At 72.6% G+C, this 902,332-nt stretch carries 781 protein-coding genes, 4 tRNA genes, 9 pseudogenes and 1 riboswitch; of the genes and pseudogenes, 356 read left to right on the top strand and 438 right to left on the bottom strand.

The genetic code is table 11. From position 1 onward, the window contains the following. Positions 1-175 precede the first annotated feature (175 nt). A complete protein-coding gene (locus ACIP2X_RS03970; RefSeq protein WP_365447759.1) occupies positions 176-448 on the bottom strand; it encodes a GlsB/YeaQ/YmgE family stress response membrane protein in 273 nt (90 codons plus the stop codon). Positions 449-542: 94 nt separating this feature from the next. Next, a complete protein-coding gene (locus ACIP2X_RS03965; protein WP_401668843.1) occupies positions 543-857 on the bottom strand; it encodes a hypothetical protein in 315 nt (104 codons plus the stop codon). A 130-nt stretch (positions 858-987) separates the two neighbouring features. Between ACIP2X_RS03965 and ACIP2X_RS03960 the strand changes: the two genes are divergently transcribed. The 6 genes from ACIP2X_RS03960 (at position 988) to ACIP2X_RS03935 (ending at position 7,734) form a co-directional block, all read left to right on the top strand. After that, positions 988-2,079, top strand: coding sequence for a PP2C family protein-serine/threonine phosphatase (locus tag ACIP2X_RS03960; protein WP_401668840.1), 1,092 nt, complete (start codon positions 988-990; stop codon positions 2,077-2,079). Between the two features lie 132 nt (positions 2,080-2,211). After that, complete coding sequence (locus ACIP2X_RS03955) at positions 2,212-2,418, top strand: hypothetical protein (protein WP_365447749.1); 207 nt, start codon at positions 2,212-2,214, stop codon at positions 2,416-2,418. Between the two features lie 66 nt (positions 2,419-2,484). Next, positions 2,485-3,888, top strand: coding sequence for a Si-specific NAD(P)(+) transhydrogenase (sthA, locus tag ACIP2X_RS03950; protein WP_401667109.1), 1,404 nt, complete (start codon positions 2,485-2,487; stop codon positions 3,886-3,888). A 641-nt stretch (positions 3,889-4,529) separates the two neighbouring features. Further along, positions 4,530-6,002 carry an APC family permease gene (locus ACIP2X_RS03945; RefSeq protein ID WP_401667107.1) on the top strand — a complete coding sequence of 491 codons (1,473 nt, stop codon included), beginning with the start codon at positions 4,530-4,532 and terminating at the stop codon, positions 6,000-6,002. Positions 6,003-6,013: 11 nt separating this feature from the next. Further along, on the top strand, positions 6,014-6,973 hold the full coding sequence (locus ACIP2X_RS03940; protein WP_401667105.1) for a hypothetical protein: 960 nt from the start codon (positions 6,014-6,016) through the stop codon (positions 6,971-6,973). Positions 6,974-7,017: 44 nt separating this feature from the next. Beyond that, positions 7,018-7,734, top strand: a complete 717-nt coding sequence (locus ACIP2X_RS03935) for a Type 1 glutamine amidotransferase-like domain-containing protein (RefSeq protein ID WP_401667102.1) — start codon at positions 7,018-7,020, stop codon at positions 7,732-7,734. A 24-nt stretch (positions 7,735-7,758) separates the two neighbouring features. Here the strand turns inward: ACIP2X_RS03935 and ACIP2X_RS03930 are convergent. Next, positions 7,759-8,272, bottom strand: a pseudogene (locus ACIP2X_RS03930) (glycosyl hydrolase family 65 protein); the annotation flags it as partial. Between the two features lie 22 nt (positions 8,273-8,294). On the opposite strand from ACIP2X_RS03930, the gene ACIP2X_RS03925 reads away from it, so the two are divergent. Continuing rightward, positions 8,295-8,948: a nucleoside/nucleotide kinase family protein gene (locus ACIP2X_RS03925; protein ID WP_401667100.1), complete on the top strand. Its 654-nt coding sequence runs from the start codon at positions 8,295-8,297 to the stop codon at positions 8,946-8,948. Here ACIP2X_RS03925 and ACIP2X_RS03920 read toward each other — a convergent pair. Further along, a complete protein-coding gene (locus ACIP2X_RS03920; protein WP_401667097.1) occupies positions 8,945-10,783 on the bottom strand; it encodes a hypothetical protein in 1,839 nt (612 codons plus the stop codon). The two genes, ACIP2X_RS03925 and ACIP2X_RS03920, sit on opposite strands and share 4 nt — an antisense overlap. Positions 10,784-11,006: 223 nt before the next feature. Here ACIP2X_RS03920 and ACIP2X_RS03915 point away from each other — a divergent pair, with 223 nt between their 5' ends. From ACIP2X_RS03915 to ACIP2X_RS03905, 3 genes are all read left to right on the top strand, one after another. Then, a complete protein-coding gene (locus ACIP2X_RS03915; RefSeq protein ID WP_401667095.1) occupies positions 11,007-11,930 on the top strand; it encodes a MurR/RpiR family transcriptional regulator in 924 nt (307 codons plus the stop codon). 348 nt (positions 11,931-12,278) lie between these two features. Beyond that, the gene (locus tag ACIP2X_RS03910) at positions 12,279-12,659 is read left to right on the top strand and encodes a hypothetical protein (RefSeq protein ID WP_401667093.1); all 381 of its coding nucleotides are present in this window, start codon (positions 12,279-12,281) and stop codon (positions 12,657-12,659) included. A gap of 1,050 nt (positions 12,660-13,709) precedes the next feature. Beyond that, entirely contained in the window at positions 13,710-15,854 is a 2,145-nt protein-coding gene (locus ACIP2X_RS03905; protein WP_401668838.1) for a SpoIIE family protein phosphatase, read from the top strand. An 83-nt stretch (positions 15,855-15,937) separates the two neighbouring features. Here the strand turns inward: ACIP2X_RS03905 and ACIP2X_RS03900 are convergent, their stop codons facing one another. Then, on the bottom strand, positions 15,938-16,288 hold the full coding sequence (locus tag ACIP2X_RS03900) for a MarR family transcriptional regulator (RefSeq protein ID WP_401667090.1): 351 nt from the start codon (positions 16,286-16,288) through the stop codon (positions 15,938-15,940). Positions 16,289-16,419: 131 nt separating this feature from the next. Here ACIP2X_RS03900 and ACIP2X_RS03895 point away from each other — a divergent pair, with 131 nt between their 5' ends. From ACIP2X_RS03895 to ACIP2X_RS03885, 3 genes are all read left to right on the top strand, one after another. Continuing rightward, positions 16,420-17,088 carry an anti-sigma factor antagonist gene (locus ACIP2X_RS03895; RefSeq protein WP_401667088.1) on the top strand — a complete coding sequence of 223 codons (669 nt, stop codon included), beginning with the start codon at positions 16,420-16,422 and terminating at the stop codon, positions 17,086-17,088. Positions 17,089-17,188: 100 nt separating this feature from the next. Then, complete coding sequence (locus ACIP2X_RS03890) at positions 17,189-17,857, top strand: TetR family transcriptional regulator (RefSeq protein ID WP_401668835.1); 669 nt, start codon at positions 17,189-17,191, stop codon at positions 17,855-17,857. 165 nt (positions 17,858-18,022) lie between these two features. Then, a complete protein-coding gene (locus ACIP2X_RS03885) occupies positions 18,023-18,436 on the top strand; it encodes a Zn-ribbon domain-containing OB-fold protein (RefSeq protein ID WP_401667085.1) in 414 nt (137 codons plus the stop codon). 44 nt (positions 18,437-18,480) lie between these two features. Here ACIP2X_RS03885 and ACIP2X_RS03880 read toward each other — a convergent pair whose 3' ends face one another. Beyond that, positions 18,481-18,858 (bottom strand): PPOX class F420-dependent oxidoreductase, encoded by a 378-nt coding sequence (locus ACIP2X_RS03880; RefSeq protein ID WP_401667082.1) that lies wholly within the window; start codon positions 18,856-18,858, stop codon positions 18,481-18,483. Positions 18,859-18,911: 53 nt separating this feature from the next. Then, entirely contained in the window at positions 18,912-20,090 is a 1,179-nt protein-coding gene (locus ACIP2X_RS03875; RefSeq protein WP_401667079.1) for a MalY/PatB family protein, read from the bottom strand. A gap of 157 nt (positions 20,091-20,247) precedes the next feature. On the opposite strand from ACIP2X_RS03875, the gene ACIP2X_RS03870 reads away from it, so the two are divergent. Then, positions 20,248-21,078, top strand: coding sequence for an SAM-dependent methyltransferase (locus ACIP2X_RS03870; RefSeq protein WP_401667077.1), 831 nt, complete (start codon positions 20,248-20,250; stop codon positions 21,076-21,078). 119 nt (positions 21,079-21,197) lie between these two features. Beyond that, on the top strand, positions 21,198-22,559 hold the full coding sequence (locus ACIP2X_RS03865; protein WP_401667075.1) for a S1 family peptidase: 1,362 nt from the start codon (positions 21,198-21,200) through the stop codon (positions 22,557-22,559). A 48-nt stretch (positions 22,560-22,607) separates the two neighbouring features. On the opposite strand, the gene ACIP2X_RS03860 is transcribed toward ACIP2X_RS03865, so the two are convergent. Both ACIP2X_RS03860 and ACIP2X_RS03855 read right to left on the bottom strand, forming a co-directional pair. After that, complete coding sequence (locus tag ACIP2X_RS03860) at positions 22,608-22,793, bottom strand: hypothetical protein (RefSeq protein WP_401667072.1); 186 nt, start codon at positions 22,791-22,793, stop codon at positions 22,608-22,610. Positions 22,794-22,893: 100 nt separating this feature from the next. Then, positions 22,894-24,054, bottom strand: coding sequence for an ROK family protein (locus ACIP2X_RS03855; protein ID WP_401667069.1), 1,161 nt, complete (start codon positions 24,052-24,054; stop codon positions 22,894-22,896). A gap of 168 nt (positions 24,055-24,222) precedes the next feature. Between ACIP2X_RS03855 and ACIP2X_RS03850 the strand changes: the two genes are divergently transcribed. From ACIP2X_RS03850 to ACIP2X_RS03835, 4 genes are read left to right on the top strand one after another with little or no spacing between them, the layout of a single operon-like run. Further along, positions 24,223-25,119, top strand: coding sequence for a carbohydrate ABC transporter permease (locus ACIP2X_RS03850; protein WP_401667067.1), 897 nt, complete (start codon positions 24,223-24,225; stop codon positions 25,117-25,119). A gap of 29 nt (positions 25,120-25,148) precedes the next feature. After that, entirely contained in the window at positions 25,149-26,063 is a 915-nt protein-coding gene (locus ACIP2X_RS03845; RefSeq protein ID WP_401667064.1) for a carbohydrate ABC transporter permease, read from the top strand. A gap of 25 nt (positions 26,064-26,088) precedes the next feature. Next, on the top strand, positions 26,089-27,435 hold the full coding sequence (locus tag ACIP2X_RS03840) for an ABC transporter substrate-binding protein (RefSeq protein ID WP_401668833.1): 1,347 nt from the start codon (positions 26,089-26,091) through the stop codon (positions 27,433-27,435). Between the two features lie 14 nt (positions 27,436-27,449). Further along, positions 27,450-28,652, top strand: coding sequence for a Gfo/Idh/MocA family protein (locus ACIP2X_RS03835; protein WP_401667062.1), 1,203 nt, complete (start codon positions 27,450-27,452; stop codon positions 28,650-28,652). 25 nt (positions 28,653-28,677) lie between these two features. Here the strand turns inward: ACIP2X_RS03835 and ACIP2X_RS03830 are convergent, their stop codons facing one another. The 5 genes from ACIP2X_RS03830 to ACIP2X_RS03810 form a co-directional block, all read right to left on the bottom strand. Beyond that, positions 28,678-29,373, bottom strand: a complete 696-nt coding sequence (locus ACIP2X_RS03830; protein ID WP_401667060.1) for a L,D-transpeptidase family protein — start codon at positions 29,371-29,373, stop codon at positions 28,678-28,680. Positions 29,374-29,519: 146 nt separating this feature from the next. Continuing rightward, a complete protein-coding gene (locus tag ACIP2X_RS03825; protein WP_401667057.1) occupies positions 29,520-30,332 on the bottom strand; it encodes an SDR family NAD(P)-dependent oxidoreductase in 813 nt (270 codons plus the stop codon). 73 nt (positions 30,333-30,405) lie between these two features. Continuing rightward, positions 30,406-31,320 carry an SDR family oxidoreductase gene (locus ACIP2X_RS03820; RefSeq protein ID WP_401667055.1) on the bottom strand — a complete coding sequence of 305 codons (915 nt, stop codon included), beginning with the start codon at positions 31,318-31,320 and terminating at the stop codon, positions 30,406-30,408. A 106-nt stretch (positions 31,321-31,426) separates the two neighbouring features. Then, positions 31,427-32,056: an MBL fold metallo-hydrolase gene (locus ACIP2X_RS03815; RefSeq protein WP_401667053.1), complete on the bottom strand. Its 630-nt coding sequence runs from the start codon at positions 32,054-32,056 to the stop codon at positions 31,427-31,429. Beyond that, positions 32,056-33,144, bottom strand: coding sequence for an S-(hydroxymethyl)mycothiol dehydrogenase (locus ACIP2X_RS03810; RefSeq protein WP_401667051.1), 1,089 nt, complete (start codon positions 33,142-33,144; stop codon positions 32,056-32,058). Before ACIP2X_RS03810 ends, ACIP2X_RS03815 begins: the two co-directional genes overlap by 1 nt. A 257-nt stretch (positions 33,145-33,401) precedes the next feature. Here ACIP2X_RS03810 and ACIP2X_RS03805 point away from each other — a divergent pair, with 257 nt between their 5' ends. After that, positions 33,402-35,114, top strand: a complete 1,713-nt coding sequence (locus ACIP2X_RS03805) for an ABC transporter ATP-binding protein (RefSeq protein WP_401668830.1) — start codon at positions 33,402-33,404, stop codon at positions 35,112-35,114. 19 nt (positions 35,115-35,133) lie between these two features. On the opposite strand, the gene ACIP2X_RS03800 is transcribed toward ACIP2X_RS03805, so the two are convergent. The 3 genes from ACIP2X_RS03800 to ACIP2X_RS03790 form a co-directional block, all read right to left on the bottom strand. Then, positions 35,134-35,427, bottom strand: a complete 294-nt coding sequence (locus ACIP2X_RS03800; protein WP_401667049.1) for a hypothetical protein — start codon at positions 35,425-35,427, stop codon at positions 35,134-35,136. A gap of 84 nt (positions 35,428-35,511) precedes the next feature. Further along, positions 35,512-36,174, bottom strand: a complete 663-nt coding sequence (locus ACIP2X_RS03795; protein ID WP_401667046.1) for a TetR/AcrR family transcriptional regulator — start codon at positions 36,172-36,174, stop codon at positions 35,512-35,514. 139 nt (positions 36,175-36,313) lie between these two features. Then, complete coding sequence (locus tag ACIP2X_RS03790; RefSeq protein WP_401667043.1) at positions 36,314-38,287, bottom strand: GTP-binding protein; 1,974 nt, start codon at positions 38,285-38,287, stop codon at positions 36,314-36,316. A 163-nt stretch (positions 38,288-38,450) separates the two neighbouring features. Between ACIP2X_RS03790 and ACIP2X_RS03785 the strand changes: the two genes are divergently transcribed. Continuing rightward, entirely contained in the window at positions 38,451-39,551 is a 1,101-nt protein-coding gene (locus ACIP2X_RS03785; protein ID WP_401667040.1) for an XdhC family protein, read from the top strand. Positions 39,552-39,572: 21 nt separating this feature from the next. On the opposite strand, the gene ACIP2X_RS03780 is transcribed toward ACIP2X_RS03785, so the two are convergent. The 5 genes from ACIP2X_RS03780 to ACIP2X_RS03760 all read right to left on the bottom strand — a co-directional run bounded on the left by ACIP2X_RS03780 (position 39,573) and on the right by ACIP2X_RS03760 (position 43,822). After that, a complete protein-coding gene (locus ACIP2X_RS03780) occupies positions 39,573-40,073 on the bottom strand; it encodes a metallophosphoesterase family protein (RefSeq protein WP_401667038.1) in 501 nt (166 codons plus the stop codon). 89 nt (positions 40,074-40,162) lie between these two features. Continuing rightward, positions 40,163-40,342 carry a hypothetical protein gene (locus tag ACIP2X_RS03775; protein WP_365447675.1) on the bottom strand — a complete coding sequence of 60 codons (180 nt, stop codon included), beginning with the start codon at positions 40,340-40,342 and terminating at the stop codon, positions 40,163-40,165. Between the two features lie 89 nt (positions 40,343-40,431). Further along, positions 40,432-40,788 carry a DUF6479 family protein gene (locus ACIP2X_RS03770; RefSeq protein WP_401667036.1) on the bottom strand — a complete coding sequence of 119 codons (357 nt, stop codon included), beginning with the start codon at positions 40,786-40,788 and terminating at the stop codon, positions 40,432-40,434. A gap of 87 nt (positions 40,789-40,875) precedes the next feature. Continuing rightward, positions 40,876-41,295, bottom strand: coding sequence for a CBS domain-containing protein (locus tag ACIP2X_RS03765; RefSeq protein ID WP_401667034.1), 420 nt, complete (start codon positions 41,293-41,295; stop codon positions 40,876-40,878). An 82-nt stretch (positions 41,296-41,377) separates the two neighbouring features. After that, positions 41,378-43,822 (bottom strand): SpoIIE family protein phosphatase, encoded by a 2,445-nt coding sequence (locus tag ACIP2X_RS03760; RefSeq protein ID WP_401667032.1) that lies wholly within the window; start codon positions 43,820-43,822, stop codon positions 41,378-41,380. Positions 43,823-44,028: 206 nt separating this feature from the next. Here ACIP2X_RS03760 and lanKC point away from each other — a divergent pair, with 206 nt between their 5' ends. The 4 genes from lanKC (at position 44,029) to ACIP2X_RS03740 (ending at position 50,473) form a co-directional block, all read left to right on the top strand. Next, positions 44,029-46,635, top strand: coding sequence for a class III lanthionine synthetase LanKC (gene lanKC, locus ACIP2X_RS03755; RefSeq protein ID WP_401667029.1), 2,607 nt, complete (start codon positions 44,029-44,031; stop codon positions 46,633-46,635). A 35-nt stretch (positions 46,636-46,670) separates the two neighbouring features. Continuing rightward, positions 46,671-46,781 (top strand): SapB/AmfS family lanthipeptide, encoded by a 111-nt coding sequence (locus ACIP2X_RS03750; RefSeq protein ID WP_196456392.1) that lies wholly within the window; start codon positions 46,671-46,673, stop codon positions 46,779-46,781. Between the two features lie 81 nt (positions 46,782-46,862). Next, the gene (locus tag ACIP2X_RS03745) at positions 46,863-48,572 is read left to right on the top strand and encodes an ABC transporter ATP-binding protein (protein WP_401667026.1); all 1,710 of its coding nucleotides are present in this window, start codon (positions 46,863-46,865) and stop codon (positions 48,570-48,572) included. Next, complete coding sequence (locus ACIP2X_RS03740) at positions 48,473-50,473, top strand: ATP-binding cassette domain-containing protein (RefSeq protein ID WP_401667023.1); 2,001 nt, start codon at positions 48,473-48,475, stop codon at positions 50,471-50,473. The genes ACIP2X_RS03745 and ACIP2X_RS03740 overlap by 100 nt, the downstream gene beginning before the upstream one ends. Here the strand turns inward: ACIP2X_RS03740 and ACIP2X_RS03735 are convergent. After that, positions 50,396-50,977 (bottom strand): annotated as a pseudogene (locus ACIP2X_RS03735) (LuxR C-terminal-related transcriptional regulator); the annotation flags it as partial. The gene ACIP2X_RS03740 and the pseudogene ACIP2X_RS03735 sit on opposite strands and share 78 nt — an antisense overlap. Before the next feature lie 282 nt (positions 50,978-51,259). Here ACIP2X_RS03735 and ACIP2X_RS03730 point away from each other — a divergent pair. Further along, positions 51,260-53,404 carry a SpoIIE family protein phosphatase gene (locus ACIP2X_RS03730; RefSeq protein WP_401667020.1) on the top strand — a complete coding sequence of 715 codons (2,145 nt, stop codon included), beginning with the start codon at positions 51,260-51,262 and terminating at the stop codon, positions 53,402-53,404. A 74-nt stretch (positions 53,405-53,478) separates the two neighbouring features. Here the strand turns inward: ACIP2X_RS03730 and ACIP2X_RS03725 are convergent, their stop codons facing one another. Next, a complete protein-coding gene (locus ACIP2X_RS03725) occupies positions 53,479-54,834 on the bottom strand; it encodes a S1 family peptidase (protein ID WP_401667018.1) in 1,356 nt (451 codons plus the stop codon). Between the two features lie 186 nt (positions 54,835-55,020). Here ACIP2X_RS03725 and ACIP2X_RS03720 point away from each other — a divergent pair, with 186 nt between their 5' ends. From ACIP2X_RS03720 to ACIP2X_RS03700, 5 genes are all read left to right on the top strand, one after another. Next, positions 55,021-55,434: a PaaI family thioesterase gene (locus tag ACIP2X_RS03720; RefSeq protein ID WP_401667016.1), complete on the top strand. Its 414-nt coding sequence runs from the start codon at positions 55,021-55,023 to the stop codon at positions 55,432-55,434. Positions 55,435-55,888: 454 nt separating this feature from the next. Further along, positions 55,889-56,104 carry a type A2 lantipeptide gene (locus ACIP2X_RS03715; RefSeq protein ID WP_196456400.1) on the top strand — a complete coding sequence of 72 codons (216 nt, stop codon included), beginning with the start codon at positions 55,889-55,891 and terminating at the stop codon, positions 56,102-56,104. Positions 56,105-56,196: 92 nt separating this feature from the next. Next, positions 56,197-57,003 (top strand): HlyD family efflux transporter periplasmic adaptor subunit, encoded by an 807-nt coding sequence (locus tag ACIP2X_RS03710; protein WP_401667012.1) that lies wholly within the window; start codon positions 56,197-56,199, stop codon positions 57,001-57,003. Beyond that, the gene (locus tag ACIP2X_RS03705) at positions 57,000-59,222 is read left to right on the top strand and encodes an NHLP family bacteriocin export ABC transporter peptidase/permease/ATPase subunit (protein WP_401667010.1); all 2,223 of its coding nucleotides are present in this window, start codon (positions 57,000-57,002) and stop codon (positions 59,220-59,222) included. Before ACIP2X_RS03710 ends, ACIP2X_RS03705 begins: the two co-directional genes overlap by 4 nt. Before the next feature lies 1 nt (position 59,223). Continuing rightward, positions 59,224-62,040 (top strand): NHLP bacteriocin export ABC transporter permease/ATPase subunit, encoded by a 2,817-nt coding sequence (locus ACIP2X_RS03700; protein ID WP_401667008.1) that lies wholly within the window; start codon positions 59,224-59,226, stop codon positions 62,038-62,040. Positions 62,041-62,044: 4 nt separating this feature from the next. Here ACIP2X_RS03700 and ACIP2X_RS03695 read toward each other — a convergent pair whose 3' ends face one another. Further along, entirely contained in the window at positions 62,045-62,572 is a 528-nt protein-coding gene (locus tag ACIP2X_RS03695; protein WP_401667005.1) for an SRPBCC family protein, read from the bottom strand. 202 nt (positions 62,573-62,774) lie between these two features. Here ACIP2X_RS03695 and ACIP2X_RS03690 point away from each other — a divergent pair, with 202 nt between their 5' ends. The 4 genes from ACIP2X_RS03690 (at position 62,775) to ACIP2X_RS03675 (ending at position 66,006) form a co-directional block, all read left to right on the top strand. Beyond that, a complete protein-coding gene (locus ACIP2X_RS03690; RefSeq protein WP_401667002.1) occupies positions 62,775-63,782 on the top strand; it encodes a Ppx/GppA family phosphatase in 1,008 nt (335 codons plus the stop codon). Positions 63,783-64,112: 330 nt separating this feature from the next. Further along, positions 64,113-65,138, top strand: coding sequence for an iron-containing redox enzyme family protein (locus ACIP2X_RS03685; protein ID WP_401667000.1), 1,026 nt, complete (start codon positions 64,113-64,115; stop codon positions 65,136-65,138). Positions 65,139-65,159: 21 nt separating this feature from the next. Beyond that, positions 65,160-65,813 carry a HemK2/MTQ2 family protein methyltransferase gene (locus ACIP2X_RS03680; protein WP_401666998.1) on the top strand — a complete coding sequence of 218 codons (654 nt, stop codon included), beginning with the start codon at positions 65,160-65,162 and terminating at the stop codon, positions 65,811-65,813. Then, positions 65,794-66,006 carry a CDGSH iron-sulfur domain-containing protein gene (locus tag ACIP2X_RS03675; RefSeq protein ID WP_401666996.1) on the top strand — a complete coding sequence of 71 codons (213 nt, stop codon included), beginning with the start codon at positions 65,794-65,796 and terminating at the stop codon, positions 66,004-66,006. The genes ACIP2X_RS03680 and ACIP2X_RS03675 overlap by 20 nt, the downstream gene beginning before the upstream one ends. 135 nt (positions 66,007-66,141) lie before the next feature. Here the strand turns inward: ACIP2X_RS03675 and ACIP2X_RS03670 are convergent, their stop codons facing one another. Beyond that, entirely contained in the window at positions 66,142-66,576 is a 435-nt protein-coding gene (locus ACIP2X_RS03670; RefSeq protein ID WP_401666993.1) for a protease inhibitor, read from the bottom strand. 421 nt (positions 66,577-66,997) lie between these two features. Between ACIP2X_RS03670 and ACIP2X_RS03665 the strand changes: the two genes are divergently transcribed. Next, positions 66,998-68,167 (top strand): lactate 2-monooxygenase, encoded by a 1,170-nt coding sequence (locus ACIP2X_RS03665; protein ID WP_401666991.1) that lies wholly within the window; start codon positions 66,998-67,000, stop codon positions 68,165-68,167. Between the two features lie 147 nt (positions 68,168-68,314). Here the strand turns inward: ACIP2X_RS03665 and ACIP2X_RS03660 are convergent, their stop codons facing one another. The 3 genes from ACIP2X_RS03660 to ACIP2X_RS03650 all read right to left on the bottom strand — a co-directional run bounded on the left by ACIP2X_RS03660 (position 68,315) and on the right by ACIP2X_RS03650 (position 70,872). Next, the gene (locus ACIP2X_RS03660; RefSeq protein WP_401666989.1) at positions 68,315-69,943 is read right to left on the bottom strand and encodes an RICIN domain-containing protein; all 1,629 of its coding nucleotides are present in this window, start codon (positions 69,941-69,943) and stop codon (positions 68,315-68,317) included. Between the two features lie 302 nt (positions 69,944-70,245). Next, on the bottom strand, positions 70,246-70,623 hold the full coding sequence (locus tag ACIP2X_RS03655) for a toxin Doc (RefSeq protein ID WP_401666986.1): 378 nt from the start codon (positions 70,621-70,623) through the stop codon (positions 70,246-70,248). Positions 70,624-70,626: 3 nt separating this feature from the next. Further along, positions 70,627-70,872 (bottom strand): hypothetical protein, encoded by a 246-nt coding sequence (locus ACIP2X_RS03650; RefSeq protein ID WP_401666984.1) that lies wholly within the window; start codon positions 70,870-70,872, stop codon positions 70,627-70,629. A 502-nt stretch (positions 70,873-71,374) separates the two neighbouring features. Here ACIP2X_RS03650 and ACIP2X_RS03645 point away from each other — a divergent pair. Beyond that, positions 71,375-73,747 (top strand): SpoIIE family protein phosphatase, encoded by a 2,373-nt coding sequence (locus tag ACIP2X_RS03645; protein ID WP_401668827.1) that lies wholly within the window; start codon positions 71,375-71,377, stop codon positions 73,745-73,747. 80 nt (positions 73,748-73,827) lie between these two features. Beyond that, positions 73,828-75,084: an SLC13 family permease gene (locus ACIP2X_RS03640; protein ID WP_401668824.1), complete on the top strand. Its 1,257-nt coding sequence runs from the start codon at positions 73,828-73,830 to the stop codon at positions 75,082-75,084. A 25-nt stretch (positions 75,085-75,109) separates the two neighbouring features. On the opposite strand, the gene ACIP2X_RS03635 is transcribed toward ACIP2X_RS03640, so the two are convergent. Further along, positions 75,110-76,027: a helix-turn-helix domain-containing protein gene (locus tag ACIP2X_RS03635; RefSeq protein ID WP_401666982.1), complete on the bottom strand. Its 918-nt coding sequence runs from the start codon at positions 76,025-76,027 to the stop codon at positions 75,110-75,112. Between the two features lie 69 nt (positions 76,028-76,096). Between ACIP2X_RS03635 and ACIP2X_RS03630 the strand changes: the two genes are divergently transcribed. Further along, the gene (locus tag ACIP2X_RS03630) at positions 76,097-76,915 is read left to right on the top strand and encodes a phytanoyl-CoA dioxygenase family protein (protein WP_401666980.1); all 819 of its coding nucleotides are present in this window, start codon (positions 76,097-76,099) and stop codon (positions 76,913-76,915) included. 3 nt (positions 76,916-76,918) lie between these two features. On the opposite strand, the gene ACIP2X_RS03625 is transcribed toward ACIP2X_RS03630, so the two are convergent. The 4 genes from ACIP2X_RS03625 to ACIP2X_RS03610 all read right to left on the bottom strand — a co-directional run bounded on the left by ACIP2X_RS03625 (position 76,919) and on the right by ACIP2X_RS03610 (position 79,404). Next, positions 76,919-77,887, bottom strand: a complete 969-nt coding sequence (locus ACIP2X_RS03625) for an aldo/keto reductase (RefSeq protein WP_401666977.1) — start codon at positions 77,885-77,887, stop codon at positions 76,919-76,921. A 127-nt stretch (positions 77,888-78,014) separates the two neighbouring features. Next, entirely contained in the window at positions 78,015-78,491 is a 477-nt protein-coding gene (locus ACIP2X_RS03620) for a MarR family winged helix-turn-helix transcriptional regulator (RefSeq protein WP_401666974.1), read from the bottom strand. Positions 78,492-78,495: 4 nt separating this feature from the next. Continuing rightward, positions 78,496-78,783: a hypothetical protein gene (locus tag ACIP2X_RS03615; RefSeq protein WP_401666971.1), complete on the bottom strand. Its 288-nt coding sequence runs from the start codon at positions 78,781-78,783 to the stop codon at positions 78,496-78,498. 57 nt (positions 78,784-78,840) lie between these two features. Continuing rightward, the gene (locus ACIP2X_RS03610) at positions 78,841-79,404 is read right to left on the bottom strand and encodes an NADPH-dependent FMN reductase (protein ID WP_401666969.1); all 564 of its coding nucleotides are present in this window, start codon (positions 79,402-79,404) and stop codon (positions 78,841-78,843) included. A gap of 151 nt (positions 79,405-79,555) precedes the next feature. On the opposite strand from ACIP2X_RS03610, the gene ACIP2X_RS03605 reads away from it, so the two are divergent. Beyond that, positions 79,556-80,032, top strand: a complete 477-nt coding sequence (locus ACIP2X_RS03605; protein ID WP_401666966.1) for a MarR family winged helix-turn-helix transcriptional regulator — start codon at positions 79,556-79,558, stop codon at positions 80,030-80,032. A gap of 100 nt (positions 80,033-80,132) precedes the next feature. On the opposite strand, the gene ACIP2X_RS03600 is transcribed toward ACIP2X_RS03605, so the two are convergent. Both ACIP2X_RS03600 and ACIP2X_RS03595 read right to left on the bottom strand, forming a co-directional pair. After that, the gene (locus ACIP2X_RS03600; protein WP_401666963.1) at positions 80,133-80,651 is read right to left on the bottom strand and encodes a flavoprotein; all 519 of its coding nucleotides are present in this window, start codon (positions 80,649-80,651) and stop codon (positions 80,133-80,135) included. A gap of 9 nt (positions 80,652-80,660) precedes the next feature. Then, on the bottom strand, positions 80,661-81,119 hold the full coding sequence (locus ACIP2X_RS03595) for a nuclear transport factor 2 family protein (RefSeq protein WP_401666960.1): 459 nt from the start codon (positions 81,117-81,119) through the stop codon (positions 80,661-80,663). A gap of 134 nt (positions 81,120-81,253) precedes the next feature. On the opposite strand from ACIP2X_RS03595, the gene ACIP2X_RS03590 reads away from it, so the two are divergent. After that, positions 81,254-81,838: a TetR/AcrR family transcriptional regulator gene (locus tag ACIP2X_RS03590; RefSeq protein WP_401666958.1), complete on the top strand. Its 585-nt coding sequence runs from the start codon at positions 81,254-81,256 to the stop codon at positions 81,836-81,838. A 33-nt stretch (positions 81,839-81,871) separates the two neighbouring features. Beyond that, entirely contained in the window at positions 81,872-82,750 is an 879-nt protein-coding gene (locus ACIP2X_RS03585) for a sigma-70 family RNA polymerase sigma factor (protein ID WP_401666955.1), read from the top strand. Here ACIP2X_RS03585 and ACIP2X_RS03580 read toward each other — a convergent pair. Beyond that, on the bottom strand, positions 82,737-83,168 hold the full coding sequence (locus tag ACIP2X_RS03580; RefSeq protein ID WP_401666952.1) for a nuclear transport factor 2 family protein: 432 nt from the start codon (positions 83,166-83,168) through the stop codon (positions 82,737-82,739). The genes ACIP2X_RS03585 and ACIP2X_RS03580 overlap by 14 nt on opposite strands. Positions 83,169-83,357: 189 nt before the next feature. Here ACIP2X_RS03580 and ACIP2X_RS03575 point away from each other — a divergent pair, with 189 nt between their 5' ends. Continuing rightward, positions 83,358-83,807 (top strand): nitroreductase family deazaflavin-dependent oxidoreductase, encoded by a 450-nt coding sequence (locus ACIP2X_RS03575; protein ID WP_401666950.1) that lies wholly within the window; start codon positions 83,358-83,360, stop codon positions 83,805-83,807. A 51-nt stretch (positions 83,808-83,858) separates the two neighbouring features. Here the strand turns inward: ACIP2X_RS03575 and ACIP2X_RS03570 are convergent, their stop codons facing one another. Beyond that, on the bottom strand, positions 83,859-84,830 hold the full coding sequence (locus ACIP2X_RS03570) for a cation diffusion facilitator family transporter (protein ID WP_401666947.1): 972 nt from the start codon (positions 84,828-84,830) through the stop codon (positions 83,859-83,861). Between the two features lie 109 nt (positions 84,831-84,939). Here ACIP2X_RS03570 and ACIP2X_RS03565 point away from each other — a divergent pair, with 109 nt between their 5' ends. Next, the gene (locus tag ACIP2X_RS03565) at positions 84,940-85,971 is read left to right on the top strand and encodes a glutathione S-transferase family protein (protein WP_401666945.1); all 1,032 of its coding nucleotides are present in this window, start codon (positions 84,940-84,942) and stop codon (positions 85,969-85,971) included. A gap of 67 nt (positions 85,972-86,038) precedes the next feature. Beyond that, a complete protein-coding gene (locus ACIP2X_RS03560) occupies positions 86,039-86,341 on the top strand; it encodes a DUF4235 domain-containing protein (RefSeq protein WP_401666942.1) in 303 nt (100 codons plus the stop codon). Positions 86,342-86,353: 12 nt separating this feature from the next. Here ACIP2X_RS03560 and ACIP2X_RS03555 read toward each other — a convergent pair whose 3' ends face one another. The 3 genes from ACIP2X_RS03555 to ACIP2X_RS03545 form a co-directional block, all read right to left on the bottom strand. Then, positions 86,354-86,746 carry a VOC family protein gene (locus tag ACIP2X_RS03555; protein ID WP_401666940.1) on the bottom strand — a complete coding sequence of 131 codons (393 nt, stop codon included), beginning with the start codon at positions 86,744-86,746 and terminating at the stop codon, positions 86,354-86,356. 85 nt (positions 86,747-86,831) lie between these two features. Beyond that, positions 86,832-87,683 (bottom strand): hypothetical protein, encoded by an 852-nt coding sequence (locus tag ACIP2X_RS03550; protein ID WP_401666937.1) that lies wholly within the window; start codon positions 87,681-87,683, stop codon positions 86,832-86,834. A 64-nt stretch (positions 87,684-87,747) separates the two neighbouring features. Beyond that, a complete protein-coding gene (locus ACIP2X_RS03545) occupies positions 87,748-88,695 on the bottom strand; it encodes a GlxA family transcriptional regulator (protein ID WP_401666934.1) in 948 nt (315 codons plus the stop codon). A 71-nt stretch (positions 88,696-88,766) separates the two neighbouring features. Here ACIP2X_RS03545 and ACIP2X_RS03540 point away from each other — a divergent pair, with 71 nt between their 5' ends. The 3 genes from ACIP2X_RS03540 (at position 88,767) to ACIP2X_RS03530 (ending at position 91,065) form a co-directional block, all read left to right on the top strand. After that, positions 88,767-89,717, top strand: coding sequence for an NADP-dependent oxidoreductase (locus tag ACIP2X_RS03540; protein WP_401666931.1), 951 nt, complete (start codon positions 88,767-88,769; stop codon positions 89,715-89,717). A gap of 129 nt (positions 89,718-89,846) precedes the next feature. Next, positions 89,847-90,296 carry an anti-sigma factor antagonist gene (locus ACIP2X_RS03535; protein ID WP_401666929.1) on the top strand — a complete coding sequence of 150 codons (450 nt, stop codon included), beginning with the start codon at positions 89,847-89,849 and terminating at the stop codon, positions 90,294-90,296. Positions 90,297-90,414: 118 nt separating this feature from the next. Continuing rightward, the gene (locus ACIP2X_RS03530) at positions 90,415-91,065 is read left to right on the top strand and encodes a DUF4230 domain-containing protein (protein WP_401666926.1); all 651 of its coding nucleotides are present in this window, start codon (positions 90,415-90,417) and stop codon (positions 91,063-91,065) included. Here the strand turns inward: ACIP2X_RS03530 and ACIP2X_RS03525 are convergent, their stop codons facing one another. From ACIP2X_RS03525 to ACIP2X_RS03500, 6 genes are read right to left on the bottom strand one after another with little or no spacing between them, the layout of a single operon-like run. Beyond that, positions 91,066-92,826 carry a complex I subunit 5 family protein gene (locus ACIP2X_RS03525; protein WP_401666924.1) on the bottom strand — a complete coding sequence of 587 codons (1,761 nt, stop codon included), beginning with the start codon at positions 92,824-92,826 and terminating at the stop codon, positions 91,066-91,068. Beyond that, the gene (locus tag ACIP2X_RS03520; RefSeq protein ID WP_401668821.1) at positions 92,826-93,176 is read right to left on the bottom strand and encodes a sodium:proton antiporter; all 351 of its coding nucleotides are present in this window, start codon (positions 93,174-93,176) and stop codon (positions 92,826-92,828) included. Before ACIP2X_RS03520 ends, ACIP2X_RS03525 begins: the two co-directional genes overlap by 1 nt. 5 nt (positions 93,177-93,181) lie before the next feature. Further along, complete coding sequence (locus ACIP2X_RS03515) at positions 93,182-93,919, bottom strand: MnhB domain-containing protein (protein WP_401666922.1); 738 nt, start codon at positions 93,917-93,919, stop codon at positions 93,182-93,184. Continuing rightward, positions 93,916-94,176 (bottom strand): hydrogenase subunit MbhD domain-containing protein, encoded by a 261-nt coding sequence (locus ACIP2X_RS03510; protein WP_401666919.1) that lies wholly within the window; start codon positions 94,174-94,176, stop codon positions 93,916-93,918. The genes ACIP2X_RS03515 and ACIP2X_RS03510 overlap by 4 nt, the downstream gene beginning before the upstream one ends. Next, complete coding sequence (locus ACIP2X_RS03505) at positions 94,169-94,621, bottom strand: monovalent cation/H+ antiporter complex subunit F (protein WP_401666916.1); 453 nt, start codon at positions 94,619-94,621, stop codon at positions 94,169-94,171. Before ACIP2X_RS03505 ends, ACIP2X_RS03510 begins: the two co-directional genes overlap by 8 nt. Next, positions 94,618-94,800 carry a hypothetical protein gene (locus ACIP2X_RS03500; protein ID WP_401666914.1) on the bottom strand — a complete coding sequence of 61 codons (183 nt, stop codon included), beginning with the start codon at positions 94,798-94,800 and terminating at the stop codon, positions 94,618-94,620. The genes ACIP2X_RS03505 and ACIP2X_RS03500 overlap by 4 nt, the downstream gene beginning before the upstream one ends. A gap of 492 nt (positions 94,801-95,292) precedes the next feature. Between ACIP2X_RS03500 and ACIP2X_RS03495 the strand changes: the two genes are divergently transcribed. Together ACIP2X_RS03495 and ACIP2X_RS03490 are read left to right on the top strand one after the other, a co-directional pair. Next, entirely contained in the window at positions 95,293-95,739 is a 447-nt protein-coding gene (locus tag ACIP2X_RS03495; protein ID WP_401668819.1) for a VanZ family protein, read from the top strand. Positions 95,740-95,868: 129 nt separating this feature from the next. Next, positions 95,869-97,098: an RICIN domain-containing protein gene (locus ACIP2X_RS03490; RefSeq protein ID WP_401666912.1), complete on the top strand. Its 1,230-nt coding sequence runs from the start codon at positions 95,869-95,871 to the stop codon at positions 97,096-97,098. A 16-nt stretch (positions 97,099-97,114) separates the two neighbouring features. Here the strand turns inward: ACIP2X_RS03490 and ACIP2X_RS03485 are convergent, their stop codons facing one another. Further along, positions 97,115-97,351, bottom strand: a complete 237-nt coding sequence (locus ACIP2X_RS03485; protein ID WP_401666910.1) for a hypothetical protein — start codon at positions 97,349-97,351, stop codon at positions 97,115-97,117. A 190-nt stretch (positions 97,352-97,541) separates the two neighbouring features. Here ACIP2X_RS03485 and ACIP2X_RS03480 point away from each other — a divergent pair, with 190 nt between their 5' ends. The 3 genes from ACIP2X_RS03480 (at position 97,542) to ACIP2X_RS03470 (ending at position 100,716) form a co-directional block, all read left to right on the top strand. After that, positions 97,542-98,576 (top strand): PHP domain-containing protein, encoded by a 1,035-nt coding sequence (locus ACIP2X_RS03480; protein WP_401666907.1) that lies wholly within the window; start codon positions 97,542-97,544, stop codon positions 98,574-98,576. A gap of 125 nt (positions 98,577-98,701) precedes the next feature. After that, a complete protein-coding gene (locus ACIP2X_RS03475) occupies positions 98,702-99,367 on the top strand; it encodes an HAD family hydrolase (protein WP_401666905.1) in 666 nt (221 codons plus the stop codon). Positions 99,368-99,687: 320 nt separating this feature from the next. After that, a complete protein-coding gene (locus tag ACIP2X_RS03470; RefSeq protein ID WP_401666903.1) occupies positions 99,688-100,716 on the top strand; it encodes an SDR family oxidoreductase in 1,029 nt (342 codons plus the stop codon). Positions 100,717-100,884: 168 nt separating this feature from the next. Here the strand turns inward: ACIP2X_RS03470 and ACIP2X_RS03465 are convergent, their stop codons facing one another. The 3 genes from ACIP2X_RS03465 to ACIP2X_RS03455 form a co-directional block, all read right to left on the bottom strand. After that, a complete protein-coding gene (locus ACIP2X_RS03465; RefSeq protein WP_401666900.1) occupies positions 100,885-101,142 on the bottom strand; it encodes a hypothetical protein in 258 nt (85 codons plus the stop codon). Positions 101,143-101,232: 90 nt separating this feature from the next. Continuing rightward, the gene (locus ACIP2X_RS03460) at positions 101,233-102,519 is read right to left on the bottom strand and encodes an ROK family protein (RefSeq protein ID WP_401666898.1); all 1,287 of its coding nucleotides are present in this window, start codon (positions 102,517-102,519) and stop codon (positions 101,233-101,235) included. Between the two features lie 119 nt (positions 102,520-102,638). Next, positions 102,639-103,091 carry a PPOX class F420-dependent oxidoreductase gene (locus ACIP2X_RS03455; RefSeq protein ID WP_401666895.1) on the bottom strand — a complete coding sequence of 151 codons (453 nt, stop codon included), beginning with the start codon at positions 103,089-103,091 and terminating at the stop codon, positions 102,639-102,641. Positions 103,092-103,326: 235 nt separating this feature from the next. Between ACIP2X_RS03455 and ACIP2X_RS03450 the strand changes: the two genes are divergently transcribed. From ACIP2X_RS03450 to ACIP2X_RS03440, 3 genes are all read left to right on the top strand, one after another. Beyond that, entirely contained in the window at positions 103,327-103,821 is a 495-nt protein-coding gene (locus tag ACIP2X_RS03450) for an FBP domain-containing protein (protein ID WP_401666892.1), read from the top strand. Positions 103,822-103,919: 98 nt separating this feature from the next. Continuing rightward, positions 103,920-105,173: an aromatic acid exporter family protein gene (locus tag ACIP2X_RS03445; RefSeq protein ID WP_401666889.1), complete on the top strand. Its 1,254-nt coding sequence runs from the start codon at positions 103,920-103,922 to the stop codon at positions 105,171-105,173. 147 nt (positions 105,174-105,320) lie between these two features. After that, positions 105,321-106,514, top strand: coding sequence for a lactonase family protein (locus ACIP2X_RS03440; protein ID WP_401666887.1), 1,194 nt, complete (start codon positions 105,321-105,323; stop codon positions 106,512-106,514). Here the strand turns inward: ACIP2X_RS03440 and ACIP2X_RS03435 are convergent. From ACIP2X_RS03435 to ACIP2X_RS03390, 10 genes are all read right to left on the bottom strand, one after another. Beyond that, a complete protein-coding gene (locus tag ACIP2X_RS03435; protein WP_401666885.1) occupies positions 106,482-107,207 on the bottom strand; it encodes a DUF2470 domain-containing protein in 726 nt (241 codons plus the stop codon). The two genes, ACIP2X_RS03440 and ACIP2X_RS03435, sit on opposite strands and share 33 nt — an antisense overlap. 91 nt (positions 107,208-107,298) lie before the next feature. Beyond that, the gene (locus ACIP2X_RS03430; RefSeq protein WP_401666883.1) at positions 107,299-108,129 is read right to left on the bottom strand and encodes a pentapeptide repeat-containing protein; all 831 of its coding nucleotides are present in this window, start codon (positions 108,127-108,129) and stop codon (positions 107,299-107,301) included. Between the two features lie 41 nt (positions 108,130-108,170). Beyond that, entirely contained in the window at positions 108,171-108,914 is a 744-nt protein-coding gene (locus ACIP2X_RS03425) for a PIG-L deacetylase family protein (protein WP_401666881.1), read from the bottom strand. A gap of 119 nt (positions 108,915-109,033) precedes the next feature. Continuing rightward, the gene (locus tag ACIP2X_RS03420) at positions 109,034-110,335 is read right to left on the bottom strand and encodes an alpha/beta fold hydrolase (RefSeq protein ID WP_401666878.1); all 1,302 of its coding nucleotides are present in this window, start codon (positions 110,333-110,335) and stop codon (positions 109,034-109,036) included. 157 nt (positions 110,336-110,492) lie between these two features. Next, positions 110,493-111,530, bottom strand: coding sequence for a LacI family DNA-binding transcriptional regulator (locus ACIP2X_RS03415; protein ID WP_401666875.1), 1,038 nt, complete (start codon positions 111,528-111,530; stop codon positions 110,493-110,495). 91 nt (positions 111,531-111,621) lie between these two features. Then, a complete protein-coding gene (locus tag ACIP2X_RS03410) occupies positions 111,622-111,942 on the bottom strand; it encodes an L-rhamnose mutarotase (protein ID WP_401666873.1) in 321 nt (106 codons plus the stop codon). Positions 111,943-111,958: 16 nt separating this feature from the next. Further along, positions 111,959-113,041: a rhamnose ABC transporter substrate-binding protein gene (gene rhaS / locus ACIP2X_RS03405; RefSeq protein ID WP_401666871.1), complete on the bottom strand. Its 1,083-nt coding sequence runs from the start codon at positions 113,039-113,041 to the stop codon at positions 111,959-111,961. A gap of 32 nt (positions 113,042-113,073) precedes the next feature. Then, on the bottom strand, positions 113,074-114,084 hold the full coding sequence (locus tag ACIP2X_RS03400) for an ABC transporter permease (RefSeq protein WP_401666869.1): 1,011 nt from the start codon (positions 114,082-114,084) through the stop codon (positions 113,074-113,076). After that, positions 114,077-115,117, bottom strand: coding sequence for an ABC transporter permease (locus ACIP2X_RS03395; protein WP_401666867.1), 1,041 nt, complete (start codon positions 115,115-115,117; stop codon positions 114,077-114,079). Before ACIP2X_RS03395 ends, ACIP2X_RS03400 begins: the two co-directional genes overlap by 8 nt. A gap of 91 nt (positions 115,118-115,208) precedes the next feature. Next, positions 115,209-116,723, bottom strand: coding sequence for a sugar ABC transporter ATP-binding protein (locus tag ACIP2X_RS03390; RefSeq protein WP_401666865.1), 1,515 nt, complete (start codon positions 116,721-116,723; stop codon positions 115,209-115,211). A 261-nt stretch (positions 116,724-116,984) separates the two neighbouring features. Here ACIP2X_RS03390 and rhaI point away from each other — a divergent pair, with 261 nt between their 5' ends. The 7 genes from rhaI (at position 116,985) to ACIP2X_RS03355 (ending at position 125,969) form a co-directional block, all read left to right on the top strand. After that, entirely contained in the window at positions 116,985-118,151 is a 1,167-nt protein-coding gene (gene rhaI / locus ACIP2X_RS03385; protein ID WP_401666863.1) for an L-rhamnose isomerase, read from the top strand. A gap of 116 nt (positions 118,152-118,267) precedes the next feature. After that, entirely contained in the window at positions 118,268-120,307 is a 2,040-nt protein-coding gene (locus ACIP2X_RS03380; RefSeq protein ID WP_401666861.1) for a bifunctional aldolase/short-chain dehydrogenase, read from the top strand. Then, on the top strand, positions 120,304-121,752 hold the full coding sequence (locus ACIP2X_RS03375; RefSeq protein WP_401666859.1) for a rhamnulokinase family protein: 1,449 nt from the start codon (positions 120,304-120,306) through the stop codon (positions 121,750-121,752). Before ACIP2X_RS03380 ends, ACIP2X_RS03375 begins: the two co-directional genes overlap by 4 nt. Before the next feature lie 72 nt (positions 121,753-121,824). Then, a complete protein-coding gene (locus tag ACIP2X_RS03370) occupies positions 121,825-122,580 on the top strand; it encodes a (Fe-S)-binding protein (protein WP_401666856.1) in 756 nt (251 codons plus the stop codon). Further along, a complete protein-coding gene (locus tag ACIP2X_RS03365) occupies positions 122,577-124,055 on the top strand; it encodes a lactate utilization protein B (RefSeq protein ID WP_401666854.1) in 1,479 nt (492 codons plus the stop codon). The genes ACIP2X_RS03370 and ACIP2X_RS03365 overlap by 4 nt, the downstream gene beginning before the upstream one ends. Continuing rightward, positions 124,052-124,720, top strand: a complete 669-nt coding sequence (locus ACIP2X_RS03360) for a lactate utilization protein C (protein ID WP_401666851.1) — start codon at positions 124,052-124,054, stop codon at positions 124,718-124,720. Before ACIP2X_RS03365 ends, ACIP2X_RS03360 begins: the two co-directional genes overlap by 4 nt. A 94-nt stretch (positions 124,721-124,814) precedes the next feature. After that, the gene (locus ACIP2X_RS03355; protein ID WP_401666849.1) at positions 124,815-125,969 is read left to right on the top strand and encodes an ABC transporter ATP-binding protein; all 1,155 of its coding nucleotides are present in this window, start codon (positions 124,815-124,817) and stop codon (positions 125,967-125,969) included. A 21-nt stretch (positions 125,970-125,990) separates the two neighbouring features. On the opposite strand, the gene ACIP2X_RS03350 is transcribed toward ACIP2X_RS03355, so the two are convergent. The 3 genes from ACIP2X_RS03350 to ACIP2X_RS03340 are packed head-to-tail and all read right to left on the bottom strand — an operon-like array spanning position 125,991 to position 128,274. Then, positions 125,991-126,932, bottom strand: a complete 942-nt coding sequence (locus tag ACIP2X_RS03350; RefSeq protein WP_401666846.1) for an ABC transporter substrate-binding protein — start codon at positions 126,930-126,932, stop codon at positions 125,991-125,993. Next, positions 126,929-127,600 carry an ABC transporter permease gene (locus ACIP2X_RS03345; RefSeq protein ID WP_401666844.1) on the bottom strand — a complete coding sequence of 224 codons (672 nt, stop codon included), beginning with the start codon at positions 127,598-127,600 and terminating at the stop codon, positions 126,929-126,931. Before ACIP2X_RS03345 ends, ACIP2X_RS03350 begins: the two co-directional genes overlap by 4 nt. After that, a complete protein-coding gene (locus ACIP2X_RS03340; protein ID WP_401666843.1) occupies positions 127,597-128,274 on the bottom strand; it encodes an ABC transporter permease in 678 nt (225 codons plus the stop codon). The genes ACIP2X_RS03345 and ACIP2X_RS03340 overlap by 4 nt, the downstream gene beginning before the upstream one ends. Before the next feature lie 167 nt (positions 128,275-128,441). Here ACIP2X_RS03340 and ACIP2X_RS03335 point away from each other — a divergent pair, with 167 nt between their 5' ends. After that, the gene (locus ACIP2X_RS03335; protein ID WP_401666841.1) at positions 128,442-129,227 is read left to right on the top strand and encodes an ABC transporter ATP-binding protein; all 786 of its coding nucleotides are present in this window, start codon (positions 128,442-128,444) and stop codon (positions 129,225-129,227) included. 3 nt (positions 129,228-129,230) lie between these two features. Next, positions 129,231-130,541 (top strand): FtsX-like permease family protein, encoded by a 1,311-nt coding sequence (locus ACIP2X_RS03330; RefSeq protein WP_401666839.1) that lies wholly within the window; start codon positions 129,231-129,233, stop codon positions 130,539-130,541. Between the two features lie 130 nt (positions 130,542-130,671). On the opposite strand, the gene ACIP2X_RS03325 is transcribed toward ACIP2X_RS03330, so the two are convergent. Further along, positions 130,672-131,244, bottom strand: a complete 573-nt coding sequence (locus ACIP2X_RS03325; protein ID WP_401666837.1) for a TetR/AcrR family transcriptional regulator — start codon at positions 131,242-131,244, stop codon at positions 130,672-130,674. A 145-nt stretch (positions 131,245-131,389) separates the two neighbouring features. Between ACIP2X_RS03325 and ACIP2X_RS03320 the strand changes: the two genes are divergently transcribed. Both ACIP2X_RS03320 and ACIP2X_RS03315 read left to right on the top strand, forming a co-directional pair. Further along, positions 131,390-132,247 (top strand): AAA family ATPase, encoded by an 858-nt coding sequence (locus ACIP2X_RS03320; protein ID WP_401666835.1) that lies wholly within the window; start codon positions 131,390-131,392, stop codon positions 132,245-132,247. Next, positions 132,244-133,596 carry a VWA domain-containing protein gene (locus ACIP2X_RS03315; protein WP_401666833.1) on the top strand — a complete coding sequence of 451 codons (1,353 nt, stop codon included), beginning with the start codon at positions 132,244-132,246 and terminating at the stop codon, positions 133,594-133,596. The genes ACIP2X_RS03320 and ACIP2X_RS03315 overlap by 4 nt, the downstream gene beginning before the upstream one ends. Here ACIP2X_RS03315 and ACIP2X_RS03310 read toward each other — a convergent pair whose 3' ends face one another. Next, complete coding sequence (locus ACIP2X_RS03310; RefSeq protein ID WP_401666830.1) at positions 133,597-134,298, bottom strand: SDR family oxidoreductase; 702 nt, start codon at positions 134,296-134,298, stop codon at positions 133,597-133,599. It abuts the gene before it with no gap. Positions 134,299-134,486: 188 nt separating this feature from the next. Between ACIP2X_RS03310 and ACIP2X_RS03305 the strand changes: the two genes are divergently transcribed. After that, positions 134,487-135,461, top strand: coding sequence for an NAD(P)-dependent alcohol dehydrogenase (locus tag ACIP2X_RS03305; protein WP_401666828.1), 975 nt, complete (start codon positions 134,487-134,489; stop codon positions 135,459-135,461). Between the two features lie 84 nt (positions 135,462-135,545). On the opposite strand, the gene ACIP2X_RS03300 is transcribed toward ACIP2X_RS03305, so the two are convergent. The 5 genes from ACIP2X_RS03300 to ACIP2X_RS03280 all read right to left on the bottom strand — a co-directional run bounded on the left by ACIP2X_RS03300 (position 135,546) and on the right by ACIP2X_RS03280 (position 139,380). Beyond that, complete coding sequence (locus ACIP2X_RS03300) at positions 135,546-135,905, bottom strand: cupin domain-containing protein (protein WP_401666825.1); 360 nt, start codon at positions 135,903-135,905, stop codon at positions 135,546-135,548. 129 nt (positions 135,906-136,034) lie between these two features. Continuing rightward, positions 136,035-137,012 carry a pyridoxal-phosphate dependent enzyme gene (locus ACIP2X_RS03295; protein ID WP_401666822.1) on the bottom strand — a complete coding sequence of 326 codons (978 nt, stop codon included), beginning with the start codon at positions 137,010-137,012 and terminating at the stop codon, positions 136,035-136,037. Beyond that, on the bottom strand, positions 137,009-137,692 hold the full coding sequence (locus tag ACIP2X_RS03290; RefSeq protein WP_401666819.1) for a transcriptional regulator: 684 nt from the start codon (positions 137,690-137,692) through the stop codon (positions 137,009-137,011). Before ACIP2X_RS03290 ends, ACIP2X_RS03295 begins: the two co-directional genes overlap by 4 nt. Positions 137,693-137,751: 59 nt before the next feature. Then, a complete protein-coding gene (locus tag ACIP2X_RS03285; RefSeq protein WP_401666817.1) occupies positions 137,752-138,204 on the bottom strand; it encodes a YbhB/YbcL family Raf kinase inhibitor-like protein in 453 nt (150 codons plus the stop codon). Positions 138,205-138,273: 69 nt separating this feature from the next. After that, a complete protein-coding gene (locus tag ACIP2X_RS03280; protein ID WP_401666814.1) occupies positions 138,274-139,380 on the bottom strand; it encodes a CapA family protein in 1,107 nt (368 codons plus the stop codon). Positions 139,381-139,565: 185 nt separating this feature from the next. On the opposite strand from ACIP2X_RS03280, the gene ACIP2X_RS03275 reads away from it, so the two are divergent. From ACIP2X_RS03275 to ACIP2X_RS03245, 7 genes are all read left to right on the top strand, one after another. Next, positions 139,566-140,060 (top strand): MEKHLA domain-containing protein, encoded by a 495-nt coding sequence (locus ACIP2X_RS03275; protein WP_401666811.1) that lies wholly within the window; start codon positions 139,566-139,568, stop codon positions 140,058-140,060. Between the two features lie 57 nt (positions 140,061-140,117). Further along, the gene (locus tag ACIP2X_RS03270; protein ID WP_401666809.1) at positions 140,118-141,008 is read left to right on the top strand and encodes a LysR family transcriptional regulator; all 891 of its coding nucleotides are present in this window, start codon (positions 140,118-140,120) and stop codon (positions 141,006-141,008) included. 428 nt (positions 141,009-141,436) lie between these two features. Then, on the top strand, positions 141,437-141,910 hold the full coding sequence (locus tag ACIP2X_RS03265) for a VOC family protein (protein WP_401666806.1): 474 nt from the start codon (positions 141,437-141,439) through the stop codon (positions 141,908-141,910). A gap of 36 nt (positions 141,911-141,946) precedes the next feature. Beyond that, positions 141,947-142,168, top strand: coding sequence for a DUF2180 family protein (locus ACIP2X_RS03260; protein WP_401666804.1), 222 nt, complete (start codon positions 141,947-141,949; stop codon positions 142,166-142,168). Positions 142,169-142,219: 51 nt separating this feature from the next. Continuing rightward, positions 142,220-142,939, top strand: coding sequence for a hypothetical protein (locus tag ACIP2X_RS03255; protein WP_401666802.1), 720 nt, complete (start codon positions 142,220-142,222; stop codon positions 142,937-142,939). 129 nt (positions 142,940-143,068) lie between these two features. Then, on the top strand, positions 143,069-143,458 hold the full coding sequence (locus ACIP2X_RS03250) for a hypothetical protein (protein ID WP_401666800.1): 390 nt from the start codon (positions 143,069-143,071) through the stop codon (positions 143,456-143,458). Positions 143,459-143,581: 123 nt separating this feature from the next. Next, the gene (locus ACIP2X_RS03245) at positions 143,582-144,007 is read left to right on the top strand and encodes an SsgA family sporulation/cell division regulator (protein ID WP_401666798.1); all 426 of its coding nucleotides are present in this window, start codon (positions 143,582-143,584) and stop codon (positions 144,005-144,007) included. 53 nt (positions 144,008-144,060) lie between these two features. Here ACIP2X_RS03245 and ACIP2X_RS03240 read toward each other — a convergent pair whose 3' ends face one another. The 3 genes from ACIP2X_RS03240 to ACIP2X_RS03230 all read right to left on the bottom strand — a co-directional run bounded on the left by ACIP2X_RS03240 (position 144,061) and on the right by ACIP2X_RS03230 (position 147,018). Next, positions 144,061-144,744 (bottom strand): TetR/AcrR family transcriptional regulator, encoded by a 684-nt coding sequence (locus tag ACIP2X_RS03240; RefSeq protein WP_401666796.1) that lies wholly within the window; start codon positions 144,742-144,744, stop codon positions 144,061-144,063. 64 nt (positions 144,745-144,808) lie between these two features. Then, on the bottom strand, positions 144,809-146,122 hold the full coding sequence (locus ACIP2X_RS03235) for an FAD-binding oxidoreductase (RefSeq protein WP_401666794.1): 1,314 nt from the start codon (positions 146,120-146,122) through the stop codon (positions 144,809-144,811). After that, positions 146,119-147,018 (bottom strand): LLM class flavin-dependent oxidoreductase, encoded by a 900-nt coding sequence (locus tag ACIP2X_RS03230; RefSeq protein WP_401666791.1) that lies wholly within the window; start codon positions 147,016-147,018, stop codon positions 146,119-146,121. The genes ACIP2X_RS03235 and ACIP2X_RS03230 overlap by 4 nt, the downstream gene beginning before the upstream one ends. A gap of 64 nt (positions 147,019-147,082) precedes the next feature. Between ACIP2X_RS03230 and ACIP2X_RS03225 the strand changes: the two genes are divergently transcribed. Beyond that, on the top strand, positions 147,083-147,430 hold the full coding sequence (locus ACIP2X_RS03225; protein ID WP_401666788.1) for a winged helix-turn-helix transcriptional regulator: 348 nt from the start codon (positions 147,083-147,085) through the stop codon (positions 147,428-147,430). 43 nt (positions 147,431-147,473) lie between these two features. Here ACIP2X_RS03225 and ACIP2X_RS03220 read toward each other — a convergent pair whose 3' ends face one another. After that, on the bottom strand, positions 147,474-148,007 hold the full coding sequence (locus tag ACIP2X_RS03220; protein ID WP_401666786.1) for a hypothetical protein: 534 nt from the start codon (positions 148,005-148,007) through the stop codon (positions 147,474-147,476). Between the two features lie 387 nt (positions 148,008-148,394). Between ACIP2X_RS03220 and ACIP2X_RS03215 the strand changes: the two genes are divergently transcribed. From ACIP2X_RS03215 to ACIP2X_RS03190, 6 genes are all read left to right on the top strand, one after another. After that, positions 148,395-149,021, top strand: coding sequence for a LuxR C-terminal-related transcriptional regulator (locus ACIP2X_RS03215; RefSeq protein ID WP_401666784.1), 627 nt, complete (start codon positions 148,395-148,397; stop codon positions 149,019-149,021). Positions 149,022-149,703: 682 nt separating this feature from the next. Continuing rightward, positions 149,704-150,552 carry an oxidoreductase gene (locus tag ACIP2X_RS03210; RefSeq protein WP_401666782.1) on the top strand — a complete coding sequence of 283 codons (849 nt, stop codon included), beginning with the start codon at positions 149,704-149,706 and terminating at the stop codon, positions 150,550-150,552. A 61-nt stretch (positions 150,553-150,613) separates the two neighbouring features. Next, positions 150,614-151,495, top strand: coding sequence for a helix-turn-helix domain-containing protein (locus ACIP2X_RS03205; RefSeq protein ID WP_401666779.1), 882 nt, complete (start codon positions 150,614-150,616; stop codon positions 151,493-151,495). A gap of 182 nt (positions 151,496-151,677) precedes the next feature. Continuing rightward, positions 151,678-152,634, top strand: coding sequence for an alpha/beta fold hydrolase (locus tag ACIP2X_RS03200; RefSeq protein WP_401666776.1), 957 nt, complete (start codon positions 151,678-151,680; stop codon positions 152,632-152,634). Between the two features lie 99 nt (positions 152,635-152,733). Continuing rightward, the gene (locus ACIP2X_RS03195; protein ID WP_401666774.1) at positions 152,734-153,855 is read left to right on the top strand and encodes a PP2C family protein-serine/threonine phosphatase; all 1,122 of its coding nucleotides are present in this window, start codon (positions 152,734-152,736) and stop codon (positions 153,853-153,855) included. A 97-nt stretch (positions 153,856-153,952) separates the two neighbouring features. Beyond that, entirely contained in the window at positions 153,953-154,303 is a 351-nt protein-coding gene (locus ACIP2X_RS03190) for a tetratricopeptide repeat protein (protein ID WP_401666772.1), read from the top strand. Between the two features lie 63 nt (positions 154,304-154,366). Here the strand turns inward: ACIP2X_RS03190 and ACIP2X_RS03185 are convergent, their stop codons facing one another. After that, on the bottom strand, positions 154,367-155,797 hold the full coding sequence (locus ACIP2X_RS03185; protein ID WP_401666770.1) for a PepSY-associated TM helix domain-containing protein: 1,431 nt from the start codon (positions 155,795-155,797) through the stop codon (positions 154,367-154,369). A gap of 127 nt (positions 155,798-155,924) precedes the next feature. On the opposite strand from ACIP2X_RS03185, the gene ACIP2X_RS03180 reads away from it, so the two are divergent. Beyond that, on the top strand, positions 155,925-156,572 hold the full coding sequence (locus tag ACIP2X_RS03180) for a peptide deformylase (RefSeq protein WP_401666767.1): 648 nt from the start codon (positions 155,925-155,927) through the stop codon (positions 156,570-156,572). Between the two features lie 39 nt (positions 156,573-156,611). Here the strand turns inward: ACIP2X_RS03180 and ACIP2X_RS03175 are convergent, their stop codons facing one another. Further along, on the bottom strand, positions 156,612-158,045 hold the full coding sequence (locus ACIP2X_RS03175) for a dihydrolipoyl dehydrogenase family protein (RefSeq protein WP_401666764.1): 1,434 nt from the start codon (positions 158,043-158,045) through the stop codon (positions 156,612-156,614). Between the two features lie 145 nt (positions 158,046-158,190). On the opposite strand from ACIP2X_RS03175, the gene trxA reads away from it, so the two are divergent. Further along, the gene (gene trxA, locus ACIP2X_RS03170; protein ID WP_401666761.1) at positions 158,191-158,574 is read left to right on the top strand and encodes a thioredoxin; all 384 of its coding nucleotides are present in this window, start codon (positions 158,191-158,193) and stop codon (positions 158,572-158,574) included. 50 nt (positions 158,575-158,624) lie between these two features. Here trxA and ACIP2X_RS03165 read toward each other — a convergent pair whose 3' ends face one another. After that, positions 158,625-159,659 (bottom strand): LacI family DNA-binding transcriptional regulator, encoded by a 1,035-nt coding sequence (locus ACIP2X_RS03165; RefSeq protein WP_401666759.1) that lies wholly within the window; start codon positions 159,657-159,659, stop codon positions 158,625-158,627. Positions 159,660-159,769: 110 nt separating this feature from the next. Next, positions 159,770-160,510, bottom strand: a complete 741-nt coding sequence (locus ACIP2X_RS03160) for a TetR/AcrR family transcriptional regulator (RefSeq protein ID WP_401666757.1) — start codon at positions 160,508-160,510, stop codon at positions 159,770-159,772. Between the two features lie 98 nt (positions 160,511-160,608). On the opposite strand from ACIP2X_RS03160, the gene ACIP2X_RS03155 reads away from it, so the two are divergent. The 5 genes from ACIP2X_RS03155 to ACIP2X_RS03135 all read left to right on the top strand — a co-directional run bounded on the left by ACIP2X_RS03155 (position 160,609) and on the right by ACIP2X_RS03135 (position 165,458). Then, positions 160,609-161,169, top strand: coding sequence for an NAD(P)H-dependent oxidoreductase (locus ACIP2X_RS03155; protein WP_401666755.1), 561 nt, complete (start codon positions 160,609-160,611; stop codon positions 161,167-161,169). A 290-nt stretch (positions 161,170-161,459) separates the two neighbouring features. Then, complete coding sequence (locus tag ACIP2X_RS03150; RefSeq protein ID WP_401666752.1) at positions 161,460-162,602, top strand: glycoside hydrolase family 19 protein; 1,143 nt, start codon at positions 161,460-161,462, stop codon at positions 162,600-162,602. 25 nt (positions 162,603-162,627) lie between these two features. After that, positions 162,628-163,395 carry an NPP1 family protein gene (locus ACIP2X_RS03145; RefSeq protein ID WP_401666750.1) on the top strand — a complete coding sequence of 256 codons (768 nt, stop codon included), beginning with the start codon at positions 162,628-162,630 and terminating at the stop codon, positions 163,393-163,395. Between the two features lie 136 nt (positions 163,396-163,531). After that, on the top strand, positions 163,532-164,956 hold the full coding sequence (locus ACIP2X_RS03140) for an amidase (protein ID WP_401666747.1): 1,425 nt from the start codon (positions 163,532-163,534) through the stop codon (positions 164,954-164,956). 55 nt (positions 164,957-165,011) lie between these two features. After that, positions 165,012-165,458 (top strand): type II toxin-antitoxin system PemK/MazF family toxin, encoded by a 447-nt coding sequence (locus ACIP2X_RS03135; RefSeq protein WP_401666745.1) that lies wholly within the window; start codon positions 165,012-165,014, stop codon positions 165,456-165,458. On the opposite strand, the gene ACIP2X_RS03130 is transcribed toward ACIP2X_RS03135, so the two are convergent. After that, positions 165,443-166,264 (bottom strand): TIGR02452 family protein, encoded by an 822-nt coding sequence (locus tag ACIP2X_RS03130; RefSeq protein ID WP_401666743.1) that lies wholly within the window; start codon positions 166,262-166,264, stop codon positions 165,443-165,445. The two genes, ACIP2X_RS03135 and ACIP2X_RS03130, sit on opposite strands and share 16 nt — an antisense overlap. Positions 166,265-166,520: 256 nt before the next feature. Here ACIP2X_RS03130 and egtA point away from each other — a divergent pair, with 256 nt between their 5' ends. Genes egtA through egtD form a run of 4 tightly spaced genes read left to right on the top strand, consistent with a single transcriptional unit; the run spans position 166,521 to position 170,909 of the window. Beyond that, complete coding sequence (gene egtA, locus ACIP2X_RS03125) at positions 166,521-167,822, top strand: ergothioneine biosynthesis glutamate--cysteine ligase EgtA (protein WP_401666740.1); 1,302 nt, start codon at positions 166,521-166,523, stop codon at positions 167,820-167,822. Further along, positions 167,819-169,159 (top strand): ergothioneine biosynthesis protein EgtB, encoded by a 1,341-nt coding sequence (gene egtB, locus ACIP2X_RS03120; protein ID WP_401666737.1) that lies wholly within the window; start codon positions 167,819-167,821, stop codon positions 169,157-169,159. The genes egtA and egtB overlap by 4 nt, the downstream gene beginning before the upstream one ends. Further along, positions 169,159-169,950: an ergothioneine biosynthesis protein EgtC gene (gene egtC, locus ACIP2X_RS03115; RefSeq protein WP_401666735.1), complete on the top strand. Its 792-nt coding sequence runs from the start codon at positions 169,159-169,161 to the stop codon at positions 169,948-169,950. Before egtB ends, egtC begins: the two co-directional genes overlap by 1 nt. After that, positions 169,947-170,909, top strand: a complete 963-nt coding sequence (egtD, locus tag ACIP2X_RS03110; RefSeq protein WP_401666732.1) for an L-histidine N(alpha)-methyltransferase — start codon at positions 169,947-169,949, stop codon at positions 170,907-170,909. The genes egtC and egtD overlap by 4 nt, the downstream gene beginning before the upstream one ends. Here the strand turns inward: egtD and ACIP2X_RS03105 are convergent, their stop codons facing one another. After that, positions 170,910-172,169, bottom strand: a complete 1,260-nt coding sequence (locus tag ACIP2X_RS03105; RefSeq protein ID WP_401666729.1) for an extracellular solute-binding protein — start codon at positions 172,167-172,169, stop codon at positions 170,910-170,912. A gap of 220 nt (positions 172,170-172,389) precedes the next feature. On the opposite strand from ACIP2X_RS03105, the gene ACIP2X_RS03100 reads away from it, so the two are divergent. After that, positions 172,390-172,605: a dodecin gene (locus ACIP2X_RS03100; protein ID WP_401666727.1), complete on the top strand. Its 216-nt coding sequence runs from the start codon at positions 172,390-172,392 to the stop codon at positions 172,603-172,605. 60 nt (positions 172,606-172,665) lie between these two features. On the opposite strand, the gene ACIP2X_RS03095 is transcribed toward ACIP2X_RS03100, so the two are convergent. Beyond that, positions 172,666-173,157, bottom strand: coding sequence for a hypothetical protein (locus ACIP2X_RS03095; protein ID WP_401666725.1), 492 nt, complete (start codon positions 173,155-173,157; stop codon positions 172,666-172,668). A gap of 57 nt (positions 173,158-173,214) precedes the next feature. On the opposite strand from ACIP2X_RS03095, the gene ACIP2X_RS03090 reads away from it, so the two are divergent. Then, on the top strand, positions 173,215-174,213 hold the full coding sequence (locus tag ACIP2X_RS03090; RefSeq protein ID WP_401666722.1) for an LLM class flavin-dependent oxidoreductase: 999 nt from the start codon (positions 173,215-173,217) through the stop codon (positions 174,211-174,213). Here ACIP2X_RS03090 and ACIP2X_RS03085 read toward each other — a convergent pair. Then, a complete protein-coding gene (locus ACIP2X_RS03085; RefSeq protein ID WP_401666720.1) occupies positions 174,208-176,679 on the bottom strand; it encodes an ATP-dependent Clp protease ATP-binding subunit in 2,472 nt (823 codons plus the stop codon). The two genes, ACIP2X_RS03090 and ACIP2X_RS03085, sit on opposite strands and share 6 nt — an antisense overlap. Positions 176,680-176,842: 163 nt before the next feature. On the opposite strand from ACIP2X_RS03085, the gene ACIP2X_RS03080 reads away from it, so the two are divergent. Continuing rightward, on the top strand, positions 176,843-179,182 hold the full coding sequence (locus ACIP2X_RS03080) for an ATP-binding cassette domain-containing protein (RefSeq protein ID WP_401666718.1): 2,340 nt from the start codon (positions 176,843-176,845) through the stop codon (positions 179,180-179,182). Positions 179,183-179,242: 60 nt separating this feature from the next. Here ACIP2X_RS03080 and ACIP2X_RS03075 read toward each other — a convergent pair whose 3' ends face one another. From ACIP2X_RS03075 to ACIP2X_RS03055, 5 genes are all read right to left on the bottom strand, one after another. Further along, a complete protein-coding gene (locus tag ACIP2X_RS03075) occupies positions 179,243-180,052 on the bottom strand; it encodes a lysophospholipid acyltransferase family protein (RefSeq protein ID WP_401666714.1) in 810 nt (269 codons plus the stop codon). Further along, a complete protein-coding gene (locus ACIP2X_RS03070; protein WP_401666712.1) occupies positions 180,052-180,825 on the bottom strand; it encodes a GNAT family N-acetyltransferase in 774 nt (257 codons plus the stop codon). The genes ACIP2X_RS03075 and ACIP2X_RS03070 overlap by 1 nt, the downstream gene beginning before the upstream one ends. Positions 180,826-181,064: 239 nt before the next feature. After that, positions 181,065-181,814 (bottom strand): succinate dehydrogenase/fumarate reductase iron-sulfur subunit, encoded by a 750-nt coding sequence (locus ACIP2X_RS03065; protein WP_401666709.1) that lies wholly within the window; start codon positions 181,812-181,814, stop codon positions 181,065-181,067. Further along, entirely contained in the window at positions 181,811-183,757 is a 1,947-nt protein-coding gene (locus ACIP2X_RS03060) for a fumarate reductase/succinate dehydrogenase flavoprotein subunit (protein ID WP_401666707.1), read from the bottom strand. The genes ACIP2X_RS03065 and ACIP2X_RS03060 overlap by 4 nt, the downstream gene beginning before the upstream one ends. 1 nt (position 183,758) lies before the next feature. Further along, on the bottom strand, positions 183,759-184,430 hold the full coding sequence (locus ACIP2X_RS03055; RefSeq protein WP_401668816.1) for a succinate dehydrogenase: 672 nt from the start codon (positions 184,428-184,430) through the stop codon (positions 183,759-183,761). A gap of 119 nt (positions 184,431-184,549) precedes the next feature. On the opposite strand from ACIP2X_RS03055, the gene ACIP2X_RS03050 reads away from it, so the two are divergent. After that, complete coding sequence (locus tag ACIP2X_RS03050) at positions 184,550-185,434, top strand: LysR family transcriptional regulator (protein ID WP_401666705.1); 885 nt, start codon at positions 184,550-184,552, stop codon at positions 185,432-185,434. Positions 185,435-185,537: 103 nt separating this feature from the next. On the opposite strand, the gene ACIP2X_RS03045 is transcribed toward ACIP2X_RS03050, so the two are convergent. The 3 genes from ACIP2X_RS03045 to ACIP2X_RS03035 form a co-directional block, all read right to left on the bottom strand. Continuing rightward, positions 185,538-187,679, bottom strand: coding sequence for a putative bifunctional diguanylate cyclase/phosphodiesterase (locus ACIP2X_RS03045; RefSeq protein ID WP_401666702.1), 2,142 nt, complete (start codon positions 187,677-187,679; stop codon positions 185,538-185,540). Then, entirely contained in the window at positions 187,676-188,488 is an 813-nt protein-coding gene (locus ACIP2X_RS03040; protein WP_401666699.1) for an SAM-dependent methyltransferase, read from the bottom strand. The genes ACIP2X_RS03045 and ACIP2X_RS03040 overlap by 4 nt, the downstream gene beginning before the upstream one ends. 259 nt (positions 188,489-188,747) lie before the next feature. Beyond that, complete coding sequence (locus ACIP2X_RS03035) at positions 188,748-189,713, bottom strand: SCO0930 family lipoprotein (RefSeq protein ID WP_401666697.1); 966 nt, start codon at positions 189,711-189,713, stop codon at positions 188,748-188,750. Positions 189,714-190,461: 748 nt separating this feature from the next. Here ACIP2X_RS03035 and ACIP2X_RS03030 point away from each other — a divergent pair. Together ACIP2X_RS03030 and ACIP2X_RS03025 are read left to right on the top strand one after the other, a co-directional pair. Continuing rightward, positions 190,462-190,590 carry a hypothetical protein gene (locus ACIP2X_RS03030; protein ID WP_393108168.1) on the top strand — a complete coding sequence of 43 codons (129 nt, stop codon included), beginning with the start codon at positions 190,462-190,464 and terminating at the stop codon, positions 190,588-190,590. Positions 190,591-190,606: 16 nt separating this feature from the next. After that, positions 190,607-191,374, top strand: coding sequence for a hypothetical protein (locus ACIP2X_RS03025; protein WP_401666694.1), 768 nt, complete (start codon positions 190,607-190,609; stop codon positions 191,372-191,374). Between the two features lie 393 nt (positions 191,375-191,767). Here the strand turns inward: ACIP2X_RS03025 and ACIP2X_RS03020 are convergent, their stop codons facing one another. Beyond that, positions 191,768-192,253 carry a hypothetical protein gene (locus ACIP2X_RS03020; RefSeq protein WP_401666692.1) on the bottom strand — a complete coding sequence of 162 codons (486 nt, stop codon included), beginning with the start codon at positions 192,251-192,253 and terminating at the stop codon, positions 191,768-191,770. A gap of 334 nt (positions 192,254-192,587) precedes the next feature. On the opposite strand from ACIP2X_RS03020, the gene ACIP2X_RS03015 reads away from it, so the two are divergent. Next, on the top strand, positions 192,588-193,250 hold the full coding sequence (locus tag ACIP2X_RS03015; RefSeq protein ID WP_401666690.1) for a class F sortase: 663 nt from the start codon (positions 192,588-192,590) through the stop codon (positions 193,248-193,250). A gap of 30 nt (positions 193,251-193,280) precedes the next feature. Here the strand turns inward: ACIP2X_RS03015 and ACIP2X_RS03010 are convergent, their stop codons facing one another. Next, positions 193,281-194,114 carry a polysaccharide deacetylase family protein gene (locus ACIP2X_RS03010; protein WP_401666687.1) on the bottom strand — a complete coding sequence of 278 codons (834 nt, stop codon included), beginning with the start codon at positions 194,112-194,114 and terminating at the stop codon, positions 193,281-193,283. A gap of 194 nt (positions 194,115-194,308) precedes the next feature. Here ACIP2X_RS03010 and ACIP2X_RS03005 point away from each other — a divergent pair, with 194 nt between their 5' ends. Both ACIP2X_RS03005 and ACIP2X_RS03000 read left to right on the top strand, forming a co-directional pair. Then, positions 194,309-194,770 (top strand): universal stress protein, encoded by a 462-nt coding sequence (locus ACIP2X_RS03005; protein WP_401666685.1) that lies wholly within the window; start codon positions 194,309-194,311, stop codon positions 194,768-194,770. A gap of 86 nt (positions 194,771-194,856) precedes the next feature. After that, complete coding sequence (locus ACIP2X_RS03000) at positions 194,857-196,269, top strand: amino acid permease (RefSeq protein WP_401666683.1); 1,413 nt, start codon at positions 194,857-194,859, stop codon at positions 196,267-196,269. Here ACIP2X_RS03000 and ACIP2X_RS02995 read toward each other — a convergent pair. After that, the gene (locus tag ACIP2X_RS02995; protein ID WP_401666681.1) at positions 196,266-197,081 is read right to left on the bottom strand and encodes an alpha/beta fold hydrolase; all 816 of its coding nucleotides are present in this window, start codon (positions 197,079-197,081) and stop codon (positions 196,266-196,268) included. The genes ACIP2X_RS03000 and ACIP2X_RS02995 overlap by 4 nt on opposite strands. Positions 197,082-197,139: 58 nt before the next feature. On the opposite strand from ACIP2X_RS02995, the gene ACIP2X_RS02990 reads away from it, so the two are divergent. Beyond that, on the top strand, positions 197,140-197,664 hold the full coding sequence (locus ACIP2X_RS02990; RefSeq protein ID WP_401666678.1) for a MarR family winged helix-turn-helix transcriptional regulator: 525 nt from the start codon (positions 197,140-197,142) through the stop codon (positions 197,662-197,664). Here ACIP2X_RS02990 and ACIP2X_RS02985 read toward each other — a convergent pair. Then, entirely contained in the window at positions 197,621-198,787 is a 1,167-nt protein-coding gene (locus ACIP2X_RS02985; RefSeq protein ID WP_401666675.1) for a CapA family protein, read from the bottom strand. The two genes, ACIP2X_RS02990 and ACIP2X_RS02985, sit on opposite strands and share 44 nt — an antisense overlap. A gap of 212 nt (positions 198,788-198,999) precedes the next feature. On the opposite strand from ACIP2X_RS02985, the gene ACIP2X_RS02980 reads away from it, so the two are divergent. The 3 genes from ACIP2X_RS02980 to ACIP2X_RS02970 all read left to right on the top strand — a co-directional run bounded on the left by ACIP2X_RS02980 (position 199,000) and on the right by ACIP2X_RS02970 (position 201,047). Then, positions 199,000-199,545, top strand: a complete 546-nt coding sequence (locus ACIP2X_RS02980; protein WP_365447164.1) for a sigma-70 family RNA polymerase sigma factor — start codon at positions 199,000-199,002, stop codon at positions 199,543-199,545. Between the two features lie 134 nt (positions 199,546-199,679). Next, complete coding sequence (locus ACIP2X_RS02975; RefSeq protein ID WP_401666672.1) at positions 199,680-200,195, top strand: hypothetical protein; 516 nt, start codon at positions 199,680-199,682, stop codon at positions 200,193-200,195. Positions 200,196-200,393: 198 nt separating this feature from the next. Continuing rightward, positions 200,394-201,047 carry a zf-HC2 domain-containing protein gene (locus tag ACIP2X_RS02970; RefSeq protein WP_401666670.1) on the top strand — a complete coding sequence of 218 codons (654 nt, stop codon included), beginning with the start codon at positions 200,394-200,396 and terminating at the stop codon, positions 201,045-201,047. Here ACIP2X_RS02970 and ACIP2X_RS02965 read toward each other — a convergent pair. The 4 genes from ACIP2X_RS02965 to ACIP2X_RS02950 form a co-directional block, all read right to left on the bottom strand. After that, a complete protein-coding gene (locus ACIP2X_RS02965; RefSeq protein ID WP_401666668.1) occupies positions 201,044-201,895 on the bottom strand; it encodes a SigB/SigF/SigG family RNA polymerase sigma factor in 852 nt (283 codons plus the stop codon). The genes ACIP2X_RS02970 and ACIP2X_RS02965 overlap by 4 nt on opposite strands. 315 nt (positions 201,896-202,210) lie before the next feature. Beyond that, positions 202,211-203,074 (bottom strand): Fpg/Nei family DNA glycosylase, encoded by an 864-nt coding sequence (locus tag ACIP2X_RS02960; RefSeq protein ID WP_401666666.1) that lies wholly within the window; start codon positions 203,072-203,074, stop codon positions 202,211-202,213. A 74-nt stretch (positions 203,075-203,148) separates the two neighbouring features. Next, entirely contained in the window at positions 203,149-205,227 is a 2,079-nt protein-coding gene (locus tag ACIP2X_RS02955) for a SpoIIE family protein phosphatase (RefSeq protein ID WP_401666663.1), read from the bottom strand. Between the two features lie 77 nt (positions 205,228-205,304). Further along, positions 205,305-206,600 (bottom strand): DUF6777 domain-containing protein, encoded by a 1,296-nt coding sequence (locus ACIP2X_RS02950; protein WP_401666660.1) that lies wholly within the window; start codon positions 206,598-206,600, stop codon positions 205,305-205,307. A 150-nt stretch (positions 206,601-206,750) separates the two neighbouring features. Between ACIP2X_RS02950 and ACIP2X_RS02945 the strand changes: the two genes are divergently transcribed. Next, positions 206,751-208,172 (top strand): lipase maturation factor family protein, encoded by a 1,422-nt coding sequence (locus ACIP2X_RS02945; protein WP_401666658.1) that lies wholly within the window; start codon positions 206,751-206,753, stop codon positions 208,170-208,172. On the opposite strand, the gene ACIP2X_RS02940 is transcribed toward ACIP2X_RS02945, so the two are convergent. The 8 genes from ACIP2X_RS02940 to ACIP2X_RS02905 are packed head-to-tail and all read right to left on the bottom strand — an operon-like array spanning position 208,160 to position 216,005. Beyond that, entirely contained in the window at positions 208,160-209,014 is an 855-nt protein-coding gene (locus ACIP2X_RS02940; protein WP_401666656.1) for an amidohydrolase family protein, read from the bottom strand. The two genes, ACIP2X_RS02945 and ACIP2X_RS02940, sit on opposite strands and share 13 nt — an antisense overlap. Next, positions 209,011-209,325, bottom strand: coding sequence for an L-rhamnose mutarotase (locus tag ACIP2X_RS02935; protein ID WP_401666654.1), 315 nt, complete (start codon positions 209,323-209,325; stop codon positions 209,011-209,013). The genes ACIP2X_RS02940 and ACIP2X_RS02935 overlap by 4 nt, the downstream gene beginning before the upstream one ends. Next, positions 209,325-210,269 carry an aldo/keto reductase gene (locus ACIP2X_RS02930; protein WP_401666652.1) on the bottom strand — a complete coding sequence of 315 codons (945 nt, stop codon included), beginning with the start codon at positions 210,267-210,269 and terminating at the stop codon, positions 209,325-209,327. The genes ACIP2X_RS02935 and ACIP2X_RS02930 overlap by 1 nt, the downstream gene beginning before the upstream one ends. Continuing rightward, positions 210,266-211,018 (bottom strand): SDR family NAD(P)-dependent oxidoreductase, encoded by a 753-nt coding sequence (locus ACIP2X_RS02925; RefSeq protein ID WP_401666650.1) that lies wholly within the window; start codon positions 211,016-211,018, stop codon positions 210,266-210,268. The genes ACIP2X_RS02930 and ACIP2X_RS02925 overlap by 4 nt, the downstream gene beginning before the upstream one ends. Further along, positions 211,015-212,364: an enolase C-terminal domain-like protein gene (locus ACIP2X_RS02920; protein ID WP_401666647.1), complete on the bottom strand. Its 1,350-nt coding sequence runs from the start codon at positions 212,362-212,364 to the stop codon at positions 211,015-211,017. Before ACIP2X_RS02920 ends, ACIP2X_RS02925 begins: the two co-directional genes overlap by 4 nt. Positions 212,365-212,402: 38 nt before the next feature. Further along, entirely contained in the window at positions 212,403-213,431 is a 1,029-nt protein-coding gene (locus tag ACIP2X_RS02915) for an ABC transporter permease (protein WP_401666645.1), read from the bottom strand. Further along, a complete protein-coding gene (locus ACIP2X_RS02910; RefSeq protein WP_401666643.1) occupies positions 213,424-214,920 on the bottom strand; it encodes a sugar ABC transporter ATP-binding protein in 1,497 nt (498 codons plus the stop codon). Before ACIP2X_RS02910 ends, ACIP2X_RS02915 begins: the two co-directional genes overlap by 8 nt. Continuing rightward, positions 214,917-216,005, bottom strand: coding sequence for a sugar ABC transporter substrate-binding protein (locus tag ACIP2X_RS02905; RefSeq protein WP_401666641.1), 1,089 nt, complete (start codon positions 216,003-216,005; stop codon positions 214,917-214,919). Before ACIP2X_RS02905 ends, ACIP2X_RS02910 begins: the two co-directional genes overlap by 4 nt. A 162-nt stretch (positions 216,006-216,167) precedes the next feature. Here ACIP2X_RS02905 and ACIP2X_RS02900 point away from each other — a divergent pair, with 162 nt between their 5' ends. After that, a complete protein-coding gene (locus ACIP2X_RS02900) occupies positions 216,168-216,926 on the top strand; it encodes a FadR/GntR family transcriptional regulator (RefSeq protein WP_401666639.1) in 759 nt (252 codons plus the stop codon). Positions 216,927-216,964: 38 nt separating this feature from the next. Here ACIP2X_RS02900 and ACIP2X_RS02895 read toward each other — a convergent pair whose 3' ends face one another. From ACIP2X_RS02895 to ACIP2X_RS02870, 6 genes are read right to left on the bottom strand one after another with little or no spacing between them, the layout of a single operon-like run. Continuing rightward, on the bottom strand, positions 216,965-219,985 hold the full coding sequence (locus ACIP2X_RS02895) for an alpha-mannosidase (protein ID WP_401666636.1): 3,021 nt from the start codon (positions 219,983-219,985) through the stop codon (positions 216,965-216,967). A 29-nt stretch (positions 219,986-220,014) separates the two neighbouring features. Continuing rightward, the gene (locus ACIP2X_RS02890) at positions 220,015-222,030 is read right to left on the bottom strand and encodes an endo-beta-N-acetylglucosaminidase (RefSeq protein WP_401666634.1); all 2,016 of its coding nucleotides are present in this window, start codon (positions 222,028-222,030) and stop codon (positions 220,015-220,017) included. Further along, positions 222,027-223,313, bottom strand: a complete 1,287-nt coding sequence (locus tag ACIP2X_RS02885; protein ID WP_401666632.1) for a glycosyl hydrolase — start codon at positions 223,311-223,313, stop codon at positions 222,027-222,029. Before ACIP2X_RS02885 ends, ACIP2X_RS02890 begins: the two co-directional genes overlap by 4 nt. Before the next feature lie 35 nt (positions 223,314-223,348). Next, a complete protein-coding gene (locus tag ACIP2X_RS02880) occupies positions 223,349-224,200 on the bottom strand; it encodes a carbohydrate ABC transporter permease (RefSeq protein ID WP_401666630.1) in 852 nt (283 codons plus the stop codon). Beyond that, on the bottom strand, positions 224,197-225,084 hold the full coding sequence (locus tag ACIP2X_RS02875) for a carbohydrate ABC transporter permease (protein WP_401666627.1): 888 nt from the start codon (positions 225,082-225,084) through the stop codon (positions 224,197-224,199). Before ACIP2X_RS02875 ends, ACIP2X_RS02880 begins: the two co-directional genes overlap by 4 nt. Positions 225,085-225,090: 6 nt before the next feature. After that, entirely contained in the window at positions 225,091-226,377 is a 1,287-nt protein-coding gene (locus tag ACIP2X_RS02870; protein WP_401666625.1) for an ABC transporter substrate-binding protein, read from the bottom strand. A gap of 237 nt (positions 226,378-226,614) precedes the next feature. On the opposite strand from ACIP2X_RS02870, the gene ACIP2X_RS02865 reads away from it, so the two are divergent. The 3 genes from ACIP2X_RS02865 to ACIP2X_RS02855 all read left to right on the top strand — a co-directional run bounded on the left by ACIP2X_RS02865 (position 226,615) and on the right by ACIP2X_RS02855 (position 229,857). Next, positions 226,615-227,658: a LacI family DNA-binding transcriptional regulator gene (locus tag ACIP2X_RS02865; RefSeq protein WP_401666622.1), complete on the top strand. Its 1,044-nt coding sequence runs from the start codon at positions 226,615-226,617 to the stop codon at positions 227,656-227,658. 203 nt (positions 227,659-227,861) lie between these two features. Continuing rightward, positions 227,862-228,398 carry a GNAT family N-acetyltransferase gene (locus ACIP2X_RS02860; protein ID WP_401666619.1) on the top strand — a complete coding sequence of 179 codons (537 nt, stop codon included), beginning with the start codon at positions 227,862-227,864 and terminating at the stop codon, positions 228,396-228,398. Positions 228,399-228,504: 106 nt separating this feature from the next. Continuing rightward, complete coding sequence (locus ACIP2X_RS02855; RefSeq protein WP_401666617.1) at positions 228,505-229,857, top strand: amidase; 1,353 nt, start codon at positions 228,505-228,507, stop codon at positions 229,855-229,857. Between the two features lie 10 nt (positions 229,858-229,867). Here the strand turns inward: ACIP2X_RS02855 and ACIP2X_RS02850 are convergent, their stop codons facing one another. Both ACIP2X_RS02850 and ACIP2X_RS02845 read right to left on the bottom strand, forming a co-directional pair. After that, a complete protein-coding gene (locus ACIP2X_RS02850; protein WP_401666615.1) occupies positions 229,868-230,350 on the bottom strand; it encodes a GNAT family N-acetyltransferase in 483 nt (160 codons plus the stop codon). A gap of 54 nt (positions 230,351-230,404) precedes the next feature. Beyond that, positions 230,405-230,578 (bottom strand): hypothetical protein, encoded by a 174-nt coding sequence (locus tag ACIP2X_RS02845; RefSeq protein WP_401666613.1) that lies wholly within the window; start codon positions 230,576-230,578, stop codon positions 230,405-230,407. A gap of 475 nt (positions 230,579-231,053) precedes the next feature. On the opposite strand from ACIP2X_RS02845, the gene ACIP2X_RS02840 reads away from it, so the two are divergent. Together ACIP2X_RS02840 and ACIP2X_RS02835 are read left to right on the top strand one after the other, a co-directional pair. Beyond that, the gene (locus tag ACIP2X_RS02840) at positions 231,054-231,614 is read left to right on the top strand and encodes an HD domain-containing protein (RefSeq protein ID WP_401666610.1); all 561 of its coding nucleotides are present in this window, start codon (positions 231,054-231,056) and stop codon (positions 231,612-231,614) included. A 123-nt stretch (positions 231,615-231,737) separates the two neighbouring features. Then, complete coding sequence (locus tag ACIP2X_RS02835) at positions 231,738-231,911, top strand: hypothetical protein (protein WP_401666608.1); 174 nt, start codon at positions 231,738-231,740, stop codon at positions 231,909-231,911. A gap of 6 nt (positions 231,912-231,917) precedes the next feature. Here ACIP2X_RS02835 and ACIP2X_RS02830 read toward each other — a convergent pair whose 3' ends face one another. The 5 genes from ACIP2X_RS02830 to ACIP2X_RS02810 all read right to left on the bottom strand — a co-directional run bounded on the left by ACIP2X_RS02830 (position 231,918) and on the right by ACIP2X_RS02810 (position 238,382). After that, a complete protein-coding gene (locus ACIP2X_RS02830; protein ID WP_401666605.1) occupies positions 231,918-233,411 on the bottom strand; it encodes an SDR family NAD(P)-dependent oxidoreductase in 1,494 nt (497 codons plus the stop codon). Between the two features lie 104 nt (positions 233,412-233,515). After that, the gene (locus ACIP2X_RS02825; RefSeq protein ID WP_401668814.1) at positions 233,516-234,853 is read right to left on the bottom strand and encodes a wax ester/triacylglycerol synthase family O-acyltransferase; all 1,338 of its coding nucleotides are present in this window, start codon (positions 234,851-234,853) and stop codon (positions 233,516-233,518) included. Between the two features lie 288 nt (positions 234,854-235,141). Then, complete coding sequence (glgC, locus tag ACIP2X_RS02820; RefSeq protein ID WP_401666603.1) at positions 235,142-236,362, bottom strand: glucose-1-phosphate adenylyltransferase; 1,221 nt, start codon at positions 236,360-236,362, stop codon at positions 235,142-235,144. A 56-nt stretch (positions 236,363-236,418) separates the two neighbouring features. Continuing rightward, complete coding sequence (glgA, locus tag ACIP2X_RS02815) at positions 236,419-237,570, bottom strand: glycogen synthase (RefSeq protein ID WP_401666601.1); 1,152 nt, start codon at positions 237,568-237,570, stop codon at positions 236,419-236,421. Positions 237,571-237,653: 83 nt separating this feature from the next. After that, positions 237,654-238,382: a (2Fe-2S)-binding protein gene (locus ACIP2X_RS02810; protein ID WP_401668812.1), complete on the bottom strand. Its 729-nt coding sequence runs from the start codon at positions 238,380-238,382 to the stop codon at positions 237,654-237,656. Between the two features lie 228 nt (positions 238,383-238,610). Between ACIP2X_RS02810 and ACIP2X_RS02805 the strand changes: the two genes are divergently transcribed. After that, on the top strand, positions 238,611-239,708 hold the full coding sequence (locus ACIP2X_RS02805; RefSeq protein WP_401666599.1) for a DMT family transporter: 1,098 nt from the start codon (positions 238,611-238,613) through the stop codon (positions 239,706-239,708). Here the strand turns inward: ACIP2X_RS02805 and ACIP2X_RS02800 are convergent. Next, positions 239,698-240,894: a transglycosylase family protein gene (locus ACIP2X_RS02800; protein WP_401666597.1), complete on the bottom strand. Its 1,197-nt coding sequence runs from the start codon at positions 240,892-240,894 to the stop codon at positions 239,698-239,700. The genes ACIP2X_RS02805 and ACIP2X_RS02800 overlap by 11 nt on opposite strands. Positions 240,895-241,225: 331 nt before the next feature. Between ACIP2X_RS02800 and gndA the strand changes: the two genes are divergently transcribed. After that, complete coding sequence (gene gndA, locus ACIP2X_RS02795; protein ID WP_401666594.1) at positions 241,226-242,665, top strand: NADP-dependent phosphogluconate dehydrogenase; 1,440 nt, start codon at positions 241,226-241,228, stop codon at positions 242,663-242,665. Between the two features lie 410 nt (positions 242,666-243,075). Here the strand turns inward: gndA and ACIP2X_RS02790 are convergent, their stop codons facing one another. From ACIP2X_RS02790 to ACIP2X_RS02760, 7 genes are all read right to left on the bottom strand, one after another. Continuing rightward, on the bottom strand, positions 243,076-243,726 hold the full coding sequence (locus ACIP2X_RS02790; RefSeq protein ID WP_401666591.1) for an aspartate/glutamate racemase family protein: 651 nt from the start codon (positions 243,724-243,726) through the stop codon (positions 243,076-243,078). Between the two features lie 2 nt (positions 243,727-243,728). Continuing rightward, positions 243,729-244,073: a GNAT family N-acetyltransferase gene (locus ACIP2X_RS02785; protein ID WP_401666589.1), complete on the bottom strand. Its 345-nt coding sequence runs from the start codon at positions 244,071-244,073 to the stop codon at positions 243,729-243,731. A 14-nt stretch (positions 244,074-244,087) separates the two neighbouring features. Continuing rightward, complete coding sequence (panD, locus tag ACIP2X_RS02780) at positions 244,088-244,507, bottom strand: aspartate 1-decarboxylase (protein ID WP_401666586.1); 420 nt, start codon at positions 244,505-244,507, stop codon at positions 244,088-244,090. Between the two features lie 226 nt (positions 244,508-244,733). After that, on the bottom strand, positions 244,734-245,771 hold the full coding sequence (locus tag ACIP2X_RS02775) for a hypothetical protein (RefSeq protein ID WP_401666583.1): 1,038 nt from the start codon (positions 245,769-245,771) through the stop codon (positions 244,734-244,736). 20 nt (positions 245,772-245,791) lie between these two features. Next, a complete protein-coding gene (locus tag ACIP2X_RS02770; RefSeq protein WP_401666580.1) occupies positions 245,792-246,835 on the bottom strand; it encodes a hypothetical protein in 1,044 nt (347 codons plus the stop codon). Positions 246,836-246,865: 30 nt separating this feature from the next. Continuing rightward, the gene (locus tag ACIP2X_RS02765) at positions 246,866-248,803 is read right to left on the bottom strand and encodes a DNA/RNA non-specific endonuclease (protein ID WP_401666578.1); all 1,938 of its coding nucleotides are present in this window, start codon (positions 248,801-248,803) and stop codon (positions 246,866-246,868) included. Between the two features lie 78 nt (positions 248,804-248,881). After that, entirely contained in the window at positions 248,882-252,265 is a 3,384-nt protein-coding gene (locus tag ACIP2X_RS02760; protein ID WP_401666575.1) for an ALF repeat-containing protein, read from the bottom strand. A 511-nt stretch (positions 252,266-252,776) separates the two neighbouring features. Between ACIP2X_RS02760 and ACIP2X_RS02755 the strand changes: the two genes are divergently transcribed. Then, the gene (locus ACIP2X_RS02755) at positions 252,777-253,292 is read left to right on the top strand and encodes a hypothetical protein (protein ID WP_401666573.1); all 516 of its coding nucleotides are present in this window, start codon (positions 252,777-252,779) and stop codon (positions 253,290-253,292) included. A 261-nt stretch (positions 253,293-253,553) separates the two neighbouring features. On the opposite strand, the gene ACIP2X_RS02750 is transcribed toward ACIP2X_RS02755, so the two are convergent. Then, a complete protein-coding gene (locus ACIP2X_RS02750; protein ID WP_401666571.1) occupies positions 253,554-255,461 on the bottom strand; it encodes an ABC transporter ATP-binding protein in 1,908 nt (635 codons plus the stop codon). A gap of 195 nt (positions 255,462-255,656) precedes the next feature. Here ACIP2X_RS02750 and ACIP2X_RS02745 point away from each other — a divergent pair, with 195 nt between their 5' ends. Together ACIP2X_RS02745 and ACIP2X_RS02740 are read left to right on the top strand one after the other, a co-directional pair. Next, positions 255,657-256,580 (top strand): YbhN family protein, encoded by a 924-nt coding sequence (locus ACIP2X_RS02745; RefSeq protein ID WP_401668810.1) that lies wholly within the window; start codon positions 255,657-255,659, stop codon positions 256,578-256,580. A 66-nt stretch (positions 256,581-256,646) separates the two neighbouring features. Further along, positions 256,647-257,411 carry a crotonase/enoyl-CoA hydratase family protein gene (locus tag ACIP2X_RS02740; protein WP_401666569.1) on the top strand — a complete coding sequence of 255 codons (765 nt, stop codon included), beginning with the start codon at positions 256,647-256,649 and terminating at the stop codon, positions 257,409-257,411. A 401-nt stretch (positions 257,412-257,812) separates the two neighbouring features. Here ACIP2X_RS02740 and ACIP2X_RS02735 read toward each other — a convergent pair. The 3 genes and pseudogenes from ACIP2X_RS02735 to ACIP2X_RS02725 form a co-directional block, all read right to left on the bottom strand. Then, positions 257,813-258,757: pseudogene (locus ACIP2X_RS02735) on the bottom strand (NAD(P)/FAD-dependent oxidoreductase); the annotation flags it as partial. Next, positions 258,754-260,130 carry an FAD-dependent oxidoreductase gene (locus ACIP2X_RS02730; RefSeq protein WP_401666566.1) on the bottom strand — a complete coding sequence of 459 codons (1,377 nt, stop codon included), beginning with the start codon at positions 260,128-260,130 and terminating at the stop codon, positions 258,754-258,756. The gene ACIP2X_RS02730 and the pseudogene ACIP2X_RS02735, both read right to left, overlap by 4 nt. Next, positions 260,127-261,566 (bottom strand): FGGY family carbohydrate kinase, encoded by a 1,440-nt coding sequence (locus tag ACIP2X_RS02725; RefSeq protein WP_401666564.1) that lies wholly within the window; start codon positions 261,564-261,566, stop codon positions 260,127-260,129. The genes ACIP2X_RS02730 and ACIP2X_RS02725 overlap by 4 nt, the downstream gene beginning before the upstream one ends. Before the next feature lie 273 nt (positions 261,567-261,839). Here ACIP2X_RS02725 and ACIP2X_RS02720 point away from each other — a divergent pair, with 273 nt between their 5' ends. From ACIP2X_RS02720 to ACIP2X_RS02695, 6 genes are all read left to right on the top strand, one after another. Then, entirely contained in the window at positions 261,840-262,823 is a 984-nt protein-coding gene (locus tag ACIP2X_RS02720; RefSeq protein WP_401668807.1) for a hypothetical protein, read from the top strand. 26 nt (positions 262,824-262,849) lie between these two features. Then, positions 262,850-264,361 carry an amino acid permease gene (locus tag ACIP2X_RS02715; protein WP_401666561.1) on the top strand — a complete coding sequence of 504 codons (1,512 nt, stop codon included), beginning with the start codon at positions 262,850-262,852 and terminating at the stop codon, positions 264,359-264,361. 178 nt (positions 264,362-264,539) lie between these two features. Further along, positions 264,540-265,634, top strand: a complete 1,095-nt coding sequence (locus tag ACIP2X_RS02710; protein ID WP_401666559.1) for a mechanosensitive ion channel family protein — start codon at positions 264,540-264,542, stop codon at positions 265,632-265,634. A 214-nt stretch (positions 265,635-265,848) separates the two neighbouring features. After that, on the top strand, positions 265,849-268,068 hold the full coding sequence (locus ACIP2X_RS02705; protein WP_401666557.1) for an NADP-dependent isocitrate dehydrogenase: 2,220 nt from the start codon (positions 265,849-265,851) through the stop codon (positions 268,066-268,068). Positions 268,069-268,201: 133 nt separating this feature from the next. Then, entirely contained in the window at positions 268,202-269,002 is an 801-nt protein-coding gene (locus tag ACIP2X_RS02700) for an N-formylglutamate amidohydrolase (RefSeq protein WP_401666555.1), read from the top strand. 57 nt (positions 269,003-269,059) lie between these two features. Then, entirely contained in the window at positions 269,060-270,283 is a 1,224-nt protein-coding gene (locus tag ACIP2X_RS02695; RefSeq protein ID WP_401666552.1) for a cytochrome P450, read from the top strand. Positions 270,284-270,340: 57 nt separating this feature from the next. Here the strand turns inward: ACIP2X_RS02695 and ACIP2X_RS02690 are convergent, their stop codons facing one another. Genes ACIP2X_RS02690 through ACIP2X_RS02680 form a run of 3 tightly spaced genes read right to left on the bottom strand, consistent with a single transcriptional unit; the run spans position 270,341 to position 272,900 of the window. After that, on the bottom strand, positions 270,341-270,838 hold the full coding sequence (locus ACIP2X_RS02690) for a hypothetical protein (protein WP_401666550.1): 498 nt from the start codon (positions 270,836-270,838) through the stop codon (positions 270,341-270,343). Next, on the bottom strand, positions 270,835-271,410 hold the full coding sequence (locus ACIP2X_RS02685; RefSeq protein ID WP_401666547.1) for an RNA polymerase sigma factor: 576 nt from the start codon (positions 271,408-271,410) through the stop codon (positions 270,835-270,837). The genes ACIP2X_RS02690 and ACIP2X_RS02685 overlap by 4 nt, the downstream gene beginning before the upstream one ends. Before the next feature lie 59 nt (positions 271,411-271,469). Beyond that, positions 271,470-272,900, bottom strand: coding sequence for a S8/S53 family peptidase (locus tag ACIP2X_RS02680; RefSeq protein WP_401666545.1), 1,431 nt, complete (start codon positions 272,898-272,900; stop codon positions 271,470-271,472). Positions 272,901-273,010: 110 nt separating this feature from the next. Here ACIP2X_RS02680 and ACIP2X_RS02675 point away from each other — a divergent pair, with 110 nt between their 5' ends. Further along, positions 273,011-275,614 (top strand): CHAT domain-containing protein, encoded by a 2,604-nt coding sequence (locus ACIP2X_RS02675; RefSeq protein WP_401666542.1) that lies wholly within the window; start codon positions 273,011-273,013, stop codon positions 275,612-275,614. Between the two features lie 41 nt (positions 275,615-275,655). Here the strand turns inward: ACIP2X_RS02675 and ACIP2X_RS02670 are convergent, their stop codons facing one another. Continuing rightward, complete coding sequence (locus tag ACIP2X_RS02670; protein ID WP_401666540.1) at positions 275,656-277,461, bottom strand: LuxR C-terminal-related transcriptional regulator; 1,806 nt, start codon at positions 277,459-277,461, stop codon at positions 275,656-275,658. A 95-nt stretch (positions 277,462-277,556) separates the two neighbouring features. Between ACIP2X_RS02670 and ACIP2X_RS02665 the strand changes: the two genes are divergently transcribed. Next, positions 277,557-278,642 carry a M12 family metallopeptidase gene (locus tag ACIP2X_RS02665; RefSeq protein ID WP_401666538.1) on the top strand — a complete coding sequence of 362 codons (1,086 nt, stop codon included), beginning with the start codon at positions 277,557-277,559 and terminating at the stop codon, positions 278,640-278,642. 211 nt (positions 278,643-278,853) lie between these two features. Then, positions 278,854-279,147, top strand: coding sequence for an SCO4225 family membrane protein (locus ACIP2X_RS02660; protein WP_401666536.1), 294 nt, complete (start codon positions 278,854-278,856; stop codon positions 279,145-279,147). Positions 279,148-279,199: 52 nt separating this feature from the next. Here the strand turns inward: ACIP2X_RS02660 and ACIP2X_RS02655 are convergent. Continuing rightward, a tRNA-Pro gene (locus ACIP2X_RS02655) sits at positions 279,200-279,273 on the bottom strand. A 133-nt stretch (positions 279,274-279,406) separates the two neighbouring features. Beyond that, positions 279,407-280,258, bottom strand: a complete 852-nt coding sequence (locus ACIP2X_RS02650; RefSeq protein WP_401666534.1) for a LysR family transcriptional regulator — start codon at positions 280,256-280,258, stop codon at positions 279,407-279,409. A gap of 68 nt (positions 280,259-280,326) precedes the next feature. Between ACIP2X_RS02650 and ACIP2X_RS02645 the strand changes: the two genes are divergently transcribed. The 3 genes from ACIP2X_RS02645 to ACIP2X_RS02635 all read left to right on the top strand — a co-directional run bounded on the left by ACIP2X_RS02645 (position 280,327) and on the right by ACIP2X_RS02635 (position 282,949). Next, the gene (locus ACIP2X_RS02645) at positions 280,327-281,211 is read left to right on the top strand and encodes an EamA family transporter (protein WP_401666531.1); all 885 of its coding nucleotides are present in this window, start codon (positions 280,327-280,329) and stop codon (positions 281,209-281,211) included. Positions 281,212-281,328: 117 nt separating this feature from the next. After that, a complete protein-coding gene (locus ACIP2X_RS02640) occupies positions 281,329-281,673 on the top strand; it encodes a cupin domain-containing protein (RefSeq protein WP_401666529.1) in 345 nt (114 codons plus the stop codon). Positions 281,674-281,785: 112 nt separating this feature from the next. Continuing rightward, entirely contained in the window at positions 281,786-282,949 is a 1,164-nt protein-coding gene (locus ACIP2X_RS02635) for a Gfo/Idh/MocA family protein (protein WP_401666527.1), read from the top strand. A 9-nt stretch (positions 282,950-282,958) separates the two neighbouring features. On the opposite strand, the gene ACIP2X_RS02630 is transcribed toward ACIP2X_RS02635, so the two are convergent. Together ACIP2X_RS02630 and ACIP2X_RS02625 are read right to left on the bottom strand one after the other, a co-directional pair. Continuing rightward, a complete protein-coding gene (locus tag ACIP2X_RS02630) occupies positions 282,959-283,570 on the bottom strand; it encodes a TMEM175 family protein (RefSeq protein WP_401666524.1) in 612 nt (203 codons plus the stop codon). A gap of 74 nt (positions 283,571-283,644) precedes the next feature. Continuing rightward, positions 283,645-284,679 carry a LacI family DNA-binding transcriptional regulator gene (locus tag ACIP2X_RS02625; RefSeq protein WP_401666522.1) on the bottom strand — a complete coding sequence of 345 codons (1,035 nt, stop codon included), beginning with the start codon at positions 284,677-284,679 and terminating at the stop codon, positions 283,645-283,647. Positions 284,680-284,784: 105 nt separating this feature from the next. On the opposite strand from ACIP2X_RS02625, the gene ACIP2X_RS02620 reads away from it, so the two are divergent. Genes ACIP2X_RS02620 through ACIP2X_RS02610 form a run of 3 tightly spaced genes read left to right on the top strand, consistent with a single transcriptional unit; the run spans position 284,785 to position 287,797 of the window. Beyond that, positions 284,785-285,951 carry a phytanoyl-CoA dioxygenase family protein gene (locus ACIP2X_RS02620; protein ID WP_401666519.1) on the top strand — a complete coding sequence of 389 codons (1,167 nt, stop codon included), beginning with the start codon at positions 284,785-284,787 and terminating at the stop codon, positions 285,949-285,951. 15 nt (positions 285,952-285,966) lie between these two features. Next, positions 285,967-286,743, top strand: coding sequence for an SDR family oxidoreductase (locus ACIP2X_RS02615; protein WP_401666517.1), 777 nt, complete (start codon positions 285,967-285,969; stop codon positions 286,741-286,743). A gap of 49 nt (positions 286,744-286,792) precedes the next feature. After that, positions 286,793-287,797 (top strand): Gfo/Idh/MocA family oxidoreductase, encoded by a 1,005-nt coding sequence (locus ACIP2X_RS02610; RefSeq protein ID WP_401666514.1) that lies wholly within the window; start codon positions 286,793-286,795, stop codon positions 287,795-287,797. Position 287,798: 1 nt separating this feature from the next. Here ACIP2X_RS02610 and ACIP2X_RS02605 read toward each other — a convergent pair whose 3' ends face one another. Together ACIP2X_RS02605 and ACIP2X_RS02600 are read right to left on the bottom strand one after the other, a co-directional pair. Next, positions 287,799-289,181 (bottom strand): glutamate decarboxylase, encoded by a 1,383-nt coding sequence (locus tag ACIP2X_RS02605; protein WP_401666511.1) that lies wholly within the window; start codon positions 289,179-289,181, stop codon positions 287,799-287,801. Between the two features lie 415 nt (positions 289,182-289,596). Beyond that, entirely contained in the window at positions 289,597-290,529 is a 933-nt protein-coding gene (locus ACIP2X_RS02600; protein ID WP_401666508.1) for a GNAT family N-acetyltransferase, read from the bottom strand. 142 nt (positions 290,530-290,671) lie between these two features. Here ACIP2X_RS02600 and ACIP2X_RS02595 point away from each other — a divergent pair, with 142 nt between their 5' ends. Then, a complete protein-coding gene (locus ACIP2X_RS02595; RefSeq protein ID WP_401666506.1) occupies positions 290,672-291,625 on the top strand; it encodes a DUF3068 domain-containing protein in 954 nt (317 codons plus the stop codon). A 33-nt stretch (positions 291,626-291,658) separates the two neighbouring features. Here ACIP2X_RS02595 and ACIP2X_RS02590 read toward each other — a convergent pair whose 3' ends face one another. The 4 genes from ACIP2X_RS02590 to ACIP2X_RS02575 are packed head-to-tail and all read right to left on the bottom strand — an operon-like array spanning position 291,659 to position 295,632. After that, the gene (locus tag ACIP2X_RS02590; RefSeq protein WP_401666504.1) at positions 291,659-292,567 is read right to left on the bottom strand and encodes a sugar phosphate isomerase/epimerase family protein; all 909 of its coding nucleotides are present in this window, start codon (positions 292,565-292,567) and stop codon (positions 291,659-291,661) included. Position 292,568: 1 nt separating this feature from the next. Beyond that, the gene (locus ACIP2X_RS02585) at positions 292,569-293,543 is read right to left on the bottom strand and encodes an ATP-binding cassette domain-containing protein (protein ID WP_401666502.1); all 975 of its coding nucleotides are present in this window, start codon (positions 293,541-293,543) and stop codon (positions 292,569-292,571) included. 5 nt (positions 293,544-293,548) lie between these two features. Beyond that, a complete protein-coding gene (locus ACIP2X_RS02580) occupies positions 293,549-294,628 on the bottom strand; it encodes an ABC transporter permease (RefSeq protein ID WP_401666499.1) in 1,080 nt (359 codons plus the stop codon). Further along, entirely contained in the window at positions 294,628-295,632 is a 1,005-nt protein-coding gene (locus ACIP2X_RS02575) for a sugar ABC transporter substrate-binding protein (RefSeq protein ID WP_401666496.1), read from the bottom strand. Before ACIP2X_RS02575 ends, ACIP2X_RS02580 begins: the two co-directional genes overlap by 1 nt. A gap of 157 nt (positions 295,633-295,789) precedes the next feature. Between ACIP2X_RS02575 and ACIP2X_RS02570 the strand changes: the two genes are divergently transcribed. Continuing rightward, positions 295,790-296,551 carry a GntR family transcriptional regulator gene (locus ACIP2X_RS02570; RefSeq protein ID WP_401666493.1) on the top strand — a complete coding sequence of 254 codons (762 nt, stop codon included), beginning with the start codon at positions 295,790-295,792 and terminating at the stop codon, positions 296,549-296,551. Positions 296,552-296,593: 42 nt separating this feature from the next. Here the strand turns inward: ACIP2X_RS02570 and ACIP2X_RS02565 are convergent. Beyond that, positions 296,594-297,258: pseudogene (locus ACIP2X_RS02565) on the bottom strand (NUDIX domain-containing protein). A gap of 116 nt (positions 297,259-297,374) precedes the next feature. Beyond that, positions 297,375-297,448 (bottom strand) — tRNA-Pro (locus tag ACIP2X_RS02560). A 99-nt stretch (positions 297,449-297,547) separates the two neighbouring features. On the opposite strand from ACIP2X_RS02560, the gene ACIP2X_RS02555 reads away from it, so the two are divergent. The 3 genes from ACIP2X_RS02555 to ACIP2X_RS02545 all read left to right on the top strand — a co-directional run bounded on the left by ACIP2X_RS02555 (position 297,548) and on the right by ACIP2X_RS02545 (position 300,126). Then, a complete protein-coding gene (locus ACIP2X_RS02555) occupies positions 297,548-298,063 on the top strand; it encodes a DUF309 domain-containing protein (RefSeq protein WP_401666490.1) in 516 nt (171 codons plus the stop codon). Positions 298,064-298,117: 54 nt separating this feature from the next. After that, positions 298,118-298,891: a precorrin-6A synthase (deacetylating) gene (gene cobF / locus ACIP2X_RS02550; RefSeq protein ID WP_401666487.1), complete on the top strand. Its 774-nt coding sequence runs from the start codon at positions 298,118-298,120 to the stop codon at positions 298,889-298,891. 221 nt (positions 298,892-299,112) lie between these two features. Continuing rightward, entirely contained in the window at positions 299,113-300,126 is a 1,014-nt protein-coding gene (locus ACIP2X_RS02545) for a YbhN family protein (protein ID WP_401666484.1), read from the top strand. 13 nt (positions 300,127-300,139) lie between these two features. Here the strand turns inward: ACIP2X_RS02545 and ACIP2X_RS02540 are convergent, their stop codons facing one another. Beyond that, positions 300,140-300,880 (bottom strand): cobalt-precorrin-6A reductase, encoded by a 741-nt coding sequence (locus ACIP2X_RS02540; protein ID WP_401666481.1) that lies wholly within the window; start codon positions 300,878-300,880, stop codon positions 300,140-300,142. An 88-nt stretch (positions 300,881-300,968) separates the two neighbouring features. Between ACIP2X_RS02540 and ACIP2X_RS02535 the strand changes: the two genes are divergently transcribed. From ACIP2X_RS02535 to ACIP2X_RS02525, 3 genes are all read left to right on the top strand, one after another. Beyond that, positions 300,969-301,775: a TIGR01458 family HAD-type hydrolase gene (locus ACIP2X_RS02535; RefSeq protein ID WP_401666479.1), complete on the top strand. Its 807-nt coding sequence runs from the start codon at positions 300,969-300,971 to the stop codon at positions 301,773-301,775. Positions 301,776-301,907: 132 nt separating this feature from the next. Continuing rightward, complete coding sequence (locus ACIP2X_RS02530; protein WP_401666477.1) at positions 301,908-302,873, top strand: AraC family transcriptional regulator; 966 nt, start codon at positions 301,908-301,910, stop codon at positions 302,871-302,873. Positions 302,874-302,960: 87 nt separating this feature from the next. Further along, entirely contained in the window at positions 302,961-304,538 is a 1,578-nt protein-coding gene (locus ACIP2X_RS02525; RefSeq protein ID WP_401666475.1) for an AMP-binding protein, read from the top strand. 33 nt (positions 304,539-304,571) lie between these two features. On the opposite strand, the gene ACIP2X_RS02520 is transcribed toward ACIP2X_RS02525, so the two are convergent. Continuing rightward, positions 304,572-305,348 carry a sulfite exporter TauE/SafE family protein gene (locus ACIP2X_RS02520; protein ID WP_401666473.1) on the bottom strand — a complete coding sequence of 259 codons (777 nt, stop codon included), beginning with the start codon at positions 305,346-305,348 and terminating at the stop codon, positions 304,572-304,574. 273 nt (positions 305,349-305,621) lie between these two features. Further along, positions 305,622-306,809, bottom strand: coding sequence for a thiolase family protein (locus ACIP2X_RS02515; protein WP_401666470.1), 1,188 nt, complete (start codon positions 306,807-306,809; stop codon positions 305,622-305,624). Between the two features lie 134 nt (positions 306,810-306,943). On the opposite strand from ACIP2X_RS02515, the gene ACIP2X_RS02510 reads away from it, so the two are divergent. From ACIP2X_RS02510 to ACIP2X_RS02490, 5 genes are read left to right on the top strand one after another with little or no spacing between them, the layout of a single operon-like run. Beyond that, positions 306,944-307,753, top strand: coding sequence for a lysophospholipase (locus tag ACIP2X_RS02510; protein ID WP_401666467.1), 810 nt, complete (start codon positions 306,944-306,946; stop codon positions 307,751-307,753). A 44-nt stretch (positions 307,754-307,797) separates the two neighbouring features. After that, on the top strand, positions 307,798-308,061 hold the full coding sequence (locus ACIP2X_RS02505; RefSeq protein WP_401666463.1) for a WhiB family transcriptional regulator: 264 nt from the start codon (positions 307,798-307,800) through the stop codon (positions 308,059-308,061). After that, positions 308,058-308,537 (top strand): Dps family protein, encoded by a 480-nt coding sequence (locus tag ACIP2X_RS02500; RefSeq protein ID WP_401666460.1) that lies wholly within the window; start codon positions 308,058-308,060, stop codon positions 308,535-308,537. Before ACIP2X_RS02505 ends, ACIP2X_RS02500 begins: the two co-directional genes overlap by 4 nt. 37 nt (positions 308,538-308,574) lie before the next feature. Continuing rightward, a complete protein-coding gene (locus ACIP2X_RS02495) occupies positions 308,575-308,901 on the top strand; it encodes a DUF3140 domain-containing protein (protein ID WP_401666457.1) in 327 nt (108 codons plus the stop codon). Continuing rightward, positions 308,898-309,548 carry an endonuclease gene (locus ACIP2X_RS02490; RefSeq protein WP_401666455.1) on the top strand — a complete coding sequence of 217 codons (651 nt, stop codon included), beginning with the start codon at positions 308,898-308,900 and terminating at the stop codon, positions 309,546-309,548. The genes ACIP2X_RS02495 and ACIP2X_RS02490 overlap by 4 nt, the downstream gene beginning before the upstream one ends. Before the next feature lie 27 nt (positions 309,549-309,575). Here the strand turns inward: ACIP2X_RS02490 and htpG are convergent, their stop codons facing one another. Both htpG and ACIP2X_RS02480 read right to left on the bottom strand, forming a co-directional pair. Beyond that, the gene (htpG, locus tag ACIP2X_RS02485; RefSeq protein WP_401666452.1) at positions 309,576-311,423 is read right to left on the bottom strand and encodes a molecular chaperone HtpG; all 1,848 of its coding nucleotides are present in this window, start codon (positions 311,421-311,423) and stop codon (positions 309,576-309,578) included. A 97-nt stretch (positions 311,424-311,520) separates the two neighbouring features. Further along, positions 311,521-312,762: an amidohydrolase gene (locus ACIP2X_RS02480; protein ID WP_401666450.1), complete on the bottom strand. Its 1,242-nt coding sequence runs from the start codon at positions 312,760-312,762 to the stop codon at positions 311,521-311,523. A 245-nt stretch (positions 312,763-313,007) separates the two neighbouring features. Here ACIP2X_RS02480 and ACIP2X_RS02475 point away from each other — a divergent pair, with 245 nt between their 5' ends. Together ACIP2X_RS02475 and ACIP2X_RS02470 are read left to right on the top strand one after the other, a co-directional pair. Further along, positions 313,008-314,327, top strand: coding sequence for a serine/threonine-protein kinase (locus tag ACIP2X_RS02475; RefSeq protein ID WP_401666447.1), 1,320 nt, complete (start codon positions 313,008-313,010; stop codon positions 314,325-314,327). A 277-nt stretch (positions 314,328-314,604) separates the two neighbouring features. Next, on the top strand, positions 314,605-315,615 hold the full coding sequence (locus tag ACIP2X_RS02470) for a PucR family transcriptional regulator (RefSeq protein ID WP_401668805.1): 1,011 nt from the start codon (positions 314,605-314,607) through the stop codon (positions 315,613-315,615). 28 nt (positions 315,616-315,643) lie between these two features. On the opposite strand, the gene ACIP2X_RS02465 is transcribed toward ACIP2X_RS02470, so the two are convergent. The 3 genes from ACIP2X_RS02465 to ACIP2X_RS02455 all read right to left on the bottom strand — a co-directional run bounded on the left by ACIP2X_RS02465 (position 315,644) and on the right by ACIP2X_RS02455 (position 318,691). Next, positions 315,644-317,143, bottom strand: a complete 1,500-nt coding sequence (locus ACIP2X_RS02465) for an SPFH domain-containing protein (RefSeq protein WP_401666444.1) — start codon at positions 317,141-317,143, stop codon at positions 315,644-315,646. 55 nt (positions 317,144-317,198) lie between these two features. Then, positions 317,199-317,705, bottom strand: a complete 507-nt coding sequence (locus ACIP2X_RS02460) for a hypothetical protein (protein WP_401666442.1) — start codon at positions 317,703-317,705, stop codon at positions 317,199-317,201. 95 nt (positions 317,706-317,800) lie between these two features. Beyond that, positions 317,801-318,691: a Cof-type HAD-IIB family hydrolase gene (locus ACIP2X_RS02455; RefSeq protein WP_401666439.1), complete on the bottom strand. Its 891-nt coding sequence runs from the start codon at positions 318,689-318,691 to the stop codon at positions 317,801-317,803. A gap of 198 nt (positions 318,692-318,889) precedes the next feature. Here ACIP2X_RS02455 and ACIP2X_RS02450 point away from each other — a divergent pair, with 198 nt between their 5' ends. From ACIP2X_RS02450 to ACIP2X_RS02435, 4 genes and pseudogenes are all read left to right on the top strand, one after another. Further along, a complete protein-coding gene (locus ACIP2X_RS02450) occupies positions 318,890-319,702 on the top strand; it encodes an SAM-dependent methyltransferase (protein WP_401666436.1) in 813 nt (270 codons plus the stop codon). A gap of 42 nt (positions 319,703-319,744) precedes the next feature. After that, on the top strand, positions 319,745-321,148 hold the full coding sequence (locus tag ACIP2X_RS02445; protein ID WP_401666434.1) for a glutamine synthetase family protein: 1,404 nt from the start codon (positions 319,745-319,747) through the stop codon (positions 321,146-321,148). Position 321,149: 1 nt separating this feature from the next. Further along, positions 321,150-322,291 (top strand): annotated as a pseudogene (locus tag ACIP2X_RS02440) (amidohydrolase family protein). Between the two features lie 24 nt (positions 322,292-322,315). Then, positions 322,316-322,843 (top strand): NUDIX hydrolase family protein, encoded by a 528-nt coding sequence (locus ACIP2X_RS02435; RefSeq protein ID WP_401668803.1) that lies wholly within the window; start codon positions 322,316-322,318, stop codon positions 322,841-322,843. Between the two features lie 43 nt (positions 322,844-322,886). Here ACIP2X_RS02435 and ACIP2X_RS02430 read toward each other — a convergent pair whose 3' ends face one another. Both ACIP2X_RS02430 and ACIP2X_RS02425 read right to left on the bottom strand, forming a co-directional pair. Beyond that, positions 322,887-323,537 carry a sigma-70 family RNA polymerase sigma factor gene (locus ACIP2X_RS02430; RefSeq protein ID WP_401666432.1) on the bottom strand — a complete coding sequence of 217 codons (651 nt, stop codon included), beginning with the start codon at positions 323,535-323,537 and terminating at the stop codon, positions 322,887-322,889. A 267-nt stretch (positions 323,538-323,804) separates the two neighbouring features. After that, positions 323,805-324,500 carry a hypothetical protein gene (locus ACIP2X_RS02425; protein ID WP_401666429.1) on the bottom strand — a complete coding sequence of 232 codons (696 nt, stop codon included), beginning with the start codon at positions 324,498-324,500 and terminating at the stop codon, positions 323,805-323,807. 191 nt (positions 324,501-324,691) lie between these two features. Here ACIP2X_RS02425 and ACIP2X_RS02420 point away from each other — a divergent pair, with 191 nt between their 5' ends. Further along, positions 324,692-325,450: a YqjF family protein gene (locus tag ACIP2X_RS02420; protein WP_401666426.1), complete on the top strand. Its 759-nt coding sequence runs from the start codon at positions 324,692-324,694 to the stop codon at positions 325,448-325,450. A 7-nt stretch (positions 325,451-325,457) separates the two neighbouring features. On the opposite strand, the gene ACIP2X_RS02415 is transcribed toward ACIP2X_RS02420, so the two are convergent. From ACIP2X_RS02415 to ACIP2X_RS02405, 3 genes are read right to left on the bottom strand one after another with little or no spacing between them, the layout of a single operon-like run. Then, on the bottom strand, positions 325,458-325,949 hold the full coding sequence (locus ACIP2X_RS02415; protein ID WP_401666424.1) for a copper chaperone PCu(A)C: 492 nt from the start codon (positions 325,947-325,949) through the stop codon (positions 325,458-325,460). Next, positions 325,946-328,174: a heavy metal translocating P-type ATPase gene (locus ACIP2X_RS02410; protein WP_401666421.1), complete on the bottom strand. Its 2,229-nt coding sequence runs from the start codon at positions 328,172-328,174 to the stop codon at positions 325,946-325,948. Before ACIP2X_RS02410 ends, ACIP2X_RS02415 begins: the two co-directional genes overlap by 4 nt. Continuing rightward, positions 328,171-328,407, bottom strand: coding sequence for a hypothetical protein (locus ACIP2X_RS02405; RefSeq protein ID WP_401666418.1), 237 nt, complete (start codon positions 328,405-328,407; stop codon positions 328,171-328,173). Before ACIP2X_RS02405 ends, ACIP2X_RS02410 begins: the two co-directional genes overlap by 4 nt. Before the next feature lie 181 nt (positions 328,408-328,588). Here ACIP2X_RS02405 and ACIP2X_RS02400 point away from each other — a divergent pair, with 181 nt between their 5' ends. Continuing rightward, a complete protein-coding gene (locus tag ACIP2X_RS02400) occupies positions 328,589-329,008 on the top strand; it encodes a molybdopterin-binding protein (protein ID WP_401666415.1) in 420 nt (139 codons plus the stop codon). Here ACIP2X_RS02400 and ACIP2X_RS02395 read toward each other — a convergent pair. Beyond that, a complete protein-coding gene (locus ACIP2X_RS02395) occupies positions 328,974-329,807 on the bottom strand; it encodes a DUF899 domain-containing protein (RefSeq protein ID WP_401666412.1) in 834 nt (277 codons plus the stop codon). The two genes, ACIP2X_RS02400 and ACIP2X_RS02395, sit on opposite strands and share 35 nt — an antisense overlap. Before the next feature lie 172 nt (positions 329,808-329,979). Here ACIP2X_RS02395 and ACIP2X_RS02390 point away from each other — a divergent pair, with 172 nt between their 5' ends. Then, positions 329,980-330,414, top strand: a complete 435-nt coding sequence (locus ACIP2X_RS02390) for a Fur family transcriptional regulator (protein ID WP_401666410.1) — start codon at positions 329,980-329,982, stop codon at positions 330,412-330,414. A 33-nt stretch (positions 330,415-330,447) separates the two neighbouring features. Next, positions 330,448-332,667, top strand: coding sequence for a catalase/peroxidase HPI (gene katG, locus ACIP2X_RS02385; RefSeq protein WP_401666407.1), 2,220 nt, complete (start codon positions 330,448-330,450; stop codon positions 332,665-332,667). Between the two features lie 138 nt (positions 332,668-332,805). On the opposite strand, the gene ACIP2X_RS02380 is transcribed toward katG, so the two are convergent. The 14 genes from ACIP2X_RS02380 to ACIP2X_RS02315 all read right to left on the bottom strand — a co-directional run bounded on the left by ACIP2X_RS02380 (position 332,806) and on the right by ACIP2X_RS02315 (position 345,213). Next, positions 332,806-332,882: transfer RNA gene (locus tag ACIP2X_RS02380), tRNA-Pro, on the bottom strand. 81 nt (positions 332,883-332,963) lie between these two features. Beyond that, positions 332,964-334,334 (bottom strand): MFS transporter, encoded by a 1,371-nt coding sequence (locus tag ACIP2X_RS02375; protein WP_401666405.1) that lies wholly within the window; start codon positions 334,332-334,334, stop codon positions 332,964-332,966. 83 nt (positions 334,335-334,417) lie between these two features. Further along, entirely contained in the window at positions 334,418-334,777 is a 360-nt protein-coding gene (locus ACIP2X_RS02370) for an MmcQ/YjbR family DNA-binding protein (RefSeq protein WP_401666403.1), read from the bottom strand. A gap of 30 nt (positions 334,778-334,807) precedes the next feature. Continuing rightward, positions 334,808-335,341, bottom strand: coding sequence for a GNAT family N-acetyltransferase (locus tag ACIP2X_RS02365; RefSeq protein WP_401666401.1), 534 nt, complete (start codon positions 335,339-335,341; stop codon positions 334,808-334,810). Further along, complete coding sequence (locus ACIP2X_RS02360; protein ID WP_401666399.1) at positions 335,338-335,919, bottom strand: helix-turn-helix domain-containing protein; 582 nt, start codon at positions 335,917-335,919, stop codon at positions 335,338-335,340. Before ACIP2X_RS02360 ends, ACIP2X_RS02365 begins: the two co-directional genes overlap by 4 nt. A 61-nt stretch (positions 335,920-335,980) precedes the next feature. Next, positions 335,981-336,886: a LysR family transcriptional regulator gene (locus ACIP2X_RS02355; RefSeq protein ID WP_401666396.1), complete on the bottom strand. Its 906-nt coding sequence runs from the start codon at positions 336,884-336,886 to the stop codon at positions 335,981-335,983. Positions 336,887-336,936: 50 nt separating this feature from the next. Beyond that, entirely contained in the window at positions 336,937-338,136 is a 1,200-nt protein-coding gene (locus ACIP2X_RS02350; protein WP_401666394.1) for a glycine C-acetyltransferase, read from the bottom strand. Positions 338,137-338,167: 31 nt separating this feature from the next. Further along, complete coding sequence (tdh, locus tag ACIP2X_RS02345) at positions 338,168-339,196, bottom strand: L-threonine 3-dehydrogenase (protein WP_401666392.1); 1,029 nt, start codon at positions 339,194-339,196, stop codon at positions 338,168-338,170. A 173-nt stretch (positions 339,197-339,369) separates the two neighbouring features. Beyond that, the gene (locus ACIP2X_RS02340) at positions 339,370-339,945 is read right to left on the bottom strand and encodes a GAF domain-containing protein (RefSeq protein ID WP_401666390.1); all 576 of its coding nucleotides are present in this window, start codon (positions 339,943-339,945) and stop codon (positions 339,370-339,372) included. A 61-nt stretch (positions 339,946-340,006) separates the two neighbouring features. Then, positions 340,007-340,681 carry a GTP-binding protein gene (locus ACIP2X_RS02335; protein WP_401666388.1) on the bottom strand — a complete coding sequence of 225 codons (675 nt, stop codon included), beginning with the start codon at positions 340,679-340,681 and terminating at the stop codon, positions 340,007-340,009. Further along, positions 340,659-341,030, bottom strand: a complete 372-nt coding sequence (locus ACIP2X_RS02330; RefSeq protein WP_399892167.1) for a DUF742 domain-containing protein — start codon at positions 341,028-341,030, stop codon at positions 340,659-340,661. Before ACIP2X_RS02330 ends, ACIP2X_RS02335 begins: the two co-directional genes overlap by 23 nt. A 2-nt stretch (positions 341,031-341,032) precedes the next feature. Continuing rightward, complete coding sequence (locus ACIP2X_RS02325; RefSeq protein ID WP_401666385.1) at positions 341,033-341,467, bottom strand: roadblock/LC7 domain-containing protein; 435 nt, start codon at positions 341,465-341,467, stop codon at positions 341,033-341,035. Positions 341,468-341,565: 98 nt separating this feature from the next. Continuing rightward, positions 341,566-343,602: an ATP-binding protein gene (locus ACIP2X_RS02320; RefSeq protein ID WP_401666383.1), complete on the bottom strand. Its 2,037-nt coding sequence runs from the start codon at positions 343,600-343,602 to the stop codon at positions 341,566-341,568. A 417-nt stretch (positions 343,603-344,019) separates the two neighbouring features. After that, positions 344,020-345,213 carry an MBL fold metallo-hydrolase gene (locus ACIP2X_RS02315; protein WP_401666380.1) on the bottom strand — a complete coding sequence of 398 codons (1,194 nt, stop codon included), beginning with the start codon at positions 345,211-345,213 and terminating at the stop codon, positions 344,020-344,022. A gap of 143 nt (positions 345,214-345,356) precedes the next feature. On the opposite strand from ACIP2X_RS02315, the gene ACIP2X_RS02310 reads away from it, so the two are divergent. Both ACIP2X_RS02310 and ACIP2X_RS02305 read left to right on the top strand, forming a co-directional pair. Beyond that, complete coding sequence (locus ACIP2X_RS02310) at positions 345,357-346,535, top strand: Glu/Leu/Phe/Val dehydrogenase dimerization domain-containing protein (protein WP_401666377.1); 1,179 nt, start codon at positions 345,357-345,359, stop codon at positions 346,533-346,535. A gap of 53 nt (positions 346,536-346,588) precedes the next feature. Further along, entirely contained in the window at positions 346,589-347,206 is a 618-nt protein-coding gene (locus ACIP2X_RS02305) for a TetR/AcrR family transcriptional regulator (protein ID WP_401666375.1), read from the top strand. Positions 347,207-347,284: 78 nt separating this feature from the next. Here the strand turns inward: ACIP2X_RS02305 and ACIP2X_RS02300 are convergent, their stop codons facing one another. Next, the gene (locus ACIP2X_RS02300; protein ID WP_401668800.1) at positions 347,285-348,070 is read right to left on the bottom strand and encodes an SGNH/GDSL hydrolase family protein; all 786 of its coding nucleotides are present in this window, start codon (positions 348,068-348,070) and stop codon (positions 347,285-347,287) included. A 222-nt stretch (positions 348,071-348,292) separates the two neighbouring features. Beyond that, positions 348,293-349,288 (bottom strand): peptidoglycan DD-metalloendopeptidase family protein, encoded by a 996-nt coding sequence (locus ACIP2X_RS02295; RefSeq protein ID WP_401666372.1) that lies wholly within the window; start codon positions 349,286-349,288, stop codon positions 348,293-348,295. Positions 349,289-349,292: 4 nt separating this feature from the next. Next, positions 349,293-349,458, bottom strand: a riboswitch (cyclic di-AMP (ydaO/yuaA leader). A 401-nt stretch (positions 349,459-349,859) separates the two neighbouring features. On the opposite strand from ACIP2X_RS02295, the gene ACIP2X_RS02290 reads away from it, so the two are divergent. Further along, entirely contained in the window at positions 349,860-350,657 is a 798-nt protein-coding gene (locus ACIP2X_RS02290; protein WP_401666370.1) for a tyrosine-protein phosphatase, read from the top strand. A gap of 20 nt (positions 350,658-350,677) precedes the next feature. On the opposite strand, the gene ACIP2X_RS02285 is transcribed toward ACIP2X_RS02290, so the two are convergent. The 20 genes from ACIP2X_RS02285 to ACIP2X_RS02190 all read right to left on the bottom strand — a co-directional run bounded on the left by ACIP2X_RS02285 (position 350,678) and on the right by ACIP2X_RS02190 (position 371,856). Beyond that, entirely contained in the window at positions 350,678-350,797 is a 120-nt protein-coding gene (locus tag ACIP2X_RS02285) for a DUF6126 family protein (RefSeq protein WP_401666368.1), read from the bottom strand. Next, positions 350,794-351,414, bottom strand: coding sequence for a helix-turn-helix domain-containing protein (locus tag ACIP2X_RS02280; protein ID WP_401666366.1), 621 nt, complete (start codon positions 351,412-351,414; stop codon positions 350,794-350,796). The genes ACIP2X_RS02285 and ACIP2X_RS02280 overlap by 4 nt, the downstream gene beginning before the upstream one ends. A gap of 94 nt (positions 351,415-351,508) precedes the next feature. Next, on the bottom strand, positions 351,509-352,936 hold the full coding sequence (locus ACIP2X_RS02275; RefSeq protein ID WP_401666363.1) for an aspartate aminotransferase family protein: 1,428 nt from the start codon (positions 352,934-352,936) through the stop codon (positions 351,509-351,511). Beyond that, a complete protein-coding gene (dxs, locus tag ACIP2X_RS02270) occupies positions 352,933-354,912 on the bottom strand; it encodes a 1-deoxy-D-xylulose-5-phosphate synthase (RefSeq protein ID WP_401666361.1) in 1,980 nt (659 codons plus the stop codon). The genes ACIP2X_RS02275 and dxs overlap by 4 nt, the downstream gene beginning before the upstream one ends. A gap of 31 nt (positions 354,913-354,943) precedes the next feature. Beyond that, positions 354,944-356,119, bottom strand: a complete 1,176-nt coding sequence (ispG, locus tag ACIP2X_RS02265) for a flavodoxin-dependent (E)-4-hydroxy-3-methylbut-2-enyl-diphosphate synthase (RefSeq protein ID WP_401666359.1) — start codon at positions 356,117-356,119, stop codon at positions 354,944-354,946. 4 nt (positions 356,120-356,123) lie between these two features. Then, positions 356,124-357,146: an adenosyl-hopene transferase HpnH gene (gene hpnH, locus ACIP2X_RS02260; RefSeq protein WP_401666357.1), complete on the bottom strand. Its 1,023-nt coding sequence runs from the start codon at positions 357,144-357,146 to the stop codon at positions 356,124-356,126. A gap of 5 nt (positions 357,147-357,151) precedes the next feature. Next, positions 357,152-357,793 carry a 1-hydroxy-2-methyl-2-butenyl 4-diphosphate reductase gene (locus tag ACIP2X_RS02255; RefSeq protein ID WP_401666355.1) on the bottom strand — a complete coding sequence of 214 codons (642 nt, stop codon included), beginning with the start codon at positions 357,791-357,793 and terminating at the stop codon, positions 357,152-357,154. After that, positions 357,790-359,799, bottom strand: a complete 2,010-nt coding sequence (gene shc, locus ACIP2X_RS02250; RefSeq protein WP_401666353.1) for a squalene--hopene cyclase — start codon at positions 359,797-359,799, stop codon at positions 357,790-357,792. The genes ACIP2X_RS02255 and shc overlap by 4 nt, the downstream gene beginning before the upstream one ends. Before the next feature lie 122 nt (positions 359,800-359,921). Further along, the gene (locus ACIP2X_RS02245) at positions 359,922-360,986 is read right to left on the bottom strand and encodes a polyprenyl synthetase family protein (RefSeq protein ID WP_401668798.1); all 1,065 of its coding nucleotides are present in this window, start codon (positions 360,984-360,986) and stop codon (positions 359,922-359,924) included. Positions 360,987-361,054: 68 nt separating this feature from the next. After that, positions 361,055-362,455, bottom strand: a complete 1,401-nt coding sequence (gene hpnE / locus ACIP2X_RS02240) for a hydroxysqualene dehydroxylase HpnE (protein ID WP_401666350.1) — start codon at positions 362,453-362,455, stop codon at positions 361,055-361,057. Continuing rightward, a complete protein-coding gene (locus ACIP2X_RS02235; RefSeq protein WP_401666347.1) occupies positions 362,452-362,592 on the bottom strand; it encodes a DUF6380 family protein in 141 nt (46 codons plus the stop codon). The genes hpnE and ACIP2X_RS02235 overlap by 4 nt, the downstream gene beginning before the upstream one ends. Next, positions 362,592-363,542 carry a presqualene diphosphate synthase HpnD gene (gene hpnD, locus ACIP2X_RS02230; protein ID WP_401666345.1) on the bottom strand — a complete coding sequence of 317 codons (951 nt, stop codon included), beginning with the start codon at positions 363,540-363,542 and terminating at the stop codon, positions 362,592-362,594. Before hpnD ends, ACIP2X_RS02235 begins: the two co-directional genes overlap by 1 nt. Continuing rightward, positions 363,539-364,441 carry a squalene synthase HpnC gene (hpnC, locus tag ACIP2X_RS02225; RefSeq protein WP_401666343.1) on the bottom strand — a complete coding sequence of 301 codons (903 nt, stop codon included), beginning with the start codon at positions 364,439-364,441 and terminating at the stop codon, positions 363,539-363,541. Before hpnC ends, hpnD begins: the two co-directional genes overlap by 4 nt. Positions 364,442-364,823: 382 nt before the next feature. Next, entirely contained in the window at positions 364,824-365,603 is a 780-nt protein-coding gene (locus ACIP2X_RS02220) for an ABC transporter ATP-binding protein (RefSeq protein ID WP_401666341.1), read from the bottom strand. Further along, positions 365,596-366,525, bottom strand: coding sequence for an ABC transporter permease (locus ACIP2X_RS02215; RefSeq protein WP_401666339.1), 930 nt, complete (start codon positions 366,523-366,525; stop codon positions 365,596-365,598). The genes ACIP2X_RS02220 and ACIP2X_RS02215 overlap by 8 nt, the downstream gene beginning before the upstream one ends. A gap of 98 nt (positions 366,526-366,623) precedes the next feature. Beyond that, entirely contained in the window at positions 366,624-367,496 is an 873-nt protein-coding gene (locus tag ACIP2X_RS02210; RefSeq protein WP_401668795.1) for a glycosyltransferase family 2 protein, read from the bottom strand. An 8-nt stretch (positions 367,497-367,504) separates the two neighbouring features. Further along, a complete protein-coding gene (locus ACIP2X_RS02205; protein WP_401666336.1) occupies positions 367,505-368,284 on the bottom strand; it encodes a CDP-alcohol phosphatidyltransferase family protein in 780 nt (259 codons plus the stop codon). Continuing rightward, positions 368,262-369,323: an iron-containing alcohol dehydrogenase family protein gene (locus ACIP2X_RS02200; RefSeq protein WP_401666333.1), complete on the bottom strand. Its 1,062-nt coding sequence runs from the start codon at positions 369,321-369,323 to the stop codon at positions 368,262-368,264. Before ACIP2X_RS02200 ends, ACIP2X_RS02205 begins: the two co-directional genes overlap by 23 nt. After that, entirely contained in the window at positions 369,311-370,072 is a 762-nt protein-coding gene (locus tag ACIP2X_RS02195; protein ID WP_401666331.1) for a sugar phosphate nucleotidyltransferase, read from the bottom strand. The genes ACIP2X_RS02200 and ACIP2X_RS02195 overlap by 13 nt, the downstream gene beginning before the upstream one ends. Continuing rightward, entirely contained in the window at positions 370,069-371,856 is a 1,788-nt protein-coding gene (locus ACIP2X_RS02190) for a DUF5941 domain-containing protein (protein ID WP_401666328.1), read from the bottom strand. Before ACIP2X_RS02190 ends, ACIP2X_RS02195 begins: the two co-directional genes overlap by 4 nt. Positions 371,857-372,173: 317 nt before the next feature. Between ACIP2X_RS02190 and galE the strand changes: the two genes are divergently transcribed. The 3 genes from galE (at position 372,174) to idi (ending at position 375,069) form a co-directional block, all read left to right on the top strand. Continuing rightward, positions 372,174-373,145 (top strand): UDP-glucose 4-epimerase GalE, encoded by a 972-nt coding sequence (galE, locus tag ACIP2X_RS02185; RefSeq protein ID WP_401666325.1) that lies wholly within the window; start codon positions 372,174-372,176, stop codon positions 373,143-373,145. Between the two features lie 146 nt (positions 373,146-373,291). Beyond that, entirely contained in the window at positions 373,292-374,230 is a 939-nt protein-coding gene (locus ACIP2X_RS02180) for a cation diffusion facilitator family transporter (RefSeq protein WP_401666323.1), read from the top strand. A gap of 245 nt (positions 374,231-374,475) precedes the next feature. Next, positions 374,476-375,069 carry an isopentenyl-diphosphate Delta-isomerase gene (idi, locus tag ACIP2X_RS02175; protein WP_401666321.1) on the top strand — a complete coding sequence of 198 codons (594 nt, stop codon included), beginning with the start codon at positions 374,476-374,478 and terminating at the stop codon, positions 375,067-375,069. Between the two features lie 3 nt (positions 375,070-375,072). On the opposite strand, the gene ACIP2X_RS02170 is transcribed toward idi, so the two are convergent. Together ACIP2X_RS02170 and ACIP2X_RS02165 are read right to left on the bottom strand one after the other, a co-directional pair. Beyond that, entirely contained in the window at positions 375,073-375,582 is a 510-nt protein-coding gene (locus tag ACIP2X_RS02170) for an ATP-binding protein (protein WP_401668793.1), read from the bottom strand. Positions 375,583-375,757: 175 nt separating this feature from the next. After that, positions 375,758-376,384, bottom strand: coding sequence for an HdeD family acid-resistance protein (locus ACIP2X_RS02165; protein WP_401666318.1), 627 nt, complete (start codon positions 376,382-376,384; stop codon positions 375,758-375,760). A 67-nt stretch (positions 376,385-376,451) separates the two neighbouring features. Here ACIP2X_RS02165 and ACIP2X_RS02160 point away from each other — a divergent pair, with 67 nt between their 5' ends. After that, a complete protein-coding gene (locus tag ACIP2X_RS02160; RefSeq protein WP_401666315.1) occupies positions 376,452-377,207 on the top strand; it encodes an enoyl-CoA hydratase/isomerase family protein in 756 nt (251 codons plus the stop codon). On the opposite strand, the gene ACIP2X_RS02155 is transcribed toward ACIP2X_RS02160, so the two are convergent. Together ACIP2X_RS02155 and ACIP2X_RS02150 are read right to left on the bottom strand one after the other, a co-directional pair. After that, entirely contained in the window at positions 377,194-377,829 is a 636-nt protein-coding gene (locus ACIP2X_RS02155) for a DJ-1/PfpI family protein (protein WP_401666312.1), read from the bottom strand. The genes ACIP2X_RS02160 and ACIP2X_RS02155 overlap by 14 nt on opposite strands. A 29-nt stretch (positions 377,830-377,858) precedes the next feature. After that, the gene (locus tag ACIP2X_RS02150) at positions 377,859-378,926 is read right to left on the bottom strand and encodes a GlxA family transcriptional regulator (RefSeq protein ID WP_401666309.1); all 1,068 of its coding nucleotides are present in this window, start codon (positions 378,924-378,926) and stop codon (positions 377,859-377,861) included. A gap of 175 nt (positions 378,927-379,101) precedes the next feature. Between ACIP2X_RS02150 and ACIP2X_RS02145 the strand changes: the two genes are divergently transcribed. From ACIP2X_RS02145 to ACIP2X_RS02135, 3 genes are all read left to right on the top strand, one after another. Continuing rightward, positions 379,102-379,239, top strand: a complete 138-nt coding sequence (locus ACIP2X_RS02145; RefSeq protein WP_401666306.1) for an LPFR motif small protein — start codon at positions 379,102-379,104, stop codon at positions 379,237-379,239. A gap of 98 nt (positions 379,240-379,337) precedes the next feature. Then, complete coding sequence (locus tag ACIP2X_RS02140; protein ID WP_401666303.1) at positions 379,338-381,740, top strand: Tex family protein; 2,403 nt, start codon at positions 379,338-379,340, stop codon at positions 381,738-381,740. Positions 381,741-381,808: 68 nt separating this feature from the next. Further along, on the top strand, positions 381,809-382,375 hold the full coding sequence (locus ACIP2X_RS02135) for a putative glycolipid-binding domain-containing protein (RefSeq protein WP_401666301.1): 567 nt from the start codon (positions 381,809-381,811) through the stop codon (positions 382,373-382,375). Here ACIP2X_RS02135 and ACIP2X_RS02130 read toward each other — a convergent pair. Both ACIP2X_RS02130 and ACIP2X_RS02125 read right to left on the bottom strand, forming a co-directional pair. Further along, positions 382,372-384,012 carry an ABC-F family ATP-binding cassette domain-containing protein gene (locus tag ACIP2X_RS02130; RefSeq protein ID WP_401666298.1) on the bottom strand — a complete coding sequence of 547 codons (1,641 nt, stop codon included), beginning with the start codon at positions 384,010-384,012 and terminating at the stop codon, positions 382,372-382,374. The genes ACIP2X_RS02135 and ACIP2X_RS02130 overlap by 4 nt on opposite strands. Positions 384,013-384,062: 50 nt before the next feature. Continuing rightward, positions 384,063-385,082, bottom strand: coding sequence for an oxidoreductase (locus ACIP2X_RS02125; protein WP_401666296.1), 1,020 nt, complete (start codon positions 385,080-385,082; stop codon positions 384,063-384,065). A 66-nt stretch (positions 385,083-385,148) separates the two neighbouring features. Here ACIP2X_RS02125 and ACIP2X_RS02120 point away from each other — a divergent pair, with 66 nt between their 5' ends. Further along, entirely contained in the window at positions 385,149-386,102 is a 954-nt protein-coding gene (locus ACIP2X_RS02120) for an FAD-dependent oxidoreductase (RefSeq protein WP_401666293.1), read from the top strand. 14 nt (positions 386,103-386,116) lie between these two features. Here ACIP2X_RS02120 and ACIP2X_RS02115 read toward each other — a convergent pair whose 3' ends face one another. Next, a complete protein-coding gene (locus ACIP2X_RS02115) occupies positions 386,117-387,841 on the bottom strand; it encodes a BCCT family transporter (protein WP_401666290.1) in 1,725 nt (574 codons plus the stop codon). Between the two features lie 118 nt (positions 387,842-387,959). Then, entirely contained in the window at positions 387,960-389,930 is a 1,971-nt protein-coding gene (locus tag ACIP2X_RS02110; RefSeq protein WP_401666287.1) for a Xaa-Pro dipeptidyl-peptidase, read from the bottom strand. 239 nt (positions 389,931-390,169) lie between these two features. Here ACIP2X_RS02110 and ACIP2X_RS02105 point away from each other — a divergent pair, with 239 nt between their 5' ends. Continuing rightward, the gene (locus ACIP2X_RS02105; RefSeq protein ID WP_401666284.1) at positions 390,170-391,687 is read left to right on the top strand and encodes a M1 family metallopeptidase; all 1,518 of its coding nucleotides are present in this window, start codon (positions 390,170-390,172) and stop codon (positions 391,685-391,687) included. 79 nt (positions 391,688-391,766) lie between these two features. Here the strand turns inward: ACIP2X_RS02105 and ACIP2X_RS02100 are convergent, their stop codons facing one another. Together ACIP2X_RS02100 and ACIP2X_RS02095 are read right to left on the bottom strand one after the other, a co-directional pair. After that, positions 391,767-392,675, bottom strand: coding sequence for a PfkB family carbohydrate kinase (locus tag ACIP2X_RS02100; protein WP_401666281.1), 909 nt, complete (start codon positions 392,673-392,675; stop codon positions 391,767-391,769). A 412-nt stretch (positions 392,676-393,087) separates the two neighbouring features. Continuing rightward, positions 393,088-394,545 (bottom strand): amino acid permease, encoded by a 1,458-nt coding sequence (locus ACIP2X_RS02095; protein ID WP_401666279.1) that lies wholly within the window; start codon positions 394,543-394,545, stop codon positions 393,088-393,090. A 269-nt stretch (positions 394,546-394,814) separates the two neighbouring features. On the opposite strand from ACIP2X_RS02095, the gene ACIP2X_RS02090 reads away from it, so the two are divergent. Next, entirely contained in the window at positions 394,815-395,519 is a 705-nt protein-coding gene (locus ACIP2X_RS02090) for a MerR family transcriptional regulator (RefSeq protein ID WP_401666276.1), read from the top strand. On the opposite strand, the gene ACIP2X_RS02085 is transcribed toward ACIP2X_RS02090, so the two are convergent. Genes ACIP2X_RS02085 through ACIP2X_RS02075 form a run of 3 tightly spaced genes read right to left on the bottom strand, consistent with a single transcriptional unit; the run spans position 395,505 to position 400,112 of the window. Next, entirely contained in the window at positions 395,505-397,688 is a 2,184-nt protein-coding gene (locus ACIP2X_RS02085; RefSeq protein ID WP_401666273.1) for a 3-hydroxyacyl-CoA dehydrogenase NAD-binding domain-containing protein, read from the bottom strand. The two genes, ACIP2X_RS02090 and ACIP2X_RS02085, sit on opposite strands and share 15 nt — an antisense overlap. Before the next feature lie 34 nt (positions 397,689-397,722). Then, positions 397,723-398,937, bottom strand: coding sequence for an acetyl-CoA C-acetyltransferase (locus ACIP2X_RS02080; RefSeq protein WP_401666270.1), 1,215 nt, complete (start codon positions 398,935-398,937; stop codon positions 397,723-397,725). After that, positions 398,934-400,112, bottom strand: a complete 1,179-nt coding sequence (locus ACIP2X_RS02075; protein ID WP_401666267.1) for a CaiB/BaiF CoA transferase family protein — start codon at positions 400,110-400,112, stop codon at positions 398,934-398,936. The genes ACIP2X_RS02080 and ACIP2X_RS02075 overlap by 4 nt, the downstream gene beginning before the upstream one ends. Positions 400,113-400,545: 433 nt before the next feature. On the opposite strand from ACIP2X_RS02075, the gene ACIP2X_RS02070 reads away from it, so the two are divergent. Then, positions 400,546-401,736 carry a saccharopine dehydrogenase family protein gene (locus tag ACIP2X_RS02070; RefSeq protein ID WP_401666265.1) on the top strand — a complete coding sequence of 397 codons (1,191 nt, stop codon included), beginning with the start codon at positions 400,546-400,548 and terminating at the stop codon, positions 401,734-401,736. A 69-nt stretch (positions 401,737-401,805) separates the two neighbouring features. Here the strand turns inward: ACIP2X_RS02070 and mmpA are convergent, their stop codons facing one another. The 3 genes from mmpA to ACIP2X_RS02055 all read right to left on the bottom strand — a co-directional run bounded on the left by mmpA (position 401,806) and on the right by ACIP2X_RS02055 (position 403,117). After that, complete coding sequence (gene mmpA, locus ACIP2X_RS02065; protein ID WP_401666262.1) at positions 401,806-401,952, bottom strand: morphogenic membrane protein MmpA; 147 nt, start codon at positions 401,950-401,952, stop codon at positions 401,806-401,808. Between the two features lie 85 nt (positions 401,953-402,037). Then, a complete protein-coding gene (locus ACIP2X_RS02060) occupies positions 402,038-402,736 on the bottom strand; it encodes an endonuclease V (protein ID WP_401666259.1) in 699 nt (232 codons plus the stop codon). A 57-nt stretch (positions 402,737-402,793) separates the two neighbouring features. Further along, on the bottom strand, positions 402,794-403,117 hold the full coding sequence (locus tag ACIP2X_RS02055) for a plasmid stabilization protein (RefSeq protein ID WP_401666256.1): 324 nt from the start codon (positions 403,115-403,117) through the stop codon (positions 402,794-402,796). Positions 403,118-403,348: 231 nt separating this feature from the next. Between ACIP2X_RS02055 and ACIP2X_RS02050 the strand changes: the two genes are divergently transcribed. The 5 genes from ACIP2X_RS02050 to ACIP2X_RS02030 all read left to right on the top strand — a co-directional run bounded on the left by ACIP2X_RS02050 (position 403,349) and on the right by ACIP2X_RS02030 (position 409,991). After that, complete coding sequence (locus tag ACIP2X_RS02050) at positions 403,349-403,765, top strand: SsgA family sporulation/cell division regulator (RefSeq protein WP_401666253.1); 417 nt, start codon at positions 403,349-403,351, stop codon at positions 403,763-403,765. Between the two features lie 324 nt (positions 403,766-404,089). Next, the gene (locus tag ACIP2X_RS02045; protein ID WP_401666251.1) at positions 404,090-405,712 is read left to right on the top strand and encodes an ABC-F family ATP-binding cassette domain-containing protein; all 1,623 of its coding nucleotides are present in this window, start codon (positions 404,090-404,092) and stop codon (positions 405,710-405,712) included. Between the two features lie 10 nt (positions 405,713-405,722). Beyond that, entirely contained in the window at positions 405,723-407,978 is a 2,256-nt protein-coding gene (locus ACIP2X_RS02040; protein WP_401666248.1) for an ATP-binding cassette domain-containing protein, read from the top strand. Positions 407,979-408,103: 125 nt separating this feature from the next. Further along, positions 408,104-408,880 (top strand): dimethylargininase, encoded by a 777-nt coding sequence (gene ddaH, locus ACIP2X_RS02035; RefSeq protein WP_401666245.1) that lies wholly within the window; start codon positions 408,104-408,106, stop codon positions 408,878-408,880. Between the two features lie 136 nt (positions 408,881-409,016). Continuing rightward, positions 409,017-409,991: an acyl-ACP desaturase gene (locus tag ACIP2X_RS02030; RefSeq protein WP_401666243.1), complete on the top strand. Its 975-nt coding sequence runs from the start codon at positions 409,017-409,019 to the stop codon at positions 409,989-409,991. A gap of 106 nt (positions 409,992-410,097) precedes the next feature. Here ACIP2X_RS02030 and ACIP2X_RS02025 read toward each other — a convergent pair whose 3' ends face one another. Next, on the bottom strand, positions 410,098-410,343 hold the full coding sequence (locus ACIP2X_RS02025; protein ID WP_401666240.1) for a WhiB family transcriptional regulator: 246 nt from the start codon (positions 410,341-410,343) through the stop codon (positions 410,098-410,100). A gap of 265 nt (positions 410,344-410,608) precedes the next feature. On the opposite strand from ACIP2X_RS02025, the gene ACIP2X_RS02020 reads away from it, so the two are divergent. Further along, positions 410,609-411,394 carry a VOC family protein gene (locus ACIP2X_RS02020; protein ID WP_401666238.1) on the top strand — a complete coding sequence of 262 codons (786 nt, stop codon included), beginning with the start codon at positions 410,609-410,611 and terminating at the stop codon, positions 411,392-411,394. 58 nt (positions 411,395-411,452) lie between these two features. Here ACIP2X_RS02020 and ACIP2X_RS02015 read toward each other — a convergent pair whose 3' ends face one another. Together ACIP2X_RS02015 and ACIP2X_RS02010 are read right to left on the bottom strand one after the other, a co-directional pair. After that, entirely contained in the window at positions 411,453-412,487 is a 1,035-nt protein-coding gene (locus tag ACIP2X_RS02015; protein ID WP_401666235.1) for a LacI family DNA-binding transcriptional regulator, read from the bottom strand. 110 nt (positions 412,488-412,597) lie between these two features. Further along, the gene (locus ACIP2X_RS02010; RefSeq protein ID WP_401666232.1) at positions 412,598-413,644 is read right to left on the bottom strand and encodes a multicopper oxidase domain-containing protein; all 1,047 of its coding nucleotides are present in this window, start codon (positions 413,642-413,644) and stop codon (positions 412,598-412,600) included. Positions 413,645-413,900: 256 nt separating this feature from the next. On the opposite strand from ACIP2X_RS02010, the gene ACIP2X_RS02005 reads away from it, so the two are divergent. Continuing rightward, positions 413,901-416,336 carry a ThuA domain-containing protein gene (locus ACIP2X_RS02005; protein WP_401668790.1) on the top strand — a complete coding sequence of 812 codons (2,436 nt, stop codon included), beginning with the start codon at positions 413,901-413,903 and terminating at the stop codon, positions 416,334-416,336. 14 nt (positions 416,337-416,350) lie between these two features. After that, positions 416,351-418,546: an OmpL47-type beta-barrel domain-containing protein gene (locus tag ACIP2X_RS02000; RefSeq protein WP_401668787.1), complete on the top strand. Its 2,196-nt coding sequence runs from the start codon at positions 416,351-416,353 to the stop codon at positions 418,544-418,546. A 26-nt stretch (positions 418,547-418,572) separates the two neighbouring features. Here the strand turns inward: ACIP2X_RS02000 and ligD (ACIP2X_RS01995) are convergent, their stop codons facing one another. Then, complete coding sequence (ligD, locus tag ACIP2X_RS01995) at positions 418,573-419,595, bottom strand: non-homologous end-joining DNA ligase (protein WP_401666230.1); 1,023 nt, start codon at positions 419,593-419,595, stop codon at positions 418,573-418,575. A 132-nt stretch (positions 419,596-419,727) separates the two neighbouring features. Here ligD (ACIP2X_RS01995) and ACIP2X_RS01990 point away from each other — a divergent pair, with 132 nt between their 5' ends. Then, the gene (locus ACIP2X_RS01990; RefSeq protein WP_401666227.1) at positions 419,728-420,798 is read left to right on the top strand and encodes an ATP-dependent DNA ligase; all 1,071 of its coding nucleotides are present in this window, start codon (positions 419,728-419,730) and stop codon (positions 420,796-420,798) included. A gap of 61 nt (positions 420,799-420,859) precedes the next feature. Here the strand turns inward: ACIP2X_RS01990 and ACIP2X_RS01985 are convergent, their stop codons facing one another. Then, positions 420,860-422,050: a zinc-dependent alcohol dehydrogenase gene (locus ACIP2X_RS01985; RefSeq protein ID WP_401666224.1), complete on the bottom strand. Its 1,191-nt coding sequence runs from the start codon at positions 422,048-422,050 to the stop codon at positions 420,860-420,862. Positions 422,051-422,289: 239 nt separating this feature from the next. Here ACIP2X_RS01985 and ACIP2X_RS01980 point away from each other — a divergent pair, with 239 nt between their 5' ends. Next, positions 422,290-423,279 carry a DUF3048 domain-containing protein gene (locus tag ACIP2X_RS01980; RefSeq protein ID WP_401666222.1) on the top strand — a complete coding sequence of 330 codons (990 nt, stop codon included), beginning with the start codon at positions 422,290-422,292 and terminating at the stop codon, positions 423,277-423,279. 1 nt (position 423,280) lies between these two features. Here ACIP2X_RS01980 and ACIP2X_RS01975 read toward each other — a convergent pair whose 3' ends face one another. After that, entirely contained in the window at positions 423,281-423,754 is a 474-nt protein-coding gene (locus ACIP2X_RS01975) for a MarR family winged helix-turn-helix transcriptional regulator (protein ID WP_401666220.1), read from the bottom strand. 209 nt (positions 423,755-423,963) lie between these two features. Between ACIP2X_RS01975 and ACIP2X_RS01970 the strand changes: the two genes are divergently transcribed. From ACIP2X_RS01970 to ACIP2X_RS01940, 7 genes are all read left to right on the top strand, one after another. Next, positions 423,964-424,719 carry a CoA transferase subunit A gene (locus tag ACIP2X_RS01970; RefSeq protein WP_401666217.1) on the top strand — a complete coding sequence of 252 codons (756 nt, stop codon included), beginning with the start codon at positions 423,964-423,966 and terminating at the stop codon, positions 424,717-424,719. Then, a complete protein-coding gene (locus ACIP2X_RS01965) occupies positions 424,719-425,348 on the top strand; it encodes a CoA transferase subunit B (RefSeq protein WP_401666215.1) in 630 nt (209 codons plus the stop codon). Before ACIP2X_RS01970 ends, ACIP2X_RS01965 begins: the two co-directional genes overlap by 1 nt. 50 nt (positions 425,349-425,398) lie before the next feature. After that, positions 425,399-426,172 (top strand): protocatechuate 3,4-dioxygenase subunit beta, encoded by a 774-nt coding sequence (gene pcaH, locus ACIP2X_RS01960; protein WP_401668784.1) that lies wholly within the window; start codon positions 425,399-425,401, stop codon positions 426,170-426,172. Between the two features lie 5 nt (positions 426,173-426,177). Further along, positions 426,178-426,783 (top strand): protocatechuate 3,4-dioxygenase subunit alpha, encoded by a 606-nt coding sequence (gene pcaG / locus ACIP2X_RS01955; protein ID WP_401666213.1) that lies wholly within the window; start codon positions 426,178-426,180, stop codon positions 426,781-426,783. After that, positions 426,780-428,075 carry a 3-carboxy-cis,cis-muconate cycloisomerase gene (gene pcaB, locus ACIP2X_RS01950; protein WP_401666211.1) on the top strand — a complete coding sequence of 432 codons (1,296 nt, stop codon included), beginning with the start codon at positions 426,780-426,782 and terminating at the stop codon, positions 428,073-428,075. Before pcaG ends, pcaB begins: the two co-directional genes overlap by 4 nt. After that, entirely contained in the window at positions 428,072-429,193 is a 1,122-nt protein-coding gene (gene pcaD, locus ACIP2X_RS01945) for a 3-oxoadipate enol-lactonase (protein WP_401666208.1), read from the top strand. The genes pcaB and pcaD overlap by 4 nt, the downstream gene beginning before the upstream one ends. Positions 429,194-429,266: 73 nt before the next feature. Continuing rightward, positions 429,267-429,803, top strand: coding sequence for a cysteine hydrolase family protein (locus ACIP2X_RS01940; RefSeq protein ID WP_401666205.1), 537 nt, complete (start codon positions 429,267-429,269; stop codon positions 429,801-429,803). Positions 429,804-429,817: 14 nt separating this feature from the next. Here the strand turns inward: ACIP2X_RS01940 and ACIP2X_RS01935 are convergent, their stop codons facing one another. After that, on the bottom strand, positions 429,818-432,496 hold the full coding sequence (locus tag ACIP2X_RS01935) for an ATP-binding protein (protein ID WP_401666202.1): 2,679 nt from the start codon (positions 432,494-432,496) through the stop codon (positions 429,818-429,820). A gap of 199 nt (positions 432,497-432,695) precedes the next feature. Between ACIP2X_RS01935 and ACIP2X_RS01930 the strand changes: the two genes are divergently transcribed. The 3 genes from ACIP2X_RS01930 to ACIP2X_RS01920 all read left to right on the top strand — a co-directional run bounded on the left by ACIP2X_RS01930 (position 432,696) and on the right by ACIP2X_RS01920 (position 436,328). Continuing rightward, complete coding sequence (locus tag ACIP2X_RS01930; RefSeq protein WP_401666200.1) at positions 432,696-433,985, top strand: MFS transporter; 1,290 nt, start codon at positions 432,696-432,698, stop codon at positions 433,983-433,985. 4 nt (positions 433,986-433,989) lie between these two features. Continuing rightward, complete coding sequence (locus ACIP2X_RS01925) at positions 433,990-435,144, top strand: anhydro-N-acetylmuramic acid kinase (RefSeq protein ID WP_401666198.1); 1,155 nt, start codon at positions 433,990-433,992, stop codon at positions 435,142-435,144. A gap of 107 nt (positions 435,145-435,251) precedes the next feature. Next, positions 435,252-436,328: a DUF2510 domain-containing protein gene (locus ACIP2X_RS01920; protein ID WP_401666195.1), complete on the top strand. Its 1,077-nt coding sequence runs from the start codon at positions 435,252-435,254 to the stop codon at positions 436,326-436,328. 145 nt (positions 436,329-436,473) lie between these two features. On the opposite strand, the gene ACIP2X_RS01915 is transcribed toward ACIP2X_RS01920, so the two are convergent. Further along, positions 436,474-437,088 (bottom strand): TetR/AcrR family transcriptional regulator C-terminal ligand-binding domain-containing protein, encoded by a 615-nt coding sequence (locus tag ACIP2X_RS01915; RefSeq protein ID WP_401666193.1) that lies wholly within the window; start codon positions 437,086-437,088, stop codon positions 436,474-436,476. Positions 437,089-437,266: 178 nt separating this feature from the next. Between ACIP2X_RS01915 and ACIP2X_RS01910 the strand changes: the two genes are divergently transcribed. Together ACIP2X_RS01910 and ACIP2X_RS01905 are read left to right on the top strand one after the other, a co-directional pair. After that, complete coding sequence (locus tag ACIP2X_RS01910; RefSeq protein ID WP_401666191.1) at positions 437,267-438,109, top strand: phosphatase PAP2 family protein; 843 nt, start codon at positions 437,267-437,269, stop codon at positions 438,107-438,109. Then, positions 438,106-439,002: a hypothetical protein gene (locus ACIP2X_RS01905; RefSeq protein ID WP_401666189.1), complete on the top strand. Its 897-nt coding sequence runs from the start codon at positions 438,106-438,108 to the stop codon at positions 439,000-439,002. The genes ACIP2X_RS01910 and ACIP2X_RS01905 overlap by 4 nt, the downstream gene beginning before the upstream one ends. Before the next feature lie 16 nt (positions 439,003-439,018). On the opposite strand, the gene ACIP2X_RS01900 is transcribed toward ACIP2X_RS01905, so the two are convergent. Then, a complete protein-coding gene (locus tag ACIP2X_RS01900; RefSeq protein ID WP_401666186.1) occupies positions 439,019-441,070 on the bottom strand; it encodes a phosphocholine-specific phospholipase C in 2,052 nt (683 codons plus the stop codon). 289 nt (positions 441,071-441,359) lie between these two features. Next, positions 441,360-442,031: a hypothetical protein gene (locus ACIP2X_RS01895; protein WP_401666184.1), complete on the bottom strand. Its 672-nt coding sequence runs from the start codon at positions 442,029-442,031 to the stop codon at positions 441,360-441,362. Between the two features lie 223 nt (positions 442,032-442,254). Between ACIP2X_RS01895 and ACIP2X_RS01890 the strand changes: the two genes are divergently transcribed. The 3 genes from ACIP2X_RS01890 to ACIP2X_RS01880 all read left to right on the top strand — a co-directional run bounded on the left by ACIP2X_RS01890 (position 442,255) and on the right by ACIP2X_RS01880 (position 443,933). Then, positions 442,255-442,911, top strand: a complete 657-nt coding sequence (locus ACIP2X_RS01890; protein ID WP_401666182.1) for a helix-turn-helix domain-containing protein — start codon at positions 442,255-442,257, stop codon at positions 442,909-442,911. Positions 442,912-442,944: 33 nt separating this feature from the next. After that, positions 442,945-443,475: a toxin-antitoxin system, toxin component gene (locus ACIP2X_RS01885; protein ID WP_401668781.1), complete on the top strand. Its 531-nt coding sequence runs from the start codon at positions 442,945-442,947 to the stop codon at positions 443,473-443,475. A gap of 221 nt (positions 443,476-443,696) precedes the next feature. Beyond that, entirely contained in the window at positions 443,697-443,933 is a 237-nt protein-coding gene (locus ACIP2X_RS01880; protein WP_401666180.1) for a hypothetical protein, read from the top strand. Positions 443,934-443,968: 35 nt separating this feature from the next. Here the strand turns inward: ACIP2X_RS01880 and ACIP2X_RS01875 are convergent, their stop codons facing one another. After that, complete coding sequence (locus tag ACIP2X_RS01875) at positions 443,969-444,649, bottom strand: 4'-phosphopantetheinyl transferase (RefSeq protein WP_401666178.1); 681 nt, start codon at positions 444,647-444,649, stop codon at positions 443,969-443,971. Then, on the bottom strand, positions 444,646-445,506 hold the full coding sequence (locus ACIP2X_RS01870; protein ID WP_401666175.1) for a metallophosphoesterase family protein: 861 nt from the start codon (positions 445,504-445,506) through the stop codon (positions 444,646-444,648). The genes ACIP2X_RS01875 and ACIP2X_RS01870 overlap by 4 nt, the downstream gene beginning before the upstream one ends. A 294-nt stretch (positions 445,507-445,800) precedes the next feature. Between ACIP2X_RS01870 and ACIP2X_RS01865 the strand changes: the two genes are divergently transcribed. Continuing rightward, positions 445,801-446,931, top strand: coding sequence for an ATP-grasp domain-containing protein (locus ACIP2X_RS01865; RefSeq protein ID WP_401666173.1), 1,131 nt, complete (start codon positions 445,801-445,803; stop codon positions 446,929-446,931). 96 nt (positions 446,932-447,027) lie between these two features. On the opposite strand, the gene ACIP2X_RS01860 is transcribed toward ACIP2X_RS01865, so the two are convergent. The 5 genes from ACIP2X_RS01860 to ACIP2X_RS01840 form a co-directional block, all read right to left on the bottom strand. Next, the gene (locus ACIP2X_RS01860) at positions 447,028-447,888 is read right to left on the bottom strand and encodes a sulfotransferase family protein (protein WP_401666171.1); all 861 of its coding nucleotides are present in this window, start codon (positions 447,886-447,888) and stop codon (positions 447,028-447,030) included. Between the two features lie 196 nt (positions 447,889-448,084). After that, the gene (locus tag ACIP2X_RS01855) at positions 448,085-449,335 is read right to left on the bottom strand and encodes an alpha-L-fucosidase (protein ID WP_401666169.1); all 1,251 of its coding nucleotides are present in this window, start codon (positions 449,333-449,335) and stop codon (positions 448,085-448,087) included. A gap of 3 nt (positions 449,336-449,338) precedes the next feature. Beyond that, positions 449,339-452,383: an alpha-mannosidase gene (locus ACIP2X_RS01850; RefSeq protein ID WP_401666166.1), complete on the bottom strand. Its 3,045-nt coding sequence runs from the start codon at positions 452,381-452,383 to the stop codon at positions 449,339-449,341. Positions 452,384-452,405: 22 nt separating this feature from the next. Then, entirely contained in the window at positions 452,406-453,746 is a 1,341-nt protein-coding gene (locus tag ACIP2X_RS01845) for a 6-phospho-beta-glucosidase (RefSeq protein ID WP_401666164.1), read from the bottom strand. Beyond that, entirely contained in the window at positions 453,743-454,507 is a 765-nt protein-coding gene (locus ACIP2X_RS01840; RefSeq protein ID WP_401666161.1) for a DeoR/GlpR family DNA-binding transcription regulator, read from the bottom strand. The genes ACIP2X_RS01845 and ACIP2X_RS01840 overlap by 4 nt, the downstream gene beginning before the upstream one ends. Positions 454,508-454,634: 127 nt before the next feature. Between ACIP2X_RS01840 and ACIP2X_RS01835 the strand changes: the two genes are divergently transcribed. From ACIP2X_RS01835 to ACIP2X_RS01800, 8 genes are all read left to right on the top strand, one after another. Beyond that, the gene (locus ACIP2X_RS01835; protein WP_401666159.1) at positions 454,635-455,654 is read left to right on the top strand and encodes a carbohydrate kinase family protein; all 1,020 of its coding nucleotides are present in this window, start codon (positions 454,635-454,637) and stop codon (positions 455,652-455,654) included. A 72-nt stretch (positions 455,655-455,726) separates the two neighbouring features. Beyond that, positions 455,727-457,013 carry an extracellular solute-binding protein gene (locus ACIP2X_RS01830; RefSeq protein WP_401666156.1) on the top strand — a complete coding sequence of 429 codons (1,287 nt, stop codon included), beginning with the start codon at positions 455,727-455,729 and terminating at the stop codon, positions 457,011-457,013. Further along, positions 457,013-457,975: a carbohydrate ABC transporter permease gene (locus ACIP2X_RS01825; RefSeq protein ID WP_401666153.1), complete on the top strand. Its 963-nt coding sequence runs from the start codon at positions 457,013-457,015 to the stop codon at positions 457,973-457,975. The genes ACIP2X_RS01830 and ACIP2X_RS01825 overlap by 1 nt, the downstream gene beginning before the upstream one ends. Before the next feature lie 15 nt (positions 457,976-457,990). After that, positions 457,991-458,833 (top strand): carbohydrate ABC transporter permease, encoded by an 843-nt coding sequence (locus tag ACIP2X_RS01820; RefSeq protein WP_401666151.1) that lies wholly within the window; start codon positions 457,991-457,993, stop codon positions 458,831-458,833. Then, positions 458,830-461,751, top strand: coding sequence for a glycoside hydrolase family 2 TIM barrel-domain containing protein (locus tag ACIP2X_RS01815; protein WP_401666149.1), 2,922 nt, complete (start codon positions 458,830-458,832; stop codon positions 461,749-461,751). The genes ACIP2X_RS01820 and ACIP2X_RS01815 overlap by 4 nt, the downstream gene beginning before the upstream one ends. 145 nt (positions 461,752-461,896) lie before the next feature. Beyond that, on the top strand, positions 461,897-463,741 hold the full coding sequence (locus tag ACIP2X_RS01810; RefSeq protein WP_401666146.1) for a LamG-like jellyroll fold domain-containing protein: 1,845 nt from the start codon (positions 461,897-461,899) through the stop codon (positions 463,739-463,741). 28 nt (positions 463,742-463,769) lie between these two features. Next, on the top strand, positions 463,770-465,434 hold the full coding sequence (locus ACIP2X_RS01805) for a PHP domain-containing protein (RefSeq protein WP_401666143.1): 1,665 nt from the start codon (positions 463,770-463,772) through the stop codon (positions 465,432-465,434). A 535-nt stretch (positions 465,435-465,969) separates the two neighbouring features. Next, positions 465,970-467,367, top strand: a complete 1,398-nt coding sequence (locus ACIP2X_RS01800) for a glycoside hydrolase family 16 protein (RefSeq protein ID WP_401666141.1) — start codon at positions 465,970-465,972, stop codon at positions 467,365-467,367. Between the two features lie 50 nt (positions 467,368-467,417). Here ACIP2X_RS01800 and ACIP2X_RS01795 read toward each other — a convergent pair whose 3' ends face one another. Then, positions 467,418-468,194 (bottom strand): hypothetical protein, encoded by a 777-nt coding sequence (locus tag ACIP2X_RS01795; RefSeq protein ID WP_401666138.1) that lies wholly within the window; start codon positions 468,192-468,194, stop codon positions 467,418-467,420. A gap of 36 nt (positions 468,195-468,230) precedes the next feature. Beyond that, positions 468,231-468,758, bottom strand: coding sequence for a GNAT family N-acetyltransferase (locus tag ACIP2X_RS01790; RefSeq protein ID WP_401666135.1), 528 nt, complete (start codon positions 468,756-468,758; stop codon positions 468,231-468,233). Between the two features lie 60 nt (positions 468,759-468,818). Here ACIP2X_RS01790 and ACIP2X_RS01785 point away from each other — a divergent pair, with 60 nt between their 5' ends. The 5 genes from ACIP2X_RS01785 to ACIP2X_RS01765 are packed head-to-tail and all read left to right on the top strand — an operon-like array spanning position 468,819 to position 474,285. After that, complete coding sequence (locus ACIP2X_RS01785) at positions 468,819-469,547, top strand: SCO2525 family SAM-dependent methyltransferase (RefSeq protein WP_401666133.1); 729 nt, start codon at positions 468,819-468,821, stop codon at positions 469,545-469,547. 23 nt (positions 469,548-469,570) lie between these two features. Then, positions 469,571-471,394: an SCO2524 family protein gene (locus ACIP2X_RS01780; protein WP_401666131.1), complete on the top strand. Its 1,824-nt coding sequence runs from the start codon at positions 469,571-469,573 to the stop codon at positions 471,392-471,394. A gap of 4 nt (positions 471,395-471,398) precedes the next feature. After that, complete coding sequence (locus ACIP2X_RS01775) at positions 471,399-472,316, top strand: SCO2523 family variant P-loop protein (protein ID WP_401666129.1); 918 nt, start codon at positions 471,399-471,401, stop codon at positions 472,314-472,316. A 41-nt stretch (positions 472,317-472,357) separates the two neighbouring features. Then, positions 472,358-473,326 carry an SCO2522 family protein gene (locus ACIP2X_RS01770; protein WP_401666126.1) on the top strand — a complete coding sequence of 323 codons (969 nt, stop codon included), beginning with the start codon at positions 472,358-472,360 and terminating at the stop codon, positions 473,324-473,326. After that, positions 473,323-474,285, top strand: coding sequence for an SCO2521 family protein (locus ACIP2X_RS01765; protein ID WP_401666124.1), 963 nt, complete (start codon positions 473,323-473,325; stop codon positions 474,283-474,285). The genes ACIP2X_RS01770 and ACIP2X_RS01765 overlap by 4 nt, the downstream gene beginning before the upstream one ends. A gap of 46 nt (positions 474,286-474,331) precedes the next feature. Here the strand turns inward: ACIP2X_RS01765 and ACIP2X_RS01760 are convergent, their stop codons facing one another. Continuing rightward, entirely contained in the window at positions 474,332-475,225 is an 894-nt protein-coding gene (locus tag ACIP2X_RS01760) for a helix-turn-helix domain-containing protein (RefSeq protein WP_401666121.1), read from the bottom strand. A gap of 160 nt (positions 475,226-475,385) precedes the next feature. Between ACIP2X_RS01760 and tkt the strand changes: the two genes are divergently transcribed. Genes tkt through ACIP2X_RS01720 form a run of 8 tightly spaced genes read left to right on the top strand, consistent with a single transcriptional unit; the run spans position 475,386 to position 485,774 of the window. Then, complete coding sequence (gene tkt / locus ACIP2X_RS01755; RefSeq protein ID WP_401666119.1) at positions 475,386-477,470, top strand: transketolase; 2,085 nt, start codon at positions 475,386-475,388, stop codon at positions 477,468-477,470. Between the two features lie 19 nt (positions 477,471-477,489). After that, positions 477,490-478,635, top strand: a complete 1,146-nt coding sequence (gene tal / locus ACIP2X_RS01750; protein ID WP_401666117.1) for a transaldolase — start codon at positions 477,490-477,492, stop codon at positions 478,633-478,635. Then, on the top strand, positions 478,632-480,221 hold the full coding sequence (zwf, locus tag ACIP2X_RS01745) for a glucose-6-phosphate dehydrogenase (protein WP_401666114.1): 1,590 nt from the start codon (positions 478,632-478,634) through the stop codon (positions 480,219-480,221). Before tal ends, zwf (ACIP2X_RS01745) begins: the two co-directional genes overlap by 4 nt. After that, positions 480,218-481,153: a glucose-6-phosphate dehydrogenase assembly protein OpcA gene (opcA, locus tag ACIP2X_RS01740; RefSeq protein ID WP_401666112.1), complete on the top strand. Its 936-nt coding sequence runs from the start codon at positions 480,218-480,220 to the stop codon at positions 481,151-481,153. Before zwf (ACIP2X_RS01745) ends, opcA begins: the two co-directional genes overlap by 4 nt. After that, positions 481,146-482,783, top strand: coding sequence for a glucose-6-phosphate isomerase (gene pgi, locus ACIP2X_RS01735; protein WP_401666110.1), 1,638 nt, complete (start codon positions 481,146-481,148; stop codon positions 482,781-482,783). Before opcA ends, pgi begins: the two co-directional genes overlap by 8 nt. Before the next feature lie 6 nt (positions 482,784-482,789). Next, positions 482,790-483,671, top strand: a complete 882-nt coding sequence (gene gnd, locus ACIP2X_RS01730; RefSeq protein ID WP_401666108.1) for a phosphogluconate dehydrogenase (NAD(+)-dependent, decarboxylating) — start codon at positions 482,790-482,792, stop codon at positions 483,669-483,671. 6 nt (positions 483,672-483,677) lie between these two features. Beyond that, positions 483,678-484,265: a histidine phosphatase family protein gene (locus tag ACIP2X_RS01725; RefSeq protein ID WP_401666106.1), complete on the top strand. Its 588-nt coding sequence runs from the start codon at positions 483,678-483,680 to the stop codon at positions 484,263-484,265. Positions 484,266-484,310: 45 nt separating this feature from the next. Beyond that, the gene (locus tag ACIP2X_RS01720; RefSeq protein ID WP_401666105.1) at positions 484,311-485,774 is read left to right on the top strand and encodes a membrane-associated oxidoreductase; all 1,464 of its coding nucleotides are present in this window, start codon (positions 484,311-484,313) and stop codon (positions 485,772-485,774) included. Here ACIP2X_RS01720 and ACIP2X_RS01715 read toward each other — a convergent pair. Both ACIP2X_RS01715 and ACIP2X_RS01710 read right to left on the bottom strand, forming a co-directional pair. Then, entirely contained in the window at positions 485,761-487,542 is a 1,782-nt protein-coding gene (locus ACIP2X_RS01715; protein WP_401668777.1) for a bifunctional sugar phosphate isomerase/epimerase/4-hydroxyphenylpyruvate dioxygenase family protein, read from the bottom strand. The genes ACIP2X_RS01720 and ACIP2X_RS01715 overlap by 14 nt on opposite strands. A 34-nt stretch (positions 487,543-487,576) precedes the next feature. Continuing rightward, positions 487,577-488,452 carry a shikimate dehydrogenase gene (locus ACIP2X_RS01710; RefSeq protein ID WP_401666103.1) on the bottom strand — a complete coding sequence of 292 codons (876 nt, stop codon included), beginning with the start codon at positions 488,450-488,452 and terminating at the stop codon, positions 487,577-487,579. A gap of 162 nt (positions 488,453-488,614) precedes the next feature. On the opposite strand from ACIP2X_RS01710, the gene ACIP2X_RS01705 reads away from it, so the two are divergent. The 4 genes from ACIP2X_RS01705 to ACIP2X_RS01690 all read left to right on the top strand — a co-directional run bounded on the left by ACIP2X_RS01705 (position 488,615) and on the right by ACIP2X_RS01690 (position 493,026). Further along, positions 488,615-489,280, top strand: coding sequence for a TetR family transcriptional regulator (locus ACIP2X_RS01705; protein ID WP_401666100.1), 666 nt, complete (start codon positions 488,615-488,617; stop codon positions 489,278-489,280). Positions 489,281-489,432: 152 nt separating this feature from the next. Continuing rightward, a complete protein-coding gene (locus tag ACIP2X_RS01700) occupies positions 489,433-490,779 on the top strand; it encodes an MFS transporter (protein ID WP_401666098.1) in 1,347 nt (448 codons plus the stop codon). 190 nt (positions 490,780-490,969) lie between these two features. Further along, on the top strand, positions 490,970-491,338 hold the full coding sequence (locus ACIP2X_RS01695) for a hypothetical protein (protein WP_401666096.1): 369 nt from the start codon (positions 490,970-490,972) through the stop codon (positions 491,336-491,338). Positions 491,339-491,535: 197 nt separating this feature from the next. After that, positions 491,536-493,026 (top strand): MFS transporter, encoded by a 1,491-nt coding sequence (locus ACIP2X_RS01690; RefSeq protein ID WP_401666094.1) that lies wholly within the window; start codon positions 491,536-491,538, stop codon positions 493,024-493,026. Between the two features lie 52 nt (positions 493,027-493,078). Here the strand turns inward: ACIP2X_RS01690 and ACIP2X_RS01685 are convergent, their stop codons facing one another. Together ACIP2X_RS01685 and ACIP2X_RS01680 are read right to left on the bottom strand one after the other, a co-directional pair. Beyond that, positions 493,079-493,615, bottom strand: a complete 537-nt coding sequence (locus ACIP2X_RS01685) for a hypothetical protein (protein WP_401666092.1) — start codon at positions 493,613-493,615, stop codon at positions 493,079-493,081. A 116-nt stretch (positions 493,616-493,731) separates the two neighbouring features. Further along, entirely contained in the window at positions 493,732-494,157 is a 426-nt protein-coding gene (locus ACIP2X_RS01680) for a PPOX class F420-dependent oxidoreductase (protein ID WP_401666090.1), read from the bottom strand. 83 nt (positions 494,158-494,240) lie between these two features. Between ACIP2X_RS01680 and ACIP2X_RS01675 the strand changes: the two genes are divergently transcribed. The 3 genes from ACIP2X_RS01675 to ACIP2X_RS01665 all read left to right on the top strand — a co-directional run bounded on the left by ACIP2X_RS01675 (position 494,241) and on the right by ACIP2X_RS01665 (position 497,468). Then, positions 494,241-494,825, top strand: a complete 585-nt coding sequence (locus ACIP2X_RS01675) for a TetR/AcrR family transcriptional regulator (RefSeq protein WP_401668774.1) — start codon at positions 494,241-494,243, stop codon at positions 494,823-494,825. Beyond that, positions 494,822-496,168, top strand: a complete 1,347-nt coding sequence (locus ACIP2X_RS01670) for an MFS transporter (protein WP_401666088.1) — start codon at positions 494,822-494,824, stop codon at positions 496,166-496,168. The genes ACIP2X_RS01675 and ACIP2X_RS01670 overlap by 4 nt, the downstream gene beginning before the upstream one ends. A gap of 67 nt (positions 496,169-496,235) precedes the next feature. Continuing rightward, complete coding sequence (locus tag ACIP2X_RS01665; protein WP_401666085.1) at positions 496,236-497,468, top strand: serine hydrolase domain-containing protein; 1,233 nt, start codon at positions 496,236-496,238, stop codon at positions 497,466-497,468. Here ACIP2X_RS01665 and ACIP2X_RS01660 read toward each other — a convergent pair. From ACIP2X_RS01660 to ribA, 4 genes are all read right to left on the bottom strand, one after another. After that, a complete protein-coding gene (locus ACIP2X_RS01660) occupies positions 497,455-498,603 on the bottom strand; it encodes a saccharopine dehydrogenase family protein (protein ID WP_401666083.1) in 1,149 nt (382 codons plus the stop codon). The genes ACIP2X_RS01665 and ACIP2X_RS01660 overlap by 14 nt on opposite strands. A gap of 1 nt (position 498,604) precedes the next feature. After that, complete coding sequence (locus ACIP2X_RS01655; protein WP_401666081.1) at positions 498,605-499,657, bottom strand: saccharopine dehydrogenase; 1,053 nt, start codon at positions 499,655-499,657, stop codon at positions 498,605-498,607. Continuing rightward, the gene (locus ACIP2X_RS01650; RefSeq protein WP_401666079.1) at positions 499,654-500,799 is read right to left on the bottom strand and encodes an NAD(P)/FAD-dependent oxidoreductase; all 1,146 of its coding nucleotides are present in this window, start codon (positions 500,797-500,799) and stop codon (positions 499,654-499,656) included. Before ACIP2X_RS01650 ends, ACIP2X_RS01655 begins: the two co-directional genes overlap by 4 nt. A gap of 96 nt (positions 500,800-500,895) precedes the next feature. Beyond that, complete coding sequence (ribA, locus tag ACIP2X_RS01645) at positions 500,896-501,555, bottom strand: GTP cyclohydrolase II (protein WP_401666077.1); 660 nt, start codon at positions 501,553-501,555, stop codon at positions 500,896-500,898. Positions 501,556-501,593: 38 nt separating this feature from the next. Between ribA and ACIP2X_RS01640 the strand changes: the two genes are divergently transcribed. Next, positions 501,594-502,367: a creatininase family protein gene (locus ACIP2X_RS01640; RefSeq protein WP_401666075.1), complete on the top strand. Its 774-nt coding sequence runs from the start codon at positions 501,594-501,596 to the stop codon at positions 502,365-502,367. Positions 502,368-502,477: 110 nt separating this feature from the next. On the opposite strand, the pseudogene ACIP2X_RS01635 reads toward ACIP2X_RS01640, so the two are convergent. The 5 genes and pseudogenes from ACIP2X_RS01635 to ACIP2X_RS01615 form a co-directional block, all read right to left on the bottom strand. Further along, positions 502,478-503,224 (bottom strand): annotated as a pseudogene (locus ACIP2X_RS01635) (YbhN family protein); the annotation flags it as partial. A 212-nt stretch (positions 503,225-503,436) separates the two neighbouring features. Next, positions 503,437-504,474, bottom strand: coding sequence for a hypothetical protein (locus ACIP2X_RS01630; protein WP_401666073.1), 1,038 nt, complete (start codon positions 504,472-504,474; stop codon positions 503,437-503,439). Beyond that, positions 504,471-505,643, bottom strand: coding sequence for a glycosyltransferase family 4 protein (locus ACIP2X_RS01625; RefSeq protein ID WP_401666071.1), 1,173 nt, complete (start codon positions 505,641-505,643; stop codon positions 504,471-504,473). The genes ACIP2X_RS01630 and ACIP2X_RS01625 overlap by 4 nt, the downstream gene beginning before the upstream one ends. After that, positions 505,640-506,038: a 6-pyruvoyl trahydropterin synthase family protein gene (locus ACIP2X_RS01620; RefSeq protein WP_401666069.1), complete on the bottom strand. Its 399-nt coding sequence runs from the start codon at positions 506,036-506,038 to the stop codon at positions 505,640-505,642. Before ACIP2X_RS01620 ends, ACIP2X_RS01625 begins: the two co-directional genes overlap by 4 nt. An 89-nt stretch (positions 506,039-506,127) precedes the next feature. Beyond that, complete coding sequence (locus ACIP2X_RS01615; protein ID WP_401666067.1) at positions 506,128-507,108, bottom strand: zinc-binding alcohol dehydrogenase; 981 nt, start codon at positions 507,106-507,108, stop codon at positions 506,128-506,130. Between the two features lie 107 nt (positions 507,109-507,215). On the opposite strand from ACIP2X_RS01615, the gene ACIP2X_RS01610 reads away from it, so the two are divergent. The 3 genes from ACIP2X_RS01610 (at position 507,216) to ACIP2X_RS01600 (ending at position 510,389) form a co-directional block, all read left to right on the top strand. Next, positions 507,216-508,076 carry a CDP-alcohol phosphatidyltransferase family protein gene (locus tag ACIP2X_RS01610; RefSeq protein WP_401666065.1) on the top strand — a complete coding sequence of 287 codons (861 nt, stop codon included), beginning with the start codon at positions 507,216-507,218 and terminating at the stop codon, positions 508,074-508,076. 293 nt (positions 508,077-508,369) lie between these two features. Then, positions 508,370-508,966, top strand: coding sequence for a hypothetical protein (locus ACIP2X_RS01605; protein ID WP_401666063.1), 597 nt, complete (start codon positions 508,370-508,372; stop codon positions 508,964-508,966). Between the two features lie 292 nt (positions 508,967-509,258). Next, positions 509,259-510,389: a hypothetical protein gene (locus tag ACIP2X_RS01600; RefSeq protein WP_401666061.1), complete on the top strand. Its 1,131-nt coding sequence runs from the start codon at positions 509,259-509,261 to the stop codon at positions 510,387-510,389. Positions 510,390-510,635: 246 nt separating this feature from the next. On the opposite strand, the gene ACIP2X_RS01595 is transcribed toward ACIP2X_RS01600, so the two are convergent. From ACIP2X_RS01595 to ACIP2X_RS01550, 10 genes are all read right to left on the bottom strand, one after another. Continuing rightward, a complete protein-coding gene (locus tag ACIP2X_RS01595) occupies positions 510,636-511,727 on the bottom strand; it encodes an alpha/beta hydrolase (protein ID WP_401666059.1) in 1,092 nt (363 codons plus the stop codon). Between the two features lie 70 nt (positions 511,728-511,797). Then, positions 511,798-513,684 (bottom strand): discoidin domain-containing protein, encoded by a 1,887-nt coding sequence (locus ACIP2X_RS01590; protein WP_401668772.1) that lies wholly within the window; start codon positions 513,682-513,684, stop codon positions 511,798-511,800. A 157-nt stretch (positions 513,685-513,841) separates the two neighbouring features. Then, the gene (locus ACIP2X_RS01585) at positions 513,842-515,200 is read right to left on the bottom strand and encodes a GH1 family beta-glucosidase (RefSeq protein ID WP_401666056.1); all 1,359 of its coding nucleotides are present in this window, start codon (positions 515,198-515,200) and stop codon (positions 513,842-513,844) included. Positions 515,201-515,229: 29 nt separating this feature from the next. Beyond that, positions 515,230-516,069, bottom strand: a complete 840-nt coding sequence (locus ACIP2X_RS01580; RefSeq protein ID WP_401668769.1) for a carbohydrate ABC transporter permease — start codon at positions 516,067-516,069, stop codon at positions 515,230-515,232. Positions 516,070-516,076: 7 nt separating this feature from the next. Beyond that, positions 516,077-517,078 (bottom strand): carbohydrate ABC transporter permease, encoded by a 1,002-nt coding sequence (locus ACIP2X_RS01575; protein WP_401666053.1) that lies wholly within the window; start codon positions 517,076-517,078, stop codon positions 516,077-516,079. Positions 517,079-517,092: 14 nt separating this feature from the next. Continuing rightward, entirely contained in the window at positions 517,093-518,409 is a 1,317-nt protein-coding gene (locus ACIP2X_RS01570) for an ABC transporter substrate-binding protein (protein ID WP_401666051.1), read from the bottom strand. 369 nt (positions 518,410-518,778) lie between these two features. After that, positions 518,779-519,819 (bottom strand): LacI family DNA-binding transcriptional regulator, encoded by a 1,041-nt coding sequence (locus ACIP2X_RS01565; protein WP_401666049.1) that lies wholly within the window; start codon positions 519,817-519,819, stop codon positions 518,779-518,781. A gap of 26 nt (positions 519,820-519,845) precedes the next feature. Next, positions 519,846-522,467, bottom strand: coding sequence for a glycoside hydrolase family 3 C-terminal domain-containing protein (locus tag ACIP2X_RS01560; RefSeq protein WP_401666047.1), 2,622 nt, complete (start codon positions 522,465-522,467; stop codon positions 519,846-519,848). A gap of 79 nt (positions 522,468-522,546) precedes the next feature. Beyond that, positions 522,547-524,298: a discoidin domain-containing protein gene (locus ACIP2X_RS01555; RefSeq protein WP_401666045.1), complete on the bottom strand. Its 1,752-nt coding sequence runs from the start codon at positions 524,296-524,298 to the stop codon at positions 522,547-522,549. Between the two features lie 1,011 nt (positions 524,299-525,309). Next, positions 525,310-526,398 (bottom strand): DUF1996 domain-containing protein, encoded by a 1,089-nt coding sequence (locus ACIP2X_RS01550; protein ID WP_401666043.1) that lies wholly within the window; start codon positions 526,396-526,398, stop codon positions 525,310-525,312. Between the two features lie 359 nt (positions 526,399-526,757). Between ACIP2X_RS01550 and ACIP2X_RS01545 the strand changes: the two genes are divergently transcribed. After that, on the top strand, positions 526,758-528,566 hold the full coding sequence (locus tag ACIP2X_RS01545; protein WP_401666041.1) for a coagulation factor 5/8 type domain-containing protein: 1,809 nt from the start codon (positions 526,758-526,760) through the stop codon (positions 528,564-528,566). 54 nt (positions 528,567-528,620) lie between these two features. Here ACIP2X_RS01545 and fusA read toward each other — a convergent pair whose 3' ends face one another. Together fusA and ACIP2X_RS01535 are read right to left on the bottom strand one after the other, a co-directional pair. Then, a complete protein-coding gene (fusA, locus tag ACIP2X_RS01540; protein WP_401666039.1) occupies positions 528,621-530,666 on the bottom strand; it encodes an elongation factor G in 2,046 nt (681 codons plus the stop codon). Positions 530,667-531,016: 350 nt separating this feature from the next. Further along, on the bottom strand, positions 531,017-531,703 hold the full coding sequence (locus tag ACIP2X_RS01535; RefSeq protein ID WP_401666037.1) for a DNA polymerase beta superfamily protein: 687 nt from the start codon (positions 531,701-531,703) through the stop codon (positions 531,017-531,019). A gap of 261 nt (positions 531,704-531,964) precedes the next feature. Here ACIP2X_RS01535 and ACIP2X_RS01530 point away from each other — a divergent pair, with 261 nt between their 5' ends. The 7 genes and pseudogenes from ACIP2X_RS01530 to ACIP2X_RS01500 form a co-directional block, all read left to right on the top strand. Continuing rightward, complete coding sequence (locus tag ACIP2X_RS01530) at positions 531,965-533,032, top strand: glycerophosphodiester phosphodiesterase family protein (RefSeq protein WP_401666034.1); 1,068 nt, start codon at positions 531,965-531,967, stop codon at positions 533,030-533,032. A 118-nt stretch (positions 533,033-533,150) separates the two neighbouring features. Then, positions 533,151-534,212, top strand: coding sequence for an endonuclease/exonuclease/phosphatase family protein (locus ACIP2X_RS01525; RefSeq protein ID WP_401666032.1), 1,062 nt, complete (start codon positions 533,151-533,153; stop codon positions 534,210-534,212). Positions 534,213-534,308: 96 nt separating this feature from the next. Next, a complete protein-coding gene (locus ACIP2X_RS01520; RefSeq protein WP_401666030.1) occupies positions 534,309-536,021 on the top strand; it encodes a phosphodiester glycosidase family protein in 1,713 nt (570 codons plus the stop codon). Positions 536,022-536,095: 74 nt separating this feature from the next. Further along, a complete protein-coding gene (locus tag ACIP2X_RS01515; RefSeq protein WP_401666028.1) occupies positions 536,096-537,442 on the top strand; it encodes a glycoside hydrolase family 18 protein in 1,347 nt (448 codons plus the stop codon). A gap of 197 nt (positions 537,443-537,639) precedes the next feature. Further along, on the top strand, positions 537,640-538,254 hold the full coding sequence (locus ACIP2X_RS01510) for a hypothetical protein (protein ID WP_401666025.1): 615 nt from the start codon (positions 537,640-537,642) through the stop codon (positions 538,252-538,254). Further along, positions 538,251-538,511, top strand: coding sequence for a hypothetical protein (locus ACIP2X_RS01505; protein ID WP_401666023.1), 261 nt, complete (start codon positions 538,251-538,253; stop codon positions 538,509-538,511). Before ACIP2X_RS01510 ends, ACIP2X_RS01505 begins: the two co-directional genes overlap by 4 nt. A 75-nt stretch (positions 538,512-538,586) precedes the next feature. After that, positions 538,587-539,462, top strand: a pseudogene (locus ACIP2X_RS01500) (RNA repair domain-containing protein); the annotation flags it as partial. Between the two features lie 56 nt (positions 539,463-539,518). Here the strand turns inward: ACIP2X_RS01500 and ACIP2X_RS01495 are convergent. The 11 genes from ACIP2X_RS01495 to ACIP2X_RS01445 all read right to left on the bottom strand — a co-directional run bounded on the left by ACIP2X_RS01495 (position 539,519) and on the right by ACIP2X_RS01445 (position 558,652). Further along, entirely contained in the window at positions 539,519-539,815 is a 297-nt protein-coding gene (locus ACIP2X_RS01495) for a hypothetical protein (RefSeq protein ID WP_401666020.1), read from the bottom strand. Positions 539,816-540,115: 300 nt separating this feature from the next. Continuing rightward, entirely contained in the window at positions 540,116-541,876 is a 1,761-nt protein-coding gene (locus tag ACIP2X_RS01490) for an Hsp70 family protein (protein ID WP_401666017.1), read from the bottom strand. Then, on the bottom strand, positions 541,873-542,673 hold the full coding sequence (locus ACIP2X_RS01485) for a hypothetical protein (RefSeq protein ID WP_401666015.1): 801 nt from the start codon (positions 542,671-542,673) through the stop codon (positions 541,873-541,875). Before ACIP2X_RS01485 ends, ACIP2X_RS01490 begins: the two co-directional genes overlap by 4 nt. A gap of 86 nt (positions 542,674-542,759) precedes the next feature. Further along, on the bottom strand, positions 542,760-544,496 hold the full coding sequence (locus ACIP2X_RS01480; protein ID WP_401666013.1) for a hypothetical protein: 1,737 nt from the start codon (positions 544,494-544,496) through the stop codon (positions 542,760-542,762). Continuing rightward, on the bottom strand, positions 544,496-549,961 hold the full coding sequence (locus ACIP2X_RS01475; protein WP_401666010.1) for a DEAD/DEAH box helicase: 5,466 nt from the start codon (positions 549,959-549,961) through the stop codon (positions 544,496-544,498). The genes ACIP2X_RS01480 and ACIP2X_RS01475 overlap by 1 nt, the downstream gene beginning before the upstream one ends. Next, the gene (locus tag ACIP2X_RS01470) at positions 549,958-550,950 is read right to left on the bottom strand and encodes a hypothetical protein (RefSeq protein WP_401666008.1); all 993 of its coding nucleotides are present in this window, start codon (positions 550,948-550,950) and stop codon (positions 549,958-549,960) included. Before ACIP2X_RS01470 ends, ACIP2X_RS01475 begins: the two co-directional genes overlap by 4 nt. Then, positions 550,947-553,007 (bottom strand): hypothetical protein, encoded by a 2,061-nt coding sequence (locus ACIP2X_RS01465; RefSeq protein ID WP_401666005.1) that lies wholly within the window; start codon positions 553,005-553,007, stop codon positions 550,947-550,949. The genes ACIP2X_RS01470 and ACIP2X_RS01465 overlap by 4 nt, the downstream gene beginning before the upstream one ends. A 512-nt stretch (positions 553,008-553,519) precedes the next feature. Then, positions 553,520-554,593, bottom strand: a complete 1,074-nt coding sequence (locus tag ACIP2X_RS01460) for a DUF3644 domain-containing protein (protein WP_401666002.1) — start codon at positions 554,591-554,593, stop codon at positions 553,520-553,522. Positions 554,594-554,706: 113 nt separating this feature from the next. Next, positions 554,707-556,344, bottom strand: a complete 1,638-nt coding sequence (locus ACIP2X_RS01455; protein ID WP_401665999.1) for a ribonuclease HI — start codon at positions 556,342-556,344, stop codon at positions 554,707-554,709. 177 nt (positions 556,345-556,521) lie between these two features. Beyond that, positions 556,522-557,259, bottom strand: coding sequence for a hypothetical protein (locus ACIP2X_RS01450; protein ID WP_401665996.1), 738 nt, complete (start codon positions 557,257-557,259; stop codon positions 556,522-556,524). A 160-nt stretch (positions 557,260-557,419) separates the two neighbouring features. Continuing rightward, entirely contained in the window at positions 557,420-558,652 is a 1,233-nt protein-coding gene (locus tag ACIP2X_RS01445) for a hypothetical protein (protein WP_401665994.1), read from the bottom strand. Between the two features lie 298 nt (positions 558,653-558,950). Between ACIP2X_RS01445 and ACIP2X_RS01440 the strand changes: the two genes are divergently transcribed. From ACIP2X_RS01440 to ACIP2X_RS01425, 4 genes are read left to right on the top strand one after another with little or no spacing between them, the layout of a single operon-like run. After that, positions 558,951-561,158: an N-6 DNA methylase gene (locus ACIP2X_RS01440; RefSeq protein ID WP_401665992.1), complete on the top strand. Its 2,208-nt coding sequence runs from the start codon at positions 558,951-558,953 to the stop codon at positions 561,156-561,158. Beyond that, a complete protein-coding gene (locus ACIP2X_RS01435; RefSeq protein ID WP_401665989.1) occupies positions 561,155-563,146 on the top strand; it encodes an N-6 DNA methylase in 1,992 nt (663 codons plus the stop codon). Before ACIP2X_RS01440 ends, ACIP2X_RS01435 begins: the two co-directional genes overlap by 4 nt. Next, positions 563,143-564,414: a restriction endonuclease subunit S gene (locus ACIP2X_RS01430; protein ID WP_401665987.1), complete on the top strand. Its 1,272-nt coding sequence runs from the start codon at positions 563,143-563,145 to the stop codon at positions 564,412-564,414. Before ACIP2X_RS01435 ends, ACIP2X_RS01430 begins: the two co-directional genes overlap by 4 nt. Beyond that, complete coding sequence (locus ACIP2X_RS01425) at positions 564,411-567,593, top strand: type I restriction endonuclease subunit R (RefSeq protein ID WP_401665984.1); 3,183 nt, start codon at positions 564,411-564,413, stop codon at positions 567,591-567,593. Before ACIP2X_RS01430 ends, ACIP2X_RS01425 begins: the two co-directional genes overlap by 4 nt. 59 nt (positions 567,594-567,652) lie before the next feature. Here ACIP2X_RS01425 and ACIP2X_RS01420 read toward each other — a convergent pair whose 3' ends face one another. After that, positions 567,653-567,844 carry a DUF397 domain-containing protein gene (locus ACIP2X_RS01420; RefSeq protein WP_401665981.1) on the bottom strand — a complete coding sequence of 64 codons (192 nt, stop codon included), beginning with the start codon at positions 567,842-567,844 and terminating at the stop codon, positions 567,653-567,655. Then, positions 567,841-568,668 carry a helix-turn-helix domain-containing protein gene (locus ACIP2X_RS01415; protein ID WP_401668767.1) on the bottom strand — a complete coding sequence of 276 codons (828 nt, stop codon included), beginning with the start codon at positions 568,666-568,668 and terminating at the stop codon, positions 567,841-567,843. Before ACIP2X_RS01415 ends, ACIP2X_RS01420 begins: the two co-directional genes overlap by 4 nt. A 162-nt stretch (positions 568,669-568,830) precedes the next feature. Between ACIP2X_RS01415 and ACIP2X_RS01410 the strand changes: the two genes are divergently transcribed. The 6 genes from ACIP2X_RS01410 (at position 568,831) to ACIP2X_RS01385 (ending at position 580,427) form a co-directional block, all read left to right on the top strand. Then, complete coding sequence (locus ACIP2X_RS01410) at positions 568,831-569,334, top strand: ATP-binding protein (protein WP_401665979.1); 504 nt, start codon at positions 568,831-568,833, stop codon at positions 569,332-569,334. Between the two features lie 96 nt (positions 569,335-569,430). Further along, positions 569,431-571,023, top strand: a complete 1,593-nt coding sequence (locus ACIP2X_RS01405; RefSeq protein WP_401665977.1) for a protein kinase — start codon at positions 569,431-569,433, stop codon at positions 571,021-571,023. A 72-nt stretch (positions 571,024-571,095) separates the two neighbouring features. Then, positions 571,096-573,237, top strand: a complete 2,142-nt coding sequence (locus tag ACIP2X_RS01400) for a UvrD-helicase domain-containing protein (protein ID WP_401665975.1) — start codon at positions 571,096-571,098, stop codon at positions 573,235-573,237. A 255-nt stretch (positions 573,238-573,492) separates the two neighbouring features. Further along, positions 573,493-574,227 carry an EcsC family protein gene (locus ACIP2X_RS01395; protein ID WP_401665973.1) on the top strand — a complete coding sequence of 245 codons (735 nt, stop codon included), beginning with the start codon at positions 573,493-573,495 and terminating at the stop codon, positions 574,225-574,227. A 542-nt stretch (positions 574,228-574,769) separates the two neighbouring features. Then, positions 574,770-578,285, top strand: a complete 3,516-nt coding sequence (locus tag ACIP2X_RS01390; RefSeq protein ID WP_401665971.1) for a HelD family protein — start codon at positions 574,770-574,772, stop codon at positions 578,283-578,285. Between the two features lie 195 nt (positions 578,286-578,480). Then, positions 578,481-580,427: a DUF262 domain-containing protein gene (locus tag ACIP2X_RS01385; protein WP_401665968.1), complete on the top strand. Its 1,947-nt coding sequence runs from the start codon at positions 578,481-578,483 to the stop codon at positions 580,425-580,427. A 725-nt stretch (positions 580,428-581,152) separates the two neighbouring features. Here the strand turns inward: ACIP2X_RS01385 and ACIP2X_RS01380 are convergent. The 4 genes from ACIP2X_RS01380 to sucC all read right to left on the bottom strand — a co-directional run bounded on the left by ACIP2X_RS01380 (position 581,153) and on the right by sucC (position 585,128). Further along, positions 581,153-581,237 (bottom strand) — tRNA-Leu (locus ACIP2X_RS01380). Positions 581,238-581,369: 132 nt separating this feature from the next. Next, positions 581,370-582,938, bottom strand: a complete 1,569-nt coding sequence (locus ACIP2X_RS01375) for an aldehyde dehydrogenase family protein (RefSeq protein WP_401665966.1) — start codon at positions 582,936-582,938, stop codon at positions 581,370-581,372. Positions 582,939-583,101: 163 nt separating this feature from the next. After that, positions 583,102-583,986 carry a succinate--CoA ligase subunit alpha gene (gene sucD / locus ACIP2X_RS01370; protein WP_401665964.1) on the bottom strand — a complete coding sequence of 295 codons (885 nt, stop codon included), beginning with the start codon at positions 583,984-583,986 and terminating at the stop codon, positions 583,102-583,104. An 11-nt stretch (positions 583,987-583,997) separates the two neighbouring features. Next, entirely contained in the window at positions 583,998-585,128 is a 1,131-nt protein-coding gene (gene sucC / locus ACIP2X_RS01365) for an ADP-forming succinate--CoA ligase subunit beta (protein WP_401665962.1), read from the bottom strand. Positions 585,129-585,306: 178 nt separating this feature from the next. On the opposite strand from sucC, the gene ACIP2X_RS01360 reads away from it, so the two are divergent. The 4 genes from ACIP2X_RS01360 (at position 585,307) to ACIP2X_RS01345 (ending at position 591,890) form a co-directional block, all read left to right on the top strand. Continuing rightward, on the top strand, positions 585,307-586,989 hold the full coding sequence (locus ACIP2X_RS01360) for a thiamine pyrophosphate-binding protein (protein ID WP_401665959.1): 1,683 nt from the start codon (positions 585,307-585,309) through the stop codon (positions 586,987-586,989). A 9-nt stretch (positions 586,990-586,998) separates the two neighbouring features. Beyond that, positions 586,999-588,231 carry a formyl-CoA transferase gene (gene frc, locus ACIP2X_RS01355; RefSeq protein WP_401665957.1) on the top strand — a complete coding sequence of 411 codons (1,233 nt, stop codon included), beginning with the start codon at positions 586,999-587,001 and terminating at the stop codon, positions 588,229-588,231. A gap of 4 nt (positions 588,232-588,235) precedes the next feature. Beyond that, a complete protein-coding gene (locus ACIP2X_RS01350) occupies positions 588,236-590,380 on the top strand; it encodes an acetate--CoA ligase family protein (protein WP_401665955.1) in 2,145 nt (714 codons plus the stop codon). A 124-nt stretch (positions 590,381-590,504) separates the two neighbouring features. After that, a complete protein-coding gene (locus ACIP2X_RS01345) occupies positions 590,505-591,890 on the top strand; it encodes an OFA family MFS transporter (protein WP_401665953.1) in 1,386 nt (461 codons plus the stop codon). 96 nt (positions 591,891-591,986) lie between these two features. On the opposite strand, the gene ACIP2X_RS01340 is transcribed toward ACIP2X_RS01345, so the two are convergent. From ACIP2X_RS01340 to ACIP2X_RS01250, 19 genes are all read right to left on the bottom strand, one after another. Next, entirely contained in the window at positions 591,987-593,210 is a 1,224-nt protein-coding gene (locus tag ACIP2X_RS01340; RefSeq protein ID WP_401665950.1) for a sugar phosphate isomerase/epimerase family protein, read from the bottom strand. A gap of 89 nt (positions 593,211-593,299) precedes the next feature. Then, positions 593,300-594,694, bottom strand: a complete 1,395-nt coding sequence (locus ACIP2X_RS01335) for a nucleotide pyrophosphatase/phosphodiesterase family protein (protein ID WP_401665947.1) — start codon at positions 594,692-594,694, stop codon at positions 593,300-593,302. Continuing rightward, the gene (gene eboE, locus ACIP2X_RS01330; RefSeq protein WP_401665944.1) at positions 594,691-595,860 is read right to left on the bottom strand and encodes a metabolite traffic protein EboE; all 1,170 of its coding nucleotides are present in this window, start codon (positions 595,858-595,860) and stop codon (positions 594,691-594,693) included. Before eboE ends, ACIP2X_RS01335 begins: the two co-directional genes overlap by 4 nt. A gap of 3 nt (positions 595,861-595,863) precedes the next feature. Continuing rightward, entirely contained in the window at positions 595,864-596,712 is an 849-nt protein-coding gene (locus ACIP2X_RS01325; protein ID WP_401665942.1) for a TatD family hydrolase, read from the bottom strand. Next, the gene (locus tag ACIP2X_RS01320) at positions 596,712-597,431 is read right to left on the bottom strand and encodes an EboA domain-containing protein (protein ID WP_401665939.1); all 720 of its coding nucleotides are present in this window, start codon (positions 597,429-597,431) and stop codon (positions 596,712-596,714) included. The genes ACIP2X_RS01325 and ACIP2X_RS01320 overlap by 1 nt, the downstream gene beginning before the upstream one ends. Further along, positions 597,428-598,414 (bottom strand): sugar phosphate isomerase/epimerase family protein, encoded by a 987-nt coding sequence (locus ACIP2X_RS01315; protein ID WP_401665937.1) that lies wholly within the window; start codon positions 598,412-598,414, stop codon positions 597,428-597,430. The genes ACIP2X_RS01320 and ACIP2X_RS01315 overlap by 4 nt, the downstream gene beginning before the upstream one ends. Beyond that, positions 598,411-599,325, bottom strand: coding sequence for an SCO3242 family prenyltransferase (locus ACIP2X_RS01310; protein WP_401665934.1), 915 nt, complete (start codon positions 599,323-599,325; stop codon positions 598,411-598,413). The genes ACIP2X_RS01315 and ACIP2X_RS01310 overlap by 4 nt, the downstream gene beginning before the upstream one ends. Further along, complete coding sequence (locus ACIP2X_RS01305; RefSeq protein ID WP_401665932.1) at positions 599,322-600,566, bottom strand: inositol-3-phosphate synthase; 1,245 nt, start codon at positions 600,564-600,566, stop codon at positions 599,322-599,324. The genes ACIP2X_RS01310 and ACIP2X_RS01305 overlap by 4 nt, the downstream gene beginning before the upstream one ends. An 85-nt stretch (positions 600,567-600,651) precedes the next feature. Beyond that, a complete protein-coding gene (locus tag ACIP2X_RS01300; RefSeq protein WP_401665930.1) occupies positions 600,652-604,371 on the bottom strand; it encodes a ThuA domain-containing protein in 3,720 nt (1,239 codons plus the stop codon). Between the two features lie 264 nt (positions 604,372-604,635). After that, positions 604,636-605,634 (bottom strand): sugar phosphate isomerase/epimerase family protein, encoded by a 999-nt coding sequence (locus ACIP2X_RS01295; RefSeq protein ID WP_401665928.1) that lies wholly within the window; start codon positions 605,632-605,634, stop codon positions 604,636-604,638. A 12-nt stretch (positions 605,635-605,646) separates the two neighbouring features. After that, a complete protein-coding gene (locus ACIP2X_RS01290; RefSeq protein ID WP_401665925.1) occupies positions 605,647-606,852 on the bottom strand; it encodes a Gfo/Idh/MocA family protein in 1,206 nt (401 codons plus the stop codon). Between the two features lie 85 nt (positions 606,853-606,937). After that, the gene (locus ACIP2X_RS01285; RefSeq protein ID WP_401665921.1) at positions 606,938-607,978 is read right to left on the bottom strand and encodes a substrate-binding domain-containing protein; all 1,041 of its coding nucleotides are present in this window, start codon (positions 607,976-607,978) and stop codon (positions 606,938-606,940) included. A 17-nt stretch (positions 607,979-607,995) separates the two neighbouring features. Then, complete coding sequence (locus ACIP2X_RS01280) at positions 607,996-609,015, bottom strand: ABC transporter permease (RefSeq protein WP_401665918.1); 1,020 nt, start codon at positions 609,013-609,015, stop codon at positions 607,996-607,998. Next, the gene (locus ACIP2X_RS01275; protein WP_401665916.1) at positions 609,012-610,529 is read right to left on the bottom strand and encodes a sugar ABC transporter ATP-binding protein; all 1,518 of its coding nucleotides are present in this window, start codon (positions 610,527-610,529) and stop codon (positions 609,012-609,014) included. The genes ACIP2X_RS01280 and ACIP2X_RS01275 overlap by 4 nt, the downstream gene beginning before the upstream one ends. 183 nt (positions 610,530-610,712) lie before the next feature. Next, on the bottom strand, positions 610,713-611,894 hold the full coding sequence (locus tag ACIP2X_RS01270; RefSeq protein WP_401665913.1) for an ROK family transcriptional regulator: 1,182 nt from the start codon (positions 611,892-611,894) through the stop codon (positions 610,713-610,715). A gap of 387 nt (positions 611,895-612,281) precedes the next feature. Continuing rightward, positions 612,282-612,959, bottom strand: coding sequence for a GntR family transcriptional regulator (locus ACIP2X_RS01265; protein ID WP_401665911.1), 678 nt, complete (start codon positions 612,957-612,959; stop codon positions 612,282-612,284). Positions 612,960-613,129: 170 nt separating this feature from the next. Next, complete coding sequence (locus ACIP2X_RS01260; RefSeq protein WP_401665908.1) at positions 613,130-614,068, bottom strand: beta-ketoacyl-ACP synthase III; 939 nt, start codon at positions 614,066-614,068, stop codon at positions 613,130-613,132. A gap of 163 nt (positions 614,069-614,231) precedes the next feature. Continuing rightward, on the bottom strand, positions 614,232-614,366 hold the full coding sequence (locus tag ACIP2X_RS01255) for a hypothetical protein (protein ID WP_401665905.1): 135 nt from the start codon (positions 614,364-614,366) through the stop codon (positions 614,232-614,234). After that, positions 614,335-615,669 carry an OFA family MFS transporter gene (locus tag ACIP2X_RS01250; protein WP_401665903.1) on the bottom strand — a complete coding sequence of 445 codons (1,335 nt, stop codon included), beginning with the start codon at positions 615,667-615,669 and terminating at the stop codon, positions 614,335-614,337. Before ACIP2X_RS01250 ends, ACIP2X_RS01255 begins: the two co-directional genes overlap by 32 nt. Positions 615,670-615,870: 201 nt before the next feature. Between ACIP2X_RS01250 and ACIP2X_RS01245 the strand changes: the two genes are divergently transcribed. From ACIP2X_RS01245 to ACIP2X_RS01215, 7 genes are all read left to right on the top strand, one after another. Then, entirely contained in the window at positions 615,871-616,842 is a 972-nt protein-coding gene (locus ACIP2X_RS01245; protein WP_401665900.1) for a 2-dehydropantoate 2-reductase, read from the top strand. Then, on the top strand, positions 616,839-618,761 hold the full coding sequence (locus ACIP2X_RS01240; protein ID WP_401665898.1) for a molybdopterin oxidoreductase family protein: 1,923 nt from the start codon (positions 616,839-616,841) through the stop codon (positions 618,759-618,761). The genes ACIP2X_RS01245 and ACIP2X_RS01240 overlap by 4 nt, the downstream gene beginning before the upstream one ends. 5 nt (positions 618,762-618,766) lie before the next feature. Beyond that, the gene (locus tag ACIP2X_RS01235; protein ID WP_401665896.1) at positions 618,767-620,584 is read left to right on the top strand and encodes an NADH-ubiquinone oxidoreductase-F iron-sulfur binding region domain-containing protein; all 1,818 of its coding nucleotides are present in this window, start codon (positions 618,767-618,769) and stop codon (positions 620,582-620,584) included. Further along, positions 620,581-621,441, top strand: a complete 861-nt coding sequence (locus tag ACIP2X_RS01230; RefSeq protein WP_401665894.1) for a 2Fe-2S iron-sulfur cluster-binding protein — start codon at positions 620,581-620,583, stop codon at positions 621,439-621,441. The genes ACIP2X_RS01235 and ACIP2X_RS01230 overlap by 4 nt, the downstream gene beginning before the upstream one ends. A gap of 7 nt (positions 621,442-621,448) precedes the next feature. Then, positions 621,449-622,297, top strand: coding sequence for a formate dehydrogenase accessory sulfurtransferase FdhD (gene fdhD, locus ACIP2X_RS01225; RefSeq protein WP_401665891.1), 849 nt, complete (start codon positions 621,449-621,451; stop codon positions 622,295-622,297). A gap of 355 nt (positions 622,298-622,652) precedes the next feature. After that, complete coding sequence (locus tag ACIP2X_RS01220) at positions 622,653-624,530, top strand: exo-alpha-sialidase (RefSeq protein WP_401665888.1); 1,878 nt, start codon at positions 622,653-622,655, stop codon at positions 624,528-624,530. An 11-nt stretch (positions 624,531-624,541) separates the two neighbouring features. Next, complete coding sequence (locus ACIP2X_RS01215) at positions 624,542-625,768, top strand: DUF4185 domain-containing protein (RefSeq protein WP_401665885.1); 1,227 nt, start codon at positions 624,542-624,544, stop codon at positions 625,766-625,768. On the opposite strand, the gene ACIP2X_RS01210 is transcribed toward ACIP2X_RS01215, so the two are convergent. Next, positions 625,704-626,744, bottom strand: coding sequence for a bile acid:sodium symporter family protein (locus ACIP2X_RS01210; RefSeq protein WP_401665882.1), 1,041 nt, complete (start codon positions 626,742-626,744; stop codon positions 625,704-625,706). The genes ACIP2X_RS01215 and ACIP2X_RS01210 overlap by 65 nt on opposite strands. Positions 626,745-626,887: 143 nt before the next feature. On the opposite strand from ACIP2X_RS01210, the gene ACIP2X_RS01205 reads away from it, so the two are divergent. From ACIP2X_RS01205 to ACIP2X_RS01195, 3 genes are all read left to right on the top strand, one after another. After that, entirely contained in the window at positions 626,888-627,751 is an 864-nt protein-coding gene (locus tag ACIP2X_RS01205; RefSeq protein WP_401665879.1) for a LysR substrate-binding domain-containing protein, read from the top strand. 236 nt (positions 627,752-627,987) lie between these two features. Further along, complete coding sequence (locus ACIP2X_RS01200; protein WP_401665876.1) at positions 627,988-629,814, top strand: AMP-dependent synthetase/ligase; 1,827 nt, start codon at positions 627,988-627,990, stop codon at positions 629,812-629,814. Positions 629,815-629,911: 97 nt separating this feature from the next. Next, a complete protein-coding gene (locus tag ACIP2X_RS01195; protein ID WP_401665873.1) occupies positions 629,912-630,748 on the top strand; it encodes an aldo/keto reductase in 837 nt (278 codons plus the stop codon). Between the two features lie 74 nt (positions 630,749-630,822). Here ACIP2X_RS01195 and ACIP2X_RS01190 read toward each other — a convergent pair whose 3' ends face one another. The 4 genes from ACIP2X_RS01190 to ACIP2X_RS01175 form a co-directional block, all read right to left on the bottom strand. Next, entirely contained in the window at positions 630,823-631,524 is a 702-nt protein-coding gene (locus tag ACIP2X_RS01190) for an SDR family oxidoreductase (RefSeq protein WP_401665871.1), read from the bottom strand. A 78-nt stretch (positions 631,525-631,602) separates the two neighbouring features. After that, positions 631,603-632,514, bottom strand: coding sequence for a class I SAM-dependent methyltransferase (locus ACIP2X_RS01185; protein WP_401665868.1), 912 nt, complete (start codon positions 632,512-632,514; stop codon positions 631,603-631,605). A 119-nt stretch (positions 632,515-632,633) separates the two neighbouring features. After that, positions 632,634-633,377 (bottom strand): class I SAM-dependent methyltransferase, encoded by a 744-nt coding sequence (locus ACIP2X_RS01180; protein ID WP_401665866.1) that lies wholly within the window; start codon positions 633,375-633,377, stop codon positions 632,634-632,636. 7 nt (positions 633,378-633,384) lie between these two features. Then, positions 633,385-633,690 (bottom strand): 4a-hydroxytetrahydrobiopterin dehydratase, encoded by a 306-nt coding sequence (locus ACIP2X_RS01175; RefSeq protein ID WP_401665864.1) that lies wholly within the window; start codon positions 633,688-633,690, stop codon positions 633,385-633,387. Between the two features lie 154 nt (positions 633,691-633,844). Here ACIP2X_RS01175 and ACIP2X_RS01170 point away from each other — a divergent pair, with 154 nt between their 5' ends. Continuing rightward, a complete protein-coding gene (locus ACIP2X_RS01170; protein WP_401665862.1) occupies positions 633,845-634,675 on the top strand; it encodes a helix-turn-helix domain-containing protein in 831 nt (276 codons plus the stop codon). Here the strand turns inward: ACIP2X_RS01170 and ACIP2X_RS01165 are convergent. After that, the gene (locus tag ACIP2X_RS01165) at positions 634,657-635,082 is read right to left on the bottom strand and encodes a hypothetical protein (RefSeq protein ID WP_401665859.1); all 426 of its coding nucleotides are present in this window, start codon (positions 635,080-635,082) and stop codon (positions 634,657-634,659) included. The two genes, ACIP2X_RS01170 and ACIP2X_RS01165, sit on opposite strands and share 19 nt — an antisense overlap. Positions 635,083-635,316: 234 nt before the next feature. On the opposite strand from ACIP2X_RS01165, the gene ACIP2X_RS01160 reads away from it, so the two are divergent. Beyond that, entirely contained in the window at positions 635,317-636,183 is an 867-nt protein-coding gene (locus tag ACIP2X_RS01160) for a helix-turn-helix domain-containing protein (protein ID WP_401665856.1), read from the top strand. An 18-nt stretch (positions 636,184-636,201) separates the two neighbouring features. On the opposite strand, the gene ACIP2X_RS01155 is transcribed toward ACIP2X_RS01160, so the two are convergent. The 10 genes from ACIP2X_RS01155 to ACIP2X_RS01110 all read right to left on the bottom strand — a co-directional run bounded on the left by ACIP2X_RS01155 (position 636,202) and on the right by ACIP2X_RS01110 (position 653,759). Continuing rightward, complete coding sequence (locus ACIP2X_RS01155; protein ID WP_401665854.1) at positions 636,202-638,673, bottom strand: SpoIIE family protein phosphatase; 2,472 nt, start codon at positions 638,671-638,673, stop codon at positions 636,202-636,204. 79 nt (positions 638,674-638,752) lie between these two features. Beyond that, the gene (locus tag ACIP2X_RS01150; RefSeq protein WP_401665851.1) at positions 638,753-643,033 is read right to left on the bottom strand and encodes a HAMP domain-containing protein; all 4,281 of its coding nucleotides are present in this window, start codon (positions 643,031-643,033) and stop codon (positions 638,753-638,755) included. Between the two features lie 213 nt (positions 643,034-643,246). Next, positions 643,247-645,118, bottom strand: a complete 1,872-nt coding sequence (gene dnaK, locus ACIP2X_RS01145) for a molecular chaperone DnaK (protein ID WP_401665849.1) — start codon at positions 645,116-645,118, stop codon at positions 643,247-643,249. Positions 645,119-645,250: 132 nt separating this feature from the next. After that, positions 645,251-646,051, bottom strand: coding sequence for a glycerophosphodiester phosphodiesterase family protein (locus ACIP2X_RS01140; protein WP_401665847.1), 801 nt, complete (start codon positions 646,049-646,051; stop codon positions 645,251-645,253). A 64-nt stretch (positions 646,052-646,115) separates the two neighbouring features. Beyond that, positions 646,116-646,541 carry an OsmC family protein gene (locus tag ACIP2X_RS01135; protein WP_401665845.1) on the bottom strand — a complete coding sequence of 142 codons (426 nt, stop codon included), beginning with the start codon at positions 646,539-646,541 and terminating at the stop codon, positions 646,116-646,118. Between the two features lie 74 nt (positions 646,542-646,615). Continuing rightward, positions 646,616-648,433, bottom strand: coding sequence for a hypothetical protein (locus ACIP2X_RS01130; protein ID WP_401665842.1), 1,818 nt, complete (start codon positions 648,431-648,433; stop codon positions 646,616-646,618). Continuing rightward, complete coding sequence (locus ACIP2X_RS01125) at positions 648,430-649,491, bottom strand: ATP-binding protein (protein ID WP_401665840.1); 1,062 nt, start codon at positions 649,489-649,491, stop codon at positions 648,430-648,432. The genes ACIP2X_RS01130 and ACIP2X_RS01125 overlap by 4 nt, the downstream gene beginning before the upstream one ends. 94 nt (positions 649,492-649,585) lie before the next feature. Continuing rightward, complete coding sequence (locus tag ACIP2X_RS01120) at positions 649,586-651,004, bottom strand: amino acid permease (RefSeq protein WP_401665838.1); 1,419 nt, start codon at positions 651,002-651,004, stop codon at positions 649,586-649,588. Positions 651,005-651,087: 83 nt separating this feature from the next. After that, on the bottom strand, positions 651,088-653,232 hold the full coding sequence (locus ACIP2X_RS01115) for a phage holin family protein (protein WP_401665835.1): 2,145 nt from the start codon (positions 653,230-653,232) through the stop codon (positions 651,088-651,090). Positions 653,233-653,357: 125 nt separating this feature from the next. Then, positions 653,358-653,759, bottom strand: coding sequence for a hypothetical protein (locus ACIP2X_RS01110; RefSeq protein WP_401665832.1), 402 nt, complete (start codon positions 653,757-653,759; stop codon positions 653,358-653,360). An 82-nt stretch (positions 653,760-653,841) separates the two neighbouring features. Here ACIP2X_RS01110 and ACIP2X_RS01105 point away from each other — a divergent pair, with 82 nt between their 5' ends. Both ACIP2X_RS01105 and ACIP2X_RS01100 read left to right on the top strand, forming a co-directional pair. Then, positions 653,842-654,615, top strand: a complete 774-nt coding sequence (locus tag ACIP2X_RS01105; RefSeq protein ID WP_401665830.1) for an MBL fold metallo-hydrolase — start codon at positions 653,842-653,844, stop codon at positions 654,613-654,615. Next, complete coding sequence (locus tag ACIP2X_RS01100) at positions 654,612-655,223, top strand: DedA family protein (protein WP_401665827.1); 612 nt, start codon at positions 654,612-654,614, stop codon at positions 655,221-655,223. Before ACIP2X_RS01105 ends, ACIP2X_RS01100 begins: the two co-directional genes overlap by 4 nt. Before the next feature lie 281 nt (positions 655,224-655,504). Here the strand turns inward: ACIP2X_RS01100 and ACIP2X_RS01095 are convergent, their stop codons facing one another. The 4 genes from ACIP2X_RS01095 to ACIP2X_RS01080 form a co-directional block, all read right to left on the bottom strand. Then, positions 655,505-656,587: an MBL fold metallo-hydrolase gene (locus tag ACIP2X_RS01095; protein WP_401665824.1), complete on the bottom strand. Its 1,083-nt coding sequence runs from the start codon at positions 656,585-656,587 to the stop codon at positions 655,505-655,507. Further along, the gene (locus tag ACIP2X_RS01090; RefSeq protein WP_401665821.1) at positions 656,584-657,831 is read right to left on the bottom strand and encodes an aminotransferase class I/II-fold pyridoxal phosphate-dependent enzyme; all 1,248 of its coding nucleotides are present in this window, start codon (positions 657,829-657,831) and stop codon (positions 656,584-656,586) included. The genes ACIP2X_RS01095 and ACIP2X_RS01090 overlap by 4 nt, the downstream gene beginning before the upstream one ends. Before the next feature lie 137 nt (positions 657,832-657,968). Next, positions 657,969-658,607, bottom strand: coding sequence for a hypothetical protein (locus ACIP2X_RS01085; protein WP_401665819.1), 639 nt, complete (start codon positions 658,605-658,607; stop codon positions 657,969-657,971). A 166-nt stretch (positions 658,608-658,773) separates the two neighbouring features. Further along, the gene (locus ACIP2X_RS01080; RefSeq protein ID WP_401665817.1) at positions 658,774-659,574 is read right to left on the bottom strand and encodes an RNA polymerase sigma factor SigF; all 801 of its coding nucleotides are present in this window, start codon (positions 659,572-659,574) and stop codon (positions 658,774-658,776) included. A 237-nt stretch (positions 659,575-659,811) separates the two neighbouring features. Between ACIP2X_RS01080 and ACIP2X_RS01075 the strand changes: the two genes are divergently transcribed. The 4 genes from ACIP2X_RS01075 (at position 659,812) to ACIP2X_RS01060 (ending at position 663,207) form a co-directional block, all read left to right on the top strand. After that, the gene (locus ACIP2X_RS01075) at positions 659,812-661,632 is read left to right on the top strand and encodes a thiamine pyrophosphate-requiring protein (RefSeq protein ID WP_401665815.1); all 1,821 of its coding nucleotides are present in this window, start codon (positions 659,812-659,814) and stop codon (positions 661,630-661,632) included. Between the two features lie 102 nt (positions 661,633-661,734). Further along, complete coding sequence (locus tag ACIP2X_RS01070; RefSeq protein WP_401665812.1) at positions 661,735-662,115, top strand: DUF2795 domain-containing protein; 381 nt, start codon at positions 661,735-661,737, stop codon at positions 662,113-662,115. Continuing rightward, positions 662,115-662,573, top strand: a complete 459-nt coding sequence (locus tag ACIP2X_RS01065; protein WP_401665809.1) for a CBS domain-containing protein — start codon at positions 662,115-662,117, stop codon at positions 662,571-662,573. The genes ACIP2X_RS01070 and ACIP2X_RS01065 overlap by 1 nt, the downstream gene beginning before the upstream one ends. Positions 662,574-662,664: 91 nt before the next feature. Beyond that, positions 662,665-663,207 (top strand): type 1 glutamine amidotransferase domain-containing protein, encoded by a 543-nt coding sequence (locus ACIP2X_RS01060; RefSeq protein WP_401665807.1) that lies wholly within the window; start codon positions 662,665-662,667, stop codon positions 663,205-663,207. A 103-nt stretch (positions 663,208-663,310) separates the two neighbouring features. Here ACIP2X_RS01060 and ACIP2X_RS01055 read toward each other — a convergent pair whose 3' ends face one another. Continuing rightward, complete coding sequence (locus tag ACIP2X_RS01055) at positions 663,311-663,646, bottom strand: DUF6158 family protein (RefSeq protein ID WP_401665805.1); 336 nt, start codon at positions 663,644-663,646, stop codon at positions 663,311-663,313. Between the two features lie 57 nt (positions 663,647-663,703). Here ACIP2X_RS01055 and ACIP2X_RS01050 point away from each other — a divergent pair, with 57 nt between their 5' ends. Beyond that, a complete protein-coding gene (locus tag ACIP2X_RS01050) occupies positions 663,704-664,819 on the top strand; it encodes a Vms1/Ankzf1 family peptidyl-tRNA hydrolase (protein WP_401665802.1) in 1,116 nt (371 codons plus the stop codon). A 45-nt stretch (positions 664,820-664,864) separates the two neighbouring features. On the opposite strand, the gene ACIP2X_RS01045 is transcribed toward ACIP2X_RS01050, so the two are convergent. Together ACIP2X_RS01045 and ACIP2X_RS01040 are read right to left on the bottom strand one after the other, a co-directional pair. Further along, positions 664,865-666,484, bottom strand: coding sequence for an ABC-F family ATP-binding cassette domain-containing protein (locus ACIP2X_RS01045; protein WP_401665799.1), 1,620 nt, complete (start codon positions 666,482-666,484; stop codon positions 664,865-664,867). A gap of 71 nt (positions 666,485-666,555) precedes the next feature. Continuing rightward, on the bottom strand, positions 666,556-667,221 hold the full coding sequence (locus tag ACIP2X_RS01040; RefSeq protein WP_401665796.1) for a histidine phosphatase family protein: 666 nt from the start codon (positions 667,219-667,221) through the stop codon (positions 666,556-666,558). A 71-nt stretch (positions 667,222-667,292) separates the two neighbouring features. Here ACIP2X_RS01040 and ACIP2X_RS01035 point away from each other — a divergent pair, with 71 nt between their 5' ends. The 3 genes from ACIP2X_RS01035 (at position 667,293) to ACIP2X_RS01025 (ending at position 669,924) form a co-directional block, all read left to right on the top strand. After that, positions 667,293-668,789 carry a bifunctional phosphatase PAP2/diacylglycerol kinase family protein gene (locus tag ACIP2X_RS01035; RefSeq protein ID WP_401665794.1) on the top strand — a complete coding sequence of 499 codons (1,497 nt, stop codon included), beginning with the start codon at positions 667,293-667,295 and terminating at the stop codon, positions 668,787-668,789. A gap of 102 nt (positions 668,790-668,891) precedes the next feature. Then, positions 668,892-669,713, top strand: coding sequence for a class I SAM-dependent methyltransferase (locus tag ACIP2X_RS01030; protein WP_401665792.1), 822 nt, complete (start codon positions 668,892-668,894; stop codon positions 669,711-669,713). A 40-nt stretch (positions 669,714-669,753) separates the two neighbouring features. Continuing rightward, complete coding sequence (locus ACIP2X_RS01025) at positions 669,754-669,924, top strand: hydrophobic protein (protein WP_401665790.1); 171 nt, start codon at positions 669,754-669,756, stop codon at positions 669,922-669,924. Positions 669,925-669,939: 15 nt separating this feature from the next. Here the strand turns inward: ACIP2X_RS01025 and ACIP2X_RS01020 are convergent, their stop codons facing one another. The 16 genes from ACIP2X_RS01020 to ACIP2X_RS00945 form a co-directional block, all read right to left on the bottom strand. Next, positions 669,940-670,221 carry a gas vesicle protein K gene (locus tag ACIP2X_RS01020; RefSeq protein ID WP_401665788.1) on the bottom strand — a complete coding sequence of 94 codons (282 nt, stop codon included), beginning with the start codon at positions 670,219-670,221 and terminating at the stop codon, positions 669,940-669,942. After that, positions 670,218-670,406, bottom strand: a complete 189-nt coding sequence (locus ACIP2X_RS01015) for a gas vesicle protein (RefSeq protein ID WP_401665785.1) — start codon at positions 670,404-670,406, stop codon at positions 670,218-670,220. The genes ACIP2X_RS01020 and ACIP2X_RS01015 overlap by 4 nt, the downstream gene beginning before the upstream one ends. Continuing rightward, a complete protein-coding gene (locus ACIP2X_RS01010) occupies positions 670,403-671,245 on the bottom strand; it encodes a GvpL/GvpF family gas vesicle protein (protein WP_401665782.1) in 843 nt (280 codons plus the stop codon). Before ACIP2X_RS01010 ends, ACIP2X_RS01015 begins: the two co-directional genes overlap by 4 nt. Beyond that, on the bottom strand, positions 671,242-671,568 hold the full coding sequence (locus ACIP2X_RS01005) for a gas vesicle protein (RefSeq protein WP_401665779.1): 327 nt from the start codon (positions 671,566-671,568) through the stop codon (positions 671,242-671,244). The genes ACIP2X_RS01010 and ACIP2X_RS01005 overlap by 4 nt, the downstream gene beginning before the upstream one ends. Beyond that, positions 671,565-672,737, bottom strand: a complete 1,173-nt coding sequence (locus ACIP2X_RS01000; RefSeq protein WP_401665776.1) for an SRPBCC family protein — start codon at positions 672,735-672,737, stop codon at positions 671,565-671,567. Before ACIP2X_RS01000 ends, ACIP2X_RS01005 begins: the two co-directional genes overlap by 4 nt. Then, positions 672,734-673,411, bottom strand: coding sequence for a DNA primase (locus ACIP2X_RS00995; protein WP_401665773.1), 678 nt, complete (start codon positions 673,409-673,411; stop codon positions 672,734-672,736). Before ACIP2X_RS00995 ends, ACIP2X_RS01000 begins: the two co-directional genes overlap by 4 nt. Beyond that, positions 673,408-673,671, bottom strand: a complete 264-nt coding sequence (locus ACIP2X_RS00990) for a gas vesicle protein GvpG (protein ID WP_401665770.1) — start codon at positions 673,669-673,671, stop codon at positions 673,408-673,410. The genes ACIP2X_RS00995 and ACIP2X_RS00990 overlap by 4 nt, the downstream gene beginning before the upstream one ends. A gap of 4 nt (positions 673,672-673,675) precedes the next feature. Further along, entirely contained in the window at positions 673,676-674,449 is a 774-nt protein-coding gene (locus tag ACIP2X_RS00985) for a GvpL/GvpF family gas vesicle protein (RefSeq protein ID WP_401665767.1), read from the bottom strand. Next, a complete protein-coding gene (locus ACIP2X_RS00980; RefSeq protein WP_401665765.1) occupies positions 674,446-674,865 on the bottom strand; it encodes a gas vesicle structural protein GvpA in 420 nt (139 codons plus the stop codon). The genes ACIP2X_RS00985 and ACIP2X_RS00980 overlap by 4 nt, the downstream gene beginning before the upstream one ends. Positions 674,866-674,967: 102 nt before the next feature. Next, positions 674,968-675,312 (bottom strand): gas vesicle protein, encoded by a 345-nt coding sequence (locus tag ACIP2X_RS00975; protein ID WP_401665762.1) that lies wholly within the window; start codon positions 675,310-675,312, stop codon positions 674,968-674,970. 105 nt (positions 675,313-675,417) lie between these two features. Further along, positions 675,418-676,344 carry a non-homologous end-joining DNA ligase gene (ligD, locus tag ACIP2X_RS00970; protein WP_401665760.1) on the bottom strand — a complete coding sequence of 309 codons (927 nt, stop codon included), beginning with the start codon at positions 676,342-676,344 and terminating at the stop codon, positions 675,418-675,420. Beyond that, entirely contained in the window at positions 676,341-678,188 is a 1,848-nt protein-coding gene (locus tag ACIP2X_RS00965) for a transketolase (RefSeq protein ID WP_401665758.1), read from the bottom strand. Before ACIP2X_RS00965 ends, ligD (ACIP2X_RS00970) begins: the two co-directional genes overlap by 4 nt. Next, on the bottom strand, positions 678,185-679,606 hold the full coding sequence (locus ACIP2X_RS00960) for an NAD(P)/FAD-dependent oxidoreductase (RefSeq protein WP_401665756.1): 1,422 nt from the start codon (positions 679,604-679,606) through the stop codon (positions 678,185-678,187). The genes ACIP2X_RS00965 and ACIP2X_RS00960 overlap by 4 nt, the downstream gene beginning before the upstream one ends. 189 nt (positions 679,607-679,795) lie before the next feature. Next, positions 679,796-680,299 carry a phage holin family protein gene (locus ACIP2X_RS00955; protein WP_401665754.1) on the bottom strand — a complete coding sequence of 168 codons (504 nt, stop codon included), beginning with the start codon at positions 680,297-680,299 and terminating at the stop codon, positions 679,796-679,798. A 91-nt stretch (positions 680,300-680,390) separates the two neighbouring features. Continuing rightward, positions 680,391-682,355 carry a DUF5107 domain-containing protein gene (locus tag ACIP2X_RS00950; protein ID WP_401665752.1) on the bottom strand — a complete coding sequence of 655 codons (1,965 nt, stop codon included), beginning with the start codon at positions 682,353-682,355 and terminating at the stop codon, positions 680,391-680,393. A gap of 40 nt (positions 682,356-682,395) precedes the next feature. After that, positions 682,396-683,292, bottom strand: a complete 897-nt coding sequence (locus tag ACIP2X_RS00945) for an arginase family protein (RefSeq protein WP_401665750.1) — start codon at positions 683,290-683,292, stop codon at positions 682,396-682,398. A gap of 61 nt (positions 683,293-683,353) precedes the next feature. Between ACIP2X_RS00945 and ACIP2X_RS00940 the strand changes: the two genes are divergently transcribed. After that, entirely contained in the window at positions 683,354-683,701 is a 348-nt protein-coding gene (locus ACIP2X_RS00940) for a DUF6204 family protein (RefSeq protein ID WP_401665748.1), read from the top strand. Here the strand turns inward: ACIP2X_RS00940 and ACIP2X_RS00935 are convergent. From ACIP2X_RS00935 to ACIP2X_RS00890, 10 genes are all read right to left on the bottom strand, one after another. Further along, complete coding sequence (locus tag ACIP2X_RS00935; protein ID WP_401665746.1) at positions 683,673-684,224, bottom strand: GNAT family N-acetyltransferase; 552 nt, start codon at positions 684,222-684,224, stop codon at positions 683,673-683,675. The genes ACIP2X_RS00940 and ACIP2X_RS00935 overlap by 29 nt on opposite strands. 52 nt (positions 684,225-684,276) lie before the next feature. Next, entirely contained in the window at positions 684,277-686,055 is a 1,779-nt protein-coding gene (locus tag ACIP2X_RS00930; RefSeq protein WP_401665743.1) for a CocE/NonD family hydrolase, read from the bottom strand. Positions 686,056-686,192: 137 nt separating this feature from the next. Next, the gene (locus ACIP2X_RS00925) at positions 686,193-687,116 is read right to left on the bottom strand and encodes an LD-carboxypeptidase (protein ID WP_401665740.1); all 924 of its coding nucleotides are present in this window, start codon (positions 687,114-687,116) and stop codon (positions 686,193-686,195) included. Continuing rightward, the gene (locus tag ACIP2X_RS00920; protein ID WP_401665738.1) at positions 687,113-689,077 is read right to left on the bottom strand and encodes a S9 family peptidase; all 1,965 of its coding nucleotides are present in this window, start codon (positions 689,075-689,077) and stop codon (positions 687,113-687,115) included. The genes ACIP2X_RS00925 and ACIP2X_RS00920 overlap by 4 nt, the downstream gene beginning before the upstream one ends. A gap of 4 nt (positions 689,078-689,081) precedes the next feature. After that, entirely contained in the window at positions 689,082-690,386 is a 1,305-nt protein-coding gene (locus tag ACIP2X_RS00915; RefSeq protein ID WP_401665735.1) for a M20/M25/M40 family metallo-hydrolase, read from the bottom strand. Then, positions 690,379-691,212, bottom strand: a complete 834-nt coding sequence (locus ACIP2X_RS00910; protein WP_401665733.1) for a M55 family metallopeptidase — start codon at positions 691,210-691,212, stop codon at positions 690,379-690,381. Before ACIP2X_RS00910 ends, ACIP2X_RS00915 begins: the two co-directional genes overlap by 8 nt. A gap of 118 nt (positions 691,213-691,330) precedes the next feature. Then, positions 691,331-692,056, bottom strand: coding sequence for a class I SAM-dependent methyltransferase (locus ACIP2X_RS00905; protein WP_401665731.1), 726 nt, complete (start codon positions 692,054-692,056; stop codon positions 691,331-691,333). A 162-nt stretch (positions 692,057-692,218) separates the two neighbouring features. Further along, the gene (locus ACIP2X_RS00900; protein WP_401665729.1) at positions 692,219-694,684 is read right to left on the bottom strand and encodes a SpoIIE family protein phosphatase; all 2,466 of its coding nucleotides are present in this window, start codon (positions 694,682-694,684) and stop codon (positions 692,219-692,221) included. A gap of 142 nt (positions 694,685-694,826) precedes the next feature. Further along, a complete protein-coding gene (locus tag ACIP2X_RS00895) occupies positions 694,827-697,223 on the bottom strand; it encodes an MFS transporter (protein ID WP_401665726.1) in 2,397 nt (798 codons plus the stop codon). Between the two features lie 151 nt (positions 697,224-697,374). Then, complete coding sequence (locus ACIP2X_RS00890) at positions 697,375-697,818, bottom strand: SRPBCC family protein (RefSeq protein ID WP_401665723.1); 444 nt, start codon at positions 697,816-697,818, stop codon at positions 697,375-697,377. Between the two features lie 180 nt (positions 697,819-697,998). On the opposite strand from ACIP2X_RS00890, the gene ACIP2X_RS00885 reads away from it, so the two are divergent. The 3 genes from ACIP2X_RS00885 to ACIP2X_RS00875 all read left to right on the top strand — a co-directional run bounded on the left by ACIP2X_RS00885 (position 697,999) and on the right by ACIP2X_RS00875 (position 701,378). Further along, complete coding sequence (locus ACIP2X_RS00885) at positions 697,999-699,039, top strand: Rv2578c family radical SAM protein (RefSeq protein WP_401665720.1); 1,041 nt, start codon at positions 697,999-698,001, stop codon at positions 699,037-699,039. Positions 699,040-699,204: 165 nt separating this feature from the next. Next, positions 699,205-700,761, top strand: coding sequence for an alpha/beta hydrolase (locus ACIP2X_RS00880; protein WP_401665718.1), 1,557 nt, complete (start codon positions 699,205-699,207; stop codon positions 700,759-700,761). 56 nt (positions 700,762-700,817) lie between these two features. Beyond that, complete coding sequence (locus ACIP2X_RS00875; RefSeq protein WP_401665715.1) at positions 700,818-701,378, top strand: GNAT family N-acetyltransferase; 561 nt, start codon at positions 700,818-700,820, stop codon at positions 701,376-701,378. A gap of 28 nt (positions 701,379-701,406) precedes the next feature. Here the strand turns inward: ACIP2X_RS00875 and ACIP2X_RS00870 are convergent, their stop codons facing one another. Continuing rightward, complete coding sequence (locus ACIP2X_RS00870) at positions 701,407-701,988, bottom strand: adenylosuccinate lyase (RefSeq protein ID WP_401665712.1); 582 nt, start codon at positions 701,986-701,988, stop codon at positions 701,407-701,409. A gap of 395 nt (positions 701,989-702,383) precedes the next feature. Between ACIP2X_RS00870 and ACIP2X_RS00865 the strand changes: the two genes are divergently transcribed. The 9 genes from ACIP2X_RS00865 to pssA all read left to right on the top strand — a co-directional run bounded on the left by ACIP2X_RS00865 (position 702,384) and on the right by pssA (position 713,406). Continuing rightward, complete coding sequence (locus ACIP2X_RS00865; RefSeq protein WP_401665709.1) at positions 702,384-704,189, top strand: 3-hydroxyacyl-CoA dehydrogenase family protein; 1,806 nt, start codon at positions 702,384-702,386, stop codon at positions 704,187-704,189. Positions 704,190-704,438: 249 nt separating this feature from the next. Beyond that, positions 704,439-705,248, top strand: coding sequence for a TetR family transcriptional regulator (locus ACIP2X_RS00860; protein ID WP_401665706.1), 810 nt, complete (start codon positions 704,439-704,441; stop codon positions 705,246-705,248). A gap of 413 nt (positions 705,249-705,661) precedes the next feature. Beyond that, entirely contained in the window at positions 705,662-707,005 is a 1,344-nt protein-coding gene (gene ccrA, locus ACIP2X_RS00855) for a crotonyl-CoA carboxylase/reductase (RefSeq protein WP_401665703.1), read from the top strand. A 10-nt stretch (positions 707,006-707,015) separates the two neighbouring features. Beyond that, positions 707,016-709,043 carry a protein meaA gene (locus ACIP2X_RS00850; protein ID WP_401665700.1) on the top strand — a complete coding sequence of 676 codons (2,028 nt, stop codon included), beginning with the start codon at positions 707,016-707,018 and terminating at the stop codon, positions 709,041-709,043. Continuing rightward, the gene (locus tag ACIP2X_RS00845; protein WP_401665697.1) at positions 709,040-710,005 is read left to right on the top strand and encodes an HpcH/HpaI aldolase/citrate lyase family protein; all 966 of its coding nucleotides are present in this window, start codon (positions 709,040-709,042) and stop codon (positions 710,003-710,005) included. Before ACIP2X_RS00850 ends, ACIP2X_RS00845 begins: the two co-directional genes overlap by 4 nt. Positions 710,006-710,009: 4 nt before the next feature. Next, entirely contained in the window at positions 710,010-710,528 is a 519-nt protein-coding gene (locus ACIP2X_RS00840) for a MaoC family dehydratase (protein WP_401665694.1), read from the top strand. Between the two features lie 2 nt (positions 710,529-710,530). Beyond that, positions 710,531-711,736 carry an acyl-CoA dehydrogenase family protein gene (locus tag ACIP2X_RS00835; RefSeq protein ID WP_401665691.1) on the top strand — a complete coding sequence of 402 codons (1,206 nt, stop codon included), beginning with the start codon at positions 710,531-710,533 and terminating at the stop codon, positions 711,734-711,736. 172 nt (positions 711,737-711,908) lie between these two features. Then, on the top strand, positions 711,909-712,565 hold the full coding sequence (locus ACIP2X_RS00830) for a phosphatidylserine decarboxylase (protein WP_401665688.1): 657 nt from the start codon (positions 711,909-711,911) through the stop codon (positions 712,563-712,565). Beyond that, positions 712,552-713,406 (top strand): CDP-diacylglycerol--serine O-phosphatidyltransferase, encoded by an 855-nt coding sequence (gene pssA, locus ACIP2X_RS00825; protein ID WP_401665686.1) that lies wholly within the window; start codon positions 712,552-712,554, stop codon positions 713,404-713,406. The genes ACIP2X_RS00830 and pssA overlap by 14 nt, the downstream gene beginning before the upstream one ends. A 99-nt stretch (positions 713,407-713,505) precedes the next feature. Here pssA and ACIP2X_RS00820 read toward each other — a convergent pair whose 3' ends face one another. Further along, positions 713,506-714,357 carry a helix-turn-helix domain-containing protein gene (locus ACIP2X_RS00820; RefSeq protein ID WP_401665683.1) on the bottom strand — a complete coding sequence of 284 codons (852 nt, stop codon included), beginning with the start codon at positions 714,355-714,357 and terminating at the stop codon, positions 713,506-713,508. A gap of 155 nt (positions 714,358-714,512) precedes the next feature. Here ACIP2X_RS00820 and ACIP2X_RS00815 point away from each other — a divergent pair, with 155 nt between their 5' ends. Beyond that, positions 714,513-715,388, top strand: a complete 876-nt coding sequence (locus ACIP2X_RS00815) for an oxidoreductase (RefSeq protein ID WP_401665680.1) — start codon at positions 714,513-714,515, stop codon at positions 715,386-715,388. 48 nt (positions 715,389-715,436) lie between these two features. On the opposite strand, the gene ACIP2X_RS00810 is transcribed toward ACIP2X_RS00815, so the two are convergent. Next, the gene (locus ACIP2X_RS00810; protein WP_401668765.1) at positions 715,437-716,573 is read right to left on the bottom strand and encodes a glycerate kinase; all 1,137 of its coding nucleotides are present in this window, start codon (positions 716,571-716,573) and stop codon (positions 715,437-715,439) included. A 169-nt stretch (positions 716,574-716,742) separates the two neighbouring features. Between ACIP2X_RS00810 and ACIP2X_RS00805 the strand changes: the two genes are divergently transcribed. Both ACIP2X_RS00805 and ACIP2X_RS00800 read left to right on the top strand, forming a co-directional pair. Continuing rightward, positions 716,743-717,816 (top strand): ADP-ribosylglycohydrolase family protein, encoded by a 1,074-nt coding sequence (locus tag ACIP2X_RS00805; protein ID WP_401665677.1) that lies wholly within the window; start codon positions 716,743-716,745, stop codon positions 717,814-717,816. Positions 717,817-717,898: 82 nt separating this feature from the next. Continuing rightward, positions 717,899-718,390: an NUDIX domain-containing protein gene (locus ACIP2X_RS00800; RefSeq protein ID WP_401665674.1), complete on the top strand. Its 492-nt coding sequence runs from the start codon at positions 717,899-717,901 to the stop codon at positions 718,388-718,390. A gap of 35 nt (positions 718,391-718,425) precedes the next feature. Here ACIP2X_RS00800 and ACIP2X_RS00795 read toward each other — a convergent pair whose 3' ends face one another. Continuing rightward, positions 718,426-718,626 carry a type II toxin-antitoxin system VapB family antitoxin gene (locus ACIP2X_RS00795; protein ID WP_401665671.1) on the bottom strand — a complete coding sequence of 67 codons (201 nt, stop codon included), beginning with the start codon at positions 718,624-718,626 and terminating at the stop codon, positions 718,426-718,428. Positions 718,627-718,708: 82 nt separating this feature from the next. Between ACIP2X_RS00795 and ACIP2X_RS00790 the strand changes: the two genes are divergently transcribed. Next, a complete protein-coding gene (locus ACIP2X_RS00790) occupies positions 718,709-719,461 on the top strand; it encodes an SIR2 family NAD-dependent protein deacylase (protein ID WP_401665668.1) in 753 nt (250 codons plus the stop codon). 6 nt (positions 719,462-719,467) lie between these two features. Here ACIP2X_RS00790 and ACIP2X_RS00785 read toward each other — a convergent pair whose 3' ends face one another. From ACIP2X_RS00785 to ACIP2X_RS00775, 3 genes are read right to left on the bottom strand one after another with little or no spacing between them, the layout of a single operon-like run. After that, on the bottom strand, positions 719,468-719,950 hold the full coding sequence (locus tag ACIP2X_RS00785) for a methylated-DNA--[protein]-cysteine S-methyltransferase (protein ID WP_401665665.1): 483 nt from the start codon (positions 719,948-719,950) through the stop codon (positions 719,468-719,470). Between the two features lie 33 nt (positions 719,951-719,983). After that, positions 719,984-721,465 carry an AlkA N-terminal domain-containing protein gene (locus tag ACIP2X_RS00780; protein ID WP_401665662.1) on the bottom strand — a complete coding sequence of 494 codons (1,482 nt, stop codon included), beginning with the start codon at positions 721,463-721,465 and terminating at the stop codon, positions 719,984-719,986. Positions 721,466-721,514: 49 nt separating this feature from the next. After that, positions 721,515-723,461, bottom strand: a complete 1,947-nt coding sequence (locus tag ACIP2X_RS00775) for a heavy metal translocating P-type ATPase (RefSeq protein WP_401668763.1) — start codon at positions 723,459-723,461, stop codon at positions 721,515-721,517. Positions 723,462-723,518: 57 nt separating this feature from the next. Here ACIP2X_RS00775 and ACIP2X_RS00770 point away from each other — a divergent pair, with 57 nt between their 5' ends. Beyond that, positions 723,519-723,875 carry an ArsR/SmtB family transcription factor gene (locus ACIP2X_RS00770; protein WP_401665659.1) on the top strand — a complete coding sequence of 119 codons (357 nt, stop codon included), beginning with the start codon at positions 723,519-723,521 and terminating at the stop codon, positions 723,873-723,875. 86 nt (positions 723,876-723,961) lie between these two features. Here ACIP2X_RS00770 and ACIP2X_RS00765 read toward each other — a convergent pair whose 3' ends face one another. The 10 genes from ACIP2X_RS00765 to ACIP2X_RS00720 form a co-directional block, all read right to left on the bottom strand. Continuing rightward, the gene (locus tag ACIP2X_RS00765) at positions 723,962-724,405 is read right to left on the bottom strand and encodes a hypothetical protein (RefSeq protein ID WP_401665656.1); all 444 of its coding nucleotides are present in this window, start codon (positions 724,403-724,405) and stop codon (positions 723,962-723,964) included. Positions 724,406-724,611: 206 nt separating this feature from the next. Continuing rightward, positions 724,612-726,033 carry a dihydrolipoyl dehydrogenase gene (gene lpdA / locus ACIP2X_RS00760; RefSeq protein WP_401665653.1) on the bottom strand — a complete coding sequence of 474 codons (1,422 nt, stop codon included), beginning with the start codon at positions 726,031-726,033 and terminating at the stop codon, positions 724,612-724,614. Positions 726,034-726,085: 52 nt separating this feature from the next. Continuing rightward, positions 726,086-726,400 (bottom strand): DUF6343 family protein, encoded by a 315-nt coding sequence (locus ACIP2X_RS00755; RefSeq protein ID WP_401665650.1) that lies wholly within the window; start codon positions 726,398-726,400, stop codon positions 726,086-726,088. Between the two features lie 28 nt (positions 726,401-726,428). After that, positions 726,429-726,854, bottom strand: a complete 426-nt coding sequence (locus tag ACIP2X_RS00750; protein ID WP_401665647.1) for a CBS domain-containing protein — start codon at positions 726,852-726,854, stop codon at positions 726,429-726,431. A gap of 23 nt (positions 726,855-726,877) precedes the next feature. Further along, the gene (locus tag ACIP2X_RS00745; protein WP_401665644.1) at positions 726,878-727,519 is read right to left on the bottom strand and encodes a phosphoribosyltransferase; all 642 of its coding nucleotides are present in this window, start codon (positions 727,517-727,519) and stop codon (positions 726,878-726,880) included. Positions 727,520-727,630: 111 nt separating this feature from the next. Further along, a complete protein-coding gene (locus tag ACIP2X_RS00740) occupies positions 727,631-731,515 on the bottom strand; it encodes a glycoside hydrolase family 2 TIM barrel-domain containing protein (RefSeq protein WP_401665641.1) in 3,885 nt (1,294 codons plus the stop codon). Between the two features lie 216 nt (positions 731,516-731,731). Beyond that, complete coding sequence (locus ACIP2X_RS00735; RefSeq protein WP_401665638.1) at positions 731,732-732,244, bottom strand: O-acetyl-ADP-ribose deacetylase; 513 nt, start codon at positions 732,242-732,244, stop codon at positions 731,732-731,734. Then, positions 732,241-733,650: a phytoene desaturase family protein gene (locus ACIP2X_RS00730; protein WP_401665635.1), complete on the bottom strand. Its 1,410-nt coding sequence runs from the start codon at positions 733,648-733,650 to the stop codon at positions 732,241-732,243. Before ACIP2X_RS00730 ends, ACIP2X_RS00735 begins: the two co-directional genes overlap by 4 nt. A 143-nt stretch (positions 733,651-733,793) precedes the next feature. Continuing rightward, positions 733,794-734,639, bottom strand: coding sequence for an inositol monophosphatase family protein (locus ACIP2X_RS00725; RefSeq protein WP_401665632.1), 846 nt, complete (start codon positions 734,637-734,639; stop codon positions 733,794-733,796). 148 nt (positions 734,640-734,787) lie between these two features. Further along, a complete protein-coding gene (locus ACIP2X_RS00720) occupies positions 734,788-736,614 on the bottom strand; it encodes a gamma-glutamyltransferase family protein (RefSeq protein ID WP_401665629.1) in 1,827 nt (608 codons plus the stop codon). A 332-nt stretch (positions 736,615-736,946) separates the two neighbouring features. Between ACIP2X_RS00720 and ACIP2X_RS00715 the strand changes: the two genes are divergently transcribed. Further along, positions 736,947-738,842, top strand: coding sequence for a Na+/H+ antiporter NhaA (locus tag ACIP2X_RS00715; RefSeq protein ID WP_401665626.1), 1,896 nt, complete (start codon positions 736,947-736,949; stop codon positions 738,840-738,842). Between the two features lie 215 nt (positions 738,843-739,057). Continuing rightward, positions 739,058-739,717, top strand: a complete 660-nt coding sequence (locus ACIP2X_RS00710; protein WP_401665623.1) for a hypothetical protein — start codon at positions 739,058-739,060, stop codon at positions 739,715-739,717. A gap of 33 nt (positions 739,718-739,750) precedes the next feature. Here the strand turns inward: ACIP2X_RS00710 and ACIP2X_RS00705 are convergent, their stop codons facing one another. The 9 genes from ACIP2X_RS00705 to ACIP2X_RS00665 form a co-directional block, all read right to left on the bottom strand. Continuing rightward, a complete protein-coding gene (locus ACIP2X_RS00705) occupies positions 739,751-741,301 on the bottom strand; it encodes an NCS1 family nucleobase:cation symporter-1 (RefSeq protein ID WP_401665620.1) in 1,551 nt (516 codons plus the stop codon). Positions 741,302-741,423: 122 nt separating this feature from the next. Continuing rightward, on the bottom strand, positions 741,424-742,443 hold the full coding sequence (locus tag ACIP2X_RS00700; RefSeq protein ID WP_401665617.1) for a TIGR03842 family LLM class F420-dependent oxidoreductase: 1,020 nt from the start codon (positions 742,441-742,443) through the stop codon (positions 741,424-741,426). Between the two features lie 11 nt (positions 742,444-742,454). Continuing rightward, positions 742,455-743,855: a dihydropyrimidinase gene (hydA, locus tag ACIP2X_RS00695; RefSeq protein ID WP_401665614.1), complete on the bottom strand. Its 1,401-nt coding sequence runs from the start codon at positions 743,853-743,855 to the stop codon at positions 742,455-742,457. A gap of 28 nt (positions 743,856-743,883) precedes the next feature. Continuing rightward, positions 743,884-744,726 (bottom strand): nitrilase-related carbon-nitrogen hydrolase, encoded by an 843-nt coding sequence (locus ACIP2X_RS00690; protein WP_401665611.1) that lies wholly within the window; start codon positions 744,724-744,726, stop codon positions 743,884-743,886. Positions 744,727-744,890: 164 nt separating this feature from the next. Continuing rightward, entirely contained in the window at positions 744,891-746,462 is a 1,572-nt protein-coding gene (locus ACIP2X_RS00685; protein WP_401665608.1) for a PucR family transcriptional regulator, read from the bottom strand. 26 nt (positions 746,463-746,488) lie between these two features. Next, positions 746,489-747,775, bottom strand: coding sequence for an aspartate aminotransferase family protein (locus ACIP2X_RS00680; protein WP_401665605.1), 1,287 nt, complete (start codon positions 747,773-747,775; stop codon positions 746,489-746,491). Further along, complete coding sequence (locus tag ACIP2X_RS00675; protein ID WP_401665602.1) at positions 747,772-748,614, bottom strand: nitrilase-related carbon-nitrogen hydrolase; 843 nt, start codon at positions 748,612-748,614, stop codon at positions 747,772-747,774. Before ACIP2X_RS00675 ends, ACIP2X_RS00680 begins: the two co-directional genes overlap by 4 nt. Before the next feature lie 149 nt (positions 748,615-748,763). Next, a complete protein-coding gene (locus ACIP2X_RS00670) occupies positions 748,764-750,098 on the bottom strand; it encodes a hypothetical protein (protein ID WP_401665599.1) in 1,335 nt (444 codons plus the stop codon). Positions 750,099-750,225: 127 nt separating this feature from the next. Continuing rightward, on the bottom strand, positions 750,226-750,477 hold the full coding sequence (locus ACIP2X_RS00665) for a helix-turn-helix domain-containing protein (protein ID WP_401665596.1): 252 nt from the start codon (positions 750,475-750,477) through the stop codon (positions 750,226-750,228). Positions 750,478-750,545: 68 nt separating this feature from the next. Between ACIP2X_RS00665 and map the strand changes: the two are divergent. Together map and ACIP2X_RS00655 are read left to right on the top strand one after the other, a co-directional pair. After that, a pseudogene (map, locus tag ACIP2X_RS00660) lies at positions 750,546-751,284 on the top strand (type I methionyl aminopeptidase). Between the two features lie 204 nt (positions 751,285-751,488). Next, positions 751,489-754,044 carry an ATP-dependent Clp protease ATP-binding subunit gene (locus tag ACIP2X_RS00655; protein WP_401665593.1) on the top strand — a complete coding sequence of 852 codons (2,556 nt, stop codon included), beginning with the start codon at positions 751,489-751,491 and terminating at the stop codon, positions 754,042-754,044. A 4-nt stretch (positions 754,045-754,048) separates the two neighbouring features. Here the strand turns inward: ACIP2X_RS00655 and ggt are convergent, their stop codons facing one another. Beyond that, the gene (gene ggt / locus ACIP2X_RS00650; RefSeq protein WP_401665590.1) at positions 754,049-755,857 is read right to left on the bottom strand and encodes a gamma-glutamyltransferase; all 1,809 of its coding nucleotides are present in this window, start codon (positions 755,855-755,857) and stop codon (positions 754,049-754,051) included. A 127-nt stretch (positions 755,858-755,984) separates the two neighbouring features. Between ggt and ACIP2X_RS00645 the strand changes: the two genes are divergently transcribed. Together ACIP2X_RS00645 and ACIP2X_RS00640 are read left to right on the top strand one after the other, a co-directional pair. Beyond that, positions 755,985-756,734, top strand: a complete 750-nt coding sequence (locus ACIP2X_RS00645; protein WP_401665587.1) for a hypothetical protein — start codon at positions 755,985-755,987, stop codon at positions 756,732-756,734. 118 nt (positions 756,735-756,852) lie between these two features. Further along, positions 756,853-758,421: a CocE/NonD family hydrolase gene (locus tag ACIP2X_RS00640; RefSeq protein ID WP_401665584.1), complete on the top strand. Its 1,569-nt coding sequence runs from the start codon at positions 756,853-756,855 to the stop codon at positions 758,419-758,421. 419 nt (positions 758,422-758,840) lie between these two features. Here ACIP2X_RS00640 and ACIP2X_RS00635 read toward each other — a convergent pair whose 3' ends face one another. Continuing rightward, a complete protein-coding gene (locus ACIP2X_RS00635) occupies positions 758,841-759,248 on the bottom strand; it encodes a DUF6278 family protein (RefSeq protein WP_401665581.1) in 408 nt (135 codons plus the stop codon). A 181-nt stretch (positions 759,249-759,429) separates the two neighbouring features. Between ACIP2X_RS00635 and ACIP2X_RS00630 the strand changes: the two genes are divergently transcribed. Next, positions 759,430-761,202 (top strand): GDSL-type esterase/lipase family protein, encoded by a 1,773-nt coding sequence (locus ACIP2X_RS00630; protein WP_401665578.1) that lies wholly within the window; start codon positions 759,430-759,432, stop codon positions 761,200-761,202. Positions 761,203-761,240: 38 nt separating this feature from the next. On the opposite strand, the gene ACIP2X_RS00625 is transcribed toward ACIP2X_RS00630, so the two are convergent. The 18 genes and pseudogenes from ACIP2X_RS00625 to ACIP2X_RS00540 form a co-directional block, all read right to left on the bottom strand. Beyond that, complete coding sequence (locus ACIP2X_RS00625; RefSeq protein WP_401665575.1) at positions 761,241-762,020, bottom strand: exodeoxyribonuclease III; 780 nt, start codon at positions 762,018-762,020, stop codon at positions 761,241-761,243. Positions 762,021-762,070: 50 nt separating this feature from the next. Further along, positions 762,071-762,703, bottom strand: a complete 633-nt coding sequence (locus ACIP2X_RS00620; protein WP_401665572.1) for an MBL fold metallo-hydrolase — start codon at positions 762,701-762,703, stop codon at positions 762,071-762,073. Positions 762,704-762,751: 48 nt separating this feature from the next. After that, positions 762,752-764,050: a 4-carboxymuconolactone decarboxylase gene (pcaC, locus tag ACIP2X_RS00615; RefSeq protein WP_401665569.1), complete on the bottom strand. Its 1,299-nt coding sequence runs from the start codon at positions 764,048-764,050 to the stop codon at positions 762,752-762,754. 188 nt (positions 764,051-764,238) lie between these two features. Continuing rightward, the gene (locus ACIP2X_RS00610; protein ID WP_401665566.1) at positions 764,239-764,727 is read right to left on the bottom strand and encodes a GNAT family N-acetyltransferase; all 489 of its coding nucleotides are present in this window, start codon (positions 764,725-764,727) and stop codon (positions 764,239-764,241) included. 205 nt (positions 764,728-764,932) lie between these two features. Then, on the bottom strand, positions 764,933-767,050 hold the full coding sequence (locus ACIP2X_RS00605; RefSeq protein WP_401665563.1) for a bifunctional serine/threonine-protein kinase/ABC transporter substrate-binding protein: 2,118 nt from the start codon (positions 767,048-767,050) through the stop codon (positions 764,933-764,935). Between the two features lie 41 nt (positions 767,051-767,091). Continuing rightward, the gene (locus ACIP2X_RS00600; RefSeq protein WP_401665560.1) at positions 767,092-769,302 is read right to left on the bottom strand and encodes a bifunctional serine/threonine-protein kinase/ABC transporter substrate-binding protein; all 2,211 of its coding nucleotides are present in this window, start codon (positions 769,300-769,302) and stop codon (positions 767,092-767,094) included. Continuing rightward, the gene (locus ACIP2X_RS00595; RefSeq protein WP_401665557.1) at positions 769,299-770,159 is read right to left on the bottom strand and encodes a hypothetical protein; all 861 of its coding nucleotides are present in this window, start codon (positions 770,157-770,159) and stop codon (positions 769,299-769,301) included. Before ACIP2X_RS00595 ends, ACIP2X_RS00600 begins: the two co-directional genes overlap by 4 nt. Positions 770,160-770,280: 121 nt before the next feature. Further along, complete coding sequence (locus ACIP2X_RS00590; RefSeq protein WP_401665554.1) at positions 770,281-772,665, bottom strand: glycoside hydrolase family 65 protein; 2,385 nt, start codon at positions 772,663-772,665, stop codon at positions 770,281-770,283. Further along, complete coding sequence (locus tag ACIP2X_RS00585) at positions 772,662-773,408, bottom strand: beta-phosphoglucomutase family hydrolase (protein ID WP_401665551.1); 747 nt, start codon at positions 773,406-773,408, stop codon at positions 772,662-772,664. Before ACIP2X_RS00585 ends, ACIP2X_RS00590 begins: the two co-directional genes overlap by 4 nt. Positions 773,409-773,411: 3 nt before the next feature. After that, positions 773,412-774,890, bottom strand: coding sequence for a glucose-6-phosphate dehydrogenase (gene zwf / locus ACIP2X_RS00580; RefSeq protein ID WP_401665548.1), 1,479 nt, complete (start codon positions 774,888-774,890; stop codon positions 773,412-773,414). Between the two features lie 615 nt (positions 774,891-775,505). After that, positions 775,506-777,278: pseudogene (locus tag ACIP2X_RS00575) on the bottom strand (SWIM zinc finger family protein); the annotation flags it as partial. Between the two features lie 623 nt (positions 777,279-777,901). Then, on the bottom strand, positions 777,902-780,718 hold the full coding sequence (locus ACIP2X_RS00570; RefSeq protein WP_401665545.1) for a DEAD/DEAH box helicase: 2,817 nt from the start codon (positions 780,716-780,718) through the stop codon (positions 777,902-777,904). A 177-nt stretch (positions 780,719-780,895) separates the two neighbouring features. After that, entirely contained in the window at positions 780,896-781,489 is a 594-nt protein-coding gene (locus tag ACIP2X_RS00565) for a sugar kinase (protein ID WP_401665542.1), read from the bottom strand. After that, on the bottom strand, positions 781,486-782,670 hold the full coding sequence (locus tag ACIP2X_RS00560) for an ROK family glucokinase (RefSeq protein ID WP_401665539.1): 1,185 nt from the start codon (positions 782,668-782,670) through the stop codon (positions 781,486-781,488). Before ACIP2X_RS00560 ends, ACIP2X_RS00565 begins: the two co-directional genes overlap by 4 nt. A gap of 133 nt (positions 782,671-782,803) precedes the next feature. Beyond that, on the bottom strand, positions 782,804-783,595 hold the full coding sequence (locus ACIP2X_RS00555) for an ATP-binding cassette domain-containing protein (RefSeq protein WP_401665536.1): 792 nt from the start codon (positions 783,593-783,595) through the stop codon (positions 782,804-782,806). Beyond that, positions 783,592-784,620 carry an ABC transporter permease gene (locus ACIP2X_RS00550; protein WP_401665533.1) on the bottom strand — a complete coding sequence of 343 codons (1,029 nt, stop codon included), beginning with the start codon at positions 784,618-784,620 and terminating at the stop codon, positions 783,592-783,594. The genes ACIP2X_RS00555 and ACIP2X_RS00550 overlap by 4 nt, the downstream gene beginning before the upstream one ends. Beyond that, positions 784,617-785,588, bottom strand: coding sequence for a sugar ABC transporter substrate-binding protein (locus tag ACIP2X_RS00545; protein WP_401668760.1), 972 nt, complete (start codon positions 785,586-785,588; stop codon positions 784,617-784,619). Before ACIP2X_RS00545 ends, ACIP2X_RS00550 begins: the two co-directional genes overlap by 4 nt. 212 nt (positions 785,589-785,800) lie before the next feature. After that, complete coding sequence (locus ACIP2X_RS00540) at positions 785,801-786,538, bottom strand: GntR family transcriptional regulator (protein WP_401668758.1); 738 nt, start codon at positions 786,536-786,538, stop codon at positions 785,801-785,803. 130 nt (positions 786,539-786,668) lie between these two features. On the opposite strand from ACIP2X_RS00540, the gene ACIP2X_RS00535 reads away from it, so the two are divergent. After that, positions 786,669-787,691, top strand: coding sequence for a Gfo/Idh/MocA family oxidoreductase (locus tag ACIP2X_RS00535; protein WP_401665530.1), 1,023 nt, complete (start codon positions 786,669-786,671; stop codon positions 787,689-787,691). Between the two features lie 49 nt (positions 787,692-787,740). On the opposite strand, the gene ACIP2X_RS00530 is transcribed toward ACIP2X_RS00535, so the two are convergent. The 3 genes from ACIP2X_RS00530 to ACIP2X_RS00520 all read right to left on the bottom strand — a co-directional run bounded on the left by ACIP2X_RS00530 (position 787,741) and on the right by ACIP2X_RS00520 (position 790,501). Continuing rightward, a complete protein-coding gene (locus ACIP2X_RS00530) occupies positions 787,741-788,328 on the bottom strand; it encodes a hypothetical protein (protein WP_401665527.1) in 588 nt (195 codons plus the stop codon). 107 nt (positions 788,329-788,435) lie between these two features. Continuing rightward, positions 788,436-789,104: a response regulator gene (locus ACIP2X_RS00525; RefSeq protein ID WP_401665524.1), complete on the bottom strand. Its 669-nt coding sequence runs from the start codon at positions 789,102-789,104 to the stop codon at positions 788,436-788,438. A 128-nt stretch (positions 789,105-789,232) separates the two neighbouring features. Next, positions 789,233-790,501: a sensor histidine kinase gene (locus tag ACIP2X_RS00520; RefSeq protein ID WP_401665521.1), complete on the bottom strand. Its 1,269-nt coding sequence runs from the start codon at positions 790,499-790,501 to the stop codon at positions 789,233-789,235. 171 nt (positions 790,502-790,672) lie between these two features. Here ACIP2X_RS00520 and ACIP2X_RS00515 point away from each other — a divergent pair, with 171 nt between their 5' ends. After that, positions 790,673-790,873 (top strand): hypothetical protein, encoded by a 201-nt coding sequence (locus ACIP2X_RS00515; protein WP_401665518.1) that lies wholly within the window; start codon positions 790,673-790,675, stop codon positions 790,871-790,873. A gap of 165 nt (positions 790,874-791,038) precedes the next feature. Here ACIP2X_RS00515 and ACIP2X_RS00510 read toward each other — a convergent pair whose 3' ends face one another. Both ACIP2X_RS00510 and ACIP2X_RS00505 read right to left on the bottom strand, forming a co-directional pair. Then, positions 791,039-791,437 (bottom strand): ribonuclease domain-containing protein, encoded by a 399-nt coding sequence (locus tag ACIP2X_RS00510; protein ID WP_401665515.1) that lies wholly within the window; start codon positions 791,435-791,437, stop codon positions 791,039-791,041. Positions 791,438-791,567: 130 nt separating this feature from the next. Further along, entirely contained in the window at positions 791,568-792,395 is an 828-nt protein-coding gene (locus ACIP2X_RS00505) for an AIM24 family protein (RefSeq protein WP_401665512.1), read from the bottom strand. Positions 792,396-792,537: 142 nt separating this feature from the next. On the opposite strand from ACIP2X_RS00505, the gene ACIP2X_RS00500 reads away from it, so the two are divergent. Next, complete coding sequence (locus ACIP2X_RS00500; protein ID WP_401668755.1) at positions 792,538-793,281, top strand: SDR family oxidoreductase; 744 nt, start codon at positions 792,538-792,540, stop codon at positions 793,279-793,281. 96 nt (positions 793,282-793,377) lie between these two features. On the opposite strand, the gene alc is transcribed toward ACIP2X_RS00500, so the two are convergent. After that, entirely contained in the window at positions 793,378-794,508 is a 1,131-nt protein-coding gene (alc, locus tag ACIP2X_RS00495; protein WP_401665509.1) for an allantoicase, read from the bottom strand. Positions 794,509-794,540: 32 nt separating this feature from the next. Next, a complete protein-coding gene (allB, locus tag ACIP2X_RS00490) occupies positions 794,541-795,875 on the bottom strand; it encodes an allantoinase AllB (protein WP_401665506.1) in 1,335 nt (444 codons plus the stop codon). Between the two features lie 243 nt (positions 795,876-796,118). Between allB and ACIP2X_RS00485 the strand changes: the two genes are divergently transcribed. Next, a complete protein-coding gene (locus tag ACIP2X_RS00485) occupies positions 796,119-796,928 on the top strand; it encodes an IclR family transcriptional regulator (protein ID WP_401665503.1) in 810 nt (269 codons plus the stop codon). Positions 796,929-796,959: 31 nt separating this feature from the next. Here ACIP2X_RS00485 and ACIP2X_RS00480 read toward each other — a convergent pair whose 3' ends face one another. Further along, positions 796,960-797,277, bottom strand: coding sequence for a DUF5955 family protein (locus ACIP2X_RS00480; RefSeq protein WP_401665500.1), 318 nt, complete (start codon positions 797,275-797,277; stop codon positions 796,960-796,962). Positions 797,278-797,461: 184 nt separating this feature from the next. Here ACIP2X_RS00480 and ACIP2X_RS00475 point away from each other — a divergent pair, with 184 nt between their 5' ends. Together ACIP2X_RS00475 and aceB are read left to right on the top strand one after the other, a co-directional pair. Further along, positions 797,462-798,064 carry an NTP transferase domain-containing protein gene (locus ACIP2X_RS00475; protein ID WP_401665497.1) on the top strand — a complete coding sequence of 201 codons (603 nt, stop codon included), beginning with the start codon at positions 797,462-797,464 and terminating at the stop codon, positions 798,062-798,064. Between the two features lie 184 nt (positions 798,065-798,248). After that, positions 798,249-799,874, top strand: a complete 1,626-nt coding sequence (gene aceB / locus ACIP2X_RS00470) for a malate synthase A (RefSeq protein WP_401665494.1) — start codon at positions 798,249-798,251, stop codon at positions 799,872-799,874. Position 799,875: 1 nt separating this feature from the next. Here the strand turns inward: aceB and ACIP2X_RS00465 are convergent, their stop codons facing one another. Both ACIP2X_RS00465 and ACIP2X_RS00460 read right to left on the bottom strand, forming a co-directional pair. After that, positions 799,876-800,154: a SelT/SelW/SelH family protein gene (locus ACIP2X_RS00465; protein WP_401665491.1), complete on the bottom strand. Its 279-nt coding sequence runs from the start codon at positions 800,152-800,154 to the stop codon at positions 799,876-799,878. Continuing rightward, entirely contained in the window at positions 800,151-801,065 is a 915-nt protein-coding gene (locus ACIP2X_RS00460) for a HipA family kinase (RefSeq protein WP_401665488.1), read from the bottom strand. Before ACIP2X_RS00460 ends, ACIP2X_RS00465 begins: the two co-directional genes overlap by 4 nt. Before the next feature lie 198 nt (positions 801,066-801,263). Here ACIP2X_RS00460 and ACIP2X_RS00455 point away from each other — a divergent pair, with 198 nt between their 5' ends. The 5 genes from ACIP2X_RS00455 to ACIP2X_RS00435 all read left to right on the top strand — a co-directional run bounded on the left by ACIP2X_RS00455 (position 801,264) and on the right by ACIP2X_RS00435 (position 806,429). After that, positions 801,264-801,713 carry an SRPBCC family protein gene (locus tag ACIP2X_RS00455; RefSeq protein ID WP_401665485.1) on the top strand — a complete coding sequence of 150 codons (450 nt, stop codon included), beginning with the start codon at positions 801,264-801,266 and terminating at the stop codon, positions 801,711-801,713. Next, positions 801,706-803,325 carry a phytoene desaturase family protein gene (locus ACIP2X_RS00450; RefSeq protein WP_401665482.1) on the top strand — a complete coding sequence of 540 codons (1,620 nt, stop codon included), beginning with the start codon at positions 801,706-801,708 and terminating at the stop codon, positions 803,323-803,325. Before ACIP2X_RS00455 ends, ACIP2X_RS00450 begins: the two co-directional genes overlap by 8 nt. A gap of 18 nt (positions 803,326-803,343) precedes the next feature. Then, the gene (locus ACIP2X_RS00445) at positions 803,344-803,799 is read left to right on the top strand and encodes a hypothetical protein (RefSeq protein ID WP_401665479.1); all 456 of its coding nucleotides are present in this window, start codon (positions 803,344-803,346) and stop codon (positions 803,797-803,799) included. A gap of 88 nt (positions 803,800-803,887) precedes the next feature. Continuing rightward, the gene (locus ACIP2X_RS00440; protein WP_401665476.1) at positions 803,888-804,769 is read left to right on the top strand and encodes an SDR family oxidoreductase; all 882 of its coding nucleotides are present in this window, start codon (positions 803,888-803,890) and stop codon (positions 804,767-804,769) included. A 196-nt stretch (positions 804,770-804,965) separates the two neighbouring features. Beyond that, positions 804,966-806,429 (top strand): catalase, encoded by a 1,464-nt coding sequence (locus tag ACIP2X_RS00435; RefSeq protein ID WP_401665473.1) that lies wholly within the window; start codon positions 804,966-804,968, stop codon positions 806,427-806,429. Here ACIP2X_RS00435 and ACIP2X_RS00430 read toward each other — a convergent pair. Continuing rightward, positions 806,416-806,628, bottom strand: coding sequence for a DUF397 domain-containing protein (locus ACIP2X_RS00430; RefSeq protein WP_401665470.1), 213 nt, complete (start codon positions 806,626-806,628; stop codon positions 806,416-806,418). The two genes, ACIP2X_RS00435 and ACIP2X_RS00430, sit on opposite strands and share 14 nt — an antisense overlap. Beyond that, positions 806,610-807,452: a helix-turn-helix domain-containing protein gene (locus ACIP2X_RS00425; RefSeq protein ID WP_401665467.1), complete on the bottom strand. Its 843-nt coding sequence runs from the start codon at positions 807,450-807,452 to the stop codon at positions 806,610-806,612. The genes ACIP2X_RS00430 and ACIP2X_RS00425 overlap by 19 nt, the downstream gene beginning before the upstream one ends. A 185-nt stretch (positions 807,453-807,637) precedes the next feature. On the opposite strand from ACIP2X_RS00425, the gene ACIP2X_RS00420 reads away from it, so the two are divergent. Next, the gene (locus tag ACIP2X_RS00420) at positions 807,638-807,913 is read left to right on the top strand and encodes a hypothetical protein (RefSeq protein ID WP_401665464.1); all 276 of its coding nucleotides are present in this window, start codon (positions 807,638-807,640) and stop codon (positions 807,911-807,913) included. 11 nt (positions 807,914-807,924) lie between these two features. Here ACIP2X_RS00420 and ACIP2X_RS00415 read toward each other — a convergent pair whose 3' ends face one another. Continuing rightward, positions 807,925-808,998 carry an NAD(+)/NADH kinase gene (locus ACIP2X_RS00415; protein ID WP_401665461.1) on the bottom strand — a complete coding sequence of 358 codons (1,074 nt, stop codon included), beginning with the start codon at positions 808,996-808,998 and terminating at the stop codon, positions 807,925-807,927. 124 nt (positions 808,999-809,122) lie between these two features. Further along, the gene (locus ACIP2X_RS00410; RefSeq protein ID WP_401665458.1) at positions 809,123-809,773 is read right to left on the bottom strand and encodes an FMN-dependent NADH-azoreductase; all 651 of its coding nucleotides are present in this window, start codon (positions 809,771-809,773) and stop codon (positions 809,123-809,125) included. Positions 809,774-809,898: 125 nt separating this feature from the next. On the opposite strand from ACIP2X_RS00410, the gene ACIP2X_RS00405 reads away from it, so the two are divergent. Beyond that, complete coding sequence (locus tag ACIP2X_RS00405; protein ID WP_401665455.1) at positions 809,899-810,240, top strand: winged helix-turn-helix transcriptional regulator; 342 nt, start codon at positions 809,899-809,901, stop codon at positions 810,238-810,240. A 13-nt stretch (positions 810,241-810,253) separates the two neighbouring features. On the opposite strand, the gene ACIP2X_RS00400 is transcribed toward ACIP2X_RS00405, so the two are convergent. From ACIP2X_RS00400 to ACIP2X_RS00390, 3 genes are all read right to left on the bottom strand, one after another. Continuing rightward, positions 810,254-812,824 (bottom strand): SpoIIE family protein phosphatase, encoded by a 2,571-nt coding sequence (locus ACIP2X_RS00400; protein ID WP_401665452.1) that lies wholly within the window; start codon positions 812,822-812,824, stop codon positions 810,254-810,256. Between the two features lie 83 nt (positions 812,825-812,907). After that, the gene (locus ACIP2X_RS00395; RefSeq protein WP_401665449.1) at positions 812,908-814,383 is read right to left on the bottom strand and encodes an acyl-CoA dehydrogenase family protein; all 1,476 of its coding nucleotides are present in this window, start codon (positions 814,381-814,383) and stop codon (positions 812,908-812,910) included. After that, complete coding sequence (locus ACIP2X_RS00390) at positions 814,376-815,056, bottom strand: alpha/beta fold hydrolase (protein ID WP_401665445.1); 681 nt, start codon at positions 815,054-815,056, stop codon at positions 814,376-814,378. The genes ACIP2X_RS00395 and ACIP2X_RS00390 overlap by 8 nt, the downstream gene beginning before the upstream one ends. A gap of 184 nt (positions 815,057-815,240) precedes the next feature. Between ACIP2X_RS00390 and ACIP2X_RS00385 the strand changes: the two genes are divergently transcribed. Next, a complete protein-coding gene (locus ACIP2X_RS00385; RefSeq protein ID WP_401665442.1) occupies positions 815,241-815,714 on the top strand; it encodes a MarR family winged helix-turn-helix transcriptional regulator in 474 nt (157 codons plus the stop codon). Between the two features lie 37 nt (positions 815,715-815,751). Here the strand turns inward: ACIP2X_RS00385 and ACIP2X_RS00380 are convergent, their stop codons facing one another. Next, positions 815,752-816,228, bottom strand: coding sequence for a MarR family winged helix-turn-helix transcriptional regulator (locus ACIP2X_RS00380; protein WP_401665440.1), 477 nt, complete (start codon positions 816,226-816,228; stop codon positions 815,752-815,754). A 122-nt stretch (positions 816,229-816,350) separates the two neighbouring features. On the opposite strand from ACIP2X_RS00380, the gene ACIP2X_RS00375 reads away from it, so the two are divergent. The 3 genes from ACIP2X_RS00375 to ACIP2X_RS00365 all read left to right on the top strand — a co-directional run bounded on the left by ACIP2X_RS00375 (position 816,351) and on the right by ACIP2X_RS00365 (position 818,223). Beyond that, complete coding sequence (locus ACIP2X_RS00375) at positions 816,351-816,704, top strand: DoxX family protein (RefSeq protein ID WP_401665437.1); 354 nt, start codon at positions 816,351-816,353, stop codon at positions 816,702-816,704. 523 nt (positions 816,705-817,227) lie between these two features. Further along, on the top strand, positions 817,228-817,869 hold the full coding sequence (locus tag ACIP2X_RS00370; protein WP_401665435.1) for a TetR/AcrR family transcriptional regulator: 642 nt from the start codon (positions 817,228-817,230) through the stop codon (positions 817,867-817,869). Positions 817,870-818,049: 180 nt separating this feature from the next. Beyond that, a complete protein-coding gene (locus ACIP2X_RS00365) occupies positions 818,050-818,223 on the top strand; it encodes a hypothetical protein (protein WP_401665432.1) in 174 nt (57 codons plus the stop codon). 138 nt (positions 818,224-818,361) lie between these two features. Here the strand turns inward: ACIP2X_RS00365 and ACIP2X_RS00360 are convergent, their stop codons facing one another. Then, positions 818,362-819,180 carry an IclR family transcriptional regulator gene (locus tag ACIP2X_RS00360; protein ID WP_401665430.1) on the bottom strand — a complete coding sequence of 273 codons (819 nt, stop codon included), beginning with the start codon at positions 819,178-819,180 and terminating at the stop codon, positions 818,362-818,364. A gap of 270 nt (positions 819,181-819,450) precedes the next feature. On the opposite strand from ACIP2X_RS00360, the gene ACIP2X_RS00355 reads away from it, so the two are divergent. From ACIP2X_RS00355 to ACIP2X_RS00320, 8 genes are read left to right on the top strand one after another with little or no spacing between them, the layout of a single operon-like run. Next, positions 819,451-820,776 carry an SLC13 family permease gene (locus ACIP2X_RS00355; protein WP_401665427.1) on the top strand — a complete coding sequence of 442 codons (1,326 nt, stop codon included), beginning with the start codon at positions 819,451-819,453 and terminating at the stop codon, positions 820,774-820,776. A gap of 2 nt (positions 820,777-820,778) precedes the next feature. Next, complete coding sequence (locus ACIP2X_RS00350) at positions 820,779-822,005, top strand: CoA transferase (RefSeq protein WP_401665424.1); 1,227 nt, start codon at positions 820,779-820,781, stop codon at positions 822,003-822,005. Between the two features lie 7 nt (positions 822,006-822,012). Continuing rightward, positions 822,013-823,230 (top strand): CaiB/BaiF CoA transferase family protein, encoded by a 1,218-nt coding sequence (locus ACIP2X_RS00345; RefSeq protein ID WP_401665422.1) that lies wholly within the window; start codon positions 822,013-822,015, stop codon positions 823,228-823,230. A 2-nt stretch (positions 823,231-823,232) separates the two neighbouring features. After that, positions 823,233-824,036 carry an enoyl-CoA hydratase/isomerase family protein gene (locus tag ACIP2X_RS00340; protein ID WP_401665420.1) on the top strand — a complete coding sequence of 268 codons (804 nt, stop codon included), beginning with the start codon at positions 823,233-823,235 and terminating at the stop codon, positions 824,034-824,036. A gap of 28 nt (positions 824,037-824,064) precedes the next feature. After that, positions 824,065-824,505 carry a Zn-ribbon domain-containing OB-fold protein gene (locus ACIP2X_RS00335; RefSeq protein WP_401665417.1) on the top strand — a complete coding sequence of 147 codons (441 nt, stop codon included), beginning with the start codon at positions 824,065-824,067 and terminating at the stop codon, positions 824,503-824,505. Then, positions 824,502-825,644: a thiolase family protein gene (locus ACIP2X_RS00330; RefSeq protein WP_401665415.1), complete on the top strand. Its 1,143-nt coding sequence runs from the start codon at positions 824,502-824,504 to the stop codon at positions 825,642-825,644. The genes ACIP2X_RS00335 and ACIP2X_RS00330 overlap by 4 nt, the downstream gene beginning before the upstream one ends. Positions 825,645-825,667: 23 nt before the next feature. After that, complete coding sequence (locus tag ACIP2X_RS00325; protein WP_401665413.1) at positions 825,668-826,294, top strand: SDR family oxidoreductase; 627 nt, start codon at positions 825,668-825,670, stop codon at positions 826,292-826,294. A gap of 14 nt (positions 826,295-826,308) precedes the next feature. After that, on the top strand, positions 826,309-827,127 hold the full coding sequence (locus tag ACIP2X_RS00320) for an SDR family NAD(P)-dependent oxidoreductase (protein ID WP_401665410.1): 819 nt from the start codon (positions 826,309-826,311) through the stop codon (positions 827,125-827,127). A gap of 56 nt (positions 827,128-827,183) precedes the next feature. Here the strand turns inward: ACIP2X_RS00320 and ACIP2X_RS00315 are convergent, their stop codons facing one another. Both ACIP2X_RS00315 and ACIP2X_RS00310 read right to left on the bottom strand, forming a co-directional pair. Continuing rightward, complete coding sequence (locus ACIP2X_RS00315) at positions 827,184-828,185, bottom strand: helix-turn-helix domain-containing protein (RefSeq protein ID WP_401665408.1); 1,002 nt, start codon at positions 828,183-828,185, stop codon at positions 827,184-827,186. 81 nt (positions 828,186-828,266) lie between these two features. After that, positions 828,267-829,781, bottom strand: coding sequence for an IucA/IucC family protein (locus ACIP2X_RS00310; RefSeq protein ID WP_401665405.1), 1,515 nt, complete (start codon positions 829,779-829,781; stop codon positions 828,267-828,269). Between the two features lie 116 nt (positions 829,782-829,897). Between ACIP2X_RS00310 and ACIP2X_RS00305 the strand changes: the two genes are divergently transcribed. From ACIP2X_RS00305 to ACIP2X_RS00295, 3 genes are all read left to right on the top strand, one after another. Next, the gene (locus ACIP2X_RS00305; RefSeq protein WP_401665402.1) at positions 829,898-831,391 is read left to right on the top strand and encodes an IucA/IucC family protein; all 1,494 of its coding nucleotides are present in this window, start codon (positions 829,898-829,900) and stop codon (positions 831,389-831,391) included. An 89-nt stretch (positions 831,392-831,480) separates the two neighbouring features. Continuing rightward, positions 831,481-832,743, top strand: coding sequence for a VWA domain-containing protein (locus ACIP2X_RS00300; protein ID WP_401665399.1), 1,263 nt, complete (start codon positions 831,481-831,483; stop codon positions 832,741-832,743). Then, positions 832,743-833,525: a hypothetical protein gene (locus ACIP2X_RS00295; RefSeq protein WP_401665397.1), complete on the top strand. Its 783-nt coding sequence runs from the start codon at positions 832,743-832,745 to the stop codon at positions 833,523-833,525. The genes ACIP2X_RS00300 and ACIP2X_RS00295 overlap by 1 nt, the downstream gene beginning before the upstream one ends. A gap of 69 nt (positions 833,526-833,594) precedes the next feature. Here the strand turns inward: ACIP2X_RS00295 and ACIP2X_RS00290 are convergent, their stop codons facing one another. Then, positions 833,595-834,221, bottom strand: a complete 627-nt coding sequence (locus ACIP2X_RS00290; protein ID WP_401665395.1) for a winged helix-turn-helix transcriptional regulator — start codon at positions 834,219-834,221, stop codon at positions 833,595-833,597. 85 nt (positions 834,222-834,306) lie between these two features. Between ACIP2X_RS00290 and ACIP2X_RS00285 the strand changes: the two genes are divergently transcribed. The 4 genes from ACIP2X_RS00285 (at position 834,307) to ACIP2X_RS00270 (ending at position 837,288) form a co-directional block, all read left to right on the top strand. Beyond that, on the top strand, positions 834,307-835,515 hold the full coding sequence (locus tag ACIP2X_RS00285) for a pyridoxal phosphate-dependent aminotransferase (RefSeq protein ID WP_401665393.1): 1,209 nt from the start codon (positions 834,307-834,309) through the stop codon (positions 835,513-835,515). Positions 835,516-835,536: 21 nt separating this feature from the next. Further along, on the top strand, positions 835,537-836,139 hold the full coding sequence (locus tag ACIP2X_RS00280; RefSeq protein WP_401665391.1) for a histidine phosphatase family protein: 603 nt from the start codon (positions 835,537-835,539) through the stop codon (positions 836,137-836,139). 47 nt (positions 836,140-836,186) lie between these two features. Beyond that, entirely contained in the window at positions 836,187-836,804 is a 618-nt protein-coding gene (locus ACIP2X_RS00275) for a hypothetical protein (RefSeq protein ID WP_401665389.1), read from the top strand. A 61-nt stretch (positions 836,805-836,865) separates the two neighbouring features. Next, entirely contained in the window at positions 836,866-837,288 is a 423-nt protein-coding gene (locus ACIP2X_RS00270; protein ID WP_401665386.1) for an acyl-CoA thioesterase, read from the top strand. 125 nt (positions 837,289-837,413) lie between these two features. Here ACIP2X_RS00270 and ACIP2X_RS00265 read toward each other — a convergent pair whose 3' ends face one another. The 7 genes from ACIP2X_RS00265 to ACIP2X_RS00235 form a co-directional block, all read right to left on the bottom strand. Further along, positions 837,414-838,760 carry a nucleobase:cation symporter-2 family protein gene (locus ACIP2X_RS00265; RefSeq protein ID WP_401668752.1) on the bottom strand — a complete coding sequence of 449 codons (1,347 nt, stop codon included), beginning with the start codon at positions 838,758-838,760 and terminating at the stop codon, positions 837,414-837,416. A gap of 297 nt (positions 838,761-839,057) precedes the next feature. Further along, complete coding sequence (locus tag ACIP2X_RS00260) at positions 839,058-840,437, bottom strand: 8-oxoguanine deaminase (RefSeq protein WP_401665384.1); 1,380 nt, start codon at positions 840,435-840,437, stop codon at positions 839,058-839,060. Between the two features lie 129 nt (positions 840,438-840,566). Then, positions 840,567-841,514: a factor-independent urate hydroxylase gene (pucL, locus tag ACIP2X_RS00255; RefSeq protein WP_401665381.1), complete on the bottom strand. Its 948-nt coding sequence runs from the start codon at positions 841,512-841,514 to the stop codon at positions 840,567-840,569. 5 nt (positions 841,515-841,519) lie between these two features. After that, the gene (uraH, locus tag ACIP2X_RS00250; RefSeq protein WP_401665378.1) at positions 841,520-841,915 is read right to left on the bottom strand and encodes a hydroxyisourate hydrolase; all 396 of its coding nucleotides are present in this window, start codon (positions 841,913-841,915) and stop codon (positions 841,520-841,522) included. A 4-nt stretch (positions 841,916-841,919) separates the two neighbouring features. Next, positions 841,920-842,432, bottom strand: a complete 513-nt coding sequence (uraD, locus tag ACIP2X_RS00245; protein ID WP_401665376.1) for a 2-oxo-4-hydroxy-4-carboxy-5-ureidoimidazoline decarboxylase — start codon at positions 842,430-842,432, stop codon at positions 841,920-841,922. A 163-nt stretch (positions 842,433-842,595) separates the two neighbouring features. Beyond that, positions 842,596-842,958, bottom strand: coding sequence for a helix-turn-helix domain-containing protein (locus ACIP2X_RS00240; RefSeq protein ID WP_401665374.1), 363 nt, complete (start codon positions 842,956-842,958; stop codon positions 842,596-842,598). Then, a complete protein-coding gene (locus ACIP2X_RS00235) occupies positions 842,955-843,206 on the bottom strand; it encodes a hypothetical protein (RefSeq protein ID WP_401665372.1) in 252 nt (83 codons plus the stop codon). Before ACIP2X_RS00235 ends, ACIP2X_RS00240 begins: the two co-directional genes overlap by 4 nt. A gap of 162 nt (positions 843,207-843,368) precedes the next feature. Between ACIP2X_RS00235 and ACIP2X_RS00230 the strand changes: the two genes are divergently transcribed. From ACIP2X_RS00230 to ACIP2X_RS00210, 5 genes are all read left to right on the top strand, one after another. Next, positions 843,369-844,190 carry a TIM barrel protein gene (locus ACIP2X_RS00230; RefSeq protein WP_401665369.1) on the top strand — a complete coding sequence of 274 codons (822 nt, stop codon included), beginning with the start codon at positions 843,369-843,371 and terminating at the stop codon, positions 844,188-844,190. Between the two features lie 25 nt (positions 844,191-844,215). Next, entirely contained in the window at positions 844,216-845,109 is an 894-nt protein-coding gene (locus tag ACIP2X_RS00225) for a 2-hydroxy-3-oxopropionate reductase (RefSeq protein ID WP_401665367.1), read from the top strand. A gap of 191 nt (positions 845,110-845,300) precedes the next feature. Next, positions 845,301-846,758, top strand: coding sequence for a catalase (locus ACIP2X_RS00220; protein ID WP_401665365.1), 1,458 nt, complete (start codon positions 845,301-845,303; stop codon positions 846,756-846,758). Between the two features lie 402 nt (positions 846,759-847,160). Then, complete coding sequence (locus tag ACIP2X_RS00215; protein WP_401665362.1) at positions 847,161-847,427, top strand: hypothetical protein; 267 nt, start codon at positions 847,161-847,163, stop codon at positions 847,425-847,427. A 114-nt stretch (positions 847,428-847,541) separates the two neighbouring features. Beyond that, the gene (locus ACIP2X_RS00210; RefSeq protein WP_401665359.1) at positions 847,542-848,177 is read left to right on the top strand and encodes a TIGR04222 domain-containing membrane protein; all 636 of its coding nucleotides are present in this window, start codon (positions 847,542-847,544) and stop codon (positions 848,175-848,177) included. A 72-nt stretch (positions 848,178-848,249) separates the two neighbouring features. On the opposite strand, the gene gcl is transcribed toward ACIP2X_RS00210, so the two are convergent. Continuing rightward, positions 848,250-850,034 carry a glyoxylate carboligase gene (gene gcl / locus ACIP2X_RS00205; RefSeq protein ID WP_401665357.1) on the bottom strand — a complete coding sequence of 595 codons (1,785 nt, stop codon included), beginning with the start codon at positions 850,032-850,034 and terminating at the stop codon, positions 848,250-848,252. A gap of 167 nt (positions 850,035-850,201) precedes the next feature. Between gcl and ACIP2X_RS00200 the strand changes: the two genes are divergently transcribed. Beyond that, a complete protein-coding gene (locus ACIP2X_RS00200) occupies positions 850,202-850,849 on the top strand; it encodes a hypothetical protein (protein ID WP_401665355.1) in 648 nt (215 codons plus the stop codon). Between the two features lie 33 nt (positions 850,850-850,882). Here the strand turns inward: ACIP2X_RS00200 and ACIP2X_RS00195 are convergent, their stop codons facing one another. Further along, positions 850,883-851,644, bottom strand: a complete 762-nt coding sequence (locus ACIP2X_RS00195) for an SDR family NAD(P)-dependent oxidoreductase (RefSeq protein ID WP_401665353.1) — start codon at positions 851,642-851,644, stop codon at positions 850,883-850,885. A gap of 148 nt (positions 851,645-851,792) precedes the next feature. On the opposite strand from ACIP2X_RS00195, the gene ACIP2X_RS00190 reads away from it, so the two are divergent. Continuing rightward, positions 851,793-852,719: an AraC family transcriptional regulator N-terminal domain-containing protein gene (locus tag ACIP2X_RS00190; protein WP_401665350.1), complete on the top strand. Its 927-nt coding sequence runs from the start codon at positions 851,793-851,795 to the stop codon at positions 852,717-852,719. Between the two features lie 13 nt (positions 852,720-852,732). On the opposite strand, the gene ACIP2X_RS00185 is transcribed toward ACIP2X_RS00190, so the two are convergent. Then, positions 852,733-854,403: an AMP-binding protein gene (locus tag ACIP2X_RS00185; RefSeq protein WP_401665348.1), complete on the bottom strand. Its 1,671-nt coding sequence runs from the start codon at positions 854,401-854,403 to the stop codon at positions 852,733-852,735. A 254-nt stretch (positions 854,404-854,657) separates the two neighbouring features. Between ACIP2X_RS00185 and ACIP2X_RS00180 the strand changes: the two genes are divergently transcribed. Together ACIP2X_RS00180 and ACIP2X_RS00175 are read left to right on the top strand one after the other, a co-directional pair. Beyond that, entirely contained in the window at positions 854,658-857,474 is a 2,817-nt protein-coding gene (locus tag ACIP2X_RS00180; RefSeq protein WP_401665346.1) for an AAA family ATPase, read from the top strand. 224 nt (positions 857,475-857,698) lie between these two features. After that, positions 857,699-858,490: a S1 family peptidase gene (locus tag ACIP2X_RS00175; protein ID WP_401665343.1), complete on the top strand. Its 792-nt coding sequence runs from the start codon at positions 857,699-857,701 to the stop codon at positions 858,488-858,490. A gap of 141 nt (positions 858,491-858,631) precedes the next feature. Here ACIP2X_RS00175 and ACIP2X_RS00170 read toward each other — a convergent pair whose 3' ends face one another. Next, the gene (locus ACIP2X_RS00170) at positions 858,632-859,726 is read right to left on the bottom strand and encodes a winged helix DNA-binding domain-containing protein (RefSeq protein WP_401665340.1); all 1,095 of its coding nucleotides are present in this window, start codon (positions 859,724-859,726) and stop codon (positions 858,632-858,634) included. A 171-nt stretch (positions 859,727-859,897) separates the two neighbouring features. Here ACIP2X_RS00170 and ACIP2X_RS00165 point away from each other — a divergent pair, with 171 nt between their 5' ends. From ACIP2X_RS00165 to ACIP2X_RS00140, 6 genes are all read left to right on the top strand, one after another. Beyond that, positions 859,898-861,031, top strand: coding sequence for a magnesium and cobalt transport protein CorA (locus ACIP2X_RS00165; protein ID WP_401668750.1), 1,134 nt, complete (start codon positions 859,898-859,900; stop codon positions 861,029-861,031). Between the two features lie 146 nt (positions 861,032-861,177). Beyond that, complete coding sequence (locus ACIP2X_RS00160; RefSeq protein ID WP_401665338.1) at positions 861,178-861,417, top strand: hypothetical protein; 240 nt, start codon at positions 861,178-861,180, stop codon at positions 861,415-861,417. Positions 861,418-861,604: 187 nt separating this feature from the next. After that, a complete protein-coding gene (locus tag ACIP2X_RS00155) occupies positions 861,605-862,651 on the top strand; it encodes an acyltransferase family protein (protein WP_401665336.1) in 1,047 nt (348 codons plus the stop codon). A 208-nt stretch (positions 862,652-862,859) separates the two neighbouring features. Continuing rightward, the gene (locus tag ACIP2X_RS00150; protein ID WP_401665333.1) at positions 862,860-863,471 is read left to right on the top strand and encodes a histidine phosphatase family protein; all 612 of its coding nucleotides are present in this window, start codon (positions 862,860-862,862) and stop codon (positions 863,469-863,471) included. Positions 863,472-863,572: 101 nt separating this feature from the next. Beyond that, on the top strand, positions 863,573-864,226 hold the full coding sequence (locus ACIP2X_RS00145; protein ID WP_401665330.1) for a response regulator: 654 nt from the start codon (positions 863,573-863,575) through the stop codon (positions 864,224-864,226). Next, the gene (locus ACIP2X_RS00140; protein ID WP_401665328.1) at positions 864,223-865,323 is read left to right on the top strand and encodes a sensor histidine kinase; all 1,101 of its coding nucleotides are present in this window, start codon (positions 864,223-864,225) and stop codon (positions 865,321-865,323) included. The genes ACIP2X_RS00145 and ACIP2X_RS00140 overlap by 4 nt, the downstream gene beginning before the upstream one ends. A 20-nt stretch (positions 865,324-865,343) precedes the next feature. Here ACIP2X_RS00140 and ACIP2X_RS00135 read toward each other — a convergent pair whose 3' ends face one another. Further along, positions 865,344-867,032 carry a methyltransferase gene (locus ACIP2X_RS00135; protein WP_401668747.1) on the bottom strand — a complete coding sequence of 563 codons (1,689 nt, stop codon included), beginning with the start codon at positions 867,030-867,032 and terminating at the stop codon, positions 865,344-865,346. Positions 867,033-867,565: 533 nt separating this feature from the next. Then, entirely contained in the window at positions 867,566-868,732 is a 1,167-nt protein-coding gene (locus tag ACIP2X_RS00130) for a 4-hydroxybenzoate 3-monooxygenase (protein WP_401668745.1), read from the bottom strand. A gap of 268 nt (positions 868,733-869,000) precedes the next feature. Here ACIP2X_RS00130 and ACIP2X_RS00125 point away from each other — a divergent pair, with 268 nt between their 5' ends. Together ACIP2X_RS00125 and ACIP2X_RS00120 are read left to right on the top strand one after the other, a co-directional pair. Next, complete coding sequence (locus ACIP2X_RS00125) at positions 869,001-869,954, top strand: NAD(P)H-dependent flavin oxidoreductase (protein WP_401665326.1); 954 nt, start codon at positions 869,001-869,003, stop codon at positions 869,952-869,954. Between the two features lie 43 nt (positions 869,955-869,997). Next, entirely contained in the window at positions 869,998-870,741 is a 744-nt protein-coding gene (locus tag ACIP2X_RS00120) for an SOS response-associated peptidase (RefSeq protein ID WP_401665324.1), read from the top strand. Positions 870,742-870,840: 99 nt separating this feature from the next. Here the strand turns inward: ACIP2X_RS00120 and ACIP2X_RS00115 are convergent, their stop codons facing one another. Continuing rightward, positions 870,841-871,692: an alpha/beta fold hydrolase gene (locus tag ACIP2X_RS00115; protein ID WP_401665322.1), complete on the bottom strand. Its 852-nt coding sequence runs from the start codon at positions 871,690-871,692 to the stop codon at positions 870,841-870,843. Between the two features lie 191 nt (positions 871,693-871,883). On the opposite strand from ACIP2X_RS00115, the gene ACIP2X_RS00110 reads away from it, so the two are divergent. Together ACIP2X_RS00110 and ACIP2X_RS00105 are read left to right on the top strand one after the other, a co-directional pair. Continuing rightward, positions 871,884-872,555, top strand: coding sequence for an IclR family transcriptional regulator (locus tag ACIP2X_RS00110; protein ID WP_401665319.1), 672 nt, complete (start codon positions 871,884-871,886; stop codon positions 872,553-872,555). 104 nt (positions 872,556-872,659) lie between these two features. Continuing rightward, the gene (locus tag ACIP2X_RS00105) at positions 872,660-873,445 is read left to right on the top strand and encodes a thioesterase family protein (RefSeq protein WP_401665317.1); all 786 of its coding nucleotides are present in this window, start codon (positions 872,660-872,662) and stop codon (positions 873,443-873,445) included. Between the two features lie 12 nt (positions 873,446-873,457). Here ACIP2X_RS00105 and ACIP2X_RS00100 read toward each other — a convergent pair whose 3' ends face one another. Further along, positions 873,458-874,225 carry a GNAT family N-acetyltransferase gene (locus ACIP2X_RS00100; RefSeq protein ID WP_401665314.1) on the bottom strand — a complete coding sequence of 256 codons (768 nt, stop codon included), beginning with the start codon at positions 874,223-874,225 and terminating at the stop codon, positions 873,458-873,460. A 215-nt stretch (positions 874,226-874,440) separates the two neighbouring features. Here ACIP2X_RS00100 and ACIP2X_RS00095 point away from each other — a divergent pair, with 215 nt between their 5' ends. Both ACIP2X_RS00095 and ACIP2X_RS00090 read left to right on the top strand, forming a co-directional pair. Then, positions 874,441-876,342, top strand: a complete 1,902-nt coding sequence (locus ACIP2X_RS00095; protein WP_401665312.1) for an FAD-binding oxidoreductase — start codon at positions 874,441-874,443, stop codon at positions 876,340-876,342. 10 nt (positions 876,343-876,352) lie between these two features. After that, the gene (locus tag ACIP2X_RS00090) at positions 876,353-877,255 is read left to right on the top strand and encodes an LLM class flavin-dependent oxidoreductase (protein WP_401665309.1); all 903 of its coding nucleotides are present in this window, start codon (positions 876,353-876,355) and stop codon (positions 877,253-877,255) included. A gap of 295 nt (positions 877,256-877,550) precedes the next feature. Here ACIP2X_RS00090 and ACIP2X_RS00085 read toward each other — a convergent pair whose 3' ends face one another. The 3 genes from ACIP2X_RS00085 to ACIP2X_RS00075 form a co-directional block, all read right to left on the bottom strand. After that, positions 877,551-878,120 carry a MarR family winged helix-turn-helix transcriptional regulator gene (locus ACIP2X_RS00085; protein ID WP_401665307.1) on the bottom strand — a complete coding sequence of 190 codons (570 nt, stop codon included), beginning with the start codon at positions 878,118-878,120 and terminating at the stop codon, positions 877,551-877,553. A gap of 52 nt (positions 878,121-878,172) precedes the next feature. After that, a complete protein-coding gene (locus tag ACIP2X_RS00080; protein ID WP_401668743.1) occupies positions 878,173-878,814 on the bottom strand; it encodes a DNA alkylation repair protein in 642 nt (213 codons plus the stop codon). Positions 878,815-879,339: 525 nt separating this feature from the next. Beyond that, positions 879,340-879,903, bottom strand: coding sequence for a TetR/AcrR family transcriptional regulator (locus ACIP2X_RS00075; protein WP_401665304.1), 564 nt, complete (start codon positions 879,901-879,903; stop codon positions 879,340-879,342). Between the two features lie 115 nt (positions 879,904-880,018). Here ACIP2X_RS00075 and ACIP2X_RS00070 point away from each other — a divergent pair, with 115 nt between their 5' ends. Then, on the top strand, positions 880,019-881,635 hold the full coding sequence (locus tag ACIP2X_RS00070; protein ID WP_401665301.1) for an MFS transporter: 1,617 nt from the start codon (positions 880,019-880,021) through the stop codon (positions 881,633-881,635). Between the two features lie 170 nt (positions 881,636-881,805). Here ACIP2X_RS00070 and ACIP2X_RS00065 read toward each other — a convergent pair whose 3' ends face one another. Further along, positions 881,806-883,944: a SpoIIE family protein phosphatase gene (locus tag ACIP2X_RS00065; RefSeq protein WP_401665299.1), complete on the bottom strand. Its 2,139-nt coding sequence runs from the start codon at positions 883,942-883,944 to the stop codon at positions 881,806-881,808. A gap of 195 nt (positions 883,945-884,139) precedes the next feature. Continuing rightward, positions 884,140-886,842, bottom strand: coding sequence for a SpoIIE family protein phosphatase (locus ACIP2X_RS00060; protein WP_401665296.1), 2,703 nt, complete (start codon positions 886,840-886,842; stop codon positions 884,140-884,142). Between the two features lie 158 nt (positions 886,843-887,000). Here ACIP2X_RS00060 and ACIP2X_RS00055 point away from each other — a divergent pair, with 158 nt between their 5' ends. After that, positions 887,001-889,067 (top strand): SpoIIE family protein phosphatase, encoded by a 2,067-nt coding sequence (locus tag ACIP2X_RS00055; protein WP_401665294.1) that lies wholly within the window; start codon positions 887,001-887,003, stop codon positions 889,065-889,067. 56 nt (positions 889,068-889,123) lie between these two features. Here ACIP2X_RS00055 and ACIP2X_RS00050 read toward each other — a convergent pair whose 3' ends face one another. After that, positions 889,124-890,125: a glycosyltransferase family 2 protein gene (locus ACIP2X_RS00050; RefSeq protein ID WP_401665292.1), complete on the bottom strand. Its 1,002-nt coding sequence runs from the start codon at positions 890,123-890,125 to the stop codon at positions 889,124-889,126. Positions 890,126-890,322: 197 nt separating this feature from the next. On the opposite strand from ACIP2X_RS00050, the gene ACIP2X_RS00045 reads away from it, so the two are divergent. Then, a complete protein-coding gene (locus ACIP2X_RS00045; protein ID WP_401668741.1) occupies positions 890,323-891,090 on the top strand; it encodes a polysaccharide deacetylase family protein in 768 nt (255 codons plus the stop codon). Positions 891,091-891,157: 67 nt separating this feature from the next. Further along, positions 891,158-891,598: an SRPBCC family protein gene (locus ACIP2X_RS00040; RefSeq protein ID WP_401665289.1), complete on the top strand. Its 441-nt coding sequence runs from the start codon at positions 891,158-891,160 to the stop codon at positions 891,596-891,598. A 41-nt stretch (positions 891,599-891,639) separates the two neighbouring features. On the opposite strand, the gene ACIP2X_RS00035 is transcribed toward ACIP2X_RS00040, so the two are convergent. The 5 genes from ACIP2X_RS00035 to ACIP2X_RS00015 form a co-directional block, all read right to left on the bottom strand. Then, positions 891,640-892,794, bottom strand: coding sequence for an XdhC family protein (locus ACIP2X_RS00035; RefSeq protein WP_401665286.1), 1,155 nt, complete (start codon positions 892,792-892,794; stop codon positions 891,640-891,642). Positions 892,795-892,844: 50 nt separating this feature from the next. Further along, a complete protein-coding gene (locus ACIP2X_RS00030) occupies positions 892,845-894,302 on the bottom strand; it encodes an NCS2 family permease (protein WP_401665284.1) in 1,458 nt (485 codons plus the stop codon). Between the two features lie 204 nt (positions 894,303-894,506). Next, positions 894,507-896,891, bottom strand: a complete 2,385-nt coding sequence (locus ACIP2X_RS00025; RefSeq protein WP_401665282.1) for a xanthine dehydrogenase family protein molybdopterin-binding subunit — start codon at positions 896,889-896,891, stop codon at positions 894,507-894,509. Between the two features lies 1 nt (position 896,892). Continuing rightward, on the bottom strand, positions 896,893-897,474 hold the full coding sequence (locus tag ACIP2X_RS00020) for a (2Fe-2S)-binding protein (protein ID WP_401665279.1): 582 nt from the start codon (positions 897,472-897,474) through the stop codon (positions 896,893-896,895). After that, positions 897,474-898,364: an FAD binding domain-containing protein gene (locus tag ACIP2X_RS00015; RefSeq protein ID WP_401665277.1), complete on the bottom strand. Its 891-nt coding sequence runs from the start codon at positions 898,362-898,364 to the stop codon at positions 897,474-897,476. The genes ACIP2X_RS00020 and ACIP2X_RS00015 overlap by 1 nt, the downstream gene beginning before the upstream one ends. Before the next feature lie 365 nt (positions 898,365-898,729). On the opposite strand from ACIP2X_RS00015, the gene ACIP2X_RS00010 reads away from it, so the two are divergent. Both ACIP2X_RS00010 and ACIP2X_RS00005 read left to right on the top strand, forming a co-directional pair. Further along, positions 898,730-900,403 (top strand): PucR family transcriptional regulator, encoded by a 1,674-nt coding sequence (locus tag ACIP2X_RS00010; protein WP_401665275.1) that lies wholly within the window; start codon positions 898,730-898,732, stop codon positions 900,401-900,403. Positions 900,404-900,546: 143 nt separating this feature from the next. Beyond that, complete coding sequence (locus tag ACIP2X_RS00005) at positions 900,547-901,314, top strand: hypothetical protein (RefSeq protein WP_401665273.1); 768 nt, start codon at positions 900,547-900,549, stop codon at positions 901,312-901,314. Positions 901,315-902,332 lie beyond the last annotated feature (1,018 nt).

Genomic DNA, 902,332 nt, shown 5'->3' with positions numbered 1-902,332 from the left:
CCGCTCCGCGGGGCGCGGGCCCGGGAGGGCCCCCCGCCCGGGGCCGCTCCCCGGGCCGGCCCCCCCCGGGGGGCCCCCCCCCGGGGGGGGGGGCCCCGCCCCGCCCGGCCGGGCCCCCCCCCCCCGCTCGCCGGGGCTCCTCGGGCCGTGGCCCGCTCCTGTCGCGGTCAGGCCGCTACGCGTGCGAACGCCGCCCGCCGGTGACGGCCCGGTAGAGCACGAGCAGGATGAGCGAGCCGACGATCGCGGCGATCCAGGTCGACAGGTCGAAGAACCCGTCGATCGAGTCGACACCGAAGATGACCTTCCCCAGCCAGCCGCCGAGCAGGCCGCCGGCGACACCGATCAGCATCGTGATGATGATCCCGCCCGGGTCCTTGCCCGGCAGCAGCAGCTTGGCGATTGCGCCGGCCAGAAGCCCGATCAGGATCCAGGCGATGATGCCCACGTGTCCTCCACCCATCCGTAGGAATTGTGTTCCCCTTCCGAATGCGCGGAGATGCCGTTGTCAAACCAGAATCCGGACGACTCCCGCGCGGGTTTCAGCCGTCGATCCAGCGGAACCAGGCCCGGTCCCCCTCGATGTGCAGCAGGAAGTCGGCCACCGGCCCGTCGGGTGAGGACAGCGAGACCCGTCGCCGGATCTCGTCGTACACCGTCTCCCACTCCTGCCAGTGCCTCTCGCCGTCCCGCTGCGCCAGGGCGAGTTCGCGCGCGAACAGGTCCCGCACGGCGGTGAAGGCCGGCCCCGCGACGAACCGCCCCGCGAGCCAGGGGAAGTCGGAGTCGTCGACGGCGATCTCCCCGACCCGCCCCTCGGCGCTGCTCACGTACCAGCTCTCGCCCTCGAACCCCACGCCGCCTCCGCCGTCCGTCCGGTTCCGCTCCCCCGCGTCGCCCAGCATGGCAGCGGCCGCCGACACCCCGGCCCGACGTGCGGCGCCCGGCCCCGCGTAGCAGCGTGGTGGTGTGGACACGGCGCGCGTGATGTCACCGCTGCGGCGCCCGGACCGGCGGACATGGCTGCGGGGCGCGCCGCCGCCGCGCTGGGTGCGGGTGCTGCCGGTCGCGTTGATCGTCGGTGTGACCACGGCGACGGCCCTCAGCCACGATCCGCTCGACATCGGGTTCCTGCTCGGCGCGATCCCGCCGCTGGCCGTCCTGTCGTACGGGCCGCTCGGGACGGCGCTGCTGGGCGGGAGCGCGATCGTGCTGCTGAACATCCCGGCGCTCCAGCTGGACCGGCCCGGGGACACCGACCTGTGGACGATCGGATTCGTCGCCCTGCTGAGCGTGTTCGTCTCCTTCGTGCGCAGCCACCGGGACGCCCAGCTCGATCTGGAGCGCACCATCGCCGAGGCCGCCCAGCGCGCGCTGCTGCCGCCGCTGCCCGAGGTGGTCGGGCCGGTGCGGTGCGCGGGCCTGTACCGGGCCGCGCAGCGCGGGACGCTGGTGGGCGGGGACTTCTACGACGTGCGGGACGGGCCGTACGGCGTGCGGGCCGTGCTCGGCGACGTCCAGGGCCACGGTCTGGCGGCGATCGGCACGGTGGCGACGCTGCTGGGCGCCTTCCGGGAGGCCGCGCTCGACCAGCCCGACCTGGAGTCGGTGGCCCGCCGGCTGGACCGCCGGCTGACGCTGGACGTGGCGGAGAAGCGGCACGCCGACCTGTTCGCGACCGCCATGCTGCTGGAGTTCGCCCGCGACGCCGGCTCCGTGCGGGTGGTCGCCTGTGGGCATCCGCCGCCGGTGCTGCTGCGCGCGGGCACGGCACGGGACGTCGCGGTCGAGGCGTGCACACCGCTGGGCCTCGGCCTCGGCGGCGCCCTCGCGCAGCGCGGGGGGACGGTCCCGTTGGAGCCCGGCGACCGGCTGGTCCTCGCCTCGGACGGGCTCTTCGAGGCCCGCGACCCGGACGGCGTGTTCTACCCGCTGACCGAGCGGCTGGCGCTGCTGTACGAGGACGGCCGCCCCGGACTGCCCGACCGGGTGTGGGACGACCTGCTGCGGCACACCCGGAGCATCCACGACGACGTCACCATCCTCGTCCTCGCCCCCCGCGCGGCCCGGCCGCGCTGACCCCGCCGCCGCCGGACGCCGGGGCGGCGCCCCCTTCCGGATGCAGGGTGTGCTCCGGCGATGAATGGTGTAAGTGGACCCGATGACCTCACCGGGTCCGCGGAAGAGCCCCGGACCGGAGGAGCAGAGATCATGTCGACGCCACAGCCCGACGCGTCCCGGACGTCCGCGGACAGCGTCACCCCGGACGCCCTCCTCCACCCCCGTACCGGCACCGACGTGTCGCCGGAGGACGTGGTGCTTGCCTCGGGCAAGGACCTCACCCCGAAGAACCTGGAGTGGGCACGGCGCAAGCTGGCCCAGGAGGGCGACGCGGCGCTCGACAAGCTCCTGCCCTAGCAACGGCCCATTCCGCTGCGGCCCCGCCCTTACGGAGGGGCCCCGAGGGCTGCCACACTTCCGAGGGTGCCCGACTTCGACATGCTCGTCCTCGGATCCGGACCCGGCGGCCAGAAGGCCGCCATCGCCGCGGCCAAGCTGGGCCGCCGGGTCGCCGTCGTCGACCGCCCCGACATGGTCGGCGGGGTCTCCATCCACACCGGCACCATTCCCTCCAAGACACTGCGTGAGGCGGTGCTCTACCTCACCGGCCTGACCCAGCGCGACCTGTACGGGCAGAGCTACCGCCTGAAGGAGGACATCACCGTCGCCGACCTGATCGCGCGCACCCAGCACGTGGTCGGCCGGGAGGTCGACGTCATCCGCAACCAGCTGTCCCGCAACCACGTCGCCCTGTTCGCCGGCACCGGCCGTTTCACCGACCCGCACACCGTGGCCCTGCGGGAGGTCACCGGTCAGGAGCGGCAGCTGACCGCCGAGCACATCGTGATCGCCACCGGCACCCGGCCCGCCCGGCCGGACAGCGTGGAGTTCGACGGCCGCACGATCATGGACTCGGACAACGTCCTCGCCCTCGAACGCGTCCCGCAGTCCATGGTCATCGTCGGGGCGGGGGTGATCGGCATGGAGTACGCGAGCATGTTCGCCGCCCTCGGCAGCAAGGTGACCGTGGTCGAGAGGCGGGCGGCCATGCTCGACATGTGCGACGTCGAGGTCGTCGAGTCCCTCAAGTACCACCTGCGGGACCTGGCGGTGACCTTCCGGTTCGGTGAGACCGTCGCCGCGGTGGAGCGGCATCCCCGGGGCGCCCTGACGGTGCTGGAGAGCGGCAAGAAGATACCCGCGGACGCGGTGATGTACTCGGCGGGCCGACAAGGCCTCACGGACGGCCTCGACCTGGACAAGGCGGGGCTCACCGCCGACGCGCGGGGCCGGATCAAGGTCGACGAGCACTACCGCACCGAGGTGGCGCACATCTACGCCGTGGGCGACGTCATCGGCTACCCGGCGCTCGCGGCCACCTCGATGGAACAGGGCCGGGCGGCCGCGTACCGCGCCTTCGGGGAGCCGGTGGGCCGGATGCACAACCTCCAGCCGATCGGCATCTACACCATCCCGGAGATCAGCTTCGTGGGACGTACCGAGGACCAGCTCACCGAGGACCGGGTGCCGTTCGAGGTCGGCGTCTCCCGCTACCGCGAGCTGGCCCGGGGGCAGATCATCGGGGACTCGCACGGCGTGCTGAAGTTGCTGGTCTCCCCGGAGGACCGCACGCTGCTCGGCGTGCACTGCTTCGGCACGGGCGCGACCGAGCTGATCCACATCGGGCAGTCCGTGATGGGGTGCGGCGGCACCGTGGACTACCTGGTGGACGCGGTGTTCAACTACCCGACGCTGGCGGAGTCCTACAAGGTGGCCGCCCTCGACGCCACGAACAAGCTCCGGCAGATCGACCGGATCGCCGACTGAAGCGGCGCGGTCGCCGCGCGGTCAGATCCGGTCCTCGTCCACCGCCTCCTTCGTCGCTCGGTGCCCACCTCCGGGTCGACCGGCTCGCCCGCGCCGTCGGCCAGGTCGCCGATACCGTCACCGGCGGGCTCGTCGACGTCCGGCCGCTCCTGGGCGAGGCGCTGGTCGAGGGTCCGCTCGCCGAGGGCGCCTCTCCCGTGTCCGGTCCGGAACCCGTCCCCGCACTGCCCATGGCTGCCTCCTACTCGTGCCGCGCCGACGCGTCGCTCCCGTCGGCGGTCCCCGTCCGCGTTTCCCGCAGCGCGCGCCCCGATCACGCTTCCCCGGGGCGGACTCCCACGGCCGCACACCGGTTCCGCTTCCCGCGTCGGAAGGTCCCTGACCGGCAGCGGAGTTGGCGCGGCGGGCGTCCGCGGATTTCCGCACAGGCCCGTCGTGCACGGCCGACGCGCGGGGCTATCATCACTCGCACACACGGTGTGACCGTCTGACAACGGGGCGACCTCACCGCTCACCCTCTCGTTCCTCGCCGCCCCGACCCGAGGTCATCCCTCTTCGGCCGAAGGCGGGTTCACCCCCCACACCACATCGTCGCCGGGACGTTCCGGCCTGGCGGCGTGCAAGGCGAAAGCAGCGCAGGCATGAGCAAGAGCACGGGCAGGGGGCTCCAGGCGGGCGCCCTCGGTACGTTCGACACCGTGGTGATGGCGGTCGCGGGCAGCGCCCCGGCGTACTCGCTGGCCGCCACCACGGCCGTCCTGTTCGGGGCGGTGGGGCTGGCCGGCCCGGCGGCTCTGCTGTACTGCGCCATCCCGATGCTGGGCATCGCGCTGGCCTTCAGCCGGCTCAGCCGCATCGACGTGAACGCGGGCGCCAGTTACTCCTGGGTGGGCCGCACGCTGCATCCGTTCCTCGGGTTCCTCAGCGGCTGGGCACTGGTGGTGTCGGCGACCATCTTCATGGTGGCCGGATCGCTGCCCGCGGGGGCGATGACGCTGGCCCTCTTCGACGAGGAGCTCGCGGACGACACGGCGCTGGCGTCCGCGGTCGGCGCGGGCTGGTTCCTCGTGATGCTGCTGGTGGTGCTGGGCGGCGCCCGGCTCACCGTGCGCGCGCAGCTGCTGATGTCGGGCGTGGAGCTCTTCGTCCTGGCCGTGTTCGCGGTGCTGGCCCTGCTGCACTCGGACAACGCCCGCGCGTTCGACTGGTCCTGGCTCGGTTTCAGCCACTTCGACGGCCTGTCGGGCTTCGCGTCGGGAGCGCTGGTCGCCGCGTTCTACTACTGGGGCTGGGACGTCGCCTGCAATCTCAGCGAGGAGACCCGCAACAGCCGCCGCACCACGGGACTTGCGGGCCTCATCGGCATCGGGATCGTCTTCCTGCTGTTCATGGTGTTCACCATCGCGGTCAACGTCGTGCTCTCCACCCGGCAGATCGAGGAGAACGGCGCCGACGTGCTCGCCGTGCTCGGCGACGAGATCTGGCCCGGGTGGGGCGGCAGGCTGATCGTCGTGGCGGTGATGCTGTCGACCATCGCCACCCTGGAGACGACGCTGATCCAGGTGACGCGGTCGCTGTTCGCGATGGGCCGGGACCGCACGATGCCGTCCGCGCTGGGCCGGGTGCACCGCCGGTGGAACACGCCGTGGGTGGCGATCGCCGTGGTCGGGGTGGTGGCGCTCGCGATGTTCGTCGCCGCGAACGCGCTGGGCTCGGTGGGCGACATCCTGTCCGAGGCCATCTCCGCGATCGGTCTGCAGATCGCGGTCTACTACGGTCTGGCCGGTCTCGCCGCGGTCGTCGCCTACCGCGGGACGCTGCTGCGTTCGCCGGCGCACTTCGTGCTCGGCGGGCTGTGGCCGCTGCTCGGCTCGCTCTTCATGTTCTGGGTCTTCGTCGAGTCCCTGGGCGAGTTGAGCGCGGCGGCGGTCGCGATCGGTGTCGGCGGCCTCGCCGTGGGACTGGTGCCGATGCTGTGGTACTGGCGCCGGGGCAGCGACTACTACCGCCCGGACCGGCTGGACGCGACCCGCGCGATCGCGCCGGACTACCCGCCGGGCGGCCGCCCGGCCGCGGCCGCCCGCAGCCACGAGGGTCTCTCCACCGACTTCTGAAAGAGACCCCGATGGCGCGCGACCGCTTCACCCCCGACTTCGACCCCGACGGCGGGGACGCGGACCTCACCGCGGCCCGTCACGACATCGTCATCGGCCGCTGGCAGGGCCTGCGTGAACTGCTGCGGTCCACCGGCTCCGACTGGCCCCTGCGGGGGCACCGGGTGCGACTGCTCGCGCAGGCCTGCGCGAGCAGTTCGGCGGTGGAGTCCTGGCTGGCCGCCGAACCGTACAGCGCGGACGCGCTGGTGCTGAGGGCCGCGACCGAGACGGCCCGGACCTTCGACATGGCCATCGCGGCGGGCCGGGGCGTGGCGATCGACCAGGAGCGCGTCGACGGCACGGTGCTGGCGTGCCTGCGCGCCACGGAGGCCGGACCGGCCGACCCGACGCCGTGGATCTCGCTGATCTCCGTGGCCCGGCTCCATCCGCAAGGGGTGCGACGACGCGAACTGGCCCGCTGGTGGGACGAGTTGCACCGCCGCGACCCGTACAGCATCGAGGGCCACCTCCAGGTCCTGCACTACTACTCCGCGCGCTGGCACGGCACCCACGGTCTGATGTACGACTTCGCCCGCGACGCCGCCGGAGTGGCTCCACCGGGCTGCGCGCTGCCGGTGCTGGTGCAGTACGCCCGTGTCGAGGAGTTCCGCTACGCCCTGGACGCCGCCCGCGGCCGCCACTCCTCGATGACTCTCGGGCAGCACTGGGACCACGACGGCGCCGTCAGCGACGTACGCCGTACCTGGCAGCGCTGGATCCGGGGACGCCCGGACGTCCCGGTCACCGCGGTCGAGCTGCGCGATCTCAACTACCTGGCGCACGCCGCCTGTCACGCGGGCACCCCGGACGTCGCCGCCGGCCTGCTCCGCCTGCTCGGCCGCCGGTACACGCGAACTCCCTGGTCGTACACCGGGGATCCGGTGAAGGAGATCACCAAGTGGCGGGCCCAGCTGCGGCTGTCGGGCTGACACACTGGGCCCGCGCTCCCGTCCCGCGCCCAGGAGGCATCCCCGTGACCGCCGCTCCCCCACGTCGTCTGGCCCTGCTCGGCGGGGGCTTCTCCACCGACGAGGACGGGCTGCTCGACGACTGGGTGCTCGGCCACGCCCGCGCGTCCGCGCCGAAGGTGTGCTTCGTCCCCACCGCGAGCGGCGACGCGTCCGCCTACGTCGAGCGCTTCCTGGACGCCTTCCGGACCCGGCGGTGCGAGCCGTCCGTACTCCCTTTGTTCCGGCGGGAGATGGACGACGCGCGGCTGCGGGAGTTCCTGCTCGCGCAGGACGTGGTGTACGTCGGCGGCGGCAACACCGTGAACCTGCTGGCCGTCTGGCGCGCGCACGGCGTCGACCGGCTGCTCACCGAGGCCTGCGACGGCGGCACCCTGCTGTGCGGGATCAGCGCCGGGGCCAACTGCTGGGCCGAGGGCTCGCACACCGACTCCTTCGGCCCGCCGACCGCCCTGCCGGACGGCCTGGGCCTGCTCCCCGGCTCCGTCTGCCCGCACTACGACAGCGAACCGGGCCGCCGCCCCTCGTACCGCGCGGCCGTCGCGAGCGGCGCGCTGGCCGCCGGGTGGGCTCTGGACGACGGTGTGGGGGCGCTGTTCGCGGACGGGGAGCGGACGGAGGCGGTGACCCGCACACCCGGCGCCCGGCTGTACCGGGTCGAACCGGACGGCCGGGGCGGGGCGGCGGAGCGGACCGTGACACCGCGGCCGCTCACCGGCTGAGCCGGCCCCGCCGCCGGGACCGGCTCAGCGGGCGTTCGGGACGCGGTGCGGGGGCTGCTTCGGTGCCGGGCGCGAGGGCGTCGGGGGACCGTGCGCACGGCGGGCGTGTCGGGGCCGACCTTCAGGGACTCGCCGTGGGCCGCGCCGGACAGCAGGGTGTACGTGGCCTTGTCGGGGGCGATCTCCACGCGCAGCCGGCGGTCCGGGAGCTGGACCGTGAACGCCAGCATGCTGAACCGTTCGGGCAGCCGGGGCGCGAAACGGAGCGTGTCGCCGTCCACGTACCGGCCGGTGAGGCGATGTGCAGTCCGTCGCGGGTGCTCTGCTCCAGGTCGGCCAGGTCCATCAGGGCCGCCTCGACGGTGTAGTCGCAGGCGAGCAGGAGGTGGCCGGCCTGGGCGGCGACGACGGCCTGGACGCAGGCGGAGAGCGAGGAGTCCCGCACCGTCAGCGGCTCGTAGTAGGCGAAGTTGCGGGCGATGTGCCCGTCGTCAAGCAGGTAGGCCTGCTTGACGACCTGCTTGCGGTACAGGTCGAAGTCGGATGGCACACTCTGCGGTGTGCCGGTGACCTTTCACGACCTCCTTGCCCGCGCCCGTGACCTCACGGCGGACGGCCGCCGGGCCGTCCTCGGCATCGCCGGCAGCCCCGGCGCGGGCAAGACCACGCTCGCCGAGCGCCTCGTGCGGGAGCTCAACGGCTTCGGTCAGCCGTGGGTCGCCCACGTCCCGATGGACGGCTTCCACCTCGCCGACGCCGAGCTCGACCGGCTCGGTCGCAGGGAACGCAAGGGCGCGCCGGACACCTTCGACGCGGCCGGATACGCCGCCCTGTTGCGGCGCCTGCGCGAGGACGAGGACGACGTGGTCTACGCGCCGGGCTTCGAGCGGGTGCTGGAGCAGCCGCTCGCGGGGGCGATCCCCGTCCCGCCGCGGGCCCGTCTGATCGTGACCGAGGGAAACTATCTGCTGCTCGACTCGGACGCCTGGGCACGCGTCCGGCCGCAGCTGGACGAGGTGTGGTTCTGCGAGGTGCCCGAGCCGGAGCGGATCCGCCGTCTCGTCGCCCGGCACGAGGAGTTCGGCAAGGGCCACGCCGAGGCGGTGGCGTGGGTCATGGGCACGGACCGGCGCAACGCCGAGCTGGTGGCGACGACACGGGACCGCGCCGACCTCGTGGTGAGCGCGGACCAGGAAGCGCCGGATACCGCCTAGGCGGGTTCCAGCGTCAGCTCCGGTGAGCCGTGGGCGTCGCCCGCCGCGTCGCCGATCAGGGCGGTGAACGCCTCGGTGCGGACCGTCAGACCGCGCGGGCCGGCGTCGAAGGCGGGCGCGTAGGGCTCGGCGGAACCCCCGTAGCGCACGGCGAAGACGTGCAGGTCCGCCGGCGCACCCGGGGCCGGGCCCGCCTCCAGGGCCGTCGAGGAGACCAGGTGCCGCCAGCTCTCGTCGGGGTCGCCGAAGACGCGCGGGTCCGGCGAGAGGGCGAACGCCGCCTGCTCCTGGGTGATCTCCGCCCGGGCGTCGAAGTGCTCGGGCCCCGGCGCCGACGGGTGCGTCAGCCGCAGGTGGCCCGCCGAGGTCACGCCCGCGGGCCGCGCGGTCCTGCGCACCCGCTCGCCGTCGTCCGCCGCGTACGGCATCCCGGCCAGCAGATGAGGTGTGCCGGCGAGCCGCTGCACGACGACCGTCACCCACAGCCGCGTGCCGTCGGTGACGTACAGGGACCGCACATGGCGCAGGACGCGCTCGCGGTCCACGACCGGCTGGGTGACGAGCTTGCCGGCCAGTCCGCCGCCGCGCAGGTCACGGACGCGGACCTCGCCGAACGGACGGCACAGCAGCAACCCGTCCGTCACCGGCCCGAAGCCGTGCTGGCGGTCGACGGCGGCGGGGAGGTAGTAGGTGCCCGCCGCCTCGACGAGCGACGGGGTCATCCGGTCGTCGAACGCCACGGAGACGCCGCCCGCGCGCAGTTGATGGCGTGCCGGGGCGGTCGAGGGGGCGCGGTGCCAGCCCGGGGTGTCCTGGATCTGCCAGACCAGCATGAACGCGAAGTGCCCGTCGAGGCCGCCGTCGGGCCCCGCCGCGTGCCGGGCCCAGCGGGTGTCGCCCCGGTAGCGGCCCAGGTCGGCGCCGATGCGGCGGCCGAAGTGGCGCAGGCCCAGGACCGCCTCGAAGCCGCAGTGCTGTTCGCTGTAGCGGGGCCCGCCGATGTCGAAGCCGCCGCCGGTGAGACGGGCGTCGAGGTGACGGGCGAGCGCGTCGCCGTCCTCGGCGAAGACTTCCTCACCGCTGACCCGGTGGGCCTGGGCGAGGAAGGACAGGGAGACCGGGCCGTAGTTGTTGTCGTAGGCCCCACCGTGCTCGGGCGGCAGCAGCTCGCCCCGGGAGCGGACCCGGCGGGCGCGGATCCCGTGGTCGTACAGGCTCATCGCGCGCAGCCGGACCGCCGTGCCCTGCCGGGGCGGGAGGTGGCGGGCCAGCATCAGGCCGCCGACGACGCAGCCGATGGCCTGGTTGCCCGCCCGCTGCGGGTCGAAGAAGGTGGCCTCGGTCAGCCAGCGCCAGTAGCCGAGCGCCAAAGCGCTGAGTTCCCGGCGCAGTTGGCCGTCGAGGAGGCCGTCCGCCGCGTCCAGCACGTCGACGCTCTGGAGCAGCGCCCATACGGTGCTCGGCCAGTCGCCGTGCGGGTGCGCCCCCGCACGCAGGACGAAGCGGGCGTGCGGCAGTCCGGAGTCGCGCACGACGAGGTTGGGGTAGCCGGGGTTGTCCTCGCGAAAGACGCGCTCGCGCAGGTGGAAGGCGAGGCTGCGGCGCACCGCCTCCGGCAGTCGGGGGTCGCCGCCCCGCTGCCAGGCGAGCGCCAGCAGGGAGGTGACGCCGAGGGAGGTGTCGCCGACGTCGAGCACGGCGGTGGGGTGTTCGAAGCTGCCCTCGGCAGTCAGGCGGGCGAGGGACTCCTCGGTGACGGCGGCGAGGACGGCGTCGTAGGCCTCGGGGGTGTCCGGCAGGTCGTGCAACGGGCGGCGCTGGTATGGGAGATGCACGTCCGTCAGCCTTTCCGCGCGGCCGCCCCGGTGAACGCCGCGCCGGCTGCCGCCTCCGTCATCCGGCGGACGGGCGGTGGGCTCCCGCGGGCCGGGCGGAGGCGCGTGCCCGGGGGCGGCGACGGGCACCTTTCCGGGTGCCCCCGGTGACCGGACCGCGCCCCTGATCGACACGGTGCGTGAGCTATGTTGAAGCTTCCTGGGAAGCAAAGGAGGCGCACCGGTGCCATCGCCGCAACAGGCACGCGCACAGGCGTCCGCGATCACCTCGGGCAAGGGCGCGCCGGAGGCGGAGGCCGCCCCGGCCCACCAGCTCAGGGCGCTCTTCGACCGGCCCCGGCTGTCCCCGGGGCAGCGGCGCATCGCCCAGTACCTGATCGAGCACATCACCGAGGCGGCGTTCCTGCCGATCACCGAGCTCGCCGACCGGGTCGGGGTCAGTCAGCCCTCCGTGACCCGGTTCGCGGCGGCCGTCGGCTTCAGCGGCTACCCCGCGCTGCGGGAGAAGCTCCAGGCCATCGCCCTCGGCACGCTGGCCGGTGGCCCCGCGACCGCCGAGGAGGACCGGGGCAACGAACTCCAGGCGGCGGTCGACGCGGAGATCGAGAATCTGGAGAACCTCCGCCGTGACCTCGCCGATCCGGCCCAGGTCGTCGAGATCGGCAGACGGCTGTCGCAGTCGGCGCCGCTGACCGTGCTGGGCCTGCGCATCTCGGCCTCCCTCGCCGAGTACTTCGCGTACGCGGCCCGCCGTATCCACCCGGACGTGCGGCTGGTGACGCGGGGCGGCAGCGTCGCCTACGACGCGCTGCTGCAGGCGCGCGAGGCCGGGGGCACCTGGGTGCTGGCCTTCTCGCTGCCGCGGCACGCCCAGGAGACGCTCGCCGCCGTACGCCTCGCGCGGGGCGCCGGGCTGCGCGTCGCGTTGATCAACGACCTGGCGTTCGGGCCGCTCGCCGAGGAGGCCGACGTCACCTTCGCCACCGGCATGGGCTCCCGGCTGGTCTTCGACTCCTACGCCGCTCCCGGTGTGATGGCGGCGGCGCTGCTCCAGGCCATGACCGACGCCGATCCCGAGCGCACCCAGGCCCGGCTGGAGGCCTACGAGCAGATCTCCGACCAGCACCAGTTCTTCCTGCGGGACTGATCCCCGCCCCTACCCGAAGCGCCGAGCGAACGGCATGACATAGGGACCTTTCCTTTCAAAGCGCGCATGAATGTTTTCATACGTCTTGCAAAGCGAACGGCATATATAAATACTGCTCGCGGATCCCACCCCGCCCGGGGAGGGTCGGCCATCCGCTCCTGAGCAGGCCGCTTCTCCCGGGCACCCGCACGAACACCCGAAGCCGATGTCCCCTACCCGCATCGGCGCCCCTGGGTGTTCGGTAGGGGCGGTCCCCGGCTACCCCTAGGCCGGGACCGCCCCACCACCGCGGACCATCCCGCGGGCCGCCACGCGGACCACCTCCGCAACCGCAGCACAACGGAAGCGATGATCATGCCCCTGACGTCCATGCGCACCAGCCCGGACTGGCCCTGCCAGGTCAAGACCCCCGGCAGCTACGACTGGGAGCGCTCGGCGGCCAAGTGGCTGCGCGAGCTGGTACCGGCCCGGTACGCCGGCTATCCGGCGCTGATCCGCCACCCCGTGCTGCTCGCCCGTCATGCGCAGATCCAGGTCCAGCAGGAGATCCGGGTGGCGCGGACCGCCCTGCAGACCGCCCGCGCCGATCTGCCGCGGCTGGGGATGCCGGAGTCGGTCATCGAGCACACGATCAAGCTGTACGCCGCCGAGGTGCTGCAACTCCAGCACATCGCGCGCAGCGTGCGGGCGGTGACCGACGCGTTGGTGGAGTTCAACTCGGCACGCTGAAGGGCCCTTTGGGGCGGGAGCCGCCCGGCGGCGCACACGGCGCTGCTCCGCCTGGAGAACAGGCCTGTACGGCCATGGCCACGGCTGGCCCTTTCGAGTGGATTCCCTCCGGACGACCTTGCGCCCTTGGGGGGGTCCCTGTGCGATGCTCGACGCGTGACGAGCGACCCCGCACCCCCTGCGGAGAACGGCACCGGGTCCGACACGGTCACCTCGGCCGGCGCGGTTCCCGGACGCCGCTCCGAGCTGGACCGGCCACGGGATCTGGTGACGGCCTCCGCCGTCCTGGAGCGGGCCAAGGGCGCGGTCATGGCGCTCACCGGATGCTCGGCGGACGCGGCACAGGAGGAGCTCCTCGCACGCGCGCGGGCCGGCGGCCGCACCCTGATCGAGGAATGCCGGCTCACCCTCTGCGGCGCCTCGTCCCCCCGGACCGTCCCGCCCCAGGAAGGCGCCGGGCCACGGCCACGCACCCCGGAGGGTCCCCCCACTCCCGGCCCCGGCGGCCCGGAGCCCCGCGCCCCCGAAGGCCGGCACGCCCCCGTCCCCCGGACGCAGGTCACCTCGGTCCCGGACGGACCGGACACCCCCTCGCCCGAGGAGCCGGGCCCGCCCGCACACAAGCGCGTGGACGCGTCCGCTCCCGAGAGCCTGGACCCGTCCGCCCCCGAGGAAGAGGAGCCGGACGGCTCCGCCGCCGAGGACCAGGACACCGCACCCGATATGCCGGACACCCCTGACACCGACGGTCCGGACATCCCTGTCACCGACGGTCCGGACATCCCTGTCACCGACGGATCGGACACCCCTGTCACCGACGGGTCGGACACCCCTGTCACCGACGGGTCGGACACCCCTGTCAGTGATGGGTCGGACACCCCTGTCAGTGATGACCCGGACCCGTCCACGCCCGACGGTCCGGACACCTCCGCACCGGACACCTCCACGCCCGGCACCCCCTCACACGACGGTCCCGACACCCCCGCACCGGTACCGGCACCCGCACCCGCACCCGCACCCGCACCCGCAGGCCCGAACGCCCAGAACGCCTTGGGCGATCCGGGCGGTCCGGAGGCCTCCGGCCCCACGGGTCCCCATCCCCCCGGCCCCGGCATCGCGGGCCCCGCGCCCGGCGGCGCCCCCTTCCCTGGTCCCGCCCGCGACCCCGCCGAGGACGCCTCGACGCCACTGGGGCGGCTGGGCGCGGCGCTCGTCGGGGTTCGCGATCCTCAGGAACTCGCCGGGTGCCTGCTGGAGCACCTCGCCGACACCGTCGACGCCGACGCGGTCATGATCTTCGCCCGGCTGCCCGCCGACGGCCTGGAACTGGTCGGCCACGCGGGCATCGACGCCACCCTGGCCGCGCAGTGGCGCCATGTGCCGCCCCTGACCGGCGTCGCCGCGCTGGAGGCGCTGCGCACCGGCGAGCCGCGCTGGCTGGAGGACTACCCGACCGACCGGAAGCGGTTCCTGCTCGTCGGCGACCCCCCCGACCGCTGGCGGTCGCGCGCCTGGCTGCCGGTCGACACCGCCGAGATCTCCGTCGGCGTCCTGCGCACCCGGCCCGGCGCGTTCACGCCTCGCACCCGCGACCATCTGCGGGCCGTCGTCCGGCTGTGCGCGGGCCGGCTGCGGGCCTTCGACGCCCTCCCGGAACCCGCCGCCGACGGCTTCGCCGCGACCGTCCGGACCGTGCTCGACACCCTGCCCGGCGCGGCGATGCTGCTCACCCCGCTGCGCGGCGCCTCGGGCGACGTCGAGGACTACCGCATCGACGCGGTCACCGCGGAAGCCGTCGACGTGGTGGGACGCACCGGACCCGAACTGATCGGGCTGCGCATCCTGGAGTGCTGGCCGCCGATCGCGGACGAGTCCCTGTGGCAGCGGTGCCAGGACGTGCTGGGTGCCGGAAAGCCGTACGAGGGAGAGCCGTTCGCGCAGCAGGACGTGGTGGCCGGCGTCGCCGAACTGTCCACGTACTCGGTGCGGGTGGCGCGCCTCGGCGAGGGCCTCGTCCTCAGCTGGGTCCGTCACGATCCGTCGGACCGCCAGGAGCAGCGGCTGGCGGACGTGCAGCGGCTGGGCAACCTCGGCTGGGCCAGCTGGAACCTGACCTCCGGCGAGGTCACCTGGGCCGACCAGGTCTTCACCGTCCTCGACCGCGACCCCGCGCACGGACCGGTGGGCCTTCCCGACCTGCCCGGCCTCGCGCTGCCGGAGGAGGTGCCGGTCCTGATCCGCGCCATCAGGGCACTCGTGCACGAGGGACGGCCGGTCGACGTGCCGTTCCGGATCCGGACGGCGCGCGGCGTACGCCATCTGCGGATCGTCGCCGAGGCGCTGGCCGACCTGCACGGCACGCCCGTCGAGGTGCACGGCTTCCTCCAGGACCTCACGGCCCAGCGCAACGCCGAACTCGCCCTGGTGCAGAGCGAACAGGTGAACCTCACCCAGCACGGAGCGCTCCAGGCCGAGCGGGCGCTGGCCGCCCGGCTCCAGCACGCGCTGCTGCCCCTGCCGGACAAGCCGTTGCAACTGGCCGGTCTGCGCGTCGAGGTGACCTATCTGCCCGCCCAGTCGGGCATCCACGTCGGCGGCGACTGGTACAGCGCCATCGAACTGCCCGACGGCACCGCCCTGTTCGTGGTGGGCGACGTCGCCGGCCACGGCATGGACGCGGTCGCCACGATGGCCCAGCTCCGGTTCACGGCCAAGGGCATGGTCATCACCGGCTTCTCCCTCACCGGCGCCCTCAGCCGGCTCAACACACTGCTGCTGCACTCCCGCGACCCGCACGGCACGGCGACGATGGTGCTGGCCCACTACCACCCGGACGAGCGCCGGCTGGTCTGGGCCCAGGCCGGCCATCCCCCGCCGCTGCTGCTGCGCGACGGGGAGGTACGGCGGCTCGACAGGCCGGCCGGGATGCTGCTGGGCGCGAGCACCACCCCGGTCTTCGAGCGGGCCGAGACCCGACTGGAGCCCGGTGACCGGCTGTTGCTGTACACGGACGGTCTGGTGGAGCGCACGTCGGAGGCGATCGACCTCGGCATCGAGCGGCTCGCGCGGGCCCTCGTCTCGCACCACACCGACGAGCCCGGCTCACTCGGCCCGCTGCTCGCGGCCGTACTGGAGGACGAACGGCGCGACGACGTCTGCGTGGTGGACATCCGCGTGCCGACGGACGGCGCGTAGCCGCCGGCCTCGGGTCCGCACCCGCCCGCCCGTCGGACGTCTAGCGGGTCGGCCCCTGTCACGCGCGGGTCACCCCTCGTGGGTCACCCCTCGCGGGTCGCCGTCGCGCTGTCCGCGGGCTCCCGCCCGCGGATCACCTCGTCCTGCGCGAGCAGGGCGAGCAGCGCGGCCACGGTCAACCCCGCCTCCGCCGGGTGTCGCAGTACCTTGCTCGGCTCGATGCGATACGTGTTGCCCCGCCCCTCACGCCGGTGGGACAGGTAACCGGCCTGCTCCAGGTCGGCGATGATCTTCTGCACGGCTCGTTCGGTGAGCCTGCAGTGTGCCGCGATGTCGCGTACGCGGGCGGTGTGATCATCGGCGATGGCGGCCAGCACCCGGGCGTGGTTGGTGAGGAAGGTCCATCCGGTATGCGGCTCAGGGACTTCACTCATGGGGCCATCATAGGACCCAGGTTTCCCGCATTCAAAAACGCGAACTAGATTTCATGTATCTCTTGACGTATCGCGGTGTGAGGACGACCCTGATGAAGACGGCAGGCGGGATTTTCGAAGGAGTGTCGGCCATGCCGGAGTCTGCGTACCCGACGCAGTCCGCTGCCCCCGCGGCCTCCCGGCCGCGGCCGTCGTCGGTGACCGCGCATCAGGACGACGACCGCTCGGCCGTGACGGTGAGCGGGGAACTGGACCTGCACGCGGCCGACACGCTGCGCACCGCCCTGCGTGACGCGCTGAAGTCCGCGACCGGGGGCGTCGACCTCGACCTGCGGGGCGTCACCTTCTGCGACTGCTCCGCCCTGAACGTCCTGCTCGCCCTCCGCGAACAGGCCCTCGCCGAGGGCAAGACGGTCACGATCCAGGCACTCGGCCCGGCGGCCGAGCGGCTGCTCACCCTCACGGGCACGCTGCCCCTGTTCACCGAGGCGGACGACGAGGACGACCACGAACTCGGGGTGGAGGTCGTGCAGCTGCGCCGGGCCATGCAGACCCGGCCGACCATCGACCTGGCCCGCGGGGTCCTGATGGCCACCTTCGGGCTGAGCCCGCAGGACGCGTGGCACGTGCTGGTGATGGTCTCGCAGAACACCAACACCAAGCTCCATCTGCTCGCCCAGGACCTGGTGACGGCCGTACGCGGGGAGCCGCTGCCCGACGCGATACAGCGCCAGGTGTCCGCGGCCGTGGCCCGGCTGGCCGAGTCCGGTGACCGCGGGGCGCCGGACGAGGACGCGTAGCGCCTCGCGCGCACGGCACCCGGTTCCCCTCACCGCAGCACCGAGTGCCATCGGGCCCCGCCCAGGTGCTACGTTCCGTCCCATGAGCGCGAAACCGCCCATGCGTGAGGCCCTGGTCGCGGCGGCCTTCCAGTTGTTCCTGGAGCGGGGCTACGAACAGACCACCGTGGACGACATCGTGGCCCTCGCGGGTGTGGGGCGGCGGTCGTTCTTCCGGTACTTCCCCTCCAAGGAGGACGTGGTCTTCCCCGACCACGAACGGTGCCTGGCCGACATGACGGCCTTCCTCTCGACCGGCGGCGAGGACGACGAGCCGGTGGGCCGGGTCTGCGACGCCGCCCGGCTGGTGCTGCGGATGTACGCCGAGAACCCGGCCTTCTCCGTGCAGCGCTACCGGCTCACCCGGCAGGTACCCGGACTGCGCGCGTACGAGCTGTCCGTGGTCTGGCGCTACGAGCGCGCCCTCGCGGACCATCTGCGCGGCCGTTTCGCGGGCCTTCCCGACCGCTCGCTGCGGGCGGACGTGATCGCGGCCGCCGTGGTGGCGGCGCACAACAACGGGCTGCGGTCCTGGCTGCGTTCGGACGGCGAGGGTGACGCGGCCGCCGCGGTGGACCACGCCCTCGGCATGGTGCGGGACGCCTTCGGGGCGGTGCCCACTCCCCCGACGCCGGAGCGGCCCGAGGACGTGGTGGTCGTCGTCTCGCGGCGCGGCACCCCGTTGTGGCGGGTGGTGCAGGAGATCGAGACGACCCTCGGACGGGACTGAGGCCCGGCCTCCCACTCTCCCTGAATTGCAGGGTACGGAGTGCCTTTACGAGTGGCACTCAGTGCCATACTCTGAGGCCGTGCACGGTGGCACGGCAAGCCGGGCACAGGCGTGCGCGCGGTGTCGCGCACGTGGATTTCCGGCCGAGCGCAGGGAGTTGACAGCGTGTACCACCACTCAGGAACCGTCGCTCAGCAGGCGCCCGGCTCCGCCGCGGGCCTCCTCGACCGCCGCCCCCAGGACCAGGAGGGCCTGTCCTTCCAGCGGTGCGCCTGGTGCGGCACGGCGATGTACCACCGGCTGCTGTGCCCGGTCTGCCAGGGCAGCGACCTGCGCACGGAGCGCAGCGAGGGCACGGGCACGGTCCGCCACACGACGGTCGTGCACCGCAACACGCCCGGCGCGCGCAACGTGTCCCTCATCGAGATGGCCGAGGGGTTCGTCGTGCGGGGCCGGGTGATGGGCCCGCCCGTCGGCATCCACAGCGGCGACCGCGTGCGGCTGTCCACCGCCAAGGACCCGGTGCGGGGCGAGCCGGTGTTCCAGCTGCTCGACGAGCCGTACCGCGCCTGGACCTGACGGGCAACGCCCCCGGCCGGTCGCCCAGGCCAGTCGGACAGGCCCTAGCCGTTCACCGTCACCCTGATGCCGACCGTGCCCTGCGGGCCGCGGCGCAGCCGGCTGCCGAAGAGCGTGAGCCGGCCGACCACGCCGTACTTGCGGGCGATGAGCCGGCGGTAGCGGGCCGTGGTCTGCGCGTCGGTGATCGCCGCGGTGCCCGGGACCTGCTCACCGGTCGGGTTGCCGCGCAGGTCGCAGGGGCCCACCAGGACGTCGGCGCGGCGCCTGATCCGCTTGACCTTCCAGGAGTCGGCGACCGTCCACACCCCGAGCGCGTCACCGTCGGCGACGACCCAGACGGGTGTGGGGACCGGGGTGCCGTCCTTGCGGTAGCTGGTGATCAGCAGATACTTGCCGGCTCCGAGCCGCGTGGCGTCCATGGCCGGAAGTCTAGGCGCGCGGCCCTCCCTCCAGCGCGGGCCCGTCTCCTCGTTCACTTCAGCGCGGCGGTCATCCGCGTGACGGCCTCCGTGACGATCTCCGGCGAGGTGGCCAGGTTCAGCCGCACGTACCCGGCTCCCCCCGTCCCGAACGGCAGGCCGGAGTTGAGGGCCACCCGGCCCCGCCGCAGGAACACGTCCGCGGGGTCGTCGCCCAGCCCGAGCGCCCGGCAGTCGAGCCAGGCGAGATAGGTGGCGTCGCCTGGCCGCCACCTCACGTCCGGCAGGTGCTCGGCCAGCAACTCGGCCAGCAGGCGCCGGTTCTCGTCGAGGCCCGCGAGCAGGGCGTCCAGCCAGGCGGTGCCGTCGCGCAGGGCGGCGGTGTGGGCGAGTACGCCGAGATGGCTGGGGCCGTGCCCGACCTCCTCGGGCAGCAGGGCGAGGTCGGCCGCCGACTCGGGGCCCGCGATCGCGAGCGCCGCCTTGAGACCCGCGAGGTTCCAGGCCTTGGAGGCGGACATCAGCGACAGACCGCCGCCGCCGCCGGGCACGTCCAGGTACGGCACGAAGTCCGTGTCGCCGACGACCAGGGGCGCGTGGATCTCGTCGGCGACGACGCGCACGCCGTACTCCCCCGCGAGGCGGGCGACGGTGGACAGCTCCTCGGCGGTGTGCACGGTCCCGGTCGGATTGTGCGGGCTGCACAGCAGGTACGCCGCCCGGCGCCCGCCCGCCACGGACTGCCGGAAGGCCTCCTCGAGGACGTCGAAGTCGAGCCGCAGGTCCGGGCCCAGCGGCGCCTCGACCACCCGGCGGTCCATGTGCCCGACGAACTGGAAGAACGGCGGATACACGGGCGGGTTGACCACCACCGCGTCCCCGGGCCCGGTCACCAGTCGGAGCATCTCGACCACACCGAGCATCACGTCGGGCACGACCGCGGTGCGCCGCACGTCGAACCCGGACCAGCCCCACCGCTTCCCCGCGAAACCCGCCAGCGCCTCGGCGTAGCCCGTCCCCGCCGGATAGCCGGTGTCGCCGAGCGCGACCGCGTCCGTGAGGGCGCGGACGACGGACGGGGCGAGCGGCACGTCCATCTCCGCCACCCACAACGGCAGCACGTCCTCCGGGTGGGCGCGCCACTTCATGCTCGTCCGGCGCCGCAGCCGGTCGAGGTCCAGTGCGCGCAGCGGGTTCGGTTCACCGGACGATCCGTGCGGGTTCCTGGTCATGGGCCCACGATATGCGGCCGCGGGAGAGGCGCGCGGGCACGCGTGGCACCGAAATCGCACAAGGCCCCGCAAAGATCAATTCATCGGTCTAGATTGCGTCTTGACACCGCACGGGGCGGCTTCCCGCCCTGCACCAGGCATCCCAGGAGCTGATTCCGTGACCGAGAACCCACCCGCCGCGGACGGTATTGCCCAGTCGCTGCGCGAGCGCATCAACACCTCCCAGCCGCACACGGCCCGCATCTGGAACTACTGGCTCGGCGGCAAGGACAACTACGAGGTCGACCGGGCGGCCGGCGACCAGATCCGCCAACTGCACCCGGGCATCGGCGAGTACGCCCGCGCGGACCGCCTGTTCCTGGGCCGCGCCGTGCGGCACCTGGTCTCCGACCTGGGCATCCGTCAGTTCCTGGACGTCGGCACCGGCCTGCCCACCGCCGACAACACCCACGAGGTCGCCCAGCGGATCGCCCCCGACGCCCGGATCGTGTACGTCGACAACGATCCGCTCGTCCTCGCGCACGCCCGCGCGCTGCTCACCAGCACCCCCGAGGGCCGCACCGACTACCTCGACGAGGACCTGCGCAACGTCGACGCGATCCTCGGCCACGCGGCGAAGACGCTGGACCTCACGCAGCCCGTGGCGCTGATACTCCTCGGCGTCGTCATCTTCCTGCGCGACGACGAGGACCCGTACGGCGTGGTCCGGCGGCTGATGGACGCGCTGCCCCCGGGCAGCCACCTGGTGCTGTCGCACACCATCACCTCGCCCTCGATGCCGGACGTGGACGAGGCGGTGAAGTTCTGGAACGAGCACGGCACCCCGAAGCTGACCCAGCGCACCCCCGAGGCCGTGGAGGGCTTCTTCGACGGCCTGGAACTGCTGGAGCCCGGCGTCGTCTCGTGCTCGCGCTGGCGTCCGGAGGCCGGTGACGGCGCCGAGCCGGAGGAGGTCGCGATGTTCGGCGGAGTGGCACGCAAGAGCTGAGCCGGCCACCCCCGGGGGTGAACGCTGCCGGACCCCGGCACGTATGGAGAGCGGGCGCTCGACGACCTGGGCGCCCCGCGGTGCCATCGCGCCGCGTGTTCGGGGTTCGGGAGCCATGCATGAGGCACGCACGACGACGGATCGTCCGGCGGGCGACACGGCTGGCGTCAGTCGGCGGGATCGTCCTCGGGGCGGCGATGGTCACGCAGGCGGTCGCGAGCGAACCTCCCGCCGCCGCGCCCCGGGTACTCGCCGAGGGCGCCGGCGCGGGCCTGGTCGAGGACACCGGCGCGGGCCTCGTCGAGCGGCTCGGAGCCGCCCGTACGGCGGGCAGTTGGAGGGACGACGCGGGCCGGCCGGTCGTCGCGGTCACCGACGACGGGGCGGCGGCCGAGGTCCGCGGGGCGGGCGCCACGGCGAAGCTGGTGCGGCACAGCATGCGGGAACTCGCGGCCGCCACGGAGGTACTGCGCGCGGCACCGCGGGTGACGGGCACGGCGTGGGTGGTGGACTACCGCGCGAACGAGGTGGTGGTACGAGGCGACAGCACCGTCTCCGCCGGCGACTGGTCCGGCATGACCGAGCGCGCCAAGGGCATCGGTGACTTCGTCCGCATGGAGCGCACGGAGGGCACCTTCACCACCCGGATCAACGGCGCCCTGCCGATCCTGTCCACCGCCGGGCGCTGTTCGGCGGGGTTCAACGTCACCGACGGGACGCGCGACTTCATCCTCACGGCGGGGCACTGCGGCCCCAACGGATCCGTCTGGTTCGCGGACGGCCGGGGCGACCGGCCGGTGGGCCGGACCGTCGCCGGCAGCTTCCCCGGCGACGACTACTCCCTCGTGCAGTACGACGGGGGCCGGGCGGGCGACGGCGCGGGCGTCGTGGCCATCGGCGACGGGCAGGGGGTGCGGATCACGGGTGTGGGCGAGCCGTCCGTGGGGCAGCGGGTGTTCCGCAGCGGCAGCAGCAGCGGGTTGCGTGCCGGCGAGGTGACCGCGCTCGACGCCACGGTGAACTATCCCGAGGGCACGGTCTCCGGCCTCATCGAGACGAACGTGTGCGCCGAGCCCGGGGACAGCGGCGGGCCGATGTTCTCCGAGGGGATCGCGCTCGGCGTGACCTCGGGCGGCAGCGGCGACTGCCGGTCGGGCGGCACGACGTATTTCCAGCCGCTGCCGCGGGCGCTGTCCGCGCTCGGCGTCCAGCTGATCGCCTCGGGCCCGCAGAACGGGCAGGGCGCCGCTCCGGCGCCCGCGCCGTCGGGTCCGCAGAGCGCGGCGGCGCCGGGGACGGCCACGCCGATCTCGGCGGAGGCGGGCAGGGAGTTGCTCGCACGGCTGTCGGACCCGAGGAACATCGGGCCCGGCCTGCTGGTCGTGGGGGGCAGTCTGGTCGCGCTGGTGGCCACGCGGTGGATCCGTACGGAACAGGACCGCAAGGCCTACCAGCGCCATTACTCGGCCACGTGGGGCTGACGGAGAAATCCGGGGACGGAAGGGGCCACACGGCCCGTCACCGGTGGGTCAGGCGGCCTGCGCCGGCTGCGGCGCCGCGGCGGCCCACTCCAGGACGAGGCGCTGGTACACCTCGCGCTGCTCGGTGCTCAGTGTCCCGCCCGACCGGCGCCACAGCGCCCGGATCTCCTCGTTGACCTCCGCGGCCGATCGCTCGGTGGCGGCTTCAACACTGGTGGACATGGTGTGAAGCATACGGCGCCCCAGGTGAAGGCGATGTGAGTAATCGCAAGCTAATCGGACATATCGGTCAGTGTCCCTGATCACGTCCATGTCCCCCAACCGGCGGGGCAGTTCAGTCGTCCGCCGCCCCCAGCACCAGGACCTGGATGGCCAGGACGGCGGCGCCGCGGGCCCAGTCGTGGAAGTCGGACCGCCTCGTCTCCAGGTCGACCGCGGTGGCCAGCGGATGGCGGCGGGCGCGGATCGTCTCCTCCACCGTAATCCTCGCCACATCCATCAGCCCGACCCCCTCACCGGCGAGGAGGATCTTCTGCGGCATCGCGAAGTTGGCGATGTGGGCGAGGAGGATGCCGAGGCCCCGGGCCGCCTCGGCGACGACGCGGGCGCACAGGGCCTCCCCTGCGGCGGCGAGGTCCAGGATCTCCTCGTAGGTGTGGTCGCGTCCGGTGGCGGCCCTGATCTGGTAGCGGATGCTCGGAATGGTCAGCAGCGAGACCGCGCTGCCGCGCTCCCCGTCGGGCGTGAGCGGCCCGTGGGGGTCGAGGATCCAGCGCCGGCCGAAGGCCCGGTCCTCCCCCTCGGACGGCACCCGCCGGCCACCCAGCACCAGCCCGTAGCCGATACCGGCGCCGATGGTGAGCACCACGAACCGGTCGAGGCCGCGTCCGGCACCGAACCAGGTCTCCGCCTCGACGAGCGCCGCGACGTCGTTCTCGACGACCACCGGCAGCCCGGTGCGCTCCTCGACGAGCGCGGCGAGCGGAATGTCACGCCAGTCGAGGAAGGGCGACTCGCCCACCACGGCCCGGTCCTGCACGAAGCCGCCCACCCCGATGCCGATCCCGGCGAGCTCCGGGTGGCTGCGGGCCAGCTCGCCCAGCATGTCCGCGAGGAGGTCCGCCACCTCATCGGGGTCGTGCGTGGTCAGGGGGCGGTCGTGCCGGGCGACGATCTCGCTCCTGAGCGTGGTGACGACGCCGTAGACCATATCCTCGGTGACCTTGAAGCCGACGAAGGACCTGGAACCGGCCACCACGTCCAGCGGCTGCGAGGGCCTGCCCTGTCTGCTCTCGCCCGGCGCGCACCCGTCGGGGGACTCGATCAGCAGACCCGACTCGATCAGCGGCTTGGTCAGCCGGGTGAGGCTGCCGGCCGAGAGGTCCAGCCGCCGGGCGAGCTCCGCGCGGGAGAGCGGGCCGCCCACGAGCACCTCGATCGCCACCGAGCGCTCCCCCGGACTCAGCGGCAGCCAGCTGGCGGAACCTGCGGTCATGTAGGTCGGACCTCCACGTCTTTTTTATTTTGCTCCTGAAGTAATGAGCTCACTCTACAGCGCGAGACGGCGCCTTCAGAAGATCTCTGCACACCTCTTGACGCGGAGATTCTTCCGGCTCAAAAGTAAGTGGCCCCAGAGGAGCCGCCCCAGCCGAGGAGCCCGCCCATGTCCATCGCCTCCACCGGTCCGCCGACGCCCCGGGGGGACGGGCGTCTCGCGGCCGTGTTCCTCGCACCCGCCCTGCTGGGATTCCTGGTCTTCCTGCTGTGGCCCACGCTGCGGGGCGTGTATCTGAGCTTCACGCGGTTCAATCTGCTCACGCCGGCCCAGTGGGTGGGCCTGGACAACTACGCCCGCATGGTCAACGACCCCATCTTCTGGGACTCGATGCGGACCACCGTCGTGTACGTGGTGATCAACATCGGGGTGCAGACCGTCTCCGCGCTGGCGATCGCCGTGCTGCTGCAACGCCTGACCCGATCGGCGACGCTGCGCGGCATCGTGCTCACGCCCTACCTCATGTCGAACGTCGTCGCCGGCATCGTCTGGCTCTGGATCCTCGACACCCAGCTGGGCATCGGGGGCGAGATCGTCACCGCGCTCGGCGCCGACCGCATCCCGTTCCTCGCCGACGAGACCTGGGCGATCCCGACGATCGCGCTGATCAACGTGTGGCGGCACGTGGGCTACACCGCGCTGCTGCTGTTCGCCGGCCTCCAGGCCATCCCGGCCGCGCTGTACGAGGCCGCGAAGGTGGACGGCGCCGGCGAGTGGCGGATGTTCCGGCGGATCACGCTGCCGCTGCTGCGCCCGGTCCTGGCCGTCGTGCTGATCATGACGGTGATCGGCTCCTTCCAGGTGTTCGACACGGTCGCCGTGACGACCTCGGGCGGCCCGGCGAACGCCACCAACGTCCTGCAGTACTACATCTACGGATCCGCCTTCGGCCGCTTCCAGTTCGGCTACGCCTCCGCGATGTCCGTGGCCCTGCTGATCGTCCTGACCGCCATCACCGTCCTGCAGTACCGGCTCACCCGGGCCGGCCGGACCGACCTCGGCTGACGGATCGGCTGACGGAAGGGAGAGACGACATGACTGCCGTCGCGACGACGACCGTACGGCGTGCGAGGCGCAGGCCTTCGCTCGGGCGGGTGCTGGCCTGGACGGTGATGGCCGCGATCGTGCTCGTCACGGTCCTGCCGTTCTACTGGATCCTGCGCACCGCCCTGTCCAGCAACACCGGGCTGGCCGCGCAGCCCGCCGACCCGCTGCCGGTCGGCCTCACCACCGGCGGTTTCGAAAGGGCGCTCGGCCTGCAGTCGACCGAGGAGGCGATCGCGCAGGGCGGGTCCGGCGGCGGGCTCGCGTTCTGGCGCTATCTGCTCAACTCGGTGCTGGTCTCCACGCTGATCACCGGGTGCCAGATCTTCTTCTCGGCGATGGCCGCCTACGCCTTCTCGCGACTGAACTGGCGGGGCAGGGACGCGGTGTTCGGGCTGTTCCTGGCCGGGCTGATGGTGCCGACGATCTTCACCCTGCTGCCGAACTTCGTGCTCATCAAGGAACTCGGCCTGGTGGACACCCTGCTGGGGATCGCGCTGCCGACGATGTTCATGACCCCGTTCGCGGTGTTCTTCCTGCGCCAGTTCTTCATGAACATCCCCCGCGAGGTGGAGGAAGCCGCCCTCCTCGACGGCGCGGGAAAGGTCCGCGTCTTCTTCCGGGTCCTGCTGCCGATGGCCTCGGCACCGGTCCTGACGCTCGCCGTGCTGACGTACATCACCTCCTGGAACGACTACTTCTGGCCGCTGATGGTGTCCTACAGCGACAGTTCGCGCGTGCTGTCCGTCGCGCTGGCCGTCTTCCGCGCCCAGACACCGCAGACCGGCACCGACTGGTCGGGGCTGATGGCCGCGACGCTCATCGCGGCGCTTCCGATGCTGGTGCTGTTCGGGCTCTTCGCCCGCCGCATCGTCGGCTCCGTCGGCTTCACCGGGATCAAGTGAGGGAACTTCCATGCGCTTTACCGCCATGCGCTTTCGTACGGTCCTCACGTCGCTGGCCGGCGCCGTGGCGCTGTCCCTGGTGGCCGGGTGCGCCCCGGGCGGCTCCTCGGGGTCCGCGCGGAACACGGTGACGTACTGGCTCTGGGACGCCAATCAGCTGCCCGCCTACGAGGCCTGCGCCAAGGACTTCGAGCGGCGGAACCCCGGCCTGGACGTCAGGATCACCCAGATGGGCTGGGACGACTACTGGACCAAGCTCACCGCGAGCTTCATCGCGGGCACCGAGCCCGACGTGTTCACCGACCACATCCAGAAGTTCGGCCAGTTCGCCGACCTGGAGGTGCTCGAACCCCTCGACGACCTGGGCGTCGAGGAGTCGGACTACCAGCCGGGGCTCGCCGCCAACTGGACGGGGCAGGACGGGCACCGCTACGGCGCCCCGAAGGACTGGGACACGGTCGCCCTCTTCTACGACAAGAAGCTCGCCGCGCAAGCCGGCCTCACCGCGGCGCAGTTGGGCGACCTGTCCTGGAACCCGCAGGACGGGGGAACCTTCGAGAAGGCCGTGGCCCGTCTCACCGTCGACGAGAACGGCCGGCGGGGCGACGAACCGGGCTTCGACAAGGACAACGTGAAGGTCTACGGGCTCGCCACGGGGGGCGCGGGCGACGGCGACGGGCAGACGCAGTGGAGCCCGTTCACCGCGTCTGCCGGGTGGAGCTACACGGACAAGAAGCGCTGGGGCAGCGCGTACCGGTACGACAGCGAGACCTTCCAGTCGGTGATCGACTGGTACTTCGGGCTGGCGGAGAAGGGCTATCTCGCGCCGTTCACGGACTACAGCAACAACGCCAACCCGCCCAACGCGCAGGTCGCCGCGGGGACGGCCGCGGCCGCCTTCGACGGCGCCTGGATGATCTCCACGTACCACGGCGCGAAGGGCCTGGACGTCGGCACCGCCGTGACCCCGCGGGGCCCGACGGGCAAGCGGGCCACCATGATGAACGGCCTCGCCGACTCGATCACCAAGAACGCCCGCAACAAGGCGGGCGCCAAGAAGTGGGTCCGTCATCTGGCCTCCGACGCCTGCCAGCGCACCGTCGGCGGCTACGGGATCGTCTTCCCGGCGACCCCGGACGGCACCGCGGCGGCCGTCGCGGCGTACCGGAAGAAGGGCGTCGACGTCTCGGCGTTCACCGAACCGGTCTCCGGCCAGGGCGACTTCACGACCTTCTCCTTCCCCGTCACCGACTACGCGGCGGACGTGTTCGCGCTGATGCGCCCCGCCATGCAGGACATCTACGCGGGCGGCGCTCCGGTGAGCGGCCTGGACCAGACCAACCGCCAGATCAACTTCCTCCTCGGCCAGTGAAAGGCAGCCATCCCATGACGTTCTCCCTCGGCATCGTCGGCGCCGGGCAGTTCTCCGGGCAGTTCGCGAAGCTGTTCCTCGCCCATCCGGGCGTCAGCGACGTCCATGTCACCGACCTGCTGCCCGAACGGGCCGAGCGGCTGGCCGCCGCGGAGGGCCTGAGCGGCACCTTCCCGACCTACGAGGCCATGCTGGAGTCCCCGGGGATCGACGCGGTCGCGATCTTCACCCAGCGCTGGACGCACGGCCCGCTGGTGCTCCAGGGGCTGAACGCCGGCAAGCACGTCTACTCCGCGGTCCCGATGGCGATCGCCACCGAGGAGATCGCGGCGATCATCGACGCGGTCAAGGCGACCGGGCTGACGTACATGATGGGCGAGACCAGCCAGTACAACCCGGCGACCGTGCACGCCCGCGACCAGATCGCCAAGGGCGCCTTCGGCCGGATCTTCTACGCCGAGGGCGACTACGTCCACGACATGGACCTGGGGTTCTACGAGGCGTACCAGTACAGCGGCGGGGAGAACTGGAAGGCGACGGCGAGCTATCCGCCGCTGCTGTACCCGACGCACTCGGTGGGCGGTGTGCTGGGCGCCTGGCAGACGCACGCGGTGAGCGTGTCCGCGCTCGGGGTGGTGGACGAGCGGGGCGACGGCGTCTTCGACCGGGCGGTGAGCCAGTTCGGCAACGACGTCTCGAACGCGACGGCGCTCTTCGAGGTCGCGGGCGGCGGTTCGTTCCGTACCAACGAGTTCCGGCGGGTCGGCTACCCGTCCCACATCCGGGAGTCCCGCTTCCGCTTCTTCGGCACGGAGGCGAGCATGGAGCAGCTCGCGACGGTGGCGTTCTGGCAGGACAAGTCGGGCGTCACGGACATCTCCGAACTGCTGGAACCCAAGCAGACGCTGTCGCCGGACGACCCGTCGCTCCAGCACATCGCGCCGGATCTGCGGGCGGCCTTCACCTCGGGTTCGGCGCCGGTGCACGACCGGTCCCGGCTGCCGCGCTCGTTCGACCACCTGCACAACGGGCACGAGGGCAGCCACCACTTCCTGGTGGACGACTTCGTGACGGCGGTCGACACGCGCTCGCTGCCGTCCGTCAACGCCTGGGTGGCGGCCCGCTACACCCTGCCGGGCATCGTCGCGCACGAGTCCGCGCGGCAGGGTGGCGTACGGCTGGAGATCCCGGACTTCGGCGACGCGCCGCAGGTCTGACGCCCCGAGCGAGCCGGGCGCCCCGTCAGGTGCCCGGCTTGCGCCCGTACACGTAGACGTCGTCGCCGTTCTTCAGCAGCGACCAGTACTTCTGGGCCGTGGTCTTTGTCATGTTGACGCAGCCGTGCGAGCCGGGCGGGTTCCACATGCTCAGGCCCACCGAGTGGAAGGCCTGGCCGCCGTCGAAGAACTGGGAGTAGGGCATCGGCACGTGGTAGATCGTCGACACGTGGTCGATGTTGCGCCAGTAGATCTTCTTCAGGCCGGTGCGGGTCTCGTAGCCGTTCTTGCCGGTGCGGACCGGGACGGGACCGTAGACGAGCTTCCTGCCGTCCTGGATCCAGCTGAGCTGGAGGGTGAGGTTCACACAGGCGATACGGCCCTTGTTGACCGGGCAGGCGCCGGACTTGTTGGGGTTCTTCCCGACGGCCTTCTGCTTGTTCATGAGGTTCATCACGCCCCAGGTGACGGGCCCCGCGTAGCCGATGTTCGGCGTGATGCCGTGCTTGGTCTGGAACGCCTGGATCGCCTTGCAGTCGGCGGAGGACTGCCTGCCGTCCACCGGGCGGCCGAGGAACTTCTCCACCTGCTTCTGGTACGGCCCGGTCTGCGTGGTGCAGCTCGCCGCCTGCGCCGGGGCTGCGCCCAGCGCGAGTGTGAGCGGCGCCACCAGAGCGGTGGTCCCCAGGACGACGGTCGCCCGTCTGCGAATCTCCCCCATGGGCTGGCCTTGTCTCTCGCGTCGAATGCGCGTCTGCCGCGCGGTCTCTGCCTGCTAGACCGGTGGAGGGCCGATTCGGTTGTAGGCGCGGGCCGGCCGCGACAAAACGGTGACATTCGACGCGGGGCGGAGCCTGGCCGCGGTTCTCACGGGCTGCGGTCGGCGTTTCGGTCGGCGCGCCCCGTGACGGAGGTGAAGCCGGTGTTCACGGCGGTGATCCCCCCGTCGACGACCAGCGTCGTACCGGTGATCCAGGACGCGTCCCGGGAGGCGAGGAAGGCCACGGCTGCCGCGATGTCCTCCGGCTCGCCGACCCGGCCGAGGGGGTAGTGGCGGCGCAGCGCGTCGAGTTCGCCGTCGCGGCCCTGCCACGCCGTGGTGCGGACGGTGCCGGGGGCCACGAGGTTGACGCGCACACCCCGCCCGGCGGCATGCCCGGCGAGGGTGCGGGTCAGCGAGCCGAGACCGGCCTTGGCCGCGCTGTAGGCGTGGTTGCCGAAGTCCTGGAGCCCGTTGACCGAGCCGACGCAGACGACGGCGCCCCGCCCCGAGGCGGCCAGGTGCGGCAGTGCGGCGCGGCAGCAGCGGTACGCCCCGGTGAGGGTCACGTCCAGGTCGCGTGCCCACCCCTCGTCCGTCTCCTCCTCGAAGAGCGGCGCGTCGGGATGGCAGCTGTAGGCGTTGCTGACGAGCACGTCGAGGGTGCCGAACGCGGCGACGGCCCGCGCGACGGCGTCCTCGACCGACCCCCGGTCCGCCACGTCGCACACGTGCGCCTGCGCCCGGAGTCCTTCCTCGCGCAACTCCCCCGCGGTCCGCTCCGCGGCCGTCCCGTCGATGTCGGTCACGAGGACGGCCGCGCCCTCGGCGGCCAGTCGCCGGGCGGTCGCGGCGCCGATGCCGCGGGCAGCGCCGGTGAGCAGAACTCCGTACCCGTCGAAGCGCTTGGTGTCGGTCATGCGCAGACGGTACTGCCGTGGTGATCGACGGGGCAGGCACCGTGCACGGCCCGGTTTCCCGGTCCGGCCGGCGTCACCGGTACCCGGTCGTGTCCGCCGGCCTGCCCGGGTCCTGGACCTCGACGAGATAGCGCCAGGCGTCGGGCCGGCTGCCGTCGAGGTCGGTGAAGCCGTACTCCTGCGCGAGGCCGCCGCTCGACAGGGACCGTCCGTTGAAGCGCGACACCTCCGGGTCGGCGGCGAGGGCCGCGACGGCGCGGCCCACGTAGCGCGGGGTCTCCGAGATGGCGAAGTGCGGGGTCTTGTCGAGGGCGTCCCGCCAGTTGTCCTCGCGGACGCCGTAGACGTCGAGCATCATCTCCGAGCGCAGCCAGCCCGGGGTCAGCGCGACCGCCGTGGCGCCGCGCGGTCCCAGTTCGTGGCCCAGGGAGAAGGCCATGCGCAGGACGGCCGACTTGGCCAGGTCGTAGAAGAAATTGACCCGGTAGGTGTCGCGGTTGTACTCGGCCGTGCCGTCGGTCATCTCCACGACCAGGCCGCCGGGGCCGCGCAGCAGCAGGGGCAGGGCGTGGTGGCTGGTGATGACGTGCGTCTCGACGGCGAGCCGGAGCAACCTCAGGCCGCCCGCGAGGTCGTGCTCCCAGACGGCCTTGTCCCACTCGAAGAGCTTCTCGCCGCCCCAGATGTCGTTGACGAGGACGTCGAGACGGCCCTGCTCGCCGTCGATGCGGTCGACGAGCTCGCGGACCTGCGCGGGTTCGAGGTGGTCGGTGGGTACGGCGATGCCGTGGCCGCCGGCCTCGGTGACCAGGTCGGCGGTGTCCTCCAGGGTCTCGGGGCGGTCGTACTCGGAGCGGCGGGCGCGGGTGCTGCGTCCGGTGACGTAGACGGTGGCGCCGGCCGCGCCGAGTTCCACCGCGATCCCGCGGCCCGCTCCCCGTGTCGCTCCGGCGACCAGCGCGACCTTGCCCCGCAACGGCTGTGACATGTCCGACCTCCCGTGTGGCTGTTCCGGGTGTCGAGCCTCCCGCGAAAGCCGGACATCTTCTGTCACCTTTTCCCGACGGTCACTCCGTTGCCCGCGGGAGCGGGTCTCAGTGGCCCCGCGCGATCCACTCCTCCAGGTGCGGGGCCTCGGCCCCGATGGTCGTGGAGTCGCCGTGGCCGGTGAGGACCTTGGTCTCCGCGGGGAGGGTCAGGAGCCGGTCACGGACGGAGGTGATGATCGTCGGGAAGTGGGAGTACGAGCGGCCGGTCGCGCCGGGGCCGCCCTGGAAGAGGGTGTCGCCCGTGAAGACGACGCCGAGGCCGGGGTCGTACAGGCAGACCGCGCCGGGGGCGTGCCCCGGGGTGTGCAGCACTCGCAGGTCGGCTCCGGCCGCCTCGATGACCTGCCCGTCCCGCAGCCCGGCGTCCGGTTCGCGGCCGGGGTGGGTCTGCTTCCACAGCGGCAGGTCGTCGTGGTGCAGCCAGATGACGGCTCCGGTGCGGTCGGCGAGCGCGGGTGCCGCGTTGACGTGGTCGTTGTGGGCGTGTGTGCACACGATGGCCTTCAGGCGCCGGTCCCCGACCGCCGCCGCGATCGCGTCGGCGTCGTGGGCGGCGTCGATGACGACGACCTCGTGTTCGTCACCGACGAGCCACACGTTGTTGTCGACGTCCCAGGAGCCGCCGTCGAGGGTGAACTGCCCGGAGGTGACGAGGCGTTCGATGCGGGCGGCCATCACAGCACCACCACCGAGCGCAGCACGTCACCGTGGTGCATCCGCTCGAACGCCTTCTCCACCTCGTCGAGCTGGATCGTCTCGGTGACGAAGGCGTCCAGGTCCAGACGCCCCTGCAGGTGGAGGTCGATCAGCATGGGGAAGTCGCGGGACGGCAGGCAGTCGCCGTACCAGGACGACTTGAGCGCGCCGCCACGGCCGAACACGTCGAGGAAGGGCAGTTCGAGCTTCATCTCCGGGGTGGGCACGCCGACCAGGACGACGGTGCCGGCCAGGTCCCGGGCGTAGAAGGCCTGCTTGTACGTCTCCGGGCGGCCGACCGCCTCGATGACGACGTCCGCGCCGAACCCGCCGGTCAGCTCGCGGATCGCCTCGACCGGATCGGTGCCGGAGGAGTTGACGGTGTGGGTGGCGCCCATCCGGCGGGCGGTCTCCAGCTTGCGGTCGTCGATGTCGACGGCGATGATCCGGGCCGCTCCGGCCAGCCGCGACCCGGCGACGGCCGCGTCGCCGACGCCGCCGCAGCCGATGACGGCGACGGTGTCGCCGCGGCCGACGCCACCCGTGTTGATGGCGGCGCCGAGGCCGGCCATCACGCCGCAGCCGAGCAGTCCGGCCACCGCCGGGGAGACGGCCGGGTCGACCTTGGTGCACTGGCCGGCCGCGACCAGCGTCTTCTCGGCGAACGCGCCGATGCCGAGGGCCGGGACGAGCTCCTGGCCGGTCGCGGCGAGGGTCATCTTCTGCTCGGCGTTGTGGGTGTCGAAGCAGTACCAGGGCCGGCCACGCAGGCAGGCCCGGCAACGGCCGCACACCGCACGCCAGTTGAGGATCACGAAGTCACCGGGCGCCACCTCGGTGACGCCCTCCCCGACCGTCTCGACCACCCCGGCGGCCTCGTGGCCGAGCAGGAAGGGGAACTCGTCGGTGATGCCGCCCTGCTTGTAGTGCAGGTCGGTGTGGCAGACCCCGCAGGCCTGCACCTTCACCACGGCCTCTCCCGGCCCCGGGTCCGGTACGACGATCGTCTCGACCCGCACCGGCTCGTCCCGCCCCGGTGCGATCACGCCGCGTACTTCCTGCGCCATGTGCTGGCCCCTTCCGTCTCCGCGCGTCCGTCCCGGCATCCGACCCTACGCGTGACTGATCGGTAAGGGGACGGTTCCGGCTGCGCGCCGCGCGCCCGGTCGCGGCCGCGCCGCCCGTCCGGCGCCCCGGTGCTGCCGTGATGTCCGGCCCGCGCCCCGGTTGTCGGTGCCCCCACGTAATCTCTGAGCATCCCCTCGGACCGTGAAGGAGCAGCGTGAGCATCGCAGAGTCGGAGAGCGCCCCGCCCGCGTGGCGCATGCTCCTGGGCTATGTGCGGCCCCACCGGTGGACCCTGTTCGCGGGCGCGCTACTGTCGCTGGTCACCGGCGCCACCGGGCTGGCGCTGCCGCTGGTGGCGCGCGGGTTGATCGACGACCTCTCCCACGACCGGGCCATCGCCGGGGCGTTGCTGGCCATGTCGGCCCTGGTCGTGGCGAACGCCGCGGTGGGCGCGCTCGGGGGGTACGTGCTCCAGCGCACGGCGGAGTCGGTGGTGCTCGGCGCCCGGCGGACCCTGTCGTCGTACCTGCTGCGGCTGCGGATATCCGCGGTGGACCGCAGCGAGCCGGGTGACCTGATGGCCCGCATCACCTCGGACACCACGCTGCTGCGCGAGGTCACGACCGACTCGCTGGTCGGCCTCGGCACGGGCGGACTCACGCTCGTGGCCACCGTCGCGATGATGGGCTTCGTCGACCCGGTGCTGCTCGGCGTCACGCTCGCCGTGGTCCTCGGCACGGGCCTGGTCCTCGGCTTCATCGTGCCCCGTATCAACAAGGCCAGCCGCCGGGCCCAGGACGCCGTCGGTGTCATGGGAGCGTCGCTGGAGCGGGTGCTGGGCGCGCTGCGCACGGTGAAGGCGTCCGGCGCCGAGCACCGCGAGGAGCGGACGCTGCACGCGGCGGCCGAGGAGTCGTGGCGGCAGAGTGTGCGGGCCGCCAAGTGGTCGGCCGCTGCGGGCAACACCGCCGGGCTGGCGATGCAGATCGCCTTCATCACGGTCCTCGCGGTCGGCGGCGCGCGGGTCGCGACCGGCGCCGTGGACATCGGCACGCTGGTCGCCTTCCTGCTGTACGTCTTCTACCTCATGTCGCCGATCCAGCAGGTGGTCGGCGCGATCACGCAGTACCAGACGGGCGCCGCCGCCCTGGCCCGGATCCAGGAGGCACTGCGGCTGCCCGCCGAACCCCAGGCGCCCGCCGCCTCGTTGCCGTCGGCCGGCGCGCCCCCGGCCGCGCTCGCCTTCACCGACGTCCGCTTCCGCTACGCCGAGGACCTGCCCTACGTCCACCACGGCGTGACCTTCGAGGTCCCGGCGCAGGGCATGACGGCGTTCGTCGGCCCGTCCGGCGCGGGCAAGACGACGGTCTTCTCCCTCATCGAGCGCTTCTACGACCCGGAGTCGGGCGTGATCACGCTGGACGGCCGGGACCTCACGGAGTGGGAACTGCCGCGGCTGCGCTCGGCGATCGGTTACGTCGAGCAGGACGCGCCGGTGCTGTCGGGGTCGCTGCGCGACAACCTGCTGCTGGGCAATCCCGAGGCGGACGACGACGCCCTGACGCGGGTGCTGAAGACGACCCGGCTGGACGGGCTGGTCGAGCGGCTGCCGGCCGGCGTGGAGACGCTCGTCGGGCATCGCGGCACCAAGCTGTCGGGCGGGGAGCGTCAGCGGGTGGCGATCGCCCGCGCGCTGCTGCGCCGTCCGAGACTCCTGCTGCTCGACGAGGCGACCTCGCAACTGGACGCCGTCAACGAGGCGGCGCTGCGCGACACCGTCGCCGACGTGGCCCGCACCACGACGGTGCTGGTCGTCGCGCACCGGCTGTCCACGGTGACGATGGCCGACCGGATCGTGGTCATGGACTCGGGCACGGTCCGTGCGGTGGGCACCCACCGCGAACTCGTGACCGCCGACCCGCTGTACGCGGAGCTGGCGGCCACGCAGTTCCTCGCCACGGCCGGCTGACGGACCGCGGCGGCGTGGGTCAGCCCACGTCGGGGAGCAGCCCGGTGACGGGGGCGGCCATGTCGGTGAGCTGGCGGAGCTGGTTGAGGTCGTTGAGCCGCTTCATCTGGGTCAGCTGTGCGGAGGGCCGCGGGACCTCCTCCTTGTACTCGGCGGGGATGTCGCTGACGGCGAGGGAGTCGAGGAGGGTGACCGGGCTGAGTGCGCCGACGCCCGGGGCGTCGGCCTCGGCCGCGCTCACCGAGGGGGCGGCGAGTCCGGCGACACCGGCCGCGAGTCCAACGGCTGCGACGAAACGACGTGTTGAGATCATGCTCTGGGCAACGCGAACCGCCCCCGGGCGGACACGGTCGGCCCAGTCCGCTCACCCGTCAGGCGCAGTCGCCGGGTCCGGTCCTCAGTCCGCTCCGGGCCGCCATCCCACGGGACGCAGGATGCCGAGCAGCTGGCGGACCAGTTCGTCCACCACCTCGTCGAGGGTGGCCGGTACCCGGCCGGTGCTCCAGTCGTGGACCAGGCCGTTGACGCTGCCGATGAACGCCGTCGCGGCGAGGCGGTAGTCACGGCGGGCCGCCTCGCCGCGCTCGGCGGCCGCGTGCGCCTCGGCGCAGATCAGGTCGACCCAGCGGGCACGCCGGGTGAGCCGCTGCTCCTCCATGCGGGGACTGACGCCGACGATCTCCACGAAGGTGATGCGGACGCGGCGGGGGTCGGCGGTGACGTTGCCGGCGTAGGCGCGGAAGATCGCGTCGGCCCGCTCGCCCACAGGTGACTCCCGGGTGCCGGCCGCCGCCGCCAGCACCGCCTCCTCGGCCAGGGCGTTGACCTGGAGGTGGAGCGCGGCGAGCGCGTCCTCCAGGGTGTGGAACTCCTCGTAGAACTGCCGGGTGGACAGTCCCGCCGCCTCACTGAGCGCCGCGACGGTCGTGGCCCGGTAGCCGGGGCTTTCGCCGAAGAGCCGGAGCGCCGCGTCGAGGAACCGCCGGCGCCGCTCGGCCTGCCGTTCCTGTGCCGACCTGCCCCCGTAACGCCCCGTCGGAGCCCTGAGCCTGCCCGCCAACGTCCCTCCCGTTCCGCGCCGTCGGCCCATCCTTTCGTGCACGCCGCCCCCTGGTGAAGGGCACCCCCCGGGGGACCGGTGGAGGGCTTCCCCCGGGGGGGCTTCCCCGTTCGCGTTTCCTGCCGTTCCTGACGACTCCTCAGGTGCCGGTCCGGCGGGTCACGTTCAGCAGGTACTCCTTCCGGTTCAGCGGATTGTGGTCGGTGCGCGCACGCTCGGGCACCTCGGTGCCCGACGGGACGGGCGCGTAGTGGTCGAAGGCGCTGTCCAGTTCGCCCTCGCCCCGGGTGAGCCCCGGCAGCCGCTGTTCCAGGGCGTGCACCTGGGCCGCGGGCACCGTGCCCTCCATGACGCACGCCGCGCCCTGCGTCACGGTCGTCCGCGGTACCGCGCGCAGCGCGGCCAGCATCGGCAGCAGGGCGCCGAGCGTGTCGGCCGGGGCCTCGATCCGGAAGCGGTGCATCGGCTCGTGCACCCGGGTGCCCGCGCCCCGCAGCGCCTCGATCAGCACCAGCGGGGTCAGCCCCCGGAAGTCGTGGCCGGTGCTGTACATGCTCTTGTCGAAGCCCTGGTGGGCGTGACTCTGGCGGGGTGAGTAGCCGGAGTGCGTCATGGTGACCGTGCAGTCGGGGATCTGCCAGCCGTGCAGGCCCTGGCCGAGGGTCTCACGGACGGTGTCCTCGACGGCCTTGAAGAAGGCGTACGGCATGGAGCCGAGCTCCACCTCCAGCCGGAAGGCGACGCCGGCGCCGGCCGGCGCCGGGTCCACGCGCAGGCCCACCGTGGCCAGGAAGGGGTTGGCGCCCTTCCTGTTGAACTCCACCGCCGAACCGGTCCCGGCCGGCCGCTCGACGCACAGCGGCGTGGTCTCCCGGAAGCTGACGTCCAGTCCGTAGTCGCTCGCGAGCGTGGCCTGGACGACCTCCTTCTGCACCTCGCCGTACAGGGACACGGAGGTCTCCCGGCGCACCTCGTCGTGGCGGAGCGCGATCAGGGGGTCCTGTTCGGCGAGCTGGCTGAGCGCCAGATGCAGGGCTCCCCGGTCCGTCCCCGGGCCGGGCACCACGACGGTCTCCAGGGTCGGCGGGGCGAAGACGTGCCCGTTGGGCCTGCGCGGTACGCCGAGAGAGTCGCCGATCCTGACGTCGGCCGGCCCCCACAGCCGGGCGATGCGGCCCGCCGTGACGGCGTACTGCCGGGCGTCGGTGCCCTGGTCGAACACGCTGATCGCGGTGATCCGGCCCTCCGTCCGCCCCGGGCCGCACGGCACCCGGTCCCGGACGCGCAGCGTGCCGGAGAACAGCCGCGCGTAGGCGATCCGCTCGCCCGCCGGTCCCCGCTCGACCTTGAACACGGTCCCGCAGAGCGGGCCGCCGGGATCGCCGGCGGCGGCCGGCAGCAGGTCCTTGATGCCGCCGATCAGGGCGTCGACGCCGGCACCGGTGATGGCCGAGCCGCCGTAGGCGGGGTGGACGAGTGCCTCGCGGGTCCGGGCCGCGAGGGACGCGCGCAGCAGTGCGTCCGGGACGTCGCCGCGGACGTAGGCGGCGAGCAGGTCGTCGTCGTGGCCGGTGAGGACATCGAGCGCCGCCGCGCCGAGGCCGGGGGCGAAGTCGGCGGCCCCGGTGCCGAGGCCGGTCGCCGTGCCCATGGGGACGACGGGCACGGCGAGGCGTTCGGAGACGGAGCGCAGCACCTCGGCGTAACGGGCTCCGCCGCGGTCGATCTTGTTGACGAAGAGCAGCGTGGGAATGCGCAGGCGGCGCAGGGTGCGCATCAGGACGCGGGTCTGCGCCTGGACGCCCTCGACGGCCGAGACGACCAGGACGGCGCCGTCCAGGACTCCGAGCACCCGCTCCACCTCGGCGATGAAGTCCGGGTGGCCAGGTGTGTCGATGAGGTTGACGGTCACGTCGTCGAGGGGGAACGAGACGACGGCCGACTTGATGGTGATGCCGCGCTGACGCTCCAGCGCCAGGGTGTCGGTCCGGGTGCTGCCGGCGTCGACGCTGCCGATCTCGTCGATCACCCCGGCGGAGTGCAGCAGCCGTTCGGTCAGGCTGGTCTTACCCGCGTCGATGTGCGCGAGGATCCCCAGGTTGAGCAGGTGCACGAGGCGTCATGTCCTTTGTGGAGTGGGTCTGTGCGACGGCGGAGGACATGAAGGGAGATCGCATCGGGGTGACTCCTTGCTCGTGACGACTGGTCGGGTGCAGTGCAGCAGAAGAGCGGTGGCGCGACAATGGATTAACGCTCAACCATGCGAGGGTCGCGATATGCGTGAGATTCTTCCGGCGCTGCGCCAGTGGTACGCGACGTCAGCCCCGTTCGGCCTGGCCACGGTCGTGGGGGTGAGCCGCAGCGCGCCGCGTGATCCGGGTGCCGCGATGGCGGTGGGACCGGACGACGAGGTGGTCGGCAGTGTGTCGGGGGGCTGTGTCGAGGGGGCGGTGTTCGAGCTCGCCCAGGAGGTGGTGGAGAGCGGCGAGGCCCGGCTGGAGACGTTCGGGTACAGCGACGACGACGCCTTCGCGGTGGGGCTGACCTGCGGCGGGGAGATCACCCTGCTGGTCCGTCCGGTCACGCCGGAGCGGGACCCCACCTTCGGGGCGGTCGCGGAGACGGTCCTGGAGGGCCGCCCCGTGACCCTGGCGACGGTGACGGACGGCCCGGCGCCGCTCGGGGCGACGCTGGCCGTGTGGCCCGACCGGGTGGCCGGCACGCTCGGCACGCGGGGGCTGGACGCGGCGGTCACCGCCGACGCGCGGGGTGAGCTGGCTCTCGGGGCCACCGGTCTGCGGCACTACGGGCCGCGCGGGGAGCGGCGCGAGGACGACGTCTCGGTGTTCCTGCACTCCTTCGCGCCGCCCCCGCGCATGCTCGTGTTCGGCGCGATCGACTACGCGGCGGCCGTCGCCCGCCTGGGTGACTTCCTCGGATACCGGGTCACCGTGTGCGACGCCCGCCCGGTCTTCACCACGCCGAAACGTTTCCCGCCCGGCGTGGAGGTCGTCGTCGACTGGCCGCACCGCTATCTGCGCGCCACCGACACCGACGAGCGCACGGTGATCTGCGTGCTCACGCACGACCCCAAGTTCGACGTGCCGCTGCTGGAGGTGGCGCTGCGCCGGCCCGCCGCGTACATCGGCGCGATGGGCAGCCGCCGTACCCACGACGAGCGCACCAAGCGCCTGACGGAGGCCGGGCTCACCGACGACGAGATGTCGCGGCTGCGCTCCCCGATCGGTCTCGACCTCGGTGCGCGGACGCCGGAGGAGGTGGCCGTGTCGGTCGCCGCCGAGATGGTGTCGCTGCGCTGGGGCGGCAGCGGGACGCCGCTCACGGCGACCCGGGGGGCGATCCATCCGCAGTCGTAGGGCGCCGGCGGCCCGGCACGGTCAGCGGGGCGGCAGCCGGTGCAGGGTCACGTCCGTCAGCCGGCCGCCGGTGACGGAGGCCGTCATGTAGGTGCAGTGCGGCTGGCGGCGGCGGTCCGTCGGGGAGCCGGGGTTGAGCAGGCGCAGACCGGTGGCCGTCGTGGTGTCCCAGGGGATGTGGCTGTGGCCGAAGACCAGGACGTCCACGCCGGGGAAGCGGGCGGCGCAGCGGGCCTCGCGGCCCTGGGCAGGGCCCGTCTCGTGGACGGCGGCGAAGCGCAGGCCGCCGAGTTCCGCGTGGGCCACCTCGGGCAACCGGGCCCGCAGGTCGGGGCCGTCGTTGTTGCCGTGGACGCCGATCAGCCGGCGGCTGCGGGCCGTCAGCAGGTCCAGGGTGGCCGTGTCTACCCAGTCACCGGCGTGGAAGACCACGTCGGCGGTGTCGATCTCGGCGAGGAGCGGCTCCGGCAGGGCCTTGGCGCGCTTCGGGAGATGGGTGTCCGACGTCAGGAGCAGGCGCACCGCTCCAGCGTAGGGCGTGCCGGTACCACGGGCGCGCGGCGCGGTCCGCGGTGGCGGTCCGGCAGGGGTGCCTGGGTCCGTCTGTGCCCTCAGTCCTCACCCCGCACTATGTTCCACTCCGGTGCCGTGTGCGAGGTCCGTGGTCCGTCCGGGCTCTCCACGGCGGGGAGCCAGGTGCGCAGCTCGCTCTTGGCGCGCAGTCGACGGGCCTTCGACCAGCCGGTTTCCAGGCGGCGGACGACGGGTTTGTCACTGGTGGACGTGGTCACGACGCAAACCTCTTCCTTCTGCGTCCCCTCGTACGAGTGTACGGAACCGATCGGGTCCCCGCCGTCGCCGCCGGTAAACGTCGTACGGCTCAGGCGCTGCCGGGGCCGCCGCTGCCGAAGGAGCCGCCGGAGCCACTGTTCCAGCGCGGGCGGCGCTGGTCCGCGCTGGGCATGCCGCCGGAGGGGCGCAGGTCGTGCGGCGAGAGGCGCTGGTCCCCGTCCATCTCGCGGGGCGCACGCTGTTCCCGGGTCTCCCGCACCGCGCCGGACTCCGGCAGGCGGGGCTGCTCGTCGGGCCGGGGCCGCCGGGGCTCGCGCTTGCGGACCTTGATGCCGAGGAGAACGGCCCAGATCAGTGCCCCGGTGACGATGACGCCACCGACGAGGACCGCGACGAACCCGGCGACGGAACCAGCTGCGGCTACTTCGAGTGCGGTGAAGTTCATGCGCACCGAGTACCCGGCCGACGCGGGTGAATGACTCCCGGTGCCGCCGCGGTCGCCCCGGCCCGGGCCGACGGTGTGCGGCGCGCGCTACGGATTGGGCCTGGCCACGCTGATGTCGCCGAGCGCGGACTCCGGGTCGCGCTCCATGGCCAGGTCGCCCAGCGAGACGATGCCCACGGCGTGGTCCTCGTCGACGACCGGGATGCGGCGCACGGCGTGTTCGCGCATGAGCTCCACGGCGTGGTCGAGTTCCTCGTCCGCCCGTACGGTCACCAGGTCGTCGCTGCACGCGGCGGCCACGGTGATCCGGTCGGCGTCACCGCCGTCGGCGATCGAGCGCACCACCAGGTCACGGTCGGTGACCAGGCCGCGCAGGTGGTCGCCGTCCGTGACCAGCACGGCGCCGAGGTCCTGGTCGCGCATGATCCGGGCCACCGCCGCGACGGACGTCTGCGGTTCGACGGTCACCGGGTCTGCGGTCATGATGTCGCGGACGTACTGGGTCATGACGTGCCTCCTTCGGGCTGCTGTCCTGTGTCGTCGTCGTTCCGGCACCGAGTACCCGGGGCGGCGGCGACGGCACGCGGGGTCAGCGGTCCAGGGCGATCTCGCTCCACACCTGTTTGCCGCCGCTGGCCGGCACCGTGCCCCACGACGCGGACATGGCCTCGACGAGGAGCAGGCCACGGCCGCCGGTCGCCTCCCAGCCGATGCTGGTGGGCTTGACGGGGGTGCGCGGCGAGGTGTCGGCGACGGCGAGGCGCAACCGGCTGTCGACGAGGGTCAGGTCGAGGCGGACCGGGCCGTCGGTGTGCACCAGGGCGTTGGTGACGAGTTCGGAGACGACCAGCAGTACGGCGTCCGTCTGAGCGGTCACGCCCCAGGCGCGCAGGGTGCGCCGGGTGAAGCGCCGGGCGTGCCGGACCGCCTCCGGCACCCGCCACACCGTCCAGGTCTCGCGCCGCGGGAGGACGTCCATGCCGTCGTAGCGCATCAGCAGCAGCGCCACGTCGTCACCGCGGTGGGCGTCGCCCAGCAGTCCGTCGGCGACCGTGCCCAGGTGGGCCGGGTCGGAGGCGGCGAGCCGCTCCGCGAATTCCGCCATGCCCTCGTCGAGGTCGGATTCGGCGCTCTCGACCAGACCGTCGGTGGTCAGGGCGATGAGCGTGCCGGGCTGGAGCCGCAGCGGGCTCATCGGGAAGTCGGCCTGGGCCACGACGCCGAGCGGCGGGCCGCCTTCCGCCTCCGCGATCTCGGTGCTGCCGTCGGGCCGGCGCAGCACCGGCGGCAGATGCCCGGCCCGCACACACCAGGCGGAGCCCTCTTCCACATCGACGTCGACGTAGGCGCAGGTGGCGAAGAGGTCGGTCTCCATGCCGACGAGGAGCCGGTTGGCGTGCGAGACGACGACGTCCGGGGGGTGGCCCTCGACGGCGTAGGCGCGCAGCGCGGTGCGCATCTGGCCCATGAGGGTGGCGGCGCCCGCGCTGTGGCCCTGCACGTCGCCGATGACGAGGGCGACGTGGTTGTCGGGCAGCGGGATCACGTCGTACCAGTCGCCGCCGACCTCCAGGCCGGCGGTGGCGGGCAGATAGCGGGCGACGGCGACCGCGCCGGGCAGTTCGGGCAGGCGGCGCGGAAGCAGTTGGCGCTGGAGCATGCCGACGAGTTCGTGCTCGGCGTCGAAGGCGCGGGCGCGCATCAGGGCCTGGCCCGCCAGCCCGGCCGAGGCGGTGAGCAGGGCGCGTTCGTCGGCTCCGAAGTCGTGCGGGCGGTCCCAGCCGATCAGACAGGCGCCGGCCATCCGGCCCCCCGCGGGCAGCGGGAGCACGGCGAGGCCGCCGGGGCCCACCTCGGCGAGCGCGGGTTCCAGGGCGGTGCCCGCGGGCCAGATCTGGGCGCGGCCCTCGCTCAGCGCCGCGGCCAGGGTGGGCATGGCGCGCACCGGCGCGTCGGGCCATTCGGCCCGCCATTCCAGGCGCCACAGCTCGGGCCAGGCCTCCGGTTCGGGCGGGTCGAGGACGGTGACGACGAGCCGGTCGTGCTCCAGTTCGGCCAGGGCGATCCGGTCGGCCTGCAACGGCCGGCGCAGGGCGGCGACCACGGCCTGGCTGACGTCGCGGACGGTGCCTGCCGTGGCGAGCACGGCGGCCAGGCGCTGGACGCGGGTGACGTCCGTGACGTCGGACCGCAGCGTGGAGGTGTCCTCGACCGTGCCCGAAAGCCGGGACGGGACGCCGTCCCCGCCGGGCAGCAGACGGCCGCGCAGCCGGAGCCACTTGGGTGGCCCGCCGGGCCGGAGCACCCGGAACTCCAGTTCGCGGTCGCCGATGGTCATGTGGTCGGCCTCGACCACCGACATCAGCGACGGCAGGTCCTCCGGCACCGTCCGGCCGAGCAGCGTCTCGACCTTGCCGTCGAACTCGTCCCGGCCGATGCCGAACAGCTCCAGGAGGTCGTCGCCGACCTGCACCCGGCCGGTGTCCATGGCGAGGCTGAACCCGCCCGGCGGCAGCTCACCGCTCTCGGCGCGCGGCGCCGGGGCGGGCGTGGCGAGCGCGTCGGCGATCAGCTCCAGGCACTTGCGGTCCTCGGTGTCGAAGCCGTCCCGGTACTCGCTCACGGCGAGCAGGCACCCCCCGCCGCCCGAGCGGTGGGCGGGCAGCGCGGCCAGGGAGAAGTCCCGCGCCGCCGTGCGGCGGGACTCCGCGCGGTCGGCGAGTTCGCCGGGGCCGAGCCACACGGGGCGCCCGGCGCGGTGGGCGTCGGACAGCGGGGAGCCGCCGGCGAGCGGATAGCCGTCGCGCAGGCCGTACAGGGTCCTGGGCACCCCGGCCGACTCGGCCATGCACAGCACCTCGCCGTCGTCGCTCGGCGTGTAGAAGGCGGCGAAGGTGGCCCGCGCGAAGACCAGCGCCTGTTCGAGGAGGCGGTGCCTGCGCGCCGGGGAGTCGGGGTCGGCCAGGAGCGCCGAGAGGGCGTCCTCGGCGCGCAGCACTCGCGCCCTGCGCCCGGCAACGCCCTCACTGACCACGTCCGTATTACAGCGCTAATGAACGCCGCGCGCAGCCCCTGTGAACGCAGTACGGCCGCCGGACGGACCGCCCGGCGGCCCCGCGCTCGAAAGGGATCGAACAGGTTTTGACCCATGCGTAGTGCACGGCCGTCTCGTGACAGGCGTGACTGTCCGGGGCCCTGTCCCGGCTGCGAGGCTCGTTGCCGGTCACGGAGGGGGAGGGCATGGACAAGCGGTACGAGGTGTACGCGCTGGCGGACAGTCACTTCTACGACACGCCCGACCGGCTCGGCGGGGGCGGCGAGCCGCTGTACGAGACGGCCCGCCGCCCGGCCCCGGACGGCTGGACGGCGGCGCGGATCGGCGACTGGTTGGCGCTGACGCCGCTCGGCCCGGACGGCGCGCCGGCGCCCGGACCCACCCAGGGCTGGAAGGTGCATGCCTCCGCCACCCGGAAGGACGCGGACCGGATCGCGGCGATCGTGTGGGAGTACTGCGTGCCCCGGCGCATCCCGTTCAAGTTCGTGCCGGCCGCCCACCTGCTGCACCTGCGCAACGCCAAGTACGCCCCGCGCGACGGCAGCGGCAAGTTCGTCACCGTCTACCCTGCGGACGAGGAGCAACTGCACCTGGTGCTGCGGGAGCTGGGCGAGCTGCTGAAGGGCTTCGAGGGGCCCTACATCCTGACCGACCTGCGCTGGGACGACGGTCCGCTGTACGTGCGCTACGGCGCCTTCGCGCGCACCTACGTCGTCGACGAGCGCGGCTCGCTGGTGCCGGCGGTGCGCGACGGCGAGGGCACGCTGGTGCCGGACCGGCGGGCCCCGTCCTTCCAGGTGCCCGGCTGGGTGACGCTGCCTTCCTTCCTCGAACCGCAGCTCGCGGCCCGCAACACCACGACCGTCGGCGACCTGCCGTACCGGATCGAGAAGGCGCTGCACTTCTCCAACGGCGGCGGCGTGTACGTCGGCACCGACACCCGTGACGGGAGCCGGGTGGTGCTCAAGGAGGGCCGGCCGCACGCGGGGCTGGCCGCCGACGGGGCCGACGCCATCGCCCGTCTGGAGCGCGAGAAGGACGCCCTGGAGCAGGTCGCGGGCACCGGGGTGGTGCCCGAGGTGCGTGACTGGTTCGCCTTGGGCGACCACCGGTTCCTCGTGATGGAGCACATCGAGGGAAGGCCGCTGAACTCCTTCTTCGCCGAGCGGCACCCGCTGCTCGGCACCGACCCGGACCCTGCGGCCGTCGCCGCGTACACGGCGTGGGCACTGCGCATCCACCGGGCGGTCGAGCGGGCCGTCGAGGCGGTCCACGAGCGCGGCATCGTCTTCAACGACCTGCACGTCTTCAACATCATGGTGGCGCCGGACGAGGAGAGTGTCCGGCTGATCGACTTCGAGGCCGCCGCGCCGGTCGCCGAGAACGGCCGTCAGATCGTCGCCCACCCCGGCTTCTTCGCCCCGCCGGACCGCCGCGGCACGGACGTCGACCGCTACGCGCTGGCCTGCCTGCGACTCGCCCTGTTCCTGCCGGTCACCACCCTGTTCGTGGTCGACCGGGGCAAGGCCGCCCACCTGGCGGACGTCGTCGCCGAGCAGTTCCCGGACGTGCCCCGGGCCTTCCTGGACGAGGCGGTGGCGGAGATCACCCGGGGCGCCGCCCGGCCGTCGGCGGCCACCCCGCTCGTCCGTCCCGCGGACTGGCCGCACAGCCGCGACTCGATGGTGAAGGCGATCCTCGCCTCGGCGAGCCCCGAGCGCACCGACCGGCTCTTCCCCGGCGACATCACCCAGTTCTCCGACGGCGGCGGCCTCGGCATCGCGCACGGCGCCGCCGGTGTGCTCTACGCGCTCGAACGGACCGGCGCCGAACGGTACGAGGAGGGCGAACACTGGCTCCTGGCGCGCACCGAACCGCCGCCGGTGGGCACACCGCTCGGCCTGTACGACGGCCTGGCGGGCGTCGCCCTGGTGCTGGACCTGCTCGGCCACCGGACGCGGGCACTGGACCTGATCGACCTGGTCCTGCGCGAGCGCTGGCAGCGCCTCGCCTCGGACCTGCACGGCGGACTGGCCGGACTGGGCCTCGTCCTCGACGCCCTGGCGCGCACCACCGGTGAACGGCGGCTTGCCCGGGCCGCCGAGGAGGCGGCCCGCATCCTCGTGGGACGGCTCGCCGAGCCGCTGCCCGACACCCCGCGCCGGCGGGCCGGGCTGCTGCGCGGCGCGAGCGGGCCCGCGCTGTTCCTGCTGCGCCACTACGAACTGACCGGCGAGCGGGACCTGCTGGACGCGGCCGGCACGGCGCTGCGCCGGGACCTCGACTGCTGTGTCGTGCAGAAGGGCGGCTCGCTGGAGGTCGACGAGGGCTGGCGGACGATGCCGTACCTCGGCGACGGCAGCGCGGGCGTGGGCATGGTCCTCGACGACCACCTCGTCCACGCCACCGACGACGACGGCGAGTTCGGGCGGGCCCGCGCCGGGATCCTGACGGCCGCCACCTCGCGCTTCTACGCGCAGCCCGGACTGTTCCAGGGCCGCGCCGGGATGATCCTGCACCTCGCCCGCACCACCGCCCCGGGAGCGGGGCGGGAGGAGCTGGCGGCCCAGGTCGCCGGACTCGGCTGGTACGCCATGGCCTACCAGGGCCAACTGGCCTTCCCCGGGCACCAGATGATGCGGCTGTCCATGGACCTGGCCACCGGGACGGCGGGCTGTCTGCTCGCGCTCGGCGCGGCCCTCGGCGACCCGTCCACCGCACATCTGCCGTTCCTGCCGCCGCCCCCGCGGCGGCCCTCACAGACGCGGTTCCGCGATCCCGCGGAGTCGTGACACCACCCCGTCCCCATGGATGAAAGGACACGAAGATGGCACTGCTCGACCTGCAGGCGATGGACACCGAGGAGTACACCGGCGGCCAGAGCACCCTCAGCCTGCTCTCCTGTGTGAGCGCCGCGAGCATCACGCTCTGCCTCTGACCGACGGCACCGCACAGCTCCGGGCGGCCACTCCCCACCAGGGAGGGGCCGCCCGGGGTCCGTACAGGAGGCGCTCACTCCATGACAGGACCCACGACGCCGACGGACACCGGGACCCGGGGACTGCTGCGCCGGGCCGGGCGGCACAGCGCGGGGCGGTGCCTCGCGCTCTGCCTGGCGGGAACGTTCGCCACCGGGGCCGGGCTGCTGCTGCCCGCCGCGCTGGGCCGGGCCCTGGACACGCTGCTGTCGGGCCGGGCCGCGACCGGCTGGGTGCTGTGCTGCGCCGCACTGGTAGCGCTGATCGCCGTACTGGACGCGGCCGAGGCGGTGCTCGCAGGGACCGTCGACGCACGGAGCACGGCCTGGCTGCGCCGCCGGACCAGCGGCCGTCTGCTGGCGCTGGGGCCGCGCGCCGGCGGCCGGTTCGGCTCCGGTGACCTGGTCGCCCGGGTCGTCGGCAACGCCGCGCAGGCCGGGACCGCGCCGGGGGCCCGCGCCCTGCTGGTGGCCGCGTGCGCGGGGCCCGTCGGGGGCGTGGTCGCGCTCGTGCTGATCGACCCGTGGCTCGCGGTGGTGTTCCTCACCGGGGCGCCCGTGCTGGCGCTCCTGCTGCGCGCCCTCGCCCGCGACACCGCCGAGTGCGCCGCCGACTACCAGCGGGCGCAGGGACGGATCGCGGCGGCGCTGGCCGAGGCGGTCGCCGGGCACCGCACCATCCGCGCGGCCGGTACGGCGGACCGGGAGACGGCGCGTGTCCTCGGGCCGCTGCCCGAACTGGCGCGCGCGGGCCACCGCATGTGGCGGGTGCAGGGGCGGGCCGCCGGGCAGGCCGTCGCCGTGGGACCGCTGCTCCAGCTGGGCGTGGTCGCCGTCGCCGGCGTGCTGCTCGCCCGGCACCGGCTCTCCGTGGGCGAGTTGCTCGCCGCCGCCCGCTACGCGGTTCTGGCGACCGGCGTCGGCGTGCTCGTGAGCCACCTCTCCGGCCTGGCCCGCGCCCGCGCGGCCGCCGCCCGGCTGACGGAGGTCCTGGTGCAGCCCGCCCCCGGGCACGGCGGCCGGACGCTGCCGCCCGGCCCCGGACACCTCCGACTGCGCGCGGTGACCGCACGCCTGGGCGCCCGCACGGTCCTCGACGGCGTCGACCTGGACGTGCCGGGCGGCACCACCCTCGCCGTGGTCGGCCGCTCCGGCACCGGCAAGTCCCTGCTCGCCGCGCTCGCCGGGCGCCTGGCCGACCCGGACGCCGGCGAGGTCCTCCTCGACGGCGTCCCGCTGCGCGCCCTCGGCCGGCCGGAGCTGCGCCGCGCCGTGTCCTACGCCTTCGAACGCCCCGCTCTCCTGGGCGCCACCGTCGAGGACACCCTCGCTCTCGGCCTGCCCTGCCCCGCTCCCGGCCGCGTCCGCGAGGCCGCCCGCACCGCCCGCGCCGACGATTTCGTCCGCCGCCTCCCGCACGGCTACGCCACCCGCTGCGCCGACGCCCCCTTCTCCGGCGGCGAGGCGCAACGGCTGGGCCTGGCCCGCGCGTTCGCACAGGGCGGCCGTCTGCTCATCCTCGACGACGCCCTGTCCAGCCTGGACACGGTGACGGAACACCACATCACACGGGCCCTGCTGGCCCGGCCGCGTACGACCCGCCTCCTCGTCGCCCACCGGCCCACCACGGCGGCCCGCGCGGACGCGGTGGCATGGCTGGACGGCGGCCGGGTGCGGGCGGTCGGCAGCCACGCACGGCTGTGGGCGGACCCGGAGTACCGGGCGGTCTTCGGGGACGGTGGCCGGGAGTGAGCGGCCACGAGGTCCACGACCGGCACGCAGCCCACCGGTACGGGGTCCTGCGGCGGGGTCTCGGCTTCCTCGGGGCCCGCCCCCGGGTCCTGGCCCGGCTCGGGGGCTGGTCGGCACTGGAGAGCGCGCAGACCTTCCTCGTCGGGTACGCGCCGGCCCGGGCACTGGACGCCGGGTTCCTCGCGGGACGCACGGACACCGGGCTGGCGTGGCTCGGGGTGGCCGCCCTCGGGGTCCTGGCCGGGGCGATCGGGACGGCACGGGTGTACCGGGCGGTCGCCGATCTCGTCGAGCCGCTGCGGGACGGGCTGGTCACGCGGGTGGTGGAGCGCGGGGTGCGGGAGGCGGAGGGCGAGGCGCTGTCCCGGCTGACCCAGCAGGTGGAGATCGCCCGGGACACCTTCGCCGGTCTGGTGCTGGTCTCCCGCTCGTTCGTCTTCACCGCCCTCGGCGCCCTCGTCGGACTGTTCTCGCTGGCCCCGGCGCTGCTGCTGGTCGTCGTCCCGCCCCTGGTCGCCGGACTCGGGCTGTTCCTCGCCTCGCTCCGGCCGCTGGCCCGCAGGCAGGAGTCCTTCCTCACCGCCGACGAGGCCCTCGCCGGGCACCTGGGCGTCGTGTGCGCGGGGCTGCGGGACATCACCGCGGCCGGCGCGGAGGAGCGGACGGCCGCCGAGGTCGGGGAGCGCGTCGAGGCCGAGCTGGCGGCCGCGCGTTCGCTGGCCCGCTGGTCCGTGCTGCGCGTCGCGTCCCTCGCGGTCGGCGGTCAGCTGCCGGTCCTGCTGCTGCTCGCCGCCGCGCCGCTGCTCCTGTCGCGCGGGGTGACGCCCGGCGCCCTCGTCGGCGCCCTCGCCTACGTCACCCAGTCGCTCCTGCCCGCCCTGCGCAACCTGATCCACGGCCTGGGCACCAGCGGCTCGCGCCTGGCCGTCGTGCTGCGCCGCCTCGCCCCCGCACAGCCGCCCGCGAGCGACCCGGGCGAGCCGGTCCCGCCCCGCGTCCGGCCGGCCGGCCCTCCCCCGCAGCGCGCCCCGGCCGCCGCCCTCACCGTCTCCTGCCTCACCTTCGCCTACGGGCCCGCCGCCGCCCCCGTGATCGAGGACCTCGACCTCGTCCTCGCGCCGGGCTCCCACCTGGCCGTCGTCGGCCCGAGCGGCATCGGCAAGTCGACGCTCACCGCCCTCGTCGCCGGCCTGCTCACCCCCCGGCACGGCACCGTCCACGTCCACGGTCACCCCGTCCCGGGGCCGGCCGCGGCGGCCCACCGCGTCCTGATCCCGCAGGAGGCCTACGTCCACAGCGGCACGCTCGCGGAGAACCTGGGCCATCTGCGCCCCGACCCGCTGCCCGAGCGTGAACTGCTCGCCGCGGCCGAGGCGGTCGGGCTCGCGCCGCTGCTCGACGCGCTCGGCGGGCCCGAGGCGCCGGTCGACCCCGGCGCGCTGTCGGCGGGTGAGCGGCAGCTGATCGCGCTCACCCGGGCCTACCTGTCCCCCGCGCCGCTGGCCCTGCTGGACGAGGCGACGTGCCACCTGGACGCCGGGACGGAGGAGCGGGCGGAGCGGGCGTTCGCCGCGCGGCCGGGCGGCACCCTGGTCGTCGTCGCCCACCGCATCGGTTCGGCGCGCCGCGCCGGGCGCGTGCTGCTCATGGACGGCCCGCGCACGGAGTACGGCACCCATGAGGAGCTGGTGCGGCGCTCACCGGCGTACCGGGCGCTGGCCGGGGACCGTCCGCCCCGGTCACAGCCAGCCCTCGCCGCGCGAGATGCGGATCGCGTCGACCCGGTTGCGGGCCCCGGTCTTGCGGGTGATGGCCGCCATGTAGTTGCGCACCGTGCCGTGGGAGAGGTGCAGGCTCCCCGCGATCTCCGGGACGGAGGCGCCCTCGGCGGCCAGGGCTAAGACGCTGAGCTCCCGTCTGGTCAGCGGCATCTGCGCGGCCTTGAGGAAGCCGAATCCCAGCGAGTCGTCGACGAAACGTTCCCCCGCGGCGACCCGCCGGATCGCCCGGACCAGCCGCTCCGGAGAGCCCGCCTTGTCGACGTAGCCGAGCGCGCCCGCGTCGATCGCCCGTCTGAGCAGGCCGGGCCGGTTGCCGTTGGCGAGCACCAGCAGCCCCGGCGTCGTCCGGCCGGGCCCGCCCGCGGTCAGCTCCCCCACCGGCGGTATGCCGTCGCGCTCCACGCGGTCCAGGTCCGCGGCGCAGACGTCCGGCTGCACGGACCGGAGCCGGCCCGCGATGCCCGACCAGGGGGTGTCGTGGACCCCCAGATCGGGTTCGCGGCGGAGCCAGTCCGCGAGGATGGATCGCACCAGACACGCGTCGTGCACCAGAAGTACTCGGATCACCGATGTCCCTTCCCGCTTGCGGTCGCCGTTCCAGGCCTGCGGGCCTGTTGCGAACATGGCGTCTGCCGCGCGACGCAACAGGCCCTAGAGCGCGTGCCCCATTCTTGGCCGCCGTCGCGCCGTCGGGGCACGCAGTTCCGGCCAAGGGGATGCGCGGGGGCGCGCGCGCCGCGCACGTGCCCCACCGCACGCTTCGACTCCGGTGGCATGGCCCGGGGAGGTCGGGGTACGCGGGGCTTCCCACGTCGTCGCCGTCGCCCGGCGCGGTCGCCGCCGTGCGGGGCGGGCCGTCCCGAGGCAGATTGATCCCTGGGACCCGTCCCGCGGCGCTGCGAGGAGGTGGTCGGCGTGCCCGACGAACAGGCGCCCGCGGCGCGCAACGCCCCCGCCGGTGGCCCCCTCCTGTCGCTTGCCCTGGCCACGATGATGGACGGCGTCAACGCCCACTCCGGGGCGGTGTACCTGCTGGGCACCGACGAGACGGCGCTGGAGATGGCGGTGACGGCCGGGCTGCCCCGGGCGTTCGCGGCGCCCTGGGAGCGGGTCGGGGTGGACGCCCCCATTCCGGTCGCCGAGGCGCTGCGCGAACGGCGGGTGGTCTGGGTGGGCGGCGAGGAGGAGATGGCCCGCCGGTTCCCGCGTGTCTCCGTGGTGCTGCCCTACCCCTTCGCGCTCGCCGCGCTGCCGGTGGCGACCGCGACGCGGGCCTACGGCGCGGTGTTCGTGACCTGGCCCGGCTCCCATCCGCACGAGCTGAGCGACCGGGAGCGCGAGCATCTGACCGCGGCGACCGAACGGCTCGCCGTGCGGCTGGAGCGGGCCGCCGAGGAGAGCCGTCCGGTGCTGCCGGAGGCCGATCTCCTCGCCGCCCCGGCCATCGGGAGCACGGCCGGCACGCTGGGCTCGCTGGAGGCGGCCCGCATGGTCGCCCGGCTGCCGTACGGAATGTGCTCGCTGGATCTGCACGGCCGGATCACCTACGCGAACGCGGCGGCGGCCGAGCTGATCGGCGTGCCGTCGAGCCGCCTGCTCGGGACCCAGCTGTGGGCGGCGGTGCCGTGGCTGAACGACCCCGTGTACGAGGACCGGTACCGGGCCGCGCTGCTGAGCCAGCACACCACGTCGTTCGTGGCGGTGCGCCCGCCCGGCGAGTGGCTGTCGTTCCGGCTCTATCCGAGCACGACGGGACTGAGCGTCCGGGTCAGCAGGGCACGGGCGGTGTCGGAGATGGGCCGGGTCGCGCCGCCGCCCGGCGAGGGACCGGGCCGTCTGGTCACCATCTCGCAGGTGCTGAGCCTGGCCGGCGCGCTGACCGAGGCCGTGACCGTGCAGGACGTGGTGCGGCTGGTCGCGCGGGAGGTCGTGCCGTCGCTGGGCGGCCGGGCACTGGTGCTGCTCGGCTCCCGGGCGGGCCGGCTGCATGTGCTGGGGCACCACGGCTATCTGGATCCGCATGTCGTGGAGCGCTTCGACGGGGCACCGCTGAGTTCGCCGACCCCGGGCGCGCACGCGCTCAACAGCGGGGTGCCGGCGTTCTTCGAGTCCCGGGTTGAGCTGGAGCGGCTCTACCCGATCCGGCACGAGACCCCGGACGGGTTCGCGGCCTGGGCGTACCTGCCGCTGATCGCGTCCGGGCGCCCGGTGGGCACCTGTGTGCTGGCCTACGCCGAGCCGCACGCCTTCCCCGCGGACGAGCGCGCCGTACTGACCAGCCTCGGCGGGCTGATCGCCCTCGCCCTGGAGCGCGCCCTGCTCTACGACGCCAAGCACCAGCTGGCGCACGGGTTGCAGGCCGCGCTCCTGCCGCCCTCGCTGCCGCCGCTGCCGGGCATCGACACGGCCGCGCGCTATCTGCCGGGCACCCGCGGCATGGACATCGGCGGCGACTTCTACGACGTGATGCCGCTGGCGGGGCAGGCGGCCGCGGTGATCGGGGACGTGCAGGGGCACAACGTGACGGCGGCCGGGCTGATGGGGCAGATCCGCACCGCCGTACGCGCGTACACGACGGTGGGTCAGGCACCCGCGGAGGTCATGCGCAGCACCAACGGGCTGCTCATCGACCTCGGCGCCGAACTGTTCGCCAGCTGTCTGTACCTGCGGATCGACCCGGTGCGCGGGCGGGCCGTGATGGCGCGGGCCGGGCATCCGCCGCCCCTGCTGAGGCGACCGGACGGCAAGGTGCGGGTCCTCGACCTCGCGGGCGGGCCGCTGCTCGGCATCGACGGCTCGGCCGTGTACCCGGCGACCGAGGTGGAGCTGCCGCCGGGTTCGGTGCTCGTCCTCTACACGGACGGGCTGGTCGAGTCGCCCGGCGTCGACATCGAGGAGGCGCTCGCCGAGCTGGGACGGCGGCTGTGCGAGGCCGGGGAACTGCCGCTGGACGAGCTGGCCGACGTGATGATGGGTCAGGGGGGTACGGAGGAGCGGGTCGACGACGTGGCGCTGATGCTGCTGCGGGCGCGGGGGGACGCGCGGGTCTGAGGGTCGCGGACGCGCCGCGGGAACGGGAGCGGTCCGGCCCTCCGCCGGAGGACCGGACCGCCGTCAGCTCTGGGTCACCGGGTCCCGGTCAGCCCGGAGACGTCCTCCGGCTCCCCGTGGCCGCCGCCCGCACCGACGTCCTCACCTCCTACGTCCTCACCGCCGACGTCCTCGCCGGCACCACCCTCTTCACCGGCACCGGCCCCGGCACCCGCGCCGGCCTCCTCGCCGGCTCCGGCGTCTTCACCGGCACCGGCGCCCGCGTCGTCGCCGGCACCCGCCTCGTCGCCCGCGCCCGCCCCGGCGTCACCGGCGCCGTCGCCCAGCGTCGCGCCGACGGCCTCCAGTGCCGTCGTGACCGGCTGGAAGAAGGTCTCGCCGCCGGAGGTGCAGTCGCCGCTGCCGCCCGAGGTGAGGCCGAGGGCAAGGCCGTCCTGGGTGAACATCGAGCCGCCGCTGTCGCCGGGTTCGGCGCAGACGTCGGTCTGGATGAGGCCGGTGACCGTGCCCTCCGGGTAGTTGACGGTGGCGTCGAGCCCGGTGACCGTGCCGTCGGCGAGGCCGGTGGTGCTGCCCATCCGGAACACCTGCTGGCCGACGGTCGCCTCGGCCGCCTGGAGGATCGGGACGGTCTGCCCGCCGCCGACGGCGACGTCGCTCGGCGCCTCGGTCGCCGGGTCGTCGTACTTCACGAGCGCGAAGTCGCCCTCGCCCGGGAAGACGGCCTGGTCGACGGTGGCGATCGGGGCGCCGTTCTGGGCGTCGGACCACTCGGCGACGGCGACGCCGCAGTGCCCGGCGGTCAGGAAGGCCGGGGCGCCGTCGCCCGCGGTGACGTTGAAGCCGAGCGAGCAGCGGGACCCGCCGCCGAATATCGCGTCACCGCCGGAGGCGAAGGTCCTGAAGGTGCCGGCCGACTTCTGGATGGTCGCCATGCCGGAGCCGAGGCCCTGCACGGTCGACTCCAGCGTGTCCCACTTCTCGCCGGTGACCGTGCTGTCGGCGGTGACCCGGATCTTGTTGGTCCGCGGGTCGACGGCCCACGAGGTGCCCGGGATGGTGGCCTCGGTCTTCAGGGTCTGCGCGGCGGACCTCAGTTCGGCCGTGCTGTTCTCGACCTGGCGGACCGCGGCGCCTGCCCGCTTGGCCTGGACGACCAGTTGGTTGTTGTCGCCGACCACGTTGACGACGAGCTGCTGGTCGCCCTCGTCGTAGTAGGAGCCGGCGAAGGCGTCGCCGAGCAGGCCGGCGAGCTGCGAGGCGAGGTCCGAGGCGTCGCCCGCCTTCAGGGTCCGGGGCGCCGCGGCCGTGTCCTCGGCGCCGTCCTGGGACGCGTTGGCGTGGGGCAGCAGCAGGGCGGCCGCTCCGAGCGCCGCCACGCCGCCCACCGCGATTGCGGCCTTGCGCTTCGGAATTCGCTTGTGACTCAAGGGTTCTCGACCTCCTGGAGGACGGGGTCCGGGCCGCCGTCTCGTGGCGGCTGTGGGGGCGCCTGGATGGCCACTGGTACGCACGGGTCACGCGGGACGTTCAATTCCGCTTCGCCGTGCGCCCGTCCGCGGGCCGAATCGGCCACGCCGCGCGCGCGCCCGCCGCACGCCGGGAACAATCGCGGTATGACGATGACCGCCGCTGAGGCCGACAAGATCCTGTCCGCCAACTTCGCCCCCTGGGTGCTGCAACTGGGCCTGTCCGTCGAGGGCGTGGGCGAGGACCGCGCCACCCTGCGGCTGCCCTGGTCGGCGGGGCTGGCCCGGGAGGGCGGCGCGCTGTGCGGGCAGGCCCTGATGGCCGCCGCCGACACCGCCACCGTGATCGCCGTCTCGGCGGCGCGGGGCGCCTTCGTACCGATGACGACCGTTCAGCAGTCGACGTCCTTCCAGCGCGCGGTGACGGACTCGGATGTCCTGATCGTGGCGGTGCTGACCAAGCTGGGCCGGCGGACGGCGTTCGCCGACATCTCCATGACGGCCGAGCGGACGGGGGAACTCGCGGCCCACGCGAGCACCGTCTACGCGCTTCTGGGCTGATACGGCTGGTAATCGATCAGCAACGGTCCGTCCCGGACCAGTAGCGGAATCCTCACTTCAGGGAATCTGCACATTCAATACTCAACCAAGTCACCGGGCCCCGGGGTTCTGCACATTCGCGCGCCCCGGGGCACGCCTTTGGGACCGGAGTGCCGGATTCACCGGCAGGGCCGCAAGAGCCCGTGCGGGGCGATGCCGGGCGCCATGTGAAGAAGTCGCCGACATGCCGTGCCCACACCTGCACGGATCGGGACCGCTGGGGCTCAAGTGCCCTGGTGGGGCCTGTGTTTGATTGGAAGCCCGGCAGCGCCGCGTGCTTTGATCCATCGCACCGCAGGGTCTGCGAGGGCTCCCCGGCCAGGGGTGCCCGGCGCCCGCGGTCGCGGCCGTCCATCTGTCCCCAGAGGGGGCCGCTCCCCCCTTGTGAAATTGCCATACGAAGGGAAGTTCCATCATGAACTCCACCCCCCAGGTTGAGACCGTCGAGATCTCCGACGCCGAGCTCGACAACGTTTCGGGCGGCCTCTCCGTGAACGCCGTGAACACCGTCGTCGGCGCCGTGGACGGCATCGCCCCGGTTTCCGGTCTGGTCGACACGGTCGTCGGCACCGTCGAGGGTGTCACCGGCCTGAACACCGCGCCGGTCACCAACCTGGTCGCCGGTCTCTGATCGCACGCCAGTGCCGTTGAGTCCCGGAGCCGCCCCCCGGCTCCGGGACTCTTCGGATGCCGTCACTCAGTCCACCCGGTGAGGGAAGATCCGTGCAGTTCCGCCAACAGGCCCTCGCCAAGCTCCAGTCGCCCGAGGAACTCGATCTCCCGGTGCGCCTCGCGCGCCCGCAGGGCTGGCTCGTGCTGTCGGTGACCGTGGTCGCGATGGCCGCCGCGTCCGTCTGGGCGGTGACCGGCTCGGTGACCTCCACCGTGAGCGCGCCCGCCGTCCTCACGCACGGCGAGGGCAGTTACATCCTGCAGAGCCCGGTCGCGGGCCAGGTCACGGCGATCGTCGCCGAGGAGGGCCGGCGCCTTCCCGCGAACTCCCCCGTCCTGAAGGTGCGTACCGCCGAGGGCGAGACCGTGGTGCGCACCATCGCCGCCGGGCGCCTGACCGCGCTCGCCGCGACGATCGGGCAGATCATCTCGACGGGCGCCGACGTCGCGGCCGTGGAGAAGGTGGCCGACGCGGACGACCCGCTGTACGCCACCGTGTACGTGCCGGCCGAGAACGCCGGGTCGATCCCCGCCGACGCCGCCGTGGACCTGACCGTGCAGACGGTCCCCACCCAGGAGTACGGCGTGCTGCGCGGTCATGTGAAGTCCGTGGACCGCGCCCCGCAGTCGCCCCAGGAGATCGCCTCGTTCCTCGGTGACAACCAGCTCGGCGAGCAGTTCACCAAGGACGGCCGCCCCGTCGCCGTAACGGTGCGCCTCGACCGGTCCTCCGCCACCAGGAGCGGCTACAAGTGGTCCTCGGCCGACGGACCGCCCTTCACCCTGACCTCCATGACGATGGCCACGGGCTCGATCCGGCTGGCCGATCAGCGTCCCGTCGATTGGCTGCTGCCGTGACCACCGCCGCACCCGAGACCCGTGGCCGGCGCCGGGCCGCCCCGCCCCGGCGTACCGTCCCGAAGGCCCGCCGCAGACCTGTCCGCACCCCCACCGTCCTCCAGATGGAGGCCGTCGAGTGCGGTGCCGCCTCCCTCGCGATGGTCCTCGGCCACTACGGCAGGCACGTCCCGCTGGAGGAACTGCGCATCGCCTGCGGTGTCTCCCGCGACGGCTCGCGGGCGAGCAATCTGCTGAAGGCGGCGCGCAGTTACGGACTGACCGCCAAGGGCATGCAGATGGACCTGGCGGCCCTGGCCGAGGTCAAGGCGCCGGCCGTCCTCTTCTGGGAGTTCAACCACTACGTCGTCTACGACGGCATCGGCCGCCGCTTCGGCCGCCGGGGCGTGTTCGTCAACGATCCCGCCAAGGGCCGACGCTTCGTGCCGATCGAGGACTTCGACGGCAGCTTCACCGGCGTCGTCCTCACGATGGAACCGGGCGACGACTTCAGCCGCGGCGGGCGCAGGCCGGGTGTCTGGGGCGCGATGCCGGCCCGGCTACGCGGCACCGCCGGGACGATGCCCGCCGCCGTGCTGGCGAGCCTGCTGCTGGTGGTGGTCGGCGCGGCGGTGCCCGCGCTCAGCCGGACCTACATCGACATGTTCCTGATCGGCGGGCAGACCTCGCTGCTGGACGTGCTGTTCGCCTCCATGGGCGCCTGTGTGCTGCTGACGCTGGTGCTGACCTGGTTGCAGCAGGCGAACCTGCACCACGGCCGCATCATCTCCTCCACCCTCTCCAGCGCCCGCTTCCTGCGCCATCTGCTGCGGCTGCCGGTCACCTTCTTCTCCCAGCGCAGTCCGGCCGACCTGGTGCAGCGCCTCCAGTCGAACGACGCGGTGGCCGAGACGCTGGCGCGCGACCTGGCCTCGGCGGGCGTGGACGCGGTGGTCGTGGTGCTCTACGCCGTACTCCTCTACACCTACGACCCGCAGCTCACCTTCGTCGGCATCGGCGTGGCGCTGCTGAACATCCTCGCCATGCGCGTCGTCATCCGGCTGCGCGCGACCCGGACCGCCAAACTGCGCGCGGACAACGCCCGCCTGACGAACACCGCCTACACCGGGCTCCAGCTGATCGAGACGATGAAGGCGACCGGCGGCGAGGACGGCTACTTCCGCAAGTGGGCCGGGCAGCACGCCACGACCCTGGAGGAACAGCAGGCGCTCGGAGTGCCGAGCGCCTGGCTGGGCGTGGTCGCGCCGACGCTCGCCACGCTCAACAGCGCCCTGATCCTGTGGATCGGCGGCATGCGCGCCATCGAGGGCCACATCTCCGTCGGCCTGCTCGTCGCCTTCCAGGCCCTGGTCACCCGCTTCACGGCCCCGCTGACCCGGCTCAACGGCGTGGCGGGCCGCATCCAGGACTTCGCGGCCGACGTGGCACGCCTGAAGGACGTGGAGAACTTCCGCACCGACCCGCTCTACGACCGCGCGGGCGGCGACTCCACACGCAGGCTGCACGGCCATGTCGAGCTGGAGAACATCACCTTCGGCTACAGCCCGCTGGACAAACCCCTCCTCGCCGGCTTCGACCTGACGGTCGGACCGGGCCGTCAGGTCGCGCTGGTGGGCGGCTCGGGCAGCGGCAAGTCGACCGTCTCCCGGCTGATCTCCGGCCTCTACACGCCGTGGGAGGGCGTGATCCGCATCGACGGGCAGCGCCTTGAGGACATTCCGCGCGGCGCGCTCGGGGCCTCCGTCTCCTTCGTCGACCAGGACGTCTTCCTCTTCGAGGGCTCGATCCGGGACAACGTCGCGCTGTGGGACCCGTCCATCCCGGACGAGGCCGTGCTGGAGGCGCTCAAGGACGCCGCGCTGCACGACGTCGTCATGCGCCGCCCCGGCGGCATCCACAGCCGGGTCGAGCAGGACGGCCGCAACTTCTCCGGTGGGCAGCGCCAGCGGCTGGAGATCGCCCGGGCGTTGGTGCGCCGGCCCAGCATCCTCGTGCTGGACGAGGTGACCAGCGCGCTCGACGCCGAGACCGAGCTGACCGTCATGGACAACCTGCGCCGGCGCGGCTGCGCCTGCGTGGTGATCGCCCACCGGCTCAGCACGGTGCGGGACAGCGACGAGATCGTGGTGCTCCAGCACGGCACGATCGTGGAACGCGGCCGGCACGAGGAGCTGGTGGCACACGGCGGCGCCTACGCGGCGCTGGTCAGGGAGCGATGAGATGACAGCCGTGCACGGCGACGACTACGTCCTCGCGGCGCTCGGGCAGGTGGGCACGCCCGTCGACTGCGCCGGGCTGGGCCGCCTGGACCTGGAGGGCCCGCAGGCGCTGTGGCTGGTCGCGGCGGGCGCCCTGGACCTGTTCGCGGTCGACGCGGCGCAACAGGGCCACTGGCACCACCTCGGCCGGCTGGAGGCGGGCGCGCTGCTGCTCGGCCCCGTCCCCGGGCCGCAGCACACGCTGATCGCCCGGCCGGTCAGGGACTGCGTGGTGCACCGCATCGGGCTGCGCGAGCTGTACCAGCCGGCGGTGACGCAGACCTGGTCGTACGACGAGTACGGCAACCCGCAGTACGTGCCGCCGACGACGAGTCCGCTGGAGTACGCCCTCGCGCTCGGCGTCGGCCGCGGGCTGTCGATCCTCTTCCAGGCGCCGACGGCCGGTGAACGCGCCGCCGAGGTGACCGACGACGACGTGTTCTGGATGCAGGTGCCGCCCGGCAGCGTCCAGTACGGCTCCCTGTACGGCGCGGAGGCGGCGGCCGACCTGCTGATGGACCCGGCGCTGTGGCAGAGTATGGTCGATCAGCAGTACCGCCTGCTGAGCACGCTGGACCGCTGGATCGAGCAGCTGGAGCGCACCCACGAGACCCGTACGGCCGCCGGCATCAAGGCCGGTGAGCAGGTGCGCGCACAGGCCGACCGGACGCTGCTCGCGGCGATCGGCAAGCCGTCGGCCAAGCGCGCCACCGCCGCCGACGCCGACGCCACCTACGCGGCGTCCAAGCTGGTCGCCGCCGCCGCCGGGATCCCGCTCGCCGACCCCGGGCACGGCGGCGCCGAGAGCGACCGCCTCGACCCGGTCGAACGCATCGCCCTCGCCTCGCGCGTGCGGACCCGCGCGGTACGGCTGGACGGCACCTGGTGGCACGACGACGTGGGCCCGCTGGTGGGTCACCGGGCGCTGTCGGGGGCGCCGGTGGCGCTGCTGTGGCGGCGCGGCGGTTATGTGGCGGTGCATCCCGCGACCGGACGCGAGACGCCGATCGAGAAGGCCAACGCCCCGGAGTTCGAACCGCGCGCGGTGATGTTCTACCGTCCGCTGCCTGAACGCCCGCTGGGCCCCCTCGGATTGCTCCGCTTCTGCATGCGCGGCACGCGCCGGGATCTGACCGGGCTCCTGCTCAGCGGGCTCGTGACGGTGGCGATCGGCGCGCTGGTGCCCATCGCGACCGGCAAGGTGCTCGGTGAGTTCGTGCCGAAGGCGCAGGCGGGTCTGATCGCGCAGGTCTGTCTGGCGGTGATGGTCAGCAGCGTCGTGGCGGCGGCCTTCATGCTGTTGCAGAACATGACCATCCTGCGTCTGGAGGGCCGGATCGAGGCGACGCTGCAACCGGCCGTGTGGGACCGGCTGTTGCGGCTGCCGACGAAGTTCTTCACCGGCCGCTCCACGGGCGAGCTGGCCAGCGCGGCCATGGGAATCAGCGCGATCCGCAGGCTGCTCGCGGGGGTCGGCCCGACCGTCGCCCAGTCGGTGACCGTGGGGGCGATGAATCTGGGGCTGCTGCTCTGGTTCAGCGTGCCGATGGCGCTGGCCGCGATGGGCATGCTCGTCGTCATCGCCGGTGTCTTCCTCGGGCTCGGACTGTGGCAGGTGCGCTGGCAGCGACGGCTGACGGTGCTCGCCAACAAGCTGAACAACCAGGCGTTCCAGACCCTGCGCGGACTGCCCAAGCTGCGGGTCGCGGCGGCCGAGAACTACGCGTACGCCGCCTGGGCGCGCGAGTTCGCGCGCAGCCGGGAGCTCCAGCAGCGGCTCGGCCGGATCAAGAACCTCACCACCGTGCTGGGCGCGATCTATCTGCCGCTGTGCTCACTGGCGATGTTCATGCTGCTCGCGGGACCGGCGCGGGGCTCGATGTCGGCCGCCGACTTCCTCGCCTTCAACACCTCGGTGACGATGCTGCTCACCTCGGTCACCCAGGTCACGGGCGCGTTCGTGTCGCTGGTGGCCGCGCTGCCCCTGTACGAGCAGATCAAGCCGGTGCTCCAGGCGGCGCCGGAGGTGCGTACGGCCAGCACCCGGCCGGGGCCGCTCTCCGGGGCCGTGGAGGCGCGGCGGCTGTCGTTCCGCTACTCCGACGACGGACCGCTGGTCCTCGACGACGTGTCGTTCGAGGTGCGGCCGGGTGAGTTCGTCGCGGTCGTCGGGCCGTCGGGCTGCGGCAAGTCGACCCTGCTGCGGCTGCTGATCGGCTTCGACAAGCCGGTGTCCGGGAGCGTGCTGTACGACGGTCAGGACCTGGCGGCGCTCGACCAGTCCGCCGTACGGCGCCAGTGCGGTGTGGTGCTCCAGCACGCGCAGCCGTTCACCGGCTCGATCCTGGACGTCATCTGCGGCACCGAGCCGTACACGCCGGAGGAGGCGATGGCGGCGGCCGAGATGGCGGGCCTCGCCGAGGACATCAAGCGGATGCCGATGGGGCTGCACACCATCGTCGCGGGCAACGGGGCGGTCTCCGGTGGCCAGCGGCAGCGCCTGATGATCGCCCAGGCGCTGATCCGCCGGCCGCGCATCCTGTTCTTCGACGAGGCGACCAGCGCCCTAGACAACGAGACGCAGCGCAAGGTCATCGAGAGCACCAAGGCGCTCCACGCCACCCGCATCGTCATCGCCCACCGCCTGTCGACGGTCCTGGACGCCGACCGCGTCGTCGTGATGGAGGACGGCAAGGTCGCCCAGCAGGGGCCTCCGGCGCAACTGCTCGCGGACACCGGCGGCAGGCTGCACGAGCTGGTGCGCCGCCAGTTGGCGTGACGGGTCAGGGCTGTCCCGGAATCGGGGCCCCCGACGGGACGCCCGCGTCGACGTAGGCCTGGTAGAAGCCCTTCCAGGGCGCCTCCGAACCCGCGTGCGGTCCCTCGGAGCGCTCCCCGCGCGCCTTGGCGTCCAGCGCGGCCAGGCAGACCTCCCACCCGGCGCCGTTGCGAGCGGCGGTGTCGGCGGCTTCGAGGACATTGGTCAGGGTGAAGCGGGTGCTGCCGCCGTCGGTCGACGCCAGGTCGAAGTGGACCTCGTCGCCGTCCCACGCGAAGGACAGGTGGCGTGGCGGCTCTACGGCGATCACCTCGCCGGTGGAGTCCTCCATGTTCGGGTCGCCGCCGAACATGACGCGGCCGCCGGGGCGCATCTCGATCTCGGCGCGGGACGGGAACCACCCGGCCAGTTCGTCCGGGTCGGTGACGAGGTGCCAGACGCGGTCGACCGGGAGGTCGTAGGCGCGGCCGAGGCGGATCGCGGGGCGGCCGTCGTCCAGGGTCAGATAGGTGCCGGTGAGGTCGGCGGTCATGGTATCGGTCCTTGGGTGGGGTTCCTCGACGGCTTCGACGGTACCGGTGACCTGGGCGGCACCGGTGGCACGCCGCGGCCGGGCCGCCGGGCAGGGGCCACGGGCGCGGGGAGGGCGGACCTCCGGCGCGTTGGGGCACTGTGCGGGGCGCACGGGTGAAGGGGACAGTTGGAGGGGGCCGCGAGCGGGTAGTCGCCCGTCCATGCGAATCAGTGTGGTGGACGTGGGGTCGAGAACGGTCCGTCTGGTCGTGGCGGACGCGCAGGGCGGGGTTCCACTGCCGGTTCACACCGCCAAGTGGCGGCTGCGGCTGTCCGAGCACGTCAAGACCGGGGAGGCGATTCCCGAGGAGGCGCTGGAACGGCTGGTGGCGGCGGTCGCCGAGGCGAAACGCACGTCGCAGCGCTGGGGTGCGGCGGGCCCGCTGGCCTTCGCCACGACGATCGTGCGCAGCGCCCCGAACCGGCTGGAGGTGCTGCGCGCCGTCCGGGCCCGGACCGGGGTGGAACTGTGCACGCTGCCTGGCGAGGTGGAGGCCGAGCTGACCTTCCTCGCGGCCCGGCGCTGGATGGGGTGGCGGTCGGGGCCGCTGGCGCTGCTGGACATCGGGGGCGGCTCGTTCGAAGTGGCGTTCGGGCGGGGGCGCCTGCCGGACTTCGTGGCCTCGCTGCCGCTGGGCGCGGGCCGGCTGACGCACGAGTTCTTCCCGGCGCAGGACCTTCCCTCGCAGGCCCAGGTGAAGGCGCTGCGCCGCAAGGTGCGCCACCAACTGCGCGACGTCGGTGCGCGGATCCGCTGGGAGGGACCGCGGTCGGCGGTCGTCACCTCGCGGACCTTCCAGCAGCTCGGCCGGCTCTGCGGAGCCGTGCCCGGACGTGAGGGGCCGTTCGTCGAGCGGCAGTTGCGGCGCGCGGACCTGCGCTCCGCCATGGCGCGGCTGGCCGCCCTGCCCCCCATGGAGCGGGCCCTGCTGCCGGGCATCTCCGCGCCGCGCGCCGGGCAGAGCCTGGCGGGCGCGGTGGTCGGGCACACGGCCATGAAGATGACCGGCCTGAAGAGAGTCACCGTGTGCCCGTGGGCGATCCGCGAGGGTGTCCTGCTGCGGCACATCGAGGAGGGCGCGTCCTGGTGGGCGGAGGTCGGCCGGCTGAGCGAGGAGAGCGCGCCACCGGACCCGGTCCCCCTGCGGATCGCGGCCGCCACGTCGTAGGACCGCGAGGGCCACCGCGATCAGGTCGGCGGCCGTCGCGCGGCCCGTGCGGTGCGACCACTCACGGCCGCGCTCGTCGTCGAGGTGGTCGGGTCCGGCGCCGGGGCCGAGGTGCCGGCACGTCCAGGTGATCTCACTGACGACGTGGTGGGCGCCGTCCCCGGACGGCCGGCCCGGCCGGGCCGGCGACGCGACGATCAGTCTCTGGGCTCGGGCGACGGCTTCGGCGTGCGGTTGATCACGAGTGCCTTCACGGGTCCGAGGTGTGCCCCGAGCGGCCGGATGCCCATCGGGCGGGAATCCCGGCGTCACCCGGGTACTCGGTCCCGCATGACGCACGACCACCACGAACCACGGCTGCCGTCCGCCCGCGGCCCCCTCTCGGCCTCGGTCATGGACTACCTCCGGGGCACGGGCCCACTGCCCGGCACCGGGGACGCCGCGGACGCGGCGCCCTACGGCGAGGACCTCCAGCTCGCCCTCTACCTGTGCTACGAGCTCCACTACCGCGGCTTCGCGGGCGTGCCCGAGGACCGCGAGTGGGACCCCGGCCTGCTGGGCGCCCGCGCCGCGCTGGAGGACCGCTTCCTGACCGCCCTGCGGGCCGACACCCCGGCGCACGACGACGTCGAGGACGCGCTGGCCGAGATCCTCGTCGAACCGGTCGACGGCACGGGGGTCAGCCACTTCCTGCGCGACAAGGGCGAGCTGTGGCAGCTGCGCGAGTACGCGGCCCAGCGTTCCCTGTACCACCTCAAGGAGGCCGATCCGCACGCCTGGGTGCTGCCCCGGCTGTGGGGCAGGGCGAAGGCGGGGATGGCGGCGGTGGAGTTCGACGAGTTCGGCGGCGGCCGCCCGGACCGCGTCCACGCCCTGCTGTTCGCCCACCTGATGACGGACCTGGGCCTGGACACGACGTACGGGCACTATCTGGACGCGGCCTGCGCGGAGCTCCTCGCCACGGTGAACCTCATGTCGCTGTTCGGCCTGCACCGCTCGCTGCGAGGGGCCCTGGTGGGCCACTTCGCCGCCGTGGAGATCACCTCGTCGCCGGGGTCCCGGCGGCTCGCAGAGGCCATGCGCAGGACGGGGGCGGGCCCGGCCGCCGAGCACTTCTACGACGAGCACGTCGAGGCCGACGCCGTGCACGAGCAGGTCGTACGGCACGACGTCATCGGCGGCCTGCTGGCCGAGGAGCCGCACCTGGCCCGGGACGTCGCCTTCGGCATCGACGCGACCGGGTTCACCGAGGACCGGCTCGCGGAGCGCCTGCTCACCGACTGGCAGGCGGGCAGGTCGTCGCTGCGGACGCCGCTTTCCCCGGCCCTCACGCCCGAAACTTCCCATATTTCCTGATTGCAGGGGTACCTGGTCGACGTGAATCCACTGGCGCCACCCGGCGTGTACACGCCTCAGGAAGACACAGACCTGCTGGCCGAGGCCCTGTCCGAGGAGCCGCTCCCACCGGGCGCGGACGTTCTCGACGTCGGCACCGGCAGCGGGGCCCTCGCACTGCACGCCGCACGCCTGGGCCTGCGGGTCACGGCGGTCGACGTGTCACGGCGCGCGGTGTGGGCCGCCCGGGTCAACGCCCGGCTGTCCGGACTGCGGGTCCGCATCCTGCGCGGCAACCTCTTCGACCCCGTACAAGAACAGACGTTCGATGTCATTCTGGCCAACCCGCCCTACGTCCCCGCGCCGGGCGGGGACGCCGCCCCGCGCGGTACTGCCCGGGCGTGGGACGCGGGCCATGACGGGCGGCTGATCCTGGACCGCATCTGCCGGGAGGCACCCGGCCTGCTGCGTCCGGGCGGCGTCCTGCTGGTCGTGCACTCCACCCTCAGCGCGCCCGAGCGGACCCTGGCATTGCTGCGGGCCGCCGGCCTGAAGGCGAGCATGACCCGGCGGCGCCGGATCGCGTTCGGCCCCGTACTGCGGGAGCGACAGGGGTGGCTGCGGGAGCGGGGGCTGCTGTCCCCCACCGAGGACAAGGAAGAGCTGGTGGTCGTCCGTGCCGAACTCCCCGTCTGACACGCCGCGCCGGATCACGGTCCGGCGCCAGGGCCCCCTGCTGATGGAGGGGCCGGTGGAAGTGGAACTGGAGGACGGTACGACCGTCTCCTCCGACCGCTTCCGGGTCGCGCTGTGCACCTGCCGGCGCAGTCGCCGCTATCCCTGGTGCGACACCAGCCACCGGGACCGGGCGCGCCGGTCCGACGAGTGATCCCAGGGGTCGGCGGGCGGCCCCACTCCGCCCTGCCGACCCCTGGGGCGAGACCCCAGGGCCCCCACGACGACGGCCCGCACTCCCCAACTGCGGGTCGTTCGCGGCATTCACGGGGGCCCGGCGATCCCGGTCCTAGAAGGCGAAGACGCTCGTCCCGTAGGAGTTCTTCACGCACTCGTTGGCGAAGATGCGCTCGTAGGAGACGTACTGGCCCTGCCAGACGCCGTCGACCCGGACGACCACGGGGTCGTACTCACGGGTGCACCACACTCCGCTTCTGATCTCCAGGGCGTCGAAGTTCCCGTCGGCACCGCGCAGTTCGGCGCACGCCTCGACGGTGTTGGGGTGCGTCCCGGACGCCTTCGGGGCGCAGCTCAGCGTCACCGCCCGCTCGGGGGTGACGGTGGCCGAGCTCTCTCCGTGGCCCGTGGTGAGCACCAGGGCGGACGGGGCGTAGAGCGAGGCCGGGTCGGCGGCGGGGCTGGCGTGCGCGGCTCCGGTCAGGGGTCCGCAGACGGCGGCGGCCGTGAGGCCGAGGGTCGCTGCCCAGCGCGCGGGGTTCCGCATTGTGTGCATCCTTCCGCTTGATTGCGTGTCGTGCCGGAGTGGGCGTCGGTTGGTGCCCGACCGGCGACGGCGAGTCTGTCTGGTCCGCCGCCGAAACTCACGTCGACCCCATGCGTTTCAGTAACCTTGCGTATTGAAGCAGTGGCGCGAAGTCACGGAATTCGAACGTTCCAACCGCGTGAAGGTGCCGCTCTTGATCACCCGATGTGGCCGAATGGCTGGATTTCCGCGGTTCGTTAATAGGCCTGAAACATTCCGGATGGGTCCGAAGCGCGGTCCGTTTCCACCCTTTGTGTCCCTCTGCGACGCTCGCCGGCGCGGCCTTCGCGGCAGCGTCGGCGCACCCCTGGACGGACCTGGGCTTACTCGTCAGTATCGTCGCAACGACGCGGGTCGACGGTGAGAGGGCGGGGACTTGGCGATGGCGAAGCACTGGGCCGACTTCCAGTACGAGATCTATCTGAACGGGATGACGGGGGCCGTGCCGCGGCTGCCGACCGATCTGACCCGTCTGGAAGAGCTCGCCGAGCGGCGGCTCGGTCCCGGACCCGTGGGTTACGTCGCGGGCAGCGCCGGCGACGGCAGCACGGCACGCGCCAACCGGGCCGCGCTGCGCCGCCGTCGGATCGTGCCGCGGATGCTGCGGGACGTGCACGAGCGGAACCTGTCGGTCGAGGTGCTGGGCCGCGTGCTGCCGGCGCCGGTGGCGCTGGCGCCGGTGGGAGTGCTGTCGATCATGCATCCGGACGCGGAGTGCGCGGCCGCCCGGGCGGCCGCCGCGCAGGGCGTGCCCTACGTGCTGTCCTCGGCGTCCAGCACGCCCCTGGAACAGGTCGCGGAGGCGATGGGCGACGCCGAGCGCTGGTTCCAGCTGTACTGGGCCAAGGACCGGGAGGTGACCCGCAGTTTCCTGAAGCGGGCGAGGGCGACCGGGTTCAGCGTCCTGGTCGTCACCCTGGACACACCGCTGCTGGCCTGGCGGCCGCGTGACCTGGACCAGGCGTACCTGCCGTTCCTGCACGGCGTCGGCACCGCCAACTACTTCACCGACCCGGCGTTCCGGGCGGGCCTCGCCAAGCCCGTGCACGAGGATCCGAACGCGGCGGTGATGCACTTCGTCGGCATGTTCGCCGACCCCGCCAAGACCTGGCCGGACCTGACGTTCCTGCGGGAGAACTGGGACGGCCCGATCGTCCTCAAGGGGGTCCTGCACCCCGACGACGCCCGGCAGGCCGCCGACGCCGGGATGGACGGTGTCGTGGTGTCCAACCACGGCGGGCGCCAGGTGGCCGGCTCCGTGGCCGCGGCCGACGCGCTGCCCGGCGTGGTGGCGGCGGCCGGTGACCGGCTGACGGTGCTGTTCGACAGCGGGGTGCGCACCGGGGACGACGTCTTCAAGGCGCTGGCCCTGGGGGCGCGGGCGGTCCTGGTCGGACGGCCCTACGTCTACGGTCTCGCGCTCGACGGCCAGGCGGGTGTGGAGCACGTCATCGGCTGCCTGCTCGCCGAACTCGACCTGACCCTCGCCCTGTCGGGCCACGCCACCCCCGCCACGACGGGTCCGCACGACCTCCTGGAGGAACCCGCCTGACCCCCGCCCGGGCCGCGGACGCCCTGGCCGGCACCCAAGCCGGCCAGGCCGGCGGACGACCGCGCCCGCCGCCTCGAAGCCCGTCGTTCGGATCGCGCCGCGGACGCGGGGGCCGGCACGCCCTCCCCCGGAGGGGACACCCTCAGCCTAGGAGCCGCTGCCCAGTCCTGCCTGGCGCGCCGACGGGTCGGCCGTCTCCGCGACCGACAGCGAACCCGCACCGGTCGGCTGGGGATCGGTCAGCCATCGCTGGTCGTCGGATCCGTCCCGGACCGTGACCACGATGTCGGCGCCCGGGTCCCCGGTCGTGACGGAGAGCGCGAGCTGCTCGTCCCAGCGCGGCAGCAACTCGCCCTGGACGGTGAGGTCGTAGCGCACGTCGTCGGCGCGCCCGTCCTGCTCCCCCGCACAGGCGCCGAGGATGACGACGCCGGCGTCGGCGTGCGAGTCCAGGCACAGCTCGGGGTCGGCCACGCTGCGCAGCTGCCCGTCGGTCTCGTACGACCACTGCTGGGTCGGTTCCGGCAAGCACGCGTTCAGCACCGCCGTCGCCGCCTCCTCGACCTCACCGCGGATGTCCAGGCACAGCTCGCTCGCGGCGTTGCGCAGCCGGGTCTGCCGAGGCGCGTTCGGGAGCTGGGCGGTGCCGGGGGCCGTGGGCTGCGCCTGGGTGCCGGTGCCCGGCACCGACGCGGTGCCCTCGGCGCCTTCGGTGCCCTCGGTGGCGCCCGCGGAGGCGGTCGGATCCGTCTCGCCGTCGTAGGAGGACAGGCTGGTGGCGAGGAGCGTGCCGAGCAGGGCGGCGGAGGCGATGCCGGCGCCGGTGCGCAGCGCCCGGGACGAACGCCCGGTCATGCCCGGGAGGCGGGCCAGGATGCCGTGCCGTTCCACGCGGCGGGCCCGGCCGCGGCGGGCCGCGGCGCGGGTGCGCGGCCGGTGCTCGTGGCGACCGGGGCGTGAGTCGAGATAGCGGCGGCTGCCCCAGCCGAGCACGGCTTCGGCGAGCAGCACGCCCAGCCCGCCCTCGAAATGGCTCAGTTGCTCGGCGGCGTCACGGCAGTAGCGGCACTCCACGAGGTGCTGCTGGACATCCGGCAGCAAGGCGCCGCCGCGGCGGATCGGGACGTCGAGGAGACGGTTGTAGTAGCGGCAGTCCTTGGACGGCGCGAGTTCCTGATGGGCCCGAACACAGCCCTCGCGGAATTTGTCCCGGGCCTCGTCGAGGAGGACCGACGCGGTGTCGGTGTCCATGCCGAGCAGACCGGCGGGGCAGGCGATCGGCTCCGCCTCGACCTCGGAGTGCCACAGCAGAGTGCGGGCGGCTCCGGGAAGGCCCTGGAATGCGCGTTCGGCCAACTTGCGGTTTTCCGGGGTCATGGACTTCGCGGTGCGCATACCACGCCCACCGGCCGGTTTCCGCAACTCCGGGAGTGCCCCCGCTATTCGCTCCTCCGCCGACCACATCCGTACGGCGTCCCGCACGGTCACCAGTACCCGGGGGCGCAGCGCCTCGCCCGGCTCGCCCAGCGTGAGCCGGTCGAAGACCTGGTGGAAGGCGGCCGAGGTGACCATGGACGCGATGCTCGCCGAGGAGGCGAGGCAGATCACCGCGTAGTCGTGCGCCGACGGCCAGTGGCGGGCGAACAGCAGGGCCGTCGAGTGGGCCACTTCGACGTCCGGGGCGCCGGTCAGCCGGGCGGCGAGGGCGGCGTCGGACTCGGCGGGATCACCGCCCGCGGGCGGGTAGGGCGGACGAGGGGGGTGGGGGGTGGGCACTGAGCGGATTCCTTCCCACGCAAGGTGACACAGGAGTTCTGTCCGTCAAAAAGGGAGGCCCGGTTGGTGCGTACCTCTTTCACGGGGTGCGAGGGGGCGTGAATTGTGCGCGTGCGCCCGGCCATTACCCCCCGCCGGAGGGTTCACCTTTGCACAGCTCGCTCTCGACCAACAAGGCGGTCGGGCAACATACCCATCACTGACAGAAAGTTAAATTCGGTGGCAACTCCTGCACGTGGCTCGCCATTCGCTATTCCGAGCGCCGCGTGTGAAACTCCCGTACGTCCGCGAGGTCCCGGACCTCAGATCTGCCAGGACCGCAGCCGGTCCGCCGCCCCGTACACGTCCGCCCTGCCGCCGATCAGGTCGCGGGCGAGGTCCACCAGGGCGCCGTAGGGCGGGTCGATGCCGACGCCGCTGACGAACATGTAGGCCACGGCGGTCGCGCAGGCGAAGCGGGCGTTGGCCGAGGGCAGGGGCCTGAGCAGGGCGAGGGTGTGCAGCAGGGCCGCGGCCCGCCAGGCCGGGTCGGAGTTCACGCCGAGGCGGGGCGGGTCGACGCGGTGCCGGGCGACGGCGGCGACCAGGGCGGAGAAGTCGCTGATCGCCGGCTGGTCCGGCAGGACCTCCTCGTGCCGCTGGAGCAGCCAGGGCACATCGATGTGCAGGACGGGTGCCATCGCTCAGGCGACCCGGCCCTCGCCGCCGGCTGACGGCTCGTCGTCGGGGAAGGCGGCCGCGAATTCGTCCGCGTGGTCGGCGAAGAACCGGCGGAACGCCTCGGCGCCCTCCTGCAGCGCCCGGTGACGCGCGATGTCGGCCGCGGCCGCCTCGCGCACGAGGGCCTTCATCGACGTACCGCGCTCCTTGGCGATCTGCCGCAGGTCCTCCAGCTCGCGATCGCTGAACTCCACGTTGAGGGCTGGCATGTTCTCACGGTACCGCCCGGGTACTTACGCGTAAATACCAGCAGCTCAGAGGGGTCACGAGACGGTACCGGAAAGGCAGTGGACGCTCAGAATGCGCGAGCGACGGGTCACATTGAGTCGCACCGATGTCATTTCCGGAACAGCCGTCGGTACGGGTGCGCGCCTCGTTCACCGGCCGTTCACCGAGTCGTTCACGGACCGTTCACCGGCCCCCCCACCGGGTCCGCCGGACCGGCTCCGCGTGCCGCCCCGGCGGCCGTCGACGGCACATCAGAAGCGCTCACAACTTGTCACGGCCGAACACTTTCTGACGGGCCGTCAGAGAATCCGCCGGCATGCGGCACGTTCCCTCCACCCGGGTGCGCCCCACCGCCGCGACCCCGCCGTCGACCGGTGTGCGGGACGTCCTCCGCGAGCGGATTCGTGCCGGACCGTGACGCACTACGCTGGAACCGATGTGGCTCGATTGTTCACTGTGCGTATGCGCGATGGAGTGACGACGATGACCCCGGAGTACCCGTTCGACGAGGCTGCCACGGCCCGGGCGGTCATCGACGCCGAGGGCCGGGTGGCCGAGTGGGGCGAGGGCGCCCGTCGGCTGCTGGGCTGGACGCCGGACGAGGTACTCGGACGCCCCGCCGTGCGGCTCCTCCAGGGTCCGGCGCCCGCCGCCCGCGGGCGGCGCTGGGACGGAACGCTGACCCTGCGCCGCCAGGACGGCCGCACGGTCTCCGTGTGGCTGCTCGCCCACCACCGCCCCGTACCCGACGGCGGCGGGGAATGGCTGGTCGTCAGCCCGCTGGAGAGCGCGCGCTCCCGTCCGCCGGGCGAGGCGCTGGACCGCGCCGGGCTCATCCAGGCGCCGTGTGCCCTGGCGATCTACGACGACCACCTCCGGCTGCACCGGATGAACGACGCCCTGGCCGAGCTCCTCGGGCTGCCCGAGGAGCGGGTGCGCGGCCTGCGCGCGTCCGAGCTCGGCGGCCGGCCCCAGAGCCAGGAGATCGAACGGCAGCTGCACCACGTGCTCACCACCGGTGAGCGGCGCGACGTCCGGACGTACGTCCCCGTGGCGGAGAACGGCCAGGTGAACGCCTGGCTGGCCCGGATGGCTCCCGTCCGGGACGAGGCGGGCCGGGTGTGCGGGGTGTCCGTGGCCGTGCACGACTTCACCGACGAGCACCGGGCCCACGAACGGCTTCAGCTGGTCGACGAGGCGAGCCGGCGGATCGGCAGCACCCTCGACGTCGTCCGGACGGCGCAGGAGTTGGCGGACGTCTGCGTACCCCGGATCGCCGACTTCGTCGGTGTCGATCTGCTCGACCCCGCGGAGGCGGGAAACGAGACCGTCACGGATCCGCTCACCGCACCGGTCACCCTGCGCAGGGCGGCCCACCGGTCGGTCTCCCAAGCCGGCTACGAGGCGGTCGTGCCGCCGGGGGAAGCCGAGACCTATCCCGCCTCCTCACCGCAGGCGGACTCCCTGCTGTCCGGCCGGACGACGACGGCGGTCCTGCCGGCCGAGTCCCTCGGTCTGCGGCCGAGCCGCGACACCGCCCCCGGAGAGCGGACCGGGCAGGACGCCGGCCACGCCACGCTGGCCGTGCCGATCCGGGCGCGCGGCACGACCCTGGGCGTCGTCGTGCTCGTCCGGTTCCACCGCGCCGACCCGTTCGCGCCCGACGACCGGTTGCTGGCCGAGGAGATCACGGCACGGGCCGCCGTCTGCATGGACAACGCCCGCCGATACTCCCGCGAGCGCGAGACCGCGCTCACCCTGCAGCGCAGCCTGCTGCCGCGGTCGCTGCCGAGCACGGCGGCCGTGCAGGCGTGCTCGCGCTACCTGCCCGCGGCCCGGGCCGGGGTGGGCGGCGACTGGTTCGACGTCATCCCGCTGTCCGGGATGCGGGTCGCGATGGTGGTCGGTGACGTCGTCGGCCACGGCGTGCAGGCCTCCGCCACGATGGGGCGGCTGCGCACCGCCGTGCGCACGCTCGCCGACATCGACCTCGCCCCCGACGAGCTGCTCACCCACCTCGACGACCTGGTGCTGCGGCTCTCCGACGAGGCCGGCACCGACGGCAGTCCCGGGGAGGTGGGCGCCACCTGCGTGTACGCCGTGTACGACCCGGTGTCGCGGCGCTGCACGCTGGCCCGGGCCGGGCATCCCGCGCCTTTGATGGTGCGGCCGGGCGCCGCGGCCGAGGAGGTCGAGCTGCCCGCGGGGCCACCCCTGGGCCTCGGCGGGCTGCCGTTCGAGGCGGCCGAGCTGCAGCTGCCCGAGGGCACCGTCCTCGCGTTCTTCACCGACGGGCTGGTCGAGTCCCGGGAGCGGGACGCCGGCGTCGGCCACCGGCTGCTGCGCGAGTCGCTGTCCCGGAACACCGCGACCCTGGAGCTGGCCTGCGACGAGATCCTGCACCGGCTGCTGCCGGCGGGCGGCGCCTACGACGACGTCGCGCTGCTGCTGGCCCGCACCCAGGGGCTGCCCGCCTCGCGGGTCGCGACCTGGGACATCCCGGCCGACCCGGCGCTGGTCGCCCCGGTGCGCAAGCAGGTGGTGGACCAGCTCGGCCGCTGGGACCTCGAGGAGGCGGGATTCACCACCGAGCTGGTGGTCAGCGAGCTGGTCACCAACGCCATCCGCTACGGCGCCCGCCCCATCCGGCTGCGGCTGATCCATGGCGCGAACACGCTGATCTGCGAGGTGTCGGACACCAACCACAGCGCGCCGCACCTGCGGCGCGCCAAGACGTGGGACGAGGGCGGGCGCGGCCTCCTGCTGGTCGCCCAGCTCACCCAGCGCTGGGGCAGCAGGCACACACCCGAGGGCAAGACGATCTGGGCGGAGCTGACGCTGCTCGCCGAGGCCTGAGCCGGATCTCACCGGACTCTTACCCTCGCCTGGTGCCATGGACGGGCACCCGCTGACCGACGCCGCCCGAGGATCCCGCCCTGCACACCCCGCTCGCCGAAGCCCTGTCCGTCGTTCTGCTCGCCCTCGTTCTCGGGTGGGCGGTACTGCGCCCGTTCCGGCTGCCGGAGGCGGTGGTGGCCGTACCGGCTGCCGGGCTGGCGGTGGTGACGGGAGCGATCTCGCCCGACCACGCGCTGGAGGAGATCGGGCGGCTCGCGCCGGTGGTGGGTTTCCTCGCCGCGGTCCTGGTGCTGGCCCACTTCTGCGACGTGGAGGGGCTGTTCCGGGCCTGCGGGGCGTGGCTCGCGCACCGGGCGGCGGGGCGGCCGGGCCGGTTGCTGACGGCGGTGTTCGCTCTGGCCTCGGTGGTGACGGCGGTCCTCAGCCTGGACGCCACGGTGGTGCTGCTGACCCCGGTGGTCCTGGCCACCGCCGCCCGGTCGGGGGTCCGTGCCCGGCCGCACCTGTACGCGTGCGCGCACCTGTCGAACACGGCGTCGCTGCTGCTGCCCGTCTCCAACCTCACCAACCTGCTGGCGTTCGCCGCGAGCGGCCTGAGCTTCACCCGGTTCGCCGCGCTGATGGCGCTGCCCTGGCTGGTCGCGATCGGCGCCGAGTATCTGGTCTTCCGGCGGTTCTTCGCCCGCGACCTGGCGCTGGCGCCCGCGCCCGAGGAAGCGGTGAAGACGCCTGAGCGGCCCGTGTTCGCGCTGGTCACGGTGGCCTGCACGCTGGCCGGGTTCGTGGTGACCTCGGCGCTCGGCCTGGAACCGGCCTGGGCCGCCGCCGCGGGCGCGCTGGCCCTGGCGGTACGTGCGTGCGTACGCCGGCACGCGACGCCGTTCACGGTGGTGCGGGCCTCGGCACCCGCGTTCCTGGCGTTCGTGCTCGCCCTCGGTGTGGTGGTGCGGGCCGTCGTCGACAACGGCCTCGCCGGTGCGCTCGGGCACGCGCTGCCGGACGGATCCGGTCTGCCGGCCCTGCTCGGCATCGCCGCGCTGGCCGCCCTCCTGGCCAACCTGATCAACAACCTGCCCGCGGTGCTCGTCCTGCTGCCGCTCGCCGCCCCGTCCGGGCCGGGCGCGCTGCTGGCGGTGCTGCTCGGCGTCAACATCGGCCCGAACCTCACGTACGCGGGGTCGCTCGCGACCCTGCTGTGGCGCCGCATCGTCCAGCGTCACGGCCACCACGTCGGCCTGGGCGAGTTCACCCGCCTCGGCCTGCTCGCCGTCCCGGCGACGCTGATCACCGCCGTGCTGGCGCTGTGGGTGTCCCTCGGGGTCGTCGGGACGTGAGCCACCCTGGTGGAGCAGTGACGCTTCACCGGTGTGCCGCCCGGTAGGCGCCCGGCGGCTGCCCGAAGCGCGCGTGGAAGACCCGGTTGAAGTGGAAGGGGCTGGCGAAGCCCGATGCCGTGGCCACGCGTGCCACGGACAGGTCGGTGCCCTCCAGCAGGCGGGCGGCGTGCCGCAGGCGGGCCTCGCGCAGCGTCCGCATCGGTGACTCCCCCACCTGCTGGGCGAACAGGTGCGCGAACCGGGAGGGGGACAGCGCGACCGCCGCCGCCAGGGAAGGGACGGTGTGCGGGGCGCCCGGGTCGGCGGCGATCAGCGCCTGGGCCCGGCGCACCCGGGCGTCGGCACCCGGCGCCGGCACGGCGCTGCGCGCGGCGGACGCCGTGAGCAGGACGATCTCCTCCAGCGCGCACAGCGCCAGCTCATGGGCCGCCGTGCCGTGCGCGACGGCCACCGGCCCGTCCGGGTCCGCCGGGTCGTCGAGCGGCGGCGCGGGCGGCGCCTGTGCGCCCGTCCAGCGGGCGTCGGCGAGCATCCTGCGGAAGGTCGACTCCACTCTGCCGTGCAGCGCAGCCGGGACGGGGGCGACGACATGGACGCCGTCACCGGTGTCGTAGGGACCGAGCCAGGCCCGCCAGGACGGGCGTGCCTGGCAGTGCGCCCACCAGAAGCGCCAGTGCCGTGCGCCCGGGGCGACGCCGTAGCCCTGCCGGACGCCGGGCGCGAGCACCACCAGGGCGCCCGGGTCCGCGGACGTCCCGGTGGCGCCCTGGCTCAGCCGGCCCCGGCCGGCCGTGGTCCAGGTGAACAGCCAGCTGTCCGCGCCGCGTGGCCGATCCACGGTGTAGCCCGGAGACTGGTCGAAGTGGCCGATCACCACCAGGCCGGGCGGCGGCGACGGAGCGCCGGGCGCAGCAGTTCCGGGCAGGTCGTCAGCGCTCATGGGCATCCTCCCCAGCCGTGGTCCGGCCTAGCGTGGTGCACCGGGGACACCTCATCGAGGAGTGGACGCATGACAGCCACGGACATCGGCGCCGCCGGTCATCCCATCCTGACCGAGGAAGGGCTCGCGCGGTTCCGGGAGGACGGCTTCACGGTCGTGCGCGGGTTGTTCGGGCCCGACGAGATCGACCGCCTGTGCGCCGACTTCACGGCGCTGCACGCGGGCGGCGCGGTGCCGGGGCACTTCCAGCCGAGAGCGGGCGACGACCCGCTCGCCGCCTACCCGAGGGTCATGCACCCGCACGAGATCAGTGACCTGGCGCTGCGCTTCCTGCTGGACGCCCGGCTGCGCGCGGTGCTGGAGGTGCTGCTCGGCGAGGAGGCCCTGGCCGCGCAGAGCATGTTCTACTTCAAGCCCCCGGGCGCCCGGGGGCAGGCACTGCACCAGGACAACTTCTATCTGCGTGTCGAGCCGGGCACGTGCGTGGCGGCGTGGGTGGCCTGCGATGTGATCGACCGGGACAACGGCGGTCTGGAGGTCGTGCCGGGCACGCACCGGATGGACATCTTCTGCCCGGAGGAGGCGGACGAGGAGCTGTCGTTCGCGCGGGAGTACGTGCCGCCGCCGCCCGGGCTCACGCCCGTACCGGTCGACATGCGGCCGGGCGACGTCCTGTTCTTCAACGGAAGCCTGGTGCACGGCTCCGGGCCGAACCGCGCCGCCGAGCGTTTCCGGCGGTCCTTCATCGGCCACTACGTGGGCCGCTCCACCGAACGCATCGGCGTCCACTACCGCACGCTGACGATGAGCGGCGACCGGGTTCCGCTGCCGGAGAGCGAGGGCGCGGGCCCGTGCGGCACGGAGTTCGCCCCGCCGGGCCCGCACTGAGCCTCAGTGCCCCGAGACGGCGTGCGGGGCGTAGGGCTGCTCCAGTTCCTCGATCTCCTTGCCGGTGAGTTCCAGCTCCACGGCGGCCACCGCGTCGTCGACGTGGTGGGGCTTGGCGGCGCCGACGATCGGGGCCGTCACGGTGCCGCGGTGCAGCAGCCACGCGAGGGCGACCTGGGCGCGCGGCACGCCCCGGTCGTTCGCGATCCGGGTGACGGCCTCGACGATCGTGCGGTCGCCGTCGGGGTAGAGGCGGCTGCCGAAGTTGTCGTTGGCGCTGCGTTCGGTGGTGGTGTCCCAGTCCCGGGTGAGGCGGCCGCGGGCGAGCGGGCTCCACGGCAGCACGCCGACGCCCTGGTCCGCGCAGAGCGGCAGCATCTCCCGCTCCTCCTCGCGGTAGAGGAGGTTGTAGTGGTTCTGCATGGAGACGAACCGGGTCCAGCCGTGCAGCCGGGCGGTGTACTGCGCCTTGGAGAACTGCCAGGCGTACATCGAACTCGCGCCGATGTAGCGCACCTTGCCCGCCTTGACCAGGTCGTGCAGCGCCTCCATCGTCTCCTCGATCGGGGTCTGCGGGTCCCAGCGGTGTATCTGGTAGAGGTCGACGTAGTCGGTGCCGAGCCGGGTGAGACTCCGGTCGATCTCGGTCATGATCGCCTTGCGGGAGAGGCCGCCGCCGTTGGGACCGGGCCGCATCCGGCCGTGCACCTTGGTCGCCAGCACGATCTCGTCGCGGCGGGCGAAGTCCTTCAGCGCCCTGCCCACGATCTCCTCACTGGTGCCGTCCGAGTAGACGTTCGCCGTGTCGAAGAAGGTGATCCCGGCCTCCAGCGCCTGCCGGATCAGCGGGCGGGACGCCTCCTCGTCGAGGGTCCACTCGTGTGCGCCCCGGTCGGGAAGACCGTAGGTCATACAGCCCAGACAGATCCGCGAGACGTCCAGGCCCGTCGAACCGAGCTTCACGTATTGCATCGTTGCTGCTCCTGCCGTCGGAGGGGAGTCCGAGGCGAGCGTACGTCTTCGCGCGCACTCCAACCGGGGCGTGGTCCGCACCGCACCGGTCGGCGTCCTGGTGCGGGCCCGGTGGCCGGCGCCGCGGTCAGGTGGCGATGTTGCGCAGCGCGGCCGCGAGCTTGCCGAGGTCGAGTTCCGTGAGGTGGTCGAGGAAGTGGCGCCGCACGGAGGCCAGGTTGGTCGGGTAGGCCTCCTCGAGCCGCGCGAATCCCGCGTCGGTCAGCAGGGCGTTCCAGCCGCGGGCGTCCTGTTCCGATCTGACCCGCCGGATCAGTCCCTGGCTCTCCAGGCGACTCGCCAGACGTGTCATGCCGCTCAGCGACATCTCGCAGGCCTCGGCCAGGTCGCCCATCCGCAACTGGCGCTCCGGCGCCTCGGACAGGTTCACCAGGGCCAGGTACTCGGTGAGGGACAGCCGCTGCTCCCGCAGCATGTCCGCGTCGAGGGCCCGCGGCAGGGAGTAGACGATGCGACCGAGCGACCGTACGACGGCCTCTTCGTCCGGGGTGAGGGGTCGCAGCTCCCGCTCGGCGGGGTCGGGCTGCCCTGCGGCACGTGACATGGCCTCATGTTACTTGTCCGGCGAAGGACCCGGCCCGGGCGCCCCGCACGGTGGTACCCGGCGGACCGGTCCGCTCCCCCGCGACGCCGTAGCCGCACGCCAGCCCGACCGGCCGGACCCGGGCCACCGTGCGGGGCGCCCGGTGCAGCAGCCCCGCGAGCGCGACCTCGGCGCCCGGCACGCCCCGGCCGTTCGCGACCCGAGTGACGGCCCGCGCGCTACCCGGCGGACCGGTCGGCTCCCCCGCGACGCCGTAGCCGCACGCCAGCCCGACCGGCCGGACCCGGGCCACCCCGGGCCGGCACGCCCCGCGCGGGAGGCGGCGGCGCGGGAGGGGTACGTGGTGCCGTTACGCGGCGGCGCGCAGCGGGGCGAGGGCCGCGCTCCAGGCGAGCACCTGGTCGAGGGTGGTGTTCAGGGCCTCCTCCTGGAAGGCGCCGGGCTTGAACTCGCTGAAGTTCTCGAAGTCGTGGAACAGCGACAGGGCGACCTGCGCACGCACGTCGGCCATCTGGAGCTCGGCCGCCACCAGGCGCAGGTGCTCCACCGCACGGGCGCCGCCCAGGGAGCCGTAGCTGACGAAGCCGACGGCCTTGTTGTTCCACTCGGCGTAGAGGAAGTCGATCGCGTTCTTCAGCACCCCGGACGTCGAGTGGTTGTACTCGGGCGTCACGATGATGAAGCCGTCGAAGGAGTCGATCTTGCGCGCCCACTCCTGGGTGTGCGGCTGGGCGTACTGGCCCAGGGACGGCGGGAGCATCTCGTCGAGGTGCGGGAGCTTGTAGTCGAGCAGGTCGACCAGCTCGAACTCGGCTTCGGTGCGCTGCGCGGCGATGTCGCGGACCCAGTGGGCCACGGCCTCGCCGTTACGCCCGGGACGGGTGCTGCCGAGGATGATGCCGATCTTGATCATGCCAAAACCCTTCACAAGGACGCTCCCGGCTCGAACCCGGGATATATTTGCTTCGACAAGCAACCTAGGCATGAAGTGTTTGCTTCGTCAAGTAAGTGAGGGCGCGGTCGATCGGGCCGCGCACCGACCCGAGGAACGAGGTGATGTCTGCATGACACCGGAGCCGGCACCGACCGCTGCCGCGCCGCGACCGCTCACCGCGGACGAGGAGGCCGTCGTGCGGTCCCTGCCGCATCTCGTCCACGCCCTGCCGCGCGCCATCGACGCGGCCCTGGTCCAAGGGCAGCGGCTCCCGCTGACCGAGTACCTGGCCCTGATGCACCTCTCCGAGGCGCCGGGGCGCCGGCTGCGCATGGGGGATCTGGCCGACGCCTGCGAGATGTCGCTGAGCGGCACGACCCGGGTCGTGCACCGGCTGGAGGGCGAGGGGTTCGTCCGGCGGCACCGGTGCGACGAGGACGGCCGCGGCTGGCACGCCGCCCTCACCGACGCCGGGCTCGCCCGCCTAGAAGAGGCCTGGCCGGCCCATCTGGCCGCCATCCGGCGCCACTTGCTCGACCATCTGGCCGGCCTGGACCTCCCGGCGGTCGCCGCCGCCTTCCGGAACGTCGCGACTGAGCGGCCGTGAGGCCTGGCGTGGGGACCACGCCGCGGACGCGGGTCTGGCACGCTCGCCGGCGCCGACGGACCACCGTCGATCCTCCGCGGCGTGATCCAAACGGCAGGCTCTAGCGGTCGAGCAGGTCCAGCGCGCGCTCCCACTCGAACGCGGCGCGGTCCTCCTCGCCCGAGTACGGTTCGCCGAAGCGCACGCCCATCCCCCGCAGCCGTATCAGGCTGTCCGCGTAGGCGGGATGGGCGGCCAGCGCGTCCGCGACGCAGGGCAGGACCGCGATCGGGACGCCGAGGCCGTACGCCTCGCAGAGGGTGGCGACGGCGAGGGTGTCACCGAGGCCCGCCGCCCATTTGTTGAGGGTGTTGAAGGTGGCCGGGGCCACCACCACGGCGTCCGGCGCAGGGAAGGGGCGCGGATCGCCCGGCGCCCGCCAGGCGGAGCGGATCGGGCGGCCGGCCCTGGCCTCGACCGCGGCGACGTCGAAGAAGCCACCCGTCGCGGTGGGCGTCGCGATCACGCCCACCTCCCAGCCCCGCTCCTGCGCGGCGGCGATCAGTACGCCCACGTCCGCGGCGACCCCGGCGGCGCAGACGACGACGTAGAGGAAAGGCTTCCCACCCGGTGCGGTCACCCGGGAACCCTACTGAAGCGGGAAGGACCGCCCCCGCTCCGCCTCCGGCCGCGGACCCCGGATGCGGCGCGCACCCTCGTCGATGGCGACGTCGTTGATGCTGGCCTCCCGCCGGGTCATCAGGCCGTTCCCGTCGAACTCCCACAGTTCGTTGCCGTACGACCGCCACCACCGGCCGTCGGCGTCCCGGCACTCGTACTGGAAGCGGACCGCGATGCGGTCGCCGTCGAACGCCCACAGGTCCTTGCGCAGCGCGTAGTCGAGCTCGCGCTCCCACTTCGCGGTGAGGAACGCGACGATCTCGGCGCGGCCGGTGACGAACGTGTCGCGGTTGCGCCAGACCGAGTCCTCGGAGTAGGCGAGCGCGACCTTGTGCGGGTCGCGGGTGTTCCAGGCGTCCTCGGCGGCCTGCACCTTCTGCGCGGCGCTCTCGCGGGTGAAGGGAGGCAGGGGCGGGCGGGTGCTCATGGGCTCTCCTCGGGCCGGACCTCGTCGGGAGAACGTGCGTTCTCCCTGTCGCTGCTACGGTAGGAGAACGTGCGTTCTCTCGTCAACCGGTACACGCACCCCCCTCGTTCGCACCTCAGGGAAGTGGTCGCCTCATGGACAGCGCAGTCGCCCGGGAGCGGGCCCTGGACGCCGCGGAGCGGCTGTTCTACGGGCGCGGCCTGCAGTCCGTCGGCATGGACGACGTGCGCGGCGCCTCGGGGGTCTCGCTCAAACGCCTGTACCAGCTGTTCCCGGCGAAGGAGCACCTGGTCGTGGCGTATCTGGAGCGGCGTGACGTGCGCTGGCGCGACCGGCTCGCCACGTACGTGGCCGCCCGGCAGGAGCCCCGGGAACGGATCCTCGCGGTCTTCGACTGGCTGGGGCAGTGGTTCGCCGAGGAGGACTTCCGCGGCTGCGCCTGGATCAACGCGTACGGCGAACTGGGCGCCGTCTCCGACGCGGTGGCCGAGCAGGTGCGGGCGCACAAGCGGGCCTTTCGCGAGTACGTCGGCACGCTGGTGGCCGACGCCGGGCTGCCCCCCGCGCTGACCGCGCCGCTCCACCTGCTGGCGGAGGGCGCCATGGCCACGGCCGGGATCACCGGGAGCCCGGAACCCGCCGCGCAGGCCCGCGAGGGGGCCCGGCTGCTGCTGGCGGCGGATGTCACCTCCGCCGGGTCCGCTTCGTCGACGGAGTGACGGTGCGGGGCGGACCGGAGAGAGGGTGACCCCATGGGCGACCAGGAGCAGCTGGCGGCGCGGTTCGAGGCCGAGCGCGGTCGGCTGCGGTCGGTGGCCTTCCGGATTCTGGGCTCGCCCCACGAGGCGGACGACGCCGTCCAGGAGGCCTGGCTGCGGCTGAGCCGCGCGGGCGGCGACGGCATCGGCAACCTGGCCGCCTGGCTGACCACCGTGGTGTCCCGGATCTGCCTCGACATGCTGCGGGCCCGCGCGACCCGGCGCGAGGAGCCGTACGGCCTCGACCTCGGCGCCGACGGCGACGCACCCGGGGACGAAGCGGTGCTGATCGACGCGGTGGGACCGGCGCTGCTGGTCGTGCTGGGCACCCTGGGGCCGGCCGAGCGGGTCGCGTTCGTGCTGCACGACCTGTTCGCCGTGCCCTTCGCGGACATCGCGCGGGTCGTGGGCCGCTCGCAGCCTGCGGCCAAGAAGCTGGCCAGCCGGGCCCGGCAGAAGGTGCGGGGCACTCCGGCGCTGCCCGCCGCCGAGCTGGAGCGGCACCGGCAGGTGGTCGAGGCGTTCCTGGCCGCCGCGCGGGGCGGCGACCTGGCCGCGCTGCTCGACGTACTGGCCCCGGACGTGGTCCGCAGGGCCGACCCCGCCGCGCTGCCGCCGGGGGCACCCGCGCGGCTGCGGGGCGCCCGCGCGGTGGCCGAGGGGACGGTGCGGTTGCGGGAGCGGTCCCGGCACGCGGCCACCGCCCTCGTGGACGGCCGGGTCGGCGTCGTCGTCGCCCCACGCGGCCGGCTGCTGTTCGCCCTCACGGTCACGGTCGAGGGCGGCCGGATCGGCGCGTACGAGGTCGTCGCCGATCCGGACCGGCTGCGGCGGCTCGACCTGGCGGTGCTCGGCGACTTCAGTCCGCGCTGAAGGCCCGGGCCACCGACAGGCTGTCCTCGTACACATGGTGACGGACGATCAGGCCGTCCTCGACGGTGAGGTGCAGGGCGAACCGGGCGCGGTAGGCGCGCCCCGTCGACAGTGCCGTCTGACGGATCTCGCCCAGCACGACGGCGTCGGCGCCGTCCGTGAGGACGTGCTCGATCCGGGTGTCCGCGGCCCCGGGGAGGTGGTGGGCGGCCAACTCGCGGTAGTGGGCGGCGGCGTCGCCGTTCCCCCGCCGCGTGATCCACGGGGTGGCGGCCCGGCCGTGCTCGTCGTCCGGCCAGCTCAGCTTCCAGTCGGTGTGCGCGGCGTACAGTTCGGCGATGCGCGCGGGGTCCCCCTGGCCGATCCTGCGGAGCAGTTCGTCGACCACGGCTCGGGTCGTCGTGGCGGTGGCGGTCATGGCGTTCGTCTCCTTCGGGCGGCGGCCGGTGGGGCTGCTCCCGACTCTGCCCCGAGCGCGCGGACCGGCGCGATTACCCGGCAGGTAATGGGCGGTGCCGGGAGTGTCGAGCAGGTGGATCAAATCGGCGTTTGCCAGTGTTGACGCACGGAGTAGTCCGATTCGCTACGTGACGATGGGACGGTTTCCATGCCTCTTGAGGGTGAGTACGAGCCCAGCCCGGAGCAGTGGGTGCGCGAGCAGGTGGAGTTGTACGAGAGCTCCGGCGGAACGGCGGGGACGACCCTGCTCGACACCGGGTTGCCCGTCGTGGTGCTGACGACGCTGGGTGCGCGGAGCGGCAAGATCCGCAAGACACCGGTGATGCGGGTCGAGCACGACGGCGTGTACGCCGTCGTGGCGTCGCTGGGCGGAGCGCCCAGGCATCCGGTCTGGTACCACAACGTCAAGGCCAATCCGCGGGTGGAACTCCAGGACGGCCCCGTCAAACGGGACATGACCGCCCGGGAGGTCACCGGCGCGGAGAAGGAGCCGTGGTGGGAGCGCGCCGTCGCCGCCTTCCCGCCCTACGCCGACTACCAGAAGAAGACCGACCGGATCATCCCGGTGTTCGTGCTGGAGCCGGTGGACGGGGACTGAATTCTGGCGCGCCCGGTGTGCATGAACGCGAAGGTGCCGGGCACCCGCACGTCAGGCCCCGCCGCGCTCCCCCGTCGCGGCGGGGCTTTCCGCTGCCTCCCCGGCGTGCCGGTCGGTCACGTCGAGGAAGATCTGGTCGGCCTCCGGGACCGTACGGCCGATCGACCGCTTGATGCGCACGGCCACCTCCTCGACCCGCTCGCTGTCCAGACCGGGCACCAGATCCACACGGGCGGCCACCAGCGCCGTGTCGATCCCCGTCTTCATGGTGAACAGCGCCTCCACGCTGTCGATCTCGGGCTGCGCCCGCAGCAGCGAGTGGATCCTGCCGCTCGACTCCGGGTCCGCGGCCTCCCCGATCAGCTGGGCGCGGGCTTCCTTGCCGAGCCGGTACGCCACGTAGACGAGCAGGGCGCCGATGGCGAGCGAGGCGGACGCCTCCCACACCACCTGGCCGGTGACCATGTGCAGCGCCATGCCGATGAGGGCGAGGGTCACCCCGAGCACCGCGGTGCCGTCCTCGGCGACGACGGTGCGCAGCGCCGGGTCGCGCATGCCGTCGGCGAAGCCCTGCCCGCGCAGTTGGTGCAGCGCCCGGAGGAGGGACGCGCCCTCGGCGAGGAGGGCGACACCGAGGACGATCATGCCGGCCAGATAGCCGCCGAAGCTCTCCTCGCCGCCCTTGGCTAGTGCCTCGACGCCCTGGAAGAACGAGAAGCATCCGCCCATCACGAAGATGCCGACGGCCGCGAGCAGCGACCAGAAGAACCGCTCCTTGCCGTATCCGAAGGGGTGCCGCCGGTCGGCGGGGCGGCGGCTGCGGCGCAGCGCGGCGAGCAGGAAGACCTCGTTGAGGCTGTCCGCCACGGAGTGCGCCGCCTCCGACAGCAGGGCCGGCGAGCCGGCGATCACACCGCCGACGGCCTTGGCCACCGCGATCACCAGGTTGGCCGCGAGCGCGACCAGGACGGTGACACGTGTCTTGCGGTCGGCCTTCGATGATTCCGTGGATGTCCGATTCACCACCGCCGATTGCCCCCGCCCGGGCAGATCACACCGTGCCGCGGGCGGAATCGGGGGAACTCGGGGAACCCGGGGCCGGCACACGCCCACGGCAGGGAGGAGACACGTCATGAGCGGCCAGAGTGACGGGGACGGCGGCGGCAACAGCGCCTACGGCCGCAAGTCGTTCCGGCGGTCCAGGAGCCACTTCGCGGACCGCATCACGGCGGACGGCCGGGACGGCTGGCCGGTCGAGGCGGGGCGTTACCGTCTGGTGGTCAGCCGTGCCTGTCCGTGGGCGAGCCGGGCGGTGATCTCACGCCGGCTGCTGGGACTGGAGGCGGCGCTGTCCATGGCCGTCACGGACCCAATCCAGGACGACCGCAGCTGGCGCTTCACCCTCGACCCGGACGACCGCGACCCGGTCCTCGGGATCCGCTTCCTCGGCGAGGCCTACGACCGGCGCGAGAGCGGCTATCCGGGCGGCGTGAGCGTACCGGCGATCGTCGACGTGCCCACCGGGCAGCTCGTCACCAACGACTTCCAGCAGATCACGCTCGACTTCGCCACCGAGTGGACCCCCCTGCACCGCGAGGGCGCGCCGGACCTGTATCCGCGGAGCCGGCGGGACGAGATCGACGAGGTGATGGCGGGCGTCTACGAGGACGTCAACAACGGGGTGTACCGGGCCGGTTTCGCCACCGGCCAGGACGAGTACGAGGCGGCCTGCTCGGACGTCTTCCGGCGGCTGGAGCTGCTGACCCCGCGACTGGCCCGGCAGCGCTACCTGGTCGGCGACACGATCACCGAGGCGGACATCCGGCTGTTCACCACGCTGGTCCGTTTCGACGCCGTCTACCACGGTCACTTCAAGTGCAACCGGTGGAAGCTGACGGAGAACCAGGTGCTCTGGGCGTACGCCCGCGACCTCTTCCAGACGCCCGGCTTCGGCGACACCGTCGACTTCGACCACATCAAGCGGCACTACTACCAGGTGCACACCGGCATCAACCCGACCGGGATCGTGCCGCTCGGCCCGGACCTCGCGGGCTGGAGGACCCAGCACCGCCGTGAGGAGCTCGGCGGGCGGCCGTTCGGGGACGGCATCCCGCCGGGGCCGGTGCGCCGGGCCGAGGAGGTGGCCGTGGCCGGCAGGCCCTGAACCGGCGCCCGCACCGTACGTACCCGGCACGAAGCCCGTAGCTCACGATCGAGACAAGGAGAACCAGGTGGGCAAGAAGAAGAAGCAGAAGCTCCCGGTGGCGTACCAGCCCGTCGGCTGGCTGCTGGGGTGGGCCGGCGGATGGGTGGCCGGGCTCGCCTTCCGCAAGACGTGGATGGCGCTCCGGCACGAGGAGGACGCGCCGGACGCGCTCGACCCGGACCGCAAGTGGGGCGAGATCCTGCTCGCCGCCGCGGTCCAGGGCGCCATCTTCGCCGCCGTGCGCAGCGCCGTGGACCGCGGTGGCGCCAAGGCCATCGAGCGCTCCACCGGCGTGTGGCCGGCGGCGCACAAGGGTGGCCGGGACTGACGCCCGCCCTGGTCAGCCCTGCTTCGGTGCCGTCGGCAGCGTACGGCGCAGGGTGAAGGAGTGCCCCGCCGGGTCGGAGTAGCCGCGTTCCTCGGACGGCCCGGCGGAGTCCTTGGTGTCCACCGGGCGCCCGCCCAGCGAGACGATGCGGCGCTCGGCCGCGTCCAGGTCCGTGACGATGAACTCCAGGTGCGCCTGGAGGGAGTTCTCGGGGCGCGGCCAGCTCGGCGGCGTGGCGTTGACGTCGCGCCGGAAGGCCAGACGGGTGCCGTCGGGGCTGCGGATCTCCACACGGTTGGCCGTCGCGTCGGTCTCCTCGGCCTCCATGAACTCCTTGTAGAACACGGCGAGCTTCTCGGGCTCGGCGCAGTCGAGCACCATGACGCCGGCGGTCACCACTGACATGTCGTCCTCCGAAGGGTCCGGCGCGGGACCGTGGTGTCCGGCGCCCTGTCCTTGCGGTTGTCCCGGCCCGGCGGAATCAGGCTGCTCACTTGCAGCCCCGGCCGGGCTCCACCCGGGGCCAGGACTCCACCCCGTCGGAGTCCTGGACGTACACGGCGGTGGTGTCGGCGGACCGCCACAGGCGCCGTTCGCCGAGGTGGTGGCCGGTGTCGCGGGCGTCCGCCGGGAGGCGGGCGGCGGGGAGGTAGCGGCCGGCGAGCATGGTGGCGGGGAGCGCGCCCTCGGGGTCGCGGGCGTAGGTGACGCCCCGGGTCTCCAGGAAGGTGACCGACTCCCAGCCGCAGTGCGCGTCGCCGCGGACGGTGTGCAGTTCGGTGAACGGCACGCGGGCGCCGTGGGCGTCGGTCCAGAGATCGTAGGGCCGGGTGTCGGTGAACCACGCCGGGAGTTCGACGGGGTCGCACACGGCGCTCGTCTCCGGACCCCACCCCGGGGAGCCGGGGCGGTCCTTCGCGACCACGACGGCGACCTTCGTCCGGCCGGCCACGTCGAAGGAGTACAGGACGCGCTCGGCGCTCGTGCGTTCCGCGCGGTAGCCGTGGTCCGGCACCTCGGCCTGCTCGACCTCGAAGTAGACCGCGAGGCCCTCCTCGGGAGTGGCTCCCCCGTCGGCCTCGCCCCAGCCCCCGCTCGGGCCGCCGGTCCAGATCTCCCCGTCGCACTCCAGCGCCCGGCCCGCGGCGCCGGCGTCGAGGTCCGGGGCGGGCGCGGCACGATCGCCGGTGGGGCGCGCGGGGAGGTGCAGGGGCCCGTCGTACGGCCGAGCCGGAGGGGTACCGGTGATCACCAGGTCCTCGCGGTCGCCCTGGTCCGCCGCGCATCCCGTCGCCGTCACCGCCAGCAGTACCGCGCCCGCCGTCCTCGCTCCACCGCGCATGTCTCTCCTCGGGCCGTGCTTTCGTCGTCCCTCCCTGGACGCGCCGGCCGCCCGGAACGTTCGCTCAGCGCGTGGTGCGGAACGTACGGCGGTACGCCTGCGGCGAGACACCGATCGCGGCGTGCAGGTGCTGGCGCAGGGACGCGCCCGTGGCGAAGCCGACCTCGCCGGCGATGTGGTCGACGGGGAGGTCGCTGGACTCCAGGAGGTGCCGGGCGCGGGCGACGCGCTGCTGGATGAGCCAGCGGCCGGGGCTGACCCCCACTTCGTCGTGGAAGCGGCGGGCGAAGGTGCGCAGGCTCATCCGGGCCTGGGCGGCGAGGTCGGACAGGGTGAGCGGTTCGCCGAGGTGTTCGAGGGCCCAGACGCGGGTGGCGGCGGTGCTCGCGGCACCGGCGGCGGGCACGGGCTGCTCGATGTACTGGGCCTGGCCGCCTTCCCGGAACGGCGGCACCACGCAGCGCCGCGCGACCGCGTTGGCGAGCCGGCTGCCGTGGTCCTTGCGCACGAGGTGCAGGCAGACGTCGACGCCGGAGGCGGCCCCGGCGGAGGTCAGGACGGGGTCGTCGTCGACGAAGAGGACGTCGGGGTCGAGTTCGACGTGCGGGAACATCCGCCGGAAGAGGTCGGCGAGGTTCCAGTGCGTGGTGGCCCTGCGGCCGTCGAGCAGTCCGGCGGCGGCCAGCACGAAGGCGCCGGTGCAGATCGAGACGACGCGGGTGCCGGGGCGGATCCTGGCGAGCGCGGCCCGCACCTCGTCCGGCACGTGGTCGGTCAGGAACTCCTGTCCGACCGGCGGGATCACCACCGTGTCGGCCGTGGCCAGGGCGTCGGGACCCCGCTCGACGGTGATCGAGAAGTCGGCGTTGGTGCGCACCGGACCGCCGTCCGCGCTGCACGTCCGGACGTCGTAACGGCCGTCGGCCGCACCGAAGATGCGGCTGGGGATGCCCAGTTCGAAGGGGTACACGCCGTCGAGGGCCAGGACCACGACCCGTTGCACACGCTGCATGGCACGATCTTATCGAAGGTTGGCAATCGTGCCATTTTCCTGGCGGGCGGATCCGGGCAGGCTGGGTGACCATGAGCACTGTGAACACCATGCGAGCCCTCACCCAGGACGTCCTCGGCGGTCCCGAGGTCCTCAAGCTGACGGAGGTGCCGCGGCCGGTCCCGCGGCCGAACGAGGTGCTGGTCCGGGTGCGGGCCGCCGGCGTGAACCCGACCGACTGGAAGCACCGCGCCACCGGCGGCTTCCTCGGCGCGCCGCCCTTCACCCTCGGCTGGGACGTGTCCGGCGTCGTCGAGGAGACCGGTGTGGGCGTCGCCCTCCACCAGCCGGGCGACGAGGTCTTCGGCATGCTGCCCTACCCCTTCGGGCACGGCTCGCACGCCGAGTACGTGATCGCCCCGGCCCGCGCCCTCGTCCCGAAGCCCGCCGGACTCGACCACACACAGGCCGGGGCGCTGCCGCTGGTCTCCCTGACCGCCTGGCAGGCGCTGGTGGAGCGGGCGGACCTGCGTCCGGGCGGCCGGGTGCTGATCCACGCCGCGGCGGGCGGCGTCGGGCACGTGGCCGTGCAGATCGCCAAGGCCCGGGGCGCGTACGTGATCGGCACGGCGAGCGCGGGCAAGCACGACTTCCTGCGCGAGATCGGCGTGGACGAGCCGGTCGACTACCGGACGACCGACTTCGAGGAGGCCGTCGGGGACGTCGACGTCGTGCTCGACACCATCGGCGGCGACCACTCCGTGCGCTCGCTGCGCGTACTGCGCCCGGGCGGCATCGTGGTGTCGATCCTGCCGGTCGGCTCGGACGACTTCCACGCCGAGGCCGAGCGGCTCGGCGTGCGGGCGGTCCGGATGCTGGTGGACGCCGACCAGCACGGCATGAGGGCCGTCGCGGGACTCGTCGAGGAGGGCAAGCTGCGGCCCTCGATCTCGGGGACCTTCCCGCTGGCCGAGGCCGCCAAGGCGCACGAGATCGGCGACCTGGGCCGGACCACCGGCAAGCTGGTGCTGCTGGGCGACTGACCCGCGCCCGACGACCGCCGGCCCGCCAGGACCTCACCAGGATCTGGCGGGCCCTGTCGTAACACTTCGTTCAAGTAGCGAAGAAACTCGGTCGCGTTTCGAAGACATATGTCAACCGAACATGCTGCAATGCTTTCCATCGAGGGTAACTTGCAGAGCAGGGCCCGCAGTTGTGGGCCCACCGGCACCGGTGGGGAGGTGGACGTGGAGCGGAACACCGCGCCGCTCACCCGTCATCTGCGGGTCCACCGGGAGCGCGGGCACACCGTCCTGGAGTTCCGGGGGGAGATCGACATCGCCGCGGCCGAGGAGATCCTGCCCCACCTGGACGAGCTGACGGCGCGCCCCGGCGCCCGGATCGTGATCGACCTCAGCCCGGTGGAGTTCTTCGACTGCTCGGGACTGCGCCTGCTGTACCGGGCGCACAGCCGGGTGCTGGCCCACGGGGGACGCCTGCACCTGGTGTGCGCCCACCCCCTGACGCTGCGCGTGCTGCGGGTCACCGGACTGCACCGGCTGCTGCCGCCGCTGCCGACCCTCGACGACGCCCTGCGGCGGCCCGGGACCCCCACGGTCTGACACCCGCGCCGTCCCCCGTCTCCCCTTCCGCACCCCATCGGTCGTACACGGGTCAACCGATCGGACTGGCGCGGGATTTGGCGGGCATGGGGGAGAACAGGAAGGAGGACCGTCGCCCATGACGACTTCGATCAAGCGCATGCCCGGCTGGGCGAAGGCACTGAGCGCCGTCGTGGTGGTGCTCGCCGTGCTGTTCGCCGGGATCCGGCTGAGTGTGCTGCCGGGCCTGAAGGACCTGTTCGGCACGGAGACCCACGACCGCTCGGGGCCGGCCCTGCTCAAGTCGATAAAGGACATGAGCCGCTACGACGCCGCGTCCGGCAACTTCCAGGTCGTCGTCGACCTGGAGAAGGACACCAAGTACCTGCCCGACGCCATCCGCGGCACCCGCACCCTGTACATCGGGGCGGGCACCGTCGACGCCTACGTCGACCTCGGCAAGGTCGGCGAGGACGACGTGACGGTCAACGAGGACCGGACGTCCGCCACGCTGCGGCTGCCGCACGCGGCACTCGGCAAGCCCGCACTCGACCCCGACCGCTCCTACGCCGTCTCCAAGCAGCGCGGTCTGTTCGACCGGCTCGGCGACCTCTTCTCGGACAACCCCAACGGTGAACAGGCCGTGCAGCAGCTCGCGGTGCGCCACATCCGCGACGCGGCGAAGGAGAGCGAACTGACCCGGCGCGCCGAGACCAACACCACCGGCATGCTCGAAGGACTGCTGGGCTCGCTCGGTTTCAAGGAGGTCAAGGTCACCTACGGCACCTGATCAGGTGCCGAGGACACCGGGCAGGGCGAGGGCGCCGAGCAGGGTGGAGCCCACCAGCAGCCAGGCCACGTAGTCCCCGACGTGCCCGGACTGCAGGCGCCGCAGCGGCAGCGCCCGGTCCGGGGCGGCGAGCAGCTTGGGCCGGGCCACGGCCGCCGCGGCCAGCCCCACGGCGAGCGCCGTCGAGAAGAGGCCCAGCACGACGCCGAGCGGCGTCCAGTGCACGGGCACGACGGCGCCGCCGGAGCCCGCCTCGTTCACCACGTGCGCCACCGCCTCGGCGAAACCCGGGACCACCCCGGCGACGAGCGCGCCGGCGAGCAGCAGCGCCGGGACGACGGTCATGGTGTCGGGGACGGCGCCGAGGCGTCCCCGGGTCTCCGGTTCCTCGCCGGAGCCGGTCGTCTCGTACTCCCCCGCCTCCGGAGGCGGGGGCCCGAGGCCCAGGAAGACCCGCCCGGCGACCCGCAGCACCGCGGCCGCCGTCAGCGCCGAGGCGACCACGTACAGCCCGGCCAGTGCCCCGCCCGTCGCCTCCTCCGCCACCGACTTGCCGAGCGACCCGGCGAACGGCGGCAGCCCGGCGAGGGCCAGGCCGCCCACACCGAACAGCACGGCCACGGTGCGCAGGTCGCGGCCGCGCCCGTGCAAGGCGTGCTCGTCGACGCTGCCGTACCGGTCCAGCAGGATGCCCGCGCAGGCGAACAGGGCGGCCTTCACACCGGCGTGGCCGAGGATGTAGAGCGCGATCCCGTCGTCGGCCTCCGGGGTGAGGACGCCGATGCCGATCAGGAACAGCCCGGTGTGGGCGACGGTCGAGTACGCCAGGAGCCGCTTGATGTGGCGCTGGTACCAGCACATGAGGGCCCCGACGACCGCCGTCAGCACCCCCAGCACGACGAGGACCCGTCCGAGGTCGGGGGCAGGGATCCCGCCGGGCCCGGCGAAGACCGTCCCGTACACCCGCCAGACGCCGAAGACCCCCAGCTCGACCATGACTCCGGACAGCAGCATGCACACCGGCGTGGGGGCCACGGCGTGGGCGTCCGGCAGCCAGAAGTGGAAGGGCACGGCCGCCGACTTGACCAGCAGGCCGGTGAGCACCAGCACGAAGCTCGCGAGGACCAGCGCGTCGGGCCCGCCGTGCGCGTCCAGTCCCCGGCCGATCAGCGACATCGACAGCTCGCCGGTGCGCGCGTACAGCAGGGCGATGCCCATCAGCACGGCGTACGCGCCCAGCGAGTTGACGACGCCGAAGGTGAGCGCGCCCTGCACGGCCTTGGCCTCCTCGACGCGGTAGCCGGTCAGCGCGTACGCCACGACGCTCATGAGCTCGAAGAACACGAACGCGTTGAACAGGTCGCCCGCGATCGCGAAGCCGCACATGCCGGCCTGGAACAGCAGCATCAGGGCCGGGAACGAGCCGGCGTGCCGGCGCGGCGGCTCCTCGAAGTAGCGCCAGGAGTACGCAAGGGCCGCCAGCGTCAGCAGTGAGGCGAGCGCGGCCATGCCGAGCCCGGGGCCGTCCCCCACCAGCACGACGCCGATGCCGCGGCCGTCCACGGGCGTCCAGCCGCCGACCCATTCCGTCCGGGGCGGCGAGCAGTTCAGCAACAGCCAGACGGCGAGCGCGGCGGTCCCCGCCGAGACGGCGCAGCCGACGGTGTCGGCGGCGACCCGGGGCAGGGCCCGGCCCACGGCGACCAGCAGGCCGGCCCCGAGGAGCGGGACGGCGACGAGGAGCGGCAGCAGGTGGTGCATCAGCCCCGCAGCTCCGACAGCTCGTCGGGGTCGACCGTGCCGTGCCGCTTGGAGATCTGCACGACCAGCGCGAGCAGGAGCGCGGTGACGGTGGCACCGACCACGACGTCGGTGAGGGCCAGCGCCTGCACGACGGGGTCGACGACCGGACGGGAGCCCGGTTCGATGTCGGAGAACACGGGGGCGGTCGCGTCGTCCCGGTAGCCGACGGCTAGCAGCAGCACGTACGTGGCCGCCTGACAGACCGACAGGCAGCCGACCGCGTGGATCAGGTTGCGGCTGGTGGCCAGTCCGTAGCACCCGGCCAGGAAGACCCACACGGCGACCAGATACGGCAGCACGGCCGGCAACTCGTTCACGTGCGCTCCTCCTCGATCTCGACGGCCTGGTCCAGGAAGCGGGCGAGCAGGACGACGACCGCGCAGGCGACCTCCATGCCGATGGCCGCGTTCAGCAGGGGGACGAGGCCGCCGGAGGACAGGGTGTTGAAGGTGCCGTACGGCAGCAGGGTGTTGGCCAGGAAGGCAGTGCCGGCGAGCACGCCGGCGAGACCCAGCACGACGTAGGCGCAGGCGGCGACCGCGTCGCCGACCTCGTAGAGGCCGACGGGGCGGATGCGTTCCAGGGCCCGGTAGTCCGCGCCGAGGTAGAGCAGGTGCAGGGCGGTCGCGACGGCCACGCCGCCCTGGAAGCCGCCGCCGGGGCTGAGCTGGCCGTGCGCCACCACGTAGAGGCCGACGAGCAGGGCGACCGGCAGGACGACCAGGGCGTAGCGCCGCACCGGCGGCTCCACGTCGGCCGGTTCCGGCCGGGCGCGGTGTTCGTCGCGGGTCTGGCGCAGCAGGACCACGCAGCCGAGGACGGCGGCGAACAGGATGGTCATCTCGCCGAGGGTGTCGTAGGCGCGCTGGTCGAAGTTGACCGAGGAGATGGTGTTGGCGGTGCGCCGGGCGAGGGAGGCGCGCACGGCCCGGTCCCCGTACGGGTGCGAGGCGCCGCCGAAGGCGGGCAGTTCCGGACAGGCGGCGACGAGCAGCGCGGCCAGTCCCGTGCCGCCGACGACCAGCAGCCACAGCCGCAGCCGCCGGCTCACCGCTCACGCCCCTCGCGCCGGCCGCGGCGTCTGGCCTTGCGCACGGTGAGCAGCAGCAACAGCGGGGTGACGGCGGAGCCGACGGCCAGTTGCGACAGGGCGACGTCGGGGGCCTGGAGGGCGGTGAACAGTACCGCGAGCACGACGCCGAGGACGGCCAGCACGAGCGCCTGGCGCACCGGGTCACGGACCGCGACGGCGAGGGTCGCGGTGCCTGCCACGAGCAGCAGCGCCACGACCACCACGGGGTCAGCCACCGCGCACCCCCCGGATGCCGCCGGTCAGCGCCCGGGTGGCGACCACGTTCCCGCCGACCAGCAGCGCCCCGACCACCAGCAGCTTGAGCGTCGCCCGGCCGGGCGCGGTCACCACGCACAGCGCGAGCACGACGGCCGTGCCGAGGGCGGCCGTCGCCCAGGTCGGCCCCCACAGGCGCGGTGGGTGCGCGGCCAGTTCGCCGGCGAGCAGCCGGGCGAAGACGAGGGTGCCCACCGGGCCCAGCAGGGCGAGGACCAGGGCCACGTCGACGTACGCCGGACGCTCGTAGGCCTGGGAGAGCAGAAGCAGGCCGGGGCAGGCGACGGCGGTGGCGAGGTTCTGCGCCACGACCCGGCGGCCGAGTGGGCCGGTGGCCACGCCCCACAAGGTGACCGCGAGTCCGCCACCCAGAGTGGCGGCCGCCGCGAGCAGCCAGCCGTTCACCGGTCGGTCACCGCCCGGCGGGCGGCCCGCGCCGCCGGCGCCGCCAGGGCCGCGGCGCTCGCGCCCACGACCAGTTCCAGGGTGTCGACCGCGCTGATGAGAGCCAGCCACAGCGCGACGAGCAGCACCCACCAGGTCAGCACCTCGGCCACGGCGAGCAGCCTCGTACGCCGGGTCATCGGGCAGCCACCTCCGCGGGCTCCTCGGGTCACTGCGCGTCATCAAAGCACCGGCACCGGGCGGGGGCGGGGCGGCGCGCGGATCCCGGGCGGGGTGCCCCCGCCGGACAAAGGCAAACCGGCACCGCATCTCTGCGGGGTCCGGGGGTAATCGCGTTGATGGCCGAGGGAAGTTGAAGTCTGGAGGACCGAGTGGCCCGTGCAGCATTGCTGTCCCGCGTTCTGACCCGCCCGCGACCTGCCAAGCAGCCCGCCAAGCGGGGCGCCGAACAGCCCGCCAAGGGGGGCGCCAAGCGGCCCGCCGCCGGGCGGACCGCCAAACCGTCCGCCGGTGAACGGTTCGCCAAGGCTTTCTCCTGGCGGTCCGCCGAACCGCCCGCCAAGGGGTCCGCCCCGACATCCGGCAAGCGGCCCGCCAAGACGTCCACCAAGACATCCGCCAAGCGCTCCGCCGGACCGCGGGCCGAGAAGGGTGCCGAGCCGAAGCGCTCACTGCTCGCCTCGATCGGCCGGGCGCTGGCCATGACCTGCGCCTTCGCCTTCATGGTGGCCTTCGCCGTGGTGCTGGCCAAGCTGACGCTGCAACCCTCGCCCGCTTCGGAGGCGCTGACGCACACCAACCTGCAGCCCGGCGACTCCCTGCAGGCCTACCTGAATCAGCCGGAACTGCGGGACGCGGTGAAGCAGATCGGCGGCAACCTGCTGCTCGGCGTGCCGTTCGGTGTGCTGGTACCCGTCCTCGCGCCGCGGGCCCGGGGGATCCTGCGGGTGCTCCTGCTCACCGCCGTCGTGATGCTCGCGGTGGAGCTGGTGCAGGGTGCGATGATCACCGGCCGCGCCTTCGACATCGACGACGTCATCCTGAACACGACCGGGGCGCTGGCCGGGTATCTGCTGGTGGGGCGCAGGCTCGGCCGGGCGGTGCACGCGCGGCGCTGAGGACCTCAACTCCTGGTCTGGGCCAAGGTATTGACGCGTCCTTACCTCATCCCTTAAATCAAGGGGAATCCTTCACCCCCCACCTCAGTCGGCGCTCCCGTGCGCGGAGCGCCGCCGGAAGGGAAGGCCGTGGCTTCCCCACGACTGCTCCGCAGATGCCTGCTCGGCGCGCTGTCCGCCGTACTCGTCGCCTCCGCCGCCGTCGCCGCGCCCGCCGCCCAGGCGGAGCCGGCGGGCGTCCAGGCGGTGACCTTCTCCGACACGTTCGACGGTCCCGCCGGTGCGGGGGTCAACTCCTCGAAGTGGCAGATCGAGACGGGCGACAACGTCAACAACCACGAGCGGCAGTACTACACGTCCGGCACCAACAACGCCGCCCTCGACGGCCAGGGCCATCTGGTGATCACCGCCAAGCGGGAGAACCCGGCGAACTACCAGTGCTGGTACGGCCGTTGCGAGTACACCTCGGCCCGGCTCAACACCGCGGGGAAGTTCACCGCGCAGTACGGGCACATCGAGGCCCGGATGAAGATCCCGCGCGGACAGGGCATGTGGCCGGCGTTCTGGATGCTCGGAACCCCGGTCAACTGGCCGGACTCGGGCGAGATCGACATCATGGAGAACGTCGGCTTCGAGCCCTCCACGGTGCACGGCACGATCCACGGCCCGGGCTACTCCGGCGCCGGCGGCATCGGCGCGGCGTACTCGCTGCCGAACGGGCAGGCCTTCGCGGACGGCTTCCACACCTTCGCCGTCGACTGGGCGCCCGACTCGATCACCTGGTCCGTGGACGGCAACGTGTACCAGCGCCGTACCCCCGCCGACCTCGGCGGGCGGTCCTGGGTGTTCAACAAGCCGTTCTTCCTGATCCTCAACCTGGCGGTCGGCGGATACTGGCCGGGCGACCCGAACGGCTCGACGGTCTTCCCGCAGCAGCTGGTGGTGGACCACGTGACGGTGTCCACCGGTGACTCCCCCACGGGCGGCGCGATCCGGGGCCTGGCCGGCAAGTGCGTCGACGTCGCCGGGGCGAGCTCCGCCAACGGCACCCCCGTCCAGCTCTACGACTGCAACGGCACCGCGGCCCAGCAGTGGGCGGTGGGCGGCGACGGCACGATCCGGGCGCTCGGCAAGTGCCTGGACGTCGCGAGCGGCGGCACCGCGGACGGCACGGCCGTCCAGCTGTGGGACTGCAACGGCTCCGCCGCCCAGAGATGGGTGGTCACCGGGGCACGCGACATCGTCAATCCGCAGGCCGACAAGTGTCTCGACGTCAGTGGCAACAGCTCGGCCAACGGCACCCGGCTGCAGATCTGGACCTGCACCGGCGCCGCCAACCAGAAGTGGACCGTCGGCTGACCCAGGCGGTCCGGGCCTAACGCGGGGTCCAGTGGAACTTGTCGCCGCCGACCCAGCGGACCACGTCGGGGTCGTCCAGGTCGTGGACCGTGATGCCGAAGGCGGCGGCAGTCTCCAGGACGTCGGTGAGGGCGCGCGCCGCACCGACCACCTCACCGTCGATCTCCACGATGCGAAACGGCGGGCTGCCGGGCTGGACGCCGAGCACCATGATCCGCGGATGGGAGATGTAGGGGCTCGCGATTTCGGTCATGACATAGAGCGTAGAGCGGATCCGGCCATCGCGACCGTTGTGCGGTGGCCGGTGGCGGCGCCCCCGGGCCCAGGCGGCACGGGGGCGCCGCCTGGCGTTTCCCCGCCGTGCGCCCGGCGAAACACCCGGTGCCGCCGTGCGGCCCCCGTGGGGCTGGGGAACCCTGGAGGGTGACCCGGAGGAGGTGGCGATGGATCCCGTCGACGCACTGGGCCGGATCGCCTTCCTGCTGGAGCGGTCGCTGGCTCCGACGTACCGCGTCCGCGCCTTCCGCACCGCCGCCCGTGTGGTGTCCGAGCTGCCCGCCCCCGAGCTGCGGGCGCGGGTGGCGGCGGGGTCGCTGGAGTCCCTCAAGGGCATCGGCCCGAAAACCGCGCAGGTGGTGCGGGAGGCACTGGCCGGACAGGTGCCGGGGTACCTGGCGCAGCTGGAGGCCGAGTCCGGACGGGAGCGGCCCGAACACGGCGGTGCGGCGCTGCTCGCGCGGCTGCGCGGGGACTGCCATGTGCACTCCGACTGGTCGGACGGCGGCAGCCCGATCGAGGAGATGGGCCGGACCGCCGCGGCGCTCGGCCATGAGTGGACGGCGCTGACCGACCACTCCCCCAGGCTGACCGTGGCCCGCGGGCTGTCGGCCGAGCGGCTGCGCGAGCAGCTGGACGTGGTGGCCGCCCTCAACGAGACCTGGGCGCCGTTCCGCCTGCTCACCGGCATCGAGTGCGACATCCTGGACGACGGCTCGCTCGACCAGGATCCGCAGTTGCTGGCGCGGCTGGACGTGGTCGTGGTGTCCGTGCACTCCAAGCTGCGCATGGACGCGCGCGCCATGACCCGCCGCATGGTGCGGGCGGTGCGCGATCCGCACGCCGACATCCTCGGGCACTGCACCGGGCGGCTCGTGACCGGGCGGGGGCGGCCGGAGTCGGAGTTCGACGCGGACGAGGTGTTCGCCGCGTGCGCCGAGTCCGGCACCGCGGTGGAGATCAACAGCCGCCCCGAACGGCTCGATCCGCCCCGCCGGCTGCTGCGCCGGGCGGTGGCGGCGGGCGTGCTGCTGTCGATCGACACGGACGCGCACGCTCCGGGGCAGCTGGACTGGCAGATCAACGGCTGTGCCCGCGCCGAGGAGTGCGGCGTCCCCGCGGAACGCGTCGTGACCAGCTGGTCGGCCGGTGAACTGCTGGCCTGGACGCGGGAGGGGCGGGTGCCGGCCGGGGTGGGATGAGGCCGCCTCGCTTACCGGGCCGCCCCCGTGGTACCCGGGCGGCCGGCAGGGACCGACGGGCAGGACCGACCGGAGCCGACGGAGCCCGACGGGGGGCCGGTGAGGAAGGGAGCGGAAGGGACACCATGGATCGCGCCGCCGTGTTCGACGTCGACGGGACGCTCGTCGACACCAATCATCTGCATGTCGTGACCTGGTGGGAGGCATTCCGGCAGGCGGGGCACCGGGTCCCGACGCACGCCATCCACCGGGCGGTGGGCCTGGGTTCCCCGGACCTGATCGCGCATCTGCTCGGCGACGACCGGGACAAGGACCGCGACGACGAGCTGAGCACCGCCCACAAGGTCCTCTACGGGCAGTACTTCGACCGGCTGCCCGCGCTGGCCGACGCCGGGCGGCTGCTGCGCCGGCTGCACCGGGACGGCTGGGCCGTGGTCCTCGCGACCTCGGCGGGCGGCGCCGAACTGAGCGCGCTGCGCCGCGCGATCGACGCGGACGAGGCGATCACGGCGACGGCGAGTGCCGACGACGTCGAGAAGGGCAAGCCCGCGCCGGAGCCCGTCGAGCGGGCGCTGGAACTCGCCGGTGTACCGGCCGAGCGCGCGGTGTTCGTCGGCGACACCGTGTGGGACATGCGGGCCGGCAGCCGGGCCGGGGTGCGGTGCGTGGGCGTGCTGTGCGGCGGGATCCCCCGGGCCGACCTGGAGGAGGCCGGGGCGGACGCCGTCTACGACGACCCCGCGCACCTGCTGGCGTCCCTTCCGGAACTCGGCGGCGGTACGGCCGGGTGACGGAGGTCACGCCCGTCCCGGTGGGCGTGGTGGAACACCCGGGGCCGGTTGCCCGTTGAACCACACGTGGATGCGGATGGGACAGTGTCCCCGGGCCTCACCTTTCGCCCACAGGGACGATCGTTCGGCTGAAGCCCTGTGGAGCCTTTCGCCGAGAGGCGACCGCCATCCGCGCCCACCCACACGCCGCCCCGACCGGAATCCCCCGTCCGGTCGGGGCTCTCCCTTGTCACGGCCCTGCCCTCGCGCGCGCGTGCGGGCCGTCGTGGCCGGGTACTCGGAGCGCTCCACCAGTGGCATACGCCCGAGAGGAGACCGACGTGAGCATCGAAGCGGGCAGCAGGATCGTGGTCACGGGTGCCACGGGCAACGTGGGTACCAGCGTGGTGCGTCTCCTGTCCGAGGATCCGCAGGTCGGGTCGGTGCGAGGGCTGGCACGGCGGCTTCCCGCGTGGTCGCCGCCGAAGACCGAGTGGGCGGCGGTCGACGTCGCCTCCGAACAGGCCGATCTCGTCAAGGAGTTCCTCGGCGCCGACGCCGTGATCCATCTGGCCTGGGCCTTCCAGCCGACGCACGATCCCGCGCGCACCTGGCGCACCAACGTGCTGGGCAGCATACGGGTGTTCGACGCGGCCGCCTCCGCGGGCGTGCCCACCCTCGTGCACGCCTCCTCGGTCGGCGCGTACTCACCGGGGCCCAAGGACCACGCCGTGGACGAGTCCTGGCCGACGCACGGCTGGCCGGACGCCGCGTACTGCCGGGAGAAGGCCTATCTGGAACGCGCCCTGGACACCTTCGAGCGGGACCATCCCGGGGTCCGCGTGGTGCGGATGCGGCCGGCGTTCCTGTTCAAACGGGAGTCGGCGAGCGAGCAGCGGCGGATCTTCGCCGGCAAGTTCCTGCCGGGGCCGCTGGCGCGTCCCGAGCTGCTGCCGTTCCTGCCGGACATCCCCGGGCTGCGGGTGCAGGCGCTGCACACCGACGACGCGGCCAGGGCGTACCAGCGGGCGGTGGGGTCGGACGTGCGGGGCGCCTTCAACCTCGCCGCCGATCCGCCGGTCGACGCCGCACTGCTGGCCGAGCTGCTCGGCAGCCGCCCGGTACGGCTGCCCCGGACCGCGGCCCGCTCGGCGATCGCCGCGGCGTGGGGGCTGCATCTGCTGCCGGCCTCCCCGCACCTCTTCGACGCGGTGCTGCGGCTGCCGCTCATGGACTGCACGCGCGCCCGCATGGAACTGGACTGGCACCCGACGCGGACGGCACCCGAGGTCATCGAGGAGTTCCTGCACGGCCTCCAGCAGGGCGCGGGCGCCCACACGGAACCGATGCGAGGCCGCAAGGTCGGCTGACCGCCCCCACCCTCGGCGCGCCCGGCGGACACCCGCACCGGGGGTGCGCCACCCCGCGAGGGAATCCGCCGGCACGGGCCACCGGGTGCGCGCGGTGGCGCGGGCGGTGCTGGTCCGCCCGGGAAGCCGTGCCCGACGCCGGGCCGCCCTTTCGAGGCTCCTGCTCGTTCAGTCCGGGGACTCGTCGGGTGTCGGGTGCTCGGGGTGGACCGTGGCGGGCTGCGGGGCCCCCTGCCTGCCCGTTCCCGCCTCGTCGGTGTCCGGCACGTCGGCGGCGTCCCCCTGAGCGCCCTCGTCGGCGCGGTCCTTCCCGGACGGGGGCACGTCCAGCGCGTCCTCCTCGTCCGTCGCCGCCTGCTGGTCGGGCAGGTCACGCGGTACGGGGTCGGGGCTGCGGCCCGGCTCCTCATGGCGATGGTCGGTCACGGCGTGCTCCCTTCGTGGGCGTCCGGAGCACACGCGAGTACCTCCCGCAGGGGCGGCGAAACCGCCCGTCCCGCACGCCGCCGCCGCGAGTCAGTGCGGCGCGCGCTCCTCCAGCACCGCCCGCCAGGCCGGGGTCGGCCCCTCGGGCGCGGGCTCGGGGCGGCGGCCGCCGCGGGCGAAGAAGTCGGCCAGCGGCAGGATCGCCGCCCCGACGGTGACCGCGTCGGGTCCGAGCCTGCCCAGCTCGACGGTGACCTTCTCCGCGGGATGCCGCAGGGCGTACGCCACGGCGTGCCGGCGTACGGCGGGCAGGAACCCGGCGCCGAGCTGGAGGCCCGCCCAGCCGCCGATGAGGATCCGCTCCGGCTGGAACAGGTTGATCAGGTCGGACAGCCCGGCGCCCAGGTATTCGGCGGTCTCCTCCAGCACGGCGAGCGCCACCGGGTCGGCGTCGCCGCCGGACGGGTACGCGGCGGCCAGCATCGCGGTCAGCGCGGTCTCCTCGTCGGTGCCCTCGGGCGGCTGCCCGCCCTCCTCGCGCCAGCGCTCCAGCAGCGACTCGGCGCCCGCGTAGGCCTCCAGACAGCCGAGCGCACCGCACCGGCAGCGGCGCCCCCTGACCCGTACGGTCAGATGGCCCCACTCGACGGCCCGCCCGTGGTCCACCTCCGGGGTGACGAGGCAGGCGCCGACACCGGAGCCGAACAGGACGACGACGGCGTTGCGGGCGCCGCGCCCGCCGCCGAACCACATCTCGGCCTGGCCGAGCGTCTTGGCGCCGTTGTCGATGAAGTACGCGGCGCCCTCCGGGAGGCGGGAGGTGGAGCGGAGCAGCGCCTCCAGCGGGACCGCCTCCCAGCCGATCGTCTGGCCGTGCACGACGGCGCCCCGGTCCGGGGTGCGTTCGACGATGCCGGGGACGCCGATCCCCACGCCGAGCAACTGCTCGGGGGCCACGTCCGCGGCGGCGAGCACCTCCGTGATGCCGTCGCGGATGTGGCCGACGATCACCTCGACGTCGTACCGCTGGTGTTCCAGCGGCCGTTCGGCGCGGGCGAGTTCGGTGAGGGTGAGGTCGAACAGCTCGATGCGCACCCGGGTCTCGCCGACGTCGACACCGATCATGTGGCCGCTGCCGGGCGCGACCCGCAGCAGTGTGCGCGGGCGGCCGCCGTCGGAGTCGACGCTGCCGGCCTCCTCGACCAGACCATCGGCGACCAGGTCGGCGACGACGTTGCTGACCGACCCCGAGCTCAGGCCGGTCGCCGGGCCCAGCTCGAAGCGGCTGAGCGGTCCGTCGAAGTACAGCCGTTGCAGCACCGCGGTCCGGTTGGCCCGCCTGAGGTCACGCACCGTGCGCCCGTTCCGCCCCGCCATGTGGCTCCTTCCGAACCCTGCCCGACCGGCGACACAACCGGCCGGGCCACCCAGGGGATATTACTCCAACCCTTAATTCAGGGTATGAGCTAAGCGGTGCGGAGATCTGACGGCGATCACTACGACCCGTCGGGACCGGCAGGCCCTTCGGGCGCGGCGGGCCGGGCGTGGACGGCCCGCCGTGACCCGTACCAGGCGTCACCCACGGGATCGCCCGCCATGTTCCAGCTCCAGGAGTCCGACGGGGTGATGCGCAAGTAGTGGCCCGGCCCCACCATGCCGACCCGTTCGAAGGGCCCCTCCGCCTCGCCGTACACGCGGATGCCACGGGCGACGAAGGGGTCGAAGGAGATCATGTCGTCCACCACGAAGGCGACCTTGCGCCGCCCCGCCACCACGTTGCGGACCTTGCGGGTGCGCACGACCGTCGGGCCCCCGCCGACCCAGAAGTGGGTCCCGTCGTACTCCAGCGCCACCGGCATCACGTCCGGCTGCTCCCCCGCCCCGAGCGTGGCGAGGCGGGCCAGCGGCTGCGCTCGGAGATAGGCGATCTCTTCCTCGGTGAACGACACGCACGCCCCTTCCGGCTCCGTCGAGGACACCGTCCGCCCCTCAAGCTAGTCGCTGCCCGCCGATCCGGCGACGGGCGGCCGGAGCGGTGCGCCCCGGGGGCGGCGGGGGGACGGGAAAACCGGTGGCCCCACCCCGTCCGGCCTATCTAAGCTAGGCAAAAACCTAGGACCCCTAGCTTATGGTCATGGCTCCGGCGTTCCGGAGGCCGTGCCCGGCGCCCCCAGGAGGCACCCCGTGCAAGCGCTCACCGAGCAGGACATCCGCGACTCCTTCATCAACTGCTCCAAGGGCGAGGCAAAGCGGCTGGCCGTCCCCCGCGACCTCGCCGACCGGCCCTGGGACGATCTGGACTTCCTCGGCTGGCGCGATCCCGGGGCGCCCGACCGCAGCTACCTGGTGGCCGAACAGCGGGGGCGGCTCATCGGAATCACCCTGCGCTTCCCCCCGCCGCAGCGCGGCTATCTGCACCGCAGCCTGTGCTCCCTGTGCCTGACGGGCCATCCCCGGGGCGGCGTCTGCCTGATGACGGCCCGCAAGGCCGGCGCGGCGGGCCGCGAGGGCAACTCCGTCGGCCTGTACATGTGCGCGGACCTCGCCTGCTCGCTCTACGTCCGCGGCAAGAAGGTCTCGGAGTCCGGGGCGCGCTTCGAGGAGAGCCTGACGCCGGCCGAACAGATCGCCCGGACCTGCGGCAACCTGTCCGCCTTCCTCGACAGGCTGACCGACTGAGGTGGTGGCGGGCCGCGCCCTCACGCGCCGCCGCGCCGTGGGCCGGACGATACGGACGTGACGTTCGATGCCGCAGGTGACGGGGAACAGGCCAAGGGATGCGAGTTGAACGAGACTGGTCGGCCCACCGCGCGCGCCTGCGGAAATGGCGACGGGACCCCGTGGTCGTCCAGACCCTGCGGTCGACGTTCGCGGCGACCCTCGCGTACGTCATCGCGCTGCGTCTGAGCCCCGAGGCCGCGCCCCTGACGGCGCCCCTGACCGCGCTGCTGGTCGTCCAGGTGACCCTCTACGCCACGCTCACCAACGGCATCCGCCGGGTGAACTCGGTGGTGGCCGGCGTGCTGGTGGCGATCGCCTTCAGCCTGCTGGTCGGCCTGACCTGGTGGAGCCTCGCCCTGGTGATCCTGGCGGCGCTGGCCGTGGGGCATCTCGTCCGGGTCCACGAGTACGTGCCGGAGGTGGCGATCAGCGCCATGCTGGTGCTCGGCGTCACCACCGTCGGCGACACCGCCTGGGCGAGGATCGTGGAGACGCTGATCGGCGCGGTCGTCGGCCTGTCGTGCAATCTGCTGCTCGCACCGCCGGTGTGGGTGGGTGAGGCCGGCGCGTCGATCGAGGGGCTGGCCCGGCGCATGCGGCAGTTGATGCTGCGGGTCGGCGAGGAGGCCGCAGGCCGCACCCCCGTCGAGTACGCGGCGGAGCGCCTGCACGAGGCCCGCCGGCTCGACCACGACATCGTGGAGGTCGACGCGGCGCTGCGGCAGGCCGAGGACAGTCTGCGGTTCAACCCGCGGGTGCGGGAGGGACTGCTGAACCGGGTGGTGCTGCGCACGGGGCTGGACACCCTGGAGATCTGCACCGTGGTCCTGCGCGTCCTGACGCGCACCCTCACGGACCTGGCGAAGGCGCGTGACCCGCGGACCCTGTTCGAGGGCGAGACGGGGAAAGTCGTCGAAAAGCTGCTGTCGGAGATCGGCGACGCGGTGGTGAGCTTCGCGGTGCTGGTCACCAGCAGCGTCAGCGCCAGCGCCGAGTCGGCCGAGGACCGGCTGGCCGCCGAGCTCCAGACGGCGGCGGCCACCCGGGACAAGCTGGCCCAGATGCTGCTGGAGGAGGTCCGGCGGGACAGCCACGAATGGCAGCTGCACGGCGCGGTCCTCACGGAGGTCAACCGCATCCTCGACGAACTCGACACCGAGCACCGCTCGCGCCGGCTCCTGGAGGAGCTGGACCGCCACACGCGGGAGCAGCGCGAGCGCATGCCGCGGCTGACCCGGCTGCGCGAGCGACTCGGCGTCCAGGAGCAGCTGTGGCGCAACCGCACCGGCGCCGGCGGCCGCTCCATGTGACAAGGGCCGGTGTCGGCCGGGCCGTTCTTGCGCGGGACGCAACGGCTGTTGCCGTTCTTGCCCTTGGCGGGTGATCCGCGCGAAGGTGGCTGACACGCGCGGGACCACCGACGAGTCCTGGTGCGGACGACGAGCTGAGGTGCACAGATGAGCGGGGACGCGCGGGCGGGCGGCGGCTGGAGCAGGCGGCGCTTCGTCGGGGCGGTCGCGGGCGCGGCGCTGCCCGCGTCGGCCGCCTGCGGGACGCGGCCCGCAGCCAGGGCACCCGAGGCCGCCGCCGAGCGCGGCACCCCGACGACGGCGGCCAGGCCGTCCGGCCCCCGCCCGCTCCACATCGGCACCTACACGTCCGTCGAGGGCGGCGGCCGGGGCATCGGCCTGGCGACCTACGATCCGGTGACGGGCCGCATCACCGGGACCGGGACGCTCACCGGGGTGGCCGACCCGTCGTATCTGGCCGTGCATCCGGACGGCCGCACGCTGTACGCGGTGAGCGAGCGGGAGGACGGCGCCGTGACCGCCGTCCGGACCGCCGACCACGCGATCCTCGGCAGCCGCGGCACGGGCGGCGCGGCACCCTGCCATCTGTCCGTGCACCCGAGCGGACGCTGGCTGCTGAGCGCCCACTACACCTCCGGCAGTGTCGCCGTGCACCCGATCGCGTCCTCGGGCGCGCTCGGCGAGCGCACCGACCTCGTCACCCACACGAGTCCGGGGCCCGGCCCCGGTCAGGACGGCCCGCACGCCCACCAGGTCGTCACGAGCCCGGACGGCGGTCACGTCCTCGCCGTCGACCTGGGCACCGACACGGTCCACACCTACCGCCTGGACGAGCAGAAGGGCACGCTGCGCGAGGTGGCCCAGGCGCACACCCGGCCGGGGGCGGGCCCGCGGCACCTCACCTTCCACCCCGGCGGCCGGTACGCCTATCTGGCGAACGAACTCGACAACACGGTCGCCGTCTGCGCCTACGAACCGGCGACGGGGCGCCTCACGATCGGCGAGCCGCAGTCCACCGGGACGGGCGAGGGCACCTCCTACCCGGCACAGATCCTGGTGACCGCGGACGGCTCGTACGCGTTCCTCGCCAACCGGGGCCACAACAGCCTGGCCCGTTACGCGGTGGAGGGCGGCGGCGCCCGGCTGCGGCTGCTCGGCACGGTCGCCGTCGGGGGCGACTTCCCCCGGCAGATCGCCTTCTCGCCCGACGGACGGCTGCTGTTCGCGGCGAACCAGCGCTCCGGCAGTGTCAGCGTCTTCCACGTGGACGGCAGCGGCGAACTGCGGCTCGCCGGTGAGCCGTTCGCCTCACCCGTCGCCGTCTGTGCGCTGCCGCTGTAGCGCTCGGGGGCAGGAGGCGGCGCTCGCCTGCGCGAGCAGCACATGCATGCGTTCGGTGAGCTGCGCGACCCCGTCGGCCGGCGTGTGGAACGGCAGGCGTACGTCGCCGTGGGCGCGGCGGCGTTCGATGCGCAGCGTCAGGCCGTGCCGGTCGACGGCGAGCGGCTGGACGCGCACCACGCCGTGCAGGTTGCCCGGCTCGACCAGCCGGGTGAGCCTCTCGACCGCGTCGGGGTGGGCCTCGGCGAGGTGCGTCAGCAGCCTGGCCTCGGCTCCGGCCAGCGGGTCGGGCGCGGCGGCGGCGAAGTCGTCGAGGTCGATCACCACGGCACCGGACGGCCGGCGCAGCACCACCCGGGTGGCCTCGAAGGCCAGGTGGCCCTCCTCGAGGGTGAAGAAGCCGGCCAGCCGGAGCCGGGCGCGGATGCGGTTGCGCATCGGGACGGGTGCGACGTCGGCGAACTCCAGGACGGCGGACGGCTCGCCCCGGGGAGCGCAGAGGGTGGCCGCGAGCAGGGCGCTGTCCTCCGGCACGTGCAGGACGATCCGGCCGTCCTCCGCCACGGTGTGCGCGCCGACGAGTTCCTCGCGCACGCCCTCCGCGGTCACCGCGCACGACCACGAGCCGGCGAGCACCGACCGGGCCTGTTCCGCCGCGGCGGGCGCGGCCGCCCAGGCTTGGCTGTCACCCATCCCAGTTCCTCCTTATTAGGTAAGGCTCACCTAACCTATCGAAGATCCAGGCGCACGCCAACCGGCGGGGACCCTCCGGTTCCCCCGGGCGTCAGTGCAGGGGTGTCCAGCGCGCGGGCCGGGACACCGTCCGCGGCAGTCCGGTGCCCGCCGTGCCCCGGGCCGCGTCGACCTGCGGCTGGGTCAGGAAGAACGCTCCGGTCAGATCGGCGTCGGTGAGGTCGGCGTCGCGCAGGTCCGCGCCGATCATGTCGGCACCGCGCAGATCGGCGCCGGTCAGGTCGGCGGCGATGAGACAGGCGCCGCGCAGGTTCGCGCCCCGCAGATCGGCGCCCGCGCGCCGGGCCCCCACCAGGTCCGCGCCCCGGCGGTTCTTCCCCCGGCCCCGGGTTCCGGCCCGGACCAGCTCGCTGGTCCTCAGGAGCAGGACGTCGACCCGCTGCCGGTGCGGTCCGACGTCCAGCGCGGCGAGTTCCTCGGGCGTCCGCCCCGCCAGCCGTTCGGTCTCCTCCAGGGCGTCGCGCACGGCGGCGTGGACCGGCCGGGCGGCGGGCAGCTCGAGGGCCTCGGTGAGGTACCGCAGCAGCTCGTGCAACTGCCGCACGACCGGGAACACCTCGGCCATCAGGCGGGCGTGCTCCCGGGAGGCGGTCCGCCAGTCCTGCCCGGCGAAGGTGACCTGCGAGACGCGCTGCCCGGCGCCGAAGCAGTCGTAGACCGTGCAGCCCGTGAAGCCCTTCTGCCGCAGTTCGGTGTGGATCCCGCAGCGGTGGTCGCCCCGGAGGTGGGAGCAGGGCTTCCCGGCGGCCTTGTCGAACGCGAAGTCGGCCGAGGCGGTGAAGGGCAGGGCCACGCAGCAGAGCCCGAAGCAGTTCGCGCAGTCTCCGCGCAGGTCGGTGAGGTCGCCGGGATGATCGTGCATACCATCAGCCTAATGACCGGCCCGGCGCCCCTCGCAGGCCCTTAGCGGGTGAACAGCTCGAAGGCGACCGCCGGCCGTCCCGCGAACCGCTCGCCCGTCCGGTGCGCGTATCCGGTCAGGAACTCCCGTACGTACGTCTCCGGATCCTCCTGCGTCAGCGCCTCGATGTACGCGCGATGGGCGAGCAGGGAGTGCACGGCGCGCTCCAGGCCGGGCGTGGCGTCCACGGCGTGGGTCGGGCTGCTGGAGCCGGCGACCGCGACCCAGCGGACGCCGTCCCACGGCTCCAGCCCCTGCGCGATCAGCTCCGGGAAGATCCACCGGTTGCCGGCGTCGCCCGCCGCGTCGAGCGTGGCCCGGCCCACGGCCACGTGGTCCGGGGTGTTCCAGGAGACGCCGCCCCAGGTGTCCCGGTGGTTGAGGGTGACGACCAGTTCGGGCCGGTGCCGGCGGATGGCGGCGGCGATGTCCCGGCGCAGGGCGGTGCCGTACTCGACGACACCGTCACGGTGGTCGAGGAACTCGACCACCGTGACCCCGACGACCTCCGCGCTCGCCCGCTGCTCACGCTCGCGCAGCGGACCGCACTCCCCCGGCTCCAGCGTGTCGATGCCCGCCTCGCCGCGGGTGGCCAGGACGTACGCCACCTCGCGGCCGGCGTCCGTCCAGGCGGCGACGGCCGCCGAGCAGCCGTACTCGAGGTCGTCCGGGTGCGCGACGACGGCCAGGGCGCGCTGCCAGTCGTCGGGCATGGGCTCAAGCTGAGGGGGCGTCGGCTCGGTCATGCGCGCAGACTACGGCCTGTCTGACAATTCCCGTCCGCCGGACGGCGCCACGCACGCACTCTCGCCGCACCGGGCCCTGGCCCGAGTACGTCCGGTACGCGGGTCAGGGCCCCTCGGCGTCAGATCTCGTCACGGGCCAGGGCCAGCAGCCGGTCCAGGACCCGGGGGCCGCCGGCCCGCACGCCGTCGTGCTCGAACTCGTCGGTGACCCAGGTGCGCAGGCCGCGGACGGCACGGGCGGTCTCCAGCGAGTGGGCCGTGTCGACGTACATGTCGTCGTGGTAGACGGCGGCCGCGACCGGCACCTCGTTGGCGGCCAGGCGCGCGGGGTCGTACAGCGGGCGCCAGCCGGTGTGGGCGGCGAGGAGTTCGGCGGTCTCGCGCAGCGGGCGCAGCGCCGGGTCGCAGTCGAACATCCAGGGGTGGATCGTTTCTCCGGTGAAGAGCAGCGGTCCGTCGCCGGCCAGCGCCTTGGCGGCGTCGAACTGCGGGAAGTCCGCGCGGATCCGTTCGGCCGACCAGGCGGTCGGGCGGTGGTCCTGGCCGTAGCAGGCCTCGTGGACGAGCGCGTACAGCGGGTGCCCGGCGTACGACAGCAGACCCTGGACCTCCTCCTGGAACGCGTCGGAGAGGGCCGCGCCGCCCGGGGTGCGCACGAAGGCGTGCTCCAGGAGGTGGTGCAGCCGATGGCTGCCCTCGCTGCCGCCGAGGACGATGCCGAGGGACTGGAAGGCCTCGACTGTGAACCGGTAGCCGTTCGGCAGGACCACGTCGTGGCCGAGGAGGTGGTCGGCGATCCGGCGGGCCCGCTCGACGTCCTGCGGGTAGCGGGCGTAGTGGGCGGCGACCTTGCGCTCGACGCGCGGGTACGCGGCGCGGTAGACGTCGTCGGCGTGCGCGTCGAGGGAGGGCAGGCCGCCGGTGATCAGGGCGGTGGCCAGGCCCTCGGGTGCGGTCGAGAGGTAGTGCACGGTGCAGAATCCGCCGAAGCTCTGGCCGAGCACGGTCCAGGGCGCGCCGCCGGTGACCTCGGGCCGGACGGCCTCGCAGTCGCGCACGATCGCGTCGGCGCGGAAGTGCGTGAGGTAGGCGGCCTGTTCGGCGGGGCCGCCGCGCAGCGGGAGCGTCTGGCGGCTCGCGGGCGTGGAGTGGCCCGTGCCGCGCTGGTCGAGAAGGAGGACGCGGTACTCCTTCAGGGCCCGGCCGAGCCAGGCCTGCTTTCCGACGAAACGATTCGCCCCGAAGCCGGGGCCGCCCTGGAGGTAGAGCAGCCAGGGCAGGTCCTGCCCCGTCCTGTCACTCGCGACGACCTCACGGGCGTAGAGCTCGATGGTCTCCCCCGCCGGGTCGTCGTGGTCGAGGGGCACGGTGAAGCGGCGGTCGGTGAGGACGACGCCGGGCTGGCGGTAGCTGGCGCTCAACAGGGCTCCCGGGGTGACGACGGTGACGAGGGTGCGGCCGCGTCCCAGTTCAGCACATCACCGGCCGGCCGCCACCGCCGGGGATCATGAACGGCCGCTGAACGACCGTTCAGTGGCCGGATCGCGGTGGTGCTGAACGCCCGGTCAGCGCGGCCGTTCAGCGGCCCGGCAGGCTGGAGCGGCGGACCACCAGCTCCGGCTGGAGCACGACCCGGCGGTGTTCGTGCCGGGGCACGCCGTTCGTGGCCCCGGTCTGCGCCTCCGTCTCCTCCAGCAGGAGTTGGGCGGCGAGCGCGCCCATCGTGACGGCCGGCTGGCGCACCGACGTGAGGGGTACGGCGGCCGCGGCGGCGAACTCGATGTCGTCGTAGCCGACGAGGGCGAGGTCGTCGGGGACGCTCACACCCGCCGCGTACAGCGCCTGGAGGACGCCGAGCGCGAGCAGGTCGTTGGCGCAGAAGACGGCACCCGGGCGGTCCGCGAGGCCGAGCAGCCGGGCACCGGCGTCCCGGCCGGCGGCGACGTCGAGCCGCTCGGTGGGCAGCTCGCGCAGCGCCTCGGGGCCGAGGCCCGCCTCGGCCAGGGCGTTCAGCGCACCCGTGCGGCGGTCGCGCACCTGGGTCAGGCCGGGGGGTCCGCTGACGTAGGCGACGGAGCGGTGCCCGGCCTCCACCAGATGGCGTACCGCGAGGGCACCGCCCGCCACGTCGTCGACGGAGACCGAGCACTCGGTGGCCCCCTGCGCCACCCGGTCGACGAGAACGAAGGGGATGTTGTGCCGGCGGAAGCTCTCGATGTTGCGCCCGGTCGCGTCGGCCGGGGTGAGCAGGACGCCGCGCACCCGCTGCTCGGCGAAGAGCGAGAGGTAGTCGGCCTCCTCCGAGGCGTCCTGGGCGCTGTTGCAGACCATCACGCCCAGGCCGGCCTGGCGGGCGGCGCGCTCGGCTCCGCGGGCCACGTCGACGAAGAAGGGGTTGCCCATGTCGAGGACGAGCAGGCCCATGATCCGGCTGCGGCCCGCGCGCAACTGGCGCGCGGACTCGCTGCGGACGTAGCCGAGCCGGTCGATGGCCGACTGCACGCGCGCCCGTGTCTCGATGGCCACCGACTCCGGCCGGTTGATGACGTTCGAGACCGTGCCCACGGACACGCCGGCGGCGCGGGCGACGTCCTTGATACCCACCGACTGGGCCATCGGGCAGCGACCTCCAGGAGAACGAGGGGCGACGGGAAGGGCTTCACACTACCCGCACGCCGAGGCGGGACAACGGCGATCACACCGTGGCTCAGGGGAGGTGGAAGACCTCGCCGAGGGGTGTCATCGCCCGGTCGGGCAAGGTGCCGTCCGCCGACTCGAAGAACGGCGCCATCTCCCGCTGCCAGCGGGCGTTGACCTCGGTGGCCTCCATCCCGGCGCGGGCGGCGGCGAAGTCCTCGGTCTCCAGGTAGCCGACGAGCAGACCGTCCTCGCGCAGGAAGAGCGAGTAGTTGTGCCAGCCGGTGGCCGAGAGCGCGTCGCGCATCTCGGGCCACACGGCGGCGTGCCGCTCGCGGTACTCGTCGAGGCGGTCCGCCCGGACCTTCAGCACGAAGCACACGCGCTGCATCGACGGCCTCCCGCGGTCAGAAGTCGTACTGGTCGATGTTGTCGGCGTCGAACACCGTGGGCTTGCCGAGGCTGATCACGCCGTCCGCGCCGATCGTGTACTCGCCCATGGCGCCGGCCGTGAAGGTCTCGCCCTCCTTGCCGGTGATCTGACCCGACACCAGCGCGACCGCGGTACGGGCGGCCAGTTCGCCGAGCTTCGCCGGGTCCCACAGCTCGAAGGCCTCGACCGTGCCGTTCTTGACGTACTTGCGCATGTCGTTGGGGGTGCCGAGGCCGGTCAGCTTGACCTTGCCCTTGTACTTCGAGCCGGACAGGTACTGGGCGGCGGCCTTGATGCCGACGGTGGTCGGGGAGATGATCCCCTTGAGGTTCGGGTACTCCTGGAGCAGCCCCTGGGTCTGCTGGAACGACGCCTGCGCGTCGTCGTTGCCGTAGGCGATCTTGACCAGCTTCATGTCCTTGTACTTGGGGTCCTTGAGTTCCTCCTTCATGAACTCGATCCAGGTGTTCTGGTTGGTCGCGGTCTGCGCGGCGGACAGGATCGCGATCTCGCCCTTGTAGTCGATCTGTTCGGCGAGCAGCTGCACCTCGGTGCGGCCGAGGTCCTCGGCGGACGCCTGCGAGACGAAGGCGTTGCGGCACTCGGGCTTGGTGTCGGAGTCGTACGTCACGACCTTGATGTCGTTGCTCATGGCCTGCTTGAGCGCGGTGCACAGGGCGCCCGGGTCCTGCGCCGAGACGGCCATCGCGTCGACCTGCTGCTGGGTGAGCGTGTTGACGTAGGAGACCTGGCCGGAGGTGTCGGTGGCGCTGGACGGGCCGACCTCCTTGTAGCCGGACCCCAGCTCCTTCAGTGCCGCCTCGCCGCCCTTGTCGGCGCTGGTGAAGTAGGGGTTGTTGACCTGCTTGGGCAGGAAGCCCACGGTCAGGCCCTTCTTGAGCTCGGCGTTCGGGTCCGCCTTGCCGGCCGCGGCGGCGGAGCCGCCCTCCTCGGCCACGTCCTTCTTGGTGGTCCCGCCGCAGGCGGTGAGGGCGAGGGCGAGCGAGGTGGCGGCGGCGAGGGCCGCGCAGCCACGGCGGATGGATGCTCTACGCATGAGGGTTCCTTAAGGAGAGAGTGGGTGGATTTCTACGAAGTGGGGGCAGGCGCTTTGGCGGCGGTTCCAGCGGCTGCTTGACGGCCGGCCCTTGCGACCGAAATCTGGCGTGCGACCCTGGGGCCCAGCACGGACAGGACGAGCAGCACACCGGTCACGACGATCTGCGACTGCGCGGACACGTCCTGAAGGCTCATCACGTTCTGCAGGGCGCCGAGCAGGAACACTCCCGCGACGGCGCCGCCCAGCGTGCCCTTGCCCCCGTCGAAGTCGATCCCGCCGAGCAACACGGCGGCGACGACGGAGAGTTCGAGTCCGGTGGCGTTGTCGTAGCGGGCGCTGGCGTAGTGCAGCGCCCAGAACACACCGGTGAGCGAGGCCATCAGGCCCGTCACCGTGAACAGCACGAGCTTGTGGCGCTTCACCCTGATCCCGGCGAACCGCGCCGCCTCCGCGCTCGCACCGGTCGCGAACAGGGACCGCCCGAACGGTGTGGCGTGCAGCGTGACCACGGCGATCGCCAGCAGCACGAGGAACGGCAGGAAGGCGTACGGCAGGAAGGTGTCGCCGATCCGTCCCGCCGCGAAGTCCAGGTACGGGGCGGGGAAGTCGGTCACCGCGTCCGAGCCGAGCACGATCTGCGCGATGCCCCGGTACGCGGCGAGGGTGCCGATGGTGACGGCGAGCGACGGCAGCCCGAGCCGGGTGACGAGCAGGCCGTTGACCAGCCCGCAGACCACGCCGAGCAGCAGGCACAGGGGGATGATCGTCTCGATGGTCATGCCCTGGTTCCACAGGGCGCCCATCACCGCGCCGGACAGCCCGGCGGTGGAGGCGACGGACAGGTCGATCTCGCCGGAGACGACGAGCAGCGTCATCGGCAGCGCGATCAGCGCGATGGGCAGCGTGTTGCCGATGAGGAACGACAGGTTCAGCGCGTTCCCGAAGCCGTCGACGAAGCCGAACGACAGCAACAGGACGACGATCAGCAGGGCGCCGACGACCGTGTCCCAGCGGACGGCGCGCGTCAACGACTCAGGCATGGCGGGCGTTCCTCTTCTTCAGGGCGGACGCCACACGCAGGGCGACCACACGGTCCACGGCGATGGCGAGGATGAGCAGGATGCCGTTGATCGCGAGCACCCAGACCGAGCTGACGCCGAGAGCGGGCAGCACACTGTTGATCGAGGTCAGCAGCAGTGCGCCCAGGGCCGCGCCGTAGACGCTGCCGGACCCGCCGGTGAAGACGACGCCGCCGACGACGACGGCGCTGACGACCGTGAGTTCGTAGCCGCTGCCGGTGCCGGAGTCGACGTTGCCGAACCGGGCCAGGTACATGGCGCCGGCCAGTCCGGCGAGCGCCCCGCAGAAGGTGTACGCGGCCAGGATCCGCTTCCTGACCGGGATGCCGGCGAGCCGGGCGGCCTCGGGGTTGGAGCCGAGCGCGTACAGCTCCCGGCCGCCGCCGTAGTGCTTCAGGTAGTAGGCCGTGGCGACTAGGACCACGAGGGCGATCAGCGCGAGGTACGGCACCGCCGAGATGCCGCCGGAGCCGAAGTCGACGAATCCGCCGGGCAGGTCGGCGGCGGTGATCTGGCGGGAGCCGACCCAGAGGGAGTCGATGCCGCGGATGATGTAGAGCGTGCCCAGGGTGACCACCAGCGCGGGCACCTGGCCGAGGCTGACCAGCAGGCCGTTGAGCAGGCCGAAGCCGATGCCCGTCAGCACCGCCAGCAGCACGCCCACCACGGGGGACCCGCCGCCCTGGAGGTAGGTGCCGGCGGCGAAGGCGCTGATGCCGAGCGTGGAGCCGACGGACAGGTCGACGTTGCGGGTGATGACGACGAGGGACTGGCCGGTGGCGACCAGGACCAGGATCGTCGCGTTGAGCAGCAGGTCCTTGACGCCCTGCTCGGACAGGAACGCGCTGTTGCCCGCCTGGGTGACGGCGATCATCACCAGGAAGACCACCAGGATGGCGAGTTCGCGCATCTTGAAGACGCGGTCGACCAGGCGGGTGCCGCTCGACCTGGGCACCTCGGCGACGGGGGCCGGCGGCGGGGTGGTCACCGTCATGGGGTGCCCCTCCTGTTCGTTTCTTCGCCCGGGTGGCGGGCGGGGACGGGCGTCGTGGTGGTGCGGCGGCCGGCCGCCGCGCGTGCCTCGCTCACGCGGCCCTCCCGGTCGCCGCGGCCATCACGCTCTCCTCGGTGGCCTGCGCGCGGGGGATCTCGGCGGTGAGCCGGCCCTCGTGCATCACCAGCACGCGGTCGGCCATGCCGAGGATCTCGGGCAGGTCGGAGGAGATCATCAGCACGGCCACGCCGTCGGCCGCCAGTTGGGACAGCAGCCGGTGCACCTCCGCCTTGGTGCCCACGTCGATGCCGCGGGTCGGCTCGTCGACGATCAGCACCTTCGGCCGGGTCGCGAGCCACTTGGCGAGGACGACCTTCTGCTGGTTGCCGCCGGACAGCGTGGCGACGGCATCCGCGATCCGGGCGTACTTGACCTGGAGCCGGACGGCCCAGTCGAGCGAGCGGCTGCGTTCGGCGCCGCGGTCCATCAGGCCGGCCCTGACGGTGGTGCGCAGACCGGTCAGGCCGATGTTGCGCTCGATGGACATGCCCATCACCAGGCCCTGGGCGCGCCGGTCCTCGGGAACGAGGGCGAGTCCGGCGGCCATCGCGGCGGAGGGGGCGCCGTTGAGCAGCGCCCGCCCGTCCACCTCGACCTCGCCGGCGTCACGGCGGTCGATGCCGAAGACGGTCCGCGCGACCTCGGTGCGCCCGGCGCCGACGAGGCCCGCGAGTCCGACGATCTCGCCGCAGCGCACCTCGAAGGAGACGTCGGTGAAGACTCCCTCGCGGGTCAGCCTGCGCACGCTCAGGGCGACCTCGCCGGGGCGGACGTCCTGCTTGGGGTAGAGCTCGTCGAGGTCGCGGCCGACCATCCGGCGCACCAGGTCGTCCTCGGTCATGCCGTCGAGGGGCTCGGAGGCGATCCAGGCCCCGTCGCGCAGGGTGGTGACCCGGCGCGCGATCCGGAAGATCTCCTCCAGGCGGTGCGAGATGAACAGGATCGCGGCGCCCTGCTCCTGGAGCGTGCGCACGACGCCGAAGAGGCGGGCCACCTCACTGCCGGTGAGCGCGGCCGTCGGCTCGTCCATGACCAGGACGCGGGCGTCGAAGGAGAGTGCCTTGGCGATCTCCACGATCTGCTGGTCGGCGATGGACAGTCCGCGGGCCGGGCGGTCGGGGTCGAGTGCGACGCCCAGACGCCGCATCAGGTCCAGCGTCGCCGCGTGGACCGCCTTGTGGTCGATGCGGCCGAGAGAGCGCCGGGGCCGGCGGCCCATGAAGATGTTCTCGGCGATCGACAGGTCGGGAAAGAGCGTGGGTTCCTGGTAGATCACGGCGATACCGGCGTCACGGGCGTCGCCGGGGCCGTGCAGGACGACGGGTTCCCCGTCGAGCAGCACCTGGCCGGCGTCCGGCCGGTGCACCCCGGCGAGCGTCTTGATGAGGGTCGACTTGCCCGCGCCGTTCTCACCGGCGAGGGCGTGCACCTCTCCGGGGTACAGCTCCAGGGACACGTCCCGCAGGGCGCGGACCGCGCCGAAGGACTTGGAGATGCCCTTGAGCGCCACTACCGGGGCCGGCCCCGTGTCGGACGGGTGGGTCATGAGGGGCTCCTCGACGACGCGGCGCGCGGACGGCGAGGCGGCCCGGACCGTGTCGTGAAAGGTTTCAACTGGATTGCCGGGACGTTAGGCGGGCCGAGAGCGTCACGTCAATGGGTGGGTGGCGAAAAGTTTCTGATGGCCGAGGGCCAGCGAGAATTCACGGAAACAGGGTCGGCCGGACCGCTTGACACCCCCGTGAAGGGCTCATAGCTTGCGGGTCTGAATCGTTTCATCACGCCGTGTAGCAACAGGAGCCCAGCAGTGAGCGATCTCGCCGCGGTGAAGGCCGCGCTCAGGACCCAGGCAGTCGAGACGCCGTCGTGGGCGTACGGCAACTCGGGAACCCGGTTCAAGGTGTTCGCCCAGCAGGGCGTGCCCCGCGATCCGCGCGAGAAACTGGACGACGCGGCGAAGGTGCACGAGTTCACCGGTGTCGCCCCCACCGTCGCCCTGCACATCCCGTGGGACCGGGTCGAGGACTACGCGGCACTGGCGCAGCACGCCGAGGAGCGCGGGGTGCGGCTGGGCGCGATCAACTCCAACACCTTCCAGGACGACGACTACCGGCTCGGCAGCATCTGCCACCCGGACGCGAAGGTGCGGCGCAAGGCGGTCGATCACCTGCTGGAGTGCGTCGACATCATGGACGCGACCGGGTCACGCGATCTGAAGCTGTGGTTCGCCGACGGGACGAACTACCCGGGGCAGGACGACGTGCGCGAGCGGCAGGACCGGCTCGCGCAGGGGCTGGCCGAGGTGTACGGGCGCCTCGGCGAGGAGCAGCGGATGCTGCTGGAGTACAAGCTCTTCGAGCCGGCCTTCTACACGACGGACGTGCCGGACTGGGGGACGGCGTACGCGCACTGCCTCAAGCTCGGGCCGAAGGCGCAGGTCGTGGTCGACACCGGGCATCACGCGCCCGGGACCAACATCGAGTTCATCGTGGCGACGCTGCTGCGCGAGGAAAGGCTCGGGGGGTTCGACTTCAACTCCCGCTTCTACGCGGACGACGACCTGATGGTGGGTGCGGCGGACCCGTTCCAGCTGTTCCGGATCATGTACGAGGTCGTGCGCGGGGGCGGGCTGGACGCCGGGTCCGGGGTCGCGTTCATGCTCGACCAGTGCCACAACATCGAGGCGAAGATCCCGGCGATCATCCGCTCGGTGATGAACGTGCAGGAGGCCACGGCGAAGGCGCTGCTGGTCGACCGGGACGCGCTGACGGCCGCGCAGCGGGCCGGGGACGTGCTCGGGGCCAACGCCGTGCTGATGGACGCCTACAACACGGATGTGCGGCCGCTGCTCCGTGAGGTGCGGCAGGACATGGGGCTCGACGCCGATCCGCAGGCCGCGTACGCCCGGTCCGGGTGGGCCGAGAAGATCGTCGCCGAGCGCGTCGGCGGACAGCAGGCCGGATGGGGCGCGTGAGCGTCCGCCCGGTGCTGTTCCTCGCGGGGTGCGGGCCGTGTGTGGCCGGTCGCGCAGTTCCCCGCGCCGCTCGACGGCACGAAACCCGCACCTCTACCTGAAAGGACCGGACATCCATGTCGACCCACCCCGAGGCCGCCGCCCTGCTCGCCCGCTCCCACCGGCTCGGCTCCGATCCCCGCAACACCAACTTCGCCGGGGGCAACGCGTCCGCCAAAGGCACCGCGACCGATCCCGTGACCGGGGGTGAGGTGGAGCTGATGTGGGTGAAGGGTTCCGGGGGCGATCTCGGGACGCTCACCGGGTCCGGGCTGGCGGTGCTGCGCCTGGACCGGCTCCGCGCACTCGTCGAGGTGTATCCCGGGGTCGAGCGGGAGGACGAGATGGTCTCCGCGTTCGACTACTGCCTGCACGGCAAGGGGGGAGCCGCGCCCTCCATCGACACGGCGATGCACGGGCTCGTGGACTGCGCGCATGTCGATCACCTGCACCCCGACTCCGGGATCGCGCTGGCCTGCGCGGCGGACGGCGAGAAGCTGACCGCCGAGTGTTTCGGGGACAGCGTGGTGTGGGTGCCGTGGCGACGGCCCGGGTTCCAGCTCGGCCTGGACATCGCCGCCGTCAAGGCGGCCCACCCCCGGGCGGTCGGGGTGATCCTGGGCGGGCACGGCATCACCGCCTGGGGCGACACCGCCGAGGAGTGCGAGCGCAACTCGCTGCACATCATCCGGACCGCGGAGGCGTTCCTCGCCGAGCGGGGCAGGCCCGAGCCGTTCGGCCCGGTCGTCGAGGGGTACGAGGCGCTGCCCGAGGACGCGCGGCGGGAACGGGCGGCCGCGCTCGCGCCGTACGTCCGCGCCGTCGCCTCGCAGGACCGGCCGCAGGTGGGGCACTTCGACGACTCCGACGTCGTGCTCGACTTCCTCGCGCGCGCCGAGCACCGAAGGCTCGCCGCGCTCGGCACCTCCTGCCCCGACCACTTCCTGCGCACCAAGGTCCGGCCCCTGGTCCTCGACCTGCCGCCGACCGCGCCGCTCGACGAGGCCGTCGCACGGCTGCGGGAACTGCACGCCGCCTACCGGGAGGAGTACGCCGCCTACTACGCCCGGCACGCCCTGCCCGACTCCCCCGCCATGCGCGGCGCCGACCCCGCCGTCGTCCTGGTGCCGGGGGTCGGCATGTTCAGCTTCGGCAAGGACAAGCAGACGGCCCGGGTCGCCGGCGAGTTCTACGTCAACGCCGTCAACGTGATGCGCGGCGCGGAGTCCGTGTCCTCGTACGCGCCGATCGAGGAGTCGGAGAAGTTCCGGATCGAGTACTGGGCACTGGAGGAGGCCAAGCTCCGCCGGATGCCGAAGCCCCGGGCGCTCGCGACGCGGGTGGCGCTGGTGACCGGCGCGGGCAGCGGGATCGGCCGGGCGATCGCGCACCGGCTGGTGGCCGAGGGCGCGTGCGTGGTGGTGGCCGACCTCGACGCCGCGGGCGCCGCCCGGGTCGCCGAGGAACTGGGCGGCCCCGACCAGGCCGTCGCCGTGACCGTCGACGTGACCTCCGAGGAGCAGATCGCCGAGGCGTTCCGGGCCGCGCTGCTCGCCTTCGGCGGTGTCGACCTGGTCGTGAACAACGCGGGCATCTCCATCTCCAAGCCGCTGCTGGAGACGTCGGTGCGGGACTGGGACCTCCAGCACGACATCATGGCGCGCGGCTCCTTCCTCGTCTCCCGGGAGGCGGCGCGAGTGATGACCGCTCAGGGTCTGGGCGGTGACATCGTCTACATCGCCTCCAAGAACGCCGTGTTCGCCGGGCCCAACAACATCGCCTACTCCGCCACCAAGGCCGACCAGGCCCATCAGGTACGTCTGCTGGCCGCCGAGCTGGGTGAGCACGGGATCCGGGTCAACGGCGTCAACCCGGACGGCGTCGTGCGCGGCTCGGGGATCTTCGCGGGCGGCTGGGGAGCACAGCGGGCGGCGGTCTACGGCGTGCCCGAGGAGAAGCTCGGGGAGTTCTACGCCCAGCGCACGATCCTCAAGCGCGAGGTGCTGCCCGAGCATGTGGCGGCGGCCGTGTTCGCGCTGACCGGCGGGGAGCTGACGCACACCACGGGGCTGCATGTCCCGGTCGACGCCGGCGTGGCCGCCGCGTTCCTGCGGTGAGCGGCGCCGTGCGGTCGTACGCCGCGGTCGATCTCGGTGCCTCCAGCGGGCGTGTCATGGTCGGCCGCGTCGGGCGGCACGAGCTGGAGCTGACCGAGGCGCACCGCTTCCCCAACCGGCCGGTGCGCATCCCGGAAGGGCTGCGCTGGGACGTGCTCGCGCTGTACGCCGGAGTCCTGGACGGACTGCGGGCGGCGGGCCCGGTGGACTCCGTCGGCATCGACAGCTGGGCCGTGGACCACGGCCTGCTGGACGCCGGCGGGGCGCTGCTCGGCAATCCGGTGCACTACCGCGACGGGCGCACCGAGGGCGTCGCCGAGCGGGTGTGGGCGCGCATGCCGGCCGCCGAGCTGTATGCCGCGACCGGCGTGCAGTACGCCCCCTTCAACACGCTGTACCAGCTGGTGGCCGCCCGGTCCGCCGGTCATCTGGACCGGGCCGAACGCCTGTTGCTCATCCCCGACCTGCTGTCGTACTGGCTCACCGGGGAGCAGGGCACCGAGCTCACCAACGCCTCGACCACCCAGCTCGTCGATCCGAGGACGCGCAACTGGTCGGGGGAGGTGGCCGCGCGGCTCGGCGTCGACCTGGGCCTGTTCGCTCCGCTGCGGCGCCCCGGCGACCCGGCAGGGGTGCTGCGCCCCGAGGTGCTGGAGGAGACGGGGCTCGACGGCCCCGTCGCGGTGACCACGGTCGCCTCGCACGACACGGCGTCCGCGGTGGCCGCCGTGCCGGCGTCCGGGGAGCGCTTCGCGTACATCTGCACCGGCACCTGGTCCCTGGTGGGGCTGGAGCTGGACGCGCCGGTGCTGACGGAGGAGAGCCGGGCCGCGAACTTCACCAACGAGCTGGGGCTGGACGGCACGGTCCGTCATCTGCGCAACATCATGGGTCTGTGGCTGCTCCAGGAGTGCCTGCGGGCCTGGGGCGAGCCCGCTCTCGACGAGCTGCTGCGGGCCGCGGCCGCCGTGCCGGGGCTGCGGTCGGTGGTGGACGCCGGGGACCAGGCGTTTCTCGCGCCCGGGCGGATGCCGGAGCGGATCGCCGAGGCGTGCCGTGCCTCGGGGCAGCCGGTGCCCGGCACGCCGGCCGAGGTCACGCGCTGCATCCTCGACTCGCTCGCCCTCGCCCACCGGCGGGCGGTGGAGGACGCCCAGCGGCTGTCCGGGCACGCCGTGGACGTCGTCCACGTGGTGGGCGGCGGGGTGCGCAACGCGCTGCTGTGCCAGCTGACCGCCGACGCCTGCGGGCTGCCGGTGGTGGCGGGCCCGGCGGAGGCGGCGGCCCTCGGCAACGTGCTGGTGCAGGCGCGGTCCCACGGGCTCGTCGGCGACCGCTCTGACATGCGCCGACTGCTGGCCCGCACCCAGCCGCTCACCCGCTACGCGCCGCGTGGCGGCACGGCACCCTGGCGTGCCGCCGCTGCCGGGCTCGCCGGAGCGTGAGAGGGGGTCTCCCCCGGACCGCGCCTCCGCACTACCCTGCACTCATCGGATGATCTACCCCTAGGAGCCGCGATGCGTGTCGCCCTGTTCCTGACCTGCGTCAACGACACGCTCTATCCGGACACGGGGCGCGCCGTGGTGAAACTGCTGACCAGACTGGGCGTCGAGGTCGACTTCCCGATGGCGCAGACCTGCTGCGGGCAGGCCCACTACAACACCGGCTACCGGCGTGAGGCGGAGCCGCTGGCCCGGCATTTCTCCGATGTCTTCGGGGAGTACGACGCGATCGTGACGCCGTCCGGGTCGTGCGGGGCGATGGTGCGGGAACTGTATCCCCGGATGGGCGCGCGGGCCCGGGCCGAGGGACGGGGCAGCACGCTGGCGACCGCGCTGGCAGCGGTGGCGCCGAAGACGTACGAACTCACCGAGTTCCTGGTGGACGTGCTGGGGGTGACGGACGTCGGCGCGTACTACCCGCACCGGGTGACCTACCACCCCAGCTGCCACGGGCTGCGCGGGCTGCGGCTGGGCGACCGGCCGCAGCGGCTGCTGGCGGCGGTGAAGGGACTGGAGCTGGCCGAGTTGCCCGGCGCGCAGGAGTGCTGCGGGTTCGGGGGCACGTTCGCGCTGAAGAACGCCGACGTGTCGGCGGCGATGGGTGCCGACAAGGTGCGCAACGCCGAGTCGACGGGCGCCGAGGTGCTGTGCGCCTCGGACAACTCCTGTCTGCTGCACCTGGGCGGCACGATGACCCGGCTCGGCACCGGGATGCGGCCGGTGCACCTCGCGGAGATCCTGGCGAGCACGGAGGAGGAACCAGCGCTGTGAGCGGAACCTTTGTCGGGATGCCGGCCTTTCCGGCGGCCGCGCGCGAGGCGGTGCGCGATGCCACCCTGCGCGGCAACCTGCGGCACGCCACGCACACCATCCGCGCCAAACGCGAGAAGGCGGTCTCCGAGGTCTCGGACTGGGCGCGGCTGCGCGAGGCGGGACGGCGGATCAAGGACCACACGCTCCGTCACCTCGACCGGTACCTGGTGCAGTTGGAGGAGTCGGTGACGGCGGCGGGCGGCACCGTCCACTGGGCCGTCGACGCCGACGAGGCCAACCGGATCGTCGCCGGCCTGGTCAAGGAGACCGGCGAGAGCGAGGTCGTCAAGGTCAAGTCGATGGCCACGCAGGAGATCGGGCTCAACGAGGCGCTGGAGGCGGAGGGCATCCGGGCCTACGAGACCGATCTCGCCGAGCTGATCGTGCAGTTGGGCAAGGACCGGCCCTCGCACATCCTGGTCCCGGCGATCCACCGCAACCGCGGTGAGATCCGGGACATCTTCACCAGCGAGATGGCCGAGTGGGGGCGCCCGGCGCCCGCCGGTCTCAGCGACACGCCCGCCGAACTGGCCGAGGCCGCCCGGCTGCACCTGCGGGAGAAGTTCCTGCGCGCCAAGGTCGGCATCTCCGGCGCCAACTTCATGGTCGCCGAGACGGGCACGCTGGTGGTCGTGGAGTCGGAGGGCAACGGGCGGATGTGCCTCACCCTCCCCGAGACGCTGATCTCGGTCGTCGGCATCGAGAAGCTGGTGCCGACCTGGCGGGACCTGGAGGTGTTCCTGCAGACGCTGCCCCGCTCCTCGACGGCCGAGCGCATGAACCCGTACACGAGCACGTGGACCGGCACGACGGACGGGGACGGGCCGCGCGCCTTCCATCTGGTGCTGCTCGACAACGGCCGGACCGACACCCTCGCCGACGAGGTCGGACGCCAGGCCCTGCGCTGCATCCGCTGCTCGGCTTGCCTGAACGTGTGCCCGGTCTACGAGCGGGCGGGGGGTCACGCGTACGGCTCGGTCTACCCGGGCCCCATCGGCGCCATCCTCAGCCCCCAGCTGCGCGGCACGGACAGCGAGATCGACGCCTCGCTGCCGTACGCGTCCTCGCTGTGCGGGGCCTGCTACGACGTCTGCCCGGTGGCGATCGACATCCCCGAGGTGCTGGTGCATCTGCGGGAGCGGGTCGTGGCGGGCGGCCCGGTGGTCCGCGGCGGCAACAAGGTCGTGCTGAAGCCGGCCAAGGGGCATGCCGCCGAGCGGGCGGCCATGCGGGCGGCCGGCTGGGCGTTCGCCCACCCCGGCGTCGTGCGCACCGGACAGCGGCTCGCCTCGCGCACCCGGCGCTTCCACCCGCGAACCCTGCCGGGGCCCGGCAGGGCATGGAGCCACAGCCGGGCCCTGCCTCCGGTGCCGCCGGAACCCTTCCGGGACTGGTGGCAGCGCACCCACGGCGGAAAGGACGGCGCGAAGTGAGCAGCAGGGACCGGATCCTGGGCCGGGTGCGGCGCGCGCTCGCGGACGTGCCCGAGGACGACGCGCCCTACGAGCAGGCGGTCGTCCGGGACTACCTGCGCGAGCACGGCGGGCTCGATGCCGCGCAGCGGGTGGATCTGCTGGCCGAGAACCTGGCGGACTACCGGGCGGTCGTGCACCGCTGCGCGGCGGCCGACCTGGCGGCGACGCTCGCCGGGCTGCTGGCCGCGCGCGGCGCGAAGACGGTGCTGGTGCCGCCGGGTCTGGACCCGTCGTGGCTCGCGGCGGCCGACGCCGAGCGGATCCCGGACCGGAGCGGGAGCACCCCTGACGAGCTGGACCGGATCGACAGCGTGGTCACCGCGTGCGCGGTGGCCGTCGCCGAGACCGGCACCCTCGTCCTGGACGGCGGCCCCGACCAGGGCAGGCGCCGCATCACGCTCGTCCCGGACCACCACATCTGTGTCGTACGCGTTCCGGACCAGGTGGTGGCCTCCGTCCCGCAGGCCCTCGAACGCCTCGACCCGGCCCGTCCCCTGACCTGGATCTCCGGTCCGTCGGCGACCAGCGACATCGAGTTGGACCGGGTCGAGGGGGTGCACGGTCCGCGCACCCTGGAGGTGGTGCTGGTGGGCGAACGGTCGAGCGCCGAGGTCGCCTCGTAGGGGCAGGAGACCGCCGCGCGACCGAGTCAGCCGTTCGGCAGGTGCCGGGCCGCACGAAGGAGCGCCGTCGCGGCGCCGCGGCTAGCGTGAGGTGATGATCCGGTTCGAGCAGGTCACCAAGCGGTACCCGGACGGTACGACCGCGGTGGACGCGCTCTCCTTCGAGGTGGCCGAGGGGGAGCTCGTCACGCTCGTGGGGCCCTCGGGCTGCGGCAAGACGACGACCATGATGATGGTCAACCGGCTGATCGAGCCGACCGCGGGCCGGATCCTGGTGGACGGCGAGGACATCGCCGCGGTCGATCCGGTGCGCCTGCGGCGGCGCATCGGCTACGTCATCCAGCAGGTCGGCCTCTTCCCGCACCGCACCGTCCTCGACAACACGGCGACGGTGCCCTCGCTGGTCGGCTGGAAGCGTGCGAAGGCGCGGACCCGGGCGGCGGAGCTGCTCGACCTGGTGGGTCTGGACCCGAAGACGTACGGGCCCCGCTACCCGCACCAGCTGTCGGGCGGTCAGCGCCAGCGGGTCGGGGTGGCGCGGGCGCTGGCGGCCGATCCGCCGGTGCTGCTGATGGACGAGCCGTTCGGGGCGGTCGACCCGGTGGTGCGGGAGCAGTTGCAGGACGAGTTCCTGCGGATGCAGGCGGCGGTGCGCAAGACGGTGCTGATGGTGACGCACGACATCGAGGAGGCGGTGCGGCTCGGCGACCGGATCGCCGTCTACGGGCAGGGCCGGATCGAGCAGTTCGACACGCCCGGGGCGGTGCTGGGCACGCCGGCGACCCCCTACGTCGCCGAGTTCGTCGGCGCCGACCGGGGGCTCAAGCGGCTGTCGGTGACCGCGATCGAGCGCGGCGACCTGGAACAGCCGCCCGTCGCCCGCCTCGACGAGCCGTCCGACGGCGCGGCGCGGCGGCTGCGCGCCCAGGGCGCCCGGTGGGCGGTGGTCCTGGACGCGCGCGGGGACCTGCACGGCTGGGTGGGGCTCGACGAACTCGGCACCAGCGCCTCCGTCGGGGACCTCGCCCACCGCATGAACGCCTGGGTCCCGGTGGGGGCCCCGCTGAAACAGGCCTTCGGCGTCATGCTCCAGCACGACGCCGGCTGGGTCGCGGTGCTCGAAGGCTCCCGGTTCCTCGGCGTCCTCACCCCGGCCAAGCTCCACGAGGCCCTGCGCCGCTCGGTGGACGCGGACGCCCAGGGCGTGCCGCGGGACGAGGTGGACTTCGACTCGGTGGCGGACGCCTGAGCCGGGGCCGGCGCCCGGGTCTCACTTCAGCAGGCCCTTGTCCTGGAGGTAGGTGCGGGCCACGTCCGTGGTCAGCCGGCGCCAGCTGTCCACCTGCTGGTTCATGGCGGCGAGGTCGGCCGTGGTGAGGACGGCGTTGAGCTTGTCGAGGGCCTTGGCGACGCGGGGGGCGCCGGCGCGGGCGCGGTTGACGACCGGGACGACGTAGTCGGCGTTCTGGAGGTGTCTGTCGTCGGCGAGGAGCACCAGGCCGAACTCGTCGAGGGTGGCGTCCGTCGTGGTGGTGAGGACCATCTGGTCCTGGCCGCTCTGCACCGCCCTCTTGGCCTGGGTGGTGCCGACGCCCTTGGGGTCGACGGCGACGATGTCGATGCCGTAGACCTTGCGCAGGCCGGGGGCGCAGTAGGGCCGCTGCACGCACTCGTCGCCGGCCGCGAGCCGTACCTTCAGGCCGGACCTGCCGAGGTCGCTGAGGGTCTTGAGGTGGTGCCGGCGTGCGTACGAGGCGCTCACCGCGAAGGCGTTCTGGTCGACCGCCCGGCCGGGGGCGAGGACGGTGAGGCCGCGCGGGGTCGCCAGGGCGCGCAGCGCCTTCATGGTGGCGTCGAGGTCGGGTGAGCCGACCGGCGGCGCGTCGGGGCCGTTGGTCTTGGCGTTGAGCCAGTCGGCGAAGGTGGCCGCGTACTCCGGTACGACGTCGATCTGGCCCGATTCCAGGGCGGGTTCGTACAGCTCGCGGTTGGCGACGGTGATCAGGGAGGTCCGGTAGCCGGCCTGGTCCAGGAGCAGGGCGTACATCTGGGCGAGCAGGTCGCTCTCGGTGAATCCCGCCGAGCCGACGGTCAGATGGTGGCTGTCCCCGGGCGAGGCGGTGACCTCGCCCTGGCTCTCCAGGGAGGGGCCGGTGGAGCAGCCGGTCGCCAGGAGCAGCAGGGCGGCCACCGACGGCGCGCGGCGGTTCACGGCGTGCCCCTCGCCCACGCCGGTGCGAGGCGCTCGGCGATCTCGAAGAGGCCCTCGACGATCAGGGCGAACACGGCGACCAGCACCGCTCCGGCCACCACCATCGGCGTGCTGGCGAGGTTGAACCCGGCGGTGATGATGCGGCCGAGGCCGCCCCCGCCCGCCAGCGCGGCGATGGTGGCGGTCGCGACGAGCTGGACGGCGGCGATGCGCATGCCGTTCAGGATCAGCGGGGACGCCAGGGGCAGTTCGACCTGGAGCATCGCCTGGCGGCCCGTCATCCCCATGCCGCGCGCCGCCTGCACGGTGCTGCGGTCGACCTCGCGCATGCCGACGTAGGCGTTCGTCAGGAGGGGCGGCACGGCGAACAGCACCAGGGCGACGACGGTGGGGCCCTCGCCCCAGGCGCCGACGGGCGTCAGCAGCAGGAGGACCAGCACCGCGAAGGTGGGGACGGCACGGCCGACGTTGGAGATGTTGACGGCGAGCGCCCCGCCCCTGCCGAGGTGGCCGAGGACCACCGCGACGGGCAGGGCGATCAGGCAGCTGACGACCAGGCAGACCACCGTGAGCACGAGGTGCTGGAGCAGCCGCTGCCAGATGCCGTCGGCGCCCGACCAGTGCGCGGGGTCGGTGAGCCAGTCCCAGGTCTCGGTGAGCGTGTTCACGTGCGGGCCCTCGTCCAGGGTGTGATCAGCCGCTGGACACCCAGCAGGAGCAGGTCGGCCGCGACCGCGATGACGACGCACAGGACGGACGCCGTCAGCACCTGCGCCTTGAAGAACGTGTTCATGCCCGCGTAGATCAGGTTGCCGAGCCCGCCGAAGCCGACGATGGCGCCGACCGTCACCAGCGAGACCGCGGACACGGTGGCGATACGCAGCCCTGCCATGGCGGCGGGCAGGGCGAGCGGCAGCTCGACGGTGAGCAGGAGGCGGACCGGTCCGTAGCCCATGCCGCGGGCGGCCTGTCGGGTCTCCTCGGGGACGGCGCGCAGCCCGGCGAGGATGTTGCGCACCAGCAGGGTCAGCGAGTAGAGGACCAGCCCGGCGATCACGAGGGTCGCGGAGAGCCCGTACGCGGGCAGCAGCAGCGAGAACATCGCCAGGGACGGGATGGTGTAGAGGATCGTCGTCACGCCGAGCACGGGACCGGCCGCCCAGCCCCAGCGGCGGGCCAGCACCGCGAGCGGCAGGGCGAGGGCGAGACCGATCAGCACCGAGACGGACGTCAGCTGGAGGTGCTGGCCCACGGCGTCGAGGAGGATCTCGCGGCGGGTGCTCAGATAGTCGCCGCAGATCCACTCGTTGCGCGCGAGGCAGTCGTCCGGGGGCGCGGTCACCCGTCCATTGCATCGGGCGGCCCGCCGGGTCGCCTCGTTCTGGTGACCCGTCCGGGGTGTCGCCGGGTACACCCCGCGATACGGGTTCTGCGCCCCGTGTGCCCGGCCGGAGCCGCCCGTAGCGTCGTGGGCGAGGCACAGGGAGTGCCGCAGGGAGGGGGACGACGATGTTTCGCACCAGGTCACGACAGGGGCCCGGCACCGGGGCCGCCGCTCAGGCGCTGCGACTGGTCAAGGTGACCAGGTCCTTCGGCAGCGGTGAGGGCGCGGTGACCGCGCTGGACGGTGTGACGCTCACGCTGGCGCGCGGCACGTTCACGGCGGTGATGGGTCCGTCGGGTTCGGGCAAGTCCACGCTGCTGCAGTGCGCGGCCGGGCTCGATCTGCCGGACAGCGGCATCGTGCAGGTGGACGGCACCGAGATGACCGGCAGGACGGAGGCCGAGCTGACGAGGTTCCGGCGCGCGCGGGTCGGTTTCGTCTTCCAGCAGTACAACCTGCTCGACACGCTCACCGTCGCGCAGAACACGGTGCTGCCGCTGCGGCTGGCCGGACGACGGGTGGACCGCCGGCGGGCCCAGGAGGTGCTGACGGCGGTGGGGCTGGGCGACCGGCTCGGGCACCGGCCCGCCCAGCTCTCGGGCGGTCAGCGCCAGCGGGTCGCGATCGCCCGTGCGCTGGTGACGGAACCTCGGGTGATCTTCGCGGACGAGCCGACGGGTGCGCTGGACACCCGCAGTGCCCGGGAGGTGCTGCGGCTGTTGCGGGACGCGGTGCGGGTGCACGGCCGCACCGTGGTGATGGTGACCCACGACCCGGTCGCCGCCTCCTACGCCGACTCGGTGCTGTTCCTGGCCGACGGCCGGCTCGCGGGACGGCTGGACATGCCGACGCCCGACACGGTGGCCGAGCGGATGGCGCACCTGGGCGACGACGTCGCGATGGGGGTGTGAGCGATGTTCGTACTGGCGATGCGGTCGATCCGGCACCGTCCCGGGCGGTTCCTCGCGACGCTGCTGGCGGCGTTCCTGGGCGCGGCGATCATCATGACCTTCCACTCGCTGCACGACACGGCCGCGGGGCCGGGCGTGGACCCGGTGAGCGCCGAGACCCTGACCGTCTCGGCGAGCGTGGTCGGCGGATACGGTGCGCTGCTCGTCTTCTTCGCGGTCGCCTCCACCCTGACGGTCGACGTGCGCCGGCGGACCGCCGAGCTGGAACTGCTGCGCTGCTCGGGGGCGACCCCGGCCCAGCTGCGGCGCATGGTAATCGGTGAGGCGGTGGCCGTCGCCCTGGCGGGTGCCGCCCTGGCGATCGGCCCGGCGGTGCTGGGCGGACGGGCGCTGCTGGAGATGTTCCGCAGCAGCGGCCAGGTCGCCGGGTCGGTCGAGCCCGCCTTCGGGCCGGTAGCCCTGTCCTCGGGCGTCGGCATCACGCTGCTCGCGGCGGCGGGCGCGGCCCTCCTCGCGGTACGGCGGGCCACCCGGCGGCGGGAACCGCGCGGCCGGGCGCGCACGTTCCTCGCGTACGGCGCTCTGCTGGCCGGTGCCGCGTCGGTGACGTCGGCGTTCGCCTTCTCGGCGACCGACGAGGCGTTGATGGCGCCGTGCGCCTACGGGGCGATCCTGCTGTCGGTCGGGTTCGCGTCGCTGTCGCCGCGGCTGCTGAGGTGGGTGCTGGGTGGGCTGTCGCCGCGGGGTGCGAGCGGCTGGCTGGCGGTGCGCAATCTGCGCGAGCGTGCCTCGCGGCTCGCCGGGACCCTGGTGTCGCTGATCCTGTTCACCGCGGTGTCCACGGCGACCCTGACCATGCAGGCCGTGGAGAGCGAGGCGATCGAGGCCTCGGGGCTCGTGAAGTCGGTCGACGCGAAGAACCTGGAGACGCTCAACTACACGGTCGTCGGCATCGTCGTGGTGTTCGTCTGCGTGATGCTGGTCAACTCGCTTTACGCGGCGACCACCTACCGCTCCCGGGAGTTCGGGCAGCAGCGCCTCGCGGGGGCGACGCCGGGGCAGGTGCTGGCGACGGTCGCCGTCGAGGGGGTGGTCATGACCCTCACGGGCGCCTTCTTCGGCACCCTTGCGGCGCTGGCCGGGATCGTCCCGTTCACGGTCGTCCGCACCGACGGGGTGCTGCCGGGACAGACGCTCGGCATCTGGGCGGGCGTCCTCGCGGTCGCGGCGTCCGCGACCCTGGGGACGAGTCTGCTGACGGCCCGCCGGGTGCTGCGGACACCGGCGGTGGGGGCGGTGGCGGTCGCGGCATGAGGGACGGGACTGGAGCGGGCGGCGCCTCGGGCGGCCGCCCGCTGCGGTTTCGGCGCGGGGCAGGCGGCCGAGGGTGTCGTGGTGGGTCGCGGTGCTGCCCCGGTGCCGCTCCTTCGCATCCGCCGCTCGGCTACTGCATGCCCGCCGCGTCGAGGAGTGCGCCCGCGGTCACCGTCGTCAGCCCGTCGTCGAGGGTTTCCACGTGTGCTCCGGCGCGGGCGCTCGCCCCGTCGAAGACCAGCAGCAGTTGCCGGGCGAGCAGTTCGGGATCCGCGGCGCCGCCCTGCCGGCCCTGGGTGCGGAAGAAGCTCTTCAGCCGTTCCTTGGCCGCGGCGGCCACGACGCTCGCGGGGTGTTCGGGGTCCTTCAGCTCGACCAGTGCCGCGAGGTAGGGGCAGCCGTGGTAATCGGCCTGCGCGGAGGCCTTCTCCAGCAGTGCGAAGACGCCGAGGATCCGCTCGCGGGGCGTCCCGGCGTCCTCGTCCCCGGGGAGGAGCTGTGCCTCGTAGCGCGGGAGCCCGCGCTCCAGACTCGCGGCGAGCATCTCGTCCTTGCTGTCGAAGAGCTGGTACATCGACCGCTTCGACACACCGGCCGCCCGGCACAGGGCCTCCACGCCGATGGAGACGCCGTCGCGGTAGGACAGCATGGCGGCGGCGTCGAGCAGCCGGTCGCGGGGGGACGCCTTGTCTGTCGTGGCCATACCGCGAGGTTACCGCGCGGACGCCACGGAGGAAACCGATCGGTATACAGGCCGGGGGCCGACAGCTGCCATGGGGTGACAGAAGCGCTGAACAAGCGCTTAGATAGGAGCCTGATCCCGCCCGCCGCCACCGCCGGAGGCCCGGTTGTTCACTTCCGTCGACGATGTCAGCGCACGCCTCGCCGAGACCGGCTACCTGGCGTCGCCCGCGGTCGCCACGACCGTCTTCCTCGCCGACCGCCTCGGCAAGCCTCTCCTGGTCGAGGGCCCGGCTGGCGTCGGCAAGACGGAGCTCGCCAAGGCCGTCGCCCAGGTCGCCGACGCCCGGCTGGTACGGCTCCAGTGCTACGAGGGCGTGGACGAGTCCCGGGCGCTGTACGAGTGGAACCACGCCAAGCAGCTGCTGCGCATCAGCGCGGGCCGCGACGAGACGTGGGACGAGGCGCGCACCGACATCTTCAGCGAGGAGTTCCTCCTGCCGCGGCCCCTGCTCACCGCCATCCGCGGTGACGACCCCAAGGTGCTGCTGATCGACGAGACCGACAAGGCCGACGTGGAGGTCGAGGGACTGCTGCTGGAGGTGCTGAGCGACTTCCAGGTCACCGTCCCGGAGCTGGGCACGGTCACCGCAACGCGCCGCCCCTTCGTCGTGCTCACCTCGAACGCGACCCGAGAGCTGTCGGAGGCCCTGCGCCGGCGCTGCCTGTTCCTCCACATCGGCTTCCCGGACGAGGAGCTGGAGCGCCGGATCGTCCGCTTGAAGGTGCCGGGCATCGACGCGGCGCTGGCGGGTTCGGTGGTCCGGGTCGTGGGCGCGCTGCGCGCGATGGACCTGCGCAAGGCGCCGTCGGTCGCCGAGACCGTCGACTGGGCCCGGACGCTGCTGGCGCTGGGCGCCGCCACGCTGGAGGAGGACGTGGTGCGCGACACCCTCGGCGTGCTCCTCAAGCACCAGGACGACGTGCTGAAGGCCGCGGCCAAGCTGGACCTGGACGCCGTATGACCTCCGACGTCGCCTCCCGGCTGACGGACCTCGTGGCCGCGCTGCGCGCGCACGGCATCCGCGTCGGCACCGGCGAGACCGTGGACGCGGCGCGGGCGGTGGAGGCGCTGGGGCTGGCCGACCGCGAGCTGCTGCGCGAGGGGCTGGCCGCGTCGTTGCTGCACACCACGGGTCAACGGCCGGTGTTCGACCCGGTCTTCGACCTGTACTTCCCGCGCGCCGTGGGCGGCCCGGACGGCGCGACGGCGGACCGCGACGACCTGCGCGAGCGGCTCGCGGCGGCGCTCACCGCCGACGACGGCGCGCTGCTGGGCCGGCTGGCGATCGAGGCCGTCGACGGCTTCGGCGGGTACGGCAGCTCACCGGGGTCGGACGGCTGGTCGGCGTACCAGACGCTGGACCGGATCCGCCCGCAGACCCTGCTCGCCCGGGTCCGCGCCGAAGTGCGGGGCCGGCCGGGCACGCCGGGGTTCGCGGACCGGCTGCTGGACGACGAGATCCGGCGGCGGATCGACGCCTTCCGCGCCCTGGTGGCGGCCGAGGCCCGGCGCCGGGTGGCCGAGCGGCGCGACCGGGACGAGATCGCGCGGCGCGCGGTGGCGCCCACCGCCGACCGGGTCGACTTCCTCTACGCCGGCAAGGACCGGCTGGCGGAACTCCGCCGGGCCGTACGGCCGCTCGCCCGCAAGCTCGCCACCCGGCTGGCCGCCCGGCGCCGCCGCGCCGCCCGGGGCAGCATCGACCTGCGGCGCACCCTGCGCGGCTCGCTCTCCACGGGCGGCGTGCCGATGCGGCCGGTGCTGCGCAGACGGCGTCCGGTCCGGCCCGAACTGGTGCTGCTGTGCGACGTGTCGGGGTCGGTGTCCGGCTTCTCGGACTTCACGATGCTGCTGGTGCAGGCGCTGCACGACGAGTTCAGCAAGCTGCGCGTCTTCGCCTTCGTCAACCGGATCGACGAGGTGACCGGGCTGCTGGTGCACGGCGCCGCCGACGCGGAGGGGCTGAGCGCGCGCATCCGCGCCGAGGCGACACTCACCGGCTGGCACGGCAGCAGCGACTACGGCGTCGCGCTCGGCGAGTTCGCCGAGCGCTACGGCGACGCGGTCGGCCCGCGCACGACGGTGTTCGTCCTCGGCGACGCCCGGACGAACATGAGCGACCCGAACGTGGCCGCGCTGCGGCGGATCGGCGGGCGGGCCCGCCGCGTCCACTGGCTGAACCCCGAGCCGCGCGCCCAGTGGGGCACCGGCGACTCCGCCGCGCCCGCCTACGCCGGACTCGTCGAGATGCACGAGTGCCGCAACGCCCGGCAGCTGAGCGGGCTGATCGCCCGGCTGCTGCCGGTCTGATCAGGCGGCGAGCTGCGGGTAGAGCGCCGCGAGGTCGGCCGACAGGCCCGCCTTGACCTGACGGGTGATGTCGTCGGCCAGCACCTCGAACGCGCCCGACTCGATGCCGTCGAGGGCCTGGGCCGCGACGCTCTCGGGCGTGGACTTGGGCGCGTCGACCTCGGCCGCCATGTCGGTGTCGACGTAGCCGACGTGCAGGCCGGTGACCTCGATGCCGCGCGGCCTGAGGTCCAGGCGCAGGGAGTTGGTCTGGGACCAGAAGGCGGCCTTGGAGGCGCTGTAGGAGCCCGCGAGGCCGAGCCACGACAGCACCGAGTGGAAGTTGAGGATGTGGCCGCCGCCGTTGCGCTCCAGGACCGGGACGAAGGCGCGGGTCACGAGGAGCGGTCCGTAGAAGTTGGTCTCGAACTCGCGGCGGACGTCCTCCACCGGCGAGTCGAGGAAGTTCGCGTTCACCGAGGCTCCCGCGTTGTTGATCAGGACCGTGACGTCCTGCGCCTGCGCCGCGGCGGCCGCGACGGACGCGGGGTCGCTCACCTCCAGGGCGAGCGGCACGGCGTCGGGGTGGGTGATCGTACGGGGGTCGCGGGCGGTGGCGTACACCTTCTTCGCGCCGCGCTCGTACAGGGCCGCCACCAGTGCCTTGCCGATGCCACGGCTGCCGCCGGTGACCAGGGCGACGGAGCCTTCGAGGGAGGTCATGGGTCTGTCCTTGCCGTCTCGGTGTCAGGGAGCGGCGGGGAAACCGATCGGTTTCCTCCGCCTCGGCGACTGTAAACCGATCGGTTTCCCGGGGCAAGTCCCGGGCCCTCCCGGAAGTGATTCGGGGTTCCACCCTGATGTGCACGGCCCCGGGTTTCCCTAGGCTCGCCACGACGGAGGGGGGACCCATGAAGGCAGTGGTCCAGGACCGGTACGGCGGATGGGACACGCTGGAGTTCCGGGAGGTGGAGCGGCCGGTGCCCGGGGCGGCCGAGGTGCTGGTGCGGGTGCGCGCGGCCTCGGTCAACGCCTACGACTGGCACTACATGCACGGCGACCCGAAGATCGCCCGCGCGGCGTTCGGGCTGCGCCGGCCGAAGGCGGCCGTCCGGGGCCGGGACTTCGCCGGCGTGGTGGAGGCCGTCGGTGGCGCGGTGCGGGGGCTCGCGCCCGGCGACGAGGTGTACGGCGAGGCCGACGGGGCCTTCGCGGAGTTCGTGTGCGTGGCGGACGGCGCGGTGGACCGCAAGCCGCCCCGCCTCACCTTCGAGCAGGCCGCCGCGATGCCGCTGGCCGCGAACACGGCCCTTGTCGGCCTGCGCGACGTGGCCGGGGTACGGGCGGGTGGGACGGTGCTGGTCAACGGCGCGTCGGGCGGAGTGGGCACGTTCGCCGTGCAGATCGCCAAGGCGTACGGCGCGGAGGTCACCGGCGTCTGCAGCACGCGGAACGCGGAGCTGGTCCGCTCGCTCGGCGCGGACCATGTCGTCGACTACACACGGGAGGACTTCACCCGCGCCGGACGGCACCACGACGTCGTGCTCGACCTCGTGGGCAACCGGTCCCTCGGCGACCTCCGGCGCGCGCTGACCCCGGACGGCACCCTCGTCCTGTCCGGCGGCGGCTTCTACGAGGGCGGCAGTCTCCTCGGCCCGATGACCCTCTTCCTGAAGCGGCGCATGGTGGCGCCGTTCGTCGGGCAGCGGCTGCTCGAACTCCCGGCGAAGGCCGCCAAGGAGAACCTCGCGGCGCTACGGGACCTCGTCGAGTCGGGCCAGGTCACGCCGGTCGTCGAGCGCACCTATCCGCTGTCCGAGGCGGCGCTCGCGATACGGCACCTGGAGGAGGAGCACGCCCGCGCGAAGATCGTCGTGGTGGTGTGAGGGCCGGGGGGGGGGGGGGGGGGGGGGGGGGGGGGGCGCCCCCGCCCCCCCCCCCCCCCCCCCCCCCCCCCCGCCCCGTCCGCCCTACTGGCCCTTCGCGTAATCCCGGGCCATGGATCCCGCGAAGTCGTAGAGGATGACCTGCTCGTCGCCGACGACCCAGGCGTCGTGCCCGGGCGTGCAGACGAAGACGTCACCGGGGCCGACCTCCTGCTCGGCGCCGTCGTCCATGCGCAGCCGCATCCTGCCCTGGAGGACGTAGCCGTTGTGGTGGATCTGGCAGGTGTCGGTGCCCGCGAGGGGTCCGACGGACTCCGTCCAGTGCCAGCCCGGCTCGAACGTGGCCACGGCGAAGTCCAGCCCCGAGAGGTGGACCGCCTCCAGGTGGCCACGCGGGAAGTCGCGTCGCTCGTCCGGCTTGTCGATCGTCTTCACCTCTAGCATGACCGCTCCTCCTTCCGGCCGGGGTGCCGGTCCGCGCGGCCCGCTCCGGGAGTTCGTGAGCGGCACCGGCGACGGCCGGACCCTCCCTCTCATCGTCCGCCCGCCCGGCCCCGGCCCGCCACCCAGCGCTCAGTCGGCGCCCGCGCACAGGCGGGCGAAGCGGTCGGCGTCGACGTTGCCGCCGGAGACGATGACGCCGACCCGGCGCGGCAGGCGCTCCACGTGGCCGCAGAGCAGCGCGGCCAGCGGGGTGGCGCCGCTGGGCTCGACGACGATCTTCAGCCGCTCGAAGGCGAAGCGCATGGCGGCCCGGATCTCGTCGTCCGAGACGAGCGTGACGGCGTCGACCAGCCGCCGGTTGAGGGAGAAGGTCAACTCCCCCGGTGTGTGCAGCGCCTGCCCGTCCGCGATGGTGTGCGGCACCGGGATGCTCACGCGCCGGCCCGCCTCCAGCGACCGCTTGGTGTCGTCGCCGGACTCCGGCTCGACACCGATCACCCGGATACCGGGACGCAGCCCCTTGGCCACGGAGGCGCTGCCGGCGATCAGCCCGCCGCCGCCGACCGGGACGATCAGCGCGTCCAGTTCCCCCACTTCTTCGAGGAGTTCGAGTGCCGCCGTGCCCTGCCCGGCGATCACGTGCGGATGCTCGTAGGGCGGGATGACGGTGAGGCCTCGGTCCGCGGCCAGCGCCTCGGTGAGGGCGACCCGGTCGCCGGTGTAGCGGTCGTAGGTGACGATCTCGGCGCCGTATCCCTCGGTGGCGGCCCGCTTCGAGGCGGGGGCGTCCTCGGGCATCACGATCACCGCGGTGGTACCGAGTTCACGGGCGGCGAGGGCGACGGCCTGGGCGTGGTTGCCGGAGGAGTAGGCGGCGATGCCACGCGCCAGTTGCCCGGGAGAGAGCCGCGAGGCGGCGTGATAGGCGCCGCGGAACTTGAAGGCGCCGACCCGCTGGAAGTTCTCGCACTTCAGGAACGTTTCGGCACCGACCCGGGCGTCGAGGGCGCGGGAGCGCAGGACCGGCGTGCGGTGGGCGACGCCCTTCAGCCGGACGGCGGCGTCCCGGACGTCGTCCAGGGTGACGGGCGGGGTGGAGGTCGTCACGGGCGGGCTCCTTCGGAGGCGGGGGCTGAGGTGGCGCGGGCCTGGGAGAGGTAGCTGTACGCGGAGGCACGGGAGATGCCGAGGCGCCCGGCGACGTGCTCGACGGCGCGGCGGACCGCGAAGACCCCCTGCTCGTCGAGGCTGCGGAAGAGTGCGAGGCGCTCGGCGCGGCCGAGGCCGGCCCAGTTCTGGTGGCGGCGCGACTCGTGCGCGTCGAGGATGGCGTCGACCACCGAGTCGATGTCGTTGCCGAAGATGGTGACGGGCGCCTGGACCGACTCGCCGGTACCGGCGAGCGCGGCGAGCAGCGCCTGCGCCTGCTGCACCGCGCCGGCGTCGAGGTTGACGCACAGGGCGCCGAAGACCGCGCCCGTGGAGTCGCGCAGCACCATCGTGGACGACTTGAGCAGGTGTCCGGCGCCGGTGCGGGTGACGTAGTTCAGCTCGTCGCGGGCCTCGTCCCCGCGGGCGAGCACGCGCATGCCGATCTCGCTCATCGCCCCGCCCACCGCGCGCCCGGTCAGCGAACCGGCCACGGCGACCACGGAGTTCTCCGGCCGCCGGTAGTCGTGCAGCACCACCTCGCACACCGGCCCGAAGGTCGCGGCGATGCCCTCGGCGACCGGGACCAGCGCGGCCAGGATCGCGTTCCGCTCACCCTCCGGATCCTGCTCGGGCACCGGCCACCTCATTGGACTCGAAATCCAGCACTTGGACTCCGAGTCTAGGCCATGCCCGTTCAGCGCCGGTACAGGCCCACCAGCGTCCCGTCGGCGACCTCCCGTTCCCCGAGCGTCCGGTGCACCTGGGCGGCGTTCGGCGCGTCGGGGAGCACGCACGGCTCCGACAGGGCGTAGAGCCGGAAGACGTAGTGATGGGCGTCGTCGCCCGGCGGCGGATGCGGTCCGCCCCAGCCGCGCTCGCCGTAGCCGTTGACGAGTTCGGTGCCGCCGGGCGGGACCTCGCCCGCGCCGACACCCTCGCTACGGGGATCGATGCCGACCACGATCCAGTGCGCGAACGTGCCGGAGGGGGCGTCGGGGTCCTCGCACAGCAGCACCAGCTCGGCCGCGTCGTCCGGGACGCCGCTCCAGGCCAGCGGGGGCGAGACGTTCTCCCCCTCGTACGCGTAGCGGCGCGCGATGAAGGAGTGGTCGTCGAATGCGCTACTTCTGATGTCGATGTCAGCCATGGGGCCCGAGTAACCGCGGTGAAGCCGGACCTCACATGCGGCCCGGGACACGCGACGGCCCGCGCCGGCTCATGGCACCAGCGTGAGCGTCCCGTCGCGGGCCGGGTCCACGTGGACGCCCGGACTGATCCGGTCGAGGACGCCGCACAGCCAGTCGCGGTCCCGCCGGGGCGCGGCCTCCAGCCGCATCCGCCGGGCCCGCAGCGGCACCATGCGCAGCCCGGTCAGCCGCCCGGTGCCGGCCTCCAGCGTGGCGAGGTGGGCGAGGCGAAGGTCGTCGCGGTACTCCTCGTGGCCGGGGATGCCCTCGTAGTCGTCGACGAAGTCGCCGCAGCCGTAGAGGATCAGCCGGTCCCGGTAGACCTCCACGGGGCGGGGGTGGTGCGAGGAGTGACCGTGGACGAGGTCGACACCGCCGTCCACCAGGGCGTGCGCGAAGCGGACCTGGTCACGGGGGACGAGATAGCCCCAGTTCGAGCCCCAGTGCACGGAGACGACCACGAGGTCACCGGCGCGCCTGACCCGTCGTACGCGCCGGACGAGGGCTTGCGCCGCGCCCGGTGAGGGGCCGGGGGCGTACGCCACACCGGGCCGGGCCTCCCCGGACGCCGCCCAGTCCGGCGGGATGCCGCTGGAGCGGAAACCCAGGGCGAGGACCAGGACGCGCCCGCCGGAGCCCAGCGGGACGACGGCGGGAGCCCTCGCCCCCTCGGCGTCCCGGCCGGCGCCGGCCGTCCGCAGACCGGCGCCTTCGAGCACGTCCAGGGTCTCGTCCAGGCCGGACGGGCCGAAGTCCAGGACGTGGTTGTTGGCCAGCACGCAGACGTCCGGGCGCGCGACGCTCAGGGCGGGCAGGTTGGCCGGGTGCATGCGGTAGTGCACCTGCTTGCCGGGCGCGAAGGTGCCGCCGCTCGTCACGGCCGTCTCCAGGTTCACGATCCGGACGTCCGCAGCCGCCGCGTCCAGCAGCGGCAGCGCCTCGCCCCACGGCCACGCGGGAGCGACCGGCACGGGGATCGGGCCGTTCACCGCCTCGGCCAGCGCCACGTAGTCGCGGGCGTCCTTGACGTACCCCTCCCGCAGCCCCGGGTCGCCGGGGTACGCGAGGATCTGGTCGACGCCGCGCCCGAGCATCACGTCCCCGCACAGGAACAGCGTCACGACACCGCCGCCCACACCTCCAGCGTAGGTGCCGCGGTCGCGGCTGCCGCCCCGGCCGACGGAGCCCCGCGGAGCGCGAGCGCCGAGCCGTTCCACCCCGTTGTTATCCTGACGAAAACGGGAGGAATGGTGCATATGAGCGAGGACGGCGGGGCGAGGGCACGTGAGTTCGGGCGACCGCGCCGACCCGGCCGACGACCATGAACGAGGCGCACCGGCGGACGCCCCGGCCGCCCGATCCGCGCCGCGACCCCGAGTTCGCCGCGCTCCTGCGCGACAGCCACCGCCGCCTCGTCGGCGCCGATCCGTGGCCCTCGCTCCGGGCGTCGTCGGACGCGGAGGCCGCCCGGTGGCTCTACGAGGACGCCCCGTTCGGCCTGTTGGCCCACGACACCGCCGCCGACCCCGTGTTCGTCTACGCGAACCGGACCGCCCTGCGGTGCTTCGCATACGACTGGGACGCCTTCGTCGGGCTCCCCTCCCGGCTCTCCGCCGAGCCGGCCGCCCAGGAGGACCGCGAGGCCCTGCTGCACCAGGTCGCCGTCCACCACTACGTCACCGGCTACCAGGGCGTGCGGATCAGCAGGTCCGGACGCCGGTTCCGGATCAGGGACGTCACGATGTGGGACCTCGTCGACGCCGACGGCACCCTCCGCGGCCAGGCGGCCCTGTTCCGCTCCTGGTCGGACGCCTGAGGGGCGGTGCGCCGCGGGGGTCGACCCCGGGTGCGCCCCGAGGGGATAATCGTCAGCGTGAACATCGAGGCGTTGCGCTACGCCCAGGCCGTCTCCCGGACGAAGTCCTTCAGCGCCGCCGCGCGGGCCTACGGGGTGACCCAGCCGGCGCTGTCGAACGGCGTCGCCCGGCTGGAGGACGAACTCGGCGTCAAGCTCTTCGACCGCTCACCCCGGGGCGTGCGTCCGACCGCGCACGGCGCGCAGACCCTGCCGCTCGTCGACCAGGTCCTGAACGCCCTCGACAAGCTGGTCGCCGAGGCCCAGCGGCTGGCTCACCCGGGCACGGAGACGATCCGCATGGGTGTGTCCCCGCTGATCGGTCCCGAGCTGGTCGCCCGCGCTTTCGAGGCCGCCCGCACCCTGACGCGCCCACGCGACCTGATCCTCAGGGAGGCGAACCTCGACCCGCTGAGCGGCGACCTCCAGGCGGGCCGCCTGGACATCCTCCTCGTCCCCGCCGTGCCCGGTCTGCCCACGTTCCGGCACCGCGTCATCGCCCGCGAGCCGATGATCGTCGTCGACCCCGCCGCGGCCGGTGACGACAGCCCGGTGGAGCTCAAGGACGTGGCGGACGCGACCTACATCCTCGGACCGCGCGCCTGCGGTCTGACCACCTTCACCACCGACCTCTTCCGCGACCAGGACCTCCCGTTGATCTCGTACCCGGGCGAGGCCGCCAGTTTCCGGGCGGTGGACGAATGGGCGTCGATGGGCCTCGGAGCGGCGCTCCTGCCCCGCTCCAAGATCACCCATGAGCACACCGGCTGCCGCCCCCTGCTCCAGGCCGGGGAGCCCGTCGAGATCGCGTACGAGGCCGTCTGGGACTGCGAGACCCCTCTCGGGGCCGACCTGGACGAGTTCGTCATGGCGCTCACCGCGTCCGGCGAGCTCGACACTCCCCGATAGCCCACCGGGCCGGCGCCGACGTGGTCGAGCTGCCGGACCGCGTCGGAGATCGACGAGGGAGGGAAGCGGACTTCGCAGACGCCGCGCGGATCACGGTCCCGGTGGAGTTCCTGGTACAGGTGCTCTCCAGCGAGAAGGCGCCCGGACGCGGCGGGCGACGCGACCCCTCCGGCCACCTCGAGGCGTTTCCCGACCCGGGCGGCGCGGCACACCGACGGGCCCCGGAGTGCGCCCCTTTGGCGGTGGAGAGACACTGACAGGGCGACCGTCGGCCGCGTTCCCAGCCCCTTCACCGGTGGCGAAGCACTGCGGGGGACCTGGAGGGTCTCGTCGAGCGACGGGTCGACCGGCGGCCCGCGCGGTCCCGTCCCCGAGTCACTCACCTGATCCCGGACTCCCGGATCCCCTTTTTCCTGAAGGTGAGAGAGATGGACCTGAAGTTCGAAGTCGTCGTGCTGCCCGTCTCCGACGTGGACCGGTCCAAGGAGTTCTACGAATCGCTGGGGTTCCGCATGGACGTCGACAACACGTTCAGCGAGGACTACCGGCTGGTGCACCTCACGCCGCCCGGCTCCCAGTGCTCGGTCATCTTCGGGAAGGGCACGATCGCCGCCGAACCCGGCTCCTTCCAGGGCCTGTACCTCATCGTCCCGGACGTCGAACAGGCCCGCGCGGAACTCGTCGACCGCGGTGTCGAGGTGAGCGAGGTGTTCCACGACGCCGGAGGACTCCTCCACCACGGCCACGAGGCCGGAGACGCCACGCACACCGGCGCCGGGCAGGAGCGTGTGCCGGGGCCGCACCCCGACCGCACCTCCTACGCCTCCTACGCCACCTTCAGCGACCCGGACGGCAACGGCTGGGTGCTTCAGGAGATCACCGAGCGCCAGCCCGGCCGGTGACACCTCGCCGGGTCGGATTTGGAAAGGTCGGCCGCCATGAACTGCTACGACTGCGCCGCTGACGCGCTGCGACCGGTGCAGAGCCCTGCCGTGGCCGTCTGCGCCCGGTGCGGGGCCGGGATGTGCAGCGGGCATCTGCATGCCACCAGGGTTCCGGTTCCCGGTGCCGCGGGTGTCTCCGCGCAGGCGCCCGACGCCCGGCGCCTTACGTGCGGGATCTGCTACGAGGCGGAGCAGGCCGTCGCAGGGGTGGCCTGAGCGGCGCGTCGGCGGCAGGACCCGTCGGCGGAGGCACCTGCGGGGGCGCACATGAACGAACTGCTCACCGAGGCCGTCGAGGCCCACGGCGGAGCCGCCCGCTGGAGCCGGCTGACCGAGGTGCGGGCCACCCTCGTCAGCGGTGGCGAACTGTTCGACGTCAAGGGCCTGCCGCAGGATCCGGCGCCGCGCGAGATGACCGTCCGGCTGCACGAGGAGCACGCGTCGCTCCGGCCCTTCGGCGCCCCCGACCAGAGGACCGACTTCACTCCGGGGCGGGTGCGGATCGAGAAGCCCGACGGGCGCGTGGTGGCGGAACGCGAGGATCCGCGCGCGTCCTTCGCCGGTCACACGCTGGAGACCCCCTGGGACCCGCTGGACCGCGCCTACTTCAACGGCTACGCGATGTGGACCTACCTCACCACCCCCTTCCTGCTGGCCATGCCCGGATTCACCGTCACCGGGATCGACCCCTGGCAGGAGGCCGGCGAGACCTGGCGAGGGCTGCGCGCGTCCTTCCCGCCCGGGATCGCCGGCCACAGCCCCCGGCAGGACTTCTACTTCGGCGCCGACGGGCTGCTGCGCCGGCACGACTACCACGTCGACATCGCCGGCGGATTCGCCACCGCGCAGTACGTCCACGACTACGTGGAGGCCGACGGCGTGCTGGTGCCCACCAAGCGCCGGGCGCATCGCCGGGCCCCCGACGGCCGTCCCGTCCCGGACCGGCTCATGGTCTGGATCGACCTCAGCGAGGTCCGCTTCCGCTGAGGGCCCGCACTGCCTGTGAGCAGCTTCACCCGAAGCCGAAAAGAACATGAGGGGGCCCTCAGGTACGCTGGGCCGCAAGAGAACGTGAGGGACCCCTCCGGTTTCATAGAGCTCAGCAGTATCAGGGAGATGACCATGAAGAACCTCGTCAAGCGACTCCCCGTCGTCGCCGCCTCCGTTGCCCTCGCGGGCGCGGCCGTCCTCGGAGCCGGAGGCGCGGCCTCGGCGGCGACCCCGGAGCGCACCGGGCAGGACCGGGGCTCGTACCAGGAGCGGGACGACGGTCACGACGCCCTGGCCGTCCGCCACTTCGACGACCGGCGCGGCCACCCGGGGACCTGGCGCCACGTCGACGACCGGCGTGACGGCGGGTGGGTGTGGCACCACGACGTGCGGTACCGCTGGGACGGTCACCGCCTCCACGAGCTGGTGGACGGCCGCTGGATCGACGTGACGCCCACCCGCCACGGCGAGGTGGACCGCTGGTACGTCGACCAGGTCCTCGCGTTCGAGCGCTGAGGACCGGCACGTTCAGGCGAAGCGGTACGGAGCCGCCACCGACACCGGGGGCGGCTCCGTACCGCCTGTTGCGTTCATTTCCGCGGGGCACATCCTCCCGCGGGGGCACATCGGAGTGGGATCATGGAATCGATCAGTACCGTCGAGATCGAGCTGCCCGTGCGGCTGGTGCGGTCCTTCACCGAATCCGATCCCGTCCGGATGCGGCTGCACTACGCGGCCCACGACCCCTATGCCCTGCGGGCCATCTTCGGCGCGACGGACGGCGGCGCGCCGGTGGAGTGGATCCTCAGCCGTGACGTGGTCGCCCAGGGACTGAATCACCACGCCGGTCAGGGCGACGTCAGGGTGTGGCCGGCGGCCGTCGGGCCCGGTCGCGACGTCGTGTACATCGCGCTCAACTCGCCCGGGGGTTCGGCCCTGCTCGAGGCGCCCCTGCGGGACATGCGGTCCTTTCTGAGCAGGACGCAGTCGATGGTGCCGCTCGGGGCCGAGTCGGAGCAGTTCGACATGGACACCGAGCTCGCGCACCTCCTGGCGGAAAGCTGAGCGGACCGAGGCCGTCCTCCTGACGCCTCGGACTCTCGCGACGGGCCGCTCCCTCAGCAGTCCGGCACGCAGCACTCCAGCGCCGCGATGGTCTGCTGGACCTGCTCGGGACTCAGCGGCGGCTCGGGCAGCTCATGGGCGCCGCCGGCGCGGAAGGCGTCCAGCATCAGGTGGAGATGACGCCGCCAGGCCCGGGGGGCGACCGTGCTCGTGGCCTGGATGATGCCTTCCAGGGACCAGGCGACGAAGGCGATGTCCTCCGGCGTGACGTCGGTACGCACCACGCCCTGTTCCTGGGCCCTGTCCAGGATCTCGTTCCCCAGCTCCTTGACGCGCTCGTTGAGCCGCCCGCTGCGGGTGTTCACCGGCAGCCGCGCCGCGGCCATGGCGTTGAACGCGCGGTCGCACGCCTGCAGTTCGCAGAACCGCTCCAGGAAGACGCAGAAGCCTTCCCAGGCGTCGTCCATCGCGGCCGCCTCTTCGGCGGTGTCCAGAAGAAGGGTGAACTTCTCGGCGAAGAGCTCCTCGACCAGTGCGAGCCGGGTCGGGAAGTGCCGGTAGAGGGTGCCGATCGCGACACCGGCCTGGCGCGCGATGCCCTCCAGGGATGCCTCCAGACCTTGCTCCGCGAAGGCCACGCGCGCCGCCGCCACGATCGCGTCGCGGTTGCGCTGGGCGTCACGCCGCAGCGGCTTGGCCTGAGCCTCCTGCGCGCGGGACAAGGTTCGCTCGGTCATGACTCCAGCGTAACATGAGGCACCCCTCCACATCAGGGGCCGTCTTTCCCGGGTGGCGGCGCCGTCAGACCCGCGGCCGGGGGCGCAGGACGCCCTCGGGGTCGTAGCGCTTCCACAGGTCGGCCACCCGGGCACCGGTCGGTCCGGGGTAGAAGCGGTCGAACGTCGTCCCGTCGGGGGCGCTTTCGAAGTTGACGTAGGCGCCGTCCAGGTACGGGGCGAGCGGCACCCAGCCGGTGCGCAGGGTGTCCCGCGCGTCCGGCGGGAACGCCGCGCCGATGACGAGGACGTTCTGGTGGCGGTGCGCGAAGGCGGTGGCGGAGGGGTCCGGGTCGTGGGTCGCGCCGCCGAGCGAGCGCATCTGCACGAGGACCGGGTCGGGGGCCGCCGATGCCCGCACCAGGGCGCGCGCGGCGCCCGCGGACATCTCGGTGAGCAGTCCGTTGGTGGTGCGGGCCGGCATCTGCCCGGTGTTCTCGTGGAGATGGAGGGGGGAGACCAGGTCGGTGTAGGCGACGATCCGGGCCTGCTGCCCGAGCACGTCGCCCACCTGGAGCAGGGGTTCGAGCGCCCCGCGGACGACGGGCACGCTGCCCGAGGTGACGACGGCGGTGATGACGGCGGCGGTGGAGCCGTCGTGCTGCGAGGCCAGCCTGAGCTCCGTCGACAGCTCGCGCGGCGCCCGTGCCATGACGTCCGCCCAGCGCCGCAGCGTCTCCCCGGCCGGGTCCACCGCCACGACCAGTTGCGCGTGGCCGACGTCGCGGAGTTCCATGGCCTCGATCTCGAAGGCGACGGCGACACCGGCGCCCGCGCCCGCGCCCCGCATCACCCACAGGAGGTCGGGCTCGTTCGCGGCGTCCGCGCGCACGAGCGTCCCGTCGGCCAGGACGACCTCGACGGCGCGGATGTGGTCGACGGTCAGCCCGTACTTCCGTACCAGCCAGCCGACACCGCCGCCGGTCGCGATGCCACCGACACCGACGTTGCCGTGGTCGCCCGAACTGACGGCGAGCCCGTGCGGCGCGAGCGCCTGGGCGACCTGGGCCCAGCGGGCGCCCGCCTCGACCCGGACCATCCGGGTGCGGCGGTCGAGGACGTCGGTGCGGTTCAGGGCTCTCAGATCGATGACGAGCCCGCCGTCGTTCGTACCGGTGCCCGCCAGACCGTGACCGCCGCTGCGGACGGCGACCGGGAGACCTCGGTCCCGCGCGAACCGCAGCGCCGCCGCGACGTCCTGCGCCGATTCGGGCAGCACCACCTGGGCCGGGCGGCCCACGGTCGTATAGGTGGAGCGCACCCGCTGGTAGCGGCTGTCGCCGGGCGTGACGATCTTGCCCGCGAGCTCGGCCGGCGCGTCGCCGGGTACGCCGCTCATCGTCCGCCCCGGATCTTCGCGACGCTCTCGCGCACCGCGGGCACGACCTCGTCGGCGAAGCGGGCCAGTTGCCGCTCGGAGTCGGCGACCGGCCAGAAGACGAAGGTGTCGAAGCCGAGTTCGACGGTCCAGCCGGTGAGGGTGTCCACCCAACGCGGCACGTCACCCACGAGTCCGGGCGCGCCTCCGTGGCCGCCGATCGCGCCGATCACGTTGTAGACGCGCCGCAGGGTCCTCGGGTCACGCCCGGCCGCCACTGCCGCCTCGTCGATGATCCGCTGCCGGGCGGGAACCTCGCCCGGAGGGACGTAGATGTTCAGCGGTGAGATCCAGCCGTCCGCCCGCTGACCGGCCAGCGTGAGCATCCGGCGCTTCTGCGCGCCGAGCCATAGCTCGACGGGCCGTGGGGGCACCGGTCCGGCCTGGTACCCGCCGATGCTGTGGTACGGGCTGTGCAGCCGCACGGCGTCCCCGTCCAGGGCCGTGCGCAGCAGCCCCAGCGACTCCTCGGCGAACGCGACCATGTCGGGGCCGCGTCGCGCCGGTCCGCCCATGGAGGCGATGGCGTCGGGGATGCCGCCCCCGCCGACGCCGAGCCGGACGCGGCCGCCGGTGAGCACGCTCAGGGACGCGGCGGCCTTGGCGAGCATCACGGGCTGCCGCAGCTGGAGGTCGGCGACGTCGGTGACGAAGGAGATGCGGTCCGTGAAGGCGGACAGGTGCGCGATCAGGGTCCAGGCGTCGAGGTGGCCGGGCTGGTAGGGGTGGTCCTGGACGGCGAGGTGGTCCAGGCCGCGTTGCTCAGCCGTCCGCGCTAGGCGCAGGGTCCGCGGCCACGTCTCGGCGGCGGGGTCGAGACTCACGCCGAAGGAGAGCGGGCGTTCGTAGTCGGTCATGCCTCCACGATGCGTGGCACCGGCCGCCCGGCCAAACGTCCAGTAAGGTGCTAATCTTTCGTAAGTGGACTCCATTCATGACGACACCTGCCCGCGCTTCGAGGCCACCCTCGAACTCGTCGGACGCCGCTGGACGGGCTCGATCCTGGTCGCCGCCGGCCGGGGCGCCCGGCGCTTCGGCGAGTACCGCGCCATGATCAGCGGGATCTCCGATCGCCTGCTCTCCCAGCGGCTGAAGCAACTGGAGGCCGAGGGCCTCATCGAGCGCACGGTCATCCCCTCGACGCCCGTGCAGATCCACTACCGGCTGGCACCGGAGGGCGAGGAACTGGTGGAGGCCCTGATGCCGCTCGCGCGCTGGAACATGCGGCGTTCCGGCGCCCGGGGCGGGGGATGGATCCCGGCCGCCTGAGGTCGGCCTGCGGCCCGGCAGCGCCGGGTAGGTGGCCTCGTCTTCAGCGGCGTCCGGGGGGCGAGGCCTGGTACAGGCCCCGGCCGGCCCGGTACGCCCGGGAGGTGGCGACGAGGCGGTCGAGGGTGCTGCGAACGGCGTTGATGCTGCCCGCGCTCCCGGCGCGGCCGAGCGCCTCGGCGACGTCCCGGGCCCGCAGGGCGGCACCAGGATCGCCGGAGAGCACGGCGATCACCTGCTCGGTGAAGCCGCGCCCGAGCAGCTCGGGCGCCAACCGGGCCGCCGTCACCGCGCCGTCGCCTCCCGTCGGGGCACGCTCGGCCGTCGCACCGTCGACGGGCGCGCCTGCCACGGGCGCACCGTCAGCGGCGGGTGGCACGGTGGGCGGCAGGGCACGCAGCGCGGCCAGGGCACCCCGGAGGGATTCGATGTGACCGGAGACGACCGCGAGTTCCGCCTGGACCGACTGCTGTTGCAGGTACAGCCCTTCCTGCCGTTCCTCCAGCTGGACCAGCTCCGACTGAAGCAACGCCGTCGCCGCCTCGATGCTGTTCGCCGCCGGCCCTGGCGCTGACATGTGTTCTCCCTGTTCCTGGCTCCGTCTCCGCGACGAGCATACGGCGGCCCTTCCGGACGCCGCGGGGGCGTCCGGGCACGGTCACCCCGCCCCCTGTCCCGTACTTGGTGCCCCTGTGAACAAAAGGCCGAGGAGACCTCGGAACACGAGCAGTGGCACGCGGTGCGTGGCAGACGGTGGGTTTCGGTGGCAGGGAGGCGCCGAACCAGTGGTGAACACACGTGAGCCCGATCCCTCCGGGCCACCCCTGGCGGCCCCGGCCCGTCGGCCCGCAACTCCTGTGGACGCGGCCCGTGTCCGCGAGGCAGACTGTCGAGCGCGATCAAGGCCTTCCGACCTTCACCGGCCGATCGCAGCCCCAGCACTTGAGAGTGGCGAAGACCTTTCATGAACCCGCGTGCCCTGCCGACCGTGGCCGTCCTGGCCGGTGACCCCCTCACACAACAAGGTGTGGTCGCCTATCTCCGCTCCCGCCCCCAGGTCGAGGTCCTGGACCGCGAGGACAGCGCGCGGGCGGACGTCCTGGTCGTCCTCGACACCGATGTCACCTCCACGACGCTCGCCGAAATCCGGCGACAGGCACGGGAGTCGGCCAACGCGGAGATGCGGATCGTGCTGGTCGCCAACAGCATCACGGAGCGTCAGCTCAAGGACGTGATCGGCCATCGGCTGGTGGGCTTCCTGCCCCGCCGGCGGACCGGGATGCGGCAGATCCTCACGGCGGTCCTGGACGCCTGGGCGGGCAACGCCTGCCTTCCGGCGGCTCTCGTGCGCAGCCTGATCGACGATCTGCGGGTCATGCAGGAGGCGGGCGCATCGCCGGTCGGGTTCACCGAGCGTGAGATCGACATCGTCAGGCTGCTGGCGGAGGGGTGGACGACGGAGGAGATCGCCGACAAGCTCGGCTACTCGGAGCGCACGATCAAGAACGTTCTCCACTCCCTGAACGTCCGGCTCGGCCTGCGCAACCGCGCCCATGCCGTGGGCCACGGCGCCCGGCTCGGGATCCTCTGACGGCGGCCCCGAGCGGCGGTGTGGTGACCGTTGGGGAAGTGTGGTCTTCCCGATCGTCCCCACTCCCCCTCGGCGTGCGGTGTGCCGGGTCCCGACGCCACTACCGTGGTGCGCAGCGGGCCCGGTTGTTCCCCCGTACAGTCGGGCCCGCGCCCAAGGTGGTGTGACACCGTGGTGTCCGCCGGCGATCACACTGCCAGGGCCACAGCATTGAGCGACGAGGGGTCTTCCTGGTACTGCCTTTCCCAGGTTCGCCATCCCAGGAAGAACATGCCCTGCCTCCGCACGCCAACTCGATGCACCATGAACGCAAACATTGTGCGCCGGGTCGGCGAGCGGACCGAAGGGATCACCCATGCCCCCCTGCACGGCGGCGAAGACGTCCATGCACCCGAGGAAGCCTGCCCTGCCCGCCCCCGCCCGGCCGTTTCGGCGCCGGGAGTTCTGGACGGTCGCGGGCACCGTCTTCGTGGTCATGGGGCGGCCGGCAGCGCGCCATCGGCCCTGTACGAGCTGTATCAGCAGCGCTGGCACCTCACCACGGGCACACGGCACTCCCCCCCCCGGCCGGGGTCCGCGGGGGCCGGCCCGTCAGCCTATGCAGATCCTTCCCTGGCTGGTCACCGGCGTGTGACAGACGATTGACCTACGCGAATTCACACCCCTTGTGACGGAGATCTTCATGACTGTCTGGTTCATCACCGGCGCCTCCCGCGGGTTCGGCCTCGAACTCGCCCGCCAGGCGCTGGAGCGCGGCGACAGGGTCGTGGCCACCGCCCGGCGGCCCGAGGGCCTGGAGCAGGCGCTGCCCGGTCACGGCGGCCGGCTGCTGGCCCTGCCCCTGGACGTCACCGACGAGGCGCAGGCGGCCTCGGCCGTGCGCGCCGCCACGGAGGCGTTCGGCGGCATCGACGTCCTGGTCAACAACGCGGGTCGCGGTGTGCTGGGTGCCGTCGAGGAGACGTCCGACGCCGCCGCCCGCGGCGTGTTCGACACCAACGTCTTCGGCCTCCTCAACGTGACGCGCGCCGTGCTCCCCGTGATGCGGCGGCAGGGCCGTGGACACGTGATCAACCTCAGCTCCATCGGGGGGTTCAACGGTGTGGCCGGCTTCGGTGTGTACTGCTCCACCAAGTTCGCCGTCGAGGGCCTGTCCGAGGCACTGCACCAGGAGGTCTCGCCGCTGGGGCTGAAGGTGACGGTCGTCGAGCCCGGATACTTCCGCACCGACTTCCTGGACGGCACCAGCCTGCACGTCGAGGAGCAGGTCATCGGCGACTACGCGGCCACGGCCGGCGCCGTGCGCGGAGCAGTGCCGGGGCTCAACCACGCCCAGCCGGGCGACCCGGTCAAGGGCGCGACGGCGATCCTCGCGCTCGTCGACGCCGAGGAGCCGCCGCTGCGGGCTCAGCTCGGCAGCGACTGCGCCGGGGCGATGGAGCAGAAGATCGCCCAGCTGGACCGGGAGGCCCGTGCCTGGCGGCACCTGGCGCTCTCCACGGACCACGAGGACGTCGCGGTGCGGAGCTGATCCGCTCGCGCAGGAACGCGCGGTCGGGCGCGCGGTGGAAGTGATCGATGAGGAGTGGCACATGACCCAGCTGGGCGACTATCTCCGTGCGTGCCGGGCACGGATCCACACGGAGGACGTGGGCCTGCCCGCCGTCGGGCGGCGGCGGGTACCGGGCCTGCGCCGGGAGGAACTGGCTTCTCTCGCCGGGATCAGCGTGGACTACATCGTGCGTCTCGAACAGGGCCGCGTGAAGTCCGCCTCCCCGACGGTCCTCCTGTCGCTGGCCGAGGCGCTCCAGCTGCGGGCGGACGAGAAGGAGTACCTGCTGCGGGTCGCGGCGGAGGACGCCACGGTGCCCGAGAGGTTCCGGCCCGCGGCTCCGCGCCGGCAACAGGTCTCCCCCGGCACCCGGGTGCTCCTGGAGAGCCTGGTCAACGTCCCGGCGCTGGTCCTCGGACGACGGATGGACGTCCTCGCCTGGAACGAGCTGGGAGCGGCGCTGTTCACCGACTTCGCCGAGCTGCCGCAACGCCAGCGCAACCACATCTGGCTGACGTTCCTGCATCCGCGGGTGCGCGGCATGTACGAGAACTGGGCGAAGGTCGCGCAGGAGTGCGTCGCGTATCTGCGGATGGACGCGGCACGGTATCCGGACGATCCCGAACTCGCCCAGCTCGTCGGGGAACTGTCCCTCAAGGACGACGACTTCGGCTCCTGGTGGTCCGGCCACCGGGTGCGGGCCCAGCGGCAGGGACGCAAGAAGTTCCGGCATCCGATCGCGGGCGAGCTCGACCTGGACTTCCAGGTCCTGGACGTCCGGGGCGCAGCCGACCAGTCACTGCTGGTGTACACGGCGGAACCGGGCTCCGCAACGGCCGAGGCCCTGACGTTCCTGGCCAACTGGGTCACCACCCGCGGGCCTGCCGCCGCCCCCCACCCCAGCCACAACACGGAGGCCTGACCGCCCGGAAGCGCGGCGGCCGCCACCACGGTGGTGGTTTGTCGGTGTGAGAGGTGTGGCCGCCGTGCGAAGTTCACACTGTCGTTGTGACGCGCGCCGCGACTCGGGCTTTCGGGTTGTGCGGCGCGAGGGCGCGCCGTGCCGCGGCCGCCGCCGTGGCGACAGGCCCTAGCCTCGGGCGCATGGTCGCGCATCGCATGGTCGACGTGAACGGCATCCGGCTGCACATCGCCGAGGAGGGCACCGGCCCCCTGGTGGTGCTCCTGCACGGCTTCCCGGAGTCCTGGCGCTCCTGGCACCACCAGTTCGCTCCGCTGACCGCCGCGGGCTTCCGGGTGGTCGCCCCCGACCAGCGTGGTTACGGCCGCAGCGACCGTCCCGAGGACGTCGCCGCGTACAGCATCCTGCACCTGGTCGGCGACGTGGTGGGCCTGATCCGCGCTCTCGGCGAGGAGCAGGCGTACGTCGTCGGCCACGACTGGGGCGCGCCGGTCGCCTGGCACACCGCCCTGCTGCGGCCGGACCTGGTGCTCGGGGTGGCCGGTCTCAGCGTGCCCCCTCCCTTCCGGGGCCCGGAACCGCCGCTCGTCACCATGGAGAAGAGGTTCGGCGGCCGCTTCTACTGGAACTGGTTCAACCGTCCCGGTGTCGCCGACGCCGAGTTCGCCGCCGACACCCGCACCGCCTTGCGGAAGTTCATCGCCTCGGCCTCCGGCGACGCTCCCGGCGAGGTCGAGCAGCCGCTGGTCGACCTGGAGCGGGGCTGGCTCGCGACCATGCCGGACCCCGGCACGCTGCCCGAGTGGTTCACCGAGCAGGATCTGGACGCGCTCACCGAGAGCTTCTCCGGCGGCTTCACCGGCGCGCTCAACTGGTACCGCAACCTGGACCGCAACTGGGAACTGACGGCCCCCTGGGACGGCGCGGTCGTCACCCCTCCCTCCCTGTACGTCTACGGCGACCGCGACCTGGTCCCCGCCTTCCCCGGCACGCCCGAACTCATCGCGCGGCTCCCGGAGCTGATGCCCGGACTGCGCCGCGAGCCGATCAGGCTGGCGGGCTGCGGCCACTGGACCCAGCAGGAACGCCCGGCCGAGGTGAACGCCGCGCTCGTCGAGTTCCTCACGGCCCTCGCCTGAGCCCGCGCAGGCACCGATCCGCGCCGCGCTGCCCGCCATACGGGTGCCGACACGCGCACCACCTGGGCCCGGCCCACGCGGGGCGAGTATTGCTTGCTCATGAGTTTCGATCTCCTGAGCGCGCGCGAGGGACGGCGGCCGTTCTGGATCGCCGGGCCGTTGGCGCTGATCGCGGTCATCACCCTCGTCGACGTGCTGACCCCGCCGCAGGTCCGGCTCAGCCCCTTCCTCGTCGTGGCGCCGGCGATCACCGCCTCCTTCTCCGGCGCCCGGCTCACCGCGGCCGTGGCGGCCCTGGCCCTGGGCGCCGAGGTCGCCGTCGACATGACCGAGGGACCGCCCGCCCTCAACCAGAGCGTGGCCACCCTCGCCCTGGCGGCCGTCTCGGCTCTCGTGGTCTTCTTCGCCTACCTGCGCGACCAGTACGCACGCCACTACCGCCACGTACGCTCCCTGGCACTGACCGCGCAGAAGGCGGTGCTCCGGCCACTGCCCGAACACGCCGGCCCGCTGCACATCGCATCCGTCTACCTCGCGGCCGAGGCCGAGGCGGTCATCGGCGGAGACCTCTACGCCGTCGCCCGCAGACCGCACAGCACCCGGCTCATGATCGGCGACGTGCGGGGCAAGGGCCTCGACGCCGTCGGTGAGGCCGCCCTCGTGCTCGGGGCGTTCCACGCCACGGCCCACCGCGAACCCGACCTGCCGACGCTCGCCGCGGCCCTGGACGGCGCGCTCGCCGCGACCCCCGGCCCCCTGGACCGCGCGGCCGGGGAGGACTTCGTCACCGCGCTGCTGCTCGACGTCCCCGACGACGCCGGCCCGGTCAGCTGCCTGTCCTGCGGCCACCCCGCGCCGCTCGTCGTCCGCGGCGGCCTGCCCGTGGAGCCCGCGCTGCCCGACCCGGCACCGCCGCTCGGTCTGGGCCTCGCGACCCTGTACGCCCGCACCGGGAGCTTCGCCCTGGGCCCGGACGACATCGTGCTGTTGTGCACCGACGGCGTCCTCGAAGCCCGGGACCGGGCCGGGACGTTCTATCCCCTGCCCGACCGCATCCGCACCTGGCCCGGCGGCGACCCGCAGTCGCTCGTCTCCTATCTCCGCGGCGACCTGCTGCACTACACCGGCGGCGGAAACCTCGGCGACGACGCCGCGCTCCTCGCGTTCCGGCGACGCGATCCCCCGGCACCGGCACCGGCGCCGCGCGAAGGCCCGGCCTGAGGTGCGCCGGTGCGCGGGCCGCGACCGGCGAGGCGCCGCCTCCCGTGCCGGAATTTTCGGCCACGCGCGCGGGTTGAGGGGCCCGAAGGAGGTCAGAGTGGAGACGACGTACTACGACCACGGAACGCCGGCCGAGCGCTGGGACCGCGCACGGATGTTCTTCGACGCCAAGGAGTACACGACGGCGGCGCGCATCCTGGACGGGCTGGTCGAGGAGGTGCCGGAGCAGACGGGACCGCGACTGCTGCTGGCCCGCGCCTACTACCACTCGGCGCAACTGCGCCGCGCGGAGCACCAGTTGCGCGTCATCGTGGAGCGCGACCCGGTGGAGCAGTACGCCCGCCTGATGCTGGGCCGTACGCTCGAACGCCAGGGCCGGCAGACGGAGGCGGAGCCGCATCTGCGCCTCGCCTCCGCGCTCGCGGGCGACTTCGGCGAACGCGTCTGACCGGCGCGAGCGCCCTCGACGCCGACGACGGCCCGGCCTCCGACCGAGAGGCCGGGCCGTCGTTCATCCGGCGGCCGCCTCGTCGGTGGTCCCTCCCCCGGCGGCGTACGTCCGCCGCCCCCGCCGGTGCGCGATCTCGCCCAGGATCACGTCCACCACGAGGAACGCCGCCAGCGGTATGCCGAGCAGCGGCACGAAGTAGCCCACGACGGCGACCACGGCCAGCAGCGGGACCAGGATCTGCGGCGGCACCTGCGCCCAGGCGCCCCGCGGGATCGGCCGGCCGAACGCGGACCCGCGGCCGCGCTGCCACCACATGCGGTAGCCGAGCACGATGAGCACGATCAGGGACAGCGCGAGCAGCATGAGGGCGATCTGGTTCACCAGCCCGAAGAGCACGCCGGTGTGCAGGTCGATGCCCCACCGGGTGAGTTTCGCCAGCAGCGGGTGGTCGGCGAACCGCAGCACGTCGGTGACCTCGCCGGTGGCCGGGTCGACGGCGACCGAGTCCTGCTTGCCGGGCCAGCCGCGCTCCACCTGCTTCACCACGTACGCCGAGCCCGCGTCGGCCGGCGGAACGATCTCGACGGGGTCGCCCAGCCCCTCGGCCCGGGCGGCGGCCAGCACCTTGTCGAGACCGACACCGTGCTCACCGGACCCTCCGGTCCCCGCCGCCGCGCCATGGCCTCCGTGGTCGCCGCCCGCCGACGCCGACACGGACGGGGTGGAGTGGCCGAGGGAGGTGCGCAGTTCGTCGATGTTCGCACCGGCGTACGTCGACCAGGTCAGACCGGTCACCGAGAGGAAGAGGAAGCCGATCCCGGCCCAGACGCCGATCGTCCCGTGCAGGCCGAGGGAGCGGCGGCGGCCGGTGGTGCCGCGCACCTTGCGCCGCGCGCGGCGGCGGGAGAACCACAGCACCAGGCCCCCGGCCGCGATCACCCACAGCCAGCTCGCGGCCAGTTCGCTGTAGAGGCGTCCGCTGTCGCCGAGGTGCAGGTCGCGGTGGAACTCGTCGATCCAGGTGCGCAGCGGCAGTGCCCCGGTGGAGCCGTACTGCTCCAGGGCGCCTCGCACCTTCCCGGTGTACGGGTCGACGAACACGGCGAGCGTGTGGTCCTCGTCGACGCCGGGCACCCCGGAGAGCATGACGCGCGTGGTGGCGTCGTCCTCCGGCGCGGGCCGAACGGCAAAGACCGCTCCCTCGGGGTGGGCCTCGCGGGCGGCGGCCACCTGCGCGGACATGGGCAGTTCGGTGCCGCCGACCTCGGGGACGGTCATCTCGTCGGCGTACACGATCTTCTCGGCCTGGAACGAACCGGCGTACAGGAGACCGGTGGTGGCCGCGACGAGCAGGAAGGGGGCGACGAGGAGTCCGGCGTAGAAGTGCAGGCGCAGCACGAGCGGGCGCAAGGGCGCCCACAGGCTCGGTTTCGGCGGCGGCGCGGCGGGCTGCGGGGGCGCGTCCGTGCTGGTCGGGGGAGCGGTGGTCATGGGAACTCCGGGGAGGGGGGACGATTTTCGGCCGTAGCGGTCCAGTAGTCGGGGTGGGGGCGCGGGGAGTTCCCGGAGATATGAGTGGCCCGCGTCACACGACAGAGGGTCATGACATCCTGGCCCCATGTCGACACCCCGTGACCGTTTGCCGCTCGCCCGACAGGTCGAGCAACTCCTCGCCACGGAGGGCCCGTTGCCGATCGTCGCGGCCGGAGACCCCGTGCTGCGGCGGCCCGCCGAGCCGTTCGAGGGCCAGCTGGAGCCCGCGCTGCTGGCCCGGTTCGTCGAGGCCCTGCGCGTCACCATGCACGCGGCGCCGGGCGTCGGTCTGGCGGCACCCCAGGTCGGCGTGCCGCTGCGGATCGCGGTGATCGAGGACCCGGCGCCGGTGCCGGAGGAGGTGCGGCTGGCGCGTGGGCGGGTGCCGCTGCCGTTCCGGGTCCTGGTGAATCCGTCGTACGAGCCGGCCGGCGCGGCGCGGGCCGGGTTCTTCGAGGGCTGTCTGAGCGTGCCGGGCTGGCAGGCGGTGGTGGCCCGGCCGACCCAGGTGCGGCTGACCTGCTCGGACGAGCACGGCCGTGCCGTGGACGAGGTGTTCACCGGGTGGCCCGCCCGGATCGTTCAGCACGAGACGGACCACCTGGACGGCGTGCTCTACGTCGACCGCGCCGAGCTGCGCTCCCTGTCCGCGAACGGGGCGGTGGCACAGCGCTGGGCGCAGCCGACGCCCGAGGAGGCGGCGCGGGAGCTGGGCTTCGCGCTGCCGGAGTGAGGGGAGCCGCTCGACTCGGTGCGGTGCTGCCCCGCTTCCTCAGTTGTCGCGGTAGCTCTCCAGCAGCCGCAGCCACACCTCGCTGATCGTCGGGTACGACGGCACCGCGTGCCACAGCCTGCTCAGCGGCACCTCGGCGACGATGGCGACGGCGGCCGAGTGGATCAGCTCCGCCACGCCCGGGCCCACGAAGGTCACCCCTCGCAGGATCTCGCGCTCCACGTCGACGACCATCCGGGCGCGCCCGCGGTAGCCGTCGGCGTACAGGCCCGCCCCGGCGACCGAGGAGAACTCGACGTCCACCGCGCGGACGCGATGGCCCGCACGCTCGGCCTCCGCCAGGGAGAGCCCGGCGGACGCCGCCTCCGGGTCGGTGAAGACGACCTGCGGTACGGCCGCGTGGTCGGCGGTGGCGGCGTGCGCGCCCCAGGCGCCGGAGCCCAGGACACGCTCGCCCAGGGCGCGCGCGGCGATGGCGGCGCCCGCGATCCTCGCCTGGTACTTGCCCTGGTGGGTCAGCAGCGCACGGTGGTTGACGTCGCCGACGCCGTAGAGCCAGTCGGAGCCGGTCACCTGGAGGCTGTCGTCGACCGACAGCCAGGAGCCCGGCTCCAGGCCGACGGTGTCGAGGCCGATGTCGTCGGTGCGCGGCGCGCGGCCGGTGGCGAAGAGGATCTCGTCGGCCTCGATGCGGTCGCCCTGGTCGGTGACCACGACGACGGTGCCGTTCTCGCGGGTCACCGACGCGACCGAGACACCGGTGCGGAGGTCCGCGCCGGCCTCGGTGAGCGCCTCCGCGACCAATTCACCGGCGAAGGGCTCCATCCGGTTCAGCAGGCCCTTGCCCCGTACCAGGACGGTCACGCGCGAGCCGAGGGCCTGCCAGACGGTGGCCATCTCGGTGGCGACCACGCCGCCGCCCACGACGACGAGCCGGCCGGGCACCTCCTGGGAGCTGGTCGCCTCCCTGCTGGTCCAGGGCCGGACGTCGGCGAGCCCCGGCAGGTCGGGCAGCTCGGCGCGGCTGCCGACGCAGACGGCGACGGCGTGCCGTGCCGTGAGGGTGGTCTCCTCGCCGTCGGGGCCGGTGACGACGACCGTGCGCGGTCCGGCGAGGCGGCCGTGCCCCCGGTGGAGAGCGACGCCGATGCCGTCGAGCCAGGCGACCTGGCCGTCGTCCTTCCAGTGCGAGGTGTAGTAGTCCCGGTGGGCCAGCACCGCGGTCACGTCGAGGTCCCCCTGCACCAGCCCGCTCAGCCCCGGGACCCGGCGGGCGTCCGCGCGGGCGGTGACCGGGCGCAGCAGGGCCTTGCTGGGCATGCAGGCCCAGTAGGAGCATTCGCCGCCGACCAGTTCGCTCTCCACGATCGCGGTGCTCAGACCGGCCGCGCGGGTGCGGTCGGCGACGTTCTCGCCCACCGGTCCGGCACCGAGCACGACGACGTCGTAGGCGATGGATTGCTTTTCCGTCATGGGGGTCAGTCTGGTGGGTGGTGTGGCGCGTGGCCACATGGGTACGCGCGCCGTTACATGATCGATCGGCCGCCCGGAATACCCGGCGGTCCGACCGTGTTGTGCCGACGGCTTCGCCCCCACCCCAGGAAGTAGGGATCACGCCATGAGCCAGACAGTCGAGCTCACCAAGGAGAACTTCGACCAGACGGTCACGGACAACGAGTTCGTCCTGATCGACTTCTGGGCGTCCTGGTGCGGGCCGTGCCGACAGTTCGCCCCGGTGTACGAGAAGGCCGCGGAGGACAATCCGGACCTGGTCTTCGGCAAGGTGGACACCGAGGCGCAGCCGGAGCTGGCCGCCGCCTTCGGCATCCAGTCGATCCCGACGCTGATGATCGTGCGCGACCGGGTGGCGGTGTTCGCGCAGCCCGGCGCCCTGCCCGAGGCGGCCCTCACCGACGTCATCGGCCAGGCCCGCAAGCTGGACATGGACGAGGTCCGCAAGGCGGTCGCCGAGCAGCAGGCGCAGGAGGGCGAGGCGCAGTAGGGCGGTCGTCCGGCGCCGGCCGGCCGAGGCAGCCGGCCGCGCCGCCGGAGTCAGCTGGAGTCGCGGTGCACCACCGAGGCGCCCAGCACCTCATGGCTCTCGGGTGCGGCGCCCGGGTCACGGACCGCGCGGTCGACCAGTTCCGCGAGGTACCGGCCGGACGGCAGCTCGATGTGGACGGTGCTCAGGCGCGGCCTGAGCAGCCGGCCCAGCATCAGGTCGTCCGCGCCGATCACCGCCGTCTCCTCGGGGATCCGTATCCCCTCGTCCTGCAGGGCGCGCATCAGCAGCATCGCGTACTCGTCGTTGTACGTGAACACCCCGTCGAGACCGAGCCTGCGCCAGCGCGCGGCGAGGTGGGCTGCGGCCTCCTCGTCGTGGGCGAGGGGCAGTTCGGTGACGACGGCGCCGGTGCCGTGCAGGGCCTGCCGTACGCCGGCCAGTCGCGGGCCGGAGTAGGCCTCCAGGCCGGGTTCCGCGGGCGTGACGACGCCGATCCGGCGGCGGCCGCGTTCGCACAGATGGCGACCGGCCGCCAGGCCGACGGCCGTGTGGTCCATGAGCAGGGCGTGCGCGCCCTCGACGGCCGCCGGGCCGAGGCTGACGACCGCCCGGGCCCCGGAGCGCTTGAGGACCGCCACGCCCTGCGGGCCGAGGCCCTGTCCGGGCGCCAGCACGGCGACCGGCCGCAACTCGGCCCAGGCGCGGGCGGCTTCGTCGCCGTGCAGGCCGAGCGTGCCGTACTGCACGACGGTGTAGTCGAGGCGGCTCAGGGCCCATTGGAGCTCGTTGATGAACTGCGCGTGCAGCGGCCCCACGGGAATGGCCGGGGAGGGCATCAGGACCATCCGGCTGTGCCCGGCGCGCAGGCTGCGGGCGGCCGCGTGCGGCACGTATCCGAGTTCCTTCGCTGCCTCGTGGACCCGGCGGCGCGTGGGTTCGCTGATCCGCACCGCGCTGGTGTTGTTGAGGACGTACGAGACGGTCGCACGGGAGACGCCGGCCAGGCGGGCCACATCGGCGCTCGTGGGCACCGAGCGCTGCGCGGGCGTCGCGGACGCGGGCGTGTTCGGTATCTGCACCATGACGTACCGCATCCTGGCAGAGGCGGCGGCACGGCCGGCGGGCGGGGGAACGTGCTCCCGCCTTCAACCAAAGCGGGCGTGCCGGGCCTGCCGGACGAGCCCGCCGCGGCTCAGCAGGGCGGCCCGGTACAGGGCTGCTCGGCGGTGCCGGGCCACTCGGGCAGCTCCCCCGCGGGCGGGCACTCGGTCCGCGTGATGCGCGCCACCAGGTCCACCCAGCCCGCCTCCAGCCGCTCCAGCGGCATGTCGCAGCGTTTGGTCAGGTGGTGGACCACGGCGGGGTCGAGGTAGCTCAGCAGGGTCTGGGCGAGCAGGGCGCAGTCCGCGTCGGGCACCACCTGCCGCAGCAGCAGGAGCAGGTGCTGGTGCAGCAACTGCCGTGGCGCCGCGCTGTGCCGGCGGTCGGGGGTCCCCTCGGCGGCGAGCTGGAGGTCCAGCTGCTCCAGCGACCTGCGCAACGACGCACAGCCGAACGCGCGCAGCCGCTCCACGGGCGGCGCGCCGGGCCCGAGCGGCGGTGGCCCGCCGAGGAAAGCGGCCTGGAACTTCTTCTCCGAGTGGTCGAGCAGCGCCGTCAGCAGGCCGACCCGGTCCCCGAAGCGGCGGAAGACCGTGCCCTTGCCCACCGAGGCGGCGGTGGCCACCGCCTCCATGGTCAGCGCCGCCGCGCCGTGCTCCGCGACCAGGTGGCCGGCGGCCTCCAGCAGGCGGGCTCGGTTGCGCGCGGCGTCCGCGCGAAGGCACTGCTCCTCGACCGACGGACCGAGTTCGAGGAGCTCGGGTGCGTCCAGCGGCTCACGGGACTCCGGGAAGGGCGGCAGGGAGGCGGACATGAAGACAGCGTAAAGCACGCGGAAGAAACTGGACCGCGGTCCGGTTAGGGTGATAGAAAGCTAAACGGACCCCGGTCCGGATACTCACCCCACGTTCCATCCCCCATGGAGTAGCCATGTCTGTACGCATCCTCGCCCTCGTCGGCAGCCTCCGCGCCGGCTCGCACAACCGCCAGCTCGCCGAGACCGCCGTCAAGCTCGCCCCCGAGGGTGCCGACGTCCAGCTGTACGAGGGCCTGGCCGAGATCCCCTTCTACAACGAGGACATCGATGTGGAGGGCACGGTCCCGGCCGCCGCCGAGCGTCTTCGCGAGGCCGCCGGCTCCGCCGACGCCCTGCTGCTGTTCACGCCGGAGTACAACGGCACCATCCCGGCCGTGCTGAAGAACGCCATCGACTGGCTGTCCCGCCCGTACGGCGCCGGCGCGCTCGGCGGCAAGCCGGTCGCCGTGATCGGCACCGCCTTCGGCCAGTACGGCGGCGTCTGGGCCCAGGACGAGGCCCGCAAGGCGCTGGGCATCGCCGGCGCCACGGTGCTGGAGGACATCAAGCTCTCCATCCCGGGCTCGGTGACCCGCTTCGCCGAGGTCCACCCCGCGGACGACGCCGAGGTCGTCGCGCAGCTCACGGAGGTCGTGGCGCGCGTGCACGGGCAGGCGGTGCCGCAGGCCGCCTGATCACCGGCCCCGCACCCGGCCGGCTCCGACCCGCACGAGCGGGGGTCGGAGCCGGCCTTCCGCGTTTCCGGGGCCCGGCACCGATCTCAACTCCCTTTCCTCAGCTCTTACTTCACACCTTGACTAAATTGGTCCATACCTTTAGTTTCACCGGACGATACCTCCCCCCGTCCGCGCACTCGGCCGTCCTCAGGGTGAACGTGGCCCCGATCGAGGCCACCTGACGAACCATCCACAGGGCGCCCGAGCGCGCGATGACGCGAACCCCCACCCAAGGAGCGTCGTCCAGCATGCGTATCTCCCACCTCAGACGTCCCGGTGCCCGGCGAAGCCTGATCGGCCGGTTCACGGCCCTCGCCGCCGCCTCCGCCGTCGTCACCGCCCTGTTCACCGCGAGCCCCGCCCAGGCCGCCGACGGCACCATCACCGGGCTCGCCGGAAAGTGCGTCGACGTGGCGGGCGCGAACAGCGCCAACGGCACCGCCGTACAGCTCTACGACTGCAACGGGACCGGCGCCCAGGTGTGGTCCAACCCGGGCGACGGGACCCTGCGGGCGCTCGGCAAGTGCCTGGACGTGGTCGAGCGCAGCACCGCCGACGGTGCGGCGGTCCAGCTGTGGGACTGCTCCGGCGGCGCCAACCAGCAGTGGGTCGTCACCGGGGCGCGGGACATCGTCAACCCGGCCGCGAACAAGTGTCTCGACGTACGGGAGAACAGCAGCGCCAACGGCACCCGGCTGCAGATCTGGAGCTGCACCGGCGCGGCGAACCAGAAGTGGAACGCGCCCGCGAGCGGCGGGGGCGGCACCCCGAACGGATTCGTCGTCAGCGAGGCCCAGTTCAACCAGATGTTCCCGGGCCGGAACTCGTTCTACACCTACAGCGGACTCACCGCCGCCCTGAGCGCCTATCCCGGCTTCGCCAAGACCGGCAGCGACACCGTGCGCAAGCAGGAGGCCGCCGCCTTCCTCGCCAACGTCAACCACGAGACCGGCGGCCTCGTCCACATCGTGGAGCAGAACCAGGCCAACTACCCGCACTACTGCGACTGGGGCCAGTGGTACGGCTGCCCGGCCGGCCAGGCGGCCTACTACGGGCGCGGGCCCATCCAGCTGAGCTGGAACTTCAACTACAAGGCCGCCGGGGACGCGCTCGGCATCGACCTGCTCAACAACCCCTGGCTGGTGCAGAACGACTCGGCCGTGGCCTGGAAGACCGGCCTGTGGTACTGGAACACCCAGTCCGGCCCCGGCACCATGACCCCGCACAACGCCATGGTGAACAGCGCCGGTTTCGGCCAGACGATCCGCAGCATCAACGGCTCCCTGGAGTGCGACGGCAGGAACCCGGCCCAGGTGCAGAGCCGCGTCGACGCCTACCAGCGGTTCGCCTCGATCCTCGGGGTCTCCCCCGGCGGCAACCTCTACTGCTGACGGCGGCGCCGGACAAGGAGGTGTGATGCGCAACGCGAGACCCCTCGCCAGGGCCGTCCTCGGCGCGCTCGGCGCGATGGCGCTGCTGGTGGCCGTACCGACGAGTGCCCACGCGAACGTTCTGCAACTGCTGCCGCAGAACGCCGACGGCCTGGAACAGACCTTCTCGCCCGCGTACGACTACGACGGCGACGGCTGCTACGCCACCGCCGCCATCGGCGCCGACGGCACCCTCAACCCCGGCCTCGAGCTGGGCGGTGACGTCAACGGCCGCTGCCACGACCACGCGCAGCTGGCCAACGCCAACACGTATGCGCGCGCCAAGTGCAACAACGGCTGGTGCGCGGTGATGTACGCCAGCTACTTCGAGAAGGACCAGGTGACCCTCGGTCCGGCGGCTCTCGGGCACACCCACGACTGGGAACACGTCGTGGTGTGGGTCAACGACAACGAGGCCAAGTACGTGTCGGTCTCCCAGCACAACACCTATGAGGTGGCCGCCCGTTCGTCGATCCGGTTCGACGGCACCCACCCGAAGATCGTCTATCACAAGGACGGCATCGGCAGCCATTGCTTCCGGTTCGCCGGCGGCAACGACGAACCGGCGGAGAACGCCACGGGCGGATGGTTCTTCCCGCGGCTCGTCGGCTGGAACGGCTACCCGGCCGGATACCGCGACAAGCTGATGGGCGCCGACTTCGGCGCGGCCACCATCAAGATCGACGACGGCGACTTCCAGTACGCCCTCGCCCACTCGATGCCTGCCCAGATCCCCTTCGACCCGAACGCCTGACACCCACGACGGCCGGTGCCCCCGCAGAACAGCGGGGGCACCGGCCGTCCTCGTACCCTCGCTCCCCCAACCCCGTTCCCCCGCGCGCCTCCTGACGTTACCGTTCGGTAGACCACACGTCCCGGAGGTGCCCCGCATGACGCTCGCCCCTTTCGCCGGTCTGGCGGAGACCGCCCGTGCGCTCGCCGACGGCGAGGTGTCCTCGCGCGCGCTCGTCGAGGCGGCCCTGGCCCGGATCGAGGCGACGCAGGGCACCCTCAACGCCTTCCGGATCGTGCGGGCCGAGGCGGCGCTCGCCGAGGCGGCGGCCGCCGACCGGGAACTGGCCGCCGGAGGGCGACGGCCGCTCCTCGGGGTGCCCGTCGCCGTCAAGGACGACATGGACGTGGCCGGCGAGCCCACCGCGTTCGGCTGCCCCGGCACGTTCGCCCCGGCCGCCGAGGACTGCGAGGCGGTACGGCGGCTGCGTGCCTCCGGCGCGGTGATCGTCGGCAAGACCAACACCTGCGAGCTCGGACAGTGGCCGTTCACCGAGGGGCCCGCGTTCGGCGCGACCCGCAACCCCTGGAGCACCGGGCACACACCGGGCGGTTCGTCGGGCGGCTCGGCGGCGGCGGTCGCGGCGGGTCTGGTGCCGGCCGCGCTCGGCTCGGACGGCGCCGGTTCGGTACGCATACCGGCGTCCTGGACCCATCTGATCGGCATCAAGCCGCAGCGCGGGCGCATCTCGACCTGGCCGCGCGGCGAGTCCTTCCACGGCATCACGGTCAACGGCACCCTGGCCCGCACGGTCGCGGACGCCGCCCTGCTGCTGGACTCCGCCCGCGGCAACCACGCCCGCGACCCCCACCGCCCGCCCGCGGTCGACGTGTCGGCCGCGGCGGGCCGGGACCCCGGCCGGCTGCGCGTGGCCCTCGCGCTGAAGCCGCCGTTCACGGCGGTGCCCGCCCGCCTCCACCCCGAGATCCGCGCCCGCGTCGTCGAACTCGCCGAGAGACTGGCCGCGTCGGGGCACACGGTCGAGGAGGCCGACCCGCCCTACGGCCGGATCGGGCTGACCTTCGTGCCGCGCGCCACGGCAGGTGTCGCGGACTGGGTCCGTGAGGCGCCCGACGCCGCGCTGCTCGACCCGCGCACCCGGGACGCCGCACGGCTCGGCCGGCTGCTCGGCGGGGCGCCGCTGCGGGCGGCCCGGCGCGCGGAGTCGGCGCTGCACGGCCGTATCGGCGCCTTCTTCTCGTCGTACGACGTGATCCTCGCGCCGACCACGGCGGCTCCCCCGTTGCCGATCGGTGCCATGCTGCGGCTCGGCGGGCTGGCCACCGACCGCGCGATGATCGCCGCCTGCCCCTACGCCTGGCCGTGGAACGTGCTGGGCTGGCCCGGCGTGAACGTCCCGGCGGGCTTCGTCACCGGCGGTCTGCCGGTCGGTGCCCAGTTGCTGGGCCCCGCGCACAGCGAACCGCTGCTCGTCTCGCTCGCCGCGCAACTGGAGGCGGACCTGCGCTGGCACGAACTGCGCCCGCCGGACCCGGCCGCCTCGGAGTCCCCTGCGGCATAAGGGGGTTCGCCCGCCCCTTGGCCAGGGCTTCACAGTCGCCCGTTACGGTGACCCCGTGACTGCCTTCACGGACGAGAACGTCCCGGGCCGCTTCGGCCCCACCGCCACCACCCAGTGCGACCCGCGCAAGGTCGGCCGGGTGCGCACCGAGTACTCGCCCGCGCACGACGGCGACCCCGATCCCGGGGAGATCGTGTGGACGTGGGTGCCCTACGAGGAGAACGACGGGCGGGGCAAGGACCGGCCGGTGCTGGTGGTGGCCCGGGAGGCGGGGGGCACGTTCCTCGCGGTGCAGCTGTCCAGCAAGCGGCACGACGGCGACCGGGAGTGGGTCGCCATCGGGAACGGGCCCTGGGACAGGTCGGGGCGGGACTCCTGGGTGGATGTGGACCGGGTGCTGCGGCTGCACGAGGCGGGCATGCGCCGGGAGGCGTGCGCCCTGGACCGGATGCGGTTCAACGCGGTCCGGCACCGGCTGCGCGAGCGCTACGGCTGGACCTGACGTTCCAAGAACGTGCGTTCGAAAGCACGGCGGGTGACCGTCCCCGTCGTACGGTCCAGCACGCCGAAGACCACGTGCGCGAACCGCCCCGAGAACCGCCCGTCCGGACCCAGCAGGTCCCGGAAGGCGCCGGCGACCTGGGCGGGATCGTTCTGGAAGACGCCACAGCCCCAGGCACCCAGGACCAGCCGCCGGTGGCCGTGGCGGGCCGCGACCTCCAGGACGCGCTCGGCGCGGGCGGCGAGGGCGCGTGGCAGGTCGGCCGCCCGCTCGGGTGCCGCGCGGCGCACGACCCCGGCGTTGGGCGCGGCCGCCGTGAGGAATCCGGCCGTGAACGGCTCGTCCAGCAGGCGCCCGCGGTCGTCGCGGAACACCGGGACGGCCGGCGAGTGAATCACCCGATCGGTGTAGAACGGGTCACGGTGGGTGCGGTGGTGGTCGTAGAACTCGGGGGCCCGCCGTAGGCAGGAGTACAGCGCGGAGGCCCGGCACAGGGCCTCTTCCTGCGCCTGCGCGCCGTTCAGGAAGCCGCCGCCGGGATTGCGCGCGGAGGCGAAGTTCAGCACCGCGGCGTCGCCGATCCGGCGGGCGGCCTCCAGGCTGCTCTCGCCCGTCACCTCGACGATCGTGTCCAGCGCGGGCGCTGCCGCGACCGGCACCGGACCGGGGCCGTGCATCCGGGTCGCGTCCCGTGCGGCGGCCACCGCCGCCGCGATCGAAACCGTACGCCCGTTCGACGCCTGGTAGGCGCCCACGGCCACGATCTCCTCGGTCTCCCGCGCGATGCCACGCAGGCGCGCGCTCATGGCGCCACCCCCGTGGGCGCCATGACCGCGCGCCCCGCGATCTCCCCCGTCGTGCTCATGAACGCATCGTGAGCGATGCTGGTCCTGCGGTGCAACAGAGTTTCCCCCGGCCCCGACGAGCGGGCATCCGGTCCGGGACGTCCGGAAGTGCACCCTTGTGCGAAGCGGGACAAGGGGCTTGGGTGGGACGGGTCTGTCGGTCCGACTTGCCGTTTGGCGGACCGGCGGCATGGTGGAATCTCAGGAGGATCCCGACATGTCCGACTCAGTCAGCGGCTGTACGGAACCGCGTACAGCCGTCACCGAACCCGAGGTGGAGGCCCTCGTCCGGGGCATCTGCTTCAAGACCGGACCGCCGCGCACCGTCGGCGTCGAAGTGGAATGGCTCGTCCACGAGCTGCGCGGTCCGCAGCTCCCCGTCACACCCGAACGACTCGAAGCGGCCTACGCCGCACTGCGCTCCGTCCCCTTGAAGTCGGCGCTGACCGTCGAACCCGGCGGCCAGCTGGAGCTGAGTTCTCCGCCCGCCGCCTCCCTGATGGAGTGCGTGGACACCGTCTCCGCCGATCTGGACGCCGTCCGCGCGGCACTGCGCGAGCGCGGTCTCGGCCTCCTCGGCATCGGCCACGACCCGTGGCACTCCCCCCGCCGATTCCTGCGGGAGCCTCGCTACGAGGCGATGGAGACCTTCCTCGACCGCACCGGCCCGGCCGGTCGCGCCATGATGTGCACCTCCGCCTCGGTCCAGGTGTGCCTGGACGCCGGGCACGAGGAGCCCGGCCCGCTCGGCCATGTGCGGCGCTGGTGGCTGGCGCACCATCTCGGCGCGGTCCTGCTGGCGGCGTTCGCCAACTCCCCGCTGGCCGGCGACGAACCCACCGGCTGGCAGTCCACCCGGCAACTGCGCTGGGTCCAGATCGGCGCGGGCCGGGCGGGCGCGCCCGTGCTGGACGCCGATCCGCGCCGCGCCTGGGCCCGGCATGTGCTGGACTCCCAGGTGATGTGCGTGCGGCAGGACACCGGCCCCTGGCACGTGCCGGACGGCCTGACCTTCCGGGACTGGACCAGATCGGGGGCGCCCAGACCGCCGACCTGGGACGATCTCGGCTATCACCTCACGACGCTGTTCCCGCCGGTCCGGCCGCGCGGCCATCTCGAACTGCGCATGATGGACGCGCAGCCCGGTGAGGACGGGTGGATCGTGCCGCTCGCGGTGACGACGGCCCTGTTCGACGACCCGGAGGCCGCGGAGGACGCGTACCGCACGGTCAAGCCGCTGACCGAACGCACCGGGGCCTTGCCCGCGCCGCACAACCCGCTGTGGCTCGACGCGGCCCGCCACGGGCTCGCCGACCCGGAGTTGCACGAGGTGGCCGTCGCCTGCTTCGCGGCGGCGCTGCGGGCGCTGCCGCGGCTCGGCGCGTCCACCGAGGTGACGGACGCCGTCGCCGCCTACCGGGACCGCTATGTCCTGCGGGGCCGCTGCCCCGCCGACGATCTGCTCGAAGGGCGGCGCGGCGACGGCCGCCGCCCGCATGGGAAGGACCCGCGCACATGACCGACCCCGCCATCGACACCGAGAAGGACAGCGAGATCGACAGCGAGGCCTTCCGGGAGCGTGCCCTGGACTCGCTCCTGGCCGCGCGGGACCGCACCACCCTGCTCACCAGCTGTGTCGAGGAACCCGACCTGACCGCCCAGCACTCGCCGCTGATGTCCCCGCTGGTGTGGGACCTCGCGCACATCGGCAACCAGGAGGAGCTCTGGCTGCTGCGCGCGGTCGCGGGCCAGGAGGCGATACGACCCGAGATAGACAGCCTGTACGACGCCTTCGAGCACCCGCGCGCGGAGCGGCCCACCCTGCCGCTGCTGGCACCCGGCGAGGCCCGCCGGTACGCGGCCGAGGTGCGCGGCCGGGCCCTGGACGTGCTGGCCGGCACCGCGTTCCACGGCACCCGGCTCACGGAGGCGGGCTTCGCCTTCGGCATGATCGCGCAGCACGAACAGCAGCACGACGAGACCATGCTGATCACCCACCAGCTCCGCAAGGGGCCGCAGGCACTGCACGCCCCCGACCCGGAGCCCGTGCCGCTGTTCACCGGCCCCGCCGAAGTCCTGGTGCCGGGCGGCCCGTTCACGATGGGCACCTCCACCGAACCCTGGTCGCTGGACAACGAGCGGCCGGCGCACCGTCGCGAGGTGGCGTCCTTCTGGATCGACACCACCCCGGTGACCAACGGCGCCTACCTGGCGTTCATCGAGGACGGCGGCTACGAGGACGACCGCTGGTGGACCGCGGACGGCTGGGCGCACGTGCGCCGCACCGCCCTGAAGGCGCCGTTGTTCTGGCACCGGGACGGCGGGCAGTGGCTACGGCGCCGCTTCGGCGTCACCGAGGTGGTGCCGCCCGAGGAGCCGGTGCTGCACGTGTGCTGGTACGAGGCGGACGCCTTCGCCCGCTGGGCCGGACGCAGGCTGCCCACCGAGACCGAATGGGAGAAGGCCGCCCGCTTCGACCCGGCCACCGGCCGCTCGACGCGCTACCCGTGGGGCGACGCCGACCCGACGCCCGAGCACGCCAACCTCGGCCAGCGCCATCTGCGCCCGGCACCGGCCGGGAGCTACCCGAAGGGTGAGTCACCGCTCGGCGTACGGCAGTTGATCGGTGACGTGTGGGAGTGGACGGCCAGCGACTTCCAGCCGTACCCGGGCTTCCAGCCGTTCCCGTACAAGGAGTACTCGGAGGTCTTCTTCGGGCCGGAGCACAAGGTGCTGCGCGGCGGGTCCTTCGCCGTGGACCAGGTGGCCTGCCGGGGCACCTTCCGCAACTGGGACTATCCGATCCGGCGGCAGATCTTCGCCGGCTTCCGCACGGCCCGCGACGGGGACGTCTGATGTGCCGTCATCTCGCCTACACCGGGCCGGAGGTGTCTCTCGGCACGCTGCTGGTGGAGCCCCCGTCGGGCCTGTACCGGCAGTCCTGGGCGCCCCGGCGGCAGCGGTACGGGACCGTCAACGCCGACGGTTTCGGGGTGGGCTGGTACGCGCCGGGCGATCCGCTGCCGGCCCGCTACCGGCGGGCCGGGCCCATCTGGGCCGATCTGTCCTTCGCCGACCTGGCGCGGGTCGTGCGCACCCGGACGCTGCTCGCCGCCGTGCGGGACGCGACCCTGGCGGGCGCCGACGCGGAGGCCGCGGCGGCCCCGTTCGCGGCGGGGTCCTGGCTGTTCAGCCACAACGGCGCGGTCCAGGGCTGGCCCCACTCGCTCGCCGAGCTCGCCCGGAGTCTGCCCCCCGTGGACCTGCTGTCCCTGGAGGCCAGAAACGACTCCGCGCTCGTCTGGGCGCTCGTGCTCGCCCGGCTGCGCGCCGGCGACGACCCCGGGCGGGCGCTGGCCGACACGGTCCCCGAGGTCGCGGCGGCGGCCCCGGGGTCCCGGCTGAACCTGCTGCTGACCGACGGCGCGTCCGTCGCCGCCACCACCTGGGGCGACTCACTGTGGTACCTCCGCCCGCCGGGCGGCGGCACCGTCGTGGCCTCGGAACCGTACGACGACGATCCCCACTGGCACGAGGTGCCCGACCACACCCTGCTGGTGGCGAGCGGCACCGACGTACAGCTCACCCCGCTCAAGGAGCCGAGCGACGCCTCGGCGGCCCCACCCTCGAAGGAGCCCCGCACGTGAGTCCGTTCCTTCTCACCCGCACCCTGCCCGAGGACGCCACGGAGGCCGCGCTGCGCGCCGACGTCCTCAAGGGCCTGACGAGTTCGCCCAAGACCCTGCCGCCGAAGTGGTTCTACGACGCCCGGGGCAGCGAGCTCTTCGAGCGGATCACCGAACTGCCGGAGTACTACCCGACCCGGGCCGAGCGGGAGATCCTGCTCGACCGGGCCCCCGAGATCGCCGCGGCGAGCGGGGCGCGCACCCTGGTGGAGCTGGGTTCCGGCTCCTCGGAGAAGACCCGGCACCTGCTCGACGCGCTGACCGGGCTGCGCACCTACGTCCCGGTCGACGTCAGCGAGAGCGCCCTCACGCAGGCCGGTCAGGCGCTCGTCGCGGAGCGGCCCGGCCTGGACGTGCACGCGCTGATCGCCGACTTCACGGTGGCGCTGAAGTTGCCGGACACGCCGGGTCCGCGGCTGGTGGCGTTCCTCGGCGGCACGATCGGCAATCTCCTGCCGGACGAGCGCGCGGCGTTCCTCGCCTCGATCCGCGCCCTGCTCTCCCCCGGCGACGCACTGCTGCTCGGCACCGACCTGGTCAAGGACGAGGAGGTGCTGGTCCGGGCGTACGACGACGCGGCGGGCGTGACGGCCGCGTTCAACAAGAACGTCCTGTCGGTCGTCAACCGTGAGCTGGGCGCCGACTTCGATCCCGGCGCCTTCGCCCACGTGGCCCGGTGGGACGCCGGGAACGAGTGGATCGAGATGCGGTTGCGCTCCCTGACCGCGCAGACCGTGAAGATCCCCTCCCTCGACCTCGCCGTCGACTTCGCGGCGGGCGAGGACCTGCGCACCGAGGTGTCGGCGAAGTTCCGCAAGGAGCGGGTGCGCACCGAACTGGCCACCGCGGGACTGGAGTTGTCCCACTGGTGGACGGACGGCGAGGGCCGGTTCGCGCTGTCGCTGAGCACCGCCGGCTGATCAGCCGAGGGGGACCGCCAGCGCCTCGGTGATCCGCCGTGAGGCGCGGCGGGCCTCCGCGCCCGGGTCGGCCCCGGTGAGCACCCTGGTCATGTACTCCTTGATCGGGTTGTCCGCCTCGACGGCGGCCCATTCGGGCGTACTGGGGGTCGCCCGCCCCTGCGCGGCACCCGCCGCCATGGCGGCGACCCCCTCCTCGCCGGCGACGGCCGCGGCGAGCGTCGTCTTGTTGGGCACGTAGTTCATGGCGCGGGCCAGTTCGGTGTTCCACTTGGCGCCGGTGAGTTCCTCGACGACGGTGACGGCGCCGTCGCGCTGGTCGGTGCGCTTCGGCACGACGAGGTCGGAGCCGCCGGTGAAGACCGCGCCGGGCTTGCCGGGGGACGTGCCGGGGACGGGGAAGAAGCCGAGTTCGCCGTCGAGTCCGGGGTTCTGCTGGACGATCGCGCGGGCCTGGCCCGGGACGGCCACGATCTGGGCGATCCGGCCCTTGGCGAACTCCTCGGCCTGCGGCGGGTGTTCCTCGTCGGCGTCGACCGGGCCGTCACCGAGTGCCTGGAGCCGGCGGTAGAAGTCCATGCCGCGCCGGGCGGCCGGCGTGTCCAGGGTGCCGGTCCAGACGCCACCGTTCTCCGTGGCGAGGTCGCCGCCCTCGTCCCAGATGAATCCGGAGAGCGTGTACCAGTCCTGTCCGGCCAGGTAGATCCCCTGGTCGTCGCCGGTGTCGAGCTTCTCGGTGACGGTGAGCCATTCCTCGCGCGTCTTGGGCGGGCCGGCGATCCCGGCCTGCTCGAAGAGGTCCTTGCGGTAGATGACGACACGGTTGGCCGCGTACCAGGGGATGCCGTACTGGGTGGAGCGCTGCCGGCCCGGTTCGGCGAGGCCGGGCAGCCAGTCGCGCATGCCCCAGTCCCGCAACGACTCCAGTGTCAGATCGAGCAGTCCCCCGCCGTCGACGTACTGCGGGACCTGGGTGTTGCCGACCTCGATGACGTCGGGCCCCTCCGGGGACTCGGCCTCCAGCGCCGCCTGCACCTTCTCGCCGATGCCGGTCCACTCCTGGATGCGGATGTCGAGGTCGAGGTCCTCGTGGGTGCGCTCGAACTCCTCGGTGAACCGCTCCAGGAACTGCGCCGAGGCGCTGCCCTTCATCAGCCAGACGGTCACCGTGCGCCGTTCGGCCCCGCTCGACGGCACGAGTCCGCAGCCGCCGAGGAGGGACGCGCAGACGCAGGCGAGGGCAAGGAGTCGAAGCTTCACGGCGGTCCTGTTCTGTCTGGAGGACAGGGCAAAAGGGCCCGGCGTGGGGGGACGAGTGGTGGACTCGTACGGGTGTCTGGAGTTTGGTATGGACCAATGCGAAGGTCAAGCGATTCGGGAAAGGCGGCCGACGCCTCGCGCTCCGCTGCCGCTTGGGGCACGGTGGAGTGACGCGGGAGACATCTGACGCCTTCGTCACCGCGCGGAGAGGAGCAACCGCATGTCGAATCACACCTACCGGGTCACGGACCTCGTCGGCACCTCGCCCGAGGGCATGGAACAGGCCGTCCGCAACGGCATCGAGCGTGCCTCGCAGACCCTGCGCAATCTCGACTGGTTCGAGGTGACGGAAGTGCGGGGTCAGCTGGAGAACGGCGAGATCGCGCACTGGCAGGTGAGCATGAAGGTCGGCTTCCGCCTGGAGGAGACCGACTGAGAGACGGACTGAGAGACCGACTGAGACACCGGCTGAGGCGCCGGCCGGGACCTGGACCGGTCAGGTCCGCCCCTCGCGCTCCTGCGCCACCTCGAGTTCCTCCGACGGGGTGGCCCAGCGTGCCCGTACGACGGTGAAACCGGCGCGTTCCGCGGCCTCGCACACGAGTTCGTCGTCGTCCACGAGCATCCGGATCTCCCGGTTCCGGGCGAGCCTGCGCAGAGTCTCCAGTTTGGTGTGCCGGGCGGGCCTGCGGTCGGCGTCGCGCCGCATGTGGACCCGCCCCTCGGGCAGTTCCTGGGCGGCGAGCCAGTCGAGCGTGTCCTGCCGGCACCGCTCGGGCCGCCCGGTGAGATACACGACCTCGCACTCCTCGGCGCTCGCCCGCGCCATCGCGACGCCCTCGGCGAGCGGCGGGTCCGCGGGCGCGGCGCCGAAGAAGCCCTCCCAGTCCCGCGGCCTGCCCTCCAGGAAGTGCTGCCGATGGGCGGTGTCGGCGAGGGTGTTGTCGAGGTCGAACACGGCGATCGGCCGCTGGTCACGAGCTGTCACACGCCCACCCTAGACAGCGGGCGGGAATGCCGGTCCCCGTCAGGCGTTGAACGGTGTGTGACCTCGCTGACCGCCTCGACCCGTTTCTCCGTGCTGGACCGTTCACGCACCCGCGAGGGGCACACGGCTCCCGAGGCGCTGCGGGACACCGTCCGGCTGGCGCGGGAGGTGGAGGAACTCGGCTACCACCGCTTCTGGGTGTCGGAGCACCACGGTGTGCCCGGCGTCGCCGGCTCCGCGCCGACCGTACTGGCGGCCGCCGTGGCAGGCGCGACCCGGACGATCCGGGTGGGCACCGGCGGGGTGATGCTGCCCAACCACCAGCCCCTGGTCGTCGCCGAGCAGTTCGGCGTGCTGGAGTCGCTCTTCCCGGGCCGGATCGACATGGGGCTCGGGCGCTCGGTGGGGTTCACGGACGGCGTGCGCAAGGCGCTCGGCCGGGACAAGGGCGACGCCGAGGACTTCGCCGCCCAGCTGGAGGAACTGCTCGGCTGGTTCCGCGGCACCTCCCCGACGCGGGTCCACGCCCGTCCCCCGGAGGGCCTGAGCGTGCCGCCCTTCGTGCTCGCCATGGGCGAGGGAGCCACGATCGCGGCCCGCGCGGGCCTGCCGATGGTCATCGGCGACCTGCGCGACCGGGAGCGGATGCGACGCGGCATCGACCACTACCGCGGGCATTTTGTCCCGTCGCCGTGGGCGCGGGAGCCCTACGTCGTCGTCTCGGGCACGGTCGCGGTGGCGGCGACCCCCGAGGACGCCCGGCGGCTGCTGCTCCCCGAGGCCTGGTCGATGGCGCACTCCCGCACGCACGGCACCTTCCCGCCGCTGCCGCCCGCCGAGCGCGTCGAGGGGCTGCGCATGTCGGACAGGGAGCGCGGGTTCTACGACTCCGGTCTGGCCGGACAGATCGCGGGCACCGAGGAACAGGTCGCCCACGAACTGGAGTCGGTGCTGAAGGAGACGGGCGCCGACGAGGTGCTCGTCACCACCAGCACGTACGACCGCGAGGCGCTCGTCGACTCCTACCGCAGGCTGGCCGCGATCGTCGGCTCATAGCTCGGCCGGCTGCTCGGCCCGTACCTCCACCGCCCCGTCGACGGCGTCCACCCGGGCACGGTCGCCCGGCTTCAGCTCTCCGGACAGCAGCAGGTCGGCGAGGCGGTCGTCGACCTCGCGCTGGATGGTGCGGCGCAGCGGACGGGCACCGAACTCCGGTTGGTGACCGATCTCGGCCAGCAGGTCCTCGGCGGCCCCGGTGACCTCAAGGGAGACGTCCTGGGCGCGCAGGCGGCGCCGGGTGTGCTCCAGCAGCAGCTCCACGATCTCGCGCAGCTGGGTGCGTTCCAGACCGCGGAAGACGATGATCTCGTCGATGCGGTTGAGGAACTCGGGCCGGAAGTGCTGGTTGAGCACGTCCATCACCGACGCGCGCACCGTCGCGTAGTCCTCCACGCCGGCGGCGAGGATCCGGTCGGCGCCGATGTTCGACGTCATGATCACGACCGTGTTCTTGAAGTCGACCGTGCGGCCCTGGGCGTCGGTCAGCCGGCCGTCGTCCAGCAGCTGCAACAGCGTGTTGAACACGTCGGGGTGCGCCTTCTCCACCTCGTCCAGCAGCAGCACGGCGTACGGCTGCCTGCGCACCGCCTCGGTCAGCTGACCGGCCTCGTCGTGGCCGACGTATCCGGGCGGGGCGCCGATCAGCCGGGAGACGGTGTGCCGCTCCTGGAACTCGCTCATGTCGAGGCGGATCATCCGGTTCTCGTCGCCGAACAGCGCGGCGGCCAGGGCGCGGGCCAGCTCGGTCTTGCCGACGCCGGTCGGGCCGAGGAAGAGGAAGCTGCCGACGGGACGGTTCGGGTCGCTCATGCCGGCCCGGGCCCGCCGCACGGCGCGCGCCACCGCGGTGATCGCCTCGTCCTGGCCGACGACCCGCTCGTGGAGGTGCTCCTCCAGCTTCATCAGCCGCTCGCGCTCCTCCTCGGTGAGCTCGGCGACGGGGATGCCGGTGGTGCGGGAGACGACCTCGGCGATGTCGTCGGCGGTGACCTCGGGCGTGCGCGCCTCGGCCTTGCCGGCCTCGGCGAGCCGCTCCTCGGCCTCCGTGACCCGGTCGCGCAGTTCCTTGGCGCGCTCGTACTCCTCGTCGGCGACGGCCTGGTCCTTCTCCCGGTTCAGGGCGGCGATCCGGTCCTCGATCTCGCGGGTGTCCGCGAGCGGCGTCCGGGCCCGCAGCCGGACCCGGGCGGCGGCCTGGTCCATCAGGTCGATCGCCTTGTCGGGAAGGAAGCGGGAGGTGATGTACCTGTCGGACAGTTCCGCGGCCGCCACGAGCGCCTCGTCGGTGATCCGGACCTGGTGGTGGGCCTCGTAGCGGTCGCGCAGGCCGCGCAGGATCTCCACGGTGTCGTCCACCGACGGCTCGCCGACCAGGATGGGCGCGAAGCGGCGCTCCAGGGCGGCGTCCTTCTCGATGTGCTTGCGGTACTCGTCGACGGTGGTGGCGCCGATGAGGTGCAGCTCGCCGCGGGCCAGCGCGGGCTTGAGCATGTTGCCCGCGTCCAGGGCGCCCTCGCCGCCGCCACCGGCGCCGACCACGGTGTGCATCTCGTCGAGGAAGAGCACCAGTTCGTCGGCGTGCTCGCCGACCTCGTCGAGCAGCTTCTTCAGCCGCTCCTCGAACTCACCGCGGTACTTGGTGCCGGCCACCATCCCGGCCAGGTCCAGCGAGACCAGCCGCTTGCCCGCCAGCGTCTTCGGCACGTCGTCGGCGGCGATGCGCTGGGCGATGCCCTCGACGACGGCGGTCTTGCCGACGCCGGGGTCCCCGATGAGGACGGGGTTGTTCTTGCTGCGCCGGGAGAGCACCTCGATGGTCTGCTCGACCTCCTCGTCCCGGCCGATCACCGGGTCCAGCCTGCCCGCGCGGGCGTCCTCGGTGAGGTCACGGCCGTACTCGTCGACGGTCGGCGTGTTGCTGGGCTGCCTGCGCTCCCCCGTCCCCTCACTGGGCAACTTCGCGCCCTCCCAGCCGCCCGCGGCGAGCGCCTCGCCCGCGCTCGACTCCGGGTTGGCCGCCAGGGCGCGCAGCAGGTGCTCGGGGCCGATGTACGAGGAGCCCTCGGCGCGGGATATCCGGTACGCGTCGAGCAGCGCCCGCTTGGCGGCCGGGGTGAGCGTGCCGGGCTCGGTCTTCTCGGCCCCCTCGGTGGCGCCGCCGAGCCGCTCGCGGAGCCGGTCGGGGTCGGCACCGGCCTCGGAGAGCAGCCGCCGGGTGGAGTCGTGCTCGGTGGCCGCGGCGAGCAGGTGCCGGGCGTCGAGTTCCTCGCTGCCCTCCCGGGCCGCGATGTCCCGGGCCTCGGCTACCAGCTCACGGGCCCGTTCCGAGAGCAGGCTGCCGATGTCGACACGCTGCATCCGGCGGGGGGACGAGGCCGGTGCCGCGTCGCCGAAGAACCGGGACATGAGCTCGTCGAACTCCTCGAAGGGGCTGCGTCCGAAACCGAAACCGGGACTGGACATGGTCACGGACCTTCCACGCGGGTGTCGACGGGCATCCTGTTCTCCAAGCTCGCACAGAGCCCTGAGCTCCGCACCCGCGCCGGTCACCGGGTGCCACCGGGCCGCGTCGCATAGAATTGTGGGGTTTGTCCCTCGCCGGAACCGAAGGCCGGAGCGCGTCCCCATGTCCGACCCCCACGATCCCTACGTCCGGGTGCGCGGCGCCCGGGAGCACAACCTCAAGGGCGTCGACGTCGACGTACCGCGCGACGTGGTCGCCGTGTTCACCGGCGTGTCAGGCTCCGGGAAGTCGTCGCTGGCGTTCGGCACCCTGTACGCGGAGGCCCAGCGCCGCTACTTCGAGTCGGTCGCGCCGTACGCGCGCCGGCTGATCCACCAGGTGGGCGCGCCGAAGGTCGGTGAGATCACCGGGCTGCCGCCGGCGATCTCGCTGGAGCAGCGCCGCTCGGCCCCGACGTCGCGCTCCTCGGTCGGCACGGTCACGAACCTCTCCAACTCGCTGCGGATGCTCTTCTCCCGGGCCGGCGACCATCCGCCGGGCGCCGAGCGGCTCGACTCGGACGCCTTCTCGCCCAACACCGCGGCCGGGGCGTGCCCGCGGTGCCAGGGCCTCGGCGAAGTGCACCGCACGACGGAGGAGTTGCTGGTCCCCGACCCGGCGCTGTCGATCCGCGAGGGGGCGATCGCGGCGTGGCCGGGTGCCTGGCAGGGCAAGAACCTGCGCGACATCCTCGACGCGCTCGGGTACGACGTGGACCGGCCGTGGCGCGAACTGCCCGCCGGTGAGCGGGAGTGGATCCTGTTCACGGACGAGCAGCCGGTGGTCACCGTCCACCCGGTACGCGACGCGGACCGCATCCAGCGCCCGTACCAGGGCACGTACATGAGCGCCCGGCGCCATGTGATGAAGACCTTCGCCGACTCCAGGAGCCCGGCGCTGCGCGCCCGGGCGGAGCGGTTCCTGACCGGCGCGCCGTGCCCGGCCTGCGGGGGCAGCCGACTGCGGCCCGAGGCGCTGGCGGTGACGTTCGGGGGCCGTACGATCGCGCAGCTGGCCGCGCTGCCGCTGTCCCGGCTGGCCGACGCCCTCGTCCCCACCGGTGAGACGGCCCGGATCCTCACCGACGACCTCAGGTCCCGGATCGCCCCGGTCGCCGAGCTCGGCCTCGGCTACCTCAGTCTCGACCGTGCCACCCCCACCCTTTCCGCGGGCGAACTGCAGCGGCTGCGCCTCGCGACCCAGCTGCGCTCGGGTCTGTTCGGGGTGGTGTACGTCCTGGACGAGCCGTCGGCGGGGTTGCACCCGGCGGACACGGAGGCGCTGCTCACGGTGCTGGGGCGGCTGAAGTCGGCCGGCAACTCGGTTTTCGTGGTGGAGCACCACCTCGATGTGGTGCGGGACGCCGACTGGATCGTGGACGTCGGTCCGCTCGCCGGGGAGCACGGCGGCCAGGTGCTGTACAGCGGGCCGGTCGCCGGTCTCGCGGCGGTCGCGGACTCGGCGACGGCCCGCTTCCTCTTCGACGACTCACCGGCACCGGAACGTGAAGTGCGCTCACCCCGGGGCTGGTTGACGGTCGGGCCGGTCACGCGGCACAACCTGCACGGGGTGACGGCCGCGTTCCCGCTGGGGGTGTTCACGGCGGTCACAGGGGTGTCGGGGTCGGGAAAGTCCACGCTGATCGGCGAGATCACGCAGGAGCCGACGGGCGTGGGGCGCCTGGTCTCCGTGGACCAGCGGCCGATCGGCCGCACGCCGCGCTCCAACCTGGCGACGTACACCGGCCTGTTCGACGCCGTCCGCAAGGTCTTCGCGGCGACGGAGGCGGCACGCGAACGCGGGTACGGCGTGGGGCGGTTCTCCTTCAACGTGGCGGGTGGACGCTGCGAGACCTGCCAGGGCGAGGGGTTCGTCGGTGTGGAGCTGCTGTTCCTGCCCAGCACGTACACGCCGTGCCCCGACTGCGGCGGGGCCCGCTACAACCCCGAGACGCTCCAGGTGACCTACCGGGGCCGCTCCATCGCGCAGGTGCTGGACCTGACCGTCGAGGCCGCCGCGGAGTTCTTCGCGGACCACCCGGGGGTGTCGCGCAGCCTCGGCACCCTGCTCGACGTGGGCCTCGGCTATCTGCGTCTCGGTCAGCCGGCGACGGAGCTGTCCGGCGGGGAGGCCCAGCGCATCAAGCTGGCCGGCGAGTTGCAGCGCGGCCGCCGTGGCCACACCCTCTATCTCCTCGACGAGCCCACGACGGGTCTGCACCCCGCCGACGTCGAGGTCCTGATGCGTCAGTTGCACGGTCTCGTGGACGCCGGGCACACCGTGATCGTCGTCGAGCACGACATGTCCGTGGCCGCGGGCGCGGACTGGGTCGTCGACCTCGGGCCCGGCGGCGGCGAGGCGGGCGGCCGCGTCGTGGCGGCCGGACCGCCCAGCGAGGTGGCGGCGGTGCGCCGAAGCGCGACCGCGCCCTATCTGGCGCGCGTGCTGGCCAGGGGACGGTAGTGCTCCTCCGGCCGCCGGTGGACGCCCCACGGTGGCCGGAAGACCTCGGCCGGCCGGGCTCTAGGACGCCGGCACCGCGTGGGTCCGGCCCGGTTCCGGGGTCGTCGCGGGCTGGGCGGCACGGGCCAGGGCCCGGCGGTCGGGAAGACTGCCCGGGAGGATCGGTTCCTGGACGTCCACCTCGGCGATCAGGCCGCGTGCCGTCATGACCCGCCACAGGGAGGACAGCAGGGAGTCCTCGCCGACGAAGGCCGGAGCCGTGCTGGCGTGGCCGTCGGCGAGGCGGTAGTGGATCCGGACGGGCTGCACGGGGACCCCGGCGTCCAGGGCCGCCTGGAAGACGGCCCTGCGGAAGGTGCCCTGGGCCCGGCCGCACCAGGTGCTGCCCTCGGGGAAGACGCCGACCGCGGCCCCGGACCGCAGCAGCTCGGCGATGTGCGCGACCGTGGCCGGAAGGGTGCGCAGGCGGTCGCGCTCGATGAACACGACGCCGGCGCTCGCGGCCAGCGGGCCGGCCACCGGCCACTGCCGTATCTCGGTCTTGGCGATCATGCGGGCCGGGCGGACCGACGCGAGCAGCGGGATGTCCAGCCAGGAGATGTGGTTGGCGACCAGCAGCAGACCACCGGTGGGCGCGGCGGAGCCGGTGATGCGCACCCGCACGCCCGCCGCCCACGCGATGGTCCGGGCCCACCGGCGCACCCAGCGGGCGGGAACGCGCCTGCCGAGCGGCAGCAGCGTGATCCCGCCGAGCAGCAGCACCAGCACCGCGGTGAACCGCAGCACCCCCCACAGCGCGACCCTGCCCCGCCCCGCGGGCTCCACGCACGCCCTGGGGGTGCAGGGCGCGCTGGGCAGCCAGACGCTCATCAGGCCGGGACGAGCGAGAGGAAGTGCTTCAGATAGCGCGGGTTGACCCGGCGCATCGACAGCAGCACGTACATGTCGGCGACGCCGAAGTCGGCGTCGTGCGCGGGCTCGCCGCACACCCAGGCGCCCAGGCGCACATAGCCGCGCAGCAGCGGCGGGAGCTCGGTGCGCCCGGCGGGCCGGACGACGCCGTCCGCGGACCACGGCAGCAGCGGCCGTACTTGGTACTCCTCGGGGGCGAGGTTCTTGGCCTGGACCCGGTCCCAGGTGGCGGCGGCGACGGCGCCGCCGTCTGCCAGCGGGATGGAGCAGCAGCCGGCCAGCCACTCGTGGCCCCGGTCGACCATGTAGCGCGCTATCCCCGCCCAGATCAGGCCGATGACCGTGCCGTCGCGGTGGTCGGGGTGCACACAGGAGCGGCCGACCTCGACGAGGCCCGGGCGGATCGGGTCGAGACGGCTCAGGTCGAACTCGCCCTCGGAGTAGAGCCGGCCGGCCACCGCGGCGCGCTCGGGCGGCAGCAGCCGGTAGGTGCCGACGACCTGGTCGGTGAGCGTGTCGCGGACCAGCAGGTGGTCGCAGTACGCGTCGAAGGAGTCCACGTCGAGGCCCGGCTGCGGGGAGGACAGCATCGCGCCCATCTCGCCGGCGAAGACGTCGTGCCGCAGCTTCTGCGCCGCACGCACGTCGTCCTCGTCGCGGGCGAGGGTGACGGTGTAGCGGGTGGGTGCCGCTGGCTGCGGGGGACGGTCGAGGGTGGAAACGCCGGTCATGGCACACTCCTGGTCACGGGCCGGTTCGACGACGGCAGCGGGCGGGCCGGGTCGTTCGGCCTGCCGCCACAGTTCTTCCGATGCCGGTTGGCGTGCGCGTTACCTGCGCCCGGAGCGGGGATGTGCGGATGTTGAATGCCCGGGGTGGGCCAAAAGCGAGACGGGACCGGGGATGAGCACCACTCCCGGTCCCGCCCGTCCGCACCTGGTCGGCGAACGTCTCTCCTACCTGCGCGGCACTACTTCCTGGCCGCCTTGCGGGTGGCGCGCAGCCACTCCTTGTTCATGCCGGTGATGGACATCAGCGGGATGCCCTTCGGGCAGGCCGTGGCGCACTCGCCGGTGAGGGTGCAGCCGCCGAAGCCCTCCTCGTCCATCTGCGCGACCATGTCCAGCACCCGTGTCTCGCGCTCCGGCGCGCCCTGCGGCAGCACGTTGAGGTGATTGATCTTGGCGGAGGTGAACAGCATCGCAGCGCCGTTCGGGCACGCCGCCACGCAGGCGCCGCAGCCGATGCACTCCGCGTGCTCGAAGGCGAAGTCCGCGTCCGGCTTCGGCACGGGCGTGGCGTGCGCCTCGGGAGCGGAACCGGTCGGCGCGGTGACGTAGCCGCCGGCCTGGATGATCCGGTCGAACGCGGTCCGGTCGACGACCAGATCCTTGATCACCGGGAAGGCGGCGGCCCGCCACGGCTCGATGTCGATCGTGTCGCCGTCCCGGAAGGACCGCATGTGCAACTGGCACGTGGTGGTGCGCTCGGGGCCGTGCGCGTCGCCGTTGATGACGAGCGAGCAGGCGCCGCAGATGCCCTCGCGGCAGTCGTGGTCGAAGGCGACCGGGTCCTCGCCCTTGAGGATGAGGTCCTCGTTGAGCGTGTCGAGCATCTCCAGGAACGACATGTCGGGCGAGACGCCGTCCACCTCGTACGTGGACATGGCGCCGTCGGTGTCGGCGTTGCGCTGGCGCCAGACGCGCAGGGTGAGCTTCATGCGTAGCTCCGCTGGGTGGGGTGGACGTACTCGAAGACCAGGTCTTCCTTGTGCAGGACGGGCGACTCGCCGGTCTCGGTGAACTCCCAGGCGGCCGCGTAGGTGAACTCGTCGTCCCGGCGGGCCGCCTCTCCGTCGGGGGTCTGGGACTCCTCGCGGAAGTGGCCGCCGCAGGACTCGGAGCGGTGCAGCGCGTCGAGGCACATCAGCTCGGCGAGCTCGAGGTAGTCGACGATCCGGTTGGCCTTCTCCAGCGACTGGTTGAACTCCTCGCCGGTTCCCGGCACCTTGATGCGGCGCCAGAACTCCTCCCGGATCTGCGGGATCCGCTCCAGGGCCTTGCGCAGTCCGGTCTCGGTGCGGGCCATGCCGCAGAACTCCCACATCAGCTCGCCCACCTCGCGGTGGAAGGAGTCCGGCGTGCGGTCGCCGTCGACGGCCAGCAGCAGGTTGATGCGGTCCTGGGTCTCGGCCAGCACCTCCTGGACCGCGGGGTGTTCGTCGGTGACCGGGTCCTGGTGCGGGTTGCGCGCCAGGTAGTCGTTGATGGTCGCCGGCAGCACGAAGTAGCCGTCGGCCAGGCCCTGCATCAGCGCCGAGGCGCCGAGCCGGTTCGCGCCGTGGTCGGAGAAGTTCGCCTCACCGATGGCGAAGAGTCCCGGTACGGTCGTCTGGAGGTCGTAGTCGACCCACAGGCCGCCCATCGTGTAGTGCACCGCGGGGTAGATCCGCATCGGGACCTCGTACGGGTCCTCGTCGGTGATCCGCTGGTACATGTCGAAGAGGTTGCCGTACTTGGCCTCGACCGCCTCGCGGCCCATCCGCTTGATCGCGTCCGCGAAGTCCAGGTAGACGCCCTGGCCGCCGGGCCCGACACCGCGCCCCTCGTCGCAGACGTTCTTCGCGGCGCGCGAGGCGATGTCGCGGGGGACGAGGTTGCCGAAGGAGGGGTAGATCCGCTCCAGGTAGTAGTCGCGCTCGTCCTCGGGGATCCGGTGCGCGGGCCGCTCGTCGCCCTTGGCCTTCGGCACCCAGATGCGGCCGTCGTTGCGCAGCGACTCGCTCATGAGGGTCAGCTTCGACTGATGGTCACCGGTACGCGGAATGCAGGTGGGGTGGATCTGGGTGAAACAAGGGTTGGCGAAGTACGCGCCACGCCGGTGCGCCCGCCAGACGGCGGTGGCGTTGGAGTTCATCGCGTTGGTCGACAGGTAGAAGACGTTTCCGTAGCCGCCGCTGGCGAGGACCACCGCGTCCGCGAAGTACGTGTCGATCTTCCCGGTGATCAGATCCCGGGCGACGATCCCACGCGCCCGCCCGTCGACGACGATCAGGTCGAGCATCTCGGTACGGGGATACATCTCCACGTTCCCGGCCGCGATCTGCCGGCTGAGCGCCTGGTAGGCGCCGAGCAGCAACTGCTGACCCGTCTGACCGCGGGCGTAGAAGGTCCGCGAGACCTGGACGCCGCCGAAGGAGCGGGTGTCGAGCAGACCGCCGTACTCCCGCGCGAAGGGCACGCCCTGCGCCACGCACTGGTCGATGATCTCGACGGAGATCTGCGCGAGCCGGTGCACGTTGGACTCACGGGCCCGGAAGTCGCCGCCCTTGACGGTGTCGTAGAACAGCCGGTGGACGGAGTCGCCGTCGTTGCGGTAGTTCTTCGCCGCGTTGATGCCGCCCTGCGCGGCGATGGAGTGGGCCCGGCGCGGGGAGTCCTGGTAGCAGAACTGCACGACGTGGTAACCCTGTTCGGCGAGCGTGGCACCGGCAGAGCCACCGGCGAGGCCGGTGCCGACGACGATCACGGTGTGCTTGCGCCGGTTGGCGGGGTTGACCAGCTTGGCCTCGAAGCGACGCGTGTCCCAGCGCTCGTGGATCGGCCCACTGGGGGCCTTGGTGTCGGCGACCGGCTCACCGGTCACGTACTCGGTGTACCTCATGTCAGCTCACCAATCCGGTCATGACGCCCACGGGCACGGCCAGGAATCCGGCCGTGAGGAGCAGGGCGAGGACGTCGGCGGTCGCCTTCAGCGCGCGGTCGCGCGTGCGGCTGCCGACGCCCAGGGTCTGTGCGGCGCTCCAGAAGCCGTGCCGGACGTGCAGGCCGACGGCGAGCACCGCCACGATGTAGATCACGTTGCCGTACCAGGTGGAGAAGGTGTCCACGATGTTCTGGTACGGGCGCAGGTGCTCGTAGCCGCCGGGGTGCACGGTGCCGGTGGTCAGGTCGAGGATGTGCCAGACGATGAACAGGGCGAGGATGATCCCGCCCCAGCGCATCGTGCGCGTCGCGTAGGAGGAGCGCGGCTTCTTGTGCACGTACTTGCTGGGACGCGCCTTGATGTCGCGACGGCTCAGCTGGTACGCGGAGACGGCGTGGGCGACGACCGCGGCGACGAGGACGATCCGGACCAGCCACAGCGTCCACTCGTAGTGCATGAACGGCTCGCCGACCGTGCGCAGCCAGTGGGCGTAGTGGTTGATCTCCTCGGGCCCGAAGAAGATCTTCAGGTTGCCGATCATGTGGACGACCAGGTACAGCAGCATGATCAAGCCGCTGACCGCCATCACGGTCTTCTTGCCGACGGAGCTGTCCCACATCGTGCGCGCCATGGACGGCCGTCGGTCCGTCCGCGTTGCCAGAGCCATGTCACGCACCGTAAGCGTGACGGGGGTGATCAGTCCAAGACATGGTCCGGCTTGAATCGATAGTCCGGGCCTATGCTTGCGGTATGCAGTTCCAGCAGCTCCAGTACTTCGTGGCGGTGGCCGAGACCCGGCACTTCACCCGGGCCGCGGATCTCGTCCATGTCGCCCAGCCGTCGCTGTCGCAGCAGATCAAGGCCCTGGAGCGGGAGCTGGGTGCCGACCTGTTCCTGCGGGCGCGGGGCAACATCACGCTCACCGACGCGGGCGAGGCGCTGCTGCCGCTGGCCCGGCGGATCCTGGCCGACGCGGACACGGCGCGGTACGAGGTGCAGGAGCTGGTGCAGCTGCGGCGCGGGCGGGTGCGGCTGGGGGCCACGCCGAGCGTGTGCACGGGCCTGCTGCCGGACGTGCTGCGGGCCTTCCACGACCGCTATCCGGGGATCCAGCTGCTGATCGAGGAGAGCGGCTCGCACGATCTCGTACGGCATCTCGCCCGCGGTGCGCTGGATCTCGCCCTCGTCGTCCTGCCGCTGCCGACGCCGTCACCGGCGCTGACGACGGTGGAGCTGTTGCGGGAGGACCTGGTGGTGGTGTCCTCGCCGGAGGCGTCCGCGCCGGGCGGGGGGCGGCGGACGGTGCAGATCGCCGACCTGGAGGGCGAGCGGCTCGTGATGTTCCGGCACGGGTACGACCTGCGGGAGCTGACCGTCGCGGCGTGCCGCTCCGCCGGGTTCGAGCCGGACTTCGCGGTGGAGGGCGGGGAGATGGACGCCGTGCTGGGGTTCGTGCGGGCGGGGCTGGGGGTGGCCGTCGTGCCGCGCATGGTCGCCGCGCGGTCGGGGCGGGGTCTACGGGTGACGCCGCTCGGGCGGCCGGGGCTGCACCGGACGATCGCGCTGGCGCACCGCAGTGACGTGGCTCCGCCTCGGGCGGCTCGGGAGTTGCAGCGGATGTTGCTCGAGCGGTGAGCGCCGTTGTGCCGCGGCGCCGGGGGCGGGGCGTGGGGGCTGGTCGCGCAGTTCCCCGCGCCCCTGAGGGCGTCTTGGCACCGGGCGTCGTGGGAGGGACGGGTCAGGTGGTGGCGTCGGCCAGGGCCAGGTCGTGGAGGCGTTCCGGGGGGCCGGGGCGCGCGTAGTACCAGCCCTGGGCCGTGTCGCAGCCGAGTATGCGCAGCTGCTCGGCCTGGGCGCCGGTCTCCACGCCCTCGACCGTGACCGCGAGGTCCAGGCTGTGGGCGAGGGAGACGATCCCTTCGACGATCTTGAGGTCGACGGGATCGGCGGGGAACTGCTGCATGCTCTGGGTGAAGGAGCGGTCCAGCTTGAGGATGCTCACCGGGAGACGTCGCAGGTTGGCGAGGTTGGAGTAGCCCGTGCCGAAGTCGTCCAGGGCGATGTCGACGCCCATCTCGGCCAGCCGGCGCAGCGGCTTGAGCAGATCGTCGTCGGCGCCGATCAGGGCGGACTCGGTGACCTCCAGGCACAGGGCGTCGGGCGCGACACCCGCCGCCTCCAGGATCTCCACGGTGTCCTGGACGAGGCCGGGGTGGGTGAGCTGGCACGGCGAGAGGTTGACGTTGATGCGCAGCGGCGCGGACGGGGTGCCGGCGTAGCGCTCCCGCCAGTCGCGGGCCTGGCGCACGGACTGCTCCAGGACCCAGCGGCCGAGGGGGACGATCAGCCCGGTGTGCTCGGCGAGCGGGATGAACCGGTCGGGGCCGAGCACCCCGTGCTGCGGATGCAGCCAGCGGACCAGGGCCTCGGCGCCGCGCACACTGCCGTCGCCGAGGTGGACGAGGGGCTGGTACTCGATGAAGAACTCGCCGCGCTCCAGCGCCGTCGGCAGCGCGGTGGTCAGGCCGTTGCGGGTGATCGCGCGGGCGTCGGCCTCGGCGTCGGCGACCTCGAAGCGGTTGCCGCCGGCCGACTTGGCCCGGTACATGGTGATGTCGGCGCTGCGCAGCACCTCGGCCGCGCTGCGCTCCCCCGCCGCGCCCTCGACCACGCCGATGCTGCCGCGCACGGTCAGCTGACGGCCGTCGACGGTGATCGGGGCGACCAGGGCGTTCATGATCCGGGCGGCGAGTTCGTCGACCTCGCGCTGGGTCTCGGGCCCGGTGGTGAGCGCCACGAACTCGTCCCCGCCGAGCCGGGCGACCATCTCGCCGGGCGCGGTGGCGCAGGCCTGCAGCCGGTCGGCAACCTCGACCAGCAGCCGGTCGCCGGCCGCGTGACCGAGGCTGTCGTTGATGGTCTTGAAGCCGTCGAGGTCGAGGTAGCACAGGCCGAAGCGCTGCCCCTCGCCCGCGCCGAGGACCTTCTCCAGGCGTTCGAAGAAGAGCGTGCGGTTGGGCAGTCCGGTCAGCGCGTCGTGGGTGGCCTCGTAGCGCAGCCGGAGGTTCAGCAGCCGCCGCTCGGTGGTGTCCTCCATCAGCGCGAGCTGGTACTGCGGGTTGCCGTCGGGGTCGCGCAGCAGGGAGACGGTGAGGTTGGTCCACAGGACCGTGCCGTCGGGCCGGTAGAAGGCCTTCTCCACGTGGTAGTGCTCGCGTTCGCCGCGCACCAGCTCCTCGTAGAGCCGCCAGACCTGCGGGGCGTCGTCGGCGTGCGTCCACTCGCGGACGTTGCGCCCGCGAAGGGTGTGTTCGGAGCCGCCGAACATGCGCAGCATCGCGCCGTTGACCTCCAGGACGTTGCCGTCGAGGTCGGCGATGCTGATGCCTATGGCCGCACCCTCGAAGACCGCCCGGAAGCGGGCCTCGCTGGCGTGCAGCGCCTGCGCGACCACGCCCTGGGCGCGCAGCGCGGCCTGCGCGATGGACTCCTGCTCCGCGAGGGTGCGTTCACGCAGCGCCTGGGCGAACCCGGCGGCCATGGCGTGCTGCAGACGGGAGGAGCGGGCCCGCAGGTCCTCCTGGGGACCGTCGTCGCCGCAGTAGAGCACCAGATAGGCGTCGACGCAGTCCAGGGCGTGGCTGAGCGCCTCGGGGTCGGTGCAGTGCGTGCCGACCAGGGCGGCGCCGACCGCGCGGCCCTCGGCGGCGTCGAAGGCCCGGGCGCGCAGGGCCGCGCTCAGTCTCCGGGCCAGCGGCAGCAGTTGTTCCTCGAACTCGGACCGGGTCAGCGACGTCGAGGTGGCCGGGTAGACCGCCCGGCTCCAGATCGTCGCGAACCTGCGGAGTCTGTCCTCCGGCCCGTCCGGCTCCGCGCTCACGCCGTACGCCCCACGCCCGCGAACCCGGAGAAGGCATAGGGATCCTCGTCCTCCGGCGCGGTCTCGGGCCGCCAGACAGGCATCGGCACCAGTCCCGGTTCCACCATGTCGTACCCCTCGAAGAACCGCGCGATCTCCTCGCGCGAGCGCATGATCAGCGGGTTGCGAAGGTCCTTGTATACGTCCACCGCGCCACCCGCCCGCTCGGGTGCCAGCGGGATTCCCTCGTACGAGGCATGCGTGAGCACCAGCATGCTGCCGGGCGCGAGTGCGTCGCCCAGTTGAGCGACCACCCCGTACGGGTCGTCCGCGTCCTCCACGAAGTGCAGTATGGCAACGAGCAGCAGCGCCACCGGCCGCTTCAGGTCGATCAGTTGCTCCACCTGCGGGCTGGACAGGATGTCGTGGGGCTTGCGCAGGTCCGCCGCCACCACGCCGGCGTCGTCGTTGCCTTCGAGAACGGCCTGGCTGTGCGCGACGGCGACCGGGTCGTGGTCGACATAGACCACGCGCGCGCCGGGGCTGGCCTCCTGTGCCACCTCGTGGACGTTTCCGTACGTCGGGATGCCGGAGCCGATGTCCAGGAACTGGGTGATGCCCTCGGCGGCCGCGTGCCGCACCGCGCGGCGCATGAACGCCCGGTTCGCCTGCATGATCTTCGGCAGTCCCGGCAGGAACTCCATGGCCCGGCGGGCCGCTTCCCGGTCGACCTCGAAGTTGTGCGAACCGCCCAGGTAGTAGTCGTAGATCCGCGCGACACTGGGCACCGAGATGTCGATGCTCCGTGGGGCCCAGGCGGGACGTTCCATCTATCTCTCCAAGGCGTAGGCGATCCGGTGTTCGAGCAGAGGCTACTGATCGCCCGCCAAAGGAGCGACCCGAAACGGAAATTGACCATCCGTTCCCGGTCACTGCCTGCGGCACGTGCCGAATCGACCCCTCCCGGCGAAGGCTCACGAATCCCGAAGACTCCCGGTGAATGACGGCAAAACGGTCCGCGTCCCGCGTGGTGTGCGGGATGCGGACCGCTCGGTCGAACGCCGGGCCGGACCGGGGGGAGGTCCTCCGTTACTGGGCGGGTGCGCCGACCGGCTTGCCGTCGGGCTTCACGGCGAACCAAGTGCCGCCCACGCCCTGGCCGTTGGTGTCACCGGGCTTCTTGTCCCCGGCGAAGGTGTAGATCGGCACGCAGTCGATGGTCTGCTGCTTGACGCCGTCGGGCCGGTCGAAGACGACATAGCCCCGGTTGGCGGTGGAGCCCTGGAGGTCGATGCCCTTGGTGTCCTTCGCGTCGACGGGCGCGACGACCGGCCACTTCTCCAGGCACTCCCCGGTGCACGCGGTCTTCATCGGCCACTGGGAATCCTTCATGAAGCGGTAGACCGTGTGGCCGTTCTTGTCGACGACGATCTCGCCGAGCTTCGGGTCCTTGCGGGTGGACAGTCCGGGCAGGTCGGCCGACGTGGCCTTCTTGCCGTCGGGGGCCAGCGCGTACCAGGTGCCGCCCACACCCTGGCCCTTGATGTCGCCCGGGTTGACGTCCTTCGCATAGCGGTACGCGGGCCAGCCGCCGACGGTCAGCTGCTTGGTGCCGTCGGGGCGGGTGACCTCGCCGAGCAGCGCCTCGTCCACACCCTCGCCGGCGGTGGCGTCACCTGCGGGGACGGGCGGCCAGGCGGTCGCGCAGTCGCCCTCGCAGTTGGTCTTCGGCGGTTCCGCGGTGTCCTGGTCGAAGCGGTAGAGGGTACGTCCGGCACTGTCGGAGAGCACTTGCCCGAACTCCGCGTTGGCGGCGACCGACAGCTTGCCCGCGGGGGCTGCCTGGGCGCCCGCGTTCTGCTCGCCCGCGGCGGCGCCGACGCCCGTACCGGCGCCGGTGTCGAGTCCCGTGCCCCCGTATCCGCCGGCGGGGGCCGTGACGCCCACGTTCTGGCTGGCCGACTGGGGGCCACTTTCCTGACCGCACGCCGTCGTCAGCGCCAGTACGGCCGCGGCGCCCACCACGAGTGAGGCGCTCCGCCAGGAGGTCTTCATCGTCAACTCCCCATAATCACCTGGATATTGCAGCGCCCTGCTGTGCCGCCGCACGGCAATGGGTACGCACGGGGATGCCGGTTGTGTTCAACCGGATCGCAGATTTCTTTGCGGAGCCGGCCGCCGCTCGTATGCGCGTCCGGCACTGCGGGCACACGGCCCTGCGCCGATCAAACCCCGAGGCGCCCGCTTCCCCCGTTCGGGGCAATCCCCCGGCCGTCCGGCGTGTGAGGCCACGAGAAGCCTCATGATCTCGGTCGTGCATGGTTCCGAACCGACCCAATCGCCCGTCCGCGCACGGATGTTGGTGCTGGTCACTCTGACCGTGGCGCTCCTCGGCGCCCCCGTCGGCGTGACCGCGGCCGACGCGTGCGCGTACGCGTCGACCGGACCGGGGGGCACGGAGGCGGTGGCGGTCGCGGGGAGCCGGACATGGCCCGTCCCCCCGACCTGTCCCAGCCCCACGCCCACCCCCACCCCGACGCCGACACCGACGCCCACACCGCCCCCCGAGCCGACCCCTCCTCCACCGCCCCCGCCACCACCGCCGCCCAAGCCCACTCCACCGCCGAAGCCGAAGCCCACCCCGCGCCCCGAGCCGCCACCGCGGCCCGCGCCGCCGCCGGCTCCCGCACCCCCGCCGGCTCCGGCTCCCAGGCCGACGCCACCACCACCCCCGCCGCCGCCCGCCCCCGAGCCGTCGCCGACCCCCTCGGCCAAGCCCACCCCGCGTCCGACCGTGACGCCGGTGAGCTATCCGCGCTACCGCACCCCGCCGCGCAACCGGCAGACCCGGGGCGGCCAGTCCCCGGTCACCTACGTCCTGCTCATCACCGTGCCGGCGCTGCTCGCCGTCGCCGCCCTGCGTCCGCGCTGATCCCTGGAGGCTTTCGTTGCCGGAATGGCTTGTTCTCACCCTCGCGATCCTGGCCGCCTGCGCCCTGGTGGTCCTCATCGTCCTGCTTCGCAACCGTGCGGCGTCCGAGGACGAGGATCCCTCCGAGACGCCGGACGTCATCGAGTACATGACGATGTGGATCGGCGTGGTCTACGCCATCGTGCTCGGTCTGGCCATCGCGGGCGTGTGGGAGGCACGCAGCGTCGCCCAGGACCACGTCCGCGCGGAGGCGCAGGCGCTGCACGAGATCACGGAGCGGGTGCGGGTGTACCCGGCGGACGCCCGTGACCGTATTCGGGAGGATGTCAACGCCTATGTCGGACACGTCGTCACCACCGAGTGGAAGGCGATGACCGATGAGGGCAAGGTCACCGCGCGCGGCACCGAACTGCTCGACCAGGTGCGCGCCACCGTCACGGACTACGAGCCGGAGAACGACTTCGAGGCGCAGGCCTACCAGCCCCTGGTCGACCAGGTGGCGGAGGCGGACCGGGCCCGCCACGCACGTGCGGACTCGACCGAGCCGACCATGCCTGGCGTCGTGTGGTTCGGGCTCGTCGGGGGGGCCGTGATCACCATCGGGATGATCTTCGCCCTGCAGATCCGGCGCACCCCGCGCGAGTTGGTCCTCGCCGTGCTGTTCTCGGCGCTGATCGCCTTCCTGCTCTTCCTGATCTGGGACTTCGACTCGCCCTACAGCCGGGGTGTCGCGGCCTCGTACCAGCCCTTCCTGGACCTGTTCCCGGACGCCAGGGGCGGCTGACGGGGACGGGCCCGCGCCCGGACACCGCGGGCCGCCGGGGGGCGTCCGGCACGCCGCCGCCGTCCCCCGGCCGCCGCATCCGCGTCCCCCGCGCGGCCCACGTCCGTGCCCCGTTCGCACCACTGCGATCGCGGACACGCGCGCCTGTTCCTAGCGTTTCAGTCATCGAGGCGCATTCCTCATGCGAGCGGATCGGTCCGCGGCTGCTCCTCGGGACCGGAGGACGCTCATGGCGGCGATACACGGGGCGGCGCGCGCCGGCGTCCGCGACCGGGCGCACCGGCCGCCGGCGACCACGGCACCCCGTACGGACATGACGTCGGCCCCGGGACCGACCGTGGTCCGGGGCCGACGTCGTACGTGCGATCAGGTGTCCCGACGCGGGGCGGCGCGTCAGGCGTGGGTCTCGGAGCGGCGGCGCATCCAGAAGACACCGCCGCCGATGACGGCCGAGGCGACCAGCCCGCCGCCGATGGCCACGTCGGTCGGCGTCGCCCCGGTGGTGCTGCTGCCGCCGAGACCGCCACGGACACCGCCGATGACCGTGAAGGCGTTCGGACGGTTCAGCCGGCGTCCCGAGCACTGGACGGCGATGTCGTAGGTGCCGGGCCGGGCGTCGCGGTAGATCGTCGCGGAGCCCCTCGACGCGCGGCCGGAGCCGCCCACCGGCGACAGGGTGGTCGTTCCGAAGGCATCGGAGTACATGGCGCCGCCGCGCGGGCAGCTGTCCACGGTGACCGTCAGCTGGCCCCCGCGGGCGATGACGCTGGGCAGGGACACGATGTTGGCCGGGAAGTCCCCCGCGACGGCCGCCGGGGCCGGGACCCCGAGCAGTGCGGCGGCCACGGCGGAGACCGCCAGGGCACGAGAGTTACGCATGTCATCCTCCGCGGAAGACGCCCCGGGACCCGTTCCCGGTAAATCGGCGAGACAGCGTCTCCCAGCAAAACCCTCAGATGCCTTGCGCAGATTCGCATTTCGGGAATGGGCCGTCCTGGTGAAACAACACGCCGCGAGATAAGCGCACAATCAGATATTGCCGCAGGTCACGGACCATGGGAAAAATCCTGTGCGCGGCAACTCGGATGGCGCACCGGGCGTGACCGGTACACCCGTTCGCCCTTCTCCCGTCGCCGGTTTCCCGTCGGGGTCCTAGCGTGCTCCCATGCGCTGAATTGACGTGGTGACGGCCATGTCGAGAGGGGATGACACCATGTTCCTTTCCGAGCTGGCGGAAGAGGAGGAGCGGCAGAGGAAGCGTGCGCCTTGGGGCGTGATAGCGCTTGTTCTGCTGACCGGCCTCGCGCTCATCCGGAACGGCTCGGGAGAGTTCGACGTGGGTCCGCCGCAGCCCGCGTCGGCGGCCGCCGCGGACACCCGCGCCACCCCGGCACCCGTGGCGAACTCCGCGCAGGCGCTGCCGTACTCCCTGCCCGACTGGATCCGGATTCCGGCGATCCAGGTCGACGCGCCCGTGATGCCGGTCGGCCTGGATTCGCAGGGCTGGGTGGACGCGCCGCCTCCCGAGGATCCCAATCTGGCGGGCTGGTTCACCGGCGCCGTCTCGCCCGGCGAGAAGGGCACCGCGGTGGTGGTCGGCCATGTCGACAACCAGTCGGGGCCGGCCGTGTTCTACGGCCTCGGCGCGCTGAAGCGCGGCAACCGGGTCGAGGTCGTGCGGCAGGACAAGAAGAGGGCCGTGTTCGAGGTGTACGGCGTCGAGGTGTTCGCGAAGAACAACTTCCCCGGCGACCGCGTCTACGGCTCCAAGGGCGTCCCGGAACTGCGGGTCATCACCTGCGGCGGCGGTTTCTCGAAGCAGAACGGCTACGACGGGAACGTCGTCGCCTTCGCCCGCCTGGTCGAGGTGCGCTGAGCGTGCCCCGACCGGGCGGGCGGGGGCCGCTCACACCTGGTACCGGCGCGGCACGGTGAGGTGGTACCCGGCGTCCAGCAGGTGCGGCAGATAGTCGCGCAGCGCCCGCACGCTCTGCGAGCGGTCGCCCCCGGCGTCGTGCGCGAGGACGACGACGCCGGGGCCCGCGCCGCCCTCCACCCGGTCGACGATGGTGCGGGTGCCGGGCTCTGTCCAGTCGAGGGTGTCCACGGTCCAGGCGAGGGGCTCCATGCCGAGTTCGGCGCCGAGTTGGAAGGCGGCGCGGTTCCAGGCGCCGTAGGGGGCGCGGAACCACCGTGGCCGTTCGCCGTACGCCTTCTCGATGATCTCGCTGGTGCGTTCCATCTCGGAGCGGATGCGGGCCCGGCTGAGCGTGGTCAGCAAGGGGTGGGACCAGGTGTGGTTGCCGACCACGTGGCCGTCGTCGGCCATCCGGGCGAGCAGGTCGCGGTTCTCGGCCGCCATCTCGCCGCACACGAAGAACGTCGCGCGCACGTCGTACTCGCGCAGGGTGCGCAGGATGTCCGGGGTGTAGTGCGGGTCGGGGCCGTCGTCGAAGGTCAGCACCATGGTGCGGCCGATCCCGCTCATGCGCAGCAGGGGTTCGCGGCGGACGCGGAGGCGGTCGGCGGCGGCCGGCGGGCCCTGGCCGGCCAGGGGCTGGAGGCGGTAGGTGGACGGCTTGAGCGGGCGCCGTGCCGGGGGTCCCGGGGCGGGGGCGGCCGACGGGCCGGCCTCGCCACCCGATCCCGCCCGCAGCAGACCGGCGGCCCCTGCGGCGCCCAGGGCCCCGAGGCCGGCGGCCAACGCCCGTCGGCGGGTGAGCAACTGATCCTTCTTCATGACTCATCAGTCGCCCGGCGCACCCCCGACCCACCTCAGCGACACCGGCGCGGCGGCAGGAAAGCACCCGGGCGGACGAGTCGGGGACCCTGTCGCGTCCGGCGCCGGCGGCTGCGGAGTCGCGGGTACGGCAGCGCCTCACGGATGCGCGGGCTCCCGGCCTGCGGAGGCGGGGCTTCCGATAGCCTCGGGCCGTGACGGAACAGCATGCGCACCAGTTCGAGCGCGGCACGGACGGGCCCAAGGTCATCGTGGTCGGGGTGGACGGCTCCGACTCCTCGCTGCGGGCCGCCGCCTACGCCGGTGGACTGGCCCGGCGGCAGAAGGCGCTGCTGGCGCTCGTGTACGTGCAGCCGGTGCTGGCGGCGGGCGCGGCGCTCGGGGCCCCGGTCGCCGTGACCACCGACGAGATCGCCGAGGACCTGGTGGCGCAGATCCGGGACGCCACGGACCGGGTCAAGGGGATATTCGATCTGCGCTGGGAGTTCCACACCTTCCGCGGTGACCCCTACAACGGACTGGTGAAGGCGGCCGACGACCTGAAGGCGGACGCCGTGGTGGTGGGCGCCTCGGAGCAGGCCGGGCACCGGATCATCGGCTCGGTGGCGATCCGGCTGGTGAAGGCCGGACGCTGGCCGGTGACAGTCGTGCCGTAGCGGTGCGTGGCGCCTTCCCTCGGGTACGCGACTGAGCCATCATGATCCGCCGTCAGCCGTTTGGCGATCGCGAAGAGGTGAGGCGCATGGCCCGGCTCCGAATGGGCGAGGGAATTCTCCGCCGCAAACCCATCGAGCACATCGAAGAGACGGAAGTCGCCGAGGGCACGAGCCTCGACCGGTCGCTCGGGCTGTGGCAGCTCACCGCGATCGGCGTCGGCGGCATCATCGGCGCCGGCATCTTCACGCTCGCCGGCGCGGTGGCCAACGGCACGGCCGGTCCCGCGGTGCTGGTGTCCTTCCTCATCGCGGGTGTGGCGAGCGCGGCCGCCGCACTGTCCTACGCGGAGTTCGCGGGCCTGATCCCGAAGGCCGGTTCCGCCTACACGTACGGCTACGCGGTCCTCGGCGAGCTGGTGGGCTGGTTCATCGGCTGGGATCTGCTGCTGGAGTACACGGCGATCGTGGCGGTGGTCGCGATCGGCATCTCGGGCTACTTCAGCTTTCTGATCAACCAGTTGGGCGCCGATCTGCCGAGCTGGATGCTGGGTGCGCCCGGCACCGGTGAGGGTCACCGGGTCGACCTCTTCGCGGCGGTGCTCTGCCTGTTCATCGCCTACCTGCTGACGCTCGGCATCCGCAACGCGGCCCGGTTCGAGATGGTCGTCGTGGTGCTGAAGGTGCTGGTGGTTCTGCTGGTGATCGGCGTCGGTGTCTTCCACATCGACACCGCGAACTACAACCCGTTCTTCCCGTACGGCGTCAGCGGCGCGTTCACCGGGGCTGCCACCGTGTTCTTCGCGGTCTTCGGGTACGACGCGATGTCCACGGCGGCCGAGGAGTCGAAGGACGCGCAGCGGCACATGCCGAAGGCGATCATCTACTCGCTGGCGATCTCGATGGTGCTGTACGTGGCCGCGTGCCTGGTGCTCACGGGCATGCAGAACTACACGGAGATCGACCCGGAGAGCGGCTTCTCCTCGGCGTTCGAGTCGGTGGGTCTGGATTCGCTGGCGAACGTGATCGCGGTGGGCGCGATCATCGGCATCCTCACCGTGATGTTCACCTTCATGCTCGGCGTCACCCGGGTCTGGTTCTCGATGTCCCGGGACGGGCTGCTGCCCCGCTGGTTCGCGAAGACCAGCGCGACCCGCCATGTGCCGACGCGGGTGACCTGGATCGCGGGGATCGCGTCGGCCGCCATCGCCGGGTTCCTGCCGATCGGCGAGGCGGCCGAACTGACCAACATCGGGATCCTGCTGGCCTTCGTGGTGGTGTGCATCGCGGTGATCGTGCTGCGCTACCGGCAGCCCGACCTGCCGCGCACCTTCCGTACGCCGTGGATGCCCTTCGTGCCGGCCGTGGGCGTGCTGTTCTCGCTCTGGCTGATCACGTTCCTGCGCTGGCAGACCTGGGTGCGTTTCGCCTTGTGGTTCGCGCTGGGCCTGGTGATCTACTTCGCCTACTCGTACCGGAACTCGAAGCTCGCCGGCCGTTAGAGACCGCGGAGGAAGTCCAGCAGGGCCGCGTTGAAGGCCTCCGGCTTCTCCAGGTTGGGGTAGTGGCCGGTGCCGTCGACCGTCAGTGAGCGGCCGTCCGCGACCGCGCCGGCCAGCCGCTCGGCGGCGGCGAGCAGTTCGGCGGGTTCGAACGCGCCGTTGACGGCGAGTACCGGGACGCCGCTCTGCACCACCCGGTCCCAGGTGCCGGTGACCGGTACGTGCCAGTCCTTCTCGTCGGGCGTGTGCTTGGAGAGCGTGGCGAGGGCCATCTCGCGCAGCCCTCCGAGAATCTCCGGATCGATGTCGGCGAGGGTGCGGTGCGGTCCGGCGACGACCCGGAGGAAGGCGCCCAGCCACGCGTCGATGTCCCCGGCGCCCAGGGCGCGGGCGTGCTCGGCCTGTATCTCCACGTGCCAGGGATCCGTGTAGCGCACGTCGCCGGTGACGGCGCCGCTGGTGACCACCGCGCGCACCAGCTCCGGGTGCTCCGCCAGGGTGTCGGTCGCGATCACCCCGCCCATCGACAGACCGACGAGGACCGCCGGCCCGGTGTCGAGGTGGCGCAGCAGCGCGGCGAGGTCGTCGGCCCAGCGGAACGGGCGGGTGGCGTTGGCGGAGGAGCCGTGACCGCGGACGTCGGGGGCGATCACGCGGTGGCCGGGGGTGAGGGCGGGGATCTGGCCGGCCCAGACGCGGTGGTCGACGTATCCGGAGTGGAGCAGGACCACCGGGTCGCCGGATCCGGTGTCGAGATAGGCGAGTTCGCCGTCCGCGGACGGGAAGGAATGAAGACCCGAAGCAGCATTCATGACAACCAAGGTGTCATCTCCTGGCCGCGTTTGGCAACCCAGGTGTCATGATGGGCGGGTGAACGACACCGCCGCACCGCTCCCTCCCGACGAACTCGCCCACCGCCTCGTCGAGGTCTTCGATCTGGTGGGCCCGCTCTACCGGCGCGTCCAGCGCTCGGTCGAGCAGGGCGAGGCCGTCGAGGGACTCTCCGTCGGCGTGCGCGCCGTCCTGGACCTGCTGCGCAAGCACGGGCCGATGACCGTCCCCCGGATGGGCCGCGCGCAGGCCATCAGCCGTCAGTTCGTGCAGCGGATGGTCAACGACGCCACCGCGCGCGGCCTCGTGGAGAGCGTCCCGAACCCCGCACACCGCCGCTCGCCCCTGATCCGGCTCACGGACCGGGGCCGGGAGGCGATCACCGCCGTCGTCGCCCGCGAGCACACCGTGCTGCGCGAGGTCGGGGGCGACCTGACGGACGCCGACGTGCGGGCGTGCGTACGGGTGCTCGGCGAGATGGTGAAGCTCTTCGACCCCGTCGACGTGGACCGAGCGCCCTCTACTCCCCCATCACCAGCCCCTGCTGGGCCGCGCCCCGGCTGAGGACGACCGCCCGGATGCGGTCGCGCACCCCGACCAGATCGGCACCCTGGGCGAGGGCCGCGTTGAGGTTGACCACCCGGCCGGCGTCCATGTCGTACAGCTGCGGGATGAACTCGGCCTTGCGCACCTCCCAGCGGGCGCCGGGCCGGTCCGGCGGGACGAACGTGAAGCGGCCGATCGTGGACTGGTTGCCGCGCGGGTCCAGGTCGCCCTTGTGGTTGGTCATCTTGCCGGCGATCTGGTCACCCATGCCGTAGATCACCCAGGTGCCGTTGACCTTCTCGTACGCCTGCGGGACATGGGCGTGGGTGCCGAGGACCAGGTCGATGTCGGGGCGGCCGGCGGAGTTGGCCGCGGTGAGGGTGCGGGCCAGGGAGAGCTGCCGCCGGTCCGGTTCCTCCTGCCACTCGGTGCCCCAGTGGACGGAGACCACGACCACGTCGGCGCCCGCCTTCCGGGCGGCCCGGGCGTCGGCGACGACGCGGTTCTCGTCGAGCAGGTTCACGGACCACGGCCGCCCCGGCGGGAGCGCGTGGCCGTTGGTGCCGAACGTGTAGGCGAGGTGGGCCACCTGCGCCGTCCCCGCGGGCAGGACGGTGACGGTGCGCGCCTCCCGCTCGGTGCGTGCCGTCCCCGCGTGCCGCACCCCGGCCTGGTCGAGGGCGTCCAGGGTGCGCCGGATGCCCTCGGCGCCGTCGTCGAGGCTGTGGTTGGAGGCGGTGGAGCAGCCGTCGTAGCCGGTGGCGGCGAGACCCAGGGCGATCTCCGGCGGGGACTTGAAGTCGGGGTAGCCGGAGTAGTTCCCGTTCTCGCCGTAGACCGTCTCCATGTGACACAGCGCCAGGTCGGCACGGGAGACCACGGGGGCAACGCCGGAGAACATCGGCCCGAACTCGTGGCCCACCCCGCCCGCGTCGAAGCGGGCCTGCTCGATCACGGACGTGTGCGGCAGGACGTCGCCGGTCGCCACGAGGGTGAAGGGGCGGTGACTGGGGGCGGCGGCCGGAGGAGGACCCGTGCGGGCGCGGGGCTCCTCGCCGCGGGCCTGGCAGGCGGCGGCCGCGGCGAGCACAGCCGTCAGGGCCAGGGCGACCTGCCGCCTGCGTGCGATGCGTACGATCATCAGCTCACCTCAGAGCGGTCGTATTTACGCACAAATACGTACGAAGTTGGAGAGCATCGCAAACAACCCCAGGGGCCCCTTTAACCCATCCGCGTCGCGCGAGTGGGCAACGCGGACCGTTCGTCGTACCGTTCGTCGACCTGTTCGACCGTCCGTCGCACCGCCGTGCGCGCTCCCTGTCCTGAAACCGCACCCTGCGGTGCCATACGGCCATGACGGCCGGAACCACGATCACCAGCGGGACGACCGCCGAGCACGAGCTCGCCGCGCTCCAGCGCGAGCACGGCCGACCGCTCTTCGCACTGCTGCTGAGGCTCTGCGACGGCGACCGGCAGCGCGCCGAGGACCTGGTGCAGGAGACCCTCGTCCGCGCCTGGCAGCATCCCGAGGCGCTGCGCGCCGACGCCTTCGAGTCCGTACGGCCCTGGCTGCTGACCGTGGGCCGGCGGCTCGCGATCGACGCGCGGCGGGCCCGGCAGGCGCGCCCGCCCGAGGTCGGCGACGCGATCCTGGAGAACGCCCGGGTCTGCGCCGACCACGCCGAGCGGTCGGCGGCCACGGTCGACGTCCGCGAGGCTGTGAAGACACTCACGCCGGAGCACCGTGAAGTCCTGGTGCTCGTGTACTTCCAGGGGGCGAGTGTGGCGGAAGCCGCCGAGGCCCTGGGCATTCCGCCCGGTACCGTGAAGTCCCGCGCGTACTACGCGCTGCGTGCCCTGCGCCGGGTGCTTCCGGGATACGCGACCGACCTGCGGTGAAACCAATGAGCGAGTCAAACCTCCGTAAAGCGCCTTGCTGAGGACCCCGGTTGAGTAATCGGCTGTCCTCATCCGTGTTCCGGACTGGAGACCCGGGTCGGACGACGCGCACCACCGGAGGAAGGCAGGAAGGGATGCAGCACAGAGGTCAACAGAGCATGGGCGGCACCGGCGGCGGTGAACTCACCGTCCCCATGGCCTGGTTGTACGCCGAGTACATCGCCGACGAACTGCTGCGGACCGGCGACCTGATGCCGCCGACGTCCTTCGAGTTCCGCGCGGGGCGGGACGCCCTGGCGCTGACGATCTTCCTTTCCGACACCGACGGCGAGCTCTCCGGCATCCGGGTGGTCTCCCAGCTGGAGACCTGGCTGTCCCTGACCGCCTACGACCAGCCCTGGCAGGACTGGGTGCGCGACCGGATGGCGGAGGTGGCCACCGAGGCGGCCGCGTCCGGCGGACCCGCCCCGGACCTGGAACTGGCGGAGGCCGCCTGGCGCTGGCTGGAGGAGACCGAGCTGCTCGCGCCCGACCTGAACGCGGTGCCGGGCGGCGGTCCCGTGGTGGGCGAGGAGGAGGGGCCGAAGGTGTGGACACCGGCGTGGCAGCTGGGGCTGCCCCTGGGGCATCTGGCCATCCACCTCTTCTAGAGGGGCGCCGGCCGGGCGTGCCGCCGGGGCTTTCGGGTGCTTCAGGGATTCGGCGGGAAACCGACCAATCCGTGGGGCGGGCCGCTCCGAACCCCTTGGTTGCGATTCTGTATACGCCTTGAGTGATTCCGGTGCCTGGTCCGTACCGATGGGAGCAAGGAGTAACCCCACCCGCACCCAAAGGCACGAGGATTCGGCATGAGGTCCCTGGAGAGGCATCGCGACGTCGGCGCGTACGCGCTCGGCGTGCTGGACGAAACGGACGCCTTCCGTTTCGAGGATCACCTCATGGAGTGCCCCCGGTGCACCGTTCAGGTCACTGAATTCGGGGTCACCGCACGGCAGTTGATGCTCTACCGGCGGGCCACGCCGCGCTCGGTGCACCCCATGGCGGGTCCCGGGCCGAGGCTGCTGGACCGGCTGCTCGGCGAGGTCGAGGCACGGCACCGCGCCGGACGCCGGCTGCGGCTGTTCGCGGTGGCGGCCGCGGTGGTGTGCGCCCTGGCCGGACCCGCGGTCGCGATCATGGCCGAGGGCGGGAAACAGGCGGCGCGGGTTTCGGCCACCGACGAGCGCTCCGGGGTGTGGGCGCAGATCACGACCGAGGACGTGCCCTGGGGCAGCAAGGTGATGCTGGAGGTCAAGGACGCCGCCGGGCCCCGGGCCTGCCGGCTGGTCGTGATCGGCGGCGACGGCTCGGAGGAGACGGCGACCAACTGGACCGTGCCCCGGCACGACGCCCGCCCCAACACCATGCGGGGCGCCACCGCCCTGCACCCCGACCAGATCGACCGTTACGAGGTACGGACGACGGCCGGGGAGCGCCTGGTGACACTGGAGGCCCGGCCCTAGGGCCGGTCCCGTTCGGTGGGCTGGAGGGTTTCCTCGCGGATGCGGGCGCAGGTCTGGATCAGGAGCCGGGAGACGTGCATCTGGGAGATGCCGAGCCGCTCGGCGATCTGGCTCTGGGTCCGGTCCTCGAAGAAGCGCAGATAGAGCAGGGCGCGCTCGCGCTGCGGCAGCCTGCGTACCGCGCCCTTAACGCTCTCCCGGTCGACGACGAGTTCGAATCCGTGCTCGGGTTCGCCCAGCAGGTCCGTCAGGCTCGGCCCGCCGTCGTCGGTGTCGGCGTCGCCGTTCGCCGCGTCCAGGGACAGGGCGCTGTAGCTCTCCAGGGCCGCCATGCCCTCGCGGACCTGCTCCTCGCCCAGGCCGGTGCGGTCGGCGAGCTGCGTGACGGTGGGTTGCCGGCTGCCGGGGACGTGGGCCAGCTCGGCATAGGCGGCCCGGACCGTGTTGCGCAGTTCCTGGACCCGGCGCGGCACCCGCACGTCCCACATCCGGTCCCGGAAGTGCCGGCGCAGCTCGCCCCTGATCGTCGGTATCGCGAACGGTTCGAAGGGGCCCCGGTCCGGGTCGAACCGGCGGATCGCCTTGAGCAGCCCGAGCGCGGCGACCTGCCGCAGGTCCTCGATGGCCTCCCCCTTGTCGCGGAAGCGCCAGGCGATGCGGTGGGCCATCGGCAGCCACGCCCGCAGCAACTCCTCCTGCACCCGGTCCCTCTCCGGCCCGGCGGGCAGCGCGGCGAGACGACGGAAGTCGGCCCCGGTGTCGGGGGCGTCGCGGGCCGGGCGGGCGGCGGTCGCGTTCGGGGCCGTGGTGGCGGTTTCGGTCGGGGCGGTGGTGACGACGGTCGGCATCGTGGTTCCTCGAGGCCTTTCGGTCGGGCGGGAGGTTGTTCCTACCGACGGACCTTGCCCATGACCCCCTTGCCCCTATTCGGGACTTTGGTCCCTAATCAGATGAAATCTCGCCGGCCGCCGGCTCGTCCCGCTCACCGAGCGGGAGGCGGATCCGCCGATGGGACTGCCGTCAGTGCCGGCCGCGCGTCGCGCCAGATGCACGAGAGCGCCCTCCAGCCCGGTGAGCGGGTGCTGCCGCACACCGACGGGGTGACCGAGGCGCGGACCGGTCGTGTGGTGGCCGGCGTCCCGCCAGGGACTGCTTCGGCGGCCTCACTTCAGCAGTCGGGACAGTCTGCGGTCGGCCAGCGGCTTGCCGCCGGTCTGGCAGGTCGGGCAGTACTGGAGGGAGGAGTCGCTGAAGGAGACCTCGCGGATGGTGTCGCCGCACACCGGGCAGGCCTCGCCGGCCCTGCCGTGCACCCTGAGGCCGCTCTTCTTCTCGGCCTTGAGCCGGCCGGCCGCGACGCCCCGCGAACGCTCCACGGCCTCCGTCAGCGTGGTGCGCAGGGCCTCGTAGAGTCTGCTGGTCTCCTCGGGGGTGAGGGAGGCGGCGAGTTTGAAGGGGGACATCTTCGCGGCGTGCAGGATCTCGTCGCTGTAGGCGTTGCCCACGCCGGCGATCAGGCTCTGGTCGCGCAGGGCGCCCTTGAGCCGGCGGCGCTCGTCCTTGAGGAGGGCGCCGAAGCGGGCCTCGTCGAAGTCGTCGGCGAGCGGGTCGGGGCCGAGGCGGGCCACGCCGGGCACCTCCTGCGGATCCCCCACGACGTACACCGCGAGCCGTTTCTGGGTGCCGGCCTCGGTGAGGTCGAAGCCCGCTCCGGTCTCCAGGGCGACGCGCAGCGCGAGCGGGCCCTTGCCGGGGCGCGGCGGGCCGTCGGGCAGCCGGTCCTTCCAGTGGAGCCAGCCCGCGCGGGCCAGGTGGGTGACCAGATGCGGGCCGCCGTCCGTCGCGACGTCCAGGAACTTGCCGTACCGGCGCACGGCACGGACCTCGTGGCCCTCGACGGCCGACAGGGGCGGGTCGTACGTCTTCAGCACGCTGATCGCGACCGGCAGCACGCGCACGATCTCGTGTCCGACCAGGTTGTCGGTCAGGAAGTCCTTGAGCGCTTCGACCTCGGGCAGTTCCGGCATACGTCCAGGGTGCCATCCGGGACGGACGGCGCCAGGTCTGCGGCGGCGACCGGGAAGCGGGCCGTACCCGGCGCTCAGTCCCGCTCCGGCACCACGAACTCGCACCACACGCACTTGCCGCCGCCCCGCGCCTCCACGCCCCAGACGTCGGTGAGCAAGTCGACGAGGAGCAGGCCGCGGCCGGAGACGCCGGACTCGCCGGCCTCACGGCGGCGGGGCAGGGCACTGGAGCAGTCCTCGACCTCGACGCGCAGCCGCCGGTCGGTGTCGGAGACGACCCGCAGGGTGACGACGGCCGCGCCCTCGGTGTGCATGAGGGCATTGGTGATCAGTTCGTCGGCGACCAGTTCGACCTCGTCGGAGCGGTCGGCCGCGCCCCAGGCGCGCACGGCGGCACGGATCATGTGCCGGGCCTGGGCCAGGGCCTCCGGGTCGCCGGGCGCGACGTGCTGCTGGAGACGCCCGCCGCTCTGCGGGGCGTCCGCGCCGCGCCGGCGCAGCAGGAGCAGCGCCACGTCGTCGTCGCCGCCGCGCTCCTCGGCCACGTCGATGAGCAGGTCCGCGAGTTTCCAGACGTCCTGCGGGCCCGAGGCGACGAGCGCGGTGAGGACCTGCATGCCGTCGTCGAGATCGGCGCCGGGTTGTTCGACCAGTCCGTCGGTGCACAGGATCAGCGTGTGGCCGGGGTCCAGCTCGATGGTGCCGACGGGGTAGGCGAGCCGCCCGAACTCGGCGGACAGGCCGAGCGGCAGACCGCCCTGGACCCCGGCGCGGCGGCAACTGCCGTCCGGGGCGCGGATCAGGGGGTCGATGTGGCCGGCCCGGACCACCTGCACGACACCGGTCGCGAGGTCGGCCTCGGCGTACAGGCAGGTCGCGAAGCGGTCGGTGTCGAGCTCGTGCAGGAAGACGGAGGCCCGGGCCATCACCGTGGCCGGGGTGTGGCCCTCGGCGGCGTAGGCGCGCAGGACGATGCGCAGCTGGCCCATCACGGCGGCGGCGTGCGTGTCGTGCCCCTGGACGTCGCCGATGACCGCGCCGACCCGGCCGCCCGGCAGCGGGATCAGGTCGTACCAGTCGCCGCCGATGTCCCGGCCGAGCGAGGCCGACCGGTAGCGGACGGCGACGTCGGCTCCCCGCACACTCGGGATGGTGCGCGGCAGCATGGCCTGCTGGAGGCCGCTCGCGAGGTCCTTCTCCTGCTCGTAGAACATCGCGCGTTGCAGGCTCTGGGCGATGCTGCTGCCGAGGGCGACCAGGAGGTTGCGCTCCTCGGACGTGAAGCCGCGCCGGTCGCCGTAGAGCAGGCCGATCGCGCCGATGGGCCGGGCCTGGACGATGAGCGGGAGGTACGCGGCCGAGGTGATGTCGAGGTCCGTGATGTGCGGCCACAGGATCGGGTAGCTCTCCGCGAACTCCTCGGGGGACTCGATGAACCGGGGGCCGAGCGTGCGCACGACCTCGCTCATCGGGTACTGCTCGTCGATGCGGGTGACGAGGGTGCCGGGCACGAAGCTGCCCTCGGGGCCCTCCGCGACCAGCCGGATGCGCCCGGCCTCGACCAGGCCCATGACCAGACTGGTGGCGCCCAGATGGGTGACGCCGTGGGTGTCCTTGAGGACGTCGATGACGTCCTGGACGGTGCGGGCGTTGGCGAGCGCGGCCGTGATGAGCTGCACGACGTTGGTCCGCTCGCGACGGGCGGCGAGGTTCCAGGCGGTCTGGTCGCGGCGCGCCGCGTACTCGTTGAGCTCACGGGTGGCGTCCCGGACGATGCCGATGATCCGGCGCGGGCGGCCGGTCTCGTCGCGGCGGATGTAGCCCTGGGTGTGGGTCCAGCGCAGGGTGCCGTCGCGGCGGCGCAGACGGAAGTACGCGCCGTAGTTCTCGCTGCCGTCCTTGATCGCCTGCGAGACCAGGCTGTCGAGCCGGCGCCCCTCGGCCGGCGGGACCCGCAGGTGCAGGCTCTCGGGGCGGCCGTCGTACTCCTCGGGGCGCACGTCGAAGACCTCGTGGGCCTGGGCGTCCATGTGGAACAGACCGCTGTCCAGGTCCCAGTCGAAGCTGCCCATCTGGTTGAGCGCCAGGATCGGGTCCGGGTGGGCGGGCCAGTCGTCCGGGAGAGACAGGGCGCTCGCTCCCCGTGCAACCATGCGCCCACCTTGCCAGGATTCGCCCGATTCTTCGACCGGATGGGCCCGGTGCTCCGGCTGGACCATGTCGGTGGGCGTCAGCCCGTGAAGACGTCCGTCATGCTGCCGAAGATGCTGTCGCCGGCCTCCGGCGTGTCCGCCTCCTTCGACCCGTCCCTGTCGCCGGAGGTACCGGCGTCGCCGGTCGTTCCGGTGTCGCCGGGGTCGTCCGAGTCGGCCCCGTCGCCTGCCTCGCCCGGGTCGCCCGCGTCGCCCTCGTCGCCGAGTCCGGCCACGTCGCCTGCGGGGCCCAGGTCGTCGCTGACGTCCGGGTCGTCCGGGATCAGGCCGCCGCCGTCGGGCACGTCGGGGATCTCCGGCACGGTCAGGGGACCGATGTCCTGCGAAAGGTCCTCCGGCTCGTCGGGCACCCGCGGGAGCAGCGGGGCGTCACCCTCCGCCGCCGGCGGGGCGGCGCCCGTGGCGGGTTCCCGGCGCGGCGGGTCCGGCAGCCCGCCGCCGTCGGCCAGGACGGCCCCGTCGTCGGGCAGGACCGTCTCGCCGCCCTGTGGCTCCGGCTCCGGCCTGGGCACGACCTTGTCGTGGCGGACGTCCTGCCCGATCTGCCGCTCGATCCAGGTGTTCTCGACCTCGTCGACGAGCGTGATGTTGGTGATCGTCTCGGGCGCGGGCAGCACCATGATCACCTCGGTGGGCTCGTACCCCTCCCACGCCCGGCCGGTGGTACCCGGCGTTCCCTCCATGGCGATCGGCGCGCCGAGGGGGTTGCCGCAGGCGCAGCGCACCCGGGGCACGCCCCGGTTGTCCACGAGGACCGCGGTGCCCGCCTGGAGGACGGCCTGGTGGGCCGTGGCGCCGCCCGCGCGGTAGCCGTGGTTGGTGACCCGGGTGTCGGCGCGCAGTTCGGCCGAGGTGAGCGAGTGCAGGTAGTCCTCGATCGCGCCGTGGGGGACACCGGTGACGTCCGCGAAGGTGTCGGCACGGCCGGTGTCGGCGGTGAGCAGGCGGATCTGACGGTCGACGTCACAGCTGCCCGCCTGGGCGCGGCCGGCGTAGAGGCCGGGGGTCCAGCCGGCGTAGGTCCGCACCTCCGCGAGGCTTCCCGGGGCGGGGGCGCCGGGCCCGGAGCGGCCGACCGGGACCGACTGCGGCGTTCGGGTGACGAGGTCCGGGGTAGCCGGGATGGTGGCCGTGGAGGCCGTGAAGGGGTCCGGGCCCCGGTCCGCGACGGGCTGGAGCAGCAGTTCGCCGCCCGCTTCGGCGCTCTCGTCGCCCGCGTTCGTCTTCTCGTCGCCACCCGCGCCACAGCCGGCGGCGAGCAGGGCCGCCGAGAGCGCGCAGGCCGTGACGAAGGTTCCGGTGGGTATTCGCACCACGTTCTCCCGCCTCGTCCTGGGGGTTTTCGCCACTATTGTCTGCTTCACTCACATGGGTCACGCAAACGGAGAGTGCGACTACCGAAAGTGACGGGCCGCCCTGGGAGTGGAGACGCGGCCACTGACCGAGGAGAGGAGCGCCCCACCGTGGAGTGGTTCACCGCACCCGAGTACTGGCTGACCCGGCTGGTCTTCCAGCGGGCTCTGGCGGCCGTGTACCTGGTGGCGTTCCTGACGGCGGCCCTCCAGTTCCGGGCACTGATCGGAGCGCGCGGCATGCTCCCGGTCCCGCGCTTCACCGAGGCCGTTCCGTTCCGGCGGGCGCCGAGCCTCTTCCACCTCCACTACTCAGACCGTTTCTTCGCGGGGTGCGCCTGGGCGGGCTGCGCGGTCTCGGCGGCGTTGCTGGCGGGCGTGGACTCACTGGTCCCGCTGTGGGCCGGGATGCTGCTGTGGGTGGTGCCCTGGCTGCTGTACCTGTCGGTCGTCAACGTCGGCCAGACCTGGTACTCGTTCGGCTGGGAGTCCCTGCTGCTGGAGGTCGGCTTCCTCGCGGTGTTCCTCGGCAACGACGAGGTCGCGCCACCGGTCGTGGTGCTGTTCCTGCTGCGCTGGATCCTGTTCCGGGTGGAGTTCGGCGCGGGGCTGATCAAGCTGCGCGGCGACGCCTGCTGGCGCAAGCTGACCTGCCTGGACTACCACCACGAGACCCAGCCGATGCCGGGCCCGCTGAGCTGGTTCTTCCACCGGCTCCCGCGGCCGCTGCACCGTGTGGAGGTGGCCGCCAACCACTTCACCCAACTCGTCGTGCCCGTCCTGCTGTTCGCCCCGCAGCCGATCGCCACGGCCGCCGCCGCGCTGATGATCGTCACCCAGTTGTGGCTGGTCCTGTCCGGCAACTTCTCCTGGCTGAACTGGATCACCATCGTGCTCGCCCTCGCGGCGATCCGCTTCCCGGCCGACGCGCCGGCCGTCCCCGGGGCTCCGCTGTGGTTCACGGTCGTGGTCCTCGCCGTGGCCGCCCTGGTCGTGGTCCTGAGCTACCACCCGGTGACCAACATGACCTCCCGGCGGCAGGTCATGAACCGCTCCTTCGACCCGCTCCACCTGGTCAACACCTACGGCGCGTTCGGCACCGTGGGCCGCGTCCGGTACGAGGTCGTCGTCGAGGGCACCGCCGACGACGTGCCGCGCGAGGACTCCGACTGGCGGGAGTACGCGTTCAAGGGGAAGCCCGGTGATCCACGGCGCTGGCCACGCCAGTTCGCGCCGTACCATCTGCGGCTGGACTGGCTGATGTGGTTCGCGGCCCTCTCCCCGTCCTACGCGAGCCCCTGGTTCGGGGCCTTCGTGGAACGGCTGCTGGAGAACGACCGCGACACCCTGCGGCTGCTGCGCCACTCCCCCTTCCCGGCCGACGCGCCCCCGCGCTTCGTGCGCGCCCGCCTCTTCCGCTACCGGTACACGACCTGGCGGGAGCTGCGGGAGACGGGCGCGTGCTGGGACCGGACGTTCGTGCGCGAGTACCTGCCGCCGACACGGCTGTCGGGGAGCGCTCAGAGGTCGTAGACGCGGGTGGCGGTGCCCTCGAAGAACGCGTCGCGCTCGTCGGGGCCCAGGTCGATCGCGAGGGCGCCCGCGAGGTACGACACCTGCGCGTACGTCGCCGCCACCGTGCACACCGGCCAGTCGGAGCCGAACATCAGGCGGCCCGGTCCGAAGGCGTCCAGCGCGGTGTCCCACCAGGGGCGCAGCGGTGCGAGCGGCCAGCTGGTCCCGCCCCACAGGGACCGGTCCATCTCCGTCACCAGGCCCGACACCTTGCAGACGGTGTTGGGCAGCTCGCCCAGGGCCCTGATGTCCGACGCCCAGGGCTCCGGCGCTCCGGCGGCCGGCGACGGCTTGCCCAGGTGGTCGAGGACGAAGGTGAGGCCCGGCAGCGCGGCGGCGGCCCGCACGCTCGCGGGCAGCTGGTGGGGCAGCACGAGAAGGTCGTAGACCAGGCCCGCGTCGGCGACGGCGGCGAGTCCGCGGCGTACGTCCGGCCGCAGCAGCCACTCCGGGTCGGGCTCCCCCTGCACCTGGTGGCGGATGCCCTTGAGGTACCGCCCGCCGGGGAGTTCGCGCAGCCGGGCGAGTTCGTCCGCGACGTCCGGACGGGTCAGGTCGGTCCAGCCGACGACGCCCGCGACCAGGTCGTGCCCGGCGGCGAGGGCGAGGAACTCCGGGGTCTCCTCGGGGACGGTCACCGTCTGGACGAGGACGGTGCGGTCGACGGAGGCCGCCGCGGCCAGGGGCACGAGGTCGGCAAGGGTGAAGTCGCGCCGCAGCGGCTGAAGTTCGGGTCCGGTGATCCAGTCCTGGTCCCGCACCGACAGGTCCCACACGTGGTGGTGCGCGTCCACGGTCACGGCAGCTCCCAGACGGTGGGCAGACCGGCGCCGGCGCCGCCCTCGGAGTAGTCGTGCACCACGTCCAGGAGCTGGGCCATGCGGGCCTGCCACGCGACGTTCACCGGCAGCTGGTCCAGTTCGGCGAGGAGGCGGGCGTAGTCCTCGCACTCCAGGACGTGGAAGAGGTCCGTCCCGCTGCGCCAGATCGTCCAGGAGGTGGCGCCCGCCGCGCGGATGGCGGCCGTGAGCTCCTCGGGGACCGCGCGGTGGGCGGCCTCGTACGCGTCGACGCGGTCGGGACGGACCTTGGTGTGCAGGGCGACTCTCATCACGGCTCCTCGGTGGCCAGGAGGCCGGTGTCCCGCAGCTCCTGCCAGAAGGCGGCGGGGACCGGTGTGGCGAACTGATCGGCGCAGTCGTGGACCTCGACGGCCGAGCGGGCGCCCACCAGCACGCTCGCCACGGCCGGATGGGCCGCGCAGAACGCCAGCGCCGCCGCGCGCAGCGAGATGCCGTGACGCCGCGCGATCCGCTGCATGCGCAGGGACTTCTCCAGCAACGCGGCCGGTGCCTCGGCGTAGTCGAACGTCGCCCCCGGCCTGGGGTCGGCGAGCAGACCCGAGTTGAAGGCACCGCCGAGCACGACACGGACGCCGCGCTCGACGGCCGTCGGCAGCAGGGCCGTTCGCGCGCTCTGGTCCAGCAGTGTGTAGCGGCCCGCGCACAGCACCACGTCGACGTCCGTGTCGCGGACGAAGCGGGTGAGCATCTCCGCCTGGTTCATGCCCACCCCGATCGCGCCGACCACGCCCTGCGAGCGGAGCTCCTCCAGGGCCGGGTAGCCCTCCCGGAAGGCCGTCTCGGCGTGGTCGTCGGGGTCGTGGAGGTAGACGACGTCGACGCGGTCGAGGCCGAGCCGCTCCAGGCTGCCGTCCAGGGTGCGCCGGATCCCGTCCGCGCTGAAGTCCCAGACCCGGCGGTGCGTTGCCGGGACGGCGAAGCCGTTCGCCAGGTCGTCACCGCCGCCGTCCCGCGGTTCCAGCCGGCGCCCCACCTTGGTCGAGACCGTGTACTCCTCGCGTGGGTGCTCGCGCAGCGCGGCGCCGAGGCGGCGCTCCGACAGCCCGAGGCCGTAGTGGGGCGCGGTGTCGTAGTAGCGGACGCCGCGCCGCCAGGCGGCGGACACCGCGTCATGGGCCTGCTGGTCGGTGACCTCGGTGTACAGGTTGGCGATGCCGGCGGCTCCGAAGCCGAGTCCGCGGGGGATGGTCACCGGGCCTCCGGACGCAGCCGCAGGCCCTGCATGCCGCCGTCGACCGCGAGGGCCGTGCCGGTGGTGGCGCCGGAGAGCGGGCCGGCCAGGTAGGCGATGGCGCCCGCGACCTCGGCGGCGGTGACGAGCCGGCCGGTGGGCTGACGGGCCTTGAGCGCGGCACGTTCGGCGCCCGGGTCGCCTGCCGCGTCCAGCAGCCGGCCGACCCACGGGGTGTCCACGGTGCCCGGGTTGACGCAGTTGACGCGGATGCCCTCGCGGACGTGGTCGGCGGCCATGGCGAGGGTGAGGGAGTACACGGCGCCCTTGCTCGCGCTGTACAGGGCGCGTTGCGGCAGGCCCGCGGTGGCGGCGATCGAGCAGGTGTTGACGATCGCGGCGTGCGCGGACCGGCGCAGATGCGGCAGGCAGGCGCGGGCCGTGCGGACCATGCCGAGGACGTTGACGTCCATGACCCGGTGCCACTCGGCGTCGTCGTTGTCCTCGACGGTTCCCTGGGCGCCGATGCCGGCGTTGTTGACCAGGACGTCGAGTCCGCCTCCGAGGCCGGCGACGGCGTCCGCCACCGCCTGCCGCACCGAGGCGTCATGGGTGACGTCGGCCTCGTAGGAGAGGAAGGGCGCGTCGGCCTTCGACAGGTCCAGTACGGCTACCAGGGCGCCCCGCTCCGCCAGGAGTTCGGCGGTGGCGCGCCCGATGCCGGAGGCGCCGCCGGTCACCAGGGCCCGCAGGCCCTCGAAGTCGGTCATGCCGCTTGCCCCTTCCGGTGCGTCTTCTCGTCGGGTGCGGCGGCCCAGACGGTGCCGCCGGGGAAGGTGTGGCGCGCGAGGGACTCGGGATGCATGGTGGCCGAGAAACCGGGCGCGGTGGGGGCGAGGTAGTGCCCGTCGCGGATGCGGACCGGGTCGAGGAAGTGCTCGTGGAGATGGTCGACGTACTCGATGACCCGGTCGTCGGTGGTGCCGGAGATCGCGAGGTAGTCGAACATGGCGAGGTGCTGGACGAGTTCGCACAGGCCGACGCCGCCGGCGTGCGGGCAGACCGGGACGCCGAACTTGGCGGCGAGCAGCAGGATGGCGAGGTTCTCGTTGACGCCGCCGACACGGGCCGCGTCGAGCTGGAGGACGTCGACGGCGCCGGCCTGGAGGAGCTGTTTGAAGACGATCCGGTTGTGGGCGTGCTCACCGGTGGCGACCTTGACCGGGGAGACGGCCCGGCGGATCGCGGCGTGGCCGAGGATGTCGTCGGGGCTGGTGGGCTCCTCGATCCAGTAGGGGCGGAACTCGGCGAGGGCCTCCGTCCAGCGGATCGCCTCGGCGACGTCCCAGCGCTGGTTGGCGTCGATCGCCATGCGCACGTGCGGGCCGACGGCCGCGCGGGCGGCCCGGCAGCGGCGGATGTCGTCGTCGAGGTCGGCGCCGACCTTCAGCTTGATCTGCCGGAAGCCGTCGGCGACCGCCTGGGTGGCGAGCCGGGTGAGCTTGGCGTCGTCGTAGCCGAGCCAGCCCGGCGAGGTCGTGTAGGCGGGGTAGCCGCGCTCCAGCAGCCGGGCCCGGCGCTCGGGCGCCCCCTCCCGTCCGCGCCGCAGGATGTCCAGCGCCTCCTCGGGGGTGAGGGCGTCGGTGAGGTAGCGGAAGTCGATCTGCCGTACCAGCCACTGCGGTTCGGCGTCGGCGAGCAGCCGCCACAGCGGTGTGCCGGCGCGCTTGGCGGCCAGGTCCCAGACGGCGTTGACGACCGCGCCGATGGCCATGTGCATCACGCCCTTCTCCGGCCCGAGCCAGCGGAGCTGGCTGTCGCCGATCAGGGCGCGGTTGAGGGTGCCGGGGTCGGCGCACAGCTCGTCGACCCCCCGTCCGACGACATGGCCGCGCAACGCCTCGATCGCGGCGACCTGGACCTCGTTGCCCCGCCCGATGGTGAACGTGAAGCCGTGCCCCTCGTGCCCGTCGGCGGCGTCGGTGCGCAGCACGACGTAGGCCGCCGAGTAGTCGGGGTCCGGGTTCATCGCGTCGGAGCCGTCGAGCTCGCGGGAGGTGGGGAAGCGGATGTCGTACGTGTCGACGGCCGTGATGCGGGCGGGAGTCGGGGACACGGAGAGCCTTTCGGTGGGGTGCGGGGAACCGCGACGGGTCAGTCCTGGGCGCGGCCGGTGGTCACCCGGGCGATCATCAGGGCGACCAGGATGATCCCGCCGTAGATGGCCTGGATCCAGAAGGACGGCACCTGGGCGAGGGTGAGCAGGTTCTGCACGACCCCCAGCAGGAGTACGCCGGTGAGGGCGCCGAGCATGCTGCCCTTGCCGCCGTCGAGGCTGATACCGCCGATCACCGCCGCCGCGAACACCGTGAAGATCATGTTGTTGCCCTGGTTGGCGCTGATCGCGCCGACGTACCCGGTCTGCATGATGCCGCCGACCGCGGCGAGGATCCCGGCGACCACGAACACGCCGAGCATGACGCGCTCGACACGGATGCCGGCCGCGCGGGCCGCGTCGGCGTTGCCGCCGATGGCGTACAGGGCGCGCCCGACCCGGTGGTACTTGAGCACCAGTCCCGCCGCCGCGAAGGCGCCGGCGGCCAGCCACACCGACAGCGGCACGCCGATGAAGGTGGTGGTCGCCAGCGCGTAGAAGGACTCGGGCATGCCGAACAGGGTCTTGCCCTTGGTGGCGCCGACGAGCAGCCCGCGCAGCACGATGAGCATGGCGAGCGTCACGATGAACGCGTTGAGCCGGAACCTCACCACCAGGACGCCGTTGAAGGCGCCGACGACGGCGCCCGCGACGAGGATCGCCGGCAGGGCGAGCGCGGCGGGGAGTTCGGTGCCCCAGCCGGACTGGGCGGCGGGCAGCACCAGGAGCGCCCCGACGGCGGGCGCGATGCCGACGACCGACTCCAGGGACAGGTCGAACTTGCCGGTGATGAGGACCAGCGACTCGGCGAGCACGACCATCGCGAGGGCGGCGGAGGCACCGAGGATGGAGATCAGGTTGCGCTCGGTGAGGAAGGAGTCGTTGAGCACGGCGCCGAGCACCAGCAGCAGCAACAGGGCGGGCAGCAGCGCGAGTTCGCGGGCACGGCGCAGCAGTACGGTTCTGGCGGACGCGGCGGCGGGGACGCGCGCGGGCGCGAGCGGCGGGGCCGCCTTGGTGTCAGCCATGGTCCACTCCTTCGATGGAGGCGATCAGCTCGTGGTCGTGCCAGCCCGCGGGGTGTTCCGCGACGACACGGCCGTGGAAGAGGACGAGGACGCGATCGCAGCGGCGCAGGTCGTCGAGTTCGTCGGAGACGACGAGCACGGCGGTGCCGTCCTCGCGGGCGCTGTCCACGCGGGCCAGCAGGGACTCCTTGGACTTCACGTCGACGCCCGCCGTGGGGTTGATCAGGATCAGCAGCCGTGGGTCGGAGGCGAGGGCGCGGGCCATCACGACCTTCTGCGCGTTGCCGCCGGACAGGTCGGAGACGGGCTGGTCGGGGCCCTCGGCGTGGATGTCGAGCCGGTCGATCAGCTCGGCGGCGAGGCCGCGCCTGCGGTCGGTGCCGACGAAGCCGAACCGGCCGAGGCGGTCCAGGACGCTCATGGTGGCGTTGTCGCCGATCGTCATGCCGAACACGAGGCCCTGCCCGTGCCGGTCGCGCGGCACGCAGCCCACTCCGGCCGCGAGCGAGGCCCGCACGTCCCCGAACGGCAGGGGCTCGCCGTCCAGCCGGGCCGATCCGCCGCTCGGCGTGCGAAGGCCGGCGAGGGTCTCGGCCAGTTCGGTCTTGCCGCTGCCGCTGATGCCGGCGAGCCCGACGACCTCGCCGCGGCGCACGGTGAGGTCGACGTCCTCGTACGAGGGTGAGGACAGGGCCCGCACGTCGAGCGCCACGGGGGCGTCCGCGGGCACCTCGTCGCGGGCGGCGCGGTCCTCGCGCTCGGCGACGGTCTCCCCCGCCATGGCCTCCACCAGTGCCCGGCGCGACAGGTCGGCGACGGGTGCGGTGGTGATCCAGCGGGCGTCCCGCAGCACGGTGACGGTCTGGCAGACCTCGTACACCTCCTGGAGGTGGTGGGAGATGAACAGGAAGGTGACGCCGGAGTCCTGGAGGGCCCGCATCCGGGTGAAGAGCCGTTCGATCTCCCGGTTGTCCAGCTGCGCGGTCGGCTCGTCCAGCACGATGAACCGGGCGCCGAAGCTCAACGCCCGTGCGATCTCCACCATTTGACGGTCCTCGACCCGCAGGTCGGCGGTGCGCGCCTCCGGGTCGACGTGCACGTCCCAGGTGGCGAGGAGTGCGGCGGCCTCGGCCTTGAGCCGGCGCCAGCTGATCAGACCGCGCTTGAGCGGCTGCCGGTTGATGAAGAGGTTCTCGGCGACCGTCAGCTCGGGTACCACCGTGGGCTTCTGGTAGACGCAGGCCACCTTGCGGCGCCAGGCGTCCCGGTCGGCGAGCGAGGGGGCGGGCTCGCCGTCGAAGCGGACGGTGCCCTCGTCGGGTGCCTGGAGGCCGGTGAGGACGGAGACCAGGGTCGACTTGCCGGCGCCGTTGCGGCCGACGAGGGCGTGCGACTCGCCCGGCAGGACGGTGAGCCGCCCGTCGGCCAGCGCGGTGGTGGGGCCGTACCGCTTGACGATGCCCCGCGCCTCAACGAGTGGTGTGCTCATTCGACCGTGTTGCCCCACAGCTCGGGGTCGTCGACGTTGTCCTTGGTGACCAGGGGCGCGGGCAGCTGGTCCTCCAGGATGCCGCTCGGCAGCTTCACGATGGTCGAGCCGTGGTCGGTGGGCCCGGGCTCGAAGGTCTTCCCCTCCATCGCCGCCTTGATGTAGTACATCCCGTACTTGGCGTAGAGGTCGGCGGGCTGCGAGACCGTCGCGTCGATCTCGCCCTTGCGGATGGCGTCGTACTCCTGCGGGATGCCGTCGTTGGAGACGATCGCGATGTGGCCCGCCTGGCCGGCCTTCTTCAGCATCCCCTTCGACTTCAGGGTCTGCAGGGTGGGGGCGAGGTAGACGCCGCCCGCCTGCATGTAGATGCCCTTGATGTCCGGGTTGGCGTTCAGGAGCGTGTCCAGCTTGGAGGCCGCCGTGTCGGACTCCCACTTGGCGGGGATCTCCAGGACCTTCAGCTTCGGGAACTTCTCCTTCACGCAGGAGCGGAAGGCCTCGGAGCGCTCCCGGCCGTTGACCGAGGCGAGGTCGCCCATGATCTGCACGACCTTGCCGGAGGGGATGTGCTCCCCGAGGTACTGGCAGGCCTTCTCGCCGTACGCCACGTTGTTGGCGCGCACCACCATGGCGACCTTGCCCTTGTCCGGCGCGACGTCGACGGCGACGACCGGCACGCCCTTGCGCTCGGCCTGGTCGAGTCCCGCCTCGATGGCGGCGCTGTCCAGCGGGGCGACGACCAGGCCCTTGACGCCCTGGTTGAGCTGGTTGTTGATGTCGGTGATCTGCTGCGAGGGGTCGCTGTTGGAGTTGACCGTCTTGCGCGCCTGGATGCCCTCGGACTCGGCCATCTTCGGCACGTAGTCGTTGTACGACTGCCAGAACGGCGAGGTCAGCAGCGGCAGGATCACCCCGACCTCGCCGGTGCCACCGCCTGAGGCGCCGGAGGCGCCGGTGTCCTTGGTGCTGCCGCAGGCGGTGAGCACGAGGGCGGCGCAGACCGCCGCAGCCGCCGCACGCGGGACTGTTCGCCCGTACCGCCGTCCGTACCGCCGTGCGTTCCGCTGTGTCCCGTCGGCCATCTGCCGGCTCCTCATCGAGCGTGATCGAGCAGTTGACCGCATATTTATCAGACCACTTGGCGCCGTCAACACCCTCGGGAGCCGAATTTCTTGGCTTCTCGGCCATAGTGGTCCGACCACCTGGCTGGTTAGACTGCGGCGCACGGCGACGGGAGAAGTGGCGTGAACGAGACGGAGTCGGGGCCGGCCCCGCAGAAGGGCACGGTGACGCAGCGCGCCATCGAGCGGATCAAGGCGATGATCGGCGAAGGGCTCCTCGAACCCGGCGCGCGGCTGCCCACCGAACGCGAACTGGCGGCCCAGCTGGGCATCTCCCGCAGCTCCATGCGGGAGGCGATCCGCGCGCTGACGGTCATGGGGGTGCTGGAGGCCCGGCACGGCTCCGGCATCTACGTCACCCAGCTCCAGGCCGGCGATCTGCTGGAGACCTTCGGGGTCGTCGCCGATCTGTCCCGGGGCCCGCGTCTGGTGGAACTGCTGGAGATCCGCCGCGTCCTGGAGTCGACGGCGACCGCGCTGGCCGCCGCCCGCATCACACCGGACCAGCTGGCCGAGGTCGAGAAGCATCTGGCGGCCATGAACGCCACCGAGGACCCGGAGGAGATCCTCGCCCACGACCTCGCCTTCCACCGCGAGATCGCGCTGGCCGCGGGCAACGAGACCATGGCGGCGATCCTGGAGGGCCTGTCCTCCCGCACCTTCCGCGCCCGGGTCTGGCGCGGCTACCAGGAGGAGGGCGCCTTCACCCGCACCCGCCGCGAGCACGCCGCGATCCACCGCGCCCTGGCCGCCCGCGACCCGGAGGCGGCACGGGCGGCGGCGGCCGCGCACGTCGGCGAGGTGGAGGAGTGGCTGCGCGCCCAGCTCGGCGAGCAGGGCGCGCCCGTGCCTCGCGCGGACGGCCCCGCGACGGGCGTGTGAGGGCCTGACGGACAGACCCTCACGACACCGGGCAGGCCCTAAGCCCGCCGCAGCCTCAGCGTCACCAGTTCGAAGGGACGCAGGCGTACGGTGATCCGCTCGCCGTCCACCACGGGCGCCGTGGCCTGCGCCAGCGGGCGTTCCAGCAGGTCGGTGACCGCTACACCGGCGACGTCGAAGCCCGCCGTCAGGGTGGCGTGGGCGCGGCCGCCGTGCGCCTCGTGGAAGCGGACCACCACGTCACCGCTGCCGTCGTCGGCCAGCTTCACGGCGGTGACCACGACCGCCTCCTGATCGACCCTCACCAGGGGCGCGACGTCTCCTGCACCCGTCACCCGCCGCTCCGGCACGTTGATCCGCCAGCCCTCGCGCACCGCGTCCCCGATCCCGGCGCCCGGCACCAGGGCGTGCCGGAAGCGGTGCACGCCCTGGTCGGTCTCGGGGTCCGGGAAGCGCGGGGCGCGCAGCAGCGAGACGCGGACCGTGGTGGTCGTACCGCCGTCGCCGTCGGTGCGCACCGTGCGCGTCACGTCGTGTCCGTACGTCGAGTCGTTGACGACGGCGACGCCCCAGCCGGGTTCCTCCAGGTGGACGAAGCGGTGGTTGCACGCCTCGAACTTGGCGGCCTCCCATGAGGTGTTGGTGTGCGTGGGCCGGTGGAAATGCCCGAACTGGGTCTCCGAGGCGTACCGTTCGGCGTGCACGTCCAGCGGGAAGGCGAGCTTGAGGAACTTCTCCGTCTCGTGCCAGTCCACCTCGGTGTCCAGCACCAGCCGCCGCTCCCCCGGGGGCAGCGACAGCACCTGGGTCACGCGCGACGCGCCGAAGGACCGCACGATCCGCACCGACTCGCCGTCCTCACCGACGGCCAGCTCGTCAAGGCCGGTCAGGTCGGTGACGGTGTTGCGGTAGAACTCGTCGACGTCCCAGGCGTCCCACATGTTCGGGAAGTCGGGGTGCAGCTGGAGCAGGTTGGCCGCCCGGCCCGGGGCGACGGTCTCACGGTCCGCGCCGATGTCGTACGCGGAGACGACCAGGCCCCGCTCGTCGATCCCGATCCGCAGCAGGCCGTTGTCGAGGACGTACCCGCCGTCCGGGCGGGGGCCGACCGACACGGTCCCCTCGACGGCCGGGGCTCCGGCGCCGCCCGCGGGGACGCCGCGCCGGTCGTGCGGGGCGGCGTTGAAGACCAGCTCGCGCCGCCCCTCGCCGGCCAGCGCGCGCTGGGCCGCGTCCACGACGGCGTTCAGCTCGCCCGCGAGCCGCTCGTAGGTCGCCCGGGCCTCGCGGTGCACCCAGGCGATGGACGAACCGGGCAGGATGTCGTGGAACTGGTGCAGCAGCACCGTCTTCCAGATGCGGTCCAGCTCCTCGTACGGATAGGGGAACCCGGTCCGCACGGCGGCCGTCGCCGCCCACAGCTCCGCCTCCCGCAGCAGGTGTTCGCTGCGCCGGTTGCCCTGCTTGGTCTTCGCCTGGCTGGTGAGGGTCGCGCGGTGGAGTTCGAGGTAGAGCTCGCCGACCCAGACGGGCGGGTTCGGGTACTCGGCCTCGGCCTTGGCGAAGAAGGCCGCCGGGGTCTCCCAGGCCACCGTCGCCGAGCCTTCGAGGTCGCGCAGCCGGGCCGCCTTGGCGACCATCTCCCGGGTGGTGCCGCCGCCTCCGTCGCCCCAGCCGGTCGGTGCCAGCGAGTGGCGGGCGACGCCCTTGTCCTTGAAGTTGCGGGCCGCGTGCGCGATCTCGCTGCCCTTCATGGAGCAGTTGTAGGTGTCGACGGGCGGGAAGTGGGTGAAGATCCGGGTGCCGTCGATGCCTTCCCAGGTGAAGGTGTGGTGCGGGAACTTGTTCGTCGCGGACCAGGAGATCTTCTGCGTCAGCAGGTACTTGGCGCCGGCGGCCTTGATGATCTGCGGCAGTCCGGCCGCGAAGCCGAAGGTGTCCGGCAGCCAGGCCTCGTCGTTCTCGATGCCGAACTCGTCGAGGAAGAACCGCTTGCCGTGCACGAACTGCCGGGCCATCGCCTCGGAGCCCGGCATGTTGGTGTCCGACTCCACCCACATGCCGCCGGCCGGCACGAACCGCCCGTCCGCGACCGCCTTCTTCACCCGCGCCCACACCTCGGGCCGGTGCTCCTTGACCCAGGCCCACTGCTGCGCCTGCGACATGGCGAACACGAAGTCGGGCTCGTCCTCCAGCAGGGCCGTCATGTTGGCGGTGGTGCGGGCGACCTTGCGGACCGTCTCCCGCAGCGGCCACAGCCACGCCGAGTCGATGTGGGCGTGGCCGACGGCGCTGATGCGGTGCGCGGAGGGGCCGGCGGGGGTGGCCAGGACGCCGGCGAGACGGGACCGCGCCTCGGCCGCCGTGCCGCCCACGTCCTGGAGGTCGACGGCGTCCAGGGCCCGCTCCACCCCCCGCAGGATCTCCCAGCGCCGCGCCGACTCCACCGGCAGCTCGGCCATCAGCTCCCCGAGCACCTCCAGGTCGAGCACCAGCTCCCACACCGTCTCGTCGAAGACGGCCAGGTCCATACGCGTGAGGGTGTACTGCGGGGCGTGGCCCGCGGTCTCCTTGTCGCCCAGCTCGGTCGGCCGGAAGGGGTGGTAGTCGAGGATGACCGGGTTGGACGCGGCCTCGATGTGCAGGCGCACCTCCTCGCCGCCCTCGACGGGCGCGCCGACGCGCACCCACTGGTTGCGCGGGTTCAGGCCCTTCACGGGAGTGCCGTCGGGGCGGTAGACGAGGCCCTCGCACTGGAAGCCGGGCATGTTCTCGTCGAACCCGAGGTCGAGGATCGCCTCCACGGTCCGCCCGGCCCAGTCACGCGGGACGGTTCCGGTCACCCGGAACCAGCTGGTGCCCCACGGAGCACCCCACCGGGCGCCCACCTCGATCGGCGCGGGCTCGGCCGCGAGACCCTCGGCGACCGGCACGGGCTCGTCGGGCGCGTGCCAGACGGCGACGTCGAGCGGCACGGACTCGGGGTACACGGCGGGTCGGATGCGTTCGTCGAGGACACGCTTCAGACGGGCTTCGACGAGGCTGCGGTCGTCATGCATGGCGGGGTGCTCCGTAGCTGTGCGAGGGGTTACCAGGTGTGGTTCACGGTGACGGGGTCCGACGAGGTGTACAGCTCCCCTACGGCGCGCAGTTCGAACCGTGCCACTTGCTCGCCCTGCTCGGGGCGCAGTCCGCCGGCGAACCAGGCGCGCTGGCAGGTGCCGCCGAGGAAGCGCCGGGTGCCGTCGGGCAGGATGCGGTGGAGGGTGTGGTGGCGGACCTCGCCGGGCGCGGGCTGCCAGGCCAGGCGCAGGTCGCCTCCGGAGGCGGCGGTGACGCGGAACGCGGTGGGTGCTGCGGGGGTCAGGGGAGGCTGGTCCGCGCGCACGGCGAGATGGCCCAGGCGCCAGCGCACGGGAGCGCCGGGGGTGGTGGGCGTGAGGCGCACGCCGAGGGCGCGGACGGTGCCGGACAGGCCGGTGAGCCGTACGGCCGTGGTCTGCCAGGCGCCGGACGAGCTCACCGGGAAGTAGGAGTACGGCGGTGCCGCCCCCGGAGTGCCGGGTTCGGCGGTGGCGACGGCCAGTTCGACCCGCACGGAGCCGGTGTCGGCCCGGTGCGTGAGCTCGACGACGGTCTCGCCGGTGACCGGGAGCCGGGTCGCGTACAGGTCGAGGACCACGGGCTCGTCGGGCGCGCCGTCCACGAGCACGCTGCTGCCGCCGGACCAGGCCTGCGCGAAGTCGAAGTTCACGGTGGGCCGGGCGCCCGCGGTGCGCACGGTCCAGCGCCGTGACGGCAGGCGGTCCTGCAACCCGAGGTGGTTCCACGGCGTGTCCGAGGCGACCTCGCCGTTCTCGAACCACCGCAGCCCGTGGCCGGTGTTGAAGACGGTCGCGAACGGCATCGAGGTGACCGTGGACCGGTCCGCCACCGTCACCGCGGGTGCCCGCCACCGGTCCGTGCCGTCGGGCCGCGAGGGGTCCAGCGAACGCCCGGTCCAGAAGCGGTCGTCGGCCGCGTGGAAGGCCGCGGGGGTCCGCCCGTCCGCCGGGAGCTGGTGGCGGGTCCACTCGGGCCGGTAGAAGCCGACCGAGGTGACGTGCGCGGCGGCCGTCGGCACGATGGCGTCCCAGGCGACGCTCGTGTTCCAGCCGTTCGACTCGACGTCGACGCCCGCCCACAACTCGTACCGGCTGCGCCCCAGTTGCTGCGCGCGCTGCCCGGACGAGGCGAGTGTCGCCGCCGACCAGCGGAAGTCGAGGAACATGCTGTCGGCGGCCTGGAAGAAGGGCTGGTTCTGCGCGTTGAGCGCCCCCTGCCAGCTGACGCCGCCGTTCACGGTCATCGAGTCGTACCAGGTCACCCGCTGCCCGCGGGCGGCCGAGAGCGACTTCAGCTCCCGCAGGAACCCCTGCATGTCCGCGCCCAGGGCCGCGTCACCGCCGCCGGTCTCGGCGTTCACGAACCAGCCGTCGAAGCCGTACGCGGCCGCCACCGCGACCAGTTGCGCGGCGAGCGGATACCGCCCGGCGGCGTCCTTCTGCACGAGGTCCCGCGTCCACCGCAGCTGCCCGCCGTAGGCGACCGGCGGCAGGAAGACGTTGCCGAGGACCGGTACGCCGTGCCGGTGGGCGGCGTCCACGATCGGCGCGTTCGGGGCGAGGATCAGCCCCTCGCCCGACGAGCCGCCCCAGAAGACCAGTTCGTCGATGTACGCCCAGTGGGTGAGCGCGTAGTAGTCGGCGGTGGCGGAGCCCTGGGAGGGGTTGCCCGCCGTCGGCCCGAAGGACACCAGCGACTGGATACGGGCCTGCCCCGAGCAGGCGGTGGCGTTCGCCGGGGTCGGGGTGAAGCGCGGGGCGAGGGGCACCGAGGCGGCGTTGAGGGCGAGGTCGGCGTCGTCGGCGGCGCGCCAGGCCTTGAGGCTGCGCCAGGTGATGCCGGCGCCCGGGCTGCCGGAGGGCAGCGAGTCCGGGTACCAGTACGAGGCGTACGGCTGGAGCGCCGCCTCCGCGGGCCGCGGGGCGGCCGTCGCGGGCAGCGACGGGAGCAGGGCGGCGGCGGCGCCGGCGAGCAGGACGGTGCGTCTGGTGGGGTTCACGAGCGGGTGCCTCCTTGGGTTCCGAGGGTTCCTCGGGTTCCTTGCGGGACGGGGAGTACCTGGTCGGGAGTGACGACCTCGGTGATGCCGCGCGCGGCGAGATGGTCCTTGTCGTGCGCACGGCTGTCGAGGACGGTGGTGGGGCGGGCTCCGTCGGCGACGAGCCGGAAGAACGCGTCGAAGACGGGGCCGCCGGGTGCGCAGCGGGAGCGGACTGCCGGATCGGCGGGTACGGCGAGTGCCGTGGTGCGCGGCGCCGGGGCGGCCCTGGTGTGCTCACGGGCGGCGCGGGCCAGCACCAGCGCGCTGTCCTTGGGGCGGCGGTCGTTGGTCAGCAGGCCCAGGCCGTATTCGAGTTCGGGGAAGTCGGCGAGGTCGCGGGAGACGTCGTGGGAGCACCACCAGGTGATGCCCCACAGACCGGGGCAGTCCAGGGCGTGCTCCACCGTCGCCCCGGTGAAGGCGGCCGCGTGCTCGGCCGGGACGAGCGGCGCGGGCGCGCCGACCTCCTGGAGCCAGACGGGCCGGTCCGGGTCGTCGGCCCAGGCCTTGCTGAGCTCGATCAGATAGGCGGCGTGGTGCTCGCTCGGCACGGAGGCGCGCCCGTGCCGCTGGGCGGTGCCGTTGAACACCCAGGAGTGCACGGCCGTCATCGCGCCGCGCCGCGCGGCCTGGGCCGGTGTGAACGGCTGGTCGTCCTGGTACCAGGTGGCGTCGTACTCGGCGTGCAGATGCGCCTTGCCCGGGGCACCCTGCGCGCACGCGGCCAGCATCCGCGTCAGCCATGCGTCGATCTGCGCCTCGGTCGCCCGGTCGGGGTCGGGGTGCGGTCCCGCGGAGAACTGGTTGACCTCGTTGCCGAGCGTCAGGCCGAGGAAGTTGGGCCGGTCGTCGAGGGCGGCGGCCAGGGTGCGCAGGTAGGCCGCCTGGCCGTCGATCACGTCGGGGTCGGTGAACAGGTTCCTGCGGTGCCAGGTCCGGGTCCAGGCCGGCAGGTAGTCGAAGCTGCTCAAGTGGCCCTGGAGGCCGTCCACGTTGACGTCGAGCCCGCGTTCGGCCGCGGCGTCCACGAGCGCGACGAGCTGCTCGACGGCCCGGGGCCGGATCAGGGTGCGGTTGGGCTGGAAGTACGGCCACAGCGGGAAGACCCGTACGTGATCGAGTCCGAGGGCGGCGATCGAGTCGAGGTCGGCGCGCACGGAGTCCAGGTCGAAGTCGAGCCAGTGGTGGAACCACCCTTCGCTGGGGGTGTAGTTGACGCCGAAGCGCACGGCAGAAGACATGGAGGTCCCGGTGGTCGTGGTGCGTACGGAGGAGGTCAGCCCTTGACGGCGCCCTCGCCGACCCCGCGGAAGAAGTACCGCTGGAGACAGGCGAAGAGGGCGATCAGCGGCGCGACCGCGATGATCGTGCCCGCGGCGACGAGCCGTTCGTCGTTGGCGAACGTGCCGTGCAGATAGTTGAGGCCGATGGTCAGCGTGAACCTGGACGGGTCGCTGAGCACGATCAGCGGCCACAGGAAGTCGTCCCAGGCGCCCATGAAGGCGAAGATCGCCACGACCGCGAGGGTGCCCTTGACCGACGGCAGCGCGATCCTCCAGAACCGTTGCCAGACGTTGGCACCGTCGACGAACGCGGCGTCCTCGATCTCGTACGGCAGGTTGAGGAAGGCGTTGCGCATCAGCAGCACGTTCAGCGCGCTGACGCAGCCGGGCAGGACCACGCCCACCAGGGTGTTGTTCAGGCCCAGCTCCCGCATGGTGGTGAACTGGGCGATGATGATGCCCTCCACCGGTACGAGCATGGCGAGCACGAAGGCGAGCGTCGCCGCCCGGCGGCCCCGGTAGCGCAGCCGGGCCAGGGCGTAGCCGGCGAGGGCCGAACCGACGCAGTTGGTCACGACGTTGGCGGTGGCGACCTTCAGCGAGTTCAGGGCGTAGTCCCACACGGGGATGGTCTCGGCGACCCGTTCGTAGTTGTGCAGTGTCGGATCGCCCGGCAGGAACTTCGGCGGGGAGCTGAAGATGTCCTCGGTGGGCCCCTTGAGCGAGGTCGACAGCTGCCACAGGAACGGTCCCACGGTCAGCGCCAGTACCCCCAGCAGGAGCAGATAGCGCAGGATCAGCTCCCCGACGCGGATCCGCCGTCCGTGCTCGTCGCTGACGCTCATGTGTCCTCCCTGCGGTCGGCGCGCAGCACCAGCAGCATCAGCGCCACCGTCACCACGAAGACGACGACGGAGATGGCCGAGGCGTATCCGACCCGGCCGGACAGGCCGGTGCCGGTGCGCTGCACGAGCATCACGAGCGTGGTGTCCTCGCCCGCGGGGCCGCCGCTCGGGCCGGCCAGCAGATAGACCTCGGAGAACACCTTGAAGGCGGCGACCGAGGAGAGCGCCGCGACCAGCACCATCGTGGACCGGACGGCGGGCACGGTGACCGCGAGGAACCGGCGCACCGGTCCCGCGCCGTCGACGGCGGCCGCCTCGTGCAGTTCACGCGGCACGTTGGCGAGCGCGGCCAGGTAAATGATCATGTAGTAGCCGAGCCCTTTCCAGACCGTGACGGTCATGGCGCTCAGCAGGAGCAGCCACTGGTCGCTGAGGAATCCGACACCGCCGGCGCCGACGGTCTCCAGCAGCGCGTTCACCAGGCCGCGTTCGTCGAGCAGCCACACCCAGATCAGACCGACCACGACGATCGAGGCGACGACCGGGGTGTAGAAGGCGGAGCGGAAGAACGTGATGCCGGGGATGTTCTTCTGCACCAGCAGCGCGAGCAGCAGCGGCAGGATCACGAGGGCGGGCACGACGCCGAGGACGTAGAGCGTGCTGTTGCGCAGCCCGATCCAGAACATGTCGTCCTGGAGAAGCTCGCGGAAGTTGGCGAGGCCGACGAACTCGCCGGGGACCAGGGTCCGCCGGTCGGTGAAGGCGTTCACCACGGTGGAGACGAAGGGGTAGAGCACGAAGGCGCTGACGACCAGCAGTCCGGGTGCGGCGAACAGCCAGGGGCCGGCCGGCGGGTGGCGCCGGATGCGAGGGGAGCCGTTCACGGTGTCTCAGCCCTGCTGCTGGAGCAGCCGATCACAGGCCTTGACAGCGTTGTCGAGGGCCTCCTGCGGAGTCTCCTTGCCCTGCAGCGCCCGGGCCACGGAGTTGCGCAGCTCGGTCTTCATCTGCTCGCTGAAGAGCACCGGCGTGTAGTTGACGGCGGTCTTCAGCGACTGGGCGGCGGCCACCCGCACCCGGGTCTCGTCGGTGCCGTCCTCCTTGGTGAAGTAGGGGTCGTCGAGCGAGCCGGCGGTGCTGGGGAAGATCGCGACCTGCTTCGCGAACGACATCTGGTGCGCGGCGTCGGTGACGAAGTGGGCGAAGGCGACGGCGGCGGGCTTGCGCGGGGTCTGCGCGTTGACCATCACACCCATCACGTACATGTTGACGTGGCCGGTGCTGGTGATCTGGTCGGTGATGCCGATGTTCTTGTACAGGTTCGGCGCCTGCTTCTTGAAGTTGCCGAGGTCGAGGGCGCTGCCGGGGTTCATGGCGACGGCGCCGGTGAGGAACTTCTTGCCGGAGGACTCGGGCGTGGCGGTGAGCGCCTGCGGGTCGAGCGCCTTGGCGTCGTAGAGCTCCTTGTACTTGGTGAGCAGTTCGACGCCCTTGGCGTCGTTGAAGGTGAACCCGGTGCCCTCCGCGTTCATGAGGGGGACGCCGTAGCGGCCGAAGTCCTCGACGGTGGGCACGTTGGCGAGGGTGGCGACCTCGCCGTCGGTCTTCTCGGCGATCCGCAGTCCGTCCGCGAAGAGTTCGTCGTACGTCTTCGGCGGCTGCTCGGGGTCGAGTCCGGCCTTCTCGAAGAGGGACTTGTTGTAGAACAGCGGCCCGGTGTTGAGGTACCAGGGGAAGGCGTACGTGCCGTTCATGCCCGGCACCTGGTGACCGGCCCAGGCGCCCGGCAGGTACTCCTTCTCGTACTGTCCGGCGGCCTTGTCGAGATCCAGCGCGAGCCCCGCCTTGGCGAGCGGCGCGACGAGGTCGGGCGAGACGTTGACGACGTCGGGCAGGGTGCCGCCGGCCGCGTCGGCACTGATCTTGTCGGCGTAGCCCTCGGCGGGCTGGTCGACCCACTTCACGTCCGTGCCGGGGTGCTGCTTCTCGAACTCGGCGATCAGGTCCTCGAAGTACGGCTTGAAGTTGGCCCGGAGGTTCCAGGTCTGGAAGGTGATGTCGCCCTCGACCTTGCCGGAGGCGTCGGCCGATCCGCCTTCGCCCCCGCCGCCGCAGGCACTGAGCGGCAGGGCGACGACGACGGCAGCGGCGGCGAGGGTTCTGCGGGAGATGCGCACGGTGACCGGGCTCCTTTACGACGAAGTGAGCGGGAAATGGCGCCGGGGCAGACCCTGCACGGCAACTCGGAGGGAAGTCAATGGATTCGGCTCAGCTAAAGTCATTAGTCGAGCATGACCGCAGGTCAGGGAGTTGAGAGCGGACTCTTGCGGCTTCTTGCTAATGCGCTTTAGAGTGCGGCGATCGGGCCGGTGCTGAAGCGCATTAGTCCTTGAGTGATCGATGGGGAGGCGGGGTTGACGGGCAAGCGGTCTCCCGCGCGCCGGCCGACGATGAAGGACATCGCGCGGCGCGCCGGGGTCTCCGAGAGCGCGGTGTCGTTCGCGCTCAACGACCGGCCCGGGGTCTCGGAGGCCACCCGGGCCCGGGTCCGGCGAGTGGCGGAGCAACTGGGGTGGCGGCCCAGCACGGCGGCCCGCGCGCTGTCCGGCGAGGGCGCGGCCACGGTCGGCCTCGTGCTGGCGCGGCCCGCGCACACGCTGGGCGTGGACTCGTTCTTCCTCCAACTGGTCTCGGGCATCCAGGAAGTACTGGCCGAGCGTCATCTCGGACTGCTGTTCCAGGTCGCCGAGGACGTGGCCGACGAGTGCGCGGTGTACCGGCGCTGGTGGGCCGAGCACCGGGTGGACGGCGTCCTCGTCGTCGACCCGCGCACGGACGATCCCCGGCCCGGACTCCTCGACGAACTCGGCCTGCCCGCCGTGGTGATCGGCGGCGCGCCCGAGGAGCGCCACCCCGGCATGTCCACGGTGTGGGCGGACGACGGGGGTGCCATGGCCGCCGTCGTCGGCGAACTGCACGCCCTCGGTCACCGGCGGGTCGTCCACATCGCCGGTCTCGCGGGGCTCGCGCACACCGAACGCCGGATCCGTACGCTGCGCGCGGAGGCCGGGCGGCGCGGGCTGACCGAGGTGCGGTCGGTGACGACCGACTACTCCGACGCGGAGGGCGCCGCCGTGACCCGGCGGGTGCTGTCCGGCGACGCTCCGCCGACCGCCCTGATCTACGACAACGACGTGATGGCCGTCGCCGGGGTGGCGGCCGCGGCGGAACTGGGCTTCCGGGTGCCGGCCGACGTCTCGGTCGTGGCCTGGGAGGACTCCGCGCTGTGCCGCATGGTCACACCCTGGCTGTCGGCACTCTCCCGCGACACGGTGGAGTTCGGCCGGACCGCCGCGCAGGAACTGACGTCACTGCTGGACGGCGGCCCGGCCCGGACCGTGCGGGTGCCGGTGCCACGCCTGATAGAACGCGACAGCACGGGCCCCAGCCGGGCGTGAGCCTGCGCCACGTCGTTCACGTCGTCCACGTCGAGGACGGACGAGGCTCGGCGGACCCTGTGTGAGTACCGCGCTTCGTCGTTGGTGGTCGCCGGCCGGGTGAAGGCCCGTCGTTCCGGCTCGCCCTCGGCCTCGTCGGATACCGGCGCCCAGCTGCGCATGATCGAAATCCGGTTGCGGCGCGCGGCTGCCGTCGTCCGAGAATGGCCGCCATGACCCGTGCCTGGACCGTCTCTCCGGAACCCTCCGACTCCCCCGTCGCACTCGACCTGTGGCGCGCGTACTACACGGAGGTCAGCGACCGCTGGTTCCAGGTGCACGAGGGGCGGGACACCCCTGCCGACGAGCTGGAGCGCGAAGTGGTCGCATCCAACGACCACGCCGTGCTCACGCCGCCCTCCGGGGTGCTCCTGCTCGGCCGGTACGGGGGTGAGCCCGCGGGCACGGCCGGGGTGCGTCTCCTGGAGCGCGACAGCGCGGCACAGGGAGAGCCGGCGGAAGTGGCCGCCGAGCTCAAGCGGGTCTTCGTGCGCAAGGAAGCACGCGGCAGCGGCGGCGGCCCGGTCCTCCTCGCGGCCGCCGAGGACGCGGCGCGGGCGCTCGGTGCCGGCGCCATGCTGCTCGACACCCGCAGCGACCTGGCGGAGGCGTGCTCGCTCTACGAGCGCAGCGGCTACGAACGGGCCGCACCGCACAACCACGCCACGTACGCGGAGCGCTGGTACCGCAAACGCCTCTGAGGAGCAGTCGGGCAGATCCCGTTCGGCGGCGTCCTGCGTGGACGCAGTGACCCTGCGAGGATGTCGGGCGGATTCCGTACCCCTGGCCCAGGACGAAGGAGTGCCCGTGACCGACGAGTTCGGAGGGACCGCAGTCGAGATCGCCGCCGCCGTGCGGGGCAAGAAGGTCACGCCGCGGGAGGTGGTGGCCGCGCATCTGGCGCGGATCCAGCGGCTGGACGGCCGGATCGGGGCCTTCCGCGCCGTCCGGGCCGCGCAGGCGCTCGCCGAGGCCGACGAGGTCGCGGCGCGCGCCGATCTGGCGGAACTGCCGCTCGCGGGCGTGCCCGTGGCCGTCAAGGACAATCTGGCGGTGCGCGGCGAGAGCATGCGGGTCGGTTCGGCGGCGACGCCGGACACGCCGGCCGGGCAGGACCATGTGACCGTCGCCCGGCTGCGGGCCGCCGGTGCCGTGGTGGTGGGGCTGACCAATGTGCCGGAGCTGTGCGTGTTCGGTACGACCGACGGGGTGCACGGCACCGCCCGCAACCCCTGGGACCTGACGCGTTCGGCGGGCGGCTCCTCCGGTGGCGGCGCGGCGGCCGTGGCGGCGGGCATGGTGCCGCTCGCCCTCGGCAACGACGGCATGGGCTCCTTGCGCATCCCGGCGGCCAACTGCGGGCTCGTCACCGTCAAGCCCGGCCTCGGGGTGGTCCCGGCGGGCATCGGCGAGGGCGACTGGTTCGGCATGTCGGAGAACGGCCCCCTCGCGACGACCGTCGAGGACGCCCGGCTGATGCTCTCCGTCCTCGCCGGCGGCGACGCCGTGGGCAGGCCCGCGCCCGGCACCCGGACGGTCGCCGTCTCCCTGCGCAGCCCGATCGTGGGCGTCACCGTCGCGAGGCCCTACCAGGACGCCGCCCGGGAGGCCGCCGGGCTGCTCATGAGGGCCGGCCACCAGGTGCGGCGCGCCGACCCGCCCTATCCCGTGTCGCTGAGCCTCACCTCCCTCGCCCACTGGACCGCGGGGACCTCGGTCGACGCCCGGGGGCTCGACCCGCGGCTGCTGACGCGGCGCACCCGCGTGCACGCGGCGGTCGGGCGGCGGTTCGAGCGCCGGGTCCGTACCGGTACGAGCCGGGAGGAACTGCGCCGGCGCCTGGAGCCGTTCTTCGCCGAGCACGACGTACTGCTCACGCCCGCGCTGGCGCACCGCTCGCCCAAGGCGGGGCCCTGGCACGAGCGGGGCTGGCTGCGCAACGTGGCCGCCAACACGCACTACTCGCCGATGACTCCCCCGTGGAACCTGACCGGATGGCCGGCGATGGCCGTGCCGTTCGGCACCCTGCCGTCGGGCGCCCCGTGTGCCGTACAGCTCGTGGGGCGGCCGGGGTCGGAGGGAGAACTGCTGGAGCTGGCGGGCCAGTTGGAGGCGGCGCGGCCCTGGCGGCGGACGGCGCCCGTCGACCCGGAGAGCTGAGGGTCCGGAGCTAGAGGGTCCGGTGCATGATGTGCAGCCCGACCCTGCCGTGCCGGGGGTGGTCGAACGCGTCCGGCACCGTGCCGAGGACGGTGAAGCCGAGCGAGGTCCACAGCTGGACGGCCGGGTTGGTCTCGACGACCGCGTTGAACACCATGGCCCGGTAGCCGTGGGCCTTGGCCTGGGTCAGGATGTGCTCGGCGAGGGCCCGGCCGATGCCGCGCCCGGCCTGGTCGGGGTCGACCATGAAGCCGGCGTTGGCGATCCGGGCGGCGGGGCCGCTGTAGTTCGCGGTGAGGTAGGCGGAGCCGATGACGCTTCCGTCGTCGTCCTGGGCGACGTAGACGCGTTTGGCCGGGTTCATCCACAGGGCTCGGGCCGCGTCCTCGGTGGTGTCCGGGTCCCAGGCGTATGTCTCGGCGGCGGCGACGATGCGGTGCCAGAACGGCCAGATGTGCGGCCAGTCCGCGGCGGTGGCTTCCCTGATCAGCATGGGCGTGAGTCTGGCACGCCCATGCGGTCGGCGATCGCGAAGGACTCCTGCCGGTCAGTCCACGCTGGGCAGGATGTGCGGCTCGGCGAGGTCGTCCTCGTAGCCCGCCAGGCGGATCGGGGCGGACCGGGCCCACACGTCGAGGCTGCCGATCTCGCCCGGCCGGCGGCCCGCGCGCTCCGCGCGTTCCTTGGGGCGCTGTTCGCGATTCGTCTTCTCCGGTGTCACCGCGCACTCCTTATGTGTCGGGTCACCCGCGGGGGCGCGCCGGCGGCCTGCGGTCCGCTGCCCGACGCCCGTTCGGGTCTGCCATGTTGCAGTTGGACGCGGTGGCGTCGGTAACTCGCGTGAGAGCACGCCGTTGTGCACCGGCTTGTCCCGGGACGGACGATGGGTGTGGGTAGGGACCCGTTACTGCTGTCCGTCCGGAACAGATTAACCAAATGAGCGGGGGCGTGCTCGATGGGGCTGAAAACTGCGGGTAACGTTCCTGCGTCATCCCGTGCTCGAACCGGCGACTTCTGGGCCTCTTTATAACGAAATGGACCCATACGGACTCACCCGACCGGCCTACCCGGGCGAACAGGCCCGCGAGGGGCGGACGTCGGGAGCCACGCAGTTCAGGTGCCGTTGGCCGATTCGCAAGCCGGCCATGCTCTGCTGACGCCCGGACACGGCCCGGCCGGCGGGAGGAGTGACGCACATGGAACTGCGCGGTGTCGAAGAACTGATGGATCTGCTGCGCGCCTGTCGCGGCGCCTGGGACACCCCGGACCGCACCGGCGACCCGGTCGACCTGCACGACCACGCGCTGCAGACGGCCGCGCTGCTGCGCAGAAGCCACCCCGCCGACAAGGAGCTCCAGGTCGCGGGCCTGGTGCACGACATCGGCCACCTGCTGCGGCCCGGCGACGACGCCGGACACGCGGACCACGCCGCGGACGTCGTGCGGCCCCTGCTCGGTGAGCGGGTCGCCCGTCTCGTGCAGCTGCACGTCCCGGCCAAGCGCTATCTGGCCGCCGTCGCCCCGGAGCGCGGTCTGTCCCCGCAGAGCGCGCTGACCCTGACGCTGCAGGGTGGCACGATGAGCCCGGCCGAGGCCGCCGCGTTCGCCCAGGATCCCCTCGCCGAGGACGCCGTCACCCTGCGCCAGGCGGACGACGCGGGCAAGGTCGTCGGCCTCGACGCCGGGGTCATGGAGGACTGGCGCACGGTCCTGGAACTGGTCGCCTCCCGGCACTCACGCCTCGGCGCGGTGGACTGAGACCGCCGGCTGGGTGCGGGACCGGCGGGCCGGTGGGATCATGAGCGTGGGGCCTGTCGGCCGGCGCGCCCCGGCAGCCCGGTCGGGACTCCTCGGCAGGCCACCGTGAGGAAGGTGGCACCCATGAGCGACGTCACTCCGCCCGCGCGCCCCCGGCGCAGCCCGGATCTCGGGGGCCTGTCCCGCACCGTCCTGTACTTCGCCCTGGCCGTGAGCGCCCTGCTGGTCGGTGTCGCCGCGCTGCTGATGGGCATCGCCTGGATGGACCTCGTGGACAACGCCCGCAGCGAGTGGTGAGCGGTCTCACCACTTGCCGGGCTCGTAGTCCTTCAGGAAGACGCCATACAGGTCCTCGCCCGTCTCGCCCCGCACCACCGGGTCGTAGACGCGGGCCGCGCCGTCGATCAGGTCGAGCGGGGCGTGGAACCCGGCCTCGGCCATGCGCAGCTTGTCGTAATGCGGTCGCTCGTCGGTGATCCAGCCGGTGTCGACCGAGGTCATCAGGATGCCGTCGGTGTCGAACATCTCCTGCGCGCTGGTCCGCGTGACCATGTTCATGGCGGCCTTGGCGGCGTTGGTGTTGGGGTGGCCCGCGCCCTTGTAGCCGCGGCCGAACACGCCTTCCATCGCGGAGACGTTCACGACGTAGGCCCGCCCGCTCGCCGCCCGCCTCGCGGCCTCGGCCATGACCGGCCGGAGCTTGCTGATCAGGATGAACGGCGCCGTGTAGTTGCACAGCTGGGTCTCCAGCAGTTCCACCGGGGAGATCTGCTCGATGGTCTGCACCCAGGTGTTGCTGTCGACGACGTCGGGGACGAGTCCGCCCGCGTCGATGGCGGTGCCGTCGAGGTGCCGGGCGACGCTGGCGTTGCCGGCCACGAGGGCGAGGTCGGCGACCTGCTGCGCGTCGAGGCCGCTGATGCCGACCGGCAGCGCCGCCAGTCCGTCGACCGCGCCGGAGTTGAAGGCGCCGATGACCTGGTGGGCGGGCAGCTCACCGGCGGGCAGCGGAGCGCTCTCGCCCTCGACCAGCGCGGCGTAGGCGGACGGCAGGCGGCGCACGGTCTGCGTCGCGTTGTTGATCAGGATGTCGAGGGGGCCCGCCTCGGCGACCTGGTCGGCGAGCGCCACGGCCTGCGCCGGGTCGCGCAGGTCGATGCCGACGACCTCCAGGCGGTGCATCCACTCCCCCGAGTCGTCCATCGCCTTGAAGCGGCGGATGGCGTCCTTGGGGAAGCGCGTGGTGATCGTCGTGTGCGCGCCGTCGCGCAGCAGCCGCAGCGCGATGTACATGCCGATCTTGGCGCGGCCGCCGGTGAGCAGCGCGCGCTTGCCGGTGAGGTCGGCCCGGACGTCGCGCTTGGCGCGGTTCATCGCGGCGCAGTCCTGACAGAGCTGGTGGTAGAAGTAGTCGACCTCGACGTAGCGCTGCTTGCAGGTGTAGCAGGAGCGCGGGCGCTGGAGTATCCCCGCGATCTGGCCCTCGGCGGTCCGGGACGAGGGCAGCAGGCCCTCGGTCTCGTCGTCGATGCGCTCGGCGGAGCCGGTCGCCGTGGCCTCCGTGACCGCCTTGTCGTGGGCGGTCTTGGCGGCCCGGCGCTCCTGCCGCCGGCGCTGCTTGACGGTGCGGTAGATGTGCGAGGTGGCCCGGCGCACCAGGATCGCGTCGGGGTGGTCGACGTCCAGCTCGTCGAGCTCCTCCAGCACGCTCAGGCACACGGCGAGTCGCTCGGGGTCGATGCCGGGCCCGTACACGATCTCGTCCGTGATCGCCGAGCCGTCCTCTGTCACCGTCATCGCCGCTGCCGTTCCTGGATCTGCCGTCGCGGCGCTCCGGTCGCGCCCGCATTCGAACGGCAGATTTTACGGAGCGCCGGGCCGCACCGCCAAACCCGTCATGATCACGGCGCACAGGCCTTGATCAGCGACGCCAGTTCGTCGGTCACCGCCTGGGCGAGCCGGTCCAGGTCCGGTACGGCCGCCGCGTCGGCGACGAGCCCGTAGTGGACCCGGCCCCGGTACGTCGAGACGGCGACGGCGAGGGACTGCCCGGCGGCCAGCGGGGCGAAAGGGAACACCTCCGTGAGCGCGTTCCCGCCCAGCTTCAGGCCGAGGCCGGGCAGCGGGACGCTGGTGACCAGGATGTCGAACCAGAGCCGCGCGGCCTGGCTGACCAGCGGCCCGCCGAGCCGGTGGCCGAGCGCCGGGACGTGGTCGGCGAGCAGGGCGACGGCGCCCGCGCCCCGGTTGGGGCCGGCGTCCTTGTTGCGGTCCATGGCCGTGCGGACCGCGTCGAGGCGGCCGCGCGGGTCGGGATCGTCGACCGGAAGCCGTATCAAGTACCCCGAGAGCCGGTTGCCCTGTGGGTGCGCGGTGCGCGGGCGGCGCTTGGAGACAGGGATCAGGGCGCGCGGCGCCACGCCGTCGCTGCCGTCACCGCGCTCGTCGAGCCAGCGGCGCAGGGCACCCGCGACGACGGCGATCAGGACGTCGTTGACGGTGCCGCCCGCGGCCTTGCGGACGCGGTGCACGTCGTCGATGTCGAGGACCACTCCGGCGGTACGGCGGGTGCCGGAGGGATCGCAGGCCAGCGCCGGCGAGGAGCGCACCGCGAGGGTGGACAGGGCGACGGAGGCGCCGATGTCCAGGGCGCGGCCCACGTCGGAGAGGGCGCCGCGCACCAGGTCGGGCAGTCTGCGCACGTCGGGGACGAGGCGGCGGGGTGGCTGAGCCGGGCGGGGGCGGGAGGTGTGCAGGTCCGTGGGGTCCAGGATCGCCGCCGCCAGGGTCAGTGCGCGCAGACCGTCAGCGAGGGCGTGGTGGAACTTGAAGAGCACGGCGAACGACACCCCGTCCGCCCCTGGCAGCACGTGCGCCTCCCACGGCGGCCGGCCGCGCTCCAGCGGACGCTCCATCAGCCGTCCCGCCACCGCCTGGAAGTCGCTCGTCGGGGCGTGCAGCCGGACGTGGTCGAGGGGGTCGAAGTCCGGCGCGGGCTCCCGCGCGGCCCCGCCGAAGGCCAGCGGATGCCGCACGGCCGGCGGCCGCCACACGTTGCGGATCCGCATCCGCAGCCCGGGCACGGCGGCGGCGCGCGCGGCCAGCAGGTCGGCGGCGTGGGCGCCGGCGGCGGGCGAATGGGACGCGAAGACACCGAGCGCCCCCAGGTGCATGGGGTGCCGGTCCGACTCGATGTTCCAGAACGCCAGGTCGAGGGGGGCGAGCAGGTCGTCAGTGATCAATGGGTTGCCTCGCGTCGACGACGGGTGGGCCAGCAGTCAATCGCCCACGCGCGATTACGGTCAAGTACGATCAGGCTACGCACAGTTAACAACAGATTAATCCCGCGACCCGGGAAAGGGCTGTGGGACTCACGGGGACACATGTGACGGAAGAGGTCACGAAGGAGGAGCAGGGCACCACGGGGGTTGTAGCGAGCGTCACATGAGGAAGGGGGGCGCGCCACACGAGGGCGCGCCAGGGGGCCGAACGGACGACCGCCCCGACGCCCCCGAGCCCTCGTGCCCTCAGGGCACCCGCTGTCCCTTCCCCAGGGCGATCACCCCGCCCTTGGACACCGTGTACAGCTCCGCGTCCCGCTCCGGGTTCACCCCGATCGTCGCGCCCGGCGGCACCTCGACGTTCTTGTCCAGCACCGCGCCCCGCACCACCGCGCCGCGCCCTATGTGCACGTTGTCGTGGAGCACCGAGCCCTGCACGACCGCTCCCGGGTCGACCACCACGCCCGGCGACAGCACGGACCGGGTGACCTGCCCCCGGATCAGGCAGCCGGCGCTGATGATGGACTCGCCGGCGATGCCGCCCGCGTTGAAGCGGGCCGGGGAGAGCTGGTTGGAGTGGGTGTAGACGGGCCAGCTGCGGTTGTAGAGGTTGAAGGCCGGCCGCTCGGCGATGAGGTCCATGTGGGCGTCGTAGTACGCGTCGAGGGTGCCGACGTCCCGCCAGTAGCCCTGGTCGCGCGTGGTCTCGCCGGGCACGTGGTTGTCCCCGAAGTCGTACAGGTGGGCCTCGCCGCGGGCGGTGAGCTGGGGCAGGATCGAACCGCCCATGTCGTGCACCGAGTTCTGGTCCTCGGCGTCCCGCTGGAGGGCCTCGACCAGGACCTTGGTGGTGAAGATGTAGTTGCCCATGGAGGCGAGGACGCACTCGGGAGCGTCCGGCAGGCCCGGCGGATCGGCGGGCTTCTCCAGGAACCGCTCGACGGTGCTGCCGTCCGAGCCCGGCGTGATCACCCCGAAGGAGGACGACTCCGCGCGCGGCACCCGGATGCCGGCCACCGTCACCCCGGCGCCGGAGTCGATGTGGTGGGCGAGCATCTGGCGCGGGTCCATGCGGTAGACGTGGTCGGCGCCGAACACCGCCACGTACTCGGGCTGTTCGTCGTGGATCAGGTTCAGGGACTGCAGGATCGCGTCCGCGCTTCCCAGGAACCAGCGCGGGCCGAGCCGCTGCTGGGCCGGGACCGGGGTGACGTAGTTGCCCAGCAGGCTGGACATCCGCCAGGTGGTGGTGATGTGCCGGTCCAGGGAGTGCGACTTGTACTGCGTCAGGACGCAGATGCGCAGGATGTCGCCGTTGACGAGGTTGGACAGGACGAAGTCGACGAGGCGGTACGTGCCGCCGAAGGTCACCGCGGGTTTCGCCCGGTCCGCGGTCAGGGGCATGAGGCGCTTGCCTTCTCCGCCCGCCAGTACGATTCCCAGCACCGAAGGTCCACCGCGCCGCATCCCGCCGCCCCTCTGCCCGTTAGTGCGCCGTGCACTGCTTGTCGTGTACCCCGGATCTACCCCGGACCGAGGACATCCGCGTAAAGACCGGCCGTGCGCCGGGCGACGGTGTCCCAGCCGAACTCCCCCACCGCCCGCTCCCGCCCCGCCTCACCCATCCGCCGCGCGCCCTCCGGATCGCCGAGCACGGCGTCCAGGGCGCGGGCCAGAGCGGGCTCGAACTCCTCGTCCACGGGCACCAGGAGGCCCGTCTTGCCGTCGGCGACGACCTCCGGGATGCCGCCGACCTGGGAGGCCACGACGGCGGTGCCGCAGGCCATCGCCTCCAGGTTGACGATGCCCAGGGGCTCGTACACCGAGGGGCAGACGAAGACGGCGGCGTGGGTCAGAAGCTGGATCACCTCGGGGCGGGGCAGCATGCGGCGGATCCAGTGCACGCCGTCGCGGACCCGGCTCAGCTCCCGGTACAGCTCGCGGAACTCCCGGTCGATCTCGGGCGTGTCGGGCGCGCCCGCACACAGCACGACCTGCGCCGACGGGTCGATGTCGCGCACCGCGCGCAGCAGATGGGGAACGCCCTTCTGCCGGGTGATGCGGCCGACGAACAGCACGTAGGGGCGGGCCGGGTCGACGCCGAGGCGGCGCAGGACGTCGGTGTCCGCGTCCGGCCGGTACATCTCGGTGTCGATGCCGTTGTGCACGACGTGGACGCGGGCCGGGTCCAGCGCCGGGTAGCAGGCGAGGATGTCCTCGCGCATCGCTCCCGAGACGGCGATCACCGCGTCGGCGGACTCGACCGCGGTGCGCTCGGCCCAGCTCGACAGGGCGTACCCGCCGCCGAGTTGCTCGGCCTTCCAGGGCCGCAGCGGCTCCAGGGAGTGAGCGGTCATCACATGCGGGACGCCGTACAGGAGTTTGGCGAAGTGGCCGGCGAGGTTGGCGTACCAGGTGTGCGAGTGGACGATTTCGCGGCCCTGGAGGGCGGCGGCCATCGAGAGGTCGACGGAGAAGGTGCGCAGGGCGTCGTTGGCGCCGTCGAGGGCCGGCCAGGAGCGGTGGCGGACCACGCCCTCGCTGCGGCCCTCGCCCCAGCAGTGCACCTCGAGGTCGACCAGGGGGCGCAACTCCCGGGCGAGGAACTCGACATGGACGCCCGCGCCGCCGTACACGTCCGGCGGGTACTCCCGGGTCAGCAGTCCCACTCGCACCCGGAACCCCCTGTCTCAGCGGCTGGTGCCTTCATGGTCACCCAGATGCGTCGCGGGCGGAAGACCACGGGATGGCCACCTGGTTAAGCCGTGGGCGGCCGGGTGAAACAGCAGTCGCCGCAGACGCCGCCGCCCGGCACCCGGTAGTACAGGCAGCAGCTACGGCGCCGGAAGGCGCCGCCGGTGAGCGTGCCGGTGCCGCGCAGGAGGGGATGCGCGAAGAGCCCGGCGGTCAGCGAACGGGTCCGGGCACCGGTGTCCGTACGGCCGTGGGCGCGCGCCCAGCGGTCCAGTTCCCGGGCGGCGCCCGCCAGCGCCGACGCGGCGTTGCCCCACAGCAGGCCCGTCGCGAGCCGGTGCCGGACGCGCAGGGCGGCCGCCAGGGGTTCGAGGTGCCCGTGCAGCACGACGTCGACGAGGGTGGCGGTGTCCCCGGGGAGCGGGCGCACCTCGGTGAGCCACAGGTCGTCGGGGGCGCCGGCGTCGGCGTCCCAGCGCAGCAGCCGTGGGTCGAGGTCGGGGATCCGGCCGTACAGGACGGCGCATCCGAGAGCGGCCGACCAGAGCCGGGCCGCGAGCCCCAGATGGGCCACCGAGGCGGCGACCCGGGCCTCGGGGGCACGCAGGGCGGCCGCCACCTTGCGGACGCGGAGGTCCAGGGGATCGGGGGACCCGTCCGGTGCCGTACGGTCGTACGTCTGCGCGAGGGTCGGCAGCGGCCCGGATGGGGCGCGTGGGGCGTCCGCGACCGTGCGCAGGGCGAAGTAGCCGCCGAGCGGCCTCAGGGCGGTGAGAGCGGGGTCGAGGTCCACGAGGGTCAGTAGTACCAAGGCCCTTAGGGGCCGCACCCCAGGGGTGTACCTCCCTGGTAGCCCACCCTGGGGATGAGGGGCGGCCGGTCGTACTCCATCGGCAGTAGGTCCTATTGCGTGCTCAGGTACGACGACGGGAACAGCGCGAGGGGGCATCGTGTTTCCCATGGAGACCGACCGTTCGCCGCGCCGGGCCGAGAGCCCCCGCCACCCGCTGAGGAGCAGGCCATGAGCGCCCTGGCGCTGTCCGTGCTGCTGTCGCTCGTCTCCGCCGTGGCGTACGCGGGCGGGGCGATCGTGCAGGAGCGCGTCGCGGAGGCGGACGGGCAGTACGCCCCGCTGCGCAGGCCCGGCTGGTGGGCCGCGGTCGCGCTGAACGCTCTGGGGGGTCTGCTGCACGTGGCGGCCCTCGCCTACGGCGCGCTGAGCGTGGTGCAGCCGCTCGGGGCGCTGACCATAGTCTTCGCGCTGCCGATGGCGGCGCTGTTCGTGGGGCGCAGGGCCGGGTCGACGGCCTGGCGGGGGGCCGTCATGGCGACCGTCGGCCTCGGAGGCCTGCTGTCGCTGGTCGGTTCCTCCGGTTCGCGCTCCCTCGACGGGGCCCAGCAGGCAGGCGTGTTCGTGGTGACCGCCGGCGCGGTGGCGGCGCTGATGGTCGTGGGCCGTGCGGCGCACCGGCATCCGACGGTGCGCGCGATGGTGCTCGCCACGGCGTCCGGCATCGCGTTCGGCATGTCCTCGGTGTTCACGAAGTCCGTCGCCGTCGAGTGGACCGGCGGGCTGACGGTGGCGCTGCTGCCGGCCCTCGCCGCGATCGGCGTGTTCGCCGTCGCCGGTCTGCTGCTGTCCCAGGCCTCCTACCGCGGCGCCGGGCTGGCGGCCCCGCTGGCCACGCTGACCGTCGTGAACCCCGTCGTCGCCGCCGCGGTGGGCATCACCATGTTCGGTGAGACCTTCCGCTACGGCACCACCGGCACCCTGCTCGCGCTGGGCTGTGGTGTGGTGGCGGCGGGCGGGCTGATCCTGCTGACGGCGGAGCGTGTCGAGCGCGCCGGGAACGAGACCGTGCCGGCCGTGCCGGACGTCGTCCCCGCCGGGAAGCCGGCCGCCCTGGACCTGCCCGAGGGCGTCTTCCTGCCCAGCCCGCTGGTGGACGGCGCGTACGCCGGGGAGGACCGCACGACGGACGCGGACACCGCCCCCGCGCACGAGGACGCCCCGCCCGCCCTCGTTCCGGACACGACGCCGTCGTACCACGCGCTCTACGGCGCGCCGTACGTCCCCTTCCCGGCTCTGGAACGCAGTCGCGTCCGGGTCAGATCCTGACCCCGCCGGCCCGCAGGTACGCCAGCGGGTCGACGTCGGAGCCGAAACCGGGCCCGGTCCGCACCTCGAAGTGCAGATGCGGGCCCGTGCTGTTGCCGGTGGAGCCGACCCGGCCGATGCGCTGCCCGGCGCCCACCGACTGTCCGGCCCTCACGGAGATGGCCGACAGGTGCGCGTACTGGCTGTACCGGCCGTCCGAGTGCCGGATCACGACCTGGTAGCCGAAGGACCCGCCCCATCCGGCGTCGACGACCTGACCCGCCCCGATCGCCTTGACCGTGGCCCCGGTGGGGGCGGGGAAGTCGACGCCGGTGTGGTAGCCCTTGGACCAGCTGGAGCCCGTGGCCCGGTAGGAGGTGCCCAGGGGGCCGCTGACCGGGGCGACACGCGAGTCGCCGCGCCGCTCGGCGCCCGCGTCGGAGGTGGACTTCTTCGGCGGGGACTTCGGCGCCGCCTTGGGCGGGGCCTCGGCGGTCCTGGGAGCCTTGGGCGTCCGCCGTGGCGTGCTCGGGGCGGACGGCGCGGTAGTGGCGGCCTGGGCCTTGGCGCGCAGATTCAGCCGCTGGCCGGGGAGGATGAGGTCCGGGTCCGCCCCGATCGTCGTGCGGTTGCCGGCGTACAGGCGCTGCCAGCCGCCCCGGACGTCGCGCTCGTCGGCGATGGTCGAGAGCGTGTCGCCGCGGACGACCGTGTACATCTCGGCGGTGCCGGCGCGTGACTGGGGCGGGGTCTGCGGCTGGACGTCCGCGGCCGCTGACTTCGGGGTTCGCGCCCCCGTGCCGGCAGGCCGGATGTCGGGGCTCTCCCCGCCGCGGGTCAGCCCGGCCCGCTGCGAGCACACGGGCCAGGCGCCGGGCCCCTGCCCGTCGAGCACCTTCTCCGCGACGGCGATCTGCTGGTCCTTGGTGGCCAGGTCCGCGCGGGCCGCGTACGCCGAGCCGCCGTAGGCCTCCCAGGTGGACTGGCTGAACTGCAGTCCGCCGTAGTAGCCGTTGCCCGTGTTGATGTTCCAGTCGTTGGTCGACTCGCAGGCTGCGACCTTGTCCCAGGTGGCCACGTCCGCCGCGTGCGCCGCACCGGTGCCGACGAACGGGAGCGCCATGCCGGCGCCGCCCGCCGTGACGGTGAGTGAGGCGCGGTTGATCCTGTTCGGCTGATACCGGCGGTGCCGGCCGCGTACGGCCATGGAGAGCCCCCTCGACAAGCGTCAGGAGGGCCAAAAGTATGCGCCGCGAACAGGCCATGACAAGACGGCAATCGGCCGCCTGGGAGCGCCAAATGGCTGGGATCGGGCTGTCGTTGTGCGACCCGTGCGACGGACGTGCACCGCGCACGCCCTGCTGTGCGGCGCCCTGGGGCGCCCGTCGGCTGAGTGCGGCACGGGTCTTCGTGCGTATGTGCCTGCGCGGCGTCGACCGACCCGCCCGTGCGGACGGAGGATCTGCACGTCAGGATGGTGGTGGCCATACTGGCGGGCACGACCGGCAGCACCGTAACCAGGTCACTAGGAGTCACCGATGAGCACATCAGCCCAGATCGGCGTCACGGGTCTCGCGGTCATGGGCCGCAACCTCGCCCGCAACTTCGCGCGCAACGGCTACACGGTCGCGTTGCACAACCGGACCGTGGCGCGGACGCACGCGCTGGTGGAGGAGTTCGGGAGCGAGGGCGAGTTCGTCGCGGCCGAGACCGCGAAGGACTTCGTCGCGGCGCTGGAACGCCCGCGTCGCCTGGTCATCATGGTCAAGGCCGGTGAGCCCACGGACGCGGTGATCCAGGAGTTCGCCCCGCTCCTGGAGCCCGGCGACATGATCATCGACGGCGGCAACGCGCACTTCGCGGACACCCGCCGCCGTGAGCGCGAGCTGCGCGAGCAGGGCATCCATTTCGTCGGCACCGGCATCTCCGGCGGCGAGGAGGGCGCCCTGCACGGACCGAGCATCATGCCGGGCGGCTCGAAGGAGTCGTACGGGTCGCTGGGCCCGATGCTGGAGAAGATCTCGGCGAAGGCGTCCGACGGGGCGCCGTGCGTGACGCACGTGGGCCCGGACGGCGCCGGTCACTTCGTGAAGATGGTGCACAACGGCATCGAGTACGCCGACATGCAGCTGATCGGCGAGGCGTACCAGTTGCTCCGCGACGTCGCCGGCTACTCCCCGGCGGAGATCGCGGAGATCTTCCGCACCTGGAACACGGGCCGGCTGGACTCGTACCTGATCGAGATCACCGCCGAGGTGCTGTCCCACGTCGACGAAGCGACGGGCAAGCCGTTCGTGGACGTGGTGGTGGACCAGGCCGAGCAGAAGGGCACCGGCCGCTGGACCGTCCAGATCGCGCTGGACCTCGGCGTTCCGGTGTCCGGGATCGCCGAGGCGGTCTTCGCGCGCTCGCTGTCCGGGCACGCGGCGCTGCGGGAGGCCTCGCGGGGGCTCGCGGGTCCGAAGGCCGAGCCGCTGAGCAAGGAGGAGGCCGGGGCGTTCGCGGACCGGGTCGAGCAGGCGCTGTACGCGTCGAAGATCGTGTCGTACACCCAGGGCTTCCACGAGATCGCCGCGGGCAGCGAGGAGTACGGCTGGGACATCGACCTCGGGCAGGTCGCCTCGATCTGGCGCGGCGGCTGCATCATCCGCGCGGCCTTCCTGGACCGGATCCGCGCCGCGTACGACGCGCGGGCCGACCTGCCGAGCCTGCTGTCCGACGAGACGTTCGCGCGGGAGATCGCCGGCGCCCAGGACGACTGGCGTGAGGTGCTGGTCGCCGCGACACGGCAGGGCGTGCCGACGCCCGGGTTCGCGGCGGCGCTGGCGTACTACGACGCGCTGCGCGCCGAGCGGCTGCCCGCGGCGCTCACCCAGGGACAGCGGGACTTCTTCGGGGCCCACACGTACCGGCGGACCGACCGGGACGGCGCGTTCCACACGCTGTGGGGCGGCGACCGGTCGGAGGTGTCCGCCTAGGCCCTGTCCGGCGACACGTCGAGGGGCGCGGGAACCGGTCGTACGGTTCCCCGCGCCCCCGTTCGACGCCGCGATGGGCGGTGGGCGATCGCCCACCGCCGGGGCTCACGTGAGGGGTGGGCCCGGTTCCGGGTCGGGGATCGGTTCCGGTCCCGGGGGGATCGGTGACGGGCTCGGGTCCGGCGGCGGATGGGGGGCCGGAGGCGGCTCCGGGGCCGGAGGCGGTGGAGGGGCCGGGGCCGGGGGTGGTTCGGGGGGCGGTACCGGGTGGGGCTGCGGGCCCGGCGGCGGCGGTACCGGTTCGGGCTGTGGCGGGCTGGTCATGAGGTCCTCCGGCCATGGGCGAACGTCGGCTCTCTGCTACGTCTCCCGCGTACCCGGCGCCCCGCCGCGCCAGTCACCCCCTGGAGTCACTTCGTGGCCCCGGTGGGCCGCACCCCGACCGCACGGGCCGCCGCGGCCAGCCCCGGCCGAGGGCTGGACAGCACGGGCACGGTGGTCGACGTCAACCGCTGGGCGGGCGCCATGGAGGCCTGGGCGAGGACGATCGCGTCGGCGCCGGTGACCGAGTCGGCCGCGACGGCGACCCGGCGGGCGTACTCCCGTAGGTCGCCCGCCTCGAAGTGGGTCCAGGCGTCCTCGGCGAGCAGGGTGCGCACCGCGACGGACCGGCCGGCGCGCCGGGCCTCCTCCTCCACGAGCGACACAGTGGGTCCGAGGGTGCCGGCCACCGTCGCGAGGACGACGATCCGCGCCCCGGCGGCCACGGCGGCGGCCGCCATCGGACGGTCCACGCGCAGCACCGGCACCCCGGCGGTGGCCGCCTCCGCGACGCCGCCGATGCTCGAACAGGTGCACAGCACGGCCCGTGCGCCGGCGGCCACCGCGCGGTCGATGACGGCCCCCACGTCCCCGGCGACGGACTCCGGCCCGTCCTGCCCGGCCCGGGTCAGCAGATCCTCGTGGACGAGGTGGCGCAGCTCCAGGCCCGGGTGGTCCTCGTCGCGCAGGGCGTCGAAGACCGGGATGTGCAGGGGCGAGGTGTGCAGCAGGGCCAGCATGCTCAGAAGCGTCCCGGATGCGCCGCCAGCCAGGCTTCGGCGGCGTCGAGCAGCCCGGGGTCGGCGGCGGGGGCCTCGGCCGGGTGGCGTTCGGCCCACTTGACGACGTAGGGGCAGAGCGGGGCGACGGGGATGCCCTCATGTGCGGCGAGGGCGTACAGCTCGCGGGCCAGGGAGCCCGCGATGCCCTTGCCCTCGTGGGCCGGCTCGACGATGGTGTGCACCGGCACGAGGGCGCGCCTCGGGGCGTCGAGCACGAAGTACTCGATCCGTCCGGTGACTTCGCCGTCCCCGACGGCCTCCAGGCGGCCCGCCGCCCGGTCGTCGCGGATCTCGACCTCACTCATGTGCACTCCTCGCTTCAGGCCCGCAGGGCCTGCGGGCTGCGGTGCTGGTCAGAACCCGGCACGGGTTCTCCCGCGTCGGTCCCCAGGCCCACGATCCGGTTCTCGCCGTCCACGTGCACCACGCGCGGCTTCAGCGCCCGGGCCTCGGCGTCGGTGACTTGAGCGTAACTGATGATGATCACAAGCTCCCCGGGGTGGACCAGATGGGCCGCGGCCCCGTTGATGCCGACGACACCCGAGCCGCGTTCGCCCTGGATGACGTAGGTCTCCAGCCGGGCGCCGTTGGTGATGTCGACGATGTGCACGAGCTCACCGGGCAGCAGGTCGGCGGCGTCGAGCAGGTCGGCGTCGATGGTCACCGATCCCACGTAGTGCAGGTCGGCCTGGGTGACGGTGGCGCGGTGGATCTTGGACTTGAACATGGTGCGCAGCATGTTGGACTCCTGAAGGGCGGCTCCCTGCCGGCGTTCTGCAGGTCAAGGGCGTTCTTCACTCTACTGGCACGCTTGGGACCCGCAGGTTGTGAAGAACATCGCTTCACTCTGACGACAATGCTCCCTGCCCGCGTTCGCGTGCGAACCAGGCCGTTGTGACGTCACCGACCATTCCCGCGGGCGGGCCGGCGGACCTCGAAACTCATGCCGGCTCTCGGCGTGCCGGTCACTGGACCAGCTCGATGTGGGGGTGGGACGGGTCGGCCGGGCAGGCGTGGAGCTGGAGGTCGTAGCCGCCGACGATGTCGATCAGGGTGAAGTTGCCGTCCAGTGCGCCCAGGGGAGGCGGGGACGGGTCCGTCCGGTCCTCCTCGGCGATCCAGGTCCCGCTGCCGCCGTCCCATTCCAAGGAGGCGATGGTGAGGAGCGGGACCTGCTCGGTGCCGCACTCGGGGCAGGGGCGGGGCTTGGGGTCGGTGAGGCTCCAGCGGGTCCAGCCGCCGGTCTTCCAACCAGGGGCGGTCGAGAGGTTGTTCAGGTAGAGCTCGCCCGGGTCGTCCGCGTACGTGCGGTACCGCTCGGGGTCGATCGTCGCCCAGCGGCTCATGTCGTCCAGCTGGTCCTGGAGCTCCTCGTCCAGGTCCAAGGGGTTGGGGTACTCGGTGACCTGCTCCGGTGAGAACAGGCACGGCTCCGGGAGGTAGCAGTCCCGTTGGACGATGGGTGGCTCGGGCGGTGCGTCGAGGACGTCGGTGACGGTGGCGGAGGAGCGCCAGAAGAGGGCGGTCCTGGGGTGGGCCATCTCGTGGTCGAAGGGGCACCAGAGGACCTGGAGGAGGTCCGCGTCGGGCGGGTGCGGGAAGGGGACGTCGTGAGCGTAGAGCTGGGCGACGGGGAGGAGGGGGACGGGGCCGTCGAACCACGGGCGGTCCGCGAGCCGCTCCCAGGTCGCCCGTTCCTCGGAAGTCCACTGGAATGCTTCGGGGTTCAGGCGCCGCCGCTCGGCTGCTGCGGCGCGGTCGTGGCGGAGGAGCCGGACGTCGTCCGGGGAGTGGACCACCGGCGCCGCGCGGCTGTCGTGCTGCTCGTCGCAGTACGGCCACGCCTCGTCGGCGGGCCACAGCAGCGGCCCGCCGACGGAGCTGTCGTGCACGGTCGGCGACCCCGGCCGCGGGTGCAGCCGGGTCGCCGTGCGCGCCAGCGGGGCCAGTTGAGGGAAGAGCGCGGTCACGTCGAACGGCCGCCGTGGGGTTGTGAAACTCATGCCGGCTCCCGACGTGCCGGTCACGGGACCAGTTCGATGTGGGGGTGGGACGGGTCGGCCTGGCAGGCGTGGAGCTGGAGGTTGTAGCCGCCGACAATGTCGATCAAGGTGAAGTTGCCGTCCTCGGCGCCCAGCGGAGGCACGGCCGGGGTCGTCCGATCCTCCTCGGCGATCCAGGACTTGCTGATGGCGTCCCATTCCGAGGAGGCGATGGTGAGGAGCGGGACCTGCTCGGTGCCGCACTCGGGGCAGGAGCGGTCGGCGGGGTCGGTGACCTGCCAGCTGGTCCAGCCGCCGGTCTTCCAGCCGGGGGCGGTGGAGAGGTTGCCCAGGTAGAGCTCGCCCGGGTCATACGCGTACGTGTTGTACCGCGCGGGGTCGATCGTCTCCCAGCGGCTGACGTCGTCCAGCTGGTCCCGGAGTTCCTTGTCCAGCTCCCTGGGGTGGGGGTATTCGGTGACCTGCTCCGGTGAGAGCAGGCACGGCTCCGGGAGGTAGTGCACGGACTGGATGACCGGCGGCTCGGGCGGCGCGTCGAGGACGTCGGTGACGCCGGCGGCGGAGCGCCAGAAGAGGGCGGTCCGGGGGTGGGCGTATTCCGCGTGGTCGAAGGGGCACCACAGGACCTGGAGGAGGTCCGCGTCGGGCGGGCACGGGAAGGGAACGTCACGGGCGTACAGCTGGGCGACGGGGAGGAGGGGGATCGGGCCGTCGAACCACGGGCGGCCCGCCTTGATCCGCTCCCAGTTCTCCCGTTCCTCGGGGGTGGTCTCGGGTGCCTCGGGGTCGAGGCGCAGCCGCTCGGTCGCTGCGGCGAGATCGCGGCGGAGGGTCCGGACGTCGTCCGGGGAGTGGACCACCGGCGCCGCGTGCCGGTCGTGCGGCTCGTCGCAGTGCGGCCACGGCTCGTCGGCGGGCCACAGCAGCGGCCCGCCGACGGAACTGTCGTGCACCGTCGGCGACCCCGGCCGCGGATGCAGCCGGGTCGCCGTGCGCGCCAGCGGGGCGAGCTGAGGGAAGAGCGCGGTGACGTCGAACGGCCGCGGTGGGGTGGTGAAACTCATGCAGGCTCCCGTTGGCGCGAACTGGGCGGGTCAGTTACCCAGGTTGAGCAATCCGGTGTTCTGGTAGGTGTTGGTGACGTAGACGTTCGGGAACAGTTCCTCGGTTGTCCCGTTCGCCCGCTGGATCGTCCCGCTCATCGTGACACCCGTCGGGATGGTGCTGTTCGCGTCCTTGTAGACGGGCGTCACCTGGTAGAAGACGGCGTCGTTCGCTCCGAAAGCGGCGATGGGGCCCTTGATCAGGTCCTGCGCCTTGGTCTCGAAGGTCCGCATGCTGGGCGTGCCCGTGTTCATCCCGGACTGCCAGCAGGGGACGAGGTTGTAGCGAGTGAGCGCACTTGTGCCCTGTCCGCCGAGGATGTTCGCGATGAGATGGCACCGGGCCAGCTGGTAGGTGACACTGTTCGCCTTCTTGAAGTCCTCCGCGTCCGACATGCCGGTGACGGGGTCGCTGGTTCCGGTCCCCTTGCCGGTTTTCCGCCCCAGGCACGCCTGCGCCTGGGTCGGACGGTATCCGGGGCCGCTCGTCGGGTCGGTTTTGTTGACGAGCGGTACCGGCTCGGTGGTGTTCTTGAACCAGCCGTCACCGTTGGGCAGCGAGCCGGCCGGCGGGCGGTCGTTCAGGCAGCTGGCCTGCGGTCCGGTGTCCGGCGTCGAGACCGTCAGCTCGAACTGGTCGGTGTCGATCACCCGCTGGTCCCTGAAGCCGTCGGCGAGCTGGGTGTCGGCGAACTGCTTCTCGGTGGGCGTGACGTGGGCCTGCACGCAGGGTGCGGAGGGGTCCAGGACATGGCCGTCGTTCAGGACGTAGGTGTCCCATTCGCCGTTGCCGAGGTTGGGGATCACCTCGACGCACTGGCTGCCGGCGGCGCCACCCTCCTTCGCCTCGCCGAACGGGAAGTCGCCGCAGCTGTCGGCGTCGACGAGATCCGGCTGGGCCGTGAAGCCCCCGCAGGTGGCGGCGGTGCGGGCGGCCACACCACTCGTCGACCGGGTCAGGGGGCTGCCCTTCTTCCCCCAGCCGCCGTTGAGGCTCTTCTGCGCCCAGCCGTAGGCGGCCACGGCGCCACCCGGGTCGGACGCGGTGGCGCTCATCGGCACGACGGCCATGACGGAGGGGACCGCACAGCCCGCCACCGAAGTGCCGCCGACCGCGTGGTCGCACCTGATCTGACGCGCGTTCTTCCACGACGCGTTCGGGTCGGTCGCAGTGGCGCCCGGGGACGTCACGTACATCGCGTAGGACGTGTAGAAGGAGGCGGAGGAGCCCGTCGTCTGGGACGAGGAGTAGGTGACGGTTCCGGTCAGGGTCTGGCCGAGGGCGATCGCGCCGCCGTACCAGGGGGCGGTCTTGGTGGCCGTGCAGCCGGCGTCGCAGGAGGCGCGGAACTTGGCGTTCAGGGCGGTGACATCGCCGGACGCGCTGGTCATGGTGACGGTGACCTGCTCGTTCCAGGTCGTGGCGGTCGCGGAGAGGTCGGCGCCGGTGGAGACCGCCAGGGTGCCGCGTCCGATCTCCAGACCCCTGCTGTCGCGGAGGATGTAGGTGACGTTGATGCCGGTCACGCAGTACGAGAAGCGCTCGTAGCTGTAGTTGCCGGGGTTGGTGACATCGCAGCTTCCGGCGGCAGCGGCAGCAGGAGCGGCGCCGGCTGCGCGGGTCGTCACCTTCGCGGGGGCGGGGGTGACCGTCACACAGGACTCGACGGCACCCGCGCGGCGCTCCTTGGAGCCCGGCGCGGTGGCGGTGCAGTCCTCACCGGAGCCGGCCGCGAACGTGCTGGTCTCGGTGGTCTCCGCGCTGGGCGCTGCGGACTTGGTGGTGGACGAGGTCTTCGCGGTCGCGGGCGGCTCGGCCGCCTGGCTCGTCGCGGCTGTCGTGAAGACGAGGGCCAGGGCGGTGAAGACGGTCAGGACCGTCGAGCGGGCGCGTCTCCTTGTGGCGCGCCCGCCACGTATTCCCTGCATGGGGGCAGGACCTTTCGTCAGGAAGGGGGCAGGGGGGTGCCGCCTGATTGCGGCACCCCCGAAGAGAAGGGAGGGAAATCAGGCCGCCAGGCCCCAGATGTCGCTGAGCCCCTTGGTGATGCCGGAGACCAGGTCCTCGCCGGTGTCTGTGATCTTGCTGACGACGGGCTTGACGAGGCCGCCGCCGAGCGCCTTGTCGGCGGCGCCGACCCACTTGTAGGCGCCGAAGGAGACCAGGCTCAGGCCGGTGCCGACGGCGGACTCCCAGAAGGCGCCGCTGGTGAAGCCGTGCTCGATGCCCGTGAAGAGGGTGCCGAGGGCGCCCGCGCCCGCGGAGACGCCGGCGAAGAAGCCGGCCGCGGCGAGGGCCGGCGGGAAGACGATGGCGGCGAGGGCGCAGCCGGCCGCCAGGAATCCGGCGCCGATGCTGACCGCGTTGGCGGCGTCCGCGTAGAACTGGGCGTCGTTCCACCACTCGTCGGCGTCGCCGTCCCCGGTGCCGTTCGGGTTGACCTGGTTGTTCTTGTCGTTGTTGGCCGGGTCCTGCCTGGCCTCGCGCTCCTGCTGGGCCTTGAGCGCGGCCGCCTTGGCCTTCGCGATCTCCTCGGCGCGCTTCTTGTCGGCGGCGATCTGCTTGGCCTGGGCGTACGCGGCGGCGGCGGCCTTCGCGTCGGCGGAGGCGGCGAGCTCGGAGGCGCGGGCCGCGGCGGCGGAGCGCTGGGCCGCGGCGGAGGAGGCGATGGCCGCGCGCGCCGAGTCGACGGCCTTGTTGGCCGAGTAGTTGGCGGAGCGGGCGGCGCCGCGGGCGGTGGCGGCGGCGTTCTTCGCCGTGGCGGCGGAGGCCTGGGCGTCGGCGGCCGACTTGTCGGCGGCGTCGGCGTTGTCCCGCGCCTGCTGGGCGTAGTCGTCGGCCTTGGCGGCGGAGTCGAGCGCCTTCTGCGCCCACTGCTGAGCCTCGGCGGCGGCGTTGCGCGCGTCGGCGGCGGCCTTCGAGGCGAGGGCCGCGTCCTGCTGCGCCTTCTCCGCGATCTTCGCGGCGGCGGCGATGGCCCCGCGGACGGCGGCGACGTGGGTGGCGGTGTCGAAGTCGAGCTGGGCCGTGCGGTACTGGATCACGGTGATGAAGTTCCGCAGCATCCACTGCGGTCCTTCGAGCGCGACCTCCGCGTAGGCCTTGGTGAAGGCGCCTCCGGTGTGGATCAGCTCGCTCGCCCGGACCCGGTCGTCCTCCTGGACGGCCAGCGGGTAGGCATGGTCGAAGAAGTAGTTGAGCGACTCGGTCGTGTTCTTGTCGAGCGCCTCGTTGCCGGCCTCGGTGACGGCCCGGCCCGCGTTGTCGCCCAGGATCTTGGTGATGGCGACGCGCAGGTCCTCGTCCGAGGCGCGCTTCATGCCGCCGGTGAGGAAGTCGCCTACGGCCTTGGGGTCGGTGCTCTCCAGCGCGGCCGCGGCGGCCGCGGCGACCTTCGGTCCGCCGATCGTCGCCACGTGGAGGGTGGTTTCGCGGTCGTCCTGCGTCTGGGCGAGGGCCCGGTCGAGGTCGATCCAGGCGTAGACGTCGTCGTCGGAGCCGGCGAGGGCGTGCTGGGCGGCCTGCCGGGTGTTGGCCCCGCGGGCGTCCATCAGGGCGACCGCGGCCTGTCGGCCCAGGGTCGCGGCGACCGCCGTGTCGCCGGAGTACAGGGCCTCTTCCGCCCTGGTGATGAGGTCCTTGGTCGCCTGGGTGGTGCGCTCCTGCATCAGCCGCTTCTCGCGGACGTCGGAGAGCTCGGCCTGCTCGATGGCGGCGAGCTGCTGGGCCTCCTCGATGGCCTGCTGCTTGTCCTGCTCCAGGGTCTGCGCCTCGGCCGCGCGGGCGTTCTTCTCCACCTCGATGGCGTCGCTGACGGCCTTGGTGGCGACGTTGGCGGCCTTCACGGCCTCCGCGGCGTGGGCGGTGGACTTGTTGGCGTAGTCGACGGCCTGACCCGCGTACTTCACGGCCTCCTCGGCGGCGGCCGCGGCCTTGTCGGCGTGGGCGGCGGCGGAGTTGGCGGCGTCGCGGGCGGTGCGGGCCGCCTTGGCGGCGGCGGTCGCCAGGGCCTGGGCGGCGGAGGCGGCGTTGGTGGCGCGGTTGGCGGCGCTGGTGGCGATGGCGGCCTGGCGCTTGGCCTCGGCGGCCTCCGCCTGGGCGGCACCGGCCGAGACGGCGGCCTGGGCGGCGGCGGTCGCGGCGGCGGCCGAGTTGCGGGCGGCGGAGGCGGCGGCCAGACCGGCGGAGGCGGACGCGTCGCCGGCGAGGGCCGCCTTGTCGGCAGCCGCGGCGGCGCTGCGGGCCTTGGCGGCGGCGTTGCGGGCGGCGACCGCGGCGTTCTTGGCGGCCTCCGCCTTGCCGGCGTCCTTGGACGCGGCGATCGCGGCGTTGTAGGCACGGGCGGCGGCGTTGCCGGCCTTCGCGGCGGCCTGGGCGGCCCCCGCGGCGGCCCAGGAGGCGCGGCGGGAGGCATTCACGGCGGCGTTGGAGGCGTTGACGGCGTTGCGGGCGGCGTCGGCGGCGCCCTTCGCCGCGCTTGCCGCCTTGCGGGCCGCGGCCCCCGACTTCTGCACGTCGCTCTGAGCGGCGGCGGCCTCGGCGGCGGCCTTCTCGGCGGCCTCCTTGGCCTTGGTGGCGGCGGTCTCGGCGCGGGCCCCGGCCTCGACGGCCAGGTTCGTCTCGCGCTCGGCGCGCTTGCCCTCGCGCTCGACGACGGCCACCAGCTCCTCGATGGTCGCCGACTCCTGGTCGCGGGCGCGCGCGATGTGCTGGCCGGTCTCGATGAACCACTCGACGTCCTGCGCGGTGCCGCTGAGCGCGCGGTCCGCGTACTTGCGCACCTCCGGGCCGCCGGTCATCAGCATGGCGCTGACCTGAACCCGGGTGTCCTCCAGCCGCGCGTCGTACTGCTTGTCGGCGAGGAAGGCGACGAGGGCCTGTTCGGTGCCGGCGTCGAGGGCGGCGTTGGCCTCGCGCACCACGCCCCTGCCGCCGGTGGACGAGACGATGCTGGTGGCGACCTGGAGGTCCTCCCGGATGGCGGGTGCGAAGCCCGCCGAGAGGAAGCCGGCTATCGCCTCGTCGCCGTTGTCCAGGGCGGCGACGGCTTCGCGACGCAGGCCCTTGCCCGCGCGGTCCAGGCTGCGGACGATCGCGACCCGGTTGTCCTGCACGGTCTGCTGCGGCAGCGTCTCGGCGAGGAAGGTATAGATCTCGGCGTCGGTCCCGTGGAGGGCCGCGGTGGCAGTGGCCTTGACGCCCTTGCCGCCGGTCAGCCACGCGCGGACGACCTTGGCGCGATCGGTGTCCGGGAGCGGCAGGGGGTCGGCGGCCGCTGTCTCGGCGGCCGCGGCGGTGGCCGGTCGCAGGACCGAGGGGGTGGCGGCGACAGCGGTCGCGGCCGCTATCGCGCCGAGGACGCGGCGTCTGCTCCAGAAAGCAGTCTGCATGCGGGACTTGCCCTTCTACGAGTAATGCGGTGACGTGTCGGATCTCGCGCCGTGACGGACGGCGGATCCATGGATCGACCCCGCCACAATTCGTGCACATTACCAACACCTCAGTAATTCTACGGGGGTTGGATCTGCTGAGATTCCAACGGTGCACCGCTGTATGTGGATTTGACGGATCGGCAGATTTCTTGCGGAATCGTGCCGCCGGGCCACACAGCCTTCTCTCGGCGTGACACAGGTCACGGAAAACTTGCTTCCAATGTCCAGGTATGGGCAGTTCACGGTGCTGGACGTGGATGCGTCGCCGTGTTGGGATGCCAGAGCCGATGACGATCACCGGGGTGGGAACAGTGCGTCGCGGAGGCGCGCCAATGGTGCGCAAGGGGGCTTTCATTCCGCGTGTGCGGCTTCCCCTGTTCGCGAACGGTGGTTTTCAAGTCCGGGCAGTCGCCGCGAAATTGGGGATGCAATGAAGGAAATCAGCACCAGCGTCGGAAAGCCGCGGAGAATGCGGCTCACGGTCGGGGTAGTCGGCGCCGCCGCCGGCGGGGCGCTGGCCTGGATCGCGGTGGCCGGCGGGGCGCAGGGCGGCGGCACTGGCACCGCAGAGGCCGCGGACACCGCCGCGCTGGTCGCGGATGACGCCCCCGGCTATGCCGTGGAGGACTTCAACTACCCCCAGGCCGACAAGATCCTGGCGGAGCAGAACATCGTCCTGAAGCGGGGCGACGGCCACATCACGCTCGCCGACTGCGTGACAGGCACCGGGCAGTTGGAGCTCCTGGCCCGCGACAGGGCCGACAAGATCTGTTTCAACACCGTCGGCAGCGAGGGCTGGCTGACCCTGGAGATCCCCGCCGTCTTCTCGTTCAAGGGCAACGACTACTCCACCACGGTCAACATGACCGTCGGCACCGAGGAGAAGTCCTACGAGATCACCAAGAACACCTGGACGCCGGTGGGCGAGACCGCGGATCCGCAGGGCCGCGACCACTTGCTCGTGGAGATCCGGATCACCGAGTAGCCAGGGTTCCTAAACCTCGCTGGTTCGGTCATCCGGCGCTGCCGCGGCGGACGGCGCCGTGCGCTTCTTCCTCTTCTTCGCGAAGATCCGCGTGCGGCGTTCGATCGCGTCGTCCTGCGTGTCGAGGCCGCCCTCCCCGACCTGTTTCCGCAGACCGTTGCAGAAACGAATTGCGCACGGGTGCGGGCACCGGGTCGGCCCGGGACGCCCTCAATCGAGCCGGATCCGGCGGCGCGCAAGCATCGTAGGAGTCCTGGACCCTCAGACCGCCGCCACCTCCGCCATCTCCCCCTCGTCCGTCTCCCCCGCCCGTTCCTCGAACTGCGTCCGATACAGCTCCGCGTACCGACCGCCCGCCGCCAACAGCGCCTCGTGCGTGCCCCGTTCGACGACCCGGCCGCCTTCGAGGACGAGGATCAGGTCGGCGCCACGGACCGTGGACAGGCGGTGGGCGATGACGAGGGCGGTGCGGCCCTGGAGGGCCTCGGTGAGGGCCTCCTGCACGGCTGCCTCCGAGGTGTTGTCGAGGTGGGCCGTGGCCTCGTCGAGGATCACCACGCGCTGCCGGGCGAGCAGGAGGCGGGCGATGGTCATGCGCTGGCGCTCGCCGCCGGAGAGACGGTAGCCGCGCTCGCCGACGACGGTGTCGAGGCCGTCGGGCAGGGCCCGGACGAGGGTGTCCAGGCGGGCCCGGCGCAGAGCGTCCCACAGGTCGCCGTCGCTCGCCGCGGGACGGGCCAGCAGCAGGTTGGCCCGGACCGTGTCGTGGAACAGGTGGCCGTCCTGGGTGACCATGCCGACGGTGGCGCGCAGGGAGCCGGCGGTCAGTTCGCGGACGTCGACGCCGCCGACACGCACGGCGCCCCCGTCCACGTCGTACAGGCGAGGCAGCAGTTGCGCGATCGTCGACTTGCCCGCACCCGAGGAGCCGACCAGGGCGACGGTGCGGCCGGGGTCGGCACGGAAGGAGACGCCGTGCAGGACCTCGGCGCCGCCCCGGCTGTCGAGGGCGGCGACCTCCTCCAGGGAGGCCAGGGAGACCTTGTCGGCGGAGGGGTAGCCGAAGCGGACGTCCTCGAACTCGACCGGCACCGGTCCTTCGGGCACCTCGACGGCGTCCGGCGCGTCCTCGATGAGCGGCTGGAGGTCGAGCACCTCGAAGACCCGCTCGAAGCTGACGAGGGCACTCATCACCTCGACGCGCGCCCCGGCGAGCGCCGTGAGCGGCGCGTACAGGCGGGTCAGCAGCAGGGCGAGGGCCACGACCGCGCCGGGTTCCATGCTGCCGCTCAGGGCGAACCAGCCGCCGAGGCCGTAGACGAGGGCCAGGGCGAGCGCGGACACCAGGGTCAGCGCGGTGATGAAGGCGGACTGCGCGGTCGCCGTGCGGATGCCGATGTCGGCGACCCGGCGGGCCCGGACCGCGAACTCCGCCGACTCCTCCTCCGGCCGGCCGAAGAGCTTGACGAGGGTGGCGCCGGGCGCGGAGAAGCGCTCCGTCATCCGGGTGCCCATCGCCGCGTTCAGCGTGGCCGCCTCCCGCTGCATCCCGGCCATCCGGCTGCCCATCCGCCGGGCGGGGATCACGAACACCGGCAGCAGCACCAGCGCGAGCAGGGTGACCTGCCAGGACAGGGTGAGCATGACGGCGAGGGTGAGCACCAGCGTGACGAGGTTGCTGACCACGCCGGAGAGCGTGTTGCTGAACGCCCGCTGGGCGCCGATCACGTCGTTGTTGAGGCGGCTGACGAGCGCTCCGGTGCGGGTGCGGGTGAAGAACGCGACGGGCATGCGCTGCACATGGTCGAACACCGCCCTGCGCAGATCGAGGATGAGCCCTTCCCCGAGCGCCGCCGAGAGCCTGCGGCCGAGGATGCCGAGGGCCGCCTCCACCACCGCGATGAGCGCGATCAGCAGGGCGAGCCGTACGACGGTCCGCTCGTCGCCGTTCGTGACGATCGCGTCGACGACCTGCCCGGCGAGGATCGGGGTCGCGACGGCGAGCAGCGCGGTCGCGACGCCGAGCAGCACGAACAGCGCGATCCGTGAGCGGTGCGGGCGGGCGAAGGCGGCGATCCGGCGGAGGGTGGCGCGGGCGAAGGCGCGGCGTTCGTCTGTGGCGTTCATGACGCTGTACAGCTGCGTCCACGCCGTGGTCTCCATACTCATGCGACCGAACCTAGGACCTCGACCAAGCTTGAGGTCAAGTGCCCCGCGCCGGTCGCCGCAGAGATCGTTGTCGGCCGGATCCCCGCACGTAATCCCCTGGTCCCGCTTCCGCAACCCGCAGTTGAGGCGGTGCGGAAAACCTCTCGAAGTGTGACAACGGCAGAACGGCAACCCTCGCGGCGGCGCCCCCGGCGCATCCCTTACCGGCTCGTCCTGGGCCTGATCCCGCTCGCCTTCGTGGCGTACCTCGCGGTGCGGCACCGCGACGTGCTCGCCGAGGGCTTCCATCATCTGGCGACGGCCAAGTGGCCCTGGCTGCTGGCCGCGGGCGGTGCCACCTGCCTGACCTGGGTCGCCATGGCGGTGACCCGGCAGGGCGCGGTCGTCGAGCGGCTGCCGGGGTTCCGGCTGCTCGCCACGCAGGTCGCGGCGATGGCCGCCAACCACATGCTGCCGACGGGGCTGGGCTCCAGCGCGGTCAATCTGCGGTTCATGACGGTGTGCGGGCTGCCGCTGGCCCGCTCCTCGGCCGCGGTCGCGCTCTATCTGCTCGCCGAGAGCATCGCCCGGGTCGGGATGCTGGCCGTGCTGCTGATCGCCTTCCCCGGCGCGCTGCGGCTCGGCACGCTGCTGCCGGAGAACGTGGCCGGCCCGCTGCTGTTCGTGCTGGGCGCGGTCGCCGTGGTGGCGGCGGCGGTGCTGCTTCTCGTGGGGCGGCTGCGCAGGGCCGTGTTCTCGTTCGTACGCACGGCGCTGGGTGAGGCCCGCTCGGTGCACACCCGCCCGTCGCGGGCGCTGGCGCTGTGGGGCGGTTCCCTGGCGTTCCCCGCGTTGCAGGCGGCCGGGCTGGTCGCGGTGGGGCTGGCGCTGGGGCTGGAGATACCGCTGTGGCACATCGTCGTCGCGTATCTGGCCGCGACGGTCGCCGTCGCCGTGGTGCCCACGCCGGGCGGGCTCGGCTCGGTCGAGGCGGCGCTGATCGTGGCGCTCGTCGCGGCGGGCAGCCCGGCCGCGGTGGCGACGGCGGTGGTCCTGGCGTACCGCGTGATCACGGTGTGGCTGCCGCTGCTGCCGGGGGCGCTGACGCTGGGCGCGCTGGTACGGCTGAAGGTGATCTGAGGCCGGTCCTGGCCGGTAGCGTGCTGACCTTCGACGACACGGAGCCGCAACGAAGGGGGCGCCACCATGCCGGTACGCGTCGAGCGCCAGGGGCACGTCACGACGGTCATCCTCTCCCGCCCCGAGGCCCGCAACGCCGTGGACGGCCCCATGGCAGCCGAACTCGCGCTCGCCTTTCGTGAGTTCGAGGCGGACGACGAGGCGCGGGTGGCGGTGCTGTGGGGTGAGGGCGGCACGTTCTGCGCGGGGGCGGACCTGAAGGCGATCGGCACCGAGCGCGGCAACCGGGTCGCCGAAGACGGTGACGGGCCCATGGGACCGACCCGGATGCGGCTGACCAAGCCGGTCGTCGCGGCCGTGGCGGGGCACGCGGTCGCGGGCGGCCTGGAGCTGGCGCTCTGGTGCGATCTGCGGGTCGCCGAGGAGGACGCCGTGTTCGGGGTGTTCTGCCGCCGGTGGGGCGTCCCGCTGATCGACGGCGGCACGGTGCGGCTGCCCCGGCTGATCGGCACGGGCCGCGCCCTGGACATGATCCTCACCGGCCGGCCGGTGCCGGCCCGCGAGGCCTACGACATCGGGCTCGCCAACCGCGTGGTGCCGAACGGCCGGGCCCGCGCCGAGGCCGAGGAACTGGCCGCCGCAATCGCCCGCTTCCCGCAGGCCTGCCTCCGCGCCGACCGCGCCTCCGTGTGGGAGCAGGACGGCCTCGACGAACCGGAGGCGATCCGCGGGGAGCTCCGGCACGGCATGGGCGTGCTGTCGGCAGCCCTGGAGGGCGCGTCCCGCTTCACGGCGGGAGCCGGACGACACGGCTCGTTCACGACCGACTGACTCCGAGATCCACGCGCCCCGCCGCGGCCCGCCCGCCACGGCCCGCCCACCATGCATGGGCCGACGCCCGCCTGCCCCGCACCGACCCGGACAACACCTCCCCAACGGCACGTGACCCGCTCACCGACGAACTGGATGGACGTCTGCCCCGCCCCCGCGCCCGGATCGCCCCCAGGGCGCCAGGGCAGTCCGCCAGCGGATCGGCCCGACGGCCGCCTGCCCTCGCACCCGGCCCGGACAACAACGCCCCGGCCCGAACGGCACGTGCCGCCCCGCCGACGCACGAGACCGACGTCGCTCCGCCCCCCGGATCGGGTCCGCGCGTCGGCGGGCGGGCCGCAGGGTGTCGGGGGCCGCACGGGCTGCGCGAGGTGGCACCGGGCCGGTCACGGGGCGGTGCGGGCCAGGGCGGTGAGGACGGCGGTGGCCGCGTGGGTGCCCTCGTGGGCCACGGCCGGCGCGCGTCGCACGGCGTGCACGGCGTTGCCGACGGCGAACACACCGGGGCGCGAGGTGCGCCGGTCGCCGTCGACGGCGGGGCCGCGCGTGGCGGGGTCCAGGACGATGCCGCCGCGCCGGGCGAGCTCGTTGTCGGGGACGAAGTCGCCGGTGAACACCACGGTGTCGCAGGCCACGACCGTCGTACGGCCGTCGCGGTGGCGGACGCGGACGCCGGACAGGCGGCCGTGGCCGAGGACTTCGGTGACGCTCGTGCCGGTGAGCAGCGGGACGCCCCCGCGCAGCCGGGTGTCGAGGGCGCGGACGCGCGAGGTGGGTGCGGCCGGCAGGTCGGTGACCATCGCGACCACGCGTGCGCCGGCCGCCCGTACGGTCGCGGCGGCCGCGTAGGAGACGTCCTCCGCGCCGACGACCACGGCCCGGGTGCCGATCCGCTGGCCGTAGAGGTGGACCGCCTGCTGGAGTTCGCCCGTGGTCCAGACGCCGGCCGGGCGGGTGCCGGGCACCAGGCGCGCGGCGCGGGGGCGTTCGCGGGCACCGGTGGCCAGCACGATCGCGCGCGCGGCGATCTCCTCGGGGCCGTGCGGGCCGACCGTCGCGAGAGTCCGCGGTCCCGCCCAGTCCAGCGCGCTGACACCGGTGCGCACGACCGCTCCGGCGCGTACGGCGGCGGCGGTGAGCAGCCGTGCGTAACGGGGGCCGGTCAGGGGACGCAGCCAGGTACCGAAGCCGCCGTGCGCGCAGTGCCGCGGCACCCCGCCCGCCGCGCGTTCCCGGTCGAGCACCTCCACCCGGCCGGCCCCGGCGGCGGCCAGCCGCGCGGCGGTGGCGAGCCCGGCGGGGCCCGCGCCGACCACCAGTACGTCGACCTGGCGCGGCCCGGTCATGACCGGCCCTGTTCGAACAGCTGCCGTACCGCCGCGCCGCAGTGGAAGCCCTGGCAGCGGCCGGCCCGGGCGCGGGTGCGGCGGCGCAGTCCGTCGAGGCTGCGCGGCGGGATCGTGCTGGTGAGGGCGTCGCGGATCTCGCCCTGCGAGACCCGCTCGCAGTGGCAGACGAGGGTGCCGTACTGGGGGTCGGCCGCGATGAGTTCGGGGCGCTGGTAGGGACGTGGGAAGGCCTCGCCGAGGTTCGGCATGCGCACCGGCTCCAGCTCCCGGGCCGGGCCCGGGTCGAGCCCGGCCTCCGTGAGCAGGCCGGTGACATGGGCCGCGATCGCGAGGGACGCCGTCAGGCCGGTGGAGCGGATGCCGCCGACGGTGACGTACGCCTGGCCGGGGTGGGCGCGGACGCGGTAGTCGTCCTGCCCGGTGGCGGCGCGCAGGCCGGCGTAGACGGCGGTGACCTCCTCGTCGAGCAGTGCGGGGAGGATGCGGCGGCCGTGGGCGCGCAGGGCGGCGAGTCCGTCGGCGGTGGTGCCGGTGGCCTGTTTGTCGTCCAGGTCCTCGGCGGTGGGGCCGAGCAGGACGTTGCCGTGGACGGTGGGGGCGACGAGAACGCCCTTGCCGAGCGCGGTGGGGACGGGCAGCAGGATGTGGCGGACCAGGGCGCGGGCGAACGTGTCGAAGACGATGAGCTGGCCGCGGCGCGGGATGACCGTGAAGTCGTGGTGCCCGAGCCGGGCGTCGAGCGTGTCGGCGTGCAGTCCGGCCGCGTTCACCAGCCAGCGGGCCCGCAGGGTGCCCGCCCCGGTCTCCAGCACATGGACGCCGTCGTGCCGGCCGACCGCCTCCACCCGGGTGTCGAGGTGCAGTTCGACTCCGTGCCGGACGGCCTGGGTGGCGTACGCCAGGGTCGTCGTCCAGGGGCAGATGACGGACTCGCCGGGTACGTGCAGGGCGCCGAGCGCGCCGGGGCCCAGGTGGGGTTCGCGCTCGTACAGTTCGGCGGGGCCGAGTTCTCGGGTGGTGCGGTGGCCGTTGGCCTCGGCCTTGGCGGCGAGGTCCGGCAGGGCGGCGAGCTGTTCCTCGTCCCAGGCGACGAGCAGGGCGCCGACGGGTTCGACGGGGATGCCGGACTCTGCGGCGTAGGCGGCGAGCAGCCGGGCGCCCTCGCGCACCAGCCGCGCCTCCAGCGTGCCGGGCACCGCGTCGAAACCGGTGTGCAGGATCGCGGTGTTGGCCTTGGAGCTGCCCTGGCCGACGTCGTCCTGGGCCTCGACGAGGGCGACGCGCAGCCGGGGGTGGCGGGCGAGTTCGCGGGCGATCGCGCTGCCGACGACACCGGCGCCGACGACCGCCACGTCGTACACCGGGGTCATGCGGGCGCCCCGTCGAGGAGGGCGGCGACGGCACGGCGGAAGGCGGCGAGGCGTTCGGCGGCCTCGTCGGCGCCGATGCGGGGCTCGTGAACGGCGGCGGGCTTCCAGTCGGGCAGGGCGTCCGCCACGGTCAGTCCCGCCTCCGCGCCCAGCCGGGCGAGCGCGCCGACGCCGAGGGCGGTCGCGTCGGGCAGCGCGGACACCTCCACAGGACGTTGCAGCAGGTCGGCCTGGGTCTGCATGAGGAGCGCAGAGCGGGTCAGACCGCCGTCGACGCGCAGCGTCCCGAGCGGCGCGCCGAGGTCCTGCTCCGCCGCGTCGGTGAGGGCGACGACCTGGGCGGCGATGCCCTCGCACAGGGCGCGGACCAGATGGCCGGGTCCGGTGTCGAGGCCGAGTCCGGTGAGCGAGCCGCGCAGGTCGCCGCGCCACCAGGGGGCGGCGAGCCCGGCGAGGGCGGGCACGAAGGTGACCCCGCCGCTGTCGGGGACCGTGGCGCCGACGGAGTCGAGGTCGGCGGCGCCCTTCAGCACGCCGAGGTCGGTGAGCCAGCGGACGGCGGAGGCGGCGGTGTAGACCTGCCCGTCGAGGCAGTAGCCGGTGTCCGCGGCGAGCCGCCAGGCCACGCAGCTGACCAGGCCGGAGCCGCCGCGCCGGGGGGTGTCGCCGGTGTGCGCGAGGAGGAACGCGCCGGTGCCGTAGGTGCACTTGGCGCCGCCCGGTCCCGTGATGTGCTGGGCGAGCAGCGCGGCCTGCTGGTCGACGGCCAGGCCGGTGAGCGGGATCTCGGGGCCGAAGGCGGTGGTGGTGCCGACGTGGCCGGCGTTGTCGACGACCTCGGGGAGCCGTTCGCCGGACAGGCCGTACACGTCCAGGGCGCGCGGTGACCACCGGGCGTGGTCGAGGTCGAGCAGCTGGGTGCGGCCGGCGGTGGCGGCGTCCGTGACGAAGGCACCGGTGAGGCGGTGCACGAGCCAGGCGTCGCTGGTGGTGACGACGCCCTCGCGGGTGAGGTGCCGTCGTATCCAGGCCATCTTCGGGGCGGCGAAGTACGGGTCGAGCGGCAGGCCGGTGAGGTGCCTCAGCTCCTCGCCGTGCGGCGCGAGTTCGGCGCAGACGGTGTCGGCCCGGCGATCCTGCCAGACGAGCGCGTCGGTCAGCGGGCGGCCGGTCGCCGGATCCCAGGCGAGCACGGTCTCGCCCTGGTTGGCCAGGCCCAGGGCGACGACGGGTTCGCCGGCCTCGGCGAGGGCGCGCCGGCCGGCCTCGATCACCGAGTCGTACAGCTCGGCGGGGTCGACCTCGACCAGGCCGCCGGGCAGCGGGCGGGGGCGCACGGCGGCGAACCCGGCGCCGAGGAGGCCGCGTTCGGGGCAGATCACCAGGGCCTTGGTGCCGGACGTGCCCTGGTCGACGGCGAGCACCGGACCTGTCATCGAGCCCCCTCCGGCTCCTCAGGCGATCACGGTGCGACAGCCTGCCGTCGGCCGCGGCGTCGCGTCAAGCGCACCTGACGGCCAGTCAGCTCACATGGTGAACAGGTGACACGAGGAAGCCGGGGTGGATCGGCGATCCGTGCCGAGATGCGGAAGCTCCGCCTCTATAGTGACGGCCGACCGGACGTGACCTTGTCAACCGTCGCTCGGGGGAGCCCTGTTGTTACTCCAGCCCGCCGTTCCCGTCCACCCGCACCAGGGGACGGGCGGATGATGGCCAGAGACGGAGCACGACCCGCCTACGACCCCGCGGGACCCGACACCGCGCTGCGCACGGTCCTCCAGGAGGTGCGCACGGGACGCTGGATGTCGATGCGCACCCTGCTCGCCGAGACCTCCTCGTGGTGGCAGTGGACGCAGCGCACGCAGGTCCTCGCGGCGGCGGCCGCGGGCACCGACGTGGTGCGGGCCTGGCTCACCGAGGAACCGGACAGCGTCCCGGCCGTGGTGATGCGGGCCCGGGTGGCGGTGGAGCGCGCGCTGCGGGCCGCCCGCGGGGACCATCGCCGCACCCAGGAACTGTGGCACGAGGCCTGGCGGGCGGCCGGCGCCGCGGCCCGCGCGAGCCCGCACGACCCGGTGCCCTGGGTGTGCCTGCTGGCGCTGGCCCGGCTGGACGGGGAGCAGCGCTGGGACGAGCACCGGGTCGCCGCACCGGAGCCGATGCTGCCGCCGGGGCCGTGGGGGCTGCTCACGGAGGCCGGCAAGCGCGATCCGTACAACCGCGAGGCCCACCACCGCATGCTCCAGTTCCTGTTCGGGCGGGCCGCCACCGGGCGGCTCGCGGAGGCCGTCGGTTTCGCCCAGTGGGCGGCCGACGGGGCGCCGCCGGGCTCGGCGCTGCACGTCCTGCCGCTGTACGTGCGGGTCGAGCGCTACCGGCGGGCGGGCGGCAACGACGCCGCCCTCGATCTGCACTGGGTCGCCGAGGACGCGACCCGGGAGGCCCGCCGGGCGTTCCACTCCTGGTTCGAGCTCACCACCGTCGCCGAGCGCACCGCGCTCGACCTGAACCACCTCGCCCACGCGCTGTGGGGTGCCCTCCAGTTCCCGGAGGCGGCCCGGGTGTTCGACGCGATCGGCCCGTACTACGCGCCCCTGCCCTGGGCCCACCGCACGACGGACCCGTCCGACCACGCCGGCGCCGTGGAGGTCTTCCTCCAGGCCCGCAGCCGCTCGACGGCCCATCGCCCCTGATCACCCTCTCCCCTCGAAGGATGCGCATGTCCAGCAACGCCCTTCCGCCGCAGGACGAGGAACAGCGCCTGCGCGAACTCGGCTACAAGCCCGTCCTCGCCCGCCGTATGGGGGGTTTCGGCAACTTCGCGATCAGCTTCTCGGTGATCTCGATCCTGTCCGGCTGCATGACCCTGTACGGCTTCGGCATGGGCGCGGGCGGTCCCGCGGTGATGCTGTGGGGCTGGGCCGGGGTCGGCCTGTTCGTGCTGTGCGTGGGCCTCGCGCTGGCGGAGGTGACGAGCGCGTATCCCACCTCCGGCGCCCTCTACTACATGGCCGACCGGCTCGGCGGCCGGCGCTGGGGCTGGTACACGGGCTGGCTGAATCTGCTCGGCCTGCTCGGCGCGATCGCCGGCATCGACTACGGGGCCGCGCTGTTCACCGGCGCCTTCCTGAACCTCCAGTGGGGATTCACGCCCACGCCGGAGAAGACGATGCTGATCTTCGTGGTGATCCTGCTGCTGCACGCCACGCTGAACCTGTTCGGCGTCCGTCTGGTCAGCGTGCTCAACTCGATCAGCGTGTGGTGGCACCTCGCCGGAGTCGCGCTCATCGTCGGCGCGTTGGCGATCGTCCCCGACGAACACCGGTCGCCGTCCTTCGTCTTCACCGAGTTCGTCAACGAGACCGGCTGGGAGAACCCGGTCTACGTCGCCGCGATCGGCCTGCTGCTCGCGCAGTACACGTTCTCCGGCTACGACGCCTCCGCGCACCTGTCCGAGGAGACCTCCAACGCCTCGGTGTCGGCGGCACGCGGCATCGTCCGGGCCATCTGGGTGTCCTGGATCGCCGGCTTCGTGCTGCTGGCCGGGCTGACGTTCGCCATCCAGGACTACGCCGCGACCCGGGACAGCGAGACCGGGGTGCCGCCCGCCCAGATCCTGCTCGACGGCCTCGGCACGGACGGCGCCAGCGCGCTGCTGCTGGTCGTGATCGTCGCCCAGCTGTTCTGCGGCAACGCGGAGGTCGCCGCGGCCAGCCGGATGGTGTTCGCGTTCAGCCGTGACGGGGCGCTGCCCGGCTCGGCGCTGTGGCGCAAGGTCAGCAACCGCACCCGGACCCCGGTGGCCGCCGTGTGGCTGGCGGTGGGCGTCGCCTGCCTGCTCGCCCTGCCCTCCCTCTACTCGGCGACGGCCTACGGCGCGGTCACCGCCATCAACGTCATCGGGATCACGCCCGCCTACGTCATCCCGGTGTACCTCCGGCTGCGCGCCGGGGACCGGTTCGAGCCCGGGCCCTGGAACCTCGGCCGGTGGAGCAGGCCGATCGGCTGGATCGCGGTCGTGTGGGTGGCCTGCGTCACCGTGCTGTTCTGCCTGCCGCAGTCCTCGCCGGTGACGGTCGACACGATGAACTACGCGTCCCTCGCCCTCGTCGTCGTACTCGTCCTCGCCACCGCGTGGTGGTACGTCGCCCGCCGTTCGTACGGGACCCCGAGCACCGCGGCCTACGGATCGGACCGTGAACAGGCGGAAATGGCCGAGGGCATCATCTGAGCCGCGGGGCCCGGCCGCCGCTCCGGGTACGAACTGGCGTGCCGGATACGGCAGGATGAGCGGGCGCGCCACCCCGTCGCAGGGGAGGGCGCGCTCGCACATCCCGTCTTCGAGCAGGTGACTACGTGACGCGACCTCACATCCGGTATGCCGCCCCTCGTTTCCCCGGAGGTGACCGATGACCCGGGCGCTGACCATGCACGACCTGATGCTCGCCGGCATCGCCCTCGTGGCCGGCCTGCTGGGGGCGTTCCTGCTGCGCATGCTGCTGCGCTGGCTTGGCAAGCACGCGCTGCGGACCCGCTGGGGCGGCGACGACGTCATCGTGGACGCCCTGCGGACCGTGGTGCCGTGGGGAGCCGTCGTCGGCGGCGCGGCGGTGGCCGGAGGGGTGCTGCCGCTGACGCGGACGGTCCAGCACCACGTCAACCAGTCGCTGACGGTGCTGTTCATCCTCGTCGTGTCGGTCTCCGCGGCACGGGCGGTCGCCGCCCTGGTGCGTTCGGTCGCCCAGTCCCGTTCCGGGGTCGCCGCCTCGGCGTCGATCTTCGTGAACATCACCCGGGTCGTGGTGCTGGCGATCGGCTTCCTGGTGATGCTCCAGACGCTGGGCATCTCCATAGCGCCGCTGCTGACCGCCCTGGGCGTCGGCGGCCTGGCCGTCGCGCTGGCCCTCCAGGACACCCTCGCGAACCTCTTCGCGGGCATCCACATCCTCGCCTCGAAGACCGTCCAGCCCGGCGACTACATCCGGCTGAGCAGCGGCGAGGAGGGCTACGTCACGGACATCAACTGGCGGCAGACCACCATCCGCAACCTCTCCAACAACCTGGTCATCATCCCCAACGGGCAGCTCGCGGGGACGAACATGACCAACTACAACCGGCCCGAGGAGCAGCTGACGATCCTCCTCCAGGCGGGCGTGGCGTACGACAGCGATCTGGAGCAGGTCGAGCGGGTGACCATGGAGGTCATCGCCGAGGTGATGAACGAGATCGACGGCGCGGTCCCGGAGCACGAGCCGGCGGTCCGCTTCCACACCTTCGGCGACTCCCGGATCGGGTTCACGATCATCCTGGGCGTCGGCGAGTTCAGCGACCAGTACCGGATCAAGCACGAGTTCATCAAGCGGCTGCACGAGCGGTACCGGGCCGAGGGCATCCGCATTCCGGTCCCCGCGCGCAGGGTGTTGCTGGAGCCGGGCCCGGGGGCCATACCGCAGCAGCGGGGTCTCGTGGAGACGGAAGACGTGGCGGGCCTGCGCCTCGACTGAGCGGGGCCGGCCAACAGGTGGCCGGGCGTGCTCGGCACGCCCGGTGACCTGCCCCTTCTCACCGGGTGGGGCCGCCTTGCGCAGGGTTGATCAGCCACCGGGTCGGCGGGCGGGGAGCCCGATGCCCGCCATCACGCGGACCCCTGTCGAACGGGGCCCCGGCACGAGATATCTTGATGTCGAGCAATGTTGCAGACGTGGAGCGGAGCACCCGGTGACTGACTCGACCATCATCTATACGCACACTGACGAGGCCCCCGCCCTGGCGACGTATTCCTTCCTGCCGGTGGTCCGGGCCTACGCCTCGCAGGCGGGTGTCGCCGTGGAGACGCGGGACATCTCGCTGGCCGGCCGCATCATCGCCGTGTTCCCGGAGTACCTCACCGAGGACCAGCGCATCCCGGACGCCCTGTCCGAGCTGGGCGAGCTGGCCAAGACGCCCGCGGCCAACATCATCAAGCTGCCGAACATCTCGGCGTCCATCCCGCAGCTGAAGGCCGCGGTCGCCGAGCTCCAGGGCCAGGGCTACGCGCTGCCGGACTACCCGGACGACCCGAAGACCGACGAGGAGCGCGAGATCCGCGCCCGCTACGACAAGATCAAGGGCTCCGCGGTCAACCCGGTCCTGCGCGAGGGCAACTCCGACCGTCGCGCCCCCGCCTCGGTCAAGAACTACGCCAAGACCCACCCGCACCGCATGGGCGCCTGGACCGGCGAGTCCAAGACGAACGTGGCGACCATGGGCGTGGACGACTTCCGCTCCACCGAGAAGTCCGTCGTCATCCCCGAGGACGGCACCCTGCGGATCGAGCTCAAGGGCGACGACGGCTCCACCACCGTCCTGCGCGAGTCCGTGCCGGTCCTCGCCGGCGAGGTCGTCGACGCCTCCGTGATGCGCGTCGGCGCGCTGCGCGAGTTCCTGACCGCGCAGGTCGCCCGGGCGAAGGCGGAGGGCGTGCTGTTCTCCGTGCACCTGAAGGCCACGATGATGAAGGTCTCCGACCCGATCATCTTCGGTCACGTGGTGCGCGCCTTCTTCCCGAAGACCTTCGCCCAGTTCGGGGACAAGCTCGCCGCGGCCGGCCTCACCCCGAACGACGGTCTCGGCGGCATCTACAAGGGCCTGGAGGCCCTGCCCGAGGGCGCCGAGATCAAGGCGTCCTTCGACGCCGAGCTCGCCGAGGGCCCGGCGCTGGCGATGGTCGACTCCGACAAGGGCATCACCAACCTGCACGTGCCGTCCGACGTCATCGTCGACGCGTCCATGCCGGCCATGATCCGCACCTCCGGCCACATGTGGGGCCCGGACGGCCAGGAGGCCGACACCCTCGCGGTGCTCCCGGACTCCTCGTACTCCGGCGTCTACCAGGCCGTGATCGACGACTGCCGCGCCCACGGCGCCTACGACCCGTCGACGATGGGCTCGGTCCCGAACGTCGGCCTCATGGCGCAGAAGGCCGAGGAGTACGGCAGCCACGACAAGACCTTCGAGATCCCCACCACCGGCACGGTCCGCCTGGTCGACGCGGCCGGCAACGCCGTGATCGAGCAGACCGTCTCGGCCGGTGACATCTTCCGCGCCTGCCAGACCAAGGACGCGCCGATCAAGGACTGGGTGAAGCTCGCCGTCACCCGTGCCCGCGCCACCGGCGACCCGGCGGTGTTCTGGCTGGACGCCACCCGCGCCCACGACGCCAACCTCATCGAGAAGGTCGACGCGTACCTGGCCGAGCACGACACCGAGGGCCTCGACATCCGCGTCCTGGCCCCCGTCGAGGCCACCAAGCTGTCGGTGGAGCGCATCCGCCGGGGCGAGAACACCATCTCGGTCACCGGCAACGTGCTGCGCGACTACCTCACCGACCTGTTCCCGATCCTGGAGCTGGGCACCAGCGCCAAGATGCTGTCGGTCGTCCCGCTGATGGCGGGCGGCGGCCTGTTCGAGACGGGCGCCGGCGGCTCCGCGCCGAAGCACGTCCAGCAGCTGGTCAAGGAGAACTACCTGCGCTGGGACTCGCTCGGCGAGTTCTTCGCGCTGGTCCCGTCCCTGGAGCAGTACGCGAAGGTCACCGGCAACGCCCGCGCCCAGGTCCTCGCGGACACCCTGGACCGGGCCACGGCGACCTTCCTCAACGAGGACAAGTCCCCGACCCGTCGCGTCGGAGGAATCGACAACCGCGGCAGCCACTTCTACCTGTCCCTGTACTGGGCGCAGGAGCTGGCGAGGCAGACCGACGACGCCGAGCTGGCGAAGGCCTTCGCGCCGCTCGCCGAGACGCTCACCGCGAACGAGCAGAAGATCGTGGACGAGCTGATCGCCGCGCAGGGCAAGCCCGCCGAGATCGGCGGCTACTACCAGCCCGACCCGGCCAAGGCCGCGACGGTCATGCGGCCGTCCGCCACCTGGAACGAGGTGCTCGGCTCCCTGAGCTGACGCCCCGGCCCCCAGGGCCACCCGTCCGCGTCCTCGCCCCGACCGGTGCACCGTCCGGCCGGGGCGAGGACGCGTCCGGGGCGATGTGGCACCGTGGTCGTGCCCTGTGCCGCCGACCGTCCCGGAGCCGCCCGTGACCAGCCCCCCGCCGTCGTCCCACGCGCTGCTGCCCGGGGCCGGTGACTCACCCGTGATCCTGCATGTGCCGCACTCCGCACGCGCGATACCCCAGGAGGTACGGGAGGGGATCGTGCTGGACGACGGGGCGCTGGAGCGGGAGCTGGACCACATCACGGACGCGCACACCGAGCGCCTCGCGCGGGAGGCGGCCGGCTCCGCCCGGGTCAGGCCCTGGTGCTTCGTCAATCGGCTGTCCCGGCTGGTCGTGGACCCGGAACGCTTTCCGGACGAGCGCGAGGAGATGCTCTCCGTCGGGATGGGCGCCGTGTACACGAGGACCACGCACCAGGTCGCGCTGCGGGACGCGGGCTTCGACGCCGGGCCGCTCGTCGAGCGGTTCTTCCGCCCCTATGCGCGGGCGATGACCGAGGCCGTCGCCGGGCGGCTGGCCGCGACCGGACGGGCCGTGATCATCGACGTGCACTCGTATCCGAGCGTGCGGCTGCCCTACGAGCTCCACGGGGAGGGACCGCGGCCCGCCGTCTGTCTGGGCACCGATTCCTTCCACACGCCGCCGGCACTGCTCGCCGCGGCCCGGGAGGCGTTCGCCGAGGCCGGGGAGGTCGGGCTCGACTCCCCCTTCAGCGGGACGTACGTGCCCCTCGGACACCACGGGAGCGAGCCTCGGGTGTCCGCCCTGATGGTCGAGATCCGCCGCGACACCTACATGACCGAGCCCGGCGGCCCGGCGGGGCCCGGGCTGCCCCGGCTCGCCGCGGCGCTGGCAGGCCTGGTGGACGGCCTGTCCCCCTGACCACCCGATGGGGTGCCCCGGCGCGACAGCCGGGCACCCGGCGGTGACGGTGGGGGCATGACGGAGCAGACCACCACGGCGGCCGGGCGGCCACGGCCCCCGGTCCGTGCCTGGCCGACGCCCGACCTGGACGGCCTGCGGTTCGACCCGGTGCTGGAAAACCTCATGGCCGAGGGCCCCCTGACCCGTGTCCGGCTGCCGTACGGCGAGGGATGGGCCTGGCTGGCGACCCGCCACGAGGACGTGAAGGCGATCACCAACGACCCGCGCTTCAGCCGCGCCGAGCTGACCCGGCGCGAGGTCACCCGGATGGCCCCGCACTTCGCGCCCCGGCCCGGTTCCCTGGCCTTCGCCGACCAGCCCGACCACCACCGGCTGCGCACGGCGGTCGCGGGCGCCTTCACCGTCGCCGCGATGCGGCGACTGCGGCCGCGCGCTCAGCGGCTCCTCGACGAACTGGTGGACGACGTCGTACGCGAGGGGCCCCCGGCCGATCTGGTCGGGCGGGTACTCGAACCGTTCCCGATCGCCGTGATCAGCGAGGTGATGGGGGTCCCCGCCGAGGACCGGGAGCGGGTGCACGCATGGACCCGGCAGATCATCTCCACCTCGGGCGGCGCCGAGGCCGCGGAACGGGCCAAGCAGGGGCTGTACGGGTGGATCACCGAGGCCGTCCGCGCCCGCGGCGACAGCGCCGGGCAGGACGTGTACTCCCTGATCGCCGCCGCCGTGGCCCGCGGGCAGGTCCGGGAGGCGGAGGCGGTCGGGCTCGCCGGACCGCTCCAGATCGGCGGCGAGGCCGTCACCCACAACTGCGGCCAGATCCTATACGTGCTGCTGACCCGCCCCGACCTCATGCGGCGGATGCGGGAGCGCCCCGAGGCCCGTGGCCCGCTCCTGGACGAGTTGCTGCGCTACGTCCCGCACCGCAGTTCCGTGGGCCTGGCCCGGATCGCCCTGGAGGACGTCGTACTGCACGGCACGCTGATCCGGGCAGGGGAAGCGGTCCACGTCTCCTATCTGGCCGCCAACCGCGACCCGGACGTCTTCGCCGACCCGCACCGCGTCGACGCCGCCCGCGAGCCCAACCCCCATCTGTCCTTCGGCAACGGGCCGCACCACTGCACCGGCGCCGCGCTCGCCCGCACGCAGACCGAACTGCTCCTCGCCACCCTGCTTCAGCGGCTGCCCGGGCTGCGGCTCGCCGTCCCCGCCGACCACGTCTCGTGGCGACGCGGGACCATGATCCGGGGCCCACTGGACCTGCCCTGCACCTGGTGAGGAGCAGGGCGGACCGGGGACCCGGATCCGGTGCCAGGGCCTGTTGTGGAAGTGGCCCTAGGCGCGCAGCCACTCCGTGACGACGACGTCCTCGCCCGCCCGCAACCGCAGCGCGAACGGGCCGGAAGGCGGCACGTCGCCGGCGAAGCGGCCCATCGCGTCGGCGGTCAGGGTGTCCGGCGCGGCCGGCTGCGGGCCGCCCAGCACCTCGATCCTGGCCGGCTGCGGCGGCAGTACCTGCCCCATCAGGCCGTGGGAGGTCACCTCGACGTCGACGGTCAGGTCACCGCTGCGGAAGGTCAGCATCCGCGGCGCGTCCGTCACCCCCCGCACGGGAATGGCGTCGACCAGCGAGTCGAAGGTCAGCTCGGCCAGCCGGGCGTCCATGTCGTGCAGCGCGAAGGCTTCCACGGCGATCCGGCGCAGCTCGGCCGGCACCGGGTCCAGGACGGCCGCGGCTCCCCTGAGCTCCTCCTCCAGCGAGCCGCAGTCGAACTCGTCGTCGTTCAGGTCGCCTTCGATCTCGTCGAAGTCGTTCTCGTCGCTGGTGTTCACAATGCTCCCCGTGCGTCGAGTCGGGCCCGCAGCCGGCGCAGACAGCGCTGGCGCAGCGGCCCGATGCTGCCCACCGCGATGCCCAGGGCGGCGGACACCTCCTGGTAGCTGGGCGGCGGCGAGGCCATGAGGACGCGCAGCAACTGCCGGCAGCGCTCCCCCAGTTCCTCGAACTCCTGCCACAGCCGCCGGACGCGCTCGCTCTGGGCGGCCGCCTCCTCCGAGTCGATCACCGTCTGCTCGGGTGTGCGGTCCTCGCTGACCCGGTCCAGCAGTTGCGGATCGTCGGTCGGTGTCATCCGGCGCAGGCTCTTGAGCACCTTCAGGCTCTCGTGGCGCGCGGTGCTCGCGAGCCACGCTCCCGCCTTCTGCGGTTCCCGGATGCGGCCCAGGTGCTGGGCGAAGCGGAACCAGACGGTCTGGTAGACCTCGTGGGCGTCGGCGTCGGAGAGCCGGTGGGCGCGCACCACCGACCACACCAGCGGGCTCAGCCCCTCCACCAGCGCTTTCCATGCCGCCGCGTCGCCGTCGACGGCGGACTGGACGAGCGCGCCGACATCTGCACGGTCCACGGCCCCACCCCTCGTGTACGGCATGTCATCGTACGCCGTGGCGGGGACCGTCAGGACACTCACGCTCCGGGGCCGGCGGTCCCGACCGGCCCGGGGCGCCAGGTCGGCGGGAGCAGGGCAGGCACGACGGCGCCGCGCACCTCCGCGAACTCGGTGTTGGCGGCGAGCAGTTGCTGCCGGGCGGCCCGCGGGTCGGTCTCCTTGTGCGCCACCATGTGCGAGGCGACGAGGCCGGCCACCACGGGGGTGGCGAAGGAGGTTCCGCTCCAGTTCGCGAGCCCCTCGAACATCACCCGGTCCGGATCGCCCGGTTCGCTCTGCGCGTCGCTGAGCACGCCGGTGTGCCGGGGGGACTGGCAGGTGCAGGCGTAACCGAAGCCGTAGCGGCAGGACTCGTACGTGGAGTGCTGGTAGATGTACGGGACGGGCTCGGTGAAGCCGGTCAGGGCGCTCGTGAGGCGCTCGCCGGGGGCGTAGACCTTCACCCAGCCGCCGTGGTTGCTGAAGCAGGCGCCGAACTCGCCGTCGCTGCGCAGCGCGCCGACCGACAGCACGGAACTCGCGTACTCCGGCAGGTCGGCGTAGGCGGCGGGCCAGAACGGGGTGGCGCTGCCGTTGTTGCCGGCGGCGGCGACGAGCAGGGTGCGCCGGGAACGCAGTTCCTCCATGAACGCCTGCACCCCGAGCAGTCCGTCGGTGCGGCCGTTGGAGGTGCCCGCGGAGAGGCTGATGATGTCGGGCCAGCCGTCGTCGACGGCCTCGAAGAGCTTGTCCCCGAACTCAGACTCCAGGATGGCGCCCGCGTCGTTCAGGCTGTTGCGCACGGTGAGTTCGGTGTTCGGCGCGACGGCGGCGACGAGGCCGCCGATGAACGTGCCGTGCCCGACGTACTGCCGGAGCACGCCGTCGTCGTCGCACTCCTGGATCTGGTGGTCGCCCTGGGCGCGGGCCAGCAGGGGGTAGGAGCGGTGGTCCCGCATCAGTCCGGTGTCGATCACCAGCACGCCGACGGCGGTGTCCGGGTCGTAGAGGCCCTCCGCGGGCGCGGGGTTGGGCTGCTCGGTGGGCTGGGCGGGCACGGGCTCGTCGCCGGGACAGGCGTTCACCGCGATGTGCACCACGTGGTTGCGGCTGACCAGTCTGCGTCCCGCGCGCCCCTCCGCGGTGCGCAGCGCGCGCAGGGCGCTCGCGACCTCACGGTCCGCGCCGCGGTCGCCCTGTCCGGGGTCGCCGACCTGGATACGGGTGATTCCGGAGCGGTTGGTCTCGGGCCCCGCCCGCCGCACGCTCTCCCCGACGAGGCCGGCGGTCTCGGTGAAGTGGGCGCGCACGACGTCCTCGACCACACGGGCCTCCTCGCCGTCCCTGGCGAGCACGACCCCCTTCTCGTACATGAACTCGGCGGAGTCGTCCGGGCCCATCGCCAGGGGGACGTCCGGCATCGAGCGCTGGATATGGTCGAACTGCTCGTGGAATCGCTGTGGTGCCATGGCGTGTCCTCCCACTGGGGCGTTGCGTCGACAACTAGAGCGGACCGGCCGCTGATTGATACAGAGACAAACCCGTGTGGCATGGTTCCGCGGCCACTACCATCCGAGGGGTGACAGCGGGAAGCGACACGGTTCTCGAACTGCTGCCGATGGTGTTCGCCGCTCCGAACGACGCGCTGGCGGGTGCGGAACGGGTGCTCGGCACCGATCCGTCGCCGTTGCACGCCTCCGTCGCCCATCAGGTGATCGGTATCTGGCAGCGGGACTTCGGCGATCTGCGGATCGCCCTGGACCATCTGCGCCGGGCCCGCGATCTGGCGGCGCGCGCGGAGTCGGCCGAGCGGGAGGCGGACGTCCTCGGCACGCTCGGCGTGGCGCTGGTGCACGCGGGCCGCACCCGGCAGGGGCTCGCCGCGTTCGAGCGGGGCGTGCTGCGCGGTTCGGGGCACACGCGCGCGCGGGTGCTGTACCGGCGGGCCTACGTGTGGTGGGTGCTGGGCCATCACCGGGAGGCGCTGGAGGACGTACGCCGGGCGATTCCCGTGCTGCGGCAGGCGCAGGACGTGATCTGGACGGCGCGGGCGCTGACGCTGCGGGCGACCGTGCACCTGGCGCTGGGCTCGGTGGAGCGCGCCGACGCCGACTTCACGGCCGCCGAGCGGCTGTGGGACACCACGGGCCAGGAACACGACAAGGCCGACGCGGTGGAGAGCCGCGGCCTGGCCGCGTTCCGCTCCGGTGACATCCCGGCGGCGCTGCGGCTGCTGGACGAGGCGCAGGAGCGGTACGCGAAGCTCGGCACGCCCTCCTTCATGCTCGACATCCGGCGCTGCGAGGTGCTGATGGCGGCCGGGCTGGCCAAGGAGGCGCTGACCGAGGCGGACGCGGCGATAGGGGTGCTGGACGGCATCGGCGGCCAGTCGACCCGCAAGGCCGAGCTGCTGCTGGTCGCCGCCCGCGCGGCCCGGCTGGCCGGTGATCCGCACACGGCGATCGCGCGCGCGGCGCTGGCCGTGCGGCTGTTCGCGGCGCAGCGGCGCACCTGGTGGGAGACGCACGCCCGGCTGGTGCTGATCGAGGCCCGGGTGGCCGCCGGCCGCCGTTCGGGCCGGCTGGTCGCGGACGCCGCGGCGGTGGCCGACCGGCTGGCCGCGTTCGGGGCGCCGGCCGCGCCGGAGGCCTCGCTGCTCGCGGGCCGGATCGCGCTGGGCCTGGGCTGGCGCACGGACGCGGAACGGCATCTCGCGGTCGCCGCGCGCAGCAGGCACACGGGGCCGTCGCACGCGCGGATGACCGGCTGGGCGGCGCAGGCCCTGCGCGCGCGGGCCGCCGGTTCGAGCCGCGGGGTGCTGGAGGCCTGCCGCCGGGGGCTCGACGTGCTGGACGACCACCGGATGACGCTCGGCGCCTCGGAGTTGCGGGCGCGCGCCACCGAGCAGGGCGCGGAGCTGGCCGCGCTCGCGCAGCAGGCGAGCCTCGCCGCCGGGGGCCCGCGACGGCTGCTGATGTGGAGCGAGCGGTGGCGGGCGACGGTGCTGTCCGCGCCGCCCACCCGGCCGCCCGCCGACCCCGCGCTGGTGCGCTCGCTGACCGCGTTCCGGGAGATCGCCGCGCGCGCCGAGGCGGCCCGCATGGAGGGCCGGCCGGTGCCGGCGCTGGAGCGTGAGCAGCGGCGCCTGGAGCGGGAGGTCCGCTCGCGCACCCTGCACATGCGGGGCGACTCGCCCGGCGACGGGGACCGGTTCGACGTGGGCCGCCTGCTGGCACGGCTGGGCGGCACACGGCTGGTGGAACTCGCCGTGCTCGACGGGCGCGTGCAGGTGCTGCTGTGCGGTCAGGGACGGGTGCGGCGGTTCGAGGCGGGCTTGCTCACGGAGGCGGAGGCCGAGGCCGAGTACGTACAGGCCGGGCTGCGGCGCCTGGCCCACCCCGGCGCGGAGGGGCGGCTGCCGGTCGTGGAGGCGGCGGGACGGCGGCTGGAGGAACTGCTGCTCGGGCCGGCCGTCGCGCACCTGGGGCCCGGGCCCGTCGTGGTCGTGCCGCCCGCCCGGCTGCACCGGGTGCCGTGGGCGCTGCTGCCGTCGCTGCGGGAGCGGGTGGTCAGCGTGTCGCCGTCGGCCGGCAGCTGGCTGCGGGCCCTGGAGACGGAACCACCGCCGGGTGGGCGGCACGTGCTGGTCCGCGGACCGGGGCTGGCGACGGGGGGCGCGGAGGTGCCCGAGGTCGCCGACCGGTACGGCAGGCCGACCGTCCTGGAGCACGACGAGGCGCGCGTCCCGCGGGTGCTGGAGGAGCTCGACGGGGCGGCGCTCGCGCATATCGCCGCGCACGGCACCTTCCGCGCGGACAGCCCGCTGTTCTCCGCGCTGCGGATGGCGGACGGGCCGCTTATCGTGCACGACTTCGAACGCCTGGACCGCAGTCCGTACCGCATCATCCTCTCCAGCTGCGACACCGCCCGCCTCGCGTCGGTCGGCGCGGACGAACTGCTGGGCCTGGTCACCGCGTTGCTCCCGCTGGGCACGGCGGGCGTCGTCGCGAGCAGCGCGCCCGTCAACGACGCCGCCGTCGTCCCCCTGATGCTCGCCCTGCACAAGGGGCTCGCCACCGGCCTCACCCTGGCCGAGGCCCTTCGCGACGCCCGCGCCGCGCTGCCGGACGACGCGGTCCACCGGGCGACGGGGTGGGCGTTCACGGCGTTCGGCGCGGCCTGACGGGTCCGCGCGACCACGACTGCCTGATCCCGACGGCTGCCCTACGCCGGCTGCGCGTCGGGCAGTTCCACCAGGCAGGGAAGGGCGGCCCGGTCACCGGTGCCGAGGCGGACGTAGGCGCTGTAGAGGTGGTTGCCGACCGTGCGGACGGAGAGGGTGAGCTGTTCGGCGATCTCGCGGTTGCTGAGGCCGGCCGCCGCGAGGGTGACGATCTGCCGTTGCCTGGCGGTGAGTTCACCGAGCGCGAGGCCGGACAGGGCAGGGGTGCGCGCTCCCTGGCAGCGCCGGGACAGGGCCACGGCGCGGGTGCGTGAGGTGCGGGCGGCGCGCGGGTCGCGGTGCGCGCGGACCGCCTGGGCGTGCGCCTCGGCGGCGAACAGCAGGAACCCCCGCTCCTCCAGGCCCGCGGCAACGCGGTCCAGCGCCGGCCCGTCGCCCCGGGCGAGCGCGTCGGCGTGCTCGGCGAAGACTCCCCGAAGCCGGCCCGCGCCGCGCTCCGGCGCTCCGAGACGTACGGCGTCGTAGGCGCTGTCCGCCTCGGCCGCGGCCAGCGCCCGGTCGAGGTCGCCGCGCGCCGCCGCCGTCCACACCGCCACGGCTCCGCTCAGCCCGGTCTCCGCCGCGACGGGTACCTCGCCCGACTGGGCGGTGGCGAGGGCGAGTTCGGCGCGGCAGGAGACGTCGTCCGCAGCGCCGCGCAGCCCCTCCCTGGCCCACGCCCCGGCTTCCCGCAGCCGGCCGCGCAACCGTGCCAGCCGCGCCCGCAGCGCGGCGTACCCGGCCGGCACCGGAAGGCCCTCGGCCACCAGCCACTCCCCCACGGCCGTGACGGGTCGCCGTACGTCGGACTGCTCGACGTGGCGCATGAGCGCGGCCTGTTCCGCGGCGAGGGCGGCGTCGCAGCGGTCCGGGGCGCCCGCCAGCCGCCGGGTGCGCAGCCTGCCCGCGACGGCGCGCAGGGCGGGACCGAGCAGCGGGTGGGCCGGCCGGACGGCGCCCTCGTCGTCGATGCGGACCAGGCCGTCGTGTTCGAGCCGTTCGAGGATGCCGAGGTCCAGGCCGTCCATGGGCAGCGCGAGGGGTTCGGCGAAGGCGAGGCGGTCGAGGGTCTCGCGCTCGTCGGGTGCCGTGCGGTCCAGGGCGGGGGCGATCCGGCCGAGGACCGTCGCGGGGACCGGCACCGGTCCGCGCCATTCCCGCTCGTCCGTGCCCTCGACGCGGCCGAGGTGGCCGCCGTCGCGCAGCGCGCCGACCAGGTCGCGCAGCAGCCGCAGGTCGCCCTGGCACAGGTGGCGCAGGCGGTTCGCGGTGAGCGGCTCCAGCGGGGCGCCCGCGCTCGCGGTGATCAGGTGTGCGCTCTCCTCGGCGGGCAGCGGTTCCAGGGGGAGCCGGGGCAGCAGTTCACCGGTCCACAGCCGGGAGACCGCGGCGGGCAGGGGCGCGCCGTCGTCGGCGACGACCAGCAGGCGGGTGCGGCCGTGCAGGGCGAGCTGGTGGAGCAGCGCGGCGGAGGCGTCGTCGAGCAGGTGGGCGTCGTCGACCAGCAACAGCCGGGTGCCGGAGAGCAGTTGCACCGCCCGGTGCAGGGTGGCCTCCTCGGGCAGCAGGGGGGCGAACGCGGCGAAGGGGATGTCCCGGGTCTCGGGTGTCCCGGCGGCCCTCGCGCAGTCGGCGCCCCGGACCGCCTCGGTGGCCAGGCGGGTCTTGCCGCACCCGGCGGGGCCGGTCACGACGATGCCGGGCCGGCCGGCGGTCAGCGAGCGGCGCACGAGTTCCAGCTCGTCCTCCCGCCCGGTGAACGGCCAGGGCAACTCCAGGGTCCTCGCGTCCTGTTCGTAAGTCGTCACATGAGCATGAGCGCCCCTACTCAGTCCTGATACAGGGCGACTTGAGTAGCCCCCGACTCAGGCGCCCCGGGCAGGTCCGGCGGCAGTCTGTGCGCATGCCCGGACGCTACTGCTCCCTCGCGCAGGCGTCGGCCCCCGTCTTCGCACCGGGGCTGACCGCCGAGCGGCTGGGTGCGCTCGCCGGCGGGCACCGGATGTGGGTCAACGGCACCGTGCTGCACTACTACTTCTTCACCGGCGACGCCGACGGCTCCGTGATCCCCGTGCCGGGGACCGGGGAGACGCGGCGCATGTCGTGGGGCGGCGCCAAGGAACAGCAGGACGTCGTCCGTGAGTGCCTCGCGGAGTGGCAGGGCCTCGGCATCGGCCTGACGTTCACGGAGGTCGAGGACCGGACGGAGGCCGAACTGCGGATCGGCTTCCAGCCGGGCGACGGCTCGTGGTCGGCGGTGGGCAGGGACGCGCTCCGGGCCGGGCGGAACGACCGCACGATGAACTTCGGCTGGGACCTGACCGAGCCCGGGGAGCGCGGGACGGCGCTGCACGAGATCGGGCACGCGCTCGGGATGCTGCACGAGCACCAGAGCCCGTTCGCCGGCATCCACTGGGACGACGAGGCCGTCTACGACGAGCTGGCGGGCCCGCCGAACTTCTGGAACCGCGACCGGACCTTCTTCAACATCTTGCGCAAGCTCGACCCGGACGAGGTCAACGGCTCCGTCTGGGACCCGCACTCGATCATGGAGTACGCGTTCTCGTCGGGACTGGTCCTGGAACCCGAGCAGTTCCGCGCGGGGCTGCACCCGCCCGGCACGCTCTCCGGCCTCGACAAGGAGTTCGTACTGCGCTGGTACCCGCCGTCCGGCTCCGCGCGGCCGCCCGCGCTGGTGCCGTTCCGTTCGGCGCCGCTCGCTCTGCGGCCGGGCGAGCAGGCCGACTTCGTCGTCGAGCCGCCGCAGACCCGCACGTACACCGTGGGCACCTTCGGCGACAGCGACACCGTCGTCGTGGTCTTCGAGGAGCGGGACGGCGAACCCCGCTACCTGGGGGGCCAGGACGACGGAGGCACCCCCGGCAACGCCACAGTCCGGACCCGGCTCGTCAAGGGCCGCCGCTACTTCGTCCGCGTGCGCCTGTACTCCTCGTGGGGTCCGGGCGAGACGGCGGTCATGTGCTGGTGACCGCACCGCCCCACGCACACGGACGCCTGGACCACAGTCCGGCACCGGGGGAGCGGTCGGGGTCCGTCACCTTCGGGGGAGGGTGACGGGCTCCGACCACGCCATCACGTGGGCGGACGTACGCGTACCCGGCCGGACGTCGCCGGCCGGGCCTCGGCACCCGCGGGACGGGTACCCGTCGGGGGACACAGTCCCGTACCGAGGAGATCCCATGCGTTCGCCCCGGCAGACCGCCGGTCTGTACACGCGCGGAGACACCGCCCTGCTGCTCGCCGGAGGCTACGCCACGCTCGTCGTCGGCGTCGCCGCCTGGCTGGGTGCGCTGATCGCGGCGGGTGAGCCCGGCTTCGGCGGGATCTGGCTCATCGCCCTGACCCTGCCCGTCTCGATCCCCCTGCTGGCGATACCCGCCTCACCGGAGGGTTTCGTCCTGCTGCTGACCGCCGGGGGCCTGGCCCAGGCCTGGGTCCTGTGGCGGCTGCTGCGTGGCAGGCGCACCGCGTGAACACACGAAGGGCCTTCGCCGGCTCCCACCGGCGAAGGCCCTGTTCGCACCGTCGGGACGACAGGATTTGAACCTGCGACCCCTTGACCCCCAGTCAAGTGCGCTACCAAGCTGCGCCACGTCCCGGTGCGTCGGCACCCGGAGATCCGGGTGAACACGCAGGTAAACCCTACCCCATGCGACACGGAAGCTCGTTCACCCGCCGGACGCCGGGGCTTCGCGGGAAGGGGCGCCCGCGGCCTGCCGCCGAGCGCCCCGATCAGGCCCGGTAGAGGGCCGAGAGCAGTTCGATCACCGCCGGGGCGGCCGGATGCGGGTCGTCGCGCCACCAGGCCAGCCGTACGGCGACGGGTTCGGCGTCCCGGACCGGCCGGTACACGACGCCGGGGCGCCGGTACTGGTGCGCGGTGGACTCGGCGGTGACGCCGACGCACCGGCCGGTGGCGATCACGGTGAGCCAGTCGTCGACGTCGTGGGTCTCCTCCGTCTCCGGCCGGGCGTCCGGGGGCCACAACTCGGGCGTGGTGGTACCGGTACGGCGGTCGATCAGGAGCCTGCGCCCGGCGAGCTCGGCCAGCCGCACGGAGCGGCGGCGGGCCAGCGGGTCGTCGGCGGCAAGCGCGCACAGCCGGCGCTCCAGCCCCACGATGGCGGAGTCGAAGCGCCGTTCGTCCAGCGCCCACCGCACCACCGCGAGGTCGCAGCCGCCCTCCAGCAGACCGGCCGTGGGCGAGTTGGCCCGCACGAGATGCAGCTCGGTCCCGGGGCGGGCGGCGTCCCAGCGGCGCTGGAAGGGCAGCGTGTGCCGGCCGAGGGCCGCCCAGGCGTAGCCGATCCGGAGCCGGACGTGCCCGGAGGTGGCCTCGCCGACCAGGTCGTCGACCTCCGCCAGCACCCGGCGGGCGTGCGCCAGCACGCGCAGTCCGGTGGCCGTCGGCGCCACCTCGCGGGAGGTCCGCCGCAACAGCCGTACCCCGAGCGTGCGTTCGAGGGACGCCAGGGTGCGGGAGACCGCGGCCTGGGAGACGCCGAGGGCGTGGGCCGCGTCCGTGAAGGTGCCCTCGTCGACGATCGCGACGAGACAGCGCAGCTGGCGGAGTTCCACATCCATGCGTCCAGCGTATAGACAGAGCGGTTCATTCATTTTGCGCATGCACTCCTCGGGCGCACGATCGGACCATGGAAACCGCTCCCGCACGCGCGCTGCCGACGCGTCCCGGCACGGCCCGGCCGGCCCCGAAACGACTGGCCGGGGCGGTCACCATGGTCGGCAGCGGACTGTCCAACCAGGTGGGCGCGGCCCTCGGCGCGCTGGCCTTCCCGGTCGTCGGACCCGTCGGTGTCGTGGTGGTACGCCAGTACGTGGCCGCCGCCGTGCTGCTGACCGTGGGCAGACCGCGCCTGCGGGAGTTCACGTGGAGCCAGTGGTGGCCGGTGCTGCTGCTCGCGGTGGTCTTCGGCACGATGAACCTCAGCCTCTACACCGCCGTCGAACGGGTCGGCCTGGGGTTGGCGGTGACCCTGGAGTTCCTGGGTCCGCTGGTGATCGCCCTGGTCGCGGCGCGGCGCCGGCTGGACGCGTGCTGCGCGGTGATCGCGGCGGCGGGCGTGGTGGTTCTGATGCGCCCTCAGCCGTCGGCGGACTACATAGGGATGGGCTTCGGCCTGCTGGCGGCCGGCTGCTGGGCGGCGTACATCCTGCTCAACCGCACGGTCGGCAGACGGCTGCCCGGGGCGCAGGGCTCCGCGGCGGCGGCCGGGGTGTCGGCGCTGCTGTTCCTGCCGGTGGGCGTGGTGGTGGCGCTGCGCACTCCGCCGACCGTGACGGCACTGGCGTGCGCGGTAGCGGCGGGGGTGCTCGCGTCCGCGGTGCCCTACCTGGCCGACATGTTCACCCTGCGCCGGGTGCCGGCCCAGACGTTCGGCCTGTTCATGAGCGTCAACCCGGTGCTCGCGGCGGTGGTCGGCCAGGTCGTCCTCGATCAGGGCCTGGGCCTCGCGGAGTGGTCGGCCATCGGCGCGGTCGTGGCGGCCAACGCGCTCAGCATGCTCGTGCGCGGGTGACGCGCCCCGCCCGCCGGTGCCGCCGTGCGCTTCCGCGACGAACTGTCCTACCACGGGCGCCCCTACCGCACACCCTGTCTGCTCCGGAGCGGCGTTCGCGCTGGTTAGGGTCGCCCCATGGATCACAGCTTCGCTCTTCACCTTGCCGACGCCGAGCTCGAACCGGAGCCGCTCGACCCGGCGCAGATCGTGTCCGGGACGCCCGAGGTGACCGGGAAGGTCGTCTGGGAGTCGCGCGACGGGCGCCGGATCCGCGGCGTCTGGCAGATCACGCCGGGAGTGGTCACCGACACCGAGGCCGACGAGATGTTCGTGGTGATCAGCGGGTCGGCGACGATCGAGGTCGCCGGTGGGCCCACCCTGCGCGTCGGCCCCGGCGACATGGCGGTGCTGCGCGAGGGCGACCGGACGACGTGGACGGTGCACGAGACGCTGCGCAAGGCGTACGCGATCGATCTGTGAGGCGGCCGCGGGCCGGGGCCGCTCGCCGCGCCCGGTGGACGTTGACAGCGGGGAGGGGGGCCGATGATCGTGGCCCGGACAGGAACCAAACGGTCCAAGGAGGGGCGCTGTCATGGTGAGCACGCTCGGTGTCGCCGTCGTCGGTTTCGGCTGGATGGGCCGGGTGCACACCCAGGCGTACGCCCGCCTGCCGCACCACTATCCGCACCTCGCCCTGCGGCCGGAGCTGGTGACCGTCGCCGAGGAGGTGCCCGGCCGGGCCGAGCAGGCCGCCCGGCAGTTCGGGTTCGCCTCGGCCACCCGCGACTGGCGCGAGGTGGCCGCCGACCCCCGGATCGAGGCGGTCAGCATCACCGCGCCGAACTTCCTGCACCGCGAGATCGGCGTGGCGATGGCGCAGGCCGGCAAGCACATCTGGATCGAGAAGCCGGTCGGCCTCACGGCCGAGGACGCCCGTGCGGTCGCCGACGCGGTGGCCGCGGCCGGAGTGCAGGGCGCGGTCGGCTTCAACTACCGCAACGCGCCCGCCGTGGAGACCGCCCGCGACCTGATCGCCACCGGTGAGCTGGGCACCGTCACCCACGCCCGGATCCGGCTGTTCAGCGACTACGCGGCGCATCCGGAAGGCGCCTTGACCTGGCGCTACGAGCGGGAGCGCGGCGGCAGCGGAGTGCTAGGCGACCTGGCCTCGCACGGGGCCGACCTGGCCCGCTTCCTGCTCGGCGACATCACGTCGCTCACCGCCGACACGGCCGTCTTCATCCCCGAGCGGGCCCGTCCCACCGGCGCCACCGCCGGCCACTCCCGCGCCACCGGCGGCGCACTCGGGCCGGTCGAGAACGAGGACTACGTGAACTGCCTGCTCCGCTTCGCCTCCGGCGCCCGGGGCGTCCTGGAGGCGTGCCGGGTCTCGGTCGGCGAGCAGAACAACTACGGCTTCGAGGTGCACGGCACCAAGGGCGCGGTGTTCTGGGACTTCCGGCGCATGAACGAGCTGGCGGTCAGCCGGGGCAGCGCCTACCAGGACCAGCCGGTGAGCACCGTGTACGTCGGCCCGGGCCAGGGCGAGTTCGCCGCCTTCCAGCCCGGCTCCGCCAACGCCATGGGCTACGACGACCTGAAGGTCGTCGAGGCGTACCGCTTCCTGCGCTCCGTCGCCGAGGGCACCCCCTACGGGGCCACGCCGGCGGACGCCGTGCGCAGTGCCGTGGTGCTCGACGCGATGGTCCGGTCCGCGCAGAGCGGCGCCTGGGTGGCCGTCGACGCGGCCGGCTGACCGGAGCGGTCAGCGCACCCTGCGGCCGGCCCGCGCGGTCCACACCCTTGCCGGGATCAGGATCAGCCACCACAGCATGGCCTGCGGTCCGACCAGCGCGGCCAGCGGGACGGTGACCACGAAGACGACGACCGTCACGACGGGATCGAGCAGGTCGCGCCCGCTGCCCACATCGGTGGCGGCGCCGTCGCGCAGCCAGGGGCGCCTGGCCACCAGGACGGACATCGCGAGGTGGGTGGCGCCGAGCGCGGCGACCGCCGCTCCGTAGATCGCGGCGGAGGCCGGTTCCCCGCCGTAGTCGGCGAGCAGCCGGGTGGGGAAGGGCAGCAGGGCCGCGATGCCCAGGCCGAGCAGGGACAGCGAGACGAGCCCGCTGTCCACCTGCCGGACGGGCCCGAAGATCCTGCGGTGGTCGCGCCAGAAGCCGCCGAGCACCGCCACGCTGAGCGCGTAGGCCCCGAGGTCGGGGATCAGCTCGTACAACGCGTCCTGGTACTGCGCGGAGTCGAGGCCCCGGGGCACGGACAGGTCCAGGACCAGCAGGGTGATGGCGATGGCGAACACACCGTCGGCGAGCGCCACCACCCGCTCGGGTCCGCCGGCCGGGATCGATTTCCCCATGCGCAGGACGTTAGGGAACCGCGGCCCGGCGCGCGGGGATACACGCCCGGTCCGCGCCGGGCGGCCCGCCGACGTCACACGGCCGCCACCCCGGGCGGCATGTTGTAGGGCGTGACCACCTGGATCGCGGAGGGCAGTGTGGGTCCGGCGGGCGGGAGCGCGCCGTGTGCGCGCATCACCAGATGGCAGGCCTCGCGCAGGTCCTGGCGCAGGTCGTGGTGGAGCACGGCCGACAGGTGGCGCTCGCGCAGCAGCCGGGTGTTGTCGTGGTCGAGGTCGTGCGCGACGAACACGGCGCACGGGCGGCCCAGGTCGGCGAAGGCCCGCACGGTGGCGATGTTGCCGCCGCCGATCGAGTAGACCGCGCGGATCTCCGGGTCGCGTACGAGGGCGGCACGGACGAGGTCGTACTGCGTGGCGTCCAGTCCCTGGCCCTCGGCGATCTCGACCAGGGCGCGTTCGGGGTGGCGTGCGCGCATCGCGCTCCTGAAGCCCATCTCCCGCTCCTCCTCGTTGCGGAAGAACCCGCTGCTGAGGCTGGTGAGCACGTTGCCGGGCCGGTCGCCGAGCCACTGGCCCATGAGGTACGCCGCGGTGGCGCCCGCCGCGCGGTTGTCGATGCCGACGTAGCCGAGGCGGGCGCTGGCGGGCAGGTCCGTGACCAGGGTGACCACCGGGATGCCGGCCGCGACGAGCCGGCCCACGGCGGCGGTGACCTCGGGGACGTCGGGGGCCTTGAGGACCACACCCTGGGATCCGCGCCGGGCGATCCGGTCGAGGGTGCGCACCTGCTCCGCCACGGGGCCGGTCTCGCGGAAGTGGAAGCGCGAGCGCACGACGGCCGGGTGCAGGGACGGCAGCTCCGCCTCCAGGGCGGCGCGCACCGCGGTGGTGAACCGCTCGGGCGCCTGCATCACGATGTCGATCATGAAGGTGCGCCCGACGAGCCGGACCTGGGTGCGCTGCCGGTCCAGGTCGGCGATGGCGCGGCGCACGTCCCGGGCGGTGCTGTCGCGCACGCCGCCCCGCCCGTTGAGGACCCGGTCGACGGTGGCCTCGCTCAAGCCGGCCTGACGTGCGATCTCCCGGATCGGGAAGGGGTGGCCCACGGACGGCTCCTTGAGGGGTTTTTGATGGGTCGCTGCTGGTTGTTCGAGGGGTTTGTACTGACAAGAATGACAGCGCTGTGCCATCCCGTCACCGAGGGGACGCCCATGTCCTTCACCTCCGTACACCGCGGTGCCCGCCTGACCGAGCGGGACTGCGACCTAGCCGCCTTCCGCACCCAGGTCGAACGCACCACCGACGCCGCCTCCTACCCGTACGCCTGCCACGCGGAGCGCGGCGTCCTCGTCTACGACAGCGAGCGGCTGCGGGCGGCCCCGGACCGGCAGGACGTCCAGGCCGAGCTGGTCCGCGCGCTCGCCGACGGCCCCGGGGTCGTGGTCCTGCGGGGCGCCTTCGCGGACCTGGCGGCGGTCGACGCGGTCACGGACGTGTTCGAGGCCCTGATCGCCGAGCAGCGCGCCTCGGGTGCGGCCGCGGGCGACCACTTCGCGAGGCCCGGGGCCAACGACCGGGTGTGGAACGCGCTGGAGAAGACGGCCCTGTACGACCCCCGGGCGTTCGCCGACTACTACGCGAGCGATGTCCTCGCCCTGCTCGCGGAGGCCTGGCTGGGCCCCGGCTACCAGGTGACCTCGCAGGTCAACGTCGTGCACCCGGGCGGGGCCGCGCAGACCGCGCACCGCGACTACCACCTGGGGTTCCTCTCGAACGAGGCCGCGGCGGCCTATCCGGCGCACGTGCACCGCCTCTCCCCCGCGCTCACGCTGCAGGGCGCCGTCGCGCACGGTGACATGCCGCTGGACTCCGGGCCGACGACCTACCTGCCGTACTCGCAGACCTACGAGCCCGGATACCTGGCCTGGCGGCTGCCGGAGTTCCGGGACTACTACGAGGAGCACCACGTCCAGTTGCCGCTCGCCAAGGGCGACGCCGTCTTCTTCAACCCCGCGCTGTTCCACGCCGCCGGCACCAACCGCTCCCGGGACGTCCGGCGCATGGCCAACCTGCTCCAGGTCTCGTCCGCCTTCGGGCGCGCGATGGAGACGGTGGACCGGGAGGCCGTCGTCAACGCCGTCTTCCCGGTGCTGCGCGCACTGCGGGCCGACGGCGCCGACGAGCGGGCGCTGCACCGGGTGATCGCCGCGAGCGCCGAGGGCTACCCCTTCCCCACCAACCTCGACAGCGACCCGCCGGTCGACGGACTGGCCCCGCCCTCGCAGGCGGATCTCGTACGGCGGGCGCTCGGCGAGGACTGGACCCCCGAGGCGCTGCGGGCGGCGCTGCGGGCCGGCGCCGAGCGGCGCGAGAGCTGAAGGGAACGGCACGGCATGGGACTTCTCGACGACAAGGTCGTCCTCGTCAACGGCGGCAGCCAGGGCGTCGGCGCGGCCGTCGCGCGGGCCGCCGTGCGTGAGGGGGCGGTCGTGGCCGTCACCGGACGGCGCGCCGAGCCCGGTGAGGCGCTGGTGGCACAGCTGAAGGCCGCCGGCGGCGAAGCCGTGTTCGTGCGGGCCGACCTCGCGGACGCCGGCCAGGCCGGGGACTCGGTACGGCGGACCGTCGCCGCGTACGGGCGGATCGACTGCCTGGTCAACTCGGCGGGCCTCACCTCCCGGGGCACGCTCCTCGACACCACGCCCGAGCTGTTCGACGAGCACATCGCGATCAACCTGAGGGGACCGTTCTTCGCGATGCAGGCCGCGGTGGCCGACATGCTGGCGCGCGCCGCTCCCGGCACGATCGTCAACGTCATCACCTCCTCGGCGCACGGCGGCCAGCCGTTCCTCGCCCCCTACGTCGCCGCCAAGGCCGGACTGGCCGGACTGACCCGCAACGCCGCGCACGCCCACCGCTGGGACCGGATCCGGATCAACGGCCTCAACATCGGCTGGACCGCCACGGAGGGCGAGGACACCACGCAGCGCGCGTTCCACGGGGCCGGCGACGACTGGCGCGAACAGGCGGCCGCCGGGCTGCCGATGGGCCGGCTCGGCCAACCGGACGAGATCGCCGACTTCGTGGTCCTGCTGCTGTCCGACCGGTCCGGAGTGGTCACCGGTTCGGTGATCGACTGGGACCAGAACGTCCTCGGCGGACTCGACTGACCCGACTCCACCCTCGTACGCCTTCCGCACCACAAGGAGCCACACCCTCATGCGTATCGGAATCCTGGGCCTCGGCCGCATCGGTGCCTTCCACGCCGAAACCCTCTCCGGACTCGACGTGGTCGAGTCGCTCGTCGTCTGCGACCCGTTCGCGGAGGCCGCCAAGTCGGCCGCCGAGCGGTTCGGGGCTGAGGTCGCCGACTCACCCGAGGCGGTGCTGGCCGCGGGCGTCGACGGGGTGGTGATCGCCGCGGCGACCGACGCCCACCCCGGCCTCCTCCTGGCGGCGGTGGAGGCGGGCGTGCCCGTGTTCTGCGAGAAGCCCGTCGCCCGCACCATGACCGAGGGCGTGGCGGTGCTGCGCGCCGTCGAGGGCCGGGACGTGCCGGTGCAGATCGGCTACAACCGGCGCTTCGACGCCGGCTTCGTGGCCGCGCGGGACGCCGTCCTCGCCGGTGAGCTCGGCACGCTGCACACCGTGCGGTCGACGACCCTGGACCCGGCGCCGCCGCCGGCCGCGTACGTCGCCGCCTCCGGAGGCATCTTCCGCGACTGCTCCGTGCACGACTTCGACATCATCCGCTGGGTGACGGGCCGCGAGGTGAGCGAGGTGTACGCCGTCGGGGGCAACCGGGGCGCTCGCTACATCGCGGAGGCGGGCGACGCCGACACCACGGGCGCGCTGCTCACGCTGGACGACGGCACGATCGCCGTGGTCTCCAACAGCCGCCACAACGGCCGGGGTTACGACGTGCGCATGGAGCTGCACGGCTTCGAGGACTCCATCGCGGTCGGTCTGGAGGACAAGCTGCCGCTGCGGTCGGTGGAGCCGGGCGTGACCTTCCCGGCGGGCCCCCCGCACGACTTCTTCATGGACCGCTTCACCGCCGCCTACCGTGCCGAACTCAGCGCGTTCACCGAGGTCGTCGCGGGCAGCCGGCCCTCGCCTTGCACCGTCGCTGACGCGCTGGAGGCGGGCTGGATCGCGGAGGCCTGCACGCTGTCGCTGAAGGAGCACCGGCCCGTCCGGATCGAGGAGGTGCGCGGCGCCTGAATCAGTGGTGGAACCCCGGCTGCGCCGCCACATGGGCCGTCGGCCCCTCCCGCAGGTGGTCGACGGCGGCGCGCAGGTCGCTCGCGAGCAGCGCGATCTTGTCGTAACTGGTGCCGTGCCGGACCAGGACGCGCTGCACGACGGTCTCCTCCCGGCCCGACGCGAGCGGATACGCCGGTACCTGCCAGCCGCGGCGGCGCAACTGGTCGGTGACGTCGTACAGCGTGAAGGGCGTCGTGTCGGGCTCGGTCAGCGTCCAGGTGGCCGCGGGCAGGGCGCCCTGGCCGTCGTAGAGGACGGTGAAGGGGCCCATCGCGGCGACCTGTTCGGCGAGCATCCCGGCGGTCCTGGCGCAGGCGCCGTGCACCTTGGCGTAGCCGTCGCGGCCCAGGCGCAGCATGTTGTAGTACTGGGCGACCACCTCCCCGCCGGGGCGGGAGAAGTTCAGGGCGAAGGTGGGCATGTTGCCGCCGAGGTAGGAGACGCGGAAGACCAGGTCCTCGGGGAGCAGTTCGGGCGAGCGCCAGACCACCCAGCCGACGCCCAGCGGTGCCATGCCGTACTTGTGGCCCGAGACGTTGACGGAGGCGACGCGGGGCAGCCGGAAGTCCCACACCAGCTCGGGCTGGAGGAACGGGGCGACGAAGCCGCCGCTGGCCGCGTCGACGTGCACGGGGATGTCGAGGCCGGTGTCCGCGTGGATGCGGTCGAGCTCCGCGGCGATCTCGGCGACCGGCTCGTAGACACAGGTGTAGGTGACGCCGAGGATGGCCACCACGCCGATGGTGTTCTCGTCGACGTACTCGCGCAGTTGGTGCGCGCGCAGTCCCAGCGCGTCCTTCTCCAGGGGGACCTGGCGCAGCTCCACGTCGAAGTAGCGGGCGAACTTCTCCCAGCAGACCTGGACCGGCCCGACGACCAGGTTGGGGCGGTCGGTGGGCCTGCCCTCGGCGCGGCGGCGTTCGCGCCAGCGCCACTTCAGGGCGAGTCCGCCGAGCATCCCGGCCTCGCTGGAGCCGGTGGTGGAGCAGCCGACGGTGGTGGCGCCGTCCGGGGCGTTCCACAGGTCGGCGAGCATATGAACGCAGCGGTCCTCGATCGCCGCGGTCTGCGGGTACTCGTCCTTGTCGACCATGTTCTTGCCGAGGCACTCGTCCATCAGCTGGTGCACCTCGGGCTCCGCCCAGGTGGTGCAGAAGGTCGCCAGGTTCTGCGAGGCGTTGCCGTCGAGGCTCAGCTCGTCGTGGATCAGGGCGCGGACCGCGCGGGCGTCGGAGACGCCGTCGGGCATCCGGTACTTCGGCAGCGCCCGCTCACTGATGGGCAGGGTGTACACGTCTTCTTCGGGGCCCGGCTCCGGGCGGCTGGTCTTGTGCAGGGCCATCGGGTCGAACCCCCGGGTCGTGGGACGTCACGCGGGCGGGCCGCGCGTACCGGCGCGGCTCACCGAGGGACAGCGACCCGCACCCGGCTGCCACCCTCAGTCGGCAATCTCGCACACCCCCCGCCCCGACGCCCGCCGAGCGCACCCGTACGACGACAGGCGGCCCGTCGCCGGTCCCCGCGCGCACCGATACGACGGCACGCGGACCCCCGCCAGTCACCCCCGCACCCGAACGACGACCGGCAGACCCCGCCGGACACCCCGCGCGCACTCAAACGACGGCAGGCACTCCCCCGGCCAGTCACCGCCCGCACCCTCACGACGGCAGGCACACCCCGGCCAGTCACCGCCCGCACCCTCACGACGGCAGGCACACCCCCGCCGGCCGGGGACCGCGCGGCTCCCGCGTCCCGGTTCAGGTCGTGGACAGCACCATGCGCCGTGCGAAGTTGCGGTAGCCCAGGCGTTCGAAGGCGGCGGCCATCGGGTGGTTGCCGAGGTCGGTGTCCGCCCGGACGAGGTCGGCGCCCGCCTCCTCGGCGAGGATGCGGGTGATCTCGGCGAGCAGGTCGTCGACGTAGCCGAGCCCGCGCTGCTCGGGCAGGACGCCGAGGTAGCCGACGACGTGCGAGGCGTTGTTGCGGGAGGGCAGCGCGAAGCCGGCCGGGCGGCCGTCGGCGTCCTCGGCCACCCGCCACCAGGTGCGCTCGCCCGGCATCACGTCACGGTAGAACGCGACGTCGGCGCGGGCCTGCGCCTCGGCTCCCACGACGGCGGCCTCGGTGCGCGACGCGGCGTCCAGCGTGCCGTCGAGCACCCGGCGGAACAGGTCGGCGAAGACCTCGTCGTCGGCCTCGGGGCGGAAGCGCAGCCGGCGGGACGGCGTGGGGACGCCGCGGTCAGGCGTCCACTCGTAGCGCAGCCGTTCGACGGCCGTGGTGAGGCCGGCGCGCCCGGCCGCCTCCTGCCGCCAGCCGAGGGCGGCGGCGGCGTCCGGACGCTCCCGCCAGTCGGCGGGGAGCAGGAGGTGGCACTCCGGAGCGGTCCCTCCGAAGGCGGCGTGGGCGGCGTCGAGGAGCCCGGCGACCACGTCGGTGCGGGCGGGCGACGGCACGGCGTTGAGGGTGTCGAGCGCGCCCGGCCGCTCCTGGCCGGGCTTGCCCCACCACACCGCGACGGCGCGCAGCTCACCGGCGTCCTCGGCGACCCACGTCCACTCCGGCCGGTACTCGCCCGTGGCGAGCCTCTCCCGGAAGAGGTCCGCGTCCGCCCAGACGCCCACCTCACCGGCGGGCAGCAGCGCGAGGACGCGGTCGAGGTCGGGCTCGGCCAGGGTGCGGTGGATCACGGGGCCTCCAGGGTCGGCGCGGGTGTGCGCCATTTTGGCGTGCCCATGAGCACGACCGGCAGCGGGTTTGTCACACCGGTGCGTAGACGCGGTGCGACGCCGGGGCCTACGGTCCCGGGGCAGCCAAGCCCTGGAGTGCCGGATGCGCCGTAGCGCCTCGCCCCTCTCCCTGGTCCTGCTGGGCCTGGGTGTCTTCCTGCTCGTGCTCGCGCCGATGCTGGCGTGGTACGTCAAGCCCCGCGCCGCCGTGACCCCGGTCGACATCGACGTGACCGCCGTCTACAAGGGCACGGGCAGCTATTTCGACGTCGCGGAGACCGAGACGCTCCACGACCGGCCCGTCACCGTCACCCAGCGGGTGCGCGGCGACGTCGGCGACAGCGAACGCAGCGGCCGCGCCGTGTGGGACGTGGTGACCACGGTCGACACGGAGAAGTCGCTGCCCGCTGCCGACCCGCACGAGGCGCTGGACTTCTCCACCGCCCGCTGGGTCACCGACCGCAGGAGCAACCGGCCCGCGCACTGCTGCCAGGAGCAGCCGTACCACGAGGGCGAGGCCTACCTGAAGTTCCCGTTCGACGTGCAGAAGCGCTCCTACCGCTGGTGGGACAGCCAGCTCGGCTCGGCGGTCACCCTCTCCTACCGGGGCACCGAGAGGATCCGCGGCCACCAGGGGTACGTCTTCACGGGCACCGTGCCGCCCACGCGGATCGGCACCCGGCAGGTCCCGGGCGCCCTCGTCGGACGGCCCGGGGCCGCGCAGGTGTTCGCCGAGGAGTGGTACTCCAACCACGGCATCAAGCTGGTGGTCGACCAGCCCACGGGCCGCGTCCTGTACGCCCAGCTGGGCCCCCGCCAGACCCTGCGCGCCCCCGGCGGCGACAAGGACGCCGTGGTCCTGCTGGACGTGGAGAGGCTCAGCCACACCCCGGCCACGCAGAAGTTCGCCGTCGACAAGGCGAAGGCGGACGGCGCCCGACTGCGCGCGGTGGGCCTCACCGTCCCGATCGGCGCGGCAGCCGTGGGGTTCGTCCTCGCGGTCGTGGGCGGGGTGCTGGTCGCACGGGGGCGCAGGCGGCCCGCGGACGAGGGGTGAGCCCCCGCCCCGCAGGCCGCCTCCGGTGGCCCGTCAGGCGCCGCAGGACCGCAGGAACTTGCGGGTGCGCACCGCGATCGGCAGCGGCTTGTCCGGCTCGCACGGGTACATGTCCTGCTCGACGATCGCGAACAGGTCCACGCCCAGCTTCTGGGCGGCCGTGAGCACCGGGCCCAGCTCCGGCACGCCGGACGGCGGCTCGCACATCACCCCGCGCTGCACGGCCGGCCCGAACGGCACCTCGTTCGCGACGACGTCGGCGAGGATCTCCGGGTCGACCTGCTTGAGGTGCAGATAGCCGATGCGCTCGCCGTACGTCTCGATCAGCTTGACGCTGTCGCCCCCGCAGTAGGCGTAGTGCCCGGTGTCCAGGCAGAGCTGCACCAGCCCGGAGTCGGTGGAGTCGAGGAAGCGCTCGACGTGCTCCTCGGTGTCGATGTGGGTGTCGGCGTGCGGATGCACGACGATGTCGAGGCCGTAGGTCTCCTTGACCTCGTGCCCGAGGCGCTCCATGCCCTTGGTCAGGTGCGCCCACTGCTCGCCCGTCAGCTCCGGCGCCTCCAGGATCTCGGCGGTCTTGTCGTCCCGCCAGAACGACGGGATGACCACGAGGTGCCGGGCGCCCATGGCCTGGGTGAGGGCGGCGACCTCGCTGACGTGCTCCCAGGTGGACTCCCAGACGGACGGGCCACGGTGCAGGCCGGTGAAGACGGTGCCGGCCGAGACCTTCAGGCCCCGGCGGTCCACCTCGTCGGTGAGCCGTGCGGGGTCGGTCGGCAGATAGCCGTAGGGGCCCAGCTCGATCCACGAGTAGCCGGCCTCGGTGACCTCGTCCAGGAAGCGTTCCCAGGGCACCTGCTGCGGGTCGTCGGGGAACCAGACGCCCCAGGAGTCCGGCGCCGAGCCGACCCGGATGCGGTCGAGGGCGGGGGTGTCGGCCATGTCAGGTGGTCCCTTCGGAAGAGGTGGCCGGAGCGGCGGGCGCGGAAGTTTCCTTGACGGAAGCCTCCTCGGCGGGAGCCTCCCTGGAGTGAGCCTCCTCGGCGGGCGGCCCCGAGAGGTCCTCCGCCTCGGGGAGCCCCTCCACGTCGACGCCCCGCACCTGCGCCAGTTCGTGCTTGAGGGCGGCGAGTTCGGTGCCGCCGGCCATGTGGTTGGTCAGCTCCTCCAGGCTCACCTCGCTGCGGTCGGCGCTCAGTTCGAGGGTGCCGAGGCGCAGCACGCTGAAGTGGTCGCCGACCATGTACGCGTGGTGGGGATTGTGGGTGATGAAGATGACGCCGAGGCCACGGTCGCGGGCGGCGGCGATGTACTTCAGGACCACGCCGGACTGCTTGACGCCGAGGGCGGCCGTCGGCTCGTCCAGGATCAGCACGCGGGCGCCGAAGTGCACGGCACGGGCGATGGCGACGCACTGGCGCTGGCCGCCGGACAGCGTGCCGATGGGCTGCTCCAGGTCGTCGAGGACGATGCCCATGTTGCGCAGTTCCTCGTCGGCGGTCCGCTTCATGCGGGCGATGTCCAGGCGGCGCAGCGGCCAGGGCCCCTTGGTGAGCTCGGAGCCGAGGAAGAAGTTGCGCCAGACGGGCATCAGCGGGACCGTCGCAAGGTCCTGGTAGACGGCGGCGATGCCCTTGTCGAGGGCCTCGCGGGGGGTGGCGAAGCGCACCGGCTCGCCGTCCACGAGGAACTCTCCCTCGGTGTGCCGGTGCAGCCCGGAGACGATCTTGATGAGGGTGGACTTGCCCGCGCCGTTGTCGCCGAGGACGCAGGTCACCTTGCCGGGGTGGACCGCGAGGTCGACGCCGTGCAGGGCGCGGATGTTGCCGTAGGACTTGCCGGCGCCGCGCAGTTCGACGAGGGGCCCGCGGCCGCGGGTCGCGGCGTCCTGGGGCGCTGCCTGGGGGGTGGTGGTCATGGCGGTCACCTCCGGGTCGCGGTGCGCTGCACCCACAGATTGATGAGGACGGCCCCGAGCAGCATCACACCGAGGAACGCCTTGAACCAGTCGGGGTTCCACCCCGCGTAGACGATGCCCTGCTGGACCATGCCGAACATGAAGGCGCCGAAGACCGGGCCGATGGCGGAGCCGTGGCCGCCGGTCAGGAGGCAGCCGCCGATGACGGCCGCGGCGATGTAGAGCAGCTCCTGGCCCACACCCTCGCCGGACTGCACGGTGTTGAAGGAGAACAGCTGGTGCATGCCGACGAACCAGGCGCCGAACCCGACCAGCATGAACAGGGTGATCTTGGTGAAGGTCACCGGGACGCCGACCGCGCGGGCGCTCTCCTTGTTGCCGCCGACGGCGAAGATCCAGTTGCCGTACTTGGTGCGCAGCAGCACCCAGGTGGCCAGGGCCGCGAACACGAGCCACCAGACCACGGTGATCTTCACCTGGACGCCGCCGACATCGAAGGAGGAGGCGAACAGCGCCCTGGCCTGCTCGAAGCCGTCCATGGTGCTGATGTCGTCGGTGGCGACGTTGCCGGTGACCATCTTGGTGACGGCGAGGTTCACGCCCTGGAGGATCATGAACGTGCCGAGGGTGACCAGGAAGCTCGGCAACCCGGTCTTCACCAGCACCCAGCCGTTGAACGCGCCGACGCCGACCGAGACCACGAGGGCGAGGATCACGCCCGTCCAGACGTTCAGGGTCAGCTGGTAGCTGAGCATGGCGGCGGTGAGCGCCGAGGTGATCACGGCGACGCCGGCCGACAGGTCGAACTCGCCGCCGATCATCAGCAGGGCCACGGGCAGCGCCATGATGCCGATGGTGGACGCCTGGTAGAGGACCGTGGCCATGGAGCCGCCCTGGCGCAGCGAGGGCGCGGCGATCAGGAAGAAGACGAACACGGCCGCCGCCCCGAGGAAGACGCCCACCTCGGGCCGGGCGAGCAGCCGCACCACCAGCGGCCGTTGCCTGGTGCGTCCGTCGGCCGGCCGGTCGCCGCCGGGCTCCGGCGGTGTCGCCACCGCCGGCGCGGCCTGCTGGGCCATGGACATCACCGGGTGCCCTTCGCGGCGAACGCGGCGATCCGCTCGACGTTGGCCTTGTCGACGAAGGCCGGGCCGGTCAGCACGGGCTGCTCACCGCCGCCGCTGTAGTTGCCGTTGTTCTTGTAGAGCCACAGCCCGTCGATCGCCAGGTACCCCTGGAGGTAGGGCTGCTGGTCGACGGCGAACTGGATGTCACCGCGCTCGATGGCGCCCGTCAGGTCCTTGTTGAGGTCGAAGGTGGCGATCTTGGCCTTGCTGCCCGCCTCGGACACCGACTGCACGGCGGTCATCGCGAAGGGGGCGCCGAGGGCCACGACGTAGTCGATGGCGCCGTCCTGCTTGAGCTTGGCGGTGATGGTCGACTTCACGGAGGGCATGTCGGTGCCGTTGACGTTCAGGACCTCCGTGGTGCCCTCGAACGTCTGCTTCACCCCGTCGCAGCGCTGTGTGAGGCCGACGTTGCCCTGCTCCTGGATGACGCAGACGGCCTTCTTCGCGCCCTCCTCGTTGAGCCGCTTGCCGAGCGCCTCGCCGGCCACGTTCTCGTCCTGCCCGAAGAACTCCATCAGGCCGAGCTGCTTCCAGTCGCTCAGCCCGGAGTTGAGGCCGACGACCGGTATCCCGGCCTGCTCGGCCTTGCCGAGGACGCCCTTGAGCGCGTCCGGCTTGGCGAGGGTGACGGCGATGCCGTCGACCTTCTGGTCGATGGCGTTCTGGACCAGGTTGGCCTGGTTGCCGGCGTTGGGGTCGGCGGAGTAGACGAGCTTGACGTTGTCCTTGGCGGCGGCGGCCTCGGCACCCTTGCGCACGATGTCCCAGAAGGTGTCGCCGGGCGCCTGGTGGGTGACCAGAGCGATCGTCATCCGGGGCGTGGTGGCCTTGCCCGCCGAGGCGCCGTCCGCTCCCTCCTCGGCCTTCTTGCCGCCGGAGCTGCTGGAGCAGCCGGCGAGGACCAGGGCCGAGGCCGCTGCCAGGGCCAGGGCGGAGGTGATTCTGCGAGAGCGGTCCATCTTTCCTGCACCTCACTGTGCGATGGGGGAAAGGCTGTTGTTGGCACGGGATCAAATCCCCTGGCGCGCCCAGTGTCAATACTTTGTTAAGACATCATTTCACGAGCAGGTCCTAATGTTAGAACAAACTGCTACGGTGTGGGCCGGGAGGGACGCCATGATGAGTACTGTCTCCGGGCTCGCCGCCGTGCACTTCGTGCTCGACCGCACCAGCCCCGTGCCGCTGTACCACCAGCTCGCCCAGCAACTGGAGGCGGCCGTCGAGGGCGGTGTCCTCGCTCCGGGCGACCAGCTGGGCAACGAGATCGACCTGTCGGTCCGCCTCGGCCTGTCCCGGCCCACGGTCCGTCAGGCCATCCAGTCCCTGGTCGACAAGGGACTGCTGGTCCGCCGCCGCGGCGTGGGCACCCAGGTCGTGCACAGCAAGGTCAAGCGCCCGCTGGAGCTGAGCAGCCTCTACGACGACCTGGAGGCGGCCGGACAGCAGCCCACCACGCGGGTGCTGCGCAACGAGACGGTGGCGGCCGCCGCCGACGTCGCGGCCGCGCTCGCCGTGCCCGAGGGCGGCGAGGTCGTCGTCCTCGAACGGCTCCGCTTCACCCACGGCAGCCCCGTGGCGTTCCTGTGCAACTACCTGCCCGCGGGCCTGCTTTCACTGGACACCGCCCGCCTGGAGACGACCGGCCTCTACCGCATGCTGCGCGCCACCGGAGTCACCCTGCACAGCGCCCGCCAGACCATCGGCGCCCGCGGCGCCACCGACGAGGAGGCCGCACGCCTCGACGAGCACAGGGGCGCGGCCCTGCTCACCATGCAGCGCACGGCCTACGACGACACCGGCCGTGCCGTGGAGTACGGGACGCACGTCTACCGCGCGTCCCGCTACGCCTTCGACTTCCAGCTCCTGGTACGGCCCTGACCTCGGTGCGCGGCGGCCGGCTTCCAGGCGAGGGAGTACCGGCTACCGCTTGGCGAACGGCCCCTCCAGGGCGGCCCATTGCAACAGCATGATGGTCTTGGCGTCGGCGATCTCGCCGGTGCGGATCATCTCCAGGGCCCTGCCGAAGGGCAGTTCGAGGATCTCGATGTCCTCGCCCTCCTCGTCGAGCCCGCCGCCCTCGTGGGTGCGGGTCGACGGCCCGTAGGCGGCCGCGTAGAAGCTGACGCGCTCGGTGACCGAGCCGGGGCTCATGTAGATGTCGAAGACGTGCTGGACGGCGTCGATGGTGTGCCCGGTCTCCTCGGTCACCTCACGCCGCACGGCCTCCTCCGGGTGCTCGTCCTCGTCGTCGAGCAGCCCGCCGGGCGCTCGATCAGCATGCCGTCGGGATGTCCGTTTACGTACACCGGGAAGCGGAACTGGCGGGTGAGCAGCACGGTCTCGCGGGCGGCGTCGTACAGCAGCATCGTGGCGCCGTTGCCCCGGTCGTGCGTCTCGCGCTCCTGGGTGCTCCAGCTGCCGTCGGCGTGGCGGAAGTCGAAGGTGGTCGTGCGCTCCACGTACCAGTGGCTGGACAGCAGTCTCACGTCCCGCACCCGCACGCGCGGGTTGCCTGTCAGGTCGCGGCCGGTCCGGTCGAGCCCGGTGCGGCCGCGGCGGTCGGGGGTGTCGACGCCCGCGGTCACCGGGCACCGCCCGGACGGAAGGGGAGGAACTCGTTGGTCATGTTCCCGCTTGTATCATCCGGCGCCGTGCACCGACGGAAAAGGGGCCATCGAAACGATGACCCCTCGCCGAACCGTCGGGACGACAGGATTTGAACCTGCGACCCCTTGACCCCCAGTCAAGTGCGCTACCAAGCTGCGCCACGTCCCGGTGCGCCTCACCGCGGAGAACCGCGTGATCGCGCGCTCAGTACTTTACCCCACACCCCCGGACGCGCCGAAGCGGGACCGCAGGCGCGACAATCGCCGTATGGGCACCACACCGGAGGGACGGCGGGCCGGCGCACGGGACCGCGACAACGAGGGCCGCGCCCGCAACGCAAGGCCGCGGGACGGGCTCGGGCGGCCCCTGCCCTACGACGCGGCGGGCGTGGCCCGGCAGCCCGAGGGGGTGGTGCGGACGCCGCCGGAGACGGTCACCGAGGCACAGGCCCTGCTCGACGCGGGCAAGCCCTTCCACGCGCACGAGGTCTTCGAGGACGCCTGGAAGTCGGGACCCGACGAGGAACGCGCCCTGTGGCGCGGCCTCGCCCAACTGGCGGTGGGCCTCACGCACGCCGCCCGCGGCAACACCACGGGCGGGGCCCGGCTGCTGCGCCGCGGCGCGGGCGCGATCGAGGAATGGGCGGCCGGCACGGGCCACGACCGGCCCCACGACCTGGACCTGCCGGGGCTGGCCCGCTGGGCGCGGACGCTGGCGGACGACGTGGAGCGCGGGGTGACGGTGGACGCGGGCACCCGGGCCCCGGCGCTGCGCGCGAGCTGAAGCGCCGCGGGAGGCGGTGGGATCGCCGGCGGTGGGGTGCGGCAGACTCGGGGCGTGCGAAAGATTCATGTCATCGGTATCGGCGCGGGCGACCCCGACCAGCTCACCCTCCAGGCGGTCCGGGCGCTGCGGAGCACGGACGTGTTCTTCCTGCTCGACAAGGGCGAGGTGAAGTCCGACCTCACCCGGCTGCGCAAGGACATGCTCGACGCACACCTGCCGCGGGGCACCTACCGCCTCGTCGAGGCACGTGACCCGGACCGGGACCGCAGCGCGGGCGGCGCGGCCTACTCCCCGGCCGTCGGGGACTGGCGCAGCGCCCGCGCCGGGATCTACGAGCGGCTGATCGCCGAGGAGTTGGGCGAGGACGAGTGCGGGGCCTTCCTGGTGTGGGGCGACCCCGCGCTGTACGACAGCACGCTCGGAATCCTGGAGGAGGTCCGCACCCGCGCCTCGGTCGAGTTCGACTACGACGTCGTGCCCGGCATCAGCAGCGTCTCGGCGCTGGTGGCCCGGCACCGCACGGGCCTGAACCGGGTCGCCCGCCCGGTGCAGATCACCACGGGCCGGCGACTGGCCGAGGGGTTCCCCGAGGGCGTCGACGACGTGGTCGTGATGCTCGACGCCCACCAGACCTTCCGGCAGTACGCCGACCAGGACATCGACATCTACTGGGGCGCCTACATCGGCACGCCGGACGAGATCCTCGCCGCCGGCCCGATCGCGGAGGCGGCGCCCCGCATCGAACGGCTGCGGGCCGAGGCGCGGGAGCGCAAGGGCTGGATCATGGACACCTATCTGCTGCGCCGGAACCCGCACGCCGAGTAGGCGGCACCGGGCCGCGACGCCCGCACCCGCCCCTCGAAGCGGCAGGAGCGCCCCGTCGTACCGCCACGGCGGCTTTCTTGCGCTGCGCGCTGGCGCCGCTTCGGCTGCCGGACACCGCAGCGTCATACCGGGAGGGCACGTTTCGCCCGTCCCCACCTGTCTCGCCTTGCATCCGTCCGCCCCGCTCCTTTCGGGCGCGATGCGGAAGGACGACGTACGCCGTGTCCCTCGTTCCGCCGGCCGCCGCTCTCCCCAGCGCGCTCGCCACCGCCGCCCCCGTCCGCTCCCCCTCCGCCGCGCGCCTCTCCCGCCTGACCCGTCACGGCCTCACCGCGCTCCCGCTGCTGCTCATCGGCGGCTGGGCCCTCGTCGACTGGCCCTCCGTGCGCGACGGCGCCGCCCGGCTCGCCGCCGCCGACCCCGGCTGGCTGCTCGCGGCCCTGTTCTTCACCTGCCTCGGCTGGCCGGCCGCCGCGCTGGTACGGCAGGGCGCCATCCCCGAGCGGCTGCCGCCGGGGCTGCTGATCGCCTCGCAGTTCGCCGCCGGCACCGCGAACCACGTCCTCCCCGCCAGCATCGGTGCCCACGCGGTGACCCTGCGCTTCCTCCAGAGCCAGGGCATATCGCTGGCCCGGGGCACCGCCTCCCTCGCGCTGTACTCGCTGGTCAAGCCGGTCGCGAAGACGGCGGTGCTGATCGTCTTCCTCGTCGCCTTCCCCGGCATGCTGCACCTCGGCGCACTCGTCCCCGACGACAGCACCCTCCTGCTGGTCGCCGCCGGCGTCGGTGTCGCGTGCGTCCTGGCGGGTTGTCTGCTGGCCGTCGTCCCCGCCCTGCGCCGCCCGGCGGTCTGCTTCCTGCGCACCGCCCTGACCGACGCCCGCGTCCTGCACACCCGGCCCGCCCGCGTCCTCGCCCTGTGGGGCGGTGCGGCAGCGACGCCGCTGCTCCAGGGCAGCGTGATCGCCACCGTCGGCTTCTCGCTCGGGCTGGAGCTGTCCTGGGCACAGGTCGTCTTCGCGCTGCTGATCGCCAGCACGGCGGTCGGTGCCGTGCCCGCGCCGGGCGGGATCGGGCCGGTCGACGCGGCGCTGGTGTTCACCATGGCCGCGTTCGGCGCACCGGTGGGCCTGGCGACGGCGACCGTCATCGCCTACCGCGTGCTCACGGTGTGGGTGCCATTGCTGCCGGGGGCACTGGTGCTGTCGGCATTGGTGCACCGCAAGATCCTCTGAGCCCGGACGGGCCCTAACCGGCCCCGAGCCACGCCAGGGCGCCCGGCACGTCGGGTACGGCCGCCGCGCCCGGCGGCAGCGGCGGACGGCTTACGACGACGACGGGAACCCCGAGTTCCCGGGCCGCCGTGAGCTTGGCGGCCGTCGCCGCTCCCCCGCTGTCCTTGGTGACGACCACGTCGATCCGGTGCTCCCGCAACAGCGCCAGCTCGCCGGCGACGGTGAACGGGCCGCGGGCGAGGAGGAGTTCGACGTCAGCGGGCATCGGCGGCGCGGGCGGTTCCACGGACCGTACGACGAAGTGCTGCCCCGTCAGCCCGGCGAAGGCGGCGAGGCCCAGCCGGCCGGTGGTGAGGAACACCCGGCGGCCCAGCCGCGGCAGCACTGCCGCGGCGGCGGCCGGCGAGGCGACCGGATGCCAGTCGTCCCCCGGTCCCGGCCGCCAGCCGGGGCGTCGCAGCACGACGGCCGGAACGCCGCAGCGTGCGGCGGCGCGGACGGCGTTCGCGGTGATCGCTTCGGCGAAGGGGTGCGTGGCGTCGACGACGGCGGACACGTCGTGGGCGCGCAGCCACGCGGCCAGCCCCTCGGCGCCGCCGAACCCGCCGATCCGCACGTCGCCGGCGACGGCCCCCGGCCGCGACACGCGTCCCGCCAGCGAGGTGGTGACCCGGGTCCCCGTACGGGCCGTCAGCGTGGCGGCGAGTTCGCGGGCCTCGGTGGTGCCGCCGAGGATCAGCACGTGAGGGGACATGCCGTCGAGCGTACGAGGTCCGCGGCACCGGCCGGCCCAGCCGCCTCGTCCAGTGGCTGCCCCGCACCCTGGTGGCTATGGTCCGGACATGGGTCCGGTGCGTGCCGTGCTGATCGACATCGACGGTGTCCTCACCGTCTCGTGGCGCCCGCTGCCCGGCGCGGTCGAGGCGCTGCGGGCGATCCGGGACGCCGGGCTGCCGGTCGCGCTCGTCACCAACACGACGTCCCGCACACGCGCCTCGGTCGCCGGGACGCTGGCGGAGGCGGGCTTTCCGGTGACTGCGCGGGACGTCCTGACCGCACCGGCCGCGACCGCCGCGTATCTCACCGAGCACTTCCCGGGGGCGCGGTGCCTGCTGCTGAACAGCGGGGACGTCGCCGAGGACCTGGAGGGCGTGCGGCTGGTGCCCGGCGACGCGGACGCCGGGGCGGAGGCGGTGGACGTCGTGGTGGTGGGGGGCGCCGGGCCGGAGTTCACGTACCCGGCGCTGAACCGGGCCTTCGGGCACCTTCGGCGCGGGGCACGGCTCGTGGCCGTGCACCGCAATCTGTACTGGCGCACGGAGGACGGTCTGCGGCTCGACACCGGCGCGTACCTCGCCGGGCTGGAGCGGGCCGCCGGCACCGAGGCCGTGGTGACCGGCAAGCCGTCGGCCGCGTTCTTCGAGGCGGCGCTCGACCGGCTCGGTGTGCGCGCGGAGGAAGCCCTGATGGTGGGCGACGACATCGAGTCCGACGTCCTCGGGGCGCAGCGGGCCGGGGTGACCGGGGTGCTGGTGCGGACCGGGAAGTACCTGCCCGAGACCCACCGTGCGGCCGACGGCACACCCGACCACGTACTCGACTCCTTCGCCGACGTCCCGTCCCTGCTGGGACTCGACCGGCGGCCCTGATCACGGGAGCTTTCGGGCGAACTCAGCTATCCGCCGCAATGCAATGCTTTCGCAAAACGTGCGGTCGGGATCAAGAGGTGAACTCCGAAACAGACAGCAGACACAAAAGTACGGTGGAGTACCCTCGGACGAATGGGTTCCTCAATCAGAGTGATCCAGTCCCCCGCGGACGCAGTGGGCGCGGACACGAGCGCCTATTGGATTGATGCGATCTGGTCGGCATTGCTGCCGGCATGGATTCGCGCCCCCGCGTCGGCGCCGCTCCAAGGACGTCTTGAACACGTGGCGTGCGACGGGATCGGCCTGACCGTCGTGGAGTGCACCCCGCAGCAGGTGAGCCGGACCCGCAAGCTCATCGCCCGTGACGGGAGAGACGATGTCCTGGTCGACATTCAGGTCACGGGTCACGGCTGGGTGCATCAGGACGGTCGGCACGCGTTTCTGTCCCCGGGTGTCATGACCTTCACCGACAGCACTCGTTCCTATGCGCTGGAGTTCGACGACGAATTCTCGCAGTTGGTGATCCGGGTTCCCCGCGCCAGGCTGTCTCATCGCTCACTGCAAGCGGTAACGGCGGTGGCACTGGATGCGGCGGGGCCGGGCCGACTGGTGGCCGAGTTCTGGAGGGGACTGGAGCGCAAGCACCGTACCGATCCGCAGGGCGTCGAGGCGCTGATACCTCACGCGGTCGGTCTGCTGGACTGGGCTGTGGGATGGGCCAGAGGCGCCGTACCCAGTACGTCGGCGGCGGCGGATATGACCTACGAACGCATTCATCGGTTCGTGCGAAGACATGCCTGCGATCCGAGCACCGATGCGGACATGGCCGCTGCCGCTTGCGGAATCTCTCGCCGGAGCCTCTTCCGCGCCCTCGCCCTCCACGGCGAGTCGTTCACCTCCCTGGTGCGTGCCCAACGCGTCGAGCGCGCTCGTCAGTTGCTGCTCTCGGCCCCCGGTCGGTCGGTGGCCTCGCTGGCCACCGAGTGCGGTTTCGGCGGTGAGACGCAACTGCACCGCGCCTTCCGTGAAGTCACCGGCCTGACGCCCGCCGCATACAGGTCTGCACAGAAAGTCAGCGGTGGCGCAATTCGTCAGTGACTCTGGCACATGGCGCCAGGGCGTCACACCGTCCGTAGGACTAGCCTGTTCATCACGCAATTTCTTGTCGGCTCGACAGGGAGCATCATGGACAGCGCACCCTTCGATGCGAATTACACGGTCAAGGTATGGGAACGACTGCGGGCGGCAGGTAGCCGCGATGCGGTGGTCGACGGTTCGCGGCGAATAAGTGGTACCGAAGCCGCCGACATGATTCTTCGGTTCGCCGGGGCCTTGAGGGAGACAGGGCTCGAAGAGGGGGACGGGGTGGCGCTGTTCGCCAAGAACTCCGCGGAGGCGCTCTTGTTGGCGCCGGCCGTCCACTACGCAGGATTTCGGCTCGTTTTCGTACCACCCGAGCCCGGCGACAGTGAACTTGAAGAGCTTGTTCGGCGTGCCGATGTTAAGGCTCTCCTGTTCGACCCCGTCTTCGACGAACGAGTCCGAAAGATCACTGACCGGACGGGCATTCCTCAGATCCTCGGGATCGGCGCGTCATCGGTCGCGCCTGACTTCTTGGGGATCGCCTCGGCCCACACCGATCATTCGCCCGGTGACGCGGCGGATGGTCGCCACATCGCCACTCTGCTCTACACCGGCGGGACCACCGGGCACCCCAAGCTGGTCACTCATCGCAGCCGTTTCTACACGGCCTTGAGTCGCAACCCGGAGGATTGGTTCCACAATTCGGCGGATCCCAAGTTGTTGATCAGCACGCTCGTGACGCACAGCAGCGGTCACATTTCAGGACTGCTGGGTCTCCTGACGTCCCACACCATCGTGCTGCTGAGAGACTTCGACGCCGGTGATGTGCTGTCCACAATGCAGACCGAACGTGTCACCGCGATGATGACAGTGACGCCGATGCTCTACGAACTGCTCGATCACCCCAGCTGTGTCAGCGGCCGGTGCCCCGCCCTGTCGACCCTCTACTACACCGGTGCCTCCGCGGCGCCCGCCCGGCTCCACCAGGCGATGGAACGCTTCGGTCGAGTTCTGTACCAGATCTACGGTGCGACCGAGACGGGTCTGGTCAGCATGCTCACAGCGGCTGAGCACGATCTGGCGCTGCCCGGGTTGCTGACGAGTTGTGGACGGCCGGCTGCCGGAGTCGAGACGGAGTTGCGGGACGAGAAGGGCGACCCCATTCCGGTGGGCGAGCCGGGCGAACTGTACGTGCGCAGCCGCACGGTGATGGAGGGCTACTGGGAGGACGCGGAGAACACAGCGGAGGTCCTGAACGACGAAGGCTGGTTCCGCAGCGGCGATTTGGCACGACAGGATGCTCGCGGCTACCTCTACATCGTCGATCGGGTGCGCGATGTCATCGTGACGGGGCGTGCGGCGAGCAACGTCTACTCCCGGCTCCTGGACGACTTCCTGGTTTCGCTTCCCGAGATCAGGGACGCGGCCACCATCGGCCTGCCCGACGACGACGGCAAGGAGTGCGTGCACGTGGTGATGGTGCCGGAGGATCCCGCGCGCCTACCGGACCTCGACGAGCTCACACGTCGCATCACCGAGAGGCTGGGCCCCCTGTACACACCCGTCTCCTACACCTTCACGGGTGCTCTCCCGCTGACGGCCGTCGGGAAGACCGACAAGAAGGCCTTGCGCGCGGCTCTCCTGACGACTGAACGGAAAAGCTGCCCGCAGAGCTTGTGACGCGCTGTCGAGATCGTACGAGTCTCGGCCCGCCTAGCGCAGCAGCAGTTGCAGCCCGCCCAGCACCGTCGCGGCGATCACGAGTTGCTCGAACAGCCGTTGGTTGATCCGGTTCACGGCCCATTTGCCGAGGACGGCGCCGGGCACCACGAAGCCGACGAGCGCGGCGTCCAGCAGCAGCGACCGGCCGTCGATCAGCCCGAGTCCCGCGCTGAAGGGCACCTTGGACACGTTGACGATCAGGAAGAAGAACGCGGAGGTGCCCAGGAAGCCCAGCTTCCGGAACCCCGCCGAGAGCAGGTACATCGACATCACCGGGCCACCCGCGTTGGCGACCATCGTGGTGAAGCCGCCGAGGACGCCGTAGGACCGTGCCTTGATGCGGCCCGGTCTGCTGCTCACCGAGTCCGGCTCCTCGCCCGTCGCCTCGCCCGCCCGGCGGCGCCACATCGTCACGCCCGCCATCAGCAGCAGGATCGCCCCGATCGAGGTCCGTACGATCTCGTCGTCGGCCCACACCAGGAACAGCGTGCCGAGCACGACACCCGCCGCGACCGCCGGGAAGAGCCGCCACAGCGTGGGCCAGTGGGCGTGCCGCCGGTAGGTGAGGACCGCGAGCACGTCCCCGGCGATGAGGATCGGCAGCAGCACCCCGGTGGAGGCGCGGGCGGGCAGCACCGCGGCGAAGACGGCGAGGCTGACCGTGTTGGCCCCGCTCACGGCGGTCTTGGAGAAGCCGACCAGGAGCGCGGCGAAGGCGAGGGCGGCGAACTCCCAGCCGGTGATGTGCCAGAGCGTCATCGTGTCCATGCGGACACCGATGCTATGCCCATGCAACTGGCCGCCGTAAGGCGCGTCCCACCGCGTGGAACCGCGCGTTCCCCACGCGGACCCCGAGGGGCGGCCGCTAGGGCCTGTCTGACAATTCGCGTCGTCGCCCGGAGGGCGGCCGGACGGCGTCAGGTGCGTGCTCTCGGGGCGCCGAGCCCTGACCCGCGTACTGGACGTACTCGGGTCAGGGCCCGGTGCGGCGAGAGTGCGTGCATGGCGCCGTCCGGCAGACGGGAATTGTCAGACAGGCCCTTAGGCCCGCTCCACCAGTACGGCGCTGCCCTGTCCCACGCCCACGCACATCGTGGCCAGTCCGCGCCCCGCGCCGGTGCGGCGCATCCGGTGCAGGAGGGTGGTGAGGATGCGGGCGCCCGAGCAGCCGAGCGGATGGCCGAGGGCGATGGCGCCGCCGCTCGGGTTGACCAGCTCCGGGTCGATGCCGAGCCGGTCCACGCAGGCGAGGGCCTGCGCGGCGAACGCCTCGTTGAACTCGGCCTCCTCGATGTCGCCGATGCTCCAGCCGGCGCGCTCCAGCACCTTGCGCGTGGCGGGGACCGGGCCGATGCCCATCACGTCCGGGTGGACGCCGGCCGAGCCCCCGGCGACGTAGCGGCCCATGGACTCCAGCCCCAGTTCGCCGAGCGCCTCCTCGCTGACCAGCAGGAGCCCCGCGGCGCCGTCGTTCATGGGGGAGGCGTTGCCCGCGGTCACCGTGCCGCCCTGACGGAACACGGGCTTCAGCCGCGCCAGCTTCTCGTACGACGTGTCCTCACGGACGCATTCGTCGCTGTCGACCACGACGCCGTCGGGGCGGTGCACCGGCAGGAGTTCGTCGTCGAAGTGGCCGTTCTTGCGGGCGTCGGCGGCCAGCCGGTGGCTGCGCAGCGCGAACTCGTCCTGGCGTTCGCGGGGGACGCCGTACCGCTCGGCGACCTCCTCCGCGGTCTCCCCCATGGACAGCAGGCCGTGCAGTTCCTTCATCGCCGGGTTGACCAGCCGCCAGCCGAGGCGGGTGTCGACGGTCTCCATGCGGTGCGGCAGGGCCTCGTCGGGGCGGGGCAGCACGAAGGGGGCGCGGCTCATGGACTCGGAGCCGCCCGCGATCACGATGTCGGCCTCGCCGGCGGCGACGGTGCGGGCCGCGAGGGTGATCGCCTCCAGGCCGGAGGCGCACAGGCGGTTGACGGTGGCGCCGGGGACCGACTCGGGCAGTCCGGCGAGCAGGGCGGCCATCCGGGCGACGTTGCGGTTGTCCTCGCCTGCCTGGTTGGCGGCGCCCCAGTAGACGTCGTCGACGCGGGCCGGGTCGAGCGCCGGCACCTCGGCGACGAGAGCGCGCACGACCGCCGCGGCGAGGTCGTCGGGACGCACCGGGGAGAGGGCTCCGCGCAGCTTGCCGATGGGGGTGCGGCGGGCGGCCGCGAAGTGGACGGGACGCACGAGGGGACTCCTGACCGGGAGCTGGATCGGCAGCCCCGAAAGTTAATTAGCACCGCTAGTTTTAAACTATAGCCCCCCGTGCACCACCCTGGGAAGATCCGGGCAGGCCTTCACCGACGCCGTCTGGGGGATCCATGGCCGACACCCGCACACACGTGCTCACCGGTACCCGGGGCGCGATCAGCGTCCGGGAATGGTCGCACCCCGCGCCCTCCTTCGTCGCCCTCCTCTCGCACGGCTACGGCGAGCACGTCGGCCGGTACGAGGGCGTGGCCGGGACGCTGCGGGCGCACGGGGCCGCCGTCCTCGGCTCGGACCACATGGGCCACGGCAGGTCTTCGGGCGAGCGCGTGCTGATCGAGGACTTCGAGGACGTGGTCACCGACCTGCACTCGGTCGCCGAACTGGCCCGGGCGGCCCACCCGGGCCTGCCGCTCGTGCTGATCGGCCACTCCATGGGCGGCCTGGTCGCGGCGCGGCACGCCCAGCGCCACGGCGACCACCTGTCCGCGCTCGTGCTGTCCGGGCCCGTGATCGGCTCCTGGGAGACGCCCGGGCGGCTGCTCGCCCACGACGAGATCCCCGACGTCCCCGTCGGCCCGGCCGCCCTCGCGCGCGACCCCGCCGTGGGGGCCGCCTACGCCGCCGACCCGCTCGTCTGGCACGGCCCGATGAAGCGGCCGACGCTTCAGGCGTTCGCCCGCACGCTCAAGGACGTGGCCGAGGGCGGTGACGTGGGCGGACTGCCCATCCTGTGGCTGCACGGCGACGACGACCGGCTGGTGCCGATTGCCGGGAGCCGGGCCGGCGTGGCGCGGCTCAGCGGGGGCGAGATGACCGAGCGGATCTATCCGGGCGCCCGTCACGAGGTGTTCCTGGAGACGAACAGGGCCGAGGTCCTCGCCGACCTGACCGGGTTCCTGGACACGGTGCTCGCACGCTGAGACATGCCCGTTTGCACCGGTTCGCCCGGGGCACCCGCGCCCGCATGGAGTGGTTGCGGCGAGCCGCCTGCGTGGACGAGGACCCCGAGTTGTTCTTCCCCGTGGGCACGACGGGACCGGCACTGAGGGACATCGCGGCCGCCAAGCGCGTCTGCGCCCGGTGCACGGTGATCAGCCAGTGTCTGCATTACGCGCTGAACAGCGGGCAGACGTCCGGCGTGTGGGGCGGGACCGGCGAGCACGAACGCGCCGAACTGCTCCGTACATCGAGGACCAGGGACGACATGAGAGGGAGAAACGCACCATGACCGTCGTGAGGAGCACCCTTCCCGACGACGCCCGGCGCGTCGCCACCGACGCGCTCCAGGAGACCCTGGTGGACCTGCTCGGACTGTCACTGACCGGCAAGCAGGCGCACTGGAACATCGTGGGACCCCGGTTCCGCTCGATCCACCTCCAGCTCGACGAGGTGGTCTCGGCCGCCCGTGGCTTCGCCGACACGGTGGCGGAACGCTCCGCGGCGCTGGGCACCTCGCCCGACGGCCGCCCGGAGACCATCGCCGCCCGTTTCTCGCTGCCCGGCCCCAAGGAGGGCTGGCTGCGCGACAACGAGGTCGTCCAGGTGATGGTGGAGGCCCTGGGGGCGGCGATCGGCGGGCTGCGGTCGCGGATCGAGGCGACCGAGAAGGCCGACCCGGTCACGCAGGACCTGCTCATCTCCATCACCGCGGAGCTGGAGAAGCAGCGGTGGATGTTCGAGGCGGAGAACGCCCCGCGCGAGTGACCACCGCCCGGCATCCCGGTACGAAGGAAGGGCAGCCATGACCGACGCCCTCGAACTCGACGCGCTGTGGGAGGACTTCCACCGCGCGGTGAACATGACCTCGCAGGAACTGGCGGCCTGGCTGCAGGTCCGCGAGGCCGACGAGCAGGCGGAGCCGCCGCCGGAGCGGGCCGGCGTCCCCACCGGGCAGCACGTGCTCGCGATCCTGCAGAAGCGGCGCACCGATCTCACCGAAGAGGACATCGAGGTGATGTACGACGTGGTGGACGCGGTCGACGCCCAGGCCGGCGGGGAGAGCGAGCCCGGCCGGACGCGCCGGCGGCACCAGCTCATGACGCTGGGCCACGACCCGTCGAGACCATGAGCGACGCGCGCCGCGTCGTGCGCGCGCTGCTGGACGCGCACGGGCGGACGTACGCCGAGGAGGCGGGCATCCGGCTGCGGGACACCCCGCAGCCGCTGTACCGCCTCCAGGTGCTGTCCCTGCTGCTCAGCGCCCGGATCCGGGCCTCGGTCGCGGTCGCGACGGCCCGGGCGCTGCACGAGGCGGGCCTGCGCGACCCCCGGCGGACGGCCGGGGCGACCTGGCAGGACCGGGTGGACGCCCTTGGCAGGGGCGGCTACCGGCGCTACGACGAGCGCACCGCCACCCAGCTCGGTGACGGGGCGAAGCTGCTCACCGAACGGTGGGGCGGCGATCTGCGGCGGCTGCGCGAGGAGGCCGGCGGCGAGGTTCCCGAACTGCGCCGGCTGCTCCAGGAGATCCCCGGCGTGGGCCCGGCGGGCGCCGACATCTTTCTGCGCGAGGCCCAGCGCGTGTGGCCCGAGGCCGCTCCGTACCTGGACGCCAAGGCGCTGTCCGGGGCGGAGCGGCTCGGCCTGCCGAAGGACCCCGCCCGGTTGGTGGAACTGGCCGGTGACACCGAACCCGCCGTGCTCGCGGCGGCGCTGGTGCGGGCGGCGCTGGACAAGGACGTCGCCGAGGACAGCCTCCGCCGCGCCGCCGCCTGACCCGAGGGGCGCGGCGGCGCGGCGCCGTCACACGGTGCGGGCGAGGCGGTCGGCGAGCAGTTTGGCGAAGCGCGCCGGGTCGGCCAGGTCGCCGCCCTCCGCGAGCAGGGCCGTGCCGTACAGCAGCTCGGCCGTCTCGGCCAGTTCCGCGTCCGCGCCGCGCTCCTCGTAGGCCGACCGGAGACCGCCGACCAGCGGGTGCTCCGGGTTCAGCTCCAGGATGCGCTTGACCGGCGGGAGTTCCTGGCCCATCGCCCGGTACATCCGCTCCAGGGCCGGGGTGATGCCGTCCGCGTCGTTGACCAGGCACGCCGGGGAACTGGTCAGCCGCGTCGTCAGCCGGACGTCCTTCACCTCGTCGAGTGTCTCGTTCAGCCAGGCCAGCAGGGTCGCGTAGGCGCCCGACCGCTCCTCGGTGACCTCCTGCCCGGCGGGCAGGTCGACCGCGCCCCGCGCCACCGAGCGGAACTCCTTGCCGTCGTGCTGCCGCACCGCCTCGACCCAGATCTCGTCGACGGGGTCGGTGAGCAGCAGGACCTCGTACTCCTTGGCCCTGAAGGCCTCCAGGTGCGGGGAGTTCTCGATCTGGGCCCGGCTCTCGCCGGTCATGAAGTAGATCTTGTCCTGGCCGTCCTTCATCCGGGCGGCGTACTCGGCCAGAGTGGTGGGCTCGTCGCCGGCGGTGGAGGCGAAGGACGCGATGCCGAGGATGGCGCCGTGGTCCTCGGCCGGATCGAGGAGCCCCTCCTTGACGACGGCACCGAACTCCCGCCAGAAGGTGCGGTACTTGTCGGCGTCCTTGCGCATGAGGTCCTTGACCGTCGACAGGACCTTCTTGGCGAGGCGGCGGCGGATCAGCTGGATGTGCCGGTCCTGCTGGAGGATCTCGCGGGAGACGTTCAGCGACAGGTCGGCGGCGTCCACCACTCCCTTGACGAAGCGCAGATGGCCCGGCAGCAGCTCACGGCTGTCGTCCATGATGAACACGCGCTTGACGTAGAGCTGGATGCCGTGACGGGCGTCGCGCTGGAAGAGGTCGTGCGGGGCGCGCGCCGGGACGAAGAGCAGGGCCTCGTACTCGAAGGTGCCCTCCGCGCGCATCTGGATGATCTCCAGGGGCGCCGACCAGTCGTGGCTGATGTGCCGGTAGAACTCCTGGTACTCCTCGTCCTCGACCTCGGACCGCGGGCGGGACCAGAGCGCCTTCATCGAGTTGAGGGTGTCGTCGCCCAGGCGGATGGGGAACGAGATGAAGTCCGAGTACCGCTTGACGATCTCCCGGATCTTCGCTTCCTCGGCATAGTCGTGGAGGGCGTCCTCCTCGTCCGCGGGGCGCAGGTGGAGGGTGACCGACGTGCCCTCCGGCACGTCCTCGACGGTCTCGACGGTGTACGTGCCGTCACCGTCCGACTCCCAGCGCACGCCGGTCTCCTCGCCGGCCCTGCGGGTGATCAGGCGGACCTTGTCGGCGACCATGAAGACGGAGTAGAAGCCGACACCGAACTGGCCGATCAGCTCGGCGGAGTCCTTGTTCTCCTTGTTCTCCTTGCTCTCCCTGAGCCTGCGCAGCGTCTCGGCCGTGCCGGACCGGGCGATGGTGCCGATGAGCCCCACCACGTCCTCGCGCGTCATGCCGATGCCGTTGTCCCGGACGGTCAGCGTGCGCGCGTCCTTGTCCGCCTCGACGGCGATGTGCGGGTCCTCGGCCCGCAGGCTGTCGTCGGTGAGAGCGGCGAGGCGCCGTTTGTCCAGGGCGTCGGACGCGTTGGAGATCAGTTCACGCAGGAAGATGTCCTTGTTCGAGTAGATCGAGTGGACCATCAACTGCAGGAGCTGCCGCGCTTCGGCCTGGAACTCCAGCGTCTCGGTGCTCATCGCGTCCCTTCTCCGGTCGGGTGGTGCGGGCGTGCGGGCCAGGGAAATCTGACACACCGGCAGCGGGGCACACAAGCGCGTCCGGCGCGGCGCGCGGCTACCCGAGACGGCTCAGCGCCGCCGACACCAGCGTCTGCACCCCGGGCAGGAGCACCGAGAGGTCAGGCGCGAAGAGCGGGCTGTGGTTGCCGGGCACGTTGCCCAGCCGCTCCAGCAGCCCCTCCCCCGGCGCCGCCTCCCACACCTCGGCCGGCGTCGTCGTGACGTACCAGTAGTCGTACGGCACTCCCCGCGGCGCCAGCAGGGAGAAGTCCTCGCTGCCCATCGCGGGACCGAAGGCGAACACCGTGTGCTCGCCGAACAGTTCGCGGTGCACGGCGGCGATCTCCTCGTCGAGGGCGGCGTCGTTGACGGTGTTGGGATACCCCGGGCGGACGTCGATCGCGGGCGGGCGCGGGCAGCCGGCGGCCTGGCACTCGCCGGTGACGATGCGGTGCACGGCGGCCAGGACGCGTTCGCGTACCTCGGGGTCCTGGGTGCGCAGGTTCAGCGCGAGCCGGGCCTCGGCGGGGATGATGTTGGCCTGCGTACCGGCGTGGAACTGCCCTACGGTCAGCACCGCCGAGTGCGCCGCCGCGACCTCGCGGGACACCACCGACTGGAGCCGGGTGACGATGTACGCGCCTGTGACCAGCGGGTCGACGGTCGACTCGGGGCGTGAGCCGTGGCCGCCGACGCCGTGCACGACGACGTCGACGTCGTCGGAGGCCGACATGATCAGGCCAGGGGTGTGTGGGTAGAACCCGGCGGGACCGGGCGCGGCGTGCTGCCCGAAGAGCACGTCGGGGCGGGGGAATCGGGTGTGCACCCCGTCCGCGACCATCGCCGACGCGCCGCCGTCGGCCTCCTCGGCGGGCTGCCCGACCACCACGACCGTGCCCGACCAGGCCGCCCGGCCGGCCGCGAGCGCCTCGGCGGCACCGACCAGCCAGGTCACGTGGAGATCGTGCCCGCAGGCGTGCATCACACCGTCGACGGTGGAGGCGTGGGCAAGCCCCGTCGCCTCGTGCACGGGCAGCGCGTCCATGTCGCCGCGCAGCCAGACGACCGGGCCGTCCCCGTTGGCCAGCACGCCGACGACGCCGGTGCGGCCGACGCCCTCCGTCACCTCGTAGCCCGCGGCACGCAGCCGGCCGGCCAGCTTGGCGGCGGTGCGATGTTCCTGGAAGGCGAGTTCGGGGTGGCGGTGCAGATCGCGGTAGAGGTCCTCCAGTTCGTCGCGCTTGAGGCCGGCGGTGAGTTCGAGGGCGAGGCGGGCTGCGGCGGCGGGTTCGCTCATGGCTGCTTCGTTCTCCTCCGACAGGGGGCACGCTCGCCCACGGGGGTCACGTGCGGGGTTGCTGAGGCCTGCGACGGCCATCCTGCCGCGTGCCGCGGAGCCGGGCCATCCGCTCGGGTGATCATGAGCACCACGCCGCTGCCGGTACGCTGTGGCAGCTGCGGCAACCCTCCACCTCACCCGCACCGGCGGTGAGTTACGGCCTGCGGCGCCGAGACTTCACACAGCATGAGGATGAATCACAGGTGCTCATAGCGGGCCGGTACCAGCTGCAGGATCCGATCGGGCGCGGTGCGATGGGAGAGGTCTGGCGGGCGTACGACGAGACGCTCGGCAGACGGGTCGCCGTCAAGCTGCTGCTGCCCCAGGACTCCGACCCCACCGCCGCCTCGCGCTTCCGCCTGGAGGCGCAGACCGCCGGACGGCTGCATCACCCGTACGTGGTGGGCGTACTGGACTTCGGTACGTACGAGGACCGGCTGTTCCTCGTGATGGAGCTGGTCGACGGCGACAGCCTCGCCGGTCTGCTCGCCCAGTCGGGCCCGCAGCCGGCCGCGCGCGTGGCGCAGATGGCCTCGCAGGCGGCGGCCGGCCTGGCCGCGGCCCACCAGCAGGGCATCGTGCACCGCGACATCAAGCCGGCCAACCTGCTGCTGGACGCGGACGGCACCCTCAAGATCGGCGACTTCGGCATCGCCCGGTTCCTCGACGACCCGGCCGCCGCGCTCACCGCCACCGGACAGATCGTCGGCACCAGCCTCTACCTCGCCCCGGAACGCGCGCTCGGCCGCCCGGCGGGGCCGGCCAGCGACGTGTACTCGCTGGGCTGCGTGCTGTACCAGTTGCTCACCGGGCGTCCACCGTTCCAGGCGGACACCCCGATCGCCATCCTCCACCAGCACCTGGACGCCAGTCCGGTGCCGCCGCGGCAGCTCGGCGCCGAACTCCCGCCCGCCTTCGAGAGCTATCTACTGGGCCTGCTGGCCAAGGAGCCCGAGCACCGGCCCGGCGCGGCCCAGGTCGCCGACTGGTTCGCGGCCGGCGCCTGGCAGGGCCGCCCCGAGCCACTGCCCGCCACGGCGCCGGTGCCCGTGCCCTCCCCGTCGCCGCCGGCCGGCGGTACGGGACCCGCGACGACGTACATGCTGCCGTCCTCGACCAGGACCGCGTCCCGGCGTCGCGGCCGGCCGGCGGCCCGCAGCGGGCTGCTGCAGCCCCGCATGCTGGGGGCCGCCGCCGCGCTGGCCCTGTTCCTGGCGGCGGTGGTCGCCGGCATGCTGTGGTTCTCGCCCGACGACACGGCGACCGAGGGCTCCCGCACGGACTCCCCCAGCGGCACGCCCACGGCCTCCGTCGGCACGATCACGACGGGCGGCGCCCCCGCGTCGGATCCGTCCTCACCGTCGGCGGGCTCCGCCGCCCCGGCCGCCGGGACGTCCCCGTCGCCCGTCGCGACCGGGACGCAGGAGAGGTCCGGGAAGGAGCGGCACGACCGGCGACGCGACGGGGACGACGGCGGCGACGGCGAGAGGGACGGCGACGAGGGAGACGACGGGGAGGACTGACGTCCCGCGCGCACCCGGCACACGGCGTGCGGGGCTCCGGTGCCCCCGTCCGTCCCGGGTGTGCGGCACCGGAGCCCCGCGGCTCCCCACCGCCATGATGGCCGGGCCCGGAAACCCCGCGCATTGCCGTGTTCCGGCAGAGTTGACTACCCTCCCGATGCCGCATGCCGTCAAGAAGGCGTCAAAAGACGTCAGGACGGCGTCGAAGAGGCGGGCGGGACGGGGCGGAGTGAGCGTGACGGCGAACGAGGACGGCTACCTGCGGGGCTACGCCGACATGCTGACGGAGGTCTCGGCCACCGGGCGCCGCCCGACCCGCGACGAGCTGGAGGAGCGCCGCGCCCTCGGGGAACGGGCCGCGGAGGCCGGGCACGGCCTGCGCGCGCTGGTGCGTCAGCACCTCGACGCCACACGCGCCTGGTGGCCCGGCGCGCCCGCCACGGCCGACAGCGTGCTGGCCGCGGTCGCCCAGGCGGTGGACGCCTTCGCCGAGGGCTACGAGCGGGCGCAGCACCTGGCGGTACGTCAGGAGGAGGCGGCGCGCCGGGAGTTCATCGACGACCTGCTCTACGGACGCAGTGACCTCGGACGGCTGGCGGAACGGGCCGAGCGGTTCGGGCTGGTGCTGTCCGGGGCGCACGCGGTCGCGGTCGCCGAGGGCCCCGAGGCCTACGCGGACACCCACCCGGTGACCCGCCGTGTGGAGACCGCACTGATAGCCCGCTTCGGCGACCGGCGCATCCTGCTGGCCACCAAGAACGGGCAGCTGATCTGCATCGCGCCCGGCGACCAGGACGAGGTGCTCGCCTTCTTCGCCAAACAGGCCCACGCCGCGACGGGGGCCGGGCGGGTGGCCGTCGGACGGCCGCAGCCCGGCGCGGGCGGCGTGGTCCACTCGTACGAGGAGGCCCTCAGTACGCTGCAGCTGGCCGAGCGCCTCGCGCTGGACGACCCGGTGGTGCGCGCCGCCGAGCTGCTGGTCTATCCGGTGCTCACCCGGGACCGGCAGGCCATGGCGGACCTGGTGCTGAGCGTTCTGGGCCCGCTGCGCGGGGCCCGGGGCGGCGCCGAGCCGCTGCTGCGTACGCTGGAGGTGTACTTCGACGCGGGCTGTGTCGCGGCCGAGGCGGCGCGGCGGCTCGCGCTCAGCGTGCGCGCCCTGACCTACCGCCTGGAGCGCATCCACGAGCTGACCGGCGCCAACCCGGCCGGTCCGATGCACCGTTACACGCTCCAGACGGCCGTGATCGGCGCCCGGCTGCTGGACTGGCCCGCCCAGGAACTCTGAGGTCCCGGGCGGGCCGCCGCCGTGCCGCTCAGCCGGTGATCTCGGCCTTCTCGGCCGCGCCGTCCCGCCGGGTGACGCCCTTCAGCAGCTCGGCGAGGTCGACGCCGGTGGTGGCGCCGAGGAGTTCGATCCCCTGGGTGACGTTGTCGGCGACCGCGCGGGGGATCCGGCCGGCCCCGTCGGTGGAGATCACGGTCATCTTCTGCACCGCCGAAAGGGGTTCGGACGCCTTGGCGACGACCTGCGGCAGCACCTCGACCAGCATCTGGAGCACGGCGGCGTCGCCGTACCGTCCGAAGGCGTCGGCCTTCTGCCGCATGGCCTCCGCCTCGGCCGCGCCCTTCGCGCCGATCGCCGACGCCTCGGCCTCGCCCTCCAGACGGACCGCCTCCGCGATCGCCGCCCGCCGGGAGCGCTCGGCCTCGCCCTGCTTGAGGCCCTCGATCGCCTCCGCCTCCGCCAGTGCCCCGCGCCGCTGCTTCTCGCCCTCACCGGTCAGCCGGGACCGCTCGGCCTCCGCCTGGGCCGCCGCGATCTCGGCCAGCCGCTCGGCCTCGGCCTGCTTGACCCGTGCCACCCGCCTGGCCTCGGCCTCCTGCTCGGCGGCGTAGCGCCGGGCGTCGGCGGGCTTGCGCACCTCGGTGTCGAGCTGGCGGTCCTTCAGCGCGGCCTGCCGCTCGGCGACCTTCTCCTGCTGGGTGAGGACGTCCTGCTGCCGGGCCGCCTCCGCGAGGGGTCCGGCGGCGGCCGCCCGCGCCGCCGCGGCGTCCGTCTCGGCCTTGATCTCGGCCTGTCGCAGTGCGAAGGTCCGCTGGGCGACGGCGATCTCCTCCTCGGCCTTCAGCCGTGCCTGCTCGGCCGCCCGCCGGGCCTCGGCCTCGGCGATGTCGGCCTCCTGCCGGGCGCGCGCCGCCTCGGGGCGGCCGAGGTCCTCCAGGTAGGAGCCCTCGGTGGTGATGTCCTGGATCTGGAAGGCGTCGAGCACCAGGCCCTGTCCGGACAGGCTGGCCTCGGCCTCCTCGGCGACCTGCCCGGCGAAGGCGGCCCGGTCACGGATGATGTCCTCCACCGACATCCGCCCGACGATGGCCCGCAGGGCGCCGGAGAGCACTTCCTGGGTGAAGCCGACGATCCCGTCCTGCTGCATCAGGAACCGCTGTGCCGCCGCGCGGATCGAGTCCTCGGTGCCGCCGACCTTCACGATGGCGACGCCCTCGAGATGGGCCTTGATCCCGCGCAGGGTGACCGCGCCCCGCACGGCCACCGGAATGTGCCGCGAGGACAGGTCGAGCGTGAACCGCTGCTGCACGAACGGCACCACGAAGACCCCGCCGCCGACGACGACCTTCTGCCCGCTGTTGTCGGTGAAGACCCGGCCGGTGTCCGGATCGGTGGCCGGCTTGCCGCGCCGGCCGGTGACGATGAACGCCTCGCTCGGCCCGGCCACCTTGTACCGGCCGGCCACCACCAGAGCGAGCAGGACGAGGAGTACGACGACCCCCACCACGGCGACCACCACTGGATTCACGACAAACGCCCCCGTTCCAAGAGCTGGACATGTACGAGAAGGTGTGCCCCGGCACTCAGCGGACCGGGCGCACCACGACGGAGGTCGCGGACGGTGCCGACTCCACCCACACCTCGGCGCCCCTGGCCACCGGCCCAGCGCTGCGTGCGGCGAACTTCACCGGCTGGCCGACGAGTTGGAGCAGCACCTCACCGAAGCCGCCGTCCGGGATCGGGGTCACGACGCTGCCGGAGCTGCCCACGAGGTCCTCGCCGCGCGGCGCGAGGGCCGACCGGTCCGACATCAGGGCGCGGCCGAGCCGGTACGTCAGCCAGGCCGTGCCCACCCCGCACAGGGCGCCGCATCCGGCGGCGAGGGCCGGCCCGGCCCCCGTCACCCCGGTGGCGAGAACTCCGCCGAAGCCGGTCGCCGCCAGGAACCCGGCGACGACCGGCAACGACAGCCACCCGTCGAGGACACCGTCCAGCGCGCCGTCGAGCACGCCCTCCAGCACCCCGTCGAGCACCAGCGCCAGAGCGAGCAGCACGACCCCCGTGATGCCGATTCCCAGGAACCAGGCCATGCGTGCCGCCCCCGTCCCGCCCCTCGCCGGTCTCCCCGTTGACGAGATCCTGACACGCGGCGTCGCGGGGTTTCACTGCCGGGTTCCGGCAATCTTTACGCCTTGTTGATGCCGACGTCCGGAATCTCCGGCAGGCCCAGCAGGCGCGTGAGCGTGCGGAGCACCCCGTTGTCCGTGTTGGCCGGTGCCAGGTGGCGGGCGCGCCGCACGACCTGCGGATGGGCGTTGGCCATGGCGTAGGACCACTCGGCCGTGTCGAGCATCTCCAGGTCGTTGAGGTAGTCGCCGAACACCACGGTCTGCGCGGGCGTGATGCCCAGTTCGCGCTGGAGGCGGCGGACGGCGGCGCCCTTGTTCGCGGTGCGGTTCATGAGGTCGACCCAGTGCGCGCCGGAGACGACGACCTGGTGGGTGGCGCCGAAGCGGGCGAGGGCCGGGGCGGTGACGCGTTCCACGGGGCCGAAGTCGTGGAGGGCGACCTTGAGGACGTCGTCGTCGACCGCGCTGACGTCGTCGACGACGCGGTGCTCGACGTAGTACTTGCCGACCTCCGCCAGGAAGGGCGCGTCGGCCCGTTCGACGTAGGCGGAGCGCTTGCCGCAGACGACGGCGCCGACGTCGACGCCGTCCGCCGCGAGCCGCCGTACCTCCTGGACGACGTCCGTGACGACGGCGGGGGCCAGGGTGTCGGAGCTGAGTTCCACGCCGTCGCGCACGACGTAGGTGCCGTTCTCGGCGATGAACACCATGCCCTCGGCGGCCGGGGCGAACTCCCGTGCCAGCGTGGCGTACTGGCGGCCGCTCGCCGGGCTGAACAGCACCCCGCGCTCCTTCAGCCGCTCCAGCACCTCCCACAGTCCGGCGGGGACGCGCTTGTCGTCGTCCAGGAGCGTGCCGTCCATGTCGGTGACGACGAGGCGGATGTCGGCCGTGCCGGGCGGCGGGGTGGCGGACGGGGTGGGCAGGGTCGCGTGGGAGTGGGGCATGTCCTGTTTCCTGAGGCGCTCGGCCGCTGCCCTGGGGTGCTCGGTCGCGCGCCGCTCGTCGTTCCGGGTGCGGCCGTCAACCCTACCCAGCGCACTCCTGCGTACGAGTGAGACCCCGGTCCCGCGGTTCGCCCACGGGCCGATCTTGGACGCGGCACAATGGCCGCGACCGCGGTACCGGCGAGGAGAGGAAGAGACGTGAGCGAGGCTCCCACCCCGGCGGAGGGATCGGCACGCCTGAACACCGGTGTGGCGCACAACGCACGGGTCTGGAACTACTGGATCGGCGGCAAGGACAACTACGAGGTCGACCACCAGGTCGGCGACCACGTCGCCTCGATGTTCCCGCTGGTCCGGGACATCGCGCGGGCGGACCGCGAGTTCCTCGGCCGGGCGGTGTCGTTCCTGGCCGGTGAGCGCGGGGTGCGGCAGTTCCTGGACATCGGCACGGGGCTACCGACCGCGGACAACACCCACGAGATCGCGCAGCGCATCGCGTCCGAGTCGCGGATCGTGTACGTCGACAACGACCCCATCGTGCTGATACACGCGCGGACCCTGCTGACCGGCACCTCCGACGGCGTCACCGACTACATCGACGCCGACGTGCGCGACCCGGACACCATCCTCGACCGGGCCGCACGCACCCTGGACCTCACGCGTCCCGTCGCGGTGATGATGCTCGGCATCCTCAACTTCGTGCTGGACACCGACGAGGCGCGGGAGATCGCGCGCCGGGTCATGGCCGCCGTCCCCTCGGGCAGTTATCTGGTCATGACGCATCCCACGCACGACGCGGAACTGGGCGGCGAGGGCCAGATCCCGGCCATGAAGTTCTGGAACGAGAACGCCACCCCGCCGGTCACCGCGCGCAGCGGCGCCGAGATCGCCTCGTTCCTCGACGGGCTGGAGATGCTCGAACCGGGCCTGGTCTCGTGCTCGGCCTGGCGCGCCGAACTGCAGGCCCCCGTCGTGGTACCGCAGTACGGAGCGGTGGCCGTGAAACCCTGACTCCGGTGGCGACCCGCCCGTCGCGCCCGTCGAGGAGGACGTATGACGACCCTTGCCGACCCGGTCCCCGGTGGCCGCCCCGGTGAGACGGAGCGGGCCCACGCGCTGAGCGGCGAGCTCGCCTCGCGGGGTGTGCACGGGATCGTCCTGTCGTACGTCGACACGGCGGGCATCGGCCGCGTCAAGGGCATCCCGACGGCGCGGCTCCCGGACGCCTCTGCCTGGGGCGTGGGGATGTCACCGGTGTTCGACACCTTCCTCGCGAACGACTCGATCGTCAGCACCGACGTGCTCGGCTCGCCGGACGGCGATCTGCGGCTCTACCCCGACCTGGACCAGCTGACCGTGCTCGCCGCGCAGCCCGGCTGGGCCTGGGCGCCGGTGGACCGGATCACCCAGGACGGCGAGCCGCACCCGGCCTGCGCCCGCACGTTCCTGCGCCGGGTCGTCGACCGCGCGGCCCGGGAGCACGGCGTCACCTTCCGGGCGGCGGTGGAGGTCGAGTGGGCGGTCGGACTCGGGTCGGCGCCCGGCGGCGAGTTCGTCCCGGCGGTGTCGGGACCGGCGTACGGCGCCACCCGGCAGGTGGAGCTGAGCGACTTGACCGCCGATCTGCTGGCCGCGTGCGCGGCGCAGGGGATGGACGTGGAGCAGGTCCACCCCGAGTACGCGGCCGGGCAGTTCGAGGTCTCGGTGCGGGCGCTGGACCCGGTGGCCGCGGCCGACCGGAGCGTGCTGCTGCGGCAGACCATCCGCGCGGTGGCGGCCCGGCACGGTCTGCGCGCCTGCTTCGCGCCGGCCGTGTCCGGCGAGGGCGTCGGCAACGGCGGCCATCTGCACCTGTCCGCCTGGCGCGACGGCGTCAACCTGCACTCCGGCGGCACCGGCCGGCACGGCATGACGGCCGGTGCCGAGTCCTTCGCGGCCGGGATCCTCGGTCATCTTCCGGGCCTGCTGGCGCTGACCGCCCCGAGCCCGGCGAGCTATCTGCGGCTCAGGCCGGCCCAGTGGGCCGGCGTGTTCACGGCATGGGGCCTGGAGACCCGGGAGACCGCGCTGCGCCTCGTCACGGGCACCGCGGGCCTGCGCGACCAGGCCGCCAACCTGGAGGTGAAGCCCGTGGACCTGGCCGCCAACCCCTATCTGGCCCTCGGCTGTGTCGTCGCCGCCGGACTGGACGGCATGGCGACGGGGGCCACGCTGCCGGAGCGGACCACCGGCGACCCGGCGCGGCTCGACGCGCGGGAGGCGGCGGAGCGGGGGGTGCGCCGGCTGCCGCAGTCGCTGGAGGAGGCCGTCGCCGCGTTCCGCCGGGACGACGCCGTGCGGGCCGCCCTGGGACCGGTGCTGGCCGACGCGGTGATCGCCGTGCGGCTCGGGGAGGTCGCCGCGGTGGCCGGACTGGACGACGCGCGGGTGGCTGCGGCCTACCGCTGGGTGTACTGACGTGGGCGCCGCCGGGCCGGTCGCCGAGGCGCTGGACGCGCTGCCGCTCGTGGACCACCACTGCCACGGCGTCGTCACCGCCGGGCTGGACCTGCCGGGCTTCGCGTCGCTGCTCACCGAGGGTGCGGCCTGGCCGGGCGTCTCGCCCTTCGACACCCCAGCGGGCGTCGCCGTCCGCCGCCACTGCGCGCCCGTGCTGGACCTGCCGCGGCACGCCCCGGCCGAGGACTACGTGGCCCGCCGGGCGGCCCTCGGCGCGGACGAGGTGAACCGGCGGTTCCTGTCCGCCGCCGGGACCGGCGTCTTCTGCGTCGACACCGGGTACACCCCGGAGCACCTGACCACACCGGAACAGCTGGCCCGGCTCGCCGGAACCGGAGCCCGCGCGCACGAGGTCGTGCGGCTGGAGACGGTCGCCGAGGCGGTACTGGCGGCCGGGGTCGAACCGGACGCGTACGCGCGGACGGTCGAGACGGCGGCGTGGGAGGCGGTGCGCCGGCCCGGTGTGCTGGCGGTGACTCCGTGGCCGCCTACCGCACGGGCTTCGACCTGGACCCGTCCCGCCCCACCGAGGCCGAGATCACCGAGGCCGTCCGGCGCCGCATGCCGCACGGCGGCCGGCTGGACGACCCGGTGCTCGTACGGCACCTGCTGTGGACGGCCGTCGGCCTCGGGCTCCCCCTCCAACTCCACACCGGCTTCGGGGACAACGACGTCCGGCTGCACCGCTGCGACCCCACCCACCTGACCGACTGGCTGCACCTGACGTCCGGCACGATCCCGGTCATGCTCCTGCACTGCTGGCCCTACCAGCGCCAGGCCGCCTATCTCTCCGCCGTGTTCGAGCAGGTGTACCTCGACGTCGGCCTCACCCTGCACCACGTGGGTCCGGGACGGGCCGGCGCGGTACTGGCCGAAGCGACGGAGATCACGCCGTTCCCCAAACTGCTGTACAGCTCCGACGCCTACGGTGTGGCGGAGTTCCACCTGCTGGGCGCCCTGGCCTTCCGGCGGGGGCTGGCCGAGCTGCTCCAGGAGCGGGTGGACGCGGACGAGCTGAGCCTGCCCGACGCGCTGCGCCTCGTGCGGTGGGCGGGACGGGACAACGCCCACCGGGTCTACCGGTTTTCCGACGACACCTGAAAGTATGATCAAGCAATGTCTGACATGACCGAGACCACGCCCGGTTGGCTGTCCTCCGACGAGCTGGAGATGGCACGCGCCCGCATGCCGATCCTGTACGTCGAGGCGGTGCCGGTGCGCGTCGACGACAGCGGTGAAGTCACCAGCATCGGCCTGCTGCTGCGCATCGGACCGGACGGGACGGTCAGTCGCACCCTTGTCTCCGGCCGGGTCCTGCACCACGAGCGGGTCCGGGACGCCCTGTTGCGGCACCTGGAGAAGGACCTCGGCCCGGTGGCGCTGCCCCGGATCCCGGCCTCCCTCCAGCCCTTCACAGTGGCCGAGTACTTCCCGACCCAGGGCATCACGCCGTACCACGACCCGCGCCAGCACGCGGTGTCCCTCGCCTACGTGGTGCCGGTCACCGGCGACTGCAGGCCCCGCCAGGACGCGCTGGACCTGGAGTGGTTCGAACCCCACGAGGCGGCCTCGCTGGCACTCCAGAGCGAGATGCCGGGCGGGCACGGGGTGCTGCTCAAGCAGGCACTGGCGCATGTGGGTCTGACGTTCTGACCGCCCCGAGGGCGCCGGTTCGCGGCCGGCGCCCTCGCGTCGGTCAGGCGACCAGCACGGACGGCCGGTCGGCCGCCGCCAGCAGGTCGACGAGCGTGGCCCGGGCCCGGTTCACCCGGGAGCGGACGGTGCCGACCGGACAGCCGCTGAGCACCGCCGCCTCCGCGTAGGGCAGGCCCAGCAACTGGGTGAGCACGAACGCCTCCCGCCGTTCCTCGGGCAGCGCGGCCAATAGGTCGAGCAGCGCGATGCCGTCGTCGAAGCCGGGCAGGTCGCGCGGCTGGGCCAGTTCCACGGCCAGCCGCCAGTCCGGTACGTCGCACAGGCGGGGCCGGGCCGCGGCGTAGCGGTAGCTGTCGATCACGGCGCGCCGGGCGATCGACAGCAGCCAGGCCCGCGCCGAGGAGCGCCCCTCGAACCGGTGCAGGCTGCCGAGCGCCCGCAGGAAGGTGTCCTGGGCCAGGTCGTCCACGGCCTGGGGGTCGCCGCACAGATGGGCGACGTAGCGCAGGACGTCGCGGTGCAGGGCGCGCACGAAGCGGTCGACCGCCGCCGGGTCGCCGGTGCGGGCGGCCAGCGCCCATGCCGTTATCGAGTCGTCGGCGGATCCGGCGTGGGGCGCGGTGGGTTCGTCGTCGGTGGTGCCGTGGTCCTCGGTTCTCTCGGGTACGTCGGGCAGGGCAGGAGTGATCACCTGGTGTCCTTGTCGGCCGTCCAGGACCCGCACGGCGGCGCGTGGGCGCGCGTGCGGTGCGGATCCGGGGAGTGGGGAGCCGGCCGTACGGCGTCTCGCGTGGCCACGGGGGCCCGCGCGGGCGTACGGCCGTGGCCCGAGGCGCACAGGGGCTGCCTCGGGCAAGGGCCGGTCGCGAAAGGGGCGTCGCCGTCCGAAGGACGGCAGCGTGGCGTCCGGGCGTCGCGCGGCGGACACCACGTTCGCGACAGGTCCTGGCGGCTGTCGTCAGACAGCGCTCCCCAGGGGTGGCCCCCGAGAGGTGATCGCGTGGACGAGCAGGAGCCGGCGCGGTGACCGCGCCGACCTGCGGCGCCCCGGGCGGGGGCGCGGGGGGTGCGGCGGGGCGGGCACGGCCAAGGGCAGCCGCAGCGGTGCCGCCAGCCATCCGGCCACGGCGCGCAGGAGGCGGAACGCGACCCGCTCGCCGTACGCGAGCCACAGGCCGCACAGCAGTGCCGCCAGCAGGTGGGCGGCGAGCATGCCGAACGAGGACGAGCCGTCCATGACGTGGCCGACCGGCCCGCCCTGGGTCACGTCCATGGCGTCCATGCCGTGGGTGTGCGAGGAGCCCATGGGCATCCCGGCCATGTGCCCGGCGTCCATGGGCATCGCCGTCATGTCGTGCCCCGCGCCGCCCGCCCGCGTCTGCGGCCCGGTTCCGGCGGCCGTCGACTGGGCGAGGGAGAACGCGGAGTGCAGTGCCGTCTGGACGGTGACGACGACGGTCACGATCAGCGGCAGCCCGCGCTCCCGGCCCGCCAGCCCCAGGCCCACGGCACCGGCCGCGGCGGCGCCGGCGGCCAGTGCCCACCAGGGCACCTGACTGCCGGACATCAGCGCGTGCCCCAGGGCGGCGAGCAGCACGCAGACGGCCGCGAACACCGCGGCCCGAACCGTGCGGGAACACCACCCAACAGTCATGACGGCGTTCATCCTTGCATCCGGCGCGCGGTCGTCAACGGTGGGTACGGAATCGGGTGGTGTCGGTGACTCAATCCGAGACGCGTGAGACAGACCACACACATATGCCGGAACCGTCCCGTCGTCCGGACCGGCCACCGGCCGGGACGACGTACTGCCTGGCCCGCCTCTCCCTCTGGCATCCTCGAAACGTGCCCCTTCCCGGTCCCGCCGTCGTGCCCGAGCCGATATCCCCCGATCCGCCCGGTTCCACGCCACGCCCGCTGCTCACCCAGTCGTGGCTGGATCTGGCCTTCCTGCACTGGGCCGCCGACCCGGCGGACGTGGCACCGCTGCTGCCGGCCGGCTGCGTCCCGGACACCCTGGACGGGGTGACGTACGTCGGTCTCGTGGCGTTCCGGATGCACCGGGTCGGCTGGCTGCGGCTGCCCGGCGTGCCGTATCTCGGGAGCTTCCCGGAGACCAACGTCCGGCTCTACACGGTCGACGGCGAGGGCCGCCGCGGTGTGGTCTTCCGCTCGCTGGACGCCTCCCGTCTGCTGCCGGTGGCGATCGGCCGGTCCGTGTTCCGGCTCCCCTATATGTGGTCGAGGATGACCGTGTCCCGGGACGGCGACGTCCTGACGTACACCGGTTCGCGGCGGCTGCCCGGCCCCCGCGGCGCCTCCAGCCGGATCACCCTGCGCGTCGGCGAACCCGTGGCCGAGCCCACCGGGTCCGAGCACTTCGTGACCGCCCGCTGGGGCATGCCCACCACACTCCTCGGACGCCCCGTGCACCTCCCGAACACCCACCCGCGCTGGCCCCTGCACCGCGCCGAACTGCTGAAGTGCGAGGAGGACCTGGTCGCCGCGGCGGGCCTCGCGGCGCCGGTGGGCGAACCGGCGAGCGTCCTGTACTCACCTGGGGTGCCGGTGCGCTTCGGCCGCCCCGCCCGCCGACAGGCCTGACGGCCGCCTACGTGCCGCCCGGCACCACCACCACCGCCGAGGTCTCGACCCTGCCGCTGTGCTCGAAGTACAGCGTGAACGGCACGACGTCGCCCACGTGCCAGCCCGGGCCCGCCCGCAGGGTCACGTCCACGCCGAGCGGTGTCATCGACAGGTCGCCGCCCGCGGGCACGGAGGCGGAGCCGACGGCGGCGCGGTAGGCGGCCCCGCCCTCGGTCATACGGTGCCGACTGAGCGTGGGCTGCCGGCCGTCCTCGTCGGAGGCCACCGCGACCAGGCGGTCCTCCGCTCCCCCGGAGTTGGTGATGTCGAAGAACGCCGCCGTGTCCTCGGTGTCGCCGAACGGCAGGAAGACCCGGCCGGGCGTCACCTCGATCCGGGGCGGGCTGCCCGCCCCGCCGGTGTCGACCCAGGCGGTCAGCGCGCCGAGGGCGACCACGCAGGCCGCCACCGGGGCGAGCGCGGTGAGCAGGGTGTCGGCGGCAGGCGGTCGGCTCATCGCGCGGGCCTCCGTCCCCGCCCCGGCTGCCAGGTGCGCAGCCGCAGGCTGTTCCCGACGACCAGCAGCGAGCTGACGGACATCGCCGCCGCGGCGAGCATCGGGGTGAGCAGGCCGACCATGGCCAGCGGCAGCGTCACCGCGTTGTAGCCGAAGGCCCAGACCAGGTTGGCGCGGATCGTGCCCAGGGTGCGCCGGGCCAGCCGCACCGCGTCCGCGAGGGCCTCGATGTCCCCGCGCACCAGGGTCACGTCGGCCGCCCCGATGGCCACGTCCGTGCCGCCCCCCATCGCGATGCCGAGGTCGGCGCCGGCCAGCGCGGCGGCGTCGTTGACCCCGTCGCCGACCACCGCCACCCGGCGTCCCTCCGCCCGCAGCCTGCGCACCAGGTCGGTCTTGCCCTCCGGGGTGCGGCGGGCGTGCACCTCGCCGATGCCGAGGGCCGCCGCGACGGCGCGTGCGGGCGCTTCGGCGTCGCCACTGGCGAGCACGGGTTCGATGCCGAGGCGGCGCAGGCGTTCCACCGCGCGGTAGCTGCCCGGCCGTACGACGTCCCCGATCTCCAGGACCGCCGTGGGCGTCCCGTCCACCCGGACGAGGACCGGCGTCCGCGCGGCCGCGTGGGCCGCCTGCCGCGCCTCGGCCAGCTCCGATGGCAACTCGCCCTCGCAGACGCCGACTTCGACGAGCCGGCCCTCGACCCGGCCCCGCACCCCGCGGCCGGCCTCGGCGAAGAAGTCCCGTACGTCGGCCGCCGGCCGGCCCGCGCACGCGACGATCGCCCGCCCCAGCGGATGTTCGGACCCCTGTTCCACGGCGCCGGCCAGCCGCAGCACGGCGTCCCGGCCCGGTCCGCCGGACGGCGTGGTGACCCGGGCGACGGTCATGTGCCCGGTGGTGAGCGTGCCGGTCTTGTCCAGGACGACGGTGTCGATGTGCCGCAGCCCTTCCAGCGCCCGCGGACCGGTGACCAGCACCCCGAGCTGGGCACCGCGCCCGGTGGCGGCCATCAGGGCGGTGGGGGTGGCGAGGCCCAGCGCGCACGGGCAGGCGACGACCAGGACGGCGACGGACGCGGTGATCGCGGCCTGCGGATCGGCCTCGGCGCCCAGCCAGAACCCGAGCACGGTCACGGCGAGCGTCAGCACCACCGGCACGAACACCCCGGCCACGGTGTCGGCGAGCCGTTGCGCCTTCGCCTTGCCCGCCTGGGCCTCCGTCACCATCGCGGTGATGCGGGCTAGTTGGGTGTCCGCCCCGACGGCGCCGGCCCGGACGAGCAGCAGCCCGCCGGCGTTGACCGCGCCGCCGACCACCGCGGTGCCGGGGCCGACCTCGACGGGTTCGCTCTCCCCGGTGACCAGGGCGAGGTCCACGGCGGAACTGCCCTCGACGACCTCGCCGTCGGTGGCGATCCGCTCTCCGGGACGCACGACGAAGATCTGCCCGACCGTCAGCCGCTCCACGGCGACGAGCCGTTCGCCGCCGCCCTCCTCCCGCACGGACACCTCCTTGGCGGCCAGGCGCGCCAGCGAGCGCAGCGCGGCGCCGGTGCCGCGCCTCGCGCGCGCCTCCAGCACTCGGCCCGCGAGCACGAACAGCGGTACGGCGACGGCCGCTTCGAGGTAGAGGTGCGCGACGCCGTCGGAGGCGGACGGCACCAGACTGAACGGCATCCGCATGCCGGGCGTGCCGGCCCCGCCGAGGAAGAGCGCGTACGCCGACCACGCGAACGAGGCCAGTACGCCGAGCGAGACCAGGGTGTCCATGGTCGACGCCGCGTGCCGCAGCCCCCGCGCGGCCCGTACGTGGAACGGCCACGCTCCCCAGACGACGACCGGCGCCGTCAGGACGAAGCAGAGCCACTGCCAGTTGCGGAACTGCAGGGCCGGCACCATCGACAGCACCAGCACGGGCACCGCCAGCAGCGCCGTCACCGTCAGCCGGCCGAGCTCGGAGTCGTCCCCGGCGTCCGGTTCCCCGGCCCGCGACGACGTGGGCAGGGCGGCGGTGTAGCCGGCCCGCTCGACCGTGGCGACGAGTTCCTCGGGGCGGACGGCCGTCGGGTGGGTCACCCGGGCCCGGCCGGTGGCCAGGTTGACGGTGGCGGTGACGCCGTCGAGGCGGCCCAGCCGTTTCTCGACCCGTCTCACGCAGGCCGCGCAGGTCATTCCGCCCACGGTGAGGTCGGTCGTCGTCAGGGCCGGCGCCGGCCTGGTCGTCACGGGGTGTGGCCTTCGGTGTGGTCGCCGTGCGTGCCGGTGCGGGGGTCCGTCCCGGTGGCGCCGCCGTCCGGGCGGTGCATGCCGGGGGCGACCGGGCCGACGGCCGATCCGACGGCGTAGGCCACCACGAACACGAGGGCGAGAAGCAGCAGGAAACCGCCGAGGGCGGGCGGGGGCAGCAGGTCCTTGAGCGCCCTCGGGGCGCGGCGGGCGGGTGTTCGGGGGTCGTGCATCACCGGTCTCCAGATCACGTCGCACGGCGTCACTCGGTTCGCGCCGTGCCGGAACAGGAGTCGGGGACGGGACCCGTGGAGTTCCACACCACCGGTGTGGGGTAGGTCACACTGTGCGATCACACGGTTACGGTAGGGCGCGCAACGAGCATCGCTTCTTCCCCTTTTGAGGTGTTTCACCATGGTCCTGAGTATCCGCAACCAACTGCCCGGCACCGTCACCGCCATCACCCCCGGCGAGGTGATGGCCACCGTCGGAGTGCGCCTCGACGGCGGTCAGGACCTCACCGCGGCGATCACCGTGGACGCGGTGCGGGACCTGGCACTGACCGAGGGGGCCGCCGTGCGCGCCCTCGTCAAGTCCACCGAGGTCTCCCTCGCCACGGGCCCGGTGGACGGGCTGTCCATCCGCAACCGGCTGCGCGGCACGGTGGTGTCGGTCGGTACGGGGGGCGCGATGGCCTCCGTCAAGGTGGCGGTGGAGGGCGCCGAACTGACCTCCGCGATCACCAAGGACGCGGTCGAGGACCTCGGCCTCGCGCCGGGCTCTCCCGTGGTCGCCCTGATCAAGGCGACGGAGGTGTCCCTGGCGGCGGGGTGACGCCCGGCGCGTCGCCGTACTCGTCGGGGAGGCGCATCGCCGGCCCGCCGACCTGCAGGCCGAGGGGCACCGCGCGGCCCTTCGGCTCCTCCCAGGCCTCCTGGCGGCCGAGCGCGGTCAGATCCAGGTAGTTGTCGCCGTTGTGGAACTCCTCGAGGCCCCGGCCGAAGGTGGAGTAGGTGTGGAAGATCTCGTCGCCGACCCGCAGGAAGGCGCTGATGCCGGGGTAGTCGCCGCGCCAGCCCACCTCCCACGGCTGGCCGGCCTCGGCGAGCTCGGCCTCCGTGCGGTAGTCGAGCAGCACCGGGGCCACCCGGTCGTCGAGCGTGACGTGGAAGTCGTAGTTGAAGTCGCTGCCGGCGGCGGAGTACCAGGGGAACGTCCAGCCCATCCGGTCCCGGAACGCCGCGATCCGCTCGTACGGCACCCGGGACACCGCCGCCAGGGAGGTGCCGCGCACATGCAGCTGGCGCAGCCGGGCGGGGATCTGGTCGGCGGCGGAGGAACAGCTGGGGCAGCCGTGCTCGCGGGGCCGCTCGCTGCCGTCGGCGCCGGTGTCGTACTCCCACATGAAGTGGTGCACGACCAGCTGGGGCCGCCCCTCGAACAGGTCCGCGAGCCCGACCGTGCCGTCCGGGCCCTCGAAGGTGTACCGCTTGTCGACGCGGACCATCGGCAGCCTGCGCCGCCGGGCGTTGACCCGGTCACGGGCGCGCGTCAGCTCCTTCTCCGTGGCCAGCAGCTCCTTGCGCGCCCGCAGCCACTCCTCGCGGGACACCACCTCGGGCAGCTCGGTCATGGTCATCACCTCTCGGCGGTGGGGACGACGGCGTCGGTCACCATGCTTCTCCCCCACGGCCCCGCCCACCACCGCGCCCGGCCGGCGCGGCCGGGGCGCCGGCTGACACGGCCCTTGATTTAACCCCTCGTTTTCTTGAACCGTTCGTGTTTGGCGCGATAGGTTCGCCCCCATGACCGCCTCCCGGAATCCGACCACCGCCGAGGAGCTGCGCGGTGCCGGCCTGCGGGTGACGGCAGCCCGCGTCGCTCTGCTCGAGACCGTCCGGGCCGGTGACCACCTGGGCGTCGAGGCGATCGCCTCCGGGGTCCGCGAGCGTGTGGGCCACATATCCCTGCAAGCGGTGTACGAGGCCCTGCACGCGCTGACCGCGGCACGTCTCGTCCGCCGTATCGAACCGGCGGGCAGCCCGGCCCGCTACGAGGGCCGTGTCGGCGACAACCACCACCACCTCGTGTGCCGGTCCTGCGGCACGGTCACCGACGTCGAGTGCGCGACCGGCCAGGCCCCCTGCCTGACCGCGTCAAACGACCACGGCTTCTCGATCGACGAGGCCGAGGTCATCTACTGGGGCCTGTGCCCCGCCTGTTCCACCCGTACTTCCTGAGCACCGTGATCCACGTCCCGAAGAAGGATGCCCATGGCTGAGAACCCGGATGCAATCGTCACCGAACCCAAGACGGAGGGCACTGGGGGCTGCCCGGTCGCGCACGGGCGCGCCGCGCACCCCACGCAGGGGGGTGGCAACCGCCAGTGGTGGCCGGAGCGCCTCAACCTGAAGATCCTCGCGAAGAACCCCGCCGTGTCCAACCCGCTCGGTGAGGACTTCGACTACGCGCAGGCGTTCCAGTCCCTGGACCTGGCGGCCGTCAAACGGGACCTCGCCGAGGTGCTCACGACCTCGCAGGACTGGTGGCCCGCCGACTTCGGCCACTACGGTCCGCTGATCATCCGGATGGCGTGGCACAGCGCGGGCACCTACCGCATCAGCGACGGCCGCGGCGGTGCCGGCGCCGGTCAGCAGCGCTTCGCGCCGCTGAACAGCTGGCCGGACAACGCCAACCTGGACAAGGCCCGCCGTCTGCTGTGGCCGGTGAAGAAGAAGTACGGCCAGAGCATCTCCTGGGCCGACCTGATGATCCTCGCCGGCAACGTGGCCCTGGAGACGATGGGCTTCACGACCTTCGGCTTCGCCGGCGGCCGCGCGGACGTCTGGGAGCCGGAGGAGGACGTCTACTGGGGCCCCGAGACCACCTGGCTCGACGACCAGCGCTACAGCGGTGACCGCGAGCTGGAGAACCCCCTCGGCGCGGTCCAGATGGGCCTCATCTACGTCAACCCCGAGGGCCCCAACGGCAACCCCGACCCGGTGGCCGCGGCCCGCGACATCCGTGAGACGTTCCGCCGGATGGCGATGAACGACGAGGAGACCGTCGCCCTCATCGCCGGTGGCCACACCTTCGGCAAGACCCACGGCGCCGGCCCCGCGGACCACGTCGGCAACGACCCCGAGGCCGCCTCCATGGAGGAGCAGGGCCTCGGCTGGAAGAACACCTACGGCACGGGCAAGGGCGGTGACACCATCACCTCCGGCCTGGAGGTCACCTGGACCGCCACGCCCATCCAGTGGAGCAACGGCTTCTTCAAGAACCTCTTCGAGTTCGAGTACGAGCTGACGGAGTCCCCGGCCGGCGCCAAGCAGTGGGTCGCCAAGAACGCCGAGGCGATCATCCCGGACGCGCACGACCCGTCGAAGAAGCACCTGCCGACGATGCTCACCACCGACCTGTCGCTGCGCTTCGACCCGATCTACGAGCCCATCTCCCGCCGCTTCTACGAGAACCCGGCGGAGTTCGCGGACGCCTTCGCGCGCGCCTGGTACAAGCTGACCCACCGCGACATGGGCCCGAAGTCGCACTACCTCGGCTCCGAGGTGCCCGCCGAGACCCTGCTGTGGCAGGACCCGCTGCCCGAGGCCCAGGGCGCGGTCGTCGGCGCCGAGGAGATCGCGGCCCTCAAGGCCAAGCTCCTCGACTCCGGTCTGACCGTCGCGCAGCTGGTCGGCACGGCGTGGGCCTCGGCCTCGACGTTCCGCGGCAGCGACAAGCGCGGCGGCGCCAACGGCGCCCGGATCCGCCTGGAGCCGCAGCGCGGCTGGGAGGCCAACGACCCCGACCAGCTCGCCACGGTCCTGCGCACCCTGGAGAACGTCCAGCAGGAGTTCAACGCGGGCTCCGCGAAGAAGGTCTCCCTGGCCGACCTGATCGTCCTCGGCGGCTGCGTGGGCGTGGAGAAGGCCGCCAAGGCCGCGGGCCACGACATCGAGGTGCCCTTCACCCCGGGTCGTGTCGACGCGACGGACGAGCACACGGACGTCGAGTCGTTCGCCGCGCTGGAGCCGACCTCGGACGGCTTCCGCAACTACCTCGGCAAGGGCAACCGCCTGCCGGCCGAGTACCTGCTGCTGGACCGGGCGAACCTGCTGACGCTGAGCGCGCCCGAGATGACGGCGCTCGTGGGCGGTCTGCGCGTGCTGGGCGCCAACTCGCAGCAGTCCAAGCACGGCGTCCTCACCGAGACCCCGGGCGCCCTGACGAACGACTTCTTCGTCAACCTGCTCGACCTGGGTGTGACGTGGAGGTCCACGTCCGAGGACCAGACCACGTTCGAGGGCGTCGACGCCGCCTCGGGCGAGGTCAAGTGGACCGGCACCCGCGCCGACCTCGTCTTCGGCTCCAACTCCGAGCTGCGTGCGGTCGCCGAGGTCTACGCGAGCGACGACGCGAAGGCGAAGTTCGTGACGGACTTCGTCGCCGCGTGGGACAAGGTCATGAACCTGGACCGGTTCGACCTGGTCTGATCCGACCCGGGTCGGCCATGAGGCCGTCCGGTCCGGCACTTCGGTGCCGGGCCGGACGGCCTCGGCCGTTCCCGCACACACGAGAAAAGGCCGCCTCCTCAGCTCTCTGAGAAGACGGCCTCCGACCTGCGGTGAAGCTGGTCGGGACGACAGGATTTGAACCTGCGACCCCTTGACCCCCAGTCAAGTGCGCTACCAAGCTGCGCCACGTCCCGGTGCGGTCTGACCTGGGGTTTCCCCCGGGCGAACGCGCAGGGCAACAATACCGCACTCGGGTCGGTGGTCGCGCACCGGTTTCAGGCCCGCCGCGGCGCGGGCCTGGCCGCCGGTGCCCGGGTGCGGCGGGTGTCGACACGCTCCAGATCGCGTATCGCGGGCACCGCGAGCAGGGCGAAGACGACGACGAAGCTCATCGCGCCGGCGACGAGCAGCACCAGGTCCGCGCCGAGGGCCGCCGCGGCGGGCCCCGCGAGGGCCTGGCCGACGGGCAGCATCGCGAGCGAGCCGGCCACGTCGTAGGCGTGGATGCGGTTGAGGACGGCGGGCTGGACCTGGGTCTGCACGCTGGTCGCCCACATGACGCCCCAGAACGACATCCCGGCCCCGGCGACGGCCGCGCCGGCCGCCATCGCCGGCACGTCGAGTCCGAGCCCGACGGTCGCCGGGAAACCCGCGAAGCCGAACAGGGCGACGGCCCCGGCCCGCAGCATCCGGCGCGGGCGCAGCCGCAGGGCGAGGAGGCCGCCGACGACGGTGCCGGCGCCCAGGGCGGAGTTGACCAGGCCGTAGGCGCCCGGCCCGTGTTCCCGGACCACCTCCGTCGCCACCAGCGGCACGGTCGGGCCGAAGACCGCGATCATGTACAGGCACCAGACGGCGATGACGCCCCACAGCCAGGTCCGCGCCCTGAACTCCCGCCAGCCCTCCACGAGATCGGCCCTGAAGGCACTCGCCCCGCGCCCCGCGGCCCGGATGCCCGGCACCGGCGGGGGCAGCCGCAGCAACAGCAGACACAGGGCGCTGACCGCGTACGTGGCGGCGTGCGCGGCGAAGACCCCGCCCGCCGACGCGAGGCCGACCAGCACGCCCGCCACGGCGGGACCGGCGAGCTGGGCCGAGGACTCGGCGATGCGGATGGCGCCGTTGGCGCCCTGGATGTCGGACGCGAGCCGGGGCACCATGCTCGCGACGCCGGGCTGGAAGACGGCGCTCGCGATGCCGTTGACGACGCCGATCGCGCAGATCTCCCAGAGCACGACGCGGTCCGCGAGGAAGAGGGCGGCGGTGAGGGCCTGCGTGCCCAGCCGCACCACGTCGGCCCAGATCATCAGCTTGCGGGTGCTGAACCGGTCGGCGACGACCCCGCCGAAGACGACCAGCGCGGCGAACGCCCCCGCGGTCGAGGCCATGGCCAGGCCGACCGCGCCGGCGCCGTACCCGTGCTGGAGCAGGCCCGCGGCGAGCGCCACCGGGAGCATGGTGTCGCCGAGCCGGGCCACGGCACGGGCGACGAAGAACAGCGCGAAGTCCCGCGACCAGACGGGCGGCACCACCGCACCGCCAGAGCCCTCGCCCTCGTGCGCACGACCCCCCGCACGGCCCACGCCGTCCTCGCCCGGACCGTCCTTCTCCCCCGCGTCGGCAACGTTGTCCGGCGTTCCGCCCATCCCCCGCGCTCCCCTCCCACGTCCCACGCCACCCCGGCCCCCCGCGGATCATGCCACCCCGCACCGACGGCCCGGAGGCAGTTTCACCCCCCGGACGGCAGCCCCAGTTCCGGGTGGGCCTCCAGCAGCCGGGGCGGCGCGGCCTGCCGCCAGGAGTCGGCGAGGATGTCCCGCAGCTCGTCCTCGTCCTCCAGCGCGGACAGCCGCGCCCGCACCCAGGCGAACTGCGCCTCGTGGTCGGCGATCCAGAACTTCCCCGGCTCGGCGAGGACCAGTTCGTCGCGCTCCTCCTTGGGGCAGCGCACGGCGAGGGAGGTCTCCTCCTCCGGGAGCGTGGCGAACATCTTGCCCGCCACCCGGAACGTGGGCATGCTCCAGGCGATCCTCTCCGTCGTGTCCGGAAGGGACAGGGCGATACGGCGTACGTCTTCGGCGTCCGGCATGAGACGCAAGGTAGCGCCTGCCACCGACAGTCACCCGGTGAGAGCGGGTGCTCCGACCTGCTTGTAGTAGACGGTCGTCGGCCGCAGCACCCCCGCCGGGCTCGCCGCGTAGTCGGGGATCGCGCCGAGCGGCGTCCAGCCCGCCGCCCGGTACAGCCGCTCGGCGGGGCTGTCGGTCTCGGTGTCCAGGTGGAGGAGCGTGACGCCGGACGCGACGGCCGCCCGCTCGGCGGTGTCGAGGAGCGCGTGCCCGAGGCCTCGCCCCCGCGCCTCGCGGCGCACCATGAGCTTGACCAGTTCCGCCCGGTGCCTGCTGTTGGGCTTGTCCGCGAAGGCGAGGCTCACCGTCCCGGCCACCCTCGTCCCCTCGCGGGCCGCCCAGACGGCGAGCTCACCCGCGGCCACGCCCCTCGCCCGCCCCCGCCACCAGGCCAGGGCCTCGGGCCCGTCGAGCGGCGCGAGGAAACCCACCGAGGCGCCGCTGTGCACGGTCTCGACCAGCAGGTCCGCCAATTCCTGCGCGTGTGCCCGCACTTGGGCCGCGTTCAGCCGTTCCACGATCACGGGAGCACCACCGCGAGGACGTACCGCGCCGCCACGTCGCCGGCGCACCGGAACCGCGTGGGCCCCCATACCCGCAACCGCAGCGCGTCCCCCGCCGCGAGCCGGTGCTCGACGTCCCGCACGGTCACCGCGAGGTCTCCTTCCAGCACCCAGATGTGCTGTTCCAGGCCCGGTACGGGCGGCCGGTCGTAGGCGAGGTCGGCGCCGACCGCGAGCCGCCCCTCCACCAGCTCGCCGCGCAGCCCGGCGTGCGGCGGCGACACGGAGCGGCGTACGAATCCGGCGGCCCGGTCCTCCCAGACGGGCTGGTCGGCGGCCCGCAGCAGCAGCGCGGACTCGCCTTCGACCTCGCTCAGCAGCTGGGACATGGTGCGCCCGTATACGGCGCACAGCCGGTTCAGCACGGACGCCGTGGGGCTGATCTCGGCGCGCTCCGCGCGCGACAGGGTCGACCGGCTCACTCCGCTGCGCTGCGCCAGCTCCCCCAGGGACAGGCCGTGCTCGGCCCTCAGCTCGGCCAGCCTCGCGCCGAGCCGGGTGTCGACGTCACGCGCGACACCGGGTTCCTCGTGTCTCATATCCGGGACGCTATCCCGGATATGAGACAGCGGTGTTACGGGAACCTCACACCTGCCCGGCTCAGGTGGCCCGCCCGGCCTCCTCCAGCGCCTCCAGCACCGGCCGGATCAGCGGATGCTCCTCCGCGCCCCGGCGTATCGCGGCGAAGACCCGGCGGGTGGGGGCCTCCCCGTCCACCGGGCGCACGAGGACACCGGTCAGGTCCATCCCGCGCAGCGCGGAGCGCGGTACGAGGGCCACTCCCGCGTCCGCTGCGGCCAGGGCCACCACCGCGCGGAAGTCGTCCGAGGAGTGCTCGAAGCGGGGCTGGAACCCCGCCGCCTCACAGGCCAGCACCACCACGTCATGGCAGGGATTGCCGGGGTAGGGGCCGATCCACGCGTCCTTGGCCAGCTCCGCCAGCGGCACCTCACCGGTGTCCGCGAGCCGGTGGCTGACGGGCACCACGGCGTCGAAGGGCTCGGCGTACAGCGGGACGTGCGCCAGGCGCGGATCGTCGGCCGGCGGCGCACCGCGGTACTCCACGGCGACCGCGACGTCGACCTGCCGGTCCAGCACCATGGGCAGGCTGGCGTCCCCCTCGGCGTCCCGGACGCGGATGCGGATGCCGGGCGCGGTCCGCGCGAGGCGGGCCACGGCCGGCGCGACGACCTCGGCGATGCCGGTCGCGAAGGAGGCGACGCTGACCGTGCCGGCGTCGCCCGAGCCGTAGGCCGCGAGCTCCGCCTCCGCGCGCTCCAGCTGGGCGAGGACCGCGTTGGTGTGGCTGAGCAGGATCTCGCCGGCCGGGGTGAGCCGCACCCCCTTGGCCCCCCGCTCCACCAGCCGGTGCCCCGTCTCCTGCTCCAGTGCCGTGAGCTGCTGGGACACCGCGGAGGGGGTGAGATACAGCGCGGCGGCCGCCGCCGTCACGGTGCGGTGGTCGGCCACCGCACGGAGGATGTGGAGCCGCCGCGCCTCGATCATGCCACCGATTGTCTCAAACCGGTGGTGTGTGCAGGTCGCCCCGTACGGGGTCAGGCGTCCAGCTCCGCCCGCGCCGCCACGAACGCGTCCACCGCGCGGTTCACGTCCTCGGTCGAGTGCGCCGCGGAGAGCTGGACGCGGATGCGCGCCTGCCCCTGGGGCACCACCGGGTAGGAGAAGCCGATCACGTACACACCGCGCTCCAGCAGCAGCTCAGCCATCCGGCCGGCCCGGGAGGCGCCGCCGATCATCACCGGCGCGATCGCGTGGTCGCCGGGCAGGACGTCGAAGCCCTCCTCGGTCATCCGGCGCCGGAACAGCGCGGTGTTCCCGGTGAGCCGCTCCCGCAGATCGCCCGCCGACTCCAGCAGGTCGAGCACCTTCAGCGAGGCGGCGGCGATCACCGGGGCCAGGGTGTTGGAGAAGAGGTACGGCCGGGAGCGCTGGCGCAGCAGCGCGACGATCTCGGCGCGGGCGGCGACGTAGCCGCCCGAGGCGCCGCCGAGCGCCTTGCCCAGCGTGCCGGTGATGATGTCGACCCGGTCCATCACGCCGTGCAGCTCGGGGGTACCGCGCCCGCCGGGGCCGACGAAGCCGACGGCGTGCGAGTCGTCGACCATGACCATGGCGTCGTAGCGGTCGGCGAGGTCGCAGATCTCGTTCAGCGGTGCCACGTAGCCGTCCATGGAGAAGACGCCGTCGGTGACGATCAGCTTGCGGCGCGCGCCGCCCTCGCCGGCCTCCTTCAGCTGCCGCTCCAGGTCCGCCATGTCGCGGTTGGCGTAGCGGAAGCGGCGGGCCTTGGACAGCCGGATGCCGTCGATGATCGAGGCGTGGTTGAGGGCGTCGGAGATCACCGCGTCCTCGGCGCCGAGCAGGGTCTCGAAGACACCGCCGTTGGCGTCGAAGCAGGAGGAGTACAGGATCGTGTCCTCCTGCCCGAGGAAGGCGGACAGCCGTGCCTCCAGCTCCTTGTGCACCTCCTGGGTGCCGCAGATGAACCGGACGGACGCCATGCCGTAGCCCCAGCGGTCCAGGGCCGCGTGGGCGGCGGCGATCACCTCGGGGTGGTCGGCGAGGCCGAGGTAGTTGTTGGCGCAGAAGTTCAGCACCTCGCCCGGCCGCCCGCCCGCGGAGACGTTGACGGTCGCGGACTGCGGGGTGTCGATGACGCGTTCGGGCTTGTGCAGACCGGCGGCGCGGATCTCGTCGAGGGTGGCGCGCAGGTCGTCGCGCACGGAGTCGAACATGACGGGGTCTCCTAAAAAGGTGCTGTCGGGGTTACGCGGTCCAGTCGAGGATGACCTTGCCGCCGCGGCCGCTCGCCGCGTCGGCGAACGCCGCCTCGAAGTCGCGGTAGCCGTACCGGCCGGTGATCACGGGCGCGAGGTCGAGGCCGCCTTCCAGCAGCACCGACATGGCGTACCAGGTCTCGAACATCTCCCGGCCGTAGATGCCCTTGATGGTGATCATCGAGGTGACGATCCGGGCCCAGTCGACCGGGAACTCCTGCGCGGGCAGGCCGAGCATCGCGATCCGGCCGCCGTGGGTCATGTTCGCGATCATGTCCTGGAGCGCCTCGGCGCGGCCGGACATCTCCAGGCCGATGTCGAAGCCCTCCCGCAGGCCGAGGACGCGCTGCCCGTCCGCGATCGTGGACTCGCGCACGTCGAGGGCGAGGCTGACCCCGATCTTGCGGGCCAGTTCCAGCCGCTCCTCGCTGACGTCCGTGACGACGACGTTGCGGGCGCCCGCGTGCCGGGCCACGGCGGCGGCCATCAGCCCGATCGGGCCGGCCCCGGTGATCAGCACGTCCTCGCCGACCAGCGGGAACGACAGCGCGGTGTGCACGGCGTTGCCGAACGGGTCGAAGATGGCCGCGACGTCGAGGTCCACCGGCACGCGGTGCACCCACACGTTGGTCGCCGGCAGCACGACGTACTCGGCGAAGGCGCCGTCGCGTCCGACCCCGAGCCCGACGGTCGCCCGGCACAGGTGGCGGCGGCCGGCCAGGCAGTTGCGGCACTTGCCGCACACGAGATGGCCCTCGCCGCTGACCCGGTCGCCGGACTTGATCTCGCTGACGTCCCGGCCGGTGCCGACCACCTCGCCGACGAATTCGTGCCCGAGCACCAGCGGGGTGCGGATGGTCTGCTGCGCCCAGCCGTCCCACGAGTGGATGTGCAGATCGGTGCCGCAGATCCCGGTGCGCAGCACCTTGATCAGTACGTCGCCGGGGCCGACCTCGGGCTCCGGGACCTCCATGAGCCGCAGCCCTGGCTCCGCCTTGTCCTTGACCAGTGCCTTCACCGCTGGGGCTCCTGAGGGTGAGATCCCTGCCGCGGGCATGCCGAAGAAGCCCCCGGACGGGGAGAGAAGTGGAATCGCACAGCAATCTGCCGTACGCCGCCGTCCTGGTCCATCGAGGATTTCTTAACCGCCGCCGCAGCTTTCCTTCACGCCCGCGCGCGACGTTCACCTGGTCAGAGCAGAGGTCCGCCGCTCAAGGGCCCTTCGAGCCGTACGACGAGGTCCGCGGCCGTCGCCTTGATGGTCTCCAGACCGGAGCGCCCCCAGGGGCGCGGGGAGACATCGGCGACGCAGACGGTGCCGAGCACCATGCCCGTGGTGTCGATGAGCGGCGCGCCGAGGTAGGAGTGGATGCCGAACTCGTCGACGACCGGATTGCCCGCGAACCGCGGGTAGTCGCGGACGTCCTCCAGCACCAGCGCCTTGTGCCGGACCACCACGTGGGGGCAGAAACCGTGGTCGCGGGGCAGGAAGCGGCCCATCACGGGGCGCGTTCCGTCCTCCTTCACGACGAGCCCGACGTCGGGCACGTGCAGGCCCGCGAAGAACTGGCCCTTCTCACCGAGGAAGTTGACCATCGCGTACGGCGCACCGGTCAGGGACGCCAGATGGCCCGCGAAGGCGTCGAGGGCGGGCTCCGGACGGTCCCCCAGGCCCAGTTGAAGCAGTCGCCGCGTGCGCGCGGGTGCCTCCTTGTCCTCGGGGGTGAGCAGCAGCCGACCGGCCGGGCGCGGCGGGTCGTACCTCATGTCCGGGTCCCGTCGCAGTGGGCGTGTGTCATGTGCGGCTCCGGTGCGGTGTGGGCGGCTGTCACATGTGGGCGCCGTGGCTGGGCGCGGGGGTGACGGGCGCGTGGGCGATGAGGTGGCGGACGAGGGTGAGCAGGGTCTGGACGCCGGACGCGGAGATCCGGGCGTCGCAGCGGACGACGGGGACCTCGGGGTGCAGGTCGATGGCGGCACGCACCTCCTCGGGGTCGTAGCGGTGGCCGCCGTCGAACTCGTTGACGGCGACGATGAATCCGAGGCCGCGTTCCTCGAAGAAGTCGACGGCCGCGAAACACTCCTCCAGCCGCCGCGTGTCGGCGAGGATCACCGCGCCGAGGGCGCCCTCGCACAGTTCGTCCCACATGAACCAGAAGCGCTCCTGGCCGGGCGTGCCGAACAGGTACAGGACGTGTTCCGGGTCGAGGGTGATGCGGCCGAAGTCCATGGCCACCGTCGTCTCGACCTTGTTCTCGATGCCGTCGAGGTTGTCGGTGGCGGCGCTGACGGTGGTGAGCAGTTCCTCCGTGCTGAGCGGCGCGATCTCGCTGACGGCGCCGACGAAGGTGGTCTTGCCGACACCGAAGCCGCCCGCGACCAGGATCTTGAGCGCGGTGGGGAACGGGTCGGCGCCGTAGCCGTCGTCCTGGTCGGAGCGGTCGGGGTGATCCGGGTGGTCGGTGTGGTCGGAGTAGGGGTCAGAGTTGTCGTCGTAGTCCATCGAGCACTGCCTCCAGAAGGGCCCGGTCCGTGGGGTTGTGGTGGAACTCGGGGGGCTTGGTGGTGAGGACCCCGCAGTCGACGAGGTCCGACAGCAGCACCTTGGTGACCACCGCCGGCAACATGAGGTGCGCGGCGACCTCGGCGACCGACACGGGCGCCCGGCACAGGTCGAGGGCCTGCGTGTGTTCGGGGCCGAGATAGCCGAGGGGGGTGGCTCCGGTGGCCATCACCTGCGAGATGAGGTCGAGGGCGACGGAGGGGCGGGTACGGCCGTTGCTGACCGTGAAGGGGCGCACCAGCCGTCCGGCCGCCTCGTCGAGCCAGGGCCCGTCGCCGGCCGCCGTCACGCTCAAGGCCTCATCGCCGGGGGTTCGGCGGACTGCTGCCGGGGAGCGGTCACCAGGTAGGGGCGGACGCTCTTGACCAGCATGGCCATCTCGTAGCCGAGCACGGCGGCGTCGGCCTCACGGCCCGCCAGCACCGCCAGACAGGTGCCGGAGCCGGCGGTGGTGACGAACAGCAGGGTCGAGTCGAGTTCGACGACGACCTGGCGGACGTCACCGCCGTCGCCGAACCGGACCCCGGCACTGCGGCCGAGGGAGTACAGGCCGGAGGCCAGGGCCGCCATGTGGTCGGCGCTGTCGGGGTCGAGGCCGTGGACCGACTTCACGAGTCCGTCGCAGGAGAGGAGCACCGCGCTGCTGGTGTGCGGTACGCGCTGTACGAGGCCGCTCATCAGCCAGTCGAGATCGGATACATGGCCGGTGGGGGCATCGGTCGCCATGGTGGATCGACTCCTTGGGATACGAAGGTCTGCGGGCGCGCCCGTGGGTACGCCGGCGGTCATTGCGGTGGGGGTGGTGACGGCGGCGGCAGCTGCGGTCATCCGGCTGGTCCGCTCCCGTCGTGCCGGGCGGGGTGGTCCGGGGGCGTACGGACGGCCTCCCACTGCGGGGGCTCGTCCCGAGGCGCGTGCACGTCCATGTGCGGTACGGCCATGGGGAGTTGCGTCACCACGGGGGGAACGTCGGGTCGGCGGCCGGCCGGCGGCGGGACGGCCGACGCGGGAGTCCCGGAGTCCGGGTACGAGGACCCCGGGTCCGAGGGCCCCGGGTCCAGGCGGGCGGGCTCCGTCGGGGTGTGGTCCGGGAGTGCGGGTGTGTCGGCGTGCGGGGTGTCCGGGCGGGCCGGTGGCGCATGGCCGGGATCTGCCTGGTGCTGGGCCTCCGCGAGGCCGATGCCACGCTGGAACGCCGCCATCAGACCGGGGTCGTGACCGACCGGGTCCTCCGCGTCCTGACGGGGTGCCGGGCCCCCGCGCAGCTGGGGCACGATGTGCTCCTGGGCACGGCGACGGGGCAGCGTGGGCTTGCCCATCGTGCCGCGGACGGTGCCGGTGCGCGGGGCGAGCGGCGCGGCGGCGTGTTCCTCGACGGTCGGCCGGTCGCCGGGCCGGATGCCGGGCACGGCCTCGGCCGGGTTGGGCCGCTGCCCGTGGGTGCCGCGGACCGGCAGGGGCGAGGGGGCGGGTGGCCCGGCGGCGGGAGCAGGCCGGGGCGCGGGGTCCGGCGCGGGCCGCCGGGGCCGCGGCGGCGCGACGGGCGGTGCCGGCCGGGCGGCCTCGGGTGCGGGACGGGATGCGGGCTGGGGTGCGGGAGGAGATGCGGGCTGGGGGTGCTGCTGAGGCGGCGGGGCGGGGCGGCCGGCGTCGGGCCGACTGCCGAGCAGCGCCTGCGGCACGACGAGGACGGCCTGGACACCGCCGTAGATGTTGCTCTGCAGCCGGACCGTGATCCCGTGCCGCCGGGCCAGTTGGGAGACCACGAACAGCCCGATCCGGCCGTCCGCGAGCAGGCGGGCCACATTGACCTGGTCGGGGTCGGTGAGCAGGGCGTTCATCTTGTTCTGCTCGTCGACGGGCATGCCGAGTCCGCGGTCCTCGACCTCCACGGCGAGACCCGAGGTGACGAGGTTGGCGCGCAGCAGCACCTGGGTGTGCGGGGCCGAGAACACCGTGGCGTTCTCGACCAGTTCGGCCAGCAGATGGATCACGTCGGCGACCGCGTGGCCGCGCAGGGTGCCGTCGATCGGCGGCACGAGTCGCACCCGCGAGTACTGCTCGACCTCGGCGATGGCCGAGCGCAGCACCTCGGTCATCGAGACCGGGTTGCTCCACTGGCGCCGGGAGACGGCGCCGCCGAGCACGGCGAGGTTCTCGGCGTGGCGGCGGATGCGGGTGGCGAGGTGGTCGACGTGGAAGAGGCCCTTGAGCAGGTCGGGGTCCTCGATCTCGTTCTCGAGGTCGTCCAGGATCGCGATCTCGCGGTGCACCAGCGACTGGAGGCGCCGGGCGAGGTTGACGAAGACCTCCAGCTTCTGTTCGCTGCCGGCCTGGCTGGAGAGCTGGGCGGCCTGCACGACGGCGGTGACGGCGCCGTCGTGCGCGCGGGCCAGGTCGGCGGCGAGCAGCTCGAAGTCGTCGGCGTCCTCGGGCGGGCCGCCGCGCGGCTTGCGCTGCGGTGGCAGCTCGCCGCGGCGCAACGCCTCGACGAGGGTGCGCAGATCGGCCTCCCGGCGGGCGCTGCTGCGGCGCAGCGCGCCGACGCGGTCGTGCACCGCCCGGGCGGCGCGGCCGGCGGCGATCACGGCGATCCCGATGCCGGCGAGCGTCACACAGACCGCGCAGGCCAGGACGGCCCACAGGGTGAGGCTGGTGCGGGCGCCCGTGGAGCGGACGGTGAACAGCACCGCCGCGCAGGCGCTGAGCGCGACCGCGAGCGGGGGCAGTACGGCCAGCCGCAGCAGCTGGGGCCGTATGTGGGCCTCGGGCAGCGAGGGAGCGGTGTGGGCGACCGGCCGTCCGTGCCGCCCGCCCTCGCGGCGGTCTGCGCGTGCGGCCGGTGCGCGGAGGTGTGACATCGGGCGTCCTCGTACTGGTCCAGCGGTCGGAAGCCGGGCGGGCCCGTCGGTGTGAAGCGGGCATGCGGCGGCTCGGTGTCGGCCGACGACGGCGAGAGGAATTCGGCCCTGCGTCGCCCGACGGACACTCACAGTAGTCGGCAACGCATCATGTGCGGTGGGCAGTTGACAAAGTCCTACGGCCCGCGTCCCGCTCTGGTATGAGGCCTCGTACGACAGACCGATAAGCGCGCCCCGACGAGGACATCGATGCCGTCAGGGATCGATCCGACCTGGTCGGAAGCGGTCAGGAAACGCCGGACCGCGAGGCGCGCCGCCGACACGGCAAGGGGCCGGGGCGATGAGCCCCGGCCCCGCCGGTGTGCCGGTCCCCGACCGGAGGACGGCGGTCACACGACCGCCGCGAGAACGAGATCCCTACCGCTCGCCCGCGAGGTCGAGGTCGCCCTTGGCGGACGGAGCGGCGCCGGTGTCCCGGCCGCGCAGCCAGTGCCGGGCGACGGGCGCCGTGACCGTGCGCCACCAGGGGTCCACCGGGAGGTCACCGGCCGGCTCGAAGGGCTCGCCGGGCCGGGGCAGCGCCACCGCCGCTCCGGCCTCCTCGGCCGCGTCCTTCGTCCACTCACCGGGCTCGGCGTAGGGGTGCGGGGCGAGGTTGAAGGTCCCCCAGTGGATGGGGAGCAGCACTCCCGCCGAGGCGTCGCCGCCCTGCAGGTCCAGATGTGCGCGGACGCCCTCCTCGGGAGTCATGTGGATGTCCGGCCAGTACTGGCTGTACGCGCCGATCTGGATCATCGTGGCGTCGAACGGGCCGTGGTCGGCGCCGATGTCCCGGAAGCCCTCGAAGTAGCCGGTGTCACCGCTGTGGAACAACCGGTGGCTCTCCCCCGCGACGACCCAGGACGCCCAGAGCGTGTGCTGGGTGTTGCGCAGGCCGCGGCCGCAGAAGTGGCGGGCCGGGGTGGCGGTCAGCGTGAGTCCGCCGACCTTGGTCGACTCCTGCCAGTCCAGCTCGCGCAGCCGGTCGGCGGACACGCCCCAGTGCTCCAGGTGGGCGCCGACGCCGAGCGGGACGGCGAAGAGCGTGTCCGTGCCGGCCAGCGCCTTGATCGTGGGCAGGTCCAGGTGGTCGTAGTGGTCGTGCGAGATGACCACCACGTCGACCGGGCCGAGCGCGGTCAGGGGCAGCGGCGCCGCGTGCAGCCGCCTGGGCCCGGCGAAGGCGAACGGGGAGCAGCGCTCGCCCCAGACGGGGTCGAAGAGCACCCGCTGCCCGTCGATCTCCGCGAGGACGCTGGAGTGGCCCAGCCAGGTCAGCCGCAGGCCCGAGGCGGGCGGGCGCGCGAGGTCGGCCGCCGTCGTGGGGTACACCGGCATGGCGCCGTGCGGGGTGCGGCGGTTGCGGGCGTCCTTGTCGAAGTAGGTCTTCGCGAAGTCGAGCGTCGAACCCGAGGGCCGGATCCGCGAGGGCCCTCCGGGGTTCTGGAAGACGCCGTCCTTGAAGTGGGGCGATCTGCGGATGCGCGCCATGCGCTCGCCGCTCGGCTCCACGCCGAAGGCCGCGGGCCGCAACGCGCGGAGCCCGGAGCTCAGGGAACGGGAACCGGCCACGGTACCTCCAGGTGGAATCGGTGGAAGCTCCATTATGGTCCGCCCCACCGACACCATCGGCCGCCCGCCCCCCATACTGACTCGTGATTCAGTACGCGTGTCCGCGCGCGAGCCGGGAACAGCCGCCGCCACAAGGAGCTTCCGTGACCGCCCCCCTTCTCTCGCTCACCTGGACCGACCACGTCACCGGCCGCCGGGGCTTCCTGGTCGTCGACCGTCTGGTGCGAGGTGTCGCCAGCGGCGGGCTGCGGATGCGCCCGGGCTGCACCCTGGAGGAGGTCACCGGGCTGGCGCGCGGAATGACCGTGAAGGAGGCCCTGCACTACGACCCCGAGGCCCGTTACGTCCCCCTCGGCGGCGCCAAGGGCGGCATCGACTGCGATCCCCGGGACCCGGCGGCGTACGGGCTGCTGGTGCGGTACCTGCGGGCCGTGCGGCCCTACGTCGAGAGCGTCTGGACCACCGGCGAGGACCTCGGTCTGACACAGGACCTGGTGGACCGGGCCGCCACCGAGGTGGGGCTGGTCTCCTCGATCCAGGCGGTGTACCCGCTGCTGGACGACGAGGCGGCGGCGCGGCGGCGGCTCGCCGAGGCGTTCGCGGTGGAGGTGGACGGGATCGGGCTGGGCGAGCTGGCCGGCGGCTGCGGGGTCGCGGAGTCGGCGCTCGCGGCCCTGGACCGGGCCGGGGTGCCCTGGGCGGGCACCCGGGTGGCCGTGCAGGGCATGGGCACCATGGGCGGCGCCACGGCACGCTTCCTCACGCGCGCGGGCCTCACGGTCGTGGCCGTCGCCGACGTCCGGGGCACGATCGCCAATCCGGCGGGTCTCGACGTCGAGGCGCTGCTCGCCGCGCGCGACGCCTACGGCACGGTCGACCGCGCGGCGCTTGGGCCCGGGGACCAGGAACTTCCCGGCGACGCCTGGCCGGCCACCGAGGCCGAGGTGCTGGTGCCCGCCGCCGTGTCGTACGCGATCGGCCCCGCGGAGCAGGACCGGATCACCGCCCGCTGGATCGTCGAGGCCGCCAACATGCCCGTCGTGCCCGAGGCCGAGGCGCAGCTCACCGCGCGCGGGGTGACGGTCCTGCCCGACGTGGTGGTCAACTCGGGGACCAACGCGTGGTGGTGGTGGACGCTGTTCGGCGACATCGGCGCGGACGCGCAGGAGGCGTTCGCCCACATACGGCGCTCGATGCGCGCCCTGACCGACCTGGTGCTGGCCCGTGCGGAGGCCGACGGGAGCACGCCGCGTGCCGCCGCGCACGCCGTCGCCGGGGAGCGGCTGTCGCTGCTGGCGGAGCGCTTCGGGTCGTACCGCTGACCTGAAGGTCACCGCGCGGCCACCGCTGGGACGTGGCCCGTTAGGGTGACCCGGTGGCGAGAGTGCGGTTGAGCGTGGCGGAGCGGCGCGAGGAGTTGTTGCGTGCCGCCGTGGAACAGATCGAGGAGCGGGGCGTGGCGGCGGTGCGGATCGCCGACGTGGCGTCCGCGCTCGGCGTGAGCAACGCGCTGGTGCTGTACCACTTCTCCACGAAGGAGAAGCTGGTCGCCGCCGCGTTCGCGTACGCGGCCGAGGACGATCTCGCCCACCTCGCCAAGCTGCTCGGCCGGCGCACGACGGCCCAGCGCCGGCTGCGGGCCGCGGTGCGCTGGTACGCGCCGACGGGACCGGCCAAGGGCTGGCGGCTGTGGATCGAGGGCTGGGCGGCGGCGCTGCGCGAGCCGGCGCTGCGGGAGGTCACCCAGGACCTCGACAAGCGCTGGAAGGCGGCCATCGCCGAGGTCATCGCCGAGGGTGTGGCGGCGGGCGAGTTCCGCTGCCCCGACCCCATGGGCGCGGCGCTGCGCCTGACGGCCCTGCTCGACGGGCTCGCCGTGCAGATCACGTCCTACGCGGGAGCCGTGTCCCGCGCGCGTGCGCAGGAGTGGGTGGACGAGGCGCTCGCGCGGGAACTGGGCCTGACGGGGATGCCGGCGGCTCAACAGCGCTGAGCCGCCGACCGGTTCGTTCACCTTCGCGACATAGGCAACATTAACGGCATATGCGGCATATGCGGCATTGTCACGACCTCACGCCACGGAGGCGATCCACGTCCTGATGTCGTCCGGCGACAGCACACCCTTGGCGGTGACATGGTCGCCCGACGACTCGCCGCGCAGCCGTCGGCCGATCCAGGGCACCAGGTACTCACGCGCCCAGTGGACGTCGTCCCGGCGCACGTCGAGGGCACCGCGCGGCGGAAGCGGCGGCCACGGCTGCTCCGGGTCGGCGGGGACGGCCAGGCGCAGGGCCTGACCGGCGCGCAGGGCCACGCGGGTGTGCCCCTCGGGCGACAGGTGCAGCCGGTCGTGGTCCCAGGCGCGCCGGTCCTGCACGGACTTGAGCGACCACAGGTCGAGCACGGGACAGCCGTACCGGTCGGCGATGGCGCGTACGTGGCCGTTGTACGTGGCGATCTTGCCGCGCAGATGCCGCAGCAGGGGAACGCCGCGGGTGTCGAAGCCGGTGGTCACGAGGACGGTGCCCACGGTGGCGGTCAGCGCGGCGACCCCGCGCTCGAAGCGCTCCGCCACGTCGTCGGGGTCGGTGCCGGGACGGATGATGTCGTTGCCGCCGGCGCAGAACGAGACCAGGTCCGGGGCGAGTTCCGCGGCCCTCGGGACCTGCTCCGCCACGATCTGGTCGAGCAGCCTGCCGCGCACGGCGAGGTTGGTGTACTGGAAGTCGCCCTCGGCCCGGCGGTCCGCGAGCAGTACGGCGAGACGGTCGGCCCAGCCGACGAACGCCCCGTCCGGTCCGGGGTCGCCGACGCCCTCGGTGAAGCTGTCCCCCACCGCCACGTACGACCCGATCACTGATGTGCTGTCACTCTTCGAATCGTCTGCCACGTCGGGACATGATTCCTGTTCGAATGTGACCTACGCGACCGTAGGCAGGGGTTGACGGACGGTGAGAAAGGCCACGGCCAAAGGATTGGTCAACTGCGGAATAAGGCCGGTGCGCCCGACGGCGGGTACACCGAAGGCCGGACCCCGGAAGCGGGGTCCGGCCTTCGGCCATGTACCGGGGGGCGTGCGTCAGCCGACCGTCACGCCCTTGGAGGCGAGGTAGGCGACCGGGTCGACGTCCGAGCCGTAGTCCGGGGTGGTGCGGATCTCGAAGTGCAGGTGCGGGCCGGTGGAGTTGCCGGTGGAGCCCGACAGGCCTATCTGCTGGCCCCCGGTCACGCTCTGACCGCTGGAGACGGACAGCGAGGAGAGGTGGGCGTACTGGGCGTAGAAGCCGTCGGCGAGCTTGATGACGACCTGGTTGCCGTAGGAACCGGCCCAGCCCGCGGAGACGACCGTGCCCGCGCCGACGGACTTGAGCGGCGTACCGCTCGCGGCGGCGAAGTCGACACCCGTGTGGTAGCCGCTGGCCCACATGCTGCCGGCCACGCGGTAGGCGGTGCCGACGCCGGCGCCGTCCACGGGGGCGGAGTAGCCGGCGGCCGCGGCGGTGTCGGCGGCCGGGGCCTCGGCGGCGGCGGGCTCGGGCGCCTGCGCCTCAGCCGCGGGCTCGGAGCTCTCGGAGCTCTCGGAGGACGGTGACGCCGTGGACGCCGAGGACTCGGCTTCGGAGGAGCCGGAGGACGACGAGGCCGGCTCGTCGGCGCCCGACTCGGCCCGCTCGCCGATCGTGAGCTTCAGACCGGGGTGGATGAGCGAGGGGTTCTCGCCGACCGCCTCCCGGTTGTCCTCGTAGAGCCGCTGCCAGCCACCGCTGACATCCTGCTCGTCGGCGATCTTGGAGAGGTAGTCGCCCACCCTCACGGAGTACGTCCGGGCGGCCGACTTCTGCGCGGTGGCCTGCTTCGCGGCGGACTGCTTCTCGGTGACCTGCTGCCGAACTGCCGTCTTCTGGACCGGGATCGACGAGACGGCCTTCTCCGCGGCGGACGGGACAGGGGCGGCATGGGCGCCGGCGGCCCCCATCAGCGGCAGGGCGAGTGCGGCGCCACCGGTTCCGGCGACGGCGATGGAGCGGGTGAAGCGCTGGGACTTGGGACGGCGGTGCTTACCCTTCGCGGGCATGGCGAATTCCTCTCCGGCGCCTGCGAGGTGAGCTGTCGGGTGCGGACTGGAGATGTCCGGCCGCGTGGGGACGCGGCTGTACCCCAAGCCGTTCCGGAGACCGGAACAGGCAGTTGTACCTGTGGGTCCCCCGCTCCTGCCGAACACGGGTGAGTTAGCGCGGGCACCGGGCGGCGGCAGGATTCGGCGTCCGTCCGGATCGGGTGGAACGTAAGCGACCGAGACGCAACGGGACAAGCAAGAGGTTTCACCGGAACGCCGTTTTCGTGATCCGTTCGCCCGATTTACGGTCACACTCCGTGCAGTGGGGCACATGTGCATTCCGTAAACGCCCTTGAAGGCATGTGAATTACGTGAGCATGACGAGCGACGCTCGGTCACGAATATGACGCTGCTCACGTGACACTGCTCCAGGCTTCCTCATTCCAGAACGAGTTGGAGCGAATCCCACTATTGAGACAGAAAGGACAGAAGAGACATACGAGGCGTGTTGCCGCCAGATCGCGTGTCGTATCGTCAAGGCGTGCCCGCCGACGAGTCGCGCCGGCGGGGCCGATGGGAGGGAGCCCCCGTGACGCAGCAGGTGCCGTCGACCGAGCCCGAACTGGCCGGAGTGCGCAACTTCCGTGACGTGGGCGGGCTGCCGACGGTGGACGGGCGCCGGGTGCGGCAGGGAGTGCTGTTCCGCAGCGGCCACCTCGCGCACGCCACCGCGCAGGACGCCGTGTTCCTGGCCTCCCTGGAGCTGCACACGATCTTCGACTTCCGCAACGCCGCGGACCAGAAGCTGGAGGGCCCGGACGTGGAGCTGCCGGGTGTGCGCAACGTGAACCTTCCGCTGACGGACCCCGCCGACGGCGCCGAGTTCTGGAAGATGGTCCGGGACGGCGATCTGGAGCAGCTGCGCGAGGTCCTGTCCGACGGCAAGGCGGCGGACCGGATGATCACCTCGTACCGCGCGATCGTCACGGAGCGCACCGCCGAGCACTCCCGGGTGCTGCACGCGCTCGCCGAGGACAGCGTCCCCGCGCTGATGCACTGCGCGGCGGGCAAGGACCGCGCCGGCCTGTCGATCGCCGTCACGCTGCTCGCGGTGGGCGTGGAGCGCGAGGCGATCCTCGCCGACTACCTGGAGTCCAACGCCAAGCACCGCCGCTACAAGGTGCACCGGGGCGGCAGCTCCGCCTCCGCCTACTCCCCGGAGGTCATGGAGCTGCTCAGCCCGCTCTTCGACGCGCGTGCCGAGTATCTGACGGCCGCGTTCGAGACCATCGAGGCGACCTGGGGCGACGTCGACACCTATCTGGCGCAGGGGCTCGGCGTCACCCCCGAAACCCGGGAGCGACTGCGCGAGCGCCTGCTCGACTGATCCCCGCTGAACCCTGCCCCCTACTTCGCCCCGACCTCGAACAGCAGATAGAGGAAGCCGGCGAAGAGGTGTCCCGCCGCGATGTAGATGACGAACCGGACCCAGATGCCGCGGGGAATCTTCCCCTCGATGTCACTCATGGCGTGTCTCCCGTGATAGGGCCGAGGCACAGCGCGGCCGTGGGGCTCTGCAGCAGGGTGTGGACGAAGAGGAGGTCGACCCCGCCCGGGTCCTGGGCGGCGATGCGGTGCGGGGTCAGTGAGTCGAAGTGGGCGCTGTCGCCCGGCCCGAGGGGGTGCGCGGCGTCCCCGAGGCGCAGCAGCAGCCGGCCCGTGAGGACGTAGAGCCATTCCTCACCGGGGTGCACCCGGACGATGTCGCCCTGCGAGCCGTACGGCACGTGCACGCGCAGGGCCTGCATGCCGCGCCCGGAGGCGCCGGCCTGCCAGTACGTCCAGCCGCCCGCGCCGCTGGGCTCCATGTCGGCGGCGCGCACGACGGCGTCCCGGTCGGGGACCGTCTCCCCCAGCAGCTCCGAGACAGTCGTACTGTAGACACGCGCGAGCGCCAGCAGCATCGGCAGTGAGGGCTGGCGCTGTCCGGTCTCCAGCCGGGACAGATGGGCGGGCGACAGCCCGGCCGCACGGGCGGCGGCCTCCAGGGTGAGGGAGGCCCGGCGGCGCAGGTCGCGGAGCTGCGGGGCGACGACCGGCAGCGCACCGGCCGCTTCTGCCCCGGTCTCCGGGGAGGAGTTCATGGCTCCATTGAGCCGGATTATTGCCCCTGGGGCAAATTTCTTGCCTCAGAGGCAAAGCCCGAGCTCCTCGCCCCCCGTCAGGGGAACGACGGCGTCAGCGGTGGGCCACCGCCTGCTTCACCAGCGTCCTTCCGAAGTCCCACATCAGCCCGCCGCCGCTGTGCGCGTCGTCCATCACCTCCGTGAAGGCCGCCACGAACCGGTCGACCTCGGGCTCCCCGATGACGAGCGGCGGAATCAGCTTGATCACCTCCAGATGGTCGCCGGAGACCTGGGTCAGGATCCGGTGCCGCTGGAGCAGCGGGACGACGACCATCTGCGCGAAGAGTCCCTTGCGGGCCGCCTGGAGCATGGTCCAGCGGCTGCGCAGCTTCAGCGACCGGGGCCGGCCGAACTCGATGCCGATCATGAGCCCCCGGCCGCGCACGTCCGCGAGCAGCTCGTACTTGTCGACCAGCGCGGCGAGCCGGGACCTGAGCAGTTCCCCGGTGGTCCGGACGCCCGCGACGACCTGCTCGCTCTCCATGACGGAGAGCACCGCGAGCCCGGCCGCCATGGCCTGTGCGTTGGAGCCGAAGCTGGCCGAGTGGACCAGCACGCGGTCCATCGACGAGTAGACCTTCTTGAAGATCCAGTCCTTGCCGAGCGTGGCACCCACCGGCACGTAGCCACCGGAGAGCGCCTTCGCCACGCAGACCAGGTCCGGCTCGACGCCCTCCTCGTGCTGGTAGGCGTAGAAGTCGCCGGTGCGGCCGAGGCCCGTCTGCACCTCGTCGGCGATGAGCAGCGCCTTGTGCCGGTGCAGCAGGTCCTGCGCGGCCCGCAGGTAGCCGGGCGGGGCCTCGTGCACGCCCTTGCCCTGGATCGGCTCCACGATCAGCGCGGCGACGTCGCCCTTCTTCAGCTCGCGTGCCAGGGCGTCGAGGTCGCCGAGCGGGACGGCCGTGTCGGGGAGCAGCGGGGCGAAACCGTCGCGGAATCCCGCCTCGCCGTTCACGGACAGCGAGCCGGTCGTCAGGCCGTGGAAGGCGTGCGCGCAGTACAGGACCCTGGGCCTGCCGGTCACGAACCGGGCGAACTTCAGCGCGGTCTCCACCGCCTCCGTCCCGCTGTTGCCGAAGAACACCCGGTCCAGGTGGGGGCTGTGCGCCAGCAGCCGCTCGGCGAGCAGGCCGGGCAGCGGCTGGCAGTCGAACCGGGTGAGGTCGGCGAGCTGTGCGTCCAGGACGTCGTGCAGCGCCTTGCGCACGACGGGGTGGTGGCGGCCCAGGCCCATCACCCCGAAGCCCGCGAGCATGTCGAGGTAGTCGTTGCCCTCGGCGTCCCAGAAGTGGGCGCCCTCGGCCCGCTCGTAGACCTTGTCGAAGCCGATGGTGTGCAGCATGCGCGGCAACTGGTGGTTGAGGTACCGGGAGTGCAGCTCGTAGCGCTCGGCCCCCCGTTCGGCGAGCAGCGCGCCGAGGTCGAACGTGCCGCCGGGCGCGGGCTCCGGCGGCGGCGAGGCGGGTTCCGCGGTGGTCATGGGTGGTTCTCCTTGGACAGCGATTCCCCGGCGGCGGTCGCCTTGGAGGACTGCTCCGGCACCGGTACGACGGCCCCCGTGGCGGGCTTGCGAGGTGCGGACCGCTCCTGGTGTACGGCCAGGCTCGCGCCGATCCGCCCGGCGATCTCGACCGGCGTGAGGCCGATGTCGGCGAGGACCTCGCTCCGCTTGGCGTGCGCCAGGAACTGCTCGGGGATGCCGAACCTGCGCACCGGCACGTCCAGGTCGGCGTCGCCCAGCGCCAGCGCCACGGCGGCACCGACCCCCGCCGCCCGGCTGTTGTCCTCGACCACGGCCACCAGCCGGTGCTCCGCGGCGAGGCCGGGCAGCGCCGGATCCACGGGCTTGACCCACCGCGGGTCCACCACCGTGCAGCCGATCCCCCGGGCCTCGAGCAGCTCGGCGGCCTGCAGGCACACCGGCGCCATCACACCGACCGCGACGAGCAGCACCTCGGGTGCCTCGGCACGGTGCAGCACGTCGATGCCGCCCACCCGGTCGATCGCGGGGACGCACGGCCCCACGGACTCCTTCGGGAACCGCACCAGCGTGGGCGCGTCGTCGACGGCGACCGCCTCGCGCAGCTGCGCCCGCAGCTGGTCGGCGTCGCGCGGGGCGGCGATCCGCAGCCCGGGCACGACCTGGAGGACCGACATGTCCCACATCCCGTTGTGGGAGGCCCCGTCGACCCCGGTCACCCCGGCCCGGTCCAGGACGAAGGTCACCCCGCAGCGGTGCAGGGCCACGTCCATCAGGAGCTGGTCGAAGGCGCGGTTGAGGAACGTGGCGTAGACCGCGACGACCGGGTGCAGCCCGCCGGTGGCGAGACCGGCCGCGGAGACGGCGGCGTGCTGCTCCGCGATCCCGACGTCCCAGACCCGGTCCGGGAACCGCTGGGCGAACGCGCCGAGGCCCACCGGGTGCAGCATGGCCGCCGTGATCGCGACGACGTCCTCGCGCTCCTCGGCGATCCGCACGATCTCCTCACCGAACACCGAGGTCCAGGAGGGCCCGCCCGCCGGCGCCAGCGGCTCGCAGGTCAGCGGGTCCATCACGCCGACGGTGTGGAAGTGGTCCTCCTCGTGCGCGAGGGCCGGTTCGTAGCCGCGGCCCTTCTCGGTACGGCAGTGCACCAGCACCGGCCCGTGGAAGCGTTTCGCGCGTCTGAGCGCCGACTCGACGGCCCCCACGTCGTGCCCGTCGATCGGGCCGACGTACTTCAGACCGAGGTCCTCGAACATGCCCTGGGGCGCGAACGCGTCCTTGAAGCCCTTCTTGGCGCCGTGCAGCGCCTCGTAGAGGGTGTGCCCGACGATCGGCGTGCCCTGGAGCACGTCCTTGCCCCAGGCGAGGACCCTCTCGTACGAGTCCGTGGTGCGCAGCGCCGCCAGATGGTTGGCGAGGCCGCCGATGGTGGGGGCGTACGAGCGCTCGTTGTCGTTGACGACGATGATCAGGGGCCGGTTCTTGGCGGCCGCGATGTTGTTCAGCGCCTCCCAGGCCATCCCGCCGGTCAGCGCGCCGTCGCCGATGACGGCGACGACATGGCCCTTCTCCCCCTGCACCTGACGCGCCTTGGCGAGCCCGTCGGCCCAGCCGAGCGCGGTGGAGGCGTGCGAGTTCTCGATGACGTCGTGCTCGGACTCCTCCCGCGAGGGATACCCGGACAGGCCACCCTTCCCGCGCAGTTTGGAGAAGTCCTGACGCCCTGTCAGCAGCTTGTGCACATAGCTCTGGTGGCCGGTGTCCCACAGGATGCGGTCGACCGGCGACTCGAAGACCCGGTGCAGCGCGAGGGACAGTTCCACCACGCCCAGGTTGGGTCCCAGGTGGCCGCCCGTCCTGGCGACCGCGTGCACCAGGAACTCCCTGATCTCTTCGGACAGTTCGCCAAGTTGCGCCTCGGACAGCGCCTTCAGGTCGCGTGGTCCCCGGATGCTCTCCAGAATCGTCACGCTCGGGCCCCCTCTCGGTCCGTGCCTCGTGTCAGCTCACAGTCACTGCCGGTTTCCCCGTGCCGGCGGAGTCGTCCCTCGCCGCCCCGTCCGCCTCCATCTGCTCGGCCAGCTTCATGGCCTCTTCGATCAGGGTCTCGACGATCTTGGACTCCGGGACGGTCTTGATGACCTCGCCCTTGACGAAGATCTGCCCCTTGCCGTTGCCCGAGGCGACGCCGAGGTCGGCCTCGCGGGCCTCGCCGGGGCCGTTGACGACACAGCCCATGACCGCGACGCGCAGCGGCACGTCCATGCCCTCCAGCCCCGCGGTGACCTCTTCGGCGAGCTTGTAGACGTCGACCTGGGCGCGGCCGCAGGAGGGGCAGGAAACGATCTCCAGACCGCGCTCCTTGAGGTTGAGCGACTCCAGGATCTGGATGCCGACCTTGACCTCCTCGGCGGGCGGGGCCGACAGCGACACCCGGATCGTGTCCCCGATGCCCTCGCTGAGCAGCGCCCCGAAGGCGACCGCCGACTTGATCGTGCCCTGGAAAGCGGGACCGGCCTCCGTGACACCCAGGTGCAGCGGATAGTCGCACTGCGCCGCCAGCTGCCGGTACGCCTCGATCATCACCACCGGGTCGTTGTGCTTGACGGAGATCTTGATGTCGCGGAAGTCGTGCTCCTCGAACAGCGACGCCTCCCACAGCGCCGACTCCACCAGCGCCTCCGGCGTCGCCTTGCCGTACTTCTGCAGCAGCCGCCGGTCCAGCGAGCCCGCGTTCACCCCGATCCGGATCGGCGTGCCGTGCTCCTTCGCCGCCTTGGCGATCTCCCTGACCTTGTCGTCGAACTGCTTGATGTTGCCCGGGTTCACCCGCACCGCCGCACAGCCCGCCTCGATCGCCGCGAACACGTACTTCGGCTGGAAGTGGATGTCCGCGATCACCGGGATCTGCGACTTGCGCGCGATGGTCGCCAGCGCGTCCGCGTCGTCCTGCGTCGGACACGCCACCCGCACGATCTGGCACCCCGAAGCCGTCAGCTCGGCGATCTGCTGAAGCGTGGCACCGATGTCCGACGTACGCGTCGTCGTCATCGACTGCACCGACACCGGTGCCCCGCCCCCGACCGCCACCGTGCCGACCTGGATCCGCCGTGACGCCCGCCGCCGCGCGACGGGCCGCACCGGCACCTCGGGAACGCCCAGGGGGATGGCGGTCATGGCGTCACTCCCGGTTCCCGGAGACCGTCTCGCGCATGGCGCGCAGCGACTCCTTCAGCGATCCCATGGTGGCGAGGACGGCGGTGGGCTCGTAGCCGCAGTGCGCCATGCAGTTGGCGCAGCGCGGGTCCTTGCCGCGGCCGTACTTGTCCCAGTCGGTCTCCTCGATCAGTTCGCGGTACGTCGGCACGTACCCGTCGCTCATCAGGTAGCAGGGGCGCTGCCAGCCGAAGAGCGAGTAGTTCGGGATCGCCCACGCGGTGCACGGGAAGTCGACCTTGCCCTCCAGGAAGTCCAGGAAGAGCGGCGAGTGGTTGAGCCGCCAGCGGCGCCGGTTGCCGCCCGAGAAGGCCTTCTTGAACAGCTCGCGGGTCTGCTCCACGCCGAGGAAGTGCTCCTGGTCGGGCGCCTTCTCGTAGGCGTAGGCGGGCGAGATCATCATCTCGTCGACCTGGAGGTCGTCGTTGAGGTAGTTGAGCACCTCGACGACGGTCTGCGGGGTGTCGGTGTTGAAGAAGGTGGAGTTGGTGGTGACGCGGAAACCGCGCCGCTTGGCCTCCTTGATGGCCGCCACCGCCTCGTCGAACACGCCTTCCTTGGCGACCGACTCGTCGTGCCGCTCCCGCAGGCCGTCGATGTGCACGGCGAAGGCGAAGTAGGGCGAGGGCGTGAACTTGTCCATCTTCTTGCGCAGCAGCATCGCGTTGGTGCAGAGGAAGACGTATTTCCGCTTGGCCACCAACTGCCGTGCGATCTCGTCGATCTGAGGGTGCATCAACGGTTCGCCACCCGCGATCGACACCATCGGCGCCCCGGACTCCAGGACCGCTCCGACGGCCTGCGCGACCGGCATGCGCTGCTTCAGCACCCCCGCGGGGTGCTGGATCTTGCCGCAGCCCTCGCACTTCAGGTTGCAGGCGAACAGGGGCTCCAGCTCCACGATGAGCGGGAACTTGTCCCGCTTGCGGAGCTTCTGTTCAGCCAAGTATGTAGCGACCTTGATGGACTGGCGCAGCGGCATGGCCATCGGGCTCACCTCCTGGGGAGCAGCACATTACGGTGCCATTCAAAGAATGCGGGAAGAATGGAACGAAGGACGCGGAAAGCCGATATTCCACCGCGCACCGTGCCGATACGGACGAGTTCATGTTCTGGAGCGTCCACGACCACCCGGACGGCCGCAACCGGACGCGCCCCCGCGCGCCCGGCGCTCAGAAGCGTTGCGGCGGACTCCATGTCGACGGCGATCGCGCCGGTGGCCAGCAGATCCGACCGTTCCTGCCCGCGCACCACGTGGGCGGAGCCGGTGAGGGGGCCGGTGTGGACGGTGCGGCCGGGCACCGCACGCCGTAGTTCCTTGACGAGCAGGTCGGTGCCCTCGCAGGGCGTGGTGCCGCGCGGATCCCGGGTCTCCTCGGCGACGACCAGGTCACCGGGGTGCATGCCGGGTGCGAGCCCCGCGCAGAATCCGGTGGCCAGCACGGCCGCCCCGCCGAGCGCGGGGTCGGCCAGCGCCCGCGTGACGGCCCGCTCGGCCGCCGCCGGTCCCATGCCCGTGCGCAGCACGGTCACCGGACCGCCGGCACCGCTCCGCTCCCCCAGCCGCAGCGCCAGCCGCTCGATGCCGAGCGCACAGGCGATCAGCAGCGGCTCCGGAGCGGAGGGGGCGCTCATCCGCTCCCCTTGGCCCCGGCGAGCGCTGTCCGGGCGAAGGGCTCACCGTGCACGTAGCGCCCCAGCGCCGTGAGCGGGAAGACCTGCCGGTACAGGTGGTAGTTGATCGAGAAGTCCCAGGGGAAGCCGGTGCCGGTGAAGTACGGCTCGTCCCAGGAGCCGTCCTCCCGCTGGGTCGCGGCGAGCCACTCGACACCGCGGGCGACCGCCGGGGAGTCCCGCTCGCCGGCCGCGAGCAGCGCCATCAGCGCCCACGCGGTCTGCGAGGCGGTGGAGGCGCCCCTGCCGCTCCACTCCTTGACGTAACGGTACGAGCGCAGGTCCTCGCCCCAGCCGCCGTCGTCGTTCTGCACGCTCTCCAGCCAGGTCACCGCCCGCCGGATCGCCGGGTGCGAGACGGGGAAGCCGGCCGTGGTCAGCGCGGGCACCACGGATCCGGTCCCGTAGAGGTAGTTGACGCCCCAGCGCCCGAACCACGAGCCGTCCGGCTCCTGCGCGGCGAGCAGCCACTCGATGCCGCGCCGGGTGCGTGGGTCGCCGGTGAGGCCCTCCACCGCGAGCATCTCCACCACGTGCGCCGTCACGTCCGCGGACGGCGGGTCGATGACCTCGCCGAAGTCGCAGAACGGCAGCCGGTTGGGGAACGGGCTGGTGTTGTCCACGTCGAACGCGCCCCACGCGCCGTTCCTCGACTGCATGCCGAGATTCCAGCGCACCCCGCGCCCGATCGCCCGTTCCAGCCGCTCCGGGTCGTGGTGCCGGACGCGGCGCAGCGCGAGGACCACCTCGGCGGTGTCGTCGATGTCGGGGTAGTTGTCGTTGTGGAACTCGAACGCCCAGCCACCCGGCGGAAGGTGCGGCCTGCGCACCGACCAGTCGCCCGGCCGCACGACCTGTTCCCCCAGCATCCAGTCGGCCGCCTTCACCAGCTGCGGATGGTCCGCGGGCAGGCCGGCGTCGAACAGCGCGATGGCCGCCAGGCAGGTGTCCCACACCGGCGACTGGCAGGCCTCGATCATCCGGGCCCCGTCCTCGCGCCACACGGCGTACCGGTCGAGGGACTCGAGTCCGGCGCGCATCACGGGGTGCTGGAGGTCGTAGCCCAGCAGGTGCAGGGCGATGAGCGAGTACACGGCCGGCGGCTGGATGCCGCCCCAGCAGCCGTCGTTCTCCTGCCGTTCGACGATCCAGCGTGCGGCCGACCGCGTCGCCGCGCGCCGCACCGACCTCGGCACGACCTTGCGCAGGGCGTGCAGGCCCTTGTCCAGGCGCTGGAAGGCGCCGTCCCAACTCGCCATCGGGGCGAGGGGTTTGGCGGGGTTCGGCCGGTCCGGGTCGGTGTGCAGCTCGTCCAGCGGGAAGGGCGCGGGCCGTACCGGGCGCTTGGCGGAGACGACGGTCAGCGGGACGATCGTCTGCCGGGCCCAGCACCCGAAGTCGTAGATGTTCAGCGGCAGCCACTTCGGGAACCAGATGAGTTCCGGCGGCAGTTCGGGCAGGTCCTCCCACTTCCACCAGCCGAACAGGGCGAGCCAGATCCGGGTGAAGACACGGGACGCAGCGATGCCGCCCCGGGAGCGGATCCACTGCGCCGCGCGGGCCATGTGGGGCGCGTCGGGCGCGTCGCCCGCCAGCCGCAGCGCGACGTACGCCTCGATGGTGGTGGAGAGTTCGCCGGGCCCGCCGTGGAAGGTGGCCCAGGTGCCGTCCTCGCGCTGCTCGCCGCGGATGAACAGGGCGGCGGCGTTCGTCGTGGACTCGTCGCGGACGCCCAGGAACTGACGGAGCAGCAGGTCCTCGGCGTCCATGGTGACGTTGGTCTCCAGGTCGCCCTTCCACCAGCCTTCCGGGTCCTGCCGGGCGAGCAGATGGTCGGTGGCGCGCCGGACGGCGCGTTCGGCGGCTTCCTGGACCCCGGCCGCCACCGGGGTGGTGCTGTCGCTTTCGCTGGCCGCGGCAGCGCGGGGCGACACGGCCCCGGTGCTTCCGTCGGTCGTCGCTGTCATGGCTTCCCCTTCGTGCAGTGCTGCAATCGGTGCGTCTGCTGTGGGTCCGCCGTCGGCCGGTGCGCACGAGAACGGCGTGGCACCGGCCGGCGACTAAGCGAGGGCTATTCGGCCGATAATGATCATCTCTTTCGTACGACCACGAAGTCGGCGAGGGCCACGAAGCGGGCCCGCACCTGGTCGGGCATGTCGACGGCGCCGAGGGCCTCGACGGCGACGGTGTGCTGACGGCGCGCCTCCTCGGCGGTCCACTCGCGGCCCCCGGCCTCCTCGATCAGGGCGGCGCGGGCCGCGAACTCCTCCTCGGAGAAGCTCGCGAAGTCGGTGCTCTTGGCGTCGGCGGCGAGCAGCTCACCGAGGCGGTCGGAGGCACCGCCCCCGGCCGCGAGGGCGGCGACGACGGGCAGGGACTTCTTGCGCTGGCGCAGGTCGCTCCAGGTCTGCTTGCCGGTGGCCTCCGGGTCGCCCCAGATGCCGAGGAGGTCGTCGACGGCCTGGAAGGCCAGGCCGAGGTGGTAGCCGTACTTCTCCAGCGCGTCGGCGGTGCGGTCGTCGGCGCCGCCGAGCACGGCACCGATGGAGCTGGCGCAGGCCAGCAGGGCGCCGGTCTTGTTGCCCTCCATCTCCAGGCACTCCTCGACGCTGACGCGGTCGCGGTGCTCGTAGGAGATGTCCTGGGCCTGGCCGTCGATCAGGGCGCGGGTCGCGGTGGTCAGCCGGCGGGTGGCGCGGCCGGCCTCGACGGTGCCGAGTTCGAGGAGAACCTCGTTCGCCAGCGCGAACAGTGCGTCGCCGACCAGGATGGCCTGCGCGGGACCGTGCACCTTCCAGACGGTGTCGCGGTGCCGGCGCTGCTCGTCGCCGTCCATCAGGTCGTCGTGCAGCAGGGAGAAGTTGTGGACGAGTTCGACGGCGACCGCGCCGGGGACGCCGACCTCGGGAGCGCCGCCGGTGACCTCGGCGGACAGGATGGCGAGCGCGGGGCGTACCGCCTTGCCGCCGTCCCCGTCGGCGGGGTTTCCTGCGGCGTCGATCCAGCCGAAGTGGTAGGCGGCGACCGTGTCCATGGGAGGCGCCAGGCGGTCGACGGCCGCCCGCAGTACCGGTGTGGCCAGGGTCCGGCCGCGCTCCAGGAGCGCGGCCACGTCCACCGCGGTCTCTCGAGCGGCCTTCGAGGCCGGGGGCACAGTGGGCACAGTCTCTCCTCTTGTTGCGGTGCCGGAGGTGTGGGGACCTGCCGCGCGCTGCTGCGTCGTCACGCCGCCTCCTCGACGTCGAAGAGACGGCGGGGGCGGGGCCGGCCGAGGGCACGCAGCGCGGCGTCCGCCGCGCCGATGCCGCTGCGGACCGCACTCTCCATGGTCGCGGGCCACCCGGTGGCGGTCCACGCTCCGGCCAGGTACAGGCCGGATGCCTTGGTAAGGGCGCCGGGCCGCAGCTGTCCGACGCCGGGGGCGGGCGCGAAGGTCGCGGTGCGCTCCCTGGTCACGAAGAAGTCCCTGACCTCGGCGCTCCGGCTCCGCGGCAGCAGGCGCTCCAGCTCGGGCAGATAGCGCTCGCGCAGCGCGGCCACCGGCGCGTCGATCTCGTCCTGCGCGGCCGACTGCGACAGCGCGAGGTACTGGCCGGACGTCAGCCCCGAGGCGTCGGTTCGGTCGAAGACCCACTGCACGGGCGTGCCGAGCGCGGTCAGGAAGGGGGCGTCGACCACCTTGCGGTCGTAGACGACATGGACGTTGAGGATCGGCGCGGTGCCGATCCGGAGCAGTCGTGCCGGGTCGTCGAGCGCGCCGTCCGGCAGCAGGTCGTGGGCCTCGCGCTGGGGTACGGCGAGCACTACGGCGTCGGCCGCGAGGGCCTCGCCGGGAACCTGGACGCTCCAACGCCCGTTGTCGCTACGGGAGACGGAGGTGACGCGGGAACGGATCCTGGTGCGCACGCCGGCGGAGTCGAGCGCCCTGCGGGCCAGCCGGTCGTGCAGGTCGCCCAGCGGGACCCGCGCCCAGCCGATGTCGGCCGCGCCCGGGTCGGACAGCAGACCGGTCTTGAACACCATCGCGGCGAGCGCCAGGGAGGCGTCGCCGGCGACCGCGTTGAGGGTCGCGACCCCTACCAGGTCCCACAGGGCCTCGACGGCGCGCGCCGACTGACCGTGCGCGGTCAGCCAGCCGCCGAAGTCCTGCGCGTCCAGCGCCGGGTCGGCGAGGTCGAGACCCTTGAGCGCGAGCGCGGCCCGGCCGACCTTGGCGCGCTCGGCGAGTGAGAGGTGCGGATACGTCGCGAGGCTGCGCCCCAGATGCAGCGGCACCGGCAGCGCGTCGCGCCGGAGCCTGCCGAGTCGCCGGCCCTCGGGCTTGGTGACGTCGACGACGGGCACGTCGAGGCGGTCCTGCAACGGCGCGAGGGCGGCGCCGCCGATCCGGTCGAGGAACCAGCGGTAGGCGGTGCAGCAGCGCAGATAGACGTGCTGGCCGTTGTCGACGGTCAGCTCGCCGCGCCGGAAGGAGAAGGCCAGGCCACCCAGTCTCGGCCTGCCTTCGAGCAGGGTGACGCGCACCCCCGCGTCGGCGAGCGCGAGCGCCGCGGTGACTCCGGCGAGCCCCCCGCCGACCACCACCGCGTCCCGTGCGGGTCCGGACCGCATGCCGTCGGTCATCGCGCACCCTCCCCTGCGCACCCGCCGCGACGCGTCACAGCACCCCGGCGGGCCGTCGCAGTCAGGGACGCCGTCCGGCCACGGAGGGTTGCGTACCGTTTCCCGGCGTCGCCGTCACCTTGCCCCAGGCTGTCCATCAGGCGCGCCTCCTGACGGTCCGCCGGGTCACGTGCCGGGTGTCCAGACCGGACAGACCGCGTACGGCGACGTAGGCCTTCTCGCGTCCGGGCAGCGAGACCCGGCCGCGCAGCACGGCCTCGGGCTCCCGCTCGATGCGGTCGAGGAGACGGCGGTAGATGCCGGCCATCGCCGCGACGCAGGCGCCGCTGCGCCGGTCGAGCATGGGCAGCAGCTGGTACCCCTCGGCGAACAGGGCGCGGGCCCGGCGCACCTCGTAGTGCACGAGGCCCGCGAAGTCGGAGCCCTCCGGCGGGTTCGGTCCGCCGAACCCGGCCGAGCAGCCGAACTTGGCCAGGTCGTCGGCGGGCAGGTAGACACGCCCGCCCTCGGCGTCCTCGCGGACGTCCCGCAGGATGTTGGTGAGCTGGAGCGCGAGCCCCAGGGTGTCGGCGTACTCGGACGCGCGCTCGGCGCCGCGCGCTCCCGCTTCCGTGCCGAAGACACCGAGCGAGAGCCGTCCGATGGCCCCGGCCACACAGCGGCAGTAGACCTTGAGGTCGTCCCAGGTCTCGTAGGTCTCGCCGCGGACGTCCATCAGGACGCCGTCGATGAGCTCGTCGAGGCCGTCGAGCGGGATCGGGAAGTGCCGGGCGGCATGGGCGAGGGCGACGCCGACCGGGTCGGTGTCGTCCTCGCCGATCCCGTCCTCGCGGATGCGCGCGAGCAGCGACCGGGTCTCCTGGAGCCGCTCGAACTTCAGGTCGGCGCCGAGGTCGCCGTCGCCGATGTCGTCGACCCGCCGGGAGAAGGCGTACAGCGCGGACATCGCGCGGCGCTTGGGCGTCGGCAGCAGCCGGATGCCGTAGGCGAAGTTACGTGCCTGCTGTCCGGTGACGGCCTCGCAGTAGCTGTAGGCGGCGAGTACCGGTGCGGACACGTGCGGTTCGGATTCCACGGTCCGGATCACCCCTCTCCTCGCAGGGTCACGCCCACCTGACGCAGCAACCGGAGCTTGCCGGGCTTGGGCGGGCCGGGAAGTACGTCGTACCGGGCGTCGGCGATCGCCTCGACGGCCGCCCTTCCCCCCGCCACGAACCCCGCGAGCAACAGCCTCAGTCTGCCGTGCACGCTACCCACGAGGGGGGCGCCTTCATTCAGGAGGTCGAGGGCGCGTTGCGCTTCGTACGCGACCAGTGCGCGCACCGATGCGCCGGTGGTCGACGCGGCGAGGTCCGTTTCCTGGACGTGGAAGCGCTTCATGTCCTCGGCGGGCAGATAGACGCGGTCGCGGCCGAGGTCCTCGGCCACGTCCTGGAGGTGCTCGACGATCTGCAGGGCCGTGCAGATCGCGTCCGAGCGGCGGACACGCTCGGGGGTGCTGGTGCCGGTGACGCCGAGGACGAGCCGGCCCACGGGGTTCGCGGACAGTTCGCAGTAGGCCAGCAGGTCGTCGTAGGTCTCGTACCGCTTGACGAGCTGGTCCTGGCGATTGGCGGCGATCAGGCCGAGGAAGGGCTCGGGCGTCAGGGCGCAGCGCCGGACGGTCGGCTGGAGGCGGCGCAGCAGGGGGTGGCGGGGTGTCGCGTCGAAGACGCGGCGGAGATCGGCCTCGAAGGCGTCGAGCAGGGCCATGCGGTCGTCGGCCGACTCGGGCGGCACGCCGAGCAGGCGGGCGTCGGCGCCGCCGGGGGCGAGATCGCCGTCGCCGATGTCGTCGACGAGGCGGGCGAAGCCGTAGACGGCCATGAGGTCGGTGCGCCAGGCCCGGGGCAGGAAGAAGGGGGCCACGGGGAAGTTCTCTGCCGTGGCCTTGTCCAGCGTCGCGCGCTCCGTCTCGTCCGTGCGCGTCGTGGCGGTTCCCGTCACCGCTCGCTGCCCAGGGCAGGGACGGCACATGCTTCGCGGAGCTGGGGAGTTTCCGTAGCCATTGCCGTCACATCTCCCGTTCTACACTGCCGACCCAATTCACACTATTTCGGACACGCCGCCATGCGTTCAGGCGGCTGCCACCTTGGAGTGTGTCGCGCAGTATGGCCCTACTTGCCGTGTTTCGGCACCGGTACAGCTTACGTTGTACAACGCGGCGCGGACCGAGGGGGTGTCCTGCGCATCACAAGAACACACCGATTGGCTTCAAGATTCCTACGGCCGCGCAGAGTTGACGCTTCCTTTGCGGCCGGCACAGGGGCCCTTTGCCGACGACGCAGGGCCCCGCCGGAGCGGTTCCGGCAGGGCCCTGAACGGCTGTCTACTTACCCGTGAACTTCTCGTACTCCTTGAGGACCTCGGCGGTGGGTCCGTCCATGCGCAGCTCGCCGCGCTCCAGCCACAGCACGCGGTCGCAGGTGTCCCGGATCGACTTGTTGTTGTGGCTGACCAGGAACACCGTACCGGCCTGCTTGCGCAGCTCCCGGATGCGCTCCTCGGAGCGCTTCTGGAACTTGCGGTCGCCGGTGGCCAGCGCCTCGTCGATCATGAGGACGTCGTGGTCCTTGGCCGCCGCGATGGAGAACCGCAGGCGGGCGGCCATGCCGGAGGAATACGTCCGCATCGGCAGCGTGATGAAGTCGCCCTTCTCGTTGATGCCCGAGAAGTCGACGATCTCCTGGTAGCGCTCCTTGATCTGCTCACGGGTCATGCCCATGGCGAGGCCGCCGAGTATGACGTTGCGCTCGCCGGTCAGGTCGTTCATGAGGGCGGCGTTCACGCCGAGCAGCGAGGGCTGCCCGTCGGTGTAGACCTTGCCGCTCTCGGCGGGCAGCAGTCCGGCGATGGCGCGCAGCAGGGTCGACTTGCCGGAGCCGTTGGAGCCGATGAGGCCGATGGCCTCGCCCCGGTAGGCGACGAAGGAGACACCGCGCACGGCGTGCACCTTGCGCACCCCGCGGTCCTCGCGGCGCTTGACGATCCGGCTGAGCGCCGCGGTGGCGCTGCCCCTGCCCGTCTTCGCGCCGTTGACGCGGTAGACGATGTGCAGGTCGTCGGCGACGACGGTGGGGATGAGTTCCTCGGTCGTATGGTCAGCCACGGCCGTACCTCTCCTCCGCCTTCCAGAAGTACACGAAGCCGCCCAGGGCGAACAGCACCGCCCAGCCGCCGGCGATCGCCCAGACGTGGTCGGGGAGGTTCTCGGAGCCGTAGCCGTCGATCAGCGCGAAGCGCATCAGGTCCATGTAGATCGCGGCCGGGTTCCACTGGAGGATGTTCGCGATCCAGGACGGCTTGTCGGCCAGCATGATCGGAATCGAGTACATGACACCGGACGCGTACATCCACGTCCGCATCACGAACGGCATCAGCTGCGCCAGGTCCGGGGTCTTGGAGCCGGCCCGCGCCATGATCAGCGCGAGGCCGGTGTTGAAGCAGAACTGCAGCGCCAGCGCCGGCACGATCAGCACCCAGGACAGATCCGGGTAGCTGCCGAAGGCGCAGGTCACGGCGAACAGCACGATCATCGAGAAGAGCAGCTGCTGGAGCTGCTGGAGCGCGAAGGAGACCGGCAGCGAGGCGCGCGGGAAGTGCAGGGCGCGCACCAGGCCGAGATTGCCGGAGATCGCGCGGACGCCCGCCATCACCGAGCTCTGCGTGAAGGTGAAGACGAACACGCCGGTCACCAGGAAGGGGATGTACACCTCCCGCGGCATCCCGCGGTCGGCCTCCAGGATCACGCCGAAGACGAAGAAGTACACGGCCGCGTTGAGCAGCGGCGTGACGACCTGCCAGAGCTGGCCCAGCTTGGCCTGACTGTACTGGGCGGTCAGCTTCGCCCGCGAGAACGCGAGGATGAAGTGACGGCGGTCCCAGAGCTGGCGGACGTACTCGACGAGGGAGGGGCGGGCGCCGCTCACGGTCAGGCCGTACTTGGCGGCGAGCTCCGCCGCGGACAGGCCCTCGTCGGGTGACACGGGCGCGGTCACCGCGACTGTGCCGTCGTGTGTGGTCTCACTCACTAGTCGAAACTTTCGTCTTCGAGATGCGCAGCCCCTGCGGGCTGGGCAGCGGCCGGGAGCCGAGCGTTACGCCCCGAATGCTCTCAGGGACGAGCTTGTCAGATGACAGGAGGTCGGCCCAGTCGAGTCAGCCGCCACACCGTACGCCACTTCATGGGCCGGCGGGGTCCGCAGGGGGACCTCCAGCCTTCCCGGAACCCGCCGAACCAGGCCCGCAGGGCCGGCCGCGAGGGGCGGCGCAGCAGCGTGAGGGCGAGCCAGATGCCCAGGTAGACCGGGACGAGGGCGGCCGGCAGGTTGCGGCGGGCGAGCCAGACGCGGTTGCGGGCGACCATGCGGTGGTAGACCGCGTGCCGCGAGGGCGCGGTCGTCGGGTGGTACAGCACCATGTCCGACCGGTAGTCGATCAGCCAGCCCGCGTCGAGGGCGCGCCAGGCCAGGTCGGTCTCCTCGTGCGCGTAGAAGAACTCGTCGGGCAGGCCGCCCACCTCGGCGAAGACCCGGGTGCGCACCGCGTTGGCGCCGCCGAGGAAGGTGGTCACGCGCGAGGAGCGCATCGGGTCGGAGGCCCGCAGCCGCGGCACGTGGCGGCGCTGGGTGACGCCGGTGTCGGGGTCGGCTATACGGAAGCTGACGATGCCGAGCCGGGGGTCGGCCTCGAAGGCCTCGCGGCACAGCTGAGCGGTGTCGGCGCGGGCCAGCAGGCCGTCGTCGTCGAGGAACAGCAGTATGTCGACGTCCCGGCCGCTGGGGCCGAAGGCCTCGATGCCGACGTTGCGGCCGCCCGGGATGCCGAGGTTCTCCGGCAGCTCGACGGTGCGCACTCCGGCGGGGACCTCGGGCACGGGTGAGCCGTTGCCGACGACGACCACGTCTATCGAATCACCGTCCTGCTTGGCGACCGAGTCCAGCAGCGCGCGCAGTTCCTCGGGCCGGTTGCCCATCGTGATGATGACGGCCCCGACCCGCATCCCCGGGCTCACCGGAGCCTGCTCGAGACGAGGATGGACACCAGGTGCAGCAGCGTCTGGAGCAGGGCGATCCCGGCGAGCACGGCGACGCCGAGCCGGGTGAAGAACAGGTCGCCGCGGCTCGCGTCCAGGATCGCGAGGAGCAGGATCAGCAGCGAGGCCTCGATGCCGAGCACCAGACGGTGGAACTTGAGTGCCGCGGCGGCGCGGCGGGCCAGCGCCATGCCGGAGGAGCGCGGCTCCGACGCGGCCTCCTGGACCGGCGGCAGCCCGCCCTGGTGCCGGGCGACGCCGACGAGGTCGGTCTCCGCCTTGATCAGGATCGCGCCGAGGGCGGCCAGGGTGCCGAGGAAGGCCCACAGCCAGTCGACCCGGCCGCTGCCCCACAGGTCGGCGGCGCGCAGGCCGAGGCCGACGAGCACGGCCGCGTCGGTGAGGTAGGCGCCGACCCGGTCCAGGTAGACGCCGCCCAGCGAGTACTGCTTCTTCCAGCGGGCGATCTCGCCGTCGACGCAGTCCAGCAGCAGGTACAGCTGGACCATCACCACGCCGAGCACCGCGCCCGGGATGCCCGGCACCAGCAGGGCCGGGGCCGCGAGCACACCGCAGACGGTCATCAGGTACGTGAGCTGGTTGGGCGTGACCCTGGTGTTCACCAGGTAGCGGTCGACCCGCAGCGACACCTCACGCATGTAGAGGCGTCCCGCCCAGTGCTCACCGCTGCGCCGGTCCGTCACCCCGGCGGGGTGCACGACGGGGCGGAGTTCAGCTACCGATGGCCTTGACATAGTCGGCGTAGGTGTCCTTGATCTGGTGGGTTTGCAGGTCGAGGTGTTCGAGGATCGTGTAGCGGCCGGGACGGGTCCGAGGGGCGTACTCCACGACCCGGACGAATTCGTCGGGGGTGAAACCGATCTCCTCCGGCAGCACCGGCAGCCCGTGCCGGCGCAGCACCTCGGCCATGAACGCCGACTCCTCGTGCGCGCCGCGCAGATACATCGCGAAGGCCGCGCCCAGTCCGCACTGCTCGCCGTGCGCGGCCGCCCGCTGGGGGAAGAGCAGGTCGAAGGCGTGGTTGATCTCGTGGCAGGCGCCGGAGGAGGGGCGGGAGTCGCCCGAGACCGACATGGCGATGCCGCTGAGCACCAGTGCCTCGGCCAGCACCTGGAGGAAGTCGTTGTCGCCGATGCCGCCCGGGTGCCGCAGCACGGCCTCGCCGGCCTGGCGGGCCATGGCCGCGGCGAGACCGTCGATCTTCTCGCCCTTGACGCGGTTGGCCAGCTCCCAGTCGGCGATCGCGGAGATGTTGGACACCGCGTCGCCGATGCCGGCCCGCACGAAGCGGACCGGGGCTTCGCGGATGACGTCCAGGTCGATGACGACGGCGATCGGGTTGGGCACGCCGTACGAGCCGCGCCCGGCGTCGTTGTCGAGGGTCGCCACCGGAGAGCACAGTCCGTCGTGCGCGAGGTTCGTCGGCACGGCGACCAGCGGGAGGCCGACCCGGGCCGCGGCGAACTTGGCGCAGTCGATGATCTTGCCGCCGCCGAGTCCGACGAGCGCGTCGAAGTGGCCCGACTTCATGTCGGCGGCCAGCCGCACGGCGTCGTCCAGGGTGCCGCCGTCCACCTCGTACCAGGTGGCGCCGGGCAGCTGGGGGGCGACGCGGTCGCGCAGCCGGGCGCCGGAGCCGCCGCTGACGGCGACGGCGAGCCGGCCCGAGTGCGATATGCGCTCGTCGGCGAGCACGCCCGCCAGGTCGTCGAGGGCACCCGGGCGGATGTCCACGACGACCGGCGTCGGAACCAGTCTGGTCAGTACCGGCACGCGATCTCCCGTCCCCGGGCCAGATCGTCGTGGTTGTCGATCTCGACCCACGGCACGTCGCCGATCGGAGCCACGTCGATCTTGAAGCCGCGGTTGACGAGCTCCTGGTAACCGTGCTCGTAGAACTGCTGGGGGTCGCTCTCCCAGACCGTCCGCAGGGCGTCCGCCAGTTCGGGGGCGGCGTCGCCCTCGATGAGCGTGACGCCGATGTACTCGCCGGTGGCCTCCGCCGGGTCCATCAGCTTGGTGATCCTCCGGACGCCCTGCTCGGCGTCGACGACAACCTTCATCTCCTCGTCGGCCAGCGACTTCACGGTGTCGAGGGCGAGGATGATCCGCCGGCCCTCGCCGCGCGCGGCGAGCAGCGTGCGCTCCACGGAGACCGGGTGCACGGTGTCGCCGTTGGCGAGGATCACGCCGTCCTTGAGCGCGTCACGCCCGCACCACAGGGAGTAGGCGTTGTTCCACTCCTCGGCCTTGTCGTTGTCGATCAGCGTGAGCTTGAGACCGTACTTCCGCTCCAGCTCGGCCTTGCGGGCGTACACGGCCTCCTTGCGGTAGCCGACGATGATCGCGGCCTCGCTCAGGCCGATCTCGGCGAAGTTGGCGAGGGTGAGGTCGAGAACTGTGATCCCGTCGGTCCCGTCCTCGTCGCCCGCGGGCCCCACCGGCACCAGCGCCTTGGGCAGGGTGTCGGTGTAGGGGCGCAGACGCCGGCCGGCGCCGGCCGCCAGCACGAGGCCGATCATGCGGGTTCTCCTTCGTCGTGTACGGCGGGTGCGCCCTGTCGATGGGCGGACACCCAGAACCGGATGCTCTCCAGGAGCACCAGCAGGGCCACGGCCACGGCGAGGACCGTGAGGGCGACCGTGAACTGCGCCGCGGTCAGCACCACGGCGAGCAGCACGACCGCCAGCGTCCGGCCCTCGTGCCCCCCGATCGTCCGCACCAGCCACCGCGGGGGTGCGCCCGCGTCGCCACGGATGCGGTAGACCGTGTCGTAGTGATGGTAGGCGACGGCCGCAACCAGCCCGAAAGCCGCGGGAAGTGCTCCGTTCACCTCCGATTCAGCTGCCAGGATCAGCACGGTCCCGTACTCGGCGGCCCGGAAGAAGGGCGGAACCAGCCAGTCCAGCGCGCCTTTGAGGGGGCGTGAGACGGCCGCCGCGGAGAGTGCGACATGGGCGAGCGCGGCGAGCAGGGTCGGCCAGGTCGCGCCCCACAGTGCGGCGGAGGTCACCACGAGGAGACCGCCGACGGCGGCGCTGACCGGGGCGAGCGGCACACTCGCGCGGCGTGTGAGAAGTTCCACGAGCGGTCCGCTGTCCGCCAGATCGGCCAGGGCGCGTGCCGCGCGGTCGGTGCGCGCCGCCTTGCGGTTCAGCGACCGCAGGACACGGCCCGCCGTGGTGTAGGTCGCGGCGAAGGCGCAGCCGACGAGCAGCGCGTAGAAGGTGACGCGCGGGGTGGTGAGGGCCGTGAGGACGGCGATCAGCGCCCAGCGCTCGCCGATCGGCAGGACGATCATCCGGCGCAGCCACACCGTCCAGCCGACGCTGTCCAGTTTGTCCGAAAGTGCGGCGGTGGGGCTGGTGTTGGCGGGGCCTGTGGGATCGCCGGCGTTCGCCTCGTTGAAGGAGAAGTCGACGACGTGCCGGGAGGTCTGCAGGATCATCGCGCCGAGGGCGAGGGCCCACACGTCGTCGCCGCCCCGGGCGGCGCCGAGGGCGAGGCCCGCGTAGTAGGCGTACTCCTTGGCGCGGTCGAAGGTGGCGTCCAGCCAGGCGCCCAGGGTGGAGTACTGCAGGGAGTAGCGGGCGAGCTGCCCGTCGGTGCAGTCCAGCACGAAGGACGCGATGAGCAGCACGCCGGCCGCGACGAACCCGGCGCGGGTGCCGGTGGCCGCGCAGGCCGCCGCCACCAGGGCGGTGAGCAGGGAGGCGGTGGTGACCTGATTGGGGGTCAGCCCGCGCCGGGCGCACCAGCGCGCGAGGTAGCGGGAGTAGGGGCTGACGAAGTGGGTGGTGAAGAAGCCGTCGCGCGACTTGACCGCCGACTTCAGGCGTACGGCCTCGTCGTCGACGGCGGCCACGGCCTGCCGGGCCTCGTTGCGGGTCTGCGGGTCGGCGGGCACGACGGCGACCAGGCTGCCGAGCTCGGGCCGGTGCACCTCCGTGTCCAGCGTGCCGGTGATCCGGTCGGGGAGGCTGTCGACCAGCAGCGCGCCCTGGGCGGAGGTCTCACGGGCCAGCGCGCGCGTCAGGGCCTGACGGCCGGCGGGCCGGGCCGTGACGGCGCCGGGGATCGCGGCGAGCGGGAAGCGCGGATCGGTGAGGCCGAGGCGCAGCGCGTGCACATGACCGACGAACCGGGCGTCGACCACGGCGACCCGGCGGTCACCGGGCACCTGGGCGAGCAGGGTCTCGGTCTCGGCGGGGTCGGCGGCGACGCGCACCTCGTAGCCGAGCGACCGCAGATCGCCCTCGATCGACGATCCGGGGACCGGCTGACCGGTGAGGATGGCGGTCGGCAACCGAACTCACTCCCTGGGGGCCGGCGGTCTCGCGCCGGTCGTGTGCATGGTGGGGCGCCCTTCGGGGCAGGCGGCGCTGCACCGGCGGACGGCGTGTCGGCAGAGGCTATCGGATGATGGGAAGCCCGTGTTCACCGGCCGTTAACGGTCCGGTCGACACGGTCTGCTGAGCCTCCGCGGTGATCATCATCGGGGACGCCGGGGCCGGCGGACAACATCGGATCCCCGGGAGCGGGCGAACACGGCATACGGGAGACGGGACCTCCCCGTGCGGGCGACGACGGGAACCGCCGGTCCGGCCCTTAGGGTGGGCCACCATGACATGGCTGATCACCGGCGGTGCCGGATACATCGGAGCGCACGTGGCGCGGGTCATGGCGGAGGCCGGGGAGCGCGTCGTGGCGCTGGACGACCTCTCGGCCGGGGTGCCGACGCGGCTCCCGGCGGACGTCCCCCTGGTGCGGGGCTCCTGCGGGGACGCCGAGCTGCTCAAGCGGGTGCTCGCCGAGCACGCGGTGACCGGTGTGGTGCATCTCGCGGCACGCAAGCAGGTCGGCGAGTCCGTCGCACAGCCGGCGCGCTACTACGCGGAGAACGTCGGCGGCCTCGCGACCCTGTTGGAGGCGGTCGCCGGCGCCGGGGTCGGGCGCTTCCTCTTCTCCTCCTCCGCGGCCGTGTACGGCAACCCCGATGTGGAACTCATCACGGAGGACACCCCGTGCGCCCCGATGAGCCCCTACGGCGAGACCAAACTCGCCGGTGAGTGGCTGGTGCGCGCGGCGGGCCGGGCGCACGGCATCGCCACCGCGTGCCTGCGCTACTTCAACGTGGCGGGCGCGGCGAGCCCGGAGCTGGCCGACACCGGGGTGTTCAACGTGGTTCCCATGGTCTTCGACCGGCTGACCCGCGACGAGGCCCCGCGCATCTTCGGCGACGACTACCCGACGCCGGACGGCACCTGTGTGCGCGACTACATCCACGTCGCCGACCTCGCCGACGCGCACCTCGCGGCGGCCCGGCGGCTGTCGGCGCCCGGGGCGTCGGGCGACCTGACCGTGAACATCGGACGGGGCGAGGGTGTCTCGGTGCGTGAGCTGGTCACCCTGATCGGTGAGGTGACCGGTGACAGGCGTCCCGCCGTAGTTCAGGAGCGTCGGCCCGGGGACGCGCCGCGCGCCGTCGCCTCGGCGGCGCTGGCCGCCGCGGAGCTGGACTGGGCAGCGCGGCGCTCAGTACCCGAGATGGTCGAATCGGCATGGCGGGGATGGCGGCTCCACCACGGCCGCTGAGCCCTCGCCGAGCCTCGCAGCGCCCTGACCTGCCCTTCGTTTCCGCAGGTCAGGGCACATGACAACGGTGTTCAGTGCCGCGTTGCCGGATACCCCCCACCCGTAGTTCACTGGGCTCCGGACCCGATCGCAGGAGGCGGCGTTTCATGGGGGCAGGGCACGATCACGGGCACGCGCACGGCGCGCCGCCCACCGGTACGGCGGCCGCGGCGTACCGCGGCCGGCTGCGGGTCGCGCTGGGTATCACGCTCACGGTCATGGTGGTCGAGATCGTCGGCGGTGTGCTCGCGGACTCCCTCGCGCTGATCGCCGACGCCGCGCACATGGCCACCGACGCGCTCGGTCTCGGCATGGCCCTGCTGGCGATCCACTTCGCCAACCTGCCGGCCAGCGCCAACCGGACCTTCGGGTTCGCCCGTGCCGAGATCCTCGCCGCGCTCGCCAACTGTCTGCTGCTGCTCGGGGTCGGCGGCTACGTGCTCGTGGAGGCGATCCAGCGCTTCATCACGCCGACCGCCACCGAGGGCGGACTGACCATCGTGTTCGGCGCGATCGGTCTGGTGGCGAACATGATCTCGCTCACGCTGCTCATGCGGGGTCAGAAGGAGAGCCTGAACGTGCACGGCGCGTTCCTGGAGGTCGCCGCCGACGCGCTGGGCTCGGTCGCGGTGCTGATCTCGGCCGCGGTGATCCTCACGACCGGCTGGCAGGCCGCCGACCCGATCGCCTCGCTGGTCATCGGCCTGATGATCGTGCCGCGTACGCTGAAACTGCTGCGCGAGACGCTCGACGTGCTGCTGGAGTCGGCGCCCAAGGGCGTCGACATGGCGGAGGTGCGCACCCACATGCTCGGGGTCGACGGGGTCGAGGACGTGCACGACCTGCACGCCTGGACGATCACCTCCGGGATGCCGGTGCTCTCGGCGCACGTCGTCGTCCGTTCCGACGTCCTGAACGCGATAGGGCACGAGAAGATCCTGCACGAGCTCCAGGGCTGCCTGGGACACCACTTCGACGTGGAGCACTGCACCTTCCAGCTGGAGCCGGGCGGCCACGCGGAGCACGAGCCGCGGTTGTGCCACTGAGCTTCGAGCCCCGCGCACCCAGGCCGCCCGACGTGGGACGGGCCCTCGCCGGAGCCTCCGGAGCGCGCCGCACCGCCGCGCGCGCCCGCGTCTTCGTGTACAGCCCGTAACGGATGGTTCCTTCTCCGTGATCCGGGCACGATCACCTTCCGGGGCCCTCTTCCGGTGCCGACGCGCCGGGAAGTGCCGGGAGTGCCGGATTCGTACGGCAGACTGGGGCGCGAGGAACGAGGCGAAGGATGGGTATGCCGATCACACCTGCCACCGCGACGCACAGCTCGTCGAACGGCACCGCGGAAGCGATCCTGCTGGAACTGGTCGACGAGAACGGCGCGACGATCGGTACCGCGGAGAAGCTGGCCGCCCATCAGCCGCCGGGGCAGCTGCACCGGGCGTTCTCGGTGTTCCTGTTCGACGAGTACGGCCGTCTGCTGCTGCAGCAGCGGGCCCTGGGCAAGTACCACTCCCCCGGTGTGTGGTCCAACACCTGCTGCGGCCACCCCTACCCCGGCGAGGCGCCCTTCGCGGCGGCGGCCCGGCGGACGTTCGAGGAGCTCGGCGTCTCCCCGTCGCTGCTCGCCGAGGCGGGCACGGTGCGCTACAACCATCCGGATCCCGCCTCCGGACTGGTGGAGCAGGAGTACAACCACCTCTTCGTCGGACTGGTGCAGGCACCGCTGCGGCCGGACCCGGAGGAGGTGCACGCCACCGCGTTCGTCACACCGGACGAGCTGACGGAGCGGCACGCCAAGGACACCTTCTCGGCCTGGTTCATGACGGTGCTGGACGCGGCCCGTCCCGCGATCAGGGAGCTGACCGGTCCGTCCGAGGGCTGGTGAGCCTCAGATCAGCCCGCGGGGGTCGAGCGGCAGGGCGGCCCAGATCACCTTGCCGCCGCTCGTCGTGTGCTCGACGTCGCACACCCCGCCCACCTCACGGGTGATCTCGCGCACCAGCAGCAGGCCCCGTCCGCCGGTCCTGCCGTGGTCGGTCTCCAGGGCGGTGGGGCGGTACGGGTGGTTGTCCTCGACGGACACCCGCACCCACTCGGCGCCGACGGCGACCTCCACGGCCAGCATCGGCGAGAGCACCGCCGCGTGCCGTACGGCGTTCGTGACCAGCTCGGAGACGATCAGCAGCAGTCCCTGGAGCACGTCCTCCGTGACCGGCACCCGCTGACGCAGGAGCAGGTCCCGTACGGCGTGCCGGGCCTGCGGGACCGAGGCGTCGACCGCCGGAGCGGTGAACCGCCACACCCCCTCGTAGGACAAGGGGTCGCGTGTCCTCGGCTCGACGGGTGCGTCTGTGCCGCCTTCGGGGCGTGGGGCGGGCCCGCGCCCGTGGTCGTCCATGGTCCGGTCGCCACCCTTGTGCTCGATTGTCACCACACGTCGAGTGTTGGTACCGGACCGCTCCCCACCGGAGGACTGAACAGAAGTCAGCGACTATCGAGCGCTTCTGACCGTTGGCGTATGACCCCGTCAGGTGTGGGACTGCATCCTGTTCCGCCGGTGCCGACTTTACGAACTATTCGGCTTGTACGGGTTTCGTGGTGCCGTCCGGGCCGTCCTCCTCGGCGCCTGCGCCGGTGGCCTCCTCCACCAGGCCGACGACCCGGCGGCCGCCGAAGCCGGTCGCGATCAGGCCGAGGCCGTCGAAGAGCAGGGCCAGCGAGATGAACGTGCCGATGACGTACTGGCCGGCGCTCGGCCACGACGCCAGCACCGCGATGCCCAGCAGCAGGTCGAAGGCGCCCAGCAGCAGCGTCCAGCCGAACTGCGGGCCGCGCACCACCAGGCCGCCGACCAGCCGGAAGATCCCCGCGGTGAGGAACAGCAGGGCGGCGAACATGGCCAGCGCGTCCGCCGCGGCCTCGGGGCTCGTCAGGATCACCACGCCCGCCGCGAGGTTCAGGGCCGCGACGATCGCCGCGAGCCAGAAGAAGTTGCTGCCGCGCCCCTCGATGGCGTGCAGCAGTCCGACGACGCCCCCGATCAGCAGCAGCCAGCCGAACAGCAGCATGGACGTCAGGGTGGCCACACCCGTGTACACCAGCCCCACGAGACCGCACAGGACCAGCAGCACGCCCAGCGCGACCAGCCGGGCGAAGCCACGCCGCAGTTTCGCCTTCCCGTCCTTCGCGGTCCCGGTCATCGGACCGCCTCCTCTCCCGAGCCCCTCGGCGACGGCGGTGAGCCTTGCTACGGCTAGCATCCGGCACATGGAGCCCCAGTTGCTGCACGACGTCACCGACTCGGTCGCCACCGTCGTCATCTCCCATCCGGCCAAGCGCAACGCCATGACCGCCGGGATGTGGCGCGCGCTGCCCGTGCTGCTGGACGCCCTGGCGACCGACCCCGGGGTACGGGCCCTGGTGCTGACGGGCGAGGGCGGCACGTTCTGCGCGGGCGCCGACATCTCCACGCTACGTTCCTCGCCCGCCGAGGCACAGGGGCTGGCCGTGCTGGCCGAGGAGGCGCTCGCCGCGTTCCCGAAGCCGACGCTGGCGGCGGTCCGCGGGCACTGTGTGGGCGGCGGGGCACAGCTGGCGGCCGCCTGCGACCTGCGGTTCGCGCAGGAGGGCGCGCTGTTCGGGGTGACGCCCGCGAAGCTCGGGATCGTCTATCCGGCCTCCGCGACCCGGCGGCTGGTGTCGCTGATCGGTCCGGCCGCCACCAAGTACCTGCTGTTCTCGGGCGAGTTGATCGACACCGGCCGGGCGTTGCGCACCGGGCTGGTCGACGAGGTGCTGCCCGAGGGAGAACTCGACAAGCGGGTCGCGGAGTTCACCCGGATCCTGGTCTCCCGTTCGCAGCTGACGCAGGCCTCGGCGAAGGAGTTCGCCGACGGGCGCACCGACCGCGACGCCCACTGGGCCGAGCACGCGCGCGGCAGCGCCGACACGGCGGAGGGCGTCGCCGCGTTCCTGGAGCGGCGCCGGCCGCGCTTCACCTGGACGGTGCCTACCTCAGGATGAAACGGCTCCGGGCGCGCAGGGCCTCGACGACATGCGCCGGCGCCTTCTGCGGGGACCCGGCGTCGTAGGGCGGCTGCGGGTCGTACTCCGTGGCCAGTTGCACGGCCTGGGCGTGGTCGTCACCGGCGATCCTGCCGAGGAGGGTCAGCGCCATGTCGATGCCGGAGGAGACGCCGGCGGCGGTGACGTACTTTCCGTCGAAGACGACCCGCTCGCCGGTCGGTTCGGCGCCGAGCGGCCTGAGCTGGTCGAGGGCCAGCCAGTGGGAGGTGGCACGGCGCCCGGCGAGCAGGCCGGCCGCGGCGAGCAGCAGGGAGCCGGTGCACACGGAGGTCGTCCAGGTACTGGTGGCGTCCACGGCGCGCAGCCAGTCCAGGAGGACGCGGTCGTCCATCAGGGCGCTCTGTCCCGGGCCGCCGGGGACGACCACGACGTCCGGTCGCCGGACCTCGTCGAGCGTCCTGTCCGCGGTCAGGGCCAGCACCCCGTTGTCGCTGCGGACGGGTCCGGCCTCCTTGGCGACGAAGACCGTCTCGGCGTCCGGGATCCGGGAGAGGATCTCGTAGGGGCCGACGGCGTCGAGGGCGGTGAAACGGTCGAAGACGAGCAGGGCGATCTGCATGGCGGGCCTTTCGGTGGGTGGGCGGAGCCTCATCGGGCCGGTGCCGGTTCCGGGGTCGGTGCCAGGGCCGGGGCCGGTGCCGGGGCCGGTGCCGGGGCCGGGGCCGGTGCCGGGGCCGGGGCCGGTGCCGGGGCCGGGGCCGGGGCCGGGGCCGGGCGGAAGCGCCGGCGGTATTCGGCCGGGGGCGTTCCCAGGGCGGCGACGAAGGCGCGGCGCATGGCTTCCGGGGTGCCGTAGCCGCTGGAACGGGAGATCTCGTGTATGCCCTCGCCGGTGTCCTCCAGCAGGCGGCGGGCGTGTTCGAGGCGGACGCGGTCCACGTAGCGGCCGGGCGTCGTGCCGGTCTCGGCGCGGAAGGCTCGGGCGAAGTGGCGGGGCGAGAAGCCGGCACGCGCCGCGAGGGCCTCGACGGTCAGATCACCGGCAGGGTGCTCGGTGATCCACCGCTGGACCTCGCGCAGCGGTTCGCGGCGCGCGGTCTGGGCGGCGAGCTGGGCGCTGAACTGGGACTGGTTGCCGGGACGGCGCAGGAAGACCACGAGGTGCCGGGCGACGGTCATGGCCACGTCGCGGCCCAGGTCCTCCTCGACCAGGGCGAGGGCCAGGTCGATGCCCGCGGTGACTCCCGCCGAGGTGGCGACCTGACCGTCGCGGACGTAGATGGGATCGGCGTCCACCCGTACCGCGGGGTGGTTCCGGGCGAGGGTGGCGGCGTACGCCCAGTGGGTCGTGGCGTCCCGGCCGTCGAGCAGGCCCGCCTCGGCCAGCAGGATGGCGCCGGTGCAGACGGAGACCAGCCGTGCGGCACGCGGTCCGCGCACCCGCAGCCAGTCGGTCAGACGCGGGTCGGGCCCGCGGGTGCCGCGCCCGCCGGGCACCACGAGGGTGTGCGGATCGGGGGCGTCGGCGAGCGCCTGGTCCGGTACGAGCGTCAGTCCGCTGGAGGCGCGCACCGGGCCGCCGTCCAGGGAGGCGGTACGGATGCGGTAGGTCCCGGGGGTGAGCTGCTCGGCTCCCGCGAAGACCTCCACGGGGCCGGTGACATCGAGGCTCTGCACGCCGTCGAAGAGGACGACCAGAACGGTTCGCTGCGCCATACCGGCGATTCTTCGCGTGTCCCGGCATGGCCGCAATGACGCGCTTCCCACCTTTCCTGCCCTCGCCTTGATCGGCATGGGCCGCCGAGGACGAGGTACTCGACAGGCGTCCGCCGGAAGCGACCGCTGCGCCGCGGACGAGAGAGAGCAGCACCACGGACGAAAGGGGAACAACGTGTTCCGTGCCATCGCGGATGTCCTGCGCCAGATCGGCGGTGCCGTCGCCACGGTCGTGACGCTGCCGTTCAGGGCCGTGGCCCGCCTCTTCGGCGGCGCCTCCGGATCCGGACGGCGTGGCGCGCGCCGGGTCTGAGAACCGCCGCCCCGCCACTTCCCGCCCTGGTCCCCTGTTGTCGGTGCCACCTGCCACAATTGCCGCGCAACCCGAAGTGGAGAAGGCGGTACGGGATCGTGACGACACCCCTCGTAGGGTCCATCGAAGGCAGGATCGCCGAGGAGCTCGGCGTACGGGAGCGGCAGGTCAAGGCTGCCGTGGAGCTGCTCGACGGCGGTTCCACGGTGCCTTTCATCGCCCGCTACCGCAAGGAAGCGACCGAGATGCTCGACGACGCGCAGCTGCGCACGCTCGAGGAGCGGTTGCGCTATCTGCGGGAGCTGGAGGAGCGGCGCACGGCGATCCTGGAGTCGGTGCGCGAGCAGGGCAAGCTCACCGACGAGCTGCGGGCGCGGATCCTGGCCGCGGAGACCAAGGCGCGCCTGGAGGACATCTATCTGCCGTACAAGCCCAAGCGGCGTACGAAGGCGCAGATCGCGCGCGAGGCCGGTCTGGAGCCGCTGGCCGAGGGGCTGCTCGGCGACACCTCCGTCGAGCCCCTCGCGGCCGCGGCTGCGTTCGTCGACGCGGACAAGGGCGTGGCCGACCCGCAGGCCGCCCTGGACGGCGCGCGGGCGATCCTCACCGAGCGGTTCTCGGAGGACGCCGACCTCATCGGTGAGCTGCGTGAGCGCATGTGGGTGCGCGGGCGGCTGGCCGCGAAGGTGCGGGAGGGCAAGGAGGAGGCCGGCGCCAAGTTCGCGGACTACTTCGACTTCGCCGAGCCCTTCACCGAACTGCCCTCGCACCGCGTCCTCGCGATGCTGCGCGGGGAGAAGGAGGAGGTCCTCGACCTCGTCCTGGAGCCGGAGGAGCCGGTGGAGGGCCCTTCGTCGTACGAGGGGATCATCGCCGGCCGGTTCGGGATCGCCGACCGCGGGCGCCCCGGCGACAAGTGGCTGACGGACACCGTCCGCTGGGCCTGGCGGACCCGTGTCCTGGTCCACCTCGGCATCGACCTGCGCCTGCGGCTGCGCACCGCCGCCGAGGACGACGCCGTCGGCGTGTTCGCGGCGAACCTGCGCGACCTGCTGCTCGCCGCCCCGGCCGGCACGCGCGCCACGCTGGGCCTGGACCCCGGTTTCCGCACCGGGGTGAAGGTGGCCGTCGTCGACGCCACCGGCAAGGTCGTCGCCACCGACGTCATCCACCCGCACGTCCCGGCCAACCGCTGGGACGAGGCGATCGCCAAGCTGGCCCGGCTCGCCGAGGAGCACGCGGTCGAGCTGGTGGCCATCGGCAACGGCACCGCGTCCCGCGAGACCGACAAGCTCGCCGGTGAACTGATCACCAAGCACCCGGAGTTGAAGCTCACCAAGGTGATGGTGTCCGAGGCCGGCGCGTCGGTGTACTCGGCCTCCGCCTTCGCCTCGCAGGAGCTGCCCGACATGGACGTGTCGCTGCGCGGCGCGGTGTCGATCGCACGCCGGCTCCAGGATCCGCTCGCCGAGCTGGTGAAGATCGACCCGAAGTCGATCGGGGTCGGCCAGTACCAGCACGACCTGTCCGAGGTGAAGCTGTCGCGCTCACTGGACGCGGTGGTCGAGGACTGTGTGAACGGCGTGGGTGTCGACGTCAACACCGCGTCCGCGCCGCTGCTCTCCCGTGTCTCGGGCATCTCCTCGGGGCTCGCGGAGAACATCGTGGCCCACCGGGACGCCAACGGCCCGTTCACGTCCCGCTCCGAGCTGAAGAACGTGGCGCGGCTCGGGCCGAAGGCCTACGAGCAGTGCGCGGGCTTCCTGCGCATCCGGGGCGGCTCGGACCCGCTGGACGCCTCCAGCGTGCACCCCGAGGCCTACCCGGTGGTGCGGCGGATGGTGAAGACCACCGGCCAGGAGGTGGCCGCGCTGGTCGGCAACACGAGCGTGCTGCGGTCGCTGCGGCCGCAGGACTTCGTGGACGAGACCTTCGGTCTGCCGACGGTCGGCGACATCCTCAAGGAGCTGGAGAAGCCGGGGCGCGATCCGCGCCCGGCGTTCCGGACGGCCACCTTCAAGGAGGGCGTCGAGAAGCTCGCCGACCTGGAGTCGGGCATGGTCCTGGAGGGCGTGGTCACCAATGTGGCCGCGTTCGGGGCGTTCGTCGACGTCGGCGTCCACCAGGACGGCCTGGTGCATGTGTCCGCCATGTCGAAGACGTTCGTCAAGGACCCGCGGGACGTCGTCAAGCCGGGTGACATCGTCAAGGTGAAGGTCCTCGACGTCGACATCCCGCGCAAGCGGATCTCCCTCACACTGCGTCTGGACGACGAGGCGGCGCCCCAGGAGCGGGGTGCCGGCGAGCGCCGTCCGCAGCGGGGCGGGCGCCCGCCGCAGCAGCGCCAGGGCGGCGGTGGCGGGCGGCAGGGCACCGGTGGCGGTAGCGGGCGGCAGGGCGCCGGTGGCGCCCGTCAGGCACCCGCTCCGGCAAACAGCGCGATGGCCGACGCCCTGCGCCGCGCCGGGCTGCTCGACCCGAAGAAGGGCGGCCGGGGCTGAGTTCGGCGGCCCGGGGGCGCGCGTGTGCGCGGCCCCGGGCCACCCCCGTCCGCGCATAGGGTGACGCCATGACCACTTCGCGTGCGGTGACCTGGGACGTCATGGCCAGTCACGGCTTCGAGACCGCCTGGGTCACGTTCGACGGGGAGACCCTGCGGGCGCGGGGCCGGGCGGTGGGGACGGATCCGGAGCCCTACTGGGTGTCGTACGAGCTCGAAACCGCCGAGGGGTACGTGACCCGGCGGCTGCGGGTGACCACCGAGACCCCCGAGGTCACGCGGACCCTCGATCTGCGCCACGACGGGCGGGGCGAGTGGACCGCCGACGGTGAGCCGCTGCCGGAGGTGAACGGGGCGCTCGACTGCGACCTGGGCCTGTGTCCCCTGACCAACACCATGCCGGTGCTCCGGCACGACCTGCACCGGACCGCAGGTGAACGGGAGTTCCTGATGGCCTGGGTCGCCGTACCGGATCTGGCCGTCCGGCCCTCCGTGCAGACCTACACCCACCTCGCCGGCACCGGCGGCGGGCGGGTGCGGTACGCCTCCGGCGACTTCCGCAGCGACCTGGACTTCGACGCGGACGGCCTCGTGGTGGACTACCCCGAGCTGGCGTCGCGGCTGACGCCCCGCTAGCGCTCGGTCACCTTGCCGTCCGCCACCTCCAGCCGGCGGGTGACGTGCACGGCGTCCAGCATGCGGCGGTCGTGGGTGACCAGCAGCAGGGTGCCGGTGTAGGCGTCGAGGGCCGACTCCAGTTGCTCGATGGCGGGCAGGTCGAGGTGGTTGGTCGGCTCGTCGAGGACCAGCAGGTTGACGCCCCGGCCCTGGAGGAGGGCGAGGGCGGCACGGGTGCGCTCGCCGGGCGAGAGGGTGTCCGCCGGACGCAGCACATGGTTTGACTTCAGACCGAACTTGGCCAGGAGGGTGCGTACTTCGGCCGGTTCGGTGTCGGGTGCCGCTTGCTGGAACGCGTCGAGCAGGGTCTGCGTGCCGTGGAACAGCTTGCGGGCCTGGTCGACCTCGCCGACCAGCACGCCCGAGCCGAGCGCGGCGTGCCCCGCGTCCAGCGAGACCCGGCCGAGCAGCGCCCCGAGCAGCGTCGACTTGCCCGCGCCGTTGGCGCCGGTGACCGCGACCCGGTCCGCCCAGTCGATCTGGAGGGAGACCGGTCCGAGCGCGAAACCGCCGCGCCGGACCTCGGCGTCGCGCAGGGTCGCCACGACCGCGCCGGAGCGGGGCGCCGAGGCGATCTCCATGCGCAGCTCCCACTCCTTGCGGGGCTCCTCGACCACGTCCAGACGCTCGATCATGCGCTGGGTCTGGCGCGCCTTCGCGGCCTGCTTCTCGCTGGCCTCGCTGCGGAACTTGCGGCCGATCTTGTCGTTGTCGTTGCCCGCCTTGCGCCGGGCGTTCTTGACGCCCTTGTCCATCCAGGAACGCTGCATCTGCGCACGGTCCTGGAGGGCGGCCTTCTTGTCGGCGTACTCCTCGAATTCCTCGCGCGCGTGCCGGCGGGCCACGTCGCGCTCCTCCAGGTAGGCCGCGTAGCCGCCGCCGTAGAGGTTGATCTGCTGCTGGGCGAGGTCGAGTTCGAGGACCTTGGTGACCGTGCGGGTGAGGAACTCGCGGTCGTGGCTGACCACGACCGTGCCGGCGCGCAGCCCGCCGACGAAGCGTTCGAGGCGCTCCAGTCCGTCGAGGTCGAGGTCGTTGGTGGGCTCGTCGAGCAGGAAGACGTCGTAGCGGGAGAGCAGCAGGGAGGCGAGTCCGGCGCGGGCCGCCTGGCCGCCGGACAGCGAGGTCATGGGCTGGTCGAGTCCGACGGCGAGGCCGAGCGAGTCGGCGACCTCCTCGGCGCGCTCGTCGAGGTCGGCGCCACCGAGGCCGAGCCAGCGCTCCAGGCCGAGGGCATAGGCGTCGTCCGCGCCGGGGGCGCCGTCGACCAGGGCCTGGGTGGCGGCGTCCATGACCCGCTGGGCCTCGGCGACGCCGGTGCGGCGGGCCAGGAAGGCGCGCACCGACTCGCCGGGCCGCCGCTCCGGCTCCTGCGGCAGATGCCCGACCGTGGCGGTGGGCGGGGACAGACGCAGCTCCCCCTGTTCCGGGGTGGCGAGTCCGGCGAGCATGCGCAGCAGGGTCGACTTGCCGGCACCGTTGGCGCCGACGAGCCCGATCACGTCACCGGGCGCGACGACCAGGTCGAGGCCGGTGAAGAGCGCGCGGTCGCCGTGGCCTGCGGCGAGGTTCTTGGCGACGAGGGTGGCAGTCATCAGACCGCCGATTCTAGTGGCCCCGCCGGGGCACCAGACCGCCTCGGCCGTCAGTGCGCCGTCGGCGCCACCAGCACGCCTTCCGCCGTCCTCGCGACCACGTACGCGGCGCCCCTCACGGCCTTCGCGTCGAGCGGGATGCGGTGCCGGCCCGGTTCGAGGAGGCCGTCGAAGACCTCGTGGGTGCGGGTGCGCGAGAGCCGGTCGAGGCGGTACGCGGTCAGGCGCACCCGGCAGGCGGAGGTGACCTCGACGCCCGCCTCGCCGTCGGCGGTGACGAGGCCGGTCAGGCGGCGCCGTGCGACGGGTCTGGGGTCGAGGGCGTGCTCGATCTGGGCGACCAGCAGCGGGACGATCGGGGCGAGGCCGTCGACGTGGGCCACCTCGACCCCGGCGCGCTCGAAGGCCCGGCGCACGGCGGCGCGCCGGCGCGCGTCCACCGGCCGGGGGAAGGCCACGGCGCTGTAGCCGCGCAGTTCGTCGGCGGGGACGCCGTCGGCGTCGTGGGCGATGTCGGCTCCGACGCCGATGGTGCGCAGCGCGGCGGCGAGCTTGGCGACCAGGGCGACGCGGGCCCCGATCAGCAGCACGCGCGGGCGGTCGGGCCCGGCGGCGTCCAGCAGGGAGCGCAGGGCCGTGCGGTAGGCGGCGCCGTGGAAGCGGAACGGGCCGATGCCCTGGTAGCCGTTCCGTTCCAGGTCGGCCTGTTCGGACGTCTGCCAGGCGAAGTCCCGCCACACGTAGTCGTCGTCGACGCGCTGGACGACCGCGGTGACCGCGCCGCACGCGAGGTCGGCGCACTCGGGACAGCCGTAGAGGACGTACCGCCCGCCGGGCAGCGGGGCCTCGGCCTCCAGCAGCAGGCCGCGCACCTGGGCGGCGAGGACGGCGGGCGGGACGTCGGAAGCGAGCGGGGACACGGCGTCCAGGTCCGAGAGCTGGAAGAGCAGCGGGCGCCCGTCGACGACGAAGTCCACGAAGTCCCGGTGCACCTGGTGGCCGCCGTCCGCGAGAACTCCACCGGCACGCATGGCCGGTGCCAGGGCGAAGGTCACGTACACGGCAGACATACGGTGAGTATCCCCACACTTGCGGCACCCTGATCGCGGCATGACACATTCCGCTACCGTCCCCGCATGAGCAGTGACGCGAGGGGCGATGTCATCGTCGTCGGCGGCGGTGTCGTGGGGCTGACGACGGCCGTGGTGCTGGCCGAGCGGGGCCTCGGGGTGCGGGTGTGGACGCGGGAGCCTGCCGAGCGGACCACCTCGGCGGTGGCGGGCGCGCTGTGGTGGCCGTACCGGATCGAGCCGCAACAGGCGGCGCGCCGCTGGGCGCTGCGCTCGCTGGATGTCTACGAGCGACTGGCCGCGAGCCCCGAGGTCACCGGCGTGCGCCTGGTCGAAGGGGTGATGGGCGAGACGGACGCGGACGCGGCGGCGTGGGCGGCGGGCCGGCTGCACGGGCTGCGTGCGGCGACACCCGAGGAGTACGCCGGTCCGGTGGGGCTGTGGGCGCGGCTGCCGTTGGTCGACATGGCTGCCCATCTGCCGTATCTGCGGGACCGGTTGAGGGCCGCCGGCGGACTCGTGGAGGAGCGCGCGGTGTCGGCGCTCGCGGAGGTGGACGCGCCGGTGGTGGTGAACTGCACGGGGCTGGGCGCGCGGGAGCTGGTGCCGGACGCGTCCGTGCGCCCGGTGCGCGGGCAGCTGGTCGTGGTGGAGAACCCGGGGATCCGCACCTGGGTCGTCTCCCAGGACGCCGGCGGTGCGATGGCGTACGTGTTCCCGCATCCGGGGCGGCTGGTGCTGGGCGGCACCTCGGAGGAGGACTCCTGGTCGAGGACGCCGGATCCGTCTCAGGCCGAGGCGATCGTGCGGCGGTGCGCGGCCCTGCGCCCGGAGATCGCCGGGGCGCGGGTGCTGGAGCACCGCGTGGGGCTGCGGCCGGTGCGCGACGCCGTGCGGCTGGAGCGCGCGACGCTGCCGGACGGGCGGGTGCTGGTGCACAACTACGGTCACGGGGGCGCGGGAGTCACCGTGGCGTGGGGGTGCGCGGAGGAGGCGGCCGGACTGACCGCCTCCTCCTGACGCTGGGCCGGCGGTCAGTGCTTGCCGATCGGGTCGCCCTCCACGTCCGTGCCGCGGCCCGGGCCGATACGCAGCTCGAACTCGCCGTCGTACTTCTTGTGGCCCTCGATGACGGCCAGTTCGACCGCCTCCGAACCCATCGCGTTGCGGACGATGACCGGGTCGCGGCGCAGGTCGCGCATGAGCGCGACGCACATGAAGATCATCACGACGACGAACGGTGCCGCCGCGAGGATCGTCAGGTTCTGCAGACCGGTCAGCGCGTCGCCCTGCCCGGAGCCGACCAGGAGCATGACGGCGGCGACCGCTCCGGTGAGCACACCCCAGAACACCACGACCGTGCGGGCCGGTTCGAGGGCGCCCTTCTGGGACAGGCTGCCCATGACGATCGAGGCCGCGTCGGCGCCGGAGACGAAGAAGATGCCGACGAGGATCATCACCAGCAGGCTGGTGACCGTGGCGATCGGGAACTCCCGCAGGAGCGCGAAGAGCTGGCCCTCCGGCGTCGACTCGTCGCCGAGCCGCCCCTGCTGCTCCATCTTCATCGCCGAGCCGCCGAACACCGCGAACCAGACCAGGCTGACCGAGCTGGGCACGAGGATGACACCGCCGACGAACTGGCGGATCGTACGGCCCCGGCTGATCCGGGCGATGAACATGCCGACGAACGGCGTCCAGGAGATCCACCAGGCCCAGTAGAAGACGGTCCAGCTGCCGAGCCAGTCCGCGACGCCCTCGCCACCGCTCGCCTCGGTGCGGCCCGCGAGCTGCGGGAGGTCACCGAGGTAGGCGAAGATCGAGGTGGGCAGCAGGTCGAGGACGATCACCGTGGGGCCCGCGACGAACACGAACAGGGCGAGCACCAGCGCCAGCACCATGTTGGTGTTGGACAGCCACTGGATGCCCTTCTCCACGCCGGAGACGGCGGAGGCGACGAACGCCAGGGTGAGCACCGCGATGATCGCGACGAGCAGTCCGGTGCTCACGTCGTCCATCCAGTCCAGCTCCCGCACGCCGGAGCCGATCTGGAGCGCGCCGAGTCCGAGGGAGGCCGCCGAGCCGAAGACGGTCGCGACGATCGCGAGGATGTCGATGACCCGCCCGGCGGTGCCGTTCGCGTGCTTGCGGCCGATGAGCGGGGTGAAGACCGCGCTGATGGTCTGCCGTCGGCGCCTGCGGAAGGTGCTGTAGGCGATGGCGAGACCGACCACGGCGTAGATCGCCCACGGGTGGAGCGTCCAGTGGAACAGGGTCGTGGCCATGGCCGTCTCCATGCGCTCGCCGGAGTCGACCGGATCCGTGCCCGGCGGTGGCGTGGTGTAGTGCGCGAGCGGCTCGCTGACGCCGTAGAACATCAGGCCGATGCCCATGCCGGCGCTGAACATCATCGCGACCCACGACACCGTGCGGAACTCGGGCTCCTCACCCTCGGCGCCGAGATGGATCCGGCCGTACCGGCTGATCGCGAGCCAGAGCGCGAAGACGACGAACCCCGAGGCGGTGAGCATGAACGCCCAGCCGCCGTTGTGCATCAGCCCGCTGAGCATGCTGCTGGAGACGCTCTCCAGGGAGTCCGTCGCGGTCGCGCCCCAGATCACGAAGGCCAGCGTGAGCACGGCGGTGACCCCGAACACGACCCTGTCGGTCCGGGGCTGCCCCTGCCCGGGAAGACCCGCCTCCGAGCCCGGCAGCGCGTCGCCTGCCGGGCCGGGGTGGTCGGTCGGTGGTTCGTTCGTCACGGGCGGCACCTTTCGTCAGAGCCACGGAGGTCACAGGTGATCCCTCCGTCTCGCCCCTACCCATGTGGCGGAAAATAGGCCTGTTTCATCGGCCCGTGTCGGGACACGCCGCTCCGGCTCACCTCCGTCCCTCCGGCAGGCGCCCGGCGGTGCGGGGATCGCGTACGCCGCTCAGCTCGGCGGCCGGGAGGGCGGCGTCGGCGTGCGCGCCGGCGGTGGCGCGGACGTAGGCGGCCGTACCGCCGACGACCGGGACGCGTGCGGAGCTGCGGGCGAGGTCCACGGTCAGCGCCGGGGTGTCGGACGGCGGGTCGATGAGGTCCTTGTCGGTGCCCGCGACGATCAGGCCCAGCCGGTGTCCGGCGGGGATCACGTGGTCGGTCGCCGCCAGGTCGAGGGTGAGGGAGTAGCGCTTGCCCGGGGTGAGCGGTGCGCCGGTGAGGTCCGAGGCGTGGTTGCCGAGGTCGGCCCAGCCGCGGCTGACGATCGTGTACCCGACGTCGGTCCTCTTGGCCTCGGTCTCCTTGTAGCAGGAGCTGTCCGCGGTGGTGGAGGGGCCCCAGCAGGTGCGGTCGGGGAGGGTGACGATGCCCTCGGCGGCGTCGGCGTAGTCGCGGATGGTGGCGGGGCCGAGGTCCACGAGGACGGCCGAGAGGTGGGCCGTGGGCGTCGAAGGGGTCACGGCGACGGTGACCTCGGAGGCGCCGGCCAGGCGCAGGTCGCGGGCGAGGGGCCGGGTGACGAAACCGGCCTTGTCGGGGGTGCTCAGGTCGATCCGCGCGGCCCAGTCGGTCTCGCTGTTGCGCGGGTCGTCCGTGAAGGTCTCGGTGCCGTGGCCGGGGCGCAGGCCCAGGCTGCCGACGCCGGGCCGGGAGCCCTCGGCGGGGCGCAGCCGTACGGTGTCCGTGCCGCGCGGCGGCCAGGACCGCGACGTCACCCACTGGTCGGGGTGGCGTTCGATGTCGGCCATCGGCTCCCGGTCGATGCCGTTGTCGTAGCCGAGGAGTTCGTGGTCGAACCAGCGGTGCAGGGTCTTCACCCAGGTGGCGCGGCGGAAGTCGAACGGGTCGACGTGGCCGGTCTGGGAGAGCCAGATCTTGCGCTGCACGCCGCTTCGCGCGAGGGCGTCCCACCAAGGGCCGACGTGCTGCATCCGTACGTTGAGGTCCTGCATGCCGTGGACCAGGAAGACACTCGCGCGCACCTCGGCCGCGTCCCTGACGTGGTCGCGCTCGCTCCACAGCGGGGTCCAGTCCCCCGTGCGCGGGGCGCCCTCGGCGAGCCTGCGCTGCACGTCGCCGCAGCGGGCGCGGGCGTCGGGGCTGTTGACGTAGTCGGAGAGCCAGTCGGGGCCGGAGCCGTACAGCGGGGCGCCCTTGGCGAAGTAGTAGTCGTACCAGGAGGAGATCGCGCTGATCGGCACGATGGTCTCCAGACCCTCGACGCCGGTGGCGGCGACGCCGTTGGCGATGGTGCCGTCCCAGCTCTTGCCGATCATCCCCGTACGGCCGTTGGTCCAGTCGGCCGTGGCCCTGGTGCCGCCGGTGCGGGTGGTCCAGGCCCTGCCGCGACCGTTCAGCCAGTCGACGACGGCCTTCGCGGACCGCACGTCGGAGCGGCCGCCGACGTCGACACAGCCGTCCGAGCGGTTGGTGCCCGCGAGGTCGACGGCGACGAAGGCGTAGCCGCGCGGCACGAAGTAGTTGTCGTAGTACAGCGGCATCCCGACGGCCTCGCCGTCGGCGTCGTACGTCTTGCGCTGGCTCTCGTTGCCCCGGCCGCAGCACGAGTAGTAGGGGCTGGCCTCCATGACGACGGGCACCTTGCGGCCCTGCTGGGCGGGTTCGCGCGGGCGCACGATGTCGACGGCGACGCGGTCGGATCTCCCGTCGCCGTCTCCGTCGAGGCCGGTGTCCACCCAGACGGCCTCACGGACGGCGGCGTCGTAGGAGTAGACGGGGCGGCTCTCCCGGGGCGTGCTGTGCCCCGGCGTGCCCTGGGCGGCGGCGGGAGTGAGGAGTGTGGCCGTCAGGGCGGCGGCGGCCGCCGTCGCGAGCGGTCTCCAGCTGAAGCGCATACGTGTCGGCATGCGCCGGACGGTACCGCCGTCAACTGCTGTGCAGAAGGGGGCGGCTGACGGCGCGTCGGAACGGACGGGAGTGGCGGGAAGCCGACGCCGGGGGGTCGCGGTGTATGAAGGCTGAAGGGCGATCTCGTGACGGCGGCCGTCGTGGCCGGGCCGGGCACGCCTCGGCCTCCTCGGGCTCCTCGGGCTCCTCGGGCTCCTCGGGCTCCGAACAGCCCTCCCCCTTACGACTTGGAGTTTCAGTGCACCGCAGAACCACGACGCCGGGCGTGCTCGCGGCGGCGTCCCTGTTGCTGGCGGTCCCGGCGTCCGCCGCCGGCCACTTGCCCGGCGCCCCCGGTATCGGCGACCCCTACTACCCGGCGTACGGCAACGGCGGCTACGACGTCTCCCACTACGACCTGCGGCTGAGGTACCGGCCCGCGGACGACCGGCTGGAGGGCACGGCGACCCTGCTGGCCCGGACCACGCAGGACCTGTCCCGGTTCAACCTGGACTTCCTGCTGGACGTGGGCGAGGTGCGGGTCGACGGGGCGAAGGCGGCGTTCCGGACCTCGGGCGAGCACGAACTGGAGATCACGCCGAGCAAGCCGCTGGCCAAGGGGACGTCCGTCACCGTGGTGGTGCGCTACAGCGGGGTGCCGTCGTCGAAGCAGGCGTACGGCTTCACCAGCTGGCTCCGCACGGCGGACGGCGGGGTCGCGGCCGGTGAGCCCGAGTCGGCGTGGTGGTGGTTCCCGAGCAACGACCACCCGCTGGACAAGGCCACCTTCGACGTGTCGGTACAGGTTCCGGACGGAACGCAGGCCCTCTCCAACGGCACGCTCCAATCGACGAGTTCGCGGGCCGGCTGGACCCGCTACGGCTGGCGGTCCGACAAGCCGCAGGCCACCTATCTCGCCACTCTCGCGGTCGGGAAGTTCGACATCACCACCGGGACGTCGCAGAGCGGCATCCCCGTCGTCAACGCGTACTCCAGGGACCTCGGCGACGTCGCCGGCGCCGCACGGGCCAGTGTCGAGCGGACCGGTGAGATCGCGGACTGGCTCACCGGCTACTTCGGGCCGTATCCCTACAACGCGCTGGGCGGCTACGTCCCGGACACCGACACCGGCTACGCGCTGGAGACACAGACCCGGCCCTTCTACAGCCCGCGGCAGTTCTCGAGCGGGTCGAACACGTCCGTGGTCGTGCACGAACTGGCCCACCAGTGGTACGGCGACCTGGTGTCGGTGTCCGGGTGGAAGGACATCTGGGTCAACGAGGGCTTCGCCCGGTACGCCCAGTGGCTGTGGTCCGAGAGCGAGGGCGAGGGAACGGCGCAGGAGATCGCGGACCACGTCTACGCGTCGCATCCGGCGGACGATCCGTTCTGGACGGTGCGCCCGGGTGACCCCGGGCCGGAGAACCAGTTCCACCTGGCCGTCTACGACCGGGGGGCGCTCGCCTTGCAGGCGCTGCGCAACGAGATCGGCGACGAGGACTTCTTCGCCGTTCTCCAGGGCTGGCCGCGGAAGTACGCCCATGGCAACGCCTCGGTCGCGGACTTCCGTCGCTACGCCGAGGGGATCTCCGGGCAGCGGCTCGGCCGGCTGTTCGACACCTGGCTGTTCCAGCCCTCGAAGCCGGGGGCGCCGGCTGCGCGGGGCGCGGACATCTCCGCGCGGCCGTCGGCGGGGAGGGGGGCCACGCAGGAACCGAAGTCGTGGAAGAAGATCGCGGCGACCAACGGGGTGCACGACCACGAGCACGGCGAATAGGGCGCGTACGGGCAGCCCCGGGCAGCGGACACGGCCCGGGGCGTGCGGATGCCGCCCCGGGGCCGTGTCGCGCTTTCGCTCACCCGGTCGTCGCGGCCGCGCGGGCGAGGAGTTCGCGCCGTCCGATCGCGTCCGCCTCGGTCGAGGGCACCGTGCAGGCGTGGGCGCCGGCGATCGCTCCGTACAGGGCGCACCGGTGGGGCGGTTCACCGCCGAGGTGGCCGAAGAGGAAGGCCGCGGCGAAGGCGTCCCCCGCGCCGTTGGAGTCCACCACCGGGGCGGGCGGCGCCACCGCGGGCACGCGGGTCAGGTCGCCGTCGGCGAGGAGGTACGCGCCCTCGGCGCCGGCCGTGGCGACGACGAGGCGGGCGCGGCCGCGTTCGGCGATGCGGCGCATGGTGCGCTCGGGGTCGGTGAGGGCTGCGGCCGAGACGAAGACGATGTCGGCGGCGAGGGCGAAGGGCTCGTGGTAGGCGTTCTCGCCGTCCCAGTCGTGCAGGTCGGTGGAGAGCGGCACGCCGGTCTCGCGCAGCACGGGCAGGGCGTGTGCGCAGGGGTGGGTGAGGGAGACGTGGACGTGGCGGCTCGACTCCGCCAGCGTCCGGACCGTCGCCTCGGGCAGCCGGTCGTCGGCGTGTGCGCGGCTCGTGTCGTACAGGGACAGCCGCCTGCCGTCGGGGCCGACGAGGTTGACCGCGCGCTTGGTGCCGGCCGGCTGCGGGACGGCGGTGAGGGCGATGCCCCGGTCCCGGTGCAGGGCGCGGACCAGGTCGCCCTCGGGGTCGTCGCCGAGCAGGTCGAGGTGGTGGGTGCGCAGGCCCAGCGCGCCGAGGCCGAGGGCGACGAAGTCGCCGGTCTGGCCCGCACGGGTGCGGATCCCGGAGTCGATCATGTAGCTGTCGGCGTACGGCAGCGGCAGCTCCGGCACGTACACGATCGTGTCCACCCCGGCCCCGCCCAGCACGAGCACGTCGATACCTCCGCTCACTTGACGCCCTCCGCGTGGTCGTAGACCGTCGCCGTGATCCGGATACCCGCCGTGGGCCCGCCGGGCAGGGGGTGTCCGCGGGTCGTCCCGGGCCGGTCGCGCAGTTCCCCGCGCCCCTTCAGGGCGCGCCCCTCACCGTGGGGACACCGGCCGGGGGCGTCGCCCCTGAAGCACTCGCGCCCTCCCCCGGGTCGCGCACCTGCACGGTGCACCCGAACACTCGCCGTGGGCCCGCCGGGACGGGAGTCTCCGCCGATAGTCCGGGGCCGGTCGCGCAGTTCCCCGCGCCCCTTCAGGGCGCGTCCCGTCGGCGCGCGGTCTCCGCTGCGGAGAGACGGGGCGGTGGCGTCGTCTCGGATGTAGGTGATCTTCGACATGACGCCACCGTAGGGGCCCGCACCGGCAGTGGGGGCTAGTTCGTCGGACGGGTGGGTTCCCGGTTCGTGTCGCGGCGGCGCAGGGCGTACCAACCGCCGACGAGCATGACCGCGATCAGCGGGATCAGCAGCAGCGTCTTGCGGCCGACCTCGGGGTCGTTCCACATCATGGCGAGGCAGGCCAGCAGGAAGGCGATCGTGGCGATCTCCGTGACCGGGCTGCCGGGCAGCCGGAAGTGCGGTCGCCGCACCAGGCCCGCCTGGGCGCGCCGGACGAAGACCAGGTGGCAGACCATGATGATCACCCAGGTGCTGATGATGCCGAGCGACGCGACGTTCAGCACGATCTCGAAGGCCTGGGCCGGCACGAGGAAGTTGAGGCCGACGCCGAGCACACACACCGCGCAGGTCAGCAGGATGCCGCCGTAGGGCACCTGGCTGCGGTTCATACGGGCGGTGAACCTGGGCGCGGAGCCCGCCATCGCCATGGAGCGCAGGATGCGGCCCGTCGAGTACAGACCGGAGTTGAGGGACGACATGGCCGCGGTCAGGACGACCAGGTTCATCACGTCGCCGGCCGCGGGGACGCCGATCTTCGACAGCACCGTGACGAAGGGGCTCTGGTCGGCCGAGTAGACCGAGCCGGGCAGCAGCAGTGCCAGCAGGACGACGGAGCCGACGTAGAACAGGCCGACGCGCCACATGATGGAGTTCACCGCGCGCGGGACGACCTTCTCCGGCTCGGCGGTCTCGCCCGCGGCGACACCGACCAGCTCCAGCGCGGCGTAGGCGAAGATCACGCCCTGCATCACGAGGACGACGGGCATCACGCCGTGCGGGAGGAATCCGCCGTTGTCGGTGATCACGCTCAGACCGGGCGTCGTGCCGCCGACCTCGTGCTGGGTGGCCAGCAGGAAGATGCCGACGAGCATGAAGCCGACCAGCGTCGCGACCTTGATGATCGCGAACCAGAACTCCATCTCGCCGAAGATCTTCACCGAGATCAGGTTCACCGCCAGGACCACCGCGAGGGCGATCAGCGCCAGCACCCACTGGGGGATGTCGGTGAACATGCTCCAGTAGTGCGTGTAGAGCGCGATCGCGGTGATGTCGGCGATACCGGTCGTCGACCAGTTCAGGAAGTACATCCAGCCGGCGACGTAGGCGCCCTTCTCACCGAGGAACTCGCGCGCGTACGACACGAAGGACCCGGAGGACGGGCGGTACAGGACGAGCTCGCCGAGGGCCCGGACGACGAAGAAGGCGAAGACGCCACAGACCAGGTAGGCCAGCGCGAGCGCCGGGCCCGCGCTGTGCAGACGGCCGCCGGCGCCCAGGAAGAGGCCGGTGCCGATGGCGCCGCCGATGGCGATCATGTTGACGTGGCGGGCCTTGAGATCCTTGCTGTAGCCGGCGTCGCCCGCGTCCGCGGGCGTCGTGGTCGTCCCGTTCCCGGCGGTGATTCTGGCCGTGTCCACGGCTTCCTTGCTCACGGGTGGTACCACTCTCTGGTGCGCCCGGGCGTCGTGCGCTCGGGTGTCCGTACGTGACTCCGGTCCGTGACCGCGCTCGTGACGCGGCACAGACCAAGGCAGCACCTTCCCACACGAATCGCCCCCCAGACGGTGGCCCGCGTCACAGAGCGTTGCTTCTCACAAGGTCACCCCGGGGACGCCTCACGATCATCTTCGGTTCATCACAGGGTGCACGCGGGGTGCGCACGAGGTTTCACAGCACTGGTGGGACAGCGATACTGCTGGGCATGACGACCGACGCCGAGGAGCCCACCCTCACGATCGACGAGCTGGCAGCGCGGGCGGGCGTCACGGTGCGCACCGTGCGCTTCTACGGCAGCAAGGGCCTGCTGCCGCCGCCCGAGATCGGCCGGCGGCGGGTGGGGCTCTACGGGCGCGGGCATCTGGCCCGGCTGGAACTCATCGAGGAGCTGCAACGGCAGGGCATGACGCTGGCCGCCATCGAGCGCTATCTGCGGCAGCTGCCGGGCGATCTCAGCGCGCACGACCTGGCGATCCACCGGGCGGTCGTGGCCTCCTGGGCGCCGGACACCGTGGAGAGCATGACGCGCGCGGAGCTGGAGCGGCGGGCGGGGCGGCCCCTGACCGACGCCGACGTCGAGCGGCTGGCCGCGATGGGCGTGGTCCGGCCGCGGGACGGCGGGTGGGACGTCGACCTCGGGCTGCTGCGGCTCGGCGTGCGGCTGCTGGACGTGCCGCTCTCCGAGGAGGCCATCCTGGCGGCGCGGGGCGTGCTCATCGCACACTCGCGCGCCGCCGCGCGCGAGCTCGCCCAGCTCTTCCGCGGTGAGGTGTCGGAGCGTGGGCCGCGGGACGTGAAGTCCCTGTCGGCCCACATGCACCCGTTGGTGGTGCAGGCGCTCCTGACGACCTTTCAGCGGTCGCTCAAGGAGGAGCTGGGCGAGTGGCTCGCGGAGTCAGGAACGGGCTGAGTCGCTGAACCGCTCCCCCTTCTCCGCCTTCTCGACCAGCAGCGCCGGCGGCAGGAAGCGGTCGCCGTAGCGCTCGGCGAGTTCCCGCGCGCGGGCCACGAAGCCGGGCAGGCCGCCCTCGTAGCCGTTGATGTACTGCAGGACGCCGCCGGTCCAGCCGGGGAAGCCGATGCCGAGGACGGAGCCGATGTTGGCGTCGGCGACGGAGGTCAGCACGCCCTCCTCCAGCAGCCGGACGGTGTCGAGCGCCTCGGCGAAGAGCATGCGCTCCTGCATGTCCTTGAAGGGGACCTCGGTGCCCGCGCGGGTGAAGTGCTCGCGCAGCCCCGGCCACAGGCCGGCCCGCTTGCCGTCCTCGCCGTACTCGTAGAAGCCGGCGCCGCCACTGCGGCCGGTGCGCCCGAACTCGTCGACCATGCGGTCGATGACGGCGTCCGCCGGGTGCGGGGTCCAGGTGCCGCCCGACTCCTCGACGGCCCGCCTCGTCTCGCTGCGAATCTTGCGCGGAAGGGTGAGTGTCAGCTCGTCCATCAGGGAGAGCACCTTGGCCGGGTAGCCGGCCTGGGCCGCCGCCTGCTCGACGGAGGCGGGCTCGACGCCCTCGCCGACCATGGCCACGCCCTCGTTGATGAAGTGGCCGATGACACGGGAGGTGAAGAAGCCGCGCGAGTCGCCCACGACGATCGGCGTCTTGTTGATCTGCCGGACCAGGTCGAAGGCGCGGGCCAGGGCGTCGTCGCCGGTCCGCTCGCCCTTGATGATCTCGACGAGCGGCATCTTGTCCACCGGCGAGAAGAAGTGCAGCCCGATGAAGTCGCCCTGGCGCTGCACGCCCTCGGCGAGGGCGGTGATGGGGAGCGTGGAGGTGTTGGAGCACAGCAGCGCGTCCGGCGCGACGATCTGCTCGATCTCCTGGAAGACCTTGTGCTTGAGCGCGGTGTCCTCGAAGACGGCCTCGATCACCGCGTCGCAGCCGGCGAGGTCCTGGGCCTCGGCGGTGGGGGTGATGCGGGCGAGCAGCGCGTCGGCCTTCTCCTGCGTGGTGCGGCCCTTGGCGACGGCCTTGGCGCACAGCTTCTCGGAGTACTCCTTGCCCTTGAGGGCGGCCTCCAGGGAGACGTCCTTGAGTACGACGTCGATGCCGGCGCGGGCGCACGAGTAGGCGATGCCGGCGCCCATCATCCCGGCGCCGAGGACGGCGACCCGGCCGACCTGGCGGCGCTCGACTCCCGTCGGGCGGTTGGCCCCGGAGTTGACGGCCTGGAGGTCGAAGAAGAACGCCTGGATCATGTTCTTCGAGGTCTGTCCGGCGGCCAGCTCCACGAAGTAGCGGGCCTCGATGACCTGGGCGGTCTCGAAATCGACCTGGGAGCCCTCGACGGCGGCGGCGAGGATGGCGCGGGGGGCGGGGTAGGGCGCGCCGTTCGTCTGCTTGCGCAGGGTGGCGGGGAAGGCGGGCAGGTTGGCCGCGAACTTCGGGTTGGCGGGGGTGCCGCCGGGGATGCGGTAGCCGGGCCTGTCCCAGGGCTGCTGCGACTCGGGGTGGGCGTCGATGAAGGCGCGGGCCTTGGCGAGCATCTCCTCGGGCGTCCCGGCCACGTCGTCGACCAGGCCGTTCTCCAGGGCGCGGCGGGGGCTGTACTGGGTGCCCTGGAGGAGCACCTTGAGCAGGGCGTCGGCGATGCCGAGCAGGCGGACGGTGCGGACCACGCCACCGCCGCCGGGCAGCAGGCCGAGGGTGACCTCGGGGCAGCCGATCTTCGAGCCGGGGGCGTCGAGGGCGACACGGTGGTGGCAGGCGAGGGCGATCTCGTAACCGCCGCCGAGGGCGGCGCCGTTGAGGGCGGCGACGACCGGCTTGCCGAGGGTCTCGATGCGGCGCAGGTCGCGCTTGATGGCCAGGCCGCCGTCGAACAGGTCCTGGGCGGTCTCCGGGGTGACCCGGATCAGGTCGCGCAGGTCGCCGCCGGCGAAGAAGGTCTTCTTGGCGGAGGTGAGGACGATGCCGCGGATGGAGTCCCGTTCGGCCTCCAGCCGGTCGGTGACCGCGGCGAGGGAGGCGCGGAACGCCCCGTTCATGGTGTTCGCGGACTGGTTCGGGTCGTCGAGGACGAGGGTGACGACGCCGGTCTCGTCCTGCTCCCAGCGGATGGTGGTGCTCTCGGTCATTGCTACTCCGTATCGGGGTCTGGGACGGGCCGGGTCAGACGCGCTCGACGATCGTGGCGATGCCCATGCCGCCGCCGACGCACAGCGTGGCGAGGCCGAACCGCTTGTCCTGGCGCTCCAGTTCGTCGACGAGGGTCCCGAGGATCATCGCGCCGGTGGCGCCGAGCGGGTGGCCGAGGGCGATGGCGCCGCCGTTGACGTTGACCTTGTCCAGGGACAGGCCCATGTCCCTGACGAACCGCAGGACGACCGCGGCGAAGGCCTCGTTGATCTCGACGAGGTCGATGTCGTCGATGGTGAGCCCGGCCTTGGCGAGCGCCTTGCGGGTGGCGGGGGCGGGGCCGGTGAGCATGATGGTGGGCTCGGAGCCGGAGACCGCGACGGACACGATCCGCGCGCGGGGGGTCAGGCCGAAGCGTTCGCCGACCTCCCTGGAGCCGATCGCGACGAGGGCCGCGCCGTCGACGATGCCGGAGGAGTTGCCCGCGTGGTGCACATGGTCGATCTTCTCGACCCAGTGGTACTTCTGCAGCGCCACGGCGTCGAAGCCGCCGAGGTCGCCGATGTCCGCGAAGGACGGCTTCAGCTTGGCGAGCGAGTCGGCGGTGGTGCCGGGGCGGGGGTGCTCGTCGTGGTCCAGCACGACGAGACCGGCGCGGTCCTTCACGGGCACGACCGAGCGGGCGAAGCGGCCCTCCTTCCAGGCGGTCGCCGCGCGCTCCTGCGACAGGGCCGCGTACTCGTCGACGTCACGGCGGGAGAAGCCCTCGACGGTGGCGATCAGGTCGGCTCCGATGCCCTGCGGGACGAAGTCGACCGCGAGGTTGGTCATCGGGTCGTTGAACCAGGCGCCGCCGTCCGAGGCCATCGGCACCCGGGACATCGACTCGACGCCGCCCGCGAGGACGAGGTCCTCCCAGCCCGAGCGGACCTTCATCGCCGCCATGTTGACGGCCTCCAGGCCGGACGCGCAGAAGCGGTTCTCCTGGACGCCCGCCACCGTGTCCGGCAGGCCCGCGGCGACGGCGGCGATCCGGGCGATGTCGGAGCCCTGGTCGCCCACGGGGCCGACGACGCCGAGCACGATGTCGTCGATCGCGGCGGGGTCGAGGCCCGGGAAGCGGTCGCGGAGTTCGTGGATGAGACCGACGACCAGGTCGATGGGCTTGGTGCCGTGCAGGGCGCCGTTCGCCTTGCCACGTCCGCGCGGGGTGCGGATCGCGTCGTACACGTACGCTTCGGTGGTCACTGGGGGGCCTTTCGGTGAGGGGCTTTCGCGGGGGCTTCGGACATCGGGGTCCCGTCGTGCGTCAGGCTCGGTACGCCCCAGTCGCGGGCCACGTCGGCGGTCCCGGCGCCGGGCAGCGCCGGGCCGCCGCGGACGGCGGTCGGGGTGGCGGAGAAGCGGGGCGCGGGGGCGGGCTGGGTGATGCCGCCGTACTCGGTGAAGGTGCCGCGCGCGGCGAGGTGCGGGTGGCGCGGCGCCTCGCGCAGCGACAGCACGGGCGCGACGCAGGCGTCGGTGTCCTCGAAGAGGGCGGTCCACTCCTCGCGCGTACGGGTCTTGAACCGGGCGGCGACGGCCTCGCGCAGTTCGTCCCAGCGGGTGACGTCCTTGCGTGCCGGGGCCTGGTCGGCGAGGCCGATCAGGGACACGAACTCGTCGTAGAACTGCTGTTCCAGCGCGCCCACCGCCATGTACTCGCCGTCCGCCGTCTCGTAGGTGCCGTAGAACGGGCAGCCGCCGTCGAGGAGGTTGGCGCCGCGCCGGTCCTGCCAGCCGCCGGCGGCGAGCATGCCGTGGATCATCGCGGTGAGGTGGGCGGTGCCGTCGACGATGGCTGCGTCGACGACCTGCCCGGTGCCCGTGGCGCGGGCGTGGTGCAGGGCGGCGAGGACACCGACGACCAGGTAGAGGGAGCCGCCCGCGTAGTCGCCGACCAGGTTGGCCGGGACGGCCGGGGGCTCGCCGGGACGGCCGATCATCCCGAGGGTGCCGGTCGGCGCGATGTAGGCGATGTCGTGGCCGGCGCGCTGGGCCAGCGGGCCCTCCTGGCCCCAGCCGGTCATGCGGCCGTAGACGAGCGCCGGGTTGCGGGCGTGGCAGGCCTCGGGGCCCACGCCGAGGCGCTCGGCGACACCGGGGCGGTTGCCCTCGATCAGGACGTCGGCGCGGGCCACGAGGTCGAGGACGCGGGCGGGGCCGTCCGGGGACTTCAGGTCGAGGACCACCGAGCGTTTGCCGCGGTTGGTGAGGTCGTGGCGGGGGTCGATCGCGAGGCCGCCGCCGCCCGGGCGGTCCACGCGCACGACGTCGGCGCCGAGGTCGGCGAGGAGCATGCCGGCGAAGGGGCCGGGGCCGATGCCGGCCAGCTCGACCACGCGTACGCCGGTGAGCGGGCCGTGCGGTGGCGTCTTCGCCATGGTCTGCAGCCCCCTGTCGCTGTGACACAACTGATGTAACACCGGTGATGGTAAGAACGTGTTCCGGTGGGCACAAGGCCCGGAGGAGCCGGAACGAGCAAGCGCTTAGACATCAGGGTGCCAGGTGACCGGCCGCACCACCACGCCGGAGCGGCGTCAGCGGGCGTCCGGCCCCGCTATCAGGCGTTCGGGGGCCGCGTCGCGGCGGCTCTTCCCACGGGCCCTCGTGCCGGGCTCGGCGACGGGCCCGCCCCAGGGGCGCTCCGCGACCGCGCCGGACGGCGAGGGCGCGAACCCGCGCGCTTTTTCCCACTTCTTCGGGGCGTTCCCGGGCACCGTCACCGTCCACCTCCGGGCTCGTCGTCGGGCTCCGCACGGCTCACGCTAGCCTCAGCCACCGACAGCGGCGCGGGCTGCGGAAGCGAGGGGTTTCATGAGCAAGCCGTCCAGGGCGGACCGTCCGTACGACATCGTGCTCTTCGGAGCCACGGGCTTCGTGGGGACGCTCACGGCCGAGTACCTCGCCCGGCACGCCCCCGACGACCTGCGCTGGGCCCTGGCCGGCCGGAGTGAACTGCAGCTGGCCCGGCTGCGCGAGCGGCTGCGGGAGCGGTCGCCCGGGGGCCCGGAGATCGGGGTGCTGCGGGCCGACGTGACCGACCCGGCCTCGCTGCGCCGCCTCGCCGAGCAGGCGCGTGTGGTGGCCACGACGGTGGGTCCCTACGTGACCTACGGCGAGGAACTCGTGGCCGCCTGCGCGGACAACGGGACCGACTACCTCGACCTGTCGGGTGAACCCGAGTTCGTGGACCTGACCTACGTCCGGCACGACGCCCGCGCGCGGGAGACCGGGGCCCGGCTGGTGCACGCGGCGGGGTTCGACTCGGTGCCGCACGACCTGGGCGTGTACTTCACCGTCCAGCAGCTGCCCGCCGGCGTGCCGCTGACGGTGGACGGGTTCGTCGCGGTCGAGGCCACCTTCTCGGGCGGGACGTTCGCCTCGGCGCTGAACCAGTTCGCGCGGCCGCGGCAGATGGCGGCCGCCGCGCGGGAACGGCACCGGCACGAGCCCCGGCTGGTGGGGCGGCGCGCGACGGCGCCGGCCGGTGCGCCGCGGTTCGTCCCCGAGGTGCGCGCCTGGGCGCTGCCGCTGCCGACGATCGACCCGCAGATCGTGCGCCGCTCGGCGAAGGCCCTGGAGCGCTACGGCCCCGACTTCCGCTACCGGCACTACGCCGCGGTACGGCGGCTGCCGGTGGCGGTGGGCGGGGTCGCGGCGGTCGGCGCGCTCGCGGCGGCCGCCCAACTGCCGCCCGCCCGGCGCTGGTTGTCCGACCGCCTCAAGCCCGGCCAGGGGCCGAGCGCGGAGCGGCGGGCGAAGAGCTGGTTCTCCGTGCGCTTCGTCGGCGAGGGCGGCGGCCGCAAGGTGTTCACCGAGGTCGCGGGCGGTGACCCGGGGTACGGCGAGACGGCGAAGATGTTCGCCGAGGGCGCCCTGTCCCTGGCCTTCGACGAGCTGCCCGCGACCGCCGGCCAGGTCACCACGGCGGTGGCGATGGGCGACGCGCTCCTCGACCGCCTCCGCGCGGCGGGCATCACCTTCCGTCTGGCGGCCAGCAGGTAGTCCCGGCGCCCACGACGCGGGGCCGCTCCGGCGCCCGTCGTCCCCCGAACGGCGAATCGGCGTGGGCCCTCACGTCGTCCACTCGGCCAGCGTGTAGATCATCGCGCCGAGCCAGGCCAGGCCCGCCAGCACGGCCAGGGACAGGGCCGTGGTCATCGCGCGCTCCACGGGGCGGCTCGGGCGGGCGGCGGGATCGGGGGCGCGGTGTGTCGTCATGCGGCCCACCCTGCCGACCGGGCGGGGCGCCGGCATCCGTACAGCTACTCAGACGGGTCCGGTCACGGCGGGCCCGGGTACTCAGCTAGGCGCCGGCCGTCGCCTCGCGCAGGGCCCGGCGGCACAGCGAGTCGGCCAGACGGGTGGTCTCCGGCAGGCGGTAGCGCGGGCTGAGGCGCAGGACGTGGGCGCAGGCCGTGTCCAGGAAGACGCGGTGCCCGACGGACACGTAGACCGGCTTGACGCCCTGCTGGGTGCGCAGGGCCCGGCCGACCTCCTCGTCGCCCGCGAGCAGGGGGGACGACGACCCGCGCGCGGGTGCCGGGTCGGTGTGGGTGAAGGTGAACGGGTTCTTGGCCACGCCGATGGTGGGCAGGCCCGACAGGACGCCGAGGTGGCTCGCGAGCCCGAAGCGGCGCGGGTGGGCGAGGCCGTAGCCGTCGCACACCACCAGTCCGGGCGGGACCGGCAGGGCGGCGAGGGCGGCCAGGACGGTGGGGATCTCGCGGAAGGCGAGCAGGCCGGGCACGTAGGGGAAGGAGATCCGCCCGACGGCCGTGGCCTCGGCGACGACGTCGAGCGTGGCCGCGTCCAGCACGACGGCCGCGGCCGCCACCACGTCCCGCTCGTCGTCGTAGGCGACGTCGACGCCGGTGACGTGGCCGGTGCCGGGCGCGGGCCCCGGCTCGTCGAGCACCACCCGGCGGCGCAACGCGTCCTGCACGGCGCGCGCCTGCTCCTCGGTGGCCGGCCAGTCCTCGGGAATGCCTACGGTCGTCGTCATGGTGAGGACGAGGGTACGGGGCCGGGCGGTCCTGTCCTCGGGCCGCCAGGGGCCGGGTCACTTGTCGAGCGCGCGCCGCAGCTGCTGCTTGTTCATGTCCGAACGGCCGTGGATGTTGCGCCGTTTGGCCTCCTGGTACAGCTGGTCGTAGGTGGGGCCCTGGGAGCCCTTCCCGGACCGCAGGCCGCCCCGCCTGCCGGACGACATGTCCTCGGTGGAGGTGCGGCCGGCGGTCCTGGACTCGCCGGAGCGTGCGCGTTCCTTGTTCACCGTGCGGGCCGCGATCTCCTTGGCGCGCCCGGCGCTCTCGCCCCGGTCCTGAGCACTCTGCTTGATGTGCTCGTACTGCCGTTCCCGCTTGGGGCTCGAACCGCTTGGCATGTCCGCTCACTTCCTCTCACATCGGGCGAACGAGTACCCCCATCGTGGGTGAATACGACACCCGGGGCGCGATCAGCTCCCCGGACGGGCGACGCGACCGCGCCCTCGGCGCCGGGCACGGTGACGTACGTCACTGCGCCCGCGGGTGCACGGATGCGCGGATTCCGTCGTCTCACCCAGTGCCCGGCCTCACACCGGAAAGCCGTCCGGCCGTCACAAGGGAGCAAGGCGATGTCCACCGTCATCGAGCAGTCGGTCGAGGCGCGTCTCGTCGCCGCCGCCCCCCGGATGCCGAGCATCCCCGCGACGCTCACCTACGACCTGGCGGATCCGTTCGCGATCCGGATGACGTTCCCGGCCCCGGCCACGCTGGAGGACGAGGAGGTCTGCTGGACGTTCTCCCGTGAGCTGCTGGCCGCCGGCATGCACGAGCCCGAGGGCCGCGGCGACGTGCGGGTGCGGCCCTACGCCTACGACCGGACGGTGCTGGAGTTCCACGCCCCGGAGGGCACGGCCGTCGTACACGTCCGCTCGGGCGAACTGCGCCGGTTCCTGGAGGCGACGCGCGTGCTGGTGCCCGAGGGCCTGGAGCACGCCTACCTCGACCTGGACCACGACCTGGCGGAGCTGCTGCGGGACGCCTGCTGACCTGCCCCTTTCCGGTGTGCGGGGCGCCGTGACCGCGGGCGCCCGTTATTCCGTTGACAGGCCCTGGCGCCCCTCGTACGTTGTATGAGGTCCTGTTGCCGCCGATTGGAGAAGGACGTTGCTCGTCTGAGGTCCTGAGACACCGCTGCACACCTGACGGGTGTGTATGCCGCGTGCGACCTCGGCGTTCGAGCCGTCCTTGGCGGAGCAGGGCTTCGCCTGTGCTCCCGCACCCCTGGGCCCGTCGGCCCGCGCGGTGGTCGCCGCCTTCCGGTGTCTCGATACGCGTTGCCCCTGAACGCTTCAAGCAACCGCGAGGCCCTTGTGCATACTTCGATCACCTGTACGTCCCTCACCTTCGCCTGGCCCGACGGCACCTCCGTCCTCGACGGCCTCGACGCCTCCTTCGGCCCCGGCCGGACCGGGCTCGTCGGCGTCAACGGTTCGGGGAAGTCCACCCTGCTCAAGCTGATCGCGGGCGAGCTGCGCCCGACGGACGGCACCGTGCGCGTCGCGGGCGAGGTGGGCCACCTCCCGCAGCACGTCACCCTGGACACCGCCCTGCGCGTCGACGAGGTCCTCGGCATCGCCGCCCGGCGTGCCGCGCTGCACGCCATCGAGTCCGGCGACGCGAGCGAGGCGCACTTCGAGACCGTCGGCGACGACTGGGACGTCGAGGAGCGCGCCCTGGCCGCCCTCGGCGAACTCGGCCTCGGCCATGTCGGGCTGGGCCGCACGGTCGGCGAGATCTCCGGCGGTGAGTCCGTCCTGCTGCGCCTGGCGGCCCTGCTGCTGCGGCGGCCGGACGTCCTGCTGCTGGACGAGCCGACCAACAACCTCGACGTGTACGCGCGCAGGCGGCTGTACGCGGCCGTGGCGGCCTGGCCGGGCGTCATGGTGGTGGTCAGCCACGACCGCGAGCTGCTCGAACTGGTCGACCAGATCGCCGATCTGCGCTCCGGGGAGATCACCTGGTACGGCGGGAACTTCTCGGCGTACGAGGAGGCCCTGGAGACCGAGCAGGAGGCGGCCGAGCGGATGGTGCGGGCCGCCGAGGCCGACTTCCGCAAGCAGAAGCGCGAACTGGCCGACGCCCAGGTCAAGCTGGCCCGCCGCAAGCGGTACGGCCAGAAGATGTTCGAGCAGAAGCGCGAGCCGAAGATCGTCATGGGGGCGCGCAAGCGCGCGGCGCAGGAGTCCGCGGGCAAGCACCGCATCATGCACGAGGAGAAGCTCGCCGAGGCCAGGGAGCGCCTAGACGAGGCCGTGGACGCCGTGCGGGACGACGACGAAATCCGCGTCGACCTGCCGTACACCGCGGTCCCGCAGGGCCGGAGCGTGCTCACCCTGCGGGACCTGGAGCTCGCCTACGGAGCCCGTGTCGAGGGCGGCCTCGATCTGCACGGCCCCGAGCGGATCGCGCTGGTCGGGCGCAACGGCGCGGGCAAGACCACGCTGCTGCGCACCGTCGCCGGAGAGCTTGCGCCGGTGTCCGGCCAGGCCACGGCGCACGTGCCGCTGCGCTTCCTGCCGCAGCGGCTGGACGTCCTCGACGGCGGGCTGACGGTCGCCGAGAACGTGGCCCGGTTCGCGCCGGGCGCCACCAACAACCGGATCCGGGCGCGGCTGGCGCGCTTCCTGTTCCGGGGCGCCCGGGCCGACCAGCGGGCGGACACGCTCTCCGGCGGGGAACGCTTCCGCGCGACGCTGGCCGCGCTGATGCTGGCGGAGCCCGCACCGCAGCTGCTGATGCTGGACGAGCCGACGAACAACCTGGACATGGCGAGCGTGCGGCAGCTCACCACGGCCCTGGAGTCCTACGAGGGGGCGCTGATCGTGGCCAGCCACGACCTGCCGTTCCTGGAGTCGATCGGCATCACGCGCTGGCTGCTGCTGGACGGCGAACTCAGGGAAATCACGCCGGAAGCTGTCGGGTATCCCTCCTAGCTTCACAGGCATGACCGAGTACATCACCCTGACCGGAGCCCGTGAGAACAACCTGAAGGACGTCACCCTCCGCATCCCGAAAGGCCGGCTGACCGTGTTCACCGGCGTTTCGGGATCGGGCAAGTCGTCCGTCGTCCTCGACACGATCGCGGTCGAGTCGCAGCGCCAGCTGAACGAGACCTTCACCTGGTTCGTGCGCAACCGGCTGCCCAAGTACGAGCGGCCGCACGCGGACGGGCTGGAGGACCTCACGCCCGCGATCGTGGTGGACCAGCGGCCGATCGGGGGCCATTCCCGGTCCACCGTCGGCACCATGACGGACATCCAGTCCGTGCTCCGCGTGCTGTACTCGCGGCACGGCACCCCGAGCGCCGGTCCGGCCACGGCGTACTCGTTCAACGACCCGTCGGGCATGTGCCCCGGCTGCGACGGCCTGGGCCGGGCGGTCCGGCCCGACTGGGACCGCGTCCTCGATCCGGCCCGGTCGCTGGCGGACGGCGCGGTCCGCTTCCCGCCGTTCACCGCGGGGACCTGGCAGGGGAAGACGTACACCAACAGCGACGAACTGGACCCGGACAAGCCGGTGGGAGAGTTCACCGCCGCCGAACGGGAGTTCCTGATGCGGGGACGGCCCGGCAGCAAGGTCTCCGTGAGCGGCTCGGGCGGCACCTGGACCACGGACTACGAGGGGCTCGCGGACCGCTTCGAGCGGCTGTACCTGAAGCGGGATCTGTCGGCGCTGAGCCAGAAGACCCGCGACCTGGTGCGGGAGTACCTCGCGGAGGGGACCTGCCCGCGGTGCGGGGGCGCCCGGCTGAACGCGGCGGCGCTCGCCACCCGGATCGGCGGGCTGTCGATCGCCGACTGCGCCCGGATGCAGGTGACCGACCTGATCGGTGTGCTGAGGGGCGTCGACGACCCGGTGGCGGGACCGGTCGCCGGGGCCGCCGTCACCGCTCTGGAACGCGTCGAGGCGATCGGCCTCGGCTACCTCAGCCTGGACCGGGAGACGTCGACGCTGTCCGGCGGCGAGGGGCAGCGCCTGAAGACCGTGCGTCATCTGGGCTCCAGCCTGACCGGGATGACGTACATCTTCGACGAGCCGAGCGTCGGGCTGCACCCGCGCGACGTCGGGCGGCTGGGCGACCTGCTGCTGCGGCTGCGGGACAAGGGCAACACCGTGCTGGTGGTGGAGCACGACCCCGACGTCATCGCGCTGGCCGACCACGTCGTCGACATGGGACCGGGCGCGGGCGCCGACGGCGGGCGGGTGGTGTTCGAGGGGACACCGGGCGAGCTGACGGCCGCCGACACGCCGACCGGGCGCTGCCTGGGGCGCCGAACGACCGTCAAGGAGCCCGTCCGGCGGGCGACGGGAGGGCTGTGGGTGAAGGACGCCGGCCGGCACAACCTGCGGGACGTGACGGTGCGGTTCCCGACCGGGGTGCTGTGCGCCGTGACCGGGGTCGCCGGGTCCGGCAAGAGCACGCTGGTCTCGCAGTTCACGGCCGCTCACCCGGACGCCGTGGTGGTGGACCAGTCCTCCATCGGCATCTCCGCACGGTCCACCCCGGCCACCTACCTCGGGGTGATGGACGCCGTGCGGCGGATCTTCGCCCGGGAGACGGGCGTCTCGCCGGGGCTGTTCAGCTTCAACTCGACGGGCGCGTGCGGGACCTGCGAGGGGCGCGGGATCCTCTTCACGGACCTCGCCTTCATGGACCCGGTGACGACGACCTGCCCCGACTGCGAGGGGCGGCGGTTCCGGGAGGAGGTGCTGGCGCTGACCGTCCGCGGGACCTCGGTCGCCGACGTGCTGGAGATGACCGCCGACCAGGCGCTGGGGTTCTTCCAGGACGCGGCAGTACGGCGCCGGCTGCGCGCCCTGAAGGAGGTCGGGCTCCCCTATCTGACGCTGGGACAGCCGCTGTCCACGCTGTCGGGGGGTGAGCGGCAGCGGATGAAGCTGGCGACCCGGCTGCACCGCACCGGCACGGTGTACGTCCTCGACGAACCGACGACCGGGCTGCACCTGTCGGACGTCGACGGGCTGCTCCGGCTCCTGGACGGACTCGTGGACGCCGGGAACACGGTGGTCGTCGTGGAGCACTCCCTGGAGGTGGTGGCGCACGCCGACTGGGTGATCGACCTGGGCCCCGGCGGCGGCCGGGACGGCGGTCGGGTGGTCTTCGAGGGGACGCCGGGCGAGCTGTCGGGCTTCGAGGGGTCCTTCACGGGCGAGCACCTGCGGAGGGTGTCGGCGTAGGTGCGCGCTCCGGGGCCTGTCCTCTTCCACAATGTCCCTGCATGATGTCGGCCGGCCCCGACAGGTTCCGGCCGCGGCCGGGTAACCGGACAGCAACAGCGCCCCATCCGATACGGAGACCGCACGTGCCCAGCAAGAAGGCCCTCATCCGTCGCCCCGGCCCGCGCCTCGCCGAGGGCCTGGTGACGCACATCCCGCGGGAGAAGGCCGATGCCGAGCTCGCGGTCCGGCAGTGGGAGGCGTACGCGGAGGCGCTGCGCACCCACGGCTGGGAGACGATCGAGGTCGATCCCGCGGACGACTGCCCGGACGCCGTGTTCGTGGAGGACGCCGTGGTCATGTACCGGAACGTCGCGCTGATCGCGCGCTCCGGTGCCGAGTCCCGGCGGGACGAGACCGGGGGCGTCGAGGAGGCCGTCGCCCGTCTGGGCTGCTCGGTGAACTGGATCTGGGAGCCGGGCACCCTGGACGGCGGCGACGTGCTGAAGATCGGCGACACGATCTACGTCGGCCGCGGCGGCCGCACCGACGCTGCCGGGCTGCAGCAACTGCGGGCCGCCTTCGAGCCGCTGGGGGCGCGTGTCGTCGCCGTGCCCGTCAGCAAGGTGCTGCATCTGAAGTCGGCGGTCACGGCGTTGCCGGACGGGACCGTGATCGGGCACATTCCGCTGATGGACACACCGTCGTTGTTCGGGCGTTTCCTCCATGTGCCGGAGCCCTCCGGCTCCCATGTGGTGCTGCTCGGCGGGGACAAACTGCTCATGGCCGCCAGCGCCCCGAAGACCGCCGAGCTCTTCACGGACCTCGGCTACACCCCGGTGGTCGTGGACATCAGCGAGTTCGAGAAACTCGAAGGATCTGTGACATGCCTCTCGGTGCGGCTCCGTGAGCTGTATGCCTAGAGGGTCTGAACAGGGGTCTTTACAGCGCACTTAACCTACGTCTTCGTAACCTACGGATTCGTAGCCTACGATCCCGTAGGTTCCGGCGCCGCTCGCCGGTCCGACACTCTTAGTCCCACGTCCCCCTGGAGTACCCGTGACGATCACCTCTCCGCACCTCGGCAGCCCCTCCGTCTGGACCGACGCCCGGCTGCTGTACGCCCTGGAGGAAGTGGTCGAGAAGGAGCTCAATCGCCACCTGCAGGTCGCCAAGGACTGGATGCCGCACGAGTACGTGCCCTGGACCGACGGCCGTAACTTCCCCGGCCTCTTCGAGGACGGCGAGGCCTGGGAGAAGGACCAGTCCAAGGTCACCGAGATCGGCCGGATCGCACTGGTCGTCAATCTGCTGACCGAGGACAACCTCCCCAGCTACCACCACGAGATCGCCTCCCTCTTCGGCCGCGACGGCGCCTGGGGCACCTGGGTGCACCGCTGGACCGCCGAGGAGGGCCGGCACGGCATCGTGATGCGCGACTACCTGCTGACGTCGCGCGCGGTGGACCCGGACAAGCTGGAGCAGTTCCGGATGTCGCACATGAGCGAGGGCTTCGAGTCGGACAACCGGCACTCGATGCTGCACTCCGTCGCCTACGTCGCCTTCCAGGAGCTCGCGACCCGGATCTCGCACCGCAACACCGGCCACCAGTCGGGTGACCCCGTCTGCGACCGGATGCTGGCGCGCATCGCCACCGACGAGAACCTGCACATGGTGTTCTACCGCAACCTGCTGAAGGCGGCCTTCGAGTTGGCGCCCGACCTGACCATGCAGGCGGTGCGGGACGTCGTCGTGGACTTCCGCATGCCCGGCCACGGCATCCCCGGCTTCGAGCGGGCCGCCGCGCAGATGGCCATCGGCGAGGTCTACAACATGCGCATCCACCACGACGACGTGCTCCAGCCGGTGCTGCGCTTCCTGAAGATCATGGAGATCGACGGGCTCGGCCCCGAGGGCCTCAAGGCGCAGGAGGAGCTCGGGCTCTTCATGAACGGGCTGGACGCCGAGGCGCGGAAGTTCGACGAGAAGCTCGCGGCGCGCAAGGCGCGGATGGCGGCACGCGGGACGGCCTGACCCCGCCCCCGTGCCCGCTCCGTCCCCGCCTCCACCTCCGCCGGACGGGGCGGCACGACGTGCGGCACGTCGTCCTGAATCGACCTGTCGACAGGGCGACTTGCCGTCAGCAGGAGGTGCGGCGGAGGTGGAGGCGCTCCTTCTCGGACAGGCCTCCCCAGACGCCGAAGCGCTCGTCGTTCCTCAGCGCGTAGTCGAGGCAGGCGGGGCGCATCTCGCACAGGCCGCAGATGCGCTTCGCCTCACGCACCGAGCTGCCCGGCTCGGGAAAGAAGAAGTCCGACCCCGTCTGAGCGCACAGGGCCCCGGCCTGCCATGCGGTGTCCGCGGGGGTGCTGGTTTCGAAGTGCATGACGCAGAGCCTGCCGCGGCGCGAAAAACGTTCGATCAACGCGCGCTCAACGCCCCGTCCCAGGGCCCCCGGCCGCCCCGATGATGCCCGTGCGGCGGGGCGTGACGCACGGCGGCGCGCGGGAGCGGCGGCGACGAGGAGGATCCCGCTCGTCACGGAAGGTGAGCGTCAAGGAAGCGTTCGGCGCGTGGTGTCCGCCACGCGTTCGCCGGTGGGCGGTGCGAGACTCGGCAGTGCAGGCAGCGGGTCCGACCGGGAGGCAACGATGCTCAGCACCCGTTTCGTCAACGGCGCTCCGAACTGGATCGATGTCGCCACCCCCGACATCGACGGCGCCGTCCACTTCTACGGCGGTCTCTTCGGCTGGCGGTTCCGCTCGGCGGGCCCCGAGGCCGGGGGCTACGGCTTCTTCCAGCTCGACGGCCTGACCGTGGCCGGCGGCATGCAGGCCACCGGCGAACAGGGCCCGCCGTCCTGGACGGTGTACTTCCACAGCCCCGACGCGCAGGCCACGGCGAAGGCGGCCGAGCAGGCGCACGGGCGGGTGCTAGTGGAGCCCATGGACGTGCTGGACCAGGGCCGCATGGCGATCCTGGCGGACCGCCAGAACGTGCCGTTCGGCATCTGGCAGCCCGGCCTCAACAAGGGCGTGGACGTGCTCGACGCCCCTGGCGCGCTGTGCTGGCTGGAGCTGTACACGCCGGACATCGCGGCGGCCGCCGGCTACTACAACAGGCTGCTCGGCTGGGAGACCTCGGCGGTGCACTTCCCGGGCGGCTCGTACACCTGCTTCAACCCGGCGGGACAGGACGAGGACACGATGTTCGGCGGTCTGGTCCCGCTGGCCGACGACCCGGCGGAGGACGTGCCGCACTGGCTGCCGTACTTCGAGGTCACCGACACGGACGCCGTGGTGGCCAGGGCCCGGGAGCTCGGCGGCACGGTCCGCAGGGAGCCCGTGGACCTGCCCGGCGTGGGCCGTGTCGCCAAGCTGGCCGATCCCTACGGCGCCCGCTTCGCGCTGATCAGGACCGCCGCGCCGCGGACCTGAGCCGCCGGACCCTCAGCACGCCCCGTGTCTCACGCCCTTGGCGGGGGCCCAGGCGGCGTCAGGCGGAGGCGCGGCGCACCAGAGTGGTCGACAGGACGACACCGGGCTCCGAGTCCTCCTCCGGCTCGCCGTGCCCCGCGCGCAGCCGGCGAAGCAGGAGGCGGGCCATCAGCCGGCCCATCCCCTCTATGTCCTGACGGACCGTGGTGAGCGGCGGGTCGGTCTGCTCGGCGAGGGGCAGCATGTCGTCGAAGCCGACCACGGCGACGTCGTCGGGGACCCGCCGCCCGGCCTCCCGGAGCACGCGCAGGGCGCCCGACGCCATGAGGTCGTTCGCGGCGAACACGGCGTCCAGGTCGGGGTGGCGCTCCAGGAGTTCGCGCATCGCCCGCGCGCCCCCCGCCGGGGTGAAGTCGCCCTCGGCGACGAGCCGCGGGTCGGTGTCGGCCATGACGTCCCGGAAGCCGTCGAGCCGGTCGACCGCGGAGGTCTGGTCGAGGGCCCCGGCGATGTGCGCGACGCGCCCACGGCCGAGGCCCACGAGATGCCGTACGGCCTCGCGGGCGCCGCCCCGGTTGTCGCTGTCGACGTAGACGGCACCGTCGCCGTCGTCGCTCCAGTCCGGCCGCCCGCCGAAGACGGTGGGGACGCCGGCGCGCCGGATGAGGGCGGGCAGTGCGTCGTCGAGGTGCAGGGAGAACACCAGCGCCCCGTCGACGTGTCCGCCCGCGAGATAGCGGCCGACGCGGGCGTGGTCGTCGCGGCCCTCGGTGAGCAGCAGGACGAGCTGGTTGTCGTGCGCGGTCAGCTCCTTGCTGATGCCGCGGAGTTGGAGCGCGAAGAAGGGGTCGGCGAAGACGCGGGTCTCCGGCTCGGCGATGACGACGGCGACCGCGTCGTGGCGTCTGGTCACCAGGCTGCGGGCCGCCTGGTTGGGCACGTACCCCAGTTCGTCGACGGCGCGCCGCACCCGTTCGATCAGCGGCTCGCGCACTCCGTCCCCGCCGTTGACCACCCGCGAGACGGTGGCGCGCGACACCCCGGCCCGGGCGGCCACGGCCTCCAGCGTGGGACGTGACACTGCCTCGGACACTTCTGGACTCCTCACCGGCGCTTGCCGATCAGGATAACCGCACGCCGGCACGCGGGAGGGGGCGCTCACCACGCGAACGCACCCCCCGCTCCGTGCCGGTGAGCCGCCGCTCAGTGATGGTGGGCGCCGTGCGCGCCCTCGGCTGCGGCCGCCCCCGCGGCGTCCTTGGCGCCGTCCGCCGTGTGCGGCTCATGGGGGTCGTGCGGCTCGTACCCGGGAATCGTCCCGTCCGTCTTCTTCACCAGGAACAGGCCCACCATCCCCATGTCCGAGTGGCTCTGCACATGGCAGTGGTACATCCACGCCCCGGCGCCCACGCCCTCGCCCGCGATCACCTGGAAGCCGAAGGAGTCGGCCGGGCCCACGATCTTGTTGTCGACGACCTGGCTGGGATCGTCGGGTCCGGTCAGCATGCCGGTGCGGTTGTCTGCCCAGCGGTGACCGTGCATGTGGAAGGTGTGGTAGTACTCGCCGTGGGTGATCACGACGAACTCGACCCGGTCCCCCACCGTGGCCTCGAAGTCGGGCCCGGTGTGCGGCGCTCTGTTGTTGATGCGCAGGTCGTTGAAGACGATCGTGTGGGTGCGGTCCGGCAGCACGTCGCCCTGCCTGCGGACGATCACCGGGCCGTAGAGGCCCTTCTGGATCCCGCCGGTGCCGTGTTCCGTGCCCACCACGTGGTCGTGGTAGTGCCAGTAACCCGCGCTGCCCGCCCGCCAGGTGCCGTCCTTGCGACGGCCGGGCGCGTGGGTGCGCCAGGTGTAGGTACGGGTCCCACCCGGCGCCACATGGCTCTTGTTGAGCTTGGTGCCGTCACTGGTGATCTCGTAGTCCAGCCCGTGCACGTGCAGGCTCACGTCGATGTCCGTGGTGTTCTCGAACTCGATGTGCACGGTGTCGCCCTCGTTGAGCTCGATCAAGGGCCCCGGGATGCTCGCCCTGCCCTTCTCGAAGCCGTAGCCGAGCTGCCCGTCGGCGAGCTTCTCCGCGTAGAGCTTGATGTGTCTGACCTGGCCTCCGGCCGGGGCCGTCCGCGCCGTCGTCGCCTGACCGGCGCCGGTCGCCTCCGTGCCCAGGGACAACGATGTCGCGACGGCGGCTCCGCCGACAGCGGCGCCACCCAGGAGGACCCGCCGGTTGAACCCACGTCTGTCCATGCCGAACTCCCCACTGCGGTACGGGATTCGAGACGGTAGCGGGGACCGCGCCGTTTATCCACGGTCAGGACAAAGTTCGTTCGATCCCGGTCATATCTCTTGGCGAACCGAGCAAAGAGGTCTAGCTTCTAGGCGCTGTTGCTGTGACCGACGAGGGGTGGATGACCACATGCGGTCCACATCGCACCACAGACCCAACCGTTTCATCAGTCCGCCGAGAAGGACGAGAACCGGACGGCGGGCCTGGACGGCCGCCCTGACCGCCGGATTAGTCACCGCGGGCCTGCTCTCCGGCTCGGCCGCGAGTGCCCGCCCGGCCCCGGATCCGTCCCTGACAACGATGTCCGTCAAGTCGCCCCCCGGCGGCTCCAACGTCCGCGTGCTGGTCTTCCACGGCTCCGCGGCAGCCGGCGACGAGTCACCCGTGGTGAACGCCGGCATCGAGGCGATCGAGCAGATCGGCCTGACCGGGCCGACCGCCCAGCGCTTCAGGACCGAGGCCACGAACGACGCCTCGGTCTTCACCAACGAGACCAGGCTGGGCCGTTACAACGCGATCGTGTTCCTGACCGGCGGCGGCGACGTGCTGGAGCCGGAGCAGGAGGCGGGTCTGGAGGCCTACATGGAGGCCGGCGGCGGTTTCGTCGGCATCCATGACGCCGCCCGCGCCGAGCCGTACTCCGACTGGTACACCGGCCTCGTCGGCGCCCGCCCGGCGCCGAACAGCCCGGCTTCCGTCCAGCGGGCCACCGTCGAGGTGGGCGACCGCAACCACCCGGCCACCAAGGACCTGCCGGTCCAGTGGAAGCGGCCCGACCAGTGGCCGAACTGGGTGAAGAACCCGTCCGGCGAGGTGCACACGGTGGCCCGGGTGCGCGAGTCGACGTACCAGCCCGGCGCGAGCGCCAACGGCTGGGACCACCCGATCAGCTGGTGCCGCGACTACGACGGCGGCCGTTCCTTCTACACCGGCATGGGCGGCACGGTGTCGTCGTACGACGAGACCGACTTCCGCGCCCATCTGCGCGGCGCCCTGCAGTGGACGACCCGTCTCGCGCGGGCCGACTGCAAGGCTACGATCAACGCCAACTACAAGGCGGAGCGGCTGACCAAGGCGAACCAGCCCGGTCAGAACGACCAGATCGGCGAGCCGCACGGCCTGGTCACCGCCCCCGACGGCCGTGTGCTGTACATCGGCCGCGGCGGCGCCGACTCCTCCCAGCCGGTGATCACCGACTGGAACAACCCGGACATCGGCAAGGGCAAGGGCGAGATCCACGTCTACGACCCGAAGACCAAGCAGGTCACCCTGGCCGGCGCGCTGACCGTCTTCGGCAACAAGGGCGGCGGCGACGAACTGGTCAAGGTCGAGGAGGGGTTGCTCGGCATCGAGCTGGACCCGCGCTTCGAGGACAACGGCTGGGTGTACCTGCACTGGACGCCGCACTCGCAGATCGACCGCGACACCAGGATGGCCGAGCGGCGGGTCTCCCGCTTCACGCTGGACCTCGCCACCAACAAGCTGGACCTCGGCAGCGAGAAGGTGCTGCTGCACTGGCCGGTGCAGATCCACAGTTGCTGCCACGCCGGTGGCGGGATGACCTGGGACTCCGAGGGCAACCTGTACATCGCGACCGGTGACAACAACTCCAGCGGCTTCAGCGGCGGTTACTCAGGCAACAATCCGGAGCCGAACTACAAGGGCGTCTCGTTCGCCGACGCGCGCCGCACCGCCGGCAACACCAACAACCTCAACGGCAAGATCCTGCGCATCCACCCGGAGGCGAACGGGACCTACACGCTCCCGGAGGGCAACCTCTTCACCGGTGAGGAGACCGCCGAGGGTGGCGGGAAGACCCGCGGCGAGATCTATGTGATGGGGGTCAGGAACCCGGCCCGCATCTTCGTCGACAAGAAGACGGACGTCCTGTACGCGGGCTGGGTGGGCCCGGACGCCTCGGCGCCCTCGACGACCTGGGGCCCCGCGAAGTACGACACCTTCGCCGCCATCACCAAGGCGAGCAACCGGGGCTGGCCGTACTGCATGGGCAACAAGCAGCCCTACCGGGACCGCAACCTGCCGGATCCCTCGAAGCCGCTCGGCTGGTACGACTGCGACCACCCGAAGAACGAGTCCCCGAACAACGACGGTCTCGTGAACCTGCCGCCGGTCACCGGCAACAACATCTGGTACTCGCCCCAGGGCGGCGCACCGGACTTCCCGCGTGACGCGGCCGGAGTCCCCTCCTACAAGCAGGAGGAGGCCACCTACCGGCTGCCGTGGCTGAAGGGCGGCGGACAGGCCGCGATGAACGGTCCGGTGTACCGGTCCGAGGACGTGCCGGCCGACAGCGCCGTCAAGTGGCCCTCGTACTGGGACGGCAAGTGGTTCGTCGGCGACTTCTACGACGCCGACCAGCCGCGCAACGCCGTACTGATGGATCCGAAGACCCTGGGTGACGGCGGGCTGCCGGTCCACTCGGAGTCGCTGAAGAAGATCGTGCCGATCGGCAACGACGGCATCAAGAACCTGATGGACTGGAAGTTCGGTCCGGACGGCGCGCTGTACGTCCTCGACTACGGGCGCGGCTTCTTCACCTCGGACCCGAGGTCGGCACTGTGGCGCGTGACGTACCAGGGCGGCGGTCCCACGCCGGCCGCCGGTCAGCTGGCGAGGGGGACACAGCAGTGACAGGCCAACGAAGAATGTGGGCGGCCCTGCTGGCCGCGCTCCTCATGGTGCTCGGGCTCCAGGCCGCCACGGCGGCCGGGCAGAGCGAGCGGTCCGACCGAGCCGATCGCGCGGCCGCCGCCCAGGTGCTGACCTGGACGGCCGGCAACGCCATCGACAAGTACGCCTCGGCACCCACGACGGCGGTCGCGGGCCAGGCCACGATCGTCTTCGAGAACAGTGAGGCGACCGGCAACACCACCGGCATGCCGCACACGCTGACGTTCGTGACCAGCGACCCGGAGTTCAACAGCGACGTCCAGCTCAACATCCTCGCCAACCCCAACGACGACCAGGGCGGCAAGCACACCGCCGAGGTCACGCTCACCCCGGGCCGGTACTTCTACCACTGCACCATCCCGGGCCACGGCATGATGCAGGGCATCCTCACGGTGACCGAGGGCGGCGGCGAGGACACCACCGCGCCCGAGGCCTCGGCACACGTCAGCGGCACGCAGAACCAGCAGGGCCAGTACGTCGGCTCGGCGAGCGTGGCGGTGCACGCGACCGACGAGACCGGTGGCTCCGGTGTCGACCGGATCGAGTACGCGATCGGCGACGCCGGCGCCTGGCAGCCCTACACGGCCCCGGTCGTCGTCGACCAGGTCGGCGACCACAAGGTCCGCTACCGGGCGTTCGACAAGGCGGGCAACGTGTCCGCCGAGAAGAGCACCGAGTTCACGGTGGTGGCGCCGCAGTCGGACGACACCACGGCGCCGGACACCTCGGCGTCGGTCAGCGGTGAGCAGAACCCCGACGGCACCTACGTCGACATGGCGACGGTCACCGTCTCCGCGTCCGACACGGGTTCCGGTGTCAACACGATCGAGTACGCGATCGGGGCGTCCGGCGCCTGGCAGCCGTACGCGCAGCCGGTGATGGTGCATCAGGTGGGCACCCACACCGTCCGCTACCGCGCCACCGACAAGGCGGGCAACGTCGCGGCCGAGAAGAGCGTGCAGTTCACGGTCGTCGCGGCGCCGCCGCAGGACACCACACCGCCGGTGACGGGGGTGACCGTCGAGGGCACCCGCAACTCCGACGGGGCCTACGTGGGGAGCGCCGAGGTCACCGTGAGCGCCACCGACCACGGCGGTGAGGTCGCGAGCGTCGAGTACTCGCTCGACGGCGGGCCGTACCTCGCGTACGGCGGGCCCGTGATCGTCGACCGGGCGGGCGCGCACACCCTGGCGTACCGGGCGAGCGACACGGCGGGCAACACCTCCGCGGCGCGCACCGTGAGCTTCACGGTGGTCGCGGGTGGCGTGCCGGCCCCGCCCTGTCCCGAGTACGACGAGCGGCTGACGGTCGTCGTCGGCACGGTCGACACGGGAGTGCCGAACCGGCTCACCGAGAACCGGTGCCGGATCAACGAGCTGATCGAGGACGAGAAGGAGTGGACGTCCCACGCGCTGTTCCTCAAGCACGTCAAGCAGGTGCTGGACGGACTGCGCGCCGACGGCGTGATCGACAACCGTGAGTACAACGTCGTCACCAGGGCCGCCCGCCAGTCCGGCATCGGCAAGCCCGGCCAGACCGAGGGCTACCGTCCGCTGTTCGACGGCACCGCGGACTCCTTCGCCAAGTGGAGCCATGTGGGCGGCGGTTCGTTCGCGCTGAACGCCGACGGCACCATGACCAGCGGCACCACCCGGGCGGGTCTCGGCATGCTGTGGTTCCCGCAGCGCAAGTACGGCGACTTCTCGCTGAAGCTCCAGTGGCGGGACGACGCTCCCGGCACCGGCAACGCCAACTCCGGGGTGTTCGTACGGTTCCCGTACGTCCACGACCACCCGGAGGAGACGCGGCCGGAGTGGGTCGCCATCAAGTACGGGCACGAGGTGCAGGTGTTCGACTCGCCCACCGGCGACATGTACAAGACGGGCTCGCTCTACGGCTTCGACCGGGTGGGGCTCGCGGGCGCGGGCGTCACCCAGAAGGGCACGTGGAACGACTACGAGATCCGCGTGGTGGACCAGCACTACTCGGTCTACCGCAACGGCAAGCTGATCAACGAGTTCGACAACATCGGCGGTCAGGACTTCTCCCCGCCCCGCTCGGACGACCCGGGCACGGACGGGCGGCGGTTCGCCTCCGGCTACATCGGGCTCCAGGTGCACGGCACGACGGACGTGGTCTCCTACCGGGACATCCGGATCAAGGAGCTGTGACCGTTAGGTGAAGTCATGGGGCGGCCCTACGTCGTGGGGTCGCCCTTCTTCGCGCGGCTCGGCTGCACCCGCTTGGGCTCGCCCGGCATCTTCGGGTACTCGGGCGGGTACGGCAGATCGCCGAGCCCGTGGTCGCGCTCGTCCTTGTTCGCGAGTTCCAGGAGCGCGTCCAGCGAGTAGCGCCGGTCGTCCATGTCCGCGTGCACGTCGCCGAGTTCGGCGAAGCGCGCGGGCATCGTCGCGAGGTCGAAGTCCCGGGGGTGCGCCACCCCGACCTCCTCCCAGCGCAGCGGCGCCGAGACGGGGGCGTGCGGACGGGGACGCACCGAGTAGGCGGAGGCGATCGTGCGGTCCCGCGCGGTCTGGTTGTAGTCGATGAAGATCTTCTCGCCCCGCTCCTCCTTCCACCACTTGATGGTGACGTGCTCGGGCATCCTGCGCTCCATCTCCCGGCCGACGGCGATCGCGGCGCGGCGGACCTGGGTGAAGGTCCAGCGGGGCTCGATGGGCACGAAGACGTGCAGGCCACGGCCTCCGGAGGTCTTGGGGAAGCCCCGCAGGCCGCCGAACTCGTCGAGGACGGACCGCAGTTCGTGGGCGGCGCGGACCGCGTCGTCGTAGTCGGTGCCGGGCTGCGGGTCGAGGTCGATGCGGAGTTCGTCGGGGCTGTCGACGTCGTCGCGGCGCACCGGCCACGGGTGGAAGGTGAGGGTGCCGTACTGGGCGGCCCACACGACGGCGGCCTCCTCCGTCGGGCACATCTCGTCGGCGCTGCGGCCGCTGGGGAAGGTGATGTGGGCGGTCGGGATCCAGTCGGGCATGTTCTTGGGCGCCCGCTTCTGGAAGAAGGACTCGCCGCCCACGCCCTCCGGGTAGCGCTCCAGGGTGGTGGGCCGGTCGCGCAGGGCGCGCAGGATGCCGGGGCCCACGGCGATGTAGTACCGGGCGAGGTCCAGCTTGGTGAAGCCGCGCTCCGGGAAGAACACCTTGCCGGGACTGGACAGCCGTACCGTGCGGCCGCCCGCCTCCAGTTCCACCGCGTCACCCATGCGAGCCACGGTAGGCGCACCGCCCCCGTCCCGCACCCGGGCGTCGGACGTCGCTTCCGCGCGCCCACCGGTCCGGAGCAGTCCCTCGCCGCCGGCACGGCGCCGCGTCCGGAGTCCGCCTACAGTCGGAGCATGGACCTGCCGGTGATGCCGCCCGTCAAGCCGATGCTCGCCAAGTCCGTGGCGAAGATCCCGCCGGACATGCACTACGAGGCGAAGTGGGACGGCTTCCGCGCGATCGTGTTCCGCGACGGCGACGAGGTCGAGCTCGGCAGCCGTACCACCAAGCCGCTGACGCGGTACTTCCCGGAGCTGGTGGAGGCGCTCAAGGAGCGGTTGCCGCAGCGCTGCGTGCTGGACGGGGAGATCGTGATCGCCCGGGAGGGCCGGCTGGACTTCGACGCGCTCACCGAGCGGATCCATCCGGCCGCGTCCCGGGTGCGGACCCTGGCCGAGCGGACCCCGTCCTCGTTCGTCGCCTTCGACCTGCTGGCGCTGGCCGACCGCTCGCTCCTCGACGTGCCGCTCGCCGACCGCCGCGCGCTGCTGGTGATGGCGCTGTCCGGGGTGAGGGCCCCGGTGCACGTGGCGCCGGCGACGACCGACATCGACGTGGCGCGGCAGTGGTTCGAGCAGTACGAGGGGGCGGGCCTCGACGGTGTGGTCGCCAAGCCGCTGACGCTGGGCTACCGCCCGGACGAGCGGGCCATGTTCAAGGTCAAGCACGAGCGCACGGCCGATGTCGTCGTGGCCGGCTACCGGCTGCACAAGAGCGGGCCCGTGGTCGGCTCGCTGCTGCTCGGCCTCTACGACGACAAGGGCGCCCTCCAGCACGTCGGGGTGTCGGCGGCCTTCTCCATGGCCCGGCGCGCGGAGCTGATCGAGGAGCTGGAGCCGCTGCGCCTGGACGAGGTGACGGGGCATCCGTGGGCGGCCTGGGCCCAGGAGGCGGCGCACGAGACGGCCCGGCTGCCGGGGGCGCCGAGCCGCTGGTCGGGCAAGAAGGACCTGTCCTGGGTGCCGCTCAGACCGGAACGGGTGTGCGAGGTGGCGTACGACCACATGGAGAACGGCGCGCGCTTCCGCCACACGGCCCGCTTCCGCCGCTGGCGGCCGGACCGCACTGCGGAGAGCTGCACCTACGCGCAGCTCGACGAGCCGGTGCGCTACGACCTCGCGGAGATCTTCGCGCCCCAGGCGTGAGACCCCCAGGCGGGAGACCGCCCTTCAGGTGACCCGGCCGGCCGGGCGGACGGGGGCCGGCTCAGGGCTGCATGACGATCTTCACGGCCCCGTCCCGCTTGTGCTGGAACATCTCGTACGCCTGCGGCGCCTCGTGCAGCGAAAGCCGGTGGGTGGCGAAGTCGTCGACGCCGAGCGGGTCGTCCTCGCTCAGGTACGGCAGGATCTCGTCGGCCCAGCGGCGGACGTTGGCCTGGCCCATCCGGATCTGTAGCTGCTTGTCGAACAGGGTGAGCATCGGCAGCGGATCGGCCATGCCGCCGTAGACACCGGAGAGCGAGAGGGTGCCGCCGCGGCGCACCAGCTCGATCGCGGTGTGCAGGGCGGCGAGCCGGTCGATGCTGAAGCGTTCGGCGAGGGGGCCGCCGATCCTGCGCGGCAGCATGGCCGACGCCTTCTGGGTGAGGCGGGCGGCGAGGCTGCCGTGCGCCTCGGTGCCGACCGCGTCGATCACGGCGTCGGGACCGCGCCCGTCGGTCTCGTCGCGGATGGCTGCGATCAGTTCCTTCTCGGTGTCGAACGCCCGCAGGTCGTAGGTCTCCACGCCGCGTTCCTTCGCCCGGCGCAGCCGGTCGGGGACCAGATCGACGCCGAACACCCGTCCGGCGCCCCGGACCTGGGCGACCCGGCACGCCATGTCGCCGATCGGGCCGAGTCCGAGGACGGCGAGGGAACCGCCCTGCGGGACGTCGGCGTACGCGACCGCCTGCCAGGCCGTGGGCAGCACGTCGGACAGGTACAGGAACCGGTCGTCGGGCGGCCCGTGCGGCACCTTGATCGGGCCGAACTGGGCCTGCGGGACGCGCAGATACTCGGCCTGGCCGCCCGGCACCGAGCCGTACAGACGGGTGTAGCCGAACAGGGCGGCGCCCATGCCCTCGCCGGTCACCTGGGTCGTCTCGCACTGCGTGGGCAGCGAGTTGAGACACATCCAGCAGTTGCCGCACGCGATCTGGAACGGCACGACGACCCGGTCGCCGGCCGCCAGGTCGGGAACCCCGGGACCGACCTCCTCGACGATGCCCATGGGCTCGTGCCCGAGGATGTCGCCCGGTGTCATGAACGGCGTCAGCACCTCGTACAGATGCAGGTCGGAACCGCACAGCCCGGTCGAGGTGATGCGGATGACGGCGTCGGTCGGCTCCTCGATCCGCGGATCGGGGACGGTCTCCACCCGTACGTCCCGCTTGCCCTGCCACGTCACAGCCCTCATCACCCGCACTCCCTTCGTCGCACGTCCTCGTCCTCCGGTACCGCGGTGCGGCCCGGGTACCCGAGGGTGCGGCGGCGAACCCTCGGCCGGGCGTGGCCCGCCGACTGGGCCGGGCGGGCTAGCCGGGATGCGCGATGGGCTCACGCGTAATAGGGACCGGGTCCGACCGGGTATGGCCATTGATGAACGGACAACCACACAATCGAAGGCACGGGACTGGTCGGGTGGCGGCGGTGGGCATGGGCTGGGGACGAAGAGCGCGCCTGCGGCGGACCGCCGTGACGGCGACGGCGCTCGCCTGCGCGGCGGTCTCGCTCCTGGCGGGCTGCACGGGCGGCGGGGGCGCGCCCGACGACGACGGCCGGGCACCGCAGCCCGGACCCACGCCGTCGCCGTCCCCCAGCGCGCCGCCCGTGGGGCCGGTGCTCGCCGTGAAGATCGACAACGCTCCCCCGGCCCGGCCGCACACCGGGCTCGGCACGGCGGACGTCGTCTACGTCGAGCAGGTCGAGGGCGGTCTGAGCCGGCTGATGGCGGTGTACGCGAGCGGCCTGCCCGAGGAGGTCGGTCCCGTGCGCAGCGCCCGTGAGACGGATCTGGAGCTGCTGCGTCAGTTCGAGCGCCCCGTCCTCGCCTTCTCCGGCGCCCAGACCAGGCTGCTGCCGCTGATCGACCGGTCCCCGCTGCGCGCCGCGTCACCGGGCGAGAGCCCCGGCGCCTACTTCCGCGGCGGGGGCAGGGCGGCTCCGCACAACCTGTACCTGCGCCCCCACCGGCTGATGCCCGCGGCCCCCGGCAGGGAAGCCCTCACGCCCGCCGGCTTCGCCTTCGGCGCCGCGCCCGAGGGCGGCACGGCGCAGACCACCCGGACCGTCCGCTACCCGGCCGCCCGCTTCACCTTCACCTGGGACGCGCGGGGGGACCGCTACCGGGTCGCGCTGGACGGGGACGCCGCCGGGGCGACCGACGGGCGGCCGCCGGCGCCCGCGACGGTGGTCGTGCAGTACGTGCGGATGCGCCCGTCGGGCTACTTCGACTCCCGGGGCAGCAACACGCCGTACACGCAGACCGTCGGCTCGGGCACGGCGAAGGTGCTGCGCGGGGGACGGACGTACGACGCGCTCTGGAAGCGCCCCGGTCCGGGCGCGGGCACGCGGTTCACCACGCCCGAGGGCGAGTCGCTGAACTTCGCCGAGGGCCAGGTGTGGGTGCTGCTCACCAGGGCGTGAGTCAGTGCCGTCCGACGAGGGGTTCCGCCGGGTCACCCGGATCGCGCAGCCCCTCCGCGGCGTCCGCGACCCGCCGGAGCAGTTCCAGGAACACCGGCTGCTCCGCGGCGGACAGGGGCGCGAGGAAGACCTGGTTCATCCGGGCGGTGCGCACCGCCAGCTTGCGGTGGGTGCGCGCCCCGTCCCCCGTCAGGCGCAGCAGGAAGCGCCTGCCGTCGCGCGGGTCGCGGACCTTGTCCAGCAGGCCCCGGCGGTCGAGCCGGCCGACGACCTCGGCGATGGTGGAGCGGTCGAGCCCGACCCGCTCCCCCACCGTGCGCTGGTCGACGCCCGGCTCGTCGGCGAGCGCGTTCAGTACGGCGAACTGCGGCGAGGTGATCTCCTCGGAGACCATCGCGTTCCACAGCAGGTGGTGCGCCTGCTGGAGCCGCCGGGCGAGATGCCCGGGCTGGTTGGCGAGATCCACCGCCGGCATGGGCCCTCCCGGGGTCCGCGCATATGTCAGTGCACTGAACGATACCGCCGAGAGACCGGTCAGTCGCCGGTGGGTGACGGAGCGACGTCGGGAACGCGGTGGACAGGGCACGGGGGTTGACGTCGGCAGCTGCGGGTGACAGCGTGAAGAAAAGTTCACTGAATGCTCAGTGTGCTGAGCATCTGCTCGGGAGACAGGGGACCTCACGGATGGACAAGGTGGTCGCCACGGCCCTGGAGGCGGTGGCCGACGTGGGCGACGGCGCGTCGCTCGCGGTGGGCGGCTTCGGGCTCAGCGGCGTCCCGGACGTGCTGATCGACGCGCTGTACCGGCGCGGCGTCGGCGCACTGTCCGTGGTGTCGAACAACTGCGGCGCCATGGAGGCCGGCCTGGCGGTCCTGCTCGCCGCCGGGCGGATCGCCCGGGTGACGGGCTCCTACATCGGCGCCAACAGGGAGTTCGCCCGCCAGTACCTGGCCGGGGAGCTGGAGCTGGAGCTGATCCCGCAGGGCACCCTGGCCGAGCGGCTGCGGGCGGGCGGCGCCGGAGTGCCCGCCTTCTACACGCCGGCCGGGGTCGGCACCCAGGTCGCCGAGGGCGGACTGCCGTGGCGCTACGACGGCCGGGGCGGCGTCGCGGTCGCCTCTCCGCCCAAGGAGGTACGGGAGTTCGACGGCGTGGAGCACGTGCTGGAGCACGGCATCCGCACCGACTTCGCCCTCGTACGCGCAGCTCGGGGCGACCGGCACGGCAACCTCGTCTTCGCCAAGTCCGCCCGCAACTTCAACCCCCTCGCGGCGATGGCGGGCAGGGTGACCGTCGCGGAGGTGGAGGAGCTGGTCGAACCCGGCGGCATCGACCCGGACGCCGTGCACCTGCCGGGCATCTTCGTCCAGCGGGTGGTCGCCCTGACCCCGGAACAGGCCGCCGACAAGCGGATCGAGCGGCGGACGGTGAGCGGCTGATGGCCTGGACACGTGAGCAGATGGCCGCACGGGCCGCACGCGAGCTGAGGGACGGGCAGTACGTCAACCTGGGCATCGGCCTGCCGACCCTGATCCCCAATCACCTCCCGCCCGGCGTGGAGGTGGTGCTGGAGTCGGAGAACGGCATCCTCGGCACCGGCCCCTACCCGGCCGAGGAGGACGTCGACCCGGACCTGATCAACGCGGGCAAGGAGACGGTCACCGTGCTGCCCGGCGCCTCCTTCTTCGACTCGGCGCTGTCCTTCGGGATGATCCGCGGCGGGCACATCGACGTCGCCGTGCTCGGCGCCATGCAGGTCTCGGCCCGCGGGGACCTCGCGAACTGGGCCGTTCCGGGCAAGCTGGTGACCGGCATCGGCGGGGCCATGGATCTGGTGCACGGCGCCCGTACCGTCGTCGTCGTGATGACCCACACCGCCAAGGACGGCAGCCCCAAGATCCTCGACGAGTGCACGCTGCCGCTCACGGGCAAGGCGTGCGTGGACCGGATCGTCACCGATCTCGGCGTGCTCGACGTCACCGACGACGGGCTGGCCCTGGCCGAGTGCGCGCCGGGTGTCACCGCCGAGGACGTCGTCGCCCGGACGGCCGCGAAGGTGCGCACATGAGAGAGGTCCACGTCGTCGACGCCGACGGCGCCGGAACAGGAGGAGGCGTCATGGCTCTCACCCAGCACGACATCGACCGGGAGATAGCGGCCGAGCGCGCCGCCTACGAGAAGCGGCTCGCCGACGGCGGCCCCGTCGAGCACCACCCGCGGCGCGACTACGCCCCGTACCGCTCCTCGCTGCTGCGCCATCCCCGGCAGCCGCTCGTCGCGATCGACGTGGCCCGTGACCCGGAGCTGGTGGAACTGGCCTCCCCCGCCTTCGGCGAGCGCGACATCACCGAGCTCGACGACGATCTGACCCGGCAGCACCCGGGCGAGCCGATCGGCGAGCGCATCACCGTCTCCGGCCGTCTGCTGGACCGCGCCGGGCGGCCGGTGCGCGGCCAGCTCGTCGAGATCTGGCAGGCCAACTCGGCGGGCCGGTACGCCCATCGGCGCGAGCAGCACGACGCTCCGCTGGATCCCCACTTCACCGGTGTGGGCCGCACCCTCACCGACGCCGACGGCCGGTACCGCTTCACCACCGTCCGGCCCGGCCCCTACCCGTGGCGCAACCACGTGGGCGCCTGGCGCCCCGCGCACATCCACTTCTCCGTCTTCGGCGCGGCGTTCACCCAGCGCCTGGTGACGCAGATGTACTTCCCCGACGACCCGCTCTTCGCGTACGACCCGATCCTGCAGTCCGTGACCGACGACGCGGCCCGCCGGCGCCTGGTCGCCACGTACGACCACGGCCTGTCGGTGCCGGAGTTCTCGCTGGGCTACCACTGGGACATCGTGCTCGACGGCCCCCGGGCCACCTGGACGGAAGAGGGACGCTGACCCCCATGACGAAGATCGACACGAGCGGTCCGGGGAACGTGCCGCCCACCCCGTCGCACACGGTGGGCCCGTTCTACGGGTACGCGCTGCCCTTCCCGGGCGGGGAGGACATCGCACCCACCGGCCACCCGGACACGATCACCCTGCACGGCCGGGTGCTGGACGGCGCGGGCGCGCCGCTGCCGGACGCGTTCCTGGAGCTGTGGGGCCCGGACCCGCGGGGCAGGCTGCCCCAGGTGGACGGCTCGATGCGGCGCGATCCGGCGTCCGGCGGCTTCCTCGGCCGCAACGGCGTGGAGTTCACCGGCTGGGGCCGCGCCCAGACGGACGCGAACGGCCTCTGGTACGCCCGCACGCTCCGGCCCGGCGCGCGGGGCGACAGCGCCCCGTACGTCAGCGTGTGCCTGTTCGCGCGCGGCCTGCTCACGCATCTGTTCACCCGGATCTACCTGCCGGGCGACGAGGCCGCGCACGCCTCGGACCCGCTGCTGTCCGGCCTGGCACGGGAGCGCCGCGACACCCTGGTCGCACACGCCGAGGACGACGGCGCCTACCGCTTCGACATCCGTCTGCAGGGTGCGGGCGAGACGGTCTTCCTGGAGTTCCGGTGACCTCCCCGGCGCCCGACTCCGGCCTTCTCGCCCCCGGGTGGGCGGGCTCCCCCGCCGCGTCCGCGACGAGCGACACCGCCTGTCTCCAGGCACTCCTCGACGCCGAAGCGGCCCTGACCCGGGCGCAGGCCTCGCTCGGGCTGGCCCCGGCCGGGGCGGCCACCGCGGTCACGGGCGCGGCCGACGCCGCCCGGTACGACGTGCCGTCCCTCGCGCATCGCGCGCGCGGCGCCGGCAACCCCGTGATCCCGCTGGTCGCCGACCTGACGGAGGCGGTCGGCACGGAGCACGGGCCGTACGTCCATCGGGGCGCGACCAGTCAGGACATCGTGGACACGGCCACGATGCTGGTCGCCGCGCGCTGCCTGGACGTGATCCTGGCCGACCTCGCCCGCACCGGGTCAGCGCTGGCCCGGCTGGCCGCCGCGCACCGTGACACGGTGATGCCGGGACGCACGCTCACCCAGCACGCCGTGCCGACCACCTTCGGCCTGAAGGCGGCCGGGTGGCGGTCGCTGGTGCTGGACGCCCGCGACCGGGTGGCGGCCGTACGGGAGGCACTGCCCGCTCAACTCGGGGGCGCCGCCGGGACGCTGGCCGCCTTCGGGGCGTACGGCGCGGCCGACCCCATCGCGCTGACGGCGGCCTACGCCCGTGAACTCGGCCTGCGGGCGCCGGAGCTGCCCTGGCACACGCTGCGGACCCCGCTCGCCGACCTCGCCGGATGTCTGGCGCTGACGGCCGGGGCGCTCGGCAAGATCGCCGCCGATGTCCTCACCCTGTCCCGCACCGAGATCGGCGAGGTCACCGAGGGCAGCGGCGGGGCCTCGTCGGCGATGCCGCACAAGGCCAACCCCGTACGGTCCACGCTGATCGCCGCCGCGGCCCGGCGCGCCCCGCAGCAGGCCGCCACGCTGTACGCCTCGCTGGTGGCGGAGGACGAGCGCCCCGCCGGAGCCTGGCACGCCGAGTGGGAACCGCTCCGGGACCTGCTGCGGCTGACCGGCGGGGCGGCCCGGGACGCGGCCGAACTGACCGCCGGGCTACGGGTCCACCCGGACGTCATGCGCGCGCACCTCGGCCTCACCCGGGGGGCTATCGTCTCCGAGCGGCTGACGGCCGAACTCGCGCCCGCGCTCGGCCGGGCCGGCGCCAAGGAGCTGCTCGCCCGGCTGGCCGCCGAGGGGCGACCGCTCCGGCAGGCGCCGGAGCTCAAGGACGCCGACCTCGAACCCGCCCACTACACGGGCTCCGCCGGAGCCCTTGTCGATCGTGCTCTGGAGCGACGTTGAAGCTGCTCGACCACCGCGTCGAAGGGGCCCCTTCCGCACCCCCGCTGCTCCTCGGCCCCTCCCTGGGGACCTCGTACGCCCTGTGGGACGAGGTCGCGCCCGAACTGTCCGTCACCCACCGGGTGATCCGCTGGAACCTGCCGGGTCACGGCGGTTCGGCGGCGGACCTGATCGCGGCGGGCGCCACCGTCGCCGACCTGGCCCGGCAGGTGCTCGCACTCGCCGACTCCCTCGGCGTCGAGCGGTTCGCGTACGCCGGGGTGTCGCTGGGCGGCGCGGTGGGGCTGCACCTCGCCGTGCACCACCCGCACCGGGTGTCCTCCCTCGCCGTGATCTGCTCCTCGGCCCACTTCGGCGGGGCGGGGCCGTGGCGGGAACGGGCCGCGCTGGTGCGCCGCGAAGGACTGGCCTCGCTCGCCGCGGGCGCGGACGCCCGCTGGTTCACACCCGGGTTCACCGTGCCCCGGCTCGTGCGGGACCACCGGGACGCCGACCCGGAGGCGTACGCCGCCTGCTGCGACGCGCTCGCCGCGTTCGACCTGCGCGAGCGGCTGGCGGAGATCGGCGCGCCGACGCTGCTGGTGGCCGGCCGCCACGATCCGGCGACGCCGCCCGCGCATCTGCGCGAGATCGCGGACGCCGTGCCGGGCGCCGCGCTCGTGGAGATCCCCGGCGCCTCGCACCTCGCGCCCGCGCAGTGCCCCGAGGAGGTGCTCACGGCCCTGCGCACCCATCTCGGCGGGCCCGCGCGGCGGGGCATGGAGGTACGGCGGGAGGTCCTCGGCGACGCGCACGTCGACGCCGCGCAGGCCCGGCAGACGCCCTTCACCGCGCGGTTCCAGGACTTCGTCGCGCGCTGCGCCTGGGGAGAGATCTGGACCGACCCGACGCTCTCCCGCCGGGAACGCAGCATGATCACGCTGACCGCGCTGGTGGCGCACGGTCACCACGAGGAACTGGCCCTGCACGTCCGTGCGGCGCGGACCAACGGGCTCACGCCCGAGGAGATCGGGGCGGTGCTGCTGCAGACGGCGGTGTACTGCGGGGTGCCCGCGGCGAACTCGGCGTTCGAGACGGCCCGGCGGGTGCTCGCGGAGGAGGACGACGGGCGGGCATGACCCCTCCGTCGGGCCGGGTGGGACGGAGTCGGGGCCGGGTCGCCCGTGCGGCGCGTGGTGCGACCCTGGTCGTATGAGCAAGACCGCGCTGGCCGTGATCGACATGATCAACAGGTACGACCACAAGGACGCCGAACTGCTCATCCCCTCGGCCGGGGCCGTGGTGCCGGTCGTCGCCGAGCTGATCGGGCGCGCGCGGCAGCGGTCGGTTCCGGTCATCTACGTCAACGACAACTTCGGCGAGTGGCGCTCGCACCACGGTGAGCTTCTGAAGCACGCGCTGGAGGGCCCGCACGCCGACCTCGTGGCGCCGCTGGAACCCGACACGGACTCGCTCTTCGTGCTCAAGGCCCGCCATTCGATCTTCTACGAGACGCCACTGCACTACCTGCTCCAGCAGCAGGGCATCGACCGGCTCGTGCTGTGCGGCCAGGTGACCGAGCAGTGCGTGCTCTACTCGGCGCTCGACGCCCACATCCGGCACTACGAGGTGATCGTGCCCTGGGACGCCGTCGCCCACATCCACGCCGACCTCGCCGAGGCGGCGCTGCGGATGATGGAACGCAACATGGACGCGCACATCTGCGACAGCCGCGACCTCTGGCCGTGACGGGCCGACAGGCCCTAGGACTCCAGTTCCGCGAGTGCCTCCCTGGCCCGGCGGGCCAGGCCGTCGGCGCCGCAGGAGCGGGCCAGCGTCAGGCCCCGGTTCAGCTCGGTGGTGGAGCGGGCGGCGAGGCCGTACTCGACACGGGCCGCGGCGTGCTCGTACTGGCAGGGCGAGGCCTCCAGATACGTGACCGCCTGCGCGGCGAGGCTCACCTTGCGCCGGCCCGTCTCCAGGCGGGCGGCGCAGCGCAGGGCCTCGCCGATCGCGGTGTCGGTACCGAACAGCTCGGCCTGACGGCGCGCGTCGGCCGCGAGCCGGGCGGCGCGTGCCGGGTCCTGCACGGCGAGGGCCCCGGCGAGGTCGAGGGTCGAGGGCGCGAGCACCGGGTTGTGACCGCCGCGGACGGCGGCGGCCTTCTCGGCGGCCTCCAGTTCGCCCACGCCCTCCTCGGTGCGGCCCACGGCGAGCAGCAGCCGGCCGCGCACCGACCGGGTGTCGGGCAGCACGATGGTGGACGGGTAGGGCGGGGTGAAGCCGTACTGCTCGGCCACCGACCAGGCCTCCCGGACGTGGCCGCGGGCCAGCAGGGTGTCGACGAGGCCGCAGGTCGCCGACCAGTACAGGGGCAGTCCCCGGCCGACCCGCTCGGCCAGGCGCAGCGACTCGCGCAGGACGGACTCGGCGTCCCGCAGCCGGCCCTGCCTGCGGAAGGCGAGGCCCAGAAAGGCGTTGGCCAGGGCGAGGTGGCCGCCGCTCCAGCCGGCCGTGGTGTAGGTGCGCAGGGCCTCGGCGAACAGGTTCTCCGCACGGTCGAGGCGGTCGGCGTAGGCGTAGGAGCTGCCCAGCATCATCAGCAGCTCGACACCCCACTCGGTGTCGGTCCAGCCGAGTCCGGGCGCGAGCCGGCCGTTGACGAGGGCGCGGTCGCACAGTTCGACGACCTCCTCGGCGCTCTCCCCGTGGTTCATCGCGTCGAAGCCGCGCAGGATGAGCAGCGCGCGCTCGGAGTTGTCGCGGCCGGTGCAGGTGCGGGCCAGTTCGGCGAGCCGCTCGGAGCGTCCCGGTGTCTGCGCCTCACCGGCGTGGATGCCCTCCCACATGTACTGGACGGCCCGCAGCCGCAACCGGGCGGGACCCTCCTCGTGCCGGGCGGCCTCGGCCTCGACGGTGCGTACGGCCTGTTCGAGCTGGTCGTTGTGGAGCAGGGCCTGGGAGAGGCGGAAGACGGCGTCGACGCGGGCGGCCCCGTCGAGGCCGGGCATGGCGAGCGCGGTCTGGAGGTGGCCGATGGTGCGGGCGGGCGCGGTGAGCAGGGTCGCGCAGCCGAGTTCGTAGAGCACGCGCGCGTGCACGTCGGGCCGGGGCGGCTCCAGCAGGGCGCGTTCGAGGCAGCGGCGGGCCGCGTCGGGGGCGCCGACGGCGAGGTGCTCCCGGGCGGCCGCGCGCAGTTGGTCGACGAGTTCGACGTCGTCGTCCGGGTGGACCTGGAGCAGATGCCGGGAGGCGGCGGCGGGACCGCGGCCGGAGTCGGTGACGATCTGTGCGGCGATGCCGTGCATGGCGGTGCGCAGGGCGTCCGGGATCGAGTTGTAGACGGCGGTGGCGATCAGCGGGTGGACGAACTCCAGGTCGCCGTCGTCGGCCTGCGCGCCCGCCGGGTCGGGTGCGGTCAGGATCCGGGCCGAGCACAGCAGGTCGGCGCAGCGCAGGGCCTGTTCGTGACGCATGGTGGTGAGCCTGGCCACCAGGTCCACGGATATGCCGGTGCCGAGTATGGCGGCCGCCCAGGCGAAGCGGGTGGCGTCGATGCCGAGCCCCTCCAGGCGGGCGACGAGCCCGCCGCCGCGCGCCGAGCGGTTCAGGGCGCGCAGTTCACCGGCGGAGGACTCGGTCGGCTCCAGTTCGGTGTCCCGCACCTTGGCGAGGAGTTCGACGGTCTCGTAGGGGTTGCCGCCGGTGACGGCCCAGACCTCACGGCAGAACGGGGCGTCGGCGTGCCGGCCGACGCTCGCGCGGGTGAGTCCGGCGGTGGCGTCCGGGGTGAGGGCGCTCAGGATCGTCTCCGGGCGGCCCGCGGCGGCGGCGACCGCGTCGAGGTGGCGGGCGCTCTCGCCGGTCACCTCGCCCGGCCTGCGCGCCACCACCACCAGCACGGACAGGTCGTGCAGCCGCTCGGCGAAGGCGGCGAGCCAGCGCAGTGTCTCCTGGTCGGCCCAGTGCGCGTCGTCGATGAGCAGCACCAGCGGCCAGTCCCGCTTGGCCAGCCGCCGCACGGCGACGACGAGTCCGTCGCACACGCCCTGCGGGTCGGCCTGGCGCCCGCCGGGGTCGGCGATGCCGAGGGCGGGGCCGGCGACGTCGTACCAGTCGCCGAGGTACTCCCTGGCCTCCTCGGGGAGCAGGGAGACGAGGGCGGGCTGGAGCAGTTGGCGTACGACGTTGAAGGGGACGGAGCGCAGGGTCTCGCCGCCGCGTGCCGACCACACCGTGCAGCCGCGTTCCTCGGCCAGCCGGCGGGTCTCGGCGAGCAGCGCGGTCTTGCCGAAGCCGGCCTCGCCGCGTAAGAGCAGCAGGCCGCCCGACGACGCGCGGTCCCCGCACAGGGCGTCGAGCGCCTCGACCACCCCGGCGATCTCCTCGTCCCGTTCCCACAGGGAAGCCGAGGCGCCCGCCGCCGGCGGATCCACCGTCATCCCGCTGCCTCCCCTGGTCGCCCGAACGACGTACAGGGCGAGCGTAGCCCCACGGGAGGTCCGGCGGTGGGTGGTCGGGGGGAGTGTGGTAGCCATGGGTGACGTCCTGGTGAAAGTTATTGACAGCCGACGGCCCGTGAACTGACGCTAATTTTCCCCTGCCGGGAACCCGCGGGGCGACGGGACGGGAGGCACCCTGATGAAGGCGCCCGCGAAGGTGGCCGGCACCAGGCCTGAACGGTCCCGCCGGGCGCTGGTCGCGGGCTCGGTGGGCAACTTCATCGAGTGGTACGAGTTCGGTGTCTACGGCTACTTCGCCACCGTCATCGCCGCCCGCTTCTTCACCCCGGAGGGCGGCAGCGAGGCCGAGGCCCTGGTGAAGACGTACGCCTCCTTCGCCCTGGCCTTCTTCTTCCGGCCCGTCGGGGCCGCCCTGTTCGGGCGGCTCGGCGACCGGATCGGCCGACGGCCGGTGCTGATCCTGGTGATCGCGCTGATGACCGGCGCGACGACCCTGATCGGAGCGCTGCCGACGTACGAGACGGCCGGGGCGCTCGCGCCCTGGCTGCTCACGTTCCTGAGGGTGCTTCAGGGCCTGTCGGCGGGCGGCGAGTTCGGCGGGGCGGTGGCGGTGATGACCGAGTTCGCCCCGCCCGGCAGGCGCGGACTGTACGGCTCGTGGCAGTCGTTCACCGTCGCGCTGGGTCTGCTCGGCGGGGCGGGCGCGGCGGCGCTGCTGGCCACCGTGCTGACGGAGGCCCAACTCGGCGACTGGGGCTGGCGGCTGCCGTTCCTGCTGACGCTGCCGATGGGGCTGGGCGCGCTCTGGCTGAGGCTGCGGCTGGAGGAGACACCGGCGTTCAGCGAGCGGCGCGAGCTGCGCAGCCCGCCCCCGCGCGAGGTGGCGCGGGCGATCGCGCTCGGCGCCGGGCGGATCATGGGCTGGGCCGCGGCCGGGTACACCTTCCTGGTCGTGCTGCCGTCCTACCTCCAGAACAGCCTGGACGCGAGCTTCCAGCAGGCGCTGCTCGCCACCGTGCTGGCCAACCTCGGCTTCGCGGTGACCATCGTCCCGGCGGGGCTGCTCAGCGACCGCGTGGGGCGGCGGCCGGTGATGCTCTGCGGGGCGCTGCTGGTGGTGGTCCTCGCGGTGCCGCTGCTGAACCTGCTCCAGGACCCGGGGGCCGCCGAGTCCGTCAAGGGCCTGGCGGTGTTCGCGGCCGGCGCGGTGGTCGGGCTGATGGCGGGGCCGGGCCCGGCGATGCTGTCGGAGATGTTCCCGACCACCGTCCGCTACACCGGCCTGGGACTCGCCTACGCCCTGTCCAATGCGGTGTTCTCGGGCTGTGCCGGGCTCATCATCACGGAGACGATCGAGCGGACCGGAAACGTGGACATCCCGGCGTACTACGCGGCGGCCACCTGCGCGGTCAGTGTGCTGGCCCTCGCCACCCTCCCGGCGAGGGGACCTTCGAAGGAGGCGAGGTGAACGGATGCGGGTCATCGGGCTGATGTCCGGCACGTCGTACGACGCCATCGACGCGGCGGCGGCCGAGCTGAGCCTCGTCGGAGACGGCCTCGTGCTCAAGCCGCTCGGGATGGTGAGTGAGTCCTACGACGAGGAGGTGCGGTCGGCGCTCGCGGCGGCACTGCCCCCCGGGACCACGACCCTGGCGCAGGTGTGCCGGCTCGACACCCTGATCGGGCAGGCCTTCGCGGCGGCGGCCGTCCGGGCCGACCGGGAACTGTGCGACGGACGCGCCGAGTTGGTGGCCTCGCACGGACAGACGGTGTACCACTGGGTCGACGAGGGCCACGTACGCGGCACCCTCCAGCTCGGGCAGCCCGCGTGGATCGCCGAGGCGACCGGGCTGCCCGTCGTCGCCGACTTCCGGCCCCGGGACATCGCCGCCGGCGGTCAGGGCGCCCCGCTGGTCAGCCTGGTCGACCTGTTGTGGCTGCGCGGCCGCCCGGGCACCCCGGTGGCCCTGAACCTCGGCGGCATCGCCAATCTCACCGCCGTCGACGGGACCGCCTTCGACACCGGGCCCGCGTGCGCGCTGATCGACGCGGCGGCACACGGCTTCAGCGGCGGACGGCTCGCCTGCGACGTGGACGGCGCCCTCGCCGCCCGTGGCCGGGTCCAGCCGGTGCTGCTGGAGCGGCTGCTGGAGGAGCCGTACTACGCGCTGCCCGCACCCAAGACCACCGGCAAGGAGCTGTTCCACGTCGGGTATCTGCACAAGGCGCTGGCCGGGGTCGGCACCCTGCCCGCCGAGGACGTGATCGCGACCCTGACCCGGCTCACCGCGCGCACGGTCGCCGACGCCGTGCGGTCGGTGGGCGCCACGGAGGTGATCGCGTCCGGCGGCGGCACCCGCAATCCGGTGCTGATGCGGATGCTCGGGGAGTCGCTGCCGGGTGTGGCGGTGCGCCGCTCCGACGAGCTCGGGCTCCCGTCCGACGCGAAGGAGGCCTACGCGTTCGCGGTCCTGGGGTTCCTGACGGCGCACGGGCTGCCGGGCACGGTCCCGGCGAGCACGGGGGCCCGGCATCCGAGCGTGCTGGGGTCGGTGACGCCGGGGCGGGACGGAGTGCGCCTTCCGCCGGCCGCCGCGCGCGGACCGGTACGCCTGGTGCTGGAATGACCGGGCGTCAGTCCGTGGGGCCCAGGTGACGTGTGCCGGTCCGCCTGTCCTCGGCCGGCGGGGGTCCCTCTCATCCGTCTTTCACCGAGGCCTCATACGGTGGGGGCATGACGCAGTTGACTCCTCCCGGGTGGTACCCCGACCCCGGGCAGACAAGTGACGGTCCCGCCACCGAGCGCTGGTGGGACGGCAAGGCGTGGACGGACCGGACCCGTCCGGCGGGGTCGGCCGCGGCCTGGGGTCCGCCGGCGGGGCCCGCGCCGGCCGCCCACGGCCAGCAGACCCAGCCGGCGTTTCCCCCGTATCCGGGAGGTGCCGGGGCTCCCGGCCAGGCGGGGCACCAGGCGTACCCGGGGTTCCCCGGGCACCCGGGATATCCCGGGTATCCGGTCCAGCCGCCGGGCGGGCGGCGGCGCGGCCTGCGCACCGCGATAGCCATCACGGCCGCGGCCGCGGTCCTCGCCTGCATCGGGGTCGGCGTCTACGCGCTGAACAAGGACGACGGCGGTACGAGCCGCGCCGATTCGCAGCAGCAGGGACCGGACGGGCGGGACGGCGGCGAGGGCGGGCCGTTCGGCGACGAGGGCTCCGGCGGTTCGGGCGGCCCCGAGGGCGAGTCCCCCGAGTCCGGGCGGCCGCAGGCGCCGGAGGTCGAGGGCGGCGGCACGCTGTCCGACCCCGTCAACGGGATCAGCATGACGGTGCCCGAGGGCTGGAGCGGCCAGTCCTTCGACGTGGGCGCGCAGATGACGTCCGAGGACAGCTACAAGTGCCCCGGCGACACGTCCAAGTCCTGCACGAAGGGCGGCGCGTACTCGGCGCCCGCCGAGGTGCTCGGCACCAAGGGCAGCACACCCGAGCAGGTCGCGAAGGCCGACATCGCGGCGAACGCCGAGGAGTCCTACGGCGGCAACAGCTACGGGAAGATCACCTCGCACCGGGTGCTGGCGTCCGAGGCGGTGACCGTGGCCGGGCAGAAGGGCTACCTGGTCCGCTGGAAGGCGGTCACCAGCAAGGGCGCCGACGGTCTGGTCGAGTCGCTGGTGTTCCCCTCGCCCGGTGACTCCGGGCGGCTCGTCGTGGTCCGCTTCGGCATCGACGCCGACCAGGACGTGTCCCTGATCGACGAGATCACCGAGGGGATCAAGGTGTCCGCCGGCGGCGGCGACGGGCGGAGCGTCTAGCGTCCCGCCCTGTTCGGCCGGGCGGGGAACCTCTCCGCTCCAGAGGTACCCCACCCGGCCGGGGTGGCGCGCCGCCCCCGTCCCCACGGTGCGGCGCGAGCAGGCCGGTCGTCCCGTCATCCCTCGGACGACGCGGCCTGGGTCTTCAGGTGAGTCCTAGCGCCGGCAGCACGGCGGACTCCACGAACTCCACCAGGAAGTCCGGGTCGGCGTCCCGGCCGTCCAGCATGGGCCGCACCCGCAGCACGCCGAAGATCTGCGCGGCCACGTACGGCAGCGCCGGATGGCCGGCGGCGATCTCCCCGCGTTCCACACCGCGCCGCAGGATCCGCTCGACCGCGGCGAGGTCGGGTTCGACGAGCGTCTCGCGCAGCGCCTGCGCCAGTTCCTCGTCCTCCAGTACCGCGTGACCGAGCGCCTGGACGAGCCGGTGGTCCCGTCCGGACCACTCCCCCAGCACCCGCGCGACCTGCCGCAGGTCCCCGGCCAGCGAGCCGCTGTCGATCCCCTCGAAGCACACCCGGCGCCGCGAGCGCAGCGCCGCGGCCACGAACTGCGGCTTGGTCTTCCACTGCCGGTACAGCGTGGACTTGCTGCACCGCGTGCTGGTGGCGACACCGTCCATCGTCACCGCGTCGTATCCGCACTCGCGGATCTGCTCGATCACCGCGTCGAAGAACTCCTGCTCACGCTCCCGCGTCAACTTGGAGCGGCGCGAGGCGCCGACCGTCTCCGGTCGGTCCGCGGCCTGCGACGTCATGGGTCCGTCTCCTCGCTCCGGTCACTTCCGGTCCTGCGGCCAGGGGCCCGTGGTCCAGTGTGTCGTACGCAATCGATACGCCAGTGTACCGGTACAGAGGCGTATCGGTACACTGGCGTACCGGTACGTCACCGTATCGATGAGCTTTCAGCACCACCGTCAGTGAAGGGGCCGGGGGATGAATGCCCGCACCGAGCCTGCCGAGGACGACTCCGCGATAGCGCGGCCGCCTCTTGTCCGGGAGTTCCTGCTGGTCGCGGGACTCCTCCTCGTCTACAAGTCCGGCCGGCTCCTCGCGACCGACCACACCCACGCGGCCTTCCGCAACGCCCACCGGGTGTGGGATCTGGAACGGGCCGTCCACCTCCCGGCCGAGGGCTGGGTGCAGTCCCTGCTGCTGCACGGCGAGGCACCGGTGCGGCTGGCGAACACCTACTACGCCGCCGTCCACTTCCCCGCGACCGCCGCCTTCCTGGTCTGGCTGTACCTGCGGCGCCCCGGCCACTACCTCTGGGCCCGCCGGGTGCTCGCCGCCCTCACCGCCGCCGCGCTGGTGCTGCATCTGGCCTTCCCGCTCGCGCCGCCGCGGATGCTCGCGGCGACCGGGCTGACCGACACCGGGCAGGTGTACGGGCCGTCCGTGTACGGCTCCCCCGAGGCCGACCAGTTGTCGAACCAGTTCGCGGCCATGCCCTCGCTGCACTTCGGCTGGGCCCTGATGCTGGCCGTCGGTGTGATCGTGGCGACCCGCTCGCGGCTGCGCTGGCTGTGGCTGCTGCACCCGCTGCTGACCCTGCTGGTGATCGTGGGCACCGCCAACCACTACTGGCTGGACGCGCTCGTCGCGGCCGTCCTGCTGGCCGGGGCGCTGGCGCTCGTCCGCCCGGCGCCGCGCACGGCCGCGCCGCCCGGCCGCCTCCTCGTACCGGCGGGCCGGACGGTACGGGCGACGGCTCAGGCCACGGCGCCCGGACCGGCGGCGCCGGCGCGGGAGCCGGTGCTCGCGGAGGCGGGCCGATGAGCGCCACCGTGCTCGCCGTCGTCCTGTCGCTGTTCTCCGCGGTCGCCTACGCCGCCGCCGCCGTCGCCCAGGAACGGCTCGCCGCCCGCGCGGCCGGCTCGGGGGTGCTGCGGCTGCTGGCCAGCGCGGCATGGTGGGTGTCGGTGGCGCTGAACGCCTCCGGCGCGGTGCTGCACGTCGTCGCCCTGAACTACGGACCCCTGACGGTGGTGCAGCCGCTGGGGGCGCTGACACTGGTCGCCGCGGTGCCGATGGGAGCCCGGCTCGCGGGCCGGCGGGTCAGCGCGGTGGAGTGGCGCGGCACCGCCTTCACGCTTGCGGGTCTGGGCGCGCTGCTCGTGACGGCGTCGGGCCCCGCTCCCGACGACGTGCTCAGCGTGCCCGAGGCGCTGACGGTCGCGGGTTCGGCGTCCGTGCTGATCTGCGTGCTCGCCCGGCCCGGCACCCGGCCCGGCCTGCGGCACGCCGGCGCGTCCGGGATCGCCTCCGGGGTGGGCTCCGCCCTCACCCAGACGGTGACGGTGGCCGCGACGGACTCCTCCGGGCCGCTGCTCGGCTTCCAGGTGGTGGGAGTGGCCCTGCTCGTCGCGGTGTTCGCGTGCGGCGGCGTGCTGCTGGCGCAGACCGCCTACCGGGACGGGCTCGGCGCCCCGCTCGCGGTGGTGACCCTGAGCAATCCGTTGGCGGCCTCGGTGGTCGGCCTGTCGCTGCTGGGCGAACGGCTGCGGGGCGGGGCGACGGGCGTACTGCTCGCCGTCACGGGGGCGCTGCTGGCGTCCTGGGGCGTGGTGCTGCTGTCCCGGACGCCGTCCGGCGGGGGCCCCGCACTGCCGTCCGGGCCGGAGACGGTGATGCCCCGGCCGTCGCGGCCGGGGCACCTCACGCCGCTCTGAGCGCGGCCGACCCTCGCTAGTCCGTGACGATCGCCGGGTCGCTCACACCCGGGCGCCCGTTGTCCACGTGTCCGGCGAAGCGCCGCAGGTACGACGGGTCCGCGTCGGAGGTGACCGTCAGGTCGTACCAGCGCCGGCTCCTCGACAGGTCGGCGACGTGCTTCACCGTCGAGCCCGCGCGCACCTTCAGGGTCTTCGCCCGGCCGGTGTAGCCATCGACCAGCCGCAGCTGCGCCGTGCCGGAGCCCTTGTTGGTGAAGGTCAGCACGACGTCGTCGCCGAAGTGGCGCGCGGTGACCTCCGGGCCCGCCACCTTGTTCGGGCCCCTGAAGACGCGCACGAACCCGTTGGGGCCGTGCACGGTCAGGTCGTAGGAGCCCTGGGAGTACGCCGAGTTCCAGGTGTCGGAGAGGCTCTCGCCGGCCCCGGTGGTGTACTGCCACGGCCCGTCGGTGCGGTTGCCCGACGTGACCAGGAAGGCGGCACCGGCCTTCTCGCCGGAGGCGAAGCCGAGCGTGAACTTCCCGGCCGCCGCGTCCACCGCGCCGTCCACCACTGGGGCGTACCTGAGCGGGCGGGCCGGGCGCAGGCCACGCTCCTGCTTCGGCATGTCCGGGTCGGCCGGCGGCGTCGGCCGGTAGTCCGGGTGACGCTCGCGGTCCGGCGGCTCGTAGGCGTCGGTGTCCGGCAGGTGGGCCGGCTTGGTGTCCTTGCGGGAGAAGTCGAAGGCGGACGTCAGGTCGCCGCAGACGGCACGCCGCCAGGGCGAGATGTTCGGCTCCTCGACACCGAAGCGGCGCTCCATGAAGCGGACGATCGAGGTGTGGTCGAGGGTCTCGGAGCAGACGTAGCCGCCCTTGCTCCACGGCGAGACGACCAGCATGGGCACCCGGGGGCCCAGGCCGTAGGCGCCGGCCGGGCGCTTGCTGTCGCCCGGGTAGACGTCCAGGGAGACGTCGACCGTGGACAGGCCCTGCGCGGCGGACTTCGGCGGCAGCGGGGGCACCACGTGGTCGAAGAAGCCGTCGTTCTCGTCGTAGGTGATGAACAGGGCCGTCTTCGCCCACACCGCGGGGTTGGAGGTGAGCGCGTCCAGGACCTTGGCGATGTACCAGGCGCCGTAGTTGGTCGGCCAGTTGGAGTGCTCGGAGAAGGCCTCGGGAGCCGCGATCCAGGAGATCTGCGGCAGCCGGTCGGCCTTGACGTCGGCCTGGAGCCGGTCGAAGTAGCCGTCGCCGTTCTTCACGTCGGTGCCGGTGCGGGCCTTGTCGTACCAGGGGTCGCCGGGCTCGGCGCCCCGGTACTTGTTGAAGTACAGCAGCGAGTTGTCGCCGTAGTTGCCCCGGTAGGGGTCGTCGATCCAGCCCCAGGAACCGTCCGCGTCCAGGCCGTCGCCGATGTCCTGGTAGATCTTCCAGGAGATCCCCGCCTGCTCCAGGCGCTCGGGGTACGTCGTCCAGTCGTAGCCCAGCTCGTCGTTGCCGAGCACCGGGCCGCCGCCCTTGCCGTCGTTGCCCGTGTGGCCGGACCACATGTAGTAGCGGTTCGGGTCGGTGGAGCCGATGAACGAGCAGTGGTAGGCGTCGCAGACGGTGAAGGTGTCGGCGAGGGCGTAGTGGAACGGGATGTCCTCGCGGGTCAGGTACGCCATGGTCGTGGTGCCCTTGGCGGGCAGCCACTTGTCGTACTTGCCGCCGTTGTAGGCCTGCTGGCCGTCGTTCCAGCTGTGCGGCAGACCCTCCAGGAACTGCATGCCGAGGTCGTCGGCGTCCGGGTGGAAGGGCAGCACCTCCTTGCCGGCGTTCGCCTGGTGCCAGACCGACTTGCCGTTGTCCAGCTTCACCGGACGCGGGTCGCCGAAGCCGCGGACGCCGCGGAGCTTGCCGAAGTAGTGGTCGAAGGAACGGTTCTCCTGCATCAGGACGACGATGTGCTCGACGTCCTCGATCGTCCCGTTGCGGTGGTTGGCCGGCAGGGCGGCGGCCCGCTCGATGCTGCTCGCGAGGGCGGTGAAGGCGGTGGTGGCCCCCGCGATCTGGAGGAACTTGCGCCGGTTGACTTCGGGCATGACTGAGGGACCTCTCGTCCTGGGGGAGTTCGACCGGGCCGGATGCTGACGAAACGCGCGCGAAAGGAGTGTTTCAAGAGCACCGAACGTCCGGGAAGGGCCCGATGGCGTCGCTGTGAAGGTCGCGCGTACGCGGAGGTGTGTCAGGGCGTGTCCCGGCCTTCGCGGAGATCCTCTGACAAATCACCACCGGACAGGCGGTGTTCAGGAGCGGCGAGCCGGAACTGCCGGGTGGTCACCCCGGCCCGACCGTGGCGCCGTCGGCGACCTGAACGCCGGCGGTGCCCGGTCAGGCCTCGGGGGTGGGGACCACCGTGAGATGGCTCGCGGGGCGACGGTCCTGCGACCGTCGGCGGGGGGCCGGGGCGGGGCGGCGCGGCTCGCGCAGCACCATGGTGAGCCGGGTGCAGCCCAGGTCCCGCAGGGTCCTCGGCGTCTCGGCGACGATCCGGCAGTCGGTGGCTCCCCAGCGCGGGTCGGGGTGCAGCAGCGGGCGCACCGCCCCGTCGTGCTCGACGGCGGCCTCGCCGACCGCGCGCACCCAGTGCGGCAGCCCCTGCCGGAAGGCGGCCTCCATGAGGGGGTCCTGCGCGATCTCCCGCCGGATGGCCTGCAGCCCGTGGTCGTGACCGTGGCGCTCCACCGCGTCGGCGAAGTGGGCCAGCATCGGAAGGCACCAGCGCGACTCGTGGTCCCCGAGCACACCCGCGGCATCCGGGTGGAACAGCACGAATCTCAGGAAGTTGTCACCGGGCATGGCCGTCGGATGCGGCGCGACCCCGCCGAAGAGCGCCGCGAAGGCGCTGTTGGCCAGGACGACGTCCCAGCGCCGGTCGACGACGACGGACGGGAAGGGTACGGCCTCCATGAAGGCGGCGTAGTCCTCCAGATACGACTGGGCCTCGGAATCCTCGGGGACGGACCGCAACGCGGACCGCTGCCCTCCTGCCTGGTGTGCCATCGGGAGGTCACCCCTCTTGCCTATGCGGCCTTCACGCGGCGACCCGATCCTGATGCCCCGAAGCTTGCCGTGTCAACTATCGTGGCATTTCATGCCGGTCGACGGCTGAAATTGGCCACAGTTGTGGCGAGACCTGGATGTGAGTTCGAACCACCCGCTACTCTCCGGGAAGTTCACGGCAATTACTCGCGAGAAGTGTGTGAGAGACGTAGGAGATCTGTCGGTGACGGATGGCTACGAGGTTCCGGGCGCCACGGCGACGGCCACCCTGCCGGCCGTGATCGCCCGCGTCACCGCGCTCGCCGACCGGCTGGGCGTGCCGCACGCGGAGGTCTTCGACACCGCCCGGCTCTCCGTGGCCTGCGGCGTGCCCGAGCCCGTCGTCAGGGAGCTGCTGCGCGGCCGCCCGGCGGGCGAGCCCGATGTGCAGGCGCGGTTCCTGCAACGCCTGGACCTGCTGCGGCGCACCCGGCTGAAAAGCAACGGGCGCCGGTACACCCAGCAGGAGATCGCCGACGGCGCCGGGATGTCACGGCAGCAGGCGGGCGCCCTCATCAACGGCGACCGGCGCCCCACCATGGAGCACTGCGACGCCATCCAGCGCTTCTTCCGGGTGCACGCCGGCTTCCTCACGGCCGAGGACCCCGAGGCGCTCGCGGACGTCCTCCAGCGCACCGAGCAGGAGCTGCTGCAGAAGCTGGCCGACCGGGAGCGGGAGGCGGCCGCGGCGGCCGACGACCCGCTGGAGCGGCTGCTCCAGGACCACGGCGTGCGCGGAATCGCCTGGCGGGCCGCCCAACTGCCCACCGACCAGCACCGCGACAAGGTCGCCGAATGGCTGGACATGCTCCTGGAGAGCGTCAAGCGGCCCGAGTCGTGATCCGGGAGAGAATCTGTGGGCATCGGTAAGGAAATGCGCCGTCTGTGCGGCGAGCTGGTCGCGGAGCTGACCCTGTCCGCACCGGCGCGCCCGACCGACCTCTACTCCGCGCTGTGCGACGGCATGAGCAGACGCCGCGGCCGCCCCGTCCACTTCCGTACGGCCGCCTTCCCCATCGGCACGGCCAGCGGGCTGTGGCTCGACATGGCCGACCAGGACCTCGTGGTCATCGAGGAACGCACCGCCCCCGACCACCAGTTGGTGATCCTCGGGCACGAGCTGTGGCACATGAAGGCCGGGCACTGCAGCCATCACGTCGAGGGCGCCGCGGTCGCGGCCCGTTTACTCGACGACGACGCCGACCTCCAGGCGACCGTCCTGAAGGTGGCGGCCCGCACCCGCTTCGACCTCGCCGACGAGCGGGACGCGGAGAGCTTCGGGCTGCTGCTCGCCAGCAAGTGCCGCACCTGGCTCGCGGGTTCGGCACTGCGCGGACCGGTGCAGCGCGACCACCTGGCGGGCCGGATCGAGGCGTCGCTGGGCTACGTCGGGCCACAGCACTAGGACCGGTCCGCCGGCCTCGGACGAAACCTCCTCGCACCGGCGCGGAGCAGCGCCTTCGCGCCGCGCCGCGGTGCCTCGCACCTCCGCCGAGCGGGCGAACCGGGGCGCCTCGGAGCCGGATTGTCAGTGGTGGACGGCAAGCTGGGAGTGCGCCGTCGAGTCCGGGGGCGTGCGTGCCGTTCCGGCACGGGTGGCGACGACGAGACGGGGAGAGCCGACCGATGCCCACTGCCGTACTGACCGACCGGGAACGCACCGCCGTGCAGGCCTATCTGCGCCTGCTGCACACCGTACGAGCGGCATTCGACACCGCGGCCGGGCCACCCGACTCCCCTCGGCCGCCGGTCGTCCCGCCCGCCGTCCTCGCCGAGGCCGAACAGGCGCTGGCACGGGCCGGCCTGACGGGCAACGAGGAGGCCTTCTTCGGGCTGCTGCGGAGTTGGTGCCCGGAGACTTGAGCCCGTAGCGCCCAGGGGACGAGGGCCGCGCGCCGTCAGGCGTGCGGCACCGTCACCGCGGTGGCCGCAAGCCCCCGCTGGACCGTCCACCGGCCGTCGAAGGCGCCGAGCCGGCGGCCCCCGACGACGGGGCCGGGCACGAGGAGCCTCGCGTGGAAGCGCCCGTGCCCCGTGCCCTCGGGGCCGACGGTGATCTCGATGTCGGCCTCCGAGAAGTCCAGCCACTTCCCGGTGAGCGGGAACCACGCCTTGTACACGGACTCCTTGGCGCTGAAGAGCAGACGTTCCCAGTGGACCCCCGGGTGGCGCGCGGCCAGCTGCCTGAGCCGCGCCTGCTCCTCCGGCAGGGCCACGGCCTCCAGCACCCCGGGCGGGAGGGGCTCGTGCGGCTCGGCGTCTATGCCGAGCGAGACCAGGTCGGCCTCGCGCACCAGCGCCGCGGCGCCGTAGCCCTCGCAGTGGGTCATGCTGCCCACCAGTCCGGCGGGCCAGCCGGGGGCGCCGCGCTCGCCGGGCAGCACGGCCTGCGCCGGCACGCCGAGCTTATCCATGGCACGGCGGGCGCAGGCCCGTACGAGGGCGAACTCGCGCCGCCGCTTGTCGACGGCCCGCGCGACGACGGCCGCCTCCTGCGGGTACAGCGGCGCGGGCTCGCTCCCGTCGTCGCCGTGCACCTCCACGGCCACGACCGAGGCGGGCAGCAGTTCGTCGATCACGGCGTCGTGTCCTCCTTCGGCAGGATGCGGCGCAGCCGGCCCGGCGGCTCCTCGCGTCCGCGCCACTCGCGCGGATAGCCCACCGACACCTCCTCGAAGCGGACGCCGTCGTGCCAGGTGGTCCGCGGGATGTGGAGGTGTCCGTAGACCATCGTCTCCACCCGGAAGCGGCGGTGCCAGTCGGCCGTCAGCCGGGTGCCGCACCACATGGCGAACTCGGGGTACCACAGGACCTCGGTCGGGTGACGGTCCAGCGGGTAGTGGTTGACCAGCACGGTCGGCAGCTCTTCGGGGATCTCGGCGAGCCGCCGCTCGGTCTGCTCGACCCGCGCCCGGCACCAGGCCTCGCGCGTGGGGTAGGGGTCGGGGTGCAGCAGATGCTCGTCGCTGCAGACGATCCCGGTCGAGTGCGCGTAGGCCAGTCCCTCGTCCTTGGTCGTGCAGCCGGCGGGCAGGAAGGAGTAGTCGTACAGCAGGAACAGCGGCGCCACGGCGACCGGGCCGCCTGGGCCGTCCCAGACCGGGTACGGGTCCTCCGGGGTCGTCACGCCGAGCTCGCGGCACATCGCCACCAGGTGCTCGTAGCGTTCGACGCCCCGCAGGGTGACGGTGTCCGAGGGGTGGGTCCACAGCTCGTGGTTGCCGGGGACCCAGATCACCTTGCGGAAGCGTCCGGCGAGCAGTTCCAGGGCCCAGTGGATGCGGGACACGCTCTCCGCGACGTCCCCGGCCACCAGCAGCCAGTCGTCGTCGGTGTCGGGGCGCATCTTCTCCACCAGCTCGCGGTTCTCCGCGTACCCGATGTGCAGGTCGCTGATGGCCAGCAGCTGTCCGGCACCGCCGGCCGTCGATGTCACCTGTCTGCCCCCTCACGATCACACGGAGGCACCACGACAACACATGCGCGGCTCGGTCGGCAAGGGCCACCGGAGTGTATTAGTGGTTATCAGGGCCCCTCACGACAGGTGGGCGGGATCGGCGATTCCGTAACCCGCACGTTGCACGCGGGGGGCTCGCGAAGCCGTATGATCGCCCCAACACCGGCGCCCACGAACCCCCTTCACGCAAGGGCGCTTCGGTGTCCCTCCCCAATCCCCCTGGCCGGGCCGGCCCCGCTCCGCCGTGCCCGCGAACCGTGGAAGGCGGCCTGCATGGTCTCTCGCGTACGCGTCTGGCTCAACCGCACGTACGCGGAGAACGTGTTCTTCATGGATCAGCTGCGGAGAAATCCCGGCGACCGGGCCGTCGAGATCCATGCCACCCACGGCGACCCCGACTCCCCCGTCCTCGCCGCCGCCGACACCGCGGAGCTGGAGCCGGAGGGGCTGTCCCCGGCCGGGTACGTCGAATTCGCCCTGGACGTGTGCGCCCGGCGCGCGATCGACGTGTTCGTGCCGCGTCTGCACCAGGCGGCGATCGTGGCGCACCGCGCCGAGTTCGAGGCGGTCGGAACGGCGCTGCTGGCGCCGCCGCCGGAGGCCGTGGCCGTCTTCCACGACAAGGTGATCGCCTACGAGGCCGTCCAGGCGATCGGGGTGCCGGTGCCGCCGTGGTGGCGGGTGCGTTGCGCGGAGGAACTCGTCGCGGCCGTCGAGGAGTTGGAGGCAGGCGGGCACAAGGCGTGCTTCAAGCCGGCGTCCGGTGCGGGTGGGGTGGGTTTCCGGGTGATCACGCGGGCCCCGTTCTCGCTGCTGCACCTCGGTGGGTTCCCCACCCCCTACGTCCAGCTGGATCTGGTGCTGGAGGCGCTGCGGCAGGCCGATGAGCCGGTGGACTGGCTGGTGATGCCCCGGCTGGAGCAGCCGGAGGTGTCCGTCGACTGCCTCACCGGGCGCGACAACGTGGTCCGGATGGCGATCGGGCGGACGAAGAACGGGCGCCGGCGCGGGTTCACGCTGCACGAGCAGTTCGTGGAGCCGGCGCGGCGGATCGCCGAGGGGTTCGGGCTGCACCATCTCTCCAACATCCAGTTCCGGATGTTCGGCGAGCAGCCGGTGCTGATGGATGTCAACACCCGTCCGGCCGGGGGGTTGCACCAGCTGTCGCTGTGCGGGGTCAACGCCCCCTGGGCCGCCGTGCGGCTGGCGCTGGGCGACGACCCCGGGGAGATCGTGCCGCCGTTCCTCGGCCAGGACTACACGGTGGTGTCCGCTCCTCGGCAACTGCGGCCGGTCGCCGTGCCGGCGCAGCGGCGGGCGGAGGATGCGGCTCCGGTGCTGCCGGCGGTTCCGGCGCCCGCGCCGGTCGGGTCCGGGTCCCCGGCGCAGGCGCTGCCGCTCTAGGTTTGACGCCGGGTGCGGGTCGTGGGGGGCTGGGCGCGCGGTTCCCCGCGCCCCTGAGCGGCGCTGCGGCGGGGGCGGGACAGTCGCTCGGCTTCTTCAGGGGTGGTAGCCCCATTGGTGGGACAGGGTTTTCAGGCGGGGTGGGAGTTCTGTGGTGGGGTCGGCCGGGCGGGCGGGCTGGATGCGGCCCGACTTGATGGTGCTGCTCCAGTCGCCGAGCTGGGGGCGGAACCTGCCGTGGTCGCGGCTGCCGTAGTCGAGCATGCCGCTCTCCCACTCGACGCCGAGGTACTCGCACACGCCCCGCGTCGCCCGCTCCGGCTCCGCGGTGAGGTCCTCGTACGTCATCACATGGGCGTCGAGGTGCTGCCGCGCCTCCTCCAGCTTCTCGGCGTAGTCCAGGACCTCGGCGTGGATGGCCGCCAGGTCGGGCTCCTCGCGGCGGTCGAGCAGCGAGGCGACGATCGCGCCCGGGTGGCGGAGCAGCAGGATGTAGCGGGCGTTGGGCCAACATCGTTGCAGCCGGGGCCAGATGAGGGTGTTGGGCGGCGTCTTGTCCACGATGACGTCCTTGCCGCTACGGGTCAGTTCCAGGTGCAGCACGCGGTCCCACAGGACGTGCTCCAGCTCCTCCTTGTCGAGCTGGAGTTCCTGCATGGCCGCCGCGGTGAAGCTGCGGGTCAGCTGGACGTGGACGGTGCGCAGGTGCATCTCGTGCGGGGCGCGCACGCGGCTGTGGCTGTTGAGCAGGACCCGCAGCAGGGTCGAGCCGGAGCGCACCGAGGACAGCACGAAGACCGGCGAATTGACCAGCCGGGGAGCGGGCGGCGCGATGAACGCGGGCTTCGCCGTGCCCGCCCGGGGCGCCGGGATCGCGTTCAGGGCGCGGCGCGGTGGGCTCACGGCCTGGATCATCAGCCTCCCTCGACGCCTGAGTCCCTTGCCGATCGAAGACATACGCGGGTCTCGCACCGTGCCACCTCTCTGTGTCGCCGTGCCTCCGCATGTCACGGGTCGCAGGCGAACTCCAGGTGTCCAAGGGGAGAAGCGCCAGGGTCGCGGGCGGCATCGTCCCCCCGGTGACCTGGCGCTTCGCCGCTTCCTTAAAACTTCCTGGAAAGTGCTCTCCGCCTGCCCCGCGCACGGCGGTGCGTCAGAACCGGCCCGCCCCGCGGTACAGCCGCAGCTCTCCCTCCAGTTCGACGGCGAGGACCGTCGCGTGCGGGTCGAGGTCGGCGGCGGCGGGCGGCTCGATCCAGAGCACGCCGGGCGTCTCGTGCAGACCGCCGGTGACGTGGTGGGACAGCTCGGTCCCGGTGCCCAGCACCGTGATCCGGCGTACCCCGCCGAGCAGCCCGCGTACGTTGATCTCGGCGCGCGGGGCGTCGAAGAGGACGAGGTAGAGGGTGCGGCGGTCCGGGGCGAGGGTGCTCGGGCCGTAGTGGTGCCCGGCGGGCAGCCCGCGCACGGTCCCGTACACGGCCTCGGCGTGCCGGTGGATCCAGGCGCCGAGCCCTTCCAGCCGCTCGGCCTGCTCCCGGGGGATGGTGCCGTCCTCGCGGGGTCCCACGCTCAGCAGCAGGTTCCCACCGCCGCCGATCGTCTCGGTGAAGTAGCGGACCAGCTGGCCGACCGACTTGTGGTGGTGGTCGTGGTGCTGGTGCCCCCAGGAGTCGTTGATGGTCAGGCACAGCTCCCAGGGGCCCTCGGGTGGGACCACCGGGGCGCCCTGCTCGGGCGTGGCGTAGTCGCCCTCGCCGAGCATGCGGGCGTTGAGGACGACGTCGGGCACCTCGGAGCGGATCAGGGCGGCGAGTTCGGGGATCCGCCACTGCTCCTCGCTGCGCTCCCACTCCCCGTCGAACCACATCAGGTCGGGCCGGTAGCGGGAGGTGAGTTCGCGGACCTGGCCGTCGCGGTAGGCGAGGTAGCGTTCCCAGGCGGCCAGGTCCTCGCACTCGGCGGCCACCTCGGAGTAGCGGTTGTCCTCCAGCTCCGGCGGCCGGCCCGGTCTGCGGGTCGAGGCGTAGTCGGGGTGGCTCCAGTCCGAGTGCGAGTAGTACAGGCCGACCTTGAGGCCGCGCTCGCGCAGGGCGTCCGCGTACCCGGCCACCAGGTCGCGGCCCACGTTCAGCTCGCCGTGGGCGCTGTCCCACAGGGCGACGCCGTCGTGGTGACGGCTGGTCAGCACGGCGTACCTCGCGCCGGCTCGCGCGAAGAGCTCCGCCCATTCGCGCGGCTCGTAGCGGGCGGCCGTGAAGCGGTCCAGCTGGGACATGTACCGGTCGTAGGGCACGATGTCGTCGTAGAACGACCAGGACTCCTGGACGCCGTCGACGGCGTAGATCCCCCAGTGGACGAAGATTCCCAGCTTGGCGTCGGTGAACCACTGCTGCAGGGGCACGGGTCAGCCCCTTCGCAGGCGCAGCGTGAGGATCTGGAACGGCCGCAGCGTGACGGGGACGCCGCCGTCGCCGTCGATGTCGGCGTCGTGGAGCGGGCGCTCCAGCAGGTCGGTCACCTGGGCGCCGGTGAGGGGGAAGCCGGTGCGCAGGACGCCGTGGGCGCGGCCGCCGCGGCACTCGTAGAGCCGTACGACGACGTCGCCGGAGCGGTCGTCGGCGAGTTTCACGGCCTCGACGGTCACGCCTTCGCCGGTCACCGAGACGACGGGCGCGGGGGCGCCCGCCGAGTCCGCCACGCGCAGGGGGAGGTTGAGGGCGTAGCCCTCGGCGACCGCGTCCTCGATGCTCGCCCCGGGCAGCAGCGCGTAGGTGAAGCGGTGGCGGCCCTGGTCGGCCTGCGGGTCGGGCACGCGCGGGGCGCGGACCAGGCTGAGGGCGACGGTGGTGGTCGTGCCGCCGTCCTCGCGGACGGTGCGGGTGACGTCGTGGCCGTAGGTGGAGTCGTTCAGCACCGCCACGCCGTAGCCGGGTTCGGCGATGTGCACCCAGCGGTGGCCGGAGACCTCGAAGCGGGCCGACTCCCAGCTGGTGTTGGTGTGGGTGGGGCGCTGGACGTGGCCGAACTGGATCTCGGCGGACGAGTGGGCGGCGCGGACGTCCACCGGGAAGACGGCCTTGAGGATCTTCTCGGCCTCGTGCCAGTCGATCTCGGTCTCGATGTCGACACGCGGGCTGCCGGAGCGCAGCGTGATCGTCTGGGTGATCCGCGATCCCCGGCCGAAGGAGCGCTCGACCCTGAGGGCGCCGAGCAGCGGGTCCCGCTCGACGACGGTGACCGACTCGGCGTCCAGCAGTTCGGTGCTGCGGTTGCGGTAGTGCTTGTCGATGTCCCAGGCGTCCCAGTAGTTGGGCAGGTCCGTGTGCAGGCGCAGCAGGTTGCCCGGACCGGCGAGGACCTCGCGGCCGGCGCGGAGGTCGCGGACGGAGGCGAGCGTGCCGTCGTCGGCGAGTTCGACCCGGACGAGGCCGTTGTCGAGGGTGCGGTCGGTGACGGTGACCGGGTCGTGGGCCGGGGTGTCGCCGAGCGGCGCGCTGCCGCCGGCCGGCACCCGCACGGCACGCGGCCGGCCGTCGGCGCCGCGGACCACTTCGTCCCGGTCGAACGGGCTGGTGTTGAACGCCCGTTCCGCACCGCTGCCCAGGGCCACGAGCGACTCCCGGGTCAGCGTGCGGAGTTCGTCGGCGACGCGCGCGTACTCCGCCTCCGCCTCCCGGTGCACCCACGCGATCGACGAGCCGGGCAGGATGTCGTGGAACTGGTGGAGCAGGACCGTCTTCCAGAGCCGGTCGAGGCGCTCGTAGGGGTAGGCGTGGCCCGGCACGTGCAGGGCCGCCGTCGTCGCCCACAACTCCGCCTCACGCAGCAGGTGTTCGCTGCGGCGGTTGCCCTGCTTGGTGCGGGCCTGGGTGGTGTAGGTGGCGCGGTGCAGCTCCAGGTACAGCTCGCCGGCCCACACCGGGGCGTCCGGGTACTCCGCGCGGGCGGCGGCGAAGAAGGCGTCCGGGTGCTCGACGCGGACCTTCGCGGATCCCTCCAGGTCGGCCAGGCGCCGGGCCCGCTCCAGCATCTCCCGGGTGGGTCCGCCGCCGCCGTCGCCGTGCCCGAAGGGCGCCAGGGACGTCGTACCGCGGCCCTTGTCCTGGTAGTTGCGGACCGCGTGGGCCATCTCCTTGCCGGAGAACTCGACGTTGTAGGTGTCGACGGGCGGGAAGTGCGTGAAGATGCGGGTGCCGTCGATGCCCTCCCACCAGAAGGTGTGGTGCGGGAACTTGTTGGTCTGGTTCCAGGAGATCTTCTGGGTGAGGAACCAGTCGTTCCCGGCCAGCCGGGCGAGCTGCGGGTAGGCGGCGGTGTAGCCGAAGGAGTCCGGCAGCCACACGCCCTTGGTCTCGATGCCGAACTGCTCCATGAAGAAGCGCTTGCCGTGGATCAGCTGGCGTGCCATGGCCTCGCCGCCGGGCAGGTTGCCGTCGGCCTCCACCCACATGCCGCCGACCGGCGCCCAGCTGCCGTCGGCGACGGCCTTCTTGATGCGCTCCCAGACCTGCGGGTAGTTGTCGCGCACCCACTCGTACTGCTGGGCCTGCGAGCAGGCGAAGACGAACTCCTCGTACTCCTCGGCCAGCGCGGTGACGTTGGAGAAGGTGCGGGAGGTCTTGCGCTTGGTCTCACGGATCGGCCACAGCCACGCCGAGTCGATGTGCGCGTGGCCCACGGCGGAGAGGGTGTGCGCGCTGGCGTGCGCGGGCTTGGCGAGGACGGGGCGCAGCACGGAGCGGGCGTCGGCCGCCGTGCCCGCGACGTCGTCCAGGTCGAGGGCGTCCATCGCGCGGTCCAGCGCGTGCGCGATCTCGTGCCGGCGGGGGTCGTGCTCGCCCAGCTCCAGCATCAGTTCGCGCAGTACCTGCACGTCGAGATAGAGGTGCCAGACCTCCTCGTCGAGGATCGCGAGGTCGGCGCGGCGGAAGGTGTAGAGGGGCGCGTCCCCGGCGGTGAGGACGTCGCCGAGGGGGGTGGGGGCCGCGAAGTCGTTCGCGAGGATGTCGGGGTTGGAGGCCGCCTCGACGAGGTAGTCGATCTCCTCCCCGCCCACCGCCGGGTGCGCGATCGGCACGTACTGGTTCTGCGGGTTGACCGCCTTCAGCGGGGTGCCGTCCACGCGGTGGACCAGGGCCTCGGCCTGGTTGCCCGGCCAGTCGCCGACGAAGCCGAGGTCGATGACGGCCTCGACGCGCCGGCCCGCCCACTCGGCCGGCACCCGCCCGCGCATCCGGAACCAGGTGGTGCCCCACGGCGGGCCCCAGGGGGTGCCCATGGCGAAGGGCGCGTAGGGGGCCGCGGCGGCCTCCGTGAACGGCACCGGCTCGCCCGGCGCCTGCCAGGACTCGACCGTGAGCGGGACGGTGGCCGCGTAGATCGCGGGCCTGATGCGCTGGTGGTGGACGCGCTCGACGCGCTCCTCGATCCGGCGGCGTTCGTCGTGCATGGGACAACCCCTCCCGAGGGCTTTACTTGAGGTACGACAGGCCGGGGTGGACGGCCGTGTAGCCGTCGACGAGCCGGCGGGCCACGCCCACCGAGTCGACCAGCGGATGCAGCGCGAAGGCCTTCACGGCCGTGGAGCGGGAGCCGGAGCCGGCGGCCGACAGCACCTCGCGCTCGACCGCCTTGACCGCGCAGACCAGGCCGGTGGCGTGGTCCGGCAGCGGATCCACCGCCACCGGGTGCGCGCCGTTGGCGTCGACCAGGCACGGCACCTCGATCACGGCCTCGGTGTCGAGCACGGAGAGCGTGCCGCGGTTGCGGACGTTGAGGATCAGGGTCGTGCGCTCGTCCCGGGCGATGGCCCGCATGAGCGCGAGCGCCACCTTCTCGTAGCCGCCGGAGAGGTCGTCGGCGTCCCGCTCGCCCGCGCCCGCCGTCTCCCGGTTCTCCGCCATGTACGTGGCCTCGCGCTCGGCCCGGGTCGCGTCCCAGGCACGCAGCGCCGAGGTGCCGGTGTCGCGCGTCCGCTCGTAGAAGCGGGCCTGCTGGTCGCGCAGGAAGGCGCCGCGGGTGCGCTCGGCCTGCTGGTAGGCGTGGACGGCTTCCCGGTTGAAGTAGTAGTAGTGCAGGTACTCGTTGGGGATCGCGCCCAGCGAGCGCAGCCAGTCGGCGCCGAAGAGCTTGCCCTCCTCGAACGAGCCGAGCAGGCCGGGGTCGGCGAGCAGGCGCGGCAGTTCGTCGCGGCCGGCGACGCGCAGGCCACGCACCCAGCCGAGGTGGTTGAGGCCGACGTAGTCGATCCACGCCTCGGCCGGGTTCGTCACGCCGAGCACGCGGGCGATGCGGCGGCCGAGGCCGACGGGCGAGTCGCAGATGCCGATGACGCGGTCGCCGAGGTGGCGTGACATGGCCTCGGTGACCAGTCCGGCCGGATTGGTGAAGTTGATGACCCAGGCGTCGGGGGCGAGGCGGGCGACGCGCCGGGCGATGTCGACCGCCACCGGGACGGTGCGCAGGCCGTAGGCGATGCCCCCGGCACCGACCGTCTCCTGGCCGAGGACGCCCTCGGCGAGCGCCACGCGCTCGTCGTGGGCGCGGCCTTCCAGACCGCCGACGCGGATCGCGGAGAACACGAAGTCGGCGCCGCGCAGGGCCTCGTCGAGATCGGTGGTCGCGGTGACCTCGGGCGCGTCGGGCACCCCGGCGGCCTGTTCGGCAAGGACGCGGGTGACCGCGTGCAGCCGGTCCGCGTCGAGGTCGTGCAGCACGACGTGCGTGACCCGGCCCTCGGCGTGGTCGCCGAGGAGCGCCCCGTACACGAGTGGCACCCGGAATCCGCCGCCGCCCAGAATCGTCAGCCTCACGCCTGCACCTCTCCTGCCACGACCACGTCGACCCCGGCCTCCTCCAGGGAGGCCCCGGTCGGCGCGTTCACCGGCGCGTTCGTCACCACTACGTCCAGGTCCTCGGGACCGCACACCTTCGCCATGCCCGTGCCCGGGAACTTCGCCGCGTCGGCGAGCAGCACGACCCGGTCACCGGCCTTGATCATGGCGCGTTTGACCGGCACCTCGACGACGGTCGTGTCCATCACCTGCCCCCCGGGCCGCACCCCGCTGGTGCCGAGGAAGAGCCAGTCGGCGTGCAGCTGGCGCAGGTTGTCCTCGGTCAGGAAGCCGACCAGGGAGCGGTACTCGCGGCGGAGCATGCCGCCGAGCAGCACCAGTTCGATCCCCTCGTCGTCGGCGAGTTCCTCGTAGACCACCAGATTGCTGGTGATCACGGTGAGCCGGCGGCCGTGCAGCTGCCGGGCCAGCCGGTAGGCGGTGGTGCCGATGTCGAGCAGCACCGACTGACCGTCCTCGACCATGGCGGCCGCGCGTGCGGCTATGGCGTCCTTCGCGGGCACCCGCACCTCGGCGACCTCGGCGAAGGGCTGGTCGCCCTCCTCGGCCACGGCGCCGCCGTGCACCCGCGTGAGCAGGCCGTCCTCCTCCAGCTTCACGAGGTCACGGCGGACGGTGGCGGGGCTCACCCCCAGTTGCTGCGAGAGATCGGTCACGGCCGCGGGCCCGCCGGACCGCAGGGCCCGCAGGATGAGTTGGTGTCGTCGTTCTGCCAGCACGGGATGCACAGTACTCGTCATCTTCAATCATCGCCATGCTCATTTCTGCTCGGGTATTGACCAATCTCGCCGAGGGGCGCACGATTCCGGTCACCGAATTGAAGAGTTTTGACGAGAGGACGTTTCCGTGGACGACGATCGGCCCGATGTGCTGCTGACCGGGCTGCTCTTCTACGACCTCGTCCTCACGGGTCTGGGCAGGCCCCCCACACCGGGCGAGGAGATCTGGACGGCCGGCATGGGCTGCGGCCCGGGCGGGATCGCCAACCTGGCGGTGGCCGCCGCCCGGTTCGGCCTGCGCACCTCGCTGGCCACGGTGTTCGGCGACGACTTCTACGCCGCCTACTGCCGCGAGGTCCTCGCCGGCCAGGAGGGTGTCGACCTGTCCCCCTCCCGCACCGCCGAGGGCTGGCACACCCCGGTCACCGTCTCCCTGGCCACCGGTCACGACCGGGCCCTGGTCACCCACGGCCAGGCGCCCCCGTACTCGCAGGACGCGTTGATGGGCGACCCGCCCGCGGCGCGCACCGCGCTCGTCCATCTGGAGGCGGAGCCGCGCGCATGGCTCGCGAAGGCGGCCGCGAACGGCACCCGGATCTACGCCGACGTCGGCTGGGACCCCACCCGGGAGTGGTCACGCGACCTGCTCGGCCAGCTCGCCCTGTGCCACGCCTTCCTGCCCAACGAGGCCGAGGCGATGGCCTACACCCGCACCGGCAGCGCCACGGCCGCCCTCGCGCGGCTCGGCGAACTGGTGCCGGTCGCGGTCGTCACCCGCGGCGGCGACGGCGCGCTGGCCGTGGACCAGAGCACGGGCGAGTACGCGGACGTGCCCGCCCTCGACCTCGACGTCCTGGACGCCACCGGCGCCGGGGACGTCTTCGGCGCGAGCTTCGTGGCGGCCTCCCTCGGCGGCTGGCCGCTGGAGGAGCGGCTCCGGTTCGCGGTCCTGGCCGCCGGTCTGTCCGTGCGCCACCACGGGGGCGCGCTGGCCGCGCCCGGCTGGTACGGCGTCGACCGGTGGTGGCGCTCGCTGACCGATCCCGCGCTGCGGCGGGCGTACGGGTTCCTGGCGGACCGGCTGCCGGCGGATCCCGGGCCACCGGTCGCGTACGCCCCCGTCACCCCGCCCGCACCGCGGCACTGACCCCCCTCCCCCATCCCCCCACATGCCCGTCCCATGCGAAGTCCAGAACAGATCCGAAAGGCGGTGGGAGCAGTGCGGCTCTCACGAAGAGGCCTGCTCCGCGCGGGGCTGGCCGGTACGGCCGCCACGGCGCTCGGCGGCCTGGCGTCCGGCTGCGCCGTCCCGGCCGGCTCGACCGGCAGGAACATGGTCATGTGGTACTGGAGCGGCGGTCTGAGCGACACCGTCGTCAAGGAGGCCAAGGCCCGTTACGACAACGTCGTCAGCCTCAAGGCCCAGCAGATCGGCGGCTACTACCGGTCCAAGCTGATCACCACCATGGCCGGCCGCGCCCACGTGCCCGACATCGCGGGGCTCAGGGGCGAGGACATGGCGTCGTACCTGCCGAACGCCGACCAGTTCGTGGACCTGCGCACGCTCGGCGCGGAGCAGCTCAAGAGCCGCTACCTGGAATGGAAGTGGCAGCAGGGGGTCGCTCCGGACGGCAGCCTGATCGGGTTCCCGATCGACGTGGGCCCGGTGGTGCATTACTACCAGCCCGCCGTCTACGACAAGGCAGGGCTGCCGTCCGAGCCCGAGGACGTCTCACGGGAGATGGACACCTGGGAGAAGTTCTTCGCGGCCGGCGAGCGGCTGAAGAAGCGGATCCCGGGGACGTACATCCTGACCGACGTCGGCAGCGTCTTCGAGATGTCCATCGGCCAGGGGACCACGCGGTTCGTCGACCGCGACCGTGTCTTCATCGGCGACGGCGAGCACGTCCGCACCTGCTGGGACCGGGCCGTGGAGGCCAGGCGCCGCGGGATCGTCTCCGACATCGTCACGGGCACTCCGGACTCGATCTCGGCGACCGAGAAGGGGCAGCTGCCCAGCCAGCTCAACGCCTCCTGGGCGGCCGGCGACCTCAAGCTCCAGTACCCGAAGACCGAGGGCCGATGGCGGGTGGCCGACTGCCCGGGCGGCCCCTCCAACGTCGGCGGCTCGTTCCTCGCGATCACCAAGGCGTGCCGGGAACCCGAGCGGGCCTTCGAGATCATCACCTGGATGCTCGGCGCGGAGAACCAGGCCCAGGGCTTCGTCGAGGCCGGCCTCTTCCCCTCCACCCCGGCCTCGTACGGGATGGCGAAGCTGCGCGAGCCCGACCCGTTCTTCGGCGACCAGATCACGATGGACGTCTTCGGCCCGGCCGCGGAGAAGATCCCGGTCGCCTTCAACAGCCCCTACGACATCGCGCTCGGACAGCCGATCCGGGACGAGATCAAGAACGTCGGTGTCCTCGGCAAGGACCCCCGCACAGCCTGGAGGGACGCCATGAGCACATGCCGGCGGATCGCGGACCACCTGGGGGTGGACTACTGATGGCGACGCTCCCCGCGATCGACAGGCCCCCGGCCCCCGCGGCGCACCCGCCCGCCGCGCGGCCCCGCACCGGTCTGCGCAAGTACTGGCACCTCTACGCCGCGATCTCCCCCTTCTACCTCCTCTTCCTCGCCTTCGGGCTGGTCCCCGTCGGCTTCTCGCTCTTCCTCTCCTTCCACCGCTGGGACGGACTGGGCTCGATGGAGTGGGCGGGGCTGGCGCAGTACCAGTACCTGCTGAGCGACAGCGACTTCTGGCAGTCGATCGGGAACACGCTCGTCATCTGGGCGCTGGCCACCTTCCCGATGCTCTTCCTCGCCATGGTGACGGCCGTGATGCTCAACTCGGCGGTGCGCCTCAAGAACGTCTACCGGTTCGCCTTCTTCCTGCCGAACGTCACGTCGATCGTCGCGGTCGCGATCATCTTCGGCTCCGTCTTCTCCACCAACTTCGGCCTGATGAACGCCCTGTTGCAGGCCGTCGGCCTGGACCAGGTGGCCTGGCTGAACACGCCGTGGGGGATCAAGGTCGCCATCGCCACGCTGATGACCTGGCAGTGGACCGGCTACAACGCGATCATCTTCCTCGCCGGGCTCCAGACCATCCCGAGCGACCTGTACGAGGCGGCCCGGATCGACGGCGCCGGACCCGTGCAGACCTTCTTCCGGATCACGCTGCCGCTGATGCGGCCGGTGCTGCTGTTCGTGCTGGTCGTCTCGACCGTCACCGGACTCCAGAGCTTCGCCGAACCGCAGGTGCTGCTGCAGACGACGGCGAACGAGTCGACGTTCTCCGGCGGCCCCGACCACGCCGGACGGACCATGGTCCTCTACTTCTTCCAGCAGACCTTCGACAACAACGACTTCGGCTACGGCGCCGCCGTGGCGTGGGGCATCTTCCTCGTCGTCGTGCTCTTCTCGATCATCAACTGGCGGCTGGTGCAGCGCCGGGGCGAAGACTAGGGAGGCCCCCTCACCATGGCATCCACCATCAAGGGCTCCCGGAGCCGGGGCATCGCGCTGCACGCGGTGCTGGTCTGCGGGCTGCTGCTGTCGGCCTTCCCCTTCTACTGGGCCGTGATCATGTCGACCCGCACGTCGACCGAGATCTTCTCCTACCCACCCAAGCTGCTGCCCGGCTCGCACTTCGGCGAGAACGTCCGCCACCTCTTCGACAACATCGACTTCATCGGCTCGATGCTCAACTCGCTGCTGGTCGCCGTCTCGGTGACCGTGCTGGTGCTGTTCTTCGACTCGCTGGCGGCCTTCGTCTTCGCGAAGTTCCACTTCCCCGGCCGGGGCGTGCTGTTCGGGCTGCTGATGTTCATCTTCATGGTGCCGGCGCAGCTCGCGGCCATCCCGCAGTTCGTGATCATGGCGAAGATCGGCTGGATCGGCTCCATGACCGCGCTGATCGTCCCGGCGGCGGCCAACGCGTTCGGCATCTTCTGGATGCGCCAGTACATGAAGGGCGCGATCCCCGACGAACTGCTGGACGCGTCGAGGCTGGACGGCGCCGGGTTCCTGCGCCAGTACTGGCACGTGGCGCTGCCGGTGGTGCGGCCGGGCCTCGCCTTCCTCGGCATCTTCACGTTCATGGCGCAGTGGAACGACTACGCCTGGCCCCTGATCGCCCTGACCAACCCGGACAACGTCACCCTGCAGGTCGCCCTCTCCCAGCTCAACGGCAACCACGGCACCACCGACTACGGCATGGTGATGACCGGCGCCCTGCTCGCCCTGATACCGCTGCTGATCGTCTTCGCCGTGGGCGCCCGGCAGATCATCGGTGACCTCGCCAAGGGGGCCGTTCGCGGATGACCGCGCCGTTCTCCTGGCTCCGCCCCTGGGAGGCACCCGAGGTGACCTCCTGGGGGCGGCTGCCGATGTGTGCCGTCGACCGGCGTCACGGCTCCGTCCCGCTGGACGGCGAGTGGCGCTTCCAGTTGCTGCCGGCGCCGGACGCGCCGGTGGGCGACGCGTGGGGCTCGGCGTACGTCCCTGGCGCCTGGACCCTCCAGGGCACGGACGATCTGCCGCAGTACACCAATGTGCGGATGCCGTTCCCGCAGTTCCCGCCGCACGCGCCCGCCGCCAACCCCACCGGGGTGTACGAGCGTGCCGTCGAGGTGCCGGGCGAGTGGGCCGGGCGGCGGATCGTGCTCCAGGTGGGGGCCGCCGAGAGCGTGCTGCTGGTGGAGGTGGACGGGCGGCCGGTGGGGATCTCCAAGGATTCGCACCTGGCCGCGGAGTTCGACCTCACGGACGTCGTGCGCCCCGGCGCGTCCGCCGTGGTCCGGCTGACCGTCGTCAAATGGTCGGACGCCTCGCACATCGAGGACCAGGACCAGTGGTGGCACGGCGGGATCACCCGGCCGGTGCTGCTGTACGCCACCGACCCGCTGTACCTGGCGGACGTGACCGTGCGGGCGCGGCGCGACGGCGACCTGCGGGTGGACTGCCAGGTGCGGCACGCGGGCGGCGCGCTGCCCGCGGGGTGGTACCTCGGCGGGGAGCTGGACGGCCGGCCGCTGACGCAGGACGCGGAGTTCGACCGGGCCAACGCCGAGGACGAGCGGGTCTCCGACTTCCTCGGCGAGGCGCGCCTGCGGGCCACGGTGCCCGACGTGCGCACCTGGACCGCCGAGACACCCGAGCTGTACGGCCTGACCGTCCGGCTGCACCGCGCCGACGGGACGGTCGCCGACTCCTCGTACCACCGCGTCGGTTTCCGTGACGTCGAGATCGTCGGCCGGGACCTGCTGGTCAACGGGGAGCGGGTGTTCGTCCGGGGCGTGAACCGGCACGACTTCCATCCCCTGACCGGCCGCACGGTGTCCTACGAGGACATGCGCGCGGACCTCGTCCTGCTGAAGCGCTTCGGCTTCAACGCGGTGCGCACCGCCCACTACCCCAACGACCCCGCCCTCTACGACCTGGCCGACGAGCTGGGCTTCTACGTCGTCGACGAGGCGAACGTCGAGTCGCACGACCACGCCCACGAGATCGCCGACGACCCGCGCTACCTGAACGCCTTCGTCGACCGCGTCTCACGGATGGTCCTGCGCGACAAGAACCACCCCTCGGTCATCATCTGGTCGCTGGGCAACGAGTCCGACTACGGGGCGGGCCACGACGCGGCGGCCGGGTGGGTGCGGCGGCACGACCCGACGCGGCCGGTGCAGTACGAGGGCGCCGCCAAGCTCGACTGGGCGGATCCCGGCGTGGCCTCCGACATCGCCTGCCCGATGTACGCGCCGATCGAGGAGTGCGTCGCCCACGCGCTGTCCGGGCGGCAGACCAAGCCGCTCATCCAGTGCGAGTACTCGCACGCCATGGGCAACAGCAACGGCACCCTGGCCGACCACTGGGCCGCCATCGAGGCCACCCCGGGTCTTCAGGGCGGCTTCATCTGGGAGTTCTGGGACCACGGCATCCTCCAGAACGTGAGCGACGGAAGACCGGCCGGGCGCGCTGGCGCCGGGCTCTACGAGCGTGGGGTCGCCGCGCCCGGCCACCGCTGGGCGTACGGCGGCGACTTCGGCGAGGTGCCGCACGACGGCGCCTTCATCGCGGACGGCGTGGTCTTTCCCGACCGGACGCCCAAGCCGGTGCTGTACGAGCACCGGGAGATCGCGGCACCGGTGCGGCTGGAGTGCCTCCGGCACGAGGGGCTGGTGATCCGCAACCACCAGCACTTCCGTGGTCTGGACTGGCTGGCCGCCGAATGGCGGATGTCGCTCGCGGACGGCCGGACGCTGAGCGCGCCGGCCGAGCTGCCCGAGCTGCGGCCCGGCGAGACGGCCGCGGTGCCGTTGCCGTTCGAGCTGCCGAAGGACGCGGACGAGGCGTGGCTGACGCTGCGGGTGACGACCGCGCGGGACGAGCCATGGGCGCCGCGCGGCACCGTCGTGTGCCTGCCCCAGGTACGGCTCCGGGCCGCCTCCGTGCGGCAAAGCCTCCCGGTGGCCGACCGGAGCGTCGAGGTCGACGGGGAGGGGCTGCTGGTCCACCCGCTGCTGATCGCGGCCCCCACGCTGTCGCTGTGGCGGGCGCCGACCGACAACGACGAGCTGGGTGGCATGGCCGACCGCTGGCGGGAGTGGGGGCTCACCTCGCCCGCCCGCAGGCTGGTCGCCGTGCGCCGGGCGGGCGGGAGCGTCGGGGTGCTCGCCGAGTACGCCTGCGAGGGCGGGGTCGTGCGGCACGAGCAGGTGTTCACGGCCGTGGAGGGCGGGATCCGCGTCGAGGAGTCGGCCGAGCTGCCTCCGACGCTGGACGACGTGGCCCGGGTCGGGTCGGTGTTCGAGACGGTGGCCGGGCTGAACCTGCTGGAGTGGTTCGGGCAGGGGCCCTGGGAGTCGTACCCGGACCGCAGCGCGGGCGCGCCGGTGGGCCATCACGCGCTTCCCGTGGACGAGTTGTTCACCCCCTACCTGCGACCGCAGGAGAGCGGTGGCCGGCACGGCGTACGGCAGTTCAGGCTGTCGGCACCGGACGCCACCGGGCTCGCGGTGGAGCTGGGTCGGCCCAGCCAGATCTCCGTCAACCGGTACCGTGCCGCCGACCTCGCCGCGGCCGCCCACCACGACGAACTCGTCCCGCGGGAGGGCTGCGTCGTGCACATCGACGCCGCCCACCGGGGCCTGGGCACCGCCTCGTGCGGGCCCGACACCACCCCGGAGTACCTCGTCCCGACGGGCACCCACCGCTGGGGCTGGACGCTGCGCGTGCTCTGAGCCGCGCGCGTCCTGCCCCTCGGGGGGGGAGGGAGGCGGGGAGAGCAGCCGACTCACCGCCCGCGTCACCGTCCACACCGCCGTTCACCTCGCCGCCTCCGTCTTTGCCCACATCGCCGTTCACCTCGCCGCCCACGGAGCAGACATGTGTACTTCGCATGACCCGCAGCAGGGGGAATCCCCGCAGGCCGACGCCGGCAGACGCAACTTCCTGCGGGCCACCGCACTGATCGGCGCCGCAGCGACCGCCGGGGTCGCGCTGCCCGCCGGCTCCGCCGAGGCGGCCGGGCAGGCACGGTGGCGGCCGGATCCGCACAGCCGGCGGTTCACCTTCGTCGTGATGCCGGACACGCAGTACCTGTTCGACGGGCCCAGCATCGATCCCGAGCCGATCGAGGCCTCCCTGCGCTACCTGCTGGAGCAGGGCCGTGAGGAGAACATCGTCTTCCTCTCCCACCTGGGCGACCTCACGGAGAACGGCACCACGGCCGAGGTCGAGGCCGCGAGCCGCGCCTTCGCGCTCCTCGACCGGCACGGCGTCGGCTACAGCGTGCCGGCCGGCAACCACGACGTCCGGTCCTCCACCGACGACCAGCGCGGCCCGACCCCGTTCCTGGACGCCTTCGGGCCGGATCGCCACCAGGGCAAGGACACCTTCGGCGGGGCCTCGCCCGACGGCTACAACACCTTCCACGTCTTCGAGGCGGCCGGGCGGGAGTGGCTCGTGCTCGCCCTGGACTGGCGGCTGTCGGCCAAGGGGTTCGCCTGGGCGAAGGAGGTCATCGCCCGGCACCCGAAGGCACCCGTCATCCTCACCACGCACGAACTGGTGTCCGGCGACGACACGCTCTCCGCGTACGGGCAGACGCTCTGGGACCGGTTGATCGCGGAACACGACCAGATCTTCCTCACCCTCAACGGCCACTACTGGCCGGCCGCCCGCGCGGTGCGCGAGAACGCCGCCGGCAACGACGTCCACCTGCACCTGACGAACTACCAGAACCGGTACTACGGCGGCGCGGCGATGATCCGCCTCTACCGCTTCGACCTCGACCGGAACACCATCGACGTCGAGACGGTCTCCCCGTGGATCCTGGGCCGGGCCGCCAAGGGGCTCAACGCGCTGGAGCGTCAGGAGAGCGAACTGACCGGACCACGCGACCGGTTCTCCGTGGAGATCGACTTCGAGCGGCGGTTCGCGGGCTTCGCCCCGGTCCCCGCCCGGCCCGCGCGGCCCGCCGCCGCGATGCTGGTACCGGGCACGGTCGCGTACTGGCGCTTCGACGGCCACGCGGAGGGCGCGCCGGTCACCGGCACCGTCCGCGACCTGTCCGGGCGGGGCAACGACCTCACCGTCGTCCGGGTGGGCGACGGCGCCCTCACCTGGTCGGCCGGCCACCACCCGGACCAGCCGGGACACGGCAGCCTGCGCTTCCACGGCGACAAGTCGCCGCTGCGCGGCGCGTACCTGCGCACGGTGGACGGCGCGCCGCTCAACGCGGCGACCTTCCCGCGCGGTTACACAGTCGAGGCCTTCTACCAGGTCCCGGACACCTGGAGCGGGTCCCGCAACGCCTGGGGCGGGCTGGTGAGCCGGACCGGCACGGGCGGCGCCGCGGGCAGGACCGAGGGCGACCCCGACGAGCCGCTCGCCACGCTGTCGCTCTCCGACGGGCCCGGCCCGCAGTGGGCGGTGCGGCCGCTCGACCAGCAGGGCATCGTGACCAACTGGGGCCACGAGACGGTCCGGGAGACCTGGTGGCACGTGGCCGTCGTCAACGACGGGCGGCACACCACGATGTACGTCGAGGGCTGCCCCGTCGTGCGCAACCCCACCGCCCGCTGCGTCGGGCTGACCTCGCTCGGGCTGCCCTGGCTGCTCGGCGGCTACGAGTACGGGGGCCGCATCGACCAGATCCACCACGGATGGCTCGGCGACGTCCGGATCGTCGACCGCGCCCTGCCCGTCACGCAGTTCATGAACCACTGAGCCCCCCGCCGACCCTTCGAGGAACGTCATGACCGAGCAGCAGCTGCCCGAGTGGGCCGACCCCACCGTCCCGCCCGCCGACCTCGACCCGCAGGGCGTGTCCCGGCGCCAGCTCCTCGCCACCGCGGGCCTGTTCGGCACGACGTTCGCCCTGGGGAACGCCTCCCCGGCGGCCGCCGGGGGGCGCCCGCCGGGCGGCAGCGACCCGCGCCTGGCGTATCTCGTGGGCGATCACCACGTCCACTCCGTCTACAGCCACGACGCGAAGTACACCTTCTCGCAGCTGGCCGAGGCGGGCGCCAGGTACGGCCTGGACTGGATGGTGTTCACCGAGCACTCCAACGTCGGGCACGCGGACCTCGGCGCCGCGCTGGAGCACGAGGAGATCCGCAGGGCCCGTGCGGAGAACCCGCGCCGGCTGATCTTCCAGGGCCTGGAGTGGTACATCCCGGCCGCCGAGCACTGCACGGTCGTCACGACGCCCGGCCCCCACGAGGTGGACCTGCTCACCCGCTTCGAGCGCGCCTTCGACGGCAAGCTGCTCGGATGGACCGAGGGCGCGCCGGGCCACGCGGACACGGCGCGCAACGAGGCGCAGGCGGTCAAGGCCATCCGGTGGCTGGCCGAGCAGCGCCGCACCGGCTACGTCGACGACGTGCTGGTGCTCGCCAACCACCCGATGCGGCTCGGCATCGACTCCCCGCACGAGATACGCGCGTGGCGGGACGCGGCGCCCGAAGTCATGATCGGCATGGAGGGCGCGCCCGGTGCCCAGGGTGCCGCGATCCCCGGCTGGCGCGGGGCGAACTCGATCCGCGGCGAGTACGAGAACAAGCCGTCCGCCCAGTCCTGGCCCGGCTACCCGGCCGACGCCTACCTCACCTACGGCGGCTTCGACTGGGCGACGGCCACGGTCGGCGGCCTGTGGGACGCCCTGCTCTCCGAGGGCAAGCCGTTCTCGGTCACCACCAATTCCGACGCCCACCGGATCGTCTTCGACACCTGGAGGAACGGCGACTGGCAGCCCGGCCGGACCTTCGACAACACCGGCCGGCTGCCCGACCCGGTGAACACCACCACTCCGCAGCCCGGCAGCGACTTCTGGCCCGGCCAGTTCAGCCGCACCCACGTCGGCGTCACCCGGTACGGCTACCGGGCGGTGATGGCGGGCCTGCGCGCCGGCCGGGTCTGGCTGGACCACGGGCATCTGCTGGACGGCCTGGAGGTGCGGCTGCGCCGGGACCGCGACCAGTCCCGGGGCGTGACGCTGGGCGGCCGGCTGCGGGTCCGCAAGGGCGAACGGCTCACTCTGTACGTCACGGTGACCACCGCCTCCCGCCACAACCCCGCGGGCATCCTGCCCCGGTTGGCGCACGTCGACGTCATCCGGGGCGCGGTTCGCGGCCCGGCCGACGACCGGGACGGCTGGCGGGCGCCCGACACCCGGGTCGTGGACTCCCGCGTCGTGGACGGCCGCAAGGGCACGTACACCCTGCGCATCCCGCTGACCGCCGGGGACGAGTCGTTCTACGTCCGGCTCCGCGGCAGCGACGGCAGGCGGAACGGCGCCGGGTACCTCGGCGCGTCCGTCGACCCGCACGGCCCGATCACCCACACGCCGGGCGACGGCGACCCCTGGGCGGACACGTGGTTCTACTCGAACCCCGTCTTCGTCGACGTGACCGGCGCCTGACCGGACGTCACCCACGAGCGGGAACCCTCCGTCGCGCCCGCCACGCCGGGCGCGACACACCGCGCCGAGACACCGGCACTGCGGAACACCGGCGCTGCGGAACTCCGAGGCACCGGCACTGCGGAACTCCGAACGGCGAGACACCGCGACACCGAGGCGGCGGGAAACCGAGGCACCCAGGGGGCAGGGCTCCTCGACGCCGATTCACCGCGACACCGCGACACCGCGACACCGCGACACCGCGACGCCGCGACACCGCGACGCCATGTAACCGAGGCGCCCTGGCACCGGGGCGCCAAGTCGGCAGCACACCGAGGCGGCGGGACGCCGAGGCCGAGATGCCGAGCATGTCCGCCTTCAGCACTTGAACTCCCACGCCGCTCCACGACTTTCTCGGCTGCACCTCTTGACGGCCGCAGTGCCCGGGAGCACATTGTCCGCGCACCCCTTGTCTGAGAGCGCTCTCAAACACCCCCCACGGGTGCTCTCGGACAGGGTTCGCGCGTATACCCACTCCCGTACCGAGAGGCACCCCATGAGTGAAACCTCCGGCACCCCCCGCAGACGCGGGCCCTACCGGCGGGCCCTGCTCGCCGTCCTGAGCACGCTGGGGCTCGCCGCGCTCGCCGCCACCACCGTGACGCCGAGCGCGACCGCCGCCGCCCCACCGCCCCCGTCGGGCTGGACGCAGGTCTTCGTCGACGACTTCGACGGGGCCGCCGGCTCCGGCGTCAACACCGCCAACTGGCAGTACGCGACCGGGAAGGGCTACCCGGGCGGCCCCGCCAACTGGGGCACCGGCGAGATCGAGACGATGACGTCCAGCACCAGCAACGTCGCCCTCGACGGCAGCGGCAACCTCCGCATCACCCCGCGCCGCGACTCCGCGGGCAACTGGACGTCGGGCCGCATCGAGACCAACCGCACCGACTTCCAGCCCCCGGCCGGCGGCGTCCTGCGCGTCGAGTCGCGCATCCAGATGCCCAACGTCACCGGCGCCGCCGCCCGCGGCTACTGGCCCGCCTTCTGGATGCTGGGCGCGCCCTTCCGCGGCAACTACTGGAACTGGCCCGGCGTCGGCGAACTGGACATCCTGGAGAACGTCCAGGGCCTCAACAACGTCTGGGCGACGATGCACTGCGGCACCTCACCCGGCGGCCCCTGCAACGAGACGACCGGCATCGGCGGTTCGACCCCCTGCCCCGGCAGCACCTGCCAGTCCGGCTTCCACACGTACCGCATGGAGTGGGACCGCTCCGGCAGCGTCGAGGAGATCCGGTTCTACGTCGACAGCACGCACTTCCACACCGTGCGGGAGAACCAGGTCGACGCGACGACCTGGACCAACGCCACGGACCACGGCTTCTTCATCATCCTCAACGTGGCGATGGGCGGCGGCTTCGTGGACGCCTTCGGCGGCGGCCCGGACGCGGCCACGGTGCCGGGTCACCCGATGGTCGTCGACTACGTCCAGGTGCTGTCGTCCGGTGGGAGCGGTACCACGCCGCCGCCGACCGGTAACCGGGACGCCTACAGCACCCTCCAGGCCGAGTCCCACGACGGGCAGTCCGGGACGATGACCGAGGGGACCTCCGACACGGGCGGCGGCCAGAACATCGGCGCGCTGGCGAACGGTGACTGGGCGCTGTACCGGGGCGTCGACTTCGGCTCCTCACCGGCCAGGCAGTTCAGCGCGCGGGTCGCGAGCGGCGCGGGGGCGGGCGTGAGCGGGCTGGTCGAGGTACGCCTGGACAGCCGTACCGGAGCACCCGTCGGAAGCTTCGCGGTCGGCAACACCGGCGGCTGGCAGTCCTGGCGCACGATTCCCGCCAACATCTCGGCGGTGACGGGCACCCATGACGTCTACCTGACCTTCACGAGCGGCCAGCCGGCCGACTTCGTGAACGTCAACTGGTTCACCTTCGGCCGCTGACCGGCCGGCAGCGGGGCCGGAGCATGCGTGCTCCGGCCCCTCACCCCGCCTCAGGGGCAGTCGGGCAGCACCTCGTTGAGTCGTTTGAAGCCCTGTTCCCAGAGTCGCTCCAGTTCCGGGAAGTGCTCCTGGGCCAGCGTTCCCTCCGCGCCCGGCACCAGGGGAAGCCGGCTGAGGACGGCCTTGGTGACGATGTTGGTGGCGTCCCATGTCCTGACCACCCCCAGACCGAAGTACTCGGACAGCTCGCCGTCGAACTGGGGGTAGATCTCCTCGAAGACGTTGGCCTCCTCGCCGGACTTGTGGCTGACGATGGTGAGACGCTCGTGCCGCACGAAGGCCTCCACCAGGTACTTGTGGGTGCGGCCGCTGTCCGTCGGCACGTCGATCTCCACCGCCAGCGAGCCGACATGGGCACTCAGGTCGAACGGGTACTTCTCGTAGCGCCACACGTACTGGCCTCGCAGCTTTGTCAGGTAGTAGTGGTGCCACAGCTCCCTCGCCGGGGCCAGCCGCGCGTTGTCCGACCTCAACGTGCTGGTGAGCGACTCCTCCAGGACGTCCGTGATGTGCTGGAGGGTCTCACGGTCCGAAGCCCTGGCGACCATGATGCTGATCACGGCACCGACGATGCCGCCGCCCACAGCCGTGAGCACACCGGAGATCTCCTGGTTGGCCAGCGAGATGCGCCCGTCGTCGCCCACCGCCGCGGCGGCGAAGGCGACACCGAATCCGGTCGTGACCACTCCCAGTGCCAGGATGAGCCAGCTCCTCGCCTGACCGCCGGCCCAGCTTCCGTCCCGTCTCGCACCACCGTTCGTGGACATGGCCTCGTCTCCCCCCGTGGCACCCCGGTCCCGCCGTCAGCCCATCTCGAAACTCATGAAGACGCGGTCGCGTCCGCGCCCGTAGTAGTTCTTCCGGTAGGCGCCCTCGCGGAAGCCGTACTTCAGATAGAGGCGCCGCGCGGGGTCGTTGTTCGGTCGCACCACGAGGTGCAGCCGGCGCGCTCCGACGTCCTTGGCGTGCTGCACGGCGGCGTCCAGCAACGCCCGTCCACAGCCCTGGTTCCGGAAGGACGGAAGGACGCCGAGAGCCAGCAGCCAGGCATGCTCCTCGCCCGACGCGCGCACGGCCAGGGAATACCCGCAGAACACACCGTCCCGCTCCATCAACTGGAAATCACGGCGGTGGGCGTCGAACAGTTGCCTGAGAAAGAAGTAGGGGTACCCCTCGTCCTCTCCGAATGCCTCGTGATCGAGCCGATAGAGGTCGGGAAGATCCACTTCTTCGGGTGGGCGGAACCGATCTTGCCCGCTGGTTGAGATACCTGAGGGCAAACGCCTGATCCTTCTCACGAGAGTCCCGTACAGATCCTCGTAAAGTAGCATCATTGCACAGGAGTTGGTAGTACTCTCGACCTTCCAGGCCGGCTCGCTCCGGGGAGACGCATGGCAAAGAACGCTGCGTACGACTGGGATGCATTCGATTCGGAGGCCTACCTGGAGAAGAATTACGCCGACCTCCATGACGAGGACCGGCAGATCCTGAACGTCGTCCGCGACTTCCTGTGCAGCCAGTCCTTCGACCCGGAGACCCGCGGCGTCGATGTCGGCACCGGAACGAATCTGTACCCGGCGCTCGCCATGCTTCCCTTCTGCCGGCACATCAGCCTGCTGGAGTTCTCCACGGCGAACCGCACCTGGCTGCTGAACCAGTTGAGGCGGTACTCGACGAACTGGGACAGCTTCTGGCAGGTGTTGACCGAGAAAGAGGAGTACCGGGCGGTCGACCGGCCGCGTGAGCGCTTGGGCCGGAATGCAACCGTCCGGAAATGGGACATCCTTGATCCCGAACCCGAACTGAAGTGGGACCTGGGGACCATGTTCTTCGTCGCCGAGTCGATCACCACGTTCCGCAAGGAATTCACGGCTGCCATCGCGAAGTTCTGTGCCCTGCTCAAACCGGGCGCACCGTTCGCCATGACGTTCATGGAGAACTCCAGTGGCTACGAAGTGGGTGGGCGCCCCTTTCCGGCCCTGCGGATCGACATGACCGACGTGCAGAACGAGTTGGCGGAGTTGGGGAACGAGCTGGAGTTCCATCGCGTCGAGGTCGGAGCCAAGCCCATCAGAGAGGGCTACAGCGGCATGATCCTCGTTCATGGTCATATCAAATAGCGCTGCCGGGAGGCCGTTCACGCATGATGATCCAGCCTCGCGGGAGGTTGCTCGACGTCTGGAGTTCGCTGCTGAGGTGTTCCCTCGACGATCACGGATGGAACAACCCCGGACGCGACGGCAGCAATGCGATCAGTGACGCGGAACAGTTGGTCTGTCTCCTGTACCCGGCGTTCAAGATCCCAGGGCTGGAGTTCTCCGCGCCTGACGCGACGGAGCCGGACGTCCAGGAAGCCCTCTCGCCACTGGGCGACTGGACCGGGGCGCCCAGGGCCTTGGCCAGGATCGTCGAAGGCTATCTGGCCACCTACTCCACGGCGGACGGAGTCCCGGTGTTCCCGGCGGGCGACCGGCTGCGGGCGCAGGACGAGGGGTCCGTGCCGTCGCTCGAACAGGCCGGCCTGGAGACCGTCGAGGCCTACTCGATGTCGGTCACCTTGTCGCTCTCCGGTCTCGCCTTCGTCCGGAGCTTCGCCAAGCACGTCCGTGGCGCGGAACTCGGCACCGCGCTGCGGGCGACCGAGGAGACGCTGGACCGGAGGCTGACGCGTGCCATGCACGGGCTCCTGGAGAGCTTCGCCGTCGACGTCTTCCGTGAGGACTCCGCCATGGGCGACACCCTGCTGCGGACACTCAACCAGAGCCGGGAGTCACCCGCCGTCCTCGCGGACCGGCTGCGCGCCGTACTGCGGCCGGTGCGGGCGGGCTTGCGTGGTCTGCCGCTCAGTGCTTCCAGCGCTCGGCTCCTCGCGGACGAGTCGCTGCTCTTCCAGTGCGGCTGGGCCTGGGGGCCGGTGCGGTCCGCCGAGGACGACCGTCCGCCGCGAGCGGCGGATCCGGTGCCGTCCCTGCACTTCACCGTGGTCGCGATGGACGGGATCGTGGACTTCTTCTCCCGGCAGACGCTGCTGCTGGGTCTTCTGGGCCCCGAACAGCAGGCGCTCGCCCACGCACTGCGTCTGCGCTGGGAACTGACGCAGAGTTACTGGTCCGCTCTGGCCCGGTTCGGCGGCGCGCGTTGGCCGCTGGAGGACATGCCGTGGCGCACCGCGCGGACCGAGGAGTCCGAGTACGCCACGCTTCAGGTGGCATCCATCGTGGTGCACAACCTCATGCGTCAGCACGGCGTGGACGGCGTGGCACCTGTCGACGACCTGACACCGCTGGCAGACGTCCTGGAGGAGCTGGCGGCACGCGGCGGCATCACCCGGCGGCCGTCGGCGCGCGGGGGCGTGGTGGAAATCCACGAACCGGGCGAGACACTCCCTCTCCCGGGCAGCGAGCGCCATGGGCCGGCCCTGACCTGGCGGGTGTCGGACTACGCGCCGATGCTCCTCAAACGGATGCTCCAGGCCGCCGCGCTCACCCAGGATCTGCGACAGCGCGACCGGCTGCTGTCACTGGCCGGCGAGATCACCGACCATCTGTGGCGCAGGCGCCTGACCGGTGGACCGGCGGCCGGGCTGTGGGACGCGCCGGGCGCCGTGTACGCGCTGTCCCGGCCGGCCCCGGCAGCCCCCTCGTGGCACCTGACGGAGCGGGTCGTGGAGGTCCTGGTCGTCGCGGCCACGACGGTCAGCTCCCCGCCCGCGCGCAGCGCGCAGCTCTTCGAGATCGCGGGCGAGCTGCTGCGCGAGGCCGACCACTTGTTCGCCCAGGAGCTGATGAGCCGGCCCGTCGCCGGCAGCGCGGCCGAGACCGTGCTCATCCGTATCGAAGCCACCCTGCGACGCGCTCGCGACGTCGTCGACTCGCGTCCCGGTGTCGCGGTCGCACTCGCCGGCGAGGCGCTCCGGGAGCTCGACGGCCTCGCGCTCGCGAGGGCCAGGGCAGCGAGAGAGGGGTGACGAGATGATCGTCTTCGCGACGTCGGACAAGGGCGGCACGGGCCGCTCGGTCACCTGCGCCAACATCGCCTACCGGCGCGCCCTCGGCGGGGACGACGTCGCCTATGTCGACTTCGACTTCGGATCGCCCACGGCCGCGACCGTGTTCGAGCTGGGTTCGGCCGTGCACGGCGTCACCCACCGCGGCGTGCACTCCTGCCTGCTCGGCCGGACCACGGAACCGGCCCGGCTGGACGTCTGGCTGTCGTCCGAGAGCGACGCGCTGCGCCGGACACTGGCGAGCGCGGGAAGGCTGTGCCTCGTTCCGGGCGACCCCGGCGGCGGCGAGTTCCCGGCCGACGAGGCCGTCACACGGCGCTGCGCGGCACTGCTGCTGGCCATGGAGCAGGAGTTCGACGTGACCATCGTCGATCTGAGTGCGGGTCGCTCGTACGCCATCGACATCGCGCTGCGGACCACCGCACTCCCGGAGTTCGAGAACGTCGTCACGCGATGGCTGGTCTTCCACCGCTGGACTCGCCAGCACCTCGAGGCTACGGCTGCCCTGGTCGGGCATGAGCGCGGGATCCTCGGCGTCGGCGTCCACTGGGGCCACGACGCCGACGAACTGGGCCGCAGGATCAGATACGTACGCGCGGCCGTACCGGGAACCGGCGCCTCGTCCGTGGCCGGGCTGAGGGCCGAGCAGGCGGAGTGGCTGAGGGAGGTGGACGCGGACCTCACCCGCCGTTCGGGGCGGCTCGGGCTGGGCCGCACCTCGACCCTGGGCACCGTGCCGCTCGATCCGGTGCTGCAGTGGAAGGAACAGATCATCACCGACGAGGACGTCCTGAAGCCTGCCATCGCCAACGCCGAGACGGTCACGGCGTTCCGTGACCTCGCCGACGCCCTCACGGACGACGAGCGGTGGGAGATCCTGTGAACGGGGGCGACACGGGTGCTCACGACGCGCCACGGGCCGGGGTGAGCAGGGAGTGGGCCTACCGCGAGCGGTCGGCCGACCTGCGCACCCGGGCGGTGCCCTACTCCCATCTCTCCGTGGAGTTGGGGCACCTGTACATGGAGGACTTCGCGGAGGGGCCCGAGCGGCTACGCGCCCACTTCGCCCATGTCGCGCCCTGGGCGGCCACGGCCCATGCGCTCGCCGGCCCGAAGCGGCGGGTCAGCACCTGCTTCCTCATCGACGACTACTTCACGCCGTTCGCCTCCCCGGCCGAAGTGGTTCCCACGGTGCTGCGGGCCGCGGACCAGGCCGGTCTGCGGATCGACTATCTCGCGCGTGAGTCGGCCTGTGCCGAGGTGCCCGGTGTGGAGACCGCCGCGCTCCTGCTCGCCCGCCTGGTCCCGGAGCCATCCGTGGGCAGCAACGGCGCCCACCCGCCCGTCGAGGAGTCCGGCTGGCTGTGCAACGGCGAGCGCTCCCCGTCCGACCGCGCGCCCGAAGCCATGTCCGCCCCGGCCTGGCAGGCGCCGACCGAACTGGGCGCGCGCCGCCACTCCGTGTTCCTCGACGCACAGTTGTGGTCGCGGGACGCCTCAGGCGGGCGTCTGTGGTCGTGCCCCTTCCTGGCAGCCGTGTGGCAGATGCTGCGGCTGGGACTGCTACGGAACGAGGGGGAGGCCGTGTTGCCGGCACAGCCCTGGGACGAGAACGGCTTTCCGGACGACTGGCAGGAGTTGGCTCCGCTGGTTCGGCTCAACTCGCGGGCCGCGCCGTTCTGCGCGTACCGCACCTTCTCCGTGCTGGACAGCCGCTTCCTCCCCGTCGAGCACGCCGTGCGTGTGATCCTCGGCCACACCGCGGCGGACCCCGCCGCCGTGCGTCAGGTGATCGAACGCGCCGGGGCCGAGGGAGTGGAGCTGTCCCCCGCGCTGACCGAACGGGTGCTGTACGCCTTCACCGCGAGCGGCACCCTGGGCGGCGGAGCATGAGCGGCGCGTCCCCGGCGTCCGGCGAACCTCTGGTGGTGATCGGCGAGGTTCGCACCGCACTGCTCATGAACCTGCGGCCGCTGCCGCCTCAAGCTGTCGTGACGCTGCTGGATTTCGTACCGGGTGAGCGGGTCATGGCGCGTGAGCGGCCGGTCCGGCGCGCGGTCTCCGCCGACGTCCTCCACGGCGTGGACTGCCCGCTCACCACCGGCTCCGGAGCGAGGGTGCGCGGAATCGGGACGCTGCTGACGCGGGCCGGCGTGCTCGACGGCCGAGTGGTCCAGGGCTCGACACGTGCCGTACTGGCCACCGGGGGCGAGCGGAGGCTGCCCTGGGGCCACTATCTGGAGCGTCCCGGCGTCGTCGAACTGAGCGGCCGAGGCGCTCCGGCCGATGTCGCGCACCGCTTCCTGACCGGACGCGATCCCGCCGACCTGGACCCGGGAGCGGTGAGCGAGGCCCTGCTCGGGCGGATCAGATCGGCGCCGTCGCTCGATCGGCGGACACCCTTGCGGGCCCGGCGCACCAGGCTGCGCTGGGCCTCGGTACTGGCGGGCGACGGCTTCCGCGGTGAGTTCTCGCTCGTCGACCAGGAACTTCGGACCCTGCGCCTTGGCTTCGCCGCGACGACCGCAGCCACGCCCGGGCAACTGGCGACCCTGTGTGAGGACATCGCCCTGCACGACTGGCTGCTGTCCACCGTGACCCCCGTGGTGGACCGTGCCTGCTCCGGTCACGACTCCGTCCGAGCCACGGGTGAACTGCGCACCGTGGTGGATCAGCTGCTGCACCTGTGGCTTCCGAACGTCGGCGGCCCGTCCCGGCTGGACGCGGTCTGGGCCCACCTCGAGGCGCACCCCGGATTCAGTCGCCAGTGGGGAACCTGCGTCCAGCGGGTCCGGGACCACCTGGCCCTGCGCGCCCTGGATCTGCGGGCCGGAGCCGCCGGGGGCCTCTGACACCGAGGTACCGCCGGGACCGGCCCTAGGGCCTGTCTGACAAGCCCTATCGCAGCTCCGCGCGGAACGCCGCCGGTGTCGTGTCCGTGTGCTGGTGGAAGAACTTGGAGAAGTTCGCCGCGTCCGGGAAGCCGACCGCGGCGCCGACGCGGCCGATGGGCAGGTCGGTGTGGGCGAGGAGGCGCTTGGCCTCCAGGACGACGCGCTTGTCGATGAACGCCTTGGGGGTGTCGCCGGTGGCGGCGCGGACCGTGCGGACGAGGGTGCGCCGGGAGTAGCCGAGGGCGTCGGCGTAGGCGCTGACGCTGTGGTTGGTGGCGAAGTCCCGTTCGACCGCCTCGCGGAAGAGCGTGAAGGTGGTGCCCGCCCGCTGCTCCGCCGCCGTCGCCGCGCTGGCCGCCAGGTGGGACAGGCGCAGCAGGAACGCGCTGAGGGAGTGCCGCAGCACCGCGGTGTGCAGGCTCAGGGGGAGCGTCGCCGCGTCCTCGTACTCGCGTTGCAGATGGGCCAGGGAGGAGCACAGGGCGGAGAGCTGGGTGGCGTCGGGGTGCAGGAGGGGCGGGAGGTCGTAGCGGTACAGGCCGGTGGCCTCGACCGTGGCCCTCGGCAGGAAGCCGGGCTGCATGGTCAGGACCGTTCCGCGGTACTCGCTCGGGGCCGTGAAGCGGTGCACCTGCCCCGGGCGGATCCACAGCACGTCGCCGGCCTTCGCCTCGTACTCGGTGAAGTCGACCATGTGCCGTACGGGTCCGCCGAAGACCATGACGATATGGAAGTCGATGCGGTGAATGCGGTCCACCGGAGCGTCCGCGTGCCAGTCGCTGTCGGGATCCATCACGCCGACCTGCATGCCGACGCCGCAGACGCTCTGCTCGACCGGGAAGGCGAACGTCCGGATGCCGTCCCCCCTGCTACCACCTTGGATGGATCTGTCCGCCATGTCCTTCTCACACCGTCTCGTCGCCCGCAGGCGTGTCCCACTTTCACCACAGGCTGGCACACCCCAACCTTCCCGCCAAAAAGTCAGACTTTTAAGGTCGAACGCGTCCGACCAGCCAGAACGCTGGTTTCGATGACCTTTTGAAGAGGACTGCCTACAGATGAGCACGCAGACACCCGACGGGCCCGGCGACTTCGAGTGGACCGATCTCGACCGGCGTGCCGTCGACACCGCCCGCCTGCTGGCGGCCGATGCCGTACAGCAGGTCGGGAACGGCCACCCCGGCACCGCGATGAGCCTCGCCCCGGCGGCGTACACGATCTTTCAGAAGGTGATGCGGCACGACCCGGCGGACCCCGAGTGGACCGGCCGTGACCGCTTCGTCCTCTCCCCCGGCCACACCTCGCTCACCCTCTACACCCAGCTCTTCCTCGCCGGGTACGAACTGGGCCTGGACGACCTGAAGGCCTTCCGCACGCACGGCTCGAAGACCCCGGGGCACCCGGAGTACGGCCACACCGCGGGCGTCGAGACCACCACCGGGCCGCTCGGGCAGGGCGCCGCCAACGCCGTCGGCATGGCGATGGCCGCCCGCTACGAGCGCGGCCTGTTCGACCCGGACGCCCCCGAGGGCACCTCGCCCTTCGACCACACCGTCTGGGCGATCGTGTCCGACGGCGACCTGGAGGAGGGCGTCTCCGCCGAGGCCTCGTCCCTGGCGGGCCACCAGAAGCTCGGCAACCTCGTCTTCCTCTACGACGACAACCACATCTCCATCGAGGGCGACACCGCGACCGCGTTCTCCGAGGACGTGCTGAAGCGCTACGAGGCCTACGGCTGGCACACCCAGCGCGTGGAGCCCGCCGAGAACGGCGACGTCGACGTGCACGCGCTGTACGCGGCGCTGCGCGCGGCCCAGGCCGAGACGGACCGCCCCTCCATCGTCGCGATGCGCACGATCATCGCCTGGCCTGCGCCGAACGCGCAGAACACCGAGGCCTCGCACGGCTCGGCCCTGGGCGCGGACGAGATCGCGGCGACCAAGCGGGTGCTCGGCTTCGACGCCGACAGGACCTTCGAGGTGGCCGACGAGGTGCTCGCCCACAGCCGCCGCGCCCTCGACCGGGGCGCGCAGGCGCACGCCGCCTGGGACCGGCGGATCGCTCGGTGGCGGGAGGCCGAGCCGGAGCGGGCAGCCGAGTTCGACCGTGTCAGCCGGGGCGAGCTGCCCGTGGGCTGGGAGCAGAAGCTGCCGGTCTTCGAGGCGGGCCGGCCGGTCGCCACCCGCGCCGCCTCCGGCGCGGTGCTGCAGGCGCTCGGCCCGGTGATCCCCGAGCTGTGGGGCGGCTCCGCCGACCTGGCCGGCTCGAACAACACGACCATCGACAAGACCTCGTCCTTCCTGCCGAAGGGCAATCCGCTGCCGGAGGCCGACCCGTACGGCCGTACGATCCACTTCGGCATCCGCGAGTTCTCGATGGCCGCGGCGATGAACGGCATCGCCCTGCACGGCAACACCCGCGTCTACGGCGGCACCTTCCTGGTCTTCTCGGACTACATGCGCAACGCCGTGCGCATGTCGGCGCTGATGCAGCTGCCGGTGACCTACGTGTGGACGCACGACTCGATCGGCCTCGGCGAGGACGGGCCGACGCACCAGCCCGTCGAGCACCTCGCCGCCCTGCGCGCCATCCCGGGGCTGAACGTCGTCCGTCCGGCCGACGCCAACGAGACCGCGGTCGCCTGGGCCGAGATCCTGCGCCGGCACACCACGAACCCGGCCCCGCACGGCCTCGCCCTCACCCGGCAGGGCGTACCGACCTACGAGCGGAACGAGGACGCGGCGCGCGGTGGCTACGTGCTCTTCGAGGCCGAGGGCGGCACGCCCCAGGTCGTCCTCCTCGCCACCGGCTCCGAGGTGCGCCTCGCCGTCGAGGCCCGCGAGCGGCTCGAGGAGGCCGGTGTGCCGACCCGGGTGGTGTCGATGCCGTCCGTGGAGTGGTTCGAGGAGCAGCCGCGCGAGTACCGCGAGCGGGTGCTCCCGCCGTCCGTGAAGGCGCGTGTCGCTGTCGAGGCGGGCGTGGGCCTGACGTGGTACCGCTTCGTAGGTGACGCAGGACGCATCGTCTCCCTCGAACACTTCGGCGCCTCGGCCGACGCCACCACTCTGTTCGCCGAGTTCGGCTTCACCGCCGAGAACGTCGTCGCAGCGGCCAAGGAATCGCTCGCTGCCGCGCGTGGTTGATCCGATCGCAAGAAAGAAGATGATCACTGTGACCGAAGCATCCGCCACCGCGGGAGCACTCAAGCGGCTGTCCGACGAGGGCGTGTCGATCTGGCTGGACGACCTCTCGCGCAGCCGGATCACCTCCGGCAACCTCGCCGAGCTCGTCGCGACCAGGCACGTCGTCGGCGTCACCACCAACCCGTCCATCTTCCAGGCCGCCATCGGCTCCGGCGAGGGCTACGAGGAGCAGCTCGCCGACCTCGCGGTGCGGGGCGTCACGGTCGACGAGGCCGTGCGCATGATGACCACCGCCGACGTCCGGGCCGCCGCGGACGTCCTGCGCCCGGTGTACGAGGCCTCCGGGGGCCGTGACGGCCGGGTCTCCATCGAGGTCGACCCGCGCCTCGCGCACGACACCCGCGCCACCGTCGCCGAGGCCCGGCAGCTCGCCTGGCTGGTCGACCGGCCCAACGTCATGATCAAGATCCCGGCGACGAAGGCGGGCCTGCCGGCCATCACCGAGGTGATCGGGGCGGGCATCAGCGTCAACGTCACGCTGATCTTCTCGCTGGAGCGCTACCGCGAGGTCATGGACGCCTACCAGGCCGGCCTGGAGAGGGCCCGGGCGGCGGGGATCGACCTGGCCGGCATCCACTCCGTCGCGTCCTTCTTCGTCTCCCGCGTCGACAGCGAGATCGACAAGCGGCTGACCGTGCTGGGCACGAAGGAGGCGCTGGCGCTGAAGGGCCGGGCGGCGCTCGCCAACGCGCGGCTCGCCTACGCGGCGTACGAGGAGGTCTTCTCGGCCGGCCGGTGGACCGTGCTGGCCGGGTCGCGGGCGAACAAGCAGCGCCCCCTGTGGGCCTCTACCGGTGTGAAGGACCCGGCGTACAAGGACACCCTGTACGTGGAGGACCTGGTCGCTCCCGGCACGGTCAACACCATGCCGGAGGCCACGCTGGAGGCCACCGCCGACCACGGCCGCATCCACGGCGACACCGTGAGCGGCGGCTACGCGCAGGCGCGGGCCGACCTGGCCGCCGTGGAGCGGCTGGGGATCTCCTACGACGAGGTGGTGCGGCAGCTGGAGGACGAGGGGGTCGCCAAGTTCGAGGCGGCCTGGCAGGAGCTGCTGGACGCCGTGACGAAGTCATTGACGGGCAAGGGAGTTGACGGGGAATGAGCACCGAACCGACCACAGGGGAGCAGGTCGCCGAGGAGGCGGCCGGGCCGGCCGGGTCCTCCCCCGACTGGAGCAATCCGCTGCGCGACGCCCGGGATCGTCGCCTGCCCCGGATCGCCGGGCCGTCGGGGCTGGTGATCTTCGGCGTCACCGGTGACCTCTCGCGCAAGAAGCTGATGCCGGCCGTCTACGACCTGGCCAACCGGGGCCTGCTGCCGCCGGGCTTCTCGCTCGTCGGGTTCGCCCGCCGGGACTGGGCGGACCAGGACTTCGCCGAGGTCGTGCACGACGCGGTGCGCGAGTACGCGCGGACGCCGTTCCGCGAGGAGGTCTGGCAGCAGCTCGCCGAGGGCATGCGGTTCGTCCCCGGGGACTTCGACGACGACGCCGCCTTCAAGCAGCTGCGCTCGGCCGTCGACGAGCTGGACGCCTCCCGGGGCACCAGCGGCAACTACGCCTTCTACCTCTCCGTGCCGCCCAAGTTCTTCCCGAAGGTCGTCCAGCAGCTGAAGAAGCACGGGCTGGCCGACGCGCCGCAGGGCTCCTGGCGGCGGGCCGTGATCGAGAAGCCGTTCGGCCACGACCTGCGCTCGGCCCAGGAGCTCAACACGATCGTGCACGATGTGTTCGACCCGGAGCAGGTGTTCCGGATCGACCACTACCTGGGCAAGGAGACCGTCCAGAACATCCTGGCGCTGCGCTTCGCGAACCAGATGTTCGAGCCGATCTGGAACCGGTCCTTCGTGGACCATGTGCAGATCACGATGGCCGAGGACATCGGCATCGGCGGCCGCGCCGGCTACTACGACGGCATCGGCTCGGCGCGGGACGTCATCCAGAACCACCTCCTTCAGCTGATGGCCCTCACCGCGATGGAGGAACCCGCCTCCTTCGACGCCTCCTCGCTGCTGATGGAGAAGCTCAAGGTGCTCAAGGCGGTGAAGCTGCCCGAGGACCTCGGCCGGCACACGGTGCGCGCCCAGTACACGGGGGCCTGGCAGGGCGGCGAGAAGGTGCTCGGCTATCTGGAGGAGGACGGCATCGACGCGGCTTCCACCACGGACACCTTCGCCGCGATCAAGCTGAACGTGGACAACCGCCGCTGGGCGGGCGTCCCCTTCTACCTGCGCACCGGCAAGCGCCTCGGCCGGCGGGTCACGGAGATCGCGGTGGTCTTCCAGCGGGCCCCGCACTCCCCCTTCGACTCCACGGCCACCGAGGAGCTCGGCAAGAACGCGATCGTGATCCGCGTGCAGCCGGACGAGGGCATGACGGTCCGGTTCGGCTCGAAGGTGCCCGGCACGTCGATGGAGATCCGGGACGTGACGATGGACTTCGCGTACGGCGAGTCCTTCACCGAGTCGAGCCCCGAGGCGTACGAGCGGCTCATCCTCGACGTCCTCCTGGGTGACGCCAATTTGTTCCCCCGTCACCAGGAAGTGGAAGAGTCCTGGAAGATCCTCGACCCCATCGAGGGGTACTGGGCCGCGAACGGCAGGCCCGCGCAGTACGTCGCGGGCAGCTGGGGTCCCGCGGAAGCCGACGAGATGCTCGCACGAGACGGACGGAGCTGGCGCAGGCCATGAAGATCGACCTGACCGACACCACGGCAAGCAAGATCAACAAGGCGTTGGTGCAGGGCCGCCGCGCCATCGGCACCCCGGCCGTGGGCATGGTCCTGACGATGGTCATCGTCACGGACGAGGAGAACGCCTACGACTCGATCAAGGCGGCCGAGGAGGCGTCCCACGAGCACCCGTCGCGCACCCTGGTCGTGATCAAGCGGCACGCCCGCTCCCCGCGCGACCGCACGCAGTCCCGGCTGGACGCCGAGGTGCGCGTCGGCTCCGAGGCCGGGACCGGCGAGACGGTGGTGCTGCGCACCTACGGCGAGGTGTCCGACCACGCCGACTCCGTGGTCCTGCCGCTGCTGCTGCCGGACGCGCCGGTCGTCGTGTGGTGGCCGGTGGACGCGCCCGAGGTGCCCGCCAAGGACCCGCTCGGGGCGCTCGCCCAGCGCCGGATCACCGACATGTACGCCGTAGAGGCGCCCCTGGCCGCGCTCGACGCCCGCGCCCGGTCGTACGCGCCCGGCGACACCGACCTGGCCTGGACCCGCCTGACCCCCTGGCGTTCGATGCTGGCGGCGGCCCTGGACCAGGCCCGGTTGCCGATCACCTCGGCGGCCGTGGAGAGCGAGGCCGACAACCCGAGCGCCGAGCTGCTGGCCCGCTGGCTGGAGGCGCGGCTGCACGTCACGGTCGACCGGGTGCAGACCGCGGGCCCGGTCGTGACCGGGGTGCGGCTGGGCACGGAGAGCGGCGAGATCCTCATCGACCGGCCCGAGGGTCCGCTGGCCACGCTGTCCCTGCCGGGCCAGCCGCCGCGCACCCTCGCGCTGAAGGTGCGCGCCACCTCCGAACTGATCGCCGAGGAGCTGCGGCGCCTCGACGCGGACGAGATGTACGCCGTAGCCCTGCGGGGCGAGGGCACCAAGGAGACGCCTGCTCATGTCTGACACCCCGTTGCTGACGCGGCGGCCCGAATGGACCGCTCTGGAGGACCATCGCGCCGAATGGAAGGCGCATCTGCGGGAGCTGTTCGCGGCCGATCCCGGGCGGGCGCAGCGGTACGTCGTCACCGTCGGCGATCTGCGTATCGACTACTCCAAGCACCTCGTCACCGACGAGACCCTGGCCCTGCTCCAGGAGCTGGCGGTGGCCACGGACGTCTTCGGGCTGCGGGACGCGATGTTCCGGGGCGAGAGGATCAACACCACCGAGAACCGGGCCGTGCTGCACACCGCGCTGCGGGCGCCGCGGGACGCGGTGGTCGAGGTCGACGGCGAGAACGTCGTGCCGGGCGTGCACGCCGTGCTGGACAGGATGGCCGACTTCGCCGGGCGGGTCCGCTCGGGTGAGTGGACCGGGCACACCGGCCGGCGGATCCGCAACGTGGTCAACATCGGCATCGGCGGCTCCGACCTCGGCCCGGCGATGGCCTACGAGGTGCTGCGGGCCTTCACCGACCGCGAGCTGACCGTGCGCTTCGTGTCCAACGTGGACGGCGCCGACCTGCACGAGGCGATCCGGGACCTGGACGCGGCCGAGACGCTGTTCATCGTCGCCTCCAAGACCTTCACCACGATCGAGACGATCACCAACGCGACCTCGGCGCGTTCGTGGCTGCTGGCGGAGCTGGGTGACGAGCAGGCGGTGGCCCGGCACTTCGTGGCGCTGTCGACGAACGCCGAGAAGGTCGCGGAGTTCGGCATCGACACGGCGAACATGTTCGAGTTCTGGGACTGGGTCGGCGGCCGCTACTCGTACGACTCCGCGATCGGCCTGTCGCTGATGATCGCCATCGGCCCGGACCGTTTCCGGGAGATGCTCGACGGTTTCCACCTGGTCGACGAGCACTTCCGCACCGCGCCGGCCGAGGCCAACGCGCCGTTGCTGATGGGGCTGCTGGGGATCTGGTACGGCAACTTCCACGACGCCCAGTCGCACGCCGTGCTGCCCTACAGCCACTACCTGTCGAAGTTCACCGCGTACCTCCAGCAGCTCGACATGGAGTCCAACGGCAAGTCCGTGGACCGTGAGGGCCGGGCGGTGGAATGGCAGACGGGTCCGGTGGTGTGGGGCACGCCCGGCACCAACGGGCAGCACGCCTACTACCAGCTCATCCACCAGGGCACGAAGCTGATCCCGGCGGACTTCATCGGCTTCGCCCGTCCGGTCGCGGAGCTGAGTGAGGAGCTGAAGGCCCAGCACGACCTGCTGATGGCCAACATGCTCGCGCAAGGGCAGGCGCTGGCCTTCGGCAAGACGCCGGAGGAGGTGCGCGCGGAGGGTGTCCCGGAGGAGCTGGTAGCGCACAAGACCTTCCAGGGCAACCACCCGACGACCACCGTCCTGGCCCGCGAGCTGACCCCGTCGGTGCTCGGCCAGCTCATCGCGCTCTACGAGCACAAGGTGTTCGTGCAGGGCGCCGTGTGGAACATCGACTCCTTCGACCAGTGGGGCGTCGAGCTCGGCAAGGTCCTCGCCAAGCGCGTCGAACCCGCCCTGACCGAGGGCGCACAGGTGCCCGGTCTCGACCCGTCCACGGCCGCGCTCGTGGCCGCCTACCGCGAATTCAGGAAGTGAGCTGACATGCAGATCGGTCTTGTTGGTCTCGGCAAGATGGGCGGCAACATGCGCGAGCGCCTGCGCAACGCCGGCCACGAGGTCGTCGGGTACGACACCAATCCCGAGCTCTCCGACGTCAAGAACCTGGTGGAACTCGCCGACCGCCTCCAGGCGCCGCGCGTGATCTGGGTGATGGTCCCGGCCGGTGCCGTCACCCAGGGCGTCATCGACCAGCTGACGAGCGTGCTCAAGCCCGGCGACACCGTGGTCGACGGCGGCAACTCCCGCTGGACGGACGACGAGAAGCACGCCGAGGAGCTCGGCAAGCACGGCATCCGGTTCGTCGACGCGGGCGTCTCCGGCGGCGTGTGGGGCCTGGAGAACGGCTACGCGCTGATGGTCGGCGGCGAGAAGGAGCACGTCGACCGGCTGAAGCCGATCTTCGACGCGCTCAAGCCGGACGGCCCGTACGGCTACGTCCACGCGGGCAAGGTGGGCGCCGGCCACTTCGCGAAGATGGTCCACAACGGCATCGAGTACGCCATGATGCAGGCCTACGCCGAGGGCTGGGAGCTGCTGGAGAAGGTCGACTCGGTCGACAACGTCCGCGAGGTGTTCCGCTCCTGGCAGCAGGGCACCGTCATCCGCTCCTGGCTGCTGGACCTCGCGGTCGACGCCCTCGACGACGACGAGCACCTGGGCAAGCTGCGCGGCTACGCGCAGGACTCCGGTGAGGGCCGCTGGACGGTGGAGGCGGCGATCGACAACGCCGTGCCGCTGCCCGCGATCACGGCGTCGCTCTTCGCCCGGTTCGCGTCCCGGCAGGACGACTCGCCGCAGATGAAGATGATCGCGGCCCTGCGCAACCAGTTCGGCGGGCACGCCGTCGAGTCGGCGGAGAAGTAGCGGACCGTGGGGGATCTTCTGCTGGTCCGCCACGGTGAGACGGAGTGGAGCGTCACGGGGCAGCACACCAGCTGGACCGACCTGCCCCTGACGGGGCACGGCGAGGAACAGGCCAAGTCCCTCGCTCCACTCCTCACCGGCCGGGCCTTCGCGTCCGCGCTCACCAGCCCGCTGGGCCGCGCCGCGCGCACCGCGGAGCTGGCGGGCGTCGTCGGGGCGATAGCCGACCCCGACCTGCACGAATGGGACTACGGCGGCTACGAGGGGATCACCACCCGTGAGATCCACCGCACCCGTCCCGACTGGAACCTGTGGACGGACGGGGTGCCGCCGGGCACCGAGGGCCACCCGGGTGAGTCGCCCGAGGAGGTCGGGGCCCGCGCCGACCGGGTCCTCGCCCGGATCGGGGGCGCGCTCACCGACGGCGACGTGGTCCTGGTGGCGCACGGCCACTTCCTTCGCGTCCTCGCGGCCCGCCGGCTCGGGCTGCCGCCCGCCGACGGCCGCCTCTTCCAGCTGGCGACGGGGACGGTGAGCCGGCTGTCGACGGAGCACGGCCGGCCGGTCGTCGCCGAGTGGAACGCGCGTCCGTAGAAGCCCTGTTGACATGCGTGGTTCGGCCGGGTCAGAGTCCCCGCGATGGAGATCGAGGACCTGACACCGGCCGAACGACGGGTGTGGCACGCCTTCGCGCGCGGGGAGCCGGTGGACTTCCGTACCGCGCAGGACGAGGACGCGGCCGCGGGAGCCCGGTGGGGGCCGGAGCGGACGGTGCGCGCGGTCGTGCTGAGGTCGCTGCTCCTGGGCGGCCCCCAGGAGGACGGAGAGATCGCCACGCTCAACGTGGCGGGCGCCCGGATCACGGGCATGCTCGACCTCCAGTACGCCGGCATCGACCACCCCGTCCGCCTGCGGCACTGCTACTTCGACGAGGTGCCCCGCTTCTACGGCTGCCGGCTGCGCGAACTGAACCTGAGCGAGTCGGTGCTGCCCGGCCTGGTCTCGCACGGCGTGCACGTGGAGGGCATCCTGCGCATGACGCGCTCCCGGTTCCGGGGCGTGGTGCGGCTCGCCGGTGCCCAGATCGCCGGCAGTCTGTACCTGGAGGGCGTGGAGATCAGCGCGGCCGCGGCGCCGGAACCGGCGCTCCAGCTCAACCAGGTGTCCGTGGGCGACGACCTGTGGGCACCCGGGCTGCGGGTGGAGGGCGAGATACGGCTGTCCGGCGCCGAGGTCGGCGGTTCGGTCAACCTCAACGAGGCCCGGCTCACCCGGCCCGAACTCGCGGCCCTGGACGGGGAGACGCTCAGCGTCGGCAGTCATGTCCTCGTGCGCCACGCGCGCGTGCAGGGCTGGATCGGACTGCGCGGCGCCCGGATCGGGGGACGACTGGACCTGTCGTACACCCAGCTGTCGAACCCGGGCCATGCCGCGCTGCGGCTGAGCAGCAGCACCATCGGGGAGCTCTGGATGCGCACGGGGCCGCCCGTGGAGGGCTCGCTCAATCTGCGGCGGGCCCAGATCGAAGTCCTCTTCCTGGACCCGGAGATGCTGCCCGAGCGGGTCCTGCTCAACGGTCTCGCCTACACCTCGCTCAACCCGCCCGAGCCCGCCGAACGGCGGCTGCCCATGCTGGAGCGCGACGGCGACGGCTATGTCCCGCAGGCCTACGAGCAGTTGACCGCCGCCTACCGGCGCATCGGCGACGACCGTGCCGCCCGGGAGGTCCAGCTCGCCAAACAGCGCCGCCACCGCGCGACCCTGCCCGTGCTCGGACGCTTCTGGGGGCACCTCCAGGAGGCCACCGTCGGCTACGGCTACCGGCCGATGCGGGCGGCCGGCTGGCTGCTGTCGCTGCTGTGCGCCGGCTCCGTCGTGTACGCCCTGCACCACCCGCCGGCGCTGAAGCCGGCCGAGGCCCCCGACTTCAACCCGGTGTTCTACACGCTCGACCTGCTGCTGCCGGTGATCTCCTTCGGCCAGGAGCCCGCGTTCGCCCCGCGCGGCTGGTACCAGGCGCTGGCCTACGTCCTCGTCCTGACCGGCTGGATCCTGGCCACGACCGTCGCCGCCGGCGTGACACGGATGATCAGCCGCCAGTGACCGCCCGCAGGGCGTGCTGGGCGGCCAGCCGGACCGGGGCGTTCGGCGCCCCGTAGCCGCGGTAGCCGTCGTCGCGCTGGACCAGTTCGAAGAAGATCCGGCCGACGGTCTGCGTGTAGCAGTGGCGGAAGACGCCGTACGCGTCCCGGTCGTAGAGGATGCCGAGTTCGCGGTAGGTCCGAAGTTCCTCCTCGGGGAGGTCGTGGCGGGCCGCGAGGTCGTCGTAGTAGTTCGCGGGGACGGGCAGGAGGCGGCCGCCGGCCGCGCGGAAGCGGCGGGCCGCTGCGGTCACGTCGTCGGTGGCCAGCGCGATGTGCTGGGCGCCGCCCGTCCCATGGGTGGGGGCCGGCCCGACGGTGAGCACGATCCGGACGCTGCCGTCGGCGTTGGAGAGGGCGCGGCTGCGCAGCAGGCCGTAGGGGTCGGCGACGTCGACGCTCTCCTGCGCGTCGAGGCCGAGCACACTGCGGTGGAACAACGCCGCCTCGTCGAACTGGTGCCAGGGCTGGGTGAGCGCCAGGTGGTCGATGTGGCGGACGTCGGTGGCGGCGGGCGCGTGGGCGAGCGGGGCGAAGTCGGCGCGCCAGCGGCCGGAGCCGCAGAAGAACAGCTCCGTGCCGTCGGGTGCGGCGACCGCGTCCAGCGGCGCGTCGTGCGGGGAGCGGCGGCGGGGCAGCACGGGGGCGAGGAGCGCCTCGGCGCGGTCGGCGGCGGCGACCGGGTCGGGTGAGCGCAGGCCGACGGCGGCGAGCTGGGTGTCACCACGCCGGACGGCCGGTCCGGTGTTGACCAGGATGCGGGCCTCGCCCTGCTGCCAGAGGTCGACCGGCTTGCCGCGGTGCCGGGCGGTGCGGGCGAAGCCGAGGGCGGCGAGCAGCGCGTCCACGGGCTCGGTGTCGGGGGTGACCAGCTCGGCGAAGGCGACGCCGGTGGGAACGGCGGGGGCGGGCGGTGCGGCCGCGCCGAGGGCCTCCTGGAGCACCAGCAGGGAGCGGCGGGCGTCGACGGCGGTGGGCGCGGCCTCGGCCTGGCGGAAGACGTCGTTGAAGACTTCGAGGGAGAGCGGGCCGTCGTACCCGGTGCGCAGCACATGGCCGACCAGCCCGGCGACGTCGAAGCCGCCCTGGCCGGGGAAGCAGCGGTAGTGGCGGCTCCACTGCAGGACGTCCATGGCGAGCAGCGGCGCGTCGGCCAGCTGGAGGAAGAAGATCTTCTCGCCGGGGATGTCCTCGATGCCCCGGGGGTCGGTGCCCCTGGAGAGGATGTGGAAGCTGTCGAGGCAGGTGCCGAGCGCGGGGTGCCCGGCCGCCTCGACGACGCGCCAGGCGTGGTCGTAGGTATGGACGTGCCGTCCCCAGGCGAGCGCCTCGTAGGCGACGCGGATGCCGAAGTCCTGGGCGAGGTCGGCAAGTCGGGCGAGCTGGGCGGCGGCGAGTGCGTCGTCGTCCACGGCGAGCGGGGAGACGCTGGAGCAGACGAGCACGGTGTCGGCGCCGAGCCGGCGCATCAGCTCGAACTTGCGCCGGGCGCGGCGCAGATTGCGCGCGAACTCGTCCTGCGGCACGGCCTCGATGTCCCGCATCGGCTGGTAGAGGTCGATGCGCAGGCCGAGGTCGGCGCAGCGGGTGCGGATCTCCTCGGGTGTCAGCGGGCTCGCGAGCAGGTCGTTCTCGAAGATCTCGACCCCGTCGAAACCGGCCCGGGAGGCGGCCGTGAGCTTCTCGGTGAGGGATCCGCCGAGGGAGACGGTGGCGATGGACGTCCGCAGGGCGGCACCTTCTGTCTTCCGCATGCCAGGACTCCTAGTTGACGGCGGGAACGGTGTCCGCCAGCTCGGCGAGGTCCGCGAGCATCCGTGTGGTGTCGGGTTCCCGTCCGGTGAACAGGCGGAACGCGTCCGCGGCCTGGAAGGCGGCCATGCCGCCGCCGTCGAGGGTGGCGCAGCCCACCGCGCGGGCGGTGCGCAGCAGTTCGGTCTCCAGCGGGCGGTAGACCACCTCCGCGACCCACAGGCCCGGGTGCAGCAGCTCGGCGGGGACGGGCAGGCCAGGGTGCGGGGCCATGCCGGTGGGGGTGGCGTGGACCAGGCCGTCGGCGCGGGCGAGCAGGCCGGGCAGCTCGGCGGGGTCGGCGGTGCCGACGCGGCCGGCGCCGAAGTGCCGGCCGAGCGTGCCGGCGAGGGCGGCGGCCCGCTCGGGCAGCGCGTCGACGAGGGTGATCCGCCCGGCGCCGAGGGTGAGCGTGGCGTGCGCGACGGCGGCACCCGCCCCGCCGGCCCCGAGCTGCACGACCCGTTCCAGCGGGGCGTCGGGCAGGCCCCGCGCGAAGGAGGCGGCGAAGCCGGTGACGTCCGTGTTGTGGCCGACGGCCCGGCCGCCGTCGAGAACGACGGTGTTGACCGCGCCGAGCGCCTCGGCCTGCGGGGCGAGCGCGTCGAGGTGCCCGATGACGAGCTGCTTGCAGGGGTGGGTGATGTTCAGTCCGTCGAAGCCGAGGTCCCGGGCGGCCCGCACCAGGTCGCCGACGGCCTCCGGCGGGACGCCGAGCTCGGCGATGTCGATCAGCCGGTACAGGCAGCGCAGCCCCAGGCGGTCGGCCTCGCGCTCGTGCAGGGCCGGACTGAGCGAGGGGCCGATGCCGGAGCCGATCAGTCCGACGAGATACGAGTCCTTGGCCACCGTGGACCTCCAGTACGGCTAATGTACGAACCAGTACGTTAGTCATAGCAGGCCGGGAACCAGTGAGGGAAGACCGCGTGAGCAGTGGGGGAAGACCGCCGGACCGCCCGGCGCGGCCGGGCCCTAGAATTTCGGCACCCGCCCCGCGCCCGGAGGAGCCCGATGACCACCGTCGACGAACCGGCACGCCACGGCGGGCGGATCCGTGACGCCGCCCGCACCCGGGCCGAGATCCTCGACGTGGCGACGCAGGAGTTCGCCCGGGCCGGCTACGACGGCGCCCGGGTCGACGAGATCGCCGCCCGCACCCGCACGACCAAGCGGATGATCTACTACTACTTCGGCGGCAAGGAGCAATTGTTCACGGCCGTGCTGGAGCGGGCGTACGGCGTGATCCGCGAGGCCGAACAGCAGCTGAAGGTCGAGCATCTGGACCCGGTCGCGGCCATCCGGCGGCTGGCCGAGCTGACCTTCGACCACCACGAGGCGCACCCCGACTTCATCCGCCTGGTGAGCATCGAGAACATCCACGGCGCCGAGCACATCGCGGCCTCCGAGAAGCTGGGGAGGATCGGCTCCCCGGCCCTGGACGTGATCCGCCGGATCCTGGCGTCCGGCCAGGAGTCGGGGCTGTTCACGGCCGACGTGGACGCGGTCGACCTGCACGCGATGATCAGCTCGTTCTGCTTCTTCCGGGTGGCCAACCGGCACACGTTCGGCGCCCTGTTCGGCCGCGACCTGGTGGATCCGGCGCAGCGCGAGCACTACCGGACGATGCTCGGCGACATGGTGATCGCGTATCTCACGGCGGACCGCGCGGCGGGCTGACGGCGGCGCGGTCGGATCTCTTGACAGCGGGGAAGGGCACGCGCACCATCCCTACCCACCGGGACTAACTATCCAGTGGGTTAATTAGCCGAAGTTCCGGCCTGCCCCGCCGCTCACTCCCTCCGCGTGGGAGTTCCCTCCAAGGAGCCGCCGTGTCCGTCCCCACCCCCGCCGCCCCGCCCGGGCAACCGAAGAAGGCCGCGACCGCCGCCTGGATCGGCAGCGCGCTGGAGTACTACGACTTCTTCATCTACGGCAGCGCGGCCGCGCTGATCTTCCCCGAGGTCTTCTTCGACGAGTCCGACCCGGCCACGGCGACGCTGCTCTCGCTGGCCACGTTCGGTGTCGCGTACGCGGCCCGGCCGGTCGGCGCGCTCTTCCTCGGCCACTTCGGCGACCGGCTCGGCCGCAAGAAGATCATGGTCTTCACGCTGATGCTGATGGGTGTCTCGACGTTCCTCATCGGCTGTCTGCCCAGCCGGGACCAGGTCGGCACGCTCGCCCCCGTGCTGCTCGTGCTGTGCCGCGTGCTCCAGGGCATCTCGGCGGCCGGCGAGCAGGCCAGCGCCAACTCCATGACCCTGGAGCACGCGCCGCCCGAGCGGCGGGGCTTCTTCACGAGCTTCACGCTCAGCGGCACCCAGGGCGGGCAGTTGCTGGCCACGCTGGTGTTCCTCCCGGTCGCGGCGCTGCCCGAGGAACACCTCATGTCCTGGGGCTGGCGCGTGCCGTTCTGGCTGAGCGTCGGCGTCGCGGTCGTCGGCTACGTCATCCGGCGCAAGCTGGAGGAGACCCCGGCCTTCGAGCAGCAGGCCGCGGCCGAGGGCGTCGTGAAGCTGCCGCTGGCGGTGCTGCTGCGGGAACACTGGGCGGACGTGCTGCGCGTGGTCGCCGCCGCGCTGATCGCCTCGGTCAGCACCATCTTCACGGTCTGGGCGCTGTCGTACGCCACCAGCGACGCGGTCGGCATGAGCCGCTCCTCCATGCTCTGGGTCGGCGCGCTCGCCAACGTCGTCGCGCTGGCCGCGATCCCCCTGTGGGCCACGCTGTCGGACCGCATCGGCAGGCGCCCGGTGTTCCTGATCGGCGCGGTCGGCAGCGCGGTGACCATGTTCCTGTACCTGTGGTCGATCTCCACCGGCTCCTACCCGCTGATGCTGCTGCTGGGCATCCTCGCCTTCGGCGTCCTCTACAGCGCCGCGAACGGGGTGTGGCCCGCCTTCTACGGCGAGATGTTCGCCACCCGCGTCCGGCTGTCCGGCATGGCGATCGGGACGCAGATCGGCTTCGCGGTGGCGGGCTTCGCGGTCACCTTCGCCGCGCAGATCGCCGGTGACGGAGGCGACGACTGGTTCTCGGTGGCACTGTTCACCGCCGCGCTGTGCGTGCCGCCGGTCGTGGCCGCGCTGTCGGCCCGCGAGACGCACCGGGTGCCGACCGAGGACCTGGGCGTGCGGGGTGCGCGTGAGGCCGCCCGGCCCACGACGGTGACCGCCTGACCGGCCGGCCGGCTCGCCGGAGCCCCCGGGCGCCTCGACGGCGTCCGGGGGCTCCGGCGCGTGCGTGCCCGCGCCGGGGCGTCGGCTTCCGGTCGTTGTCAGTGCCGTGCAGAAGAATGCCGCGAAGAGAGATCAACAACGGCCGTGCCGGGTAGTCGGTCTCGACACCCATCCGCGAAAGGTCCCGATGATGCCGCTCAGCACCGGCCATGCGCACATTCCGCACGACCGCCGTCCGGCCCGGCAGGTCCCCGGTACCCGCCCCGCCGCGTCCGACACCGCGCGCATCATCTCCGACCCCGGTACGCCGGTGTTCGTCACCGTGCACGCCGACGGCCGCCGCCGGTACGGCTACTGGCGGCCGCTCGACCCCGCCACGGGCCGCGGCAGTTGCTACGTCGCGCTGCCCACCGACGAGTGCGACAGCCTGTACGCGGCGGGCCGGATCACCCTCGGCGAGCCGGTCGTCGACCCGTCGAGGACGACCTACCGCGTCCGCGCGGCACGCACTGCGGCCAGGGCACTGCGAGCGGTGCCGGGGCCCGTGCTCGCGGCCTGACCGGATCCGGCGGGCCCGGCGTGCGCCTGCGGCGCCCCGGTCGCGACCTGGCGCCCGGTGGGCCCCGCATGCGTCCGCTCGCGGGTCCTACGGCCACCTGGCGCAACAGCGCACCGTGCGACGTGTGGCCGGGCCGCAGGCTGGTAACCCGCACGTCGGCAGGTCACGTCGGCGGACGGCCGCAGTAGGGAGTGACGATGCAAGCCGAGGCGGGCGGGCAGCAGGCCGACGAGGTCGACCCGAGACGCTGGCGCGCGCTGTGGGTCACGCTGGTGGCCGGATTCATGAGTCTGCTGGACGTGACGATCGTCGCGGTGGCGCTGCCCTCGATGCAGCGCGACCTGGGTGCGACGGCTCCCGCCATCCAGTGGGTGGTCTCCGGATACGCCCTCTCCTTCGCCCTGGTCCTCGTCACGGCGGGCCGCGTCGGTGACACGATCGGCCGACGGCGCATCTTCCTGATCGCCCTGGCCGGATTCGTGCTGTGCAGCGCGGGCGCCGGGGCCGCGCCGTCGATCGAGCTGCTCGTGGTGGCCCGGGTCGCGCAGGGTGTGTGCGCGGGCTGTCTGGCACCGCAGAACTCCGCCCTGATCCAGCAGATGTTCCGGGGCGCCGAGCGGGGCCGGGCCTTCGGCCTGTTCGGCGCCACGGTCGGCATCTCCAGCGCGGTCGGCCCGGTCGTCGGCGGGCTGATCCTGGCCCTGGCCGACGGCCCCGGGGGCTGGCGCTGGATCTTCTACGTCAACGTGCCGATCGGGGCGATCGCGCTGATCCTCGGTGTCCGGCTGCTGCCCCGGGCCGCGCCCTCGGGCGGTCAGCGGCTCGACCTGCCCGGCGTCGCGCTGCTGGGCGCGGGCGTGCTGTCGGTGATGCTCCCCCTGGTGCTCGCGGAGTCGGGCGGCGTCCGCACGCTGTGGTGGCTGTTCCCGGTGGCGGCGGCGTTCCTCGTGGCGTTCGTCCGGTGGGAGCGCCGGGTCGCGGCGCGCCATGGCAGGCCCCTGCTCGATCCCCGGCTGGCCACCTCGACGCGGGGGTACGTCACGGGCGCCGCCATCGCCACGCTGTACTTCGTGGGGTTCAGCGGGGTGTGGCTGGTGTTCGCGCTGTTCTTCCAGGACGGGCTGGGCTACTCGCCCCTGGAGTCCGGGCTCGCGGTGACGCCCTTCGCCATCGGCTCCGCCGTGGCCGCGGCGGTGGCCGGACGGCTGGTGGAGCGGCTGGGCCGGCTGCTGACGGTGTGCGGACTGGCCGCCGTCGTCGTGGGCCTCGGAGGAACGGCGCTGATCCTGCGGTGGGCGCCCGACGGCACGGCGGTGTGGCTCCAGGCCCTGGCACTGCTCCTCGGCGGGATCGGCAGCGGCTGTGTGATCTCGCCCAACGTGACCATGACCCTGCGGGACGTGCCGGTTCCCATGGCGGGGGCGGCGGGCGGCGCCCTGCAGACCGGGCAGCGACTGGGCGGTGCCGTGGGCACGGCGGCCCTGCCGGGCCTGTTCTACATGACGCTCGGCGACGGCGGCATCGGCCACTACCGGTCCGCCGTCGCGTTCGCCGTCGGCTGCGGTGTCCTGCCGGTACTGGGCGCGTTCGCGCTGGCCGTACGGGACTGGCTGCGCGACCACCGGCGGGACGGGCGGGGCTGTCCGGACGAGGTCGCGCACAGCCATACGCACGCCTGCCAGCCCTGAGGCCGCGCCCGGCGACGCGGGGTGGGGCGCACCTCGCGGGCGCGGGACGCCGTCAGGTCTGCCCGAAGGTCTCCGAGACCTGCCGATGGCGCAGTTCCTCCAGCGTGCTCTGCTGGCTCTCGGCCCGCGCGAGCAACTCGTCCAGCTGCCCCGGATCGAGCCGGCGGTCGGCCTCGGCCAGCAGGCGCAGGGTCTGCCAGGCGGCGGCCTTGCCCAGCACCCCGAGGCGCAGGACCTCCAGCTCCACCAGCGACGTCAGCGGTGAGCGGCCCACCAGGCGTCCGTTGCTCTTCAGCCGCCCGACCTTCTCCGCGGCCCAGGCGAGGGACACCTTGTAGTGCCGCACCGGCACGTCGAGCGAGTCCATGATCGCGAGCAGGCTCTCCCGGTCGTCGGCGATCTCCCGGGCGATGGTGCGCAGGGCCGGTCCGGACGGCGACCGCGCGAGGGCTCCGGCGAGCGATCGGGCGCGGTCGCTGCCCGCGGTGGCGCCCGCCAGATGGTCGTTGAGGTAGATGCCCAGCAGGTCGGCGCCGTCCGCGGCGGTGCCGTCCACGGGTGCTGCGTCCGTGTGCGCTCGGTCGTTCATTCGGGTCTCTTCTCGGGCCGGCGGCGGTTCCCGGGCCGATGCCGTCTCGGCCCCGCCGCACCGAGTACCCACCGCCGCGAGTACGCACCGCGCCGCACCGGCCCCGCCCTGGCCCCTCAGCGCCGGGGAGCCCCGTAGGCCCGCTCCACCCGCAGGCGGATCACCAGGCGGCGGTCGCGGACCATGGCGGCGCGGTAGTCGTCCCAGTCCGGGTGCTCGCCGCCGATGTCGCGGTAGAGGCGGACCAGTTCCTCGACCGTGTCGTCGTGCGGGTCCGCGGCGACGGGTGACAGGTCGGCCGTCCCGTCGGCGACGGTGTAGGCACGGTGGTCGTCCGTGGTCACGTGGTAGGAGGCGCGCGGGTCACGGCGCAGGTTGCGGGTCTTGGCGCGGTCGTCGGTGACCGAGATCCGGATGACCCGCTCGTCGGGGTCGTAGGCGTGCACGACGTTCGACAACTGGGGTCGGCCGTCCCGCCGGAGGGTGACCAGCACCCCGCCGTGGCCTTCGGTGAGCAGCTTCAGCAGCGCGTCCTCGTCCATGACTGCCTCAACTCCCGCCGGTCCCGGACCATTCCCGACGCGTAGACACTGTCTACGCGCCGTGGTAGACAGTGTCCATGCCCATGGACGACACCGCATCCGCAGCAGGCCTGCGCTCCCGACTCGTCGACGTCGGCGTCGACCTGGTGACCCGCGAGGGCGCCCAGGCCCTCACCCTGCGCGAGATCGCCCGCAGGGCCGGCGTCTCGCACGGGGCCCCGCGCCGCCACTTCCCCACCCACCTGGAACTGCTGTCGGCCATCGCCCGGCGCGGCTTCACCGCACTCGCCGCGCGCACGACGACGGCCACGGCGACGGACCGGGACCCGCGCGCACGGCTCGGCCGGCTGGCCCTGACCTACCTGGAGTACGCCCGGGAGAACCCCGGCATGTACGAGCTGATGTTCCGTCACGACCTGCTGGAGAGCGGGCACTTGCGCCTGCGGGACACCAGCCTTCCGCTGTTCGGGCTGCTGGTGGAGCTCGTCGGCCAGGTACGCCCCGACGCCGACGCCCGGACCGTCGCCGCCGCCCTGTGGGCCCAACTGCACGGCATCGCCCAGCTGGGGAGCTGGGGCAGCCTGCAACTGGCCGCCGGCACCGAGGACCTCACCCCGCTGCTGCGCACCGCCCTGGAGGCCCACCTCGGCCCCGAAGGCGCGCCGTGAGTCCCCGGCTCGCCCTGGTGAGCAGCGTGGTCGGCGCCATGGTCGTCGCGCTCGACGGCACGGTGCTGACCATCGCGCAGCCCACCCTGCAAAGGGACCTGGACGCGTCGTTCGCGCAGGTCCAGTGGACCAGCACCGGCTATCTGATCGCCGTGGCCGCCCTGCTGGTCCTCGCGGGGCGGCTCGGCGACCGCCACGGCCATCGTCGGCTGTACGCCCTCGGCATGCTCGGCTTCGGTGCCACGTCGGCCGGGATCGGGATGGCGGCCGACGTCGGCTGGGTGATCGGACTGCGGGTCGCGCAGGGCGTCTTCGGGGCGCTGCTGCAGCCCGCCACGCTCGGCATGCTGCGCGCGGCGTTCCCGCCCGACCGGCTGCGCGGGCCCCTCGCCGCGCGGACCGCCGCCATCGGGCTGGCGGCCGCCGCGGGCCCGGTCGCCGGAGGGGCGCTCGTGCAGTGCTTCGGCTGGCGGTCCGTGTTCTTCCTCAACGTCGTCCCGGCCCTGGTCCTCGGCGTGCTCGCGCTCCGCGGCGACGGTCGTGCGGCCCGCGTGCCGGACACCCGGCTGGATCTGCCGGGCGCGACGCTGCTCGCGACGGCCCTCGCCTGCCTGGTGCACGCGCTGGTCACACGGACCGCCGCGACCTGCGTCCTGGCGGTGGTGGCCGCCATGGCGTTCGCCGTCCTCGAACGCCGTTGCGCACACCCCCTGGTGCCCAGGGACGTCATCGGCTCACGCCCCGTCGCCGCCGCGCTCGGGGTGCTCACGGCCGCCTCCGCCGCCCTGTCGGGCACGCTCTTCGCCGCCACCTACGCCCTTCAGCACGCCCTCGGTCTCGATCCGCTGCGCAGCGCGCTGCTCACCCTGCCGCTCGCGACGCTGATGGTGGCGTCGGCGCCCGTGTGCGCGCTGCTGCTGCGCCGGGCGGGCCCCCGCCGAACGGCCGTGGCGGCCATGACCGTTCTCACCGCGGGAATCCTGGTCCTCGCCGCCGCCACCGGTCCGCTCCCCCTCGCCACCGGATTCGCCCTGCTCGGCGCCGGCTTCGGCACGGTCATGGTGACGGGCACTCAGGTCGTCGTGCAGCAGGCACCCGTGGCGTCGGCGGGAGTGGCGGGCGGTCTGCAGCAGACGGCGATGAACGTCGGGCCGGTGCTCGGCGTCGCGGTGGCCGCACCGCTCCTCGGCGCGGGCGGCACGCCGCTGCTCGTCCTCGCCGGCTTCGCCGCGGCCGGTGCGGCGGCGGCTCTCGCGCTGCCGGGTCCCGACCGGACGAAGGGCACGACTCGGGCACGTCCCGATCATCCTGCCGACCCTTCGCGTATTCCTGCGCGACGATGAGGTCTGAGGACGCGCGGGCGGGGTATCCCCGATCCCACCTCGAGGAACGAAAAGCGGAGGCAGGGCGATGGCAGTGCTGCGACAAGAGGTGGACCCAGGCGACGTGGGGCTGGACGCGAAGGCGCTGGACCGCGTCGACCAGTACTTCGCCCATTACGTGGACGAGGGCAGACTGCCCGGCTACCTCGTGTGTGTCGCGCGCGGTGGCCGCGTCGCGCATCTCACCACGCACGGCCACCGTGACGTCGCCGCCGGGCTCCCCGTCGAACCCGACACCCTGTGGCGGATCTACTCGATGACCAAGCCGTTCACCGCGGTCGCCGCGCTGATGCTGGTCGAGGACGGCCGGCTGTCGCTGGACGATCCGGTCGCCCGGCATCTGCCGGCCTTCGCCGACGCGCGGGTCCACGAGAGCGGAACCGGCGCCGACATCCGGACCCGCCCGGCCGAACCGATGCTCGTCCGGCACCTGATGACCCACACCGCGGGTCTGACCTTCGCCTTCTACCACGCGCACCCCGTCGACGCCCTCTACCGCGAGGCCGGTCTGGAGTCGTCGGTGCCGCCGGGCGCCGACCTCGCCGAGACGATCGACGTCTACGCGAGCCTGCCGCTGCAGTTCGACCCGGGCACGCAGTGGAACTACTCCGTCGCCAGCAACGTCCTCGGCCGGATCGTGGAGGTGGTGTCCGGGCAGCCGCTCGACGTGCACCTCGCGGAACGGATCTTCGGCCCGCTCGGGATGCCGGACGCCGGATTCGAGGTCGACGACCGGCAGGCACGGCGGCTGGCCGAGATGTACGGCGAGAAGGAGGACGGCACCGGCATCGAGCCGATCCCCGGACTGCCGCTGAGGGGCCGGCCGCGCTTCCTGTCGGGCAGTGGCGGCATGGTGGCGGGCGCCTACGACATGCACCGCTTCATGGAGCTGCTGCGCCGCCGCGGGGAACTCGACGGGGTACGGCTGCTCACCCCGGGCACCGTCGACATGATGACCTCCAACCAGCTCCCCGGCGGCGCCGACCTGCGCTCCTTCGGCAGCCGCCCGGCCCATGACGAGCCCGGCAACGACGGCGTCGGCTTCGGCTTCGGCGTCTCCGTGGTCATCGACCCGCAGCGCACCCTGGCGCCCGCCGGACTCGGCACGTTCGGCTGGACCGGGGTCGCGACCACCACGTTCTGGGTCGACCCGGGCCGCGACGTGACGGTGCAGTTCATGACGCAGGTGCGCCCGCGGACCTCGCACACCATGTTCCGCGACCTCAAGCAACTCGTCCACGAGGCGATCAAGGACGCGTGAACGGGACCCCCGCGTCGGCGAGTTCGTCCAGCCACCGCTCGGACCGGGCGGCCGTCCCGGCAGCGCGGCTGAGGCCGGGCGGCAGCGAGCCGTCCAGGATGTGCCGGACGCCCACGGCCAGCGGGCGCGAGACACAGCGGGCCATCGCGCTCTCCTCCTCGTCCCCGACCAGGTCGAGGAGGTAGCCGCCCGACCAGGTCCGCCCCGCCGCGCCGCGCACCTCCAGGCGCACGGCGAGCACGACCCGGTCGCGGTCGGTGTCGGTGGTCGGGTGGCGCCGCGCCAACTCCCCCGCGAGCGCGCCGATCCGGGCGTCGTCGCCGGCCCTGAGCTCCTCGAACACCTCCGCCCAGGCCTTCAGCCAGCCCTCAAGACGCAGCGTGCCCCGCACGAAGGTGCGCGGCGTCCAGGCGGCCGGCAGCCCGTACTGGGCGATGAAGGGCACGCTGTCCCGGTTGGGGTAGGCCTCGAAGGTCTCGCCGCCGACGGTGTGCGGCCGCGTCGCCTCCCAGGGCCGTTCCGCCATCCTCGGCGCGCCGTCCTCGATGTAGCGGGCCGGTGAGCGCAGCGCGCCCAGGACCCCGGCGGGCGCCCAGCTGAAGCGGTACCGGAAGTCGTTCGGCACCGCCGGGACGCCACCGCAGTACGAGGTGAGGTGGTACGTCGCCGGGTCCGCGTCGCCGATCGCCGTGCGCGCCCGGGCGACGAGGCCGTGCGCGAAGAGGTGGTCGATCCCCGGGTCGAGGCCCGCCTCGGTGAGGACCGTCAGCCCGGCCCGGCCGGCCGCGGGCACCTGGGCGAGCAGCGCTTCGGAGACGTAGCTGGAGCAGGCGAAATGGGCCCCGTGCGCGACGCAGGCCGCGAGCAGCGCGGCGTGCTCGGACGCGGGCAGCATCGACACGACGACGTCGCCGGGCGCCAGTTCGGCGGCGAGCGCGGGGAGCCCACCGGCGCGGGGCTCGGCGCGGCCGGTGAGGCCCAGCCGGTCCAGGGCCGCGGCGGCGCGCTCCGGGGTGCGGTGCCAGAGCCGTACCCGCTCGGCGGTGTCGCACAGCATGGCGGGCCCGCTGCCGGTGGACAGTCCCGCGCCGACCCAGTGGACGGTGCCGCTCGCGGGAACGCGCGCTTCGGTCACCTCAGGACTCCCTCTCCTCGACGTCCCCTCCGGCGAGCGCCGCCCGGAACCGGTCACGGCAGCGGCCCCACGCCCCGCCCGTCCAGAAGTCGAGCAGCTGGGGCGTGAGCGCCGCCGAGAAGTCGGTGCTGGACTCCTTCGGCAGCAGGGACGGCAGGTTGTCGATGGCGATCAGGTCGAGCTCGGGCTCCTTGCGCAGTCGCCGTACGGACTCGGCCCAGTCGGTGACGCGGTCGTAGACCGGAAGCACGTTGAGGGGCGAGCCGACGTCGCAGGTGACGTCGCAGACCGTGCGCAGCCGCCGGGCGGGGTCGTCGAGGTCCCGCTCGCGCAGGAACGGGGGAACCGGCGTGGTGGCGAGCACGGCGTTGACCAGGAGGTCGTGGCCCAGCAGGGCCGGCCGGTCCAGGGCGCGGGTCTCGGCGAGGTCCCAGCAGGTGGGGTCCACCCCCGCGGTCCGCAGGGCGACGCGCGCGCCCCGTCCGCTGCGGCCCAGGGCGCCGATGACGAGCGCCGTGACGTCCGGGTCCCCGGCGGCGGGACGCAGGGTCTCGTCCAGCTCCTCCTTGGCGGTGGGGGTCAGCGGGGCGGTGAGCCGGCCGCGGTGCTGCAGGACGGCGAGGGCGGCGCCCAGGTAGCCGGCCCAGAACCCGAACGCGGCCAGCCGGCGGCCGTCGTCGTCGACCAGGTACTCCAGGTCGAGCAGGGTGCCGCCGCCCGCGGTGAAGCGGCGCAGCAGGTCCGCGGCGCCGGGCTGGCCCTTGTAGGCGTGGCCGAAGTAGATGTGCTGGTGCGTCAGGGCGTGCGGCCGGTCGGGGAGTTCCTTGAGGCCGAGGATCACCGTGCCGGGCGGCGCCGAGGCCCAGGAGTCCGGGGCCGCGACGCGGCAGCCGGCCGCCGCGTACTCCTCGACGGGGAACACCCGTTGGGGCGACTCCTCGACCGTGACGGTGATCCCGCTCCCGGTCAGCCGGGCGGCGTCGGCGGGCACGATCGGCGTGCGGCGTTCGGTTCGGCGGGTCTCGTGGCGCAGCCACAGGTGCAGCTCGGTCATACGAGGTTGGCCTCCGGGCGCGGGGCGTCGGCCGCGAAGCGGTCGGCGCTCAGGGGGCGGACGTCCACGAAGGGTACGTGGCCGAGATACAGGTCGCGCACGACCTCGCCCACGGCCGGCCCCTGGAGGAAGCCATGCCCGGAGAAGCCCGTCGCGTACAGGAAGCGGGACGGTGAGGAGGCCTCGCCGATCAGCGCGTTGTGGTCCGGGGTGATCTCGTACAGGCCCGCCCAGCCGCCGGTGCGGCGCAGGTCGAGCAGGGCCGGGGCGCGCCGGGCCATGGCCTCGCACAGGCCGGGGATCCAGCGGTCGTGGGTGTCGGTGGCGAAGCCCGGGGTCTCGTCCGGGTCGGACATGCCGACGAGCAGACCGGGACCCTCGGCGTGGAAGTAGAGGCTGGTGCCGAAGTCGATGGTCATGGGGAGGCTCGGCGGCAGGCCGGGGACCGGTTCGGTGACCGCGATCTGCCGGCGCAGCGGCTCCACCGGCAGGTCGACGCCGACCGTCGCGGCGACCTGTCCCGACCAGGCGCCGGCCGCGCAGATCACCGTGTCGGTGGCGATCCGGCCCTTGCTGGTCATGACGGCGGTGATGGTGTCGCCGCGCAGTTCGATGCCGGTGAGCGCGCAGTGCCGCAGGACGGTCGCGCCGTGGCGGCGGGCGGTGGCCGCGTAGCCGTGGACGACGGCCTCGGGGGTGCAGTGGCCGTCGTCGGGCGACCAGGCGGCGGCCAGCAGTCCGTCGGTGGTGATCAGCGGCGACAGGCGGGCGGCCTCGTCCGGGCCGATCAGCCGGCTGGGCACGCCGAGGTCGTTCTGCCGCCGCACGCCCGCCTCGAAGGCCGCGACCTGCTCGGGCGTCGACAGCAGGAAGAGGTACCCGACCCGGTGCAGGCCGATGTCGTACCCGGTGTCCCGCTCGAAGCGGCCGAACGCCTCCAGACTGCGCGCGCCTAGCTGGATGTTGAGCTCGTCGGAGAACTGCGCCCGCACCCCGCCCGCCGCCTTCGAGGTGGAACCGCAGGCCAGTTCGCCACGCTCGACCAGAACCACGTCGGGGACGCCGGCACGCGCCAGGTGACAGGCGATGCTGGTACCCGTCACACCGCCGCCCACGACGACGACCGAGGCTCGTTCCACCACGCGGTACTCCTTCGGGCGGGGGTGGCCCCGGCACGTGCGCCGGGGCTGCTCTCCCGTATCCCCCTTCTGTCCGGTCAGGACACTTCCCGCTCCGGGTCAGGACCAGTGCGCGACCGCGTCCAGGTGCGGCAGATGGTGGTCCAGCCGCTCCCGCTTCGTCCGCAGATACGTGATGTTGTTCTCGCACGGCGGGATCAGCAGCGGCACCTGCTCGGCGACCGTGATGCCGTGCCGCAGCAGGGCCTCACGCTTGCGCGGGTTGTTCGACATGAGTCGCACCGAGGACACCCCGAGGTCGCGCAGGATCTCCGCGGCGACACCGTAGTCGCGGGCGTCCACCGGCAGGCCGAGCGCCAGGTTGGCCTCGACGGTGTCCAGCCCCTCCGCCTGCAGGGCCATCGCGCGCAGCTTGGCGAGCAGGCCGATGCCGCGGCCCTCGTGCCCTCTCAAGTAGACGACCACGCCGCTGCCTTCGGCGGCGACGGCCCGCAGGGCGGCGGCGAGCTGGTCGCCGCATTCGCAGTGCTGGGAGCCGAAGGCGTCGCCGGTGAGGCACTCCGAGTGCAGCCGGGTGAGCACGCCCTCGGCGCCGATGTCGCCGTACACCAGGGCCACTTGTTCGTCGCCGCGGTCGTGGTCGAGGTAGCCGACCGCCCGGAATTGCCCGTACACCGTGGGGAGTGGCGCATTCACGATGCGTTCCACGCCGGTGCGCTGCGCCGGCTTCGTACCGATGACGCCGATGTTTTCTGTCATGATCTGTTTCCTAAGCAGAGACGAAAGGCCGTGAAGAAATGAGTGGTTCGGAAATACGGTCGGCTGGATCCGGCGCGGTGCGGCACGGTCTGCTGCCCGGGGACACCACGGAGGACGTACGGAAGCGGGGCGCCGAAGTCTCACGGCAGGTCGCCGTCCTTCCCGTGGGCAGTTTCGAACAGCACGGGCCCTTCCTGCCGTTGGCGACCGACACGCTCATCGCCTGCGCCGTCGCGCGAGAGATCGCCGACACGTACCCGGTGCACCTCCTTCCTCCGGTGACGATCTCCTGCTCGCACGAGCACGCGGCCTGGCCGGGGACCGTCAGCATCTCCTCCGTGACCCTGCACGCGGTGGTACGGGACATAGCCGAGTCGCTCCGCCGCTCGGGCGTCGAGGCGCTGGTCCTCGTCAACGGGCACGGGGGCAACTATGTCCTCGGAAACGTCGTTCAGGAATCCTCCGCGCGTGGTGAGCGAATGGCGTTGTTCCCGGCCGCGGAGGACTGGGAGACGGCTCGGGAGCGGGCCGGGGTGCGGACCTCGCTGCTCACCGACATGCACGCGGGGGAAATCGAGACCTCCATCCTTCTGCACTCTCATCCGGAATTGGTGAGGCCCGGTCATGAGAGCACCGATTTCGTGGCGGACGACCGGCGTCATCTGCTCAGCCTGGGAATGTCCGCCTACACCGATTCGGGTGTCATCGGCCGTCCTTCGCTCGGGGATGCGGAAAAGGGCAAGGTGCTGCTGGCGAGCCTGGCGGAATCGTTCGGGGCGTATTTCTCGCTGCTCTCGGGCGACGCGCGGTAGCCCCGACGCTCGCGCGTGCCCGGGTACCAGCGGGCGACGAGGACGAGGACGCCGGGCAGACTCGCCACGAGGCTCAGCACGCCGTAGACCACCGCGACGGCCAGTCCGTCGCCGGTGCCGAGCCCGGCGGCGCCGAACGCCCAGGCGGTGACGCCCTCGCGCGGCCCCCAGCCGCCGACGTTGAGCGGCAGGCTCATCGCGAGCAGCGCGAGCACGGCGAGGGGCAGCAGTACGACCGCGGAGGCGTCGGTGCCGGTGACCCGGGCGGCGAGCAGGAACATCGCCACGTAGCCCGCGAGGACCACGACGGAGGAGCCGATGACGCCCGGTCCGTTGCGCCGGGACAGCAGGGCGGCGCGGGCCTCGTCGATCAGGGCGCGGCGCCGGCGGGCGGCCGGGGTCCGCCTGCCGCGCAGGGCGAGGCCGATCGCGAGGGCGCCGGCCGCGGCGGGCGTCAGCAGCAGGGCGATGTGGCGGGTCTCGTCGAGCACCGGGGACGGGACGGTCAACAGGACCGCCACCCCGGCCACGGCCAGCACCACTTGGCCCGCGGTCCTCTCCAGCACCACCGAGCGGACGCCGCGGCCGAGGTCACCGGCGCTCCGCCCGTGCCGCACCGCCCGGTGCACGTCGCCGAGGACGCCGCCGGGGAGGGCGGCGTTGAGGAACAGGGCGCGGTAGTAGTCGGCCAGCGCCGGTCCGAGCGGCAGCCGGATGTGCAGGCTGCGCGCCACCACCTGCCAGCGCCAGGCGCTGAACGCGGTGGTCACCAGGCCGATGCCGAGCGCCGCGAGCAGCGTGAGCGCGTCGATCCGCCGCAGCCCGTCCAGGAGGACCCCGGTCCCCACCCGCCACATCAGAACAGCGAGGATCACGACACCGGCGAGGGTGCCGAGGTGCCGGCGCAGGGCCCGGGCACGCGACGACGCGCGAGCCGAGGTCGCGGGCGCTGGCGCGGAGCCGCTCGCCCCGTGCGCGTTCTCCTCGGGGGCGCTCGCCGCCGGGACATACAAGGTGGGGGCGCCTGCCCCCGGGACAACCGCCGTCGGGACGCTCGCTGTCGGGGCCGTCATGGGGTGCCGTTCGTGGGGTGGGGCAGTGCCAGGAGGTCGTTGTGGTGGACGGTGACGCGCAACTCGCCCGCGGCGCAGGCCGCGAGGCGGGCGGCGAGGTACTTGCCGGCCGGTTCCGCGAGGTCGGGCCGCTCCTCGACGGCCGCGCCGACCCAGCCGCGCAGCCACTGCGCGGTCAGCTCGGCCTCGTCCGGGCCGAGCCGCCAGGGACTGGGCCGGACGTGCACCGTCGCGCCGCGCTCGGCGAAGGCGTCGCACGCCGCGCCGACCGCGTCCGGGCCGAGGAGGCCGCCCCGGCGCTGGTGCGCGTTGAACGCCTCGGTGATCTGCGCGTCGAGCGGGTCCCCTGGGGTGAGTTCGACGCGGCCGGCCACGGAGAGGGTGAGCAGCGCCGGGCAGCCGGCCCCGGCGCAGGCGGCGGCGAGGGTGTCGACCTCCTCGCGGGTCAGGACGTCGAGCAGCGCGGACGCGGTGACCAGCGAGGCCCCGGCCAGGGCGTCCGGGGTGAGACGGGCGACGTCGCCGCGCCGGGTCTCGACAGTGACGCGGCTGCCGTCGGCTCCGGAGCGCGGGGAGGCCACGGCGGCGAAGTGCAGGAGGTAGGGGTCGCGGTCGTGCAGGATCCAGTGCTGGGCGCCGTCGAGCCGGGGCGCGAGCCAGCGTCCCATCGAGCCGGTGCCGCAGCCCAGGTCGTGCACGGCGGCCCCGCCGGAGCGCGTCGGCATGTTCGCCAGCCGGGTGCGCAGCGGGTCGAGCAGGTCGTTCGCCCGCGCGGCCGCGTCTGCGCCCTCCCGCAGCTCCAGCCACTCGGGGGCGTAGCGCGGCTGTTCGTCCCCGGGGTCCGCCTCCCGCAGCCGCAGCGTGGGACGCTCCCCGGGGCGGGGGCCGGTGGGGCCGGCGCCCGGTATGACGGTGACCGGGCCGGGTGCGGCCTCCTCGGCGGACGCGGCGTCCGGCGCGGTCCTCGTGCCGGGTCGTCCGGGCACCGCATCGGTGCTCCCCGTGTCGTGTGCAGCCGCTGTCGTTCCGCTCATGCCGCCCTCCGGGGTTCGCTGGGAAGCCGGCTCAGGACGCCGGCCAGGTGCTTCGCGGTCGTCGCCCAGCCGTCGAGCGCGGCACGCCGGCCCCGGGCGGCCGACTTCAGACGGCGGCGTACGTCGGCCTCGCCGAACCAGTGGCGCAGCTCGGCGGCGAGCGCGGCGGGGTCCTCCGGCGGGACGAGGATGCCGGGGACGCCGCCGTCGGGGGCGCGGCCGAGCGCCTCGGGGATGCCCCCGACGTCCGTGGCCAGCACCGGGATGCCGCGCGCGAGTGCTTCGGTGACCGCCATGCCGTAGGTCTCGGCGTAGGAGGCGAGGACCATCAGGTCGGCGGCGGCGTAGCTGGCGTCGAGGCCGGCGCCGGACCGGGGGCCGGCGAGCTCGACGCGGTCCTGGAGGCCGTGCCGCGCGATCAGTTGCCGCAGGTGCGCCACGTACTCGGGGTCCTGGCCGAGACCGCCGACGCACACGCAGCTCCAGGGCAGGTCGCTCACCCCGGCGAGGGCCTCGACCAGCCGGTGCTGTCCCTTGCGCGGGGTGACGGCGGCGACGCACAGCAGGCGGGAGACGCCGTCGGTGCCGGAGGCGAGGGGGGCGATGTCGGCGCCGGGGGCGGCCACATGGACACGGTCGGGGGCCAGTCCGTGATGGGCGACGAGCCGGCGGACCGCCCAGTCGCTGGTGGCGATCACGGCACCGACGGCCCGCAGGACCGCGCGTTCCTTGGCGTCGAGCTCGGCGGCCACCGCGGGGTCGAGCCCCGTCTCGTCGCCGAGTGGCAGGTGCACCAGGACGGCGAGCCGCAGCCGTTCGGCCTCGGGCACCACGATCTCCGGTACGCCGCAGGCGACCAGCCCGTCGAGCAGCACCACCGCGCCGTCCGGCAGGTCGCGCAGCGTGCGGGCGAGTTCGGTGCGGGCGGCCGCGCCCGGCCGGGGCCAGGAGCCGTCCACCGGCTGCTTGTGGGCCCGCCAGCCGAAGCCGGGCAGGTCCAGGCAGACCCGCCGGTCGTAGGCGTTGCCGCCGCTGGGTGCGGCCGGGTCGTCGACGCCGCCCGGCATGACGAAGTGCACGGTGCGCAGGGACATGGGGACGATCTCGCCGTTCCTGGGGGCCGCCTGGGCGGGCACGAGGGAGAGCTTCTCCACGGTCGTGTCGGTCACAGGGCACGCTCGTAGGCGGCCCAGGCGACGTGCGACTCGTGCAGAGTGACCGTGATCCCCGCGAGCCCCTTCGCCCCCTCCCCCAGCGCGCCCTTGTGCACGCGCTCGGCGAGCCGGTCGGCGATGACCTTCGCCAGGAACTCGGTGGAGGTGTTGATCCCGGCGAAGTCGGGCTCGTTGTCGAGGTTGCGGTAGTTCAGCTCGCTGACCACGGCGCCGAGTTCCCGGGTGGCAAGTCCGATGTCGACGACGATGTTGTCGTCGTCCAGCTGCTCGCGCCGGAACGTGGCGTCCACCAGGAACGTCGCTCCGTGCAGGCGCTGCGCGGGGCCGAAGACCTCGCCGCGGAAGCTGTGGGCGATCATGATGTGATCGCGGACGGTGACACTGAACAACGGACGACCCTCCAGGTGCGGGGCATGGATGCCGAGTAGTACGGCTCGTGTCCTTCCCATGTTCAGCGGCTCGTACCTCTTTTCTGAGGTCAGGCGCTTTCGGGGTACCGCACCCGGTGGCAGAGCGCCGGGATCTGGCCGGAGGCGAGCCGGGGCAGCACGTCCGGGAGTTCCTCGAAGGCGCACTCCCCGGTGACGAGCGCGTCGAGCGCGGGGTCGGCGAGCAGGTCGAGGGCCAGACCGAGCCGGTCGGCGTACGTCCGGCCAGGGCGGGCCGGGGAGACGGTGCCCACCTGGCTGCTGCGGATCGTCAGCCGCCGGGAGTGGAAGGCCTCGCCGAGCGGGAGGGCGACGCGCCGGTCCCCGTACCAGCTGAGTTCGATCACCGTGCCCTCGGGTGCGAGGAGTTCCAGCGACCGGGAAAGGCCCTGCTCGGTCGCGCTGGCGTGCACGACGAGGTCGCAGTCGCCGAGCGCGTCGTCGGGCGCGGCGAAATCGACGCCGAGCGCCTCGGCCACGCCGGCGCGGGCGGGGTCGGCGTCGACCAACTGCACCCGTACGCCGGGGAAGCGGGCCAGCAGCGCGGCCACCGAGCAGCCGACCATGCCGCCACCGACCACGGCGATCCGGTCGCCGACCAGGGGCGCCGCGTCCCAGAGGGCGTTGACGGCGGTCTCCACGGTGCCGGCGAGGACCGCGCGGTGGGCGGGCACGTGCTCCGGTACGGGGGTCACGGCGGCCGCGGGGACGACGTACCGGGTCTGATGCGGGTAGAGGCAGAAGACGGTACGGCCGGCCAGTTCGGCCGGGCCCTCCTCCACCACGCCGACGTTGAGGTAGCCGTACTTCACCGGCGCCGGGAAGTCGCCCTCCTGGAACGGCGCCCGCATGGCCGTGTGCTGGCTCCGCGGGACCCCGCCCCGGAAGACCAGCGTCTCCGTGCCACGGCTGACGCCGGACCAGAGGGAGCGGACCAGCACCTCGCCCTCGGCGGGCTCCGGAAGCTCGACGTCCCGGATCTCTCCCCGCCCCGGGGAGCTGAGCCAGAACGCCCGTGCGGCGCGGATCATCGGCGTTCCTCCTGAACGATCGGCAGGTGGTGCACGTACGGAGGTGTGCACAGGCCGCGCACAGTACGCGGCATGATCGACTCTGTCACCTGGCCGGAGGATGTGCGGTGGCCCTGAACAACACTTTTGACGCGAGGCTGGTCCAGCAGGAGACCGCGGTGGGCGCGGGCGTGCAGGTCCTGCTGCTGGCCGTGCTCGGATCGGCGATCGGACTGGGACCGGCGGGCTGGCTCACCGGGCTCGCCTTCGCGATCGCCAGCTGGGCGGTGCTCTCGCGGGCCCTGCACCGGTCCGGACTGAGGTCGTTCGGCCCGGCCAACCGGGTCACCCTCGGCCGGGCCACGCTGGTCGGCGGGGTGACCGCGCTGGTCGCCGACTCCTTCGAGAGCGCGCCGCCGGTCACGCTGCTGGTCGCCCTGACGTCGGTGGCGCTGATCCTCGACGGGGTGGACGGGAAGGTCGCGCGGCGCACGGGCACGTCGTCGGCGCTCGGGGCACGCTTCGACATGGAGGTCGACGCGTTCCTCATCCTCGTCCTGAGCGTCTACGTCTCGATGTCGCTGGGTCCGTGGGTGCTGCTGATCGGCGGCATGCGCTACGCGTTCGTCGCCGCGGCCCGCTTCCAGCCGTGGCTGAACGCCCCCCTGCCGCCCAGCACGGCCCGCAAGACGGTGGCCGCGGCGCAAGGGGTCTTCCTCCTCGCGGCGGGCGCGGACCTGCTCCCGTGGGCGGCCAACGCGGCGGTCGTGGGGCTGGCGCTGGGCCTGCTGATGTGGTCCTTCGGCCGCGACGTGCTGTGGCTGTGGCGGACGTCCCGGGACGCACGGCCGGCCGGGGCTCCGACCGAAGAGGCGTCGCCGGTGGGCCCGGAGCGGGCCGTGGAGGCGCCTTCCGGGACGGTCGGCGAGGCGGCGCAGGGCGTGCGAGCCGAGCAGGCGGGGCGGGTTCTGGAGCCGATCGCCGGGTGAAAGCGCGGCCGGTCATGGCCGACGCGGCGTGCGGGGCGGGATCGCCGACGCGAGCCTGTCACCTGGCGGAGTCCGTCGGCACGGACCACCGCTAGCATGTTCGAGGCTGCCTGCCTCACGTCCGGTCTCATCGCGGCACGGCCGACGGCCGCAACGGCTGTCGTCCGACCACGACCGCACGTGGGCAGGGCACAGACACAGCGCGACAGGCCCGACCTGACCGCTTCACAGCTCCGACCAAGGCTCGCCCGTGCCCGCGTCCGCGCGCATCGTCCCGATGGGAGTCCCCCGCCATGGCCGACAGCACCTCCGACAGACCGGTCCCGACGCCCCCACCGCCGCCGCCGTACCCGCCCGCGCCGCAGGCCGCTCACTGGCAGCCCGGCCCCTCGGCTCCCCGGCAACGCGGCCGGGGCCTCCTCATCACGGTCGCCGTCGCCTGCAGCGTTGTCGCCGGGCTGCTGGCCGGTGGTGGCGCCACCTGGTGGGTGCTGAAGTCGAAGGACGACGGAAACGCCATGGCGCACGTCGAGATCCTGGGCGGCAAGTCCGTCGTCAAGGAGGACCCCTCCGACCTCGGCGGCTGCGACGACACCGACGAGTTCACGTACAACGACTGCGACCCGGCCACGGAGACCTACGAGTTCGCGTACAAGATCACGAACGACGGGGACGACCCCGCCAACTACTCGGTCGTCGTCAACGCCTTCGACAAGGACGGGGAGTTCGTGGCGCAGACCTACATCGGCGCCACGCATGTGGAACCCGGCAAGACCGATTCGGACGAGGGCGAGTTCAACGAGTACAGCACGCTGGAGGACGGCAGGGATCTGTCCGACATAGCCAGCGTGAAGACGGGCCACGTCGAACGCGTCGCCTTGGCCAACTGACGCGACCGCACCGGGGTTCCGCACACGCGACCATGTCCTCGCCGTGACGTCGCTTCGCGCGGTTCCCTCGTGCCGCGTACAGGCGCCCTCCCACACGCGCACAGCGCTCGCCTGTGCACCCGCGCCCCGTGTCTGAAGGCGGCGCCTGTCCCGTGACGAGGCGCTAGGGTTGCGCCTCAAGGGGAGGGCAGAGTGGCCGTTTCGCCGCTCGCCGAATCAACGCGCGGAGACGGCACCCGGGGCCCGCGCCCCACAGCTCGGCCGGCCGCGGAAGAGTCTGGGGGAACGCGCCATGACAGACGCGCCGACGCACGCCGCCGACACCGACACGGACGAGGCCGACGACTCCGCCGACCGGAAGGTCGTCGAGCAGGAGCAGGCGGCGATCAAGGACTTCGTCAAGGGCCTGAGCGCGGACGACATCAAGTCGGGCAACTGGTTCACCAAGCTCGCCGCTCATGCCATGAACTCGTACACCGAGAAGGTCGACTGGCAGTACTTCCAGGACCGGTACGCGGGCGTGCCCGCGGACGCCGTCGTCGACCAGCGGATCAAGATGGCGGCTCGCTACGCCGCCCTCGAAGGCGGGCTCTCCGCAGGGGCCTACACGGCGACCGTCGCCGCCACCATCGGAAGCCTCGGGGGTGCCTCGGCGGCGACCGTCCCCGCGGCCGTGGCGACCATGATGGTCGACGTCGCGTTCATCACCCAGCTCCAGCTCCGCCTGGCCTACGACGTCTCCGTGCTCTACCGGGTCCCGCTCGATGTGAACGACCCCGAGGACCTGTGGAAGCTCATCCGCGTGGCCTTCACCATCAAGAGCGGGGAAGCGGCCAACAAGACCGTGGTCAAAGCGGTCCCCGCCCTGGTGCGACCGTTGGTCAAGCGCTTCTACTCAGGATCGGTACTCACGGCCGGGAAAGCGCTCCCCGTCGTCGGAAAGCACCTCCTGCAGCGCAACGTCATCAAGATCGGTATTCCCCTGGTCGGCGTCCCCCTCGCCGTCCTGCTGAACCGCTACACCACGCTGCTCGCGGGCAGGCACGCACGCGCCGTGTTCCGGAACGAGGCGCGGGTGATCGAACTCGCCGAAGCGTTGAGCGGGCGCAGTCGGCACCCGCAGTTGATGCTGTGGGTCGCATGGCTCGTCATCAGGGCGAACACCAAGATCGCCGACGACGAGGCGCTGCTGATGCGTCACCTGGTGAGGCTGGTCCGGGAGCGGCACGAGGTGGTCGACGAGCAGCTCGCGCACGTCGTCGACATCAACCCGGACGAGGTCTGGAGGCGCGTGGAGGCCGAGCCGGGCGACCTCGATGATGTCGTCGACGCCGCGGAGCTGGTCGCCACCGTGGACGGTGACGTCGACTCCCGCGAGAAGGCCGTCCTCGCGGAGCTCCGGGAGCGGTGCCGCCGCGGCTGACCCCGTCATGCATCACCGCTCGCACGCCACTCCCCCGCCCGGCCCGACGTCCGTCCGGCGCGGCTGTTCGTCGCGTGATCTGCCCTGACACATGGGCCACGACAAGGCATCGTGCGAGGAGTCACTGCCGCAGCAGGCGATCGAGAGCGGGCGGCTTCCTGCCGTGGTACCCGCACCTCGCCTCCGTCCTCCTGGTGACCGAGGGCGCGCCGGCACCAGGACTTGCGACCCGCGGGCCGGCCGGGGTCAGTCGTCGGTGTTCAGGGCGGTGAGCAGTAGGGGCAGTGAGGCGTGGAGTTCGCGTTGCCAGTAGGCCCAGGTGTGGGTGCCGGGGCCGTAGAAGTGGGTGGTGACGTGCCGGGCGCCGACGCGCTTCAGTTCGGCGGCCAGGGCGTGGTTCTGGCGGTTGAAGTCGGCCTCCAGGGGGTTCGTCGCGCCCGGGGGGTCGAGGGGGCCCGCGGTGCCGTCGCCGCAGGAGAGGTAGACGGGCAGGGACTTGAGGCGCTTCGCCAGGTGGTACGGGTCGTGGGACTGCCAGATGCGGCGCTGGGCCACCGGGTCGCCCCAGATCCGCAGGGGGTCGTTGCCCTGGCCGGCGAACAGGCCCATGATCCGGTCGACCGACTCCTGGTTGAGCAGCGGGTGCGCCGAACCGGAGTACGCGGCGGTCGCCTTGAACATGCCCGGGTGCCGGGCGGCGTAGAGCAGGGCGCCCTGGCCGCCCATCGACAGGCCGGCGACGACGCGGTCGCGGCCGGCGCCCCAGTCGCTCTCCAGGAGCCGTCGCAGTTCCACCGTGTGGAAGGTCTCCCACGCGGGGTCGCCGCCCTCGCCGTGGTTCCACCAGTCGGTGTACCAGCCGTTCCAGCCGGCCTCCGGCATCACCACCAGGACGTCGCGCAGGCTGTCGGTCTCGGCGACGTCGGTCATGCGGGTCCATGACGTGTAGTCCCCGCAGCAGCCGTGCAGCAGCCAGAGAGTCGGCCAGTGGCGGCGCCGGTCGTCGGGGTTCCAGCCGTCGGGGGTGAGGAGGCGCACCTTCACGGTGCGGCCCCCCAGGGCGGTCGACCGCACCGACAGGTCGACCTGCCGGTCCGCGACCTGGGTGACCGCCACGACCTCGGCGCCCGCGGAGTGCGCGGCGCCGGCCGGCGCGGGAACGGGTGCGGTGGCGAGCGTCGGCGCGGCCGGCGCGACGGTCGCCAGCAGCACGGCGAGAACGAGCAGGACTCGGGAACGAAGGGGGGTCAGGACGGCGGTCACGGTCGTGATCACGGCGGCTCCCTGCGGTGTGCCTCGCTGCTGCCCGGACAGATCGACGAAGCGGCTGTGGAGCATGGTGCCATCGAACGGGGCCGGGCGGGAGACGGACCGTCGGCCACCGACGCCCCGTCTCCCGCCCGGTCGCTCAGCCCTTCTGCTCCACGCGGACCCAGTCCACCTCCGCCTGCACTCCCCCGCCCGCGATCCGGTCCACGCTCGACTGGGGCAGGCCCCAGTAGGGGGTGGTGACCTGGTTCCAGCCGGCGGGGTAGGCGCCGCCGAGGGCGAGGTTCAGGATGACGTACTGGTGGTGGTCGAAGACCCACTGGCCGCGCGTCGACTCCAGCTTGTTGCGGCTCGTCTCCTGGACCAGGCGGTCGTCGACGAAGAACTTCATGCCGGTCGGCGTCCACTCCACCGCGTAGGTGTGCCACTGGTCGGCGCGGCCGCCGTTCGGATACACCTGCCGGGCACCGATGTTGCCGTCGGCGGAGTAGCCGGGGCCGTGCAGGGCGGTGCTGGTCCAGTCCGCGTAGCCGACGTTCTCCATGATGTCGGTCTCGCCGGAGGCGGGCCAGGAGACCGTGGGGTCGTCGACGTTGCTGCCCAGCAGCCAGAAGGCGGGCCAGAAGCCGTCGCCGATGGGGAGCTTCATACGGGCGCTCACCCTGCCGTACGTGAAGTCGAACCTGGTGTGGGTGTCGATGCGGCCGGAGGTGAAGTCGTAGGTGCCGCCGCCCGCCTGGGTGCAGCCCTTGCAGTACTTGGCCCGCAGCACCAGCGCGCCGTTCTCCTGGCGGACGGTGTCCGGGGAGTCGACGTACGCCTGGGACTCGCCGTTCACCGGGCCCATCTCCGTGCCCGTACGGACCACCCGCCACTTGGCGCGGTCCAGCGAGGCCGACGTGAAGTCGTCGAAGAAGGTGGTGCGGTACGCGCCGGACGGGTCGCCCGGCAGCGCCGGGTACGCCGCGGCGGCCGAGCCGCCCGTGCCCCAGACCTGGAACTCGTAGAGGGAGTAGCCGAACTGGGCCGTGTGCGGGGCGGGGTTGTGGAACGAGCGGCGTTCCTTGCCGAGCATGCGCACGTAGCGGCCGGTGGCGGGCGAGGGGAGACGGACCGAGTCGTGGCGGCCGGTCGCCTCGCCCGGGGACTTCACGTCCGCGCGGCGGGCCGCGACCTCGGCGGCCGTGGGGCGGTACACCGTGCGCCAGGTGCGGTTGTCGTCCGAGACCTGGAGCTCGTAGTCGACGGCGTAGGCGGCCTCCCAGTAGAGGTCGACGGTGTCGATGGTCGATGTCGCGCCGAGGTCGACCGAGACCCAGCGGCTCGCGTTCCAGTCGCCGGCCCAGCGGCTGACGTCCGCCTTCAGGTCGGCGGGCCATCCGCCGTCCGTGACGAAGGCGGGTGAGTTGCCCGCGTGCTGGTAGAAGTTCGCGTAGGCCGGGTGGTGGAGGGCCAGGTTGGTGCGCGTGGTGGAGGCGGGGGCCGGTTCGCCGCCGTAGACCTTGAAGGAGAACAGGGAGTAGCCCCAGGCGGTGGCGCGCTCGACGCCGCGCATGCGGACGTAGCGGGCCGTCACTTCCTGCGGGTACGTGTGGGCCGTGACCGAGCCGCCCGTGCCGGCCGTCTCCGTGTAGAACGGGGTCCAGTCGGTGCCGTTGCGTGAGGCCTCCAGGACGTACCGCTTGCCGTACGCCGCCTCCCAGTCGAGGACGACCCGGTCGACGCGGATCGTCGAGCCGAGGTCGACGCGGATCCAGGCGTCGTCGGCGAAGTCGCTCGACCAGCGGGTGCCGCCGTTGCCGTCGAAGGCGAGGCCCGGGGCGGTGCCTCCGTTCTCGCTGCCGGAGGCCGTGACGGAGGACGGGGCTGCCGCGTAGGCGGAAGCGGCCCGGTCGGTGTCCCAGGCCGCCGCGGCCGAGGGCCCGGCGGCGGCCGGTGCGGTGAGTCCTGGTCCGGCGCAGAGCAGGGCGACGGCCGTCAACGCGGTCACGAGGACACGGGGGGTGCGGGGGGTGCGGAGCTGCATGCGGGTCTCCTTGGCAAGGTTGTCGTGCACCTGACATACCTTCGGGCATACCTGACACGTGCGTGCAGTCGTTCCAGTCGTGCAGCCGTGCAGCCGTGGTGGACGCGGACTCCCGCGACCGCGCCCACCACGGGGTCTTCCCGACCCGCCGGTGCCGCTACGCCGCCTCGCGCGCCCGGCCCCGGTGGTCGCGGACGATCTCCGCGTACCGGTGGCCGGCACCCTTGATCGTGCGGACCTGGGTCGCGTAGTCCACGTGGACCAGCCCGAACCGCTTGTCGTAGCCGTACGCCCACTCGAAGTTGTCCAGCAGCGACCAGGCGAAGTACCCCGCCAGCGGCGCCCCCTTGCGGGCCGCCGACGCGCACGCCGCCAGGTGCTGGACCAGGTAGGCCTGGCGCTCCGGGTCGTCGATCGTGCCGTCGGGGCGCACCACGTCCGGGAAGGAGGAGCCGTTCTCCGTGACGTACAGCTTGCGCGGCCCGTACTCCCGCGTCAGGCGCAGCAGCAGTTCCTCGATGCCGCTCGCGTCGATCTCCCAGTCCATGCCGGTGCGCGGGACGCCGTCGAGGCGGACGGTGCTGACGTGGGGCGCGGGGCCGCTCGGGTCGTCGGCGACGGTCTGCGGGAAGTAGTAGTTCAGGCCCAGCCAGTCCAGTTCGGCCCCGATGGCCGCCATGTCGCCCGGCTGTTCGGGGAGTTCCACGCCGTACACCTCCCGCATGTCCTGCGGGAAGCCGCGGCCGTGCACCGGGTCCAGCCACCAGCGGTTGGTGTGGCCGTCCATGCGGCGGGCCGCCGCCAGGTCCTGCGGCCGGTCCGAGGCCGCGTGGATCGTGGAGAGGTTGTTGACGATGCCGACCTGGGCGTGCGGGGCCGCCGCCCTGATGGCCTGCATGCCGAGGCCGTGCGCGAGGAGCAGGTGGTACGAGGCCCGGACCGCCGCCGTCAGGTCCGTCCAGCCGGGGGCCATCTTGCCCTCCAGGTGACCGATCCACGCGGAGCACAGGGGCTCGTTGAGCGTGGCCCAGTGGGACACCCGGTCGCCGAGGCGCTCCGCGACGACGGACGCGTACGCCGCGAAGTGCTCGGCCGTCTCGCGCTCCGGCCAGCCGCCGCGGTCCTGGAGCGCCTGGGGCAGGTCCCAGTGGTAGAGCGTGACCGAGGGGGTGATGCCCGCCTCCAGCAGACCGTCGACCAGTTCGTCGTAGAAGGCCAGCCCCTTCGGGTTCACCGGGCCGTCGCCGCCCGGTACGACGCGCGGCCAGGCGATCGACAGGCGATATGCGTTGGTGCCGAGCCGGCGCATCAGACCGATGTCCTCGCGCCAGCGGTGGTAGTGGTCGCAGGCGACGTCGCCGTGGTCGTCGCCCGCGATCTTGCCGGGGGTGTGCGAGAACGTGTCCCAGATCGACGGCGAGCGGCCGTCCTCCGCCACGGCTCCCTCGATCTGGTACGCCGAGGTGGCCGTGCCCCACAGGAAGTCGTGCGGGAGTGCGGCGAGGTCGATGGTCACGGAAGTCCTTTCGGAGACTGGTGCGTTGGTCACTTGACGGCCCCGGCCGTCAGCCCGGCGACGAGATAGCGCTGGAGCAGCAGGAAGCCCGCGACCACGGGGACGCTCACCACGAGCGAGGCGGCCATGATCTGGTTCCAGTACACGTCGTTGAGCGTGGAGTAGCCCTGGAGGCCGACCGCGAGGGTGCGGGTGGTGTCGTTGGTCATCACCGACGCGAAGAGCACCTCGCCCCAGGCGGTCATGAACGCGTAGACGGCGACGGCGACGATGCCGGGGATCGCGGCGGGTACGACGACCTGCACGAGGGCGCGCAGCGGGCCGCAGCCGTCCACCAGCGCCGCCTCGTCGAGGTCGCGGGGCACCGAGTCGAAGTAGCCGATCAGCATCCAGATCGAGAACGGCAGCGAGAACGTGAGATAGGTGAGGATCAGTCCGCCCCGCGAGCCGAACAGGGCGATGCCGGTGGCGTTGCCGATGTTGACGTAGATGAGGAACAGCGGGAGCAGGAAGAGGATGCCCGGGAACATCTGCGTCGACAGCACCGTGACCGTAAAGACGCGCTTGCCGGGGAAGTCGTAGCGGCTGACGGCGTAGGCGGCGAAGACGGCGATCACCACCGAGCAGACCGTCGCCGCGCCCGCCACGACCAGGGAGTTCACGAAGTACTTGGCGAGCGGGACCGTCGACCAGATGTCGATGTACGGGCGGACGGTCAGTTCGCTGGGCAGCCAGCGGAACGAGCTGGAGACGTCCTGGAGCGGCTTCAGGGAGCTGGAGACCATGACGTACACCGGCAGCAGGACGAAGCCGGTGAGCAGGGTCAGGAAGATCCGGCGGGTCCACAGGAAGGAGCGGGGTGCCGCCATCGGAGACCTAGACATGGGTGGACCTCCGGCCACGTGACGTCAGCAGCAGGTACACGCCCGTCACGACGAGCAGGAAGAGCAGCAGCAGGACCGACATCGCCGAACCGGCGCCGAAGTTCCAGGTGACGAACGACGACTGGTAGATGTGGATGGAGATCAGGTCGGCCGCCGCCGGTGCCGCCTTGCCGAACAGGACGTACGGCGTGTTGAAGTCGTTGAACGTCCACAGGAACAGCACCAGGACCAGCACCTGGTTGACCGGGCGCAGCGAGGGCAGGGTGATGCGGCGGATCTGCTGCCAGACGCCGGCGCCGTCCAGGGCCGCCGCCTCGTACAGGTCCCTCGGGATGTTCTGCAGGCCCGCCATCACGATCAGGAAGGCGAACGGCCAGCCCTTCCAGACCGAGACGACGAGCAGGGCGATGAAGCTGTTGTCCCCGATCAGCCAGAAGGAGGGCTTGTCGGTGAGGCCCAGCTGGTCGTGCAGGACGTGGTTCACCAGGCCGTTGTCGTGCTGGAACATGAACGCCCAGGTGATGACCGCGGCGTAGACGGGCAGCGCGTACGGGACCAGGAACAGCGCGCGCAGCAGACCCCGGCCGCGGAAGGTGTCCTGCATGCAGATCGCGGCGGCGGTGCCGATGAACCAGCACAGGCCGACGGAGAGGACCGTGAAGGCGCAGGTGACGAGGAACGAGTCGAGCAGCGCCTGGCCCACGGGGGCGTCGAAGTCCACCGACATGCGGTAGTTGTCGACGCCGGTCCACGGGGCGAGACTCCAGTCCCGGATGTAGAACTGGGTCAGTTCCTTGAAGCTCATCACGATGCCGATGACCATCGGCACCAGGTGGACGAGGAGTTCCAGGGCCAGCGCGGGAAGCAGCAGCAGGTAGGGCAGGCCGATCCGGCGGATCCGCCCGGTGCGGCGGCGGGGGCCGCGCGCCGCACCGGGGGAGCTCTTGCCGACCGTCCGCTCACCGGGCCGTGCCGAGGCGGTGGTGGTCGTCATGGTGGTGTCCGGGCTCACTTCGTCGGCATCTGCTGCTGGGCCTTGGCGAGCGCCGCCTTCACCGACTCCGTGGTCACCTCGCGGCCGGCCGCGGCGTCGGCGAACAGTTCCTTGACCGCCGTGCCGACGGCCGTCTCGAACTGGGACTCGTCCGGGACCTGGGGCAGCGCGGAGGCACTGCTCGCCAGGGTCTCGCGCAGCACCGCCGTGGCCGGGGAGTTGAACGCGGCGTCGGACTGGGCGGCCTTGACCGGCGGGATGGAGCCGTACGCCTTGTTGAGGATCTTCTGCTCGGCGTCACTGGTCATGAACTTCACGAACTCGGTGGCGCCGTCGATGTTGTCGGAGTTCTTGAACACCGAGATGTTGATGCCGGCGACCATGGAGTTGGTGTTCTTGCCGGTGCCGGGCTCGCCGGACTGGACGGGGGCCGGGGCGACGCCCCAGTCGTCCTCCTTCATGCCCATGGAGGCGAAGGTGGCCGAGGCGGTCTGCCAGAGCACCATCGACGTCTTGCCCTTGGCGAAGTCGCTCAGCGACTGGTTCTGCGCGTACTCGGCGTTGCCCGGGGCGATGATCTTGTCGCCGGCCATCAGGTCGACGTACTGCTTGACGGCCGCGACCGCGCCGTCGGAGGTGAAGTCGGGCTTGCCGTCGGCGGTGAAGAAGTCGGCGCCGTGCTGCTTGCCGAGGACAAAGACCTGGTGGATGTTGTTCGACAGGTTCGAACCCTCGGCACCGAGGCCCCACTTGCCGTCCTTGGAGATCTTCTTCCCGGTCTCGACCAGCTCGTCCCAGGTGGCCGGGGGCTGCTCTATGCCCGCGTCGGCGAACATCTTCTTGTTGTAGTAGAGCGCGTAGGCCATCGAGTACAGCGGCACGGCGGCCGGGTCCTGTCCCTGGACGCCGGTCGAGCCGAGGGCGGAGTCGACGAAGCGGTCCTTGCCGCCGATCTTGTCGAGGTTCTTCGCGTCCCACGGCAGCAGTGCGCCGGTGGCCTGGAGGGAGGCGCTCCAGGTGTTGCCGATGTTGAGCACGTCGGGGCCCTGGCCGGACGTGGTGGCGGTGAGGATCCGGTTCAGCAGGTCGGACCAGGGCACGACCTCCAGCTCCACCTTGATGCCGGTCTGCTTCTCGAACTTGTCGAGCTCGGGCTGGAGGACCTTCTTGTCGACCTCGACGCTGGCGCCCTGGTTGGAGGCCCAGTAGGTCAGCGTCTTGGGCGAGTCGTTGGACCCGCCGCCCGAGGCGGAACCGCCTCCGCAGGCCGAGGCGGTGAGAGCGAGAGACAGGGTGACGGCGCCTACGGCCGCGGCTCGGATGCTGCGCATGGCTCCTGGTGTCCCTTCCGGGAGTCGAGAAGTCCGAGGACGGCCCGGAGGCGCACGACGCCCGTTCGCGTTCACGCTCCGAAGCCCCTCATGGCTTAATTTAGGACGTGAGTTAAACCTCAAGAGAAAGGCCCGTCAAGATGTCCGGCACCGTCTCTTGACGGCCCCGGCCGCCCGTGGCGCCTGCCGGAGGGACGGGAACGGCGGGCGAGCCGCCGATGACCTGGGACTATGGCCCGGACCTGGGAAAGGACCGGGCGGGGGGCCGTTGTGCAACGGTTGGGTCTCGGCCCGGCGCGGACGCCGGAGCGAGCACCAACTCCTGTAGCCCGTCGGCGTCGGCGTCATGATCCGCCGGAGCGGCGGTGGTCAGGCCGAGTCGCGTACGACGAGCTCGGGATCGAAGATCACCGACGTGGGTTCGGCGCGCGTCCCCCTGATGTGCTCGTCGAGCAGCCGTGCCATCGTCGCCGCCATCTCCTCCACCGGCTGGCGCACGGTGGTGAGCCGTGGCCGGCAGGTGACGGCCACGCTGGAGTCGTCGAAACCGACGACGGCGACGTCCTGCGGGACCCTGCGCCCGTGCTCGCGCAGCACCTGGACGGCGCCCTGGGCCATCAGGTCGTTGGCCGTGAACACGCCGTCCAGATCCGGGTGTTCGGACAGCAGCGAGGTCATCGCCGCCATCCCGCTGTCGACCGTGAAGCCGCCCTCGGCGACCGGCAGGTACGGATGCCCGTGCCGGGCCATGGTGTCGCGGAACCCGGCGAGGCGCTCCTGGCTCGCCGCGACCGCCAGCGGGCCGGCGACGGTGGCGACGCGGCGGCACCCCCGGGCGAGCAGGCACTCGGCGGCGAGCCGGCCACCGTCGCGGTGGGCGAGGTCGACATAGCTGAGCGGTACCGGGCGTCCGGGCCGGGCGAACAGGACCGCCGGCAGCCGGGCGTCGGCGAGCAGCGCGGGCAGCGGGTCGTCCGGGTGCGTGGAGACGACGAGCGCGCCGTCCGCGCTGCCCTGGCGCAGATACGTCACGACCTCCTGACGGGCCTTCGGCGTCTCCGCGAACATCAGCACCGGGTGCATCGAGCGCGGCCGCAGGTGTCCGACCACACCGCCGACCACCCGGCCGAAGAAGGGGTCGGCGAACACCCGCGTGGCGAAGGCGTCCTGCTCGGCGTCCGAGGCGTCGCCCGCCCCCGAGACGACCAGGGCCACGGTGGTGGTGCGCCGGGTAACCAGGGAGCGGGCGGCCTGGTTGGGGGCGTAACCGGTCCGTTCGATGGCCCGGCGGACCAGGTCCTGGATGGCGGGGTCCACGTTGCGGACGCCGTTGACGACCCGGGACACGGTGGCCCGGGAGACCCCGGCCTCCCGGGCGACGTCCTCCAGGGTCGGGGCCTGTCTGCTCATGCCCGCACCCTAAAGGGGGGAGCGGGTCAGGGGGTAGAGCGCTCTCCGGGGGTGCGGTCCGCCTCCCCCGCCGCCACCTCCACGTCCGCCACGAGCGGCAGGTCGCCCGCCGAGCGGCCCGCGAGGACCTCGCAGGGGCCCGGTTCGGTGCGCCAGCCGCCGTGGCCGGTCGACCAGTGGCTCAGGGCCCGTGCCGGGATCCGGACCGTCGCCGTCACCGTCTCGCCGGGGCCGGCGTGGACCGGGGCGTACCCGGCGAGCCAGCGCTCCGGGTAGGCGACACGGCCCTGCGGGCGGGCCAGGTACACCTGCACCACCTCCCTTCCCGTGCGGCTTCCGGTGTTGCGCAGCCGGACGCGCACCGTGAGGTCCTCCCCCGCGGGCGCGACCGGCGGCGCCGTCAGCTCCTCGTACGACCAGGTCGTGTATCCGAGACCGTGCCCGAACCAGTAGGCGGGCGTGCGCCGTTCGCGCAGCCAGGCGCGGTGGCCGACGTGCACGCCCTCGGAGTAGTCGAGCCGGCCGCCGGAGGGGGCGGTGGCCGTGACCGGGGCGTCCGCCAGGGCGGCAGGCCAGGTGGTCGGCAGCCGTCCGCCCGGTTCGGCCCGCCCGAACAGGACGTCCGCGAGGCCGCCGCCGCCCTCCTGCCCGGGGAACCACGCCAGCAGCAGCGCGCCGACCTCGTCGCGCCAGGGCATCTCCACCGGTCCGCCGCTGTTGACCACGGCCACGGTGCGCGGGTTGGCCGCGGCCACGGCGCGCACCAGGGCGTCCTGGGCGCCGCCCAGCGCCAGGCCGGTGCGGTCGCGGCCCTCGCACTCGTCGTGCGCGGTGGTGCCGACGACCACGACGGCCGCGTCCGCCTCACGGGCCGCGCGGGCGGCCCGGGCGAGCGCGTGTGCGACGTCCGGGGCGGGCGGGGCCGCGCTGACGACGGTCGCCCGGCCGGTGCCGGGCGCGAGTTCCCGCCGGGCCAGCAGCAGGGCGTCCTGTCCGACGCCGAGTTCGGCGGTGGCGTACTGGGCGGGCGGATGGACGTGGACCACCGCAGGGTCGTCGGTCAGCGGCGGGAACTCCCCGTCGAGCAGGACCCGGCCGTCCAGTTCGAGGCGCATCCGGCCGAACCCGGCGACGCCCAGTGTCCAACGGCCCTCGGTGCGGGGGCGCAGCCGCGCGCTGATCTCGACGGTGTGCGCGCCGGGCACCAGGCGCGGTTCCAACAGCCGTCCCCCGCTGCGCCGTTCGGCGTACAGCTCGCGTCCGGCGGCGTCGAGCACGCGCAGCAGCACGCCGGGCTGCCCGGAGCGCGGGTCGGAGCAGGTGTCCGCGTCCAGCGGGGGCGGCGGCCCCTCCGGTCGCGGGCCGGGTACGTGGACGACCCGTGCCCGGCCGCGCAGCGCGGCCCGGATGCCGTCCAGGACGGACACCTCGGCTTGCGGGAAGACGCCGGCGCTGCCGCCGCCCTGGGTGCGGGTGCGCGCGGCGTGCGCGCCGAGGACGGCGAGGGTGGGCGGACCCTGCGCGGGCGCCCGCGCAGGGGTGCCTGACGACACCTGGACCACGCGGCCCGCCGACTCCCGGCCCCCACCGCGGCCCGGTCGGTCAAGGGCTCCCGGGGCCGGGGGCTCCTGCGAGGTGCCGGGTCCCAGGTGATCCGGGTCCAGCGGCAGCACACCGCGGTTGGTCAGCAGGACCGTGCCCGCCGTGACCGCCCGGCGTGCCAGTGCCCGCACCTCGCGGGTCCCCCGGCGCGGCACGGCCGGCGGGTGCTCCCCCGCCAGGGCGCCGACGCGAGCGGCCAGGCGCAGCACCCGGCGCGCCTTGTCGGCCACGGCGGACTCGGGCACCTCCCCCTCGGCCACCGCACGGGCGAGCGCCTCGCCCCAGGGACCGTCGGGCCCGGGCATGGCGAGGTCGAGGCCGGCCCGGGCGGTGTCCACCGTGCCGCGCACCGCACCCCAGTCGGACACCACGACCCCGTCGAAGCCCCACTCGCTCTTCAGTGGATCCGTGAGCAGCCCGCTCGCGGTCATGGTCGTGCCGTTGACCGCGTTGTACCCGGCCATGACCAGCCGGACCCCGGCGGCCACCGCCGCCTCGAAGGGGGCGAGGTACACCTCCCTCAGGGCGCGTTCACCGACCCGTACGTCCACGGTGAGCCGGTCGGTCTCGGAGTCGTTCGCCACGTAGTGCTTGGCCGTGGCGGCGACCCCGTGCGCCTGCACCCCCCGGATCAGCGCGGCGCCGATCCGGGCGGTGAGGCAGGGGTCCTCCGAGAAGCACTCGAAGTGCCGCCCGCCGAGCGGGCTGCGGTGCAGATTGAGGGTGGGGGCGAGCAGGACGTCGGCACCCTTGCGGCGCGCCTCGGCGGCGAGCAGTCCGCCGAGACGCTCCACCAGCGCCTCGTCCCAGGTGGCGGCGAGCGCCGTGGCGGAGGGCAGCAGGACGGACGTGTGCCGCTCGTCCCACGACTCGCCCCGTACCCCCGCCGGACCGTCCGACAACACCATCTCCCGCAGCCCGACGGCCGGTTCGGCCCTGGTCCGCCAGGTCGTCGCGCCGCTGAGCAGCGATGCCCTGGCGTGCGGCGTCAGCTTCCCCAGCAGCCGGTCGACGTCGTCCGCCGCCGCTTCGTCGCTCGTCCCCACCTGGTCCCGCTCCTTTCTCGATCAGCCGTACGGAACGGCGGCCGCGCCCCCGCCGGAGGGCCGGCCGCTCGTCCGCCGGTCAGCTGTAGACGCCGAACTCGTACAGCGAGTAGCCGTAACCCGTCCCGCGCGCCGTGCCGTTGACCCGCACATAGCGCCCGGTCCCCGAGACGGCGTGGTCGTCGACCCCTCCGTTGCCGTCGGTCACCGTGCGCACCGTCCGCCAGTTCACCCCGTCGTCGGAGGTCTCGAGGGTGTAGGCACGGGCGTACGAGGTCTCCCAGTGCAGTTGCACGTGCCGGAACGTGGTGCGCGTGCCCAGGTCGACCTGGATCCACTGCGGGTCGCTCCAGTCGCTGGCCCAGCGGGTGGCGGAGTTGCCGTCGACGGCGTTCCCCGGCGTACAGGGGCAGTCGCCGTAACCGGTCTGGTAGGAGGAGGCGGTGGCCGGTTCGCCGAGGGCCACGTTCGTGCCGTCGACGGCGGGCGGCACCACCCGGATCGACCGGGTCTCCACCCCGACGTTGCCCCTGCCGTCGGTGGCCTTGACGTAGATCTTCCACACGCCGGGCCGGTCGGGCGCGGTGACCTTGAGGCGCCCGCCGCCGAGGCTCGTGACCGGCACCGGCGTCAACTGCTTGCTCTGGTCGACGTAGTTGCCGTTGGTCAGCACCTCGTAGGACAACGCGTCCCCGTCCGGGTCGCTCGCGCGTACGGTCAGGACCAGGTCCCGGCCCGCCTGCACCCGTCCCGCGTCGCCCTCGACGCCGAACTCGGAGATCACCGGCGGGGTGTTGTCGCCTGCCGTGGACGCGCCGTAGGCCCTCTTCACGGCGTAGTACGACAGCCGCTTCTCGCCGGCGGGCAGCAGGTTGAACCAGATGCCGCCGAAGTCGTACTCGGTGCCGTAGTGGAACATCGTCGCGCCCAACGCCACGCCCCGGTGGCCGGTGATGCAGTCCCAGGCCCTGGTGTAGCCGTCCGCCTTGGCCCGGTCGGTGGGCTCCAGCGGGACGCCGTTGGCGTCGTCGAGCACCTCCCACTCCCCGGCCGGCCCGGTCTCGGTGACGATGTACGGCTTGGTGTAGCCGCCCTGCTCCCAGGCGGCCCGGACGTCGCAGACGGCGTCGTAGGCGTTGACCGCGTACAGGTCGAGGTCGGGGGCGTTGCGCTTGTAGTACGGCCAGGCGCCGACCCAGGCGTCGGTCGAGGTGACCGGGTGGTTGGGATCGACGGCGTGGATCCTTCGGGTCACGTCGTTGACGAAGGTGGTGTAGGCGTTGCGCTGGCGCTCCAGCTCGTCGCCGCTCCAGCAGTTCTGCAGACCGAGCACGGACTCGTTGCCAACGTTCCACATGAGGACGCCCGGGTGGTCCTTGTACTCCTGCACCCAGCGCGGGAACTCGGCGAGCATCTGGTTCTTGTACGCCGTGTCCGTCACGTAGTTGACGCAACCGCCGCTGCCGGGGCCGCCGCCTGGCTGGAGCCAGAAGCCGGCGACGACCTTGATGCCGTGGGCCGCCGCCGAATCGAGCAGCGGTCTGCTGCTCGCGTCGGTGCCCCAGGTGCGGATGGTGTTGACGCCCATGGACCTGACGTCCGGCATGTAGCGGCCGGCGTCGGCGACGGACGGCCCCCAGGTCAGTCCCTTGACCTGGTACGGGCTGCCGTCCACGGTCAGCTGCCAGGCGCCCTGGCCGCCGGTGACCTTCACGACGCTGCCGGCGGCGTGCGCCTGGCCGGCGGGCAGGGCGGTGAGGGCGCCGGCGGCCAGCAGACCGGCGGTGAGGGGCGCGGCCAGACGACGCGCGCGGGGATGGGCTCGGCTCATGGCGGGTTCTCCGGTGTGGGGTGATGGGGGGACGTGGTGGGGGGGAGGGGGCAGCAGGGGAAGCGTGAGGGTCCCCAGGCCCGTAGGGTCCGCCGGGCCCGTCGGCCGTCGGGCTCGTCGGCCGTCGGGCTCGTCGGCCGTCGGGTCCGTCGGGCTCGTCGGGCTCGTCGGGCTCGTCGGCCGTCGGGTGCGTCGGGCTCGTCGGGGAATGGCGGCCCGGCCGAGGCGAGGGCGGGACCGGCCGGGCCACGGGTCCGTCGGTCCGCCCGGGCCCGCTGGTCCGCCGGGCTCCGTAGGTTCCGCCGGACCCGGTAGGTTCCGCCGGACCCGGTAGGTTCCGCCGGACCCGGTAGGTTCCGCCGGACCCGGTAGGTTCCGCCGGGCCCCGTGGAGTCCGTCGAGTCCGTCGAGTCCCCCGGGTCCGTCGGGGAAGTGGCGCCCCGGCCGAGGCGAGGGCGAGCCCAGCCGGGCCACGGGTCCGTCGGGTCCGCCCGGGCTCCGTAGGTTCCGCCGGGCCCCGTAGGTTCCGCCGGGCCCGCTGGTCCGCCGGGGCCCGTCGGGTCCGTCGAGTCCGTCGGGTCTCCTGGGCCCGTCGGGGAATGGCGGCCCGGCCGTGGCCAGGGCGGGCCCGGCCGGGCCACGGGTCCGTCGGGTCCGCCGGTCCGCCGGGCGCCTTAGGTTCCGCCGGGCCCGCCGGTCCGCAGGACTCCGTAGGTTCCCTCGGGCCCGCTGGTCCGCCGGGGCCCGTCGAGTCCGTCGGGTCTCCCGGGTCCGTCGGGGAAGTGGCGCCCCGGCCGTGGCCAGGGCGAGGCCGGCCGGGCCACGGGTCCGTCAGGTCCGCCCGGGCTCCGTAGGTTCCGCCGGGCCCCGTAGGTTCCGCCGGGCCCCGTGGAGTCCGCCGGGCCCAGTCGAGTCCGTCGAGTCCGTCGGGTCTCCCCGGCCCGTCGGGGAAGTGGCGGCCCGGCCGAGGCGGGGCGGGACCGGCCGGGCCGGACGGTCGAAGGAGGACGGTCAGGGCAGCTCGTAGCGCTCGTTCAGTGCCGCGCCCGCCTCGGGGTGGGTCTCGTCGTAGCCGCGGGCGTTGCACTGGAGGGCGCCGACGACGCAGTGGTCCACCAGCTTCTTGAGCGTCCGCTCGTCCCAGGCGTTGAAGAAGTCGTAGTGGAACGAGTGTGCCGGGCCGCTGGCCAGCCGCACCCGCGACAGGTCGCCGTTGACCGGGAACGCCATCTTGAACTCGATCATCGGCAGCGCGACCGGATGGGTGGCCGGGCAGATGTTGTTGTTGGTGCCGGGATTGACCACCGGGTAGGACATGTGGCTCTGGTGGTCGGGCGTGTCCAGGTACCTGCCGTCCCAGCAACTGGGCGCCTGCATACGGATGTTGACCTGGACGTCGTCCCGGTCGGGGCAGTTGGCGGGGAACTCGACGTTGAAGTAGCTGTCGCCGCACTCCCAGCCCTCGACGAAGCCCTTGTGGCTCCGGAACTCGGCGGCGCTCTGCGTCGGGCTGCCGACGACGAACCGCAGGCCCTTGGGGAAGGGACGCACGCTCGTGTAGTCGGTGACGCCGGCCTTGTAGTAGACGACCTGCGGTCCGACCGGGAGGACGGGCCGGTCGCCGTCGTACATGGTCGGCATCCAGTACGCCGACCGGTCGCCGGGAGCCAGGCACGTGGTGCGGCCGGCGCCGAGCGAGGCGGTGGTGCTGGCCGCGTCGGTGGTGGTGTTGCCCATGAAGGTGTGGTCGTGGGACCTGCCCGGCTGCTGCGGATACACGATCGGGTCGTCGGGCCGGGTGTGGCTGACTGAGCAGTTGGCCTGGAACTCGTGGAAGTAGCGGTGCGGCGGCTCCTTCGTGGACGGGCTGACGCCGGTGACCGGCGGGTTCGCGGGGATGTAGCCGTCACCGTCGGGGTCCTCCGGCGAGGACGCCACCGAGGGGGACATGACGTGGCCGGTGTGTCCTGAGGCGTGCGCGGCGCTACCGCCCCGCGCGGCCCCGTCGTCGCTCGCCGCGATGCCGCCGACGCCGAGCGACGTCAGTAACAGGGCGCTCGCGATGAGGACACCCGAGATGACTTTCGATCTCCGTGGCATGGAGACCTCCTGAGCTCGTCGATGAGTCTCGGAACAGTCGCTGAACGATGTGGGAGAGCGCTCTCCCGCCACGGAATGCTGAGGGCGCGACAGGAGGGCGTCAAGGGATTCGACAGAAGGATCAGCGGACTGCTCACCGCATCTCTTGAATGCAATGCTCGGAGCGCCGGTGCGCCTCATACCCCCGGAAAACCGCCAAAGTGGCGTATGTGCAGGTGATTTGACGCTCCGTCGGTAAAGGAGTCACGGACTGCTGCCGCACCTCTTGACGCCTGGTTCACACGCCTGAAGCATTCACGCCAAGAGAGCGCTCCCCCACCTCCGTTTCGTTCATTTCCCGAACAAGGAGAGTCGCCCCCATGTCCCCTGCCCCCACAGGCCCTGCCACGCCCGAGCCCTCTGCCGTGCGCCGCCGCACCGTTCTCGGCGCCGCTGCCGCCGCCCCCGTACTGGCCTCGCTCGCCATGCCCGCGTCCGCCGCGACCTCGGCGCCCGGCACCGCCCGCAGGTCCCCGCGCGCCCTGCCGGGCGGCGGTGACCTCGGCCCGAACGTCATCGTCTTCGACCCCTCGACGCCCGGAATCCAGGCCAGGCTCGACCAGATCTTCCGGCAGCAGGAGTCCGCGCAGTTCGGCACCGGCCGCTACCAGCTGCTGTTCAAGCCGGGCACCTACCACGGCCTCAACGCGCAGATCGGCTTCTACACCTCCATATCCGGCCTCGGCCTGTCTCCCGACGACACGACCATCAACGGCGACATCACGGTCGACGCGGGCTGGTTCAACGGCAACGCCACCCAGAACTTCTGGCGCTCCGCGGAGAACCTGGCCGTGGTCCCGGTCAACGGCACCAACCGCTGGGCGGTCTCCCAGGCGGCCCCGTTCCGCCGTATGCATGTGCGCGGCAGTCTCAACCTCGCCCCGAACGGCTACGGCTGGGCGAGCGGCGGCTACATCGCCGACAGCCGGATCGACGGCCAGGTCGGCCCGTACTCCCAGCAGCAGTGGTACACCCGGGACAGCGCGGTCGGCGGCTGGGTCAACGCGGTGTGGAACATGGTGTTCTCGGGCGTCGAGGGCGCGCCCGCCGGGAGCTTCCCGAACCCGCCGTACACCACCCTCACCACCACCCCCGTCTCGCGGGAGAAGCCCTTCCTCTACCTGAACGGCAGCGAGTACCGCGTCTTCCTGCCGGAGAAGCGCACCAACGCACGCGGCGTGACCTGGGGCAACGGAACTCCGCGCGGCACCTCGCTGCCGCTGTCCCAGTTCTACGTCGCGAAGCCCGGCGTCTCCGCCGCCACCCTCAACCAGGCCCTGTCGGAGGGCCTGAACCTGCTGCTGACGCCCGGCATCTACCACGTGAACCAGCCGATCCAGGTGAACCGCGCGGGCACCGTCGTCCTCGGCCTCGGCTACGCGACGGTCATCCCGGACAACGGCGTCACCGCGGTGAAGGTCGCCGACGTGGACGGCGTACGGCTGGCCGGGTTCCTGGTCGACGCCGGGCCGGTCAACTCCCCGACCCTGGTGGAGATCGGCCCGAGCGGCAGCTCCCGGGACCACTCGGCCAACCCGATCAGCGTGCAGGACGTCTTCATCCGCATCGGCGGCGCGGGCCCCGGCAAGGCCACCACCAGCATGGTCGTCAACAGCCGGCACACGATCATCGACCACACCTGGATCTGGCGCGCCGACCACGGCGACGGCGTCGGCTGGGAGACCAACCGGGCCGACTACGGCCTCGTCGTGAACGGTCACGACGTGCTGGCGACAGGGCTGTTCGTGGAGCACTTCAACAAGTACGACGTGCAGTGGTTCGGCGAGCGAGGCCGCACGATCTTCTACCAGAACGAGAAGGCGTACGACGCCCCGAACCAGGCCGCCGTCCAGAACGGCTCGATCCGGGGCTACGCCGCCTACCGCGTCGGCGACAACGTCACCACGCACGAGGGCTGGGGCATGGGCAGTTACTGCTACTACAACGTGGCACCCTCGATCGTGCAGCACCACGGCTTCGCCGCACCCGTGCGTTCGGGCGTGCGCTTCCACAACCTGCTCGTCGTCTCGCTCGGCGGCAACGGGCAGTACGCGCACGTCATCAACGACACGGGGGCGCCGACGTCCGGAACGTCCACGGTGCCCTCGACGGTGGTGTCGTTCCCATGACCGCGCGCCGGCGGCGGCCCCGCCCCCGAGGTGGGGGTGGGGCCGCCCTCGGCGCTACCGGCCGGCCGTCGCCGCCGGGGTCACCGGCGCCGGCGCGTACCCGGTGGGCCGGGCGGTGAAGGTGCCGCGGCCCTGGGTGCGGCTGCGCAACCGGGTCGCGTAGCCGAAGAGTTCGGCCAGCGGCACGGTGGCGGTGACGACCGCCGAGCCCGCCCGGGTCCGCGAGCCGGTCACCCGGCCGCGGCGGGCGGCGAGGTCACCGAGGACACCGCCCACGGCGTCCTCGGGCACGGTCACCGTGACCTCGACGACCGGCTCCAGCAGGACCATCGCGCAGCCGCGCAGGGCCTCGCGCAGCCCGTTCCGGCCGGCCGTCCGGAACGCCGTCTCCGACGAGTCCTTCACATGGGTCGCCCCGTCGGTCAGCGTCACGCGCAGCCCGGTCACCGGATGCCCGCCGAGCGGCCCCTCGGTCAGGGCGTCCCGGCAGCCGGCCTCGACGGCACGCACGTACTCCTGCGGCACGCGCCCGCCGACGACCGCCGAGCGGAACGCGAACCCGTCCTCCAGCGGTTCGACGTCCAGCACGACATGGGCGAACTGGCCCGCCCCGCCGTCCTGTTTGACATGCCGGTGGACATGCCCGGCCACACCGCGCCCGACGGTCTCGCGGTACGTCACCCTGGGCCGGCCGACACCCACCTCCAGTCCGTGGCCGCGCCGCAGCTTCTCCACCGCCACCTCCAGGTGCAGTTCGCCCATGCCGGACAGCACGGTCTGCCCGGTCTCGGGGTCGGTCCGCGCGACCAGCGACGGATCCTCCTCGGCCAGCCGGGCGAGCGCCGTGGCCAGCCGTTCGGCGTCGATGGACGTGCGGGCCTCGACGGCCACGGTGACGACCGGTTCGGCCACACCCGGCGGCTCCAGGACGAGCGGCGCGTCCGGCGCGCACAGGGTCGAGCCGGCGCGGGCGGCCTTCAGTCCGACCACGGCCACGATGTCGCCCGCCACGGCCCGGTCCACCTGCGCGTGCCGGTCGGCCTGCACCCGCAGGATCCGCCCGATCCGCTCGGTGCGCCGCGCGCCCGCCTCCCACACGGTGTCCCCCTTCTCCATCGTCCCCGAGTACAGCCGGACGTACGTGAGGCGTCCCGTCGGTGTGGCGCTCACCTTGAACGCCAGGGCCGCGAGCGGCGCCTGCGGGTCGGCCGGGCGCTCCTCGCCCTCGGTGCCGCGCACCGGCGGCACGTCCAGCGGTGACGGCAGGTAGGCCACGACGGCGTCGAGCAGCGGCTCGATGCCGCGGTTGCGGTACGCCGACCCGCACAGGACGACGACGCCGTCACCGCTGCGGGTGAGGTCGCGCAGTGCCGCGGACAGGGTCCGCTCCGACAGCCCGGCGGCCGAGCAGAACTCCTCCAGCGCCTGCGGGTGCAGTTCGGCGACCGCTTCCTCCAGGAGCTGTCGTCGTCGCCGCGCCTCGTCCAGCAGGTCCGGCGGAACCGGTCGCGCCGCGGCGGTCTCGGCGCCCTCGGCCCAGATCAGCGCCCGCATCCGGACCAGGTCGACGACGCCGGTGAAGCCGTCCTCGGTGCCGATCGGCAGCTGCACGACCAGCGGGGCCGGGTGCAGCCGGTCGCGGATCGAGGCGACGGCCGCGTCGAGGTCGGCGCCCGCCCGGTCCAGCTTGTTGACGAACGCGATCCTCGGTACGCCGTGCCGGTCGGCCTGCCGCCAGACGGACTCGCTCTGCGGCTCGACACCGGCTACGGCGTCGAACACGGCGACCGCCCCGTCCAAGACCCGCAGCGAACGCTCGACCTCGTCGGCGAAGTCGACGTGTCCGGGCGTGTCGATCAGGTTGATCCGGTGCCCGTCCCAGGTGCAGCTGACGGCCGCGGCGAAGATGGTGATGCCCCGGTCGCGTTCCTGGGGGTCGAAGTCGGTGACGGTGGTCCCGTCGTGGACCTCGCCGCGGCGGTGGGTGGTGCCGGTGGCGTAGAGGACGCGTTCGGTGAGGGTGGTCTTCCCGGCGTCGACATGGGCGAGGATGCCCAGGTTGCGGACGGCGGTGAGGTGTCGGTCGAGTGCGGTGCGCACGGCCCTTGGCCTTTCGGGTGATGTGTGTGCGTGGGCGGCGCGATGTCCGGACGTGACGTGAAGCGGCGGGCGGGCGTGGGGCGTCGGCGGGTGTACCGACGCGCACGCGCGTGCGCTCAGATGGTCGTCACGGCCTTCCGGTGCCGGCCGCGCAGCGGGCACCGGACGGCCGAGGACACGAGGATCACCTCGTAGCGGGAGCGGGGAACGACGACAGCGGCACGCTCACGCATGGCCTGTCCCCCCTCACTCGGCTCGCTGTTCGACAACGAGGCGAGTGTAGGGAGCCCGGCCCACCGACCGCACGGCATTTTCGACCGGCCCCAGGGCCTGTTGCGAACGAGGGGGTCCTAGGAACCGTCCGCCGTGTAGAAGTGCCGTCGGACCCGTCGCAGCCACGCCTCGGCGGCCCTCTCGTCGGGCTGTTCGGGCAGGACGCCGGGTGTCGCGTCGAACGCCTCCTCGAAGTGGCGCAGCAGCGGCAGCGCCGTCGAGGGGTCGGCGGCGGCCCGCTCGCCGAAGGCGTGGTAGCTCCCGGGGTCCTCGACGCGGATGGTCAGCCGGCCGGTGGCGTACAGCTCGTAGCCCTGGGTGCACAGCCGCTTGAGGTGGCGGGCGTGCTTGGCGGTGCGCCGGAGGCCGACCGGGTCGCCGGCACGGCTGCGGAGCTTGCGGAACTGCTGCGTGGCGTAGCCGAGATAGGCGTCGCGGACCCGGCGGGCGCCGAGCAGGGTCGAGCGGATGCCGATCAGCTCGTCACCGAGGGGGGTCCTGACCTCGTACAACTCCTCGGGCAGCCAGACGAGTTCCATGACGGTCGGGTTGCCGCCGAGCGCGAGGCGGCACCATTTCGCCGCCTCGTGCAGGGTGCGGTCGGGCGCGGTGGTGACGTGGGACTCCTTGGGACCGCGCAGGCCGTGCAGGGTCTCGGTGGGGGCGGCGAACACGCCGAGCCGGTCCACGTCGGAGTCCTCGTGCGCGAGGCCGTACGCGGTCGAGCCGACGACGCCGGACAGCAGGATGTCGGTCACGGTCACGCAGGCCCCCGGTGTCGTGCGCGCGCCCTTCCTTTCGGCGGCAAGAGCGGCGGTGGACCGTCATGATGCCGTGTCCGAAGGGCGGACGGCCTGCCATTTTCCGCCCGGCGGCCCCGTACGGCAGGACCCTCGGGTTCGTCCGGTGTTCACAGCCGCATCACGTCCAGGTCTTCAGGCGCGCCCGGTCTCGAACTAGCGTCCAGGGATCGATCGACCCGATCGACCGCTCGACCAACCCCGACCTTCACCAGTGAGGTTCCGATGTCCGCACGACATGCCCTCGTCGGCCTGGCCCTGCTGCCGGTGCTCGCCGCCCCCGCGGCCGCCCAGGCGACGACGGACGGCCCCCACGCGTCGACCCACAAGGCGCGCTTCGACCTCCAGGCCCACCGCGGCGGCCTGGGCATGACGACCGAGAGCACCCTGCAGGGCTTCGGCAAGGCGCTGCGCCTCGGGGTCTCCACGCTGGAGCTGGACACCCAGGTCACCAAGGACCACAAGGTCGTCGTCACGCACGACCGGCAGGTCAGCGCCCAGAAGTGCCGGGACACGGCTCCGGTCGTCCCGGGCGATGCGCAGTACCCGTACGTCGGGAAGTACATCAAGGACCTGACGCTGGCGCAGATCAAGACCATGGACTGCGGCTTCCAGCAGCTGCCCGGCCACCCCGAGCAGGAGCAGATCGCGGGCGCCCGGATGGCCGAGCTCCGCGATGTGCTGAACCTGGTCAAGCGCTACAAGGCCAAGGACGTCACCCTCAACATCGAGACGAAGGTCGAGGCGGGCGCGCCGGAGCAGACCGCCCCGCGTGAGCTCTTCGTGCGCCGGGTCTTCGAGGAGATCCGCGCCTCCGGCCTGGAGCGCCAGGTCAGCATCCAGTCCTTCGACTGGGGCGCGCTCAAGGCGATGCACAAGCTGGCGCCGCGGTGGCCGCTGGTGGCGCTGACCAACTACGACTTCCTCCAGGTCGGCAAGGAGGGCGCCTCCCCCTGGCTCGGCGGGATCGACGCCGACGACTACGACGGCGACTTCGTGAAGGCCGCCGCGACCGTACCGGGCGTCGAGGCCCTCTCCCCCAACTACGGCTTCCCGCAGAACGGCAAGATCGGCGACCCCGGTTTCCGCTTCTACCCCGACCGCGCGATGATCGACGCGGCGCACGCCCGGGGCCTGAAGGTCGTCCCGTGGACCTGCGACGACCCGGCGACGGTGGCGGCGCTCATGGACATGGGGGTCGACGGCATCATCACGAACTACCCGAACCACGTGCGGGAGCTGATGGCCGACCGCGGGATGCGGCTGCCGAAGCAGTACTTCCCGCGCCACTGACCCGGGGCCCCGTGCGGGCCGGGCGGAGGTCCGGCCCGTCGACGGCGTATCGTCGCCGTCGACGGGCCGGTGAGCACAGGGGTGGGCCCGGCAGGTCTCACAGCACTTGGGGGTGTCCGTGGCCGCGCGTCGGTTCCGTGACCGTTTCCGGCGGCGGCCCTGGCGGGGGCGCGACGAGGACGGGCGGACCGCCTGGACCCGTGGGCGCGTCACCGCGGCGCTGTCCCTGCTGGTCGCCCTCGTGCTGCTCTTCCCCTCCCTCGTGCCCGGCACCCCGGGGAACGTGGGTGGTCTGACCGAGAACTTCCTGCCTTGGCTGGGCGTGTTGGTCGTGCCGCTGCTCGCGTCGGCCGCGCTGCGCCGCTCGGCGAGCGCGCTCACCGCCGGGGGCGCGGCGGCCGTGGTCTGGGTCGCCTTGTTCGCCCCGTCGCTGCTGCCCCGGGACCCGGGCGCCCACGACCTGACGGTGGTGCAGCACAACGTCAGCGACGAGAACGGGGACCCGGCGGCCACGGCCCGCGCCCTCGTCGGGGCCGGACCGGACCTGCTGGCGCTCCAGGAGCTCACGGAAGGGGCGCTCCCCCTCTACGAGGCGGCCTTCAGGAGCCGTTACCCGCATCACGTGGTGGTGGGGACGGTCGGTCTGTGGTCGCGGCATCCGCTGACGGAGCACGCCGCGGCGGACATCCGACCGGCGGGGGTGCCGGGCGACTGGAACCGGGGGCTGCGGGCGGTCGTCCGCGTCGGCCCCGAGCGCGCCGTCGCCGTGTACGTGGCCCATCTGCCGTCGGTGCGGATCCGACCGGCCGGCGGCTTCGACACCCGGTGGCGGGACGAGAGTGCGGGGCTGCTGGGCGAGAGGCTGGCCGGCGACGCGTCGTCCACGGTCATCCTGGCGGGCGACCTCAACGGCACCACCCGGGACCGGGGCCTTGCGCCGCTGACGTCACAACTGCGGGTCCCGGACGAGGACTTCGCGTTCAGCTGGCCCACCGCGTTCCCCGTCGCCAGGATCGACCAGGTCATGGCACGCGGAGCGACGGTGACCGACATCCGCACCCTCCCCGCCACCGGCAGCGACCACCTCCCCGTACTGGCGCGCATCGACCTGGAGAACCTGGAGGACCTGGAGGAGGCGGACAGCGAGCCCGTCGCGCGACGCCCCTACTCCATACGGTAACCACCCTGTCACCACCCGTCAGATGGAAGGTCGGCTCGACGACATGTGCGGCATGCACGGTCACAGCTGGACCCCTCCAGCTGAAAGGGCTTGGCCATGCAGCTCCGCACGGCACGACGCTGGTTGTTCGGTGGGGTGACGACCACGCTCGTGGTCGGTGTCACGATCACCGCGAGCACGCAGATCCAGCCGGCCGCGCAGCGGACCGCCGCGGGCGCCGCGCAGCGGACCACCACGGATGCCGCGCCACAGCCGGCCGCCGCCGCCGCGCCGACGCTGCCGCTGGGAGCCGCGGACCTGCGGGAGACCCGTACGTCCCGGCAGATCGCGCCGGGTGTCACGCACATCGCCGTCGAGCGAGGCCAGGTGTCGTCGGACGAGTTCTGGACGCTCACGGTCGGTCTCGCCACGAGCGAGGCTGAGGCCGACGCGCTGTCGGACAGGGTCCGCGCCGCCGGGTACGAGCCGCGCCTGGACCCCACCGCCGGTCCGGATCCGCGAGGGCCGCAGGACCGGCCGCTCGGCTGGGCGGTGCGCGTCGGCCGCTACCCCGACGAAGCCGCCGCCGACCGGGCCAGGACGGCCGTCGCGGCGCGTGGGCTGTCCGCCGCCGTCCAGCACACCGGCGCCGACGGGCATGCCACGGACGGCCCCTGGTCCCTGGACGTGCTGGTCCTCGACCCCGCCCGGTTCCGCGGCAGCCTGCGGTCGGAGCTGGCGAGCGGCGTCGTGCCGGGACGCGAGACCACCAGCGCGACGGCGCGTCGCACCCACGCACTCGCGGCGGTCAACGGCGGCTACTTCGTCATCGGCGGCTCCCACACCACTCCCGGCAACTGGGTGGCCGGCACCGACGGCGATCCCGCCGGCATCTCGGTGGTGGGCGGCGCCCTGCTCTCCGAGTCCGTGGGCGCGCGGCCGGCCCTGGTGATCCCGGGCGACAGCGTGCGGGGCACCTCGGTGCGCCGGCTCCGGACCGGCAGCACGGTCGCGGTGGCCGGCGGCGCCACCCGCAAGGTGACCGGCCTCAACCGGCAGCCCGGACTGATCGCGAACTGCGGCGGCGTCGGAACGATCACCCCCTTCTCCCACCCGGCGCACGACTACACCTGCGGCAACGTCAACGAACTGGTCGCTCTCACGGCGAAGTTCGGCAGCACCGCTCCCCAAGGGCCCGGATACCAGGTCACCCTCGACGCGACCGGGCGGGTGACCGCGGTGCGCGGCAGCCGGGGCGGCGCCGTCCCCGCGCGCGGCACCCTGCTCCAGGGCACCGGCACCGAGGCCCAATGGCTGCGCACCCACGCCCGCACGGGCGCCCGGCTCACGGTGCGCAGCACGGTGACCGACGCCGACACGGGAGCCGCGGTGCCGCTCGCCGCGAGGACGTCCGTGGTCAACGGCGGCCCGCTGCTGCTGCGTGACGGTGCGATCGCCCTCGACCCGGTCCGGGACGGCTGGAGCCCCGAGGACATCAAGGGCGCGGACCGTGCCGCCGTCTACAACAACTGGTATCTGCGCCGCAATCCGCGCACGGCCGCCGGAGTCACCGCCGACGGACGCGTCGTCCTGCTCACCGTCGACGGCCGCCGCCCCGACCGGAGCGCGGGGCTGTCGATCACGGAGACCGCCGAGGTGCTGCGCAGCCTGGGCGCGGTGGACGCGCTCAACCTGGACGGCGGCGGCTCCACGACGATGGTCGTCCGCGGCGCGCTGCAGGGGCGCCCCAGCGACGCCGCAGGCGAGCGGCCGGTCGGCGACGCACTCGTCGTCGTGCCCAAGCCGGCCCCTGTCCGACCGTCCCCCTAGCGAGCCGGCGCGCGAAGGAGCCACGCGCCGCGGACCTATTGACGGCAATGGTCCATACCAATACGTTCCCACCCATGCGAAGAACCCTGAGAAGAGTGGCCGTCGCCACCTGCTCCCTGTCCCTGCTCGCCGTCCTCGCCCCGGCGGCCGGAACGGCCGTCGCCGGCGAGTCGCACACCAGCACCGCCCCACACGGCAAGCGGGTGGGCTACTTCACGCAATGGGGCGTGTACGGCCGCGACTTCCAGGTCAAGGACCTGGACACGAGCGGTCAGGCAGCCAGGCTGACGCACATCAACTACGCCTTCGGCAACGTGAACGCCGAGGGCGAGTGCTTCACCGGCAACGTACCGGGCGAGGCGGACGCCTGGGCCGACTACGCGCGCCCCCTCGACGCCGAGAACTCCGTGGACGGCGTCGCCGACACCGACACGCAGCCGCTCGCCGGCAACTTCAACCAGCTGCGGGAGCTCAAGGCCAAGCACCCCCGCCTCAAGGTGCTGATCTCGCTGGGCGGCTGGAGCTGGTCCACCCACTTCTCCGACGCCGCGCTGACGGCGGAGTCCCGCAAGAAGTTCGTGTCGTCCTGCATCGACCTGTACATCAAGGGCAACCTGCCGGTCGACGGCGCGCGCGGTGGCGCGGGCTCGGCCGCCGGGCTGTTCGACGGCGTCGACCTGGACTGGGAGTGGCCCGGTTCGCCGGGTGACACGGACACGGTCTACCGGCCCGAGGACAAGCGCAACTTCACCGCCCTCGTCCACGAGTTCCGCACCCAGCTCGACGCGTACGCGAAGAGCCAGGCACCGCGCGGCAAGAAGGCCAAGCACTACGACCTGACGGCGTTCGTACCGGCCGCGCCGGGCGCGATCGACGCCGGGTTCGACATCCCGCGGATCATGCGGGACTTCGACTTCGTCAATCTCCAGGGCTACGACTACCACGTGTCGGGCCAGCCCACGACGGCTCAGCAGTCCGCCCTGTTCGCGCCGGGCGACTTCAGCGTGGACCGGACGGTGCGGGACTGGGTGCGCAGGGGCGCGCAGCCCCGCAAGCTGGTCGTCGGCATGCCGTTCTACGGGCAGGGCTGGACCGGGGTGAGCGGGGGCGGCGACGGTCTCGGCCAGCCGGCCACCGGTCCGGCGAAGGGCACGTACGCGGACGGCTACGAGGACTACAAGGTCCTCAAGGGCCTGGCCGCCTCCGGCACGTACACCGTGCACCGGGACCGCTGGAACGGCAGCGCCTGGATCTTCGACGGCACCACGCTGTGGACGTACGACGACCCGCAGGTGCTCAGGACCAAGGCGGCCTACGTCCGCAAGCTCGGCCTGGGCGGCGCCATGTTCTGGTCGATGGACGGCGACACGGCCGACGGCGAGCTGACGGCGGCGGTGGACAAGGGCCTCAACGGGCGCTGACCCTCCACGGGTGATCTGCCCCGGCACCCGACACGGGTGCCGGGGCACGCGCCACGCTCCGGCGGCTCGCCCCGTACGACGCCCGTACGACGCCCAGGCCGACTCCCGGGTGAACCCGGGCACCCGCTCCGCGCGGCGGGCGGCACCGGCCGGTCGGGCTCCATACGGTGGCGTACGTGCTGCTGAGCTGTGCTTTCGTGAATCTGAAGCCCGGAGTCGGGAAGACCACCAGTGCTGTCTGGCTGGCCCACGCGCTCCACGAGCTGGGCCTGCCCCCGCTCCTCGTCGACAGCGATCCGGCCGGTTCCGCACTGCGCTGGAGCGAACTCGCCGGAGGCTTCCCCTTCCCCGTGATCGCCCTTCCCGTGGGCGACGTACACCGTCGCATCGACGACTTCCTCGGCGGGCGCCGGACTGTGGTGATCGACGCCCCGCAGCTCGAGGACCACGCCCGCATCGCCCGTAGCGTCATGCTCCACGCCAACGAATGGCTCGTGCCGGTCACTCCGGCCCCCATCGAGCTGGACCGGATGGCCCCCATCCAGACCGAAATGGGCGATGTGCAGTCCCTACGCGCGAAGCCGGCCCGCACCGCGGTGCTGCTCAACCGCACCAACCGCCCTGACACCACGCGTACCGGTCCCGACGCCGACGCACGGGAAGTGCTCGCGGAACGGGGCTTCCAGGTGCTCGACACGCAGATCGCCCGCCTCGACCTCTACTCCCAGTCGTTCGGCGGTCCGGTCCGCGTCCGGAAGACGGCCTACATCGACCTCGCGAACGAACTCCTCAAGCGTCAGGAAAACGCATGAACCAACGCAAGGACAACTACCGCGCGGCCCTGCGGCGAGGTCAGGCGGAGCCGCAGCCCCACACGCCCAAAACGGCCACGCTGAACAGCAGATACGTCCGGATCACCATTGAGCTTGAGCCGGACCTGCAGCGCCACCTGGACCAGTGGACTGCCCCTGCCGTCGCCCTGCTGACGAACGCCGGTACGGCCGCCCAGCGCGTCCTGTCCGCGTTCACTCCCGGCACGCCCTCGTCGGGCGCGGGCAGCCGCACCTGACCGAAGGCGCCGCGACCGCGTTCCGGTGGAGGCACCCTGGAAGCAGGGAAGGTGCGGTGTCAGGGAGGACGCGTGATGCGGACCAGCGACGAGGTCTACCACCAGGTCCGCTGGGACACCCGGTTCGACCCGGCCCGGTTCGTGCTGGGAATCAGCCGGCGCGGCGGTGGTCTCGAACGCATCCCGCTGCCCTCCTTCGTGCCCGGGGGCGACATCCCGTGGCACCGGGTGGTGTCCATCGAGGCGGACGGCGAACCGGTCTGGGACCGGGCCACGGGCGTGGACCGCGTCGACGCCTCGGGCGCCGGCCGGGTGCGGGAACCGCGGGCGGACCCGAGCGTCGACACGGGCTCCGGCAGGGGCGAGCCCGCCGGCGTGCTCGACGTGTCCCCGACCGCCCGCACGGCGGTGGCCTGGATCCCGCCCGCGGAGCTGTGGCCGCCGATCCAGGACATCCGCCGGGACTACGATCCGCAGATCCACCGTTGGCCGCCGCACGTCAATGTGCTCCACGGCTTCGCGCCGGAGTCCGACTTCGAGCGGGCGGCCCCGCTGCTGTCCGCGGCGGCGGCCATGACGCCGGTGTTCACCACCCGGCTGGACGGCGTGCGCACCTTCCGGCACAGGGCGTACGTCACCGTGTGGCTCGACCCGGCGGCGGCCGGCGAGACGCCATGGGCGGACCTGCACCGCGCACTGCGGCAATGCTTCCCGCGCTGTCGTGGGCCCGCCGAGGACTTCACGCCCCACCTGTCCCTGGGCCGGACCCGGGATCCGCGGCACGTCACCGCCGACTGCGCCACCCGGCTGGACGCCATGACCGCGACGGTCTGGGAACTGGTCCTGCTCTCCCGCAGGGGCGACGGGCCGATGCGGGCACGAGCCACGGTCGCCCTGCGCACGGGGGAGGTCCGCCGGCTCCCCGAAGCAGGCCCCGAAGCCCCGGGCCCGGAGGACACGGCGTGGCTCTGCGACATCACCGACAGATGAAGCACGCACCGTACCGGTCACTCGTAGCCGAGGACTTCCTCGGAGTGCAGGCGCCACCCGTCCTGCCGCTTGACCAGGACGAAGGCGGTGCGTTCAAGAACGTCGTAGTACCCGGCCTCCGGTTGATGGCCGGAGGTGAACCAGAGTGCCTCGACCCGCGCCGTGTCCGCGGTCTCGCTGACGACGGTCACCTGCTCCAGTGTGGACACGGCGCCGAACTCGTCGGTCTTGCCGCGGTCGTGTGCTCGGGCGTACTCGGCGCAAAAGTCAGCAGGGCTCCGGTAGAGCATCTGAACCTCTTGGGTGCGGGTCACGGCCGGTTTCCTGGGAGCATGATGGCATCGCCGTCACTCACAAGAGCCGTAGCCGCTCAGCTCGAACCGCGCCTGCCGCTCGGGCTCCAGGGGTGGTGGTGCACAGCCTGGAAGGCTCTGTCCGTCATGATGACCCCACCTTCAGGTTTCTGCGAACGCCCGGCGATCCGGTGCCTGATCGCCCGCGAGGACATCGACTGCACGATGACCGGCTTCCACCGCGCCGGGCTCGTCATCACTGCACTCGACAGGTACTGCTACAGGTCGGGTAACACCCCAGTACCAGGGTTCAGAGAATGGTCACCGTCCCCCCGTCACCACACCCTGCGGCTCACCGTTGACCGTCACGGCCGGATCAGCCTCCACCCTGCGCACAGACATGTCGATCGGTGCGGGGCGGGCTTGAGCTGATTCAGCTGCCGACAGGTGCCGGACGTTGGAGGAGCTGTCGGCGAACGGGCGGACGGTGTGGGCCAGGAGGCGGGTCAGCTCGTCGTCGAGGCCGTGCTGCAGTGGGGTGCCGTCGGGGCCGAAGGAATCGATCTCACGCTCGGCGAGCACCACGCCGGTCTCAGCGTGTGTGGCGGTGAAGCGCAGGATGCCGCTCTCGTTGTAGCTGAACTTGATCTCGATCTGGTTCCGGCGGGTGTCCTGTTCTCGGGTCGGGAGATGCACTTCGATGTTGGCCAGGGGGAAGGCGCGGTCGCTGTCGGCCGGGTAGCCGACCTCACCCTCGATCACCGGCACGCGCACGAAGGAAGCCCGCGGGGTATCCGGGTAGAAGTTGGCCGAACCCTCCGCGGGGAGAGTGGCGTTGCGTCGGATGATGGCGCGGAAGCCCTTCTGTTCGCCCGCGCTCACGGCGGTACCCAGGTCATAGCTGGTCACCAGGGAGAAGTCGCTGTCGTCGTCCAGTTCACCATCGAGGGAGGCCGCGTAGATGGCGGCGCCTCGGGCGACGGCGGTCATGGGCCGGCACAGGCCGCTGTCGACGATGCGGTCGTGGCCGAGGAGCTCGCCCAGGGCGTGACGCACCTGGGGGATCTGCGAGGTGCCGCCGATCATCAGGACGGAGTCGATGTCGTCCTTGGTGATGGCCAGGTCTTCCAGGGCCTGCTGTACCGCCTCCAGGGCGCGAGTGATGAGCGGGGTGATCGCCTCGGTGTACTCCGCCGCGGTGATCCTTACCTCACGCTTCGAGACCGAGGGGGCGAGGCCTACCGGAAGGTCGAAGAAGAGCGCGCCATCCATCGGCACGGAGGACAGGGCGATCTTCGTCAGCTCGACCGACCGGCGCCACCGGCGTCGTTCGGCCTTGGTGAGCTGGTCCGCGGTCAGGCCGATCTTCTGCTGGATCAACTGGGCCAGCGCATTGTCGAACTCCAGGCCACCGAGGGCGGTGATGCCGCGGGAGGTCTGCTCTTCGAAGAGGCCGTCGTCGTATTCGAGGACGGTGACGTCGATGGTGCCGCCGCCCCAGTCGAAGACAAGGAAACGGCCGGGGATCGGGACGTCGCGGACGTAGGAGATGGCAGCCGCGGTGGGCTCGTTGAGCAGGGCCCGTACCTTCACTCCGCCGAGCGCTGCCGCGGCGCGGGTCCGGTAGCGCGCGCCGCCCGTGGCCTTGGCGGGCACGGTGACGACCGCGTCGGAGAGGTCGAGCAGCTGGGCTGAGACACCTTCCTTCATGCGGCTGAAGAGGGCGGCGGCAGCGACGGTGCTGTGGAACTTCTCGGAGCCGACCCAAACGTGATGCTCCTCGAGCTGGGCTGCGAGCTCGAGGCCGTCGACGTCGCCGTCCTGCTCGGCACCGGAGCGAGTGCCGAGCATGCGCTTCACGGCATCGAGGGGCTCGCTGGTGCCGGTCTTCGCCTCCCAGCCGAAGCAAAGGGTGCGCTGAAGGTCGCGAACGGACAGCACGGAGGGGAAGAGCTGCTCGAACTCCGACATCTGCCACTGGGCTGGCACGTTGTCGCCGTCGATCGGTAGCACTTCGGTGGTGTGTCCGTTCCAGTGGGCCACCACGGAGTTGCTGGTGCCGAAGTCGATACCGAAAGTCATTGCGCTCCCCTTCGCTTCATCGAGCCCTTGCCTCCACGGGGGGGACGTCCCCCGCCGGTTGGCTGCTCCTTGCCTCTGTTCTGCTGCCTCTCGGGTTCCTGCCCCCGATGGTGCCTCTTCCTCTGCTGTGCAGAAGCCTCCTTCTCCGGTTGCTTCCTCTCCGCTTCACCGTGAGTTGCTCTACGCCTCTGCCCAGGCGTCATCTCCCGCGAGGGCACCTTGGCAACGGCCCGCAGCCAGCCGCGTTCGACGAGCTTGCCGGACTCCTTGTCGACATAGGCGGGCGCGACGAGTTCAAACGTGACCGGGCCCCTCTTCATCACGCCGGGCTGGTCCTCGACGACGTTGAAGAGCGACTGATCACCGGTGTCGCCGACAACTCGCAGGCCGGCCTTCGCCGTCTCGTCCTCCAGGCGGGTCAGCACCACCTGCAGGGTCTTGGCGTCCAGCGCCTGCCGGTGCAGAACGGCCAGTTGGGCCAGGTGCATCTGGCGCGTGCGGATGCTCTCCAGCACACCCTGGCGCACTGCGTCGGTGAACTGGGGCAGCACTCGGCGCATCAGCTCTGCCCGAAGGGCGGAGACCAGATCGGCCTCGGACTCCTTGCCGGCCAGAGCTGCGCCCAGTTTCTCCGTCGCCTCCGCCAACTCCCTCTCTAGTACGGGCAGGAGCGTGTCGTTGACCGACTTCAGGATCGCGGCGGCGTCCAGGGTCCCGGGAGTGAACTCGGGCAGTTGGCTCCTGGCGAATCGCCAGGGAGCAGCCTCGGCCGCCCTGAGTTCCCCACGCTTCCGCACACTTCCGCGGTTCGGCCCACGTCCCCCGTTCCGCGGGGATCCGTCACGGGAGCCAGAACCACTGTTGCCTTTACCGGCTGCGTTGCTCACGATGTGCTGCTCTCTGGGGCGTCAAGGGCTGCGGCGTCTTCGGCAGCCAGGGAAAGGCGTTCTGTCGTCCTGGTGATTATTTCTCGGGCAGCCTCGGTGCGGGACCATCCGCGGTCGCTGTCCGTGGGCGGCTCGGTGAGCCTCTGCAGGGGCTCGGGCGGGAGTTCCAGCCGGTGGCTCGTGCCGGCGGGATCCTCCCAGCGGTGCGGGGCGAGGGGGACGGCGAATCGGGGTGCTTCCTTCTGCTCGCGCTCGGCCTTCTCGATCATGTCCTTTGCCCGGTTGATCCGGACGCGTCCGCTGTCGTCGAGCTCCTTCCTCAGGGCCCGCCACGACTTCTTCCAGCCGTCCGCTCCGTCCGGCACGCCGAGCACCAGGTATGGGTTGAGCGGCTGGTCGCGTTCTCCGAGGGGCCGCTCCTTCAGGAAGCGCTGGTTCTCCCGCAAAGTGGCCACGGCGCCCCCGCCAAGTTGTTCCGGCACCGGAGGACGGCTTTCGGCGTCCCGCTCCAGCAGTTGGAGAGACTCCGTCGTCTCCTGGCCTGCGCGCAGATAGGCCTGGATGTTCTGAGCCTCCCAGCGCACCGGCTGCGAGTGGTGCCGGAGCCTCATGGCCATGGTGAGCGCCGCCTTCCTCCGCTGCTCCGCCGTTTCGTCGTCGCCGCGGAGGAGGGCACGGTGCATCTGCCGCACAGCCCTGATCAGGGTCCGCACGCCGATCCAGCCGTTGAACCTCTTGTTGCTCGCGCTGCGCACGCCGGGGTGGATCCGCTGCAGGAGAACCCACAACCGCTCGTCGGCGACGAGGTCGTCCGGGACCTCTGCGGTCCGCCGCACCTCTCGCAGGGCGTCGAGAAGCTTCTGCGTGGGCGGCAGGAGGTCGGTCCACGCCTCGGTGATGGCCGTGGTGTCGTTGGTCTGCAGTCTCACCAGCAGGCGCCAGTCCTGCGGCCAGTTCCGGCCGGGTTCCGTTCCCGGGCCGGCCTCCCGGCGCTGCCGTTCCAGGGGCCAGGCCAAGAGGTCCATCTCCTCGTCGGTGAGGGACGCCGGGTCCAGGCGGGCGCGGAAGTAGGCGGCACGGGAGGTGCCGTCACGTTCGGGAACCGCGCCGATCCACTCCTCGTCGATGTAGTCGTCGAGAAGCGGCCGGGGAAGCTTCGCGAGAAGCGCCCTCGCCCGAGGGGTCGACAGGTTGGTCTCCATCAGGCGACGGTCGTCCTGGTAGACCTGCCACATGCTGCCCGGCTCCCCCAGGAGCGGCAGCGGCTTGTCCTCCAGCAGGGCGCGGGCGCGTTCGTCGAGCCGGCCGTCGAAGACATTCAGCCCGTGGTCCTGTGCCATGACGAGCAAGGAGACGCCTGAGACCGGGTCGTCCTGCCGGGACGCTGCATCGGCTGCGGCCCGCGCCAGCTTCTGCGCGGAGAGCGTCCCAGTCCCCGCCTTCAGCGCGTCGGCCAGCATGACTTCGGCGAAGGAACGGGCGCGCTCCCAGGCCTCCCGGTCGGCGAACCCCTCGGGGATGGGCTGGGGCATGACCGGTTCCAGCTGCTTCTGCGGCGAAACGACCGGAGCGGGGCCGCCGGGGACTTCCGCGACCTCCGGAGCTTCTCCTACGGTCCGGCCCTGGGCGCGGGCCTGGCGGAGGGCGAGGCGGCGGGCGATCTCGCGCTGCCGCAACTCCTCCAGTCGGGTTTGTTCGTCGTGCCCCGTCCCCTGCGGGATGCCTGCCGTCATCAGAGCTCCTCCGCGAAGATGTGCACCTGCTCGATCACCGCGGCAGGGGTCCGGTCCAGGCTGTAGGAGTCGACGAATGCGATCTTCGAGGCGAGGCCTCCGGCACGGACCTCGCGACGCAGGTCCTGGAGCCGTTCGTTCCCGCACTCCTCGGTGGCGGACTCCAGCGGATGCTTGACGGCGACCGCGACGGGCTCGCCGGTGAATTCCGAGGTGAAGAGCGCCACGGGTCCGGCGGCGGTCTCCTTCAGACTGACGGTGGTCTCCTCGTCCGCCCAGCCCTTCAGCAGAACGGCGTGCTCGTTCGGATCGATCTGCAGTTTCCGGCCGCGCAGGGCATCGATCAGTTCGCGGGCGAGCCGCCAGTCGTACAGCGGGTGGAGGCGCATGTTGGAGTAGTCGCGCAGGCAGGCGTAACAGGAGCTGCGGCAGCTCTGCGCATGATGGTCGGCCTCCAGGTCGTGCACGTACCGATCGACCGCCTGGAGGAACTCCTCGATGTGTTCCTCCGAACCGAGGTACGTGCTGAAGCCTGCGCCGTTGTCGAGGCTGTCCGCCAGGTAGGCCATGACGGGCGCGGCCACCGGGGCGTCCGAGCCGTGGATGCCGCTGAGGAGTTCCTCCGGCTGCACGTCCAGGTGCGGGGCGGCAGCCCGGCGTAGCAGGGCCGCCAGCGAGTACCAAGCGGCGCGCCGGCCGTGGTAGGCCTCGGGGAAGCCGTCGATCTGCTGGGACTTCGAGATGTCGAAACGGAGGCCTCGGCTGGTGTCGAGGGCGTCCTTGGCACCGATGAAGAGCATGTCGGTGTGCTGGGTGGCGCCGAGGGCGATCTCCAGATCGGCTTCCGCCTTGGGGTGGTCCAGAGCGACGTATCCGCCCCAGGGGCCGGTGTTCTTGACGAACCGGAAGAGCTTTCCGGCGTTGGTGTTGACGATGTAGCGGTCGCCGCTGCCGGTGTGAACGACCATCCAGTCGTCGGCGGCACGGTGGATGCGCGGGGCGGTCTTCTCCAGGTCGGTGGCGGTTCGCGCGCTGGTGGCGTTGGAGCCGAGCTCCCGGTAGCCGTCGTAGTCCCGTGCTTCGTGGGCGGCCCGAAAGCCCGCGGGCTCCCGGAAGGGGACAGCCTTGTAGTACTTGCTTTCCGCGCCGCAGGCGGGGCAGGTACCGGCGCTCCCGGTTTCCGGGTCGACGGCGGCCTGCGGGTCCACGTGGGAGCAGATCCGGCACATGGCGACCAACTGTTCCGGTCCGAACGGATCCTCGGCTGCCTGCACTCCGCGCCCGCTCGGGACGAGGGAGACCACTCCCCTGGAGCGGAGCAGACGGCCGTCCTGCGGGGTTTCGCTCCCCGGCGCGAACTTGCTGAGGGCGACCGCCAGGTCGCGGTTGACGGAGTCGGCCGGCGGCCAGGGGAAGGACTTCCGCGGGACGCTCCGGTGGAGGAGGCGGGAACGGGTCGGGAAGCCGAACATGGGCAGGAGACCCGCCTCTGCCAGACGCTGGCTGAGGTCGGAGTGGCCGACCGTCCGGGCTGCCACCTCGTCGACTTGAACGAGGAGTTCATCGATGGCGGCCACCGGATCGATGGCGGCAATGCTGTCCGGTGTTCCGGCCTGGAAGGCGGCGGCAGCGGCTCTGATGCGGTCCGGGTGCCCGGCGATCCAACGGCGGACGGCACCGCGGTGCACCGGCCAGTCGGCGGCGAGACCGAACTGGCCGTGGACGTTGGCCGTCATGTCCGGTCCCTTCTGGCGGTCCTCTGGCTGCAGGGGCTCGAAGGCCTGGCGCAGGACCTCTCCCAACAGGACCCGCCGGAAGACGGAGACCATGCCGAGGACCAGGTAGGGCGGCGGAGTGGGGTCGTTGGTGATGGCTTCCGGCCGGGCGAAGTAGTGCTCGTCGTGACTGCGGCCGCGGCAGACCGTGAGGGCCACGGCGACCGGGCTGTTGCGTCGGCCTGCGCGCCCCACCCGCTGCTGGTAGTTGAAGCGGGTGGGCGGCATGTTGGCCATGATCACGGTGTTGAGAGGGCCGATGTCGACACCGGCCTCCATGGTCGTGGTCACGGAGAGCAGTTCCAGACCGTCCGCCTGCGGAACGTCGTTGTCGCCGAGGAAGACGTCCTGGAAGAGGCTCTGCCGGCGCTGGGCCTCCAGCCGGTCCGTCTGCCCGGTCAGCTCCGCCGTGCGCAGGGGAAAGTCACCGGTGCGGTGGGCGGCCTTCCACGCGTAGTAGTCGTCTTCGAGGACTCCGCTGTACTGCTGGGGAACGGCCGGCAGCGGGGTGAGGCACTTTGTGCACAGCCCCGTGCCCGGGTGAAGGTGCGGCCGGTGGCAGGAACGGCACGTCCAGGTCCTGTTCTCACCGGGGCGGAGCGCCACCTTCTCCGGTTTGATGACGTAGTCCACCACGGCGTCCTTCCAGACGCCGAGCACCCGCTCCTCAACTGTCCGCACATCGGTGCCCTGGCGTTCGGCCACCTGCTTCCAGAAACGCTTCAGAGGCGCGGGCGGTCTCTGCAGAGAGGCACGTATCCGGGTGAAGCGCCGCATCAAGCCGAGAATCCGCAGACTGGCACGTGCCACGGCCTGATCGCTGTCCGGGTCGATCTCCAGAGGCGAGCGGTCATCGCGCAGGCAGAGCCAGCCGAGTCCGAGCGATTCGAAGTCACGGCCGCCACCTGAGAAGAGGCTTCCGATGGTCTCGAGGCGGAGGCGGGAGCGAATGCGGTTGAGCAGTTCCTCCTGTGCCTGGGTCTCTGCCACCGCTTCCCGGTCCCGCTCCCAGTGGTAGAGCGCGGTCCAGGGCTGTCCGGCCGAGGTCTGCTGGAGCGAGGCCGCGGGACCGGCGGGGTTGGTGCCGTACTGCAGCAGCATGCCTTCGAGGTCGGAGGCGAGGTCGTCCAGCGAGGGCAGTTCGGAGAACTTCCGCTCCAGGTCGGGCAGGAGTTCCGGTTCAGCGTCGAGATCGTCGACAAGGATCGCCTTCAGGCGCCCCCAGTCCCCCGGGTTGCGGTCTCGCAGCCGTTCCATGGCGGCACGGGCGGCCGCACGATCGATCGACTCCCCGGCGTAGTGGGCCTTCACCAGCTGAAGGTCCCCGAAAGGATCTCCCTGGTTCTCGACGGCCTGGGCGCTGAGCAGGCGGAGAAGGTCCTGGTGGTGGCGGAGGGCAAGGCCGCTGGCGAGCTCGGAGGCGTCGTCACGGCTGTCGGAGAAGGCGATCGCCTTGCGCCGGCCGTCGGGGAGGTGGCCGAGGGCCTCGGTCACCAGCACCTGATTGATCTTGTAGAAACCGGTGCGCATCCGCCTGACCGGCGCGTTGCGCAGCCGGTCAGGAGACTCCAGCGGGACGAAACGGCCGTCCCGGTCGTACTTGATCTCCCAGTCGTCGCCGCAGGCGGGGCAGCGGGTGGGGAAGGCCTGGAGCCGGGCTGGGTCGTAGGCCGGCTTCTTGCCCCCCTTCTCCAGGGGCACGGAGATGTGGAAGGACCATCCGGTGTGCTGGACGTCCCGGTTCTCCAGGCGGCCCGTGGCGGGCTGGTAGGCGCTGCGTCGGAACTCGAACTCGACCTGCGGCCCGCCGTCGGACAGGCCCGCGTGCCAGCTGGGATCGTCGAGGCCGAGGCCTTTGGTACGCGGCCAGTACACGACGTAGTTCGCCGCGGTGGGTGCGCCACTGGCCTCGTCGGGGAGCAGGTCCAGGTCCGGGAAATCGGTGTGGAGGGCACCGGAGAACTTGCGTCGCTGGGTGTCCTTGGGGCTGGCGTACCCGCCGAGCATGAGGTCGCCACAGGCCTGGCAGGAAAGCAGTTCCAGTACGCGGGCGCCGCAGGTGCAGCGGGACGTGGGCTCGGCGAAGAGCCGGCCGACTCTGCGTTCGGGTCCCTGCTCCACCGGTACGTGAGGGCAGTTCGGGTCGGAGCAGGCCCAGATGCCCTCGATGTTCCGGAAGAAGAAGTGGGCACGCAGCTGCGGGAGTTCGGGGTCCTGTGCGGAGCCGAGTATGCGCAGCACCCCGTGGAGAGCGTCCAGGCGCTGTTCCTCAGGGACGTCAGGGAAGAGATTCTTCGCCAGTTCGGGGGCAGGCAGGGCACGGGGCTTGCCGCCGGGGGTGAGGGCGCGCTGGAGCGCCGGGCCGAGGCCGGTCTCCCGGGCCAGGACGACGGCTTCGTCCTGGGTGACGGGGACCGTCGTTGCCTGCGCGAGGCGTGCGGTGTGGGCGGCCAGGTCGCCCCTGCCGTGGATCTCCTTCGCCTTTCCGGAGATGATCACGCGCCGGGAGCCGGGCAGGGCGAAGAACCCGTCGAGGAAGTCGTCGTCCCGGCCGGCCTCCAGCGAGGCGGAGGCGGCGAGCACACGCAGCTTCTCGGGGTCCTTGTCCAGGCCGAGGCGGTGGCGGAGGTTGCGCAGCAGGTAGGCCACCTCGGTGCCGGCCGTACCGCGGTACATGTGGAGTTCGTCGAGGATCAGGGTGAAGCGGGCGCCCGGGGTCTGTTCCAGCCACTTCCTCGTGGAGCTGAAGATGTGCTCCTCCTGTTTGCGGAGCAGCATGATGTTCAGCATCGAGTAGTTGGTGACCATGATGTCCGGCGGCGCGGCCTGCATGTCCCAACGTGCGTGCATCTCCGCTCCGCCGAGACGCGGGATGAAGGGCTGCAGCTCCTCGCCGAGCTTTTCGTCGGCCTTGCGCTGCCGCTCCTCGACCTCCCGCAGGTACTGCCGGAGACGGAAGTTCGCAGGCGCGGAATCGCGGCGGCCGGAGACAGGGGTGGCTCCGGTGTAGCGGCCGAAGTAGAAGCGGTGTCCGTTGCGTTTCCGGTCCAGCCACTCGCGGGCTTCGCGGCTGTCCAGCGACTTCCGGAGCCGGACCAGCTGGTCGTCGGCGAGAGCGTTGGTGGGATAGAGAACCAGCACACGCATGGCGGCGGGATGCCCGTGCTCGCTCTGTCGGCTGGGCACGTGGTCGCCGTCTCCCTGCCACCATTTCCGCTGCTCCGCACGGGTGCCCCGCCAATGGGCGGATTCGGCGATCAGGTCCGCGAGGACGGGCAACAGGAAGGACTCCGTCTTTCCGGAACCGGTGCCTGCGGTGACCACGAAGTCCTTGCCCTCGCAAGCGGCGACCAGGGCGTCGTGCTGATGCTGGTAGAGGCTGGTCACGCCGTCGGGGAGCGTGAACCGAGCGAACTCGGCCGCGTCGGGGTGCGCCCCTGCTTCGGCGAAGGAGTCCGCGATGCCGACGCCCCGGGAGGCGTACTGCGGGCGCAGCTCGATCAGCGGGTCACGCCAGGCCCCGTTGTCCCGGTTCAGGAGGTTGCGCCGTTCGTCCATGACGGAACGGTCATCGACGCCGAACGGGGTGTCGTAGTAGCGGAAGAGCGCGCTGCGCAGGTCGTCGAAAGTGCCCATGACGTCCTGGACATCGGTGTTCGTCACCGCCACTGTCTGCTGTTCGACGCTCATTTGGTCCTCCCGCCGGTGACCGCCACCGGTCGCGGCATGATCTCCAGGTTCTGCTGCAGCGAGGCCGCGAGCGCCTCGGCGAGCGCCCTCGGCACGTTGTCGTACGCGCGGATCTGCGCCTGCTTGCCCATCGAGGGCGGGAAGCCGCTGCACAGGACAGCCACGCGCTCGTGCAGGGTGGGCAGGGGCGCGTACCGGTCGACGAAGAGTCGGCCGACGCCGGCACGGCCCTTGCCGGATTCCGGCCGCCACCGCATCACGCCGATTCGGTGGCGGGCGAGCTCCAGGTAGACGCCCGTCTCGCGTTCCACCGCATGGAAGGCACCATTGCGGCGGACGCGGGTCAGGCGTGCGTAGTCGGCTCCGCGCCACCGGTACAGGCCGTCCTCGTCGTCCCTTGCCACGGGGACGAACCGTTGGAGGCGCAGCTCGTACTTCTCCAGCGTGGTGGCGGTGCTCCCACCGGGCGGTGCGGACTCGGGGCCCGGTGCCGCCTGCGGAAGCAGCTCCATCAACTGCACGGCGGCGCAGGGCACGTAGCGGGCCCCGAGGAGCTCGGCGGCTTCCTGCAGGGTCCGCAGGTCCTCGTACTGGAACAGGAGGCTGTCGGGCAGCGGCGCCTCATCGGCCTCCGCCCGATGAGGGACGGAGATCAGCTCCATCCAGTCCTGTGCCGCCTCCTCGATGCGCGTGCTGATCTGCGCGGTGCGCGCGCCGGTCAGCAACGCGAGGCCGTCGGCGTGGGGCAGCCGGGTCAGCACCGGCGGGGCCACAGACCAGCGATCGGCGCGTAGGTCCACGTCGATGAAGGCGAGGGCGGCAACCTTGCGCATCCAGTCCCAGTCGGCGTACTCCTTCAACTCCAGGCCCCATGCCTGGGCCTGACTGCGTACCCCGTCGCGCAGTGCGGACGCCTTGCCACTGCGGCTCTCGCTCAGCCAGCGCAGGAGGATTGCGCCGAACTCGTTGCTGCTCATCGATCCCGTCATCGGTCCAGCTCCTTCGCTGCCTGCACGTACGCGACCCACGAGGGCTCGACGGACGCCTGCTGGGCGTTGAGGACGGCGCGGGTCCATGCCCGCGGGTTGCCTGCGCTCTTCGGCTTCGGCATTCCGGGGTTCACCGGGCGGCCCTTCCAGCGTCCGCTCCGGCGCTCCAGGAGCCAGCCGCCGATGCCGTGGAAGTCGGCCTCGAAGCGGAGCGGGGCGGGGGCGTCGGGGAGCCGTTCCGTCCACCAGTCGGGTTGCTTCGGAGCCTCCACCGTCCACAGCCGTCCGTCGGCGGCCGCGAACAGCACCTCGTCCGCATCCCGACGGCACAGTTCCATGGCGGCTGCCGCGTCCTGGATGGTGGCGTTCGTGCAGTCGGCGCCGGTGATGCCGGTCGGCAGGGTCTGCTCGACAAGGAGAGAGGGCGACTCCGAGGCCTTGCCGTCCACTACGGTGAAGCCGCAGACCTTGGTCATCTTCGGCTCGACGACGGCCTCGTCCGCGGTGGCGAAGTCGATTTCCACGCCGGCGTAGCTCACAGTGTGGCGGCCCGGCTCCAGCCGGAGCATGGCCAGGGGGACGGGTCGGCCCGCGGCGGCCGCCTTCCTGAGCTCGGGCCGCTCCTTTCCGTCGACCAGGAGGGCGCCCGTGCCCTCCGTGGCGTCCGGGAGGACCACGTGGGGCTCACCTCCCCGCAGATACAAGTGGGAATCGAGCGAGGGTGCGAGCTTCAGACCGCCCTCGAGGCGGAGCTTGAACTGGGCCGGGGGCTGCAAGAGCCCGACCGCGCCCTGGACCTCCTGGAGTGCCCGGCGCAGGGTCACCGCGTCATCGAAGGTGACCGGCTTGTGCAGCGACCAGCTCTGAGGCACCCAGGCCAACTTGCTGGTGTCGGCGCTCCGTCCCGTGGTCGCGGCCTTGTCCAGCAAGCGCTGCACGTCCCGCTGCGCGGTCGGGGCGGCGAGCACCACGTGTGCCTCTCCTGGGCGGAAGCCGTCGGTGGCGGCCCAGACGCCGAGCACGTCGTCCCGTGCGAGCACCAGGACGGAGCAGGAGGGGCGGCTGAGCACCATGTTGTCCCCGTCGCGGCGGATGCCCCTGGTGAGGGTGTCCGCGCTCGGAGCGGGTAGGCCCGTCACCTCGTAGTAGGCAGTGTCGCCGAGCTGCTCGAGCACGACACCGCCCTTGAGCTCAACGCGCTCCTCCTGCTCCGCGGACCGCAGGCGCGCCACCCAGCTGAGACGCCCAGAGTCCAGTCGCACAAGGAGTTCGGCCCGGGTGACACCGGTGGGCACAAGCTCGTCCGAACCGTCCCAGGAAGCGGCGTAGTTGCCGATCAGCTTGGCGAGGAAGGGGCGGAACTCCTCTTCTTGCGAAGCGTTGCGGAAGCCCTTGGAGAAATGCCGGTCCATGCCCCGGATCTCGATCTGGGCCAGCAACGACTCCCCCGGCAGCGGCCAGGTCGTACCGTGCTCCCGCAACGACCGGAAGAACTTCGGCATGAAGGACCGGTCCGCGCCGCTGAGGAGCGCCTGGGACTGGGCGAACCCGATCATGCTGCGGTTGGAGGGCAGGTCGACGGGGGCGGGAATGGTGCAGAGGCCCCGTGCGCCCTTCTGGCTGTGCTGCCAGGATGCCAGCACCTGCCACATGCGGGATATGGGCTCGTAGTGGTGGCTGCCCAGCTTCGTCTCTTGGCCGGTCAGCAGCTCGGAGAAGCGGGCATGGTAGGCGGTGGCCCGGTGGTTCCGGTCGTGCACCATACGGGACGCGGCCATCACCGAGCAGGCCAGCAACGGCAGGAAGGCGGGCACGCCGTCCTTGTCCTGCTGACGCCTGCGCCAGCGGTAGTCCTCCAGCGCGCTGTACGGTTCCGCGGTCCCCAGCCGCAGGAACTTGCCCACGCACTGGGCGAGGGGCTCCTCCATGCCGTATCCGTGCCTGAGCTCCTGCTCCACGTCGTCGTCGACGTAGAACAGCGTCGGGTGGCCGGTGTGATGGCGTCCGAAGAACTCCTCGGCCAGCACTTCCTGCCACTCCTGGTAAGAATGGTCCACTCTGTCCCCAAAAGAAATGTTCCAATGCCCTCTTCGTGACATTCCCCGGCATGGAACGGTTTTTCCGCGTCACCCTAAACCTGCGGCCGAGGGCGCCAACTACCGAACGCCCTGTCGGGCTCAGCCCTCGGCCGCCACTGCCCGACATAACCCCATGACGAGCAACTCGAAGGGCCGCCCCACCTATCCCCCAACTGCTTCCACAAGCGTCCACGGCGGTGCCAGCAAAGCACCCGAAAGTGAGGGCCAGAGTTTCACCGTCAGCTTGCACTCACAGTGGTCGCAGGAGTAGCGCGACCACCCCGCCCCAGAGTTCGATGCGCCCCACAATCAGAGGTCACCTGTGTAGATGATGTGGTTGAAATGTGGAGGACGTCAATCGTTTCGCTGCCGGAAGGTGCGCCCTGGGCACTCGCGTCAAACGACCGTGACACCCATCGCCTGCACACTCAGCGGGCGATCGCCTCGGCGTTTGCTGTCCTACCGCTCGACTCCTCGGCACACGACGCCCTCTACGCCGCCTCCCTCGACGCGACGACCCTCGTCTTCATGCGCGGCTCCCTGCCGAAGAACGCGCGGTACAGCTCGGCCGTCCCGATCTCCTTGAGAATCTTGTTTATCCATGCCTGGGTGTAGACGTACTGGTCGAAGGCTTCGTTGTACGAGCAGTACCTGGGGACGGTGGCATAAGGGTTGTCGGAACCCTTGACCGGACGGATCCTCAGCCGCTTCCACATCTCCGCGTGTTCTCTGGATGCGCTGAACCGGAAAGGCAGTTGCTCCTCGACGCGGGCGGCGACCTGCGTCGGGCGCATCCTGTTCAGGTCCGCCACCTCGACATGGCGGTCCCGGGTGATGACGGTTCCGCTACGTCCGGCCTCGACCATGGTCCGACGCTCGTCCTCAGTCAGGTCGTCGAGCTTGACGAAGTTGACCGCCAGGTCGGCATCCGTCTTGGAGCCGGTGATGGGCACCAGCCGTACGCGGTAGTCGTACCTAGGGTCGTCGAGGACGGAGGGATCGATGCCCGCCTCGTACCTGGCCACCAGGTCACGGGTCTTCCTGGGCAGCTGCCGGGCGGCCTTGCGCATCTCCTCGTATCCGTCCGCGGTCAACGCCTGGACGGAGAGGGGGAACCGGAGCCGGTCGGCAAGGCTGTAGCCGGCACCGAAGTGGCCGGCCATCTCCTGCTCGTAGTTGATGACGTAGGCCTGCGCCCTGCCGCCCGTGACGATCCTCAGGTTGTGCTCGTAGCGGTGTTCCACCTTGTTGCGCAGGGCGACGAAGAGCTCCGCGTTGAGGCGCACCCTGTCTCCGCTGCCAAGAAAGCGCTCCTTGAGGCACTTCTCGAGGTCCCAGGCCTTGGGTTCGCCGTCGATCATCTGGTGGCGGCCGGTCCTGGCGTCCCGGTAGTGGTAGTCGATGTTCGCCCTGTGGAATTCCGCGTGGAGCAGATAGTGCCAGGCCTTGTGCATGTGGGTAAGGAAGTCGCTGTAGTCGCCGCTGGAGCAGTTCCATTCGTCGAGCGCCTTGAGGGCGTGACGCTGGGACTCCATGAGGATGTGGTGCCACCGGGGATGGGCCATGAAGAGAGTCGCTCACTTCCGTCCGGGGATGGGGGATCGGTTTCGCAGGGCGGTATACCGCTTGGCCGAGGCTGCTCCGCGGGTCCCGCGGTTGTCCGCCTCGAACCGTGGGCTCAGGCAGCGACCGACAGGGGGCCGGCCCCGGAGCCGAACGAGCGCAGGATCCGAACCTCCTCCTTCCGCGCGGCGGAGGGAGGGATTCGGCCGCTGGCGCGGCGGAGGGCGAGGCGGGCGAAGGCGTCGGCGGTTTCGTTGAGATCGTGTCCGATGTGGCCTTTGAGCCAGCGGACCTGGACGCGGTGGCGGTGGCGCAACAAACGGTCCATCAGCTGCCGACTCTCCGGGAAGAGGAGGGTGCGGTGGGCGACGGTCGGGTCCGCGGAGCGCAGGGCCGTGTCGATTGCCTCGACTGCCTGGACGCTGTCGCACAGGAGGACCACGGGCGCATCCTCGTGGCGCTCGAGGAGGCTGAGGGCGGCCGCGCAGATACCGATGACTTCGGCTTCACCGCTGCTAGAGGCCAGAGAGTCGCCGTATCCGGTGGTCCCGTCTTCTGCAGCCCAGCCGTAGCCGGACAGTGCGGACTCGTCACCGATGGCGGCGTCGGCGACGGCCACAACGGCGGTGTCGGGAAGGTCGGTCAGCAAGGCGTAGCGGTCCACGTAGGCCGGGAGCGTTGCCGTCGAATGTTCCCCGGCCCCGTCCTCGTCCGTGTCGGAAGGCGGGGCGTCGGCGAGGACGGCGGCGATAGCGCGGTGACAGCGCGGGCAGCCGTCGGCCTGTTCGGGGCAGTGCGCCTGGTGCCTCAAGGTCAACTCACGAACGCTGTGCCACGAATCGGGTTCGGCGTCGGCGAAGCGCGCCAGAGCCGTGGCGCGACACTGCGCGACGAGTTCCGCGAAAGGTCCCGTGGTCACGCAGGCCCACATCCGGTCGTGGAGTTCCGTGACCCGGAGCAGGGCTTCACGGGAGCGGGCAGCGAGAACCGCTGTGTCCTGGTAGGCGTCGTCCAGAGCGTCGAGTCGGGTGGGCCGTACGGAAGGGGCGCAGGCGAGTACGTCCCGTTCGGCCTGGCCGATCGCGTAGCGGCCCCAGGCCAGCGCGGCACGGGCATGGCGGCTCCACCGTTCGACCACCGCGTCGTGCGGGAGGTACGGGTTCTCTTCCTCCCGGGCATCGCGCAGGAGGACCTGAACGAATGCGTCGTCGTCGCAGTCCCGCAGCTCACGCACCGGTGCCGGCAGTTCGTCGCCTGCCGCTTTCCGGTCCCAGGCCCACTGGGCGAGGTCGCTCTCCGGCGCCTGCGGTGTGCCGTCCGGCAGTCCCCTGTCGCGGAGTTCCTGCCGCAGGGCCTCGGCGAAGGCCGCCGGGGATGCCATGCGCGCCACCCTCAGCTCCAGCGTGTCCACCGGCCGGGAGCGGCCGGTGAGGCTACGGGCACGCCGCTCCTTGTACAGGGTTTCCGCCTGCGACCGGGTACGTCGCACCGTGCGCGCGTGTGCGCGCAGCCTTCGCAGCCGCTCGGGGGGCTGAGGCTGAGCCGAGAGTTCCGCGCGCCGGACGGCCCCGCGAGCGAGGACGTCGGCATGGGCGAGAGCGACGGTGATGGGGCCGGTGAGCGAGGCGTGCTCCAGGGCCGCGGCGACCTCCGGAGCGCAGATCCCGTTCATGCGGGCGAGGACGGCCTCCTGCAGGGCGGTGAAGTCGTCGGCGAAGCGACGGATCAGCTCGGTGTGCTCGGTTGTCGTCACGATGGCCTCCCAGGTCGCGGGTGGTGGTGGGCGGGGCCGCACAGGATGTGTGATCGGGCGTGGGTGCGGGCGGGCTCGTGGGCCCGGCATCGGGTGCACCCGATGCCGGGGAAGGCGTGAGCCGCCGCCGTGCGGAGACGCGGACGGCACCCGGCAGGGCTCCGTCCGCGGTCCGGGCTACTGCACCTGGCCGGTGAAGATGGCCGTGCGGTACCAGCCGGAGCCGGAGGTGTCCATCGGCATGATCTCGATCTGGGCGCTCCTGGCCGTCTTGGGGAACACGCAGGCCGCCTTCCAGGTCTGCGACTTGCCCGGCAGCAGGTGCGTGTCCGGCGCGCCGTCGAAGCCCGCGTCCGTGTCGAAGATCTCGTCGGCGCCGTCCGGGCAGGAGAGGCTGACCATGGCCAGGTCGATCGTGGACTTGGAGCCGTTCTGCATGGTGACGGAGAAAGACAGGTAGGCCTTGCCGGACGGGCTGGCGTACTCGCCGGAGGTGCCCCGGCTGAAGCCGCTCAGGTGCGCCTCAACGCCGTTGTTCCACGTGGCGGTCTTGCCCAGCGCGACGGTGAAGGTGTCACTGTCGGAGGCATCCTGGGTGTCCTGCGCGTCCTCGGCGCTCTGGGTGTCCTGCGAAGCGCTGACGGTGGCCGCGGGCGGCGCGGTGTCGGTCTGACTGCCGCCGGTGGTGGAGCAGGCGCACAGGGAGCAGCCCACGGCCGTCGCGACAACGGCGAGAACGGTCCTGCGCGCACGGACCGTGGACGCCGCGATCAGTGCGAGGAGCGTCGAGGCGCTGTGGGCGAGCCGCACTCCGCGCCACGAGGGCTTCCTCCCGGCCGACGGGAGCGCGGAGGCGGGGGACGGGGCCGAAGAGGGGGAAGAGGAAAGCGTGCCGGGTATTTTCGGGTAGCTCATGACGTCATTCCTTGTATGGATGTGGGCGGGGAGGGGACTGACGGGTGTGGATACGCGGCCGCGGGAGCCGGAGACCAAGTCCCGCAAGTGGGACCTCGTCCAGAGAGAGGCGCTCGGCTGAGAAGGTCTCGGCGTCAAGGAAGCTGCGCGGCAGGCCTGTTCAGCCGCGCACCCCACGGATCTTTCGACCCAACTCGCTGTTCGGGTCGAGGAGCGCGCCCGCGACGCGGCCGGCGGAGTCCTTCACGCCGCCACTGAAGTTGAGCCGGCCGGTGGAGCCAACGCTGGCGCAGACGCCGTCCCAGTAGGCGGGTTCGCGCTCCCAGCGGACGTCGGCGAGCAGGTGCTCGACCGTCTCGTAGCTCAGGGCGTCGCCGGGGTCGCACCAGGGGGTGGAGCGGTGCAGCAGGACGCCGAGGCCTGCCATCACGGCCGGGGCGGTGATGGCGCTGCGCCGGGCGAAGTCCGGGAAGCGGCCCCCGATCAGCCGGGACACCAGGCGGACGACCACCGCCTCCACCTCGTCGGCGTCGGTGTGGGGCGGCAGGTCGTTCGCCTGGACGTTGGCCGCCGAGTACTGCACACCCTTGCTGCCGAAGACGGTGGTGACGATCAGCGTCCGCAGCGCGGAGAGCGTCACGACCTCCTTGTCGGTCCTGGTGAGCTGCCGCTTGCCGGCGTTGACCAGCCTGCCGAACGGCATCCGCCGGCCGTCCGACTCGACCTCGAGCTTCTCGCCGACGACGTAGACGAGGCGGGTGGCGAGGTCGCGCTGGTCCATGGACATGGCCAGGTTCTTGGCGACGTCGATGCCCTTGACGTTGCGGTCGTAGAAGATCTGCCGCGCGTCCGCCGGGGAGATCCCCAGGTAGAGCTCGAAGGGGATGCGGACCCGTCGGCTCAGCTCGGTGTAGGTAAGGCCGAAGGATTCCGGGTCCTGGTAGATGTCGTGCCAGGCGGTGGTCTGGGTCTCGCCGTCGATGGCGATCACCATGGCGTCCGGAGCGACGGTCAGCGTCCGCAGACCCGAGTCGGGGACCAGCTCGTCGCTCATCGCGGCGATCTCGTCCGCGTGCCAGAGCGTGATCGGTGGCGTGGACCAGGCGGAGCCGTGCTTGCCGAGGATGCCGGCGGCGATGTACTCGGCGTAGTCCGGGATGTTCTTGCCCTTCTGGGACTTCAGCGTCCGCTGCACGGTCGCGCGCAGCTCGGCGTGACGCCGGTCGTGACCGGACGCGGCCTTGAGGGCGCGCGGGTCCTCCTCCTGACGCGGTGACGGCACGAGACGTACCAGCGTCGCGAGGGACATGGTGCCGATGACCGCGTCCTCGCGGAACGGCATGACGGTGAGCGGGATTCCTTCCGGGATGCCGCTCGGCATGGTCAGGCGCATGGGTTCCCCCTGGGTGGTGGTCGGCCGTCGCCGGGTCCCGAGGTGCCGCGCGTCCCGGTGTCCGCCGGGGGGCGGGGCAGGACGAGGGGCTGGGCGCTCGAGGACATGGCTGTGGCAAGACAAGTGACGCCTCACGCCGCAGAGGACCGCTCACCGACGGAAGCGACTCCATGTAAGCATGACAGTGAAAGCGTTGTCCAACAGCTTACTCGGGTTGACGCGTGCTGTAGGGTGTGACCACGCCGTCCATCGGAGCCAGGACTCATCCATGCCACAGCCATCCGCACCATCAGCCCAGGTGACAGCCGCCGAGATCTCCCGCATCGCGGGTGTCACGCGCGCCACCGTCAGCAACTGGCGACGCCGGCACGACGACTTCCCCGCGCCCTCGGGCGGCACGGACAGCAGCCCGCTGTACGACCTGGAGGAGGTCCGCGCATGGCTCGCCTCCCGCGGACAGCACACGGCGGCCACCCCCAGCGGGGAGCTGCGCACCACCCTGCGCCTCCGGGAGCAGGCCGGCGCCGCTGCGTCCGATCTGCTCGTATTGGTCCTGGCGGCGGCCCGCCGCCCCGCCGACGACCTCACCGGTCTGCTCGCGCTGCCCGACGCCGACCTGGTGAAGCAGGCGAAGGACGCGGCAGCCGACGTCGCGGACGTGGCGCCGGCCACGGAACCCGTCCGGTTCACCGACGCCGACACCACGGTCCTGCGCGCCCTGCTGCTCTGCGTCCGTGACGAGGGCGCACAGACGGCTCTGGCCGTCCTGGCCGAGAGGGAGTTGGAGGACAGCGCCGCCAGCGGCGCCTACCGCACCCCGGCCCCGCTCGCCGACCTGCTGGCCCGCCTGATCCCGGGCTCTCCGGCCCGCGTCCTCGACCCCGCTTGTGGCAGCGGCACCCTGCTGACGGCCGCTGCCGCGCTCGGCGCGCGCGAGCTGTACGGGCAGGACAGTCTTCCGGTCCAGGCGCGGCGCACGGCGGTCGGCCTGACCCTGACGGCCGGGGAGGGCGCGGACGTCATCGTGCGCACGGGCGACAGCCTGCGCGCCGACGCCTTCCCGGACCTCACCGTCGACGCCGTGCTGTGCAACCCGCCCTACGGCGACCGGGACTGGGGCCACGACGAACTGGCCTACGACCCGCGCTGGGCCTACGGTTTCCCGCCCCGCGCCGAGTCCGAACTGGCCTGGGTCCAGCACGCGCTGGCCCACCTCGAACCGGGCGGCCACGCCGTGCTGCTCCTCCCGCCGGCCACCGCGACCCGTACCTCCGGCCGCCGCATCCGTGCCGAGCTGATCCGTAGCGGCGCGCTGCGGGCGGTGGCGGCCCTGCCGCCGGGGGCGGCGATCCCGCTCCATATTGGCCTGCAGGTGTGGGTGCTGCAGCGGCCGGAGCCGACCCGGCCGGCGTACCAGACGGTGCTCTTCGTCGACACGGCGGACGAGCCCACGGCTCCGGGACGCGGCGGGAGCCGTGCCGGTGCGGTGGACTGGGCGCGGGTGACCGAGCAGATCGTCTCCGCGTGGACGTCGTACTCCGAGGAGCCGGACGGGTTCGAGGCACAGGCCGGTGTGGCGCGGGCGGTGAGCGTGGTCGACCTGCTCGACGAGGTCGTCGACGTGACCCCGGCCCGGCAGGTGCGTGCATCCCAGGCGGATACGGACCCGCGGGAGCTGGTCGACCAGACCGTCGCGGCCCGGGAGGCGCTGACAGGTGCGGCGCAGTCGGTCGCGCGGCTGGCCGCCACGGAACTGTGGGACGCCGCGGGCGACGAGGCCCGCCAGTGGCGTTCGGCCACGGTGTCCGACCTGGCCCGGGGCGGCGCGCTGAAAGTCCTGCGGACAGCCCCTGCGTCGCCGAGGCAGGCGGACGGCGAGGGGGATCCGGGGGCGGGTGGCGGGGCGACCCGGCCCGCCCTCACCGGCGGCGACATCGCCAGCGGAAGCGGACCGACGGGGCGGATCGAGGAGGGGCAGGCCGCCGACCAGGTGCCGGAGATCGCCGCGGGCGACGTGCTGGTGCGTGGCCTGATCGGCGGCAGGGGTCCCGTCGCGCGGGTCGCGGGTGAGGACGAGGCGGGCGTACTGCTCGGTCCGGGCCTTCACCTCTTCCGGCCCGATCCGGCGCGGCTCGACCCCTGGTTCCTCTACGGCTTCCTCGGCTCGGAGGCCAACCTGACCGGCGCCTCGACCGGCAGCTCCACACTGCATCTCAGCCCGGGCCGACTGCGCGTTCCCCTGCTGCCGCTGGAGGAACAGCGGCGGTACGGGGAGGCGTTCCGGCACGTTGCCGCACTGCGTGAACAGGCCCGCAGGGCCGAGGAGTTGGCCGAGGAGACGGCACGGCTCGTGGCCGACGGCCTCACGGGCGGGCAGCTCGTCCCGAGCGAAGCCAAAACTGTCGAACTCCACTCACTTCTGATGCGGACGGACGAGGGCCCCACCCTCCCGCCGCGCTCCACGTCATCCGTACCGGCCCTGGAAGGGAAGCGGAAGAAGTCTTGAACAGCAGCAAGCACACGGAGTTGGCGAACCACGCATGGTCCGTCGCCGACCTCCTGCGGGGGGACTACAAGCAGTCCGACTACGGCAAGGTCATCCTGCCGTTCACGGTGCTGCGGCGACTGGAGTGCGTGCTGGAACCGACCCGCGAGAAGGTCGCGGAGATCGCGGGACAGTACAAGGACAGTGACATCGACCCGGACCGCTTCCTGCGCCGGGCCTCGGGCCACGCCTTCTACAACAGGTCCAGCCTGACCCTGAAGAAGATCGCGGCGGACCCGCAGAACGCAGCGAAGAACCTCGCGGTGTACGTCGGGGCGTTCTCCGACAACGCCCGCGGCGTCCTGGACCGCTTCGAGTTCGCCCAGCAGATCAAGCGGCTGGACAGCGCAGGTCTGCTCTACCAGGTCATCGGCGAGTTCACCGACCTGGACCTGCGTCCCGAGGTCGTGCCCAACCACAACATGGGTTACATCTTCGAGGAGTTGATCCGCCGCTTCTCCGAGCAGTCCAACGAGACGGCCGGTGAGCACTTCACGCCGCGTGAGGTCATCCAGCTCATGGTGCGGCTGCTCGTCGCCCCGGACGGCGACGCGCTCCAGCTTCCGGGCGCGGTGCGCACGGTCCTCGACCCGGCCTGCGGCACGGGCGGCATGCTCTCCGCGATGGACGACCTGATCACGGAGCTGAACCCGGACGCCACGGTGGAGGTGTACGGGCAGGAGCTCAACCCGGAGTCGTGGGCGATCTGCCGGTCCGACCTCATGATCAAGGGCCAGGACCCGGAGAACATCGCCTTCGGCAACTCCTTCTCCGACGACGGCCACAAGCGCAAGACCTTCGACTACATGCTGGCCAACCCGCCGTTCGGCGTGGAGTGGAAGAAGGTCAAGGACGAGGTCGAGGCCGAGCACAAAGAGCTCGGCGAGGCCGGCCGCTTCGGCGCGGGCCTGCCGCGCATCAACGACGGCTCGCTGCTGTTCCTCCAGCACATGATCGACAAGATGAAGCCGGTGGACGTGAACGGCGGGGGCGGCTCGCGCATCGCGATCGTCTTCAACGGCTCGCCGCTGTTCACGGGCGCGGCCGGCTCGGGCGAGTCGGAGATCCGCCGCTGGATCCTGGAGAACGACTGGCTGGAGGGCATCGTGGCCCTGCCGGACCAGCTCTTCTACAACACCGGCATCTCCACCTACTTCTGGATCCTGACCAACCGCAAGAGCCCGGACCACAAGGGCAAGGTCGTGCTGCTCGACGCGCGGGACCAGTGGCAGAAGATGCGCAAGTCGCTGGGCGACAAGCGCAAGCACCTCGGCGCCGACCACATCGCCACGGTGGTCAAGCTGTACGGCGAGGCACTGGCGGTGGCGGGGGATGCGGAGCACCCGCTGCACGGCAAGGTGAAGGTCTTCTGGAACGAGGACTTCGGCTACCAGCGGATCACGGTGGAACGCCCGCTGAAGCTGCGGTTCGAGATCTCGGAGGAGACGCTGGGGGCGCTGGAGGCGTCCAAGGTGATCCAGAAGCTGCCGCAAGCTCCGGTCCTGGCGGACGCCTTCAAGTCTCTGATGGGCGCCAGTTGGGGTACGAAGCAGGAGGCTTGGCTCACGCTGAAGGACGCGGTGGTGCGGGCCGGCGGGACGTGGCCGACCGGGGCGCCGTTCAACAAGGCGCTGCGTGAGGTTGTTGGGGTGCGGGACCCGGAGGGCGAGGTACAGCGCGTCAAGGGTGAGCCGGAGCCGGACGCCGAGCTTCGGGACTTCGAGAACGTGTCGTTGGGCGAGGATGTCGAGGAGTACCTGGCGCGGGAGGTCCACCCGCACGTACCGGACGCGTGGATCGACCACAGCAAGACGAAGGTCGGGTATGAGATCCCGTTCACGCGGCACTTCTACGTGTACGAGCCGCCGCGGCCGCTGGCGGAGATCGACGCGGATTTGAAGGCACTGGAGGCAGAAATCCAAGAGCTGCTGGGAGAGGTCACGGAATGAAGACCACCAACTGGCGAACCGTGCCGCTCTGGTCCGTCGCTACCGAAACTCGTGTAGCGGTTGACCCCTCCGACCTCGGCGACCAGGTTGTGCATTACAGCATCCCGGCTGTTGACGCGACAGGAACAGGTCAGGTTGAGGCAACTGACTCCATCAAGTCCGCAAAGCTCCGACTGCAAGGTGGGGAGGTGCTGGTCAGCAAGTTGAACCCACGAAAGAGCCGGGTCCTGATCGCCACTGACTCGCCGCTGCCAATCGTCTCCTCAACCGAATTCGTTGGTCTCCTCCCGGGGGCCAAGCTCGAACCTCGGTTCCTCGCTTATTTTCTTCAGTCCGAGGCAACGCGCCAGGTCTTGGACTCCCAGGTTCAATCTGTAACCCGCAGTCACCAGCGAGTGGCGCCGGAGGACATTACGCACCTCCCGGTGCGGTTGCCATCGCTGGACGAGCAGCGCCACATCGCCGACTTCCTCGACGCCGAGATGGCACGTATCGATCAAATTGCCACCGCGCGCTCTAAGCAGATGGACTTGCTGGCCGAGCGCCGCACGGCTGCACTGGCCGAGTGCGTCTCGTCAGGCGGTCTCGACTCGATCCAGCATCCCCTCGTAGGCACCGTGCCCCACACTTGGCCGGTATTGCCTCTACGCCGGGTCATTCCGGCAGTGAACGTTGGCGTCGTCATCAACCCATCGACGTACTTTACGGACGATGGAGTTCCTTTCATCCATGGATTCAATGTGCGATCCGGGTGGATCGAGCCGCATGGCATGAAGTTCATGTCTCATGAAAGTAACGAGGAGCTCCGCCGGTCACGCGTCCGTAGTGGTGACGTTCTGGTGGTCCGAGCTGGCTCCCCAGGTAGGGCCGCCGTCGTGACCGAGAAGTACGACGGAGCAAATTGTGCGTCCGTGCTCATTTTGCGGCGCGGCCGGGCGATTCTGCCGCAGTTTTTGTCAGCATTCATCAACTCGCCGGCAGGACGGGGCCAAGTGCAGGTGTCCCAGTACGGAGCTGCGCAAGAGGTTATCAGCGCAGCCCAGACGCTTTCCTTCCTGGCCCCCGTTCCGGACGTTTCCGAGCAGCAGTATCGCGTTGACCGGCTGAACGTAGTTCTCAACAGCCAAGACCAGGTTCTCAGCAAGCTTCGGCGTCAGGCTTCTTTGCTTGCCGAACGCCGCCAAGCACTCATCACCGCCGCCGTCACCGGCCAGTTCGACGTCTACACCGCCAGCGGCCGCAACGTGACCGAAGGAGTCTCCGCGTGAGCCCCGTGCATGACGAGTCGTCCTTCGGTTCCGCGATCGTCGCGGCCCTCTGTGATCGCGGCTGGCGGGAGGCGAACCCGGAGGACTACCAGGCCGACCTCGGTCTGGACACCAACGAGCTGTTCACCTTCATTGGCGCGACGCAGCCCGACGAGTGGAACGAACTGCTCACCGTCTATGGCGGTAACCCCAACGAGGCGCAGCGCGGTTTCGCGCAGCGCCTCGACCGGGCCATCGCCGAGGACGGGCTGCTCCACGTCCTCCGCAACGGCGTGAAAGACCGCGGGGTCCGGCTCCGCGTCGCCTACTTCAAGCCCAACCTCATCTCTGCGGACTCCGTCCTCGACGGCTACCGGGCCAACCGTCTCACCGTCGTCCGCGAGCTCCCCTACGCCACCAAGCAGGCCGACTGGGGTCACCGCCTCGACCTGACCCTGTTCCTCAACGGCATCCCCGTCGCCACCGCCGAGTTGAAGAACCCCCTCACGGGGCAGGGCGTCGAGCAGGCCAAGGAGCAGTACAGGACCGACCGCGACCCGACCGAGCTGATCTTCACGCGTCGCGTCATCGCCAACTTCGCGGTCGACCCGGACCTGGTCTTCGTCACCACGCAACTGCGCGGCAAGAGCACCCGGTTCTTGCCGTTCAACACCGGTTCGAACGGCCCCGGCCAGCCCGGCGGGGCCGGAAACCCGGCGCCCACCGCCCACGGCAAGTACGCGACCTCCTACCTCTGGGAAGAGGTCTGGCAGCGGGACAACTGGCTCGACCTCCTCCAGCGTTTCGTGCACCAGCAGAAGCACAAGACGCCCGGCGGCGGCACCACCAAGTCGACGATCTTCCCGCGCTTCCACCAGTGGGACGTGGTCCGCAAGCTCACCGCGCACGCGTCCGTGCACGGCGCCGGCCAGAACTACCTGGTCATGGCCTCCGCCGGGTCCGGAAAGTCCAACACCATCGGCTGGCTGGCCCACCGCCTCAGCGACCTGCACGCCCGCCGCGATCCGCACGTCCTTCGACCCGATGCTCTCGCCGACGGCCGTATCAAGCCCGGCGAGCCCGTGTTCGACAAGGTCATCGTCATCACCGACCGCCGCGCACTGGACGCCCAGCTCTCGGCGACTGTCGGCAGCTTCTCGCAGACCGACGGCCTGGTCGTGAAGGTCGACGAGAAGCACGGGTCCAAGAGCGAGCAGCTCGCCCGCGCACTCTCCCGGGACACCGGGAAGATCGTCACCGTCACCCTGCACTCGTTCCCCGCGCTGCTGGACTACATCAAGCGCAACCCGACCGAGATCAAGGGCACCCGCTTCGCGATCATCGTCGACGAGGCGCACTCCTCCCAGTCCGGCGACGCCGCCACCGCTGTGAAGTCCGCCCTGCGCGACCTCGGCCTGGACGCCGACTCGGACGACCAGGGCGCGATCACGGTCACCGTGGACGACAAGCTGAAGGCGAAGGCGGTCGAGCGCTCCCAGGCCGCCAACCTCTCCTACTTCGCCTTCACCGCGACCCCCAAGTCCAAGACGCTCGAACTCTTCGGCACGGAAGGCGTGGAGAACGGCAAAACCGTCTACCGCCCCTTCCACACCTACTCCATGCGTCAGGCCATCGAGGAGGGCTTCATCCTCGACCCGCTGCGCAACTACGTCACCTACAACACCTACTGGAAGCTCGCGAACCTCAACCGCGACGAGAAGGAGGTCGACCCCTCCAAGGCGAACAGCCACCTCGCCCGGTTCGCCCTCATGCACGAGCACACCGTGTCCCAGCACGCCACGGTGATCGTCGAGCACTTCCTCGCCCACACCCGCGGCCGGCTCGGTGGCCGGGCCAAGGCCATGGTCGTCACGGCGTCCCGCCACTCCGCCGTACAGATGGCCCGCGCCATCCAGAGCTACATCGCCGACCGCGAGTACGACTCCAAGTACCCGGACCTCGGCGTCCTGGTCGCCTTCTCCGGGTCCCTCACCATCGACGGTGAGGAGACCACCGAGAGCAAGGAGAACGGCGGTCTGCCGGAGAGCGCGCTGCCCAAGGCCTTCGCCTACACCCGTACCGACGACAAGGCCGCGAAGGCCGGCGGCAAGGGGCAGCAGGAGTACCGGATCCTCGTCGTCGCCGAGAAGTACCAGACCGGCTTCGACCAGCCTCTCCTCACGACGATGTACGTCAACAAGACGCTGACCGGCATCGCCGCCGTGCAGACGCTCTCCCGCCTCAACCGCACCGCCGACCGCAAGTCACAGGCCGATCTGGCCGTCCTGGACTTCGTCAACGACGCCGAGGACATCCAGGACGCCTTCCGCCCGTACTTCGAGGAGGCGCACACCCTGCCCTCCGACCCGAACCTCCTGTACACGGCCCAGAGCCGGGTCATGTCCGCGCCGATCATCTCGGAGCAGGACATGGACGAGCTCGTCGCCGCGTACTTCGAGGCGCAGGAGAAGGCCGGCGGGTCCCAGGCCAAGTGGGAGAAGCTGCACGCCGAGCTGTACCGGCTCCTCTCCCCCGCCGTCACCCGCTTCAGCGTCCTCCTGGAGAGCGAGGAGGAGGACGACGTAGAGGCCGCCGAGGAGTTCCGGGCCAACCTCAACGACTACGTCCGCAAGTACGGCTTTCTCGCGCAGATCGTCCCCTACCAGGACGCCGACCTGGAGCGCCTGTACCTATACGGGCGTTACCTGCTCAACCGGCTCCCCCGCCTCGCGGACGGCGGCGTCGACATAGGCGAGGTCGACCTCAGCCACCTGCGCGTCGAGAAGACCGGCGAGCACGACAAGTCCCTGCTCCCCGAAGGCCCCGCCGAACTCAAGGGGTTCGGCGACGGGGTCGGCGGCGGGAAGGACGCCGAGAAGTCGCTGCTGTCCGACCTGATCGAGAAGTTCAACGCGAAGTTCGGCACGGAGTTCACCGAGGAGGACGTCCTCCCGGCCTTCAACGCGACGAAGAAGGACCCGAAGGTCCGGGCCGCCGCCCTCGTCAACGACGAGGAGAACTTCGGCGTCGTCTTCGACAAGAAGTTCGAGGAGAACATGATGGACCATGTCTCCACGATCGACACCCTCGGCAAGCGGTACTTCGGCGCGGACCGGGACTTCAAGTCCAACCTCGACCGCAGCGCGCGGCGCGCGGCCTGGCGGATGATCCGCCGGGAGGAGGGTCTGGACGACTTCTGACAGCGGCTGGGGCACCGGCGCTCACTCTGTACCGGTGCCCCAGGATGCGCCTAGCTGCCTCAGCCGCGCGCGGTCTGCTCCATGAAGGCGGACCAGGCATCGGCATCAACGCTGAGCATCGGCCCTGTCGCCCGCTTCGAGTCCCTGACCAGTACAGCGTCCGGCGCGAGGCAGACCTCGACGCATTCGCCACCCTCCCCGCTGCTGTAGCTGCTCTTGAACCAGTGCGGCTCCATTGCCTGGCGGTTCATCTTTCTCCCAGAAATCCCTCGACGAAAGCCATCGACTCACGCGGAGTCAGGGCTTGCGCCCTGAGGATGCCGTACTGTTCCTCGACATCCCGCACCTCTTCCCGCTCGCTGTAGAGGCGGCTGTTCCGCTGGACTTCAACGTAAGCCATCCGCTGTCCGTCGCCGGTCTCGATCAGGGTGAACGGGCCTCCAAGGCCGCAGTGTTCGACGCCGGTAGTGAGTATGACCTGAATCTCCACGTTCCGCCGTTGGCCGTGGAGAAGGATCTGTTCGAGTTGCCCTCTGTGTGTGGACGCCCCACCGAGTGGACGGCGAAGGACCGCCTCCTCGATCACAAAGCTCAGTGTCGGAAGCGGACTTCTGGCGAAGATCTCCTGTCGGGCAAGGCGAGCGGATACCCGCTGCTCGACGGTCGCCTCATCGAGGAGGGGCCTGCGCATGGCGAAGACCGCACGGGCGTACTCCTCGGTCTGCAGCAGGCCAGGCACTGCAAGTGCTCCGTATACATGGAGTGAGACAGCCTCCTCCTCCAACCGAGCCATGTCCCGGAAGAAGGCCGGATACCGTGCCCGGGCCACCTCCCCCTTCAGAGCCACCAACAACCCGCCCGCGTCCAGGACCTCGTCCGCCTGGTCGATGAACCGTGGCTGCGGAACCCGCCGTCCCTGCTCGTACGAGGCGATGGTGTCGGCCGAGTATCCGACCCTTCTGCCGAGCTCGGCCCGTTCCATGCCAGCCCGCGTCCGCAGCAGCTTCAACTGTCGCCCGAACGCGCCGATCAGGCCTCTGGCAGGCTCGTCCTCTGTTTCCCTTTGCCCCGGCACCTCGGCGTCGACGCTGCTCTCCTTGTCGTCCAACACCGCAAACCCCACTCCCCGCTCACCTGGCCGTACCGTCCCGTACACGGTGTGCGCCCGCGGGTACTCCCCGCCGCGTCAGCGCGTCACCCCTGGTCACGCTATGCCACAACCACCCACGCTGCGTGCATGAACCGAACGGAACAACCCGCACCGGCGACCCCCGTCCACTCCTGCTTCACCCTCCGCTTCAGCTCGACCCCCCGAGGCGCGCGCCTGGCCCGTCGGCTGTGCGGGGAACGGCTCGACACCTGGGGTGCGCCCTACGGCAGCGAGGAATACGACGTGCTGACCCTGCTCGTCTCCGAGCTCGCCACCAACGCCGTTACCCACGGCCACGTGACCGGCCGCGACTTCCGCGTCCACCTCCTAGCCCTCTCCGCGCCCGCCGCGGCGTCCCTCACCGTCCGCGTGGAAGTAACCGACACGCGAGGCGACGAACTCCCCCAACCAGCTGCCGCCCCTGCCACCGAACCGGCCGCCGACGCCGCCCGTACCGGCGGACGCGGTCTGCTCCTGGTCGAGGCCCTCGCCGATCGCTGGGGCCGCGAACCGCGCACGGACGGCCCCGGCAAGACGGTCTGGGCCGAGTACACGGTGGCGCGATACGCCCCGTCCGCCGCTCCCTCGTAGGACCAGGCTGGACGCACTGATCCCTTTCCGGGGAAACTGGCCGCGAACCAACGGGGCTCGGGGGACGAGCGAGCGCAGGACGCGGGGCGGGGACAGGTGCCGGACAGACCGATCGCAGGCCGCTACGAGTTGCTGGAGCGGCTCGGCAACGGCGGTATGGGCGACGTGTGGCGGGGCTACGACGCGGTGCTGGACCGGCCCGTCGCCGTGAAGCGGATCCGGCCGCAGGCCGTCGCCGCCACGCCGCAGATGGCCGAGGAGCTGGAACGGCGCTTCCGCCGCGAGGCGCGGATCACCGCCCGTATCCAGCACCCAGGGGTGCCGCAGGTGTACGACGCCGTCCTCGACAGCACCTACGAGCACCTGTTTCTCGTCATGGAGCTGGTGGAGGGCGTCCCCCTCACCCGGTACGTGCACGAGGAGCGGCCCCTCCCGGTCAGCTGGGCGGTGGCGGTCGCCGCGCAGGTCGCCACCGTGCTGTCGTACGCGCACGACGTGCCCGTGGTGCACCGCGACCTCAAGCCGTCCAACATCCTGGTCGCGCGGGACGGCACGGTGAAGGTCCTCGACTTCGGGGTCGCGGCGATCCTGCAGACCGACGTCACCAAGCTGACGGCCTCCGGCCGGCCCATCGGCACGCACCAGTACATGTCGCCCGAGCAGGTGCGCGGCACTCGCGTCACCCCGCGCACCGACCTCTATGCCCTCGGTTGCGTACTCCATGAGCTCCTCTGCGGACAGCCGCTGTTCAACGCGCACGGCGACTTCGAGCTGATGGACCAGCACGTCCGCGCTGCGCCCACCCCGCTGCGACGCCTGCGCGCCGACGTGCCGGAGGAGCTGGAGGCGTTGGTCCTGCACCTGCTCCGCAAGACCCCGGAGAGCCGGCCGGTGGACGTGCAGGAGGTGTACGAGCGGCTGATGCCCTTCCTGCCCGCGCCCGGGGAGTCCTCCGCTCTCGGGGAAGCCGGGCCGCCCGGGGCGCCGGACCCGACCGGGCTCTACCGCCGCCCCTACGCGCCCCGAGCCCGGGCCGAGAGCCGTCCCCGTGTCACCCCGGACACGGCGGCGCCCGGCCGGGTCGCCGAGTACGTGGTCTCGCCGCCCGAGCGGGAGCTGCTGCGGGCCCAGCTGCGGGAGGTCGATGAGCACTACATCGCCCTGATGGAGGAGGAGCGCTACACGCAGGCCGCCGAGGTGGCGGGCGAGATGATCGAGCCGTTGGCCCGCGCCCTGGGCGCCGAGAACAAGGCCGTCCTCCGGCTACGGCGCCGCCGGGCGGTCAGCCGGCAGCTGGCAGGCGACCATCGGGCGGCCCTGCCCGAGTTCGAGGCGCTGGCTGAAGCCTACGGCCGCATCAACGGGCCGACCGACGAGTCCGCCCGCGACTGCCGCGCCCAGGCCGCCCGCTGCCGCGGCGAACTCGGCCAGGTGACCGAGGCGCTGGCGGAGCTGCAGGCGGTCCTCGAGGTGGAACGGGCCGTTGAGAGCGACGTCAGCGACGCGGCTGTGGAGCTGCGCCGTGACATCGGCATGCTGCTGCTCAGCCAGGGCAACCCGCAGGAGGCCCTGGCGTGCCTGGAGGGCCTGTACGAGGACGTCATGCTCGTCCACGGCCCGCGCCATGACGTGGCCGTCGAAGCCGCGGAGGTCCTGGCCATGCTCCGCCGGGAACTCGGCGGCGGGTGACCGGCGGAACCCGACCGGAAAGCCAGTGAACGAACGGTCTTCGGCCACGCCGTGGCGGCCTAAAATCCCGTCATGCCGCACCTCGCCTTCGACATAGCCTTCTGCCAGCAGTTGGAGAAGCTCGAGAAGCACGTCCGGACCGGCGTTTTCGACGCTTGGGAAAAGTTCGAGCGGCTCACCCTCGGCCAGCTCTTCAAGGACCCCGGCCTGAAGCTGGAATCCCTCAAGGGCGCCAAGGACCGGCAGATCCGGACCATCCGGATCACCCAGGGATACCGCGGTGTGGTCCTCGCGCCCGAGACGGGGGACACCTTCGTACTGCTCCGGGTCGGCCCGCACGACGAGGCCACCGAATGGGCGGTGAAGCAGAAGGCGACCATCAACGCCGTCACCGGCGCCGTGGAGCTCCGCGAGATCGCCACCCTGGAGGAGCTGACCCCCACCTACCAGCGCATCGCGCCCGCCGAGGAGCAGCGGCTCTTCGCGAAGGTCTCCGACGGGGAGATGGCCGCGCTCGGCATCGACGCCACCACCCTCGCGCAGGCACGCGTGCTGACCAGTCTGGAACAGCTCGACGTCTTCGGGCGCTTCTTCCCGCCGGACCAGTACAAGGTGCTGGAACACCTGGCCCTCGGCGCGGGTGTCGAGCAGACGTGGCAGGAGGTCGTCGTGCCGGCGCTGGCCGACGCGGCCTCGCAGGAGCCCGTCGACACCACCGACTACGCGACCGCCATCGCGCACACCCGCACCCGGATCGCCGTCGTCGCGGACGCCGACGAGCTGCGCGACATCCTCGACAAGCCGTTCACCGCCTGGCGGATCTTCCTGCACCCCGCCCAGCACAAGGTCGCCTACCGTCCGTCGTACTCCGGCCCCGCACAGGTGACCGGCGGGCCCGGCACCGGGAAGTCCGTCGTCGCCCTCCACCGGGTCCGGCACCTGCTGCGGCACCTGCGCGACGGCGACCGCATCCTGCTCACCACCTTCACCAACGCCCTCGTGGACTCCCTGAACGAAGGACTCTCCCTGCTCGTCGACGATCCGGACCTGCGCGACCGGGTCGACGTCATGACCGTCGACGCCTTCGCCGGACGCGTAGTCAACACCGCGCGCCGGCCGCTCAGCGGGTACGAGGAGACCGCGCGATGGGAGCAGGCCGCGGAAGCCACCGGCTTCACCGGCACCCCGCATTTCCTCGCCCAGGAGTACAAGCACGTCCTCCTCGCCCAGGACATCCACAGCCGGGAGGAGTACGAGCGCTGCGAGCGCCGCGGCCGAGGCAGCGCGCTGCCGCCCTCCGCTCGGCCGCTGGTGTGGCGGACCGTGGAAGAGTTCACCCGGCGGCTGGCCGAGGACGGGCTGCGCACCTACCTCGGTACCTGCGTGGAGGCCACCGACCTGCTGACCGAGCAGGGGCCGTGCTACCGGCACGTCGTCATCGACGAGTCCCAGGACCTCCACCCGGCCCAGTGGCGGATGCTCCGCGCGGCCGCCCCGCGGCGTCCTGACGACCTGTTCGTCGCGGGTGACCCGCACCAGCGCATCTACGACAGTCGGGTGTCGCTGAAGGCCCTCGGTATCAACGTCGCCGGCCGTTCGACCAAGTTGCGCAAGAACTACCGCTCCACCCAGGAGATCCTCAGCTGGGCGACGGGACTCCTGCTCGGCCGCCCCTTCGCCGAACTGGCCGACAGCGGACGGCACGACACCCTGATCGGGTACAGCTCGGCCCTGCACGGTTCCGGGCCCCTGGTCCACGCGGCGGAGACGGAGGAGGCCGAACTCGACGCCTTGGTCGAGCAGGTGCGTGCGTGGGTGGACGGCGGCGCCGCGTACGGGGAGATCGGGATCTGCGCGCGCTTCAACAAGACATGTGAGAAGGCCAAGGACCGTCTGATCGCGGCCGGAGTCCCCGCCAGCCGGGTCCGCGCGGGAGCCGCCCGCACCGACGACGCGGTCAACGTGGGCACCATGCACACCTTCAAGGGGCTCGAGTACCGCTATACGGCCGTCGTCGGCGTCAACGACCGTGCTCTGCCGAACCCTTCGGCCATCACTCCGGAGGGGGTCGACCGGCTCCAGCACGAGGCCGACCTCGCCGCGGAACGCTGCCTGCTGTTCGTCGCCTGTACCCGGGCCCGGGACGGCCTGTACGTCTCATGGACTGGGCAGCCGAGCCCGTTCCTGGTGGAGGCAGGCTGCGGGGCGGGGTAGCCGTCGGCGAGCTCCCGCCAGTCTGCCAAAGTAGTTTGACGGCGCTTTCACTTTCATGGGAAAGTGTGACCGCTTCAGCTCGCTGAGGGCGACGCGACGGCGGACGTCGTGGCGCGAGGGGTGGACGGGCGGTAGCGAGGGGGGGTGGCTTCGGCCGTCCGCAGCCAGGCCGGAAAGGCCTGCACCGGGTTCCTTCTCCTGCCCGCAACGCTGCGGGGTGTCCCTTGGGCGGGACGCTCACGAAAGGGACGCGTAATGGCTGACGAGAAGACTCCCGACGAGGGCGCAGTCGAGAAGACCGGGCAGTGGATCGCCGGTCTCGCGGAGAAGGTCATAGTCAACGGCGTGGGGCCGGTCACCGGATCGGCGAGCTGGGCAGAGGACCGCCTCGCGCGCCGCCAGGGCGCTGACTACAGGGCGCCTGACGACGATGAGCGCCGCTCCCCGCAGGACATGAAGGACGACATCGACGCAGTCGTGGCCCGCCTCATCAAGGAATCCGTCGCCGCGGCCGGCACTCAGGGCTTCATCACCGGGCTTGGGGGGCTGGTCACCGCAGGCGTGACCATCCCGGCGAACGTGGCCGCGTCCCTTGCCATCAACCTGCGGATGGCGGGTGCCATCGCACACCTCCGGGGGTGGGACGTCCGCGACCCCTACGTGCGGAGCGTCGTGATGATGCTCGGAATCGGGATGAGCGCACAGAGCGCGGTGGCTGCCCTTGGGGTGAAGGTCGGTCAGAAGATCGGCGAGCAAATGATCAAGAAGCTGCCGATGGCGATCCTCCACAAGATCAACAAGCTGGTCGGCTTCCACCTCGTCGCGAAGTTCGGAACGAAGCGTGCCGCGATCACGCTCGCCAAGGCCATCCCGATCCTGGGAGGCGTAGTAGGAGGAGCGGTGGACGCAGGGGCGACCGCTCTCATCGGACGGGCGGCGGACAGGGCCTTGCGTGACGGCGCTTTGCAGGGAGACAACGAGCCGGAGTAACGAAGAAGTGAACCAGGTGGACGAGCGCTCGCCGCTCGTCGCCGCGCATGGAGGAACAGCGCGCGGACTTCCGGCACTTCCCGTGCTCTTCGCCGCCTGCCTCGTCACGCCACGCCCCGCCGCAATCACACGTGACCGCGCCACGGCCGCGTCCGCCTTCACCGACTGGGTCGTCTTCGTCGCCGCCTCCGGTCTCCCATGGCGGAAGTTGCCCGCGGGCTTCCCGCACTGGGACCGGATCCTCAAGCCCCCGCCCCTGGCGCGGGTCTCAAGTTGCGTCCGTGGCGGATGAGCACGCTCTCGGTGCCGTGCCGGCCGAGTCGGTCGGCCGCTCTGGCCGCGACAGGGATCAGGTGCCGAAGGAGCCGCTAATGTCCCGGCTTTCTGTCCTCATACCCGACGTCCCATCCCTGCCGCTTCGCGAGCTGAGGGATGGGACGCGGCTGATGCCTTGTCAGCGAAGCGTTTCTGGTGAATGTTTCCACTGGGTACGGGCGTATCGCCCGTAGCGGTGCCGGGGAGCACCGTGGGGAAGGACGTACATGAGCACCACACGTGAGGAAGTCATCGCCCTCGAGCAGAGGGCCGTGGACCATGCGTACGACTGCTACGAGGCTCGGCTGGCCGAAATGAGCGGGAGTTCCGCCGCCATGGCCTCGGCGAGCGGCAAGGACAGCATCGCCGTCCGCAAGGCGGCGGAGGCGCGGGCCGAGGAGTACGGGGGACTCGGCAACGAGGCACTGGTCTTCGCGCGCGTCGATGCTCCGGAGGAGCCGGGACAGGAGCCCCGCCCCTGGTACGTCGGCCGCCGCAGTGTGCTGGACTCGGAGCGGGACCCGGTGGTGCTGCTGTGGACCAGCCCGCTGGCGGACAGATGGACCAGGGTGCTGCCCGAGAAGCCGGGGGATGTGGTTCTGCGCCGACGGCTGCAGTGCGCGCGGCGTGTCGTCGAGGGCTACGTCGACGAGATCGCCGTCTTCCGGCCCGCTCTCGACCGCCCCTCCATCTCCGGAGATCCCGTCCCCGCCCTATCGCGGATCCCGAAGCCGCGGCCGGCGGCCGACGACCGGGGCGAGGTGGACAAGCCGCCGGACTCGAACGTGGCCGATCCGTCGGCACCGGCCCCCGGATCGGTCCCGGAAGAGGTCGCAGAGCCTGGTGGCTCGCGGCCCGGGCGGCGCCCGCCGGCCCCCACGCCGGGTGACGTGGCGCGTGTCCGGCGGCGCAAGCCGCTCCAGCCGGACGAGTTGCTGCTGCGTGAGCTGCAGCGTTCGCGCAGCGGCCGGATGCGGGACATCGTCGAGACGATCCGCCGCGACCAGATGGACCTGGTGACGGGTTCCCCGACCGACATTCTCGTCGTACAGGGCGGCCCGGGGACCGGCAAGTCCGCGGTCGGTCTGCACCGGGTCACCTGGCTGGTCAACAACGAGCACTTCAAGGCTCAGGACATCCTCGTCATCGGCCCTCACCAGCGGTTCCTGGAGTATGTCGGCCAGGTGCTGCCCACGCTCGGCACCAGGGACGTCAACGCCGTCCAGCTGTCCCGTCTCTGGGACGCCGACACGCCTGGCACCGACACCGTGGAAGCGCGCCGGGTGAAGTCGGACGAGCGGATGGGGGCCGTACTGCGCAACCGCGTCGAGAGCGAGTTCCGCCCCGAGGCCCTCGACGACCTCACCGCTGCCCCCGCCTTCGAGGGTGACGAGCCCGCCGTCATGGTCACCGCCGCCGGCACGACCCTGCGCGTCCCGCGCTCCCAGGTCCACGACCTGCTCACCGCCGCCCGGGACGGCGGCGGCCCGTACCGGCAGCGCCGGGACCGCTTCCGCACCCTGCTCGTCGACCTCCTCCTGCGCGAGCTCACGGACATCGCTCCGCGCCGCGGCCAGTCGCCCACCATCCGCAGGGAGTTCGAGCGCAACCGCCGGGTGGAACGGCTCGTCGAAAGGATCTGGCCGTCCCCGAGCGCCAGGGAGGCCCTGCGCAGCCTGTACGACTCTCCCGACCTGCTCCGGTCCTGCGCCGACGGCATCCTCGACGAGAGCGAACAGGCGGTCCTGCACCGGCCCCGCGCCGCCACCGCCGATGCCGAGCCCTGGACCCTCGACGACCATGTCTGCCTCGAGGAGCTGGAATTCCGCATCAGCGGGGAAGTCCCGCCGCGCTACGGGCACATCGTGGTCGACGAGGCCCAGGACCTCACTCCCATGCAGGCACGCGCCCTGCGCCGCCGCTGCGCGGCCGGAGGCTCGATGACCGTCCTCGGCGACCTCGCCCAGGCCACCGGCCCGCACACCCACACGAGCTGGGAGCGCCTCGGCACACTCCTGTCCGACCACGGTGACTGGCGCGTCGCCGAGCTCACCACCAGTTACCGCGTACCCGCGGAGATCATGGAGTTCGTGGCCCCGCTCGCCCGCGCGGTCGCCCCCGATCTGCCTTACCCGCGGGCGGTGCGCGAGGTGGGCGAGGACGCGGTACGGACCGTGGAGACCGAGCCGTGGAAGCTCCTCGAGGACACCGTCACCCACGTGACGCGCCTCGTCGGTTCCAGCGACGACGGGAACAGCCTGCGCTCCATCGCCGTCATCGTCCCCGACGACTCCATGTGGCTGGACGAGATCACCCGCCTCCTGGACCGGAGCGACGACCTCACCGGCCCCCGTCGCGAAGCGGTCTCGGTGCTGGCCGCCGCACAGGCCAAGGGCATGGAGTACGACCACGTCCTGGTCCTGGAGCCCGCCACCATCGCCGCCCGCGGTCCGGCCGGCCTGCGCCAGCTCTACATCGCTCTCACCCGCAGCACGCAGACCCTGGCCGTGCTGCACACCGCACCGCTCCCGGAGGCCCTCGCGAACACCGTCCCCTCCCCTGCCCCCGCCGGAATCCCCAGTTCCTCGCCCACCGAGGTCCGGCCGGACGACGAGGCCGCCGTCCCGGAGATCGGCACGGACGTCCGGGTGAAGGTCGTCGGCCCCGGTCCCGGTGGCCGTTACAAGGTCACCGCCCTGGCCCCGGCCTTCGACCGCCCGATGATGCTCACGGTCAGGCACGGCTCCACCCCGCCCCGCCCCGGCGACGAGCTGGACTGCTGGGTGTTCGCCAACGAGACCAATCAGACCGTGCTCACCACCGACCAGCGTGGCCGTGTGCCGATCTCGACCACCATGGCGCCCCGCTACTTCGCGGCCCTGGGCGTACTCGACGAGCTGGTGTCGGTCACAGGTGGCGAGCCGCAGGACGCCCGCGCCCGCCTGTCCGAGCTGAAGGGCATGGCCAACCGCGTCCTCCGCCGCGACCAGGCGGACTGGGTGGACGTACGACGCGTCCTCGGATCGCCCGACAGGCACCAGTTGGGTCTCCTGCGCGATCTCGCCGCAAGCACCCACCGAGCGCTCAAGGACGGCACTCTGGACATCGCCGCCTTCCAGGACCGGCTCACTGGCTCCGGATGGGCCGACGCCCTCCTCGAGGCTCGCGATACCCTCCACGCCCGCATGGACGACGCCACACCCACCGACCCGGAAAAGGCACCCAGCACCGCTCCCGCTCCCGAGCAGCAGCCCGAGCAGAAGGAAACCGAACCCGTGCCCACCTCCGCAGCAGCGGCCGCCGCGCCCGCCACCGCCTCCGAGACCGTGGAGCAGTCCGCCCTGCTCCAGGCGCTGGAAACCTGGGCCACGGCCGACCGCACCTGCAAGAAGCACGAGGCGGTCCGCCACGCCCTGAAGGCGGCCCTGTTGTGGGCGGACCTCGAGCCGGTGGACTCCCCGGTCGTCGACGTCAGTTGCGACACCGACCAGGGCCCGCACCTGTACGAGGTCCTCGGCGCCGGCCGTTCCACCTACCAGGACCTCCGTGTGGGGGCGACGCGCCTCCTTGAGATCAAGCACACCCTGCACGCCGAGGCCACCGGCCTCTACCTCGTCCTGTGCGAACCCCCGGCGGAGGACTGGGCCGCCGAAGCCGTCCGCGACATCTTTACCGTGCACGTCCTGTGGCGCACCCCGGACGGCTGGGGCGGCGAGGTCGTCGGCACGGCGCTCGGAGGGTGATCCGATCCGTCCCCTTTCGACGGCGCCGACATGCCGGGGAGTAATCGGCGCATGAAGTGGCGCGGGTGAGTCAGGCCGTGGCGTAAGAACAGCCGTCACCCGTCAGCGGCACCAACCTTCGGGCGCTTCGCCACCGTTACTCAGGAAAGACAACCCCGTACGGAGTCACCGGCGGGCCGACCGAAAAGGCACGGCATGCAGATTTCGCAGATCCTGCACAAGATCGAGTCCGGGGACATCGCCCTTCCGGAGTTCCAGCGCGGCTACGTCTGGACCCGTGACCAGGTTCGCGCGTTCTTCCAGTCGCTGTACCGCGGCTATCCGATCGGGGGGTTCCTCACCTGGAGCACCAAGGCCGACAGCGCGAGCACCCGCGGAGGCGGCCCGGAGAAGGACGGCACCGTACAGCTGCTGCTCGACGGTCAGCAGCGAGTGACCACCCTCTACGGCGTCACCAAGGGACGCTCACCTCGCTTCTTCGAGGGCAATCAGGCGGCACTGACCGGGCTGCACTTCCATCTGGAGAGCGAGACCTTCGAGTTCTACGCACCGGCCAAGATGAAGGACAACCCTCTCTGGGTCGACGTCACCGCCCTTTTCCGGGGCGGCCTTGGCACGCTGCTGCCCTCCATCACCGCGCTGGCGGGAAGTGACGGGTCCCTGGTGGCGGCCTACATCGAGCGCCTGAACCGGATCACCCAGATCAAGGACCGCAACATCCACATCGAGGAGGTCACGGGTAAGGACATGACCATCGACGTCGTCGTGGAGATCTTCAACCGCGTCAACTCCGGTGGTACCAAGCTGTCCAAGGGCGATCTCGCGCTGGCAGCGATCTGCGCGTCCTGGCCCGACGCCCGCCCGACCATGAACACCGCTCTAAAGAACTGGTCGGACGCCGGTTTCACCTTCAAGCTGGACTGGCTGCTCCGCAACGTCAACGCCGTCCTGACCGGTGAGGCCCAGTTCTCCAAGCTGGGCGACGTCGAGATGCCGGAGTTCCGGACCGGCCTGGAACAGACCATCGAGTCCATCAGCTATCTGCTCAACGCCCTCGGCGGCCGCCTGGGCCTCGACCACGGGCGGGTATTGAACGGCCGGGCCGCCTTTCCCGTCATGAGCCGTCTGCTGCACCACTCCGGCAAGTTCCCCGACGCCATGACACGCGACCGGCTCTTCTACTGGTTCATCCACAGCTTCCTCTGGGGCCGGCACACCGGCGCCACGGAGACCGCCCTCAACCAGGACCTCGAGGCGGTCGACGCCGGCGGGGTCGACCGGCTGATCGAGACTCTGCGGCAGGCCCGCGGCGGCCGGCTGGAGGTCCGGTCCGACGATTTCCAGGGTTCCAGCATGGGATCCCGTTTCTACCCGCTGCTCTACATGCTGTCCCGGGTCCACGGGGCGCAGGACCTGGGCAGCGGGGTCCCGCTGAAGGACGGCATGCTCGGAAAGCTCAGCTCCCTCCAGGTGCACCACATCTTCCCCAAGACCCTGCTCTACAAGCACGGCTACGACAGGGGCGAAGTCAACGCGGTCGCCAACTTCTGTTTCCTCACCCAGGACACGAACCTGCAGATCAGTGCCAAACGGCCGGAGGACTACCTGCTGGAGATCGCCCAGAAGGTTCCGGGTGCCCTTGAATCGCAGTGGATCCCGACCGACCCGGAGCTGTGGCGCATCGATGCCTACCGCTCATTCCTCGCCGCCCGACGCGAACTCCTCGCCGAGGCTTCGAACAGTTTTCTCACCAAACTGCTCGAAGGACCGTCTCCGGTCGGCTTGGCCGCACCGGCCCACGCCACGGTCCTCAGGTCGGCCGCCGCTCCGGTGCCCGCCGCTGACACGGAGGAGGACATGCCCGGCCTGGCCCAGCTGCTGGAGGACCTGCGGCGGCAGGGCTTCGCCGAGCCCGAGCTGGACAGCGAGGTGACCAATCTGGTCCCCGGCAGCCCCGTCCTCGTGGCCACCGCGTTCTGGCCCCAGGGCCTGCAGGAGGAGGTGGGCGGCCCCGTGGTCCTCGTCCCGGAAACCACCCCGGACGAGCAGGCCGCCCTGGAGGCGAGTGACTACCGCGTCTTCCACAGCCTGGACGCCTTGCGGCGCTACGTCGGCAACCTTCACGAGAACCAGGCGGCGTGACAACAGCGGGGCTCACGGCCATAGATCGTTGGTTCAGGGCGTGGCTACATGATCCGGGCAGGCCGCCGCACACCGGCCAACCGAACGCCTTGTCACACTTGAACCGCCGACCTCTACAGGGGTCTCACTCAACACAGGCGTGTCCGGGTCATCTGGTTCCGGAAGTCGGCGTGTCGACCGTGGCCGCCCTGTCGTCCGACCGCAAGGAGCACAGCCCCGTGATATTGCTGGTGTCGATCCCCGCAAATCCACCCACTACGCCACGGCAGTCGAGCCGGAATCGAATCAGCAGGTCGGCACGATGCGGATCGAGGCGGAGTACCGTCGGCTGCCGGCCTGGGCAAGCGGCGGCTGCAGCTCAGGTGGGCTGTGGAGAACGCCAACGGACTGGGCCGGCATCTCGCCCAGTGGCTCATCGCACGCGGCGAGAGCGTCGTCGCGTGGTCTGCCGCGTCCGGGACCGCTAAATTCACCCCGTTCTTTGCCCCCGACCGGCTCACCGCCACCATCGAAACCGTCACCCAGCCGACGCCACAGCAATCACAGCAGCGACCCTCCCACCCTGGCAGGCCAAGCTCGCAAGACGGTCGAGGAGAGCGAGCGGCGCCTCGCCAGCTACCAGGCTCACTCTACGAAGCGCTCGGGATTACGGTCAGCTACAAATACGCAAGTAGGGCCGCGACCGAAAGGTCGCGGCCCTGTTTCCGTGGGATACGGCGAGTGCGTGTCCGAGGGGGGACTTGAACCCCCACGCCCGATAAAGGGCACTAGCACCTCAAGCTAGCGCGTCTGCCATTCCGCCACCCGGACCAGGTGTCCGCCGCCTTGCCGGGGCTGTTCCCGGCGGCGACAGGGACAACAATACCAAGGTTTCGGAGTGCCCTTCACCTGCGTTTCCACCCCTCGCCGGGGCGGGGGTGGTGACGGAGGGTGCTCGGATGACTACGGCATCAGGTGGTACTCGGGGAAGTTCCCCGGCAGCCTCTCCCCCACCGGGCCGTGCGTCACCGCCCGCACCAGCAGCTCGCCGCCGACGAACGCGCCCCGCCAGGACGCGCCGAAGCCGCCGAACAACTCCTCGCGGTCGCCGCGCGAGCGCGGCTTTCCGTGGCCGGTCTTGAAGGCGCGGATCTGCGGGGCCAGTCGTTCGTACGTCGTGCGGTCGTCGGTGGACAGCGTGGCGACCAGCGCGCCGTTGGACGCGTTCATGGCGGCCAGCAGCTCGGCCTCGGTGTCGACCAGGACGATCGTGTCGACCGGGCCGAAGGGCTCCGCGTGGTGCAGCGGGGAGGACGGCGGCGGATTGAGGAGCGTGACCGGCTGGACGTAGGCGGAGGTGTCCTGGCCGGGCAGGAACCGGGCGTCGTCCAGACTGGCGCGGTGCAGTGGGACGGCGCCGCGGTCGACGGCCTCGGCCACCTGGTCGTTCAGGTCCTTGGCCTTGGCGGCGTTGATCAACGGCCCGAAGTCCAGCGCCGGGTAGGGGTCGTCGGGCTTCTCGACGGCGAGCGGGTGCCCGACCTTCAGGGTACGGACCGCCGGCAGGTACGCCGCCAGGAACTCGTCGAACAGCGCGCGCTGGACGACGAAGCGGGGATAGGCCGTGCAGCGCTGTTTGCCGTAGTCGAAGAGCTTGGGCACGACCGCGGTGAGGGTGTCCCAGTCCGAGTAGTTCCAGATGCCCCAGGTGTTGAGTCCTTCCTGTTCGAGGATGTGCCGCTTGCCGAGGTCGGCGACGGCCGTGGCCACCGCGGCGCCGGTGTCGCGGCCGCCGACGAAGGAGACGCAGCCGATCTCGGGCGCCCGCACCAGCGCCTGCGACAACTCGCGGCCGCTGCCGCTGACGAGGGTGACGGGCAGCCCTTCCCGGGCGGCGAGCGCGCACGCCAGCGTCAGGCAGGCGACGCCGCCGTCGGTCGGGGTCTTGGCGATGACCGCGTTGCCCGCCAGCGCCTGCACCAGCATGGCGTGGACGAGGACGCTCATCGGGTAGTTCCAGCTGGCGACGTTGGAGACCGGGCCGTCCAGCGGGGTCCGTCCGGTGAGCATCGGCTCGATGCCGTCGACGTACCAGCGCACGCCGTCGATGGCGCGGTCGACGTCCGCCTGCGCGAGCCGCCAGGGCTTGCCGATCTCCCAGACGAGCAGCAGCGCGAGCAGTTCGCGGTGTTCGGTGAGCGCGTCGAGGGTTGCGGCGACGCGGGCGCGGCGTTCGTCGAGCGGGACGTGCCGCCAGGCGCGGTGCTGGTCGAGCGAGGCGCGGACGGCCTGGTGGGCGGCGTCGCCGTCCAGGCGCGGCGGGGCCGCGATGGGGGTGCCGTCGACGGGGGTGGTGGCGGGCAGGACGTGGCCGTCCGCCTGCCAGGTGGCGTTCCAGAGGTTGAGGACGCGGTCGTCCTGGAACGCCTCGGGCGCGACGGCCAGACAGCGCCGCCAGGCGTCTGCCCAGGCGGTGCCCGCCTTGAGGGTGAGGCTCTGGGAGCCGGTGCTCGGAATGAGGGTGGGTGCCATCGTTTTGCTCCGCTCTCGGTGCACGGTCGGGCGGGAGTTGCGTGGCTGCGCCGCACACGGCTCGCACTGCCGTGCGCGGCGCCGTACTTCGAGGGTGTCTCACCCAGAAGCTACTGACGAGTCAGGAAACGTCACAGTCACCGCGCGGCGACCGTGAGTGACGTCACCCGGTGGTCCCGAGCGCGGCCAGGACCAGGCGGGCCGTCTCGGTCGGTGTGCTCCCCACCCGCACTCCGGCCGCCTCCAGCGCCTCCTTCTTGGCCTGTGCCGTGCCGGACGAGCCGGAGACGATGGCGCCGGCGTGCCCCATGGTCTTGCCCTCGGGGGCGGTGAAACCGGCGATGTAGCCGACGACCGGCTTGGTGACGTGTTCGCGGATGTACGCGGCGGCGCGTTCCTCCGCGTCGCCGCCGATCTCGCCGATCAGGACGATCAGTTCGGTGTCGGGGTCGTCCTGGAAGGCGGCGAGGCAGTCGATGTGGGTGGTGCCGACGACGGGGTCGCCGCCGATGCCGACACAGGTGGAGAAGCCGATGTCGCGCAGCTCGTACATGAGCTGGTAGGTCAGCGTGCCGGACTTCGACACCAGGCCGATCGGGCCGGGCTTGGTGATGTCGGACGGGATGATGCCGGCGTTGGACTGGCCGGGGGTGATCAGGCCGGGGCAGTTGGGTCCGACGATCCGGGTGCCCTTCTGCGCGGCGTAGGCGGTGAAGGCCACCGAGTCGTGGACCGGGATGCCCTCGGTGATGACGACCGCGAGGCCGATGCCGGCGTCGGCGGCCTCGATCACCGCGGCCTTGGCGAAGGCGGGCGGCACGAAGACGACCGTGACGTCGGCCCCGGTGGCCGCCATGCCCTCGGCCACCGAGCCGAACACGGGCACGGCGCGGTCGTCGAAGTCGACGCTCCGGCCCGCCTTGCGCGGGTTGACGCCGCCGACGACGTCCGTGCCGGCGGCGAGCATCCGCCGGGTGTGCTTCATGCCCTCGCCGCCGGTCATGCCCTGGACGAGGACCTTGCTCTCCTTGGTGAGGTGGATGGCCATGTCCCGTCTCCTTAAGTGGCGTTGGCGAGTTGGGCGGCCGCGCGGGCGGCGCCGTCCATGGTGGTGGCCTGCTGGATGAGCGGGTGCGCGCGTTCGTCGAGGATCGCCCGGCCGCGTACGGCGTTGTTGCCGTCGAGCCGGACGACCAGCGGTTTGGTCAGCCGGACGGTGTCCAGCGCCTGCACGATGCCGTCGGCCACCGCGTCGCACGCGGTGATGCCGCCGAAGACGTTGACGAAGACCGACTTCACGGCGGGGTCGGAGAGGATGACGGACAGGCCGTCGGCCATGATCTGGGCGGAGGCCCCGCCTCCGATGTCGAGGAAGTTGGCGGGGCGCGCGCCGCAGCCGGCGACGACGTCGAGCGTCGACATGACGAGTCCGGCGCCGTTGCCGATGATCCCCACCTCGCCGTCCAGCTTGACGTAGTTCAGGCCACGTTCGGCGGCCACCGCCTCCAGCGGGTCGTCGTGCTCCGCGCCCTCGGCGCCCCAGCGGGCCTGCCGGAAGCGGGCGTTGTCGTCCAGCGTGACCTTGCCGTCGAGGGCGAGGATCTGCCCCTGGGCGGTGCGCACCAGCGGGTTCACCTCGACCAGCAGGGCGTCCTCGCGGACCAGCACCTCCCACAGCCGTACGAGCACGTCGACGGTCTGCGGCGGCAGTCCGGCCGCCTCGGCGATCCGGCCCGCCTTGGCGGAGGTGACGCCCTCGGCCGGGTCGATCGGGATGCGTGCCACGGCGTCGGGCCTGGTCGCGGCCACCTCCTCGATGTCCATGCCGCCCTCGGCGGAGGCGATCGCGAGGAAGCGGCCCGCGGCGCGGTCGAGGACGTAGGAGACGTAGAACTCGGTCTCTATGTCGACGGGCTGGGCCAGCATGACCTTGCCGACCGTGTGGCCCTTGATGTCCATGCCGAGGATCTGGCGTGCGGTCAGTTCGGCGGCGGCGGGGTCGGCGGCGAGCTTCACTCCGCCCGCCTTGCCGCGACCGCCCGTCTTGACCTGTGCCTTGACGACGACACGTCCGCCGAGCCTGCGGGCGATCTCCCGCGCCTCCTTGGGCGAGTCCGTGACCTCGGCCCGCGGCACCAAGATGCCGTGTTCCTCGAAGAGTTCCCTTGCCTGGTGTTCGTACAGGTCCATCTCGGCTCCTGACTACTGAGTCTTGCGTGGGCGAAACCCGAGCCCCTCGAAAACTGCCGCACGCCCCCTGGACACCACCCACCGGATGCGGGATAACAAGCTTCATACAGTATTCGTCGACTGTATGCAATGTACCGCGAGAGCGTTCCAACCCCCTACGAAGGGACAGGACTTCGCCATGCCCGACGACACCCAGGACGTCATTTCCGGCGGTCACCTCGTCGCCAAGGCCTTGAAGGCCGAGGGGGTAGAACGCATCTACACCCTCTGCGGCGGCCACATCATCGACATCTACGACGGCTGCGTCGACGAGGGCATCGAAGTCGTCGACGTCCGTCACGAACAGGTGGCCGCGCACGCCGCCGACGGTTACGCGCGGATCACCGGCAAGCCCGGCTGCGCCGTCGTCACCGCGGGCCCCGGCACGACCGACGCGGTCACCGGCGTCGCCAACGCCTTCCGCGCCGAGTCGCCGATGCTGCTCATCGGCGGTCAGGGCGCCCTCACCCAGCACAAGATGGGGTCCCTCCAGGACCTGCCGCACGTCGACATGATGACGCCGATCACCAAGTTCGCGGCGGCCGTGCCGGACACGGCGCGCGCGGCGGACATGGTGTCCATGGCGTTCCGCGAGTGCTACCACGGCGCGCCCGGGCCCTCCTTCCTGGAGATCCCGCGCGACGTCCTCGACGCCAAGGTGCCGGCGGACAAGGCACGGGTGCCGAAGGCCGGGGCCTACCGCGCCTCGACCCGCTCGGCCGGCGACCCCGAGGCCATCGAGAAGCTCGCCGACCTGCTCGTGCACGCCGAGAAGCCCGCGATCCTGCTGGGCAGCCAGGTGTGGACGACCCGCGGCACCGAGGCGGCCATCGAGATGGTCCGCGCGCTGAACGTCCCGGCGTACATGAACGGCGCCGGCCGCGGCACCCTCCCGCCCGGCGACCCGCACCACTTCCAGCTGTCGCGCCGCTACGCGTTCTCCAACGCCGACGTCATCGTCATCGTCGGCACGCCCTTCGACTTCCGCATGGGCTACGGCAAGCGGCTGTCGGCGAACGCGACCGTCGTGCAGATCGACCTCGACTACCGCACCGTCGGCAAGAACCGCGACATCGACCTCGGCATCGTCGGCGACGCGGGGCTGGTGCTGAAGTCGGTGACCGAGGCGGCCTCCGGGCGCGTCAACGGAGGTGCCTCCAAGCGCAAGGAGTGGCTGGACGAGCTGCGCGCCGCCGAGCAGAGCGCGCTGGAGAAGCGGCTGCCGCAGCTGCGCTCCGACGCCTCGCCGATCCACCCCTACCGGCTGGTCAGCGAGATCAACGACTTCCTCACCGAGGACTCGATCTACATCGGCGACGGCGGCGACATCGTCACCTTCTCCGGTCAGGTCGTGCAGCCCAAGTCGCCGGGCCACTGGATGGACCCCGGTCCGCTCGGCACGCTCGGCGTCGGGGTGCCGTTCGTGCTCGCGGCCAAGCAGGCGCGGCCCGACAAGGAGGTCGTCGCCCTCTTCGGTGACGGCGCGTTCTCCCTGACCGGCTGGGACTTCGAGACGCTGGTCCGCTACGACCTGCCCTTCGTCGGCATCGTCGGCAACAACTCCTCGATGAACCAGATCCGCTACGGCCAGGCCGCCAAGTACGGCAAGGAGCGCGAGCGGGTCGGCAACACCCTCGGCGACGTCCACTACGACAAGTTCGCCCAGATGCTGGGCGGTTACGGCGAGGAGGTCCGTGACCCCGCCGACATCGGTCCCGCGCTCCAGCGCGCCCGTGAGTCCGGCAAGCCGTCGCTGATCAACGTCTGGGTCGACCCGGACGCGTACGCCCCCGGAACCATGAACCAGACCATGTACAAGTGAGGTGATCCGGTGACCGCCAAGGCTCTCGAAGGCATCCGCGTCCTGGACATGACGCATGTCCAGTCCGGGCCCTCCGCGACGCAGCTGCTCGCCTGGCTCGGCGCGGACGTCGTCAAACTGGAGGCGCCGTCCGGGGACATCACGCGCAAGCAGTTGCGCGACCTCCCGGACGTCGACTCCCTCTACTTCACGATGCTCAACTGCAACAAGCGGAGCATCACCCTCAACACCAAGACCGAACGCGGCAAGGAGCTCCTCACCGAGCTGATCCGGCGCTCGGACGTCATGGTCGAGAACTTCGGACCCGGCGCCGTCGACCGCATGGGCTTCACCTGGGACCGCATCCAGGAGATCAACCCCCGGATCGTCTACGCCTCCATCAAGGGGTTCGGCGAAGGCCCATACACCAACTTCAAGGCGTACGAGGTCGTCGCGCAGGCCATGGGCGGCTCGATGTCGACCACCGGCTTCGAGGACGGGCCGCCGCTGGCGACCGGAGCCCAGATCGGGGACTCGGGCACGGGTGTGCACGCCGTCGCGGGCATCCTCGCGGCGCTGTACCAGCGCGAGCACACCGGGCGCGGGCAGCGGGTCAACGTGGCCATGCAGCACGCCGTGCTCAACCTCTGCCGGGTGAAGCTGCGCGACCAGCAGCGCCTGGCGCACGGCCCGCTCGCCGAGTACCCCAACGAGGACTTCGGCACCGAGGTCCCCCGCTCGGGCAACGCGTCCGGCGGCGGCCAGCCCGGCTGGGCGGTCAAGTGCGCGCCGGGCGGCCCGAACGACTACGTGTACGTCATCGTGCAGCCCGTCGGCTGGAAGCCGATGAGCGAGCTCATCGGCCGGCCCGAGCTGGCCGACGACCCCGAGTGGTCGACGCCCGAGGCGCGGCTGCCCAAGCTCAACAAGATGTTCCAGCTCATCGAGGAGTGGTCCTCGACCCTGCCCAAGTGGGAGGTGCTGGAGCGGCTCAACGCCCACAACATCCCGTGCGGGCCGATCCTTTCCACCAAGGAGATCATCGAGGACGCCTCACTGGCGGCCAACGAGATGGTCGTCCGGGTGCCGCACCCCGAGCGGGGCGAGTTCATGACCGTCGGCAGCCCGCTGAAGCTGTCCGACTCCCCCGTGGACGTGACCAGTTCGCCGTTGCTGGGCGAGCACAACGCCGCGGTCTACGTCGGCGAGCTCGGCCTCGGTGACGAGGAGCTGCGCCTGCTCAAGTCGAACGGAGTGATCTGACGTGATGGCCGAAGACCGGGTGCTGAGGGTGCGCGCACTCCTCGACACCGTCCGCGCCGAGGGGCGCACGGCACTGACCGCCCCGGAGGGCAAGGTGCTCGCGGACGCGTACGGGATCGCCGTACCCGGTGAGGAACTGGCGACGGACGTCGACGAGGCCGTCGCCCACGCGGCGCGGTTCGCCGGTCCCGTCGTGATGAAGATCGTCTCGCCGGACATCCTGCACAAGACCGACGCCGGCGGCGTGATCGTCGGCGTCGAGGGCGCCGCCGACGTGCGGGCCGCGTTCCACTCGATCGTCGAGAACGCCCGTACGTACGACGCGAACGCCCGGATCGAGGGCGTGCAGGTGCAGGAGCTGCTGCCCAAGGGGCAGGAGGTCATCGTCGGCGCCGTGACCGATCCGACGTTCGGCAAGGTCGTGGCCTTCGGACTCGGCGGAGTGCTGGTCGAGGTCCTCAAGGACGTCACCTTCCGGCTCGCCCCGGTGGACGCCGACGAGGCGCTGTCCATGCTGGACTCGATCCGCTCGGCGGAGATCCTGCGCGGGGTCCGCGGCGCGGCGGCCGTGGACCGCTGGGCGGTCGCCGAGCAGATCCGCCGGGTGTCCCAGCTCGTCACGGACTTCCCGGAGATCGCCGAGGTCGACCTCAACCCGGTGATCGCCACCCCGGAGGGCGCGCTCGCCGCGGACATCCGGGTGATCCTGTCCGAGGCGCCGGCCAAGCAGCGCCGCCGCTACTCGCGCGAGGAGATCCTCACCTCCATGCGCCGGCTGATGCAGCCGCGCGCGGTCGCGGTGATCGGTGCCTCCAACGAGCAGGGCAAGATCGGCAATTCGGTGATGCGCAACCTCGTCGACGGCGGGTTCTCCGGGGAGATCCACCCGGTGAACCCCAAGGCCGATGACATTCTGGGCCGCAAGGCGTACAAGAGTGTCACGGACGTTCCCGGTGAGGTGGATGTGGCCGTGTTCGCCATTCCCGCCAAGTTCGTGGCCGCGGCGCTGGAGGAGGTGGGACGCAAGGGCATACCCAACGCCGTCCTCATCCCCTCCGGATTCGCGGAGACCGGCGAGCACGAACTCCAGGACGAGATCGTGGAGATCGCCGAACGGCACGGCACCCGGCTGCTCGGCCCGAACATCTACGGCTACTACTCCACCTGGCAGGACCTGTGCGCCACGTTCTGCACGCCGTACGACGTGAAGGGCGGCGTCGCGCTGACCTCGCAGTCGGGCGGCATCGGCATGGCGATCCTGGGCTTCGCCCGCACCACCAAGACCGGTGTGTCGGCGATCGTGGGCCTCGGCAACAAGTCCGACCTGGACGAGGACGACCTGCTGACCTGGTTCGGTGAGGACCCGCGCACCGAGTGCATCGCCATGCACCTGGAGGACCTCAAGGACGGCCGGGCCTTCGTGGAGGCCGCGCGGGAGACCGTGCCGAAGAAGCCGGTCGTGGTCCTGAAGGCGGGCCGTACGGCGGCCGGCGCGAAGGCCGCGGGCTCGCACACCGGCGCCCTCGCGGGCGACGACGCGGTGTACGACGACATCCTCCGGCAGGCGGGCGTCATCCGGGCGCCCGGCCTGAACGACATGCTGGAATACGCGCGCGCGTTGCCGGTGCTCCCCGCACCGCAGGGCGACAACGTCGTGATCATCACCGGGGCCGGCGGCAGCGGTGTCCTGCTCTCCGACGCGGTCACCGACAACGGGCTCTCCCTGATGGAGATCCCGCCGGACCTGGACGAGGCGTTCCGGAAGTTCATCCCGCCGTTCGGGGCCGCGGGCAACCCGGTGGACATCACCGGGGGCGAGCCGCCGTCGACCTACGAGGCGACCATCCGGCTCGGCCTGGAGGACCCGCGCATCCACGCGCTCGTCCTCGGCTACTGGCACACCATCGTCACCCCTCCCATGGTCTTCGCCGAACTCACCGCGCGCGTGGTGGCCGAGTTCCGCGAGCGCGGGATCGAGAAGCCGGTGGTCGCGTCGCTCGCGGGCGACGTCGAGGTCGAGGAGGCGTGCCAGTACCTCTACGAACGCGGGGTCGTGGCCTACCCCTACACGACGGAGAGGCCGGTGGCCGTGCTCGGCGCCAAGTACCGCTGGGCGCGGGCGGCGGGGCTGTTGGGGGGCGGCTCATGACGTGAGCTGAGGGGGGAGCCGGCCGACGGTGCGCGTCGGCCGGCCCCGGGACCCGCGCGCGCACGAAAGGCATTGGACAGGGGGCGCTGGCCAGATCTTTCGAACGCAAGGGGTGCAACAGATCATGACAACGACCGATCTGCCAACATCGGTGACCTACCGTGAGGTCACCGACAAGAACGGACGCGTCTATCGGGTCGGCGAGTCCGACATCGACATCATGGGGCGCAAGCGCAAGTGGATGGTGATCCTGCCCTGGGTGGGCATGATGGGCATCTCCTCCGCGGAGTACGCGTTCGCGTCCGCCGAGGAGACGATCCACCAGGCCCACCACTGGTCGGAGGGCAGCATCTTCTGGATGCTGAGCGTCTGGGTGTTCTTCCAGGCCGCGGTGGCCTTCCCGGCGGGACGGCTGCGTGAGACCGGCAAGCTGCCCGCGCGCTGGGCCATGATGCTGGGCGCGACGGGCACGCTGATGGGCTATCTGTCCCTGGCCTTCGCACCGCACGTCATCCTCGCCTTCATCGGCTTCGGTATGTTCAGCGGTATGGGCGCGGGCATGGTGTACGCCACCTGCGTCAACATGGTCGGCAAGTGGTATCCGGAGCGCAAGGGCGGCAAGACCGGCTTCGTCAACGGCGGTTTCGCCTACGGCTCGGTGCCCTTCGTGTTCCTCTTCTCGACCGTGATGGACATCTCCAACTTCAAGGTCATCCTGGTCTCGGTCGGCGTCTTCCTCGCGCTGACGGTCGCCGTCGCCGGCTTCTTCTTCCAGGACCCGCCGAAGAACTGGTGGCCCGCCAACATCGACCCGCTCAACCCGCCGGACGACCCCCGCGCACGCCGTTCCCTGGAGAAGAACCCGCCGGCCGTACACCAGTACAGCCCCGGGGAGGCCTGGAGGACCGGCCGGGTGGCGCTCATGTGGTTCTGTCTCGCCTGCACCTCGGGCGTGAACATCTTCGGCATCGCCTTCCAGGTCGAGATCGGCGAGCACGCGGGATTCGCCGCCGGCATCGTGGCCACCGCCATGTCGCTCAAGGCGATCGTCAACGGCACCGGACGCGGCGTCATCGGCTGGCTCTCCGACCTGTACGGCCGCAAGCAGTGCCTGCTGTACGTCTGTGTCATCCTGGGCCTCGCCCAGTTCGGCATCATCTGGTCGGCGGAGATCCAGAACCTGCCGCTGTTCCTGTTCTTCTCCGCGGTCTCCGGCTTCGGTGGCGGCGCCATCTTCCCGATGTTCGCGGCGATGACGGCGGACTACTTCGGAGAGAACAACAACGCCACCAACTACGGCATGGTGTACAGCTCCAAGCTGGTCTCCGGTCTCGGCTCCGGCATGGGAATCGTCGTCGTGTCGGCCTGGGGCCTCAACGGCGCCTTCATCCTCGCCGGCTGCATCTCGTTCTTCGCCGGCTTCGTGGCGCTGTTCCTCAGCCCGCCGGGACGGCCCAAGGACAAGCGCATCACCCCCAACCCGCAACCTCTGGGCGAGGAGACGGCCTGACGTGACACGTGGCCCACGAGGCCGCACGAGGCACCGAGAACGGACCGGGCGGCCCTTCCCCCAGCTGGGGGAAGGGCCGCCCGATTCGCGTGTGGATCAGCGGCGCCGCTTGCGCAGGGCCGCCATGTTGTCGTAGCTGATCTTGGCCTCACGCAGCGACTGCCCCGGGTCGGTGGCGCTCGGGGAGTTGTCGTCCTCGACCATCGGGTTGTGGTAGTTGCGGTCCCCGACCCGCGAGAAGAACGTCGTGTAGTCGATGACCCCGGTTCCGAAGGGCACCATGTCGTACCCCATGCCGTTGGTCGTGCTGACGACGCCGTCCTTCGCGTGGAACAGCGGGTAGCGCTTGTTGTGGCAGGCGACGAGGCCCGCCGGGTCGAAGACGTTCCTGCGGGTGGAGCCGTCTGCGGCGGTGTACGTGTGGAACTTGTACTGGGCCACGTGCGCCCAGAAGATGTCCATCTCCAGCCAGACCACCCTCGGGTCGGTGACCTTGAGGAAGTACTCCAGCTTGCGGATGCCGGAGCTGCGGGTCGGCCGGCCCTGGTCGTCCAGCGGGCCCCGGTCGAGCAGGAAGCCGTACGCGCCGTCGTGGTTGTGGGTGTAGAGCTTGATGCCCTCGCGGCGGGCGATCTCGCCGAGGGCGTTCCACTTGTCGGCGGCCACGTCCCAGTCGGCACGGTAGGAACTGCCGGTGGGGTCGCCACCGGTGCCCATGTGGTCCATGCCGATGATGTTGGCGATCTCCAGGTGCTTCTTGAAGGTGTCCAGGTCCGCCGTGGTCAGCGGCCAGGACGACGGGATGAAGCCGTGGTTGCCCTGGGCGCGCAGACCGTAGTCGTCCAGCCAGGAGCGCAGCAGCCTGGCACCCGCGACGGTTTCCAGGTCGGCACCGCCGGGCGCGTTGGCGTGCTGGCGGTAGCCCGCGAACTCCACCTGCCGGTAGCCGTGCCGCGCCAGCTGCTTGAAGACCTCGCGGAACCCGGAGGGCAGGTCGGTGGCGAGGGGGTCGCGGGCGGTGGCGTCACGGACCGTGTAGAGGATGATGCCGCGCTTGTGCGCCGGGACGAGAACGTCCCCTCCGTGGCCGTGGCCGTGGCCGTGCCCGTGGCCGTGGCCGTGGTCTCTGCCGCGGTCCTGGGCCAGGGCCGGAGCGGCGCCGAAGACCGGGGCGGCTACCGCTCCGGCCGCCACGGCGGTGCAGGTGCTGAGGAAACGGCGCCGGTCCACTCCGAGGCTGCGGCGCAGTCCCTCGTCGGGGGCGTCGGCGGTGGCTTCGGTGGCGGCCGCGGTGCGGGAAGGGTCGGAATACAGGGTCACGAATGGCCTGCCTTCTCGGTCGTGGCCGGCCCGGTGCCGCCGGGACCGGCCGTTGTCAGTGCCGTGTGTTCCACTCCGGTGGCTGGATCTCAGCCGAGTCCGGCGAGTCGGAGCAGGAGTTGTTTCACCTCGGTGGCCGGGACGCGGTCACCGAGTGCGCGGGGGGTGGAGCAGATGAGGAGCGGGCCGTCGTCGTCGCTCCCGGGGAGGCGGCCGTGGCTGCCGCGAATGGGTGAGGGATCCAGCGGCACGACCGCCATGCGGTAGCGCATACCGAGCTTCTTGCGGGCCAGCGCGGTCGCCGCCTTCACCTTGACGTAGGGGTCGAGGGGATCCATGAAGAGCTCGACCGGGTCGTAGCCGGGTTTGCGGTGGATCTCGACGAGTTGCGCGAAGTCGGGGGCGCGCCCGTCGTCGAGCCAGTAGTAGTACGTGAACCAGGCGTCCGGCTCCGCGACGGCGACCAGTTCGCCGGCCCGCGGATGGTCGAGATGGTGGGCCTTCTTGCCCTCGTCGTCGAGGAGTTGCTCGATGCCGGGCAGCCCGTCGAGCGCGGCCCGGGTCGCGTCGAGGTCCTCGGGGCGGCGCACGTAGACATGGGCGATCTGGTGGTCGGCGACGGCGAAGGCCCGTGACGCCATCGGGTCCAGGTACTCCATGCCGTCCTGCGTGTGCACCTCCAGCAGGCCCGCGCGGCGCAGCGCCCGGTTGATGTCGACGGGCCGGCTCACCGGGGTGATGCCGTACTCGGAGAGCACGACGACGGTACGGCCCTGCGCCCGCGCGTCGTCCAGCAGCGGGGCCACGGCCGCGTCCAGGTCCGCGGCCGCCTTCAGCGAGCGCGGGTCGTCGGGACCGAAGCGCTGGAGGTCGTAGTCGAGGTGCGGGAGGTAGCACAGCGCGAGGTCGGGGTGGCGGGTGCGCAGGATGTGCCGGGTCGCGTCGATGATCCACTGGCTGGAGACGAGGTCCGCGCCGGGCCCCCAGAAGTGGAACAGCGGGAAGGTGCCCAGCTCCTCGGTGAGTTCGTCGTGGAGCTCGGGCGGGCGGGTGTAGCAGTCGGGTTCCTTGCGGCCGTCGGCGTAGTAGACCGGACGGGGGGTGACGGTGATGTCGGTGTCCGCGCCCATGGCGTACCACCAGCAGATGTTGGCGACCGTGTAGCCGGGGTACGCGCGGCGGGCCGCGTCCCAGAGCTTGTCGCCGGCGACGAGGCCGTTGTGCTGGCGCCACAGCAGGACGTCGCCCAGTTCGCGGAAGTACCAGCCGTTGCCGACGATGCCGTGCTCGGAGGGCATGGTGCCGGTCAGGAAGGTGGACTGGGCGGCGCAGGTGACGGCGGGCAGGACCGTGCCCAGCGGGGCGTGGGCGCCGGACTGGGCGAGGGTCTTGAGGTGCGGCATGTGGTCGAGGAGGCGGGGGGTGAGGCCCACGACGTCGAGCACGAGGAGCGGGGTGGGGCGTGCTGGGGCGGGGGCGTTCACGGCAGCTCCTTGAGGCCGAGGTCCGTCAGCAGGTCACGGGCGAGGGTGAGTTCGGCCGCGATGCCGTCCGTCAGCTGGGTGCGGGCGCGGGGCCGCAGCTCCGGCGGGAGGGCCTGCCACGTGTAGGTCTCGACCTCGAGGTGGTGGGTGAGCGGGGTGGCCCCGCCGACGAGCCGGGCCAGCGCGCTCTTCAGCACGGCGAGCGTGGAGGTCAGGGGCGCCGCGGGGTCCGCGTGCAGCGGGACGTGGAAGTGGGCGCGCCACGGTGAGGCGTCGGGCAGGGCGGCGTCCTCCAGGGCGGGACCGAGGTCGTCGGTGCCGCGCAGACCGGCGGCGGTGGCGGTGCGGGTCTGGTGCAGGAAGCGGGGCTCGTCGAAGGCGGCGAGGGCCTCGCGCACCTCGGGGAGATGCGGGTGCTCGGCGTGCAGGGCCGCGGAGAGCTGGGACTTGACGACCGGGACACCGGCGCGGACGAGGGCGTCGAGGGCGGTGTGCGGATCCTCGAAGGAGGTGGCGAGATGGCAGGTGTCGACGCAGATGCCGATGCGGTCGTGGGCGATCGCGGTCAGCGGGCCGATGGCGTCCCCGGTGGTCTCGACGACGCAGCCGGGCTCGGGTTCCAGGCCGACGCGCAGGGAGCGGCCGGTCAGTTCCTGGAGGGCGTCGAGGCGTTCGCCGAGGGTGCGCAGGGCGGCGTGGGCGGCGTCGGCCCGCGGGGCGTCCTGGGCGGTGCGCCAGGCGAGCGGCAGGGTGGAGATGCTGCCCTCGGTGACGTCGTCGGGGAGGAGACCGGCGAGGACGCGGGCGAGGGCGGTGGTGTGTTCGAGGCGCTCGGGGTCGGCCCAGTCCGGCTTGTACACGCGGTACTTGACCTCTTCGGCGCCGAAGCCCTCGTAGGGGAAGCCGTTGAGGGTGACGACCTCCAGTCCGCGCCGGTCGAGTTCGGTGCGCAGGGTGCGCAGCGCGGACGGGTCGGTGACGAGCGCGTGGGCGGCGTCCTTGGCGAGCCACAGGCCGATGCCGAGCCGGTCGCGGCCGAGGCGGCGGCGGACCGGTTCGCAGTGGTCACGCAGTTGCGCGAGGACGCCGTCGAGGGTCTCGGCGGGGTGGACGTTGGTGCAGTAGGCGAGGTGCACCGTGGAGCCGTCCGGGTGGCGGAAGCGCATGGCTCACTCCCCGCCGCGCAGGATGGAGTTGCCCTCGTGGGTGGCGTCGGTCGTGGCGATGTCGAGGTTCAGCCGGCCGCTGAGGCCGTAGAAGGCGACGGGGTTGCGCCACAGCACCTGGTCGACGTCGTCCTCGGTGAAGCCCTCCGCGAGCATCAGGTCGCCGACCTTGCGGGTCTTGAGCGGGTCGCTGCGGCCCCAGTCGGCGGCGGAGTTCACCAGCACCTGCTCGGTCCCGTAGGCCCGCAGGATCGCCACCATCCGCTCCTCGTCCATCTTGGTGTCCGGATAGACGGAGAAGCCCAGCCAGCAGCCGCCGTCCTTGGCCTCCTTGACGGTGGTCTCGTTGAGGTGGTCGATCAGGACGCGGTCCGCCGGCAGGGCGGACTCCCGCACCAGGTCGAGGGTGCGGCGCAGACCGGCCAGCTTGTCGCGGTGGGGGGTGTGCACGAGCGCGGGCAGCTCGTGGTCGGCGGCGAGCTGGAGCTGGGCGGCGAGCGCGGTGTCCTCGGCGGGTGTCATCGAGTCGTAGCCGATCTCGCCGACGGCCACCACCTGGTCCTTGACGAGATAGCGGGGAAGTTCGTCGAGGACGGGCAGGCAGCGCGGGTCGTTGGCCTCCTTGGGGTTCAGGGCGATCGTGCAGTGGTGGGCGATGCCGTACTGGGCGGCGCGGAAGGGCTCCCAGCCGAGCAGGGAGTCGAAGTAGTCGAGGAAGGTCGCGGGCGACGTACGAGGCTGCCCGAGCCAGAAGGCGGGCTCGACGACGGCGCGCACACCGGCGGCGTGCATGGCCTCGTAGTCGTCGGTGGTCCTGGACGTCATGTGGATGTGGGGGTCGAAGATGCGCATCAGGACTCCTTGGCGTGGGGGGTGTCCGATCCCCGCGGTGCGGCGGCGGGATCGGTCAGGGCCAGGACACGGTGCAGGTCCTCGGGTACGGCACGGCCCGCGGCGGTGCGTTCGGTGGCGTAGTCGCCGAGCATGCGGGCCAGTTCGGTGTCCCCGTTCGCACGCCGTTCCAGATCGGCGACGCTGTCCACGGAGACGCCGGTGAACAGGCACTTCAGTACGGCGTGGCGCCAGTTGTGCGCGTCGAGGTGCCGCGCGGCGTAGGGGCCGACGGCGGCGGCGACGAGCCGGGTGTCGTTGGTGCGCAGGGCGTCCTCGATCAGCGGGAGGCCCTCGGGTCCGGCCACCAGGTGGGGCAGGGCGTGCAGCACGGCGCGGCGTTCGGCGCCGGTGCCCTGGCGGTAGACGCGGGCGAGCGAGTCCGGGTCGGCGCCGGCGGCGTGCAGGACCAGCACCCGGGCCGCGTCGGCGTGCTCGTCCCCGCACCGGCGGCCCGCCTCGGCGATGCGCAGTTCCCACACGGAGATGGGCCCGTGCGTGCCGGGGTGGGCGGCGGCCTCCGCGAGTGCCTGGTCGAGCCAGGCGCGGGCGGCTCCCGGGAGGTGGGAGGCGAGGTGGGCGCGCAGGGCGGCGAGCGAGCCGGGGTCGCCGCCCTCGGTGCCGCCCGGGTCGCCGGTTCTCGCCGCCGGGGTCGCCGCGGCGGCGTCGGGGTGCTTCACGGGATGCTCCCTTCGGAGAGGGCGGAGGGTTCGCCGTGGGGTGCGCCGGGCGGGGTCGGGGGTGGGACCGGTCCGGCGGGTGGTGGGGCGGCGGCGCGCAGGAACGGGAGGGAGAGCCCGGCGTGGTGGGGGCCCGCGTGCGAGTGGCGGGGCAGCTCGACGACGGTCAGCCCCTGGTAGCCGGTGGCGGCGAGGGCCGCGAGCACCGGCGGGAAGTCGATCTCCCCTTCCCCGAACGGCAGATGCTCGTGCACACCGCGGCGCATGTCCTCGATCTGGACGTGCCGCAGCCAGGGTCCGGCGGCCCGGACGCAGTCGGCGGGCGGGAGCGGTTCGAGGCACTGGCAGTGGCCGATGTCGAGGGTCAGTCCCAGGACGCCGGGGTCGCCGTCGTCGCCGAGGGTGCGGCGCAGGCGGTGGAAGTCGTCGAGGGTGGCGAGCAGATGGCCGGGCTCGGGTTCGACGGCGAGCGGGACGCCGGCGGCGGCCGCCGCGTCCAGGACCGGGGCGAGGCTGTCGGCCAGGCGTTTCCACGCCGTGTCCTCGTCGGTGCCGGGCGGCAGGATCCCGCTGAAGCAGTGCACGGCGTGGGCACCCAGGTCGGCGGCGACCCGGACGGCCCGCAGCAGCAGGTCCACGCGCCGGGCGCGGTCGTCGGGCTCCGGGTCCAGGAGGGAGGGCCCGTGCTTGCGGCGCGCATCGAGCACGTAGCGGGCGCCCGTCTCCACGGTGACGCCGAGACCGAGCGCGTCGAGGCGCCGCGCGACCCGGCGCGTGCGTGCCGGGAGGTCCGGGGCGAGGGGGTCGAGGTGCATGTGGTCGAGGGTGAGACCGACGCCGTCGTAGCCGAGGTCGGCGAGCAGCGCGAGGGCGTCGTCGAGCCGGAGGTCGGTGAGGCCGTTGGTGCCGTAGCCGAAGCGCAGGGGGGCCTGGGGCGGGGCGGGTTCACGGGGGTGCCGCGCCGGGTGGGGCCGGTGGCTCATGTGATGCTCACTTTCCTCGCGTACCTGCGTCCGATCGGGGCGAGCGCGGCGATGGCCACGGCGGTCAGGCCGGCCCCGGCGCGGGCGGCGAGCGCGGCCTGGAGGGGGATGGTGGCGCGGATGCCGCCGCCGACGGCCCGTTGGGTCAGGGGCGGTGAGGGGTTGAGGGCGGCGTGTGCGTAGGGGCGGCCCGCGGTGGCGGCGTAGGCGCCGGCCAGCGCGATGCGCAGCGCGCCGTCGAGTGTGAGGGCGGGCCGGTCGTGCGCGGCCGTGCCCGGGCCGGTCCCGGCACCGGCTGCGGCCCTGCCGCGTGCCACCAGGCGGCTGAGCAGGGCCGTCGCGGCGAGGGCGGCCAGGGGTGGCAGGGACGAACCCCCCTGGGTCTCCCGGCGGGAGACCGTGGTGACCGCGAGGGTGTGGGTGCCGAGGAGGGCGGCGGAGGGCAGGGCCTCACGGGTGCGGCCGCTGGTGGCGGCGGCACCGAGGAGGTGGTCCAGGCCGCGGGCGGCGGCCATGGCCACCGGGCCCGCGGGGGTGTGCTTCAGAGCGAGGTCGTAGGCCCAGACGGTGGCCGCGAGGGGTGCGGCGACCGTCAGGGCGGGGCGGCCCGCGCGGGCGGCGAGGGCCAGTCCGGCGGCGGTGAGGGCGCAGGCCGCGGCGAGCGCGGAGGACGGCTGGATACGGCCCGAGGGCAGCGGGCGGTGGGGGCGTTCGGCGGCGTCCTCCTCCCGGTCGGCCCAGTCGTTGAGGGCCATGCCGGCCTCGTAGAGGCAGAGGGAGGAGCCGATGGCGAGCAGGGTCCGGGAGTTGGGCGCGACGCCGGTGGCCGCCGCGCCGCTCAGGGCGTCCCCGGGGACGGTGAACAGGGCGGGCAGACGCAGCAGTTCGGCCCAGGCCCGGCTACGGCTCATGCCCGCGTCCCCTGGCTGCCCTCGTCCTCGGTGCCGGTGCCGTCGTCCTGGGTCCGCTCCTCGGGCCAGGCGGGCCCCGCTCCCGCGAGCGCATCCGCGTCCGCGGCCGTACCCGGCCCCGCGGCGCGCAGTCGCTGCGCCAGCCGGCCCAGTGCCACGTACTGCTCCCCCAGGCTCGCGGGCCCGTCCCCGACCGGGTCCTTGAAGTAGAAGCCGAGTTCGCCGAGCGGCCCGGAGACGCCCACCTGGTGGGCGCGGGCGGTCAGGCGTGCCAGGTCCAGGACCAGCGGCGCCGCCAGGGCCGAGTCGCAGCCCTGCCAGATGGTCTGGAGGACCATGCGGGTGCCGAGGAATCCGTCGAAGGCGATGTGGTCCCAGGCGGTCTTCCAGTCTCCGAGGGCCGGGACGTCGTCGATGTGCACCTCGCCCTCGGGAACGGTGCCGAGGGTGTCGGCGAGGACGCGTTCCTTGCCCGCGTTCTTCGCCGCCGCGGCGGCCGGGTCGGCGAGGGCGGCGCCGTCGCCGCCGCCGAGCAGGTTGGTCCCGGACCAGGCCCGTACGGTCAGCGCGCGCTGCGCGAACATCGGGCCCAGCACGGCCCGCAGGAGGGTCTGGCCGGTCTTGCCGTCCCGGCCGGCGTAGGGCAGCCCGCTGTGCTCCGCCTCCCGGGCGGCGACGGGGTGGTGCAGGCCCTCGGACGGGGTGAAGTTCACGTAGGGGCAGCCGGCCCGCAGCGCCGCCAGGGCGTACAGGGTGCTGGCCGGGAGCGGGGCGTCCGGCCCCTGGGACGCGGGTTCGGTGGAGGCGACGTTGACGACCACGGCACGCTCCAGTGCGTTGCGGCGCACGAAGTCGCGTATGTCGTCGGCGAAGGCCGTGATCAGTTCGGTCTGGCTCCTGGTGTCCCCAGGGGTGGGCCCGCCGGGCCTGATCTCACGGTCGGCGGCGGCGAGTTCGGCGCTCACGGCGGCGGCGACGCCGGGCGGGATCACACCGCCCGCGGTGAGGGTCTCGGCGCGCTTGGGCAGGGGGCAGTCGACGGTGTCGTGACCGCCGAAGACGAGGTCGGACAGCGCGGGCAGGCCGCTGTCGGTGAACGGTGACGTCTCGGTCACCATGCCGGTGGGTGGGTGCAGTCCCGCGGTGACGGCGGCGCAACCCGTGACGACGGTGGTGGCGACGGAGCCTCGTGCTCCGATCAGCCACACCCCCACACGCGGTCGGGTAAGGGACGCGGACATGGGCAGCCTCCTTGTCGAGCGCGAACCCCGGGCGGCGGGACAAAGACGGCGGGCGGGGGTCCGGCGTCCCCCGCCCGCCGTCCGCTCAGCCGCCCGTGGTGGGCAGTTCCTTCAACTGGATGTTGCGGAAGGACACCTGGTCGTCGGCTCCGTGGTTCTGGAGGCCGATGTGACCGTCGGTCAGGCTCCGCTGGGGGTCCTTGTTGGTGAAGTCGTTGATCTTGACTCCGTTGAGGAACACCTGGAGGCGTTCGCCCTGGACCTTGATCTCGTAGGAGTTCCACTGTCCGGGCGGACGCAGGACCTGGTCACGGGCCTTGATGTTCGCCGACTTGAACGAGTAGACGGAGCCCGTGGTGCGGTCGGGCGCGTCGGTGGCGTCGATCTGGATCTCGTAACCCTTGTTCACCGCGGACCAGGGGTCGTCGGAGGCGGGGAAGCCCACGAAGATCCCGGAGTTGTCGTCGCCCTGCATCTTCCAGTCGAGCTTGAGGGAGTACGACTTCAGTTCCTTGGCCTGGTACCAGAGCAGACCCATGCCGCCCTCGGACTCCAGGGCGCCGCCCTTGACGTTGAACTTGCCGGGGCCGGCCTGCTTCCAGCCGTCCAGGGTCTGGCCGTTGAAGATCTTCCGGTAGTCCGTGCTCGGCTTGCAGTCCGACTTGACCTGGCCGGTGGCGTACTGCAGACCGCCGAGCAGATGGGCGCGGAAGGCCTCCTCGGCGTAGGACTCCTTGGTGTGGCCGCCGCCGGTGTAGAAGGAGCGGCCGCCGCCGTAGCTCTGGCACCAGGCGATCGGGTGGTCGCCCTTCATGGTGCCGCCCTGGTAGGTGGTCTCGTCCAGGGTGGCGAGGACCTTGGCCTGCTCACGCGGGTTGGTGCGGTAGTTGTACCACTCGTCGGTGCGCTCCCAGGCCTCGCCGAGGTGCGAGGTCGACGGGTGGTCGTGGTCCTCGACGCGGACCGTGGCCTTCTGGATGGCCGGGTGCGAGTCGAAGTAGGCGCCGACGAGGCCGCCGTAGAACTCCCACGCGTACTCGGTGTCGGCGGCGGCGTGGATGCCCATGTAGCCGCCGCCGTTCTTGACGAAGTTCTCGAACGCCGTCTGCTGGGCGGCGTTGAGGACGTCACCGGTGGTGGACAGGAAGGCCACGGCGTCGTACTTGGCGAGGTTGGCCGTGGTGAACTGCCCGGCCTCCTCGGTCGCGTCGACCGTGATGCCGGCCGGTGCGCCGAGCTCCTTCAGGGCCGCGATGCCGGCCGGGATGGAGTCGTGCCGGAAGCCGGCGGTCTTGGAGAAGACCAGGACCTTCTTGCCGCCCTTGAACGGCTCCTTGGAGAACTCGAAGTCGTCCACGTCGTAGAGCGCGCCCTCGCCGCCCCGGAAGACCAGGTAGATCTCCGTGGTGCCCTTGGGCAGCGCACGCAGCGGGACGTCGACGTTCTGGAAGGTGTCCCAGCTGCCGGTCGGCGGAATGTAGGCCGAGCCGTGCAGCGGGCCCTCGGGCGAACCGGTGCGCAGTTCGACGAAGCCGCCGGCGCCGCCGGAGGAGGCCCGCACGGTCATCTTCCTCTGCCCGTCGAACCGGTAGGGGCTGAAGGAGATCCAGTCGCCGTCGTTGATGTCGCCCACGGTCTTGCCGCCGTTGGCGCCGGCCTTGTCGTAGGTCCTGATGCCGGACTGGGCACCGAAGTGCTCGGCCTGGCGGTGCGGCGGCTGGAGCACGGTGCGCGCGGTGCCGGTCAGGGCCTCCTGGCCGTTGGCCCCGCCGTCGGTGTAGCTGGCGCCGACGACGCCGTAGATGTTGGCGTTGGGGTCGTGTCCGCCGTCACCGGGCGGCGGCTTCAGGGTGCCCTCGCAGCCCATCTCGCTGGTCAGCTCGTGGGCGTGGGAGTCGTGGCCGAGGCTGTAGGCCACCTTGACCTTGGAGCAGTCGATCGTCTCCTCGGGGTCGGTGACGGTCACCTTGAACGGGACGGGTTCGCCGAACGCGGCCAGGGTGCCGTTGGCCGGGACGTCGATGCGCACCTTGGGCTCGGTGTTGCCGACCACGATCCGGACGCTGGCGTTGCCGGTGTTGCCCTCGGCGTCCTTGGCGGTGAAGGTGGCGGTGTAGGTGCCGACCTTCTTGTACCGGTGGGTGGGCTTGAGGCCCTCGCCCGTGGTGCCGTCACCGAAGTCCCAGCTGTAGGTGAGGTCCGTGGAGTCGGCGTCCGTCGCGGAACCGGTGAAGGCGACCCTCAGGCCGGCCGCGCCGGACGTCTTGTCGGCGCTCACCTCGGCGATCGGGGAGAAGCCGTCCTCGGCGTGCTCGATCCGGTACAGCGCGGAGTTCTCGTCGCCCTGGAACCAGGACACGCCGTAGTCCAGGACGTAGAGCGCGCCGTCGGGGCCGAACTCCATGTCCATGATCTGGGTGCCGGTCCACGGGAAGTCGTTGATCTTCGCGACCGAGCCGTCCTCGTTCTGCTCGATCCGCTTGATCCAGCGGCGGCCGAACTCACCCGCGAAGAAGTCGCCGTCGTAGGCCTCGGGGAACTTCACGCTGGAGTCGAGGTCGGCGTCGTAGCGGTAGACCGGGCCGCCCATCGGGGACTCGGAGCCACTGCCGAACTCGGGCACGGATCCGCCGTCGTACGGGATCCAGGCGGCCTGCGCGGGCGGCAGGTCGACCAGGCCCGTGTTGTGCGGCGAGGTGTTCTTCGGGGCGGCGCAGTCGAACTTCTCACCGGAGGTGCCGGTGGCGAAGTCGTAGTCGACGTAGGCGTCGTTGTTCCCGGTGCAGAACGGCCAGCCGAAGTTGGCGGCCTCGGTGACCTTGGCGAACTCGACCTGTCCCGCCGGGCCCCGGTTCGGGTTGGCGGCGCCCGCGTCGGGGCCGTAGTCGCCCACGTACACGATGCCGGTCTTGTCGTCGACACTCATCCGGAACGGGTTGCGGAAGCCCATCGCGTAGATCTCGGGACGGGTCTTCTCGGTGCCCGGGGCGAAGAGGTTGCCCTCCGGAACGGTGTACGAGCCGTCCTCGCCGACCTTGATGCGCAGGATCTTGCCGCGCAGGTCGTTGGTGTTGCCCGAGCTGCGGCGGGCGTCGAAGGCGGGGTTGCGGCCCTCGCGGTCGTCGATCGGCGTGTAGCCGTCGGACGAGAAGGGGTTGGTGTCGTCGCCGGTCGACAGGTAGAGGTTGCCGTCCGCGTCGAAGTCGATGTCGCCGCCGACATGGCAGCAGGTGCCACGGGAGGCCGCGACGTCCAGGACCTTCTTCTCGCTCGCCATGTCCAGCGTGCCGTTGGGGTTCAGCACGAAGCGGGCGAGGCGGTTGACGCCGTCGAACTTCGCGAGCTCCTCGGGGGTGCCGCTCTCCGGGGCGTCGCCCGCGGGGGTGTCGAGCGGCGGGGCGTAGTAGAGGTAGATCGCCCGGTTGTTCTCGAAGTCCGGGTCGATGCCGACGCCCTGCAGGCCTTCCTCGTCGTGGCTGTAGACGGGGATCTTGCCGGCGACCTTGGTGACGCCGCCCTGGTCGGTCAGGCGCAGCGTGCCGTCGCGCGAGGTGTGCAGGACGCTGCGGTCGGGGAGCACGGCGAGCGACATCGGCTCGCCCATCTCGGGCTCGCCCTTGGCGAGCGGCACCTGCTGGAACTGCCCCTCGGCGGCCGGTTCGTCGTGTTCGGGGTGGCCGGGGTGGGCGCCGGCGACGGTCGCCGGGGTGCCCACGGCCAGCAGCAGGCCGGTGAACAGGGCAAGGGCGGTACGAAGCCTGGGACGCCTCGTGGTGCGGGTACTTCTGAGTCTGGTGCTGTGCACGAAGTCCCTCCGGGAACGGGGTGGGCCGTACGGAATGGGTGCGTGGACGTGCGGTGCGGGCGCCGGGGTGCGCCGTCACCCCGGAGGTGGATGTGTCCTGAATACTTCAGGGACGGTAACCGCTTGCGTCGCGGCCGAACACCCCTTGGGCCAGGACCTGTTGAACTTTCTCCCATCACTGGACAAAGCGGTATCCGGGCAGGTCGGAGGGGGGACCGGCGGTGATTCCGGCCCCCGTCCCCAAGCAGTCGCGGGGTGGGTCGATCAGCTATTGAACGCCGCGTCGAAGGACGCGCTGGGGGGCTCGAAGTCGAAGGCCTTCAGGCGGGCCAGGGCCTCGGGGGCGCCCTGGAGCCGGTCCATGCCGGCGTCCTCCCACTCGACGGAGATCGGGCCCTGGTAGTCGATGGAGCGCAGCATGCGGAAGACGTCCTCCCAGGGCACGTCACCGTGCCCCGCGGAGACGAAGTCCCAGCCGCGGCGCGGGTCGCCCCAGGGCAGGTGCGAGCCGAGCCGCCCGTTGCGGCCGTCGAGGCGTTTGCGGGCCTCCTTGCAGTCCACGTGGTAGATGCGGTCGCGGAAGTCCCACAGGAAGCCGACCGGGTCGAGGTCCTGCCACACGAAGTGCGAGGGGTCGAAGTTCAGCCCGAAGGCGGGCCGGTGGCCGACGGCCTCCAGGGCACGCCGGGTCGTCCAGTAGTCGTAGGCGATCTCGCTCGGGTGCACCTCGTGGGCGAACCGGACGCCCTCGGCGTCGAAGACGTCCAGGATCGGGTTCCAGCGCGTGGCGAAGTCCTCGTAGCCCCGCTCGATCATCGCCTCGGGGGCGGGCGGGAACATCGCGACCAGGTGCCAGATGGCGGAGCCGGTGAAGCCGATGACGGTGTCGACGCCGAACGCCGCCGCGGCCCGCGCGGTGTCGGCGATCTCGGCCGCGGCGCGCTGCCGCACGCCCTCCGCCTCGCCGTCGCCCCAGATCCGGGCGGGCAGGATGGCCTGGTGGCGCTCGTCGATGATGGCGTCGCAGACGGCCTGGCCGACCAGGTGGTTGGAGATCGCCCAGCACTTCAGGCCGTACTTGTCGAGCAGCTGGTGCCTCGACTCGACGTAGGCAGGATCGCTGAGGGCCTTGTCGACCTCGAAGTGGTCGCCCCAGCAGGCCAGTTCGAGACCGTCGTAACCGAAGTCACGGGCGAGGCGACAGACCTCTTCGAGCGGCAGGTCGGCCCACTGGCCGGTGAAGAGTGTGAACGTGCGCGGCATGACCGACGCCTCCTAGAGAGCGATCGGGGTGTAGACGGAGTTCTTCTCGGCACTCTCCTCCACCGCCGCGAGCACGCGCTGCACCTGCAGCCCGTCGGCGAAGGAGGGTTCGGGCAGCCGCCCCTCGGCGACCGCGTGGACCAGGTCCCGGGCCTGGTGGACGAAGGAGTGCTCGTAGCCGAGGCCGTGGCCCGGCGGCCACCAGGCGTCCACGTAGGGGTGGTCGGGTTCGGTGACGAGGATCCGGCGGAAGCCGGCCCGGGTGCCGGGTTCGGTGCCGTCGTGGTACCAGAGCTCGTTGAGCCGCTCCAGGTCGAAGGCGAGCGAGCCGCGCTCGCCGTTGAGCTCGATGCGCAGGGCGTTCTTGCGGCCGGTGGCGTACCGGGTGGCCTCGAAGGAGGCCAGGGCACCGGAGGCGAAGCGGGCGGTGAACAGGGCGGCGTCGTCGACGGTGACCTGCCCGGTCCCGTCGGCCGAGGCGGCGCCCAGACCACGGACGGCTCCGGCGAGCGGCCGTTCCCGTACGAAGGTCTCGGTGAGCGCCGACACGCCGGCCAGCTGCTCCCCCGCCAGGTACTGCGCCAGGTCGACGATGTGCGCGCCGAGGTCGCCGAGCGAGCCGGAGCCGGCCATCTCCTTGCGCAGCCGCCAGGTCAGCGGGGCCTGCGGGTCGACCAGCCAGTCCTGGAGGTACGACACCCTGACGTGTCGCAATGTGCCCAGGCGGCCCTCGGCCACCATCTGCCGGGCGAACGCGGTGGCGGGAAGCCGGCGGTAGTTGAAGCCGACCATGGCCAACTGGCCGCGTCCGTGAGCCTCCTCGGCGGCGGCGGTCATCGCCTCCGCCTCCTCGACGGTGTTCGCGAGGGGCTTCTCGCACAGGACGTGCTTGCCCGCGGCCAGCGCCGCGAGCGCGATCTCGGCGTGGCTGTCGCCGGGGGTGCAGATGTCGACCACGTCGACGTCGTCCCGGGCGATCAGCGCCCGCCAGTCGGTCTCGGCCGCCGCCCAGCCGTACCGGTCCGCCGCCGCGCGTACCGCCGTCTCGTCCCGCCCGCAGATGACGGCCAGCTCCGGTCGCAGGGGCAGGTCGAAGACGCGGCCCGCGGTGCGCCAGCCCTGGGAGTGGGCGGCGCCCATGAAGGCGTAGCCGACCATGCCGATGCGCAGCGGGGGCTTCGCGGCGTCGGCCCCTTCGGGCGCTTGCGGCTGTGCCATGGGGATGTCCTCCTCGTCGTCGTGGCGCGGTGGGGGGTTCGGGCCCGGCCCCCTCACTGGGGCCGGGCCCGTCAGGCGGGGCGCCTCACTTGAAGCCGGTGGACATGTACTGCTCGACGTTGGTCTTGTCGACGACGGCCGAGTAGCAGGTGAGCGACGCCGGGATCTCGAACTCGGCGAGGCCGCCGACTCCCTTGGCCTGGCCGAGGGCACGGGCCAGGTCGATGGCCGAGGCGGCCATCGACGGCGGGTAGAGGACCGTCGCCTTCAGCACGCCGTCGTCCGCCTCGATGGCCTGGAACGCGGAGAGCGCACCGGCGCCGCCGACCATCAGGAAGTCGTCGCGCCCGGCCTGCTCGATGGCGCGCAGCGCGCCCACGCCCTGGTCGTCGTCGTGGTTCCACAGCGCGTCGAACTTGGACTGGGCCTGGAGCAGCTGGGCCATCTTGGCCTGGCCGGACTCGACGGTGAACTCGGCGGCCTGGCGGGCCACCTTGCGGATGTTCGGGTAGTTCTTCAGCGCGTCGTCGAAGCCCTGGGTGCGCTGCTTGGTCAGCTCCAGGTTGTCCAGGCCCGCCAGCTCGATGACCCGGGCGCCGGACTTGTCCTTGAGCTTCTCCCCGATGTAGTGGCCGGCGTTCAGGCCCATGCCGTAGTTGTCGCCGCCGATCCAGCAGCGGTACGCCTGCGGGGTGTTGAAGATGCGGTCCAGGTTGATCACCGGGATCCCGGCCCGCATGGCCTTGAGCCCGACCTGGGTGAGCGCCTTGCCGTCGGCGGGCAGGATGACGAGGACGTCGACCTTCTTGTTGATGAGGGTCTCGATCTGGCCGATCTGCGCGGCGGTGTCGTTGGAGCCCTCGGTGATCTCCAGCGTGACGTCCTGGTACTTCTCGGCGCGGCTCTTGGCGTTCTCGTTGATCGCGTTGAGCCAGCCGTGGTCGGCCTGCGGTCCGGCGAAGCCGATGGTGACCTGCTTGCCGGGCTTGTCGTCGGCGGCCGGCTGGTTGTCGGCGGCCCGCTCCTCCTCCTTGGGCTCGTTGCTGGTGCACCCGGCGAGGAGGGCACCGGCCGAGACGGCGGCCGTCCCGAAGAGCAGTCCTCTGCGACTGGTGAGTTGCGACATGGCGGTGAACCCTTTCCTCAGGTCGTGCTCGCGGTACGGCGCTGGACCAGCACGGCGGCGACGATGATCGCGCCCTTGGCGATCTGCTGGACGTCGCTCTGCAGGTTGTTCAGGGCGAAGATGTTGGTGATCGTGGTGAAGATCAGGACGCCGAGCACGGAGCCGACGATGGTGCCGCGGCCTCCGCTGAGCAGCGTGCCGCCGATGATCGCGGCGGCGATGGCGTCGAGTTCGTAGAGGTTGCCGTTGGTGTTCTGACCGGATCCGGACAGGATGATCAGCAGGAACGCGGCGATGCCGCAGCACAGTCCGGAGAGCAGGTAGAGATACAGGCGCTGCCGGCGGACGTCGATGCCGGCGAGTCGTGCCGCCTCCGCGTTGCCGCCGACGGCGACCGAGCGGCGGCCGAAGGTGGTGCGGTTGAGCACCAGCCAGCCGATGATCGTGACGACCGCGAAGACGAGGACGAGCGGCGGGATCCCGAGGACGTACGCGTCGCGCTCGCCCAGGTCGAGGATGCCGTCCACCGTGACGATCTGGGTGCTGCCGTCGGTGATCTGCAGCGCCAGTCCGCGGGCCGAGGCCAGCATGGCCAGGGTCGCGATGAACGGGACCATCCCGCCGTAGGCGATGAGGACTCCGTTCACCAGCCCGCAGCCCACGCCGACGAGCACCGCGGTGAACAGGATTCCGGCGAAACCGTACTCCTGGGTGGCGACGGTGGTGGCCCACACGGAGGCGAGGGCGACGATCGCGCCGACGGAGAGATCGATGCCGCCGGAGATGATCACGAAGGTCATCCCGACCGTGACGACACCGATCACGGAGGCCTGGGTGAGGACCAGTTGCAGGTTGCGGGTGTCGAGGAACTGGTCCGGCTTGGTGATGCCGCCGATGATCACGAGCGCGGCGAGTACGCCGAGCAGCGACAGGGTGCGGACGTCGGCACGGAACAGCTTGCCGCGCCAGGCGGGGGGTGGAACGGCCGTCGGCACCTTGTCGGCGCTGTCCCGCGGCGGGGAGACGGGCTGCGTCATGTCGCCGGGCTTCCTTCCATCACGAGGTCGAGTACGCGGTGTTCGTCCAGCTCACGGGCGGGCGCGGTGTGCACGACGCGCCCCTCCCGCAGCACCAGCACACGGTCGGCGAGGCCGAGCACCTCGGGCACCTCGCTGGAGACCAGCAGCACCCCGAGTCCCTCGTCGGCGAGGCGCCGCACGACCGCGTAGAGCTCGGCGCGGGCGCCGACGTCGACGCCGCGGGTCGGCTCGTCGAGCAGCAGGACGCGGCAGCCGCGCAGCAGCCAGCGGGCCAGGACGGCCTTCTGCTGGTTGCCGCCGGACAGGGTGCGGACGGGCACCGAGGGATTGTCGGGGCGCAGCGACAGCTCGCGGGTCGCCGCGCGCGCCGCGCTCAGTTCCGCGCCGCGGTCGATCCAGCCGCCCCGCGAGAAGCGGGACATGGAGGAGACCGAGACGTTGCGGGTGACCGACTCCAGCATCAGCAGCGCCTGCGCCTTGCGCTCCTCGGGGGCGAGCCCGAGTCCGGCGCGGACGGCGGCGCGTACGCTGCCGGACTTCAACGGCTCGCCCTCGACGAGGACGTGACCGGCGGTGGGCCTGCGGGCGCCGTAGATGGTCTCCAGGATCTCGGAGCGGCCGGAGCCCACGAGTCCCGCGAGGCCGACGATCTCGCCGGGGCGCACGGTCAGGTCGAAGGCCTCGAACTCACCGGTGCGCTCCAGTCCCCGCACCTCCAGCAGCGGTTCCCCCTGGGCCGGCGCGGCCGGCCGCTCGGGGAAGACGTACTCGACGTTGCGGCCGGTCATCAGCGCCACCACCTCACGCGTCGGCGTCGACTTCGCGGGCAGCCCGCCCGCCACGGCCCGGCCGTCCTTGAGCACGGTCACCCGGTCGCCGATCCGGCGGATCTCCTCCAGGCGGTGCGAGATGTAGACGACGGCGACGCCGTCGGCGGTGAGGTCGCCGACGATCCGGAAGAGGTTGTCGACCTCGTCGGGGTCGAGCGCGGCGGACGGTTCGTCCATCACGATCAGCCGGACGTCGTGGGAGAGCGCGCGGGCCATGGAGACGATCTGCTGCTGGGCGGCCGACAGTTCACCGACGAGCCGGGCCGGGTCGATCTCCGGGTGCCCGAGCCGCTTGAGCAGCTGGGCGGTCGACGCCTTGGCCGTCCCGCGCCGTACGACGAACCCGGCGGCCGTTGGTTCGTGGCCGAGGTGGACGTTCTCGGCGACCGACAGATGCTCCACCAGGTCGAGTTCCTGGTAGATGGTGGCGATGCCCAGGCGCATGGCGGCGATGGGCGAACGCAGGGTGACGTCCTCGCCGCGCCAGCGGATGGTGCCGGTGTCGGGCTGATGGGCGCCGGCCAGCACCTTGATCAGGGTGGACTTGCCGGCGCCGTTCTGGCCGAGCAGACAGTGCACTTCACCGGCCTGGACGTCGAGATCGACGCCGTCCAGGGCGCGGACGCCGGGGAACGACTTGGTGATGCCGGACATGCTGAGCAGGGGTGGTTCTGGGGCCATGTGGGTTCCCCTTGGCAGGCGTGCGGGCCGGTTTCAGGGCAGGGCGGAGCAGGGCAGGGCGGTGCGGTGGGCTGTACGGGGTGGTGCGCTCTTCGGGTGGTACGCGGTGCCGGGTGGTGCGCGGTGCCGGGTGGTGCGCGGTGCCGGGTGGTGCGCGGTACGGGTGGTGCGCGCGGCAGGTGCCTACGCGGGTGAGAAGAGGTGGTCGCTGATCAGCCGGGCCGCGCCGATGACACCGGCGGTGGGGCCCAGCTCCCCGAGGACGATGGGCAGATTGCCGGTCGCCAGCGGCAGCGACTGGCGGTAGACCTGGGTGCGGATCGCGGCCAGCAGGGTGTGGCCGAGACCGGTCACCCCACCGCCGATCACCACGAGGCCGGGGTTGAAGAAGCTGACCAGGCCGGCGATGACCTGGCCGGTGCGGTTTCCGCCCTCCCGGATCAGTTCGAGGGCGGTGGCGTCTCCCGCGGCGGCGGCGGTGGCGACATCGACGGCGGTGAGCATGCCGTTCGTCTCCAGCAGTGCCGCGAGTTCGGCCGAGTCTCCCTGCTGGGCCGCCTCCAGCGCGTCGCGGGCCAGTGCCGCGCCGCTGAAGTGGGCCTCCAGGCAGCCGCGGTTGCCGCAGGCGCACGGACGTCCGTCGGGCACGGCCTGGATGTGCCCGATGTCGCCCGCGGAGCCCGTGGTCCCGCGGTGCACGGCACCGCCGACGACGATGCCGCAGCCGATACCGGTGCCGATCTTGACGCAGAGGAAGTCGCCCACCGAGCGTGCGACGCCCGCGTGCATCTCCCCCATCGCCATCAGGTTCACGTCGTTGTCGACCATGACCGGACAGCCGAGTTCCTGGCTGAGTGCCTCCCGTACGGGGAAGCCGTCCCAGCCCGGCATGATCGGCGGTGCCACGGGCACGCCCTCGGGGAAGCGGACCGGACCCGGGACGCCGATGCCGGCGCCGTCGAAGCCCTCCGCGAGCCCGGAGGCCCGCAGCTTGGCCGCCATGGCGAGGACCTGCTCGAAGACCGCGACGGGTCCCTCGCGCACCTCCATCGGCTGGGTGATGTGCCCCAGGATCTCCAGCTCCGCGTTGGTGACCGCGACGTCGATGGAGGTCGCGCCGATGTCGACGCCGAGGAAGCGCAGGCCTGGTGCGAGCCGGATGTTGTGCGAGCGGCGGCCGCCGCGCGAGGCGGCGAGTCCGTCGGCGACGATCAGGCCCGTCTCCAGCAGCCGGTCGACCTCGACGGCCAGCTTGGACCGCGAGAGGTCGACCTGATCGCCCAGCTGGGCCCGGGAGTTGGGCCCGCCGTCGCGCAGCAGCTTCAGCAGTCTGGCCTGGTGGGCGTTCGCGGGTCGTGCGGTCATGCGTCTCACGAGCCCCTCCCCGCCTCGAATCGGCCATCGCTGTCCGGCTTTCGAGGGGGAACGTAGCAGTGGCAGCCGGGACTGGGAAGAAGGTGCGCACGAATTGCTGCGGACTTTCTCCACTCACAGGACAAAGATGGGGACGAGGGTGCCCCGGCGAGGCCAGAGCCGGGCTTACGCGGTGTGATCAGAGAGCAGGACGGGGCCGGGGGTGCGGCCACCCGCAGGACCGCACCCGGCACACCCGATTACGTGCGCCCGGGGCCGAGTCGACCAGGGCCCGGCGCGGATCCGGGGCCTGTCGCGAACGTGGCGTCTGCCGCACCACGCACGCACCGGGCGCCGCGCCGCCGCCCCCGGACGACGACGCCGCTCCCGCAACGGGCCCTAGCCGCGGGGGCGGTCGTGGTACGACTTGCGGGTGTGCTCGGTGTGCGCGCGCATGACGGTCGTCGCGCGCTGCTCGTCACGCGCGGTGATCGCGGCGATCAGCTCGCGGTGCTCGATCCAGGACTGCTTTCCGCGCTGCCGGGCGACCGGCGTGTAGTACCAGCGGACCCTGCGGTCGACCTGGGCGGCCAGTTCGGCGAGGACCGCGTTGCCCGCCAGCTCCATGACCTTCGCGTGGAAGCGGGCGTTGAGCGCGACCGCGCCGTCCACGTCGTCGGCGGCGACCGCGCGCTCGCCCTCCGCGCAAAGCTCCTCCAGGACGGCCACGCCCGCCTTGCCCGCGTTGGCCGCGGCGAGCCGGGCGGCCTCGGCCTCCAGCAGCGTGCGCACGGTCAGCAGCTGGTCGGCCTCCGCCTCGGTCGGCTCGTGCACGAACGCGCCCTGCGCCGGGCGCAGATCGACCCACCCCTCGGTGTTCAGCCGCTGCAGCGCCTCGCGCACCGGCTGCCGGGAGACGCCGAGGTGCCCCGCGAGTTCGCTCTCGACCAGGTGCTGGCCGGGCTGGAGGGCGCGGGTGGTGATGAGTTCGAGCAACGCCTCGTAGACGCGGTCGCGCAGTGGGCCGGGACGTTCGAGCTTGGGTACCGCACCCTGCGGCAGTCCTGTCGACAACATCGGTCCCCTCCTGGCTGGGCCGTGCACAGCAGATTCGACGCCGGGGCAATCCCCGAAGCCGTAAAGCCCTGGGAAAGAGAGTATCAATTGCCTTTTGTCTACAGTCTACGGCGCACAATGACCAGCGGCAGCGGTAGTTGGCCTCGTCACACTCCGGTCCGCTCCGGCGCTCAGGGACAGCGCACGACCTGCCCCGCGTACGACAGGTTCCCCCCGAACCCGAACAGCAGCACCGGGTCGCCGCTCGAAATCGCCCCGCGCTCCACCAGCTTGGACAGGGCGAGCGGGATGCTGGCCGCGGAGGTGTTCCCGGACTCGCAGACGTCGCGCGCGATGACGGCGTTGACGGCGCCCAGCTTCTCGGCGAGCGGCTCGATGATGCGCAGGTTGGCCTGGTGCAGCACCACCGCGGCGAGGTCCGCCGGCGCGTACCCGGCCCGCTCGCAGGCCTGCCGGGCGAGCGGCGGCAGTTGGGTGGTCGCCCACCGGTAGACGCTCTGCCCCTCCTGCGCGAACCGCGCGGGCTCCCCCTCGATCCGCACCGCGTGCCCCATCTCCGGCACCGAGCCCCAGAGCACCGGCCCCACGCCCGGTTCCGCCGAGGCCTCCACGACGGCGGCCCCCGCCCCGTCGCCGACGAGCACGCACGTGGAGCGGTCGGTCCAGTCGGTGACGTCGGACATCTTGTCGGCGCCGATCACGAGCGCCCGGGCGGCGGCACCCGCCCGCACGGTGTGGTCGGCGGTGGCGAGGGCGTGGGTGAAGCCGGCGCACACCACGTTGACGTCCATCGCGGCGGGCCTCGGGATGCCGAGCCGGGCCGCGACCCGCGCGGCCATGTTCGGGGAGCGGTCGACGGCCGTCGAGGTGGCGACGAGGACGAGGTCGATGTCGTGGGGGGCCAGCCCGGCCGCCGCGAGCGCCTTGGCGGCGGCGTGCGCGGCGAGCTCGTCCACCGGCTCGTCGGGGCCGGCGATGTGCCGGGTGCGGATGCCGACCCGGCTGGTGATCCATGCGTCGCTGGTGTCGACCATGCCCGCCAGGTCCTCGTTGGTGAGCACCCTGGCGGGCTGGTAGTGGCCGACGGCGGCGATGCGCGAGCCGTTCATGGGGGTCCCCTCGTTGCTGCGGGATACGGGACCCACCAGTCTGGTCAGCGACTCACGAGTAACGGTGCAGGCGAAGGCACAGGAATGGGAACGTCGGCTTGTCGGTTTCCCGCAGGGCCTCGAACGTCCGGCCAGGTGGTTCGCTCAGCAGATCCAGACATCTTCATCCTGTGAACAGTTGTGTGGCCTTCCTGACGAGTTCGTACAGTCCGTAGGCGAGCGGTGCGCCCACCCACAGCCAGGCGACCGCGATCAGCGGACGCCGGTCAGGCGGACTCTGGCTGGTGTCGTCCGGCATCGACGGCCTCCTGACGGGGTGCGGGGATGTGGTGGCGGGGGTGGACGGGGCGGACGAGTTCGTTGGCGACGAAGCCGACGGCCAGCAGTCCGATCATGATCATGAACGACAGCGAGTACAGGGACGCGCCGTGCCTGCCGGCCTCCTCCTGCCGGTCGGCGATCCAGTTGACGATCAGCGGTCCGAGCACACCGGCGGTGGACCAGGCGGTGAGCAGCCGGCCGTGGATCGCGCCGACCTGGTAGGTGCCGAAGAGGTCCTTCAGATAGGCGGGAATCGTCGCGAAGCCACCACCGTAGAAGGAGAGGATCACCAGCGCGCACAGGATGAACAGCGGCTTTGACGAGTCCCCGAACAGCGCGATCAGCAGGTACATCAGCCCGCCGACGCCCAGGTAGACGCGGTAGATGTTCTTGCGTCCTATCAGGTCGGACGTCGACGACCAGGCGATACGGCCCGCCATGTTCGCCGCCGAGAGCAGCGCGACGAAGCCGGCGGCGGCGGTCACCGACACCGGGGTGGCGGTGTCCGCGAAGAAGTCCGTGATCATCGGCGCGGCCTTCTCCAGGATGCCGATGCCGGCGGTCACGTTCATGCAGAGCACGACCCACAGGCACCAGAACTGCGGGGTGCGCACGGCGTTCTTCGCCGACACCTGGACGCCCTCGGTCACGGCCGGACCGGACGCCACCGGCCGCTCGGTGCGCGGCACCCGCACGAGCATCACGCCGAGCAGCATGAACACGGCGTACGTCAGCCCGTGCACCAGGAAGGCGAGCGCGATCCCGGAGCTGTCGGAGCCGAAGGACTCCAGCATCTGCGCGGACCACGGGGAGGCGATCAGCGCGCCGCCGCCGAAGCCCATGATGGCGATGCCGGTGGCCATGCCGGGCCGGTCGGGGAACCACTTGATCAGCGTGGAGACGGGTGAGATGTAGCCGATGCCGAGGCCGATCCCGCCGACGAAGCCGTAGCCGAGGACGATCAGCCAGTACTGCTCCGTGGCGGCGCCGAGCGCCGACAGCAGGAAGCCGGAGGAGAAGCAGACCAGCGCCACGGTCATCGCCCAGCGCGGCCCGTTGCGCTCCACGAGCGTGCCGCCGAACGCGGCCGACAGGCCGAGCATGACGATGCCCAGCTGGAAGGGCAGGGCGCTCTGGGTGCCGCTGAGGCCGAGCGCGGATTCGAGGGGCGGCTTGAAAACGCTCCAGGCGTAGGCCTGCCCGATGGAGAGATGGACGGAGAGCGCGGCGGGCGGGACCAGCCAGCGGCTCCATCCCGGGGGTGCGACGGGGGGACTCATGGATCCCGGACGCTAGGAAGGATCAAGGGGGTTGGGAAGACGCGGAGTCGACCGTATGCGGTGAGCGGTATCCAACCTGCGCCGAACGGTCATCGCCCGGACCCTTGTCGACCCAACCTCCATACTGTAGACAATATTTCGTCGACATAAGCCGTCCCCGGCCATCTCCGCGGTATCCCTCAAACCGAACGGAGTGTTCTTGTGAAAGTCGCAGTCCTCGGCGCCGGAGCAATCGGCGCCTACGTCGGTGCCGCGCTCCATCGCGCGGGCGCCGACGTGCATCTCATCGCCCGTGGACCGCATCTCGCGGCCATGAGGCAGCACGGAGTGCGGGTGCTGAGCCCGCGCGGTGACTTCACCGCGCACGCCCACGCCACCGACGACCCGGCCGAAGTCGGCCCGGTCGACTACGTCTTCCTGGGCCTGAAGGCCAACTCGTACGCGGCGTGCGGGCCGCTGATCGAGCCACTGCTGCACGGCACCACGGCGGTGATCGCCGCGCAGAACGGCATCCCCTGGTGGTACTTCCACCGCCACGGCGGCCCCCACGACGGCCACCGCATCGAGAGCGTGGACCCCGGCGGCTCGGTCAGCGCGGTGCTCGCGCCCGAACGGGCCATCGGCTGCGTGGTGTACGCGGCCACCGAACTGGAGGGGCCGGGCGTCGTCCGGCATCTGGAGGGCACCAGGTTCTCCATCGGCGAGCCCGACCGCAGCGTGTCCGGGCGGTGCTCCGCCTTCAGCGACGCCATGCTGGCCGGCGGACTGAAGTGCCCCGTCGAACCGGACCTGCGCAACGACATCTGGCTGAAGCTGCTCGGCAACATCTCCTTCAACCCGATCAGCGCGCTCGCCCGGGCCACCATGCGCCAGATGTGCCTGCACGGCGGCACCCGTCGGGTCATCGAGATCATGATGACCGAGACGCTCGCCGTCGCCGAGGCCCTCGGCTGCGAGGTCGGCGTCTCCATCGAACGCCGCCTCGCGGGCGCCGAGAAGGTGGGCGACCACCGCACGTCCACGCTCCAGGACCTGGAGCGCGGCAAACCGCTCGAACTCGACGTGCTGCTCGCCGCGGTCGTCGAGCTGGCGGAGATCACCGGCGTCGACGTGCCCACCCTGCGCACGGTGCACGCCATCTCGGACCTGCTCGCGCTGAGGAGCGCCGCATGAGGAAACGCCAGTCCCCGAAGACCTACACCCGGCTCACGCACCCCCTTGTCAGGGACTCGCGCGACGCCCCCTTCCGCCCGGCCACCTGGGACGAGGCGCTCGACCGCGCCGCACGCGGACTGCGCGCGGCGCAGGGCGCGTTCGGCATGTTCTCCTGCGCCCGCGCAACGAACGAGATGAACTACGTCGCCCAGAAGTTCGCCCGGGTCGTCATGGGCACCAACAACGTCGACTCCTGCAACCGCACCTGCCACGCCCCGAGCGTCGCGGGCCTGTCCGCAGCCTTCGGCTCCGGCGGGGGGACGTCGTCGTACGAGGAGATCGAGCACACCGACGTCATCGTGATGTGGGGCTCCAACGCCCGCTACGCGCACCCGATCTTCTTCCAGCACGTCCTGCGGGGCATCCGCAACGGGGCGCGCATGCACGCCGTCGACCCGCGCCGCACCTCCACCGCCGAGTGGGCGGAGAGCTGGCTCGGGCTGAACGTCGGCACCGACATCCCGATGGCGCACGCGATCGGCCGCGAGATCATCCACGCCGGGCTCGCCAACGAGGCGTTCATCGAGCGGGCGACCAGCGGCTTCGAGGAGTACAAGGCACTCGTCGAGCCGTGGACGCTGTCGCTCGCCGAGAAGGTGACGGGCGTACCGGCCCAGGCGATCCGCGAGCTGGCGCACGCCTACGCCCGCGCCGAGCGCGCCCAGCTGTGCTGGACCCTCGGCATCACCGAGCACCACAACGGCACCGACAACGTCCGCGCGCTCATCAACCTGTCCCTGCTCACCGGCCACGTCGGCCGCTACGGCTCCGGGCTCCAGCCGCTGCGCGGCCAGAACAACGTGCAGGGCGGCGGCGACATGGGCGCGATCCCCAACCGCCTGCCCGGCTTCCAGGACATCCTCGACGCCGAGACCCGGCTGAAGTTCGAGTCCGCCTGGGACACCGTCATCCAGCCGCACTACGGACTGAACCTCACGGAGATGTTCGAGGCGATGGAGGAGGGCACGCTCAAGGCCGTCTACTGCATCGGTGAGAACCCGGCGCAGTCCGAGGCGGACAGCGGACAGGCGGTACGCCGCCTGCAGGCGCTGGACTTCCTGGTCGTGCAGGACATCTTCCTGACGAAGACCGCCGAGCTCGCCGACGTCGTGCTGCCCGCGACCGCCGGGTGGGCCGAGACCGACGGCACCACGACCAACAGCGAACGCCGCGTCCAGCGGGTGCGCCGGGCCGTCACGCCGCCCGGCGAGGCGCGCGAGGACATCGACATCATCTGCGACCTGGCCGCGCGCCTGGGCCACGACTGGAAGTACGCCGACGCCGAGGCGGTCTGGAACGAGCTGCGCTCGGTCTCGCCGGACCACTACGGGATGACGTACGACCGCCTGGCGGAGCACCAGGGCATCCAGTGGCCGTGCCCGAGCACCGACGGGATCGAACCCAGCTATCTGCACGGCCGGTTGTGGGACCCGGACCCGGCCAGGCGGGGCCGCCTCGCGCCCTTCGGGCTGGTCCAGCACGATCCGCCGGTCGACCTCACCGACGACCAGTTCCCGATCCGGCTCACCACCGGACGCCGGCTCGACTCCTACAACACCGGGGTGCAGAGCGGCAGTTTCGCCTCCCCGCTGCGGCGCGGCGAGTACGTCGAGCTGTGCCCGGAGGACGCCGAGCGGTACGGGGTCGTCGTGGGTGAGGAGGTCCAGATCTCCTCACGGCGCGGCGCGGTGGTGGCCCCGGTGTGGATCGACCCGGCGCTGCGGCCCGGCCTCGCCTTCATGACCATGCACTTTCCCGACGAGGTGGACACCAACCAGCTGACGATCGAGGCGAACTGCCCGATCGCGGGGACGGCGGAGTTCAAGGCGTCGGCGATCCGGATCGACAAGCTTCCTGTCGCGACCATCGTGAGGTGACGTAAGTGGACCTGCACTTCGGTGACAGCAAACCGACGGACGACGAACGGGCGGCCGTCGACGCCCTGCTCGGTCCGCCCGAGTCCTCGTGGGAGGGGGCCGACCGCTCCGACGCCGACCTGCGGTGGGCGCGGGGCGGCCGGGAGGCACGCGACCGCCGCGACCTGCTGTTGCCGGGGCTGCACGCGATCAACGACCGGATCGGCTGGATCAGCGACGGCGCCCTGGACTACCTGTGCCGGCGGCTGACCGTGCCGCCGGCGGAGGCGTACGGGGTGGCCACCTTCTACGCGATGTTCTCGGTCAAGCCGCGTCCGGCGACCGTGCTGCACGTCTGCACGGACCTCGCCTGCGCGGCCGCCGGAGCGCAGGAGCTGTGCGCCGGGATCGAGGCCCGCCTCGGTCCCGGCGTCCACCTCGAGCGCTCCCCGTGCCTCGGCCTGTGCGAACGCGCCCCGGCCGCGCTCGCCGTCAAGGCCGGCGATCCGGTCCGTACGGCGGTGTCCGCGCCGGCGACCGTCGACGCGGCCGTCCTCGCCGCGACCTCGCCCGACTCGGCGCCGCAGGAGCCGCCGGCCGCGCTGGCCGTGCCGCAGGCCGGATCGCCCGATCTGGTGCTGTTGCGGCGGATCGGCGTGGTGGACCCCGCCTCGCTCGACGACTACCGCGCCCACGGCGGCTACACCGCCCTGCGGCGCGCCTTCGAACTCGGACCCGCCGGAGTGATCCGCGAGGTCACCGACTCGGGCCTGGTCGGACGCGGCGGCGCCGCCTTCCCCACCGGCCGCAAATGGCAGGCCACGGCGTCCCAGCCCGACCACCCGCACTACGTCGTCTGCAACGCCGACGAGTCCGAGCCGGGCACCTTCAAGGACCGGGTGCTCATGGAGGGCGACCCGTACGCGCTGGTGGAGGCGATGACCATCGCCGGGTACGCCACCGGCGCCCACCACGGCTACCTCTACCTGCGCGGCGAGTACCCGCGCGCCGTGCAAAGGCTGGAGCACGCCCTCGCCCAGGCACGCGCGCGCGGTCTGCTGGGCGAGGACGTCCTGGGCCAGGGATACGCCTTCGACATCGAGATCCGGCGGGGCGCGGGCGCGTACATCTGCGGCGAGGAGACGGCCCTGTTCAACTCGATCGAGGGCTACCGGGGCGAGCCGCGCTCGAAGCCGCCCTTCCCGGTGGAGAAGGGCCTGTTCGGCAAGCCCACCGTGGAGAACAACGTCGAGACGCTGGTCAACGTCCTGCCGATCCTGACGATGGGCGCCCCGGCGTACGCGGCCATCGGCACGCAGGCCTCGACCGGCCCGAAGCTGTTCTGCGTGTCGGGCAGCGTGGCGCGGCCCGGGATCTACGAGCTGCCGTTCGGCGCGACGCTGGGCGAGCTGCTGGAGCTGGCGGGCGTGCGGGACGGGCTGCGCGCGGTCCTCCTCGGTGGCGCGGCGGGTGGCTTCGTACGGCCCGACGAGACCCACATCCCGCTCACCTTCGAAGGCACCCGGGAGGCCGGCACGACGCTCGGCTCGGGTGTCGTGATGGCCTTCGACGACACGGTGCCGCTGCCCCGGCTGCTGCTGCGCATCGCCGAGTTCTTCCGCGACGAGTCGTGCGGGCAGTGCGTGCCGTGCCGGGTCGGCACCGTGCGGCAGGAGGAGGCGCTGCACCGGATCGCGGAGCGCACCGGAGCCGCCGCCGCGGGCGACATCGCCCTGCTCAGAGAGGTCGGCCGCGCGATGCGGGACGCCTCGATCTGCGGTCTGGGACAGACCGCCTGGAACGCCGTGGAATCCGCCATCGACCGTCTGGGGGCATACGAATGACCGCGATACCACTGGGTGTGCCGCGCCGGCTGGTCGAGTTCACCGTCGACGGGCAGGAGGCGAGGGTCCCGGAGGGCTCGACCGTCCTGGACGCCTGCCGGGCGGCCGGGAAGGACATCCCCACCCTGTGCCAGGGCGACACGCTCACGCCCAAGAACGCCTGCCGGGTCTGCATGGTCGAGGTCGAGGGCTCCCGGACCCTCGTCCCGGCCTGCTCGCGCAAGGCGGAGCCCGGCATGACGGTGCACACGGACACCGAGCGCGCCCGGCACAGCCGCAAGATCGTCCTGGAGCTCCTCGCCTCCTCGGTCGACCTGTCGACCACACCGGAGGTGGCGGGGTGGCTGAAGGAGTACGAGGCGAAGCCGGACCGCTTCGGCCCGGACGCGGCCCGCCTCGACGAGGAGCCCCGGATCGACAACGACCTGTACGTCCGTGACTACGACAAGTGCATCCTCTGCTACAAGTGCGTCGACGCCTGTGGCGACCAGTGGCAGAACACCTTCGCGATCTCCGTCGTGGGCCGCGGCTTCGACGCCCGGATCGCGGTCGAGCACGACGGCCCGCTCACCGATTCGGCGTGCGTGTACTGCGGGAACTGCATCGAGGTCTGCCCGACGGGGGCGCTGTCGTTCAAGTCCGAGTTCGACATGCGCGCGGCGGGTACGTGGGACGAGTCGCAGCAGACGGAGACGACGACGGTCTGCGCCTACTGCGGAGTCGGCTGCAACCTCACGCTCCATGTGCAGGACAATGAGATCGTCAAGGTCACCTCGCCGCACGACAACCCGGTGACCCACGGCAACCTCTGCATCAAGGGCCGTTTCGGCTACCAGCACGTACAGAACCGGGGCTGATCAGGACATGGGACGAGTCACGGAACGACGCAAGGTGATCCGCATCCGGGACGGGGCGGTCTCCACCCGCCCCGACACACTCGTCGCCGAGGAACCACTGGAGATCCGCCTGAACGGCAAACCGCTCGCGATCACCATGCGCACCCCCGGCGACGACTTCGCGCTCGCGGCCGGGTTCCTCGTCAGCGAGGGCGTACTCGGCGAGCAAAGCGACCTGCGGAACATCGTCTACTGCGCGGGCGCCACCGTGGACGGCTCGAACACGTACAACGTGGTGGACGTGCAGACGGCGCCCGGGGTGGCGATCCCCGACATCACGCTCGAACGCAACGTCTACACGACCTCGTCCTGCGGGCTGTGCGGGAAGGCCAGCCTGGACGCGGTGCGGACCACGGCCCGCTGGCCCATCGCCGACACTCCCCCGGTCCGCGTCGAGCCCGAGCTGCTCGCGGACCTCCCCGACCGGCTGCGCGCCGCCCAGCGGGTCTTCGACCGGACCGGGGGTCTGCACGCGGCGGCGCTGTTCGACGAGGCGGGCGAGCTGCTCGACGTCCGGGAGGACGTGGGCCGGCACAACGCCGTCGACAAGCTGGTCGGACGCGCCCTGCAGAACGGCGGCCTGCCGCTGTCCCGCACGATCCTGCTGGTCTCGGGCCGGGCCTCCTTCGAGCTGGCGCAGAAGGCCGTGATGGCGGGCATCCCGCTGCTGGCGGCGGTCTCGGCGCCCTCGTCGCTGGCGGTGGACCTGGCCCAGGAGACCGGGCTGACCCTGGTGGGCTTTCTGCGGGGCAGCTCCATGAACGTGTACGCGGGCGAGGACCGCATCGCTCTGCGGACCGCGGCCGCACAGGGCTGACGGCACCCCGCGACACGGCGGCGGGGCCCCGAACGGCGGGGAGCGCCCCCTGCGCCGCAGGGGTCCCGCCTCAGCCATGAATCCGGCGTAGTGCGCAATTCCTCGGATTTCCTCACGAACTGATTTATCGTTGGGAACTCCAACGAACTCAGGAGGCCCGATCCGACGCGCCGCGCCCCGCGGCCGATGCGGCGTACCCTTCCGCCGCCTTTGCTGACACTCCATCAGGTCACCTGACCGCCACCCCCGTTGCCCCGACCCCGCTGGTTGCGGTGTGTCGCTGCGGCAACTACCGTCTGTGGCGCATAGGTTGGACGTGGGATGTCCAGATGTTCTGACAAATGAAGGGTCATTCATGCCGTCTCGACTCCGCTCACGTCTGAGAGTCACCCTCACCGCGGGCGCCGTCCTGACGGCTGCCGCCGCCCTGCCGGGCCCCGCCCACGCCCAACCCGCCGCGGCCGCACCGCTCTTCGACGAGCAGGTCCTCTTCAAGGCCTCGCAGGACCCGGGCTACGCCTGCTTCCGGATTCCGGCGGTCGTCCGGACCGCCAAGGGCACCCTGCTCGCGTTCGCCGAGGGACGGGTCCTCAACTGCGGGGACGCGACGGACATCGACATCGTGCTGAAGCGCTCCACCGACGGCGGCCGCACCTGGGGCCCGTTGCAGGTCGTCAACGACGGCGCCGGCGACACGCACGGCAACCCCACCCCGGTGGTGGACCGGGAGACGGGCCGCATCCTGCTGGCGCAGACGTACAACACGGGCCGCCCCGACAGCGAGCACTGCGACGTCCCCTGCGACCGTGTCCCCCATCTGCAGCACAGCGACGACGACGGCGCCACCTGGTCCAGCCCGCGCGACCTCGGCCCGCAGATCCTGCCCGCGCACTGGAACTCCTGGTACGCCACCGGCCCCGTGCACGGCATCCAGCTCACCCAGGGCGCCCACGCCGGACGGCTGGTCTTCGGCGTCAACACCGAGACCTGGGACGGCAACCGGGTCACCGCGAACCACGCCGCGCTCGTCCTCAGCGACGACGGCGGCACCACCTGGCGGATCGGCGCCACCGACTCCTGGCCGCTTTCCGCCGACGGCACCTTCGGCCAGAAGCCCTCCGAGATCACCATGACCGAGCGCTCCGACGGCACGATCCTGGTCAGCGGCCGGGAACAGGAGGGCACGGAACTCGGCCATCGCTCCCAGGTGGTCAGCGGCGACGGCGGCCAGACCTTCAAGGGCCGCTTCGAGTCCCTCCCCGACCTCTACGCCCCCCAGGTCCAGGGCGCCACCCTGCGCCTCGGCGACCGGCTCCTGCTGGCCTGCCCGGGCGACCCCGACCGCCGCCGGACCATGATGATCCGCTCCTCCTACGACGACGGCGAGACCTGGGACAGCGTGGACCGCGGCACGGTCGTCTCCCGCGACTGGGCCGGCTACTCCGATCTGGTGGACGTCTCGGGCACCACCGTCGGCCTGATGTACGAGGCCGGCACGGTCGACGCCCGCGACGAGATCCGCTTCGCCCGCTTCAACGAGGAGTGGCTCACGCCGCGCCGCGGCGCCGACCCGACCACCGACGACCGGGCCCTGCTCGCCCCCGGGGCGAGCGTCCTCGGCGGCGCCTCGACCACCGCCGGCGTGCTGAACAACGCGCTCGCCTTCGACGGCACCGACGACGCCGTACGACTGCCGTACCGCGAGGAACTGCCGCTCGGCGACGGGGACTTCACCGCCTCCCTGTGGTTCCGCTACACGGCCACCACGGGCGAGCAGCCGCTGTTGTGGATGGGCGGCGTGGGCACGAGCCAGCCACAGGTCTGGTTGCGCGCCGAGCCGGCGAGCAACCGGGTGCGCGGGCTGATCACCACCAGGGAGGGGGTGCGGACCGTCAACTCGGCCGCCGTGTCCACGAACGGGGCGTACAACGACGGCAAGTGGCACCACCTCGCGCTGCGTCGCGGCGGTGGGCAGCTGACCCTGTTCATCGACGGCACCGCGATCAGCACCGAGGACGTGCCCGGTTCGGTGAGCCGCAACTCGCCCTTCGGGGTGCACATCGGCCAGCGCATGGACAGCCGGGCCTTCTTCACCGGCGCGCTCGACGAGGTCCGCGTCTGGGACACGGACCTGTCCGACGAGGAGATCGAGCGGCTCCGCACCACGCACACCGGGCCCTGGTTCGGCAACATCCTGTGGCTGCCCATGGACCAGGTGACCGCCGCCCGCTAACGTCGCGGAGCGTGCCCGACCGACGACGAGCACGACAGCGCACGGGAACCTGGGCCGCACTGCTGCTGACCCTGGTCCTCGCGGCCGTGCTGCTCACCGCCCTCCCGGACGGCAACCGGGAGGGCGGCCGCGCGTGCACGGGCCGTACGGTCGCCTCGTGGTCGGCGGACGCCGCGCTCACCGGCGAGTTCGCGCGTTACGGCGACGACGCCGGCCGCACCGACGACTGGACCGGCGGTGACGGCACCCACTCGCTGAAGCTGCCCGACGGCCGGGTGCTGTGGCTGTTCTCCGACACGTTCCTCGGCCCCGTGCACCCCCCGCCCAATCCGTCCGGCGAGTCGTACGCCTGGCGCGAGACCACCGCGCCGATGGTGCGCAACTCGGCGGTGGTGATGTCCGGGGGCCGGCTCGCGAGGACGCTCCCCGCGCCCCTCTTCCCCGAACCGGCGGGTGGGCAGTGGCGTTGGCCCGTCGCCGCGCGGGTCGAGCCCCGCTCCCCCGGCTCGGCGGAGCGGGTCGTGCGGGTGCTGCTGTGGACCCGCGCGGCCGCTCCGGCGCCGTGGATCTACGGGGTGCCGCTCGCCACCGAGGTCGCCACCCTGTCCCTGCCGGACCTGCGGGTCGAGTCCGTCACCACGGTGTTCGACCAGCGGACGGTGCCGGACCCGTCCCGGCGGGTGCTGTTCGGCACGACGCTGGTGGCACGGGACGGCTGGAGCTACGTCTTCGGCGGCGACGACCGGCAGGCCGTGTCCCGCCCCGTGTCGTCGGCGTACGTGGCGCGGGTGCCGGACGGCGGGCTCGGGGACCCGGCGGCCTGGGAGTACTGGAACGGCTCCGAGTGGGTCACCGGGACCCGTCCGGCCCCGGTGCTCGGCGACGGCCGGCGCACCGGCGTGGGCAGCGCGTTCTCGGTGGTGCGGGACGGGGACACCTACGTGCTGTTCACGATGGCGGCGGGCGCGGCCGGCCTCGGCACGGTGTCGGCGTACTGGGCCTGCTCCCCCACCGGGCCCTGGCACGGGCCCACAGGCGGCTTCAGCCCGCCGCTGCCGTCCGGCGGGGTCGCCGCGTACAACCCGCAGGCGCACCCCGGCCTCGGCGGCCAGGGGCGGCTCGTGCTCAGCTACGACGTCAACTGGCTGGAGACGACCGGCGCGGCGGCGGCGATCAGCGGGAACGTGAGCCTGTACCGACCACGGTTCGTGACGCTGCGCCTGAAGCCGGCGCGGTGAGCTGCTCACGCGGGTCGTGGGAGCGGCGCTTGGCGATCACCGCGCACACCATCAGCTGCATCTGGTGGAAGAGCATCAGCGGCAGCACGGCGAGCGCGGCCTGCGCGCCGAACAGCACGCTCGCCATGGGCAGCCCGGACGCCAGCGACTTCTTCGACCCGGCGAACTGGATGGCGATGCGGTCCGCCCGGCCGAAGCCGAGGGCCTTGGAGCCGTACCAGGTCAGGGCGAGCATCACGGCCAGGAGCACCGCCTCCACGCCGAGCAGCCCGGCCAGCCGGGCGGGGCTGACCTGGTGCCAGACGCCGTGGACCATGCCCTCGCTGAACGCGGTGTACACGACGAGCAGGATCGAGCCGCGGTCCACGTAGCCGAGGCCCTTCCGGTGGCGGGCGACGAAGCCGCCGATCCAGCGCCGCAGCAGCTGCCCGGCGAGGAACGGCACCAGCAGCTGGAACACGATCTTGATGATCGCGTCGGCCTGGAACCCGCCGGTTCCGCCGCCCAGCAGCGACGCCGCGAGCAGCGGCGTGATCACGATGCCCGCGAGCGAGGAGAAGGAGCCGGCGCAGATCGCGGCGGGCACGTTGCCCCGGGCGATCGAGGTGAACGCGATCGACGACTGGATGGTCGACGGGACCAGGGTGAGGAAGAGCAGTCCGGTCCACAGGGAGTGCGTGAGGAACACCGGGACCAGACCGCGCGCGGCCAGCCCGAGCAGTGGGAAGACCACGAAGGTGCAGGCCAGGACGGTGACATGGAGCCGCCAGTGCTTCAGCCCGTCCAGGGCCTCGCGGGTGGACAGCCGGGCGCCGTAGAGGAAGAAGAGGAAGGCGATCGCGGCGGTGGCGGCGCCGGAGGCCACGTCGGCGCCCGCCCCCCGGGCCGGCAGGAGTGCCGCGAGCCCCACCGTCCCGAGCAACAGCAGGACGTACGGGTCGATCGGCATCCAGGACGGCCAGCGCAGGCGTTTCACGGTGCTCCACTTAGCTCTTGACTCAAGGACCTGTAGGGGTCACGGGTCCCCGCTCCATGGTCCTCCCTCACCTGCCGATCGTGAATCCGGCATACCACTCTGACTGTCATCACGAATCACGATGACCGCGCTACGCTGGCTCCGTGTACGACCCCTCCCACCTGCGCACCTTCCTGGCCGTCGCCCAGACGCTGAGCTTCACCCAGGCCGGGCGCCGGCTCGGGCTGCGCCAGTCCACGGTGAGCCAGCACGTGCGGCGACTGGAGGACGCGACCGGACGGCAGCTCTTCAGCCGGGACACGCACTCCGTGGAGCTGACGGAGGACGGCGAGGCGATGCTCGGCTTCGCGCGCCGGATCCTGGAGGTGCACGAGCACGCCACGGCGTTCTTCACGGGTACCCGGCTGCGCGGCCGGCTGCGCTTCGGCGCCTCGGAGGACTTCGTGCTCACCCGGCTCCCGGAGATCCTGGAGGGCTTCCGGCACGACCACCCCGAGGTCGACCTGGAGCTGACCGTGGAGCTCTCGGGCACCCTGCACGAGCAGTTGTCCGCGGGGAAGCTGGACCTGGTCCTGGCCAAGCGGCGACCGGAGGACCCGCGCGGCGAGCCGGTGTGGCGCGACCGCCTGGTGTGGATCGGCGCGGAACGCCTGCGTCTGGACCCGGAACGGCCCATCCCCCTGATCGTCTATCCCCCGCCGGGCATCACCCGCGCCCTCGCCCTGGAGGCCTTGCAGCGCCAGGGCCGCGCGTGGCGCGTCGCCTGTACCAGCGGCAGTCTGAACGGGCTGATCGCCGCCGCCCGCGCGGGCCTCGGCGTGATGGCCCACTCCCAGGGTTTCGTCCCGCCGGGCCTGGTCCGCGTCCCGGACCGTTTCGGCCTGCCCGAACTCGGCAAGGTCGACTTCGTCCTGGTGCACGGCCGTCGCCGCGCCGTCTCCCAGGGCCCGGCGGACGCCCTGGCGGCGGCGGTCCTGGCGGCGGGCGAGCGGCTGCACAGGCGCTGAGGCCCGGCGCGGTAAGTGGCTCGTACAGATTCCGTGGAGATTACGCTGCCGAAACTTACTCCACCGTCAGGAATCGGTCCGGATCCTCCCGTTCTGCACCTGTCGTTCTCCGCTGACCAGCACATATCCGAGCGCCTCTCCGCTTCCGGACCCCTCCCTTCCCGACGGGCCGTGGGGTAGCTTTCACGGCCTGTGCGGGCGTCACAGGGAACCGTCACAGAGAGCGGGGAGCGGGTTTGCGCGAGTTCACCAATCCTCCGTTGGCGCTGGCGCCCCCGGTGGGCGGCCTGGCCGACGTCGTCTTCGAGTACGCCGAGCACGATCCGCTGCACATCGCGCTCGGCCGCAAGGACGACGCCGGTCACTGGCGGGACGTGACGTCGGCCGAGTTCCGCGACGAGGTCCTGGCCCTGGCCAAGGGCCTGCTCGCCGAGGGCATACGGTTCGGCGACCGGGTCGCCATCATGTCCCGCACCCGCTACGAATGGACGCTGTTCGACTTCGCGCTGTGGACGATCGGGGCGCAGGTGGTGCCGGTCTACCCGACGTCGTCGGCGGAGCAGTGCTACTGGATGCTCTACGACGCCGAGGTCACGGCCGCGATCGTGGAGCACGAGGACCACGCGATGACCATCGCCACCGTCATCGACCGGCTGCCCAGGCTGCGCCGGCTGTGGCAGCTCGACTCGGGCGCCCTCCACGAGCTGTACGACGTGGGCGCGCACCTGGACGACGAGGTGGTGCACCGGCATCGCAAGGCGGTCACCCCGGACTCGGTCGCCACGATCATCTACACCTCCGGCACCACGGGCCGCCCCAAGGGCTGTGTCATCTCGCACGGCAACTTCATGTACGAGGCGGACACCGTCATCGAGCGCTGGGAGCCGGTGTTCCACTCCCGGCGCGGCGACGAGGCGGCCACCCTGCTCTTCCTGCCGCTCGCGCACGTGTTCGGCAGGATGGTGGAGGTGGCCGCGATCCGCGGCCGGGTCCGCTTCGGCCACCAGCCGCAGCTCAACGCGGCCGCGCTGCTGCCCGACCTGGCCGCCTTCCGGCCGACGTTCATCCTGGCGGTGCCGTACATCTTCGAGAAGGTGTTCAACGCCGCCCGCCGCAAGGCGGAGCGGGAGGGCAAGGCGGGGCCCTTCGGGAAGGCCGTCGACGTCGCCGTGCGCTACGCGGACGCGGTCGAGGACAAGGCGTGGGGCATCGGGCCCGGCCCGTCGGCGGGGCTGCGCATGCAGCACCAGCTGTTCGACAAGCTCGTCTACTCCAAGGTCCGTGACGCGATGGGCGGCCGGGTGCGGCACGCCATGTCCGGCGGCTCGGCGATGGACCGGCGGCTCGGTCTGTTCTTCGCGGGCGCGGGCGTGCAGATCTACGAGGGGTACGGGCTGACCGAGTCCACCGCGGCGGCCACCGCCAATCCGCCCGAGCGCACCCGGTACGGCACGGTCGGGCAGCCCGTCCCGGGCGTCACCGTGCACATCGCCGACGACGGCGAGGTCTGGCTGCGCGGCCCCACGCTGTTCCAGGGCTACCTCAACAATCCCAAGGCCACCGACGAGACCCTGCACGACGGCTGGCTGGCCACCGGCGACCTGGGCTCCCTCGACGAGGACGGCTTCCTCACGATCACCGGCCGCAAGAAGGAGATCCTCGTGACCTCCGGCGGCAAGAGCGTGGCGCCTGGCCTGCTGGAGGAGCGGGTCCGCGACCATCCGCTGGTCGCCCAGTGCATCCTCGTCGGCAACGACCGTCCCTTCGTGGCCGCCCTGGTCACGCTGGACCAGGAGGCCGTCGAGCACTGGCTCCAGATGCGCAACAAGCCCCGGCTCACCCCGGCCGAGCTGGTGCGCGACCCGGATCTGGAGATGGAGGTGCGCCGGGCCGTGGTCGCCGCGAACACGCTCGTCTCGCAGGCGGAGTCGATCCGCACGTTCCGGATCCTGGCGCAGCCCTTCACCGAGGAGCACGGGCTGCTCACGCCCTCGCTGAAGCTGAAGCGCCGGGCGATCGAGAAGGCGTACGCCAAGGAGGTCGAGGCGCTGTACGGCACCTGAGGCGGCTTCCGGTCATTTTCGCGTCAGGAATGCATCCCGGGCCGTGATCGTTGACGATGTCAGTACCACCTGACGACAACCGAAGGATCGAGAGCTCGTGAGCAGCAAGGTCCCCCCGATCATCCTCAACAACGGCGTCGAGATGCCCCAGCTGGGCTTCGGCGTCTGGCAGGTGCCGGACGACGAGGCGGAGCGCGCGGTCGCCACGGCGCTGGAGACCGGGTACCGCAGCATCGACACAGCGGCGATCTACGGCAACGAAGAGGGCACCGGACGGGCCATCGGCGCCTCCGGCGTCCCTCGCGAGGAGCTTTTCGTCACGACCAAGCTCTGGAACGGCGACCAGGGGTACGACTCCACCCTGCGTGCCTTCGACGTCTCCCTCGCAAAGCTCGGCCTCGACTACGTGGATCTCTACCTGATCCACTGGCCCCTGCCCGCCAAGGGCCTGTTCGTCGACACGTACAAGGCGTTCGAGAAGCTCCAGTCCGACGGCCGGATCAAGGCGATCGGCGTCTCCAACTTCCTGCCGGAGCACCTGGAGCGACTGATCGCCGAGACGTCGGTCGTCCCCGCCGTCAACCAGATCGAGCTGCACCCGCATCTCCAGCAGCACGCCGCCCGGGAGTTCCACGCGGAGCAGGGCATCGCCACCGAGGCCTGGTCCCCGCTGGGCTCGGGCCGGGGCCTGCTGGAGGTCCCGGCGATCGTGGCCATCGCCCAGAAGCACAACCGCACGCCCGCCCAGGTCGTGCTGCGCTGGCACCTCCAGCTGGGCAACGTGGTGATCCCGAAGTCCGTGACGCCGTCGCGGATCGCGGAGAACATCGACGTCTTCGACTTCAGCCTGGACACCGAGGACCTGGCGGCGATCAGCGCGCTGAACGAGGACCGCCGGCTGGGCCCGGACCCGGCCACCTTCGACGCGGGCTGACCCGGGATCGTCTCCGCAGCCACGCCGAGGCGCCCCGGAACCGCTGAGGTTCCGGGGGGGCCTCGCCGCGCGGATCAGTTCGGCTGCCCGAGGGGCCGCACGACGACCGTGTTGACGTCGACGCCCTCGGGCTGCCGGATCGCCCAGACGACGGAGTCGGCGATCTGGCCGGCGGTCAGCAGACGCCCCGGCGGCAGGCTCCCGTACTCGTCCCAGAACGGCGTCTCCACCCGTCCCGGAGCGATCAGCGTGACCCCGATCCCCCACGTGGTGACCTGCCGCCGGGTGTTCTCGGCGAGGGCGGTCACCGCCGCCTTGGTCGCCCCGTAGAGGTTGCCCGGCGTCGGCACGAACCCGGCGACGCTGCCGACGAGGACGATCCTCCCCTGCGTCCGCCTCAGCGCGTCGACGCAGGCCCGGATCAGCAGCGCCGGTCCGAGCACGTTGGTCAGCACCATCTCGGCCCAGCCGGACGGGTCGCCCTCGGCCACCGTGTCATGCGTGGCGAACCCGGCGTTGGCCACCACGGTGTCCAGCCGCCCGAACTCCTTGAGCGTCGCCTCCACCGCCGCCCGCACGTCCTCGTGGTCGGCGGCGTTCCCGGCGAGGGTCAACAGCTCCTCGGGCCGCCCGAGTTCCTCGGCGAAGGCGCGCAGCCGCTCCTCCCCCCGCCCCGTCACGGCCACCCGGTGCCCGGCGTCCAGCAGACGCCGTGCCACCGCCGCGCCTATGCCACTGCCGCCCCCCGTGATGAGCGCGACCTGGGACTCCTTCATGACGTACCCCCTGTTGTTCCCGATGTGTGCCGGGAGTCCATCACCTGGAGCGCGCTCCAGGTCAAGGGGTCCGGGGCGCTACAGGGGCCCGCTCGCCGCGTGCACCGTCTGTGCCGTCAGCAGGAAGAAGTCCGGCCGGTGGTGGACGCTCGCCTTGTCGTCGGGGTCGAGGAGGCGGTCGAGGGTGGCGAGGTCGGTGGCGTCCAGGCGCTCGGCGACCGCCTCACGGGTGCGGGCGAGGGTGGTGGCGACATAGCCGCGGGCCCGGTCGGTCGCCGGTGCGGGCAGGTCGAGCAGGAAGCTGCGGCTGCGGAGGTGGGTCAGACCCACGGCGGTCAGCAGGGCCGGCCAGTCCTCCGTCTCCTCGACCGTGCCGGGCAGTGCCGCGCGCATCTCGTTGAACCACTCCTCCTCGATCGCGTTCAGCCGGGCCTGGAGCCCGGGGCGGCCGATCCCGATGTCGCGCGGCAGGAACCGCGTCGGCAGACCGCCCTCCACGATCGCCAGCGTCCCGCCGGGCGCCAGCCGGCCCGCGAAGGCGGCCAGGGCGGCCCGCTGGTCGCCGATGTGGTGCAGGCTGCGGCTCGCCCACAGCAGATCGGCGGGGTAGTCCAGGTCGTCCAGTACGCCGGGCAGCTCACCGGCCAGGGTCCCGAACCGGTCGGCGAAGCCCAGCCGTGCGGCGCGCTCGCGGGCCCGGGCGAGGAGCGGTTCGGAGCCGTCGACGGCGACGATGCGGGCGCCCGTGAAGGTCTCGGCGAGCAGGCCGGAGACGACGCCGGGGCCGCTGCCGGCGTCGACGACCAGGCCCGGCGCGGTCTGCTGCTTCGCGAGCCAGGCGAGCGCCCGTTCGTACAGGGGCGAGAACAGCTCGGCACCCTCCTCCAGGTGCGGGGCCATCTCGGACCAGTCGACCTCGGCGTGGTCGTGGTCGTGGTGGTGACCGTGCCGCTGCTCGTGCCGGTGGTCGGTGTGGTGGTCGTGCGCCATGGGGGTCAGCCTCTCCTCCGGATGCCGCCAGGGTGCGACGACGGCCCCGCGAAACGCAAGGTCCGTTGCCGAAGCGGCAAAGGATCGCGGCGGCCGGCGGGCTCCGCGTGCCCGCCCGCTCACCCGGCCTTGCGGAAGGCGCGCAAGGTGAACCACGGGTCGGGGCGGGGGCGGTCCTGGTCGGGCAGCGCGGCGAGGCGGGCGGCGTAGACCTCGGCGAGCGGGTGGCCGGGCGGGAGCGTCACGAACCAGCCGCGGTGCAGGTCGGCGATGGTACGGCGGGGACTGCGGCCCTGGCCCCGGCCCGGGAAGCGGGTCAGTCCCGCGGGCAGCAGCCCGTGCTCGGCGGCGTACGTCGCGACGGCCCGCGAGGTGTCGAGGAAGGGGGTGCGGGGGCGGGAGGCGAGGACGGCATCGATGTCACTGCCCACGTTGTGGGCGGCCGCCTTGTCCACCGTGGTCACATAGACCCCGCCCGGCCTCAGCACCCGGGCGGACTCGGCCACGGCTGCCCGGACGTGCTCGGGCCGCCGCAGCAGATGCAGCAGCCACACACTGGCGACGGCGTCGAACTCCCCGCTGCAAAAGGGCAGTCGGCGGCAGTCGGCGAGCACGACGGTGCCGGGCAGGCGGCTCGCGGCGTGCCGGGCCATCGCGTACGTCAGGTCGGCGCCCGTCACCCGCAGTCCGGCCCGGGAGGCGGCGAGCCGCCGGGTCACTATGCCGGTGCCGCACGCCACGTCCAGCAGGCTGCGCGCCCTGTGCGGCACGAGACGCAGCACGCCCTCCGCGGCGGCGGCCGCCCTGGGTTCGCCGCCGCGGGAGACGTCGTAGCCCTCGGCCTCCTCGGTGTAGTCCAGCACCGTGCCCTCAGCGGGCACCGTGCGCCGGGGCGAGGGCCTCCACCCGCTCCGCGAGCCCGAAGTCCAGCGCGGTGACCTTGCCGCCCACGCTGTGCGTGGTCACCGTGAGGTCGACGGAGTGGTAGCCGAGGGTCAGGTCGGAGTGGTGGTCGAGCTCCTCCTGGACCTGCGCGATGTGCACGACCAGGGCCGTCGCGGCGAAGTGCGAGGCGAGCCGGTAGGAGCGGGTGAGCCGGTCGCCGTCGAGCGACCAGCCGGGCAGTGCTTCCAGCCGGTCCTCGATCTCCTCGCGCGACAGCGCTTCGACGGGCATGAGCGGTCTCCCTCCATGGACGTCGCGTACCCCTTCAGCGTGCCACAGGCGGGCCGTCCCGCCCCTGGTCGGCGCCGCCGGCGGGGCGTGCGGCGGCCGGCGGGACCCGGGAGGCGGAGCGCGCCGGAACGCCCGCTCGACTACCGTCTTGCGTATGACCCTTCTCCCCTCCGCGCACGGCACGCCCCCGGTCGTCCCCGCCGGCCGGGGCGTCGGCCCGCACTTGCGGGCCTGGCGGGAGCGGCGACGGGTCAGCCAGCTCGAACTGGCGCTGCGCGCGGGCTCCTCGGCACGGCACATCAGCTTCGTCGAGACGGGCCGCTCGCGCCCCAGCGAGGAGATGGTGCTGAAGCTGGCGGAACACCTGGACGTGCCCGTACGGGAGCGCAACGCGCTGCTGCTGGCGGCCGGTTACGCGCCCCGCTATCCGGAGACGCCGCTGGACGACCCGGCGCTGGAGGCCCTGCGCGAGGGCATGGAACGGCTGCTCCAGGGCTACGAGCCGTACCCGGCGCTGGTGGTGGACGCGACGTACGACGTGCTGGCCGCCAACCGGGGCGTCACCATGCTGCTGGAGGGCCTGCCGGAGTCGCTGCTCGCCCTGCCGCCGAACGCGATGCGGCTGACGCTGCACCCTCAGGGTCTGGCCCCGCGCATCCGCAACTTCCCCGAGTGGCGCGGACATCTGCTCGCCCAGATGGAGCGGCAGCTCGCGCTCCACCGCTCGGCGGCGCTGCGCGAGCTGTACGACGAGGTGACCGCCTATCCGGCCCCCGACCCGGCACCGGTCGCCGAACCTGCCGGGCCCGTGCCCTACTTCGCGCTGCCCCTGCGGATCGAGCACGAGGGCAGGGTGCTGTCGTTCGTCTCGTCCCTCTCGACGTTCAACACGCCCCTGGACGTGACGGTCGCCGAGCTGGCCATCGAGACGCTGCTCCCGGCCGACCCGGCGACGGTCAAGTACCTTCACACACTGATGCCCTGACGTGCCCTCAGCGCGGCGTACTGCAGCCCCGCGAACGCGGCCACCACGAAGGCCTGGAGCACGCCCCACACCGCGCCCGCCGTGCTGGGCGTGAGCCACAGCGCCAGGGCGAGGAGACTGAGCGCCGCCCAGGCCAGGTTGGTGTCGATCACCACCCGCACGGGCAGCGCCGCGGGACGGGGCCGGAACGCGAGCAGCGCGACACCGCCCGCGTAGAGCACGAGCACCGCGCCGAGGACGGCCAACAGCCCGGGGTCCACGCCGAAAAGCCGCCCGAGCGGCCCGGAGGCGGCCAGGTAGGCGACACCGTTCGCCCCGGTCACCACCGCGTCCAGGGCGAGGAAGCGGCGAAGGGCGGCGTGCGGTCCGGTGGTGCGGGCGAGAGCGGCGAGCTGGGTTGCGGACATGGCGGATCACCCTCCGTCGAGGTCGAGTCGGGCCGGGACCCGGGTGCCGGGCCGGAGTGCGCCGGTCCGGCACCCGGTACGACCACGATGGCCCGCGCGGACGGCCGGGTCGATTACCCCGGACGTCATGCCGCGCCCGAGGCAGTGGCGCGGGACGCACGGCCGCGCCCGTGTGCGCCCAAGCGGAACATGACAGACTGCACGCGTGCTTTCGGCGCGTAGGGGAGGCGTGGCGTGAGTGAGCGGCGGGCCGCGCCCACCGTGGGCCAGGTGGTCCTGGGGAAACGGCTGCAGGAGTTGCGTGAGGCGGCCGGGTTCCGGCGCGAGGAGGCCGCCCTGGTGCTGCGGGTGGCCCCGGCGACGGTACGGCGGATGGAGACGGCCGAGGTCGCGCTCCGGATCCCGTACCTCCAGATCCTGCTGCCGGCGTACGGCATCCCCGAGGACGAGGTGGCGGCGTTCGTCGCGCTCGCCGAGGAGGCGAACCGGCCCGGCTGGTGGCAGCGGTTCAGCGATGTGCTGCCCGACTGGTTCAGCCTGTTCGTCAGTCTGGAGGGCGCCGCCCGGCTGATCCGCTCCTACGAGCCGCACTTCGTGCCCGGACTGCTCCAGACCGAGGACTACGCCCGCGCCGTGCTCCAGGCCGGGACGATAGGGCAGTCCGGCGGTGCGGAGACCATCGAACGGCATGTCTCGCTGCGCATGGCGCGGCAGGAACTGCTGCGCCGGTCCGACCCTCCGCACCTGTGGGTGGTCATGGACGAGACGGTCCTGCGCCGCCCGGTGAGCACCCGCCGCGAGGTCATGGGCGAGCAGCTCGACCGGCTGCTGGAGGCCGCCGGGAGCGACCGGATCACCCTCCAGATCGCCGAGTTCGCCCGTGGCCCGCACCCGGGCACCTACGCCCCCTTCTCGCTGTTCCGCTTCGGCGAACCGGAACTGCCGGACATGGTCTTCACCGAGTACCTGAGCGGCGCGCTGTATCTCGACTCCCGCGTCGAGGTCTCGGCCCATCTGGAGGTGCTGGACCACATGAGCACGCACGCCGCGTCGGCGCAGCGCACCGAGGAGCTGCTGCGGGAGTGCCGCGGCGACCTGTGACGGCCGCCGTGGGCCTCGCTAGTCGACGCGGACACCCACCAGGCAGGTGTCGTCGTCCGTGTCCGACCTGCTGTACGTCAGGAGCCGGTCGAGTTGCTGGTCCAGGGTCCTCGGCGCCGTGCGGGCCGTCGTGAGCAGGTGGGTCAGCGACTCCTCGACGGAGCGGTCCCGGCGTTCGACCAGGCCGTCGGTGTACATCAGCAGCGTGTCCTCGGCCGCGAGCTGCACCTCGGCCTCCTCGTACGCCGCCTCCGCGACGGCGCCCAGCAGGATGCCCTTGACCAGCGGCAGCGGCGTGGCCTCCGTGTCGCGCACCAGCACGGGCGGCAGATGACCCGCCCTGGCCCAGCGCAGGGTGCGCCGCTCCGGGTCGTACAGGGCGCACACCGCGGTCGCGGTGACCGAGCCGGTGAGGTGGTGCGCCACGATGTTGAGCCAGGACAGCAGCTGCCCCGGTCCGGCGCCGGTGACCGCGAGGCCCCGCAGCGCGTTGCGCAGCACGACCATGCTCGTCGCGGCCTCTATGCCGTGACCGGCCACGTCTCCGACGCACAGCAGCACGCGCCGAGAGGGCAGCACCACGGCGTCGTACCAGTCGCCGCCCACCAGTTGCTCGGTCTCCGCCGGGCGGTAGCGCACGGCGACCTCCAGGCCGGGCATCTGCAGCGGGGCCTGTTCCGGGGGCATGATGGCGTGCTGCAACTGGAGCGTGAGCCGGTTGCGTTCGGCGGCCTGCTGCTCGGTGTGGGCGAGCTGGTCACGGGTGGCGGCCAGCGCCACCTCCGTCCAGTGCTGGGCGGAGATGTCCTGGCATGCGCCGCGCAGCACGAACAGCCGGCCGTCGGTGTCGAGCACCGGCTCGGCGACGATCCGGATGTGCCGGTTGACCCCGTCGGGCCGCTGCAGCCGGAAGGCCGCGGTGGCGGGCCGCCGGTGGTGCAGCAGCGTGCGCAGGAACCGGCCGATGGCCACCGCGTCGTCGGGGTGGGCGTGGGCGGGGAGGTCCTCCAGTGGCACCGGCGGGGTGGTGAGGGAGCGGCCGTACAGATCGAACATCTGGCTGTTCCAGGTGATCTGGCCGGTCAGCAGGTTCTCCTCGAAGCCGCCGATGCGGCCGAGCCGCTGGGCGTGCTGGAGCAGGCTCGCCAGCCGTGCCGTCTCGTCCTCGATCCGCCAGATCAGCAGCACGCTGCCCGCGTGCCGGCTGATGCTGATGTCCGCCACCGCCGACAGCGGCACCTGGTCCACCAGCGCGGTCAGATGCATGCGCCGCGCGCGGAACGGCTCGCCGGTGGCGTAGACCCGCTCGATGCGCTGGAACAGCTCGCTGTCCCCGGCCGTCATCGGGTACGCCTCCAGCAGCAGCGCGCCGCTCACCACCGCGCGGGGCCGGCCCGCGGGGTCGAGGAAGCGGGTGTTGACGTGCTGGATGCGGAAGTCGACCAGCTGCCCGGAGTCGTCGACGTGCGGCACGAGGACCAGGGCGGGGTCGTACAACCCGTCGGCGAGGTCGGAGAGTTCCGCGGCGTCCGGCAGGATCCGCGGCTCCTCGGCCGCGTCGGGGTGCGGCGGGTAGGTCTCCAGGGTGTGCGCGCACAGCTCCGCGAGGGCCTCGACCTGGCGGACCACCTGCGGCGGCTGCGGCTCCAGCGGCCCCGGCCAGGCGATCTCCAGGACGCCGTGGATGCGCCCTCCGGTGCCCGCCGGCACGGCCACCCGGCCGCCCTCGGGGTACGGGTGCCGCCCGATCGTGGGCAGTCCGGTCCCGGTCGGCGACGTGAACCACTGGCCGCTGCGCTCGACGAGCCCTCGGCGCGCCACCGTCGCCACGTCCGGCGGTACGTAGCGCCAGCGGGCGGCCTCCGCCGGGGAGAAGCCGGCGCTGCCCGCCAGCGTCAGGGAGCCGTCGGGGCCCGCGGCCCACACCGCCACGGCGACCGCGCCCAGCGGGCGCAGCGCGTGTTCCAGCAGCGAGTCGGCCACGGCCTGCGCGTCGGAGGCGGCGAGCGCCCCGCTCTCGGCGGCGCGCAACCGTACGGCGGCCGTGTCGCGTTCCACCGGGCCCGCGCCGTTGGCGGCCGCGAGGAAGGCGTCCGTGACCTCCGACATCCGGTCGCGGGCGGCCTGGTTGATGACCTCGACGGCGAATTCCAGCGGTGTCACCCGGGCCTGCTCGGTGAGTTCGGCGAGCTGCCGGGCGGCCTGCGCCGGTCCGCATCCGAGCCGCTCGACCAGGATGCCCTTGGCGAGCTCGACCAGGGCCCGGCCCTCCGCCTCGGCCTGCGCGGCGCGCACCTCGCGCCGCAGCCGCTCGACGGTGGCGGCCAGCCTGCCGACGGGGGAGGTCGCGGGGTCGTCGTCCCCGGCGGCACCGGCCGGCGTCGCGGCGCCTGCGGCGGCCGTGCGGGACGGCGGCTCGGCGCCCGGCGTCCCGGGGGGCCGTTCGGTGGGCTGGTCGGAAGGCTGGTCGGGCGTGCTCACGATGTGCATGCTCCTCGGCGGGCGGCCCCTGGGGCGCGGACGGACTGGCCGGCCCGCCCCCGCGGGCCGCGGGGGCGGGCTGCGGCGCTCAGGGGGCCAGCCAGCGCCGTACGCAGGTGATCAGGTCATGGGTGTCGACGGGCTTGGTGACGTAGTCGCTGGCCCCCGACGCCAGGGACTTCTCCCGGTCGCCGGGCATCGCCTTGGCGGTGACGGCGATGATGGGCAGGTCCGCGTACCGGGGCATCCTGCGGATCTCGGCGGTCGCCGTGTATCCGTCCATCTCCGGCATCATCACGTCCATCAGCACCAGGGACACGTCCGGATTGTCCACGAGCGTCTCGATGCCCTTGCGGCCGTCCTCCGCGTGCAGCACCCGGAAGCCGTGCAGCTCCAGGATGCCGCTGAGCGCGAAGAGGTTGCGCGCGTCGTCGTCGACGACCAGCACGGTGCGGCCGGCGAAGGAGCGGTCGACGACGGGCGAGGCGAGGTTCTGCGGCTCCTCCGCCCGCACCAGGGTCAGGACGTCCCCGGGCTCCTCGGCGGACAGGTGCAGCGCGATGCGCTCGCGCAGTTCGTCGAGGCTGGAGAGGAACTCCAGCGCCCCGTCGTCCGCGTGGGAGCGCAACGCCCAGGCCCGCGCCACGTCCGGACGGTGGCTGCTGTGCACCAGTACGGGCACGTCGGCGAGGGCCGAGTCGCCCTGGAGCGCCTCCAGGAACCGGGTGGCCTCGTCGTCCGGCATGTCCAGGTCGAGGACGACGCAGTGGCAGGGTTCCGCGGCCAGCGCCCCCGCCGCCTCCTGGGCGCCCACGGCGGTGATCAGGTCCACGTCGGGCCGCGGCACCGCCTCGTCCGCGCCGTGCCGGGCCACGTCCGCGACGACGCTCTCGGCGACCAGGGTCAGCAGGCCCCGGGGCCGCTCCTCCACGACGAGCAGCCGGCGTCGGCGCGGTCCCCGCCCGGCAACGCCCGGACGGCCGGCGGTCTCAGGGGGGTCGAGGGAGGTGGTCGCCGCGGGCAGTTCCGCCGGCTTCTCCGGGAACCGGCCGGCCAGCGCCTCGAAGTCGGGCCGGGTCACCGGCAGGAAGAGGGTGAAGGTACTGCCCCGGCCGGGCGTGCTGTCGACGGTGACCGCGCCGCCGAGCAGATGGGCGATCTCCCGCGTGATGGACAGGCCGAGGCCGGTGCCGCCGTACTTGCGGCTGGTGGTGCCGTCCGCCTGCTGGAAGGCGCCGAAGATGGACTCCAGTTGCTGCTCCTGGATCCCGATCCCGGTGTCCTTCACGCGGAACGCGACCACGGCGCCGCCCTTGACGACCCCCTCGGGCACCTCCTCGTCCGCGGCCGGCTGGATGAACAGCTCGACGCCGCCCTGCTCGGTGAACTTCACCGCGTTGGAGAGCAGGTTGCGCAGCACCTGACGCAGGCGGGAGTCGTCGGTCAGCAGGTCGCCGGGCGCGCCCGGCGAGGTGGTGACCGTGAACTCCAGGCCCTTCTGCGTCGTCATGGGCCGGAAGGTGGCCTCGACGTACTCGATGAGCTGGCGCAGCGACACCCGCTCCGGGGCGACGTCCATCTTCCCGGCCTCGACCTTGGACAGATCGAGGATGTCGTTGATCAGCTGGAGCAGGTCGGAGCCGGCGGAGTGGATGATGCCCGCGTACTCGACCTGCTTCTGGGTGAGGTTGCGCGAGGGGTTCTGGGCGAGCAACTGGGCCAGGATGAGCAGGCTGTTGAGCGGGGTGCGCAGCTCGTGGCTCATGTTCGCGAGGAACTCCGACTTGTACTTCGAGGCCAGCGCCAGCTGCTGCGCCCGCGCCTCCAGTTCCTGCCGGGCCTGCTCGATCTGGAGGTTCTTCGCCTCGATGTCGCGGTTCTGGGTCGCCAGCAGCGAGGCCTTGTCCTCCAGTTCGGCGTTGGAGCGCTGCAACTCCTCCTGCTGTGCCTGCAACTCGGCCGAGCGGACCTGGAGTTCGGCCGTCAGACGCTGCGACTCGCCGAGCAGCTCGTCGGTACGGGCGTTGGCCACGATCGTGTTGACGTTGACGCCGATGGTCTCGCGCAGCTGTTCCAGCAGGTCCCGGTGGATCGGGGTGAAGGACGTGACGGAGGCCAGCTCGATCACGCCGAGGACCTGGTCCTCGAAGAGGATCGGCAGCAGGAGCAGGGCGCTCGGCACGGTCCGGCCGAGGCCGGAGGAGATGGTCACGTAGTCCGGCGGCAGCTGGTCGACCGAGATCGTGCGGCGGCTGCGGGCGGCCTGGCCCACCAGGGAGCGGCCGAAGGGGATGCGGTCGGGCCGCGTGTCGTCCTCGGGGCGGCCGTAGGAGCCGACGAGCCGCAGCTCGGGGCCCTGCGCGCGGTCCTCGGCGAGGTAGAAGGCGCCGTACTGGGCGGAGACCAGCGGCACCAGTTCGTCCATGATCAGCTCGGCCACGACGGGCAGGTCGCGGTGGCCCTGCATGAGGCCGGCGATCCGCGCCAGGTTGGTCTTGAGCCAGTCCTGCTCCTGGTTGGCCATGGTCGTCTCGCGCAGGGACTCCACCATGGAGTTGATGTTGTCCTTGAGCTCGGCGACCTCGCCGGAGGCCTCCACGGTGATGGACCGGGTCAGGTCGCCCTCGGCGACGGCGCTGGCCACCTCGGCGATCGCACGGACCTGCCGGGTCAGGTTGCCGGCCAGCTCGTTGACGTTCTCGGTCAGCCGCTTCCAGGTGCCGGAGACGCCCTCCACCTCGGCCTGGCCGCCGAGGCGTCCCTCGGTGCCCACCTCACGGGCCACCCGGGTGACCTCGTCGGCGAACGCGGAGAGCTGGTCGACCATCGTGTTGATGGTCGTCTTCAGCTCCAGGATCTCGCCGCGCGCGTCGACGTCGATCTTCTTGGACAGGTCGCCCCTGGCCACCGCGGTCGTGACCAGGGCGATGTTGCGGACCTGGCCGGTGAGGTTGTTGGCCATCGAGTTGACGTTGTCGGTGAGGTCCTTCCAGGTGCCCGCCACGTTCGGCACCTGGGCCTGGCCGCCGAGGCGCCCCTCGGTGCCCACCTCACGGGCCACCCGGGTCACCTCGTCGGCGAACGCGGAGAGCGTGTCGACCATGGTGTTGATGACGTCCGCGAGGGCGGCGACCTCGCCCTTGGCCTCGACGGTGATCTTCTGCGACAGGTCGCCGCGCGCGACCGCCGTGGCGACCTGGGCGATGGAGCGGACCTGGCTCGTCAGCTTCGACGCCATCACGTTGACGTTGTCGGTGAGGTCCTTCCAGGTGCCCGAGACGCCCCGCACGTGCGCCTGGCCGCCGAGGCTTCCCTCGGTGCCCACCTCACGGGCCACCCGGGTCACCTCGTCGGCGAACGCGGAGAGCTGGTCGACCATCGTGTTGATGGTGTTCTTCAGCTCCAGGATCTCGCCGCGCGCGTCGACGGTGATCTTCTGCGAGAGATCGCCCTTGGCCACCGCGGTGGCGACCTGGGCGACGTTGCGGACCTGGGAGGTCAGGTTGCCCGCCATGAAGTTCACCGAGTCGGTGAGGTCACGCCAGGTGCCCTTGACACCCTTGACGTCCGCCTGGCCGCCGAGGCGCCCCTCGGTGCCCACCTCACGGGCCACCCGGGTCACCTCGTCCGCGAAGGCGGAGAGCTGGTCGACCATCGTGTTGATGGTGTTCTTCAGCTCCAGGATCTCGCCCCGCGCGTCCACCGTGATCTTCTGCGAGAGATCGCCCTTGGCCACCGCCGTCGTCACCTGGGCGACATTGCGGACCTGGGAGGTCAGGTTGCCCGCCATGAGGTTGACCGAGTCGGTCAGATCGCGCCAGACGCCCGCGACCCCGGGCACCTTGGCCTGGCCGCCGAGCCGGCCCTCGCTGCCGACCTCCCGGGCGACACGCGTGACCTCGTCGGCGAAGGCCGAGAGCTGGTCGACCATCGTGTTGACGGTCTCCTTCAGCTCCAGGATCTCGCCCCGCGCCGGCACGTCGATCTTCTGGGAAAGGTCGCCCTTGGCCACCGCCGTCGCCACCTGGGCGATGTCGCGGACCTGGGTGGTGAGGTTGCCGGCCATGGCGTTGACCGAGTCGGTCAGATCGGCCCAGGTGCCGGAGACCCCCGGCACCTCCGCCTGGCCCCCGAGCGTCCCCTCGGTGCCCACCTCGCGGGCGACGCGGGTGACCTCGGAGGTGAACACGGACAGCTGGTCCACCATGCCGTTGAACACCGTGGCGATGTCGCCCATGAGGCCGTCGGCGTCCTCGGGCAGCCGCGTGCCGAAGTCACCGTCCCGGACCGCTGTCAGGCCCGCCAGGAGCCGCCTGAGCTCCTGGTCGCCCGGCACCGACTCGGCGACCTCGCTCGTGTTGCTGGTCATGCGCACCCTCGTTCCCCTCCCAGGGGCAATGCCGACTGTTCATGGATCCGTGCGGCGGAGAAATACGCCGCAGGCTAACAGTCTCCAGGGTGCGCACAAACTCTCCCCCCTATGCGCACATGCGGGGGCTCACCTGGCCGGAAACAGACCAGGACCGTGCGCGGGAGGCGCCGGATCGAGGAGATTCCGTGACGCCGCCCGCCGCCCGGCGGTTCAGGCCGCGCCGCCCTTGGTGTCCCGCTCGTCGTCGACGATCTCCGCGTCCACGACGTCCTCGTCCTGCGGGGCGGCACGCTCCCCGTCGCCCCCGGCGGCGTCCCCGGCCGGCGTCTGCTGGGCCTGCGCGTACATGGCCTGGCCCATCCGCTGGCTGACGCCGGCGAGCTTCTCGACGCCGGCCCGCAGCTCACCGGTGTCCGCGTCGCGCTCCAGCGTCTGCTTCAGTTCCGTGATCGCCGACTCGACCTCCGCGCGGGTGTCGGCCGGGACGCGCTCCTCGTTCTCCCGCAGGAACTTCTCCGTCTGGTACACGAGTTGCTCGGCCTGGTTGCGCGTCTCGGCGGCCTCCCGGCGCCCCCGGTCCTCCTCGGCGTACTGCTCGGCCTCCCGCATCATGCGGTCGATGTCGTCCTTCGGCAGCGCGGAGCCGCCGGTGACGGTCATCTTCTGCTCCCGGCCGGTAGCGAGGTCCTTGGCGGAGACGTGCATGATGCCGTTGGCGTCGATGTCGAAGGCGACCTCGATCTGCGGGACACCGCGGGGGGCGGGCGGCAGGCCGGTGAGGTCGAAGGTGCCGAGCTTCTTGTTGTAGGCGGCGATCTCGCGTTCGCCCTGGTAGACCTGGATACCGACCGACGGCTGGTTGTCGGTGGCCGTCGTGAAGATCTCCGAACGCCGGGTCGGGATCGTCGTGTTGCGCTCGATCAGCTTGGTCATGATGCCGCCCTTGGTCTCGATGCCCAGGGACAGCGGGGTGACGTCGAGGAGCAGCACGTCCTTGACGTCGCCGCGGATGACACCGGCCTGGAGGGCGGCTCCGACGGCCACCACCTCGTCCGGGTTGACGCCCTTGTGCGGCTCCTTGCCGGTCAGCTCCTTGACCAGGTCGGTCACGGCGGGCATCCGGGTGGAGCCGCCCACGAGGATGACGTGGTCGATCGCGGCGAGCTTGACGCCGGCGTCCTTGACCGCCTGGTGGAAGGGTGTCTTGCAGCGGTCGAGGAGATCGGCGGTGAGCTCCTGGAACTGGGCGCGGGTGAGCTTCTCGTCCAGGTGCAGCGGGCCCTCGGCGGAGGCGGTGATGTACGGCAGGTTGATCGTCGTCTCCGAGGAGCTGGACAGTTCGATCTTGGCCCGCTCGGCGCCCTCGCGGAGCCGCTGGAGCGCCATCTTGTCGTTGCCGAGGTCGATGCCGTTGTGCCCCTTGAAACGTTTGACGAGGTACTCGACGATCCGCTGGTCCCAGTCGTCGCCGCCGAGGTGGGTGTCACCGTTGGTGGCCTTGACCTCGATGACGCCGTCGCCGATCTCCAGGAGCGAGACGTCGAAGGTGCCGCCGCCGAGGTCGAAGACGAGGACGGTCTGCTCCTCGCCCCGGTCGAGACCGTAGGCGAGGGCGGCGGCGGTGGGTTCGTTGATGATCCGCAGCACCTTCAGGCCCGCGATCTCCCCGGCTTCCTTGGTCGCCTGCCGCTGGGCGTCGTCGAAGTACGCGGGCACGGTGATCACCGCGTCCGTGACGTCCTCGCCGAGATACGCCTCGGCGTCCCGCTTCAGTTTCTGCAGTACCCGCGCCGACAGCTCCTGGGCCCGGTAGCGGGTGCCGTCGACGGAGCCCTCCTCGGGAAAGCGCCAGCTCGCGTCGCCCATGTACCGCTTGACCGAGCGCGCGGTGCGCTCGACGTTGGTCACGGCCTGCCGCTTGGCGACCTCGCCGACGAGCACCTCGCCGTTCTTGGCGAAGGCCACGACCGACGGTGTGGTCCTCGCCCCCTCCGCATTCGCGACGACCGTGGGGTCGCCGCCCTCCAGGACGGCCACCACGGAGTTCGTGGTCCCGAGATCGATTCCGACCGCGCGTGCCATCGCTGTCCCCTTCCGCCAGGGCGCCCCTTGAAGTCCAGCACAGAACGCCGGTGGGCTCCTGTCAATGGGGCCCCAGGTCGTGCGAACGGTCATGCAGGCGGCCATAGACGTACATACCCGGGCAGGGCCCGCTCAGTCCGCGCGCGGCTCCCGGGCCGGTGCGTCCGGCCGGGTGGCGCGGGTCCCCTCCGACGGGGCCGCGCCGTCCGGGGCGCCGTCGCGCAGGGCCACGGCGTGCCGGGGGCGGTCGGTGATCAGGACGTCGACCCGCGCGTCACCGAGGAAGGTCCGCATCGCGGGCTCCTCGTTGACCGTCCACACCATGGTGTACAGGCCGTGCCGGGCGGCCTCGCGCAGTACGTTCGCCCTGGCCAGGCGCTGGTGCACGGCGACGCCGTGCGCCCCGCAGGCCCGCACCCGTCGCATCGGGAACAGCTCGCTCGCCCGGACGGCGGCCAGCCGCGCCGGCGCGATCCTGGCGCCGCCCCGGCCGAGCGAAAGGGCCGTGCGGACCCCGGGGAAGGCGCCGGAGATGGCGGCGACGGAACGATCCTCCAGAGTGGTGACGACGAATCCGTCCCGGCCGAGCAGAGCGACCGCGCGATCGACGAGCGCACGCTCGTACCCGGTCTCCTTGAGGTCCAGGTGGGCGACGAGCTTCCCGGCGAGCAGCTCCATGACGTCCTCCACCACGGGGACCGGACGTCCGGTGCGCGCGCTGAGCTCGGCGTGGGTGAGCGCGGTCAGCGGCGGACCGTCGTGCCCGGCCCGGGCGTCGTGGTGGACGACGAGCACCCCGTCGGCGGTGCGCCGGATGTCGAACTCGGCGTACTCCGCGCCCGACAGCAGGGCGTCCTCGTAGGCCTCCCAGGTGGCGGGGCCGAAGCGCTCGCCGCCACCCCGGTGGGCACAGACGGCGGGGCGTGGCGGCATGGCGGTCTCCTCCGCACGGTCAGGCCGTCCCCGCGGGGACGGCCTGGCTCTGGTGCTGCGTGCCTCAGGCGAGCTTCGCCGACAGGGTGATCGGGACGGCCTTCAGGGCCTGGCTCACCGGGCAGTTGGCCTTCGCGTCCTCGGCGGCGGCGACGAACGCGTCGTTGTCCAGGCCGGGGACGGTGCCCTCGACGGTCAGGGCGATGCCGGTGATGCCCTCACCCGGCTGGAACGTCACATCGGCCGAGGTGACGAGCTTGGTGGGCGGGGTGCCGGCGCCGGCCAGGCCGTGCGACAGGGCCATGGAGAAGCAGCTGGAGTGGGCGGCGGCGATCAGCTCCTCGGGGCTGGTCTTGCCGTTCGCCTGCTCGGCGCGCGACGGCCACGACACCGGCTGCTGGCCGATGCCGGAGGAGTCGAAGGTGACGACGCCGTTGCCCTCGAGCAGGTTGCCTTCCCAGACGGTGTGTGCGGAGCGCGTGGTTGCCACGGTTGTTCCTTTCGCATGCTCTCGATGCGACCCCGTTTCCGGGGTTCTCGGCCCCTATCCGATCACATTCCGGCTCACCGCACGCGAAACACCGGACCACGTGCGGTGAACGGCAGCCGGGCGCCCTGGGGAATCAGGTAGGCGTGCTCGCGCCGCACCCGCAGCGCGTCGCACCAGCCGTCGGTGATCACCAGGACGGGGGCGCCCGGCGGGAAGTCCTCCGCCCGGTGCAGCAGGTCGATTCCGGGCTGCAGGACCGTACCGCCGCGGCCGTGCACCCGCACCCGTCCGGCGATCTCGGCGACCGGCAGATAGCCCGCGTCGTGCGCGGCCGCGTCGCAGAACACGACGCGCGCGGCGGGCACGTCACGGGCCTCGGCGTAGGAGGCGATGGCGCCCAGCGCCTTGCCGAGCAGCGTCCGCTCCATGGAGCCGGAGGTGTCGAGGACGACGCCGAAGGTGCACCGTGCGACCTCCTCGGGCGGGAAGTGGCGGCCCGCCCGGGGGATGTCGGGAGTGGACGCCTGGCGCCGCGCGGGCCGGGCGTAGGAGCGCACCGGCTCCGGACGGGGCACGAACTCGTCGAACCAGCGGGCGAGCCGCGCGTCCCAGGGCAGCGGCGGATGGCTGAGGGCACGGATCTCCTCGACCAGGCCGCCGGGCAGGAAGCCGCGCTCCTGGCGCCGGTGCAGATCCAGCCCGCCGGCGAGGCCGCGCCGGTAGAACTCGTCGAGGTCGACGTAGGCGCCGGGGGCGCCGAGCGGGGCGCCGAGGATGTCGGGGCGCCCCCTGCCGCACGGCGTGGACAGCCGGCGCATCCGGCGCGGGTCGCCGGCGATGCGGTCGTAGACCTCCTCGGCGGACAGGCCCGCCAGTTCCCGGTCGTGCAGCAGTCCTTCGGGCAGGGCGCCGACCTGCATCTCGCAGAGCCAGCCGTTGACGACGTAGTCGCAGGCGACGTTGAAGAGGAACGGGTCGCGCGTGCCGCGGCGGTCGCCGTGGCGCAGGGCGGCGTGCAGCATCTCGTGGGCGAGGACGAAGCGCCACTCCTCGTCGTCGAAGCGGCGCAGCGGGTTGATGTAGATCTCACCGGCCTCGGCGTTCACGGCGGCGACCGCGATGCCGTGGGCGCGGGTCAGTTCGGCGTCGGCGACCAGCTTGATGCCGGCCGCGATGCCGCCGAGCAGCGGGTAGGAGGAGATGAACCAGCGCAGCGCGCGCTCCCAGGGGCGGGCGGGCGCGAGGGTCCCGTCGAGGCTGTCGCGGCGACCGCCCGCCATGTCCAGCGCCGCGGACATGGTCCGGGTCAGCGCGTGGGCGAACGCGAGCTGCCGGTCCGGGGGCTGCCCGAACCGGCCGTACCAGGTGAGCAGCAGCTGGTCGGCCTCCGCGCCCGCGGTGCCGCAGCGCTCGTACGCCGCCGGAACGCCGTCCCGCCGCCAGCGGGCGGCGAGCTGTTCCTCGTCGCCGTCGGGATAGGAATCGGGCAGGTGCTCGGGCGTACGGCCGACGGGGAACGTGAGCAGGAAGCGGTTGACCACCGCGCAGCGGGCGGCGAGTTCGTGGTGGTCGGGCTGGACACGGTCGCCCTTGGCGGCGGGAACATGGCCGAAGCCGAGGTGGATCACGGCGTGCGCGACGGCCCAGGCCCAGTCGCGGCCGTCGGCCAGCCGGTCCGGGTGGGAGTGCAGCACGCCCTCGGAATCCACCCGGATCAGGCCCTCCCGGGGCGCCAGTTCGCAGTTCTCGTCCCGGCAGGTGTCGAAGTCGACGGCCCGCAGTGCCGGGTTGGCCAGGACGAGCCGCATGCCCTCCGCGAACGCCTCCCCGGCCACGTCCCGCTTCTTGTTCCCCTTCCCCTTCCCGTTCCCCTTCGCCCGGGTCCGGCTCACCGCCGGGCCTCCACCAGTCGCGGCATGTCCCGGGCCGCTTCGATCAGGAACCACGCGGGCAGCACCGGGTTGCCGTCGGGGTCGGAGGCGATCACGCCCTGCGCGACCTCGACGGAGATCTCGGCGAGCTGCACCAGCAACGACTTCGCGCGGTACGCCGTCTCCCGTCCGTGCCCCGACATGTGCTCCCTGCTCGCGGGCAGTTCCTTGACCAGTCGGCCGCGGAACGACTCGGCGAGGTAGTAGAGCAGGTCCCGGTCCTCGATCCGGTGCGGCCAGCGGGCCTCGCCCTTGAGGATGGCCTCGATGCCGAACCGGCTGCGCACGATCTTGACGTAGCCGCAGAACGCGGTCGCGTGCGCGGGCGTCAGCGTGCCGTGCGCGAGCACCTTCAGCGTCTCCTCGTCGAGGTCCCGGCCGAAGGAGTGCAGGGCGTCGGAGAGCATGTGCCAGGAACGGGGCGTGGAGAACGGCTCCTCGGTCTTGGGCGGCCGGGACCACAGGTGGTCGGGCCGGTCGGTGAGGTGGTCCAGGATCCACGCGTGGATGCCGTTGTTCGCGGCCCACACCAGCCAGTCCTTCGGGGAAGCCTCCAGATGCACGTGCGCCAGGCGGTTGACCAGCGCGGAGGCGATGGGGCGGGCGAGGGCGTTGTCGGTGGCGCGGTTGCCGGCGCCGATGACGATCGAGCCCTTGGGGAGTTCGTAGTCGCCGATCCGGCGGTCCAGGATGAGCGAGTAGAACGCCTTCTGCACATCGGGCGTGGCCGCGTTGAGCTCGTCCAGGAACAGGCAGTACGGCTCGTCGCGGGCGATCGCCTCCGGCGGGCAGAACACCGACCGTCCGTCCCTGATCTGCGGCACGCCGATCAGGTCCTCGGGCGCGAGCTGGGTGCCCAGCAGGCTCACGCACTCCAGGCCCAGCGACTCGGCGAACTCCCGTACCAGGGACGACTTCCCGATGCCGGGGGCGCCCCAGAGGAAGACCGGGCGCACGGTCGCCAGGCCGAGAAGAAGTTCCGGTATGCGAGACGGGGTGACGGTGACGGCAGCCTGCACCGCGGGGGCTCCTCTGGATGGCTCGGCACGGACCCCCCGGATCGGGACGTCCGGTCGCCCAGTGTGAGCGGATCGCGGGTGGCGCGCAGCCGAATTACCGCGCGCTGCCCTCCTGACGCCGCCCGCGCGCCGCCATGACCGCGTACACCAGCACCCCGGCGAACAGGAACAGGACGCCCTGGTAGACGGCCGCGTATCCCGCGCCGGCGACCAGCCACATCGAGAAGGCGGCGGCGACCGCCGCGACCACGGTGTCGCGCACCAGCCGCCGGCGGTCGACGCGTTCCCCTCGGCCGGAGGCGAGGTGGAAGAGCTGGGCGGCCGCGGCCAGCAGATACGGCACGGTCGCGGTGAACGTGGTGACCAGGACCAGGACCTCGAAGACCTTCGCGGTGCCGGCCGTGTAGTTGTAGACGGTGAGCAGCGAGGCGAGGACGACGGTGACCCCGACCCCGAAGGTGGGGACCCCGCGCCGCTTGCGGGCGAAGGCGGACGGGAACAGCCCGTCCTTCGCGGCGGCGTACGGGGTCTGCGCGCTCAGCAGCGTCCAGCCGTTGAGGCAGCCGGTCATGGAGACCAGCGCGGCGAGCGCGACCGCCCAGCCGCCCCACGCGCCGCCGAACATGGCGTTCACGGCGTCGGAGAAGGGGGCGGTGGAGTTCACGAGGTCGTCGTGCGCGACCGTGCCGAATACCGCGAGCGTGCCCAGCAGATAGACGAACGCGGCACCCGCGGTGCCGATGACGGTGGCCCGTCCGACGTTGCGGCGCGGGTTCTTGACCTCCCCGGCGCTGACGGCCGCGGACTCCACGCCGAGGTAGGAGAAGAGCAGGATCGCGGCGGAGGCCGAGACCGCGCCGATCGCGCTGCCGTCGCCCGGGTGGAACGGGCCGAGGTTGTCCGGGTCGAAGAAGAACAGCCCGCCGACGGCGACGAGCAGCAGCGGCGCGAACTTCAGCACGGTGGAGACCAGCTGGACGGCGCCCACGTAGCGGGTGCCCGCGAAGTTGGCGAGGGCCGGCAGCCACTGGATGCCCAGCGCGGCGAGGCACGCGGTCCAGCGGTGGTCGTTCACCGGGATCAGGACGTCGAGGTAGCCGACGGCGGCGACGGCGAGCGCCGCGTTGGACACCCAGGTGGTGATCCAGTACGCCCAGGCGGCGAGGAACCCGGCGAAGTCGCCGAAGGCCGCGCGGGCGTAGACGTAGGGCCCGCCGGTGCGCGGGTCGCGGGCGGCGAGTCGCCCGAAGACCAGGGCGAGGGCGACGGCACCGAGGGTCAGCACGCCGAAGGCGACCAGGCTGACGGTGCCGAAGGGGGCGACGGAGGCCGGGAGCAGGAAGATGCCGCCGCCGATGATGTTGCCCATCACCAGCGCGGTCGCGACGGGCAGGCCGAAGCGGCGGGCGTGCCCGCCGGAGTCGCCGGCGGGGGTCTGCCGGGCCTCGGCGGGGGACGCCGGGCTCTCCTGCGGGGCCGGAGCCGAAGGGGGTACGGTCCCGGTGACGTGCATGGGGTGGTGCGCCTCTCATCGAACTGGTGCCCGGGATCGCCGGACGTCGCTCATGGTCGGGCATGGCCCGTCGGCGCTCCAAATCACACGATATTGTCCTGTGTGGGCTGGTTCGGCACCGGAAAAGCTGTGGCCTCGCGGACCGTGCGCGGGGAATCGTCCAGCGGCACCTGGGGGCCGTTGCCCTCCCGCAGCCAGCGGCGCAGCACCCGGTGCACCTGCTCGGCACCGACCAGCGGCTCCCCGTCCTCCACCGGCGCGGACAGGTCGAGCGGCGACAGCAGGAAGGGCCGCCCCTGGCACCCGCCGAGCCCGCCGTGCGAGCCGATCTGCTCCTCGAAGGCGAGGACCTCGCCGTCGGCCGGGTCGTGGAAGGAGTTCACCATGATGTCGGCGGTGTGCGGGAAGGAGTGCGTGCGGCGCACGGCGTCCGCGGCCCCCGGCCCGAACCCGGCCAGCGGCCCGGGGTCTTCGTCGCTCAGCTCGCCCACGGGAGTCTCGGCGCCGTTCGCACCGAGCACGACACCGCCGTGCTCCTCGCTGCTGACCAGCAGGAAGCCGATGCCGGGATGGTTCGCGAGGGTCGGCAGCAGCGCCGGGTGGCGGGCGTCGATCTCCTCCCTGCTCATCCGGTGGCGCACGTCCGGGAAGGAGACCAGGCCCAGGTTGCCGGAGGCCAGCACGACCGGCTCCGAGCGGCGTGAGGGGCGGCCCTGCTCGTACTCCTCCTCCACCGGCCGGCGCAGCGCGGCCCGGACGGCGGCGCGGGCCTCGGTGCCACTGCGGGTACGGCGCGCACGGCGTGGCACGGGCAGCCCGCAGCCGGCCCGGACCAGGTCGGCGAGGGTGAGGCCGTAGCGGGCGCGGAAGGTCTCGCCGGGGCTCTGGCCGTGGTCGGACAGGACGACGATCCGGTACGGGCGCGGGGCGTGCTCGGCGACCTTCTCGATCAGCGCGAGCGACCGGTCGAGGCGTTCGAGGACCTTCTCGGCGTCCCTGCTCGTCGGCCCCGAGTGGTGCGCCACCTCGTCGTAGGCGACCAGGTCGGCGTAGACGGCGGTGCGCCCGGCGAGCAGGTCGCCCATGACCGCGGCGACGACGACATCGCGCTCCACGACGGTCGCGAAGGCGCGGACGAAGGGGTAGAGGCCGCCGCGCGAGACGCGCGGACGGACCCGGCGTATCCGGGCCCGGGTGGACTGGACCGTCTCGCGGCCGGCCTCCGCGACGAAGGACAGCGCCGTGCGCACGGCGTTGGCCGGGTCGGAGAAGTACGCGAAGTAGCCCGCCCGGGAGCGGGTCTCGCGGCTGCGCCGCCGGGTGGCGATGGACAGCACGAGGGCCTGCTCGTCGGCTCCGCCGCTGAAGAGGTTGCCGCGACTGGCGCCGTCGACGGTGAGCAGTCCGCCGTCGCCGGTGCGCTCGACGGCGCGGCGCTGGAGTTCGGCGGCGCTGGTCGGCCGGTTGCTGACCATCACCTCCTGGGTGTCCTTCTCGTACCAGCGGAAGGCCGGGACGTCGAAGGTGCTGCCGTGCAGGATGCCGAGCTGGCTGGCGCCGGTCTGGCTGGACCAGTCGGTGCGCCACGGGGTGAGGCGGTGGGTGACGCTGCCGGGGCCCTCGGCCGATCCGTGGCCGAGCCAGCGGGCGACCGTCGGCATCAGCCCCTTGCCGACGGCGGCCGTCAGCACGTCGTGCCCGACGCCGTCGAGCTGGACGAAGACGGTGCCCGGGGGTGCCGCCCCGTCGGGGGCGGGGCGGCGGCCGCGGTGGGCCAGGCGGTACAGGCGGCGCCGGTAGGCGTCGTCGTCGCGGACGGCGAGCGCGGCGCCGGTGGCGGAGGCGACGGCGGACATCACGGCGGCCACGACCACCGCCGTCTCCGGATCGACGGCGCCGCGCTCGGCCGGGTTCAGACGCAGTGCCACGAGCAGCAGCGCACCGTTGAGGAAGAACACCAGCAGACCGAGCACCAGCGCGGGCACCAGCAGCAGGAGCCGGACGAGCAGCGGCCAGACCAGGGCCGACAGCAGACCGAAGGCGCCGGCCGCGAAGGCCGCGGTCACGGCGATCGTGGTGGCGCTGTCGCCGTCGGCGTGCTGCAACTGGAAGTCCGGCAGGATCCCCGCGAGCACGAGCATGGTGACGGTGCTGACGGCCCACACCGCGACGCTCCGCCCCACCTGGCTGACGACCCGCCGCCAACGCCCTCCGAGCACTCCCCGCACACCTCACGTCCCGGCCCGACACCGCCGCGGGCCTGCGTCCAGATTGTCATAACGCGTGCCGGAACCCTCGCGTTCCCCCGGTGCGGGGCGGTGGGACGGCGGTACGCCGGTGGTACGACGGTCCGTCAGCCTCCGTCGTAGCCCGCCGTCGGCATCGACAGCCGCCGGTGCACCCGGGCCTTCATCTGGGCGTCGTAGGACGGCTCGGCGTGCCCGACCGTCTCGACCCGCACCCCGCGCCGCGCGCACTCCGCGGTGAACTCCTCGACGTTCGCCAGGGCGCACTCCAGCACCCGGCGGCTCGGCGCCACGAAGAGGTCGCGTCCGGGCCGCACGCCGTCCCACAGGGCGCAGTGGTCGGGGCGCAGCGCGCGGACCAGCAGTTCCCGGGCGACGACGTACCCGCGCTCCGCCGCCCAGCGCGCGCACATCGCGTGCTGGCTGCGGGAGTCGACCAGGAAGGGGTCCGCGTCGAGTTGCTCCAGCGGCGTCAGACTGGCGATCGCCGTGACGCGCATTGCTCCCATGGCGCCCCCTCACCTCCGGGTTTCGCCGCCGACCCTACTCCTGCCCGTAGGCTTCGGGGAGTCGCGCGAAGGAGGCAAAGAAGTGCCGGTGGAGATCACCTGGTGGGGGCACGCCACCTGCACGGTCGCCGATTCGGACACGCGGGTGCTCACCGATCCCCTGTTCGCCCGCAGGCTCGCGCACCTGCGCCGCCGCCGGGGCGCGATACCCCCGCCCGGTGCCTGGGGTGCCGATGTCGCCCTCGTCTCCCACCTGCACGCCGACCATCTGCACGTGCCGTCCCTGGCCCGGCTCGCGCCGGGCACGCGCCTGCTCGTGCCCCGGGGCGCACCCCGGGCGGTACCCGCGCTGCGCCGGCTGGCCCATCTGCGCCTGACGGAGATGGCCCCCGGCGACACCACCCGGGTGGCCGACCTGACCGTACGGGCCGTGCCCGCCCGGCACGACGGCCGGCGGCTGCCGGTCGGACCGCACCGCGTCCCCGCCCTCGGCTACGTCGTCGAGGGCGAGGCCCGCACCTACTTCGCCGGGGACACCGGGCTGTTCGACACCATGGCGGCGGAGGTGGGACCCGTCGACGTGGCGCTGCTGCCGGTCGGCGGCTGGGGCCCCTATCTCGGACACGGGCACCTGGATCCCGGGCTGGCCGCCGAGGCGCTGCTCCGGCTGGCGCCGCGCAGCGCGGTGCCGGTGCACTTCGGCACGTACTGGCCGATCGGCATGGACGCGGTACGGCCGCACGAGTTCCACGCGCCCGGCGACGAGTTCGTGCGGCTGGCGGCGGTGCGGGCGCCGAAGGTGGCGGTGCATCTGCTGGGACACGGGCAGAGCGTGCGGCCGGAGGTCGCCCGGTGAACTGGCTCGCGGCGGTGCCGTCGCCGATACCCGCCGAGTCGACCCAGCAGGCGTTCGGTTATCCGACGCTGTTCCTGCTGGTGCTCGCGGGCGCGCTGATACCCGTCGTGCCGACGGGGGCGCTGGTCAGTTCGGCGGCGGTGGTCGCCTTCCACCAGACGGCGCCGTTCTCGCTGGCGCTGCTGTTCGTGACGGCGTCGCTGGCCGCCTTCCTCGGTGACGCCACGCTGTACTGGCTCGGGCGGCGCGGCCTGAAGTCGAAGAACGGCTCGCGGTGGCTGGAGGGGATCCGGGCGCGGGCGCCGGAGGAGCGGCTCGCGCAGGCGCAGGACAAACTCGCCTCGCACGGTGTCGCGGTGCTGGTGCTGTCCCGGCTGGTGCCGGCGGGCCGGCTGCCGGTGATGCTGGCGTGTCTGCTGGCGAAGTGGCCGATGCGGCGGTTCGCCCGGGGGAATCTGCCGGCGTGTCTGGCGTGGGCGGTGACGTATCAGTTGATCGGGATTCTGGGTGGGTCGCTGTTTCCGGAGCCGTGGGAGGGCGTGGTCGCGGCGGTGGCGCTGACGCTGGTCGTCAGTGTGGTGCCGGGGGTTTGGCGGCGCGTGCGGTAGGCCTCCGGGGGCGGGGGTTTCGATGCGGGGGGTTTTCTTGGGCGGGGGGTTTTCGGCGGGTCGGTGTCCGGGGGTGCGGGGTGTCTTCGGGGTGCGGGTCGTGTGTGGCTGGTCGCGCAGTTCCCCGCGCCCCTGGAGGTCGGGGCGCGCGTCCGGCGTTTGCGGAGAACCGCGTTCCTGGAGGTCGGGGCGCGCGTCCGGCGTTTGCGGAGAACCGCGTTCCTGGAGGTCGGGGTGCGCGTCCGGCGTTTTGCGGGGAAGCGCGTTCGTGTCCGGCGTGGTCATGAGGTGGGGGGCAGGGTCCTGGAGGCTCCTACGGGGAGGTCCCAGAGGTGGTCGCGGGGGCGGCCTGTGCGGGCCCAGGCGGTGCGGGTGCGGGTGAGGGGTTCGAGGACCGGCTCCGCGGACAGCACGAACGTTCCCCAGTGCATCGGGGCCATCCGCCGGGCGCCCAGGTCCTCCACGGCGCGGACCGCCTCCTCGGGGTCGCAGTGCACGTCGCTGAGCCACCAGCGCGGGTCGTACGCGCCGACCGGCATCAGCGCGAGGTCGATGCCGGGGTAGCGGCTGCCGATGCGCGAGAACCAGTGGCCGTAGCCCGTGTCGCCCGCGAAGTAGACGCGCCCGCCGTCGGGGTCGGTGAGCACCCAGCCGCCCCACAGGGTGCGGCAGGTGTCGGTCAGGGTGCGCTTGGACCAGTGGTGGGCGGGGACGAAGTCGAAGCGCACGCCGTCCAGTTCGGCGGCCTCCCACCAGTCCAGCTCGGTGACGCGGGTGAAGCGGCGGCGCTTGAACCAGGGGCCGAGCCCGGCGGGCACGAACACCGGTGTGTCCCGCGGGAGCCGGCGCAGCGTGGGGGCGTCGAGGTGGTCGTAGTGGTTGTGGCTGATGACCACCGCGTCGACGCGGGGCAGTTCGCTCCAGGGCACCCCGACCGGGGTGATGCGCGCCGGGGTGCCAAGGATGCGGCGGGACCAGACGGGGTCGGTGAGTACCGTAAGCCCGCCGACGCGCAGCACCCAACTGGCGTGTCCCGCCCAGGTGACGGCGATGGTGCGGGCGTCGACTCGGGGCAGCGGGCCGGGTGCGAAGGGGACCCGGGGGATGTCGGCGAGGCCCTCACGTCCGGGGCGTACGGCGCCTTCGCGGGCGAACCGGGCGACGGCCTTGAGGCCGGGCAGCGGCGCGGTCAGCCGGTCGTGGAAGGTGCGGGGCCACACGCGCGGTTCGGCGAGCGGACGGGGCTCGGCGAGCGGCGGGCAGGGCCGCGTGAGCGGCGGCACGGCCGGTGCCGCCGCTCTGGACGCCGTGTCGTCGGCCTCCTGGGCGGGCGTGCTCGTGGTCGACTCGGACTGTTGCGTCATCGAGGAGACTCCCGTCGCTGAGCGTCGTCACGGAGATCGTCGAGTACCGACCTGAGGTTGATCAACGCGCGTTCCACGTGCGGCAGTTCCAACGGCGCCGGGGAGGCGAGGCATTCCGCGCGCTCGGCGTCGGTGCGGCCCAGCAGCGGGCCGGTGGACAGCCGTACGCGCAGTGCCGGCAGGTCGTCCCCGAAGCGGTGACCGCCCGGCGCGGGCGTGCCGAGGCGGGCGGCGAGGAAGTCCTCCAGTTCCTGGGCGTCCCCCACGTCGTGCGCGGCGAGCCCGGACCGCAGCGGGCTCAGGTCCATGTACAGGTGCCGGCCGGCCTGCGGCGGCGGGGAGAGTGCGCCCGCGGCGATCGCCGTACGGTGCGCGGCCTCGGCCACGCCGGCGTGCAGGCGTACGACGGCGCGCGCGTGGGCGGCGAGCGGCTCGGGCTCCCCCAGCGCGTAGCCGGCCGCGGCGGCGACCGGTCCGGCGACGCGGGCGTCGAGGGCGGTCAGCACGTCCAGCACGCGCGCGTGCAGCCCGTCCCCGGCCTCGCCCTCGGGGAACCGGGCCACGGCGGCGGGCCATCCGGCGGGCAGCAGGGAACCGGCCAGGTCGGTGACGACGGTGGCCCGGCGGGGCAGCATCTCCGCCGGGCTGAGCAGCACGGTGGCGTGCGGTGCGTGCAGGGTGTCCCGCCAGGTCTCGTCGCTGACCAGGTGCAGTCCCTCGCCGGCGGCGGCCTCGACGGTCTCGTGCAGCAGTTCGGGCGGCGCCACCGTGGCCGTGGGATCGTCCGCGACGGACAGCACCAGCAGCCGCGGGTCCCCGCCCTCGGCGCGCACCCGGCGCACGGTCTCCAGCAGGGCGTACGGATCCGGCACGCCGCCGCACTCGGCGGGTGTCGCCACATGGAACACCGGCCGGCCCAGCAGCCGGGCGTACGGCGCCCACCAGGCGGCGCAGGGCCGCGGCACCAGCACGTCACCGCCGACGGCCGCGGTCAGCGCCAGCAGCAACGCGGGCGCGCCCGGCGCGGCAACGACGCGGTCGGGACCGGCGGCCATTCCCCGCCGCTCCCAGTAGCCGGCCGCCGCCTCCCGCAGTGCCCCGCCGCCGCCCACCGGCTCGCCGGCGGCGCGGCCCGCGGCGGCGGCCAGCACGGCGGACAGCTCGGGCAGCACGGGCAGGCCGTCGTCGGGGAAGTGCGGCCCGTAACGGACGGGCCCGTGGCCTTCCGGTTCCGTCCGCCGCATACGTACCTCCGCGCCCGTGCCTGGTGCCTGCCGGTGCCGTGTGGTGCCGCCCGGGTGCCGGGTCGGGGCGTCGGGCGGTGTGTGATGCGTACGGTCCCGGTCGTGCTCTCGCTCTGCGTACCCAGCGGGGCGCCGCCTCAGGCGTCCCCTCGCGTGTCCCTGCGCCACAGCCGGTGACCGGCGGCACCGGCCGCTCCGGCGATCAGCAGCCCGCCGGCGACCAGCGCGGGCACCGAGTCCTCGAAACTTCCGCCGTTGCCGGCCCGCACGCCGTACTCGATCGCGGGACCGCCGCCGCACCACTGCTTCGCGTCGGCGCAGACGGGTGTCCCGCCGACGGCGGCCTGGGGCGGCACGGTGAAGGTCGCGCTCCACGCCTTGGCCGTCGCCCCGGCCACAGCGGGGCAGGTCCCGTCGACGGTCCACGCCGACGCCGCGCCGGCGGCCGCCGTACCGGCGGTGAACGTGCTCTCGGGCAGGAGGAGGGCGCTGCCCTCGTAGACGGGCCCGGCCGCCGCGGTGGCGGTGGCCTCCTCGTCGACGACCAGCTTCAGCTCCACCGTGCCGTCGGCGAAGGCCTCGGAGGTCGCCTCGATCACCTCGGGCGGTGTCCCGGTCAGGGCGTCGCAGACGACGGCGACGGTGACCGTGCCGTCCGGCTGGGCGGCGGCGGGCGACACCTCCGCCTCCGGATCCGCGAACGCGAGCGGAACCGCCCCACCCAGAGCAGCCCCGGCTATGAGGAGGACGGACAGGACACGGGCGCTGCGGCGCATGGGAGGGGCTCCTTAGACCGGTGGAGGGGTACGGATCCGCACCCCCCACAGCCATCACAGCCCGCGGCCCCCACTCCTGCCCGCGCCCGGACCCCATTCGCGGGAACGGCACGCCCAACCAGGTGACAAGCCCGCCGTGGGCGCACGTCACTCCCGCGCGACTTGGCTAGGGCCTCTCCCGCATCACTTCCTGCCGCACCCGGTCGCAGGAGCGGTTGATCAGCCGGGAGACGTGCATCTGGGAGATGCCCAGCTGCTCGGCGATCCGGCTCTGTGTCATGTCGCGGAAGAACCGCATGTAAAGGATCTCCCGCTCCCGCTCCGGCAGCGCGGCCAGCCGGGGCTTGACGGCCTCGCGGTCCACCACGGTCTCGAGCGCGGGGTCGGCCGCGCCGAGCGCGTCGCCGAGCGAGTGGCCGTCCTCGCTGCCGGGCGACTCGGCGTCGAGGGACAGCGCGCTGTAGCTCTCCAGCGCCTCCAGCCCGGCCCGTACGTCCTCCTCGGTCATGCCGGTGTGCCGGGCGATCCCGGCCACGTCGGGCTGCCGCCCCGGGGTGTCCTGGCCGTCCGCCGACAGCTCCTGCATCGCGACCCGCACCTTGTTGCGCAGGTCCTGCACCCGGCGCGGCACGTGGAGGGTCCACATGTGGTCCCGGAAGTGCCGCTTGATCTCGCCGGTGACGGTCGGGACGGCGTAGCTCTCGAAGGCGTGGCCGCGTGCGGGGTCGTACCGGTCGACGGCCTTGACCAGTCCGAGCGCCGCGACCTGGCGCAGGTCCTCGTGGTTCTCGCCCCGGCTGCGGAAGCGTCCGGCCAGCCGGTCGGCCATGGGCAGCCAGGCCTCGACCAGCTCGTCGCGCAGCGCGTCGCGCTCGGGGCCGGCCGGCAGTGCGGCGAGCCGGCGGAAGGCGTCGGCGGTGTCGGGTGCGTCGTCGTGCGGGTGCCGCGCGCTCACTCGGGTTCGCATGGTGCGTCCCAACTCCCTTGAGGTGCTCTGGGTTTGAGGGTCACCGCGGAAGCGCGCAGCCGGTCGGACGGGCCGTACGCGGAGCCTGCGGGCAGCTCCCACGGACGTGCCTGCGGTCCGAAGCACGAAAGCGCGCCTGCCCGTGGCCCCTGGGCGCAAACACCTCGGGTTTTCGGGCCGGGCTGCGGGTGACTCGTGACGGGTGCTGCCATGTCGTCTCGTCCGGGAGGTCACTCCATGAGCACCAAGGTCTCCGACCACGTCCTTGAACGGCTGCGCGAGTGGGGTGTGGAGCAGGTCTTCGGATACCCCGGCGACGGCATCAACGGCCTGCTCGCCGCCTGGGGCCGCGCCGAGAACCAGCCGCGCTTCGTCCAGTCGCGGCACGAGGAGATGTCGGCCTTCCAGGCGGTCGGCTACGCCAAGTTCAGCGGTCGCCTCGGGGTGTGCGCCGCGACGTCGGGACCGGGCGCGATCCATCTCCTGAACGGACTGTACGACGCCAAACTCGACCATGTGCCGGTGCTGGCGATCGTCGGCCAGACGCACCGCAGCGCGATGGGCGGCTCGTACCAGCAGGAGGTGGACCTGCACTCGCTGTTCAAGGACGTCGCCTCGGACTTCCTGGAGACGGTGACGGTGCCGGAGCAGTTGCCGAACGTGCTGGACCGGGCGATCCGCACCGCGTACGCGCGGCGGGCCCCCACGGCGGTCATCATCCCCGGGGACGTCCAGGAGCTCGACTACACGCCGCCCACGCACGAGTTCAAGATGGTGCCCTCCAGCCTGGACCGCAGTGCCTGGACGGCGGTCCCCTCGGAGGACTCGCTGCGCCGGGCGGCGGAGGTGCTCAACACCGGTGACAAGGTGGCGATCCTGATCGGCCAGGGCGCGTCGGGGGCGCGCGCGGAGGTGCAGCGGATCGCCGAGCTGCTCGGCGCGGGCGTCGCCAAGGCGCTGCTGGGCAAGGACGCGCTCAGCGACGAACTGCCGTATGTCACCGGCTCGATCGGCCTGCTGGGCACGCGTCCGTCGTACGAGATGATGCGTGACTGCGACACGCTGCTGACCATCGGTTCGTCCTTCCCGTACTCGCAGTTCCTGCCCGAGTTCGGCAGCGCGCGAGGGGTGCAGATCGACATCGACCCGCACATGGTGGGGATGCGCTACCCCTACGAGGTGAATCTCGTCGGGGACGCCAAGGAGACCCTGCGGCGGCTGATCCCGATGCTGGACGGCGACCGGGGACGCGAGTGGTTCGACACGGTGTGCGACAACGTGCACCGCTGGCGGGACGTGATGGAGCGCCGGGCGGCGCTGTCCGCGGATCCGATCAACCCGGAGTACGTGGCCCGGGCGCTGGACCCGCTGCTGCCGGACGACGCGATCGTCACGTCGGACTCGGGTTCGACGTCCAACTGGTACGCCCGCCATCTGACGATGCGCGCCGGCATGCGCTCCTCGCTCTCCGGGACGCTGGCCACGATGGGCTGCGGGGTGCCGTACGCGATCGGCGCGAAGTTCGCCCATCCGGACCGGCCCGCGATCGCGCTGGTCGGCGACGGGGCGATGCAGATGAACGGGCTGGCGGAGCTGATCACGGCGGCGAAGTACCGGGACCTGTGGCAGGACCCGCGGCTGGTGGTCGCCGTCTGGAACAACCGCGACCTGAACCAGGTCACCTGGGAGATGCGGGCCATGGGAGGAGCGCCGTCCTTCCTGCCCTCGCAGGAGCTGCCGGACGTGCAGTACGCGGCCTTCGCCCGGTCGCTCGGCCTGACCGGGGTGCGGGTGGAGAAGCCGGAGGACGTCGAGGCGGGCTGGCGGGCCGGGCTGGAGGCCGACGGGCCGGCGGTGATCGAGTTCGTGACCGACCCGGCCGTTCCGCCGATCCCGCCGCACGCGACCTGGGAGCAGATGGAGGCGACGGCCGCGTCGATCCTGCGGGGCGACGCCGACCGGGGCGCCATGGTCCGGCAGGGCTTCAAGGCGAAGATGCAGGAGTTCCTGCCGGGGCGGGAGAAGAAGCCGGCGGAGGAGCAGCCGGAGAGGGAGTAGCCGGGGAGAGGGCGAAATCGGGCCGAATGCGGTCGTGCGCGGCCCGTGTCGCGGCCCTCCTGTCGGGTACGCGGTGCCCGACCCCGAGGACTGGAGCAAGACATGCAGCGAGGCAGTGACCGGCTGAGCGTCCACCGGGACGAGGAGATGAAGCACGAACTGCAGGGGCTGCTGCGGTCGGGCCACCCCACCCGATCGCAGGAGTGGCACGACCCCGAGCCCACCGCCGAGGACGACCCGCGCATCGCCGGTGGTCCGGCCATGCCGGGCTCCCTGGCCGAGGTCCGGCTGGAGCTGGGCCGGATCCTGGGCCGTGGCGCGTTCCCCGCGGGGCCGGACGCGCTGATGAGCGCCCTGCGCCGGCGCAACGCGCCCGACCCCCTGATCGAGCCGCTGCGGCGGCTGCCCCGCTCGGCCCGCTACGGCAACGTGCAGGAGCTGGCCGAGGCCCTGACCCATGGTGAGCGGCGGAGGGAGACCTGATGACGGCCGACTTCGTGCGGGAGGTGATGACGCCGGGGGTGGTGGCCGTCCGTCCGGACGCCTCGCTGGTGGAGGCGGCGCAGCTGATGCGCTCCCAGGACATCGGCGACGTGGTGGTGGCCGACGGACAGCGGGTGGTCGGGGTGCTGACCGACCGGGACATCACCGTGCGGGCGGTGGCCGAGGGCATCGACCCGCTGACGGTGAGCGCGGCGTCGATGTGCACGCCGGACCCGGTGGTCGTCGGCCCCCACGACCCGGTCTCCACGGCGGTGGCGCTGATGCGGGAGCGGGCGGTGCGCCGGCTTCCCGTCGTCGAGGACGGCATGCCGGTCGGCATGGTGAGCCTCGGCGACCTGGCACTCGCCCAGGACCCGGAGAGCGCCCTCGCCGACATCAGCAGGGCCGAACCGGACATCGCCGGGCGCCCGGCCCCCGACATACGCGGTGCCGTATGAGGCGGGACCGGGCCGCCCACGGCCCCTCCACCGCCGCCGACCACCCGCTTCCCGCCGAACGCACAGGCACATGGAAGGACGCTGAGACCTCATGCGTATCGCTTTTCTGACCGCGCCCGAGGGCGTCGAGCAGGTCGAGCTGACCGAGCCCTGGAAGGCCGTCACCGACGCGGGGCACGAGCCCGTGCTGGTGTCGACCGCACCGGGCGAGGTCCAGGCCTTCGACCACCTCGACAAGGCGGACACGTTCCCCGTCGACGAGGTGGTGGGCGAGACCTCCGCCGGCTCGTTCGGGGGTCTGGTGCTCCCGGGCGGGGTCGCCAACCCGGACTTCCTGCGCATGGACGAGGCGGCCGTGGCCTTCGTCCGGGACTTCTTCGAGCAGGGCCGCCCGGTCGCGGCGATCTGCCACGCGCCGTGGACGCTCGTCGAGGCCGACGTCGTACGGGGCCGGGTGCTGACCTCCTGGCCGAGCCTGCGGACCGACATCGGCAACGCGGGCGGCACCTGGGTGGACGAGCAGGTCAAGGTGTGCGACCACGGCGACAGCAAGCTGGTCACCAGTCGCAAGCCGGACGACCTCAAGGCGTTCTGCGAGACGTTTCTCGAGGTGTTCGCGCGGGAGAGCGCCTAGCTCCCCTGCCTGTCGCCGGCCACGGGCCGGGCCGCGCACCGCGCGGCCCGGCCCGCCGTCCGTCGCGGACCGGGGCGCCGTCCGTCGCGGACCGGGGCGCCCGTCATACGGGCCCGGACTCCCGGGGCGCCGGGCCGCCAGAGCCCCACTTGCCCACCGGGGTCCGCGCGTCGCGGGCCTCGTCGCCGCAGGTGCGTTCCCGGGCGCCGTCACGCGTGCGGCCGGGGGCGACGAAGCGGCGCGGATTGCGGCGCAGGTACTCGCCCTCCAGCTGGGCCATACGGTCGTTGTGCACGCGCAGCGCGTCGTTCGAGCCGTACAGCAGGGTGTCGTGGCGCGTGCGGTGGATGGTCTCCAGCTCTTTCATCAGCTGCTGATCGTCCAGCCGGTCCGGGTCGACTCCGGTCATCGTGGTGCCCCGCTCGTCGTGTTCTCTCATGCGGTACGGGTACCCGCCCGGCAAGCACTGCCCCCGAGCGGCAACCGGGAGGGAGCCATGGATCTCGCGTTCCTGCATCCACTCTACGAACATCCGGGCCCTTGGGCCTCCGTGTACGTCGACCTGTCGCACCCCCCGGAGGACACGCCCCGCCGGCGGAGCCTGACGGCCGAGGCGATGTCCGAGGAGCTCGCCGGTCAGGGCACCGACGAGGCGACCTGCCGCGCCGTGCGGAACGCGATCGAGGAGCTCAAGAACTCGCCCGAGCCGCACGGCAGGGCCTTGTTCGCCCGTGCGGGCGCGGTGGTCCTCGATCCCCCGCTGGCCCGTGCCCCGAGGCACGACCGGGCGCTGTGGGCACCGCTGCCCCGGGCCACCCCGCTGCTGGACCTGACCGGCGAGGACGCGGTGGCCGTCGTGGCCTACATCGACCGCCGGGGAGCAGACTTCGAACTGCGCAGCGCCGTGACCCGCGAGAGGGCCGGTTCGGTCACCGGGCAGCAGTGGCCGCTGCACCGGACCGGTTCCGGCGAGTGGTCGGAGCGGCACTTCCAGCTGCGGGTGGAGAACACCTGGGAGCACAACGCGGCGGAGATCGCCGACGCGCTCGCCGTGTGCCAGGAGGAGACCCGCGCCGACCTGCTGATCCTCGTCGGTGACGACCGGGAGCGGCGCTCCGTGCACGAGCGGCTGCCCAAGCGGCTGCACGAGCGGGTGGTCGACGCCCGGCACGGTGCGGGCAGCCGGCTGCTCGACGAGGACGTGGAGCAGGCCCGCGCCGCGCATGTGCGCCGGCACGCCGAGGCGGAACTGGAACGTTTCCTCGCGGCGCGCGCGGCGGACGACGAGGGCAGTCCCCGGGTGGCGGAGGGCGTGCCCGCGCTGGTCGAGGCGGTACGCGAGCACCGTGTCGAGGAGCTGGTCGTCCGCCCCGACGGCGGCGACACGCACCGTGAGGTCTGGGTCGGCGAGGACGCCGACCAGCTGGCGGTCCGCCGCACCGAGCTGACGATCCTCGGCGAGCAGAACTCCTGGTCCGCCCGCGTGGACGACGCCCTGCTGCGCGCGGCGGTGGCGACGAACGCGCCGGTGGTCTCGCTGGCCCCCGTCGAGGCGGCCGGTGAGCGGGACGTACCGACGGGCGGCCTCGGCGCGCTGCTGCGCCTGACCTGACCTGGACGGACCGCCCGCGGTGCCGGCCCCAGGGCCGGACAGGCCCTAGCGGGCCCGCTCCACGCGTCGCTCGTCCCATACCGGCTCGGGGGTCTCCCGGACCCGGCCGTCGCTGCCGAAGACCAGGAAGCGGTCGAAGGAGCGGGCGAACCAGCGGTCGTGCGTGACCGCCAGGACGGTGCCGTCGAACGCGTCCAGGCCCTCCTGGAGCGCCTCGGCGGACTCCAGGTCGAGGTTGTCGGTGGGCTCGTCGAGGAGCAGGGCGGTGACGCCCTGGAGCTCCAGCAGCAGGATCTGGAAGCGGGCCTGCTGGCCACCGGAGAGCCGGTCGAAGGTCTGTTCGGCCTGGCCGGTGAGCTCGTAGCGGCGCAGCCGGGACATCGCGGCGCCGCGGTCCTGGGCGTGCTCCCGCCAGAGGATGTCGAGCAGGGTGCGGCCCGTGAGCTCGGGGTGGGCGTGGGTCTGCGCGAAGTGCCCGGGCACGACCCGCGCCCCGAGCTTCCACTGCCCCGAGTGCGCCACGTCCTCCCCGGCGAGCAGGCGCAGGAAGTGGGACTTGCCGGAGCCGTTGGAACCGAGGACGGCGACCCGCTCGCCGTAGAAGACCTCCAGGTCGAACGGCTTCATCAGGCCGGTGAGTTCGAGCCCCGCGCAGGTGACGGCCCGCACGCCGGTGCGGCCGCCCCTCAGCCGCATCGTGATGTCCTGCTCACGCGGCGGCTCCGGTGGCGGTCCCGCCTCCTCGAACTTGCGCAGCCGGGTCTGGGCCGCGGCGTAGCGGGACGCCATCTCGTGGCTGACGGCGGCGGCCTGACGCAGGTTCAGCACCAGCTTCTTCAGCTGGGCGTGCTTCTCGTCCCAGCGCTTGCGCAGCTCCTCGAAACGGGCGAAGCGTTCCCGCCGGGCCTCGTGGTAGGTGGCGAAGCCGCCGCCGTGCACCCAGGCGTCGGCACCGGCCGGACCGGGTTCGACGGAGATGATCCGCTGGGCGCTGCGCGCGAGCAGTTCACGGTCGTGGGAGACGAACAGGACCGTCTTGCGGGTCTCGGTGAGCCGCTCCTCCAGCCAGCGCTTGCCGGGGACGTCGAGGTAGTTGTCCGGCTCGTCGAGCAGGAGCACCTCGTCGGTGCCGCGCAGCAGCGCCTCCAGCACGAGCCGTTTCTGCTCACCGCCGGAGAGGGTCCGCACCTGCCGCCACTGCGCCTTGTCGTACGGCATCCCGAGCGCGGCCGTGGTGCACATGTCCCACAGCGTCTCCGCCTCGTAGCCGCGCGCCTCCGCCCAGTCGGCGAGCGCCTGCGCGTACCCCATCTGGGCGGCCTCGTCGTCGACGGTCATGACGGCGTGCTCGGCGGCGTCGACGGCCTTCGCGGCCTCGCGGACACGCGGCGACGACACCGACACCAGCAGGTCACGCACGGTCGTCTCGTCGCGTACGGATCCGACGAACTGCCGCATCACGCCGAGCCCGCCGCTGACGGTGACGGAGCCGCCGTGCGGCCTCAGCTCACCGGAGAGCAGCCGGAGCAGGGTGGTCTTGCCCGCGCCGTTGGGTCCGACGAGGGCGGCGACGGCGCCCTCGCCCACCCGGAAGGACACGTCGCCGAGCAGGGTCCTCCCGTCGGGGAGGTGGTACTCGATGTGCGCGGCTTCCAGATGTCCCATGAGGCCGCATTGTGCGGGCCGCCGGCGGAGCGGGGCAAACCGATAACGGGTCGGGTACGGCGCCCCGGGCGCTACCGGGCGTGCCCGCTCTCGTCCATCGACCGCCCGGTCGGGCCGCCCTCGCCCGCGGGGGCGACCGTGGCGCCTGCCCAGGTCAGGGCCTTCCAGCCGTCGGACGGTGAGCCTTCGAGGATCACCACGCCGGTGTTGTCGAGGGGGCGGGCGGCGGCGAAGGGCACGTCGACGTTGTCGGCGCGGGCGGCGGTCCACATACGGATCACCGCGCCGTGGCTGACCATGGCGACGGTCCCGGCCCCGCCTGCGGCGGCCTCCTCGACCACGGCGTCGAAGCGTGCGAGCGTCTCCGCGCCGCTCTCCCCGCCCGGCATCCGCAGGCCGGTCTCGCCCTCCGCCCAGGCGAACACGGTGCGCATGTACTCCTCGCCCCGCCGCGAGCCGCCCGGCAGCATCTCCAGGTCGCCCGCGAACACCTCCCGGATGCCGTCCCGGACGAGGACGTCGAGGCCGCGGGCCGCGGCGAGCGGCGCCGCGGTGAGCTGGGTGCGCACCAGGGTGGAGGCGTAGAGGGCCTCGATGTCCTCGTCGGCGAGCGCGGCCGGCAGTGCGGCGGCCTGACGCTCCCCCAGCTCGGTCAGACCGGGCCCCGGAACGGCGGTGTCCAGCAGGTAGGCGACGTTCGAGGGGGTCTGGCCGTGACGGACGAGCAGCAGGCGCACGATGGGTTCCTCCGGGTGCCGACCGCCTCGGGCCGGACAGAAGACGGCCACTTCAGGGTACCCGCCCCTACATGAGCCCAGACGTCGACCTCACCGCCCTCACACCCGGCCGCCACGTGTTGCGTGAGCGGCTGCTCGCGCTGGACAACCGGCTGTTCGAGTTCGCCGCCGCACGGGACTGGCCCGCCGCCGAACCCGTTCTGCCGAGGCTGAGCCGCAGCGCGAACCACGGGCTGCTGTGGTTCGCGACCGCCGGCGTCATCGCGGCCAGCCGCACCCCGAGGGCCCGCCGGGCCGCCGTGCGCGGGGTGGCCTCCCTCGCCTTGGCGTCGGCGACCATCAACACCGTCGGCAAGCGCAGCGTGCGCCGCACCCGCCCGGTCCTGGACGCCGTACCGTCCGTGCGCCGTCTCAAGCGCCAGCCGATCACCACGTCCTTCCCGTCCGGTCACTCCGCCTCCGCCGCCGCGTTCGCGGCGGGGGTGGCCATGGAGTCGCCGACCTGGGGTGCCGTCGTCGCCCCGGTCGCCTTCTCCGTCGCCATGTCCCGCGTGTACACCGGCGTCCACTTCCCGAGCGACGTGCTGGCGGGCGCGGCCCTCGGCGTGGGCGCCGCCTTCGCCGTACGGGCCCTGGTGCCGACCCGCGACCAGGCCACCCTGCCGCCGCGGCCACGCGCCGACGCCCCCGCACTGCCCGAGGGCGAAGGGCTGGTCGTGGTGGCCAACAGGGCGGCGGGCAGTTCGGACCGGGTGCGGGCGCTGCGGGAGGCGCTGCCCCGGGCGGAGGTCGTCGAGTGCCGGCCGCAGGAGGTGCCGGACGAGCTGGAGAAGGCGGCGGCACGGGCCCGGGTGCTGGGCGTGTGCGGCGGCGACGGCACGGTGAACACCGCCGCCGAGATCGCCCTGCGCCACGGTCTGCCGCTCGCCGTGCTGCCCGGCGGCACGCTCAACCACTTCGCCCTCGACCTGGGCGTGGAGGACGCCCGGGCGCTGGCCACGGCCGTCGAGCAGGGCGACGCGGTCCGTGTGGACGTGGGCCGGTTCGCGTGCGGCGACAAGCGGGGCGTCTTCGTCAACACCTGCAGCCTCGGCGTCTATCCGGAGCTGGTGCGCGAGCGGGACCGCTGGTCGCACCGGATCGGCAGCTGGCCCGCCGGGGTCCTCGCGGCGCTGCGTGTGCTGCGCGCCGACGGTCATCCGCTGGAGGCCGAAATGGGCGGCAGGGCACGCCCGCTGTGGCTGCTGTTCGCCGGGAACGGCACCTACCACCGGATGGGGCTCGCCCCGGCCCGCCGGATGGACCTCGCGGACGGGCACCTCGACGTCCGGGTGGTGCACGGAGGCCGCAGGCCCGCGTTGCGGCTGCTCGCCGCCGCGTTCGCCGGGCCGCTGACCCGCTCCCCCGCCCACGCCGCCGTCCAGGTCAGGCGGCTGCGGCTGTCCGGCGTCGCCCCGGGCACGCTGCTCGCCTACGACGGCGAGGTCACCGAGGTGGAGGGCGAGGTGTCGCTGGAGAAGGTGCCCGAGGCGCTGGTGGTCTACCGGCCGCTCCCCCCGGAGGACTGATGTCCCGTCAGTCCGTATGGTGAAAGCTTCTGTCTCACCATCCGGCCGGACGCGTACCGTGGCCGAGGGACGCGATCCGGCCGGACGAGAAGGGGTACCGCCATGGCGAGAGCACAGGAGACCGCGGTCTACACGCATGGGCACCACGAGTCGGTGCTGCGGTCGCACACCTGGCGGACCGCCGCCAACTCCGCGGCGTACCTCCTCGGCTCGCTGAAACCGCACATGCGGATCCTGGACATCGGCTGCGGCCCCGGCACCATCACCGCCGACCTGGCCGCGCTGGTCCCGCAGGGGCACGTCACCGGCGCCGACCGGGCGCCCGAGGTCCTGGAGCGGGCGCGGGCCACGGCAGCGGGACGGGCGCTCACCAACATCGACTTCGAGGTGGCGGACGTGCACGCGCTGGACCACCCCGACGAGACGTTCTGCGTGGTCCACGCCCACCAGGTGCTCCAGCACGTCGGCGACCCGGTGGGGGCGCTGCGCGAGATGGCGAGGGTGACGAAGCCGGGCGGGATCGTCGCCGCCCGCGACGGCGACTACGCCGCCATGACCTGGTACCCCGCCTCACCCGGCCTGGACGCCTGGCTGGACCTGTACCGGCGGATGGCCCGCGCGGGCGGCGGCGAGCCGGACGCCGGGCGGCGGCTGCGGTCCTGGGCCCTGAGGGCAGGCTTCACCGAGGTCACGGCGACGTCGAGCACCTGGACCTACGCGTCTGCGGACGAGCGCGCCTGGTGGAGCGAGCTGTGGGCGGAGCGCACCGTGGCGTCCGCCTACGCGCGCCGGGCGGTCCAGGACGGCCGCGCGAGCGAGGCGGAGTTGCGGGCCATGGCCCAGGCCTGGCGTGACTGGGGCGCGGCGGAGGACGGCTGGTTCGGCGTGCTGCACGGGGAGATCCTGTGCCGCAAAGCCGTCTGAGACACCCGTTTCGGGAAACTCGGCGGACAGGAGGTTCATCATGGTTCCCATCCTGCTCGTCCTGCTTCTCGTGCTGATTCTCTTCGGTGCCGGGTTCGCCGTCGAGGTGCTCTGGTGGGTCGCCATCGCGGTGCTGGTCCTGTGGCTGCTGGGATTCCTGCTGCGTGGCACGACCGCCGGCGGCTCCAGGGGACGCTGGTACCGCTGGTGACGCGCCCCCGGGCGCTCAGTCCCGGGGCAGCAGAGGTCCGAGCGGCCCGAGGTCCAGGTTCAGGTCCTCGGGCCGCAGGCCGTAGCGGTCCCGCAGCTCCTTCATCCGGTCGTCGAGCAGCATCAGGGTGAGCCCGATCCGCTCCTCCTGCTCCTCGCTCAGATCACCCTCGTCGAAGCGGCGCAGCGCCTGCCGTTCCATCAGCTGGCGCAGCAGCTCCACGACGGTGAGGACGAGTTTGACCAGGTCGCGTTCGACCGTGTCGGGTTCCAGGTCGAGCTTGCGGGGTGCCGTCACGTCAGATCACCCCAGGGCGACGGAACCTGTTCGTTCACGGAGCTGATCAGCGCGTTGAGGTCGATGCGGACGAGGTCGACGTCCGCGATGCGCAGGGTGATGTCGCCGGTGATGACCACGCCGCCCGACAGCAGCCGGTCGAGCAGGTCCACCAGGGCGATCTCACGCCGTTCGATCACCGTCACGGCTTCTCCCCCGCGAAGGAGTAGGCCGCCCACGGGCCGGTGAGCTCCACCCGGACCCCCGGCATCTCGTCCTTCGTACGGTCCACGATCTCCACGAACTCCTCGGACTGGCCGCGCGGCACCAGATAGGCCGCGTTCAGCACGTTGCGTCCCGACGCCCCGGACAGCTGGGCGCTCTGGGGCGCGTGCATGCGCGCGTCCTCGGCGTGCGCGGTCAGCCGTTCGTGCAGCCGGTCGGCGAACTCCTCGACCTTGCGCAGGCCCGTCTCGCGTTCCTTGACGCTGCGGCTGCGCCGCCGCAGGTAGTCCCGCCCCGACATCGCCGTCACGGCCACCCCGTCCACCGTGCCCGGGCCCTGCGCGGCGCCGCCGGGCTCCCCGGCCTCGCCGCCGGGCCGGGCGGACACCCCGGACGCACCCGGCTCACCGGATTCGCCGGCCGCGGGTTCGGCGTAGACCTTCACACCCCACTCCACCCGGCCCGACAGCCGGTCCAGGGTGCGCAGGAAGTCGCCCTCGCGGGCCTCCAGCATCATCCGGACCCCGCTGTCGTCCCGGAAGACCGTGCCGAGCCGGAGCGGCAGCGGCGTGGTCACGGTGGTGAGCGCGTCGATCACGCCCTGGTGGCTCCGGGCCGTGGCGGTGAGCCAGTCGAGGTCCTCCAGATGGGCGCGCAGCGGCTCCTCGGCGAAGTCGTCCTCCGGCACCGAGCTGACCACCGCGACCAGGCCGCCGTGGTGCAGCAGCTTGGGTGGCGCACCCGCCACGCCCGTCAGCTGGGACTGCAGCGCCGCGCCGAAGGGGCGGCAGACGGCGTACACGTACCGCAGTCCGGTCATGTGCTCTCCTCCTGTGCGCGGCCGGTCTCCAGCGCCGCCAGCCGCTCGCGCAACTCGGCGTTCTCCTTCGCGAGTTCCTTGCGGCGAGCGCCCGACGACAGAGCCGGGTCGTCCTCCCACCAGTCGATGCCCATCTCCTTCGCCTTGTCGACGGAGGCCACGATGAGCCGCAGCTTGATGGTGAGCAGTTCGATGTCGAGCAGGTTGATCCGGATGTCACCCGCGATCACGACGCCCTTGTCGAGCACCCGCTCCAGGATGTCGGCGAGGTTGGCACCGCTGTCGTGACCGTAGGGGTCGGGCAGGCGGGTCGGTGACGTCATCGACGGCTCCGGGCCGCTGCGCGCTCGTCCCGGTACTCGTCGTCGAACTCCTCGGGGTCCTCCCTCTCGTCGGTCGCCTCGGGCTCGTCCGTCTCCTCACTCTCCTCGGGTTCCTCGGTCTCGTCCTGCGGACCGTGTTCCCCCTCCGCGCGAGGATCCTCGTCCTCGTACTCCTCCTCGGGCTCCCCCTCCTCGTCGTAGTCGTCCTCGTACTCGTCGTAGCCGTCGTAGCCGTCGTCGTCCCGCTCGGCCTCGTCCTGGCCGGCCTCGTCGCCCGCGGCCTCCCGCTCCTCCTCGGCGACCACCTCGTCGTGGTCGCGCACGACCTCGCCGTCGCGGATCTCCCCGCGCCAGCCGTCCTGCGCCTCGCCCCGGAGCGTGATGTGACGGGCGAAGTTCTTCAGGTCGAGCCGGGCCCGGCGGCCCTGGGCGCGCCAGAGGTTGCCGGTCTTCTCGAACAGGCCCTTCGGGTAGTACTCGATCACCAGCAGGACCCGGGTGAGGTTGTCGGCGAGCCGGTGGAAGGAGACGACGCCCTTGGTGGTGCCCTTGGCGCCCTCCGACGTCCAGGAGATCCGGTCGTCGGGGACCTGCTCGGTGGTGCGGGCCTTCCAGCTGCGGTTGGACCAGAAGACCTTCAGCTGCCAGTCCGAGCTGGTGTCGTCGGCGCGCTGGGCGCTCTTGACGCCCTTGGCGAAGGTGCTGAAGTCCTGGTAGCGCGTCCACTGGTCGTAGGCCGTGCGCACCGGCACGCCGACGTCCACGTACTCCAGGATCACGGTGGGCCGGTGGCCGGAGCCGCCCTTGCCCTTGCCCTTGCCGCCGGTCAGGTTCTTCAGCGCGCCCACCACGTTGTCCTTGGCCCGGGAAGCCCCGAGCTCCAGCGCGGTGCGCAGGGGGCCCTTGCCCTCGGCGAGCTTGCGGCCGCCGTCCAGGGCGAGCCGGGCGAAGCCGGGGCTGCTGCCGTCGGCGATGTCGTTGAGCTTGCCGGTGGTCTCGCCGAGCTTGCGGCCGACGCCGGTGAGCAGCCGGGTGGCCTGCGCCGCCAGATAGTCCTGGGCCTCGGCCTTGAGGCGGTCCGCGGCCTCGCTGTGGGCCACCTCGCTGAGCGGGTTGGAGCGGGCCGCCCGGCCCGCGGTGGACGTAGCCGATCCGAGGGTCTCGGTCATCGGTCACCGCCTCCCTTCGGCGTCCGGGCGCCGGGGCGCGCGGAGGCCGTCTTGCGGCCTGCCGTCTTGGCGGAGGCCGTCTTGCGCGCGGCGGTGCGCTGGGCCGCCGCCTTCTTCGCCGGGGCCGCCCCCCGCGCGGGCGCCTTCTTGGCGGCCTTCTTCGCCGCCGTCTTCTTGGCCGCGGCCTTCTTGGCCGGGAGCTCCTTGGGGGCGGCGTCCTCGTCGTGGCGCCGTCCGTCGTCGTCCCGGTCGTCGTCGTAGGCCTCGTGGGCCTCGTCCTCGTGGCCCTCGTCCTCGTAGCGCCCCTCGTCGTCCGGTTCCTCGTCGTCGTACCCGAGGTCCCGGCCGCCCGGCACGGCGCCGCCGAGCTGCTCGCGCATGCCCGCCGTCCGGTCGTGCAGGCGGTCGGCGAGCGAGCCGAGCTGCCGTTCCACCAGGGCGCCCGTCGCCGCGCCGCCCACGCCGCGCAGGTCCTGGCGGAGCTGGTCGCCGAGCTCCTTGAACTGCGGGTTGTTCCGCAGCTGCCCGGACACCAGGTCCGCGAGCGCCCGCGGGCCGAGGTTCAGGCGCTTGCCGGCGACGAGTGTGCCGACGGCGAACGCCAGTTTCATCTTCTTCGTTCGTCCGAGGATGTATCCGGCCCCTACCGCGAGGCCTAGTCCCACTCGATTCATGGTGCTGTCCCGTTGCCCGTTCCCGCGCCGTTGCGCGAAGCGATCTCCAGCCGGTCGAGGAGTTCGTCCTCCTCCCGGTCGAACTCCTCCTCGCTGATCTCACCGGCCTCCAGTCGCTCCTCCAGCCGGGCGAGTTCCGCCCGGACCGTGGCGGGGTCGTAGTAGATCCGCTCCGCCTCCTGGAGCACCTGTCTGATGGCCCAGGCGCTGCCGCGCACCGGTGCGAACGGCAGCAGCAGCACCTCCGAGATCAGTCCCATGCCGTCACCCGGCCCCGGTGTCCGCGCCGCCGGCCGTGCTGCCCGCCGGCTCGGCGGGGCCGGGCTCGACGAAGCTGTACGGGGGCAGCGGGCCGTTCACCCGCACCTCCAGGTGCGGCAGCTCCTTGCGGGCCTGCTCCACGGCCGCCAGGAAGTTCTCGGCCGAGCCCCGGTCCACCAGGTACGACACGTTGGCGAGCCAGCCGCTGGACTCCGGGCCCACGCTGGTCGCCTCCGCGGCCGGTTCCAGGAGCCGCTGGAGGGCGAGCCCGTCCTCGGCCTCCTTGGCCTGCACGGCGGCCGCGACCATCTCGCCGAGCCGGATCTTGTCCTCGTAACCGCCGCCGCCCGACTTGCGGTTGGCCTCGGCGAGGGCGCGGATCTCGGTGCTCTCGGCCATCACGTGGTGCAGGACGGCTTCCTCGACGTGATTGGCCTTGATGTTGTACTCGATCCGGCCGTCCAGCGCCGTCAGCCGCTCCTGGTAGTGCGCGGCGCGCTCCACGAGCACACCCGTGACCGCCGCGTCGTCCGGCGCGACGCTGCCGAACCGCATCGGCAGCACACAGCCGGCCGCGCCCGCCTCGGCGAGCACGTTCTGGTGGGCGAGCAGGTCCTTGCGCTTGGGGCGCAGTCCTTCGGGCGCGTCGCTGACGACCGCCGCCAGTGCGCCCTCCTTGAGGATGCGCACGGGCCGGGCCGGGTCGCCGACACCGCCCATGCCGTCGGGGAGGGCGGGATGCGCCCCGGACGCGATGCCGTAGACGTACGTGCTCACTCCTGCTCCTCCCTGCGCCGCGAGGACGTGCTCTTGCGGGCGCGCGGCCGCGACTCGCCTTCCTCGCGCGCCTGGCTGAAGGCGTCGGATATCGTCTGCGCGGCGCCGGAGAGGGCGCCCTTGGACTTGCCGCGCGCGCCGGACTCGGTGATCTCGCCGACGATGTCGGGCAGGCCGGGGCTCTTGCGCGGCCCGGACTCCAGGTCGAGCCGGTTGCACGCCTCGGCGAAGCGGAGATAGGTGTCGACGCTGGCCACGACGACCCGCACGTCGATCTTCAGGATCTCGATGCCCACCAGGGAGACCCGGACGAAGGCATCGATCACGAGCCCCCTGTCGAGCACCAGTTCAAGCACGTCGTAGAGGCCGCTGCTGCCGCCTCCACCGCCGGTCTGCTGTGCCGGTACAACGGTCATGCCGGCTGTTCCTCCTCGTTCTTCTCGTTCTTGTCGTTCTTGTCGGTCTTGTCGGTCTTCTCGTCCATTGACGTCTGGGGGTACGGGGCCGGGGCGGGACGCCTAGCGCTTGCCGGTGTCGGCCCGGCCGCGCTCGTAGCGGCGCAGTCGCCGGTAGCCGGTGAGCTGCCCGTCGGAGTCCAGCTCCACCTCGTAGCTCGCCATCAGGCTCATCGTGTCCGGCACCCTGGCGAGTTCGAGGACCTCGACCTCCAGGGACCAGCCGTCCTCGGTCTGTTCGAAGGACGACACGGTCTCGGCGGCCATTCCGGTGAGTTCCGCGAGCTGCAGACGCGCGTCGCGCAGCACCTGCATGGGGCTCGGCCGGGAGTCCGCCCTCGCTTCTTCCTGCTTCTTGGGGGAGTTACGTGAATTCTGCGACTCTGATGTGTTCTTTGTGTTCGTCATGGCCACCTCGCAGTTCGGGTGGCCGCTGATCCCTTGGCCAAACCTTCTGGAGTCGCCCGCTTTCCCCCGGGGGCGTATCGCGCCTGCGCAGCGGCGGTACGTGCGTCAGCCACGCATCGCGTCGAGCCGGCGCCGGGCCGGGCCGAGGGCACGCCCGCGGTTCATCACACCGGCCCAGGGGTCGGTGCGGGCCTGGTCGACGGCGTCGGCCAGGGTCCAGCGGCGCGGCCCGAATCCGGGGTGGTCGAGCTGGTCCCAGCCGACGGGGACGGCGACGGGCGCGCCGGGCCTGGCGCGCACGCTGAACGGGGCGACGGCGGTCTGCGCGTAGCCGTTGCGCTGCACGTCGAGGTAGAGCCGGTCACCGCGGTCCTTCTTGCGGGCGGCGGTGGTGTACCGGTCGGGGTGCGCGGCGGCGAGGGTGTCGGCCACGTCGCGGGCGAACCCCCGCACCTCGTCGAAGTCGTGACGCCCGTTGAGCGGCACGACCACGTGCAGCCCGCGCGAGCCGGTGGTCATCAGCGCCGAGGGCAGCTTCAGTCCGTCGAGCAGGTCACCCAGCCGCCAGGCCGCCTCGCGCACCGGCGCGAAGGACTCGCCGGACGGGTCGAGGTCGAACACCAGCCGGTCCGGCCGGTCGAGCCCGCCGGCCCGGGAGAGCCAGCGGTGCAGAGTGAGGCAGGCCTGGTCGGCGAGGTAGACGAGGGTGGCGGCGTCGTCGCAGACCGTGTGGCAGACGGTGCCGCCCTCCTTGGGGACCTCGACGCGGGTGATCCACGCCGGATAGCTCTCCGGCGTGTTCTTCTGCATGAACTCCGGTCCGTCGAGGCCGTCCGGACGGCGCTGGAGCATCAGCGGACGGCCCCGCAGATGCGGCAGCATGAACGGCGCGACGGCCCGGTAGTAGTCGACGAGGTCCCGTTTGGTGTACTCCTTCGCGTCCCCGCCGCCGGGGAAGAGCACCTTGTCCGGCCGGTGCACCTCAACGGGGCGCCGGCCGGCCCGCACGGTGCGCACCTCGTCGTCGCTCACCGCACGACCGCCTGCTCCACCAGCAGTTGCACGGCGGCGGTGATCGAGTCGGCGTCGATGCCCGCGGCGTGCAGCTGCTGGTCGGGCGCGGCCGAACCCGGCATGGTGCGCACCGCGAGGCGCACCAGCCGCGGCGTGGGACGTCCGTCGAGGAAGGCGTCCAGCACGGCGTCGCCGAGGCCGCCCTCCTCGCGGTGGTCCTCCACGGTGACCAGGCATCCGGTGTCCTCGGCCGCCTGCCGCAGGGTCGACCGGTCGACGGGCTTGACCGAGTACAGGTCGATCACCCGCACCTGGACGCCCTCGCCGTCCAGCGCGTCGGCCGCGGCCAGCGCCTCGGGCACGGTGACGCCCGCGGCGACCAGGGTCAGCCGGTCGGTGGCGGAGGAACGCAGCACCTTGCTGCCGCCCACCGGGAACTCCTCGTCGGGCCCGTAGATCACCTTGTTCTTGCCGCGTGAGGTGCGCAGGTAGCGGATGCCGTCCAGGTCGGCCATGGCGGCGACGAGCCGGGCCGTCTGGTTGGCGTCGCACGGGTAGAGCACGGTCGAGCCGTGCACGGCCCGGAACATCGCGAGGTCCTCCAGGCCCATCTGGGAGGGGCCGTCCTGCCCGATCGCGACGCCGGCGTGCGAACCGACGAGGTTGATCCCGGCCCCGCTGATCGAGGCCATGCGCACGAAGTCGTAGGCCCGTGTGAGGAAGGCCGCGAACGTCGAGGCGTACGGCACCCAGCCCCGCGTCGAGATGCCCACCGCGGCGGCGACCATCTGCTGCTCGGCGATGTAGCACTCGAAGAACCGCTCGGGGTGCTCCTTGGCGAAGGCCTCGGCGCGCGTGGAGTCGCTCACCTCGCCGTCGAGGGCGACAACGTCCCCGCGTCCGGTGCCGAGGGCGGCGAGCGCCTTGCCGTAGGCGTCGCGGGTCGCCACCTCCTCGCCCGGATCGAAGCGGGGCAGTTCGACGTGGTCCTCGCGGACGGCGTGCAACAGGCGCGCGGCGGGCGGCTCCTGGGCGTGGAAGCGCAGGTCCCGGACACCGCCGAGTTCGGCGACGGCCTCCTCGGCGTCGGGCAGCGGCTTGCCGTGCAGCCCCTCGCGGTCCTGGACGGCCTCGACGCCCTTGCCCTTGAGGGTGCGGGCGAGGACGACGGTCGGCTGGCCCTTGGTCGACAGCGCCTCTCCGTAGGCCCGGTCGATCGCGTCCACGTCGTGCCCGTCGATCTCGATCGTGTGCCAGCCGAACGCCTGGAAGCGGCGGGCGTAGGCGTCGAGGTCGTGACCGTGCCGGGTGGGACCGCGCTGGCCGAGCCGGTTGACGTCGACGACTGCGACGAGGTTGTCGAGGTTCTCGAACGAGGCGTGCTCGGCGGCCTCCCAGACGGAGCCCTCGGCGAGCTCGCTGTCCCCGCACAGCACCCACACGCGGTAGTCCGCCCGGTCGAGCCGCTTGCCGGACAGGGCGATGCCCACGCCGACGGGCAGTCCCTGCCCCAGCGACCCAGTGGCCGTCTCCACCCACGGCAGCCGCTGCGGTGTGGGGTGCCCTTCGAGCCGGCTGCCCAGCTTGCGGAAGGTGAGCAACTCGCCGTCGTCCAGGGCGCCGGCCGCCTTGTAGGCGGAGTAGAGCAGGGGCGAGGCGTGCCCCTTGGACAGGACGAGGCGGTCGTTGCCCGGGTGCTCCGGGCGGTCGAAGTCGTAGCGCAGGTGACGGGCCATCAGGACGGCCATCAGATCGGCGGCGGACATCGACGACGTCGGATGCCCGGAGCCCGCCGCGGCGGAGGCCCGCACGCTGTCCACACGCAACTGCTGTGCCAGCTCGACGAGTTCGCTGGTGTTCATCGGTCTCCTTCGTCGGAGGTGTCGGTGCGCTTCACGGGACCGGGCGAGGGGTGGTCGCCGCCGGTCCCCGGGGCGGGCTGCTCCATGGCGGGTGCGCCGCCGCCGTGCCGCGCCCCGGCCGGCACCCGGGCCAGCTCCGGCGACGCCGTGTCCAGCGGCACGGACCAGGACCGTACGAGCCCCAACTGCACGGCCTGGCGCGGCAGTACCGCGTCCAGCAGCCAGTCCGCCGCCACCCGCACCCGATTGCCCGGCATGGCGGCGAGGTGGTAGCCGCGGGTCACGGCACCGGCGGTGACCCCGGACAGCGCCACGCCCAGCGGGTTCGCGGCCGCCTTGGCGCCACCGAGGTCGACCACGAAGCCCAGGTCCCGGTGCCGGTAGGGCCGCGCTTCGCCGTCCCCGAAGGAGGCGGCGATGTTCCGCGCGCACACCTTGCCGTGCCGCCAGGCGTGCTGCGCGGTCATCGGCGTGTACTGGCCCGGCTTGTCGAGGTCGGGCACGGCGGCGGCGTCCCCGCACGCGAACACCTCCGGCCTGCCGGGCACCTGGAGGTAGGGGTCCACGAGCAGCCGCCCGCGCTCCATGGGCAGGTCGAGGGCGTGGACGAGAGGGTCGGGCCGGACGCCCACGCACCACACGAGCGTGCGGGTGTGGATGTACTCCCCGTCGGTGAGCAGCACCCCGTCGTGCGTGGCCTCCTTCACGGAGGTCCCCATCCGTACGTCGACGCCCCGCTCCCGCAGTACCCGGTCGGCGGTGCGGGAGAGCCGTTCGTCCAGCTCGGGCAGCACCCGCGGGGCGATGTCCAGCAGGATCCAGCGCGGCCGCATCCCTTCCCGCAGGGGGCGCCCGCGCACCTGCGCGTCGGTGTACATCTGTCCGTGCGCGGCGACCTCGGTCCCGGTGTAGCCGGCGCCGACCACCACGAAGGTGCAGCGCGCCGCGCAGCCCTGGGCGTCCTCGGCGGCGGCCGCGAGCTCGACCTGCCGGGTCACGTGGTCGCGCAGGTAGAGCGCCTCGGGCAGGCCGCGGAAGCCGTGCGCGTGCTCGGCGACGCCGGGGATGGGCAGCAGCTTGTTGACGCTGCCGGCGGCCAGCACCAGCCGGTCGTACTGCAGAGTGCCTCCCCCGCCCTCCGGGTCGGAGTAGTGCACGGTGCGGGCGTCGAGGTCGATGCCGTCCGCCTCGCCGAGGACCAGCCGCACCCTCGGCAGGGTGCCGGACAGGGAGACCGTCACGCGGCGGGGCTCCAGGATTCCGGCGGCCACCTGCGGCAGCAGCGGCAGGTACAGGAAGTAGTCGGTCGGGTTGAGCAGGGTGATGTCGGCCCTGCCCCGGGCCAGCCGCGACAGGTCGCGGGCCGTCCGGTAGCCGGCGAAGCCGGCTCCGACGATCACGATGCGGGGTCGACTCACGGTTACGCCTCCGGCGGTCGTCTCGTCCGAGGTGTTCCGCGTCCCCCTGGCCGACGCACCCAAACCCGGACGGACCTCCCACCCGGCCGGGCGGGGGGTCCGCCTCACCGGGCGCGAGGGGCGCAGGAGAAGGCCGCGGCCGGGACGTCGTCCCGGCCGCGGCCGATCGGTGGGCGCGCCCCTTCGGGGTCAGGCCCGGTGGTGCGGGCCACCGGGGTCGATGCCGTCGGTGCGCGGCGGCGGACCCGGCGTCCCGGTCGGGGCGGCGGCCCCGGGCGGCGCGGGCGGGACGGGCGGCACCGGCGGGTAGGACGCCTCGCCGGGGCCGGCGTGCGGGGCGGCGCCGTGCGCGTGGTCCCGGTCCGCCGTCAGCTCGGCGCGCCCGTGCGGCGTCCCGGGGGCGTGCGGCCGGGCGGCGCCGCGCAGCAGGTACGCGACCACGCCGAGGATCGCCGCGGTGATGAGCGCGGCGGCCCAGCCCGGCAGGACGAGGGCGAGCGCCAGCCCCACGCCGAGGGCGACCGCCGCGCCCGCGTACAGGGCGACGGCGCCGGACGCGGCGTACAGCGTCGCCTTGCGGCGCTGCTTGCGCGTCTGCTGGCGCAGTTCGTCGCGGATCGTCTCCCGCGCGACCTGCGCCAGCTCGTCCACCAGATGCTTGTCCAGGTGCTCCAGATGATCCATGCGGTCCATGGGCGCCGGGTACCCTTGGCCGCCCTCGCCTAACGGCCGCCCGCCCTGGCCCGGCGCCGGACTCCAGGCGGCGGCCCCGGCCGCCGGGCCTTCAGGACGTGGGGGGCCGCATCCGGAAGTCGTAGCGCGCGGGCAGCGGGCCGCCGTCGACCCGCTCCCACGTCCGCCCGACGACCTCGTCCCCTTCCCGCAGGTCGGCCACCTCGAAGCCGGCCTCGAAGACCGCGCGGGCGTCCTCGATCCGTCCCTCGGCGGCCAGCAACTCGGCCTCCAGCAGCCGGAAGCGCCCCCGGGCCCGCGTCGCGGGAAGGAGCCGTTCCCACACGGCCCGCGCCGGAGCCGGGCGCCGCACGGCGAGCAGCGCGCCGATCGCCTCCCGCCCGAGCGCCGCCGTGGCCGCCGTCCACACCTCGCCGTCGTCGCGCCGCTCCCGGCACAGGTCGTCGAAGGCCTCCACGTACCGGTCGGCGGCCCGTTCGTGGTTACCGTTCTCCTGGTCCGCGACCGCCAGGCAGCGCAGCAGCGGCCACTCGGAGGGTGCCAGCGAAAGCGCCCGCTCCCAGCTGCGCACCGCCTGCGCCCGGTCCCCGGCGTGCCACTGCGCGACCCCGAGGTGGTACTCGGTGAGGGGGGTCGCGGGCGCCGTCTCCAGCATGTCCCGCCAGTGCGGCCCGACCGGCGTCCGGCCCGGCGGCCGCACCCGGCGCGGCTCGGGAAGTGATCCGGCGCGCAGCAGATGGAGCCACGGCGCCTGGGCGTCCCCGAGGACCCCCTCCTCGAAGGGGGTGCCGGGCAGTTTCCAGCCGCCGCGCAGCACTTCGAGGGCGCCCCACCCCGAGCCGGTCGCGAGCCGCTCGCCGGGTTCGGCGTCGGCGCACGGCTTCCATGCCTCGTAGGCCGCCACCACGTCCGCGCGCGGGAGCGCCGCCTCCAGCCGCGCCTCGGCCTCTTGGACCACCCCGGCCCAGTCGTCGCCCCGCGGGCGGGCCCGCAGCGGGCCGTAGGCCTCCAGCCAGGACACCTCGCTCTCCGCCTCCAGCCGCACATGCTCCAGCTGGGTCCGGGCGAGCCCGGCCTGGATCTCGCAGTAGCCGCCGGTGCCGGGTTCGGTGAGCCACTGCTGCCAGCGCCGCCCTCCGCTGCCCGAGCCCCACACGAACAGCTTGCGCCCGCGCAGCACGTCGGTGGACGTCTGCACCAGGCCCTGCCCGTCGGCGTCGAGCGCGGCGATCCAGGGGCGCCGTCCCTGCGGCAGCTCGTAGAAGTAGTCGGCGGGATACTCGCTGTTGAGGGGATACGTGCGGTCGACCCCGTCGTGGGCGGGGACCGGGACGCGGCGCAGGCGGCGCTCGTAGCTGAAGTTCCAGGCCTCCTCGGCCGGGGCCAGCACCCGGCACTCCTCGGGGACGGCGATGTTGGACCACCAGTAGGTGGGGACGGGCCGTTCGTGCGGGTTGCGGACACGGACGCCCACGAAGAGGAAGTCCGAGCCGTCGGGCAGCCAGAGGTCGACCTGGAAGGGCAGGTCGCGCAGCCGCTCCCACTCCCACAGACGCAGCATCTCGCCGCCGTCGGGGGCCGGGACGCGGGCGGCGTGCAGGGGCGAGCACGACAGGGTGGTGTGGCCGGTGGCGCCGATGTTCCATTCGACGCCACCGGAGAACCAGGCGCCGTTGAGGGCGAAGTTGGCGGGCTGGAACACCGGGTTGCGGTAGAGGAGTTCGCGTCCGGACGGCAGCTGGACCAGGGAGACCAGCCGTCCGCCGAGGGCGGGGAGCACGGTGGCGCGCAGCCGGTCGTTATCGATCACCACGGCGTCGAAGTCCCGTGGTGCGCGGGCCCGTTCGTAGCCGTCGCGGACCCCGACCGGCAGCAGGCTGTGCAAGGGCTCGTACCCGACCTGCCGTGCCATGTCACGCGGCAGCTCCTCGCGGTCCCGGTCGTCGATGCGGTGCATCTCGTCGAGGGTCCGCAGCGGGGGCAGGGGGTTGTCCGGTCCCAACTCGGCGGCGGGCAGTGTCACTACGTCACGTCGGATCGTCGTCACGATCTCCATGGAACCCGCCCACCGCCGAGTCGGCCAGAGGAGCGGCCGGTCAGGATTGCGCAAAGGCGTCCACGACGACGTCCGCGAGCAGCGCGCCCGCCGTGCCCTCGGGGTCGAGGTCGGGGTCGTAGATGGTGACGTTGAGACCGACGCAGTGCGGCGAGGCCAGCAACGGGCGCAGCAGGGCCGTGAGTTCGTCGGGGAACAGACCGTCGGGATCGGGACTGTCGACGGCGGGCATCACCTCGGGGTCGAGCACGTCGGCGTCCAGGTGAACCCAAAAGCCCCGCACCTCGGGGATCTCGAAGGCCTCGGCGGTGGCCCGTGCGAGCGCCTCGCCGCCCCACTCACGCAGGTCACCGACGGTCACGACCGGGATCTTCAGCGCGGCCAGTTCCGTACGCTCCGGATCGTCGTCGCGGATCCCGAAGAGCCGTACGTCCTCGTCGCGCAGATAGGGCTTCAGCCCCTCCAGGTCCGTCAGGTCCTCCTGGCCCCGCCCGGTGGCCAGCGCGAGTTCCTCGCCGCCCGCCGCGCCCACCCGGTCGGAGTTCCCGGGGTGCCGGAAGTCCGCGGAGGCGTCGACCGCCACCAGCCCGTACCGGCCGAGGCGGCGCAGCGCCAGGGAGGCCCCGAGCTGGATGGAGCAGTCGCCGCCGAGCACGAGGGGGAAGTCCCCGGCGCGCACATGGTGCTCGACGCGGTCGGCCAGCCTGCGCGTGTACGAGGCGATGGCGGCGGCGTTGAACACCCCGTCGCCCTCCCGCCAGTCCCCGCGGTCGTAGCGCGGCGGGACGACCACCCCGCCCTCCAGGGCCCGCAGTCTCTGCACGATCCGTTGTTCGCGCAGCGCCCCGGCGAGCTTGTGGCAGCCGGGCACGGTGCCTGGGGCGGGCGGGCGCAGGCCCAGGTTCGAAGGGGCGTCCATCACCACGATATTCCGCATGCGCGGCATCCTTCCCGACGTACAGTCGGGCCTTCAACGACTTTCACGCGAGGACCGACGCATGAGCGAGCAGCACACCTACCGGGTCATCGTCCGGGGCACCTGGGACGGGCTGACCGACGAGGGCCGGACGCGGCTGCTGGCGGACGCCGCCGACCACGGGATGACGAGCATGCGCTTCACCGAGGAGGGCACGCTGTCGTACCAGGCGTCGCCGCTCAAGCACTTCTCGATGCGCTTCGTGGTCGTGTCCGACGCCGCCGACGGCGAGGAGATGGCGGCCGCGCTCGCGGAGGAACGCGCCGAGACGGTCCTGCGGGGCCTGGGCCACGGTTTCCGGGAGCTGCGCTCGACGGTCACCGACCTCGACACCATGAAGATCAACTACAAGTCCGCATCTCGGCGGTGAGCGCCCAGCGCTCGTGGTCCCGCCAGGCGCCGTCGACATGGAGCATGCGGGGCGAGTAGCCCTCCAGGCGGAACCCGCAGGCGCGGGCCAGGGCGATGGACGCGGCGTTGCCGGGCTGCACGTTGATCTCCAGCCGGTGCAGCCGCATCGGCCCGAAGGCCTGGCCGATCACCAGGTCCAGCCCCTCGCGCATCAGGCCGCGCCCGGCGGCGTGGGCGAAGGCGCCGTAGCCGAGGGCACCGCTCTGGAAGGCGCCGCCCACGATGTTGTTGATGTTGATGTATCCGGCGAGGGCCCCGGTGGCCGTCTCGCAGACCAGGAACCCGGCGCTCCCCGGATCCTCGATCAGCCGGCCGGCGTAGCGGGCGTACGCCGAGGCCGTGTCCGGCGGGAACAGCCACGGGTGGTGCAGGTCCTTGCTCTCGCGGACCCGCGCCGTGAACTCGGCGCCGTCCTCGTAGGTGAAGTGGCGTATGCCCACGCGAGGGCCCTCGGCGAGATGGCGGGAGGCGATGTGCGGCATCCCGCCACCCTACGGCCGGCCCCCGGCCGCCGCAGCCCCGGGCCGGGGGCCCTCAGACCACGGGCAGCTCCAGCACCCCGGTGTCGCCGGGCGCGCTCACCACGGTCACCGGCTTGGTCCCCCGGTTGCCGAAGTAGGCCCCGTCGCTCGCCGCGACCACGAACCGCAGCCGGTGCCCCCGCTCGTAGCGGTGCACGATCGCCGGCAGGCTCACGGTGAACGGCGCGCGCACGTCCGGCACCCGCACCGGCGCGACCAGCCGGTGGACGAGGGTCTGCGTGCCGTCGGGGGCGACGTCGTACAGCTTTGCGAAGAGCACCAGCCGGTCGGCGGCGTCGCCCGAGTCCTGGTCCTGCCGGGCCTCGGGCGAGAGAACCTTCAGGGTGGCCCGGGGCTCCCCCACCACCTCCACGGCCCGGACGAGCGGCTCGCCGGTCCAGGCCAGGTGGGTGCCCTCGGTGTCGTGGGGCGCGGGGTCGGGCAGCCCCAGCATCGCCGCCAGGGAGGACTCCGAATGACTCGTGGGGACCGGCCCGTTGACGTACGTCCGGCTGCCCCGCGTGACCTTCCGCCGGTCCTCGACCAGCCTGCCGTCGCCGGAGAGGTACAGCTTCCGCCCCGCCGCGGGCAGCCGGTCGGCGGTGGCGTAGCGGCTGCCGGGGTCGCTCACCCAGTCCCGGTACCAGGCGAACGCGGGGCCGGTACCGACGCCGACCCTCCGGTGCAGGTAGCGGTCGAACCAGGCCAGGATCCGGCGGCCGACGTAGCTGGTCTCCAGGTTGCCGGTGGCGAGGTCGAGTTCGCCCGCCGCCGGGTCGTCGACGCCGCCGCTGTGGCCCCAGGACTGCCAGATCATCTTCACCGGCGTGCCCCGCGCCCGGAGCGTCCGGTACGTCCGGGTCGCCTCGCCCAGGTTGAACAGGGTGTCGGCCTGCCCCTGGACCAGCAGGGTCGGCGCCTTCACCCGGTGCAGGTAGGACGCGGGCGACACGCTGCGGGCGTAGGAGAGCAGCTCCCGGGTCCGGTCGGCGGTGAAGCGCCCGGAGTTGAGGGTGCGGACGGTCTCGCAGGCCCGGGCGGCGAAGTGCAGGCAGGGCAGGGAGGTGATGCGGGACGGGTCGAGGGCGGGCTGGAGCAGGGGCTGCCCCTCGCCCATGAGGTAGAAGCCGTTGGTCCACTGCCATTTGAAGACGCCGGGCACCTCGCCGGCGCCGACGGCGTTGTTCGGGGCGAGCGAGTACGCGAGGTCGTGCCAGGTGACCATCGGTACCAGTGCGTCGACCCGGTGGTCGACGGAGGCCGTGGCGAGCTGCACTGCTCCGCCGTAGGAGCCGCCGATCATCCCGACGCGCGGGTCGCCCGGCCCGTCCAGGGTGACGTAGTCGGCGCGGGTGCCGTCGTCGGCGGCGCGGGTGCCGGCCAGGAAGTCCACGAGGCGCGCGGCCGCCCGGCCGTCGACGGCCGGGTCGTCGAGCGAGATGGGACAGCCCGAGCGGCCGAAGCCCAGTCCGGAGTAGACGAGCCCGACGTAGCCGCGCTGCGCGAAGCTCCGTCCGACGACGTCGGTGGAGCCGTCGTCCTTGCTGCCGCCGAAGCCGTTGGTGGCGAGGACGGCGGGGGCGGGCCGGGCGCCGTCCACGTCCGCGGGCCGGTAGAGATCGGCGTCGATCGTGCAGGTGCGCCCACCCGCCCGGACGGTGAACTCCAGGGCGGTGACGGTGTACCGGCCGGTCGCGGCGGTGGCGGACGGGGTGACGGCGAGGGGGACGGCGAGCGCGACGCCGAGCACGGCGGCGAGCACGGCACGGGAGCTGGGCACACGTCGGAACACGCGACCTCCACGCTGGGCACAACCCTGAGACACCCTGACAACCGGCCGGTGGAGACCGGCCGGTTGCCATGCTGTGACACGTGTCAGCCGAGGTCAACCACCGTGAGGGCGGTTTCCCCAGGGGAACTGACGGGCACTCAGCGCAGGGCCGGTTCCTCCAGCGTCAGGGTCCCCGCCTCCGCGTCCAGCTCCGCCCGGACCCCGAACGGAATCGTCAACGCCCCTTCGCCGTGCCCGAATCCGAACTCCTCGGCGACCGGCACCCCGAGCCCGCCGAGCCGGTCGGCGAACACCTGGCGCAGCCTCCCGTACGGCCCGCAGTCGAGCCAGGAACCGAGGGCGATCCCCGCGACCCCGTCGAAGCGGCCGGCGCGCAGCAGCTGGGTCAGGATCCGGTCGAGCCGGTACGGCTCCTCCCCCACGTCCTCGAGCATCAGCAGCCCGCCCCGGGTGTCGGTGCGGGCGTGCGGCGTGCCGAGTTCGGCGGCGAGCAGGCTCGCGCAGCCGCCGGACGTCACGCCCCGGGCACGGCCGGGCACCAGCGCGCCGCCGCCGGAGACGATCGTGCGGACCGTCTCCGGGGCGAACAGCGTGGCCCGCAGATGGTCCTGCGCCCGCGCGTTCTTGATGAAGTCGACGCCGGCCGCCATCGGTCCGTGCAGGGTGACCAGTCCGAGCCGGGTGGCGAAGGCCTCGTGCAGCGCGGTGACGTCGCTGAAACCGACGAGCACCTTGGGCCCGGCCGCCCGCAGCGCGTCCCAGTCGAGCAGGTCGATCATCCGCCCTGCCCCGTAGCCGCCGCGGGCGCACAGCACGGCGGCCACGGCCGGATCGCACCAGGCGGCCTGGAAGTCGGCGGCCCGGTCGGCGTCCGTGCCCGCCAGGTAGGGGAGGTCCGCGTGCCGGTCCAGCACGTGCGGTGCCACCACCGGGTCGAGGTCCCAGCCCCGGAGCACGTCGAGCCCGCTCTGCAGCCGTTCCTCGGGCACCGGTCCGCTGGTCGCGACGACGGCCACCCTGGCCCCGGCGGCCAGTCGGGGTGGTCGTACGAGTTCCCTCACGTGGTCAGCTCCAGCGTCGTGGCCCCCGGCGGGTTGAGTCCGAACACCTGGGAGTACAGGGACAGTTCGGCCTCCAGTGCGCGGATCATGGTGTCCGCCCGCCGGAATCCGTGCCCCTCGCCCTCGAAGGCGATGTACGCGTGCGGCACCTGCCGTCCCGCCATCTCCTCCAGGAACCGCTCGCACTGGGCGGGCGGGCAGATCACGTCGTCCAGGCCCTGGAGCAGCAGGAAGGGCGCGGTGATCCGGTCGGCGTGCCCGGCGGGCGAGCGCTCCGCGTACCTTCCGGGCACCTCGGCGAGCGGTCCGACCAGGCCCTCCAGGTACTGCGACTCGAAGTCGTGGGTCTCCCCGGTCGCCCAGCCGGCCAGGTCGAGGATCGGGTAGATGATCGTGCCGCACGCGTAGACGTCGGTCATGGTGAGCGACGCGGCGGTGGTCCAGCCGCCCGCGCTGCCGCCGCGCACGGCGAGCCGCCCGGGGTCGGCGGTGCCCTCCTCGGCGAGGGCGAGCGCGACGGCCGCGCAGTCCTCCACGTCGACGACGCCCCACTGCTCGCGCAGCCGCTCCCGGTACTCCCTGCCGTAGCCGGTCGAGCCGCCGTAGTTGACCTCGGCGACCCCGATGCCGCGCGAGGTGAAGTAGGCGATCTGGAGGTCGAGGACGAGCGGGGAGCGGCTGGTCGGACCGCCGTGCGCCCAGACGACGTACGGCGGCAGCTCGGCGCCGGGCGGGGTGCAGCCGGGGTTGTGCGGCGGGTAGACGTGCGTGTGGATCTCGCGCCCGTCGGGGCCGGTGAAGGCGCGGATCTGCGGTTCCGGGTAGAACACCGGGTCCACCACGTCGTCGTGCTCGGCGCCGATCACCCGGGCCCGGCCGGTGCGGGCGTCCAATTCGACCACCTCGTAGGCGCTGCGCGGGCTGGCGCCGACGGCGACGATCCGTTCGCCGTGCACCGCGAGGGTGGGCGCGAACTCCGTCCAGGGGCCGGCCGCGTCGACGACCTCGCCGGTCTCCGGGTCGAGTATGCCGAGGGCGGTGGCGCCGCGGCCGTGCACGACGGCGACGAGGCCGCCCTCAAGCGGCGCGAACCAGCGTTGGCCGATCCGCCACAACGGCCCGCCGAACTCCTCCTCGCGCGGGCACAGCGGCTCGCCGTCCCGGTAGAGGTTCCACCAGCCGGTGCGGTCGCTGACGTGGAGCAGGGCGCCGTCGGCGGCGAACTCCGCCTGGGCGACGGCCTCCCGCGGGCCGCCCGCGACCGTGCGGGCCCCGGTGAGCGTGCCGTCGTCGCCGACCTCGGCGAGCACCAGCTCGGTGCCGTCCCACGGCATCCGCGGATGGTCCCAGGCGAGCCACGCGGCGCGCCGTCCGTCGGGTGAGAGCCGGGGGCCTGTGACGAAGCGGTGCGCGTCGTCGGTGAGCTCGCGGACGGCGTCCCGGTCCTCGGCGGCGGAGCCGTCCAGCGGCACCGCGGCGAGGACGCGCCGCAGGTCGGTGGGTCCCTCGCCGGTGAACTCCTCCAGCACGCACCACACCTCGCCGCGCTCCACCCGCAGCTGGGGGTCCACCCACCGCAGCCCGCCGCCCACCGGCGACACGGGGGTCAGCGGACGGGGCTCGGCGCCCTCCTCGTACCGGTACAGCCGCTGGTCGGCGAAGTGCACGAACACCACGACCGGACGGCCGTCGGCCAGGGCGCCCGCCCAGGGCTGCCCGCCGTACTCGATGACCCGGCTGCGCACGTTCCACGGCGCGGGCAGCACGGACTCCTCGGTGCCGTCGGGGTGGCGCCGCACCAGGGTGCGCCGGCCGCCCTCGGTGGGCCGGGGCTCGGTCCACCACACCTCGTCGCCGACGAACCCCACGAACTCCGGGTGCCCGTCGTGCGCGGCGGCGAGGGCCGCGTCGATGGGCGACGGCCAGGAACCGTACGGCAGGCTCTGCACGTTCTCCCCCATGTGGTCAGGCGTCCCGCAGGAACCGGTCGAGGACGCGGACGCCGAAGTGCAGCGCCTCGACGGGCACGCGTTCGTCGACGCCGTGGAAGAGGGCCTGGTAGTCGAAGCCCTCGGGCAGCTTCAGCGGCGCGAAGCCGTATCCGGTGATGCCGAGCCGGGAGAACTGCTTGGCGTCGGTGCCGCCCGACATGCAGTACGGCACGACATGCCCCTCGGGGGCGAACTCCTCGACGGCGGCGCGCATCCGCGCGTAGGTCGGCGAGTCCAGCGGCGCCTGCAGGGCCACCTCGCGGTGCTCGAACTCCCACTGGACGTCCGGCCCGGTGAGCAGGTCCAGGGTGTCGCGGAACTCCTGCTCGCCACCCGGCAGGAAGCGCCCGTCGACATGGGCCACTGCCTCGCCGGGAATGACGTTGATCTTGTAGCCGGCGTCCATCATGGTCGGGTTGGCGCTGTTGCGGACGGTGGCCTCGACGAGCTTGGCGGCCGGGCCGAGCTTCTCCAGCAGCCGGTCGACGTCGTCGAGGCCGGTGCCGAGGCCGTACAGCGCGGCGAGCTCGGTGAGCGCGGCGCTCACGGTCGGGGTGAGCCGCAGCGGCCACTCGTGCGCGCCTATCCGCGCGACGGCGGCGGCCAGCCGGGTCACCGCGTTCTCGCGGTTGACCTTGGAGCCGTGCCCCGCCCGGCCGCGCGCGGTGAGCTTCAGCCAGCCCGTGCCGCGCTCACCGGCCGCGATCGGGTAGATCTCGCGGCCCGACCCGTCGTGGAAGGTGAACGCCCCGGACTCGCTGATGCCCTCCGTGCACCCCTCGAACAGCGCGGCGTGCCGGTCGGCGAGGAAGCCGGAGCCGTCCTCGGCGCTGGCCTCCTCGTCCGCGGTGAACGCGATCACGATGTCCCGCCGGGGCCGGACGCCCTCACGGGCCCAGGACCGCACGACGGCCAGGATCATCGCGTCCATGTTCTTCATGTCGACCGCGCCCCGGCCCCAGACGACCCCGTCGCGGATCTCGCCGGAGAACGGGTGCACGCTCCAGTCGGCCGCCTCGGCGGGCACGACGTCCAGGTGCCCGTGCACCAGCAGCGCGTCCGCGGACGGGTCGGTGCCCTCGATCCGGGCGACCACGTTGGTACGCCCCCTGGTGCGCTCCAGGAGGGTCGGTTCGAGACCGGCTCCGGCCAGCCGCTCGGCCGCGTACTCGGCGGCGGGCCGCTCCTGGCAGTCGCCGCCGCCCCGGTTGGTGGTGTCGATGCGGATGAGGCCGGAGGTGAACTCCACGACCTCGTCCAGCGCCTGCTGATCAGCCATACTGCTCCTCCACGGCAGCCGAGACGACAGTGGTGACCGCCTTGAAGGTGCGGATCGCCTCGTACATGGTCGCGCAGGTGTACGCCACCTTCCGCTCCCCGGTCCGTGCCACGCCCGGCACCACGGTCGCCGCCATGGCGAGGTGCTCGGCGTCGAACTCGACCGCGACGGTGTGCGGGCCGGACCGGGCCGGCTCGTGCCGGACGGCGAGCGCGGCCGCCTCCTTGGCGGCGGCCCGGATGTCGGCCGCGGTCCGCACAGGTGTGCGGCACACGGCGGCGTAGCGCGACACATGGTCCTTCACGGCGACCTTCCGCGCCTCGGGCGCGTACCCGAGCGCGTCCTCGCAGGCCACGTCGTCGCCGGTCACCAGCACGACGGGCACCCCGTACTCGGCGACGACACGCGCGTTGAGCAGTCCCTCGCTGGCGCGTACGTCGTCCAGCCACACGCCGGTGATGGAGTTCGCGAGGTAGGTGTGGGCAAGGACACCCTCGGCGCCCGCGCCCGCGTGGTAGCCGACGAAGGCGATCCCGTCCACGTCGCCGTGCTGCACGCCCTCGACCATCGACAGCGACTTGTGCCGGCCGGTGAGCATCTGCACCCGTTCGTCCAGCTGCTCCAGCAGCAGGTTGCGCATCGTCCAGTGCGCCTCGTTGACGAGGACCTCATCGGCGCCGCCGTCGTAGAAGCCGAGCGCCGCGGCGTTCACGTCGGAGGTGAACATCGACCGGCAGCGCTCCCACTGGGGTGTCCCGGGCAGCACGTCCGCCGGCCAGGTGACGCCGGTGGCGCCCTCCATGTCGGCGCTGATGAGGATCTTCATGGTGCGTCACGTTACGCGGAGAATCGGCGGGCGACCAGGACGGGATCGCGCGCACCCGTTCTCCTGGTGCCAGGTGGCCCCGGCGCGCTCGACCCTACGCGACCGCGCCGGGGCGGCCTCACCCGGTGCGGCCCGCCACCAGCCACTTCGCGGGCAGCTCGATCCGGGTGCCGTCCGGCCGGGTCTCCGTGGTGGTCAGCGGCAGATCACCGCTCGCGAGCACGGTGAGGCCGGAGGCGGTCAGGAACTCGGGCACCGCGGCGTCGGCGACCTCCCCCGGCGCGATGCCGTGGCGGAAGACCGGCGCGAGCTTGGCGGGCGGACCGTCGGGGCTCTGCGCCAGGGCGCGCAGCGCGAGTCCGGCGGCCTCGGCGAGTTCGACGAGGAAGACCCGGCCGCGGGCGCCGACGAGGGTCGCGATCCCGTCGACGAGCGGCTGGCGGTCACCCGGCTCGCACTGGTGCAGGACACCGCGCATGTAGACGTTGGCGTCGCCGAGCTGCGCGTGCAGGACCTCCACCTCGGTCTTGTCGGCGGCGTCCAGCTCCCGGTAGGCCGCCTGCCCCGCCGGGTCCGCCTCCTCGGCGTGTGCCACGGCCGCCGCGGACAGGTCGACGCCGAGCACGCGCGGGAAGCGGCCGGCGAGGAAACGCGTCTGGGTGCCGTTGCCGCAGCCCAGGTCGATCATCGGCAGGCCGGGGTCGGCCAGCCGCGGCTCGAACAGCGCCACATGCCGTCCGGCGGTCAGCACGGGTTCGGCGTCCCACAGGACGGCGCCCTGCCCGCCCGGCGCCTCGCGCCAGAACCCTTCCCAGGCCTCCCGGTACCGACTGGTCACGCTCATGGCCAACTCCCCAGGTGCAAAGCCGATTTCCCGCCACACGCGACGGGCCGGTACGGGTCTATCGCGCCCGGCGCGCGCTCACAAGAACGCGGCGCACACACCGCGCATACCTTCACGGCTCGTTCGAGCGGAGTACGCCGCCGGGGCCGGGGTCCGGGGCAGTCAGCGGCGTGGCAGCGTGAGTTCGCACCAGACGGTCTTGCCCGCCTTCGTCCGGCTCGCGCCCCACTCGCGCGCCAGGGTGCTCACCACGCGCAGCCCGCGCCCCGCCTCGTCGAGGGGCCCCGCGCTGAGCAGCGTGGGCAGGTCGTGGTCGTCGTCGTCCACCTCGCACAGCAGGGTGTCGCCGCGCACGAGGCGCAGTTCCACCGGCCCGTGGTGGGAGTGCCGTACGGCGTTGGTGACCAGCTCGCCGACCATCAGCTCGGCGGGCGCGGCCAGTTCGGACAGCCCCCACTCGTGCAGCTGCTCGCGGACCACCGCGCGGGACCGGCCGACCTCGGCGGGGTCGAGGGGGAAGCGCCATGCGGCGACGTCGCCGGGCGCGATGCCGCCGAGGCGGGCCATCAGCAGGGCGACGTCGTCCTTGCGCCCGCCGCGGGTGTTCAGGGCGCGGATGATGGTGTCGCAGGCGTCGTCCATGGACGCCGCCGGGTGGGCGGCCGATTCGCACAGCGTGGCGAGTCCGACACCGATGTCCTCGCCGCGCATCTCGACGAGTCCGTCGGTGCACATCACCAGCCGGTCGCCCGGCTCCACCCGCACGCGTACCGACTCGAACGGCACCCCGCCGACGCCGATGGGCGCGCCGGTGGGCAGGTCGAGCAGCTCGCTGCGGCCGTCCCCGGCGCGGACGAGCACGGGCGGGATGTGGCCCGCGTTGGCCAGGTGCAGTTCGCCGGCGATCGGGTCGTAGACGGCGTAGAGGCAGGTGGCCAGATAGGTGTCGCCGAGCCGCTGGGCGAGACCGTCGAGGTTGCGCAGCAGTTGCGCGGGCGGCAGGTCGAGGGCGGCCATGGTCTGCACTGCCGTACGCAACTGCCCCATCATGGCGGCCGAGTTCAGGCCGTGTCCCATCACGTCGCCGACGACGAACGCGGTGCGCGCGCCGGGGAGCTTCACCGAGTCGAACCAGTCGCCGCCGACCCGTCCGAGCAGCGTGCCGGGCAGATAGCGGGTGGCGATGTCGCAGGCCGCCATGCGCGCCGGGATGTGCGGCAGCATGCTGTCCTGGAGGGTCTCGGCGACGCTCTCCTGGAAGGTGTACATGCGCGCGTTGTCGAGCACCAGGCCCGCACGCGCGGCGAGTTCGGCGCCCGTGACGCGGTCCATGTCGTTGAACTCGGCGCGCTCCGGATGCCGGAGCAGGATCATGAACCCGAGCACCACGGTGCGCGCCTTCAACGGGACGACGAGCATGCTGCGGCCGGTGATCAGCGGCCGGATGTCGCGCTTCTCGAACTGCGAGGCGATGGCGTGGCCCATCCCCTCGCTGATCCTGGGCACGAGGACGGGCTCACCGGTGGTCATGCACTGGAAGAACGGCGTGTGCGCCGGGAACGGCATGGCCTCGCCCACGGGGACGACGTCGTCCCAGCGGCCCGGCTCGTCGGTGTGCTCCAGGGCCACCCGGTGCCACATGGTCGTCGTGTCGGGCGCCCCGTCCGGGAACCCCTCACCGGCGACCACCTGCTCCCGCAGATAGGTGCCCGCGACATCGGTGAAGCGCGGTACGACCGCTCTGCTGACCTCGACGATCGTGCGCGCCAGGTCGAGCGAGGTGCCGATCCTCCCGCTGACCTCGTTGAGGAACTCCAGCCGCTCGCGCACGGCGGCGTACTCCAGGTCCTCGGGCTCGTCGCCCGGTTCCTGGGGCACCGGTTCGCCCGCGGCCAGGGCCCGGGCGAGCCGCGCACGCCGCGCCGTGCGCTCGGCACGCCGGGGCACACCCCAGTCGGGGGTGACCGGCACGCGGTCGTTCTGGCTGAACTCCAGGACCGGATAGCCCAGTTCGAGGACCTGCCCGACGATCCGGGCGCTCTCCTGGACACTCATGCTGGGCAGGATCTCGGGGAGCCCGCGGGCCAGTTCGTCGGCGCCGGGGAAGTCGGTGTGCAGTGCGAAGGCGGGCGCGATCCGCTCGGCGGCCGCGTCCCCGCCGTCCTCGCCGTCCCCGCTGCCCCCTTGCCGGCGCAGCGTGTCGGCGTCGGCGGCGAGCACCAGCAGCCGCTCCGTGCCGGGCCCCACGAGCGGGTACGCCCACCACAGCACGTCGACCCGGCCGCCGTCGGGCACGGTGAGGCGGGCACTGCCCGCGGCCGGGTAGGACAGCCCGCCGTCGAGCGAGGCCCCGAGGTCGGGACCGAGACCCTCGTAGGCCCCGTAGGGCCCGTACGGCGAGTCCTCCTGCTCCTGCGGCAGTGCGCCGGCGACCGGCAGCAGGTCGCCGACCGGGCGGCCGATCGCCGATTCCTTGGCGGTGCCGAACAGGCGGCGCGCACCGGTGCTCCAGTGGGAGACGAGGCCTTCGCGGTCCACCACGACCACCGCCAGCGGGACCCGTCCCACCGGCGCGGCGCCACCGGCCAGTTGGCCGGCGGGTGCTTCCCGGTCGGTGCCACGCCTCATGGCCCAGGCCCTCTCTCCACGGCTGTGCAAGATCTGTGCCCCGGTCACCACCGTACGGGGCCGTCCGCACGCGATGTGCGCCAATACGGGAATTGGGGCCGCCGGTCACGCGGGCGCACGCTCGTGCGCCCCCGGGGGCCGCTCAGTCCTCGTGGCCCAGCTGGAGGTCACGTTCCGTGCGCCCCCCGCCCGCCACCTGGAGCACGGTGGCCACCGGCGGGTACCCGGCCGCGATGACCGTGTACTCACCCGAGGACAGGTCGACGAACCGGAACGTGCCGTCGGGCCCGGTGGTGAGGGTGTCGACGACGTTGCCCGCGGCGTCCAGCAGGGTCACGCGGGCGTCCTCCACCGGCCGTCCGCCGCTCGCGCGCACGGTGCCGCGCAGCACGGCGCCGCCGGCCAGTTCGACGTCCTGGCGGGTCTCGCGGGCCGCCTGGACGGTGACGGGCAGCGCGGCGGGGCGGAACGCCGGCGCGCTGGCGGCGAGGGTGTACTCACCGGCGACCAGTTCGGTGATGACGTAGCCGCCCTCGCGGCCGCTGCGGGTGCTGGAGACGACCTCGCCGTGCACGTTGGTGAGGGTGACCGTGGCGTCCCGCACGGGCGTGCCGTCGGCGGTGAGCACGCTGCCCGCGAGGCGCCCGGCGCCGCCGAGCACCACGTCCAGCTCGACGGGGCGCTCGCCGACGGTCACGGAGACGGCCTGCGGCTGATGACCGCCGGCCGCCGCGATCAGGACGTACGCGCCGGAACCGGGCGTCGCGAGCGCGTACCGGCCGTCCTGGCCGCTGGCGCCGCGTCCGATCTGCTGTCCGGCGACGTCGATGAGGGTGAGCGCCGCGCGCGGCACGACGGTCCCGTCGGGGTGCTGCACGGTGCCGCAGACGGCGATTCCGGCGGCGTGCGGCGAACGGGCCTGCGGGACCGAGGTGTTCACGGGCATGGTGTCCGTCTCGGGGGTGTGGTGGGTCACCAGCGGTTTCTCCTTGAGGAAGAACGACAGGAGCAGGCCGACGGCGAGCACGGGCACGAGGTAGAGGAAGATCCTCGGCATGGCGTCGGCGTACGCCTGGATGTAGCCGTCGCGCAGCGCCGGGGGCAGTGCGTGGACGGCCTGGGGGGTGATGGACTCGGCGTCGGGCAGCGCGGCGGACGTGCGCGGCAGACGGTCGGCGAGGGAGTCGGTGAGGCGGTCGGCGAAGAGGGTGCCGAAGACGGCGGCGCCGACGCTGCCGCCGATCTGCCGCAGGAAGTTGTTGGCGCTGGTGGCCGTGCCGAGGTCGGCGGGGCGCACGGAGTTCTGCACGGCGAGGATCAGGACCGGCATCACCATGCCCATCCCGGCGCCGAGGACGCCCATCCAGATGCTGTAGTGCAGCCGGGGGGTGTCGGCCTCAAGGCGGGAGAGCAGCCACATGCCGACGACGGACAGGGCGCTGCCGAGGATCGGGTGGATCCGGTAGTGGCCGGTGGCGCTGATGAGCTGCCCCGAGATGATGGAGGCCGCGACGATGCCGCCCATCATGGGCAGCATCAGCAGCCCGGACTCGGTGGCGCTGGCCCCGTCGACCATCTGCAGGAACGTGGGCAGGTAGCTGGCGGCGCCGAACAGCGCGACGCCCAGCACCAGGCCGACCAGACCGGTGATGTTGAAGACCGAGTCGCGGAACAGCCGCAGCGGGATGAGGGGTTCGGCGGCGTGGTGCTCGGCGAGGACGAACAGCGCGGTGGCGGCGACGGCGCCGGCGGCGAGGCCGAGGATGACGCGCGAGCCCCAGGCGTACTCGGTGCCGCCCCAGCTGGTCAGCAGGACCAGACAGGTGGAGGCCACCGTGAGCAGCAGGGCGCCGAGGATGTCGAGCCGGGCCTTGACCTTGGGCTTGGGGAGTTTGAGGACCACGGCGACGACGGCCATGGTGAGGAGGCCGAAGGGCACGTTGATGTAGAAGCACCAGCGCCAGGAGAGGTGGTCGGTGAAGTAGCCGCCGAGCAGCGGGCCCGCGACGGAGGCGAGACCGAAGGCGGCGCCGATCAGCCCCATGAACTTGCCGCGCTGCCGGGGCGGCACGATGTCCGCCATGATCGCCTGGACGCCGATCATCAGTCCGCCCGCGCCGACGCCCTGCACGGCGCGGAAGGCGATCAGCTGGTCCATGGTCTGCGCGCGGCCCGCGAGGGCGGAGCCGACGACGAAGACGACGATGGCGAACTGGAAGACGCCCTTGCGGCCGAACAGATCGCCGAGCTTGCCGTAGATCGGGAGTCCGATCGTGGCCGTGAGCAGGTAGGCGGTGATCGCCCAGGACATCTTGTCGAGGCCGTGCAGCTCGCCGACGATCTTCGGCAGCGCGGTGGCGACGATCATCTGCTCCAGGGCGGCCAGGAGCAGGGCGAGCATCAGCCCGAAGAAGACCAGCCGCACCCGGCGCGGACCGAGTCCGGCGGCCGGGGCGGCCGGGGCGGGCGGTGGGGCCACCCGCCTGGGGGGCGCCACCGCCGCGACCGGTTCGTCCTGCACCACAGTGGTCCCGCCCACGTTCCGCTCCCCTCGTCGCGCTGCCGCACCATTACCGCGTAAAAGCGACAACTGCCAACAAGCACGACGAGTTACGGATCCATGCCGACGGAACCGGAGATCCACTCGAACCGGTGAGAGACCAACGGCCTTTGCGGATCGGCCTCTTGGGCTACTTCTCCACCTCGGCGGCGAGCTTGGCGAGCATCGCGTCGTAGATCCGCGCGAGCCCCTTGGGCGCGAAGGTCCTCTCGAAGAAGCCGCCGACGCCGCCCGCGCCCTGCCAGACGGTGACCACGACGACGCGGGACCTGCCCTCGCCGGCCGGGGTGACCCGCCAGGTGGTGACCATGGAGGAGTTGCGGTCCTTCTCGACCAGCTCGCCGTCGGTCGGCTCGGTGACCTCCAGCAGGCAGTCCCGGACGCGCTTGCTGGTGGCCTGGAGCTTCCAGTGCACGAGGGTGCCCTCGCCGTCGCCGCCCTCGCGCACCTCGTACTCGCTGAAGTGCTCGGGCAGCAGCTTCGCGCGTGTGCCGCTGTAGTCGGCGAGGGTGTCGAACACCTTCTCCGCATCCGCCGCTACGACGCGTTCCGTGGTGGCCTCGACCTGCGCCATGGAGTTCCTCCAGCACCTGAGTTCTCGGGGTCGGGGCAAGCCAACCACCCCGGTCCCCGGCCGCCCAAATCGGGGGCACGGATGTGATCGATCGCGTTTCGGAGCGCGATCGGAGGTGACACCCGCACGATCATGGGAACAGATGTTCTATTGTGGGGTCAGTGCTACCGAGGAGGCGTCATGCGCTGGGAGAACCTCACCCGGGAATCCGGCGACAGCCCCGCCGACGCCGCGCTGTTCGGCGCGGACGCGGTGACCACCCGTACGTTCGACACCCCCGAGTTCGCCGGCATCACGTTCCACGAGGTGCGGGCCCGCTCGATCATCAACCGGGTGCCGGGGGCCTCCCGCATGCCCTTCGAGTGGACGGTGAACCCCTACAGAGGCTGCACGCACGCCTGCGTGTACTGCTTCGCCCGCAAGACGCACAGCTATCTCGACCTCGACACCGGCCTGGGCTTCGACTCCCAGATCGTGGTGAAGGTGAACGCCCCGGACCTGCTGCGCCGCCAGCTCGGCTCACGCCGCTGGCAGGGCGAGCACATCGCGATGGGCACCAACGTCGACTGCTACCAGCGGGCGGAGGGCCGCTACCGGCTGATGCCGGGCATCCTGAGCGCCCTGCGCGACCACGCGAACCCCTTCTCGATCCTGACCAAGGGCACCCTGATCCTGCGCGACCTGGACCTGCTGACGCAGGCGGCCCGGGTGACGGACGTCGGCATCTCGGTCTCGGTCGGCTTCACCGACCCCGAGCTGTGGCGCACCGTCGAGCCGGGCACACCCGCGCCGGAGCGGCGCCTGGACGTGGTGCGCACGCTCGGTGAGCACGGGATCGGGTGCGGGGTGCTGATGGCGCCGGTGATCCCGTTCCTGGGCGACCGTCCTGCCCAACTGCGGGACACCGTACGGGCGATCGCGGCCTCCGGGGCCACCTCGGTGACCCCGCTGGTGCTGCATCTGCGGCCGGGCGCGCGCGAGTGGTTCATGGCCTGGCTCGGCCGGGAGCACCCGCACCTGGTGGGCCGCTACGAGCGGCTCTACGCGGACGGGGCCTACGCGCCGAAGTGGTACCAGCGCCGGATCACCCGTCAGGTGCACGAGCTGGCCGAGGAGTACGGCATCGGCCCCACGCGCGCGGGGGCGCAGCGCCGGATCCGGGAGCCGGAGCCCGCGCCGCCCGCGGCGACGGCCGGGCAGACCCAACTCTCGCTCATCTGAGAGCGTTCCGGCCGAAGGCGTTCCGCCTGGGCGTTCGAGCGCACCTGGCGGCCCAATCGGGTCAAGAATCGACCGAACACGTTCTGACGGGTGCCCACTCCGGGACGATCCGGCGAGGGCCGCGGGACTCGCGGCCCGCGACCCTCCGTCCTGGGAGGACCCCCCTTGAAGAAACGTGCAGCCGCGCTGTGCGGCGCCGCCGTCGTGGTGGCCGGGACGCTCGCGGCCGTCCCCGCCCGCGCGAGCGCCCCGGAGCCGACCGGGCCCGCCTGGAAGAAGTGCGCCACCGCGAACCATCCGACGCTCCAGTGCGCGTCCCTGGAGGTTCCGCTGGACCACGCCGACCCCGGCGGGCGGAAGATCACCCTCGCCCTGTCGCGCGTCCCGCACACCGCGAAGACGTACCAGGGGCCGCTGCTGGTGAACCCGGGCGGCCCCGGCGGCAGCGGCCTCGCCCTCGCCGGGTTCGTCGCCTCCGCGCTGCCCAAGGCGGTGGCGGCCCAGTACGACGTCATCGGCTTCGACCCTCGCGGCGTCGGCGCCGGCAAGCCCGCGCTGAACTGCGCTCCCGGACATTTCGACCCGGTGCGGGCCGACTCCGTGCCGGCCACCGAGGCCGTCGAGCGGGCCGACCTCGCGCGTGCCAAGTCCTTCGCCGACGCCTGCGGCAAGAAGTACGCGCGCGAGCTGCCGCACATGAACACGCTCAGCGCCGCGCAGGACATCGACCTGATCCGGCAGGCCCTCGGCGCCCCGCGCCTCAGCTACTTCGGCTATTCGTACGGCACCTACCTCGGCGCGGTCTACGCCAAGCTGCACCCGGACCGGGTACGGCGGATGGTCCTCGACTCCGTGGTCGACCCCACCGGTGTCTGGTACGAGGCGAACCTCGCGCAGGACCACGCGTTCGACGACCGCCACCGGGCGTTCATGGCCTGGGTCGCCCGGCACGACGCCACCTACCGGCTGGGCACCGATCCCCAGAAGGTCGAGGCCCGGTGGTACGCGATGCGGGCGGCGCTGGCCGAGCGGCCCGCGCAGGGCACGGTGGGCGCGTCCGAGCTGGAGGACACGTTCCTGCCCGGCGGTTACTACAACGGCTACTGGCCCCACCTCGCCGAGGCGTTCGCCGCGTACGTCAACGAGCGGCGCAGCGCCCCGCTGGTGGAGGCGTACGAGGACTTCGGCGCGGCCGACGCCGCCTCCGAGAACGGTTACAGCGTCTACACCGCGGTGCAGTGCCGGGACGCCGGATGGCCGCGCGACTGGGCGCAGTGGCGCAAGGACAACTGGGCGGTGCACGCGCAGGCGCCGTTCATGACGTGGAACAACGCCTGGTACAACGCGCCCTGCGCGTTCTGGCCGACGGACTCGCTGGGGCCGGTCGACGTGGCCAACGACAAGCTGCCGCCGGTCCTGCTGTTCCAGGCGACGCACGACGCGGCCACCCCGTACCAGGGCGGCGCGACGGTGCACGGGCTGCTGCGCGGCTCCAGCCTGGTGGTCGAGAAGGACGGCGGCAACCACGGCATCACGCTGAGCGGGAACGGCTGCCTCGACGGGCATCTGGCGGCGTATCTGACCGACGGCACGGTGCCGCGCGGGCCCGGGGAGGCCGACGCGGTCTGCGCGGCGCTGCCCGACCCCGAGCCGCTGGTGGCGAAGTCCGCCGGCCGATCGCAGGGCTCGACGCTGCACAGGCTGCTGGGCTTCCGCGGCTGAAGCACGAGGTGACCCCCGTCGGGGGCCCCGGTCGGCCCGTGGTCCACCATGGGCGCATGAGTCAGCCGACCAGGATCCCCGCCCCCGACGGAGGCCCGCTCGTCCGGGAGCAGCGGCTCGCCGACTGCGAGCGGGTGGCCGAGATCCGCGTCGGCGGCTGGCGCAGCGCCTACCGGGGACTGATGCCGCATTCCTACCTCGACGCGCTGAGCGTCCGGCAGGAAGCCGACCGGCACCGGGCCCGTTTCGGGCAGGGCGACGGCACGGTGGTGAACCTGGTGGCCGAGCGGGCGGGCGAGGTCCTCGGATGGGCCTGTCACGGCCCCTACCGGGACGGCGAGGTCCGCACGGAGGACGCCGAGTTGTACGCGATCTACGTGCACCCCGGGCGGTACGGCGAGGGCATCGGGCAGGCCCTGCTGACGGAGTCCGTGCGCCGCTGCCGGGCCGCCGGTCACCGGAGGATGATGCTGTGGGTGCTCCGGGACAACACCGCCGCCCGGCGCTTCTACGAACGGGCGGGCTTCGCGGCGGACGGCGCGCAGGAGCCGTTCGAGGTGGAGGGGGTCCAGGTGCCGGAGGTGCGGTACGCACGGGAGTTGACGGACGCGGGATAGCCCGCCCCGATGCCTCGTGCCCGGTGCCTCATCCCCGTCGCTGCCCGGGGATCCTGGCCAGCGCCGTCACGGCCGCCGCCGCCAGCGCCGGGTGCGCCAGGGCCTCGTTCAGCACGGGTCCGGCCCTGCTGTCGCCCAGCTCCCCCAGCCCCTCCACACAGGCGAGGGCCACGCGCCCGTAGGGGTCGTGCGGGCGGAGCCGGCGGCGCAGCGTGGTAATGAGCGCCGGAACGGACTCGGGGGCGCGCAACGCGACGAGCAGGCGCACCGGGTGCAGGGCGTAGGCGACACGCAGTTCGTTCGTGGCGAGGGCCGCCGCCGCGCGGGCGGTGCGCGGGTCGCCGAGCCGGGCGAGGGCGTGGGCGGCGGACGCGCAGCGCGGTGGGTCGCGGTGGTTGAGGAACAGGACGAGGGACTCGAAGGCCCGCCGGTCGCCGGCCAGCCCCAGCCGGAACGCGGCCAGTTCCCTGGCCCACAGCGGCCGGCCGGGCGCGACGAGCACGCCGGCGAGTTCGCCGGGGTCCTCGGTGGCCGCCAGCCGCTCGTACTCCGCGGCGCCCCCGGCCTCCCGCCGTAAGCGCTCCGTGAGCGCTCGCAACTCTTCGTCCATGACGCGAGCGTACAAACGATCTCGGCGTCTGGGACCCGGATCACAAAGACCGAGGGCTGGCGCGCTCGTTACCCGCGAGTTAAGCTCATAGGAGCGAGTTACCCACTCGCACCCGTTCGTGTCGGCCTGGTGACGCAGCCGCCGCGACGGGAGCATCTCCCACGCTCGACGGGCAGTGGGGGAGTCGGTTCGGTACGTCAGGTACCGCAGTGCGACTCGGCCACGGGACAGGGCCGGTCGGTCTCACCGTTCCCGGACGTGTGCACGTCCGCGGCGACGGCACCGGGCGTGTGCGCTCGCAGCCCGGCATCACCCGCACTCCTCACGCACCCGGCGCGCCCTCGGCGCACCGGGAGGCGTTTCCAGTCGTCACCCTCATTTCCAGGAGTCCCGCGATGGCCACTCCCCTGTCCGACCGCCCGCTGTCCCCGCTCCAGACCATTGCCGTCGTCGGCCTCGGCACCATGGGCACCGGCATCGCCGAAGTCCTGGCCAAGGCAGGCCGTGACGTCGTCGGCATCGACATCAGCGAGGCCCAGGCGGTGCGTTGTGCCGCCGCGCTGGAGGCCTCCACGGCGCGCGCCGTCGAGCGCGGCCGCCTCACCGAGCAGGAGCGCGCTGACGCCCTCGCCCGCGTCCGCACCTCGACCGACCTGCGGTCCGCCGCCGACGCCGACCTGGTGATCGAGGTGGCTCCCGAGTCGTACGAGATCAAGCACCAGATCTTCCGCGAACTGGACGGCGTCGTGCGCCCGGAGACGATCCTGGCGACCGGCACCAACGCCCTGTCCGTCACGCGCCTCGCGGCCGACTCGGCCCGTCCGGAGCGCGTGCTGGGCCTGCACTTCTTCAACCCGGCGCCGGCGATGAAACTCGTCGAGGTGGTCTCCTCGGTGCTCACCGCGCCGCAGGCCGTCGCCGCCGTCACGGACCTCGCGATCGAACTGGGCAAGGAACCCGTGGCGGTCGGCGACCGGCCCGGATTCGTCGCCGACGGGCTGCTGTTCGGCTATCTCAACCAGGCCGCCGCGATGTACGAGGCGAAGTACGCCTCCCGCGAGGACATCGACGCCGCGATGCGGCTCGGCTGCGGACTGCCCATGGGCCCGCTCGCGCTGCTCGACCTGATCGGTGTCGACACCGCGCGCACGGTCCTGGACGCCATGTACACCGCCTCCCGCGACCGCCTGCACGCCCCCGCGCCGATCCTGAAGCAGCTCAGCGAGGCGGGCCTGACGGGCCGCAAGGCGGGCCGCGGCTTCTACACCTACGACGCCCCGGGCGGCGCCACCGTGGTGCCGGACGCGCTGACGCCCCAGGAGGGCGGGCACCTCACGGCGGGCCGCCCGGTCCGCTCGGTCGGTGTCGCCGGCTCCGGAACCATGGCGTCGGGCATCGCCGAGGTGTTCGCGAAGGCGGGCTACGAGGTGGTCCTGGCGGCCCGCAGCGAGGAGAAGGCGCTAACGGCCAAGGCCCGGGTCGGCAAGTCCCTGGCGCGCTCCGTCGACAAGGGCCGGCTGACGGCCGAGGCGGCGGCGCATACGCTGGAGCGGATCACCCCGGCAGGCTCCTACGACGCCTTCGCCGAGGTCGACCTCGCGGTCGAGGCGGTCGCCGAGGACCTGGAGATCAAGCGGCAGTTGTTCGCGGCGCTGGACAAGGTCTGCAAGCCCGGCGCGGTCCTGGCGACGACGACCTCGTCGCTGCCGGTCGTCGCGTGCGCCCGTGCCACCTCGCGCCCGCAGGACGTGATCGGCATGCACTTCTTCAACCCGGCGCCGGCGATGAAGCTGGTGGAGGTCGTCCGTACGGTGCTCACGGCCGACGACGTCCACGCCACCGTCCGCGAGGTCTGCGCCAAGGTCGGGAAGCACCCCGTCGACTGCGGCGACCGGGCCGGATTCATCGTCAACGCCCTGCTGTTCCCGTACCTGAACAACGCGATCAAGATGGTGCAGGACCACTACGCGTCGCTGGACGACATCGACGCGGCGATGAAGCTCGGCGGCGGCTACCCCATGGGCCCGTTCGAGCTGCTGGACGTGGTCGGGCTCGATGTGTCGCTGGCCATCGAGAAGGTCCTGCACCGCGAGTTCCGTGACCCCGGGCTGGCGCCGGCGCCTCTGCTGGAGCACCTGGTGGCCGCGGGCTGCCTCGGCCGCAAGACGGGCCGCGGCTTCCGCGAGTACGCCCGCCGCTGAGGGCCACCCGTGGACCGGCCCCGCCGTGGAGAGCGGCACGGCACGAACCCGCGGGATCCCGCCGGTCCGCTCCACGAGGGGCCGCCCGGCCGGCCGGGCGACTGGTTCAGGACGGGCGGGGAGTGGGGCGGGCTGCTGGAGCCGGGCAGCCGGCCCCCGGCCGCCCGGCCCGCCGCTCCCCCGCCCGTCAGGGGCGGGGGAAACCCCGGACCTGCGCATCGAGCTGCGGACATGCAGTACGTTCGGGGCATGCCCCAGCCCGCCAGGTCCTCACGTACACCCGCCACGCCGGACGCGCCGGAGAGCGCCGCGGGCGGTCGAGCCGCCGCCCAACGGCTCAAAATGCGCCGGGAACTGGCGGCCGCGGCCATGGAGCTGTTCGCGACCAAGGGCTACGAGGCGACGACCGTCGACGAGATCGCGGCCCAGGCCGGGGTGGCCCGCCGCACCTTCTTCCGCCACTTCCGCTCCAAGGAAGAGGCGATCTTCCCCGACCACGACGACACCCTGATCAGGGCCGAGGCGGTGCTCAACGCGGCGCCCGCGCACGAGCACCCGCTCGACACGGTGTGCCGCGGGATCAAGGAAGTCATGAAGATGTACGCGGCCCGGCCGGAGATCTCGGTCGCCCGCTACAAGCTCACGCGGGAGGTGCCGACCCTGCGGGAGGCCGAGATCGCCTCGGTGGCCCGCTACGAGCGCCTGTTCACGCGCTATCTGCTGGGCCACTTCGACGAGCACGCGCACGACGACGACGCCAACGACGACCCGCTGCTGGCCGAGGTCGCCGCGTCCGCCGTCGTCACCGCCCACAACCACGTGCTGCGGCGCTGGCTGCGCGCGGGCGGCCAGGGCGACGTGGAGGCGCAGCTCGACCACGCCTTCTCGATCGTGCGCAAGACGTTCGGGGCGGGCATCGGGATAGGGCGTTCCACGGCGCCGAAGCCCGCCCCGGCGGCGGTCTCGGCGCACGGCGAGGTGCTGGTGACGGTCGCGCGTACCGACGCCCCGCTCGACGAGGTCATGAGGACCATCGAGGAGGCCCTCAAGGACCGCTGAGCGGCTCCGCGCGGTGAAAACGGCCACCCTGCCCGGGTGGCCGTTTTGGCATGTCAGGGCACCTTTTCAGCGCGTTCTGAGCCCCCGTTCGATCGATCATCGCTCATTTGTCACGTAAAGATTTCATCTGAGAGGAAGTTCTGGCACCCAGTGCCTTGCCGGATGACACGGGGTGCCATACGTTGAAGGTGTCCGGGCGGCCGGCGTGCAGCGACCCTTCGTACGCCGGCTGTCCCCGCAAGCCGCTGGTTTGCGCGCCCGGACGCCTGCGTCACAGGCAACCTCCCGCGCCACAAAGCGCTGCCGGACAAGCACCACCCGCCGAACCGACGGCACTCCCTCATCCCTCAGCAGCACCGACGTAACCCTCAGCGTCCCCTCCCTCAGGGGCGTTCACCGCCGGAGGCAACACCGTGACCGTGAAGGACATCCTGGACGCGATCCAGTCGCCCGACTCGACGCCGGCCGACTTCGCCGCACTGCCGATCCCCGAGTCGTACCGCGCGATCACCGTGCACAAGGACGAGACGGAGATGTTCGCGGGCCTCGCGACCCGCGACAAGGACCCCCGCAAGTCGATCCACCTGGACGAGGTGCCGGTGCCGGAACTCGGCCCCGGTGAGGCCCTGGTGGCCGTCATGGCCTCGTCGGTGAACTACAACTCCGTGTGGACCTCGATCTTCGAGCCGCTGTCCACCTTCGGGTTCCTGGAGCGCTACGGCCGCACCAACGACCTGGCCAAGCGCCACGACCTGCCGTACCACATCATCGGCTCCGACCTCGCGGGCGTCGTCCTGCGCACCGGCCCGGGCGTCAACTCCTGGAAGCCCGGTGACGAGGTCGTCGCGCACTGTCTGTCGGTCGAGCTGGAGTCCAGCGACGGCCACAACGACACCATGCTCGACCCCGAGCAGCGCATCTGGGGCTTCGAGACCAACTTCGGCGGCCTCGCGGAGATCGCGCTCGTCAAGTCCAACCAGCTGATGCCGAAGCCCGCCCACCTCAGCTGGGAGGAGGCCGCCGCCCCGGGCCTGGTCAACTCCACCGCGTACCGGCAGCTGGTCTCCCGCAACGGCGCCGCCATGAAGCAGGGCGACAACGTCCTGATCTGGGGCGCGAGCGGCGGACTCGGCTCGTACGCCACCCAGTTCGCGCTGGCCGGCGGCGCGACCCCGATCTGTGTCGTCTCCAGCGACCAGAAGGCGGACATCTGCCGGTCGATGGGCGCCGAGGCGATCATCGACCGCAACGCCGAGGGCTACAGGTTCTGGAAGGACGAGCAGACCCAGGACCCCAAGGAGTGGAAGCGCTTCGGCAAGCGCATCCGCGAACTGACCGGCGGCGAGGACATCGACATCGTCTTCGAGCACCCCGGCCGCGAGACCTTCGGCGCGAGCGTCTTCGTCACCCGCAAGGGCGGCACCATCACCACCTGCGCCTCGACCTCGGGCTACATGCACGAGTACGACAACCGCTACCTGTGGATGTCGCTGAAGCGGATCATCGGCTCCCACTTCGCCAACTACCGCGAGGCCTGGGAGGCCAACCGCCTCATCGCCAAGGGCAGGATCCACCCGACGCTGTCGAAGGTCTACCCGCTGGAGGAGACCGGCCAAGCCGCGCACGACGTGCACCGCAACGCCCACCAGGGCAAGGTCGGCGTGCTGTGCCTGGCGCCCGAGGAGGGCCTCGGCGTGCGCGACGAGGAGATGCGCGCCCAGCACGTCGACGCGATCAACCGCTTCCGGAACATCTGAGGGGCGATGCATGACTGAGCGTCAGAAGGACCGGCCGTGGCTCATGCGCACGTACGCCGGTCACTCCACGGCCGAGGCGTCCAACGAGTTGTACCGGCGCAACCTCGCCAAGGGCCAGACGGGTCTGTCGGTGGCCTTCGACCTGCCGACACAGACCGGCTACGACTCCGACCACGTCCTCGCCCGCGGCGAGGTCGGCCGGGTCGGCGTGCCGATCGGGCATCTCGGTGACATGCGCAGGCTGTTCCAGGACATCCCCCTGGAGCAGATGAACACCTCGATGACCATCAACGCCACGGCCATGTGGCTGCTGGCGCTCTACCAGGTCGTCGCGGAGGAGCAGGGCGCGGACATCACCCAGCTCCAGGGCACGACCCAGAACGACATCGTCAAGGAATACCTGTCGCGGGGGACGCACGTGTTCCCGCCGGGGCCCTCACTCCGGCTGACCACGGACATGATCGCCTACACGGTCTCCCACATCCCGAAGTGGAACCCGATCAACATCTGCAGCTACCACCTGCAGGAGGCGGGCGCCACTCCGGTGCAGGAGATCGCGTACGCGATGTCCACCGCGATCGCGGTTCTCGATGCCGTACGCGACTCGGGGCAGGTTCCCGAGGAGAAGTTCGGGGACGTCGTGGCCCGCATCTCCTTCTTCGTGAACGCGGGCGTCCGCTTCATCGAGGAGATGTGCAAGATGCGGGCGTTCGGGCGGATCTGGGACCGGATCACGCGCGAGCGGTACGGCATCGAGAACCCCAAGCAGCGCCGCTTCCGCTACGGCGTGCAGGTCAACTCCCTCGGCCTGACCGAGGCGCAGCCGGAGAACAACGTCCAGCGCATCGTCCTGGAGATGCTGGCCGTGACCCTCTCCAAGGACGCCCGCGCGCGGGCCGTCCAGCTGCCCGCCTGGAACGAGGCGCTCGGCCTGCCCCGCCCCTGGGACCAGCAGTGGTCCCTGCGCATCCAGCAGGTGCTCGCACACGAGAGCGACCTGCTGGAGTACGAGGACATCTTCGCGGGCTCGACGGTGATCGAGGCGAAGGTGGGCGAGCTCGTCGAGGAGTCGCTCGCCGAGATGGAGCGCATCGAGGAGATGGGCGGCGCGATGGCCGCCGTCGAGTCCGGCTACCTCAAGTCGCAGCTGGTCGCCTCGCACGCCGAGCGCCGGGGGCGGATCGAGTCCGGCCAGGAGAAGATCATCGGTGTCAACGTCTTCGAGACCACCGAGCCGAACCCGCTCACCGCGGACCTGGACACCGCGATCCACACGGTCGACCCCGCCGTCGAGGCCCGGGTCGTCACCGCGCTCCAGCAGTGGCGCGACACCCGGTACCAGCCGCCCTTCAACCACCCCCGGCCCTGCAAGGCGCTGGACCGGCTGAAGGAGGCCGCCAAGGGCACCGGCAACCTCATGGAGGCCACCCTGGAGTGCGCCCGCGCCGGGGTCACGACCGGCGAGTGGGCCGGGGCCCTGCGCGAGGTGTTCGGCGAGTTCCGCGCCCCGACCGGCGTCTCGTCCGCGCCGGTGGCCGTCCCCGTCGAGGAGGGCAGCGCCCTGTCCCAGGTGCGCCGCAAGGTGGACCTGACGGCCAAGGACCTGGGCGTCGGCAAGCTGCGCTTCCTGGTCGGCAAGCCGGGTCTGGACGGGCACTCCAACGGAGCCGAGCAGATAGCGGTGCGCGCGCGGGACGCCGGCTTCGAAGTGGTCTACCAGGGCATCCGGCTGACGCCCGAGCAGATCGTGGACGCGGCCCTCGCCGAGGACGTGCACGCCGTGGGCCTGTCGATCCTCTCCGGCTCGCACGCCCAGCTGGTCCCGGACGTGCTGGTCCGGCTGCGCGAGGCCGGGGCGCCCGACATCCCGGTGGTCGCCGGCGGGATCATCCCGAACGCCGACGCCGAGCAGCTCAGGGCCGCCGGAGTGGCCGCGGTCTTCACCCCGAAGGACTTCGACATCACCGGGATCATCGGCCGTATCGTCGACGAGATCCGCACAGCGAACAAGCTCGACCCCCTGGAGGTCCCCGCATGACCACGCCCGTCAACCGTCTGCGTCCGCGGCGCTCCTGCCTCGCGGTCCCCGGAAGCAACCCCCGCTTCCTGGAGAAGGCGCAGGGCCTCCCGGCCGACCAGGTCTTCCTCGACCTGGAGGACGCCTGCGCGCCGCTCGCCAAGCCGGAGGCGCGCCACACCATCGTCAAGTTCCTCAACGAGGGCGACTGGACGGGCAAGACCCGGGTCGTGCGGGTCAACGACTGGACGACGGAGTGGACGTACCGCGACGTCGTGACGGTGGTCGAGGGGGCGGGCCCCAACCTCGACTGCATCATGCTGCCGAAGGTGCAGGACGCCCAGCAGGTCATCGCGCTGGACCTGCTGCTGACGCAGATCGAGAAGACGATGGGCTTCGAGGTCGGACGGATCGGCATCGAGGCGCAGATCGAGAACGCGCAGGGCCTGAACAACGTCAACGAGATCGCGCAGGCCTCGCCCCGCGTCGAGACGATCATCTTCGGCCCGGCCGACTTCATGGCGTCCATCAACATGAAGTCGCTGGTCGTGGGAGAGCAGCCGCCCGGCTACCCGGCGGACGCCTACCACTACATCCTGATGAAGATCCTGATGGCCGCCCGCGCCAACAACCTCCAGGCGATCGACGGCCCCTACCTCCAGATCCGCAACGTCGACGGCTACCGCGAGGTCGCGCAGCGCGCCGCGGCGCTCGGCTTCGACGGCAAGTGGGTGCTGCACCCGGGCCAGGTCGAGGCGTCCAACGAGATCTTCTCGCCCTCCCAGGAGGACTACGACCACGCCGAGCTGATCCTGGATGCGTACGACTACTACACGTCCGAGGCGGGCGGCAGGAAGGGCTCGGCGATGCTCGGCGACGAGATGATCGACGAGGCCAGCCGCAAGATGGCGCTGGTGGTCTCCGGCAAGGGCCGTGCCGCCGGCATGCGGCGCACCAGCTCCTTCGAGATCCCGGAGGCGTGAGGCCATGCAGTTCGGGCGCACCTACGAGGAGTTCGAGGTCGGGGCGACGTACAAGCACTGGCCCGGCAAGACGGTCACCGAGTACGACGACCACCTGTTCTGCCTCCTCACCATGAACCACCACCCGCTCCACATGGATGCCAACTACGCCGAGAGCACGACGGACTTCGGCAAGAACGTCGTCGTCGGGAACTACGTCTACTCCCTGCTGCTCGGCATGTCCGTGCCGGACGTCTCCGGCAAGGCCATCGCCAACCTGGAGATCGAGTCGCTCAAGCACGTGGCGCCGACCTTCCACGGCGACACGGTCTACGGCGAGACGACCGTGCTGGACAAGTGGCCGTCGAAGTCGAAGAACGACCGCGGCATCGTGCACGTGGAGACCAAGGGCTACAAGCAGGACGGCACGCTGGTCTGCGTGTTCCGCCGCAAGGTGATGGTCCCCACCGAGACGTACATCAAGGAGCGCGGCGGCGAGCAGCCCGGCCGGCCCGAACTCAAGGAAAAGGAACAGGGGAAGTAGCGATGGCGCGACTCGCCCAGACCGCCGGTCTGACCGACGTCCAGCAGGAGATCCTGTCCACGGTCCGGGACTTCGTGGACAAGGAGATCATCCCGGTCGCCACCGGGCTGGAGCACCGCGACGAGTACCCGCAGGAGATCGTCGACGGCCTCAAGGAGTTGGGCCTGTTCGGCCTCATGATTCCCGAGGAGTACGGGGGTCTGGGCGAGTCGCTCCTGACGTACGCCCTCTGCGTGGAGGAGATCGCCCGCGGCTGGATGTCGGTGTCCGGCATCATCAACACGCACTTCATCGTGGCTTACATGCTCAAGCAGCACGGCACGCAGGAGCAGAAGGACCACTACCTGCCCCGCATGGCGGCCGGCGACATCCGCGGCGCCTTCTCGATGTCCGAGCCGGGTCTGGGCTCCGACGTGTCGGCCATCACCTCCAAGGCGGTCCGGGACGGCGATGACTTCGTCCTGAACGGTCAGAAGATGTGGCTGACCAACGGGGGGACGTCGTCCCTCGTCGCCGTTCTGGTGCGAAGTGACGAAGGTCACCCCGAGGGCTCCGCCCCGCACAAGTCGATGACGACCTTCCTCGTGGAGAAGGAGCCGGGCTTCGGCGAGGTCCGTCCGGGCCTGACCATCCCCGGCAAGATCGACAAGATGGGCTACAAGGGGGTCGACACCACCGAGCTCATCATGGACGGCCTGCGGATTCCCGCGGATCGCGTGCTCGGCGGGGTCACCGGACGCGGCTTCTACCAGATGATGGACGGCGTGGAGGTGGGCCGGGTCAACGTGGCGGCACGTGGCTGCGGAGTCGCCCAGCGTGCGTTCGAACTCGGGGTCCAGTACGCCCAGCAGCGCCACACCTTCGGCAAGCCGATCGCGCAGCACCAGGCGATCCAGTTCAAACTCGCGGAGATGGCTACCAAGGTGGAGGCCGCGCATGCGATGATGGTGAACGCTGCGCGTAAAAAGGACTCCGGGCAACGAAACGACCTCGAGGCCGGGATGGCGAAGTACCTGGCCTCGGAGTACTGCAAAGAGGTCGTGGAGGATGCCTTCCGGATCCACGGCGGTTACGGCTTCTCCAAGGAGTACGAGATCGAGCGCCTCTACCGCGAGGCCCCGATGCTGCTCATCGGTGAAGGTACCGCCGAGATCCAGAAAATGATCATCGGGCGGCGGTTGCTCGAAGAGTATCGGTTCCAGGGCTGACTTGTCCGGAAGCGGGGTGTTTTCTTCGAGAAGAAGATCACACCCCGTAGGCACTCTGCGGCCGCCGACTCGGCTTCCTGGCTTACCCAGTTGTGGCGCTTAGCCGCTACGATCGCGGGAAAGCCGCCGTCCCCCGTCAGAAGCGCGGCATCATCCGCTACGAAGGTCATCCATGCCCCACAGCCAAACCTCTGCACCTCGCGACAGCCTGGTCGGCGTACGCCTCGCGCGCGGAGCATCGCCGTGGCTCCTGCCGACCGTCGCCACCGCTGCCCTCAGCCTGGCCCGCGCCCGCCGCTCCGGCGCCGCGAAGGCCGTGGCCGTCCCCGCCACCGCGCTCGCGGCGGGGATGCTGTGGTTCTTCCGCGACCCCGAGCGTGAGATCGCCCAGGGCCGGGTCATCTCGCCGGCCGACGGTGTGGTGCAGAGCATCATGCCGTGGAAGGACGGACGTACCCGCGTCGCGATCTTCATGAGCCCGCTGAACGTCCACGTGAACCGCGCCCCCCTGGCCGGCACCGTGACGTCGGTCGAGCACGTCCCGGGTGGATTCGTTCCCGCTTTCAACAAGGAGAGCGAGAACAACGAGCGGGTCGTGTGGCACTTCGACACCGAGCTCGGCGACATCGAGATGATCCAGATCGCCGGCGCCGTCGCCCGGCGTATCGTGCCTTACGTGCCCGAGGGCACGAAGGTCGAGCAGGGCGACCGGATCGGACTGATCCGCTTCGGCTCGCGCGTGGACCTCTACCTGCCGGAGGGCGTGGAGGTCGCGGTCGAGGTCGGTCAGAAGACCGTGGCTGGGGTGACTCGAATTGACCGTGATTGACCCGGAGACCCAGGCGGGCTGGGTGCCCGAGGCCGAGGAGTCCGACGACGAGGAGGAGATGCCGCTCTCTCTCCGCCTCTCGATAGCGGACACCCTCACCCTCGGCAACGCCACGTGCGGCTTCATGGCGGTGTACTTCACCACCACCGGCATCCTGATCCCGCACCTCACGGGCAGCCAGGAGACCGGCATGGCCCGCCACAGCGCGGCCACGGCGGTCATCCTGATGCTCTGCGCGGCCGTCTTCGACCTGTTCGACGGCCTGGTCGCGCGCAAGCTGCGCTCCTCCCCCATGGGCGCCGAGCTGGACAACCTGTCGGACCTGATCAGCTTCGGCCTGGCACCGGCGTACTTCGTCCTGGTCTACGGGATGGTCGCCGACGACGCGCACCAGCGGGTGGCGGCGGTCGGCGCGATCGTCGTCCTGCTGGCCGTGGTGCTCAGGCTGGCCAGATTCTCCTGTGTGACGCCGACCAACGGCATGTTCCAGGGCATGCCCAGCCCCTTCGGGGCGCTGACGGTCGTCGCGATCGTGCTCCTGGAGCTGCCCTTCGCGGCGACGCTGCTGGCGATCCTCGGCACCGCGTGGCTGATGGTGAGCCGCGTCGAGTACCCGAAGCCGCGGGGCCGCCTCGCCGGCGCGATGCTCGCCTGGATCGTGCTCAGCATGGGGCTGCTGGTGGCCTGGGCCTTCGGCGCCCCCGGCGGGCAGCTGCTGCTCCAGACGGGCTGTGCGCTCCAGCTGGTCATGGGCGCGGTGATCCCGCTGTTCGCCACGGCCCGCCGGGTGAACAACTTCCGCGACAACCGGCGCGAGGCGCGGGCGGCGCAGCTGCCGTAGCCGCCGGAGCACGGTGATCCGTGGAGATCCGTGGAGCAAGGGCCCCGAACCCCTGAGGTTCGGGGCCCTTCTTCGTTCCCGTCGGTCCCGGGCAGCCGCTCACTGTTCCCGGGTCGGCTGGTGCGCGGGCCTGTCCTCGTGCGGGGCGCTGAGGCTGCCGAGGATGTCCAGCAGCTCCGCGCTGCGGCCGCCCGGCTCGGCGTGGAAGACGACCAGGATCAGCGCGTCCTCGCCGTCGAGGACGAGCTTGTCCGAGTGCAGGTCCAGGTCGCCCACCTGCGGATGGCGCAGTCGGCTGACGCGTCCGCGGTGGGGCCGGACGTCGTGGCGGCCCCAGAGCCGCCGGAAGCGCTCGCTGCGCACGGACAGCTCTCCCACCAGGTGCTGGAGCCGGGGATCGTCCACGTCCGGCCCCACATGGGTGCGCAGGACGGCGACACCCTCCTCGGTGAGCTCCTCCCAGTCCCGGCGCAGCGCGCGCTCGGCGGGGTCCAGGAAGACGGCGCGCAGGAGGTTGACGCCGGGGGCGTAGTTCGGCGAGAGAGCGGTGGCGAGCGGGTTGGCGGCGAGGACGTCGGTGAACCGGTTCTGCACGTAGGCGGGGTGCCGCGGCCAGCCGCCGATCAGCTGCAGGATGCCGGCCGGCACGGTCTCGGGCGGGCGGGCGACGGGCCGGGAGGGCTGGGCGAGGCCGAGGAGGTGGGCGGTGCCGGCGTCGTCGAGCCGCAGGACCCGGGCGAGGGCCTGAAGTACCTGTGCGGAGGGGTTGCGGTCGCGGCCCTGCTCCAGGCGCAGGTAGTAGTCCGCGCTGATCCCCGCGAGCAGCGCGACCTCCTCGCGGCGCAGCCCCGGGACCCTGCGCAGTCCGCCGCCCGGCAGCCCCGCGTCCTCGGGGCGCACCAGTGCCCGGCGGGCACGCAGGAAGTCGCCGAGGGCGTGGGTCCGGTCCATGCGTCCACCGTACGGGCGGGTGGCCGCACGGTGCCTGTCCCTGTCACTCCCAGGAACGGCGTGGTACTGCCGCGGCGGGGCGAGCGGGCCGCAGTCTCGTGGAGTACGGGCTCCGCGCCGTGCACCGCACAGGAACCGCTCCCGAGAGGTACGACATGTCTGCAACACCTGGCGGCACCGTCACACCCGCCGAGGGTCTGACGCTGACCCGCGTCGGCTACGGCGCCATGCAACTGGCCGGACCGAACGTGTCCGGCCCGCCGAGGGACCGCGCCGAGGCCCTGGCCGTGCTGCGGGCCGCGGTCGAGGCAGGCGTCACGCACCTGGACACGGCCGACTTCTACGGCCCCGCCGTCGTCAACGAACTGATCAAGGAGGCGCTGCACCCCTACCCGGCCGGCCTGCACATCGTCACCAAGGTGGGGGCCCGGCGCGGCCCCGGCGGGAGCTGGCTCGTCTCGCGCGATCCCGGGGACCTGAAGAAGCAGGTGCACGAGAACCTGGAGCACCTCGGGCTCGACGTGCTGGACGTCGTGAACCTGCGCCTCGGAGCGCACGACACCCCGAACGACGACCCGGTCGCCGAGCAGTTCGGGGCGCTGGCGGAACTGCGCGGCGAGGGCCTGATCCGGCACCTCGGCCTGAGCTGCGCGTCGGCCCGGCAGCTCACCGAGGCACAGGGCATCGCCCCCGTGGTCACCGTGCAGAACCTCTACAACCTGGCCAACCGCCAGGACGAGGCCCTGCTGAGGCGGTGCGAGGCCGACGGCGTCGTCTTCGTCCCGTACTTCCCGCTGGGCGGCTTCGACCCGCTCCAGTCGAGGACCCTGGACGAGGTGGCCGCGGCGCTCGGTGCCTCCGCGCAGCAGGTCGCCCTGGCCTGGCTCCTGCACCGCTCCCCGGCGATCGCCGTGATCCCGGGTACGTCGTCGGTGTCCCATCTGCGCGAGAACCTGGCCGCGGCGGAGCTGGAGCTGCCGCCGGAGACCATGGCCCGGCTGGACGGGATCGGGAGCGCGCCGGGCGGGTGACCCGGCGCCCGTGCCGCCGCCCCAGGGGAGCGGGCCGGCGGGCGGCGCTCAGGCCAGGTGGTCCCGCGCGACGCGTTCCGCCGTGCGCTCCAGGATCGGGCCGGCGTCCGCGATGCACTTCGCCACGTCCGGCTCGATCTCGGTCAGCGGGTACGCCCGCCGGATGCCCGCGCGCTCCAGCGCCTCGGGCGTGAGCGCGAGCCGCCCGCACACCGCGACGACGTCCTTGCCCGCCGCACGCGCGGCCGCCGCGACGCCCGCGGGGGCCTTGCCGTGCAGGGTCTGCTCGTCCAGGGACCCCTCACCGGTGATCACCAGGTGCGCACGCTCCAGGGCGGGCGCGAAGCCCAGCACGTCGAGCATGACCTCGATGCCGGGCCGGAAACGGGCGCCGAGCAGCATGGCGCCGTACCCGATGCCGCCCGCCGCGCCGGCGCCGGGCGCCGCGGCGTACTCGCCGGCCGTGGGACCCACGGTCCGCTCCAGCACCTGTGCGAAGTGCGCCAGCGCCGCGTCCAGCGCCGCCACGTCGTCCGGGGACGCCCCCTTCTGCGGTCCGTACACCGCGGGCGCGCCCTTCGGGCCGGTCAGCGGGTTGTCGACGTCGCTGGCCAGCACCAGTTCCACCGAGGAGAGCCGCGCGTCAAGTCCCGACAGGTCGGCCGACGCCAGCTCGGCGAGCCCGCCGCCGCCCGGGGTCACCGGCTCCCCGTCCGCCTTCGCGAAGCGCGCCCCGAGCGCGGACAGCATGCCCGCGCCGCCGTCGGTGGTCGCGCTGCCGCCGACCCCGAAGACGATCGTGCGTGCCCCGGCGTCGAGGGCGGCCCGCAGCAGCTCGCCCGAGCCGTACGTGGAGGCCGTCAGAGGTGCGAAGACCCCGGCCGGCAGCCGCTGGAGTCCGCTCGCCTCGGCCATCTCGACGACCGCGGTGTCGCCGCGCAGCGCGAAGGCGGCCGTCACCTGGTCCCCGAGGGGGCCCGCGACCCGCACCGCACGCCGCTCGAAGCCGGCCGCGACCGCCGCGTCCACGGTCCCGTCGCCGCCGTCGGCCACCGGCAGCGCCTCCACGGCGAGGTCCGGCACGACGCGGCGCAGCCCGGCCGTCACCCGCTCGGCGACCTGCACGGCCGTCAGCGACCCCTTGAACTTGTCCGCGGCGATGAGCACCCCACGGGCACCGTTCACAGCGTCAGCCACCTTGTCTTCCCCTCGCTTTCCGGGCCCCGCGCACGTCAGGGCCAGTCGCGCCGCTGCGACCTTAACCGCAGGACGCCCCCGCCGTCATGCCCCGCCCGGTCCGCGGGACGCCCGCGCGGGCGCCGTGGCGGTGGCCGGAAGTGGGTAGACCGGAGCTATGACCCCTGAGGGCACCGAGCCAGAGCTCGCCGACCGCGTCCTGGGGGGCTGGCTGGGCCGGATCGCCGGCAACATGCTGGGCAAACCGGTCGAGCAGGGCGACCTGTGGACGCGGCACCGTATCGACGACTACCTGCGGCAGGCCTCCGCCCTGCCCCTGACCGACTACATCCCCGAGCCGCCGCCCGGCGGGACCGGGCCCGAACTGCGCCCGGAGTGGCGACAGTGCGTCCGGGGCCGTATCCACGGCAGTTGCCGGGACGACGACGTCGACTACGCGATCCTCGGACTGCACCTGCTGGAGACCCACGGCTTCGGGTTCAGCACCGAGCAGGTCGGCGACCTGTGGCTGCTGCGGCTGCCGTACCTGCAGACCTTCACGGCCGAGCGGGCGGCGTACCGGAACCTGGCGAGCGGTCTGAAGCCGCCGCTCACGGCGACGTACGAGAACCCCTACCAGGAGTGGATCGGCGCCCTGATCCGCGCCGACATCTACGGCTGGACCTGTCCCGGTGAGCCCCGGCGGGCGGCCGGGCTGGCCCGCCGGGACGCGGTGCTCTCGCACACCGGGAACGGTGTCTACGGCGCCATGTGGGCGGCGGCGCTGGTCTCTGCCGCGTTCACCGTGTCCACCGTGCGGCAGGCGCTGGACGAGGCGCTCGGCGTGGTCCCGGCGAGCAGCCGGCTGGCACGCACGGTCCGGCGGGTGATGTCGCTGCACGAGACCCGGATGACGTGGGAGGACACGCTCACCACGGTGGGCGAGGAGACGGCGGGGCTCGGCTGGATCCACACGGTCCCGAACGCCGCGGTGCTCACCGCCGGGCTGCTGTACGGCGACGGCGACTTCACCCGGACCATCGCCCTGACCGTACGGGGCGGCCTGGACACCGACTCCAACGGCGCCACGGCGGGCTCGGTGGCCGGCGTCCTGACCGGCGCGGACGCGATCCCGGACCAGTGGAAGGAACCCCTGGAGGACACGGTACGCAGCGCGGTCTTCGGCTTCGACGGAATCCACATCACCGAACTGGCGGAGCGCACCCTCCGACTGGCCCGGACGGACGGCTAGGCGCCGGGGGGCGCGGGGGTGGGGGGCGGGGGGGATTGTGCGCCGGGGAAGGGCGCCCTGGGCGCTGGTTACCCTTGCCAGGGTGACCACTCCTGACTTCGCCACGTACATCGCGAGCCTGCCGCGCGTCCTCGCCGGTGCCGCCACGCTCTTCCGGGACGCCGAGGGCCGTGTGCTGCTCGTCGAGCCGAACTACCGAGAGGGCTGGGCGCTGCCGGGCGGCACGATCGAGTCCGACGACGGCGAGACCCCCCGGCAGGGTGCGCGCCGTGAGACCGCGGAGGAGATCGGCCTGGACCGCGAGCTCGGGCGCCTGCTCGCCGTCGACTGGGTGCACGGCACCGCCCGCCCGCCGCTGGTGGCGTATCTCTACGACGGCGGCGTCCTCGGCGAGGAGGACATCAAGGCGATCCGGCTGCAGGAGGAGGAGCTCCTGTCGTGGCGGTTCGTCGCCCCCGAAGAGCTCCCCGAGCGCCTGCCCGGCGCCACGGGCCGCCGTGTCCTCGCCGCCCTGGACGCCCTGGAGAACGGCTCGGACACGGTCGAGCTGGAGAACGGCCACGCCGCCGGCTGATCCGTCGCGAAACGCGGGCGGCGGGGGCCGCCGGTTCAGCCCTGCACGTCACGCGGCTCGGCGTCCACCTCGCGGAGCGCCTCGTCCCGCTCGGCGGTCCTGGCCTCCGTGCGGTGGCCGCGCTCGATGTAGTCGCGCAGGACGAGTTCCACCGCGTCCTGCGGGCTGCCGACCCCCGCGAGCACCATGGCCTCGACGACGAGTTCGGCGTCGAGCGAGACATTGACCTTGGCCATGGGCGGACAGTAGCAGCGGCCGGCCCCCGCCGACTCGTATATCCGTTCGCCGTCCCCCTCGCCCCGCCCTACCCTCGACCGCATGAACAGGCCCCTCGTCGCCCTCCTCAGCGGCGCCGGCATCTCCACCGACTCCGGCATCCCCGACTACCGCGGCCCGAACGGGCTGTGGCGCCGGGATCCCGAGGCCGAGAAGCTGGTGACCTACGAGTACTACATGGGCGATCCGGAGATCCGCCGGCGCTCCTGGCAGATGCGGCGCCGGGCCGAGGCGCTGACGTCCGGGCCCAACGCCGCGCACCTGGCCGTCGCCGCGCTGGAGAAGTCCGGGATCCCGGTGCCGGTGATCACGCAGAACGTGGACGGGCTGCACCAGCTCGCCGGGATGCCCGCCCGCAAGGTGCTCGAACTGCACGGCAGCGCACGCGGCGTGGTGTGCACCGGGTGCCACGCGCGGGGCTCCATGGCGGACGCGCTCGCCCGGGTCGAGGCCGGTGAGGACGATCCGCCGTGCCGGGAGTGCGGGGGGATCCTCAAGTCGGCGACGGTCATGTTCGGCGAGCGGCTCGACCCGGTCGTCCTCGGCGAGGCCGTCGCGATCACCAAGGCCTGCCAGGTGTTCCTCGCGGTCGGCAGCAGCCTCCAGGTGCAGCCCGCCGCCGGGCTCGCGGGCGTCGCCGCCGACCACGGGGCACGGCTCGTCATCGTCAACGCCGAGCCGACCCCGTACGACGAACGGGCCGACGAGGTGGTGCGGGAGCCGATCGGCACCGCGCTCCCGCGTCTGCTGCGGGACCTCGCCGGCCAGGGCCGGCGCTTGCCGGACGGGCTCTGACGGGCCCTAGAACAGTGCCGCGCCGCGTTCGAAGTCCAGCAGGCGCTGCTTGCGTTCCAGTCCGCCGCCGTAGCCGGTGAGGCCGCCGGCGGCGCCGATCACCCGGTGGCAGGGCACGATGATGCCGACGGGGTTCCTGCCGTTGGCGAGGCCGACCGCGCGGGAGGCTTGGGGATTGCCGAGGGCCACGGCCAGTTCGCCGTACGAACGGGTCTCGCCGTAGGGGATGCGGCGCAGTTGGTCCCAGACGGAGCGCTGGAACGGCGTGCCGTTCAGGCGCAGCGCCACGGTGAAGTGCTCCAACTCGCCGTCGAAATAGGCCATGAGCTGCTCGACGGTCTCGCCGAAGGGCGTCTCGTCACGCCCGCCGAAGGTCTCCTCCCCCGGGCGATGGCGCTGGCCGGTCATGTAGAGGCCGCTCAGGACGCCGTCGTCGGCGACGAGGGTGAGCGGGCCGTAGGGGCTGTCGATGACTGTGTGCTGTCGCATCGGGCGTCCTCGTACGTGTTCTCGCGCAGGTGCCTACACGGGAAGGAAGTTGATCGGGTGGCTGTCGGTCGCCCACAGGTACTGGACCGCGTACGCCCGCCAGGGGCGCCAGGCGCTCGCACGCGCCGTGAGCGCGGCCGGGGTGGACGGCAGGCCCAGCTCCCGTGCCGCGCGGCGGATGCCGAGGTCGGTGGGGAGGAAGGCGTCGGGATCACCGAGGGCCCGCATCGCGATGACGTCGGCCGTCCAGGGGCCGAAGCCCGGCAGGGCCAGCAGCCGGGCGCGGGCCTGCGGCCAGTCGCTCTCCACGCCCAGACGCAGCGAGCCGTCGGCGAGCCGGCCGACGAGCGTGGTGAAGGTCGTACGGCGGGTGCGCGGCATGGCGAGCGACTCGGGGTCGACGGCCGCCAGCGCCTCGGGCGACGGGAAGAGACGGGTGAGGCCGCCTTCCGCGTCCTCGACCGGCTCGCCGTGCGCCGTCACCAGCCGGGCGGCGTGGGTGCGGGCGGCGGCCGTGGAGACCTGCTGCCCGAGCACCGCCCGTACGGCGAACTCGGCCTCGTCGACCGTGCGCGGCACCCGTCGGCCGGGCGCCTTGTCCACCAGCGGCGCCAGCACCGGATCGGCTCGCAATTGGTCGTCGACCGCGACCGGGTCCGCGTCCAGGTCGAGCATCCGGCGGCAACGGCTGATGGCGACGGGCAGGTCGCGCAGGTCGCCGAGGGTGAGGCGGCAGGCGATGTGGTCGGCGTGCGGGGTGAGCGCGACGACGCCGTGCCCGTAGGGGAGGCGGAGCGTGCGCCGGTAGGCGCCGTCCCGCCACTCCTCCACGCCGGGTACGGCGGTGGCGGCGAGGTGGCCGAAGAGGTTGTCGGGGTTGAGGGGGGCGCGGAACGGGAGCCGCAGGGACAGGGCGCCCGGCGTGGCCGACTTGCGTCCCTCGGGTACCCGCGCGCGCAGGTCGCTGGGGGTGAGGGCGTAGACCTCGCGGACGGTGTCGTTGAAGGTGCGCACGGAGGCGAATCCGGCCGCGAAGGCGATCTGGGCCATGGGCAGCGCGGTCGTCTCGACGAGCAGCCGTGCGGTCTGGGCGCGCTGGGCGCGGGCGAGGGCGAGCGGACCGGCGCCGAGTTCGGCGAGCAGCTCGCGTTCGATCTGCCGGGCGCTGTAGCCGAGCCGGGCGGCGAGACCGGGGACGCCTTCGCGGTCCACCACGCCGTCGGCGATCAGCCGCATGGCGCGGGCGACCAGGTCGGCGCGGCGGTTCCACTCCGGTGAGCCGGGGCTGGTGTCCGGGCGGCAGCGCTTGCACGCCCGGAACCCGGCCTGCTGGCAGGCCGCCGCGCTCGGGTGGAACACCATGTTCTCCGGCTTGGGCGGCACCACCGGGCAGCTCGGCCGGCAGTAGATGCCGGTGGTCAGGACGGCGGTGAAGAACCAGCCGTCGAAGCGCGCGTCCTTGGACCGGACGGCCCGCAGACAGCGCTCGGTGTCGATGTGCATCCCCTTCTGCATGCCTCCAGCATCGTGCACCGGGCGCCCGAGGGCTGGCGAGAATCCGACATCAACCTTCGCTGTCCTGGACCTGCCCGGATCGCCATGCGGACTCGCGCAGCAGGCGCAGCCCGTTCAGGCCGACCAGCACGGTGGAGCCCTCGTGCCCGGCGACGCCGAGCGGCAGCGGCAGATGCCCGGCCAGGTCCCAGACGACCAGCACGGTGATGAACGCACCCGCGACGACCAGGTTCTGCACGACGAGCCGGCGGGCCGACCGGGACAGCCGCACGACCGCCGGGACGGTGGCGAGCTCGTCGCGCACGACGACCGCGTCCGCCGTCTCCAGCGCGAGGTCGGCGCCGGCGCGCCCCATCGCCACGCCGGAGTGCGCGGCGGCGAGCGCGGGCGCGTCGTTGACGCCGTCTCCCACGAACAGCACCTTGCGCCCGGCGTCCTGCAGCTCCCGTACGGCCTTCACCTTGTCCTCGGGAAAGAGGTCCGCGCGGACGTCGGTGAGGCCGGTGGCCTCGGCGACGCGGGCGGCGGTGTGCGCGTTGTCGCCGGTGAGCAGGACGGGCGGGGTGCCGGTCAGCGCGGTGAGGGCGGCGGTGGTCGCGGGGGCGCCGGCCCGCAGGCGGTCGGTGAGGGCCAGGGTGCCCACCGGGGTGCCGTCGCGGTCCACCTGGACGACGGTGAGGCCGTCGTCGTGGCCCGCGTCTTCCCGTGCGCGGCCGACGCGCACCTCGTGCCCGTCCACGGTGGCGGTGACGCCCCGGCCCGGCCGGGCGGTGAAGGCGTCGGCGGTGGCCGGCGACAGCCCCCTGCCCCGGGCCGCGGCGACGATGGCCCGCGCCAGCGGATGCTCGCTGGGGTGCTCGGCGGCCGCGGCCAGCGCGAGCAGCCCGTCCGCGTCGAGCCCGGAGCCCGGCAGCGGCCGTACCTCCGTCACCTCGGGCGCGCCCTCGGTCAGGGTGCCCGTCTTGTCGAGTGCCGCGGTGTCGATCTCCCCGAGCCGCTCCATCGCCACCGCCGACTTGACCAGCACTCCGTGCCGCCCGGCGTTGGCGATCGCCGACAGCAGCGGCGGCATGGTCGCGAGGACGACCGCGCACGGCGAGGCGACGATCATGAAGGTCATGGCCCGCAGCAACGCGTCCGTGAGGCCGGCGCCGAAGGCGAGCGGCACGGCGAACACGGCGAGCGTCGCGGCCACCACGCCCACCGCGTAGCGCTGTTCGACCTTCTCGATGAACAGCTGTGTCGGCGCCTTGGTGCGGGACGCCTCCTCGACCAGTGTCACGATCCGGGCGATCACCGAGTCGGCGGGGTCGCGCTCCACCCGGACGCGCAACGCGCCGGTGCCGTTGAGGGTGCCCGCGAAGACCTCGTCGCCGGGGCGCTTGAGGACCGGCAGGGGCTCGCCGGTGATGCTCGCCTGGTCGGCCTCGCTGATGCCGTCCAGCACCTGGCCGTCGGCGCCGATCCGCTCCCCCGGCCGGATCAGCAGCACGTCGCCCACGGCGAGCCGCGAGGCCGGCACGGTCTCCTCGCGCCCGTCCGCGGTGAGCCGGGTCGCGGTGGCGGGGGCGAGGTCGAGCAGCCCGCGCACGGAGTCGGCCGTGCGGGCGGTGGCCAGCGCCTCCAGCGCGCCGGACGTGGCGAAGATGACGATCAGCAGGGCCCCGTCGCGGACCTGCCCGATCGCCGCCGCGCCCAGCGCCGCGACGATCATGAGCAGGTCGACGTCGAGGCTCTTGCGGCGCAGCGCGCGCAGGCCCTCCAGCGCGGGCTCCCAGCCGCCGGCGACGTAGGCGACGGCATAGGGCGGACCGAAGGCCCAGGCGGGGGCGGCGCCCAGGTCCAGGGCGAGGCCCAGCAGGAAGGCCACCAGTGCGGCCAGCGCCCAGCGGGCCTCGGGCAGGGCGAGGAGGCGGGTGCGGCGGCGGGGTGCCGTCGGGGAGGGGGCGGAGGACGCCGCTTGCGGCGCGAGAGTCGCTGACACGCCGCACACCATACAGGAATACATGAAGACTCATTCATGCGTTCATATGTGACGGGTAGGATGCCGCTCATGGGTCATGGAGCCGCCGCCACCTCAGCCACCGAGCGTCTCCGCCTGGACGAGGGCAACGTCGCCAAGGTGGCCACCACACTCCAGGCCCTGTCCACGCCGTCCAGGCTGCTGATCCTGGCGCGGCTGCGCGAGGGCCCCCTGCCCGCGACGGAGCTGGCCGCCGAGGTGGGCATGGAGCAGTCGGCCTGCTCGCACCAGCTGCGGCTGCTGCGCAATCTCGGGCTGGTGGTCGGCGAGCGCCGCGGCCGGTCGGTGGTCTACGCGTTGCACGACGACCATGTCGCGGAGCTCCTCGACCAGGCCGTGTACCACGTGGAGCATCTGCGGCTGGGCATCAGCGACACCACCGAGTAGCGCCTCACGCGCCGCCGGGCTCCGCGCCGCACGGCAGCCGAGCGGGGCGGCTCCCGAGGGGAACCGCCCCGCGCGCCGCGCGGACGTCAGCGGGTGGCGGCCGGCTCCTCCCGCCAGGTGGACAGCGCCCAGATGATGAAGACGTCGATCGCCATCATCACGACCGACCAGACGGGCTGGTACGGCAGGAAGATGAACTGCAGGATCAGGCTGATCGCGGCCAGGGCGATACCGGTGTAGCGCGCCCAGGACTGGCCGACCAGCAGGCCCCAGCCGGTGATCGCCACCAGGACGCCGAGGACCAGGTGGATCCAGCCCCAGCCGGTGAGGTTGATCTCGTAGACGTAGGTGCCGACGCGGGCGTAGACGTTGTCCTCGGCGATCGCCGCGATGCCCTGGAGCACCGCCAGCACACCGGCGCACAACATCAGCACACCGGCGAACGTGACGCCCCCGGTCACCCATCCCTCGCGGCGCTCCGTCGGCGCGGTGTGCGGGCTTCCCGTCGGATGTGCAGCGTGCTGAGCCATGGCGGCCGTCCCTTCCGTCCCCGTGTCGATGTCCCCGTGCAGGTGTCCCCGTGCGGGTGTCCCCGTGCAGGTGTCCCCGTGCGGGTGACTTCCAGCGTCGGGGCGCCGCCCGGGTGCCGCCATCTCGACTACGCCGGTCGGGTGACACCCGGTACGTCGGCGTTCCGGCGGAAAGGGGCCGCCACCTGCGGGAACGGGCATACGGCTCACATGTTGATCATGTGGCCGGCGAGCCCGTGCAGCGCCTCCTTGACCGCCTCGCCGAGCGTCGGGTGCGCGTGTACGTTGCGCGCGAGCTCGTGGACGGTCAGGTCCCACTGCTGGGCCAGGGTCAGCTCGGGCAGCAGTTCGGTGACGTCCGGGCCGATGAGGTGGCCGCCGATCAGCTCGCCGTACCGGGTGTCGCTGATCAGCTTCACGAAGCCGGAGGCGTCGCCGAGGCCGTGCGCCTTGGCGTTGGCGGTGAACGGGAACTTGACCACCTTGACGTCGTGCCCGAGCTCCCGGGCCTGCTCCTCGGTGTAGCCGAAGCTCGCGACCTGCGGCCGGCAGTAGGTGGCGCGCGGGATCATCGCGTAGTCGAGTTCCATGGTCTCGGCGTCCGCGAGCGTCTCGGCGGCGACGATGCCCATGGCCTCGGCGGCGTGCGCGAGCATGAGCTTGGCGGTGACGTCGCCGATGGCGTAGAGGTGCGGCACGGAGGTGCGGCAGCGGCCGTCGATCTCGATCGCGCCGCGCTCGCCGACGCGGACACCGGTGTTCTCCAGACCGTAGCCGGTGACGTTGGGCGCGAAGCCGATGGCCTGGAGCACCTTGTCGGCCTCCAGCACCTGCTGGGAGCCGTCCTCGGCGGTGACCGTGACGCGGACCTGCGGCCCGGACTCGTCGATGGCGTCGACGCGGGTCGAGGTCAGCACGTCGATGCCCAGCTTGCGGTACTGGCGGGCCAGCTCGGCCGAGACCTCGGCGTCCTCAAGGGGGGCGATGCGGTCCAGGAACTCGACGACGGTGACCTGCACGCCGTAGTTGTGCAGCACGTAGGCGAACTCGACGCCGATCGCCCCGGCACCCGCGACCACGATCGACCGCGGCAGGTCCTCGGCGAGGATCTGCTCCTCGTACGTCACCACGCGCGCGGTGCGGCGGGTGCCGGGGAGCAGCCTGGGGGTGGCGCCGGTGGCGATGACGCAGTTCTCGAAGCCGATGGTGCGGGTGGTGCCCTCGTAGTCGGTGACCTGGAGGGTGTGGGGGTCGAGGAAGATGCCGCGGCCGTCGAACTCCTTGATCTTGTTCTTCTTCATCAGGTAGTGGACGCCCTTGACCCGGCCGTCCGCGACCCGGCGGCTGCGGCGGAAGGCCTCGCCGTAGTCGAAGGAGACCTCGCCGTCGACCTTGATGCCGAAGGTCCCGGCCTCACGGGTGACGATGTGGGCGAGCTCGGCGTTGCGCAGGAGGGCCTTGCTGGGGATGCAGCCGACGTTCAGGCAGACGCCGCCCCAGTACTTCTCCTCGACCACGGCGACGCTTCTGCCCAGCTGCGCGGCGCGGACGGCGGCGACGTAGCCGCCGGGGCCCGCTCCGAGAACGACGACGTCGAAGCGCTCGTCCTGCTCGTCCTGCTCGTCCATGCGTCAGGTCCCTTTCGGTCGTGATCCGGCGCGGTCCGTCGCGGCGCCGGTCTCAGGTCGGCTGCCCGTCCCGTTCCTGCCGCATCCGACGCCGTACGACGACCGCGTCCACGGCGGCGACGAGGGCGAGCACACCGCAGGCGACGGCGAGGCCGGTCAGCGCCGCCGGACCGGGGACGCCGGACGGCGAGGCGTTCGCGGCCCAGAGGGCGAACAGCACCGTCGCCACCACGAACACGGGCAGGAAGACGGCGTTGAGCAGCATGCGCAGGCGCAGCGGGCTGCGGGCGGTGCGGGGTTCGGTGCCGGTGCGGCGAGCGTGCCGCGCGCCCGGCCGCTCCCCGGGCAGGGGCTCTTCAGGGGGCATGACGGCCCGCCTTCCGTGGTGCGGTGGCTCAGTGGTTGGGGGCGGCCCGGCTGATGTCGGCCAGTGCGGAGCGGGGGTCCTCCGTGGTGGCGAGGTCGCCGAGGCTGACCATGCCGACCGGACGGCCGCCGTGGTCGACGACGGGCAGCCTGCGGACGGCGTACTGGCGCATCAGTGTGAGGGCCCGCTCGACCGTGTCGTCCGGCGCCACCGTGACCACGGGCGGGCGCGTGCACAGCGAACCGACCGGGGTGGTGCGCGGGTCGCGGGCCTCGGCGACCGCCCGTACCGCGATGTCCCGGTCGGTGAGCACGCCGAACAGGTCCCGGCCGTACGCCACGAGGACGTCGCCGATGTCCTGGTCGCGCATGACCTGCGCCGCCACGGCCACCGTCGCCATGGGTTCGATCGACGCGGTGCCCGGGGACATCACGTCACGTATCCGCCTGCTCATGAAGACCTCCTGGGCCCGCCGGGTCAGCTGCCGTGCAGCGCCTCCAGCACGTCCTCGTCCGTCAGCTGTTCGAAGTCCTCGTACCACAGGCCCACCGCGTGGAACGGGCTCGGCCGCAGCAGGCACACCACGTCGTCCGCCTCGTCGCGCAGCAGCTCGGCGGCCTCGTGCGAGCAGACCGGCGCGGCGACCACGATCCGCTCGGGGTCCCGGTGACGGACCGCGCGCACCGCGGCCCGCGCGGTGGACCCGGTGGCCAGTCCGTCGTCGACGAGGATGGCGGTACGTCCGCGCAGCTCTGCGGGCGGCCGGTCCTTTCGGTACCGCTCCTCCCTGCGGTGCAGCTCCGTCCGCTCCCGGGCCACGATCGGCGCCAGCTCGGCCTCGCTCAGGCCCATCTGCTCCAGGGCCCGGGGGTCGAAGAACGGGGGCTCGTCGCCCGCGAGGGCCCCGACGCCGAACTCCTCGTGGAACGGTGCCCCGATCTTGCGGACCACCAGGACGTCGAGCGGCGCGCCGAGCGCGGGCGCGACCTCCCGGGCCACGGTGACACCGCCGCGGGGCAGGGCGAGGACCACGGGGTCCGGGAGTGTCCCCTTCTCCTGGAGGATGCGCAGATGCCCGGCCAGTTCCCGGCCGGCGTGCGCACGGTCACGGAAACGCATGTGCTCCCCTTCCGCCACGAGGGCGTCGTCCTCTCGCCCTGTGGTCGTACGGGTTTCCCACGTGCGGCGCCCGACACGCGGACGGTGTCCTGGCCGGGCGCCGCGCTCGCGCTACTCGGTGCCCGTCGGCCGGCGGGCCTGCGCCATCGCGTCCCGTACGTCGCGCAGCGGGCGCAGCCGGTAGGTCCAGGCGTAGTCGCGGTCGGCGAGCAGCTTGTACTCGGCGTGGGTGTGGGCGCCCCAGCTGTCGTCGCCGCCGACGCCCATCTGCCGGTGGTTCACCCGCAGCACCACCGCGTCACGGGGAGTGAGCTGGTAGTCGTGGCGCCTGCCGCACGACAGGTCCTCCGGGGTGAAGTGGGAGGCGTTGACCTCCAGCAGCGGCTCCCCGCTGACCAGCAGACCCGCTCCGTCCCGCCCGGTCAGCGCCGCCCAGCGCACGTCGGTCCGGTTGCCGTTCTCCTGCGGGCGCAGGTACGGCGTCCACTGGCCGGCGACGGTGCCGTCGTACACGCCGACGTCGGTGCCGTTGTTGCGGTCCCAGTGGTTCTCGTCGGGGCCGCGGCCGTAGTACCGCAGCCGGTCCAGGCGCCGTGGCAGCACCAGCAGGCTGCCGACCTCCGGCAGGTACGGCAGGTTCGCCGCGCCCGGGTGCAGGGTGTGGTCGACCTTGATCTCGCCGTTGCCGAACACCGTGTAGGTGGTGGTGTACGCCGACTCGGTCGTCGTGGGCAGGGTGCCCGTGACCTCGATCCGCACGGCCCGGTCCCGCAGGGCGCGCACGCGCACTCCGGTCACCTCGCGCCGGGCGCCGGCGTCCCGCCAGGTCTCGTTGCGGGTGTGCTGGCCGTTGCCCCGGTCGTTGTCCGTGGGCGCCCGCCAGAAGTTCGGCGCGGGCCCCGAGGTGATCAGGCGGGTGCCCGCGGCCTCGTACGACGTGATGACGCCGCTGCCCTTGTCGACGGTGACGGAGAACCCCTCGCCCGTCACGGTGATCGCGTGCGCGCCGTCGTCGTACGTGAGCGCCGGAACGCTGTCCAGCGGCGCGGGGGTGACCGGGGGGACGGGCACGTCGAGCGGGAGCTGCCGCCCTGCGACCTCGAAGCCGGCCTCGGCCCACCTGGTGGGCTCCTTGGTGGTGAAGGACAGCTGGAGGAAGTACTCCGTGCCGGGCGCCGGGTCGCCCGGCAGCCGTACCGGAAGGGTGATGTCCTTGCCGCTCAGCGGGGGGACGTCCAGCTGGTCGCGGCTCAGCCGGCCGCGCTGGACCGGTGTGCCGTCGGCGACGAGCGTCCAGTGGCCGTCGAACGCGCGCAGGCCGGTGAACAGGTACTCGTTGGTGAGGGTGACCGCGCCGGGACCACCGGGGGCGGCGGAGACGTCGATCGCCTGGTAGATCTGCTTGACCTCGACGGCCTTGCCGGTGCTGCCGCGGTCGGCCCTGACGATGCCGTCGCCGGAGAACGCCCCGTCGTTGGGGTTGTCCCCCCAGTCCCCGCCGTAGGCGAGGAACGTCCGCTGCGCGGGCCGCCGTTCGGTGCGGCGCACGGTGGCGGCGTCGAACCAGAAGCGCACGCCGTCGTCGCCGGGGCCGCGGCCGTCGGAGGCCAGTTCGGCGGCGCTCAGGGCACGGGCGTAGACGCGGGCGCGGCGCACGGTGCCGCTGAACTCACGGGTCGGGTGGTCGACGTCGGTGGCGAGCGCGAGCGGGGCGGTGTTGCTGGCGGGGCGCCGGTCGGTGGTGCGGGTCGCCCGTACGGCGCCGTCGACGTGGAGGGCGAGGGTGCCGGCGTCCGCGTCGAAGACTCCGGCGATGTGGTGCTCGCGGCCGCTCCAGCCGCCCGGCAGGGTCCAGCTCGCGCTGATCCACTGTCCGTCGGAGTGGAGGAAGAACTCCAGGCTCTCCCCGGTCTGTTTCAGCGCGTACTGGGTGTCGCCCTTGGCGAGGACGGGCTGGTGACCGCCCGTCACCCCCGGGGTGATCCAGGCCTCCAGCGTCAGCGATCCGGTCAGGTCGAGGCGGTCGTCGCGGGCGAAGACGGTGGCACCGGTGAGGCCCTTGTCGCGGTCGAAGGTGCCTGCGGAGGCGAGGAGCTCGCCGCTCAGCGCGGCGGGCCCGGACTCGGTGAACAGCGTGCGGGCCGGTGTGGGCCAGGTCAGCGCCTGGTCGGCGAAGTCCCAGATCCAGCCGCCCTGGAGGACGTCGTGGCGGCGCACGACGTCCCAGTACTTCTTGAAGTTGCCGTTGGAGTTCCCCATCCCGTGCGAGTACTCGATCATCACGTACGGCCGGGTGTCGTCCGCGTCCTCGGCGCGCGCCTCGACGCGCTGGGGGCTCTCGTACATCCGGGAGCGGATGTCGCTGATGCCGGGTCGGTCGTCGCCCTCGTACTGGATGACACGGGTGGGGTCGTAGGAGCGTATCCACTCGTGCATGGCGGTGAAGGTGCTGCCGCCGCCGGCCTCGTTGCCGAGCGACCAGATGACCACGCAGGCGTGGTTCTTGTCGCGGTGGACCATGTTCTGCGCGCGGGCCAGGCAGGCCCGCGTCCATTCCGGGTGGTCACCCGGGTACTCGTCGCGTATGCCGTGGGTCTCCAGGTTGGTCTCGTCCACGAGGTACAGGCCGTACTCGTCGGCGAGTTCCAGCCACAGCGGGTTGTTGGGGTAGTGCGAGGTGCGGACCGTGTTGATGTTCAGCCGCTTGATCACCTCGATGTCCCGGGCGAGGTCGGCGCGGGTGAGCGCCATGCCGCGGTCGGGGTGCATCTCGTGCCGGTTGGTGCCGCGCAGGGACACCGGCTTGCCGTTGATGCGCATCAGGCCGTCCTTGAGCGCGAACTCGCGCAGGCCCACCCGGTGCGACAGCGTCTCGACGACCTTGCCCGCCGGGTCGCGCAGGCGCAGGACGGCCGTGTAGAGGTACGGGTCCTCGGCCGACCACAGCCGGGGCGCGGGCACGGCACGCGCGGCGCGTACGGTCGTCTCCTCGCCGGCCGGTACGTCGGTCTCCTGCCGGAGCGGCCGGGGCCAGACCGGGTGCCCGCCGGCGTCGTACAGCTGGGTCTCCACGGTGTGGTGCCCACCGCCGCCGCCGTAGTCACGCACGTGCGCGGTGACCGCCAGTTCGGCGGTGCCGAAGTCGTCGGCGAGCGGGGTGTCGAGACGGAAGTCGCGCACGTGCACCGACGGGGTGGAGTAGAGGTGCACCGAGCGGAAGATGCCGCTCAGCCGGATCATGTCCTGGTCCTCCAGCCAGTCCCCGTCGGAGTAGCGGTAGACCTCCACCGCGATCTGGTTGGTGCCGGGCCTCAGGTGCTCGGTGACGTCGTACTCGGCGGGCGTGTAGGAGTCCTCGTGGTAGCCCACCAGCTCCCCGTTGATCCACACGTAGTGCGCCGACTTGACGCCCTCGAAGTGCAGGAAGGTCCGCCGCCCCGACCAGGAGCGGGGCACGGTGAACGTACGCCGGTACTGGCCGACGGGGTTGTGGCGGGTGGGGGCGGCCGGGGGCTGCGCGTCCTCGCCCCGGCCGTTGGGGCCCCACCAGGGGTAGGTGATGTTGATGTAGATCGGGGAGTCGTAGCCGTGCAGTTGCCAGCAGGAGGGGACCGGGACGGTGTCCCAGGCGGAGTCGTCGACGTCGGTGCGGTGGAAGTCGGGGTCCCGGTCGTCGGGGCGGTCGGCGTAGGCGAATCTCCAGGTGCCGTCGAGGCTCAGCCGGTAGGGCGAGCGGCTGCGGTCGGCGGCCAGGGCCTGCGCCACGTCCGCGTAGGGCATGAGGGTGGTGTGCGGGGGCTCGGTCCCGAGCCGGAACAGGTCGATGTGGCCGTTCCACTCGGGCGGCCCGGCCTGCGCCGCGTCGCGCGGGGCGCCGTACGCGGCGGCGGGGGGCGAGGACAGGGCGAGCGCGCCGAACACGGCGGCGCCCGACTCCAGAAGCCGGCGGCGGCTGACGACGGGGCGGCCGGCGAACGAGGGGGGATTGTGCGGCATGACCGTGTCCTTCCTCGGGACGGACAGTGCGCTGCACGAACTGAGGGCGGGTCACCTCGCGGTGACGGGGCAGCCGTTGCCGTCGTGGTGGGACGCGGCTCGCGAGGACGGTGTCGGCTGCTGCGCCCGGCTCACCCTAGGACTTCGCACACGACCGAGCAATTGCCCCGTCGGACTCTGTTCGTTCCTGAGGGAGCCCGGCATGCCGGCCGCCGCTCAGCCCACCTGCCCCGCGAACGCCTCGTACGCCCGCTCGTCGAAGAGCACGAACCTGACCTCCTCGACCGACGTCCCCGTGGCCCGCACGGTCTCGACCGCGATCCGTGCCGCGTCGTCCATCGGCCAGCCGTAGATACCGGCGGAGACGGCCGGGAACGCCACGGCACGCGCGCCCAACTCGTCGGCCACGCGCAGGGATTCGCGGTAGCAGGAGGCCAGCAGGGCGGAGCGGTCCTCCTGCGCGGAGTGGACCGGGCCCACGGTGTGGATCACCCAGCGCGCGTCGAGGTCGCCGGCCGTCGTGGCCACCGCCCCGCCCGTCGGCAGGCCCTTGCCGTAGGAGGAGGCGCGCAGCCTGCGGCAGTCCTCCAGGATCGCGGGGCCGCCGCGCCGGTGGATCGCGCCGTCCACACCTCCGCCACCCAGCAGCGAGGAGTTGGCGGCGTTGACGATGGCGTCGGCGCTCTGGCGGGTGATGTCGCCCTGGACGAGCGTGATGTGAGGGGTCATGTCTGTCTCAGCCTCCTCCACACGGCCTTCGCCGCGTTGTGTCCCGACATGCCGTGCACGCCCGGCCCCGGCGGGGTGGCCGACGAGCAGAGGTACACGGCCGGGTGCGGGGTGCTGTACGGGAACAGGGACGCCTTGGGCCGCAACAGGCTCTGCAGTCCGCTGAACGCGCCGGAGGCGATGTCGCCGCCGACGTAGTTGGCGTTGCGGGCGGCCAGTTCGGGCGGTCCGGCGGTGGCACGGGCGAGGACACGGTCGCGGAACCCGGGGGCGAAGCGCTCCAGTTGGCGCTCGACGGCGTCGGTGAGGTCGCCTCTCCAGCCGCTGGGGACATGGCCGTAGGCCCAGAAGACCTGCTTGCCCTCGGGGGCCCGGGTGGGGTCGGCGACGCCCGGCTGCACGGTGATCAGGAACGGCCGTTCGGGTGCCCGGCCGAGACGGGACGCGTCACGCAGGGCGGTGCCGATCTCGGCGCTGCTGCCGCCGATCTGCACGGTCCCGGCCCTGCGGGGCTCCTCGGCGGTCCACGGCACCGGGCCGTCCAGCGCGTAGTCCAGCTTGAAGACGCCGGGGCCGTACCGGTACCCCTCGTAGTAGCGGCCGAAACCCGCGATGCGGGCCAGGGCCGTCGGCGAGGTGTCGAAGACGTAGGCCCGCGCGGGCGGCAGGTCGTCCAGGCGCTTGACCTCGTAGTCCGTGTGGATCGCGCCGCCGAGGTCCTTCAGGTACGCGGCCAGCGCGTCCGAGATGGACTGGGAGCCGCCGCGCGCCACGGGCCAGCCCCGGGCGTGCGCCGCGAGGGCGAAGACCAGGCCGATCGCGCCGGTGGCGAGGCCGGTGAGCGGGGCCATCACATGGGCGACGAGCCCGGCGAAGAGGGCCTTGGCGGGTTCGTCGCGGAAGCGGCGGGTCAGCCAGGTGGACGGCGGCAGGCCGACCAGGCCGAAGCGGGCGAGGGTCACCGGGTCCCGGGGCAGCGCGGTCAGCGGCAGGGACATGAAGTCGCGGGCGAGCGTGTCCCAGTGGGGCAGGAAGGGCTCCACCAGCCTGCGGTAGGCCCCCGCGTCGCGCGGGCCGAGGGAGGCGGCCGTCTCACCGACCGAGCGGGACAGGACCGCCGCGGTGCCGTCGGGCAGGGGGTGCGCCATGGGCAGTTCGGCGTGCAGCCACTGAAGGCCGTAGCGGTCCAGCGGGAGCGCGCGGAACGCCGGGGAGTTGATGCCGAGGGGATGGGCGGCCGAACACGGATCGTGACGGAAGCCGGGGAGTGTGAGCTCCTCGGTGCGGGCACCCCCGCCGATCGTGTCCCGCGCCTCGAACACCGCCACGGAGAAGCCGCGGCGGGCCAGCTCCACGGCGGCCGTCAGTCCGTTCGGCCCCGCACCCACCACGACCGCATCGAGCATCGACGGCACCTTCGGACTCCTTCGTCAGCCGATGGCCACTCGGGATCAGGATATGCCGGGGGACTGTCACACCTCCGCGACGGGGGTGCGGCCCTGCCGCCGTAGGCCCTGTGGGGAGCGGCAGGGGCGCGGGAAGGGGCCGCTCAGACCGCCGAGGACAGCAGTGCGACCACCCGGCGGGCCGTGGCCGCGTCGCGGGCCGCGGTGAAGGGCAGGGTGTTGCCCCCGGTGATGCGGAACGGCTCCCCCGCGCGCGTGAGGTGGGCGCCACCGGCCTCCTCGACCAGCAGCAGGCCCGCCGCGTGGTCCCAGGCGGCCTCCCAGGAGAACGCCGTCGCGTCCGACTCGCCCCGGGCGACGGCGAGATACTCCAGGCCCGCCGAACCGCACTCGCGCGGGGCGACGCCGTCCGTCCACAGGCCGAGCAGCGCGCGCTTCTCCTCGTCGCTCGTGTAGTCCGGGTGGGAGGTGGCGATCCGCAGGTCACGGCCCGGAGTGGGCGGGCCCGCGAACAGCCGCTCGCCGTCGAGGAAGGCGCCCTGGCCCCGCACGGCGGTGGCCAGCTGGTCCCGGGCGGCCGCGTACGTCCACGAGGCCAGCACGACGCCGTGGTGCGCCAGCGCGACCAGCGTGCAGAAGCCCTCGTCGCCGGCCACGAACTGCCGGGTGCCGTCGACGGGGTCGATGATCCAGACCGGGGCGTCGCCGCGGATCGCCTCGTACGAGGCGGGGTTGGCGTGCACCGCCTCCTCGCCGACCACGGCGGAGCCGGGCAGCAGGGCGCCGAGCGCCTCGGTGAGGTGCCGCTCGGCCAGCCGGTCGGCGTCGGTCACCAGGTCGTGCGGACCGCTCTTCTGGTCGACCTCGTGCGCGGCCAGCTGCCGGAAGCGGGGCATGATCTCGGCGGCCGCGGCCTTGCGCACCGCTTCCTCGACGTCGGCCGCGTGCCGTGCGAGAAACTCCTCGATGGTTTCCTTGTCTTCGAACATGCCTCCATGAGAGCACGTGGCGCTGACAATCCCCGCCCCGCCGGTGCACTCCGGGTGGAATCGGGATGAACTCCCGACGCCCGCCGTCTTGATCGCCCCGTACCGGTGCCGCCGCCGGTGCCCGGGGTCTCAAGGCCCGAGCCGCAGGTCAGCGACCGACCGCGTACCCCTGCATCCCGCGCGGGTTCGCCGCCGCCGAGAGCACGCCCGTGCGCGGGTCCCGTGCCACCGCGCACAGCCGGCCCTCCGACCAGTCGTCACCCACCGTGACGTCGTGCCCGCGACGGCGCAGTTCCTCGACCACCCGGGGGTCCGTCCGCCCCTCGACCGTCACACTCCCCGGGCGCATCCCGCGCGGGTAGAACGAACCGGGGAAGCTGTCCTGGTGCCAGTTCGGAGCATCGATGGCACCCTGGAGGTCGAGTCCGCCGCGGACCGTGCCGCGCAGGGCGACCGCCAGGAAGAAGTGCAGCTGCCACTGGTCCTGCTGGTCCCCGCCGGGTGTGCCGAAGGCCATCACCGGCACCCCCTCACGCAGCGCGATCGACGGTGTGAGCGTGGTCCGCGGTCGGCGTCCCGGTGCGAGCGAGTTCGCCAGCCCCTCCTCCAGCCAGGTCATCTGCAGGCGCGTGCCGAGCGGGAATCCCAGCTCGGGCACGACGGGGTTGGACTGGAGCCAGCCGCCGCTGGGGGTGGCGGCGACCATGTTGCCCCACCGGTCGACGACGTCCAGATGACAGGTGTCGCCCCGGGTGCCGCCGTCGGCGTGGACGTCGGGTTCGCCGGGGACCGGGGAGGCCGGGCTCCTGGCGACGGTGGGCTCTCCCACCCCCATGGGGCTGAACCCGGGGTCCTCGCCCGCCACCACGTGCGCCTGGGCGGACAGCCGGGGCGCGCGCCCGCCGGGGCTCCCGGGCCGCAGCTCGTGCGAGGCCCGGTCGCCGACCAGTGAGCGCCGCTGCGCGTTGTAGGGCGCCGACAGCAGGTCGTCGAGCGGCACGTCGGCCGCGTCGCCGTACCAGGCCTCACGGTCGGCCATGGCCAGCTTGGAGCCCTCGATCAGCAGGTGGACGTAGTCCGGGGAGCCGTAGGCGGGCAGCTCGGGCGGCAGCAGCGCGAGCTGCTGGAGCAGCACGGGGCCCTGGCTCCAGGGGCCGGCCTTGCACAGGGTCCAGCCGTTCCAGTCGTAGGTCGCCGGCTCCTCGTAGGTCGCGGACCAGCCGGCGAGGTCGGCCGCCGTGAGCGTGCCGGTGTGGCGCTCGCCGCTGGTGTCCAGCGTGGGGCGGCCCGCCTGACGGGTCAGGGCCTCGGCGACGAATCCGGTGCGCCACACCTCACGGGCCGCCTCGATCTGCGCCTCCCGCTCCCCCGCTCCGGCGACCTCCGCGAGCAGGCGCTTCCAGGTGGCGGCCAGCGCGGGGTTGCGCAGCAGCTCGCCGGGGCGCGGGGCCCTGCCGCCCGGCAGGTACACCTCCGCCGACGAGGTCCACTCCGTCTCGAACAGCTCGCGCACGGTCTCGACGGTCTCGCCGACGCGCTCCACGGGCGCGTGCCCGTGCTCCGCGTACCCGATGGCGTACTTCAGCACCTCGGCGAGCGGCTTCGTGCCGTGGTCGCGCAGCAGCAGCATCCACGCGTCGAAGGCGCCCGGGACGGCGGCGGCAAGGGGCCCGGTGCCGGGGACGAGGTCGAGGCCGAGCCCCCGGTAGTGGGCGACGCTCGCCCCGGCGGGCGCCACGCCCTGTCCGCACAGCACCCGCACCTGGCCACCGGCGGGCGCGAGCAGGATGGGCGCCTCGCCGGCGGGCCCGTTGAGGTGCGGCTCGACGACATGCAGCACGAACGCCCCGGCGACGGCCGCGTCGTAGGCGTTGCCGCCGTCCTCCAGCACGGCCATCGCGCACTGCGAGGCGAGCCAGTGGGTGGACGACACCATGCCGAAGGTGCCCTGGAGGGTGGGACGGGTGGTGAACATGTGACCTTTCGCCTTGCTCGTTCGCGTGCGTCGGCCGAAGGGGTCGGCCCGCACGATCGGCTCGGGGACAACCGGGGAGTCCGGGCCGCGCACCCGCCTCCCCGCGCTCTCCCCGCAGGCTATCCACCGCCTCGCGCGTCCATTCCCCCGCCTCCCGGACGGCGCGGGGCCGGGTCCGGCTCACGAGGCGGGGGGCGCGGTCACCGCGTAACGTCGGAACATGAACGCTGCCCAGCGGCCGGCCGGCGCACGACCGGGGCCTCGCTTCCCGTGACGGCCGGGCACGTCACGCGGCCGGGGCGGTGCGCCGTACCCGCCCGCGAGCGCGGACGATGAGCACCGGCACACCCGGCGCCGGACCGCCGGGCGGCGGACAGACCGTCCGCTCCGAGGCGTCGCGCACCCCCTTGCGGGACTTCCTGCGCACCGAGACCGGCAGCGCCCTGGTCCTGGCGGCCGCGGCGCTCGCCGCCCTGGTGTGGGCCAACCTCGCGCCGGGCGGCTACGAGGCCGCCTGGACGACGGTGCTGTCGGTCCGCGCCGGCTCGGCCGGCGTCGATCTGGGGCTGCGCGAGTGGGTCAACAGCGGCCTCATGGCGCTCTTCTTCTTCGTCATCGGTCTGGAGGCGCGCCGCGAGTTCGACATGGGCGAGCTGCGCGACCGCCGCCGCATCGCGCTTCCGCTGGCCGCCGGGATCGCCGGGATGGCCGTTCCGGTCTCTCTCTACCTGGCCTTCACCGCCGGGCACGGCGCCGCCGGCGGGTGGGGGGCGGCGATGTCGACCGACACCGCGTTCGCCCTGGGCACCCTCGCGCTCCTGGGCGGCCGGCTGCCCCGGGCCCTGCGCTCCTTCCTGCTGACGGCGTCCGTCGTCGACGACTTCGTCGCTCTGGCGGTCATCGCCGTCGTCCACAGCGGCACCCTGTCCTGGCCGGCGCTCCTGGTGGCCGTGGTGCTCTTCCTGGTGGCGCTCGTCCTGAGCAGGTTCCACGTGCGCCACGGCGCCGTCCACGCCCTCCTCGCCGTCGGTGTGTGGGGGGCGCTGCTGCGCTCGGGGGTCGACCCGGTCGTCACCGGTCTCGCCTTCGGTCTGATCACCTACGCGTACCCGGCCACGCGTTCGGACCTGGAACGCGCCAGTGGGCTCTTCCGGCTCTTCCGGGAGCAGCCCACGCCGGAACTGGAGCGTTCCCTACGTCAGGGGCTGCAGGCCGCGATCTCTCCCAACGAGCGCCTCCAGCAGCGCTACCACCCCTTCACCAGCTACCTGGTCGTCCCCGTCTTCGCCCTCGCCAACGCCGGTGTCCATGTGACCCCGAGCGGCCTCGCCGCGAGTCTCACCTCACCGATCACCCTCGGCGTTCTCGTCGCCTTCCTGCTGGGCAAGCCCCTGGGCATCACCCTCGCGGAACTGCTGACGACCTGGCTGAGCCGCGGACGGCTGCGCCCGCAGGTCGGCTGGGGCGCGGTCCTCGCCGGCGGCAGCGCGGCGGGCGTGGGCTTCACGGTCTCCCTGCTGATCGCCACCCTCGCCCTCGACGGCGAGGACCTGATGCAGGCCAAGGTGGGCATCCTCGCGTCCGTGCCGCTGTCCTTCGCGCTCACCTGGGCGGTCACCGCCGTGGTGCACGCGCTGCCCGGGACCACCCGTGCCCGGGCCCTGCTGGGCAAGGCGGAGGGCATCGTCGACCTCGTCATGCCGGTGGACCGGGAGCGGGACCACGTCCGGGGCCCGCGCACCGCCTCGGTCACGGTGGTCGAATACGGTGACTTCGAGTGCCCCTACTGCGGCCGGGCGGAGCCGGTGATGCGCCGGCTGCTCGCCGACGCCGGGGACGTCGGCTACGTCTGGCGCCACCTTCCGCTCAACGACGTCCACCCGCACGCCCAGCTCGCGGCCCAGGCGGCGGAGGCGGCGGCCGGGCAGGGCGCCTTCTGGCCGATGCACGACGCCCTCCTGGCCCACCAGGGGGAGCTGCGCCTGCAGGAGCTGCTGCGCCACGCCGAGGATCTCGGGCTGGACACGGAGCGCTTCCAGCGGGACCTGCGCTCGCACGCGGCGGTCGCCCGGGTGGCCGAGGACGTCGAGTCGGCCGACCTCAGTGGCGTGGCCGGCACACCGACCTTCTTCGTCAACGGCCGTCTGCACCGCGGACCGTACGACCTCGCGAGTCTGAGCGAAGCGGTCCGCAGTGCCCGCGAGCGCGCGGCCGTCGTGGCGTCCTGACGCGTGCCGTGCGGGCTCCCCCGCGGCGGCTCCGGCGCCCCGCTCCCCGACGGTCACGGGGACATAACGGGACACACAACGCGTCGGCGGTCAGGCTCAGTTACCGCGCAGGCACGGAGCGAGTTGGCACTTCCGCACCACAGTCAGTCGTGTGACACTGGCGTCCCGTCCGCAGTGCGGACCACCTCCGCACCATCCCCCACGAGAAGTGCGCCGTGCGTTCTCTTCCTCTGCCGCTCGCTCTCACCGCGCGTCTGACGCCGGTCGTCGTGCTCGCCTGCGCGGGCTGGGCGCTCAGCTCCCCGGAGCCCGCTGCCCCCGCCGCCCAGGCCAAGGAGACGGACCGGACCGGGACCCAGTCCGCCTCGGCGCCGTCCTCGACGACCGCGCCGAAGACGTACACCGCCGCCCCCGCGCCGTGCTCCGGGCTGGCCCAGAAGACGATCACCTCCCTCGTGCCCGGCGCCAAGACGGCCGGCAAGGAGATCTCCTCGACGGACAAGGCGGTGCGCCGCACCTGCTCCTGGAACGCCCTCAAGGGCTACGACTACCGCTGGCTCGACGTCTCCTTCGAGATCAGCGAGTCGGACGAGAAGGCGGAGAAGCAGTACGACTCGCGGGTCAAGGAGAAGAGCGGCGGCGGCGAGGTCCCCGGCACGGGCGAGGCGGCCTACTCGGTCGTGAACCTCACCACCGAGGACGACCAGAAGACGCGCGAGGCCATGGTGGTCGTGCGCACGTCCAACGCGCTGGTGGTCGTCACCTACAACGGCTCGGACTTCGAGTCGAAGGACGCGCCCAGCTCGGACGAGATGAACAAGGGCGCCATCAAGGCGGCCAAGGAGGCGGTGGCGGCGCTGGAGGGCGGCCGGTAGCCACCGGCCGCCCTCCGGTCGCGACGCCCGGTCTCACTCCGCCGCGCGCGCCCGCTCACGCGGCAGCATCAGCGCCACGTAGAGCAGCAGGGAGGCCGCGAGGCCGACCGCCCAGCCGTAGTCGGCGAGCGGCTTGAGGAACGGGATCAGCCCGTCCGCCGGGAAGGGGCCGGACCGCACCCCGTCCGCGTTCACCGTCGAGTACGAGCCGCCGACGGCGAGCAGTCCGCCGGCCCCGAACGCGACCAGGGCCCGCCAGTTCCAGCCGCCCGCGTACCAGTACCGTCCGCCCGGCGTGTACAGGTCCGCCAGGTGCAGGACCGTACGCCGGACGATCCAGTAGTCGGCGATCAGGATGCCCGCGACGGTGCCGAGCAGACCGCCGACCACACCGAGCCAGGTGAAGATGTAGAACTCGGGCGTCGAGATCAGCTTCCACGGGAAGATCAGGATCCCGACGACACCCGTGATCAGCGCGCCGGTACGGAAGTTGATGAACTTGGGTGCCAGGTTGGCCAGGTCGTAGGCCGGGGAGACGACGTTCGCCGCGATGTTCACGGAGATGGTGGCGACCAGCACGGTGATCAGTGCGAAGAGCAGGCCGAAGACGTTGTCGGCCTTCGCGGCGAGGGTGACCGGGTCCCAGATCGCCTCGCCGTAGACCGCCTGGGAGCCGGAGGTGACCAGCACGGCGAGGATCGCGAACAGCGTCATCGTGGTGGGCAGTCCCAGCGTCTGGCCCCGGGTCTGGGCACGCTGGCTGGCGCCGAAGCGGGTGAAGTCGGGGATGTTGAGCGACAGCGTCGCCCAGAAGCCGATCATGCCCATCAGGGACGGGAAGAAGACCGGCCAGAAGTCCGCGCCCCAGCCGAGCGTGGAGGGCTGGGACAGCAACTCGCCGAAGCCGTCCGCCTTCACCGCGATCCAGATCAGCAGCACGAAGGCGCCGACGATCACGAAGGGGGCGGCCCAGTTCTCGAAGTGGCGCAGGAAGTCCATGCCGCGGTGGATGATGGCGATCTGCAAGGCCCAGAACAGCAGGAAGCACAGCCACAGCGGCCAGGGGTTGCCGGCGATCTGCCCGGCCTTCTCCCATTCACCGCCGGTGAGCTTGGAGCCGAGGGCGAAGATGCCGCTGCCGCCGATCCAGGTCTGGATCCCGAACCAGCCGCAGGCCACCGCCGCCCGGATCAGCGCCGGGACGTTGGCGCCGCGCAGCCCGAACGAGGCGCGGGCGAGCACCGGGAAGGGGATGCCGTACTTGGGTCCGGCGTGACCGGTGGCCAGCATCGGCAGCAGCACGATGACGTTGGCCAGGGCGATCGTGAAGACCGCCTGCTTCCAGTCCATGCCGAGCGCGACCAGGCCCGAGGCCAGCGTCCAGCTCGGGATGCAGTGCGCCATGGAGATCCACAGCGCCGCGAAGTTGTAGGTGGTCCACTTGCGCTCGGCCACCGGGACGGGACGCAGGTCCTCGTTGGCGAAGGGGCTGTCGGTGGGGAAGGCCTCGGGGGCCAGTTCTATCCGGCCGTCGGCGTCGGTGCGCTGGGCGGTGGGCGACCCCGTGGGGACTGTATCGGTCATGGCAGGCCAATCGACAAGGTGGGACGGGAGAGGCCGTGCGGGGGCCTTGGGCCCCCTCCCCGGGACGGCGGGGAGGGAGGCAAGGTGTGGGGGGTCGGGAGGGTCGGTCGGGGTGGGTGCGGTCAGGAGCGGACCGCGGGGATGACCTGCGCGCCGTACGCGTCGATCACCGCTTCCTGCGCGTCGTGCATGTCGTACACCGCGAACTGGTCGACGCCCAGCTCGCGCAGCGCGTGGAGTTTCTCGATGTGCTTCCCGACCGGCCCGACGAGGCAGAACCGGTCGACGATCTCGTCGGGCACGAACCGGGTGTCGGGGTTTCCGCTGCGCCCGTGGTGGGAGTAGTCGTAGCCTTCGCGGGCCTTGATGTAGTCGGTGAGTTCGCCGGGGACGGCGGCGGAGTGCTCGCCGTACTTGGCGACCAGGTCGGCGACGTGGTTGCCGACCATCCCGCCGAACCAGCGGCACTGGTCGCGCGCGTGGGCGAGCGCCTCGGGCGAGTCGTCCTCGGTGACGTAGGCGGGGGCGGCCACGCAGATCGTCACCTCGTCGGGATCGCGCCCGGCGGCGACGGCCGCGTCCTTGACGGCCTTGACCATGTACTCGGTGAGATACAGATCGGCGAGCTGGAGGATGAAGCCGTCGGCCTCCTCGCCCGTCATCTTCAGCGCCTTGGGCCCGTACGCGGCCATCCAGACGGGCAGCCGGGCGTCCGGCTTGATCCACGGGAAGCGGATCACCGTGCCGCCCAGGTCGGCCTGGCGGCCGCTGCCCAGCTCCCGGATCACCTTCATCGCCTCGCTGATCCGGGCGAGCGTGTTGGGCTTGCGGCCGGCCACCCGCATCGCCGAGTCGCCCCGTCCGATGCCGCACACCGTGCGGTTGCCGAACATGTCGTTGAGGGTGGCGAAGGTGGAGGCGGTGACCTCCCAGGTGCGGGTGCCCGGGTTGGTGACCATCGGGCCGACCGTCAGCCGCGTGGTGTTGGCCAGGATCTGGCTGTAGATCACGAACGGTTCCTGCCAGAGCACGGCCGAGTCGAAGGTCCAGCCGTAGGTGAATCCGTTGCGCTCGGCGCGCTTCATCAGGGAGACCACCCGCGAGGCCGGCGGGTCGGTCTGCAGCACGAGTCCGAATTCCATGGGCGCCGCTCCTAGGTGAGGTACTGACAGGTGGAGCGGGGGGTGAAGACGCCGTGCCCGGCGTGCCCGGTGTACTCCCGCTCGGTGATGACGGGGACGCCCCGGGAGAGCACGGTCTCGACCCGGCCGGTGACCCGCTTGCCCTCGTACGCCGAGTAGTCGACGTTCATGTGGTGCGTCTCGGCGGACATCACCTGCTCGGCGTGCGGGTCGTAGATGACGACGTCGGCGTCGGCGCCCGGCGCGATGGTGCCCTTCTTCGGGTACATGCCGAACATCCGGGCCGGTGCGGCGCAGGCGATCTCGATCCAGCGGCGGCGTGTGAGGTGCCCGTCGACGACGGCCTGGTGGAGCAGGTCCATCCGGTTCTCCACGCCCGGAAGACCGTTGGGGATCTTGGAGAAGTCGCCGCGGCCGAGCTCCTTCTGCCCGACGAAGCAGAACGGGCAGTGGTCGGTGGAGACGACCTGGAGGTCGTTCGTGCGCAGCCCCCGCCACAGGGCCGCCTGGTGCTCGCGGGGCCGCAGCGGCGTGGAGCAGACGTACTTCGCGCCCTCGAAGCCGGGCTCGGCGAGGTTGTCGGTGGACAGGAACAGGTACTGCGGGCAGGTCTCCCCGAACACGGGGAGCCCCTCGTCGCGCGCCTTCGCCAGCTCGGCGACCGCCTCCGTCGCCGAGACGTGCACGACGTACAGGGGCGCGCCCGCGACCTGGGCGAGCCGGATGGCGCGGTGGGTGGCCTCTGCCTCCAGCAGCGCCTTGCGCACCTCGCCGTGGAACCGGGGGTCGGTCTCCCCGCGGGCCAGCGCCTGTTCGACCAGGACGTCGATGGCGATGCCGTTCTCGGCGTGCATCATGATCAGCCCGCCGTTGTCGGCGGAGCGCTGCATGGCGCGCAGGATCTGGCCGTCGTCGCTGTAGAAGACACCGGGGTAGGCCATGAACTGCTTGAAGGAGGTCACCCCTTCCTCCACCAGCAGGTCCATCTCCTTGAGCGTCTCGTCGTGCACATCGGAGACGATCATGTGGAAGCCGTAGTCGACCGCGCAGTTGCCCTCGGCCTTGGCGTGCCAGGCGTCCAGGCCCTCGCGCAGGCTGTGGCCGACGCTCTGCACCGCGAAGTCGACGATGGTCGTGGTGCCGCCCCAGGCGGCGGCCCGGGTGCCGGTCTCGAAGGTGTCGGAGGCGAAGGTGCCGCCGAACGGCAGCTCCATGTGGGTGTGGGCGTCGACGCCGCCCGGGATGACGTACTTGCCGGAGGCGCCGATCACCCTCTCGGCCGTCCAGGCCTCGGCGGCCGGGGTGCCGGTGGCGGCGAGGGCGGCGATTCGGCCGTCCTCGATCAGGACGTCGGCGTGCATCTCGTCGGACGCGGTGATGACGAGGCCTCCGCGGATCACGGTACGGCTCATGCTCCCTCTCCTGCCGTGGTGAGTGCTGTCAGGGCGCAGTCAGCGGCGTGTAGGCCCCCGGCGCCCGGTCGCGGTAGAACTGCCAGCGGTCCCGCACTTCGCGCAGCCTCGCCATGTCCAGGTCCCGGACGACGAGTTCGCTCTCCTTGTCGCTCGCGACCTCGCCCACGAACTGGGCCTCCGGGTCGACGAAGTACGAGGTGCCGTAGAAGTCGTTGTCGCCGTACTCCTCGACGCCGACCCGGTTGATGGCGCCGACGAAGTACTCGTTGGCGACGGCGGCCGCCGGCTGCTCCAGCTGCCACAGGTAGCCGGAGAGTCCGCGCGAGGTCGCCGAGGGGTTGAAGACGATCTCGGCGCCCGCGAGGCCGAGCGCCCGCCAGCCCTCGGGGAAGTGCCGGTCGTAGCAGATGTAGACGCCCACCTTGCCGACCGCCGTGTCGAAGACGGGCCAGCCGCTGTTGCCGGGCCGGAAGTAGAACTTCTCCCAGAAGCCGCGCACCTGCGGGATGTGCGTCTTGCGGTACTTGCCGAGGTAGGAGCCGTCGGCGTCGATCACCGCTGCGGTGTTGTAGAGGACGCCGGGCTGCTCCTCCTCGTACATCGGCAGCACGAGGACGATGCCCAGCTCGCGGGCGAGCGCCTGGAACCGCCGGACGATCGGCCCCTCCGGGATCCGCTCGGCGTACGCGTAGAAGGCCGGGTCCTGCACCTGGCAGAAGTAGGGTCCGTAGAACAGCTCCTGGAAGCACAGGATCTGGGCACCCTGCGCGGCGGCGTCGCGCGCCGCCTGCTCGTGCACCTGGATCATCGACTCCTTGTCGCCGGTCCAGGACGTCTGGAAGACGGCGGCGCGGATCACTCGGCTCATCGGGACCTCCGGTCGCTCCGGTAGCTCGGTGTCCGGTGAGCCTAGGAAGTCCGTATGTCGTCGTTGAGTTGCACCGTGTCACGTCTGGGCGGCCGCGGCGTGCCACCGTGTCACCCTTGCGCAGGCTCATGTTTCACCGCCGTATTCGCAGGTCGTCGCATGCTTCACCCCTGTTGCGCGTCGTGCGCGAGGAGCGCGATGTGCACCGACGCGGCCTGCTCGAAGTCGTCGAGGTCGACCCCGAGGCGGGTCTGTATCGCCTCCAGCCGGCGGTAGAGCGCGGGCCGGGAGACATGGTGGAGCTGGGCCGTCCTGGACTTGTTGCGGCCGGTGGCGAGATAGGTGCGCAGCACGGCGAGCAGGGCCCCCGCCTCGCCGTCCCGCCCGCACAGCAGCCCGTCCAGCTCCCGCTCGGCGAAGGACTGCACCTGCGGGTCGTCGCGCAACAGCCGGATCAGGCCACGCAGATGGACGTCCTTGAGGCGGACGACGTCCGGGAGGTCGAGGGCGGCCGAGGAGTCGGCGACGGCGTCGGCCACGTGCTGGGCCTCGCGCAGGCCGGCCGGGACGTCCTCCCAGGCGGCGCGTGGATCCGCGGCGGCCACGACGGTGCGCGTCGTGGCGCGCAGCCGGGCCGCGAAGTGGGCCGTGAGCGCCTCGGCGTCCTGGTCCCGGGCGAGACTGAGCAGCACGGCGGTCGCGCCGTCCGCGAGTTCGGCGGCGAGGCCGGGCAGTCCCAGCAGGCGCATCACCCGGTCGAGCCGGCCGGGTTCCCGGTCACGCACCACCAGCGGGACGAAGGTGCGCCGGTTGACGGGCAGTCCGGCCGCGCGCGCCCTGGGCAGCAGTTGCCGCGCCGGTACGACGCCGGTGATCAGGTCCGTCAGCAGGCTCTGCGCCGACTGCTCCTCCCAGTTGCCCGAGGAGCCGCCGAGCAGGCGGTGCAGCACGATGGCCTCGGCGGCCCGGTCGGCGAGCAGCCGCCCGGTGGCGGTGTCGCCCCGGTAGCCGCACAGCACGATCCGTCCCCAGCGCTCGCCGCGGCCGCCCAGCTCGGCCCGGATCCAGCCGTCGCCCTCGGTGCCGCCGGCCTGGCGGGCGATGCGCTCCCAGTCGCGCAGCACGTCGTCGACGGCCGGCCGCTCCCCCGCCGTGGCGAGGACGCGGTGGGCGAGGTTGGTCAGGACGACGGGGCAGGCGCTGTGCCGGGCCACCTCGTCGAGCAGGCGCCGCAGCGGGGCGCCGGAGGTGATCAGCGCGGTGAGTTCGGTCCGTACCGCCTCGGAGAGGCTGACCGCCGCGAACTTGCGCCGTACCAGCCGGGACTGGACCTCCTCCGTCAGCTGGGCGAAGGGGAAGGGGCGGTGCAGCACGACCAGGGGCAGCCCGCACCGCTCGGCGACCCGCCGCATCGCGTCCGGCGCGGCGGGGAAGGCGCGGCCCAGGCCGAGCACGACGGCCGCGGCCTCCGCCCGGTGCAGCGAGCGCACGTAGTCGGCCTGTTTGTCCGGGTCACCGGCGAGCAGGACGCCGGTGGTGAGGACCATCTCGCCGCCGCTGAGCATGACGCCGACGTCGGCGGCCTCGGCGACGTGCACCCAGCGCACCGGCCGGTCCAGCCGGTGCGCGCCGGCCACCACTTCGGGCTCTCCGGCGAGCACCCGCTCCAGCATGAGGATCTGGCGGACCGACAGGGCCGGTTGGAGGGGCTCCCAGGACTCCGGGGTGGTGGTCATGGTGGCGTTCCCTTGCCTCGCTCGTGCTAGCCGATGCTCCTCAGGGCGCGTTCGAGGACGGCGGCGCCCTCCTCGGCCTCCGCGACCGTCAGGGACAGCGGTGGGGCGATGCGCAGGGCGCTGGTGTTGTGCCCGCCGCCCTTGCCGATGAGCAGCCCGCCTTCGCGGGCCGCCTCCAGCACGGCCGAGGCCGCCTGCGGATCGGCCTGGTCGGTGCCCGGCCGGGTGATCTCGACACCGATCATCAGCCCGCGTCCGCGCACCTCCCGGACCGCCGGCACCTGCGCGGCGACGGCCCGCAACCGCTCGATCAGCAGCCCGCCGACCCGCCGGGCGTTGCCCTGGAGGTCGTGCTCCAGCAGATAGGTGAGGTTGGCGAGTCCGGCCGCCATGGTGATCTGGGTGCCGCCGAAGGTGGAGATGCTGTTGGCGTCGAGGCAGTTCATGATCTCGGCGCGGGCGACGACCCCGCCGATGGACATGCCGTTGCCGATGCCCTTGGCGAAGGTGAGCATGTCCGGCGGTCCGCTGCGGCCGTGCGCCTGCCAGCCCCAGAAGTGCTCGCCGGTGCGGCCCCAGCCGGTCTGCACCTCGTCGGCGATCCAGAGGATCCCGCGTTCCTGGAGCACGTCGCGGAAGGCCGCGTACAGCCCGTCCGGCGGGGCGGTGAAGCCGCCGACGCCCTGGACGGGCTCGGCGATCAGCGCGGCGGGCGGCCGGGTGTGGCCGAGCAGGTCGGTGAGGTCCTCGACGCAGGCGGCGATGAACTCGTCGTCGCTCAGATCGGCGTACGGGCCGCGGGTGCGCACGCCGCCGTGCACGTACAGCGTCTGGAGCGGCGACAGCGAGGTGGGGGACCAGCCGCGGTTGCCGGTGATGCCGACGGCGCTGAAGGAACGGCCGTGGTAGCTGTTGCGCATCGCCAGGATCGTGTTGCTGCGGCGATACGTCGTGGCCAGCATCAGGGCCGTGTCGTTGGCCTCCGTCCCGGAGGTGGTGAAGAAGACCCGCGCGTCCGGGATGCCGCTCAACCGGGCGATGCGCTCCGCGAGTTCGACCATCGGACGGTTGAGGTACAGCGTGGAGGAGTGGATGATCCGCCCGGCCTGCTCGCTCACCGCCTTGGTGACCTCCGGCAGGGCGTGCGCGGTCATCGTGGTCAGGATGCCGCCGAAGAAGTCGAGATAGCGGTTCCCGGCGGAGTCCCAGACGTGCCGGCCCTCGCCGTGGGTGATCTCGATCGGCTCGTCGTAGTAGAGCGCGAGCCAGTCGGGGAGCACGGCCCGGTGGCGTCCGAGCAGGTCCTTGGTCACGGTTGCACCAGCCCTTCGTAGGCGTCGGGGCGGCGGTCGCGGTAGAAGGCCCACTGCTGCCGCACCTCTTCGATGAGGTCGAAGTCGAGGTCGCGCACCACGAGTTCCTCGCTCTTGTCGTCGGCGACCTCCCCCACGAACTGCCCGCGCGGGTCGACGAAGTAGCTCGTTCCGTAGAAGTCGTTGTCGCCGTACTCCTCGACGCCGACCCGGTTGATGGCGGCGACGAAGTACTCGTTGGCGACGGCGGCGGCGGGCTGCTCCAGCCGCCACAGGTAGGAGGACAGTCCGCGGTGCGTGGCGGACGGGTTGTAGACCAGCTGGGCGCCGTTCAGGCCGAGTTGGCGCCAGCCTTCCGGGAAGTGGCGGTCGTAGCAGATGTAGACGCCCACCTTCCCCACGGCGGTCTCGAAAACGGGCCAGCCGAGGTTGCCGGGCTTGAAGTAGTACTTCTCCCAGAAGCCCTTCACCTGCGGGATGTGGTGCTTGCGGTACTTGCCGAGGTAGGAGCCGTCGGCGTCGATCACGGCCGCGGTGTTGTAGTAGAAGCCGGACTGCTCGACCTCGAACACCGGGACGACGACGACCATGCCCGTCTCGCGTGCCAGATCCCGCATACGGCGCACGGTCGGCCCGTCGGGCACCGGCTCCGCCCAGCGGTAGTGCTCGGCCTCCTGGACCTGGCAGAAGTAGGGGGCGTTGAAGACCTCCTGGAACCCGATGACCTTGGCGCCCTGCCGGGCCGCCTCACGGGCGTGCTCCTCGTGTTTCGCGACCATGGACTCGGTGTCGCCGGTCCAGGTTGCCTGGACCAGAGCGGCACGGACGACGTTCGCCATGAGCTGCTCCTTCGACGGGCGTCAGCGCCTCTACGCCCGTAGAGCACGGCGTAGAGGGACGAACGTATGCCTAGGGGAAGGCCTTGCCAAGACCATCGTCGCCAACCCGCCAAGCCGGCGCCGTTTCGCACTCCTGTGGGTGATCGCCGCTAGGCGGTGAGTCCGGCGACCCGCAGGGCGTGGACGAGGTCGCGGTGCCGCTCGGCGGAGACGCCTCGCGCGGCCTCCAGCAGGAGCGGCACGAGCGTTCGCGGGTCGGGTCCGGCGCTGCGGGCTGCCTCCTCGGGGGTGCGGACGCGGACGTACGCGTCGAGCAGGGCGCGCACCTCGCGGTGGCGGCCCTCCTTGGCCAGCCCGAGCACGGCGAGGCCGATCTCGTACGCGGGCCGTCCCACGCCCTGCCGCAGGATCTGCTCGCCGTCCGCCTCCCGGCCCGCCGCGGCCAGCCTGTCCGCCACGGCGGCGAGCTGCCCGGCGGGCAGCGAGGCGGCCTCCCACAGCAGCGTGGCCCAGTCGGCGCCGAGCCCGGCGGCCTCCATCTCGGCGGCGAGCAGCGGGAAGCGGGCGGCCGGCCCGTGCGCGGCCTCCGCCAGCAGGACGTGCGCCTCCCCCGTCCGCCCCTCGCCGCGCAGCCGCAGCAGCGTCTCCACCGTCCCGGCGGCCGCACGGCGCGCCGCCGCGTCCACGGCCGCGTCCCCCGCCTCGGCCCGTGGCGCCACCGCGGCATCCGGCTCCTCCTGCGCCCCGGCGAAACGCGCTCCGCGCGGGCCGCGACCGCCGGCCGGGGCGGGTTCGGGCAGCACGGGCACGGCCGGCGGGGCCGGGGCGGCGGGATCGGCCGCTTCCTCCTCCGCCCCGGCGAACCGGGCCCCGCCTCGACGGCGCCTGCGCTGCACCCCACGGTCGGTCCCCGGGGCCCGCGGCGCGGGGGTGCCGGAAGAGGGCGGCACGCCCTCCGCGTCGGGGGCGCTCGCGTCGCGGCGGCCGAGGTCCGCCATCCTCCGGCGGAGTTCCGCGCAGCGCGCCGTCGCGCGGGTGTGGTCGTCGCGGGCCCACGCCAGGTCCAGACGGAGGGCGTCGGCGGCCTCCCGGCTCGCGGCCGTGGGCAGTAAGCTCCCCAGCTCCGCGAGCCGTTCGGTGGCGTACCGCTGTTCGCGGAGCATGACGTCGAGCCGGTCGGCGAGGGCGTCCCGGCCGCCGGGGCGGGTGTCGTAGGCGAGGAGCGCGGCGGCGTGCAGGGGGCGGGCCCGGCCCTTCTCGGCGTCGGCGGCCTCGGGCCCGTACCGCGCGGCGAGATCGTGCAGCAGCGCCTCGACCACGTCCCAAGGCGGCACCTCGCGCCCGTCGAGGCAGGCCCGCATGCCCTCCGGGTCCCGCTGCCAGAACACCGCGCACCACCCGGCGCCGTGGTCCAGGCCTGCCAGCAGGCTCGTCAGATAGTTCGCGAACTCCTGGATCCGGACAGGGAGTTGTCCCACCGCCATCGCGCGACCCCCGTATGGAGCGAAGCCTTCCGGGCCGTAGACAACACCAGTCGTGTTACGGGGCGGTCACAGGGAGTTTTCCGGCGGAACGCGGTGACCTCCGGCCGGCCGCCCCGCGCCGGTGACCTCAGGCCGTCACGGGTGCGCACGCCCCGGCGAGTTCGTCCATGGACAGGCCGAGCGCGCGGGCCAGCGCGGCCACCGTGAAGAAGGCCGGGGTGGGGGCCCGGCCGGTCTCGATCTTGCGGAGGGTCTCGGCGGAGAGACCGGCGTCGGCCGCGACCTCGGCCATGCTGCGGCCGCCGCGCGCCTCGCGCAGCAGCCGACCGAGCCGCTCGCCGCGTTCGCGCTCTTCGGGAGTGAGAGGGGTGCGCACCATGACGCCATTCTAATACCGGTATAGTAATTGGCGCAGTGGGGCTCGAGACGGACCCGTCGATCGACGCGATGCACGAGGCGGGCCAGGTCGTCGGCCGCGCCCACACGGCGGCGCGGGAGGCCGCCGCCGTGGGCGTCCTCTGCTGGAGCTGGACGAGGTGGCCCGCGCGGTGCCGCGCGAGGCCGGGGCGACGTCAACCTCCTCGGGTACCGCCCCTCGTTCGCGCCCACCCCGTTCCCGGCCGTCCTGTGCACCTCGGTCAACGCCGCGATCGTGCACGGCATCCCGACCGCCTACCGGCTGCGCGACGGCGACCCGCTCTCCCCCGACTGCGGCGCGGAGCCGGCCGGCTGGGTGGGCGACCCGGCGCTGAGCTTCGTCGTCGGCCGCCACCGCCCGGCCGACCTGCGGCTGATCGAGACCGCCGAGCGCGCCCTCGCGGCCGGCATCGGGGCGGCGGTCGTGGGCAACCGCATCGGCGACATCGCCCACGCCGTCGGCACGGTCTGCCGCGGCGCCGGTAACGGCATCCCGGACGGCTTCGGCGGCCACGGCATCGGCCGCCGTATGCACGAGGACCCCTCGGTCCCCGACGAGGGCCACCCGGGAGGGGGCCTTCGCCTGCGCAAGGGAACGGTGCTCGCGATCGAGCCGATGCTCACCGCGGGCGGCCGGGACGACCACATCGCGGACCTCGGCGGCTGGACCCTGCGCACCGGCGACGGCTCCCCGGCCGCCCACGCCGAGCACACGGTGGCCGTCACGGACGCCGTCCGGGCCGCCCTCACGGCCCGGCTTACGTCCTGAGGGACGCGGGGAACCGGACGGCCACCTACTGCCCCGGTGCCTGCCCGTGCGGGCGGCCCGGACGGCAGGCGCCCACATGCCGCGCACGCCCGATCGTGCCAAGGTGTGAGAGGCACAGGTGGCCAGGAGCGTGCCCCACGTTTAGCCGCGCGGCGCCGGCGCACTCGTGCAGACCCGTACGCCGACCAGCGAAACGGAACTGTGATGACCAGCGGCTTCCCCGGCCCGGAGGGCATGAACTCGGACCCGTTCGGCGAATTCCTGGCCCGCTTCTTCGGCGGACCTCGTCCGGGTCCCCGCCAGATCGACATCGGCCGGCTGCTCAGTCAGCCGGCCCGGGACATGGTGCGCGACGCCGCCCAGTACGCGGCCGAGCACGGCAGCCGGGACCTCGACACCCAGCACCTGCTGCGCGCCGCCCTCGCCACCGAGCCGACCCGCAGCCTGCTCAGCCGGGCCGGGGCGGACCCCGACAGCCTGGCCTCGCAGATCGACGAGCGCTCGGGCCCGGTCCAGCACCCGCAGAACGAGGCGCCGCCGCCCACCTCGCTCTCGCTCACCCCGGCCGTCAAACGCGCCCTGCTGGACGCGCACGACCTGGCCCGTGCCGGCGGCACCGGCTACATCAGCCCCGAGCACGTGCTCAGCGCCCTCGCGGCCAATCCCGACTCCGCCGCCGGGCACATCCTGGGCGCGGCCCGGTTCGCGCCGGGCGGGATGCCGACCGAGTCCCCGGAGGCCCCGCAGGCCCGCACCGAGCAGGCGCGGCCCACGGCCACGCCGACCGTCGACAAGTACGGCCGCGATCTCACCGAGCTGGCCCGGCAGGGCCGCATCGACCCGGTGATCGGGCGGGACGAGGAGATCGAGCAGACCATCGAGGTGCTCTCCCGGCGCGGCAAGAACAACCCCGTGCTCATCGGCGACGCGGGCGTCGGCAAGACGGCGATCGTGGAGGGGCTCGCGCAGCGGATCACCGACGGCGACGTGCCCGACGTGCTGATCGGGCGCCGGGTGGTCGCCCTGGACCTGCCCGGTGTGGTCGCCGGGACGCGCTACCGGGGCGACTTCGAGGAGCGGCTCAACACCATCGTCGGGGAGATCCGCGCCAACTCCGACCGGCTGATCATCTTCATCGACGAGCTGCACACGGTGGTGGGCGCGGGCGGCGGCGGTGAGGGCGGCTCGATGGACGCCGGCAACATCCTCAAGCCGGCCCTGGCCCGCGGCGAGCTGCACATCGTCGGCGCCACCACCCTGGAGGAGTACCGCCGGATCGAGAAGGACGCGGCGCTGGCCCGCCGCTTCCAGCCGATCCTGGTCCCCGAGCCGACCCCGGCGGACGCGATCGAGATCCTGCGCGGGCTGCGCGACCGCTACGAGGCCCACCACCAGGTCCGCTACACCGACGAGGCCCTGGTGGCGGCCGTCGAGCTGTCCGACCGCTATCTCACCGACCGGCGCCTGCCCGACAAGGCCATCGACCTGATCGACCAGGCGGGCGCTCGGGTGCGGCTGCGCGCCCGCACCAAGGGCACGGACGTCCGGGCGATGGAGCGGGAGGCCGAACAGCTGGCCCGGGACAAGGACCAGGCAGCCGCCGCCGAGCAGTACGAGCGGGCCACCCAGCTGCGGGACCGGATCACGGAGCTGAAGGAGCGGATCTCGGCGGCGTCCGGCGACGGCCAGGCCGACGAGGGCCAGAACCTGGAGGTCACCACCGAGGCCATCGCCGAGGTGGTGTCGCGGCAGACCGGCATCCCGGTGAGCAGGCTGACCGAGGAGGAGAAGGAGCGGCTGCTCGGCCTGGAGGAGCACCTGCACGAGCGGGTCGTGGGCCAGGACGAGGCGGTCCGGGTGGTCTCCGAGGCGGTCATGCGCTCCCGCGCCGGGCTCGCGAGCCCCGACCGGCCGATCGGCAGCTTCCTGTTCCTCGGTCCGACCGGGGTCGGCAAGACGGAGCTGGCCCGCGCCCTCGCCGAGGCGCTGTTCGGCAGCGAGGAGCGCATGGTCCGCCTCGACATGAGCGAGTACCAGGAACGGCACACCGTCAGCCGGCTGGTGGGCGCGCCGCCCGGATACGTCGGCCACGAGGAGGCCGGCCAGCTCACCGAGGTCGTGCGCCGGCACCCGTACTCCCTGCTGCTGCTCGACGAGGTGGAGAAGGCGCACCCGGACGTCTTCAACATCCTGCTGCAGGTCCTCGACGACGGCCGCCTCACCGACTCCCAGGGCCGCACCGTCGACTTCACCAACACGGTGATCGTGATGACGAGCAACCTCGGTTCCGAGGCGATCACCCGGCGCGGCGCGGGCATCGGTTTCGGCTCGGGCGACGCCGACGCGGACGAACAGGCGCGCCGCGAACAGATCCTGCGACCGCTGCGCGAGCACTTCCGGCCGGAGTTCCTGAACCGGATCGACGAGATCGTCTTCTTCCGCCAGCTCACGCCGGAACAGCTGCACCGGATCACCAACCTGCTGCTGGAGCGCACCCGCCGCCTGATGCACGCCCAGGGCATCGCGGTCGAGTTCTCCGACCCGGCGGTCGACCTGCTGGCCCGCCGGGGCTACGAGCCGGAGTACGGCGCCCGGCCGCTGCGCCGCACCATCCAGCGCGAGGTGGACAACCAGCTCTCCCGTCTCCTCCTCGACGGCCAGGTCAAGGACGGCGACCGGGTACGGGTCGAGGAGGAGAACGGCAGGCTGGCCTTCCGCACCGAGGGCGCGGCGGTCCAGGGCCTGTCGGACAGGCCCTAGCGCGTCACCGGGCGGGGCGTACCACCATCGCGGAGCCGCCGCCGCGGCGGGTGGTCTCGGCCGCCGCCAGCCACTTGCCGTCGGGCAGCCGCTGGACGCCGGTGGTGGCGCCGATCTCCGGGTTGAGGCGGAAGGAGTGGCCGAGGTCCTCCAGCCGCTTGCGCAGCGCGACGTCGTCGTACAGGCCCGGCTCCAGCTCGGTCTGCGCGGCGTTGCGCTGGCTGGCCCGGGGCGCGGCGATCGCGTCGACCAGGGGCAGCCCCCGGTCCAGGAACCCGGTCAGCGTCTGGAGCACGGTGGTGATGATGGTGGCGCCGCCGGGCGAGCCCAGGGCCACCACGGGCCTGCCGTGCCCGTCGAGCACGATCGTCGGCGACATCGAGGAGCGGGGACGCTTGCCCGGGCCCGGCAGGTTCGGGTCGTGCACGGCCGGGTTCGCCGGGGTGAAGGAGAAGTCGGTCAGCTCGTTGTTGAGCAGGAAGCCGCGGCCGGGGACGGTGATGCCGCTGCCGCCGGTCTGCTCGATCGTGAGCGTGTAGGAGACGACGTTGCCCCACCGGTCGGCCGTGGTGAGGTGGGTGGTGCTGTCGCCCTCGTACGTGGTGGGGGCAGGCGTGCCGCCGGTGGCGCACGCCGCGGGGTCACGCGGATCACCCGGCGCGACCGGGCTGGTCAGCACCGCGTCATCCTTGATCAGGCAGGCCCGCGAGTCGGCGTAGCGCTGCGAGAGCAATTCCTTGGTCGGTACGTCCTCGAAGGCGGGGTCACCGACCCAGCGCCCCCGGTCGGCGAAGGCGATGCGGCTCGCCTCGATGAAGCGGTGCAGGTACCGCTCCTGACTCGTCCGCTTCTTGGAGAGGTCGCCGCGCTCCAGCATGTTCAGGGCCTCGCCGACCGTGGTGCCGCCCGAGGAGGAGGGCGCCATCGAGTAGACCCCGAGGCCCCGGTACGTGGTACGGGAGGGCGCCTGCTTCTTGGTGCGGTAGGTGGCCAGGTCCCGCAGCGACAGGTCGCCGGGGCGGGCGCGGTAGCCGGAGGAGGCGTCCACCGGGGGCCGGTTGACGGTGTCGACGATGTCCTCGGCCAGGCTGCCCCGGTACAGCGTGTCGACGCCCTTGCGGCCCAGTTCGTCGTAGGTGGCGGCCAGATCGCCGTTGGTGAGGGTGGAGCCGACGACGGGCAGTTCGCCGCCGGGCAGGAAGAGCTTGGCGGTGTCCGGGAAGTTGCGGAACCGGGCCTCGTTGGCCGCGGTCTGCGTGCGGAAGGTGGCGTCCACGGTGAAGCCCTCGCGGGCGAGCCGTTCGGCGGGCTCCAGCAGGGTGCGCAGCGGTTTGCTGCCCCAGCTCCCGAGCGCCGTCTGCCAGGTCGCGGGGGTGCCGGGGGTGCCGACGCTCAGTCCGCTGGTGACGGCCTCGGCGAAGGGAACGGGCTTGCCGTTCTCCACGAAGAGGTTCTCGTCGGCGCTCAGCGGTGCCGTCTCGCGGCCGTCGACGGTGTGCACCGTCCGGGACGAGGCGTCGTAGAGGACGAAGTAGCCGCCCCCGCCGATTCCGGCGGAGTAGGGCTCGGTGACCCCCAGCGCGGCGGCGGTGGCCACCGCCGCGTCGACGGCGTTGCCGCCCTTCCTGAGCACCTCGATGCCGGCGGCGGAGGCGTCCGCGTCGACGCTCGACACCGCTCCGCCGTACCCCACGGCGACCGGGACCTTCTGCGGCGGCGCCGTCCGAGGTGCCGGGGGCGCCGCGGCCCCCACGGACACCACGGCGGCCGACACCGCCAGAACCGTCAGTTTCCGCACGACAGGGCGACGCATCCGCACCTCCAGTCAGGGACCGTTCGCGCAGCCTAATCCATGGACATGCCCGCGTCAGGAGCGCGCACGCGTACCCCTCACTCACCACTCGAACACGGTTTCCCTGCGCCCGCTACCATGCGCGCCCATGACTGACGACGTGCGCAACATCGTCCTCGGCGTGATCGCGGCCGGCCTCAGCGCCGCGATCGGCTGGGTGGCCCGCACCTATCTCTGGAAGCGCAAGCTCCGGCGCAAGCAGGCCTTCTTCGGTCTGCCCGACAACTCCGAGTCCCTGCTGGTGGTGAACCGGGACGCCGGCAGCCCGGACCTGGCGGTGCACCGCCACGACGTGTTCGCCCTGCTGGAACTCTCCGCGCTCATCAAGGACTGCGGGGCGAACACCCAGGTGGTCACCCAGGACGCGGCGCAGCAGGGCTTCGGCGAGCGGACCGAGTTCTGTGTGGGCGGGCCCGGCTCGAACCGGCGGATGCTCGCCCACATGTCGGCGATGCTGCCAGGCGTGCGCGTCAACATCGACGCCGAACCGGGCCCGGACCGCGGCGCGTTCCAGATCGGCAGCGAGCGCTACCGCATGGAGCCGGGCGTCACGGAGTACGTCCTGCTGGCCCGGGTCATCGCGGGCGAGTCGAGACCGGTGTTCCTCTTCTGCGGCCAGCGGGCGATCACCAACCAGGCGGCCACCCGCTATCTCGCCCGCCATCACGAGCGGCTGGCGCGCAAGCACGGCAACCACACCTTCGTGCTGCTGCTGAAGGTGGTGAACTCACAGGCGTACGGCCCGGACGTGGTCGAGCTGGTCGCGGACGTGACCCGGGCGGCGCAGGCACCGATACCCACCGCCGCTCCGGCACGCTCCTCGCACCGGGCGTCGTAGCCGGCCGCGCATCTTTCAATCATTGTTACTTTCACGTAACTTACCGATGGGTTACCTGCGGTAAGCCGCCGAGGTTACCGTCGGGTCACTTTGCACTGACACGAGTGAGGAGTGACCCGTGGGACTCCCTCGCAAGGCCCTGCGTACGACTGCCGTGGGCGCCGTCGCCGCGACCCTGGTCGCCGGTAGCGCCCTCGGGCTCTCCCCCGCCGCCCAAGCGGCCCCGCCCACCGTCCGCTTCGTCGACATCACCGGCGACGGCGGCACGGTCCTCAAGGCGAACGTCGTCACGCCCGCGGGCGCCGACGCCGGCCGCCGCCACCCGCTGCTGGTGCTGCCCACGAGCTGGGCCACGCCCCAGATCGAGTACCTCGCGCAGGCCCGGAAGCTCGCCGACTCCGGCTATGTCGTGGTCACTTACAACACCCGGGGCTTCTGGCAGTCCGGCGGCCACATCGAGGTCGCCGGCCCACCCGACGTGGCCGACGCCTCCAGGGTCATCGACTGGGCGCTCGCCCACACCCCGTCCGACGCGCGGCGCATCGGGATGGCGGGCGTCTCCTACGGCGCGGGCATCAGCCTGCTGGCCGCCGCCCACGACAAGCGCGTCCGGGCCGTCGCCGCCCTCAGCGGCTGGGCCGACCTGATCGACTCGATCTACTCCGGCCGGACCCAGCACGCCCAGGCCGCCACCCTGTTGCAGGGCGCGGGAGCGCTGACCGGGCGGCCCAGCGCCGAACTCCGGCAGGTCTTCGACGACTTCCTCGCCTCCCGCCTCGAGAAGGAGCCCGAGCTGATCGCCTGGGGGAAGAAACGTTCCCCCGCGACCTACCTCGACCGGATCAACGACAACGGCGCCGCGGTCCTGCTCGCCAACGCCTGGGGCGACACGATCTTCCCGCCCAACCAGTACGCCGACTTCTACGAGCGGCTGACGGTCCCGAAGAGACTCGAACTGCGCCCCGGCGACCACGCCACCGCGGAGGCGACCGGCCTGCTCGGCCTGCCCAACGACGTCTGGACCGACACCGGGCGCTGGTTCGACCACCACCTCAAGGGCGAGGACAACGGGGTCGACCGCGAGCAGCCGGTCCGTCTCAAGTCCCGCACGGGCGGCGGCCACGAGGGCTACCCGGACTGGAAGTCGGTCGCCGCGACCAGCCGGAAGATCGACCTCGCCGGCTCCACCACGATCCGCACGAACGTCAACTCCGGGGCGGACGGCGGCGCCCTCTTCCTTTCCAGCCTCCTCGACCAGATCGCCCGCCTGCCCCCGACGGCCTCGATCCCGCTGCTGCCGCGCCGCTGGGCCGCCGTATGGCAGTCCGAGAGGTACGCCACGGCCCAGCAGGTGCGCGGCACGGCGAAGCTGCACACGACCCTCACGCCGACCGCGGGGAGCGGAACCCTCGTCGCCTACCTGTACGACGTGGGGCCGCTCGGCGTGGGCAAGTTGGTCACCAACGCGCCGTGCACCTTCCACGGCCGCACGCCCGGACAGCCGTTCGGCGTCGATCTGGAGCTGTTCTCCACGGCCTACGACGTGCCGAAGGGCCATCGGCTCGCCCTGGTGGTCGACACCGTCGACCCGCTCTACATCGAGCACAACCCGTCCGGCGCGCGGCTGACCTTCTCCTCGCCTGCGAACGACCCGTCGTACGTGTCGATTCCGCTGCGCGAGCAGTGATCTCCGGCCGCCGCCGGACGGGCCTGGCTCGGGGTACCGCTGCCCCTGCGGCCGAGGGGCCGTGGGGGGAGCACCCATCACAGGGCTGAACGGCACATCCTAGTCGAGGCCGGGGCGCGAGGAGTCGTCCGGCCGTGGCGGAGGGGGCCCGGGGCGCGAGGGCGCAGCGCGTGGGCCGCCTCGTACCTGCGCCGGACACGAACGCGACCTGTCACGGGCCGCGTTCGACGGCGTTCGCACGCGGTCGGCGAGGGTGCGGCACCGGGCAGGCACTCGATCGGTGGATCGACGGCCATGCTCTCCCCCAGTCACTGTCGGCCGTTCCGTGGCTGCCGCAAACTATCCAGACGGGGAAGGAGTTGATGCCCGACACGCACTTTCGGGCATAAGCCGTATTTAACCGCAATTGATCACAACAGTCAGGATTCTGCCACTTCGGCGTACAGCTGGGACAGCTCGGGCGCCCCACTGGCGGCCCACTCCTGGCCGGAGGTCACGACGTCGAACTCACGGCCGGACTCCAGCCGCACCACCGGCTGGCCGTCCGGCCAGATCTCCCAGACCGCGCCGGGCACCGTCCGCACGATCACCGTGCCGAGATACAGACCCGCGTCGTTGCCCAGCCAGGGCAGGATCTCCTCGTCGTCCCGCCAGCGCGGCAGCAGCTGGTCGAGCGCCTCCAACGAGTCCACGGTGTCGTCGAGTTGGACGCCCGCCCGGCCCGCCTGGGAACGGAGCAGCTCGCACTCGGCCAGGAGCTCGGCGATGCCCTCGGGGTCGAAGACCCCGGGCCTGCGGCGTCGGTGGCCCAGGAAAGGGATGTTCATACCTCCAGCCTGTCATTCGCACCCGCGTGCGCACCACAGGCGCGCGGACGGTCACATCCGGTCGTCCGGGCGGTTTCACAGCGAGTTCGCGCATGGTTCGTTGACCCGACCGCGCCTTCTCCCTAGCTTCGCGATCATCGCCGCACCACTGCGCCGTCACACCAGAGAGCTGGAGGATCGCTTGGTACGCCGAGGTGTCCGGGGGGCCGCGGTCGTCCTCGTGCTGATCGCGTCCGTGCTGCCCACGGCCTCGGCGCAGGCCGAGCAGGACCGCGACCGGGCAGCGCCGCTGCCGCTGGAGCAGCTCTTCGACAACACCGCCGTCAGCGACGACGCGAGCCCCGCGGCGGCCGACTTCGACGGCGCCGGCGCCTCCCTGTCCGCCCAGGACCTCGCCGGCGCCGGCTGGACGCCGGGCCGGGCGCTCACCGTCCAGGGCGCCACGCTGACCTGGCCGGACCCCGTCGCGGGCGGGCCGGACAACGTGCGGGCGGACGGCCAGAGCGTGGTGCTGCCCGGCCAGGGCGACGCCCTCGCCTTCCTGGTCGCGAGCACGTCCGGCGCCGACCTCACCGCCTCGGGCACCGTCTCCTACGCCGACGGCACCCTCGCGCCGTACGTGCTGACCGCGCCCGACTGGCGTCGTGGGCCGCTCGCCACCAAAGCGGTGGCGACGGCGCACGTCAACACGCCGGACGGTCAACTCGCCGAGCAGGCACGGCTGTACGTCGTGACCGTGCCGGTCGACGCGGGGCGGTCCGTCGCCTCCGTGCAGCTGCCCCTCACCCCCGACCTGCATGTCTTCGCCCTGTCCGTGCGCGCGGGCGCGACCGGCTGGACGGGCAGCTGGGCCACGGCGACCTCCGGGTATCCGGCCGTGGGCCCGTGGACCGACCGGACGCTGCGGCTGGTGGTGCACACCTCGGTGGGCGGACCGCGGGTGCGGCTGCGCTTCGACAACACGTTCGCGGCGGCGCCGGTACGGATCGGCGGCGCGACGGTGGCCGTGCAGGACACGGGCGCGGCGGCCCTGGCGACGCCGGTGCCGCTGACGTTCGGCGGGGCGCGGGATGTCGAGATCCCGGCGGGGGCGCAGGCGTACAGCGATCCGCTCGCCTTCGAGGTACCGGCCGGAGACGAACTGCTGGTGAGCTTCCATCTGCCGGGCCCGGTCGCGGCCGCGCCCGTGCACCGGCTCGCGCAGCAGCGGTCGTACCTGAGCGAACCGGGCGACCACACCGCGGAGAGCGCGGCCACCGCCTACACCGCGGGCCTGACGAACTGGCCGCTGCTGACCGGGGTGGACGTGGCCGGCGGGCCCGGGTCGGTGGTCGCGCTCGGCGACTCGATCACCGACGGGGACAAGTCCACCGTGGACGCCAACCGGCGCTGGCCCGACGTGCTGGCCGGGCGGCTGCGGGCGCAGAGCGCGGTGCCGCGGTACGGGGTGCTCAACCAGGGCATCGCGGGCAACAGCGTGGTCGCCGACCGCTACCCCGGCGACGGGGTGTCCACGGACTCGGCCGGCGTGAGCGCGCTGCACCGGCTGGACCGGGACGTGCACGCCCAGACCTCGGTGCGCACGGCGATCGTCCTGGAGGGCATCAACGACCTGCTGGCGGGCAGGAGCGCGGAGCAGCTGACCGAAGGGCTGCGGGAGATCGCCGAGCGGGCGCACGAGCGCGGGCTGCGGGTGCTGGTGGCGACCCTGGTGCCGTGCGGCGGCGAACCGCGCTGCACGGCGGCCCTGGAGGCCGAGCGGACCGCCGCCAACGACTGGATCCGGCAGAACGACGACGACGTCTTCGACGGCGTGCTGGACTTCGACGCGGCCGTACGGGACCCGGCGCAGCCGTCGCGGATACTGCCCGCGTACGACAGCGGCGACCATCTGCACCCGGGCGACGCGGGCCTGGCGGCGATGGCCGACGCGGTGGACCTGACGCTGCTGTGACGGCCGGGGCGCGCCGCCCCGCCGCCTCCGCGCGGACCCTAGACCTCCAGGTCCACCACGACCGGCGCGTGGTCCGAGGCGCCCTTGCCCTTGCGCTCCTCACGGTCCACGTACGCGTCCTTGACGGCCTTCGCGAACGGCTTGTTGCCGTAGACCAGGTCGATCCGCATGCCGCGGTTCTTGGGGAAGGCGAGCTGGCGGTAGTCCCAGTAGGTGTACGGGTGGTCGTACTTCAGGGGGCGCGGGACGACGTCGGACAGGCCCGTCTCGCGCAGGGAGGCCAGCGCGGCGCGCTCGGCGGGCGTGACGTGGGTGAGGCCCTCGAAGGCGGCCACGTCGTAGACGTCGTCGTCGGTCGGCGCCACGTTGAAGTCGCCGAGCACCGCGAAGGGGCGGGTGCCGCCGGCGTCGCCCGCGACGGTCGCCTTCAGCGCCTCCAGCCAGTGGAGCTTGTACGCGTAGTGGGCGTGGTCGACCTCACGTCCGTTCGGCACGTAGACCGAGCAGACGCGGACCGGGCCGCAGGTCGCGGCGACGGCGCGGGGCTCCGTCGCGCCGTCGTACCCGGTGTCGCCGGGCAGGCCCTTGACCACGTCCTCGATGCCGACCCGGGAGAGCACCGCGACGCCGTTCCACCGGCCGGTGGCGTGCACCGCGGCCTCGTAGCCCAGCTCACGCAGCTGGTCGAAGGGGAACTGCGCCTCGGCGACCTTGGCCTCCTGGAGGCACAGCACGTCCGTGCCGCTGCTCTCCAGCCAGGCCAGCAGGCGGGGCAGGCGGGCGGTGATCGAGTTCACGTTCCAGGTCGCGATGCGCATGCTTCACAACCTACCCGGCGGGTCCGACAACGCGTCCCGGCCCGTCTCCGTCACAGCCGCGCGGACTCTCCCGGCGTCAGCCGCAGGTGCTCGGAGCCGCCCAGGGCGCCGACCTGCCTGTCGTAGATCGGGCGGGCGAGGTCGGTGAGCAGGGCGTCGTGGACGTCGTAGGCGCGCTGCGGCCGGACCTCGCGGACGTAGTCGATGACCTCGGAGATCTTGTTCCAGGGGGCCATGACCGGCAGCATCAGCGTCTCCACCGGCCGGTCCGGGACGGTGAGCGCGTCGCCGGGGTGGAAGACGCCGCCGTCGACCAGGAACCCGACGTTGGTGATGCGCGGGATGTCCGGGTGGATCACGGCGTGCAGCTCGCCGTGCACCTGGACCTCGAAGCCCGCGGCGGTGAAGGTGTCGCCGTGCCCGACGGTGTGCACCCGGCCGGGGAAGGCCGCCGCGATCTTGTCCGCTACGGACTTCAGCGTCCAGATCTCGGCGGCCGGGTCGGCGTCCAGCGCCGTGCGCAGCCGCTCCTCGTCGAAGTGGTCCGTGTGCTCGTGCGTGACGAGGATCGCCTCGGCGCCGGCCGCGGCGTCCGGCTCGCTGAATCCGCCCGGGTCGATGACGAGCGTCCGGCCGTCCTTCTCCAGCCGGACGCAGGAGTGCGTCTTCTTGGTGAGCTTCATGCCATCCATCCTGCCCAAGGTCCACGACAGGTGCGCGTGGGGGGCGGCTCACTCGTGGGGCGTGGTCTCCTCCCGGATGACCTTCTGGGCGACCTTGAACGCGCTGTTCGCCGCGGGGACGCCGCAGTAGACGGCCGCCTGGAGCAGCACCTCCTTGATCTCGGCCGGGGTGAGGCCGTTGCGCAGCGCGGCGCGGGTGTGGAAGGCCAGCTCGTCCAGGTGTCCGCCCGCGACCAGGGCGGTCAGGGTGACGCAGCTGCGGGTGCGGCGGTCCAGGCCCGGCCGGTTCCAGACCGCGCCCCAGGCGTAGCGGGTCACGAACTCCTGGAAGTCGCCGGAGAACTCGTCGGCCTGCGCGAGCGCCCGGTCCACGTGCGCGTCGCCGAGCACCTCGCGGCGCACCTTGATCCCGGCGTCGTAGGGGTCCGGCCGGCCGTTCGCCTGCGGGTCCACCGGCGGCGCGGCGATCTCGGCGACGGGGGTGATCTGCTGGGGCGGCGGCGCGGCGAGGACCGGCTTGACCGGAGCGGCCTGGATGGCCATCTGGCCGGTGGCGTCGAACGCCGGCTGCCAGGCCGTGGAGAAGTGCGTGACCAGCAGGTCCGTGACGGCGGCGGGCTGCTCGACGGGCACCAGGTGGGAGGCGCCGGGTACGACCGCGAGGCGGGCGTCCGGAATCCCGGCGACCAGCGTGCGGGCCTGAGCGGGGCCGGTGATCTGGTCCTCCGAGCCGACCAGGACCAGCGTGGGCACGCCGATGCGGCCGAGTTCGTGCCGCATGTCGAAGCCGGCGAGCGCCTCGCAGTTGGCGATGTAGCAGCCGGGGTCGGTGGTGCGCACCATCTGCACGGCCCACTCGGTGATCGCGGGCTGGGCGGCGGCGAACCCGCCGGTGAACCAGCGGTCCGGCGCGCTGCGGGCGATCGGGTCCAGGCCGTTGGACCGCACGATCACGCCGCGCTGGCGGAACTCGTCGGCGGTGCCGAAGCGGGGCGAGGTCGCGATCAGGGCGAGCGAGGCGACGCGCTGGGGGTGGCGCAGGGCGAGTTCCGCCCCGACGGCGCCGCCGAGGGCGCAGCCCGCGTACCCGAAGCGGTGCACGCCCAGGCCGTCCAGGGTGGCGAGCAGCCGGGCGGTGAGGTCGCCGACGGAGCCCGCGGGGTAGGCGGGGGCGCCGCCGTGTCCGGGCAGGTCGAACCGGAAGACGCGCCACTGCTTGATCAGCTCCGGGACCTGCCGGTCCCACATGTGCCAGGTGGTACCCAAGGAGGGCCCCAGGATCAGGACCGGAGCGTCTTCTGGCCCGTCGAAGCGGTACTGCAGGGTGTTCAGTGGTGTCTCGCTCACCCGTCAGACCCTCTCATCTCCCACGAGCGCTCACATTCCCGGTCCCAACCTAACGGCTCTCGTCCCCTCCCGAGGACGGGCCCGGCACCGGCCCGGTGACTCACCTGAAAGCTCTCCGGGATCTCCCCAACCAGCACCTCGAACACCACACGGTGAACGAATCGGTCTTTCCCTGGTGAGCCGCGGTGTCATTCCGGAGGAATGCGGAACTCGAACTCGGGACGGTCCCACGGCACGGCGGGCGGGTTCGCGAGCGCGGTCCCGGTCCGCACCGCACCAACGCGGTGGTAGAAGTCCTCGGCGGGAAGATGCGACACGACCTCGACACGGTCGAGTCCGGCGGCACGGGCCTCGGACCGCATGTGCGACACGAGCAGCCGTCCGATACCCCGTCCTTGCGCCTCGTCGGCGACGAACAGCAGGTCGAGCTCCGGAGGATCGAGGACGAGCGAGTAGAACCCGAGGATCCGGCCTTCCTGCTCGTCGGCGCCGACGGCCACGAAGGTGCGATGGGCCTCGATGTAATCGGGACCGACCCGGTAGCCCGCGACCGCGGCCGCGTACTCACCCCGGTAAGCGCCTGAGCCACGCACGAGCCGCGTGAGCCGTTTGGCGTCCCGCGCGACGGCCCTCCGTATCGTGACCGGCGGGCTGATCGGGGAAGTGCGGGAACCCATCATGGGAGTATCTCGCACCGGGGAGTGGCCGCGTGCGGCGGGTCGGCTGCTCGGGCAGGCGTTCCGGAGACCGGGCGTGATCCCCGTGGTCTCCCGTCACACACTTCCTGACCGTGCGCGACGTGGAGAGGTCGCGGCGCTTCCACGCGGACTTGTTCGGCGGCGAGGTCGTCATGAGGTGCCGCAGACCACCGAGTGCGACGGTTCAGGTCGCCTTGCCGATGTCGTCGGCGCGGGCGACGAAGCGGAGCTCGCCGCCTGTCACGCGGTACAGGAACGCGCCGCCGTCCTCGGCAGGGTCGTAGAACTGACCGCCCGCGTTGAAGGAGACCCTGCGTGTGATGCCCTGCCAGGGCCGGCGCAGGAGTTCGGCACGCAGGGCGGAGCGGCCCTCGGCGCCGGCGGCCTTCAGGCCGTACGCGGCGAAGCGGACGGCGTCGTAGGCCTCGGCGGCCCAGGGCGCCGGCGCGGTGCCGTGGCGGTCGCGGTGGACGGCGGCGAACGCCTCGGTCGCCGGATCGGCGACGGCGTCGGTGTACGCGGTGCCGACCAGCCAGCCCTCCGCCGCGGCGAGCAGCGGGGGGCCGATCACGTACTCGCCGGCGACGCAGGTCCCGCGGTGCCCGGCGTCGCGCAGGGCGCGGGCGCAGGCGGCGGCGCGGGTGGCGCGGGCGCCCGCGAACAGGACGGCGTCGCGTGGCCGTGCGGCGATGCGCCGGGCGACCCCGGTGAAGTCCTCGTCGGCGGCGATCTCCTCCACCACGGTCTCGCCGTCGAGCTTGTCGTAGACGGTGACGTAACGCACCGTCTGCAGCGTCTCCGCGGCGTCGGAGAGGTCGTGCACGACCACCGTCCTGGCGGGCCGCACCACCCGGTTGAGGTGGCGCACGATCGCCGGCGGCCCGGCGGTCCTGGTGGAGCGGAGCACCAGCGCGGTCGTCAGGTTCGCGCTGTCCAGCCGGTCGGTGTCCGCGCGGGTGACGAGCAGCGGGACGCGCGCCTGCTCGCACGCGGCCACGGCCGGGAGCACGGTGGCGTTGGTCCCGGCGCCGAGGAGCACGGCCACCTCGGGGTCCGCGACCAGCCGGGCGGCCGCGCGGCCGGAGCCCTCGGCGGTGCCGCCGTCGTCGGCGGTGCGCAGGGCGAGGTCGAAGGTGCGGCGGTCGTCCCGGTTGTGCTGCTCGACCGCGATCCGGGCGCCGCGTTCGTGGGCGGTGAGGACGGCGTCGTCCTTGTCGCCGAGCAGGCCGATCACCCGCCGGGGGCGGCGCCCGGCGCCCTGGCCTGCGCCCTGGCCGGCGGACGCGCCGGGGCGGGACCACCACCAGGCGCCGACCCCGGCGGAGGTGACGCCCAGAACCGACGCGGCGGTGAGCAGGCGCCGGCGGGTGGGCGAGGCGGCGGGTCCGGGCGGGGCCGGGGCGGTGTCGACGGCGGTGGGTTCGGGGACCGGCAGGTCGAGGACGCGGGAGGCGCGGGCCGCGACCAGCGGGGGCAGGCCCGCGGGCAGCCAGCCCGCCGCGCCGAACACGCCGAGGGCCGCGCGCAGTTCGGGCACCGTGGGGCGGGCCGCCGGGTCCTTGGCCAGGCACCGTCGTACGAGCTGCCGCAGGCCGGCGGGTACGCCGTCCAGGTCGGGCTCCTCGTGCACGGTTCGGTAGAGCACACTCGCGGCCCCACCGGTACCGAACACGGCGCGTCCGGTGGCCGCGTGGGCGAGGACGCAGCCCAGGGAGAAGACGTCGCTCGGCGGGCCGACCGGCAGGCCGCGGGCCTGCTCCGGCGAGAGGTAGCCGGGTGAGCCGACGACGACGCCGTCCGCGGTCAGGGCGGTCGCCCCGACGCTGCGGGCGATCCCGAAGTCGATCAGGCGCGGCCCGTCGGCCGCGAGCAGCACGTTGGCGGGCTTGACGTCCCGGTGGACGAGACCGGCCGTGTGCACCTCGTCCAGCGCCTCGGCCAGCGCGGCGCCCAGGGCCCTGAGCTGCTCCTCGGGCCAGGGGCCGTGCAGGAGGACGGCCTCCGCGAGGGACGGGCCCGGCACGTAGGCGGTGGCCAGCCAGGGCGAGCGGCTCTCGGCGTCGGCGGCGAGCACCGGCACGGTCCACCGTCCGGTCAGCCGGGAGGCGAGGTCCACCTCGCGGCGGAAGCGGGCACGGAATCCGGGGTCGTCGGCGTGCTCGGCGCGGATCACCTTCACCGCGCACCAGGCGGCGTGCTGGGAACGCGCCAGGTAGACGACTCCCATGCCACCCGCGCCGAGCCGGGCCGCGAGCCGGTGGCCGCCGATCTCCGAGGGGTCGGAGGGGCGCAGCCGTTCCATGCCGATCGCCTTCCTCGCCGCCGTGCCGGGCGGCGTCCGTCCTACCCCGTGGTCTTCGAGGCACTCTCCAGGTCGGACAGCGACCCCACCTGGCGGAACCGCCCGCCGCGGACCTCGTGCACGAAGGTGCCCTCCGACCAGCCACGGTTGCTGCTGGTGTATTCGTGATAGGTGCCGAAGGCGTAGCCGCGGGCGATGCCCCGGTAGGAGACCTTCGCCAGCCGCGCGCCGAGCGCGGCCCGTGCCGGACGACGGCGCGCCCCCTTCGGGACCGTGCGGGCGAACTCGGTGAGCAGCATCCGCGCCGAGTCGTACGCCTCGGCGGCGTACGGCTCCGGCGCCGCGCGGTAGCGGCGGCGCCAGGCCGCGGTGAAGTCCGCGGCGCTCTTCGTCGTCAACGCGGCGGCGTCCACGGCCGAGGTGACGACGTACCACCCCTCGCCGGCGGCGCCCGCCAGGCGCGGGAACTGCGAGCCGTACAGCTGGTGCTGCATCCAGCGCGTCCCGGTGAAACCGGCTCCGGCCAGTGCCTGGGCCGCGCGCACGGTGGCGTCCAGGGGCCCGAGATACGCGAAGGCGTCGATGCCGGAGGCGAGCAGCGAGCGGACCGCGGCGGGGCCGTCACCGGTCTCCTCCGCCACCACGCGGGGCGCGACCTCGCCGCCGAGCGTCTGGCGCCACTGGCGGACGATCAGGGTGCCCTGGTCCTGGATCGTCGTGCCGCCGGAGCGGTCGACCACCACGCCGATCCGTCCCGTCTCCTTTCGCAGCAGGGCGTGGAGCACGAGCCAGCTGGCGAGCGCGGAGTGCGGCGTGCCGCTCTGGAACGACGACTTGGGCGACAGGAGGAAGTAGTCCTGCTGGCCCGTGGTGCTGGACACATGGGCGAGGCCCGCGTCGCCGTAGATGTTCGCCGCCGTGCGCATCGCGATCTCGGTGACCGGGCCGAGGACCGCGACGACGTCGCGGTCTGCGGTGAAGGTGCCGGCCACCTCCCGGCCGCCGGCGACCGTGCCCGGGTCCCGCACGACGCGTACGGCGAGGTCGTAGGCGCGGCCCGGGGCGGCGTTGTGCTGCGCCACGGCCAGCTGCGCGGCGCGTTCGCAGGCCCGCGCGAGCGGGGCGGCCGCGGAGTCGGTGGTGGAATGGACGCCCAGGACGTAGGTGGGGCGTGCGGGTCCGCCGGAGCCGTCCTGCTCGTCGTCGCGGCCCGAGAGGGCGGCGGCGGTGGCCGCGCCGCCCCCGGCCAGCAGCAGGGCACCCCCCGCGAGCAGCAGCCGGCGCCGGGCCGGGCGCGCCTGCGGGGCGTCCTGCCCGCCCTTGCCGTCCGGGTCCGCGGCGCCCGCGTCCACGGCGGTCGGCTCGATACCGGGCAGGGCGAGGCTCTCGCTGGAGCGCAGGGCCACCATCCGGGCCACTGGGTCCGGGAGCCAGTCGGCGCCCTCGGGGAGGTCCTCCGTGAGGCCGTCGCGCACCTCCTCGGCCGTCGGCCGCTCCTCGGGGTCCTTGGCCAGGCAGCGGGTCACGAGCGCCCGCGATCCGGAGTCCACGCGGTCGAGTTCGGGTTCGTCGTGGACGGTGCGGTAGAGCAGCGCGTGCGCTTCCCCGGTGCCGAAGGGCGGGCGGCCGGCCATCGCGTAGGCGAGGACGCAGCCCAGCGCGAAGACGTCGCTCGCGGCCGTGGCGTCCTCACCGCGCGCCTGCTCCGGGGCGAGGAAGCCGGGGGTGCCGACGACGACGCCGGAGGCGGTCAGTGCCGTGTCGTCCAGGGCCCGCGCGATACCGAAGTCGATCAGCCGGGGTCCGTCCAGGGCCAGCAGGACGTTGCCCGGTTTGACGTCCCGGTGGACCAGTCCGGCCGCGTGCACGCTCGCCAGCGCCTCGGCCAGTCGCCCGCCGAGCACGCGGGCGGCACGCGGCGGCAGCGGCCCGTGCGCGGCCACCGCCTCGGCGAGGGCGGGTCCCGGTACGAACTCCGTGGCCAGCCACGGCTCGCGCGCCTCGGCGTCCGCGTCGAGGACCGGCACGACCCACGGATTCTCCACCCGCCGGGCCAGCTCCACCTCGCGTGCGAAGCGGGTCCTGAAGTCGTCGTCTGCGGCGCCGTCGGCGTGGATCACCTTGACCGCGGCGAGCTTTCCGGCGTCGGTGCGCCCGAGGTAGACCACGCCCATGCCGCCCGCGCCGAGCCTGCGCAGCAGGCGGAACGCGGCGATGCGCGAGGGGTCGGACGGCAGCAGCGGCTCACTCATCGCGCGGTCTCCGTCCCGCCGGCGGTGCCGGTTCCTGGCGTGCTGTCGCCGGACTTGCCGGCCGGTTCCTCGGCCGCCGCCTGCCGGTCGATGTCGGCGGCGACGAAGCCCACCCCCTTGGCGACATCCGATGACACGGCGGTCTGCTCCTCCTTGGTGCGCCCCGCACCGGTACGGGCGGTCGCCGCGACGGTCACCGGGCCGAGCCGGTACTTGAACCAGTCGAAGGGGTGGGCCCCCTTCTCCCCGTCCACCACGTACGTTCCGGACTCCGTGAGGTCGTCGTCGGTGATGGCGTTGCGCTGCTCGCTGAAGGGGTCGGCCCGGGAGTACAGGCCGCTCACCCGCACCGTGGCGTTCAGCCGCTGCTCAGGACAGCGCAGGGCGTCCTCCAGGGAACCGGCCATGTCGCGGCGCGCGGCGAGGGTGTCGTCGTGGACCGTGACGGTCAGCGAGACCTGCACCGGACCCTTGCCGTCAGCCTCCGGGAGCACGAACCCCCGGGTGAGGCTGGCCAGGACGCCGTCCGGCAGGGACTCGCGACGCCACAGGCAGTCCTCGCCCAGCACGGCCCATTCGGCCGGGTCGCTCTCGTAGGGCTCACGCTTGCCGAAGCCGACGCCGAAGTAGTCCGGCCGTACGGCGAGCCCGCGCACGAACGCCACCGCCTCGGCCCGTGTCCGGGGCGCCCTGTCCTCCGCGACGGTGTACGGCTCGTCCGCGGGCGACGCGGACGGCGCCGGCGACCCGGTGCTCGCGTCGGCCGTGGGCCGCGCGGACGTCTCCGGCGGATCGGCGGCCTCGTCGGCCCCACCGGTGCACCCGGCCAGCAGCAGCGTTCCGGTCACCGCGGCCACGGCTGGTCTCCACCCGGACATGCCCATGCCCCGGCCCCCCTACGTACGGATGTTCCCCTCGAAGGCAGTGTGACGTACGGGGGCACTGACGGGATAGCAACTGGGCTGATTCTGCGGTGACTTAAGGGTGAACGGCGTCCCCCGGCGCGCAGGAGAGCGGCTCCCGTCCCCGCGGCTGCCGCGGCTCCGGATGGGTGGGGGCGGGCGGCACGGCGTGACCGATCGGTTCACCGGCGGTGACGGTGAACCGTTCGCCGTGGTGCAGGAGGTCCAGGGGCTCGCCCTCCAGGAGGACGTAGCGTGCCTCGTCGCCGAGGATCTCGACGCGCAGCCTGCGGCCACGGATCAGCACGGTGAAGGCGAGCCGGGTCAGCGCCTCGGGGAGGCGGGGCGCGAAGCCCACCAGCGGTTCGCCGGCGCCCGCGCCGCCGTACTGGCGCATGCCTCCGAGGCCCACGACGAGCGCGACCCACGTGCCCGCGAGGGAGGCGATGTGCAGACCGTCACGGGTGTTGTGCTCCAGGTCCTCCAGGTCCATGAGGGCGGCCTCGCCCAGGTAGTCCCAGGCGAGCCGGAGATGTCCGGTCTCGGCCGCCAGGACGGCCTGGCAGCAGGCGGAGAGGGAGGAGTCGCGGACGGTGAGGGCCTCGTAGTAGGCGAAGTTGCGGGCCTTCTCGTCCTTGGTGAACGCGTCGGGGCAGGTCATCATGGCCAGGACGAGATCGGCCTGTTTGACGACCTGCTTGCGGTAGAGGTCGAAGTACGGGAAGTGCAGCAGCAGGGGGTACTGCTCCGGCGTCGTGGCCTCGAAGTCCCAGCGTGCCAGGGTGGTGAAGCCCGCCGACTGCTCGTGCACACCGAGCTCTTCGTTGTACGGCACGGCCATCCGGTCCGCCGCTTCCTGCCAGGCGGCGGCCTCCTCGCCGGTGGCCCCCAGATCCGCGGCCTCCTCGGTGAACCGGAGCACGCAGGCCGCGGCCGCCCGCAGGTTCCGGCGGGCCATCAGGTTCGTGTAGAGGTTGTCGCGGGCGATGGCGCTGTACTCGTCCGGCCCCGTCACGCCGTCGACGTGGAAGACGCCCTCGGCGTCCGTACGGCCCAGCGAGTGCCACAACCGGGCGGTGTGCACGAGGAGTTCGATGCCCGGCCCGCGCTCGAACTCCTCGTCGCCCGTCGCGGCCACGTACCGCACCACCGCGTCGGCGATGTCCGCGTCGACGTGGAACGCGGCCGTACCGGCGGGCCAGTAGGCGGAGCACTCGGCGCCGCTGATGGTGCGCCAGGGGAACGCGGCGCCGGCCAGGCCGAGCTGGCGGGCCCGCTCCAGCGCCTCGGGCAGCATCTCGTGCCGCCAGCGCAGGGCCGACGCCACGGTGTCCGGAGCGGTGTAGCTGAGGACGGGCAGCACGAAGGACTCCGTGTCCCAGAACGCGTGCCCGTCGTAGCCGGTGCCGGTCAGGCCCTTGGCCGGTACGGCGCGGCGCTCGGCGCGCGCCGCCGCCTGGAGCACGTGGAAGAGGGCGAAGCGGACGGCCTGCTGGATCTTCCGGTCGCCCTCCACCTCGACGTCCGCCCGGGACCAGAAGTCGTCCAGGTACGCGCGCTGTTCGGTGAGCAGGCCCTCCCATCCGGAGCTGCGGGCGGCGGCGACCGCGCCCTCCACCTGATCCCGTACGGCGGGCAGCGACCGCTGCGCCGACCAGCCGTACGCCACGAACTTCACGAGCCGCAGCCGCTGTCCGGGGGCCAGCGTGGCCGTGACGGTGAAGCGGCTGACGTCGGGCTCGCTCTCCGCCGACCAGGACGTGCCCTCGGGCCCCTCCACGATGTGGTCGGCCGCGACGCCCAGCCGCTGGCCGCTGTGGCCGGTGCAGTGCAGCAGGCGCAGCCGGGTGTCCTGCGCGAAGTCCTCCTCCGCGCGCAGCGGTGTGTCGATCACGGCGGAGACCCGGGGGTCGCCGGAGGTGCGCGGGAGCTGTTCGTTGGCCACCAGCTCCGACTGGACGGCCACGGTGATGGCGGTGTCGAGCGGCTCCACCACGTACTCCACGGCGGCGATCGACCGCTGGGTGAAGGAGACCAGGCGCCGGGAGACCACGCGGGCCCCCGTCCCGGCGGGGCTGATCCAGTCGACGGTGCGGCTCAGCACACCGGTGCGGAAGTCCAGCACGCGCTCGTGGGCGACGAGTTCGCCGTAACGCAGGTCGAACGGCTCGTCGTCGACGAGCAGTCGGACGATCTTGCCGTCGGTGACGTTGACGGCCGTCTCGCCGGACTCCGGGTAGCCGTAGCCGGACTCCCCGTACGGCAGCGGGTGCACCTCGTGCACGCCGTTCAGGTAGGCGCCGGGCAGCCCGTGCGGTTCGCCCTCGTCGAGGTTGCCGCGCCAGCCGATGTGCCCGTTGGCCAGGGCGAAGACGGACTCGCTCTGGGCGAGGACCTCAAGGCTCAGCTCGGTCTCGCGCAGCAGCCAGGGCTCGCAGGCGAACGACGGGTGGCTGATCACCGCTGCTCCTCGAGAAGTTGGGCGAGGTCGGTCACGACGAGGTCCGCCCCGTGCCGGCGCAGTTCCGCGCTCTGGCCGACCCGGTCGACGCCGACGACGACGCCGAAGTGCCCGGCGTGGCCCGCCTCCACGCCGGCCAGGGCGTCCTCGAAGACCGCCGCCTCGGCGGGCTCCACGCCGAGGAGCCGGGCGCCGGCGAGATAGGTGTCGGGAGCGGGTTTGCCGCGCAGGCCCTGCTCGCGCCGGGTGATGCCGTCCACGCGCTCCTCGAGGAGGTCCTCGATGCCGGCCGCGACGAGGACGTCGTGGCAGTTGGCGCTGGAGGAGACGACCGCGCGCCGCAGACCGGCGTCCCGGGCCGCCCGCAGATAGGCCACCGAGCCCTCGTAGGGCTCGACGCCCTGTTCGCGGATCAGACGGAGCACCAGCTCGTTCTTGCGGTTGCCCACGCCGTGCACGGTCTCGCTGTCGGGGCCGTCCTCGGGCGTGCCTTCGGGCAGTTCGACGCCGCGCGACGCGAGAAAGGTGCGGACGCCGTCCTCGCGGGGGCGGCCGTCCACGTAGTCGTCGTAGTCCTCGCCTGCGTCGAAGGGCACGAAGGCGGTGCCGTCCCGGTCGGCGCGGCGGCGCAGGAAGGCGTCGAACGTCTCCTTCCAGGCGGCGGCGTGGACCTTCGCGGTCTGCGTCAGCACACCGTCGAGGTCGAACAGACAGGCTCGGATGTGATCGGGAAGGCCCAGCACGACTCACCGTCCGTCCGGCAGATACCACTGGTGGGGCCGCACGAGCCGGTGGATGCCCTCCGGCCCCCAGGACCCCCTGGCGTAGGGCTCCACCGGCGGCGGGTCCTTCAGCAGGGGCTCGGCGACCTCCCACAGTCGGGCGATGCCCTCGGCGCTGGTGAACAGCGACTGGTCGCCCAGCATGGCCTCCAGGATCAGGTGCTCGTAGGCCTCCAGGGCGTGGTCCTGGACGAAGGAGCCCGCGTAGTCGAAGACCATCTCGGTCTGTCCGAGGCGCATTTCGGGGCCGGGTTCCTTGGCCAGGAAGCGTGTGGTGATGCTGCCGGGGTCGTCGAAGTCGATCGCGAGCGAGTTACGCCCGGAGGCCGTGCTGTCGTCGTGGACGTCCGCCGGGAACATCCGCAGGGGTGGTTGGCGGAAGGTGAGGGTCACCATGTGCCGGCCCTCGGCCAGCGCCTTGCCCGAGCGGAGGTAGAAGGGCACCCCTGCCCAGCGCCAGTTGTCGATGTCGACGCGGAGCGCGGCGAAGGTCTCGGTGTCGGAGGCGGGGGCCACTCCCTGCTCGTTCCGGTAGCCCTCGTACTGGCCGCGCACCACGTGCGCCGGGTCCAGGGGCCGCAACGAGCGGAAGACCTTGTCCTTCTCCTCCCGCAGGGAGCGTGCGTCGAGTGCCGCCGGGGGTTCCATCGCGACGAAGCCGAGGAGCTGGAAGAGATGGGTGACGATCATGTCGCGGAAGGTGCCGGTGCCCTCGAAGAACCGGGCGCGGCCCTGGATGTCGATGGCCTCCGGCACGTCGATCTGGACATGGCTGATGTGGTCGCGGTTCCAGATCGGCTCGAACAGCCCGTTGGCGAAGCGCAGGGCGAGGATGTTGTCGACGGACTCCTTGCCGAGGAAGTGGTCGATGCGGAAGACGCGGGACTCGTCGAAGACGGCGTGCAGGGTGTCGTTGAGGGCGCGGGCCGAGGCGAGGTCCGTGCCGAAGGGCTTCTCCACGATGACCCGGGCGTTCTCGGCCAGCCCGGACGTGCCGAGCATCGTGACGACGGATCCGAACGCGACCGGCGGCACGGCGAGGTGGAACAGCCGGCGGGGGGTGCCGCCGAGGGCACGCTCGGCCTTCCGCACGGCGGCCATGAGGGGGCCCGTCTCGCCGGGGTCGGCGGCCCCGTAGGTCAGCGTCTGCTCGAACGCCTCCCACTCGGGCCCCTCGGGCGCCGCCCGGCTGAACTGGGCGACGGCCTGGCGGGCGTGCTCGCGGAACTCGGCGTCGCCGAAGGAGTCGGCGGCGGGTGAGGTGCCGACGACGCGGTACCGTGCGGGCAGCAGTTTGGCCTTCGCCAGATGGAACAGACCGGGCAGCAGCTTGCGCCGCGCCAGGTCGCCGGTCGCCCCGCAGATGACGACGACAAGCGCTTCGGGGACCCGGCCGGCCGGGGCGGAGGGGTCGGCGGCGTCGTGCTGGTCGTCTGTGGCCATCGTGTGCTTCCCCGTCCTCGCCGACGCAACGTCCTGCACAGCACGCTAGCGGCGATGACGGCACCCGGCTGAACGGGAATGCTCCAGGTGGGGGGTGGGGGGGTGCGCTCAAGGTGAGGCGTTCACCGGGGTGGGCGGCGGACTCGGGGTGAGGCGTTCACCGGGGTGGGCGGCGGGCTCGGGGTGAGGCGTTCACCGGGGTGGGGGGGTGGTCGTCGGCGGGGGCGGGGGCCGGGGCGGCGTCGGTCGTCGGTGGGGCATCGGCCCCCCGGGCTTGGTTAGGCCTGGGGCTGATGGCCGCGGCGGGGCCGGCGGCGGGGCCGGGGCGGCGTCGGTCGTCGGTGGGGCGTCGGCCCCAGGCTTGGTTCGGCCAGGGGCTGATGGCCGCGGCGGGGCCGGCGGCGGGGGCGTGGGCCGGGGCGGCGGCGGTCGTCGGTGGGGCGTCGGCCCCCCCGGGCCGGGATTGGCCTCGGGTTGATGGCCGGGCGGGGGGCTTCGGGTGGGGTCGGGGCGTGGCCGCCGGGCGGGAGTGCGGTGTCCGGATCCGTGGGGGCGGCGACGGGACCCCGTCGGGGACCTGAGGTCGGCTCGACGGCGGACGGGACGGAGCGTGGCTCAGAGGTCGTCCGAGCCGCCCAGGCCCGTGAGGGCGCCGACCGGGTCGGGGTCGGGCGTGCCTCGGGGCCACCAGTCGTCCTGGCCCGGCTCCGACTCGTAGGCGTACCAGAGGCCCTCGCGGCCGAGGCGGAGCTGGACGTGGCCGTTCGGGTGGGTGAGGCGGTTGCGCGAGGGGCGGAAGGCGGGCAGGTCGGCGGCGAGGAGCAGCGGGCGGGCGCGGTCGAAACGGCCGGCCGGCGGGTCCCAGGGCTCTTCGAGGACGGCGAGACCGTCGAGCCCGCCCTGCCGCCAGGCGGCGACCGCACGGGCCAGCTCGGCCGGTGTGCGGCCCACCGCCGAGGCGAGGGAGGAGTACAGGGCGCGGGTGCCGAGGGTGAGGCCGGATCCCGGGCGGGCCGCCGCGAGCCGCACCGCGTCCTGCCACGGCGTCAGCTCCGCCACCGGATCGCGGCCGGTGAGCAGCAACGCGTGGGCGCGGGCCGCGGCGTCCGTGGCCAGGTGGTCCAGCGCGAAGGGATCCGGGCCGCCCGGGGCTCCCGGGTACACCGGCGGCTGCTCGGGGTGCGGCGGGACGGGCAACGGGCGCGGCAGCGGAGGGAGTTCGCGCCGGGCCAGCGCGTCGGTGGCCCGGACGCCCGGCGGCGCGGCCGGTTCCTTCTCCTGGGCGGCGCGGGCCGCCCGGGTCGCGTTGCGCCGGGAGAGGGCGTCGAGCACCTCGCGCTCGCCCCGCCCGCGCAGCAGAAGCAGCACGAAGGGGTCGGCGTCGAGCAGACGCGCGGTCTGGTAGCACAGCGCGGCGGCGTGCTTGCAGGGGTGACCGCGATCGGGGCAACTGCACCGCGGGTCCAGATCACCGGCGGCGGGCAGCAGCGGCACCTCGCCGTCCGCCAGCGCCTCGGGCATCTCCTTGTCCAGCAACGCGGCGATGTGGCCGGGGCGGTCGGCGGCGGCGTCCAGGAACCGCTCCCAGTCCGCGTCCTGCAACGTCCGCAGCCGCACCTGCACCCGGTACGGCCGCGGGCGGCTGCCGCGGACGTAGGCCAGGACTAGGCCCGGGGTCACCGTGATGGCGTCCACCCGGCCCTGCTGGGCGTAGCCGCGCCCCCGCGCCAGCCGCTCGACGTCCAGCGCGCCCCGTTCCAGTGCGGTGATCCAGGCGTTGCCCCACCAGGTCTCGGCGAGGGACGTGTCGTCGCCGGACGTGCGGGGCGGGAACGCGGGGAAGGTACGGCGCAGGTCACCGTCACGATGCGGGGACGCCATGGAGCGGGGGGCCTGCGGGGGCGCGGCACCTTGAGCGGCGTGCTCCGAGGGCAGGTCGAGGCGTGAGCCCGAGGTGGGGTCACCCTGGGGCGGACGCGCGGCGGAGGGTCGCTCGAAGGCGGGTCGCTCGGACGAGGTCGTCGGCCGAGGGCCGTCATCGGGGGTGTGCCGCTCGTCGGACGCGTCCTGCGGGACCGCACTCTCGAAGGCGTCGGCGAACAACTCCCCCACCGCACGCGGGCGGCGCGACCGATCCGCCGGGCGGCGGGGGGTACTCCGGCGCACCGGCTCGACGCCCGTCGTCCCGACGTCCTCCCGCGCCTGCCGCGCGGCCCGCAACGCGTCCCTCGCGACGTCCGCGGGCCGACCAGCCGAGGCATCGCCGACCAGCACCTCGCCGGACTCACCGGAGCCACGGCCCTCCCCCGGAGCGCCTGACCGCGAGGGCGGCTCCCCCGGGACACCGGAACGCGCGGCCTCCCCCGGCCCGCCGGAATTAGAACCCGCACCCGAAGCGCCGGAACCCGAGGCCTTGCGCCCGGCACCGGAACCCGAGGCCTCACCCGGCCCGCCGGAACCAGAACCCGCACCCGAAGCGCCGGTACCCGAAGCCTTGCGCCCGGCACCGGAACCCGAGGCCTCACCCGGGCCACCGGAGCCCGAAACCTCGCCCGAAGGACCGGAACCCCAAGCCTTGCGCCCGGCACCGGAACGCGAGCCATCACCCGGCCCGCCAGAGCCCGAAACCTCCCCCGAAGCACCAGAAACCGAGGCCTTGCGCCCGGCACCGGAACCCGAGGCCTCACCCGGGCCGCCGGAGGCCGGGAGCCCGTAGTCCGGTGGTCCGCCCGGCAACGGATGGCCCGCCCCGCTCCCCGGGTCCTCGGACTCGGCGACCGTCCGCCGCGCCGAGGCCGCGCGTCTGAGTGCTTCACGGGCCGCGTCGCCCGGCCGGGACTCGCGGGCGGCGGAAGGGCGGGCGGCGTCGCTCCGCGCAGGGCCGGACTCGGCGGCGGGTTCGCCGGGGAGGTGCCGCGCGGCCCGCAGAGCCCGCCGCGCCGCGTCCGCGGGCCGCGTCCCCGTCTCCGGAGCCGGCTCACCCGAGTCACCCGGCGGCCGCCCCTCCCCCGTCACGACGCCCTCCGCAGTGACACGAGGTCGGACAGCTCACGGTCCGTCAGTTCCGTCAGTGCCGCCTCTCCGGAGCCGAGGATCGCGTCGGCGAGGGCGCGCTTGGCCTCCAGCATCTCGGCGATGCGGTCCTCCACCGTGCCCTCGGTGATGAGGCGGTGGACCTGCACGGGCTGCGTCTGGCCGATGCGGTAGGCACGGTCGGTGGCCTGCTCCTCGACCGCCGGGTTCCACCAGCGGTCGAAGTGGACGACATGCCCCGCGCGCGTGAGGTTCAGCCCGGTGCCCGCGGCCTTGAGGGACAGGACCAGCACCGGGGTGGCGCCGTCCTGGAAACGGTCCACCATGCGCTCGCGCTCGGGCACGGGAGTGCCGCCGTGCAGGAGGTCGACCGGGACCGCGCGAGCGGCCAGGTGAGCGGTGATCAGGCGGGCCATGCCGACGTACTGCGTGAAGACCAGCGCCGAACCGTCCTCCGCCAGCAGCGTGTCCAGCAGCTCGTCGAGCAGGGCGAGCTTGCCGGAGCGGGCGGCGAGCCGGTCACCGCCGTGGGGGCCGTGCTCCTCCTTGAGGTAGAGCGCCGGGTGGTCGCAGATCTGCTTGAGCGAGGTCAGCAGCTTGAGCACCAGGCCGCGCCGCGCGATCCCCTCCGCCGTCTCGATCGCGAGCAGCGACTCCCGCACCACCGCCTCGTACAGCGCGCCCTGCTCCCGGGTGAGCGGCACCGGGTGGTCGGTCTCCGTCTTGGGCGGCAGCTCCGGGACGATGCCGGGGTCGGACTTCCTGCGGCGCAGCAGGAACGGGCGGACGAGGCGGGCGAGCCGGGCCACCGCCTCCTCGTCCTCGCCGTTCTCCACCGCGCGGGCGTGCCGGGCACGGAAGGACTTCAGCGGGCCCAGCAGACCGGGTGTCGTCCAGTCCAGCAGCGCCCACAGCTCGGAGAGGTTGTTCTCGACGGGGGTGCCGGTGAGGGCGACGCGGGCGGGCGTCGGGATCGTGCGCAGGGCCTTCGCCGTCGCCGAGTACGGGTTCTTGACGTGCTGGGCCTCGTCGGCGACGACCATGCCCCACTTCTGCTGGGCCAGCGTCGCCGCCGCCGATCGCATGGTGCCGTACGTGGTGAGGACGAAGCCGCCGTCGAGGCCGGTCAGGGTGCGCTCGGTTCCGTGGTGGCGGCGCACGGGGACGCCGGGGGCGAAGCGCTCTATCTCGCGCTGCCAGTTGCCCAGCAGGGAGGCCGGGCAGACCACCAGCGTGGGTTCGGTGCGGGCCCGCTTGAGGTGGAGGGCGATGACGGTGATCGTCTTGCCGAGTCCCATGTCGTCGGCGAGGCAGGCGCCGAGGCCGAGGGAGGTCATCAGGTCGAGCCAGGCCAGGCCCCGCAGCTGGTAGTCGCGCAGGGTGGCCCGGAGTCCGGCGGGCGCCTCGGCGGGCCCGATCCCGGCGGTGAGGCGGTCCCGCAGGGCGGCGAGCGCGCCGACCGGCACCGCCTCGACCTGCTCGCCGTCGACCTCCGCGGTGCCGGTGAGCGCGACGGACAGGGCGTCCACCGGGTCGAGCAGGCCGAGTTCGCGCTTGCGGGCCTTGCGTACGAGTGCGGGGTCGACGAGCACCCACTGGTCCCGCAGGCGCACGACGGGCCGGTGGGCCTCGGCCAGCGCGTCCATCTCGGCCTCGCTCAGCGGCTCCCCGCCGAGCGCCAGCTGCCAGCGGAACTGGAGCAGGTCCTCGCTCTCGAAGAAGCCGGTGCCGTCGGTCGCCGAGCCCGGCGCGGGCCGCACGATCGCGGCCGCCGTCAGGTCGCGCGCGAGGTCCCGGGGCCAGTGCACCGCGACGCCCGCCGCGGCCAGCCGGGCGGCCGCCGCGCCCAGCAGGTCACCGAGCTCGGTCTCGGACAGGGCGAGCACGTCGGGCACGTCCTGCTCGGCGAGCCGGTCCAGCGGCGCCCAGACGCGCGCCGCACGCCGGACCGCGAGCGCGGCGTCCACCCGCGCGCGGGGTCCGAAGGCATCGGCGTCCCCCGCCCACAGCGCCGCCGCGTCGACGACGAGCGTGGGGTCGGCGAGGCTGTGCACCTGGACGATCGCGGCGCCCGCCCGGCGCACCCGGTCGCCGTCGTCGGCGGTGTCGAAGAGGTCGTACGCGGCGAGGTCCAGGCGCAGGGAGATCCGCACGCCCGCGTCCATCCCGGCGGCGACCTCCGCGGCCCACTCCTGGGCGGCGGGCAGGCGCTGCGGAGCGCGGGCCGCGAAGGGCCTGCCGTAGGCGGCAGCGGCGGCGGGGGTGCGCGGCAGGGTGTCCGCGACCGCGTCCAGGAACGCCCGCACCAGCGTCTCCGGCTCGGGCAGCCGCAGCGGGCCCGGACCGGGCAGCGGCACGGCATGCCCTTCGCCGGGCAGCGCGGCGGCCACCGCGCGCAGGTGGGCGATGTCGTCGGGGTCGAGGGGGCCGGCGCGCCAGGCGTCGTGCCCGGTGGGTGTCAGGCCGGGCAGCAGACGGCCCCGGGCGGCGAGCCGCAGGGCGTGCAGGGCCGCCGCGCCCCAGCAGGCCGTGGCGGGGTGGGCGGCCGGGTCGTGCCGGGCCCGGACGAGGAACGGGAGTGCCTGACCCACCGGCAGGGCAAGCGCCGGTGTCTCCTTGCGGCGGACAGCGGCCCCATGGGGTCGTACCACCGTCAGCGGTGTGGAGGTGGCGCCCGGTACGGCCGCCCCGGCCTCGTCGTCCGGGTCCCAGAAGGCCACGCGGCCCTCACGGGGAACCGGCGCGGGAAGGAAGACGGCGGCCAGCCGCACGGGTACGGACACGGATTCGCCCATACGTCTTGCCACCTCCCGCCCACGGATCGGATCAGTCGTCTTCGACTCTACGGGCGGGGTCCGACAATCGGCCCTGCCTGAACGACCAGGGCGGACCGGCGGGCGGGGCCGGTCAGAGCCGGTCGGTCCGGTCATAGCCGGTCGGTCGGGTCGGTCCGGTCTGTCGGGTCGGTCCGGTCAGGGAATCAGCCGCGAGACGACGTAGACCATCGGGTAGGTCGGGTTGCCCGTGTTCACCACGATGTCGTGCGTGGGCCTCGGGTTCTTCTGCTGGTGGACCAGCCCCCAGTTCGCACCGAGCCGGGCGCCCGTGCCCGCGAACCTCCAGCCCGTGACGTGCTGGTCGCGCGCGCCGATGGTGATGTCGCTCTTGATCAGGTCGCTCCGCTCGACGCCCACCTGCTTGAGGAAGGCGTCCAGACCGGCGTGGGTGGTCTGGAACTGCACGTACAGCCGGCTGGTCTTCCAGTTGTTCGTCTCGTACCAGGCGACCTTGTTGGCCGGATGCGGTATCGGCACCTGGTACAGCCTCCGCTGCACCTTGGAGGGCCAGCCCACGGTCAGCCCGCGCGCCGAGTACTTCTCCTCCTTGTCCTTGCCGCTGGCGCGGCTCTGGTTGGCGGAGATCACCAGGTAGCCGGCGGGGATGCCGATCAGCAGCACGATGATGAGCAGGGTCAGCGCCCGGCGGCGGATCACATGGCGGCGGTCCTCGGCCGGCGTCCCGCGCTCCTCGGCCGGGCCGCCCTGCTGCGGCAGCGCGCCCGTCACAGCGACTCCTGACCGCGGCGGGCCTCGGCGTACCGCTCGTAGCGTTCGTAGCGCTCCACCCTGCGCCGTTTGGCGCGCCGGAAGCGGCGGGCCACCAGGCGGGCGAGGTCGGCGGCGCCGACCATGCCGGCCTCGGGGCCGAGCTGGGCGCGGACGATGCGGGCCTCGGGGCGGTAGCCGCGGCCGGTGAGGTGGCGCTTGAAGGCGTCCCGGGCGGGGCCGATGAGCAGGTCGTCGGCGGCCGAGACCCCGCCGCCGATCACGAAGCAGGACGGGTCGAGGGCGGCGGCCAGGTTGGCGATGCCCACGCCGAGCCACTGCCCGATGTCCTGGAGCAGCTCGATGCACATGGCGTCGCCCTCGCGGGCCAGCTCGGTGATGATCGGGCCGGTGATGTCACCGATGCTGCCCTTGACGTGCTCGATGATCCCGTACGCCACCGGCGAGTCGGCGGCGGCCAGCTCGCGCGCCTCGCGGACCAGCGCGTTTCCGGAGCTGTACTGCTCCCAGCAGCCGCGGTTGCCGCACGGGCAGCGGTGGCCGCCGGGTACGACCTGCATGTGCCCGAACTCGCCGGCCACGCCGAACTTGCCGCGCTTGACCTGGCCGTCCTCCAGGATCGCGCCGCCGATGCCGGTGCCCAGCGTGATCATCACGAGGTGGTCCTCGCCGCGGCCGGCGCCGAAGCGCCACTCGGCCCAGGCGGCCGTGTTGGCGTCGTTGTCGACGAGGACGGGAACGGAGAGGCGGCCGGCGAGGCGGTCGCGCAGCGGCTCGTTGCGCCAGGACAGGTGCGGGGCGAACAGGACGCGGTTGCGCTCGGCGTCGACCCAGCCGGCGGCGCCGATGCCGACCGCGTGCACGTCGTGCCGGTCGGACAGGTCCAGGACCAGTTCGACGATGGTGTCCTCGACGACCCGGGGGCTCTTGGACTTGTCCGGGGTCTCCGTGCGGAGCTTCTCCAGGATGTTGCCGTCGGCGTCCACGACACCCGCCATCACCTTGGTGCCGCCGATGTCGATGCCGACGGTGGGCACGCGGGGTGCGGTCAGGTGGGAACGGCGCTCCCGGGTGCCCACGGTGCGCAGCGCTGTCGCGCGCCGTGAGCCGATGGGGGCGCCGCCGGTCACCCGGGCGTTGCTCAGGGCCTTGGGGAAGGCGAGGTCGCGGTAGGTGCTCATCGGGCCCGATTCTGCCTCACCGTGACTCAGGGTGCGGTAAGGGGATCGTCACCTGGCCCCGGGTCGTCCGGCCGCCACGGCCGGTCCGCCGGCCGCGGCGGCTGTTGCCGGCCCTCCCGCGGACCCCGCGCCCTCAGCCCCGCCGGAGTTCGTGGCGGAGGTCGTCGAGCTCGTTTCCGCCTGCCATCTGCCGTGTCAGCTCGTCGAGCGTGATCGAGTCGCCGGTGTGGCTGCCCGCCATGGTGCCGCGCTTCAGCAGCACGAAGCGGTCGCCGACGAGGTACGCGTGATGCGGGTTGTGGGTGATCAACACAACACCCAGACCCTGGTCCCGTGCCGCCGCCACATATTTCAGAACGACCCCGGACTGCTTCACACCGAGCGCCGCCGTCGGTTCGTCCAGGACGAGGACCTTGGCCCCGAAGTGGACGGCCCGCGCGATGGCCACGCACTGGCGCTCACCGCCGGAGAGCGTGCCGATGGGCTGGTCGACGTCGCGCAGATCGATTCCCATGCGCAGGAGTTCGGAGTGGGTGGTGCGGCGCATGAGGTCGACGTCCATGCGCTTGAAGGGGCCGGCGCCCTTGCGGGGCTCGGAGCCGAGGAAGAAGTTGCGCCAGACCGGCATCAGCGGGACGACGGCCAGGTCCTGGTAGACGGTCGCGATCCCGCGGTCCAGGGCGTCGCGGGGCGAGGCGAGCCGGGTCTCCTCGCCGTCGACGCGCAGGGTGCCGCCGTCGTGCTGGTGCAGTCCGGCGATGATCTTGATGAGCGTGGACTTGCCGGCGCCGTTGTCGCCCAGCACGCAGGTGATCTCGCCCGCGCGCACCTCCAAGGAGACGCCTTCGAGGGCGCGGACGTTGCCGTAGTGCTTGCTGACGCCGGACAGCTCCACGAGTGCCGTACGTCGTGCCGCTTGCGTCACTTGGTGGCCTCCGCGCGCTTGCGGACCCAGGCGTTGAGCAGGGTCGCGAGGAGCAGCATCGCTCCGAGGAAGAACTTGAACCAGTCGGGGTTCCACTCGGCGAAGACGATGCCCTTGCTGGTCATCCCGAACAGGAACGCGCCGACCGCAGAGCCGACCGCGCTGCCGTGGCCGCCGGTGATCAGGCAGCCTCCGATGACGGCCGCGATGATGTAGATCAGCTCGTTGCCGACGCCCTCGCCGGACTGGACGACGTCGTACGAGAAGAGCAGGTGCTGGCCGGAGATCCAGGCGCCGAGCGCCACCCCCATGTACAGGCCGATCTTGGTCCGGGTCACCGGGACGCCGACCGCGCGGGCGGCGTCCTGGTTGCCGCCGACCGCGAAGATCCAGTTGCCGGCGCGGGTGCGCAGCAGGATCCAGCTGGCGACGGCGACCAGCGCGAACCACCACAGGATGGTGATCTTGAAGTTGACGCCGCCGAGGGTCAGCGTGGAGGCGAAGACGTCGTGCGCGCTGGGGAAGCCCTCCATGTCGGCGATGGACTTGGTGGAGACCGTGCCGGAGATGAGCTTGGTGAAGCCGAGGTTCAGGCCGGTCAGCATCAGGAAGGTGCCGAGCGTGATGATGAAGCTCGGCAGCTTGGTGCGGGTGAGCATGAAGCCGTTGAAGGCGCCGACGGCGAGGGTGACGAGCAGGGAGACACCGACGCCCACCCAGACGTTCGCCGTCATCTGGAAGCTGAACATCGAGGAGACCAGGGCGGACGACGTCACCATGACGCCCGCCGACAGGTCGAACTCGCCGCCGATCATCAGCAGCGCGACCGGGACCGCCATGATGCCGATCGTCGAGGACGCGTACAGGACCGTGCTCAGGCTCGACGCCTTCAGGAAGCTGTCGGCGGCCAGGGCGAAGAACAGGAAGACGGCGGCGGCTCCGACGACCGAGCCGAGCTCCGGACGGCTGAGCAGCTTCCGCAGCGGAGAGCTGTGCAGAATCCTTTCGTCAGCGAGCGCGGTCATCGGGTGCCCCGCTCGGTGTACTCGGCGAGGGCGTCCGCCTGGTCCTTGGTGATGATCTGCGGCCCGGTGAGCACCGGCTTGCCGCCGCCGAGCACGTCGGCGTTGTACCGGTACAGCCACAGCAGGTCGACCGCCTCGTAGCCCTGGAGGTAGGGCTGCTGGTCGACGGCGAAGCCGAGGGTGCCGTCCTTCAGGCCGGCGGCGACCTTGGCGTTCAGGTCGAAGGTGTCGATCTCGGCGTCGCTGCCCGCGACCTGCTTGGCCTTCACGGCGGTGTCGGCGTACGGGGCGCCGAGGGTCACCACGGCGTCCACCGAGCTGTCCGACTGAAGCTTGGCCTCGATGGCGGACTGCACGTCGGGCATGCTCGTGCCGGTGACGTAGAGGTTCTGCACGGTGCCGTCGAAGGTCTCCTTCAGACCGGCGCAGCGCTGCTCGTGACCGACGTTGCCCTGCTCGTGCAGGATGCACAGCGCCTTCTTGCGGCCGCGTTCGTTCAGCTCCTCGCCGACCGCCTGGCCGGCGACGGTCTCGTCCTGGCCGATGTGCGTGAGCGCGCCGAACTCCTTCGACTCCGCCGAGCCCGAGTTCACGGTGACCACCGGAATCCCCGCCTCGACCGCGCGGGCGACGGCGGCCTTCATCGCGTCGGGCTTGGCGAGGGTGACGATGATGCCGTCGACCTTCTTGTCGACGGCCGCGTCCACCAGCTGCGCCTGCTGCTGCGCCTCGTCGTCGTGGGAGTACAGGAACTTGATGTTGTCCTTGACCGCGGCCTGCTCGGCGCCGCTCTGGACGATGTCCCAGAAGGTGTCCCCGTCGCCCGAGTGGGTGATCATGGCGAAGGTCCAGCGGGGGGTGTTCACCGCGGCCTTCCCCTGCGCGGCGGCGGCCTTGCGGGCGTCCTCGGCGCGCTTGCCGCCCGTGCTGCTGCATCCCGCGAGGGACGCGCAGAGCGCCCCTGCCACCGCGATGCCTACCCAGGTGCGAAACCCGGTCCGAAACCGTGCCACGAGGCCGTGCCCTTCTTGCTGTGTTCTCCGGTAGCCGGAGCCGGTCGTTCCACCGGCCCCAAACGCCCCAGTATCAAACACAGGGAGGGTGTGGTCCGCGCCCGGGGAGCCCGCGGCGGTCGCATTGTCCGGACATTGAGACGAACCTCACCCCGCTAGGGTGGTCCTCAGGGCCGTACGAGCAGCTGGAACTCGAAGGAGTAGCGGCTCGGGCGGTAGGTGTGCGTGCCGTACTCGACCGCACGGCCGGTGTCGTCGAACGTCGTGCGCTGCATGGTCAGCAGCGGGGCGCCCTCGCTCTCGCCGAGCCGCTCGGCCTCGGCGGCGGTGGCGGCCCGGGCGCCGATGGACTGGCGGGCGCTGTGCAGCGTGATCCCGGCCGAGCGCATCAGCCGGTAGAGGCCGGTCGCCTCCAGCTGCCCGGTGTCCAGTTCGAGCAGGCCGCCGGGCAGGTAGTTGCACAGGTACGCCATGGGCTCGCCGTGCGCCAGCCGCAGCCGCTCGACGCGGTGCACGTCGGTGCCCTCGGCGACGCCGAGGGCGGCCGCCGCCTCCGCGGACGCCGGCCCGACGGTGTTGACCAGCACCTTCGTGGCGGGCCGCTGCCCGGCCGCCTCCAGGTCGTCGTAGAGGCTGCTCAGCTCCAGCGGGCGCTTGACCTTGCTGTGCACGACCTGGGTGCCCACCCCCCGGCGGCGGACCAGCAGTCCCTTGTCGACCAGGGACTGGATGGCCTGGCGGACCGTCGGCCGGGACAGACCGAGCCGCGCGGCGAGCTCGATCTCGTTGCCCAGCAGGCTGCCGGGCGTGAGCGTGCCGTGCTCGATGGCGGCCTCCAGCTGCTGGGACAGCTGGAAGTACAGCGGGACGGGCGAGCTGCGGTCCACGCTCAGGTCGAGCTGCACGGTCGGGTCCACGTCTGGTTTCGGCACGGGCCTGAGCGTAGCTCCGTGACGGGTTGACGGGAAGTTGTGTCGTCCGATTGTCCGGACATAAGCATTGACAGTGCGGTGGCTCGGGCTCCACTTTGTCTTCATGCGCATCGGGGTCATCGGGACGGGCCGCATCGGCACCATTCATGCGAACACGCTCAGCCGCCACCGTGACGTGGGCTCCCTGATCCTCACGGACGCGGATCCCACGCGGGCGCAGGAGCTGGCGCAGCGGCTGGGCGAGACCGCCGCGCCCGGCATGGACGAGATCTTCCGCTGGGGCGTGGACGCGGTGGTGATCACGACGGCGACCGCGGCCCACGCCGATCTGATCGGCCGGGCGGCGCGCTCGGGGCTGCCGGTGTTCTGCGAGAAGCCGATCGCGCTCGACCTGCCGGGCTCGCTGCACGCGATCTCCGAGGTCGAGACGGCCGGGACCGTCCTGCAGATGGGGTTCCAGCGGCGCTTCGACCCGGGCTACCTCGGAGCCCGGGACGCCGTCCGCGCCGGGCGGCTCGGCCGGCTGCACACCGTGCGCGCCACGACCTCCGACCAGACGCCGCCGCCCGCCTCGTATCTGCCCCTGTCCGGTGGGCTGTACCGGGACACCCTCATCCACGACTTCGACGCGCTGCGCTGGGTGACCGGACACGAGGTGACGGAGGTGTACGCCGCCGGGTCCGACGCCGGTCCCCCGATGTTCCGCGAGGCCGGGGACGTCGACACGGCGGCGGTACTCCTCACCCTCGACGACGGCACCCTGGCCACGGCGACCGCGACGCGGCTGAACGGCGCCGGTTACGACGTGCGCATGGAGCTGGCCGGGGAGCTGGACCAGATCGTGGTGGGGCTGGACGACCGTACGCCGATCGCGTCCACCGAGCCGAGCGGACCGCCGGCCGCGAGCAAGCCGTGGACCACCTTCCTGGAGCGCTTCGGGCCCTCCTACGAGGCCGAGCTGAACGCCTTCGTCGAGGTGGTCCGCGGCGAGCGCGCCAACCCCTGCGACGGCCGGGAGGCGTTGCAGGCGCTGCGTGTGGCCGAGGCCTGCGAGCTCTCCCGCCGGGAGCACAGACCCGTCCGGCTCGGCGAGGTGGCGGGCGGCCAGGAGCCGGTGCTGCGGTAGGAACGGGGGCGCGGCGCACCGGCAGGCTCGGCAGGCCGCGCGGCAACGATCAGAGGCCGCGGGCGTCGGCCAGGCGGGCCGCCTCACCGACCATGCGGATCGGGACGCGGCCGGAGCCGAAGGCGTCGTTGAAGCCCGCGACCGAGTCGATGTGGTCGCCGAACCGGCGCCGTACCGCCTGGAGCAGCACGGCGAGGGCGTCGCTCTCCAGGGCCCGGTCACCACGCGCCTCGACGCGGACCGCTCCCTGCATGCAGCGGGCGCCTTCGCCGTCGACGAGGACGCCGCCGCACCAGCCGTCGGCGAGCAACCGCTGGTGAGCGCGCTGGAGCAGCGCGGCCACCGGCGTAGGGGACAGCTCCGGGGGCCACTCGCGCACCGGGCCGAACGGGACGGTGACGACCTCGGCGAGGTCGACGGGTTCGGTGCGCAGATGCGCGGTGCGGACCTCGTGGGCGACGGCCGCTTCGTCCAGCCGTACGGTCATCGCCGCGTCGACCAGCGCCAGGCGGGCGTCGAGGGACAGCTCCGGCGCGGCGGGGGCGGGCTCCGGCGCGGCGGGGGCGGGCTCCGGCGCGGCGGGGGCGGGCTGCGGCGCGGCGGGGGCGAGGACCGGGGTGGGGGCGGGACGGGACATCGGGAGCTGGGGCTCGTCTCTGGCTCAGCGACGGGGCGGCCACGAGTGGATTCCCCGCCGGCCGCCGGCGCCATCCCCGCCGAACGGGTGGTCCCGCGTGCCGCGCGTCAGCCGTCCTCGTCGAGCAGTCCCGCGTCGTAGGCCAGCAGGGCGATCTGGACGCGGTTGTTGAGGTCGAGCTTGGCGAGGACGCGGGAGACGTGGGTCTTGACGGTCGCCACGCTCATGAACAGCTCCGTGGCGATCTCCGCGTTGGCGAGTCCCCGGCCGACCGCGACGGCGACCTCGCGTTCGCGGTCGTTGAGCAGGGCCATCCGCTCCCGCGCGCGGGCACCACGGGTGTCGGCGGCGCTGCCTGCCGCGTGCTCCATCAACTGGCGGGTGACGGTGGGAGACAGCACCGGATCACCGGCGGCGACCCGGCGCACCGCGTCGACGATCTCGGCGGGCGGAGTGTCCTTGAGGACGAATCCGGCGGCGCCCGCGCGCAGCGCCCGCAGCACCTGTTCGTCGGCGTGGAAGGTGGTCAGGACCACGACCTGCGGGGCGTCCGGGCGGGCCCGCAGCCGCTCGGTGGCGGTGAGGCCGTCGACCGCGGGCATCCGGATGTCCATCAGGACGACGTCCGGCCGGGTGCGGTCGACGAGCGCCTCGACCTCGCCGCCGTCGGCGGCCTCGCCGACGATCCGGATGTCGTCGGCGCCGCCCATCATGAAGGACAGTCCGGCCCGCACCAGCGGGTCGTCGTCGACGAGAAGCACTCTGATCGCAGTCATGGCCCTCACGTAATCACGGTTGTGCCGCCGCTTCGCCCGCCCGGTCGGGCCGCCGGCGGGCCCGCGGCCGTCCCCCTCCTCGTTCAACCGCCGTGGAACGGAGGCGAGATGGGAGGATACGGGTTCACTCACCGGCCGGAGGACCCCCACGGCAGCCAGGCCCGCACCTCGAAGCCCCCGTCGTCGCGCGCGCCGTGCTCCAGCCGTCCCCCGGCCAGCGTGGCGCGCTCGGTCAGTCCGATCAGGCCCTGCCCGGAGCCCGGGACGTGCGGTACGTCGCCCTCGGGGGCGGGGTTGCGGACGTGGACGGCGAGGCCCTCGCCGGGCCCGCCGGACACGGACACGGTGACCTCGGTGCCGGGGGCGTGCTTGCGGGCGTTGGTCAGGCCCTCCTGGACGATCCGGTAGGCGGTGCGGCCGACCGACGCCGGGACCGCGCCCGGGTCGGTGACCCGCAGGTCGAGCGTCACCTTGGTGCCGGCCTCGCAGGACTGGGCGACCAGCGCGTCGAGTGCCGCGAGGGTCGGCTGCGGCCGGCCGCCCTCGTCGGCGTCGCCGGCCCGCAGGACGCCGATGATCTCGCGCAGGTCCTGCAGCGCCTCGTGGGCGCTCTCCCGGATGACTCCGGCGGCCCGCGCGACCTCCTCGCGGGGCGCGTCCGGCCGGAACTCCAGGGCTCCGGCGTGCACGCTCAGCAGCGTCAGCCGGTGGGCGAGCACGTCGTGCATCTCCCGGGCGATCGCCTCGCGCGCGAGCCGCTGGGCCTGTTCGGCGCGCAGCACGGCCTCCGTCTCCGCCCGCCGGGCGCGGTCGCGCAGGCTGAACATCAGCTGCCGTTTGGACCGCACGAGCATGCCCCAGCCGATGACGCAGCCGCTGAGCAGCACGGTGAACGCGACGGCCACCAGGTAGGGCAGCTCGGGCTCGGGACGCAGCCAGAAGAAGAGCGGGATCAGCGCGGTGGAGACGCCGCCGATCCAGGCGACGTACCGGAAGGGCCGGTGCACGGCGAGGGTGAAGAAGGCGACCATGCCGGCGCCGCCCGCCGTGTTGGAGAGGAATCCGATGGGGATCATCGCGATCGCGAGCCCGACGGGCCAGCGGCGGCGCAGCCACACCGCGGCGCAGGACAGACCGCCGAGCCACTGGTCGAGGACCAGGAGCGTGGGCGGGGTGTTCTCCGGGGTCATGGAGTCCGCGGCCAGCAGGCCGACCAGGATGGCCACGAAGAAGCACGAGAAGTCGACGAGCCAGTCGCGCGCGGTGCGCCGGGGCCGCCGCGCGTCCCCTTCGCCGTCCGGGTCGAGCGCGTGGATCAGGGCGGACGGGAACAGCCACCGGCGCCCCTCGAACGCCGACGCCGCCTGCACCGTCCTGTCACCTTTCACGGTCGACAAATCTACGCAGGGCCGTACCGGGCCACCTCCCCGCTCGCGGGATCGGCGACCAAAGTCGCGGCGCTGGCTACTTTCGGCGCGCCGGCCGGGTGGGGATCAGCGACTTCGGTGGGCCGGGTCTCGCCCCGCGGCCGTTGTCCGTGGGGGGTCCGCGGGGCGAGAGTCATGGTCATGAAGCAGCTGCTGGAGTTCCTCGGCTTCATCGCGCTCGTGCAGGGTGCGATGGGCCTGGTGCACGAGTTCACCGACTGGCACATCGGGCTCGTGCAGCGGGTCGGTTTCCTCGACGGATTCGGGATCTATGCAAGCGTCGCCCTCGTCGTCCTGGCGTTCGCACTCTTCGCCGCCGCCGAGAGCCGCAAGCCGGGCTGAGCCGCCGGGCGAACCGGGCCGATCCGCGGGCCGGACGGGGCCGGACGCCGGGCCGCACCGGACGCCGGGCCGCACCGGACGCCGGGCCGCACCGGACGCCGGGCCGCACCGGACGCCGGGCCGCACCGGGCGGCGGCGCGCCCGGCCGGCCGTCGCGGCGGCCGTTCAGCAGCCGTAGTCGACCAGGTCGAACGACGCGTAGTGGTCGGCCGTGTAGTAGTCCTCCTGGTGCTCCTCGCCGGTGACGATGCGGCGGGCGCCGCGGGTGTCACTGCCGGGGGTCTCGACCGTGTACTCGTGGTAGTAGCCGGTCACCTGGCCGGGCAGGATGCCTTCCCGGTTCTGGAAGGTCGTCCCGTCCTGCGGGTAGGGGAAGGGGCCGCCCTGTTCGATGAGGTCCAGCGTCGTGTGCGCCTGCGCGGGCAGGTCGCCGTAGCAGATGCTGCCGACCGCCGCGGCGGCCGCGCCCGCCGGGGTGGCGGAGACGGCGCCGCCGACGAGGAGGGCCGACAGCAGCGCGGTCGCGGCACCGAGGCGGGTGAGGTTGCGTGGGGGGAATCTCATGGATCCATGATGACGCGCGTAGATGCTGGCATGTCAATGTCAAGTTCGTGGAGTTTGCCGTCAAGTCCTGTGACGTTTCGTGGTGTTGGCACGACGTACCTCCGGGATTTCGACGGAGCCGGTGCGCACTTCACCCGGCGTGGCTGGAGAACAGTCCCCCCGTCGGGCCCTGCTTGTCGCCGCCCTGGGCCTTCTTCAGGGCGTTGGCCAGGCCCTCGATGGTCATGGACTGGAGGATGACGCGGCCGCGGCCCTCCAGGGTGGCCAGGGACAGGCCCTCGCCGCCGAACACGGCGTTCATCAGGCCCTGGCGGTCGAGGCCGCCGACGCGCTGGACGCCGTAGCGGATGCCCTCCTCGAAGGCCACGACGCAGCCCGTGTCGACCTCGATGCGGCCGCCGAAGTCGGCGGGGTCGAGGTCGATGAAGTTGCCCGCGCCGGCGATGATCACCGTGCCCCTGCCGGTGAACTTCTCCAGGACGAAGCCCTCGCCGCCCTTCATGCCCGTGCGGCCGCCCTGGAAGGCGATGCCGAACTCGACGGTGGACTCGGCGGCCACGAACGCGTCCTTCTCCGCGAACCACGCGCGCGTGCCGTCGAGTTCCAGCGCGCGCATCTCGCCGGGCAGGACGCCCGCGAAGCCCACGGTGCCCTCTGCGCCCTGCGCCGTGAAGTGCTGGAAGGCCAGCGACTCGCCCGCCAGCGCCCGCTGGCCGACCTGCATGGCGGTGCCCATGGCCTGGCGCAGCAGCCCGCCCATGCCGGCCGCCGCGGCGCCCGACGCTCCCGTGCCGCCCGGCGCGCCGCCGCCCGAGGGGCCGGACAACCGGGTCTCCATCGTGACGCCGGGCGTCTTGAACAGGAACTTGCCCGCCTCGCAGTAGACGGTCTGGCCCGGGTGCAGGGTGACGACCGCCATCTGCATGGCGTTGCCGACGATCTCTTGCTGAAGTGTCACGTGAGGAGAACGCGGGAGGTGAAGCCTGGAGTTCCGGGCGCGCCACCTAGGTGTCCGTTCGCCGCCAGCACACGCGTGGGGCCGTCGCTGGAATGGACGCATGACTTCTTCGGCTACGCAGACATCCGAGGCGGCTCGGGCCATGGCGCACCGGGCTCCCCTCGACGGCAAGAAGGCCCTGGTGACCGGCGGCAGCCGGGGGATCGGCGCGGCGACGGCCGTGCGCCTGGCACGCGAGGGCGCCGACGTGGCGGTGACGTATGTGAACGGCAAGGACGCGGCCGAGGACGTCGTAGCGGCCGTCGAGGCACTGGGGCGGCGGGGCGTGGCCCTGCGGGCGGACTGTGCGGAGGCGGACGAGGCGGCGGGGGCCGTGGAGCGGGCGGCGGCGTCGCTCGGCGGGCTCGACGTGCTGGTGAACAACGCGGGCATCGGGGTGCTCGGGCCGCTGGACAGCCTCTCGCTCACCGATGTGGACCGGGTGCTCGCGGTGAACGTGCGGGCCGTCTTCCTGGCCTCGCAGGCGGCCGCCGCGCTGATGCCGGACGGCGGCCGGATCGTCATCGTCGGCAGTTGCATGGCCCAGCGGGTGCCGGGGCCGGGCGGCACGCTCTACGCGACCAGCAAGGCGGCGCTCACGGGGCTCACCAAGGCGCTGGCCAGGGAGCTGGGCGGCCGGGGGATCACCGCGAACCTCGTGCACCCCGGTCCGATCGACACCGACATGAACCCGGCCGACGGTCCCTACGCCGCGGATCAGGCGGCCCTGACGGCGCTCGGCCGGTTCGGGACGGCCGAGGAGGTGGCGTCCACGGTCGCCCACCTCGCCGGGGCGGCCTACGTCACCGGCGCCGAGTTCGCGGTCGACGGCGGCCACGCGGCCTGAGCCGGACGCGGGGCGCACCGGCGCTGTCCAGCCGGCGCGCCCCGCGAGTCGTCGGGTCACGGGGCACCCGGTACCCGGTGCCCCGTGCCCGGGGTGTCAGCCGCCCAGTTCCTGGTGGCGGGCCGCCAGACGGGTCGCGCCCTCCTCCGTGAGGGAGCCGAACAGGCGCAGGCGGGAGATGCCGCCGTCGGGGAAGATGTCCACGCGCGCGTGGGTGCCGACCGCGGCGGCCGGCAGCACGAAGCGGTGGTTGGTGTCGGGCTGGAGACGGGTACGGGGCAGGACCTCGGTCCAGGCGCCGTCCTCGCCGTCCCGTACGGACACCGAGGCCCAGCCCGCGCTGTTGCCCTTCAGGTACGCGGTGTCGATCTCGATCGCCCGGATACGGGACCGCTCCACCAGCCGGTACCGGATCCAGTCGTTGCCCTGGTCGCGGCGTCGGCGGGTCTCCCAGCCGTCGTCCATCTTGCGGGAGCGGCCCGGCTGGATGGTGTTGGTCGCCGGGGAGTAGAAGCGGTCGGAGGCGTCCTCGACCTGGCCGCCGTTCTCCAGGGCGACCACGTCGAAGGTGCCCAGCGCCGACAGCCACGCGGGGTCGGGGGCCACTTCGCCGTACACGCGCAGGCGCGCGATGCCGCCGTCGGGGTGCTGGTTGACACGCAGGTGCGTGAAGCGCTGCTCGGCCGCGACGGCGAAGCCGTTCGCCGCGTGGCCGCCGACCGGCGTGCGCGGCACCAGGGGCGTCCACTTGACGTCGTCGCGGAGCAGTTCCTCGGGCGAGGGGGAACCCGCGACCGAGGCGCCCTCGACGGAGACGGACTGCGGGTAGTTGCCCCGGAAGTGGGCCGTGTCGACGACGATCCCGCGGATCACGCCGGGCGCGCCGAGGCGGACGAGCGCCCAGTCGTGGTCCTCCTCGGTGGGCCACGGGTGCCCGGCCGAGGCGCCCCGGCGGCGGCGCGTCTCCCAGCCGTCCATGATCTTGCCCTTGTGCCCGAAGTGCTCGGGGTCGAACTCGGCGCGCTCGGGCACCAGCAGGTTCTCGCGCTGGGCGAAGAACTCGTCGTTGGCGGCGACGACACCGGCGCCGAGCCTGCGGTCGGCCAGGTCGGCGTACCGGGTGAACGCGAAGTCGGCGGTGCGGTAGTCCGCGTACGGGTCGCCGCCTCCGTAAGGGCTCGCGTCGCCGGTGAAGCCGGCCGGGGAAGTGGGATGCTGCGCCGTCACGGTGATCAGGTCTGCCTTTCAGACGTCGGGAATCAGGGGGTGCGAGTGAGCAGTCGCCCCTTCGGTTCGGTGAACTCGCCGTTCGCCACGATGCGTTCGCCGCGCAGCCAGGTCGACTTCACGACGCCGCTGAGGGTGCGCCCGGCGTAGGCCGTGACGCGGTTGCGGTGCTGGAGGGAGTTGGGGTCCACGGTGAAGGTCTCGTCGGGCGCGAGGACGGCGAAGTCGGCGTCCCGGCCGGCCTCGATGGCGCCCTTGTGGGCCAGCCCCACGAGGTCCGCCGTCCGGGTGGACATCCAGCGGACGACGTCCTCCAGGGTGTGGCCGCGTCTGCGGGCCTCCGTCCAGACGGCGGGCAGGCTGAGCTGGAGGCCGGATATGCCGCCCCAGGCGGTGGCGAAGTCGTCCGTCTTGAGGTCGGCGGTCGACGGGGAGTGGTCGGTGACCACGCAGTCGATCGTGCCGTCGGCCAGTGCCTGCCACAGCAGGTCCTGGTTGGCGGCCTCCCGGATGGGCGGGCAGCATTTGAACTCGCTGGCGCCGTCCGGGACTTCCTCGGCGGTCAGGGTGAGGTAGTGCGGGCAGGTCTCGACGGTGACGCGCACCCCCTCGGCGCGGGCGGCGGCGATCAGCGGCAGCGCGTCGCTGGAGGACAGGTGCAGCACGTGCACGCGCGCGTTGAGCCGTCGGGCCTGTGCGACCAGGTTCGCGATCGCGGTGTCCTCGGCGTCGCGCGGACGGCTGGCGAGGAAGTGGGCGTACCGGGGGCCGCCCTGCTGGGGGGCCGCGGCGAGGTGGTGCGGGTCCTCGGCGTGCACGATCAGCAGTCCGCCGAATCCGGCGATCTCGGCCATGGATTGGGCCAGTTGCTCCTGGTCGAGGTGCGGGAACTCGTCCACGCCGGACGGCGACAGGAACGCCTTGAAGCCGAAGACCCCGGCGTCGTGCAGCGGGCGCAGGTCCTTGACGTTGGCCGGCAGCGCGCCGCCCCAGAAGCCGACGTCGATGTGCGCCTTGGGGCGGGCCACCTCCTGCTTGGTGAGGAGGTGGTCGACCGTGGTGGTCGGCGGCAGGGAGTTGAGCGGCATGTCGACGAGGGTGGTGATGCCGCCGGCCGCCGCGGCGCGCGTGGCGGTCCAGAACCCCTCCCACTCGGTGCGCCCGGGGTCGTTGACGTGCACGTGGGTGTCGACCAGGCCGGGCAGCAGGACGTCGTCGCCGAGGTCCTCCACCCGGGCGGCCGCCACCGGGGCGCCGTGCGGCAGCACGGCGGTGATCCTGCCGTCGGCGACCGCGACGGACGCGGGGCGCGTCCCCTCGGGCGTGATGACGCGCGTCGAGCGCAGCACCAGTTCAGCGTCGGACACCCGGAACCCCTCTCCGTACTTCCGCACCACGGAATTCAACGTTCTGTTGAAGGAGTGTTGCCTCCCGCCCGCGCACCGTCAAGAGGCACACTTCTCCACAGTGCACCTCGGACACGCACTCTGGACGTTTCCACAAAGCGGAATTACAATTCCAACAGGCAGAACGTAGCTATACACGAGCGGGCAGTGATCAGGCCGCCGGGTAGGCTTCTGCCCTCCTGTCCGCCTCGAAAGGAACGCGCCGTGCCGACGTCCAGCGCCAGCGACGCCCCCGCAGCACTCGGCGCCACCAAGCCGGCCAACGGCGGTGGCGTCCAGTCCCTCGAGCGCGCCTTCGACCTGCTGGAGCGGATGGCCGACGCGGGCGGCGAGGTCGGCCTGAGCGAGTTGTCGGCGAGCAGCGGGCTGCCGCTGCCGACGATCCACCGGCTGATGCGCACCCTGGTCGCCTGCGGGTACGTCCGCCAGCAGTCCAACAGGCGCTACGCGCTCGGCCCGCGGTTGATCCGGCTCGGCGAGTCCGCCTCCCGGCTGCTCGGCACGTGGGCGCGTCCCTACCTGGCCCGGCTGGTCGAGGAGACCGGCGAGACGGCCAACATGGCGCTGCTGGACGGGGACGAGATCGTCTACGTCGCCCAGGTTCCCTCGAAGCACTCGATGCGCATGTTCACCGAGGTGGGCCGGCGCGTCCTGCCGCACTCCACGGGCGTGGGCAAGGCACTGCTCGCCGGATTCCCTGACGAGGAGGTGCGCTCCCTGCTGCTGCGCACCGGCATGCCCGCGGCGACGGAGAAGACGATCACCACTCCGGACGGCTTCCTCGCGGCGCTCGACGACGTCCGCCGGATCGGCTACGCCGTCGACGACAACGAACAGGAGATCGGCGTCCGCTGCCTGGCGGTCTCGGTGCCCGACTCCCCCACCGCCGCCGCGATCTCCATCTCGGGACCGGCGGGCCGGGTGACGGAGGCGGCCACCGAGCGGATCGTGCCGGTGCTCCAGCAGATCGCCGTCGAACTGTCCGAGGCGCTGGCCAGCCAGAACCCCACCTGACGAACTGGGGTCCGTGCGCCGGTCCCCAGTGCTAGGGCCTGCGGGGTGGCTCGCCGAAGAGGTCGACCGCGGCGCGCACCTCCGACAGTCCGCGCGACAGCGCGCTCACCGATCCGATCGCGCCGGCGATCAGCAGCAGGGAGCGGCGCAGGCGCGGGATCTCGGGCCTGCCGTCGACGGTCATCGCGGCGAGGGCCGCCAGTTCGTCCTCGGCCACGGCCCGGTCGGGGAACTCCACGGGGAGCGCGGCGAGTTCGCGGCGCAGCCGGGACACGGCGGTCCGCAGTCCCGCCACTCTCGGGTCCTCGTCGCTGCCGGTCACTGGCCTCTGCCCCAAGCTCCGCAACACAGCTCTCCCCCCTGACACCCCGTTGTGCACAGCCCGCCCTGCTCCCCCGCGCGCCCCGTGGCGCCGGTCGTGCGCCGGGGACGCGGGCCAGTTAACGCCACCGGGTGAGGATCCGCCACCACGCGGACCGAAATTCAGCCCCTGGGGAGCGTCCCTTCCGCGCGCCGTCCGGTAAGCAGGAACCATGACGGATCAGAACGAGCCCCCGGTCGCCGCGCTGCTGCTCGCCGCCGGTGGCGGACGCCGGCTCGGCGGCCGGCCCAAGGCACTGCTCGCCCACCGGGGCCGCCCCCTGGTGGAACACGCGGTGGCGGTGTTGCGCACGGCCGGGTGCACGCGGGTGCACGTGGTCCTGGGGGCGCGCGCCGACGCCGTACGGGAGCGGGCGGACCTGTCCGGCTGCGTGCTGGTGGACAACCCGGAGTGGGAGCAGGGCATGGGTTCCTCGCTGCGCGCCGGACTGGACTCGCTCACCGGAACGGGCGCGCGGGCCGCACTGGTGTCGCTCGTCGACCAGCCGGGGATCGGGCCGGAGGCGGTGGCCCGCGTGCTGAACGGCTACACGGACGAGTGGGCACTGGTTTCGGCCGCCTACGACGGTGTACGCGGCCATCCCGTGCTGTTCGGGGCCGCGCACTGGGCGGGCGTCGCGGCGACCGCGACCGGCGACCGGGGCGCGCGTGCCTACCTCAAGGAGCATGCCGCCGGGATCCGGCTCGTCGAGTGCGGGGACGTGGCGCGGCCCTACGACATCGACACGGCGGCCGACCTGAGCCACCTTGAGTGAACGGGGTGGCACTCAGCGCCACCTTGCCTCGACCCGGAGAATCTCGACATCAACAAACCATTGAACTTCCACGATGAGAAAACTAATATCCACTGACCAGAGGCACCCGACCCCACAGCGGGTGCGATATGACCCATGAGTGCCCTCTGGCACCCGGTGCCACCGCTGAAGGAAGTGACAGCTCATGTCCGCACCAGCGCCGTCTCCGCTGGCCATCGTCGACGCCGAGCCCCTGCCCCGGCAGGAGGAGGTCCTCACCGACGCGGCGCTCGCCTTCGTGGCCGAGCTGCACCGCCGGTTCACGCCCCGGCGTGACGAACTCCTCGCCCGCCGCGCGGAGCGCCGCGCCGAGATCGCCCGCACCTCCACGCTCGGCTTCCTCCCGGAGACCGCACGGATCCGTGAGGACCCCACCTGGCGCGTCGCGCCCGCCCCGGCCGCGCTGAACGACCGCCGGGTCGAGATCACCGGTCCCACCGACCGCAAGATGACCATCAACGCCCTGAACTCGGGCGCGCGGGTCTGGCTCGCGGACTTCGAGGACGCCTCCGCTCCCACCTGGGAGAACGTCGTCCTCGGCCAGGTCAACCTGATCGACGCCTACTCCCGGAACATCGACTTCACGGACGACCGCTCCGGCAAGTCGTACGCGCTGGGGGCCGAGGAGGAGCTGGCGACCGTCGTCATGCGCCCGCGCGGCTGGCACCTGAACGAGCGGCATCTGACCGACGCCGACGGGACCCCGGTGCCCGGCGCCCTGGTCGACTTCGGCCTGTACTTCTTCCACAACGCCCAGCGTCTGCTCGACCTCGGCAAGGGCCCGTACTTCTACCTGCCGAAGACCGAGTCGTACCTGGAGGCCCGGCTGTGGAACGAGGTGTTCGTCTTCGCGCAGGACTACGTCGGCGTCCCGCAGGGCACCGTGCGCGCCACCGTCCTGATCGAGACGATCACGGCCGCGTACGAGATGGAGGAGATCCTCTACGAGCTCCGTGACCACGCCTCCGGGCTGAACGCCGGCCGCTGGGACTACCTCTTCTCCATCGTCAAGAACTTCCGCGACGGCGGCCCGAAGTTCGTGCTGCCGGACCGCAACGCGGTGACGATGACCGCCCCGTTCATGCGCGCGTACACCGAACTCCTCGTGCGTACCTGCCACAAGCGCGGGGCGCACGCGATCGGCGGCATGGCCGCGTTCATCCCCTCCCGCCGGGACGCCGAGGTCAACAAGGTCGCCTTCGAGAAGGTCCGCGCCGACAAGGACCGTGAGGCCGGCGACGGCTTCGACGGCTCCTGGGTGGCCCACCCCGACCTGGTCCCGATCGCCATGGAGTCCTTCGACAAGGTCCTCGGCGACCGGCCGAACCAGAAGGACCGGCTGCGCGAGGACGTCCACGTCGAGGCCGCCGACCTCATCGCGATCGACTCCCTGGACGCCAAGCCGACGTATCCGGGCCTGGTGAACGCCGTCCAGGTCGGCATCCGCTACATCGAGGCATGGCTGCGCGGGCTCGGCGCGGTCGCCATCTTCAACCTCATGGAGGACGCGGCCACCGCCGAGATCTCCCGCTCCCAGATCTGGCAGTGGATCAACGCGGGCGTCGTCTTCGAGAACGGCGAGCGGGCCACGCCCGAGCTGGCCCGCAAGGTCGCCGCCGAGGAACTGACGAACATCCTCGCCGAGCTCGGCGAGGAGGCCTTCGCGGCCGGCCACTGGCAGCAGGCCCACGACCTGCTCCTGGAGGTCTCCCTGGACGACGACTACGCGGACTTCCTGACGCTGCCCGCCTACGAGCAGCTCAGGGGCTGATCTACTCCCGCGTCCTGTCCGAGTGGCCCAGGGATCTGCCCGGGGCCACTCGGTCGCGTACGGCGCGCTTGACCGCCGTCGGCTCGGGGAAGCCCTGCTCACGGCGGTCCCAGACCGCCTCGCCGTCCACGCGGACGACGAAGACGCCGCCCTTGCCCGGCTTCAGCGCCAGTTCGGACAGCTCCGCCTCGAAGGTGGTGAGCAGTTCCTGCGCCAGCCAGGCCGCGCGCGGCAGCCATCCGCACTGGGTGCAGTACTCGATCTCGACCCGGCCGCTCATCCGAGGTGCACCGACCAATCCTGTTCCGCGGGCGGTTTGCCGTGCAGGTCGGGGACCTGCTTGAGCCATTTGGGCCTGCCCTGCTGCGTCCTCGCCGCGCGCACGGCCTCCTCGGCGGCGATCTCCTCGCGGGTGGGGAAGTCCGTGGGCAGCCAGGATCCGGAGGCGCGTACGCGCGTGTGCAGGTACGCCACGTAGGCGTCCCGGGCCGCGTCGGGCGTGGCGAAGTCGGCGCCGTCGGCCAGCCAGTCGTCGGGCACCTCGGCGAGCACCTCGCGCAGCAGCCGCTCCGTGACCCGCGGGGCCAGCTCGGCGTCGGCGGCGCGTACGTCGGGCGCGTAGTGGCCGAGTGCGTGGTGGCGGAAGTCGTAGGCCTTGTCGGGCGCCGAGGTGTCCCAGCGGTGGTGGAACACGAGGGCCGCGCCGTGGTCGATCAGCCACAGGCGCGGGGGTGCGACGCCCAGGGTCGGCCAGACCATGAGGTTCGAGCTGTGCACCGTGCGGTCGACGTTCACGGTCAGGGCGTCGAGCCAGATGATCCGTCCCGCCTCCAGCGGATCGACCCGGAACGTCTTCGCGAGCTGAGGCGTGAAGTCCCTCGCCCCCGGCAGGTGATCCATGCCGAGATTGACCCCGCCGCTGGCCGCGTGCAGGTCGCGGACCTCCTGGTGCTCCTCGTGCCCGGCGATCGCCGGGTCGAAGTGCACGAGGACCAGCTCGGGGAAGCGCAGCCCGAGCGCGCGGGCCAGTTCGCCGACGACCACCTCGGCGACCAGCGCCTTGCGGCCCTGCGCCGAGCCGGTGAACTTCACGACATAGGTGCCGAGGTCGTCGGCCTCGACGAGGCCGGGGACGGAGCCGCCGGAGCGCAGCGGCTCGACGTAGCGGGTCGCGGTGACCTCTCTCAGCACTTTCGAAGATCCCGTCGCCTATGTGCCTTACATTCCACGGCCGACTCCCCAGGTCGCGGGGTCCGGGGAGCGTGAGCATAGTAACCAGGCGTGACCGCGGGCGCGGGCGGGCGAGTGGCGCCGGTTGGACGGTGCGGGGGCAGGGCACTCGGCGGTGGCCTGCCCGGCCGCCGGCTGCCGGGGGGTGTGGAGGTGCACGTGGCCGTACGTCATCGTCTGATCAAAACCTCTCCGGACACCGTGTGGGCCGTCCTGGCCGACGGCGACAAGTACCCGCTGTGGGTGGTCGGGCCCTCCGACGCCGAGCCGGTGCGCGGGCAGTGGCCCCGGACCGACGCGGCGATCCGCTACGAGGTGTCCCTCGGACCACTCCGGGTGTCCAACGAGACGGTCGTGCGCCGCTGCGAGGAGGGGTCCGAGCTGGAGCTGGAGGCGCACGCGGGCCCGCTGGGCACCGCACGCATCGACATCGAACTGCGGCCGTGGGGAGAGCACTGCCTGGTCCGCGTGGACGAGCATCCGCTCCAGGGAGCGGGCGGCCTGCTGCACAACGCCGGCTTCGAGGTGCTCATCCAGCTGCGGCACCGCGCCATGCTCCGGCGCCTCGCCCGCCTGTGCGAGAAGGAGGAGGCCGCACAGCATGCCTGACGCCGTCGTGGTCGGGGCCGGGCCCAACGGGCTGGTGGCCGCGAATCTCCTCGCGGACGCCGGGTGGAGCGTGCACGTCCTGGAGGAGCAGCCCCTGCCGGGCGGCGCGGTCCGCCACGACCGGGGGGTCGATCCGGCCTTCGTCAGCGACCTCTTCAGCTCCTTCTACCCGCTGGCCGCGGCCTCCCCGGTGCTCGCCGGGCTGGGTCTGGAGGAGCACGGGCTGCGGTGGAGCCACGCGCCGAGCGTCCTCGCCCACCCGTTGACCGACGGCACCTGCGCGCTGCTCGACCGGGACCTCGACACCACGGCGGCGTCCCTCGACACCTTCGCGGCCGGCGACGGGGCCGCGTGGCACCGGCTGCACGCGTTCTGGCAGCGCCTGCAACCCGATTTGCTGAACGCCCTGTTCACCCCGTTCCCGCCCGTCCGCGCCGTCGCCGGGCTGGCCCTCCGGCTCCGGGCCGCCGGCGGGCTGCGCGCGGCGCGCTCGCTCGTGCTGCCCGTGCGCCGGCTCGGCGAGGAGGAGTTCCGCGGGGAGGGCGGCCGGCTGCTGCTCGCGGGCAGTGCGCTGCACGCCGATCTGGCCCCGGAGGCGGCGGGCAGCGGGGGGTTCGGCTGGCTGATGGCCATGCTGGGCCAGACGTACGGCTTTCCCGTGCCCGTCGGCGGCTCCGGCGCGCTCACCGAGGCCCTGGTCGGGCGGCTACGGGCGCGTGGTGCCAGGCTCGACTGCGGGGAACGCGTGGAGCGGATCGTCGTCCGTGACGGACGGGCCGTCGGCGTGCGCACCGCGGGCGGGCGTACGGTGAGCGCCGGGCGAGCGGTCCTGGCGGACGTCTCGGTGCCCGCCCTCTACGGCGAGCTGGTGGCCGCCGAGCACCTGCCGGCGCAGGTGCCGGCCGACCTGCGGCGCTTCCAGTGGGACTTCGCCACCTTCAAGGTGGACTGGGCGCTGGACGGGCCGGTGCCCTGGCGGGCGGAGCCCGCCCACCGGGCCGGGACCGTGCACGTGGCGGACGGCACGGACGAGCTCACCCGGTTCGCCGCCCAGATCGCCATGCGCCAGGTGCCGGACCGGCCCTTCCTGCTGTTCGGCCAGATGACCACGGCGGATCCGGCCCGCTCCCCGCACGGCACCGAGTCCGCGTGGGCCTACACCCATGTGCCCCACGACATCCGCGCCGACGCCGGCCACGAAGGCATCACCGGGCGGTGGGACGCCGAGGACCAGGAACGCATGGCCGACCGGGTCGAGCGCCAGGTCGAACGCATGGCCCCCGGATTCCGCGGGCTGATCCGCGCCCGGCGCGTCCTGGCGCCCCCGACGCTTCAGGCGCTCGACGGCAATCTGGTCGGCGGCGCCATCAACGGCGGTACGACCGCGCTGCACCAGCAGCTCGTCTTCCGCCCGGTGCCCGGCACGGGGCGCCCGGAGACCGCCGTCCCGGGTCTCTTCCTCGCCTCCGCGGGCGCGCATCCCGGGGGCGGGGTGCACGGCGCGCCGGGAGCGAACGCCGCCCGCGCCGCGCTGCGCGGTCGCCGGGCGCCCCGGCTGGCCGCCGCCCAGAAGGTGTTGACCCGGCACGACCGCACCGGCGCCCGGCACTGAGCCCTCGAAGGAGGCCTCATGGACGACCACCGCGACACCCCCGACAGCAGGCACCGGCGCCCCGCCGGTGTCGGCGACAGGACCGTCGAGGCGCTCGGAGCGCTGTCCAAGGCGTGGGAGACGACGGAACGAGCCAGGGGCCGCCTCTACGACTTCCACCAGCTCACCGGCACCGCGGACCTGCAGATGGAGCGCGCGGCGGAGCTGCTGGAGGAGGCGGGGCACCCCCAGTGGGCGCAGCGGATCCGCACGGAGATCGTGGGGCGCAACGTGATCCCCGGCCACTGGACGTTCCAGATCCTCGAGGCGTACGACGCCGGCTACCACCGGCCTTTCCTGGACCTGAAGGCCGCCGTGCTGCGGGACCTCGCCCAGGGCCGCGACCACCTGTACGAGGCGGAGATGAAGGAGACCCGCCGAACGGCCGGGCATCCCGGCCACACCGCCGGTCCGGACATGCCGCCGCACCCGTGACCGTGCCGCGCATCCCGGCACGCGGCGGCGCGGGAAGTGGTTCCCGTGGGAGTCGGCGCGCGCCGGAGCCGGTGAGGAGGTTGTGCCGATGAACAGCAGTCCGCTCGGCAACCGCACGGTCGTGGTGACCGGGGCCGCCCGCGGCCTCGGCGCCGCGCTGGCCCGCGAGGCGGCCGGGCGGGGTGCCCGGGTGGCCCTGCTCGGGCACGAACCGCCCGCGCTCGAGGCGGTCGCGGCGACCCTGCCCACCCCGGCGCTCGCCCTGGAGGCCGACATCACCGACCTCGCGGCGCTCGAATCCGCCGCGGACACCGTACGGGCCCGCCTGGGACCGGCCTCCGCCGTGATCGCGAACGCCGGTGTCGCCGAGGGCGGCCCCTTCCTCTCCTCGGACCCGGCCACCTGGCGCCGTGTCGTCGACGTGAACCTCACGGGCAGCGCGTACACCGCCCGGGCCTTCCTGCCCGACCTGATGGCCACGGCCGGTCACTTCTGCCAGGTGGCGTCGCTCGCCTCGCTCGGGGCGGCCCCGCTGATGAGCGCCTACTGCGCCTCCAAGTCCGGCGTCGAGGCCTTCTCCCACAGCCTCAGGGCCGAGGTGGCCCACCACGGTGTCAGCGTCGGCATCGCCTACCTGAACTGGATCGACACCGACATGGTGCGCGACGCCGACCGGTACGCAGTACTGCGGCAGCTGCGCCGGCACATGCCGCCGCCCGCGCGGCGCGTGTACAGCGCGCAGGCGGTCGCCGAACGGGTCGTCCACGGCGTGGAGCGCCGCCGTACGGCCGTCTACGCGCCGCCCTGGCTCCGGCTGCTGCAGCCCGTACGCGCCGCGCTGCCGCCAGTCGTGATGCGCCTGTCCCGGTGGAGTCTGCCCCGCCTGGAGGCGGAGGAGCCCTTCGAGCCGACGGGTCTCCTCGGAAAGGGCGGCGACGCCGACGACACCGCGCGCGGTCACGCCTCGTGAGCGGCGTCGCCCCCCCCGCAGCCGCAGCTGGGGCACCGGCCGAGTCAGTCGGCGGGAAAGGGGTACGCGTGCGGGGCCACCCCGGAACGGGGCTCGATTTGGATTCAGTCCAAAAGTTGCTGATGTCATGGCAGCGGAGTTGACTGGCCGGGGTGAGCGAAGCGACCTGGTTATCGCCTCAGGACGGAGGACGCTCATGACTCAGGAGCCTCAGACGGCCCCGTACACCACCAACAACTCCGGCATCCCGGTGGAGAGCGACGAACACTCGCTCACCGTGGGTGCCGACGGTCCCATCCTGCTCCAGGACCACTACCTGATCGAGAAGATGGCCCAGTTCAACCGGGAGCGGGTCCCCGAGCGGGTGGTGCACGCCAAGGGCAGCGGGGCGTACGGGTTCTTCGAAGTGACGAACGACATCAGCCAGTTCACCAAGGCGGACCTCTTCCAGCCCGGGAAGCGCACCCCGATGCTGGCCCGGTTCTCGACCGTCGCCGGCGAGCAGGGTTCGCCGGACACCTGGCGCGACCCGCGCGGCTTCGCCCTGAAGTTCTACACCGAACAGGGCAACTACGACATGGTCGGCAACAACACGCCGGTCTTCTTCGTGCGCGACACGATCAAGTTCCAGGACTTCATCCGGTCCCAGAAGCGCCACCCGGTGACCGGGCTGCGCAGCAACGACATGCAGTGGGACTTCTGGACCCTGTCCCCCGAGTCGGCGCACCAGGTGACCTGGCTCATGGGCGACCGGGGCATCCCGAAGACCTACCGCCACATGAACGGCTACTCGTCGCACACCTACATGTGGATCAACGGTGGCGGCGAGCGGTTCTGGGTGAAGTACCACTTCAAGACCGACCAGGGCATCGACTTCCTCACCCAGGAGGAGGCCGACGAGCTGGCCGGGTCGGACGCGGACAAGCACCGCCGTGACCTGTTCGACGCGATCGAGTCCGGGAACGCGCCGAGCTGGACCCTGAAGGTCCAGATCATGCCGTTCGAGGACGCGGCGGACTACCGGTTCAACCCGTTCGACCTCACCAAGGTGTGGCCGCACGGCGACTACCCGCTCATCGACGTCGGCCGGATGGTCCTCGACACCAACCCCGAGGACTACTTCGTCCACATCGAGCAGGCCGCGTTCGAACCGTCCAACATGGTGCCGGGCATCGGCCCGTCGCCGGACAAGATGCTGCTGGGCCGCCTGTTCTCCTACCCGGACACCCACCGGTACCGGATCGGCCCGAACTACGCACAGCTCCCGCCGAACCGGCCGCACTCCCCGGTGAACTCGTACGCCAAGGACGGCCCGATGCGCTACGAGCCGTCCCGGGCGTCGATGCCGTACGCGCCGAACTCCTACGGCGGCCCCGCCGCGGACTTCGGCCGCTTCGGCGACCCGGCGAGCTGGCACACCGCCGGTGAGCTGGTCCGCGAGGCGACCAAGCTGCACGCCGAGGACGACGACTGGGGCCAGGCGGGGACCCAGGTCCGCGAGGTCCTCGACGACGCCGCCCGGGACCGGCTGGTCTCGAACGTCAGCGGCCACCTGCTCCAGGGGGTGTCCCGCCCGGTCATGGACCGCGCGCTGCAGTACTGGAGGAACATCGACAAGAACATCGGCGACCGCATCGCCTCGAAGGTCAACGGCGGCTGAGACCACCGCTCTTGACGCCGGTGAGGAAGGCGGCCCAGCCGGGCGCCGGGAACACCAGCACGTCCCCGTGCGGGAGTTTGCTGTCCCGCACGGGGACGACACCGTCGAAGTCGTGGCTGACCTCGACGCACTCACCGCCGTCCGAGTTGCTGTGGGAACTCTTGCGCCAGCCGGCGGTACTCAGGTCGGTGCCTCGCACGGGACTCCCTCCAGGATGGCCAGGACGAACTTTCGCGACTCGGCCGGGGGCAGCGCCAGGTCGCGCATCGCATCGTACGCACGCTGCAATCGCTCCACCGCCGCGTCCCCGTCCACGAGTTCGCCACGGTGCGCGTTCTCCGTGTACGCCACCGTAGCGCCGCCCGGGAGGCGCAGGAACATCAGTGCGGTGCTGTCCAGTCCGTGCATGCCGGCAGCCAGAGGCAGCACCTGCATCGTGACGTTCGGCCTCTCCGCCACGCCCGCGATGTGCTCCAACTGCCCCCGCCACTCCCCCGCATCCCGCAACGGAGTGCGCAGCACCGCCTCGGAGAGGATCGTGCGGAACGGGGGCGCGTCCTCCCCCTCCAGCAGTTCGCGTCGTCCCATCCGCGCGTCGACCTGCTGGTCGAGCTCCCTGCCGCGCAACCCTCCCGCGGCCAGCACCTCACGGGCGTAACCCGGAGTCTGCAACAGCCCCGGCAGCACGCTGACCGCGAAGTGCCACAGGCTCACCGCCTCCGACTCCAGCGCCATGTACCGGCGATAGCGCTCGCGGAACTGCGTGTGGTCCCCGGCGGCCAGTTCCCACAGGGCCAGCAGCAGCCCGGGGGTGCCGTAGTGGGTGTCCAGGGCCTGCACCACCTCGGGGCTGCCGAGCGTCTCCCCCTTCTCCATCTTCCCGAACAACGACCAGTCCCAGCCGAGCCGTTCGCCGAGCTGCCGCAGGCTCGTCCCGCTCGCCGCCCGCAGGGTGCGCAGTTCCTCCGCGAACCGCTGCCGCGGCTCCTGGCTCCGCCCGGTGACGACCCGTCGCTGTGGCATGCGGCTGGCTCCGTTCCTGGTGTGGAAGGTGTGGAACCCGCCCCGGGCGGCGGGGAAGGAGCGCCCCGTCCACGGTGTGACCGGACTCGTCCGGGCGCATGCTCGTCACGCCCGGACTACGCAGCGTAATCGAGGCCGCGTGGTCCGCTCAGCCGATCGACGGAACGACCCCACCGAGGACGCCCATGTCTGCCGTACCGCCCGAGAACCAGGAATCCCTCGGCGCCGACGCCGCGCTCGGCCACCGCCGGGCGCCGGGCGTCGGGGACGCCGTCCACGACATGCGCCGGGACCGGTACGGGCGGGTCATGGGACGCGAGGGCCCGTACGTCCAGGTGCGCCCGCTCGCGGGCGGACGAGAGTGGGACGTGTCGCCCGAGCAGCTCCGGATCCTGGACCAGGACGAGCTGCTGCGCGTCCTGGTAGCCGAGGCCAATGCCCGCAGCAGACGCGGGAGTTGACGCCCCGCGGGTCACCGCAGGGCCGCGGTGCCGCCGGTGCGCGTGAGCAGTGCCAGGTGGTCGAGGTCTCCGGGCGGCGGGCTCGTCACCGACCACAGGGGCGCCGGCGAGCCGTCGGCCACCGCGGCCGGGGCGTCGGTCAGGTTCATGCGCTCCCGCAGCCGGCCGTAGAAGTCCATCGCCTCCAGCCGTACGACCCGCAGCCGGCGCGAGGCGGCGTACACACCGATCCAGTCCCCGGGGTCCAGCACGCCCCGCAGCTGGCCGTCGATGCTGACCGCGGCGGGGCCCGACCGTTCGAGGACCCGGAGTCCGACGGGCTCGTCGGGGGCCGTGACGACCGAGCGGTTGAAGGCCATGTGCGGGGCGACCGGCGTGAAGACGAGCGCCTCGGCGCGGGGTGACACGACGGGGCCGCCCGCGGCGAAGCTGTAGGCGGTCGAGCCGGTCGGCGTGGCCACCAGCAGCGCGTCGGCGGAGTAGGACGCGAGGAGCCGGCCGGACACGTAGACGCCGACCGACACCTGCCGGTCCCTCGCCAGCTTCTCCAGGACGACGTCGTTGAGCGCGGTGACGTCCAGCGGGATGCCCCACTCCGGGTCGACCGTGCAGTCCGGGCGCACCTGGGGTGGCGGCAGCAGCGGCCCGCGGCCGAACCGCACCCAGGCCTCCATCCCCGTCGGCACCTCCAGGCGGCGGGAGGCCCGCAGGGCGAGCAGCATGCGGCTGTCGATCCGGTGCCGGTCCTCGCGCACCGCGTCCAGCGCCGCCCGCACACCGGCGACCGGCACCTCCGTGAGGAAGCCCAGCCGTCCCACGTTGACGCCGAGGACCAGGGCGTCGTGCTCCGCGGCCAGCCGGGCACCGCGCAGGAACGTGCCGTCGCCGCCGAGGGTGACGATGAGGTCGGGATCGCCCGCGGCCGCGACCTCCTCACCGGCGCTGCGCCGTCCGCCGTCGTGCCAGACGTCGATGTCCGTGCAGCGCACGCCGTGCTCCTCGCACCACGCACGCACCACGCGGGCGGCGTCCGCGGCCTCCGTGCGCCCGCCGTGCACGACCATGCCGAGTCGGCTCACTTCCATCGCTGCCTCCAGGACGACTCCCCCGTTTCAGGATCGCCTCATCGGCCCGCCCGCGCGCCTTCGGAGCCGGACCGGCGCCCGTCGGAGGCCGGGCGCCGGTCCGGTGGTCCGCCCGCGCGCCCGCTCAGGCGGCCAGGCGCTCGGCGAGCTGCTTGGCCTTGAAGGCGGCCTCCTCGAAGGCGCGGTCGCGAGAGGCCTCGAAGAGGGGTATCAGCTGGTTCATCGCGGGGTTGTGCGGGGCCATGGTGAGCTCCGGGACGATGAAGTCCACGTCCAGGGCGAGGGTGTCGCCGAGCACCGCCCGCAGGTAGTTCTGCACGTACTCGAAGGGCTCCTTCGGCGTGCCCGGCGCGTAGGAGCCGCCGCGGCTGGCGACGACGGTGACCGGGGTGCCCTTGGCCGAGGGGTTCTCGCCCACGGTGCGGCCGAAGAGGATCACGTTGTCCAGCCACGCCTTGAGCGTGGACGGGATCGCGTAGTTGTACATCGGCGCGCCGATCAGGACGGCGTCCGCCTGCTCCACCTCCTCGATCAGCTTCACCCGCTCGGCGAAGGCGGCGGCCTGCCCGTCGGTGTGGGTGTCCGGATCCGCGAAGCCCGCGGTGTGCGAGTCGGCGGTGATGTGCGCGACGGGGTTCGCGGCGAGGTCGCGGTAGACGACCGTGCCGTCGGGGTGCTGCTCCAGCCAGGCCTTGCGGAAGGCGTCCGCGACCGTGCGGGACGAGGAGGCCTCGCCCGGGAAGACCGACGAGTCGATGTGCAGCAGGGTGGCCATGCGTGTCTCCAGAAGAGCAATGCCCGAGGCGATGCACCAGGGGCTGATTTCTCGTACGTAGCTATTGATAACACGGGAGCTTACTTTTTTTCACCCCCTCACGGGCGGGTAGTACCCTGAGGGGCATGACGGACGTGCGGAGCCACGACGCAGGGGCGTGCAAGCGGGTGGACGCGGGCATCACCCGGGTCTTCCAGCTGCTGGGAAAGCGCTGGACCGGCCCGATCGTGGCCGTGCTCGTCGGGCAGCCCGCGCACTTCGCGGATCTGTGCCGGGCGATCCCCGGCATCAGCGAGCGGATGCTCTCCGACCGGCTGAGCGAGCTCGGCGCGGCGGGGCTCGTCGTCCGAGAGGTCGACGAGGGGCCGCCGCTACGGGTCTCCTACCGCCTGACCGATGCGGGAGCGGCGCTCGAACCCGCGCTCAAGGAGCTGGGCGCGTGGGCCGAGCAGCATCTGCCGGAGTGACCCCCTCGTCCGCTCAGTCGACGCTCTGTCCGTCGGTGCTCTGCTCCACCCAGACGATCTTCCCGTCGTCGGTGTAGCGGGTCCCCCAGCGGTCCGAGGCCCGCGCGACCAGGAGCAGCCCGCGGCCGCCTTCGTCGGTGGCACGGGCGTGCCGCAGCCGCGGTGAGGTGCTGCTGCCGTCGGACACCTCGCAGGTCAGCACGTGGCTGCGGATGAGCCGGAGCGTCACGGGCGGCTTGCCGTAGCGGATCGCGTTGGTGACGAGTTCACTGACGATCAGTTCGGTGGCGAAGGACGCTTCCTCCATGTCCCACGCGGAGAGCTGCCGGGTGGCCAGGGAACGGGCCTCGGCGACCGTGGCCGGGTCGCTCGGCAGGTCCCACGAGGCGACGCGTGCCGGGTCCAGTTCGTGGGTGCGCGCGACCAGGACGGCGGCGTCGTCCCGGGGCCGCGGCGGGACCAGGGCCTCGGTCAGCAGGGCGCACGTCGACTGCACGGGACCCGGCGGGTCGGTGAGCAGCGCGGTCAGGCGCTCCTCGCAAGCGGCCTCGCGCAACCGCCCCGGCTCGTCCGCCCCTTGGGGCTCGTACGGCCGCACCGGTTCCGGCCGCTCCTCCCGCCGGAACGCCTGGAACAGACCAGGGGTGTACAGGACCAGCGTCGAGTCCTCGGGGACCTCGAAGTCCTCCCTGCCGAACGGCGCCCCCGGGCAGCACAGCGTGTCGCCGACCGGGCTCCCCAGCCTCCTGACGGTGCCGTCCGCGAGCGCGACCACCGGCCAGGGGTGGCCGGCGGTGGACGCGGAGCAGCGCCGGGACAGGGGGTCGTAGATCAGATAGAGGCAGGTGGCCCCGCACTCCCGCCCGTGGGCGCACTTCGCTCCGTCCGGTGCGGCGCGGTCGTCTTCGCCGGAGCCGCTCACGCCGACGGGCCCGCGCACCATGTCGTCGAGCCGGGCGAGCAGTTCGTCCGGCTCCAGGTCCAGGTCGGACAGCGTGTGCATGGCGGCCCGCAGCCGTCCCGCGGCGGCCGCCGACTGGATGCCGCGCCCCGGCACCCGGCCGGCCACGAGGGCCACCCTGGCCCCGGAGAGCGGCACGACGTCGACCCAGTCCCCGCCGGAGCCCGCGGACACGTACGCGTGCGCCACCTCCAGCGCCTGCTGGTGCGGAAGCCGGGCCGGGCGCAACGCGTGCTGCAGCGCGACCAGGGAGTTGTGCTCGCTCAGGTGCCGGCGGGCGTTGTCGAGGCTCTCGGCCGTGCGCCGGGTGAGCTGTCCGACGAGGGCGACGTCGTCCACCCCGAAGGGCCTGCGCTCCCCCCAGCGGCAGAAGGTCGCGAGCCCGAGCACCCGGTCCTGGGCGACCAGCGGTGCGACGATCAGCGAGTGCGCCTCCTCCCCGGTCCCCGCGGGCGTCCTCATGCCCCGCAACGCCTGCTGCCCCAGCGGGGAGAGGGGATCGACGAGGGTGGGCTCCAGACATGCCAGGGCCTCGCCCGGGGCCACCGGAGGGAGCGGCTCCTCGGGCACACCGGCCGTCCCGGAGGGGTCGTCGTCGCGGGACCGGGCGGCCGCCCGGCGCAGTACGGTGCCCGGCCGCAGGGGCCCCGCCTCCAGGTCCTCGCCGGCGAGGACCGCCTCCAGCAACTCGACGGCGACGCTGTCGGCCGCGACCGGCACCGACACCTCCGCCAGGCCCCGGGCCGTGTCCAGCGCGTCGAGCGTGGCACCGATCCGGGTGCTGGCCTGCGCCAGCACCGTCAGCCGCTGGTGGGCCAGGTGTCGGTCGGTGACGTCCACGGTGGCGTCCGCGATGCCGAGGACCCTGCCGTCGGCGTCCTCCATCCGGAAGACGGAGGCGGAGTAGACGTGCTCGTGCTGGGGATCGCCCGGGGGGTGGATCCGCTTCTCGACGCCGACCGCCGGCTCACCGGTGGCGAGCACCTCCGACATGACCCGCTCCACCGCCTGCACTCCGAAGCCGGACCACACCTCCGTAGGACGCCTGCCCAGGGCCTCCTCGACGGAGGTGCCCTGCATGCCCTCGGCCGCGGGGTTGAACCGCACCAGGCGCAGTTCGGGGTCGAGCAGGAACAGTCCCGTGGGGGCACGAGTGAAGAGCATCTCCAGAAGCGCCCGCTCCAGTTCCGGGGTGTCCCCCAGCCGCGCGAACCCGCCGGGAGCCGCCAGCCGGCTCAGGTCCGCGGTTCCGTTGCGCTGCGTGGTCGTGTCCGGCTCGACGAAGCCGTCCGGATCTGCCGGGACCAGCAGCACGTCCCACCCGGTCCGCACGTCGGTGCGCTGCGGCCGGACGGCCAGCCGGCAGCGCACCAGCCCACCGTCGCGGTGTCGCAGGGTGACGGTGAAGTCCTCACCGGCGGGGGCCTGGAGCCCCTCGACGGCCATGCCCACCAGCAGGTCCATGGCCGGACGCCCCCGTACGGCCTCCTCCGGGTAGCCGAGCAGCTTCTGGGCCGCGGGGCTCCACCTAGCCAGCATGCCGTGCTGGTCGACCATGACGTGGATCCGCTCCCGGACCACGGGGTCGTGAACCGGGCGACCGGTGGTGTGCGACGCAGACATAGCGATCAGCTCTCACTCGCCACAGAGCCCTGCATCCGTCCAGTCTCCTCCAGGGCCCGCGTACGTGCACGGCCTCGACGCCCTCAGACCATGAGGCTGACGCGGTCCTGGACGCCGAGGAGGCTCTTGCCGTAGACCTCCAGGCCGACGGCGGGGACGAGGCCGGCGTGGCGGGCCGCGGTGTTGGCGTCGCGCCAGATGCGCTGGAGCGGGCCGTCGTCGGCGAACGCCGAGGAGCCGTGGACGTCGAGCAGCGTGTTGATGGCCTCGACCACCTGCTGGGCCGCGTAGCCGGCGCGCGCCCGGACGTGCGCGCGCGTGGCGTACTCCAGGGGTCCGACCACCCCCCGGTCGACCTCGTCGACGGCCTGGTAGGCGAGCAGCCGGGCGGTCTCCCACCGCAGCGCGGCCTGCGCGACCTGGGTCTGCACGCCGACGGAGTCGGCCTGCCGGCCGTGCACGGTGAAGGCGAGCGGCTTCGTGCCCGCGGCCTCCACGACGGTGTCCAGCGCCGCCTTGCCCAGCCCGAGCAGCGGCCCGACCAGGCACAGCAGCAGCATCGGCCCGAACGCCGCGCCGTACAGGGCCTCGTCCCGGTCGCTGCGGGGATACACGCCCTCCGCGGCCGCCGGCACCGACAGCACCCGGTGCTCGGGGACGAACACGTTCTGCCCGACCAGCGTGTTGCCGGCGGTGCCGCGCATGCCCGCCATGCGCCAGGTGTCCTCGACGACGAGCTCCGAGGCCGGGATCAGCACCAGCGCCTGGTCCCGCACCGAGCCGTCCGCGTCCCGCAGCAGCGCGCCGACGGCCGCCCAGGTCGCGTACGGCGCACCCGAGTTGTAGGACCAGCGGCCCGTCACCCGCCAGCCGCCGGGCACCCGTTCCCCGACACCCGTCGGCGCGGCCACTCCGGTCACCCGCGCGTCGGGGTCGGCGCCGAACACGTCCTCCTGCGCCTGGTCGGGGAACAGGCAGGCCAGCCAGTTCGTCACCGAGATGATCATCCCGACCCAGGCCGCCGAGCCGTCCCCCTCGCCGAGCGCCTCCGACACCTCCGTGAGCGTGCGCAGGTCGGTCTCGTAGCCGCCGAAGCGCCGCGGCGTCAGCAGCCGGAAGACGCCGGCCTGCGCCAAGGCGTCGACGACCTCCTTCGGCACGGCCCGGTCGGCGTCCCCGCGCGCCGCGCACTCCCGCAGCAGCGGCCGCAGGGCGGCGGCCCGGGCGACCAGTTCGTCCCGTGCGGTCTCGATGGAGGGCACGCTCGTCGCGCCCTCAGGTCCGGTGGTGCCCACCATGTACTCCTCGCGGTCGGTCGTCGCGTCGTATGTCGTCGCGTCGTAGGTCGGTGTGTTCTCGGCCTGTGCGCTCTCGGCCTGTGTGTCGTCGGCCGGTGCGTTGTCGGCCGGTGCGTTGCCGGCCTGTGTGTCGTCGGCCGGTGCGTTGCCGGCCTGTGTGTCGTCGGCCGGTGCGTTGCCGGCCTGTGTGTCGTCGGCCGGTGCGTTGTAGGCCGGTGCGTTGTCGGTCGTCGCGCATGCGGTCGTCGCGTCGTCAGGCATCGGCGATCTCCTCGAGCAGTGCGCCCAGTTCGGCGGGCATCGACAGGAAGGGCGAGTGGCCGCTCGCGATGCGGTAAACCGCTCCTGACCTGGCCGCCAGCCCTTCCTGGTGCCCGGGCGGCAGCGCCTGGTCGTGCGCGCAGACGACGTACGTCGAGGGGACGGTGTGCCAGGCCGCCCGGGTGAGGCCGTCGCTGAAGGACCTGGTGCTCTGCGGCACCAGACGCCCGACGGCCTCCTTCGCCTCCGCCTCGGGAACGTCTCCGTAGAACATCGGCACGGGGTTGTCCGGTACCGCCTGGAGGCCGCGCGGCTCGGACGGCACGGGGGCGCCGTGGAAACCGAGGAGGCTCTCGCCGACGTCGAGTTGGTAGGCCGCCAGGTAGACGATCCGTGTGACGTTCCCGGCCCGCGCCGCGACCTGGGTGACGGGGACACCCCCGTAGGAGTGGGCGATCACCACGGCCGGGCCGTCGATGCGCCGCAGCTCCTCCAGCACCACCCCCGCGTCGTCCTGGACCCCGGCCTCCCGTCCGGCGCTGGGCAGGTCGACCGCGCGGGTGCGCAGGCCGCGGGCGTTCAGCTCCGCCGTCAGCGGCTGCCAGCACCAGGAGCCGTGCCACGCCCCGTGCACGAGGAGCAGCGTCGGACGGGGGACCCCATCTGCAGTCACTGGATGTCCACTTCCCTGGTCGTTCGCTCACGCCAAGCGCTGCGACGGCCTGGCGAGAGGGAGCGTAAGTCGCATCGGACACGGTGTCCAACGTGATGTCCATCGCAAGCACGGACCGGAGACTAGTGGATGCTGCTCAACGGTATATGCAGCTCGATGATTGAAAGCTTGTTAGCATCACGAGGTGACTGTGGACGAGCGCGCGATCGACGACGGGGAGAGCGATCTCCTGCAACGGCTCGGTTTCCTGCTGGCGCGCCACGGCGCCGTGGCCGACAACCGGATCCGCCGCGCGCTCCAGGACGTCCGGCTGACCCCCCGGCAGGGCACGACGCTGATCCTGCTGGGCAGATCCCGTTCCATGGGGCAGCAGGCGCTGGCCGCGGCGCTCGACGTCGACGCGAGCGTCATGGTGGGAATCCTCAACGACCTGGAGGCCGCCGGCCTGGTGGAGCGCCGGCGGGACCGGTCCGACCGACGGCGTCACATCGTGGCCATCACGGGCGAGGGTGACTGCCTCATGGCCAAGACCCATCAGGCCGTGACGGAGGTGGAGCGGGATCTCTTCCGGCGCCTGTCACCCGAGGAGATCGCCACCCTGCGCGGACTGCTCCGCCGGATCGAGACACCTCCGGACGACCCGGCCTGCGCCGAGTGACGGCGCCCGCGCGGTGTCCGTACGCGCGGAGTGCCGATCAGTCCTCGGCGCAGGCGGGGTCACCGGGAGTGCTGCGGACGCGGGCCAGCAGATCCCGGAGCGTGGCGAGTTCCTCGGCGGAGAGGTCGGCGAACAGCCCGCGCTCGACCTCGGCGACGGCGTCCTGAGCCTTGGACAGGAGACCGCGGCCCTCCTCCGTGATGGCCACGATGTGGCGCCGACGGTCGGCGGGGTCGCGCCGGCGCTCCACGAGGTGGGCCGACTCCAGTTCGTTCAGGATGCCGACCATGATGCTGGGATCCACCTCCAGGGCCGTCGCCAGCGCCTGCTGACCCATGAAGCCGGTTCGCCCCACCAGCATGAGCGCCGCGCCCGGCCGGGCCGCCAGGCCGCAGGACTCGAAGGCCCGGTGGACGCGACCGTTCGCGATGGCCCCGTTGCGCGCCAGCAGGAATCCGAGCCGGTTCAGAGGATCTCCCCCGGCCGCGTCGGTCACGGATTCATTCACGCTCATGCCCCCACAGTACCAAGGAGATAATCATCACCACTTCGCAATGATTGATGTGTCTCTATTATTGGCGGGGATCAACGCATCGCACGGCCTCACCGTGCGGACACGCACGACTGGAGAATCCGATGTCCCTCGCCACCGCACTGCTGTCCTGCGTGCTCGCGGCCTTCATGACCTTCGCCGGCGCACCCAAGCTCTCGGACACCCCGCGGACCCGGGGCATGGCGGAGCATCTGCGGGTGCCGACCGGGTTGCTCCGCCTCGTCGGACTGGCCGAGGTCGCCGCGGCGACCGGACTGCTGGTGGGCCTCTTCGCCACCTGGGCGGGCGTGGCGGCGGCCGCCGGCCTGGTGGTGCTGCTGCTCGGCGGGGTGGCGTCCCATCTGCGCGTCAAGGACGGCTTCGCCGCGGCCGCTCCGGCCTTCACCGCGGCCGTCGTGGCCGCGTGCGTCACCGTCCTGCACGTCGCGGGCAGCTGACGGGATCGGAACCGGTCAGCGGCAGAGCACGGGCGAGGCCCGAGGCCTGCGGCAGGGCGACGCCGTGATCGCCGGCACCGAGGACGGCGTCCGTCCGGTGAGCCCGGCGACCGCGGGCGCGTCCCGAGCGTGCTCCAGTTCGGCGCGCCGATCACCTCTGCCGAGACCCCGCCGCCGGCCGCGGACGACGGCACGCCGGACGGACGCGGCCCTGAACGCGGTGCCGCGACCTTCGAGACCTCGCCGGGAACCCGGCGCCGACAACGCTTCCCGGCCGGACGCGCCGCGAGCCGGTCCAAGGTCTATGCGCCACGGCCGGCGGCCGGCGGCCGATCGGCCACGGATCCGCCGAGGCATCGGCACCGCCCGCGCACGACCTCGGCCCAGCAATCCGCCGGACTGCTGGGCCCTGTTGCCCCACGGCCCTCCTGAACGCCCACGGCTCGGACGTTCCCCAGGCTCCGCGGGCCGTGCGCGCCGACGGGCGACCGGCCCCGTCAGGGCGGTTCCCTAGGATGAGTCCATGGCTTCCACCACGCGACGCCGCTCCAGCGCGGCCGATCGGCGGTCCGCCCTGGAGCGGCGGATCCTCTCGGCGATCGACGAGTTGCTGCGCGACGGTGCCACCTTCACCGAGCTCAGCGTCGAGCAGATCGCGCACGCCGCCGGGATCTCCCGCTCCACCTTCTACCTGTACTTCCGCGACAAGGTGGACCTGCTGCTGCGGCTGGGGGGTTCGCTGAAGACGGAGAGCCACGCCATCGCCGCGTCCTGGTGGCCCTGCGCCCCGGGCGGCGGGGTCGACGGCCTGGCCCGCACCTATGAGCTGATCCTGCGCCACTACCGCGAGCACGCGGGACTGCTGTCGGCGATCAACGAGGTGGCCGCGTACGACCCGGTGGTGCGCGAGGCGTGGTCCGCCGACCAGGGCCGCTTCGTCGACCACGTCGTGGCCGTGCTGCGGGAGGAGCAGCGGGCCGGCCGGACGCCCGCGGACATCGACGCCGAACTCACCGCCCGCATCATCGTCCAGGGCGGCGGCCAGGTCATCGCCCAGCAGGTGGCCGGCAGCGACGGCGGCGACGACGACGCCGTGGCCCGCGAACTGGCCAACGGCTACTGGCACGGCGTCTACCGTCGCACCCCGCCGGCGACCGCGGACTGAGCTCGCGGGAGATCACCGAAGAGCTGCTCGGATCAGTCCCGGACGTTGCAACCATCACACTCCGAAAATCATTGAACCCCATCAATCATCTGTTAGGTTCAATGCAAGCGCGATGGCCAAGGAGCCGATCACACCGCTCCGGCGCTCACCGCTTCGACCACAGTGTTTTCCGGAGTTCCGATGCCCAAGACCACCTTCCTGCCGGCCGCCACGCAGTTGCACCCGACCGGTGACGCCACCGGCGCCGGCCGCCACCGCGGCCGACGCGCCCACGAGCACCCCGCCCTCCTGGAACTGCCGGGCAGCGGCAGGCATCGCCGGGTACGGGAGGCCGACCTCCCCGCGGGCGACTGACCGGCCCGCACCACCGGACACCTGCACCACATCGAGTGGGCGATGGGCGTGCAGGGGCCGTCCCGCTGAGCGGCGCGGGCGGCCACAGGGCGGTGTCCACACGCGAACCTGGGGAGAGCGTGCTGGACACCGCCCCTTTCACTGCCGCGCGCCGGCCCGCGTCTCCTCGAAGGCACGGATCTCGTCGAGGGACCTGGACGTGACCGTGTCCTGCGCCGCCCCGAGCTGCCGGGAGATCTGCGCGGCGGCCCGCGACATCGCGGCGACCACGAACGGCAGGCGGTCCGGGGACAGTCGCCCCCGGGGCGCCGAGACGTGCACCGCGGCGTTCACGGCGCCGGACGCGTCGACGACCGGGGTCGCGACACCCAGGATCCCTTCGACGCTCTCTCCGTCGCTGACGCTGTAGCCGGACGCGCGGATGCCCTCGAACTCGTGCCGCAGCCGGTCGCGGTTCACGAGCGTGTACGGCGTGAACTTCTCCAACTCGGGTGCGTGCAGAACCCGTTGTTCGAGGTCGGCGTTGCAGGCGGCCATCAGCTTGCCGACGGCCGAGCCGTGCAGCGGGCGCGGCCCGCCGAGCTTCATGACGACGGACAGGGTCTGCCCCGCCTCCTGCCGGTCCGCGTAGACGACGCTGCTGCCGCTGCGCACGGCGAGGTAGGTGTTCTCGTTGATCTCCTCGCACAGCTCGACCAGATAGGGCCGGCTGACGTGCCGGATGTCGACGCTGTCCACGATCGAGAGGGCGAGGACCACGGAGCGCGGCCCGAGGGCGTACGTGCGCTGTCCGAGGAGCTTGACCGCGTCCAGTTCGACCAGCACCTGAAGCAGGTCGTGCGCACTGCTCATGGGCAGGGCGAGGTCGTCGCACAGGCGCTTGAGCGTGCAGCCCTCCTGATGCTGGGCCAGGTACCCCAGGATCACCAGCGCCCGGTCGATGCGTGCCGGGTTCATGGCGTGCCCCCTCTGTCGATGCCGTGGCAGTCAGCGTCGTCCATCCGTCTCCGAAACACTATTCGGTTTCACGAAGTGCAGCCTGCGTCGGCTCCGCCGGTTCCCGGCATACTGGCTTCCCTTGACGGCATCCCCCTGCCGACCTAGCATCCCGCACTACGTAAATGCGAAGTTAAATTCGGAATCTCGAAGCGTCGCTTCGGGCGACGCGGTGAGCCGCACGGCCGGGCCGGTCAGGCGGCCGGATCCGTGAGATCAAGGAGATCCCCTTTGTCCCCAGAGCTTGTATCCATCGCGGCGCTGCTGGCGATCTTCGTGATCGGCACGATCCGTTCGGTGAACCTCGGCGCCCTGGCCTTCGTCGCGGCCTTCGCGGTCGGCGTCGGCGTGCTGGGGATGGACACCTCCGAGGTGCTCGCCGGCTTCCCGGCCGAGCTGTTCGTCATCCTCGTCGGCGTCACGTACCTCTTCGCCGTCGCCAGGAACAACGGCACCGTCGAATGGCTGGTCCAGGCCGCCGTCCGCGCGGTCGGCGGCAGGGTGGCGGCCATCCCCTGGGTCATGTTCGTGATCAGCGGCGTACTCGTGGCGCTCGGCGCGGTCAGCCCCGCCGCCGTCGCGATCATCGCCCCGGTCGGCATGGTCTTCGCGGCGCGCTACGGGATCAACCCGCTACTCATGGGCCTCATGGTGGTCCACGGCTCCGCGGCGGGGAACTTCTCCCCGATCGGTGTCCTCGGCGTGGTCACCAACGGTGTCGTCGAGCGCAGCGGCATCCCGGGCGACGTCACCGGCCTCTTCCTGAGCAATCTCGTCTTCAACGTGCTCCTGGGGCTCGGCGTCTTCTTCGCCTTCGGTGGCCGCAAGCTGCTGCGCGCGGGGCGCGCCGCCCAGGTCGTGGAGGCCGCACCCGGCGGCGCCGGTGCACCGCAATCCGGCGCCGGACGCGGGAAAACCGGCGTCGTGACCGAGGCGCCGGCCAGGACGGAGACCCTCGCCCTGGACCGGGACCGCGTCGTGACCCTCGTGAGCATGGCCGCCATGGTGATCGGCGCCCTCGTGTTCGACCTCGACGTCGGCCTGATGGCCCTGACCGCGGCCGTCCTGCTCACGCTGCTCTCGCCCGCGCCCGCCAAGGAGGCCGTCGGCCAGATCAGCTGGGGCATCGTGCTGCTGGTCTGCGGCATCGTCACCTACAGCGGCCTCATGCAGACCGTCGGCACCGTCGACTACCTCGGTGACGCCATCTCGCGGCTGGACGCACCGCTGCTCGCCGCGCTGCTCATCTGCTACATCGCCGCCGTCGTCTCGGCCTTCGCCTCCACCACCGGGATCCTCGGCGCCCTGATCCCGCTGGCCGTCCCGCTCCTGGCGAGCGGTCAGGTGGGCGCGGTCGGGCTGATCGCGGCCCTGTCCATCTCCTCGTCCGTGGTCGACTCCAGCCCCTTCTCCACCAACGGCGCGATCGTCGTCGCCAACGCGCCGGAGGAGAAACAGGCCGTCGTCTACCGGCAGCTCATGAAGTGGGGCTTCGGCCTCGTCCTCGTCGCGCCCCTCGTCAGCTGGGCCGGCCTGACCGTTCTGGCGGATTGGTGAACATGACCGCACGCAACAGCCCCGGCCCGCTCGACGGTCTGCGCGTCGTCGACCTGAGCACCCGCCTCGGCACGTACACCGGCCGCCTCTTCGCCGACCTCGGCGCCGACGTCGTCCGCGTCGAGCCCCCGGGCGGCGCACCCGAGCGCGCGGTGCCCCCGCTGACCGGGGACGGCACGAGCCTGTCGTTCGCCTTCACCGAGGCCGGCAAGCGCAGTGTCGTCCTGGACCTGGAGGACCCCGGCCAGGCCGAGCAGCTGGAGAAGCTGCTGGCCACGGCCCAGCTCCTGCTCACGAGCGAGGGTCCGGCACAGCTGCGCGCCCGGCGGCTGCACCCCGAGGACGTCACCCGCCGGCATCCGGGTCTGATCCATGTCTCCGTCAGCCCCTTCGGGCTCACCGGGCCCTGGGCCGACCGCCCGGCCTGCGACCTGACCCTGCTCGCGGCGGGCGGGCTGCTCGCGCTGGCCGGGGATCCGGACCTGCCACCCGTACGGGCCTGGGGGGAACAGAGCTCGGTGATCGCCGGGGTGCACGCCGCGACCGCCGCGCTGATCGCCGTACTCGCCCTGGAGGACGGCGGCCACGGCCAGGTCGTGGACGTGTCCGCGCAGGAGGCGGTCGCCCACTCGCTGGAGAACGCCGTCCAGTACGTCGACCTCGAAGGCGTCGTCAGGACGCGCCTCGGCGCGGGCCCCGCCGAGGCCGGCACGGGCCTGTTCGCCTGCGCCGACGGCTGGATCTACCTGGTGGGAGGCCTCGGCGGGCTTCCGCTCGCCTGGGACGCCATCACCGAGTGGCTGGAGGCCGACGGCCTGGCGGAGGCCGCCCGACTGCGCGAGCCCCGCTGGCGGGAGCGGGCCTGGCGCCGGAGCGCGAGCGGGGTGCAACAGTTCCGGACGCTCTTCGAGCGGTTCGCCGCCCCCCGCACCAAGCGGGAGCTCTACGAGGAAGGGCAGCGGCGCGGGATCAGCATCGCGCCCGTCTCCACCCCGCAGGACCTGCTGACCAGCCCTCAGCTGACCGGCCGGGACTTCTTCCGCACGCTCGCCGTCGGCGGCGCCGCGCTCCCCTTCCCCGGGTCGCCGTACCGCTTCGACGGTCTCGCCGTCGCCCCGGGCGACGTACCGGCGGCGCCCGGCGCCCACACCCGCGCCGTGCTGGACGCCCTGCCAGGCGACGAACCGGCCGCCGCCCCCCTCCGCACGCCCGCAGGCACCAAGGAGTAACAGCACCATGACCTCCCGGCTCCCGCTCGACGGGATACGCGTCGCCGACTTCACCTGGGTCGGCGCGGGCCCGTTCCTGACCAAACCGCTCGCCGACCACGGCGCCGACGTCATCAAGATCGAGTCCCGGACGCGCACCGACCCGATCCGCGGCATGGCCCCCTTCCGTGACGGCTCCCCCGGCACCGACCGCAGCGGCTACTTCGCCAACCGCAACACCAGCAAGCGGTCGCTCTGCCTGGACCTGAAGGATCCGCGCGGCAGGGACCTGGCCCTCGAACTCATCGCGCGCAGCGACGTCGTGGCGAACAACTTCACTCCCGGCACCATGGACCGGCTCGGCCTCGGCTACCACGACGTCCTCGAAGTACGGCCGGACGTCGTCTATCTGGACATGCCGATGCAGGGCAACGCCGGACCGCACCGCGACTTCCGGGGCTACGGCCTGACCATCGCCGCCGCCGGCGGTCTGCTTGGCCTGACAGGCCACTCCGGGCGGCCCCCGGTGGGCACGGGCACCAACTACCCCGACCACGTGCCCAACCCGCTGCACGCCGCGGTCGCGGTGCTCGCCGCACTGCGCCGGCGGCGCCGGACCGGCGAGGGCCAGTACGTCGAGCTCGCCCAGCTGGAGTCCACGGTCAACGTGGTCGGCCCCGCACTCCTCGCGGCGGCCGCGGGGCTGCCGGCCGGCCGACGGGGCAACGAGGACACGGTCGCGGCGCCGCACGGCGTGTATCCGTGCGCCGGCGAGGACCGCTGGTGCGCCGTCAGTGTCAGCACCGACCGCCAGTGGACGGCGCTCACCCGGACGCTCGGCGACCCGCCGTGGGCCTCCCGGCCGGACCTCGCGACCGCCGAGGGGCGCCGGGCCGCCCGGCAGGAGCTGGAGGGCTTCATGGCGTCGGCCACCGCCACCCGGCAGGCGGGCGAGCTGGCCGACGCGCTCACCGCGGCGGGCGTTCCGGCCGCGGCGGTGAGCGACGCCGAACAGGTGCTGGCCGACCCCCAGTTGAACGCCCGGGGCCACTGGGTCGTCCTCGACCACCCCGAGATGGGCCCCAGCGTCTACGACAACATCCCGTACCGGCTGTCCACCACCCCCGGCGCACTGCGCGGCCCGGCGCCCCTGCTGGGCGCGGACACCCGCGAGGTCTGCCAGGACCTCCTCGGCCTGGACCCGGACGCCTACGAACGCCTCGCTGAAGAAGGAGTGGTGGGCTGACCATGGCCATCGAGACCGAGCGCACCGACAGGACACTGATCGTGCGCATCAACCGCCCCGAGGCACTCAACGCCCTGGACGTGGAGACGATGCGCGCGCTGAACGAGGCCCTGCGCGCGTTCCGCGACGACCCGGGACTTGCCGTCGGGATCATCACCGGCGCCGGGGACCGCGCCTTCTGCGCCGGAGCCGACCTGAAGAAGACGCTCCCGCCGAAGACCCCGTTCGCCAGCTCGTACTACGCCCCGTACGAGCAGAGCGTCGAGGAGGGTCTGTACGTCCGGGCCATCACGCTCAGCGAGCTGAACATCGGCAAGCCGCTGATCGCCGCCGTGAACGGGCACGCCCTCGGCGGCGGCGCCGAGATCGCCCTCGAGTGCGATCTGCGGATCGCCGGTGAGAACGCCACCTTCGGCCTGCCGGAGCCGCGCGTGGCCAGCGTCCCCGCCGTGGGCGGTGTGTCCCGGCTGCTGCGGGCCCTCCCCCGGGCCGTCGCCATGAAGATGCTCCTCACCGGCGACCGGATCGACGCCCAGGAGGCCTACCGCATCGGCCTGGTGAGCGACCTCGTGCCGACCGAGGACCTGCTGCCCACCGCCCTGGACGTCGCCGACCGCATCGCCGCCAACGGCCCCCTGGCGATCAGGAGCCTCAAGGCCCTCGCCGACCGCACGCAGGACCTGCCGCTGACCCAGTCGATCGCCGTCGAGCAGCTGATGTGGGGCGTGCTGCGGGACACCGAGGACCGGGTGGAGGGCCGTACCGCCTTCGCCGAGCGGCGTCCGCCCGAGTTCCACGGCCGCTGACCCCTCTACCGAAAGGACTTCGCACACCATGCCGTCAACACCGCCGCCACCGCCGGCCGACCGCCGGGTCGGGGCCGAGTGGACCCACCAGGACGGGGACCGCACGACGCTGACCCTCACCGTCTGCGACAACTGCGCCGCCCGCTGGTTCCCGCCCCGCCGGACGTGCTCGACATGCGCGTCGGACGACGTGCGGGACATCCGCAGCGACCCGGAGGGACGCGTCTACGCCTCCTCCGTCGTACGGATCGCCCCGCGGGGCTTCCAGGCGCCGTACGTCCTGACCTACGTCGACATCAGCGGCGTCCGTCTGCTCGCCCACGTCCCGGGAGCCGAGGAGGCGCCGGCGCCGGGCACCCCGGTCCGGCTGACCGTCGCTCCCATCGCCGGGACCGGCGAATCCGTGCTCACCTCGTACGCCGTGACCCCGGTCGACGGCGGCGCAGACCCCACCGGAGGTACCCGATGAGGCCCGTCCATGTCGCCGGCGCGGCCGTCCAGCCGTTCGGCAAGCACCCCACCCTGAACGCCGCCGAGCTCGGCCACCGCGCCGTCAAGGAACTGCTCGACCGGACCGGGATCACCCCCGACGCGGTCGACGCCGGCTTCGGCGGCTCCACGTACGGCGGCTCGCTGCTCACCCAGCGCGTCCTGCAACGTGTCGGCGTGTCCGGGCAGCCGGTCTTCACCGTCGAGAACGCCTGCGCGAGCGGTGCCTCCGCGGTGCACCTGGGCTGGCAGGCCGTGGCCTCCGGGACCGCGGACGTGGTGATCGCCTTCGGCGCCGAGAACCTCTCGGCGTTCGGCGGCGGCACGCTGCCGCTGACGACCAACGACATCGAGATCGAGCAGGGCATGGTGATGCCGGCCGCGTACGCCATGCGTGCCCAGCGGTACCTGCACGACTTCGGTGCCACCGTGGACGACCTGACCGCGGTGTCCGTCAAGAACCGCGGCAACGGCGCCCTGAACCCGCGCGCCCACTTCCGGCGCGAGGTCACCGCACAGGACGTCGCCGCCTCCCGGCCGGTCGCGGACCCACTGCGGCTGCTGCACTGCTGCCCCAACAGCGACGGCGCCGCCGCGGTGCTGCTGTGCACCGAGGAGGTCGCCCGTGCGCTGGGGACGCCGAGCGTGCGGATGCGCGCCAGCGTCGTACGGTCCGGCACCTTCCACACCGGGTACCGGGACATGACCTGGCCGGACATCACCGAGCGCGCGGCACGGGCCGCCTACGACATGTCCGGTCTCATGCCGGGCGACCTCGATCTGGTCGAACTGCACGACGCCTTCAGCATCGCCGAGTTCCTGCACGCCGAGGCCCTCGGCATCGCGGAGCGCGGCAAGGCCCACCAGGCGCTGCGGGACGGCGAGTTCGACCGCGACGGACGCGTCGCCGTCAGCCCCAGCGGGGGTCTGATGTCCCGCGGGCATCCGGTGGGCGCCACCGGAGCCACCCAGATCTGCGAGGCCTACTGGCAGCTCACCGGTCAGGCCGGCGACCTCCAGGTCGCGGACGCCTCCGTCGCTCTCACCCATGTCACCGGCGGCGGCATCTTCGGTGTCGACAACGGGGCGTGCTCCGTCCACATCCTCACCTCCGACTGAGCCGACCGAAAGGCCTTCCCCCGATGTCCGACCCCACTCCTTCGCGCCGCGCCCTGGTCCTGGACCCGGCCGGCACCGCCACGGCGCGCGCGATCGCCGAACGGCTCGCCTCCGCCGGACACGACGTCCGGACCGCCGTGGACACCCCCGCCGCCATGGCCGGTCCCCTCGACGCCCTGGTCTACGAGCCGGGACTGCTGGACGACGACGTCTCCGGCCGCCCCGCCGAGCAACTCCTCGCCGCGATCGACCAGTTGGGTCCGCACCTGCGGTCCCGCAAGGACGGCGGCTGCCGTGTCGTGGTCGTCGCGAGCCGGGACGGCCTCGGCTGGCCGAGCCGGCCCGACCTGGCCGCCGAGAGCGGGGCGCTGGTCTCCACGGCCCGCAGCCTGGCGCTGAAGCTCGGCCGCAGCGGCATCACGGTGAACGTGGTCGCCGCGCTGCCGCCCGAGGGCAGTCCGCTGCGCGACTCCGGCCGCCCCGAGAACACCCACCTGTACGAGCCGGAGGCACTGACCCCGCATCCGGTGACCGCGCAGGACATCGCCGAGACCGCCGCGTTCCTCGCGGACGCCCGCAGCGGCTACGTCACCGGCCAGGTCCTGTACGTCTGCGGCGGCGCGAGCCTGCTGTCCAGCCTGTCCGTCTGAGACCGGAAAGCACGATGAACGAGAACGACCAGAGCGTCCAGAGCGAGCAGAACGACGCGAACGAAGGAGACCCCATGGATCTCGGCGGACAGGTCGCCGTGGTGACCGGTGCCGGCAGCGGCATCGGGCTGGCGATCGCCCGCGAGTTCGCCACCGCCGGCGCGAGCGTGGCCATCGCGGACATCGACGCCGACCGGGCGGAACTCGCCGCGCGGCAGCTCTCGGAGCTGGGCGCCACGGCCATCGGGCTACCGGTGGACGTCGCCTCCCGCGAGGCGGTGCGGGGGCTCTTCGCCGGCGTCGAGGAGCGGCTCGGCCCCGTCGACGTCCTCGTGAACAACGCGGGCATCAGCATCGACCACGGCGTGCGCAACATCACCGAGGAGGAGTGGGCGAGGACCGTCGCCGTCAACCAGACCGGCGTCTTCCTGTGCAGCCAGGCGGCCGCCGCCTCCATGATCCCGCGCCGGGGCGGGCGCATAGTCAACGTGGCGTCCCGGGCCTGGCTCGGCTGGTACGGGCAGCTCGCCTACGCCTCCTCCAAGGGCGGTGTCGTCTCCGCCACCCGGTCGCTCGCCATCGAGCTCGCGAAGTACGGCATCACCGTCAACTGCCTGGCGCCGGGCCTGATCGACACGCCGCTGCTGCGCCGTGAGCCCCAGGAGGTGATGGACCGGCTGCTGCTGGCCCAGCCCATGGGCACGCTGGGCGAACCGGCCGACGTGGCCTGGGCCGCCCGGTACTTCGCCTCGCCCGCGAGCAGGTCGGTCACCGGCCAGGTGCTGTACGTCTGCGGCGGCAAGAGCCTGTACGCCCAGCCCGCCCGCGCCTGAGCGCCTCCCCCGGTGCGTTGACCGGCCGCCGGGGCGCGGTCCGGCGCACCGGGGTCTCAGATCCAGTTGCGGCGGGCGGCGTGCCAGCCCAGCTGCATCCTGGTGGCGACGCCCGCGAGGCTCATCAGGCCCTGGATGCGCCGCTGGACGGTGCGGCGGCTGATGCCGAGCTGACCGGCGATGGCCTGGTCGGTGAGTCCGGCCACCATCAGCGAGAGCAGGTGCCGGTCGTCCGCCGTGAGGGCGGTGGGGTCGGGCTTCGCGCCGGATCCGCCGAGCCGGCCCTCCGGGGTCACGTGCAGGGGGACGCCGATCTCCCAGTAGCGTTCGAACAGCGCCACGAGCGCCCCCAGCAGGCTGCTGCCGCGGATGACCGCGGCCGTGACGTCCCGGGGGTCGCCCGCGGGGCCGGCCGGCGCCAGCGGGCAGATGGCCAGGCACCGGTCGGCGATGGCCATCCGCAGCGGCAGGGCGGGCACGGCGCGCGCCACCTCACCCGCACGCACCGCCTTGACTACGTTGTCGACGGCGCCCGCGTCGTCGAAGAACGCCTGCTCGTACAGGACCCGGTAGGCGACCCCTTCGGCCATGGCGTCGAACTCGGCCTGGTTGGTGCCCGACGGCATCGCGACGTACTGCGCCTTGCAGAACCACAGGAGTTCCCGGCGGGCCGTGGACTGGATCTGCTGGAGGCGCTGGCGCAGCGCCCCGGCGCCCGTGATGATCTCGACGACCTCACCCGCGTCACGGGCCCAGGCATGGTGGCGGTAGGCCTCCATGAGCTCGGAGATGACGGCTCGGGCCTTGTCCAGGTCACCGGCGCGCCGTTCGAGCCGAGGCAGCAGGGTCACATCGGGCGGGTTGGCGACGAACCGTCCCGGCGCGCCCTCCACCGCTCGGGCCAGGCCCTTGTCCTCCAACGCCGCGAGGAGGCGCCGGGCGGCCTCGGCGTCCGTGCCCGTCGCCGAGGACACGTCCGTCACCGACGCCGAGACGGCGAGGACGAGGGCGCGATACACATCGGTCTCGGCGTCCGTGAGACCCACCGGCTCCAGCATGCTCCGCCCCTCCGCCCCTGGCCGACCACCGCGCGGCACACCGGTCAGACTAAGCCAGGTGTGCGAACAGGTGACCGGGGCCTATCCCTCGGCCAGCGGGTTGGGCAACGGCCGGTAGCGGGCGTCGGCCCCGTCCGCGCCCGTCCAGCGCAGCAGCAGGTTCGTCTTCGCGGGCAGCGTCGGCGCGGTCAGCAGTCCGGCGATCTCGGGCAGGTCGTGCCGGGCCAGTTCGCGGCGGACGGCGGGCCACGGGTCCAGACCCGGATGGCGTTCGGCGAGGGCCTCGGCCAGCTCCACCAGGTGGTTGACGACCAGGCAGTACACCAGCCGCTCCCACCCGGCGGCCCGCTCCACGTCCGGCAGCAGTTTGACGCCTTCCGCGTCCCGGAACAGCGCCTGCACCGGCGTACCCGCCGCGTCGCAGGCCACCAGCGAGTTCTGCAGATGCGCCTCCAGGACGACGCCGTGGTCGGCGAAGGCCGCCAGGACGGGCGGGACCATGTGGCGCAGATACGCCTCCCACCAGCGCGCCGGGTCCGTCGGGCCGTCCAGCGGGCTGCCGGTGAAGCCCTCGACCAGCCCGGCGGCCAGGTAGGGGGTCGCGTCCGGCAGGAGGTGGCCGCGCAGCCCGTCGCGGACCAGGACGGCCAGTTCCTCGAAGGCGAAGCCGGCGGTGCGGTAGCCCCGGTCGGACAGCCAGGCCGCGGGGCCGTCCGCCAGGGCCCGGCTCGTGGCGGCGTCCGTGCGGCGCAGCTCGAGCAGGTCGTGCCGCCACAGCCGCCGCACGTCGTTGGTGATGCGCACGTCGAGGCTGAACTTCAGGAACAGGTCGCGCTCCGGGGCGTACACCGTGCGGATCGCGGCCGTCGGGTGCACCGGGTCGGTGGTCGTGCCCAGCCGGATCAGCCGGCCGTCGGCGAAGGCCGGGGCCAGGGCGCGGGCGGTCAGGTCGAGCTGCCAGGGGTGGGCGGGCAGCAGCCGGTAGCCGGGCGGGGGCTCACCGAGCGCGTCGAGGGCCGAGGTGTCGCCCTCCTCGACGACGGTGTCCTCGCGCACGCCGAGCAGGACGAGCGGGAAGCGGGCGTACGCCTCGGGGGCGTACGGGAGCCAGCCGGCGACCGGTCCGCCGCCGCGCGCCTTGGGCGCGGGGTGGTGGGGGTGGCCGGTGATCAGGGACTGCTCGGAGCGCAGGTACGGATCGTCCGGTGGGGTGGCACGCGCCCGTGCGGCGAGGACGGCGGCGACGGCGTCACGGCTGTCGGACATCTCGGCGGGCAGTTCGTGGTTGGACAGGCCGGTGTGGCGGCGCAGTTCCTCGGTGACGAGCTTGACGAGTTCGGCGTGGCCGAGGCGCTGCCAGCCGTGGGGCGTGTACACCTCGGGTGCGGTGGGCCGCCGGCCGCCCCGTACCCGTAGCAGCCGTTCGGTGCCGGGCAGCCGGTGGACGCCGTCCCGACCGGGCAGGGGCCGCGCCACCTCGCGCAGCAGACAGTTGAGCAGGGGTGCGGCCGCGTAGGTGTCGGCCGGATCGGCGACGTCGCCGGGTGCCACGGCGTCGGCGCCGCCGGCTGGGGGGATGAGGTCCACGCGTTCCACTCGTTCCCTACGGTTCATTCGGGCGGAGACGATCATCAGTATCGCGGTCGTCACCCCCCGCCGTGACCGCCGAGGTCGGGCCAGCCTGCCCCGACTCGTTCCCGAGGAGCCCGCCCGTGCACCGTCCCCCCACCGCCGAGGCCGAGGTCGCCGACGAGCTGTCCGTCGTCCGCCCGGACCTCGCCGCGCGGTACGCGGCCGAACTGCCCGCCGCCCGGGCGGCCGTACTGACACGCCTGTGGCGTGCGCTCACCCATGAGCCGCTCCCCTGGGTCGAGGGCCGCGTGCCGGGGCCGGAGGGCGTCACCCTGCGGCTGCGCGACGGCCGCCGGCTGCACGGACCCGCCCCGGACCCGTACGCGACCACCGCCTACGTCGGCGACGTACGGCTCGACGACGTGCGTCACGACCGTCCGGCACGGCTGATGACGGAGCTCGCCGTACCGCACGGCGCGGAGCTCGCCCTCGAACTCGACCACAGCGCCGCGTCCCTGGCCCTGTCGAGGGCGGCGCAGCCGACTCACCCGCAGGAGTGGCCCGACCAGGACTGGGAGTGGGAGCAGCGGGTGGTGGACGGGCATCCGTACCACCCGAACTGCCGCTCGCGGCTCGGCTTCTCGGTGGCCGAGCAGCTCGCGCTCGCCCCCGAGCACCGCCCGCTGGTGGGGCTCGGGCTGGTGCCGGTCCCGGCCGAGGCCTGCCTGGTGACCGGGGCGTGGCCGGACCGTCTGCGGGACGGGGGGCGGGTGCTGGTCCCGGTGCACCCCTGGCAGGCGGCGCACGTGCTGAAGCGGCCCTGCGAGGAGCAGCTCACCGGGCACCCGCTGATGTCCTTGCGCACCCTCGCCCTGGACGACGGGGTCCACGTCAAGACGGCGCTCAGCGCGCGGCTCACCTCGTCCGTGCGGGACATCTCGGTGCCGTCGGTGGCGGCGTCCATGACCCTCTCGGCGTTCGCGGAGGAACTCGCGGCGCGCACGGACGGGCTGTTGCACGTCACGCGCACGCTGGGCGCGGTCACGGACGGGTCGCCGGACCTGGCGGCCGTGCTGCGCGAGTCGCCGCGGGAGTACGAGGGCCCGGGTGAGCGGGTGCTGCCGGTGGCGGCGCTGGGGACCACGGGACTCGCGCGGTCGGGGGCCTGGCTCGGCGACTTCGCGCGGCTCGCGCTCGGCGTCGGACTGCGGCTGCTGGACCTGGGCGTGGCGCTGGAGGCGCACGGCCAGAACCTCTTGGTCGTGCTGGCGGCGAGCGGCGCGCCGGTGCGGCTGGTCTACCGCGACCTCGCCGACATCCGGGTCAGCCCGGCCCGGCTGGCCCGGCACGGCATCCCCGACCCGGGTCTGCCCGCCAGGATCGTCACGGACGACGTGACGGCGCTGCGGCGCAAGTTGTTCGGCTCGCTGGTGGCGGGCGCGCTGGCCGGGACCGCGGGATCGGCACCGAGGCTGGCGGCGGCCCTGGAGACGGCCGTACGCGAGCTGCCGCGCACCCCCGACCTCGCGGCGCTGCGCGAAGAGGCGCTGCCGACCAAGGCGCTGACGCTGATGCGGCTGTCACCGGGGCGGATCGGCGACCTGTGGGCACAGTTGCCCAATCCGCTTCTTTGACCGGCTGTTCCGGGGCCGGACGGCCCGCCGTGCGGGCCCGACGATCTCCTGTTTTGGAGGGCGACACCTCTGATCAATAGGATCCGCCGATGATCACAAGACAACGGCCGGCGGTGGGGGCCTGCGCCCTGCTCGCCGCGCTGGCGGCGGGGATCGCGCTCCCGTCGACGGCGCTCGCCGACGAGACCACGGCCGCCGCGCCCAAGGTCAACCTCGTACTGGACGTCAGCGGTTCGATGCGGGCGCGGGACATCGACGGCCAGTCGCGCATGGCGGCGGCGAAGCAGGCGTTCAACGAGGTGCTGGACGCCACCCCCGAGGACGTACAGCTCGGTATCCGCACCCTGGGGGCCAACTACCCGGGCGACGACCAGAAGACGGGCTGCAAGGACACCGCCCAGCTCTACCCGGTCGGCCCGCTGGACCGGACCGAGGCCAAGGCGGCGGTGGCCACGCTGGCTCCGACCGGCTGGACTCCGATAGGCCCGGCGCTGCTGAAGGCGGCCGGCGACCTCGACGGCGGCACCGGCTCCAAGCGGATCGTGCTGATCAGCGACGGCGAGGACACGTGCGCCCCGCTCGACCCGTGCGAGGTGGCCCGCGAGATAGCCGCCAAGGGCATCGGACTGACCATCGACACGCTCGGCCTGGTGCCCAACACCAAGATGCGGCAGCAGCTGAGCTGCATCGCGGAGGCGACCGGCGGCACCTACACGTCGGTGCAGCACACGGACGAACTGACCGACCGGGTCAACCAGTTGGTCGACCGGGCGGCCGATCCGGTGGTGACGCCGGTGGCCACCGAGGGCGCGCAGCAGTGCGCGCAGGCGCCGACGCTGAAGTCGGGCCTGTTCACCGACCGCGAGGAGTTCGGGCAGCAGCGCTGGTACCGGGTGGACGTACTGCCCGGCCAGGAACTGCGCGCCTCCGTGAGCGTGTCCGCGGACCGCGACGTCACCCCGGCCCACGGCGTGCTGCTGCGGGCGGTCACGGCGAAGGGCCGCGAGATCGTCCGGGGCGAGGCGGCGGGCAACGGCCGTACGGACGTGGTCTCGACGGGGTTGCGCTACCCGAAGCGCGACAGCGACGAGGACGAGCCCGTGGCCGAGAGCGTGTGCCTCCAGGTCACCCACTCCTTCTCGGCGGCCTCCGGTGTGAAGACCACCCCCGGGCTGCCGGTGGAGCTGACGATCGACGTCGTCGACGGGCCCTCGCCGTCGCACGACGTGGCCGCCTTCGGCCTCGGGCGCGGCTGGTGGCTGCTCGGCGCCCTCGTCCTGACCGGTTTCGTCGCCGGTGTGCTGTGGGGCTGGCTGTCACGCTGGCGGGTCGCGGTCTGGAGGACCAACTGATGCGTGTCGTGAAGGCTTTGGGCGTGGCGCTGCTGGCGCTCGGATGGGCCGCCGCACCGGCCGCGGCCGACTCCCCCTCGCCGGACCCGTCGGCTCCTGGTGCGACGGCGCCCGTCCAGGCGGGCACGTCGTTCCGCACGGCCGCCGAGTTCGTCCAGGGGCAGACGGCCACCGCGGACGCCTCCGCGGGCGACTACCTGTACTGGTCGTTCCCCGCGGACGCCGGTCAGCGACCCACCGTCAAGGCGACGGTGAAGCTGCCGCAGACGCACGCCGCCGAGACCTGGCAGATCGACGTGTCCGACGGTCTGCGGCGCCGGCAGGCCTGCCAGTACGGGGCGCAGACGCGCACCGCCGCCGCGGACGCCGCCTCGCTGGAACTGGCCTGCACGCTGCGCACGGTCCGCGCCTGGGCGGAGCCGTGGGCGAACGACCCGCTGCCGGGCACGTACTACATCCGCCTCACGGCGGTGGGCCTGCCGACGTCCGACCTGGGTCTGCCGGTGGGCGCCGAGGTGCGGGTGGAGTCCAAGGAGATCGGCGGCGCGGCGGCGGTGGACGGCTCACTGGCCGAGCCGCTGGTGCCGGGAGCCGCCGTCACGTCCCGGCAGGAGGACGAGGACGCTGCGGTGCTGTCGAGCATCGAGCCCGAGGACGGCTGGACCTCCGGCTGGTGGTCCAGCCGGTGGGTGTGGACCGCGGTGGGCGGCGCGCTGGCCGCGCTGGCCGGCATCGGAGGGTACGCGCTGACCCGGGGGTCGGGACGGCCGACCGGAGTCTGACGCCCTGGGCGCCGACGCCGCCGGTGCCCGCTCGGGAGGCCCGCCCCGTGCGGGCCTCCTGCCTTTTCCTCACGCCTCCCGCAGCGCCTTGGCCAGGGTGCCGTCCCCGGACACGGTGATCCGGCCGTCCCGTACCGCCTCCGCCACGCCCACCTCGCCGCGGGCGAGGGCCGTGCAGGTCTCCGTGCCGAGGACCAGCAGCGCGTCGGGCTCACCGGGCGCCGGCCCGTCGCCGTACACGGCCCCCGACCCGGCGCCGACGTGCAGATGGAAGTCCCCTTCCTCCAGCCGCACTTCGACGAGTCCCTCGCCTTCCAGGGCCCGCAGCAGGGGCAGCGCGAACCAGTGCGCCCGGACGGCGTCCGTGGGCCGCCGCTCACCGAGCGCGGGCTGCCCCCACTCGCCGAGCGCCTGCAGCACCGGCAGCAACGCGTGCCCGTGCGGCGTGAGTTCGTACACGTACGCCGCACCGGGCGGCGGCAGCCGGCGCCTGGTCGTCAGCCCGTCGCGCTCCATGTCCTTCAGCCGCGAGGCGAGTACGTCCGTGCTGACGCCCGGCAGGTCCGCGTGCAGGTCCGTGTACCGGCGCGGACCGGCGAGCAGTTCACGGACGATCAGCAGGGTCCAGCGGTCACCCACGACGTCGAGCGCACGGGCGGCGGAGCAGTACTGGTCGTAACTTCGACGAGGTGGCATGCGACGCAGTCTAGACATGTCGTTGGACTTTCCAAGCTCGCACTTGGTAAAACCAAGCAACACCACAACCGGAAGGGCGCACCGCATGGAGTTCCGGCAGTCGAACAAGCTGAGCGAGGTCTGTTACGAGATCCGCGGCCCGGTGATCGAGCACGCCAACGCGCTGGAGGAGGCGGGTCACAGCGTGCTGCGCCTGAACACCGGCAACCCCGCGCTCTTCGGCTTCGAGGCGCCGGAGGAGATCCTCCAGGACATGATCCGGATGCTGCCCCAGGCGCACGGCTACACCGACTCGCGCGGCATCCTCTCCGCCCGCCGCGCGGTGGCCCAGCGCTACCAGACCCTCGGCCTCCAGGTCGACGTCGACGACGTCTTCCTCGGCAACGGCGTCTCCGAACTGGTGTCGATGGCCGTCCAGGCCCTGGTCGAGGACGGCGACGAGATCCTGATCCCCGCCCCCGACTTCCCGCTCTGGACGGCGGTGACCACGCTGGCCGGCGGCAAGGCGGTCCACTACCTGTGCGACGAGCAGGCCGACTGGTACCCCGACCTGGACGACATGGCCTCGAAGATCACGGACCGGACGAAGGCCGTGGTCCTCATCAACCCCAACAACCCCACCGGCGCGGTCTACCCCAAGGAGATCGTCGAGGGCGTCCTCGACCTCGCCCGCCGGCACGGTCTGATGGTCTTCGCCGACGAGATCTACGATCAGATCCTGTACGACGACGCCGTGCACCACTCGGCCGCGGCGCTCGCCCCCGACCTGGTGGTCCTGACCTTCTGCGGCCTGTCGAAGACCTACCGGGTGGCGGGCTTCCGCTCCGGCTGGCTGGTGGTGACCGGACCCAGGCAGCACGCCAGGGACTATCTGGAGGGCCTGACCATGCTGGCCTCCATGCGGCTGTGCGCCAACGCGCCCGCGCAGTACGCCATCCAGGCCGCGCTCGGCGGCCGGCAGTCCGTCCACGAGCTGACCGCTCCGGGCGGCCGGCTGCACGAACAGCGCAATGTGGCGTGGGAGAAGCTCAACGAGATCCCCGGTGTGTCGTGCGTGAAGCCGAAGGGCGCGCTGTACGCCTTCCCGCGCATCGACCCCAAGGTGCACAAGATCCACGACGACGAGAAGTTCGTGCTGGACCTGCTGCTGCGGGAGAAGATCCAGGTCGTCCAGGGGACGGGCTTCAACTGGCCGGCGCCGGATCACTTCCGGATCCTGACGTTGCCGCACGCGGATGATCTGGAGGCGGCGATCGGGCGGATCGGGCGATTCCTCGGCGGGTACCGGCAGTAGCGGCCGCTTAGCGTGTGCCGCATGGGTGATCTACTGCTGGTGCGGCACGGGGAGACCGAGTGGTCGCGCTCCGGGCGGCACACCGGTCTGACGGACGTCCCGCTGACCGAGCACGGCCGCGAGGAGGCTCGCGCGCTGGTGCCGCTGATCCGCTCGCACCGGATCGGGGCCTGCTTCGTCAGCCCGTTGCAACGGGCCCGCGAGACGGCCGAGCTCATCGGGCTGCACGGCGCGGTGCGGGTGGACGCCGATCTGCTGGAGTGGGACTACGGCGGCTACGAGGGCATCACCACCGTCGAGATCCAGCGGGAGCGCCCCGGCTGGTTCTTGTTCACCGACGGGGTGGCGCCCGGACCTCCGGAGCACCCCGGGGAGAGCGTGCGCCAGGTCGGGGCCCGGGCCGACCGGATGCTCGGCAAGGTCGACGCGGCCCTCGCCAACACCGAGGGCGTGGTGGTGCTGGTGTCGCACGGGCACTTCCTGCGGGTGCTGACCGCCCGGCGGCTCGGGCTGCCGCCGCAGGACGGCGCCCTGTTCCAGCTGGCGACGGGAGCGCTGGGCCGGCTCGGCACCGAGCACGGGCGGCCCGTCGTCGCCGGGTGGAATGTCAGAGCCGGGTCGTAGCCTTCGAAGCGGTGGGGCCAGTGCCCAGCGCCCGGAGGGAGCATGCCGTGACACGACCGCCGACCGCCGCCCAGCGGCGTGTCATCGACGCCGCCGATCCGGTGACCGGGCGGCTGCGGGGCACCGACGCGCAGCTCGCGGCGCTGGTGAAGCGGGGACTGGCGTTCCGGCACCCCCGGCCGCCGCACGACCACTTCCTGACACCCGCCGGGCACCGGATACGGGAGGCCGAGCCCGAGCAGCCCGAGGCCCCCGCGGCGACGGGTGTGTTCACGGCGCGGATCGGGGGCGAGGAGAGCGTGCCGCACGCCGGTCCCGCGCGGGCCCGCGAGGTGCGCGGCGCCTGGCAGGGCCTGCTGGAGCTGCGCCGGATGACGAACACCGACGGTGCCACGGACCGGCCGTGCGGCTGGGAGCGGACGCATCTGGTGCAGGCCGCCGCGCTGGCGCTGGAGGCCGGGGAGCATCGCCCCGCCGGTCAGGACCTCGCCGGCTACCGGGTGCGGGCGACCCCGCAGCCGGAGGCCGTCGCCGTGTACGAGCCGGACACGGCGGCGCTGCGGGCCTGCGCGGCCACGCTGGAGGAGGCGGGCTGGCAGGTCGGCGAGTACACCGAGCCACGGACGCGGGCGCGGTATCTGCTGGCCTCCCCGCGCAGGGCATGATGGGCGTGACGGGCATGCCGGGGAGCACGGGCCACGGCGCCGACCAGAACAGGGGAAAGCCATGACCGAGCCGTTCTCCGTCCGGGTGACGGTCCGCGGATACGAGACCGATGTGCAGGGCCACCTCAACCAGGCGGTCTATCTGAGCTACGCAGAGCACGCCCGCTGGACGCTGCTCCAGGAGGCGGGGATCACCCAGCCCGGCCTGGCCGCGGCCGGTGTGGGCCCGGTGGTCCTGGAGACGACGATCCGCTACCGGCGCGAGCTGCTCGCGGGCGACGAGGTGGACATCACCTGCGTCTTCGAGTGGGGCGAGGGCAAGGTGTTCCGGATCCGCCAGACGATCCGCAAGACCGACGGCACGGTGGCCGCCGAGCTGGAGGGGGTCGGCGGGCTGCTGGACCTCAAGGAGCGCAGGCTGCTGCCCGAGCCGCAGGCGTACTTCAAGAAGCTGGCGAACGACCCCGCCCGGTTCGGGCTCTGACGGGCCGCGCCCGAGTTCGGATGCGGGCCGGCCTGCGAGGCTTCGGTCCCATGGCCCCACGACGTATCAGACCGAGCCTGTACATCTGGACGACGCCGTGGAGCAGGCGGGGTTGTTCGCCAACCTCATGGCGTGGACGGGGCCCGGCTCGGCTGACCGGTGAGTTCCTCACCCGCCTCCATGGGGTGGGTCACGTCCTGGGCGTCACTGCTGCGGCCGAGGTGGTTGAAGACGAAGTTCAGCAGCACCGCGGCCACGCAGCCGGTGGAGATGCCCGAGTCCAGGACGATCCTCGCGGTCTCCGGGAAGGCGTGGTAGAACTCCGGCGCGGTGATCGGGATGATGCCGACCGCGAGGGAGACGGCGACGATCAGGACGTTGTTGTCCTTGTCGAGGCCGGCCCGGACCAGGGTCTGGATACCGCTCGCGGCGACCGAGCCGAACAGGACCACGCCCGCGCCGCCCAGCACCGGGCGCGGTACGACGGCGATCAGTGAGGCCGCCATCGGGCACAGCCCCATCAGCACCAGGAAGGCGCCGCCGGTCGCGACGACGTACCGGCTGCGGATCTTCGTCATCGCGACCAGGCCGATGTTCTGGGCGAAGGCGCTGCACATGAAGCCGTTGAACAGGGGGCTGATCGCCGAGCCCAGGGTGTCGGCGCGCAGCCCGGCCGCGATGGTCCTCTCGTCCGCCGGGCGGTCCACGATCTCGCCGAGCGCCAGCATGTCGGCCGTCGACTCGGTCATCGACACCACCATCACCACGCACAGCGAGACGATCGCGGCGATCTGGAACTGCGGGGCGCCGAAGTGGAACGGGGTGGGGAAGCCGACGACGTCCGCGTCGGCGACGGGCCCGAAGTCCGTGACGCCGAGCGGCACGGCGACCAGGGTGCCCGCGACGAGGCCGAGCAGGACGGCGATCTGTTTGACGAAGCCGCGGGTGAAGCGGCGCAGCACCAGGACGATGACCAGGGTGGCGGCGGCGAGGCCCAGGTTGGTGGCCGAGCCGTAGTCGTCGGCGGTGGGGCTCGCGCCCTGCGCCCAGCCGAAGGCGACCGGCAGCAGGGATATGCCGATCAGGGTGATCACGGTGCCGGTGACCACCGGCGGGAAGAAGCGGACCATCTTGCTGAAGAAGGGCGCCGCGAGGAAGCCGAGGAGTCCGGCCACGATCACGGCGCCGAAGATGATCGGCAGGGCGTCGGACTTGTCGTCGGTGGAGGCGACGACCGCCGTCATGGGGGCCACCCCGGCGAAGGTGACGCCGTTGACGAAGGGCAGTCTGGCGCCGATCTTCCAGATGCCGATGGTCTGGAGGAAGGTGGCGAGGCCGGCGGTGAACAGGCAGGCGCCGGTGAGGAAGGTCAGTTCGGCGGGGGTCAGGCCGATCGCGGCGCCGACGATCAGGGGCGGGGCGACGACTCCGGCGTACATGGCGGCCACGTGCTGAAGGCCGCTGGTCGCCATCTTCAGGACGGGAAGCTTCTCGTCGACGGGATGGACGGCTCGCTGCTCGGGGGCGGTGGGCGGTACGGCATCGGGCTGAGCGGCCACGGCGGCTCCTCCGGTCGGGTACACGGCCGCGCGGGAAGGCTGCCGTGGGTTTCAGGGAGGTGGTGCGCCGGTCGTGCGGGACCGGGGGTGACGGGGACCGTTCCGGGGCGCACTCGTGCGAGCGCGCCCCGGACACGGCCGCCATGGACCCCGCTCGGGTCCACGGCTGCCGACCGGGAGCCGTCCCTCCCGGCCGGAGTCTCGGGCAGGTCAGCCCTGGGCGGCGATCCGCGCCAGCCGCTGCGCCTCGTCCCGGGTGGAACGGGCGATGGCGTCCTCGTCGACGGTGAGCAGCCGGCCGTCCTCGACGATCTGGCGGCCGTTCACGAACGCGGCCGTGACCGGGGCCGCCGCGCCGAAGACCAGCGCGGTCACCGGGTCGGCGATGGAGGCGTGGGCGAGGGTGTCCAGCTTCCACAGCACGAGGTCGGCCAGCTTGCCGGGCTCCAGGGAGCCGATCTGGTCGGCACGGCCGAGCACCTGGGCGCCGCCGTGGGTGCCGAGGCGCAGCGCCTGACGGGCGTTCAGGGCTGCTTCGCGGTGGGCGCCGAGACGGTTGATCAGCAGGGCGTTGCGCAGTTCGGTGTGGAGTTCGCCGGACTCGTTCGACGCGGTGCCGTCGACGCCGAGGCCGACCGGGACGCCGGCGGCGAGCATGTCGGGGACGCGGGCGATGCCGGCGGCGAGGCGGGCGTTGGAGGAGGGGCAGTGGGCGACACCGGTCCTCGTGCGGGCGAAGGCGGCGATGTCGGAGTCGTTCATGTGGACGCAGTGGGCCATCCACACGTCCTCGCCGAGCCAGCCGGTGGACTCGAAGTAGTCGGTCGGGCCCATGCCGAACAGCTCGTGGCAGAACTTCTCCTCCTCCACGGTCTCCGAGCCGTGGGTGTGCAGGCGCACCCCGAGCCGGCGGGCCAGTTCGGCACCCTGGCGCAGCAGGTCGGTGGAGACGGAGAACGGGGAGCAGGGCGCGACGGCGACCTGGGTCATGGCGTCGAAGGAGGCGTCGTGGTGCTGCCCGACGGTCTCCTCGGTCGCGGCGAGCGCGCCGTCGAGGGTCTCGACCGCGAAGTCCGGCGGCAGGCCGCCGTCCTTCTCGCTGCGGTCCATCGAACCGCGGGCGAGGGTGAAGCGGACGCCCGTCTCCCGGGCGGCGCGGATGATCGAGCCGGACAGGTCGCCGGAGCCCCGCGGGAAGACGTAGTGGTGGTCCATCGCGGTGGTCACACCGCCGCGGGCCATCATGGCGAGGGAGCCCTGGGCGGCCGCGTAGGTCATCTGCTCGTCGATGCGCGCCCAGACCGGGTAGAGGGCGACGAGCCAGTTGAAGAGGTTGTGGTCCGTGGCGAGGCCGCGGGTGATCCACTGGTAGAAGTGGTGGTGGGTGTTGACCAGGCCGGGGGTCACGAGATGGCCGGAGGCGTCGATACGGCGTACGACGTTCTCCAGGTTCTCGGGGGCCTTGCCCGAGCCGAGCGCCTCGATGCGGTTGCCGGCGAGGACGACGTACCCGGAGGCGTACTCGGTGTCGTCGGCGTCGACGGTCGCGATCGCACAGTTCTCGATGACGATGCGCCGGGCTGCTGCCATGGTTCGTCCTTTTCGCTCAGCGGACTTCTGGAGGAGAGGGCACGGCAGGGCCCTGGGAGTTTTGAGTGCCGCGGCCGGGGAGCCGGAGTCTGCGTCTCCGCCGGCCGCGGGTGCCGAAAAGGGGGGCGGTCAGAGGTTGGTGAGGTCCGCCGGGATCCTGGCCTCGCAGCCGTCCCTGAGGATGGTGGCCTCGATGAGGCCGTAGGGCCGGTCGGCGGCGACGTACACCTCGTTGTCGTTCTTCAGCCCGAACGGCTCCAGGTCCACCAGGAAGTGGTGCTTGTTCGGGAGGGAGAAGCGGACCTCGTCGATCTCGCTGCGGTTGAGGATGATGCGCGAGCCCATCTGGTACAGCGTCTGCTGCAGCGACAGCGAGTACGTCTCGGCGAAGGCCTGGAGCATGTGCTTCCTGGTCTGCTCGTAGGACTTCTCCCACTGGGGCATCTTCTGCTCGTCGTCGGTCCAGTTGAACCGCCAGCGGCCGGAGACCTGGGTGGCCAGGATGCGGTCGTGGGCCTCCTGGAGCGTCGTGTACTTGTCCTTGACGAAGCCCCAGAACTCGGAGTTGGTCGAGTTCATCACGACCAGGTCCTTCAGGCCCGAGACGACCTCCCACGACGAGCCGTCGTAGGTGATCTGCGTCAGCCGGGTCTCCTGGCCCTGGCGCACGAAGGAGTGCTTGACCTCGTCGGCGCCGATGAACCTGGAGTTGGCGTCGGAGGTCGCGATCCGCTCCCAGGTGTACTCCTCGATGCGGATCCGCGCCCGGTGGATCGGTTCCTGCGAGGTGACGAAGTGCCGGGCGAGGTGGATGCCGAACTGCTCGGCGGACTCGATCCCGTACTCCTTGGCGAACGCGAACACCGTGTTCTTGGTGGTGTCGGTCGGCAGCACGCTGGCGTTGGAGCCGGAGTAGTGGACCTCGTCCATGTCGCCGCTCAGGGCGACCGACACGTTCAGGTCCTTGATGTGGTGGGTGGCGCCGTCCCGCGTGATCTTCACGACTCGGTTCTCGGCCTTGCCGTACTGGTTCTGTCCCAGCATCACAGGGTGGGCGGGGCGGGGATTCACTGCCATGTCTGCTAGCTCCCTCGGTAAACGGAGTAGCCGAACGGGTTGAGCAGCAGCGGTACGTGGTAGTGCTCGCCCGGCACGACGGCGAACGTGATCGCCACCTCCGGGAAGAACACACCGGGTCCGCTGTCCCGATTCGCGGGGGCGTCCTGCTGCGCATCGGCTTGCTTCTTCTCGAAGTACGACTCGACGGCGAAGTCGAGCCGTACGTGGGTCGTCCCCTCCGGCAGGGCCGGAAGGTCCTTGCACCGGCCGTCGGCGTCGGTCGCGGAACCGCCGAGCGACTTCCAGTCCGCCGCGCTGCCGGCGCGGGCGGAGAGCTGGACGGCGACGCCCTCGGCGGGGCGGCCGACGGAGGTGTCCAGGATGTGCGTGGACACGGAGGCGGTGGTGCTGGTGCTCATGGTGTCAGGCGTCCTCTTCGACGAGTCGGGCCAGTCGGATGCGGTTGATCTTCCCCAGCTCGGTGCGGACGATCTCCCGCTCCTGCTCGGGCGAGTGACCGATCCGTTCCTTGACCGCGTCGCGCATCTGCTCACCGGTGCGGCCGGTGGCGCAGATCAGGAAGACATGGCCGAACCTCTCCTGGTAGGCGAGGTTCAGTTCCAGTATCTGCGCCTTGAGCTCCTCGGAGGCGCCGGCCATGCCGCGCTGTTCGCGGGCCGAGGTCGGGTCGCCCGGCCTGGGGCGGCCGATCGGCGGGTGTCCGGCCATCGCCTCGTCGAGGTCCCGGTCGGTCAGCTCGGCCGTCGCGGCGTCACTGGCGCCGTAGAGGTCCTCGGCGGTGGCGTAGGGGCGGGCGGCGAGGAGCCGGTCCGCCCAGGCGGTGGAAGCGCACGCCTCCCGCAGCGCGGTGGAGGCCGCGTGCTCCTCCAGGGCGTTGAAGCGGGCCAGGCCCGGCGGCGTGGAAGTGGACGTCACGGGAGCCTCCGTGGCCTTGTCGGCCTTCGTACTGAACGGGCTGCGGATAGCTAACGCCCTCCGAAACATCACGTCAACAGTTTGTTGAAAATTCGGGGCAACAAAAAACCGCCGTCCCCGCACTGCACGGGACGGCGGTCGCGCACCGAAGGCAAAGCCCAGGTCAGGCCTGCTTGTCGCGGTTCAGGTAGTTGTAGACGGTGAACCGGCTGACGCCGAGCGCACCGGCCACCGTCTCCACGCCGTGCCGCACCGAGAAGGCGCCCCGCGCCTCCAGTATGCGTACCACCTCCTGCTTGGACCTGCGGTCCAGCTCGGACAGCGGCTTGCCCTGGCGGCGCTCCATGGCCGCGAGGATGTGGTCGAGGGAGTCGGCGAGCTGCGGCAGCCGGACGCCGACCACGTCGACGCCCTCCCACGCCAGCACCACGTCGTCGGCGTTCGCCTCGTCGGGGGCGATCAGCGTGCCGCCCATGGCGTCGACCAAGGGCTTCACCGCGGCGATGAAGGACTCGTTGCCGGTCACTTATCGCCCTCCCCGACCACGTTGACCTGGAGCGAGACCCGGGTGGCGCCGGCCTGGAGCGCCTTGCGCAGCAGGGCGTCCACGGCGGTCAGCACCTCGTCGGCGCCGCCCTCGGCGGTGTTGCCGAAGGGACCCACGTCCACGGCGTCCAGCGCGGCCCCCTCGATGACCTCACGGGCCGCCAGCGCGTGCGCGGGCGGCTCGTCGAGGTCGAAGGGTTCGGTCGTGAATTCCACTCTGAGTCGCACGCGCACAACCTAACGCGCCCCACCGCCTTCCGGGCAGGGCCGATTTGCGGGCCGGTCTTGACAGTCCCCGCCCACCGCGGGCACTCTTCCGTTAAGCAGAAACCAACTTCCGCAATACGGAAACATACGGAAACACTCAGCAGGAAGGGAGCGCCGACCCAGATGGGATTCGCAGACCAGCGCTTCAACGTCAACCTGTCGATCCTCTTCACGGAACTCCCGCTCCTGGAGCGCCCGGCCGCCGCGGCCGCGGCCGGCTTCACCGCGGTCGAGCTGTGGTGGCCCTGGGTCGACTCCCCCACCCCTGAGCGGTCCGAGCTCGACGCCCTGAAGCGGGCGATCGAGGAGGCGGGCGTCCAGCTCACCGGCCTGAACTTCTACGCCGGCAAGCTCCCGGGCCCGGACCGCGGCGCCCTGTCGATCCCGGGCGAGGAGTCGGAGCGGTTCCGCGCGAACATCGACGTGGTCGCGGACTTCGCCGCGCCCCTCGGATGCAAGGCGCTCAACGCGCTCTACGGCAACCGCGTCGAGGGCGTCGACCCGGCCGAGCAGGACGCGCTCGCCCTGGAGAACCTGGTCCTCGCGGCCCGCGCCGCCGACCGGATCGGGGCCGTCCTGCTGATCGAGGCCCTCAACAAGCCCGAGTCGCCGCTGTGTCCGCTGGTCTCCGCGCCGGCCGCGATCGGCGTCGTCGACAAGGTCAACGAGGCGACGGGGCTGGGCAACGCCAAGTTCCTGATGGACCTGTACCACCTGTCCATGAACGGCGAGGACCTGCCGGCGGTGATCGAGGAGTACGCGGCGAAGACCGGCCACGTCCAGATCGCCGACAACCCCGGGCGCGGAGCGCCGGGCACCGGCTCACTGCCCCTGGAAGACCTCCTCGACCAGCTGAAGAAGGCGGGCTACGACGGCCGGGTCGGCCTGGAGTACAAGCCGGGCGACCGCCCGAGCGCCCAGGCCTTCGGCTGGCTGCCCCGCTGATCTCGTCACCGAAAGGCACCCCATCATGAGCAACACCCTTCCCAAGATCGCCTGGATCGGCCTCGGCATCATGGGCTCCCCCATGTCGGAGAACCTGATCAAGGCGGGCTACGACGTCACCGGCTTCACCCTGGAGCAGGAGAAGCTGGACCGGCTGACCGCCGCCGGTGGCACCGCCGCCCCCTCGGTCGCCGAGGCCGTCCGGGACGCCGACGTGATCATCACGATGGTGCCCGCGTCGCCGCAGGTCGAGGCCATCGCGTACGGCCCGGACGGCATCCTGGAGAACGCGCGGCAGGGCGCCCTGCTGATCGACATGTCCTCGATCACCCCGCAGACCTCCGTCGACCTGGCCGCCGCCGCCCGCGACAAGGGCGTCCGGGTGCTGGACGCCCCGGTGTCCGGCGGCGAGGCCGGCGCCGTGGAGGCCGTGCTGTCGATCATGATCGGCGGGGAGCAGGCCGACTTCGACCAGGCCAAGCCGATCTTCGAGGCGCTGGGCAAGACGATCGTGCTGTGCGGTCCGCACGGCTCCGGTCAGACCGTGAAGGCCGCCAACCAGCTCATCGTCGCCGTGAACATCCAGGCGTGCGCCGAGGCCGTGGTCTTCCTGGAGAAGTCCGGCGTGGACCTCAGGGCGGCGCTCGACGTCCTGGGCGGCGGGCTCGCCGGCTCGACCGTACTGACCCGCAAGAAGGACAACTTCCTGAACCGGGACTTCAAGCCGGGCTTCCGGATCGACCTGCACCACAAGGACATGGGCATCGTCACCGACGCGGCCCGCAACGTCGGCGCGGCCCTGCCGGTCGGCGCCGTGGTCGCCCAGCTGGTGGCCGCCCTGCGCGCGCAGGGCGACGGCGGCCTGGACCACTCCGCGCTGCTGCGGGCCGTGGAGCGCCTGTCCGGCGCCCAGGTCTGACGCCCCCGAGACCTCCGGGCGGCGCCGCCGCCGACACCTGTCCTGTCGCGCCCAGGCGGTGGCGCCGCCCGGAACCCTCCTCGACTTCAACAAACTGTTGACGTCGCGATCGCCCCGAACCTAGGCTCCACGAAGCGGATGCTCCACGAAGTGGAAGTCTTTTTCCGCTGCCCCTCGTACGGAAGGTCACCATGTCGAAGCGCGTGCTCACCACCGAGTCCGGCGCCCCGGTCGCCGACAACCAGAACTCCGCCTCCGCCGGCGTCGGCGGTCCGCTCCTGCTCCAGGACCAGCACCTGCTGGAGAAGCTCGCGCGCTTCAACCGCGAGCGCATCCCGGAGCGCGTGGTGCACGCCCGCGGCTCGGGCGCGTACGGCTACTTCGAGGTGACCGACGACGTCACCGGCTTCACCCACGCCGACTTCCTGAGCACCGTCGGCAGGCGCACCGAGACCTTCGTGCGCTTCTCGACCGTGGCGGACTCGCTGGGCGGCGCGGACGCGGTGCGCGACCCGCGCGGCTTCGCCGTCAAGTTCTATACGGAAGAGGGCAATTACGACCTCGTCGGGAACAACACGCCGGTCTTCTTCATCAAGGACCCCCTCAAGTTCCCCGACTTCATCCACTCGCAGAAGCGCGACCCGTTCACCGGCCGCCAGGAGCCGGACAACGTCTGGGACTTCTGGGCCCACGCCCCCGAGGCCACCCACCAGGTGACCTGGCTGATGGGCGACCGTGGCATCCCGGCCTCCTACCGCCACATGAACGGCTACGGCTCGCACACCTACCAGTGGACCAACGCCGACGGCGAGGCCTTCTTCGTCAAGTACCACTTCAAGACGAACCAGGGCATCCGCTGCCTGAGCGCCGAGCAGGGCGCCGAGACCGCCGGCCAGGACCCCAACTCCCACCAGACGGACCTGCTCCAGGCCATCGAGCGGGGCGTCAACCCGTCGTGGACCCTGTACGTGCAGGTCATGCCGGCGGCCGAGGCGGCGGACTACCGCTTCAACCCGTTCGACCTCACCAAGGTCTGGCCGCACAAGGACCACCCGCTGCAGCGCGTGGGCCGGCTGGTCCTCGACCGCAACCCGGACAACGTCTTCGCCGAGGTCGAGCAGGCCGCGTTCTCCCCGAACAACTTCGTGCCGGGCATCGGCCCCTCCCCCGACAAGATGCTCCAGGGCCGGCTCTTCGCCTACGCGGACGCCCACCGCTACCGCCTGGGCGTCAACCACACCCTGCTCGCGGTCAACGCCCCGAAGGCCACGACCGCGCGGAACTACGGGCGCGACGGCCTCATGGCGAGCAACGCCCAGGGCCGTCACGCCAAGAACTACGAGCCGAACTCCTACGACGGCCCGGTGGAGACCGGCCGCCCGCCGGCGGCCCCGCTGCCGGTGTCCGGCCACACCGGCACCCACGTGGCGCCGCTGCACACCAAGGACGACGACTTCTTCCAGGCGGGCGAGCTGTACCGGCTGATGTCCGCCGAGGAGAGGTCCCGGCTGATCGCCAACATCGCCGGCGGCCTCTCGCAGGTCTCCCGCGACGACGTGATCGAGAAGAACCTGGCCCACTTCCACGCCGCCGACCCCGAGTACGGCAGGCGCGTGGAGGAGGCGGTCCGCGCCCTGCGCGAGGACTGAACCCAAGGGCTGCGTCCGGACTCCGACGGGAGGTCAGGACTTCGGACGCACAGCCCGCCAGGCCACCGGCGACCCGGATGAGGGGTGGTCGACCGGTGGCCGGGCGGGCACGGCCAGGACCGCGGCGGCGAGCGAGCCAGTGCGGTGGTGAAGGCCCCGGAACCCCTTCTTCGACCTGAGGGGAGGGAACCCGGTGCTGTCGCCGTCCGCCGCGGTCCGAGCCACACCCACTCCGTCCGGCGGCGCGAACGTCCTGTCGCGCCCAGCCTCGCGCCGCCGGACGGCCACACCTCACCGGTCGAAGGCGCCGGGTACGGAAGGTCCCGTACCCGGCGCCTTCCCGTGTCCGGGACCGTAGGGCACGGGGGTGCGAAACCGCTCCCGCCGCAGCACCCTGAAGGCATGGGACATCCACCGGAGCACCCGCACGTGGTGGTGCATCCGCCGGCCCTGGACGGCTCCCGGCGGGTCACCGAGGGCGACGACACGCTGGGCGTCGCCACGCACCTGGACGACGTCGGCGAGATCCTGCGGCTCGCCGATCTCTATGTGACCGACGTCGAGGACACCGACTTCATCGAGTGGCAGGGCGGCGGACCGGAGGACTGGCCGGGACTGTCCGAGCACCACGAGCATCACGGCCACGACGAGCACCACGGCCACCCCTGACATCACGGGCCGCCCGGCGCGGGCCGACCGACGGGTCCCGGCATGCTTCAAGTACGCCCTGGAGCGGGCACATACCCCTCACATGCCGGGACCCGTCGGCACGGGGGGTGGGTGGTGAGCGACCACGAAACGCGCACGCGAGGGCCGGGGCCGCACGAGCTCGGCATGCTGCGAGGAGGTCCGCGAGGCGCCGTCACGGTCGCCGTGCTGGGCCTGCATCTGCGGGGCCTCGTCGAGGCGGGACGGCCCGGCACCCTGCGCAGGGCCGCCGCCTTCCCCGCACCCGACCATCCGCTGGAGAAGGCGGTCCGCGTCGGCCTCTACCGCCCGGCGGGCATCAGTGAGTTGCCCACGCGCGCGGCCGTGCGCCTGGCCCTCGCCCGGATGCGCGAGGACCTCGTCGCGGACGGGCTGCTGCGTTCGGGGCTGCCGGGCCCGACGCGCAGGGGGCGCCGGCACCTCACCGCCCTGCGTGCCCGACACCCCCTGCCCCCGGCGCCGGACGGCCTCACCGACGAGGAGATGCTGCTCGCGGTCGCCCTCCACGGCGGGCGTGCCCTGACGGCCCTCGCGCCGCACTTCACCCGCGCCTCGGGGCTGGACGGCCGTGGCACCCTCGCCGACGAGGGGCGCTTCCCGTTCGGCCGGGGCACCGACCTGCGCCGCACCTTCGGCGCCGAGCAGGGCCAGGCGTCCGAGGGGGGAGGACATGGCTGCGGAGGCGGCGGTGGCGGGGGCGGCGGAGACTGAGCCACGGCACGCCGAAAGGGCGGCCCACCCTCGGGTGAGCCGCCCCGGAGGCCTGTCGGCCGGACCGGCGTGTCAGACCTTCAGTGTCTTGATCGACGTCGGCGCGTGCCCGGGCTCCGTCGCGAGCTCCTCGAACTCCACGACGTTGCTGATGTCGTTCGTGCCGGACATGGAGATGTTGGTGATCCGCTCCAGGATCGCCTCGACGACCACCGGCACCCGGAACTCGGCGGCGAGCTTCTTGGCCTGTTCGAAGGCCGCGCCCAGCTCGTTCGGGTCGGTCACCCGGATCGCCTTGCAGCCGAGGCCCTCGGCGACCTTGACGTGGTCGACGCCGTAGACGCCGAGCTCCGGCGAGTTGAGGTTCTCGAACTCCAGGTTGACCTGGAAGTCGATCTCGAACGCCCGCTGCGCCTGGCGGATCAGGCCCAGATAGGAGTTGTTGACCAGGACGTGCACGTAGGGGATGCGGTGCTGGGCGCCGACCGCCAGTTCCTCGATCATGAACTGGAAGTCGTAGTCGCCGGAGAGGGCGACCACGGACGCCTCCGGGTCGGCCTTGGCGACACCCAGGGCGGCCGGGATGGTCCAGCCGAGAGGGCCCGCCTGGCCGCAGTTGATCCAGTGCCGCGGACGGTAGACGTGCAGCATCTGGGCACCGGCGATCTGCGAGAGGCCGATGGTGGTGACGTACCGCGTCTCCGGGCCGAAGGCCTTGTTCATCTCCTCGTAGACGCGCTGCGGCTTGATCGGGATGTCGTCGAAGTGGGTACGCCGCTGGAGGGTGGCCTTCTTCTCCTGGGCGGCGGCCGACCAGGCGGAGCGGTCGGGCAGTTCGCCGGCCGCCTTGAGCTCCCGGGCCACCTCGACGAACAGCTCCAGCGCGGCCTTGGCGTCGGAGGCGATGCCGTAGTCGGGCGCGAAGATCTTGCCGATCTGGGTCGGCTCGATGTCGACGTGCACGAACTTCCGGCCGGCGGTGTAGACGTCGATCTTGCCGGTGTGGCGGTTTGCCCAGCGGTTGCCGATGCCGAGGACGAAGTCGGACTCCAGGAACGTCGCGTTGCCGTAGCGGTGCGAGGTCTGCAGGCCGACCATGCCGGCGTTCAGCTCGTGGTCGTCGGGGAGGGTGCCCCAGCCCATCAGGGTCGGCACGACCGGGGTGCCGGTCAGCTCGGCGAACTCCACGAGGAGTTCGGCGGCGTCGGCGTTGATGACGCCGCCGCCGGCCACGATCAGCGGGCGCTCGGCGGCGTTCAGCATCCCGACGGCCTTCTCGACCTGGGCACGGGAGGCGGCCGGCTTGTAGACCGGCAGCGGCTCGTACGTCTCCGGGTCGAACTCGATCTCGGTGAGCTGGACGTCGATCGGCAGGTCGATGAGGACCGGGCCCGGACGGCCGGAGCGCATCAGGTGGAACGCCTGCTGGAAGACGCCCGGCACCTGCGCGGCCTCCAGCACGGTGACCGCCATCTTGGTCACCGGCTTGGCGATAGAGGCGATGTCGACGGCCTGGAAGTCCTCTTTGTGGATGACCGCGGTGGGCGCCTGTCCGGTGATGCACAGGATCGGGATGGAGTCGCCGATCGCGGAGTACAGGCCGGTGATCATGTCGGTGCCGGCCGGGCCGGACGTGCCGATGCACACGCCGATGTTTCCGGGGTGGGTGCGGGTGTAGCCCTCGGCCATGTGCGAGGCACCCTCGACGTGGCGGGCGAGGGTGTGGCTGATGCCGCCGGACGCCTTGAGTGCCGCGTAGAACGGGTTGATCGCCGCGCCCGGCACACCGAACGCGTCCGTGACGCCCTCGCGCCTGAGGATCTCGACTGCCGCGCGGGCAGCGGTCATACGAGCCATTGAGTACTCCTGCTTCGGCTGTCGGATGCGTACTCCCGTCGCGCCCCGCCGGTGAGCACTTCCGTATAGCGGAAAGTAACTTCTACGATCTGGAAGCAATGTACGGCTCGGCGCCAAATGCCGTCAAGGGACGGACAGACGGGGCGGGACAGGAGCACCATGTGGCCATGCCCGAGAGCCTGCCGGTGCGCTGCCCGGCCTGCCGACGCGAGCACGTCTACACCGCGCCGTCCTACCCCTGCGCCTGCGGCGCCCCCGCCGGCCCGGCGCCGGACCCGCACGCCGCGCCGGAGGCCGTCGCGCACCGCAGCTGGGACGAGGAGTGGGTGGAGGTCCCCTGCGCGCCCTGCGGCCGGCGCAACCAGTGGCCGCGCCCGGAGCTGGGCTGCCCCTGCGGAGCCGTGCTGCGCCTGCCGGTGGCGGTCCCGGACGCCGGCCCGCGACCGCCCGTCGCCCTGCGCACCGCCCGCGACGCGGTCACGGCCGCCGCCCTCTATCTGCACCGGCTCGGCCACCGCGACCTGCGCCGCGCCGACCAGCGGCCCCCCTCCGGCATAGGGCTCTCGGCCGACGGCCTGCTGGCCCAGGTCGATCCGTCCGAGCGCCCGGCGACGGTGCGGGACGTCGAGTGCCTGTGGCTCATGGCCATGACGGAATCGGTGCGCTGCGTGTACTTCTCCCTCTCCGGGTACGCCGTCGAGGCCCGCGCACGCGCCGACTCCCTCGGCGTCCCGCTGTTCGCCGTGGACGACCCGACCGGCACCCCGCGCCCGGTGAACCAGCCCGCCGACGCCCTGCACGCCACCCTGACCTGAGACCCGTGGGGTCGCGGGCCTCCCGGCGCGCGCTCAGAGGTTGTAGCCGCCCGACACCTCCAGGTTCTGGGCGGTGACCCAGCGGCTCTCGTCGGAGACGAGGGTGGCGATCATCGCGCCGATGTCGTCGGGCTCGCCGACCCGGCCCAGCGCGGTCTTCGCGGCGAGCGCCGGGATCACCTCGGGGAAGCGGGTGAAGGCGTCGTCGGCGAGACGGGTGCGGGTCGCGCCCGGCGAGATCGCGTTGACCCGGATGCCGCGGGGACTGAACTCCTTGGCCATGTAGCGGGTCAGCACGTCCAGGCCGCCCTTCATGGAGGCGTACACCGAGTAGCCGGGCTCCAGTCCGGTGGTGGTCCCCGCCGAGTTGCTGCTGGTGTTGACGACGGCCCCGCCGTCCGCCATCAGGGGCAGCAGCCGTTGCGTCAGGAAGTAGGGGCCCTTCAGGAGCACCCGCATCAGCCGGTCGAACATCTCCTCGGACATGTCCTCGATCAACGCCGTCTGCGCGATGCCGGCGTTGTTGACCAGGCAGTCGAAGGTGTCGCGCCGCCAGGTGTCGCGCAGCACGCCGGCCACCGTGTCGCGAAAGGCCTCGAAGCCGGCGCTGTCGCCGACGTCCAGCGGAAGGGCGACGGCGGTGCCGCCCGCCTTCTCGATAACGGCGGCCGTCTCCCGTCCGCCTTCGGCGTTCCTGCCGTAGGTCAGGATGACCCCGTATCCGCGCGCGGCGATCTCGATCGCGGCGCTCCGCCCGATGCCGGAGCTGGCGCCCGTGACGATGGCGACCTTCATGATTGTCCTCCCGAAAGTGGTCGTTGCTTGGCTTCTACCTCCATTCAATGGCTCTGAGCTGCGAAGACGTACAACGATCCTCGCCGGGACTTGCACGATCCTCTCGATCGGGGGTGGTGTGTCAGACGAGGGGTGCTGCAATGGACGTATGCACCTCGATGAGCGAAGCCCGCGGCTGGAAGAGCTCCGCACGCTGCTGGCCCGGCACGCCCGGCCCGACTGGACGACCGCCGTCGACGGCGTCCTCGTCTCGAAGGTCGACCGGCCGGACCCGCCGGCGCCGTCGATGACCGGCACGGTGCTGGCGGTCATCGCCCAGGGCGCCAAACGGCTGGCGCTCGGCGAGAAGGTGTTCGAGTACCGCGCCGGGCAGTATCTGGTCGCGTCGGTCGACCTGCCCGTCACCGGACAGTTCCTCCAGGACGTGCCCGGGCAGCCCGCGCTGGGCTTCGGGCTCACTCTGGAGCCGTCGGCCGTCGCCGAGTTGATGCGCCAGGACGGGCCCGGGGACGCACGCCGGACCCCTGGCGGCGCGCCGCCGGGGATCGTCGTCAGCGACGCCCCGGACGCGTTGCTCGACGCCGTGGTCCGGCTGCTGCGCCTGCTCGACGAACCCCGCGACCGGGCCGTGCTGGCCCCGCTGTTCAAGCGGGAGATCCTGTGGCGCCTGATCACCGGCGAGCAGGGCGCGACGGTGCGCGCCCTCGGTCTCGCCGACAGCGGCCTGAGCCACATCTCCCGGGCGGTGCGCTGGATCCGTGAGCACTACGCGCAGCCCTTCAGGGTCGAGGACGTGGCGCGGCTGTCCGGCATGAGCGTCTCCGCCTTCCACCGCAACTTCCAGGCGGTGACCGCGATGAGCCCCATCCAGTTCCAGAAGCAGATCCGGCTCCAGGAGGCCCGGCTGCTGCTCGCGACCCACCCCGGCGACGTCACCGGCGTCGGCCACCGGGTCGGCTACGACAACCCGTCGCAGTTCAGCCGCGAGTACCGCCGCCAGTTCGGCGCGCCCCCCAGCCAGGACGCCGCCCGGCTGCGGCACGCCGCGCGCACCCCGGCGGCGGCCCTGCCCTGACCGGACGCCCGTGTCAGCGGAAGTCCTCCTCGCGGTACTCGTCCACCGAGCCGGCGGCGGTGGCATCGCGCAGCTCGATGCGGCGGATCTTGCCGGAGACGGTCTTCGGCAGGCTCCCGAACTCCAGCCTGCGGACCCGCTTGTACGGCGCGAGGGTCTCGCGGGAGTGCTCGAAGAGCACCTTGGCCGTGTCGGGCCCCGGCTCCCAGCCCTCGGCGAGGACGACGTACGCCTTCGGGACCGCGAGGCGCAACTCGTCGGGGGCGGGCACGACGGCCGCCTCGGCCACCGCCTCGTGCTCCAGCAGGGCGCTCTCCAGCTCGAACGGGGAGATCTTGTAGTCGGAGGCCTTGAAGACGTCGTCGGCGCGGCCGACGTAGGTGATGTAGCCGTCCTCGTCACGGGAGCCGATGTCGCCGGTGCGGTAGTAGCCCCCCGCCATCGCCTCCGCCGTGCGCTCCGCGTCGCCGTGGTAGCCGGTCATCAGACCCGCCGGACGGTCCGACAGGTCGAGCGCGATCTCGCCCTCGGCGGCACCCGGCGCACCGGACACCGGATCCAGCAGCGCCACGCGGTAGCCCGGGCTGGGGCGGCCCATCGAGCCCGTCTTCAGCGGCTGGCCGGGGCTGTTGGACACCTGCACCGCGGTCTCGGTCTGCCCGAACCCGTCGCGCACGGTGACCCCCCAGGCCCGCCGCACCTGCTCGACGACCTCGGGGTTCAGCGGCTCCCCGGCGGCCACCACCTCGCGCGGCACGGTGCGCAGCTGCGTCAGATCGGCCTGGATGAGCATCCGCCACACGGTGGGCGGGGCGCAGAACGTGCTCACGCCCGCCCGGTCCATCTCCGCCATCAGGCGGGGGGCGTCGAAACGGGCGTAGTTGTGGACGAAGACGGTCGCCTCCGCGTTCCACGGCGCGAAGAGGTTGGACCAGGCGTGCTTGGCCCAGCCCGGGGAGGAGATGTTCAGATGCACGTCGCCGGGCTTCAGGCCGATCCAGTACATGGTCGCCAGGTGCCCGATCGGGTACGACGTGTGGGTGTGCTCGACCAGTTTCGGGCGGGCCGTCGTCCCCGAGGTGAAGTAGAGCATCAGCGTCTCGTCGGCGCGGGTGGGACCGTCCGGAGCGAAGTCCGCCGGGGCCGTGCGGGCGTCCTCGTAGCGCAGCCATCCCTCGGGGGCGCCCCCGACCGCGATACGCGTCCAGTCGCCCGGCACCTGGGCGAACTTGCCGCTGTCCTCGGCGCGGACCAGGACGTGCCGGACCCGCCCGCGCTCCACCCGGTCGCGCAGGTCCGCCGGGCCGAGCAGCGGCGTGGCCGGGATGACCACGGCGCGCAGCTTCATCGCGGCCAGGGCCGTCTCCCACAGCTCGACCTGGTTGCCCAGCATCACGAGGATCCGGTCGCCGGCGCCGACGCCCTGGGCGCGCAGCCAGTTCGCGGCACGCGCCGAGCGCTCGGCCATGGCGGCGAAGGACACCTTCCGCTCGGTGCCGTCCTCCTCGACGATGTGCAGGGCGGTGCGGTCGTTGCCGGCCGCGACGACGTCGAACCAGTCCAGTGCCCAGTTGAAGTACTCCGGGCGCGGCCAGCTGAATCCCGCGCAAGCGGCCTCGTAGTCCTCGCGGTGGTGCAGCAGAAAGTCCCGGGCCGTGCGGAACTGCTCCGTCGCCGTCGTCATGTGTCCTCCTGGGTGCCGGACCGTCGCCGGGCGGTTCGCTCACATCGTGTACCGCGCGGGGCGGGTGTCACCACCCCGCAACGGTGGTGCGTGGCCACGCATGGGCGGGCCCCGGCGCGGGCAGACCATTCACCTGACCGTCGACTGAATTTGCCCATGCATCCCTGTTGTTATTTCCCTCACCACCTCGGCGCTCCGGATTTCAATGAGTTGTTGCCTAGAATTTGGCCCGGACACGACACACGGAGGGAGCGGTGACCGTGCGACAGGACTTCAAGGAGCCTGCCCGAAGCCGCCCCGAGCTGGTCATCGGCCAGGAGGACCTGTTCACGGCGGCGCGTGAGCAGCTCGGCCGCGGAGGCAGCGTGCTGCTCCACGGGCCCGCGGGAATAGGAAAGTCGACCGTGCTGCGGGCATTGGCCGCGGATTACGCGGAGGCGGCACGGACCGTGCTGCGCTGCTCGGCGACCGAGTCCGAATCGCATCTGCCCTTCCTGGCCCTGGCCGACCTGCTCGGCCTGGTGCTGGAGGAGGTGTCCGGCACGCTGCCCGCCGCCCAGCGCACGGCGCTGGAGTCGGCGCTCACCGGCCGCGGCGAGTCCACCCTCCAGCGCGACGGCCTCGCGCTGCGGCTCGCCGTGCTGTCCGCGCTGCGCGCGCTCGCCGCCCGCGGTCCCGTCCTGGTCGTCGCGGACGACGTGCAGTGGCTGGACTCCGCCAGCTCGGAGCTGCTCGGCTTCGCCGCCCGCCGCCTCGGCGACACACCGGTCACGATGCTGTGCGCGGTCCGCACCGAGGGCCAGGAGTACGACCAACACCTGCGCACCTCGCCCCCGGACACCTTGGCCGTCCGGCTCGGCCCGCTCACCCGCGCCCAGGTCTCCGCCCTGCTCGACCACCGCGGCTACACCGGCCTGCCGCGCTCCACGGTCCGCGACATCCACCGCACCAGCGGCGGCAATCCGCTCTTCGCGCTGGAACTCGGCCGCGCCCTCGCCGAGAACCCGACGCCGCCGCGCCCCGGCGAGCCCCTGCCGGTGCCGACCTCGCTGCGGGCCCTCGTCCTGAGCCGGCTGGAGATGCTCTCGGCGCAGGCCCGGCACACCCTGCTCGTCGCCAGCGCCGGCGCCCGGCCCACCCTCTCGCTGCTGCACGCCGCCGGCCGGGAGAACGCCGAGGCCGAGACCGCCCGCGCCGCCGAACTCGGGCTGCTGGCCACGGAAGCGGAGGGGCCCGCCGTACGTTTCGCGCATCCCCTGGTCTCGGCGGCGCTGTACGCGGAGGCGCCCGCGCACCAACGGCGTGCCGCGCACGCCGCGCTGTCCACGGCGGCCTCCGATCCGATCGAGCGGGCCCGGCACCTGGCACTGGCGACCACCGGTACGGATCCGGAGGTGGCGGCGCGGCTCGCCGGTGCCGCCATGCTGGCCCGCGACCGGGGCGCGCCCTCGGTGGCGGCCTCCCTCGGACTGCTGGCCGCGCGGCACGCACCGGCCGACAGCGTGCCGGGCCCCGACGAGCGGCGCCTGCAGGCGGCCGAGGACGCGATCACGGCCGGCGAGGTGGACCTCGCCCGGGACATCGCGCGTGAGGTGCTCACCCGGGCCACGGCCGCGGCGGAGCGGGTGCGGGCCTGGATGGTGGTGATCGAGGCGGCCGGGCAGGCGCTCGGGGAGGTCGACGCCGCCTTCCCGCAGGCGCTCGCCGACGCGGGCGACGACCCGCGGCTGCTCGGCCTGGTCCACTACCAGCTCGCCTGGCGGGCACTGGTCCTGGAGGGCGACTTCGCCGAGGGCCGGGAGGAGGCCGCGCACGCCGCGGACCTGGCGGCGCGGGCCGGGGACCGGCGTACCGAACTGCTGGCCCTCGCCCTCCAGGCGCAGGCCGAGACCCTGATGGGCCATCCGGACGCGCCCGCCACCATCAAACGGGCGCTGAAGGAGCCTCAGGACCCGCAGGTGGCCTGCCACCACAACGGAGCCGGGTCGACCCGCTTCCGCTGGCTGCTGATGAGCGATCAGCTGCCGGAGGCCCGCAACACCGTCACCGCGCTGCTGCGCGAGGTCCGGCGCCGCGGCATGGTCGAGAGCGAGGTGCACTTCCTGCGGCTGCTGGCGGAGACCGAGCTGCGCTCCGGGCACTGCGGGCGCGCCCTGGACCTGGCCCGCGAGAGCCTGCGTCTCGCCCGCGACTCCGGCATCGGCGAGGTGGCCTCCGCGATGCTCGCCTCGCTCGCCGAGGCCTCCGGCGGCAGCGTGGAGCAGGGGCTGGCGCTCGCGCGGGAGGCGGTGCAGCACGCCGAGGGGGACGGCGACCAGATCTACGTCTCCCGCGCGCTGGCCGCCCTCGGACACGTCCAGTTGGTCGCCGGGGACGCGCAGGGCACCGTCCGGTCGCTGCGCCGGGTGCGGGAGCTGGAGAACGGGCTCGGCGTCACCGACCCGGCGCGCGGCCGCTGGCACGGGGACCTCGCGGAGGCGCTGGTGCGGATCGGCGAGCCGGCCGAGGCCCAGGACGTCATCGACGTGACACGCGAGCAGGCCCTGCGGCTGGGGCGGGAGAGCGTGCTGGCCGTGCTGGACCGGGCGGAGGCACTGGTGCGCGCGGCGGGCGGCGAACACAAGGCGGCGGTCGTCCAGTTGATGTCGGTGCAGGACCGGCTCGGCAAGCTGGGCTACGGACTGGAGGAGGCGCGGGCCGCCTTCGAACTGGCCCTGCTCGGGTCCGGGCACGGCCCGGGTCCGGCGTCCTACGACGAGGCGGCCCGGCTGTTCCGGCGGTGCCGGGCGCTGCCCTGGCTGCGGCAGGTCGAGGCGGCCGCGGCGGCGGGGGCGACTCCGGAGCGGCAGCCGCCCCCGCCGCCCGCGACGGCCGTGCTGGAAGGGCTCGCCGCGATGGAGCGTCAGGTCGCGGAGCTGGTGATGGAGGGCGCGACCAACAGGGAGATAGCCGGGCGGCTGTTCATCAGCGTGAAGACGGTCGAGGCGACCCTCACCCGGGTCTACCGCAAGCTGGGGATCCGGTCCCGCGTGGACATCGTCCGGCTCGCGGCGGGACGGCACGTCAAGTAGGCAGAGGACGGGCCCCACGCCCCGGCGGCGCCGGTCGAGGCACCCCGTACCGAGGGTTTTCCCTGCCCCAACCCCCCTAGGGGGTTCCCTCATTGGGACGGACGTGTGCCCCGCCCTAGCTTGGGCGTGTGCCGCTCGCCGGGCACACGGGGGTCGGACCCGAGTCCCTCGTGCTCCACCCCCCACCCGCGCGACCCCCCACCGGCAACCCCTTGAGGAGACTCATGTTCGGGCTCACCCGTGCGAGAAGGACCGCGGCGCTCGTCGCCGCGACCGCTGCCGCCGCCGCGACCGCGCTGCTCGCCTCCCCCGCCGCCGTCGCCGCCCCGCAGCCCATCGTCGGCGGGACGACCACCACGACGACCGCGTACCCGTTCATGATGCAGATCACCGACGCCTCGCAGAACCAGTTCTGCGGCGGCACCCTGGTCTCGCCGACGAAGGTCGTGACCGCCGCCCACTGCATGGTCGGCGAGACCACGGGCAGCGTCCGCGTGGTCGGCGGCCGCACGTACCTCAACGGCACCAACGGCACCGTGAGCCGGGTCAGCAAAATCTGGATCCACCCCAGCTACTCGGACGTCACCGACGGCGACGACGTGGCCGTCCTGACGCTGTCGACGTCGATGCCGTACACCACCGCGAAGTACGTCTCCTCCTCGCAGACCTCGGTGTACGCCGCCGGCACCACCGCCCGCGTCGTCGGCTGGGGCACCACCTCCCAGAGCGGCAGCTCCTCCAACCAGCTGCGGACCGCGACCGTCCCGACCGTGTCCGACGCCGGATGCCGCACCTCCTACGGCTCCGACTTCGTGGCGAGCGACATGGTGTGCGCCGGCTACGCCTCCGGCGGCGTCGACACCTGCCAGGGCGACAGCGGCGGACCGCTGCTCATCGGGGGCGTCCTCGCGGGGATCACCTCCTGGGGCGAGGGCTGCGCGCAGGCCGGGTACCCCGGCGTCTACACCCGGCTGACCACCTTCTCCAGCCTGGTCGGCGCGCAGGTCAACTCGTAACGGGTGACAATTCCTGAGGGCGCCTCAGGCCAGTAGACCAGGGGGGGGGGGGGGGGGGGGCGGCCCGCCCCCCCCCCCCCCCCCCCCCCCCCCCCCCCTCTCCATGCGCCGCGACGGGCGCCCTCCCCGCTTCGGGCCCGGTCACGGCAGGACGGTTCCGAAGCGGACGTCGTACGACGCCCCCTCGTGCAGGACCCGGAGCACGCGCGCGCCCTCCTCGGTCACCTGGTCGCGCTCCGTGCGGGTGAGGGTGCGGAACGGCTCGACGACCAGGGCGTCGTCGAGCAGCCGCCAGACGCCCGCCAGGAAGCCGTCGACCAGGAGCGGGCAGTGGAACGTGTTCACCTGCCAGGTGCGGCCGTGGTGCGCGGGCGGCACCACGCGGGCGCGGTCCGCGTGCGAGAGCAGCAGGTTGTCGAACTCGGGCAGGAAGCGCGGCGGGGCCTCGGTCTCCGGGTCGGGACGAGGGGCGTCGGGAAGGTCGAAGAGTTCGGTGCCGGCCTCGTCCCGGAAGGTGATCAGCCGGGGGCGGAGCCGTTCGAACACCGGGCGCATCCGGGTCAGGCCCGACCAGGTCTGCATGTCCTTCACGGAGGCGGGCCCGAAGGCGCCGAGATAGCGCAGCACGGCGCTGTCCGCGGTGGCGGCCGGCTCACCCGGGCGGCCCAGCCAGTGCTCGGCGGTCGTGAGGCGGACCTGTGCGCTCCTGCCCCACAGCCCGCGCGGGGTGATCTGGACCAGCGGGAGCGTGCAGCGGGCGGCGACGGCCAGGGCCTGCGGGTCGGCGTCGGGCCACTCGCAGGACAGCGCCTCGCGCAGCTGGCGCATGGTGCGCGGCTCGGCCTCGACCAGCTCCCGGGCGATCCCGGCCAGCCGCTCCAGGTCGACGCCGGTGAGGCCCTTGCGGAAGATCCTGAGCTCCCGGTCGCGGGTGGGCTGCACCAGCGGGCGCAGGGTGAGGGAGTCGTCGGCGGTGTGCAGGTGGATGGTGGAGCGCAGGGTGACCGTCCGGACCGCCGCGCGGTCGGCCAGGAGCGCCGAGAGCTGCTCGGGACGGAAGCCGTCGAGGCGGGCGGCGAGCGCGTAGTAGGGCGGCTTGACCTCCTGGGCCTGGAGTCCGACGAGGTGCTCCACCGCCGCCTTCGCGGACAGCGGCGCGCGGCGCAGGAGCAGCTGGCGGTCGAGGGTGGCGCGGTTCAGGGCGCGGGTGCCGAGCACTGCCGTCGTCTGGGTCATGCTCCGCACGCTAGCGGGGCTTGCGGACAGTTCCGGCCCGCTTTCCCGGCCCGCGTTGCCGGTCCGCGTTTCCCTCGGGGGACCGCGTTCTCCTTCGCCACCCCGCCCGATGCCGTTTGCCCCCTATATCCTTGCGAACGATCAGCCGTGGACCGAGCGGGGAGGTGCCCCATCGCCTGGAGGAACGGGTCGAAGAGGTCCGGCCGGCGCCGCACCCCGCCGCCGCGGCCACCGGCCGGCCCGCCGCCCGCGGACGGTACGCCTCCCGCGCAGCCGGCCGAGACGGGCAGCGTGGTCGAGGCCGCGCTGTACGAGGACGGCGTCCGGGTCTCCTCCCCCGCGACCCTCGCCGACACCTACCGCGAGCTGAACGAGAAGCCGGCCGGCATGGCCTGGATCGGCCTGGCCCGCCCCACCGAGCGTGAACTCCACTCCCTCGCCGAGGAGTTCGACCTGCACCCGCTGTCCATCGAGGACGCGATGGAGGCGCACCAGCGGCCGAAACTGGAACGTTACGGCGAGACCCTGTTCGTCGTGCTGCGGGCGGCCCGCTACCTCGACGCGCCGGAGGAGGTCGACTTCGGCGAGCTGCACGTGTTCGTCGGCCCCGACTTCCTGATCACGGTCCGCCATGGCGCGGCCCCCGACCTCTCCGCCGTCCGCCGGCGCATGGAGGAGACGCCGGAACTGCTGAGGCTGGGCCCGGAGGCGGTCCTGTACGCCATCCTCGACGCGGTGGTCGACGGCTACGCACCGGTCGTGGAGGGCGTCCAGACCGACATCGACGAGATCGAGACGGAGGTGTTCCGCGGCGACCCGGAGGTCTCGCGGCGCATCTACGAACTCTCGCGCGAGATGGTCGAGTTCCAGCGCGCCACCCGTCCCCTGGTCGGCATGCTGCACGGCCTGATGGCGGGCTTCGCCAAGTACGGTACGGACGAGGAACTCCAGCGCTATCTCCGCGACGTCGCCGACCACGTCACCCACATCAGCGAACGCGTGGACGGTTTCCGCCAGGCACTGACCGACATCCTGACGGTGAACGCCACCCTGGTGACCCAGCAGCAGAACGCGGAGATGCGCACCCTGGCGGAGGCGGGATTCGAGCAGAACGAGGAGATCAAGAAGATCTCCTCCTGGGCGGCGATCCTGTTCGCCCCGACCCTCGTCGGAACCATCTACGGCATGAACTTCTCCCACATGCCCGAGCTGCACTGGGGGTTCGGCTACCCCTTCGCCATCGCCCTGATGGCGATCGTGTGCACCAGTCTGTACTTCATCTTCAAACGCAAGGACTGGCTCTGAGCAAACGCGCGAGCGTGCTGCCGGGACGTCCTACGAGAACTTGCAGGGTTGTCCCATGGCCGGCATTGCTATTCCGATCCTCCTGCCCCTCCTGATCGGACTGTTCTTCTGGAGCCGTCCGCGACCCGGAGGAGGCATGCCACCGGGTGGGCGAGACCTACGACCGGGCGTATCGCAGGGCGAACTTCGAGGAGTACACGCGCTGGTTCCCGCTGCACGACAGGTGCCACGCGGGCTACGACCTGGTGCCGGCCTGGGTGAATCCGGTCTTCGTCACGCTCCCCGTACTGGCGCTCTTCACGGTGAAAGTTTGCCGCAAGTTTCTCTCGTTGAATTTCTCTATTCACTTACGGTCGCCTAATGAGCCCGACCGGCGGCACCTGTAGGCACAAAAAACGCAACTAAGTTTTACGATTACCACACTGATCACCTATGCTCGCCTGGCCCCACGGCGCGACGTTTCCGCCTCCGGTCGATCGGTGGCGCTCCTGTGTTGGGCACACATCGGATTCGTGTCGGAGGCTTCGAGCAGTTATGGCACTGCCATCGAACGAGCGGCTTCAGGCTGCCTCGGTGACGGACAGAGTCCCGCGCTGGGACAACGTACGGGCGCTGTCGGCGACGTTGATCGTGGTGCTGCACACCACCGGCCCGGCCGTGCCGGACGGTGGCATGCTCCAGACCTTCAACGTCACCATGTGGCCGCTGCGCGTCCCGGCGTTCGTCATCCTCGCGGGAGTGTTCAGTCACGGGGGCCCACTGGAGTCGCGCTACGCGCGCGGCCTCGTCGGACGGATCCTCGTCCCCGCCACACTGTGCTGGATCCTGCTCTCCACGGAGAAGGTCCTGCTCGGCATGGAGTTCACCTTCCATCTGAGCCGATGGCCCTGGACCCTGTGGTTCCTGATGGCCCTGCTGTGGTGGCGGCTCCTGCTGCCCCTCATCACCCAGCTGCGCTTTCCGCTGCTCTGCACCACGGCGCTCGCCCTCGTGGCCGGCTACTTCGGCGAGATCGGCGACAACTACGCGGGGGCCCGGACCCTGATGTACCTGCCGCTGTTCTACCTGGGCTGGCGCCTCGGTCAAGGCACCCTGTTCGCCTCGTGGTTCACCTCGCGCCGCACCCTGCCCCTCGCCTGGGCCGGACTGATCCTTGGTCTCGGCGGTGCCTTCCTCGTCTGGCGGCCCTGGCCCCATTCCGCGGTGCTCTACGACGACGTGCCCCTGCCCATCGAGCTCGCCTGGTTCCCCCGGTTCTTCATCCTGGTGGCGTCGGCAGCCCTGGTGCTGTGCCTGCTCCGTGTCACCCCCAACCGCCGCATCCCCTACATCACGTCGATGGGCGCCGCAGGCTTCACCATCTACCTGCTCCACCCCTTGTTCATCCGCCCCTTCCTGGTCCTGGGCTACGCCGACCGCGTCGACACCCGCTCCGAACAAGCCGCCATGTTCCTCGGCGCGGTCGCCCTGGCCGTCTTCCTCGGCAGCCCCCTGATGCGACGCCTGGCCCGTCCCCTGACCCGTCCCCCGATCGACCGCTTCCTCTTCAAGCCGAAGCCGAAGCCGAAGGCCCCGGCACCGGTGCCGCAGCCCCAGCCGCCCAGGGAACTCGTCGGCTGACGGGCGTCACCGGCGTCGGCAGCACCAGGCACCACCCGTCGCCGTTCGTGGCCCGCGCGGGACGGTGGTCCGCCGACCGGCGGGTGGGGATCCGCCGGTCGGCGGGGGCGTTCCGGCCGTCTGCCGGATGGATGTGGCGGCTCGGTTGCTGAAGTGTGGTGATCGAAGCTGCGACGGGCGCGTCCGCGGCGGAGAAGGAGGTGGCGGGGTGACTCTGCGAGTGACGATGCTGAGTGCCACCGGCACGGATGCCGGCGACGAACTGTTCTTCGGGGACGGCGGCGCGGGCACCGCGACCGAGGTCGTCCTTCCGCCGTACGCACTGGCCCTGCGGGCGCCCTCCGCCCGCTGTGCGCGGGCCGCGGAGGCCCTCGCGATCGCCGCCGCACCCGAGAGCGCCCTGCGTGACCTGGACCGCGGCAGCTGGGACGGCCGCCCGCGCGAGGACGTCGCCGCCGAGGACCCCCACGGCTTCTCGGCGTGGCTGACCGACCCCGGGGCGGCACCGCACGGAGGCGAGTCGGTCGCCGCGCTCTGCCGCCGGACCGCGGCATGGCTGGACTCCCTGCCCACGGACATCGGACGCGTACTCGCCGTCACCGAGGCCGCCGTCGTCCGGGCCGCCCTGGTGCACGGCCTGTCCGCGCCCGACCGCGCCTTCTGGCACCTCGGCACCCCGCCCCCCGCGGCGATCACGCTGACGCTCCACGACGGCTGCTGGACCGTCCGGCCCGGGACCATGGCGATCCCAGGGCAACGCCGGCAGGCGGCCGACACCGGGGCGGCCGGACTCTTCGCACCCCTTCTCGTACAGCCGTGACCGCAGTGCTCCGGCGGTCCGCCGGCGGGCGGCTCCCGGCGGCGGAGCCGCCCCCGCCGTGATACGAATCGGACAGTGGTCCGAAACCGGCTGGAGCACACGTGATCCGGGTACTGGTGGTCGACGACGAAGCCCTGATCCGCACGGGCTTCGAGCACATCCTCGACGCAGCCGACGGTATCGAGGTCGTCGGCGCGGTGTCGGGCGGACAGGCGCTGCGGACGGCGCGCGAGACGCGCCCCGACGTGGTCCTGCTGGACATCCGGATGCCCGACGTGGACGGGCTCACCGTCCTCGGTGATCTTCGTCGGCTGCCGGAGCCTCCCGTGGTGGCCATGCTGACCACGTTCGACATGGACGAGTACGTGGAGACGGCGCTGCGCTCGGGCGCCGCCGGCTTCCTGCTCAAGGACACCGATCCCGAGGAGCTGCCGCTCGCGGTGCGCAGCCTGGCGAGCGGCGGCACGGTGCTGTCGGCCAAGGTGACGCGGACGGTGGTGGAGGGCTATCTGAGCGCCGGTGCGCAGGAACACCCGCCGGACGTCCTCAGGCGGCTGTCCGACCGTGAGCGCGACGTGCTGGTGCTCGTCGCCGAGGGCCTGTCGAACGCGGACATCGCGACCCGGCTGCACCTGAGCACCGGCACGGTCAAGGATCACGTGAGCGCGATCCTCACCAAGCTGGAGGTCAGCGGCCGGGTGCAGGCCGCCCTCTTCGCCCAGCGCGCGGGCCTCCTCACCAGGGGTTCGCCGTGACCCGCCGCGTGTCCCCGCTGCTCCTGGACGGCCTGGTGGTGGGCCTGGCCCTCCTCGACGTCTGGGTGCACTGGGACGCCGAGGAGCTGTGGCGGACGGCCTGCGGCCTGGCCGGCGCCGTCGTCCTGGTGCTGCGCCGACGGCGACCGCTGCTCACCTTCGTCCTCACCCTGCCGGCGGTGCTGCTGTCCGACGCGCTCTTCGCGTGCCTGGTCGCGCTGTACACGCTCGCCTCCCTCAGTCGCAACCGGACGCTGCTCGTCGCGTGCGCTCTCGTCTACACCTTCAGCGACTCGACGCTCCTGCCGTCGGTGGAGCTCGATCTGACCGACCCCTCGACGCTGATCAGACTCGGCTACACCGCCGCGACGGCCGCCGCCGCCGTGTTCCTCGGGCAACTGGTGCTGACGCGCCGCGACCTGTCGCTGAAGCTGACCGAGATCTCGCAGGCACGCGACCACCAGCAGTTGCTGACCGCACAGGCGGTCCTCGCCAAGGAACGCGCGCAGCTCGCGCGGGAGATGCACGACGTCGTCTCCCACCAGGTCAGTCTGATCGCCGTACGTGCCGGAGCGCTCCAGGTCGGCACGGCCGACCCCGAGGTCAAGGAGGCCGCCGCGACGATCAGGCGGCTGAGCGCGCAGACGCTCGACGAGCTGCGCCACATGGTCACCGTCCTGCGCGCCTCCGGCGGCCGCCCCACGGAACTGACACCGCAGCCCGCCCTCACCGACCTGCAGAAGCTGGCGGACAACTGCGGGATCGAGACCGAGCTGAAGACCGACCTGTCCGAGGATCTCCCGCCCACCGTGCAGCGCGCGGTCTACCGCACGGTCCAGGAGGCCCTGACCAACACCCGTAAGCACGCCCCCGGCGCCACCGCGCGGATCGACCTGTCCCACACCGACGGCCGCGTGCGCGTCCGCGTCACCAACACCGCGCCGACCCGTCCGGCGCTGCCTCTCCCCGGCGCACACCACGGCCTGATCGGTCTGCGCCAGCGCACCGAGCTGCTCGGCGGCACCATGACCTCGGGTCCGACGAGCGACGGCGGTTACGAGGTCTGCGTGGTGCTCCCGACCGAGGCCACGGCGTGAACGGGCCGCGCGGGCGGCGCTCAGGGCGCCGGGGACCTGCGGGCGTGCAGCACGCTGCCGTCCAGCGGGAGCGGTGAGCGGTCCACGAGGGTCAGTCCCGCGCCGTCGAGCAGGTGGGCGTAGTGCGCGGTGGTGCGTTCCCGGCCGCCGACGTTGCACATCATATGGAGGTCCCAGGCGGTGGCCAGCGAGACCGAGCCGTCGGTGGGCAGCACGCGCTCGACGATCAGCAGGTCGGCGTGGATGGGCATCGCGCGGGCGCAGTGGCCGAGGATCTCGGCGCACCGCTCGTCGTCCCAGTCGTGCAGCACCCGGGAGAGGACGTAGACGTCGCCGCCCGGCGGTACGTCGGCGAAGTCGCCCGTCCGGTAGGCGCAGCGATCGCCGCAGCCGGCGGCGTCCAGAAAGCGGCGGGCGGCCTCGACGACGTGCGGGCGCTCCAGCAGGACACCGCGCAGCCGCGGATGCGCGGTGAGGACGCGGCCGAGGAGTTCCCCGGTACCGCCCGCCACGTCGACGACGACCGCCGGCTCGGCCGCCTGGCTCGCGGCCGTGAGGACGGGGTGGCTCGGCAGGGGCGCGAACATGCGGGAGCTCGCCGCCATGGACCGGTCGAAGAGGTCGGCGAGTTCGGGGTGGCGGGCGAAGTGGTCGAAGTGGTTCTCGCCGAAACGGTGCTCGAAGGCGACCTGTCCGGTGCGCACCGTGTGCGGGAGATCGGCGAAGGACTCGTAGAAGGGACCGCCGTACATCAGCGCCAGCGGTCGCATCGAGCCCTGCACGTCCTCGCGCAGCAGCGCGCCGCGTTCGGTGAGCCGGTAGCCGCGGCCCTCCTCGGCCACGACGTCCAGCATCACCAGGTACCGCAGCAGCGTGGCCAGGTTCCGCGGGTCGGCGCCGACCGTCCGTGCCAGGGGTTCGACAGCGGTCCCGGTGTGCGTGTCCATGGCGTCGGCGATCCGCAACCGCGCGAACGCGGCCAGGGCCTGGGTGGTCCACGCCCCGGTCAGCAGGCGCAGGAGCGATTCAGCAGGCTGCCGGGTGCGCTGTTCGTCCAGGTGCGTGGTCAGCACGTCCTGGTGGTCGCCGTGCGCGTAGAGCTCCACCCGGTGGTATCCGGCCTTCGAGCCGGGCGGTGCGGTGAAGTAGAAGACCGTGCCTTCCTCGTGCGGGTTGTATCCCCCGCCGTCGGGGACCGCGCCGTGCCGGGCGAGGATCGCGCACAGTCCGCGCAGCACCAGCGGATCCGGGCACTCGACCTCGAAGGCGAGGTGTGCCTCGTGCTGCCGGGCCCGTTCGTGCGCGGCGATCGGCGCCAGCCCGGAGCCCGGCGGCACGGTCAGTGCGAACACCTCGACCGCACGCCGCGCCCCGTCCGGACCCACCACCGCGGGACGCAGGATCCGCACGTCGAGTTCCGTCGCCGCCAGCCCGTGGCGCAGGGCCAGGCGCTCCCGTACGACGACGCTCGGCAGGTCGGCGGCTTCCGCGTCCAGCCCGCAGTCGGCCAGCGCGGCGCGCAGCGCCCGGCCGTCCGGCGGGAAGACGAGCAGCGCGGCGTGCGCGAAGCGGCAACGGTCGGCGAGCGCCCGCAGTTCGGGGCCGTCCAGGCAGGGCAGCAGCAGCGGGAACAACGTGGTGGTGTCCTGCTCCCTGACGAAGTCGGCCGTGGCCCTCAGGCGGTCCTCGTCGCCCGGCATCGTCGTCATGGTCACGAGGGCATCCTCATTTCGGTACGGGGGTTGCGCGCGGCGCAAGGGGACGCGCCGGCAAGGGATTTCGTCACACGGAGTCCCGGAACGCGGGACTCCGGTACACGGGGCTTTCGGTAGGCGGGGCTTCTCGGTGCGCAGGCCTTCGGCGCGAAACCTCGGTGCTCAGGGCTTGGGTACGCAGGGACTCGGTGCTTAGGGCTTTCGGTGCTTAGGGCTTTCGGTGCTCGGGGCTTTCGGCGCGCAGGACTCTGGTGCTGAAGGCTTTCGGCGCTCGGGGCTATCAGTGCACGGCGTTTTCGGTAAGGAGGACTTCGGCGCGCAGGACCTCGGTGCTGAAGGCTTTCGGTGTGCAGGGCTCGGTGCTGAGGGCTTTCGGTGCTCGGGGCTTTCGGTGCTCGGGGCTTTCGTGCGCAGGACTCAGGTGCTCCGGGGCTTTAAGTGCGCGGGGTTTTCGGTCCGCAGGACTTCGGTGCGCAGGACCTCGGTGCGCGGGGCGCCGTCGTGCCGGTGTGCGGGTTTCAGGGGTCTCAGACGCCGACGTAGTTCTCGGCGAACCAGTCCTGCTGGCTGCGCGAGGTGCGCAGCGCCTCGATGCGGGAGCGCCGCAGCGAGTGGTGGAACGACGAGTCGCCGTCCGGCCCGGACGGCTCGTGCAGCAGCTGGATCATCCACCGCGAGAAGTCCTGCGCACGCCAGATGTGCGTCAGACAGCGCGCCGAATAGCGGTCGAGCCCCTCGCCGTCGCCCCGCACGAGGTCGTCGGCCAGGGCGTCGGCGAGCATCTCGGCCTCCAGCACCGCGAGGTTCGCGCCCTTGGCGGCGGACGGGCTGATCACGCTCGCGGCGTCGCCCGCGAGGAGGAGCGCACCGTGACGCAGGGGTTCGAGCACGTCGGAGTCCAGATCGACGACGCCGCGCTGCACGATCGGGCCCCGGTGCAGCGGCCCGTACCGCGCGGCGCGCATCCGCAGCTCCAGCTCCTCCCAGATCCTCTCCTGCGACCAGGCGTCGGCGGGGCTGTCGCGCTCGCACTGGAGGTAGTAGCGCGTGATGTCGCGGGTGCGTGCCATGTGCCCGGCGAATCCACGCGGGTGCACCGCGTAGCCGACGGCGTCGAGACTCGGCGGCGCCTCGACGAGCAGGCCGAGCCAGGACACCCCGTGGTCGAGGCGGTGGTGGCGGACCGCGCCGGGCGGGAGCGAGGCGCGCGCCGCGCCCCGCCTGCCGTCGCAGCCGGCGACGTACCGGGCCTGCCACCGCACGGTACGGCCGTCCGGCTCGCGCACCGTGACGGCGGGCCGGGAGGTGTCCGCGCCGAGGACGGCCACCGCCTCCGCCTCGAACCGGATCCGGCCGCCGGCGTTCACGTACCGCGTCAGCAGATCGGTGACCAACTCCTGCTGCGGGTAGACGGTGTGCGGCTCCCCGCGGCCGAGGCTGCCGTACTCCAGGCAGAAGCGGCCGTCGTCGGTACGGAACTCGCAGGCTCCGTGCTCCCGGCCGCGCCGGCGCAGTCCCTCGGCCAGACCGTGCCGGTCCAGGATCCGTACGGTGTTCGCGGCGAGGAAGCCCGCACGCGCCCGGGTCTGTACGTGCGCTCGGCCGGCGCGCTCCAGGACGACGCAGTCGACCCCGCTCCCATGGAGCAGGTTCGCGAGCACCAGCCCCGCCGGACCGGCACCGAGAACGACCACGTCAGCCACGCCCTCGACGGGCGCGACGTTCTGACTTGCTGTCACAGCAGCGGATCTTAACCACTGAAAAACGCACGGACCGGCGATGATCACTCGAATGTGTACAAGATCAGCGAATCACTCTCCGCCGGTGCGTCCGGAGCCCCCGAGACTGCGAGGGTGCCCCACGCGACGGCCCCGGATAAGCTGGCGGAAGAAGCGGAATCCGACCGTCCGCCCACGGCCACGGAGATCCGTGGCTCCCGCCCGGATCGAGCGGGAGGCACTCATGCTCCGCACCCCGGTATGCGAGCTGCTCGGCATCGAACTGCCCGTCGTCTGCGCGCCCTTCGGCCCCTGGAACGAGGTCCCGCTGGCGGTCGCGGTGTGCGAGGCCGGCGGCCTCGGAAGCCTCGGAACGGCCGCCCGCGACCTCGCGCGGCTGCGCGACGAGTGGGCCGAGATGCGCCGGCTGACCAGCCGCCCGTTCGCGGTCAACCACACCACCCGCCCCTTGGACGAGGACGCCTTCCAGGCCACGATCGAGGACCGCCCGCGCGTCATCTCGTTCCATCTGGCCGTTCCCCGGGATTTGATCAGCCGGGCGCACGACGCGGGCATCCTCTGGATCCAGCAGGTGATGGACGCCCGGCAGGCCGCCGAGGCCCTGGACGCCGGTGCCGACGTCCTCATCGCGCAGGGCGGCGAGGCCGGCGGCCACGGGGGCGAGGTCAGCACCCTGGTGCTCGTACCGCAGGTCGTGGACATGGCCGGGGACACCCCGGTGCTCGCGGCGGGCGGCATCGCCGACGGACGCGGTCTCGCCGCGGCCCTCGTGCTGGGCGCCCAGGGCGTCTCCATGGGCACCCGCTTCCTGGCGTCGCAGGAGATGCCGGCGTCCGACGAATGGAAAGAGCGGATCGTCGCCGCGGACGCCGTCGACGCCGTGAAGGTGGCGGGCAGCGAGCGGATCCTTCCGCCGTACTCCCGCCCCGGCAGCTTCGGCGTGCCGCGCGCGCTGCGCACCCCCTTCGTGGACACCTTGCGGGAGAAGCCCGAGGACATCGACCCGGGCGAGGCCGGGCCGCGGTTGATGCGGGCGATCCACGCCGGCCGGGGCGACGAGTTCATGCCGTTCGCGGGCCAGTCGGCGGCGCTCGTGCACGACATCCGGCCGGCGGGCGAGATCGTGCGCGGGGTCGTGCGCGAGGCGGAGGCCGTCCTGGCCGGGCAACACCGCTGAGCGGGTCGGACGCGCGGCCCGGACGGGGTGGCACAGTGGCCGTATGTGCGGCCGCTACGCATCCAGCCGAAGCCCCGAGGACCTCGTACGGCTCTTCGAGGTCACCGACTGGCGCCCCGAGGAGACGATCGCCCCGAGCTGGAACGTGGCGCCCACCGACCAGGTCTGGGCCGTCCTCGAACGCGCGCCGCGCGGCGCGGGCGACGACGCCGCGCCCGGACGTGAGCTGCGGCCGTTGCGCTGGGGCCTCGTGCCGTCGTGGGCCGAGGACGTGAAGATCGGCGCGCGGATGATCAACGCCCGGGTGGAGACGGTGCACCAGAAGCCCGCCTTCCGGCGCGCCTTCACCCGGCACCGCTGCCTGCTGCCCGCCGACGGCTTCTACGAGTGGCAGCAGGCCGAGGACCCGGCCACGGGCAGGTCCCGCAAGCGGCCCTACTACATCCACCCCGAGGACGACCAGGTCATGGCGCTCGCCGGGCTGTACGCGTACTGGCGCGACCCGGACGTCGAGCAGGACGACGACCCGGCCGCCTGGCTGACGACCTGCACCGTCCTCACCACCGAGGCCACCGACGCCGCCGGGCGCGTCCACCCCCGCATGCCGCTCGCCCTCCCCCCGGACCACTACGCCGCCTGGCTCGACCCCCGCCGCCACGACCCCGACGACCTGCGCGCCCTGCTGACCCGGCCCGCCGACGGCCGCCTGGACGTCCGGCCGGTCTCCACCGAGGTCAACAGCGTGCGCAACAACGGCCCGCAGCTCCTCGAGGAAGTCGCGCCCTAGCGAGCGCCCGAGGGGTTCACAGGGTTCATCAGAGTCACGCTCCAGACTTCGGAGCGGGAGTACGCTTGATGGAGCGGCCCTTGGGCGGGGGCGCGGGCCTCAGCGGTCCGCACGGTCCAGGAACTCGCCCACACGCGCCGCGAAGATCTCGGCGTACTGGAAGAGGAAGCCGTGTCCGGAGCCCGGATAGATCACCAGCTCCGCGTCGGGGAGCAGCTGGGACATGAGGAAAGAATTCACGGTGGGCACCATGACGTCGTCACTGCCGTTGGCGACGAGCACCGGAAGGCGCAGGTCCGCCAAAGCGCCGTAGGTGCCGTCGCCGCCGGCCGACGACCAGTGCCCGATGGCTTCGATCTGCCGCTCGTAGGACGCCGCCGGGACCTCCGGCTCGCGCTCCGGCCGACGGTGGGTGCGTTCCCACAGGTCCTCGGCGTGTCGCGATCCGGCGGCGGAGTCGGGGAAGAACAGCACGCGCAGTGCGGCCTGATCCATCTCCGGCGCCGAGCGCAGGGGCGCGACCTGGGGCCGGGAGGGCAGGACGCCCTCGCCGGCGCCGGGACCCGTCCCGGCCAGGACCAGGCGCCGTACCGCCGCCGGATGGGCCAGGGCCAGCCGCTGGGCCACGTACCCGCCGAGCGAGAAGCCGAGAAGGTCGGCCGGGGCGCCGACGACCTCGGCGACGAAGCCCGCCGCGGCCTCGGCCATCTCCGTGACGGTGCCGGGGGTCCGGCCGCCGGACCGGCCGACGCCGGCGTTGTCGAACAGCAGGACCGGTCGCGTCGCGGCGAGGGAGTCGACGAGCGACGGGTCCCAGTCGTCCATCGTGCCGCGGAACCTGTTCAGCAGGACGAGGGGGGTGCCGTCGGTCCGGCCGAAGCGGCGATAGGCGAAGCGTGTGCCGTCCACCTCGGCGAACCTGTCGGGAGCCGCGAGAGAAGGGGAAGTCATGATGCCGCCTTTCGTGGGGTGACAGGTGAACTGTCGGCCGGGCGGCGTCCCGTCGCACGCCGCGGTCGGCATATCCGTACGACCCGCGGAAAAGGGCAGTGCCTCTGCGGACATTCCGGATCGCGCACCGCTGCCCGGGAACGGGACCGGGACCGGGGCCGGGATGCGCGTCGGAACCGAGGAGCGTGGTGATGTCGACGCTCGCGAAAGCCGGCCGCTTGCTGGACCTGTTCACGGCCGACGTACCGGAGTGGGGGGTGAGCGAGGTCGCGGCCTCGCTGGGCATCCCCCGGTCCACCGCGCATTCCCTGCTCACCGGGCTCACGGAGATGGGCCTGCTGCAGCTCCGCCGCCGGGGCCGCTACGAACTGGGCTGGCGCGCCTTCGAACTGGGCGAACTGCACCGCTCGTCCTCCGCCCTGGTCTCCGCCGCCCACCCCGTCCTGGAGTCCACGGCCCGCCGCCTGGGCGAGACCGTCTGCCTGAGCGTCCTGCTGCGCGACCGTGTGCTGTTCGTCGCCAAGGCCGTGGGCGACGGCCCGCTGTCGGTGCTGGGGCCACGCATCGGCACCCGCTACGAGGCCCACGCGTTCCCCTCCGGGCGGCTCCTGCTGGCCGCCCGGGCGCACGACGAGGCCGACCGGCGGCTGGAGGGGATCCTGCCCTCCGGGGTCTCCTTCGACCGCGGCGAATTCCTCCAGGACGTGGGGGTCGCGGCCACGGGAGTGCGCGGTCCCGGCGGACGGGTCGTGGCGGCCCTCAGCATCAGCGCCCCGCTGCGCCGGTTCGCCCGGCACGAGCCCGCGCTGGCCGTCGCGGTGCGGTCGGACGCCGCACGCGTGGCGGAACGCCTGCGCGAGTAGGCCCCGGCCATCCGGCCCGATCGATGGGAAATCCCCCTGGGCTGTCGTAGGTTCGACCCTATAGGTTTGAATTTCAAACTTACTCGCTCCCCGGGAGGGGCGACATGACTGGTTCAGCAGCACACTCCGCCGGCACCACGGTCCGCATCGACCGCTCCTGGGCCTCCTGGCAGGGCGCACACGGTGGCTACGTCGCCGCACTCGCCCTCGCGGCCATGCGTGCGGACCTGGCGGGACGGACCTCTCGCCCCGCCCCCTTCCGCACCCTCGGCGCGCACTTCCTCGCACCGGTGGACGGGCGTCCGCTGCGCTTCACGACCCACGCCCTGCGCGAGGGCCGCCGCACCTCCGTGTCCTCGGTCACCGCGGTGCAGGACGGGGACCCGGTACTGACCGGCTCGGCCGTGTTCGGGCACGGCGGCAGCGGCCCCGCGTACACCGATCCGACCGATCCACCGCCGCCGGCCCTACCCCGCCCGGACGACTGTCCGACGCTCACGCTCCCCCGCGATCTCGCCCGGTTCGCCGCCCACCTGGAGATCCGCCCGGCCACCGACACGCGCCCGCTGGGCGGCGCGGACCGCGCAGAACTCCTCGCGTGGACACGCTTCGCCGACCGCAGGCCGCTGGACGCGCAGACCCTGGTGGTCCTCGCGGACGCGCTGCCGCCCGCCCTGTTCGCCCTGTGGACCGCGCCCCGCCCGGTGCCCACCGCCGAGCTGACGGTGCACTTCACCGACGCGCTGGACGCAGGCCCCGCCGAGGACTGGGTCCTGCTCCGGATCCGTACCGAGCACGCCGGCAGCGGCTGGGCGATCGAGAACAGCTGCATCTGGTCCACCGACGCCGAACTCCTGGCCCTCGCCCGCCAGGCGCGCGCCGTGCGCTGACGACGGGGCCGATCACCCCGCCGGGAGCCGGAACAGCCGGTACGCGGCGACCTCGGTGAAGCCCATCCGACGATAGAGCGAGGCACCGGGCCCGCTCGCCTGGAGGGTGCCGATGCGCACCCCGCGGGCCCGGGCCGTCCTGAGGGCGGCCGCCGTGAGGACGGCACCGACACCCTGACGACGATCGGCTTCGAGGGTGGTCACCACATACACGCCGGCCACCCCGTGGGCCTCGTAGAGCAGAGCGGTACCGACGGCCCGACCCTCGATCCGTCCGACGAGCCGGACGATGCGGGCGGCGTCCGGCCGCTCCGACTCCACGCGCAGGATGCCGTCGTGGAGTCCGGGCGGGAAGCCGAAGGAGGGCCCGTACACCCGCACCCACTCGCCGAGTGCGTCGGCGTCGTCGACCGTCCGGACCGAGAGACCCGCCGGCCCGTCGGGCTCCGCGAGCCGATCGATGTCGACAGCCATGACCGGCATCGCGCCGGACGGGACGGCGCCGTGGCGGACGAGGCACTCGGCGGTGTCCGGGGCGCTGTCGGGCCCCACCCACCACATCCACGGCACCCCGGCCAGACGCTCGGCGGCCTCGCGTATCGCCCTCTCGGCCCGCTGAGTGCCCCGGCGGCGCAGCACGCCGTTGAGCTGGGGATCGGCGAGCCCGCTGCGGTAGCAGCTGAGGTCGTCGTCCAGGGAGCCGCCGACTCCCCAACCGAGCCAGTAGTCCCTGCAGTTGGCGAGCTGCGGCGTCAGGTCCTTCAGAAAGTCCACCACCATCGGGATCACCCGTCCTTCCGTGCGCACGCGTCATCACGGCGCTGAATCAGAGTGTCACTCCAACAAAAAGAGTACGACTCTGATTTCCGCTCATAGCTCTATCGAGTAGAGCGCGATCCTCCGACTGATCGACTGCGGGCCGAGGAATACGCTGGGATACAGAACGTTTGTAGAGCATATGGTTGATGGAAATCGATAATAGGAGTGAGACAGGCATGGAGCTCGGAATCGTCCTCGACCCCTCGGACCCCGGGGCTCTCACCGGTGGGTGGGACGAGCTGGCCGGGCTGGCCGCGGAGCGGGGTCTGGCCCTGGTCGTCGTAGCGGCGTCCGACGGGCCGACGGAGAGCGGGGACGGTGCCCACGCCGAGGGGACGGCCGGTCTGGATCCGTGGACCGCGGCCACCTGGCTGGCCGGCCGGACCAGCGGCATCGGCATCGGGGTGGCCCCGCCCGGACCCCCGGCGGCATCGCCCGAGGACGCCACGCGGCCGCTGCCGGCAGTCGTGGCGAAGGCCCGGGAGAGCTTCGACGCCCTGGCGCCGGGCAGGCTCGTCACCGATGCCTCGGCCTGGGTGACCGCTCCTCGCGGGGCGTCGGCCGAGCAGTTGTCCGCCCTCGCGCGGCAGGGCCGCCCGGTGGTGGTTCCCGTCGACTCGGCGCAGGAGGTGCGGCGACTCGGCGCTCTCGTGGACCAGGCGTCCGGCGCGGCACGTCCCCGGCGTCCCCTCGCGGCACGTGCCCGGCGCCGCCCCGGCATCGACTACGAGTCCGTACCGGAGTCGCTGGCCGCCCACGCGGTCGAACCGGGCGACCCCGGCTACCACGGCGTCAAGTCCACCTACCTGAGAGGCGGCTCCCCCGGCCTGGTCCTGCGCCCCGGCACGCCGGACGAGGTCGCCGACGCACTCGCCTTCGCACGGCGCCACACCCATCTGCCGCTCGGCGTCCGCAGCGCGGGACACGGCATCAGCGGCCGCTCGACCAACAAGGGAGGGCTCGTCGTCGACCTGCGGCGGATGAACGGCATCCAGGTGCTCGACCCCGCCCGGCGCCTCGTACGCATCGGCCCGGGCGCGACCTGGAAGCAGGTCGCGGCAGCCCTGCACCCGCACGGCTGGGCGCTCGGCTCCGGGGACTACGGCGGAGTCGGCGTCGGCGGCCTCGCGACCGCCGGCGGCATCGGACTGCTCGGCCGCGCCCACGGTCTCACCATCGACCACCTGCGCGCCGTGGACATGGTGCTCGCCGACGGCAGCAAGGTGCGTGCCGACGCCGACGAGCACCCCGACCTGTTCTGGGCGGTACGCGGCGCGGGAGCCAACTTCGGCGTCGCCACGGCCTTCGAGTTCCAGGCCGACCGGGTCGGCCAGGTCGGCCACGCCCACCTCACCTTCCTGACCACGGACATCGCCAAGGCGCTCGCGGACTTCGGCGAGGTCGCCGCCGAGGCGCCCCGCGACACCACCGTCTTCTTCATCACCGGACGGCCACGCGACGGCCAGTGGAGCTTCCAGCTCCTCGGCGTCGTGGACGACCCGGACCCCGAGGTCGTCGTGGAGCGCCTGACGCCCTTCGCGCGCATAGGCCTGCTCGCCCGGCAACAGGTCGTCCTCACGCCCTACATGGGCGTGATGGCCTCCGCCGCCGACGTCGGCCCCGAGGGCCAGCAGGGTTTCGGCGACCCGGTCTCCCGCTCGGCGTTCCTGCCCGGGCTCACCGCCGAGTTCGCGCAGGACGCCGCCGAACTGCTGCGCACGGGGAAGGTCTACTTCTTCGAACTGCGCGCGATGGGCGGTGCCATCGCCGACGTGCCCACCGGGGACACCGCCTTCCCCCACCGGGCGTCCGCCTTCCAGGTCACGGCGATGGGAGCGAACCGCGACGCCGTCAACGCCGTCTGGGACCCGCTGCGGCACCACTTCGACGGTCTCTACCTCAGCTTCGAGACCGACCGCCGCCCCGAGCGGCTGCACGACGCCTTCCCACCGGCCGTCCTGGACCGGCTGCGGGAGATCAAGCGCCGCTACGACCCCGGCAACCTCTTCCGTGACAACTTCAACATCGACCCGTACCCGGACGCCCGGCCCTCGCCGGCCGGCGCACTCCAGAGCTAAGGACCTCCCCATGACCGACTACGGACACGACCTGCTCTTCGGCTCGTTCGTCACCCCGACCGCGGACCGGCCCCAGCAGGCCGTCGACCTGGCCGTCACCACGGACCGGTCGGGTCTCGACCTGGTCACCTTCCAGGACCACCCCTACCAGGCCTCGTTCCTGGACACCTCCACGCTCCTCGCCTACGCGGCCGCGCGCACCGAGAACGTCCACCTCAGCGCCAACGTCACCAGCCTCCCGCTGCGCCCGCCGGCCGTGCTGGCACGCGCGGCAGCCTCTCTGGACCTGCTCTCCGGCGGACGCTTCGAACTCGGCCTCGGCGCAGGGGCGTTCTGGGACGGCATCGCGGCCATGGGCGGCCGACGCCTGACGGCCGGGGAGGGGGTCGAGGCACTGCGCGAGGCGATCGCCGTCATCCGCGACCTGTGGGACACCGACACCCGTGGCGGGGTCCGCCACCATGGCCGCTACTACGAGGTCGACGGGGCCAAGCGCGGCCCCCGGCCCGCGCACGACATCGCCGTCTGGGTCGGCGCGTACAAGCCCAGGATGCTCGCCCTGACCGGCGCCGTGGGCGACGGCTGGCTCCCCTCCATGGAGTACCTGCCCCGCGGAGCCGAGTCGCTGCCGGAGATGAACGCCCGCGTCGACGAGGCCGCCGAGGCGGCCGGCCGTGCTCCGTCGGACGTCCGCCGGCTCATGAACTTCATGAAGGTCCGGTTCTCACCCACCTCGCGGGGACTGCTCGACGGACCCGTGCAGGCGTGGTCGGAGCAGATCGCCGGGCTCGCGCTCGACCACGGTCTCAGCGCTTTCGTCATCGGCGGCGACGACCCTGCCACGATCGAGCGCTTCGGCGCCGAAGTGGCGCCCGCCGCCCGTGAACTGGTGGCCCGGGAACGGGGGCGCTGAACCGACCCGGCGTTCGGGTGCGGTATCCGGTCGGCGGTGGCGGGGCGGCGGGCGTCGGGGGCGGCGATGGTCAACGGGCGTCGGGTGCGGCGGCTGGTCAGCCGGTGCGACGGCGCCAGGTCGGCGGGCGCCGGGGGCGGTGACTGATCAGCGGGGCGTCGGGGGCGGCGATGGTCAACGGGCGTCGGGTGCGGCGGCTGGTCAGCCGGTGCGGCGGCGCCAGGTCGGCGGGCGCCGGGGGCAGTGATTGATCAGCGGGGCGTCGGGAGCGGCGGGCGTCGGGTGCGGCGTCCGGTCAGCCGGTGGTGCGTCGTCGGTCTCGACCCGGTTCGCGGTCCTCCTGCGCGGGGCCGTCGAGGTCCGCGGCGATCCGGCAGAGGTCGACGGCGGGACCGTGTGCGTTCAGATGCCCGGCGAGTGCGCACAGCATGGACTGGAAAGCCGCCCGTGACTCCTCGGGCAGCGGCGCGAGGATGTGCTGCTCCACCAGTGACACGCGGCGGGAGAGCTCCGCCCACCGCTCGCGGCCGTGCCCGGTGGCGACGACGTGCCGGCTCCTGCGGTCGGAGGGGTCCGGCCTGCGCTCGACCAGCCCGGCCCGCTCCAGGTCGTCCAGGAGGTACGTCATCACCGTCCGGTCCACGCCGAACCGGTCGGCGAGGGCGCGCTGGCTGCTTGCCTCGCCCTGCACGGCAGCGGTCAGCACGAAGTACCCGCGAGGTCCCCCGGGGATGTCCCCGACCGCGGCTTCCGTCGCCTTGGCGTACGCGCGGAACACGACACCGATGGCCATCCCGAAGTCGTACCCGTTGCCGTACCCGTCGCCGGTCTCGACCTCTTCGCCGGAGTCACGGTGCGCAGTCACCCGGCCATTTTAGTTCACTCCGCATATGCTCTGTCCGACAGAGCATCGCGCACTACCCCTCCTGGCGGCGCACCATCTCGGCGATCCAGGTGGGGGCGAACGGTGAGGTGCAGTTGCGGGGAGTCGGATAGTCCTTGAGGACCTCCAGGCGTTCGCCGATGTCCACCGCGCGGTCGCGGTACTCGGCGTGCTCGATCCCGATCTGGGCCAGACAGTGGTTCATCGCCCACTGCAGGCGGTCCGGGGCGTCCTTCATCTCCGCCTCGACGACGTCGAGCAGCCCCGCGAGGTCGAGGCCCTCGGGCTTCTTCACCACGCGCTCGGCGGTCAGCGCCCAGCCGGCGCTCGCGACCACCGGATCCGGATCGTCGGACCAGGCCAGGCGCAGTTCCTCGGCGTGCGGGCTCTTCTTCACCACGTAGTTCACGAGCCAGTCGTGCACCTTGGGGGCGCGTGCCTCGCGCAGCATGGTGTCCAGCTCGTCGCGCTCGAACGCCTTCGGCCGGCAGATCAGCAGGGCCAGGAGCCTGGCCGCGGTGTCCTCCGTGTCCCAGAGTTCGCGCGCCAGGTCCTGCTGCGTCTTGAGCTGCTTGGCGAGCGCGCGCAGCTTGCCGAGGTTCACCCCGTGGTCGTCGCCGTGCTTCTCGTTCACGGCGCGCATCTTCGGGTCCTCCAGCACGGCCAGATCGGCCATGACCTGCGCCACTGTCGTCCCGGTCACCGCGGCCTCCTGTCCGTCACGCACGAAAGTCGCCCAGCAGCCTACGCGTGCGCCCGTCGGCCCACGGCCAGGAGGTGACGGGACGCCCCAGCGGGACCGCGGGAGACCTCCGGGCCCGACAGGGGGGCCGTCGCCTGCGCGCCGCGCGCATGCCTCGCCGTCGTCGGCGGACGGCGTCAGGTCGTCCGGCCGAAGACGGAGTTCGGCCGCCGACAGAGGGCGCTGGGCCCGGTCGGCCGGTGTGCCGCCGACAGAGGGCGCTGGGCCCGGTCGGCCGGTGTGCCGTGCGCGGTGATGTCCACCTGGCGCGGCGCGCCGGAGGCCGCCTGGGTGGCGACGGGGGATCCGCGCGCGTGGAGCGCGATGAGGGTCGCGCGCAGGGTCGGGGCGGACCCCGAGGTGGCCGCCGGGGAGGCTGCCTGCCTCAGTGGGGACGGTCGGGTCGGCGCGCCCGGTGCACCGTGGCCGCGGCGGTGTCGGTGTCCACTCCCGCGGCGATCAGGGCGGCGACGGCGACGCTCGTGCCGTCGTCGGTCCAGGTGCCGGCGGTGACGGTGCCGAGGAGTGCCAGCAGATGGCTCTCGATGGCGCCGCTGAGCGGGCCGGCCGGGACGACGGAGTGGAAGACGCCCGGCGCTGCCCCTCGGCGAGGATGCCGGCGGCCGTCTCACGGGCCGGGGCCAGCAGTCCGCTCGTCCGGCCGGGGCCCAGGTCCTGGGGAGCGAGGGCGGTCAGCGTGCGGTAGCGGTCGCCGACCGGCCAGAGCGTGAGGACGAAGTGCGCGAGGGCGCTCGCGGGACCGCCGACCGGGGTGCCCGCCTCGGCGATCGCCCGGCGTATCGCCTCCGCGGCGTCCTCGGCCAGTCCCTCCACCAGGGCGGCCCGCCCGGCGAAGTGCGTGTACACGGTGCGCCGGGCGACGCCGGCGGCGACGGCGATGTCGCCGAGGCTGCTGTCGGGCCTGCGGCCCAGTTCCCGGAGCGCCGCGTCCAGGATGCGGGCGCGGGTGGCGCGCGTCGACCGCGGCCGGCGTATCGGCGGCGGGGAGGTCGGGCTGCTCACATCGGCACCTCGGATGGGGGGCTGGGGCACGGTCCGGCGATATTTGCACATGGCCGTGCAAGAAACTAGTCTGCTCATCGATGTGCAAATAACTCGTCGCACCCCGGGAGCCCCCGTGCCCTTCCTTGCCACCACCCCCGTCGAGAAGATGCCCGGGCCCTACGCCCGGCGCTGGTGGGCACTGCTCGTGCTCTGCCTGAGCCTGCTGATCGTCGTCATGGCGAACACGTCGCTGATCGTGGCCGCGCCCGACATGACCTGGGACCTCGACCTGAGCAGCAGTGACCTGCAGTGGGTCATCGACGGCTACACCGTCCCGTACGCCGCGCTGATGCTCGTCCTCGGCGCGATCGGCGACAAGTACAGCCGCCGCGGCGCCCTGGTCGTCGGCCTGCTGCTCTTCGCGGCCGGCGCGGTGACGGGCAGCCTCGTGGACCGGACCGGACTCGTCATCGCCGCGCGGGCGGTCATGGGCGTCGGTGCCGCCGTCGTCATGCCGGCCACGCTGTCCCTGCTGGTCGCGATCTTCCCGAGGAACGAACGCGCGAAGGCGATCACGGCCTGGACCGCCACCACGGGACTCGCCGTCGCCGTCGGCCCCCTGCTGGCCGGATGGCTGCTGGAGGACCACGCCTGGGGCTCGACCTTCCTGATCAACGTGCCGATAGCCCTCGTCGCCGTCGTCGGCGCGCTGACGCTGGTGCCGCCGTCCAAGGCGCGGGACGCCGGCCGGATCGACTACGTCGGCGGACTGCTCTCGATCGTCTCCATCGGCTCCCTGGTGTACGCGACCATCGAGGGCCCGCACTTCGGCTGGGGCCCCGGCCCGGTCACCGCCGCCGTCGTCGCCGCGGCCGGCCTGGCCGCCTTCGTGGCCTGGGAGCTGCGCCACCCCCATCCCATGCTGGACGTCCGCAGGTTCCGGCTGCGCCCGTTCACCGGCTCGATGCTCGCGGTGCTGTTCTTCTTCTTCGGCGCCTTCGGCGCGCTCTACTACTCCACCCAGTACCTGCAGTTCGTCCTCGGCCACGGCCCGCTGGAGACCGGCGTACGGCTGCTGCCGCTGGCCGGTGCCGTCGTCGTGGGCGCCGCGGTCACCGGGCGTCTGACGCCGAGGCTGGGCGTGAAGCCGATGGTGGTGACGGGCATGGTGGTCGGCACCCTCGGCGTCCTCCTGCTCACCCGGGTCGACGACGGCTCGACCTACGCCGACTTCCTGGCCGCGCTGACGATGCTGGGGCTCGCGATCGGCCTGAGCGTCTCCCCCGCCACCGACACCATCATGGGCACCTTCCCCGAGGCCGAGCTGGGCGTCGGCGGTGGTGCCAACGACACCTCGGTGGAGTTGGGCGGCTCCCTGGGCATCGCGTTGCTCGGCTCCCTGCTCGGCACGACGTACCGGGACCAGCTCGCCGACCTGGCCGGCGGACACCTCCCGGCCGCCGCGCTGGAGAGGGCCCAGGACTCGGTGGGCGCCGGGCTGGCGGTGGCCGAACAGGTCGCGAAGGCCCCGGGCGGCGGCGCGCAGCAGGCGCAGGCCCTGGTCGGCGCGGTGCACGAGGCCTTCGCCCACAGCGTCGCGCAGACCAGCCTGGTCGGCGGCTTCATCATGGCCGCCGGAACGCTGATCGTGCTGGCGATCCTGCCCGGCCGCCGCACGGGCGGCGAGCGGGGCACGGGGACACCGGCGGCGGAGGCCGACCGCGACAGGGAGCACGCCGAGTCCGTCTGAGAAGCGCGCGACCACCGGGCGACGTCGAGAGGACGTCGCCCGGCGGTGTCTTCACGTCGGCCGCCCCCGCTACGGCCGCGCCGCGGTGGTGGACACCCGCCCGCCGGACGGTGCCCGCAGGGTCGTCGGGTGTCCGTCGCCCGAGCTGGGCCCGACGCGCCGGGCCGCCGTCAGCCGGGCTCCGTACCGGCCCCCGCCAGGCGGTCGTGCAGGACCAGGAGGGCGATGTCGTCGGTGCGCTGCGCCGCGCTGCCGCACTGCCGCAGCAGGGTGTCGGCCAGCACGTCGAGGTCGCGGTCGTCGGCGGCGGCGAGGTGCCGGGTGAGCCCGGCGATGGAGTCGTCCAGGTCGACGCCGGGCCGCTCGATGAGGCCGTCGGTGTAGAAGGCGAGCATCAGCCCGGGCGGGAACGGGATCTCGGTGACGGGGAACTCGGCGTCGGGGTCGATCCCCAGCAGGGGTCCGGGCGGCACCTCGACGGGAGAGGCGTCCCGGCCGGAGAGGCGCCGCAGCGGTGGCGGGTGACCGGCGCTGGCCAGCGTCACGCGGCGGCGGGCGAAGTCGAGATGGGCGTAGAGGCAGCTGGTGAACAGGTCGGGTGCGAGATCGGTCAGGAGCCGGTTGGTGCCGCGGAGCACCTGGTCGGGGGTGGCGCCGAGGGTGGCGTGCGCGTGGACGCCGGTGCGCACCTGCCCCATCAGGGCGGCGGCCGCGACGTTGTGGCCCTGGACGTCGCCGATGACGGCCGCGGCGTCCGTGTCGCCGAGCCGGATAAGGTCGTAGAAGTCTCCGCCGATGTCCATGCCCCAGGTGGCGGGCAGGTAGCGGGCGGCGACCCGCAGACCGTCGACCGCGGGGAGGGTGCGCGGCAGCAGCGCCTGCTGGAGCCCGTGGGCGAGGTCGTGCTTGGTGTCGTAGAGGCGGGCGCGGTCGAGGGCCTGGGCGATGAGGCCGGCGAGCGAGGTCATCACCGCGCGTTCCTCGGCCGGGAAGGTGTGGGGCTGGTCGTAGGACAGGACGCAGATGCCCACCGGTCTGCCGGAGACGATCAGCGGCAGGAAGGCCCAGGCCTGTTTGCCGCTGATGGGCTGGGCCTCGGGGTGGACGCGCCGCATCTCCTCCGGGTCGCCGAAGAAGGCGGGGATGCCGCTGGTGAGGGCGCTCCCGGCCGGGGTGAGGCCGGTGTCGATGGGCAGTCCGTCGAGACGTTCGACGACGGCGGCGCTGTAGCCGCGGTAGCCGGTGATCCGCAGCCTGCCCGCCTCGGCGGTGGACAGCACCAGGCCCTGGGCCCCGAAGGCGGGCATGATCTGGTCGGCGACCAGCGCGATGACGTCCTGGACGCCGACGACCTCGGTCAGCCCCGCGGCCAGGTGGGTCAGCTGGTAGAGGTGGCCGGCGCGGGCCGGCGTGGCGGGGCGCGCCGGGTGGCGGGGCGCCGGAGCGGGCGGCGGCCGGGCACCGGTGGGCACGATCCGGACGCTGATGCCGCTGGCGTCCGGGTAGAGGTGGATGTCCAGCCACCGCCCGGGCGGGCGGCACGCGGTGAAGGAGACGGGCTCGCGGGTCAGGACCGCGGCACGGTAGCGGTCCTCGTACGCCGGATCGTCGAGCCAGCGCAGCGACTGCCACGGCACGGTGCCCAGCAACTGCCCGGCGTCGGCGCCGAGCAGCTCCTCGGCGCCGTCGCTGACGTAGGTGAGGCGGCCCTCCAGGTCCAGGGCGCAGCTGCCGCCGGGCAGGCGCTCCACGAAGTCGGCGGCCGCCATCGCCGGGCTCGTGGAGCGGCGGCCGGTCCCGGCGGGGACGACGCGTGGACGGTCGCCCGCGGCGCGGCACCTGCCGGTCTGCTCCGCGTCCTCCAGCAGCCGGGCCAGACGCAGGCAGCTGGAGGCGATGTTCCCCCGCTCCCGTCCCGTCATGTAGGGCGGGCGGGTGGCCGGCCACATCAGCAGCAGCACGCCCCACCGCCGGACGCCGGTGACCGGCGCGGCGACCAGGGCGAGGGGGTACGGCAGCACCATCGCGGTGCGCGGATAGGTGCGGGACATCTCCTCCTGGCTGCCCACCCACACCAGGCGCTCCTCGCGGACGGCGACCGACACCGGAGCCGGGGTGGCTACCGGGACCCGCACCCAGGGGGCGGCGAACTCGGCCGGCGCGCCGCACAGCGCCTCCAGGCACAGCACCTGTTCGTCCGCCGCGAGCAGGAACAGCGCACCGACGGACGCGCCCGTTCCGCGCACCGCCTCCGCGAACGCGGTGTCCAGTTCCTTCACGCCGTCGGCCGCGTCACGCCTGCCGGCCACCTGGCACCTCCGCCGTCGGGGGGCAGCCGTGCGGCCGGCCGCGGGGTCCCCCGGGGGCTCGGCATCCGCACGCTCCGAGGCGCCCGAACTCGCCCATATGAGGACGCTACGCCCCCGACGAGCGCTCGGCACCCCGTCGGTCGGGCACCTCGGCCGCGCCCCCAGGGGCCGTACCGAGCGTCCCGCTTCGTCGCCTCACGGGATCTCCTGCTCCGCCCAGATGATCTTTCCCCCGGCGGTGTGGCGGGCTCCCCAGCGGTGGGCGAGCTGGGCCACCAGGAACAGGCCGCGGCCGCCCTCGTCCGTGCTGCGGGCGTGCCGCAGCCGCGGCGCGGTACTGCTCGCGTCGGCGACCTCGCAGGTCAGCCTGGAGTCGCGGAGCATGCGCAGACGGATCGGGGGCGCGGCGTAGCGGACCGCGTTGGTGACCAGTTCGCTCACGATCAGCTCCGTGGACATGGCCAGCTCCTCCAGGCCCCAGGCCGCGACCTGGCGGGTGGCCCGGCCCCGGACGTCCGCGACGGCCGCGGGGTCGGCGGGCACGTCCCAGGAGACGACATGGTCGGCGCCCAGGACGTGGGTGCGCGTCAGGAGCAGTGCGATGTCGTCGGACTGGGGCACGGGCACGAGTCCGCGCACCACGGACGCGCACAGGTCCGCGAGATCGGCGCCCGGCGTCCGGTCGCCGCGGGTGCCGCCGTCCGCGGTGACGCTCGCCTGCGCGTGACCACCACCTGCCGGTCCCGCGTCCGCACGGCAGCTGCCGCCCTCCACGACACCGGCGTCCGGATCGGTGCCCGCGCCTGCCTCGGTGCCCGCGCCGTCGGCCTGCGCGGGACCGGCCCCGTCGTCGGCCCCGGCGAGCACGGCCCCGCCCGGCCGCGCCGCACCGTCCTCGCCGGACGCGCGCGGTTCGTCCGGCGTGGCGGGGTGGCGTGCCAGCACCTCGCCGAGCCGGGACATCCCGCGTTCCATGTCGCGGTCGGCCCCCGAGACGAGGCCGTTGGTGAAGAGGCCGAGGAGACTGTTCTCGGCGAGTTCGATCTCGGAGGACTCGAACCCCAGGCCCCCCAGCCCCAGCGGCGGCCCGGCGGGCGGCTCCGGGAAAGTGACCCGGCCGTCGGGCGCCACGACGACGGGGGGCGGATGCCCCGCGCGAGCCATCGTGCAGAGCCTGCTGACCGGGTCGTAGACGGCGTACAGACAGGTCGCGCCGAGGAAGGCGGTCGTGCTCTCGTCGGGCTCCTCGCTCAGCCGCAGCACGAGGTCGTCGAGGTGGGCCAGCAGGTCGGCCGGGGACAGCTCCATGTCGGCGAGGGTCTGCACCGCGGTGCGCAGCCGCCCCATCGCCGCCGCGGCGGTGATGCCGTGCCCGACCACGTCCCCGACGGCAAGGCCCACGCGCGCCCCGGACAGCGGGATCACGTCGAACCAGTCGCCGCCGACCCCGCCGATCGGATCGGCCGGCAGGTAGTAGGAGGCCGCCTCCAGCGCCGTACCGCCCGTCAGGGCCTGCGGCAGCAGGCTGCGTTGCAGGGTGATCGCCGCCGTGTGCTCCCGGGTGTAGCGGCGGGCGTTGTCGACGCACAGCGCCGCCCGCGCCACCAGCTCGCGGGCCAGCAGCACGTCGTCGGGCTGGAACGGCACGGGGTTGAGCGAGCGCAGGAACGTGGTGAGGCCGAGGGCGGTGTTCCGTGCCCGCATCGGCACGGACAGGAGGGAGTGCAGTCCGAAGTCCCGGATGGACTCCACGCGCGCGGGCTGCTCGGCGACCCACAGGGCGTCGGCCGGATCGAGCACCGGGATGAGGATCGGCTCGCCGTCGATGAGCACGCGCGGGTTGTGCGGCGGCGGAAGGAAGTCCACCCGCTCCCCGACCCGCGCCACGGCCTCGGGGCAGCCCGCGCGCACCGAGGTCATGCCCGCGCGGCGCATCACCGGCCGGGCGGACGCCGGTCCCGCGTCGGTGAGCCACGCTCCGTGCCCCTCGGTGCTGAGCACGGGTTCCAGCAGGTCGACGACGACGAAGTCCGCGAAGCGGGGGACGGCGAAGTCGGCGAGCTCCTGCGCCGTGCGCATCACGTCGAGCGTCCTCCCGATGCTGGCCCCGGCGTCGTTGACCAGGGACAGCAACTGGCGGGCGTTCCACCGCTCGGTGACGTCGAGGACCATGTAGCAGACGCCCGTGACCGTCCCGCCGCCGTCGACCAGCGGGAAGAAGGAGGTGGAGTAGGCGTGCTGGCGGTGCGGGTCGGCCCAGCTCCAGCCGACGTACTCGTAGTCGGTGACGGGCATCCCGGTGGCCAGCACCTTGCGCATCAGGCCTTCGAGGGTCTCCGCCTGGAGCCCCGGCAGCAGGTCGCTCATCCGGCGGCCCAGGCGCTGCTCCCGGGGGATTCCGCCGAAGCGTTCCAGGGTGTCGTTCAGCCACACGTACCGCAGCTCCAGGTCCACGACGGCCATGCCGACCGGCGAGCGGGTCAGGAAGTTGTCGAGGACGGTCCGGCCGGCCGCCCACTGCCCGCGCTGCTGCCGCGCCGAGACCAGGAAGCACTCCTGCGCACCGATCCGGAAGCCGGCGGACACCCGCACGTCGGCGTCGATCCGGCGGCCGTCGCGGTGCCGCAGCGCGAGGCGCCCGCTCCACCCCATACCGGCGCGGCAGCGCTCGGCGACACCGCCGACGCGCTGCTGGTCCACAGGCCCCGCCAGGAGCCGGGCGGCCGAGCCGCCGACCACGTCCCGCGCCGGGAGACCGAGGAGTTGCTCGGCGGCACGGGTCCAGCCGATCACCGCGCCGGTGCCGGAGACCACCGCCGCCGCGTCGGTGGACGCGTCGAGGGGGTCGCGCTCGCCGGGGGGCGCCGGCGGTTCGGAACCGTGTCGCGCAGCTTCCATGGGTCCCCATCCTTTACACGAACCATGGTCCTGCTAGTCGGACCGATGTGCACGGCCCCGGCGGGTGCCCCGGGCCCCGGACTGGGCAAGGCAGGGGGCCGGGGGCAGCATGGAAGGGCACGTCGTCACTTCCGCCTGCCGGTGGAGGAGGATCAGGGATGACAGCCGAATCCTTCCCGTCCGAGGAGGCCGAGTACGGCCCGGAGACACCCAGGCCGATCGGCCTGCTGGACGTGCTGAGCGTCGGCGCGGTGGTGGTCGACGCCGAGGGGCGCATCGTGTTCTGGACGCCGCAGGCGCAGGAGCTCTTCGGCTACACCGCGGAGGAGGCGCTCGGCACGTACGCGGCACGGCTGTTCGTCCACCCCGAGCACCTGCCGGCCGTGGCGAAGCTGTTCATGGAGGTGCTGGAGACCGGCCGGAGCTGGGCGGGCGCCTTCCCCATCCGGCACAAGGACGGCAGCAGCCGGCTGACGGAGTTCCGCAACATGCGGCTCCTGGACGACCTCGGCGACGTCTACGCCCTCGGCATCGCCGCCGACCACAACCTGCTCCAGCGGGTCGAGACGGATCTCGCCCTGTGCGAACGGCTGATCAACCAGTCCCCCATCGGTCTGGCCCTCATGGACCCCGATCTGCGCTATCTGCTCGTCAACCCGGCGCTGGAGCGCATCGACGGGGTGCCCGCCGAGGACCACATCGGGCACCACCTCCGGGAGATCATGGAGTTGCCGGACATCGACACCGTCGAGGCCTGCCTGCGCCAGGTGCTCACCACCGGCACCCCGCTGCTCGACCAGTACCACGTGGGCAGGCCGCCGACCGACCCCGAGCACGAGCACGCCTGGTCGCTGTCGTTCTACCGGCTGGAGGACTCCGGCGGGCGCGTCCTCGGCGCGGCCACCTCGGTCGTCGACGTCACCGAACGGCACCGCGCGGCCGCCGAGGCCGACCGCGCCCGGCGGCGGCTGGCGCTGATCGCCGACGCGTCCACCCGGGTCGGTACGACGCTGGAGGTGGAGCAGACCGCGCGCGAACTGGCGGAGATCGCCGCCCGTGAACTGGCCGACGTCGTCGCGGTGGACGTGCTGGACTCGGCGCTGGCCTGCCGCCGTACCCGGACCCCCGACAACGGCCCGGAGCTGTTCCGCGCCCTCGCCCTGAAGGCGGCGCGGCCCACGGTGGCGCTGCGCGCCGCCGACCCGCCCGGCGACCTCGCCTCCTACGACGGGGACCGCCTGGTCACCCTGTGCGTCCACACCGGCCGGCCGGTCCTGGTGCGCAACGTGGGCGAGCGCGACCTGCCGCGGATCGCCCGGGACGAGGAGGCAGGGGCGCTGCTGGCGCAGGCGGGGGTGCACTCCTATCTCGCCGTGCCGCTGATCGCGCACGGCGAGGTGCTGGGCGCCCTCGACCTCAAACGGACCGGCAACCCGCTGCCGTTCGACCAGGACGACGTCGTCCTGGCCGGTGAGCTGGCCAGCCGGGCCGCGGTGGCCATCGACAACGCGCGGTGGTTCCAGAGCGTGCGCAACACCGCCCTCACCCTCCAGCGCAGCCTGCTGCCCGACCACGCGCCGCACCACACCGGCCTGGAGCTGGCCTCCCGTTACCAGCCCGCCCAGTCCACGAGCGAGGTCGGCGGCGACTGGTACGACGTGATCGGACTGGACGACGACAAGACCGCCCTCGTCGTCGGCGACGTCATGGGCAACGGCATCGACGCCGCCGCCACCATGGGACGGCTGCGCACGGCGACCTGTGCCTACGCGGACCTCGATCTCGCGCCCGAGGCGGTGCTCCAGCACCTCGACAAGATCACCTGCGATCTGGAGCACTACATCGTCACGTGCCTGTACGCCGTGTACGACCCCCGTACCGGCCGGTGCCGCATCGCGAACGCCGGACACATGCCGCCCGCGCTGGCCCGCCCCGGCCGCGCCCCCGAACTGCTCGACCTGCCGCCGGCGGCCCCGCTCGGCATCGGCGGCATCCCCTTCGAGGCCACCACCGTCCAGCTGGCCCCCGGCGACCTGCTGGTCCTCTACACCGACGGCCTCGTCGAGACCCGCCACCACCCCATCGACGAACGCCTCGACGCCCTGCTCACCTTCCTCGACGTGCCGCGCCGGCCCCTGGAGGAGACCTGCGACCTCCTCCTGTACGGGCTGCGCCGCCCCGAGGACCACGACGACGTCGCCCTGCTCGTGGCACGGGCCCTGTAGTCACCTCGGTCTCCCCGGCCGGTCGCGCGGTGAGGATCCGGCTCGGAGGATCCGGCTCACAAGGCCGCCTCGCGCCAGGGGCGGACGCCTCGGTGCCGCCACAGTCCGCCGAGCCAGTACCAGGTGGCGGCCGGGGGGATGAGCACGCTGGTCGCCAGCAGGGTGGTCACCTCGTCCCGGGTGCGCGGGCCGGGCGCGATGCGGGCCCAGGCGTACTCGGCGGTGCCCGCGGCCCAGAAGGCCGCGGCGACGGCCGCCGCCGTACGCCACCGGGCCGCCGCGAGCACGCAGGCCGTCGCGCCCGCCGCGGTCACGGCGAGGTGGCTGCGGATCCGGCCTCGCCGCGCGGCCGCCTTGTACCACCACCCGGCGCCGTGCAGGCGCAGCATCAGCGCGTCGTCGGCCTGCCCGCGCTGGGCGGCCAGCGAGGCCCAGCGGCCGGCCGGGGGCACCGGGTGCCGGGTGGTGCGCCGCCCCTGCCGTATGCCCCATCCGGAGTCCAGCAGCCGCAGCGCCAGGTCGACGTCCTCGCGGTGGGCGCGCAGGAAGCGTTCGTCGAAACCCCGGGCCTGCTTGAGGGCCTCGGTGCGGTAGGCCATGTCGACGGTGCCCCAGCGGGCCCGCGCCCGTGCCACCGTCTCGCGCTCCCCGTCGGTGGGGCGGTGGCGGGCCGGCAGCGGCACGGCGATCACGCCCTGCACGCCCGCCGTGTCGGGGCTCGCGGCGGCCAGGTCCCGGGTGATCTGCTCGCACCAGTACGGCCCGACCTGCGCGTCCTCGTCCAGGAAGGCGACCCAGGGGGAGGCGACGGCGCGCAGGCCGGTGTTGCGGGCGGCGGCGGGTCCGAGACCGCCGCCGTACAGCACGGTCGTACGGTCGCGCAGATCGCCCAGGACGTGCATCGGGTGCTCCAGCGCCACCGGGTCCGGGTCGGGCCGGTCGTCGACCAGGACGATCTCCCGCGGGCGGGGGCCGATGGCGGCGGCGAGCGCGCCGAGGCAGTCGGCCAGGGTGTCACGGGCGAGCGTGGGGATCACCACGGCGTAGGCGGTGGTCATGTGTGCCCGGGTGCCAGTGTGCGGCCGGCTCAAACCCGTACGGGAGCACTCCGGGCGCGCCCGGGACGCTCGTCCGTCGTCCGCGTGACCCACTATGCACTCCGTCTATACACGCGATGTATAGTCGCGCCATGCCCTCACGACCTGCCGTCCGGCGCGGAATACGCGCGCTCTCACCGACCGAGCCGACCGGGAAGATGCGAAGACGGGGGATCTCGTTCCGTGGCGCCGCCGCTTTCCTGGCGGCCCTGTGCCTGGCGCCCGTCCTGTCGGGCTGCACCACCCTGGAGACCACCGCTCCCAGCGCGGTCCGCGCCGAGGCCGCCTCCGCCGCGAAGGCCGCCGTGTTCGGCAGCGTCGACTGCCGGCGGGCCAAGTGCGTCGCGCTCACGTTCGACGCGGGCCCCAGCGAGAACTCTCCTCGCCTGCTCGACATCCTGAAGGAGAAGCAGGTCCCGGCGACCTTCTTCCTGCTCGGCAAGCGGCACATCGAGAAGTTCCCGGAGCTGGTGCGGCGGATGGCCGACGAGGGCCACGAGGTGGCCAGCCACACCTGGGACCACAAGATCCTCACCGAGCTGGAGCCGGACGAGATACGGGAGGAACTCCGGCGCCCCAACGAGGAGATAGAGCGGCTCACCGGCCGCCGCCCCACCCTCATGCGCCCGCCGCAGGGCCGTACGGACGACACCGTGCACGAGATCTGCCGCGAACTCGGCCTGTCCGAGGTCCTGTGGAGCGTGACCGCCAAGGACTACACGACCGAGGACTCCGATCTGATCCGCCGGCGCGTGCTGGCGCAGACGGAGCGCGACGGCATCATCCTGCTGCACGACATCTACGACGGCACCGTGCCGGCCGTGCCGGGCATCATCGACGCGCTGAAGGAGCGCGGATACGTCTTCGTGACGGTCCCTCAACTGCTCGCCCCCGGAAGGGCCGAACCCGGCCAGGTGTACCGCTAGGGCCTGTGCGGCGGGCCCTGGGCCTGTCGGGCTCGGGCCGGGCGGGCATCCCGCTTAGGATCCCCGCGTGGCGACCTTCCTGCTCGAACGCACGGCTCCTCTGCCCCTGCCCGAGGCCTGGCGCCGGCTCACCGACTGGCCCCGGCACGGTGACGTCGTCCCGCTGACCCGCGTCACCGTGCTCACCCCCGGACCGACACGCGAGGGCACGGAGTTCGTGGCCCGCTCGGGCGTCGGGCCGCTCACCTTCGACGACCGGATGGAGGTCACCGTCTGGCAGCCGCCCGGCGACGACACCCCGGGCCGGTGCCGGCTGGAGAAGCGCGGGCGGGTGATGCGCGGCTGGGCGGAGATCGAGGTCCGCCCCGGACCGGGCGGGCGCGCGCACGTCGTCTGGCGCGAGGAACTGCGCGTGCGCATGCTGCCGTCCTTCCTCGACGGCACCGTGGAGCGCGCGTCCCGCCTGGTGTTCGGCCGGGCGGCGAACCGCCTGCTGCGCGGGCGGTGACCGGCGGCGCCCCGAAGTGGCCCCGGCCCTGAGCAGCCCGCTCAGGCCACCGACCCGATGCGTCCCGCCGGGGCCGACGGGTTGTCGTGGTGGATCGGGGTGTGCGCGCCGGTCAGCGAGACGCCGCTGCCGCCCCGCCGGCCCGCGACGATCTCGGCGGCGATGGACAGCGCCGTCTCCTCCGGCGTCCGCGCGCCGAGGTCGAGGCCGATCGGCGAGCGCAGACGGGCCAGCTCCAGGTCGGTGACACCGACCTCGCGCAGCCGCCTGTCGCGGTCGAGGTGGGTACGGCGGGAGCCCATGGCGCCGACGTAGGCCACCGGCAGCCGCAGCGCGAGCCGGAGCAGGGGTACGTCGAACTTGGCGTCGTGGGTGAGCACGCACAGGACCGTGCGGGCGTCGACGCCGGTGCGCTCCAGGTAGGTGTGGGGCCACTCGACGACGATGTCGTCGGCGTCGGGGAAGCGGGTCGGCGTCGCGAACACGGGCCGGGCGTCGCACACCGTGACGTGGTAGCCGAGGAACTTGCCGACGCGGACCAGTGCCGAGGCGAAGTCGATGGCACCGAAGACGATCATGCGGGGGGCGGGGACCGAGGACTCGACCAGGACCGTGAGCGGCGTACCGCACCGGGAGCCCTGCTCACCGATCTCCAGGGTGCCGGTGCGGCCCGCGTCCAGGAAGGCGCCCGCCTCGGCCGCGACGGTGCGGTCCAGCTCGGGATGGGCGCCGAAGCCACCGTCGTAGGACCCGTCGGGGCGGACCAGCAGCGCGCGGCCGCCCGTCAGCTCGCCGGGGCCGGAGACGATCCGGGCCACCGCGGCCGGCTCGCGCCGGGCCGCCGTGGCCACCGCGGCCGCGACCACCGGCCGGACGGGATCGGCCGCCCGGACCGGGGTGACCAGGATGTCGATGACGCCGCCGCAGGTCAGGCCGACCGCGAAGGCGTCGTCGTCGCTGTAGCCGAAGCGCTCCAGGACCGGCTCCCCGTCCCGCAGCGCCTGTTGGCACAGTTCGTAGACGGCGCCCTCCACACAGCCGCCGGAGACCGATCCGATCGCCGTGCCGTCGGCGTCCACCGCGAGGGCGGCGCCGGGCCGGCGCGGGGCGCTGCCCCCCACGGCCACCACGGTGGCCACGGCGAAGTCGCGTCCCTGCTCGACCCACCTGTGCAGCTCGTCGGCGATGTCCAGCATCTGTCGTTCTCCTCAAACGGTCGGGTGAAGGGCGGGCGCCTCGGCCGCACCTAGTGGACGCCCATCCAGCTCTCGATGGGGTGGAGCGCGAAGAACACCACGAAGATCACCGTCAGGGCCCACATGAAGGCCCCGATCTCGCGCGCCTTGCCCTGCGCGGTCTTGATGGCGACGTACGAGACGACGCCCGCGGCGACACCCGCGGTGATCGAGTACGTGAACGGCATGATCACGACGGTCAGGAAGACCGGGATCGCGGTGGCCCGGTCGGACCAGTCGACGTGCCGGGCGTTCATCATCATCATGGCGCCGATCACCACCAGGGCGGCGGCCGCGACCTCGCCCGGCACGATCGCCGTCAACGGCGTGAAGAACAGGCACGCCGCGAAGAACAGGCCGGTGACGACGGACGACAGGCCCGTTCTGGCCCCTTCGCCGACCCCGGTCGCCGACTCCACGAACACGGTCTGCCCGGAGGCGCCGGAGACACCGCCGATCGCGCCGCCCGCGCCGTCGATGAACAGCGCCTTGGACAGGCCCGGCATCCGGCCCTTGTCGTCGGCGAGCTTGGCCTCGGTACCGACGCCGATGATGGTGGCCATCGCGTCGAAGAAGCCGGCCAGCACCAGGGTGAAGACGATCATGCCGACGGTCATCGCGCCGACCTCGCCCCAGCCGCCGAACTCGACGTCGCCGAAGGCGGAGAAGTCGGGCATGGAGACCGCGCCGCCGCTCAGTTCGGGCGCGCCGCCGGCCCACTGCCCGGGGTCGATCACCTCGGCCGCGTTGAGGGCCACGGCGATCACGGTGCCGGCCACGATGCCGATCAGGATGGCGCCCGGGACGCCGCGCGCCTGGAGCATGAAGATCGCCAGCAGGGTCACCGCGAAGAGCAGCACCGGCCAGCCGGCCAGCTCGCCCGTGGGGCCGAGGACGACGGGGGTGCTCTCGCCCTGGTGCACGAAGCCGGCCTTGTAGAAGCCGATCAGTGCGACGAAGAGCCCGATGCCCATGGTGATCGCGTGCTTCAGGGGCAGCGGGATCGCGTTCATGATCATCTCACGCAGGCCGGTGACGACCAGCAGCATGATGACCACGCCGTACATCACGCACATGCCCATCGCCTGGCCCCAGGTCATCTGGGGTGCGACCTGGGAGGCGAGGACTCCGGAGACGGAGAGGCCCGCGGCGAGCGCGAGGGGAACCTTGCCGACGAAACCCATCAGCAGCGTGGTGAGTGCCGCCGCGAACGCGGTCGCGGTGATCAGGGCCTTCTGGCCGAGCGTGTCCCCCGCCGTGTCCTTGCCGGACAGGATCAGGGGGTTGAGGAGGAGGATGTACGCCATCGCCATGAAGGTGGTGACGCCGCCGCGCACCTCACGCGCGACCGTGGATCCCCGGTGGGATATGTGGAAGTACCGGTCGAGCCAAGAGCGTCCGGCCGGGACGCGGGTTCCTCCACCCGCGTCCTGCGAGACGGTCTTGGGCTCCAGTGACTGCTGGGTCATGTGGGCCTACTCCCAAGGTTCAAAGGGGCACCCGCATGCGACCGCCGTGGCGGCTGCGGGATTTGGGAAGGTGCTTCGGCCGCACGACCCGGAGGACGGCCGGGACGAACGATTCGGATCGGTTCCGGGCACCGCGAGCGGAGCGGTGTCCGGGGCTCCGGGCGACGCGGAGTGTGTGACGTTCCGTGCGCCGCCCGGAGAGTCTTACGCGGTGCCGGTCAGGTGCTCGGGGCGGACCGGCGTCCTGTTCAGCTCCAGGCCCGTCGCCGCGCGGATCGCCGCGAGGACCGCCGGGGTGGAGGACAGGGTCGGGGCCTCGCCGATACCGCGCAGCCCGTACGGGGCGTGGTCGTCGGCGAGTTCGAGGACGTCGACCGGAATGGTCGGCGTGTCGAGGATGGTCGGGATCAGGTAGTCCGTGAAGGAGGGGTTTCGCACCTTCGCGGTCTTCGGGTCGACGACGATCTCCTCCATGACCGCCACACCCAGTCCCTGGGTCGTACCGCCCTGGATCTGGCCGATGACGGACAGCGGGTTCAGCGCCTTGCCGACGTCCTGGGCGCAGGCCAGTTCGATCACCTTGACCAGGCCGAGCTCGGTGTCGACCTCGACGACGGCGCGGTGCGCGGCGAAGGAGTACTGGACGTGGCCGTTGCCCTGGCCGGTGCGCAGGTCGAAGGCCTCGGTCGGCCGGTGCCGCCACTCCTCCTCGACCTCGACGGACTCGTCCTCCAGCACGTCGACCAGGTCGGCCAGCACCTCACCGCCGTCGGTGACGACCTTGCCGCCCTCCAGCAGCAACTCGGCGGTGGCCCAGGCCGGGTGGTAGGAGCCGAACTTGCGGCGCCCGATCTCCAGCACCTTCTCGCGCACCAGCTCGCAGGAGTTCTTGACGGCGCCCCCGGTGACGTACGTCTGCCGCGAGGCGGACGTCGAGCCGGCGCTGCCCACCTGGGTGTCGGCCGGGTGGATGGTCACCTGCGCCACGCCCAGCTCGGTGCGGGCGATCTGCGCGTGGACGGTGACGCCGCCCTGGCCGACCTCCGCCATGGCGGTGTGCACGGTCGCGACGGGCTCGCCGCCGACGACCTCCATGCGCACCTTGGCGGTGGAGTAGTCGTCGAATCCCTCGGAGAAGCCGACGTTCTTGATGCCGACCGCGTAGCCGACACCGCGGACGACGCCCTCGCCGTGCGTGGTGTTGGACAGGCCGCCGGGCAGCTGGCGCACGTCGGCGCCCTCGCTGGACTCCCACTGGCGCTCCGGCGGCATCGGCATCTTCCGTACCCGGCGCAGGAGTTCGGCGACGGGTGCCGGCGAGTCGACCGGCTGGCCGGTCGGCAGGAGGGTGCCCTGTTCCATGGCGTTGAGCTGCCGGAACTCCACCGGGTCCATACCGAGCTTCGCGGCGAGCTTGTCCATCTGCGCCTCGTAGGCGAAGCACGCCTGGACGGCGCCGAAGCCGCGCATGGCGCCGCAGGGCGGGTTGTTGGTGTAGAGGGCGACGGCCTCGATGTCGACGTCCTCGACGACGTACGGTCCGACCGACAGGGACGAGGCGTTGCCCACGACCGCCGGGGAGGCGGACGCGTAGGCGCCGCCGTCCAGGACGATGCGGCACTTCATGTGGGTGAGCTTGCCGTCCTTGGTGGCGCCGTGCTCGTAGTACAGCTTGGCCGGGTGGCGGTGCACATGCCCGAAGAAGGACTCGAACCGGTTGTAGACGATCTTCACCGGCTTGCCCGTGCGCAGCGCCAGCAGACAGGCGTGGATCTGCATCGACAGGTCCTCGCGGCCGCCGAACGCGCCGCCTACGCCCGCCAGGGTCATCCGCACCTTGTCCTCGGGCAGGCCGAGCACGGGCGCGATCTGGCGCAGGTCGGAGTGGAGCCACTGGGTGGCGATGTAGAGGTGGACGCCGCCGTCCTCCTCGGGGACGGCGAGGCCGGACTCGGGGCCGAGGAAGGCCTGGTCCTGCATGCCGAAGGTGTACTCGCCCCGGACGATCACGTCCGCCCTGCGGGCGGCCGCGTCCGCGTCGCCGCGCACGATGGGCTGGCGGTGCACGATGTTGGGGTGCGGGACATGGCCTGCGTGGTGGTCGTCGCGGCCCTCGTGGAGGAGGATCGCGTCGGGCGCGGTCGCGGAGGCCTCGTCGGTGATGACGGGCAGCTCGCGGTACTCGACCTTGATCTTGGCGGCGGCGCGGCGGGCCGTCTCGGGGTGGTCGGCGGCGACGATCGCGACCGGCTCACCGTGGTGGCGCACCCTGCCGTGCGCGAGGACCGGGGTGTCCTGGATCTCCAGGCCGTAGTTCTTCACCTCGGTGGGCAGGTCGTCGTAGGTGAGCACGGCGTACACGCCCGCCGTCGCGAGCGCCTCGGAGGTGTCGATCGACACGATCTCGGCGTGCGCGACCGTGGAGCGCAGGATCTGGCCCCACAGCATGTCCTCGTGCCACATGTCGGACGAGTACGCGAACTCGCCGGTGACCTTCAGGGTGCCGTCCGGGCGCAGTGTGGACTCGCCGATGCCGCCCTTGGTCTGCGAGCCCTGCGTGATCTTCGTAGGAGCGCCGTTGGCCGGCATCTCAGACCCCCTCGGACTGACGGGCGGCCGCCAGGCGGACCGCGTCCATGATCTTCTCGTAGCCGGTGCAGCGGCACAGGTTGCCCGAGAGCGCCTCGCGGATGTCCGCGTCGGACGGGTTCGGGTTGCTCTCCAGCATCTCGTCGGCGGCGACCAGCAGGCCGGGCGTGCAGAAACCGCACTGGACCGCGCCGGCGTCGATGAACGCCTGCTGGACCGGGGAGAGTTCGCCGCCCTCGCCGGTCTGCGAGTCGGTGCCCTTGGCCTGCCAGCCCTTCGCCTCGTCAAGCGAGGTGCCGCACGCGCCGGTGGCGCAGCCGCCCGCGGCCCGCTGCTTGGCGAAGTCGGCGAGGCCCTCGACGGTGACGACCTCGCGGCCCTCGGCCTGTCCGGCGGCGACCAGGCAGGAACACACCGGCACACCGTCCAGGCGGACCGTGCAGGAGCCGCACTCGCCCTGCTCGCAGGCGTTCTTGGACCCCGGCAGGCCGAGCCGCTCGCGCAGCACGTACAGCAGGGACTCGCCCTCCCACACGTCGTCGGCTTCCTGCGGACGGCCGTTGACCGTGAAATTGACGCGCATTACGCGGCTCCCTCCGTGCGTGCGGCGGTGCCGCGGTACGACTCCCAGGTCCAGGTCAGGGTCCGGCGGGCCATGACGCCCACCGCGTGCCGGCGGTAGCCGGCCGTGCCCCGCACGTCGTCGATCGGGTTGCAGGCGCCGGAGCACAGCTCCGCGAACTGCTTGGCGACCGACGGGGTGATGATCTTTCCGTTGTCCCAGAAGCCGCCCTCTTCGAGCGCCGCGTTCAGGAACTCCTCCGCGGCCTTGGCCCGGACCGGGGTGGGGGCGGCGGAGCCGATGCCGGTGCGCACCGTCCGCGTCCGGGGGTGCAGCGCGAGCCCGAAGGCGCACACGGCGATGACCATGGCGTTGCGGGTGCCCACCTTCGAGTACTGCTGGGGGCCGTCCGCCTTCTTCACGTGTACGGCGCGGATCAGCTCGTCGGCGGCGAGCGCGTTGCGCTTCACTCCGGTGTAGAACTCGTCGATCGGGATGCGCCGGGAGCCCCGGACGGACTCCACCTCGACCTCGGCGCCGGCGGCGAGGAGGGCGGGGTGGGCGTCACCGGCCGGGGAGGCGGTGCCGAGGTTGCCGCCGACGCCGCCGCGGTTGCGGATCTGCGGCGAGGCCACGGTGTGCGAGGCAAGGGCCAGACCGGGCAGCTCGGCGCGCAGGTGCTCCATGATCCGGGAGTACGGGACGGAGGCACCCAGTCGCACGGAGTCCTCGCCGACCTCCCACTCGCAGAGGTCGCCGATGCGGTTGAGGTCCATGAGGTACTCGGGCCGACGGTGGTCGAAGTTGATCTCGACCATCACATCGGTGCCACCCGCAATCGGCACAGCGGTGGGGTGCTCGGCCTTCGCGGCGAGCGCCTCCTCCCAGCTGGCGGGGCGAAGGAAGTCCATGACCGGCTCTCTTCTTCGTCTCGTGAGTCGTACAGATTGAGCCAATCCGTGTGCGGCGGGCCCGGCTCGTTCATGTGCTGTTAACGCGGATTGACGTCAGTACACAGCCCCTTGCTCCAACGGGGTCAGTCACCGAAACCATGAAGGAGTTGGCTGGCCAGTGCGGGCATCTTGTAGATTCGTATGAACAGAGGTCATCAGCAACCTCCTGGATTTCCTGGGGAAACGTCCGGCACAGCCGTCGTGACCTGGGGCACAGCACGGGAGACGGCGAGCACCGCTCAACCGCCCACCGCGCGGGCCGCCCATCCGAGGCCCGTCAAGATCCATCGTAGTTTTCGAGACAAAGAACGGCGGCGACGAGAATGCGGCTGCGCGCACTGCTGGACACCGACGCGCTGGGCCTCAGGCTGCTCGGCGGCGAGGACGAGCTGGACCGCACCGTGCGGGGCGTGATGACCACGGACCTGCGCGACCCCAGCCGCTACCTCTCCGGCGGTGAACTGGTGCTGACGGGCCTCGCCTGGCGCCGGGACGCGGCCGACTCCGAGCCCTTCGTACGGCTCCTGGCGCAGGCGGGCGTCGCGGCCCTCGCGGCCGGTGAGGCGGAGCTCGGCGACGTGCCCGACGACCTGGTCGCCGCGTGCGCCCGGCACCGCCTCCCGCTGTTCGCCGTGCACGAGTCGGTGGCCTTCGCCACGATCACCGAGCACGTCGTACGGCAGGTCTCGGGCGAGCGCGCCGGGGACCTCGCCGCGGTGGTCGACCGGCACCGCCGGATGATGACCTCCGGCCCGGCGGGCGGCGGCCCCGACGTCGTGCTCGACCTCCTCGGCTCTGACCTGGACCTGCGCGCCTGGGTGCTGTCGCCCACCGGCCGCCTCATCGCGGGCTCCAAGGTCGGCGGGCCCACACGGCCCCCCGAGGCCTGCGCGAAGCTGGCCGCCGAGCACCTGGCGGCCGCCCGCACCGGCCGCCGCGGCCCGCACCGCCTGATCCTCGGCACCACCACGTACTCCGTCTTCCCCGTCCGCAGCAGCGGCCGCGCCCCGCAGGCCTCCCGGGACGTCCGCGAGACGGTCCTGTCGGACTGGCTGCTCGCCGTGGAGGCGGACGCCGGCGACTGGGCGGAGGAGCGCCTGGACCTGCTGCACGGCGTCACCCAGCTGATCGCGGTCGAACGCGACCGCCGCGACGCCGCCCGAACGGTCCGCCGCCGGCTGGCCCAGGAGGTCCTGGAGCTCGTCCAGACGGGCGCCGCGCCCGCCGAGATCGCGGCCCGCCTGCGCGTGGCCGCGCCGGTCCTGCTGCCGGGCCTCGGCGCCGCCCCGCACTGGCAGGTGGTCGTGGCCCGCGTCGAGTGGGAGGGCTCCGAGATCGAGGCGGGACCGGTGGCCCAGTCCCTGCTGGAGGAGATCCTCGTCGACCCGGCGGCCACCGGCCCCGAGCCGTCCGACCGCATCGCCGTCGCCCACACGGGCGACGAGGCGATCGCCCTGGTCCCCCTTCCGGCGGTCTCCGCGGAGCACGACGGCTCCGAGACCGGCGTGCTCGCGGACGCCCTGCTCGCCTCCGTACGGGACCCCCTCTCGGCCGGCCTGGACGGCGACGGGCGGGTGACCCTCGGTGTCAGCGCGGCCGTCCACTCGGCGGAGGGCCTGCGCGGCGCCCTGGAGGAGGCCCGGCACGCCCGCCGGGTGGCCGCGGCACGCACCGGGCGGGTCTGCGCGGCGGGGCACCAGGAGCTGGCGTCGCACGTCCTGCTGCTGCCCTTCGTCCCCGACGACGTGCGCCGCGCCTTCACGGCCCGGCTCCTGGACCCCTTGCGCGACTACGACCGCCGCCACCGCGCCGAGCTGATCCCGACCCTGGAGGCGTTCCTGGAGAGCGACGGCTCCTGGACCCGCTGCGCCTCCCGGCTCCACCTGCACGTCAACACGCTGCGCTACCGGGTCGGCCGCATCGAGCAGTTGACGAGTCGCGACCTTTCCCGCCTGGAGGACAAGCTGGACTTCTTCCTCGCGCTGCGCATGAGCTGAAACCTGAAGGGCCGAGGACTCCCACGACTTTGTGAAATCCTTCACCCACCCTCTTGGCCGGGCAGCTGAATTGGTGTTGAAATGCGGCCACCACTCAACAGCTCGATGGCGTGCTCGGGGAGGGCAACGTGGCGCATACCGCCATGTCTGGTTCTGGAACGACCTCTGACGACGATCCCCTCCAGACCGCGGTATGGAGGCTGCGCTCACGGGCCTGCTGGGCCGACGCGGCCGCCCTGCTGACCCCGGCCACGCCGGCGACCGCGCTGCAGCGCGCCGCGCTGCTGGTCGAACGGTGTCTGTACACCGAACGGGGCTGGGAGGAGGCGGAAGACGCCCTGCGCACGGCCGAGGCCCTCGCCCTCACCGACGAGGAACGGGGCGCGGCGGCCTGCGAGCGGGGGCAGCTCGCCTACGCGGCCACCCTGCACACGGTCCGGGACCGCGCCGACGAGGCCCGCGCGGCTCTCGGCCGCGCGGCCGCCCTGATCCCTCCGGGCACCCCCGGACGCCCCCTGCTGGACTTCCGGCGCGGCCTGCTCGCCGAGAACCTCGCCCACTCCCCCCAGTCCGCCCAGGCCGCCTACCGCCGCGCCCACGCGGGCGCCACGGCCCACGCCAACACCCTTTTGCTCTCCTTCACCTGGCGCCACCTCGCCGGACTGGCCCTCCGGGAGGGCGACCTGGCCGAGGCCCGCCACGGCTTCGCCGAGTCCCTGCGGATCCGCGAGGAACTGGGCTACCTCGTCGGCACGGCCCCCGCACTGGCCTCCCTGGCCGACACGGAACCCGAACCGGAGGCCTCCCGCCTCCGCGAGGAGGCCCGCCGCCTCTACCGCCTCCTGGGCGGCGTCCCCACCTGGCTGGCAGCCCACCTCACCCCACCCACCCCGGACGCCGCAACAGCCTGACCCCCACCCCGACACAAACAAACAGCGACAAGGCCCGGCCGCGCCCGGGCCGCCGGAGGGGCACCACGTGCGCCCTGCCGGGCGTCGGCCGCACGACACCGCACCCCCGTACGACGGCAGCGGCACCAGACACACGCAGGCGCACCGGTGTGACCTGTCCGGGCGTTGGGGGCCGGCTCGCTCCGCGGTGGGCGCATGGCGCCGCGCCGGCGTACGGCGGCAGGAGACGGGCTCGCCGGGTGGCGGACACACGCAGGCGCACCGCCTGTGGCCTGTCCGGACGTCGGGCACGGGCAGCCGCCCGACGGACGGGAACCGGCTCACCCCGCCGCGGGCGCATGAACCCGCAACCGCCCACGACGGGAAGAGGCCCGCTCAACGCGGCGTTGGGCGCATGGCGCCGCAGCCGCCCACGGCGGAAGGAGACGGGCTCGCCGGGTGGCGGACACACCCAGGCGCACCGCCTGTGGCCTGACCGGACGTCGGGCACGCGGCGCGGCAACCGCCGACGGATGGGGACCGGCTCACCCCCGCCGTAGGCGCATGGACCGGCAGCCGCCCGCGGCGGGAAGAGGCCCGCTCAGCGCGGCGTTGGGCGCATGGCGCCGCAGCCGCCCACGGCGGAAGGAGACGGGCTCGCCGGGTGGCGGACACACGCAGGCGCACCGCCTGTGGCCTGTCCGGTCGTCGGGCACGGGCAGCCGCCCGACGGACGGGAACGGGCTCACCCCGCCGCGGGCGCATGAACCCGCAGCCCCGCCCGCGGCGGGAAGAGGCCGCTCGCTCCGGCGTCAGTCGTACGGCGCCGCAGCCGCGTACGGCGGGAAGAGGCCCGCCGCTTCGGCGTCAGTCGTATTGCGCCGCAGCCGCGTACGGCGGCAAGAGGCCCGCTCGCTCCGGCGTCAGTCACACGGAGCCGCGGTCGCCCGCGGCGGGAAGGGGGTGGGTCGGGGGGTGTCCGCCCGCAGCGGTTGGCGCGTCAACACGGGTGAGTTGGTGAGTGACCGATTCCGCGCCG

Source organism: Streptomyces sp. NPDC089424, assembly GCF_044749345.1.
Taxonomy (GTDB): Bacteria; Actinomycetota; Actinomycetes; order Streptomycetales; family Streptomycetaceae; genus Streptomyces.
Note: the sequence above shows the minus strand (reverse complement) of the source record. Positions and strands in the feature narration are given on the sequence as shown.

What these genes read in the sequence shown, in the direction of transcription:
- ACIP2X_RS02570 (WP_401666493.1), top strand. Translation starts at nt 295,790, where the DNA reads ATGATGAGTACTGTCTCCGGGCTCGCCGCCGTGCACTTCGTGCTCGAC.
- ACIP2X_RS02010 (WP_401666232.1), bottom strand. Translation starts at nt 413,644, where the DNA reads ATGGACAGACGTGGGTTCAACCGGCGGGTCCTCCTGGGTGGCGCCGCT.
- ACIP2X_RS02090 (WP_401666276.1), top strand. Translation starts at nt 394,815, where the DNA reads ATGACGACCGACGCCGAGGAGCCCACCCTCACGATCGACGAGCTGGCA.
- ACIP2X_RS00230 (WP_401665369.1), top strand. Translation starts at nt 843,369, where the DNA reads ATGGGATTCGCAGACCAGCGCTTCAACGTCAACCTGTCGATCCTCTTC.
- ACIP2X_RS03055 (WP_401668816.1), bottom strand. Translation starts at nt 184,430, where the DNA reads ATGGCGCGCACGATGTGGGACAGCTCCGTCGGCAAGAAGACCGTGATG.
- ACIP2X_RS00805 (WP_401665677.1), top strand. Translation starts at nt 716,743, where the DNA reads ATGACCCCTGAGGGCACCGAGCCAGAGCTCGCCGACCGCGTCCTGGGG.
- ACIP2X_RS02205 (WP_401666336.1), bottom strand. Translation starts at nt 368,284, where the DNA reads ATGTCAAGGCCATCGGTAGCTGAACTCCGCCCCGTCGTGCACCCCGCC.
- ACIP2X_RS03605 (WP_401666966.1), top strand. Translation starts at nt 79,556, where the DNA reads ATGACACCGGAGCCGGCACCGACCGCTGCCGCGCCGCGACCGCTCACC.
- ACIP2X_RS01420 (WP_401665981.1), bottom strand. Translation starts at nt 567,844, where the DNA reads ATGAACCGCCAGGCAATGGAGCCGCACTGGTTCAAGAGCAGCTACAGC.
- ACIP2X_RS00375 (WP_401665437.1), top strand. Translation starts at nt 816,351, where the DNA reads ATGTCCCTCGCCACCGCACTGCTGTCCTGCGTGCTCGCGGCCTTCATG.
- ACIP2X_RS01250 (WP_401665903.1), bottom strand. Translation starts at nt 615,669, where the DNA reads ATGAGTCCCCCCGTCGCACCCCCGGGATGGAGCCGCTGGCTGGTCCCG.
- ACIP2X_RS00605 (WP_401665563.1), bottom strand. Translation starts at nt 767,050, where the DNA reads ATGGAACGGCTGCGCCCCTCCGACCCCTCGGAGATCGGCGGCCACCGG.
- ACIP2X_RS00655 (WP_401665593.1), top strand. Translation starts at nt 751,489, where the DNA reads ATGACCAGCGGCTTCCCCGGCCCGGAGGGCATGAACTCGGACCCGTTC.
- opcA (WP_401666112.1), top strand. Translation starts at nt 480,218, where the DNA reads ATGAAGATCGACCTGACCGACACCACGGCAAGCAAGATCAACAAGGCG.
- sucC (WP_401665962.1), bottom strand. Translation starts at nt 585,128, where the DNA reads ATGGACCTGTACGAACACCAGGCAAGGGAACTCTTCGAGGAACACGGC.
- ACIP2X_RS00370 (WP_401665435.1), top strand. Translation starts at nt 817,228, where the DNA reads ATGGCTTCCACCACGCGACGCCGCTCCAGCGCGGCCGATCGGCGGTCC.
- ACIP2X_RS01575 (WP_401666053.1), bottom strand. Translation starts at nt 517,078, where the DNA reads ATGACGACCACCACCGCCTCGGCACGGCCCGGTGAGCGGACGGTCGGC.
- ACIP2X_RS03900 (WP_401667090.1), bottom strand. Translation starts at nt 16,288, where the DNA reads ATGAGTGAAGTCCCTGAGCCGCATACCGGATGGACCTTCCTCACCAAC.
- ACIP2X_RS03530 (WP_401666926.1), top strand. Translation starts at nt 90,415, where the DNA reads ATGACGACTTCGATCAAGCGCATGCCCGGCTGGGCGAAGGCACTGAGC.
- ACIP2X_RS02725 (WP_401666564.1), bottom strand. Translation starts at nt 261,566, where the DNA reads ATGACAGGTCCGGTGCTCGCCGTCGACCAGGGCACGTCCGGCACCAAG.
- ACIP2X_RS03435 (WP_401666885.1), bottom strand. Translation starts at nt 107,207, where the DNA reads ATGGGTGACAGCCAAGCCTGGGCGGCCGCGCCCGCCGCGGCGGAACAG.
- ACIP2X_RS03670 (WP_401666993.1), bottom strand. Translation starts at nt 66,576, where the DNA reads ATGCGGAACCCCGCGCGCTGGGCAGCGACCCTCGGCCTCACGGCCGCC.
- ACIP2X_RS01175 (WP_401665864.1), bottom strand. Translation starts at nt 633,690, where the DNA reads ATGCCCGTCGAAGCGCTGTCGCGCGAGGAGATCGAGGACCGGCTGGAA.
- dnaK (WP_401665849.1), bottom strand. Translation starts at nt 645,118, where the DNA reads ATGGCACGCGCGGTCGGAATCGATCTCGGGACCACGAACTCCGTGGTG.
- ACIP2X_RS00775 (WP_401668763.1), bottom strand. Translation starts at nt 723,461, where the DNA reads ATGGTGTGCGGCGTGTCAGCGACTCTCGCGCCGCAAGCGGCGTCCTCC.
- ACIP2X_RS02085 (WP_401666273.1), bottom strand. Translation starts at nt 397,688, where the DNA reads ATGACCGAGAGCACCACCATCCGCTGGGAGCAGGACGAGACCGGCGTC.
- ACIP2X_RS01270 (WP_401665913.1), bottom strand. Translation starts at nt 611,894, where the DNA reads ATGACCGCACGACCCGCGAACGCCCACCAGGCCAGACTGCTGAAGCTG.
- ACIP2X_RS01095 (WP_401665824.1), bottom strand. Translation starts at nt 656,587, where the DNA reads ATGACGCAACAGTCCGAGTCGACCACGAGCACGCCCGCCCAGGAGGCC.
- pcaG (WP_401666213.1), top strand. Translation starts at nt 426,178, where the DNA reads ATGACGAAGATCGACACGAGCGGTCCGGGGAACGTGCCGCCCACCCCG.
- ACIP2X_RS01280 (WP_401665918.1), bottom strand. Translation starts at nt 609,015, where the DNA reads ATGACGCAGCCCGTCTCCCCGCCGCGGGACAGCGCCGACAAGGTGCCG.
- ACIP2X_RS03800 (WP_401667049.1), bottom strand. Translation starts at nt 35,427, where the DNA reads ATGATCTCAACACGTCGTTTCGTCGCAGCCGTTGGACTCGCGGCCGGT.
- ACIP2X_RS03445 (WP_401666889.1), top strand. Translation starts at nt 103,920, where the DNA reads ATGCGAGTTGAACGAGACTGGTCGGCCCACCGCGCGCGCCTGCGGAAA.
- ACIP2X_RS01400 (WP_401665975.1), top strand. Translation starts at nt 571,096, where the DNA reads ATGCCGCACCTCGCCTTCGACATAGCCTTCTGCCAGCAGTTGGAGAAG.
- ACIP2X_RS02055 (WP_401666256.1), bottom strand. Translation starts at nt 403,117, where the DNA reads ATGCCAAGCGGTTCGAGCCCCAAGCGGGAACGGCAGTACGAGCACATC.
- eboE (WP_401665944.1), bottom strand. Translation starts at nt 595,860, where the DNA reads ATGCGCTTCCGCCACCCGGACGGCTCCACGGTGCACCTCGCCTACTGC.
- ACIP2X_RS03275 (WP_401666811.1), top strand. Translation starts at nt 139,566, where the DNA reads ATGAACGAGGCGCACCGGCGGACGCCCCGGCCGCCCGATCCGCGCCGC.
- ACIP2X_RS02340 (WP_401666390.1), bottom strand. Translation starts at nt 339,945, where the DNA reads ATGAGGTACGACCCGCCGCGCCCGGCCGGTCGGCTGCTGCTCACCCCC.
- ACIP2X_RS02575 (WP_401666496.1), bottom strand. Translation starts at nt 295,632, where the DNA reads ATGGACCGCTCTCGCAGAATCACCTCCGCCCTGGCCCTGGCAGCGGCC.
- glgC (WP_401666603.1), bottom strand. Translation starts at nt 236,362, where the DNA reads ATGCGGCGCGGTGGACCTTCGGTGCTGGGAATCGTACTGGCGGGCGGA.
- ACIP2X_RS02000 (WP_401668787.1), top strand. Translation starts at nt 416,351, where the DNA reads ATGTGGGCGGCCCTGCTGGCCGCGCTCCTCATGGTGCTCGGGCTCCAG.
- ACIP2X_RS01940 (WP_401666205.1), top strand. Translation starts at nt 429,267, where the DNA reads ATGAGCAAGACCGCGCTGGCCGTGATCGACATGATCAACAGGTACGAC.
- ACIP2X_RS02160 (WP_401666315.1), top strand. Translation starts at nt 376,452, where the DNA reads ATGGAGCCCCAGTTGCTGCACGACGTCACCGACTCGGTCGCCACCGTC.
- ACIP2X_RS02445 (WP_401666434.1), top strand. Translation starts at nt 319,745, where the DNA reads ATGACGACCCTTGCCGACCCGGTCCCCGGTGGCCGCCCCGGTGAGACG.
- ACIP2X_RS01090 (WP_401665821.1), bottom strand. Translation starts at nt 657,831, where the DNA reads ATGCGGCGGACGGAACCGGAAGGCCACGGGCCCGTCCGTTACGGGCCG.
- ACIP2X_RS01515 (WP_401666028.1), top strand. Translation starts at nt 536,096, where the DNA reads ATGCGAAGAACCCTGAGAAGAGTGGCCGTCGCCACCTGCTCCCTGTCC.
- ACIP2X_RS02530 (WP_401666477.1), top strand. Translation starts at nt 301,908, where the DNA reads ATGGGTTCCTCAATCAGAGTGATCCAGTCCCCCGCGGACGCAGTGGGC.
- ACIP2X_RS02325 (WP_401666385.1), bottom strand. Translation starts at nt 341,467, where the DNA reads ATGGCGACCGATGCCCCCACCGGCCATGTATCCGATCTCGACTGGCTG.
- ACIP2X_RS03085 (WP_401666720.1), bottom strand. Translation starts at nt 176,679, where the DNA reads ATGTCCAGTCCCGGTTTCGGTTTCGGACGCAGCCCCTTCGAGGAGTTC.
- ACIP2X_RS00020 (WP_401665279.1), bottom strand. Translation starts at nt 897,474, where the DNA reads ATGCGCGTCAATTTCACGGTCAACGGCCGTCCGCAGGAAGCCGACGAC.
- ACIP2X_RS03580 (WP_401666952.1), bottom strand. Translation starts at nt 83,168, where the DNA reads ATGACCGCCACCGCCACGACGACCCGAGCCGTGGTCGACGAACTGCTC.
- ACIP2X_RS03355 (WP_401666849.1), top strand. Translation starts at nt 124,815, where the DNA reads ATGATCCGGTTCGAGCAGGTCACCAAGCGGTACCCGGACGGTACGACC.
- ACIP2X_RS00560 (WP_401665539.1), bottom strand. Translation starts at nt 782,670, where the DNA reads ATGAGCACCTACCGCGACCTCGCCTTCCCCAAGGCCCTGAGCAACGCC.
- ACIP2X_RS03300 (WP_401666825.1), bottom strand. Translation starts at nt 135,905, where the DNA reads ATGCTAGAGGTGAAGACGATCGACAAGCCGGACGAGCGACGCGACTTC.
- ACIP2X_RS01220 (WP_401665888.1), top strand. Translation starts at nt 622,653, where the DNA reads ATGCCGTCTCGACTCCGCTCACGTCTGAGAGTCACCCTCACCGCGGGC.
- ACIP2X_RS00780 (WP_401665662.1), bottom strand. Translation starts at nt 721,465, where the DNA reads ATGCAGAAGGGGATGCACATCGACACCGAGCGCTGTCTGCGGGCCGTC.
- ACIP2X_RS01965 (WP_401666215.1), top strand. Translation starts at nt 424,719, where the DNA reads ATGGCCTGGACACGTGAGCAGATGGCCGCACGGGCCGCACGCGAGCTG.
- ACIP2X_RS02880 (WP_401666630.1), bottom strand. Translation starts at nt 224,200, where the DNA reads ATGAGCGTCAGCGACGAGCACGGACGGCGGATCCGCGTCGGGGAGCTG.
- ACIP2X_RS01815 (WP_401666149.1), top strand. Translation starts at nt 458,830, where the DNA reads ATGACCGCGCCGTTCTCCTGGCTCCGCCCCTGGGAGGCACCCGAGGTG.
- ACIP2X_RS03215 (WP_401666784.1), top strand. Translation starts at nt 148,395, where the DNA reads ATGAACCCGCGTGCCCTGCCGACCGTGGCCGTCCTGGCCGGTGACCCC.
- ACIP2X_RS01795 (WP_401666138.1), bottom strand. Translation starts at nt 468,194, where the DNA reads ATGTCCACGAACGGTGGTGCGAGACGGGACGGAAGCTGGGCCGGCGGT.
- ACIP2X_RS01410 (WP_401665979.1), top strand. Translation starts at nt 568,831, where the DNA reads ATGAACCGAACGGAACAACCCGCACCGGCGACCCCCGTCCACTCCTGC.
- ACIP2X_RS02165 (WP_401666318.1), bottom strand. Translation starts at nt 376,384, where the DNA reads ATGACCGGGACCGCGAAGGACGGGAAGGCGAAACTGCGGCGTGGCTTC.
- ACIP2X_RS01860 (WP_401666171.1), bottom strand. Translation starts at nt 447,888, where the DNA reads ATGTCTTCGATCGGCAAGGGACTCAGGCGTCGAGGGAGGCTGATGATC.
- ACIP2X_RS03060 (WP_401666707.1), bottom strand. Translation starts at nt 183,757, where the DNA reads ATGAGGTACACCGAGTACGTGACCGGTGAGCCGGTCGCCGACACCAAG.
- ACIP2X_RS00340 (WP_401665420.1), top strand. Translation starts at nt 823,233, where the DNA reads ATGGCCATCGAGACCGAGCGCACCGACAGGACACTGATCGTGCGCATC.
- ACIP2X_RS00095 (WP_401665312.1), top strand. Translation starts at nt 874,441, where the DNA reads ATGGAGCTCGGAATCGTCCTCGACCCCTCGGACCCCGGGGCTCTCACC.
- ACIP2X_RS00200 (WP_401665355.1), top strand. Translation starts at nt 850,202, where the DNA reads ATGCCCGAGAGCCTGCCGGTGCGCTGCCCGGCCTGCCGACGCGAGCAC.
- ACIP2X_RS01785 (WP_401666133.1), top strand. Translation starts at nt 468,819, where the DNA reads ATGGCAAAGAACGCTGCGTACGACTGGGATGCATTCGATTCGGAGGCC.
- ACIP2X_RS03665 (WP_401666991.1), top strand. Translation starts at nt 66,998, where the DNA reads ATGGCGAAGCACTGGGCCGACTTCCAGTACGAGATCTATCTGAACGGG.
- ACIP2X_RS02195 (WP_401666331.1), bottom strand. Translation starts at nt 370,072, where the DNA reads ATGATCGGCCTCGTGCTGGCGGCCGGCGCCGGCCGGCGTCTGCGCCCC.
- ACIP2X_RS00400 (WP_401665452.1), bottom strand. Translation starts at nt 812,824, where the DNA reads ATGTCTGCGTCGCACACCACCGGTCGCCCGGTTCACGACCCCGTGGTC.
- ACIP2X_RS00840 (WP_401665694.1), top strand. Translation starts at nt 710,010, where the DNA reads ATGCAGTTCGGGCGCACCTACGAGGAGTTCGAGGTCGGGGCGACGTAC.
- ACIP2X_RS01930 (WP_401666200.1), top strand. Translation starts at nt 432,696, where the DNA reads ATGAAGGCGCCCGCGAAGGTGGCCGGCACCAGGCCTGAACGGTCCCGC.
- ACIP2X_RS03040 (WP_401666699.1), bottom strand. Translation starts at nt 188,488, where the DNA reads ATGGAACGTCCCGCCTGGGCCCCACGGAGCATCGACATCTCGGTGCCC.
- ACIP2X_RS00105 (WP_401665317.1), top strand. Translation starts at nt 872,660, where the DNA reads ATGACTGGTTCAGCAGCACACTCCGCCGGCACCACGGTCCGCATCGAC.
- ACIP2X_RS00625 (WP_401665575.1), bottom strand. Translation starts at nt 762,020, where the DNA reads ATGCGCATCGCGACCTGGAACGTGAACTCGATCACCGCCCGCCTGCCC.
- ACIP2X_RS03175 (WP_401666764.1), bottom strand. Translation starts at nt 158,045, where the DNA reads ATGACGGAAAAGCAATCCATCGCCTACGACGTCGTCGTGCTCGGTGCC.
- ACIP2X_RS03305 (WP_401666828.1), top strand. Translation starts at nt 134,487, where the DNA reads ATGAAGGCAGTGGTCCAGGACCGGTACGGCGGATGGGACACGCTGGAG.
- ACIP2X_RS01030 (WP_401665792.1), top strand. Translation starts at nt 668,892, where the DNA reads ATGGCGAGAGCACAGGAGACCGCGGTCTACACGCATGGGCACCACGAG.
- ACIP2X_RS03825 (WP_401667057.1), bottom strand. Translation starts at nt 30,332, where the DNA reads ATGACCGACACCAAGCGCTTCGACGGGTACGGAGTTCTGCTCACCGGC.
- ACIP2X_RS01360 (WP_401665959.1), top strand. Translation starts at nt 585,307, where the DNA reads ATGCCCGACGACACCCAGGACGTCATTTCCGGCGGTCACCTCGTCGCC.
- ACIP2X_RS00815 (WP_401665680.1), top strand. Translation starts at nt 714,513, where the DNA reads ATGTCTGCAACACCTGGCGGCACCGTCACACCCGCCGAGGGTCTGACG.
- ACIP2X_RS01805 (WP_401666143.1), top strand. Translation starts at nt 463,770, where the DNA reads ATGACCGAGCAGCAGCTGCCCGAGTGGGCCGACCCCACCGTCCCGCCC.
- ACIP2X_RS00860 (WP_401665706.1), top strand. Translation starts at nt 704,439, where the DNA reads ATGCCCCAGCCCGCCAGGTCCTCACGTACACCCGCCACGCCGGACGCG.
- ACIP2X_RS03020 (WP_401666692.1), bottom strand. Translation starts at nt 192,253, where the DNA reads ATGCGTAACTCTCGTGCCCTGGCGGTCTCCGCCGTGGCCGCCGCACTG.
- ACIP2X_RS03165 (WP_401666759.1), bottom strand. Translation starts at nt 159,659, where the DNA reads ATGGTGCAGATACCGAACACGCCCGCGTCCGCGACGCCCGCGCAGCGC.
- ACIP2X_RS03065 (WP_401666709.1), bottom strand. Translation starts at nt 181,814, where the DNA reads ATGAAGCTCACCCTGCGCGTCTGGCGCCAGCGCAACGCCGACACCGAC.
- ACIP2X_RS02280 (WP_401666366.1), bottom strand. Translation starts at nt 351,414, where the DNA reads ATGAACTCCTCCCCGGAGACCGGGGCAGAAGCGGCCGGTGCGCTGCCG.
- ACIP2X_RS01305 (WP_401665932.1), bottom strand. Translation starts at nt 600,566, where the DNA reads ATGTCCGCGTCCCTTACCCGACCGCGTGTGGGGGTGTGGCTGATCGGA.
- ACIP2X_RS01690 (WP_401666094.1), top strand. Translation starts at nt 491,536, where the DNA reads ATGCAAGCCGAGGCGGGCGGGCAGCAGGCCGACGAGGTCGACCCGAGA.
- htpG (WP_401666452.1), bottom strand. Translation starts at nt 311,423, where the DNA reads ATGAGCACCGAGACGCTGGAGTTCCAGGCCGAAGCGCGGCAGCTCCTG.
- ACIP2X_RS03865 (WP_401667075.1), top strand. Translation starts at nt 21,198, where the DNA reads ATGAGGCACGCACGACGACGGATCGTCCGGCGGGCGACACGGCTGGCG.
- ACIP2X_RS01590 (WP_401668772.1), bottom strand. Translation starts at nt 513,684, where the DNA reads ATGCAGCTCCGCACCCCCCGCACCCCCCGTGTCCTCGTGACCGCGTTG.
- ACIP2X_RS02635 (WP_401666527.1), top strand. Translation starts at nt 281,786, where the DNA reads ATGGTGAGCACGCTCGGTGTCGCCGTCGTCGGTTTCGGCTGGATGGGC.
- ACIP2X_RS00425 (WP_401665467.1), bottom strand. Translation starts at nt 807,452, where the DNA reads ATGCCACAGCGACGGGTCGTCACCGGGCGGAGCCAGGAGCCGCGGCAG.
- ACIP2X_RS03220 (WP_401666786.1), bottom strand. Translation starts at nt 148,007, where the DNA reads ATGTCAGCGCCAGGGCCGGCGGCGAACAGCATCGAGGCGGCGACGGCG.
- ACIP2X_RS00940 (WP_401665748.1), top strand. Translation starts at nt 683,354, where the DNA reads ATGAGCGAGCAGCACACCTACCGGGTCATCGTCCGGGGCACCTGGGAC.
- ACIP2X_RS02615 (WP_401666517.1), top strand. Translation starts at nt 285,967, where the DNA reads ATGGGACTTCTCGACGACAAGGTCGTCCTCGTCAACGGCGGCAGCCAG.
- ACIP2X_RS00380 (WP_401665440.1), bottom strand. Translation starts at nt 816,228, where the DNA reads ATGAGCGTGAATGAATCCGTGACCGACGCGGCCGGGGGAGATCCTCTG.
- ACIP2X_RS02650 (WP_401666534.1), bottom strand. Translation starts at nt 280,258, where the DNA reads ATGGATGTGGAACTCCGCCAGCTGCGCTGTCTCGTCGCGATCGTCGAC.
- ACIP2X_RS02720 (WP_401668807.1), top strand. Translation starts at nt 261,840, where the DNA reads ATGGCCAGAGACGGAGCACGACCCGCCTACGACCCCGCGGGACCCGAC.
- ACIP2X_RS03230 (WP_401666791.1), bottom strand. Translation starts at nt 147,018, where the DNA reads ATGACCGACTACGAACGCCCGCTCTCCTTCGGCGTGAGTCTCGACCCC.
- ACIP2X_RS03240 (WP_401666796.1), bottom strand. Translation starts at nt 144,744, where the DNA reads ATGACCGAGCGAACCTTGTCCCGCGCGCAGGAGGCTCAGGCCAAGCCG.
- ACIP2X_RS03565 (WP_401666945.1), top strand. Translation starts at nt 84,940, where the DNA reads ATGAGCGGCCAGAGTGACGGGGACGGCGGCGGCAACAGCGCCTACGGC.
- ACIP2X_RS01790 (WP_401666135.1), bottom strand. Translation starts at nt 468,758, where the DNA reads ATGCTACTTTACGAGGATCTGTACGGGACTCTCGTGAGAAGGATCAGG.
- hpnE (WP_401666350.1), bottom strand. Translation starts at nt 362,455, where the DNA reads ATGACCGACGGCATGCGGTCCGGACCCGCACGGGACGCGGTGGTGGTC.
- ACIP2X_RS02455 (WP_401666439.1), bottom strand. Translation starts at nt 318,691, where the DNA reads ATGCCCCACTCCCACGCGACCCTGCCCACCCCGTCCGCCACCCCGCCG.
- ACIP2X_RS03895 (WP_401667088.1), top strand. Translation starts at nt 16,420, where the DNA reads ATGCCGGAGTCTGCGTACCCGACGCAGTCCGCTGCCCCCGCGGCCTCC.
- ACIP2X_RS00845 (WP_401665697.1), top strand. Translation starts at nt 709,040, where the DNA reads ATGACCACGCCCGTCAACCGTCTGCGTCCGCGGCGCTCCTGCCTCGCG.
- ACIP2X_RS03690 (WP_401667002.1), top strand. Translation starts at nt 62,775, where the DNA reads ATGCGAATCAGTGTGGTGGACGTGGGGTCGAGAACGGTCCGTCTGGTC.
- ACIP2X_RS01285 (WP_401665921.1), bottom strand. Translation starts at nt 607,978, where the DNA reads ATGTCGCAACTCACCAGTCGCAGAGGACTGCTCTTCGGGACGGCCGCC.
- ACIP2X_RS00725 (WP_401665632.1), bottom strand. Translation starts at nt 734,639, where the DNA reads ATGTTCGAAGACAAGGAAACCATCGAGGAGTTTCTCGCACGGCACGCG.
- ACIP2X_RS01060 (WP_401665807.1), top strand. Translation starts at nt 662,665, where the DNA reads ATGCGTATCGCTTTTCTGACCGCGCCCGAGGGCGTCGAGCAGGTCGAG.
- ACIP2X_RS03425 (WP_401666881.1), bottom strand. Translation starts at nt 108,914, where the DNA reads ATGACCGAGCCGACGCCCCCTCAGCTTGAGCCCATGCCCGACGACTGG.
- ACIP2X_RS01780 (WP_401666131.1), top strand. Translation starts at nt 469,571, where the DNA reads ATGATGATCCAGCCTCGCGGGAGGTTGCTCGACGTCTGGAGTTCGCTG.
- ACIP2X_RS02610 (WP_401666514.1), top strand. Translation starts at nt 286,793, where the DNA reads ATGCGTATCGGAATCCTGGGCCTCGGCCGCATCGGTGCCTTCCACGCC.
- ACIP2X_RS02350 (WP_401666394.1), bottom strand. Translation starts at nt 338,136, where the DNA reads ATGTTCGACTCCGTGCGCGACGACCTGCGCGCCACCCTCGACGAGATC.
- ACIP2X_RS03715 (WP_196456400.1), top strand. Translation starts at nt 55,889, where the DNA reads ATGAACTCCACCCCCCAGGTTGAGACCGTCGAGATCTCCGACGCCGAG.
- ACIP2X_RS01550 (WP_401666043.1), bottom strand. Translation starts at nt 526,398, where the DNA reads ATGCCACGGAGATCGAAAGTCATCTCGGGTGTCCTCATCGCGAGCGCC.
- ACIP2X_RS00875 (WP_401665715.1), top strand. Translation starts at nt 700,818, where the DNA reads ATGAGTCAGCCGACCAGGATCCCCGCCCCCGACGGAGGCCCGCTCGTC.
- ACIP2X_RS03050 (WP_401666705.1), top strand. Translation starts at nt 184,550, where the DNA reads ATGCAGTTCCAGCAGCTCCAGTACTTCGTGGCGGTGGCCGAGACCCGG.
- ACIP2X_RS00945 (WP_401665750.1), bottom strand. Translation starts at nt 683,292, where the DNA reads ATGCGGAATATCGTGGTGATGGACGCCCCTTCGAACCTGGGCCTGCGC.
- ACIP2X_RS00265 (WP_401668752.1), bottom strand. Translation starts at nt 838,760, where the DNA reads ATGGCGACCAGCGGCCTTCAGCACGTGGCCGCCATGTACGCCGGAGTC.
- ACIP2X_RS01295 (WP_401665928.1), bottom strand. Translation starts at nt 605,634, where the DNA reads ATGCCGCGCACGTTCACACTCTTCACCGGCCAGTGGGCCGACCTGCCG.
- ACIP2X_RS03205 (WP_401666779.1), top strand. Translation starts at nt 150,614, where the DNA reads ATGACCCAGCTGGGCGACTATCTCCGTGCGTGCCGGGCACGGATCCAC.
- ACIP2X_RS00820 (WP_401665683.1), bottom strand. Translation starts at nt 714,357, where the DNA reads ATGGACCGGACCCACGCCCTCGGCGACTTCCTGCGTGCCCGCCGGGCA.
- ACIP2X_RS01905 (WP_401666189.1), top strand. Translation starts at nt 438,106, where the DNA reads ATGAGCGCCACCGTGCTCGCCGTCGTCCTGTCGCTGTTCTCCGCGGTC.
- ACIP2X_RS03630 (WP_401666980.1), top strand. Translation starts at nt 76,097, where the DNA reads ATGACAGCCACGGACATCGGCGCCGCCGGTCATCCCATCCTGACCGAG.
- ACIP2X_RS03620 (WP_401666974.1), bottom strand. Translation starts at nt 78,491, where the DNA reads ATGTCACGTGCCGCAGGGCAGCCCGACCCCGCCGAGCGGGAGCTGCGA.
- ACIP2X_RS01895 (WP_401666184.1), bottom strand. Translation starts at nt 442,031, where the DNA reads ATGGCACACCAGGCAGGAGGGCAGCGGTCCGCGTTGCGGTCCGTCCCC.
- ACIP2X_RS00885 (WP_401665720.1), top strand. Translation starts at nt 697,999, where the DNA reads ATGCGCTGGGAGAACCTCACCCGGGAATCCGGCGACAGCCCCGCCGAC.
- ACIP2X_RS00435 (WP_401665473.1), top strand. Translation starts at nt 804,966, where the DNA reads ATGACTCAGGAGCCTCAGACGGCCCCGTACACCACCAACAACTCCGGC.
- ACIP2X_RS03400 (WP_401666869.1), bottom strand. Translation starts at nt 114,084, where the DNA reads ATGCCTGAGTCGTTGACGCGCGCCGTCCGCTGGGACACGGTCGTCGGC.
- ACIP2X_RS01570 (WP_401666051.1), bottom strand. Translation starts at nt 518,409, where the DNA reads ATGCGCAGCATCCGAGCCGCGGCCGTAGGCGCCGTCACCCTGTCTCTC.
- ligD (WP_401666230.1), bottom strand. Translation starts at nt 419,595, where the DNA reads ATGGGTGACGCGGTGGAACTGGAGGCGGGCGGCCGCACGGTACGGCTG.
- ACIP2X_RS01975 (WP_401666220.1), bottom strand. Translation starts at nt 423,754, where the DNA reads ATGCCGGCGGTGGATCTCGCCAACCAGCCCGGGCATCTCGCCCGGCGG.
- ACIP2X_RS01395 (WP_401665973.1), top strand. Translation starts at nt 573,493, where the DNA reads ATGGCTGACGAGAAGACTCCCGACGAGGGCGCAGTCGAGAAGACCGGG.
- ACIP2X_RS01265 (WP_401665911.1), bottom strand. Translation starts at nt 612,959, where the DNA reads ATGTTGTCGACAGGACTGCCGCAGGGTGCGGTACCCAAGCTCGAACGT.
- ACIP2X_RS01775 (WP_401666129.1), top strand. Translation starts at nt 471,399, where the DNA reads ATGATCGTCTTCGCGACGTCGGACAAGGGCGGCACGGGCCGCTCGGTC.
- ACIP2X_RS00360 (WP_401665430.1), bottom strand. Translation starts at nt 819,180, where the DNA reads ATGAACCCGGCACGCATCGACCGGGCGCTGGTGATCCTGGGGTACCTG.
- fdhD (WP_401665891.1), top strand. Translation starts at nt 621,449, where the DNA reads ATGGGACGAGTCACGGAACGACGCAAGGTGATCCGCATCCGGGACGGG.
- ACIP2X_RS00645 (WP_401665587.1), top strand. Translation starts at nt 755,985, where the DNA reads ATGACTGACGACGTGCGCAACATCGTCCTCGGCGTGATCGCGGCCGGC.
- ACIP2X_RS00035 (WP_401665286.1), bottom strand. Translation starts at nt 892,794, where the DNA reads ATGCTGGACATCGCCGACGAGCTGCACAGGTGGGTCGAGCAGGGACGC.
- ACIP2X_RS02730 (WP_401666566.1), bottom strand. Translation starts at nt 260,130, where the DNA reads ATGACCCCGGTGTACGACGTGGCGGTCGTCGGCGCCGGTGTCGTCGGC.
- ACIP2X_RS01240 (WP_401665898.1), top strand. Translation starts at nt 616,839, where the DNA reads ATGAGGAAACGCCAGTCCCCGAAGACCTACACCCGGCTCACGCACCCC.
- ACIP2X_RS01980 (WP_401666222.1), top strand. Translation starts at nt 422,290, where the DNA reads ATGGGCTGGGGACGAAGAGCGCGCCTGCGGCGGACCGCCGTGACGGCG.
- ACIP2X_RS03525 (WP_401666924.1), bottom strand. Translation starts at nt 92,826, where the DNA reads ATGCACCACCTGCTGCCGCTCCTCGTCGCCGTCCCGCTCCTCGGGGCC.
- ACIP2X_RS02470 (WP_401668805.1), top strand. Translation starts at nt 314,605, where the DNA reads ATGCTGACGGAGGTCTCGGCCACCGGGCGCCGCCCGACCCGCGACGAG.
- ACIP2X_RS00990 (WP_401665770.1), bottom strand. Translation starts at nt 673,671, where the DNA reads ATGGGACTGATCTCGGAGGTGCTGCTGCTGCCGTTCGCACCGGTGCGC.
- ACIP2X_RS03835 (WP_401667062.1), top strand. Translation starts at nt 27,450, where the DNA reads ATGACGTTCTCCCTCGGCATCGTCGGCGCCGGGCAGTTCTCCGGGCAG.
- ACIP2X_RS02905 (WP_401666641.1), bottom strand. Translation starts at nt 216,005, where the DNA reads ATGGCCGACGGGACACAGCGGAACGCACGGCGGTACGGACGGCGGTAC.
- ACIP2X_RS03140 (WP_401666747.1), top strand. Translation starts at nt 163,532, where the DNA reads ATGACGCTCGCCCCTTTCGCCGGTCTGGCGGAGACCGCCCGTGCGCTC.
- ACIP2X_RS00745 (WP_401665644.1), bottom strand. Translation starts at nt 727,519, where the DNA reads ATGCGTTTCCGTGACCGTGCGCACGCCGGCCGGGAACTGGCCGGGCAT.
- ACIP2X_RS00220 (WP_401665365.1), top strand. Translation starts at nt 845,301, where the DNA reads ATGTCGAAGCGCGTGCTCACCACCGAGTCCGGCGCCCCGGTCGCCGAC.
- ACIP2X_RS00330 (WP_401665415.1), top strand. Translation starts at nt 824,502, where the DNA reads ATGAGGCCCGTCCATGTCGCCGGCGCGGCCGTCCAGCCGTTCGGCAAG.
- ACIP2X_RS03855 (WP_401667069.1), bottom strand. Translation starts at nt 24,054, where the DNA reads ATGACCGCAGGTTCCGCCAGCTGGCTGCCGCTGAGTCCGGGGGAGCGC.
- ACIP2X_RS02995 (WP_401666681.1), bottom strand. Translation starts at nt 197,081, where the DNA reads ATGAATGCTGCTTCGGGTCTTCATTCCTTCCCGTCCGCGGACGGCGAA.
- ACIP2X_RS02255 (WP_401666355.1), bottom strand. Translation starts at nt 357,793, where the DNA reads ATGAGCGCCCCCTCCGCTCCGGAGCCGCTGCTGATCGCCTGTGCGCTC.
- ACIP2X_RS03200 (WP_401666776.1), top strand. Translation starts at nt 151,678, where the DNA reads ATGGTCGCGCATCGCATGGTCGACGTGAACGGCATCCGGCTGCACATC.
- ACIP2X_RS00500 (WP_401668755.1), top strand. Translation starts at nt 792,538, where the DNA reads ATGGCGCACCGGGCTCCCCTCGACGGCAAGAAGGCCCTGGTGACCGGC.
- ispG (WP_401666359.1), bottom strand. Translation starts at nt 356,119, where the DNA reads ATGACCGCCATCCCCCTGGGCGTTCCCGAGGTGCCGGTGCGGCCCGTC.
- ACIP2X_RS02210 (WP_401668795.1), bottom strand. Translation starts at nt 367,496, where the DNA reads ATGCGGGTCGGGGCCGTCATCATCACGATGGGCAACCGGCCCGAGGAA.
- ACIP2X_RS02135 (WP_401666301.1), top strand. Translation starts at nt 381,809, where the DNA reads ATGACCACTTCGCGTGCGGTGACCTGGGACGTCATGGCCAGTCACGGC.
- ACIP2X_RS02390 (WP_401666410.1), top strand. Translation starts at nt 329,980, where the DNA reads ATGACCGCCTCCCGGAATCCGACCACCGCCGAGGAGCTGCGCGGTGCC.
- ACIP2X_RS02680 (WP_401666545.1), bottom strand. Translation starts at nt 272,900, where the DNA reads ATGGCACCACAGCGATTCCACGAGCAGTTCGACCATATCCAGCGCTCG.
- ACIP2X_RS00170 (WP_401665340.1), bottom strand. Translation starts at nt 859,726, where the DNA reads ATGACCCAGACGACGGCAGTGCTCGGCACCCGCGCCCTGAACCGCGCC.
- ACIP2X_RS02935 (WP_401666654.1), bottom strand. Translation starts at nt 209,325, where the DNA reads ATGAGAGTCGCCCTGCACACCAAGGTCCGTCCCGACCGCGTCGACGCG.
- ACIP2X_RS01720 (WP_401666105.1), top strand. Translation starts at nt 484,311, where the DNA reads ATGGAGATCGAGGACCTGACACCGGCCGAACGACGGGTGTGGCACGCC.
- ACIP2X_RS00280 (WP_401665391.1), top strand. Translation starts at nt 835,537, where the DNA reads ATGGGTGATCTACTGCTGGTGCGGCACGGGGAGACCGAGTGGTCGCGC.
- ggt (WP_401665590.1), bottom strand. Translation starts at nt 755,857, where the DNA reads ATGCGTCGCCCTGTCGTGCGGAAACTGACGGTTCTGGCGGTGTCGGCC.
- ACIP2X_RS00365 (WP_401665432.1), top strand. Translation starts at nt 818,050, where the DNA reads ATGCCCAAGACCACCTTCCTGCCGGCCGCCACGCAGTTGCACCCGACC.
- ACIP2X_RS00685 (WP_401665608.1), bottom strand. Translation starts at nt 746,462, where the DNA reads ATGACCACCACCCCGGAGTCCTGGGAGCCCCTCCAACCGGCCCTGTCG.
- ACIP2X_RS03845 (WP_401667064.1), top strand. Translation starts at nt 25,149, where the DNA reads ATGACTGCCGTCGCGACGACGACCGTACGGCGTGCGAGGCGCAGGCCT.
- ACIP2X_RS00610 (WP_401665566.1), bottom strand. Translation starts at nt 764,727, where the DNA reads ATGGGTTCCCGCACTTCCCCGATCAGCCCGCCGGTCACGATACGGAGG.
- ACIP2X_RS00705 (WP_401665620.1), bottom strand. Translation starts at nt 741,301, where the DNA reads ATGACCGATACAGTCCCCACGGGGTCGCCCACCGCCCAGCGCACCGAC.
- ACIP2X_RS00100 (WP_401665314.1), bottom strand. Translation starts at nt 874,225, where the DNA reads ATGGTGGTGGACTTTCTGAAGGACCTGACGCCGCAGCTCGCCAACTGC.
- ACIP2X_RS03830 (WP_401667060.1), bottom strand. Translation starts at nt 29,373, where the DNA reads ATGGGGGAGATTCGCAGACGGGCGACCGTCGTCCTGGGGACCACCGCT.
- ACIP2X_RS03080 (WP_401666718.1), top strand. Translation starts at nt 176,843, where the DNA reads ATGTCCGACCCCCACGATCCCTACGTCCGGGTGCGCGGCGCCCGGGAG.
- ACIP2X_RS03410 (WP_401666873.1), bottom strand. Translation starts at nt 111,942, where the DNA reads ATGCAGCGCGTGTGCTTCGTGCTGAAGGTCCGGGCGGACCGCCTCGAC.
- ACIP2X_RS00935 (WP_401665746.1), bottom strand. Translation starts at nt 684,224, where the DNA reads ATGCCGCACATCGCCTCCCGCCATCTCGCCGAGGGCCCTCGCGTGGGC.
- ACIP2X_RS01190 (WP_401665871.1), bottom strand. Translation starts at nt 631,524, where the DNA reads ATGAAGGAGTCCCAGGTCGCGCTCATCACGGGGGGCGGCAGTGGCATA.
- pgi (WP_401666110.1), top strand. Translation starts at nt 481,146, where the DNA reads ATGTCTGACACCCCGTTGCTGACGCGGCGGCCCGAATGGACCGCTCTG.
- ACIP2X_RS02955 (WP_401666663.1), bottom strand. Translation starts at nt 205,227, where the DNA reads ATGGTTGCACGGGGAGCGAGCGCCCTGTCTCTCCCGGACGACTGGCCC.
- ACIP2X_RS01630 (WP_401666073.1), bottom strand. Translation starts at nt 504,474, where the DNA reads ATGAGCGGAACGACAGCGGCTGCACACGACACGGGGAGCACCGATGCG.
- ACIP2X_RS01475 (WP_401666010.1), bottom strand. Translation starts at nt 549,961, where the DNA reads ATGAGCGTCGAACAGCAGACAGTGGCGGTGACGAACACCGATGTCCAG.
- ACIP2X_RS01290 (WP_401665925.1), bottom strand. Translation starts at nt 606,852, where the DNA reads ATGGCACAGCCGCAAGCGCCCGAAGGGGCCGACGCCGCGAAGCCCCCG.
- ACIP2X_RS03180 (WP_401666767.1), top strand. Translation starts at nt 155,925, where the DNA reads ATGTCGACACCCCGTGACCGTTTGCCGCTCGCCCGACAGGTCGAGCAA.
- ACIP2X_RS01310 (WP_401665934.1), bottom strand. Translation starts at nt 599,325, where the DNA reads ATGAGCCGTAGCCGGGCCTGGGCCGAACTGCTGCGTCTGCCCGCCCTG.
- ACIP2X_RS02070 (WP_401666265.1), top strand. Translation starts at nt 400,546, where the DNA reads ATGAGCAAGCCGTCCAGGGCGGACCGTCCGTACGACATCGTGCTCTTC.
- ACIP2X_RS01595 (WP_401666059.1), bottom strand. Translation starts at nt 511,727, where the DNA reads ATGCTCCACAGCCGCTTCGTCGATCTGTCCGGGCAGCAGCGAGGCACA.
- lanKC (WP_401667029.1), top strand. Translation starts at nt 44,029, where the DNA reads ATGGACAAGCGGTACGAGGTGTACGCGCTGGCGGACAGTCACTTCTAC.
- ACIP2X_RS03555 (WP_401666940.1), bottom strand. Translation starts at nt 86,746, where the DNA reads ATGTCAGTGGTGACCGCCGGCGTCATGGTGCTCGACTGCGCCGAGCCC.
- ACIP2X_RS03700 (WP_401667008.1), top strand. Translation starts at nt 59,224, where the DNA reads ATGACAGCCGTGCACGGCGACGACTACGTCCTCGCGGCGCTCGGGCAG.
- ACIP2X_RS01375 (WP_401665966.1), bottom strand. Translation starts at nt 582,938, where the DNA reads ATGGCACCCACCCTCATTCCGAGCACCGGCTCCCAGAGCCTCACCCTC.
- ACIP2X_RS00900 (WP_401665729.1), bottom strand. Translation starts at nt 694,684, where the DNA reads ATGAGGCGTGGCACCGACCGGGAAGCACCCGCCGGCCAACTGGCCGGT.
- ACIP2X_RS01315 (WP_401665937.1), bottom strand. Translation starts at nt 598,414, where the DNA reads ATGAGCCACCGGCCCCACCCGGCGCGGCACCCCCGTGAACCCGCCCCG.
- ACIP2X_RS01080 (WP_401665817.1), bottom strand. Translation starts at nt 659,574, where the DNA reads ATGCGAACCCGAGTGAGCGCGCGGCACCCGCACGACGACGCACCCGAC.
- ACIP2X_RS00665 (WP_401665596.1), bottom strand. Translation starts at nt 750,477, where the DNA reads ATGGTGCGCACCCCTCTCACTCCCGAAGAGCGCGAACGCGGCGAGCGG.
- ACIP2X_RS02500 (WP_401666460.1), top strand. Translation starts at nt 308,058, where the DNA reads ATGACCGTCGTGAGGAGCACCCTTCCCGACGACGCCCGGCGCGTCGCC.
- ACIP2X_RS00515 (WP_401665518.1), top strand. Translation starts at nt 790,673, where the DNA reads ATGAAGCAGCTGCTGGAGTTCCTCGGCTTCATCGCGCTCGTGCAGGGT.
- ACIP2X_RS00755 (WP_401665650.1), bottom strand. Translation starts at nt 726,400, where the DNA reads ATGCCCCCTGAAGAGCCCCTGCCCGGGGAGCGGCCGGGCGCGCGGCAC.
- ACIP2X_RS02355 (WP_401666396.1), bottom strand. Translation starts at nt 336,886, where the DNA reads ATGATCGAGGCGCGGCGGCTCCACATCCTCCGTGCGGTGGCCGACCAC.
- ACIP2X_RS02640 (WP_401666529.1), top strand. Translation starts at nt 281,329, where the DNA reads ATGGATCACAGCTTCGCTCTTCACCTTGCCGACGCCGAGCTCGAACCG.
- ACIP2X_RS01480 (WP_401666013.1), bottom strand. Translation starts at nt 544,496, where the DNA reads ATGACGGCAGGCATCCCGCAGGGGACGGGGCACGACGAACAAACCCGA.
- ACIP2X_RS03285 (WP_401666817.1), bottom strand. Translation starts at nt 138,204, where the DNA reads ATGGCTGACATCGACATCAGAAGTAGCGCATTCGACGACCACTCCTTC.
- ACIP2X_RS01000 (WP_401665776.1), bottom strand. Translation starts at nt 672,737, where the DNA reads ATGACCGAGACCCTCGGATCGGCTACGTCCACCGCGGGCCGGGCGGCC.
- ACIP2X_RS01345 (WP_401665953.1), top strand. Translation starts at nt 590,505, where the DNA reads ATGACAACGACCGATCTGCCAACATCGGTGACCTACCGTGAGGTCACC.
- ACIP2X_RS01185 (WP_401665868.1), bottom strand. Translation starts at nt 632,514, where the DNA reads ATGGCGCACGACCACCACACCGACCACCGGCACGAGCAGCGGCACGGT.
- mmpA (WP_401666262.1), bottom strand. Translation starts at nt 401,952, where the DNA reads ATGACGACACACCGCGCCCCCGATCCCGCCGCCCGCCCGAGCCGCCCC.
- hydA (WP_401665614.1), bottom strand. Translation starts at nt 743,855, where the DNA reads ATGAGCCGTACCGTGATCCGCGGAGGCCTCGTCATCACCGCGTCCGAC.
- ACIP2X_RS02860 (WP_401666619.1), top strand. Translation starts at nt 227,862, where the DNA reads ATGGCCGCCATGACCCGTGCCTGGACCGTCTCTCCGGAACCCTCCGAC.
- ACIP2X_RS02460 (WP_401666442.1), bottom strand. Translation starts at nt 317,705, where the DNA reads ATGGCCTGGTTCCTGGGAATCGGCATCACGGGGGTCGTGCTGCTCGCT.
- ACIP2X_RS01580 (WP_401668769.1), bottom strand. Translation starts at nt 516,069, where the DNA reads ATGGCGGCACCCCGCTCCTTCCTGTGGACCCGCCGGATCTTCCTGACC.
- ACIP2X_RS03815 (WP_401667053.1), bottom strand. Translation starts at nt 32,056, where the DNA reads ATGGCCGCCCGCATCGAACGCCTCGTCACCTCCGGGCAGTTCACCCTC.
- ACIP2X_RS03840 (WP_401668833.1), top strand. Translation starts at nt 26,089, where the DNA reads ATGCGCTTTCGTACGGTCCTCACGTCGCTGGCCGGCGCCGTGGCGCTG.
- ACIP2X_RS02960 (WP_401666666.1), bottom strand. Translation starts at nt 203,074, where the DNA reads ATGCCGGAACTGCCCGAGGTCGAAGCGCTCAAGGACTTCCTGACCGAC.
- ACIP2X_RS01990 (WP_401666227.1), top strand. Translation starts at nt 419,728, where the DNA reads ATGGACCTGCCGGTGATGCCGCCCGTCAAGCCGATGCTCGCCAAGTCC.
- katG (WP_401666407.1), top strand. Translation starts at nt 330,448, where the DNA reads ATGGCTGAGAACCCGGATGCAATCGTCACCGAACCCAAGACGGAGGGC.
- ACIP2X_RS00185 (WP_401665348.1), bottom strand. Translation starts at nt 854,403, where the DNA reads ATGACGACGGCGACGGAGCAGTTCCGCACGGCCCGGGACTTTCTGCTG.
- ACIP2X_RS01520 (WP_401666030.1), top strand. Translation starts at nt 534,309, where the DNA reads ATGCAGCTCCGCACGGCACGACGCTGGTTGTTCGGTGGGGTGACGACC.
- ACIP2X_RS01065 (WP_401665809.1), top strand. Translation starts at nt 662,115, where the DNA reads ATGACGGCCGACTTCGTGCGGGAGGTGATGACGCCGGGGGTGGTGGCC.
- ACIP2X_RS02800 (WP_401666597.1), bottom strand. Translation starts at nt 240,894, where the DNA reads ATGGCCGTACGCGGCCGGCACCGCCGGTATCAGCCGAACAGGATCAAC.
- ACIP2X_RS00345 (WP_401665422.1), top strand. Translation starts at nt 822,013, where the DNA reads ATGACCTCCCGGCTCCCGCTCGACGGGATACGCGTCGCCGACTTCACC.
- ACIP2X_RS03460 (WP_401666898.1), bottom strand. Translation starts at nt 102,519, where the DNA reads ATGGCGGGGCGGAACGGGCGCACGGTGCGTGACCTCAGGCGGGCCAAC.
- ACIP2X_RS03655 (WP_401666986.1), bottom strand. Translation starts at nt 70,623, where the DNA reads ATGGCACCCGTCCTGCACATCGATGTGCCCTGGCTGCTCCAGCGGCAC.
- ACIP2X_RS02360 (WP_401666399.1), bottom strand. Translation starts at nt 335,919, where the DNA reads ATGAGACACGAGGAACCCGGTGTCGCGCGTGACGTCGACACCCGGCTC.
- ACIP2X_RS03810 (WP_401667051.1), bottom strand. Translation starts at nt 33,144, where the DNA reads ATGGCGCAGGAAGTACGCGGCGTGATCGCACCGGGGCGGGACGAGCCG.
- ACIP2X_RS02425 (WP_401666429.1), bottom strand. Translation starts at nt 324,500, where the DNA reads ATGACTGTTGGGTGGTGTTCCCGCACGGTTCGGGCCGCGGTGTTCGCG.
- ACIP2X_RS03535 (WP_401666929.1), top strand. Translation starts at nt 89,847, where the DNA reads ATGCTTTCCATCGAGGGTAACTTGCAGAGCAGGGCCCGCAGTTGTGGG.
- ACIP2X_RS03485 (WP_401666910.1), bottom strand. Translation starts at nt 97,351, where the DNA reads ATGACCGAAATCGCGAGCCCCTACATCTCCCATCCGCGGATCATGGTG.
- zwf (WP_401665548.1), bottom strand. Translation starts at nt 774,890, where the DNA reads ATGGCCACAGACGACCAGCACGACGCCGCCGACCCCTCCGCCCCGGCC.
- ACIP2X_RS03235 (WP_401666794.1), bottom strand. Translation starts at nt 146,122, where the DNA reads ATGAGCGGCGTACCCGGCGACGCGCCGGCCGAGCTCGCGGGCAAGATC.
- ACIP2X_RS02580 (WP_401666499.1), bottom strand. Translation starts at nt 294,628, where the DNA reads ATGTCCATGGCCCAGCAGGCCGCGCCGGCGGTGGCGACACCGCCGGAG.
- pcaH (WP_401668784.1), top strand. Translation starts at nt 425,399, where the DNA reads ATGGCTCTCACCCAGCACGACATCGACCGGGAGATAGCGGCCGAGCGC.
- ACIP2X_RS00335 (WP_401665417.1), top strand. Translation starts at nt 824,065, where the DNA reads ATGCCGTCAACACCGCCGCCACCGCCGGCCGACCGCCGGGTCGGGGCC.
- ACIP2X_RS03325 (WP_401666837.1), bottom strand. Translation starts at nt 131,244, where the DNA reads ATGGCCACGACAGACAAGGCGTCCCCCCGCGACCGGCTGCTCGACGCC.
- ACIP2X_RS00955 (WP_401665754.1), bottom strand. Translation starts at nt 680,299, where the DNA reads ATGGACCGCATGGATCATCTGGAGCACCTGGACAAGCATCTGGTGGAC.
- ACIP2X_RS02275 (WP_401666363.1), bottom strand. Translation starts at nt 352,936, where the DNA reads ATGACCACCGCGGAACCCGCCTCGCCGCCGCCGGAGCCCGCGCCCGGC.
- ACIP2X_RS01025 (WP_401665790.1), top strand. Translation starts at nt 669,754, where the DNA reads ATGGTTCCCATCCTGCTCGTCCTGCTTCTCGTGCTGATTCTCTTCGGT.
- sucD (WP_401665964.1), bottom strand. Translation starts at nt 583,986, where the DNA reads ATGGCCATCCACCTCACCAAGGAGAGCAAGGTCCTCGTCCAGGGCATG.
- ACIP2X_RS00870 (WP_401665712.1), bottom strand. Translation starts at nt 701,988, where the DNA reads ATGGACGAAGAGTTGCGAGCGCTCACGGAGCGCTTACGGCGGGAGGCC.
- ACIP2X_RS01385 (WP_401665968.1), top strand. Translation starts at nt 578,481, where the DNA reads ATGCAGATTTCGCAGATCCTGCACAAGATCGAGTCCGGGGACATCGCC.
- ACIP2X_RS03940 (WP_401667105.1), top strand. Translation starts at nt 6,014, where the DNA reads ATGGCGCGCGACCGCTTCACCCCCGACTTCGACCCCGACGGCGGGGAC.
- ACIP2X_RS00295 (WP_401665397.1), top strand. Translation starts at nt 832,743, where the DNA reads ATGCGTGTCGTGAAGGCTTTGGGCGTGGCGCTGCTGGCGCTCGGATGG.
- ACIP2X_RS03820 (WP_401667055.1), bottom strand. Translation starts at nt 31,320, where the DNA reads ATGTCACAGCCGTTGCGGGGCAAGGTCGCGCTGGTCGCCGGAGCGACA.
- ACIP2X_RS02885 (WP_401666632.1), bottom strand. Translation starts at nt 223,313, where the DNA reads ATGTCTTCTGCCGTGCGCTTCGGCGTCAACTACACCCCCAGCGAAGGG.
- ACIP2X_RS01390 (WP_401665971.1), top strand. Translation starts at nt 574,770, where the DNA reads ATGAGCACCACACGTGAGGAAGTCATCGCCCTCGAGCAGAGGGCCGTG.
- ACIP2X_RS02970 (WP_401666670.1), top strand. Translation starts at nt 200,394, where the DNA reads ATGAGGTCCCTGGAGAGGCATCGCGACGTCGGCGCGTACGCGCTCGGC.
- ACIP2X_RS00445 (WP_401665479.1), top strand. Translation starts at nt 803,344, where the DNA reads ATGGACGACCACCGCGACACCCCCGACAGCAGGCACCGGCGCCCCGCC.
- ACIP2X_RS00700 (WP_401665617.1), bottom strand. Translation starts at nt 742,443, where the DNA reads ATGGAATTCGGACTCGTGCTGCAGACCGACCCGCCGGCCTCGCGGGTG.
- ACIP2X_RS01685 (WP_401666092.1), bottom strand. Translation starts at nt 493,615, where the DNA reads ATGAACGACCGAGCGCACACGGACGCAGCACCCGTGGACGGCACCGCC.
- ACIP2X_RS01460 (WP_401666002.1), bottom strand. Translation starts at nt 554,593, where the DNA reads ATGGCCCATCCCCGGTGGCACCACATCCTCATGGAGTCCCAGCGTCAC.
- ACIP2X_RS02170 (WP_401668793.1), bottom strand. Translation starts at nt 375,582, where the DNA reads ATGGACGACCACGGGCGCGGGCCCGCCCCACGCCCCGAAGGCGGCACA.
- ACIP2X_RS03210 (WP_401666782.1), top strand. Translation starts at nt 149,704, where the DNA reads ATGACTGTCTGGTTCATCACCGGCGCCTCCCGCGGGTTCGGCCTCGAA.
- ACIP2X_RS03500 (WP_401666914.1), bottom strand. Translation starts at nt 94,800, where the DNA reads ATGACCCGGCGTACGAGGCTGCTCGCCGTGGCCGAGGTGCTGACCTGG.
- egtB (WP_401666737.1), top strand. Translation starts at nt 167,819, where the DNA reads ATGACCGACCCCGCCATCGACACCGAGAAGGACAGCGAGATCGACAGC.
- ACIP2X_RS01010 (WP_401665782.1), bottom strand. Translation starts at nt 671,245, where the DNA reads ATGACCGGACTGCGGTACGTGTACGCCGTCTGCCGCCCCTTCGGCGCG.
- lpdA (WP_401665653.1), bottom strand. Translation starts at nt 726,033, where the DNA reads ATGGACGAGCAGGACGAGCAGGACGAGCGCTTCGACGTCGTCGTTCTC.
- ACIP2X_RS00910 (WP_401665733.1), bottom strand. Translation starts at nt 691,212, where the DNA reads ATGAAGATCCTCATCAGCGCCGACATGGAGGGCGCCACCGGCGTCACC.
- ACIP2X_RS00090 (WP_401665309.1), top strand. Translation starts at nt 876,353, where the DNA reads ATGACCGACTACGGACACGACCTGCTCTTCGGCTCGTTCGTCACCCCG.
- ACIP2X_RS00535 (WP_401665530.1), top strand. Translation starts at nt 786,669, where the DNA reads ATGCGCATCGGGGTCATCGGGACGGGCCGCATCGGCACCATTCATGCG.
- ACIP2X_RS02590 (WP_401666504.1), bottom strand. Translation starts at nt 292,567, where the DNA reads ATGGCCGACACCCCCGCCCTCGACCGCATCCGGGTCGGCTCGGCGCCG.
- ACIP2X_RS03475 (WP_401666905.1), top strand. Translation starts at nt 98,702, where the DNA reads ATGGATCGCGCCGCCGTGTTCGACGTCGACGGGACGCTCGTCGACACC.
- ACIP2X_RS01680 (WP_401666090.1), bottom strand. Translation starts at nt 494,157, where the DNA reads ATGGACGAGGACGCGCTGCTGAAGCTGCTCACCGAAGGCCACGGCGGG.
- ACIP2X_RS02740 (WP_401666569.1), top strand. Translation starts at nt 256,647, where the DNA reads ATGCCGGTACGCGTCGAGCGCCAGGGGCACGTCACGACGGTCATCCTC.
- ACIP2X_RS00570 (WP_401665545.1), bottom strand. Translation starts at nt 780,718, where the DNA reads ATGGGCGAATCCGTGTCCGTACCCGTGCGGCTGGCCGCCGTCTTCCTT.
- ACIP2X_RS03645 (WP_401668827.1), top strand. Translation starts at nt 71,375, where the DNA reads ATGACCCCGGAGTACCCGTTCGACGAGGCTGCCACGGCCCGGGCGGTC.
- ACIP2X_RS00050 (WP_401665292.1), bottom strand. Translation starts at nt 890,125, where the DNA reads ATGACCACCGCCTACGCCGTGGTGATCCCCACGCTCGCCCGTGACACC.
- ACIP2X_RS02405 (WP_401666418.1), bottom strand. Translation starts at nt 328,407, where the DNA reads ATGCACGACCCCCGAACACCCGCCCGCCGCGCCCCGAGGGCGCTCAAG.
- ACIP2X_RS02510 (WP_401666467.1), top strand. Translation starts at nt 306,944, where the DNA reads ATGGCCGACACCCGCACACACGTGCTCACCGGTACCCGGGGCGCGATC.
- ACIP2X_RS01760 (WP_401666121.1), bottom strand. Translation starts at nt 475,225, where the DNA reads ATGGCGGACAGATCCATCCAAGGTGGTAGCAGGGGGGACGGCATCCGG.
- ACIP2X_RS00675 (WP_401665602.1), bottom strand. Translation starts at nt 748,614, where the DNA reads ATGGCGAACGTCGTCCGTGCCGCTCTGGTCCAGGCAACCTGGACCGGC.
- ACIP2X_RS03720 (WP_401667016.1), top strand. Translation starts at nt 55,021, where the DNA reads ATGACGATGACCGCCGCTGAGGCCGACAAGATCCTGTCCGCCAACTTC.
- ACIP2X_RS02695 (WP_401666552.1), top strand. Translation starts at nt 269,060, where the DNA reads ATGACGGAGCAGACCACCACGGCGGCCGGGCGGCCACGGCCCCCGGTC.
- ACIP2X_RS02775 (WP_401666583.1), bottom strand. Translation starts at nt 245,771, where the DNA reads ATGAGTTTCACAACCCCACGGCGGCCGTTCGACGTGACCGCGCTCTTC.
- ACIP2X_RS00465 (WP_401665491.1), bottom strand. Translation starts at nt 800,154, where the DNA reads ATGAGCGGCCGGGTCGAGATCGAGTACTGCACCCAGTGCGGATGGCTG.
- ACIP2X_RS03805 (WP_401668830.1), top strand. Translation starts at nt 33,402, where the DNA reads ATGCTCCTGGGCTATGTGCGGCCCCACCGGTGGACCCTGTTCGCGGGC.
- ACIP2X_RS02130 (WP_401666298.1), bottom strand. Translation starts at nt 384,012, where the DNA reads ATGACTGCCACCCTCGTCGCCAAGAACCTCGCCGCAGGCCACGGCGAC.
- ACIP2X_RS03335 (WP_401666841.1), top strand. Translation starts at nt 128,442, where the DNA reads ATGTTTCGCACCAGGTCACGACAGGGGCCCGGCACCGGGGCCGCCGCT.
- ACIP2X_RS01005 (WP_401665779.1), bottom strand. Translation starts at nt 671,568, where the DNA reads ATGACGTCACCGACCCGCCTGCCCGACCCCTACGGTCACGACAGCGGT.
- ACIP2X_RS00405 (WP_401665455.1), top strand. Translation starts at nt 809,899, where the DNA reads ATGACGGACGTGCGGAGCCACGACGCAGGGGCGTGCAAGCGGGTGGAC.
- ACIP2X_RS02370 (WP_401666403.1), bottom strand. Translation starts at nt 334,777, where the DNA reads ATGCCGGACGCCGAAGACGTACGCCGTATCGCCCTGTCCCTTCCGGAC.
- ACIP2X_RS01545 (WP_401666041.1), top strand. Translation starts at nt 526,758, where the DNA reads ATGTCCCCTGCCCCCACAGGCCCTGCCACGCCCGAGCCCTCTGCCGTG.
- ACIP2X_RS03195 (WP_401666774.1), top strand. Translation starts at nt 152,734, where the DNA reads ATGAGTTTCGATCTCCTGAGCGCGCGCGAGGGACGGCGGCCGTTCTGG.
- ACIP2X_RS03035 (WP_401666697.1), bottom strand. Translation starts at nt 189,713, where the DNA reads ATGAAGACCTCCTGGCGGAGCGCCTCACTCGTGGTGGGCGCCGCGGCC.
- ACIP2X_RS01045 (WP_401665799.1), bottom strand. Translation starts at nt 666,484, where the DNA reads ATGGGACATCTGGAAGCCGCGCACATCGAGTACCACCTCCCCGACGGG.
- aceB (WP_401665494.1), top strand. Translation starts at nt 798,249, where the DNA reads ATGTCCGCACCAGCGCCGTCTCCGCTGGCCATCGTCGACGCCGAGCCC.
- ACIP2X_RS01120 (WP_401665838.1), bottom strand. Translation starts at nt 651,004, where the DNA reads ATGCACGTCACCGGGACCGTACCCCCTTCGGCTCCGGCCCCGCAGGAG.
- ACIP2X_RS02765 (WP_401666578.1), bottom strand. Translation starts at nt 248,803, where the DNA reads ATGCAGGGAATACGTGGCGGGCGCGCCACAAGGAGACGCGCCCGCTCG.
- ACIP2X_RS00175 (WP_401665343.1), top strand. Translation starts at nt 857,699, where the DNA reads ATGTTCGGGCTCACCCGTGCGAGAAGGACCGCGGCGCTCGTCGCCGCG.
- idi (WP_401666321.1), top strand. Translation starts at nt 374,476, where the DNA reads ATGCCGATCACACCTGCCACCGCGACGCACAGCTCGTCGAACGGCACC.
- ACIP2X_RS00195 (WP_401665353.1), bottom strand. Translation starts at nt 851,644, where the DNA reads ATGAAGGTCGCCATCGTCACGGGCGCCAGCTCCGGCATCGGGCGGAGC.
- ACIP2X_RS00320 (WP_401665410.1), top strand. Translation starts at nt 826,309, where the DNA reads ATGAACGAGAACGACCAGAGCGTCCAGAGCGAGCAGAACGACGCGAAC.
- ACIP2X_RS01865 (WP_401666173.1), top strand. Translation starts at nt 445,801, where the DNA reads ATGGTCTCTCGCGTACGCGTCTGGCTCAACCGCACGTACGCGGAGAAC.
- ACIP2X_RS03415 (WP_401666875.1), bottom strand. Translation starts at nt 111,530, where the DNA reads ATGGCCCAGTCGGTGGGTATCAAGGACGTCGCCCGCGCCGCCGGCGTG.
- ACIP2X_RS02060 (WP_401666259.1), bottom strand. Translation starts at nt 402,736, where the DNA reads ATGACGACGACCGTAGGCATTCCCGAGGACTGGCCGGCCACCGAGGAG.
- ACIP2X_RS00110 (WP_401665319.1), top strand. Translation starts at nt 871,884, where the DNA reads ATGTCGACGCTCGCGAAAGCCGGCCGCTTGCTGGACCTGTTCACGGCC.
- panD (WP_401666586.1), bottom strand. Translation starts at nt 244,507, where the DNA reads ATGCTGCGCACCATGTTCAAGTCCAAGATCCACCGCGCCACCGTCACC.
- ACIP2X_RS03255 (WP_401666802.1), top strand. Translation starts at nt 142,220, where the DNA reads ATGAACGAACTGCTCACCGAGGCCGTCGAGGCCCACGGCGGAGCCGCC.
- ACIP2X_RS00730 (WP_401665635.1), bottom strand. Translation starts at nt 733,650, where the DNA reads ATGCTCGATGCGGTCGTGGTGGGTGCGGGGCCGAACGGACTGACGGCC.
- ACIP2X_RS01615 (WP_401666067.1), bottom strand. Translation starts at nt 507,108, where the DNA reads ATGATCCGCGCCGCACGGGCGTTCTGGCTCAGCTCCCCGGGGCGGGGA.
- ACIP2X_RS01430 (WP_401665987.1), top strand. Translation starts at nt 563,143, where the DNA reads ATGAAGACCACCAACTGGCGAACCGTGCCGCTCTGGTCCGTCGCTACC.
- ACIP2X_RS00785 (WP_401665665.1), bottom strand. Translation starts at nt 719,950, where the DNA reads ATGCGACAGCACACAGTCATCGACAGCCCCTACGGCCCGCTCACCCTC.
- ACIP2X_RS01260 (WP_401665908.1), bottom strand. Translation starts at nt 614,068, where the DNA reads ATGAACGGCTCGCGCATCGCCGCCGTCGGCCACTACCAGCCCGCCAGG.
- ACIP2X_RS03010 (WP_401666687.1), bottom strand. Translation starts at nt 194,114, where the DNA reads ATGAAGAAGGATCAGTTGCTCACCCGCCGACGGGCGTTGGCCGCCGGC.
- ACIP2X_RS00850 (WP_401665700.1), top strand. Translation starts at nt 707,016, where the DNA reads ATGACTGAGCGTCAGAAGGACCGGCCGTGGCTCATGCGCACGTACGCC.
- ACIP2X_RS00260 (WP_401665384.1), bottom strand. Translation starts at nt 840,437, where the DNA reads ATGGCAGCAGCCCGGCGCATCGTCATCGAGAACTGTGCGATCGCGACC.
- ACIP2X_RS03260 (WP_401666804.1), top strand. Translation starts at nt 141,947, where the DNA reads ATGAACTGCTACGACTGCGCCGCTGACGCGCTGCGACCGGTGCAGAGC.
- ACIP2X_RS01110 (WP_401665832.1), bottom strand. Translation starts at nt 653,759, where the DNA reads ATGGGAGCAATGCGCGTCACGGCGATCGCCAGTCTGACGCCGCTGGAG.
- ACIP2X_RS01655 (WP_401666081.1), bottom strand. Translation starts at nt 499,657, where the DNA reads ATGACCGAGCTGCACCTGTGGCTGCGCCACGAGACCCGCCGAACCGAA.
- ACIP2X_RS00225 (WP_401665367.1), top strand. Translation starts at nt 844,216, where the DNA reads ATGAGCAACACCCTTCCCAAGATCGCCTGGATCGGCCTCGGCATCATG.
- ACIP2X_RS01910 (WP_401666191.1), top strand. Translation starts at nt 437,267, where the DNA reads ATGAATGCCCGCACCGAGCCTGCCGAGGACGACTCCGCGATAGCGCGG.
- ACIP2X_RS00510 (WP_401665515.1), bottom strand. Translation starts at nt 791,437, where the DNA reads ATGAGATTCCCCCCACGCAACCTCACCCGCCTCGGTGCCGCGACCGCG.
- ACIP2X_RS02490 (WP_401666455.1), top strand. Translation starts at nt 308,898, where the DNA reads ATGAGCGACGCGCGCCGCGTCGTGCGCGCGCTGCTGGACGCGCACGGG.
- ACIP2X_RS00290 (WP_401665395.1), bottom strand. Translation starts at nt 834,221, where the DNA reads ATGCCACCTCGTCGAAGTTACGACCAGTACTGCTCCGCCGCCCGTGCG.
- ACIP2X_RS00920 (WP_401665738.1), bottom strand. Translation starts at nt 689,077, where the DNA reads ATGGGGGAGAACGTGCAGAGCCTGCCGTACGGTTCCTGGCCGTCGCCC.
- ACIP2X_RS02110 (WP_401666287.1), bottom strand. Translation starts at nt 389,930, where the DNA reads ATGCCGACACGTATGCGCTTCAGCTGGAGACCGCTCGCGACGGCGGCC.
- ACIP2X_RS01705 (WP_401666100.1), top strand. Translation starts at nt 488,615, where the DNA reads ATGACCACCGTCGACGAACCGGCACGCCACGGCGGGCGGATCCGTGAC.
- ACIP2X_RS00915 (WP_401665735.1), bottom strand. Translation starts at nt 690,386, where the DNA reads ATGGCTGATCAGCAGGCGCTGGACGAGGTCGTGGAGTTCACCTCCGGC.
- ACIP2X_RS03395 (WP_401666867.1), bottom strand. Translation starts at nt 115,117, where the DNA reads ATGACGGTGACCACCCCGCCGCCGGCCCCCGTCGCCGAGGTGCCCAGG.
- ACIP2X_RS01035 (WP_401665794.1), top strand. Translation starts at nt 667,293, where the DNA reads ATGAGCCCAGACGTCGACCTCACCGCCCTCACACCCGGCCGCCACGTG.
- ACIP2X_RS00415 (WP_401665461.1), bottom strand. Translation starts at nt 808,998, where the DNA reads ATGGAAGTGAGCCGACTCGGCATGGTCGTGCACGGCGGGCGCACGGAG.
- ACIP2X_RS03480 (WP_401666907.1), top strand. Translation starts at nt 97,542, where the DNA reads ATGGATCCCGTCGACGCACTGGGCCGGATCGCCTTCCTGCTGGAGCGG.
- ACIP2X_RS00550 (WP_401665533.1), bottom strand. Translation starts at nt 784,620, where the DNA reads ATGACCGCGCTCGCTGACGAAAGGATTCTGCACAGCTCTCCGCTGCGG.
- ACIP2X_RS03635 (WP_401666982.1), bottom strand. Translation starts at nt 76,027, where the DNA reads ATGAGCGCTGACGACCTGCCCGGAACTGCTGCGCCCGGCGCTCCGTCG.
- ACIP2X_RS03910 (WP_401667093.1), top strand. Translation starts at nt 12,279, where the DNA reads ATGATCATGCCCCTGACGTCCATGCGCACCAGCCCGGACTGGCCCTGC.
- ACIP2X_RS02715 (WP_401666561.1), top strand. Translation starts at nt 262,850, where the DNA reads ATGTCCAGCAACGCCCTTCCGCCGCAGGACGAGGAACAGCGCCTGCGC.
- ACIP2X_RS02415 (WP_401666424.1), bottom strand. Translation starts at nt 325,949, where the DNA reads ATGAGCCGACCGCCTGCCGCCGACACCCTGCTCACCGCGCTCGCCCCG.
- ACIP2X_RS02830 (WP_401666605.1), bottom strand. Translation starts at nt 233,411, where the DNA reads ATGACGGTGACAGAGGACGGCTCGGCGATCACGGACGAGATCGTGTAC.
- ACIP2X_RS00135 (WP_401668747.1), bottom strand. Translation starts at nt 867,032, where the DNA reads ATGACGACGATGCCGGGCGACGAGGACCGCCTGAGGGCCACGGCCGAC.
- ACIP2X_RS01070 (WP_401665812.1), top strand. Translation starts at nt 661,735, where the DNA reads ATGCAGCGAGGCAGTGACCGGCTGAGCGTCCACCGGGACGAGGAGATG.
- ACIP2X_RS03130 (WP_401666743.1), bottom strand. Translation starts at nt 166,264, where the DNA reads ATGAGCGCGCGCCTGCGTGGCATCGCGCGGGAGACCGAGGAGATCGTG.
- ACIP2X_RS02620 (WP_401666519.1), top strand. Translation starts at nt 284,785, where the DNA reads ATGTCCTTCACCTCCGTACACCGCGGTGCCCGCCTGACCGAGCGGGAC.
- ACIP2X_RS00750 (WP_401665647.1), bottom strand. Translation starts at nt 726,854, where the DNA reads ATGAGCAGGCGGATACGTGACGTGATGTCCCCGGGCACCGCGTCGATC.
- ACIP2X_RS02750 (WP_401666571.1), bottom strand. Translation starts at nt 255,461, where the DNA reads ATGAGTATGGAGACCACGGCGTGGACGCAGCTGTACAGCGTCATGAAC.
- ACIP2X_RS00740 (WP_401665641.1), bottom strand. Translation starts at nt 731,515, where the DNA reads ATGCCGCACAATCCCCCCTCGTTCGCCGGCCGCCCCGTCGTCAGCCGC.
- ACIP2X_RS00690 (WP_401665611.1), bottom strand. Translation starts at nt 744,726, where the DNA reads ATGAGCCGAGTGATCCGCGCCGCCGTCTTCCAGACGTCCTGGACCGGC.
- ACIP2X_RS00765 (WP_401665656.1), bottom strand. Translation starts at nt 724,405, where the DNA reads ATGGCTCAGCACGCTGCACATCCGACGGGAAGCCCGCACACCGCGCCG.
- ACIP2X_RS01155 (WP_401665854.1), bottom strand. Translation starts at nt 638,673, where the DNA reads ATGCACATCGTGAGCACGCCCGACCAGCCTTCCGACCAGCCCACCGAA.
- ACIP2X_RS00025 (WP_401665282.1), bottom strand. Translation starts at nt 896,891, where the DNA reads ATGCCGGCCAACGGCGCTCCTACGAAGATCACGCAGGGCTCGCAGACC.
- ACIP2X_RS03430 (WP_401666883.1), bottom strand. Translation starts at nt 108,129, where the DNA reads ATGCACGATCATCCCGGCGACCTCACCGACCTGCGCGGAGACTGCGCG.
- gcl (WP_401665357.1), bottom strand. Translation starts at nt 850,034, where the DNA reads ATGGCTCGTATGACCGCTGCCCGCGCGGCAGTCGAGATCCTCAGGCGC.
- ACIP2X_RS03770 (WP_401667036.1), bottom strand. Translation starts at nt 40,788, where the DNA reads ATGAACTTCACCGCACTCGAAGTAGCCGCAGCTGGTTCCGTCGCCGGG.
- ACIP2X_RS03595 (WP_401666960.1), bottom strand. Translation starts at nt 81,119, where the DNA reads ATGAGCACCCGCCCGCCCCTGCCTCCCTTCACCCGCGAGAGCGCCGCG.
- ACIP2X_RS03155 (WP_401666755.1), top strand. Translation starts at nt 160,609, where the DNA reads ATGTCTGTACGCATCCTCGCCCTCGTCGGCAGCCTCCGCGCCGGCTCG.
- ACIP2X_RS00420 (WP_401665464.1), top strand. Translation starts at nt 807,638, where the DNA reads ATGTCTGCCGTACCGCCCGAGAACCAGGAATCCCTCGGCGCCGACGCC.
- ACIP2X_RS02495 (WP_401666457.1), top strand. Translation starts at nt 308,575, where the DNA reads ATGACCGACGCCCTCGAACTCGACGCGCTGTGGGAGGACTTCCACCGC.
- ACIP2X_RS01765 (WP_401666124.1), top strand. Translation starts at nt 473,323, where the DNA reads ATGAGCGGCGCGTCCCCGGCGTCCGGCGAACCTCTGGTGGTGATCGGC.
- ACIP2X_RS03370 (WP_401666856.1), top strand. Translation starts at nt 121,825, where the DNA reads ATGCGTGTCGCCCTGTTCCTGACCTGCGTCAACGACACGCTCTATCCG.
- ACIP2X_RS01050 (WP_401665802.1), top strand. Translation starts at nt 663,704, where the DNA reads ATGGATCTCGCGTTCCTGCATCCACTCTACGAACATCCGGGCCCTTGG.
- ACIP2X_RS03875 (WP_401667079.1), bottom strand. Translation starts at nt 20,090, where the DNA reads ATGACCAGGAACCCGCACGGATCGTCCGGTGAACCGAACCCGCTGCGC.
- ACIP2X_RS00315 (WP_401665408.1), bottom strand. Translation starts at nt 828,185, where the DNA reads ATGCTGGAGCCGGTGGGTCTCACGGACGCCGAGACCGATGTGTATCGC.
- ACIP2X_RS01170 (WP_401665862.1), top strand. Translation starts at nt 633,845, where the DNA reads ATGACCCTTCTCCCCTCCGCGCACGGCACGCCCCCGGTCGTCCCCGCC.
- ACIP2X_RS01935 (WP_401666202.1), bottom strand. Translation starts at nt 432,496, where the DNA reads ATGACGGTGGATCCGCCGGCGGCGGGCGCCTCGGCTTCCCTGTGGGAA.
- tal (WP_401666117.1), top strand. Translation starts at nt 477,490, where the DNA reads ATGATCACTGTGACCGAAGCATCCGCCACCGCGGGAGCACTCAAGCGG.
- ACIP2X_RS01915 (WP_401666193.1), bottom strand. Translation starts at nt 437,088, where the DNA reads ATGACGTCGCAGGCCGCGGACCGACCGGAGACGGTCGGCGCCTCGCGC.
- ACIP2X_RS03610 (WP_401666969.1), bottom strand. Translation starts at nt 79,404, where the DNA reads ATGATCAAGATCGGCATCATCCTCGGCAGCACCCGTCCCGGGCGTAAC.
- ACIP2X_RS02040 (WP_401666248.1), top strand. Translation starts at nt 405,723, where the DNA reads ATGACCGAGTACATCACCCTGACCGGAGCCCGTGAGAACAACCTGAAG.
- ACIP2X_RS02335 (WP_401666388.1), bottom strand. Translation starts at nt 340,681, where the DNA reads ATGGACTACGACGACAACTCTGACCCCTACTCCGACCACACCGACCAC.
- ACIP2X_RS01970 (WP_401666217.1), top strand. Translation starts at nt 423,964, where the DNA reads ATGGACAAGGTGGTCGCCACGGCCCTGGAGGCGGTGGCCGACGTGGGC.
- ACIP2X_RS03745 (WP_401667026.1), top strand. Translation starts at nt 46,863, where the DNA reads ATGACAGGACCCACGACGCCGACGGACACCGGGACCCGGGGACTGCTG.
- ACIP2X_RS00600 (WP_401665560.1), bottom strand. Translation starts at nt 769,302, where the DNA reads ATGAGTGAGCCGCTGCTGCCGTCCGACCCCTCGCGCATCGCCGCGTTC.
- ACIP2X_RS03070 (WP_401666712.1), bottom strand. Translation starts at nt 180,825, where the DNA reads ATGACCGGCGTTTCCACCCTCGACCGTCCCCCGCAGCCAGCGGCACCC.
- ACIP2X_RS03330 (WP_401666839.1), top strand. Translation starts at nt 129,231, where the DNA reads ATGTTCGTACTGGCGATGCGGTCGATCCGGCACCGTCCCGGGCGGTTC.
- ACIP2X_RS03550 (WP_401666937.1), bottom strand. Translation starts at nt 87,683, where the DNA reads ATGCGCGGTGGAGCGAGGACGGCGGGCGCGGTACTGCTGGCGGTGACG.
- ACIP2X_RS02150 (WP_401666309.1), bottom strand. Translation starts at nt 378,926, where the DNA reads ATGGCGCAGCGAACCGTTCTGGTCGTCCTCTTCGACGGCGTGCAGAGC.
- ACIP2X_RS01675 (WP_401668774.1), top strand. Translation starts at nt 494,241, where the DNA reads ATGGACGACACCGCATCCGCAGCAGGCCTGCGCTCCCGACTCGTCGAC.
- ACIP2X_RS02630 (WP_401666524.1), bottom strand. Translation starts at nt 283,570, where the DNA reads ATGGGGAAATCGATCCCGGCCGGCGGACCCGAGCGGGTGGTGGCGCTC.
- ACIP2X_RS01555 (WP_401666045.1), bottom strand. Translation starts at nt 524,298, where the DNA reads ATGAGCCGAGCCCATCCCCGCGCGCGTCGTCTGGCCGCGCCCCTCACC.
- ACIP2X_RS02850 (WP_401666615.1), bottom strand. Translation starts at nt 230,350, where the DNA reads ATGCTGATCAGGGAAGCCACCGCCGCGGACTGGCCGCACATCTGGCCG.
- ACIP2X_RS02395 (WP_401666412.1), bottom strand. Translation starts at nt 329,807, where the DNA reads ATGACCGAGCTGCCCGAGGTGGTGTCCCGCGAGGAGTGGCTGCGGGCG.
- ACIP2X_RS02320 (WP_401666383.1), bottom strand. Translation starts at nt 343,602, where the DNA reads ATGTCACACCTCCGCGCACCGGCCGCACGCGCAGACCGCCGCGAGGGC.
- ACIP2X_RS03785 (WP_401667040.1), top strand. Translation starts at nt 38,451, where the DNA reads ATGCGTGAGATTCTTCCGGCGCTGCGCCAGTGGTACGCGACGTCAGCC.
- ACIP2X_RS02585 (WP_401666502.1), bottom strand. Translation starts at nt 293,543, where the DNA reads ATGACCACCACCCCCCAGGCAGCGCCCCAGGACGCCGCGACCCGCGGC.
- ACIP2X_RS03150 (WP_401666752.1), top strand. Translation starts at nt 161,460, where the DNA reads ATGCGTATCTCCCACCTCAGACGTCCCGGTGCCCGGCGAAGCCTGATC.
- ACIP2X_RS02540 (WP_401666481.1), bottom strand. Translation starts at nt 300,880, where the DNA reads ATGTCCCCTCACGTGCTGATCCTCGGCGGCACCACCGAGGCCCGCGAA.
- ACIP2X_RS01055 (WP_401665805.1), bottom strand. Translation starts at nt 663,646, where the DNA reads ATGAGAGAACACGACGAGCGGGGCACCACGATGACCGGAGTCGACCCG.
- ACIP2X_RS00975 (WP_401665762.1), bottom strand. Translation starts at nt 675,312, where the DNA reads ATGACGAACACAAAGAACACATCAGAGTCGCAGAATTCACGTAACTCC.
- ACIP2X_RS03650 (WP_401666984.1), bottom strand. Translation starts at nt 70,872, where the DNA reads ATGCCAGCCCTCAACGTGGAGTTCAGCGATCGCGAGCTGGAGGACCTG.
- ACIP2X_RS00995 (WP_401665773.1), bottom strand. Translation starts at nt 673,411, where the DNA reads ATGAATCGAGTGGGACTAGGCCTCGCGGTAGGGGCCGGATACATCCTC.
- ACIP2X_RS02535 (WP_401666479.1), top strand. Translation starts at nt 300,969, where the DNA reads ATGGGTCCGGTGCGTGCCGTGCTGATCGACATCGACGGTGTCCTCACC.
- ACIP2X_RS03315 (WP_401666833.1), top strand. Translation starts at nt 132,244, where the DNA reads ATGACCTCCGACGTCGCCTCCCGGCTGACGGACCTCGTGGCCGCGCTG.
- ACIP2X_RS00270 (WP_401665386.1), top strand. Translation starts at nt 836,866, where the DNA reads ATGACCGAGCCGTTCTCCGTCCGGGTGACGGTCCGCGGATACGAGACC.
- ACIP2X_RS00080 (WP_401668743.1), bottom strand. Translation starts at nt 878,814, where the DNA reads ATGGCCGATCTGGCCGTGCTGGAGGACCCGAAGATGCGCGCCGTGAAC.
- ACIP2X_RS03695 (WP_401667005.1), bottom strand. Translation starts at nt 62,572, where the DNA reads ATGACCGCCGACCTCACCGGCACCTATCTGACCCTGGACGACGGCCGC.
- ACIP2X_RS02895 (WP_401666636.1), bottom strand. Translation starts at nt 219,985, where the DNA reads ATGCATGACGACCGCAGCCTCGTCGAAGCCCGTCTGAAGCGTGTCCTC.
- ACIP2X_RS00005 (WP_401665273.1), top strand. Translation starts at nt 900,547, where the DNA reads ATGTCTGGTTCTGGAACGACCTCTGACGACGATCCCCTCCAGACCGCG.
- ACIP2X_RS02525 (WP_401666475.1), top strand. Translation starts at nt 302,961, where the DNA reads ATGGACAGCGCACCCTTCGATGCGAATTACACGGTCAAGGTATGGGAA.
- ACIP2X_RS00965 (WP_401665758.1), bottom strand. Translation starts at nt 678,188, where the DNA reads ATGAACACCAGCGAACTCGTCGAGCTGGCACAGCAGTTGCGTGTGGAC.
- ACIP2X_RS00795 (WP_401665671.1), bottom strand. Translation starts at nt 718,626, where the DNA reads ATGGCCAAGGTCAATGTCTCGCTCGACGCCGAACTCGTCGTCGAGGCC.
- ACIP2X_RS03440 (WP_401666887.1), top strand. Translation starts at nt 105,321, where the DNA reads ATGAGCGGGGACGCGCGGGCGGGCGGCGGCTGGAGCAGGCGGCGCTTC.
- ACIP2X_RS02975 (WP_401666672.1), top strand. Translation starts at nt 199,680, where the DNA reads ATGCAGCACAGAGGTCAACAGAGCATGGGCGGCACCGGCGGCGGTGAA.
- ACIP2X_RS03575 (WP_401666950.1), top strand. Translation starts at nt 83,358, where the DNA reads ATGCCTCTTGAGGGTGAGTACGAGCCCAGCCCGGAGCAGTGGGTGCGC.
- ACIP2X_RS02665 (WP_401666538.1), top strand. Translation starts at nt 277,557, where the DNA reads ATGCCCGGACGCTACTGCTCCCTCGCGCAGGCGTCGGCCCCCGTCTTC.
- ACIP2X_RS03015 (WP_401666690.1), top strand. Translation starts at nt 192,588, where the DNA reads ATGTTCCTTTCCGAGCTGGCGGAAGAGGAGGAGCGGCAGAGGAAGCGT.
- ACIP2X_RS01230 (WP_401665894.1), top strand. Translation starts at nt 620,581, where the DNA reads ATGACCGCGATACCACTGGGTGTGCCGCGCCGGCTGGTCGAGTTCACC.
- ACIP2X_RS00060 (WP_401665296.1), bottom strand. Translation starts at nt 886,842, where the DNA reads ATGGAAGCTGCGCGACACGGTTCCGAACCGCCGGCGCCCCCCGGCGAG.
- ACIP2X_RS02155 (WP_401666312.1), bottom strand. Translation starts at nt 377,829, where the DNA reads ATGCAGATCGCCCTGCTCGTCTTCGACCGTTTCACCGCCCTCGACGCC.
- ACIP2X_RS03960 (WP_401668840.1), top strand. Translation starts at nt 988, where the DNA reads ATGTCACCGCTGCGGCGCCCGGACCGGCGGACATGGCTGCGGGGCGCG.
- ACIP2X_RS00055 (WP_401665294.1), top strand. Translation starts at nt 887,001, where the DNA reads ATGACAGCCGAATCCTTCCCGTCCGAGGAGGCCGAGTACGGCCCGGAG.
- ACIP2X_RS00475 (WP_401665497.1), top strand. Translation starts at nt 797,462, where the DNA reads ATGACGGATCAGAACGAGCCCCCGGTCGCCGCGCTGCTGCTCGCCGCC.
- galE (WP_401666325.1), top strand. Translation starts at nt 372,174, where the DNA reads ATGACATGGCTGATCACCGGCGGTGCCGGATACATCGGAGCGCACGTG.
- ACIP2X_RS03145 (WP_401666750.1), top strand. Translation starts at nt 162,628, where the DNA reads ATGCGCAACGCGAGACCCCTCGCCAGGGCCGTCCTCGGCGCGCTCGGC.
- rhaS (WP_401666871.1), bottom strand. Translation starts at nt 113,041, where the DNA reads ATGCGTAGAGCATCCATCCGCCGTGGCTGCGCGGCCCTCGCCGCCGCC.
- ACIP2X_RS03185 (WP_401666770.1), bottom strand. Translation starts at nt 155,797, where the DNA reads ATGACCACCGCTCCCCCGACCAGCACGGACGCGCCCCCGCAGCCCGCC.
- ACIP2X_RS03765 (WP_401667034.1), bottom strand. Translation starts at nt 41,295, where the DNA reads ATGACCCAGTACGTCCGCGACATCATGACCGCAGACCCGGTGACCGTC.
- ACIP2X_RS02435 (WP_401668803.1), top strand. Translation starts at nt 322,316, where the DNA reads ATGACCGAGACCACGCCCGGTTGGCTGTCCTCCGACGAGCTGGAGATG.
- ACIP2X_RS01470 (WP_401666008.1), bottom strand. Translation starts at nt 550,950, where the DNA reads ATGACGGGATCGATGAGCAGCAACGAGTTCGGCGCAATCCTCCTGCGC.
- ribA (WP_401666077.1), bottom strand. Translation starts at nt 501,555, where the DNA reads ATGACAGAAAACATCGGCGTCATCGGTACGAAGCCGGCGCAGCGCACC.
- ACIP2X_RS02965 (WP_401666668.1), bottom strand. Translation starts at nt 201,895, where the DNA reads ATGCCGACCGTCGTCACCACCGCCCCGACCGAAACCGCCACCACGGCC.
- ACIP2X_RS03880 (WP_401667082.1), bottom strand. Translation starts at nt 18,858, where the DNA reads ATGGACGCCACGCGGCTCGGAGCCGGCAAGTATCTGCTGATCACCAGC.
- ACIP2X_RS00115 (WP_401665322.1), bottom strand. Translation starts at nt 871,692, where the DNA reads ATGACTTCCCCTTCTCTCGCGGCTCCCGACAGGTTCGCCGAGGTGGAC.
- zwf (WP_401666114.1), top strand. Translation starts at nt 478,632, where the DNA reads ATGAGCACCGAACCGACCACAGGGGAGCAGGTCGCCGAGGAGGCGGCC.
- ACIP2X_RS01150 (WP_401665851.1), bottom strand. Translation starts at nt 643,033, where the DNA reads ATGACCAGCAACACGAGCGAGGTCGCCGAGTCGGTGCCGGGCGACCAG.
- ACIP2X_RS00635 (WP_401665581.1), bottom strand. Translation starts at nt 759,248, where the DNA reads ATGAACATCCCTTTCCTGGGCCACCGACGCCGCAGGCCCGGGGTCTTC.
- ACIP2X_RS02915 (WP_401666645.1), bottom strand. Translation starts at nt 213,431, where the DNA reads ATGGCTGACACCAAGGCGGCCCCGCCGCTCGCGCCCGCGCGCGTCCCC.
- ACIP2X_RS00120 (WP_401665324.1), top strand. Translation starts at nt 869,998, where the DNA reads ATGTGCGGCCGCTACGCATCCAGCCGAAGCCCCGAGGACCTCGTACGG.
- ACIP2X_RS02790 (WP_401666591.1), bottom strand. Translation starts at nt 243,726, where the DNA reads ATGCTGGCCCTGCTGCACACCTCGCCCCTGCACATCCCGGTCTTCGAC.
- ACIP2X_RS00670 (WP_401665599.1), bottom strand. Translation starts at nt 750,098, where the DNA reads ATGGCGGTGGGACAACTCCCTGTCCGGATCCAGGAGTTCGCGAACTAT.
- ACIP2X_RS01850 (WP_401666166.1), bottom strand. Translation starts at nt 452,383, where the DNA reads ATGCACGACGAACGCCGCCGGATCGAGGAGCGCGTCGAGCGCGTCCAC.
- ACIP2X_RS02285 (WP_401666368.1), bottom strand. Translation starts at nt 350,797, where the DNA reads ATGAGTGACATCGAGGGGAAGATTCCCCGCGGCATCTGGGTCCGGTTC.
- ACIP2X_RS03075 (WP_401666714.1), bottom strand. Translation starts at nt 180,052, where the DNA reads ATGAGCGTCTGGCTGCCCAGCGCGCCCTGCACCCCCAGGGCGTGCGTG.
- ACIP2X_RS01600 (WP_401666061.1), top strand. Translation starts at nt 509,259, where the DNA reads ATGACAGACGCGCCGACGCACGCCGCCGACACCGACACGGACGAGGCC.
- ACIP2X_RS02925 (WP_401666650.1), bottom strand. Translation starts at nt 211,018, where the DNA reads ATGACCGACTTCGAGGGCCTGCGGGCCCTGGTGACCGGCGGCGCCTCC.
- ACIP2X_RS02910 (WP_401666643.1), bottom strand. Translation starts at nt 214,920, where the DNA reads ATGAGCACACCACTCGTTGAGGCGCGGGGCATCGTCAAGCGGTACGGC.
- ACIP2X_RS00125 (WP_401665326.1), top strand. Translation starts at nt 869,001, where the DNA reads ATGCTCCGCACCCCGGTATGCGAGCTGCTCGGCATCGAACTGCCCGTC.
- ACIP2X_RS01565 (WP_401666049.1), bottom strand. Translation starts at nt 519,819, where the DNA reads ATGAGCAGACAGGCCCCGACCCTGGAGGACGTCGCCCGGGAGGCCGGG.
- ACIP2X_RS00010 (WP_401665275.1), top strand. Translation starts at nt 898,730, where the DNA reads ATGCGGCTGCGCGCACTGCTGGACACCGACGCGCTGGGCCTCAGGCTG.
- ACIP2X_RS03740 (WP_401667023.1), top strand. Translation starts at nt 48,473, where the DNA reads ATGGCTGGACGGCGGCCGGGTGCGGGCGGTCGGCAGCCACGCACGGCT.
- uraH (WP_401665378.1), bottom strand. Translation starts at nt 841,915, where the DNA reads ATGAGCACCAGCACCACCGCCTCCGTGTCCACGCACATCCTGGACACC.
- ACIP2X_RS02555 (WP_401666490.1), top strand. Translation starts at nt 297,548, where the DNA reads ATGGGCACCACACCGGAGGGACGGCGGGCCGGCGCACGGGACCGCGAC.
- ACIP2X_RS00770 (WP_401665659.1), top strand. Translation starts at nt 723,519, where the DNA reads ATGGGTCATGGAGCCGCCGCCACCTCAGCCACCGAGCGTCTCCGCCTG.
- ACIP2X_RS00905 (WP_401665731.1), bottom strand. Translation starts at nt 692,056, where the DNA reads ATGAGCGTGACCAGTCGGTACCGGGAGGCCTGGGAAGGGTTCTGGCGC.
- ACIP2X_RS02770 (WP_401666580.1), bottom strand. Translation starts at nt 246,835, where the DNA reads ATGAGTTTCACCACCCCACCGCGGCCGTTCGACGTCACCGCGCTCTTC.
- ACIP2X_RS00790 (WP_401665668.1), top strand. Translation starts at nt 718,709, where the DNA reads ATGAACAGGCCCCTCGTCGCCCTCCTCAGCGGCGCCGGCATCTCCACC.
- ACIP2X_RS00950 (WP_401665752.1), bottom strand. Translation starts at nt 682,355, where the DNA reads ATGGAGATCGTGACGACGATCCGACGTGACGTAGTGACACTGCCCGCC.
- ACIP2X_RS03750 (WP_196456392.1), top strand. Translation starts at nt 46,671, where the DNA reads ATGGCACTGCTCGACCTGCAGGCGATGGACACCGAGGAGTACACCGGC.
- ACIP2X_RS00300 (WP_401665399.1), top strand. Translation starts at nt 831,481, where the DNA reads ATGATCACAAGACAACGGCCGGCGGTGGGGGCCTGCGCCCTGCTCGCC.
- ACIP2X_RS03890 (WP_401668835.1), top strand. Translation starts at nt 17,189, where the DNA reads ATGCGTGAGGCCCTGGTCGCGGCGGCCTTCCAGTTGTTCCTGGAGCGG.
- ACIP2X_RS01255 (WP_401665905.1), bottom strand. Translation starts at nt 614,366, where the DNA reads ATGCCGGACGACACCAGCCAGAGTCCGCCTGACCGGCGTCCGCTGATC.
- ACIP2X_RS00450 (WP_401665482.1), top strand. Translation starts at nt 801,706, where the DNA reads ATGCCTGACGCCGTCGTGGTCGGGGCCGGGCCCAACGGGCTGGTGGCC.
- ACIP2X_RS01445 (WP_401665994.1), bottom strand. Translation starts at nt 558,652, where the DNA reads ATGCGCCTGACCATGCCGAGCGGCATCCCGGAAGGAATCCCGCTCACC.
- ACIP2X_RS02180 (WP_401666323.1), top strand. Translation starts at nt 373,292, where the DNA reads ATGGGGGCAGGGCACGATCACGGGCACGCGCACGGCGCGCCGCCCACC.
- ACIP2X_RS02520 (WP_401666473.1), bottom strand. Translation starts at nt 305,348, where the DNA reads ATGGACACGATGACGCTCTGGCACATCACCGGCTGGGAGTTCGCCGCC.
- gnd (WP_401666108.1), top strand. Translation starts at nt 482,790, where the DNA reads ATGCAGATCGGTCTTGTTGGTCTCGGCAAGATGGGCGGCAACATGCGC.
- ACIP2X_RS03310 (WP_401666830.1), bottom strand. Translation starts at nt 134,298, where the DNA reads ATGACCTCCCTCGAAGGCTCCGTCGCCCTGGTCACCGGCGGCAGCCGT.
- ACIP2X_RS01325 (WP_401665942.1), bottom strand. Translation starts at nt 596,712, where the DNA reads ATGCGCATCTTCGACCCCCACATCCACATGACGTCCAGGACCACCGAC.
- ACIP2X_RS02985 (WP_401666675.1), bottom strand. Translation starts at nt 198,787, where the DNA reads ATGATCGTACGCATCGCACGCAGGCGGCAGGTCGCCCTGGCCCTGACG.
- ACIP2X_RS01800 (WP_401666141.1), top strand. Translation starts at nt 465,970, where the DNA reads ATGAGTGAAACCTCCGGCACCCCCCGCAGACGCGGGCCCTACCGGCGG.
- ACIP2X_RS02710 (WP_401666559.1), top strand. Translation starts at nt 264,540, where the DNA reads ATGACCCGGGCGCTGACCATGCACGACCTGATGCTCGCCGGCATCGCC.
- ACIP2X_RS03625 (WP_401666977.1), bottom strand. Translation starts at nt 77,887, where the DNA reads ATGCAATACGTGAAGCTCGGTTCGACGGGCCTGGACGTCTCGCGGATC.
- ACIP2X_RS00215 (WP_401665362.1), top strand. Translation starts at nt 847,161, where the DNA reads ATGGGACATCCACCGGAGCACCCGCACGTGGTGGTGCATCCGCCGGCC.
- ACIP2X_RS02400 (WP_401666415.1), top strand. Translation starts at nt 328,589, where the DNA reads ATGGTCCTGAGTATCCGCAACCAACTGCCCGGCACCGTCACCGCCATC.
- ACIP2X_RS00410 (WP_401665458.1), bottom strand. Translation starts at nt 809,773, where the DNA reads ATGGCCACCCTGCTGCACATCGACTCGTCGGTCTTCCCGGGCGAGGCC.
- ACIP2X_RS00395 (WP_401665449.1), bottom strand. Translation starts at nt 814,383, where the DNA reads ATGCCTGACGACGCGACGACCGCATGCGCGACGACCGACAACGCACCG.
- ACIP2X_RS01605 (WP_401666063.1), top strand. Translation starts at nt 508,370, where the DNA reads ATGGCCGACAGCACCTCCGACAGACCGGTCCCGACGCCCCCACCGCCG.
- ACIP2X_RS03545 (WP_401666934.1), bottom strand. Translation starts at nt 88,695, where the DNA reads ATGCAGCGTGTGCAACGGGTCGTGGTCCTGGCCCTCGACGGCGTGTAC.
- ACIP2X_RS01085 (WP_401665819.1), bottom strand. Translation starts at nt 658,607, where the DNA reads ATGCGCCGCAGCGCCCGTGTCCTGTCCGTCCTCCTCATAGCCGGGGCT.
- egtC (WP_401666735.1), top strand. Translation starts at nt 169,159, where the DNA reads ATGTGCCGTCATCTCGCCTACACCGGGCCGGAGGTGTCTCTCGGCACG.
- hpnH (WP_401666357.1), bottom strand. Translation starts at nt 357,146, where the DNA reads ATGGCCATGCCGCTGCGCCAGTCCATCAAGGTCGCTACATACTTGGCT.
- ACIP2X_RS01075 (WP_401665815.1), top strand. Translation starts at nt 659,812, where the DNA reads ATGAGCACCAAGGTCTCCGACCACGTCCTTGAACGGCTGCGCGAGTGG.
- ACIP2X_RS01900 (WP_401666186.1), bottom strand. Translation starts at nt 441,070, where the DNA reads ATGCCCGAAGTCAACCGGCGCAAGTTCCTCCAGATCGCGGGGGCCACC.
- ACIP2X_RS01165 (WP_401665859.1), bottom strand. Translation starts at nt 635,082, where the DNA reads ATGTCCGCAACCCAGCTCGCCGCTCTCGCCCGCACCACCGGACCGCAC.
- ACIP2X_RS02505 (WP_401666463.1), top strand. Translation starts at nt 307,798, where the DNA reads ATGGAGTGGTTGCGGCGAGCCGCCTGCGTGGACGAGGACCCCGAGTTG.
- ACIP2X_RS01925 (WP_401666198.1), top strand. Translation starts at nt 433,990, where the DNA reads ATGCGGGTCATCGGGCTGATGTCCGGCACGTCGTACGACGCCATCGAC.
- trxA (WP_401666761.1), top strand. Translation starts at nt 158,191, where the DNA reads ATGAGCCAGACAGTCGAGCTCACCAAGGAGAACTTCGACCAGACGGTC.
- ACIP2X_RS02125 (WP_401666296.1), bottom strand. Translation starts at nt 385,082, where the DNA reads ATGTCTGCCGTGTACGTGACCTTCGCCCTGGCACCGGCCATGCGTGCC.
- ACIP2X_RS01920 (WP_401666195.1), top strand. Translation starts at nt 435,252, where the DNA reads ATGACGCAGTTGACTCCTCCCGGGTGGTACCCCGACCCCGGGCAGACA.
- ACIP2X_RS00525 (WP_401665524.1), bottom strand. Translation starts at nt 789,104, where the DNA reads ATGACTGCGATCAGAGTGCTTCTCGTCGACGACGACCCGCTGGTGCGG.
- ACIP2X_RS00865 (WP_401665709.1), top strand. Translation starts at nt 702,384, where the DNA reads ATGGCCACTCCCCTGTCCGACCGCCCGCTGTCCCCGCTCCAGACCATT.
- ACIP2X_RS01820 (WP_401666151.1), top strand. Translation starts at nt 457,991, where the DNA reads ATGGCATCCACCATCAAGGGCTCCCGGAGCCGGGGCATCGCGCTGCAC.
- ACIP2X_RS02785 (WP_401666589.1), bottom strand. Translation starts at nt 244,073, where the DNA reads ATGAGTGAGGTCGAGATCCGCGACGACCGGGCGGCGGGCCGCCTGGAG.
- ACIP2X_RS02075 (WP_401666267.1), bottom strand. Translation starts at nt 400,112, where the DNA reads ATGGCGAAGACGCCACCGCACGGCCCGCTCACCGGCGTACGCGTGGTC.
- ACIP2X_RS00030 (WP_401665284.1), bottom strand. Translation starts at nt 894,302, where the DNA reads ATGACCCAGCAGTCACTGGAGCCCAAGACCGTCTCGCAGGACGCGGGT.
- ACIP2X_RS02235 (WP_401666347.1), bottom strand. Translation starts at nt 362,592, where the DNA reads ATGGACAGCCTGGGGCAAGGTGACGGCGACGCCGGGAAACGGTACGCA.
- ACIP2X_RS00830 (WP_401665688.1), top strand. Translation starts at nt 711,909, where the DNA reads ATGCCCCACAGCCAAACCTCTGCACCTCGCGACAGCCTGGTCGGCGTA.
- ACIP2X_RS02755 (WP_401666573.1), top strand. Translation starts at nt 252,777, where the DNA reads ATGCGGCTCACGGTCGGGGTAGTCGGCGCCGCCGCCGGCGGGGCGCTG.
- ACIP2X_RS00620 (WP_401665572.1), bottom strand. Translation starts at nt 762,703, where the DNA reads ATGAAGCTCACCAAGAAGACGCACTCCTGCGTCCGGCTGGAGAAGGAC.
- shc (WP_401666353.1), bottom strand. Translation starts at nt 359,799, where the DNA reads ATGACAGCGACGACCGACGGAAGCACCGGGGCCGTGTCGCCCCGCGCT.
- ACIP2X_RS03000 (WP_401666683.1), top strand. Translation starts at nt 194,857, where the DNA reads ATGGCCCGGCTCCGAATGGGCGAGGGAATTCTCCGCCGCAAACCCATC.
- ACIP2X_RS00720 (WP_401665629.1), bottom strand. Translation starts at nt 736,614, where the DNA reads ATGTTCACCACCCGTCCCACCCTCCAGGGCACCTTCGGCATGGTGTCG.
- ACIP2X_RS02980 (WP_365447164.1), top strand. Translation starts at nt 199,000, where the DNA reads ATGACGGCCGGAACCACGATCACCAGCGGGACGACCGCCGAGCACGAG.
- ACIP2X_RS01985 (WP_401666224.1), bottom strand. Translation starts at nt 422,050, where the DNA reads ATGAGGGCTGTGACGTGGCAGGGCAAGCGGGACGTACGGGTGGAGACC.
- gndA (WP_401666594.1), top strand. Translation starts at nt 241,226, where the DNA reads ATGAGCACATCAGCCCAGATCGGCGTCACGGGTCTCGCGGTCATGGGC.
- ACIP2X_RS03685 (WP_401667000.1), top strand. Translation starts at nt 64,113, where the DNA reads ATGACGCACGACCACCACGAACCACGGCTGCCGTCCGCCCGCGGCCCC.
- ACIP2X_RS03540 (WP_401666931.1), top strand. Translation starts at nt 88,767, where the DNA reads ATGAGCACTGTGAACACCATGCGAGCCCTCACCCAGGACGTCCTCGGC.
- ACIP2X_RS03945 (WP_401667107.1), top strand. Translation starts at nt 4,530, where the DNA reads ATGAGCAAGAGCACGGGCAGGGGGCTCCAGGCGGGCGCCCTCGGTACG.
- ACIP2X_RS02120 (WP_401666293.1), top strand. Translation starts at nt 385,149, where the DNA reads ATGAGCAGTGACGCGAGGGGCGATGTCATCGTCGTCGGCGGCGGTGTC.
- ACIP2X_RS02605 (WP_401666511.1), bottom strand. Translation starts at nt 289,181, where the DNA reads ATGGCCCTGCACAAGACCAGCCGCCCGGAGCCGGGCCCCGAAGAAGAC.
- ACIP2X_RS02835 (WP_401666608.1), top strand. Translation starts at nt 231,738, where the DNA reads ATGAGCGACGTCACTCCGCCCGCGCGCCCCCGGCGCAGCCCGGATCTC.
- ACIP2X_RS01695 (WP_401666096.1), top strand. Translation starts at nt 490,970, where the DNA reads ATGCCGCTCAGCACCGGCCATGCGCACATTCCGCACGACCGCCGTCCG.
- ACIP2X_RS01275 (WP_401665916.1), bottom strand. Translation starts at nt 610,529, where the DNA reads ATGGCCCCAGAACCACCCCTGCTCAGCATGTCCGGCATCACCAAGTCG.
- ACIP2X_RS00530 (WP_401665527.1), bottom strand. Translation starts at nt 788,328, where the DNA reads ATGTCCCGTCCCGCCCCCACCCCGGTCCTCGCCCCCGCCGCGCCGCAG.
- ACIP2X_RS02645 (WP_401666531.1), top strand. Translation starts at nt 280,327, where the DNA reads ATGGAAACCGCTCCCGCACGCGCGCTGCCGACGCGTCCCGGCACGGCC.
- ACIP2X_RS02840 (WP_401666610.1), top strand. Translation starts at nt 231,054, where the DNA reads ATGGAACTGCGCGGTGTCGAAGAACTGATGGATCTGCTGCGCGCCTGT.
- ACIP2X_RS03585 (WP_401666955.1), top strand. Translation starts at nt 81,872, where the DNA reads ATGGGCGACCAGGAGCAGCTGGCGGCGCGGTTCGAGGCCGAGCGCGGT.
- ACIP2X_RS00890 (WP_401665723.1), bottom strand. Translation starts at nt 697,818, where the DNA reads ATGGCGCAGGTCGAGGCCACCACGGAACGCGTCGTAGCGGCGGATGCG.
- ACIP2X_RS02050 (WP_401666253.1), top strand. Translation starts at nt 403,349, where the DNA reads ATGTCCACCGTCATCGAGCAGTCGGTCGAGGCGCGTCTCGTCGCCGCC.
- ACIP2X_RS00440 (WP_401665476.1), top strand. Translation starts at nt 803,888, where the DNA reads ATGAACAGCAGTCCGCTCGGCAACCGCACGGTCGTGGTGACCGGGGCC.
- ACIP2X_RS01350 (WP_401665955.1), top strand. Translation starts at nt 588,236, where the DNA reads ATGGCCGAAGACCGGGTGCTGAGGGTGCGCGCACTCCTCGACACCGTC.
- ACIP2X_RS01490 (WP_401666017.1), bottom strand. Translation starts at nt 541,876, where the DNA reads ATGACTTTCGGTATCGACTTCGGCACCAGCAACTCCGTGGTGGCCCAC.
- ACIP2X_RS02025 (WP_401666240.1), bottom strand. Translation starts at nt 410,343, where the DNA reads ATGCACTTCGAAACCAGCACCCCCGCGGACACCGCATGGCAGGCCGGG.
- ACIP2X_RS02480 (WP_401666450.1), bottom strand. Translation starts at nt 312,762, where the DNA reads ATGAGCGAACCCGCCGCCGCAGCCCGCCTCGCCCTCGAACTCACCGCC.
- egtA (WP_401666740.1), top strand. Translation starts at nt 166,521, where the DNA reads ATGTCCGACTCAGTCAGCGGCTGTACGGAACCGCGTACAGCCGTCACC.
- ACIP2X_RS02375 (WP_401666405.1), bottom strand. Translation starts at nt 334,334, where the DNA reads ATGGGCGGAACGCCGGACAACGTTGCCGACGCGGGGGAGAAGGACGGT.
- ACIP2X_RS00715 (WP_401665626.1), top strand. Translation starts at nt 736,947, where the DNA reads ATGAGCACCGGCACACCCGGCGCCGGACCGCCGGGCGGCGGACAGACC.
- tkt (WP_401666119.1), top strand. Translation starts at nt 475,386, where the DNA reads ATGAGCACGCAGACACCCGACGGGCCCGGCGACTTCGAGTGGACCGAT.
- pucL (WP_401665381.1), bottom strand. Translation starts at nt 841,514, where the DNA reads ATGGCAGTGAATCCCCGCCCCGCCCACCCTGTGATGCTGGGACAGAAC.
- ACIP2X_RS03250 (WP_401666800.1), top strand. Translation starts at nt 143,069, where the DNA reads ATGACCATGAAGAACCTCGTCAAGCGACTCCCCGTCGTCGCCGCCTCC.
- ACIP2X_RS01640 (WP_401666075.1), top strand. Translation starts at nt 501,594, where the DNA reads ATGAGTGGTTCGGAAATACGGTCGGCTGGATCCGGCGCGGTGCGGCAC.
- ACIP2X_RS02760 (WP_401666575.1), bottom strand. Translation starts at nt 252,265, where the DNA reads ATGCAGACTGCTTTCTGGAGCAGACGCCGCGTCCTCGGCGCGATAGCG.
- ACIP2X_RS00045 (WP_401668741.1), top strand. Translation starts at nt 890,323, where the DNA reads ATGCGAAGACGGGGGATCTCGTTCCGTGGCGCCGCCGCTTTCCTGGCG.
- ACIP2X_RS03265 (WP_401666806.1), top strand. Translation starts at nt 141,437, where the DNA reads ATGGACCTGAAGTTCGAAGTCGTCGTGCTGCCCGTCTCCGACGTGGAC.
- ACIP2X_RS02660 (WP_401666536.1), top strand. Translation starts at nt 278,854, where the DNA reads ATGCGTTCGCCCCGGCAGACCGCCGGTCTGTACACGCGCGGAGACACC.
- ACIP2X_RS00735 (WP_401665638.1), bottom strand. Translation starts at nt 732,244, where the DNA reads ATGACCCCTCACATCACGCTCGTCCAGGGCGACATCACCCGCCAGAGC.
- ACIP2X_RS00190 (WP_401665350.1), top strand. Translation starts at nt 851,793, where the DNA reads ATGCACCTCGATGAGCGAAGCCCGCGGCTGGAAGAGCTCCGCACGCTG.
- ACIP2X_RS01825 (WP_401666153.1), top strand. Translation starts at nt 457,013, where the DNA reads ATGGCGACGCTCCCCGCGATCGACAGGCCCCCGGCCCCCGCGGCGCAC.
- ACIP2X_RS02295 (WP_401666372.1), bottom strand. Translation starts at nt 349,288, where the DNA reads ATGCCCGCGAAGGGTAAGCACCGCCGTCCCAAGTCCCAGCGCTTCACC.
- ACIP2X_RS00835 (WP_401665691.1), top strand. Translation starts at nt 710,531, where the DNA reads ATGGCGCGACTCGCCCAGACCGCCGGTCTGACCGACGTCCAGCAGGAG.
- ACIP2X_RS00325 (WP_401665413.1), top strand. Translation starts at nt 825,668, where the DNA reads ATGTCCGACCCCACTCCTTCGCGCCGCGCCCTGGTCCTGGACCCGGCC.
- ACIP2X_RS01530 (WP_401666034.1), top strand. Translation starts at nt 531,965, where the DNA reads ATGTCCGCACGACATGCCCTCGTCGGCCTGGCCCTGCTGCCGGTGCTC.
- ACIP2X_RS00350 (WP_401665424.1), top strand. Translation starts at nt 820,779, where the DNA reads ATGACCGCACGCAACAGCCCCGGCCCGCTCGACGGTCTGCGCGTCGTC.
- ACIP2X_RS00015 (WP_401665277.1), bottom strand. Translation starts at nt 898,364, where the DNA reads ATGGACTTCCTTCGCCCCGCCAGCTGGGAGGAGGCGCTCGCCGCGAAG.
- ACIP2X_RS01880 (WP_401666180.1), top strand. Translation starts at nt 443,697, where the DNA reads ATGCCCACTGCCGTACTGACCGACCGGGAACGCACCGCCGTGCAGGCC.
- ACIP2X_RS01140 (WP_401665847.1), bottom strand. Translation starts at nt 646,051, where the DNA reads ATGCCGCCACGCCCCGCCGTCTGTGCCCACCGGGGTGGCGGCGAGCGC.
- ACIP2X_RS00980 (WP_401665765.1), bottom strand. Translation starts at nt 674,865, where the DNA reads ATGACCGTTGTACCGGCACAGCAGACCGGCGGTGGAGGCGGCAGCAGC.
- ACIP2X_RS03955 (WP_365447749.1), top strand. Translation starts at nt 2,212, where the DNA reads ATGTCGACGCCACAGCCCGACGCGTCCCGGACGTCCGCGGACAGCGTC.
- ACIP2X_RS01885 (WP_401668781.1), top strand. Translation starts at nt 442,945, where the DNA reads ATGCGCCGTCTGTGCGGCGAGCTGGTCGCGGAGCTGACCCTGTCCGCA.
- ACIP2X_RS00285 (WP_401665393.1), top strand. Translation starts at nt 834,307, where the DNA reads ATGGAGTTCCGGCAGTCGAACAAGCTGAGCGAGGTCTGTTACGAGATC.
- ACIP2X_RS03380 (WP_401666861.1), top strand. Translation starts at nt 118,268, where the DNA reads ATGTCGACCCACCCCGAGGCCGCCGCCCTGCTCGCCCGCTCCCACCGG.
- ACIP2X_RS03850 (WP_401667067.1), top strand. Translation starts at nt 24,223, where the DNA reads ATGTCCATCGCCTCCACCGGTCCGCCGACGCCCCGGGGGGACGGGCGT.
- ACIP2X_RS03590 (WP_401666958.1), top strand. Translation starts at nt 81,254, where the DNA reads ATGGACAGCGCAGTCGCCCGGGAGCGGGCCCTGGACGCCGCGGAGCGG.
- ACIP2X_RS02595 (WP_401666506.1), top strand. Translation starts at nt 290,672, where the DNA reads ATGCGCCGTAGCGCCTCGCCCCTCTCCCTGGTCCTGCTGGGCCTGGGT.
- ACIP2X_RS03100 (WP_401666727.1), top strand. Translation starts at nt 172,390, where the DNA reads ATGTCGAATCACACCTACCGGGTCACGGACCTCGTCGGCACCTCGCCC.
- ACIP2X_RS02805 (WP_401666599.1), top strand. Translation starts at nt 238,611, where the DNA reads ATGAGCGCCCTGGCGCTGTCCGTGCTGCTGTCGCTCGTCTCCGCCGTG.
- ACIP2X_RS01450 (WP_401665996.1), bottom strand. Translation starts at nt 557,259, where the DNA reads ATGAGCTACCCGAAAATACCCGGCACGCTTTCCTCTTCCCCCTCTTCG.
- ACIP2X_RS01665 (WP_401666085.1), top strand. Translation starts at nt 496,236, where the DNA reads ATGGCAGTGCTGCGACAAGAGGTGGACCCAGGCGACGTGGGGCTGGAC.
- ACIP2X_RS02020 (WP_401666238.1), top strand. Translation starts at nt 410,609, where the DNA reads ATGCTCAGCACCCGTTTCGTCAACGGCGCTCCGAACTGGATCGATGTC.
- ACIP2X_RS03245 (WP_401666798.1), top strand. Translation starts at nt 143,582, where the DNA reads ATGGAATCGATCAGTACCGTCGAGATCGAGCTGCCCGTGCGGCTGGTG.
- ACIP2X_RS01810 (WP_401666146.1), top strand. Translation starts at nt 461,897, where the DNA reads ATGTGTACTTCGCATGACCCGCAGCAGGGGGAATCCCCGCAGGCCGAC.
- ACIP2X_RS03390 (WP_401666865.1), bottom strand. Translation starts at nt 116,723, where the DNA reads ATGACCCACCCGTCCGACACGGGGCCGGCCCCGGTAGTGGCGCTCAAG.
- ACIP2X_RS03860 (WP_401667072.1), bottom strand. Translation starts at nt 22,793, where the DNA reads ATGCTTCACACCATGTCCACCAGTGTTGAAGCCGCCACCGAGCGATCG.
- ACIP2X_RS01505 (WP_401666023.1), top strand. Translation starts at nt 538,251, where the DNA reads ATGAACCAACGCAAGGACAACTACCGCGCGGCCCTGCGGCGAGGTCAG.